The organism is Streptomyces sp. Alt3, from assembly GCF_030719215.1.
Taxonomy (GTDB): domain Bacteria; phylum Actinomycetota; class Actinomycetes; order Streptomycetales; family Streptomycetaceae; genus Streptomyces; species Streptomyces glycanivorans.
Genome location: NZ_CP120983.1, coordinates 3,437,110 through 4,339,712, shown reverse-complemented (window position 1 = coordinate 4,339,712; position 902,603 = coordinate 3,437,110). Strand labels below are relative to the sequence as shown.

At 70.3% G+C, this 902,603-nt stretch carries 825 protein-coding genes, 20 tRNA genes, 3 rRNA genes, 1 other RNA gene, 16 pseudogenes and 3 riboswitches (2 of these 868 only partly in view); of the genes and pseudogenes, 428 read left to right on the top strand and 437 right to left on the bottom strand.

Annotated features, from left to right (window positions below):
- The 7 genes from fbaA to P8A20_RS19100 all read right to left on the bottom strand — a co-directional run.
- Window positions 1-380 carry the 5' end (the start) of a class II fructose-bisphosphate aldolase gene (gene fbaA, locus P8A20_RS19130; RefSeq protein ID WP_147958721.1) on the bottom strand. 652 nt of this gene lie to the left of the window's left edge, so the window shows 380 of its 1,032 coding nt (coding positions 1-380); the start codon lies at window positions 378-380; its stop codon lies beyond the left edge, outside the window.
- Between the two features lie 165 nt (window positions 381-545).
- On the bottom strand, window positions 546-1,085 hold the full coding sequence (gene pyrE / locus P8A20_RS19125) for an orotate phosphoribosyltransferase (protein WP_147958720.1): 540 nt from the start codon (window positions 1,083-1,085) through the stop codon (window positions 546-548).
- 30 nt (window positions 1,086-1,115) lie between these two features.
- Window positions 1,116-1,910 (bottom strand): aldose epimerase family protein, encoded by a 795-nt coding sequence (locus P8A20_RS19120; RefSeq protein WP_147958719.1) that lies wholly within the window; start codon window positions 1,908-1,910, stop codon window positions 1,116-1,118.
- Between the two features lie 29 nt (window positions 1,911-1,939).
- Window positions 1,940-2,899, bottom strand: coding sequence for an SRPBCC domain-containing protein (locus P8A20_RS19115; RefSeq protein ID WP_306103914.1), 960 nt, complete (start codon window positions 2,897-2,899; stop codon window positions 1,940-1,942).
- Between the two features lie 99 nt (window positions 2,900-2,998).
- Window positions 2,999-4,585, bottom strand: coding sequence for a polyamine aminopropyltransferase (locus P8A20_RS19110; RefSeq protein ID WP_147958717.1), 1,587 nt, complete (start codon window positions 4,583-4,585; stop codon window positions 2,999-3,001).
- A gap of 108 nt (window positions 4,586-4,693) precedes the next feature.
- Window positions 4,694-5,215: a DUF2617 family protein gene (locus P8A20_RS19105; RefSeq protein ID WP_147958716.1), complete on the bottom strand. Its 522-nt coding sequence runs from the start codon at window positions 5,213-5,215 to the stop codon at window positions 4,694-4,696.
- 308 nt (window positions 5,216-5,523) lie between these two features.
- On the bottom strand, window positions 5,524-5,811 hold the full coding sequence (locus P8A20_RS19100; protein WP_306103913.1) for a hypothetical protein: 288 nt from the start codon (window positions 5,809-5,811) through the stop codon (window positions 5,524-5,526).
- 125 nt (window positions 5,812-5,936) lie between these two features.
- On the opposite strand from P8A20_RS19100, the gene P8A20_RS19095 reads away from it, so the two are divergent.
- The gene (locus P8A20_RS19095; protein WP_147958715.1) at window positions 5,937-7,115 is read left to right on the top strand and encodes a pyridoxal phosphate-dependent aminotransferase; all 1,179 of its coding nucleotides are present in this window, start codon (window positions 5,937-5,939) and stop codon (window positions 7,113-7,115) included.
- An 85-nt stretch (window positions 7,116-7,200) separates the two neighbouring features.
- On the opposite strand, the gene P8A20_RS19090 is transcribed toward P8A20_RS19095, so the two are convergent.
- The 3 genes from P8A20_RS19090 to clpB all read right to left on the bottom strand — a co-directional run bounded on the left by P8A20_RS19090 (window position 7,201) and on the right by clpB (window position 12,038).
- Window positions 7,201-7,758: a type III secretion system chaperone family protein gene (locus tag P8A20_RS19090; RefSeq protein WP_147958714.1), complete on the bottom strand. Its 558-nt coding sequence runs from the start codon at window positions 7,756-7,758 to the stop codon at window positions 7,201-7,203.
- Window positions 7,759-7,828: 70 nt separating this feature from the next.
- On the bottom strand, window positions 7,829-9,097 hold the full coding sequence (locus P8A20_RS19085; protein ID WP_306103912.1) for an MFS transporter: 1,269 nt from the start codon (window positions 9,095-9,097) through the stop codon (window positions 7,829-7,831).
- 340 nt (window positions 9,098-9,437) lie between these two features.
- Window positions 9,438-12,038 (bottom strand): ATP-dependent chaperone ClpB, encoded by a 2,601-nt coding sequence (clpB, locus tag P8A20_RS19080; protein ID WP_147958712.1) that lies wholly within the window; start codon window positions 12,036-12,038, stop codon window positions 9,438-9,440.
- Between the two features lie 138 nt (window positions 12,039-12,176).
- Between clpB and P8A20_RS19075 the strand changes: the two genes are divergently transcribed.
- A complete protein-coding gene (locus P8A20_RS19075; RefSeq protein WP_147958711.1) occupies window positions 12,177-12,578 on the top strand; it encodes a pyridoxamine 5'-phosphate oxidase family protein in 402 nt (133 codons plus the stop codon).
- Between the two features lie 124 nt (window positions 12,579-12,702).
- Here P8A20_RS19075 and P8A20_RS19070 read toward each other — a convergent pair whose 3' ends face one another.
- Together P8A20_RS19070 and P8A20_RS19065 are read right to left on the bottom strand one after the other, a co-directional pair.
- Window positions 12,703-13,023, bottom strand: coding sequence for a Rieske (2Fe-2S) protein (locus P8A20_RS19070; protein WP_147958710.1), 321 nt, complete (start codon window positions 13,021-13,023; stop codon window positions 12,703-12,705).
- Window positions 13,020-13,298, bottom strand: a complete 279-nt coding sequence (locus P8A20_RS19065; RefSeq protein ID WP_147958709.1) for a 5'-nucleotidase — start codon at window positions 13,296-13,298, stop codon at window positions 13,020-13,022. Before P8A20_RS19065 ends, P8A20_RS19070 begins: the two co-directional genes overlap by 4 nt.
- Window positions 13,299-13,561: 263 nt before the next feature.
- Between P8A20_RS19065 and P8A20_RS19060 the strand changes: the two genes are divergently transcribed.
- Window positions 13,562-14,407: a helix-turn-helix domain-containing protein gene (locus tag P8A20_RS19060; RefSeq protein ID WP_109879918.1), complete on the top strand. Its 846-nt coding sequence runs from the start codon at window positions 13,562-13,564 to the stop codon at window positions 14,405-14,407.
- A 161-nt stretch (window positions 14,408-14,568) separates the two neighbouring features.
- Complete coding sequence (locus P8A20_RS19055; protein WP_147958708.1) at window positions 14,569-15,585, top strand: helix-turn-helix transcriptional regulator; 1,017 nt, start codon at window positions 14,569-14,571, stop codon at window positions 15,583-15,585.
- Between the two features lie 29 nt (window positions 15,586-15,614).
- Here P8A20_RS19055 and P8A20_RS19050 read toward each other — a convergent pair whose 3' ends face one another.
- The 4 genes from P8A20_RS19050 to dnaK form a co-directional block, all read right to left on the bottom strand.
- The gene (locus tag P8A20_RS19050) at window positions 15,615-16,061 is read right to left on the bottom strand and encodes a heat shock protein transcriptional repressor HspR (RefSeq protein ID WP_014155378.1); all 447 of its coding nucleotides are present in this window, start codon (window positions 16,059-16,061) and stop codon (window positions 15,615-15,617) included.
- A gap of 1 nt (window position 16,062) precedes the next feature.
- A complete protein-coding gene (gene dnaJ / locus P8A20_RS19045) occupies window positions 16,063-17,256 on the bottom strand; it encodes a molecular chaperone DnaJ (RefSeq protein ID WP_147958707.1) in 1,194 nt (397 codons plus the stop codon).
- A gap of 93 nt (window positions 17,257-17,349) precedes the next feature.
- On the bottom strand, window positions 17,350-18,000 hold the full coding sequence (gene grpE, locus P8A20_RS19040; protein WP_147958706.1) for a nucleotide exchange factor GrpE: 651 nt from the start codon (window positions 17,998-18,000) through the stop codon (window positions 17,350-17,352).
- The gene (dnaK, locus tag P8A20_RS19035) at window positions 17,997-19,850 is read right to left on the bottom strand and encodes a molecular chaperone DnaK (RefSeq protein ID WP_147958705.1); all 1,854 of its coding nucleotides are present in this window, start codon (window positions 19,848-19,850) and stop codon (window positions 17,997-17,999) included. The genes grpE and dnaK overlap by 4 nt, the downstream gene beginning before the upstream one ends.
- 317 nt (window positions 19,851-20,167) lie before the next feature.
- Here dnaK and P8A20_RS19030 point away from each other — a divergent pair, with 317 nt between their 5' ends.
- From P8A20_RS19030 to P8A20_RS19020, 3 genes are all read left to right on the top strand, one after another.
- Window positions 20,168-20,884 (top strand): sugar transferase, encoded by a 717-nt coding sequence (locus P8A20_RS19030; protein WP_147958704.1) that lies wholly within the window; start codon window positions 20,168-20,170, stop codon window positions 20,882-20,884.
- Between the two features lie 92 nt (window positions 20,885-20,976).
- On the top strand, window positions 20,977-23,244 hold the full coding sequence (locus tag P8A20_RS19025) for a (Fe-S)-binding protein (RefSeq protein ID WP_306103911.1): 2,268 nt from the start codon (window positions 20,977-20,979) through the stop codon (window positions 23,242-23,244).
- A 243-nt stretch (window positions 23,245-23,487) separates the two neighbouring features.
- Window positions 23,488-24,414 (top strand): Yip1 family protein, encoded by a 927-nt coding sequence (locus P8A20_RS19020; RefSeq protein ID WP_147958702.1) that lies wholly within the window; start codon window positions 23,488-23,490, stop codon window positions 24,412-24,414.
- Window positions 24,415-24,513: 99 nt separating this feature from the next.
- Here the strand turns inward: P8A20_RS19020 and P8A20_RS19015 are convergent, their stop codons facing one another.
- Window positions 24,514-25,014 carry a phosphoribosyltransferase gene (locus P8A20_RS19015; protein WP_147958701.1) on the bottom strand — a complete coding sequence of 167 codons (501 nt, stop codon included), beginning with the start codon at window positions 25,012-25,014 and terminating at the stop codon, window positions 24,514-24,516.
- 6 nt (window positions 25,015-25,020) lie between these two features.
- Window positions 25,021-25,596 carry a dCTP deaminase gene (gene dcd, locus P8A20_RS19010; RefSeq protein ID WP_147958700.1) on the bottom strand — a complete coding sequence of 192 codons (576 nt, stop codon included), beginning with the start codon at window positions 25,594-25,596 and terminating at the stop codon, window positions 25,021-25,023.
- Window positions 25,597-26,061: 465 nt separating this feature from the next.
- Here dcd and P8A20_RS19005 point away from each other — a divergent pair.
- Window positions 26,062-26,135, top strand: a tRNA-Gly gene (locus P8A20_RS19005).
- 216 nt (window positions 26,136-26,351) lie between these two features.
- On the opposite strand, the gene P8A20_RS19000 is transcribed toward P8A20_RS19005, so the two are convergent.
- Window positions 26,352-27,560: a tyrosine-type recombinase/integrase gene (locus P8A20_RS19000; RefSeq protein WP_187282098.1), complete on the bottom strand. Its 1,209-nt coding sequence runs from the start codon at window positions 27,558-27,560 to the stop codon at window positions 26,352-26,354.
- Entirely contained in the window at window positions 27,560-27,772 is a 213-nt protein-coding gene (locus P8A20_RS18995; protein ID WP_124277751.1) for an excisionase family DNA-binding protein, read from the bottom strand. The genes P8A20_RS19000 and P8A20_RS18995 overlap by 1 nt, the downstream gene beginning before the upstream one ends.
- A 2,168-nt stretch (window positions 27,773-29,940) precedes the next feature.
- Here P8A20_RS18995 and mobC (P8A20_RS18985) point away from each other — a divergent pair.
- The 4 genes from mobC (P8A20_RS18985) to P8A20_RS18970 all read left to right on the top strand — a co-directional run bounded on the left by mobC (P8A20_RS18985) (window position 29,941) and on the right by P8A20_RS18970 (window position 34,372).
- Entirely contained in the window at window positions 29,941-30,390 is a 450-nt protein-coding gene (mobC, locus tag P8A20_RS18985) for a plasmid mobilization relaxosome protein MobC (RefSeq protein WP_306103910.1), read from the top strand.
- Window positions 30,391-32,040 carry a relaxase/mobilization nuclease domain-containing protein gene (locus tag P8A20_RS18980; protein WP_261988598.1) on the top strand — a complete coding sequence of 550 codons (1,650 nt, stop codon included), beginning with the start codon at window positions 30,391-30,393 and terminating at the stop codon, window positions 32,038-32,040.
- 381 nt (window positions 32,041-32,421) lie between these two features.
- Window positions 32,422-33,216 (top strand): hypothetical protein, encoded by a 795-nt coding sequence (locus P8A20_RS18975; RefSeq protein ID WP_306103909.1) that lies wholly within the window; start codon window positions 32,422-32,424, stop codon window positions 33,214-33,216.
- Window positions 33,203-34,372: a helix-turn-helix domain-containing protein gene (locus P8A20_RS18970; RefSeq protein ID WP_147958694.1), complete on the top strand. Its 1,170-nt coding sequence runs from the start codon at window positions 33,203-33,205 to the stop codon at window positions 34,370-34,372. The genes P8A20_RS18975 and P8A20_RS18970 overlap by 14 nt, the downstream gene beginning before the upstream one ends.
- A 165-nt stretch (window positions 34,373-34,537) precedes the next feature.
- Here the strand turns inward: P8A20_RS18970 and P8A20_RS18965 are convergent, their stop codons facing one another.
- The 5 genes from P8A20_RS18965 to P8A20_RS18945 form a co-directional block, all read right to left on the bottom strand.
- Window positions 34,538-34,975, bottom strand: coding sequence for an NUDIX hydrolase (locus tag P8A20_RS18965; RefSeq protein WP_147958693.1), 438 nt, complete (start codon window positions 34,973-34,975; stop codon window positions 34,538-34,540).
- Between the two features lie 30 nt (window positions 34,976-35,005).
- The gene (locus P8A20_RS18960; protein WP_147958692.1) at window positions 35,006-35,797 is read right to left on the bottom strand and encodes an SDR family NAD(P)-dependent oxidoreductase; all 792 of its coding nucleotides are present in this window, start codon (window positions 35,795-35,797) and stop codon (window positions 35,006-35,008) included.
- A complete protein-coding gene (locus tag P8A20_RS18955; protein ID WP_147958691.1) occupies window positions 35,778-36,686 on the bottom strand; it encodes a hypothetical protein in 909 nt (302 codons plus the stop codon). The genes P8A20_RS18960 and P8A20_RS18955 overlap by 20 nt, the downstream gene beginning before the upstream one ends.
- Window positions 36,687-36,892: 206 nt before the next feature.
- Complete coding sequence (locus P8A20_RS18950; RefSeq protein WP_147958690.1) at window positions 36,893-38,800, bottom strand: nucleotidyltransferase domain-containing protein; 1,908 nt, start codon at window positions 38,798-38,800, stop codon at window positions 36,893-36,895.
- A 125-nt stretch (window positions 38,801-38,925) separates the two neighbouring features.
- Window positions 38,926-39,099, bottom strand: coding sequence for a hypothetical protein (locus tag P8A20_RS18945; protein WP_187282097.1), 174 nt, complete (start codon window positions 39,097-39,099; stop codon window positions 38,926-38,928).
- Between the two features lie 272 nt (window positions 39,100-39,371).
- On the opposite strand from P8A20_RS18945, the gene P8A20_RS18940 reads away from it, so the two are divergent.
- On the top strand, window positions 39,372-40,691 hold the full coding sequence (locus tag P8A20_RS18940) for an NsdA family TPR-like regulatory protein (RefSeq protein WP_261988597.1): 1,320 nt from the start codon (window positions 39,372-39,374) through the stop codon (window positions 40,689-40,691).
- Window positions 40,692-40,758: 67 nt separating this feature from the next.
- Here P8A20_RS18940 and P8A20_RS18935 read toward each other — a convergent pair.
- From P8A20_RS18935 to P8A20_RS18925, 3 genes and pseudogenes are all read right to left on the bottom strand, one after another.
- Window positions 40,759-40,974, bottom strand: a pseudogene (locus P8A20_RS18935) (IS5/IS1182 family transposase); the annotation flags it as partial.
- 170 nt (window positions 40,975-41,144) lie between these two features.
- Window positions 41,145-41,738, bottom strand: coding sequence for a hypothetical protein (locus P8A20_RS18930; RefSeq protein ID WP_147961737.1), 594 nt, complete (start codon window positions 41,736-41,738; stop codon window positions 41,145-41,147).
- Window positions 41,738-42,076 (bottom strand): hypothetical protein, encoded by a 339-nt coding sequence (locus tag P8A20_RS18925; RefSeq protein WP_147961736.1) that lies wholly within the window; start codon window positions 42,074-42,076, stop codon window positions 41,738-41,740. Before P8A20_RS18925 ends, P8A20_RS18930 begins: the two co-directional genes overlap by 1 nt.
- A 422-nt stretch (window positions 42,077-42,498) precedes the next feature.
- Here P8A20_RS18925 and P8A20_RS38720 point away from each other — a divergent pair, with 422 nt between their 5' ends.
- From P8A20_RS38720 to P8A20_RS18910, 4 genes are all read left to right on the top strand, one after another.
- The gene (locus tag P8A20_RS38720) at window positions 42,499-44,331 is read left to right on the top strand and encodes an HNH endonuclease (protein WP_147961735.1); all 1,833 of its coding nucleotides are present in this window, start codon (window positions 42,499-42,501) and stop codon (window positions 44,329-44,331) included.
- Window positions 44,332-44,940: 609 nt separating this feature from the next.
- A complete protein-coding gene (locus P8A20_RS18920) occupies window positions 44,941-45,288 on the top strand; it encodes a transcriptional regulator (RefSeq protein WP_147961734.1) in 348 nt (115 codons plus the stop codon).
- Window positions 45,285-45,956, top strand: a complete 672-nt coding sequence (locus P8A20_RS18915) for a nucleotidyl transferase AbiEii/AbiGii toxin family protein (protein ID WP_306103908.1) — start codon at window positions 45,285-45,287, stop codon at window positions 45,954-45,956. Before P8A20_RS18920 ends, P8A20_RS18915 begins: the two co-directional genes overlap by 4 nt.
- A 357-nt stretch (window positions 45,957-46,313) precedes the next feature.
- Entirely contained in the window at window positions 46,314-46,625 is a 312-nt protein-coding gene (locus tag P8A20_RS18910; RefSeq protein ID WP_147961733.1) for an NIPSNAP family protein, read from the top strand.
- A 780-nt stretch (window positions 46,626-47,405) separates the two neighbouring features.
- On the opposite strand, the gene P8A20_RS18905 is transcribed toward P8A20_RS18910, so the two are convergent.
- Complete coding sequence (locus tag P8A20_RS18905; RefSeq protein ID WP_147961732.1) at window positions 47,406-48,260, bottom strand: DUF4231 domain-containing protein; 855 nt, start codon at window positions 48,258-48,260, stop codon at window positions 47,406-47,408.
- Between the two features lie 859 nt (window positions 48,261-49,119).
- Between P8A20_RS18905 and P8A20_RS18900 the strand changes: the two genes are divergently transcribed.
- Window positions 49,120-49,368 (top strand): type II toxin-antitoxin system CcdA family antitoxin, encoded by a 249-nt coding sequence (locus P8A20_RS18900; RefSeq protein WP_147961731.1) that lies wholly within the window; start codon window positions 49,120-49,122, stop codon window positions 49,366-49,368.
- Window positions 49,365-49,766 (top strand): DNA-binding protein, encoded by a 402-nt coding sequence (locus P8A20_RS18895; RefSeq protein WP_147961730.1) that lies wholly within the window; start codon window positions 49,365-49,367, stop codon window positions 49,764-49,766. Before P8A20_RS18900 ends, P8A20_RS18895 begins: the two co-directional genes overlap by 4 nt.
- 605 nt (window positions 49,767-50,371) lie before the next feature.
- Here the strand turns inward: P8A20_RS18895 and P8A20_RS18890 are convergent.
- Window positions 50,372-50,992 carry a TetR/AcrR family transcriptional regulator gene (locus P8A20_RS18890; protein WP_187282294.1) on the bottom strand — a complete coding sequence of 207 codons (621 nt, stop codon included), beginning with the start codon at window positions 50,990-50,992 and terminating at the stop codon, window positions 50,372-50,374.
- Between P8A20_RS18890 and P8A20_RS18885 the strand changes: the two genes are divergently transcribed.
- From P8A20_RS18885 to P8A20_RS18860, 6 genes and pseudogenes are all read left to right on the top strand, one after another.
- Window positions 50,966-51,562, top strand: coding sequence for a hypothetical protein (locus tag P8A20_RS18885; protein ID WP_306103907.1), 597 nt, complete (start codon window positions 50,966-50,968; stop codon window positions 51,560-51,562). The two genes, P8A20_RS18890 and P8A20_RS18885, sit on opposite strands and share 27 nt — an antisense overlap.
- 241 nt (window positions 51,563-51,803) lie before the next feature.
- Window positions 51,804-52,150, top strand: a pseudogene (locus P8A20_RS18880) (transcriptional regulator).
- 363 nt (window positions 52,151-52,513) lie between these two features.
- Window positions 52,514-52,729 carry a DUF6243 family protein gene (locus tag P8A20_RS18875; protein ID WP_147961727.1) on the top strand — a complete coding sequence of 72 codons (216 nt, stop codon included), beginning with the start codon at window positions 52,514-52,516 and terminating at the stop codon, window positions 52,727-52,729.
- Window positions 52,730-52,936: 207 nt separating this feature from the next.
- Window positions 52,937-54,364, top strand: coding sequence for a PA14 domain-containing protein (locus P8A20_RS18870; protein WP_261988866.1), 1,428 nt, complete (start codon window positions 52,937-52,939; stop codon window positions 54,362-54,364).
- A 227-nt stretch (window positions 54,365-54,591) separates the two neighbouring features.
- Complete coding sequence (locus P8A20_RS18865; protein ID WP_306103906.1) at window positions 54,592-54,963, top strand: DUF4259 domain-containing protein; 372 nt, start codon at window positions 54,592-54,594, stop codon at window positions 54,961-54,963.
- 178 nt (window positions 54,964-55,141) lie between these two features.
- A complete protein-coding gene (locus tag P8A20_RS18860) occupies window positions 55,142-55,975 on the top strand; it encodes a PIG-L family deacetylase (RefSeq protein ID WP_306103905.1) in 834 nt (277 codons plus the stop codon).
- Between the two features lie 112 nt (window positions 55,976-56,087).
- Here the strand turns inward: P8A20_RS18860 and P8A20_RS18855 are convergent, their stop codons facing one another.
- Together P8A20_RS18855 and P8A20_RS18850 are read right to left on the bottom strand one after the other, a co-directional pair.
- Entirely contained in the window at window positions 56,088-56,846 is a 759-nt protein-coding gene (locus tag P8A20_RS18855) for a polysaccharide deacetylase family protein (RefSeq protein WP_306103904.1), read from the bottom strand.
- A gap of 221 nt (window positions 56,847-57,067) precedes the next feature.
- Window positions 57,068-57,664 carry a hypothetical protein gene (locus P8A20_RS18850; RefSeq protein WP_147961723.1) on the bottom strand — a complete coding sequence of 199 codons (597 nt, stop codon included), beginning with the start codon at window positions 57,662-57,664 and terminating at the stop codon, window positions 57,068-57,070.
- 335 nt (window positions 57,665-57,999) lie between these two features.
- Between P8A20_RS18850 and P8A20_RS18845 the strand changes: the two genes are divergently transcribed.
- Window positions 58,000-58,746 (top strand): DUF1838 family protein, encoded by a 747-nt coding sequence (locus tag P8A20_RS18845; RefSeq protein WP_147961722.1) that lies wholly within the window; start codon window positions 58,000-58,002, stop codon window positions 58,744-58,746.
- Between the two features lie 233 nt (window positions 58,747-58,979).
- Here the strand turns inward: P8A20_RS18845 and P8A20_RS18840 are convergent, their stop codons facing one another.
- Window positions 58,980-60,188, bottom strand: coding sequence for a S8 family peptidase (locus P8A20_RS18840; RefSeq protein ID WP_147961721.1), 1,209 nt, complete (start codon window positions 60,186-60,188; stop codon window positions 58,980-58,982).
- Between the two features lie 283 nt (window positions 60,189-60,471).
- Window positions 60,472-61,428, bottom strand: coding sequence for an SMP-30/gluconolactonase/LRE family protein (locus P8A20_RS18835; protein WP_306103903.1), 957 nt, complete (start codon window positions 61,426-61,428; stop codon window positions 60,472-60,474).
- Between the two features lie 300 nt (window positions 61,429-61,728).
- Between P8A20_RS18835 and P8A20_RS18830 the strand changes: the two genes are divergently transcribed.
- The 3 genes and pseudogenes from P8A20_RS18830 to P8A20_RS18820 all read left to right on the top strand — a co-directional run bounded on the left by P8A20_RS18830 (window position 61,729) and on the right by P8A20_RS18820 (window position 65,721).
- Window positions 61,729-62,847, top strand: a complete 1,119-nt coding sequence (locus P8A20_RS18830; RefSeq protein ID WP_147961719.1) for an NADH:flavin oxidoreductase — start codon at window positions 61,729-61,731, stop codon at window positions 62,845-62,847.
- Between the two features lie 449 nt (window positions 62,848-63,296).
- Window positions 63,297-64,957: pseudogene (locus P8A20_RS18825) on the top strand (ABC-F family ATP-binding cassette domain-containing protein).
- Between the two features lie 80 nt (window positions 64,958-65,037).
- Window positions 65,038-65,721, top strand: coding sequence for a class E sortase (locus tag P8A20_RS18820; RefSeq protein ID WP_187282292.1), 684 nt, complete (start codon window positions 65,038-65,040; stop codon window positions 65,719-65,721).
- A gap of 42 nt (window positions 65,722-65,763) precedes the next feature.
- Here P8A20_RS18820 and P8A20_RS18815 read toward each other — a convergent pair.
- The 3 genes and pseudogenes from P8A20_RS18815 to P8A20_RS18805 all read right to left on the bottom strand — a co-directional run bounded on the left by P8A20_RS18815 (window position 65,764) and on the right by P8A20_RS18805 (window position 70,217).
- A pseudogene (locus P8A20_RS18815) lies at window positions 65,764-68,192 on the bottom strand (glycoside hydrolase family 65 protein).
- Window positions 68,192-68,953 carry an HAD family hydrolase gene (locus P8A20_RS18810; protein WP_147961715.1) on the bottom strand — a complete coding sequence of 254 codons (762 nt, stop codon included), beginning with the start codon at window positions 68,951-68,953 and terminating at the stop codon, window positions 68,192-68,194. The pseudogene P8A20_RS18815 and the gene P8A20_RS18810 overlap by 1 nt, the downstream one beginning before the upstream one ends.
- 406 nt (window positions 68,954-69,359) lie before the next feature.
- Window positions 69,360-70,217, bottom strand: a complete 858-nt coding sequence (locus P8A20_RS18805) for a LysM peptidoglycan-binding domain-containing protein (RefSeq protein ID WP_306103902.1) — start codon at window positions 70,215-70,217, stop codon at window positions 69,360-69,362.
- Between the two features lie 125 nt (window positions 70,218-70,342).
- On the opposite strand from P8A20_RS18805, the gene P8A20_RS18800 reads away from it, so the two are divergent.
- The gene (locus P8A20_RS18800) at window positions 70,343-70,708 is read left to right on the top strand and encodes a PH domain-containing protein (protein WP_147958689.1); all 366 of its coding nucleotides are present in this window, start codon (window positions 70,343-70,345) and stop codon (window positions 70,706-70,708) included.
- A 16-nt stretch (window positions 70,709-70,724) separates the two neighbouring features.
- Here P8A20_RS18800 and P8A20_RS18795 read toward each other — a convergent pair whose 3' ends face one another.
- The gene (locus P8A20_RS18795) at window positions 70,725-71,459 is read right to left on the bottom strand and encodes a peptidoglycan recognition protein family protein (RefSeq protein WP_147958688.1); all 735 of its coding nucleotides are present in this window, start codon (window positions 71,457-71,459) and stop codon (window positions 70,725-70,727) included.
- A 94-nt stretch (window positions 71,460-71,553) separates the two neighbouring features.
- Window positions 71,554-72,195, bottom strand: coding sequence for a ScbR family autoregulator-binding transcription factor (locus tag P8A20_RS18790; RefSeq protein WP_147958687.1), 642 nt, complete (start codon window positions 72,193-72,195; stop codon window positions 71,554-71,556).
- A gap of 299 nt (window positions 72,196-72,494) precedes the next feature.
- Here P8A20_RS18790 and P8A20_RS18785 point away from each other — a divergent pair, with 299 nt between their 5' ends.
- The gene (locus P8A20_RS18785; protein ID WP_306103901.1) at window positions 72,495-73,211 is read left to right on the top strand and encodes a ScbA/BarX family gamma-butyrolactone biosynthesis protein; all 717 of its coding nucleotides are present in this window, start codon (window positions 72,495-72,497) and stop codon (window positions 73,209-73,211) included.
- A gap of 21 nt (window positions 73,212-73,232) precedes the next feature.
- Here the strand turns inward: P8A20_RS18785 and P8A20_RS18780 are convergent, their stop codons facing one another.
- A complete protein-coding gene (locus P8A20_RS18780; protein ID WP_147958685.1) occupies window positions 73,233-73,997 on the bottom strand; it encodes an SDR family NAD(P)-dependent oxidoreductase in 765 nt (254 codons plus the stop codon).
- Window positions 73,998-74,257: 260 nt separating this feature from the next.
- Here P8A20_RS18780 and P8A20_RS18775 point away from each other — a divergent pair, with 260 nt between their 5' ends.
- A complete protein-coding gene (locus P8A20_RS18775) occupies window positions 74,258-75,166 on the top strand; it encodes a quinone oxidoreductase family protein (RefSeq protein ID WP_306103900.1) in 909 nt (302 codons plus the stop codon).
- A gap of 60 nt (window positions 75,167-75,226) precedes the next feature.
- On the opposite strand, the gene P8A20_RS18770 is transcribed toward P8A20_RS18775, so the two are convergent.
- The 4 genes from P8A20_RS18770 to P8A20_RS18755 all read right to left on the bottom strand — a co-directional run bounded on the left by P8A20_RS18770 (window position 75,227) and on the right by P8A20_RS18755 (window position 78,357).
- Window positions 75,227-75,427 carry a hypothetical protein gene (locus P8A20_RS18770; protein ID WP_147958683.1) on the bottom strand — a complete coding sequence of 67 codons (201 nt, stop codon included), beginning with the start codon at window positions 75,425-75,427 and terminating at the stop codon, window positions 75,227-75,229.
- 204 nt (window positions 75,428-75,631) lie between these two features.
- The gene (locus P8A20_RS18765; RefSeq protein WP_147958682.1) at window positions 75,632-77,200 is read right to left on the bottom strand and encodes a DEAD/DEAH box helicase; all 1,569 of its coding nucleotides are present in this window, start codon (window positions 77,198-77,200) and stop codon (window positions 75,632-75,634) included.
- 303 nt (window positions 77,201-77,503) lie between these two features.
- On the bottom strand, window positions 77,504-77,707 hold the full coding sequence (locus P8A20_RS18760) for a cold-shock protein (protein ID WP_014155340.1): 204 nt from the start codon (window positions 77,705-77,707) through the stop codon (window positions 77,504-77,506).
- A gap of 305 nt (window positions 77,708-78,012) precedes the next feature.
- Window positions 78,013-78,357, bottom strand: coding sequence for a MerR family transcriptional regulator (locus P8A20_RS18755; protein ID WP_147958681.1), 345 nt, complete (start codon window positions 78,355-78,357; stop codon window positions 78,013-78,015).
- Window positions 78,358-78,690: 333 nt separating this feature from the next.
- On the opposite strand from P8A20_RS18755, the gene P8A20_RS18750 reads away from it, so the two are divergent.
- Together P8A20_RS18750 and P8A20_RS18745 are read left to right on the top strand one after the other, a co-directional pair.
- Window positions 78,691-79,275, top strand: coding sequence for a hypothetical protein (locus P8A20_RS18750; protein WP_147958680.1), 585 nt, complete (start codon window positions 78,691-78,693; stop codon window positions 79,273-79,275).
- A gap of 137 nt (window positions 79,276-79,412) precedes the next feature.
- The gene (locus P8A20_RS18745) at window positions 79,413-79,631 is read left to right on the top strand and encodes a hypothetical protein (RefSeq protein ID WP_147958679.1); all 219 of its coding nucleotides are present in this window, start codon (window positions 79,413-79,415) and stop codon (window positions 79,629-79,631) included.
- 25 nt (window positions 79,632-79,656) lie between these two features.
- Here P8A20_RS18745 and P8A20_RS18740 read toward each other — a convergent pair whose 3' ends face one another.
- From P8A20_RS18740 to P8A20_RS18730, 3 genes are all read right to left on the bottom strand, one after another.
- On the bottom strand, window positions 79,657-80,046 hold the full coding sequence (locus P8A20_RS18740) for a YunG family protein (RefSeq protein ID WP_306103899.1): 390 nt from the start codon (window positions 80,044-80,046) through the stop codon (window positions 79,657-79,659).
- An 82-nt stretch (window positions 80,047-80,128) separates the two neighbouring features.
- Window positions 80,129-81,823 (bottom strand): SpoIIE family protein phosphatase, encoded by a 1,695-nt coding sequence (locus P8A20_RS18735; protein WP_147958677.1) that lies wholly within the window; start codon window positions 81,821-81,823, stop codon window positions 80,129-80,131.
- Window positions 81,824-81,899: 76 nt separating this feature from the next.
- Window positions 81,900-82,643 (bottom strand): alpha/beta hydrolase, encoded by a 744-nt coding sequence (locus P8A20_RS18730; protein ID WP_147958676.1) that lies wholly within the window; start codon window positions 82,641-82,643, stop codon window positions 81,900-81,902.
- A gap of 161 nt (window positions 82,644-82,804) precedes the next feature.
- Here P8A20_RS18730 and P8A20_RS18725 point away from each other — a divergent pair, with 161 nt between their 5' ends.
- From P8A20_RS18725 to P8A20_RS18700, 6 genes are all read left to right on the top strand, one after another.
- Complete coding sequence (locus tag P8A20_RS18725) at window positions 82,805-83,290, top strand: peroxiredoxin (RefSeq protein WP_147958675.1); 486 nt, start codon at window positions 82,805-82,807, stop codon at window positions 83,288-83,290.
- A gap of 106 nt (window positions 83,291-83,396) precedes the next feature.
- Window positions 83,397-83,918 carry an NfeD C-terminal domain-containing protein gene (locus P8A20_RS18720; protein ID WP_147958674.1) on the top strand — a complete coding sequence of 174 codons (522 nt, stop codon included), beginning with the start codon at window positions 83,397-83,399 and terminating at the stop codon, window positions 83,916-83,918.
- A gap of 84 nt (window positions 83,919-84,002) precedes the next feature.
- Complete coding sequence (locus tag P8A20_RS18715) at window positions 84,003-85,436, top strand: flotillin family protein (protein WP_306103898.1); 1,434 nt, start codon at window positions 84,003-84,005, stop codon at window positions 85,434-85,436.
- A 450-nt stretch (window positions 85,437-85,886) separates the two neighbouring features.
- The gene (locus P8A20_RS18710) at window positions 85,887-86,300 is read left to right on the top strand and encodes an ATP-binding protein (RefSeq protein WP_147958672.1); all 414 of its coding nucleotides are present in this window, start codon (window positions 85,887-85,889) and stop codon (window positions 86,298-86,300) included.
- Window positions 86,301-86,467: 167 nt separating this feature from the next.
- On the top strand, window positions 86,468-86,938 hold the full coding sequence (locus tag P8A20_RS18705; RefSeq protein ID WP_147958671.1) for a cation:proton antiporter regulatory subunit: 471 nt from the start codon (window positions 86,468-86,470) through the stop codon (window positions 86,936-86,938).
- Window positions 86,939-86,940: 2 nt separating this feature from the next.
- A complete protein-coding gene (locus tag P8A20_RS18700) occupies window positions 86,941-88,188 on the top strand; it encodes a cation:proton antiporter (RefSeq protein WP_147958670.1) in 1,248 nt (415 codons plus the stop codon).
- An 18-nt stretch (window positions 88,189-88,206) separates the two neighbouring features.
- Here the strand turns inward: P8A20_RS18700 and P8A20_RS18695 are convergent, their stop codons facing one another.
- Both P8A20_RS18695 and P8A20_RS18690 read right to left on the bottom strand, forming a co-directional pair.
- A complete protein-coding gene (locus P8A20_RS18695; RefSeq protein WP_306103897.1) occupies window positions 88,207-89,169 on the bottom strand; it encodes a M56 family metallopeptidase in 963 nt (320 codons plus the stop codon).
- An 11-nt stretch (window positions 89,170-89,180) separates the two neighbouring features.
- Window positions 89,181-89,669, bottom strand: a complete 489-nt coding sequence (locus P8A20_RS18690; RefSeq protein ID WP_306103896.1) for a BlaI/MecI/CopY family transcriptional regulator — start codon at window positions 89,667-89,669, stop codon at window positions 89,181-89,183.
- A gap of 136 nt (window positions 89,670-89,805) precedes the next feature.
- Between P8A20_RS18690 and P8A20_RS18685 the strand changes: the two genes are divergently transcribed.
- Window positions 89,806-90,261 carry a tellurite resistance TerB family protein gene (locus tag P8A20_RS18685; RefSeq protein ID WP_147958667.1) on the top strand — a complete coding sequence of 152 codons (456 nt, stop codon included), beginning with the start codon at window positions 89,806-89,808 and terminating at the stop codon, window positions 90,259-90,261.
- Window positions 90,262-90,311: 50 nt separating this feature from the next.
- Here P8A20_RS18685 and P8A20_RS18680 read toward each other — a convergent pair whose 3' ends face one another.
- Complete coding sequence (locus P8A20_RS18680; protein WP_306103895.1) at window positions 90,312-91,379, bottom strand: PucR family transcriptional regulator; 1,068 nt, start codon at window positions 91,377-91,379, stop codon at window positions 90,312-90,314.
- 282 nt (window positions 91,380-91,661) lie between these two features.
- Between P8A20_RS18680 and P8A20_RS18675 the strand changes: the two genes are divergently transcribed.
- From P8A20_RS18675 to P8A20_RS18660, 4 genes are all read left to right on the top strand, one after another.
- Complete coding sequence (locus P8A20_RS18675; protein WP_147958665.1) at window positions 91,662-92,300, top strand: hypothetical protein; 639 nt, start codon at window positions 91,662-91,664, stop codon at window positions 92,298-92,300.
- A 102-nt stretch (window positions 92,301-92,402) separates the two neighbouring features.
- Entirely contained in the window at window positions 92,403-94,529 is a 2,127-nt protein-coding gene (locus P8A20_RS18670) for a flotillin family protein (protein ID WP_147958664.1), read from the top strand.
- A gap of 148 nt (window positions 94,530-94,677) precedes the next feature.
- Window positions 94,678-99,558 carry a DNA repair ATPase gene (locus P8A20_RS18665; protein WP_306103894.1) on the top strand — a complete coding sequence of 1,627 codons (4,881 nt, stop codon included), beginning with the start codon at window positions 94,678-94,680 and terminating at the stop codon, window positions 99,556-99,558.
- A gap of 17 nt (window positions 99,559-99,575) precedes the next feature.
- Window positions 99,576-101,579: an NAD-binding protein gene (locus P8A20_RS18660; protein WP_306103893.1), complete on the top strand. Its 2,004-nt coding sequence runs from the start codon at window positions 99,576-99,578 to the stop codon at window positions 101,577-101,579.
- A 106-nt stretch (window positions 101,580-101,685) separates the two neighbouring features.
- Here P8A20_RS18660 and trpS read toward each other — a convergent pair whose 3' ends face one another.
- Window positions 101,686-102,738 carry a tryptophan--tRNA ligase gene (gene trpS, locus P8A20_RS18655; RefSeq protein WP_306105171.1) on the bottom strand — a complete coding sequence of 351 codons (1,053 nt, stop codon included), beginning with the start codon at window positions 102,736-102,738 and terminating at the stop codon, window positions 101,686-101,688.
- Window positions 102,739-103,171: 433 nt separating this feature from the next.
- Here trpS and P8A20_RS18650 point away from each other — a divergent pair, with 433 nt between their 5' ends.
- The 3 genes from P8A20_RS18650 (at window position 103,172) to P8A20_RS18640 (ending at window position 105,455) form a co-directional block, all read left to right on the top strand.
- Entirely contained in the window at window positions 103,172-104,272 is a 1,101-nt protein-coding gene (locus P8A20_RS18650) for an LLM class flavin-dependent oxidoreductase (protein ID WP_147958660.1), read from the top strand.
- 5 nt (window positions 104,273-104,277) lie between these two features.
- Complete coding sequence (locus P8A20_RS18645) at window positions 104,278-104,937, top strand: FMN reductase (protein ID WP_306103892.1); 660 nt, start codon at window positions 104,278-104,280, stop codon at window positions 104,935-104,937.
- A 95-nt stretch (window positions 104,938-105,032) separates the two neighbouring features.
- Entirely contained in the window at window positions 105,033-105,455 is a 423-nt protein-coding gene (locus P8A20_RS18640; RefSeq protein ID WP_147958658.1) for a universal stress protein, read from the top strand.
- Between the two features lie 64 nt (window positions 105,456-105,519).
- On the opposite strand, the gene P8A20_RS18635 is transcribed toward P8A20_RS18640, so the two are convergent.
- Window positions 105,520-105,891: a cupin domain-containing protein gene (locus P8A20_RS18635; protein WP_306103891.1), complete on the bottom strand. Its 372-nt coding sequence runs from the start codon at window positions 105,889-105,891 to the stop codon at window positions 105,520-105,522.
- A gap of 80 nt (window positions 105,892-105,971) precedes the next feature.
- Window positions 105,972-106,382, bottom strand: a complete 411-nt coding sequence (locus P8A20_RS18630; RefSeq protein ID WP_147958656.1) for a hypothetical protein — start codon at window positions 106,380-106,382, stop codon at window positions 105,972-105,974.
- Window positions 106,383-106,511: 129 nt separating this feature from the next.
- Here P8A20_RS18630 and P8A20_RS18625 point away from each other — a divergent pair, with 129 nt between their 5' ends.
- The 3 genes from P8A20_RS18625 to P8A20_RS18615 all read left to right on the top strand — a co-directional run bounded on the left by P8A20_RS18625 (window position 106,512) and on the right by P8A20_RS18615 (window position 108,673).
- The gene (locus tag P8A20_RS18625; RefSeq protein ID WP_306105170.1) at window positions 106,512-107,369 is read left to right on the top strand and encodes a hypothetical protein; all 858 of its coding nucleotides are present in this window, start codon (window positions 106,512-106,514) and stop codon (window positions 107,367-107,369) included.
- A gap of 92 nt (window positions 107,370-107,461) precedes the next feature.
- Window positions 107,462-108,403: an NADP-dependent oxidoreductase gene (locus P8A20_RS18620; RefSeq protein WP_306103890.1), complete on the top strand. Its 942-nt coding sequence runs from the start codon at window positions 107,462-107,464 to the stop codon at window positions 108,401-108,403.
- A gap of 24 nt (window positions 108,404-108,427) precedes the next feature.
- Window positions 108,428-108,673, top strand: coding sequence for a DUF2630 family protein (locus P8A20_RS18615; protein WP_147958653.1), 246 nt, complete (start codon window positions 108,428-108,430; stop codon window positions 108,671-108,673).
- Here the strand turns inward: P8A20_RS18615 and P8A20_RS18610 are convergent.
- The 3 genes from P8A20_RS18610 to P8A20_RS18600 all read right to left on the bottom strand — a co-directional run bounded on the left by P8A20_RS18610 (window position 108,670) and on the right by P8A20_RS18600 (window position 113,022).
- On the bottom strand, window positions 108,670-109,086 hold the full coding sequence (locus tag P8A20_RS18610; RefSeq protein WP_147958652.1) for an Hsp15 family ribosome-associated heat shock protein: 417 nt from the start codon (window positions 109,084-109,086) through the stop codon (window positions 108,670-108,672). The two genes, P8A20_RS18615 and P8A20_RS18610, sit on opposite strands and share 4 nt — an antisense overlap.
- A gap of 38 nt (window positions 109,087-109,124) precedes the next feature.
- Entirely contained in the window at window positions 109,125-110,795 is a 1,671-nt protein-coding gene (locus tag P8A20_RS18605; RefSeq protein ID WP_306103889.1) for a hypothetical protein, read from the bottom strand.
- 166 nt (window positions 110,796-110,961) lie between these two features.
- Window positions 110,962-113,022 carry a PhoX family protein gene (locus P8A20_RS18600; protein ID WP_147958650.1) on the bottom strand — a complete coding sequence of 687 codons (2,061 nt, stop codon included), beginning with the start codon at window positions 113,020-113,022 and terminating at the stop codon, window positions 110,962-110,964.
- A gap of 290 nt (window positions 113,023-113,312) precedes the next feature.
- Here P8A20_RS18600 and P8A20_RS18595 point away from each other — a divergent pair, with 290 nt between their 5' ends.
- Complete coding sequence (locus tag P8A20_RS18595) at window positions 113,313-115,106, top strand: VWA domain-containing protein (RefSeq protein ID WP_306103888.1); 1,794 nt, start codon at window positions 113,313-113,315, stop codon at window positions 115,104-115,106.
- Here the strand turns inward: P8A20_RS18595 and P8A20_RS18590 are convergent.
- Both P8A20_RS18590 and P8A20_RS18585 read right to left on the bottom strand, forming a co-directional pair.
- Window positions 115,040-116,236: a sensor histidine kinase gene (locus tag P8A20_RS18590; protein ID WP_306105169.1), complete on the bottom strand. Its 1,197-nt coding sequence runs from the start codon at window positions 116,234-116,236 to the stop codon at window positions 115,040-115,042. The two genes, P8A20_RS18595 and P8A20_RS18590, sit on opposite strands and share 67 nt — an antisense overlap.
- A 62-nt stretch (window positions 116,237-116,298) precedes the next feature.
- On the bottom strand, window positions 116,299-116,952 hold the full coding sequence (locus tag P8A20_RS18585) for a response regulator transcription factor (RefSeq protein ID WP_187282172.1): 654 nt from the start codon (window positions 116,950-116,952) through the stop codon (window positions 116,299-116,301).
- Between the two features lie 147 nt (window positions 116,953-117,099).
- Here P8A20_RS18585 and metG point away from each other — a divergent pair, with 147 nt between their 5' ends.
- Window positions 117,100-118,713: a methionine--tRNA ligase gene (gene metG, locus P8A20_RS18580; RefSeq protein ID WP_147958646.1), complete on the top strand. Its 1,614-nt coding sequence runs from the start codon at window positions 117,100-117,102 to the stop codon at window positions 118,711-118,713.
- An 86-nt stretch (window positions 118,714-118,799) separates the two neighbouring features.
- Here metG and P8A20_RS18575 read toward each other — a convergent pair whose 3' ends face one another.
- The 3 genes from P8A20_RS18575 to aspS all read right to left on the bottom strand — a co-directional run bounded on the left by P8A20_RS18575 (window position 118,800) and on the right by aspS (window position 122,736).
- Window positions 118,800-119,561 carry a hypothetical protein gene (locus tag P8A20_RS18575; protein ID WP_147958645.1) on the bottom strand — a complete coding sequence of 254 codons (762 nt, stop codon included), beginning with the start codon at window positions 119,559-119,561 and terminating at the stop codon, window positions 118,800-118,802.
- A gap of 227 nt (window positions 119,562-119,788) precedes the next feature.
- On the bottom strand, window positions 119,789-120,730 hold the full coding sequence (locus tag P8A20_RS18570) for an intradiol ring-cleavage dioxygenase (RefSeq protein WP_147958644.1): 942 nt from the start codon (window positions 120,728-120,730) through the stop codon (window positions 119,789-119,791).
- Window positions 120,731-120,918: 188 nt separating this feature from the next.
- The gene (gene aspS / locus P8A20_RS18565) at window positions 120,919-122,736 is read right to left on the bottom strand and encodes an aspartate--tRNA ligase (protein ID WP_147958643.1); all 1,818 of its coding nucleotides are present in this window, start codon (window positions 122,734-122,736) and stop codon (window positions 120,919-120,921) included.
- A 184-nt stretch (window positions 122,737-122,920) separates the two neighbouring features.
- On the opposite strand from aspS, the gene P8A20_RS18560 reads away from it, so the two are divergent.
- Complete coding sequence (locus P8A20_RS18560; RefSeq protein WP_147958642.1) at window positions 122,921-125,041, top strand: ATP-binding SpoIIE family protein phosphatase; 2,121 nt, start codon at window positions 122,921-122,923, stop codon at window positions 125,039-125,041.
- Here P8A20_RS18560 and P8A20_RS18555 read toward each other — a convergent pair.
- The 3 genes from P8A20_RS18555 to P8A20_RS18545 form a co-directional block, all read right to left on the bottom strand.
- A complete protein-coding gene (locus P8A20_RS18555; RefSeq protein WP_306103887.1) occupies window positions 125,036-126,112 on the bottom strand; it encodes an AI-2E family transporter in 1,077 nt (358 codons plus the stop codon). The genes P8A20_RS18560 and P8A20_RS18555 overlap by 6 nt on opposite strands.
- 89 nt (window positions 126,113-126,201) lie before the next feature.
- A complete protein-coding gene (locus P8A20_RS18550) occupies window positions 126,202-127,158 on the bottom strand; it encodes a pirin family protein (RefSeq protein ID WP_306103886.1) in 957 nt (318 codons plus the stop codon).
- Between the two features lie 148 nt (window positions 127,159-127,306).
- Window positions 127,307-127,744, bottom strand: a complete 438-nt coding sequence (locus tag P8A20_RS18545) for an SseB family protein (RefSeq protein WP_147958639.1) — start codon at window positions 127,742-127,744, stop codon at window positions 127,307-127,309.
- 171 nt (window positions 127,745-127,915) lie between these two features.
- On the opposite strand from P8A20_RS18545, the gene P8A20_RS18540 reads away from it, so the two are divergent.
- The 5 genes from P8A20_RS18540 to P8A20_RS18520 all read left to right on the top strand — a co-directional run bounded on the left by P8A20_RS18540 (window position 127,916) and on the right by P8A20_RS18520 (window position 135,503).
- Window positions 127,916-129,742 carry an acyl-CoA dehydrogenase gene (locus P8A20_RS18540; protein ID WP_147958638.1) on the top strand — a complete coding sequence of 609 codons (1,827 nt, stop codon included), beginning with the start codon at window positions 127,916-127,918 and terminating at the stop codon, window positions 129,740-129,742.
- A gap of 267 nt (window positions 129,743-130,009) precedes the next feature.
- Window positions 130,010-131,308 (top strand): M18 family aminopeptidase, encoded by a 1,299-nt coding sequence (locus tag P8A20_RS18535; RefSeq protein ID WP_147958637.1) that lies wholly within the window; start codon window positions 130,010-130,012, stop codon window positions 131,306-131,308.
- A gap of 105 nt (window positions 131,309-131,413) precedes the next feature.
- Window positions 131,414-131,632 carry a DUF6458 family protein gene (locus P8A20_RS18530; RefSeq protein ID WP_147958636.1) on the top strand — a complete coding sequence of 73 codons (219 nt, stop codon included), beginning with the start codon at window positions 131,414-131,416 and terminating at the stop codon, window positions 131,630-131,632.
- A gap of 131 nt (window positions 131,633-131,763) precedes the next feature.
- Window positions 131,764-134,586, top strand: a complete 2,823-nt coding sequence (locus tag P8A20_RS18525) for an AfsR/SARP family transcriptional regulator (protein WP_306103885.1) — start codon at window positions 131,764-131,766, stop codon at window positions 134,584-134,586.
- A gap of 209 nt (window positions 134,587-134,795) precedes the next feature.
- On the top strand, window positions 134,796-135,503 hold the full coding sequence (locus P8A20_RS18520; RefSeq protein ID WP_147958635.1) for a DUF4232 domain-containing protein: 708 nt from the start codon (window positions 134,796-134,798) through the stop codon (window positions 135,501-135,503).
- A 4-nt stretch (window positions 135,504-135,507) separates the two neighbouring features.
- On the opposite strand, the gene P8A20_RS18515 is transcribed toward P8A20_RS18520, so the two are convergent.
- On the bottom strand, window positions 135,508-137,319 hold the full coding sequence (locus P8A20_RS18515) for an NHL domain-containing thioredoxin family protein (RefSeq protein WP_306103884.1): 1,812 nt from the start codon (window positions 137,317-137,319) through the stop codon (window positions 135,508-135,510).
- Between the two features lie 64 nt (window positions 137,320-137,383).
- On the opposite strand from P8A20_RS18515, the gene P8A20_RS18510 reads away from it, so the two are divergent.
- Window positions 137,384-137,890 carry an LURP-one-related/scramblase family protein gene (locus P8A20_RS18510; protein WP_147958633.1) on the top strand — a complete coding sequence of 169 codons (507 nt, stop codon included), beginning with the start codon at window positions 137,384-137,386 and terminating at the stop codon, window positions 137,888-137,890.
- Between the two features lie 100 nt (window positions 137,891-137,990).
- Here the strand turns inward: P8A20_RS18510 and P8A20_RS18505 are convergent, their stop codons facing one another.
- Window positions 137,991-138,788 carry a carbon-nitrogen family hydrolase gene (locus P8A20_RS18505; protein ID WP_306103883.1) on the bottom strand — a complete coding sequence of 266 codons (798 nt, stop codon included), beginning with the start codon at window positions 138,786-138,788 and terminating at the stop codon, window positions 137,991-137,993.
- A 199-nt stretch (window positions 138,789-138,987) separates the two neighbouring features.
- Here P8A20_RS18505 and P8A20_RS18500 point away from each other — a divergent pair, with 199 nt between their 5' ends.
- Window positions 138,988-139,812, top strand: coding sequence for a maleylpyruvate isomerase family mycothiol-dependent enzyme (locus P8A20_RS18500; protein WP_147958631.1), 825 nt, complete (start codon window positions 138,988-138,990; stop codon window positions 139,810-139,812).
- Window positions 139,813-139,888: 76 nt separating this feature from the next.
- Here the strand turns inward: P8A20_RS18500 and P8A20_RS18495 are convergent, their stop codons facing one another.
- Together P8A20_RS18495 and P8A20_RS18490 are read right to left on the bottom strand one after the other, a co-directional pair.
- Window positions 139,889-141,196 carry an MFS transporter gene (locus P8A20_RS18495; protein ID WP_306103882.1) on the bottom strand — a complete coding sequence of 436 codons (1,308 nt, stop codon included), beginning with the start codon at window positions 141,194-141,196 and terminating at the stop codon, window positions 139,889-139,891.
- A complete protein-coding gene (locus P8A20_RS18490) occupies window positions 141,193-141,876 on the bottom strand; it encodes a GntR family transcriptional regulator (protein ID WP_147958629.1) in 684 nt (227 codons plus the stop codon). Before P8A20_RS18490 ends, P8A20_RS18495 begins: the two co-directional genes overlap by 4 nt.
- Window positions 141,877-142,071: 195 nt before the next feature.
- Here P8A20_RS18490 and P8A20_RS18485 point away from each other — a divergent pair, with 195 nt between their 5' ends.
- A complete protein-coding gene (locus P8A20_RS18485) occupies window positions 142,072-142,971 on the top strand; it encodes a D-alanyl-D-alanine carboxypeptidase family protein (RefSeq protein WP_147958628.1) in 900 nt (299 codons plus the stop codon).
- A gap of 80 nt (window positions 142,972-143,051) precedes the next feature.
- Here P8A20_RS18485 and P8A20_RS18480 read toward each other — a convergent pair whose 3' ends face one another.
- From P8A20_RS18480 to pdhA (P8A20_RS18470), 3 genes are read right to left on the bottom strand one after another with little or no spacing between them, the layout of a single operon-like run.
- Complete coding sequence (locus P8A20_RS18480) at window positions 143,052-144,455, bottom strand: dihydrolipoamide acetyltransferase family protein (RefSeq protein WP_147958627.1); 1,404 nt, start codon at window positions 144,453-144,455, stop codon at window positions 143,052-143,054.
- A gap of 10 nt (window positions 144,456-144,465) precedes the next feature.
- The gene (locus P8A20_RS18475; RefSeq protein WP_147958626.1) at window positions 144,466-145,446 is read right to left on the bottom strand and encodes an alpha-ketoacid dehydrogenase subunit beta; all 981 of its coding nucleotides are present in this window, start codon (window positions 145,444-145,446) and stop codon (window positions 144,466-144,468) included.
- Between the two features lie 2 nt (window positions 145,447-145,448).
- Window positions 145,449-146,609: a pyruvate dehydrogenase (acetyl-transferring) E1 component subunit alpha gene (gene pdhA / locus P8A20_RS18470; protein WP_147958625.1), complete on the bottom strand. Its 1,161-nt coding sequence runs from the start codon at window positions 146,607-146,609 to the stop codon at window positions 145,449-145,451.
- Window positions 146,610-146,956: 347 nt separating this feature from the next.
- Here pdhA (P8A20_RS18470) and P8A20_RS18465 point away from each other — a divergent pair, with 347 nt between their 5' ends.
- The 3 genes from P8A20_RS18465 (at window position 146,957) to P8A20_RS18455 (ending at window position 149,406) form a co-directional block, all read left to right on the top strand.
- Window positions 146,957-147,616, top strand: coding sequence for a response regulator (locus P8A20_RS18465; RefSeq protein WP_147958624.1), 660 nt, complete (start codon window positions 146,957-146,959; stop codon window positions 147,614-147,616).
- 121 nt (window positions 147,617-147,737) lie between these two features.
- Window positions 147,738-148,325 carry a pyridoxamine 5'-phosphate oxidase family protein gene (locus tag P8A20_RS18460; RefSeq protein ID WP_222723344.1) on the top strand — a complete coding sequence of 196 codons (588 nt, stop codon included), beginning with the start codon at window positions 147,738-147,740 and terminating at the stop codon, window positions 148,323-148,325.
- Window positions 148,326-148,350: 25 nt separating this feature from the next.
- Complete coding sequence (locus tag P8A20_RS18455; RefSeq protein WP_306103881.1) at window positions 148,351-149,406, top strand: phosphotransferase; 1,056 nt, start codon at window positions 148,351-148,353, stop codon at window positions 149,404-149,406.
- Window positions 149,407-149,539: 133 nt separating this feature from the next.
- Here the strand turns inward: P8A20_RS18455 and P8A20_RS18450 are convergent, their stop codons facing one another.
- Window positions 149,540-151,144: a protein kinase domain-containing protein gene (locus tag P8A20_RS18450; protein ID WP_306103880.1), complete on the bottom strand. Its 1,605-nt coding sequence runs from the start codon at window positions 151,142-151,144 to the stop codon at window positions 149,540-149,542.
- Window positions 151,145-151,438: 294 nt separating this feature from the next.
- Between P8A20_RS18450 and P8A20_RS18445 the strand changes: the two genes are divergently transcribed.
- The 4 genes from P8A20_RS18445 (at window position 151,439) to P8A20_RS18430 (ending at window position 154,685) form a co-directional block, all read left to right on the top strand.
- Complete coding sequence (locus P8A20_RS18445; protein WP_306103879.1) at window positions 151,439-153,061, top strand: protein kinase domain-containing protein; 1,623 nt, start codon at window positions 151,439-151,441, stop codon at window positions 153,059-153,061.
- A gap of 156 nt (window positions 153,062-153,217) precedes the next feature.
- Entirely contained in the window at window positions 153,218-153,727 is a 510-nt protein-coding gene (locus P8A20_RS18440; RefSeq protein WP_261988593.1) for a flagellar biosynthesis protein FlhF, read from the top strand.
- A gap of 180 nt (window positions 153,728-153,907) precedes the next feature.
- Window positions 153,908-154,078, top strand: a complete 171-nt coding sequence (locus tag P8A20_RS18435; protein WP_187282096.1) for a hypothetical protein — start codon at window positions 153,908-153,910, stop codon at window positions 154,076-154,078.
- A 58-nt stretch (window positions 154,079-154,136) separates the two neighbouring features.
- Window positions 154,137-154,685: a bacterial proteasome activator family protein gene (locus P8A20_RS18430; protein ID WP_147958621.1), complete on the top strand. Its 549-nt coding sequence runs from the start codon at window positions 154,137-154,139 to the stop codon at window positions 154,683-154,685.
- Between the two features lie 424 nt (window positions 154,686-155,109).
- On the opposite strand, the gene P8A20_RS18425 is transcribed toward P8A20_RS18430, so the two are convergent.
- The 7 genes from P8A20_RS18425 to pdhA (P8A20_RS18395) form a co-directional block, all read right to left on the bottom strand.
- On the bottom strand, window positions 155,110-156,096 hold the full coding sequence (locus P8A20_RS18425) for an NAD(P)H-quinone oxidoreductase (RefSeq protein ID WP_147958620.1): 987 nt from the start codon (window positions 156,094-156,096) through the stop codon (window positions 155,110-155,112).
- A 71-nt stretch (window positions 156,097-156,167) separates the two neighbouring features.
- On the bottom strand, window positions 156,168-157,271 hold the full coding sequence (locus P8A20_RS18420) for a potassium channel family protein (RefSeq protein ID WP_147958619.1): 1,104 nt from the start codon (window positions 157,269-157,271) through the stop codon (window positions 156,168-156,170).
- The gene (locus tag P8A20_RS18415) at window positions 157,268-158,938 is read right to left on the bottom strand and encodes a molybdopterin molybdotransferase MoeA (RefSeq protein ID WP_371934405.1); all 1,671 of its coding nucleotides are present in this window, start codon (window positions 158,936-158,938) and stop codon (window positions 157,268-157,270) included. The genes P8A20_RS18420 and P8A20_RS18415 overlap by 4 nt, the downstream gene beginning before the upstream one ends.
- Complete coding sequence (locus P8A20_RS18410; RefSeq protein WP_306103877.1) at window positions 158,893-159,768, bottom strand: NTP transferase domain-containing protein; 876 nt, start codon at window positions 159,766-159,768, stop codon at window positions 158,893-158,895. Before P8A20_RS18410 ends, P8A20_RS18415 begins: the two co-directional genes overlap by 46 nt.
- Before the next feature lie 94 nt (window positions 159,769-159,862).
- Window positions 159,863-161,341, bottom strand: coding sequence for a dihydrolipoamide acetyltransferase family protein (locus P8A20_RS18405; RefSeq protein WP_306103876.1), 1,479 nt, complete (start codon window positions 161,339-161,341; stop codon window positions 159,863-159,865).
- Window positions 161,341-162,372 carry an alpha-ketoacid dehydrogenase subunit beta gene (locus P8A20_RS18400; RefSeq protein WP_147958615.1) on the bottom strand — a complete coding sequence of 344 codons (1,032 nt, stop codon included), beginning with the start codon at window positions 162,370-162,372 and terminating at the stop codon, window positions 161,341-161,343. Before P8A20_RS18400 ends, P8A20_RS18405 begins: the two co-directional genes overlap by 1 nt.
- Window positions 162,369-163,532 (bottom strand): pyruvate dehydrogenase (acetyl-transferring) E1 component subunit alpha, encoded by a 1,164-nt coding sequence (pdhA, locus tag P8A20_RS18395; RefSeq protein WP_147958614.1) that lies wholly within the window; start codon window positions 163,530-163,532, stop codon window positions 162,369-162,371. Before pdhA (P8A20_RS18395) ends, P8A20_RS18400 begins: the two co-directional genes overlap by 4 nt.
- Window positions 163,533-163,741: 209 nt before the next feature.
- Between pdhA (P8A20_RS18395) and P8A20_RS18390 the strand changes: the two genes are divergently transcribed.
- A complete protein-coding gene (locus P8A20_RS18390; protein WP_261988591.1) occupies window positions 163,742-164,263 on the top strand; it encodes an Lrp/AsnC family transcriptional regulator in 522 nt (173 codons plus the stop codon).
- Between the two features lie 49 nt (window positions 164,264-164,312).
- Here the strand turns inward: P8A20_RS18390 and P8A20_RS18385 are convergent, their stop codons facing one another.
- Window positions 164,313-164,903, bottom strand: a complete 591-nt coding sequence (locus P8A20_RS18385) for a TetR/AcrR family transcriptional regulator (RefSeq protein WP_147958613.1) — start codon at window positions 164,901-164,903, stop codon at window positions 164,313-164,315.
- Between the two features lie 123 nt (window positions 164,904-165,026).
- On the opposite strand from P8A20_RS18385, the gene paaN reads away from it, so the two are divergent.
- Window positions 165,027-166,727 (top strand): phenylacetic acid degradation protein PaaN, encoded by a 1,701-nt coding sequence (gene paaN / locus P8A20_RS18380; protein ID WP_147958612.1) that lies wholly within the window; start codon window positions 165,027-165,029, stop codon window positions 166,725-166,727.
- A gap of 51 nt (window positions 166,728-166,778) precedes the next feature.
- Here paaN and P8A20_RS18375 read toward each other — a convergent pair whose 3' ends face one another.
- From P8A20_RS18375 to P8A20_RS18365, 3 genes are read right to left on the bottom strand one after another with little or no spacing between them, the layout of a single operon-like run.
- Window positions 166,779-167,486, bottom strand: a complete 708-nt coding sequence (locus tag P8A20_RS18375) for a TrmH family RNA methyltransferase (RefSeq protein ID WP_147958611.1) — start codon at window positions 167,484-167,486, stop codon at window positions 166,779-166,781.
- On the bottom strand, window positions 167,483-168,754 hold the full coding sequence (locus P8A20_RS18370) for an HTTM domain-containing protein (RefSeq protein WP_306103875.1): 1,272 nt from the start codon (window positions 168,752-168,754) through the stop codon (window positions 167,483-167,485). The genes P8A20_RS18375 and P8A20_RS18370 overlap by 4 nt, the downstream gene beginning before the upstream one ends.
- Window positions 168,751-169,686, bottom strand: coding sequence for a DUF5819 family protein (locus tag P8A20_RS18365; protein ID WP_222723354.1), 936 nt, complete (start codon window positions 169,684-169,686; stop codon window positions 168,751-168,753). Before P8A20_RS18365 ends, P8A20_RS18370 begins: the two co-directional genes overlap by 4 nt.
- Before the next feature lie 115 nt (window positions 169,687-169,801).
- Here P8A20_RS18365 and paaA point away from each other — a divergent pair, with 115 nt between their 5' ends.
- From paaA to P8A20_RS18340, 5 genes are read left to right on the top strand one after another with little or no spacing between them, the layout of a single operon-like run.
- Entirely contained in the window at window positions 169,802-170,821 is a 1,020-nt protein-coding gene (gene paaA, locus P8A20_RS18360; RefSeq protein WP_147958608.1) for a 1,2-phenylacetyl-CoA epoxidase subunit PaaA, read from the top strand.
- Window positions 170,818-171,108, top strand: a complete 291-nt coding sequence (gene paaB, locus P8A20_RS18355) for a 1,2-phenylacetyl-CoA epoxidase subunit PaaB (protein ID WP_147958607.1) — start codon at window positions 170,818-170,820, stop codon at window positions 171,106-171,108. The genes paaA and paaB overlap by 4 nt, the downstream gene beginning before the upstream one ends.
- Window positions 171,105-171,806: a 1,2-phenylacetyl-CoA epoxidase subunit PaaC gene (gene paaC / locus P8A20_RS18350; RefSeq protein WP_147958606.1), complete on the top strand. Its 702-nt coding sequence runs from the start codon at window positions 171,105-171,107 to the stop codon at window positions 171,804-171,806. The genes paaB and paaC overlap by 4 nt, the downstream gene beginning before the upstream one ends.
- Window positions 171,803-172,300: a 1,2-phenylacetyl-CoA epoxidase subunit PaaD gene (paaD, locus tag P8A20_RS18345; RefSeq protein ID WP_306105168.1), complete on the top strand. Its 498-nt coding sequence runs from the start codon at window positions 171,803-171,805 to the stop codon at window positions 172,298-172,300. Before paaC ends, paaD begins: the two co-directional genes overlap by 4 nt.
- Window positions 172,301-173,362, top strand: a complete 1,062-nt coding sequence (locus P8A20_RS18340) for a 2Fe-2S iron-sulfur cluster-binding protein (protein WP_306103874.1) — start codon at window positions 172,301-172,303, stop codon at window positions 173,360-173,362.
- 233 nt (window positions 173,363-173,595) lie between these two features.
- On the opposite strand, the gene P8A20_RS18335 is transcribed toward P8A20_RS18340, so the two are convergent.
- The 4 genes from P8A20_RS18335 to P8A20_RS18320 all read right to left on the bottom strand — a co-directional run bounded on the left by P8A20_RS18335 (window position 173,596) and on the right by P8A20_RS18320 (window position 177,873).
- Window positions 173,596-173,940: a rhodanese-like domain-containing protein gene (locus tag P8A20_RS18335; protein ID WP_147958603.1), complete on the bottom strand. Its 345-nt coding sequence runs from the start codon at window positions 173,938-173,940 to the stop codon at window positions 173,596-173,598.
- A gap of 45 nt (window positions 173,941-173,985) precedes the next feature.
- Entirely contained in the window at window positions 173,986-175,002 is a 1,017-nt protein-coding gene (locus P8A20_RS18330; RefSeq protein ID WP_147958602.1) for a J domain-containing protein, read from the bottom strand.
- Window positions 175,003-175,061: 59 nt separating this feature from the next.
- On the bottom strand, window positions 175,062-176,498 hold the full coding sequence (locus P8A20_RS18325; RefSeq protein ID WP_306103873.1) for a DUF2252 domain-containing protein: 1,437 nt from the start codon (window positions 176,496-176,498) through the stop codon (window positions 175,062-175,064).
- A gap of 241 nt (window positions 176,499-176,739) precedes the next feature.
- Window positions 176,740-177,873 carry an ABC-2 transporter permease gene (locus P8A20_RS18320; protein ID WP_306103872.1) on the bottom strand — a complete coding sequence of 378 codons (1,134 nt, stop codon included), beginning with the start codon at window positions 177,871-177,873 and terminating at the stop codon, window positions 176,740-176,742.
- A gap of 82 nt (window positions 177,874-177,955) precedes the next feature.
- Between P8A20_RS18320 and P8A20_RS18315 the strand changes: the two genes are divergently transcribed.
- Window positions 177,956-178,408, top strand: a complete 453-nt coding sequence (locus P8A20_RS18315; RefSeq protein WP_147958599.1) for a MarR family winged helix-turn-helix transcriptional regulator — start codon at window positions 177,956-177,958, stop codon at window positions 178,406-178,408.
- A 26-nt stretch (window positions 178,409-178,434) separates the two neighbouring features.
- On the opposite strand, the gene P8A20_RS18310 is transcribed toward P8A20_RS18315, so the two are convergent.
- Entirely contained in the window at window positions 178,435-178,779 is a 345-nt protein-coding gene (locus P8A20_RS18310; RefSeq protein WP_147958598.1) for a winged helix-turn-helix transcriptional regulator, read from the bottom strand.
- A 156-nt stretch (window positions 178,780-178,935) separates the two neighbouring features.
- Here P8A20_RS18310 and P8A20_RS18305 point away from each other — a divergent pair, with 156 nt between their 5' ends.
- Window positions 178,936-179,547 carry an FMN-dependent NADH-azoreductase gene (locus P8A20_RS18305; protein WP_147958597.1) on the top strand — a complete coding sequence of 204 codons (612 nt, stop codon included), beginning with the start codon at window positions 178,936-178,938 and terminating at the stop codon, window positions 179,545-179,547.
- 470 nt (window positions 179,548-180,017) lie between these two features.
- Here the strand turns inward: P8A20_RS18305 and P8A20_RS18300 are convergent.
- Window positions 180,018-180,100, bottom strand: a tRNA-Leu gene (locus tag P8A20_RS18300).
- A 314-nt stretch (window positions 180,101-180,414) separates the two neighbouring features.
- Between P8A20_RS18300 and P8A20_RS18295 the strand changes: the two genes are divergently transcribed.
- The 6 genes from P8A20_RS18295 to pknB all read left to right on the top strand — a co-directional run bounded on the left by P8A20_RS18295 (window position 180,415) and on the right by pknB (window position 188,443).
- Window positions 180,415-181,269 carry an FHA domain-containing protein gene (locus tag P8A20_RS18295; protein WP_147958596.1) on the top strand — a complete coding sequence of 285 codons (855 nt, stop codon included), beginning with the start codon at window positions 180,415-180,417 and terminating at the stop codon, window positions 181,267-181,269.
- Between the two features lie 10 nt (window positions 181,270-181,279).
- Window positions 181,280-181,798 carry an FHA domain-containing protein FhaB/FipA gene (locus P8A20_RS18290; RefSeq protein ID WP_014155249.1) on the top strand — a complete coding sequence of 173 codons (519 nt, stop codon included), beginning with the start codon at window positions 181,280-181,282 and terminating at the stop codon, window positions 181,796-181,798.
- Between the two features lie 129 nt (window positions 181,799-181,927).
- A complete protein-coding gene (locus P8A20_RS18285; protein ID WP_306103871.1) occupies window positions 181,928-183,415 on the top strand; it encodes a Stp1/IreP family PP2C-type Ser/Thr phosphatase in 1,488 nt (495 codons plus the stop codon).
- 21 nt (window positions 183,416-183,436) lie between these two features.
- Window positions 183,437-184,837, top strand: a complete 1,401-nt coding sequence (locus tag P8A20_RS18280) for an FtsW/RodA/SpoVE family cell cycle protein (RefSeq protein WP_147958594.1) — start codon at window positions 183,437-183,439, stop codon at window positions 184,835-184,837.
- A complete protein-coding gene (locus tag P8A20_RS18275) occupies window positions 184,834-186,288 on the top strand; it encodes a peptidoglycan D,D-transpeptidase FtsI family protein (RefSeq protein ID WP_147958593.1) in 1,455 nt (484 codons plus the stop codon). Before P8A20_RS18280 ends, P8A20_RS18275 begins: the two co-directional genes overlap by 4 nt.
- 172 nt (window positions 186,289-186,460) lie before the next feature.
- A complete protein-coding gene (gene pknB / locus P8A20_RS18270) occupies window positions 186,461-188,443 on the top strand; it encodes a Stk1 family PASTA domain-containing Ser/Thr kinase (RefSeq protein ID WP_147958592.1) in 1,983 nt (660 codons plus the stop codon).
- An 83-nt stretch (window positions 188,444-188,526) separates the two neighbouring features.
- Here pknB and P8A20_RS18265 read toward each other — a convergent pair whose 3' ends face one another.
- The 4 genes from P8A20_RS18265 to P8A20_RS18250 all read right to left on the bottom strand — a co-directional run bounded on the left by P8A20_RS18265 (window position 188,527) and on the right by P8A20_RS18250 (window position 192,380).
- Window positions 188,527-189,255, bottom strand: coding sequence for a class E sortase (locus P8A20_RS18265; RefSeq protein WP_147958591.1), 729 nt, complete (start codon window positions 189,253-189,255; stop codon window positions 188,527-188,529).
- A 36-nt stretch (window positions 189,256-189,291) separates the two neighbouring features.
- Complete coding sequence (locus P8A20_RS18260; protein WP_147958590.1) at window positions 189,292-190,653, bottom strand: class E sortase; 1,362 nt, start codon at window positions 190,651-190,653, stop codon at window positions 189,292-189,294.
- A complete protein-coding gene (locus P8A20_RS18255; protein ID WP_147958589.1) occupies window positions 190,650-191,288 on the bottom strand; it encodes an aminodeoxychorismate/anthranilate synthase component II in 639 nt (212 codons plus the stop codon). The genes P8A20_RS18260 and P8A20_RS18255 overlap by 4 nt, the downstream gene beginning before the upstream one ends.
- A 324-nt stretch (window positions 191,289-191,612) precedes the next feature.
- Complete coding sequence (locus P8A20_RS18250) at window positions 191,613-192,380, bottom strand: DUF881 domain-containing protein (protein WP_261988589.1); 768 nt, start codon at window positions 192,378-192,380, stop codon at window positions 191,613-191,615.
- A 136-nt stretch (window positions 192,381-192,516) separates the two neighbouring features.
- Here P8A20_RS18250 and crgA point away from each other — a divergent pair, with 136 nt between their 5' ends.
- Window positions 192,517-192,771, top strand: coding sequence for a cell division protein CrgA (crgA, locus tag P8A20_RS18245; RefSeq protein WP_147958587.1), 255 nt, complete (start codon window positions 192,517-192,519; stop codon window positions 192,769-192,771).
- A gap of 243 nt (window positions 192,772-193,014) precedes the next feature.
- On the opposite strand, the gene P8A20_RS18240 is transcribed toward crgA, so the two are convergent.
- Window positions 193,015-193,917 carry a rhomboid family intramembrane serine protease gene (locus P8A20_RS18240; RefSeq protein WP_147958586.1) on the bottom strand — a complete coding sequence of 301 codons (903 nt, stop codon included), beginning with the start codon at window positions 193,915-193,917 and terminating at the stop codon, window positions 193,015-193,017.
- Window positions 193,918-194,071: 154 nt separating this feature from the next.
- Window positions 194,072-194,599, bottom strand: coding sequence for a peptidylprolyl isomerase (locus tag P8A20_RS18235; RefSeq protein WP_147958585.1), 528 nt, complete (start codon window positions 194,597-194,599; stop codon window positions 194,072-194,074).
- A 347-nt stretch (window positions 194,600-194,946) separates the two neighbouring features.
- On the opposite strand from P8A20_RS18235, the gene P8A20_RS18230 reads away from it, so the two are divergent.
- Complete coding sequence (locus tag P8A20_RS18230) at window positions 194,947-195,663, top strand: DUF5324 family protein (RefSeq protein WP_147958584.1); 717 nt, start codon at window positions 194,947-194,949, stop codon at window positions 195,661-195,663.
- 191 nt (window positions 195,664-195,854) lie between these two features.
- Here the strand turns inward: P8A20_RS18230 and P8A20_RS18225 are convergent.
- Window positions 195,855-195,927 (bottom strand) — tRNA-Ala (locus P8A20_RS18225).
- Between the two features lie 170 nt (window positions 195,928-196,097).
- On the opposite strand from P8A20_RS18225, the gene P8A20_RS18220 reads away from it, so the two are divergent.
- Complete coding sequence (locus tag P8A20_RS18220; protein ID WP_147958583.1) at window positions 196,098-196,646, top strand: helix-turn-helix domain-containing protein; 549 nt, start codon at window positions 196,098-196,100, stop codon at window positions 196,644-196,646.
- Between the two features lie 103 nt (window positions 196,647-196,749).
- Entirely contained in the window at window positions 196,750-198,132 is a 1,383-nt protein-coding gene (locus P8A20_RS18215) for a serine/threonine protein kinase (RefSeq protein ID WP_147958582.1), read from the top strand.
- Window positions 198,133-198,138: 6 nt separating this feature from the next.
- Here the strand turns inward: P8A20_RS18215 and P8A20_RS18210 are convergent, their stop codons facing one another.
- Complete coding sequence (locus P8A20_RS18210) at window positions 198,139-199,476, bottom strand: hypothetical protein (RefSeq protein ID WP_147958581.1); 1,338 nt, start codon at window positions 199,474-199,476, stop codon at window positions 198,139-198,141.
- Between the two features lie 359 nt (window positions 199,477-199,835).
- Window positions 199,836-199,970 (bottom strand): DLW-39 family protein, encoded by a 135-nt coding sequence (locus P8A20_RS18205; RefSeq protein ID WP_003958712.1) that lies wholly within the window; start codon window positions 199,968-199,970, stop codon window positions 199,836-199,838.
- 281 nt (window positions 199,971-200,251) lie between these two features.
- Between P8A20_RS18205 and P8A20_RS18200 the strand changes: the two genes are divergently transcribed.
- Entirely contained in the window at window positions 200,252-200,611 is a 360-nt protein-coding gene (locus tag P8A20_RS18200) for a DUF6344 domain-containing protein (protein ID WP_147958579.1), read from the top strand.
- 295 nt (window positions 200,612-200,906) lie between these two features.
- On the opposite strand, the gene P8A20_RS18195 is transcribed toward P8A20_RS18200, so the two are convergent.
- The 9 genes from P8A20_RS18195 to dnaA all read right to left on the bottom strand — a co-directional run bounded on the left by P8A20_RS18195 (window position 200,907) and on the right by dnaA (window position 213,656).
- A tRNA-Ile gene (locus P8A20_RS18195) sits at window positions 200,907-200,983 on the bottom strand.
- Window positions 200,984-201,054: 71 nt separating this feature from the next.
- Complete coding sequence (locus P8A20_RS18190; protein WP_147958578.1) at window positions 201,055-201,648, bottom strand: DUF3566 domain-containing protein; 594 nt, start codon at window positions 201,646-201,648, stop codon at window positions 201,055-201,057.
- A 93-nt stretch (window positions 201,649-201,741) separates the two neighbouring features.
- Window positions 201,742-204,369: a DNA gyrase subunit A gene (gyrA, locus tag P8A20_RS18185; RefSeq protein WP_306103870.1), complete on the bottom strand. Its 2,628-nt coding sequence runs from the start codon at window positions 204,367-204,369 to the stop codon at window positions 201,742-201,744.
- Between the two features lie 46 nt (window positions 204,370-204,415).
- Entirely contained in the window at window positions 204,416-206,485 is a 2,070-nt protein-coding gene (gene gyrB, locus P8A20_RS18180; RefSeq protein WP_147958576.1) for a DNA topoisomerase (ATP-hydrolyzing) subunit B, read from the bottom strand.
- Between the two features lie 401 nt (window positions 206,486-206,886).
- Complete coding sequence (locus P8A20_RS18175) at window positions 206,887-207,438, bottom strand: DciA family protein (protein ID WP_147958575.1); 552 nt, start codon at window positions 207,436-207,438, stop codon at window positions 206,887-206,889.
- On the bottom strand, window positions 207,435-208,565 hold the full coding sequence (gene recF, locus P8A20_RS18170) for a DNA replication/repair protein RecF (protein ID WP_147958574.1): 1,131 nt from the start codon (window positions 208,563-208,565) through the stop codon (window positions 207,435-207,437). The genes P8A20_RS18175 and recF overlap by 4 nt, the downstream gene beginning before the upstream one ends.
- An 87-nt stretch (window positions 208,566-208,652) precedes the next feature.
- Window positions 208,653-209,531: a phosphogluconate dehydrogenase (NAD(+)-dependent, decarboxylating) gene (gene gnd / locus P8A20_RS18165; protein ID WP_014155225.1), complete on the bottom strand. Its 879-nt coding sequence runs from the start codon at window positions 209,529-209,531 to the stop codon at window positions 208,653-208,655.
- Between the two features lie 144 nt (window positions 209,532-209,675).
- Window positions 209,676-210,806 carry a DNA polymerase III subunit beta gene (gene dnaN / locus P8A20_RS18160; protein ID WP_203187768.1) on the bottom strand — a complete coding sequence of 377 codons (1,131 nt, stop codon included), beginning with the start codon at window positions 210,804-210,806 and terminating at the stop codon, window positions 209,676-209,678.
- 1,071 nt (window positions 210,807-211,877) lie between these two features.
- Window positions 211,878-213,656: a chromosomal replication initiator protein DnaA gene (gene dnaA / locus P8A20_RS18155; protein ID WP_306103869.1), complete on the bottom strand. Its 1,779-nt coding sequence runs from the start codon at window positions 213,654-213,656 to the stop codon at window positions 211,878-211,880.
- Between the two features lie 381 nt (window positions 213,657-214,037).
- On the opposite strand from dnaA, the gene rpmH reads away from it, so the two are divergent.
- The 9 genes from rpmH (at window position 214,038) to P8A20_RS18110 (ending at window position 220,954) form a co-directional block, all read left to right on the top strand.
- Window positions 214,038-214,175: a 50S ribosomal protein L34 gene (gene rpmH, locus P8A20_RS18150; RefSeq protein WP_014047156.1), complete on the top strand. Its 138-nt coding sequence runs from the start codon at window positions 214,038-214,040 to the stop codon at window positions 214,173-214,175.
- A gap of 18 nt (window positions 214,176-214,193) precedes the next feature.
- Entirely contained in the window at window positions 214,194-214,565 is a 372-nt protein-coding gene (gene rnpA, locus P8A20_RS18145; protein ID WP_147958572.1) for a ribonuclease P protein component, read from the top strand.
- Window positions 214,562-214,921 (top strand): membrane protein insertion efficiency factor YidD, encoded by a 360-nt coding sequence (gene yidD, locus P8A20_RS18140; protein WP_147958571.1) that lies wholly within the window; start codon window positions 214,562-214,564, stop codon window positions 214,919-214,921. The genes rnpA and yidD overlap by 4 nt, the downstream gene beginning before the upstream one ends.
- A 3-nt stretch (window positions 214,922-214,924) precedes the next feature.
- Window positions 214,925-216,193 (top strand): membrane protein insertase YidC, encoded by a 1,269-nt coding sequence (gene yidC, locus P8A20_RS18135; RefSeq protein ID WP_147958570.1) that lies wholly within the window; start codon window positions 214,925-214,927, stop codon window positions 216,191-216,193.
- 14 nt (window positions 216,194-216,207) lie between these two features.
- The gene (locus tag P8A20_RS18130) at window positions 216,208-216,717 is read left to right on the top strand and encodes a Jag family protein (protein ID WP_147958569.1); all 510 of its coding nucleotides are present in this window, start codon (window positions 216,208-216,210) and stop codon (window positions 216,715-216,717) included.
- 99 nt (window positions 216,718-216,816) lie between these two features.
- On the top strand, window positions 216,817-217,533 hold the full coding sequence (rsmG, locus tag P8A20_RS18125; protein ID WP_147958568.1) for a 16S rRNA (guanine(527)-N(7))-methyltransferase RsmG: 717 nt from the start codon (window positions 216,817-216,819) through the stop codon (window positions 217,531-217,533).
- Window positions 217,534-217,838: 305 nt separating this feature from the next.
- A complete protein-coding gene (locus P8A20_RS18120; RefSeq protein ID WP_147960349.1) occupies window positions 217,839-218,933 on the top strand; it encodes a ParA family protein in 1,095 nt (364 codons plus the stop codon).
- Window positions 218,930-220,030: a ParB/RepB/Spo0J family partition protein gene (locus P8A20_RS18115; RefSeq protein ID WP_147958567.1), complete on the top strand. Its 1,101-nt coding sequence runs from the start codon at window positions 218,930-218,932 to the stop codon at window positions 220,028-220,030. Before P8A20_RS18120 ends, P8A20_RS18115 begins: the two co-directional genes overlap by 4 nt.
- A gap of 306 nt (window positions 220,031-220,336) precedes the next feature.
- Entirely contained in the window at window positions 220,337-220,954 is a 618-nt protein-coding gene (locus P8A20_RS18110; RefSeq protein ID WP_147958566.1) for a GNAT family N-acetyltransferase, read from the top strand.
- A gap of 81 nt (window positions 220,955-221,035) precedes the next feature.
- Here the strand turns inward: P8A20_RS18110 and trxA are convergent, their stop codons facing one another.
- The 7 genes from trxA to P8A20_RS18075 all read right to left on the bottom strand — a co-directional run bounded on the left by trxA (window position 221,036) and on the right by P8A20_RS18075 (window position 230,493).
- Window positions 221,036-221,371, bottom strand: a complete 336-nt coding sequence (trxA, locus tag P8A20_RS18105) for a thioredoxin (RefSeq protein ID WP_014155214.1) — start codon at window positions 221,369-221,371, stop codon at window positions 221,036-221,038.
- 42 nt (window positions 221,372-221,413) lie between these two features.
- Window positions 221,414-222,385 (bottom strand): thioredoxin-disulfide reductase, encoded by a 972-nt coding sequence (gene trxB, locus P8A20_RS18100; RefSeq protein ID WP_147958565.1) that lies wholly within the window; start codon window positions 222,383-222,385, stop codon window positions 221,414-221,416.
- Window positions 222,386-222,510: 125 nt separating this feature from the next.
- On the bottom strand, window positions 222,511-223,431 hold the full coding sequence (locus P8A20_RS18095; RefSeq protein WP_306103868.1) for an anti-sigma factor family protein: 921 nt from the start codon (window positions 223,429-223,431) through the stop codon (window positions 222,511-222,513).
- Window positions 223,428-224,132, bottom strand: coding sequence for an RNA polymerase sigma factor SigM (gene sigM, locus P8A20_RS18090; protein WP_147958563.1), 705 nt, complete (start codon window positions 224,130-224,132; stop codon window positions 223,428-223,430). Before sigM ends, P8A20_RS18095 begins: the two co-directional genes overlap by 4 nt.
- Before the next feature lie 28 nt (window positions 224,133-224,160).
- Window positions 224,161-225,855 (bottom strand): serine/threonine protein kinase, encoded by a 1,695-nt coding sequence (locus tag P8A20_RS18085; RefSeq protein WP_306103867.1) that lies wholly within the window; start codon window positions 225,853-225,855, stop codon window positions 224,161-224,163.
- Window positions 225,856-225,986: 131 nt separating this feature from the next.
- Window positions 225,987-228,146, bottom strand: coding sequence for a murein biosynthesis integral membrane protein MurJ (gene murJ, locus P8A20_RS18080; protein WP_147958562.1), 2,160 nt, complete (start codon window positions 228,144-228,146; stop codon window positions 225,987-225,989).
- 49 nt (window positions 228,147-228,195) lie between these two features.
- Window positions 228,196-230,493 (bottom strand): DUF6049 family protein, encoded by a 2,298-nt coding sequence (locus P8A20_RS18075; protein ID WP_147958561.1) that lies wholly within the window; start codon window positions 230,491-230,493, stop codon window positions 228,196-228,198.
- 180 nt (window positions 230,494-230,673) lie between these two features.
- On the opposite strand from P8A20_RS18075, the gene P8A20_RS18070 reads away from it, so the two are divergent.
- Window positions 230,674-232,119, top strand: a complete 1,446-nt coding sequence (locus tag P8A20_RS18070) for a CCA tRNA nucleotidyltransferase (protein WP_147958560.1) — start codon at window positions 230,674-230,676, stop codon at window positions 232,117-232,119.
- 130 nt (window positions 232,120-232,249) lie between these two features.
- On the opposite strand, the gene P8A20_RS18065 is transcribed toward P8A20_RS18070, so the two are convergent.
- The 3 genes from P8A20_RS18065 to P8A20_RS18055 form a co-directional block, all read right to left on the bottom strand.
- Window positions 232,250-233,539, bottom strand: a complete 1,290-nt coding sequence (locus P8A20_RS18065) for an MFS transporter (protein WP_147958559.1) — start codon at window positions 233,537-233,539, stop codon at window positions 232,250-232,252.
- 96 nt (window positions 233,540-233,635) lie between these two features.
- On the bottom strand, window positions 233,636-234,718 hold the full coding sequence (locus tag P8A20_RS18060; RefSeq protein ID WP_147958558.1) for an inositol-3-phosphate synthase: 1,083 nt from the start codon (window positions 234,716-234,718) through the stop codon (window positions 233,636-233,638).
- A 62-nt stretch (window positions 234,719-234,780) separates the two neighbouring features.
- The gene (locus P8A20_RS18055; RefSeq protein WP_147958557.1) at window positions 234,781-235,482 is read right to left on the bottom strand and encodes a PadR family transcriptional regulator; all 702 of its coding nucleotides are present in this window, start codon (window positions 235,480-235,482) and stop codon (window positions 234,781-234,783) included.
- Between the two features lie 384 nt (window positions 235,483-235,866).
- On the opposite strand from P8A20_RS18055, the gene P8A20_RS18050 reads away from it, so the two are divergent.
- Together P8A20_RS18050 and P8A20_RS18045 are read left to right on the top strand one after the other, a co-directional pair.
- A complete protein-coding gene (locus tag P8A20_RS18050) occupies window positions 235,867-238,551 on the top strand; it encodes a transglycosylase domain-containing protein (RefSeq protein WP_306103866.1) in 2,685 nt (894 codons plus the stop codon).
- Window positions 238,552-238,717: 166 nt separating this feature from the next.
- Window positions 238,718-240,223: a glycosyltransferase family 87 protein gene (locus tag P8A20_RS18045; protein ID WP_306103865.1), complete on the top strand. Its 1,506-nt coding sequence runs from the start codon at window positions 238,718-238,720 to the stop codon at window positions 240,221-240,223.
- 13 nt (window positions 240,224-240,236) lie between these two features.
- Here the strand turns inward: P8A20_RS18045 and P8A20_RS18040 are convergent, their stop codons facing one another.
- The 3 genes from P8A20_RS18040 to P8A20_RS18030 all read right to left on the bottom strand — a co-directional run bounded on the left by P8A20_RS18040 (window position 240,237) and on the right by P8A20_RS18030 (window position 243,007).
- A complete protein-coding gene (locus P8A20_RS18040; protein WP_073750712.1) occupies window positions 240,237-241,268 on the bottom strand; it encodes an alanine racemase in 1,032 nt (343 codons plus the stop codon).
- Window positions 241,269-241,348: 80 nt separating this feature from the next.
- Window positions 241,349-242,467, bottom strand: a complete 1,119-nt coding sequence (locus tag P8A20_RS18035; protein ID WP_147958556.1) for a lipid II:glycine glycyltransferase FemX — start codon at window positions 242,465-242,467, stop codon at window positions 241,349-241,351.
- 183 nt (window positions 242,468-242,650) lie between these two features.
- Window positions 242,651-243,007: a hypothetical protein gene (locus tag P8A20_RS18030; protein ID WP_147958555.1), complete on the bottom strand. Its 357-nt coding sequence runs from the start codon at window positions 243,005-243,007 to the stop codon at window positions 242,651-242,653.
- Between the two features lie 286 nt (window positions 243,008-243,293).
- Between P8A20_RS18030 and rpsF the strand changes: the two genes are divergently transcribed.
- The 4 genes from rpsF (at window position 243,294) to rplI (ending at window position 245,018) form a co-directional block, all read left to right on the top strand.
- A complete protein-coding gene (gene rpsF / locus P8A20_RS18025) occupies window positions 243,294-243,584 on the top strand; it encodes a 30S ribosomal protein S6 (protein ID WP_104787430.1) in 291 nt (96 codons plus the stop codon).
- 71 nt (window positions 243,585-243,655) lie between these two features.
- Window positions 243,656-244,273 (top strand): single-stranded DNA-binding protein, encoded by a 618-nt coding sequence (locus P8A20_RS18020; RefSeq protein ID WP_306103864.1) that lies wholly within the window; start codon window positions 243,656-243,658, stop codon window positions 244,271-244,273.
- Window positions 244,274-244,316: 43 nt separating this feature from the next.
- A complete protein-coding gene (gene rpsR, locus P8A20_RS18015; RefSeq protein ID WP_003967857.1) occupies window positions 244,317-244,553 on the top strand; it encodes a 30S ribosomal protein S18 in 237 nt (78 codons plus the stop codon).
- 18 nt (window positions 244,554-244,571) lie between these two features.
- Complete coding sequence (gene rplI / locus P8A20_RS18010; protein ID WP_028441692.1) at window positions 244,572-245,018, top strand: 50S ribosomal protein L9; 447 nt, start codon at window positions 244,572-244,574, stop codon at window positions 245,016-245,018.
- A gap of 101 nt (window positions 245,019-245,119) precedes the next feature.
- Here rplI and P8A20_RS18005 read toward each other — a convergent pair whose 3' ends face one another.
- Complete coding sequence (locus P8A20_RS18005; protein ID WP_147958554.1) at window positions 245,120-246,457, bottom strand: MATE family efflux transporter; 1,338 nt, start codon at window positions 246,455-246,457, stop codon at window positions 245,120-245,122.
- 458 nt (window positions 246,458-246,915) lie between these two features.
- Between P8A20_RS18005 and dnaB the strand changes: the two are divergent.
- The 6 genes and pseudogenes from dnaB (at window position 246,916) to P8A20_RS17975 (ending at window position 255,198) form a co-directional block, all read left to right on the top strand.
- Window positions 246,916-248,392: pseudogene (gene dnaB, locus P8A20_RS18000) on the top strand (replicative DNA helicase).
- Window positions 248,393-248,784: 392 nt separating this feature from the next.
- A complete protein-coding gene (locus tag P8A20_RS17995) occupies window positions 248,785-249,303 on the top strand; it encodes a TnsA-like heteromeric transposase endonuclease subunit (RefSeq protein WP_371934404.1) in 519 nt (172 codons plus the stop codon).
- Window positions 249,300-251,432 (top strand): TnsB C-terminal domain-containing protein, encoded by a 2,133-nt coding sequence (locus P8A20_RS17990; protein ID WP_306103863.1) that lies wholly within the window; start codon window positions 249,300-249,302, stop codon window positions 251,430-251,432. Before P8A20_RS17995 ends, P8A20_RS17990 begins: the two co-directional genes overlap by 4 nt.
- Entirely contained in the window at window positions 251,429-252,547 is a 1,119-nt protein-coding gene (locus tag P8A20_RS17985; protein ID WP_306103862.1) for an AAA family ATPase, read from the top strand. The genes P8A20_RS17990 and P8A20_RS17985 overlap by 4 nt, the downstream gene beginning before the upstream one ends.
- Window positions 252,544-252,984, top strand: a pseudogene (locus tag P8A20_RS17980) (TniQ family protein); the annotation flags it as partial. The gene P8A20_RS17985 and the pseudogene P8A20_RS17980, both read left to right, overlap by 4 nt.
- A 303-nt stretch (window positions 252,985-253,287) precedes the next feature.
- On the top strand, window positions 253,288-255,198 hold the full coding sequence (locus tag P8A20_RS17975) for a helix-turn-helix domain-containing protein (protein ID WP_306105166.1): 1,911 nt from the start codon (window positions 253,288-253,290) through the stop codon (window positions 255,196-255,198).
- Here the strand turns inward: P8A20_RS17975 and def are convergent.
- The gene (gene def, locus P8A20_RS17970) at window positions 255,173-255,835 is read right to left on the bottom strand and encodes a peptide deformylase (RefSeq protein ID WP_306103861.1); all 663 of its coding nucleotides are present in this window, start codon (window positions 255,833-255,835) and stop codon (window positions 255,173-255,175) included. The two genes, P8A20_RS17975 and def, sit on opposite strands and share 26 nt — an antisense overlap.
- A gap of 109 nt (window positions 255,836-255,944) precedes the next feature.
- Between def and P8A20_RS17965 the strand changes: the two genes are divergently transcribed.
- Window positions 255,945-256,520, top strand: coding sequence for a winged helix-turn-helix domain-containing protein (locus tag P8A20_RS17965; RefSeq protein ID WP_306103860.1), 576 nt, complete (start codon window positions 255,945-255,947; stop codon window positions 256,518-256,520).
- 877 nt (window positions 256,521-257,397) lie between these two features.
- Window positions 257,398-258,783 (top strand): serine hydrolase domain-containing protein, encoded by a 1,386-nt coding sequence (locus P8A20_RS17955; RefSeq protein WP_306105165.1) that lies wholly within the window; start codon window positions 257,398-257,400, stop codon window positions 258,781-258,783.
- A gap of 172 nt (window positions 258,784-258,955) precedes the next feature.
- Here P8A20_RS17955 and P8A20_RS17950 read toward each other — a convergent pair whose 3' ends face one another.
- Genes P8A20_RS17950 through P8A20_RS17940 form a run of 3 tightly spaced genes read right to left on the bottom strand, consistent with a single transcriptional unit; the run spans window position 258,956 to window position 261,101 of the window.
- Window positions 258,956-260,119 (bottom strand): winged helix DNA-binding domain-containing protein, encoded by a 1,164-nt coding sequence (locus P8A20_RS17950; protein WP_306103859.1) that lies wholly within the window; start codon window positions 260,117-260,119, stop codon window positions 258,956-258,958.
- Window positions 260,120-260,161: 42 nt separating this feature from the next.
- Window positions 260,162-260,614: a GNAT family N-acetyltransferase gene (locus P8A20_RS17945; RefSeq protein ID WP_147958552.1), complete on the bottom strand. Its 453-nt coding sequence runs from the start codon at window positions 260,612-260,614 to the stop codon at window positions 260,162-260,164.
- Window positions 260,615-260,642: 28 nt separating this feature from the next.
- A complete protein-coding gene (locus tag P8A20_RS17940) occupies window positions 260,643-261,101 on the bottom strand; it encodes a MarR family winged helix-turn-helix transcriptional regulator (RefSeq protein ID WP_147958551.1) in 459 nt (152 codons plus the stop codon).
- A 138-nt stretch (window positions 261,102-261,239) separates the two neighbouring features.
- Between P8A20_RS17940 and P8A20_RS17935 the strand changes: the two genes are divergently transcribed.
- Complete coding sequence (locus P8A20_RS17935; RefSeq protein ID WP_306103858.1) at window positions 261,240-262,481, top strand: MFS transporter; 1,242 nt, start codon at window positions 261,240-261,242, stop codon at window positions 262,479-262,481.
- A gap of 178 nt (window positions 262,482-262,659) precedes the next feature.
- On the opposite strand, the gene P8A20_RS17930 is transcribed toward P8A20_RS17935, so the two are convergent.
- The 4 genes from P8A20_RS17930 to P8A20_RS17915 form a co-directional block, all read right to left on the bottom strand.
- Entirely contained in the window at window positions 262,660-263,139 is a 480-nt protein-coding gene (locus tag P8A20_RS17930) for an NUDIX domain-containing protein (protein WP_147958549.1), read from the bottom strand.
- A gap of 52 nt (window positions 263,140-263,191) precedes the next feature.
- Window positions 263,192-264,088 (bottom strand): LysR family transcriptional regulator, encoded by an 897-nt coding sequence (locus tag P8A20_RS17925; protein WP_147958548.1) that lies wholly within the window; start codon window positions 264,086-264,088, stop codon window positions 263,192-263,194.
- 272 nt (window positions 264,089-264,360) lie between these two features.
- Window positions 264,361-265,485 carry a cystathionine gamma-lyase gene (locus P8A20_RS17920; RefSeq protein ID WP_147958547.1) on the bottom strand — a complete coding sequence of 375 codons (1,125 nt, stop codon included), beginning with the start codon at window positions 265,483-265,485 and terminating at the stop codon, window positions 264,361-264,363.
- A gap of 65 nt (window positions 265,486-265,550) precedes the next feature.
- A complete protein-coding gene (locus P8A20_RS17915; RefSeq protein WP_147958546.1) occupies window positions 265,551-265,928 on the bottom strand; it encodes a phage holin family protein in 378 nt (125 codons plus the stop codon).
- A 78-nt stretch (window positions 265,929-266,006) separates the two neighbouring features.
- Between P8A20_RS17915 and P8A20_RS17910 the strand changes: the two genes are divergently transcribed.
- From P8A20_RS17910 to P8A20_RS17895, 4 genes are all read left to right on the top strand, one after another.
- Window positions 266,007-266,324, top strand: a complete 318-nt coding sequence (locus P8A20_RS17910; RefSeq protein WP_099173235.1) for a cupin domain-containing protein — start codon at window positions 266,007-266,009, stop codon at window positions 266,322-266,324.
- A 156-nt stretch (window positions 266,325-266,480) separates the two neighbouring features.
- Window positions 266,481-266,696 (top strand): DUF5326 family protein, encoded by a 216-nt coding sequence (locus P8A20_RS17905; RefSeq protein WP_147958545.1) that lies wholly within the window; start codon window positions 266,481-266,483, stop codon window positions 266,694-266,696.
- A gap of 288 nt (window positions 266,697-266,984) precedes the next feature.
- Complete coding sequence (locus P8A20_RS17900) at window positions 266,985-267,752, top strand: IclR family transcriptional regulator (protein ID WP_187282094.1); 768 nt, start codon at window positions 266,985-266,987, stop codon at window positions 267,750-267,752.
- 101 nt (window positions 267,753-267,853) lie between these two features.
- On the top strand, window positions 267,854-268,291 hold the full coding sequence (locus P8A20_RS17895) for an SsgA family sporulation/cell division regulator (protein ID WP_030123081.1): 438 nt from the start codon (window positions 267,854-267,856) through the stop codon (window positions 268,289-268,291).
- Between the two features lie 63 nt (window positions 268,292-268,354).
- Here P8A20_RS17895 and P8A20_RS17890 read toward each other — a convergent pair whose 3' ends face one another.
- Entirely contained in the window at window positions 268,355-269,710 is a 1,356-nt protein-coding gene (locus tag P8A20_RS17890; RefSeq protein ID WP_147958544.1) for a YibE/F family protein, read from the bottom strand.
- Window positions 269,711-269,907: 197 nt separating this feature from the next.
- On the opposite strand from P8A20_RS17890, the gene thiC reads away from it, so the two are divergent.
- The gene (gene thiC, locus P8A20_RS17885; RefSeq protein WP_306103857.1) at window positions 269,908-271,746 is read left to right on the top strand and encodes a phosphomethylpyrimidine synthase ThiC; all 1,839 of its coding nucleotides are present in this window, start codon (window positions 269,908-269,910) and stop codon (window positions 271,744-271,746) included.
- A 58-nt stretch (window positions 271,747-271,804) separates the two neighbouring features.
- Here the strand turns inward: thiC and P8A20_RS17880 are convergent, their stop codons facing one another.
- From P8A20_RS17880 to P8A20_RS17870, 3 genes are all read right to left on the bottom strand, one after another.
- Window positions 271,805-272,629: a hypothetical protein gene (locus P8A20_RS17880; protein ID WP_306103856.1), complete on the bottom strand. Its 825-nt coding sequence runs from the start codon at window positions 272,627-272,629 to the stop codon at window positions 271,805-271,807.
- Between the two features lie 184 nt (window positions 272,630-272,813).
- Window positions 272,814-273,872 (bottom strand): metallophosphoesterase, encoded by a 1,059-nt coding sequence (locus P8A20_RS17875; protein WP_147958541.1) that lies wholly within the window; start codon window positions 273,870-273,872, stop codon window positions 272,814-272,816.
- Between the two features lie 174 nt (window positions 273,873-274,046).
- Window positions 274,047-275,159 (bottom strand): LacI family DNA-binding transcriptional regulator, encoded by a 1,113-nt coding sequence (locus P8A20_RS17870; protein WP_147958540.1) that lies wholly within the window; start codon window positions 275,157-275,159, stop codon window positions 274,047-274,049.
- 414 nt (window positions 275,160-275,573) lie between these two features.
- On the opposite strand from P8A20_RS17870, the gene hisC reads away from it, so the two are divergent.
- From hisC to P8A20_RS17840, 5 genes and pseudogenes are all read left to right on the top strand, one after another.
- The gene (gene hisC, locus P8A20_RS17865; RefSeq protein WP_147958539.1) at window positions 275,574-276,653 is read left to right on the top strand and encodes a histidinol-phosphate transaminase; all 1,080 of its coding nucleotides are present in this window, start codon (window positions 275,574-275,576) and stop codon (window positions 276,651-276,653) included.
- Window positions 276,654-276,981: 328 nt separating this feature from the next.
- Complete coding sequence (locus P8A20_RS17860) at window positions 276,982-278,490, top strand: cytochrome ubiquinol oxidase subunit I (protein ID WP_147958538.1); 1,509 nt, start codon at window positions 276,982-276,984, stop codon at window positions 278,488-278,490.
- Window positions 278,491-278,509: 19 nt separating this feature from the next.
- Window positions 278,510-279,511, top strand: coding sequence for a cytochrome d ubiquinol oxidase subunit II (gene cydB / locus P8A20_RS17855; RefSeq protein WP_147958537.1), 1,002 nt, complete (start codon window positions 278,510-278,512; stop codon window positions 279,509-279,511).
- A gap of 44 nt (window positions 279,512-279,555) precedes the next feature.
- Window positions 279,556-283,134 (top strand): annotated as a pseudogene (gene cydD, locus P8A20_RS38715) (thiol reductant ABC exporter subunit CydD).
- Window positions 283,135-283,196: 62 nt separating this feature from the next.
- Window positions 283,197-284,903 (top strand): sensor histidine kinase, encoded by a 1,707-nt coding sequence (locus P8A20_RS17840; RefSeq protein ID WP_147958535.1) that lies wholly within the window; start codon window positions 283,197-283,199, stop codon window positions 284,901-284,903.
- Between the two features lie 63 nt (window positions 284,904-284,966).
- Here P8A20_RS17840 and P8A20_RS17835 read toward each other — a convergent pair whose 3' ends face one another.
- The 4 genes and pseudogenes from P8A20_RS17835 to P8A20_RS17820 form a co-directional block, all read right to left on the bottom strand.
- Window positions 284,967-285,809, bottom strand: a complete 843-nt coding sequence (locus P8A20_RS17835; protein WP_147958534.1) for a Cof-type HAD-IIB family hydrolase — start codon at window positions 285,807-285,809, stop codon at window positions 284,967-284,969.
- Window positions 285,810-285,987: 178 nt separating this feature from the next.
- Complete coding sequence (locus P8A20_RS17830; protein WP_147958533.1) at window positions 285,988-286,899, bottom strand: LLM class flavin-dependent oxidoreductase; 912 nt, start codon at window positions 286,897-286,899, stop codon at window positions 285,988-285,990.
- Window positions 286,900-287,005: 106 nt separating this feature from the next.
- Window positions 287,006-287,548: an RNA 2'-phosphotransferase gene (locus P8A20_RS17825; RefSeq protein WP_147964415.1), complete on the bottom strand. Its 543-nt coding sequence runs from the start codon at window positions 287,546-287,548 to the stop codon at window positions 287,006-287,008.
- A gap of 382 nt (window positions 287,549-287,930) precedes the next feature.
- Window positions 287,931-289,722: pseudogene (locus P8A20_RS17820) on the bottom strand (SDR family oxidoreductase).
- 244 nt (window positions 289,723-289,966) lie between these two features.
- Here P8A20_RS17820 and P8A20_RS17815 point away from each other — a divergent pair.
- The 6 genes from P8A20_RS17815 (at window position 289,967) to P8A20_RS17790 (ending at window position 294,848) form a co-directional block, all read left to right on the top strand.
- The gene (locus P8A20_RS17815; protein ID WP_187282093.1) at window positions 289,967-290,986 is read left to right on the top strand and encodes an ABC transporter ATP-binding protein; all 1,020 of its coding nucleotides are present in this window, start codon (window positions 289,967-289,969) and stop codon (window positions 290,984-290,986) included.
- Window positions 290,976-291,884, top strand: coding sequence for an ABC transporter permease (locus P8A20_RS17810; protein WP_306103853.1), 909 nt, complete (start codon window positions 290,976-290,978; stop codon window positions 291,882-291,884). Before P8A20_RS17815 ends, P8A20_RS17810 begins: the two co-directional genes overlap by 11 nt.
- Window positions 291,881-292,792 carry an ABC transporter ATP-binding protein gene (locus P8A20_RS17805; RefSeq protein ID WP_014155164.1) on the top strand — a complete coding sequence of 304 codons (912 nt, stop codon included), beginning with the start codon at window positions 291,881-291,883 and terminating at the stop codon, window positions 292,790-292,792. The genes P8A20_RS17810 and P8A20_RS17805 overlap by 4 nt, the downstream gene beginning before the upstream one ends.
- Before the next feature lie 30 nt (window positions 292,793-292,822).
- Window positions 292,823-293,542, top strand: coding sequence for an ABC transporter permease (locus tag P8A20_RS17800; RefSeq protein ID WP_147958531.1), 720 nt, complete (start codon window positions 292,823-292,825; stop codon window positions 293,540-293,542).
- A 278-nt stretch (window positions 293,543-293,820) separates the two neighbouring features.
- Window positions 293,821-294,513 carry a hypothetical protein gene (locus P8A20_RS17795; RefSeq protein ID WP_306103852.1) on the top strand — a complete coding sequence of 231 codons (693 nt, stop codon included), beginning with the start codon at window positions 293,821-293,823 and terminating at the stop codon, window positions 294,511-294,513.
- Between the two features lie 249 nt (window positions 294,514-294,762).
- A tRNA-Ser gene (locus P8A20_RS17790) sits at window positions 294,763-294,848 on the top strand.
- A gap of 59 nt (window positions 294,849-294,907) precedes the next feature.
- Here the strand turns inward: P8A20_RS17790 and P8A20_RS17785 are convergent.
- The 9 genes from P8A20_RS17785 to P8A20_RS17745 form a co-directional block, all read right to left on the bottom strand.
- A complete protein-coding gene (locus tag P8A20_RS17785; RefSeq protein WP_147958530.1) occupies window positions 294,908-295,723 on the bottom strand; it encodes an HAD family hydrolase in 816 nt (271 codons plus the stop codon).
- Window positions 295,720-296,997, bottom strand: coding sequence for a serine--tRNA ligase (serS, locus tag P8A20_RS17780; protein ID WP_147958529.1), 1,278 nt, complete (start codon window positions 296,995-296,997; stop codon window positions 295,720-295,722). Before serS ends, P8A20_RS17785 begins: the two co-directional genes overlap by 4 nt.
- Window positions 296,998-297,588: 591 nt before the next feature.
- Entirely contained in the window at window positions 297,589-298,524 is a 936-nt protein-coding gene (pheA, locus tag P8A20_RS17775) for a prephenate dehydratase (protein WP_147958528.1), read from the bottom strand.
- 105 nt (window positions 298,525-298,629) lie between these two features.
- Entirely contained in the window at window positions 298,630-299,946 is a 1,317-nt protein-coding gene (gene efeB, locus P8A20_RS17770; protein WP_371934403.1) for an iron uptake transporter deferrochelatase/peroxidase subunit, read from the bottom strand.
- Between the two features lie 5 nt (window positions 299,947-299,951).
- Complete coding sequence (locus tag P8A20_RS17765; RefSeq protein ID WP_306103851.1) at window positions 299,952-301,937, bottom strand: copper resistance CopC/CopD family protein; 1,986 nt, start codon at window positions 301,935-301,937, stop codon at window positions 299,952-299,954.
- A 14-nt stretch (window positions 301,938-301,951) separates the two neighbouring features.
- Entirely contained in the window at window positions 301,952-302,398 is a 447-nt protein-coding gene (locus P8A20_RS17760) for a copper chaperone PCu(A)C (protein ID WP_147958525.1), read from the bottom strand.
- Window positions 302,395-303,051, bottom strand: a complete 657-nt coding sequence (locus P8A20_RS17755) for an SCO family protein (RefSeq protein ID WP_306103850.1) — start codon at window positions 303,049-303,051, stop codon at window positions 302,395-302,397. The genes P8A20_RS17760 and P8A20_RS17755 overlap by 4 nt, the downstream gene beginning before the upstream one ends.
- Window positions 303,052-303,099: 48 nt before the next feature.
- Complete coding sequence (locus P8A20_RS17750) at window positions 303,100-303,828, bottom strand: YcnI family copper-binding membrane protein (protein WP_147958523.1); 729 nt, start codon at window positions 303,826-303,828, stop codon at window positions 303,100-303,102.
- A gap of 103 nt (window positions 303,829-303,931) precedes the next feature.
- Entirely contained in the window at window positions 303,932-304,750 is an 819-nt protein-coding gene (locus P8A20_RS17745) for a hypothetical protein (RefSeq protein WP_147958522.1), read from the bottom strand.
- A gap of 260 nt (window positions 304,751-305,010) precedes the next feature.
- On the opposite strand from P8A20_RS17745, the gene P8A20_RS17740 reads away from it, so the two are divergent.
- Window positions 305,011-305,586, top strand: coding sequence for an ATP-binding protein (locus P8A20_RS17740; RefSeq protein ID WP_147958521.1), 576 nt, complete (start codon window positions 305,011-305,013; stop codon window positions 305,584-305,586).
- Window positions 305,587-305,634: 48 nt separating this feature from the next.
- Here P8A20_RS17740 and P8A20_RS17735 read toward each other — a convergent pair whose 3' ends face one another.
- Both P8A20_RS17735 and P8A20_RS17730 read right to left on the bottom strand, forming a co-directional pair.
- A complete protein-coding gene (locus P8A20_RS17735) occupies window positions 305,635-307,098 on the bottom strand; it encodes an aminopeptidase P family protein (protein ID WP_306103849.1) in 1,464 nt (487 codons plus the stop codon).
- 96 nt (window positions 307,099-307,194) lie between these two features.
- Entirely contained in the window at window positions 307,195-308,619 is a 1,425-nt protein-coding gene (locus P8A20_RS17730) for a PP2C family protein-serine/threonine phosphatase (protein WP_371606777.1), read from the bottom strand.
- A gap of 599 nt (window positions 308,620-309,218) precedes the next feature.
- Between P8A20_RS17730 and P8A20_RS17725 the strand changes: the two genes are divergently transcribed.
- Entirely contained in the window at window positions 309,219-309,902 is a 684-nt protein-coding gene (locus tag P8A20_RS17725; RefSeq protein ID WP_147958518.1) for a bifunctional DNA primase/polymerase, read from the top strand.
- A gap of 664 nt (window positions 309,903-310,566) precedes the next feature.
- Here P8A20_RS17725 and P8A20_RS17720 read toward each other — a convergent pair.
- The 3 genes from P8A20_RS17720 to P8A20_RS17710 form a co-directional block, all read right to left on the bottom strand.
- Entirely contained in the window at window positions 310,567-311,532 is a 966-nt protein-coding gene (locus P8A20_RS17720) for a DUF5926 family protein (protein ID WP_147958517.1), read from the bottom strand.
- Window positions 311,533-311,659: 127 nt separating this feature from the next.
- A complete protein-coding gene (locus P8A20_RS17715; protein WP_147958516.1) occupies window positions 311,660-312,259 on the bottom strand; it encodes an ATP-binding protein in 600 nt (199 codons plus the stop codon).
- Between the two features lie 140 nt (window positions 312,260-312,399).
- Entirely contained in the window at window positions 312,400-313,227 is an 828-nt protein-coding gene (locus P8A20_RS17710; protein ID WP_147958514.1) for a glycerophosphodiester phosphodiesterase, read from the bottom strand.
- Between the two features lie 197 nt (window positions 313,228-313,424).
- Here P8A20_RS17710 and P8A20_RS17705 point away from each other — a divergent pair, with 197 nt between their 5' ends.
- Together P8A20_RS17705 and P8A20_RS17700 are read left to right on the top strand one after the other, a co-directional pair.
- Window positions 313,425-314,912: a S1C family serine protease gene (locus P8A20_RS17705; protein WP_306103848.1), complete on the top strand. Its 1,488-nt coding sequence runs from the start codon at window positions 313,425-313,427 to the stop codon at window positions 314,910-314,912.
- A gap of 63 nt (window positions 314,913-314,975) precedes the next feature.
- A tRNA-Ser gene (locus P8A20_RS17700) sits at window positions 314,976-315,062 on the top strand.
- A 162-nt stretch (window positions 315,063-315,224) separates the two neighbouring features.
- Here the strand turns inward: P8A20_RS17700 and P8A20_RS17695 are convergent.
- Window positions 315,225-315,980 carry a GntR family transcriptional regulator gene (locus tag P8A20_RS17695; RefSeq protein ID WP_306103847.1) on the bottom strand — a complete coding sequence of 252 codons (756 nt, stop codon included), beginning with the start codon at window positions 315,978-315,980 and terminating at the stop codon, window positions 315,225-315,227.
- 78 nt (window positions 315,981-316,058) lie between these two features.
- On the opposite strand from P8A20_RS17695, the gene P8A20_RS17690 reads away from it, so the two are divergent.
- The 4 genes from P8A20_RS17690 to P8A20_RS17675 all read left to right on the top strand — a co-directional run bounded on the left by P8A20_RS17690 (window position 316,059) and on the right by P8A20_RS17675 (window position 318,133).
- Window positions 316,059-316,337, top strand: coding sequence for a hypothetical protein (locus P8A20_RS17690; RefSeq protein ID WP_306103846.1), 279 nt, complete (start codon window positions 316,059-316,061; stop codon window positions 316,335-316,337).
- 526 nt (window positions 316,338-316,863) lie between these two features.
- The gene (locus tag P8A20_RS17685; RefSeq protein WP_306103845.1) at window positions 316,864-317,088 is read left to right on the top strand and encodes a hypothetical protein; all 225 of its coding nucleotides are present in this window, start codon (window positions 316,864-316,866) and stop codon (window positions 317,086-317,088) included.
- Complete coding sequence (locus tag P8A20_RS17680) at window positions 317,085-317,828, top strand: GntR family transcriptional regulator (RefSeq protein WP_306103844.1); 744 nt, start codon at window positions 317,085-317,087, stop codon at window positions 317,826-317,828. The genes P8A20_RS17685 and P8A20_RS17680 overlap by 4 nt, the downstream gene beginning before the upstream one ends.
- The gene (locus P8A20_RS17675) at window positions 317,825-318,133 is read left to right on the top strand and encodes a hypothetical protein (protein WP_306103843.1); all 309 of its coding nucleotides are present in this window, start codon (window positions 317,825-317,827) and stop codon (window positions 318,131-318,133) included. Before P8A20_RS17680 ends, P8A20_RS17675 begins: the two co-directional genes overlap by 4 nt.
- A 1,950-nt stretch (window positions 318,134-320,083) precedes the next feature.
- On the opposite strand, the gene P8A20_RS17670 is transcribed toward P8A20_RS17675, so the two are convergent.
- The gene (locus P8A20_RS17670) at window positions 320,084-320,548 is read right to left on the bottom strand and encodes an NUDIX hydrolase (protein WP_306103842.1); all 465 of its coding nucleotides are present in this window, start codon (window positions 320,546-320,548) and stop codon (window positions 320,084-320,086) included.
- A gap of 18 nt (window positions 320,549-320,566) precedes the next feature.
- Here P8A20_RS17670 and P8A20_RS17665 point away from each other — a divergent pair, with 18 nt between their 5' ends.
- The 12 genes from P8A20_RS17665 (at window position 320,567) to P8A20_RS17610 (ending at window position 327,920) form a co-directional block, all read left to right on the top strand.
- Window positions 320,567-321,346, top strand: a complete 780-nt coding sequence (locus P8A20_RS17665; RefSeq protein ID WP_306103841.1) for a GntR family transcriptional regulator — start codon at window positions 320,567-320,569, stop codon at window positions 321,344-321,346.
- A 139-nt stretch (window positions 321,347-321,485) separates the two neighbouring features.
- On the top strand, window positions 321,486-321,845 hold the full coding sequence (locus P8A20_RS17660; protein ID WP_306103840.1) for an SCO3933 family regulatory protein: 360 nt from the start codon (window positions 321,486-321,488) through the stop codon (window positions 321,843-321,845).
- A gap of 2 nt (window positions 321,846-321,847) precedes the next feature.
- Window positions 321,848-323,200, top strand: a complete 1,353-nt coding sequence (locus P8A20_RS17655) for an FtsK/SpoIIIE domain-containing protein (protein ID WP_306103839.1) — start codon at window positions 321,848-321,850, stop codon at window positions 323,198-323,200.
- A 79-nt stretch (window positions 323,201-323,279) separates the two neighbouring features.
- A complete protein-coding gene (locus P8A20_RS17650; RefSeq protein WP_098898778.1) occupies window positions 323,280-323,465 on the top strand; it encodes a hypothetical protein in 186 nt (61 codons plus the stop codon).
- Window positions 323,465-324,130, top strand: coding sequence for a DUF2637 domain-containing protein (locus P8A20_RS17645; RefSeq protein WP_306103838.1), 666 nt, complete (start codon window positions 323,465-323,467; stop codon window positions 324,128-324,130). Before P8A20_RS17650 ends, P8A20_RS17645 begins: the two co-directional genes overlap by 1 nt.
- An 18-nt stretch (window positions 324,131-324,148) precedes the next feature.
- The gene (locus P8A20_RS17640; RefSeq protein ID WP_126931169.1) at window positions 324,149-324,334 is read left to right on the top strand and encodes a hypothetical protein; all 186 of its coding nucleotides are present in this window, start codon (window positions 324,149-324,151) and stop codon (window positions 324,332-324,334) included.
- Window positions 324,335-324,339: 5 nt separating this feature from the next.
- Window positions 324,340-324,531 (top strand): mobile element transfer protein, encoded by a 192-nt coding sequence (locus tag P8A20_RS17635; RefSeq protein WP_056702241.1) that lies wholly within the window; start codon window positions 324,340-324,342, stop codon window positions 324,529-324,531.
- Window positions 324,532-324,543: 12 nt separating this feature from the next.
- Window positions 324,544-324,699, top strand: a complete 156-nt coding sequence (locus P8A20_RS17630) for a hypothetical protein (protein WP_306103837.1) — start codon at window positions 324,544-324,546, stop codon at window positions 324,697-324,699.
- 27 nt (window positions 324,700-324,726) lie between these two features.
- Window positions 324,727-325,041 (top strand): SpdD-like protein, encoded by a 315-nt coding sequence (locus tag P8A20_RS17625; RefSeq protein ID WP_306103836.1) that lies wholly within the window; start codon window positions 324,727-324,729, stop codon window positions 325,039-325,041.
- Window positions 325,042-325,132: 91 nt separating this feature from the next.
- On the top strand, window positions 325,133-326,548 hold the full coding sequence (gene repSA, locus P8A20_RS17620) for a replication initiator protein RepSA (protein ID WP_306103835.1): 1,416 nt from the start codon (window positions 325,133-325,135) through the stop codon (window positions 326,546-326,548).
- Between the two features lie 2 nt (window positions 326,549-326,550).
- Complete coding sequence (locus tag P8A20_RS17615) at window positions 326,551-326,772, top strand: helix-turn-helix domain-containing protein (RefSeq protein WP_014155129.1); 222 nt, start codon at window positions 326,551-326,553, stop codon at window positions 326,770-326,772.
- Entirely contained in the window at window positions 326,772-327,920 is a 1,149-nt protein-coding gene (locus P8A20_RS17610) for a tyrosine-type recombinase/integrase (protein WP_306103834.1), read from the top strand. The genes P8A20_RS17615 and P8A20_RS17610 overlap by 1 nt, the downstream gene beginning before the upstream one ends.
- Window positions 327,921-328,714: 794 nt before the next feature.
- Here the strand turns inward: P8A20_RS17610 and P8A20_RS17605 are convergent.
- From P8A20_RS17605 to P8A20_RS17595, 3 genes are all read right to left on the bottom strand, one after another.
- Window positions 328,715-329,194, bottom strand: a complete 480-nt coding sequence (locus P8A20_RS17605; protein ID WP_147958512.1) for a hypothetical protein — start codon at window positions 329,192-329,194, stop codon at window positions 328,715-328,717.
- A 58-nt stretch (window positions 329,195-329,252) separates the two neighbouring features.
- Window positions 329,253-330,362: a hypothetical protein gene (locus P8A20_RS17600; RefSeq protein ID WP_147958511.1), complete on the bottom strand. Its 1,110-nt coding sequence runs from the start codon at window positions 330,360-330,362 to the stop codon at window positions 329,253-329,255.
- A gap of 101 nt (window positions 330,363-330,463) precedes the next feature.
- The gene (locus P8A20_RS17595; RefSeq protein ID WP_306103833.1) at window positions 330,464-331,357 is read right to left on the bottom strand and encodes a bifunctional DNA primase/polymerase; all 894 of its coding nucleotides are present in this window, start codon (window positions 331,355-331,357) and stop codon (window positions 330,464-330,466) included.
- A 251-nt stretch (window positions 331,358-331,608) separates the two neighbouring features.
- Between P8A20_RS17595 and P8A20_RS17590 the strand changes: the two genes are divergently transcribed.
- The 3 genes from P8A20_RS17590 to P8A20_RS17580 all read left to right on the top strand — a co-directional run bounded on the left by P8A20_RS17590 (window position 331,609) and on the right by P8A20_RS17580 (window position 334,536).
- The gene (locus P8A20_RS17590; protein WP_147958510.1) at window positions 331,609-331,932 is read left to right on the top strand and encodes a hypothetical protein; all 324 of its coding nucleotides are present in this window, start codon (window positions 331,609-331,611) and stop codon (window positions 331,930-331,932) included.
- A 214-nt stretch (window positions 331,933-332,146) separates the two neighbouring features.
- Window positions 332,147-332,701, top strand: a complete 555-nt coding sequence (locus P8A20_RS17585; protein WP_147958509.1) for a SigE family RNA polymerase sigma factor — start codon at window positions 332,147-332,149, stop codon at window positions 332,699-332,701.
- 188 nt (window positions 332,702-332,889) lie between these two features.
- Window positions 332,890-334,536 (top strand): long-chain fatty acid--CoA ligase, encoded by a 1,647-nt coding sequence (locus P8A20_RS17580; RefSeq protein WP_147958508.1) that lies wholly within the window; start codon window positions 332,890-332,892, stop codon window positions 334,534-334,536.
- Window positions 334,537-334,713: 177 nt separating this feature from the next.
- On the opposite strand, the gene P8A20_RS17575 is transcribed toward P8A20_RS17580, so the two are convergent.
- A complete protein-coding gene (locus P8A20_RS17575; RefSeq protein WP_306103832.1) occupies window positions 334,714-338,823 on the bottom strand; it encodes a response regulator in 4,110 nt (1,369 codons plus the stop codon).
- A gap of 344 nt (window positions 338,824-339,167) precedes the next feature.
- On the bottom strand, window positions 339,168-339,635 hold the full coding sequence (locus P8A20_RS17570; RefSeq protein WP_147958506.1) for an SSI family serine proteinase inhibitor: 468 nt from the start codon (window positions 339,633-339,635) through the stop codon (window positions 339,168-339,170).
- A 419-nt stretch (window positions 339,636-340,054) separates the two neighbouring features.
- Between P8A20_RS17570 and P8A20_RS17565 the strand changes: the two genes are divergently transcribed.
- Together P8A20_RS17565 and P8A20_RS17560 are read left to right on the top strand one after the other, a co-directional pair.
- A tRNA-Ser gene (locus P8A20_RS17565) sits at window positions 340,055-340,145 on the top strand.
- Between the two features lie 207 nt (window positions 340,146-340,352).
- Window positions 340,353-340,425 (top strand) — tRNA-Arg (locus P8A20_RS17560).
- Window positions 340,426-340,581: 156 nt separating this feature from the next.
- Here the strand turns inward: P8A20_RS17560 and P8A20_RS17555 are convergent.
- The 3 genes from P8A20_RS17555 to P8A20_RS17545 form a co-directional block, all read right to left on the bottom strand.
- The gene (locus P8A20_RS17555; RefSeq protein WP_306103831.1) at window positions 340,582-341,772 is read right to left on the bottom strand and encodes an NAD(P)/FAD-dependent oxidoreductase; all 1,191 of its coding nucleotides are present in this window, start codon (window positions 341,770-341,772) and stop codon (window positions 340,582-340,584) included.
- A 134-nt stretch (window positions 341,773-341,906) separates the two neighbouring features.
- Window positions 341,907-342,851 (bottom strand): RNA polymerase sigma factor SigJ, encoded by a 945-nt coding sequence (gene sigJ, locus P8A20_RS17550; protein WP_306103830.1) that lies wholly within the window; start codon window positions 342,849-342,851, stop codon window positions 341,907-341,909.
- A 156-nt stretch (window positions 342,852-343,007) separates the two neighbouring features.
- A complete protein-coding gene (locus P8A20_RS17545) occupies window positions 343,008-343,793 on the bottom strand; it encodes an LppU/SCO3897 family protein (RefSeq protein ID WP_306103829.1) in 786 nt (261 codons plus the stop codon).
- A 179-nt stretch (window positions 343,794-343,972) separates the two neighbouring features.
- On the opposite strand from P8A20_RS17545, the gene P8A20_RS17540 reads away from it, so the two are divergent.
- The 10 genes from P8A20_RS17540 (at window position 343,973) to P8A20_RS17495 (ending at window position 355,814) form a co-directional block, all read left to right on the top strand.
- A complete protein-coding gene (locus tag P8A20_RS17540) occupies window positions 343,973-344,860 on the top strand; it encodes a DUF2797 domain-containing protein (RefSeq protein WP_306103828.1) in 888 nt (295 codons plus the stop codon).
- A gap of 56 nt (window positions 344,861-344,916) precedes the next feature.
- Window positions 344,917-345,798, top strand: a complete 882-nt coding sequence (locus P8A20_RS17535) for an amidohydrolase family protein (protein WP_147958503.1) — start codon at window positions 344,917-344,919, stop codon at window positions 345,796-345,798.
- Window positions 345,799-345,857: 59 nt separating this feature from the next.
- A complete protein-coding gene (locus tag P8A20_RS17530; protein WP_261988583.1) occupies window positions 345,858-346,331 on the top strand; it encodes an SgcJ/EcaC family oxidoreductase in 474 nt (157 codons plus the stop codon).
- Window positions 346,332-346,421: 90 nt separating this feature from the next.
- Entirely contained in the window at window positions 346,422-347,033 is a 612-nt protein-coding gene (locus tag P8A20_RS17525) for a dihydrofolate reductase family protein (protein ID WP_147958501.1), read from the top strand.
- Window positions 347,034-347,209: 176 nt separating this feature from the next.
- On the top strand, window positions 347,210-347,947 hold the full coding sequence (locus P8A20_RS17520; protein ID WP_147958500.1) for a response regulator transcription factor: 738 nt from the start codon (window positions 347,210-347,212) through the stop codon (window positions 347,945-347,947).
- 4 nt (window positions 347,948-347,951) lie between these two features.
- Window positions 347,952-349,724 carry a sensor histidine kinase gene (locus P8A20_RS17515; protein ID WP_306103827.1) on the top strand — a complete coding sequence of 591 codons (1,773 nt, stop codon included), beginning with the start codon at window positions 347,952-347,954 and terminating at the stop codon, window positions 349,722-349,724.
- Between the two features lie 26 nt (window positions 349,725-349,750).
- Window positions 349,751-351,073, top strand: coding sequence for a bifunctional glycosyltransferase family 2/GtrA family protein (locus P8A20_RS17510; RefSeq protein ID WP_147958499.1), 1,323 nt, complete (start codon window positions 349,751-349,753; stop codon window positions 351,071-351,073).
- On the top strand, window positions 351,070-353,244 hold the full coding sequence (locus P8A20_RS17505; RefSeq protein ID WP_306103826.1) for an ArnT family glycosyltransferase: 2,175 nt from the start codon (window positions 351,070-351,072) through the stop codon (window positions 353,242-353,244). Before P8A20_RS17510 ends, P8A20_RS17505 begins: the two co-directional genes overlap by 4 nt.
- A gap of 217 nt (window positions 353,245-353,461) precedes the next feature.
- Window positions 353,462-354,961 carry an MFS transporter gene (locus P8A20_RS17500; protein WP_306103825.1) on the top strand — a complete coding sequence of 500 codons (1,500 nt, stop codon included), beginning with the start codon at window positions 353,462-353,464 and terminating at the stop codon, window positions 354,959-354,961.
- A gap of 79 nt (window positions 354,962-355,040) precedes the next feature.
- The gene (locus P8A20_RS17495; RefSeq protein WP_147958498.1) at window positions 355,041-355,814 is read left to right on the top strand and encodes a TetR/AcrR family transcriptional regulator; all 774 of its coding nucleotides are present in this window, start codon (window positions 355,041-355,043) and stop codon (window positions 355,812-355,814) included.
- Between the two features lie 33 nt (window positions 355,815-355,847).
- Here the strand turns inward: P8A20_RS17495 and P8A20_RS17490 are convergent, their stop codons facing one another.
- The 5 genes from P8A20_RS17490 to P8A20_RS17470 all read right to left on the bottom strand — a co-directional run bounded on the left by P8A20_RS17490 (window position 355,848) and on the right by P8A20_RS17470 (window position 361,327).
- A complete protein-coding gene (locus tag P8A20_RS17490) occupies window positions 355,848-356,789 on the bottom strand; it encodes an NAD(P)-dependent oxidoreductase (RefSeq protein WP_306103824.1) in 942 nt (313 codons plus the stop codon).
- An 8-nt stretch (window positions 356,790-356,797) separates the two neighbouring features.
- On the bottom strand, window positions 356,798-357,268 hold the full coding sequence (locus tag P8A20_RS17485; RefSeq protein ID WP_147958496.1) for a PPOX class F420-dependent oxidoreductase: 471 nt from the start codon (window positions 357,266-357,268) through the stop codon (window positions 356,798-356,800).
- Window positions 357,269-357,297: 29 nt separating this feature from the next.
- Window positions 357,298-358,113 (bottom strand): YceI family protein, encoded by an 816-nt coding sequence (locus P8A20_RS17480; protein WP_147958495.1) that lies wholly within the window; start codon window positions 358,111-358,113, stop codon window positions 357,298-357,300.
- 182 nt (window positions 358,114-358,295) lie between these two features.
- On the bottom strand, window positions 358,296-360,713 hold the full coding sequence (locus tag P8A20_RS17475; protein ID WP_511104033.1) for an MFS transporter: 2,418 nt from the start codon (window positions 360,711-360,713) through the stop codon (window positions 358,296-358,298).
- Between the two features lie 101 nt (window positions 360,714-360,814).
- Window positions 360,815-361,327: a MarR family winged helix-turn-helix transcriptional regulator gene (locus P8A20_RS17470; RefSeq protein ID WP_147958493.1), complete on the bottom strand. Its 513-nt coding sequence runs from the start codon at window positions 361,325-361,327 to the stop codon at window positions 360,815-360,817.
- A 326-nt stretch (window positions 361,328-361,653) separates the two neighbouring features.
- Between P8A20_RS17470 and P8A20_RS17465 the strand changes: the two genes are divergently transcribed.
- On the top strand, window positions 361,654-361,872 hold the full coding sequence (locus tag P8A20_RS17465) for a hypothetical protein (protein WP_147958492.1): 219 nt from the start codon (window positions 361,654-361,656) through the stop codon (window positions 361,870-361,872).
- Between the two features lie 249 nt (window positions 361,873-362,121).
- Here the strand turns inward: P8A20_RS17465 and P8A20_RS17460 are convergent, their stop codons facing one another.
- The 10 genes from P8A20_RS17460 to P8A20_RS17415 form a co-directional block, all read right to left on the bottom strand.
- Window positions 362,122-362,988, bottom strand: coding sequence for an RNA polymerase sigma factor SigF (locus P8A20_RS17460; protein WP_014155104.1), 867 nt, complete (start codon window positions 362,986-362,988; stop codon window positions 362,122-362,124).
- Window positions 362,989-363,222: 234 nt separating this feature from the next.
- Window positions 363,223-364,080: an RNA polymerase sigma factor SigF gene (locus P8A20_RS17455; RefSeq protein ID WP_306103822.1), complete on the bottom strand. Its 858-nt coding sequence runs from the start codon at window positions 364,078-364,080 to the stop codon at window positions 363,223-363,225.
- Between the two features lie 186 nt (window positions 364,081-364,266).
- Window positions 364,267-364,560 carry a Dabb family protein gene (locus P8A20_RS17450; RefSeq protein ID WP_147958490.1) on the bottom strand — a complete coding sequence of 98 codons (294 nt, stop codon included), beginning with the start codon at window positions 364,558-364,560 and terminating at the stop codon, window positions 364,267-364,269.
- A 10-nt stretch (window positions 364,561-364,570) separates the two neighbouring features.
- Complete coding sequence (locus P8A20_RS17445; RefSeq protein WP_014155101.1) at window positions 364,571-364,735, bottom strand: hypothetical protein; 165 nt, start codon at window positions 364,733-364,735, stop codon at window positions 364,571-364,573.
- Window positions 364,736-365,121: 386 nt separating this feature from the next.
- A complete protein-coding gene (locus tag P8A20_RS17440) occupies window positions 365,122-366,738 on the bottom strand; it encodes an MDR family MFS transporter (protein WP_261988704.1) in 1,617 nt (538 codons plus the stop codon).
- A 104-nt stretch (window positions 366,739-366,842) separates the two neighbouring features.
- The gene (locus P8A20_RS17435) at window positions 366,843-367,490 is read right to left on the bottom strand and encodes a TetR/AcrR family transcriptional regulator (protein ID WP_306103821.1); all 648 of its coding nucleotides are present in this window, start codon (window positions 367,488-367,490) and stop codon (window positions 366,843-366,845) included.
- 128 nt (window positions 367,491-367,618) lie between these two features.
- Window positions 367,619-367,703 (bottom strand) — tRNA-Ser (locus tag P8A20_RS17430).
- An 80-nt stretch (window positions 367,704-367,783) separates the two neighbouring features.
- A complete protein-coding gene (tadA, locus tag P8A20_RS17425) occupies window positions 367,784-368,212 on the bottom strand; it encodes a tRNA adenosine(34) deaminase TadA (RefSeq protein WP_147958487.1) in 429 nt (142 codons plus the stop codon).
- A gap of 81 nt (window positions 368,213-368,293) precedes the next feature.
- On the bottom strand, window positions 368,294-368,863 hold the full coding sequence (locus tag P8A20_RS17420) for a tRNA adenosine deaminase-associated protein (RefSeq protein ID WP_306103820.1): 570 nt from the start codon (window positions 368,861-368,863) through the stop codon (window positions 368,294-368,296).
- A gap of 217 nt (window positions 368,864-369,080) precedes the next feature.
- On the bottom strand, window positions 369,081-369,317 hold the full coding sequence (locus tag P8A20_RS17415) for a hypothetical protein (RefSeq protein WP_261988703.1): 237 nt from the start codon (window positions 369,315-369,317) through the stop codon (window positions 369,081-369,083).
- Between the two features lie 115 nt (window positions 369,318-369,432).
- Here P8A20_RS17415 and upp point away from each other — a divergent pair, with 115 nt between their 5' ends.
- Window positions 369,433-370,068 carry a uracil phosphoribosyltransferase gene (upp, locus tag P8A20_RS17410; RefSeq protein ID WP_031097280.1) on the top strand — a complete coding sequence of 212 codons (636 nt, stop codon included), beginning with the start codon at window positions 369,433-369,435 and terminating at the stop codon, window positions 370,066-370,068.
- 73 nt (window positions 370,069-370,141) lie between these two features.
- Here upp and P8A20_RS17405 read toward each other — a convergent pair whose 3' ends face one another.
- The 6 genes from P8A20_RS17405 to P8A20_RS17380 form a co-directional block, all read right to left on the bottom strand.
- Entirely contained in the window at window positions 370,142-370,738 is a 597-nt protein-coding gene (locus P8A20_RS17405) for a LytR C-terminal domain-containing protein (RefSeq protein WP_147960342.1), read from the bottom strand.
- A 141-nt stretch (window positions 370,739-370,879) separates the two neighbouring features.
- Window positions 370,880-371,176, bottom strand: a complete 297-nt coding sequence (locus P8A20_RS17400; protein WP_014155093.1) for a type II toxin-antitoxin system VapB family antitoxin — start codon at window positions 371,174-371,176, stop codon at window positions 370,880-370,882.
- Between the two features lie 244 nt (window positions 371,177-371,420).
- A complete protein-coding gene (locus tag P8A20_RS17395) occupies window positions 371,421-372,968 on the bottom strand; it encodes a M28 family metallopeptidase (protein WP_306103819.1) in 1,548 nt (515 codons plus the stop codon).
- A 49-nt stretch (window positions 372,969-373,017) separates the two neighbouring features.
- Entirely contained in the window at window positions 373,018-373,629 is a 612-nt protein-coding gene (locus tag P8A20_RS17390; protein WP_147958483.1) for an HhH-GPD-type base excision DNA repair protein, read from the bottom strand.
- 64 nt (window positions 373,630-373,693) lie between these two features.
- Window positions 373,694-374,941, bottom strand: coding sequence for an RNA polymerase sigma factor (locus P8A20_RS17385; protein WP_261988581.1), 1,248 nt, complete (start codon window positions 374,939-374,941; stop codon window positions 373,694-373,696).
- Between the two features lie 73 nt (window positions 374,942-375,014).
- Window positions 375,015-375,443, bottom strand: coding sequence for a YciI family protein (locus P8A20_RS17380; RefSeq protein ID WP_147958482.1), 429 nt, complete (start codon window positions 375,441-375,443; stop codon window positions 375,015-375,017).
- Between the two features lie 182 nt (window positions 375,444-375,625).
- On the opposite strand from P8A20_RS17380, the gene cbiE reads away from it, so the two are divergent.
- Window positions 375,626-376,897 carry a precorrin-6y C5,15-methyltransferase (decarboxylating) subunit CbiE gene (cbiE, locus tag P8A20_RS17375; RefSeq protein ID WP_306103818.1) on the top strand — a complete coding sequence of 424 codons (1,272 nt, stop codon included), beginning with the start codon at window positions 375,626-375,628 and terminating at the stop codon, window positions 376,895-376,897.
- The gene (cobM, locus tag P8A20_RS17370; RefSeq protein WP_306103817.1) at window positions 376,894-377,643 is read left to right on the top strand and encodes a precorrin-4 C(11)-methyltransferase; all 750 of its coding nucleotides are present in this window, start codon (window positions 376,894-376,896) and stop codon (window positions 377,641-377,643) included. The genes cbiE and cobM overlap by 4 nt, the downstream gene beginning before the upstream one ends.
- Window positions 377,644-377,711: 68 nt before the next feature.
- On the opposite strand, the gene P8A20_RS17365 is transcribed toward cobM, so the two are convergent.
- The gene (locus P8A20_RS17365) at window positions 377,712-378,830 is read right to left on the bottom strand and encodes a cobalt-precorrin-5B (C(1))-methyltransferase (protein ID WP_147964236.1); all 1,119 of its coding nucleotides are present in this window, start codon (window positions 378,828-378,830) and stop codon (window positions 377,712-377,714) included.
- Window positions 378,831-378,845: 15 nt separating this feature from the next.
- Here P8A20_RS17365 and P8A20_RS17360 point away from each other — a divergent pair, with 15 nt between their 5' ends.
- Complete coding sequence (locus P8A20_RS17360; RefSeq protein ID WP_147964235.1) at window positions 378,846-379,595, top strand: cobalt-precorrin-6A reductase; 750 nt, start codon at window positions 378,846-378,848, stop codon at window positions 379,593-379,595.
- 31 nt (window positions 379,596-379,626) lie between these two features.
- Here P8A20_RS17360 and P8A20_RS17355 read toward each other — a convergent pair whose 3' ends face one another.
- Window positions 379,627-380,436 (bottom strand): class I SAM-dependent methyltransferase, encoded by an 810-nt coding sequence (locus P8A20_RS17355; RefSeq protein ID WP_306103816.1) that lies wholly within the window; start codon window positions 380,434-380,436, stop codon window positions 379,627-379,629.
- A 147-nt stretch (window positions 380,437-380,583) separates the two neighbouring features.
- Between P8A20_RS17355 and P8A20_RS17350 the strand changes: the two genes are divergently transcribed.
- A complete protein-coding gene (locus P8A20_RS17350) occupies window positions 380,584-382,113 on the top strand; it encodes an alpha-1,2-mannosidase (RefSeq protein ID WP_306103815.1) in 1,530 nt (509 codons plus the stop codon).
- Between the two features lie 142 nt (window positions 382,114-382,255).
- Here P8A20_RS17350 and cobJ read toward each other — a convergent pair whose 3' ends face one another.
- From cobJ to P8A20_RS17335, 3 genes are all read right to left on the bottom strand, one after another.
- The gene (gene cobJ, locus P8A20_RS17345) at window positions 382,256-383,779 is read right to left on the bottom strand and encodes a precorrin-3B C(17)-methyltransferase (protein ID WP_306103814.1); all 1,524 of its coding nucleotides are present in this window, start codon (window positions 383,777-383,779) and stop codon (window positions 382,256-382,258) included.
- Complete coding sequence (locus tag P8A20_RS17340) at window positions 383,776-384,402, bottom strand: precorrin-8X methylmutase (RefSeq protein WP_147960648.1); 627 nt, start codon at window positions 384,400-384,402, stop codon at window positions 383,776-383,778. The genes cobJ and P8A20_RS17340 overlap by 4 nt, the downstream gene beginning before the upstream one ends.
- Window positions 384,403-384,475: 73 nt before the next feature.
- The gene (locus tag P8A20_RS17335) at window positions 384,476-385,777 is read right to left on the bottom strand and encodes a ferredoxin-like domain-containing protein (protein WP_306103813.1); all 1,302 of its coding nucleotides are present in this window, start codon (window positions 385,775-385,777) and stop codon (window positions 384,476-384,478) included.
- Window positions 385,778-385,884: 107 nt separating this feature from the next.
- A riboswitch (cobalamin riboswitch) is annotated at window positions 385,885-386,031 on the top strand.
- A gap of 64 nt (window positions 386,032-386,095) precedes the next feature.
- Here P8A20_RS17335 and cobN point away from each other — a divergent pair.
- Together cobN and P8A20_RS17325 are read left to right on the top strand one after the other, a co-directional pair.
- Window positions 386,096-389,695: a cobaltochelatase subunit CobN gene (gene cobN, locus P8A20_RS17330; RefSeq protein ID WP_147960650.1), complete on the top strand. Its 3,600-nt coding sequence runs from the start codon at window positions 386,096-386,098 to the stop codon at window positions 389,693-389,695.
- Between the two features lie 90 nt (window positions 389,696-389,785).
- Window positions 389,786-390,541, top strand: a complete 756-nt coding sequence (locus tag P8A20_RS17325; RefSeq protein ID WP_306103812.1) for an IclR family transcriptional regulator — start codon at window positions 389,786-389,788, stop codon at window positions 390,539-390,541.
- Between the two features lie 143 nt (window positions 390,542-390,684).
- Here P8A20_RS17325 and P8A20_RS17320 read toward each other — a convergent pair whose 3' ends face one another.
- Entirely contained in the window at window positions 390,685-391,257 is a 573-nt protein-coding gene (locus P8A20_RS17320) for a TetR/AcrR family transcriptional regulator (protein ID WP_306103811.1), read from the bottom strand.
- Between the two features lie 85 nt (window positions 391,258-391,342).
- Here P8A20_RS17320 and P8A20_RS17315 point away from each other — a divergent pair, with 85 nt between their 5' ends.
- The 4 genes from P8A20_RS17315 to P8A20_RS17300 all read left to right on the top strand — a co-directional run bounded on the left by P8A20_RS17315 (window position 391,343) and on the right by P8A20_RS17300 (window position 393,971).
- Window positions 391,343-392,260, top strand: a complete 918-nt coding sequence (locus P8A20_RS17315; RefSeq protein WP_306103810.1) for an SDR family oxidoreductase — start codon at window positions 391,343-391,345, stop codon at window positions 392,258-392,260.
- A 147-nt stretch (window positions 392,261-392,407) separates the two neighbouring features.
- Window positions 392,408-393,022 (top strand): VOC family protein, encoded by a 615-nt coding sequence (locus P8A20_RS17310; protein WP_147960654.1) that lies wholly within the window; start codon window positions 392,408-392,410, stop codon window positions 393,020-393,022.
- Between the two features lie 83 nt (window positions 393,023-393,105).
- Complete coding sequence (locus P8A20_RS17305; RefSeq protein WP_147960655.1) at window positions 393,106-393,555, top strand: helix-turn-helix transcriptional regulator; 450 nt, start codon at window positions 393,106-393,108, stop codon at window positions 393,553-393,555.
- A 5-nt stretch (window positions 393,556-393,560) separates the two neighbouring features.
- Entirely contained in the window at window positions 393,561-393,971 is a 411-nt protein-coding gene (locus tag P8A20_RS17300) for a VOC family protein (RefSeq protein WP_147960656.1), read from the top strand.
- 66 nt (window positions 393,972-394,037) lie between these two features.
- On the opposite strand, the gene P8A20_RS17295 is transcribed toward P8A20_RS17300, so the two are convergent.
- Complete coding sequence (locus tag P8A20_RS17295) at window positions 394,038-395,174, bottom strand: hypothetical protein (RefSeq protein WP_147960657.1); 1,137 nt, start codon at window positions 395,172-395,174, stop codon at window positions 394,038-394,040.
- 559 nt (window positions 395,175-395,733) lie between these two features.
- Here P8A20_RS17295 and P8A20_RS17290 point away from each other — a divergent pair.
- Both P8A20_RS17290 and P8A20_RS17285 read left to right on the top strand, forming a co-directional pair.
- Window positions 395,734-395,982 carry a hypothetical protein gene (locus P8A20_RS17290; RefSeq protein WP_306103809.1) on the top strand — a complete coding sequence of 83 codons (249 nt, stop codon included), beginning with the start codon at window positions 395,734-395,736 and terminating at the stop codon, window positions 395,980-395,982.
- A complete protein-coding gene (locus P8A20_RS17285) occupies window positions 395,979-396,464 on the top strand; it encodes a hypothetical protein (RefSeq protein WP_147960659.1) in 486 nt (161 codons plus the stop codon). Before P8A20_RS17290 ends, P8A20_RS17285 begins: the two co-directional genes overlap by 4 nt.
- A gap of 238 nt (window positions 396,465-396,702) precedes the next feature.
- On the opposite strand, the gene P8A20_RS17280 is transcribed toward P8A20_RS17285, so the two are convergent.
- From P8A20_RS17280 to P8A20_RS17265, 5 genes are all read right to left on the bottom strand, one after another.
- A complete protein-coding gene (locus P8A20_RS17280; RefSeq protein ID WP_306103808.1) occupies window positions 396,703-397,128 on the bottom strand; it encodes a PIN domain-containing protein in 426 nt (141 codons plus the stop codon).
- Window positions 397,125-397,403: a ribbon-helix-helix domain-containing protein gene (locus P8A20_RS17275; protein WP_306103807.1), complete on the bottom strand. Its 279-nt coding sequence runs from the start codon at window positions 397,401-397,403 to the stop codon at window positions 397,125-397,127. The genes P8A20_RS17280 and P8A20_RS17275 overlap by 4 nt, the downstream gene beginning before the upstream one ends.
- Window positions 397,404-397,469: 66 nt before the next feature.
- Window positions 397,470-398,375: a phosphorothioated DNA-binding restriction endonuclease gene (locus P8A20_RS17270; protein WP_147960662.1), complete on the bottom strand. Its 906-nt coding sequence runs from the start codon at window positions 398,373-398,375 to the stop codon at window positions 397,470-397,472.
- 94 nt (window positions 398,376-398,469) lie between these two features.
- Complete coding sequence (locus tag P8A20_RS38930) at window positions 398,470-398,679, bottom strand: WYL domain-containing protein (protein ID WP_442812093.1); 210 nt, start codon at window positions 398,677-398,679, stop codon at window positions 398,470-398,472.
- 592 nt (window positions 398,680-399,271) lie between these two features.
- The gene (locus P8A20_RS17265) at window positions 399,272-400,777 is read right to left on the bottom strand and encodes a helix-turn-helix domain-containing protein (RefSeq protein WP_147960663.1); all 1,506 of its coding nucleotides are present in this window, start codon (window positions 400,775-400,777) and stop codon (window positions 399,272-399,274) included.
- Between the two features lie 161 nt (window positions 400,778-400,938).
- Here P8A20_RS17265 and P8A20_RS17260 point away from each other — a divergent pair, with 161 nt between their 5' ends.
- Both P8A20_RS17260 and P8A20_RS17255 read left to right on the top strand, forming a co-directional pair.
- Entirely contained in the window at window positions 400,939-401,112 is a 174-nt protein-coding gene (locus tag P8A20_RS17260) for a hypothetical protein (protein WP_187282211.1), read from the top strand.
- 138 nt (window positions 401,113-401,250) lie between these two features.
- A complete protein-coding gene (locus P8A20_RS17255) occupies window positions 401,251-401,382 on the top strand; it encodes a hypothetical protein (RefSeq protein ID WP_261988752.1) in 132 nt (43 codons plus the stop codon).
- Window positions 401,383-401,450: 68 nt separating this feature from the next.
- On the opposite strand, the gene P8A20_RS17250 is transcribed toward P8A20_RS17255, so the two are convergent.
- Window positions 401,451-401,538 (bottom strand) — tRNA-Ser (locus P8A20_RS17250).
- Between the two features lie 133 nt (window positions 401,539-401,671).
- Between P8A20_RS17250 and ffs the strand changes: the two genes are divergently transcribed.
- From ffs to P8A20_RS17220, 6 genes and pseudogenes are all read left to right on the top strand, one after another.
- An RNA gene (gene ffs / locus P8A20_RS17245) (signal recognition particle sRNA small type) lies at window positions 401,672-401,766 on the top strand.
- A 79-nt stretch (window positions 401,767-401,845) separates the two neighbouring features.
- A pseudogene (locus P8A20_RS17240) lies at window positions 401,846-404,079 on the top strand (DNA polymerase III subunit gamma and tau).
- A 132-nt stretch (window positions 404,080-404,211) separates the two neighbouring features.
- Window positions 404,212-405,465: a phosphoribosylamine--glycine ligase gene (gene purD / locus P8A20_RS17235; RefSeq protein WP_147958480.1), complete on the top strand. Its 1,254-nt coding sequence runs from the start codon at window positions 404,212-404,214 to the stop codon at window positions 405,463-405,465.
- Between the two features lie 423 nt (window positions 405,466-405,888).
- Complete coding sequence (locus P8A20_RS17230) at window positions 405,889-407,595, top strand: M48 family metalloprotease (protein ID WP_147958479.1); 1,707 nt, start codon at window positions 405,889-405,891, stop codon at window positions 407,593-407,595.
- 217 nt (window positions 407,596-407,812) lie between these two features.
- Window positions 407,813-409,276, top strand: a complete 1,464-nt coding sequence (locus P8A20_RS17225; RefSeq protein ID WP_306103806.1) for a N,N-dimethylformamidase beta subunit family domain-containing protein — start codon at window positions 407,813-407,815, stop codon at window positions 409,274-409,276.
- A gap of 192 nt (window positions 409,277-409,468) precedes the next feature.
- Entirely contained in the window at window positions 409,469-410,395 is a 927-nt protein-coding gene (locus tag P8A20_RS17220; RefSeq protein ID WP_147960340.1) for a phosphoribosylaminoimidazolesuccinocarboxamide synthase, read from the top strand.
- A 61-nt stretch (window positions 410,396-410,456) separates the two neighbouring features.
- Here P8A20_RS17220 and P8A20_RS17215 read toward each other — a convergent pair.
- The 5 genes from P8A20_RS17215 to P8A20_RS17195 all read right to left on the bottom strand — a co-directional run bounded on the left by P8A20_RS17215 (window position 410,457) and on the right by P8A20_RS17195 (window position 413,156).
- Window positions 410,457-410,529, bottom strand: a tRNA-Gly gene (locus tag P8A20_RS17215).
- Between the two features lie 493 nt (window positions 410,530-411,022).
- On the bottom strand, window positions 411,023-412,279 hold the full coding sequence (locus tag P8A20_RS17210) for a sensor histidine kinase (protein ID WP_147958478.1): 1,257 nt from the start codon (window positions 412,277-412,279) through the stop codon (window positions 411,023-411,025).
- A 165-nt stretch (window positions 412,280-412,444) separates the two neighbouring features.
- A tRNA-Gly gene (locus P8A20_RS17205) sits at window positions 412,445-412,517 on the bottom strand.
- Between the two features lie 79 nt (window positions 412,518-412,596).
- Window positions 412,597-412,668 (bottom strand) — tRNA-Gly (locus P8A20_RS17200).
- Window positions 412,669-412,820: 152 nt separating this feature from the next.
- Window positions 412,821-413,156, bottom strand: a complete 336-nt coding sequence (locus P8A20_RS17195) for a histone-like nucleoid-structuring protein Lsr2 (RefSeq protein ID WP_147958477.1) — start codon at window positions 413,154-413,156, stop codon at window positions 412,821-412,823.
- A gap of 385 nt (window positions 413,157-413,541) precedes the next feature.
- Between P8A20_RS17195 and purS the strand changes: the two genes are divergently transcribed.
- The 8 genes from purS (at window position 413,542) to P8A20_RS17155 (ending at window position 421,242) form a co-directional block, all read left to right on the top strand.
- Complete coding sequence (gene purS / locus P8A20_RS17190; RefSeq protein ID WP_147958476.1) at window positions 413,542-413,793, top strand: phosphoribosylformylglycinamidine synthase subunit PurS; 252 nt, start codon at window positions 413,542-413,544, stop codon at window positions 413,791-413,793.
- Entirely contained in the window at window positions 413,790-414,470 is a 681-nt protein-coding gene (gene purQ, locus P8A20_RS17185) for a phosphoribosylformylglycinamidine synthase subunit PurQ (protein ID WP_147958475.1), read from the top strand. Before purS ends, purQ begins: the two co-directional genes overlap by 4 nt.
- A complete protein-coding gene (gene purL, locus P8A20_RS17180) occupies window positions 414,467-416,716 on the top strand; it encodes a phosphoribosylformylglycinamidine synthase subunit PurL (protein WP_147958474.1) in 2,250 nt (749 codons plus the stop codon). The genes purQ and purL overlap by 4 nt, the downstream gene beginning before the upstream one ends.
- Before the next feature lie 106 nt (window positions 416,717-416,822).
- Complete coding sequence (locus P8A20_RS17175; protein ID WP_147958473.1) at window positions 416,823-417,347, top strand: ArsR/SmtB family transcription factor; 525 nt, start codon at window positions 416,823-416,825, stop codon at window positions 417,345-417,347.
- A gap of 31 nt (window positions 417,348-417,378) precedes the next feature.
- Window positions 417,379-418,203: a M23 family metallopeptidase gene (locus P8A20_RS17170; RefSeq protein ID WP_147958472.1), complete on the top strand. Its 825-nt coding sequence runs from the start codon at window positions 417,379-417,381 to the stop codon at window positions 418,201-418,203.
- 45 nt (window positions 418,204-418,248) lie between these two features.
- On the top strand, window positions 418,249-419,508 hold the full coding sequence (locus P8A20_RS17165; RefSeq protein ID WP_306103805.1) for a hypothetical protein: 1,260 nt from the start codon (window positions 418,249-418,251) through the stop codon (window positions 419,506-419,508).
- Between the two features lie 50 nt (window positions 419,509-419,558).
- A complete protein-coding gene (locus tag P8A20_RS17160; RefSeq protein ID WP_147958470.1) occupies window positions 419,559-420,359 on the top strand; it encodes a maleylpyruvate isomerase family mycothiol-dependent enzyme in 801 nt (266 codons plus the stop codon).
- A 31-nt stretch (window positions 420,360-420,390) separates the two neighbouring features.
- Window positions 420,391-421,242, top strand: a complete 852-nt coding sequence (locus P8A20_RS17155) for an META domain-containing protein (RefSeq protein WP_147958469.1) — start codon at window positions 420,391-420,393, stop codon at window positions 421,240-421,242.
- 57 nt (window positions 421,243-421,299) lie between these two features.
- Here the strand turns inward: P8A20_RS17155 and P8A20_RS17150 are convergent, their stop codons facing one another.
- Together P8A20_RS17150 and P8A20_RS38710 are read right to left on the bottom strand one after the other, a co-directional pair.
- Window positions 421,300-422,754, bottom strand: a complete 1,455-nt coding sequence (locus P8A20_RS17150) for a sulfatase family protein (RefSeq protein ID WP_306103804.1) — start codon at window positions 422,752-422,754, stop codon at window positions 421,300-421,302.
- Between the two features lie 194 nt (window positions 422,755-422,948).
- Window positions 422,949-423,041 carry a putative leader peptide gene (locus P8A20_RS38710; protein ID WP_352303411.1) on the bottom strand — a complete coding sequence of 31 codons (93 nt, stop codon included), beginning with the start codon at window positions 423,039-423,041 and terminating at the stop codon, window positions 422,949-422,951.
- 522 nt (window positions 423,042-423,563) lie between these two features.
- Between P8A20_RS38710 and purF the strand changes: the two genes are divergently transcribed.
- Entirely contained in the window at window positions 423,564-425,090 is a 1,527-nt protein-coding gene (purF, locus tag P8A20_RS17145) for an amidophosphoribosyltransferase (RefSeq protein WP_147958467.1), read from the top strand.
- Window positions 425,091-425,150: 60 nt separating this feature from the next.
- Window positions 425,151-426,224: a phosphoribosylformylglycinamidine cyclo-ligase gene (gene purM / locus P8A20_RS17140; RefSeq protein WP_014155057.1), complete on the top strand. Its 1,074-nt coding sequence runs from the start codon at window positions 425,151-425,153 to the stop codon at window positions 426,222-426,224.
- Window positions 426,225-426,368: 144 nt separating this feature from the next.
- Here the strand turns inward: purM and P8A20_RS17135 are convergent, their stop codons facing one another.
- Window positions 426,369-426,626, bottom strand: a complete 258-nt coding sequence (locus P8A20_RS17135) for a DUF3073 domain-containing protein (protein ID WP_033296941.1) — start codon at window positions 426,624-426,626, stop codon at window positions 426,369-426,371.
- Between the two features lie 344 nt (window positions 426,627-426,970).
- The gene (locus P8A20_RS17130) at window positions 426,971-428,062 is read right to left on the bottom strand and encodes a Leu/Phe/Val dehydrogenase (protein ID WP_147958466.1); all 1,092 of its coding nucleotides are present in this window, start codon (window positions 428,060-428,062) and stop codon (window positions 426,971-426,973) included.
- 177 nt (window positions 428,063-428,239) lie between these two features.
- Between P8A20_RS17130 and P8A20_RS17125 the strand changes: the two genes are divergently transcribed.
- Both P8A20_RS17125 and bldC read left to right on the top strand, forming a co-directional pair.
- Window positions 428,240-429,082 carry a DUF8083 family protein gene (locus P8A20_RS17125; RefSeq protein WP_187282091.1) on the top strand — a complete coding sequence of 281 codons (843 nt, stop codon included), beginning with the start codon at window positions 428,240-428,242 and terminating at the stop codon, window positions 429,080-429,082.
- Window positions 429,083-429,744: 662 nt separating this feature from the next.
- Complete coding sequence (bldC, locus tag P8A20_RS17120; protein WP_003949541.1) at window positions 429,745-429,951, top strand: developmental transcriptional regulator BldC; 207 nt, start codon at window positions 429,745-429,747, stop codon at window positions 429,949-429,951.
- Window positions 429,952-430,516: 565 nt separating this feature from the next.
- Here the strand turns inward: bldC and P8A20_RS17115 are convergent.
- The 3 genes from P8A20_RS17115 to hrpA all read right to left on the bottom strand — a co-directional run bounded on the left by P8A20_RS17115 (window position 430,517) and on the right by hrpA (window position 435,156).
- A complete protein-coding gene (locus tag P8A20_RS17115) occupies window positions 430,517-430,888 on the bottom strand; it encodes a DUF6274 family protein (RefSeq protein ID WP_147958464.1) in 372 nt (123 codons plus the stop codon).
- A gap of 144 nt (window positions 430,889-431,032) precedes the next feature.
- Window positions 431,033-431,107: transfer RNA gene (locus P8A20_RS17110), tRNA-Asp, on the bottom strand.
- A 116-nt stretch (window positions 431,108-431,223) separates the two neighbouring features.
- On the bottom strand, window positions 431,224-435,156 hold the full coding sequence (hrpA, locus tag P8A20_RS17105; RefSeq protein WP_306103803.1) for an ATP-dependent RNA helicase HrpA: 3,933 nt from the start codon (window positions 435,154-435,156) through the stop codon (window positions 431,224-431,226).
- Between the two features lie 306 nt (window positions 435,157-435,462).
- Between hrpA and P8A20_RS17100 the strand changes: the two genes are divergently transcribed.
- Together P8A20_RS17100 and P8A20_RS17095 are read left to right on the top strand one after the other, a co-directional pair.
- Window positions 435,463-436,272 (top strand): DsbA family protein, encoded by an 810-nt coding sequence (locus tag P8A20_RS17100; protein WP_306103802.1) that lies wholly within the window; start codon window positions 435,463-435,465, stop codon window positions 436,270-436,272.
- Entirely contained in the window at window positions 436,269-437,111 is an 843-nt protein-coding gene (locus P8A20_RS17095) for a cytochrome c biogenesis CcdA family protein (protein ID WP_306103801.1), read from the top strand. Before P8A20_RS17100 ends, P8A20_RS17095 begins: the two co-directional genes overlap by 4 nt.
- 54 nt (window positions 437,112-437,165) lie before the next feature.
- On the opposite strand, the gene P8A20_RS17090 is transcribed toward P8A20_RS17095, so the two are convergent.
- From P8A20_RS17090 to P8A20_RS17075, 4 genes are all read right to left on the bottom strand, one after another.
- Window positions 437,166-437,242: transfer RNA gene (locus tag P8A20_RS17090), tRNA-Phe, on the bottom strand.
- A gap of 22 nt (window positions 437,243-437,264) precedes the next feature.
- Window positions 437,265-437,339, bottom strand: a tRNA-Asp gene (locus tag P8A20_RS17085).
- A 39-nt stretch (window positions 437,340-437,378) separates the two neighbouring features.
- Window positions 437,379-437,451: transfer RNA gene (locus P8A20_RS17080), tRNA-Glu, on the bottom strand.
- A gap of 80 nt (window positions 437,452-437,531) precedes the next feature.
- A complete protein-coding gene (locus P8A20_RS17075; protein WP_306103800.1) occupies window positions 437,532-439,067 on the bottom strand; it encodes a metallophosphoesterase family protein in 1,536 nt (511 codons plus the stop codon).
- A gap of 124 nt (window positions 439,068-439,191) precedes the next feature.
- On the opposite strand from P8A20_RS17075, the gene P8A20_RS17070 reads away from it, so the two are divergent.
- From P8A20_RS17070 to P8A20_RS17025, 10 genes are all read left to right on the top strand, one after another.
- A complete protein-coding gene (locus P8A20_RS17070) occupies window positions 439,192-439,545 on the top strand; it encodes a metallopeptidase family protein (RefSeq protein WP_015578045.1) in 354 nt (117 codons plus the stop codon).
- Window positions 439,542-440,039 carry a fluoride efflux transporter FluC gene (locus P8A20_RS17065; protein ID WP_371606265.1) on the top strand — a complete coding sequence of 166 codons (498 nt, stop codon included), beginning with the start codon at window positions 439,542-439,544 and terminating at the stop codon, window positions 440,037-440,039. The genes P8A20_RS17070 and P8A20_RS17065 overlap by 4 nt, the downstream gene beginning before the upstream one ends.
- A complete protein-coding gene (locus P8A20_RS17060) occupies window positions 440,036-440,404 on the top strand; it encodes a fluoride efflux transporter FluC (RefSeq protein ID WP_306103799.1) in 369 nt (122 codons plus the stop codon). The genes P8A20_RS17065 and P8A20_RS17060 overlap by 4 nt, the downstream gene beginning before the upstream one ends.
- A 136-nt stretch (window positions 440,405-440,540) precedes the next feature.
- Window positions 440,541-441,098: a hypothetical protein gene (locus tag P8A20_RS17055; protein WP_306103798.1), complete on the top strand. Its 558-nt coding sequence runs from the start codon at window positions 440,541-440,543 to the stop codon at window positions 441,096-441,098.
- A gap of 199 nt (window positions 441,099-441,297) precedes the next feature.
- The gene (locus tag P8A20_RS17050) at window positions 441,298-443,544 is read left to right on the top strand and encodes a DEAD/DEAH box helicase (protein ID WP_371606264.1); all 2,247 of its coding nucleotides are present in this window, start codon (window positions 441,298-441,300) and stop codon (window positions 443,542-443,544) included.
- Between the two features lie 289 nt (window positions 443,545-443,833).
- Window positions 443,834-445,345 carry an FG-GAP-like repeat-containing protein gene (locus tag P8A20_RS17045; RefSeq protein WP_147958457.1) on the top strand — a complete coding sequence of 504 codons (1,512 nt, stop codon included), beginning with the start codon at window positions 443,834-443,836 and terminating at the stop codon, window positions 445,343-445,345.
- A 101-nt stretch (window positions 445,346-445,446) separates the two neighbouring features.
- Window positions 445,447-447,003 carry an amino acid permease gene (locus P8A20_RS17040; protein ID WP_306103797.1) on the top strand — a complete coding sequence of 519 codons (1,557 nt, stop codon included), beginning with the start codon at window positions 445,447-445,449 and terminating at the stop codon, window positions 447,001-447,003.
- A gap of 92 nt (window positions 447,004-447,095) precedes the next feature.
- Window positions 447,096-447,169: transfer RNA gene (locus P8A20_RS17035), tRNA-Lys, on the top strand.
- A 630-nt stretch (window positions 447,170-447,799) separates the two neighbouring features.
- Window positions 447,800-448,465, top strand: a complete 666-nt coding sequence (locus P8A20_RS17030; RefSeq protein ID WP_306103796.1) for a peptidase inhibitor family I36 protein — start codon at window positions 447,800-447,802, stop codon at window positions 448,463-448,465.
- A 90-nt stretch (window positions 448,466-448,555) separates the two neighbouring features.
- Window positions 448,556-449,194 carry a peptidase inhibitor family I36 protein gene (locus P8A20_RS17025; RefSeq protein WP_306103795.1) on the top strand — a complete coding sequence of 213 codons (639 nt, stop codon included), beginning with the start codon at window positions 448,556-448,558 and terminating at the stop codon, window positions 449,192-449,194.
- Window positions 449,195-449,250: 56 nt separating this feature from the next.
- Here the strand turns inward: P8A20_RS17025 and P8A20_RS17020 are convergent, their stop codons facing one another.
- Together P8A20_RS17020 and P8A20_RS17015 are read right to left on the bottom strand one after the other, a co-directional pair.
- On the bottom strand, window positions 449,251-450,240 hold the full coding sequence (locus P8A20_RS17020) for a hypothetical protein (RefSeq protein WP_306103794.1): 990 nt from the start codon (window positions 450,238-450,240) through the stop codon (window positions 449,251-449,253).
- Window positions 450,233-450,829: an RNA polymerase sigma factor gene (locus P8A20_RS17015; RefSeq protein ID WP_306103793.1), complete on the bottom strand. Its 597-nt coding sequence runs from the start codon at window positions 450,827-450,829 to the stop codon at window positions 450,233-450,235. Before P8A20_RS17015 ends, P8A20_RS17020 begins: the two co-directional genes overlap by 8 nt.
- A gap of 110 nt (window positions 450,830-450,939) precedes the next feature.
- On the opposite strand from P8A20_RS17015, the gene P8A20_RS17010 reads away from it, so the two are divergent.
- Window positions 450,940-451,086, top strand: a complete 147-nt coding sequence (locus P8A20_RS17010) for a hypothetical protein (RefSeq protein WP_306103792.1) — start codon at window positions 450,940-450,942, stop codon at window positions 451,084-451,086.
- 289 nt (window positions 451,087-451,375) lie between these two features.
- Here P8A20_RS17010 and P8A20_RS17005 read toward each other — a convergent pair whose 3' ends face one another.
- Window positions 451,376-452,974: a site-specific integrase gene (locus tag P8A20_RS17005; protein ID WP_306103791.1), complete on the bottom strand. Its 1,599-nt coding sequence runs from the start codon at window positions 452,972-452,974 to the stop codon at window positions 451,376-451,378.
- Window positions 452,971-453,636, bottom strand: coding sequence for a helix-turn-helix domain-containing protein (locus tag P8A20_RS17000; RefSeq protein WP_306103790.1), 666 nt, complete (start codon window positions 453,634-453,636; stop codon window positions 452,971-452,973). The genes P8A20_RS17005 and P8A20_RS17000 overlap by 4 nt, the downstream gene beginning before the upstream one ends.
- A gap of 109 nt (window positions 453,637-453,745) precedes the next feature.
- Between P8A20_RS17000 and P8A20_RS16995 the strand changes: the two genes are divergently transcribed.
- From P8A20_RS16995 to P8A20_RS16975, 5 genes are all read left to right on the top strand, one after another.
- Window positions 453,746-453,976, top strand: a complete 231-nt coding sequence (locus tag P8A20_RS16995; RefSeq protein ID WP_147958455.1) for a hypothetical protein — start codon at window positions 453,746-453,748, stop codon at window positions 453,974-453,976.
- Between the two features lie 233 nt (window positions 453,977-454,209).
- Window positions 454,210-455,523, top strand: coding sequence for a DUF3631 domain-containing protein (locus P8A20_RS16990; protein ID WP_306103789.1), 1,314 nt, complete (start codon window positions 454,210-454,212; stop codon window positions 455,521-455,523).
- A 419-nt stretch (window positions 455,524-455,942) separates the two neighbouring features.
- Complete coding sequence (locus P8A20_RS16985; protein WP_306103788.1) at window positions 455,943-456,815, top strand: DUF2637 domain-containing protein; 873 nt, start codon at window positions 455,943-455,945, stop codon at window positions 456,813-456,815.
- Window positions 456,816-457,572: 757 nt separating this feature from the next.
- Window positions 457,573-458,133, top strand: a complete 561-nt coding sequence (mobC, locus tag P8A20_RS16980) for a plasmid mobilization relaxosome protein MobC (protein WP_306103787.1) — start codon at window positions 457,573-457,575, stop codon at window positions 458,131-458,133.
- Window positions 458,130-459,863 (top strand): relaxase/mobilization nuclease domain-containing protein, encoded by a 1,734-nt coding sequence (locus P8A20_RS16975; protein ID WP_306103786.1) that lies wholly within the window; start codon window positions 458,130-458,132, stop codon window positions 459,861-459,863. The genes mobC (P8A20_RS16980) and P8A20_RS16975 overlap by 4 nt, the downstream gene beginning before the upstream one ends.
- 102 nt (window positions 459,864-459,965) lie before the next feature.
- On the opposite strand, the gene P8A20_RS16970 is transcribed toward P8A20_RS16975, so the two are convergent.
- The 3 genes from P8A20_RS16970 to P8A20_RS16960 all read right to left on the bottom strand — a co-directional run bounded on the left by P8A20_RS16970 (window position 459,966) and on the right by P8A20_RS16960 (window position 461,594).
- Window positions 459,966-460,628, bottom strand: a complete 663-nt coding sequence (locus P8A20_RS16970) for a class I SAM-dependent methyltransferase (protein WP_306103785.1) — start codon at window positions 460,626-460,628, stop codon at window positions 459,966-459,968.
- Between the two features lie 65 nt (window positions 460,629-460,693).
- Window positions 460,694-461,179 (bottom strand): glycine-rich domain-containing protein, encoded by a 486-nt coding sequence (locus tag P8A20_RS16965; protein WP_147961970.1) that lies wholly within the window; start codon window positions 461,177-461,179, stop codon window positions 460,694-460,696.
- Between the two features lie 265 nt (window positions 461,180-461,444).
- Window positions 461,445-461,594 carry a hypothetical protein gene (locus P8A20_RS16960; RefSeq protein WP_306103784.1) on the bottom strand — a complete coding sequence of 50 codons (150 nt, stop codon included), beginning with the start codon at window positions 461,592-461,594 and terminating at the stop codon, window positions 461,445-461,447.
- A 159-nt stretch (window positions 461,595-461,753) separates the two neighbouring features.
- Here P8A20_RS16960 and P8A20_RS16955 point away from each other — a divergent pair, with 159 nt between their 5' ends.
- Both P8A20_RS16955 and P8A20_RS16950 read left to right on the top strand, forming a co-directional pair.
- Complete coding sequence (locus P8A20_RS16955; protein ID WP_306103783.1) at window positions 461,754-463,211, top strand: NsdA family TPR-like regulatory protein; 1,458 nt, start codon at window positions 461,754-461,756, stop codon at window positions 463,209-463,211.
- A gap of 11 nt (window positions 463,212-463,222) precedes the next feature.
- Window positions 463,223-463,711: a hypothetical protein gene (locus tag P8A20_RS16950; protein ID WP_306103782.1), complete on the top strand. Its 489-nt coding sequence runs from the start codon at window positions 463,223-463,225 to the stop codon at window positions 463,709-463,711.
- Between the two features lie 376 nt (window positions 463,712-464,087).
- Here the strand turns inward: P8A20_RS16950 and P8A20_RS16940 are convergent, their stop codons facing one another.
- Both P8A20_RS16940 and P8A20_RS16935 read right to left on the bottom strand, forming a co-directional pair.
- Window positions 464,088-464,303, bottom strand: a complete 216-nt coding sequence (locus tag P8A20_RS16940) for a hypothetical protein (RefSeq protein ID WP_147961974.1) — start codon at window positions 464,301-464,303, stop codon at window positions 464,088-464,090.
- A gap of 19 nt (window positions 464,304-464,322) precedes the next feature.
- A complete protein-coding gene (locus P8A20_RS16935) occupies window positions 464,323-465,168 on the bottom strand; it encodes a hypothetical protein (protein WP_147961975.1) in 846 nt (281 codons plus the stop codon).
- A 401-nt stretch (window positions 465,169-465,569) separates the two neighbouring features.
- Here P8A20_RS16935 and P8A20_RS16930 point away from each other — a divergent pair, with 401 nt between their 5' ends.
- Window positions 465,570-466,547: an exonuclease domain-containing protein gene (locus tag P8A20_RS16930; protein ID WP_187282315.1), complete on the top strand. Its 978-nt coding sequence runs from the start codon at window positions 465,570-465,572 to the stop codon at window positions 466,545-466,547.
- A gap of 552 nt (window positions 466,548-467,099) precedes the next feature.
- On the opposite strand, the gene P8A20_RS16925 is transcribed toward P8A20_RS16930, so the two are convergent.
- The gene (locus P8A20_RS16925; RefSeq protein WP_147961978.1) at window positions 467,100-467,426 is read right to left on the bottom strand and encodes an SCO4225 family membrane protein; all 327 of its coding nucleotides are present in this window, start codon (window positions 467,424-467,426) and stop codon (window positions 467,100-467,102) included.
- 468 nt (window positions 467,427-467,894) lie between these two features.
- Between P8A20_RS16925 and P8A20_RS16920 the strand changes: the two genes are divergently transcribed.
- Complete coding sequence (locus tag P8A20_RS16920; RefSeq protein WP_306103781.1) at window positions 467,895-469,124, top strand: PP2C family protein-serine/threonine phosphatase; 1,230 nt, start codon at window positions 467,895-467,897, stop codon at window positions 469,122-469,124.
- A 58-nt stretch (window positions 469,125-469,182) separates the two neighbouring features.
- On the opposite strand, the gene P8A20_RS16915 is transcribed toward P8A20_RS16920, so the two are convergent.
- Window positions 469,183-469,581 carry a VOC family protein gene (locus P8A20_RS16915; RefSeq protein ID WP_147961980.1) on the bottom strand — a complete coding sequence of 133 codons (399 nt, stop codon included), beginning with the start codon at window positions 469,579-469,581 and terminating at the stop codon, window positions 469,183-469,185.
- A gap of 104 nt (window positions 469,582-469,685) precedes the next feature.
- Between P8A20_RS16915 and P8A20_RS16910 the strand changes: the two genes are divergently transcribed.
- A complete protein-coding gene (locus P8A20_RS16910) occupies window positions 469,686-470,681 on the top strand; it encodes a helix-turn-helix transcriptional regulator (protein WP_147961981.1) in 996 nt (331 codons plus the stop codon).
- A 48-nt stretch (window positions 470,682-470,729) separates the two neighbouring features.
- Here P8A20_RS16910 and P8A20_RS16905 read toward each other — a convergent pair whose 3' ends face one another.
- Window positions 470,730-471,185 (bottom strand): MarR family winged helix-turn-helix transcriptional regulator, encoded by a 456-nt coding sequence (locus P8A20_RS16905; protein WP_014155014.1) that lies wholly within the window; start codon window positions 471,183-471,185, stop codon window positions 470,730-470,732.
- A gap of 177 nt (window positions 471,186-471,362) precedes the next feature.
- Here P8A20_RS16905 and P8A20_RS16900 point away from each other — a divergent pair, with 177 nt between their 5' ends.
- Together P8A20_RS16900 and P8A20_RS16895 are read left to right on the top strand one after the other, a co-directional pair.
- Window positions 471,363-472,817: an MFS transporter gene (locus tag P8A20_RS16900; RefSeq protein ID WP_147961982.1), complete on the top strand. Its 1,455-nt coding sequence runs from the start codon at window positions 471,363-471,365 to the stop codon at window positions 472,815-472,817.
- Between the two features lie 410 nt (window positions 472,818-473,227).
- Entirely contained in the window at window positions 473,228-474,568 is a 1,341-nt protein-coding gene (locus P8A20_RS16895; protein ID WP_147961983.1) for an ABC transporter substrate-binding protein, read from the top strand.
- Window positions 474,569-474,590: 22 nt separating this feature from the next.
- Here P8A20_RS16895 and P8A20_RS16890 read toward each other — a convergent pair whose 3' ends face one another.
- The 3 genes from P8A20_RS16890 to P8A20_RS16880 all read right to left on the bottom strand — a co-directional run bounded on the left by P8A20_RS16890 (window position 474,591) and on the right by P8A20_RS16880 (window position 476,616).
- A complete protein-coding gene (locus P8A20_RS16890; protein ID WP_147961984.1) occupies window positions 474,591-474,812 on the bottom strand; it encodes a hypothetical protein in 222 nt (73 codons plus the stop codon).
- Window positions 474,813-474,871: 59 nt separating this feature from the next.
- On the bottom strand, window positions 474,872-475,021 hold the full coding sequence (locus P8A20_RS16885) for a hypothetical protein (RefSeq protein ID WP_187282316.1): 150 nt from the start codon (window positions 475,019-475,021) through the stop codon (window positions 474,872-474,874).
- Between the two features lie 209 nt (window positions 475,022-475,230).
- The gene (locus P8A20_RS16880) at window positions 475,231-476,616 is read right to left on the bottom strand and encodes an FAD-binding oxidoreductase (protein ID WP_147961985.1); all 1,386 of its coding nucleotides are present in this window, start codon (window positions 476,614-476,616) and stop codon (window positions 475,231-475,233) included.
- A gap of 392 nt (window positions 476,617-477,008) precedes the next feature.
- On the opposite strand from P8A20_RS16880, the gene P8A20_RS16875 reads away from it, so the two are divergent.
- The 5 genes from P8A20_RS16875 (at window position 477,009) to P8A20_RS16855 (ending at window position 481,869) form a co-directional block, all read left to right on the top strand.
- Window positions 477,009-477,082, top strand: a tRNA-Met gene (locus tag P8A20_RS16875).
- 114 nt (window positions 477,083-477,196) lie between these two features.
- Window positions 477,197-477,943, top strand: a complete 747-nt coding sequence (locus P8A20_RS16870; RefSeq protein WP_147961986.1) for a MerR family transcriptional regulator — start codon at window positions 477,197-477,199, stop codon at window positions 477,941-477,943.
- Between the two features lie 132 nt (window positions 477,944-478,075).
- Entirely contained in the window at window positions 478,076-479,233 is a 1,158-nt protein-coding gene (locus P8A20_RS16865) for a PP2C family protein-serine/threonine phosphatase (protein WP_306103780.1), read from the top strand.
- Between the two features lie 233 nt (window positions 479,234-479,466).
- Window positions 479,467-479,619, top strand: a riboswitch (cyclic di-AMP (ydaO/yuaA leader).
- Window positions 479,620-479,630: 11 nt separating this feature from the next.
- The gene (locus tag P8A20_RS16860) at window positions 479,631-480,677 is read left to right on the top strand and encodes a M23 family metallopeptidase (protein ID WP_306103779.1); all 1,047 of its coding nucleotides are present in this window, start codon (window positions 479,631-479,633) and stop codon (window positions 480,675-480,677) included.
- Between the two features lie 247 nt (window positions 480,678-480,924).
- On the top strand, window positions 480,925-481,869 hold the full coding sequence (locus P8A20_RS16855) for an aldo/keto reductase (RefSeq protein ID WP_147964391.1): 945 nt from the start codon (window positions 480,925-480,927) through the stop codon (window positions 481,867-481,869).
- A 79-nt stretch (window positions 481,870-481,948) separates the two neighbouring features.
- Here P8A20_RS16855 and P8A20_RS16850 read toward each other — a convergent pair whose 3' ends face one another.
- The 4 genes from P8A20_RS16850 to P8A20_RS16835 all read right to left on the bottom strand — a co-directional run bounded on the left by P8A20_RS16850 (window position 481,949) and on the right by P8A20_RS16835 (window position 487,273).
- The gene (locus tag P8A20_RS16850) at window positions 481,949-483,403 is read right to left on the bottom strand and encodes a PrsW family intramembrane metalloprotease (protein ID WP_306103778.1); all 1,455 of its coding nucleotides are present in this window, start codon (window positions 483,401-483,403) and stop codon (window positions 481,949-481,951) included.
- Window positions 483,404-483,473: 70 nt separating this feature from the next.
- On the bottom strand, window positions 483,474-484,388 hold the full coding sequence (gene trmB, locus P8A20_RS16845) for a tRNA (guanosine(46)-N7)-methyltransferase TrmB (protein ID WP_306103777.1): 915 nt from the start codon (window positions 484,386-484,388) through the stop codon (window positions 483,474-483,476).
- Window positions 484,381-485,637, bottom strand: a complete 1,257-nt coding sequence (gene lhgD / locus P8A20_RS16840; RefSeq protein ID WP_147958454.1) for an L-2-hydroxyglutarate dehydrogenase — start codon at window positions 485,635-485,637, stop codon at window positions 484,381-484,383. Before lhgD ends, trmB begins: the two co-directional genes overlap by 8 nt.
- Before the next feature lie 139 nt (window positions 485,638-485,776).
- Window positions 485,777-487,273, bottom strand: a complete 1,497-nt coding sequence (locus P8A20_RS16835) for an NsdA family TPR-like regulatory protein (RefSeq protein ID WP_147958453.1) — start codon at window positions 487,271-487,273, stop codon at window positions 485,777-485,779.
- 941 nt (window positions 487,274-488,214) lie between these two features.
- Here P8A20_RS16835 and P8A20_RS16830 point away from each other — a divergent pair.
- A complete protein-coding gene (locus P8A20_RS16830) occupies window positions 488,215-490,326 on the top strand; it encodes an asparagine synthase-related protein (protein ID WP_147958452.1) in 2,112 nt (703 codons plus the stop codon).
- 209 nt (window positions 490,327-490,535) lie between these two features.
- Here P8A20_RS16830 and P8A20_RS16825 read toward each other — a convergent pair whose 3' ends face one another.
- Window positions 490,536-492,443 (bottom strand): sigma-70 family RNA polymerase sigma factor, encoded by a 1,908-nt coding sequence (locus P8A20_RS16825; RefSeq protein WP_306105162.1) that lies wholly within the window; start codon window positions 492,441-492,443, stop codon window positions 490,536-490,538.
- A gap of 250 nt (window positions 492,444-492,693) precedes the next feature.
- Complete coding sequence (locus P8A20_RS16820; RefSeq protein WP_147958451.1) at window positions 492,694-493,506, bottom strand: TetR/AcrR family transcriptional regulator; 813 nt, start codon at window positions 493,504-493,506, stop codon at window positions 492,694-492,696.
- A 385-nt stretch (window positions 493,507-493,891) separates the two neighbouring features.
- Here P8A20_RS16820 and P8A20_RS16815 point away from each other — a divergent pair, with 385 nt between their 5' ends.
- Both P8A20_RS16815 and P8A20_RS16810 read left to right on the top strand, forming a co-directional pair.
- The gene (locus P8A20_RS16815) at window positions 493,892-495,280 is read left to right on the top strand and encodes an NAD(P)/FAD-dependent oxidoreductase (RefSeq protein WP_306103776.1); all 1,389 of its coding nucleotides are present in this window, start codon (window positions 493,892-493,894) and stop codon (window positions 495,278-495,280) included.
- Window positions 495,281-495,613: 333 nt separating this feature from the next.
- Window positions 495,614-497,269 carry an ATP-binding SpoIIE family protein phosphatase gene (locus tag P8A20_RS16810; RefSeq protein WP_147958449.1) on the top strand — a complete coding sequence of 552 codons (1,656 nt, stop codon included), beginning with the start codon at window positions 495,614-495,616 and terminating at the stop codon, window positions 497,267-497,269.
- 36 nt (window positions 497,270-497,305) lie between these two features.
- Here P8A20_RS16810 and P8A20_RS16805 read toward each other — a convergent pair whose 3' ends face one another.
- Window positions 497,306-498,634, bottom strand: a complete 1,329-nt coding sequence (locus tag P8A20_RS16805; protein WP_306105161.1) for an MFS transporter — start codon at window positions 498,632-498,634, stop codon at window positions 497,306-497,308.
- Between the two features lie 142 nt (window positions 498,635-498,776).
- Here P8A20_RS16805 and P8A20_RS16800 point away from each other — a divergent pair, with 142 nt between their 5' ends.
- The 4 genes from P8A20_RS16800 to rrf all read left to right on the top strand — a co-directional run bounded on the left by P8A20_RS16800 (window position 498,777) and on the right by rrf (window position 505,207).
- Window positions 498,777-499,334, top strand: coding sequence for a MarR family winged helix-turn-helix transcriptional regulator (locus P8A20_RS16800; RefSeq protein WP_306103775.1), 558 nt, complete (start codon window positions 498,777-498,779; stop codon window positions 499,332-499,334).
- 723 nt (window positions 499,335-500,057) lie between these two features.
- Window positions 500,058-501,583 (top strand): 16S ribosomal RNA (locus P8A20_RS16795).
- Window positions 501,584-501,886: 303 nt separating this feature from the next.
- Window positions 501,887-505,011, top strand: a 23S ribosomal RNA gene (locus P8A20_RS16790).
- 79 nt (window positions 505,012-505,090) lie between these two features.
- Window positions 505,091-505,207, top strand: a 5S ribosomal RNA gene (gene rrf / locus P8A20_RS16785).
- Together the 16S, 23S and 5S rRNA genes form the textbook arrangement of a ribosomal RNA operon.
- A 67-nt stretch (window positions 505,208-505,274) precedes the next feature.
- Here the strand turns inward: rrf and P8A20_RS16780 are convergent.
- From P8A20_RS16780 to P8A20_RS16760, 5 genes are all read right to left on the bottom strand, one after another.
- Window positions 505,275-506,501: an esterase/lipase family protein gene (locus P8A20_RS16780; protein WP_306103774.1), complete on the bottom strand. Its 1,227-nt coding sequence runs from the start codon at window positions 506,499-506,501 to the stop codon at window positions 505,275-505,277.
- A 232-nt stretch (window positions 506,502-506,733) separates the two neighbouring features.
- A complete protein-coding gene (locus tag P8A20_RS16775; protein WP_147964321.1) occupies window positions 506,734-507,402 on the bottom strand; it encodes a response regulator in 669 nt (222 codons plus the stop codon).
- The gene (locus P8A20_RS16770; RefSeq protein ID WP_371934402.1) at window positions 507,399-508,736 is read right to left on the bottom strand and encodes a sensor histidine kinase; all 1,338 of its coding nucleotides are present in this window, start codon (window positions 508,734-508,736) and stop codon (window positions 507,399-507,401) included. The genes P8A20_RS16775 and P8A20_RS16770 overlap by 4 nt, the downstream gene beginning before the upstream one ends.
- Before the next feature lie 13 nt (window positions 508,737-508,749).
- A complete protein-coding gene (locus P8A20_RS16765) occupies window positions 508,750-509,538 on the bottom strand; it encodes an ABC transporter permease (RefSeq protein WP_306103773.1) in 789 nt (262 codons plus the stop codon).
- Entirely contained in the window at window positions 509,535-510,461 is a 927-nt protein-coding gene (locus P8A20_RS16760) for an ABC transporter ATP-binding protein (protein ID WP_306103772.1), read from the bottom strand. Before P8A20_RS16760 ends, P8A20_RS16765 begins: the two co-directional genes overlap by 4 nt.
- 442 nt (window positions 510,462-510,903) lie before the next feature.
- Here P8A20_RS16760 and P8A20_RS16755 point away from each other — a divergent pair, with 442 nt between their 5' ends.
- Window positions 510,904-512,178, top strand: a complete 1,275-nt coding sequence (locus tag P8A20_RS16755) for an LAETG motif-containing sortase-dependent surface protein (RefSeq protein ID WP_306103771.1) — start codon at window positions 510,904-510,906, stop codon at window positions 512,176-512,178.
- Window positions 512,179-512,326: 148 nt separating this feature from the next.
- Entirely contained in the window at window positions 512,327-512,878 is a 552-nt protein-coding gene (locus P8A20_RS16750) for a GNAT family N-acetyltransferase (protein WP_147964317.1), read from the top strand.
- 22 nt (window positions 512,879-512,900) lie between these two features.
- Here the strand turns inward: P8A20_RS16750 and P8A20_RS16745 are convergent, their stop codons facing one another.
- The 9 genes from P8A20_RS16745 to P8A20_RS16705 all read right to left on the bottom strand — a co-directional run bounded on the left by P8A20_RS16745 (window position 512,901) and on the right by P8A20_RS16705 (window position 524,813).
- The gene (locus P8A20_RS16745) at window positions 512,901-514,475 is read right to left on the bottom strand and encodes a type IV secretory system conjugative DNA transfer family protein (RefSeq protein WP_306103770.1); all 1,575 of its coding nucleotides are present in this window, start codon (window positions 514,473-514,475) and stop codon (window positions 512,901-512,903) included.
- Window position 514,476: 1 nt separating this feature from the next.
- Entirely contained in the window at window positions 514,477-515,895 is a 1,419-nt protein-coding gene (locus tag P8A20_RS16740) for an ATP-binding protein (protein WP_147958446.1), read from the bottom strand.
- A gap of 18 nt (window positions 515,896-515,913) precedes the next feature.
- Window positions 515,914-517,464 carry an SCO6880 family protein gene (locus P8A20_RS16735; RefSeq protein ID WP_147958445.1) on the bottom strand — a complete coding sequence of 517 codons (1,551 nt, stop codon included), beginning with the start codon at window positions 517,462-517,464 and terminating at the stop codon, window positions 515,914-515,916.
- Window positions 517,461-518,801: a hypothetical protein gene (locus P8A20_RS16730; protein WP_306103769.1), complete on the bottom strand. Its 1,341-nt coding sequence runs from the start codon at window positions 518,799-518,801 to the stop codon at window positions 517,461-517,463. The genes P8A20_RS16735 and P8A20_RS16730 overlap by 4 nt, the downstream gene beginning before the upstream one ends.
- Window positions 518,791-519,657: a DUF8175 domain-containg protein gene (locus tag P8A20_RS16725; RefSeq protein WP_306103768.1), complete on the bottom strand. Its 867-nt coding sequence runs from the start codon at window positions 519,655-519,657 to the stop codon at window positions 518,791-518,793. Before P8A20_RS16725 ends, P8A20_RS16730 begins: the two co-directional genes overlap by 11 nt.
- Before the next feature lie 183 nt (window positions 519,658-519,840).
- The gene (locus P8A20_RS16720; RefSeq protein WP_014047394.1) at window positions 519,841-520,149 is read right to left on the bottom strand and encodes a DUF8827 family protein; all 309 of its coding nucleotides are present in this window, start codon (window positions 520,147-520,149) and stop codon (window positions 519,841-519,843) included.
- 356 nt (window positions 520,150-520,505) lie between these two features.
- Complete coding sequence (locus tag P8A20_RS16715) at window positions 520,506-521,201, bottom strand: ribonuclease FAU-1 family protein (RefSeq protein WP_306103767.1); 696 nt, start codon at window positions 521,199-521,201, stop codon at window positions 520,506-520,508.
- A complete protein-coding gene (locus tag P8A20_RS16710) occupies window positions 521,198-522,178 on the bottom strand; it encodes an aldo/keto reductase (protein WP_371934401.1) in 981 nt (326 codons plus the stop codon). Before P8A20_RS16710 ends, P8A20_RS16715 begins: the two co-directional genes overlap by 4 nt.
- Before the next feature lie 49 nt (window positions 522,179-522,227).
- Window positions 522,228-524,813 carry a polysaccharide lyase family 8 super-sandwich domain-containing protein gene (locus tag P8A20_RS16705; RefSeq protein ID WP_306103765.1) on the bottom strand — a complete coding sequence of 862 codons (2,586 nt, stop codon included), beginning with the start codon at window positions 524,811-524,813 and terminating at the stop codon, window positions 522,228-522,230.
- 205 nt (window positions 524,814-525,018) lie between these two features.
- On the opposite strand from P8A20_RS16705, the pseudogene P8A20_RS16700 reads away from it, so the two are divergent.
- From P8A20_RS16700 to P8A20_RS16690, 3 genes and pseudogenes are all read left to right on the top strand, one after another.
- Window positions 525,019-525,854 (top strand): annotated as a pseudogene (locus tag P8A20_RS16700) (alpha/beta fold hydrolase).
- 22 nt (window positions 525,855-525,876) lie between these two features.
- Window positions 525,877-526,410: a TetR/AcrR family transcriptional regulator gene (locus P8A20_RS16695; protein ID WP_306105159.1), complete on the top strand. Its 534-nt coding sequence runs from the start codon at window positions 525,877-525,879 to the stop codon at window positions 526,408-526,410.
- Window positions 526,411-526,466: 56 nt separating this feature from the next.
- Entirely contained in the window at window positions 526,467-527,072 is a 606-nt protein-coding gene (locus tag P8A20_RS16690) for a hypothetical protein (RefSeq protein ID WP_306103764.1), read from the top strand.
- Between the two features lie 21 nt (window positions 527,073-527,093).
- Here the strand turns inward: P8A20_RS16690 and P8A20_RS16685 are convergent, their stop codons facing one another.
- From P8A20_RS16685 to P8A20_RS16675, 3 genes are read right to left on the bottom strand one after another with little or no spacing between them, the layout of a single operon-like run.
- The gene (locus P8A20_RS16685; protein ID WP_306103763.1) at window positions 527,094-527,327 is read right to left on the bottom strand and encodes a DUF397 domain-containing protein; all 234 of its coding nucleotides are present in this window, start codon (window positions 527,325-527,327) and stop codon (window positions 527,094-527,096) included.
- A complete protein-coding gene (locus P8A20_RS16680) occupies window positions 527,320-527,508 on the bottom strand; it encodes a DUF397 domain-containing protein (protein WP_306103762.1) in 189 nt (62 codons plus the stop codon). Before P8A20_RS16680 ends, P8A20_RS16685 begins: the two co-directional genes overlap by 8 nt.
- Window positions 527,509-527,518: 10 nt before the next feature.
- Window positions 527,519-528,364, bottom strand: coding sequence for a helix-turn-helix domain-containing protein (locus P8A20_RS16675; protein ID WP_147961053.1), 846 nt, complete (start codon window positions 528,362-528,364; stop codon window positions 527,519-527,521).
- A 201-nt stretch (window positions 528,365-528,565) separates the two neighbouring features.
- Here P8A20_RS16675 and P8A20_RS16670 point away from each other — a divergent pair, with 201 nt between their 5' ends.
- Window positions 528,566-529,030, top strand: coding sequence for an ATP-binding protein (locus P8A20_RS16670; RefSeq protein WP_147961054.1), 465 nt, complete (start codon window positions 528,566-528,568; stop codon window positions 529,028-529,030).
- Here P8A20_RS16670 and P8A20_RS16665 read toward each other — a convergent pair.
- Both P8A20_RS16665 and P8A20_RS16660 read right to left on the bottom strand, forming a co-directional pair.
- Window positions 529,018-530,595 (bottom strand): adenosine deaminase family protein, encoded by a 1,578-nt coding sequence (locus P8A20_RS16665; protein ID WP_306103761.1) that lies wholly within the window; start codon window positions 530,593-530,595, stop codon window positions 529,018-529,020. The genes P8A20_RS16670 and P8A20_RS16665 overlap by 13 nt on opposite strands.
- Before the next feature lie 88 nt (window positions 530,596-530,683).
- Complete coding sequence (locus P8A20_RS16660; protein WP_306103760.1) at window positions 530,684-531,316, bottom strand: histidine phosphatase family protein; 633 nt, start codon at window positions 531,314-531,316, stop codon at window positions 530,684-530,686.
- A gap of 208 nt (window positions 531,317-531,524) precedes the next feature.
- On the opposite strand from P8A20_RS16660, the gene P8A20_RS16655 reads away from it, so the two are divergent.
- The 6 genes from P8A20_RS16655 (at window position 531,525) to P8A20_RS16630 (ending at window position 539,567) form a co-directional block, all read left to right on the top strand.
- Window positions 531,525-531,905 (top strand): hypothetical protein, encoded by a 381-nt coding sequence (locus P8A20_RS16655; RefSeq protein WP_147961056.1) that lies wholly within the window; start codon window positions 531,525-531,527, stop codon window positions 531,903-531,905.
- 5 nt (window positions 531,906-531,910) lie between these two features.
- Window positions 531,911-533,707: an alpha/beta hydrolase gene (locus P8A20_RS16650; RefSeq protein ID WP_306105158.1), complete on the top strand. Its 1,797-nt coding sequence runs from the start codon at window positions 531,911-531,913 to the stop codon at window positions 533,705-533,707.
- A gap of 101 nt (window positions 533,708-533,808) precedes the next feature.
- The gene (locus tag P8A20_RS16645; RefSeq protein ID WP_306103759.1) at window positions 533,809-534,264 is read left to right on the top strand and encodes a hypothetical protein; all 456 of its coding nucleotides are present in this window, start codon (window positions 533,809-533,811) and stop codon (window positions 534,262-534,264) included.
- Between the two features lie 115 nt (window positions 534,265-534,379).
- The gene (locus tag P8A20_RS16640) at window positions 534,380-535,369 is read left to right on the top strand and encodes a bifunctional lytic transglycosylase/C40 family peptidase (RefSeq protein ID WP_306105157.1); all 990 of its coding nucleotides are present in this window, start codon (window positions 534,380-534,382) and stop codon (window positions 535,367-535,369) included.
- Window positions 535,370-535,668: 299 nt separating this feature from the next.
- On the top strand, window positions 535,669-536,400 hold the full coding sequence (locus P8A20_RS16635) for a phosphatase PAP2 family protein (RefSeq protein WP_147958441.1): 732 nt from the start codon (window positions 535,669-535,671) through the stop codon (window positions 536,398-536,400).
- 212 nt (window positions 536,401-536,612) lie between these two features.
- Window positions 536,613-539,567 carry a tetratricopeptide repeat protein gene (locus tag P8A20_RS16630; RefSeq protein ID WP_306103758.1) on the top strand — a complete coding sequence of 985 codons (2,955 nt, stop codon included), beginning with the start codon at window positions 536,613-536,615 and terminating at the stop codon, window positions 539,565-539,567.
- A 70-nt stretch (window positions 539,568-539,637) separates the two neighbouring features.
- Here P8A20_RS16630 and P8A20_RS16625 read toward each other — a convergent pair whose 3' ends face one another.
- The gene (locus P8A20_RS16625; RefSeq protein WP_147958440.1) at window positions 539,638-539,826 is read right to left on the bottom strand and encodes a hypothetical protein; all 189 of its coding nucleotides are present in this window, start codon (window positions 539,824-539,826) and stop codon (window positions 539,638-539,640) included.
- A gap of 153 nt (window positions 539,827-539,979) precedes the next feature.
- On the opposite strand from P8A20_RS16625, the gene P8A20_RS16620 reads away from it, so the two are divergent.
- Together P8A20_RS16620 and P8A20_RS16615 are read left to right on the top strand one after the other, a co-directional pair.
- Window positions 539,980-540,867, top strand: coding sequence for an SCO4651 family lipoprotein (locus P8A20_RS16620; protein ID WP_187282088.1), 888 nt, complete (start codon window positions 539,980-539,982; stop codon window positions 540,865-540,867).
- Window positions 540,868-540,966: 99 nt separating this feature from the next.
- A complete protein-coding gene (locus P8A20_RS16615; RefSeq protein ID WP_187282087.1) occupies window positions 540,967-541,176 on the top strand; it encodes a hypothetical protein in 210 nt (69 codons plus the stop codon).
- Window positions 541,177-541,282: 106 nt separating this feature from the next.
- Here the strand turns inward: P8A20_RS16615 and P8A20_RS16610 are convergent, their stop codons facing one another.
- A complete protein-coding gene (locus P8A20_RS16610) occupies window positions 541,283-541,675 on the bottom strand; it encodes a metal-sensitive transcriptional regulator (protein WP_306103757.1) in 393 nt (130 codons plus the stop codon).
- Window positions 541,676-541,896: 221 nt separating this feature from the next.
- Here P8A20_RS16610 and P8A20_RS16605 point away from each other — a divergent pair, with 221 nt between their 5' ends.
- A complete protein-coding gene (locus tag P8A20_RS16605; protein WP_147958437.1) occupies window positions 541,897-542,517 on the top strand; it encodes a DUF47 domain-containing protein in 621 nt (206 codons plus the stop codon).
- Between the two features lie 5 nt (window positions 542,518-542,522).
- Window positions 542,523-543,521 carry an inorganic phosphate transporter gene (locus P8A20_RS16600; protein WP_147958436.1) on the top strand — a complete coding sequence of 333 codons (999 nt, stop codon included), beginning with the start codon at window positions 542,523-542,525 and terminating at the stop codon, window positions 543,519-543,521.
- Between the two features lie 138 nt (window positions 543,522-543,659).
- Here the strand turns inward: P8A20_RS16600 and pstB are convergent, their stop codons facing one another.
- From pstB to P8A20_RS16540, 12 genes are all read right to left on the bottom strand, one after another.
- A complete protein-coding gene (gene pstB / locus P8A20_RS16595) occupies window positions 543,660-544,436 on the bottom strand; it encodes a phosphate ABC transporter ATP-binding protein PstB (protein ID WP_147958435.1) in 777 nt (258 codons plus the stop codon).
- A gap of 40 nt (window positions 544,437-544,476) precedes the next feature.
- Window positions 544,477-545,565 (bottom strand): phosphate ABC transporter permease PstA, encoded by a 1,089-nt coding sequence (gene pstA, locus P8A20_RS16590; RefSeq protein WP_147958434.1) that lies wholly within the window; start codon window positions 545,563-545,565, stop codon window positions 544,477-544,479.
- Entirely contained in the window at window positions 545,562-546,554 is a 993-nt protein-coding gene (gene pstC, locus P8A20_RS16585; RefSeq protein WP_147958433.1) for a phosphate ABC transporter permease subunit PstC, read from the bottom strand. Before pstC ends, pstA begins: the two co-directional genes overlap by 4 nt.
- A 135-nt stretch (window positions 546,555-546,689) precedes the next feature.
- A complete protein-coding gene (gene pstS, locus P8A20_RS16580) occupies window positions 546,690-547,823 on the bottom strand; it encodes a phosphate ABC transporter substrate-binding protein PstS (RefSeq protein ID WP_147958432.1) in 1,134 nt (377 codons plus the stop codon).
- Between the two features lie 366 nt (window positions 547,824-548,189).
- Window positions 548,190-548,615, bottom strand: a complete 426-nt coding sequence (locus P8A20_RS16575) for an NUDIX hydrolase (protein ID WP_147958431.1) — start codon at window positions 548,613-548,615, stop codon at window positions 548,190-548,192.
- Entirely contained in the window at window positions 548,612-549,604 is a 993-nt protein-coding gene (locus P8A20_RS16570) for a CHAD domain-containing protein (protein WP_147958430.1), read from the bottom strand. The genes P8A20_RS16575 and P8A20_RS16570 overlap by 4 nt, the downstream gene beginning before the upstream one ends.
- Window positions 549,591-551,837: an RNA degradosome polyphosphate kinase gene (locus tag P8A20_RS16565; RefSeq protein WP_306103756.1), complete on the bottom strand. Its 2,247-nt coding sequence runs from the start codon at window positions 551,835-551,837 to the stop codon at window positions 549,591-549,593. Before P8A20_RS16565 ends, P8A20_RS16570 begins: the two co-directional genes overlap by 14 nt.
- 281 nt (window positions 551,838-552,118) lie before the next feature.
- Entirely contained in the window at window positions 552,119-553,093 is a 975-nt protein-coding gene (locus P8A20_RS16560; protein WP_306103755.1) for an ABC-2 membrane transporter-related protein, read from the bottom strand.
- A complete protein-coding gene (locus P8A20_RS16555) occupies window positions 553,090-553,983 on the bottom strand; it encodes an ABC transporter ATP-binding protein (protein WP_306103754.1) in 894 nt (297 codons plus the stop codon). Before P8A20_RS16555 ends, P8A20_RS16560 begins: the two co-directional genes overlap by 4 nt.
- Entirely contained in the window at window positions 553,980-554,390 is a 411-nt protein-coding gene (locus tag P8A20_RS16550) for a GntR family transcriptional regulator (protein WP_147958427.1), read from the bottom strand. The genes P8A20_RS16555 and P8A20_RS16550 overlap by 4 nt, the downstream gene beginning before the upstream one ends.
- Window positions 554,391-554,482: 92 nt before the next feature.
- Window positions 554,483-555,406, bottom strand: a complete 924-nt coding sequence (gene mshD, locus P8A20_RS16545) for a mycothiol synthase (protein ID WP_306103753.1) — start codon at window positions 555,404-555,406, stop codon at window positions 554,483-554,485.
- Window positions 555,407-555,491: 85 nt separating this feature from the next.
- On the bottom strand, window positions 555,492-556,562 hold the full coding sequence (locus tag P8A20_RS16540; protein WP_147958426.1) for a PDDEXK nuclease domain-containing protein: 1,071 nt from the start codon (window positions 556,560-556,562) through the stop codon (window positions 555,492-555,494).
- 182 nt (window positions 556,563-556,744) lie between these two features.
- Between P8A20_RS16540 and P8A20_RS16535 the strand changes: the two genes are divergently transcribed.
- Window positions 556,745-558,565, top strand: coding sequence for a bifunctional metallophosphatase/5'-nucleotidase (locus P8A20_RS16535; protein ID WP_306103752.1), 1,821 nt, complete (start codon window positions 556,745-556,747; stop codon window positions 558,563-558,565).
- An 85-nt stretch (window positions 558,566-558,650) separates the two neighbouring features.
- On the opposite strand, the gene P8A20_RS16530 is transcribed toward P8A20_RS16535, so the two are convergent.
- Complete coding sequence (locus P8A20_RS16530) at window positions 558,651-558,968, bottom strand: hypothetical protein (protein ID WP_306103751.1); 318 nt, start codon at window positions 558,966-558,968, stop codon at window positions 558,651-558,653.
- A gap of 22 nt (window positions 558,969-558,990) precedes the next feature.
- Complete coding sequence (locus P8A20_RS16525; protein WP_261988571.1) at window positions 558,991-559,275, bottom strand: AbrB/MazE/SpoVT family DNA-binding domain-containing protein; 285 nt, start codon at window positions 559,273-559,275, stop codon at window positions 558,991-558,993.
- 262 nt (window positions 559,276-559,537) lie between these two features.
- On the opposite strand from P8A20_RS16525, the gene P8A20_RS16520 reads away from it, so the two are divergent.
- The gene (locus P8A20_RS16520; protein WP_306103750.1) at window positions 559,538-560,425 is read left to right on the top strand and encodes a phosphatidylinositol-specific phospholipase C domain-containing protein; all 888 of its coding nucleotides are present in this window, start codon (window positions 559,538-559,540) and stop codon (window positions 560,423-560,425) included.
- 4 nt (window positions 560,426-560,429) lie between these two features.
- Here P8A20_RS16520 and P8A20_RS16515 read toward each other — a convergent pair whose 3' ends face one another.
- Together P8A20_RS16515 and P8A20_RS16510 are read right to left on the bottom strand one after the other, a co-directional pair.
- A complete protein-coding gene (locus P8A20_RS16515; RefSeq protein ID WP_306103749.1) occupies window positions 560,430-560,906 on the bottom strand; it encodes a hypothetical protein in 477 nt (158 codons plus the stop codon).
- Between the two features lie 813 nt (window positions 560,907-561,719).
- A complete protein-coding gene (locus P8A20_RS16510; RefSeq protein WP_147958423.1) occupies window positions 561,720-562,232 on the bottom strand; it encodes an ATP-binding protein in 513 nt (170 codons plus the stop codon).
- A 207-nt stretch (window positions 562,233-562,439) separates the two neighbouring features.
- Here P8A20_RS16510 and P8A20_RS16505 point away from each other — a divergent pair, with 207 nt between their 5' ends.
- Window positions 562,440-563,297 (top strand): helix-turn-helix domain-containing protein, encoded by an 858-nt coding sequence (locus tag P8A20_RS16505; protein ID WP_147958422.1) that lies wholly within the window; start codon window positions 562,440-562,442, stop codon window positions 563,295-563,297.
- A 5-nt stretch (window positions 563,298-563,302) separates the two neighbouring features.
- On the top strand, window positions 563,303-563,497 hold the full coding sequence (locus tag P8A20_RS16500) for a DUF397 domain-containing protein (RefSeq protein ID WP_147958421.1): 195 nt from the start codon (window positions 563,303-563,305) through the stop codon (window positions 563,495-563,497).
- 25 nt (window positions 563,498-563,522) lie between these two features.
- On the opposite strand, the gene P8A20_RS16495 is transcribed toward P8A20_RS16500, so the two are convergent.
- The 6 genes from P8A20_RS16495 to P8A20_RS16470 form a co-directional block, all read right to left on the bottom strand.
- Window positions 563,523-564,941, bottom strand: a complete 1,419-nt coding sequence (locus P8A20_RS16495; protein WP_147958420.1) for a sensor histidine kinase — start codon at window positions 564,939-564,941, stop codon at window positions 563,523-563,525.
- The gene (locus P8A20_RS16490; RefSeq protein ID WP_147958419.1) at window positions 564,938-565,669 is read right to left on the bottom strand and encodes a response regulator transcription factor; all 732 of its coding nucleotides are present in this window, start codon (window positions 565,667-565,669) and stop codon (window positions 564,938-564,940) included. The genes P8A20_RS16495 and P8A20_RS16490 overlap by 4 nt, the downstream gene beginning before the upstream one ends.
- Window positions 565,670-565,716: 47 nt before the next feature.
- Window positions 565,717-565,893, bottom strand: a complete 177-nt coding sequence (locus P8A20_RS16485) for a hypothetical protein (RefSeq protein ID WP_306103748.1) — start codon at window positions 565,891-565,893, stop codon at window positions 565,717-565,719.
- Window positions 565,894-565,907: 14 nt separating this feature from the next.
- Window positions 565,908-567,104, bottom strand: coding sequence for a S1C family serine protease (locus tag P8A20_RS16480; protein ID WP_306103747.1), 1,197 nt, complete (start codon window positions 567,102-567,104; stop codon window positions 565,908-565,910).
- A 94-nt stretch (window positions 567,105-567,198) separates the two neighbouring features.
- Window positions 567,199-568,242 carry a LacI family DNA-binding transcriptional regulator gene (locus P8A20_RS16475; protein ID WP_147958417.1) on the bottom strand — a complete coding sequence of 348 codons (1,044 nt, stop codon included), beginning with the start codon at window positions 568,240-568,242 and terminating at the stop codon, window positions 567,199-567,201.
- A 24-nt stretch (window positions 568,243-568,266) separates the two neighbouring features.
- Window positions 568,267-569,070 (bottom strand): response regulator transcription factor, encoded by an 804-nt coding sequence (locus tag P8A20_RS16470; RefSeq protein ID WP_147958416.1) that lies wholly within the window; start codon window positions 569,068-569,070, stop codon window positions 568,267-568,269.
- Window positions 569,071-569,367: 297 nt separating this feature from the next.
- On the opposite strand from P8A20_RS16470, the gene P8A20_RS16465 reads away from it, so the two are divergent.
- From P8A20_RS16465 to P8A20_RS16435, 8 genes are all read left to right on the top strand, one after another.
- Window positions 569,368-570,318, top strand: coding sequence for an alpha/beta hydrolase (locus P8A20_RS16465; protein ID WP_147958415.1), 951 nt, complete (start codon window positions 569,368-569,370; stop codon window positions 570,316-570,318).
- A gap of 41 nt (window positions 570,319-570,359) precedes the next feature.
- Window positions 570,360-570,614, top strand: coding sequence for a MoaD/ThiS family protein (locus P8A20_RS16460; protein ID WP_147958414.1), 255 nt, complete (start codon window positions 570,360-570,362; stop codon window positions 570,612-570,614).
- Between the two features lie 10 nt (window positions 570,615-570,624).
- Complete coding sequence (locus P8A20_RS16455) at window positions 570,625-571,899, top strand: hypothetical protein (RefSeq protein ID WP_306103746.1); 1,275 nt, start codon at window positions 570,625-570,627, stop codon at window positions 571,897-571,899.
- Between the two features lie 155 nt (window positions 571,900-572,054).
- Window positions 572,055-572,750 carry an LmeA family phospholipid-binding protein gene (locus P8A20_RS16450; RefSeq protein WP_306103745.1) on the top strand — a complete coding sequence of 232 codons (696 nt, stop codon included), beginning with the start codon at window positions 572,055-572,057 and terminating at the stop codon, window positions 572,748-572,750.
- Between the two features lie 251 nt (window positions 572,751-573,001).
- A complete protein-coding gene (locus P8A20_RS38705; protein WP_350310325.1) occupies window positions 573,002-573,082 on the top strand; it encodes a putative leader peptide in 81 nt (26 codons plus the stop codon).
- A 151-nt stretch (window positions 573,083-573,233) separates the two neighbouring features.
- On the top strand, window positions 573,234-574,073 hold the full coding sequence (locus tag P8A20_RS16445; protein WP_147958411.1) for a sulfurtransferase: 840 nt from the start codon (window positions 573,234-573,236) through the stop codon (window positions 574,071-574,073).
- A gap of 48 nt (window positions 574,074-574,121) precedes the next feature.
- Window positions 574,122-574,409, top strand: coding sequence for a DUF1416 domain-containing protein (locus tag P8A20_RS16440; RefSeq protein WP_014154938.1), 288 nt, complete (start codon window positions 574,122-574,124; stop codon window positions 574,407-574,409).
- A gap of 120 nt (window positions 574,410-574,529) precedes the next feature.
- Entirely contained in the window at window positions 574,530-574,904 is a 375-nt protein-coding gene (locus tag P8A20_RS16435) for a DUF3099 domain-containing protein (RefSeq protein WP_147958410.1), read from the top strand.
- Between the two features lie 19 nt (window positions 574,905-574,923).
- Here P8A20_RS16435 and P8A20_RS16430 read toward each other — a convergent pair whose 3' ends face one another.
- Window positions 574,924-575,286 carry a DsrE family protein gene (locus tag P8A20_RS16430; RefSeq protein WP_147958409.1) on the bottom strand — a complete coding sequence of 121 codons (363 nt, stop codon included), beginning with the start codon at window positions 575,284-575,286 and terminating at the stop codon, window positions 574,924-574,926.
- Between the two features lie 105 nt (window positions 575,287-575,391).
- On the opposite strand from P8A20_RS16430, the gene P8A20_RS16425 reads away from it, so the two are divergent.
- The 6 genes from P8A20_RS16425 to ygfZ all read left to right on the top strand — a co-directional run bounded on the left by P8A20_RS16425 (window position 575,392) and on the right by ygfZ (window position 580,335).
- On the top strand, window positions 575,392-576,204 hold the full coding sequence (locus P8A20_RS16425; RefSeq protein WP_147958408.1) for a hypothetical protein: 813 nt from the start codon (window positions 575,392-575,394) through the stop codon (window positions 576,202-576,204).
- A complete protein-coding gene (locus tag P8A20_RS16420; RefSeq protein ID WP_261988569.1) occupies window positions 576,201-577,049 on the top strand; it encodes a hypothetical protein in 849 nt (282 codons plus the stop codon). Before P8A20_RS16425 ends, P8A20_RS16420 begins: the two co-directional genes overlap by 4 nt.
- Window positions 577,046-577,984, top strand: a complete 939-nt coding sequence (locus P8A20_RS16415; protein ID WP_147958407.1) for a hypothetical protein — start codon at window positions 577,046-577,048, stop codon at window positions 577,982-577,984. Before P8A20_RS16420 ends, P8A20_RS16415 begins: the two co-directional genes overlap by 4 nt.
- A 259-nt stretch (window positions 577,985-578,243) precedes the next feature.
- A complete protein-coding gene (locus tag P8A20_RS16410; RefSeq protein ID WP_147958406.1) occupies window positions 578,244-578,816 on the top strand; it encodes a heme-binding beta-barrel domain-containing protein in 573 nt (190 codons plus the stop codon).
- Window positions 578,817-578,880: 64 nt separating this feature from the next.
- Window positions 578,881-579,339: a Fur family transcriptional regulator gene (locus P8A20_RS16405; protein WP_147958405.1), complete on the top strand. Its 459-nt coding sequence runs from the start codon at window positions 578,881-578,883 to the stop codon at window positions 579,337-579,339.
- A gap of 30 nt (window positions 579,340-579,369) precedes the next feature.
- Window positions 579,370-580,335 carry a CAF17-like 4Fe-4S cluster assembly/insertion protein YgfZ gene (gene ygfZ / locus P8A20_RS16400; protein WP_147958404.1) on the top strand — a complete coding sequence of 322 codons (966 nt, stop codon included), beginning with the start codon at window positions 579,370-579,372 and terminating at the stop codon, window positions 580,333-580,335.
- 40 nt (window positions 580,336-580,375) lie between these two features.
- Here ygfZ and dtd read toward each other — a convergent pair whose 3' ends face one another.
- Window positions 580,376-580,825 carry a D-aminoacyl-tRNA deacylase gene (dtd, locus tag P8A20_RS16395; RefSeq protein ID WP_147958403.1) on the bottom strand — a complete coding sequence of 150 codons (450 nt, stop codon included), beginning with the start codon at window positions 580,823-580,825 and terminating at the stop codon, window positions 580,376-580,378.
- Window positions 580,826-580,939: 114 nt separating this feature from the next.
- Here dtd and P8A20_RS16390 point away from each other — a divergent pair, with 114 nt between their 5' ends.
- From P8A20_RS16390 to P8A20_RS16380, 3 genes are all read left to right on the top strand, one after another.
- Window positions 580,940-581,614, top strand: a complete 675-nt coding sequence (locus P8A20_RS16390; RefSeq protein WP_147958402.1) for an RsiG family protein — start codon at window positions 580,940-580,942, stop codon at window positions 581,612-581,614.
- A gap of 52 nt (window positions 581,615-581,666) precedes the next feature.
- A complete protein-coding gene (locus P8A20_RS16385) occupies window positions 581,667-582,644 on the top strand; it encodes an asparaginase (RefSeq protein WP_147958401.1) in 978 nt (325 codons plus the stop codon).
- 69 nt (window positions 582,645-582,713) lie between these two features.
- Window positions 582,714-583,967 carry a GNAT family N-acetyltransferase gene (locus P8A20_RS16380; RefSeq protein WP_306103744.1) on the top strand — a complete coding sequence of 418 codons (1,254 nt, stop codon included), beginning with the start codon at window positions 582,714-582,716 and terminating at the stop codon, window positions 583,965-583,967.
- Window positions 583,968-584,124: 157 nt separating this feature from the next.
- Here P8A20_RS16380 and P8A20_RS16375 read toward each other — a convergent pair whose 3' ends face one another.
- Window positions 584,125-584,898 (bottom strand): ABC transporter permease, encoded by a 774-nt coding sequence (locus P8A20_RS16375; protein WP_147958399.1) that lies wholly within the window; start codon window positions 584,896-584,898, stop codon window positions 584,125-584,127.
- Window positions 584,891-585,859 carry an ATP-binding cassette domain-containing protein gene (locus P8A20_RS16370; RefSeq protein WP_187282084.1) on the bottom strand — a complete coding sequence of 323 codons (969 nt, stop codon included), beginning with the start codon at window positions 585,857-585,859 and terminating at the stop codon, window positions 584,891-584,893. The genes P8A20_RS16375 and P8A20_RS16370 overlap by 8 nt, the downstream gene beginning before the upstream one ends.
- Before the next feature lie 96 nt (window positions 585,860-585,955).
- On the opposite strand from P8A20_RS16370, the gene P8A20_RS16365 reads away from it, so the two are divergent.
- A complete protein-coding gene (locus P8A20_RS16365) occupies window positions 585,956-586,729 on the top strand; it encodes a TetR/AcrR family transcriptional regulator (protein ID WP_147958398.1) in 774 nt (257 codons plus the stop codon).
- Window positions 586,726-586,932 (top strand): annotated as a pseudogene (locus P8A20_RS16360) (TetR family transcriptional regulator); the annotation flags it as partial. The gene P8A20_RS16365 and the pseudogene P8A20_RS16360, both read left to right, overlap by 4 nt.
- 1 nt (window position 586,933) lies before the next feature.
- On the opposite strand, the gene P8A20_RS16355 reads toward P8A20_RS16360, so the two are convergent.
- The 7 genes from P8A20_RS16355 to P8A20_RS16325 all read right to left on the bottom strand — a co-directional run bounded on the left by P8A20_RS16355 (window position 586,934) and on the right by P8A20_RS16325 (window position 590,927).
- Window positions 586,934-587,557 carry an HAD-IA family hydrolase gene (locus P8A20_RS16355; RefSeq protein ID WP_261988568.1) on the bottom strand — a complete coding sequence of 208 codons (624 nt, stop codon included), beginning with the start codon at window positions 587,555-587,557 and terminating at the stop codon, window positions 586,934-586,936.
- Entirely contained in the window at window positions 587,547-588,038 is a 492-nt protein-coding gene (locus P8A20_RS16350) for a TIGR03618 family F420-dependent PPOX class oxidoreductase (protein ID WP_147958397.1), read from the bottom strand. The genes P8A20_RS16355 and P8A20_RS16350 overlap by 11 nt, the downstream gene beginning before the upstream one ends.
- 143 nt (window positions 588,039-588,181) lie before the next feature.
- Window positions 588,182-588,670 (bottom strand): MarR family winged helix-turn-helix transcriptional regulator, encoded by a 489-nt coding sequence (locus P8A20_RS16345; protein WP_147958396.1) that lies wholly within the window; start codon window positions 588,668-588,670, stop codon window positions 588,182-588,184.
- A gap of 52 nt (window positions 588,671-588,722) precedes the next feature.
- A complete protein-coding gene (locus P8A20_RS16340) occupies window positions 588,723-589,052 on the bottom strand; it encodes a deoxyxylulose-5-phosphate synthase (protein ID WP_147958395.1) in 330 nt (109 codons plus the stop codon).
- A gap of 40 nt (window positions 589,053-589,092) precedes the next feature.
- Window positions 589,093-589,428, bottom strand: coding sequence for a hypothetical protein (locus P8A20_RS16335; protein ID WP_147958394.1), 336 nt, complete (start codon window positions 589,426-589,428; stop codon window positions 589,093-589,095).
- Complete coding sequence (locus P8A20_RS16330; protein WP_147958393.1) at window positions 589,425-590,036, bottom strand: DinB family protein; 612 nt, start codon at window positions 590,034-590,036, stop codon at window positions 589,425-589,427. Before P8A20_RS16330 ends, P8A20_RS16335 begins: the two co-directional genes overlap by 4 nt.
- A 198-nt stretch (window positions 590,037-590,234) precedes the next feature.
- The gene (locus P8A20_RS16325; protein WP_306103743.1) at window positions 590,235-590,927 is read right to left on the bottom strand and encodes an SDR family oxidoreductase; all 693 of its coding nucleotides are present in this window, start codon (window positions 590,925-590,927) and stop codon (window positions 590,235-590,237) included.
- A gap of 116 nt (window positions 590,928-591,043) precedes the next feature.
- Here P8A20_RS16325 and P8A20_RS16320 point away from each other — a divergent pair, with 116 nt between their 5' ends.
- Window positions 591,044-591,625: a TetR/AcrR family transcriptional regulator gene (locus P8A20_RS16320; RefSeq protein WP_147958391.1), complete on the top strand. Its 582-nt coding sequence runs from the start codon at window positions 591,044-591,046 to the stop codon at window positions 591,623-591,625.
- A 396-nt stretch (window positions 591,626-592,021) separates the two neighbouring features.
- Here the strand turns inward: P8A20_RS16320 and P8A20_RS16315 are convergent, their stop codons facing one another.
- From P8A20_RS16315 to P8A20_RS16295, 5 genes are all read right to left on the bottom strand, one after another.
- Window positions 592,022-592,492 (bottom strand): DIP1984 family protein, encoded by a 471-nt coding sequence (locus P8A20_RS16315; protein ID WP_147960328.1) that lies wholly within the window; start codon window positions 592,490-592,492, stop codon window positions 592,022-592,024.
- A gap of 474 nt (window positions 592,493-592,966) precedes the next feature.
- On the bottom strand, window positions 592,967-593,947 hold the full coding sequence (locus P8A20_RS16310; RefSeq protein WP_306103742.1) for a TniQ family protein: 981 nt from the start codon (window positions 593,945-593,947) through the stop codon (window positions 592,967-592,969).
- Between the two features lie 3 nt (window positions 593,948-593,950).
- A complete protein-coding gene (locus P8A20_RS16305) occupies window positions 593,951-595,003 on the bottom strand; it encodes an AAA family ATPase (RefSeq protein ID WP_306103741.1) in 1,053 nt (350 codons plus the stop codon).
- On the bottom strand, window positions 595,000-596,952 hold the full coding sequence (locus tag P8A20_RS16300) for a transposase (protein ID WP_511104014.1): 1,953 nt from the start codon (window positions 596,950-596,952) through the stop codon (window positions 595,000-595,002). Before P8A20_RS16300 ends, P8A20_RS16305 begins: the two co-directional genes overlap by 4 nt.
- A 95-nt stretch (window positions 596,953-597,047) precedes the next feature.
- Window positions 597,048-597,761, bottom strand: coding sequence for a TnsA-like heteromeric transposase endonuclease subunit (locus P8A20_RS16295; protein WP_306103740.1), 714 nt, complete (start codon window positions 597,759-597,761; stop codon window positions 597,048-597,050).
- A gap of 202 nt (window positions 597,762-597,963) precedes the next feature.
- Here P8A20_RS16295 and P8A20_RS16290 point away from each other — a divergent pair, with 202 nt between their 5' ends.
- The 4 genes from P8A20_RS16290 (at window position 597,964) to P8A20_RS16275 (ending at window position 600,557) form a co-directional block, all read left to right on the top strand.
- Window positions 597,964-598,689 (top strand): class I SAM-dependent methyltransferase, encoded by a 726-nt coding sequence (locus P8A20_RS16290; RefSeq protein ID WP_306103739.1) that lies wholly within the window; start codon window positions 597,964-597,966, stop codon window positions 598,687-598,689.
- 196 nt (window positions 598,690-598,885) lie between these two features.
- Window positions 598,886-599,395 carry a helix-turn-helix domain-containing protein gene (locus tag P8A20_RS16285; protein ID WP_147958390.1) on the top strand — a complete coding sequence of 170 codons (510 nt, stop codon included), beginning with the start codon at window positions 598,886-598,888 and terminating at the stop codon, window positions 599,393-599,395.
- A gap of 28 nt (window positions 599,396-599,423) precedes the next feature.
- Window positions 599,424-600,104 carry a hypothetical protein gene (locus P8A20_RS16280; RefSeq protein WP_147958389.1) on the top strand — a complete coding sequence of 227 codons (681 nt, stop codon included), beginning with the start codon at window positions 599,424-599,426 and terminating at the stop codon, window positions 600,102-600,104.
- A gap of 117 nt (window positions 600,105-600,221) precedes the next feature.
- The gene (locus P8A20_RS16275; RefSeq protein ID WP_147958388.1) at window positions 600,222-600,557 is read left to right on the top strand and encodes a DUF2516 family protein; all 336 of its coding nucleotides are present in this window, start codon (window positions 600,222-600,224) and stop codon (window positions 600,555-600,557) included.
- Here the strand turns inward: P8A20_RS16275 and P8A20_RS16270 are convergent.
- The 3 genes from P8A20_RS16270 to P8A20_RS16260 form a co-directional block, all read right to left on the bottom strand.
- On the bottom strand, window positions 600,539-601,885 hold the full coding sequence (locus P8A20_RS16270) for a PP2C family protein-serine/threonine phosphatase (RefSeq protein ID WP_306103738.1): 1,347 nt from the start codon (window positions 601,883-601,885) through the stop codon (window positions 600,539-600,541). The genes P8A20_RS16275 and P8A20_RS16270 overlap by 19 nt on opposite strands.
- Window positions 601,886-602,294: 409 nt before the next feature.
- Window positions 602,295-603,362 carry a C40 family peptidase gene (locus tag P8A20_RS16265; RefSeq protein ID WP_147958386.1) on the bottom strand — a complete coding sequence of 356 codons (1,068 nt, stop codon included), beginning with the start codon at window positions 603,360-603,362 and terminating at the stop codon, window positions 602,295-602,297.
- A 306-nt stretch (window positions 603,363-603,668) separates the two neighbouring features.
- On the bottom strand, window positions 603,669-604,451 hold the full coding sequence (locus tag P8A20_RS16260) for a class I SAM-dependent methyltransferase (RefSeq protein ID WP_306103737.1): 783 nt from the start codon (window positions 604,449-604,451) through the stop codon (window positions 603,669-603,671).
- A 193-nt stretch (window positions 604,452-604,644) separates the two neighbouring features.
- On the opposite strand from P8A20_RS16260, the gene mshA reads away from it, so the two are divergent.
- The gene (gene mshA, locus P8A20_RS16255; protein WP_147958384.1) at window positions 604,645-605,994 is read left to right on the top strand and encodes a D-inositol-3-phosphate glycosyltransferase; all 1,350 of its coding nucleotides are present in this window, start codon (window positions 604,645-604,647) and stop codon (window positions 605,992-605,994) included.
- A gap of 124 nt (window positions 605,995-606,118) precedes the next feature.
- The gene (locus tag P8A20_RS16250) at window positions 606,119-606,625 is read left to right on the top strand and encodes a type III secretion system chaperone family protein (protein ID WP_014154908.1); all 507 of its coding nucleotides are present in this window, start codon (window positions 606,119-606,121) and stop codon (window positions 606,623-606,625) included.
- Between the two features lie 142 nt (window positions 606,626-606,767).
- On the opposite strand, the gene P8A20_RS16245 is transcribed toward P8A20_RS16250, so the two are convergent.
- Complete coding sequence (locus P8A20_RS16245) at window positions 606,768-607,739, bottom strand: phosphotransferase family protein (RefSeq protein WP_147958383.1); 972 nt, start codon at window positions 607,737-607,739, stop codon at window positions 606,768-606,770.
- Window positions 607,740-607,959: 220 nt separating this feature from the next.
- Here P8A20_RS16245 and P8A20_RS16240 point away from each other — a divergent pair, with 220 nt between their 5' ends.
- Window positions 607,960-608,739, top strand: a complete 780-nt coding sequence (locus P8A20_RS16240; RefSeq protein ID WP_306103736.1) for a hypothetical protein — start codon at window positions 607,960-607,962, stop codon at window positions 608,737-608,739.
- 37 nt (window positions 608,740-608,776) lie between these two features.
- Here P8A20_RS16240 and P8A20_RS16235 read toward each other — a convergent pair whose 3' ends face one another.
- On the bottom strand, window positions 608,777-609,733 hold the full coding sequence (locus P8A20_RS16235; protein WP_306103735.1) for an EamA family transporter: 957 nt from the start codon (window positions 609,731-609,733) through the stop codon (window positions 608,777-608,779).
- 242 nt (window positions 609,734-609,975) lie between these two features.
- On the opposite strand from P8A20_RS16235, the gene P8A20_RS16230 reads away from it, so the two are divergent.
- Window positions 609,976-610,488, top strand: coding sequence for a MarR family winged helix-turn-helix transcriptional regulator (locus P8A20_RS16230; protein WP_147958360.1), 513 nt, complete (start codon window positions 609,976-609,978; stop codon window positions 610,486-610,488).
- Window positions 610,489-610,579: 91 nt separating this feature from the next.
- Here P8A20_RS16230 and P8A20_RS16225 read toward each other — a convergent pair whose 3' ends face one another.
- The 5 genes from P8A20_RS16225 to P8A20_RS16205 all read right to left on the bottom strand — a co-directional run bounded on the left by P8A20_RS16225 (window position 610,580) and on the right by P8A20_RS16205 (window position 613,060).
- Window positions 610,580-610,822, bottom strand: a complete 243-nt coding sequence (locus P8A20_RS16225) for a hypothetical protein (protein WP_147958361.1) — start codon at window positions 610,820-610,822, stop codon at window positions 610,580-610,582.
- Complete coding sequence (locus P8A20_RS16220) at window positions 610,819-611,067, bottom strand: hypothetical protein (protein ID WP_147958362.1); 249 nt, start codon at window positions 611,065-611,067, stop codon at window positions 610,819-610,821. The genes P8A20_RS16225 and P8A20_RS16220 overlap by 4 nt, the downstream gene beginning before the upstream one ends.
- Window positions 611,068-611,361: 294 nt before the next feature.
- Complete coding sequence (locus P8A20_RS16215; protein WP_306103734.1) at window positions 611,362-611,508, bottom strand: hypothetical protein; 147 nt, start codon at window positions 611,506-611,508, stop codon at window positions 611,362-611,364.
- Window positions 611,509-611,514: 6 nt separating this feature from the next.
- On the bottom strand, window positions 611,515-611,991 hold the full coding sequence (locus P8A20_RS16210; protein WP_306103733.1) for a DUF4265 domain-containing protein: 477 nt from the start codon (window positions 611,989-611,991) through the stop codon (window positions 611,515-611,517).
- A 307-nt stretch (window positions 611,992-612,298) separates the two neighbouring features.
- Window positions 612,299-613,060, bottom strand: coding sequence for a phosphoglyceromutase (locus P8A20_RS16205; RefSeq protein WP_147958379.1), 762 nt, complete (start codon window positions 613,058-613,060; stop codon window positions 612,299-612,301).
- Window positions 613,061-613,280: 220 nt separating this feature from the next.
- On the opposite strand from P8A20_RS16205, the gene P8A20_RS16200 reads away from it, so the two are divergent.
- Window positions 613,281-614,555 (top strand): MDR family MFS transporter, encoded by a 1,275-nt coding sequence (locus P8A20_RS16200; protein ID WP_147958380.1) that lies wholly within the window; start codon window positions 613,281-613,283, stop codon window positions 614,553-614,555.
- Window positions 614,556-614,706: 151 nt separating this feature from the next.
- Here P8A20_RS16200 and P8A20_RS16195 read toward each other — a convergent pair whose 3' ends face one another.
- Both P8A20_RS16195 and phoU read right to left on the bottom strand, forming a co-directional pair.
- Window positions 614,707-614,847: a hypothetical protein gene (locus tag P8A20_RS16195; protein WP_187282083.1), complete on the bottom strand. Its 141-nt coding sequence runs from the start codon at window positions 614,845-614,847 to the stop codon at window positions 614,707-614,709.
- Window positions 614,848-615,245: 398 nt separating this feature from the next.
- Entirely contained in the window at window positions 615,246-615,923 is a 678-nt protein-coding gene (gene phoU / locus P8A20_RS16190) for a phosphate signaling complex protein PhoU (protein ID WP_147958381.1), read from the bottom strand.
- A gap of 199 nt (window positions 615,924-616,122) precedes the next feature.
- On the opposite strand from phoU, the gene phoR reads away from it, so the two are divergent.
- Both phoR and phoP read left to right on the top strand, forming a co-directional pair.
- Window positions 616,123-617,391: a two-component system sensor histidine kinase PhoR gene (phoR, locus tag P8A20_RS16185; RefSeq protein ID WP_306103732.1), complete on the top strand. Its 1,269-nt coding sequence runs from the start codon at window positions 616,123-616,125 to the stop codon at window positions 617,389-617,391.
- Between the two features lie 5 nt (window positions 617,392-617,396).
- On the top strand, window positions 617,397-618,068 hold the full coding sequence (gene phoP / locus P8A20_RS16180) for a two-component system response regulator PhoP (RefSeq protein WP_465269737.1): 672 nt from the start codon (window positions 617,397-617,399) through the stop codon (window positions 618,066-618,068).
- 69 nt (window positions 618,069-618,137) lie between these two features.
- On the opposite strand, the gene P8A20_RS16175 is transcribed toward phoP, so the two are convergent.
- Window positions 618,138-618,776 carry a DUF461 domain-containing protein gene (locus P8A20_RS16175; protein ID WP_306103731.1) on the bottom strand — a complete coding sequence of 213 codons (639 nt, stop codon included), beginning with the start codon at window positions 618,774-618,776 and terminating at the stop codon, window positions 618,138-618,140.
- 664 nt (window positions 618,777-619,440) lie between these two features.
- On the opposite strand from P8A20_RS16175, the gene P8A20_RS16170 reads away from it, so the two are divergent.
- From P8A20_RS16170 to P8A20_RS16125, 10 genes are all read left to right on the top strand, one after another.
- The gene (locus P8A20_RS16170) at window positions 619,441-619,923 is read left to right on the top strand and encodes a CarD family transcriptional regulator (protein WP_006380568.1); all 483 of its coding nucleotides are present in this window, start codon (window positions 619,441-619,443) and stop codon (window positions 619,921-619,923) included.
- A 384-nt stretch (window positions 619,924-620,307) separates the two neighbouring features.
- On the top strand, window positions 620,308-621,072 hold the full coding sequence (ispD, locus tag P8A20_RS16165) for a 2-C-methyl-D-erythritol 4-phosphate cytidylyltransferase (RefSeq protein WP_306103730.1): 765 nt from the start codon (window positions 620,308-620,310) through the stop codon (window positions 621,070-621,072).
- The gene (gene ispF / locus P8A20_RS16160; RefSeq protein WP_147958358.1) at window positions 621,062-621,580 is read left to right on the top strand and encodes a 2-C-methyl-D-erythritol 2,4-cyclodiphosphate synthase; all 519 of its coding nucleotides are present in this window, start codon (window positions 621,062-621,064) and stop codon (window positions 621,578-621,580) included. The genes ispD and ispF overlap by 11 nt, the downstream gene beginning before the upstream one ends.
- A gap of 167 nt (window positions 621,581-621,747) precedes the next feature.
- Complete coding sequence (locus P8A20_RS16155) at window positions 621,748-622,329, top strand: GNAT family N-acetyltransferase (protein ID WP_306105155.1); 582 nt, start codon at window positions 621,748-621,750, stop codon at window positions 622,327-622,329.
- Between the two features lie 27 nt (window positions 622,330-622,356).
- Complete coding sequence (locus tag P8A20_RS16150; RefSeq protein WP_306103729.1) at window positions 622,357-623,868, top strand: ABC transporter substrate-binding protein; 1,512 nt, start codon at window positions 622,357-622,359, stop codon at window positions 623,866-623,868.
- Window positions 623,869-623,872: 4 nt separating this feature from the next.
- Window positions 623,873-625,585: an ABC transporter permease subunit gene (locus P8A20_RS16145; RefSeq protein WP_306103728.1), complete on the top strand. Its 1,713-nt coding sequence runs from the start codon at window positions 623,873-623,875 to the stop codon at window positions 625,583-625,585.
- A complete protein-coding gene (locus tag P8A20_RS16140; protein ID WP_306103727.1) occupies window positions 625,582-626,946 on the top strand; it encodes an MFS transporter in 1,365 nt (454 codons plus the stop codon). Before P8A20_RS16145 ends, P8A20_RS16140 begins: the two co-directional genes overlap by 4 nt.
- 53 nt (window positions 626,947-626,999) lie before the next feature.
- Window positions 627,000-628,400 carry a cysteine--tRNA ligase gene (gene cysS / locus P8A20_RS16135; protein ID WP_147958354.1) on the top strand — a complete coding sequence of 467 codons (1,401 nt, stop codon included), beginning with the start codon at window positions 627,000-627,002 and terminating at the stop codon, window positions 628,398-628,400.
- Window positions 628,401-628,506: 106 nt separating this feature from the next.
- Window positions 628,507-629,463 (top strand): 23S rRNA (guanosine(2251)-2'-O)-methyltransferase RlmB, encoded by a 957-nt coding sequence (rlmB, locus tag P8A20_RS16130; RefSeq protein WP_147958353.1) that lies wholly within the window; start codon window positions 628,507-628,509, stop codon window positions 629,461-629,463.
- Between the two features lie 333 nt (window positions 629,464-629,796).
- Window positions 629,797-631,428, top strand: a complete 1,632-nt coding sequence (locus tag P8A20_RS16125; protein ID WP_306103726.1) for a DoxX family membrane protein — start codon at window positions 629,797-629,799, stop codon at window positions 631,426-631,428.
- 72 nt (window positions 631,429-631,500) lie between these two features.
- Here P8A20_RS16125 and P8A20_RS16120 read toward each other — a convergent pair whose 3' ends face one another.
- The 3 genes from P8A20_RS16120 to P8A20_RS16110 form a co-directional block, all read right to left on the bottom strand.
- Complete coding sequence (locus P8A20_RS16120; protein WP_147958352.1) at window positions 631,501-632,220, bottom strand: nucleotidyltransferase family protein; 720 nt, start codon at window positions 632,218-632,220, stop codon at window positions 631,501-631,503.
- Between the two features lie 36 nt (window positions 632,221-632,256).
- Complete coding sequence (locus P8A20_RS16115) at window positions 632,257-632,670, bottom strand: hypothetical protein (protein ID WP_147958351.1); 414 nt, start codon at window positions 632,668-632,670, stop codon at window positions 632,257-632,259.
- A 236-nt stretch (window positions 632,671-632,906) separates the two neighbouring features.
- On the bottom strand, window positions 632,907-634,043 hold the full coding sequence (locus P8A20_RS16110; protein WP_306103725.1) for an ABC transporter ATP-binding protein: 1,137 nt from the start codon (window positions 634,041-634,043) through the stop codon (window positions 632,907-632,909).
- Window positions 634,044-634,220: 177 nt separating this feature from the next.
- Here P8A20_RS16110 and P8A20_RS16105 point away from each other — a divergent pair.
- A tRNA-Thr gene (locus P8A20_RS16105) sits at window positions 634,221-634,295 on the top strand.
- A gap of 341 nt (window positions 634,296-634,636) precedes the next feature.
- Here the strand turns inward: P8A20_RS16105 and P8A20_RS16100 are convergent.
- The 6 genes from P8A20_RS16100 to P8A20_RS16075 all read right to left on the bottom strand — a co-directional run bounded on the left by P8A20_RS16100 (window position 634,637) and on the right by P8A20_RS16075 (window position 638,530).
- On the bottom strand, window positions 634,637-635,008 hold the full coding sequence (locus tag P8A20_RS16100) for a hypothetical protein (protein WP_147958348.1): 372 nt from the start codon (window positions 635,006-635,008) through the stop codon (window positions 634,637-634,639).
- Between the two features lie 16 nt (window positions 635,009-635,024).
- Complete coding sequence (locus tag P8A20_RS16095; protein WP_147958347.1) at window positions 635,025-635,612, bottom strand: class IV adenylate cyclase; 588 nt, start codon at window positions 635,610-635,612, stop codon at window positions 635,025-635,027.
- A 16-nt stretch (window positions 635,613-635,628) separates the two neighbouring features.
- Entirely contained in the window at window positions 635,629-636,276 is a 648-nt protein-coding gene (locus P8A20_RS16090) for a class I SAM-dependent methyltransferase (protein WP_306103724.1), read from the bottom strand.
- Window positions 636,194-636,835 (bottom strand): P-loop nucleotide/nucleoside kinase family protein, encoded by a 642-nt coding sequence (locus tag P8A20_RS16085; protein ID WP_306103723.1) that lies wholly within the window; start codon window positions 636,833-636,835, stop codon window positions 636,194-636,196. Before P8A20_RS16085 ends, P8A20_RS16090 begins: the two co-directional genes overlap by 83 nt.
- A complete protein-coding gene (locus P8A20_RS16080; RefSeq protein ID WP_306103722.1) occupies window positions 636,828-637,730 on the bottom strand; it encodes a radical SAM protein in 903 nt (300 codons plus the stop codon). The genes P8A20_RS16085 and P8A20_RS16080 overlap by 8 nt, the downstream gene beginning before the upstream one ends.
- Before the next feature lie 107 nt (window positions 637,731-637,837).
- Entirely contained in the window at window positions 637,838-638,530 is a 693-nt protein-coding gene (locus tag P8A20_RS16075) for an HAD family hydrolase (protein WP_306103721.1), read from the bottom strand.
- A gap of 98 nt (window positions 638,531-638,628) precedes the next feature.
- Between P8A20_RS16075 and P8A20_RS16070 the strand changes: the two are divergent.
- Together P8A20_RS16070 and P8A20_RS16065 are read left to right on the top strand one after the other, a co-directional pair.
- Window positions 638,629-639,399 (top strand): annotated as a pseudogene (locus tag P8A20_RS16070) (XRE family transcriptional regulator); the annotation flags it as partial.
- On the top strand, window positions 639,389-639,856 hold the full coding sequence (locus P8A20_RS16065; RefSeq protein ID WP_147958343.1) for an NUDIX hydrolase: 468 nt from the start codon (window positions 639,389-639,391) through the stop codon (window positions 639,854-639,856). The pseudogene P8A20_RS16070 and the gene P8A20_RS16065, both read left to right, overlap by 11 nt.
- Here P8A20_RS16065 and P8A20_RS16060 read toward each other — a convergent pair.
- The 4 genes from P8A20_RS16060 to P8A20_RS16045 form a co-directional block, all read right to left on the bottom strand.
- Window positions 639,844-640,407, bottom strand: coding sequence for an HD domain-containing protein (locus P8A20_RS16060; protein ID WP_306103720.1), 564 nt, complete (start codon window positions 640,405-640,407; stop codon window positions 639,844-639,846). The two genes, P8A20_RS16065 and P8A20_RS16060, sit on opposite strands and share 13 nt — an antisense overlap.
- Before the next feature lie 165 nt (window positions 640,408-640,572).
- Window positions 640,573-640,938 (bottom strand): hypothetical protein, encoded by a 366-nt coding sequence (locus P8A20_RS16055; RefSeq protein ID WP_187282079.1) that lies wholly within the window; start codon window positions 640,936-640,938, stop codon window positions 640,573-640,575.
- Between the two features lie 69 nt (window positions 640,939-641,007).
- Entirely contained in the window at window positions 641,008-641,694 is a 687-nt protein-coding gene (locus P8A20_RS16050; RefSeq protein WP_147958340.1) for a TNT domain-containing protein, read from the bottom strand.
- A 289-nt stretch (window positions 641,695-641,983) separates the two neighbouring features.
- On the bottom strand, window positions 641,984-643,384 hold the full coding sequence (locus tag P8A20_RS16045) for an NAD(P)/FAD-dependent oxidoreductase (RefSeq protein WP_306103719.1): 1,401 nt from the start codon (window positions 643,382-643,384) through the stop codon (window positions 641,984-641,986).
- A gap of 63 nt (window positions 643,385-643,447) precedes the next feature.
- Here P8A20_RS16045 and P8A20_RS16040 point away from each other — a divergent pair, with 63 nt between their 5' ends.
- On the top strand, window positions 643,448-644,359 hold the full coding sequence (locus P8A20_RS16040; protein ID WP_306103718.1) for an aminoglycoside phosphotransferase family protein: 912 nt from the start codon (window positions 643,448-643,450) through the stop codon (window positions 644,357-644,359).
- A gap of 34 nt (window positions 644,360-644,393) precedes the next feature.
- Window positions 644,394-644,870 (top strand): GNAT family N-acetyltransferase, encoded by a 477-nt coding sequence (locus tag P8A20_RS16035; RefSeq protein ID WP_147958337.1) that lies wholly within the window; start codon window positions 644,394-644,396, stop codon window positions 644,868-644,870.
- Between the two features lie 31 nt (window positions 644,871-644,901).
- Here the strand turns inward: P8A20_RS16035 and P8A20_RS16030 are convergent, their stop codons facing one another.
- On the bottom strand, window positions 644,902-646,089 hold the full coding sequence (locus P8A20_RS16030; RefSeq protein WP_306103717.1) for an FAD-dependent oxidoreductase: 1,188 nt from the start codon (window positions 646,087-646,089) through the stop codon (window positions 644,902-644,904).
- A gap of 98 nt (window positions 646,090-646,187) precedes the next feature.
- On the opposite strand from P8A20_RS16030, the gene P8A20_RS16025 reads away from it, so the two are divergent.
- Complete coding sequence (locus P8A20_RS16025; RefSeq protein ID WP_306103716.1) at window positions 646,188-646,895, top strand: pentapeptide repeat-containing protein; 708 nt, start codon at window positions 646,188-646,190, stop codon at window positions 646,893-646,895.
- A 61-nt stretch (window positions 646,896-646,956) separates the two neighbouring features.
- Here P8A20_RS16025 and P8A20_RS16020 read toward each other — a convergent pair whose 3' ends face one another.
- From P8A20_RS16020 to P8A20_RS16010, 3 genes are all read right to left on the bottom strand, one after another.
- Window positions 646,957-647,454: a hypothetical protein gene (locus P8A20_RS16020; RefSeq protein ID WP_147958335.1), complete on the bottom strand. Its 498-nt coding sequence runs from the start codon at window positions 647,452-647,454 to the stop codon at window positions 646,957-646,959.
- 116 nt (window positions 647,455-647,570) lie between these two features.
- Window positions 647,571-648,203, bottom strand: a complete 633-nt coding sequence (locus P8A20_RS16015) for a response regulator (RefSeq protein WP_147958334.1) — start codon at window positions 648,201-648,203, stop codon at window positions 647,571-647,573.
- Complete coding sequence (locus P8A20_RS16010; RefSeq protein ID WP_306103715.1) at window positions 648,200-649,630, bottom strand: sensor histidine kinase; 1,431 nt, start codon at window positions 649,628-649,630, stop codon at window positions 648,200-648,202. Before P8A20_RS16010 ends, P8A20_RS16015 begins: the two co-directional genes overlap by 4 nt.
- A 225-nt stretch (window positions 649,631-649,855) precedes the next feature.
- On the opposite strand from P8A20_RS16010, the gene P8A20_RS16005 reads away from it, so the two are divergent.
- Window positions 649,856-650,413, top strand: a complete 558-nt coding sequence (locus P8A20_RS16005) for a GlcG/HbpS family heme-binding protein (RefSeq protein ID WP_306103714.1) — start codon at window positions 649,856-649,858, stop codon at window positions 650,411-650,413.
- 35 nt (window positions 650,414-650,448) lie between these two features.
- On the opposite strand, the gene P8A20_RS16000 is transcribed toward P8A20_RS16005, so the two are convergent.
- The 3 genes from P8A20_RS16000 to P8A20_RS15990 form a co-directional block, all read right to left on the bottom strand.
- Entirely contained in the window at window positions 650,449-651,465 is a 1,017-nt protein-coding gene (locus P8A20_RS16000) for a hypothetical protein (RefSeq protein ID WP_306103713.1), read from the bottom strand.
- A 510-nt stretch (window positions 651,466-651,975) separates the two neighbouring features.
- The gene (locus tag P8A20_RS15995) at window positions 651,976-653,553 is read right to left on the bottom strand and encodes a M4 family metallopeptidase (RefSeq protein WP_306103712.1); all 1,578 of its coding nucleotides are present in this window, start codon (window positions 653,551-653,553) and stop codon (window positions 651,976-651,978) included.
- Between the two features lie 254 nt (window positions 653,554-653,807).
- Window positions 653,808-654,383 (bottom strand): TerD family protein, encoded by a 576-nt coding sequence (locus P8A20_RS15990; protein ID WP_031093417.1) that lies wholly within the window; start codon window positions 654,381-654,383, stop codon window positions 653,808-653,810.
- Window positions 654,384-654,554: 171 nt separating this feature from the next.
- Between P8A20_RS15990 and arfB the strand changes: the two genes are divergently transcribed.
- The gene (gene arfB, locus P8A20_RS15985) at window positions 654,555-654,989 is read left to right on the top strand and encodes an alternative ribosome rescue aminoacyl-tRNA hydrolase ArfB (RefSeq protein WP_147964033.1); all 435 of its coding nucleotides are present in this window, start codon (window positions 654,555-654,557) and stop codon (window positions 654,987-654,989) included.
- A gap of 137 nt (window positions 654,990-655,126) precedes the next feature.
- Here the strand turns inward: arfB and P8A20_RS15980 are convergent, their stop codons facing one another.
- Complete coding sequence (locus tag P8A20_RS15980) at window positions 655,127-655,633, bottom strand: flavin reductase family protein (RefSeq protein WP_147964032.1); 507 nt, start codon at window positions 655,631-655,633, stop codon at window positions 655,127-655,129.
- Window positions 655,634-655,979: 346 nt separating this feature from the next.
- On the opposite strand from P8A20_RS15980, the gene cdgB reads away from it, so the two are divergent.
- Together cdgB and P8A20_RS15970 are read left to right on the top strand one after the other, a co-directional pair.
- Window positions 655,980-657,632, top strand: a complete 1,653-nt coding sequence (gene cdgB / locus P8A20_RS15975) for a diguanylate cyclase CdgB (protein WP_147964031.1) — start codon at window positions 655,980-655,982, stop codon at window positions 657,630-657,632.
- A gap of 132 nt (window positions 657,633-657,764) precedes the next feature.
- Window positions 657,765-658,757, top strand: a complete 993-nt coding sequence (locus P8A20_RS15970) for a carbohydrate-binding protein (RefSeq protein WP_147964030.1) — start codon at window positions 657,765-657,767, stop codon at window positions 658,755-658,757.
- A gap of 77 nt (window positions 658,758-658,834) precedes the next feature.
- On the opposite strand, the gene P8A20_RS15965 is transcribed toward P8A20_RS15970, so the two are convergent.
- The 3 genes from P8A20_RS15965 to P8A20_RS15955 form a co-directional block, all read right to left on the bottom strand.
- Complete coding sequence (locus P8A20_RS15965; protein WP_147964175.1) at window positions 658,835-659,767, bottom strand: 1-phosphofructokinase family hexose kinase; 933 nt, start codon at window positions 659,765-659,767, stop codon at window positions 658,835-658,837.
- Window positions 659,768-659,917: 150 nt separating this feature from the next.
- Window positions 659,918-661,072 carry an N-acetylglucosamine-6-phosphate deacetylase gene (gene nagA / locus P8A20_RS15960; protein WP_306103711.1) on the bottom strand — a complete coding sequence of 385 codons (1,155 nt, stop codon included), beginning with the start codon at window positions 661,070-661,072 and terminating at the stop codon, window positions 659,918-659,920.
- Window positions 661,072-661,965, bottom strand: coding sequence for an ROK family protein (locus P8A20_RS15955; protein ID WP_371606772.1), 894 nt, complete (start codon window positions 661,963-661,965; stop codon window positions 661,072-661,074). The genes nagA and P8A20_RS15955 overlap by 1 nt, the downstream gene beginning before the upstream one ends.
- 244 nt (window positions 661,966-662,209) lie before the next feature.
- Between P8A20_RS15955 and P8A20_RS15950 the strand changes: the two genes are divergently transcribed.
- From P8A20_RS15950 to otsB, 3 genes are all read left to right on the top strand, one after another.
- Window positions 662,210-663,487: an ABC transporter substrate-binding protein gene (locus P8A20_RS15950; protein WP_147964027.1), complete on the top strand. Its 1,278-nt coding sequence runs from the start codon at window positions 662,210-662,212 to the stop codon at window positions 663,485-663,487.
- Window positions 663,488-663,534: 47 nt separating this feature from the next.
- Window positions 663,535-663,780 carry a DUF3263 domain-containing protein gene (locus P8A20_RS15945; protein WP_147964026.1) on the top strand — a complete coding sequence of 82 codons (246 nt, stop codon included), beginning with the start codon at window positions 663,535-663,537 and terminating at the stop codon, window positions 663,778-663,780.
- Between the two features lie 150 nt (window positions 663,781-663,930).
- A complete protein-coding gene (otsB, locus tag P8A20_RS15940) occupies window positions 663,931-664,782 on the top strand; it encodes a trehalose-phosphatase (RefSeq protein ID WP_306103710.1) in 852 nt (283 codons plus the stop codon).
- Here the strand turns inward: otsB and P8A20_RS15935 are convergent.
- Both P8A20_RS15935 and P8A20_RS15930 read right to left on the bottom strand, forming a co-directional pair.
- On the bottom strand, window positions 664,779-666,155 hold the full coding sequence (locus P8A20_RS15935; RefSeq protein WP_306103709.1) for an alpha,alpha-trehalose-phosphate synthase (UDP-forming): 1,377 nt from the start codon (window positions 666,153-666,155) through the stop codon (window positions 664,779-664,781). The two genes, otsB and P8A20_RS15935, sit on opposite strands and share 4 nt — an antisense overlap.
- A 70-nt stretch (window positions 666,156-666,225) precedes the next feature.
- Window positions 666,226-667,176 carry a glucosyl-3-phosphoglycerate synthase gene (locus P8A20_RS15930; RefSeq protein ID WP_147964174.1) on the bottom strand — a complete coding sequence of 317 codons (951 nt, stop codon included), beginning with the start codon at window positions 667,174-667,176 and terminating at the stop codon, window positions 666,226-666,228.
- Window positions 667,177-667,329: 153 nt separating this feature from the next.
- Window positions 667,330-667,457, top strand: a riboswitch (SAM riboswitch).
- 18 nt (window positions 667,458-667,475) lie between these two features.
- Between P8A20_RS15930 and thrC the strand changes: the two genes are divergently transcribed.
- The 4 genes from thrC (at window position 667,476) to groL (ending at window position 671,682) form a co-directional block, all read left to right on the top strand.
- On the top strand, window positions 667,476-668,774 hold the full coding sequence (gene thrC / locus P8A20_RS15925) for a threonine synthase (protein WP_147964024.1): 1,299 nt from the start codon (window positions 667,476-667,478) through the stop codon (window positions 668,772-668,774).
- 28 nt (window positions 668,775-668,802) lie between these two features.
- Window positions 668,803-669,078, top strand: coding sequence for a MoaD/ThiS family protein (locus tag P8A20_RS15920; RefSeq protein ID WP_147964023.1), 276 nt, complete (start codon window positions 668,803-668,805; stop codon window positions 669,076-669,078).
- A 444-nt stretch (window positions 669,079-669,522) separates the two neighbouring features.
- Window positions 669,523-669,729, top strand: coding sequence for a cold-shock protein (locus tag P8A20_RS15915; protein ID WP_003967346.1), 207 nt, complete (start codon window positions 669,523-669,525; stop codon window positions 669,727-669,729).
- A gap of 330 nt (window positions 669,730-670,059) precedes the next feature.
- Window positions 670,060-671,682 carry a chaperonin GroEL gene (gene groL, locus P8A20_RS15910; protein ID WP_014154853.1) on the top strand — a complete coding sequence of 541 codons (1,623 nt, stop codon included), beginning with the start codon at window positions 670,060-670,062 and terminating at the stop codon, window positions 671,680-671,682.
- Between the two features lie 96 nt (window positions 671,683-671,778).
- On the opposite strand, the gene P8A20_RS15905 is transcribed toward groL, so the two are convergent.
- Entirely contained in the window at window positions 671,779-672,210 is a 432-nt protein-coding gene (locus P8A20_RS15905; protein WP_147964022.1) for a hypothetical protein, read from the bottom strand.
- Between the two features lie 165 nt (window positions 672,211-672,375).
- On the opposite strand from P8A20_RS15905, the gene P8A20_RS15900 reads away from it, so the two are divergent.
- Both P8A20_RS15900 and P8A20_RS15895 read left to right on the top strand, forming a co-directional pair.
- Window positions 672,376-672,885 (top strand): DinB family protein, encoded by a 510-nt coding sequence (locus P8A20_RS15900; RefSeq protein WP_147964021.1) that lies wholly within the window; start codon window positions 672,376-672,378, stop codon window positions 672,883-672,885.
- Between the two features lie 214 nt (window positions 672,886-673,099).
- Complete coding sequence (locus P8A20_RS15895; RefSeq protein WP_306103708.1) at window positions 673,100-675,118, top strand: glycosyl hydrolase family 28-related protein; 2,019 nt, start codon at window positions 673,100-673,102, stop codon at window positions 675,116-675,118.
- A 98-nt stretch (window positions 675,119-675,216) separates the two neighbouring features.
- Here the strand turns inward: P8A20_RS15895 and P8A20_RS15890 are convergent, their stop codons facing one another.
- The 5 genes from P8A20_RS15890 to P8A20_RS15870 form a co-directional block, all read right to left on the bottom strand.
- Entirely contained in the window at window positions 675,217-675,678 is a 462-nt protein-coding gene (locus tag P8A20_RS15890) for an ATP-binding protein (protein WP_147964019.1), read from the bottom strand.
- 121 nt (window positions 675,679-675,799) lie between these two features.
- Window positions 675,800-676,204, bottom strand: a complete 405-nt coding sequence (locus P8A20_RS15885) for a hypothetical protein (protein WP_147964018.1) — start codon at window positions 676,202-676,204, stop codon at window positions 675,800-675,802.
- 215 nt (window positions 676,205-676,419) lie between these two features.
- Complete coding sequence (locus P8A20_RS15880) at window positions 676,420-677,193, bottom strand: anti-sigma factor (RefSeq protein ID WP_147964017.1); 774 nt, start codon at window positions 677,191-677,193, stop codon at window positions 676,420-676,422.
- On the bottom strand, window positions 677,190-677,771 hold the full coding sequence (locus P8A20_RS15875; RefSeq protein WP_261989015.1) for a sigma-70 family RNA polymerase sigma factor: 582 nt from the start codon (window positions 677,769-677,771) through the stop codon (window positions 677,190-677,192). The genes P8A20_RS15880 and P8A20_RS15875 overlap by 4 nt, the downstream gene beginning before the upstream one ends.
- Window positions 677,772-677,944: 173 nt before the next feature.
- Window positions 677,945-678,859 carry a hypothetical protein gene (locus P8A20_RS15870; RefSeq protein WP_306103707.1) on the bottom strand — a complete coding sequence of 305 codons (915 nt, stop codon included), beginning with the start codon at window positions 678,857-678,859 and terminating at the stop codon, window positions 677,945-677,947.
- A gap of 388 nt (window positions 678,860-679,247) precedes the next feature.
- Here P8A20_RS15870 and P8A20_RS15865 point away from each other — a divergent pair, with 388 nt between their 5' ends.
- A complete protein-coding gene (locus P8A20_RS15865) occupies window positions 679,248-679,823 on the top strand; it encodes a hypothetical protein (RefSeq protein ID WP_222723399.1) in 576 nt (191 codons plus the stop codon).
- A gap of 90 nt (window positions 679,824-679,913) precedes the next feature.
- Here the strand turns inward: P8A20_RS15865 and P8A20_RS15860 are convergent, their stop codons facing one another.
- On the bottom strand, window positions 679,914-680,828 hold the full coding sequence (locus P8A20_RS15860) for an RNA polymerase sigma-70 factor (protein ID WP_306103706.1): 915 nt from the start codon (window positions 680,826-680,828) through the stop codon (window positions 679,914-679,916).
- Window positions 680,825-682,031 (bottom strand): annotated as a pseudogene (locus tag P8A20_RS15855) (NAD(P)/FAD-dependent oxidoreductase). Before P8A20_RS15855 ends, P8A20_RS15860 begins: the two are co-directional and overlap by 4 nt.
- A gap of 312 nt (window positions 682,032-682,343) precedes the next feature.
- Here P8A20_RS15855 and P8A20_RS15850 point away from each other — a divergent pair.
- Window positions 682,344-683,345 carry an SGNH/GDSL hydrolase family protein gene (locus P8A20_RS15850; protein ID WP_147964171.1) on the top strand — a complete coding sequence of 334 codons (1,002 nt, stop codon included), beginning with the start codon at window positions 682,344-682,346 and terminating at the stop codon, window positions 683,343-683,345.
- A gap of 86 nt (window positions 683,346-683,431) precedes the next feature.
- On the opposite strand, the gene P8A20_RS15845 is transcribed toward P8A20_RS15850, so the two are convergent.
- Entirely contained in the window at window positions 683,432-684,070 is a 639-nt protein-coding gene (locus P8A20_RS15845) for a TetR/AcrR family transcriptional regulator (protein WP_187282433.1), read from the bottom strand.
- A gap of 59 nt (window positions 684,071-684,129) precedes the next feature.
- Between P8A20_RS15845 and P8A20_RS15840 the strand changes: the two genes are divergently transcribed.
- On the top strand, window positions 684,130-685,083 hold the full coding sequence (locus P8A20_RS15840) for an NAD(P)-dependent alcohol dehydrogenase (RefSeq protein WP_187282432.1): 954 nt from the start codon (window positions 684,130-684,132) through the stop codon (window positions 685,081-685,083).
- A 51-nt stretch (window positions 685,084-685,134) separates the two neighbouring features.
- Here the strand turns inward: P8A20_RS15840 and P8A20_RS15835 are convergent, their stop codons facing one another.
- Together P8A20_RS15835 and P8A20_RS15830 are read right to left on the bottom strand one after the other, a co-directional pair.
- On the bottom strand, window positions 685,135-685,344 hold the full coding sequence (locus P8A20_RS15835; protein ID WP_147964012.1) for a DUF397 domain-containing protein: 210 nt from the start codon (window positions 685,342-685,344) through the stop codon (window positions 685,135-685,137).
- Window positions 685,325-686,167 (bottom strand): helix-turn-helix domain-containing protein, encoded by an 843-nt coding sequence (locus P8A20_RS15830; protein WP_306103705.1) that lies wholly within the window; start codon window positions 686,165-686,167, stop codon window positions 685,325-685,327. Before P8A20_RS15830 ends, P8A20_RS15835 begins: the two co-directional genes overlap by 20 nt.
- A 103-nt stretch (window positions 686,168-686,270) precedes the next feature.
- Here P8A20_RS15830 and P8A20_RS15825 point away from each other — a divergent pair, with 103 nt between their 5' ends.
- A complete protein-coding gene (locus P8A20_RS15825; RefSeq protein WP_371934400.1) occupies window positions 686,271-686,525 on the top strand; it encodes a hypothetical protein in 255 nt (84 codons plus the stop codon).
- Window positions 686,526-686,541: 16 nt separating this feature from the next.
- Window positions 686,542-686,751, top strand: a complete 210-nt coding sequence (locus P8A20_RS15820) for a hypothetical protein (RefSeq protein ID WP_014154845.1) — start codon at window positions 686,542-686,544, stop codon at window positions 686,749-686,751.
- Between the two features lie 33 nt (window positions 686,752-686,784).
- On the opposite strand, the gene P8A20_RS15815 is transcribed toward P8A20_RS15820, so the two are convergent.
- On the bottom strand, window positions 686,785-687,828 hold the full coding sequence (locus tag P8A20_RS15815; protein WP_147964010.1) for a hypothetical protein: 1,044 nt from the start codon (window positions 687,826-687,828) through the stop codon (window positions 686,785-686,787).
- A gap of 235 nt (window positions 687,829-688,063) precedes the next feature.
- Between P8A20_RS15815 and P8A20_RS15810 the strand changes: the two genes are divergently transcribed.
- Window positions 688,064-688,669 carry a Uma2 family endonuclease gene (locus P8A20_RS15810; protein WP_147964009.1) on the top strand — a complete coding sequence of 202 codons (606 nt, stop codon included), beginning with the start codon at window positions 688,064-688,066 and terminating at the stop codon, window positions 688,667-688,669.
- A gap of 10 nt (window positions 688,670-688,679) precedes the next feature.
- On the opposite strand, the gene P8A20_RS15805 is transcribed toward P8A20_RS15810, so the two are convergent.
- The 8 genes from P8A20_RS15805 to P8A20_RS15770 all read right to left on the bottom strand — a co-directional run bounded on the left by P8A20_RS15805 (window position 688,680) and on the right by P8A20_RS15770 (window position 696,336).
- The gene (locus P8A20_RS15805; protein ID WP_147964008.1) at window positions 688,680-689,081 is read right to left on the bottom strand and encodes a DUF5955 family protein; all 402 of its coding nucleotides are present in this window, start codon (window positions 689,079-689,081) and stop codon (window positions 688,680-688,682) included.
- A gap of 13 nt (window positions 689,082-689,094) precedes the next feature.
- Window positions 689,095-690,951, bottom strand: a complete 1,857-nt coding sequence (locus P8A20_RS15800) for an AbeC-like domain-containing protein (protein WP_147964007.1) — start codon at window positions 690,949-690,951, stop codon at window positions 689,095-689,097.
- Window positions 690,952-691,011: 60 nt separating this feature from the next.
- Complete coding sequence (locus P8A20_RS15795) at window positions 691,012-691,806, bottom strand: hypothetical protein (protein WP_306103704.1); 795 nt, start codon at window positions 691,804-691,806, stop codon at window positions 691,012-691,014.
- A 185-nt stretch (window positions 691,807-691,991) separates the two neighbouring features.
- Window positions 691,992-692,345, bottom strand: a complete 354-nt coding sequence (locus P8A20_RS15790) for a PRC-barrel domain-containing protein (RefSeq protein ID WP_147964005.1) — start codon at window positions 692,343-692,345, stop codon at window positions 691,992-691,994.
- 189 nt (window positions 692,346-692,534) lie between these two features.
- Window positions 692,535-692,705: a DUF5670 family protein gene (locus tag P8A20_RS15785; RefSeq protein WP_147964004.1), complete on the bottom strand. Its 171-nt coding sequence runs from the start codon at window positions 692,703-692,705 to the stop codon at window positions 692,535-692,537.
- A 136-nt stretch (window positions 692,706-692,841) separates the two neighbouring features.
- On the bottom strand, window positions 692,842-694,356 hold the full coding sequence (locus P8A20_RS15780) for a PTS transporter subunit EIIC (protein WP_306103703.1): 1,515 nt from the start codon (window positions 694,354-694,356) through the stop codon (window positions 692,842-692,844).
- Between the two features lie 35 nt (window positions 694,357-694,391).
- Window positions 694,392-695,360 carry an N-acetylmuramic acid 6-phosphate etherase gene (murQ, locus tag P8A20_RS15775; RefSeq protein WP_306103702.1) on the bottom strand — a complete coding sequence of 323 codons (969 nt, stop codon included), beginning with the start codon at window positions 695,358-695,360 and terminating at the stop codon, window positions 694,392-694,394.
- Between the two features lie 58 nt (window positions 695,361-695,418).
- Entirely contained in the window at window positions 695,419-696,336 is a 918-nt protein-coding gene (locus P8A20_RS15770) for a MurR/RpiR family transcriptional regulator (protein WP_306103701.1), read from the bottom strand.
- 103 nt (window positions 696,337-696,439) lie between these two features.
- Here P8A20_RS15770 and P8A20_RS15765 point away from each other — a divergent pair, with 103 nt between their 5' ends.
- Window positions 696,440-696,808, top strand: a complete 369-nt coding sequence (locus P8A20_RS15765) for a DUF8819 family protein (protein ID WP_147964000.1) — start codon at window positions 696,440-696,442, stop codon at window positions 696,806-696,808.
- Window positions 696,805-697,077, top strand: coding sequence for a DUF4031 domain-containing protein (locus tag P8A20_RS15760; RefSeq protein WP_147963999.1), 273 nt, complete (start codon window positions 696,805-696,807; stop codon window positions 697,075-697,077). Before P8A20_RS15765 ends, P8A20_RS15760 begins: the two co-directional genes overlap by 4 nt.
- Before the next feature lie 38 nt (window positions 697,078-697,115).
- On the opposite strand, the gene P8A20_RS15755 is transcribed toward P8A20_RS15760, so the two are convergent.
- From P8A20_RS15755 to P8A20_RS15730, 6 genes are all read right to left on the bottom strand, one after another.
- Window positions 697,116-698,396: a Cmx/CmrA family chloramphenicol efflux MFS transporter gene (locus P8A20_RS15755; protein WP_306105153.1), complete on the bottom strand. Its 1,281-nt coding sequence runs from the start codon at window positions 698,394-698,396 to the stop codon at window positions 697,116-697,118.
- A gap of 72 nt (window positions 698,397-698,468) precedes the next feature.
- Window positions 698,469-699,152: an HD domain-containing protein gene (locus tag P8A20_RS15750; RefSeq protein ID WP_147961490.1), complete on the bottom strand. Its 684-nt coding sequence runs from the start codon at window positions 699,150-699,152 to the stop codon at window positions 698,469-698,471.
- 75 nt (window positions 699,153-699,227) lie between these two features.
- Window positions 699,228-700,268 carry a DUF2891 domain-containing protein gene (locus tag P8A20_RS15745; protein ID WP_306103700.1) on the bottom strand — a complete coding sequence of 347 codons (1,041 nt, stop codon included), beginning with the start codon at window positions 700,266-700,268 and terminating at the stop codon, window positions 699,228-699,230.
- 75 nt (window positions 700,269-700,343) lie between these two features.
- Window positions 700,344-701,312: a DUF979 domain-containing protein gene (locus P8A20_RS15740; protein WP_147961491.1), complete on the bottom strand. Its 969-nt coding sequence runs from the start codon at window positions 701,310-701,312 to the stop codon at window positions 700,344-700,346.
- On the bottom strand, window positions 701,309-702,040 hold the full coding sequence (locus tag P8A20_RS15735; RefSeq protein ID WP_147961492.1) for a DUF969 domain-containing protein: 732 nt from the start codon (window positions 702,038-702,040) through the stop codon (window positions 701,309-701,311). Before P8A20_RS15735 ends, P8A20_RS15740 begins: the two co-directional genes overlap by 4 nt.
- Before the next feature lie 293 nt (window positions 702,041-702,333).
- Entirely contained in the window at window positions 702,334-703,059 is a 726-nt protein-coding gene (locus P8A20_RS15730; RefSeq protein ID WP_147961493.1) for a GntR family transcriptional regulator, read from the bottom strand.
- Between the two features lie 240 nt (window positions 703,060-703,299).
- Here P8A20_RS15730 and P8A20_RS15725 point away from each other — a divergent pair, with 240 nt between their 5' ends.
- The 3 genes from P8A20_RS15725 to P8A20_RS15715 are packed head-to-tail and all read left to right on the top strand — an operon-like array spanning window position 703,300 to window position 705,538.
- On the top strand, window positions 703,300-704,049 hold the full coding sequence (locus P8A20_RS15725) for a LamB/YcsF family protein (protein WP_147961630.1): 750 nt from the start codon (window positions 703,300-703,302) through the stop codon (window positions 704,047-704,049).
- Complete coding sequence (locus P8A20_RS15720) at window positions 704,046-704,681, top strand: 5-oxoprolinase subunit B family protein (protein ID WP_306103698.1); 636 nt, start codon at window positions 704,046-704,048, stop codon at window positions 704,679-704,681. The genes P8A20_RS15725 and P8A20_RS15720 overlap by 4 nt, the downstream gene beginning before the upstream one ends.
- On the top strand, window positions 704,678-705,538 hold the full coding sequence (locus tag P8A20_RS15715; RefSeq protein WP_147961495.1) for a 5-oxoprolinase subunit C family protein: 861 nt from the start codon (window positions 704,678-704,680) through the stop codon (window positions 705,536-705,538). Before P8A20_RS15720 ends, P8A20_RS15715 begins: the two co-directional genes overlap by 4 nt.
- A 139-nt stretch (window positions 705,539-705,677) precedes the next feature.
- Here P8A20_RS15715 and P8A20_RS15710 read toward each other — a convergent pair whose 3' ends face one another.
- A complete protein-coding gene (locus tag P8A20_RS15710) occupies window positions 705,678-706,727 on the bottom strand; it encodes a saccharopine dehydrogenase family protein (protein WP_147961496.1) in 1,050 nt (349 codons plus the stop codon).
- 155 nt (window positions 706,728-706,882) lie between these two features.
- Window positions 706,883-707,722, bottom strand: a complete 840-nt coding sequence (locus P8A20_RS15705; RefSeq protein ID WP_147961497.1) for a helix-turn-helix transcriptional regulator — start codon at window positions 707,720-707,722, stop codon at window positions 706,883-706,885.
- A gap of 405 nt (window positions 707,723-708,127) precedes the next feature.
- Here P8A20_RS15705 and P8A20_RS15700 point away from each other — a divergent pair, with 405 nt between their 5' ends.
- The 3 genes from P8A20_RS15700 (at window position 708,128) to P8A20_RS15690 (ending at window position 710,160) form a co-directional block, all read left to right on the top strand.
- The gene (locus P8A20_RS15700) at window positions 708,128-708,427 is read left to right on the top strand and encodes a hypothetical protein (RefSeq protein WP_147961498.1); all 300 of its coding nucleotides are present in this window, start codon (window positions 708,128-708,130) and stop codon (window positions 708,425-708,427) included.
- Between the two features lie 11 nt (window positions 708,428-708,438).
- Window positions 708,439-709,551 (top strand): DNA alkylation repair protein, encoded by a 1,113-nt coding sequence (locus P8A20_RS15695; protein WP_147961499.1) that lies wholly within the window; start codon window positions 708,439-708,441, stop codon window positions 709,549-709,551.
- Between the two features lie 240 nt (window positions 709,552-709,791).
- Window positions 709,792-710,160: a nucleoside triphosphate pyrophosphohydrolase family protein gene (locus P8A20_RS15690; RefSeq protein ID WP_147961500.1), complete on the top strand. Its 369-nt coding sequence runs from the start codon at window positions 709,792-709,794 to the stop codon at window positions 710,158-710,160.
- A 49-nt stretch (window positions 710,161-710,209) separates the two neighbouring features.
- Here the strand turns inward: P8A20_RS15690 and P8A20_RS15685 are convergent, their stop codons facing one another.
- The 4 genes from P8A20_RS15685 to P8A20_RS15670 form a co-directional block, all read right to left on the bottom strand.
- Window positions 710,210-711,190 (bottom strand): helix-turn-helix transcriptional regulator, encoded by a 981-nt coding sequence (locus P8A20_RS15685; RefSeq protein ID WP_147961501.1) that lies wholly within the window; start codon window positions 711,188-711,190, stop codon window positions 710,210-710,212.
- Window positions 711,187-712,332, bottom strand: a complete 1,146-nt coding sequence (locus tag P8A20_RS15680; RefSeq protein WP_261988843.1) for an alkene reductase — start codon at window positions 712,330-712,332, stop codon at window positions 711,187-711,189. The genes P8A20_RS15685 and P8A20_RS15680 overlap by 4 nt, the downstream gene beginning before the upstream one ends.
- A 180-nt stretch (window positions 712,333-712,512) precedes the next feature.
- Window positions 712,513-713,568 carry an aldo/keto reductase gene (locus P8A20_RS15675; protein WP_147961503.1) on the bottom strand — a complete coding sequence of 352 codons (1,056 nt, stop codon included), beginning with the start codon at window positions 713,566-713,568 and terminating at the stop codon, window positions 712,513-712,515.
- A gap of 126 nt (window positions 713,569-713,694) precedes the next feature.
- The gene (locus P8A20_RS15670) at window positions 713,695-714,606 is read right to left on the bottom strand and encodes a helix-turn-helix domain-containing protein (protein ID WP_147961504.1); all 912 of its coding nucleotides are present in this window, start codon (window positions 714,604-714,606) and stop codon (window positions 713,695-713,697) included.
- 370 nt (window positions 714,607-714,976) lie between these two features.
- Here P8A20_RS15670 and P8A20_RS15665 point away from each other — a divergent pair, with 370 nt between their 5' ends.
- The 3 genes from P8A20_RS15665 (at window position 714,977) to P8A20_RS15655 (ending at window position 719,739) form a co-directional block, all read left to right on the top strand.
- A complete protein-coding gene (locus tag P8A20_RS15665) occupies window positions 714,977-716,365 on the top strand; it encodes a lipase family protein (protein ID WP_371606771.1) in 1,389 nt (462 codons plus the stop codon).
- A gap of 177 nt (window positions 716,366-716,542) precedes the next feature.
- Entirely contained in the window at window positions 716,543-717,232 is a 690-nt protein-coding gene (locus tag P8A20_RS15660; protein WP_306103697.1) for a copper homeostasis protein CutC, read from the top strand.
- Window positions 717,233-717,378: 146 nt separating this feature from the next.
- Window positions 717,379-719,739, top strand: coding sequence for an MMPL family transporter (locus P8A20_RS15655; RefSeq protein ID WP_147963998.1), 2,361 nt, complete (start codon window positions 717,379-717,381; stop codon window positions 719,737-719,739).
- Between the two features lie 17 nt (window positions 719,740-719,756).
- On the opposite strand, the gene P8A20_RS15650 is transcribed toward P8A20_RS15655, so the two are convergent.
- The gene (locus tag P8A20_RS15650) at window positions 719,757-721,709 is read right to left on the bottom strand and encodes an APC family permease (protein ID WP_147963997.1); all 1,953 of its coding nucleotides are present in this window, start codon (window positions 721,707-721,709) and stop codon (window positions 719,757-719,759) included.
- A 66-nt stretch (window positions 721,710-721,775) separates the two neighbouring features.
- Window positions 721,776-723,869: a HelD family protein gene (locus P8A20_RS15645; RefSeq protein WP_147963996.1), complete on the bottom strand. Its 2,094-nt coding sequence runs from the start codon at window positions 723,867-723,869 to the stop codon at window positions 721,776-721,778.
- A gap of 371 nt (window positions 723,870-724,240) precedes the next feature.
- Between P8A20_RS15645 and P8A20_RS15640 the strand changes: the two genes are divergently transcribed.
- The gene (locus P8A20_RS15640; RefSeq protein ID WP_147963995.1) at window positions 724,241-724,432 is read left to right on the top strand and encodes a hypothetical protein; all 192 of its coding nucleotides are present in this window, start codon (window positions 724,241-724,243) and stop codon (window positions 724,430-724,432) included.
- A gap of 28 nt (window positions 724,433-724,460) precedes the next feature.
- Here P8A20_RS15640 and P8A20_RS15635 read toward each other — a convergent pair whose 3' ends face one another.
- Entirely contained in the window at window positions 724,461-726,104 is a 1,644-nt protein-coding gene (locus tag P8A20_RS15635) for a DNA repair helicase XPB (protein WP_147963994.1), read from the bottom strand.
- Window positions 726,105-726,341: 237 nt separating this feature from the next.
- On the opposite strand from P8A20_RS15635, the gene P8A20_RS15630 reads away from it, so the two are divergent.
- The 4 genes from P8A20_RS15630 to P8A20_RS15615 all read left to right on the top strand — a co-directional run bounded on the left by P8A20_RS15630 (window position 726,342) and on the right by P8A20_RS15615 (window position 730,100).
- Window positions 726,342-727,706 carry an AAA family ATPase gene (locus P8A20_RS15630; RefSeq protein ID WP_147963993.1) on the top strand — a complete coding sequence of 455 codons (1,365 nt, stop codon included), beginning with the start codon at window positions 726,342-726,344 and terminating at the stop codon, window positions 727,704-727,706.
- Window positions 727,645-728,280, top strand: a complete 636-nt coding sequence (locus tag P8A20_RS15625) for an RloB family protein (protein WP_306103696.1) — start codon at window positions 727,645-727,647, stop codon at window positions 728,278-728,280. Before P8A20_RS15630 ends, P8A20_RS15625 begins: the two co-directional genes overlap by 62 nt.
- A gap of 160 nt (window positions 728,281-728,440) precedes the next feature.
- Complete coding sequence (locus P8A20_RS15620; RefSeq protein ID WP_306103695.1) at window positions 728,441-729,238, top strand: uracil-DNA glycosylase; 798 nt, start codon at window positions 728,441-728,443, stop codon at window positions 729,236-729,238.
- Between the two features lie 91 nt (window positions 729,239-729,329).
- Window positions 729,330-730,100, top strand: coding sequence for a flagellar basal body-associated FliL family protein (locus P8A20_RS15615; RefSeq protein ID WP_306103694.1), 771 nt, complete (start codon window positions 729,330-729,332; stop codon window positions 730,098-730,100).
- Between the two features lie 47 nt (window positions 730,101-730,147).
- On the opposite strand, the gene P8A20_RS15610 is transcribed toward P8A20_RS15615, so the two are convergent.
- A complete protein-coding gene (locus tag P8A20_RS15610; RefSeq protein ID WP_306103693.1) occupies window positions 730,148-732,613 on the bottom strand; it encodes a helicase C-terminal domain-containing protein in 2,466 nt (821 codons plus the stop codon).
- 64 nt (window positions 732,614-732,677) lie between these two features.
- Here P8A20_RS15610 and P8A20_RS15605 point away from each other — a divergent pair, with 64 nt between their 5' ends.
- The 3 genes from P8A20_RS15605 (at window position 732,678) to P8A20_RS15595 (ending at window position 735,064) form a co-directional block, all read left to right on the top strand.
- Window positions 732,678-733,859, top strand: coding sequence for a hypothetical protein (locus tag P8A20_RS15605; RefSeq protein WP_306103692.1), 1,182 nt, complete (start codon window positions 732,678-732,680; stop codon window positions 733,857-733,859).
- A gap of 65 nt (window positions 733,860-733,924) precedes the next feature.
- Complete coding sequence (locus P8A20_RS15600; protein ID WP_306103691.1) at window positions 733,925-734,506, top strand: sugar O-acetyltransferase; 582 nt, start codon at window positions 733,925-733,927, stop codon at window positions 734,504-734,506.
- 12 nt (window positions 734,507-734,518) lie between these two features.
- On the top strand, window positions 734,519-735,064 hold the full coding sequence (locus P8A20_RS15595) for a TetR/AcrR family transcriptional regulator (protein WP_147963990.1): 546 nt from the start codon (window positions 734,519-734,521) through the stop codon (window positions 735,062-735,064).
- Between the two features lie 98 nt (window positions 735,065-735,162).
- Here the strand turns inward: P8A20_RS15595 and P8A20_RS15590 are convergent, their stop codons facing one another.
- The 5 genes from P8A20_RS15590 to P8A20_RS15570 all read right to left on the bottom strand — a co-directional run bounded on the left by P8A20_RS15590 (window position 735,163) and on the right by P8A20_RS15570 (window position 739,843).
- The gene (locus tag P8A20_RS15590; protein WP_306103690.1) at window positions 735,163-736,158 is read right to left on the bottom strand and encodes an ABC transporter substrate-binding protein; all 996 of its coding nucleotides are present in this window, start codon (window positions 736,156-736,158) and stop codon (window positions 735,163-735,165) included.
- A complete protein-coding gene (locus P8A20_RS15585) occupies window positions 736,155-737,021 on the bottom strand; it encodes an ABC transporter ATP-binding protein (RefSeq protein ID WP_306103689.1) in 867 nt (288 codons plus the stop codon). The genes P8A20_RS15590 and P8A20_RS15585 overlap by 4 nt, the downstream gene beginning before the upstream one ends.
- On the bottom strand, window positions 737,018-738,103 hold the full coding sequence (locus P8A20_RS15580) for a FecCD family ABC transporter permease (RefSeq protein ID WP_147963987.1): 1,086 nt from the start codon (window positions 738,101-738,103) through the stop codon (window positions 737,018-737,020). The genes P8A20_RS15585 and P8A20_RS15580 overlap by 4 nt, the downstream gene beginning before the upstream one ends.
- Window positions 738,100-739,110, bottom strand: coding sequence for a FecCD family ABC transporter permease (locus P8A20_RS15575; protein WP_306103688.1), 1,011 nt, complete (start codon window positions 739,108-739,110; stop codon window positions 738,100-738,102). Before P8A20_RS15575 ends, P8A20_RS15580 begins: the two co-directional genes overlap by 4 nt.
- Window positions 739,111-739,291: 181 nt before the next feature.
- The gene (locus tag P8A20_RS15570; protein ID WP_306103687.1) at window positions 739,292-739,843 is read right to left on the bottom strand and encodes a hypothetical protein; all 552 of its coding nucleotides are present in this window, start codon (window positions 739,841-739,843) and stop codon (window positions 739,292-739,294) included.
- 116 nt (window positions 739,844-739,959) lie between these two features.
- Between P8A20_RS15570 and P8A20_RS15565 the strand changes: the two genes are divergently transcribed.
- Window positions 739,960-740,586 carry an HAD family hydrolase gene (locus P8A20_RS15565; RefSeq protein WP_371934438.1) on the top strand — a complete coding sequence of 209 codons (627 nt, stop codon included), beginning with the start codon at window positions 739,960-739,962 and terminating at the stop codon, window positions 740,584-740,586.
- Between the two features lie 122 nt (window positions 740,587-740,708).
- Here P8A20_RS15565 and P8A20_RS15560 read toward each other — a convergent pair whose 3' ends face one another.
- Window positions 740,709-740,945, bottom strand: coding sequence for a hypothetical protein (locus P8A20_RS15560; protein ID WP_147963984.1), 237 nt, complete (start codon window positions 740,943-740,945; stop codon window positions 740,709-740,711).
- A gap of 167 nt (window positions 740,946-741,112) precedes the next feature.
- Between P8A20_RS15560 and P8A20_RS15555 the strand changes: the two genes are divergently transcribed.
- The gene (locus tag P8A20_RS15555; RefSeq protein WP_014154805.1) at window positions 741,113-741,496 is read left to right on the top strand and encodes a cold-shock protein; all 384 of its coding nucleotides are present in this window, start codon (window positions 741,113-741,115) and stop codon (window positions 741,494-741,496) included.
- Between the two features lie 48 nt (window positions 741,497-741,544).
- On the opposite strand, the gene P8A20_RS15550 is transcribed toward P8A20_RS15555, so the two are convergent.
- Genes P8A20_RS15550 through P8A20_RS15535 form a run of 4 tightly spaced genes read right to left on the bottom strand, consistent with a single transcriptional unit; the run spans window position 741,545 to window position 745,119 of the window.
- On the bottom strand, window positions 741,545-742,450 hold the full coding sequence (locus P8A20_RS15550; protein ID WP_147963983.1) for a 1,4-dihydroxy-6-naphtoate synthase: 906 nt from the start codon (window positions 742,448-742,450) through the stop codon (window positions 741,545-741,547).
- Window positions 742,422-743,141, bottom strand: a complete 720-nt coding sequence (locus P8A20_RS15545) for a futalosine hydrolase (RefSeq protein ID WP_147963982.1) — start codon at window positions 743,139-743,141, stop codon at window positions 742,422-742,424. Before P8A20_RS15545 ends, P8A20_RS15550 begins: the two co-directional genes overlap by 29 nt.
- Before the next feature lie 25 nt (window positions 743,142-743,166).
- Window positions 743,167-743,649, bottom strand: a complete 483-nt coding sequence (locus tag P8A20_RS15540) for a hypothetical protein (protein WP_030123981.1) — start codon at window positions 743,647-743,649, stop codon at window positions 743,167-743,169.
- A gap of 27 nt (window positions 743,650-743,676) precedes the next feature.
- Window positions 743,677-745,119 carry an MFS transporter gene (locus P8A20_RS15535; protein ID WP_147963981.1) on the bottom strand — a complete coding sequence of 481 codons (1,443 nt, stop codon included), beginning with the start codon at window positions 745,117-745,119 and terminating at the stop codon, window positions 743,677-743,679.
- A 441-nt stretch (window positions 745,120-745,560) separates the two neighbouring features.
- Here P8A20_RS15535 and P8A20_RS15530 point away from each other — a divergent pair, with 441 nt between their 5' ends.
- Together P8A20_RS15530 and P8A20_RS15525 are read left to right on the top strand one after the other, a co-directional pair.
- On the top strand, window positions 745,561-746,493 hold the full coding sequence (locus P8A20_RS15530) for a DUF3027 domain-containing protein (protein ID WP_187282431.1): 933 nt from the start codon (window positions 745,561-745,563) through the stop codon (window positions 746,491-746,493).
- Window positions 746,494-746,781: 288 nt separating this feature from the next.
- On the top strand, window positions 746,782-749,958 hold the full coding sequence (locus P8A20_RS15525) for a sacsin N-terminal ATP-binding-like domain-containing protein (RefSeq protein WP_306103685.1): 3,177 nt from the start codon (window positions 746,782-746,784) through the stop codon (window positions 749,956-749,958).
- Window positions 749,959-749,976: 18 nt separating this feature from the next.
- On the opposite strand, the gene P8A20_RS15520 is transcribed toward P8A20_RS15525, so the two are convergent.
- Complete coding sequence (locus P8A20_RS15520; protein ID WP_306103684.1) at window positions 749,977-750,240, bottom strand: hypothetical protein; 264 nt, start codon at window positions 750,238-750,240, stop codon at window positions 749,977-749,979.
- A 244-nt stretch (window positions 750,241-750,484) separates the two neighbouring features.
- Here P8A20_RS15520 and P8A20_RS15515 point away from each other — a divergent pair, with 244 nt between their 5' ends.
- Window positions 750,485-751,351, top strand: coding sequence for a calcium-binding protein (locus tag P8A20_RS15515; protein ID WP_147963979.1), 867 nt, complete (start codon window positions 750,485-750,487; stop codon window positions 751,349-751,351).
- Between the two features lie 56 nt (window positions 751,352-751,407).
- Here P8A20_RS15515 and P8A20_RS15510 read toward each other — a convergent pair whose 3' ends face one another.
- Entirely contained in the window at window positions 751,408-753,810 is a 2,403-nt protein-coding gene (locus P8A20_RS15510; RefSeq protein WP_306103683.1) for an HAD-IC family P-type ATPase, read from the bottom strand.
- 140 nt (window positions 753,811-753,950) lie between these two features.
- Window positions 753,951-754,235, bottom strand: coding sequence for a DUF2530 domain-containing protein (locus tag P8A20_RS15505; protein ID WP_147963977.1), 285 nt, complete (start codon window positions 754,233-754,235; stop codon window positions 753,951-753,953).
- A gap of 176 nt (window positions 754,236-754,411) precedes the next feature.
- Here P8A20_RS15505 and P8A20_RS15500 point away from each other — a divergent pair, with 176 nt between their 5' ends.
- Window positions 754,412-755,863 carry an NCS2 family permease gene (locus tag P8A20_RS15500; RefSeq protein ID WP_306103682.1) on the top strand — a complete coding sequence of 484 codons (1,452 nt, stop codon included), beginning with the start codon at window positions 754,412-754,414 and terminating at the stop codon, window positions 755,861-755,863.
- A 40-nt stretch (window positions 755,864-755,903) separates the two neighbouring features.
- On the opposite strand, the gene P8A20_RS15495 is transcribed toward P8A20_RS15500, so the two are convergent.
- Complete coding sequence (locus tag P8A20_RS15495; protein ID WP_187282430.1) at window positions 755,904-756,119, bottom strand: hypothetical protein; 216 nt, start codon at window positions 756,117-756,119, stop codon at window positions 755,904-755,906.
- Between the two features lie 134 nt (window positions 756,120-756,253).
- On the opposite strand from P8A20_RS15495, the gene P8A20_RS15490 reads away from it, so the two are divergent.
- The 3 genes from P8A20_RS15490 to thpR all read left to right on the top strand — a co-directional run bounded on the left by P8A20_RS15490 (window position 756,254) and on the right by thpR (window position 758,849).
- Entirely contained in the window at window positions 756,254-756,694 is a 441-nt protein-coding gene (locus P8A20_RS15490; protein WP_147963975.1) for a MarR family winged helix-turn-helix transcriptional regulator, read from the top strand.
- A 91-nt stretch (window positions 756,695-756,785) separates the two neighbouring features.
- Window positions 756,786-758,120: an MFS transporter gene (locus tag P8A20_RS15485; RefSeq protein ID WP_147963974.1), complete on the top strand. Its 1,335-nt coding sequence runs from the start codon at window positions 756,786-756,788 to the stop codon at window positions 758,118-758,120.
- A 147-nt stretch (window positions 758,121-758,267) separates the two neighbouring features.
- Window positions 758,268-758,849, top strand: a complete 582-nt coding sequence (thpR, locus tag P8A20_RS15480) for an RNA 2',3'-cyclic phosphodiesterase (RefSeq protein ID WP_306103681.1) — start codon at window positions 758,268-758,270, stop codon at window positions 758,847-758,849.
- Window positions 758,850-758,997: 148 nt separating this feature from the next.
- On the opposite strand, the gene P8A20_RS15475 is transcribed toward thpR, so the two are convergent.
- The 4 genes from P8A20_RS15475 to P8A20_RS15460 form a co-directional block, all read right to left on the bottom strand.
- Entirely contained in the window at window positions 758,998-759,993 is a 996-nt protein-coding gene (locus P8A20_RS15475; RefSeq protein WP_147963972.1) for an aldo/keto reductase, read from the bottom strand.
- 46 nt (window positions 759,994-760,039) lie between these two features.
- On the bottom strand, window positions 760,040-761,014 hold the full coding sequence (gene pip, locus P8A20_RS15470; RefSeq protein ID WP_147963971.1) for a prolyl aminopeptidase: 975 nt from the start codon (window positions 761,012-761,014) through the stop codon (window positions 760,040-760,042).
- A gap of 99 nt (window positions 761,015-761,113) precedes the next feature.
- Window positions 761,114-761,944: an NAD(+) synthase gene (gene nadE, locus P8A20_RS15465; protein ID WP_147963970.1), complete on the bottom strand. Its 831-nt coding sequence runs from the start codon at window positions 761,942-761,944 to the stop codon at window positions 761,114-761,116.
- Window positions 761,945-762,086: 142 nt separating this feature from the next.
- Window positions 762,087-762,668 carry a hypothetical protein gene (locus P8A20_RS15460; protein ID WP_306103680.1) on the bottom strand — a complete coding sequence of 194 codons (582 nt, stop codon included), beginning with the start codon at window positions 762,666-762,668 and terminating at the stop codon, window positions 762,087-762,089.
- Window positions 762,669-762,914: 246 nt separating this feature from the next.
- Here P8A20_RS15460 and P8A20_RS15455 point away from each other — a divergent pair, with 246 nt between their 5' ends.
- Window positions 762,915-763,070: a hypothetical protein gene (locus P8A20_RS15455; protein WP_187282428.1), complete on the top strand. Its 156-nt coding sequence runs from the start codon at window positions 762,915-762,917 to the stop codon at window positions 763,068-763,070.
- Window positions 763,067-763,561 (top strand): hypothetical protein, encoded by a 495-nt coding sequence (locus P8A20_RS15450; RefSeq protein WP_306103679.1) that lies wholly within the window; start codon window positions 763,067-763,069, stop codon window positions 763,559-763,561. Before P8A20_RS15455 ends, P8A20_RS15450 begins: the two co-directional genes overlap by 4 nt.
- A 62-nt stretch (window positions 763,562-763,623) precedes the next feature.
- Here the strand turns inward: P8A20_RS15450 and P8A20_RS15445 are convergent, their stop codons facing one another.
- Together P8A20_RS15445 and P8A20_RS15440 are read right to left on the bottom strand one after the other, a co-directional pair.
- Window positions 763,624-764,277: a response regulator transcription factor gene (locus P8A20_RS15445; protein ID WP_306103678.1), complete on the bottom strand. Its 654-nt coding sequence runs from the start codon at window positions 764,275-764,277 to the stop codon at window positions 763,624-763,626.
- Between the two features lie 95 nt (window positions 764,278-764,372).
- Window positions 764,373-766,067: a sensor histidine kinase gene (locus P8A20_RS15440; RefSeq protein WP_147961853.1), complete on the bottom strand. Its 1,695-nt coding sequence runs from the start codon at window positions 766,065-766,067 to the stop codon at window positions 764,373-764,375.
- Between the two features lie 347 nt (window positions 766,068-766,414).
- Between P8A20_RS15440 and P8A20_RS15435 the strand changes: the two genes are divergently transcribed.
- Window positions 766,415-767,218 carry an ABC transporter ATP-binding protein gene (locus tag P8A20_RS15435; protein WP_371606224.1) on the top strand — a complete coding sequence of 268 codons (804 nt, stop codon included), beginning with the start codon at window positions 766,415-766,417 and terminating at the stop codon, window positions 767,216-767,218.
- 3 nt (window positions 767,219-767,221) lie between these two features.
- Window positions 767,222-768,562, top strand: coding sequence for an FtsX-like permease family protein (locus P8A20_RS15430; protein ID WP_306103677.1), 1,341 nt, complete (start codon window positions 767,222-767,224; stop codon window positions 768,560-768,562).
- A gap of 159 nt (window positions 768,563-768,721) precedes the next feature.
- On the opposite strand, the gene P8A20_RS15425 is transcribed toward P8A20_RS15430, so the two are convergent.
- Entirely contained in the window at window positions 768,722-769,102 is a 381-nt protein-coding gene (locus P8A20_RS15425) for a VOC family protein (RefSeq protein WP_187282303.1), read from the bottom strand.
- Between the two features lie 175 nt (window positions 769,103-769,277).
- Here P8A20_RS15425 and P8A20_RS15420 point away from each other — a divergent pair, with 175 nt between their 5' ends.
- From P8A20_RS15420 to P8A20_RS15410, 3 genes are all read left to right on the top strand, one after another.
- A complete protein-coding gene (locus P8A20_RS15420) occupies window positions 769,278-770,114 on the top strand; it encodes an alpha/beta fold hydrolase (protein ID WP_147961849.1) in 837 nt (278 codons plus the stop codon).
- 205 nt (window positions 770,115-770,319) lie between these two features.
- Entirely contained in the window at window positions 770,320-770,733 is a 414-nt protein-coding gene (locus P8A20_RS15415) for a hypothetical protein (RefSeq protein ID WP_306103675.1), read from the top strand.
- Between the two features lie 171 nt (window positions 770,734-770,904).
- Window positions 770,905-771,939 (top strand): hypothetical protein, encoded by a 1,035-nt coding sequence (locus tag P8A20_RS15410; RefSeq protein ID WP_306103674.1) that lies wholly within the window; start codon window positions 770,905-770,907, stop codon window positions 771,937-771,939.
- Here the strand turns inward: P8A20_RS15410 and P8A20_RS15405 are convergent.
- A complete protein-coding gene (locus P8A20_RS15405) occupies window positions 771,927-772,538 on the bottom strand; it encodes a TetR/AcrR family transcriptional regulator (protein ID WP_306103673.1) in 612 nt (203 codons plus the stop codon). The two genes, P8A20_RS15410 and P8A20_RS15405, sit on opposite strands and share 13 nt — an antisense overlap.
- A gap of 111 nt (window positions 772,539-772,649) precedes the next feature.
- Here P8A20_RS15405 and P8A20_RS15400 point away from each other — a divergent pair, with 111 nt between their 5' ends.
- Together P8A20_RS15400 and P8A20_RS15395 are read left to right on the top strand one after the other, a co-directional pair.
- Window positions 772,650-773,678, top strand: a complete 1,029-nt coding sequence (locus P8A20_RS15400; RefSeq protein ID WP_147961648.1) for an aldo/keto reductase — start codon at window positions 772,650-772,652, stop codon at window positions 773,676-773,678.
- Between the two features lie 84 nt (window positions 773,679-773,762).
- Complete coding sequence (locus P8A20_RS15395; RefSeq protein ID WP_306103672.1) at window positions 773,763-774,473, top strand: DUF4429 domain-containing protein; 711 nt, start codon at window positions 773,763-773,765, stop codon at window positions 774,471-774,473.
- A gap of 82 nt (window positions 774,474-774,555) precedes the next feature.
- On the opposite strand, the gene P8A20_RS15390 is transcribed toward P8A20_RS15395, so the two are convergent.
- Window positions 774,556-775,248: an NAD(P)-dependent oxidoreductase gene (locus P8A20_RS15390; RefSeq protein ID WP_306103671.1), complete on the bottom strand. Its 693-nt coding sequence runs from the start codon at window positions 775,246-775,248 to the stop codon at window positions 774,556-774,558.
- An 86-nt stretch (window positions 775,249-775,334) separates the two neighbouring features.
- Between P8A20_RS15390 and P8A20_RS15385 the strand changes: the two genes are divergently transcribed.
- Window positions 775,335-775,985, top strand: coding sequence for a TetR/AcrR family transcriptional regulator (locus tag P8A20_RS15385; RefSeq protein WP_306103670.1), 651 nt, complete (start codon window positions 775,335-775,337; stop codon window positions 775,983-775,985).
- A 204-nt stretch (window positions 775,986-776,189) separates the two neighbouring features.
- The gene (locus P8A20_RS15380) at window positions 776,190-776,831 is read left to right on the top strand and encodes a TetR/AcrR family transcriptional regulator (protein ID WP_147961645.1); all 642 of its coding nucleotides are present in this window, start codon (window positions 776,190-776,192) and stop codon (window positions 776,829-776,831) included.
- Between the two features lie 72 nt (window positions 776,832-776,903).
- Here P8A20_RS15380 and P8A20_RS15375 read toward each other — a convergent pair whose 3' ends face one another.
- Entirely contained in the window at window positions 776,904-777,863 is a 960-nt protein-coding gene (locus P8A20_RS15375; RefSeq protein WP_306103669.1) for an endonuclease/exonuclease/phosphatase family protein, read from the bottom strand.
- A 221-nt stretch (window positions 777,864-778,084) separates the two neighbouring features.
- Here P8A20_RS15375 and P8A20_RS15370 point away from each other — a divergent pair, with 221 nt between their 5' ends.
- Entirely contained in the window at window positions 778,085-779,299 is a 1,215-nt protein-coding gene (locus P8A20_RS15370) for an SUKH-4 family immunity protein (protein ID WP_306103668.1), read from the top strand.
- Window positions 779,300-779,318: 19 nt separating this feature from the next.
- On the opposite strand, the gene P8A20_RS15365 is transcribed toward P8A20_RS15370, so the two are convergent.
- Window positions 779,319-780,077 (bottom strand): GDSL-type esterase/lipase family protein, encoded by a 759-nt coding sequence (locus P8A20_RS15365; RefSeq protein ID WP_306103667.1) that lies wholly within the window; start codon window positions 780,075-780,077, stop codon window positions 779,319-779,321.
- Here P8A20_RS15365 and P8A20_RS15360 point away from each other — a divergent pair.
- The gene (locus P8A20_RS15360) at window positions 780,076-781,059 is read left to right on the top strand and encodes a WD40 repeat domain-containing protein (protein ID WP_306103666.1); all 984 of its coding nucleotides are present in this window, start codon (window positions 780,076-780,078) and stop codon (window positions 781,057-781,059) included. The two genes, P8A20_RS15365 and P8A20_RS15360, sit on opposite strands and share 2 nt — an antisense overlap.
- 49 nt (window positions 781,060-781,108) lie before the next feature.
- On the opposite strand, the gene P8A20_RS15355 is transcribed toward P8A20_RS15360, so the two are convergent.
- The gene (locus P8A20_RS15355; protein ID WP_147963966.1) at window positions 781,109-781,510 is read right to left on the bottom strand and encodes a PPOX class F420-dependent oxidoreductase; all 402 of its coding nucleotides are present in this window, start codon (window positions 781,508-781,510) and stop codon (window positions 781,109-781,111) included.
- Between the two features lie 152 nt (window positions 781,511-781,662).
- Here P8A20_RS15355 and P8A20_RS15350 point away from each other — a divergent pair, with 152 nt between their 5' ends.
- Window positions 781,663-782,217, top strand: a complete 555-nt coding sequence (locus P8A20_RS15350; RefSeq protein ID WP_306103665.1) for a GNAT family N-acetyltransferase — start codon at window positions 781,663-781,665, stop codon at window positions 782,215-782,217.
- 90 nt (window positions 782,218-782,307) lie between these two features.
- Window positions 782,308-784,044, top strand: coding sequence for a GAF domain-containing SpoIIE family protein phosphatase (locus P8A20_RS15345; RefSeq protein WP_147963964.1), 1,737 nt, complete (start codon window positions 782,308-782,310; stop codon window positions 784,042-784,044).
- A gap of 124 nt (window positions 784,045-784,168) precedes the next feature.
- On the opposite strand, the pseudogene serC reads toward P8A20_RS15345, so the two are convergent.
- The 7 genes and pseudogenes from serC to P8A20_RS15310 form a co-directional block, all read right to left on the bottom strand.
- Window positions 784,169-785,288: pseudogene (serC, locus tag P8A20_RS15340) on the bottom strand (phosphoserine transaminase).
- Window positions 785,289-785,397: 109 nt separating this feature from the next.
- Complete coding sequence (locus tag P8A20_RS15335) at window positions 785,398-786,606, bottom strand: cytochrome P450 family protein (protein ID WP_306103664.1); 1,209 nt, start codon at window positions 786,604-786,606, stop codon at window positions 785,398-785,400.
- Window positions 786,603-787,838 carry a cytochrome P450 gene (locus P8A20_RS15330; RefSeq protein ID WP_147963962.1) on the bottom strand — a complete coding sequence of 412 codons (1,236 nt, stop codon included), beginning with the start codon at window positions 787,836-787,838 and terminating at the stop codon, window positions 786,603-786,605. The genes P8A20_RS15335 and P8A20_RS15330 overlap by 4 nt, the downstream gene beginning before the upstream one ends.
- Window positions 787,835-788,494, bottom strand: coding sequence for a GTP-binding protein (locus P8A20_RS15325; RefSeq protein ID WP_147963961.1), 660 nt, complete (start codon window positions 788,492-788,494; stop codon window positions 787,835-787,837). Before P8A20_RS15325 ends, P8A20_RS15330 begins: the two co-directional genes overlap by 4 nt.
- A complete protein-coding gene (locus P8A20_RS15320; protein WP_147963960.1) occupies window positions 788,475-788,846 on the bottom strand; it encodes a DUF742 domain-containing protein in 372 nt (123 codons plus the stop codon). The genes P8A20_RS15325 and P8A20_RS15320 overlap by 20 nt, the downstream gene beginning before the upstream one ends.
- Window positions 788,843-789,274, bottom strand: coding sequence for a roadblock/LC7 domain-containing protein (locus P8A20_RS15315; protein ID WP_147963959.1), 432 nt, complete (start codon window positions 789,272-789,274; stop codon window positions 788,843-788,845). The genes P8A20_RS15320 and P8A20_RS15315 overlap by 4 nt, the downstream gene beginning before the upstream one ends.
- Window positions 789,271-790,794, bottom strand: coding sequence for an ATP-binding protein (locus tag P8A20_RS15310; protein WP_147963958.1), 1,524 nt, complete (start codon window positions 790,792-790,794; stop codon window positions 789,271-789,273). Before P8A20_RS15310 ends, P8A20_RS15315 begins: the two co-directional genes overlap by 4 nt.
- 449 nt (window positions 790,795-791,243) lie before the next feature.
- Between P8A20_RS15310 and P8A20_RS15305 the strand changes: the two genes are divergently transcribed.
- Window positions 791,244-793,007, top strand: a complete 1,764-nt coding sequence (locus P8A20_RS15305) for an LCP family protein (RefSeq protein WP_147963957.1) — start codon at window positions 791,244-791,246, stop codon at window positions 793,005-793,007.
- A 104-nt stretch (window positions 793,008-793,111) separates the two neighbouring features.
- The gene (locus P8A20_RS15300) at window positions 793,112-795,934 is read left to right on the top strand and encodes an FAD-binding and (Fe-S)-binding domain-containing protein (protein WP_306103663.1); all 2,823 of its coding nucleotides are present in this window, start codon (window positions 793,112-793,114) and stop codon (window positions 795,932-795,934) included.
- Window positions 795,935-796,029: 95 nt separating this feature from the next.
- Here P8A20_RS15300 and P8A20_RS15295 read toward each other — a convergent pair whose 3' ends face one another.
- Window positions 796,030-796,938 (bottom strand): LysR family transcriptional regulator, encoded by a 909-nt coding sequence (locus P8A20_RS15295; protein ID WP_306103662.1) that lies wholly within the window; start codon window positions 796,936-796,938, stop codon window positions 796,030-796,032.
- A gap of 141 nt (window positions 796,939-797,079) precedes the next feature.
- Between P8A20_RS15295 and P8A20_RS15290 the strand changes: the two genes are divergently transcribed.
- The 5 genes from P8A20_RS15290 to P8A20_RS15270 all read left to right on the top strand — a co-directional run bounded on the left by P8A20_RS15290 (window position 797,080) and on the right by P8A20_RS15270 (window position 800,465).
- On the top strand, window positions 797,080-798,027 hold the full coding sequence (locus tag P8A20_RS15290; protein ID WP_147963953.1) for an EamA family transporter: 948 nt from the start codon (window positions 797,080-797,082) through the stop codon (window positions 798,025-798,027).
- Window positions 798,028-798,114: 87 nt separating this feature from the next.
- Window positions 798,115-798,633, top strand: coding sequence for a mycothiol transferase (locus P8A20_RS15285; protein WP_147963952.1), 519 nt, complete (start codon window positions 798,115-798,117; stop codon window positions 798,631-798,633).
- 75 nt (window positions 798,634-798,708) lie between these two features.
- A complete protein-coding gene (locus P8A20_RS15280) occupies window positions 798,709-798,876 on the top strand; it encodes a hypothetical protein (protein WP_187282426.1) in 168 nt (55 codons plus the stop codon).
- A 213-nt stretch (window positions 798,877-799,089) separates the two neighbouring features.
- Window positions 799,090-799,884, top strand: a complete 795-nt coding sequence (locus P8A20_RS15275) for a phytanoyl-CoA dioxygenase family protein (protein WP_147963951.1) — start codon at window positions 799,090-799,092, stop codon at window positions 799,882-799,884.
- On the top strand, window positions 799,881-800,465 hold the full coding sequence (locus P8A20_RS15270) for a DUF6309 family protein (protein WP_222723395.1): 585 nt from the start codon (window positions 799,881-799,883) through the stop codon (window positions 800,463-800,465). Before P8A20_RS15275 ends, P8A20_RS15270 begins: the two co-directional genes overlap by 4 nt.
- Here the strand turns inward: P8A20_RS15270 and P8A20_RS15265 are convergent.
- The gene (locus tag P8A20_RS15265; RefSeq protein ID WP_306103661.1) at window positions 800,394-801,143 is read right to left on the bottom strand and encodes an SDR family oxidoreductase; all 750 of its coding nucleotides are present in this window, start codon (window positions 801,141-801,143) and stop codon (window positions 800,394-800,396) included. The two genes, P8A20_RS15270 and P8A20_RS15265, sit on opposite strands and share 72 nt — an antisense overlap.
- An 88-nt stretch (window positions 801,144-801,231) precedes the next feature.
- Here P8A20_RS15265 and P8A20_RS15260 point away from each other — a divergent pair, with 88 nt between their 5' ends.
- The 11 genes from P8A20_RS15260 (at window position 801,232) to P8A20_RS15210 (ending at window position 814,025) form a co-directional block, all read left to right on the top strand.
- The gene (locus P8A20_RS15260) at window positions 801,232-802,563 is read left to right on the top strand and encodes an aspartate aminotransferase family protein (RefSeq protein WP_147963949.1); all 1,332 of its coding nucleotides are present in this window, start codon (window positions 801,232-801,234) and stop codon (window positions 802,561-802,563) included.
- 137 nt (window positions 802,564-802,700) lie between these two features.
- Window positions 802,701-803,507, top strand: coding sequence for a TIGR03084 family metal-binding protein (locus P8A20_RS15255; RefSeq protein WP_147963948.1), 807 nt, complete (start codon window positions 802,701-802,703; stop codon window positions 803,505-803,507).
- Window positions 803,504-805,207, top strand: coding sequence for an acyclic terpene utilization AtuA family protein (locus P8A20_RS15250; RefSeq protein WP_147963947.1), 1,704 nt, complete (start codon window positions 803,504-803,506; stop codon window positions 805,205-805,207). Before P8A20_RS15255 ends, P8A20_RS15250 begins: the two co-directional genes overlap by 4 nt.
- Entirely contained in the window at window positions 805,204-806,799 is a 1,596-nt protein-coding gene (locus P8A20_RS15245; RefSeq protein WP_147963946.1) for an acyl-CoA carboxylase subunit beta, read from the top strand. The genes P8A20_RS15250 and P8A20_RS15245 overlap by 4 nt, the downstream gene beginning before the upstream one ends.
- Before the next feature lie 8 nt (window positions 806,800-806,807).
- Complete coding sequence (locus P8A20_RS15240) at window positions 806,808-808,838, top strand: acetyl/propionyl/methylcrotonyl-CoA carboxylase subunit alpha (protein WP_306103660.1); 2,031 nt, start codon at window positions 806,808-806,810, stop codon at window positions 808,836-808,838.
- On the top strand, window positions 808,835-810,001 hold the full coding sequence (locus P8A20_RS15235) for an acyl-CoA dehydrogenase family protein (protein WP_306103659.1): 1,167 nt from the start codon (window positions 808,835-808,837) through the stop codon (window positions 809,999-810,001). The genes P8A20_RS15240 and P8A20_RS15235 overlap by 4 nt, the downstream gene beginning before the upstream one ends.
- A gap of 68 nt (window positions 810,002-810,069) precedes the next feature.
- Window positions 810,070-811,647 carry a 4-coumarate--CoA ligase family protein gene (locus tag P8A20_RS15230; RefSeq protein ID WP_147963943.1) on the top strand — a complete coding sequence of 526 codons (1,578 nt, stop codon included), beginning with the start codon at window positions 810,070-810,072 and terminating at the stop codon, window positions 811,645-811,647.
- The gene (locus P8A20_RS15225; RefSeq protein ID WP_306103658.1) at window positions 811,644-812,384 is read left to right on the top strand and encodes an enoyl-CoA hydratase family protein; all 741 of its coding nucleotides are present in this window, start codon (window positions 811,644-811,646) and stop codon (window positions 812,382-812,384) included. The genes P8A20_RS15230 and P8A20_RS15225 overlap by 4 nt, the downstream gene beginning before the upstream one ends.
- Window positions 812,372-812,950, top strand: a complete 579-nt coding sequence (locus tag P8A20_RS15220) for a TetR/AcrR family transcriptional regulator (protein ID WP_147963941.1) — start codon at window positions 812,372-812,374, stop codon at window positions 812,948-812,950. Before P8A20_RS15225 ends, P8A20_RS15220 begins: the two co-directional genes overlap by 13 nt.
- 245 nt (window positions 812,951-813,195) lie before the next feature.
- A complete protein-coding gene (locus P8A20_RS15215; RefSeq protein WP_147963940.1) occupies window positions 813,196-813,696 on the top strand; it encodes a DUF6232 family protein in 501 nt (166 codons plus the stop codon).
- Complete coding sequence (locus P8A20_RS15210; RefSeq protein ID WP_147963939.1) at window positions 813,693-814,025, top strand: hypothetical protein; 333 nt, start codon at window positions 813,693-813,695, stop codon at window positions 814,023-814,025. Before P8A20_RS15215 ends, P8A20_RS15210 begins: the two co-directional genes overlap by 4 nt.
- 137 nt (window positions 814,026-814,162) lie before the next feature.
- Here P8A20_RS15210 and P8A20_RS15205 read toward each other — a convergent pair whose 3' ends face one another.
- A complete protein-coding gene (locus P8A20_RS15205; protein WP_147963938.1) occupies window positions 814,163-815,272 on the bottom strand; it encodes a citrate synthase 2 in 1,110 nt (369 codons plus the stop codon).
- Window positions 815,273-815,529: 257 nt separating this feature from the next.
- Between P8A20_RS15205 and pdxH the strand changes: the two genes are divergently transcribed.
- Window positions 815,530-816,162: a pyridoxamine 5'-phosphate oxidase gene (pdxH, locus tag P8A20_RS15200; protein ID WP_306105152.1), complete on the top strand. Its 633-nt coding sequence runs from the start codon at window positions 815,530-815,532 to the stop codon at window positions 816,160-816,162.
- 15 nt (window positions 816,163-816,177) lie between these two features.
- On the opposite strand, the gene P8A20_RS15195 is transcribed toward pdxH, so the two are convergent.
- Complete coding sequence (locus P8A20_RS15195) at window positions 816,178-816,795, bottom strand: TetR/AcrR family transcriptional regulator (protein ID WP_306103657.1); 618 nt, start codon at window positions 816,793-816,795, stop codon at window positions 816,178-816,180.
- Window positions 816,796-816,897: 102 nt separating this feature from the next.
- Between P8A20_RS15195 and P8A20_RS15190 the strand changes: the two genes are divergently transcribed.
- The gene (locus P8A20_RS15190; RefSeq protein ID WP_306103656.1) at window positions 816,898-817,683 is read left to right on the top strand and encodes an SDR family oxidoreductase; all 786 of its coding nucleotides are present in this window, start codon (window positions 816,898-816,900) and stop codon (window positions 817,681-817,683) included.
- A 416-nt stretch (window positions 817,684-818,099) separates the two neighbouring features.
- A complete protein-coding gene (locus tag P8A20_RS15185; protein ID WP_306103655.1) occupies window positions 818,100-819,491 on the top strand; it encodes a PAS domain-containing protein in 1,392 nt (463 codons plus the stop codon).
- Window positions 819,492-819,624: 133 nt separating this feature from the next.
- On the opposite strand, the gene P8A20_RS15180 is transcribed toward P8A20_RS15185, so the two are convergent.
- A complete protein-coding gene (locus P8A20_RS15180; RefSeq protein ID WP_147963934.1) occupies window positions 819,625-820,380 on the bottom strand; it encodes an SIS domain-containing protein in 756 nt (251 codons plus the stop codon).
- A gap of 208 nt (window positions 820,381-820,588) precedes the next feature.
- On the opposite strand from P8A20_RS15180, the gene P8A20_RS15175 reads away from it, so the two are divergent.
- Both P8A20_RS15175 and P8A20_RS15170 read left to right on the top strand, forming a co-directional pair.
- A complete protein-coding gene (locus P8A20_RS15175; protein ID WP_147963933.1) occupies window positions 820,589-821,281 on the top strand; it encodes an iron-dependent transcriptional repressor DtxR in 693 nt (230 codons plus the stop codon).
- Between the two features lie 641 nt (window positions 821,282-821,922).
- Entirely contained in the window at window positions 821,923-822,816 is an 894-nt protein-coding gene (locus P8A20_RS15170) for an alpha/beta fold hydrolase (protein WP_306105151.1), read from the top strand.
- Window positions 822,817-822,873: 57 nt separating this feature from the next.
- Here the strand turns inward: P8A20_RS15170 and P8A20_RS15165 are convergent, their stop codons facing one another.
- Genes P8A20_RS15165 through P8A20_RS15155 form a run of 3 tightly spaced genes read right to left on the bottom strand, consistent with a single transcriptional unit; the run spans window position 822,874 to window position 826,053 of the window.
- Entirely contained in the window at window positions 822,874-824,517 is a 1,644-nt protein-coding gene (locus tag P8A20_RS15165) for a transporter (RefSeq protein WP_306103654.1), read from the bottom strand.
- Window positions 824,514-825,338: an ABC transporter ATP-binding protein gene (locus tag P8A20_RS15160; protein ID WP_147963931.1), complete on the bottom strand. Its 825-nt coding sequence runs from the start codon at window positions 825,336-825,338 to the stop codon at window positions 824,514-824,516. The genes P8A20_RS15165 and P8A20_RS15160 overlap by 4 nt, the downstream gene beginning before the upstream one ends.
- A 37-nt stretch (window positions 825,339-825,375) precedes the next feature.
- A complete protein-coding gene (locus tag P8A20_RS15155) occupies window positions 825,376-826,053 on the bottom strand; it encodes a bifunctional DNA primase/polymerase (protein WP_147963930.1) in 678 nt (225 codons plus the stop codon).
- A gap of 256 nt (window positions 826,054-826,309) precedes the next feature.
- Here P8A20_RS15155 and P8A20_RS15150 point away from each other — a divergent pair, with 256 nt between their 5' ends.
- Together P8A20_RS15150 and P8A20_RS15145 are read left to right on the top strand one after the other, a co-directional pair.
- A complete protein-coding gene (locus tag P8A20_RS15150; RefSeq protein WP_147963929.1) occupies window positions 826,310-827,692 on the top strand; it encodes an NsdA family TPR-like regulatory protein in 1,383 nt (460 codons plus the stop codon).
- Between the two features lie 160 nt (window positions 827,693-827,852).
- Entirely contained in the window at window positions 827,853-829,319 is a 1,467-nt protein-coding gene (locus tag P8A20_RS15145) for a hypothetical protein (protein ID WP_306103653.1), read from the top strand.
- A gap of 60 nt (window positions 829,320-829,379) precedes the next feature.
- Here P8A20_RS15145 and P8A20_RS15140 read toward each other — a convergent pair whose 3' ends face one another.
- Complete coding sequence (locus P8A20_RS15140; RefSeq protein WP_147963928.1) at window positions 829,380-830,648, bottom strand: ABC transporter substrate-binding protein; 1,269 nt, start codon at window positions 830,646-830,648, stop codon at window positions 829,380-829,382.
- Window positions 830,649-830,822: 174 nt separating this feature from the next.
- Between P8A20_RS15140 and P8A20_RS15135 the strand changes: the two genes are divergently transcribed.
- Together P8A20_RS15135 and purU are read left to right on the top strand one after the other, a co-directional pair.
- A complete protein-coding gene (locus P8A20_RS15135; RefSeq protein WP_014154721.1) occupies window positions 830,823-831,269 on the top strand; it encodes an SCO4402 family protein in 447 nt (148 codons plus the stop codon).
- A 28-nt stretch (window positions 831,270-831,297) separates the two neighbouring features.
- Window positions 831,298-832,197, top strand: coding sequence for a formyltetrahydrofolate deformylase (purU, locus tag P8A20_RS15130; protein ID WP_147963927.1), 900 nt, complete (start codon window positions 831,298-831,300; stop codon window positions 832,195-832,197).
- A gap of 23 nt (window positions 832,198-832,220) precedes the next feature.
- Here purU and P8A20_RS15125 read toward each other — a convergent pair whose 3' ends face one another.
- On the bottom strand, window positions 832,221-833,486 hold the full coding sequence (locus P8A20_RS15125; protein ID WP_306103652.1) for a maleylpyruvate isomerase N-terminal domain-containing protein: 1,266 nt from the start codon (window positions 833,484-833,486) through the stop codon (window positions 832,221-832,223).
- Entirely contained in the window at window positions 833,483-834,064 is a 582-nt protein-coding gene (locus P8A20_RS15120) for an RNA polymerase sigma factor (RefSeq protein ID WP_147963925.1), read from the bottom strand. Before P8A20_RS15120 ends, P8A20_RS15125 begins: the two co-directional genes overlap by 4 nt.
- A gap of 288 nt (window positions 834,065-834,352) precedes the next feature.
- Here P8A20_RS15120 and P8A20_RS15115 point away from each other — a divergent pair, with 288 nt between their 5' ends.
- The 3 genes from P8A20_RS15115 (at window position 834,353) to P8A20_RS15105 (ending at window position 836,396) form a co-directional block, all read left to right on the top strand.
- Window positions 834,353-834,727: an STAS domain-containing protein gene (locus tag P8A20_RS15115; RefSeq protein ID WP_147963924.1), complete on the top strand. Its 375-nt coding sequence runs from the start codon at window positions 834,353-834,355 to the stop codon at window positions 834,725-834,727.
- A gap of 82 nt (window positions 834,728-834,809) precedes the next feature.
- On the top strand, window positions 834,810-835,346 hold the full coding sequence (locus P8A20_RS15110; RefSeq protein ID WP_147963923.1) for an EF-hand domain-containing protein: 537 nt from the start codon (window positions 834,810-834,812) through the stop codon (window positions 835,344-835,346).
- A gap of 588 nt (window positions 835,347-835,934) precedes the next feature.
- Window positions 835,935-836,396, top strand: coding sequence for an ATP-binding protein (locus tag P8A20_RS15105; protein WP_147963922.1), 462 nt, complete (start codon window positions 835,935-835,937; stop codon window positions 836,394-836,396).
- Between the two features lie 12 nt (window positions 836,397-836,408).
- Here P8A20_RS15105 and P8A20_RS15100 read toward each other — a convergent pair whose 3' ends face one another.
- The gene (locus tag P8A20_RS15100) at window positions 836,409-837,398 is read right to left on the bottom strand and encodes a GlxA family transcriptional regulator (RefSeq protein WP_147963921.1); all 990 of its coding nucleotides are present in this window, start codon (window positions 837,396-837,398) and stop codon (window positions 836,409-836,411) included.
- Between the two features lie 62 nt (window positions 837,399-837,460).
- Between P8A20_RS15100 and P8A20_RS15095 the strand changes: the two genes are divergently transcribed.
- Window positions 837,461-837,886 (top strand): ribosomal maturation YjgA family protein, encoded by a 426-nt coding sequence (locus P8A20_RS15095; protein ID WP_147963920.1) that lies wholly within the window; start codon window positions 837,461-837,463, stop codon window positions 837,884-837,886.
- Between the two features lie 102 nt (window positions 837,887-837,988).
- Window positions 837,989-839,293 carry an MFS transporter gene (locus tag P8A20_RS15090; protein ID WP_147963919.1) on the top strand — a complete coding sequence of 435 codons (1,305 nt, stop codon included), beginning with the start codon at window positions 837,989-837,991 and terminating at the stop codon, window positions 839,291-839,293.
- Window positions 839,294-839,306: 13 nt separating this feature from the next.
- Here P8A20_RS15090 and P8A20_RS15085 read toward each other — a convergent pair whose 3' ends face one another.
- The 5 genes from P8A20_RS15085 to P8A20_RS15065 form a co-directional block, all read right to left on the bottom strand.
- The gene (locus P8A20_RS15085; protein WP_147963918.1) at window positions 839,307-840,494 is read right to left on the bottom strand and encodes a flavin-containing monooxygenase; all 1,188 of its coding nucleotides are present in this window, start codon (window positions 840,492-840,494) and stop codon (window positions 839,307-839,309) included.
- A 93-nt stretch (window positions 840,495-840,587) separates the two neighbouring features.
- On the bottom strand, window positions 840,588-841,178 hold the full coding sequence (gene pspAB / locus P8A20_RS15080) for a PspA-associated protein PspAB (RefSeq protein ID WP_306103651.1): 591 nt from the start codon (window positions 841,176-841,178) through the stop codon (window positions 840,588-840,590).
- Window positions 841,179-841,187: 9 nt separating this feature from the next.
- Window positions 841,188-842,099 carry a zinc metalloprotease HtpX gene (gene htpX, locus P8A20_RS15075; protein ID WP_147963916.1) on the bottom strand — a complete coding sequence of 304 codons (912 nt, stop codon included), beginning with the start codon at window positions 842,097-842,099 and terminating at the stop codon, window positions 841,188-841,190.
- 68 nt (window positions 842,100-842,167) lie between these two features.
- Window positions 842,168-842,833: a pyridoxine/pyridoxamine 5'-phosphate oxidase gene (locus tag P8A20_RS15070; protein WP_306103650.1), complete on the bottom strand. Its 666-nt coding sequence runs from the start codon at window positions 842,831-842,833 to the stop codon at window positions 842,168-842,170.
- Between the two features lie 140 nt (window positions 842,834-842,973).
- Window positions 842,974-843,621 (bottom strand): TetR family transcriptional regulator, encoded by a 648-nt coding sequence (locus P8A20_RS15065; protein ID WP_147963914.1) that lies wholly within the window; start codon window positions 843,619-843,621, stop codon window positions 842,974-842,976.
- A 414-nt stretch (window positions 843,622-844,035) separates the two neighbouring features.
- Here P8A20_RS15065 and P8A20_RS15060 point away from each other — a divergent pair, with 414 nt between their 5' ends.
- Complete coding sequence (locus tag P8A20_RS15060; protein ID WP_147963913.1) at window positions 844,036-844,830, top strand: VOC family protein; 795 nt, start codon at window positions 844,036-844,038, stop codon at window positions 844,828-844,830.
- 204 nt (window positions 844,831-845,034) lie between these two features.
- Window positions 845,035-847,412 (top strand): annotated as a pseudogene (gene afsK, locus P8A20_RS15055) (protein serine/threonine kinase AfsK).
- Between the two features lie 3 nt (window positions 847,413-847,415).
- Here the strand turns inward: afsK and P8A20_RS15050 are convergent.
- On the bottom strand, window positions 847,416-848,102 hold the full coding sequence (locus P8A20_RS15050; RefSeq protein WP_306103649.1) for a hypothetical protein: 687 nt from the start codon (window positions 848,100-848,102) through the stop codon (window positions 847,416-847,418).
- Between the two features lie 211 nt (window positions 848,103-848,313).
- On the opposite strand from P8A20_RS15050, the gene P8A20_RS15045 reads away from it, so the two are divergent.
- Window positions 848,314-848,859: a hypothetical protein gene (locus tag P8A20_RS15045; protein WP_147958967.1), complete on the top strand. Its 546-nt coding sequence runs from the start codon at window positions 848,314-848,316 to the stop codon at window positions 848,857-848,859.
- Between the two features lie 121 nt (window positions 848,860-848,980).
- Here P8A20_RS15045 and P8A20_RS15040 read toward each other — a convergent pair whose 3' ends face one another.
- From P8A20_RS15040 to P8A20_RS15025, 4 genes are all read right to left on the bottom strand, one after another.
- Window positions 848,981-849,172 carry a hypothetical protein gene (locus P8A20_RS15040; RefSeq protein WP_147958968.1) on the bottom strand — a complete coding sequence of 64 codons (192 nt, stop codon included), beginning with the start codon at window positions 849,170-849,172 and terminating at the stop codon, window positions 848,981-848,983.
- A 199-nt stretch (window positions 849,173-849,371) separates the two neighbouring features.
- A complete protein-coding gene (gene afsR, locus P8A20_RS15035; protein WP_306103648.1) occupies window positions 849,372-852,329 on the bottom strand; it encodes an SARP-family global regulator AfsR in 2,958 nt (985 codons plus the stop codon).
- A gap of 178 nt (window positions 852,330-852,507) precedes the next feature.
- Window positions 852,508-853,332 (bottom strand): MerR family transcriptional regulator, encoded by an 825-nt coding sequence (locus tag P8A20_RS15030; RefSeq protein ID WP_147958969.1) that lies wholly within the window; start codon window positions 853,330-853,332, stop codon window positions 852,508-852,510.
- A gap of 219 nt (window positions 853,333-853,551) precedes the next feature.
- Window positions 853,552-853,755, bottom strand: coding sequence for a cold-shock protein (locus P8A20_RS15025; protein WP_003967102.1), 204 nt, complete (start codon window positions 853,753-853,755; stop codon window positions 853,552-853,554).
- A gap of 285 nt (window positions 853,756-854,040) precedes the next feature.
- Here P8A20_RS15025 and P8A20_RS15020 point away from each other — a divergent pair, with 285 nt between their 5' ends.
- From P8A20_RS15020 to P8A20_RS15005, 4 genes are all read left to right on the top strand, one after another.
- On the top strand, window positions 854,041-854,919 hold the full coding sequence (locus P8A20_RS15020) for a menaquinone biosynthetic enzyme MqnA/MqnD family protein (RefSeq protein ID WP_147958970.1): 879 nt from the start codon (window positions 854,041-854,043) through the stop codon (window positions 854,917-854,919).
- A gap of 461 nt (window positions 854,920-855,380) precedes the next feature.
- Window positions 855,381-857,066, top strand: coding sequence for a serine/threonine-protein kinase (locus P8A20_RS15015; RefSeq protein WP_306103647.1), 1,686 nt, complete (start codon window positions 855,381-855,383; stop codon window positions 857,064-857,066).
- 72 nt (window positions 857,067-857,138) lie between these two features.
- Entirely contained in the window at window positions 857,139-858,338 is a 1,200-nt protein-coding gene (mqnC, locus tag P8A20_RS15010) for a cyclic dehypoxanthinyl futalosine synthase (RefSeq protein ID WP_147958972.1), read from the top strand.
- 7 nt (window positions 858,339-858,345) lie between these two features.
- Window positions 858,346-858,990: an imidazolonepropionase-like domain-containing protein gene (locus tag P8A20_RS15005; RefSeq protein WP_147958973.1), complete on the top strand. Its 645-nt coding sequence runs from the start codon at window positions 858,346-858,348 to the stop codon at window positions 858,988-858,990.
- Window positions 858,991-858,995: 5 nt separating this feature from the next.
- Here P8A20_RS15005 and P8A20_RS15000 read toward each other — a convergent pair whose 3' ends face one another.
- A complete protein-coding gene (locus tag P8A20_RS15000) occupies window positions 858,996-859,949 on the bottom strand; it encodes a DUF3152 domain-containing protein (protein WP_147958974.1) in 954 nt (317 codons plus the stop codon).
- A 433-nt stretch (window positions 859,950-860,382) separates the two neighbouring features.
- Between P8A20_RS15000 and P8A20_RS14995 the strand changes: the two genes are divergently transcribed.
- Complete coding sequence (locus tag P8A20_RS14995) at window positions 860,383-861,075, top strand: demethylmenaquinone methyltransferase (RefSeq protein WP_147958975.1); 693 nt, start codon at window positions 860,383-860,385, stop codon at window positions 861,073-861,075.
- Window positions 861,076-861,087: 12 nt separating this feature from the next.
- Here the strand turns inward: P8A20_RS14995 and P8A20_RS14990 are convergent, their stop codons facing one another.
- Window positions 861,088-861,606, bottom strand: coding sequence for a GNAT family N-acetyltransferase (locus P8A20_RS14990; protein ID WP_306103646.1), 519 nt, complete (start codon window positions 861,604-861,606; stop codon window positions 861,088-861,090).
- A 97-nt stretch (window positions 861,607-861,703) separates the two neighbouring features.
- Here P8A20_RS14990 and P8A20_RS14985 point away from each other — a divergent pair, with 97 nt between their 5' ends.
- On the top strand, window positions 861,704-862,987 hold the full coding sequence (locus P8A20_RS14985) for a geranylgeranyl reductase family protein (RefSeq protein ID WP_147958977.1): 1,284 nt from the start codon (window positions 861,704-861,706) through the stop codon (window positions 862,985-862,987).
- Between the two features lie 76 nt (window positions 862,988-863,063).
- Window positions 863,064-864,581, top strand: coding sequence for a polyprenol phosphomannose-dependent alpha 1,6 mannosyltransferase MptB (gene mptB / locus P8A20_RS14980; RefSeq protein WP_306103645.1), 1,518 nt, complete (start codon window positions 863,064-863,066; stop codon window positions 864,579-864,581).
- A gap of 66 nt (window positions 864,582-864,647) precedes the next feature.
- Here the strand turns inward: mptB and P8A20_RS14975 are convergent, their stop codons facing one another.
- Entirely contained in the window at window positions 864,648-865,484 is an 837-nt protein-coding gene (locus P8A20_RS14975) for a C40 family peptidase (protein WP_147958979.1), read from the bottom strand.
- 997 nt (window positions 865,485-866,481) lie between these two features.
- Between P8A20_RS14975 and P8A20_RS14970 the strand changes: the two genes are divergently transcribed.
- The 15 genes from P8A20_RS14970 (at window position 866,482) to recQ (ending at window position 884,602) form a co-directional block, all read left to right on the top strand.
- The gene (locus P8A20_RS14970) at window positions 866,482-866,841 is read left to right on the top strand and encodes an NADH-quinone oxidoreductase subunit A (protein WP_030420561.1); all 360 of its coding nucleotides are present in this window, start codon (window positions 866,482-866,484) and stop codon (window positions 866,839-866,841) included.
- A gap of 17 nt (window positions 866,842-866,858) precedes the next feature.
- The gene (locus tag P8A20_RS14965; RefSeq protein WP_014154689.1) at window positions 866,859-867,413 is read left to right on the top strand and encodes a NuoB/complex I 20 kDa subunit family protein; all 555 of its coding nucleotides are present in this window, start codon (window positions 866,859-866,861) and stop codon (window positions 867,411-867,413) included.
- Entirely contained in the window at window positions 867,410-868,123 is a 714-nt protein-coding gene (locus P8A20_RS14960; protein ID WP_147958980.1) for an NADH-quinone oxidoreductase subunit C, read from the top strand. The genes P8A20_RS14965 and P8A20_RS14960 overlap by 4 nt, the downstream gene beginning before the upstream one ends.
- Complete coding sequence (locus tag P8A20_RS14955; protein WP_147958981.1) at window positions 868,123-869,445, top strand: NADH-quinone oxidoreductase subunit D; 1,323 nt, start codon at window positions 868,123-868,125, stop codon at window positions 869,443-869,445. Before P8A20_RS14960 ends, P8A20_RS14955 begins: the two co-directional genes overlap by 1 nt.
- Before the next feature lie 29 nt (window positions 869,446-869,474).
- Window positions 869,475-870,293, top strand: coding sequence for an NADH-quinone oxidoreductase subunit NuoE (nuoE, locus tag P8A20_RS14950; protein ID WP_147960386.1), 819 nt, complete (start codon window positions 869,475-869,477; stop codon window positions 870,291-870,293).
- A complete protein-coding gene (nuoF, locus tag P8A20_RS14945) occupies window positions 870,293-871,666 on the top strand; it encodes an NADH-quinone oxidoreductase subunit NuoF (RefSeq protein ID WP_306103644.1) in 1,374 nt (457 codons plus the stop codon). Before nuoE ends, nuoF begins: the two co-directional genes overlap by 1 nt.
- Window positions 871,663-874,170: an NADH-quinone oxidoreductase subunit G gene (locus tag P8A20_RS14940; RefSeq protein WP_306103643.1), complete on the top strand. Its 2,508-nt coding sequence runs from the start codon at window positions 871,663-871,665 to the stop codon at window positions 874,168-874,170. The genes nuoF and P8A20_RS14940 overlap by 4 nt, the downstream gene beginning before the upstream one ends.
- Window positions 874,167-875,585: an NADH-quinone oxidoreductase subunit NuoH gene (gene nuoH / locus P8A20_RS14935; protein WP_147958984.1), complete on the top strand. Its 1,419-nt coding sequence runs from the start codon at window positions 874,167-874,169 to the stop codon at window positions 875,583-875,585. Before P8A20_RS14940 ends, nuoH begins: the two co-directional genes overlap by 4 nt.
- A complete protein-coding gene (gene nuoI / locus P8A20_RS14930) occupies window positions 875,578-876,174 on the top strand; it encodes an NADH-quinone oxidoreductase subunit NuoI (RefSeq protein ID WP_147958985.1) in 597 nt (198 codons plus the stop codon). Before nuoH ends, nuoI begins: the two co-directional genes overlap by 8 nt.
- Window positions 876,171-877,025, top strand: coding sequence for an NADH-quinone oxidoreductase subunit J (locus P8A20_RS14925; protein ID WP_147958986.1), 855 nt, complete (start codon window positions 876,171-876,173; stop codon window positions 877,023-877,025). Before nuoI ends, P8A20_RS14925 begins: the two co-directional genes overlap by 4 nt.
- Window positions 877,022-877,321, top strand: coding sequence for an NADH-quinone oxidoreductase subunit NuoK (gene nuoK, locus P8A20_RS14920; protein ID WP_014154680.1), 300 nt, complete (start codon window positions 877,022-877,024; stop codon window positions 877,319-877,321). Before P8A20_RS14925 ends, nuoK begins: the two co-directional genes overlap by 4 nt.
- A gap of 12 nt (window positions 877,322-877,333) precedes the next feature.
- Window positions 877,334-879,229 carry an NADH-quinone oxidoreductase subunit L gene (nuoL, locus tag P8A20_RS14915; protein WP_147958987.1) on the top strand — a complete coding sequence of 632 codons (1,896 nt, stop codon included), beginning with the start codon at window positions 877,334-877,336 and terminating at the stop codon, window positions 879,227-879,229.
- A gap of 4 nt (window positions 879,230-879,233) precedes the next feature.
- On the top strand, window positions 879,234-880,805 hold the full coding sequence (locus tag P8A20_RS14910; RefSeq protein ID WP_306103642.1) for an NADH-quinone oxidoreductase subunit M: 1,572 nt from the start codon (window positions 879,234-879,236) through the stop codon (window positions 880,803-880,805).
- Entirely contained in the window at window positions 880,802-882,466 is a 1,665-nt protein-coding gene (nuoN, locus tag P8A20_RS14905) for an NADH-quinone oxidoreductase subunit NuoN (protein ID WP_306103641.1), read from the top strand. Before P8A20_RS14910 ends, nuoN begins: the two co-directional genes overlap by 4 nt.
- A gap of 117 nt (window positions 882,467-882,583) precedes the next feature.
- Window positions 882,584-884,602: a DNA helicase RecQ gene (recQ, locus tag P8A20_RS14900; RefSeq protein WP_306103640.1), complete on the top strand. Its 2,019-nt coding sequence runs from the start codon at window positions 882,584-882,586 to the stop codon at window positions 884,600-884,602.
- 26 nt (window positions 884,603-884,628) lie between these two features.
- On the opposite strand, the gene P8A20_RS14895 is transcribed toward recQ, so the two are convergent.
- The 5 genes from P8A20_RS14895 to P8A20_RS14875 all read right to left on the bottom strand — a co-directional run bounded on the left by P8A20_RS14895 (window position 884,629) and on the right by P8A20_RS14875 (window position 890,912).
- Entirely contained in the window at window positions 884,629-885,234 is a 606-nt protein-coding gene (locus tag P8A20_RS14895; protein ID WP_147958990.1) for a Uma2 family endonuclease, read from the bottom strand.
- Window positions 885,235-885,382: 148 nt separating this feature from the next.
- The gene (locus P8A20_RS14890) at window positions 885,383-886,072 is read right to left on the bottom strand and encodes a GOLPH3/VPS74 family protein (protein WP_306103639.1); all 690 of its coding nucleotides are present in this window, start codon (window positions 886,070-886,072) and stop codon (window positions 885,383-885,385) included.
- The gene (fahA, locus tag P8A20_RS14885; protein ID WP_147958991.1) at window positions 886,069-887,298 is read right to left on the bottom strand and encodes a fumarylacetoacetase; all 1,230 of its coding nucleotides are present in this window, start codon (window positions 887,296-887,298) and stop codon (window positions 886,069-886,071) included. Before fahA ends, P8A20_RS14890 begins: the two co-directional genes overlap by 4 nt.
- 110 nt (window positions 887,299-887,408) lie before the next feature.
- Entirely contained in the window at window positions 887,409-889,403 is a 1,995-nt protein-coding gene (locus P8A20_RS14880) for a CocE/NonD family hydrolase (protein ID WP_147958992.1), read from the bottom strand.
- A 9-nt stretch (window positions 889,404-889,412) separates the two neighbouring features.
- Window positions 889,413-890,912, bottom strand: coding sequence for a peptide MFS transporter (locus tag P8A20_RS14875; protein WP_306103638.1), 1,500 nt, complete (start codon window positions 890,910-890,912; stop codon window positions 889,413-889,415).
- 156 nt (window positions 890,913-891,068) lie between these two features.
- On the opposite strand from P8A20_RS14875, the gene P8A20_RS14870 reads away from it, so the two are divergent.
- The 5 genes and pseudogenes from P8A20_RS14870 to P8A20_RS14850 form a co-directional block, all read left to right on the top strand.
- Entirely contained in the window at window positions 891,069-892,079 is a 1,011-nt protein-coding gene (locus P8A20_RS14870; protein ID WP_147958994.1) for a polyprenyl synthetase family protein, read from the top strand.
- A 257-nt stretch (window positions 892,080-892,336) separates the two neighbouring features.
- On the top strand, window positions 892,337-893,560 hold the full coding sequence (locus P8A20_RS14865) for a LolA family protein (protein WP_147958995.1): 1,224 nt from the start codon (window positions 892,337-892,339) through the stop codon (window positions 893,558-893,560).
- A gap of 187 nt (window positions 893,561-893,747) precedes the next feature.
- Complete coding sequence (locus P8A20_RS14860; protein ID WP_147958996.1) at window positions 893,748-894,743, top strand: ABC transporter ATP-binding protein; 996 nt, start codon at window positions 893,748-893,750, stop codon at window positions 894,741-894,743.
- The gene (locus tag P8A20_RS14855) at window positions 894,730-895,617 is read left to right on the top strand and encodes an ABC transporter permease (protein ID WP_147958997.1); all 888 of its coding nucleotides are present in this window, start codon (window positions 894,730-894,732) and stop codon (window positions 895,615-895,617) included. Before P8A20_RS14860 ends, P8A20_RS14855 begins: the two co-directional genes overlap by 14 nt.
- 196 nt (window positions 895,618-895,813) lie before the next feature.
- Window positions 895,814-896,392, top strand: a pseudogene (locus tag P8A20_RS14850) (TetR/AcrR family transcriptional regulator); the annotation flags it as partial.
- 133 nt (window positions 896,393-896,525) lie between these two features.
- On the opposite strand, the gene P8A20_RS14845 reads toward P8A20_RS14850, so the two are convergent.
- The 6 genes from P8A20_RS14845 to P8A20_RS14820 all read right to left on the bottom strand — a co-directional run bounded on the left by P8A20_RS14845 (window position 896,526) and on the right by P8A20_RS14820 (window position 901,179).
- Window positions 896,526-897,071, bottom strand: coding sequence for a flavodoxin family protein (locus tag P8A20_RS14845; RefSeq protein ID WP_147958998.1), 546 nt, complete (start codon window positions 897,069-897,071; stop codon window positions 896,526-896,528).
- Between the two features lie 116 nt (window positions 897,072-897,187).
- On the bottom strand, window positions 897,188-897,997 hold the full coding sequence (locus P8A20_RS14840; RefSeq protein ID WP_147958999.1) for an HAD-IIB family hydrolase: 810 nt from the start codon (window positions 897,995-897,997) through the stop codon (window positions 897,188-897,190).
- Window positions 897,998-898,062: 65 nt separating this feature from the next.
- Entirely contained in the window at window positions 898,063-898,512 is a 450-nt protein-coding gene (locus P8A20_RS14835) for a VOC family protein (protein WP_147959000.1), read from the bottom strand.
- Window positions 898,513-898,576: 64 nt separating this feature from the next.
- The gene (locus P8A20_RS14830; RefSeq protein ID WP_147959001.1) at window positions 898,577-899,026 is read right to left on the bottom strand and encodes a hypothetical protein; all 450 of its coding nucleotides are present in this window, start codon (window positions 899,024-899,026) and stop codon (window positions 898,577-898,579) included.
- A gap of 157 nt (window positions 899,027-899,183) precedes the next feature.
- Complete coding sequence (rarD, locus tag P8A20_RS14825; protein ID WP_147959003.1) at window positions 899,184-900,170, bottom strand: EamA family transporter RarD; 987 nt, start codon at window positions 900,168-900,170, stop codon at window positions 899,184-899,186.
- A 148-nt stretch (window positions 900,171-900,318) separates the two neighbouring features.
- Window positions 900,319-901,179 carry an SDR family oxidoreductase gene (locus tag P8A20_RS14820; protein WP_306103637.1) on the bottom strand — a complete coding sequence of 287 codons (861 nt, stop codon included), beginning with the start codon at window positions 901,177-901,179 and terminating at the stop codon, window positions 900,319-900,321.
- A gap of 138 nt (window positions 901,180-901,317) precedes the next feature.
- Between P8A20_RS14820 and P8A20_RS14815 the strand changes: the two genes are divergently transcribed.
- Window positions 901,318-901,725, top strand: a complete 408-nt coding sequence (locus tag P8A20_RS14815; RefSeq protein ID WP_147959005.1) for a winged helix-turn-helix transcriptional regulator — start codon at window positions 901,318-901,320, stop codon at window positions 901,723-901,725.
- Window positions 901,726-901,732: 7 nt separating this feature from the next.
- Here P8A20_RS14815 and P8A20_RS14810 read toward each other — a convergent pair whose 3' ends face one another.
- Window positions 901,733-902,603: the 3' portion of a 2-oxoacid:ferredoxin oxidoreductase subunit beta gene (locus tag P8A20_RS14810; RefSeq protein WP_147959006.1), read on the bottom strand. Its footprint extends 197 nt past the window's final position; only the last 871 of its 1,068 coding nucleotides appear in the window; its start codon lies beyond the right edge, outside the window; it ends in the stop codon at window positions 901,733-901,735.

The window sequence follows — 902,603 nt, the reverse complement described above, 5'->3', positions numbered from 1 at the left end:
GACTGGAACAGCGGGTTCAGACCCTTGGCGACGCGCTCCGCGGAGACGTCGAGCAGCGGACGTACGTATGCGTCCAGCTTGTCCTTGGGGCAGTGGTCGGTGTGCAGCGCGACCGTGATGTCGTACTTGGCGGCGACGATGTGCGCGAACTCGGCGAGGGCTACGGCGCCCGTCACCATGTCCTTGTTGTACTGGCCGCCCAGGAATTCGGCACCACCGGTGGAGATCTGGACGATGCCGTCGCTCTCCGCCTCCGCGAAGCCGCGCAGCGCAGCGTGCAGGGTCTGGGTCGACGTCACGTTGATGGCCGGGTAGGCGAACTTCCCTGCCTTCGCCCGGTCGAGCATCTCGGCGTAGACCTCGGGGGTTGCGATGGGCATCTGTCCGCTCCTTGGGATGTGCGGGTGTTCAGGCTTGGTCCCTGACCTGGGGGCGACGTCATCGTCGCCCTCATCTTCCCAGACTCTCGCTTCGGCTCCACGCTGACCGTCGAGTAGCGCCCCCTGTTTCACGTGAAACGGGGGGCGCTCCAGGGAAGCGCCAGGTCAGGCCAGGTCGAGATCCGCCACGGAGTAGACGTGGACGTACGGGAGACCCGCCTCGGCGATCGCCGGGGCGGCACCGCGCTCCACGATCACGGCGACGGCCACGACCTCACCGCCCGCCTCGCGCACCGCTTCGACCGCGGTGAGCGGCGAGCCACCGGTCGTCGAGGTGTCCTCGACAACGAGGCAGCGACGGCCCTTGACGTCCGTGCCCTCGATACGGCGCTGCATCCCGTGTGCCTTCTGGGCCTTGCGGACGACGAACGCGTCCAGGCTCTTCCCGCGGGCCGCCGAGGCGTGCAGCATCGAGGTGGCCACCGGGTCGGCGCCCAGCGTCAGGCCGCCGACGCAGTCGTAGTCCAGCTCGGCGGTGGCGTCGAGCATCACCTGTCCGACCAGCGGCGCGGCCTTGCCGTCCAGCGTGATCCGGCGCAGGTCGATGTACCAGTCGGCTTCCAGCCCCGAGGAGAGGGTCACCTTGCCGTGCACCACGGCCTTGTCCTTGATCTGCTGGAGCAGCTCAGCGCGTACGTCAGTCATGTCAACGAGGGTAAGCGCTGCCGTGGAGGGTCAGAGCCGCGCCCAGCTCCAGGTCGTCGTGATCTCCAGGGGCTCGATCGGGGTGACGAGCCGGGGGGCGGTGTTCAGCCCGTTCGGCGGTCCGGACTGCGGCTCGACGCAGACCGCCTCCGCCTGCTCGTCGTAGATCACCACCCACTCGTCCCGGCTCCGGACGGTCAGCTCCAGCTGCTCGGGCCAGGTGAGCTTCACGTCGACGCCCGCGGGCATCCCGAAGCAGTCGTCCCACGGGCCGGGCAGCGGGTCGATACGGCGGCCGGTCGGCAGGTGGTTGTCGCCCCGCTCCTCCTGCCACTCCGCGTCGAAGGCCATCCGCACGTCCTGGCCGCCGAGGTTGCGGAGGAACCAGGGGTGCCACCCGGCCTGCGCGGGGAAGGAATCGCCGTAGGTCTCGATGCCGAGACTCAGGGTCAGCGACTCCTCGGTCAGCTCGAAGGTCTGTGTCACCCGGCCCTCGTACGGCCACGGGTCGGCCAGGTCGTAGAAGAAGGCCGCCTCCGAATCGCCCTGCCGGGCCTGCTTCCAGGAGGTGTCGCGGCCGGTGCCGTGGATGGCGTGCGGCGGGGAGTTCAGCGGCATCCGGTGCACCGCGCCGCCATTGCGGAACTGGCCGTTCTCGGTACGGCCGCACCACGGCACCATGGGGAAGCAGCCGTACCGCTCGCCCTGGCGCAGCAGTTCGGTCCCCCCGATCCGCAGGCTGCTGATGCGGCAGCCGTGCACGGGGTCAACGGTCAATTCGACGTCGCCGGCGGTCAGCCGGGCGTTCTTCGCAACTCTGCTCACCCCCCGACACTACTGGCGCGGGGCCTCCCCTACGGCCTCCTGCGCCGCAGAGCCCTGCCCACCACCACGGCGGAGGCGATCGCCAGGGCGGCGGCCGGAGCTGCCCAGCGCAGGGTGATGCCCGCGGCGCCGGCCTCGGGCGACGGAACGGGGGCATACCGGCCGCGCGGCGGGGCGTGGTCGACCTCCTCCGTGCTGCGGCCGATCATGGTGCGGCGGGCGTGGGCGGCCTCGGCGGGTGGCTCGTCCGGCACGGTGAACTCCAGCTCTGCGGAAGGGTCGAGCGACGGCGGCGGCACGGGCGCGTCGAACACGGACTCCTTGTCCGCGGACCCGTTGTCAGCGGATGGCGTGTTCGCTGACGGCGTGTCCGCGGAGGGCGGCTCGGCGGGCCCGGAGGCCTGCGGCTCGCCCGGCGCGTCGGGGGAGGGCGCGTCGGAAGCGTGCCCGGCATCGGGCTCCGGTGCCGAGGACTCCTCCGCGGCGTCCACAGCCGCATCGGACCCGGAGCCATCGGGCCCAGCCGCATCGGACCCGGGCCCGTCCGACTCCGCCGACAGGGACTCCGTCACCAACTGCTGCGTAAAACGGTCCAGCAGCCGCTGCGCCGCGGTGAGTGCCGTGGATGCGTCCAGGTCCACGATGCGCCCGTCACCACTCGCCGTGCCGCTGTATCCGATCGTCGTCCCACCGTCCGTCTCCGTGAGACCGATGGTCAGGGCCAGCTTCGCCGAGCCTCCGCCCCGGGCCTCCGTCCCCTCCCCGCCGACGGAGAAGGTGGCACCGCCGTCGGACGCCCGCAGCGCCAGTGCCCCGCGATACGTGATCGTGTGGCCGCCGGCCCGGAATTTCAGCCGGCCCGCCAGCGGACCCGCCGACGAGTCGGCGTCCTGCTGGAATCCCGGCACGCAGCGTGCGACGCGGGCGGGATCGGCCAGCGTCCGCCGAAGGGCCGGGACCGGAACCGGAACGAACACCTCATGCTCCATACCTACCGAGCCTACTCAGCCCCGGCCGTCCCGTCAGCGCTTCCACGCCCCGTGCACCCGCGCGCACCGCACCCGGCCGTGCCGCACCCGCGGATCCTCTCAGTACCGCGGGTGGACCAGCGTCGACGGCAGCGCCCCGTGCTGCCGGACCTTCTCCACGGCACGCCGGCCGGTCAGCAGCTCCCGCTCCCCCAGCGTCCGCAGGGCAGGCGCCCCCGGGTCCATGCCGAGCCGGCCCACCGTCCTGCGGGCTGCGAGGACGAACCCCCAGTCCCGCGGCGCCTTCGCTCCGCCCGTGACCCGGTCCGGGCCGGCGGCGAAACCCGTGAGGCGCCCGCCGACACCGTAGGGCCGGGTCGCCAGGCCGCCCGCCCGTACCGACGCCTCCACCGTCCAGAACGTCGTCGGCCTGCTGCTCGGCGGTCCCGCGTGCACCACCAGCCGGCCGTCCGGCTCCAGCGCCCCGGCGACCAGACCGTAGAACTCGGCGGAGTACAGCTTCGTACTCGCGGTGATCTCCGGGTCGGGCAGGTCCGAGATCACCACGTCGTAGCGGTCCCGGGACGTCCGCAGCCAGGTGAAGGCATCCCCGGCGACCGTAGACAGCCGGGGGTCCTCCAGGGCGTGTCCGTTCAGCCGGGAGAGCGCCGGGTCCGTGCGCGCCAGCCGGGTGACGGCCGGATCGAGCTCGACCACCACGACGGACGTGACGTCCGGATAGCGCAGCACCTCACGGGCGGCCAGTCCGTCGCCCCCTCCCAGGATCAGCACCCGCCGGTGGGCCCCCTTCATCGCCGGATGCACGAGCGCCTCGTGGAAGCGGTACTCGTCCCGGGAGCTGACCCTCAGCCGCCCGTCCAGATAGAGATCCAGCGCACCGCTCCCCGGACCGGTGAGGACGATCTCCTGCAGATCCGTCTGCACGGCGACCCGCACCTCGTCCCCGTACACCGCTCGCCGCGCCGCCCGCTCGAAGTCGTCGACCAGGACGGAGGCCGTGGCCAGCAGGGCGATCACCAGACCGTTCACCACGACGAGCAGCCAGCGTGAGCGCGGGTTCAGGTCGCGCCGGAACACCCACAGCACCAGCGCGAGGCCCGCCGCCGCGTTGACCGCACCGGTGAACAGCGCCCCGGTCAGCTGTCCCATCATCGGCAGCAGGAGGAACGGGAAGGCCAACCCGCCCACCAGCGCGCCCACGTAGTCGGCGGCGAAGAGGTCGGCCACCGCCCCGCCCGCGTCCTGCCTGTCGACCCGCTGGATCAGCGTCATCAGCAACGGGATCTCCGCGCCGATCAGGATCCCGATCGCGAGCGAGAAGCCCACCAGCGCGTAGCGCGACTCACCGAGCCAGGCGAAGGAGGCGTACAGGATGAGCGCCGAGGAACCGCCTACGAGGGCGAGAGCCGCCTCCAGCAGACCGAACCCCACTGCGGCCCGGGTGCGTAAACGTTTCGCGAGCAGGGACCCGATGCCCATCGCGAACACCATCACTGACAGCACGACCGAGGCCTGGGTGACGGAGTCACCGATGAGGTAGGAGGCCAGCGCGACCAGTTCCAGCTCGTACACCAGGCCGCACGCGGCGCAGACGAAGACCACCGCCAGCACGAGGAACCTGCCGGTCCTCGGCCGGACGGGAAGCCGTGGCGCGCCCCCTCGCAGCGGCGTCTGCTGGTCGATCATGAAACGAACGCTACGTGACGGGACGGTTGCCGCTTGTCACCCACAAGGGTGTAAGTGATGCGCACCGGGCAAGACACGCACCACGCGTGAGGACTCGCACACTCCCCCTCACGACACCCCCGCCGGAATGTGCGCCCCCACCCTCGTCCGGGTCACCACCAACTGCCCCTCCTGCGGATACGCGTGCCAGGTGCGCCAGCACACCTCGCCGCCCGTCCGCTGCGCGAGCATGGCGGTGAAGGCGTACGGACTGCCGGGGAACGTCCCCGCCAGGCCGTGCGGATGATCGGCCACGAGCGCGAGCAGCTCCTGCGCGCGCCCCGCGAACGAGCCCTGGGAGAGCGTCTCGACGCGCGCCGCGAACTCGTAGTCCCAGTCACCCACACTCTCGGCGACGCCCAGCGGCAACGGCGTGCTGCTGCCCGGCAGGCAGGCGACGGTCTCGGAGCAGGTGCGCCCCTCCTCCTCCAGCAGCACCTGGTGGGAGGCACCGAGCAACCTCAACTGGACTTTCGCGCCGCTCAGTTCGAGGTCGAGTACGGCGAGTGCGGGCAGCGGCTCCCGCCCGAGCGCCCACGCCAGGTCGGCGGCTCGGGTGTCGGAATAGGCGGTCTGGAGGGTCGTGAGCATGGATCGGCTCCGCAAGACACACAGGTACACATGGACAGGAGGTACCCCCGTGCGGGACACGCGGGGAGTGGGAGCCCTATCCGGTCCAACTGGGGCCCGGGGGCTGAATGTTCTCTACATCGATGCAATCACGAAGTACGTCGCGCTCACAGTGTTTTTACCCAACTTGCCGTGGTTTCCATCCCTCAGGGGGCAGGACGGTTCACCTGTTCCCGCGCCCAACGAAAAGGTGCCCGGCGGGAGTTAGACCCCACCGGACACCTCAGGCACACCCGCCCCGTCCCTCCGTACGGGAGGAAGGGCCTCTCTCAGTTGCCGCCGCCTCCGCCGCAGCCTCCGCCGCCTCCGCCGCAGCTGCTGCCACCCCCGCAGGAGTGCCCGCCGGAGTGGCCACCGCCGGAGTCGCCACCGCCGGAGTCACCGCCGCTGTCGCCGGCCCACCAGCTGTTCCCCCCGCCTCCCCCGCCGCTGTCCGAGCCTCGGCGCCCAGCCCGCCCGGACCGGCCGACGGACGGCTTCTTCCGGCCACCCGAAGCCAGCGCGGCGATCCCCACCACCACGATCACCAGAAACACGATGAAGAACAGCAACTCCATCGACCTCACATCCTTCTGTCCCCCGAAGCGAGGTCCCCGCTTCTTGACTGACCGTTGGATTCCCGCGCCCCGCCGGGCCCAAAGCAGACTTGAGCAACTCCAGAGCTTCGGCACAGGATGGCGGCATGACACACGGACGCCCGCTCCTCAACCGCCGCCTCACCGAGTTCGGCACGACGATCTTCGCGGAGATGTCCGCGCTGGCCGTGCGGACCGGATCGATCAATCTCGGCCAGGGTTTCCCCGACACCGACGGGCCCGAGGAGATCCGCGAGGCCGCGGTCCGCGCCCTGCGCGCCGGTCACGGCAACCAGTACCCACCGGGGCCCGGCGTCCCCGAGCTGCGCTCCGCGATCACGGAGCACCAGCGGCAGCACTACGGGCTGGAGTACGACCCCGACACCGAGGTCCTGGTCACCACGGGCGCCACGGAGGCGGTCGCCGCCTCCCTGCTGGCCCTCCTGGAGCCCGGGGACGAGGTCATCGCCCTGGAGCCCTACTACGACTCGTACGCCGCCTGCATCGCCATGGCCGGCGGCACGCGCGTCCCCGTCACGCTCCGGCCCCACGAGGGCGCCTACCGGCTCGACCTGGACGAACTGCGGGCCGCCGTCACGCCCCGCACCCGGCTGATCCTGCTCAACACCCCGCACAACCCGACCGGCACCGTGCTGACCCGCGACGAGCTCGCGGCCGTCGCCGCACTCGCCTGCGAGCGGGACCTCCTCGTCGTCACCGACGAGGTCTACGAGCACCTCGTCTTCGAGGGCGAGCACATCCCCCTCGCGTCCTTCCCCGGCATGCGGGAGCGCACGGTCACCATCAGCAGCGCCGGCAAGACGTTCTCGCTCACGGGCTGGAAGATCGGCTGGATCACCGCGAGCCCGGAGCTGGTCACCGCGGTCCGCTCCGCCAAACAGTTCCTGACGTACGTCTCCGGCGGCCCGTTCCAGTACGCCGTCGCCGAGGCCCTGCGGCTGCCCGACAGCTACTTCGACGGCCTGCGCACGGACCTGCGCGCCAAGCGGGATCTGCTGAGCACGGGTCTCGCCGAGGCCGGCTTCGAGGTGTACGAGCCCGCCGGGACGTACTTCGTCACCACCGACATCCGACCGCTCGGCGAGACGGACGGCTTCGCCTTCTGCCGGGCGCTCCCCGAGCGCTGCGGGGTCGTCGCCGTCCCCAACGCGGTCTTCTACGACCACCGCGAACAGGGCGCGCCCTTCGTGCGCTTCGCGTTCTGCAAGCGGACCGACGTCCTCACCGAGGCCGTGTCCCGGCTGAAGGGCCTCGGGGCGGGCTGAGCGGACATGGCGGAGGCCCGGGACAGGGTGCCGGCCTCACCCGGCCGGGCCCCGTCCCGGGCCTCCGTCGTACGTCCGTGCCGGATCAGGCGTCCGGGGCCTGCTCCGTGCCGCTGTCGCCCTCGGTCTCCTTGTCGGCGACCTCCAGGCCGAGGCGCTCCACGAGCCACTTGTCGAACTCGATCGAGGCCCGCACCCAGCTGACCGTCGAGGAGACGAAGTGCTCCAGGCTGACACCGGTGCCGATGAGCATCTGCGCCTCACCGACCAGCCGCACGGAGCCCGCGGCGCCCTCCTCGCCCTCGTGGGCGTGGGTGTAGACCTTGGGCCAGAGGGTGCGGCGGTTCCAGTCGTCGATCGCGTCGAGCAGGACGGGACGCTGGTCCAGGTCGTGGGGGCGGTCGTAGAAGGTCCGGACCGAGAAGACCTGCTGCTCCTCCTCACCGCGGAACATGAAGTACGTCCGGAAGTCTTCCCACGGCGCGGCGAGGTCGCCCTCGTCGTCGACGACGAACTTCAGCTCCATCTGCTCGAGAAGCTGCTTGACGAGGTCCTGGTCGGGGACCACGGGGCCCTCGGGTCCTGTCGCCTGCGGTTCGGGCTGGCCCCCGAAGTTGGGGATCGAGGACGGGTCGATAGACATCGCTGGGTACTCCTGTGGATCGCACGTGGTTTCCTGGCTCCGACACTAGCCGCGATCGCGGCCGGTAGTCCTACGCGCTCAGGGGAATCGTCCCTGCGCTCGTTCCCCTGGCCCGCGACCAGGAAACCGCGACGAGGAGGGCGAGGAGCGTTCCCACGAGTCCGGCCCCCCCGATCGTGTGCGCCGAGGACCCGGAGAGCTCCGCCGCGAGACCGCCCCCCGCGACGCCGATGCCCTGCATGGCGGTCAGCCCCGACCTCGCCAGGCCCAGTGCCTGACCGCGCTGGTCGGCGGGGGTGAGCAGGACGAAGGTCGCGCCCGCGGTGATCTGGTACGCGGAGCAGACGCCCGAGACCAGCAGCACCAGCAGGGCCACGCCCACCCCGGGGCCGGCCCAGTAGACGACCAGCGGAAGGTTCGCGCCCACCGCGAGCGGCCCGAGCAGGCGCCGGCGCCGCTCGGCGTCGAACACCGGGCGCCCCAGGAGTGCCGCACCGAGGACCATCCCGGCGGGGTGGGCCGCGAGCAGAAGGCCGACCGAGGCGGCGCCCGCTCCGGCCTCCTCCGCGAAGGGGGCGGCAAGGCCCTCCGGCAGCACGATGAACCCGGCGAGCCAGCCGAGCGCGACCAGCGACCGCAGCCTGGGGTCCGACCAGATCAGCGCGGCCGCCTTCCCCACCTGGGTGTGCATGCGCTTCGGCGCCGCGTCGGCGGCCGCGTCCACCGGACGCGCCTTCACACCCAGCCTGATCAGCACCGCGGAGAACAGGAAGGTCAGCGCGTTCAGCCCCAGGGCGAGGTGGCTTCCGAGCCACACGACGAGCACCCCGCCGACGGCGAAGCCCACCAGCTGTCCCGCCTGGTGGGTGATCATCATGACCCGCTGCCCCCGCTCGTACAGGCGCCCGCCGAGGACGACCGGCATGAGGGCACCCTGCGACGCCCCGAAGGGCGCCTCGGCGAGCTGTGCCAGCACCAGCAGGCCCGCCAGCAGCGGCAGGGGCGTGCCGGGCAGGGCCATCAGTCCGACGAGGACCGCGCGCACCAGGTCGCACCCCATCATGACCGTGCGCCGGGGGAAGCGGTCGGCGAGGCCGGAGAGCAGCACCCCGGACAGCAGGGCGGGCAGGCTCGTCAGTGCGTAGGTCGCCGCGGTCCAGCCCGCCGACTCGGTGCGGTCGAACACCAGTAGGGACAGCGCCACCCGTGCCAGCTGGTCGCCCAATACGGACTGGGCATATGCCGCCCACAACGTACGAAATTCGCTCAGGCGAATGAGGCCGGCACTTCCGTCGTCCTTCGGCTCCGCACTCGCCTCACCGGGTATTCGCTCCGTCATGCGCGTACCTTACCGGTTCCCCAATTCGGTACGGACGCCCTCATCACTGGGGTGAAAAGAGCCCCGGAGCGTCCCGGTACAACGTGCGTTCAATCGCTCGCGCGACCTCCGCCCCGGCCACGGGCAAGGGCGAAGATATGTATCGGCCCGGTACAAAAAACGACGGGGCGAACCGTGCCGCATACGCCGTTCAGCCATGGAATGGAAATTTTCGGCTCAAATTCACAGGCGACCCGAAGGGGCGATGCATGCCACATACACACATCAAATAAGGCCGGGTGGCACACAGATGTCCCCGGCCGGGACGCGAGGACGTCCGGCCGGGGACACCGGGAACCGCCTACAGGGTCTTCTCCACCGCCGCGGGACCCACGATCAGTCCGTCACCGGCCCGGTCCACCCGGACCGTGTCGCCGTCCCTGACATCGCCGGCGAGGATCTCCTTCGCGAGCCGGTCGCCGATCGCTGTCTGGATCAGGCGGCGCAGCGGCCGGGCTCCGTACGCCGGGTCGTTGCCCTCCTCGGCCAGCCAGGCGAGGGCGTCCGGTGTGACGTCCAGCCGGATGCGGCGGTCGGCCAGCCGGCCGGCGAGACGGGCCACCTGGAGCCCCGCGATGTGGGCCAGCTCGTCCCCGGAGAGGGCGGAGAAGACGACCAGGTCGTCGAGCCGGTTGAGGAACTCCGGCTTGAACGAGGCGCGTACGACGTCCAGCACCCGCTCCTTCTTCACCTCGGGCCCGGTCAGGGGGTCGACCAGGAACTGGCTGCCCAGGTTCGACGTGAGGACCAGGATGGTGTTGCGGAAGTCCACCGTCCGGCCCTGCCCGTCGGTGAGCCGGCCGTCGTCGAGCACCTGGAGCAGGATGTCGAAGACCTCGGGGTGGGCCTTCTCGACCTCGTCCAGCAGCACGACGCTGTACGGGCGGCGGCGCACCGCCTCCGTGAGCTGGCCGCCCTCCTCGTAGCCGACGTAGCCGGGCGGGGCCCCGACGAGCCGGGCGACGCTGTGCTTCTCGCTGTACTCGCTCATGTCGATGCGGATCATGGCCCGCTCGTCGTCGAACAAAAAGTCCGCGAGCGCCTTGGCCAGCTCCGTCTTACCGACCCCGGTCGGGCCGAGGAAGAGGAACGAACCGGTGGGCCGGTCGGGGTCGGCGATCCCGGCGCGGGTGCGGCGAACGGCGTCCGACACGGCCCGCACGGCCTCGCTCTGCCCGATGAGCCGCCTGCCCAGTTCGGACTCCATGCGCAGGAGCTTCTGGGTCTCGCCCTCCAGCAGGCGTCCGGCCGGGATGCCGGTCCACGCGCCGACGACGTCGGCGATGTCGTCCGGGCCGACCTCCTCCTTGACCATGGTGTCGACGGCAGCCTCCTGCTCGGCCTCGTCCGCCTCGGCCAGCTCGCGCTCCAGTCCGGGGATCTCCCCGTAGAGCAGCTTGGACGCGGTGTCGAAGTCACCGTCGCGCTGGGCACGCTCGGCCTGGCCGCGCAGCTCGTCGAGGCGCTCCTTGAGCTCACCGACGCGGTTCAGGCCCTGCTTCTCCTTCTCCCAGCGGGCGGTGAGACCGCGCAGCTCCTCCTCCTTGTCGGCGAGGTCGCGGCGGATCTTCTCCAGCCGCTGCTTGGAGCCCTGGTCGGTCTCGTTCTTGAGCGCCAGCTCCTCCATGTGCAGCCGGTCAACGGAACGCTGGAGCTCGTCGATCTCCAGGGGCGAGGAGTCGATCTCCATGCGGAGCCGCGAGGCCGCCTCGTCGACGAGGTCGATCGCCTTGTCGGGGAGGAAACGGGAGGTGATGTAGCGGTCCGAGAGGGTCGCGGCGGCCACCAGCGAGGAGTCGGCGATCTGGACCTTGTGGTGCGCCTCGTAGCGGCCCTTGAGGCCACGCAGGATCGCGATGGTGTCCTCGACGGAGGGCTCGGCGACCAGGACCTGCTGGAAGCGGCGCTCCAGGGCGGGGTCCTTCTCGATGCGCTCGCGGTACTCGTCGAGCGTGGTGGCGCCGACCATGCGCAGCTCACCGCGGGCGAGCATCGGCTTCAGCATGTTGCCCGCGTCCATCGCCGAGTCCCCGCCGGCGCCCGCGCCGACGACGGTGTGCAGCTCGTCGATGAAGGTGATGATCCGGCCGTCGCTCTCCTTGATCTCGGAGAGGACGGTCTTGAGTCGTTCCTCGAACTCACCGCGGTACTTGGCACCCGCGACCATCGCACCCAGGTCCAGCGAGACGAGCCGCTTGTTCCGCAGGGACTCGGGGACGTCGCCCTTGACGATGCGCTGGGCGAGTCCCTCGACCACCGCGGTCTTGCCGACGCCGGGCTCACCGATGAGCACGGGGTTGTTCTTCGTGCGGCGCGACAGCACCTGCACGAGGCGGCGGATCTCCTGGTCACGGCCGATGACCGGGTCGAGCTTGCCCTCGCGTGCGGCAGCCGTGAAGTCGGTGCCGAACTTCTCCAGCGCCTTGTACTGGCCTTCGGGGTCGGGAGTGGTCACCCGGCGCCCTCCCCTGCTCTTCTCGAATGCGTCCAGCAGCTTCTTCGCGCCGGCTCCCTGCCCGTCGAGGATCTCACCGGCACGGCCGCCCTTCGCCGCCACGGCGATCAGCAGGTGCTCGGTGGAGAGGTAGTCGTCGCCGAGCTCCTTGGCGCGCCGGTCGGCGTCCGCGAGGACGGCGAGCAGCTCACGGCTCGGCTGGGGCGGCGCGACGGTCGATCCGGTGACGCTGGGCAGCGCGCCGAGCAGCCTCTCGGTCTCCTCGCGCACGACCACCTGGTCCGCCTCGACGGAGGCCAGCAGGTCGGTGATGTTGGCGTTGTCCTCGCCCGCGAGCAGCGCCAGCAGCAGGTGTCCGGGGGTCAGGTCCGGATGTCCGTCCTTGACGGCCCTGGCGGTGGCCGCGTTGAGGGCGTCCCGGCTCTTGTTGGTCAGCTCGGCGTCCACGGGCGCTGTCTCCTCCTCGTTCGGGGTTCTTCTCGGAACTTTGACTCGAACAACGGGTACAAAGTTGAGTCTATTCCACTCAAGGCTGCTCCGGCACCTCCCCGGGCCACCCCCGGGCCCTCTCTCTAGGCTGACCTCATGCCTGACGTACGCAACCCCGGCCCCGAGTACCTCGCCTTCTGGCGCGAGCGCCACGTGTGCACCCTGACCACCCTCCGCCCGGACGGCACACCGCACGTGGTGCCCGTCGGCGTGACCTACGACCCGGAGACGCGGATCGCCCGTGTCATCACGGGCGGGAACACCAGGAAGGCCGCCCACGTCCTGGCGGCGGGCCCGGAGGGGGCACGGGTCGCGGTCTGCCAGATGCAGGGGCGCCGCTGGGCGACCCTGGAAGGCCGCGCGGTGGTGCGTACGGAGCCCGAGGAGGTCGAGGACGCGGTACGCCGCTACGCGGAGCGCTACGAACGCACGCCGCGCCACAACCCGGAACGGGTCGTCATCGAGATCGCCGTGGACAGGGCGCTCGGAAAGGGCTGAGGAATTCAGGCCCGGAAATTCCGGTGGGATTCCGGGCAGCACAGCGGCGCCACCGTGTTCAGGTCACGATGGCGCCGCTGTGTGGGGGAAGTGCCGGAACGATATGGAACGACGGGGGAATCGTTCAGGCACTGCGGGGGGTGGCGGAAATGGTTTCTGATTCGAACAGCTCGTGGTCACGCTGATCGAGATTCACGAAAATCATGCCGTACCGCACGGCACATCGAACAGGCTGGGGCGCTCCGCGGGGCCGGCGAAGACAGCGATAGGCGCGGATGTCGTCATCCGTTTCCATCACGACGACGATCGGCTCCCCGAACAGGGTGACCATCAACGAATCGCCCTGGCGGGTAAGTGCCGTGAGCAGATCGATGAAATGCCACCCTGAGCGGTACGCCGTGGCCATCTCCCGTCGGAAGGTTCGGTCGTCCGGCGGGGTGGTCATGCCGCAGGGCCGGTCGGAGCCACACCCCACGTGATGTCACCCGAGGTCGCACCCCAGGTGATGTCGGTCGGAGGCGCACCCCAGGTGATGTCGCCCGAGGCCACACCCCACGTGATGTCGGTCGGAGCCGCACCCCATGTGATGTCACCGGGCACTGCCGTCGCCTGCTCTGCCTGTGCAGCCCCCCAGGTGATGTCCTGGACACCCAACGCACCGTAGGCCAGGGCCCCCACGAAAGCCGTGGCAAGCACCGAGCGAAGCATTCGCTTAGACATTTCGGCTTCGTCCTCACTTGATGGATTCATCTCCCCCGCTCTCAAGACGATGTCTCACGCGGACACGCAAGCACCACTGGATCGATGCATCATGTTCTTGCACGTTCAGGAACATGGGGGGTGGAGATATGGATACATGCGACTCAAATGGGGCGCATCGGCACGGGATCACCCAACTATGCGATGCGGGGCAGCGCCTCTACGCGAGCGCGCTGCGCTCCGGCCGCATACCGCGTTCGGAGGTGGAGCCCGCTCCGTGCCTGATGGACTTCGCCCTGCTCCACCCCGACCCCGACGACGCCGACTGGCTACGCCCCGTGCCGCCGTCGGCGGCCCTCGCCCAGCGGCTGCACCCCATCGAGAGGGAGATCCAGGAGCGCCGGCGCCATTCCCTGGAGCTCACCGAGTCCTTCGAACCTTTCATGGACATCAGCGCGCAGGATCCGCCCACGACTCACGCAATCACCGTGCTCGAAGGCGGCACCCGCATCAACGCGGCCATCGACGTGGCCACGGCCGAATGCCGCAGCGAAGTGCTCACCGTGCAGCCCGGAGGGGTTCGCAGCGAGGACATCCTCAGCAAGGGGCTGGAGCGCGGCACGGCCGTGGTGGACCGCGGAGTCAGCATCCGCACCCTCTACCAGCACACGGTCCGCCATCACCACGGGACGTTCGCGTACGCGGAGCGGCTCGCCGAGGGCGTCGAGATCCGCACGCTGGAGGAACTCGTGCAGCGCATGCTCATCTTCGACCGCGCCGTCGCCTTCATCCCTGCCCAGGACGACCTGACGGTCGCACTCGAACTGCGGCACCCGGGTCTCGTCTCCTACCTGATCAACGTCTTCGAGCAGCTCTGGCAGCGTGCCACCCCGCTGCTGGAGGACGTCTCGTACACACCGACCCCCGCCGGAATCAGCGGGGTACAGCGCTCCATCGCCCAGCTGCTGGTCGAGGGGCACGTCGACGATTCGATAGCCCGCCGGCTCGGCATGAACGTCCGCACCTGCCGGGCGCACATAGCGAAGCTCAACGCGGCCCTCGGCAGCGGCAGTCGGGCTCAGCTCGGCTACCTCATCTCACAGTCAGGAATCCTGGACCAGAAGAACTGACGGCCGAGGCCCCGCCGGAGCGAGGCGCCGCCGCTCCGTGACGAGCGGCAGGCCGGGCGCCCGGGCGGGCTCCCACGGCCACAACACGTCCACACTCCACCCGAACACTAGGCTTCCGCCACCGGCAACTTGTTGCAGCGCACAAAGCGGGGGGCTCCCAGATGGGAACAGAACCGGTGCAACCGCCGCACAACCACAGCCCGAGAGAACTCTGCGCCCCCGGACTGGATCTGTACGAACGGGCCCTGCGCCAGGGGCGGATCGCCCGCTCCGATCTCGACGCGGCACCGTGCCTGACCGACGGGGCGCTGGTGCAGCCCGATCCCTGGGACGAGGAGTGGTTCCGTCCCGTCCCGCCCTCGGCGGCCCTGGCCCGCCTGCTGCAGCCGCTCACACGCGAGATCGACGAGCGTGTGGAGCGGACCCTCGGCCTGACCCGGTCCCTGGCCCCCCTGGCCGCCATAGCCAACGGCGACCCCCATCTGGCCATCACCATGCTGGAAGGTCCCGAGGCGATACGGACGGCCATCCACGAGGCCACCGCCCAGGCCACGGACGAAGTCCTCACGGCGCAGCCGGGGAGCACACGGCCCCGCACCACCCTGCGCACGGCCCTGGACAACGCCAGGACCGCCATCGCCCGGGGCGCCGGGCTCCGTCACATCTACCAGCACCCGGCGCGTTACAGCACGCAGGTCAGGGACTACCTGCGACAGGTGCCCGCGGAGTCCCTCGACGTCCGGACCACCGAACTGACCGTGGAGCGGCTGCTCATCTTCGACCGCAGGGTGGCCTTCATCCCGGCCACCGCCGACCGCAGCACGGCACTGGAGATCCGCCACCCCGCTCTCGTCCGCTACCTCGTCCAGGTCTACGAGGTCCTCTGGACGCAGGCGACCCCGCTCGCCCGGCCGCTCCCCACGACCACCCCGGGAATCCAGGTCACGGCCGTCCAGCAGAGCATCGCCCGGCTCCTCAGCCAGGGCCATGTCGACGACGCGGTGGCACGCAAGCTGGGCATCAGTGTCCGCACCTGCCGCGCTCACATCGCCAAGCTGATGCAGGCACTCGGCGCCGACAGCCGCACCCATCTCGGGGCCCTCATCGTGCGGTCAGGCATCGTGGACGAGACCGGCGCCGCCCCGGGCACACGGAAAGGGCCCGCATCCGAGTCATGAGACTCGATGCGGGCCCTTGCCCTGCCGGCTCAGTCCTTCGGCCTCTTGGGCCGCCAGACCACCAGCGCGCTCGTCTGCTGCACGTCCTGGTACGGCACCAGGTCCCGCCGGTAGGAGGCGTGCACCTGGGCCTCACGCTGCTGCATGGCCACGGCCGCGCCGTCCACCGCCGCGGAGAGCTCGGCGACGCGCTGCTGGAGCGCGGCAACCTGGTTCTCCAGCTCGATGATCCGCTTGATGCCCGCGAGGTTGATGCCCTCGTCCTGCGACAGCTGCTGCACGGTGCGCAGCAGTTCGATGTCACGGGCCGAGTAGCGCCGGCCGCGCCCGGCCGTACGGTCGGGCGAGACCAGGCCGAGACGGTCGTACTGGCGCAGTGTCTGCGGGTGCAGGCCCGAGAGCTGGGCCGCGATCGAGATCACGTAGACCGGTGATTCGTCGGTCAGCTGGTACGGATTGCGTCGACGGCCGTCCATCTCAAGCTCCCTTCGCAGCCTGGAACAGCTCCGCCCGCGGGTCCTCCCCCGCGGTCGCCTTCCGGTAGGCCTCCAGTGCGTCCTGAGCGTCCGCGCCGAGGTCCGTGGGCACGGACACCTCGACGGTGACCAGGAGGTCGCCCCGGGTGCCGTCCTTGCGCACGGCGCCCTTGCCGCGGGCCCGCATGGTACGTCCGTTGGGCGTGCCCGCCGGGAGTTTCAGGGTGACCGGGGGCCCGCCGAGCGTGGGGACCTTCACCTCACCGCCGAGCGCCGCCTCCGGGAAGGTGACGGGCACGGTGACGGTGAGGTTGTCGCCCTTGCGTCCGAACACCGGGTGGGCGTCGACGTGGACGACGACGTAGAGGTCGCCGGCAGGTCCGCCGCGCTCGCCCGGGCTGCCCTTGCCGCGCAGCCTGATCCGCTGGCCGTCCGACACCCCCGCCGGGATCCTGACCTGCATCGTGCGGGCGGACTTCGCCCGGCCGCTGCCCTTGCAGACGTCGCAGGGGTCCTGGGCGATGAGGCCCCGGCCCTTGCAGTCCACGCAGGGATCGGTCAGCGAGAAACCGCCGCCGGTGCCGCGCGACACCTGGCCGGTGCCGACGCACGTCGGGCAGACCCTCGGGGTGCCGTTCTTGTCGCCGGTGCCCGAACACGCCTTGCAGGGAGCCTGGCTGGACATCCGCAACGGGACCGTGGCCCCGTCGACCGCCTCGGTGAAGCTGAGCGTCACCTCGGACTCGATGTCCTGGCCGCGCCGCGGCTGGACACGTGTGCCCGCACCGCCACGGTTGAACAGTCCGCCGAAGACGTCCCCCAGGCCGCCACCGCCGCCACCGCCGAACCCACCGGCGCCGGCGTTCTGGCCACCGCCCGGGGCACCTCCGAAGAGGTCGCCCAGGTCGAAGTTGAAGTTGCCGCCCGCACCGCCGGGACCCGCCCGGAAGCCTCCGCTGCCGAAGAGGGCGCGCGCCTCGTCGTACTCCTTGCGCTTCTTGGGGTCGCCGAGGACGTCGTTCGCCTCGGAGATCTCCTTGAAGCGCTCCTCGGCCTTGGCGTCACCCTTGTTGGCGTCCGGGTGGTACTCGCGGGCGAGCTTCCGGTACGCCTTCTTGACCTCGGCGTCGGTGGCGTCCTTGGGGACGCCGAGAACCTTGTAGTAGTCCTTCTCGACGAAGTCCTTCGTGCTCATCGACGTCCCTCCTTCCGGACGATCGGCCGTGCGGCCGGCCCCGTGGCCGGCCGCACGCCCCGTCGGTGTTCACCGCAGTGGTCGGACGGAATGTCAGACCTCTTCGGTGCCACCGCTCTCCTCGTCGTCTGCCTTCTCTTCCTTCGCCGCCGCGGGCGTGGCGCCCGGCTGCGGCTCCGCCACGGCCACCCGCGCGGGGCGGATGGTGCGCTCCCCGATGCGATACCCGGGCTGCAGGATCGCCACGCAGGTCGTCTCGGTGACGTCCGGCGCGTACGAGTGCATCAGGGCCTCGTGGATCGTCGGGTCGAAGGGCTCGCCCTCCTTGCCGAACTGCTGGAGGCCCAGCTTCGCGACGACCGTCTCCAGGGATTCGGCCACCGACTTGAACCCGCCGACGAGTTCGCCGTGCTCGCGGGCCCGGCCGACGTCGTCGAGCACCGGCAGGAGCTCGGTCAGGAGACCCGCTGCCGCGACCTCCTTGACCATGACCCGGTCGCGCTCGACGCGGCGGCGGTAGTTCTGGTACTCGGCCTGGAGCCGCTGGAGGTCGGCCGTACGCTCGTTGAGCGCGGTACGGACCTGGTCCAGCTGAGCCGTCAGTGCCGCTGTCTGCGGTACGTCCCCGGCCGGGGCCGCCGCCTCCTCGTCGGAGGGGGTGGCGGCCTTCGGCTCGGCGTCGTCGGAGCTCGCGCCGGAGGGGACGTCAGGCTTCTCGTCGAAGCCCGGAGTCTCCTCGGTCACGCCGCACCGCCCTTCGTGTCCTTCTCGTCGTCCACGATCTCGGCGTCGACGACGTCGTCGTCGGCCTTGCCCTGGGCGTCGCCCGGCGCCTCGGCACCCGGGGCCGCACCCTCGGACTGGGTGTTGGCGTACATCGCCTGGCCCAGCTTCTGGGAGACGGCCGCGACCTTCTCGGTGGCGGTGCGGATCTCGGCGGTGTCCTCGCCCTTGAGCTTCTCCTTCAGCTCGGTGAGCGCGGTCTCCACCTCCGTCTTCACGTCGCCGGGGACCTTGTCCTCGTTGTCCTTGAGGAACTTCTCCGTCTGGTAGACGAGCTGCTCGCCCTGGTTGCGGGACTCGGCGGCCTCGCGACGGCGGTGGTCCTCGTCGGCGTACTGCTCGGCCTCTTCGCGCATCCGGTTGACCTCGTCCTTCGGCAGCGAGGAGCCACCGGTGACGGTCATCTTCTGCTCCTTGCCGGTGCCGAGGTCCTTGGCAGCGACGTGCATGATGCCGTTGGCGTCGATGTCGAAGGCGACCTCGATCTGCGGCACACCACGCGGGGCCGGCGGCAGACCGGTGAGCTCGAACATCCCGAGCTTCTTGTTGTACGCCGCGATCTCGCGCTCGCCCTGGTAGACCTGGATCTGCACGGACGGCTGGTTGTCCTCGGCCGTCGTGAAGATCTCGGAACGCTTGGTCGGGATCGTGGTGTTGCGCTCGATGAGCTTCGTCATGATCCCTCCCTTGGTCTCGATGCCGAGGGACAGCGGGGTCACGTCGAGGAGCAGGACGTCCTTGACCTCGCCCTTGAGGACACCGGCCTGGAGCGAGGCGCCGATGGCGACGACCTCGTCCGGGTTCACACCCTTGTTGGCGTCCTGGCCGCCCGTGAGCTCCTTGACGAGCTCGGCGACGGCCGGCATACGGGTCGAGCCACCGACGAGAACGACGTGGTCGATCTCGGAGAGCTGGATGCCCGCGTCCTTGATGACGTTGTGGAACGGGTTCTTGCAGCGGTCCAGGAGGTCTGCGGTCAGCTGCTGGAACTGCGAGCGCGTGAGCTTCTCGTCCAGGTGCAGCGGGCCCTCGGCGGACGCCGTGATGTAGGGCAGGTTGATCGTGGTCTCGGTCGAGGACGAGAGCTCGATCTTCGCCTTCTCCGCGGCCTCGCGGAGACGCTGGAGAGCCATCTTGTCCTTGGACAGGTCCACGCCGTGGCCGTTGGCGAACTGCTTCACCAGGTAGTCGACGACCCGCTGGTCCCAGTCGTCACCACCGAGGTGGTTGTCACCGTTGGTGGCCTTCACCTCGACGACGCCGTCGCCGATCTCCAGGAGGGACACGTCGAAGGTGCCGCCACCGAGGTCGAAGACGAGGATCGTCTGGTCGTCCTTGTCGAGGCCGTACGCCAGGGCGGCGGCGGTCGGCTCGTTGACGATGCGCAGGACGTTGAGGCCCGCGATCTCACCGGCCTCCTTCGTCGCCTGACGCTCGGAGTCGTTGAAGTACGCCGGAACGGTGATGACCGCGTCGGCGACCTTCTCGCCCAGGTAGGACTCGGCGTCGCGCTTCAGCTTCTGCAGGATGAAGGCGCTCATCTGCTGCGGGTTGAAGTTCTTGCCGTCGATCTCGATCTTCCAGTCAGTGCCCATGTGGCGCTTGACCGAACGGATCGTCCTGTCGACGTTGGTGACTGCCTGGCGCTTCGCGACCTCGCCGACGAGCACCTCGCCGTTCTTGGCGAAGGCGACGACGGACGGCGTGGTCCTGGCGCCTTCGGCGTTGGTGATGACGGTGGGCTCGCCGCCTTCGAGAACGCTGACGACGGAGTTAGTCGTGCCCAGGTCGATGCCGACCGCACGTGCCATTTCAATTCCTCCAACTGACTACTTGAGTGGATCTGACTCAAGGATGCATGACACCCACCCCGGAGTCAAAGGACCTGAGCCACTTACGCTCAACTTATGTGCTCACACTTGCCCTGATCAGGCATTTCTTATGTTCGAGTGGTCACGACGGCGCACCGGAAGCGGCGGCGGGAGGCCGCTCCGACCCCGGGACCCGCGACACCTTCCCAGCGTGGCGCGCCGCACACACCCCACCCACCATCGCACCGTGGGATCGTTCTGTCACAAAATGCATCGAGACGGTCATACCGTCACGTCATCGACTCCGGGCAGGTGCAATGCGGAACGCGAGGCAGACTGCGGCACGAGGCGGACGGCGCCCCACCCCACGGAGGGCCGGCGCCTCACCGGCGGCCGCGGCGGCCGGGCGTCTCGCCCTGGCGGCGGACCGTGCCGCCGGAGCGCTGGGGACCATGACCATGAAGCGCACCCTGGACCTGGTGCTCGGCTCGGCGCTCCTGCTCCTGGCGACCCCGGCGCTCGCCCTGGGCGCCCTGACCCTGGCACTCCGCCCGCTCCTCCCCAGGAAGGGCGACAGGACGGGCGACAGGAACGGCGTACTGAGCCGCGAGATGCGGGTCGGTCTCGGCGGCCACCCCTTCGAACTGCGCTCGCTGCGCACCAGGCGGTTCCGGCTCGACCTGCTCTCCCGACTGCCCCACGTCGTACGGGGAGATCTCGCCCTCGTCGGCCCGGCGCCGCTCACCCCCGGGGAGACCGCCGCCCTCGGCGCCGCCGGGCGGTGGCGGCAGGGACTGCGGCCGGGGCTGACCGGCCTGGCCCAGGTCAGGGCACGCTCCAAAATGCCCTGGGACGAACCCGCCCTCCTGGACGCGCACTACGCAGAGCATCATGGGACAGGGCTCGACCTGGCGATCCTGGCGCACTCCGCGCACATCGCCCTCCAGGCGGCGGTACGCGGACTGCGGCTCCCGGGAAAGGCTCACCTGAGCGACACAGATCACCGACTGCCCGGCTACAGCGTGGCGGAATAAGTGGATAGTGTCAGCACAGACTGATTAAGTTACTGCTTAGTAATCGCTTGTACGCGCTGGATCCCACCCTCGCAGGCCCGAGGAGCCCCCAAATGCAACTCGCCGCGATCATCGTGTCGCTGGTTCTGATCGTGGTCGGCGTGGCACTTTTCGCCCGCGCCCTCCTGCAGATCTACACCTTCATGCGGCTCGGCCAGAACGTGCCCGCAGGCACCCGCACCGATGAGCCCGTGCAGCGCACCGTCACCGTGGCCAAGGAGTTCCTCGGCCACACCCGCATGAACCGCTGGGGCATCGTCGGTGTCGCGCACTGGTTCGTGGCGGTGGGCTTCTTCTCGCTGCTGCTGACGATCGTCAACGCCGTCGGCCAGCTCTTCCAGGCCGACTGGCTGCTGCCGATCGTCGGCGAGTGGGCGCCGTACAACGTCTTCGTCGAGTTCATCGGCACGATGACGGTGCTCGGCATCGCGGTCCTGATCGTGATCCGCCAGCTCAGCAGGCCGGACAAGCCCGGTCGCAAGTCCCGCTTCGCGGGCTCCAACTTCGGCCAGGCGTACTTCGTCGAGGCCGTCATCCTCATCGTCGGCGTCTGCATCTTCATGCTGCACGCCCTCGAAGGCGCCCAGCACCACGTGGACAGCTACGAGGCGTCGTTCTTCATCTCGTACCCGGTGGTCTCCTGGCTCGAGGGCATGGACGTCTCCACGCTCCAGAACCTCACCTACTTCTTCGCCGGGCTGAAGATCGCGACCTCCTTCATCTGGATGATCACGGTCGCCCTGAAGACCGACATGGGTGTCGCCTGGCACCGCTTCCTCGCCTTCCCGAACATCTGGTTCAAGCGGAACGCCGACGGCGCGGTCTCGCTCGGCGCGCTGCTGCCGATGACCTCGGGCGGCAAGGAGATCGACTGGGAGGACCCGGGCGAGGACGACACCTTCGGCGTCTCCCAGGTCGAGCAGTTCTCCTGGAAGGGCCTCCTCGACTTCTCGACGTGCACCGAGTGCGGTCGCTGCCAGTCGCAGTGCCCCGCCTGGAACACCGGCAAGCCGCTGTCCCCGAAGCTCCTGATCATGTCCCTGCGCGACCACGCGCACGCCAAGGCCCCGTACCTGCTGGCCGGCGGCGGCAAGGACATGGAGGGCAACGAGAAGGCCACCGAGGAGCAGCTCAAGGACGTTCCCGCGGCCGCCCTCGCGGAGGCCGAACGCCCCCTCATCGGCACCGCCGAGGAGAACGGCGTCATCGACCCGGACGTGCTGTGGTCCTGCACCACCTGCGGTGCGTGCGTGGAACAGTGCCCGGTCGACATCGAGCACATCGACCACATCGTCGACATGCGCCGCTACCAGGTGATGATCGAGTCCGCGTTCCCGTCCGAGGCGGGCACGATGCTCAAGAACCTGGAGAAGAAGGGCAACCCCTGGGGGCTCGCCAAGAAGCAGCGCGTCGAGTGGACCAAGGAGGTCGACTTCGAGGTCCCGATCGTGGGCAAGGACGTCGAGGACCTCGGCGAGATCGACTACCTGTACTGGGTCGGCTGCGCCGGCGCCCTCGAGGACCGTGCCAAGAAGACGACGAAGGCCTTCGCGGAGCTGCTCCACATCGCGGGCGTCAAGTTCGCGATCATGGGCGGCGACGAGAAGTGCACGGGTGACTCGGCCCGCCGCCTGGGCAACGAGCCGCTGTTCCAGCAGCTCGGCCAGGAGAACGTCGCGATGCTGAACATGGCGTTCGGCGAGGATGACGAGGACGACTCGACCAAGAAGGCGAAGTCCGCGAAGAAGATCGTCGCGACCTGCCCGCACTGCTTCAACACGATCGCGAACGAGTACCCGCAGCTCGGCGGCGAGTACGAGGTCATCCACCACACGCAGCTGCTCCAGCACCTGGTGGACGAGGGCAAGCTGATCCCGGTGACACCGGTCGAGGGTCTGATCACGTACCACGACCCCTGCTACCTGGGCCGTCACAACAAGATCTACACGCCCCCGCGCGAGATCATCGCGAAGGTTCCGGGTCTGCGGAACGAGGAGATGCACCGCCACAAGGAGCGCGGCTTCTGCTGCGGCGCCGGCGGTGCGCGGATGTGGATGGAGGAGCGGATCGGCAAGCGCATCAACAACGAGCGCGTCGACGAAGCCCTCTCCCTCAACCCGGACATCGTCTCCACGGCCTGCCCGTTCTGCCTCGTCATGCTGACCGACTCGGTCAACGGCAAGAAGAACGACGGCAAGGCGAAGGAGTCGGTGCAGGTCGTCGACGTGTCGCAGCTGCTCCTGGAGTCGGTGAAGACACCCGCCGACCCGGCGGGCGACGAGGAGCCGGCCGGGCAGCCGGAACCGGAACCCGTCCAGTAGCTGTCTCCCACCACGGAAGCGGCCGGACCTGCCTCGGGGGCAGGACCGGCCGCTCCGGTCTTTCAGGGAGCCGCTCCGGCCCTTCCCGGCCGCCACCAGCCGTCCCGGGAGGCCGTCGGCGTCCCTCCCGGGGTGGGGCAGACCCCCCAGGGTCCCCCTAGGGGATGTCACAGCTAGGCCGCAATGGGCCCTTGTTCCCCCGGCCCCCACACCGCACCCGCACGGACCAGGTACGTTCGACGTGTGGCTGGATTCAGGATCGGACGCGGCCGGGACAACCGCACACCGCAACAACACCCGCAGCAGCAACAGCCGTACGGCGCACCGGCATCACCGCCGCCGTACGGCGGGCAGTCGTGGCCTCCGGCAGGAGGTGGCGGCGCGCCGTACGGCGGCTCCCAGGGCGCTCCGTACGGCGGCGGGAACGGCGGCAACGGACACGGGGGTGGCAACGGACACACAGGCGGGCACGGCGAACCGGAGTACTTCGGCGACCCGCACCACCAGCCGTCGCAGCACGACCCGTACGCCAACGCCCCGGGTCACACCCAGGCGTTCAGCATCCACGAGGACCCGTACGGCGACGGGAACACCTACCAGGCCGGCCAGGCCCCCGCGCAGCCCTCGGGGCCCAGACTGCACTGGAAGCAGCTGCTGAGCGGCATCGTGCTGCGGCCGGGACCGACGTTCTGGCAGATGCGCGACTACCCCGTGTGGGGCACCGCGATCGCCGTCACGTTCATCTACGGACTGCTCGCGCTCTTCGGCTTCGACCAGGCGCGTGACGAGGCGATCCACGCGGAGGTCTCGACGGCCGCCCCGTACGTGATCTTCACCGGGGTCGGCTTCGTCATCGGCGGGCTGGTCCTCGGCGCCGTCACCCACACGCTGGCACGTCAGCTCGGCGGCACCGGCGCCTGGCAGCCGACCGTGGGCCTGTCGATGCTCATCATGTCGATCACCGACGCACCCCGCCTGGTCTTCGCCCTGTTCCTCGGCGGCGAGAACTCCCTGGTGCAGATCCTCGGCTGGATCACCTGGCTGGCGGCCGGAGCGCTCTTCACCTCCATGGTGAGCAAGTCTCACGACCTCCCGTGGCCGAAGGCCCTGGGCGCCTCGGCGATCCAGCTGATCGCACTGCTCTCGATCATCAAGCTCGGCACGATCTGACCCGACCAGGTCCGACGTGCGGAAGGGCCCCGGTGCACAGCACCGGGGCCCTTCCCGTGTCCGCGTCCGCACCCGCGGTCCACGGCCTGCGGTCGACGACTACGAGTCGAGGACCTGGCCGTCACGGCGCACGACGGGCTTCTCCACGCTCCACGGGAAGTTGATCCACCGATCGGTCTTCTTCCACACGTACTCGCACTTCACGAGCGACTGCGGCTTCTCGTAGATGACCGCGCTGCGCACCTCGGCCACGTGGTCGATGCAGAAGTCGCGGACCAGCTTCAGCGTCTTGCCGGTGTCGGCGACGTCATCGGCGATCAGGACCTTCTTCCGCGTGAAATCGATGGCGTTCGGGACGGGGGCCAGCATGACCGGCATTTCAAGCGTGGTCCCGACGCCGGTGTAGAACTCGACGTTCACCAGATGAATGTTCTTGCAGTCCAGGGCGTAGGCCAGACCGCCCGCGACGAACACCCCGCCGCGCGCGATGCTCAGCACGACGTCCGGCTCGAAGCCGTCGTCGGCCACCGCCTGTGCCAGCTCACGTACGGCGTGCCCGAAGGCCTCGTACGTCAGGTTCTCCCGCGCTTCACCAGCCATGCCGTATCACACCTGTGTCCGATGGAAATTCATGTAGGAACGCGAGGCGGTAGGCCCTCGCTGGCCCTGATAACGCGATCCGTAACGCTCGGATCCGTACGGGAATTCGGACGACGAGGACAGCCGGAACATGCACAGCTGCCCGATCTTCATTCCCGGCCAGAGCTTTATCGGCAACGTCGCCAGATTGGACAGCTCAAGTGTGACGTGTCCCGAGAAACCGGGGTCGATGAACCCGGCGGTGGAATGCGTCACCAGGCCGAGCCGCCCGAGCGAGCTCTTGCCCTCCAGCCGCGAGGCAAGGTCGTCGGGGAGCGAGATGACCTCGTACGTCGAGGCCAGGACGAACTCCCCCGGGTGGAGGATGAACGCCTCGTCACCGTCCGGCTCGACCTGACGGGTCAGGTCGACCTGCTCGACGGCAGGATCGATATGCGGATAGCGGTGGTTCTCGAACACCCGGAAGTAGCGGTCCAACCGCACATCGATGCTCGAGGGCTGCACCATCGACGCGTCGAACGGGTCAATGCGAACCCGCCCGGCATCGATCTCGGCCCGGAGGTCCTTATCTGAGAGAAGCACGCACCGAGGATACGCAGAACGCGCGAGTCGCCCCCAACCGGACCGCCCCGCGCGTCTGCGTCATTGCTCTAGCGCTCCTCGAACGCCACAGGAACAGCCTGCCGCAACCGAGCACAGCGCGGGCATCGGATCAGCCGCCCGGGCCCGATCCGCTGCGACCCGAGCTGCTGCATCGGGAACGACGACGCGGCGAAAACGTGCCCTTCGGCACAGCGGACGACGGTGCGCTCCATCGACTCCATCAAGTCCCTTCCCCAACCAGCTATGGACGAGACCGCCACATTAGGGGATGAACAGGACGCCACTCCAGGCGGCACTCCGCCCACCCACGCTACGCCCTCAACTCCCGCCACCCACACCCGCGTCCACCCCCGGCAACGACACGCAGACCCCACGGCGAACACGCCGGGGGTCTGCGATGGGGTACAGTGTGGGACGATGCACAGCCGATCATCGGCGCGCTTCGCGGGTGTAGTTTAATGGTAGAACATGAGCTTCCCAAGCTCAGAGCGCGAGTTCGATTCTCGTCACCCGCTCCATGACGAAGGCCCTGGTCGGAGACCAGGGCCTTGTTTGTTGTCTAGACCATTTTTAGGGCTCGTGCCATTCGCGTGCCATAACGACCCTTCCCATCTGCATCAATAGTGGATCTGTCACCCCTCAGGGCGAGCGCTCCACTACCGGGTCCCGCATCGCGAGATCCCTTCCAAGTGCCCTGCGTCACACCCATGGTGCGGACTGCTGCTCCTGCGCGATCAACGCCGCGCAGCCCGTGGGGCGGATGGTCCGGGCGGACGTGGCACCAGCGGGTGAACAGTCGCCCCACCACGCCCCGAGGCTGCAGCCGACTGTTGGCGGCGCACGTCGAGATCGATGTTGGCGGCGAGCCTGCGCTGATGCTCCTTGGTGGAGTGCTGATAGATCAGTTGCGCGCGCTCGGATGACTGGCCGGCTCGGACCATGAGGTCCTTGAGCTTGGCACCGGTGTCGGCCGCCAGCGTGTTGCCCGTGTGCCGCAGGTCGTAGAAGCGGAAGCCTTCGGGCAGCCTCACCTTGTCCCGGGCCCTGCGCCACTTGCGGCCGAACGTGGTGCCGCGCAGTACCGCCCCCCTCTCGCCGACGAAGACGAGCCCGTCCGGCCCCGGCTGGGCGAACCACTCCAGGTGCCGACGGACGTCCTCGTGGAGGAAGGACGGCAGCACGATCTCTCGTCGGCCCGCCCGGGACTTGGGAGCGCCGACCACGCGGTGACCTGTGTTGAGCTCCGGTGCAGCACGGCGAACCCAGAGCGTGCCGGCGTCAAGGTCCACGTCCCGGCGACGTAGCTCGGCGAGTTCCTCGGGCCGCATTGAGGCGAAGGCACCGAGCAGAACCATGAGGCGCCAGCGCAGACCGATCACCTCCGCCGCGGCGAAGACCTGCTCGACCGTCGCCACGGGGCGCTCGTCGGCGTCCTCGCGACCTGCCCCACGGATACGGCAGGGGTTCTTGCGCAGCATGTCGTCCTCGACTGCGGTCTCCATCACGGCCTTGAGGAGCCGGTACGACTTGGCCACCGTGGTGGCACCGGTGGCGGACAACCGCTCCGCCCGCCAGGCTCTGACCCGAGCGGGGCTGATCATGTTGACGTTCATCTCGCCGAACGTCGGCTCCAGGTGGAGCCGGAACAGCCGGCGGTACAACTCAGCAGTGGTCGGGGCGAGGCCGCGCTCAGCGATCCAGCGCGTGGTGTAGTCGGCGAACGAGACCTCGCCGGCGGTCGGGTCGAGCCAGTCGCCCCGCATCTGGTCCGCTTGGACCTGGACGAGGAACGCCTCTGCATCGCGCCTGGTCTCGAAGGTTTCCGGTGCGGGCCGCAGGGTGTCATCGGCCGTGCTGGGGTAGCGGGCCTGATATCGCCCCGAGGGCAGTTGTCGTATCGCTCCGAACGTGCGGCGCGGAGCCTTCTGACGCGGACGGGCCATCAGGCCGCAGCCCTGAACCCGGAGCGGCGAGTACGGACCGGCTCGACCGTACGCGCCTCTACGTAAGCGTCCAGCGCGGTGTCGGAGATGCGGACGTGCTTGCCGACCTTGACGTACCGGATGCGGCGCTCGGAGACGAGGCGACGGATGAATCGCTCACCGACACCGAGACGTTCGGCTGCCTCGGCCACGCCGAGAAGGCGATCAGCCATTCGAGACCGCCTCCTCCCAGGTGTCGACGAGCCATGGGGTAGTGATCACTGCGGGTCGGGGCAAGGGTGTTCCTTCTACGAGGCGGCGGGTCAACAACCGATGCGCCCATGCGAGGGCACGCCCGCTGAGGCAGGCGTACGAGCATCGCGACCGCGTCGAGCTATCGCGCTGCCCCCGCTGGGACTATTTCGGCGTCCCGTAGTGATACCTCTGCATCGCCGGTTTGGTTAACCGGCGATGTGCGTCTATGTTGCCTCGACTCCCAGCAGATTTCGGGAGTACCGGAGTTGGGGATCCGGCCCACATTTTGCTGACCTGAAGCCAAAGGCGGATCGGTCACGGGCACCACCGGCACGAACTTCTTGGTGAACGGCCGATTCGGGTCTATCGTTTTTGGACCGCGTTCCACCGGCGTTCGCCGTCGGCTGCTCCCTTTGTGCGAAGTAACCCTGGACTTGCGCGAGGCGATGTGGCTTCCTTCTTGGTCCAGTCGCTGAAATGAAGGCCGCCCGGATCGGCCTTCGGTGCGCCAGCTCCGTTCGACGGCAGCACCGCCGTCGCGCGATTCGCAGCCACCGCCGCCACCCCCTGCTTCGAGGAGCCGCCGAACCATGAGCCACGATGCCCGCGTCTGGGTATGGGACCACAGCCTCAGTAAAGGCACTGCCCGCATGGTCCTCACCTTGATCGCCGATCGCTGCATCGACCACACCTGCACGGCCTACGCCTCCGTCCCAGCCCTGATGCGCCGCGCGAACGCGTCGCGAAGCGCCGTTCGGGACGCGCTGGACAAACTGGTCGCCAGCGGCGAGATAGTCCGCCTCGACGGACGCAAAGGGCCTCGCGGAGAAACGTATTACCGCCTCCCCGAAGCCGCCCGTTTCATGACCGCGGACGGTGGAAACCCGCCCCATCAAGGGGGCCTGATTCCAACCCCCGAGGTAGCGGAATCCGATACCTCCGGCAGCAATGCGGTCGGGGCGGAATCCGACCCCGGGGTACAGAATCCAACCCCGGGAGGTGCCGGAATCCGGCACCTCGGGGGAACGGAATCTGACCCCCAGAACAGAAGTGAACCAATAGGAACCAGTAGGTACAGCAGCAGTGCACCCATCCCCGCCTCTCAATGGCAGATCGACGCAGGCAGCGAATCCTGGCTGCGGAGCGAGGGGCACCTCGCCCGCCTCGGCGAGGAGGGCGTACGAGTGGCGGATGACAAGTGGCGGGCCTTCCGGGCCGACGGGTCTCCGCGCTCGGGTGCCGCGTGGGGTGCCGACTGGCGAGCATGGATCACTCGCGAGCGGAGCCCCGCCCCAGTAGCGCGCCACTCAGCCGCCAGCCCCAGTGGCGGGTCAGCGAGCGCCAAGATGACCCGGCCGGAGGCGCACCTGGCAGCTCTGCTGGCGGCCCTCGATGAACCGGTCCCGACGGTGTAGCGCCCTCGCCTGTACGGCCGGTCCGCGAAGTGCGGGGACAACGGGGACCGGTCCCCGCACAGCTCGGTCTTCTGGGGACGGTCCCCCTGACGGGCAGTCGGGGACCGGTCCCCGACTCAGGTGGGGACCGGTCCCCACCAAGCTCCTTCTCGTCCCCTGCCTCTTCGGGGACCGGTCCCCGAAGAGGCAGGGAAACCGCAGGTCAGTGCGGCCCGTCTACGCCATACGGTCGGCCCCCGAGCTCACGCCTCAGAGCTCCGAGCTGCGGGACCAAGCCAGCGGGGACCGGCAGCCGACTCAGTCGGTCCCCACCGCGTGTGCAACGACCGTGCCCAGGTCCCTCGTACCGACATCGCTCTTCATGCCGATGGCGTCCGAGACGCGCGGTGAACTCGGCAGCGGCCAAATCGAGATCAATGACGTGGTCCATGCAGCAATCCGTCCCGGTGGCCCCTCACCCACGAAGGCCCTGACCGAGTCCTGGCCAACGCAACCGTCCAGGGCCGAACACCGGTCAACGTACGACCCCCAACTCCCACTTCGGAAAGAGACCCATGCACGGCGCGCAGCACGAACCCCCCAGCAGACCGCGACGGCAGATAACACGCCCCCAGGCACCAGGCGGAGCAAGGTATGACGTTGGACCGTCCAAGGGCCGGTCCCACGCAGTGCCCGCCCCAGGGGTGGCGGGGATACCTGGGAGCGAGGGCGCTCCCAGGACGAACGACGGCGTGGTGCGGGCCACTGAAGAGGCCGCGCTCCACCGGGTCGCCAGCCGTCGTGCGCGCCAGGGCGTCCAGCGCACCGAGCGGGTCGATGTCCGCTACAGCGCGGAGGAGAAGATCGAGATCAAGGCCGAGGCACATCGGCTCGGGCTGGCCGGCGCTCACTTCGTCGGGGCCCTGGTCATGGCCCACCTCCACGGCGACTACGCGTTGCCCGACCGGCGCACTGTGACGGACGACTTGATAGACGAGCTGGCCGCGCTGCGTACGCAGGTCGCGCGGATCGGTACGAACGTCAACCAGATCGCCCACCGCCTCAACGCGGGAGGCGATCCACACCCTGGGGACAAGACGGTGCTGACGGAGGCCGCGCGGGTTCTGGTCTTGGCCCGCCAGGCAGCCACAACGATCGACATCGCCGCCGACGTGGCCGCCACACAGCACCGGGCCATCTGATTGATCGCGAACATCGTCAAGCCCGGCCACAAGACCCGCGGCGTCCTGAACTACCTCTACGGACCCGGCCGTGCCAACGAGCACACCGACCCTCACCTCATCGCCTCGTGGGACGGCTTCGCCCCCGACCCCGGCCGTGACTCGGAGGCCACCCTCGCCCAACTCACCACAGCCCTCGACCTACGCGTAAAGCAGGCCAGGGACAAGGCGCCGAAGGAACATGTGTGGCACTGCTCGGTCCGGGCCGCACCCGAGGACCGGGCCCTGTCGGACGAGGAGTGGGCCACCATCGCCCGCCGCGTACTCAACGCCGCCGGCATCGCTCCGGACGGCGACCCCGACGCCTGCCGGTGGGTCGCCGTACGCCACGCCGAAGACCACATCCACATCGTCGCCACCAAGGTCCGAGGCGACCTCCGCCCAGCACGGAACTGGAACGACTTCTTGCGCGCTGACAAGGAACTCGTGGCTATCGAGAAGGAATACGGGCTCCGCCAGGTTCCGCGCGGAGACCACACCGCCGCCAAACGCCCCACCCGCGCCGAGCAGGAGAAGGCGCGCCGCACGGGCAATGCCCGCACCTCCCGCGAGCACCTGCGCACCATCGTCCGCACAGCGGTCTCGGCGGCCACGACCGCAGCGGAGCTCTTCCAGATCATCGAGGGGACCGGTGCCCTCGTCGACGTTCAGTACTTCCCGTCCGGCGACGTCCGCGGCTACAAGGTCGCACTCAGCCATGACACCAACGCCCAGGGCGAGCCGGTGTGGTTCTCCGGCTCCACCCTCGCCCCCGACCTCTCCTATCCCAAGATCGCCGAACGCCTGACAGCCACCGAGACAAAACTGACGGAGCAGACTGGCACCACAGCCTGGCGGCGGTTCGCCGTCGCCGTCGACCAGACCCCTGACCACCTCGCCCACGACGAGGACGAGGCAGGACAGGCCCACATCACCGTCCTCGCCGAGGCCCTCGACGCACTCCCTCTGGTAGCCCCTGTCGGCCTCCGGCCACAGCTCGTCCAAGCCGCCACCGTCTTCGAGCGCGCCGCCCGATCTCGCATCCCCGCCCAGCACCAGCAGGCCCAGGCCACCCGCTGCGCGGTGAAGGCGGTCCTGCGCGAGCCCGCCCCGCAAGACGGGGCCCTCCTCACGATCGTCCTCGACGCCCTCCTGCTCGCGGTCATCGCCGCGCAGCACTGGCATCGCACCCGGCAACACCACCAGCAGGCTGAAGCCGCCCGCCAGACCGTCACGCACCTCCGCACTGCCTACCGGGCCACCGCCACCGAGCCCCTGACCACGCTTCGGCAGCGCGGGGGACGGCTGAATGAGACTCTGCGTCGCCGACAGGAAAACACACTGCGCCGGGCTCTTCCCGAGCTGGCCGAACAGATTCTCGCGGAGCCCGGCTGGCCGTCTCTCGCCGCCACCCTCGCGCGGGCTGAAGCCGTCGGCCACAAGCCCACCGCTCTCCTCACCCAAGCCACCGTCCGAAAGGAAACCGACACCGCCACCAGCCTCAGCGAAGTCCTCACCTGGCGCCTCCACCGCCTCGCCGACCTGACCGCTGGCACCACCAGCAGCGCCCCGGCATCCCCGTCGGCCGCCTACCGCCCGATCAACACCCGCTTGCAGCGCCGCACGCGCTGAACCTCACCCCGAGGAGCCCACTCTGGCTCGCCGCCTGTGAGAGGTCTGGGCCAGAGGAACGCAGCCATCAGCCGGTCGAGGCAAGTTCAACCACGCCTGCGCCGTTCCCTGAGGGAACGGCGCAGGCGTTCACTCAGGGAACGCCTGCCTTGTTCCTTCAGGGAACAGACAGCTCCCGGGCAGGGAGCACAGACTCCAGCACCCATGCTCAATGGCCCAGCATCTCCTCCACGCGCCACGACCTCCTCGGGGCACGCCAGTGACGAATGGGCAACAGAAACGCCGAGCACCAAAGCAGTTGTGCAAAATCTTTGACATCAACTAAAGTCAAAGCCGAACTGGAATGCTTCGATGCGTAGTCCGACCCGAGGAGTCGTCCGCATGAGTATGCCTTCGTCACTGTGGACGACCGACGTGTTCGGCGAGCAAGCAGCAGATACACGCTGCCGCGTCGGGCAGGGCCTTCGCAACATGCAGGCCAACGCACAGGCCGCGCAGGAACAAGCCGGCTCCCGCACCACCCGCGTCTACGGCACCAGCCGGTACGAGAACCAGTACGAGCGGCTTCAGGACGAACTGAAGCAGGTTCCTGGCGCCCGCGCGGTCAAGCCATTCGGCTTCTCGTACGAGCTGATGCTTATCGGCAAGGGGCTGATCTACCCGTTCCGGTACTCCAACACCAAGTCGGACGTACGTAGCGCACGCATCCCCAGCCGGTCCCGGCTGGTGCGGGAACTCTTCACGTTCGCACCGCCGCCGAAGCACACTCAGGTTCCGTTCGACCTCGACTTCGGGCCGGCCGTCCCGATCGCCGAGCCGCGCGGCGCTCTGGCGACAGTCCCGGAGGGCACCCAGCTGGTTCTGGTTCCCTTCGCCTGCAACGCCTCCGAGCTCCTTGAGGCGTACTGGGGCATCGCGGCGCTCGGGATGAACCGGCAGCTGGAGTGGGCAACCGATCCGGAGCCGCTCCACCTGCCTCAGGAGGTCACCTCGTACACGCTGCGCCCGATCAGCATTCCGGGCCAGGTCACGGCACACACCGGCTTCGCCGAAGGACTCGAACCCACCCTTACGCTGTCCTCTCGTACCGCCTCGGACCAAGCCCTGCAGGTACCCGTGCAGACCGAGGCAGAACCCATTGAGGACCAGAGCAGCGAAGACGATGCGACCCACTAAGCAAGACCTCATTCCCGGTACGGAAGAACGAGGCGTCACGCCCCGCGCCGTCTACGACCTCTTCGATCCCACCCGGGTGACGCAAGCTCGCCGTCTGGCGGAGATGACGAAGAAGGACGTGGCGGCCGGGCTCGGGGTGACGCCTGCAGCCGTGGGGCAGTACGAGACAGGGGTGTCGAAGCCACGACCTGACTTGATCCCCCGGCTCGCAGAGGTCCTCGGGGTTCCCGTGACGTTCTTCCTGCTGGGGAGGCCGGCTAATCGGCTTGACGCTTCCATGGCGCATTTCCGAAGCCTGCGCAGCACACCGAAGTCCCAGCGGGAACGTGCGCTCGCGTTCGCCGAGCAGGTCTGGGAGCTCACGTACGCGCTGGAACAGCGGGTTCAGTTGCCTCTCGTCGATCTGCCCGGATTCGCCGGCGGGGAGGTCCATCCTGGCGAAGAGCTGTCCACCGACCCCGCTTCCGCTGCCCGTGAGCTCCGCGAGCGCTGGCGCCTCGGCGACGGCCCTGTCACGCATCTGGTGAGGCGGATGGAGGCCCACGGGATCGTGGTGGTTATGCCGCCTGCCAGCGATCCCTCCGCCGCGAGCGTGGACGCCTTCTCCACCCGCGCAGCACGGCCACTCGTCGTTCTGACCGCCGCCCGGGCCGACGACATCTACCGGCACAGGTTCACAGCTGCCCATGAGCTCGGCCACCTCGTGCTTCACGCCGATGCCACCGGTGACAGCCGTCAGGAGAAGCAGGCTGATGCCTTCGCCGCCGAGTTCCTGACCCCCCAGGACAGCATCCTGTCGTTCCTGCCTCGGCGAATGGATCTTGCACGCCTGGCCGAGCTCAGGGGGGTCTGGGGAGTCTCCCTCCATTCGCTCGTCTACCGATGCCGCGAGCTGGGGCTGATCTCCGACGCGACCGCCAGCCGGACGTACCAGCGTCTACGCGCTCTCGACGGCCAGCCGGGCTTCACCGCCGAATCCGTCTCGAACTTCCCTGGTGAACGGCCTTCGCTGCTTGGCCGGGCCTTCGAGCTGGCTGCCAGCGAAGCTGGCCTATCGATCTCCCGACTGGCTCATGAGCTGGCGTGGACAAGCGAGAGGGTGCAGAACCTGCTGGACGTTCAGGAACAGAAGCCGGTGCTCCGGCTGGTCCAGTAGCAGCGCCGCTCGGCTTGAGGAGACGCGGGCGGGGCTCGGCTCCCGTTACTACGCCCAGGACGTGCGAAATCAAGGCGCGACGTTAAGCCCGGAGCGCGTACGGACGCCATCAGGGCCGACTCATCTCAGAGTCGGCCCTGATGGCGTGCTGACGTACTCAGAGGTTCAGAGCGATGCCTCGACTCCGAGGCTTCCCGCATTGATGGCTCCCCATAGGACGTGGGTGATCTCCTCGGGCTTGAGGTCGATACCGTCGAGCCCCTCCGTGGTCAACGGAATCTCCTCTAGCGCGTACTCGCCGCGGCCTTCGGCGCTGAACTCGGGACCGGTGCGATCGTCGAAGGACCAGGTCGCGATGCGCGCGAGGTAGAAGAGCTGCCGCTCATCGTCGGACTCCATCGTGTGGAGGAGGCGGATGATGTCGGCCTTCCCCGCGATCTCCTCGTGGATCTCCCGATGGAGGGCCGCCTCCCGGGACTCGTCGCTGGGTTCGACGCCGCCGCCGGGCAGGACCCAGTATTCGGGGATGCCGGGCCGGGTACGGCGGATGACCAGCATCGTGTCGTCTGCGGTGACGAGGACGGCGCGGACTCGTTCCATCATTTCGGTTTGTCTCCTTGCTTGTTGGTGGTCTCAGTGCAGCAGCCAGCCGCCGTCGACGTGGACGGACTGCCCCGTGATGAACGAGGCGGAGGGGCCCACGAGAAACGCCACCAGGGCCGCGACATCCTCAGGCCGGCCACGGCGCGGGACACACTGGCGCTTGATTTGGTCTTCCGGCCGCGCGCGGTGCTGGGCGGGGAGGGTGTTCTCGGCCTCGACCTGGATGGCCCCGGGCATGACGGTGTTGACGCAGATTCCGTACGGGCCCAGTTCGCGGGCGAGAGAGCGGGTAAGCCCCAGCAGCCCGGCCTTCGCGGTGCTGTACGCGACGAGGTTCGTCCGGCCGGCGCGGGCGTTGACACTGCCGATGTTCACGATCCGGCCCCAGCGGCGCTCGATCATGCCGGGGGTGAGCACGTGGCAGGTGCGGTAGTGAGCGGTGAGGTTCACGTCGAGGGAGTAGTTCCAAGCGGTCTCGTCGGTGTCATGCCAGGCGACGCGGGGGTAGGAACCAGCGTTGTTCACCAGGATGTCGACGGGTCCGATCTCGGCGCGGACGAGGCCGGCCATGGTCTGGACGCTGCCTGGATCAGTCAGGTCGGCGCTCACCGCGATCCCAGGGCTGCCCGCGCGCTCGAAGTCGGAGAGGAGGGCGTGGGCGTCGGGGTCCTGGCCGAGGTGGTTGACCGCCACGGTTGCTCCGGCGGTGGCGAGCGCCCGTCCGATCTGGGCCCCGATGCCGGTGGCCCCGCCGGTGACCAGGGCGATGCGGCCCTGGAGCGGCCGGGTCTGGAGAGGAGTCTCAAGCAGGGGCAGGGACATTGCTGCTCCGTTCGCCGGGGTGGAGGTGCGGGGCCGGTGCGGTGGTGAAGAAGGTGTCGAGCGTCGTGTGCGGGTCCTGGCTCTCGGCGAGTTTGATCAGGACGAGCAGAAGGTCGTGCCCGGTCAGCCGGGAGGGCGGGATGACTCCGAGAACGCGCAGGGCGAGAAAGGCACGGATCTCCTCCAGGCCGCTGCCGTTCTCCATGCGAAGGCCGTCCAGGACACGGGTGATGGCCGCAGCGCGGCCGGGGCCGGTGTTCCAGGAGTATCGGACATCGATGTGCCGACTGGGCCGGTGCAGTTCCAGGTGCTCGATGCGCGGGCGGGTCAGGGGCGGCAGGGCGAGGCGGAGGGTGCGGGCGTACACATCGGGCTGGTAGCGGGGAACGAGCCAGCCGCCCAGGGCCATCAGGTACCAGAGCAGGTTGGCGGCCTCGCCCGCGATGGTGTTGCGCCCGGCGAACTCGAAGTCGAGCCAGCACAGCGGGTCGGCGATGTTGGGCTCCGTGGGATCGCCCTGTGTGAGGACGGCGAGCCTGCGGCGATCGGGAGCCAGGGCAAGGCGGACGTTGTCGATGGTGTCGGCGACGTTCAACGTCAGCGGTATGCCGTTGGCAGTGAGGGTGAAGCCAGCCAGTTCCCGGAGGCTGAGGGTCGTATCGGTGTGGGGCAGGGCAAGTGACAAGTCGCGACGCAGATACCAGCGGTCGAGTCGGCTACCGGGGCGAATGCGTTCGAGGTAGAGGTCCGGGACGCACTCGACCAACGGCACGCTCCTCCCGGTTTCCTCAGCCGCTGCTCGCAGGTCGGCGCAGACCCCGTCCACGAGGCGGGCCAGACGGGGCTGGACGGCCGAATCGCGGTCGGCGAGGGCGATCACATCGCCCATCAACAGTTCGCACCGGCCGTTGGCGAAAACGTCCTCGTAGGCTAGGAGTTGTCTGTCCGGTAACGCGATCTGCCCGTGAAGGGCCGGAACCGCGATGCGGGAGGAGAGCTGTGCCCATCCCTTCGCCTCGACTTCGGCCCGCTCCCGGTTCGCTACCGGCCTATGGAAGACACCCGTTGCTGCCATGGGCCGTCGGACGTTCGCGCTCACCGCGTCTCCCCGGGGAGGGTGTCCAGCCAAGCCTGGAGAACGAGGAGTGCGAGCGCTTCGGCAGCGAGCGGCTCGGTGCGAGCGGTGGTGATCAGGCTCGTGTCCTGCCGCGTGGCGTCGAGGAGGACGGTGAGGGCGTCGCTGTCGGAGGGGCACTCGATCCCACCGAAACGGAGCTGAATCTTCGCGAGCAGCGCAGTGACCTTGTACAGGGCGCGGAGGTCAGGACTCCCCTTGAGGAACTGGCGGCGGATCTCGATGGCGGCCTGGATGCCGTCGCGGAGGCTTACAGCGACGTCGGTGGCCGCGTCCGGAGTGGGCAGAGCCAGGCCAGGGGTGGACCACAAGGGGACCAGCGACCCGCTGCCGATGAGAGCGAGGACGTGAAGCAGTCGAGAGGTGATGGCGCCGGCCCGGCACTCGGCGCGGGTCAGTACGGTCATGCCCAGCTTGACACCGCCGAGCTCGGTCTCCAGATCCGCGAGGATCTGGCGCATCTCGTCGAGGGAGGAGGTGTCGGCCACGACCAGGACGTCGAGGTCGCTCCAGCCGTGCTGGTACTTGCCACGGGCTCCGCTTCCGGTGACGGCGAGCAGGTCGATCAGCGGGCGCAGGCCGGTGGTCCGGTCAAGAAATTCCGCCAGGTAGGACTCCAGGTGCACGGGGAGTCCGAGTGCGTTGACCGGCATGGTGGAGGGCTGGTGCTCTGGCCAGCGGCGGTTGAGCGCGATGCGGTCCAGCCGCCGCTCCAGCTCCAGGCGCGGCCCGTCGTTGCCGATGACCTCGTGGGCGATGGAGACGATCTTGTCCGCGCCTCGTGCGCTCTTGACGAGGTCGCGGTCGGCTACGTCCTGGGCCCCGGCGGTGCCCCGCCGGGTGCGCGTGGCCTCGGAGGCGTCCAGGTAGGCGATGGTGAGGTGAGGTCCGAGCATCCGGGCGAGTTCGGTGGTCGAGTCGAAGTCGTGCAGCGACTCGATACTGACGGAGTCGAGGAAATGGTGGGCCTGGCAGAAGCGGTCCAGCGCGTCCACGATTAGCTCGGCCTGCACGACCGATCCCAGCCGGTACGGGTCGTGAATCCCCGCCCGCCCGGCCGCGTCCTCAATGAGGTACCCGATCTTGAGGCGGGCGTGGCCGTGCTGTGTGCGCAGGTACTCGCCGGCCGTGCTCTTGCCGCTCTCCGACATGCCGCCCAGCGCGGTGACGTGCACTCCTGCCAGAGCCCTGCCGGGCACGTCCGGGTGCAGGGGTGCCAGGCGCCGGCGCACCTCGTCCTGGATGGCGACGGTCGGCCGATTGCTGATGCGGATCGCCATCGGGAAGCGTCCCTCGACGACGAGGCGGTGGATCTGCTCATGGAGGTGACGTTGGTACGCCGCGTAGATGTCGGTGACGGTCACCTCGTGAGCCAGGCTCCGGCGGGTACCTTCCTCCGGGTCGTCGCAGTGCAGGAGGACGAGGGCGTGCTCGCTCTCCTCAGCGGCTCGCAGGTCGGTCTCGTACGGCGCAAGCAGGAGTCGGGCTCGGTCTGCGGCCTGCGCGGCGTCCAGGTCGTCTCGTACAGCGACCGTCGCGGCGACGGAAGCCTCCAGCATCGGGATACCCCGGTCCAGCAGGCGCACCGGCGCGGAGAAGGGGTGCCGGGAGCGTTCCAGATAGGAGGTGGCGAGGACGTCGGCGACCTCCTCGACCGGGCCGGTCTCGAACCACCAGCGGGCCATGCCGTCGGCCTTGATGGCGGTCCAGCGGGGGTCATAGTGGTCGAGCGGGCCTGCTGAGGTCGCGGCCGGGCCCATGCGCCGGGCAAGGATACCGATCTGTTTGGTCTTCCCCGTGTTGTCGGGGCCGCTGAACGCGACCGACACGGGGAGGGGATACGTGTCGCTGTTGTACGGACTGGACATCGGCTTCCCTTCACTGATGATGCGGAGTGGGTACGCCTGCAGGGCGCCGTGAGCACCCTGCGGCCACAACTCGATGGGTCTCGGACCTCGCGCCCCGGTCGAGAGGCAAGGACGGGCCGGAACGCCTACACGGGGCCGTCGGCCAACGGACCGTCCTCGCCGCTGAGCGTCGGCTGCGCCAACGGGATCTGTGCGGAGGAATGCTCGGTGTGGGCCAGAAGTCCGACCACGGCGAGCCCTGCAGCCGTGCCCAGCGCCCACACCCAGCTCAGTGCGGTCTCCAGCGGGTCGCGGCTCATCGGACCGCCTGTAGGAGGGCGGAGCCTTGTGCCGCACTGGTCCGGGGCGAGAGCGGCATCGTGCGGGTCCGTGCATTGTCAGGGGGCATGGCCACCGTCGGTTCCTCTCAACGTGTCCGGGCAGGCGCCAACAGGCCCTGAACAGGGCCTATTCGAGCCATTCGGAGATCTGCGGAGTGATGTTCAGTGAACGACGGGCCGCACTACCGGGACAGGGCCCAGGATGTAGTCCTGCGTAATCCCGCGTAATCCAGGTGGGGAGGGGTGACGGGGTGCCGAAGAACCCGGCCGTCGCGGAACTGATCAAGCGGGCCTGCCAAGAACGCGGCTGGGGCCCCTCGGAGTTGGCGCGTGCCCTCGGCCTCGCCGAATGCGGTGACCCGCGCCGCCTGCAGCGTCAGCACGCCAGGCGGTGGATAGAAGGCGAACGAACCCCCGGCCACTGGTGGCCCTATATCGCGCAGGTGCTGGCACTGGATCCCAAGGCGATCAACCTCCTGGAGCCCATGCCTGCGGCACCCCACACAGATACCGTTGCATCAGTCCTGCACCTGGGAAGGAGCGACGTGGAACGCCGGGAGTTCATCCTCGCCTCCAGCGGATACGCGCTGTCCGCACTCGGGCTGCCCGACATGGACAGCATCACCCGCCGAACCAAGACCGCCCTTCCCGGAGCGGTCCGCGTCGGTCAGGGCGAGGTGGCCGCCGTACGCCACATGGTCAAGGCTCTCGGCGACTCCGCCTCCGAACTCGGCGGCGGGCACGCCCGCCACCTGGCCGTCCGCTACCTCACCCAAGACGTCGCCCCCTGGCTGGAGGGTCAGTTCACCGAAGCCACCGGCCGCGACCTGTTCGCCGCGACCTCCCAGCTCGTCCACCTCGCCGGCTGGATGGCGCAGGACGAGGGCGACACCCCAGAGCTGCGCGGCCTCGCCCAGCGCTACTACGCCCACTCCTTCCGCCTGGCGGCGGAGGCCGGCGATCCGGAACTGTCTGCGACGGCTCTCCGCGGCCTCGCCGTGCAGTGCGTCGATCTCGGCTATCGCGCCGAAGCCGTCCAGCTCGGCGAAGCCTGCGTGGAGTACGGTCACCGCCTCGACAACCCGCGGGCCGTCGCCTACTACGAGGCCACCCTCGCCAACGCCGCCGCCCAGGACGACGACCGCCGCATGGCGACCAAGCACCTCGCCCTGTCCGAAACCGCCATCGGCAAGCCGACCGCCGCAGCCGGCGACTCCTGGGCCGCCCACTACTCCCCGGGCCGCTGGGCCCACGAATCCGGCATGATCCTCTCCCGCCTCGGCGACCTCGACGCCGCCGAGGAACACCTACACCTCGCCCTCGACATCCACGGCCTCGACCGCCGCCGCACCCGCGCCATCGTCCTCGCCGACCTCGGAGGCGTACGCCTCCGCCAAGGCGACGTCGACGGCGCCATGGCCACCTGGCGCGACTTCCTCGACTGCGCCGACGGCATCCGCTCAGTGAAGGTTCAGGCCGCCCTTCAGGACATGCGCGTCCGCCTTCGGCGGTATGGCGGCGTCCCGGAGGCGCAGGAGCTCCGCGAGCGGGCGGCCCGCGTCACGGGCTGAGGGTTGTCCCTTGAATGCCCGCCGAGCCGCCGCAGGGTGGGGCGCCGTGCGGCCCCTGCCTATCGACGAGGGCAGGGTTCTGCATGCGGGCGCTGCCGAGCATCGCGGGGTGGACCCCGTCTCCCTGAGGCGGCAGTCGCGGAGGATCTTTCCAGGGCTTCGGGCGAACACGTGTCCGCCCCGGGCCCGGACTGCTTGTGAGACCGGTTGTGCTCTTCTTTCCAGCTCGGCAGCTCTGCCTGGCCACGCTCGTGGGGTGTGACATGACGAGTCCGGTCCCCGGTAGCCACTGACGGCCGTCACGACGTCTTGCCGACGGCGGCCATGGCGGTTTTCTCGATAGACAAGAGGTTAGTGCCCGATCAGGAGCCCTTCCCGACGCCACCGCAATTGGATGTACGGCCTGGTCGCGCGGGACGTATCGCGCACAAGCCCACGACTTCAGATAACCGTTCAGCGCACGAACAGAAAAGCGGCGATCACTGCAATGCCGACCGCGTACATGCATCGAGTCTTCCAGTCCTGGAGCTCCTGCTCCAGCTTCTTCAGCTTCGCGGTGTACTGCCGTTTACCCTGCTCCTGCTGCCAGTGATACCTCTCCGCTAGGGCCACCACGTCCAGCTTGACCAGGGAGTTCTTCGCTTCCGCGAGCCCTCGGTTCGCTTCGGCGATGAGGGACAGCGTTTCACTCTTGTCCTCAACCAGCTTCTTCATGTCCTCCAGGACCCGGCCAAGGTCCGAGATGACGGGATCGCTTTCCAGATAGTTCACGGCCCGTGAGAATTCGTCCAGCCGCCTCGAATCCACCAGATGCACGGTACTGGCGAAACCTTCGAGGACATCCATGCTCAGACCGTTCGCCGCCTGGCTGAACATCTCGGCCATCGACCAGTTCATCTTGCTCGAAAGCGCGTTGGAGAAGTCCTTGAGGACCTTCGCGTCCAGGCGGTTGAGGGCTGAGGCTACCTCGGGGAACTCCTTCGCCACTTCGTTGATCACGATGTGGGTGTCCCGGCCGGAGTGGAAGGAGAGGTGCTTGTCGCCCATCAGAGGTTGATGGTTCCGCTGAAGTCTCTGCCCACGTTGTAGTTCGTCTGAGCGTGCACCTCGCCGAAGGTCACGGTGGAGGTCGAGTTGTCCACCGTCAGGTTGTGTTGACTGAGCCTGACCCTCCAGTAGGCGGCGATGTCTTCCAGCGGGAGAGCTTCCTCCCTGAGCAGGACCGCATGGTCGGCGGCCTCCTCCGCGTACCGGTCCTGGACTTCCCGGGGCGCACCGGAGACGAGCGCCCTGACGCGTTCACGTACGCGGTCGAGAAGCCCTGTGGCTGCGCCTGCGGCGACAGCTTCGGTTACTGCAACTGCGGCTTCAGTGGCATTGACCATGAGAGGAAAGTATCGAAGCGGGACATCCGTTGCAGGGCAATGCGATTTTTTACAGGTAGGGAATTTCCGTTGGTGGCTACGGGGCGGAACGCAGCCGTGCTAGAACCGTGCCACCACATGCGGTAAGCAGAGGCCGCAGCCTGGCTGGCCCGGCGGGGGCGACGCCACTCGCGGTTGCACGCGTCCCCCACGAGGTCCCCGCGGAACTCCTTCGGATACGGCTTGGGCACTGCGACATCCTTGCAGGCAGCCTCTCAGCAAGCCGCGTCAAGTGTCACCTATCGGTGCAGCAGTCCCCAGCACGAGGGCCGTGCCACAACGTGACAGTCGCTTCAGCTCTTCGTCGACCTCCTCCGCCCGACCAACTGCACTGTCAGACAGGGCATTTATGCTGCCAGGAACCAAGCCGACGCAGCAGCCGGATGGAGAACCAGAAGATGGCATCAACCTGCGCATGGTGTGGCGGCAGCATCCCACCGGACCGGGCTCCCCAGGCCAAGTACTGCGGGGTGGAGTGCCGCGACCGACGAGACGTTGCGAGCAAGCGCGGTACCCGCCGCCCACCACAGAAGCACTTCGTCTGCGTAGTGTGCGCAGGCCGTATCCCCTCCACCCGGCATCGTGCCTGCACAACCTGCTCCGAGGAGTGCGCTACGGAGCGGCGCCGTGAATTGGGAAATGAGACCCGCCGGGCCAAGACTCAGCGCAAGCTCGCAGGCCTCACCAAGACATGTGCACGTTGCCAACAGGTGTTCACACCACAGTCCATGCCGTGGCAACAGTTTTGCTCCAAGCTGTGTGCCCAACAGGCAGGTGGCAAGCGCGCCAAGCTCAAGCGGCAGGAGCGCCTCTCGACCGGAGATTTCAAGCAGTGCACTGTCGAAGACTGCGGCGGCCTGGTCGTCGCGCGTGGGTACTGCCGTACTCACTACGCGCGCTGGCACAAGCACGGTGATCCGCTGCACCGAGCAGCTCCTCGGCAGACGCGCTGCTGCGATGTTAAGGACTGTCCGAAGGCGGCGGCCGCTCTCGGCCTTTGCCCTCGGCACCGACGCCTGCAGAAGCTCTACGGAGACGCCTTGGGGGCCAAGTGCACCCAGTGTCGTATCAGATACACGGCGTCTGGGCGGCCCGGCTGGTGTGTGAACTGTGTCGCGGAAGTGTTTGCGAACAACGGCTACCGGGTGTTGGAGCCTTTCCAAGGCAGTAGCCGGCCCGTGAAGGTCGCCTGTCTGAGCTGCGGCGAGGCGTCAGCAGTGCTCTTCAGTAATGTGATCCGAGGCGGCTCTTGTGTCCACTGCTTCCGACGCCTCCGAGCCGGCCGGGACCGCGCTCTGCCCAAGTCCGAGGCGCTCAGAGCTCTAACGAGTCTCCGTCTGGTTCTGGCTGGGCCTTACGCTCGTGCCACGCTCGCAGTAGCTGCCGAGTGCCTGGACTGCGGCACCGGCACCACCGTCAAGATCTCCGACATCACACGCGGGCAGCGCCTCATCGGGTGCCGAAACTGTGCAAGGGATGCCGCAGCCAATGAGATCACCTACTGTGCGGCAGGTTGCGGCCGATCATTCGGACAGCCACTCGGCGGCCCCCGCCGAAAGTGGTGCAGTCAAACGTGCATGGAGTACTTCGGGCAGTACTCAAAGCCCTACCCAAAAAACGTGGGGACACGCCACTGCCTGGACTGCGAAGCGGACATCACAGCCAAGCAGCTGTCGGCGGTCCGCTGTGATGCCTGTCTCCCGGCGTGGAGGAACGAAGCGCGTCGCAGACTCTGGGCCGAAAATCCGGAACTCCGCCGCCGCCAGCAAGCAGACGCAGCGAACCGCCGTCGGGCCCGGATCCGAGGCAACGGCCGGGAGCGATACGAGCGACTCGACGTGTTCGAACGCGATCGTTGGCGGTGCCGACTCTGCTCCTTCCCGGTAGATCAAACAGCTCAGTGGCCGGACCCGTTGTCCGCCGCCATCGACCATGTAGTGCCCATCGCCGCTGGCGGAGCTGACACCCTAAGCAACGTGCAGCTGACTCACCAGGGCTGCAACTGGCGTAAGTGGAGCAAGGACTCGATCGGAATCGACCCAGATGAATTCATTCACCCGGCCGTGGCCGCCCGATTCCTTGCTGGGGAGGGAACCCGCCGATCGGAAGGCTCGGCAGCAAGCACCTCGACGGCTGAGGAGCCAGATCTCCGGCACGGACGTGCTCCCCTGCCCTCACCGGTACAGCGAAGCCCCACAGCCCCTGGAGCTTCGTGAGCGGACAGCACAGCTAGCAGCCTGACGCAGCTTCAGGGGCATGTCGGCGGAGCAGCGGCTCATGGGGTCCATCCTTGCCCACCACGTGACCGAAGTCTGTAGGCCAAACCCTGCATTATCCGATCACCGCGGCCCGCTTCTTCGCTCTAGGTTTCAGGCTCTATCAACGGGAACGCACAGTCACTGGGACGTCGGCCAGACCTCTGAACGATGATTGCCGGCATAGGGGGCTCCATCCTCACGGGTCAGTACAACTAGCGCCGGCGCAGGGGGCGGCTACCGGGAGAGGGAAGAGCCAGGTTCACCCCGAGAGGTTGATGATCACGCCGTCCCCGGCAGTCGTGCCACAACGTGCCAGTAGAGGCGGTAAACAGCGGTCACCAGGGGTCGCAGCAGAGTTACACGCGAGCGCCCCCATCCGACCATCGTTCCAGGTCAGCGGCTATTCATAGGCCGGAGCCCCGGGGATTCCCAAGCTCAGAGCGCGAGTTCGATTCTCGTCACCCGCTCCATGAGAAAGCCCCAGGCCAGCGGCCGGGGCTTCTTTGTATGCAGCACCTTGTCACCGTCCGGTCGGCCCCCAGCGGCTCCTCCCTGGATAATCGGGGTATGGCATCACAGCCCAGCCTTTCCGATCTCCGCCGTGCCAAGTTTGCCCGGCGCGCACCCGCGGCGCTCTCCGAGCTCGCCGGCCCCGAGCACGGCACAGTGAGCCTGCCACTCCACCTGGCATGGTCGGGACTGACCACTTTCGACCTCGATCAGCCCCGGCTGCGGATGAGCTACTACCGCATCGTGCTGGCCGAGGGCCAGCACGATGATCTGGTCCGGTATCTCAATCGCGGCCTCCTCGTCAGCTTGTGGCCCACACTGCGCACACTGATCAGCCGTGATGTCCGTGAAGTCTGGGAACGCGCCTTCGACGAGTTGGCTCACAGCGCCCAGGCCGCGGCGTGAACCTCACCGACCTGCACCGTCGCTTGCTCGCAGACGTGCTTGCCGTAGGCGGTGCATACCCTCTGGCGCTTACCGGTGGCTACGCGGTCCAAGCGCACGGCCTGGTCGACCGGCTCAGTCAGGACCTCGACGTCGCGACCGAGAACCCCGAGCGCATGGAGGACATTGCGACTGCCGTGCGCATCGGCTTGGAGCAGCGCGGGTGGCAGGTCAGCGCTCTGGAAACAGACCCGCTGTCCGCGCGCCTGATCGTCACCGATCCCACCAGCCGTGAAGAGTGCGAGGTCGACATCCTCAAGGAAGCCCTCTGGCGACCGCCTGTGCACACCGAGCACGGCTTGGTGCTGTCACTCGAAGATGTCGTTGGAACCAAGGTCCGCGCGCTGTCCGACCGCGGGCTCGCCAGAGACCTGATCGACGTTCAGGCCGCATCGAACCACTGGAGTCACATCGGACTCGAAGAGCTCGGACGGCGCCATGCCCGCGAATCCTTCGACCTGAGCGAGCTGCAAGCTCGACTGGGCGGGGCCGACTGGATCGACGACACGGAATTCGCCGCCTACGGACTCAACGAGCAAGCAATCACCAGGCTGCGGCAGTGGGCACAGACATGGGCCGGCGACATCGGCGAACGACTCCAGGAGCAGGAGGCTCCGCACGAAGACTGAGGGCCGCAGACAGACCGGACGTGCTCGGCAGGATGCACCTCATGCTGCTCAGCCCACAACGACCGTGCCCCACCCGTGCCCTTCGGAGCGGACAACAGCGGTCAAGCACAGCGCCCATAGACCACGTAAGCCTCGACCGATCCAGGCAAACATGCAGGTCAGAGCCACTACACCCGTTCAAGAGCCGTTGATTCCCAAGCTCAGAGCGCGAGTTCGATTCTCGTCACCCGCTCCATGAAAAACCCCCAGGCCAGCGGCCCGGGGCTTTTTGCGCCTGGGGGGCCGTATCCGTGCTGGATGCCCTCGCCACCGGCCTGATCGCACGGGTGCCCGTCCGTGACACGGCATCATGCAAGCGTGATCACCATTCATCTCAAGTACGAGATCGACGCTGACAAGCTTGAGGACTTCGAGGAGTACGGTCGCCGCTGGGTCCGGCTCGTCAACCGGTTCGGCGGGACGCACCACGGCTACTTCCTGCCGAGTGAGAGTGACAGCGACATTGCCTACGCCCTGTTCTCTTTCCCCAGTCTTGCTGCGTACGAGCAGTACCGCTCCGACAGCATGTCCGACTCGGAGTGCCAGCAAGCGTTCGACCTGGCTCGTGAGACCCGCTGCATCAAGCGCTACGAGCGCCGGTTTCTCAGGCCGCTCGACGACCTGTCCTAGGCCGGCAGGAGGCATGCCGCGCGATCACGCCGAGCAGCGGCCCACTGCAATGGCTCCGGCATCCCGGTGCGTATCCGCGATGTTCGCGCCAGCCCGCCAGGAGGTCGGCCACCATGCAGGTCGCCGGCTTCGGGCCGTATCCGCCCCTGGGGCAGCGGCCGACTGCTGCACAGCTCAGCCATATACCGGCCAAGGCGCTCCTGCACAAAGGCCGCTGCGCACAACCTGCACGAGGCAAGTGGCCGGAGCTCGACCGTTTCCCATCGCCGCCAGCGGGCTGCTCCCCTCAACACTGCCTGTCAAGTTGAAGCTGGACCTGCACCATCTGGTGTCAGCATCCCTCGGAAGGCTGCGATGCGTTCGGGCGCTGCTGGTAGACAAGAGATGCCGCCTCGACTCCCGGCGGAAGTCGCCACTCGACAACTTGAAGGCCCGATATTTCGATCAATTCCTCAGGAACCCCTAACCGGGACAGAGGAGTTGCTCTATATTTTTCGAGCCACGCACAGCGTCTGGCTTTTTCCTCCTCTTCCAACGCCGCCCAGCAATCAAGGCCGACCCCTGGTGTACCCCTGTTCGCCCCCTGTCGCACCACAAGGCTCCATACGAGCGGAGCATTACTGGGATCCCGCGCGAGGGAAACGAGACACCAGGCAGCCATAGGTGACAGGGAAGGCCCGTGGGATTTCCTGAGCCGCATCGCGCGCCACTGCCAGCGCGGAGCCAACAGCCACCGACCATTCCGCCCAAACTCTTCCCGAAGGGAAAAATTGCGCAGCCTCATCCCGTCCGTTCCTCCCCTGAGGAACTGGACTGCTCAAGCTGCAGTTCACGCTTTCGCTGTTCTTCCTTAAGGTGTTCAACGAAGCCAGCATACTTCCGAAGGCGGTCCCCTTCAGTGAGACCAGAATCGCCGACACCGGCATATTCATCGAGCATGAACTGCGAAGCATTGTAATGCTTTTCGATCTCGTCGGCAGTCGACTGCAGATTGTATCCACGTTCGCGAAACTTGAAGTATCCGGTCACACCGGCAGAGATGCCAACCAAGGCACTCAGTGCTGAGGTAGTGATCCGCAGAGCAAGGCTGCCCCCTTCGTTCATCGCCGTAAGGGTGGAAGTAGCAATCGAACCAGTAATGATGATGAGCTGAAAGGTGTTATGGATGCGGCGGTTATTATTCGCCGACTTCCGATATTGGGCAATAATGTCGAGCGAGGCCTCCCGGTAAATACGGAGGCCGGACGGCGAGTCGAGGGGCAGGCCAGCGGCTGCCGTCTGGCGATCCTGCAGGGCATTACGCAGGTCGCCGGCGCGACCGACGACGACTTTACCGTTCTTCAGGAGTAACCAGGACATTGCCACAACGAGCCCGGCCACGGCCAGAAGTCCGATATAGCGTGCGAAGATCGGCTTGGTCTGCCACAGACCAACGACGACCGTGTAGCCCAACAGAACGGAAAGCACGAAAGAGCCAAAAAGGCATAGCCAGTAAACACGCTGGAATGCCCTGGAGGCTCTAAGGTCCGATTCGATCTGATCGAACTCTCTGACTCGATTTCTATACTCCTCCTGAAGTCGCCGCTCTTCCGACTCCGACAGAGACGCGCCAACATCACCGAAACCAGCCGTCACGAAACCCCCACCCTCCCGCTCGATCAAGGTAGGGGAATTAAAGAGCTCTGGAGCCTCACAGGCAAGAGCAACCACTCCGCCGCCCACTCCACCCCGCCCCACCCCACTCCTCCTCTGGCTGGCATTCGACCATCCGATCAGGCAATTCCCCGCGAACGGAAAATTGAGGCCGAATACCGACCCTCCTTGAGGGGGACAAATCGCACAAACTTACAGGCTCGCAAAGGTGTGGCAATCATGCGGCCATGCGGTTCGAGGCATTGGCCGCCCGAGTTTCGTGCAGACTTTCGATACAAGCCGCTGAGTCCCAAGCTCAGAGCGCGATTTGACTCTCGTCACCCGCTCCACGAAGAAGGCAAGGTCAGCGACCGGGGCCTTTCTTGTTGCCAAGACGTCCAAAATCGCGAACCACCTTGGCCGTCTCCCCTTACTGGGCTGTCCCAGAGATCCTGGCCCACTTCAGGGGAGCAACCACGAGATCCCTCACACATACCCCGGAATGCTTGCTGAATGCCCTCAACGACTCGCATCACCGTCACGCTCCCCAGCGACCAGGCGGCGGAGCTCCGCAAGCTCACGGAAACAACGTCTCCGGCTATATGGCGGGAGCCGTAGCCCGCCAAATCCGGGGCCAACACCATCCTGGAAGTCACCCACTCCCACACCAACACGCCTCACATCGCCCGACCCAGACGGCAATGACCGCTCCGACACTGATGAGGTCGTCGGCACGGTAAAGGACGGGCCCGGGGTGTGGACCTGGCCGCAGGCGACGGACGGTTTCATCAATGCGACCTCGACTGTGGAGCGTCAGGGGAGGCCACAAGCCCTTCTATGCATACTCCAGTATGCTTGCCGTATGTCCTCAACGACTCGCATCACCGTCACGCTCCCCAGCGATCAGGTGGCGGAGCTCCGCAAGCTCACGGACAACGTCTCCGGCTATGTAGCGGAAGCCGTGGCCCGCCAGATCCGGCACCAGCTTCTGGGCGACGACCTCCGCCGCCACGAGGAAGAGCTTGGAGGCTTCAGCGACGAGGAGCTCGCCGAGGCGCGCGCGAGGATCTTCGGTTCCGCCGGCTCTTCCAAGGGCGCGGACGCCGCGTGAGCGAGCGGATCGAAACCGTAGTCCTGGACTCGGAAGGGCTCTCCGCTTGGATCGCGCAGGACCGCAAGCTCCTCGCGATGCTTCAGGTCTTCCACGACATGGGAGCCGACCTCGTGATCGGGGCCAACACCATCGTGGAAGCCACCCACTCCCGCACCAACATGCCACGCCTGGCCTGGGCCCTGTCCCGTGTAAAGGTGGAACCCGTCACCGAGCAGGCGGCGAAAGCGGCGGCTGAGCTCCTCAAAGGCGTCGGGCTGCACGGGCACAAGTACGCCATTGACGCCACGGTCGCCGAGGTCGGGCTCCGCCAGCCGAAACCCGTCGCCCTGCTGACCTCCGACAGCGATGACATGACCAAGCTCTGCGGCAACCAAGTCCGCATCATCCCCCTCTGACCAGTCCGCCCGCCCGGAGCACGCGTCGCACTGCCAGCTCTCGTGCCCCATCCGTGCCCAGCAGAGCGGACAACAGCGGTCAGATACGGCTCCCAGAGACCGGGAGCCACCCACCTGCCCAATCCGAAACCACAGGTCAGAGCCCCTCCACCAACGTAAGAACCGTTGATTCCCAAGCTCAGAGCGCGAGTTCGATTCTCGTCACCCGCTCCATGAAAAAGCCCCAGGCCAGCGGCCGGGGCTTCTTTGTTGTCTGGCCCACCACGGAACCCCGTGCCCTCGAACGTCTGATCCCAGGGCACCGTCAGGATCCGGGTCGGCGCCGAGTCGAGGGCGAGGGGGCTGCCCCCATCGTGAGCACGGCGAGGACGACCAACAGCGCCGGGCAGTCGGCGGGGTCGGCTTGCCCACCTCGACACCAACCCACGTCGGCGACAGGCGACTTCCTCCCTGGGCGTGAACCTCGGCGAATCCCTTCTCCGAGCCCTACCCGCGAGCGGCTCCTCGTCCCACCTGCCGAAGAACTGCCATGCCCGTCATCGGCGGCCTGCCCCTGGTGGTCGATGCCTCACTGATTCCATGTGCGCCGAAGTCACCACCACAGCTCACTCGTACTGACGGCAAGGCCCGGGGAAGATGGCCTGGACCCGCATCGATACGAGACCGAGGGAGGTGCGCGTGTCGTCCGCGGCGGCATCGAAGCCGAGCTGGAGGGTCAGTCCCTCGACCAAGCTGTGCAATTCGAGGGCGGCGAGCTCAGGGTTGGTGTCGTCCAGCACCTCGCCGCACTCCTTTCCGTTGTGGACGGCCCTGGAGAGCATCGAGCGAATGAGGCGGCCGGTCTCGGCGTGGGCGTGGGCGAGACGCGGGCTGTCCACCGTGCGGCCGACGAAGGCCAGCGCCACTCGGTGGGCCGAGCGGCGCGGCGGGTCCACCGGAAGCCATTCAGCGAGGCCGTCGGTAACCACGTCACGGATCGGCAGCCGCTCCACCCTTGATCGTTCCTCCAGTGCCGAGACCCGCTCCAGGGTCTTGCGGACCACTCGCTCATGGGTGAACAGCAGCATCTCGTCCTTGGTCGAGAAGTAGTGCTGCACATGACCGACGGAGACTCCCGCCGCGGCGGCGGTACGCGCCACGGTGACCCGGTCGAGACCCTGCTCCGTGATCAGTTGCTGAACCGCGTCGGCGACCGGGCTGTGATCGTCCTGCAGAACGCCTTCCACCTCCTGCGCGCCCAAGAGTTCCACGACGCCGCAATCGGAACGGCTCAACTGCTGTCCGGTGCGGACCCGCGCAGCACCTCGACCGATCCGCTTGCCACCCTGCTGCCCTGGACCATGGTCGTACTCGCCGGGCTGCTCGCACTCTGCGTGGTCGCCCCGGCGCTGCGCTTGCTGACCACACGACTGACGGCGGCCCGAGCCCGTTCCCGGCGCAGGATTGCGCTGAACGCCCTTGCGTCGGTTGCCGGATCGCTCGCCCTGGCGGCGCTGTTGTGGTGGGTGCTGCCCTCCGCTTTCGGAGGCTCGATCGACTCGGCCCTGCTGTGGCTGCCCGATGCAGGGTGGGCCGTGGTCGGTGTCGTGGCGCTGGCTCTGCTTCTGGCGGTGGAGCGGCTGATGCTCGGCGTGGTTGACCTGCGGCGGGGCAAGAGCCGACCAAACGCCGACAAGCCGGAACCCGAGCCACGTGCCGGGGCCGCGTCCGTGCATCGGTGCCCCATCCGTGCCCAGCAGAGCGGACAACAGCGGTCAGGTGCAGCCCCCAGAGACCACGGCCGCCTAAGCCGCTAACAGAGAAGCGCGGGTCAGGACGCCTTCGGTGGCCCAAAGGCTGGTGATTCCCAAGCTCGGAGCGCGAGTTCGATTCTCGTCACCCGCTCCATGAAAAAGCCCCAGGCCGACGGCCCGGGGCTTTCTTGTCGGCAGCTTCGCAGCTGGCGGGGCAGCCGCCGGTCGGGCCCCCTTCGTGCGCACAGGAGCGTTGTCTGCGGACCAATCAGCTCACTGCCGACTCTTCCTGGATGAGCGACGTATGGCATCACAGCCCGGCCTTTCCGATCTCCGCCGTGCCAAGTTCGCCCGGCGCCTGCCCGCAGCGCTCTCCGAGCTCGCCGGCCCCAGCACGGCCCTGTGCATCTGCCGCTTCACCTTGCCTGGTCGGGGCTGACCACCTTCGGCCTCGACCGGCCCCGGTTGCGGACGAGCTATTACCGCATCGTCCTGGCCGAGGGCCGGCACGACGACCTGGTCCAGTACCTCGACCGGGACCTTCTCGTCGGCCTGTGGCCGGCACTGCGCACGCTGGTCAGCCGAGATGTCCGTGAAGTCCGGGAGAGTGCTTTCGGCGAGCTGGGCGGCAGCGCACGGGCCGCTGCGTGATACTCACCGGCCTGCACCGGCGCTTGCTTGCAGACGTGCTCGCCGTGGGCGGCGCGTCCCCCCGGCGCTAACCGGCGGCTACGCGGTCCAGGCGCACGGCCTGGTGGACCGGCTCAGCCAGGACCTCGATGTCCCGCTCCGCGAACGGCTGCCCTGGTGTCGGCCGACGGTCCGGCGGGCGTCGGAGCGGGGTAAGGCTGGCGTGCGGGGCCGCCGGAAGCGGGTAACGTCATTATCATGTTCTTCCAGACGCCGATTTACGAGTGAGCGCGTGATGGGCCCCTGCTGACGTCCCCCGACGTCGCCGCGCCCGTCCCCCACCGATGAATCCGTAGATCACTTCACTTCATTCCGGGAGAACCCATGACCGTGAGCAAGAACATCAACAACCCCGTGGGCATGGGCGGCGGCCAGCGTAAGAAGCTGTCCCGCGCCGAGCGGCAGAACAACGGTCCGCACCGCAATCTCGACCGCAAGGGTGCCGCCGATCTGAAGGCGGAGCTGGTGCGCAAGATGCGCGAGAAGACAGGTGCGGCAGAGGACTCCGGGCAGACGGGCGACGACACCGCACAGGGCTGACGCGCCACAGCCGCAGGGCGGCGACGCGAGCAGCAGCAAGGACGTACACGGCAGGGCCCGGACCGCCACGCGCGGTCCGGGCCCTGCTGTCGTAGCGGGATCCGATCGTCGCCGCGCCCTCACGTGATCGGTCAGGTCGTGCAACCTTCCCCACATTCCGTGGGTCTTCACGCTGTACGTCCTGCCCGCACAGCACGAAAGGCCCCCGTGCACCTGAAGAGTCTCGTCGTCGCCCGGACCGGCGGTGCCATGTCCGCCGTCGTCCTCGGCAGCCTGCTGGTGTCCGCCCCGCAGGCGGCAGCCGCCGACGTAACCTGCTCGACCAACGTCTACAAGCGGACGTTCTACAAGAACACCTCGTTCTCCGGCTCCCCGGTGAAGACCGACTGTGACAGCGCCATCAGCCAGAGCTGGTCCGGCCGCCCCGTCTCCGGCGTGCCGTCGAACAACTTCGGTGTCCGCTGGTCGGTGACCCGCGACTTCGGCTCCGGCGGCCCCTTCACGTTCGCCGCTTCCGCCACCGACGGCGTACGCGTCTACCTGGACGGCGTCCGCAAGATCGACCTGTGGAAGGGCACCGGGGACACCGCCCGCTCCAAGAGCGTGAATCTCACCGTCCCGTCAGGCAAGCACACACTTCGCGTCGACTACGTGAACTGGACCGGCGCCGCCAAGGTCAAGTACAGCTACACACCCCGCACTTCGGCGAAGTACGACAGGACGAAGCCACTTGCCCCCACCGGTGTGAAGACCGCGTACGACACCACCTCCCGCAGGACGACCGTCTCCTGGTCCGCCGGCAAGGAGATGGACCTCGCGAACTACTCCCTCTACCGGCGTCCCGTCGGCTCCAGCACCTGGACGAGGGTCACCACGACCACCGCTCGCAACCACACCGACCCTCTCGTGAACCCTGACGACCGCACGCCGTACTACTACGAGGTCCGTGCCAAGGACAAGGCGGGCAACACCTCGTCGGGCAGCACTGACACCGTCGTCCGGCCGCTGCCCGTCGTCACCTCGCTGACCGGCACCTACGACAAGTCGACCGGCAAGGTCAGCTTGAAGTGGCCCCTCAACACCGAGCCGCACTTCGACCGCTACACGGTCCTGAGCAACGACAAGGTGAACGGCTCCTACGTCTGGGTCCCGCTGGGCACCACCAAGGGCAGCACCTGGACCACCGCCCCCGTCACCGCCGACGGCGAGACCCGCCACTACCGCGTCCTCGTGACCAACGACGGCGGCACCACCACCTACAACCCGGGCTGGCTGGACGCCACCGCCACCAACGAGCTCTGGCTCGACGTCCCCGACGGCATCGCCCCGGCCTACGCCCCCGAGCTGGCCCTGGGCTCCTGCGCGAGCGGCATACAGGCGACCGCCACCGACTACACGCCGGCCCCGATCCGCGACTTCAGCGGCTTCGCGATCGAGCGCCGCACATCGGGCACGGACATCTGGTCGGTCGTCCTGCACAAGGGCTACGATCCGCGCCTGGGCGCCAAGGTGTCCGTCTGTGACCCGCTGCCCGCCGACGGGCGCACCCATGAGTACCGGGCCCGCACCTATGACGCGGCCGGGAACTACTCGCCGTACAGCGAGACCCGTGCCATGACCATGCCGGCCGGCTGACGGTCACAGGAACACAGCTCACAGGACACGGGACATGGGCCCTTCGAGGCGGTGCCACCCTCGGCGCCGCCTCGAAGGGCCCTTTCACACGTGCCGGTGGGGGCGATGGGCAGCGGTCACCGACCGGCCGACCGCCCCGCTCCGACCGTCCGCTCCGCCCCCGGCTGTCAGTGCCCTCTGCTGTGATGACCGGAGGGAACAACGGCGCACGACGAGGAGACGGACCAGTGGGCACGTGGGGTGCGGGGAACTTCGACAGCGACACGGCGGCTGATCATCTCGCGGCGCTGACCGACCGGCTGGTGACCGAGGTCACGGAGGCCATGGCCGGCGATCCCGTGGAGCTGGAACCGGACGAGTACCGGGGTGTGACCGTCCCCTGCAACCTGGAGCTGCTGCTCGTCCTGGCCCGGCAGGGGTGGGTGGGCGTGATCCTCCCGCCGCCCGAGGTGATCCGGGCCTGGCAGCAGACGTTCCTCGCCGTGTGGGAGCGGACGATCGACGGCCTGGAGCCGGATCCCGCGTACAAGGACGAGCGCAGGGCGGTGCTCGACGGGACGTTCGAGCAGCTCGCCGCGGCGTCGGCGGCAGCGAAGTAGAGGTCTCGCCGGGAACAGCATGTCGGGTCGGCACGGTTGCACGACCGAGGACCGGCGCCGCACGGGCGGGAGACACGGGGACCGCGAGGTCGTCCGCCCGCCAGGATCCGGTCCCCGGGACCGCGGCACGTCCGCCGCGTGTCCGGACCACGACGTAGTCCGCAGGAGGACTTTTTTCATGACCGACCGGCCCTTGACGCTCATGGCAGTGCACGCCCACCCCGACGACGAGGCCACCAGCACCGGAGGAGTCCTCGCGCGGTACGCCGCCGAAGGCATCCGCACGGTTCTCGTGACCTGTACCGACGGCGGTTGCGGTGACGGACCGGGAGGCGTCAAGCCGGGCGATCCAGGGCACGACCCGGCGGCCGTCGCCCTGATACGCCGGCAGGAACTCGAGGCGAGCTGCGAGGTCCTGAAGATCAGCGATCTGGAGATGCTGGACTACGCCGACTCCGGAATGATCGGCTGGCCGAGCAACGACGCCCCCGGGTCCTTCTGGAGGACTCCCGTCGACGAGGGCGCCGCCCGGCTCGCGGAACTCATCGAGCACTACCGGCCCGATGTGGTCGTCACCTACGACGAGAACGGCTTCTACGGGCACCCCGACCACATTCAGGCCCACCGCATCACGATGGCGGCGCTGGAGACGACCACGCTGACACCGAAGGTGTACTGGACGACGATGCCCCGCTCGATGATGCAGCGGTTCGGCGAGACCATGCGCGAGTTCCAGGAGGACATGCCGGAGCCGGACCCTGCCGAGACCGCCGCGATGGCCGAGCTCGGCCTTCCCGACGACGAGATCACCACATGGGTGGACACCACCGCGTTCAGCGACCAGAAGTTCGATGCGCTGGCCGCGCATGCCAGTCAGGGCGAGAACATCTTCTTCCTCGGGATGGGCAAGGAGAGGTTCGGCGAGCTGATGGGCACGGAGACCTTCGTGCGCGTGAAGGACACCACCGGCGCGGAACTGCCCGAGAACGACCTCTTCGCCGGACTGCGCTGATCCGCCTGGCCGGGAGGCTGCCCGCCCGGCCCACCCTGCCCCGGAACGGCCCACCCTGGGGCGGGGCACCGGCACCGGCACCTGAGCGGGGCTCCTCGTGGCACGGCCCCGCTCAGCGCACGGGGAAGCCGAAGGAGTACCCCTGCTCCTTCAGCCAGGGCAGCACCTGGCGCAGAGCTTCCAGGGTCTCGGAGCGCTCCCCTCCCGCATCGTGGAAGAGGATGGTCGGGCCGTTGGAGATCTCGCTCTTCACGGTGTCGACCATGGTGTCCACGCCGGGGTGCTCGAAGTCCTTGGTATCGACGTTCCAGCCCAGCGGGCGCATCCCCCGGGACGCCGCGAGCTGTCGGCTGTACGGGGTGAAAGCACCGCCCGGGGCCCGGTAGTACTGCGGCCGGACGCCCCCGGACGCCTCGATGATCATGCGTTCGGCGTCCAGGATCTGCTGGGACTGGTACGCCTCGGACTTCTGGTCCATCGCGGTGTCGTGCGAGACGGTGTGGTCGCAGAGCCGGTGCCCGTCCGCCACGACCTTCTTGACCAGGTCCGGGTAGGCCTTGGCCTGCGTGCCCACCATGCAGAACGTGGCCTTCACCCCGCTGTCCTTCAGCAGTTGCAGCACCTGCGGCGTCCAGACCGGGTCCGGCCCGTCGTCGATGGTGATGTTGACGCCCCTGGGCCCGCGGTCGGAGGCGTGCGCGATGTCGGCGGCCACCTTGGTCACGGTCCGCTCCTGGGGCCGGGCTTCCGGCTGCCCGCCCGTGGGGCCGGCCTGGGCGGTCCACACCGAGGTGGCAGCGGCCAGCGCCGTCACTCCGAGACCCGCCGCGAGAAGCCGGCTGTGCCATCCCCTTCCCTTGTGCTTTGCCATGTCCGCCCGCCCCTTTTTGCTTACTCCGCCGATGCCGTGCCCCCATCAAGTCACACGAACGCCCTGATCAGGTGCCTCTGTTACGGATCGCTGACGAATCCGCCGGGGACCGGCGACAAGCGCAGGGGTTCCGCGACAGACGAGGGACACGGCGAACGGGAGAAGCCCGTCAGCGAACTGACGGGCTCCCACGGGGCTTCGACGCCTAACCTGCCATCAGGTCAGATGGTGGGCGTCTCGTCCACGACCTCCTTGTGCGGTTCCACGACGAACTTCCAGCCTTCACTGGGCTCCAGGAACCGCACGCGGGTCGGGTAGATGTCCAGGGCGCGGCGGTCACGGTTCTGGGCCCCGTTCTTCCGCCCCCGGGCCGGCTCCTCGTACAGGTCGATCTTGACGTCCGGTACGGCGACGGTCTCCTCGTTCCAGCGCTGGACGATGCCCGCGCCGAAGGCGTCCCGTGCGGCGGTGTAGAGCGAATCCAGGGATGCCGCACCCCCGTCAGGAACGAAAAGGGCGAGGTTCAGGAGGACGCCGGCACTCCGGAGGACCTCGATCTCCTCCCCCGCCTTGTCAGCGACCCATATCCCGCGCTCCTCGGCATTGTCCGGGAGAACATGAATTTCCTTGCCGAAGATCGTCCTCGCGGCGAAGGAACCTCCTTCGAAATTCTTACCCGGCTCCGTGAGGAATGCCGGGGCGAAGCAGTCGAGAGGAAGGTCATCCATCTCCGCCGATACGAAGATGCCGTCCTGGAGGCCCAGTTCAGAAACCTGTTCGGCCGTGAGACGTCGGGCCGTAACCTTCTCGGTATTCACGCCATTCCCCTTTTTTCGAGGCGTCCTGTAAATTCATTATGACTATATCACGAAAATGATCACCCAGTTCCATGCGTGCACCTTCGTACGCACAGCGACACGGCGGACCTTCCCGGTAATTCTCTCCGCCGAGGCCCGGGAGGCGAATAACCGCGCATTGTCGGAGAAATTCGACCCTCCGTCGAGAATTCGCAAGGGCGCGCCGCGCGCATCCGCCCCGATCCGGCCGGGAGGAACCGGGGGAGGAGACGGGAGGAGCCCGGGGAGAAGGGAGAAGCCGACCGGTTCGCGGAGGTACTTTCCCCGGACCCCGGCGGCCGCGCAGAGTGGTCAGCATGACGACACCCGCGGAACTGCTCCGCTCCTTCGCCCGCACCCGCGCCTCGCTCGACGGCGAGGAGGTCACGTACTGGTGGTCCGGAGATGTGTACTCGTGGGCCCCGGACGAGCCCTACCAGCGCGTCTTCGGCTTCGAGGGGCTGAACGTCGCCCGCCTGGTCCAGGATGCCGAGGCCGGCCCGGACGCCTACCGACTGCTCACCCGCGAGGCCGCCTTCTACCTGGACCCGACCACCCGCGAGATCCTGGAGACCTGGCAGGACCTCCCGGTGGTGCACGTCTGGAACGACCCGGCGAACCAGAAGTGGCGCCCCTTCCCGGTCCCGACGACCGAACTGGGCGGTCAGGTCTGCTTCAGCCTGGAGATCCCGCTCTCCTACCCCTCGCCGCTGCCGGTCGCCCAGTACCCCGTCCACTCGGCCGGCGACACGTACAAGGCCCTGGAGCTCTTCCAGTTCTTCGCCGACCGCGCCGACCTGGAGGGCACGGCCGCCGGCGTCCCGGCCACCATGTCGTGGACCCGGATGTCACCGTGGCTGCCGTGGATGGCCCGCGGTCAGCGGCCGGGCGGCCTCACCTTCCACTGCCGGGGCCGCAAGCTCGGTTCGTACGCGGAGGTGCCCGGGCGGACCCGTGCCTACATCGCGGAGCACCACCCGGAGTTCGCCCACGCCCCGGAGGAGTGGAGCGAGCCGAACGAGACCAGCTGGACGTACTTCCGCAAGCTCTGTCCGCCGGAGTAGAGGGTACGGCGGGCGGCTTCGGGGGCCTCTCCGGGCCGTACCGCGGAGCGGGGGTGGACACCGCTCGGCGACGACGTGGGCCGGGGACGCGTACGGGAGGTCTCCCCGTACGCGCCCCCGGCCGTGTCCCGTGGCATCCGTCCCGTCGTCACCGAAGGGATGCCACGGGACGGGCCTCACGGGACGAGTGGCCGCGGTTGGCCGTCACAGGACGGTCAGCCGTGGGCCGGGCGTCACGGGACGAGCTTGAGGAGCTTGTTCGGGGAGCCCGTTCCGACGCCGGTCAGGACGCCGGACGTCGCGCCGTTCACGAGTGCCGAGGCCACGGTCGCCGGGGCGGCTCCCGGGTGGCTCGTCAGGTAGACCGCCGCCGCTCCGGAGACGTGGGGCGCGGCGAAGGAGGTTCCGTTGCCCGTGTAGGTGGCGGAGTCCGAGGTGTTCCAGCCCGCCGTGATGGCGGAGCCGGGGGCGAAGATGTCGACGACGGGGCCGTAGTTCGAGTAACTGGCCCTGGCGTCCGTACTGGTGGTGGCGCCCACGGTGATCGCGGTGTCCACCCTGGCCGGGGAGTACGACGACGCGAGGGCGCCCGAGTTGCCCGCCGCGATGGAGTAGGTGACCCCGGATGCGATCGACCGGCGTACCGCGTTGTCCAGTGTGGTGCTGGCGCCGCCGCCGAGCGAGACGTTGGCGACCGAGGAGGCGACGTGGTTGGCGGTGATCCAGTCGACACCGGCGATGACGCCCGCGGTGGTGCCGGAGCCGTCGTTGCCGAGGACCCGCACCGCGACGATCTTCGCCTTCTTCGCCACGCCGTAGGTGCTCCCCGCGACGGTCGTGGCGACATGGGTGCCGTGGCCCGCGCCGTCCTGTGCGGTGCTGTCGTTGTCGACGAAGTCGTAGCCGTACGAGGCCCGGCCGGCGATCTCCTGGTGGGTGATGCGTACGCCGGTGTCGAGGACGTACACGGTCGCGCCGTTGCCGCCCGTGTCCGGGTAGGTGTACGTGCCGCTCAGCGGGAGGTTCGTCTGGTCGATCCGGTCGAGGCCCCAGGGGGCGCTGCTCTGGGTGGCGGTCGAGTGGACCTTCTGGTCCTGCTCGACCGAGGCGACCGCCGGGTCGGCGGCGAGCCGCTTAGCCTCGGTGCTGCTGAGCGTGGCGGCGTAGCCGTTCAGCGCCGAGGTGTAGGTCCGCTCGATCTTGCCGCCGCGGTCGGTTATCAGCCGCTTGCCCTCGGCTGCGGACGCCTTGAACCCGGACGTCGGCGCGAGCGTGACGATGTAGCTCCCGGGTACCGCCTCGGCCGCCCCCGCGTGCAGGACTCTGCCCTCGGGTCCGGCCGCCTGGGCGGGTAAGGCCGCCGCGCCGGCTGCCCATGCCGCGGTCGTCGCGACCGCGACCGCCATGGCGATCCGCCTCTTGGTGTTGCGTACTGCTGCCATCGGGAGGTCCTCCTCGAACCAGTGGCGCGCCAGGGGTTCGACGCACCGTCGGGTCGCGGTGTACGGGATTCGTACGCCGCGGTCCGACGATGGCGGGGCGTGTCCGGGCGGGACAAGGAATCCCGGGAAGCTGTCATGGTCGCGCCACATTGGTGACCGCGTGTCCATGTGGCGTCACACGCGGCAATACGCGCTTCGCACGGGGTGCATGTTTCCCTGGGTGCGCCGCCGCCCGGTCACGGGCGCCACGTCCGGTACGAACGGGCCCCGTACCGGGCCTCGTTCAGCGCGCCGCGTCCAGCCAGGGCCTGCGGCCCGGGCCCGTGGGGTGGGTTCCCGTGACCCCCATGACGACCGAGTAGAGGCTGGTCTCCGCGGTGAGGAAGAGACGGTTGCGCTTGGCACCGCCCCAGGAGATGTTGGCCACCGCCTCGGGGACGACGAGCCGCCCGATCAGCGTGCCGTCCGGGTCGTAGCAGTGCACCCCGTCGTCCATGGCCGCGACCCAGAGCCGGCCGCCGTCGTCGAAGCGGAGGTTGTCGAAGCGGGCCGACCCGCGGGCCCCGGCCTCCGCGAAGACCTCACCGTCCGACAGGGTGCCGTCGTCCCTGACGTCGAAGACCCGGACGAGGCCCGCCCGGGTGTCGGAGACGAACAGCTGCCGCTCGTCCGCCGAGAAGACGAGCCCGTTCGGCGCACCGAAGCAGTCGGCGACAAGGCGCACTTCGCCGCTGTCCGGGTCGATGCGGTAGACGTTGTTGGAGCCGATCTCGCTCTCGGCGTGGTAGCCCTCGTAGTCGCTGGTGATACCGAAGTCCGGGTCGGAGAACCAGATCGAGCCGTCGGACTTCACCGTCGCGTCGTTCGGACTGTTCAGACGCCTGCCCTGCCACCGGTCGGCCAGCACCGTCACCGTGCCGTCGTGCTCGGTCCGGGTCACCCGCCGGTTGCCCTGCTCGCAGGTGACGAGCCGCCCCTCGCGGTCCAGGGTGTTGCCGTTCGTGTACCCCGCCGCACGGCGGAAGACGCTCACGGCGCCGGTCTCCTCGTCCCAGCGCAGCATGCGGTCGTTCGGGATGTCGCTCCAGACCAGCTGGCGCCAGGCGGGCACGTAGACCGGGCCCTCCGCCCAACGGCAACCGGTGTACAGGACCTCCAGTCCGTCGTCGCCGTTCATGCACCGCCCCGCACGGAATCGGTCGTCGAAGCTCTCGTACAGCCCGGGGTGCTCGCTGGTCATGGACATCCATCCCTTCGGCCGGCACCGAACTCTTTCGGCGTCGGCCGAAGACTGCTGGACCGCACACGGGGAGATCAAGTGGTAGCCGCCGGGCACCGTGGTGCCCTCGACGGAACGCACCGCGGTGCCCGCCGTGCACCGGGGACGCCGTGCACCGGGGACGGCTTCGCGCGGGCGGACCCCGCTCCTGCCGGACGGGCTGCGAGACCTTGACCACATCGGGGCGGGCGCCGGGATGCAGGGGAGGCGTCCCCGTGTTGGCGACGGGTGGACCTGACCCCACCCCGAACAGGACACGCAGTGACTGACGAGAATGCCCGCCGTGCAGCAGACGCCCTCTCGCGCCCCTTCTCGGTCCGCGGACTGACCTCCCGCAACCGGATCGCCATGGCACCCATGACCAGGGAGTTCTCCCCGGACGGCGTCCCGGGCCAGGACGTCGCGGACTACTACGCCCGCCGGGCCGCCGGAGGCGTGGGGCTGATCATCACCGAGGGGACCTACGTCGATCACGCCTCGGCCGGTACGAGCGGGCGGATCCCGGTGTTCCACGGCGAGAACGCGTTCGCGGGCTGGTCGGGAGTGGTCGACTCCGTGCACCGGGAGGGCGGGGCGATCATTCCGCAGCTCTGGCACGTGGGCGTCACACGCGCCGAGGGCGCGCCGCCCGTGGCGGACGCGGAACCGGTCGGCCCGTCGGGTGTGTCCCTGTCCGGAGAGCCCAAGGGCCGCGCGATGACGCAGAAGGACCTCGACGACGTCATCACCGCGTTCGCGGACGCGGCGGCCGCGGCTGAGCGCCTCGGCTTCGACGGGGTGGAGCTGCACGGTGCGCACGGCTACCTGATCGACCAGTTCCTCTGGGAGGGCAGCAACCGCCGCACCGACGCGTACGGCGGCGGCATCGTCGCGCGTACCCGTTTCGCGGCGGAGATCGTGGCGGCGTGCCGCGCGGCCGTGTCCGACTCCTTCCCGCTCTTCTTCCGCATGTCCCAGTGGAAGATGGACGCCTACGAGGCGAAGCTCGCCCGGACGCCCGAGGAACTGGACGCCCTCCTCACGCCGCTCGCCGAGGCCGGAGTCGACGTCTTCCACGCGTCCACCCGCCGCTACTGGCTGCCTGAGTTCGAGGACTCCGACCTGAACCTCGCCGGGTGGGTGAAGAAGATCAGCGGAAGGCCGACGGTCACCGTCGGTTCGGTCGGCCTGGACGGGGACTTCTTCAGCGCCTTCCAGGGCGACAGCTCCTCGGTCACCGGTATCGACCAGTTGCTGGACCGGATGGAGCGCGACGAGTTCGACATGGTCGCCGTGGGCCGTGCGCTGATCGCCGACCCCGAGTGGGCCGCGAAGACCCTGCGCGGGCGCACCGAGGACATCACGCCGTTCGGTGCGGAGATGCTGAAGACCCTGCGCTGACGGTGCGGGCCGCCGAAGGCACCGGCCGCAACGTCGAGATGGTCCGGCCCGCCTGGCTCGTCGAGGAGGCGGAGCGGCTGCGGGGAGCCTGAGCCGTCCCCGGCGCGCGGACGGGATGCCTGCCGAACGTTCCAGGCCTCCCGTCCGTGTGCTGTTCCACCCCGCCCGGACACTCCCCGGTGTAGAGTTTTTGAGTCCTGTCGTCTCCGATAGAGGTGGACGTTGCGCATCTGAGGCCCGCGATCATCGCGCGGTACGGCTTCCTGCCGTAGCCAGTCACGCCCTGTCGGCTTTCCTGCCGCCCCGTGACCCTCCGCGTGGATGCGACCTCGGTGCATGAGCCGTCCCCCGTTTCTCCGGCGGACCGCACCCCATCCTGTCCCGGCCGGTCGCCGCGTGGTGCTCGCACACGAAGCCCCTGTTCACACGCTTGCGACTGCGAGGACCACATGTCACACCCCACCATGCCCGCCGCCTCCCTCACCTGCTCCGCCCTGTCCTTCCGGTGGCCGGACGGCACGGAGGTCTTCGACGGGCTGTCCCTCGCCGTCAGCAGGGGACGCACCGGGCTCGTCGGCACCAACGGCTCCGGCAAGTCCACGCTGCTGCGGCTGCTGGCCGGCTGAAGCCCTCCGCGGGCTCGGTGACCGTCGGCGGCCACCTCGCCTACCTCCCTCAGAACCTCACCCTCGACACGCACCTCCGCGTCGAGGACGCCCTCGGCATCACCGGCCGGCGTACGGCGCTGCGCGCCATCGAGGCCGGCGACGTCGCCGAGGAGCACTTCGAGACGGTCGGCGACGACTGGGACGTCGAGGAGCGGGCCCTTGCCACCCTGGGGTCGCTCGGTCTCGCCGACGTCGGCCTCGACCGCACCGTGGGGCAGATGTCCGGCGGCGAGACCGTGCTGCTGCGGCTGGCGGCGCTGCTGCTGGAGCGTCCCGACGTCCTGCTGCTCGACGAACCGACGAACAACCTCGACGTGTTCGCGCGCCGGCGGCTGTACGAGGCCGTCGAGTCCTGGCGCTCCGGCGTCCTCGTCGTGGTCAGCCACGACCTCGACCTGCTGGAACGCGTGGACCGAATCGCCGAACTGCGCGCCGGTTCCGTGAGCTGGTACGGCGGCGGCTGGTCGGCCTACGAAGAGGCCCTGGCCACCCAGCAGGAAGCGGCCGGACGCATGGTGCGGTCCGCCGAGTCCGACGTACGCCGTCAGAAGCGCGAGCTGGAGGAGGCCCGGATCAAGGTGGCCCGCCGCCAGCGGCACAACAAGAAGCTGGACGCCCAGCGGCGGGCGCCGAGGATCGTCGCGGGCGCGCACAAGAGGTCCTCGCAGGAGGCGGCGGGCAAGCTCCGCGGCCTGCACGAGGACCGGCTCCAGGAGGCACGGGAGCGGCTCGACACGGCGTCGGACGCTGTCCGGGACGACGCCGAGATCAGGATTCGGCTCCCGCACACCGCTGTCCCGGCAGGCCGGACGGTCCTGAGCGCACAAGGGCTCCACCCCCGTTTCGGTTCCCTGCGCGACGGCACGTTCCACGTCCGGGGCCCCGAACGCATCGCGCTGATCGGGCGCAACGGGGCCGGGAAGACGACCCTGCTGCGCACCCTCACCGGGGAACTCGCGCCCACGTCCGGCGAGGCCGAGGCCCACGTCCCGCTGCGCTTCCTGCCGCAGCGGCTCGACGTGCTCGACGACGGGCTGAGCGTCGCCGGGAACGTGGCCCGCACGGCGCCCGGGACCACCGACAACGAGATCCGCTCCCAGCTGGCCCGCTTCCTGTTCAAGGGAGCACGCGCCGAGCAGCCCGCGGGCACCCTCTCGGGCGGTGAGCGGTTCCGTGCCGCACTCGCCGCCACGATGCTCGCCACACCGGCCCCGCAACTGCTGATGCTGGACGAGCCGACCAACAACCTCGACCTGGCGAGCGTGCGGCAGCTGACGAGCGCGCTGGAGTCCTACGAGGGCGCGCTGATGATCGCCGGGCACGACCTGGCGTTCCTGGAGTCGGTCGGGATCACCCGCTGGCTGCTCGTGGGCGAGGAGATCACGGAACTGACCGCGGAGGAGGTCCACGAGCTGCTCGACGCGCCCGACACGATCGTCTGACCGGTGGTGTACTGGAGGGTGCGGGCCGTGCTCCGGGGCCCGCCCCAGGTACCCACCGGCTACCGAATCCTGGTCCCGCCATGCACCCTGCTCATGCTCTCCGAGGCGTTCCCCGGGCCGTGGCCGGCGCGGCCGTCGTGGTGCTGGCGGCCGGGGCACCGGCCGTGGCCGCCGGTGCCGGGCAGCCGCCGCCGGCCCCGGCGGCCGTGGCGGGCCCGTCCACCGGGCCGCCGTCCGACCGGACCGGCGCGCGCTCGGAGACCGCCGAACTCGGCATCCCGTCGATCGGGGTGCGGGACCTGCGCGTCGTGCCGTACGAGGGGACGACGGACGACGCGCCGGGAACCCGGATCCAGGACCGCGGTGCGGCAGCCGCCCCGTACGGCGAGGACGGCGGCGTCGGTCCCGGTGAGGTCGGGAACTACCTGGTGACGGCCCACCGGCTTTCCGCCGGGGGCCCCTTCCGGGAGCTGCCGTCACTGGACGAGGGGGACAAGGTCCTCGTGACGGAGGGCGGCACGGTGTACGAGTACCGGATCACCGGGACCCGGCAGACGTCCTTCCGGTCCGAGCGCTCGCTCGCCGAGCAGCGGGCCGCGGTGCCCGGCGAGCCGGGTGAGAAGCCGTCCCGGGCGATGATCACCCTCTCCACCTGCGCGACCCCGGAGGACGACGCGGCCGGGAACTTCTGGCGCGACGCCCACCACAACCCGGAGCACCGCATCGACAAGATCGGCGTGCTGGTGTCCTCCCGGCCGGCGTGAGCCGGAGAACGCGGTGTCGACGAGGCATGCCGTAAGGGCCGTTCACCATCCGCCGGACGGGTCGTCGGGCAGCTCCAGCCACCGGGACGTGCCGGGATCGACGACGTACGCGCTGCCGTCCAGCCTGACGCGTACGCCCGGCCGTTCCGAGTCCGGCACCGCGATCCGCAGCCGCTCGGCGCGCAGGCGCAGGTCCACGTCCCAGTGCCGGCGGAAGCGGAGCCGCATCCGGAACTTCGAGAGCTGCGGCAGGGTGGCCGGAGCGAGCCACAGGGCGTCGTCGCGGGTCTCCAGCCCCGTCATCCCGCGCTGCACGAAGTCGAGGGTGCCCGCCATCGCCCCCAGGTGGATGCCTTCCTCCGTCGTGCCGCCCTGGATGTCGGCCACGTCGCCGATCAGCGCCTCCTCGCAGTACCGCCAGGCCTCGTCCCGGTTGACCCTGGCCAGGACCCAGGCGTGGACGAGGGAACTGAGGGTGGAGCCGTGGCTCGTCCGCCCCACGTAGTAGTCGACGGTGGCCCGCCACGCCTCGTCGTCGAGCGTGTGACCGAGCCGGCGGAACAGCGCGGCAAGTTCCTTCGGTGAGAAGAGGTAGCCCAGCATCAGCACGTCGGCCTGCTTGGACGCCTGGTAGCGGTTGGCCGTGTCGCCCTCCGCCTCCAGGATCCGGTCGAGGCGCCGGATGTCCCCGTACCGCTGCCGGTACGCCTCCCAGTCCAGCTCCTTCAGGTCCCCGTAACCGGCGAACTGGCTGATGACGCCCTGGTGGTGGGGCACGTACAGCTTCCGGGAGATGTCGTCCCAGCGGTCCGTCTCCGCCGGGTCCATCCGGATCAGGTCCAGGAGCTGCCGTGAACGGCTCGGGGGCAGGTCACGGAAGAGCTCTCCGGCCCGCGCGAGCACCCAGGCCGCCGTCACGTTCGTGTACGTGTTGTCGTCGAGCCCCGCCGCGTCGGAGTCCGGATAGGCGTCGTGGTACTCGTCGGGTCCGACGACGCCCCGGATGCGGTAGCGAGCCAGGCCGTCGTCCCACTCGGCGCTGTCCGCCCAGAAACGGGCGATCTGCACCAGCATCTCGGCGCCCTTGGAGTAGAGGTACTCCGTGTCGCCGGTGGCCTGGCAGTACTGCCACACGTTGTACGCCACCGCCGAGCCGACATGGTGCTGCAGCCGTGAACGGTCGGGCAGCCAGCGCCCCGAGCGCGGGTTGAGGTGGACCTCCTGGGTCTCCTCGCGCCCCTCGTCGGCACTCTGCCACGGGTACATCGCCCCCACCCTGCCCGCGGCCTCCGCGGCTGCGCAGGCCGCGGGGAGCCGCCGGTGGCGGTAGTCGAGCAGCCCCCGGGAGACCTCGGGGAGATGCATGTTCAGGAAGGGCAGGACGAACAGCTCGTCCCAGAAGACGTGGCCCCGGTACGCCTCCCCGTGCAGACCTCTGGCCGGTACCCCGACGTCGAGTTCCGCGGTGTGCGGGGAGAGGGTCTGGAGCACGTGGAAGAGGTGCAGCCGCAGGATGCGTCCCGGCTCGCCCGGCACCTCCAGCTTGACCTGCTGCCACAGGTCCGCCCAGGCCCGGCGGTGCGAGGACCGGAGCCGCGCGTACACCGGGGCCTCCTCCACCACCGACACCGCGGCCCGCAGCGGACTGCCGATCGCGGGGTCGCGGGAGGTGTAGAGGCCGACCGTCTTGTCGACGACCGCGTCCCGGTCCGGGGCGAGCGGGAGCAGCAGCGTCTGGTGGACCGCGCGCTGCTCCTGCCTGGGTTCCGCCCGGTGTTCGCCGTTGCGTTCCGGTCCGCAGGAGGCCACGGTGCGGGCGGCCAGGGCGATGCCGATGTCCGACTCCACCGTGTGGCAGCGCAGCCACACCACGGAGCCCGGTTCCGTGCCGGTCTCCCAGCCGGTGAGGTGGCGGTCGGCCAGCTGGCGGTAGCGCGCGACTCCGCTGTTGCGGACGTCGCCGTCGATCCCCGACTCCACCTCCAGCTCACCCGACCATCCTTCGGCGGTGAACACCGTGTGCAGCGCCGCGAGATGGGGGTCCCCCATGTGCACCAGGCGTTCCTGCTCCACCGTCAGCCGCGGCTGGCCGCGTCCTCGTAGACCGAGCGGCGGGTCAGGATCCCGCCGCGCAGGTCGAGCGACTGCCGGTGCTCCACGAGGTGGTCGTGGTCGGGGGTCAGCCATGGGCCGGGGTGGGCGCCGGCGGGGTGGACGCGGTAGCGCAGCGGCAGCCAGTCGGGGAGGTTGACCATGTCCTCGTTCTCGACCTGGCGTCCCTGGACGGAGGAGGTCAGCCGGTTGTAGCAGCCCGCGACATACGTGCCGGGGTAGTGGACCCCGCCCGCGGGTGTCTCGGGCGCGGCTCCCCGGGTCGCGAAGTAACCGTTGCCGAGCGTGCACAGGGCTTCGCGCAGACGCTCCTTCTCCGGTTCGTATCCCTCGTACGTCCAGGTCCAGCCGCGCGCCATCAGTCCTCCCCGGTGATCAGCAGGTCCCCCGGGTCGGCCACCACGAGGTCCGCGCCGTGGCGCCGCAGACCGGCGGCGCCCTCGGGGCTGTCCGAACGGTCCACCCCGACGACGAGCCCGAAGCCGCCCCGTCGGCCCGCTTCCACTCCGGCCAGCGCGTCCTCCACGACAGCCGTGTCCCCCACGGGTACCCCCAGTCGTCGTGCCGCCTCGATGAACAGGGCAGGGTCCGGTTTGCCGGGCAGCTCCAGGCGCCGTGCCTCGTTGCCGTCGACCACCGCCGTGAACAGGTCCAGGAGACCGGCGCCCGCCAGCAGCTCGGTCGCGTGCCGGGACGCCGACGCGGCCGCGAGCGGCACCCGCGCGCCGTGCAGCACGTGCAGGAGGCGGACCGTTCCCGGCCAGACCGCGACCGGGTGGGCGCGGATGCTCCGGGTGAACTCCTCGTCCTTGCGGGCTGCGACGGCCGACACCGTCCCGGTGCCCGGTGGGTCGTCGGGGCTGCCCTCGGGAAGATCGAGGCCTCTGGAGGCGAGGAAGGCGGCGGCGCCGTCCCCGCGTGATCTGCCGTCGACGTGGCGCCGGTAGTCCTCCACCTCGTCGAAGGGCGGCTGGTCCTCGTGGAGGTCCAGACAGGCGTCGAAGGCCAGTTTCCAGGCCGCGGCGTGCGTCGGGGCGGAGTCGGTGATCACACCGTCCGTGTCGAGGACGACGGCGTGTACGGAGAGCAGGACTGCGGCCGGAGACGGTGCGCGTGCCATGACCGGACGTCCCTTCGTCGACGCATTGCGCAAAAAGTCGGAAAAGTTTGTCGATGTCCCCTTCGGGATTACCGTGAAGACATGGCCAGTACCGAGCGTCAGACCGACAGGCAGGCGGAGTACGTGTGTCCGGCCTGCAAGCAACCCGTCGCGACCGTGCCGGCGCGGCACAAGACCCTTGGCATCTTCGTCCCGCACTGGGGCCCGGGGCCGTGTCACAACTCCGGGTGCGGCAGCTACGAGGCCCCCGAGGAGTCCGGATCTGTCCGTGGGGCGGGCTCCGCCAGCCGGTGAGGTGCACCGGGCATCAGAACCGGTCCCGCTGTCATTACCGGGCGTCCGGCTCGCACGCTCCGCGTGCCGGGAGGACGTGCGCCAGGGTGGAGAGCCATCGTGATCTCTCCGTTCAGACGTTCAGGCTGAGGCGCTGACCGGGGAAGATGAGGTGCGGCCCCTGGTCCAGGACCTCACGGTTCCTCTCGTACAGCGCGTGCCACCCACCGGACACGTCCGCGCGCTCGGCGATCGTCGAGAGGCAGTCCCCCGACTCCACGACGTACGACTCCTCGTCGACGAGGTCCTCGGAGTGGTGAGTCACGCCGCTGTCGCTGCTTGCGGGGCTGCCGTTGCCGTCACTGTTCGTGCTGCCGGACGAAGACCCGCTCGACGAGTTGCCGGACCACGAGTCGTCGGCCGCGTTGCCGTTCGAACTACCGCTCGACTGACGGGAGGGGGCCGACTGGGCGGCGTCGCTCCGGTCCGCACCGCCGGACGAGGAGGACTGGCCGGACGAGGAGGACTGGCCGGACGAGGAGCTCGACGTACCGCTCGCGCCGAGGCGGCCACATGTGGGCCAGGCACCCATTCCCTGTGAGCGTGCGACGCGTTCGCCGACGGCGATCTGCTCGGAGCGGGTGGCGAGGTCGGCGCGGGGAGCGTACTGCCCGCCGCCGTAGGCGCGCCAGGTGGAGGGGGCGAACTGCAGTCCGCCGTGGTAGCCGTTGCCGGTGTTGATGTTCCAGCGGCCGCTGCTCTCGCACTCGGCGATGCGGTCCCAGTCCGTGCCCGCCGTGACGGTCGGCGCGACGACGGTCGGCGCGACCACGGCCCGGGCGGGGGCGACCTGGGCGGGGGCGGCCTGGGCGGGTGCCTTGGCCGGGGCGTCCGCGGCACTGCGGCCGGCGAGGCCGAGCACGCTCAGGAGGACGAGCAGAAGGGCGAGCACCGATTCGACGGGCCGCTTGGCGAGGGGTGATGCCGGCATGACGGTATTTCCTCCGCTGTGCTCGAGAGGTGTGCTGGGGCACGAACAGATAAGCCGCCGATAATCTTTTTCCGGGGCTTTGACGCGTTCAACGCCCGCACATTCACTCGGGTGGAGGGACTTCCATGGCACTGTTCGGCAACGCTCACACCGTCGATCCGGCCGCGGCACAACGCGACTACGCGCGCCTTCTGGGGCAGGGCGAGCAGGTGCACGCCGCGTACCTGCTGATCCGCGACACGATCCTCTTCACCGACCGCAGGCTCGTCCTCATCGACAAGCAGGGGATCACCGGCAAGAAGGTGGAGTACCACTCCGTGCCCTACCGGAGCATCACGCACTTCGCGGTGGAGACGGCGGGGACCTTCGACCTGGACGCCGAGCTGAAGATCTGGGTCTCCGGCTCCGCCACCCCGATCCAGAAGACGTTCACCAAGGGGGTCGACATCTACGAGGTGCAGGCCGTCCTCACCCAGTACGTCGCGGGGTAGACGACCGCGCGGGGCCTCAGCGCTTCCGGTCCCGCAACCGGGCCATCTCGTTCCGGATCGCCGGGAGTTGCGCGTAGAGGGCCTCTCCGGGGCAGTACGTCTGGAAGGTGTCGCGATGACCGGCGACGGCATGGAGGTACACGACCTCGCCGCGCTCGTACAGGCTCTCGTCGTTCGTCGAGACCATCCGCACGAAGCCCCGGGGGTCGACGCTCCGGTCCAGCTTCCACGCGCCCACCTTCGCGATGCCCTCGATGAGTGCCTTCGGCACCGGAACGCCGGGGTCGAAGGTGCCCAGGGCCGCGATCCCCACGCTGTGCGCGTTGAACCCGGTGGTGTGGGCCCCGCGCACGGAGCGGGCGACACCGCCCGCCCGGCCCTCGTAGACGGTGCCGCAGCGGTCGACGACGAAGTTGTAGCCGATGTCGTCCCAGCCCTCGCCCCGGACGTGCATCTCCTCCATCGCCCGGAGCATCCTGGGGGCATCGGCGCAGTCGTACCGGTTGGTGTGGCCGGTGTGGTGGACGAAGACGGCCTTGACCGTCCCCGTGTACACCGCGTCCTCCTTCACCATGCTCTCGTCCGCGTGCCACTGCGCCCGGCTGACGATCGCGGGCCTGGGGGCCGCGGCCGGCTCCGCCGGCTTCGCGGCGGCGCGGTCGGGCCCGACAAGCCGTACCGGCGCGTCCCGGAACACCAGGAAGGCGAGCGGCACGACCATGGCGCACACGACTGTTCGGCGAAGCCACATAGGGCCACCATGCGTGCTGACCAGCCACGTCGCAGGCACCCGGCACCCGATCGGGTGACATGTGGCAGCGCGCCGCACATCACCCTCCGAGCGGTCAGGAAGCGGCGACCGCCTGCTGCTCCATGATCCGTGCCGCACGGTGCGGGGACGTGTCGAGCCGGGCCAGCACCCCGGGGACCGCGTTGTTGGGGAGGATGAGCTCGAAGAGCGCCGATATCTCGGCGACCAGGTCCGGCGGCTCGGCCATGGACTCGGTCACCAGCTGAACCCCGGTCCACGCCCCGACGACCAGCCGGGACGTGGCCTCCGGATCGACGTGCGGAAGGAGCTCACCGCGCTCCTTGGCCTCGGTCAGCATCTCCGTCCCGATGGCGATCCAGTCCGGCCAGCGGGTACCGAAGAGGCTGCGCGCCCGTGGGTCGACGGACAGCCGGATCGAGGCGCTGAGCAGGGGCTCCCTGGGCAGCCGGTAGGCGAGCAGGAGCGCCATGTCGATCCACTCCTGCAGCTTGAAGGTCTGCGGAGTGACCCCGTCCGAGGTCACAGCCTCCTGGAGGACACCGCGGGCCAGCTCTTCCTTCGACGTGAAGTGGAAGTAGAGGGAACCCCGCGTGAGCCCTGCCCGGTCGAGGATCGCGGCGATGGTGGCTGCGTCGTAGCCGTGCTCGTCGAAGACCTCGGCGGCGGCTTGCAGAAAGATCCGGCGCGTGCGGATCGCCCGTTGCTGTCGTGCCAACTCGCGCTCCCCTTTGAACGTGCATGACGCTACTTCAAAAAGTACCGGTGAGCCGGTATCATATCAGCGCCGTAACAACTATTTTGCGCCATGTCCGGGAGGGCCGTGCCCGACATACCCGCTGTTCCGTGCCCCCCGCTCTCCGCGGCCGAGGGACGGAACGGCATCCACAAGGAGTACGTCCACCTGGGACGTTCCGACATGGTTCTCCTCACGTCCTGGCAGCGCGAGGAAGATGGCGAGTTCTCGCTCTCCGCGAGGTGGCCGGCCCCGCTGCCGGTTCGGCCTACGACATGCGGATGCTCACACAGACCGTCCGGCAGAGCGGTCTGACCATCGCGCACGCGGCGTACGGCGCACCCCTTTCCGATCACACCGTGCTGAGCTACTTCGACTTCACGGTCGCGCCCGGCTTCGCAGTACCCGCCGACGCGCCCTGCGACCTTACTGTCGAGGTCACCGTCAAGAATGCCAAGGTGCGGGGGAACAGGGTCAGTTCGCTGGACATGGACTTCCGCATCCTCCGGGACGGCAGCATGGTGGCCCGCGCGGATTCCGAATTCGGCTGGCTCTCCACGCGCGTGTACCGCCGGCTTCGCGGCGAGCACTTCGACGTCGACTGGAACGCGTGGCCGTTGCCCGCTCCGGTCGAACCCCGCACCGTCGGCCGGAGCAGGCCCGTCGACGTGGTCCTGTCGGCCGGTGACCACCCCCGGCACTGGCAGTTACGCAACGACGTGGACAACGCGGTGCTCTACGACCACCCTGTGGACCACGTCCCGGGGCTCGCCCTCATGGAAGCGGCACATCAGGCCGCGAACGCCACAGTGCACCCGGCGGACTTCGAGGCGACCACCGTCACCAGCGCGTTCGAGCGCTACGCCGAGTTCGACCGCCCCTGCTGGATCGAGGCGGAGGTCCTGCCCGCCGCCCCCGGGGAGACCTCCGTCCTGGTCACGGCGACACAGGACGGGGAAACGGTTTTCCGGAGCCGGCTGAGCGGACCCTGCGGCTGACGACGGCCGGGGCCGGGCGCGCTACTGGTTGACGAACCCGCCGTCCACCGGCATGACCGTGCCCGTGAGGAACGGGCAGCGGTCGCTGAGCAGCCAGGCGGCCGCGTTCGCGATCTCCTCGGGCTCCGCCGTACGCCCCTGCGGCGTCATGCTGTTGACCATCTCCTCCAGGCCCGGGTTGCGCCCGAACCAGTCCGCCGTGATCTCGCTGCGCGTCGTTCCCGGCGCAACGGCGTTGACCCTGATGCCCTGCTTCGCGTACTCGTCCGCGGCGGCCCTGGTGAGGCCCACGACGGCGTGCTTCGCCGCTATGTAGGGCGCGGCCGCCGGTATGGCCACCAGCCCGCCCACACTGCTGTTGTTCACGATGGAGCAGCCTCGGGGGTTCTGCAGCATGGCCGCTATCTCGTGGCGGAGGCAGTTCCAGACGCCGCGCACGTTGGTGTCCATGACCGCGTCGTAGACGTCATCGCCCATGAGGTGAAGGGGAGTCCGGTCACCCCCCAGCCCCGCGTTGTTGAAGGCGGAGTCCAGCCGGCCGTAGGTGTCGACCGTGAAGTCCACGGCCCGCGCGGCGTCCTGCGGGACCGTGACGTCACAGACGACATAGGAGGCCTGGGCCCCCTTGTCCTTCAACTCCGTCACCAGCGAAGCCAGTCGGTCCTCCCGGCGCGCGGCCAGGACGACCGTCGCGCCTTCCTGCGAGAACACCCGGGCCGCCGACGCACCGATACCGCTGCTCGCCCCGGTGATCAGGACGACTCTGTCGTGGAGAAGATCGCTCATGGCGGCAGTCTGGCAGGGCGCCCCGGCCGTGGCCACGGCCGATCACGTACCGCGCGGTCCTGCCGGGATCCGCCCCGGATGCGGTGCGTGCGGGACGGTGGCCGTTACGGCAGCGGCTGTCCGTTCCGCGCCTCGTGGACATCGACCCGGAGCGACGAAAAAACAGACCGTTTATGCTGTTTTCGGCTTCACTTCTGACAAAAGAGGATGCAGAGCCACAGAACCCAGGGCCCCGCGAGCGCCCCGCGGTACCGTGCGGCATGCTCGCTATCCAGTTCGACCACTTCGGTGGTCCCGAAGTACTCCGCCCCGTGGAACTGGCCTCCCCCGTGCCCGGCCCCGGAGAGCTGCTCCTCACCGTCGAGGCCGCCGGGGTGAACTTCGCCGACACCCATCAGACGGACGGCTCCTATCTCGGCGCCGACGCCCTCCCGCACGTACCGGGCAGCGAGGTCGTGGGCCGCACACCGGACGGGAGGCGGGTGCTGGCACGGGTCTCGCACGGATACGCGGAGCAGGTCACCGCCAAGGAGTCCGCCGTCCTGGAGATCCCCGAGGACCTGGAGGCGGCCCACGCACTCGCCCTCATGGTGCAGGGGCTGACCGCCTGGCACCTGCTGCGGTCTGCGGCCCGGCTGCGTCGCGGTGAGAGCGTCGTCGTGCACTCCGCGGCGGGCGGCGTCGGCAGCCTCGCCGTCCAGCTGGCCAGGGAGTTCGGGGCGGGCCGGGTGCTCGCTCAGGCCACCGGCCCGGCCAAGGAGCGGCTCGCCCTGGAACTCGGCGCGGACGCGGTGATCACCTATCCCCTCGCGGAGAAGGCGGACGTCGTCCTGGACGCCGTCGGCGGGGAGCTCTTCGACCAGGCTCTGGACTCACTGGCGTCCTTCGGCCGGCTGGTCACGTACGGCAACTCCGCCCGCGCCGGCTTCACCGCCGTCGATCCGGCCCGGCTCGGCCGCCTCAACGCCTCCGTCGTCGGATTCTGGCTGCGTCCCACCCTCGCCGCTCCCGACGCGGTCTCCGGGCCCCTGAAGGAGCTCTTCGCCCTGGTCGCCGAGGGCCGCCTCGCGCCCGTGACCGGCGGCAGCTACCCGCTCGCCGACGCCCGGCAGGCCCACGAGGACCTGCTCGCGCGCCGGACCACCGGGAAGCTGATCCTCACTCCCTGAACGGGCGGAGCGGGATCGGGCGGCTTGGCCCCCGGCCCCGCCCGGGTCCCGGCCGTCCTCTCAGCCGATGACGTACGTCGTGCCGAGCACCGTGGCGTGCTCCAGGACGTCCTCCAGGGGGTCGTCGATCTGGCCCGTCGCGATCAGCGCCACCTGCGGCCCGTTGTGCGAGCCGGTGTGGGTCTCGTCCGCCTGGGCCGCCCCCGCCGGGAGCACGGACGCCAGAACGGCCACCCCCAGCACGGTCAGCTTGCTCTTCATCTCGTCCCGCTCCCCTCGCCCGCCGCCGTCCGTGCGGCACCGGAACGATCTTCTCGGCAGGCGGACGGGCACGGACGCGGACACGAGTCACCGCCGGGGAACTGTTACAGACATTCCCGGCATCCTCCCCCTCGCACACACCGCACCCCCGGACCAGGAGGCCTCGGGGGTGCGGGTGCGTGCGGGGAAGGACGGGCCGGGTGGCTACGCGGCCTTGTTGGTCCGGCGCTGAGCCGCTGCGGCACGTGCCTCCGGCGTCGGGGTGCCGGCGTTGGAACGCCGCCCCTGCCCGGGACGCGCGCCGCGCCGGCCACGGGGACGGGAGCCGTTGCCCTTGCCGCGCTCCGCCACCGGCGAGCTGATGGTCACGGGCACCCCGGACGGCGCCTGGGCCCCAGTGATGCGGTTCAGTTCGGCCTCACCGGAACGGACCTGGGCGACCTGCGGCGTGATTCCCGCGTCGGCCATCAGCCGGGTCATGTCGCGGCGCTGGTTGGGCAGCACGAGCGTGACGACACTGCCGGACTCCCCGGCACGCGCGGTGCGCCCGCCGCGGTGCAGGTAGTCCTTGTGGTCGCTGGGCGGGTCGACGTTGACGACCAGGTCGAGGTTGTCGACGTGGATGCCGCGGGCCGCGACGTTCGTGGCGACCAGCACCGTGACATGGCCGGTCTTGAACCGGTCGAGGGTGCGGGTGCGCTGCGGCTGCGACTTGCCGCCGTGCAGAGCGGCCGCCCGCACGCCGCTGCTCAGCAGGTGGTCGGTGAGCTTGTCCACGGCGTGCTTGGTGTCCAGGAACATGATCACCCGGCCGTCGCGGGCGGCGATCTCGGTCGTCGTCGCGTACTTGTCCGCGCCCTGGACGTAGAGCACGTGGTGCTCCATCGTCGTCACCGCACCGGCGGCGGGGTCCACCGAGTGGACGACCGGGTCGTGCAGGTAACGGCGGACCAGCAGGTCGACGTTGCGGTCCAGGGTGGCCGAGAACAGCATCCGCTGGCCCTCGGGGTTGACCTGGTCCAGCAGCTCGGTGACCTGGGGCATGAAGCCCATGTCGGCCATCTGGTCGGCCTCGTCGAGGACGGTGATGGCGACCCGGTCGAGCTTGCAGTCGCCGCGCTCGATGAGGTCCTTGAGCCGGCCCGGGGTGGCGACCACCACTTCGGCGCCCCCGCGCAGCGCGCTGGCCTGGCGGCCGATCGACATGCCGCCGACGACCGTGGCGAGCCTGAGCCTGAGGGAGCGGGCGTACGGGGTGAGCGCGTCGGTGACCTGCTGGGCCAGTTCCCGGGTGGGCACGAGGACCAGGGCCAGCGGGCGGCGCGCGTCGGCGCGGTTGCCCGCGGTCCGGGCCAGCAGGGCCAGACCGAAGGCGAGCGTCTTGCCCGATCCGGTGCGGCCGCGGCCCAGGACGTCCCGTCCGGCGAGCGAGTTCGGCAGGGTGGCCGCCTGGATCGGGAACGGCACGGACACGCCCTCGGCGGCCAGCGCCGCCAGCAGCGGCTCCGGCATGTCGAGGTCCGCGAAGGCCTCGGCGGCGGGGAGGGCGGGGGTGATGGTCACCGGCAGCGCGAACTCACCCGTGACGGCGGAGGAGCGGCGGCCGTAGCCACCGGAGCGCTTCGGGCCGCCGGAGCGCCCCTGCGAACCCGGGGCGCCCTGCCGGCCGGACCCCGCGGAGCGGAATCCGTTGGCGGTGCGGCTGCCGGCGGACCCGCCGGAGCGGGTCCGAGAAAATCGGTCATTCGTGCGAGCGGTGCGATCGCGGTTCAACTGGGAACCCTTCCCTCGAATGGCACGTATCGAGGGATTCTTTCCGGGCGGCTGCAGCCATGTACGGCGCCAAGAATCGCAAGAACGAGCCGGTGAAATAACGAAGAACGAAGTCTGCCCATCGGATTAACAATCCGAATTCGGCACTCCATCATGACTGCATATGACCGCCGGGCGCGTGACCCGCACACATCAGGAATTAACCTGCGAGGTGCACCGGCCCCGGCACGGCCGGGAAAAACACAACGAGCTGGGGCCCGCACCCCAAGGTGCGGGCCCCAGCTGCGTCGTACGACCTGAGGATCAGGCGGGGGTGATGTTCTCCGCCTGCGGGCCCTTCTGGCCCTGCGTGACGTCGAAGTTCACCTTCTGGCCTTCCTGCAGCTCGCGGAAGCCCTGGGCGGCGATGTTCGAGTAGTGGGCGAAGACGTCAGCGCCGCCACCCTCCTGCTCGATGAAGCCGAAGCCCTTTTCCGAGTTGAACCACTTCACGGTACCGGTAGCCATGTCAAATCTCCTTCGGGGCGTTGCTCGTGGGCCCACACCGTGCGGGCCCTACGTCGCCGCAAATGATTGCCCCGTCCGGAAGAGACCGGAAATACAAAAGCGCCCCCGCCGGAGTGAAACCGACGAGTGCACTTGAAGTTTTGGGAACCACAACTGCAACTGAGATCAACAGTAGCACGATTCGGTCACAAGTGAGCTGTAGGTCATATCACTGTGCCACCGCTCCATCAGGAACGGCATAAACTCTCACCGCTCATTACGCGTATTTCTGTGCCCGCCGAAACAGATATGCGCCCGCGGGCCGCTCAGGAATCGGGGCCGGTCCGGTCGGCCGCAGGCCGGCGCAGTTCCTCGTTGAGGCGCAGGGCCTCCTCGAGCTGGTCCTCCAGGATGACGATGCGGCAGGCCGCCTCGATCGGTGTGCCGGAGTCCACCAGCTCACGGGCCCGCGCGGCGATACGCAGCTGGTAGCGCGAGTAGCGGCGGTGGCCGCCCTCGGAACGCAGCGGCGTGATCAGGCGGGCCTCGCCGATGGCCCTGAGGAAGCCTGGCGTCGCACCGATCATCTCCGCGGCCCGCCCCATGGTGTACGCGGGGTAGTCGTCGTCGTCGAGACGGTCCGTGGAACGCGACGGGGATTCCGGGGGCATCTGCACCTCTTCTGCTGCGCACCGGGCCACCGATATGACCTGGCTGCACAAGAAACCCTAGGCGTACCGATAGGTCATGTCTATTGCCGCTGGAACAGGTTTCCGCCGTCCCCACCACCGCCCGCGCGAGGACATGTGCGGTGCGACGCCCGCCCGGAGCGCTCCGTAGCCAGGTGGGCACCTCAACGAGGCTGACCGACCGGTCAGTTGTCGGCGGACCGGCGAACGGTCATACTGCACGGGTAGCCCTTCACGCATCCCCCGTCGTGAAGGGCTACATCGACGCGCGGCCGGCGACGTCGCGCGGCACGCGCGGACTGGAGCACACACGGCATGAGCGGCACCGGAACGACCACGACGGTGGCCCGCGCGGTCACGGACGTCCTGCAGCCCCGCAATGTGCTGCTCTTCGGCATGCTCGCCATCGGACTGGCCTCGGCCGGTGACTGGACCGGGCTCCCCTGGGGCTTCCTCGGCGCCCTCTGCGCCGGCCTGGTCCCCGCCGGCTACATCGAGTGGGAGCGCGGTCGCGGCACCTGGGGCGACCGTCACGTCGTGGACCGGACCCAGCGGGCGCCCATCTTCCTGGTGATCCTGGGCTCGCTCGGCACCGGCGCGCTGATCATGATCCTGGGCGACGCCCCCCTCGGCATCCTGATCGCGATGGTCTCCCTGTGGGTCATGACGACCGTGCTCCTGGCGGTCAACGCGTTCTGGAAGATCTCGGTCGACTCCGCGGTCGCGTCGGCCGTGGTCGCCCTCCTCAGCGTCGCGCACTCTCCGTGGTGGCTGTGCGCGGGCGCGGCGGCCCTCGCCGTGTGCTGGTCACGGGTGGTACTGCGCTACCACTCGGTGGGCCAGACGGTCGCGGGAGCCGCGGCCGGCGCGGCGACGGCCGCCGGTTTCCTCTTCGCCTGACCCACGCGGCCGGACAGCCCCGGCACCTGCGCGACACCCTTCACCCCGACGAGCCGGGCGGCCCCGATTGCGGACCCGCCCCGGAGCCCGTTACGTGGAGGAAGGGGCCGCGCAGCGATGCAACCGGAGGGACACGGATGCCCAGGAAAGCCGCGAACTCCAAGGTCGGCCTGCTCATGAGCCTCGGCAGCAGCACGATCGCCGTCGTCCGCACCGTCAAGCAGCTGCGCAGGGCCCGGGGAACCCAGGACAAGCTGACCGCCGCGAACACCGTGGCGGGGCTCCTGCCCCTGATCACCTCCGCGCTGCTCGTCCTGCGCCGGCTGCGCGGGCGCTCCCGGCAGCCGGCGCGCTGACCGGCGACGCGGCCGGCCGGCGCGGTCACCGCACCCGCTCCCGCAGCCTCTCCAGCACCCGGGCACTCAGCAGCTCGTACTCCTCGCGGAGCCGTACGATCTCCGCCTGCCTTTCCACGGCCACGCCGTCGGTCACGATCTCGTGCGGGGCGAACTGCTCCCGGGTCAGGTCGATCTCCAAACCCGCGCCCAGGCGGTTCCACCAGTGGAAGTCGACGCACTCGCCGTCGACCCGCACCTCGCCCCGGATCAGCTCACCGCCCAGCAGGTCGTTGACGACGAGGGCGGTGACGCCGCACTGGTCACGGGCCGGATTCCCCGGGTCCCAGTCCGGCCGGTGCACGGGCGTGGTGGTGTCGGCGCCCCAGCTGTCGCGGACGGCGGCTTCGATGTCGGTGAGGAGCAGAGGTCCCATGCGGGAGATCCTCGCACCGGCCACCGACAACGCCCAGGGCGAAGTCTCCTTGACCCGTGAAACCCTTGTACGGAAAGGGCGTTCAGTAGCCCCGGCTCCGCGAGACGAGTACCGCGATGTCATCCTCGGCCGTGTCCGCGAACCGGTCCACGACCTCGTCCAGCAGGTCCTCGAGCCGCCCGCCGGCGGGCAGGGTGAGCCGGGTCAGCCGTTCGATCGACACGTCGATGTCCTCGCCCCGGCGTTCCACCAGTCCGTCCGTGTACATGAACAGCACCGTCCCGGGACCGCACGGCACCACGGTCGTCCGGTACCCGCCGAAGCCCGTGCCCAGCGGTGGCCCCGCCACCAGCGGCGCCACCCGCGCCCGGGACGCTCCCGGGTCGATGAGCACCGGGGGCGGATGACCCGCGCTGGCCACCTCGCAGACCCCCTCACGCCGGTCCACGACCGCGACCAGACAGGTCGCCGCCCGATCGAGCCCCGACTGCTCCACCGCCTTGTCGAGCCGTTCGAGAATGCGGTGCGGCGGCTGGTCGTCCTCGGCCATGATGCGCAGCATCGAGCGGTAGTTGCTCATGGCGACCGCGGCCTCCACCCCGTGGCCCATCACGTCGCCCATCACCTTCAGATGGCGTCCGCCCTGCAGCGGGATGGCGTCGAACCAGTCGCCGCCCACCAACGCCCCCGCCCCTGCGGGCAGATAGAGCGAAGCGATCTCGATGCCCGGATTCGGCCCCCGGGGCTCGGAGAGCAGGGACCGCTGGAGCTCACCGGCGATGCGGTGCTCGTGGGTGTAGCGGTACGCGTGGTCGATGTCGACCGCGGCGCGGCCCGCGAGCGTCCGGGCGACGACGACGTCCAGCCCTTCGGTGAAGGGAGGGGAGTCGCCGGCCCGCAGCAGACTGAGCACACCCAGCGGCCGCCCTCTCGCGGTGAGCGGTACGGCGACCGCCGAGTGCAGCCCGATGGCCCGGTAGGCCTCGACCCGTTCGGGGCTGGGTGCGGCGCGGCTGAGCCGCTCGTCCCCGTAGAGGTTCTCGACCACCGGCCCGTCGGCGGCCAGGCAGCGCGGTACGGCCGCGTCGTCCTGGTAGTCGATGTCCGCACCCGGGCCACCGAACTGCGCGATTGCATCGGCGAGTTCAGGGACGGTGGCCACTCCGGCCCGCCGAAGCCGGAGGACCCCGGCCGGTGGTTCACGCCGAGTGTGGCCGACGTCCCGGGGGATCATCTCCACCACGGCGACGTCGGCCATCAAGGGCACCACGAAATCAGCGAGTTCCTGACAGGTCGTCCTCACGTCGAGCGTCGTACCGATGCTGACGGCCGCGTTGTCCAGGAGCGTCAGGTAGCTCCTGGCCCGCAGCAGTTCCTCCCGCTCGTTCTGTGTGGCGGTGATCTCCTGGGCGATCACCATCAGCCCGCTCACCCGGCCTCCCTCCTGGAGCCGGTGGCAGGCGCCGCGCCAGTAACGCCGCTTCACCGCGGAGTCCACCCAGGTCTGCCCGCTCGTGGTGAGTTCGCGGGGCCGTCCGTCGGCCAGCACCCGGCGCAGGACGTCCAGCCGGACGTCGACGTCCGGCAGCACCTCTGCGATGGTCCGGCCCAGGTGCGCCGCCGCCGGCACGCCGTTGAGCCGTTCGAGTGCCGGGTTCACATACACGTAGCGCAGATCCTCGTCGAACACGGCCACTCCTGCCGGGCTCCCGCCGACGAGCGCGTCCAGCGCCCGCACGTCGGGGAGCGGCCGGTCGGCGTGCTCTTCGGCCTGCAACGGAGCCTCCAGAGGGATGCGTACCCGGCGGGTGCGGAGAGGTCGGCACGCACGGGCCGGGCCGGCGTCCGGACCCTCATCCTCTGCCGCCGCGCACCGCCCCGCATCTCCGCGGGCGCTGCCCGTCGGTGTCGAGCCCGTCCAGGGACAGGGTGCCCTCCGAGGCCGCCGCACCGGGCGGCAGCCCGAAGGCCGCCGCCACCCGGCTGGGCACCGGGGTCATCCCCAGCAGTCCCGTGACCAGCAGTCCCGCCAGGTGGTGCCAGGCCGGGGCCCTTCGGATCATCGCGTGGTCACTGCCGGGGATCGTCACCAGACAGGTGCGGGCGCCCGCGCGGCGCGCCCTGGCCGTGAGGGACTGGGACGCCAGAGGGCTCGTCACCCGGTCCCGGGTGCTGTGCAGCAGGACGACGTCGCGCCCCGCCAGCTGCGTCACCGGATCGCCGGGCGGGCACCACGGCGCGAGTCCGACCACCGCGCGGACCAGCGGGTGCCCCGCGGCGTGGAGGGCGGCGCGGGCCCCCATGGAGTGGCCGAGGAGGACCACCGGGATGTCCCCCGCCTCGCGCCGCAGGGCGTCGAGCACCCGCAGGGCGTCGTGCAGCGGGTCCTCGCGGGATCCGTTCCAGCCGCGGTGCGTGTAGCGGACCCGCTGCACGCGCACACCGGAGTCCCCGCGCACCGCGCGGGCCACGACGCGCGAGACGGGCAGCATGCGCAGGCCGGGGAGGTTCAGGGCGCCGGGGGCCGGCGCCTCGATGCCGGTCTCGTAGCCGCCGTGGAGGATGAGCACCGCTGCCGACGGCGTTCGTTCGGCCACACGTACCTCCAGATCGAGGCGCCGGGCTCCGGCGCCCGCGCTCTGTTCCATATTCGGTGCCGGACGGCGTACGGATGGGTCGAACGCGTCGATGTGTGGAAAGTGCCGTTCACTGTACGAAGCACGAAGGCCCTCCCGTACGCGACCCAAGGAGCCACGACATGGCGTCAGGACCTCAGATCGGCAGCCCCGCACCGGACTTCACCCTTCCCGGAGGCGTACTCACCGGCGACACCTTCGAGCGTCGTGACCACACGCTCTCCGCCGCACGCGGCCGGGCCGTCGTCCTCGCCTTCTACCCCGGTGACAACACGGCGGTCTGCACCAAGCAGCTCTGCTCCTACTCCTCGGGCCTGGAGACCTTCGAGGGGCTCGACGCCGAGGTCTGGGGAATCAGTCCACAGGGTGTGGACAGCCATGAGTCCTTCGCCCGCGGTCACGGCCTGCGCATGCCGTTGCTGGCCGACACGGGACGGGAGACCGCCCGGGCCTACGGGGTCACGGCGCCCGGTATCGGGGTGCGCCGCTCCGTCTTCCTGATCGGACCCGACGGTGTGCTGCGGTGGAAGCACGTCGCCCTGCTCGGGGCCACGTTCCAGTCGCTCGACACGCTCGCCGAGCAGCTTTCCGGCATCAGGACGGCGTAAAGACTGCCGGACTCCGGCAGTACCCCTGGCGGGCACCGTATGGGACCATTCAGCCAGTTCGACGGAAACATTTCGGGGGATTTCCGAACACCGGGGGAGTGATCACATGACCGTCCTTCTCGGTCTCGGCATTGCGGGAGTCGTTCTCCTCGTCCTCTCGCTGATCTTCGACGGAATCCTCGAAGGCCTCCTCGGTGACGCCCTGGGCGGTCTGCTGAACGGTTTCTTCGACGGTCTGCTGTCCCTGCCCGTCATCGCCGGTTTCCTCTCCATGCTCGGCTTCGGCGGTGCGATCGTCCTCGGCACCACGGGCGTCGGAACGCCGGTGGCCGTCACGGCCGGTGCCGCGGCGGGCGTCGTCGCGGCCTGGCTGACCTGGAAGTTCAGCCAGGCCCTGATGAGGGATCAGACCACCGCCACCCCGCGCGGCGACGACCTCGTCGGCACCTCGGGCTCCGTCGTCACGCCGATCCCGGCCGACGGCTACGGCGAGGTGCTGCTGCGACTCGCGGGCCAGACCGTGAAGTACGCCGCGAAGAGCGCCGTCCCGGTCGAGCGCGGCGCCGAGATCTGGGTGGAGGCCACCCTCTCGACCACCTCGGTCACGGTCCGCCCCGTCGAACGCTGAGCACCACCGAGCCTCACGTCTGTCCGAGAGCCGTACAGCCGCACACACCGCCGTCCCGTCGGGAGGGCAAGGGGGACACCACTCATGAGTCCAGTAGTGATCGCCGTCATCGGAATCGTCGTACTTGTCGTGCTCCTGGCGCTCGCCGTGATCACGCGCTACAAGGTCGCGGGGCCCAGTCAGGCCTTCATCATCACGGGCCGCCGCGGCAAGAAGTCCACCGACCCGGTGACCGGCCGCACCAGCATCGACAACAGCGGGCAGAAGGTCGTCGTCGGGGGCGGCGTCTTCGTCGTGCCGTTCGTCCAGCAGAAGTTCACCCTGGACCTCTCCAGCCGGCACATCCCCGTCGCCGTACGCGGCGCGGTCACCCTGCGCGGCGTGAAGTCCAACCTCGAAGGCGTCGCGATCGTCAAGGTCGGCGGCAGCGAGGACGCGATCCGCGCGGCGGCACAGCGATTCCTTCAGCAGCAGAACGGCATCGTCGGCTTCACCCAGGAAGTGCTGTCCGGGGCCCTGCGCGCCATCGTCGGCCGCATGTCCGTCGAGGACATCATCCGCGACCGGGCCGCGTTCGCCGGGCAGGTCGCCGAGGAGGCCGAGGCCAGCCTCTCCGGCCAGGGCCTCATCCTGGACGCCTTCCAGATCCAGGACATCACCACCGAGGGCTCCTACCTCGAGGACCTCGGCCGGCCCGAGGCCGCCCGCGCCAAGCAGGAGGCCGACATCGCCGAGGCCATCGCCCGGCGCGCGTCCGAGCAGGCACGGCTGAAGGCGGCCGAGGAGATCGCCATCGCCGAGCGGACGTTCTACCTCAAGCAGGCCGAGATCAAGGCGGAGACCGAAGCCGCCGCCGCCAAGGCCAACGCGGCCGGCCCCCTCGCCGAGGCGGCCCGTCAGCAGGAAGTCCTCACCGAGCAGGAGAAGGTCGCCGAGCGCCAGGCGGCCCTGACCGACCGCGAGCTCGACACCAAGGTCCGCAAGCCCGCGGACGCCGCCCGCTACCAGGCCGAGCAGGAGGCGGAGGCCCGTCGTATCGCCCAGGTCAAGGAGGCCGAGGCCGACGCGGAGCGCTCCCGCCTCACCGGCCAGGGCGAGAAGCTCCACCGCTCCGCCCTCGCCGACGCCGTGCGCATCGAGGGCGAGTCCGAGGCCGCCGCCATCGCCGCGAAGGGTGCCGCGGAGGCCGAGGCCATGCAGAAGAAGGCCGACGCGTTCAAGCAGTACGGCGACGCGGCCGTCCTCCAGATGCTGGTCGAGGTGCTCCCGCAGGTCGTCGCCAAGGCCTCCGAGCCGCTGAGCGCCATCGACAAGATGACGGTCATCTCGACGGACGGTGCCAGCCAGTTGTCCCGCACGGTGACCGACAACGTGGCCCAGGGCCTGGAGCTCCTCAACTCCACCACGGGCGTCGACCTCGGCGCGCTGCTGAAGAACCTTCAGACCAGGACGGGCGGCACCACTCCCGCCGTCCCCGCCCCGGCGGCCAACGGCGAGAAGATCGAGATCAAGGACTGATCACGCGTCCCCGTCGCACGGACAGGAGGCCGGCCCTTCCGGGCCGGCCTCCTGTGTCCGCACGTGGAGCACCTGCTCACCGTGCGCTGCCGATGGCGGCCCCTGAGCGTGCGGGCCACCCGGTCCGGTCGTCAGCCCCGTCGCCGTCCTGCGAACACCATGGCTTCGGAACTCCACCACCGCACCGTCCTGCGTGTACTGCCACCCGGCGGGCATCCCTGCCGGGTGCCCCGGTCGCTTGACCACGAGGACGACGCTAATCCGGAAGACAGCGTATGTCTACCTTCACCACGACAGATTTTCTGTCCGACCCGATGACGCACTTCTGCTGCCGCTGCTGTTCGAATTCTCAAACGGAACGTGCGCCGGAGTAGTAGAAACCGCCCGAGCGGGCACGCGTCCTGTTCAGACAACGAGTGGTACGACCGATCACAGGTGGGGTGTACGCGTATGACACGGACGACGATCCCCGACACCTCGACACCCTCCACGCGGACCGTGGAGGGCGACAGCACCGACAGCATCCACTGGGCCCGCAAGGCCGCCCGCGCGTTCACCGACCGTCTGTCCCCGGCGCCGGACCCGGCTCTGGCCGACACCCTCGTGCTCGTGGTCTCCGAACTGGCCACGAACGCGCTGCGCCACGGCGGCGGCCGGTTCACCCTCCGGCTCTCCGCCGGGCCCGGCACGGTGACCGCCGCGGTCAGCGACCCCAGCCCGGCTCCCCCGCACCCGCGGGCCCCGGACCTGGACGGCGCCACCGGTGGCTTCGGGTGGCACATGGTCCGCCGCCTCACCCAGGCCCTGACCGTCACGCCCGGCCCGGGATCCGGCAAGACGGTCCGCGCCCAGTTCGCTCGGTAGCACCGCCTCCCGCTCCCACGGCGAGCGTCCCGGCCTCCGTACGGCGTCCTCCCGGCGCCGCCGGAAGCACCCACATGGGCGGTTTGCGCGGCCCGATAGGGTAATGGGCGACTAAAGAGATCATCAAAAGCGTCGCCCTGCCGCCACGCGCTCCCCGGGAGGAAGCCATGGGAACCCACCGCACGTCGCTGCCAGGAGTCGGCGTCCAGTACGACTACACCACCGAATCCGGCCAGCACATCTCCGTGGTCGTGCATCACGACGGGCGGCGTTTCCTGGGGTTCTACCAGAAGGACGACCCAGATTCGTGCCTGCTCTCCGTGCCCCTGACGACCACAGAGGCCACCGGGCTCGCGCACCTCATCGACGCCGCGCCCATCGACGCCGTACGGACCGAGGGGATCGATCTGGTCACCGAGCACATCCCGCTCGGCACCCGTTCCCCGTACGGCGGGCGGCTGCTCGGGGACACCCGGGCGCGGACGCGGACGGGGGCCTCGATCGTGGCCGTGCTGCGCACGCACAGCGCGCACCCGTCACCCGGTCCGGACTTCCGGCTGGCCATCGGGGACACGCTCGTCGTTGTAGGAACGCGTGAGGGCGTCGACACGCTCTCCGAGATCATTGCGGAGGGCTGACCGTGCACGACACGACTGCACTGCTGGTGGAGCTGGGCTCCGTCATTCTGGGGCTCGGCATCATCGGCAGGTTCGCCGGGCGGATAGGGCTCTCTCCGATCCCCCTCTACCTGCTGGCCGGTCTCGCGTTCGGGGAGGGCGGTCTGCTGCCGCTCGGCGCCAGTGAGGAGTTCACCGCCATCGGGGCGGAGATCGGCGTCATCCTCCTGCTGCTCCTGCTCGGGCTGGAGTACAGCGCGTCCGAGCTCGTCACCAGCCTCAAGACGCAATACCCGTCCGGGGCAGTCGACTTCGTGCTCAACGCGACACCCGGCGCGATCGCGGGCCTGATGCTCGGGTGGGGGCCCGTGGGGGCCGTCGCGCTCGCCGGGGTCACCTGGATCTCCTCGTCCGGGGTGATCGCCAAGGTCATGACCGACATGGGCCGGCTCGGTAACCGCGAGACGCCCGTCATCCTCGGTGTCCTCGTCATCGAGGACCTGGCCATGGCCGTCTACCTGCCGCTGCTCACCGCGATGCTGGCCGGTGTCGGTCTGGCGGGCGGCAGCATCGCCCTGCTGATCGCGCTCGGCACCGTCGGTTTCGTGCTGTACCTGGCGCTGCGTCACGGCCGGCTCATCAGCCGCGCGGTGTCCTCCGACAACCCGGAGATGCTGCTGCTCGTCGTCCTCGGGCTCACCGTCCTGGTGGCCGGGGTGGCCCAGCAGCTCCAGGTGTCCGCGGCCGTCGGCGCGTTCCTCGTGGGCATCGCCCTCTCCGGCGAGGTCGCGGAGGGCGCGCGCAAGCTGCTGACGCCGCTGCGGGACCTGTTCGCCGCCGTGTTCTTCGTGTTCTTCGGGCTGTCCACCGACCCCGCGGAGATCCCGCCGGTGCTGCTCCCGGCGGCGCTGCTGGCGATCGTCACGGTCTTCACGAAGATCGGCACCGGCTGGTACGCGTCCCGGCGGGCCGGGATCGGGCCGCGGGGCCGCTGGCGCGCGGGCGGCACGCTCGTCGCGCGCGGGGAGTTCTCCATCGTCATCGCCGGTCTGGCCGTGGCGACGGAACCGCGGATCGGACCCATCGCGACCGCGTACGTGCTGATCCTGGTGATCGTCGGCCCCCTCACCGCCCGGTGGACGGAGCCGATCGCGTCGAAGCTCCAGGCGGTGCTGGCGGGCAAGGGGAAGAAGCCGGCCGTCGTGGACGACCGGCCGATGCCCTCGCACGACGACCTGACGCCGGAGCACGCCGGGCGCGACTCCGACTGAGGAGCCGCTCCCGGAGGGTCAGAGCGGGGTGGCCGCGTGGAGGATGCCGACGAGCGTCACCGTCGCGTTGAGCGACGACAGCGCCGAGACAGCCGTCCCCACCGTCGCGGTCACCGCCGCCACGGCCAGGTGGGCCGAGGCCGGGGGCCACAGCCCGGCCGAGGGTTCCGGGTCGAGCAGCGCCGCCACTCTGCGCGGCACGGGGCCGGCCGCCGCCGCGAAGCCGGGGAGGACGGCGGGCCCCGGCTCACGGTTCGCGAACAGGGCCGCCTTGCCCACCGCCGTGGCGACGGCCCGGCGGCTGCCGACCGCGTAGGCCGCTTCCTCGTCCGCCCAGCGTTCGGTGCTGTACGCCACCGCCGTGCGCAGCGGCAGGAGGAACGGATTGGCCCGCGCCGCCAGTTGTGTCGCCAGCAGATAGCGGTGGTGGCCGCCGGTCAGGTGGGCGCGTTCATGGGCGACCAGCGCACGTCGTTCGTGGGGGTCCAGGCACTCCATCATCGCGGTGGAGACGACGACCTGTCCGACGTGACCACGCCCGCGCCCTCCCGGGAGGGCGTACGCGAACGGGTCGGGGGACGGGATGACGGCGAGGTCCCCGGTGTCGCCGCTCCCCGCCGTCGGCCGCAGCGCGTGGGCGGCGCGGATCCGGGCCCTGGTGTGCCGCAGCAGGGTGCTGCCGCAGGCCGCCAGCACCGCCCCCAGGACACCGATCGCGATCAGGCCCGCCTTCTCCTCGTAGGGCACCGCGGCGCGCACCTCCGGGTCCGACCAGCCGTCGGGCAGCGGATTGCCGGGGAGCTGGGCCGTGCCCACCACCATGAGCAGGGCCAGACACAGCGTGCTGCACAGAGCCAGGGTCGAACCCGTGACGGCCAGCAGGCGGGTGGCGCTCCTGGGGTGCAGATGCTGTTCGGCGAGGCGCGCCATGGGCAGTGCGGTCAGCGGCAGGACGAGTGGCAGGTAGACGAAGACGCCCATCGTGGTGGCTCTCAGCCTTCCGGAGCTGCGGAATCGTCGGTGTCGCCGGGGTCGTCCGGGCCGTGGTCGAGGCCGGGCCGGCCTTCGTCGGGGTCCTCGGCCGCGCGGGAGAGCAGCTCGCGGAGCCTGGCCTCGTCGCCCGGGGACAGCGCGGAGACGAACCGGGCGAGGACGGCCTCCCTGTCCCGTTCGCCGTCCAGGACGCGGCGCATGCGCAGGGCGGCGAGTCCCGCCTCGTCGGAGGCCGGGGTCCAGACGTAGGAACGGCCCTGCCGGGTGCGGGTCACGGCCTTCTTCGCGTAGAGGCGGGAGAGGATCGTGATGACCGTGGTGTAGGCGAGGTCGCCGTCGAGGTGCTCCTGCACCCAGCCGGCCGTCGCCGGGCCGCCCGCCGAGCTCAACACGGTCAGGACCTGGGACTCCAGCTGTCCCTGGGCGCGCCTGGGCAGCCGGGGTCCCTCCCGGGTGCCGCCGTCGTCCGTACCTGTGGTCCTGTTCATCCGCCGCATCCTACTGAGTGGCCGATTACCGCCCCGTCCGCCGCCGTGCGGCCGTTGTCCCGCCCCTAGTGCTTCTACACGGCTGTAGAGTTCGACCGTTCACCGCATCACAGGCAACGCGACACATGGAGACGTCATGGCCCTTTGGGATCGGATCAAGGAATCCGCGTCGACGATGCAGACGCAGCTGGAGGCGAAGAAGAACGACCTGAAGAGCGGGGCGTTCCGGGACGCGAGCATGGCCATGTGCGCCCTGGTCTCCGCCGCCGACGGTTCCATCGACCCGTCCGAGCGGCAGCGCGTCGCCACACTGATCGCCACCAACGACGTGCTGCAGAACTTCCCCGCGGACGATCTCCAGCGCCGGTTCAACGACTACGTGAACAAGCTGACCGCGGACTTCGCCTTCGGCAAGGTCAGCGTGCTCCAGGAGATCGCCAAGGCGAAGAAGAAGCCCGCCGAGGCGCGTGCCGTCATCCAGATCGGCATCGTGATCGGCGGTGCGGACGGCGACTTCGACAAGTCGGAGCAGGCCGTCGTGCGCGAGGCGTGCTTCGCACTGGACCTGCCGCCGCACGAGTTCGACCTGTAGGACCGTGACACGGGTGCGGCCCCACGCCGACGGGCCGCACCCGCACCGGGTCAGAGCTCCTTCGCCGGCCAGTCGAGCAACTGGGCGCCGATCACCGCCGTCTGCAGCGTGTAGCGGTGCATCGGGTCGGACGGATCGGATCCGGTCAGCTGGTGTATCCGCTCCAGCCGGTACGTCAGCGCGCGCACGCTGAGCGACAGCCGGCGGGCCGTCTCGGCGGCGACGCAGCCCGCGTCGAAGTACACGGACAGCGTCCGCAGCAGTGACTCCGCGCCGCCCCGCGCCTCCTTGAGCGGGCCGAGCTCGCTGCGCACCAGATCGGCCATCGCCTGCCGGTCCCTCGTCAGCACCGGGTAGACCAACAGGTCGGCGGCGTACAGGACGGGGTCGTCGAGCCGCATCCGCTGTGCCAGGTCGAGGGCTTCGAGCGCCTCGTCGTAGGAGTGGACCACCCCGCCTGGGCCGCGGTGCGGGCGGCCGACCGCGACCTGGTGGCCGTCCGTCGCGGCGTGCGCCTGCTTGGCGAAGTACCTCAGGACGTCCGGCTGACTGCCGGGGGCTATGCAGACGAGGCGCCCGTCCTTCGTCGTGAGCAGGATCTTCCGACCGCTGAAGCGCGCGAGCAGCGCCGCCTCCACACTCCGCGGCACGGCGTCCGACTCGGTGTACGCCTCGGGTCCCGCCGCAACCGCGACGGCGTGCGCCCGCGAGAGCCGCAGCCCGAACCGGGTGGCGCGCTCCGCGAGTCTGCCCAGGTCGCTGCGCCCGTACAGCAGGTCGTCGATGAACTCCCGCCGTGCCGCCTCCTCGCGCCGCACGGTGAGGCGCTGCGCCCGCTCGAAGCCCTCCGCGAAGGCGTCGACCGCCTGTTCCACGGCGCCCAGCACGGAATCGGTGGACGACGAGCGCGCCGCACCGTCCGACCAGACGGCGCGGGTCTCCGAGAGATGGAGCCGCACGAGCGCCCGCAGCTGGTGTCCCGCCTCGGCGGCCTCACGGCCGAGGGCGCGCCGCGTCTCCAGTTCGTCCCGGGTGAGCCGGCGGCCGGTGTCCGCGACCTCGGACAGAATTCCGGCATACCCCTCCAGGAATCGCTCGGGAATCTCGGGCTCCGCCACGGCGCACTCCTCCGTACATGAACAACTCTGTCCTCCCGTCAACGCGCGGGCGCGGGTGCCGGTGCCCGGCAGGCGGGACCGGTGAAGGCTGCCGGATTCCGGCAATGCGCCCGGGGCGCCCCGGCTGGCACGATCGGTCCAGCAACACACGGGGGAAGTACGGGGGAAGCACGGGGGAAGCAACCGGTTGCTGCGGCGCCGTTCGCGGTGTCGCGGCACCGGCACCCCTGCCACCCGCGTCCCCGGGGCGTACGGGAGCAGTTGGGACGGGGGGCAGGACCGATGACCGAGTTTCTTTCCGCGGCCACCACCTTTCCGGCCGTCGTCCTCGGCGCCGCCCTGGTGGTCGTCGTCTGCTTCTGGCTGCTGGTGCTGGCCGGTGCGGCCGGGGCCGACTCCTTCGACACCGACCTCGACACCGAAGCTGCCGGCTTCGGCGGGGTGCCGGTCTCCGTGTCGGTGTCGCTCGTCGTCGTCCTCTCCTGGTTCACCTGCCTGGCCGGTTCCGTCCTGGTGCTCCGCAGCGGAGTCACCGGCACCGCGCGGGCGTTGCTCCACCTCGCCGTCCTGGCGGGGGCACTTCTGATCGCCTGGGGGGTGGTCCGCATGCTGGTACACCGATTCCGCCGGTTCTTCCCCGCGGAACCTCCTCCATCCCTGCAGGACTTCGTGGGTCAGGTCTGCACGGTCCGCACGGGATCCGTCAGCGCCGACTTCGGCCAGGCCGAGGTCGCGGCAGCCGACGGTTCGACCGCGATCGTGCAGGTACGGCAGCCGCCGGCGCCGTCCGCACCGGGTGCGGTGCTCACCTCCGGCAGCACGGGGCTCCTCTACGCGTACGACGCCGACGGCGAGTTCTTCTGGGTCTCGCCGTACGACGCGGCGCTCGCCCCGCACCCCCTGCCGCGCAAGGCCGTCTGACCCTCCTTCCCCTTCTCCGGGCCCCGGGCCCGTGGTTCCGCGTGCCGTCACACGGGCGCGCGCCTTCAACTTCGTACGTCCCACCAGCCGTCAAGGACTGTCATGGATGCCATCTCCTGGGGCATCGGCGTGCTCGTCGCCGTTGTCCTGCTCATCACCGTCGCTCTGCTCCTCGTCATCACCCGCCTCTTCCGCAAGGTCGAGCAGGGGAAGGCGCTGATCATCTCCAAGACCAAGAAGGTCGACGTCACCTTCACCGGCGCCGTGGTCCTGCCGGTACTGCACAAGGCCGAGACCATGGACATCTCGGTGAAGACCATCGAGATCCGCCGGACCGGGCGTGAGGGCCTGATCTGCCAGGACAACATCCGCGCCGACATCCACATCACGTTCTTCGTCCGCGTCAACAAGACCGTCGAGGACGTCATCAAGGTCGCGCAGGCCATCGGCACGGAGCGGGCGAGCGACAAGATCGCCATCCAGGAGTTCTTCGCCGCGAAGTTCTCCGAAGCGCTCAAGACCGTGGGCAAGCAGCTCGACTTCGTCGACCTGTACACCAAGCGTGAGGAGTTCCGGGACCGGATCATCCGGGTCATCGGGACGGACCTGAACGGCTACCACCTCGACGACGCCGCGATCGACTTCCTCGAGCAGACGCCGATGGCGCAGCTCGACGGTGCCAACATCCTGGACGCGCAGGGTATCCGGAAGATCACCGAACTGACGGCGATCGAGCACGTGCGGACCAACGAGTTCCAGCGCACCGAGCAGAAGGAGATCACCCGGCAGGACGTCGACGCCCGGGAGACCATCCTGGAGCTGGAGCGCCGGCAGGCCGAGGCCGAGATCAAGCAGCGGCGCGAGGTCGAGACGCTGCGTGCCCGCGAGGAGTCGGCCACCGCACGGGTGCAGGAGGAGGAGCGGCTCGGTGCGCAGAGCGCGTTCCTCCGCACCGAGGAGCAGCTCGGCGTCCAGCGGGAGAACCAGGCCCGCGAGGTCGCCGTCGCGCAGAAGAACCGTGAGCGCGTCATCGCTGTGGAGAACGAGCGCATCGAGAAGGACCGGCTGCTGGAGGTCATCGGGCGCGAGCGGGAGACCGAGCTGAACCGGATCGCCGCGACGAAGGAGGTCGAGGCGGAGCGCCGTGAGGTCGCGGACGTGATCCGGGAGCGGATCGCGGTGGACCGCACGGTCGCCGAGCAGGAGGAGTCGATCCTGACGCTGCGGTCCGTCGAGGAGTCGGAGCGCACCCGCAGGTCCGTGATCATCGCCGCTGAGGCGGAGGCCCAGGAGAAGCTGGTCAAGGACATCAAGGCGGCGGAGGCCGCGGAGGCGGCGGCGGTCCACCTGGCGGCCGAGCAGCTGACACTCGCGGACGCGCGGCTGAAGACGGCCGACCTCGACGCGCAGGCGAAGCTGCGGCTCGCCGAGGGCATCCAGGCCGAGAACGCGGCGGCCGGGCTCGCGGAGGTCCAGGTCCGTGAGGCCGAGGCCGAGGTCACCGAGAAGGCCGGTCTCGCGGAGGCGCAGGCCACCGAGGCACGGCTGCGGGCCGAGGCGGAGGGGGCGCGTCTGAAGGCCCTGGCGGTCGCGGAGGGCACGCAGGCGCAGGCGTCCGCGGACGCGGCGGTGATCGGCGAGAAGCTGAAGGCGGAGGCGGAGGGGCTCACCGAGAAGGCCGCGGCTATGGCGGCGCTCGACGAGGCCTCGCGGGAGCACGAGGAGTACCGGCTGCGGCTGGACGCGGAGAAGGAGATCCGTCTCGCGGAGTTCGAGGTCCGGCGCCAGGTCGCGGAGGCACAGGCGACCGTGCTGGCGACGGGACTGGAGAACGCGGACATCGACATCGTCGGGGGCGACTCCGTCTTCTTCGACCGGCTGGTGTCCTCGGTCTCCCTGGGCCGGAGCGTGGACGGCTTCGTGGACAACTCGAAGACCGTGCAGGCGCTGGCCGGGCCCTGGCTCGACGGCCGGGGGACGTTCACGGACGACCTGACCCGGGTCCTGGGGTCCCTGTCCTCCGGGGACGTGCAGAACCTGACGGTGTCCGCCCTGCTCACACGTCTGATGGGGGCGCCGGGAGCGGCCTCGGGCCAGGTGAAGCAGCTGCTCGCCGCGGCGGAGGAGCTGGGACTGGCGGGGATGAGCGTCTCGTCGCTGACGGGAGCACCCTCGGCGAACGGGACGGCCCCGGCGCCGCCCGCACACAACGGGGCTGCCGCCGTGTAGGAGCAGGGCCCGCCCGGCGGCCTGGGCACCCGCTGTCCACGGCCGCCGAAGGGCCGGGGCCGGGGCCCGGGGGGCCCGGCCGGGGAAGAGGGCCGCCGATGCCGGGCGGCCCGGCTCGATGGACGTCATCTCGTAGGGAGCAGTGCGCATGGACCGCGACATCACCTTCACCGATGCCGATGCGGATGCCTACGAGGTGCTCCGGCGCAGGCTCCGGGAGCAGGCGGACGAGCTGGTCCGGCGGGCCGAGGCGCTCGACGCGCGGCGGACCGAGGAGTTCGGCTCCGCCGGGCTGCACCTGCTCGCCACCGAGCAGGTGGCCACGGAGCACGCCTCGGTGGCCCGCGATCTCGTCCCCGTGGGCGGGCGCCTGCTGTTCGGCTACGAGCGCGGCCCCGGCGCGCGCGGGGAGGCGGGCGTCGGTGACGTCCTCGTCCTGCGTGAGCCCGGCCTGGAGGAGTCGGAAGCGGGCCTGCTGGACGACGAGGCCTTCGTACGCGAGTTCGCCGGCCTGCACCGCTACTACCGTGACGCCCGGCTGCTCCGGCTGCGGCGCGTCAACGGCCGTCTGCTCGCCGTGTTCCGCACCGGGGAGACCGCCGAGGACATCCGCGTCCTCCGCTGGGCGCTCGGCCCGGACGGTGCGCCCGGGGCGTTCCTGGACGCCCGGGGCGAGCGCGACCACGTCTTCCCGCCCTCGCACGACTTCGAGTGGACGCCGGTGGGCCGGGACGCCCACAGGCCCGGCCGGCACCCGCACATCGCCGTCCTGGACACGGTCTTCGTGGACACGCTGGGCGGCACCCTGACCGTCAAGACGGCCGACGACACCGAGTCCCCCGACGGCATCCACGAGGAGCCCGTCGACGAGCCGCTGCAGTCGCTGGCGGACGCCGCCGTCGAGTACGCCGTGGCGGGCCCCCTGATCCTGCTGCGGGTGCGCCCGTACAAGGAGGAGGCCTGGCGGCACCTGGTCTTCAACACCCTGCTGTCCACCGTGCTGCGGCTCGACGCGATCGGCCCGTCCTGCCTCCTGCTGCCCGAGGACCAGGGGATCATCTTCCCCGGCGGCTACTACCTCACCACCGGCAGGACCAAGACATTCGACACCGCGGGGGAGTTCGGCGACCCCGTCCTCGAGGGCACCGTCCGTTCGCCCAACGGTGAGGACATGCTCCACGTCTTCCGGTCCCGGGACGACAACCGCACCCTGCTCCTCCCCTACAACCTGATCCGTCAGGAGGTCGCCACCCCGCTGCTCGGCCGGGGTCACGCCCTCCTCGACGACGGCACCCTGTTCCTGCTGAAGGACGGTGCCGACGGCCCGGCGCGGGTGCACCACCTGCAGCGCTGGCAGACCCCCTACGTCTCCGACACCTACGCCGCCTCCCGTCCCCCCGGCACGGGCCCGATCGCCCGGACCGGCAATGCCGACCTGGTGCGCGGTATCTCCGACTGCCTGGCCCTGGCACACGGCGTACGGGACATGACCCCGACGACCGCGGTGTACGGCAGGCTCGTCGCCGACTGCACCCGCGCGGGGGACCGTTACCACTGGCTCGCCGACCCCGCACTGGGCTCGCTCGCCGAGCCGCTGGAGGACCTGGGAGCCACCGCCCGCCAGGTCCTGGCCGAGTTCGAGACCGTCCAGGAGCTGACCGGACAGGCCGCCGCCGCACTCGACGAGGCGGCCACCGGGCTCACCGCGCTGGTCCGCCGCATCCGGGGTGACGCCCCGCGCTCGGCCGCCGCGTGGGTCGACGGACTCACCGAACTGCGCAGGTCCCACGGACGCCTGGCGACCCTGGCCGACATGCGGTACGCCGACACCGACCGCATCGCCGCGCTCCGCGAGGAGACCGGACGCGAACTGGAGACGGCCGCACAGCGGGCGGTCGCCTTCCTCGCCGGCGAGGACGCGTTCGCCGGGTACCACGAGGACCTCGGGCGGATCACCGCGGCGGCCGGCGAGCCGGCGACCGTGGCCGAGGCCACGGCGGCCGGGGACCGGCTGGCGGAGATCACGGACGGCCTGAGGACGGTCACGGACGTCGTAGCCGGGCTGGACATGGGCGACGCCACCGTCCGTACGTCGGTCCTGGAGCGGATCGCCGAGGTCCTGGGCGGCGCCAACCGCGCCCGGGCGACGCTCGACGCCCGGCGCAGGGAGCTGGTGGCCCGGGAGGGGCAGGCCGAGTTCGCCGCGGAGTTCGCCCTGCTCGGGCAGGCCGTCACGGGAGCGCTCGCCTCGGCGGACTCCCCCGACTCCTGCGACGAGCAGCTGGCCCGGGTCCTGCTCCAGCTGGAGAACCTGGAGTCGCGCTTCGCCGAGTCCGGCGACTTCCTGGTGCGGCTCGCCGAGCGCCGTACGGAGGTGTACGAGGCGTTCTCGGGCCGGAAGCAGACGCTGCAGGACGCCCGTGCCGGACGCGCCGAGCGGCTCGCGGAGTCCGCGGTCCGGGTCCTGGAGACGGTCTCGCGACGGCTGGCCGGGCTGGAGGACCTGGACGCCGTCCACACGTACTTCGCCTCCGACCCCATGGTCGCCAAGGTCCGCCGCACCGCCGAGGAGCTGCGCTCGCTCGGCGACCCGGTGCGCGCCGACGAGCTGGACGGCCGGCTGAAGGCCGCCCGGCAGGAGGCGGGTCGCGTCCTGCGCGACCGGGCCGACCTGTACGCGGACGGCGGTTCGGCGATCCGGCTGGGCCGCCACCGGTTCGCGGTGGACAGCAAGCCGTTCGACCTCACCCTGGTCCCGTCCGGGGACGGGACAGCCTTCGCGCTCACCGGCACGGACTACCGGGCTCCGGTCACCGACCCGGAGTTCGCGGCGACCCGTGACCACTGGGACCAGCTGCTGCCCTCGGAGACGCCGGAGGTCTACCGCGCCGAGCACCTGGCCGCCCGGCTCCTCGACGAGCACGGCGCGGACGCGCTCGCCGGCGCGGATCTCCCGGTGCTCGTGCGGGAGGCGGCAGCGGCGGCGTACGACGAGGGCCATCAGCGGGGCGTCCACGACGAGGACGCCCTCGCCGTCCTGACCGTCCTGCTGCGGCTGCTCGCCGGGGCGGGCCTGCTGCGCTTCCCGTCCTCGGTCCGCGCGGCGGCCCAGCTCTTCTGGGCGCACGAGACCGACGAGGAGCTGCGGACGTCCTGGACACGGCAGGCCGCCTCGCTGGCGCGCGCCCGGGACACCTTCGGCCTCGCTCCCGCCATCGCCACGCTCCAGACGGAGTGGGCGACGGTGATGGGGGCGCCGCACGAGGTCGCCGCATACCTCTTCGAGGAGCTGGCGGGCGGCCCCGCCGGGTTCGTCACGAGCGCCTCGGCCCGCACCCTGCTGGACAAGTTCCGCCGCGCGGTCGGCACTGCGGCGTACGACGAGGACCTGGCCGCACTCTCCGGGGACCTCCCGGCCCGGCGCGGGCTGGTGGAGGGCTGGCTCGGCTCGTACGCCACCGCGAGCGGCTCGGACGTGGACGCGGGGGACCTCGCGGAGGCGGTCGCCGTGGAGCTGTGCCCGGAGCTGGAGCGGTACGACTGCGACGCGCCGCTCACCGCGACCGTGGAGGGACTCCTCGGTGACCACCCACGCGTGGAACGGGGACGGCTGCCGGTCCGGCTCGACGAACTGCTCGCGCGCACGGCCGCCTTCCGCGCCCGCACCGTGCCGTCCTTCCGCGCCTACCAGCGACTGCGCACCACCCTGGTCGCGGCGGAACGCTCCCGGCTGCGCCTGGACTCCCTCCGGCCGCGCGCCATGGCGGCGTTCGTCCGCAACCGGCTGCTGGACGAGGTGTACCTCCCGCTCATCGGCGACAGTCTGGCCAAGCAGCTGGGCACCGCCGACGCGGACCGGCGCACCGACTCGCAGGGCCTGCTGCTCCTCATGTCGCCGCCCGGCTACGGCAAGACGACCCTCGTGGAGTACGTCGCGGAACGGCTGGGGATGGTCCTGGTCAAGGTCAGCGGGCCGAATCTCGGCCATGAGGTGACGTCCCTCGACCCGGCGCTGGCTCCCGGCGCGACCGCGCGCCAGGAGATCGAGAAGATCAACTTCGCGTTCGAGGCGGGCGCCAACACGCTCCTGTACCTGGACGACATCCAGCACACCTCGCCCGAGCTGCTCCAGAAGTTCATTCCGCTCTGCGACGCCACCCGCAGCGTCGAAGGGGTGTGGGACGGGCAGCCCCGCAGCTACGACCTGCGGGGCAAGCGGTTCGCCGTGGTGATGGCGGGCAATCCGTACACCGAGTCCGGCGCCAGGTTCCGGATTCCGGACATGCTCGCCAACCGGGCGGACGTCTGGAATCTCGGCGACGTCCTGAGCGGCCGGGACGAGGTGTTCGCCCTGAGCTTCGTGGAGAACGCCCTGACCGCCAACCCCGTGCTCGCCCCGCTCGCCGCCCGCTCCCGGGGCGACCTGGACCTGCTCGTGCGCCTCGCCTCGGGGAGCGTTCCCGCCGCGGGCGCCGGACAGCTGGAGCACCCGTACGCGCCGGCCGAACTGGACCGGATCCTCTCCGTGCTGCGTCATCTGCTGACCGCCAGGGAGACCGTGCTCGCGGTGAACGCGGCGTACATCGCGTCGGCCGGACAGTCGGACGCCGGCCGCACCGAGCCGCCGTTCCGCCTGCAGGGCTCCTACCGCGACATGAACAAGATCGCGCAGCGGATCGTGCCCGTGATGAACGACGACGAGCTCGCCGCCGTCATCGACGACCACTACGCGGGTGAGGCCCAGACGCTCACCACGGGCGCAGAGTCGAACCTGCTGAAACTGGCCGAGCTCAGGGGCACGCTGACCCCGGCCATGGCGGAGCGTCGGCAGGCGGTCACCTCCGCCTACGTGCGCGCCCAGGCCCTCGGCGGTCCGGAGGGCGATCCCACGTCGCGCGCCGTCGGCGCGCTCGGGTTGCTGGCGGACCGGATCGCGGCGGTCGAGGCCGCCATCGAGCGGGCAGCGGGCCCCCGCCCGGACACGGGTCCACGTCCCCGTCACTCGATGATCACCGACACGCCCGACTGAACCGGAGGCGGCAAGGCATGCTGGGTTCCGTGTCAACACTTCCTCAACAGCCCCAACACCCCGCGAGCAGAGGCCACATGGTGGTCTGCGGCGACGACACCCTCGCCCGCAGGCTCGCCGTCGAACTGCGTTACGTCTACGGGGAGCGGGTGACGCTCCTCGTCCCGCCGGGACGCGACACCCGCAGGCCGGAGCTCCCGCTGACCCAACGGGCGCGCGCGGGGGCGCTGTTCGGCAGGATGTCGGCGGCGATGAGCCGCAACGGCGGTGGCGGGGACGGCGACACGAACGCCGGGGTCGAGGCCGTCCGCATCATGGAGGCGCACGAGCCCTCCGACGACGTGCTGGAGGAGGCCGGCGTCGACCGGGCCGCCGCGCTCGCGCTCGTCTACGACGACGACGAGCTGAACATACGGGCGGCCCTGACGGCACGTCGGCTCAATCCCCGTCTGCGCCTCGTCATCCGGCTCTACAACCGCAAGCTCGGCCAGCACCTGGAGGCGCTCCTCGACCAGGCGGCCGCCGTCTCCCTGCCCGGGCTCGACCCCGCCGCGACGGACGCCTCCACCACCGTCCTGTCCGACGCCGACACCGCGGCCCCCGCGCTGGCCGCCACCGCGCTGACCGGGAGCAGCAAGGTGATCCAGGCCGAGGGCCTGCTCCTGCGCGCCGTCGAACGCACCCCGCCCCGGCCTGGCGAACTCGCGGACCCCGGACTGTGCACGCTGGCCCTGCTCTCCTCCACCAGCCAGGACCCGGCCGGCGCCGAGGGCTCCGACAGCAGCGGCGACGAGGGCCCCCAGCTGCTGCCCGACCGGGCGACGGTGAACGCCGCCACGGGCCGGGGCACCATCGTCCTGGAGGCCATCAGCCAGTCGGGGCCCGACCGGGCGCCGGCCCGGATGGGAGGCCGGGGCGCACCGCTCGGCACGGTCTTCTCGCGACGGCTGCGGTGGTCGGCCCTCGGTGTCGCCGCGGCCGTCGTCGCCCTGGCCGTCGCCTCGGTGATCACCACGGGCGACAGCCCGGTGCACGCCGCCTATCTGACGATGCTCGACCTGCTGGCGATGGGGGACCCCGCGGTCGAGGACACCGACACCGACTCCCGCCAGATCATCCAGCTGCTCTCCGGCATGGCCGGGCTCCTGCTGCTGCCACTGCTCGTCGCCGCCGTCCTGGAGGCCTTCGGCTCGCTCCGCAACGCCTCCTCGCTGCGCCGCCCGCCGCGCGGTCTTTCGGGCCACGTGGTGCTGCTGGGGCTGGGCAAGATCGGCACGCGGGTCCTGGTCCGGCTGCGTGAGCTGGACATCCCGGTGGTGGTGGTCGAGGAGGACCCGGAGGCGCGCGGCATCCCGCTGGCCCGCAGCCTGCACGTGCCCACGGTCCTGGGGGACGTGACCCAGGAGGGCGTGCTGGAGGCGGCCAAGATCCGCCGGGCCCGCGCACTGCTCGCGCTGACCAGCATCGACACCACGAATCTCGAAGCCGCGCTGTACGCCCGCTCCTTGAAACCGGACCTGCGGGTGGCACTGCGTCTGTACGACGACGAGTTCGCCACCGCCGTCTACCGCACCCTGCGCACGGCCCACCCGGGGGCCCTGACCCGTTCGCGCTCCGTGTCCCATCTGGCCGCACCGTCGTTCGCGGTCGCCATGATGGGCCGGCAGATCCTGGGAGCGGTCCCGGTGGAGCGCAAGGTGATGCTGTTCGCCGCCCTGGAGGTGTCGGGCCACCCCCAGCTGGAGGGCCGGACCGTCGACCAGGCGTTCCGGGCGGGTGCCTGGCGGGTCCTGGCCCTGGACGCCACCCCGCCCGCCGACCGGCTCCCGGACCTGGCCGCCGTGCCGCCGTACGACCCGCTCGACCCCGCCGGCCCGGGGGCCCCGGACCGTCCCTCCGGCCTGGTCTGGGACCTGCACCCGGGCTATGTGCTGCGACCGGAGGACCGGGTGGTGATCGCCGCGACCCGGCGCGGTCTGGCGGAGCTGCTGCGCGGGCAGCGCTCCGGGGCCCGCCGCTGAGCGGTGGCGACGGGCCGGGAGCGGTCCGGGAGAGGGGACAACGGTGGCGCCCCGGGGTGCGGGACCGGGGGCTGGGGCGCCGACGGCGGCCCGGGAGCCGGGGCCGTCAGCGGAACATCCCCATCGCCTCCCGCACCTCCATCAGGGTCGCCTCGGCCACGGCGTTCGCCCGCTCGTTCCCGGCGCGGAGCACGCCTCGCACGTACCCCATGTCCTGGGCGTACTCGGCCCGCCGGGCGCGGATCGGGGCCATCGCCGCGTTGACGGCCTCCGTCACCGTCCGCTTGAGGCCGGCGGCACCTCCGTTCCCGATCTCCTCGGCGACCGCGTGCGGGTCACGGTCCAGGCAGAGCGCCGCCAGCAGCACGAGGCTCGACACCCCCGGCCGCCGCTCGGGCTCGTAGGTGATGTGCCGTTCGGCGTCGGTGGTGGCGCCCTTGATCAGCCGGGCGGTCTCGTCCGCGTCGGCGCCGAGGGCGATGGAGTTGCCGCGGCTCTTACTCATCTTGGTGGCGTCGGTGCCGAGCAGCAGGGGCGCGGCCGAGAGGAGCGCGTCGGGTTCGGGGAAGACGTTCCCGTAGCGCTCGTTGAAGCGTCTGGCCACGGTACGGGTGATCTCCAGGTGCGGCAGCTGGTCCTGGCCGACGGGCACGAGGTTGCCCTTGCAGAACAGGATGTCGGCGGCCTGGTGCACCGGGTAGGTGTACATCAGCCCGCTGACGGCGGACTGCCGGGAGTGGGCGATCTCGTCCTTCACGGTGGGGTTGCGGCCCAGCTCGGCGACGGAGACGAGGGACAGGAACGGCAGCAGCAGCTGGTTGAGCGCCGGAACCGCGCTGTGGTTGAAGACCGTCGCGCGGGCGGGGTCGATCCCGATGGCGAGATAGTCCAGCAGCAGCCCCTCCACGTGCTCGGTGAGCCGCTCGGCGACGTCGCGGTCCGTGAGGACCTGGTAGTCGGCGATGAGCACGAAGACGTCCACACCGAGGTCCTGGAGACGTACCCGGTTGTGGAGGGTGCCGAAGTAGTGCCCGAGGTGCAGGGCTCCGGTGGGCCGGTCCCCGGTGAGGACGCGGAAGCGGCCGGGGTCGCCGGCCAGCTGCGCCTCCAGTTCGGCGCTGCGGCGCACGGCGGGGCTGACGGGCAGGTCGGTGGTCATGGTCACGGGGGTCTCCTCGCCGGTGGTGTACACGGGAAGGACGGCCCGCCGTGGGGCGCCGGGGCAACAGGAAGGGCCGTCCATGTCGAACGGCCCTGGTTCCGCGCAGATGAAGGTGGCCGCTCCTAGGAGGAGCGCCACCGGTTCCGGCACGGTACGGAGGTCATGGCGTCGAGTGTAGCGGGCACCGGTCTTCGGCGCCCGGGTCCGGCGCGGTGCCGCGGTGCGTGCCCCGAGCCGTGCACGCACGGGCAACGAGCGGTCACGCGATCGCTGTCGGACCGCGTTCCCGTCCACGTAGAACAGGGTGGGTGGCAGGTCACGCGGACCCTCCGGAGCGGACGGAATAGGTCGAGGGGGTTCTCCGTTGTAGGGTGTGTTCACATAGTTCAACGTTCAACCAATCTCGCTCAACGCTTTGGAGGCGGGCGCCATGCAGTTCGGGATCTTCACCGTCGGGGATGTCACCACCGACCCCACGACCGGTACGACACCGAGCGAGAACGAGCGGATCAAGGCGACCCTCGCGATCGCGCTCAAGGCCGAGGAAGTGGGCCTGGACGTCTTCGCGACCGGCGAGCACCACAACCCGCCGTTCGTCCCGTCCTCGCCGACGACCACGCTCGGCTACATCGCCGCCCGCACCGAGAACCTGATCCTCTCCACGTCCACCACGCTGATCACCACCAACGACCCGGTGAAGATCGCCGAGGACTACGCCACGCTCCAGCACCTGGCCGACGGCCGCGTCGACCTGATGATGGGCCGCGGCAACACCGGGCCGGTCTACCCCTGGTTCGGCAAGGACATCCGCCAGGGCATCCCGCTCGCGACCGAGAACTACGCGCTGCTCCACAAGCTGTGGCGCGAGGACGTCGTCGACTGGGAGGGGAAGTTCCGCACCCCGCTGCAGTCCTTCACCGCGACCCCGCGCCCGCTGGACGGCGTCCCGCCGTTCGTCTGGCACGGCTCCATCCGCTCCCCGGAGATCGCCGAGCAGGCCGCCTACTACGGCGACGGGTTCTTCCACAACAACATCTTCTGGCCCATGGAGCACACCAAGAAGATGGTCGCCCTCTACCGGCGCCGCTACGCCCACTACGGGCACGGCACCGCGGAGCAGGCCATCGTGGGCCTCGGCGGCCAGGTCTTCATGCGGAAGAACTCGCAGGACGCGGTACGGGAGTTCCGCCCGTACTTCGACAACGCGCCGGTCTACGGTCACGGGCCCTCGCTGGAGGACTTCACCCAGCAGACCCCGCTGACCGTCGGCTCCCCGCAGGAGGTCATCGAGCGGACGCTGTCCTTCCGTGAGGACGTCGGCGACTACCAGCGCCAGCTCTTCCTGATGGACCACGCGGGACTGCCGCTGAAGACGGTCCTGGAGCAGCTCGACATCCTGGGCGAGGAGGTCGTGCCCGTACTGCGCAAGGAGTTCGCCCGTCTGCGCCCGGCCGGAGTGCCGGACGCCCCCGTCCACCCGGCGGTCGCCGCCGCCCGTGCCGCCTCCGCCGCGGACCCGAAGGAGCTCTGAGCCACGTGCAGACCACCGCCCCCCTGAGGATCGTCGCCGTCGCGGCCGGGCTCAGCAGCCCCTCTTCCACCCGGCTGCTGGCCGACCGGCTCGCCGAGGCCACCCGCGAGAGGCTGGAGTCCGGTCAGGACCGCCGCGTCGAGGTCGAGGTCGTCGAGCTGCGCGACCTGGCCGTCGACATCGCCAACCACCTGGTCACCGGCTTCCCGCCGGCCGCCCTGAAGAAGGCGATCGACGCGGTGACCGGGGCGGACGGCCTGATCGCGGTGACCCCCGTGTTCACCGCCTCGTACAGCGGGCTGTTCAAGTCGTTCTTCGACCTGGTCGAGAACACCGCGCTGACCGGCAAGCCCGTCGTCGTCGCGGCGACCGGTGGGACCCCCCGGCACTCGCTGGTGCTGGAGCACGCGCTGCGCCCGCTCTTCGCCTACCTGCGGGCCGTGGTCCTGCCGACGTCCGTCTACGCGGCGTCGGAGGACTGGGGTTCGCACGGGGACGAGTACACCGAGGGCCTGCCCTCCCGGATCCGGCGCGCGGGCGGCGAGCTCGCCTCCGCCGTGACCGGGCGGACCGTCTCCGGCGCCTCCCGGACCCCGACCCTGGACGACGGCGACGACGCGGTCGTCCCGTTCGCCCAGCAGCTCGCCGATCTGCGCATCAGCTGACCGGACGTCCGGGGGCCGACACGGCCCCCGGACGTTCCGTTTGACTAGAGTTGGCGACGATATGCCGTGAATGTTCGAGCACGCTGGAGGCAGACATGGGCAGGATCGTCGTGGGCGTCGACGGGTCGGACGCATCGATCAAGGCACTGCGCTGGGCCGTACGCCAGGCCGAGCTGACCGGCGACACCGTCGAGGCGGTCAACAGCTGGGAGTACCCCGCGACCAGCTGGGGGTCCCTGATGCCGGGCATGCCGGAGGACTTCGACCCGCAGGCCGTGGCGACCGTGGCGCTCAACGAGGCGCTGGAGGAGGCCCTCGGCGCCGAGGGCGCGGCCGCGGTGGACAAGATCGTCGTGATCGGCAATCCCGCCCTGTCCCTGCTGGAGCGCGCCAGGGGCGCGAACCTCCTGGTCGTCGGCGCCCGTGGGTACAGCGGCTTCAAGGCGACCCTGCTCGGTTCGGTCAGCCTCCACGTCGCCCAGCACGCCACCTGCCCGGTCACCGTCGTGCGTGACTGAGCCGGCCAAAAGCTCCCTCGGCCGGGCGGGTCACTCGTGGCGGACCCGCCCGGACGGCTCGCCGTCAGCCCTGGGAGTTGATGTGGCCGATCACCCGGTCGAAGTCCTTCGTGGGTGAGAAGTCCACAAACTGGCAGTCCTCCAGGGCCTCGGGCACGTGCCCGGGCGGCCAGTAGAACGCCTGCCCCCGCTCGTACGTCTCGTACGCCTCCGGGCCGGTGCCGGTGCGCAGCTTCAGCCGCCCCTCGATCATGTAGCCCCAGTGCGGACAGGGGCACATGTCGTCGGGGAGGCCCTTGAGCGCCGGGCCCATGTCCGCGCCCTTGGCGAGCCGGATCAGGGCGACGCTCAGATCACCGCCGATCTCCGTCCTGCGCAGCTCGGCCGCGTCGGTCCGGACAGCGACGGGCGTCTCGTTCCATGTGGTTGCCGTCATGGCTCCTCCAGAGCCGTTTGCCGTACCCCCTTCCAGTCTGTGCCCGGCCCCGGCGGGGCGCGATGCCGGAGGACGGCGCCTCAGTTCTCGCGCGTGTAGTAGGCGTAGAACATCGTGCAGGTCATCCCGATGGCCAGCACCAGTCCGAGCAGGCCCGACGCCAGCACGCTGTTGCCGTGCAGGCTGTAGAGGAAGCCGACCGCGCCCCCGGTCAGCACGCCGTACGCAGCGGCGCGGAGCTCACGCGGCAGCGACCAGCGGACCCGCACGAGCGCGTAGCAGAGCGCGGCGAAGGCCACCCCGGAGACGACACCGAGCCAGATCTGCCCGTCGGTGGTCGCGCCGCCGTCCCGCTTGATGAAGAAGGCCCAGAAGCCGAGGATCACGCCCAGGACGAGGGGCATCGCCCAGGAGAGCGGGCCGTGCCCGTGGTGCGCCGGGGTGCTCGGCCGCGTCCGTCGGCGGGCCGGCATCGTTGCGTGTGTGGCCATGGCGCACAACTCCTCACGTCCGCCCCCGTCCCTGTGGTCCTCCCAGCGCACACCCGGCCCGGCCGCCCGGCAACTCGAACGGCGTACGGCCCCCGGCGCCCCGGCCCCGCACGGGATTGGCTGGTGCCTGTGCGGACCTATCTCTCAGCGGCCCTGTCGGCGGTACTGCTCGTCCTGCTCACCCTGCTGGTTCCGTTCGGCGCGCTGTCGGCCTGGGTCGACCTGGAGCTCGACGACACCGACCGGTATCTCGCCGCGGTCTCCCCGCTGGCCTCCGACGCCGAGGTGCAGGACACCGTGGCTCGCCTGGTCATGGACGAGGCGATGAAGAACATCGACCTCGGCCCGCTCCAGGACACGGCCGAGCAGTTCCTGCACGAGACCGCGCGGTCGTTCACCACGACCGAGGCGTTCCGGCGTGCCTGGGACAGCGCGAACCGTACGGCGCACCGGGCCGTGACCGCCTCGCTGCACGGGGACGACGGCCAGGCGGTCACCATCGACCTGGCGCCGGTGATCGAGGAGGTCAAGAAGGAGCTGGTCGACGACGGGGTGCCGTTCGCCGACCGGATCCCGGTCGTGGAGACCTCGATCACCGTCCTCTCCGCCGACCGCGCCGACGAGCTGCGGTCCTCGTTCCGGTGGCTGCGGTACTGCAGTGTCTGGCCGGCCGTCGGCACGGTGGTGCTGCTCGTCCTGGTGGTGGGTCTCGCGTTCGTACGCGGGGGCCGACGGGCGGGCCTGACGACCGTGGCCGTGGCGGGTGGCGGTCTCGTGCTCGGCGCGGCCCTGCTGCGGATCGCCGTCGCCGTCGGGCGCGACCGGGTGCTGGACCAGGTACCGGGCACCGACAGGGGCGGGGCCGCCGCCGTGTACGACGCGCTGACCGCCTCCCTGCGTACGACGGTGTGGATCGTGCTCCTCGTGGGAGCGGTCCTGGCGGTCGGCGGCGTGGTCGGCCGGGTCATGACGGGCAGGCGGGGGTAGCGGTCCCGCCGCCCCGGGCCCGACGTGCGGGGGTGCGCGGGCCGGGCGACAGTGGGATGCGTGGGAGCGGGGGCGAGTGGGAGGTCTGCCGTATGCGAGCAATCGCCGTCAGCGCGTTCCGTGCGGAGCCCGGCCTCGTCGAACTGCCGAAGCCCGGCCCCGGGGCGGGCGAGGTCCGCGTGAAGGTCGAGTACGCGGCACTCAACCCGCTCGACTGGCAGACCGCGGACGGCCCCCCGGGAGGCGTGCCTCCGCAGGTGTTCCCGCTCGTCCTGGGCACCGACTTCGCGGGCCGGGTGGACATGATCGGCAGCGGCGACAACCGCTTCCGGGTGGGCGACACGGTGTTCGGCCGGGTGACGGCACCACCGCCCGGACGCTGCGGGGCCTACGCCGAATACCTGTGCGTCGCCCAGGACTCCCCGATCGCCCTGGTCCCGCGCGACATGCCGCTCCAGGCCGCCGCCGCGCTCCCGACGGCCGGGACGACCGCCGCGCAGATCCTGTCGAGCACCGCCGTGCGCAGCGGGCTGAGCCTGCTGGTCGTCGGGGCGACGGGCGGCGTCGGCAGCTTCCTGACCCAGCTCGCGGCGGCCCGGGGGACAGCGGTGGTCGCGGCCGTACGGGGCGACGAGGGACGGCGTATGAAGGCCCTCGGTGCCACCGCCACCATCGACACGACGGGCGGTACCGAAGCATCGGCGTCCGCGGTGCGCGCCCTCTACCCGGAGGGCGTCGACGCTCTGGTCGACCTCGTCTCCACGGACACCGCCTCCTTCGCCGCGTACGCCGCCCTGCTGCGGGACGGCGGGGTCGCGGTCACCACCCGGAGCGTGGCGGCGCCGCCGGGTGTCGCCTGGTCCGACTACCGGCTCGCCCCCACCGCCGCGTTGCTGGAGGAACTGGCCTCGGCGGTGGCACACGGGGGGCTGGACGTGCCCATCGACATGGAGCTCCCCCTGGAGAAGGCGCCGCAGGCACTCGTCCAGAACCGCGCGGGCGGGGCCCGCGGCAAGACCGTCTTCGCCGTCTGAAGGACACCGGACCGGGAGAGACCCATGGCCGACCAGGACATCTTCGAGAACATCGACGAACTGATCACCGAGGAACGCGCCCTGCGCGCCCGCTCCACCGCGGAGCTGGGCCTCTCCTCCGAGGAGCGCTCACGACTGGGTGAGGTCGAGGTCCAGCTGGACCAGTGCTGGGACCTGCTGCGGCAGCGGCGCGCACTCAGCGAGTACGGCGAGGACCCCTCGGAGGCGAGGGTACGGCCCGCCGGCGAGGTGGAGGGCTACCGGAGTTAGGGGGCAGCCGGATCGTGTGGGGCCCGCGGCGCCTGGAGACGTTCCATCTCGCGGCGGTCCCGTTTGGTCGGGCGGCCCGTGCCCCGGTCACGGACCGGGACCTGGATCGCCGCCTCGCGGGGCGGCGGGGGCGGGCTGTTGTCTACGAAGCACTCGGCCGCGACCGGCGGCCCCACCCGCTTCTTCACGATCTTGGAGACGACCACGATCCGGTCCCGGCCCGCGTGCCGCAGCCGTACCTCGTCGCCCGCCCTCAGAGCCTGGGCGGGCTTCGCACGCTCGCCGTTGACCCGCACGTGTCCCGCCCGGCAGGCGGCAGCCGCCTGCGACCGGGTCTTCGTCAGCCGGACCGCCCAGATCCAGGCGTCGACCCGGACGCTTCCCTCCGCCTGCGGCGCCTCACCGGAAACCATGTGTCCGACTCTAGTGCGGTGAGGCGCCCCGGACGCGGTCAGGAACCGAAGTCGCCGATGACCTCGGACATGTTGTAGCTGTACATCTCACGCTTGCACCCGGGGCACGCGGTGGTCGGCGCGTGCTCGCCGAGGGAGTAGAGCTGCGGGGCGAAGCCGTCACCGCGGCCGTGCGCGAGGTAGAAGTCCTCCGGCCCGATCGAGGACTGCAGGACCTTCGTGTTCGCGACGAGCTGCGGCGTACCGCCCACCGTCTGCGGGGTGGCCTGGAGCAGCCGCCCGTTGGAGGAAGCGTTGCTGCGGTGGAAGTACCACTTGCCCTCGTAGCGCGTCACGCCCTGCATCTTGTGCCACAGGTCCTCGCCGTTGAACGAGGCACCGGCCGGCAGCCCGTAGGCGAGGTCGGCACTGGCGGCAGTCCCCGCGGCACCCTCGACAGCGGCGGTCAGTGCTGTCATCGGGTAGGTGCCGACACGGCCCGTGCTGTCGCCGCCGTTGTTGTGGTTGCAGTACTCACCGAGCACCAGGTGATCCGTGTCCGTCCGGTCCAGCGAGATGTACGAGGCCTTCGGGCGACCGGTGGAGTAGCACTGGTTCCCCTTCGTGGTCCCGCTGTTCTTCGCCGTGGTGAACTTCAGCGTGGCGACCTGGGGCATCACGTACCGGTAGCCGTAGCTGTACCAGACGTTGCTCTGGCGGCCCACCCGCTTCTTGTCCAGCACATCACTGACCAGGCCGTCCGGGGTCGGGTCGTTGACGTCGGCGTCGTTGTCCGGGTTGAGGTCCATGATCCTGCGGAGGTCGAAGACGCGCATGCCGTTGGCGGTGTCGGCCACGTACAGGTGGTTGCCGTACCAGACCATGCCGCCCGCGTGGATGCCCTGCTGCGCCTTGCAGGAGGCCGTCACGGTGGACGTGCACTTGCCCTCACGGGCGTGCAGGGCGTCGAAGGAGATGTGGTCCTTGGAGTTGACGTAGGGCCAGACCAGCAGCACATGGCGGTACATCTGGGTGGCCTGGTTGAAGAAGCTGACCCGGATGCCCTTCTCGTTGCAGGCGTCGGAGGCCGATTCCTGGACGCAGTTGTCCCGGCCCGCGGTGAGGTCGCTGCGGCCGGGGTTGGCGTCGTCGTAACCGGCCACGGCGATCGGCTCGGCGTTCGACGAGCCCCAGTCCTCGTCCTCCTGCGCGTCCGAGACTCCGGTGATCGCCTGCGGGATCCACTCCGTGGACGTGGCGTCGTCGTCCTTCCAGCAGATGCGGTGGTTCACGGCGAGGTCGGGGCCGTAGATGCTCTTGCTGCCGCAGGCACCCTCCCAGCCCGCGGGGCGGTTGGCCTGCTCCATGAGCTCGGTGAGGCCCTGCTTGGGCAGCGCGGCGTCCAGGTCGTTCACGAGGCCGGTGAGGGAGGACCCCGCCTCCAGCTTGAAGTCCCCGGCGCGGCCCGGGACCGGGGCCGGCAGCACGTCGGCGGGGGCCAGGCCGGAGCCGTCGGGGCCGGCCAGGTCGTCCTGCTCACCCTCGGGGGCGTCCTCGAATCCGTCGTCCGGCATGCCCTCGTGACCGGGCACGGGGTCGTCGGCTGCGATGGTGCCCGGGGCTTCGGCGGGCGTGGCGGCGGCACCCGCCGCCGGCACGAATGCCGACAGCAGGGCGCCTGCCGCCACGGCGCATGCCGCGAGGCGTGTCCTGCGGGATGGTTGTCCCATGTGGGGGCCCTTCGTGAGTGCGGATGGATCCGCCGGCGCACCTGATACGTGATCAGGTGCGCCGGCCGGTCACGCTAGCAACGCGCCCCGGACCCTCGTCCGCACATTTGAACGACACCCATAAGGCATGCACCGTACGGGCACAGGCCGTAGGACCGCTTCCGCTTCAGACGCCGATGTCGCCGCCGTCCTTGCGCCACACGGCGACGACCGACGGGCGGACGATCCGGCCCGGCCCGTCCGGCCACACGCTCGCCGGCTTCTCGACGGAGGCACCGTCGACCTCCCCCGGGTGCTGGACGGCGACGAGGACACGCCGGTCCTGGATCACCGGCCCGCAGGTCTCCGCGCCGGTGGGGACGGTCAGGAACTGCTTCAGCTCACCGCGCCGTTCGCCCAGCGTCGCCACGCCGAACAGTCCGTCGTGCGAGCCGAGCTGGTTCCCGTCCGTGGAGATCCACAGGTTGCCGTGGTCGTCGAAGGCCACGTTGTCCGGGCAGGAGATGGGGCTGACCTTCTCCTTGGGGAAGCCGGAGAAGTACGTCGACGGGTCCTCCGGGTCTCCAGCGACGAGGAAGAGCCGCCAGGCGAAGCCGTCACCCGCGGGGTCGTCCCAGTGCTCGGCGAGCTCCAGGATCTGACCGTGCTTGTTGGCGTTGCGCGGGTTGGCCTCGTCCGCGCCCGCCTTGCCCGCCTTGCCGCGGTCGGTGTTGTTGGTCAGGGCGACGTACACCCGGCCGGTGCGCGGCGAGGGCTCGACGTCCTCCGGGCGGTCCATCTTCGTCGCGCCGACCTTGTCGCCGGCCAGGCGGGTGAAGACGTACACCTCCTCGGCCGTCATGCCCGGGACGTGCGAGGTCGTGCCGGTGGCGAGCGGTATCCAGACACCGCTTCCGTCGAACTCGCCGTCGGACGGCAGCTTGCCCGTGCCGTCGAACTCCGCGGCGGGCGAGTCCCCGGTCAGCTTGGCGACGTAGAGCGTGCCCTCGTCGAGCAGCGTGAGGTTGTGCTCACGGGCGGCCCGGGAGTCGCCCTTCTTCATCCGCTTGCTGGAGACGAACTTGTAGAAGTAGTCGAACCGTTCGTCGTCACCCATGTAGACCACGGGGCGGCCGTCCGCGGTCAGCCGGGGCTGCGCCGCCTCGTGCTTGAAGCGGCCGAGCGCGGTCCGCTTGCGGGGCGTCGAGTCGGGGTCGTACGGGTCGAGCTCGACGACCCAGCCGAAGCGGTGCGCCTCGTTGGGCTCCTGGGCGAGGTCGAAGCGCTTGTCGAACCGCTCCCACTTGCGCTCCGTCGCGGCCGTGCCGATGCCGTAGCGCTTGTCGGTGTCGCTGGAGCCGTTGGCGAAGTACTGGTTGAAGTTCTCCTCGCCGTGCAGCGTGGTGCCCCACGGAGTGGTGCCGCCCGCACAGTTGTTGAGGGTGCCGAGCACCTTGCGGCCACTGCGGTCGGCGGAGGTGCGGAGCAGCGGGCTGCCCGCGGCCGGGCCGGTGACCCGGAATTCGCTGGTCGCGGTGAGACGGCGGTTCAGCGGGTGGCGGTTGACCGGCGTGAGCTTGCCGGTGCGGTTCTCCTCCTGCACGACGACCACGGAGAGTCCGTGTGCCGCCCAGGCGATCTCGACCTGCTCACGGGTCGGACTGGCCGGATCGTATCCACGGAACATCAGGATCTCGTCCGTGTACTCGTGGTTGGCGACCAGCACCTGACGGCCGCGCTCACCCCGGAGCGGGAGCAGGGAGAGGAAGTCGTTGTTGTAACCGAACTGGCCCGCCTGCGCCTTCGCGGACTGCTTGTCCGGGTCGAAGGCGGGAGCGCCGCGCAGGATCGGTTCGCCCCAGCGGATCACGACGTTCTGGCCGTAGCCGTCGGGGATCGTGACCCGGTCGTCCTTGTTGGGTGCCACGGCCGCGAAGCGCAGGCCCCGGGCGCCCGGGGCGGCCGGCTTCGGCTTGCTGCCCGAACGGCCCGCGAGCGGCGCGGCCTCGGCGTCCGGAGCCGCCGGACCCGTGAGAGCGGCGGTCCCGGCGGCCGTGGCCACGGTGACCACGGCGGCGGCGCGCATCATCGAACGGCGGGACAGGGCACCGGCGATGATGTCGCCGGCGTACTCGTTCCCACTGGTGTTCGGGATCTCCTGGAAGCAGGCGTCACCGCAGCGGTAGCGGCAGGTCAGCGCGGAGCGCCCGCCCTGGTGCGAGCCGATGAGCGGCAGCAGATTGCGCACGTTTTCGTCCCTCCGTCTGTGTGTCACGCGTGACGGTAGGTGCGCATCCACGCCATACGTGGGACTGCCGGTGAACGGAGGGTGAAGTCCGGGACACCGCCGGCCTCCCGGCGGCCGGGGCCGGTCCGAGGACTCGGTCACGACTCGGTTGGAGCTCGGTTGACTCAGGGGCGGGCCGCGCCGACGAACGGCCGGATCCGGCCGCTAACCTTACGTATCCGCCCTGGCCAGGGATCAATTCCCGCAGTACGGACATTTATCGCACCCAACTCATGCGAAAGGCCTCGCCCATGGGCATTCGGAGCTTGCTGCGCAAGGTGTTCGGCCGGACGGAGCAGGACGAGCCGACCACGGCCACCGTCCCGCCCCAGGCCGAGCGCACCCAGCCCACGGAGTCGGAGCCGGAGACGACCTCCGCCTCGGCGGCCGAGCCCGCGAAGGCCTCGGTACCGGCCCCGGCCTCCCCCTCGGACCGTTCGGCCGGTGCCGAGCACGACAGCGGCCAGGCGTCGGACCTGGTCGCGGCGGCCTTCGACAAGGCTTCCGCGTCGTCGGCACCCACGACGACGACCTCCACCCCCGCGCCGAGGGTCCCGGCCCAGGGCTCGGACCCGGAGGCCAAGCCGGCTGCGGACGCCGGTGCCGCCGCGGAGGACGCGAAGGACACGGCGGCGGAGAACGCCGCCGAGGCCGAGCCGGCCGTCGTGGCGCCGATCACGATCGACATGGACCCGGAGCCCGAGCCTGAGGCTACGCAGCCGAAGGCGGAGTCCGAGCCGGAGGCTGCGCCCGTCGCGGCACCTGCCGAGGCCGACTCGAAGGCCCCGGTGGAGACCCGCCTGGAGGCCGAGCCGGAGGCCGCGGCCGGACCGGCCGAGCCCGTCGCGGCATCCCCCGTGGTGGAAGAGCCCTCCCCCGCCGAGGCGCCCGCCGCAGCGGAGAAGACCGTGGACGAGCCCGAGCCGGCCGCGGTCGAGAAGCCTGTCACCGCGCCGGAGCCGGTCGCCGAGCCCGAGGCCGAGGCCGTCGCAGAGCCCGAGGCCGTCGAGTCCAAGGCCGTCGCCGAGCCCGAGCCGGCACCCGCGCCCGAGGCGCCGAAGGCCGAACCGGCGGCAGAGGCGGCCGCACAGCCGGTTGCCGAGCCGGTTGCGGAGACCGTCGTCGAGCCGGTTGCCGAGCCCGTCGTCGGCACCCCGCCCGTCGTCGAAGCCGCGCCCGAGGTGGCACCCGCCCCCGTCGCCGTCGCCGAGCCCGAGCCGGTCTTGGCCGAGCCCGTCGCCGCCGCGGAACCGGTCGTCGCACCGGAGCCCGTCGCCGCCGAGCCCGTCACGGCGCCGGAGCCCCTCGCCGTCGCCGAACCGGTCGCCGAGCCCAAGGACGTCGAGCCCGCCGGCAAGCCCGCCGTCACGCTCGCCCGGGTCAAGTCCTCGGCTCCCGGACTCGTCGCCCCGTACAAGGCGGCGCAGACCGCGCTCAAGGCCCACGGGCTGACCGGGCTTCGGGCCACCGTGTACCTGGTCCTCGACCGCTCCGGCTCCATGCGGCCGTTCTACAAGGACGGCAGCGCCCAGCACCTGGGTGACCGCACGCTGGCGCTCGCCGCGCACCTCGACGCCGACGCCACCGTGCCCGTCGTCTTCTTCTCGACCGACATCGACGGCACCGGCACGGTCGACCTCACCGCCCACGAGGGCCGGATCGACGAGCTGAACGCGGGCCTCGGCCGGCTGGGCCGTACGAACTACCACCGGGCCGTCGAGGAGGTCGTCACGCACTACGAGAAGTCCGGGGCCACCGGCCCCGCGCTGGTGATCTTCCAGACGGACGGCGCCCCGGACGCCAAGGTGGCGGCCAAGCAGGCGCTGGCGGACGCGGCACGGCTGCCGCTGTTCTTCCAGTTCGTCGCGTTCGGCGAGGAGGACTCGAAGGGCTTCGACTTCCTGCGCAGGCTGGACGTCGGGAACGCCGGGTTCTTCCACGCGGGCCCCGCCCCGCGCGAGGTGCCCGACGCGGCCTTCTACCGGGAGGTGCTCGCCGGGCTCTCCGCCTGGACCGCCGCCCGCGGAGTCGTCGCGGAGGACTGATCCACCGGCAGCCGTACGGTCACGGCGAGCCCGCCCTCCGGGCCGGGCACCGCCGTGGCCGTACCGCCGTGGGCCAACGCGATGGAACGCACGATCGACAGCCCGAGCCCCGAGCCCTGGCCCATCCGGTCCCGCCCCTCCCCACGCCGGAAGGGCTGGAAGAACCCGGCGATGTCCCCTTCCACCACCGAGGGACCTGTGTTGCGGACCACCAGGGCCCCGTCCGCCGCCAGTGACACCTGCACCCGGCCACCGGACACGTTGTAACGCACAGCGTTGGACAGCAGGTTCGCCACCAGTTGCGCGAGGAGCTGCCGGTTCCCGCGTACGACGCAGGGCTCGGCCGCGACCGTGATCTCCGGGCGGGACGCAGGTGACCGCTCCGTCGCCGCGAGGGGCCGGGCGGCCTCCTCACCGACCACCCGCGCCAGGTCCACCGGCGCGCGCTCGCTCTTCGCGAGCCCCCGTTCGCTGCGCGCCAGCACCAGCAGGCCCTCGATGAGCCGCTCACTGCGCCGGTTGTTGTCCAGCAGCGTCTGCCGGGTGCGTACGAGGTCCTCCGGTGACGGGTCGTCGAGCCCGATCTGGATCGCCGCCCGCTGGGTCGCCAGCGGGGTCCGCAGCTCGTGCGAGGCGTTGGCGATGAAGCGGCGCTGGCTGTCGAAGGCCTTCTCCAGCCGGGCCAGCAGCGCGTCGAGCGTCTCTCCCAGCTCCTTCAGTTCGTCGTCCGGACCACTGGACGCGATCCGCTCGTGCAGGGTGTGCTCGGAGAGCCGTCGCGCCTTCGCGGTCATCGCGTGGACGGGCCGCAGCACCCGGCCCGCGGTCCACCAGCCCACCCCGACAGCGCACCCTGTCATGACGAGCAGCGCGGCGGCCGACCAGTACAGGAGCTCCTTGCTCGCGGCGTCACTGACGTCGTCGGTCAGGTCGTAGACCGTGGGCGGTCCGAGGCGGCCCCGTGCGTGCAGGGGGCCGTTGACCGCGAAGCCTGGCTGGGCGACCGCGGCCGACGTGGCGATGGCGCGCGCCTGCGAGTCCGTGCCGGCGCGTGAGGCCAGGTTGACCGTGGTGAGCAGGGCCGTGCCGAGCACCAGGAAGACCCCGCCGTAGACGAGGGCGATCCGCATCCGGATCGTCGAGTGCCGCACCTGGGCGGCCCCGGTCGCTCTCACCAGGCCCAGCAGACGGCTCACAGGGCGTACCCGACGCCCTGCACCGTGCGGATCAGCGCCGGTTCTCCCAGCTTGGCGCGGAGCTTGCTCATACAGACGCGTACTGCGCCCGTGAAGGGGTCCGCGTTGGCGTCCCAGGCCCGCTCCAGCAGTTCCTCGGCGCTGACGGTGGCCCCGTCGGCCTCCAGCAGCAGCTGCAGCACGGTGAACTCCTTCGGCGACAGATCGAGGTCCCGCCCGTCCCGGGTGGCGGCACGGCGGACACTGTCGAGCCTGATGCCGTGTCTCTCCAGCTGCGGTGGGACCGGACGGGCGCTGCGGCGCCGCAGGGCACGCACCCGTGACACCAGCTCGGGGAACTCGAAGGGCTTGCTCACGTAGTCGTCGGCACCCAGATCGAGCCCCTCCACCCGGTCCTCCATGGTCCCCGAGGCGGTGAGCATCAGGATCCTGGTGCGCGAGCCGGTCGCCACGAGCCTGCGGGCCACGTCGTCACCGTGCACCCGGGGAAGATCCCGGTCCAGGACGACCACGTCGTAGTCGTGCAGTCCCAGATAGGCGAGTGCCGCGTCCCCGCTGTACACGGTGTCCACGGCGAATCCGGCGCGCCGCAGCCCGGTCGCCACCAGTTCCGCCAGAATCTCCTCGTCCTCGGCGACCAGTACCCGCATCGTGTTGTCCCCTGCCTCGTGCACGCGTGCCCACTCCTCCCAGGATGCGTCTTTGGTACGGGAAAGGATGTTTCGCAAAGCTCTCCGCGGCCCGGGCGGCCGTTATCGATGTGAGTGGATCTCCCACGGACCGTTAGGATTTCGACCATGGCGGCCACTGGATCCGAGAAGCAAGGGGGCGACGGCGTGAAGAGTTTCTACGTATCGACCCCCATTTACTACGTCAACGACGCTCCTCACCTGGGCCACGCCTACACGACCGTCGCAGGCGACGTGCTCACCCGCTGGCACCGCCAGCGCGGCGAGAAGGTGTGGTACCTCACCGGCACGGACGAGCACGGTCAGAAGATCATGCGCACGGCCGAGGCGAACAACGTCACCCCCCAGGCCTGGTGCGACAAGCTCGTCGAGGAGGCCTGGAAGCCCCTCTGGGAGCACCTGAACATCGCGAACGACGACTTCATCCGGACGACGGAGAAGCGGCACACGGACCGTGTGCAGGAGTTCGTGCAGGACCTCTTCGACAAGGACCAGATCTACAAGGGCGGGTACGAAGGCCCGTACTGCGTGGGCTGCGAGGAGTACAAGCTCCCCGGGGACCTGATCGAGGCCGAGGACGGCACGAAGCTGTGCCCGATCCACAAGAAGCCGGTGGAGCTCCTCAAGGAGGAGAACTACTTCTTCAAGCTGAGCGAGTACGGCCCGAAGCTCATGGAGTTCTACGCGGCCAACCCGGACTTCATCCAGCCCGAGTCCGCCCGCAACGAGATCGTGAACTTCGTCAAGCAGGGTCTCCAGGACCTGTCGATCTCGCGCTCCACCTTCGACTGGGGCGTCCCGGTCCCGTGGGACCCGAAGCACGTGATCTACGTGTGGATCGACGCCCTGCTCAACTACGCCACGGCGGTCGGCTACGGCGCCAACCAGGAGAAGTTCGACGGCACCTTCCCGGCGGACGTCCACCTGATCGGCAAGGACATCCTGCGCTTCCACTCGGTCATCTGGCCGGCCATGCTGATGGCGCAGGGTCTTCCGCTGCCCGGCAAGGTCGTCGCCAACGGCTGGCTGATGGTCGGCGGCGAGAAGATGTCGAAGTCGAACCTGACGGGAATCAAGCCGCAGGACCTGACCTCGCACTTCGGCGTGGACGCCTACCGCTGGTACTTCCTGCGGGCCATCGCGTACGGCAGCGACGGCTCCTTCTCGTGGGAGGACTTCAGCGCCCGCTACACCTCCGAGCTGGCCAACGACTACGGCAACCTCGCCTCGCGCGTCGCGGCCATGGTCGGCAAGTACTTCGGCGGTGCGCTCCCGGAGGCCACGGCCGACGGTGACGCCGAGCGTGCGGTCCAGGAGGGTCTGGCGCAGGCGGTCGCCACGGCGGACGCCAGGATCGGCGAGGAGCTGGACTTCCAGGGCGGCATCCTGGCGATCTTCGACTTCGTGAAGCAGGTCAACGGCTACATCACGGAGCAGGAGCCCTGGAAGGTCGCCAAGGACACGTCGCCGGAGGGCCAGGCCCGTCTCGCGGCCATCCTCTACACGGCGGCCGAGTCGCTGCGCGGTGTCGCGGTCCTGCTGAACTCCGTGATGCCGGACACCTCGCAGAAGCTGTGGGACTCCCTGGGCGCCGAGGCGTCCCTGGGCGCCCTGGCCGACCAGCGGGTCCAGGACGCGGGCCGCTGGGGACAGCTGCCCGCGGGCGCGACGGTGACGAAGGGCGCGGTGCTTTTCCCGCGCCTGGAGGAGAAGCCCGCGTAAGCGGCAGTACGCGACGCAGGAGCCCGGGTCCCGATGTGTTCGGGACCCGGGCTCCCGCGTGTGATGCGTCAGGACGTCCGTCCACGTCACCTTGCCAGCGACGCGGCGTCCCCCATCACGATCACGGGGGACTTCGCGGGGTCCAGGAGGAGCAGGAGCTCCCGCATCCTGTCCTCGGTGAGCGAGACACAGCCCTGGGTGGGCCCGCCGTGGTCCACGTGGACCCAGATGCCGCCGCCGCGCTCCTCGCCGAGGGGCCTCTCGCGGTCCAGCGGGGACGTGCCCGGGGTCCGGTTGTAGTTGATCGCCACGACGTAGTCGAAGGACCCCTCCAAGGGCTCGCCCAGGAAGCCCTCGCCGCTCACCGCGAAGCGGGCCTCCTCGTCGTACGGGAGCAGGGCGCCCGGGTCAGGCAGCCGGCCGCCCGCGTCCGTGAGGCCGAAGACCCCGACGGGCGACCTGAGGTCGTCGGCGAGGTGACGGTCCGTCCAGCCCTCCATGCCGTTGTGGGCGGGCCAGGGGCCCGCCTCGGGTCTCCAGCCGAGGGCCGGGTCGTCGAGGCTGTGGAGCACGACCGCGGAGCGGTTGGAGTCCGGGCCCTTCCCGGTCACCACCAGGGCCTGCCGGGCCGTGGCAGGGATTCGCGCCCGGGTCTCCGGGCCCAGGTCCGGAATCTCCGCCGGGGTGCGGGACGGCTCCACGGAAAGGGTCTGCCCGGTCCCGGACCCCGGCCCGGCTGCCCCTCCGGGCGCCTCGGGGTCGGAGGTCTGGACCGCTCCGGCGGAACAGCCGATGACCAGCAGGAACATGACGACGAGCAGAACATGGGGGCGACGGGGGACGGACACGGTGCGGAACTCCTCGGTGAGGGGCGGACGGGCACTTCCCGTGCCAGTCCTTGCCGGGCCCGACGGCACCGAATCGGAACCGGGGCCATCCGGATGTACCCGGTTCGGGTACCCGAGGTCCGTGAAGTTCCACATGGTCCACCCGTACGCAGGCAAAGAACCCGGAACCTTCGCGGTTCCGGGCTCCTCACCGGGGGTTCGGGAACGACGCTGCCGCGCCCGGGCCCCTAGAGGCCGGTGCCGTCGTGGGTCTCGTCGGGGTCGACGCCCATCGTGATCGAACCGGTCACGCCGCGCGCCATCCTGCCCTTGCGGTACGAGAGTTTCAGCAGCCCGCCCGTCACGCCGCTCCGGTCGTAGATGGTGTCCTCGGTCAGGGTGGTCCGGGTGGTGGTGCTCGTCGAGTACGGCTCCTCCTCGGCGGAGTCGAGGACCGCGGACTCGTCGAAGAAGAACTGGCCGGTGTGGCAGGTGTGGCCGCCCTCGTACCCGGCGTCGGTCATCTTCCCGCCGACGTGCACCTTGGTGTGGATGTGCACGGCACGGCCCTGGTACCAGCCCGGGAAGATCGTCGTGAACTCCACGAAGCCGTGCTGGTCGGTGAGCTGGGTACCCCGCAGGTAGCGCTCGTCGTCGGTGGGTTCGCTGTGCCCGCCGCCACCGCCCGGGCCGCCGGACGGGGGCGTCCCGGTGGGGGTGCCGCTCGGTGCGTCGGTGGGTACGCCGGTCGGCGCGTCGGTCGGGGCCCCGCTCGGCGGGGTGCCGCCGCCGGGGCCGCCCTGGCTCATGCTCTCGTAGCCGGAGTAGATCCCCAGCGCGTCGCAGTGCCAGATGTCGACAGCCGCCTTCTTCAGCGGCTTGCACGTGTCGGAGTCGATCACCTTGAGGCGGAGGGTCAGAGGGATGCCCTCCTTGTCCTCGGTGATGTCCTTCCGGATCTTGTCGGCGTCGATGTAGTACGGGCCCTCGGTGGTCTCCGAGGTCAGCCGGTAACACACCTCGCCCTGCCCGGCCTTCGTGGCGGAGGCGGCGCTCTTCTCCTCGCCGGCCGAGGCGGTGGCGACGGCACCTGCCCCGACTCCGGCTGCGGCCACGACCGCTCCACCGGCCAGGATCACCCTGCGCCGGGTCATGTCCTTCTTGTGTGCGGGTCCCTGATTCTCTGTCATGAACCGGGAGACTAGGCAGCCCGGCTGGCAGGAACATGGGTGCCGGCTGTGTGTTCCTGTGCGTGTGCCGTGACCGTCCACGGCACCGGAACGCAGTCCCCGACGAAAGAACGGTCCGTACCGAAAACAGTCCCCGGCCGGGTGGCCGGGGACTGTTTCACGTGGAACCGAAGCGGAACCGCCGCCGCCTACTTCGCGCCGGTGTCCCTCGCCACGGAGTCCTTGGCCTCGGCCTTCTCCTTGGCCGAGGCGGCGGGCTTGCGGAGCTGGATGTTCAGCTCGCGCAGCCGCACCTCGTCAAGCACGGTCGGGGCGCCCATCATCAGGTCCTGGGCGTTGCCGTTGAGCGGGAAGGCGATCGTCTCGCGGATGTTCGGCTCGTCGGCGAGCAGCATCACGATGCGGTCGACACCCGGGGCGATGCCACCGTGCGGCGGGGCGCCGAGACGGAAGGCGCGGAGCATGCCCGCGAACTCGTGCTCGACGGTCTCGCGGTCGTAGCCGGCGATCTCGAAGGCCTTGATCATCAGCTCGGGCTCGTGGTTACGGATGGCGCCGGAGGACAGCTCGATGCCGTTGCAGACGATGTCGTACTGCCAGGCGAGGATGTCCAGCGGGTCCTTCGTCTCCAGGTCCTCCAGGCCGCCCTGCGGCATCGAGAAGGGGTTGTGGGAGAAGTCGATCCGGCCCGTCTCCTCGTCCTTCTCGTACATCGGGAAGTCGACGACCCAGCAGAACCGGAAGACGCCCTCCTCGAAGTGCCCGGCGCGCTTCGCGGCCTCGACACGGACGGCGGACATGATCTTGGAGACCTCGTCGAACTCGCCCGCCCCGAAGAAGACCGCGTGGCCGGGAACGAGGGAGAGCCGCTCGGTGAGCGTCTTGACGTCCGTCTCGGTGAGGAACTTGGCGATCGGTCCCGCCAGCGTGCCGTCCTCGCCGACGCGGACCCAGGCGAGGCCCTTGGCGCCGTGCTCGACGGCGTACTCACCGAGGCCGTCGAAGAACTTCCGGGACTGACCCGCGGTGTCCGGCACCGGCAGGGCGCGGACGTGCTTGCCGGCGAACGCCTTGAACCCGGAGTCGGCGAAGACGTCGGAGATGTCGACGAGCTCCAGCTTGGCCCGGAGGTCCGGCTTGTCGTTGCCGTACTTCAGCATCGACTCGCGGAACGGGATGCGCGGGAACGGCGAGGTGACGTGGCGGCCGTTGCCGAACTCCTCGAAGAGCTCGGTCATGAGCTTCTCGATCGGCTGGAAGACGTCCTCCTGCTCGACGAACGACATCTCGACGTCGAGCTGGTAGAACTCGCCCGGCGAACGGTCGGCGCGGGCGTCCTCGTCGCGGAAGCAGGGCGCGATCTGGAAGTACCGGTCGAAGCCGGAGATCATCAGCAGCTGCTTGAACTGCTGCGGCGCCTGCGGGAGGGCGTAGAACTTGCCCGGGTTCAGCCGGGACGGGACCACGAAGTCACGGGCGCCCTCGGGAGAGGTCGCGGTGAGGATCGGCGTCGCCATCTCGTTGAAGCCCAGGGCGACCATCTTGGAGCGGATGGACGCGATCACGGCCGAGCGCAGCATGATGTTGCGGTGCATGCGCTCACGGCGCAGGTCGAGGAAGCGGTACTCCAGGCGCCGCTCCTCGTTGACGCCGTCCTCGGTGTTGATCGTGAAGGGCAGCGGTCCGGCCTCGCCCAGCACCTCGACCTCGGTGACCTCGATCTCGATCTCACCGGTCGGGAGCTCCGGGTTGACGTTGTCGGCGCCGCGCGCGGAGACCTTGCCGTCGATCCGGACGACGGTCTCCTTGGTCAGCTTCGCCAGGGCGTCGTTGCCGGGGGTGCCGGGGCGGGCGACGAGCTGCACCAGACCGTAGTGGTCGCGCAGATCGATGAAGAGGATGCCGCCCAGGTCTCGGCGATTGTGCAGCCAGCCGCTCAGCCGGACGTCGGTGCCGACGTCAGAGGCGCGGAGCTCGCCGCAGGTGTGGGACCTGTACCGATGCATCGTCGTTCATCCAGTCTTCGCGGTCGGGGTGGATTGACACCCCAGGCTACCGCCCGTGGACGCACCGCTTCATTGGCATTGTCGCCGCACGGCTGTACGGGACGTGCCCGGCGGCCTCCCGCGCTCGCTGCACGCGGCCGCCCCTCGGTGGCGACGGAGTGAACAATCTTCCTAAAGTGGGGCAATGCGCACCGAGGAGATCCTGGCTGCGATCGGGACCGGTCTGTGGAGCTGGGACAGCTCATCGGGCACGGTCGCGTTCGACGCGGAGGCGGCACGGCTGGTGGGACTGCCCGCCGAGGCCACCGTCCGCCCCGGCGAGGAGGTGCGTCCCCGCTTCCACCCGGCCGACTGGAACGAGATCGACGGCATCGTGAACTTCGCGATCGCCGAGGGCACGCTGGCCGAGGCCAGGATTCGCATCGTGGACGAGGACGGCGAGGTCGTACGCACGGTCCGCTCCCGGTCCAAGCCGGTTCCGCTGGACACCCCCGGTCGCCACACGTACGTGCTGATGGGCATCCTCCAGGAGGTCGCCCCGCCCTCGGAGGCCACCGCGGCGCAGACCCCCCTCACGGGCGACTGGCGGCGGTCACGGGAGGCGTTCCTGCTGGACGCCGGACGGGCGCTGGCCGAGGCGGGGTCCACGGAGGAGGTGCTGCGGGTCGCCGGTTCGCTCTCCATGCCCGGGTTCTCGCCGGACGGACTGGCCGTCTTCGGGGTCTCGGGCGAACGGCTGACCGTCATCGGCCACCACGGACACAACATCGGTGACGAGAAGCCGTTCACGGACATGCTGCTGGAGACCGACTATCCGGCTGCCGAGGTCGTCCGCACCGGGCAGGCGATCTACCTCGCGTCGCCCGAGGAGTACCGGCAGCGCTTCCCCACCACCTGGCCCCTCGCCAGCAGCTTCGGACGCCGGTCCTGGGCCTTTCTGCCGCTCATCTCGTCGGGCCGCACCATGGGCGCCTGGATGGCCGGGTTCCGCCACAACGTGGCCTTCTCGCCTGACGAGCGGTCCGTGCTGAACACGGTGGCACGCATGCTGGCCCAGGCGCTGACGCGCGCCGGCACCGCCGAGACCGAGCGCGAGCTGTCGCTGGGCCTCCAGAGGGCGATGAGGCCGTCCCTCGGCCCGGATGTGCCCGGCCTGTCGGTGGCGGCCCGCTACATCCCGACGGGAGGGGGACTCCAGGTGGGCGGCGACTGGTACGACATGATCCCGCTCCCCAACGGCCGTATCGCCCTCGTCATCGGAGACGTCCAGGGGCACGACGTGCGGGCGGCGGGGCTGATGGGCCAGCTGCGGATCGCTCTGCGCGCGTACGCGTCCGAGGGGCACCGCCCCGACGCGGTGCTCTCCCGGGCCTCACGTTTCCTGTCCGGGCTGACGGAGTCCTACGACCTCGCCGACGACGAGGACCGGTCCGACGCGACGCGCTTCGCGACCTGCCTGTACGCGGAGGTCGACCCCGAGGCCGGCACGCTCGACATCGCCCGGGCCGGACACCCCGACCCGGTGGTGATCAGCGTCGACGGCACCGCCGTGATCCGGCAGACCGCCGGAGGTCTGCCGCTGGGCGTGGAGAACGACGCGGACTACCCGACCACCCGTGTCGTGCTGGGGCCGGGCGAGACGATCATGCTGTGCACGGACGGGCTCATCGAGACCGGCGGACACGACATGGCGACGGGATGGGCCAGGCTCCGGCCGGTCCTGGAGAAGCCCGTCGACGACCTGGAGGAGCTCGCGGAAGCTCTCGTCCAGGCCGTGCACGGCCCGGGCTCGCACTACACGACCGGGCCGCTGGTGGACCGGCGTGAGGACGACATCGCGGTGCTGGTGCTGCGCCGCGAGGTCGCCCGTACGCGCAGGATCCCGGGCAGGCGATCGGCGATGACCATCGCCCAGGCGGAGCCCGAGCGGATCGCGGCCGCCCGACAGCAGTTGCGGGCGCTGCTGCACGACTGGGCCGACGCGGAACAGGTCGACTCGGCCGAGCTCATGGTCTCCGAGATGGCCACGAACGTACTCGTCCACACCGACGGGGACGCGCTGCTCGTGGCGGAGGTGACGGGTGAGCCGGGCGAGCGGCGGCTGCGCGTCGAGGTGGCCGACGCCAGCGACGAGCTGCCGCACAAGCGGCGGCCGGGGGAGATGGCGTCCAGCGGCCGCGGACTGGTGCTGATGGAGATGCTCGCCGACGCCTGGGGGGTGGACCCGAGGGGCGAGGGGAAGTCGATCTGGTTCGAGCTGTACGAGTCGGCGGAGCCGACGGAACTGGCCGCCGCCGGATCATGAACGACCGGTGACCTCGGGCCCCTCGCCACCGGCGGCGTACCCCTTGCGCAGCTCGCCGATCACCCCGACCGCCGCGGCGCACAGGGGCACCGCCAGCAGCATGCCCAGCAGCCCCGCGACACTCGCCCCCGCGGTCAGCGCGATCATGATCATGGCGGGGTGCATCTGGACGGTCCGGCTCTGGATGACGGGCTGGAGCACATGGCCCTCCAGCACCTGCACGGCGACCACCACTCCCAGCGCCCAGAGCGCGATCACGATGCCCCGGTCCGCGAGCGCGACCAGCACGGCGACGGCACCGGAGATGAAGGCCCCCAGATAGGGGATGTAGGCGCCGACGAACACCAGCGCGCCCAGCCCCGCCGCGCCCGGCACCCGCAGGATCAGCAGGCCCACCGTGATGCACAGCGCGTCGATCAGGGCGATGAAGGTGGTGCCGCGCATGAACCCCTCGACGGCCTCGAAGGCCCTGCGGCCCATGGCCTCCACGAGGTCACCCGTGCCACGGGGGGCGATGCTGTGGGCGAAGCGCGCGGCACGGTCGGAGTCGCGGAGGAAGAAGAAGGTCAGCAACAGCGCCAGGACACTCGTGGTCACGAGCGACCCGATGAGGCTGATCCCGCTGAGCAGTCCGCCCGCCGCGCTCGCACCGAACTTCTCGACGAGTCCCTTGGCGTTGTCCGCCAGGTCGTCGACGTTCGCCACGCCCTCGATGTCGAAGTGGTCGATGACCCACTGCGCGGCGTCCTTCAGCGACTGCACGATCTGGTCGCCGCTGTCGACGAGCGCGGTGACGACGATGTATCCGGCGCCCCCGACCACCGCGACGAGCGCGGCGCACGTGAGTCCGGCGGCCACCGACCGGTTCACCCCGTGGGCGGTCAGCCAGCGCTGGACGGGGCCGAGGAGCGCGGTGCCGAGGAGCGCCAGCAGGACCGGGGTGACCGCGGTCTTGAGCGCCACGCTCAGCCAGACCGCCACTGCCGCGACGCCGACGGCCAGGAGCAGAACGCCGCACCAGGCGGCCGTCCGCCGCGCGGCGTCGGGCAGGAGGGGCTTCCGGGTAGGCACCCTCCCACCCGATCACGGGCCGGGAGCGGTGTCCCTCCCGCACGGGCGTACGGGTGACGGTCCGTCACCCGTACGTCGAGCGCGACGGGTCACATGCCGTGGACGGCCGGGACCTTTCCGAGGCGTCCGGCCTGGAAGTCCTCGAAGGCCTGCTTGAGCTCGTCCTGGGTGTTCATCACGAACGGCCCGTAGTGCGCCATCGGCTCACGGATCGGGCGTCCGCCGAGCAGCACGACCTCCAGGTCGGGGGTGTTGCCGTCCTGCGACTCGTCGGCACGGACGGTCAGCGAGGACCCCTTGCCGAAGACGGCGGTCTGCCCGATGTGGACGGGGCGGCGCTCCGCGCCGACGCTGCCGCGCCCGGCGAGGACGTACGCGAGGCCGTTGAAGTCCTCGCGCCAGGCCAGGGTCACCTCGGCACCCGGACGGACCGTGGCGTGGACCATGGTGATCGGGGTGTGCGTGATGCCCGGGCCCTCGTGTCCGTCCAGGTCACCGGCGATGACGCGGAGCAGCGCGCCGCCGTCCGGGGAGGCGAGGAGCTGGACCTGGCCACCGCGGATGTCCTGGTAGCGGGGCGCCATCATCTTGTCGGCCTTGGGCAGGTTCACCCAGAGCTGGAGGCCGTGGAAGAGACCACCGGACATGACCAGCGCCTCGGGCGGCGTCTCGATGTGCAGGAGACCGGAGCCGGCCGTCATCCACTGGGTGTCGCCGTTCTCGATGGCACCGCCACCGCCGTGGCTGTCCTTGTGGATGAAGCTCCCGTCGATGATGTACGTGACGGTCTCGAAGCCGCGGTGCGGGTGCCAGGGGGTTCCCTTCGGCTCGCCGGCGGCGTACTCCACCTCACCCATCTGGTCCATCATGATGAACGGGTCGAGGTGCCGGTAGTTGATCCCGGCGAAGGCGCGCCGCACCGGGAACCCCTCCCCCTCGAAACCGCTGGGCGCGGTCGTGACGGTCAGCACGGGGCGGGCCACGGCATCGGCCGGGGCGGCGACCTTGGGCAGGGTCAGCGGGTTTTCGACGGTCACTGCGGGCATGGGAGCCACCTCCGGGAGTCTTCTGATCCCAATTTAGTTGAACGGTGAACATCTTGCAAGGCGGTATCCATTCCCGCCCGCCGCACAGCAACGAGGACCCGCACCGGAACGGTGCGGGTCCTCGGGCCTGCTCGGGCGACGTACGCCCTCAGCCGTACATACGGCGCATCGCGAAGTCCACCATCTGCTCGACCGCCTTGGCGTCGAAGACCATGCGGTGGTCGCCCTCCATGTCCAGGACGAAGCCGTAGCCGGTCGGCAGCAGGTCGATCACCTCGGCCCCGGTGATCACGAAGTACTTGGACTCCTTGCCCGCGTACCTCCGGAGCTCCTTGAGCGTGGTGAACATGGGGATCACCGGCTGCTGGGTGTTGTGGAGCGCCAGGAAGCCGGGGTTGTCGCCGCGCGGGCAGTAGACCTTCGCCGTGGCGAAGATCTGCTGGAAGTCCTCCGCGGACAGCGATCCGGTCGTGAAGGCCCGTACCGCGTCGGCCAGGGACGGCGGCGAGGGCTCGGGGTACAACGGCTGCTCGCCGTAGCCGCCCATCTGCTGCTGTGTGCCCGGGTTCTGGTCGTAGCCATACATGCCGCAAAGAGTAATCGGACACATCTCTGGCTTGAGGGGTTGCGTCTTATTACTGGCGGGTAGCATCATCGTACGGGTCAGGTGACACACCCACGCCAGGCCGTCCGCCGCCCGACCCTCACTCCTCCACGGGGCGCTGCGCGCCACTGCTATTGATTACGGAGCCTTCCCATGGGGCACTACAAGTCGAATCTCCGCGACATCGAGTTCAACCTCTTCGAGGTGCTCGGGCGCGACAAGCTGTACGGCACGGGCCCGTTCGCGGAGATGGACGTCGACACCGCGAAGAGCATCCTGGACGAGGTCACCCGCCTCGCCGAGAACGAGCTCGCCGACTCGTACGCCGACGCCGACCGCAACCCGCCGGTCTTCGACCCCGAGACCAACACCGCTCCGGTCCCGGCTTCCTTCAAGAAGTCGTACCAGGCGTTCATGGACTCCGAGTACTGGCGCCTGGGCCTTCCCGAGGAGATCGGCGGCACCACCTCCCCGCGCTCCCTGATCTGGGGTTACGCGGAGCTGCTGCTCGGCTCCAACCCGGCGGTCTGGATGTACTCCTCCGGCCCCGCGTTCGCCGGCATCCTCTTCGACGAGGGCAACGAGGCGCAGAAGAAGGTCGCCGAGATCGCCGTCGAGAAGCAGTGGGGCTCGACGATGGTGCTCACCGAGCCGGACGCCGGCTCGGACGTGGGCGCCGGCCGCACGAAGGCGGTCGAGCAGGAGGACGGCTCCTGGCACATCGAGGGTGTGAAGCGCTTCATCACCTCGGGCGAGCACGACATGTCCGAGAACATCCTCCACTACGTCCTGGCACGCCCCGAGGGCGCGGGCCCGGGCACCAAGGGACTCTCCCTCTTCCTGGTCCCGAAGTTCCACTTCGACTGGACCACCGGCGAGCTCGGTGCGCGCAACGGCGTGTACGCGACGAACGTCGAGCACAAGATGGGCCTCAAGGCCTCGAACACCTGCGAGATGACCTTCGGCGACCAGCACCCCGCCAAGGGCTGGCTGATCGGCGACAAGCACGACGGCATCCGCCAGATGTTCCGCATCATCGAGTTCGCCCGCATGATGGTCGGCACGAAGGCCATCGCGGCGCTCTCCACGGGCTACCTCAACGCGCTGGAGTACGCCAAGGAGCGCGTCCAGGGCACCGACCTGTCGCAGTTCATGGACAAGACGGCTCCCAAGGTCACCATCACGCACCACCCCGACGTACGCCGCTCGCTCATGACGCAGAAGGCGTACGCCGAGGGCATGCGCTCCCTCGTGCTGTACACCGCCACCGTGCAGGACGCGATCCAGGTGAAGGAGGCCGCGGGCGAGGACGCCAAGGCGCTCAACGGCCTGAACGACCTGCTGCTCCCGATCGTGAAGGGCTACGGCTCCGAGAAGTCCTACGAGCAGCTCGCGCAGTCGCTCCAGACCTTCGGCGGCTCCGGCTACCTCCAGGAGTACCCGGTCGAGCAGTACATCCGTGACGCCAAGATCGACACCCTGTACGAGGGCACGACGGCGATCCAGGGCCAGGACTTCTTCTTCCGGAAGATCGTCCGCGACCAGGGCGCCTCGCTGAACGCCCTCTCCGAGGAGATCAAGAAGTTCCTCGCGGGCGCCCAGGGCGACGAGGAGCTGTCCGGCTCGCTGGACAACCTCGCCAAGGCCGCGGTGGACCTGGAGGCGATCGTCGGCACGATGATCACCGACCTCACCGCGACCGGTGAGGACGTCAAGAACATCTACAAGGTCGGCCTCAACACCACCCGCCTGCTGATGGCCTCCGGTGACGTCGTCGTCGGATACCTGCTGCTCAAGGGCGCCGTCGTGGCCTCCGAGAAGCTGCGCAACGCCTCCGCCAAGGACGCCGCCTTCTACCGGGGCAAGATCGCCGCGGCGAAGTTCTTCGCCTCCGACATCCTGCCGGGCGTCTCCGCCGAGCGCGCGCTCGCCGAGACCGTCGACAACTCTCTGATGGAGCTGGACGAGGCCGCCTTCTAGTCCGCTCCACGCTCTTCGCAGCTCTTCGCACGGAACCAGGTCCGGCCCGCCCCTCGCAGGGGGCGGGCCGGACCTCTGTCACCGGGACATCGGGGCCCTGTTCGCCCGAGCCGCCCGCGGCCAGGTACGGAAGGGCGACAGGGCACGGGTGAAGCCCCGCGAGCCGCCTGGCGGGGGAGCACCCGGCCGGTGCTTTCCGGACGCCGGACGGCTACGGGCGCCGGACGGCGTGAAACGTCCACCTCGACCGTCGTTACAGTGAAGAACATGAGCTCTCCCCTCCGCTTCGACCGCGGGCACACCGACGATCTGATGGCTTTCCTGATGGCCAGCCCCTCCCCGTACCACGCCGTGGCCACCGCCGCCGCGAGGCTGGAGAAGGCCGGTTTCCGGCAGGTCGAGGAGACGGACGCGTGGGACGGCTCCAAGGGCGGGAAGTACGTCCTGCGGGGCGGCGCGATCGTCGCCTGGTACGTGCCGGAGGGCGCGGACGCCCACACCCCGTTCCGGATCGTGGGGGCCCACACCGACTCCCCCAACCTGCGGGTCAAGCCCCTGCCCGACACCGGCGCGCAGGGCTGGCGCCAGGTCGCCGTCGAGATCTACGGCGGGACACTCCTGAACACCTGGCTCGACCGGGACCTGGGACTGGCCGGCCGGATCTCCCTCCGTGACGGGACGCACCGGCTGGTGAACATCGACCGGCCGCTGCTGCGGGTGCCCCAGCTCGCCGTGCACCTGGACAGGTCCGCCAACCCCGACGGCCTCAAGCTCGACCGGCAGAAGCACATGCAGCCGATCTGGGGACTCGGTGAGGTCGAGGAGGGCGACCTCATCCGTTTCGTCGCCGAGGAGGCGGGCGTCGACCCCGCGGAGATCACCGGCTGGGACCTCATGCCGCACCCCGTCGAGCCCCCGGCCTACCTGGGCCGTGATCGTGAGCTGCTCGCCGGTCCGCGCATGGACAACCTGCTCTCGGTGCACGCCGCGACGGCCGCGCTCGCCGCCGTCGCCGGGCAGCCGGACGACGAGATCCCGTACATCCCGGTGCTGGCCGCCTTCGACCACGAGGAGAACGGCTCCCAGTCCGACACCGGCGCCGACGGCCCGCTGCTCGGCACGGTCCTGGAGCGTTCCGTGTTCGCCCGCGGAGGTTCCTACGAGGACCGCGCCCGGGCCTTCGCCGGGACCGTCTGTCTCTCCTCGGACACCGGCCACGCCGTCCACCCGAACTACGCCGAGCGGCACGACCCGACGCACCACCCGGTGGCCAACGGCGGGCCGATCCTCAAGGTCAACGTCAACATGCGCTACGCGACCGACGGCGGTGGCCGCGCGGTGTTCGCCGCGGCCTGCGAGAAGGCGGGCGTGCCCTGGCAGACGTTCGTCTCGAACAACTCGATGCCGTGCGGCACGACGATCGGCCCGATCACCGCGGCACGCCACGGCATCAGGACCGTCGACATCGGTGTGGCGATCCTGTCGATGCACAGCGCGCGCGAACTCTGCGGTGCCGACGACCCGTACCTCCTGGCCAACGCGCTCACCGCGTTCCTCGCGGGCTGATCCCTCCACCGCCCCAACCGCCCTCACGGACATGCTTGTTGCCGGGCCGGGTACGCGATCCGTACACCGGCCCGGATTCACCGGGCCGTCGAGGAGGCGGAAATCATGGGACTCGGAGGATGCATTCTCCTGATCGGTGCCGGGGCGATTCTGGCGTTCGCGACGGACTGGGAGATGGACACCGTCAACGTCGACCTGGTCGGCTGGATCATGATGCTCGTCGGCCTCGTCGGGGTCTTCGTCTACGTGAGCATCGCGCGTCGCCGCCGCATGGTGGTGCCGCCCACCACGGTCGTCGCGGAGGACGAGCGCCGCTACCGGTGACCTGACGGCCGGACGTCCGCCCCTTCTCGGGGGCGTCCGTGACGGTGCGTCGGCCTGGCGGCGGCCCGATATTCTGGGCACCTGTCCGGGCCCTCACCCCGGGTGCGTCCTGCCCGGAAGGAATGCCGCTCGTGGAGTTCCGGCTGCTCGGCACGGTCTCCGTCGACACCCGCACCGGGCCCCTGCCGCTCGGGCCCGCGAAACGGCGCAGCCTGCTCGCCGCCCTGCTGCTGTCGGCCAACACCCCCGTCCCGGTCGCCCGGCTGACGGACTCCCTGTGGGGCGAGGATCCCCCTCCGCGCGCCCGTGGCGTCATCCAGGGGCACGTCTCACGCCTCCGCGCCCTCCTGACGGGTGCGGAGGCCCAGGCGTACGGGGTGGAGCTGGTCACGCTCGGCGACGCCTACGTGCTCCGGGTCCCGGAAACCCTGCTGGACTACCAGCGGTTCGAGGAACTGCTGATGCTGGCACGGCAGCAGCGCAGCGCCACCGACACCGTGCGCATGCTCGACGACGCGCTGTCCCTGTGGCAGGGCCCGGCGCTCGGCGGAGCGTTCACCGAAGGACCGCTCCAGGCCGCGGCGCACACGCTGGAGGAGTCACGACTGGCAACGGTCGAGGAACTGGCCCGGGCCTACGGGAACCTCGGCGAGCACCACCGCGCCGCGTCAGCACTGCGGGCGGAAGCGGCCGCCCATCCGATGCGGGAGTCGCTGGCGGCGGCCCTGATACTGGCGCTGTACCGGGCGGGGCGCCAGTCGGAGGCCCTGGACTGGTTCCACCGCACGAGACGGCTGCTCGCCGACGAGCTGGGCATCGACCCCGGACACGAACTCGCCGACGCGTACGCGCTGATCCTTCGCGGCGATCCCCGGCCCGGCCCGGCCTCGGCCGGCGGCCCGGGAACGGCCCCGCCCGGAGCGTCGCGGCCCGGTACCGGTCCGGGGACGTCCTCCACCGGTCCGGGACCGGCGGCAGGAACCGCCGCGGCTGCCGGCCCACCGCGTGTCCCCGCCGCGCACAGTCCCTCCGTGGCCCCGCACCCCACCGATCTGCTGCCCCGCGCCCCCCGTGGCTTCCACGGACGCGGCGCCGAGCTGGCGGCGCTCACACGGGCGGCCGCAGGTGAGGCACCCGTGTGCCTGGTCACCGGCCCGGCGGGGGTGGGAAAGACGTCGCTGGCCCTCCAGTGGGCGCACCACAACCCCGCCGCCTTCCCGGACGGACGGCTCTTCGCCGATCTGCGCGGGTTCAGCGAGACGGGCGAACCCGCTCTCATCGACGTCCTGCGTGAGTTCCTGCTCGCCCTCGGCGTCGCTCCGCGCCGCGTCCCGGAGTCCGTGAGCGCCGCTGCCGCACTCTTCCGGTCCCTGACCGACCGGCGCCGGCTGCTCGTGGTCCTCGACAACGCCCGGGACTCCGCCACCGTCCGTGCACTGCTTCCGGGCGGTACGGACTGCGTCACCCTCGTCACCAGCCGCAACCGGCTGGAGGGCCTCATCGCCTCGGACGCGGCCCGGCCCGTACCTCTCGGCACCCTCGAACCCCAGGACGGCACGGCCCTGCTGGCCGGTGTGCTCGGTGAGGAGAGGATCCTCGCCGAACCGGTGGCGGCGCGCCGGCTCGCCGAACTCTGCGGAGGGCTGCCGCTCGCCCTGCGTGTCACGGCGGCCCGGCTGGCCGGGCGCCCGCAGTGGACGCTCGCCGGTCTGGCCGACGAACTGGCCGACGAACGCGGCCGGCTGACGTTCCTCGACGTGGACGACACCGGTGTCTCGGCCGCTCTGCGGCTGACCGTCCAACAGCTTCCGGCGGACGCGGTGCGGCAGTTGGCCAGGCTCGGCCACCACCCCGGCGGCCACTTCGACCCGTACACCTGCGCCGCTCTCGCGGGGACCGATCCCGTCGCCGCCGCGGCGGCCCTGGAGCGTCTCGGCTCCGCGCACCTCGTCACCGAGACCGCGCCGGGCCGCTGGGTGCTGCACGACCTGGTGCGCCTGTACGCCCGCGGTCTCGACCCGGCTTCCGGGGCCGAGGCGCTGATCGGCGTCCTCGACCATTACATCTCCACCGCACTCGCCGCCGCCGACACGGCCGAGCCGGGCGGCGAGCCCTGCTTCGTACTGCCGGAGGACCACCGCTCCGCCGCCGTGCGGGACTTCGCCGACCGTGCCGCGGCGATGCACTGGCTGGCCGCCGAACGCGACGACCTGGCCCGGGCGGCCGTGGCGGCCCGGAGTGCCCGCCTGCACGACAGGGCCTGGCGGATCATCCTGCTCCAGTGGCCGCAGGTGGTGTGGCGGGTACGGGACAGCTGGGCTCCCCTGCTCGAGCTGGCGCTCGACTCCGCCCGCGCGCAACAGGACCTGTACGCCGAGTCGAGGGTGCTGAACCTGCTGGGGTGGGTGCTGACGGAAGAGGGAAGGACCGCCGAGGCACTCGCCCTCCTGGAACGCTCGCCGGGCCTCGCACGGCGGGCCGGTGACCGGCTGGGTGAGGCGACGGCCCTGATCAACCTGGCCGTCGTCCAGGCCGGGCAGGGTGAGCTCGACAGGGCCCTGGAGGGCTGTGGCGGGGCGGTCGCCCTGGCCCGGCAGGAGAAGGACCGGCACACGGAGATGCTCGCCCTCCAGCACCTGGCCCGGCTGCAGCTCGTCGCCCACCGCCCCGGGGACGCACTCGAATCCGCTCGTACGGCGCTCGCCCTGGGGCCCGAGCACGAGGAGGCCGCCCGCAGGTCCCTGCTGCTGGCCGTGTCCGGTGAAGCCCGTCTGGCACTCGGCGAGGAGGAAGAGGGGGTCCTTCTGCTGGACCGGGCGGCCGAGGAAGCGGAACGGGCCGGCTACGACGAAGGCGCCGTACGGGCCCTGGAGGCCCTCCTGCGGGTCTCGGCGCGCGCGGACTACCTGACACGGCACGCCCAGGCACTCGGCCGGCTCACCGACGGGGGCTGACCCGGCACGGCCCCTCTCGCGGGCGCCCTGCCCCGGCCGGAGGAGGGCGGGGATAACCGCGCGGGCGCCCGGGGAACGGACGTCAGCAGGACGTCAGCGGGACGGCAGCGGAACGTGAGCGACGCGCTCCAGACTCATGGATGTCAGCAGCTCACCGGCGCTCCGGTCCCGACCGGCCGACCGCCTCGTCCCACTCCGGGGGAGTCTCCATGCGTACCTTCCGCACCCGCACCACCGTTCTCGCCGCCGCGGCCACCGCCGTACTCACCCTCTCCCTCACCGCATGCGACGGGGACGGCACCGGTACGAAGTCCGCCGGCCCGGCGGAGAGCGTTTCCACGGCGGCGGCCTCCGCCGTGAAGTCCGCGCAGAACGCGGGCTCCACGGCGAGCGACGGTGCGACGCAGGACGCCGGCGACGCGGGCGACGCGGGCACCGCGAAGACCACCGGCAGCGCGAAGACCGCGGGCGGCACGAAGACCGGGAGCGGCGGCGGTGTGGCGGCCTGCACCACCAAGGGCCTGACGATCAGCGCCGAGGTCCAGGACGGCCCGCCCTACACCCACATCGTCCTGACCGCCAGGAACACCTCCGGCCACAGCTGCCTGATGCAGGGCTTCCCCGAGATCAGGTTCCTGGAGAACGCCCGTGGCACCGTGCCGGCGGTCGACAAGAGCAAGCCCGCGGACCAGGTCGTCCTCGCCGCCGGTGCTCCCGCGTACGCAGCCGTGAGGCTGTCGGACGGCGGTGTGGACGAGGACGTCGAGACCGTGAAGGACTTCTCGGTGACGCTGCAGGGCAACGCCGGCATGGCCATCGTGAAGGCTCCCGGCGCCGAGGGCATCTCCGTGGACCCGGCGAAGTGGGCGACCGGCTACTGGACGCCCGAGCTGCGCAACGGCGCCGACGAGTTCTGAGCCGTCAGCCCTGCTCGTCCATCCCCGCCAGCACCAGCGGGAGCCTGGAGGTCCCTGTGGCGGTGACGTTCACGGGGACGCCCCAGTCCTGCTGGTGCACATGGCAGGCCGGGTACTCGTTCGCAGGGTCGTCGTCGCACGACGCCGCCATCGCGGACACGTGCAGGACGCCCTCGGTGACCCCGTCCGCAAGGACCAGGTCGCGGCTCAGGTCCGTACCCGGCCCTGAGCCCTCGGCCAGCAGCTCCGGCGGGGTGGAGGAGACCAGCAGCCGCGTGGACGGGCCGTACCGGGTGTCCAGCTTCTGCCCGGCGGGTGCCTGGAAGACCACGTCCAGCCGCAGCGTGCCGGCGGCGACCTCCGTGGCCGCGCGCTGGGTGCGGTGGGCCCGGCCGGCGACCCGCACGGCCTCCTCGGGGAGACGCAGCCGGGTCAGCCGGTGCCGCGCGGACTCGACGACCACCAGGTCGCCGTCCACCAGGACGGCGTCGCTCGGCTCGCGCAGATCCGTGGCCAGCGTGGTGACCTCTCCGCTCTCGGGGTCGTACCGCCGCAGCGCGTGGTTGTAGGTGTCGCTCACGGCGACGGAGCCGTCCGGGAGGGCCGTCACACCCAGCGGGTGCTGGAGGAGCGCCTGGCCGGCGGCGCCGTCGCGGTGGCCGAAGTCGAAGAGTCCCGTACCGACGGCCGTGTGCACGGCGCCCTCCAGGTCCACGTAGCGCAGCGCGGAGTTCTCGGAGTCGGCGACCCAGAGACGGTCGCCGGCCGACGCCAGGCCGGACGGCTGCGCGAACCACGCCTCGTCACCGGGGCCGTCGACCAGGCCCTCGTTGGTCGTTCCCGCGGCGACGCCGACCGTCCCCTTCCCGGGGTCGTACGTCCACAGCTGGTGCACGCCCGCCATCGCGATCCACAGCCGGTCACCGAACCAGGCGATGTCCCAGGGGGACGACAGGTCCACCTCCGTGGCGGTGCCGTCGGTGGCGGAGCCCTGCCACCACTGGCGGCCGGTCCCGGCGAGCGTGGTCGTCACACCTGTCGCGAGGTCGAGCGCCCTGATCGCGTGGTTGACCGTGTCCGCGACGGCGATCCGGCCGTCGGGCAGGAAGGCGAGGCCCTGCGGCTCACTGAACCGGGCCTCCTCGCGGCCCCCGTCCGCGAATCCACGCTCACCGGCGCCGAAGTGGCCGCGTACGGTCTCGCCGTCGGCGTCCAGTTCGACCAAGCGGTGACGGGTGCTGTCCGAGACCAGGAAGCCGCCGTCGGGAAGGGCGAGCGCCTTGCCGGGGAAGCGCAGATGCGTGGCGACCGGCTCCGGCGCGACGTACGGGCCGTCGCCGCGGCGCAGGGTGCCCTTCGCCGCGTGCTCGTCCTCCAGCTCCTCGACCAGCTTCTCGATGGCGTGCGCGTGCCCCTCACCCGCGTGCTGGGCCACGACATAGCCCTCGGGGTCCACGACGACGAGCGTGGGCCAGGCCCGGACGGCGTACTGCTTCCAGGTGGCGAGCTCGGGGTCGTCGAGAACCGGGTGGTGCACCTCGTACCGCTCGACCGCGTCGACCACGGCCTGGTGTTCGGCCTCGTGCACGAACTTCGGCGAGTGGACACCGATGATCACCACGGTGTCGCGGTGCTTCTCCTCCAGGTCGCGCAGCTCGTCGAGCACATGCAGACAGTTCACACAGCAGAAGGTCCAGAAATCCAGGATGACGATGCGTCCCCGCAGGTCAGCCAGGGTGTACTGCCGGTCGCCTGTATTGAGCCAGCCGCCCTTGCCGATCAGTTCGGGGGCGCGGACACGTGCACGTGCTGTCATGCCACCAGTCAACAGCACCGTGGCCTGCGCGCATTCCGGCAGGGCGTCGGGGAACCTGTGATCCATGAGACTTCTCGTACGTGAGCGCGTGTTCGGCATCGGTGACGACTACTGGATCGAGGACGCGGACGGGCGGAAGCTCTTCCTCGTCGACGGCAAGGCCATGAGGCTCCGGGACACCTTCGAGCTGAAGGACACCGACGGCCGGGTGCTGGTGGAGATCCGCCAGAAGCTGATCAGCATCCGCGACACCATGCTCGTCGAACGCGACGGCGACGAGCTCGCCAAGGTCAAGCGGAAGCGGCTCTCCCTGCTGCGCAACCACTACCGGGTGAGCCTCGTGGACGGCACGGAGCTGGACGTCAGCGGCAAGATCCTGGACCGCGAGTTCGCCATCGACTACGACGGCGAACTGCTGGCCCAGATCTCCCGGCGCTGGCTGACGGTCCGCGACACGTACGGCGTCGACATCGTGCGGGAGGACGCCGACGTGCCCCTCCTCCTCGCGGTGGCGGTGTGCGTGATCGTCCTCGCGGACAAGGAGCACGACAAGGACCACGGCGAGGACTGAGGGCCCGCCCCCGGGCCCGGAGGACAATCGGACCGGGCCGGGGCATACGGGCCGGCCCGGTTTCACGTGAAACCGGGCCGTCGGTGAGCGTGCGTGTGGCTCAGGCCAGGCGCCTCGGGGCGAGGCCCAGACGGCGGTCCTTGAGCGCCGGGAACTGCTCCCGGGTGGTGATGGCCCTGGCCGGGTCGAACTCCACGGTCAGCACCTCCTCGGCCGCACCGGCCTCGGCGAGCACCTCGCCCCAGGGGTCGACGACGATGCTGTGACCCGCCTGCTCCACCCCCGCGTGGGTGCCCGCCGACCCGACCGCCAGGACATACGCCTGGTTCTCGACGGCACGTGCCTGCGCCAGCAGGGTCCAGTGCGAACGCCTGCGCTCCGGCCAGCCCGCCGAAACGACCAGGGTTTCGGCCCCTGCGTCGACCAGCCCCCGGAACTGCTCGGGAAAGCGCAGGTCGTAGCAGGTGGCGAGGCCGAGGATGGTCTCCGGCAGAGCTACGGTGACAAGCTCCTCGCCGGCCCCCATCAGCACGGCCTCGCCCTTGTCGAACCCGAAGCGATGGATCTTGCGGTATGCGGCGGCCCGCTCACCCTCGGGCGAGAAGACCAGTGAGGTGTTGTAGAGGGTGCCGTCCTCGGCGCGCTCCACGAAGGACCCGGCGTGCAGCCAGACCCCCGCCTCGGCAGCCGCCTTCGCCATGACGTCGTGCGTGGGCCCCTGGAGCGGTTCGGCCTCTTCGGCGAACGCGGTGTAGGCGAAGGCGCCGACAGGCCAGAGCTCGGGGAGGAGGACCAGGTCGGCTCCCCGCTGGGCCACGACCAGTGAAGCCGCGCGCTCTCTACGGGAATTGACCGATTCATCCGGGTTTACTGCCATCTGGATGAGGGAGGCGTGCACACTACCACCGTCCTGGCATGGAAGCCGTCAACGCGGGCCTACGATCGTCACACGAAAGCACTGCCGGGGTGCCTGCTCGCAGCGTAACTTAGCGAGCGAACCTCCCACGCAGCCCGCAGACAGCACCGTCGGTGCCGGCTCTCCCGTCGGCACTCCCTGCTCTCCAGCCCATGCACCGCAGAACCGCACGAGGGGTCCCGTGACCGTCCATCCCAGCCTCCAGACCTATGCCGATGCCTGGACCCACTCCGTCGAGTCGATAGCCGAGCTGGTCAAGCCGCTCGTCGAGGGGGAGTGGAACCGCCGGACGCCCTGCCCGGGCTGGTCGGTGCGCGACATCGTCTCGCACGTCATCGGCATGGAGTGCGAACAGCTCGGCGACCCCCGTCCCATCCACACGCTGCCACGCGACCTGTACCACGTACAGAACGACCACCAGCGCTACATGGAGATGCAGGTCGACGTACGGCGCCACCACACCGCGCCGGAGATGACCTCGGAGCTGGAGTACACGCTGATCCGGCGCATGCGTCAGCTGCGCAACGAGTCGCGGGCTCCCGAGACCATGGTGCGGGCGCCCCTCGGCGCCGAGCAGACGCTGGAACTGGCTCTGCACATGCGGGCCTTCGATGTGTGGGTGCACGAGCAGGACCTGCGGACGACGCTGGGGCAGCCCGGCAATCTGGATTCACCCGGCGCCCTGATCGTCCGGGACACGCTGCTGGTCGGACTGGCGAAGGTGGTCGCCAAGGACGCGGGGGCGCCGCACAACTCGGCCGTGGTCTTCGATGTGCACGGCCCGCTGGAGTTCCTGCGCACGGTCAGGGTCGACGGCGAGGGCCGCGGTTCGGTGGACGGAGCACCGTCGCTGGGCCCCGTGGCGACCCTGGCGATGGACTGGGAGACGTACTACCGGCTGGCCTGCGGGCGGGTCCGGGCGCAGGCCGTGGAGGACCGGATCAAGGTCGACGGCGACCAGGAGCTCGCGGCCGAGATCCTGCGCCACTTCGCCGTGACCCCGTAGCACCACGACCGGCGGCGCCCGTCCGGCGGCGGGCCGGGACGGGCGCGCCGCCGGACAGCCGCCGCCGCGACCGCTGTCAGGCGGGCACGTGAACGGCTTCGACCCGGCTGACGACGTGATGGTCGCGCTCCCGGTGCGTGGCGCCGGCGTGCAGCCTCAGGATCTGTACGACGCCGAGTGCCTCCAGGACGAAGACCGAGGCGAACGCGACACGGTAGTTGTCCCCTGTCGCGTCCAGCAGGACACCCACCGCGAACAGCGTCGTCATCGAGGCGATGAAACCACCCATGTTGACGATGCCGGAAGCGGTGCCCTGGCGCTCCGGCGGGTTGGCCGGCCGCCCGAAGTCGAATCCGATCATCGAGGCCGGTCCGCAGGAGCCGAGCACCACGCAGAGCGTGATCAGCAGCCACATCGGCGCGTGGTCACCGGGGTAGAAGATCGTGGACGCCCAGAGCAGTGCGGTCAGCGCGACCGTACCCAGCGCCAGCGGGGCGCGCGCGGAGTGGTGGCGGGCGATGATCTGCCCGTAGACGAGCCCCACCACCATGTTCGAGAGCACCACCAGGGTGAGCAGTTCGCCCGCGGTACCTCTGCTGAGCCCCTGTGCCTCGACCAGGAACGGCATGCCCCACAGCAGCAGGAAGACCATGGCGGGGAACTGCGTGGTGAAGTGCACCCACATGCCGAGGCGGGTGCCCGGCTCCCGCCAGGAGGCTGCGATCTGCTTCCGTACGTACGTCCCTCCCGCGTGCTCGACGGGCGGCGGCTCATGGCCCTCGGGGTGGTCCTTGAGGAAGAGCAGCAGCAGGACCAGCACCACCACGCCCGCCATCGAGCTGCCGACGAAGGTCGTGGTCCAGCCGAGCCCGTGCAGCGCGCGGGCGATGACCAGGGTGGAGACCAGGTTGCCCGCCATCCCGAAGAGCGCGGCAACCTGACCGATCATCGGACCGCGCCGGGCCGGGAACCACCGGGTGCCGAGCCGCAGCACGCTGATGAACGTCATGGCGTCGCCGCAGCCGAGCAGCGCGCGGGAGGCGAGCGCCGTGCCGTACGAGGGCGAGAGCGCGAAGCCCAGCTGTCCCACCGTGAAGAGCACCACCCCGAGGGTGAGGACCTTCTTGGTGCCGAGCCGGTCGACCATCAGGCCGACGGGTATCTGCATGCCGGCGTAGACGAGCAGCTGGAGGATGGAGAACGTCGACAGGGCCGAGGCGTTGACGTCGAACCGGTCGGCGGCGTCCAGTCCGGCGACGCCCAGGCTCGTACGGAAGATGATCGCGACGAAGTAGACCGCGACGCCGATGCCCCAGACCCACGCGGCACGCCGGCCGCCGGGCGGGTCTCCGGGCAGGGACAGGGTGGGGGAGGCGGAGCTCACCGGTCATCACCCCGGACCAGCACCTTGACCCGGCTGACGTGGCGGCGTACGACCTGTGCGGCGCCCTCGGCGTCGCCGGCCCTGATGGCGTCCAGCAGTTCACCGTGCTCGGTGATGTTGGCGGCGACCCGGCCGGGGTGCGCCTCCATCACCGCGACGCCCATCCGCAGCTGCCGGTCGCGGAGCTGGTCGTAGAGGCGCGAGAGGATCTCGTTGCCCGCGTTCTTCACGATCTCGGCGTGGAAGCAGCGGTCCTTGACGGACACCGCGGCCAGGTCGCCCACCTCGGCGAGCTCCCGCTGCTCCTCCAGGAGCTGTTCGAGCCGGGCGATCAGCTGGGCCGACGCGGGCACGGCCTTGCGTGCGGCGAACTCCTCGACGAGCAGCCGGGTCTCCACCACGTCGGAGATCTCCTGCGCGGAGACCGCGAGCACCAGCGCGCCCTTCTTCGGGTAGAGCTTGATCAGCCCTTCGACCTCGAGCCGGAGCAGGGCTTCGCGCACCGGGGTCCGGGACACACCGACCGCCTCGGCCAGGTCGCCCTCGGTGAGGAGCGTGCCGCCCTCGTAACGGCGGTCGAGTACCGCCTCCTTGATGTGTGCGTACACGCGCTCGGCCGCCGGCGGCGGCTTGGGGTCGGCCTTGCGGACGGTGGGCGAGGCAGGAGGTGCGACAGGCATGCACACAGCATAGATACAAGATGCGTGCGTCGGCTCCCCCGTCCGCGATCCGGACCCGATGTGACGCGAACCCGTCATGCAAAAATGACACGACTCACTCGTTCGGGCGTACAGCCATTCGGTGCTCTCGCGAGTCTCACGTCAGGGCGGCACTCCCGTGCGATCGCCCTTTCAGGACATTTGGGAGCGTCTCCTTTGACATACGGTATTTCGGGCACACGCCGCGTCTCCGTCGCGTCCGTCGTCGCCCTGACAGCGGGAGCCGTCCTCGCGACCGGAGCGTTCGCCTCCACAGCTCAGGCAGCGGCACCGCCGACGCCCACGATCACCGCCAAGGGCGGCTTCGTGATGAACAACGGCACCGCGAAGACGCTCTACGGCAAGAGCGCGGACACCCGCCGCTCCACCGGCTCGACCACGAAGATCATGACCGCAAAGGTCGTGCTGGCGCAGAAGAACCTGAACCTCGACGCCAAGGTCACCGTCCAGAAGGCGTACAGCGACTACATCGTCTCGAAGAACGCCTCGTCGGCACGGCTGATCGTCGGCGACAAGGTCACGGTCCGTCAGCTGCTGTACGGCCTGATGCTGCCGTCCGGCTGCGACGCCGCCTACGCCCTGGCCGACAAGTTCGGCACCGGCTCCACGCGGGCGGCGCGGGTGAAGTCCTTCATCGGCAAGATGAACGCCTCCGCGAAGAGCCTCGGTCTGAAGAACACCCACTTCGACTCGTTCGACGGCATCGGCGGCGGTTCGAACTACTCCACCCCGCGCGATCTGACGAAGATCGCCAGCAGCGCGATGAAGAACTCGACGTTCCGCGCGATCGTGAAGACCAAGTCGACGAAGCAGAAGGTCACCACCAAGTCCGGTGGCTACCGCTACATGTCGTGGGCCAACACCAACGCCATGCTGGGCAGCTACACCGGCATGATCGGCGTGAAGACCGGATCCGGACCGACGGCCAAGTACTGCCTGGTCTTCGCCGCGACCCGGAACGGCAAGACGGTCATCGGGACCGTCCTCACCTCGACGTCCGCGACGACCCGGACCGCCGACGCGAAGAAGCTCCTGGACTACGGCTTCAAGAAGTGACCCCCGTGCGCGGGATGTGACCCGCGCACGAGGAAGGGGCCCGCCGCATCATGCGGCGGGCCCCTTTCCGTGTGCGACTGTCAGGCCCAGGTGATCAGCCGCTTGGGCTGTTCCAGGACCGCCGCGACGTCCGCGAGCACCTTGGAGCCCAGCTCGCCGTCGACCAGCCTGTGGTCGAAGGAGAGTGCCAGCGTGGTGACCTGGCGGGGCTTCACCTTGCCCTTGTGCACCCAGGGCTGGAGCTTGATCGCTCCGACCGCGAGGATCGCGGACTCCCCCGGGTTCAGGATCGGCGTGCCCGTGTCGACGCCGAAGACGCCGACGTTGGTGATGGTCACCGTGCCGCCGGCCATGGCGGCCGGGGAGGTCTTCCCCTCGCGTGCCGTGGACACCAGCTCACCCAGCGCCTCGCCCAGCTCGGGCAGGGTCTTGTCGTGCGCGTCCTTGATGTTCGGCACGATCAGGCCACGCGGGGTCGCGGCGGCGATACCCAGGTTGACGTAGTGCTTCTGCACGATCTCCTGGTTGGCCTCGTCCCAGGCGGCGTTGACCGCCGGGTTGCGCCGGATCGCGACCAGGAGTGCCTTGGCGATGATCAGGAGCGGATTGACCCGGACCCCGGCCAGGTCCTTGTCCTCCTTGAGCTCCGCCACGAGCTTCATCGTGCGTGTCACGTCGACGGTCACGAACTCGGTCACGTGCGGCGCGGTGAAGGCGCTGCCGACCATGGCCTGGGCGATGGCCTTGCGCACACCCTTGACCGGGACACGGGTCTCCCGGCCCGCCGGATCCGCGACCACGGCGACCGGTGCGGGGACCGCGGCGGGCTCCTCCGCCCGCGCGGGGGCCTCGGCGGGAGCCGGCACGGCAGCCGCGTGGACGTCCTCCCGGGTGATGACACCGCCCTCGCCGGTCGGGGTGACCGTGGTGAGGTCGATGCCCAGGTCCTTCGCCAGCTTGCGGACCGGCGGCTTGGCGAGGGGCCGGCTCTCCGGGGCCTTCGCCCCGTGGCCGTTGAGTTCGGCCTGGACCGCGGCGGCGGCCGGACCCGGGATCTGCGCCCCCTTGCGGGCGCGGCGCTTGGTCGAGCTCTCGGCGACGCCGTACCCCACGAGCACCGGCTGGCGGCCCTTGGGCGCCTCCGGTTCCGCTTCGGGTGCGGCTTCCGCGACGGGCTGCTGGACGGCCTCCGAGGCGGCGGGCACGTCACCGCTGCCCGGTGCCACGTCCACCGCGATGATCACCTCGCCGACGTCGACGGTCGTGCCCTCGGGGAAGCGCAGCTCGTGCACCACCCCGTCGAACGGGATCGGCAGCTCCACGGCGGCCTTGGCCGTCTCGACCTCGCACACGACCTGCCCGTCGGTGACGGTGTCGCCGGGCTGGACGAACCACTTGAGGATTTCCGCCTCGGTCAGTCCCTCGCCCACGTCGGGCATCTTGAACTCACGGAAACGAGCGGACGTTTCGGTCATCGTCGTCACGACCCTCTCCTCAGTACGCCAGCGAGCGGTCGACGGCGTCGAGCACCCGGTCGAGACCCGGCAGGTATTCGTCCTCGAGCCGGGCCGGCGGGTAGGGGGCGTGGTAGCCGCCGACCCTCAGCACCGGCGCCTCGAGGTGGTAGAAACAGCGCTCGGTGATCCGGGCCGCGATCTCGGCCCCGGAACCGTAGAACACCGGCGCCTCGTGGACCACCACGAGCCGGCCGGTCTTCTCGACCGAGGTCTGCACGGCGTCGAAGTCGATGGGGGACATCGACCGCAGGTCCAGGACCTCGACCGACTTGCCCTCCTCCTGCGCCGCGGCGGCCGCCTCCAGGCAGACCTTCACCATCGGGCCGTACGCGACCAGCGTGAGGTCGGATCCCTCACGGGCGACGGCTGCCTTGTGGAGCGGGCCGGGGATGGACTCGGTGTCGAGCTCCCCCTTGTCCCAGTAGCGCCGCTTGGGCTCGAAGAAGATGATCGGGTCGTCGCTCTGGACGGCCTGCTGCATCATCCAGTAGGCGTCGCTCGCATTGGACGGCGAGACGACCTTCAGGCCCGCCACGTGCGCGAACAGCGCCTCGGGGGACTCGCTGTGGTGCTCCACGGCACCGATGCCCCCGCCGTAGGGGATGCGGATGACGACCGGCATCTTGATCTTGCCGAGGGCGCGGGCGTGCATCTTGGCGAGCTGCGTGACGATCTGGTCGTACGCGGGGAAGACGAAGCCGTCGAACTGGATCTCGACGACCGGGCGGTAACCGCGAAGGGCCAGACCGATCGCCGTGCCGACGATGCCGGACTCCGCGAGCGGGGTGTCGATGACCCGGCCCTCGCCGAAGTCCTTCTGGAGCCCGTCCGTGATGCGGAAGACCCCGCCGAGCTTGCCGACGTCCTCACCCATGATGAGGACCTTGGGGTCGGTCTCGAGCGCCTTGCGCAGCGACTCGTTGAGCGCCTTCGCGATGGACATCTTCTCAGCGGCCATGGCTAGTTGCCCTCCTCGGCGAACGATGCCTGGTAGGCGGCGAACTGGGCGCGCTCCTCGTCGACGAGCGGATTGCCGTCGGCGTAGGCGTGGTCGAAGATCGCCAGCCGGTCCGGGTCGGGCATCGCCCGCACCGCTTCGCGCACCCGCTTGCCGAGGGACTCGCTCTCCTCCTCCAGCGCGGTGAAGAACGCGGCGTCGGCGAGCTCCTGCTTCTCCAGGTACGTGCGCAGCCGCAGGATCGGGTCCTTCGCCTCCCAGGCCGCCCGCTCCTCGTCCGCCCGGTACTTGGTCGGGTCGTCGGAGGTGGTGTGGGCACCCATGCGGTAGGTGAACGCCTCGACGAGGGTGGGCCCCTCGCCCCGCCGGGCGCGCTCCAGCGCCGACCTGGTGACGGCCAGGCACGCGAGGACGTCGTTGCCGTCGACCCGGACGCCGGGGAATCCGAAGCCCTGGGCACGCTGGTAGAGCGGCACCCGAGTCTGCTTCTCGGTCGGCTCGGAGATCGCCCACTGGTTGTTCTGGCAGAAGAACACGACGGGGGCGTTGTAGACGGCGGAGAAGGTGAACGCCTCCGCGACATCGCCCTGGCTGGAGGCGCCGTCACCGAAGTACGCGATCACGGCCGAGTCCGCGCCGTCCTTGGCGACGCCCATGGCGTAGCCGGTGGCGTGCAGGGTCTGCGAGCCGATGACGATCGTGTAGAGGTGGAAGTTGTTGGTGTTCGGGTCCCAGCCGCCGTGGTTCACGCCGCGGAACATGCCGAGCAGATTGGTCGGGTCGACGCCCCGGCACCAGGCGACACCGTGCTCCCGGTAGGTGGGGAAGACGTAGTCGTCGTCGCGCAGCGCACGGCCGGAACCGATCTGGGCGGCCTCCTGGCCGAGCAGCGAGGCCCACAGGCCCAGCTCGCCCTGACGCTGCAGCGCGGTGGCCTCGGCGTCGAAACGGCGGGTCAGGACCATGTCCCGGTAGAGCCCGCGGAGCTCTTCCGCGCTGAGGTCGATCTCGAAGTCCGGGTGCTCGACGCGCTCACCCTCGGGCGTCAGCAGCTGTACCAGCTGGGGCCCCGAGTTCTCCGGCGTCTTCGCGGGCGTCTTGGCGGCGCTGGTCCGCTTACTGCTGCGTCGCGGTTTGCGCGCGGCAGTGCTCTCCACGGTCACGTGCGTGCTCCTCCGTCGGTCCGGCCCCCGGGATGGCCGGGAAGCCAGTGCGGCTCGCCTGTGTCCGGACCCGTGCACGGGGTGGGTGCCGCTCGGCCGGGAACAGGCGTGACAGGTGCCCCGGCGAGCGTCCTGTCATAAGCACGTTACCCAGTGCATCGCATAACTGCGAAACACCTTGTGACCTGCGATTTTGCTTGGATTTCCAAGTAAATCGCGAAAATCGCGAACTCCCGCTGGTCACAGCGTCGGTAACAGCCTTGCAGGCGGCCGGAACAACGGCACGTTATCCCGGTCGGCAGGCGCAGGGAAGGGCATGGGACAGGGGAGTGTGTGAGACTGCGAATGTGCGCGAAGAAGGAAAAATCACTGTATTCCTGCTCGATGATCACGAAGTCGTCCGGCGCGGAGTCCATGAGCTGCTGACGGCCGAGGCCGACATCGAGGTCGTCGGCGAGGCCGGCACGGCCGCGGACGCCCTGGCACGGATCCCCGCCACCCGGCCGGACGTAGCCGTACTGGACGTACGCCTGCCGGACGGCAGCGGGGTGGAGGTCTGCCGCGAGGTCCGCTCGCGGGACGAGGACATCAAGTGCCTGATGCTCACCTCGTACGCCGACGACGAGGCCCTTTTCGACGCGATCATGGCGGGTGCCTCGGGATACGTCCTGAAGGCCATCCGCGGCAACGAACTGCTCAGCGCCGTGCGCGACGTCGCGGCCGGCAAGTCCCTGCTGGACCCGGCGGCCACCGCACGCGTGCTGGAACGGCTGCGCGAGGGCAAGAAGGGCAAGGGCGACGACCGGCTCGCGGGGCTGACCGACCAGGAACGCAAGATCCTCGACCTGATCGGCGAGGGACTGACGAACAGGGTGATCGGCGAGCGGCTGCATCTCGCCGAGAAGACCATCAAGAACTACGTCTCCAGCCTGCTCTCCAAGCTGGGCATGGAGCGCCGTTCACAGGCGGCCGCGTACGTGGCGAGGCTCCAGGCCGAGAAGCGCTGAGCGCGCGACGGGGCGGGCGGCGGGGATACCGGCCCCTGCCGTCGGCGCGGGACTTTGGTCCCACCCCGTCGGGGGCCGCGGACCCTTACACGGCCCCTACCCGTGCCGGAGAGTGGGAGCCATGCTTTTCTCCCGCCCCTCCGACGCCGGGACCGCGAAGGAATCCGGCTCCGTCGGCGCCATCGGCGTCTCCGGACCTCGCGTCGTCTCCGGCTCTCGCGAGGTCTCCGGCTCTCGCGTTGTCCCCGGACCTTGCGATGCCTCCGGCGCTCTCGGTACCTCGGCCTCCTCCAGCGCCTCGGGGGCGGACAGACTCCGGGCCATCGAGCTGCTCGGCAGCGTCCGCTACGGCCGGCTGGCGATGAGCATGCGGGCCCTGCCCTTCCTCGCCGTGGCCCGGCACCTGGTGATCGAGGGCCGCGTCGTCCTGCGGATGCACAGGGGGCTCGGATTCCACGAGGCCTGCGACGGAAGTGTCGTCGCGTACGGGGCGGACAACTTCAACTCCCCGGCTCCCGGCGGCACGGAGGACCTCTGGTCCGTGCAGTTCACCGGCCCCGTCGAGATCATGGAACCGGGCCCTGGCCAGCGTGAACGCTTCGGGACCTGCCCGGCCGAGGTGAACGGCGAACACTTCGATCCGGTGTACCTCCGGCTCGACCCCCGCCTGGCGCATATGCACACTCTGACTTTCGACGCAAGTCCGTAAGGCCGGACACTTAGCGTCACCTAACATGTGTCGAGTGCTGCGCTCATCTGTGACCCTTCCGCCTGTCCCTCCGGTCGGCGAGGTCCTGCGCCGCTACCCGGACGCCGGTGAACCCCTTGCCTGCGAACCCCTCGACAAGGGCCTGCTCAACCACGGTTACCGCGTGTCCACCAGCCGCGGCTCGTACTTCCTCAAGCACCATCTCGACAAGCACCACCTCGACGACGCCAGCGGTGATCACGCCACGATCGTCAGGCAGCACCGGGCGACCCAGCAGTTGCACTCCCTCGGTGTGCCGGTGGCGCCGCCCCTCACGGACACACAGGGTGACACGGTCACGGTGATCGACGGGGAGCGCTACGCCCTGCACCGGTGGGTGGACGGCCTCCACCGGGACGGCGCCCAGCTGACGACCGCCCAGTCGCGTCGGCTCGGGGCACTCCTGGGAGCCGTGCACATGGGGCTGGAGCAGGTCATGGAGGCGGACCCGCCGCCTCCGGCGCGGGGCCAGAGCTCCGATCCCGCCGACACGTTCACGCTGATCGACGAGCTGCTGACGGCCGCACGGCGCCTCGGCCCGCGGGACGCCTTCGACGAGCTGGCCGTGCACCGCCTCGTGGAGCGCCGTGCCCTGCTGGAGCAGCACGCGCACCGTCGCCCGCCCACACCCGAGGGCTCGGCGCGGGGCTGGGTGCACGGGGACTTCCACCCGTTGAATCTGCTCTACAAGGGGGCCGACCCCGTCGCGATCGTCGACTGGGACCGGCTCGGTGTCCAGCCACGCGCTGAGGAGGCCGTACGGGCGGCGGCGATCTTCTTCGTACGGCCGGACGGAAAACTGGCGCTGGAGAAGGTGAGGGCGTACGCCCGCGCCTACCGGCGGTCGGCGGGCGCGGGGGCGGCCGAGCTGGCGGCCGCGGTGCACCGGGTGTGGTGGGAACGCCTCAACGACTTCTGGATACTGAGCTGGCGCTACAGCCTGCACGACCGCAGGGCCGACCCACAGTTCCCTGCGGTGTCGGCCCTGGCGGTGTGGTGGACGCGTGAGTACGAGGCGGTCGCCGAGGCCTTCACGGCGTGAGACGCGGGGCCCCGAAGCCTTCGTCGCGTGAGCTGCGGGGCGACTCGGAACGCCTTCACCGCGTGCGACGCGGAGCGACCGGAGAGGCCTTCACGGCGTGAAGGCCTCCGTCACTCCGCGGCGGCGCCCGTCCTCACCCGGCGGTGGTGCCGGCCGCTCCGGCGGCGGTGCCGGCCGCGGCTCCGGCCGAGGTACCGGCGGTGGTCCCCTCCGTCGTCGTCCCTCCCGCGTCCTCGCCGGTGCCGCCGTCCTCCGTACCGCCGTCGGTGGTCCCGCCGTCGTCGCCGGTCCCGCCGTCGGTCGTCGCGCCGCCGTCGGTCGTGCCCGGGTCGGGCGACGAGGCGGTCTCCGAGGGCTTCTCCGTCGGCTTGGTCGGCTCCTGCGTCGGGGTCCACGTCGGATCGCTGGTGGGCCAGGTCTGTCCGCCCGTGGAGGTGTCCGGGTCCTCGGTCTCCTCGGTCTCCTCGTCGGTCGGCTCCGGTGAGGACGGGGTCGGCGTGGGGGAGACCGACGTGGTGGGCGACGTCGGGGTCTTCTTTTTGCCCTCGTCGCCGTTCGCCGCCTGGAGGGCGAACGCGACGCCGGCACCGATCGCGATCAGCGCGAGGAGGACGAACAGCAGCATCTTGCCGCGTCCGCCGCCGTTGTTGTGGTGGCCGCCCGTGTAGGCCCCGTCGTCGGGGTTCATGGGGGGCAGGATCGGGCCCTGCGAGGTGTCCCCGTGCATGGGATACCCCATGGCAGCCGTGCCACCGCCGACGTTCATCGCCGTCGTGTGACCGCCGTCGTGGGCGTTGACCGGGCCGGTGTTCCACGTACCCGTGTGCCCGCCCTGCACCTGCAGCATCTGCAGGCTGTACTGGACGAGGCCGCGCATCTCCTCGGCGCTCTGGAACCGGTCGTCCGGCTCCTTCGCCAGGGAGCGCATGACGAGCCCGTCCAGCTCCGGCGGGACCTGACCGGCGACCTGGGAGGGCGGGACGGGAATGTCCTGGACGTGCTGGTACACCACGGAGAGCGGGGTCTCGCCCGTGAACGGGGGTCTCAGCGCCAGCAGTTCGTAGAGCAGACAGCCGGTGGCGTACAGGTCGGAACGGTGGTCGACCGCCTTGCCGAGCGCCTGCTCGGGCGAGAGGTACTGGGGCGTGCCCATGACCATGCCGGTCTGGGTCATCGTCGACTGGGCGCCGTGCAGCGCGCGGGCGATGCCGAAGTCCATCACCTTGACGGCGCCGGAGTGCGTGATGATCACGTTCGCCGGCTTGATGTCACGGTGCACGATGCCGTGTTGGTGCGAGTACGCCAGGGCTTCCAGGACGCCCGAGACGATGATCAGTGCCTGCTCGGGAGGCGGTGCCTCGGCCTCGAGCAGCAGATCCCGGATGGTGTTGCCCTCGACGAGCTCCATCACGATGTAGGGGACGGTCGAACCGCCCACGACGTCCTCGCCGGAGTCGTACACGGCGACGATCGCATGGTGGTTGAGGCCTGCGACCGACTGCGCCTCACGCGTGAAGCGGGCCTTGGAGACCGGGTCCTCGGCGAGATCGGAACGGAGCAGTTTCACCGCCACCGTCCGTCCCAGACGGACGTCCTCCGCGGCGTAGACCTCGGCCATGCCGCCGCGGCCGAGCCGGTGGGTCATGCGGTAACGGCCGTCTCCGACCACACCGCCGACACCCCAGGAGTCGGTGCCATCCGAAACTCCGCCGCCGTTTGCTTCGGAATCGGGTGCCATCAGTCCTCGCCGTCGTATCTGTCCGCGCGTCCGCGGGTTCTCACGGTGCTTTGCTGCATTGCCACGTCACGCTACAGGCTCTGCCCGACACATCGGTTTCCAGAGTGACGGGCCATCCAATCGGCTCGCGCGCCGTCCGCGCAAATTCCATGCGCTTCCTGTAACGCTTCCGAGACGCTTCTTGTGCGTAGGGTCACGGAACGGGCACCTGGCTTGACGTGTCGGACCCCTCGGGCAGACTTGGCCCGTAATAGGGATGATCGCGTCCGTCGGGCGCCGAGGGGGATTCAAGCCATGAGCCACGACGGCGCACAGGGGCGGTACGCGGGCGGTTCCGTGGCCGGCGGCCGCTACCAGCTGCGTGACCTGCTCGGCGAGGGCGGCATGGCGTCCGTCTACCTCGCGTACGACTCCGCGCTCGACCGGCAGGTCGCGATCAAGACGCTGCACACGGAGCTGGGACGCGAGCAGTCGTTCCGCGAGCGGTTCCGGCGCGAGGCGCAGGCCGTCGCCAAGCTGCAGCACACCAACATCGTCTCGGTCTTCGACACGGGCGAGGACGAGCTCGGCGGCGCGCTGATGCCGTACATCGTCATGGAGTACGTCGAGGGGCAGCCGCTCGGCTCCGTGCTCCAGGCGGACATCCAGCAGCACGGCGCGATGCCGGCCGACAAGGCCCTCAAGGTGACGGCGGATGTGCTCGCCGCCCTGGAGACCAGCCACGAGATGGGCCTGGTCCACCGCGACATCAAGCCCGGCAACGTGATGATGACCAAGCGTGGCGTCGTCAAGGTGATGGACTTCGGTATCGCCCGGGCGATGCAGTCGGGCGTCACCTCGATGACCCAGACCGGGATGGTCGTCGGCACCCCCCAGTACCTCTCCCCCGAGCAGGCGCTCGGCCGCGGCGTCGACGCGCGATCCGACCTGTATTCGGTCGGCATCATGCTCTTCCAGCTGCTCACGGGCCGCATCCCGTTCGACGCGGACTCCCCGCTCGCCATCGCGTACGCGCACGTGCAGGAGGAACCGCCCGCCCCGTCGAGCATCAACCGGGCGGTCACGCCGGCGATGGACGCCCTGGTCGCCCGCGCGCTGAAGAAGAACCCGAACGAGCGCTTCCCGAGCGCCGCGGCCATGCAGGACGAGATCGCGCGCGTGCTGAGCGCCGGCGGCCCCACGGGCGCGCCGGTGATCGTCAGCGGCGGCGCTCCGGCGAACAGCGGCTCGGGCGTCGGCTCGGCGGTCTTCCCGCCCGTCGGCCAGGCCACACCCGCCCCGCACAGCGTGCAGACGCCGTACCAGCCGCAGCAGCACCAGCCGGGCCCCTACGGCCCGCCCACCCCCGCTCCCACGCCGGGCTACGGCTACCCGCAGGCGTCCCAGCCGTACGGAACTCCGGCGCACGTGGGGCAACAGTCACCTGCCCCGTACACGATGTCCCCGCAGACGGCGACGGGCTCCGGTGGGGGCGGCCGGTCCAGGGGCAACATGCCGGTCGTCGTGGGATCGATCGTGGTCGCCCTCGTCGCGATCGGCGGCCTGATCGCCTTCCTGAACATGGGCGACGACTCGGAGAACGGCAAGGGCGACGACCCGGGCTCGAGCGAGTCCGCCGTGGCGGGCGAGCACAAGGCTCCGGAGCGCAACCGGACGATGGAGACCACCAAGTGCACGGACGCCCCTGAGGACACCAACGACCCGGCGAAGGTCCAGGCTCCGAACTTCGTCTACAAGGACATCCGGTCGGCCAAGGACTGCGCCGACGCCGCCGGCTGGACGATCAAGGTGACCGAGGTGGAGGGCAACACCTACGCCGAGGACCAGGTGATCGGCCAGTTCCCCTCGCCGGGCACCGCGGTCCCCGAACAGGGTGCCGACATCGAGCTGCAGGTCTCCACGGGCGACCCTGCCTGATCCCTGCCCACCACCTCCGTATCCCGCCAGTCCCTTCTGCCTCTCCGGTTCCGCGCGGTCCATCCGTTGTCCCGAGCTGATCCCGCAACGTGTTGAGGGGTGGGCGCGGAGCACCTTCCGGATGCCGGACGCATCGGAGCGTGTGACGCTGATCTCATGCCTCCAGGACTCCCGGCTTCACGGTGTGTCGTCTGTCTGGTGACGGCGATCGGGGTGGCGCTCGGACCCACCGCCTGGGCCGGCGAAGGCGGCGGATCCCTCTCGTCCGCACCTCCGGCGCTCCTGGCACCGGCCAAGCCCTCGGGCTCCCCCGCCACCGGCACTCCCCGCTCTCCCACCGCCGGCTCGTCGGCGAAGGAACGGCCCCTGGCCGGACGGTCGGCCGGGGAGGGGCGGGCGCGGCCGGGGAGGTCGCTCTCCCCTCTGGAGGCGGCGAACTCCGAGGCCGCCGCGGACGAGGTGCCACCGGACCCGGATCCCGCCGAGGTGCCCGCGTTCACACCGCCGCCCGAGGCGTTCCCCGAACCCGGCCGGTCGGCGCGGCTGCGGCAGGCACAGGACGGGTCCGCCACACGGCAGGTACGGGATGTGTCGCTGGGCAGCGGAATCGCCCTGGTGGGGCTCGGACTCGCTTTCCTGGGCCTTCGCATGCGCCGCGCGGACTGACCCCGCCACTGCCCGGAGCCCGCGTACTGCTCGGCAGCTCAGCAGCTCAGCAGCTCAGCACGGTGGCAGGCATCGAGCCGCTGTGTCGCTGCGTCTCGCCGACGCTGGGCGAGACGCTGAAGTCAGTGCGTGCGGCGTCCTTGACGGCCTCGGGACCGACTGCACGCCGATCGTGATGCCGTGGGGGCCGACGCGTTCCTGGCCCTCGTCGTGCCGGTGCCGGCGAGGTTGCCGGCCGCCGCGTTCGCCGGTCGCGGCCTGCCCGGGCGCGACGCGCCGGGTGACCGGCTGCGGCTGACCGGGCGCTCCGGTTCCTGCCCGGCGTCCGGTGGTGACCCCGAGGAAGGGTGATCATCCCTTTCCGGGGGCACCACCATGTGGTGAAGGCCGGGTGCGAGAGAATGGCCTCATGGAGATGCCGAGGAATGAACGGTCGCAGGAGCACCCCCAGGTCCTCGTAGTGGGGCAGGACGGAATGGCTATCGGCGGCGGTGGCAGTGACGACGAGTCTCGCGAGGTCCCGGTGACGGAGATGGTCGAACAGCCCGCGAAGGTCATGCGCATCGGCAGCATGATCAAGCAGCTTCTGGAGGAGGTCCGGGCGGCTCCTCTCGACGAGGCGAGCCGGGTCAGGCTGAAGGAGATCCACGCGAGCTCGGTGAAGGAGCTCGAGGACGGTCTGGCTCCGGAACTCGTGGAGGAGCTGGAGCGGCTCTCGCTGCCGTTCACCGAGGAGTCCATTCCCTCCGAGGCCGAACTGCGGATCGCACAGGCCCAGCTGGTCGGCTGGCTCGAAGGCCTCTTCCACGGTATTCAGACGGCGCTGTTCGCCCAGCAGATGGCGGCCCGTGCGCAGCTGGAACAGATGCGCCGCGCGCTTCCTCCGGGCGTCGGCCATGAGGACGAGGAAGGCGCCGTCGACCCTCACGGCCCGGCGCGTTCCGGCCCGTACCTGTAGGTCCGGCGCCTATCGGCCCATGCCTGTAGGCCCGACGCTCATCGGCCCATGCCTGTAGGTCCGGCCTATCGGCCCATACATGTGGGTCCGGCGCGGACCGGCCCACATCTGTGGGCCTGCGCGAACCGGCCCGTGCTTCTAGCCCTCGGCCACCACCGACCGCTCTACGCAACCGGGGCCCGGCACACGTGATGTGTGCCGGGCCCCGCCGTCTGCGGCTTGCTTCTCTGCCTCGTCTGCTCTCCGGTCCGGCCTTTGGGCCAGCCCCCTGGGCGGCTGCCGTTCGACACCAAGCGCTCGGCACCTGCCTTTCGGCGTCAAGATCTCGCTCTCAGGCTCTTGGTGCCAGGCCTCAGTGCCGGGCCCCGCTGTCGGAAACCGCTGTCGGACACCCCTGTCGGAAACCGCCGTCAGGCTCTCGCCGTCAGGCCTTCGGCGCGGCCAGGAGGATCTTGCCGATATGGCTGCTGGACTCCATCAGCCGGTGGGCTTCGGAAGCCTCCGACATCGGCATGACGCGGTCCACGATCGGCTTGACCACTCCGTCGGCGAGCAGGGGCCACACGTGCTCGCGCACCGCGGCGATGATGGCGGCCTTCTCCGAGAGCGGCCGCGCGCGGAGTGACGTAGCCGTGACAGCGGCTCGCTTACTCAGAAGGGCGCTCAGGTTCAGCTCCCCCTTGGCGCCGCCCTGAAGGCCGATGATGGCGAGCCGACCGTTCACTGCCAGCGCCCGCACGTTCCGGTCGAGATACTTCGCCCCGACGATGTCGAGAATGACGTCCGCTCCCGCACCGTCGGTGGCCTGACGCAGTTCCTCGACGAAATCCTGCTCGCGGTAGTCGATGAGGATGTCGGCGCCGAGTTCCTGACAGCGCGCGAGCTTCTCGGGACCTCCCGCCGTCACTGCTACGCGCGCGCCGACGGCCTTCGCGAGCTGGATCGCCATCGTGCCGATCCCGCTGGACCCGCCGTGGACCAGAAGGGTCTCGCCGGGGCGGAGGTGAGCCACCATGAAGACGTTGGACCAGACCGTTGCCGCCACCTCGGGAAGTGCTGCGGCCTGGGAGAGGTCCACACCGTCCGGCACCGGCAGCAACTGGCCGGCGGGCACAGCCACCTTCTCCGCGTAACCGCCGCCCGCGAGCAGTCCGCACACCTCGTCGCCCACGGCCCACCCCGTCACTCCCGGGCCCACCTCCGTGATGCGGCCCGAGCATTCGAGACCGGGGTAGGGAGAGGCACCGGGCGGAGGGTTGTAGAAACCCTGCCGTTGCAGGACATCGGCCCGGTTGACCGCGCTGGACACGACCTCGACGAGGACCTCACCCTCGCCTGGTACGGGATCGGGGACCTCGGCCCATACGAGCGCTTCGGGGCCGCCGGGTTCGGGGATCGTGATCGCATACATGGCCGCGAGGCTACTCCGTACAGGGGCCCGAACGGGGCAGACCTGCCTGCGTGCGGGACCATGCTCTCTCGCTACGGCCGCTGACCAGGCGCTTGGGGATGGTGCGTCGGCGAGGCGTGGAGCGGCGAAGCGCGCACGATGGTGATCACCCGGTCCGTCAGTTGCAGAGGACTGGCCGCCGGATCGTCATAACCCAGCAGCCTGTGGCCGCGCAGCACGCTCACGACCAGGTCGTCGGTCTCCCGGACGCTCTTGCCCACCTCGGCCTTTATCACCGGCCGTTCGACGAGATCGAGCCCGCTCCCCTGTTGGATGAGATCCTCCATCACCGTGCCCGCGCTGGGGCTGAGGACGGAGAGACCGAGCAGACGCCCCGCCGCGCTCGCGCTGGTGATCACGGCATCGGCGCCGGACTGCCGCAGCAGTGGCGCGTTCTCCTCCTCACGGACGGCAGCCACGATCTTCGCCCCACGGTTGAGCTGACGCGCGGTCAAGGCAACCAGGACGGCCGTGTCGTCGCGCTGGGTGGCGATGATGATCTGACGGGCCTTCTGGACCTCCGCCCGCAACAACACATCGCTGCGCGTCGCATCGCCCAGCACGCCGACAAAGCCTTCTGCGTTGGCTGCTTCGATCACCTTGCCGGCCGGGTCGACGATGACGATCTGGTCCTTCTTCAGCCCGGTCGCACAAAGCGTCTGGATCGCCGAACGGCCCTTCGTGCCGAAGCCGACGACCACGGTGTGTTCACGCAAGTTACTTCTCCAACGGTTCAGCCGGAAGTCCTCCCGGGTCCGCTCCGTCAGGACCTCGAGGGTGGTGCCGACCAGGATGATCAGGAAGAGCACACGCAACGGCGTCACCAGCACCACGTTGACCAGGCGAGCCGGGTCGCTGTACGGGACGATGTCGCCGTAGCCGGTCGTCGACAGGGTCACCGTCGCGTAGTAGACGGCGTCGAGGAAGTCGACCTTGCCGTCGGCGTTGTCGTGGTACCCGCTCCGGTCCGCCCAGACGATGAAGACCGTGGTGGCCAGCACCGTGAGAGCCATCGCCAGACGCTTGGCCACTTGGCGCAGCGGTCTGTCGACCACCCGCCGGGGCAGCAGCACCCGGGTCGGGACGACGTGTTCGTCTGCGCGCCTGGCCATCGCGTCCTGGCCGGGAAGTTTCACGTGAAACACCCTTCAGTCCACGGCGACGCCGAGGCCCACGGTAGATCGAGGATCTCCACCTCGGTGCCGGACCGTACCCCGCCAGGAGGCACCACGGCCAGCCCGTCCGCGGCAGCGATCCCCCTGAGCATGGCGGGACCGTTGTAGTGAAGGGGCACGACGTTGTCCTCGCGATGGATCACAGGGATCAGCCGGGTGTCGTGGGGGTGCCCGTGCACCTCTTCACGGACGGGCGCACGGTAGCGGTCCTGGGCAAGCCGGCCGGCGATTCCGCGCAGCAGGGGCTCGGCGAGCGTCAGCAGTCCCGACACTGCCGCAAGCGGGTTGCCGGGCAGCCCCACCAGGCAGGGACCGCCGTCGGCGAGGCGCGCCAGAAGCATGGGATGGCCCGGGCGTACGGCCACCCCATCGACGAGAAGATCGGCGCCGATCTCGGCCAGCACCGGGTGGACATGGTCCACCGGGCCGGCGGCTGTCCCACCCGTGGTGAGGATCAGGTCGGCATCGGAGGAGACGAGTGCCCGACGGAGCGCCCCGGCATCGTCCCCGAGCCGCCGGGGCTCGGCCACCTCGGCCCCCAGAGCACGGATCCAGGGGGCAAGCATGGGTCCGAGCGCATCCCGGATCAGTCCGTCGTGCGGAAGCCCCGCCGCGAGGAGTTCATCACCGAGCACGAAGACATCGACACGGGGCCGGGGTACGGCGACGAGCGCGTCGTACCCAGCGGCAGCCGCCAGCCCGAGCACGGGTGGAGTCACCACGGTCCCCAAGGGCAGAAGCTCATCGCCTGACCGGCACTCCTGGCCCCTGGGCCGGATGTCCTGGCCCGGAATGACCTCGCGGCCTGCGTACAGGAGCTTTTTGGCCGCATCGCAGTGAGCATGCTCGCTGCGGATCACGGCGGTGGCATCCACCGGAAGGCGTGCGCCTGTGGCAATCCTCAGGGCGTGCCCGTCGGGCAGCGGCGCCGTGGGGCCACGACCGGCAAGTAGTCCTTCACCCTCTTGTACGGCCCAGGGGCCCGGCCCCGCGACGGCCCAGCCGTCCATGGCGGAGGTGTCGAACGAGGGCAGATCGGTGAGCGCGACGACTGCCTCGGCCAGGACATGCCCGAGTGCCCGGTCCAGAGGGAGCCGGTGAGCGGTCAGCGGAGTGGCACGGCCTAGGCGCTCGGCCAGGGCACGCGCCGCATCCCAGGCGGTGGCCTCAGCTCGGTGGGCACGTGGGGAGGACAAGGAACGGTCGGCCGATGAGGCTCCGTGAGCACGGGAAGAACCCGAATCCGAGGCCGATCCACCCGAGGCCGATCCACCCGAGGCCGAGGCTACCGGTGTCGGTGGGTTCGGGGTCGGATCCGCCGCACTCGGACTCGGGCTCGGGCTCGGTCCCGTCGGCGCCGACGAGGGTGAGGTCGGTGACGTCTCTGATGCCCGAGGCTCCGGTGACGAGGGTGACGGCTTGGGGCACGTCGCGCCGGGCCCCTCCGGTGATCGGTGCCCGGTCTGCGGCTGGCATCCGACGAGAGCGAGGGCCTGCTCGACGGCCCGCTCCTCCTCGGCCGCCCGCTCCTCCTTGGCCGACCGGCCTCCGTCAGTAGACGGTGCCTCGCCTCCGCGCGCGGTCACGGCGTGCCGGGCCCGCTGCCCGCCTCCGTTTCCGCCGCCCATCGAAGCGCGAGGGCGGTGGCCTTGCGGGAAGCTTCGGCAACCGCTTCAGCAGCCTCCTCCGGGCTTCTGCCGCTGCTCGCCATCGCCGCCGCGTACCCCACCAGGAAGGTGGTCAGCGGCGCGGCGGGCCGGGCGACGCCGTGCGCGGCGTCGCGGGCGAGATCGAGCAGGACGCCGGTGTCGACGTCGAGCTCGATGCCCAGTTCGTTCTTGACTGTGGTGATCCATTCGTCCAGCACGGACCCATGCTCCCTGATCCGCGCCCTGGCAGCAGCAATGTCTTCCCAGGTGTCGCAGTCGAACGAGGCAAGCGGGTCGGCCTGGACCCGGGCCAGGTCCAGTTCGGCGGTCAGGATCCGCAGCGGCAGTCCGGCGAGGCTGCCGTGCTCGGTGGCGAGAAGCGCGAGTTCACGGCGCAGCGGCTCGGCCCGGTAAACCGCGACCAGCGGCTGGTCCCGCCCGTCCCGGTCGGTGCACAGGGCGCCTTCGCAGGCTCCCGGCTCCGCCGCGGCCAGCAGTGAGCGAATAGTCGCCTCCCCCAGGAACGGCAGGTCCGCGGAGAGCACCAGGACGCTCTCCGCGTCCGTGTGCCGTACGCCGGCGCCGAGCGCGGCCAAAGGGCCGCCTCCTTCGGGTACTTCACGTGTCCAGGTGACCGGACGCACTGTGGGCCTGTGTCCGCCGACCACCACGGTGGACCTGGCATCGGCGCATACGGCCAGCACCCGGTCGAGCAGCGAGCGGCCGCCCACGTGGAGCCCTGGCTTGTCGGCTCCGCCGAGTCGCTTCGCGGCCCCTCCGGCAAGAACGATGGCGTCATACGCGGTCATGCCCCGAGTATGCGGGCCATCCGCCCCTGGCGGTCCCCCGGAGACCGAACTCACAAGCAGCCCGCTCCGGGGGCGTCCGTGCTCCTGCCCTCCGTCACAGTGTGCGCAGCAGCACCGCCGGCTGCTCGACACAGTCGGCCACGTACCTCAGGAAACCACCGGCCGTTCCTCCGTCGCAGACCCGGTGGTCGAAGGTGAGCGAGAGCTGAACGACCTGGCGGACCGCCAGCTCACCTTCGTGCACCCAGGGTTTGGGCATGATCCGACCGACGCCGAGCATGGCCGCTTCGGGGTGGTTGATGATGGGAGTCGAACCGTCGACTCCGAACACCCCGTAGTTGTTCAGCGTGAACGTCCCACCGGTGAGCTGTGCCGGGGTCAGCTTCCCGTCCCTGGCCGCACCGGTCAGGCGGGCGATCTCCGCGCCGATCGATTCCGCGTTCCTCGTGTGCGCGTCCCGGACGACCGGAACGACCAGGCCCCGCTCCGTCTGCGCGGCAAAACCCAGATGGACCTCGGAGAGCCGCACGATCTCCCGCGCCTCGGCATCCACCGTCGAGTTGAGCTCGGGGAACCGTGCCAGGGCCGCCGTGCAGATGCGGGCCAGCAGGGCGAGCACCGACACCTTCGGCCCTGCGGCGGAGCCACCGGCGGCGTTCATCGCGGCCCGTGCCGCCATCAGTTCGGTGGCGTCGGCGTCGACCCAGCACGTGGCGTCGGGAATCTCGCGCCGACTGCGTGACAGCTTGTCGGCGACGACGCCCCGGACCCCTCGCAGTGGAATCCGCTCGCCCGAGGGTTTCGCCTCCGGTCCGGTCACAGGTTCGGCCCCGGCAACGGGCTCTTCGTCCGCGGTCCTGATGGCGGACTCCACGTCTGTACGCAGAATCAGCCCGTCCCGGCCCGTGCCGACAACCTGCCGGAGATCGAGACCGTGCTGCCGCGCCAGCTTCCGGACCAGAGGGGAGATGACCGCAACGGGGCCCTGAGCCCCCACCGCTCCGGGCTTCGGGACCGAATCCACCCCCCCAGCGGCGGTCCTCCCCTCGGCCAAAATCGTCCCTGCGCCCATGGACGTCCCGGCCATGGACGTCACTGCCGTGGACGTCACTGCGACCGACGCACTCGACGATTCCACCGGGGCCGAAGCCTCGGCCGGTGTCGCCGATGCCGAGGACGCGGCCGAGACCGGGGCGGGCCTGACCCTGCGTCTCCGGGCGGCTGGTGCACCCGTGCCGTAGCCGACGAGCACGTTGCCGGAGGCCCCGCTCTCGGCAGCACCGTCGGCGGATTCAGCGGAATCCCCGCGACCCGCGACCGGCTCCACCGATCCGACCGCCACGGTCAGAAGTGGTGCGCCGACAGGGAGCTCCGCGCCCTCCTCGCCGTATCGCGCCGTCACCACACCCCCGTACGGGCAGGGGACCTCCACCATGGCTTTTGCCGTCTCGACCTCGACAACCGGTTGGTCGATCGCGACCACGTCGCCGACCTCCACCAGCCAGCGCACGATCTCGGCCTCGGTCAGTCCTTCCCCCAGGTCGGGAAGCTTGAATTCGAGTACCTGTGCCATCAGCTCTCCGCCTCCCACTGAAGACGGGCGACCGCGTCGAGTACGCGGTCCACACCCGGCAGATGGTGCCGCTCCTGCATCGGCGGCGGATAGGGGATGTCGAACCCCGCGACGCGCAGGACCGGCGCCTCCAGGTGGTGAAAACACCGCTCGGTGACACGCGCCGCGATCTCTCCGCCCGGACCGCCGAACCCGGACGACTCATGGACGACCACCGCACGGCCGGTGCGCCGGACCGACGCGGCGACGGTCTCGTCGTCGAAAGGCACCAGCGAGCGCAGGTCGATCACTTCGAGATCCCACCCCTCGGCCGTGGCAGCCTCGGCCGCCTCCAGACACACGGGGAGGGACGGCCCGTAGGTGATCAGGGTCGCGCTGCGCCCGGGGCGCCGGACCACCGCCCGCCCTATCGGCTCGACCGGGGCCGGCGCATCAGGTGACCAGTCGGCCTTGGACCAGTAGAGCCGCTTCGGCTCCAGGAACACCACCGGATCGTCCGAGGCGATCGACTCCCTCAGCAGCCCGTACGCGTCGTCGACCGTGGCCGGCATGACGACGTGCAGGCCGGGTGTCGCCATGTAGTACGCCTCGGAGGAGTCGCTGTGGTGCTCCACCCCGCCGATCCCGCCGCCGTACGGGACCCGCACCGTGATCGGCAGAGGCATGGCCCCGCCCGTCCGGTTCCGCATCTTGGCGACGTGGCTGACCAACTGCTCGAACGCCGGATAGGCGAAGGCGTCGAACTGCATCTCCACCACGGGCCGCAGTCCGTACATCGCCATTCCCACGGCTGCGCCGAGAATGCCCGCCTCGGCCAGTGGTGTGTCCGTGCAGCGCTCGTCGCCGAACTCCTTCGCCAGACCGTCGGTGACGCGGAAGACTCCACCGAGGGTTCCGACGTCCTCCCCGAGGACGTGCACCGTCGGGTCCTCAGCCATCGAGTCACGCAGCGCCCGCCCGAGGGCCTGCGCCATCGTGGACGGTTTGGCTCTGCCGGTCCGTTCACCGGCTGTCGCGGCAGCGGTGCTCATCGGCCCTCCTCCGCGCCGTCCCGGTCGTGCGGACCGTGCTCGGCGTCAAGCTCGACCTGCAACCGGGCCGCCTGCTCCCGCAGCTGGCCGGTCTGTTCCTCGTAGACATGGGAGAACAGATCCATCGGGTCGAGAACCGGATCGGCGTTCATCTGCTCCCGCAGGCCCTCCGCCATCCGCTCCGCCTCCTCACGCACCGTCCTCATGCCGCCCTCGTCCAGCAGCCCGCGCCCGGTCAGCTCCCGCTCGAGAAGCCTGATGGGATCGTGCGCGCGCCACGTCTCCACCTCACTGTCACCGCGGTAACGGGTGGCGTCGTCGGCGTTCGTGTGGGCGTCCATGCGGTACGTGACGGCCTCGACCAGTGTCGGTCCCTCCCCACGCCTGGCCCGCGCCACCGCCTCGCTCAGCACCTGGTGCACAGCGGCCGCGTCGTTGCCGTCGACCAGGCGACCCGGCATGCCGTATCCCACGGCCTTGTGGGCGAGGGACGGCGCCGCGGTCTGCTTGGCCAGAGGCACGGAGATCGCGAAGCCGTTGTTCTGCACGAGGAACACGACCGGCGCCCGCCAGACAGCCGCGAAATTCAGTGCCTCGTGGAAATCGCCCTCGCTCGTGCCGCCGTCGCCGACCATCGCGAGGGCCACCACGTCGTCACCCTTGAGGCGCGCCGCGTGCGCCAGCCCGACTGCATGCGGCAACTGGGTGGCCAGTGGGGTGCACAGCGGGGCGATGCGGTGCTCACGCGGGTCGTACCCGGTGTGCCGGTCGCCCCGAAGCAAGGTCAGCGCCTCGACCGGGTCCAGGCCACGTGCCACCGCGGCCAGGGTGTCCCGATAGCTGGGGAAGAGCCAGTCCCGGTCCTCCAGCACGAGAGCCGCCGCGATCTCGCAGGCTTCCTGGCCGGTGCTCGACGGGTACACCGCGAGCCTGCCCTGCTTGGTGAGTGCTGTGGCCTGGGCGTTGTACCGCCTGCCGCGGACCAGCTCGGCATAGAGCCTCAGCAGCAGCTCGGGGTCAGCCTCCGCCGCGGCATCGGTACCGAGCACGCGGAACGGCTCGGGGTCCGGGAGCAGCGGCGCGGGATCCGTGAGCGGCTTCCAGGCCGGGGGCGGCGTGGGCCGGTAGGCGGCTGCGCCGGGCAGCTCCTGGACCGTCATGACAAGCACCTCCTGGCATCGGGATACATCGAGGGTGTCGAAATCTGCAGGATTGTCGGAGTGCGAGCAGACACCGGTGTGGTGTGCCTCACCTACCGATTGTTCGGTCGTCGGCGCAATTTGGCTACAGGCACCTCCAGCCTGTGGACAAACGGTTCTCCACAGCCTGGGATAGGGGCAGGTCGTCCACAACAGGGAGGCGCGGGCAGATGGCAGCTGAACAAATGGCCGATGGAGTCGTCGACCCGGGCCGCGTCCCGCCCGCGCGGCCGCTGGACTCCACCGACCGGGCCATCCTGCGCATCCTCCGGACGGACGGCCGTGCCTCGATACGGTCCGTCGCCGAACGCGTCCACGTCTCGCGGGCCAACGCCTACGCCCGTATCAACAGGCTCGTCGAGGACGGGGTGATCCGCGGCTTCAGCGCCCGCGTCAACCACGAACGGGCGGGGCAGGCCGCCTCCGCCTACATCACGCTCAAGATCGTCCAGAACTCCTGGCGCACCGTGCGCGAACAGCTCCAGGCGCTGCCCGGCGCCAGCCACATCGCGCTGGTCAGCGGCGACTTCGATGTCCTGCTCCTCGTGCACACCCCGGACAACCAGGCGCTGCGCGAGCTGGTCCTGACGAGAATCCAGGCCATACCGGAAGTCCTGTCGACCCGCACCCTGCTGGTGTTCGAGGAGACCGACCTCGGCCCACGCCCCGACCGCCCGACGGAGCTCACCTAGAGGGAACCGGCCGGCGTCCGGTCGTGGGTACGCCGTCGGATCACAGGCGTCAGGCGGCCCGCATACCCTCGAAGGCGAGCCGGACCACGGTGTCGGCGAGCTGCTCCGCCTCCGTGGAGCCGCCCGGCTGCGGGCGGTACCACTCGACCAGCGAATTCACCATGCCGAAGAGCAGCCGTGTCGCCAGGCGTATGTCCACGTCCGCGCGCAGGTCCCCCTCCGCCACCGCGGCCGTGAGCAGCTCGGACACCCGCTGGTCGAATTCGCGCCGACGCTCCAGGGCCCAGCGCTCCGTCCTCGTGTTGCCGCGCACGCGCAGCAGCAGCGTGACGTACGGCAGCTCCGCCATGAGCACCTCGACCGTGCGGCGCGTGACGTACTCGACCCGGGCTATCGCCCGCCCCTGTACCGCCCCCGTCTCGTCAAGAATGCCGAAGAGCCCGTCGAGCGCCCGGCTCACCGCCCGCCTCAGGAGCTCTTCCTTGCCCGCCACATGGTGGTAGATGGACGACTTGGAGATGCCCGCCGCCTTGGAGAGGTGCTCCATGGACGTGCCGTCGTAGCCGCGCTCGTTGAAGACGCGGACGGCAACGGTCAGGAGCGTCTCCGGGGTGTACGTGTCCCGCTTGGCCGTGGTCATGACCGCGATCCTCCCCCATGAGTTGTCCACAGGTCCTTCGGGGCCCCTTGTCCCGACCGATCGTTCGGTTACTCTAACTCCGTCAGCACATCCCTGCCCGGCTCGACGAGGAGTTGGTCCGTCATGGCCGCCGAGCTTTCCCCCGAGAAGCTCTCCGAGATCCACCGCCCGACGCTCGACCAGGCCCTCGACGCGATCCGCACGCGCGGCTACTGGTCCCCGCACCCCGAGCACCCGAAGGCCTACGGCACGGAAGGACTCCCCGGCAGCCTCGGCGCGGCCGAGGGCAAGGCCGCGTTCGACGCCGTGCTCAACACCCGGCTGGATCTCGGCCAGCCCGGCACCGACGGCTGGACCGGCGCCGAGGTCTCGCCGTACGGACCGCAGCTCGGCGTCGAGTATCCGCATGCCGACCCCGACGTGCTGCTCCCCGCCATGAGTGCCGCCATGGGCTCCTGGCGTGCGGCGGGGCCGGAGACGAGGGCCCTGGTGTGCCTGGAGATCCTCGCCCGGATCAGCGCGCGTACGCACGAGCTGGCGCACGCCGTGATGCACACCAGCGGCCAGGCGTTCGTGATGGCCTTCCAGGCCGGCGGCCCGCACGCCCAGGACCGCGGGCTGGAAGCCGTGGCATACGCCTACGAGGAGCAGGCGCGTACCCCGCGCAGCATCGACTGGTCGAAGCCCCAGGGGAAGCGCGATCCACTGCGACTGCACAAGTCGTACACGGCGGCCGGGCGCGGCATCTCGCTGCTGATCGGCTGCAACACCTTCCCCACGTGGAACGGCTACCCGGGCCTCTTCGCCTCGCTGGCGACCGGCAACCCCGTTCTGGTCAAGCCGCACCCCCGGGCGGTCCTGCCCCTGGCGCTCACCGTCCAGCTGGCACGTGAGGTGCTGACCCAGGCGGGATTCGACCCGAATCTCGTCGCTCTGGCGGCGGAGCGGCCCGGCGAGGGCATCGCCAAGACCCTCGCGGTGCGGCCCGAAGTGAAGATCATCGATTACACCGGTTCCACCGCCTTCGGCGACTGGCTGGAGACCAACGCCAGGCAGGCTCAGGTCTACACGGAGAAGGCGGGCGTCAACACGATCGTCCTCGACTCCACCGACAACTACCGGGGCATGCTGTCCAACCTGGCCTTCTCACTCTCCCTCTACAGCGGGCAGATGTGCACCACCCCGCAGAACCTGCTGATTCCGCGTGACGGCATCACCACCGACGTGGGCGCCAAGACCTACGAGGACGTGGTGGCTGACATCGCCGAGGCGGTGAACGGGCTCCTCGGCGACGACGCACGGGCCAACGGACTGCTCGGCGCCCTGGTGAATCCGGACGTGAAGGCCAGGCTGGAGGGCGCCTCGGCCCTGGGGGACGTCGCACTCGCCTCGCGCCCGGTCGCCAACCCCGACTTCCCCGAGGCCGTGGTCCGCACGCCGGTTCTCGTGAAGCTCGACGGCACCGAGCCCGACGACGAGGCGCCCTACCTCTCGGAGTGCTTCGGCCCGGTCTCGTTCGCGGTCGCCGTCGGCTCCACCGGTGAGGCGCTGGACCTGCTGCGCCGCACCGTCCGCGAGAAGGGCGCCATGACCGTCGGCGCGTACACCACCTCCCCCGAGGTGGAACGCGCGGTGGAGGACGTCTGCTTCGACGAATCGGCTCAGCTCTCGCTGAACCTCACCGGCGGCGTGTACGTCAACCAGACAGCGGCCTTCTCCGACTTCCACGGTTCGGGAGGCAATCCGGCCGCCAACGCGGCGCTCTGCGACGGGGCGTTCGTGTCCAACCGGTTCCGGGTGGTGGAGGTCCGCCGCCAGGCCTGAGCCAGGCCTCGCGGGCGGCCCGTCCGGTGGAGCGGGAAACCGCTCCACCGGTCACCCGGCCTGCGGATCCGGGATGTCCGCGTACCGCTGCACCCAGGCGTGCATCGCGATGGCGGCCGCCGCACCGGCGTTGATCGACCGCGTGGAGCCGAACTGCGCGATCGAGCACACCATCGAAGCGTGTTCTCGCGCTTCCTCAGTCAGTCCGGGCCCCTCCTGTCCGAACAGCAGCACGCACCGGCGCGGCAGCTCCGTCCGCTCCAGCGGCACGGCTCCGGGAAGGTTGTCGATCCCGATGATCGGAAGCCCCTCGGCCGCCGCCCAAGCGGTCAGATCCTCCGTGTCCGGGTGGTGGCGCACATGCTGGTAGCGGTCGGTGACCATGGCCCCCCGACGGTTCCAGCGCCTGCGCCCCACGATATGGATCTCCTTCGCGAGGAAGGCGTTGGCGGTGCGCACGACAGAGCCGATGTTGAAGTCATGGCCCCAGTTCTCCACCGCCACGTGGAAGTCGTGCCGCCGGGTGTCGAGATCGGCCACGATCGCTTCCCGCGTCCAGTAGCGGTAGGCGTCGCCCACGTTGCGCCGGTCCCCGTCGGCGAGGAGTTCGCGGTCGTAGCGCTCCCCCTCGGGCCAGGGCAGCGGGTGCGGCCCGACTCCGATCACGGCGCCGTACCCGTCGTCGTACTGGATCGGTTCCGTGGACGGGTCGGGCGCCGCCACCCGGGGCTCTTGTGTACTGCCGGTATCGCTGGTCACCCGACGAGCGTATGGCCGGCGCCGTCGCCGCTGCGCGTGGCCTCCTCGTCGCCGGACCCGGCCCGGCGCTGTCCGGGCAGCCGGAGCCTGTCCGGCGTCCGGGTGAACAGGCGCTGCCGGCCGAGCGACACCTTGTGTCCCAGCCAGAGCAGGAAGACCGTCGGCAGGAAGACCGCGTCCGCGGCGATCATCGCCATGGAGAAGAAGGGCAGCCCCAGCAGGATCGCGATCCCGGCGTGCTCACCGATCATGAGGACCAGCAGGACGTTCTTGACCCGCCGGTTGAACAGCGTGAAGGGGAACGCGACCTGCACGATGACCGTGGCGTAGGTCAGCACCATGACCGCCAGCGCGCTGGATGCGACCAGGCCGGAGAGCCCGGGCCACGGGGCGAAGTAGTCCAGCTTGAGCGGGTAGTAGATCGCGGTGCCGTCCTGCCAGCGCGAGCCCTGGATCTTGTACCAGCCGGCCGTCGCGTAGATCAGGCAGACCTCGGCCATGATCACGAAGAGTGCCGCGTTGTGCGCGAGGTTGGCCAGGACGTCGAACAGGGCGCGCAGCTCATGGCCCGGTGCGTACCGGCCGAGCGCCCACCAGGCGCCGTTGCCCAGCCACAGGAGCCACAGGAGGGTCTGCAGCCACCAGGTGCCACCGAGTCCCCCCAGGAACGTGGCAGGCAGGAGGACACAGCCGAGTACCGCCCACAGGACGACCCCCGTGACGTCGCGGGGCGGGCGGCCGTCTCCGGTGGGGTGAGCAGCCTCCCTCGCCTTGCGGCGCGCGTCCAGGGACCAGACCCGCGCGCAGCGCGTCAGCACCAGGTAGAGCGCCATCAGGTGGATGACGTTGTCACCGCCGTCACCCATGAAGATGCTGCGGTTCTGCAGGGAGAGCACCCCGGCCATGAACAGGACGGACGTCGCGCGGGTCCGCCAGCCGACAGTGAGCAGCGCGGCGGACACGAGCGTGAGGGCGTAGACGGTCTCGAACCAGATCGTGCTGTCCGACCACATCAACGCGGTGAACGCGTCGTTGTTGCTGATGAGCCGACGGGCCATGCCCCAGCTCCACGGCCCGTCGGGTCCGTAGAGCTCATGACGGTGCGGCCACTCACGCAGCAGGAACAGCAGAGAGGTGAGAGAGACGCCGATCCGGACGACGGCGCTCTGATAGGCGCCGAGGGGCGAAGCCGTGATGCGCTGGACGGCGCGCGCGAGTGAACGGCGGAGGGTCCCGGCGCTCTCACGAAGCGGGGTGGGGGAGCTCATTTCCCTGCCTCCCCGGTCTGCGGGGACGTCCCGGCCTGGGGCTGCGGGGAGGTGACGGCCTGGGGAGACCGGTCCGTCGCGGCGGCCTCGGAAAGATCGGACGAAGAGACGTTCCACCACGGCAGTTCCCTGTACTCCGTCTTGGTGCTGATCTTCTCGTCGCTCCACGTCGGGACCCCGACGTGGCGCACGGCGGACCGCACCTGGATGCGTTCGACCGTGCCGCCGTAGCCGTGCTCGGCGAGGCGAAGCATCACGATGCGACGGATGTAGAGCTCGGACAGCTCACCACGCAGACCGGTGGAGTGGTTCTCGCTGTCGTGCGACCCGGTGTAGAAGTCCCAGGCGCGGCGCAGTTCGTTCTGGTCGACGTGGCTGGGGAGGAAGTTGCCGCGTATGGCCTCGCCGTCTTCACGCGAGAGATTGATCCAGTGAGTGACGCTGTTGCTGTCGGCACCGTCGCTGGCCAGCTCGGCCCGCACGTGCACGGAGACGTTCTGCTGGAGCGGATTGGGAGCGAACAGCTTCCAGTTCTGCTCGAACTCGGGATAGACCCAGTCGTCGACCACCTCGCCGTGCTGCTTCGTCAGCGTGTTGGACGGCGCGACGTGCAGAAAGATCATGGCTATGTGCGCGCAGGCCACCAGGCCTATGAGAGACAGCGCGAGCGCCGCGACGATCTGGTACGGCAACGAGAGCGCCGCCATACCGGCCCCCGGGCGCCTGCGGGCGGCTCCAGGGGCGGCAGACGCGGCCGGCGACGGTTCGGGCGACGGTTCTGTCGTATCCGTGGCAGGTGGTGGGTCCGGGTCGGCGTCCGGTTTCCCCACAGATGCGGACTCCGCATCCTGATCCGGCTCCGGGCGGGCTCTCACGCCGGGCCCGGCGAGCTTCTTCTCGTCTCCGGTGCCCCCACCGTGGTCCGCGTCCATCCCGCCCCGATCGCCGTCGATCACCACTCAGTTATCCACAGGGTTGACACCCTACGGGCCTCCGACCCACCATTGAAGCCAAGGAACCGAACGATCGGTCGGTAGGGAGCCCGGGATGGCGGCAGTGACTGCGGACCAGAAGACGCAGGGGACAGCGGACACGGCGGATGCTGAGCATCTGGCCGCGTTCGACGCCGCGGTGGCGGCCGACGACCGGATCGAGCCGCGGGACTGGATGCCCGAGGCGTACCGGGCCTCCCTGGTCCGCCAGATGGCTCAGCACGCCCACTCCGAGATCATCGGCATGCAGCCCGAAGCCAACTGGATCTCGCGGGCTCCCTCGCTGCGCCGCAAGGCCATCCTGATGGCGAAGGTGCAGGACGAGGCAGGGCACGGCCTCTATCTGTACAGCGCGGCCGAGACGCTCGGGACCAGCCGCGAGGAGCTGCTCGACAAGCTGCATGCCGGTCGGCAGCGCTATTCCTCGATCTTCAACTACCCCACGCTGACCTGGGCGGACGTCGGTGCCATCGGATGGCTGGTGGACGGTGCCGCGATCACCAACCAGGTCCCGCTCTGCCGCTGCTCCTACGGCCCGTACGCCCGCGCGATGATCCGGATCTGCAAGGAGGAGTCCTTCCACCAGCGCCAGGGGTACGAGTTGCTGCTCGCCCTCAGCCGGGGGACCTCCGCCCAGCACGAGATGGCGCAGGACGCGGTGAACCGCTGGTGGTGGCCCTCTCTGATGATGTTCGGTCCGCCCGACGACTCCTCGGCGCACTCGGCACAGTCGATGGCCTGGAAGATCAAGCGGCATTCCAACGACGAGCTGCGTCGGCGCTTCGTGGACATCTGCGTCCCGCAGGCGCAGGCACTGGGGCTCACCCTCCCCGACCCCGACATCCGCTGGAACGAGGACCTCGGCCGGCACGACTACGGAGCGGTCGACTGGACGGAGTTCCAGGAGGTCCTCAAGGGCAACGGTCCCTGCAACGAACAACGGCTCAACCAGCGGCGCACGGCCCATGAAGAGGGCGCCTGGGTCCGCGACGCGGCGGCAGCCTACGCAGACAAGCACGCGGCACGTCCCGGTACAGCCGGAGCGGCCGCCCAGCCCGTGGAGGCGACCGCATGACCAGCTCGACCGACTGGCCGCTGTGGGAAGTGTTCGTGCGCTCCCGGCGCGGGCTGTCCCACACGCACGCGGGCAGCCTGCACGCACCGGACGCCGAGATGGCCCTGCGTAACGCCCGGGACCTGTACACACGCCGATCGGAAGGAGTCTCCCTCTGGGTGGTTCCCTCGACGGCGATCACCGCCTCCTCGCCCGACGAGAAGGACTCGTTCTTCGAACCCGCGGGGGACAAGCCCTACCGTCACCCCACGTTCTACGAGATCCCGGACGGGGTGAAGCACCTGTGACCGCGGCCCTCGCCCTCGGCGACGACGCGCTGGTGCTCTCGCACCGGCTGGGGGAGTGGGCGGGCCACGCCCCCGTGCTGGAGGAGGAGGTGGCCCTGGCCAACATCGCGCTCGACCTGCTGGGGCAGGCCAGGATGCTGCTCTCGTTCGTCGGGGACGAGGACCAGCTGGCCTACCTCCGCGAGGAGCGGGCCTTCCGCAACGTCCAGCTGGTGGAGCAGCCCAACGGCGACTTCGCCCACACCATCGCCCGCCAGCTCTACTTCTCCGTCTACCAGCACCTGCTGTACGGGGAGCTGGCGGCGGGCGAGGGCGAGTTCGCCGACCTCGCGGCCAAGGCTGTCAAGGAGGTCGCCTACCACCGGGACCACGCGGAACAGTGGGTTCTGCGACTGGGCGACGGCACCGCGGAAAGTCATGAACGCATGCAGCGCGCGCTCGACGCCCTGTGGCGGTTCACCGGCGAGCTGTTCGAGCCCGTCGAGGGAGTCGACGTCGACCGGCACGCCCTGCGCGACGGCTGGCTGGCCGCCGTCACCTCCGTGGTGGAGCGGGCCACCCTGGCCCTCCCGTCGGGGCCGCAGTCCGGGGCCTGGGCGGCCGGAGCCGGACGGCAGGGCCTGCACACCGAGCCGTTCGGGCGGATGCTCGCCGAGATGCAGCATCTGCACCGCAGCCACCCGGGAGCGTCATGGTGACCACGGAGACCCCACTGGAGGCGGAGCTCCACCGACTGGCGGGCTCCGTCCCCGACCCCGAGTTGCCTATCCTCACCCTGGACGAGCTCGGCGTGCTGCGCGAGGTCCGGGTGGACGGAGCTGACAAGGTCACCGTGCGCCTCACCCCGACGTATACCGGCTGCCCGGCCATAGAGGCCATGTCAGCCGACATCGAGCGCGTGCTGCACGACCACGGCGTCCCGGAGGTCTCCGTGGTGACGGTCCTCGCACCGGCATGGTCGACGGACGACATCAGCGACGAAGGGCGCCGCAAGCTCGCCGAGTTCGGCATAGCTCCGCCACGTCCGGGCAGCGAGCCGGGCGGGCCGGTTCCGCTGACACTCGCGGTGCGCTGCCCGAACTGCGGTTCCACGGAGACGGAGCTGCTGAGCCGGTTCTCCTCCACGGCGTGCAAAGCGTTGCGTCGCTGCGTGACATGCCGCGAACCGTTCGATCACTTCAAGGAGTTGTAGATGTTCCATCCGCTCCGGGTCAGCGCGATCGAACGGATCACGGACGACGCGGTGGCCGTCACCCTGTCGGTGCCGCCCGAACTGCGCGAGACCTTTCGCCACACGCCGGGCCAGCACCTGAACGTGCGCTACCGCGTCGACGGCGAGGAGATCCGGCGCTCGTACTCGATCTGCGCACCCGCCGCCGAAAAGCCGGACGACCCCGTGCTGCGAGTGGGCATCCGTATGGTCGACGGCGGCACGTTCTCGACGTACGCCCTCAAGGAACTGGCTGTCGGGGATCCGGTGGAGGCGATGGCACCCACGGGTCGTTTCGTCCTGGATCCGCGCCCCGGCCATTACGCCGCGATCGTCGGCGGCAGTGGCATCACACCGGTGCTGTCGATGGCGGCAACGCTACTGGCACGCGAACCCCTGGCACGCTTCTGCCTGATCCGCAGCGACCGGACGGCTGCGTCGACGATGTTCCTCGACGAGGTGGCTGACCTCAAGGACCGCCATCCGGACCGCTTCCAGCTGGTGACCGCGCTCTCCCGCGAGGAACAGGCAGCCGGCCTTCCCTCGGGCCGCCTGGACCGCGAGCGGCTCACCGAACTGCTGCCCGCGCTGTTGTCGGTACCCGATGTGGACGGCTGGTTCCTGTGCGGGCCACTCGGCCTGGTCAGGGGGGCCGAAAGCGCTCTGCGCGCACTCGGCGCGAACCGGGCGCGCATCCACCAGGAGATCTTCCACGTGGCCGACGAGGGGGCAGATCCGGCTACGGCGTCCAGGGTGACCTCACCGTCGGAGAGCAGGCTGACGGCGACGCTCGACGGTCGTTCGGGAAGCTGGCCGGTGGAAAACGGCGAATCGCTGCTGGACACGATGCTGCGAAGCCGCTCGGACGCCCCGTACGCCTGCAAGGGAGGTGTGTGCGGGACCTGCAGGGCCTTCCTGGTCTCCGGCGAAGTGGAGATGGACCGCAACTTCGCCCTGGAGCCGGAGGAGACCGGTGCCGGTTTTGTGCTGGCCTGCCAGTCGCGCCCCGTCACGCCGGAGGTCGAGCTCGACTTCGACCGCTGAGGGCCGGCGGGGAGGCCTTCCCCCCGCCCCAGCCCCCCAGCCCCAGTCCCCAGCGTGCGGGCACCCACCGGTGCCCGCACGTGCCGGCCGCGCCGGCGTCTCCCGTCGGGCGCCGACAGGGCAGGCCTCGGGGAGCGGCGAAGGCTCGTACCGACACCCCTCAGAAGCCATGAGCCCTGAGAAGCCGGCAGTCTGAAGAATCTGAAGAAACCGGGGGCCGAGGGCGGCAGCCGTCAGAGGACGAAAGCCGAGTTCCCGGTGTCCGTGACCATCGGGCGCCCGGCGCCGTCCCAGGCCAGCATGCCGCCATCGATGTTCACCGCGTCGATGCCCTGTTGCATCAGATACTGGGTGACCTGGGCGGACCGCCCTCCGACGCGGCACATCACATGCACACGCCGGCCATCGTCGGCCGCCTCGGTCAGCTCCCCGAAACGGGCCACGAAGTCACTCATGGGAATGTGCAGCGCACCCTCGACGTGCCCTGCTGCCCACTCGTCGTTCTCCCGGACGTCCAGCACGAAGCCGTCCGACGGAACCGCCGCGACGTCCACCGATGGCAGCGGAGCGAAATTCATTGGTGTGCCTTCTCTCGTACGTGCGCGCCAGATTCATCCGGAACGCTACTGCACCAGCCCCGCCAGCTCGCTCTCCCGCTGGGCGACCTCCGCCAGGAGCTTCTCCCCGATGTCGTCCAGCAACACGTCGGGGTCGTCCGGAGCCATCCGCAGCATCGAGCCGATAGCGCTCTCCTCCAGCTCCTGGGCAAGAACCGTGAGCAGCTCCTTACGACGGCTCAGCCACTCCAGCCGCGCGTAGAGCTCCTCGCTCTCACTCAGGCGCAGCTCGGGCGCCACCGGTCCCGCCGCCCACTCGGCGGCCAGCTCCTTCAGCAACGCCACGTCGCCACGTCCGTAGGCCGCGTTCACACGCGCGATGAACTCATCCCGCCGTGTCCGCTCCTTCTCGTCCGGTGCCAGATCCGGGTGTGCCTGACGGGCCAGCTCGCGATAGAGCTTGCGGGCCTCCTCGCCCGGCCTGACCCGCTTCGGCGGTCGGACGGGCTGCTCGGTGAGCATGGCCGATGCCTCGGGAGAGAGCCCGTCCGAGTCCATCCAGTCGTGGAAGAGCTCGTCGACACCAGGCATCGGCATGACGATGGCCCGCGCCTCCTGGGCCTTGCGCAGATCCTCGGGATCGCCGGACTTCGCCGCCCGCGCCTCCGCGATCTGCGCGTCCAGCTCGTCCAGGCGGGCGTACATCGGGCCGAGCTTCTGGTGATGCAGCCGGGAGAAGTTCTCCACCTCGACCCGGAAGGTCTCCACCGCGATCTCGAACTCGATCAGTGCCTGCTCGGCCACCCGGACCGCCTTGGCGAGCCGCTCCTCGGGCCGGGAAACACCGCTCTCGCCCGCCGCGGCGCCGCCCGTCTCGCCGCCCTCGCCGACGGTGGGATCACCGGCGTCCTCACCCGCGGCACCACCGGAGGCGGAGGCCGCCTGCTGCGCGCCGTCCGGATCCACCCGCAGGTCGTCACCCTGCGACGCGTCCTGCGCGTGCTGCGGGCCGTCCTGCCGGTCCTGGTTCTGCGGGTCTTCGTCGTTCCGGGAGGTCGGCACCCCGGCGGCTTCGTGGGTCACCCGTCCAGCGTATGGCCACGACAGGCGCCACGAACACACACGGTTGGCCGCAGGGCCGCTCATATGCCGAGCTCGGCCCCTATTCGTCCGGCTCGCACGGCCCGGACGAGCTCGGCGTGGTCCGCTTCCGTCCGGTCCGCGTACGTCACGGCGAAATCAGCCACCGCCGCGTCCAGCTCGTTGTTCTTCCCGCAGTAGCCCGCGAGCAGTCGGGGATCGGCGCTGTGCGCGTGGGCCCTGGCCAGCAGCGCTCCGGTCATACGCCCGTAGTCGTCCACCTGGTCGGCCGCGAGCGCGGCCGGATCCACGCTGCCCTTGCGATTCCTGAACTGGCGAACCTGGTACGGCCTCCCGTCGACCTCGGCCCAACCGAGCAGTATGTCGCTGACGACCTGCATCCGCTTCTGCCCGAGCACCACCCGGCGCCCCTCGTGCGCGACCTCCGGCACCTCGAAACCGACCTGCGGGAGATGAGGAGAGAGCGCGGAGGGGCGGGCCTCCTTCACCTGCAGCACCAACGGCTCACCACGGTGGTCCAGCAACAGCACCACGTACGACCGGGTCCCCACGCTCCCCGTGCCGACCACCCTGAACGCGACGTCATGGATCGCATAGCGGGCAAGCAGCGGAACTCTGTCCTCCGAAACGGTCCCGAGGTAACCCTCGAGCCCCTTTGCGACAGCGGCGGCCTCCGCGTCGGGCACGCGCCGCAGGACGGGGGGCGCGTCGACGAACCGGCGACCACCGTCCTCGCATTCCTCTGTGGACCGCGCTGCGAAGCGGGCACTCGTGTTGTTGCGCGCTTTGGCGGAGACTCGCTCCAGCGTCCCCAGCAGATCCCGCGCGTCGGTGTGGGAGACGAGTTCCTCGTCGGCGATGGCGTTCCAGGCGTCGAGTGCGGGAAGCCCGGCCAGCAGGCGCATCGTGCGCCGGTACGCGCCCACCGTGTCGTACGCGCCCTGCCGACACGTGTCCTCGTCCGCCCCCGCCTCCCGCCCCGCGAGCACCAGAGAGGTGGCGAGCCGCTTGAGGTCCCACTCCCACGGGCCGAACACGGTCTCGTCGAAGTCGTTGAGATCGATGACCAGATTGCCGCGCGCATCGCCGTAAAGACCGAAATTGGCCGCGTGCGCGTCACCGCAGAGCTGGGCACCCACGCCTGTGACCGGCGTGCCCGTCAGATCATGTGCCATCAGGCCGGCCGAACCACGCAGAAAGGCGAAGGGCGTTGCTGCCATGCGCCCCACCCGTATGGGCGTCAGGCCAGGCACCCTGCCCTGGTTCGACTCCTCGACCGCCTGTACCGCGTCCGGCCTTCCAGGCGGCAGGACGAGGGAACTGTGACCCGAACGGGGCACCTTGAGCCTCAGCGCCTTGCCCGCCGCCTTCGGAGACACCGCTTTCGCGGACACCGCCCCGAGTCCGGACGATCTCACCCCGCCGGCCACACGTCGCGCGAAACCCCTGACAACCGGGATGCGCTCGTCCGCCGTCATCCGGTGCACCGTCGCTTCGACCTCGCCATGGAGCGCCGCCTCCCCCGCCCTTGTCCAGCAGCTCTGTCCGACCAACATCAGTTGCGGACGACGGTACAGCCGTGACGCGACAACCGCCTGCCCCTGTGGACAACTTGGGATCCCACCTGTGGAAAACCTCGCTTGCGGGCAGGAACTCCCCGGCACCGCGGGACGACAACCGGTCGAAAAGTACCGGCGCCCGGCACCACCCTGGCCACCGTCACACTCCGACGGCCTCCTCCATCTCCTCCTCGGCTGCGGCAGCCGTCCGCAGAGCAGCCCCCTGACGCCCCTTCTCCGCCGCCTGATGCACCTTCTCCGCCGCCTCACGGGCATTCTCCGCCGCCTGACGCACCTTCTCCGCGGCCTCGCGGCGCCGCGACTCGGCCAGACCCGCCACCGCCACGACGACAACCCCCGCCACGAACCACAGGGACAGCACCAGCAGGTGTCCGCCAAGGGCATGTCCGCCGAAGTACACATGGCTGCGCACGCCTTCGACGAAGCCCGCACCGTTCCAGAAGGAGTGCAGGGCACCGAAGAAGCCCGGCTGGAGTTCCGGCCGGAAGATGCCGCCCGAACTCGTGAAGTTGAGCATGACGAAGAGCAGCATCACGCCGAGCGTGGTCCATCGCTTGAGGAAGGTGTGCAGTCCCACCCCGATCAGCAGGATGCCCGCCGAATAGAGCCATGCCATCGCCCACAGACCGCCGAGCCCGTGGTCGACCAGGCCGAACACGGGCCCTGCGAAAGCGGCTCCGATCGCACTCACGACGAGCGAGGTACCGATCGCCAGTCCGGCCCTGATGCGCAGCGCCAGCACCGCACCCGCGCCGCCGATCACCGCGACCGACGCGTAGGAACCGATACTGACCGCCACCAGCAGGAAGAAGATCCCCTGTCCGGTCGGATCACCGTCAGCCGTGGGCTCGACATCCGTCACCTGGAGGGGGGCGCCCTGACCTGCGGCAACTTCGGTGAAGATCTTCTGGACGACCGTCGCGCTGGTGTCGGACGAGGCGGTGGCCACCATGAGTTCGGGCTTGCTGCCCGGCACGTAGGCGCCGTAACTCTGCTGGGTCCTCAGGTGGTTCGCCGCGATGTCGCGGTCCGCTACGGTACGCACACTCAATGCACCGTCACCCTTGTCCTGCAAGGTCTGCGCGAGCACCTGCGCGCTCGCTCCGGAGCCGACCACGTCCACCCGCAGGTCGTGCGGTGCCGGGGCGTGAAAGGCACCCAGATAGGCGAGCCCCATACCGACGCACATCAGCAGTGGCGTGACGAGATGACTGAGCACATGACGCAGCGCACCGGCGGTTGAGCCGGAGGCGGAGCTCGGACCTGTGGACATTCGACGACTCCTCCAATGGTTGGCTTTTACAACTCCTACATTCGTTGTAGCATACAACTATAATTTCGAGAAGGTGATTCACGTGGCGGACACCCCCCGGGACCGCGAGGAGTCGCTGGATGTGATCCAGCGCGAACTGACGGCTTTCGCACGCCGCGCACGTTCGACCGCGGCACGGCTCCACCCAGATCTGCCACTGGTCTCGTACACGCTGCTCGCGCACATCGATCACCGGCACGGCTGCCGCGCGACCGATCTGGCCGCGCACTACATGCTGGACAAGTCGACAGTCAGCCGACAGGTCGCGACGCTGGAGAAGCTCGGACTGGTGGAGCGCCATCCCGACCCGGACGACCAGCGCATCCAGGTACTGCACCCCACCGCCGCCGGCACCGAGGCACTCGCCTCGACCCAGGCCAGCCGTCGAGCCGCGTACAGGGAACGCCTCGGAGCGTGGACCCCGGAGGACCTCGAGCGGTTCGCGCAGTATCTGCTTCGCTACAACTCGACAGGGGAAGCCCCGTCACCCCGGTAGGCCCCCACTCGGGCGCCGGCGGCCGTTCAACAGCTCCCAGAGCCACCCAGATAGGCATCCGCCCACTGCCCGAGCTCCTTGAGCGCGGGCTCCATGGCGGCACCGGCCTCCGTCAGCCGGTACGCCACCCTCAGCGGCGGCCCTTCGTCGACCTCTCGCACCACGAGGCCGGCAGCCCCCAGTTCGGACAACCGGTCCGAAAGCATCCGCTCGCTGATGCCCGGAATCGCCCGCCGCAGATCCGCGAAGTGCACGGGCTGCTGCATCAGCACCGAGACGATCGGGCCCGTCCAGCGCTTCCCGAACAGCTCGAAGACGCGAGTGATGCTCGCGTCCACCCGCCGACAGGCCTGCTCGCTGTGATCTGCCATGACCCCAGGGTACTGCGCCGACGTGCGGGGCTTATTAAAAGTAAGCTCCTGTGTTATACATAGCGACATACGAAAAAGAAGGCTCACATTCGCGGTCCCAGGGCAGCCTCCGGGAGCCGGCGTCGAGCCACCCCTTCAGCTTCTACGGAGATCCCCATGGCCACGCTCCTGCACCTCGACTCCGCCGTCTTCCCTCAGGGCTCGACATCGCGTGAGGTAACCGCCGCCTTCGTCGCGGAATGGCGCGAGCAGCACCCCGACGGCCAGGTCGTGTACCGCGACCTCGCAGCCAATCCCCTGCCCCACCTGGACGCCTCGGCTGCGGCCGCCGGCTCCGAGGACGCGCTGCGCGGGGAGCTCGTCGCCGAACTGGTCGGCGCGGATGCCGTACTCATCGGCGCACCGATGTACAACTTCTCCATCCCGTCCACCTTGAAGGCATGGCTGGACCAGGTGATCATCGTCGGCCACACCGCAGGCCCGGAGGGCTCTGTCGCCGGCACCCCGATCACCGTCGTGGCCAGCCGCGGTGGTTCGTACGCCCCGGGCACCCCGCGCGAGAGCTTCGAGTTCGTCCAGAACTACCTGGAGAAGGTGCTGACCGGCATGCTCGGGGCCGAAGTCGATTTCATCGTGCCGGAGTTGACCCTGGCGCACTCGAATCCCGAGATGGCCGAGCTCATCCCGCTCGCCGACGCCTCCCGCACCCAGGCGTTCGCAGACGCCGCGGCGAAGGCCAAGACCCTGGCAGCACGCTTCGCCGCCTGAGGCCGCCTGAAGCCGCCTGGCGCCATCGGAAATCACCCGAAGCCCCCTGCAGTCACCCGGAGCCGACTAACCGACATACCGACCACACATACAGACCACTCGGGATCCGCACCAAACACCTCTTTGGTGCGGATCTGACGTTTCACGTGAAACAGCAGCCTGCGCAGCCCGCCCCTCCACCCCAGGTGCGGGCTTCATCACAGGACCCCTCACACGCATCCGATCCATGCCCGCACCATCAGGTATTCGAGGCGCCTCGGGGGCGCCACCGAGGCAGCGAACTGCATCACCCTCCGCAGGGGGCACAGCCGACTTCGACCGCGCGGGGCGACGGCCGGAAAGATCCACCGAGAGGCATCCGAGCGGACCGTACACAGAGCGAGACACACAACGAAGAACCCCCGCACCGGATAGATCCGGTGCGGGGGTTCTGTCGAACCAACCTGGCTGCCGCAAGCGACTGCCTGTTGTGCGCGAGGGGGGATTTGAACCCCCACGTCCCTAAGGACACTGGCACCTGAAGCCAGCGCGTCTGCCGTTCCGCCACTCGCGCAAGAGTGGTGTTTTCAGACTCTCCCACTGTGTGGTGCGAGCGCCTGGCGACAACCGAAGATTAGCACGCTGGACTGGGTGGATTCACATCCGTTGTTTCGCCGGACTCGCGAGGGGAACCGGGAACGCGGAAAGCCTGGCCCCACTCCTCCTGAGTGCACCCGGAGTGCGGGACACTGTCAGGAGGGCACCTCTACGATCCGTGTGAGGGGTGACACTCATCCACTGTGCAGACAAGGGGAACCAGCCGATTTCCCGACGCGTGGATACGATCAGCAAGCAGTACAGCGAAGACGACACAGGAGGAGGTGCCCCATGGGAGTCATGAAGCGTTTCGAGCAGCGTCTCGAAGGTCTGGTCAACGGCACCTTCGCCAAGGTCTTCAAGTCCGAGGTGCAGCCGGTCGAGATCGCAGGAGCCCTCCAGCGCGAGTGCGACAACAACGCCACGATCTGGAACCGCGAGCGGACCGTCGTGCCCAACGACTTCATCGTCGAGCTCAGCACCCCGGACTTCGAGCGGCTCAGCCCGTACTCCGGCCAGCTCGGCGACGAGCTGTCGGGCCTCGTACGTGACTACGCCAAGCAGCAGCGGTACACCTTCATGGGACCGATCAAGGTCCACCTGGAGAAGGCGGACGACCTCGACACGGGTCTCTACCGTGTACGCAGCCGGACCCTGGCGTCGAGTTCGTCACAGGACCAGCACGGCGGCCCCGCTCCCCAGGGCCAGCCGAACCGGCCCTCACCGCAAGGACAGGGCGGTTACGGTTACCCGCCGGCTTCCGCCCCGCCCATGCCCCCGGCCCCGCCGCAGGGCGCCGGGCGTCCGGGTGGCACTCCCAACGACCGGCGCCCGCCGACCGGATCCGGCCCCGTGCCGGACGCCCAGGTGCGACGCTGGATCGAGATCAACGGCACCCGCCATCAGATCTCCCGCCCGACGTTGGTGATGGGACGAAGCACCGACGCCGACGTGCGGATCGACGACCCCGGCGTATCGCGCCGGCACTGTGAGATCCGGACCGGAACGCCCTCGACGATCCAGGATCTCGGGTCTACCAACGGCATCGTGGTAGACGGGCAGCACACCACCCGCGCTACGCTCCGCGACGGCTCGCGGATCGTCGTGGGCAGCACCACCATCGTTTACCGGCAAGCCGAAGGGTGAAGCGGGGGCAATGTCAGAGCTGACCCTGACGGTCATGCGGCTAGGTTTCCTGGCTGTTCTGTGGCTATTCGTAATCGTGGCCGTCCAGGTCATTCGCAGCGACCTGTTCGGTACGCGTGTCACGCAGCGCGGTTCACGCCGCACTGCCGCTGACACCCGCCCTCAACAGGGGCGCCAACAACAACAAGCAGCGCCGCCTCAGCAGCGCCAGCAGTCCGGGCGCCAGCGCCGCGGAGCACCCACCAAGCTGGTCGTCTCCGAAGGCACGCTCACGGGCACCACCGTGGCGCTCCAGGGCCAGACCATCACCCTGGGCCGCGCGCACGACTCAACGATCGTGCTGGATGACGACTACGCGTCCAGCAGGCATGCCAGGATCTACCCGGACCGTGACGGCCAGTGGATCGTCGAGGATCTCGGGTCCACCAATGGCACCTATCTCGACCGGACCCGGCTCACCACCCCGACACCTGTTCCGCTGGGCGCGCCGATCCGCATCGGCAAGACCGTCATCGAGCTGCGGAAGTAGTACGACAATGAGCGAGCGGAGCGAGCGAGCCGCGGCGGTCCTGACAACGGACCCGACCCGGCTCCCGACCGGAGGGTGGGCAGTGTGGCTCGAGACCGGCTGTACCCCGAACCGACGGGCGAGGTGCGCATGAGCTTGTCCCTGCGCTTCGCCGCCGGATCGCACAAGGGCATGATCCGGGAAGGCAACGAGGACTCCGGCTACGCCGGGCCCCGTCTTCTCGCCATCGCCGACGGCATGGGCGGCCAGGCGGCCGGCGAGGTCGCCAGCTCCGAGGTGATCTCCACACTCGTCCAGCTCGACGACGACGTCCCGGGATCCGACATCCTCACCTCGCTCGGCACGGCGGTCCAGCGGGCCAACGACCAGCTGCGCGTCATGGTCGAGGAGGACCCTCAGCTGGAGGGCATGGGCACGACGCTCACCGCCCTGCTCTGGACCGGCCAGCGCCTCGGCCTCGTGCACGTCGGCGACTCCCGTGCCTACCTCCTGCGTGACGGCGTCCTGACCCAGATCACCCAGGACCACACGTGGGTGCAGCGTCTCGTCGACGAGGGCAGGATCACGGAGGAGGAGGCCACCACCCACCCGCAGCGCTCCCTGCTGATGCGGGCCCTGGGCAGCGGCGACCACGTGGAGCCCGATCTCTCGATCCGTGAGGTCCGCGCCGGTGACCGCTACCTGATCTGCTCGGACGGCCTCTCCGGCGTCGTCTCCCACCAGACGATGGAAGAGACCCTGGCCAGCTACCAGGGCCCGCAGGAGACCATCCAGGACCTCATCCAGCTCGCCCTGCGGGGCGGCGGTCCCGACAACATCACCTGCATCGTCGCCGACGTCCTGGACGTCGACAGCAACGACACCTTGGCCGGGCAGCTCAACGACACCCCGGTCGTCGTCGGCGCGGTCGCCGAGAACCAGGCCGCCCAGGCGAACGACGGCCGGGCCATGGAGACACCGGCGGGACGCGCGGCAGGCCTCGGCCTGCCCGTTCAGCCGCCGGCCGGAGGCTTCGGCCCTCCCGGCAGCGGTGACGACATGGGCTACGGATCCGGTCCGGACGACGCCTTCAACTCGTACACCGACGAAGACTTCGTGAAGCCCCGTGGCCGTCGCAGGTGGCTGAAGCGGTCGTTCTACATCGTGCTCGCCCTCGCCGTCGTCGGCGGCGGCGTGTACGGCGGATACCGCTGGACCCAGACCCAGTTCTACGTGGGCACGAAGGACGACAACGTCGCGCTGTACCGCGGAATCAGCCAGGACCTGGCCTGGGTGTCCCTCTCGAAGGTCGAGGAGAACACCGAGATCGAGCTGAAGTACCTGCCGCCGTACTGGCGCAAGCAGGTCGAGTCGACCATCTCCCAGGGCAACCTCTCCGACGCCCGCAAGAAGATCAGCGAGCTCGACGCACAGGCCTCCGCCTGCAAGAAGGACGCACAGCGCCGCGCGGCCGAGGCGGACGCCAACGCCGCCAAGGACCAGGACAAGGCCGGCGACGCCTCCGACAGCACTTCCGCCACGTCCCCCGCCAAGGGGACCAAGACCGCGACTCCCACTCCCGGCCCCAGCCTCTCGGAGGAAGAGAAGAAGCTGGCCCTGCAGTGCGGTAAGCAGTAAGCCGTAGGGGGCCTTCAGCACATGAGCGTTGTCACCAACACCACGACCATCGGCGCGATCGACGCGCCGAGCCGCCGTAACACCGAGCTGGCGCTGGTCGCCTTCGCCGTTCTGATCTCGGTGTTCGCGTACGCCAACGTGGGCCTCGCCCTCAACGGCGAACTGCCCGCGGGCATGCTCGGGTACGGCCTGGGCCTCGCACTGCTCGGCGGTGTGGCACATCTCGCGGTGCGGAGATTCGCTCCGTACGCGGACCCGCTGCTGCTGCCGCTGGCGACCCTGCTGAACGGACTGGGGCTGGCCCTCATCTGGCGGCTGGACCAGTCGGAACGGTTCCAGGCCATCAAGACGTTCGCCCCTGCCGCCTCGAAGCAGCTGATGTTCTCGGCGGTCGGCGTGGCCTTCCTGGTCCTCGTCCTGGTCGTCCTCAAGGACCACCGCATCCTGCAGCGCTACACCTACATCTCGATGCTGGTCGCGCTGGTCCTGCTGATCCTTCCCATGTTCTTCCCCGCCGTGAACGGCGCCAAGATCTGGATCAAGATTCCTGGCGTCGGAACGATCCAGCCGGGAGAGTTCGCGAAGATCATCATCGCGGTGTTCTTCGCCGGGTACCTGATGGTCAAACGCGACGCACTGGCCCTCGCCAGCCGCCGCTTCATGGGCCTCTACCTCCCCCGCGGCCGTGACCTCGGCCCGATCCTGATGGTCTGGGCGTTCTCGATCCTCATCCTGGTCTTCGAGACCGACCTGGGGTCCTCGCTTCTGTTCTTCGGCATGTTCGTCGTCATGCTGTACGTCGCCACCGAACGCACCAGCTGGATCGTCTTCGGTCTGTTGATGTCCGGTGCCGGCGCCGTCGGCGTCGCGACGTTCGAGCCGCACGTGCAGGACCGTGTCACCGCCTGGCTCGACCCCTTCGCGGGCTGGGGCAAGGAGGCGGCCAGCGAGCAGATGGCCAAGTCGCTCATGGCCTTCGGCTCCGGAGGAACCCTCGGCACCGGGCTCGGGCAGGGCAACTCCGACCTGATCGGCTTCGCCGCCAACTCCGACTTCATCCTCGCCACCGTCGGCGAGGAACTCGGGCTGGCCGGCATGATGGCCGTCCTGCTCGTCTACGGCCTGATCGTCGAGCGCGGCGTCCGTACGGCGCTCGCCGCCCGGGATCCCTTCGGCAAGCTCCTCGCGATCGGCCTCTCCGGCTCCTTCGCCATCCAGGTCTTCGTGGTGGCCGGCGGTGTCATGGGGCTCATCCCGCTGACGGGTATGACCATGCCGTTCATGGCGGCCGGTGGTTCGTCCGTCATCGCCAACTGGGCACTGATCGGCATCCTGATCAGAATCAGTGACACGGCCCGACGTCCCGCCCCGGCCCCCGCACCGTCCCCGGACGCCGAGATGACCCAGGTGGTCCGACCGTGAACAAGCCGCTGCGCAGGATCGCGCTCTTCTGCGGGATCCTCGTCCTGGCCCTGCTCGTCCGCACCAACTACATCCAGTACGTGCGCGCCGACGAGCTCAACGCGAACGAGCACAACCGCCGCGTCCAGATCGAGCGCTACGCCCACGAACGCGGAAACATCATCGTCGACGGCGAGCCCGTGACGGGCTCCGTCGAGACGACGGACAGTGACTTCCAGTACAAGCGCGTCTGGAAGAACGGCCCCATGTGGGCGCCCGTCACCGGCTACTCCTCGCAGGCCTTCGACTCCTCGCAGCTGGAGAGCATCGAGGACGGCATCCTCACCGGCAACAGCGACCAGCTGTTCTTCGACCGCACCCTGTCGATGTTCACCGGCGAGAAGAAGACCGGCGGGAACATCGTCACCACCCTCAACGGTGCCGCCCAGAAGGCGGCCTTCAAGGGGCTGGGAGCCAAGAAGGGCGCCGTCGCCGCGCTCGACCCGCAGACCGGCGCCGTCCTCGCGCTGGCCAGCACCCCCTCGTACGACCCCTCGGTCTTCGCGGGCAACTCCATGGAGGACTCCGACGCCCGGCAGAAGCTCCTGCAGGACAAGGACAAGCCGATGCTGAACCGGGCCCTGCGGGAGACCTACCCGCCCGGCTCGACGTTCAAGGTCGTCACGGCCGCGGCGGCGCTGGAGAACGGCCTCTACACCGACATCGACGAGGAGACGGACTCCCCGCTCCCCTGGCGACTGCCCCTGTCGACCAACCTGCTGCAGAACGAGGGGGACATCCCCTGCGAGAACGCCTCGCTCCGTGAGGCCCTGCGCTGGTCCTGCAACACCGTCTTCGGCAAGATGAGCAACGACCTCGGCAACGCGAAGATGATCGAGCAGGCCGACAAGTTCGGCTTCAACAAAGAGGTCTTCACTCCGGTCCGCGCCGACGCGAGCGTCTATCCGAAGGACAACCAGCCGCAGAACGCCATGGCGGGCATCGGCCAGGCGTCCAACCGCGCCACGCCCCTGCAGATGGCCATGGTCGCGTCCGCGATCGCCAACGACGGCAAGCTCATGCAGCCGTACATGGTCGCCCAGCGCCAGGCGCCCAACCTCGACGTCATCTACACGCACGAGAAGGAGCAGCTCAGCCGGCCGCTCTCGGCGGAGAACGCCCAGAAGGTGCAGCAGATGATGGAGACCGTGGTCGCGGACGGCACGGGAACCAACGCGCAGATCGACGGCGTCACTGTCGGTGGCAAGACCGGTACCGCCCAGCACGGCCTCAACAACAGCGAGAAGCCGTACGCCTGGTTCATCTCGTACGCCAAGACCGACAGCGGCTCCCCGGTCGCCGTCGCCGTGGTGGTCGAGGACGGCAACGCCAACCGGGACGACATCTCCGGTGGCGGCCTGGCCGCACCGATCGCCAAGAGCGTGATGAAGGCGGTACTCGACGGAAAGTAGTGACACCCGTCACAACTTCTGTCCACACCAGCACATTGGGATACCGGTCGGATATCAGCTGACGGGTGCGGGCCGATCAAGCAGTGCGTGCCCGGTAGCGTATGCCGCGAACAGCGCACCGCCGGACCACACACGGGTGCGGTCGGGACTGACGGAGAGGGCTGGATCAGTTATGGAAGAGCCGCGTCGCCTCGGCGGCCGGTACGAGCTGGGCTCGGTGCTCGGCCGTGGTGGCATGGCCGAGGTCTACCTCGCGCACGACACCCGGCTCGGTCGCACCGTCGCTGTGAAGACGCTGCGGGCCGATCTCGCCCGCGACCCGTCCTTCCAGGCACGGTTCCGCCGTGAGGCCCAGTCGGCCGCCTCGCTCAACCACCCCGCGATCGTCGCCGTGTACGACACCGGCGAGGACTACGTCGACGGCGTGTCCATCCCGTACATCGTGATGGAGTACGTCGACGGGTCGACCCTCAGAGAGCTTCTCCACTCCGGCCGCAAGCTGCTGCCGGAGCGGACCCTCGAGATGACGGTCGGGATCCTCCAGGCACTGGAGTACTCGCACCGCGCCCAGATCGTGCACCGGGACATCAAGCCGGCGAACGTCATGCTGACGCGCACCGGCCAGGTGAAGGTCATGGACTTCGGCATCGCCCGCGCCATGGGCGACTCCGGGATGACCATGACCCAGACCGCCGCGGTGATCGGGACGGCCCAGTACCTCTCCCCGGAGCAGGCCAAGGGCGAGCAGGTCGACGCACGCTCCGACCTGTACTCCACCGGCTGCCTGCTCTACGAACTGCTGGCGGTCCGGCCCCCGTTCGTGGGTGACTCGCCGGTCGCCGTCGCGTACCAGCACGTGCGTGAGGAACCGCAGCCCCCGAGCAACTTCGACTCCGAGATCACGCCTGAGATGGACGCCATCGTCCTGAAGGCCCTGACCAAGGACCCCGACTACCGCTACCAGTCGGCGGACGAGATGCGCGCCGACATCGAGGCCTGCCTCGACGGCCAGCCGGTCGCCGCGACCGCGGCCATGGGAGCGGCGGGCTACGGCGGGTACGACGGCTACGGCAACGACCAGCCCACCCAGGCGCTGCGGGCGACGGACCAGGGCGGCGCGCAGACGTCCATGCTGCCCCCGGTCAATCCGGACGACGGCGGCTACGGCTACGACGACCGACCGGGCCGGCGGCGCCAGAAGAAGAGCAACACCTCGACGATCCTGCTGGTCGTCGCCGGCGTCCTGGTGCTCATCGGCGCGATCCTCATCGGCATGACGGTCTTCAGCGACAACGGCAACAGCGGTGACGAGAAGATCGACGTGCCGAACATGGTCGGCTCCACGGTCGACCAGGCGCAGAAACTCGCGGACAACTCCGAGATCGTCCTGAAGGTCGGTTCCAAGGAGCCGTGCGAGGCCCAGGAGAAGGGCAAGATCTGCAGCCAGTCCCCGGGATCGCACGAGCAGATCGCGACCGGCGAGACGGTCACGGTCGTCGTCTCCACCGGCGCCCCCAAGGTCGAGGTCCCGGACGTCCTGGAGAAGTCCGAGGACAACGCCCGCAAGGCCCTGGAGGACAAGGGCTTCACGGTGAACGTGCAGACGGCGGAGTCCGAGAAGACGACCGACACGGTCATCTCGCAGAAGCCTGAGGGCGGTTCGAAGGTCGAGAAGGACTCCGAGGTCACGATCACGGTGGCCAAGGAGGCGACCGAGCCGATGCCCGACGTGCGTACCCGCCCCTACGACGCGGCCGTGCAACAGCTGAACGGCCTCGGGTTCACGAACGTGTCGAGGCAGGACGTCGACTCGGAGGAAGCAGCGGGGACGGTCATCGACCAGAGCCCGGCAGGCCCGAGCAAGCAGTCCAAGGACGTCCAGATCGTCCTCAAGGTGTCCAAGGGCCCGGCCGAACCCGAGCAGGTCACCGTCCCGGGCGACATCGTCGGAAAGCGGTTCCAGGACGCGAAGTCCGCGCTCGAAGGCCTCGGTCTGGTGGTCGCGCTCGCGCCCAACTCGTCCGACAAGCCCAACGCGCTGGTGATGCAGGCCGACCCGGGGGCCAACTCCCAGGTCGCCAAGGGTTCCACGGTCACCCTCACCACCATCGGTGGCGACGGGGGCGGCAACCTCTTCGGCGGCCGGGACGGCTAGTCGGGCCGACCCGCACAGCACGCGGGAACGACAGGGCCCCGGTCACCTCACGGTGACCGGGGCCCTTCCGCTCCGCACCGGTGCTAGCGCAGCTCCGCCGGCTTCGTGCGGTCCCTGTCCACCTTCTCGGTCCGCACCAGCTCACCCCACACGATGTAGCGGTACTTCGACGTGTAGACGGGAGTGCAGGTGGTCAGCGTGATGTAGCGGCCGGCCTTCGTCGCGCCGGACTCCTTGGGCACCGGGGCGATCGTGTCGACGTTGAACTTCGACGTCTCCGGAAGCTCCGCGAAGACCTTGTAGACGTACCAGGTGTCCTTGGTCTCGAAGACGACCGCGTCGCCCTTCTTCACCTTGTCGATGTTGTGGAACTTGGCGCCGTGCCCGTCACGGTGCGCGGCGAGCGAGAAGTTGCCCTGCGCGTCCTCCGGGAGGGCCGACTTCACGGGCTCCGTGTAGTACCCGGCGATGCCGTTGTTGAGCGTCTCGGTGTCGGTCCCCTTCTTGACCAGCACCTCGCCGTTCTTCATGGCGGGGACGTGGAGGAAGCCGATGCCGTCCCTGGTGTCCAGGGCTCCGGGGCCGCCCGCCCAGCGATCTCGGACGGTGTCGCCCTGCTTGTGCGCCTCACGGTCGGCCAGCACGTTGGTCCACCACAGCGAGTAGACGACGAACAGGCCCAGCACCAGCCCCGCGGTGATCAGCAGTTCGCCGAAGAGGCTCACAGCCGTGGCTACGGGATGGCGGCTCCTGCGCCGTACCGGGGCCGCCGGCTCGTCGGTGCGCTCTTCGTGCTCGGTCCTCGCTGCCACCGCACCCGTCCCTGTCGTGATGTCGTCCAGCCCGCGTCAGCCGACGAGCGCGTCGGGCTTCCCCTTGCTGCGCGGCCGTTCGTCGACCATTTTGCCCCACACGATCATTCGGTACGTACTCGTGAATTCCGGCGTGCACGTCGTCAGCGTGATGTACCTGCCCGGCTCGGTGAAGCCGGAGCCCGGAGGCACTTCGTCGATCACGGCCACGTTGGACGGCGACGTCTGCGGAAGGATGCTGGTCATCTCGTACGTGTAGTAGGCATCCTGCGTCTCGACCACGATCGGATCGCCCGGCTTCAGCTTGTTGACGTAGCGGAAGGGCTCGCCGTGGGTGTTCCGGTGGCCCGCCACCGCGAAGTTCCCCTGCTCCGCCGAAGGCATGGCGGTCTTCAGCTTGCCCTCGCCGTAGTGACCGATCATGCCGCGGTCGAGGACCTTCTCCTTGTCGATGCCCTCGGCGATGGGTGCCACCACGTCCAGCTTGGGGATGTGCATGATGGCGAATCCCTTGCCGGGCTCGAAGACGCCCGGACTCCGCTCGCCGCTCGCCCAGTCGTCCTGGATCTTGTTCGTCTCGCGGCCGGCGATCTGGTCGGCGCGGACGTTGGTCCACCACAGCTGGTAGGTGACGAACAGGAGCATCAGCACGCCGAAGGTGATGAACACCTCGCCGACGACCCTGCTGGCGACGACGGCGGGGCTGTCCTTTGCGGCACGGGCCGCGCGCCGGGCCTCCAGCCGGGACATCGGGGCCGCGGGCTCCGCCGTCCCTGCCCCCGCCTCAGGAGTAGGCCGGGGCTCGGCACGCCGTCGCCCGCGTCCCTTGGCCGCACGTCTGCGCTCGGCCCGGCCTCCTGTCGGCAGCGGGTCCAGGTCCGGACCGGACCCGCCGGGTCCTGCGGGCTGCGACGCGCGCCGCGTATCGGCGGTCCGCAGCGCGACGGTCTCGTCGTTCCGGACCGGACCGGCCTCGCCGGCGGGCGGCACGGGGTCCGGGCCGGGTGTGGTCGGCACCGGGGCGGGCTCGGGCACCGTCGGCACCGGGGTGTGCGTCCCCGCGAGGGGATCGGATATCACCGCGGTCCCCTGGACGGTGACGGACGCGGGAGCGGCTGCCGGGCCCTGCTGCCCGTACCAGTCCCTCTGGAACCCCTCCGGGTCGTACCACTCACCCGTGGGCTCCGCAGGCTCCTGAGCCGCCTTCTGGGGCATCTGGCGCGCCTCTTCCACGGACGGGGCCGCCTCGGCCCGGCGCCAGGAGGTGTGCTGCCCGGGCAGGGGGTCGTTCAGCGGGTCCGCGAGCTGCTCCACCGCCGCCTCGAACGTGCCGTCGGGCTCGTACGCTCCCTGCGCGTACGGGCCCTCGTGTCCGGGGTCGGGGCGGAGTGAGGTCACGCGGCGGCCTTGCCCACCACCGGGGCGAGCCCCGCCGATCTGGCGACGGCGCCCTTGTCACCACACCGCTCCAGCCAGTTGGCGAGCATGAGGTGGCCGTGCTCCGTGAGCACCGACTCGGGGTGGAACTGCACACCCTCCACCGCGTGTTCCCGGTGGCGCAGCCCCATGATGATGCCGTCGGCGGTGCGCGCGGTGACTTCGAGCACGGGCGGGACCGTCGCAGGCTCCGCGGCGAGCGAGTGGTAGCGCGTCGCCGTGAAGGGGGACGGCAGACCGGCGAACACCCCCTTGCCCTCGTGCAGTACGGGGGAGGTCTTGCCGTGCAGCAGCTCGGGGGCCCTGTCCACCACGCCTCCGTACGCGACGGCCATCGACTGCATGCCCAGGCAGACGCCGAAGACCGGAACCCCGCCGCGCGCGCAGTGGTGCACCATCTCCATGCAGACGCCCGCCTGCTCGGGTGTGCCGGGACCGGGTGACAGAAGGACCCCGTCGAAGCCGTCGTCCGCGTGCGCGGTGGTCACCGCGTCGTTCCGCACCACTTCGCACTCGGCACCGAGTTGGTAGAGGTACTGGACGATGTTGAAGACGAAGCTGTCGTAGTTGTCGACGACGAGAATGCGTGCGCTCATTGGCCGGCCCCGCTCCGCCGGCGCCCTCGCCGTCCACCGTCACGTCACCGAACGGGAGCAGCGGCTCCGCCCAGGGGAAGACGTACTGGAAGAGCGCGTAGACAACGGCCAGGGCCAGCACGAGCGAGATGAAGCCCCGCACCCATACGTTGCCCGGCAGGTGCCGCCAGATCCAGCCGTACATGCTGTCGCCTCCATTCGGTACGGCACCAGACTAAACGGCCGGGGCACGGGCGTGGGTCAGCTGTGGAAAGCCGCCCTCGGGGGAGTCCCCCACAGAGATGCGCGCACCTCGCAGGACCCGGCGGGCCGGGCCCCCTCGGGCTACTGCACAGGCTGTGCGTAATGGAGATCAACGGTGCCCGAATAGCCGGGAAGCGTCAGCTTGTCGTCCTCTTCGACCTTCCATCCCAGTCCGTACGCCTTCACGTAGAGCTGGTAGTTCTGGATCGCCGTGGAGTCGTTGAGCGCCTGCCTGAGCTTCCCCCGGTCACCGACGGCGGTGACCTTGTACGGAGGCGAGTAGACCCGCCCCTGCAGGATCAGCGTGTTCCCGACGCAGCGCACCGCGCTGGTGGAGATCAGCCGCTGGTCCATCACCCGGATCCCGCGGGCGCCGCCTTCCCACAGGGCGTTGACGACGGCCTGCAGGTCCTGCTGGTGGATAACCAGGTCGTTGGGCTGCGGCTCGGGGTACCCGGGATTGGCGGTGGCGTTCGGCGGGGCGTCGTTCAGCGTGACGGAGAGCGCCTCACCGGTGACCTCCGTGGTGCCGGCCGCCTTCTCCAGCGCATCGAGTTTCGCGTCCTCGGCGCGGGTGCTCCCGTCGTCGCGCCGGGCGAGGGTGTCGATGTCCGCGCGCACGGAAGCGGTGGATTCGTCCAGTTCCGCGTTCTTCTCGCTGCGCTGCTGAATGAGGTCGGAGAGCTTCAGCAGGGAGGAGTCCGTACGGATATCGGTCCCCTTGGCCGTATTGGCGCTGGTGACGAAGATCAACCCGGCCAGCGCGAAAACGGCAGCGGTGAGGGCCTGGACCGGCCGACGGGACATGCGCCGGGCCGGGCCTCGAGGGGAGTCGGCAGAATTGCTCAACGTACCCTTATCTCCTTAGGCGCCACGGAAGCACTACGCTAACGGACGCCCCGGGGAGGCAGCATTCCCCCTCGCGCCCCGGCGCCAGCCACAGATCCCTGCGCGGTCACGCAGCGCATCGACAGGAGAGTCCCTCGTGCCGAAGTCACGTATCCGCAAGAAGGCAGACTTCACGGCTCCGCCGACGAAGCAGTCGACGAACATAAAGCTGTCCAACCGCAGTTGGGTGGCGCCGGTGATGCTGGCGCTCTTCCTGATCGGTCTGGCCTGGATCGTGGTCTTCTACGTCACCGAGGGCGACCTGCCGATCGACGCTCTCGGCAACTGGAACATCGTCGTGGGCTTCGGCTTCATCGCAGGCGGCTTCGGCGTCTCCACTCAGTGGAAGTAGCTCTGCCCTGAAGTTACCCACAGAGTTATCCACAGGCGGGGGAAAAGGTCAGACGATCTGTGGATAACTTCCCTCGATGTTGACGCCGGTGTGACTACACACTTACGCATCGCGGGACGGTACGCCCCTTGTCCGGACTGGAAAAACCCAGTTCAGCGACAAGGGGCACACCTGTTCCCCACGTCATGCACAAGATCCGGCACGCTCTGTGGACAACCGCACCCCTGGAGCAACGGATTCCGCTCAGGTGAGCACTGCGGTCCTGACGAGGACGACCGCCACGGCCGCGACGAGAACCAGGGCACAGGCGCCGTACTGCACGAGATTCCGGCGCTCCCGCGGTGCGTGGACCATGGCTACGGCGATCAGCGCTCCGGCGATCAGCCCGCCGACGTGCGCCTGCCAGGCGATACCGCCCCACGGGTTGAAGGTGAAGATCAGATTCACCACGAGCAGCGCGATCACCGGACGCATGTCGTAGTTCATCCGGCGCATCAGTACGGCCGTGGCACCCAGCAGGCCGAAGACGGAGCCCGAAGCTCCGAGCGTGCCCTGCGTGGGGGCGGCGATCAGATAGGTAAGAGCGCTGCCGGCGAGCCCCGAGAGCAGATAGAGCGCGAGGTAGCGCGCGCGGCCGAGAGCGGCCTCCAGAGGCCCTCCGAGCCACCACAGTCCCAGCATGTTGAAGGCGATGTGCCAGATCTCCTGGTGCAGGAACGTCGACGTCAGCAGGCGGTACCACTGCCCCTCCGCGACTCCCTCGTAGCCGGCCGAGCCCTCGTCGACGTAGGCGCGGCCGAACAGCAGAAGATCGTCGCGAAGGGCCGGATGGGCCAGGACGCCCACGAAGACGGCGAGATTGATGCCGATGAGGATCTTGGTGATCAGTCTGGGGTCGGCCGCGACGCTGCCGCCGGCCACAGTCCGCGGCCGGCTCGCCGCCGGGTGATGGCCCGTACCCGTCCCTTCGCGGACACAGTCCGGGCACTGGAACCCCACCGAGGCCGGGATCATGCAGTCCGTGCAGATCGGCCGCTCGCACCGCGTGCAGCGAATTCCCGTCTCCCTGCCCGGGTGCCGATAACACGTCGGCGGACCGTCCGCGGCCGCGGACCCGTCCTGGTCTTCCGGCGGCTGCTGATCCATCGGTCACGGCCCCTTCGGTCCTCGTCCGCGGAGGAGGCACACATGCGATCGCCCCACTCGCCCGTTATGTAGCAGTACGGACAAGCAGGGCGGTTGGTTCCCCACGGGACGGCGGCCGTCAGGCCGATGGCCCGGAGGCCGGCCACTCGTCCGGTCAGCGGGTCTCGATGACGACCGACTCGATCACCACGTCCTGGAGCGGACGATCGGTGCGGGGGTTGGTCGGTGCCGCGGCGATGGCATCCACGACCTTCCTGCCCGCCTCGTCGGCGACCTCGCCGAAGATCGTGTGCTTGCCGGTCAGCCAGGCGGTGGGCGACACGGTCACGAAGAACTGCGAACCGTTGGTTCCCGGACCGGCATTGGCCATGGCCAGGAGATACGGCTTGGTGAACGCCAGGTCGGGGTGGAACTCGTCGCGGAACTCGTACCCGGGACCACCCGTACCGTTGCCCAGCGGGTCACCGCCCTGGATCATGAAACCGCTGATGACGCGGTGGAAGACAGTGCCGTCGTACAACTTGTCGGTGGACTTCCCGCCGGTCTCCGGGTTGGTCCACTCACGCTCGCCCTGGGCGAGCTCGACGAAGTTCTTGACCGTCTTGGGGGCGTGGTTCGGCAGCAGCCGGATCGCGATGTCGCCCTGATTGGTCTTCAAAGTGGCGTAAAGCTGCTCGGCCACGGTCTGCCTTCCCTAAGTCTTCGCTGATGACCACCGATCCTCGCACGGGGCACCCGCTCCGCAGTCCGGCCATGGCCCGGGGCGAGCCGCACTCACCTTGTTGCCCTCTTTCCTGCACCTTTCCCACACTTCCGGCGGGATATATGCGACCAGGCGCCCGATGGCACGGAGCACCCCGACACGAACCGTGGCATCGTCGGCGACACACCCCCCTTGCACTGCTTTGATCGAGAATGTCGCTCGTGACCCGGATGCCCGTCCCGCATGGCGCTCAAGGCACCAGCGGGCATGATTTCGAAATGGGTGGATAGGCGGAGTACCTACCCGCCACCAAGGAGGAGGATCCCGTGACCCGCATCGACAGCGTGCGCGCCGCAACCTACTCGGCGAAGGACAGCGCGCAGCACGCCGCGGAAGTGGTGGCGCCCTACGCCGACACGGCCAAGGAACAGGCCGCGCACTACGCGCAAGAGGCTCGTGCACGGCTCGCGCCCAAGGTGTCGAAGGCAGCCGCGCAGGCCCGCGTCCAGTACGGCGCGCATCTCGCACCACGCATCGAACAGGCACTGACACATGTGCCGCCCAAGGTCGACGAGGCTGCGCACAAGGCCGCCGTACGGACGCGCAGCGCCGCCCGCACCGCCGCGGACTACACCGTGCCGCGCGTGGAGTACGCGGTGGCGGCGAGCCGGCCTGTCGCCGAGGAAGCCACCGCCCGAAGCACGGCCGCGCTGGCCGCCCTCCGCGGCCAGGTGACGGCCAAGGAGATCCAGAAGCTCGTCAGGAAGCACGAACGCCGAGCGAAGGCAGGTCGTGCCGCCAAGGGCGTCCTCGTGCTGGGTGTCCTGGCCGGTGGAGCCTTCGCCGCCTGGAAGTGGTGGGACAAGCAGGCCAACCCGGACTGGCTGGTCGAGCCGCCCGCCCCCACCGAGGTGGACGACGGCCGCGCTCCTCTGACCTCGGTCGACGGCAGTGGCCAGACCGTGCTGGACCCGGAAGTCCGCGCCAAGCAGGACGAGGCCGAGTCCGGATCGGACCCGACGGACGGCACCGACCACCGCTGAACCCGCCCGCCCGGTGACGACACCAGCGAGGGGCGCCGGAGACCATGAGGTCTCCGGCGCCCCTCGCTGTGTTTCACGTGAAACGAAGAACCGCAGGTGCCGAGGGACCACATGCCGAGGGACCGCAGTCCCGTCGTGAACGAAAAATCCCCTCCGACTCTGCGATCCGCAGGTCGGAGGGGATTTGTCTGTGGAGCCTAGGAGATTCGAACTCCTGACATCTGCCTTGCAAAGGCAGCGCTCTACCAACTGAGCTAAGGCCCCGAAAACCAGACATCACTGGACACATCCATGCTGCGACGTCCGACCCAGAACAGAGTACCGGGTGACCCCCCGAATCCTGCAAAAGGATTGGGACTCCCGGCCCGCAACGGCTCTCCGTAAGATGCACGACGAGGTTCGCAGCAGCGAAGCCGCAGCGAAGGGGAGACGCAATGGACGCAGCGCAGCAAGAGGCCACGGCTAGAGCCAGAGAGCTCCAGCGCAGCTGGTACGGAGAGCCACTGGGGGCGCTCTTCCGCAGGCTGATCGACGACCTCGGCCTCAATCAGGCACGCCTCGCGGCTGTTCTCGGGCTGTCCGCACCCATGCTCTCCCAGCTGATGAGCGGGCAGCGGGCCAAGATCGGCAACCCCGCGGTCGTCCAGAGGGTCCAAGCACTTCAGGAGCTCGCCGGCCAGGTGGCGGACGGCAGCGTCAGCGCGGGAGAGGCCACGGACCGGATGGAAGAGATCAAGAAGTCGCAGGGCGGCTCGGTCCTGACCAACACCGGCCAGACCTCCACCACCGGTGGAGCCCCCACCGTGCGGCGTGTGGTCCGTGAGATCCAATCACTGCTGCGCTCGGTCGCGGCGGCCGGCGACATCATCGATGCGGCCAACTCCCTCGCCCCGGAACACCCGGAACTGGCAGAGTTCCTCAGGGTGTACGGAGCGGGGCGCACCGCGGACGCGATCGCGCACTACGAGGGACACCAGAGCTAGGCCGGACCCAGGGCCCGGGGACCGCCCCGGGCCGAAGGATCCGTGGCAGTATCCCGGCAGCCGGGGCACGAACCTCAACGGGAACGGGAGCGGGCGCAGCGCAATGGGTGAGGTCTTCGCTGGTCGGTACGAGCTGGTCGATCCGATCGGACGAGGTGGGGTCGGCGCGGTCTGGCGCGCGTGGGACCACCGACGCCGCCGGTACGTGGCGGCCAAGGTCCTGCAGCAGAGCGATGCGCACACGTTGCTGCGCTTCGTCCGCGAGCAGGCACTGCGCATCGAGCACCCGCATGTTCTCGCGCCGGCCAGCTGGGCCGCGGACGACGACAAGGTCCTGTTCACCATGGACCTGGTCAGCGGCGGTTCGCTGGCCCATGTCATCGGGGACTACGGCCCGCTGCCCCCTCGCTTCGTCTGTCTTCTGCTCGACCAACTGCTGTCCGGACTGTCCACGGTGCACGCCGAGGGGGTCGTGCACCGCGACATCAAACCGGCCAACATCCTGATGGAGGCCACCGGTACGGGACGTCCGCATCTGCGGCTCTCGGACTTCGGCATCTCGATGCGCAAGGGTGAGCCGCGGCTGACAGAGACCAACTACGTGGTGGGAACTCCTGGTTACTTCGCACCCGAGCAGATGATGGGCGCGGAGCCCGACTTCCCGGCGGACCTGTTCGCCGTGGGTCTCGTCGCGCTCTACCTTCTCCAGGGCCAGAAGCCGGACGCCAAGGCGCTGATCGAGTACTTCGCCGCGCACGGGACCCCTGGAGCACCCCAGGGTGTACCGGAGCCCTTGTGGCAGGTCCTCGCCGGTCTGCTGCAGCCGGACCCGCACGCCCGTTTCCGTACCGCCACGGGCGCGCGCAAGGCGCTGACCGCGGCAGTCGAGATGCTGCCGGATGCCGGCCCGGACGACGAGCAGGTGGAGGTGTTCGACCAGATCGGCCCCCTGCCCGCCGGGTTCGGCCCCGACGGCCCCGAAACGCCCGCCGACGGGCCGCAGACGTCCGCACAGGACGTCGGTGGCACGCCACCCTCGCCACAGCCGTCACAGACGCCGTACGCGCCACAGGGACCCGGACAGCAGCCGTACGCGCCACAGGGAGCGCGGGGTCAACAGCCTTACGGACCAACCCCGTCGATGTCGGAGACGGGCAGCTTCCACCTCGCACCGCCCCCGTCGCACCCCGCTCAGCTTCCGCACCCGGCAGAGACGCAGGTGCCCGGCCCCATTCCGGCTCACGCGGCACCCACCTACACTGCCGACACCTCCCAGGATCTCGCCCATGCCTCCACGGCCGCCGTGCCGTACGGAGCACCGTCCACCCGCGCCTACACCGCCGCGCACCTGCAGGATCCCCGGAACGCGGTGCCTCAGCCGTCACCCGCGAAGCGGCCGGGACCGTCCCCGAAGGTGGCGGTCCCGGTGCTCGTGGTGGCGCTGATCTGCTTCGCGGTGGGCATCTGGGCGCTCACCCAGGCCTGAGCCGCCCTACCGGGCCTGCGGGGGGCCACCGAGAGGCGGCCGGTCGCCGGCACCGGGTGGAGCCAGGACAGGCGCGGCCCGGCGCCTGGCCAGCAGCGTCCACGCCCCCAGCCCGAGCACCAGGACGGAGCCCGCACCGATGCCCGCGGCTGCCACCAGCTTCATCGTGCCGCTCTCGCCTGCCTCGGGCGCGCTCAGACCGCTCTTGGCCATGTCCCTGTCGTCTTCCGAGACACCGAAGATTCCAGCGCCCCCCCGGTAGGGCGACGGCTTACGGTCGTTGACGACCTTGACCCTGAGCGTCAGCCCGATGGGGTCGTTCCCGTAGTGCTCTGCGACCTTCGGCGAGAGCGTCACCGAGAGGTAGTACCAGCCGGCGAACCTCATGGCGCTGACGTCCGCTCCCGCGTCGTAACGGTTCTCGTACGCCACCGGGGGCAGCGGGTCCAGAGCCACGGAGTTGGGCGCGCCGGAGTACGAGAGCGTCGCGTCGTCCACATGTCCGTGTGCCGGGTTGTCCAGTGCCAGGGCCAGCGCGTTGCCCAGATACTCGGTCGACTTGCCGCTGTTGCTCAGCGCGGCCGTGGCGAAGATCTGCTGACCCCAGTCCACAGGCACCCGGTAGAAGCGGGTCTGCCCGGGCGCGACGGAGTCCGCCCATTCACCGGACTCCAGGCTGGTTGCGTCGTAGTAGCCGCTGCCACCGGTCCGCTCCTGCCTGCCGACGGGCGGAACGGGAGAGGCGGAGGGCCAGCCCTCCGGAGCCTCGGTCGGCAGCGACCCGCCGTCCTCCAGCCCCGGCTCCCTCTCGTGGCGCAGCTCCAGTTCCCATGGCTCGGGGGACGAAGTCGCCTTGCTCTGCCGCTCGATCAGGACGTTGTAGGTGCCGCTCGCCGCACACGTGGTGCTGTCCTTCTCCACGGTCCGGTGCGCGTATGCGGCGATCGGGCGCGGGAACTCCGCCGACTCGAAGGCCGCGTCCTCGGAGCTGCACCGGGTGTCGTCGAGGTCTCTGACGCTGATCGTGATGCCGTCTCCGTACGCGACCTTCCCGCCCGCCTTCGGCACGGCCACGGCGGAGACGTACGCATCGGTCGTGTCGTCGAGTTCCAGGCGGTAGTAGAGCTTCTGCCCTTGCCCGATCGAACTCCTGTAGACCGAACCGGCCTCCAGCTCCACCGCGTCGGCGTTCGTCTCCGCACCCTGGACCGCTACCGCCGCGGGGTCGAAGGTGTACGCCGTGGGGCCGTCGGCCGCGTGTCCCTGACCCGGCATCGCCGCCACCGCGCACACCGCGGCGATCATCGCGAGCGTTACCCGGCCCCTGTTGCGCTGCCTGTTCACGCGCTCCCCCTCGTCGTATGCGTGCTGCCCCGCGCCACCGGCGTATCAGCGGGAACCCGGCGATCAGGACGATCACGGCGCCCGCTCCGGCAGCGGCCGCGATGCCCGTCCATCCTGCCCCGCCCGCACCACCGCTGTCTGTGGCCCCCGCCCTGCCGCCGTCGCCCCGCCCCCGTGCGGCCCGGCTCGTCCACCGGTTGCGGAGTCCAGGACATGGGCCGTCGGCCCGCCATCGATTCACTTACGCAACCAAACGATTCGCGTTAGTGAATCAAGGGACAGGGGTGACGCCACTGGCGCCCGGGCAGCAGAAAGCCCCGGCCGCTCGGCGGCCGGGGCTTCTAGCAGACTGTTCCGTCTCACACACCTGAACCTGCGGGCACGGAGTCGGTCGCCTCCGTCCACAGATCCTGCTCGGCGCGATCCGCCTGGATCTGGCGGTACACGAGGAGCCCGCCGATGGCGGCCAGTGCGACCAGGAGAAGCTTCTTCACCGCGCGACCTCGTCTTTCCTTGACGTAAGGGACTTCTGCCGCCCGACTATACACACCGGCCGATACCGATCGGTGACCTCCCCGGAACCCGGCCGCCACCCGCTCCGAGCCCCCGCCGGAGCCTCACACCACACCACTGAGCAGCTTTTCGAACCGGTTGAACCATACGAGTGGTGTTCATCAGAAGATCGGCGAACCGGGGGCGTCGGTCCCGGTTTCCGTCGGCCGGATCCACATCATCGGAAAGGTAAGCAAACCGGACCACCTGAAAGCGAGGGGCCATGAGCGCCTTCAAGGTCAAGAGCATCTGGACCGCCTTCGTCACCGCCTTCTTCGCGATTCTCGCGTCGCTGGGTCTCGCCACCGCCCAGGCCACGGCCGCGGAGCCCACGGTCACGAGCCACGAGCACACGGCCGCGAACCCGGCAACCGCGACGACGCCGACGGTGCGGTGGACCCTTCCGCGTGACAGGGCGCTGCCACCCACGATGAAGCAGCGCATCCGGGCCGAGGCTCACGGCTCCTCACCCGCCACCCGCCAGCTGTCGGCCGACTCCACGGACGCCACGCACGCGACGGACAACACCCGCTCCGCCCACAGCGCCTCACCCGCCGGGGACTCGGCCCCGCTGCCGCCCTGAGGACACCGAGAACGCCACCCAGGCCCCTGGTCCGGTTCACACCGGCGGGGGCCTTTTCCATGCCCCCGCACGGACAGCTGCCGAAACGCGGCCCCGAGGGCATGCGGTACACCCGGAACAGGGCCGGCAATTCGCACCTCGCACGGCAGGCGGCCGGTGGACGACCGGCAGCCGACAGCGGTCGGACAAGGAAAGCCGTGGCGACCCACATGCCGGCCCGCGCCGTCAGTGCCAAGTCCCGCTCGCGGCCGCATACGCAGAAGGCCCCCACCGTCTCCGGTGGGGGCCTTCTCGCTGGTGGGGCTAACAGGATTTGAACCTGTGGCCTCATCCTTATCAGGGATGCGCTCTAACCAACTGAGCTATAGCCCCGCCGCGCTGCTGCGCTGACTTCTGAAGATTAGCGCACGTCGGGGCCAGTCCCAAAATCGATACCCGGCGTCCTACTCGTCCTCGGCCAGCGTGAGCTCCACGCCACCCACGAAGCCGGCCGACAAGTTGTAGATGAAGGCGCCCAGCGTCGCCAGCGCGGTGGCCAGCACCACATCGATCACCGCGATGACCGAGGTGAAGATGAGCACGCGCGGCAGCGACAGGAACGACTGCAGATCGAAGCCGTTGCTCTCGTTCGAGCCGGTGGCCTCGCTGATCGTGCCGCCCACGGTGGAGAAGACGCCCATCGCGTCCATCACCATCCACAGGACCGCGGCCGCGACCACCGTGCAGATGCCGAGGGCGATGGAGAGCAGGAAGCTCACCTTCATCACCGACCACGGATCGGCCTTGGCGACCCGCAGACGCGCCTTACGGGTACGCGGAGTGGTCCGCGCCCCTGTGCGGGGCAGCCGGGTCGCCTGCCCGCCGCCTGTGGCGCCCTGTGTACCGCCCTGCGTGCCTCCGCCCTGCGTACCGCCCGCAGGGGACGAGTACGCCTGGGGCGGGTGGTAGGGCCCCGCCTGACCCGAAGCGGGCTCACGCTCACCGGGCAGAGGCCCGGTCGCGTACCCCTCGTACTGAGGTCCCCGAGTGTCCGTCACAGTTCCCCCTTGGGAGTCCGTGGCAGGGCCACGGGCGCCGTTCGCGCCTGCTCCGGAAGCGGCCGAACCTGCGCCCGTGGCTCCACTCACGCTCTACTCCTCGTGCTCCCCGGCCGAAGGCGCCGTGCCCTCGACTGTGCCCTCGACCACGGTCTCGGCATGAGCCTCGCCCGTGGCGCCTTCGGCCTCATCGGTCCCGTCGACCTCTTCGGCCTCACGACCGGCCTCGGCGTTGCGCGCGATGCCGACGACGGCATCCCGCTTGCCCAGATTGATCAGTTGGACGCCCATGGTGTCACGGCCCGTCTCCCTGACTTCATTGACTCGCGTACGAATCACACCGCCACCGAGCGTGATGGCGAGGATCTCGTCCGCCTCCTCCACCACCAGCGCACCGACGAGGGAACCGCGGTCCTCGACGATCTTGGCGGCCTTGATGCCGAGACCACCACGACCCTGGACGCGGTATTCGTCGACCGCGGTCCGCTTCGCGTAACCACCGTCGGTGGCAGTGAACACGAACGTACCGGGCCGGACAACATTCATCGAGAGCAGTTCATCGCCCTCGCGGAAACTCATGCCCTTCACGCCCGAGGTGGCACGGCCCATCGGGCGCAGCGCCTCGTCGGTCGCGGTGAACCTGATCGACTGGGCCTTCCTGCTGATGAGCAGCAGATCGTCCTCGGCCGACACCAGTTCCGCACCGATCAGCTCGTCGTCCGCGCCGCTCTCCGTCTCCCGGAGGTTGATCGCGATGACGCCGCCGGAGCGGGGTGAGTCGTAGTCCTTCAGCGAGGTCTTCTTCACCAGACCGCCCTTGGTCGCCAGGACCAGGTAGGGCGCGGCGTCGTAGTCGCGGATCGCCAGGATCTGCGCGATCTGCTCGTCCGGCTGGAACGCCAGGAGGTTCGCGACGTGCTGGCCACGCGCGTCCCGGCCGGCGTCCGGCAGCTCGTAGGCCTTGGCCCGGTAGACCCGGCCCTTGTTCGTGAAGAACAGCAGCCAGTGGTGCGTCGTCGACACGAAGAAGTGGTCGACGATGTCGTCTTCCCTGAGCTTCGTGCCACGCACGCCCTTGCCGCCGCGCTTCTGCGAACGGTAGTCGTCCGTCTTGGTGCGCTTGACGTAACCGCCGCGGGAGATCGTGACGACGATGTCCTCCTCGGCGATGAGGTCCTCGATGGACATGTCGCCGTCGAAGGGCACCAGCTTGGAGCGCCGGTCGTCGCCGAACTTGTCGACGATCGCGGCCAGTTCCTCGCTGACGATCTGACGCTGCTTCGCGGGGGAGGCCAGGATCTCGTTGTACTCGTTGATCTTCGCCTGGAGTTCGTCGTGCTCGGCGGTGATCTTCTGGTGCTCCAGCGCGGCCAGGCGGCGCAGCTGCATCTCCAGGATCGCGTTCGCCTGGATCTCGTCGATCTCGAGCAGGCCCATCAGGCCCTCACGCGCGATCTCCACGGTGTTGCTGCGGCGGATGAGCGCGATGACCTCTTCGATCGCGTTCAGCGCCTTGAGCAGGCCTCGCAGGATGTGCGCCCGCTCCTCGGCCTTGCGCAACCGGAACCGCGTGCGCCGGACGATGACCTCGATCTGGTGCGTCACCCAGTGGCGGATGAACGCGTCGATCGACAGCGTGCGCGGCACCCCGTCGACGAGCGCCAGCATGTTCGCGCCGAAGTTCGACTGAAGATCGGTGTGCTTGTAGAGGTTGTTCAGCACGACCTTGGCGACCGCGTCGCGCTTCAGCACGACGACCAGGCGCTGCCCCGTGCGCGAGGACGTCTCGTCCCGGACGTCCGCGATCCCGCCGACCTTGCCGTCCTTGACCAGGTCGGCGATCTTCTGCGCGAGGTTGTCGGGGTTGGTCTGGAACGGCAGCTCGGTGACGACCAGGCACTGGCGGCCCTGGATCTCCTCGACCGCGACGACCGCACGCATCGTGATGGAGCCGCGCCCTGTGCGGTACGCCTCCTCGATGCCCTTGCGGCCCACGACCAGCGCGCCGGTGGGGAAGTCGGGGCCCTTGATGCGCTCGATCAGCGCGTCCAGCAGCTCCTCGTGCGAGGCCTCGGGGTTCTCCAGGTACCACTGGGCGCCGGCGGCGACCTCGCGCAGGTTGTGCGGCGGGATGTTGGTCGCCATACCGACGGCGATGCCTGCGGAGCCGTTGACCAGGAGGTTCGGGAAGCGCGCCGGCAGGACCGTCGGCTCCTGGTTGCGGCCGTCGTAGTTGTCCTGGAAGTCGACGGTCTCCTCGTCGATGTCCCGGACCATCTCCATGGACAGCGGCATCATCTTGCACTCGGTGTACCGCATGGCGGCGGCCGGGTCGTTGCCCGGGGAACCGAAGTTGCCGTTGGAGTCCACCAGCGGCATCCGCAGCGACCACGGCTGCGCGAGGCGCACCAGGGCGTCGTAGATGGAGGAGTCGCCGTGCGGGTGGTACGTACCCATGACGTCACCGACGACGCGGGCGCACTTGTAGAACCCCTTCTCGGGGCGGTAGCCGCCGTCGTACATCGCGTACAGCACCCGGCGGTGGACGGGCTTCAGGCCGTCCCGTACGTCGGGCAGCGCACGCGACACGATGACGGACATCGCGTAGTCGAGGTAGGAGCGCTGCATCTCCGTCTCGAGCCCCACGGGCTCGACACGCATGCCCACGCCCGGGACGGTGGGCTCCTCTTCGGGCATCACAGGGGTGTTCTCGTCGGCCATTGCTGGTCAAAGTCCTTTCGCACTGCGGCTTGCTTGTACGGCCGACTCAGATGTCGAGGAAGCGGACGTCCTTGGCGTTGCGCTGGATGAAGGAGCGGCGCGCCTCGACGTCCTCGCCCATCAGCACCGAGAACAGGTCGTCGGCCTGCGCCGCGTCGTCCAGCGTGACCTGGCCGAGCACACGGTGGTCGATGTCCATCGTGGTGACGCGCAGCTCCTCGGCGTTCATCTCGCCGAGCCCCTTGAAGCGCTGGATCGAGTCTTCCTTGATCCGCTTGCCGTTCTGCTTGCCGAGCGCCACGAGCGCGTCGCGCTCACGGTCCGAGTACGCGTACTCGAAGTCGTCCCGGCCCCACTTGATCTTGTAGAGCGGCGGGCGCGAGAGGTAGACGTTGCCCTGCTCCACCAGCGGCCGCATGAAGCGGAAGAGGAAGGTGAGCAGCAGAGTGTTGATGTGCTGACCGTCGACGTCGGCGTCCGCCATCAGAATGATCTTGTGATAGCGGAGCTTCTCGATGTCGAAGTCCTCGTGGACCCCGGTACCGAAGGCCGAGATCAGCGCCTGGACCTCGGTGTTCTGCAGGATCTTGTCGATCCGGGCCTTCTCGACGTTCAGGATCTTGCCGCGGATGGGCAGGATCGCCTGGTACATCGGGTTGCGGCCGGACTTCGCCGAACCGCCGGCGGAGTCACCCTCGACGATGAAGATCTCGCACTTCGTCGGGTCGTTGGACTGGCAGTCGCTCAGCTTGCCGGGCAGCGAGGCGCTCTCGAGGAGCCCCTTGCGCCGGGTGAGGTCACGCGCCTTGCGGGCCGCGACACGAGCCGTCGAGGCCGCGATGCCCTTGCGGATGATGTCGGCGGCCTCGTTCGGGTTCCGGTCGAACCAGTCCGTCAGCTGCTCGTGGACGACCTTCTGGACGAAGGTCTTCGCCTCGGTGTTGCCCAGCTTGGTCTTCGTCTGACCCTCGAACTGCGGCTCGCCCAGCTTCACCGAGATGATCGCCGTCAGGCCCTCGCGGACGTCCTCACCGGTGAGGTTGTCGTCCTTCTCGCGCAGCAGCTTCTTGTCGCGCGCGTAGCGGTTGACCAGCGAGGTCAGCGCCGCACGGAAGCCTTCCTCGTGCGTACCGCCCTCATGCGTGTGGATCGCGTTGGCGAAGGAGTAGACCCCCTCGGTGTACTGCGTGTTCCACTGCATGGCGATCTCGGCCGAGAGGAGCCGGTCCTTGTCCTCGGCCTCGATGTCGATCACCGACTGGTGAATGAGCTCTCCCTTGCGGGAGTTGAGGTACTTGACGAAGTCGACGATGCCGTTCTCGTAGTGGTACGTGACCGTGCGGGTCGACTCCTCGTCGGGGACGTCGACCACCTCGGCGCTGTCCGCGCCCGCCGTGGCCTTCGCCTCCTCGCGCTCGTCGGTGAGCTTGAGGGTGAGTCCCTTGTTGAGGAACGCCATCTCCTGGAAGCGCCGCGAGAGCGTCTCGAAGGAGTAGTCGGTGGTCTCGAAGACGTCGCCGTCCGCCCAGAAGGTGACGCTGGTACCCGTCTCCTCCGTGGCCTCGTGACGGGCCAGCGGAGCGGTCGGCACACCGAGCTTGTAGTCCTGGGTCCAGCGGTAGCCGTCCGTCTTGACCTCGACGGAGACTCGCGTGGACAGGGCGTTGACGACGGACACGCCGACGCCGTGCAGACCGCCGGAGACGGCGTAGCCGCCGCCGCCGAACTTGCCGCCTGCGTGCAGGACGGTGAGCACGACCTCCACGGCCGGCTTGCCCTCGGACGGCACGATGCCGACCGGGATGCCGCGGCCGTTGTCGACCACACGCACCCCGCCGTCGGCGAAGATCGTGACGTCGATGGTGTCCGCGTGCCCGGCCATCGCCTCGTCGACCGAGTTGTCGACAACCTCTTGCACGAGGTGGTGGAGACCGCGCTCACCGGTCGACCCGATGTACATGCCGGGTCGCTTGCGGACCGCGTCCAGGCCTTCGAGCACGGTGATCGCGCTGGCGTCGTACGAGGCGGTGACCTCGCCGGGCTCACCGGCTGTGGACGGGATGTTCTCGTTGGGGTTGCCGGAATCGGCCACGAAGCGCCCTTTCTGGCACAGCACAGGCCGTTCTCCGGCAGGCGGGAGCGGCTGCGTCGTTCGGCTTGTATCGACGACTCCCGCGAGGAAGCGGGATTGTCCACCAGTCTACCGGTAGCGCTGACATGAATGGGGGTTTGCCGGTGCCTGAGTACGCATGTGCCGCCCTGAATGAGCGGCTGACGACTCCCCATATTCAGACAGGGCCCCCGGAGGGCTCACGAGGGCTTTGTGCGCTTCGGGCTGTCAACCTCCCACTACGGTGAGGGACGCTTCACTTTTCATGCACATCACAAAGCGGGGCATAGCCGCACAGACCAGAAACACCGGGTGGTCGGCGAATCAGGACAGAAGCGGGTGAGCCGTCTTCCGTCCGCCCCGGCCCCGCGCGGGCCACGAGCGCCACGGATCCAGGAAAGCCCTGCTCAGCCGTAGGTGTCGCCGGGTCCTCTGCTCCCCGGAGTACGGAGAGGGCCGAATCTGCGCTGCGGACCGCCCGGACCGAGAACCTTGATCATCCGCACGGTGCCGTGCCCCAGATCCGTGTTCAGCCGGGCCACCAGTTGCGGCGCGAGCAGCCGGAGCTGCGTCGCCCAGGCCGTCGAATCGCATTGCACGGTCAGAACCCGCTCGGCCGGATCCTCGTCGTACCGCACGGGCACGCAGTGATTGGCCAGGTCGTCACCGACGATCTGCGGCCATCTGCCCATCACACCGCCGACGGCCGCCGGGGTCTCCCAGCCCCGCTCGGTGATCAGCCGGTTGATGGCCGAGCCCAGGGCCAGCGGATCGCGGCCGTCGGACCGGGCACCCGATCGCAGACCGCCCCCGCGTCTGGCCTGGTTCTTCTGCTGCGCTGCCGCGCCCCGGGCACGGGCCTGCTCCTTGGCGGCACGCAATGCCACACGCGCCAGATCCACACCCGAGACCTCCGGCTGCTTCGCCGGGCCCTGCTGAGCGCCGTCCTCACCGCTCACAGCCGCTCCACCTCCCCGGCGGAGACCGCGTACCGCGCTCCGGCGAGCACACCCGGGACGTCGTCGTCCACAGCCGCCGTCACCAGCACCTGCTCGCCAGGGGCAACCAACTCCGCCAGCCGCTCGCGCCGGCGCGCGTCCAGCTCGGCGAACACGTCGTCGAGCACCAGAACGGGCTCGTTGCCCTCCGTGCGGAGCAGATCGTACGAGGCCAGCCTCAGCGCCAGGGCGTACGACCAGGACTCGCCGTGGCTCGCGTAGCCCTTCGCCGGCATCCCGCGCAGCCCCAGCACCAGGTCGTCACGATGCGGTCCGACCAGGGTCACCCCTCGCTCGATCTCCTGCTTACGCGCCTGGACGAGAGCAGCCATCACCTGCTCGTACAGCTCCTCGCGGGTGCGCGCCGGCTCCACGTCGGAACCGACCGAGCTGCGGTACTCCAATGTCACGGGCCCGCCGCCCGGGGCGACGTCCGCGTACGCCTTGTCCGCCAGCGGCTGCAAGGTCGCGATGAGATCCAGCCGCTGCGCCAGCAGCTCCGCCCCCACCCGGCCCAGATGCTGGTCCCAGACGTCGAGCGTGGACAGGTCCATCGACCGGCCGCCGTGTCTGCGGGCCATGGCGGCGGACTTCAGCAGGGTGTTGCGCTGCTTCAGCACCCGCTCGTAGTCGGAGCGGACCCCGGCCATCCGGGGGGAACGCGCGGTGATCAGCTCGTCGAGAAAGCGCCGCCGCTCGCCCGGATCCCCCTTCACCAGGGCCAGGTCCTCCGGGGCGAAGAGCACCGTCCGTACTATCCCCAGGACATCACGCGGCCTGACCTGCGACGACCTGTTGATACGGGCCCGATTCGCGCGGCCCGGGTTGAGCTCGAGCTCGATCAGCTGTGACCGCTCGCCCTGGGTGACCGCGGCTCTTACGACAGCGCGCTCAGCGCCCATCCGCACCAGGGGGGCGTCGGACGACACCCGGTGGCTGCCGAGAGTGGCGAGATAGCCGACCGCCTCCACGAGGTTGGTCTTCCCCTGGCCGTTGGCCCCCACGAACGCGGTGACGCCCGGGTCGAGAGGGACCTCGACCCGGGCGTACGAACGGAAGTCGGCCAGCGAGAGATGCGTGACGTGCATGGTCGCCGACCCTTCCGACTGCTTGCTCTGCTGTGTTCAGCTGTGCCGCGGGCGGGCTGCTGCCCGCGGCCCCGCTCCCGTGCGGTCCTACTTCTTGTTCTCGACCGCGTGACCGCCGAACTGGTTGCGCAGCGCGGCGATCATCTTCATCTGCGGCGAGTCGTCCTGCCGCGACGCGAAGCGCGCGAACAGGGACGCGGTGATCGCGGGCAGCGGCACGGCGTTGTCGATGGCGGCCTCGACCGTCCACCGGCCCTCGCCGGAGTCCGCGGCGAAGCCACGGAGCTGGTCGAGGTGCTCGTCGTCGTCCAGCGCGTTGACCGCCAGGTCGAGCAGCCAGGAACGGATGACCGTGCCCTCCTGCCAGGAACGGAAGACCTCGCGCACGTCGGTGACCGAGTCGACCTTCTCCAGGAGCTCCCAGCCCTCGGCGTAGGCCTGCATCATCGCGTACTCGATGCCGTTGTGAACCATCTTGGCGAAGTGGCCGGCGCCGACCTTGCCCGCGTGGACGGAACCGAAGTCGCCCTCGGGCTTGAGGGCGTCGAAGATCGGCTGGACCTTGGCGACGTTCTCCTCGGTGCCGCCGTACATCAGGGCGTAGCCGTTCTCGAGGCCCCAGACACCGCCGGAGACACCGCAGTCGACGAAGCCGATGTCCTTGATGCCCAGCTCGACCGCGTGCTTCTCGTCGTCGGTCCAGCGGGAGTTGCCGCCGTCCACGACGACGTCGCCCGGGGACAGCAGATCGGCCAGCTCGTCGATGGTCGACTGCGTCGCGGCGCCCGCCGGGACCATGACCCACACGACGCGCGGACCCTTGAGCTTGCCCACAAGCTCTTCGAGGCTGTGGACATCGGCGACGTCCGGGTTGCGGTCGTAACCGATGACCGTGTGCCCTGCGCGGCGGATGCGCTCGCGCATGTTGCCGCCCATCTTGCCGAGGCCGACGAGACCGAGCTCCATCAGAGATTCCTTAAGCGTTGTGCCGATTCGTACCCAGGCCCGAGCCTACGCCCGGGCCGGGCAGCACGGCGGGGTGCAGCACGGTGAGCCCACTCGGCGCTGAGCCTGCCCGCCGGAAACTGCCATGACAGCAAGCACGCCGGATCAGCCGGAGAGGCGGACCGGCATGATCAGGTACTTGTACGCGTCGTCCGCCTCGGCGTCGACGGCAGGCCGGCCGCTGAGCAGCGCGGGCTTGGTCGACGTCGTGAAGGAGAGCTGAGCGACCGGGGAGTCGATCGCGCTGAGCCCGTCCAGCAGGAAGGTCGGGTTGAAGGCGATCGAGATGTCGTCGCCGTCGAGCACGGCGTCGACACGCTCCACAGCCTGTGCGTCGTCGCTGGATCCGGCCTCGAGGATCAGCACACCCTGCTCGAAGCTGAGCCGCACCGGGGTGTTGCGCTCGGCGACGAGGGCCACGCGCTTGACGGCCTCGACGAACGGGGCGGTCTCGATGACCGCGACCGAGTTGAACTCGGTCGGGAAGAGCGTCCGGTACTTCGGGAGGTCACCCTCGAGCAGCCGCGTGGTCGTCCGGCGGCCGGCGCCCTCGAAACCGATGAGCCCCTCGCCCGCACCTGAGCCGGACAGCGCCAGCGTCACAGTGTCGCCGCTGGTCAGGGCCTTGGCCGTGTCCAGAAGGGTCTTGGCGGGCACCAGAGCGACGGCCGAGGCGTCGGGGTTCTCCGGCTTCCACAGGAACTCACGGACGGCGAAGCGGTAGCGGTCGGTCGACGCGAGGGTGACGGTGTCGCCCTCGATCTCGATCCGGACACCGGTCAGGACGGGCAGGGTGTCGTCGCGGCCGGCCGCGATGGCGACCTGCGCCGCCGCGGAGGCGAAGACCTCACCGGGGACGGTGCCCGTGGCCGTCGGCATCTGGGGAAGCGCCGGGTACTCCTCCACAGGCAGTGTGTGGAGTGTGAACCGGGAGGAGCCACAGACCACCGTGGCCCGTACACCGTCCGTGGAAATCTCCACCGGCCGGTTCGGCAGGGCGCGGCAGATGTCGGCGAGCAGGCGGCCGGAGACGAGGACCGTCCCGTCCTCCTCGATCTCGGCGTCCACCGAGACCTTGGCCGAGACCTCGTAGTCGAAGCTCGAGAAGCTGAGGGCTCCGTCCTCAGCCTTCAGGAGAAGGCCCGCGAGAACGGGCGCCGGCGGACGGGCCGGGAGGCTACGGGCCACCCAGGCCACCGCCTCCGCGAGTACATCGCGCTCCACCCGGATCTTCACCGGAACCGCCTCCTGCTGTTGCTCGCTCGCCCTGCTGGCCTTCGTCGTCTGAACGGGGCTCCCTGCCGAGAGGCTGGGGGAGACCGCCGGGGTCCAGTCTGACGTACGGCACCGACACTCGTTGCTGCTCGGGGTCAAGTCGTGCCAAGAGGCGTGCCGAGGTCGCCGCTCGAGTTGTGCACAGGCCCTGCTTCGAAGCTGATTCCTGGCTAACTCTGAGTGGTAGTAGTAGTAGGCCCTGTGGAAACCGTGGATAACGTCATCTGCGCAGGTCAGCAGCGGTTTTTTGTCCACCGCCCCTGTGGGTGACACCGGTGGACAACCATGCGTTTCTGTGGACACGCGAAAGTTCTGCACACCCGATGCACAGGGCGGGGTGACTTCTCCCCAGGGCTGTCCCCAGCTTTACCCCCGTTCCCCACAGCTCAATCCGACCTCCTGGTGTGACGCCTTTCACTCGCGGCAGTGAAAGCGGGTGTTGGGTTGCCGAACAGTGGACAGGGGTGTGGAGAAGCTGGGGACAACGACGGCATGCCTGTGGGTCGCCGGTGGACAACATCGTCGAGCGCCTGTGGACGAAAATTCTGTCCACAGGCTGTGGATCATCGTTGGCCACAAATCCCCAGGCATGTGACCTGGCCTGATGGAGTATCGACAGCAGGCCCTGTGGACGCAATCTGGACAACTTCACAGTCCCCAGGCTGTGGACGCCAGATTCTGGCTTCTTCTGTGGAGAAGCGCTCGTCAGGGGCCTGTATTCGAACACTCCACATGGATCGAGCGGTCTCGCGGGCCGTCGCCCAACGCGGCAAAGTGCTGCGCGGAGGGCCTCGGAGGCCGTCGGAGGCTGCCGTGGGAGCACGTCCGGGCGGGCTCAGGAGCGTTCCAGGACAAGGCTCCGGGGACGCCCGGGGCCGGTGCGCCGCTGCGGGAGAGCTCACCGCTGAGGGATGTCCGCGGGCGGCCCCGGGCGCCGGTTCCGTGGGCTGCACGCGAAGAAGGGCGCCTCACGAGGACGTCGTACGGTCCTCGTGAGGCGCCCTGGGCGCGGCGTGCTGCTGATCCGGAGCTTCAGCCGTTCTTGATTCGGTTGGTGAGCTCGGTGACCTGGTTGTAGATGGAGCGCCTCTCCGCCATCAGCGCGCGGATCTTCCGGTCGGCGTGCATCACCGTGGTGTGGTCGCGCCCGCCGAACTGGGCACCGATCTTGGGCAGGGAGAGATCCGTCAGCTCGCGGCAGAGATACATGGCGATCTGGCGCGCGGTCACCAGGACGCGGCTGCGGGAGGATCCGCAGAGATCTTCCACTGTCAGCCCGAAGTAGTCCGCGGTCGCCGCCATGATGGCCGGCGCGGTGATCTCGGGAGCCGAGTCCTCGCCGCCCGGGATCAGGTCCTTGAGCACGATCTCGGTCAGACCGAGGTCCACGGGCTGCCGGTTCAGGCTCGCGAAGGCCGTCACACGGATGAGAGCGCCCTCCAGCTCACGGATGTTGCGCGAGATCCGCGAGGCGATGAACTCGAGCACCTCCGGCGGGGCGTTGAGCTGTTCCTGCACGGCCTTCTTGCGGAGGATCGCGATACGGGTCTCCAGCTCGGGCGGCTGGACGTCCGTGGTGAGGCCCCACTCGAACCGGTTGCGCAGCCGGTCCTCGAGCGTCACCAGCTGCTTGGGCGGACGGTCCGAGGACAGGACGATCTGCTTGTTGGCGTTGTGGAGCGTGTTGAAGGTGTGGAAGAACTCCTCCTGCGTCGACTCCTTGCTCGCCAGGAACTGGATGTCGTCGACCAGGAGGATGTCCACGTCGCGGTACCGCTTGCGGAAGGTGTCTCCCTTTCCGTCGCGGATCGAGTTGATGAACTCGTTGGTGAACTCCTCGGAGCTCACGTACCGCACCCGGGTGCCGGGGTAGAGGCTCCGCGCGTAGTGCCCGATGGCGTGCAGGAGGTGGGTCTTGCCCAGTCCCGACTCCCCGTAGATGAAGAGGGGGTTGTACGCCTTCGCGGGAGCCTCGGCGACGGCGACGGCCGCCGCGTGCGCGAAGCGGTTGGAGGCGCCGATGACGAAGGTGTCGAAGAGGTACTTCGGGTTCAGTCGGGCGTGCGGTTCCCCGGTTCCGGGCGGTGGCGCGGACTGGGTGCCCATGGGGCCTCCGCCGGCCCTCCCGGTGCCGGGAGGGCCCTGGCGGTGTTGGGGCTGCTGGTCCTGCAGATCGTGACGGTCCCGGCTGTCCCGCTGCGGCTCGTAGCCCTGGTGTTCGGGCGGCTGCGGACGGTAGTCGTGCTGCGGCTGCTGCGGGCGCGCGTAGGGATCACGTTCCTGATACCCGCCGTGCCGGGGCTGCCAGGAGAGGTCCTCCTGAGCTCGGGGCCAGGCGCCGGGCTCAGGGCGGTGCTGCTGGTAGTCGGGGTAGGCGGGGCGGGCCGTGGGCATGCCGTCGTCGGAGGGCCGGGGGCCGTAGCTGTCGTACCCGTCGTTGCGCGGGGGCTCGTCGTGCCGCGGTCCTTGGTAGCGGTGCGACTGCTGCCCCTGGGGGGGCTGGTGCATCGGGGGCGCCGGCGGGGCGGGAGGCTCGCCCGCCGAATCGTCGACGGTGATTGCGATCCTGATCGGGCGCCCGCACTCACGGGTGAGGGTCTCGCTGATCAGCGGTGCGAGCCGGCCCTCCAGGACACGCTTGCCCCACTCGTTGGGTACGGCCAGCAGCGCGGTGTCGGCGACGAGTGCCAGCGGCTGGCAGCGCTCGATCCACTGCTTGTCCTTCGGCTCGATGCCCTGCTGGCCCTCCCCGAGGAGTTGCTCCAGCACTCGCGGCCACACTGCGGCAAGATCGGCAGGTACATCAGCCACAAGGCACGCTCTCTCGCATGTCCCACGAATGTGTGCTTCTCGGGACGGGATGGGTCGGGTCGGGTGAGGCCCGGCAGGCAGGAAGGAAAAGAACCGGAGTTCAGCCACGGTAGTCAGGCCGACCCGCGCGGTTCAAGTTGTTGTCCACAGGCTGTGTACAGCAGGGGGTGCTGCGGAGCCGGTTTGACCGGATGGCGTAGCCGCGCGTACCGTGACCAGGTCGAGTTGTCGATGGCTGCTGCCGCCTGCCTCCGATGGGCAAACATCACGATCTGTGATTGTGAAGCGGTGCACTAAGGCGTTTACGCGAGTTCCTCGTGGGCGCACGGTGACAGCCAGGCGATGTCCCGCCAACACACGAATCATTTCTGGAGCCCCCGAGTGAGCAAGCGCACCTTCCAGCCGAACAATCGTCGTCGCGCCAAGACCCATGGCTTCCGACTGCGTATGCGTACCCGTGCCGGCCGCGCGATTCTCGCGAACCGCCGTGGCAAGGGTCGCGCAAACCTGTCCGCCTGATCGCGGTCAGGTCATGACGTGCTGCCTACCGAGAATCGGCTGAGGCGGCGCGAGGACTTCGCGGTCGCTGTACGCCGGGGACGTCGGGCCGGACGCCCGCTTCTCGTCGTGCATCTACGCAGCGGTGCTACGGACCCGCACGTGACAGGGGAGAGTGCTCCCCCGCCGCGTGCGGGTTTCGTTGTCAGCAAAGCAGTGGGTGGAGCAGTCGTGCGCACGGCGGTGAAGCGGAAGCTTCGTCACCTTGTCCGCGATCGGCTTGCCCAGCTGCCCCCCGGTAGCCTTGTTGTCGTACGAGCGCTACCCGGATCGGGTGACGCCGACCATGCACAGCTGGCCCAAGACCTGGACGCCGCCCTTAAGCGGCTGCTGGGAGGGGGCGCGCGATGAAGTACCCGCTGCTGGCTCTCATCAAGCTGTATCAGTGGACGATCAGCCCGCTTCTAGGGCCTGTCTGCCGTTACTACCCGTCGTGTTCCCACTATGGATATACGGCGATCGACCGGCACGGTGCGATCAAGGGAACAGCGCTGACCGCATGGCGCATCCTGCGTTGCAATCCGTGGTCACCCGGCGGCGTGGACTATGTAGCGCCACGCAAACGTCCGCGTTGGCACGAACTGCTGCGCACCTGGGTGCGTGGCGGCAAGGGCGGGGACTCCGCCGCCGATGTGCCTTCCGGGGGGTCGGTCTCCGAACCCCTGAGCCCGGCCACAGAGACCTCGCCCAAAGCTCAAGGAGCCTGATTAGTGGACACGATTGCCAGTCTGTTCAGCTTTATCACCACGCCTGTTTCATGGGTCATCGTCCAGTTCCACAAGCTGTACGGAGCGCTCTTCGGCGATGACACGGGGTGGGCCTGGGGCCTGTCCATCGTGTCCCTGGTGATTCTGATCCGTATCTGTCTGATCCCGCTGTTCGTCAAGCAGATCAAGTCGACGCGGAACATGCAGGTGCTCCAGCCGAAGATGAAGGCGATCCAGGAGCGCTACAAGAACGACAAGCAGCGTCAGTCCGAAGAGATGATGAAGCTGTACAAGGAGACGGGTACCAACCCGCTCTCCTCGTGCCTTCCCATCCTGGCGCAGTCCCCGTTCTTCTTCGCCCTGTATCACGTGCTCTCGGCCATCGCCTCGGGCAAGACGATCGGCGTCATCGACCAGCCGCTGCTGGACAGCGCCCGTCAGGCACACATCTTCGGCGCGCCGCTGGCCGCGAAGTTCATGGACAGCGAAGAGAAGGTCTCGGCCCTCGGCGCCTCCCTGACCGATGTCCGTGTCGTCACCGCGATCATGATCGTGATGATGTCCGCGTCGCAGTTCTTCACACAGCGACAGCTGATGACGAAGAACGTCGACCTCACGGTGAAGACCCCGTACATGCAGCAGCAGAAGATGCTGATGTACATCTTCCCGGTGATCTTCGCGGTCATGGGCATCAACTTCCCCGTCGGTGTCCTCGTCTACTGGCTGACCACGAACGTCTGGACCATGGGTCAGCAGATGTACGTGATCAACCAGAACCCGACTCCGGGCAGCAAGGCGCAGGACCAGTACCTGAACCGCGTGCTGAAGAGTGTGACCTCGCACGGTGAGGTACGTGGCCGGACCCGGCGTAACACGGTCAAGCGGATCGTCGCCAAGGGCCCCGACCGCAACGACATCGAGCGCAAGTTCATCACCGGTCTGGGCAAGCTCGGCCTCGCCGCCCAGGAGGACGGGACGGTGACGAAGAGCGAAGCAGCCGTTCTGGAGGCCGAGGGCGGTGCTGCGCCCAAGCGCCAGCAGCCCAAGCGTCAGACCAAGGCGAAGCGCCACACTGCTGCCACGCCTCCCGGTACGGCGAAGAGCTCCGGCTCCACGGACTCGGAAGCCAAGACGTCTCTGGAGAAGCAGGACGCCTCGCAGGACGACAAGCCGAAGTCGGCGGACAAGCCCGCCGCGTCCGGCTCCTCACGCCAAGCCAAGTCCGGACAGCGCAAGGGCCCGCAGCGGCCCAAGCACCCGTCCAAGAAGTAAGAAGGAGTCCATCCGTGACGGAAGGCACCACCACCACGGCCGCTGAGGGCAGCGACACTCTGACCCGCCTCGAACAGGAGGGGGAGATCGCGGCTGACTACCTCGAAGGCCTGCTCGACATCGCCGACCTCGACGGCGACATCGACATGGACGTGGAGGCGGACCGGGCCGCGGTCTCGATCATCAGCGAATCGGCGCGCGACCTGCAGAAGCTCGTGGGCCGAGACGGTGAGGTGCTGGAGGCGCTTCAGGAGCTGACGCGTCTGGCCGTTCACCGCGAGACCGGTGACCGCAGCCGCCTGATGCTGGACATCGGCGGCTTCCGTGCCAAGAAGCGTGAGGTTCTGGCGGCGCTGGGTGCCAAGGCCGCGGATGAGGTCAAGAGCTCGGGCGAGTCTGTGAAGCTCGAGCCGATGACGCCGTTCGAGCGCAAGGTCGTGCACGACGCGGTCGCGGCAGCGGGTCTGCGCAGCGAGTCCGAGGGCGAGGAGCCGCAGCGCTTCGTCGTCGTTCTCCCGGCCTGACCGGATCCTTGTACTGTCGGCCCCGTCTGTTCGCAGGCGGGGCCGATCTTTGTCAGCCTGATAGTCAGCGTGCTAGTGCGGTACGGAAGGACGGTCCCCGTGACGGAGGAAGCAGAGCTCCCTCAGGCGCCCAAGGAGGCGCAGGCGGTATTCGGTGAGTTCCTCCCAGAAGCTGTCAGGTACGCGGAGCTGCTCGCTGACGCGGGCGTCAAGCGTGGGCTGATCGGTCCTCGCGAGGTGCCGCGGCTCTGGGAACGCCACCTGCTGAACTGTGCGGTGCTCTCAGAGGTGGTTCCCGAGGGCGTCACGGTGTGCGACGTGGGTTCGGGCGCCGGCCTTCCCGGCATTCCGCTGGCATTGGTACGTCCCGACCTGAAGATCACGCTGCTCGAGCCGTTGCTGCGGCGTACGAACTTTCTCCAGGAGGTCGTCGAGCTCCTGGGGCTTGATCACGTGACGGTCGTTCGTGGCCGGGCTGAAGAGGTGCTGGGGACGCTGCAGCCCGTTCATGTGGTGACGGCCCGCGCCGTCGCTCCCCTCGACCGGTTGGCCGGCTGGGGTGTCCCCCTGCTTCGTCCGTATGGCGAGATGCTGGCTCTCAAGGGGGGCACAGCCGAAGAGGAGATCCAGGGGGCTCGCGCGGCGCTGAGCAAGCTCGGAGTGGTGGACACCGAGGTGCTGCACGTCGGCGAGGGTCTCGTCGATCCCACGTCCACCGTCGTTCGTGTGGTGGTCGGCGAGAGCCCCGGCGGTGTGAGGTTCGCCGCAAAGCGGGCCAAGGCTGCGAGGGTAGGCCGTACGCGGCGACGCCGTTGAGGGGAGCCGTTCAAGGGCTCGGCCTGGCGCTCCTTATGGGTTCTTGGTGCCATTGATGGGTTTTTACGTTGATGCTCCATGCATGCAGCGATATGTGCGGCCTGCGGAGTGTCGGTGGCCTGCTGTTGGACTGCAGAGGCATCGTGTTTCACGTGAAACGTCGCTCTCTGCTGCAGGGAATCATCGGCCGTGGTCGTGCGGCTGCCGCGCCGCGCGACCGCAAGCCCGTGCGGGTTACTGAGTTGTCCACAGAACCGGTTTCATCCACAGAACAGTCAGCCTCGCTGGTTCACGACCCCGAAAGCATGGCAGGCTCTGTTCATTGCGAGCCTGAAGTCGAGGAGAGTGAATCCTTGCGGTCCGACGCCAACATCGCGGGACCGATGACCGATCCGGTCCCCGGTCCCCGTACCGAGTCCCTGGGGGGCGGTGTTTCACGTGAAACACCGCCGCCTATGGACGACACACCTATTGGGCGTGCGGCTCAGCTGGCGGTTGAGGCCCTTGGCCGCGCCGGTGAAGGGCTGCCACGGCCAGACCGGACGCGCGTCATGGTCGTCGCCAACCAGAAGGGTGGTGTGGGTAAGACGACCTCGACGGTCAATCTCGCCGCTTCGCTCGCGCTGCACGGTGCCCGCGTCCTGGTGGTGGACCTCGATCCGCAGGGCAACGCGTCCACGGCTCTGGGGATCGACCACCACGCGGAAGTCCCCTCCATCTACGACGTTCTGGTGGAGAGCATGCCGCTCTCCGAGGTCGTGCAGCCCGTCCCGGATGTCGAAGGCCTCTTCTGCGCTCCGGCAACCATCGATCTCGCCGGTGCGGAGATCGAGCTGGTGTCGCTGGTCGCGCGGGAAAGCCGACTGCAGCGGGCGATCCAGGCGTATGACCAGCCGCTGGATTACATCCTCATCGACTGCCCGCCTTCGCTCGGTCTGCTGACGGTCAATGCGCTCGTGGCCGGAGCAGAGGTACTCATCCCGATCCAGTGCGAGTACTACGCACTGGAAGGTCTCGGTCAGCTTCTGCGCAACGTCGACCTGGTTCGGGGGCATCTGAACCCCGACCTTCACGTATCGACGATCCTGCTCACCATGTACGACGGCCGGACCCGGCTTGCCTCGCAGGTCGCGGAGGAGGTGCGCACCCACTTCGGCAAGGAAGTGCTGCGGACCAGCATTCCGCGTTCGGTACGGATCTCTGAGGCTCCGAGCTACGGGCAGACCGTCCTGACGTACGATCCGGGCTCCAGCGGGTCTCTGTCCTACCTCGAGGCGGCCCGTGAGATCGCGCTGAGAGGCGTCGGGATTCACTACGAGGCTCAGCATGCTCCGGTGGGCGATCCTGCCCACACGGGCGTCCAGAACAGTCAGCAGAGTCATTCGGAGGGCATGCAGTGAGCGAGCGTCGTAGAGGGCTGGGGCGTGGACTCGGTGCGCTGATCCCCGCGGCTCCCCAGGAGAAGCAGGTCGCCAGCCCCGCGTCCGGTACGGCCGCGGGGGCTGCGGGGCCCACGATGACGGCAGAGCGTGGGGTGGCCGTCGCGAAACTGACGGCGCTCCCGTCCGGTCCTTTGGTGCCGGAACCGAGTTCCCCTGTCGGGGAGAGGGGGCCTGCGGCCGAACAGAACGAAGTCGCCGGTGCGTATTTCGCGGAGGTTCCCCTCACCTCGATCTCGCCGAACCCGAAGCAGCCGCGCGAGGTCTTCGACGAAGATGCTCTCGCGGAACTGGTCACCTCCATCAAGGAGGTCGGTCTCCTCCAGCCCGTCATCGTGCGCCAGGTCGACGACGACCGCTACGAGCTCATCATGGGCGAGCGCCGTTGGAGGGCGTGTGGCGAAGCCGGCCTGGAACGCATCCCGGCCATCGTCCGTGCGACGGATGACGAGAAGCTGCTTCTCGACGCCCTCCTCGAGAACCTGCACCGGGCGCAGCTGAACCCTCTGGAAGAGGCGGCAGCGTACGACCAGCTGTTGAAGGACTTCAAGTGCACCCATGATCAGCTGGCGGACCGCATCGGGAGGTCCCGTCCTCAGGTGTCGAACACACTGCGCCTGCTGAGGCTCTCACCGCCGGTGCAGCGCAGGGTCGCGGCTGGTGTCCTTTCGGCCGGTCATGCAAGGGCCTTGCTTTCGGTGGATGATTCCGACGAGCAAGATCGGCTGGCTCACCGCATCGTGGCTGAGGGACTGTCGGTGCGCGCGGTTGAGGAGATCGTGAATCTCCTCGGTTCGGAACCGACGAGTTCCGCGAAGCCTCGGGGGCCCAGGGCCGGCGGCCGGGTCTCACCAGCTCTGACTGATCTTGCATCGCGTCTCTCTGATCGTTTCGAGACACGGGTGAAGGTCGATCTCGGGCAGAAGAAGGGAAAGATCGTCGTCGAGTTCGCCTCGATGGAGGATCTGGACCGCATCCTCGGGAGCCTCGCTCCGGGCGAGGGACGGGTGCTGGAACGGAGTACCGAGGAAGAGCAGGCTGAAGCCGACGAGACCTGATTCTGCTGGGCAGTGAAGGGCGGGCCTAGATCCGGGAAGTCGTCCGGATCTAGGCCCGCCCTTTGCCGTCTCTCGGTATCCCCATCACCTCTGGGTGGATACGATGCGTTCTGGTATGGCGTATCCACCACCGTGATCCACCTCAGAGGAGGCGGGGGCCGTGCGATCAGTGCATCGCAGCCACCTGGTGACAGTCGGGTTGGGACTAGGCGCTGTCGGGGGGTTCGTCGGCAGCCTGTTCCGAGAACGGAGTGCGCTGGCCGCCGCACGTGATGCGGCGGCCGAAGGAAGTGAGGATTCGCCTACATGGGGCGTCGGCTCGTACCGCTCACACTGGACAACCTTCCGGATCTCCCCAGGCGCTGCCGCTCGTGTGTCTTCTGGGAACTTGATCAGGTCAGCGGGGAAGCCGCGATAAAGGCCGGCAGACCCGAGCTCGAGAAGGAAGCCTGGATCTCCGCTGTACTGCTGGAGTGGGGCTCCTGCGGGAGGGTCGTCTACGTGGATGATGTCGCGGTCGGCTTTGTTCTCTACGCACCGCCTGCGTACGTTCCCCGTTCCACCGCGTTTCCCACCAGCCCTGTTTCTCCGGACGCCGTACAACTGATGACTGCGTTGATCGTGCCCGGATTCCAGGGCCAGGGGCTGGGCAGAGTGATTGTCCAGACGGTCGCCAAGGACTTGCTGCGACGTGGCTTCAAAGCGATTGAGGCATTCGGTGACGCACGTTGGAAGGAGCCAGCATGTGTGCTGCCCGCAGATCACCTGCTGGCGGTCGGCTTCAAGACGGTTCGCCCGCACCCCGTACATCCCCGTCTGAGGCTTGAGCTTCGTACAACGCTTTCCTGGAAGGAAGACGTGGAGCTGGCATTGGACCGGCTGTTGGGCGTCGTGCAGAAGGAGCCGGCACTGCGGCCCCTCTGATCGAGGCTGCCGATCGTGCCGGAAAATGCGAAACGGGCCCATCCCCAGGGGAGGGCCCGTTTCACGTGAAACATTCAGCCGCTACTTCTGGCCGATGAAGTTCTCGAGATCGCGGAGAATCGCGGCCTTCGGCTTGGCACCGACGATGGTCTTGGCGACCTCGCCACCCTGGTACACGTTCAGCGTCGGAATCGACATCACGCCGTACTTTGCCGCGGTAGCCGGGTTCTCGTCGATGTTGAGCTTGACGATCTCGATCTCGTCACCGTGCTCAGCCGCAATGGCCTCCAGCGAAGGCGCGATCTGGCGGCACGGGCCGCACCAGGCGGCCCAGAAGTCCACCAGTACGGGCTTGTCGTTCTTCAGGACATCCTCATCGAAGGAGTCGTCGGTCACGTTCTTCAGGGCGCCGGCCACGGCGGCCTCCTTAACTTCGGGGGTTGGTTCGGGGGGAGGTGGTCAGACCGCCGGGGTCTTCTCCGGCTCGGCGGGCTTCTCGTCGGAGAGCGCGGCCAGGAAGCGCTCTGCGTCAAGAGCTGCCGAGCAACCGGTTCCGGCGGCTGTGATGGCCTGTCGGTAGGTGTGGTCGACGACGTCGCCGGCGCCGAAGACACCCTTCAGGTTGGTGCGCGTCGATGGGGCTTCGACCTTGAGGTATCCCTCGTCGTCGAGGTCGAGCTGGCCCTTGAAGAGCTCCGTGCGGGGGTCGTGGCCGACAGCGATGAACAGCCCCGTCACCGGAAGCTCGGAGGTCTCACCGGTCTTGGTATTGCGCAGGGTGAGGCTGGAGAGCTTCTGATCCCCGTGGACTGTTGCTACCTCGCTGTCCCATGCGAACTTGATCTTCGGGTCGGCGAAGGCGCGCTCCTGCATTGCCTTGGAGGCTCGCAGGGAGTCGCGGCGGTGGACGATCGTGACGGACTTGGCGAACCGGGAGAGGAAGGTTGCCTCCTCCATCGCGGTGTCGCCGCCGCCGATCACAGCGATGTCCTGGTCCTTGAAGAAGAAGCCGTCGCAGGTGGCACACCAGGAGACACCCCGCCCGGAGAGCGCGTCCTCGTTGGGCAGGCCGAGCTTGCGGTGCTGAGATCCTGTGGTGACGATGACGGCCTTGGCGCGATGCACCGTGCCCGCAGTGTCCGTGACGGTCTTGATCTCTCCGGTGAGGTCGACGGAGACCACGTCGTCGGGGAGGAGTTCGGCGCCGAATCGCTCAGCCTGGGCGCGCATGTTGTCCATGAGCTCAGGGCCCATGATTCCGTCCTGGAAGCCCGGGAAGTTCTCCACGTCTGTGGTGTTCATCAGCGCACCGCCAGCGGTGACAGCTCCCTCGAACACCAGCGGATTCAGCGATGCGCGAGCGGTGTACAGGGCGGCGGTGTAACCAGCCGGCCCGGAGCCGATGATGATCACATTACGGACGTCGCTCACGGGTTCTTCCTCGTCTCTGCAGACTGCCTACTGCCTACTGGGGTCGGTTCCACGACTCTCACCCCACCCAACGGATCCTACGGGGCATGCATTCCCGAAAGAGCGGTCCGGCTCCGGGTAAGGGTCTAGGGGCGGGCGTAGGAATGGGTGAGCAGCAGTTTGCCCTGTGTCGCGGGCTTGGAGTCGACGCAGGCAGCGTCGACGACGTAGGCCTGCACGCGCGTTGAGTCAGTCGTATGCGGCAGAACGACCAGGAACGCAGCCGTTCCTTCGTAGCTGCCCTCTTCCAGTGCCAGGGCGGGGGTATCCCGGCCCGTTCCCTGTTGGACACAGGATGGAACGTTGACGATCGGAGCCAGCAGCCGAGTACCGGGGGTCGCGTCTCCGGGAGGCAGGTGCCCCGGGGACGACTTGGTGTCCATCGGCGATTCGGCCGGGTAGCCGCCCGGAGTCTCGGACGCCTTCGCCTCGTTCAGGAGGCTCTGGACGCGGCCTTGCAGCGTTCCTTCCGAGAACTCTTCCTGGCTCTTCTCCGCGGCGCTGACCCTGTGGTCGGCCATCGAACCTGCCGAGTCCTGGGACGACGGAAGAGACTGGAGCAGGAGGACGCTCATACCGACGGCCGCAGCCCCGAAAGCGGTACCAAGGATTACTGTGCGACGCCTACGGCGAGCCGGACTCCGGCCGGGGCCGGTGGCGCCGCGAGGACGGCCGGCCGGCCGAGGCGCGGCCTCCGTCGGCAGATCAAATGTTTCACGTGAAACAGGGGAAGCCGAGACCGGTGTCGTGGCAGCCGCCACTGCCTCCCGTGCCAGAGCCGTGTCGATGCGGCGGGCGACCTCCTCGGGCATGTGCTCGGAAGGAGGTTCTGCCGCACCCAGCAGCGAGCGGACCTCCTCGAGCGAGGCGTGGATGTCACCGCACTCATCGCAGGAGTCGATGTGGCGGCGGACTGCTGCCTCGCGTGAAGGCGGAAGGAGGCCTTCGGCGAGGTCGGCGATTTCCGAGACGTCAGGGTGCTGAGTCATATCGGCTGCGGACGTCATGCGAGCCCACCTCCACCCTTTACGCCGGCAGGATCTCCGTCACCTGCATCTCTTGGTCCTGACGCCGGTGGGACGGATGGCCTCTGTGTCCGGTTCCTTTCCACACGGCTGTCCTTACGGTCCCCTCTGCTGCTGCGTAGGTGAGTCAGCAGGGGAAGCAGTCTGGCCCGGCCTCGTGCGCAACGGCTCTTCACGGTGCCGGTCGGTACGTCGAGGATGCGAGCTGCCTCGGCGACCGGGTAGGCCTGCATGTCCACGAGGACAAGCGCGGCGCGCTGTTCGGCCGGCAGCGTGGCGAGTGCGGCCAGGAGTTCGCGGTGCAGATCCTGCCGCTCCGCGGGAGCCTCGGCGGACTCGTGAGGCTCCATGAGCTGATCGAGCCTCTCGGTGTCGTCGACCGGCGAGGTTCTCCGGGAGGCCGTCTTGCGAGCACGGTCCAGGCAGGCGTTGACGGTGATCCTGTGCAGCCATGTGGTGACGGCGGACTGGCCACGGAAGGTGTGAGCGGCGCGGAAGGCAGACACAAGAGCGTCCTGCACGGCGTCGGCAGCCTCCTCGCGGTCGCCGAGCGTACGCAGGGCCACCGCCCAGAGACGGTCACGATGCCGCCGCACGAGCTCACCGAAGGCATCCGGTTCGCCTGCGACGTGCTGGGTCAGGAGATCCTGGTCGCTGATGTCGGCGAATCTGGCGTCGTCCAACGGTGAGCCCCCTCCCCTGGTGCTGCCGTCAGCTGGTGACCTTGATGTCCGAGATCTTGCCTCTGTAGTTTCCGTCGTCACTCAGAGGAAGTTCGGTCAGCCAGACCAGAAGGTACCTTGCCTGCACCGGCTTGACGGGCTTGAGGGACACCTTTGTTCCGGAACCGCTCGCGGCCTTGGTGAAGCCCCCCGGCAGCTGAGGGAAGGACGAGTCCTCGGTGGTTCTCAGCTCGACGGAGGTATTGCCGCCGAGGAAGGACACCTCGACGTTTCCTACCTGCTGAACCTTGCCGAGGTCGAGAACGACTCCGACGCCCTCCTTGAGCCGTCCGAAGTCTGCGCTGTAATAGCCGTCCGTGGTCCAGAAGGAGCTTGTGTCGCCGTCGTAGACGTTCTTCGTCGAACCGGGCTTCTCGGAACCGTCGCCGAGCGGATCGTAGTCCTGGGCTCCGACGATCGTGACCGGCTTGCTGGGTTCGGAGGCCTTGTTGTCGACGCCCCCGTTGTCGGTGGTCTGCGTCGGGGTCGGCTCCCCCGAGTCCTTCTCCCGGTTCAGGACGGTTTCCGCGAGCTGCCAGCTGCCCAGGCCCAGAGCCGCGATGAGCAGCGCGGACACGGCCCACTTGAGTGCTTTGCCCGTGCGGCTCTGGAGAGGGGGCGGCGGGACGATGACGGGCTGTGTAGCCGAGGCGGGGCGTGCGGAGGGGCGTCCGTAGGTGCCCTGCTGGTAGGTCGTGCGCTGGTACTCCGGCGGTGCTGTGAACGTGGGCTCCGGGGGGAGGATGCGCGGCATGGCCGCGACGGCCTTCGCCAGCTCGTCCGGGGTGGTGCACGGCTGTTCCTGCCGTGACGCGGTAGCGCCGTCGTTGGCGAGCGCGCGCATGGCGAGCTCGGACAGGCCCCGGTGGACGCCCGCCCGCACCTGGTCGGGAGGAATGAGACCGAGGTCCTTGGGGAGCCCGGAAAGGCCGTAGGCGTCGCTCTCGTAGGGCCAGCGCCGGGTCAGGGCGGCGTAGAGGAGGGCACCGATCGCCTCGGTGTCCGCCCGGAGGGGCTGATCGGCGGTGATACCGCGGAGCGCGGCGTTCACGGCCAGACCACGGATCCTGTACTGGCCCGTCGAGCTGCGCAGCACGGCGCCCGGAGTGAGTCGCAGATGTGCGAGCCCCTCGCGGTGTGCGGCAGCCATGGCCTGGGAGATCTGGCTCACGAGCTGGTAGGCGTCGTGCGCATCCAGAGGTCCGGCCGCCAGCAGCGCTGTGAGCTCGGTGGCGTCGGGGAGCCATTCGTGGACGACGTAGACGAGGTCGCCCTCCTCCACGGCGTCCAGGACCTGCACGAAGCGCGGGTCCCCGAGCAGTGCGGAGGAGCGGGCCGCCGCCAGCACGGAGCGGGCGCGCGGATGGTCGGCGGTCAGCAGATGAACACCCACCGCGCGCCTGAGCTTCTCGTCGACGGCACGCCAGCTGCTGAATCCGTCCAGCCGGGTGACGCACTCCTCGAGCCGATAGCGTTTGGCCAGTTTGTGACCGCTGTGCAGATCAGGGGACGCCGGCACGGCGTCAGAGCCGTCCTGCCCGCTCTGCGCGTCCTTCGAGCTTGCGCCCTCTGCGTCCTCGGCTTGTGCCGTCCCGTCGGTCGTGGCCGCGTCCGCCTTGGCGGTCAGCGGCTCGTCGCCGCTGTTGTCGGCCACGTCGACAGCAGCCGTGCTACGTTCCGCCACCGTCGTTCCCTGCCTCCCCATCCGTTGCGCGATGCCAGCCAGCTCTGCACAGTCACGCCAATTGTGCCCACACTCCGGCGCTATGCACGACACGCGGTGTCCAGCGATGGTTGTGCGGCTCGGCGCGTGTATCAGCGTCCGAGGCGCCCTCGGACCATGCCGACCATTCCGTTGAGTTCTTCGATACGCATCTTCTTCGCCGCGACGAAGAAGACACCCATCAGGACGACGCTGCCACAGACCAGTGCCACCACAGACCCGCCGGCTCCGTCACCGAGGGCCTTCAGGAGAGCGAAGCCCACGCCGCCGCCGACCACGGCCGCGGGGATCGCGGCCAGGCAGAGACGGGCGTAGGTGCGCACCACACGGGCACCGTCGAGGTCACCGCCGAGCCGGCTGCTCAGCCGTCGCCATGCGATGCCGACGCCCACCGCGTACGCCAGCCCGTAGGCCCCTGCCATTCCCACGACTGCCCACTGGGCCGGAAGAATCACGTAGCAGAGGGCGGAGACCGCCGCGTTGACCGCTGCGACGATGACCGTGTTGTAGAAGGGGGTACGGGTGTCCTCGTACGCGTAGAAGCCACGCAGCACGACGTACTGCACGGAGTACGGGATGAGGCCGAGGCCGAACGCCATCAGGATGAAGCCCATCGACCGTGCCGCCTCGGTGCCGCTGGAGGCGTAGAGCAGGGTGCACATCGGCAACCCGAGCGCGAGGAAGGTGAAGGCCACCGGGACGATGGCCACCGCCGAGTTGCGCAGACCTTGCGAGATGTCGTCCCGGACCGCTCCGGGGTCGTTGTCATGGGCGGCGCGGGAGATGCGAGGAAGCAGGGCAGCCATCACCGAGACGGTGATGATGGCCTGAGGCATACCCCAGATCAGCTGGGCATTGGAGTAGGCGAGGAAGCCTGTGCCGTCCTTGCCCGACAGCTTGCCGGCCGCGGTCGCCAGCTGCGTGACGACGATGACGCCCGCCTGGTTGGCCAGGACGAAGAGCACCGTCCACTTGGCGAGCCTGACCGTCTTGCCGAGCCCGTGCCCCTTCCAGTCGAAGCGGGGACGGAATCGGAACCCTGCTTCCCGGAGGTACGGGATCATGGCCAGGGCCTGGACCACCAGGCCGAGCAGCGTACCGATGCCGAGCAGGCGGACACCTTCGGCCGGGATCGTCTCCACGCCCATCCGGGATTCGGCCGACGAGCCGTAGACCCAGATGAACAGGCCGAACGTGACGATCATGACGATGTTGTTGAGGACCGGGGTCCACATCATCGCGCCGAATTTCCCGCGGGCGTTGAGGATCTGCCCCATGACCACGTGCACGCCCATGAAGAAGATGGTCGGCAGGCAGTAGCGGGCGAAGGTGACGGCCACGCTGTTGGCCGCGACGTCGTTCGCGATGGTCGGCGACATCATGTGGATGAGCCACGGAGCAGCGAAGACCGCGATCCCGACGATCACGCCCAGGGTGACCATGACCAGGGTCAGCAGCCGGTTGGCGTATGCCTCGCCCCCGTCCTCGTCGTCCTTCATGGACCGGACGAGCTGAGGAACGAAGACGGAGTTGAGCCCGCCGCCCACCGTCAGGATGTAGATCATCGTCGGCAGGGTGTACGCGATGGTGAAGCTGTCACCGAGCAGCGCCGCGCCAAGTGCCGCTGTGATGACAAGGCTGCGGACGAAGCCGGTCAGCCGCGACACCAAGGTGCCCGCGGCCATCAGCGCGCTGGACTTCAGTATTCCGGCGGCCCGTCCACCGGACTTCGGCGGTACGGGTGCCGGGGCTGCCTCGGGTTCGGCAGGAGGTCCCGGCGGACGGCCGGACCCTTCCTGGTCACGGAAGAGGTGGGCGAAGGCGTCCTGCTCCTCGCGGTCGCCGGAAGCCTGCGTGACCAGGTCGTCCACTCCTACGTACTGAGTGGTCGCGGCGTTGTCGCCGTAGGGAAGGTGCCTGGAGGGGCCTGCGGGCTCCGGTGGCGGAGTCTGGGCCCAGAGGCGGGGGTCAGGGGCGTGCTGGGCTGCCTGAGGCTGCTGGTAGAGAGCCTGCGGCTCCTGGTAGGTGCCCGGAGGCGGTGGGGGATGAGCGGCGCGGTCGTAGAGCGCCTCGGCCACCGGATCCTGCGCGGCGAGATCCCGGGCACGGTACGGATCGTGGTCGTACGCGTGCTGCAGGTAGGGATCGGGTTCCTCGCCTCCCTGTCCTGCGCCCGGCGGCACCGGCGGACCGCTGGAAGACCCAGCTCCGCCCGCGCTCTGGCCGCGGTCACCGTCGTACGGCGCGTTCATCGAAACCCCACCTCATTGTCCCCGGCCGACAGGCCCCGACAGACATCGCTCAACGGTCCACTTTCTCACTTGGGCCCGATGGGTCGCCGCTTTCCGGACCGGTGTCCGACTCCGGGTCACTCGGCTGCTCGGGTTCCCCGCCGTCGCCCTCCGACGCGCCGCCCGCCACGGTGCGCTTGCGGTGGGTGTACATCCTGATGCCCGCCAGGACCAGCAGCAGGAGACCCCCCGCGATCACCAGGAGGACCGTCGGTGTGACCTCGGAGACCTTCACCGTGAAGGTCATCGCCTCGCCGTACGGCGCACCGTCCGTGGTGAAGAGACGCGCCGTGACCTGCGCCTGTCCGTTCGCGTTGGCAGCAGCGTCGAATTTCACGGACTGGCTGTGCCCACCCGCGATCTCGACCGGCTTGTCGGCGACCGCTCCGCCGTCGTTGAGGTTCAGCCGCGTGGCATTGCCCGACGTCAGACGGAGTACGAGGTGATCGACGCCCTGCACCAGTTTGTTCTGCACGGTCACCGGGATCGTGGCGCTGCGCCCTGACAGGGTCACGTCCGACTTCGCGATCAGCTGGACCTCGTTGGTGAGCCCCTGCAGATACGTACGGACCGAGTCGCGGTACCGCTGTGCTTCCAGCGGACTGCCGCGCCACGATGTCGACACGGAACGGTTGATCGCGTTCCCGAAGGGGGTCACCACCCGGTCGGGCTGCGTGAGGATGACCTGGAAGCTGTCGAGCGAGTTCTGCGTCGTCCTGATGTCCTGGAACGCCTGGGTGGGCAGTTCCTGGCTCCGCAGTTTCTTGGGGTACTGGGATGCCCTGGGTACCTGCGTCGTGGCCTGCGCGTCTGGCTTCCGCTCAGCGGCCTCCGCCAGGTCGAGAGGCTCTGTCCAGTGTTCGGCCGTGAGGGCCTGCAGAGCGCGTGCCATGGTCTGTGCCTGAGCGGCGGTGGGCGTCCGCTGCGGGGCGACGACGATGCTGCGCTGTTTGTCAGGAGCCTGCTCCGTCACCGCCAACGTCTGGGCCAGGAATTTCTGGACCGCGAGTGTCGAAGCGCCGGCCTTTGCCATGTCGCCGGTGAAAGCGGTGGAGAGCCGGTAGTCCGAGACGACAGCAGTCGTGCCACCACCGATCGGCCGGGCCGCAGTCGGGGTGTAGAGCAGACCGCCGGTCTCCTCGAGGCTGTCGCTTCGGGCGATCACCTTGTGTGCGCCGGCCGAGGTGGCGACATCGACGACCGCGGGGTCGATCGCACCGTCCACCGGCCATGCGAAGTCGGTGGACGGCTTCACGTGAAGCACGGTCTCGACCGTCGTGCTCGCGACCTCGGTGGCCGTCTGCAGATGGCTGAGAGCGCCGGAGACGTTCTTGCCACGGTGTGCGATGGAAGCCAGATCGGGGTCGGCGAAGGGCAGAGCGACCACCTTGCCGTCCTTCACGGCCGCCTGCAGATCCGTCAGCCACTTCTTCGCGATGGTCTGGTTCGTCCCTGCGACCGTGGTGTCTCCGGACTTGACGCGGTAGTTCTTCGTCATCGCGTCGACCGAGGCCAGGAGGTCCGGGTCGATCACCCATGTCACGGGGAGCTGGCGGCCCAGCGAGACCAACTGTTCCAGCCGTCCCCCCGGTGCGAGCTCGAGGGCCAGATCGTCGTTGGCGAACACGGGAGTCTGCTGCTCGTCGGAGCCTGTTTCGGCGGTGACGTGCGCTGATGCGATGAGCGGCCAGAGGAAGGTGAGCTCGGTCTTCTTCTTGGTGTCTTCGGGCTGCCACGGCAGGAAGGTCCGCTGGATGCCGAGGACCTGGTCGTAGGCGTAGTCGGAGGTTCGGCCCGTGAGGGACACTCCGAGCTGGTAGACGCCCTCGGCGTCCAGGTCCAGCTTGTCCACCGGGACGGCAAGGGCGAAGTCCTGGCTGACCCCGGATGCCAGCTTGGGGACCTTCAGCGTGTACGAGCCGCCCAGCTTGGCCGGATCACTGCCGGGCAGGTATCCGGTGCGCTTGGCTGCTTGGTCGATCTCTCCTCTGCCGGACAGCCTCGGCCCGACGCGCAGGTCGACCTCGGCGTCCGTGATCGTCTTCTTCCCCTTGTTGGTCAAGGTGCCGGAGACGGTGAGGGTGTCGCCCTCGACGGGTGCGCTGGGGGCGAGCGTGTCCAGAGACACATCGACGGTGCGCGAGCCGGTCGGGGCCTTCGTCGGCCCCTTGGCATGGGCGGAAGGCGCTGCGGGACCGGCCAGGAGGCCGGCGATCAGCGGCGCCCCGACGATCAAGGAGGCTGTGCGCCGGAGCCACCGGCGGGCAGGGGAGGGATTCATCCCCTGAAAGTCTGCCGCCTCGGCCACGCGTATCCGTCCCTCGTCGTCGTCAGCTGGTGCTGGTCCTGCCGGTCTCTGCGTCCCCGCATGGTAACGATGTGCCCGACGCCTGAGTGCCGGGGACCGTGTCACATGATCGGGAGAGTCTCGCAGGGTCACCGGAAACGATGACGCCCGGGCCGGTCGGGGCACGTACCCTTTTCTGTTGTGCCGAACGCCAACGAAGACAGCCCCCGTGCACTGAGTCAGGTGCAGCACCGCGCAGTGAGCGAACTGCTGCGGGTGTCCCCCGTCGCCGACGACCTCGCCCTGCGATTCCAGGAGGCCGGATTCAGCCTCGCCCTGGTCGGCGGGTCGGTCCGCGACGCGTTGCTCGGCAGGCTCGGAAACGATTTGGACTTCACGACCGACGCCCGTCCCGAGGATGTCCTCAAGATCGTCCGCCCTTGGGCCGACTCGGTCTGGGAGGTCGGAATCGCTTTCGGCACCGTCGGCGTGCAGAAGGACGGCTATCAGATCGAGGTCACGACCTACCGGTCGGAGGCGTACGACAGGACCTCGCGCAAGCCCGAGGTCTCTTACGGCGACTCGATCGAGGACGACCTCGTGCGCCGTGACTTCACGGTCAACGCCATGGCTGTCGCGCTCCCGCAGAAGGAGTTCATCGACCCGCACGGCGGCTTGGACGACTTGGCGCAGCGCGTCCTGCGTACTCCGGGCACTCCTGAGGCGTCGTTCTCCGACGATCCATTGCGCATGCTGCGTGCCGCACGCTTCGCCGCTCAGCTGGACTTCGAGGTGGCCCCTGACGTCGTCAAGGCCATGACGGACATGGCGGGACGCATCGAGATCGTCTCGGCCGAGAGGGTCCGTGAGGAGTTGAACAAACTGCTGCTCTCCGGACACCCCCGCAAGGGGCTGGGGCTGCTCGTGGACACAGGCCTGGCCGACCAGGTACTGCCCGAGCTTCCCGCGCTCCGTCTGGAAAGTGACGAGCATCACCGTCACAAGGACGTCTACGAGCACTCCTTGACGGTCCTGGAGCAGGCCATCGATCTCGAGGAGGACGGCCCCGATCTCGTTCTGCGTCTTGCTGCGCTTCTCCATGACGTCGGCAAGCCGAGGACGCGTCGCTTCGAGAAGGACGGACGCGTCTCTTTCCACCACCACGAAGTGGTGGGGGCCAAGATGACCAAGAAGCGGATGACCGAGCTGAAGTACTCCAACGACATGGTCAAGGACGTATCGAAGCTGGTTGAACTGCACCTGCGCTTCCACGGATACGGGGACGGGGAATGGACCGATTCCGCTGTGCGCAGGTACGTGCGGGACGCGGGTCCGCTGCTGGACAGGCTGCACAAGCTGACCCGCTCCGACTGCACGACGCGTAACAAGCGCAAGGCGAATGCTCTGTCGCGCACGTACGACGGGCTGGAAGAGCGCATCGCGCAGCTGCAGGAGCAGGAGGAGCTGGAAGCGATCCGGCCCGCTCTGGACGGCAACGAGATCATGCGGGTCCTCGATGTGGGACCGGGGCCTGTGATCGGTAAGGCCTACGCATTCTTGTTGGAGCTTCGCTTGGAGAACGGCCCGATGGAACGCGAGGACGCTGTGGCCGCGCTCAAGGAGTGGTGGGCCGCGCAGGAGGGCTGACGCCTGCTACGGCAGGGCAGGTGAAGAGGTAAGCCCTCGGTCCTTGTGTTTCACGTGAAACACGACTGATCTCCCGAGGGCGTCCCGGGATGGTTCATGAGGGGCGTTGTTTCACGTGAAACAACGCCCCTCATTCCTCGATGCGGGTGTGTTGGAGTGCCAAGCTCGTGCGGCGTCGGCACAGCATGGACACCGAGACGATGGCGTAGAGCACGGCCACGGTGAGCACCACGACGACGGACCGCCCGTCAGGGGGCAGTACGAGGGCGGACATCGCTGCGGCAGCGACGAAGGCGACATTGAACAGCACGTCGTAGAGCGAAAAGATCCGTCCGCGGTAGGCGTCGTCCACGGAGGTCTGTACCTCGGTATCCGTGGCAATCTTCGTTCCCTGGGTCACGAGCCCGAGGATGAAAGCTGCCGCCAGCATCGGAGCAGGGGCAAAGGGAAGCCCCAATGCAGGTTCGAGGAGGGCGGCACCTCCGGCGCAGCCGGCCAGCCAGCCGTACCGTCCGAAGCGTCCGACCGCCCACGGGGACATCAAGGCAGCCACGAAGTACCCTGCGGCGGACGCGCCCAGTGCGAGGCCGAGAAGGGCCAGGCCGTCGGACTCGCCGTCGGACCAGGCGTAGCGGCACAGCATCAGCACCATCACGGTCAGCGCTCCGTAACAGAAGCGGATCACCGTTATTGCGGCCAGCGCGTGCGCCGCGTTCCTCCGCTCGGCCAGATGGCGCAACCCGTCGACGAGCCCTCGTGCGGTGGTGGTGAAGGCCTGCCGCAAGGGCACGTGGTGCAGGTCCCGGTCCGGCCCGAGAAGTGTGCGGGGCAGAGTCACGGCGACCAATGCCGAGAGTAGGTAGAGGGCTGCTCCCAGGAGGACTGCAGCGGCGTCTGAGCCGTCTGTCACGAGCCGGATGGCCAGCGCGAGACCGCCGCCGGCGGTAGCAGCCAGCGTGCCGGCTGTCGGGGACAGGGAGTTGGCGATGACGAGCCGCTCGGTGTCGACGACACGCGGGAGGGCTGCCGACAGTCCGGCAAGCACGAAACGGTTGACGGCAGTGACACAGAGCGCGGAAGCGTAGAACAGCCAGTCCGGGACGGAACTGAGGAGCAGCAGGGCCGTGCAGCAAGCCAGCGTGGCTCGAAGCAGGTTTCCGTACAGGAAGACCTGTCGGCGGGGCCAGCGGTCGAGCAACACTCCCGCGAACGGCCCGATGAGCGAGTACGGCAGCAGCAGCACCGCCATGGCGGAGGCGATGGCGCCGGGCGTTGTCTCGTTCTCGGGTGAGAAGACCACGTAGGTGGCGAGCGCGACCTGGTAGACACCGTCCGCCGACTGGGAGAGAAGCCGTACGCCGAGTAGGCGACGGAAGTTCCGAAGGCGCAGGAGTACGACCAGATCACGCACGACAGGCATGTGCGCAAGCGTCACACATGTGGGGGGCCTCCGGGCGGATTGCCCGGGGACCCCCCAGATGGAGAAGCGGTGTCACCGAAGTGGCGACGGGCCGGATCAGCGCTCGACGTCGCCGCTGATGAACTTCTCGACGTTCTCGCGGGCCTCGTCGTCGAAGTACTGGACCGGCGGCGACTTCATGAAGTACGAAGAGGCCGAGAGGATCGGGCCGCCGATACCGCGGTCCTTGGCGATCTTCGCAGCACGCACGGCGTCGATGATGACACCGGCGGAGTTCGGAGAGTCCCAGACCTCGAGCTTGTACTCCAGGTTCAGCGGAACGTCACCGAAGGCACGGCCCTCGAGGCGCACATACGCCCACTTGCGGTCGTCCAGCCAGGCCACGTAGTCCGAGGGGCCGATGTGGACATTGTCCGCACCGAGTTCGCGGTCACGGATCTGCGAGGTGACGGCCTGCGTCTTCGAGATCTTCTTCGACTCCAGGCGCTCACGCTCGAGCATGTTCTTGAAGTCCATGTTGCCGCCGACGTTCAGCTGCATCGTGCGGTCCAGGATGACACCCCGGTCCTCGAACAGCTTCGCCATCACACGGTGCGTGATGGTGGCGCCGACCTGGGACTTGATGTCGTCGCCGACGATCGGGACACCGGCCTCGGTGAACTTGTCCGCCCACTCCTTGGTGCCGGCGATGAACACCGGAAGAGCGTTGACGAACGCGACCTTCGCGTCGATGGCGCACTGCGCGTAGAACTTGGCAGCAACCTCGGAGCCGACGGGCAGGTAGCAGACGAGGACGTCGACCTGCTTGTCCTTGAGGATCTGGACGATGTCGACCGGGGCGTCGGCGGACTCCTCGATCGTCTCGCGGTAGTACTTGCCCAGACCGTCGTGGGTGTGGCCGCGCTGAACGGTCACGCCGGTGTTCGGCACATCGGCGATCTTGATGGTGTTGTTCTCGCTGGCGCCGATGGCGTCCGCGAGGTCGAGGCCGACCTTCTTCGCGTCGACGTCGAAGGCAGCGACGAACTCGACGTCGCTCACGTGGTAGTCGCCGAACTGGACGTGCATCAGACCGGGCACCTTGCCGGCCGGATCGGCGTCCTTGTAGTACTCGACGCCCTGCACCAGTGAGGCGGCGCAGTTGCCCACGCCGACGATGGCTACGCGAACCGAACCCATGCCGATTGCTCCCTGTGTGTTCTCGGTGTTCCCCGATGACGCCTTGCGGGCCCGCGGGGGTGTCACTTCGTGTCGTCGGACGGATCCGGCCGGGAGGTGTCCCGGTGCCGGGGCAGGCCGCCCGTCTCTCCTGATGAGTCGTGCTGAGTGGAGTCTTCGGGTGAGGATCGTCGCTGATCCCGTCCCGACCGCTCGCTCTCGATGAGCTCGTTCAGCCAGCGCACTTCGCGCTCCACGGACTCCATGCCGTGTCGCTGCAGCTCAAGCGTGTAGTCGTCGAGTCGTTCCCGGGTGCGGGCGAGAGAGGCACGCATCTTCTCGAGGCGTTCCTCCAGCCTGCTGCGGCGACCTTCGAGGACGCGCATCCGCACCTCGCGCTCCGTCTGCCCGAAGAAGGCGAAACGAGCCGCGAAGTGCTCGTCCTCCCAGGAGTCCGGACCGGTGTGCGAGAGCAGCTCCTCGAAGTGCTCCTTACCTTCCGCCGTCAACCGGTAGACGATCTTGGCGCGACGCCCGGCCAGCGAGGACGCCGGAGCGACCCCACGGCCTGTTTCGGGTGGCAGAGCCGGAACACTTCCCGGTTCCTCGATCAACCAGCCGTTCGCGACCAGCGTCTTGAGGCAGGGGTAGAGGGTGCCGTAGCTGAAGGCGCGAAAGATGCCCAACGAGGTGTTGAGGCGCTTGCGCAGCTCGTACCCGTGCATGGGGGACTCACGGAGCAGGCCGAGTACGGCGAATTCGAGGATGCCTGAGCGTCTGCTCACCTTCGCCTCCTCTTCCGCCTGGTCTCCACGGGCTGCTGGAACCACCTTATGCCGAGCTGATGTATCGACTCGATACATCAGCACGATAGATCGACTCGTGATGTTCGACAAGAGGATGCTTCGTGACCGGCGTCACATCCTCGATTCATAGGGAGTGACTTGCGTAATTTGGGGTGAAGTTCGGTCCACGGAGGTTTTTGACCGTGCGTAGTCTGTGCGGCATGCAGACCACCGGGAACCGCGAGGAGCCGTCGTGCGTCCGTTATCGCGGACTGCCGGAAGTACTGCGGGTGAGCCTTCCGCAGGGCTTGTCCGTATTTCGGGGGGACCGGAACTCAACTGCCGCTTCCAGGCGCTCTCGCCTGCCCGAGGAGTAGTCGTTCGATGAGCGAGCACCGTCGCAAAGCGCCGCAACCGCAAGGTGGCGGGCGCGCAGCGGCCAGACGAGCCGCCCAACAGCCTGCTGGACGCCGCACCGATGCGTCACGCAGAGCAACCGAGGAATCACCCTCCGTCGAGCACGGTGAGGAGTCGTCGTACGGCGGCCGCGCCGAGGCCCGCCGCGCCGCCCAGCGCGGCGGGGGCCGGCGGCGGGGAGGTGGCGACAGCACCGGCCACGAAGGCCGCGGCCGGGGCCGTGAGGACTCCGGCAAGAAGCGGATGATCGACTACCCGCGTGCGGGGAAGTACGGCTTCCGGCGCTGGGTCCCTTCGTGGAAGCTCGTCTCCGGGCTGTGCCTGGGCTTCCTGGGGCTCATGATGGGCGCGGCCGGTATCGCGTACGCGCTGGTGGTGCCGCCCGAGCCCAAGGACCTCGCCACCGCCCAGAACAACGTCTACTACTGGGCCGACGACACGCAGATGGTCGCCACGGGCGGTTCCGTCAACCGTCAGTCGCTCGAGTACGCCCAGATTCCCGCAGCGATGCGGAATGCCGTCATCTCGGCCGAGAACAAGTCGTTCGACGACGACAGGGGCATCGACCCCATGGGTATCGCCCGCGCCTTCTACAACATGGCCCGGGGAGGTGACACCCAGGGCGGTTCGACGATCACCCAGCAGTATGTGAAGAACTCCATGCTCAGCCAGGACCAGACCGTGAGCCGGAAGGTCAAGGAACTCTTCATCACGCTCAAGGTCGGCGAGACGGTCAAGAAGAACAAGGTCATGGAGGGCTACCTCAACGTCTCCTACTACGGCCGGGGCGCGTCGGGCCTCCAGGCCGCCGCACGTGCGTACTACGGCAAGGACGCCACGGACCTGAACCCGAGCGAGTGCGCCTTCCTCGCGACTCTGCTCAAGGGCGCGAGCTACTACGACCCCGCGGGTGCTCCCGAGGTCGACTCCGTGAAGGCCTCCGCCAAGGAGAACACCCGGCGTGCCAAGGCGCGGTGGGAGTGGATCCTCGACGAGCAGGTCAAGGACGGCCGGATGAGCGCGACGGAGCGTGCGAAGTACGACACGTTCCCCATGCCGGACAAGCCGAAGAAGGACGCCAAGCTGGGCGGCCAGACCGGCTACCTGGTCGATCTCGCCACGAAGTACTTCCTTGCGCACAACAAGGAGGGCGTCACCGAGAAGGAACTGTCCCGGGGCGGCTACGAGATCCACACGACCTTCGTGAAGAAGAAGGTCGACCAGCTCGAGAAGTCGATCAAGAAGGTGTACGAAGCCAAGATCGACCCGAAGAAGCGTCCCGACAAGGACACGCACGTCGAGTTCGGCGGCGCGTCGGTGGACACGAAGACGGGCGCCATCGTCGCCACGTACGGCGGCCAGAACGCGACGACGCACTACACCAACAATGCCGACGCGACCGGTGCGCAGGTCGGATCGACCTGGAAGCCGTTCGTGCTGGCGGCCGCCATGCAGTACGGCAAGCGCAATCCGGAACTCGGCCCTGACCAGAGCGCGTCGGAGCGCACGATCGTCTCGCCTAAGAGCACCTACAACGGCGACAACAAGCTGAGGATCAACGAATACAACGGCCAGGTCTGGGAGAACGACGACGGCGGAGAGTGGCTGCAGACCAACGACGGGGACCGCAGCTACGGCGACATGACTCTCAAGTACGCCATGCAGGAGTCCGCCAACTCGCCCTACGTCCAGCTCGGCATGGACGTCGGCACCGACAAGGTGAAGCAGGCCGCCCTCGACGCGGGGCTGCGTGACGACGACTACATGGCGAACTCGAACGTCCCCTCGTTCTCGATCGGTACGTCCTCGCCGAGTGCCATCCGCATGGCAGGTGCGTACGCCACCTTCGCCACCAGCGGCAAGCAGCGGGAGCCCTTCTCGGTCACCGAGGTCAAGCACAAGGGCGAGGTCATCTACAAACACGAGACCAAGACGAAGCCCGCGTTCTCGAACGTCATCGCGGATAACGTCACCGACGTGCTGAAGAACGTCGTCGAAAACGGAACGGGCACGCCCGCCCAGCTCCCCGGGCGTGACGTGGCCGGCAAGACGGGTACCACGGACGGCAACAAGTCCGCCTGGTTCGTCGGCTACACCCCGCAGTTGTCGACCGCCGTCAGCATGTTCCGGATGGATGACGACGAGACCCAGAAGAACCGCGAGTTCCTGGAGATGTACGGCACGGGCGGCGAGAAGTCGATCCACGGTGCCTCGTTCCCCGCGCAGATCTGGCACAACTACATGGCCGAAGCGGTGAAGGGGACGAAGGTCGTCAACTTCCCCAAGCCGGAGCCGTACGGTGACACGGTGTTCGGCGGCGGCGCGGTCAGCCCCAGCCCGACGCCGAGCCCGACGCCTTCGCCCTCGGAGACCACGGAAGAGCCCACTTCCCCGTCTCCCACCCCGACGACCCCGTCCCCCTCGCCGAGCGAGACGTGCCAGCCGCTCGACTGGGAGTGCAAGAACAACCAGAACGGTGGGACCAGCAACGGCAACAACAGCGGGGGAACCACGGACGGGTCCACCGACGGTGGGACGGACGCCGGGACGTCGGACGGCGGAACGGACACCGGAACGACCACAGGGACGACCGAAGGTACGACGGAGGGCGAGGAGACCAGCCGCGGCGGGATCTTCGGCGGCGGCGGGTAGCACCTGCCCGGGGCGGCGCCGATGAAGCGCCGCCCCGCGGGCCCCCAGGAGGACGCCCGGGTACGCGTATGAGGGCCGTCGACACCAGCCAGGTGTCGACGGCCCTTCCGTGTGTCCCGGACGCGGGCCACGCCCGCACACAGCGCCGTACGGCAGGATGTGCGGCATGCCAAGCGCAGAAGACACGAGCGTGCACCAGGAGCCGTCCGTCGTACCGCCCACGCGACAGGACGAGATCGCCGCAGCGGGCAGTGAACTGATCGGCGGGCCCGCGGGGCGCTGGGCACGGTTCGGATCGGGGCCGCTCACACCGCTGCGCGTCATCGCGCTCGTGGCGATCGGGATGTTCGCACTCGGCATGGTGCAGAAGATCCCCTGCTACGACTGGGCGTGGTTCCGCGGCACCAGTTCGCAGTACACGCACGCGTGCTACTCGGACATCCCGCACCTCTTCGTCGGACGCGGCTTCGCCGACGGCCTCGTGCCCTATTTCGACCGCCTCGGCGGCGACATGGCGTACCTCGAGTACCCCGTCCTGACAGGTCTCTTCATGCAGGTCGCCTCCTGGCTGACGCTGACACCGTCCTCGGATCCCGTACAGCAGCGCGAGCAGATGTACTGGATGGTCAACGCGGGGATGCTGATGGTCTGCGCCGTGATCGTCGCGCTGTGCGTCGCCCGTACGCACCGGCGCCGGCCCTGGGACGGACTTCTGGTCGCGCTCGCTCCGGCGCTCGCTCTCACCGCGACGATCAACTGGGATCTGCTTGCCGTCGCGCTGACGGCCGCGGCGATGCTCATGTGGTCCCGCGGCAGGAATCTCGCCTTCGGTGTCCTCATCGGCCTCGCCACCGCCGCCAAGCTCTATCCCGTGCTGCTCCTCGGGCCTCTGCTGGTCCTCTGCTGGCGGGCCGGGAAGTGGCGCGCGTACGGGGTGGCGCTGTTCGGTGCGGCGGCGGCCTGGCTGCTGGTGAACGTTCCGGTGATGGCGTACGCGCCGGAGGGGTGGAAGAAGTTCTACACGTTCAGCCAGGAGCGGCAGATCGACTACGGCTCGTTCTGGCTGATCATCACCCAGCGCACCGGACGGTCCATCGACGTGAGCACGGTGAACACGGCTTCCGTGCTGATGATGATCGTGCTGTGTGCAGGTATCGCCGGGCTGGCTCTGGCCGCCCGTCACCGGCCGCGCTTCGCCCAGCTCGCGTTCCTCGTGGTGGCGGCCTTCATCCTGACGAACAAGGTCTACTCACCGCAGTACGTGCTCTGGCTGATCCCTCTGGCCGCACTGGCCAGGCCCCGCTGGCGGGACTTCCTGGTCTGGCAGGCCTGCGAGGTCGTGTACTTCCTGGGGATCTGGTTCTACCTCGCCTACACGACGAGCGGGGACAAGCACCAGGGGCTGCCGCAGGAGGGGTACCAGGTCGCGATCATCCTGCATCTGCTGGGAACGCTGTACCTGTGCGCCGTGATCGTCAGGGACATCCTGAGGCCGGAGCGGGATCCCGTCCGGTACGACGGGTCCGACGATCCGTCGGGCGGGGTGCTCGACGGTGCGCCGGACCGCACGGCACTCCTGCAGGTGCGCCCGCATCCCTCACGGAACACAGCACCCGCGGTCGAGGGACCGCGGGTGGAGTGGGGCAGCGCCGGCAGAACGGCCTCCGGCTGAGGGAAGCCGGGGCCTACCGGTCCACGAGCCGGTCGAACTGGGTGGTGGTGTGGCGCAGGTGGGCCACCAGTTCGTCGCCGACCTTGGGCTCCTGGGCGTCCGAGGGCACGAACAGGATCGACACCTGCATGTGCGGCGGCTCGGCGAACCAGCGCTGCTTGCCCGCCCAGACGAACGGTGACAGGTTGCGGTTGACGGTGGCGAGCCCGGCGCGCGCCACGCCCTTGGCGCGCGGCATCACCCCGTGCAGGGCCTTGGGAGCCTCCAGGCCGACACCGTGGGAGGTCCCCCCGGCGACGACCACCAGCCAGCCGTCGGACGCCGCCTTCTGCTGGCGGTAGCCGAAACGGTCCCCCTTGACGACGCGGGTGACGTCGAGCACCGCGCCGCGGTACTCCGTCGCCTCGTGGTCGCCGAGCCAGAGCCGCGTGCCGATGCGTGCGCGGAAGCGGGTCTGAGGGAACTGCTGCTGCAGCCGCGCCAGCTCCTCGGCCCGCAGATGGCTGACGAACATCGTGTGCAGGGGCAGCCGGGCCGCACGCAGCCGGTCCATCCAGGCGATGACCTCCTCGACCGCGTCCGAGCCGTCCGTGCGGTCGAGCGGCAGGTGCAGGGCGAATCCTTCGAGGCGTACGTCCTCGATTGCTGCGTGCAGCTGGCCGAGCTCCTCCTCCTTCACCCCGTGGCGCTTCATCGAGCTCATGCACTCGATGACCACCCGCGCGCCCACGAGGGCGTGCACACCGTCGACGGACGAGACGGAGCGGATGACGCGGTCGGGCAGCGGGACCGGCTCCTCACCGCGGCGGAAGGGCGTGAGCACCAGCAGGTCGCCGCTGAACCAGTCCTTGATGCGCGCGGCCTCGTAGGTGGTCCCGACTGCCAGCGTGTCGGACCCGAAACGGATCGCCTCGTCGGCCAGCCGCTCGTGTCCGAAGCCGTATCCGTTGCCCTTGCAGACAGGGACGAGCCCGGGGAACTGGTCCAGCACGGACTTCTGGTGCGCCCGCCAGCGCGCGGTGTCGACGTAGAGGGAGAGCGCCATGGCCGGCCCGGAACCTTTCTGGTGGCTGCGGTGTAAGTGAGAGAGAAGAGAAGCTTGATGGACGGGGGTTCGCGGTGCGGTCAGCGACGGGACATGTACATATCCAGTGCCTTGTGCAGCAGCTTGTTGAGGGGGAAGTCCCATTCACCGACGTATTCGACGGCTTCGCCGCCGGTGCCGACCTTGAACTGGATCAGTCCGAAGAGATGGTCGGTCTCGTCCAGCGAGTCGCTGATGCCGCGCAGGTCGTAGACCGTCGCGCCCATCGCGTACGAGTCGCGGAGCATGCGCCACTGCATGGCGTTGGAGGGGCGGACCTCGCGCCCGATGTTGTCCGAGGCGCCGTAGGAATACCAGACGTGCCCACCGACGACGAGCATCGTGGCAGCCGACAGGTTCACCCCGTTGTGGCGCGCGAAGTACAGCCGCATCCGGTTGGGGTCCTCGGAGTTGAGCACCGACCACATACGCTGGAAGTACGAGAGCGGGCGCGGCCGGAAGTGGTCGCGCACGGCGGTGATCTCGTACAGCCGCTGCCATTCGGCGAGGTCCTCGTAACCGCCCTGGACCACCTCGACGCCGGCCTTGTCGGCCTTCTTGATGTTGCGCCGCCAGAGCTGGTTGAAGCCCTTGAGTACGTCCTCGAGAGAACGGTTGGCCAGCGGCACCTGGAAGACATAGCGGGGCTGTACGTCACCGAAGCCGGCGCCGCCGTCCTCGCCCTGCTGCCAGCCCATCTTCCTCAGCCGGTCCGAGACCTCGAAGGCGCGCGGCTCGATGTGGCTGGCTTCGACATCACGAAGCCGCTTCACGTCGGGATCCTGGATCCCCGACTTGATGGCGGTCGAGTCCCAGCGGCGGATCACCACGGGAGGGCCCATCTTCACCGAGAAGGCACCCTGCTGCTTCAGATGGGCGAGCATCGGCTGGAGCCACTCGTCCAGGTTGGGGGCGTACCAGTTGATGACCGGCCCCTCGGGGAGGTACGCGAGATAGCGCTTGATCTTGGGAAGCTGGCGGTAGAGGACCAGCCCGGCGCCCACCATCTCGCCGTTCTTGTCGAACCATCCCAGGTTCTCCGAGCGCCATTCAGTCTTCACGTCAGCCCACGCCGGGACCTGGCAGTGACTGGCCGAGGGCAGGCTCTGGATGTACGCCAGATGCTGTTCTCGGCTGATGGTCCTCAGGGTCAGGCTCATGCGGGGCGCTCCTCGGCAGGTGTGTCCCCATCGGTCAGGGGCTCCGGCTCTCGCGCCGAAGCCTACTGTGACCGAGGGGCGCCCGGTCTGGCCCATCGGGACCGGACCGGACGTCACCCGCGCGGGACCGCCTGCCGGTGCACTGCGCGAAGCGGTCGGCCTCGCCGACTGCGGCTGTGCCGGTCAGGTGACGACGCCGCCGAAGAGGCCACCGTGGGCCATACCCAGATAGAAGCCGACCGCGGACGCGCCGATCCCCATGATCAGACCGAACCGCTCCCAGGTTGTCCTGGAGATGTACTGCCCGTAGGCGCCGGTCAGGATGCCGATCAGCCCTGCCCACGAGCTGATCAGATGCAGGCTGTGGAACATCGCTGTCACGAACGCGAGGACGCCCAGGACCCCCGTCACCGCCATCAGTACTTCCTGGAGGGGGTGCGGCCTGCCGTCCGTGGCGAAGAGGGATCCCGTGGCCGGCCGGGCCTTGGACGTCGAGCGGGAAGCGGTTCGGCTTCCGGCAGGTCGGACTGTCTGTGCCATGGAGCACCTCCTGGCGCGAAGGGCGGTGCAATGTAGCGCCTGTCACACCGCATCTGTCTTGATTGTGCGCCCTGGACACCGGATTTCAACCGGAAGCCGGTCTGCGGGTACTCTGTACGGTCTGCACCGGTGTCTGCCTTGAGCCAGCACTGCGGCCCCCCTCGAATCTCGGAGACGGGCGCTGTCAGTGGCGGCTGTTTTACTCGGAGACACTGTTGCTTACGCATCACGACCCTCCTGCCACGGAACGACCGTGGCCGCTGAGTCCAAAGGAGGTGGGTTCCACATGCGTCACTACGAGGTGATGGTCATCCTCGACCCCGATCTCGAGGAGCGCGCAGTCTCCCCGTTGATCGAGAACTTCCTCTCCGTCGTCCGTGAGGGCGACGGAAAGGTTGAGAAGGTCGACACCTGGGGCCGTCGTCGTCTCTCTTACGAGATCAAGAAGAAGCCCGAGGGCATCTACTCGGTCATCGACCTGCAGGCCGAGCCTGCGGTCGTCAAGGAGCTCGACCGACAGATGAACCTGAACGAGTCGGTCCTCCGGACCAAGGTCCTCCGTCCCGAGACCCACTGAGCATCTAGCTCAGCGGTCATCGGGTTCGAGTAGCAAGCAGCCAGAAGCAATCCCCGCCGAGAGGTTCACCCATGGCAGGCGAGACCGTCATCACGGTCGTCGGCAATCTCGTCGACGACCCCGAGCTGCGCTTCACCCCGTCCGGTGCGGCGGTCGCGAAGTTCCGTGTCGCGTCCACTCCCCGCATCTTCGACCGGCAGACCAATGAGTGGAAGGACGGCGAAGGCCTGTTCCTCACCTGCTCGGTCTGGCGTCAGGCGGCGGAGAACGTCGCGGAGTCGCTCCAGCGAGGCATGCGCGTTGTCGTGCAGGGCCGGCTGAAGCAGCGGTCCTACGAGGACCGTGAGGGCGTCAAGCGCACGGTCTACGAGCTGGATGTCGAGGAAGTCGGCCCCAGCCTGAAGAACGCCACGGCCAAGGTCACCAAGACCACGGGTCGAGGTGGCCAGGGCGGCGGCCAGGGTGGATACGGCGGCGGCCAGCAGGGCGGCGGCAACTGGGGCGGCGGTCCCGGTGGCGGTGGCCAGCAGGGTGGCGGCGGTGCTCCCGCCGACGACCCCTGGGCCACCAACGCTCCGTCCGGCGGCCAGCAAGGCGGGGGCCAGCAGGGCGGCGGGGGCAGCTGGGGCGGAAGCTCCGGCGGCTCCGGCGGTTCCGGCGGCGGCTACTCGGACGAGCCGCCCTTCTAGGGCTGCTCGTACCCCCACTTCTTGATCACACAGGAGAAACACCATGGCGAAGCCGCCTGTGCGCAAGCCTAAGAAGAAGGTCTGCGCGTTCTGCAAGGACAAGACCCAGTACGTGGACTACAAGGACACGAACATGCTGCGGAAGTTCATTTCCGACCGCGGCAAGATCCGTGCCCGCCGCGTCACCGGCAACTGCACTCAGCACCAGCGTGACGTCGCCACGGCAGTCAAGAACAGCCGTGAGATGGCGCTGCTGCCCTACACGTCCACCGCGCGATAAGGGAAGGGTGACCGAATCATGAAGATCATCCTCACCCACGAGGTCACTGGCCTCGGTGCCGCCGGCGACGTCGTGGACGTCAAGGACGGGTACGCCCGCAACTACCTGGTTCCGCGTGGCTTCGCCATTCGCTGGACCAAGGGTGGCGAGAAGGACGTGGCGCAGATCCGCCGCGCCCGCAAGATCCACGAGATCGCGACGATCGAGCAGGCCAACGAGATCAAGGCCAAGCTCGAGGCCGTGAAGGTTCGTCTGGCTGTTCGCTCCGGCGACGCCGGCCGCCTCTTCGGCTCCGTCACCCCGGCCGACATCGCCTCGGCGATCAAGTCTGCTGGTGGTCCGGACGTCGACAAGCGTCGCGTCGAGCTCGGCTCGCCGATCAAGACGCTGGGCGGATACCAGGTGTCCGTCCGTCTGCACCCCGAGGTTGCCGCGAAGCTCGGTATCGAGGTCGTTGCTGCCTAAGGGCACAGCACAGCAGTGTTAGGTGAAGGGCCGCACCCACGGGTGCGGCCCTTCGTCGTTTCACGTGAAACGCGCAGTCGGCTGGTACTTCGCCAGAGGACTCAGCGCGTGGCTCCGGTGACGACCCAGCGGCCGGACCGGGTGCGCATCCACAGTGTCAGCAATCGAACGGTCATCATCAGCGTCATCGCTCCCCAGAGGGCGGTCAGCCCCCCACCCAGACTGGGGACGAGGAGAGCGACCGGGGCAAAAACCGCCAGGGTCAGAACCATGGCCCAGGCGAGATAGCGGCCGTCTCCAGCGCCCATCAGTACCCCGTCGAGAACGAAGACCACACCGGAGATCGGCTGGGAAAGCGCTACGACCAGGAGCGCGGGCAGGAGAGTGTCCTGCACGGATGCGTCGCTGGTGAACAGAGGAACGAAGAGCGGCCTGGCGAGCATGATCGCTGCACCGAGGACCACCCCGGAGGCGACTCCCCACTGAACCATCCGGCGGCACGCCTCTCGAGCACCCTTGGGGTCGTTCGCGCCCAGATAACGGCCGATGATGGCCTGCCCGGCGATAGCGATCGCGTCGAGCGCGAAGGCCGTGAGACTCCAGAGCGAGAGGATGATCTGATGCGCTGCGATGTCGGTGTCGCCGAGGCGGGCGGCGACGGCGGTGGCGATCATCAGGACCGCCCTCAGCGAAAGCGTGCGGATCAGCAGGGGTACGCCTGCCTGGGCGCATGCCCGGATCCCTGCAGCATCCGGACGCAGTGATGCCCCGTGCCGCCGGGCCCCACGAACCACGACGATCAGGTAGGCGATCGCCATACCCACTTGGGCGATGACGGTTCCCCACGCGGATCCTGCGATCCCCAGTCCGGCGCCGTAGACGAGCCCTGCGTTGAGAGCTCCGTTGGCTGCGAATCCACCGATCGCTACGTAAAGCGGCGTTCGGGTGTCTTGCAGCCCTCGGAGTACTCCCGTTGCCGCCAGCACCACGAGCATCGCGGGGATACCGAGGCTGGAGATGCGCAGATAGGTGGTGGCGTAGGGGGTCGCAGTGTCGGAAGCCCCGAAGATGTCGACCAGCCACGGTGCCAGTGGCAGAGCGACAGCGACGACAGCGGCACCGATCAGGAGGGCCAGCCAGATTCCGTCCATGCCCTGACGGATGGCGGAAGCCAGATCTCCGGCCCCGGCCTGGCGGGCGACTGCGGCTGTGGTGGCGTAGGCGAGGAAGACGAAGATGCTCACCGCGGTCGTCAGGAGTGCCGCTGCGACGGCCAGGCCGGCCAGTTGCGGTGTGCCCAGGTGACCGACGATGGCGCTGTCGACCATGACGAAGAGAGGCTCGGCAACCAGTGCGCCGAAGGCCGGCACGGCGAGAGCGATGATCTCGCGGTCGTGTCGGCGGCGGGAGGGAAGCTGGTCCGTCGGTGCCTGGGTCATGAGGGCCAATCTAATCTTCCACAGGTAAGAGATGCAATGCCCTTGAGATCCTTACGTTGCCCGCGTTTCCAGGTTCGGCGATGGGGTGATTCCGGTGATCTTGGTCTGAGGGTAAAAGTTTTTCTCCCCCACAGCCGGTGGATGAATAAAGGGCAGGTCAGCGGCATCTTCGGTAGACCCCTATGAGTTTGTCCACAGTGCTGTCCCCCGGTCCGTGCACAGGATCCGAGGGGTTCTCCACAGCATCTGCTCCGTCGTCCACATGCCCTGTGGATAACCAGATTGGCTGACGGTGCGGACCGGCCTACCGTGGAGCGGCGCCCGCACTCCGTTCCGGCTTGGAAGTCCGCAGAACTTGACGCGCCGGAACCGGAGTCGGGCGTCTTGTTTGTCGGTGCCGTGCCGTAAGAAAGAGTGGCACGGCTAGGTCCGCGAAGCGGACGGGAGGAGGTGGCCCGGTGAGCATTCCCGAGCCTTTGGACGACCCCTGGGCCGATGTCGGTCCCAGCGACCGTCTGCCTGTTTCCCGTCAGCGCCGCGGAGAGGGCAAGGGGCGCGAGGAGCAGCACGAGCGTGGCCGGGAGAGCGGCTGGGACGGCGGGTCGTCCGGCTTCGAGCGGGTGCCTCCGCAGGACCTGGATGCCGAGCAGTCGGTGCTCGGTGGAATGCTGCTCTCCAAGGACGCCATCGCGGACGTCGTCGAGATCATCAAGGGCCATGACTTCTATCGCCCCGCGCACGAGACCGTGTACACGGCGATCCTCGACCTCTACGCCAAGGGGGAGCCTGGCCGACCCGATCACGGTTGCGGCCGAGCTGGTCAAGCGCGGTGAGATCACCAAGGTCGGTGGAGCGCCGTATCTGCACACGCTGGTCCAGTCGGTGCCGACCGCCGCCAACGCTTCGTACTACGCGGAGATCGTTCACGAGCGCGCGGTGCTCCGGCGTCTCGTCGAGGCCGGTACGAAGATCACGCAGATGGGGTACGCGGCCGACGGCGACGTCGACGAGATCGTCAACTCGGCGCAGGCCGAGATCTACGCCGTCACGGAGCAGCGCACCAGCGAGGACTACCTGCCGCTCGGCGACATCATGGAGGGGGCTCTCGACGAGATCGAGGCCATCGGGTCCCGCAGTGGAGAGATGACCGGTGTACCGACCGGGTTCACCGACCTCGACGCCCTGACCAACGGCCTGCACCCCGGCCAGATGATCGTCATCGCGGCCCGACCTGCGATGGGTAAATCCACGCTGGCCCTGGACTTCGCCCGCGCGTGCTCGATCAAGAGCAATCTGCCCAGTGTGATCTTCTCCCTCGAAATGGGGCGGAACGAGATCGCGATGCGTCTTCTGTCGGCCGAGGCACGCGTGGCTCTCCACCACATGCGTTCCGGCACCATGACCGACGAGGACTGGACGCGGCTCGCCAGGCGGATGCCGGATGTGTCAGCTGCCCCGCTCTACATCGACGACTCGCCGAACCTGTCCATGATGGAGATCCGGGCGAAGTGCCGTCGTCTCAAACAGCGCAACGATCTCAAGCTCGTGGTCATCGACTACCTGCAGCTGATGCAGTCCGGCGGAGCCAAGCGGGCCGAGAGCCGTCAGCAGGAGGTCTCGGACATGTCCCGAAACCTCAAGCTCCTGGCCAAGGAGCTGGAGCTGCCGGTCATCGCGCTCTCCCAGCTGAACCGTGGACCCGAGCAGCGCACGGACAAGAAGCCGATGGTCTCCGACCTGCGTGAATCAGGCTCCATCGAGCAGGATGCCGACATGGTGATCCTGTTGCACCGTGAGGACGCGTACGAGAAGGAGTCACCGCGTGCGGGCGAGGCGGATCTGATCGTGGCCAAGCACCGTAACGGCCCGACAGCGACGATCACCGTTGCTTTCCAGGGCCACTACTCCCGCTTTGTCGACATGGCCCAGACCTGAGGCACTGTTGTAGGGTCTCAAATTTCGTGTCGGAATCTCATGGCCGATGTCGGATAGAAGTCGGATCCGACACTGACCTGAGATTTGCAGGTCGCTGCAGTACCTCATTCGGGTGAAGGCGTTGCTGGTGTGCTCCCGTCGGCGTGTTGGCGGGAGCATCGTGCTGCCGGGGGGGGGGGGCAACTCCAACTCGGGAGTGGGGATGGAAGCAACGGTCAGCTTTCGTGGGCACGGTGGCGAGGTTGAAGAGCGTTCCTGGGCGTCTGTGGCGCTGGCGGCGCTGCAGACGGCTCATCCGTGGCGGACGTTCCGCTGGTACAGGGACCAGAAGCACTACTCGGGTACCTACTGGTCGGCGACTACGCGCGACCACGTGATCTACGAGTCACGACTTGAGCTGTCGCGTCTGCTCTTCGCCGATTTTGATCCGTCCGTACGCGCCATCGTGGCCCAGCCCTTTTTGCTGCAGACGGTGCTGGAGGGGAAGGTGCGCCTGGCACATCCCGGACTATCTCCTGCTCACCAGGCAGGTGCCGGTGGTGGTCGACGTCAAGCCGCTGCAGCGGTTGTCCAAGCCGGAGGTGGCATTCACCTTCACCTGGACCCGTAGGGCGGTGGAAGCGCGGGGCTGGAAGTACGAGGTCTGGAGTGAGCCTCCGGCCGCAGAGCTGGAGAACATCCGGTTCCTCGCGGGCTACCGCAGGGATTGGCTGTTCAACCCCGAGATTTTGGACGCGCTGCGGGACGCTGATCTCGACGGGCTCCTTCTGGGACCGGCCACGGGGTGTCTGCCGGATCATCCAGAACCTCAAGTCCGTTCGGCTATCCACCATTTGCTCTGGACGCAGGATTTCGTAACCGATCTCGACCGGCCCCTCGGCCCTTCGCACATCCTGCGGAGGTCAGCGTGAGCAGGGCGGCGAATCGAGTCGGAGTTGGTACTCGCTTCCGCTACGACGGGGAATCCGTCGAGGTTGTGGAGATGGCCGCGACCACGGCGGGCAACGAAGTAGTTCTGAAGGATGGCCACGGGCGGCTTCTGCGGCTGTCGCTCAAGGAACTGCTGTTCTCTGACCGCGCAGCGATCAGTCCTGATGGCCCGGGACCGTCCGCGGATGACGAAGGCGAGGTCGCCTCCGTGGTCCTCGGTCAGCTCGATGCGGAGGAGAGACAGAAAGTCCTGGAGCGAGCTGGACACGTCCGCGAGGTGCTGACCGGTTATCGCTCCGGCAGCGGGGAGTTGGCGGCCGATGACGAGCTGAAAGCCGCCTATGCCACGGCCGTGCCGATGGAGGCGAGGAAGGCAGCGAAGGCGACAGAACTTGGCGTGACGATCCGGACCATTGAGCGCTGGGTCGCTGGGTTTCTCCAGCATGGCGAGGCCGGGCTTGCACCGAGGAGGTTGCGGTCGGAGCGTTCACAGACCTCGGTCGATGACCGGTGGGTGGAGACCGCGGTGGAGGTGATGGTCGAGCACGCCGACCAGTCGAAGCCGTCGCGGACGATGGTGATCGATCGAACCCGAGCTCGGGTGATCGCGCGGTTCGGCGAGGGGGCGGTGCCGCAACCGAGTCGGGCGACGGCGTTTCGGCTGCTGGAGGAGCTGGAGCAACGCCATCCACTGTTCCGGCTGAGTACGAAGCGCAATCGGGATATCGCCGGTCGGCCGGAGGGTCCGTACGGCAAGTTGCGGCCGACCCGGCCGGGCGAGTACCTGCTGATGGACTCCACCCGACTGGACGTCTTCGCGTTCGACCCGCTGACCCTGAAGTGGGTACAGGCCGAGTTGAGCATCGGGATGGACTGGTACACCCGCTGCATCACGGGGATCCGGCTCACTCCGGTCTCGACGAAGGCGGTGGATGTCAGCGCGGTGCTGTTCCAGTCGTTTCGGCCGAGGCCGGCGGGGCGGGACTGGCCGCGGCACGCGGTCTGGCCCGAGCACGGCATCCCCCGCACCGTCCTGGTCGATGTCGAAGGCGCCACCGGACCAGGGCTGGCCTCGCCGCCTCTAGTTCCCGAGACGCTGGTCGTCGACCACGGCAAGGTCTACGTCTCGGAGCATCTGACCAGCGTCTGCCGACGGATGGGCATCTCCATCCAGCCGGCCCGGCTCCGGACGGGCCGCGACAAGGGGCCGGTCGAGCGCTACTTCCGGACCCTGAGGGAGGGGCTGCTGCAGGTGCTGCCCGGCTACAAGGGGCCCGACATCCACTCGCGGGGCGAGAGCCCGGAGGACGACGCGTTCTTCTTCCTCGACGAGCTGGAAGCGATTATCCGGGAGTGGACTGCGACGGTCTATCACTGCAGGCCGCACTCCGGTCTCGTCGATCCGGGTCTGCCGGGTCTGCGGATGTCTCCGGCGAAGATGTTCGAGCACGGCATGGCCCGGGCGGGCTACATCGAAGCACCCCGCGACCGGGATCTGGCTTTTGAGTTCCTGCAGACGAAGTGGCGCACGGTCCAGCACTACGGGGTCGAGATCGGCCGCCGCCGCTACAGCGGCTCCGGACTGCCGGAGCCGGGAATCCAGAGTCCCTATGACGGGCCGGTGAAGAACGGCTGGCCCTTCCAGGTGGACCCCGACGACATCACCCGGATCTACTTCCGCAATCCGGCCACCCGTGCCTGGCACACGCTGGTGTGGGAGCACGCACCGTCGGCCGAGATGCCTTTGAGCGAGGACGCGTTGACGTTCGCCCGGCAGTTGGCTGCTTCGAAGTACCGCTTCCCAGACGACCGGCTTGCCGTTGCTGACTTGCTGGAGCGGTGGAACCTCGGGCTGGGCACCACGATTGCCGAGCGGCGCATGGCCCTGCGGCTCTCGCGTGAGCAGGCAGCTATCGAGCTTCCGGCGGCGGGCGATACGGAGACGGTTGTCTCGCTTCCGTCCGTACGCAAGGCCCTTGGCCAGGATGCGGAGACTGCGGAACTGCGGGAGCCCGACGTGGTGACGGAGACAGGGGATGCCGACGAGGCTGATCTGGAGGACCTCGCCGGGGAGGACGACTTCTACGCCGATGCCCTGGGGGACGTGTGAACGACGGCAGCGTTCCGCAGCCAGGCAGTCTTGCCTTGTCGCGGAAGGAAGACTTCAAGGCATTCGCCGAGAGCCCTCGCCGCAGCCGGCCCGACCTGCTGACCCGAAAGCAGCTGAAGTCCCTGCCCACGCAGGCGCGCACGGACTACGACCGCCAGCGCCGCCAGTGGCACGCGAACATCGGCCCGGTCAAGACGCCGCAACTGACAGAGCTCCACGAAGACCTATGGGACATCGTCGACAGCAACGAGCAGGACGGCGACAAGGCCAAGGGCGCGGTGGCCGTCGACGCGTTCCCGGGGCTGGGCAAGACGACCTCCGTGCTGGCCTTCGCCCGCGACTTCCACCAGCGGGAGATCGAGGAATCAGGCACGTTCACGAGCCAGGGGCACGAGCGGATCCCCGTCTGCCGGGTCGGGCTGACCGGGAACACCGGAATGAAGGACCTCAACCGGGCCATGCTGGAGTTCTTCGGCCACCCCGGACAGATGCGGGGCACCACCGCCCAGTTCGGCCGGCGGGTGCTGGACTGCGTACTGTCCTGCGATGTCCGACTGGTGGTTCTGGACGATCTGCACTTTTTGAAATGGGGACAGAAGAGCGGAATCGAGGTGAGCAACCACCTGAAGTGGATCGCCAACGAGTTCCCGGTGACGCTGCTGATGGTGGGAGTCGAGCTCGCGAAGAAGGGCCTGTTCGGCGAAGGAACGAACGGGCGCGACACCGCTCTGGCTCAGACCGGCCGCCGCACCACTCGCCTCGGGCTTCGCCCGTTCACCATTGATACGGAGGCCGGGCGTCGGGAATGGCGGCAGATGCTGCTGGCCCTCGAACAGCGGGTGGTGCTCACTGACAAGCACCCCGGCATGGTCGCGGACGATCTGTCGGACTACCTCTTCGCCCGCAGCACCGGGCACATCGGCTCGCTGATGACGCTGATCAACCGCAGCTGCCAGCGGGCGGTTCGCACCGGCGCCGAACGTCTTGACCAGGAGCTAATGGACCGGGTGAAGAACGACGAGGCATCTGAGGCTGCCCGTCTCGAACTTCAGGCCGCGCTAGAGAAGAATCGGCTGACCAGCCGTCCGCGCCCCCGGAGCCGACGACCCGCATGAGAACGCCGGTCCGCACCCTGCCGATCCGGCTGCCTCCACTGCCGGGCGAGGCCCTGGACTCATGGCTGGAGGCGACGGCCAGGCGGATGGACACCGCACTCGGTGATGTCCTGCTGCACCTTGGCTTCCCGGTCCGGCACCAGCCCGGAAACCAGTTCCGGGGTATCCCGGCAGACTGGACGATCGTCCTCGACGAACAGCGGACCAATGCTGTCGCACACGCCACCGGGACGTCCCTGGAGACAATCGCTGCCCTGACCCTGGCGCACTACGACGGACGGGCCCTCCACATGAGTGCCGGGGGCCGGGCCGTGTCACGGCACGTCCTTTGGGGCCGCGGAGGGGGATCCCGGTTCTGCCCAGAGTGCCTTCTTGCCAGTGGTGGGCGCTGGCAATTGTCCTGGAGGCTGGGTTTCTCCTTCGCCTGCACCCGGCACTGCAGACTGCTGGCGGACTGCTGCCCGCACTGCGGGAGGGTGCCGCGGCAGCGGCCCCGTTCCGGCTGGTCCGTCCCTCAGTCTGAATTCTGCGGCAATCCACCGACCCGCCCCACCCGCCCGTTTTCGGCTGGCTGCGGCACTGATCTGACCCGCGTTTCGACGCTTCTCCTGCCTCCTGGCCATCCAGTTCTCATGGCGCAGGACCGAGTGATGGAGATCATTGACGGGGCAACGGCTGCCTTCGGCCCATACCGGACCTCTCCCCAGCCAGCATCGGCGGTGCTGGCGGATATTCGGGCCTTGGGCATACGCGTCCTGAGCGACCTTCCCGCAGCTGTCCTACGGGAACAGATCTCGGCTGATATCGCAGAAGCGCACCTCAACACCGATGCGGTCTCCCCGCACACCGGACAGGCCATGGAACGTCCGGGGTTCATGGCCCCGCCCCGAGCCGCGGACACGGCCGTCGCGGTCACCATGGCCCTGAGCATCCTGGAGCAACCGGGAATCCACCCGGCCGGCGAGGCCCTGCGGGGCCTGTTGGAAGCGGTACGCGAGGAACTCACGCAGATCTCGGCGGCCAGCATCGACAGCTGGGGCAGGGGAATCAGCCCGGTGCTGCAGTCCGTGCACCTGGCCGCCCTCGCCCCTTCCCTCCGCCCCAGCGAATACGTCCGCTACCGCATCACGACCAAGACCCCCCGCCGGCCGACCAGGACCACTCAGGACATCGAGCAGCGAGCCAGGGCGATCCCCACGATGTTCTGGCCGCCCTGGACGATCCGCCTCGCACCACCTGAAGGAATCCATGCGCGGGCTCTGGCCCCCGTTCTCGCCGCCCTGCTGCTGATTCCCGACAGCCGCACATCCCTGGACCAGGCAGCCGGGCTGATCGGCGACACCATCGGCGGCACTGAGGTGTCACGCCTCCTCCAGGAACTCGACGACCTTCCGCACTGGCAGGACATCGCCACTGCCCTGGACCGGCTCGCGGACTACCTCGATGCCAACAGCACCCCCATCGACTACGGTCGGCGCCGACTCCTGGACTACACCGGCCTGCTTCCTCATGCCCGCTGGCTGGAGATCTGCCGCCGCACCGGAACACCACCGGGAACCGGACGGCGCGAACGCATCGCACGCAGTCAGCTCTTCCAACGTCTCAGCGGCCTGCCCGCCGAGTCTGCCCCCGACGACCTGGGCGGTCTCGACAGCGCAGAGTTCCGGGCAACGTCCTTGCGGTTCACCGCGCTTCAGACCCCTGAACTTGTGCACGCCCTCCAGCAGGAAGCCCTCGAATTCCTGGCCTCGCACCACATCCACGACGAGCCCGTGGCCTGGCAGCCTCCCACCACCTTGCTGGCAGGGCTCTCCCTTCCCGGCCCTGACCCGGCGCACGTCGACCTACCCCGCCTGCACCAGCTCGTCCGAGAACGGCAGCACCCTGTTCAGTACGCCGCCCAGGTCCTGGGCACGACCGTCGAGGCCATCCGACATGCTCTCGACGAACATCCAGCCCCTGCAACCCCGCTGACAAAGAACGCCGCCAGAGCCACTGGCCGCATCCGGCAGCAAGCCCGGCAAACCGTCCCGGCAGAGCGCTTCACCCAGCTCTACCTCGACGAACACCGGTCCCTCCAGCAGATCGCCAAGCTCACCGGCTTCTCCCGAAGCGTGCTGACCGACCTCGCCAAGGAGTACGGCATCCCGCTCCGAGGGCCCCAGGACCACAAGCGCCGCGGCGCCATCGAACGGGACTGGCTCATCGAGCAATACGTCCACCGCCGTCGGACGCTGCCGGACCTCGCCCGCGAAACCGGCATGAGCCCTGCGAACATGGCCCGCTGGGCTCACATCCACAAGATCCCCCTCCGTCCTCGCGGCGGAGCCAGCCACCACACCGCCCTTCGCACCGTCGATCAGGCCGCAGACGCCCCCGCTATCCTGCGCGCCGCTCTGACCGGCCCAAATGCCTGGCAGCGACTCGAACGCTTCGCTGCCGCCCTGCCCTACTCCACCGTCACCGAAGCCGCCCGAGCCCTCGGTATTCACCAATCGACACTGACAACCCAGATCAACCGGCTCGAAAAGGACCTGGGCCGACCCCTGATCGAACGTGCTGAGCGGGGCCGCAGGATGCGGCCCACGCCCTACGGCAGGAAGGTGGCCGCTGCGGCCAAGCGTCTTATTGGCCCAGACGGGCGGTCTTGATCGCGCGTTGGGCGAAGACCTCCTCCCTGCGGTCTTCCATCTGCCGCAACGCGTCCTTGCGGTCCCGCTTGGAGAGTCGATCAAGATACGTGTGGCCCACGAGGTGATCGGTTTCGTGCTGCAGACACCGGGCGAAGTACCCCAGCCCCTCGATGACGAGAGGGTTGCCGTCCTTGTCGACCCCACGGGCGACAGCACGATCGGTGCGGGGAACCGTCAAGGTGGCACCGGGCACGGACAGGCAGCCCTCGAATTCGTCAACCAGCCGCCGACTCCCGGGATCGAGCAGGTCCAGGACGGGGTTGATGATGTGACCGACATGCCGGATCCCATAGTCGTCCGGGCAGTCATACACGAACAGTCGCAGGTCAACGCCGACCTGGTTGGCAGCAAGGCCGGCGCCGTCGGCCACATACATGGTCAGGAACATGTCGTCGATTAACGCCGACAACTCCGGAGTCCCGAACTTGGTCACCTCCCGGCACGGACGGCTCAGCACCTCCTCACCGACCACCGTGACTCTGCGAACCGAACCCCGTCCCGCCTCCGGTGGCAGAGCCGGATAGGTGTCCACCGGGCGGCCTTGCACGCGGACTCGTCGATCGGCGGAACGGGATCGCTCGTCACGAACAGACATGGCTGTCTCCTTTTGTGCATGCCACAGATGCCACGGAGGTCACCGCAGCTGATGCCTTCAGCAGAGCTACTGCTTGCCAAGGGCTTTGCAAAGTAGCAGACTTTGCAAAGTGACTGAAGATGATGTCAACACCCCAGGCGACCATGCAGCCGGCACCGGCGAAGAATTGCGTGAGCACGACGTCCGCACAGCCCTGCTGGACCTGCTCGCCGAAGTCGGCACCGTCACAGCCACCGAAGCCGCCTCCCGGCTGGGCTACAGCTCTGGCCTCTGCTCGTTCCACCTACGCCAGCTCGCACGCCACGGATATATCGACGAGGCCCCTCACCAAGGCGGCCGCGCACGTCCATGGCGGCTGAGGACCCCCGCTGCCGACGGTTCCATGGCGGAGGAGCAGTTCGGCGACTTGGCCCGTGGGCTGGAGGACGAGAGCTGGCAGCGATGGCTGACTCAGCGGGATGAAGCGCCGTCTGAATGGCGCCACGACGAAGCCTTCAGCGCCGTCGCCTACCTGACACCCGAAGAGATGAGCCGAGTCGCGAACGTGATCCGACGGGCGCTCGCGCCCTACCAGGACCGCGAACAACGCCCCCTGGCTCGGCCCGACGGTGTTCGACCGGTGGCCCTCATCACCCGACTGTTCCCCCTGCTTCCTCACACAGCAGACGACGCGGACCAGGGCTGAGGAGCCGTTCGGCCTTCTGCACCCGCTTGAGGAAGTGACACGAAGCTGAGACAGGAAGCAGGCGACACGACGTGAGACAGCCTGAAAACGTCCAGGTCACCGCGCTGCCACATGACACAGCGGCTGAGAACCTACACGTCGCATGTGCCGGCCTCGGATTTCGTGTCGGAACCTCGCGGTCGGTACCGGATCCGAAGTCGTGCCCGGCACTGAGCTGAGATGCGCAGGCCACCGCAACGGCAGACCCTTACCCGTGTTCACGGGGCGGCCTTGCAGGCGGACTCGTCGGTCGACGGAATACGAAGTGACTGAAGATGACGCCAACCCCCCGGGCGACCCGGTAGCCCGTGTCGACGAGGAGCTGCGTGAGCACGGCGTTCGCACTGCCTTGCTGGACAACTGCTCGCCGAAGGCGGCACCGTCACAGCGACCGAAGCCGCCTCATGGTTGGGCTGCGGCTCCGTCCTCTGCTCCTTGCGCGTACGGCAGCTCGCTTGTCACGGATACGTCGCAGAGGCTCCCCATCGCGAACCTCGGCCGACGGGCACTCGCGCTTTGTCAGGACCGCGGCAATGCCTCCGGCTCCGCCCGACGGCGCTCGACGGTGACCCGCATCACCCGACTGTTTCCCCCGCTTCCTTACTCAGCGGACGACGCAGACCGGGGCTGAGAGGCCATCGGCCTACCGCACCCGCTTGAGGGATGTCACGAAGCCGGGCTGTTCCGACAAGGCCCGCGGCGCCGGGTCGGGTCGGTCCGGGCCGGCAGGCAGCACCGGCGGGTGAGCGTGAGAGGCAGCGGGCGTACACGGTGACGCCGGGGGCCGCCGGGCGTGAAACCGGTCGTCAGGTCATGGCCGAGCAGGTCATCCTTGGGCATGACCACTTCCGAAGTTCTGCTCCCCAGCACCCGGCGCGCTCTGCTCCATCGTGTCGCCACGGCGCAATCCGAAGGCCGGGCCCCCTCCCTTGTTGCCGCGGTGCGACGGGACGGAGAGATCGCGTGGAGTGGTGCGCGCAGTTGTGTGGACGGCCATGAACCCGATGGGGAAACACAGTTCAGGATCGGCTCCATCACCAAGACGTTCACCGCGGTGTTGGTGATGCGCCTGCGCGACGAAGGTCTGCTGGATCTGGACGATCCCCTCGAGAAACACCTCCCGAACACGGACAAGGGCGTCGGGCAGGTGACCGTCTTTCAGCTGCTCGGTCACAGCGGCGGCCTGGGGGCCGAGACGCCTGCCCCCTGGTGGGAAAGGACGCCGGGCACCACACGTCCGGAACTGGCGGATGTGCTTGGAGATGAGCCCCTGATCCACCCGTCCGGTCACGGACACCATTACTCGAACCCGGGTTACACCCTGCTCGGCTCGCTGGTCGAGGCACTGCGGGGCGAATCCTGGGCGGACGTGCTGCGCCGCGAGATCCTGGAGCCTCTCGGGATGGACCGTACGACCCAGCAGGCCCGGGCTCCGCATGCCCGAGGCTGGGCCGTTCATCCCTGGGCCGACGTCATGCTGCCTGAGCCGGCGGAGGACCTCGGGCTGATGGCACCGGCCGGTCAGCTCTGGTCGACCACCACCGATCTGCTGCGCTTCGCGGCTTTCCTCGCGCAGGGAGATGAGCGGGTGCTGTGTGCCTCCTCGGTAGCGGAGATGCGTGTCCCAGCTGCCCCGCACGAGACGGGTGACTGGGCTGGAGCGTACGGCCTCGGTCTGCAGGTTCTGCGGCGTGGAAGCCGCACGCTCTTCGGGCACTCCGGATCGTTGCCCGGTTTCCTGGCGACACTGTTGTTCAGCGTCGAGGACGATGTGGCTGCCGTCGTGCTCTCGAACGCGACCTCCGGCCCCTTGACCGGAACGGTCGCCGGAGACCTCATTCAGATCGTCGCTGATGCGGAACCGAGGATGCCGGAACCCTGGCGACCTCTGCCTGAGGTCGACGAAGAGCTGTTGGCATTGACCGGGCCCTGGTACTGGGGTACCCAGGTTCACGCCCTGAAGCTGCTTGTAGACGGGGGCCTCGAGCTCCAGCCGCTGCGAGGCATCGGTCGTGCTGCACGCTTCCGAGCACGCCCTGACGGTACGTGGGTGGGGCTCAACGGCTACTACGCGGGGGAGACGCTCCAAGTGGTGCGTGCCGATGACGGCACGGTCGACCATCTGGACCTGGGATCGTTCGTCTTCACCCGGGAGCCGTATGAGCGGACCGCGGCCATCCCTGGTGGTGTGAACGCGGACGGCTGGCGAGGGCTCAACCTCTGAGGGGCTCCCGAAGAGCCCCCGAAAAGCGCTCCGAAGCGCACGACGAGCGCACGAGGAGAGCGTGATCAAGAGCGAGACCAGGGCGAGACCCGGCGTTTCACGTGAAACACGGAACGCCTGGTCGACCTCTTCCGTGGAGCAACAGGTCATCAGCTCGCGAGTTGGCGAAGAATCAGGCTGTCAGTTCGCGTTCCAGAGGCGTGCGGAAGCGTGGAGTGATCCGGGCGTCACCCATCCACGCCGACATCCGCGATGCTTCGGACCCGATGAGATCCGAGGCTTCCTTGCCCACGTCGGACAGCAGGCGCCACACCAGTTCACCGTTGGTGCTCTGAGCCCAGCCACCCACGATCCCACCGTTCCACCACACCGTGGGGCCGATGTTTCCCGAGCGGTCGAACAGGGCGGCACGGTGATTCGAGGGCAGCTGGAATGTGCGATCGGCCCAGCCCATCGCACTGGGGTCGAGGGCGGGCAGCAGAGCCGCCCAGGGCTCAGGGGGAGGCTCCACGGCGAGATCCCCCGGGACGACCCAGCCGACGGCCCCGCTGTCGAGCAGTACTTCCTCCGGGGCGATCGCCGCCAAGGCGTCGCGCGTCTCGCGGACACCCCAGCCGGTCCACCATTTGAGATCCCCTTCGGTCGCGGGACCGTATGAACGGAGCCAGCGCCGGGCCACTTCCACCCGGGCCTGTGCAGGATCCGATGCGGGCCACGGTTCCGCAGCCGTCCAGCGGAACTGGCTGGAGGTCCAGGAGCCGCGTGGCAGGTCCCTTCGGATACGGCCATCTGCGGCCAGCACCCGAATCACCCGGGAGGCAACGCCTTGCACCGTCTCCTGCTTCGTTCCGGGGAAGACCGTGATCTTGGTGCGCAGTGCCGGTACGGCTGCTGAAAGCTCGCTCCCAGTCGCGCGACCGCGCGGGGCCAGAGCGGCGATCGTCTGCTGCTCGACATCGGCGAGCCACCGCTCGTCCAGCCCGTTGCCGTCTTCCCGCAGTTGCTTGAGGAGCCTCTGGCGCTCTTTGGCTGCCACGCGCCGCGCATTCGACGTATCGACGGCAGGTGCGACGGCCCTGGACATGGTGAACAAGGTGTTCCGCATGGAGAGGAGCCGCACCAGTGAGACGTCCTCGTAGAGCGCTCGCTCCACCGCGCCCACGTCGGGGGCAGTGAGCCGTGCACAGGCGGAGAGGAAGACCGTCGCGGCATCGGTCGCGTGCAGCGCGACGACGGCGTCAGCCACCGCGACGACGGAGGTGGCCCGGTCGGAGGGGACGAGCAGATGCCGCCGGCCGAGCCTGATCCGGCGCTGCTCGTCATCGATGTGGTACACGCGATACCTCCCGAGGTGCCTAACTGCCCGGAGATCCCTGGCTCAGAGGGCGAGTTTGAACCCGACATGGCTTGCGGTGAAACCGAGCCGCTCGTAGAAACGGTGGGCGTCGGTACGCGTGTTGTCCGACGTCAGCTGCACCAGCTGGCAACCCTGGCGGCGGGATTCGTCGACTGCCCACTGGATCAGCTGGGTGCCGAGCCCACTGCCTCGCTCTTCGGCATGGACTCGGACGCCTTCGATGACCGAGCGCGTCGCGCCGCGTCGGGACAGACCGGGAATGACGGTGAGCTGAAGGGTTCCCACGACCTGGTCCTCGCGCACGGCCACGACCAGATGCTGATTCGGGTCGTCGCACATCCGTCGGAAAGCGGATCGGTAGGGGACGAGGTCGTCCGGTGACTCGCGCTGCGCGCCCAGCGGGTCGTCGGCCAGCATGGCCACGACGGCGGGGATGTCAGCGAGTGCTGCGGGACGTATGTCGAGATCGCTCATGATCGGCAGACTACGCAAACCCGCTGCCTCAGGCGGGGATCTTCAGCGCCTCGACGGTCCGGACCAGGGGAGCGAGCTCCGGGTTCTCGGCAGCTTCGTCGAGGGCTGCGCGGAGTGCGACGTCATTGGTCGGCCTGGCCTCGCTCAGCAGCGTGAGGCCCGCTTCTGTGACGTCCGTGTAGATACCCCGCCGATCCGTGTCGCACAGGTACCGGGTGAGCAGCCCCCGGTCCTCGAGCCGGGTGACCAGCCGGGTGGTGGCGCTCTGGCTGAGCACCACGGCGTCCGCCACCTGCTTCATCTGCAGGTGTCCGCCCGTCCCGCTGTGCTGGCGGCTCAGGACATCGAGCAGGGAGAACTCTCGCGCGCTGAGGTTGTGGCGGGACTGAAGGGCCCGCTCGATGCGGGCTTCGATCTTCCCGTGGAGCAGTGAGAGGGCGCACCAGCTCTGCGCGAGGGACGTCAGTGCGGGATCTGTCGCGGTCACGGTCTCTCCTCCGTACGGGAGCTGTTTTCCTCCAGGATAGGGCACGGATGCAATAGCCCGCGCTTGCAATTAACAGGCGTCTGCAATTATTGTGGGCGCTCGTAAGGGGCAGACACAATCTTTAGGGAAGTGACATCCATGCCGCTCGCGCTCCTCGCCCTCGCCATAGGGGCATTCGGTATCGGCACCACCGAGTTCGTGATCATGGGGTTGCTTCCCGATGTCGCGGCTGACTTCCAGGTCTCGATCCCGACTGCCGGCTTCCTCGTCACCGGCTACGCCTTGGGTGTGGTCCTCGGTGCTCCCCTGATGACCTTCCTTGGCACCCGCGTGACCCGGAAGCGCATGCTGATGCTCCTGATGGGGCTCTTCATCGTGGGGAACGTGGTCTCCGCACTCGCCCCCGTCTTCGGCGTGATGCTTGCCGGGCGGGTGATCGCCTCACTCGCTCATGGGGCCTTCTTCGGTATCGGATCGGTCGTTGCTGCGGATCTGGTCGCCCCGGAGAAGAAGGCCGGCGCCATCGCCATGATGTTCACCGGACTCACCGTCGCCAACGTCGTCGGAGTCCCGCTGGGTACCTTCATCGGCCAGAATCTCGGCTGGCGCGTGACGTTCTTCGTTGTCGCAGGACTCGGAGTCCTGGGTCTCCTCGGTGTGGCGAAGCTGGTGCCGGAACAGCCGAAACCTCAGGGAGTGCGGATCAGCCACGAGCTGGCTGCGTTCCGCAACGTCCAGGTGCTGCTTGCCATGGCGATGACGGTGCTGGGCTTCGGCGGTGTCTTCGCGGCGATCACCTACATCACGCCGATGATGACGGACACCGCCGGCTTCGCCACGTCATCCGTCACCTGGCTCCTGGTCCTCTTCGGCCTGGGCATGGTCGGCGGGAATCTGCTCGGCGGAAAGTTCGCCGATCGCCACCTGATGCCGATGCTGTACGTGTCGCTCGGCGCGCTCGCCACGGTCCTGGCCCTGTTCACCTTGACCGCGCACAACAAGATCGCGGCAGCCGTGACCATCGTTCTCATCGGGGCGCTCGGCTTCGCGACCGTGCCACCGCTCCAGAAGCGTGTTCTCGACCAGGCGGCCGGCGCGCCCACCCTGGCCTCGGCCGTCAACATCGGTGCCTTCAACCTCGGGAACGCCCTCTCGGCGTGGCTCGGCGGCATCGTGATCGCGGCCGGGTTCGGATACACCGCGCCCAACTGGGTCGGTGCCGCACTCGCTGCATCGGCGCTGCTGCTGGCCGTGGTCTCCGGTTCGATCGAGCGCCGTACGGTCGCCGGCGGTCAGGCTGCGGCACACGCTCCCGGGCCGGCCGCAGACGCCGGCCTCGGCGAGTCCGGCGCCACGGCTTCGGTGCCGATATCGCAGTGATGGAGAGGCGAGTCGAAGCGGGGTTTCACGTGAAACCCCCGCTCCGGGTTTCACGTGAAACGCGGTGCCAAGACCGAATCGGGCGGTCATCCGGCGTCGGGCGTGGTGACGGCTCCCGGCCGGGGTGTGCGACCGACAGTCATGCCTGCCAGTCGTACACCTCCTCCTGGACCGGGCCTCAGCCCAGATCGGGGGCGTGCAGAGCCCGTACGCCCTCGATGTTGGCGTCCAGATAGTGCCGAAGCGACAGGGGTACGAGGTGTACGGCTGCGATTCCTACGCGGCTGAAGGGCACGCGGACGACCTCGTACTCCCCGCAGGGTTCGTCGATTTCCGGACCGTGTCGACGCGACAGATCCATCGATGCCAGTCGGCAGACGAAGAAGTGCTGCACTTTCACGCCTTTGACGCCGCCGCCGGCGATGTGCTCGACGGTGTCGACGAAGCAGGGCACCACGTCGACGACCTTGGCGCCGAGCTCCTCGTCGACCTCGCGGTGCAAGGCCTCGACGACGGTGGCGTCCTCCGGCTCCACGCCACCACCCGGCGTGATCCAGTACGGGTCGACACCTGGCTTGGTGCGCTTGATCAGGATGAGGTCATCGCCGTCGAGCAGAACGACGCGAGCTGTGCGCTTGACCACGGGGCGTTCGGTCATGGCAAGAGCGTGGCCCAGGAAACCCGATCTGAAACGCCTGCCGGCCGACCGGTCACCAGTCCACGGCAGCACGCACCAGCAACTCGTGCGCCCGCGCAATGTGCGGGAGACCGAGTGTGCCGGTTCTTGCGATGAGGAAGTACGTGCGCAGCGGCGGTACCGGAGGGTCGAGCAGCGCCACGACCTCACCCCGCTCCAGCGCGTCCTCGCAGAGATAGCGCGGTAACACCGCGAGGCCTGCGCCCGCTGCCGCGCACTCCAGAACCGCCCGGAGATCCGGTGCGATCACAGCGGCGGAAGCGGCAGGGCGGCTGTCGAAGACCGTCGCCCAGTAGCGGGAGATCAGCGGAAGGCTCTCGTGCACCTCGACCACCGGAAGCTGTTCCAGAAGCACGGAGCCCTTGTGCCGCAGCACACCGGGCCCCAGGCGCCCCGCCCAGCGCGGCGCGGCGACCAGGACGTGTTCCTCGTCGCAGAGCGTGGTCGATGTCATCGGTCCACCCCGCGGTCGGGCCGTCGTGATGGCCAGATCATGGTGTCCGGCTGCCAGCCCTTCCCACATGTCCTCGGCGCTCGTGACGAAAGTGCTGCGCAGTGCGAGCCCTTGGGAGATCAGCGGTGTGAGGGCCGGCAGTGCCCGGACGGAGGTGAACTCGGGCGGGCCCGCCAGGTGCAGGGTGCGCGTCCCCGACTCCTCGTCGAGCCCGGCCTCGACGATGTCGACCAGTGCGTCCAGGTGAGGGGCGGCCCGGTGGGCGAGCTCGTCGCCGACGGTGGTCGGGGTGACCCCGCGGGCTCTGCGCAGGAAGAGCGGGCGGCCCAGTTGCCGTTCCAGGGCGCGTATCTGCGAGGTGACCGCGGGCTGTGAGAGCCCGAGCAGGGCGGCGGCCCGAGTGAATGATCCGGCCCTGTGCACCGTGACGAACGTGCGCAGCAGGGACAGGTCCACGGTCCGCCCTCTCCGCCTCGGCTGACGCTGCGTCGGACCGCACCGTCCCTTACGACCGCCTCAACTATAAATATGTCGATAGCTGGCTGTCGTTACTGTGATTGGACACTGACGCACAGTCAACTAGCCTTGTCCAGGCGGTTCTCGGCGCAGGAACCGGGGCGGTCCGAGCCACGAGGGGGAGGCTCGGACCGCTCGTCCCGAGCGGGGCCGGTCCGGTGGACGGGGACGCCTGTCCCGGACCGGCCCTGCCGGGTCCGTATGCGGACGGTTCAGCGCACCGACGCGTCCAGCGCCCGTTCCACGTCCGCCAGCAGGTCCTCGGGATCCTCGGCGCCCACCGAGAACCGGATGAAGCCCGCCGGTACCGCGTCACCGCCCCAGCGCGCCCGTCGCTCGGCGGTGGAACGTACGCCGCCGAAGCTCGTCGCGTCGTCCACCAGCCGCAGAGCGCCCAGGAAGCGCTCTGCGGTCCGCTCGTCCGCCAGCTCGAACGAGACCACCGAGCCGAAGCGCCGCATCTGTCGCACGGCGATCGGGTACGAGGGGTCGGTGGGCAACCCCGGATAGCGGAGTCCCGTCACGTCCGTGCGCTCGGCCAAGGCCTCGGCCAGGGCCAGAGCCGTCGAGCACTGACGGTCGATCCGCAGCTGCAGAGTCGCCAGCGAGCGGTGTGCGAGCCAGGCCTCCATGGGGCCGGGAATCGCGCCGACCACCTTGCGCCAGCGCCGTACCCCGGCCGAGAGCCGTGGGTCCAGGCAGCTCACATGACCCAGAAGGATGTCCCCGTGCCCGGTCAGCCCCTTGGTGTCACTGGCCACCGAGAAGTCGGCGCCAAGCTCGAGGGGGCGCTGGCCGAGAGAAGTGGCCAGGGTGTTGTCGACCGCGACCAGAGCGCCTGCGGCGTGCGCGGCCTCGACGAGCCTGCGCACATCACAGACGTCGAGCCCGGGGTTGGAGGGGGTCTCGATCCAGAGGAGCTTGGCTCCCTCCAGGAGCCCCGACTGGGCGTCGCCGCCGGTCGGCGCGGTGCGGACCTCGACGCCGTACGCCTCCAGCTGCTCGCGCACCAGGGGCAGCGCCTGGTACCCGTCGTTCGGCAGGACCACGACGTCGCCGGTGCGCGCCTGGGACAGGAGCACTGCGGAGACGGCCGCCATACCGGAGGCGAAGACCGTCGTCTCCACCTCCTCCCCCGGGGCCTCCAGCTCGCCGATGGCCCGCTCCAGGTGGGTCCAGGTCGGATTCGTCTCCCGGCCGTAGGTGTAAGGACCGACGGGCTCGCCGGACAGATGGAAGTGGGCGGCGAAGACCGGCCCGGGGAGAGTGGGCTCGTACTGTTCCGGTTCGGGCAGGCCCGCTCGTACGGCCCGTGTCCCGTCACCCATGGTGCTCATTCCCATTACCTCGTCTCTCCCCGGTGCTCACCGGTCCGCTCCGCACTGTGTCATCAGGGGACGTGTCAGTCCTCGTCGGGGAGCACCACGTTGAGCGCCCAGGAAACGACCGAGATGATCAGGCCGCCCAGGACCGCGGTCCAGAAGCCGTCGACGTGGAAGTTCAGACTGACGACTCCGGCGAGCCAGGAGGTCAGCATCAGCATCAGCGCGTTGACCACGAGGGTGATCAGCCCGAGCGTCAGGATGAACAGAGGCAGGGTGAGCAGCTTCACAACCGGCTTGACGACGAAGTTCACCAAGCCGAAGAGCAGCGCCACCAGTATCAGGGTGAGGGTCTTGCGTCCGGTGTTGTCCCCGGTCAGCGTGATGTCCTGGAGCAGCCAGATGGCCACGGCCAGTGCACCCGCGTTGGCGATCGTCTTGACTACGAAATTCTTCATGTGTCTGATCGTGGCAGACATGATCGGTGGCTGACACCGGCTGGGTGTACGAGCACAGGCGCGAGGGGCGGACGGACGATGAAGGCATTCAGACTGGACGAGCTGGAGGCGGAACGCGCCGCCAACGACGGCGCCTATCTGCAGTTCGTCCGGGAACGCAACATGTCAGTCGGTCTGTACGCCCTGGACGCCGGCGCGCTCGACCCCCAGCAACCGCATCAGCAGGACGAGGTGTACTTCGTCGTCAGCGGCAGGGCCTCGATCACGGTCGGCACGGAGACCACCCAGGTGGGGCGGGGGAGCGTCGTGTACGTACCTGCCGGGGCCGCCCACAAGTTCCACCACATCACCGAGGACCTCCGGGTGATGGTGGTCTTCTCCCCGCCGGAGGGCTGAGCGGTCGGTCTCCGGGGCTTCCTCCGGGTAACACGGTCCGGGATCTTGACGTTCCCTAGGGGATCGCTCAGGGGACTTCAAGGGATCCCGGCCCCCACAGGCCACCCCCGCGCCTCTAGCATCGGAGCAGGAACTCACGGAGACGAGGTAACGGTGATGGCGGTGCGGGAGATTTTCGCGGGGATGCCCTGGTGGGTGAAGTGGATCGCGGTGCCTCTCATCGTGATCGTCGTGTTCGGTGGTCTGATCGCCAGTGTGGTCGGCTTCGTCATCGGGCTGCTGTTCAAGGTGCTGGTGTTCGTCGTCCTCGTGGGTGGCCTGATCTTTGTCGTCCGGAAGTTCATGTCCTCGTCCGAGCGCGGAGGCTGGTAGGAGGACGGCGCGGGCACGGTGGTCACAGCGTGTACGCGTAGCGGGTGACGGGTCACATATTCGGCGGTTAGCCCAGCTGAGCTAAGTCCAGGACGAAACCTCACTCGTGACTGAACGTGCGGATACAGTGACGTACCGCTGCCGCCAGCTGGGAAATGACGGTCCGTCACCATCCTGCCCAGTGGTTCGTGCGACCGTCCGGTCTCCGGACCCCAGGCTCGCGGCGGGCCCGTGGGGGCGGCCCCCGCGGGAGGGCTGAGAGCCCGTCACCATGCCTGGGGGTGACCTGTGACCACGGCATCGAGTGCCGCTGTCCCGACGTTGATCGGTTCGGTTCAGCGGGCGCTGAGACTTATGGAGGCTGTGGGCACCCATCGGGACGGGGCGCCGGCGAAGCAGCTTGCCCGGGAGGCCGGGCTTCCCCTCCCCACCGCCTACCACCTGCTGCGAACCCTGACCCATGAGGGATATCTCCGCAGGGAGAACGGCGTCTTCCTGTTCGGGGCCGCGGCCGAGCGGCTCGGCGGGGGCCCGGCCACTCCGCGTCCCGGAGTGATCGTCGACTCCCTCGCGCACTGGGCGCACGTCATCGGCGCCCCCGTGTACTGCGCCCTTTACAAGGACGGCGAGATCGAGATGGTCGCCGTTGCCGACACTCCCGCCGCACCCGCGGTGCATGAGTGGGCCTCGTTCCGGGAGACGGGCCATGCCCACGCCCTCGGTCAGTGTCTTCTCGGGCAGCTCGACGAGCGTGCGCGCGAGGACCACCTGGACCGGCACCCCGTGCGGCCGCTGACGCGTTACTCCGTAAGGGATCGTCAGGCGCTGCTGGGTCGGCTGAGATCGATGAAACGTACGGAACCTGTCGTCGAACGGCAGGAGTACGCCATGGGGACGGTCTGTGCGGCCATTCCGATCACTGTCGGTTCCGCCGTCGCGGCCATGGCTGTTTCTCTCCCCTTGGGCCAAGAAGAACGGTTGCTCCCCGCAGTCGAACAACTACGCTGTGAAGTGACCACCCTCTTGCGCTCGTTCGTGTTCTCTATCAGTATCTGAAAAATCACTCCTTGTGATCTGCTATCGCGTGCACCACGATGGCGTCAATAGGGCCATGGGGGATCATTCCTGGCCAGTTTCATCTACTGCGGGGTTGAACGATGCGCGAGTCGGTTCAAGCAGAGGTCATGATGAGCTTCCTCGTCTCCGAGGAGCTCTCCTTCCGTATTCCGGTGGAGCTCCGGTACGAGGTCAGCGATCCGTATGCGATCCGGATGACCTTCCACCTGCCAGGTGACGCCCCCGTCACCTGGGCATTCGGCCGCGAGCTGCTGCTCGACGGTCTCAACAGCCCCAGTGGCGACGGCGATGTGCACATCGGCCCGATCGAGCCCGAAGGGCTGTCGGACGTGCACATCCGCCTTCAGGTCGGCGCGGACAGGGCGCTCTTCAGGGCCGGCACGGCACCTCTTGTGGCCTTTCTCGATCGGACGGACAAGCTGGTTCCACTCGGGCAGGAGCACACGCTGGGTGACTTCGACGGCAATCTGGAAGAGGCACTGGGCCGCATCCTCGCCAAGGAGCAGAACGCCGGCTGAACAGGATCATCCGGCTGAACACCGAGCGCCGGCGACCCGGGTCCATGCGTCCGGTGTCCCGGCTCATGCCTTGCGGCGTCGGCCCCTCCCGGTCCGTGCGGGTGCAGGAGCTCCGGCTTCCGCGCCGAGCCCCGTGCGGTCCGCGGAGACCACCAGGGCCGCGAGCACCGTCGTCACCGGCACCGAGGCGACCAGGCCGATCGATCCGACCAGCGTCCGCACGATCTCCTCCGCGACCAGTTCGCTGTTGGCCACGGTGCCCACGCTGCTCTGCGCGATCGAGAAGAGCAGCAGCAGCGGAAGCGCCGCGCCCGCGTAGGCGAGCACGAGCGTGTTGACGACCGAGGCGATGTGGTCGCGCCCGATCCGGATGCCCGCGCGGTAGAGCCGGCGCACGCCCATCGTCGGGTCGGCCTGGTGCAGTTCCCAGACCGCCGACGTCTGGGTGACAGTCACGTCGTCGAGGACGCCGAGCGAGCCGATGATCACACCGGCCAGCAGCAGGCCGCTCATGTCGATGTCCGGGTACAGCCCGTGGATGAGCCCCGTGTTGTCGTCGGTGTTCCCGGACAGGCTGGCCCAGCCGATGAAGAGCGAGCCCAGCAGCCCGATCAGCAGCAGCGAGATGAGCGTGCCGATGACGGCCACGGAGGTGCGGGCCGTCAGTCCGTGGCAGGTGTAGAGGGCGATCAGCATGATCGCACTGGCCCCGATCACCGCCACGACCAGTGGATTCGATCCCTGGAGGATCGCCGGCAGGATGAACAGGGTCAGCACGGCGAAGGACACGGCCAGTGCGATCAGCGCCATGAGCCCGCGCAGCCTGCCCACGACGACCACCGCGAGGGCGAAGATCCCGGCGAGCAGCGCCATCGGAACACTGCGGTCCACATCGGTGACCGAGTACTGCAGATCCCGGGGCGCGTCGGGTGCGTACGCCACGACCACACCCTGGCCCTCGCGCAGTTGACGCGGGGCGTCGGGCTGGATGACCTCGACGAACGTACGGCCCTTGTCCTTACCGGTCGTCACTTCGACCGTGGCCTTCTTGCACTGCCCCGACTGCTCGTTGACGGCCTCCCGTCCCGACGGCGTCGAGGTGTCGCCGGTCGGCGGTACCTGCGAGGCGTTGACGTCGGCGCAGTCGACCGACACGACCTTCGTCACCCTCCCGTCCTGGGTCTGCCGGTCGAACCCGACACCGGTGCGTTCATGGGCGGGGGCACCGCCGGGCCAGAACGCCACGAGGCCCACCAGCACGGCGGTCGCGAAGGGGATCACCACGGCCGCGATGACTTTGCGCAGGTGCTTGGAGACGGGTGCGGCCGGGCCGTGGTTGTGGCTGTGGGCGTGCACGTGGCTCTGCGTGCTGCCTGTCGCGTGGCCGGGGGATTCAGGGGCGCTTCCGGGGGACGTCACCCGGCGATCATCCCAAGAACCGGGGAGGCCCTCTGGTCAGCACGCCAGAAAGGAGGCTAGCGTGGAGCCACATCTGTACACGCGGGAGCTCGGAGCACCGGGCTGAGAGGGCGCTGACCTCCGTATATCCATACGGGACACGCTGCGTCGACCGCCGAACCTGTTACCGGGTAATGCCGGCGTAGGGAGTAGGTCTCATGACCACAGCGGACGCACGCACGCCTGCCTCGATGCGGAATGCGCGGAATGCGCAGATCCCGACGGACGACGTGGACCCGGCGGACAGCGCCGGCACGGAGAACGACGAGGCCGGGAAGTCCATCGGCTGGCACAAGGGTTACGTCCAGGGCTCACGCCCGGATCTCCGGGTGCCGGTCCGGCAGGTGCATCTCACCAACGGCAACGACGTGACGCTGTACGACACGTCCGGGCCGTACACCGACCCCGGCGTCGACACCGATGTGCGCCGGGGCCTCGCCCCGCTCCGGGAGAACTGGATCATCGCCCGCGGAGACACCGAGGAATACGCGGGCAGGCCCACCCGGCCCGAGGACGACGGGCTGAAGCACACCTCACCGCGCGGGGGACTGCGCAACCTCGACGCGGTCTTCCCGGGCCGGCCGAGGCAGCCGCGCCGCAGCCGTGACGGCCGGCCCGTCACCCAGCTCGCGTACGCCCGCCGGGGCGAGATCACCCCGGAGATGGAGTACGTCGCGATCAGGGAGAACGTCGAACCCGAGGTCGTGCGCGAGGAGATCGCCGCGGGCCGGGCGGTTCTGCCGGCCAACGTCAACCACCCCGAGATCGAGCCGATGATCATCGGTAAGCGATTCCTGGTGAAGGTGAACGCCAACATCGGGAACTCCGCGGTCACCTCCTCCATCGAGGAGGAGGTCGACAAGATGACCTGGGCCACCAAGTGGGGTGCCGACACGGTCATGGACCTCTCCACCGGCCGCAACATCCACACCACCCGCGAGTGGGTCCTGCGCAACTCCCCCGTGCCGATCGGCACCGTCCCCCTCTACCAGGCGCTCGAGAAGGTCGACGGCCGGGCCGAGGAACTGACCTGGGAGATCTACAAGGACACGGTCGTCGAGCAGGCGGAGCAGGGCGTCGACTACATGACGGTGCACGCCGGCGTCCGGTTGCCGTACGTCCCGCTGACGGCGCGCCGCAAGACCGGGATCGTCTCGCGCGGCGGGTCCATCATGGCGGCCTGGTGCCTGGCGCATCACAAGGAGTCGTTCCTGTACGAGCACTTCGAGGAGCTCTGCGAGATCCTCGCGGCCTACGACGTGACGTACTCGCTCGGCGACGGACTGCGGCCGGGCTCGATCGCCGACGCGAACGACGAGGCGCAGTTCGCGGAGCTCCGTACGCTCGGTGAGCTCAACACCGTCGCCAAGCGGTTCGGCGTCCAGACGATGATCGAGGGCCCGGGCCATGTCCCGATGCACAAGATCAAGGAGAACATCGACCTTCAGCAGGAGATCTGCGAGGAGGCGCCGTTCTACACGCTGGGCCCCCTCACCACCGATGTGGCCCCCGCGTACGACCACATCACCTCGGGCATCGGTGCGGCGATGATCGCCTGGTGGGGAACGGCGATGCTCTGCTACGTCACGCCCAAGGAACACCTGGGGCTGCCGAACCGTGACGACGTGAAGACCGGCGTCATCACCTACAAGATCGCCGCGCATGCGGCGGACCTGGCCAAGGGGCACCCCGGGGCGCAGGAGTGGGACGACGCACTTTCGGACGCCAGGTTCGAATTCCGCTGGGAGGACCAGTTCAATCTGGCCCTCGATCCCGACACCGCGCGGGAGTTCCACGACGAGACGCTGCCGGCCGAGCCGGCGAAGACGGCGCATTTCTGCTCGATGTGCGGGCCGAAGTTCTGCTCGATGAAGATCTCCCACGACATCCGGCGGGAGCACGGGGACGAACAGGCCGAGATCGAGGCGGGGATGGCCGAGAAGTCCAAGGAGTTCGCGGCGGCCGGCAACAGGGTCTATCTGCCGCTCGCGGACTGACCCCAGGGTCTTCTCCGGTGCGGCGGACCACCCCGACGCCCCCGTCGCACCGGCCGGATCATTCCGGCCGGTGTTCGGGGCCGCCGAAGTCCGGGCTGGTGAAGTCGGGGCTGGTGAAGGTGGGACGGGTGCCGGCCGAGGGGCCGTCTCCAGGCCCGGAGAAGTCCGGTCTGCTGTAACCGATCTTCGGGATGCGGTTGGCCGAGCGGTGCGGCGTCCGTGAGGCGGGGCCTGCGGTCGGGTCGGCCAGCGCGTCCCGGAGGAAGGGCAGGATGCCGCGCTCCAGCAGGGCGTGGCGCCATGCCTCCCGGGCGCGCGCCACGTCTTCCGGCAGTTCCTCCTCCTCGTCCACGGCCGGCAGTGCGTTGGCTCCGTTGCGCAGGGCCGTGACGAGGAGCCCGACCGCGGCGACGAGGATGGCGGCGGCGGCGACAGCGGCGAAGAACCACCCGGCGGCGACCATCGTCCCGGCGAAGGCCGGGGCGGGGTCCAGCGCCTTCAGGGGGTACCCGACCAGCAGGAATATCAGGGCCGCCGTGGCCGCGAGGAGGGGAGCCAGCACGGCGATGACCGCGAGGGTACCCGCGCCTGCCGGAGTGGCCTCGTCCGTGGCCGGTTCGAGGACGGAGGAGCGGGCCTCCGGATCCTCCGGTCCGCGCAACTCGCCGCGGACCTTCACGTAGTGCTGGTACTCGGCGGCGGCGGCCTCGGTGATCAGGGGCGTGGCGTCGAGCACCATCGTGCGCAGCTGTTCCGTGTTGAGACGGTCGCCCACTCCGTCCAGATCGGGCCGTTCGTGAGCATGACGCAGTGCGTCGGCAAGGATCCGCTCGTACTCCGGGCGGTCCTCGGCCAGCAGGTGCGGAGCGCTTTTCATGTGCATCCCCCGATGCTCCGTAGGGCCTGACCGGCCGTGCGGCGGCCGGATGATCAGGCGGAAACGGAGGAGAGCCTGCTACTGATACGCCGATGGTAGAGCGCCTACGCCACAGGGTGACAGGGGGTTTCCGGAAATAGGTCCGACCCGTCGACGGCGCCGGGTCGTGACGCTCCTTCCCCGACGACCGTCAGTCATGCAGGGGGAGTTGGACGACCAGTAGCTTTCCGGCCATGGTCACTCCGCCGTCCATGGCGATGGCGAGTCCTTCCGCGTAGACGTGCGGGCCGTCCACCACGGGCCGTGAGACGTCCTCGCCCTCCTCCGGTCCGACCTCTCCGAGCAGGTACGGAATGGGGCTGTGACCGTGGACGACGCGCTGCCCGCCGTAGGTGTCCATCAGTTCGCGGACGGCCTGTGCGCCGCCCTCGTCGCGGAAGGCGAACCGCTTGGTGAGTTTGCGGAAGAGGTCCCAGCACTCGTCGGCGTCGTTCCGCGTGAGAATGGCGTGCACCGTGTCGTTGACGTCCTCGATGGTGGTCCCGTAGTCGAGGTAGGCCGTCGTGTCGGAGTGCATGAGCAGATGCCCGTCCTCCTCGACGACCGCGTCGAGCCGGGCCATCCACTGCAGGTGGACGTCCTGGAGCCGCTCCATGTCCGTCTTCTGACCGCCGTTGAGCAGCCAGGCGGCCTGGAAGGTCGCGGTTCCGGCCCCGGAGTTCACGGGGGTGTCGCCGAACCTCTTCGCGCCGAGCAGAAGGAGTTCGTGGTTGCCCATGAGGGCCTTGCAGTACCCGCCGGCCGCCGCGGCCTCCGCGGAGAGCCGCATGACGAGGTCGATGACGCCGATGCCGTCGGGGCCGCGGTCGGTGAAGTCGCCGAGGAACCAGAGCCTGGCGTTGCCTGCCGCCCACCGCCCGTCGGCGTCGACGAGGCCCTGCTCGGCCAGGGCGGCCAGCAGTTCGTCCAGGTAGCCGTGGACGTCGCCGACGACGAACAGCGGACCGCGGCCCGCTTCGCCTGCGGGCCGGGCGTCCGGAACGGTCTGCACCTGGACGGTGTCGCCGCGGTTGATCACGGGCAGATCGCGCTCGGTGGGGGTGTACCCCGCCGGTGGCTCGTCGCCCACCGCGACGTCACCGGGGTGCGGCAGGGCCGCTCCCATCGGCACCTGCGCGTACGGCGGTACGCGGAAGTCGCGCAACGTCGCTGTCCGCACCACGGGTTCCTGACCGGCCCCCTGAGTCATCGACCCCTCCACCACCGTCGCGCCTCCGTACACCTGACGGTCCCTGCCTGGTAGAGGTGGTCCGCGGTGTCGTGCGCCCATCATAGGAATGCGGATCGTTCTGTGTGACGCACCAGGGGTGGTGAATCCGTGCGCACACCCGGTTCATCGGCCGTTTGGTCCGAATTGATCCGATCAGTCCCCGGCAGGGGATCGCGGAGCGCTGACCGTGGTGCGCGGCGGACGCCGTTGCGAGGACGTACGGACGATGAGCTCCGTCGGTATCACCTGCTCCACGGGTCCGTCGTGTTCGACGCCTTCGATGGCGTCGATGAGGAGCTGGACGACCGCTGTGCCGATTCTGCGGGGCTTCAGCGAGAGCGTGGTGATGGGGGGTTCGGTCGACGCGTACACGGTGGATTCGCTGCAGCAGACGAGCAGGAGGTCCTCCGGGACCCGCAGGCCGTAGCGGCGTGCCGCGGCGAGCAGATCCGTGCCGTTGGGGTCGAAGAGCCCGTAGACGGCGTCAGGGCGGTCCGGGCGGGCCAGGAGCCGGTCGGCGGCCACCGCTCCCGCGCAGGGGTCGTGAGCCGGGTAGGACTCGTAGACGGGGTCCTGGCCGACCCGCTCGCACCAGTGGAGGTAGGCGGTGGTGGAGAGCCGGGTGTACGTGTCGGTGGTCGTGCCGGTCAGCAGCCCGATGCGGCGGGCTCCCGCGGCCGCGAGATGGTCCAGGAGGTCGAGTACGGCCGCCCGGTGATCGTTGTCGACCCAGGCGGTGACCGGCAGGGTGCCCGCCGGGCGTCCGTCGGAGACGACGGGCAGGCCCTGGCGTACGAGTTCGGTGACGACCGGGTCCTGGTCGGAGGGGTCGATGACGACCGTGCCGTCGAGTGCGACGTTCGACCAGACGTCGTGGCGTGACGTGGCGGGAAGGATCACGAGGGCGTAGCCGCGGGCGAGCGCGGCCGAGGTGGCGGCTCTCGCCATCTCCGCGAAGTACGCGAACTCGGTGAAGGTGAAAGGTTCATCCCCGTACGTGGTCACGGTCAGGCCGATGAGCCCGGACTTGCCCGTGCGGAGGGTCCGGGCCGCCGCGGACGGGCGGTAGCCCAGCCGCTCGGCGACCTCGCGGACATGCCGGCGGGTGGCGTCCGGGAGCCTGCCCTTGCCGTTGAGCGCGTCGGAAACGGTCGTGATGGAGACTCCGGCCGCCGCGGCCACGTCCCGGATCCCCGCCCGTGCCTGTCGGCCGCTGCGCCGGGGCGTCTCTGTCCGGCTCACCTGGTGCTTCCCTGCTGCTGTCATGGCGAGCCGATAGTAGGGGTCCGACGCCGGGTTGAGCCGGTCGCATATGCCTACGTCGGCAGGCACGTTTCTGCATGATCATAGACGCTTAAATGCCTTGTAAATCACGGGTGTTGATGGCGTCAGGATTAATGTGTCATGCATCGACGCGCATGTACCTGCTGAATGCTGCATGTCTCGAAGCGGTCTCAACTCACCTGTTCGAGGGATGCGCGCCACGGAGTGCGCGACCGGCGCACGGGGCGATGCGCGACGCTCCCCCCTCCCGAAGTCCTGCCGAAGTCGGCCGGGGCGGTGCGCGGCCACCGTTTCCGTCCGGAGGGGACGATTTCGGATCCGGGCCGTTCGCACAGGTGCCCAATCCTCATATGGTGAGCAGTATTGATGTGTACGGATGGTCGAGGAGGACCTGCGGTGAGCGAGACGAGCCCCAAGCTGCGCGCCGAGCTGGACGGCGTCCCTGCGTATGTGCCGGGCAAGCCGGCGTCCGCGGACGGACCGGTGGCCTTCAAGCTGTCCTCCAACGAGAACCCGTATCCCCCGCTGCCCGGTGTCATGGAATCGGTGCTCTCCGCGGCCGCCGCCTTCAACAGGTACCCGGACATGGCCTGCACCGGTCTGATGAACGAGCTGGCCGACCGGTTCGGGGTGCCGGTCTCCCATCTGGCCACCGGCACGGGATCGGTCGGTGTCGCCCAGCAGCTGCTCCAGGCCACTTCGGGCCCGGGTGACGAGGTCATCTACGCCTGGCGCTCGTTCGAGGCGTACCCGATCATCACGCAGATCAGTGGTGCGACCTCGGTCAAGGTGCCGCTGACCAGCGGTGAGGTGCACGATCTCGACGCCATGGCCGACGCGGTCACCGACCGGACGCGGATGATCTTCGTCTGCAACCCGAACAATCCGACCGGCACGGTGGTGCGCCGGGTGGAGCTGGAACGGTTCCTGGACCGTGTTCCGGACGATGTCCTGGTCGTGCTCGACGAGGCGTACAGGGAGTTCATCCGGGACGCCGACGTGCCCGACGGCATCGAGATCTACCGGGACCGGCCCAATGTCGCGGTGCTCCGGACCTTCTCCAAGGCGTACGGCCTCGCGGGCCTGCGGGTCGGTTTCGCGGTGGCGCACGAGCCCGTGGCGGCGGCGCTGCGCAAGACAGCCGTCCCCTTCGGCGTCAGTCAGGTCGCCCAGGACGCCGCCGTGGCGTCCCTCCGCGCCGAGGACGAGCTGCTGGGGCGGGTCGGATCGCTGGTCGGCGAGAGGGCCCGGGTGTACGACGGGCTCGTGCGGCAGGGCTGGACCGTCCCGGAGTCCCAGGCGAACTTCGTCTGGCTGAGGCTCGGGGAGCGGACGCTCGACTTCGCCGGCGTCTGCGAGCGCGCGGGTGTGGTCGTGCGGCCGTTCGCCGGTGAGGGTGTGCGGGTCACGATCGGGGAGGCCGAGGCCAACGACGTGTTCCTCAAGGTCGCGAAGTCCTTCCGGCAGGAGCTGTAGCCGCGAGGCCGTACCGCGGCCCCTTCCGGTGGCCCCGCACCTCGATTGCCGAGGTGCGGGGCCACTGCTGTTCCCGCCGCCGGCCGCCTGCCGGATCCGTGTCGGAGAGGTTGTCCGGTTTCGGCCGGGTGGGCGGGGTCGGCCTGGTTTCGGTCGAGTCGGCCCGGTCGGCCGGAAACCACCCCCCACCCGATGGCTTCGAAGACATGTGCGCCATAATGCTTGTGAATGTGAACGCGTTCACAAGCGAGCCCCGTTTCCTCCCGTGATCGGGTGGTTCGACCGGGCGTCCCGCGGCTGTGATCACGGCGACGTAAGGAGAAGAGTCGTGGACCTGGCTCTGGCACCAGAGACTCTGGCGCGATGGCAGTTCGGCATCACCACCGTCTACCACTTCCTGTTCGTCCCTCTGACGATCTCTCTCGCCGCGCTCACCGCCGGCCTGCAGACCGCCTGGGTGCGCACGGACAACGAGAAGTACCTCAGGGCGACCAAGTTCTGGGGCAAGCTCTTTCTGATCAACATCGCCATGGGTGTGGTCACGGGCATCGTCCAGGAGTTCCAGTTCGGGATGAACTGGTCCGACTACTCGCGGTTCGTCGGTGACGTCTTCGGCGCTCCGCTCGCCTTCGAGGCTCTGATCGCCTTCTTCTTCGAGTCCACCTTCATCGGGCTGTGGATCTTCGGCTGGGACAAGCTGCCGAAGAAGATCCATCTCGCCTGCATATGGATGGTGTCCATCGGCACGATCCTCTCGACCTTCTTCATCCTGGCCGCCAATTCCTGGATGCAGCACCCGGTCGGCTACCGGATCAACGAGGAACGCGGCCGTGCCGAGCTCACCGACTTCTGGAAGGTGCTCACCCAGGACACCGCGCTCACCCAGTTCTTCCACACCATCACGGCGGCCTTTCTCGTCGGCGGTGCCTTCATGGTCGGCATCTCCGCCTTCCATCTGGCCCGCAAGAAGCACATCCGGGTGATGCGCACCTCACTGCGGGTCGGGCTGGTCACGGTGGTGGCGGCGGGGATGCTCACCGCCGTCAGCGGAGACACCCTCGGCAAGGTGATGTTCAAGCAGCAGCCGATGAAGATGGCTGCGGCGGAGGCGCTGTGGGAGGGCGAGGACGGTGCCCCCTTCTCGCTCTTCGCCGTCGGTGATGTCGCCGAGGGGCACAACGACGTCGAGGTCTCCATCCCCGGAGTGCTCTCGTTCCTCGCGGACAACACCTTCACCTCCTACGTTCCTGGCATCAACGACATCAACAAGGAACTGCAGGAGACCTACGGCCCCGGTGACTACCGGCCCAACATCCCGGTCGCCTTCTGGAGCTTCCGCTGGATGATCGGCTTCGGCATGGCGTCGTTCGGGCTCGGTCTGCTCGGGCTTTGGCTGACGCGGCGGAAGTTCCTGCTGCCTCCGGCGCTGCGCACCGGCGAGGACGAGGTGCCGAACCTGGTCCTGTTCAGGAACAAGGCGCTCAGCCCGAAGCTCGCCAAGCTGTACTGGATCACAGCCCTCTGGACCATGCTCTTCCCCTTGATCGCCAATTCCTGGGGCTGGATCTTCACCGAGATGGGGCGGCAGCCCTGGGTGGTGTACGGGGTGTTCCAGACCCGCGACGCCGTCTCCCCGGGGGTTTCGCAGGGGGAGATCCTCACCTCCATGATCGGTTTCACCGCGCTCTACGCGGTGCTCGCCGTCATCGAGGTCAAGCTCCTCCTGAAGTACGTCAAGGCCGGACCGCCCGAGCTCACCGAGGCCGACCTCAACCCGCCCACCCGGATCGGCGGCCACGACCAGGACGCCGACCGGCCGATGGCCTTCTCCTACTGAGATCAAGCGGAGCTGAGAGATGGAACTCCACGACGTCTGGTTCGTGCTCATAGCCGTCCTGTGGACCGGCTACTTCTTCCTGGAGGGATTCGACTTCGGAATCGGGGTCCTCACCAAGCTGCTGGCCCGGGACCGCAAGGAGCGCCGGGTCCTGATCAACACGATCGGGCCCGTCTGGGACGGGAACGAGGTGTGGCTGCTCAGCGCGGGCGGGGCGACCTTCGCGGCCTTCCCCGAGTGGTACGCCACCCTGTTCTCCGGTTTCTACCTGCCCCTGCTGGTCATTCTGCTCTGTCTGATCGTGCGCGGGGTGGCGTTCGAGTACAGGGCGAAGCGGCCCGAGGAGCGCTGGCAGGCCAACTGGGAGCACGCGATCTTCTGGACCTCGCTGATCCCGGCCGTCCTCTGGGGCGTGGCCTTCGGGAACATCGTCCGCGGCGTGAAGATCGACGCCGACATGGAGTACGTCGGCAACCTCTGGGACCTGCTCAACCCGTACGCCATCCTGGGCGGGCTGGTGACGCTGTCCCTCTTCACCTTCCACGGGGCGGTGTTCGCCGCGCTCAAGACCGTCGGGGACATCAGGGCCCGGGCCCGAGGGCTGGCCGTGAAGCTGGGTCTGGCCACCGCAGTGCTCGCGCTGGGCTTCCTCGTATGGACCCAGGCGGACAACGGCAACGTCCGGAGCCTGGTCGCGATGATCATCGCCGTGGTGTCGCTGGTCCTGGCCATCGCTGCCGTTTCGGCGGGCCGCGAGGGCTGGTCCTTCGCGTTCTCCGGAGTGACCATCGCCGCAGCCGTCGCGATGCTCTTCCTGACGCTCTTCCCGAACGTCATGCCGTCCTCGCTGAGCGACGCCTGGAACCTGACCGTCTCCAACGCATCGTCGAGTCCCTACACCCTCAAGATCATGACCTGGTGCGCGGGGATCGCCACTCCGGTGGTGCTGCTGTACCAGGGCTGGACGTACTGGGTGTTCCGGAAGCGCATCGGTACGCATCACATCGCCGACGCGCACTGAACCGGCCGAGTCAATGACATGAGCTCACTGGGGAGCTGTTTCACGTGAAACCGATCGACCCGCGTCTCCTCCGGTACGCCCGGGCCACCCGGTTCTTCCTGGCGGCCGTGGTGGCCCTGGGGCTGGTCGGAGCCGCTCTGGTCATCGCCCAGGCGATGCTCGTCGCCGAAGTGGTGGTGGGCGGGTTCGAGGACGGGCTGTCCGTCGCCGGGCTCCGCACACCGCTGCTCCTGCTCGCCGCCGTCGCGCTGGGGCGGGCGGGAGTGGCCTGGCTGACCGAACTGGCCGCGTACAGGGCGAGTGCCGCGGTCAAGTCCGAGCTCCGTGGCCGGCTCATGGAGCGGGCCTCCGAGCTTGGCCCGGACTGGCTGAGCGGGCAGCGCACCGGGTCGCTCATCGCATTGGCCACACGGGGTGTCGACGCCCTCGACGACTACTTCTCGCGCTATCTCCCGCAGCTTGGGCTCGCGGTCGTCGTCCCGGTGGCGGTCCTGGCCCGGATCGTCACCGAGGACTGGGTCTCCGCGGCGATCATCGTGGTGACTCTGCCGCTGATTCCGCTCTTCATGATTCTGATCGGGTGGGCGACCCAGTCCCGGATGGACCGCCAGTGGAAGCTGCTGTCACGGCTTTCCGGGCACTTCCTCGATGTGGTGGCCGGGCTCCCCACGCTGAAGGTCTTCGGCCGGGCCAAGGCGCAGGCCGAATCGATCCGCAGCATCACCTCGCAGTACCGCCAGGCCACGCTGAAGACCCTCCGGATCGCCTTCCTGTCCTCCTTCGCGCTGGAGTTGCTGGCGACTCTCTCCGTGGCACTGGTCGCGGTGACGATCGGAATGCGGCTCGTCCACGGAGAGCTCGACCTGTACACGGGGCTGGTCGTTCTCATCCTGGCGCCGGAGGCCTACCTCCCGATCCGTCAGGTCGGTGCCCAGTACCACGCGGCCGCGGAAGGGCTCTCCGCCGCGGAGGAGATCTTCGCGGTGCTGGAGACCGAGCCCGTGGCCGGCGGTTCCCAGGACGTGCCGCAGCAGCTGCGGCTGGAGCTGGACAGCGTGGCGGTCCGGCACCGGGGCCGGACCGCGCCCTCGCTGGATGCCGCATCCCTCGTGGTCGAGCCCGGGGAGACCGTCGCCCTGACCGGCCCCAGCGGAGTCGGCAAGTCCACGCTGCTCAGCGTGGTGCTGGGGTTCACCGTTCCGGACGAGGGGCGGGTACGGGTCGGCGGGACCGATCTTTCCGCTCTCTCCCCGGAACGCTGGCGCGAGCAGATCGCGTGGGTGCCGCAGCGGCCTCATCTCTTCGCCGGGACGATCGCGGACAACGTACGGCTGGCCCGTCCGGACGCGGACGACGCGGCGGTCATGGCCGCGCTGCGGGAGGCAGGGGCCAACGACTTCGTGGCCGCGTTGCCGGACGGTGCCGGAACACAGCTCGGTGAGGACGGTGCCGGTCTCTCCGCGGGCCAGCGACAGCGGCTCGCGCTGGCGAGGGCCTTCCTCGCCGACCGGCCTCTGCTGCTGCTCGACGAGCCGACGGCGAGTCTGGACGGCGAGTCGGAGGCGGGCATCGTCGACGCGGTACGCAGGCTGGCCGAGGGCCGCACCGTGCTGCTGGTCGTCCACCGGCCAGGCACTCCTCTCGGTCGCGGACCGGGTGGTGGCGCTGGAGCCGCGCCCGGGCGGGCTGCCCGAGGGGAAGACCCCGGCCGGTAGGACCACTTCGGGTGTCCCGGACTCCGCGGATGCCGTCCTCGAGGTCGGGGACGGCGGCGAGCGCCCGAGCAGGGGGAGCCGGCAGTGGACGATGACGTCCCTGCGCTGCTCCAGGACACCGCTCCCAGGGCCGGTGGCCGTGTTCTCGCCCGGGTCAGGGAGGCCGCCGGCTCCCAGCACGGGAAGCTGGGACTGGCCCTTCTGCTGGGCAGCCTCGCCGTGGGGTCGTCCGTCGGACTCATGGCCGTCTCCGGATGGCTGATCTCACGTGCCTCCGAGCAGCCCCCGGTGCTGTATCTGATGGTCGCGGTGACCGCGACCAGGGCCTTCGGTATCGGCCGGGCCGTCTTCCGCTACGCGGAGCGGCTGGTGTCCCATGACGCCGTGCTCAGGATGCTCGCCGAGCTCAGGGTGGCCGTGTACCGCGGCCTGGAACGCGTCGCGCCCGCCGGTCTCCGGACCACGCGACGTGGCGACCTGCTGTCCCGGCTGGTCTCCGATGTGGACGCACTGCAGGACTACTGGCTGCGGTGGCTGCTGCCGGCCGGAACCGCGCTGGCGGTCGGATCGGGGGCGGTGGCCTTCACCGGCTGGATGCTGCCGGAGGCGGGCGCGGTCCTGGCCGTCGGACTGCTCCTCGCCGGCGTGGGAGTGCCGTGGCTCAGCGGGCTCTGCGCCCGCCGCGCCGAGCGCCGGCTGGCACCCGCCCGGTCCGCGCTGGCCGTCCGGGTCGCCGATCTCCTCGGCGGCACGGCCGAGCTCACCGTCGCCGGTGCGCTGCCCGACCGCAGGGGGCAGGTGCGCACGGCGGACGGCGTCCTCACACGGATCGCGTCGCGCGCGGCGGCCGCGACCGCGCTGGGCGGCGGGCTCTCGGCTCTGATCTGCGGGCTCACCGTCGTGGGTGCGGCGGTCTTCGCGTTGCCGGCGGTGTCCGACGGCCGACTGGCAGGTGTGGAGCTCGCAGTGGTCGTCCTCACTCCCCTCGCTGCCTTCGAGGCGGTGACAGGACTGCCGCTCGCGGTGCAGTACCGGCAGCGGGTCGGGCGGAGCGCGGAGCGGGTCTTCGAGGTGCTGGACGCCCCCGTGCAGGTCGAGGAACCGGCAGAGCCGGCCGACGCGCCCGCCTCGCCCTTCCCGCTTGACGTACGCGGGCTGTCCGCCCGTTACGAGGGCGCGGAGCGCGATGCGCTGCACTCGCTCGATCTGACACTGGACCCCGGCAAACGGGTCGCCGTCGTGGGGCCGTCCGGTTCGGGGAAGACCACGCTCGCGCAGGTCCTGCTCCGCTTCCTGGACGCCCGGGAGGGGACGTACCGTCTGGGCGGCACGGAGGCCTCCGCGCTGGACGGCGACACGGTCCGGACCTTCGTCGGGCTGTGCGCCCAGGACGCACACGTCTTCGACAGTTCCATCCGTGAGAACCTGCGGCTCGCCCGCCCCGGTGCGACCGATGCCCAACTGCGGGACGCCCTTGCCGCGGCCAGGCTGCTGGACTGGACCCTGTCCCTGCCCGACGGCCTCGACACGCTGGTGGGCGAACACGGGGCCCGGCTGTCCGGCGGACAGCGGCAGCGGCTGGCACTGGCCCGTGCGCTCCTGGCCGACTTCCCCGTGCTCGTGCTCGACGAGCCCGCGGAGCACCTCGACCTGGAGACGGCGGACGCGCTGACCGCCGACCTGCTGGCCGCGACCGAGGGGCGCACGACCGTGCTGATCACCCATCGGCTGGCCGGGCTCGACGCGGTCGACGAGGTTCTGGTGCTGGACGGAGGACGGGTGGTGCAGCAGGGTCCGTACGCCGCTCTGGCCGCACAGGACGGCCCGTTCCTCCGGATGCTCCGACGTGAGCAGGAACCGATGCGTGTCGCGGCGGGGCGGAGGGAGACGGTGTCCGTGCGGGGCTGAGGGGCAGCCGGTGTTCAGGATTCCGACTTTCCGTACGAATGGGTGCTTATTACGCTCGGGGCATGCCCGAGCCTGACCCGAAGGACTCGCCCGGATCCGCGCAGCAGACCAGCGGAGGTCTGCGAGGGCTCTCCGCTGAGCTGACGGCACGTGTGCCGCAGCTGCTGGAGGCAACGAGGTCCGTCGGGACGGGCCTCGAACTCCACGCCACCCTCGAGCGCATCTGTGAGACAGCGGCCGAACTCGCCCACGCCCGCTATGCGGCCATCGGCGTCGTCGAGACGCCCGGTGAGAACCTCTGCGACTTCATCACCCACGGGGTGCCGGAGGAGACCGCCCGGGCGATCGGACGCCCGCCCGACGGGCACACCGGGCTCCTGGGGGCACTGATCCAGGAGGGCGTGTCCATCCGCCTGGAGGATCTGGAGACGGATCCGCGCTTCGCGGGCTTTCCGGCGGGCCACCCGAAGATGCGTACCTTCCTCGGGGTTCCGATCCAGGACCAGGACCGGACCTTCGGCAATCTCTACGTGATGGAGAAGTACGACGGGGACGCCTTCGGCGACGACGCACTGCACATGCTGCGCGTGTTGGCCACGGAGGCCGGGATCGCCATCGGGCACGCGCGGATGTACGAGGCGGCCCGCAGGCGAGAGCGCTGGATCGACGGTTCGGTGGCCGTCACCACCGCGCTCCTCTCGGGAGGGGACGCCGACGAGGCACTCGCCGTCGTCGCAGAGCAGGCGCGCCGTCTCGCCGACGCCGAGGTCGGCATCGTGCTGCTTCCGGCCGCGCAGGGAGGCCTGGAGATCGTCGCCGTCGCCGGGGACACACCGTCCGCCTCCCTCGGCGTGATCATCCCGCCGCAGAGCCCCGTGGTCGCGGCGCTCCTGAGGGGCGAGGAGGTGTTCCTGGACGACTCGGCGACAGACCCCCGGCTGATCACCAGGCTGGCCGATCAGTTCGGCCCGCACATGCTGCTCCCGCTGCGCAGCGGCGGCCGGGTGCTGGGGGCCCTGTCCATCCCGCGGGTCCGGGGCGCTCGGCCGTTCACCCGGGCGGAGCGGACGCTGGCCACCCATTTCGCCGCGCAGGCCGCACTCGCCCTGAAGCTGGCCGAGGCCCAGCGGGACCGGGAGCGGCTCGCCGTCTACGAGGATCGCGACCGGATCGCCCGGGACCTCCACGACCTGGTCATCCAGCGTCTGTTCGCCACCGGGATCATGCTGGAGGACGCTCAGCGGCGCTCCTCGGTCCCCGCTGTGCAGGCCGGCATCGGACGGGCCGTAGACGAGCTGGACGTGACCATCCAGGAGATCCGCACCGCCATCTTCGCGCTGCAGCAGGAACCGGCGGAGGCTCCGTCGGGGCTGCGGACCCGAGTGCTGCGGGAGATCAACATGGCGGCGGTCCCCCTGGGTTTCATGCCCGCGCACCGATTCCTGGGGCCGGTCGACTCGCTGGTGGGGGAGCTCGCGGGCAAGAACCTCATCGCGGCCCTTCGTGAGGCGCTCTCCAACGTGTTCCGTCACGCGGGGGCATCGAGGGTCGAGGTGACGGTGGACGCGACCGCGGTGCTGCCGGACGGGCGGGACGGGGTACGGCTGACGGTGGCCGACGACGGGGTCGGGATCCCGGACGGCGGACGGCGCAGTGGGTTGCGGAACCTCGCGCGGCGGGCCGAGTCCCTCGGCGGCGCGAGCTGGTTCGGGCCGGGGACAGGGGCGGACAGCGGCGGCACGACGGTGACCTGGGAGGTCCCGCTCTGACGCAGGGCGACCGGCCCGGTGCCGTGGGACGGCACGGGCGGGCCACCCCGGCTACCAGTGACCTCAGCGCGCGGCGAGGATCCGCTCGATCACGACCGCGACACCGTCCTCGTCGTTCGTGAGCGTCACCCCGGACGCCGCGGCCACGGCGGCCGGATGGGCGTTGCCCATGGCGAACGACGCACCGGCCCAGCTCAGCATCTCCACATCGTTGGGCATGTCCCCGAACGCGACGACCTCGTCCGCCGAGATCCCGCGCTCCGCACAGCAGGCGGCGAGCGTGGCGGCCTTGGAGACTCCGAGTCCACTGATCTCCAGCAGCGCGGTGGGGCTGGACCGGGTGAACGACGCATGGTCCCCCGCGATGTCACGGGCCAGCGAGAGGAAGGCGTCCGGAGCGAGCTCTGGGTGGTGGGCGAGGACCTTCAGGACCGGCGCCCCGGTGCCCGGAACCTCCTCGCGGAGCAGCTTCTCCGCGACGGCGACCGTGGCACCCGGATCCATGTGGAACGGGGGATAGGCCGGTTCGTAATGGATGCCGGTGGCCAGCTCGACGGCGAAGGAGACTCCGGGAGCCGCCTCGCGCAGGGTGTCGACCACGGCCAGGGCGACCGCGCGGTCCAGCGGATACGTCCTGAGGAGTGTGCCGTCGTGGAGATCGGCGACCGCTGCCCCGTTCGCGCAGATCGCCATGCCGTGACGCTGCACATGGGGGCTGACGACGTCCATCCAGCGGGCGGGCCTGCCGGTGACGAAGAAGACCTCGATTCCCGCCTCTTCCGCGGCCGCCAGTGCGGCTGTCGTGCGGTCCGACAGGGTCTTGTCGTCGCGTAGGAGGGTGCCGTCCAGATCGGTGGCGATCAGCCGGGTCACGGCCGGCAGAGGCGAGTCGGTAGCTGAGGTCACCCGGCCATTCTCCCGTACGGAGTCGCACGGGCGTGCAGAGGGGCGCACATCTGAGAGGGTGAGCCCGTGAGCTGCGGTACCTGACTCCGGCATATGCCAAGGGCTCCGATCGGCGAACCTCCCCGGTCGGGGGCTGCCGCAGCGTCCCCGCCACGCTCGGAGACGGGGACGCGAGCGGTCAGTCGAACTGGGCCAGGGCCTCGGTGGCGATCCGCTCGAACACCTTGGTGTCCAGGGCGAAGACGGAGTCGGGTACCGGCCAGTGGACGACGATCTCGGTGAATCCGAGCTCGAAGTGTGTTCCCGCGAAGTCCACGAACGCGTCGAAGGACCCCAGGGGGCTGCCGGGCGTGAACCCGGTGAGCAGGATCTTGTCCAGTTCGGCGACGTCGCGGCCGGCTTCCTCACAGGCCGCGCCGAGCCGTGCGATCTGACCGCGGACTGCTTCCACGGACTGATCGGGCGTCCCGGACTCGAACAGCTTCGGGTCACCCGTCGTCACCCATGCCTGGCCGTGCCGCGCCGCGAGCCTCATTCCGCGCGGTCCGGTCGCGGCGACCGCGAAAGGCAGCCGGGGACGCTGCACACAGCCGGGGATGTTCCGGGCCTCGTTCGCGCTGTAGAACCGCCCTTCCTGCGTGACGGTCGGCTCCCGGAGCAGCCGGTCGAGCAGCGGGACGAACTCCTCGAAGTGGTCGGCGCGTTCGCGCGGGTTCCACGGCTCCTCGCCGCTCCCCCGCAGCGTGGTGGCGTCGAAGCCGTTTCCGCCCGCTCCGATCCCGAGGGTGATCCGCCCGTCGGACACGTCGTCCAGGGTGATGAGCTCCTTCGCGAGCGTCACCGGGTGCCGGAAGTTGGGTGAGGTCACGAGCGTTCCCAGACGCAGGCGCTCGGTGGCCGCGGCAGCGGCCGTCAGGGTCGGCAGGGCTCCGAACCACGGGCCGTCGCGGAACGTCCGCCAGGCCAGGTGGTCGTAGGTGTAGGCCGCGTGGAATCCCAGCTCCTCGGCGCGTACCCACAGCGGCCGGCCGCCCTGGTTCCAGCGGTGGATGGGCAGGATCACGGTGCTCAGTCGACGGGAGGAGGTCATGGTCACGACTCTACGGCGGTCCACCGGGGGCTCCGTCGGCCGCCGGGGGACGGGGTGCGGGTGGGAGGAACGACCCCCGCAGGCCGCTTGGCTCCCGCAGGCCGCGTCACTCCCGCAGGCGCAGGTAGAGCGTCGGCACGCAGTCGGTGAGCCAGACCCCGTTGGCGGTGACGTGGAAGGAGTGGCCGGCCCGGTGCATGGCTCCCGAGTCCACCGGAAGGACGATCGGCGCTCCGCGGCGGGCGCCGACACGGACCGCGGTCTCACGGTCGGGGGAGAGGTGGACATGGTGCCGGCTCATGGGCCGGAGCCCCTCGGCGCGGATGGCCTCCAGCGCCCGTGCCACGGTCCCGTGGTAGAGGTACGCGGGCGGTTCGGCCGCAGGCAGGCCGAGATCCACGCTGACGGAGTGGCCCTGGTTCGCCCGGATGCGATCGCCGTCCAGGGCGAAGCGTTGTTTGTCGTTGGCCGCCACCACGTGGTCGAGTTCGTCCCGTGTGAGGGCGAAGCCCTGCCGGGCACACGCCCGCAGCAGTTCGTCGACGGGCACCCAGCCCTGCGCGTCGAGACTGATCCCGATCCGGTCGGGTTCATGGCGGAGGTGCTTCGACAGGTACTTGGACACCTTGACGGTGCGTCTTTCGTCCATCTCGCCAGAGTGCCCGGGTCACGTCTCCCGGTGCACCCCGATTTCATCCGGCGGAGACGGTACTTTTTGACGCCCCCAGGTTTGATCCACAAGCAACTCGGTTTATCCACAGGGCTTTTGGCGAATCTGTGGACAAGTGATGACGCTTATGCGGCAGTTGATCAACTCTGCCTTCAAATAAGCGTGATATTCCTTTTGGGTGGAAATGCCGCACTCAACAGGCCGTGACCGCAACGGACATGCTCAAGTCCGCTCCTCGGCTGCAAACATGCGCAAACATCGCTCGCAGTACCTGACTTGGACAAATCGTTCCAAAGGCCAAGCCAAACCCAGTGCGGAAACTGGTGGTTGGGCACCCGAAGTGCTCAACTCAGGCCGCCCGTCACAGTGGTGGCTTCAGTCGTGCGATGCCTCGCAGCATCCGTGGGCTGATCCGTGACAGCAGCCGAGCGCCACGGGCCTCGGGCGTCACCGGAACCACCGCCCGGTTGTGCACCACGGCTTCCAGGATCGCCCGGGCCGCCTTCTCCGCAGGGTAGTTGCGGACGGAGTACAGCCGAGTCGTCCGCTTCCGGAGGCGCTGCTGCTCCACCTCGTCGGCGCCCGCGAAACGCGCGGTCCCGGTGATGCCCGTGTTGACGAATCCCGGGCAGATCGCACTGACCCCGATCGACCGGTCGGCCAGCTCCGCGCGCAGGCACTCGCTGAGCATCAGCACCGCCGCCTTGGAGGTGCTGTATGCGGGCAGCGCGCGTGACGGCTGATAGGCCGCCGCCGAAGCGACGTTGACGATGTGGCCGCCCTGGCCCCGGTCCGCCATCTGCCCGCCGAAGATCCGGCAGCCGTGGATGACACCCCACAGATTGACGTCGAGGACGTCACGCCATTCCTTGCTCGTCGTTTCGAGGAAGGATCCGGACAGTCCGATACCCGCGTTGTTGACCAGGACGTCCACCACGCCGCAGTCGGCCGCGACCTTCTCCGCGAGCTTCTCCATGGCCTGTTCGTCACCGACGTCCACCACCTCGGCCCATGCGGCAGGCGCGCCGACCAGGCGGGCGGTCTCGGCAGTCCGGGCCACGCCCTCGGCGTCCCGGTCCACGGCCACCACTCGTGCTCCGGCCTGTGCGAACGACAGCGCCGTGGCGCGTCCGATGCCCGAAGCGGCGCCCGTCACCAGGACCAACAGGCCGCCGAAACGGTCCGCATGGGCTCCCTTGGCTGCCGGCGCGGGTGAATCCGAGGCGTCGGAATCGGGCAGGTCGTCCTGCTTGCCGGGCTTCGCCGGCCTCGACGAACTCGCTGATCCAGGCGGACAGCTGGTCCGGCCTGGTGCGCGGGACCCAGTGCTTCGCCGGCAACGTTCGGCGTACCAACCGGGGCACCCAGGTCTCCAGTTCGTCGTGGAGCGACGGGGAGAGGAAGGCGTCACCGGTCGGTGTGATCAGCTGCACCGGTACGTGCGCGTGGGCGTCCGGGCGCGGGCGGCGCAGCCGGGTCCGGATGTTGTCACGGTAGAGCCAGGCTCCGTGGGCCGCGTCCTGCGGGAGTGACGCCGTCGGATATCCGTCGGCGGGGACCTTCTCCATCCTCTGCAGAATGCGTGGCCACTGCCTGCCGAGCGGCCCGCGCCAGGCCATTTCCGGGAGAGCGGGGGTGTGCAGCGCGTACACGTACCAGGACTTGGCGCCCTGGCCGAGCAGCTGCCCCACGCGGCGAGGACTCGGCCGCGACATCCGCTGCTGGATCCAGTGCCCGAAGTGGTCGAGGGAAGGGCCGGACATCGACGTGAACGAGGCGATGCGCCCCTTGGTCCGCTCCACCGTGGCGAACTCCCAGGACTGGACCGAGCCCCAGTCGTGGCCGACCACGTGGACAGGCCGGTCCGGGCTGACGGCGTCCACCACGGCCAGGAAGTCGTCGGTCAGTTTCTCCAGTGTGAAACCACCGCGCAACGGCTTGGGGGCCGTCGACCTGCCGTGGCCCCGCACGTCGTAGAACACCACGTGCCAGCGGTCCGCCAGCCGCCGGGCGACCTCGGACCAGACCTCCTTGCTGTCCGGATAACCGTGCACCAGCACGATCGTCGGCTGTGAAGGGTCGCCCAACTCGGCGACACACAGCTCGATCCCACCGGTTCGCACCCAGCGCTCACGCGCGCTTCGCAGATCCACGCCGCCTCCTCGTCCCTGTGCCGGCGTCGCGGTACGCGTCCGTAACGTGACACCGCTGAATGTGGCAACCGCGGGACGGTCGCGTCAAGGGATCATCCGGACCTGCCCGCGTCCGGCGTCGGCGCGGGGGCGCGGTGTCCTCCCTCGTGGGGTCCCCCCTACGGGTCCGTACGCCTGGAGTCGGACCCCGATCCAGCCGCCTGGTCTGACGACTCCTGTGGTGCGCGCCACTACCTTCGATGACGTGACTGTGATCGCAACCGAAAGCCTGAGCAAGCGGTTCCCGAGGGTGACCGCGCTTGACCGGCTCTCCTTGGACATCGGACCGGGCGTGACCGGCCTGGTGGGTTCCAACGGGGCCGGCAAGTCCACACTGATCAAGATCCTGCTGGGTCTGTCCCCCGCCACCGAAGGCCGGGCCGCGGTGCTCGGGCTCGACGTGGCCACCGAGGGCGCCGCGATCCGGGAGCGGGTCGGGTACATGCCCGAGCACGACTGTCTGCCTCCCGACGTCTCGGCGACCGAGTTCGTCGTCCACATGGCGCGGATGTCCGGGCTACCGCCCACCGCCGCGCGTGAGCGCACCGCGGACACCCTGCGGCACGTCGGTCTGTACGAGGAGCGCTACCGCCCCATCGGCGGCTACTCGACCGGCATGAAGCAGCGGGTGAAGCTGGCCCAGGCCCTGGTCCACGACCCGAGGCTGGTCCTCCTCGACGAGCCGACGAACGGCCTCGACCCCGTCGGCCGCGACGAGATGCTCGGTCTGATCCGCCGTGTCCACACCGATTTCGGCATCTCGGTGCTGGTCACCTCCCACCTCCTGGGGGAGCTGGAGCGGACCTGTGACCACGTCGTCGTCATCGACGGCGGATCACTGCTGCGGTCCAGCTCGACCAGCGACTTCACCTCGGTCACCACGACCCTGGCGGTCGAGGTGACCGACAGCGACGATCATCCTGACGGCACGGGCGCGCTGCGCAAGGCCCTCACCGAGGCCGGGATCACGCTCCTGGGCCACGACGGACTCGACGCCGAGGGGCTGCCGGGAGCGGGCCACATCCTCCTGGTCGAGGCGACGGGCGAGGAGACCTACGACCTGGTCCGCGACAGCGTCGCCGGGCTCGGACTGGGCCTCGTCCGGATGGAACAGCGTCGCCACCGCATCGCCGAGGTCTTCCGCGCCGGAGAGGCGCACCAGGCGGCTCCGGCCGCGACAGCCGGCGTCGGACAGCAGAAGGGGAGCGGTCACCATGAGCACTGAGACCGGGACCGTGGCCGGGAGCGACGCCTCCCGCATCCACAACATCGGATACCGCTCCTACGACGGGGTCCGGCTGGGTCGCGCCTACGCCCGCCGTTCCCTCTACTCGCAGTCCCTGCGGGGCTCGTTCGGACTGGGGCGGTCCGCGAAGTCCAAGGTGCTGCCGATGCTCCTGTGCGGCGTGATGTGCCTGGTGGCGCTGATCCTCGTAGCGGTCGCCATCGCCACGCCCAACATGACGAAGCTCCCCATCAGGTACACGGACTTCGCCATCTACCTGCAGGCCGTGATCGGGCTCTTCATCGCCTCCCAGGCGCCGCAGTCGGTCTCCAGGGACCTGCGTTTCAAGAGCGTGCCGCTGTACTTCTCGCGGCCGATCGAACGGGCCGACTACGTCGTGGCCAAGTACGCCGCGATGGCGTCCGCCCTGCTCGTCCTCACCGGGCTGCCCCTCGTCATCCTCTACGTGGGTTCGCTGCTCGCGAAGTTCGACTTCGCCGACCAGACCAAGGGCTTCGGGCAGGGGATGGTCTCGGTGGCCCTGCTCTCCGTGCTGTTCGCCGGGCTGGGCCTGGTCGTCGCCGCCCTGACACCCCGCCGGGGCTTCGGGGTCGCCGCGGTGATCGCGGTCATGACCATCACCTACGGCGCGGTCTCCACGGTCCAGGCGATCGCCTGGCAGACGAGCTCGGCCGACGCGATCACCTGGCTGGGGCTGTTCTCCCCGATCACCCTGATCGACGGGGTGCAGACCGCCTTCCTCGGTGCGGCGTCCGCCTTCCCCGGCGGCGAGGGCCCCGGGGCCGCGGCGGGCGTGGTCTATCTGATCGTTGTTCTCGCGCTCGTCGCCGGCTCGTACGCCGTACTGATGCGCCGCTACCGGAGGGTCGGGCTGTGACCACCATCGAGATCGACCACACCTCGCGCTGGTTCGGCAACGTGGTCGCCGTCAACGACGTCAGCATGTCCGTGGGGCCCGGTGTCACGGGGCTGCTCGGCCCCAACGGAGCGGGCAAGTCCACGCTGATCAACATGATGGCCGGTTTCCTCGCGCCGTCGACCGGCAAGGTGACGCTCGACGGCACGCAGATCTGGCGCAACGAGTCCGTCTACAAGGCCATCGGGATCGTGCCCGAGCGCGAGGGCATGTACGACTTCCTGACCGGCCGCGAATTCGTCGTCGCCAACGCGGAGCTCCACGGACTGGGCGACGCGGCCGCGGCGAAGGCACTGGCCACGGTCGAGATGGAGTACGCGCAGGACCGCAAGATCTCCACGTACAGCAAGGGCATGCGCCAGCGCGTGAAGATGGCGTCCGCCCTGGTCCACGACCCGTCGGTGCTGCTGCTGGACGAGCCGTTCAACGGAATGGACCCGCGTCAGCGGATGCAGCTCATGGACCTGCTGCGCCGGATGGGAGCGGAGGGACGCACGGTGCTCTTCTCCTCCCACATCCTGGAGGAGGTCGAGCAGCTCGCCTCGCACATCGAGGTGATCGTGGCGGGCCGGCACGCGGCGTCCGGCGACTTCCGGAAGATCCGCAGGCTGATGACGGACCGGCCGCACCGCTATCTCGTACGGTCCAGCGACGACCGGGCGCTCGCCGCGGCGCTCATCGCGGACCCCTCGACCGCGGGGATCGAGGTCGACGTGACGGAGCGGGCCCTGCGCATCCAGGCGGTCGACTTCGGACGCTTCACGACCCTGCTGCCGAAGGTCGCGCGTGAGAACGGCATCCGGCTGCTGACCGTCTCCCCGTCCGACGAGTCCCTCGAATCGGTCTTTTCCTATCTCGTAGCGGCCTGAGTAGTGGCCCATAAGGAGCTGTGAAGCGTCATGTACGACCCCACAGTCGCCCGGCTCACCTACCGGGCCCTGCTCGGCCGGCGCCGGGCCGCCATCCTGTTCGTCCTGCCGGTCCTGCTGGTGGCCATCGCCGTGGCGGTGCGGGCGTTCGCCGGAGCCGACGACGGTGTCGCCTCCGGTGTTCTGGGCGGTTTCGCCATCGCCACGATGGTCCCGCTCATCGGCGTCATCGCGGGGACCGGCGCCATCGGTCCGGAGATCGATGACGGTTCGATCGTCTATCTGCTGGCCAAGCCGGTGAAGCGACCCGCCATCATCTTCACCAAGCTCATCGTGGCCATCGGCGTGACGATGCTGTTCTCGGCCCTGCCGACACTGATCGCCGGGCTGATCCTCAACGGCAACGGCGGACAGATCGCGGTGGCCTACACGATCGCGGCGCTGGTCGCCTCGATCGCGTACAGCGCGCTGTTCCTCCTGCTCGGTACGGTCAGCCGGCACGCGGTCGTCTTCGGCCTCGTGTACGCCCTGGTGTGGGAGGCGCTCTTCGGCAGCCTGGTACCGGGCGCGCGGACGCTCAGTGTGCAGCAGTGGTCCCTCTCGGTCGCCGAGAAGGTCGCCGGGGACGGCCTGGTCACCTCGGACGTCGGCCTGCCGCTGGCGACCGTCCTGCTGGTCGGCGTCACGGTGATCGCCACCTGGTACGCGGGTCAGAAGCTGCGCGCGCTGAAGCTCGCCGGCGAGGAGTGAGACCTCTCGCCTCCGGACAACCCCTGCCCCTAAGGCGGGGGTTGTTCCATGCCCGGCGGCGGACGGCGTGTCCGCCCGCTCGCCCGCTCGTTGTGCGGGGTGCGTGGAGGCAACTGGAATCCGTGACGTCGAGCTTTCGTGAATCAGGGGAATGCCGGCATCGGCGAGGCATCGCCCGCCGACCGGTCATCGAGCAGGTGGCAACCGTGAGCGCCCTCCACCCCCGCGGCCCGGGGACAGGGCAGCCCTTGTCGTTCCCGCGCACGAAAGGCACACCCATGCCCACCGAAGTCGCCCTGCTCGAATCTCCGGCCCTCCGGGTCGAGCAGATGGGGCGCGTCGAAGCCCTCGACAAGGTCAAGAGCCTTGTCATGCTCCCCGACGGAATTCACCTTCGCACAGAGGACGTGGCCCGTTACTTCGAAGTATCCACAGCCGCGGTCAGGCGGCTGACCGACCGGCACCAGCCGGAGCTGACCGACAACGGAATGAAGGTGCTGCGAGGTGCTGACCTGCGCACCTTCCATAGCGACATGCTGTCGCTATGGAAGGGGGAGCGGTCTGGAAGTTATCCACAGGCGAGCACGCAGCTGCGACTGTACACCCGCCGGACCGTCCTCAACGTCGCCATGCTCCTTCGCGACAGCGACATCGCACGCAGCGTCCGGACCCATCTCCTCGACGCCGAGGAGGACCTCCGGGCGTCGTACGTCTCCCTCGAACGTCGGGTCACCCGGATCGAGGGCTGCCTCCTCGGAGTGGGAAGCGCGCTCCAGGAGCTCGGCCCCGTGCTGGGGCGGATGTCGCAACGGCTGGACTCGCTCGACCGGAAGCTCGACGTCACCCATCAGGTCGTCGGTGCGATCAGCCTCCGGCTCAGCGACGTCTCGCAGGATGTCCTCCGGCTCGACGCGCGGATGGACGACCTCTCCCGGCGGCTGCGGAATTTGAGCCGCCGCACTGACGGCTGAGGATGCGCCCGGGGCCGCCCCGGCGAAAAGGGGTGGTCCCGGGCGGCGGCCTCGGGCACAGTGAAGGGAACGGCGCGCACAGCGGCGTCCGTGAGGACCGGGAGAGGAGCACGGCGATGACCAGTGGTACGAGTCCGTCGAGTTCCCCGCAGGGTGGTCCGCAGCCGGCGCCCCGGTAGCCTCATCAGCTGCCCGGCGCCGCAGCAGGACCCCCGGGTGGCCCTTCAGCGCATCGCGCGGCCACCTCCCGGAGGATTGGCCGAGTGGTAAGGCAGCGGCTTGCTGAGCCGTCGTCGGGGCGTCCCCCCGCGCGCGTTCGATCCGCGCATCCTCCGCACACGGCGTACCGGCGTCGGAACCCCGGCTGCCCGGTTCCGGGAGCGTCCCGCGCGCTCTACGCGCGCGGGGCAGCCCGGAGCAGTTCCTCCAGCACGATCGCGATGCCGTCGTGCTCGTTCGACGCGGTGATCTCGTGCGCCACGGCCTTCAGGTCGTCATGTGCGTTGGCCATGGCGACACCGTGCTGTGCCCAGCCGAACATGGGGATGTCGTTGGGCATGTCACCGAAGGCCACGGTGTCCGCGGCCTTGAGCCCCAGACGGCGTGCCGCCAAGGAGAGCCCGGTCGCCTTGCTCAGCCCCAGCGGCAGGATCTCCACGACACCCGGGCCCGCCATGACGACGTTCACGAGGCTGCCGACGGCCTGCCGCGCGGCGTGCGCGAGGGCGTCGTCGTCGAGCTCCGGGTGCTGTATGTAGACCTTGTTCAGCGGAGCGGACCACATCTCGGCGGGGTCATTCATGTAGACGGCGGGCAGAGGCCCCTCCTGCACCCGGTAACCGGGTCCGACCAGCACCTCGCCGTCGAGGCCGTCGCGGCTCGCCGCCAGCGCGAGCGGACCGACCTCCGCCTCGATCTTGGACAGGGCGAGCCCCGCGAGCTGCCGGTCCAGGGTGAGGGAGGTCAGCAGTCTGTGCTCACCCGCGTCGTAGACCTGCGCGCCCTGACCGCACACCGCGAGACCCTCGTAGCCCAGGTCGTCCAGGATGTGCCGGGTCCACGGCACCGCGCGGCCGGTGACGACGATGTGCGCGGCGCCGGCCGCGGTGACCGCGGCCAGGGCCTCGCGCGTGCGTCCGGAGACCGTGTGGTCGTCGCGCAGCAGGGTGCCGTCGAGGTCGGTCGCGACGAGCTTGTAGGGGAACGTCACTTGGAGACCGGCTCCAGCAGCTCGCGCCCGCCCAGGTACGGGCGGAGAGCCTCGGGCACACGCACCGAACCGTCGGGCAGCTGGTGGTTCTCCAGGATCGCCACGATCGTGCGCGGTACGGCGCAGAGGGTGCCGTTCAGCGTCGCCAGCGGCTGGACCTTCTTGCCGTCCCGCATACGGACGGAGAGCCGGCGTGCCTGGAAGCCGTCGCAGTTCGACGCGGAGGTCAGCTCCCGGTACTTGCCCTGGGTCGGGATCCACGCCTCGCAGTCGAACTTCCGCGAGGCGGAGGCTCCCAGGTCCCCGGTGGCGACGTCGATCACCTGGAACGGCAGCTCCAGGCCGGTGAGCCACTGCTTCTCCCAGTCCAGGAGCCTGCGGTGCTCGGCCTCGGCGTCCGTGGGATCGACGTACGAGAACATCTCGACCTTGTCGAACTGGTGGACACGGAAGATGCCGCGGGTGTCCTTGCCGTAGGTGCCGGCCTCGCGGCGGAAGCACGGCGAGTAGCCGGCGTACCGCAGGGGCAGCTTGTCGGCGTCGATGATCTCGTCCATGTGGTACGCGGCGAGGGGGACCTCGGAGGTGCCGACCAGGTAGTAGTCGTCCTTCTCCAGGTGGTAGACGTTCTCCGCGGCCTGGCCGAGGAAGCCCGTGCCCTCCATGGCGCGCGGGCGCACCAGGGCCGGGGTCAGCATGGGGACGAAGCCGGCCTCCGTGGCCTGGGCGATCGCCGCGTTGACCAGGGCGAGTTCGAGGAGCGCGCCGATGCCGGTCAGGTAGTAGAAGCGTGATCCGGAGACCTTGGCGCCGCGCTCCATGTCGATGGCGCCCAGCGCCTCGCCGAGCTCCAGGTGGTCCTTGGGCTCGAAGCCCTCCGCGCCGAAGTCGCGGATCGTGCCGTGCGTCTCCAGGACGACGAAGTCCTCCTCGCCGCCCACCGGCACGTCCTCGTGGACGATGTTGCCGAGCTGCAGGAGCAGCCGCTTGGCCTCGGCGTCCGCCTCGTCCTGCGCGGCGTCGGCGGCCTTGACCTCGGTCTTGAGCTGATCGGCCTTCTTGAGGAGTTCGGCGCGCTCCTCGGGTGAGGCCTTGGGGATCAGCTTGCCGAGCGACTTCTGCTCGGAGCGGAGTTCGTCGAAGCGGACGCCGGACGACCTGCGCAGCTCGTCGGCGGAGAGAAGGGCGTCGACGAGCGCGACGTCCTCTCCACGGGCGCGCTGGGAGGCGCGAACACGGTCGGGGTCCTCACGGAGCAGGCGAAGGTCAATCACCCCTCAAGGCTACCGGTGCGGGGATCCACCGCTCGAACCGATATCGACGAGCGTGGCGCTTTGCCCGAATTGCCGGGATCGGCAATCCTGGGGAATCGGGGGGTGCGGTGAGCGGTGGAGATCTTGGAAAAAAGGTCTCATTGCCTCGAAAAGGGAACGGGTGCGCCCGCGGATTGACGCATCCCCGTTGCGTGCGGGGCGAGTTGGGGGTGTCGCCAGGGCGGGTTGTCCACAGGGGGCGGTGGATCCAATTAGTTATCCACAGGCTGTGAGGAAGTTCTGTGGATGCCGGAAGGGATCGCTCCGAAAGCGGCACGAATGGGCAGGGATTCGCGACTCAAACCTCGTCCATGCACTCATTCGAGTGGGTATTCCTCGTATCCATGAGTTGATCAACGGAATTGCAGTGACACGAGGGGGGCTGGGCTTCAGTGGGGGATCCATGATGAGTGGGGCGATTTGTCGACCATGTCGCGTTGCGGTGTCGACTTGTCCCCAGGCTGGGATCGCGCCCTGTGGATAACTCTGTGTGTGGAGTGAAAATCTGCAGGTAGGACCGGCGGCACTCGCGGCCGGCCCTTCCAGGAGGCTTCAGACCCGGCCGTCCTGGCTGCGGGCCAGCCAGTCGGACGCCTCGGTGAAGTCGGTGTCCGACGTGCCGATCCGCAGGGCTCCCACCTCGTCGGGCGTCACCCCCGCGCGCGGATAGGAACCGAGGAACCGCACATTCGGACAGATCCTCTTCAGCCCCATCAGTGCCTCACCGACGCGGCGGTCGGCGATGTGCCCCTCCGCGTCCACGGCGAAGCAGTAGTTCCCGATGCCCTCCCCGGTGGGCCTGGACTGGATCAGCATCAGGTTGACCCCGCGGACGGCGAACTCCTGGAGGAGTTCGAGCAGCGCCCCCGGGCGGTCGTCCCCGAGCCAGATCACCACGGAGGTCTTGTCGGCTCCCGTGGGCGCGGACGGCCTGGCGGGGCGCCCCACCAGCACGAAGCGGGTCTGGGCGTTCTCCGCGTCGTGGATCTCCGTCACCAGCGGTTCCAGCCCGTAGGTCGCCGCCGCGAACTCACCGGCGAAGGCGGCGTCGTAGCGGCCCTCCTGGACCAGCCGGGCACCGTCCGCGTTGGAGGCCGCCGACTCCCACACCGCGTTGGGCAGGTGCGCCGCCATCCAGTTGCGTACCTGGGGCTGAGCGGCTGGGTGGGCCGTGACGGTCTTGATGTCCGAGAGCTTCGTACCGGGGCGCACCAGCAGCGCGAACGTGATGGAGAGCAGCACCTCGCGGTAGATCATCAGCGGAGCGCCCGTGGTCAGCTCGTCGAGCGTCGCGCTGATGCCGCCCTCCACGGAGTTCTCGATGGGGACGAGCGCCGCCGCGGCCTCCCCGTTGCGTACCGCGTCCAGTGCGGCCGGCACGGAGACCATGGGGACGAGTTCGCGGGTGGCGGCTTCGGGGAGCGTACGGAGGGCGACCTCGGTGAAGGTGCCTTCGGGGCCGAGGTAGGCGTAGCGCGTGGCTGACATACGGTCACCCTAATGGGCCGACGGAAGGGGCTGTGCGCCCTACGCCGGCCTTGGGACGGGGCCGCAGGTCCCGTGCGGTGCGGCGGAGGGCGGGGTCCGTTCCGCTCATGACTCCAGCAGGCGCTGCCCCACGTACTCCCCTGCGCCGGCGCCTCCGGGCACGGCGAACAGGCCGCTCGCCTCGTGCCGGACGAACGGTGAGAGGGCGTCCCCGCGGTCCAGTTTGCGCTGGACCGGGATGAAGCCCTTGAACGGATCGGCCTGCCAGCAGACGAAGAGCAGTCCGGCGTCCGGGGTGCCGTCGTCGGAGATGCCGTCGTGGTACGAGAACGGGCGCCGCAGCATCGCGGCGCCACCGTTCTTCTCGGGGGAGGAGATCCGGGCGTGGGCGTTGGACGGGATCAGCAGCTTGCCGTCCGGCCCCGTCCTGTCCAGGTCCATCGTGGTGCTCTCCGAGCCGCCGCTGAGAGGGGCGCCGTCCGCCTTGCGCCGGCCGATGACCTGTTCCTGGCGCTCGGCCGTGAGCTCCTCCCAGTCGTCCAGGAGCATCCTGATCCGCCGGACGACGGCGTACGAACCGTTCGCCATCCAGGCGGACGCCGACGAGTCGTCGGACGGCACGAAGATCCGCTTCTCGAAGTCGCTCTCGGCCGGCCGGGGGTTGTTCGTGCCGTCGACCTGGCCCATCAGGTTGCGTGCGGTCATCGGCCGTGCCGTGGCGCCCGGCGTGCGGTTGAAGCCGTTCATCTGCCACCGCACCCTGGCCGAGGAGCCGGCTTCCTTCTGCAGGGCGCGCAGGGCGTGGAAGGCGACGAGCGCGTCGTCCGCACCGATCTGTACCCAGAGGTCGCCGTCGGACCGCTTGGCGTCGAGGTGATCGGAGGAGAAGGCGGGCAGCGGGTCCAGGGCGGCCTGCTGCTGGTCGTCCAGGCCGGTGCGGGCGAAGAAGGTGCGTCCGAAGCCGAGGGTGACGGTCAGGGAGGACGGACCGGCGTCCAGTGCCACCCCCGTGTCATGACCCGGGCCGCCCTTCACCACCTCACCGGCCATCAGCCGTTCCGCCACCGCCGACCATCGGCGCAACAGAGCGGCCGCCTCCTTACGCCCCGCGCCGGGTGCCAGATCGAAGGCGACCAGGTGTCCACGGGCCTGAAGCGGAGTCGTGATCCCCGCTTGATGTTTCCCGTGAAACATCGCCTCGGTCGAGCCGACCGTGGTCAGCGCCGTCGGCTCCTCCTCCCGCGTCGCGGCGTAGGTGCCCGCGCCACCGGCCGCGCCGAGGACGAGGCCTGCCGCTCCGGCCGCTCCCGCGCTGCCGATCAGCCGTCGCCGGGAGACGACACCGGCTCCGTCGGGACGTGACTCCTCACGGCTTCCGGCGGCGGTACCGCTCTTCCTGAGGCCGTCCTTCTTCTTGCTCACGCTGATCAGCCGATCTTCACGTTCTTGTCGATGGTGGTCTGGTCGATGTCCGAGGTCCGTACCGTCACGGCGACCTTCCAGTCGCCCGCCATCGGGATCTGCACACCGCTCGCGGTCCAGTGCCCCTCGGTGAGGCGGTCGGGTACGACCGGCAGGGGGCCGATGTCCTTGGACTCCAGCGTGAGAGCGAGCTTCACCTCGGGGACGTCCAGCGGACGTCCGTCGGGCCCGTCGATCCACAGGTGCGCGCTGTTGGCGCCGGTTCCGCCGGGCGAGATGTCCAGGCGTACCGTGCCCTTGCCGTTCTGACCGCCGGTGTCGAAGGGCAGGCTCAGGTTCACCTCGCCGCCGGCCGCCGGCGCCGCCGCGGCCGCGTTGCCGCGGGCTGCCTCCTCCTCCGTACGACCGGGCTCCGTGGACGTCAGGATCGTCGTGACGACGAGCAGCACGACGGCGATGCCCGTCTCGACCATCACCGAACGACGTAGACCCGAGCGGTCCGGATCGGCGTCACGGGCGCGCTTCTCCTTCGTCGCTGTCAGGGCGGCGCGCTGCCGGGAGAGCTGAGCGGCGCGCTCCGGGGCCACCTCCTCGTCGGGTTCGGTGTCCGACGGGACCGGTTCCTCGGTGTCCGACGAGGCCGGTGCTGCCGGGCCCTTGGGTGAATCGGCGGCCGATTCCTTCGGCTCCGCCGGGCCCACGGCTGAGTCCCCGGCCGGTCCGGTGCGTTCGGTCAGCCGCGCGGTCCACCTCCGGGAGATCCACGCGACCCCGACGAGCACGGCGACGAGCGCCACCTTGACGAGCAGCAGCTGCCCGTACCGCGTCCCGGTCAGGGCCGACCACGAACCGACCTGACGCCAGGACTGGTAGAGCCCGGTCGCGGTGAGGACGACCACGCTGCCGAACGCCACGCGTGAGAACCGCCGTACCGCGCCGCTCGTGACGTCGGGCGTGCGGTGGAGGGCGACCAGCAGAGCCGCGAGTCCGCCGAGCCAGCCGGCGACGGCCAGCAGATGGAGCATGTCCACGGGCATGGCGATGCCCGGCTGGATCCCTGTCGAGGCGTGCTCGGCCAGGGCCCACGTCCCGGCGATCCCGGCGGCGATGACGGCTCCGCCGGTCGCGAGCCCGAAGGTGAGGTCCTTCTTCTCCTTCGCGTCCTCGCGCTTCGCGTACGCGCCGAAGAGGACGGCTATGAAGAGCGCGGAGGCACCCAGGAGCAGCAGCCGGGAGACCAGCGCGGCCCCGGGCTTGGTGTCGAGTACGGACTGGAGGCCGTCGAGGTCGAAGGCGTCGGTGAGTTCGCCCGATCCGGTGTAGGGGTTGCGCAGGAGCAGCATGGCCAGGGTGGCCGCGGTGAGGGTGACCCAGCCGCGTACGACGAGCCGCTGCAGCGGCCGCGCGCCGGCGCCCTGCTGCCAGCAGGCGAGCACGAAGGCCGAACCGCCCACGAGCAGGATGAATCCCGCGTACGCGGCGTAGCGTGCGATGCCGTAGAGCGCACCCACGAGTCCGCCGCCGGCTTCGCCCGAGGGCAGCGCCACGGTGGTCTCCGACGGGGCGCCCACGGAGAAGGTGAAGGCACCCGAGACCGGGTGGCTGTCGGCGGACACGGCCTGCCATGCCACGGTGTACGTGCCGTCGGGCAGTCCGCTGTGGAGCTCGACGCCGTAGCGCACGGCGCCGCCGCTCGTCAGATCGCGGGGTGCTCCCGTGTCGGCCCGCTTCCCGCTGGGGTCGAGGACCCGGATCGAGTCGTCACCCATGGCGATCTGCTCGGAGAAGGTGAGCGTGACGTCCGTGGGGGCGGTGGCGACCACCGCCCCGTCCTGCGGGTCGCTCCCGGTGAGGGCGGCGTGCGCGGACGCGGGGCTCGCGCCCGCCAGCACCAGGCCGAACAGCAGGCTGATCAGCGTGGCGAGGAGCGCGACCGCTGCGAGCGGCCGTCGTACCGGGGAGGGCCCGAAGTGCGGGGCGGTGGCTGTCATGGGTCGTCAGTACCTCACTGCTTCTTCGGGTTGTAGGTGGTCTCCTTCACGGGAATGTCGACCGTGATGGGGTCGGCCTTCTCGAAGTGCAGTTCCACGGAGACCGTCTCTCCCCGCTTGGGCTGCTGCTTCAGCTCCGTGAACATGATGTGGTTGCCGCCGCGTTCGAGGTCGAGCTCGCCGCCGGCGGGCACCTCGAACGACGTGACCATCCGCATCGTGTTGTTCTTCGTCTCGTGGATGGACACGTTGTCCGAGAGCGAGCTGGTCACCGAGGTGAGCCGGTCGGCGGTGCCGCCGCTGTTCTTCACGAGGAGGAAACCGGCAGCCATGTCGCTGACGGGCTGAGGCATGAAAGCGCCGGTCACCTCCAGCCGCGGCACGCTGTCCGAGGAACACGCCGTCAGCGCCAGGCCGGTGGTGAGGACCAGGGCGCCGACGACGGCCGTCCGGCGGTTCACGGGGTCTCCCCCTTGACGAGCTTCGGGAGGTCCTCGGTGTAGTCCTCGGCCGTGGTGTCCTCGCTGTAGAGCACGTACCCCTTGTCCGTCTTGGGGGAGAACGCGATCACCTGGGCCCCGTGCATCGAGACGACCGTGCCGTCCTTCTCCTTCTTCGGCGGGTCGATGCCGATGCCGATCTGCTGCGCCCCCGCCTGGATGGTCGGGAAGTCGCCGGTGAGGCCGGTGAAGCCAGGGTCCTGTGCCTTGAGCCAGCTGCCCAGGGACGCCGGGGTGTCCCGCTCGGGGTCCGTCGTGACGAAGACGACCTGGAGCTTCTCCTGGTCCGCCTCGGGCAGAGCGCGCTTGGCCACGGCGATGTTGCTCATGGTCAGCGGGCAGACGTCGGGGCAGTTGGTGTAGCCGAAGTAGATGAGGGTCGGCTTGCCCTTGGTCTGCTCGCGCAGGTCGTACTTCTCGCCGTGCGTGTCGGTGAGGACGAGATCGGGTTTGGTGAACGGCTGGTCGAGCACGGTCGCGGGTGCGGATCCGGTCCCGGAGGAGACCTCGGCGACGGAGTTGTCCGCCGAGTCCCCTCCGCCGCCGCAGGCCGACAGGGTCAGTGCGGCCACGGCGGCGAACGCCGCGGCCAGCACCGTCTTCTTGCTGTGCATGGAGCTGAGTTCCTGATCTGTGGATACGGGTTGGTGGAGCCGGTGGGATCAGGCGTTGCGGCGACGGCCGGCGAGCACGCCGAAGGCGACACCGGCGACGCCCACGACGATGCCGACGATGCCCAGGACACGGGCGGTGCTGTCGCTGTTCGACGAGGAGGTGTCGTCCGAGGACGCCGTCGTCTTCTCCTCAGCCGCCTCGCCGCTCTTGTCGTCCGCCGTGGCACCGTGGGCGTCGGCCGCCGGGGCGGACAGCGCGAGCACGGGGGCAGGGCTCTCGGGCTCCTCGCCACCCTCGGCGGGCTCCTCGATCCAGCGGACGACTTCCTTGTTGCTGTACGTCTGGAGCGCCTTGAAGACCATCTGGTCGGTGTCCTCGGGCAGCTGCCCGACCGAGAGCGGGAACTGCTGGAAGAAGCCGGGCTCGATCCCCTTGTCGTCCGCGGTCCAGGTGACCTTGGAGACCGCCTCGTCGATCTTCTTGCCGTGCACCTCCAGCGGCTTGGCCAGCTTGCTCCTGGTGACGTCGATCTTCCAGCCGGCCACGGGCTGGGGGCTGACGGAGGCCAGCGGGTGGTCGGTGGGGAAACTGACCTCGAGCTTCACCGTGGAGGCGTCGTCGCGCTCGTTGGGGACCTTGAAGTTGACGGTGGCGTAGCCGCCCTTGGCTGCCTCGCCCTGCGGCTGCACGCTGACGTGCGCGGAGGCGGTACCGGCGAGCAGCAGGACGGTGGACGCGGCGACGCCGCCGACGAGGGCGATGCGGGAAACGTTCATGACAGGGATCACTCCACGAGGCATGAGAAAAGGTGGTCCGGCGCGCGGAGGCGCGACGGCATCACGACCACCTCCTCACCGGAATCCCGGCGGAGGGGTCGCGTCAGGCTGCGCGTACGTATACGGGCGGCGGGCCGCGCCTGATCACCATGTGCTGAAGGGGGTCACCGGTAGCCGGCAGGGCGGCGTCGACGGCGCTGCGGAGCACACGCGGCCCGGTCGTGGGCCGCCCGGGAAGTCCCGCACGCAGCGCGCGTACGAGTGCCAGCGCCGCTCGCAGCGCGCGCAGCCTGGCCCCGGCGGCGAGCTGCCGTCCGCCCTGTGCGGAGAGCCTGGCCAGCCGGAAGAGCGCGATCTCGCCACGGCGCAGCAGCCAGCCGGTGGCGAGCGCGGCGAGCAGGTGCGCCAGGAACATGGGGAGGCTGGGCAGTCCGGACATGACCGAGGCCAGGAGCGTCGGGTCGGCCGAGGAGGCCGCCGCCTCCGCCCCCGGGTGGGTGTGTCCCTGGCCCACCGTCGCGGGGTCGATGCCCGCGGTGGTCACGATGCGGTGTGCCTCACCGGCGCTCAGCTGCGCCGGCCCGGCTCCGCACACCAGCCCGGCGGCGAAGCGGATCAACGAGTCGTCCCCCGAACCGGTCGCGGCGGCCGACGCGTGGCTCCCGAGCCCGAAGAGGACGTGCAGGGCGAGCTGTCCGGCCGCGAGGGCGGCGGTGATCGACAGGAGGGTCCGCTCGCGTCCGGCGAGGAGCGCCGCGGCGGCGAAGACTCCGGCGAAGCCGGCCAGCAGACTCCACCCGGGCACACTCACGCCCGCGGCGAGGCCATGTCCGGCGGAGGCGAGCACGACGCAGACCGCGGTGAACACCGCGGTCCTCAAAAGCCGCATACCGGCTCCGGCGCGTGCGACAGGCATAGACATGGCCGGGTCATCATCCCACTGGGCACCATGCCTCCGTACGGCAGGTCCGGAAGGTCGGCATCCGTCCCCATCGGGGAGTGATCAGGGCGTGTTGCACCTGTTCGTGGACGCTCCGTGGCGGTGACCCGGGCACGTCATACACCGGTGAGCGGAATATCCGCATCCGCCGAATGAGCGCTGTCACAGCGGATCCGTGCTTACGACGTGCTCATCGCGGCAATACGTAACGGTATGTCGAGCCGCAGCCAGGAGGCTGGAGCATGAGCATGTGGTGGTCACTCCATTTGCGGCGCGAAGCTGCGAGCGTCCCGCTCGCCCGGCGTTTCCTGCTCGGCACCATGGAGACGGCGGGCGTGGATCCGGACATCTCCTACGACCTCTCGGTCGCGCTCAGCGAAGCCTGTGCGAACGCCGTCGAACATGGCGGGGACCAGGGGGAGCCGGGCACGGACCTCGTCCCCGCCGGTGGCAGGAAGTCCGGCAAGCCCTGCGGGCAGTACCGGGTGACGGCCTATCTGGACGGCGAGAAATGCCGTATCGAAGTCGCCGACTCGGGGCCGGGGTTCCCGTCCCGGCGCGCGCTTCGCACCGCCGCACAGGCATCCGCCGGATGTCCGTCGGACCAGCAGCCGTCCGCCGCGCACCCGACGGGCGAACCCGCGCGCACACGCACCGCGACGCGCCCCCCCGACACGGCCGAGAGCGGTCGCGGTCTCTGTCTGATCGAGGAGCTCGCCGACCACGTCCACTTCGGCAACCGGCCGGGACGTGGTGCGGTGGTGAGCTTCGACAAGGTCCTGAAATGGCGGGAGGGCGCGCTGCTCATGGTGTCCTGAGCAGCGCGCCCTCCGGCGCACGGGGCGCGGTCGCCCGCGCCGGTCGTGTCAGCCCTTGAGCCGGGCCATCCAGGCCTCGACCTCGTCGGACCGGCGGGGCAGCGCGGCGGACAGGTTCCGGTTGCCGTCCTCGGTCACGAGGATGTCGTCCTCGATGCGCACGCCGATGCCCCGGTACTCCTCGGGCACGGTCAGGTCGTCGGCCTGGAAGTACAGCCCGGGCTCGACGGTGAGGCAGACCCCGGGCTCCAGGGTGCCGTTGACGTACGACTCCGTCCGCGCGGCGGCGCAGTCGTGGACGTCCATGCCGAGCATGTGGCCGGTGCCGTGCAGCGTCCAGCGGCGCTGCAGGCCCAGCTCCAGGACCTTCTCGACGGAGAGGTCGCCCAGCAGACCCCACTCGACCAGCTTCTCGGCGAGGACCCGCTGGGCGGCGTCGTGGAAGTCGCGGAAGTCGCCACCGGGCTTCACCGCGGCGATGCCCGCCTCCTGGGCCTCGTAGACGGCGTCGTAGATCTTCCGCTGCAGCGGAGAGAACGTGCCGTTGATGGGCAGCGTCCGGGTCACGTCGGCGGTGTAGTACTCGTCGGTCTCCACGCCCGCGTCGAGGAGCAGGAGCTCACCGGAGCGGACCGCGCCGTCGTTGCGGACCCAGTGCAGCGTGGTGGCGTGCGGGCCTGCCGCGCAGATCGAGCCGTAGCCGATGTCGTTGCCGTCGACGCGGGCACGCAGGAAGAAGGTGCCCTCGATGTAGCGCTCGCTCGTGGCCTCGGCCCGGTCGAGGACCTTCACGACGTCCTCGAAGCCGCGCGCCGTGGCGTCGCAGGCCTTCTGCAGTTCGGCGACCTCGAAGGCGTCCTTGACCAGGCGTGCCTCCGAGAGGAAGACGCGCAGTTCCTCGTCGCGCTCCGCGGTGACCTTGTCCTTGAGGGCGGCCTCGATGTCCGCGTCGTGTCCGCGGACGTTGCGCACCGGGCCCGTGGCCTCGGCCAGCGCCGCCGGGAGCTCGCGGACGTCCTTCGCCGGGATGCCGAGCAGCTGCTCGGCCTCGGTGAGGGAGTTGCGGCGGCCGACCCAGAGCTCGCCCTGACCGTCGAGCCAGAACTCGCCGTTCTCGCGGTCGGACCGGGGCAGCAGGTAGACCGTCGCCTCGTGTCCGCCGTCCGCCGGTTCGAGCACCAGGACGCCGTCCTGGGTCCGGTCGCCGGTGAGGTAGGCGTACTCGGTGGAGGCGCGGAAGGCGTACTCGGTGTCGTTGGAGCGGGTCTTCAGGTTGCCCGCGGGGACGACGAGCCGCTCGCCGGGGAAGCGCGCGGAGAGCGCGGCGCGGCGGGCGGCGGTGTACGAGGCCTGGGCGACCGGCTCCAGACCGTGCAGCTCGGTGTCGGCCCAGCCGGACTTCATGTTCTCGGCGAGCTCATCGGAAATGCCCGGGTACAGGCCGTTCTTCCGCTGCTTGATCGGCTCTGCTTCTGCTGTTTCCGGGGTCTCCGGGGCGAGCTCCTCAGACACGTTTTGTCCTCCTTGTACGACACTGGACCATCCCCATCGTACGGCTGTACGGAAGGGGGCCCAGTGCCGGAAGACCTCTTACGGTGGGAAGCCGCCTCAGTCGAAGCGCACGGCCAGCAGGGCGACGTCCTCCGTGCCGCCGCTCCTGTCCTGGCCGTCGGGCAGGACGGCCCGCAGGATGTGGTCCGCGACGGCCCCGGGATCCTGGCGCAGGACCTTCGGCACACCGGCCGCGGCCGAGTGCAGCCGTGCGAAGGCACGGTCCGTGCCGCTCCCCGTACGGCGCAGCAGTCCGTCGGTGTAGAACAGCACCGTCTCGCCGGGCAGCGGCGTGAATTCCACGCTCGGTGCCTCCCAGCAGGAGAGCATTCCCAGGGGTGCGGAGAGCGTCGTCTCCACGAACTCGGTGCGACGGTCGCCGGTCACCAGTGGCGGGGTGTGCCCGGCGCCGGCGAGCAGGATCGTGCGCCGGCCCGGTTCGCAGTAGGCGTAGAGGGCGGTCGCCGCGGCAGCCGGTTCGGTCAGCCGCAGCAGCAGCTCCAGATCGGAGAGTACGGCGACGGGGTCCTCGCCCTCCATCACGGCGTAGGCCCGCAGGCCTGCGCGGAGCCGGCCCATGGCAGCCAGGGCGGAGGCACCCGAGCCGCCCACCGAGCCGACGGCCAGGCCGAGTGCGTCGTCCGGGAGGGTCAGCGCGTCGTACCAGTCACCGCCGCCCTCGGGGGCGGCCAGGTGGCGGGCGGCCAGGCGCACTCCGGGGACCCGGGGCAGTCTGCCGGGGCGGAGTTCCTCGGTGATCGAGGCGGCTTCCGCCCTGGCGCGCTCGAGTTCGAGCAGGCGGGCCAGGTGCTCGGCGGCGTAGCGGGCGTACACCCCGACGAGATGGCACTGGCGTTCCAGCGGCTCGACGGGTTCGTCGTACAGCCAGACGGCCGCGCCCAGCCGTCCCGTGGCCACGGTGGTGAGGGGCTGTGTGTAGCTGGCGGCGTAGCCGAGGCGGGCCGCGACCTCGCGGCAGCGGGGGTCCAGGCCGGTGTCGCCGAGGATGTCGGGGCTGGCCAGGGGGCCGTCGGTATCGGGCAGGCCTTCGAGGAACCGGCCGTGTGCGGTGGCGCTGCGGGGCACCGTCTCGATGTGTCCCAGTTCGGCGTGGGCGAGGCCGAGCCCGATCGTGCGGGACGGCCCGTCGCCGTCGGAGGGTTCCAGGACGAGGAGTCCCCGTCCGGCTCCGACGAGGGCCGCCCCGGCGCTCAGGATCTCGTGCAGGGCGCCGTCCAGCGTGCCGGTCCCGGCCAGTCGTTCGGTGAGTTCGTGCAGTGTGGTGAGGTCGGACACCCACCCGGCCAGCCGGTCCTGGATGAAGGCTCCCGGCGCGGCGGTCGCACCTTCCAGCGGCGCGGCAGTGTGCGTTGAAACGGGAACCATGGAATCGATTCCAGCCACTTTCGGAGGATGGGGGGCGCTCATGGCAGTCGGCTTTCCGACTGGTGCGTTCCGTCGAATAGCATCGCAAACCCCCATGTCGTGCTGCGCCGCTATCGGTGCAACCACATGTACACGCCCCCACATGTACACGCAAAAGTAAGGCGATGTCCAGCATTGTCCTTACGGTATTTATGGTGTCCGTGAGACGCTTAACTTGGCCGGAAAATGCACCCCCGGGCCGCATTTTGCGATCGACTGGGGGCGCTTGACAGGGGGCACCCTCGGGGTGAAATGCCGGAGGGAGCGTCATCCCGGGCATGCTGGGTACGTAATCGTGGATGGCCAGGGGCAGTTGAGACCGCCCCGGAACCCGACAGCGAGCCCGGGCGTCCACACACATGACGGCTGCCCGCCCACCCCCGAGTTGCGGGGTTGCACAAGGGACGGCACGCGCGATGCGCACGCCGACCGCGCGATGTACTGACTGGACTCGGCTCGGCTCAACCCGGTTCGACTCGGATCAGCTCCATTCTGTTCGGTTCCACTCTGCTCTGCTCGGCTCACGCTCGGCACCGACGACCGTCCGTACCGCAGTCCCGATGGGCGAGCACGCAAAGCGAAGAGACGCACACGTGGTGTAACGAACACGTGGTGCGATGTGGACCTCGGCGTTCAACGGAAAGGAACGAGCGCTCATGCGCGAGATCCTCGGAAGGCGACGCAGGCACCGGCCCCGGCGCAAGGGAAGTTCCGCCCAGCTCGACGCGGCGCTGATCTGTGCCACCGCCCGGAAGTGGCCCGTGCTCCCCGGAGCAGGGCTGGCGACGGGGGCCGTAGGCGGCGGACGCGGCCGTGGCTGCGCCTGCCCCGACCCCGAGTGCGCCGTACCCGGCGCACACCCCTTCGATCCCGGCCTCCTCGCGGCGACCACCGACGCCCGCATGGTGCGCTGGTGGTGGACCAACCGGCCCACCGCTCCCGTCCTCCTGGCCACCGGTGGACAGGCGCCCTGCGCCCTGAGCCTGCCGGCCGTCGCGGGCGCCCGGGCGCTGACCGCGCTCGACGGCATGGGGCTGCGGCTCGGCCCCGTGGTGGCGACACCCACCAGGTGGTCGCTGCTGGTCGCTCCGTACACCCTGGAACGTCTCGGTGAACTGCTGCACGCCAAGGACCGGGTGCCCAGCTCTCTGCGGTTCCACGGGGAGGGCGGCTATCTCGTCCTGCCTCCGTCAGAGGTGGGTACGGGGCAGGTGCGCTGGGAGCGTGCGCCGGAGAGCGGTAGCGACGAGGTGTGGCTTCCGGACGTGGAATCCGTCCTGGACGCGCTCGTCGAGGCGAGCAACAGCGCTCCGGACGGCGGCAGCAGGCTCACGTACTGAGTGGTCGAGGATGTACGGACGCGGGAACGGCGGGCGGCTCACCCTCTGATGAGGGTGTGGTGCCGCCCGGCCCACCCGCGTGACCGAGCGGTCGTAGAGAGCCCCGCGCATGTGATCGCACCACCAGTGGAACGGGATCCCGCAGGCTTTCTGACGACTGCTCGGCGGTCCGGAACGGGATCCCACGGCGGCCTTCACACGGTGCCCGGGAGAACGGTGCCCGCGATGCCACCGGTGTGTATTCTCCCGCGCCGGGGGCTCGAGCGCGGTACCCGGCGGCGAGCCCGGGTTTCTGTCCGAAAGCGGATGCCGGTACGGCCGGTGGGCGCGCGGTGCGAAGTCCGTCTGCGGCGGCCCGGCGAGGCGGTTGCCCCGGGTGGGCCTGGGGGACGGATGCGCCGGCGCTGAGGCGGATGCGGGTCCGGGCGGAGTGCGCAGGCGCGCCGGTACGCCGAGTGCTCCGGCGTACGCCCCGGCGGTCCGGGCCCGGAAACGAGAACGTCCGGCCGCTGGCGACGGGGGATGCACCAGCGACCGGACTTCCAGAACCGTAACAAGAGATCTGCCGTTAGCAAATTCGATCTCGCCTATTCGGACAGCGATTTACCGACGGGTACGGGGAGTTGTGACAGGAGTCACCGTCACGTCCCGGCTCTCGTCACTGTCAGCTGAGCGTGACCTGGCGGTTGGTGAGCCCGCCGCGTGCGCGGCGCTCCTCGCCCGTCAGCGGAGCGTCCGAGGCGAGGGCCTCGACGAGCCGCTCCGCGAACTGCGCCGCGGGCTTCTCGCACTCCTCGGCACCCATCGCGCTCGGCAGGTCCCAGACCGGGACCATCAGCCCGTGGGCGCGGAACGAGCCCACCAGACGGGTCCCCTCGCCGAGCGACGAGGTGCCCGCGGCGTGCAGCCGGGCCAAGGCGTCGAGCAGCTGCTCCTCGGGGTGCGGCATCACCCAGCGCAGGTGGTTCTTCTCCGGCGTCTCGCACCAGTAGGCGGCGTCCACCCCGGAGAGCCGGGTGGTCGGGATGGCCGCCGCGTTGGCACGCTCCAGGGAGGCGGACACCTCCGCCGTGGCGTTCTCCGCGTCGGGGACCCAGAACTCGAACCCGGAGTGCACGACGGGCTCGAACGCGGCGTCGGGGTCGAGTACGTCCTGCAGGCGCGGGCCGTCGGCGGGCACCCGCCGGGCGGTGACCGGCGAACCGGGCTCGGCTTCCAGAGCGCGCTGCAGGGTGTCCGCGAGATCGCGGCTGAGGTCGCCGGAAGAGGTGTCGTTCTGCAGGGCGAGCAGGACCGAGCCGTCGTCACGGCGGAGCGCCGGCCAGGCCATCGGCAGCACCGTGGCGAGCGACACGGACGGGACGCCGTCGGGAAGACCGCCCTTCAGTGTCAGCTCGACGGTGGCGGCGGGGACCAGCTCGCGCAGGGCGATCCAGTCGCACTCCCCGGCGATTCCCTCGAAGGGACGCTGGACCAGCTCGGTCACGGCCTGGGCGGCGGCGCGTCCGTGACACGCCTTGTAACGGCGGCCCGAACCGCACGGGCAGGGCTCACGAGCTCCGACGACCGGGATTTCACCGTCCTTGAGCTGCGGCTTCCCGGCCTTGGACTGAGTGCGCTTCTTGGCCATGGTGGGCGTTCTCCCGATTGCGACAGTGCGGTCTCGGGCGCGAGCCTAGCCGTCCCTGTCGTCGCCGGGGCACTCCTGCCGCGGCAGCCTCGCGGGCCACTGCGCGGCACCGCGTGGCGTGCCGCTCTCAGCCCGCGTCGTCGAAGGCGTCGAGAACGTCGGCGAGTTCCAGGCCGTCGAGCGAGCCGAACCCGCTCATCCCGTGCAGCCCGTCCAGCTTGGACCGGCCGCGGCGTGCGGACCTCGCGGGGCCCGGGGCCGCCGTGGGGAAGCCGCCGTGTCCGTGCCTGCCCGAGGACACCAGGGCCCAGACGGTGACCTCGCCGACCGTGTCGTCCCGTACGCCCCACTCCTTGGCGAGGGCGCTGATGATGTTCAGTCCGCGTCCGCCGCGAGCCGTGACCGACGGTGTGGAGGGGACCGGCCTGGTCGGCCCGCCGCCGTCCGTGACCTCGACGGTCAGGTCGCCACGTCTGTCCACGCGCCATGCGGCACGGATGTCGCCGTCCCCCACCTCCGAGTGCTTCCCCAGCGGTCTGCCGTGCCGGCAGGCATTGCTGAGGAGTTCGGAAAGGATCAGTACTGCGTCGTCGACCACGGTGTCCGAGACCCCGTTGCTGCGCAATTGCTCACGCATACGGTGCCGTGCCTGCCCCACGCCCGCAGGGCCATGGGGTACGGCCATGCTCGACGACGTCGGCACTTCTTGTGCCACCACAAACGCCACCCCCGAGACCTCCTTCGCCCCACGCCACGGATTGGATGCCCTCCTGGACTGCGCCGGAAACCGGCCACGCCTGTGTCAGTGATGCACTCGTAACGATCGATTGCGGAGTGAATGCGCCGGTGCACCTCCTGTGACGGGTGCTAAGAACGGCCAAGTTGCGACAGCACCTGTTTCGGCCGGTTGGTGATGATTGCTTCCACTCCGAGGCGTACGCAGAGCTCGACGTCCTCCGGCTCGTTCACGGTCCAGACGTGCACCCGGTGCCCCGCCCTGTGCAGCCGTTCGATGTAGCCGGGGTGATTGCGTACGATCCGCATCCCCGGGCCGGCGATCCGGGCCCCGGCCGGGAGCCGTCCGTCGCGCAGCCTCGGTGAGACGAACTGCATCAGGAACACGGTGGGAAGGGTGGGGGCGGCGGCCCGCACGCGGTACAGGGACCGTGCGGAGAAGCTCATGACGCGTACCGGCGACGGTCCGTCCGCGGGCGGTGCGTCCAGTCCGAACCGCTTGAGCAGGTGGAGCAGCCGTTCCTCGACCTGTCCCGCCCAGCGCGTGGGGTGCTTCGTCTCGATGGCCAGCTGGAGCGGCCGGCCGGTGGCGCGGACGTCGTGGGCCAGTTCGAGGAGCCGTTCCAGGGTGAGTACGGACGTGAGCTCGCCCGGCACGGGGTCCCAGTCGGGGGACTCCTCGTGGTCCTTCCAGGAACCGAAGTCGAGGGCGGCGAGGTCGGCCAGTTCCAGGGCGGAGACGGCGCCGCGGCCGTTGGACGTGCGGTTCACCCTGCGGTCGTGCACACAGACGAGCTGTCCGTCCGCGGTGAGGCGGACATCGCACTCCAGGGCGTCCGCACCGTCCTCGACGGCCTTCCGGTACGCGGCCAGGGTGTGCTCGGGGGCGTCGTCCGAGGCCCCGCGGTGCGCGATGACCTGGATGGGAGGCTGTGGTGAGGGTAGGCGTGCGTCGGTCACCGCGTCATCGTGTCACCGAGACGCGTCGGCTGCCGACACCTTGTCGCGTGCGACCGTTTTGCCTGATGTAAAGATTGGTGTGCGGATGCACAGGTCCTGTTTACAGTGGCCTGACGTGCTGTGGGAAAAGCTGACCGCAGACACGTGCACAGCGGATCTCTTGCCGAATGCCGAGTGGAACCGAGGAGTAAAGAGCTGTGAGCACCGAGAACGAGGGCAACGAGGGCAACGCGGTTCCGTCCGCACCGTCTGTTCCGTCCGCACCTCCCGTGCCGGCTGCCGCTCCCGAAGGCACCCCGCAGGGAGCCCCGCCCGCGCCGCAGGCGCCGCCTGCCGCACCCGCGGACGCACCGACGGCGCAGGTCCCTGGTGCGGCGCACCAGGAGGGCGCCGACCCGTCCACCGCCGCGCACGAGCAGTACCCGTACGCGCCGCCGTCGCCTCAGCAGCCTCCGGCCGGGTCGGCCGCCTGGCCGCCGCCCCCGCCCGCCGTCCCCTCGTACGCCGACGGCGGGAGCCCCCCGGCCTGGGGAGCCCCGGTGCCCTCGGACGAGCAGCCGCGCAAGCGCCGCGCGAGCGGCCTGGTCGCCGCGGTCGCGGTGGCGGCACTGGTCGCCGGCGGCGTCGGCGGAGCCCTCGGCTACTGGGCCGCCGACAGCAGCGGCTCCGGCTCCTCGGGGTCGACCACGGTCGCGGCCTCCAACAGCCCGAAGGACTTCAAGCGCGAGGCCGGCACCGTCGCGGGTGTGGCTGCGAGCGCCCTGCCCAGCGTGGTCACCATCGACGCGAAGTCCGGCGACGGCGAGGGCGGCACGGGCACCGGCTTCGTGTACGACAAGGAGGGCCACATCCTCACGAACAACCACGTGGTGGCCTCCGCGGCGGACAGCGGTCAGCTGACCGCGACGTTCTCGAACGGCAAGAAGTACGACGCCGAGGTGATCGGCCGGGCCCAGGGCTACGACGTGGCCGTGCTGAAGCTGAAGGACGCCCCGGACGGGCTGACCCCGCTGGCCCTGGGGGACTCCGACAAGGTCGCGGTGGGTGATTCAACCATCGCGATCGGAGCCCCGTTCGGCCTCTCCAACACGGTCACCACCGGCATCATCAGCGCGAAGAACCGCCCGGTGGCATCCGGTGACGGCTCCAGCAACAAGAACTCGTACATGAGCGCCCTGCAGACCGACGCCTCGATCAACCCGGGCAACTCGGGCGGACCGCTCCTGGACGCGGGCGGCGCCGTCATCGGCATCAACTCCGCCATCCAGTCCACCAGCGGCGGCGGCGTCGGCCAGTCCCAGGCCGGTTCCATCGGCCTCGGCTTCGCCATCCCGGTCAACCAGGCCAAGAACGTCGCCGAGCAGCTGATCAGGACGGGCCAGCCCGTCTACCCGGTGATCGGCGCGACGGTGACGATGGAGGAGAAGACCGGAGGCGCCGTCATCTCGGACGAGGGCGCGGGCGGCACCCCTGCCGTCACCCCGGACGGCCCCGCGGCCAAGGCCGGGCTGAAGGCCGGCGACGTGATCACCAAGTTCAACGACACGGCGGTCGAGAGCGGGCCGACGCTGATCGGCGAGATCTGGACCCACAAGCCGGGCGACAAGGTCACGCTGACCTACACGCGCGACGGTAGGACGGAGACGGCCGAACTGACCCTGGGCGAGCGCAAGGGCGACAGCTGACCGGCTAGGCTGTTCCACGCATCGAGCCGTCCCCCGGCCACCGGGGGTGCGGTGACGACGCGGGGTGGGTTGCCCGAGCGGCCTAAGGGAACGGTCTTGAAAACCGTCGTGGCAGCGATGTCACCGTGGGTTCAAATCCCACACCCACCGCAGGCGAAAGGCCCCTGACCAGTACGTATGGTCGGGGGCCTTTGCCATGCCCGTTCCCCGCCAGGCACCGCTGTTCCCTCTGGTTTCCCGCTCTGTCGGGCACGGAAGGGGCACGCAGGGGGCACGGCTGGGCCACGGCTTCGGAGCTGCCTGGGCAGCTCGTCAGCGGTTGATCGGGATCTCGTAGACGATCTCGCAGTGCGCTGCGGGCACCACGATGTCCGCCGTCTCCACGGGGCGGCCGTCGTCGCTGTAGTACGTCCGCCGGATGTGCGTCACGAGCGCGGCTTTCTGGATGCCGAGTAGTGATGCTTCCTCGGCGGTCGCGTGCCTCGGTTCGGGCTGCTCCACCGCGTGGCTGATGGTGACTCCGATCTCGGCCATGCGGTTCACGACCCCGGCCCCCGCGTGGGGCCCTCCCTCGGGGAGAACGACGAGGGTTCCGCCAGTGACGGCGTACGGCTCCCAACTCGTCGACAGCTGAACCGGCTTCCCGTCCGCAAGGAACTCGTACGTCGTCCGCACGCACAGCTCCCCCTCAACGATGCCGAGCCGCGTCGCGATCTCCGCCGGGGCCGGCACCTTGGCGTCGGTCCGGCTCTCCCAGTCGCTCTGTAGGCGAAGGGCCTTCATGTCCTGGCGGAACGGGGACCCGCTGGGCTGCTCACGTGCCGACGACCGGACGACTCTCACGCGCTCCCGGGGCTCGGCGACATAGGTCCCCGATCCGGCCCGGCCTTCCAGCACGCCTTGGGAGATCAGCAACTCCTGTGCCCTGCGCACCACGTTCTCGCCCACGCCGCACTCCTGGCCGATCTGGGCGCGGGATGGGAGACGGTCGCCCGGTTCCCAGACGTGCTCCGCGATGCGCTGCCGGAGTTCGTCGGCGATGCGGAGGTACGGCGGTTGCTCAGACATATGGAAAATCTAGTCCACTAGCTCTAATCTAGTTAACTAGCTTCACTGAAAGTGATCGCTGGCAACGGAGGGTGTGCTGTGTCCGCTTCGGAAGTGACCGCGGCGGCTATCGCCGCCCGCTTGTCTGCCGCTGGCCTACGCCCGCGCGTGGAGGAGCACACCCGGTTCACGACGGTCGAGGCAGAAGTACCGGACACGCTCTCTGCCGATTCATGGCAGGAGGTCCTGGACGCGGTGGCCGATGCCGACCGGTTCGGGCTTGTGGCCACCAGCTTGAACGGCCGCACCTTATGGGCGGTCGTACGTAAAACGGTCCCCACGACAGGCGACGTCGGGGGACCGGGCTATCAGCGATAGGAGCTGAACAGCATGTTCAACCGTATCCGCCAAGCCATCGCGCGCACCAGAGCGCGGTGCTTCCCTAACGGTCGGCACCGCCGCCCCTTAACGCCCGCCCGGCCGCTGGCCCCTCTCACCTGCCCCGCGCCCGCTGACGCTTCGACCGTCGCCCTGAGGCGGATTCCCGTCGGCCCGCTACACCGTTACCCGCTGAGGGGAGAGGACGTCGCGCTTGTCCGTCCGTACCTGCTGGCGTGGGAAGAGCAGCGTGCACGGACGCGCTCAGTGTTCGTCGCCCCACACTTGCCGGCCGATGCCTGGTCGGCCCTCGCGGGGGCCCACTGATGCCTCCTCGCCGGCAACCGCACCCAACGGACACGACTTCAGTCCCCTACCGCTCGATCGCCTGCTGGATCGGGACGCACCACTCCTGCATCGAGCCGTCCCCGCCTGCGACGACGGACGACGTACCGGTGATCTACGAGGAGTGCATCTGCCCGTGCCACTCGACCCCCGACCCGTCCGTGCCCGTGGGGGCGGTGGTATGAGGACCCCAGCCCCCGGCGGCGCGCTGGTCTCCACCGTCGAGGTCACTGCGGCCACCGTGCAGCGCGGCGACATCATCCAACTGGGCGGTCAGGCCTGCCGAGTGAGCGACCTCTTCCAGCTCCCTCAAGGGGCCAAGCAACTGGTCTTCGAGTCGGGCGAACTGCTGGCCATACACGCCCGTACCTGGCTCATCGCCCTGCGACTGCTGAGAAGGCGGTGACTGGCTCCGTGCCCCGACGCCATCACGACATCGCCGACGACCTACGCCACCAGATCACGACGGGCGGCGTCAAGCCTGGCGAACGCCTCCCGTCCGAAGCCGGCCTGGCCGCCCGGTACAGGGTCAGCACGGTGACCTTGCGACGTGCTCTCGCCGTGCTCCAGGGCGAAGGACTCGTCGAAAAAATCCACGGCAAGGGCAACTACGTCCGTCACCCCCGCCGCAAGATCATGTACGTCGGAGGCTGGGGCACGCTGGACCCCTGGACCGCCGCTGGGCCCACGATGCGCATTACGGTTCGCAGCACCACGGTTCCGGCCTCCGTGCAGCTGACGACGTTGCTGAAAGTGCCGACGGGCAGCCCTCTCGCCGAGTTCACCTGCCTCAGCCTCGAACAAGGGGCGCCGCACGGCCTGGCCCGCATCTACATCCCGCGCGACCTGGCCCCGGCCGGAGTCCTCGACGACGACTCCGTGTGCCGGGAGGCAGTAACGCGATTCGCCGTCCTTGGCCCGTCGCCGGCCACCATCCGAGAGACGGTCTCCGCCCGCTCTCCCACCCCAGACGAAGCGTCGGCCCTCCGCATCGGAAACAACATGGCGGTTCTCGCGATCACGCGCATCGCCACCGACGCCAACGGCCGCGTCGTAGAAGCCGCGCTCCTGGCCTTTCCGGGAGACCGAGTCGACGCTGTCTTCACCGCCCACCACGTGCTCAACGAGAGGCCAACCCAAGGATGACAACACCGAACGAGCTTCGGCTCCTCCCATGGTCTGGCCCGGGGGACAAGCCCTGCTACCTGAGCACCGACGACCCGGACGGCTACATGTCCCGCCTCGCGGACGGCATCGAAGCGATCCAACTCGGCACGGCAAGGGAACTGTTGGAAGAGGCCTCAGAAGTTCTCGGAAACCAGGACACGTCCCTTGACGAGATGCGGTGCCTGGCCAAAGAGCTGACCGGGGCACTGCGGGACATCTTCCGCGTCGCAACGAGCCGCGGCCACCTCCGGGCAACGAGCGATCCGCATGAGTCCGCCTATTGATCTACAGTCCCGCAGACCAACACACCAGAGAGGCCCATGGCTCTGACCAGATCAGATGCCATGGGCTTCTGGCTTTGCTGGCCGACTTTCGTCGACCTTGAACGGCCCCTGAGGACTGCTTCGTCCCGAAGTAACTCGGGTGGGCGCGGCGTCTTGGGCGTGCGGTGTGGCCCTCACCTGGACCAATGGTTCGTAGGCCTTCGCCGGCGTTGTCACGCAGTTAGACACCCGCCCTCTCGGTTACGAGCAACGCCGTTCATACGCACCCTCATTTGAGGGTGCCGAGTTCAAGGGGGGTGGGATAGCTGCGGCATCCGGAGAGACGATTTTCGGCCGCGTGCATGATCGAGACGCAACGGCTGAAGTTGCACTACGCCCAGTCCACCTGGGCTTACGCCATGTAGCGGATGCCTGTGGTCTGCCACACCGTGCTGCGGCGGCCGGAATGATACATCAGGTGTATGACAGTCGGAGGAGTCGGCGCTAGTCTGGTAGATCGCAGGCTTGAGCCGCGACACCTGGGGGAGTCCAATGCTGCACGGGCAGATGCTCTGCTATGGCGCTGTCGGCGGAGCGTTGGTGTCAATGGTGACCCTCTACAAGCACCTGCAGATGCGGAACCAATGGCCCTGGAAAGTCAAGAACGGGCCGACAACGCCGATGTATTTCACTGGTGAGGCCATACGGATCTTATTAGGCGCTGGCGTTGCATGGGGGCTTGCCGCAACGGATCAACTAGGCGTCTTTGGGGCAATAGTGGTTGGCGCGGGGGCGCCTGCCATTCTAGACAAATGGCAGCGAGCGGCGCCCGGGCTCGCGATGACTCAGCACGCGACCATGACGGAGCCATCTCAGCAATCAGAAGAGATGCAGCCTGGCGTAACGAGAATGGCCGTCGGTCGTTCAACTGCTGAGGAAGGTGGCGTGTAAGTATGAGAACTCGCTTCTTAGATGCCCTGACCCACAGCGGTCCGGGGTACGAATTAGGTCAGGATGACGTCTGGTCCGAACCGCGTGCGGGCGTAAGTCGATTACTCGACGCGGTAACTCACAGCGGCTCCGGCTACTCGCTGCCATCCGTGGCAGAAATGTCTGAAATCGCCGAACTAAAGCGGCGTAAGATGAAGAATCTGGATGGTGCCCTGTTAGAAGGGTTCGAGCAATTCTTCTACGCTAAAGGGCACCTGGAGGCTGCGGCGCGGGCAGACGATCCCGAGGATAAGAAGCAGCAACTTGAAGCAGCCGTGGCATGTCTGCGCATGTACCTGCACCATGCAGATGGGCCACTGGAGCTGGCGTTGGATGCAGCGCGAGAGGCCCTTGGTCCGCTCGACCTGCGATCGAGGCTAATGCTTCACCGGCTGGATCGCGTCCTGAGCAGGTTGAAGAGCGCTGTCCAAGGCCTCCTCGTTGCGTTACAGGGGTCACGGAAACCGCGAGAACGCATAACGCGCCAATCGCAAGCAGCCGTGAAGCAGGCAACTCGGTCTATGGAGGTTCTCTGTCACGCTGTAGCTCGATAGGTGAAGAACGGTGTACACGTAGACTGCAGTCGTAGGGGTGGCCCCAAGCGGGGGCTGCCCCTACGAGCTTTTTTAGGTTTCCTTTGGGGGCAGATTCCATGTCGAGGTCGGTGGAGCGGCTTTGGGCTGGAGCTGCTTTGGGGCGAGTGATCATGGCCCCTTAAGCTTCCGGCGCGTCGGGCAGTCCGTGGACCTGCCCGTCAAAGCACGACGTTGGGGCCATGATCTTAGAGGCTCGCCCCAAAGTGGCTGCCTAAAGCCGTGGAGCCGACCGCCCCAGCCACAGAGGGTGTCTCCTACTTCATGCCCGCAGCCGCCGAGCGCGCCGCCGGGCGCGGCCAGCCGGGGCGGAGACAGGAGGCAGGCCGCGCCGCAGAGGCGGCGCGCGCCCGCGCCGTGCGCGGGCCTTGATGAAGTAGAGAAAGTCTTATCCCGCTGTGATGAGCTGCTTGCCGTCGTGGCTCCGCACGTGAGGGCCGTTGCCGTCCAGGGCGTCCAGGAGGCGGACCGCGTAGACCTCGGCCATGCGCTCGCTGACCTCGTCGGGTGTGAGCCAGGAGACGGCGGTCGACTCGCTTGAAGTGCGCTCGGTGCCGCCGGAGGGCTTGCAGCGGAAGACCAGGGCGACGATGCCTCGGGTCGTGTTCTTGTAGACGCCGGTGAGCTGGTCCACCTCGACGTGGATGCCTGTCTCTTCCCAGACCTCGCGGGCAACGCCGGCTTCCGGTGTCTCGTTGAGTTCGAGGATGCCGCCGGGGAGCTCCCAGGTGCCGTTGTCGGCTCGGCGGATCCCCAGGAGGCGGCCGTCCTCGCGCACCACTACTCCGGCGACGGACACGGAGTGCAGGGGAGTGGGCGTCGCTTCCTGTGGTTGACTCATGTAGAGGAGCATAGGAGGCAGGGAAGGACTATGGGAACTGCGGCGGGAGGGGCCGGTTCCGGTCCTCGGTATGTGCAGATCGCTGATGACCTCGTGCAGCAGATCCGCGCGGGGGTTCTCAAGGCCGGCGACATGGTGCCGAGCGAATCCGAGCTGGTGGACCGCTACGGCGTCTCCGGCGGGACGATCCGTAAGGCCATGGTCGAGGTACGGGCGAGTGGGCTCGTCGAGACCAGGCACGGCAAGGGCTCGATCGTGAAGAACCGGCCCCCCGTACGGCACCGCTCGTCCGATCGCTTCCGGCGCTCGCTCCGGCAGGGTGGCCAGGCCGCCTACCTCGCGGAGTCCGCACAGTCCGGCGCCACCGCCAAAGTCAGCGTCCTCTACATCGGTCCTATGGACGCGCCCGAGGATGCCGCCGAGCGCCTGGGCGTTCCCGCCGGTACACAGGTGTTGGCCCGCCGGCGCCTCTACTTCCGTAACGGCACCCCGGTTGAGACCGCCTCGTCGTACCTGCCCTGGGACGTGGTGAAAGAGATCCCGGAGCTGTTCTCCGAGAACCCTGGTGGCGGCGGCATCTATGCCCGACTCGAAGACCACGGGCATGAGTTCGCGGAGTTCGTCGAGACGCTGCAAGCGCGCCCGGCCTCGAAGTCGGAGGCGTCGGAACTGGCGCTCAGCCCTGGCGCGCCCGTGGTTCACCTGATCCGGGAGGCCCGTACGACCGCGGGTCGGGTGGTCGAGGTGTGCGACACGCTCATGGCCGCTGACCAGTTCGTTTTCGAGTATCGGATTCCTGCCGACGACTGACGGCCGCTCAACTTCCCGCAACCCGTCGTGAGTTCTTCTTCGCGGCGGGTTGACTCATGTACAGGAGTCATGCACTCTTCTTCATGTCACTCATATACATGAGTGGCGGAGTTCAGCATCTATAGAGGAGTGATCTGCTGTGCGTCAGATTCCCGTCAACACCTCCAGCGCTGTCGTGATGGTCGCCAAGACTCCGCAGGTCAAGGTCCGTGACCGCCGCACCGGTGAGATCGCCACCGACATGGAGACCGGTGCCCAGCTCATGACGGTGGACGTGATGTTCGCGGCGAACGAGGAGGTGGAGATCCTGTCCGTCACCGTTCCGCAGCCCGGGATCAGCGGTGAGCTGTCCATGGGCACGCCGGTCGCGCTCACCGGCCTGGTCGCTCGTCCGTGGGAGAACGACTTCAACGGTCAGCGGCGGCACGGCATCGCGTTCCGCGCGGTCGCGGTCACCTCGCTCGCCGACGTCGCCGCCGCAGGGTCGAAGGCGGCCTGATCATGACCGCTTTCACGGTCGCTCTGGTGCTGGTCGTCGCCGCTGCGGGTCTCCTGCGGTGGCGGCGGCCCGCCTGGTACTGGTTGGCCTTCGGGGTCACCCTGGCCGCGCTGCGGGTCTTGGTCCGATACCGCTCGGTCATGGACGCGTGCGGGTTGACCGTTCCGCCGCCGCGGTGGCGGCTATCTCTGGCTCGGGCCACCAACCGGCCGATACCTGAGCCCCGCCCACCGCGTATCCGGCGACTGCGGCCGACTCGCACCGGCCTGGTCCTCCGACTCAAGCTCCGACCCGGCCAGGACGTCTTCGACATCGCCACGGCCTCGGACCGACTTCGGCACTCGTTCTCGATGTTCGGCGTGACCTCACGCGAGGTGCGGTCCGGTGTCGTCGAGGTGCGGATGACCGGATACGACGTGCTCAAGCGGGTGCAGATGCCTGCTGAGACGGAGACCCGGGCGATGCGGGTACCGGTCGGCCTTCGGGAGGACGGGTCGGTGCACTACCGCGACTACCGCGCGATACCTCACGCCCTCACCCTCGGCGCCACGGAGTCCGGCAAGTCGGTCTACCAACGCAACCTGGTCGCCGGCCTTGCTCCTCTGGACGTTGCTCTCGTCGGCCTCGACTGCAAGCAAGGGGTCGAACTCTTCCCGCTGGCGCGCCGGTTCTCAGCGCTGGCCGACAGTCCGGACACCGCTGCCGAACTCCTCGATGCACTCGTGGCGCGGATGGCGGACGTCTACTGCCTCATCCGTACCCAGCAGCGCATCACCGTCGATGTGCCGGACGCGGAGATCGCCGCCGACATCTGGGACCTGCCTGATGAGCTCCGCCCGACCCCGGTCGTCGTCCTGGTCGACGAGGTGGCCGAACTCGCCCTGTACGCAACGAAGGAGGAGGAGAGGCGGCGGGACCGCATCATCACCGCCTTGGTCCGTCTCGCGCAGCTCGGCCGCGCCGCCGGTATCTACCTCGAAATCTGTGGACAGCGCTTCGGCTCCGAACTCGGCAAGGGCATCACCATGCTCCGCGCCCAACTCACCGGCCGCACCGCCCACCGTCTCAACGACGAGACCTCCGCCAACATGGCCTTCGGCGACATCGCCCCGGACGCGGTCCTCGCCGCCATCCAGATTCCCGCCGAACTGCGAGGCCTCGCCATCGCGGGAGACGCGTCCGGCGGTTGGCATCGCATCCGCGCTCCGCACACCTCGCTCCGCCAGGCCGTGAACCTCTGCAACCGGTACGCCGACAGGACCCCGGACCTGCCCGAGCTGGCCCCTTTCCGGCCCACCACCGGCACCTCCACCGAGCTTGTGCCATCGGCGAAGGCCTCTCCGGCCACCGCCTGATCTCTCCCCCACCCGGTAGGCGTGACCGTCTTCGCGCCGAGTCCCTACCACTGCCATGCCCAGAGAAGGGAGAACCGCCATGTGCCCTGACTGCGAGGACTTCGCCCGGACCGTGCTTCTGCTCGGCCAACTCGCCCTGTACGCCGACATGGCCGGCGCCGACCTCGACTTCGTGGACGCCGTCAGCCCGTCCCTCGCCGTGTCGCTGCCGGAGCCGCCGCCGGGCACGTTCCCGGACGACTCCGACCCCGCTGAGGACTCCTGATGGGCGCCCGGCACGGTCTCCGGATCGACGCGGTGTTGATCCAGGCGGTTATCGCCGGAGCTCTGTCCTTCGCCCACGTGCATGACCTCGCCGCCGCGGCCGGACAGGACGGCTGGAAGGCATGGGCCTACCCGGTCAGCGTCGACTTGCTCCTTGTCGCCGCCTGGCGTCGGCTGCGCAGCGAGGGTCCGTCTCGGTTGGCCTGGTGCTGGTTCCTGATCGCCCTGTTCGCGTCGCTCGGCGCCAACGTCGCCACCGCCGGGTTCCTCGACCTGGCCGACCCACCGGCCCCGCTCCGGCTCGGCATCGCCGGATGGCCCGCACTCGCCTTCCTCGGCGGCACTCTCCTCGCCCACTCGTCGGGGAAGCCGGAGTCAGCTCCGCCAGCCGCCGTCACGGAGACGAAGGACGTCGAGCCGGCGCGTGTCCCTGACGCCGCCCCGATCCCATCCCCGGCCTATGAACTCCCTGCGGCAACGGCCCTGTCCTCGCCACCGACCCCGTCCCCGGATACGCCCGTTCCCGCCGTGCTGATCGACCACGCCCGCAAGGTCGCCGACGAGTACCGCACCCGCACCGGATCACCGATCGACACCGACACCCTCCGCTCCCGCCTCGGCGTTCCGCCCCATCTCGCCGACGCCATCGCCGCCCGCCTCAGCTGACTGCAAAGGAGAACTGAGATGACCCACGATCCCGCCGACCTGACCGTGGCCGACTACCTCGACGGAGCGCGTGAGATGGCCGCAGCCGGACGTCCCTTCCTCGCTCACCTGCTCGCCGAGGAAGCCGCACGGCGCGTCGACGACCCGGCCACCGCCCGCAGCATCCGCGCCCAGTACACCGACCCGACGACCGACAGGGGCTGACCGGCATGCCCGCCCGCGACAGCTTCCACTCCGTGATGCGTATCGGCCCCGTGCAGATCGGCACCCACCGCGACCGCACCGGCCGCACCGCCCACGCCGCCGTCTGCACTGCCGACCGCTGCGGCTGGTCCGCCGACTACTCCAGCCGGACCGCCGCCCAACTCGCCGCCCGTACCCACCGCTGCACCGCCCGTTAGGAGACAGCGTCCATGGACATCCCCCTCTGGATCGCCCTGCTGGTCGTCGGCTACCTCGGCATCAAGCTCTTCCGTCCGCCGGTGTGGCTGATCTGCGTGCTCCTCCTCGGCGGCTACCTCCTCGCCGACAGCCTCTTCGCCTCTGTCATCGACACCGCCGTCAAGTAACCCGCGCCCGGGAGAGGAGAACCACCCATGTTCCAGCCCAAGATCCCGACCATGCCGCAGCCCTCGGGCCTGGTCACCCCGCCCGCCGTAGTCCAGCCGACCACCATCACGCCGGGCACGCCTGCCCCGGCACCCGCCGCCGCCCCTGAGTCGTCCCGTCCGGTCGTACAGCTGACCCCCGGCACTGCGGTCGCGCTCGTCGGTGCCGGTACCGCCGTAGTCCTGGTCGTCGGCACCGTCCTGGTCTCGCTGCTCCTGGCGGTCGCCGTCACCAGCGCATCGGTCGCCGTATGCGCGGTCGTCCTGCGCTCCCAGATCGCGTCCGACGCCAAACGCCGCTGACCGGCCCCCGGGCGGCCTCGATACCGCCAAGCATCCGCCGCCCGGGAGCCGTGCCCACCGATCGATCTCGCAACCGGAAGGAACCCCCAGCATGGCCCACCGGCCCTCACCCTCGAAACAGAAGCGGTCCATGCCCGCCCCACAGCTCGACCCGACCGTCCTCGGGGACGTTCTCCGGGTGGCCTCGGCCTCCGACTACACCCGCTGGGAGGACCAGATCCGCCGCACCGGCGGCTGTGCCGACCCTGTCCATCTGAGCGGCTGGGTAACCCACAAGGACAAGGCCACCGGCGCGACCCTGCACCGCTACTCGACCGCGTACGAGCCGGGCGGGCGCCTCCGCATCGCTTGCGGCAACCGCCGCGCCTCTCGCTGCCCCTCTTGCGCCTGGACCTACGCGGGCGACACCTACCACCTGATCCGCGCCGGCCTCGCCGGAGACGACCGCCGCGACATCACCGCCGCCGTCCGCGACCACCCGCGCGTCTTCACCACCCTCACCGCACCCTCGTTCGGCCCTGTCCACAACCGCCCCGACCGGGGCACCTGCCGTTGCGGCACGGCGCACGCCTCGGACTCCGGGGACCTGGGCTCCGCCCTTGACCCGGAGACCTACGACTACGCGGGCGCCGTGCTCTTCAACAACCACGCCGGGGAGCTCTGGCAGCGCTTCACCACCCGACTTCGCCGCGAACTCGCCATCCACGCGGGCATCCCACGCCGTGAGCTGGGCGACCATCTCCGCGTCTCCTTCGGCAAGGTCGCTGAATTCCAGAAGCGCGGAGCCCTCCACTTCCATGCCGTCGTACGTCTCGACGGCCCGGACGGACCTTGTACTCCGCCGCCCCCCTGGGCCACGGTCGACCTCCTCACCGACGCGATACGCGCCGCAGCCGCGCACTCGTACACGTCGGTCTCCGTCCCGGCTGCCGGTGAACAGCCGGCCCGGACCTTTCGATGGGGCCGACAGCTCGACGTCCGCCCGGTCAAGGCCTTCGGCGACGGTTCAGATGTCACCGAACAGGCCGTCGCCTCGTACGTGGCCAAGTACGCCACCAAAGCCGCCGAGAACACCGGCACCCTGGACCGCCGCATCGGTGAGCTCGCCGAACTCGACCGCCACCGCGTTCCCGATCACACCCGTCGGCTCATCACCGCATGCCGTGAGCTCGACAGCCTCTATCCAGATCGGCGCCTCTGGGCCTGGGCGCACATGCTCGGCTTTCGCGGCCACTTCTCGTCCAAGTCCCGCACCTACTCGACCACCCTCGGCGCCCTCCGCCAGGAACGCGCCGACTACCGCGCTTCACAGGAAGCGACCGTCCTTGGCCTGGCCGACCGTGAACCGGACACCGTCCTCGTCCTGACGGACTGGCAGTACGTCGGCCACGGGCACACCCCCGGCGAAGGAGCTCTCGCCGCCACCATCGCCCGTGACCTCCAGACCAACCGCGAGACCGCCCGCGACGTACTGAAGGAGCGCAATTCCAACGAGGGGGAGTGGTGACCGTGGCGGACCGACTGCTCACCGTGAATCAGGTCGCCGAACGCCTCGGCACCGGTCTCCGCTTTCCTCGCCGGCTCATCGAGGAACGCCGCATCACGTTCGTCAAGGTCGGCCGACACGTCCGCATCCCCGAGAGCGCCGTGGAGGAGTACGTCAGTGCCCATACGGTGGCGCCGATCGTCCTGCGGCCCGCCTCGGCGTACTCGTACCGGAGGGCCGCCTGATGGCCGCCAAGCGTAAGTCCCGACGCGCCTTCGGCCGGATCCGGAAGTTGCCGTCCGGCCGGTTCCAGGCTCGGTATCCGGGGCCTGACGGTGTGCTGCGTGCCGCTGATCAGACGTTCGCGACAACGACGGACGCCGATCGCTGGCTGGCACGGAAGCGAATCGAGATGGAGGAGGGCCGCTGGCTCGACCCCGCCGAGGGACGGACCACCGTCCACGATTGGTCGGCACGATGGCTCACCGCGGTCTCCCCGCAGCTCAAGCACAAGACACAGGCGTCGTACCGATCCTTGATCAACTCGCTGATTGTTCCGGCGCTCGGTGACCGTGAGCTTTCCAGCCTCCGGCCGATCACCATCGTCGAATGGGTCGGTGCGATGAAGACCCGTGGTCTCAGCGCCTCGCGGATCAGGCAGGCCTACCGGGTGCTCTCGCAGATCATGCGGGCGGCCGTCGACAACGAGATGATCGGACAGACGCCGTGCAGGGGCGTGAAGCTGCCTCGCATGCCTCAGACCGAGCCGCACATCCTCACCCCGCTGGAAGCCTCACGGATTGTGAGGAGCGCGACGAAGCCGCATGACCTGCTGATCTCCTTGCTCGCCTACACGGGTCTGCGGGTCGGGGAGGCGTTCGCGCTGCGGCGAGCGGACATCGATGTGTCGGGCGGCCTGGTCCTCGTCGATGAGAACCTGGCGGAAGCGAACGGCACCCTCGTCTTCGACACCCCGAAGTCCCATCAGAAGAGGGTCCTGCGGATCGGGCCGTCGCTCGCGGCGCGGATCGGCCGGCACCTGGAGACGCTGCCCAATGGGGAGGACACTCTCCTGTTTGTCACGCCTGGCGGCAAGCCTCTGCGTTACAACCAGTGGCGCAAGGCGTACTTCGATCCCGCCGTGGCGGCTGCCGGGCTCACTGACGTCACGCCGCACGATCTCCGCGCCTCGCACGGGACGTGGGTCGCCGATCGGTACGGCGTGATGACCGCCGCGCACCGGCTCGGCCACTCGAACGCAAGCGTTACGACTCGGCACTATGCCCGGCCCGTCATCGGCCGTGACGAACAAGTCGCCGAAGCGGCGGACTCCTGGCTCAGTGGCCACGAAGACGATGACGACGGCTCCACTGCGGTGCCTGCTCGTACATGATCTGGCGTCAACCTCCTGCGCCTGGATGGCCCTCAAACCGAAATCGGTTTGGGGGCATTCGTCTTGTGGGCGGCCGACTGCGACTACCGACTTGGTTGCACGCAAGGGATGCTGGGGCCATGACCAGGGGGAGTAAACGCGCCATTGCTGGCTACTGCACGCTCACACTGATGGCCGCGGCAGCCACAGCCTGGGCTCTGATGAGCGGGCTCGCGCGGTTGGATCTGGTGGGGGACGCGGTCCAGGTCCGCATCGTGGAGTGCCACAGCAAGGGCGGAGGACGTGGCGGCAGTTACTCCGTGTGCAGCGGACCGGAGGTGGGTAACGAGGCGCACACGCTCAAGATCAGGTACGACGGTCGCGAAGGAGAGGTCGTCAAAGCTGTCCGGACACCGTGGGGTAGTTACACGCCGGTGGATCGCAGCTTCGTTTCCTGGGGCATCAACGTACTGACGCCAGTGCTTCCCATCCTGGGGGGAGCCGTAACTGGGGCATTGACTCTCAGAGAGGTGCGCCGAGTGCGACGAGACAGCCGGTCGAACGCTGGGGCACGTAGCGGGCACGACGCCGAGGGAGACGGCCGGACCTCGGAGTCCACAAGCCTCTGACCTGGGACGGAGAGCAGAGGACGCCAGACAGCCAAAAGGTCTTGAAAACCGTCGTGGCAGCGATGTCACCGTGGGTTCAAATCCCACACCCACCGCAGAGAGACGGCCCCTGACCAGGCGAATCGGTCGGGGGCCGTTCCGGTACGTGTGACTGCTATGCACTACGCGTCGTGGTGCACGCAGAGCTCACCGGACGACGACCGCTTTCGATATCGTCAGATCCGACCGCGCTGCCTCGTGAAGTACGTTGAGCGCCTCCACCAGAGGAATCGGGCGGATCTCGGCCATTCCGTTCGAGGGGACGCGGGCCGTCCTCAGCAGCTTCCAGGTCTGCTGGTTGACGGTGTGAGCGGCGGTGGCGGCCCTCTCGTTGCTCAGCAGGACGAAGGTCTCGAAGAGGATCGATCTTCTGTTCTCGCTCTCCTCCATCTCCTGCAACGCGTCGGACGCGTCAGTTCCGGCATCGTGGGCCCGTCCGGCTTCCAGGGCAGCCCTCTGGATCTCCTTGATGCACGTCACGTACTGGATGTACGTGTCGAGCTTGCGCTCGTCCCATCGCGTGGCCATCTCCCTCCGGAATTTGGCCCGTTCGGCGACTACCGTCGCGAAGTAGGACGTCAGGGCGCCTATGAGGACGCCGACCAGGGTGAAGATCTGGGTGGCCATGACAACAACGTACCGACGCGGGGGACTGCGGCGCCTTCCGGATTTCCCGCGGCCGGGCTCAGGGCAGGGCCGGGCCGTCGGTGCGGGGGTGCCGGAGTGCGCCCAGGATCGTGGGCATGTGCTTGTTGCGGGTGACGACGAGCACCTCCTCGCCGTTGTCCTCGCACTCCAGGACCAGGGCGCGGCCCCCGTAGTCGGGGCGGTCGGCGGGGTCCGTCGTGTAGGGCGGACGGACGCGTACCGGGGTCAGGGTGTCGGGTACTTCCCTGCGGTAGGCGGAGCCGGTGGGGTCGGGTGTGGAGGCCAGGTAGCCGGGGCCGACCACGAGGAAGCCACCTCCGCTGTCCGCGTACGGCGTGCTGCCCAGGACGCGGCCGCCTATGACCTCCTCCTCGATGGGTACGGCGGGCGTCAGGCCGATCGTGTCGTCGCCGTGCTGACGCCGCTTCAGCACGACGGCTGCGGTCAGACAGGCGATCAGCACCACGACGGTTCCCGACGCGACGAGCCGGAACGCCGCCTGGATGCTGCCGGTGAACCAGGGCGCGACGGCCCCGAGCAGGGTGAGAAGGAGCGCGCCCGTGGTCGTCACGGCCGCCTGCCAGGGGTACGCCCTGAGCGTGGGCGGCGAGCGGCGGGACATCCAGTACCAGCCCCAGAGGAAAGCCGTCCCGTAGAACGCGAGGCCGAGGCCCAGCGAGCAGAGGAGCCGGTAGTCGCCTCTCGGATCCGCGTTGGTGGACAGACGGGTCGAGGAGAAGTCGACGTACCGGATCTGACTCCGCCAGTACGTCACCTCGACCTTCGTTCCCGGCTCTGCGAGTGGGGCTTCCCGGGGGCTGCCGTGGAGACGGGTGCGGCTGGAGGTCCCGTCCGACTCGGTGAGGTACAGCCAGTACGTCGGTGTCTTGCGGCCCTGCACCTCGTCGGCCCGGTCGATGTGCGCCGCGGCGGTGCGCAGACAGTCCGCGCCCCGGGTGCCCTGGGCGCCGGGCGGGCAGGCGACCGCTGCCCTGAAGTCCCTTTCGTCGGCCAGCGCGCCGGGCGTGCCGACCAGCAGCAGCCACGCGGCCACCAGCAGGCACACGGCGCCGAACACCGCGGCGCCACGCGTTGCCGGACGGTTCTTCCTGGGACGGCGGGACGGGGCGGCTCCGGTTGGCGTCACCGGCGCATTGTGCGGCGACGGGTGAGGGCGAGGACAGGGGGGATCCGTGCATGGCCGGCGTGCTCCTCGTTGCCAGGAACCGGCAACGAGGAGCGCCCACTTCAGGGATTCGGGCGCCGGGTGGTCAGGCGTGCGGCCGAGGCGATCGTGGCGCGGGCCTCCGGTTCGGTGAGCCCGGTGGCGACCGCCGCCTCGGTGAGGGCGTCGGCGAGGTCGTCGCCGAAGCCGTGTTCGTACGCGCGGCAGGCCGCCCAGAACAGGCGGGTGTTGCGCTGGCCCTCGTGCGCGGCGCGTACGAACTGGACCAGGCCCTGCCCCTGCCGGGCCTGCCGTCCGGAGGGTGCCGGGCCGGCGGTGGAGCGGCGGGGGCGCGGCGCCGTTGTGAGCAGGCGCAGGAGGCCCCGGGGGCAGGGGGCCGGCGCGAGGTGTGCCGTGCCCGGGGCGAGCCGGTACCGGCCGTGGGTGGTGACCGAGCCGGGGCCGACGAGGTAGCCGCCCGCCCCGCGTACGTCGATACCGGGGGCGAGCCGGCCCGCGGAGTTGGGCACTGAGGCCCCCGGCGGGCCCGTCAGCCAGAGGTGCCGCCCGCCGCTGGGAGTGAGCACGGTGACGGTGGGCGGGATGGTGAACAGGTGCTGGAGGGCCAGCTGTCGCAGTGCGGCCACGGAGTCGTTGCCGTGCGTGGTGTCGATGTCGAGGTCGATGCCGATCAGGCGGTGCGGCTGCCGTCCACAGGCGATGCCGTACCCGGTGGCCCTGGGTGCCGCGGCGAAGAGCGCGCGGACGGCGGCCGGGTCGGTGGTGGCGTCGTGGACCCCGTGGCCGGGGAGTCCGCAGGCGCCCCGGCAGAGGACAGGAGGGTGCTCGTCCCGGTGTGGTGAGCGCAGTGCGGGGAGCTTGGTGGCGGACAGCGGGAAGACGGGGAGCCCGCGCTCGGCGGCGGAGAGCGCATGGGCCAGGGCCAGGGTGGCAGCCTGCCGGTCGGTGGTGGCCATGGGATCATTTTCGTACACACGTTCGAAGAAGGGAAGAGGGGTGGGTCCGACCGCGGCGGAACAGTCACTCTCGCGGGAGGTTTACCGGCCGGCCCTCATGCGTGCGGGGGAATCATGTGGCGCGGGCGGTTCGCGTCGGACGCGGTGGGCAGTTCTGCACCCGCGACGTCGTGACCAGTACCGGGGTGGTCGGCCAACTGCTTCGGAATCAGCTGTATCAAGCCGCATTTTCGGTACCTGGAGGAATTGACATGGCAAGCATCCGTACCGCTCGCGCTCGCGCTCTCGCCGCCGTCGCCGCTCTGCCTCTGGCGGCCGCCCTGTTCGGGGGTGTCGCCGCAGCCGACAACGGCGCGTTCGCGAGCGACGGATCGAACGCGGGGGTGGCGACCATCGGGTCCGGCGGCGTCGGCGGGGACAACTCCGGCAATTCATCCACATCGCAGCAGCAGGCCGTCGGCGCCGGTGCTTCCAACCACAGCAACACCGTCCAGGTGAACCAGTCGCCCTTCGCCTACATCGATCAGTCCACCTACAACGTGTATGTGATCTTCACGCCGCTCTGGGTGAACTGATCGGGGGCCCGTGCGGCGGCGTAGCCGCCGCTGCCGCACGGGCTGCCCGCACGGGCGGAGGGAGCGCCGGCCCCGGGGTGAGGACCCTGAGGAGGGTGGACCGCCCCTCCACCTTCAGGAGGTGGGGCCCGCCCGACCCCTACAACCTGAGGCGGACGTGGCTTCGGGACCTGGGACCGATCCCCTCGTCCGCGCCCGCTCCTAGCGTGGAGATATGACCACGCCAGTCTGCACCGGCGCCTCCAGGGCGGCCGCTGCCTCCGCCGGACACCGCCGCTACCCGTCGTTCTCGTCGTACGTGAGCGCCAGAGGCCCCGTGCTGCTGCGCACCGCGCGTTCCCTCACCGCGAACCCGAGCGACGCCGAGGACCTGCTGCAGACCGCCCTGACCAAGACGTACGTCGCCTGGGAGCGGATCGAGGACCACCGGGCGCTGGACGGGTACGTCAGACGCGCTCTGGTGAACACCCGGACCTCGCAGTGGCGCAAGCGCAAGGTCGACGAGTTCGCCTGCGAGGAACTGCCCGAGAAGGAAGCCGCGCCCGCCCCCGACCCGGCCGAGCAGCAGTCCCTGCACGACGCGATGTGGCGCGCCGTGCTCAAGCTCCCGGACCGGCAGCGGGCCATGGTCGTCCTGAGGTACTACGAGGACCTCAGCGAGGCGCAGACGGCCGAGGTGCTGGGCGTGTCCGTCGGTACGGTCAAGAGCGCCGTGTCCCGGGCACTCGGCAAGCTCCGCGACGATCCGGAGCTCAGCCCGGTCCGGTGAGCGGGGCCGTTCGTGACCCTTCCCGCATCCGGACGCGACGTCTTCCACGCGGCCCGTTTCGGGCCCCTTTCTGTCGGTCGGCACCGGACGACATCGATTCGTACTCCCGGAAGTAGTGACATACCGCTTGGTATGTGAGCAGAATCAGCGCACTCTTACCGCCGCGTAGCGCCCACCGGGAGGACGCCGTGCTGAGCACCATGCAGGACGTACCGCTGACTGTGACCCGCATCCTGACCCATGGGATGACCATCCACGGGAAGTCGCAGGTGACGACCTGGACCGGCGAGCCGGAGCCGCACCGGCGCAGTTTCGCCGACATCGGCGCCCGCGCCTCACAACTCGCGCACGCCCTGCGGGACGAGCTGGGCGTCGACGGCGACCAGCGAGTCGCGACCCTCATGTGGAACAACGCCGAGCACGTCGAGGCGTATCTGGCGATCCCCTCGATGGGCGCCGTGCTGCACACCCTCAACCTGCGGCTTCCCGCCGAGCAGCTGGTCTGGATCGTCAACCACGCCGACGACAAGGTCGTCCTTGCCAACGGTTCGCTGCTGCCGCTGCTCGCACCGCTGCTCCCCCACCTGCCCTCCGTCGAACACGTGGTCGTGTCCGGTCCCGGCGACCGCTCCGTACTCGACGGCCTCGCGCCCACGGTGCACGAGTACGAGGAGCTGATCGCCGGCCGCCCAACCTCCTACGCCTGGCCCGAGCTGGACGAACGCCGGGCGGCGGCCATGTGCTACACCTCCGGGACCACGGGCGACCCCAAGGGTGTGGTCTACTCCCACCGTTCCATCTACCTGCACTCCATGCAGGTCAACATGGCCGAGTCGATGGGGCTGACGGACAAGGACACGACGCTGGTCGTCGTGCCCCAGTTCCATGTGAACGCGTGGGGGCTGCCGCACGCCACGTTCATGACCGGCGTCAACATGCTGATGCCCGACCGTTTCCTGCAGCCGGCCCCGCTCGCCGAGATGATCGAGCGGGAGCGGCCGACGCACGCCGCGGCCGTCCCCACCATCTGGCAGGGACTGCTCGCCGAGGTCACCGCCAAGCCGCGTGATCTCTCCTCCATGGCCAGCGTCACCATCGGCGGCGCCGCCTGTCCGCCTTCCCTGATGGAGGCGTACGACAAGCTCGGCGTGCGCCTCTGCCACGCCTGGGGCATGACGGAGACGTCGCCGCTCGGCACCATGTCCAACCCGCCCGCAGGACTCACCGACGAGCAGGAGTGGCCCTACCGCATCACCCAGGGCCGGTTCCCGGCCGGTGTGGAGGCGCGTCTGGTCGGCCCCGGGGGCGAACACCTGCCGTGGGACGGCGAGTCCGCGGGCGAGCTGGAGGTGCGGGGCGCCTGGATCGCCGGCGCGTACTACGGCGGTGCGGACGGCGAGGACCTGCGGCCCGAGGACAAGTTCAGCGAGGACGGCTGGCTCAAGACCGGCGACGTCGGCGTGATCAGCACGGACGGGTACCTCACACTCACCGACCGGGCCAAGGACGTCATCAAGTCCGGTGGCGAGTGGATCTCCAGCGTCGACCTGGAGAACGCGCTCATGGCCCACCCGGACGTGGCCGAGGCCGCGGTCGTCGCGGTGCCCGACGAGAAGTGGGGCGAGCGCCCCCTCGCGACGGTCGTCCTCAAGGAGGGCGCCACCGCCGACTACGCGGCGCTCAGGACCTTCCTCGCCCAGTCCGTCGCCAAGTGGCAGCTGCCCGAGCGCTGGACGGTCATCCCGGCGGTGCCGAAGACGAGCGTCGGCAAGTTCGACAAGAAGGTGATCCGCAGGCAGTACGCCGACGGAGAGCTGGACATCACCCAGCTCTGAGCCGGCGGCCCGGCGCCACGACGCACGACGAGGGCGGTACGGATCTTCCCGTACCGCCCTCGTCGTGCGCGCCGTGCCGCAGGAGGCCGTGTGCGCCGCGCCGCAGGAGCTGCTGCGGGCCGGTCGGCAGCCGTGACCCGTGCCGTCCCTGCCGTGTGCGTCCGAGGACGCCCGGCGTCAGTTCGTCCCTATCTTCGCCAGCAGGTCCACGATCCGTGCCTGTACCTCGTCGCTCGTGGAGCGCTCGGCGAGGAAGAGCACCGTCTCACCGGAGGCGAGCCTCGGCAGGTCCCCCTCCTCCATGCCGGCGGAGGTGTAGACGACCAGCGGCGTGTGGTTCAGGGCGCCGTTCGCGCGGAGCCAGTCGATGATCCCGGCACGCCGGCGGCGTACCTGCATCAGGTCCATCACCACCAGGTTCGGCCGCATCCGGGTGGCGAGATCGACCGCCTCGCTGTCGCCCGACGCCCGGGCGACCTGCATGCCGCGGCGCTCCAGCGTCTCCGTGAGCGCCAGCGCGATCTCCTCGTGCTCCTCGATGACCAAAACCCTCGGCGGGTGCTGGTCGCTGTCGCGCGGGGCGAGCGCCTTGAGCAGCACGGCCGGGTCGGCGCCGTACGCCGCTTCCCTGGTCGCCTGCCCCAGACCGGCAGTCACCAGCACCGGGACCTCCGCCGCCACGGCCGCCTGACGCAGCGACTGCAGTGCGGTACGGGTGATCGGACCGGTCAGCGGGTCGACGAACAGGGCAGCCGGGAACGCCGCGATCTGGGCGTCGACCTCCTCCCGGGAGTGCACGATCACCGGGCGGTAGCCGCGGTCGCTGAGTGCCTGCTGCGTGGAGACGTCCGGGGCGGGCCAGACGAGCAGCCGGCGCGGGTTGTCCAGCGGCTCCGGGGGCAGTTCGTCGTCGACGGGCTGCGGCTGCGGGCGGTTCGCCACCTCGACGGCGCCACCGGGGCCGTCGAGCGGCTCCGGTCCCTCGGCACCCTCGTCGGGGGCCCCTATCGCGTACGAGCGCCCCTCGGAGGCGGGCGCGGACATGAGGCGTCCGGTGCCGGCACCCTGCACGGTGCCTCCCTGCGCGACGACGGGCTGCGGCGGCACAGGCGCCGGCGCGGGCTGCGGTGGTACGGGGGCCATGGCGGGCGGGGCCTGCGGTTCGGCCTCGGGCGGAGCGGCGAGCTTACGGCGCCGTCCGGCACCGCCGAGCGTCTGGTTCTGCTGATGCGCGAGGTGCTGGGCGAAGGGCACGCCCTGCCCCAGCGTCCGGACGCTGAACGCACGGCCCTGGGTCGAATCCGCGGACGCGGGCATCGGTTCCTCGGCAGGCAGCGGCTGGCGTCGCGCGTCCTGAACGGGTGCGGGTGCGTCGCTGTCGGCCGGATGCGGCTCAGGGGCGGACGAGGGTTCCGGCGCGGGCACGGGGCCCGCGGGAGCGGCGATGCTGCCCGTGGTGTGCGCGGTGCTGCCGGCAACCGCCCGGGACCCGTCACCGGCCGGGTCCACGGCGTTCACGTGAGCCGGTGCGGCCGGTCCCGGCGCGACGTCCTGCGACCAGTCGGGCTGCGGGGGGACGGCGGGCAGCGGCTGCCCGGGAACGGGATGACCCGGCCGGGACTGCTGCTCCGGCGCCTCCACGGGCCGCGCCCTCCGGCGGCCGGACGGCGAGGGGTGCGGCTGGGGCGGGGTGTGGTCCGCGTCCGGTGCGGTCCGCACGGCGTCATGGCGCTCGGGCATCGGGCTGTCGGCGGCCGGGACCTGCTGGGCGTCCGAGGGGGTCGGCAGGGGTGCCGACGGTGCGGGTACCGGCTGCGGGACGGGCGAGGCGGGGGCGACGACGGACGGCGGTGCCACGACGGGAGAGCCAGGAGCCGGCGGCGGAATCCGGTCCGCCGCCGCGGGCGGCAGCGCGAACGCGGTACGAGGTCCCGAGGGCTCCGCGGCAGCGGCGCGTTCCTGCGCGGCGGCGAGAGCCCGGCGGGCCCGGCGCCCCCCGGGCTGCTGTCCCTGCGGCTCCGGCTGAGGCTGACCCGGCCGAGGCTGCTCCTGCCCCGGGGCCTCGCGCGAGGCGAGGGCGGGCAGCGCGGGCTGGGCGCCGCCCTGGCGTCCGGACCGGCCGGAGGGGCTCTGCGGCACGCCCTGGGGCGGCACCGTCGGCCCGAGCTGCGGCCGGCCGCCACCGCCCTGCGCGCCTTCGGCCGCCGTGACCACGGACCCCTCGGAAGGGGAGGAGGAAGCGGCGGGGAGAGCCAGCGCCTGCCGGGGCTGCTCGGCGGGGGACTCCGCACCCGTCTCGGCAGGGCTGGGCCGGCCGCGCCTGCGACCGGAACCCTCGCTCGGCCGATGCGCGGTCAGGTCCTGTTCCTGCTGCTCCTGCGGGTCCGCGGATCCACGGCGAGCCCTCCGCCGGCCGGTCGGCTCCGCGGCCGCCGTGTCACCGGACTCCGGAGCCGCCGCTCCTTCGTCGACGGGGCCGTCCAGGAACGCGTCCGTCGACGCCCTGCGCGCACGACGCCGGCCGCCCTGCGTGGGGGGCTGGGGGGCGGGCTCGGGTACTGCGGTCTCCTCGGGCGCCGGGAGCGGCTCGGGCGCGATGGTCCCGGCACCGGTTCCGAGCGGCACCTCCAGGACGTATGCGCTGCCGCTCATCCCCGGCATCTCGTGGGTCTGGAGCACACCGCCGTGCGCGCGGACGATCCCGCGCACGATCGGCACGTGCACCGGGTCGCCCCCGGCGAACGGCCCGCGCACCTCGATGCGCACGACCTCACCGCGCTGTGCCGCGGCCACCACGACCGTGGAGTCGACATAGCCGCCGCCCGGCACCTGCCGGGCCTTGCCGGTCGAGTCGACACCGGCCACGTCGGCGACGAGGTGAGCGAGGGCCGTGATCAGCCGGCCCGCGTCGACCTCGGCCTCGATCGCTGGCGCGTGGACCGCGAACTGGGCGCGTCCGGGGCCGATCAGCTCGACCGCTCCGTCGATGCCCGCGGTCACCACGGCGTCGAGCAGCACCGGCTGCTTGACGAGCTCCTCGCTGCCGGTGTCCAGCCGTTGGTAGCTCAACACGTTGTCGACGAGCGTCGTCATGCGCGCATAGCCGGCGGCGAGGTGGTGCAGGATCTGGTTGGCCTCGGGCCAGAGCTGGCCGGCCGGGTCCGCGGCGAGGGCCGAGAGTTCGCCCCGCAACTCCTCCAGCGGCCCGCGCAGGGACTCGCCCAGCACGGCCGTCAGCTGGGTGTGCCGGTCGCCGAGGCCCGCGAGCCGCTCCGCCTGCTCCTCCAGCTCGGCGGCGTACCGCTCGGTCCGGTCGGCGATCTCGGCGGCGTGCTGCTCGGTGAGCGCCTCGACCTGGGCGCGGTGCTTCTCGGTGAGTTCGGCGATCTCGGCCTCGTGCCGTTCGGTCAGACCGGTGACCTCGGCCGTGTGCCGTTCGGTCAGACCGGAGACCTCGTCGGTGTGCTGCTGGGTCTGCTCCTCGTAGGGCCTGCGGTCGGTGAACGTCATGACGGCGCCGACCAGCTGGTCCCCGTCCCGCACCGGGGCGGTCGTCAGGTCCACCGGTACCTGGGCACCGCTCTTGGACCAGAGGACCTGGCCGCGCACCCGGTGCTTGCGGCCGGACCTGAGGGTGTCGGCGAGCGGCGACTCCTCGTACGGGAACGGGCCGCCCTCCGCGCGCGAGTGGAGGATCAGCGGGTGGAGTTCCTGGCCGCCGAGGTCACTGGCCCGGAAGCCGAGGATCTGGGCGGCGGCGGGGTTGACAAGGACGACCCGGCCGTCCGTGTCCGTACCGACGACGCCTTCGGAGGCGGCCCGCAGGATCATTTCCGTCTGGCGCTGCGAACGGGCCAGCTCAGCCTCGGTGTCGACGGTCCCGGAGAGATCCCGGACGACGAGCATGAGCAGCTCGTCACCGGTGTAGCTGGAGTGGATGTCGTTGTAGCCGGCCTGGCCGCTGTCCAGGGAGGCGCTGGTGACCTCGACGGGGTACTCGGTGCCGTCGGTCCGGCGCGCGGTCATACGCGTGGGCTTGGTCCTGCCCTGCTCGTCCGCGGACTCCGGCCTCCGCATCGACCCCGGGATCAGCCTGGAGTCGAACTCCGGAAGCAGATCGAGCAGTCCGCGCCCCACGAGCGCGGTGCCCGGGGTCTCGAACATCTCGAGGGCGATGGTGTTGGCGTTGACGACCGTGCCGTTGCAGTTGACGAGCAGGAGCCCGTCCGGGAGGGCATCGAGTATGGCTGCGAGGCGAGCAGCGCCTCGGGATGGCCTGCTGCTCACGAGACGCTTCCTCCCTGAATACCGCACCTTGCCGACAGCGGGCCCCATCCTGCCCCTCGGGCCTCAGGCTGTCACTGGAGGAGTCTAAAGGCAGGAGCGCACGACGGGCGGCGGATGAGGGGGAGCTCTCACCAAGGTTCTGTGCACACGGTGTATGCCGGTGGCCTGTGTGGTGACCGCGAGCGCCCCTTCTGACGTGCTCCGATGCGTCCGGAGGGGCGTACGGGAGACAACCTGAACCTCCCCTGGAACGCGCGCCGGAGGCCCTCAGGGGTGGTCTGCGCGCGCCCCGGCGCGCGCCGTCCGCCCCGGCCGAAGTCCCGGCGCACGCCCCGCCGAACCGGCTACCGGGCGGAGGGCAGCACCGGCACGAGGTTGTTCCAGCGCGCGATCTCGCAGCCGTTGGCCCGGCTGAAGCGCGCGTCGACGCTCTCGCCCTGCCACGTGCCCTGCACCCGGGCGGCGGCGGGCCCGCCGGCCTGCTGGGTGCACATGGCGTTGCGGTCCGTCGCCACGAACGGGTTGTCCCCCGCATCCGCGGCCTCGTCCAGCAGATCGCAGGCGCGCTGGGCGGCGGGGTGGCTGCCGCCCGCCGGGCCGCACTCCAGCTCGAAGACGCCGTCGGCCGACGGATTGCCGGACTCCGAGACCGTCACGGTGAGCCGGGTCTCCGTGTCCTGCTCCGTCGGCCAGTCCCCCTGGAGCAAGGGGAGAGGAGGCAGCGGGACAAGAGGGGAGGCGGTGGCGGCGGGCACGGCGGCGGACAGCGCGGCCAGGGACGCGACAGCGGTGAGGGCGATACGGCGCAGCATTCGGGGCTCCTGATGTTCTGGCGCGCCCAGGAGCGCGCCGGCCTGCTCGACGGGGCCGCCGGGTGGTGGCGCGCGCCGGGCACGTGGGGGTGACGGACGGAGGGCGGAGCCCTCGTAGTTACTAACGCTCCTTACGCCCGCACGTTGCGCAACTCATGGGGGGCCGACCGGAAGAGGCACACCTGGACACCCGGCCGGGTCCGCCGGGTGCGGGGTGACCCCGACGGGACACGCCGGTGAACCCTGACCGGACGGGACGGGCCTCCGCCTGCCACGCACCCGGCGGACCGGTCGGACACCCGCCGCAGGGCGCTTTGCCTCGCCGCCCGCCTGCCTAGTACCGTGGGCGGCGATTGGTGACAGCGCGCTCGTCTGTGTCATCATCTGCACGCACCACCCACGCTCGCGTGGGGTGTGCTGGAGGCGTCGCCTAGTCCGGTCTATGGCGCCGCACTGCTAATGCGGTTTGGGTTTTAAAGCCCATCGAGGGTTCAAATCCCTCCGCCTCCGCAGAACCCGAAGCCCCGTGCCCCAGGCACGGGGCTTCGGTCGTTCCCGGGTGTGGAAACTTGCCGCCAAAAGAACGTTTCCGCAGGTCAGAACGGGTTTGGCTAATGGATTTCGCGTCACGGCGCAGGTCATGTAATGTTGTTCTCGCAACGCCGACCGGGGAGAAAAAAAACCGGGGAGCGGGACCGAGGCCCAGGCCGAGGACAAGCACTCGTAGCTTAACGGATAGAGCATCTGACTACGGATCAGAAGGTTGCAGGTTCGAATCCTGCCGAGTGCACAGCAGGACAGAGGCCCTCAGGAGAAATCCTGAGGGCCTCTGTCGTGTTTCTGGACCGGTTGTGCCCGACGGGCCCCGGGGCGCGGACGAGTTGGGGAATGCCTGCGCGTCGGGGCCTGGGCCAGGCCCCGACGCGGCAGTGGACCGGTCCGGAGGTCAGACCGATTCGTGGACGGCAGGGGAGGCCGCGGCCTGTGCGAGGCGGCGGCCTCTGGTCGGCATTCCCAGCAGCGGGTTGGCGACGCCCCAGGCCGCGCCCTTGCAGACCAGTTCCTTGTAGAGGGCGGCGAACCGGCCGATCAGCGCTGCCCGGACGGAGCGGTCGTCGGCGGTGACGTACTGGATCAGGCCGTCCCTGCGGCCGAGTGAGATGCACTGGTTGAAGTAGCGGAGCGGCATGTCGGGGAGCTTCCCGCCGGTCAGGCGTGCCGCGATGGAGTCGGCGGCCTGCCATGCGGTGGGTGTGCCCGAGGCGCAGGACATGCGTAGCGGCTTGTCGCCGGGGCCCATGGCCAGGGCCGCGTCGCCGATGGCGTACACGTCGGGGTGCGAGACCGAGCGCATGGTCCCGTCCACCACGATCCGGCCGGTGCCGTCGACCTCCAGGGTGGTGGCCTTCGCGATCGGGTGGACCGCGAAGCCGGTGGTCCACACGGTGACCGCGGCCGGGACGGGCCTGCCGTCGGCGGTGGTGACGTGGTCGGCCTCCACGCCGGTGACGGCGGTGTTCTCGTGCACGGTGATGCCGAGCCTGGCGCAGACCCTCCGCACGTGGCCGCGGCCCTTGGGCGAGAGCCAGTCGCCGAGCGCACCGCGGGCGGCGAGGGCGACGTCGAGGTCGGGGCGGGCCTCGGCGATCTCGGTCGCGGCCTCCAGCCCGGTGAGGCCGCCGCCCACGACGACCACGGGCGCTCCGGCGCCCAGGCCGGCGAGGCGCTCGCGCAGCCGCATGGCTCCGGGGCGGCCGGTGATGTCGTGGGCGTGCTCGGCGGTGCCGGGAACGCCCTGGGTGTTCCAACCGCTGCCGAGGGCGTACACGAGGCTGTCGTACGCCAGCTCCCGCGCACCGTTCGCGTCGGTGACGGTGACGGCTCTGCGGTCGACGTCGACGGCGGTGACCTTCGCGAGCTTCAGTTCTACGCCGGTGCCCGCGAACATCTCGCTGAAGGGCCGGGGCCGGAGGTCCTGGCCTGCCGCCAGCTGGTGAAGCCGGACTCTTTCGATGAAGTCGGGCTCGGTGTTGACGAGGGTGATGGTGACGTCCTCGCGGTGCAGCCGCCGGGCGAGGCGGCCGGCGGCGACGGCTCCGGTGTATCCGGCTCCGAGAACGATGATGCGGTGCTTCATGTCCCTGCTCCTGTCTCACGCGGGTTCGCCCCTTGAACCGGGCAGCCCGCCGTTTCCTGACAGGGCCGCCGTGTGAAGCACCTCACATGGCGGCCGTCTCGCGGGCCGTCTCGCGGAGCGGCCTCGCTCGGCGGTCAGAAGATGACGTGCAGGGGCTCCCCGTGGTCGGAGGCGGCCCATCGCCGGGTCGCGCGCTCGAGCTTGTCCGGGTTGACCTGGCTGCGGAGGCCGGCGATGCCGTCGGATCCGATCTCCACGCACACGACACCGATGACCCGGCCGTCGAGGACCGCCACGAGTGCGGGGGCGTTGTTGGCGGTCGTGGCGTAGACCCCGGGGGAACCGCCCGCAAGGGCGCGCTTGGCCGGACCGGGCTTGAACAGGCCCCGCATGAACTTCGCGACGGCGAGGGCGCCCTCGACGGTCTTGGCGCGTGCCGGGATCTTCCCTCCGCCGTCGCCGATCGCGACGGCGTCGGCGGTGAGCAGCTGGACGAGCGGTTCGGTCCGGCCGCTGGTGGCAGCCGCGAGGAATTCGTCGACGATGCGCCGCGCGGCGGTCTCGTCGACCTCGGTGCGTGTCCTGCCTTCCGCGACGTGCTTCTTGGCGCGGTGGAAGATCTGCTGACTGGCGGCCTCGCTGATGTCCAGGATCTCCGCGATCCTCCGGTGCGGGTAGCCGAAGGCCTCGCGCAGCACGTACACCACCCGCTCGTTGGGGGCCAGGCGTTCCATGAGGGCGAGGACCGCGTACGAGACGGACTCGCGCTGTTCGGCGGTGTCCGCGGGGCCGAGCATCGGGTCCCCGGCGAGCAGCGGCTCGGGGAGCCACTGGCCCACATACGTCTCGCGCCGTGCGCGGGCCGAGGTGAGCTGATTCAGGCACAGGTTGGTGAGGACCTTCGTGAGCCAGGCCTCGGGGACCTCGATGCGGCCGGTGTCCGTCGCCTGCCAGCGCAGGAACGTGTCCTGCACCGCGTCCTCCGCATCGCTCGCGGAGCCGAGAAGGCGATAGGCGATGGCTTCCAGGCGGGGCATCGACGCCTTGAACCGGTCCATGTCGTTCATGGTCAGAGCCATGGCCCGGATCCTAGCCCTCGCGGCCCGCGGCCGGACGGGGGTCGCGAGGGCGGTGTCGGGCGGTGTCGGGCGGTGTCGGGCGGTGCCGGGCGCGGGCCCCCCGTGTGGCCCCTCCCCCGTCCCCCGTCCGGCAGTCGGTGTTCACGGTCCCGGGTGTCAGCGTGCGTACGAGCCGAGGCCGATCAGGCAGTACACGTACTCGTTCAGGGTCGCCCCGTTCAGGGTGTAGCGGTACGAGAACGCGTACTGCGTGGCGGAGTTGGCGTCGCACCTGCTCATGTCCGACGTGAAGGGGATCGTTTGGATCACCTGGTAGTGGGCGTCGGAGGCCGAGCAGGAGACCTCGTCGACGCCGCTGACCTCCTGGGCGGTCGTGGAGTCCGGCAGGGTCCCGTTGAGGCAGGTGCCGGACTCGTACGGGTCGGGGGCCTCCTCCCCGGTGTCGTACGGGTCCTCCGCGAACGGGTCCTCGGTGGAGGCGTCCTCGGGCTCTCCGGTCTCTTCGGGCTCTCCGGTCTCTTCGGGTTCCTCGGTCGTCCCTGAGGTGCCGGGATCCTCGGTGTACGGGTCCTCGGTGTAGGTGTCCTCCGTCTCCTCGGCGTACGGGTCCTCGCCGGAGGGGTCGTACGTCGACGAGCCGGCCGGGGCGCCCGCGGAGGAGTCCTGGTCCTCCGCCCCGAGCACGCCCAGCAGCACCACGAACCCGATCACTGCGGCGATGCCGAGGAGCGCCACCCACGGGAAGCTGTTCGACGGACCGCCCGCGGTGACCCGGATGCGCAGCAGCACCTCCTGTCCGCCGACCCGGGCCCGGACGAGGTCGCCGTCCTCGGAGGGCGGGATCCGGATACGTGTGGCGCCGGTCGGCAGGGGGACGGTGACGATGTCGCCTTCGGCAGCCTGCCGTGACGAGAGCGAGAGCGGAATCTCGGTGGAGGACACGGGGTCAGTGTGGACCGGCACGAGACGGATTGGAGGCTTTTTCTAGAAACTCACTCTAGAAACTAGATCTAGAAAAACGTGGTGGTGCGGATCCGGCCGGGGTGCCCGGTTCGTTAGGGTCTTCCCGGGCCTCACCGCAGGGGTGCGGCCGTTGCCGCGCGAGCCGGGAGGGGCGGGGCATGAGTAACTGGCGGTGCACCGGGCTGCGCTGGCCCGACGGCGAGCCCGTCCTCGGCTGGGCGCGCGGCGACGGGCGGGGACAGCGGCGGACGAGTGTCCTGGCCTACGGGAAGGAACTCGGGTTCCGGGCCGAGGGTGAGCGCCACTGTGTGGGGGCGCGCGGCAATGTCTGCCCGGTCCGGTCCGTGGTGCCCGTACGGAGCACGGGTGCGCGGTGCCCGGAGTGTGCGCGGCTGGACCGGGCGCACTCGGTGGCCGCAGACACCATCGCCGACGACCCGCGGACCTACCGCGTCTATCTGGCCTGGTTCGGGCCGGGCATGGTCAAGGTCGGGATCACGGGGGAGGCGCGGGGGGCCGCGCGGCTGCGGGAGCAGGGGGCCGTGGTGTTCAGCTGGCTGGGGCGTGGGCCGCTGATGGCGGCCCGGCGTACGGAGGAGTTGCTGCGCTCGGCGCTCGGGGTGCCCGACCGGATCCCGTACGCGCGTAAGCGTGCGGTGCGGGGCGAGTTGCCGGGGGCGCCGGAACGGGCCGCCGAGATCGAAGGGCTGTACCGGCTGGCCGAGGCGCTGGAGGGCGCGGGGTGGCCGGAGGCTCTGGAGCGGCTCCCGTTCGAGGTGGTCGACCACGCAGGGGTGTTCGGGCTCGGCGCCGCGGGGGCCGCCGCGCGGGTGGTGACCGGGCTGACGGACGGCGGAGTGGTGGCCGGGCGGCTGGTGGCTGCGGCCGGGCCCGACCTGCATCTGGAGACGGTGGACGAGGGGATCGTCGTGCTGGACACGCGGCTCGTCACCGGATGGGACCTGGTCGGCGCCGACGCGCGCGCCGGGCTGAGCGTGCCGGCCGTGGCTCTCGGGGGCGGTGCGGTGCAGGACGGGCTGTTCTGAGATCGTCGCCGGGGACCGGAATCTACGCGCAGGTGCACGAGGCAGGGGTGGGGCGGATGAGCAGCGACGACCGTGACCGTGACGACGTCGTCCGGTTCTGGCAGAGGCTCGGGCTGCCCGGAATCATCGACGTCCACACGCACTTCATGCCGGAGCGGGTGCTCAGCAAGGTGTGGGCGTACTTCGACTCGGCCGGCCCGCTGACCGGGCTGGAGTGGCCGATCACCTACCGGCGGGACGAGGACGAGCGTCTTGAGCTGCTCCGCTCGTTCGGTGTGCTCCGGTTCACCTCGATGCTCTACCCGCACAAGGCCGGTATGGCCGCCTGGCTCAACGGATGGGCGGCCGGGTTCGCGGCCCGGGTGCCGGACTGCCTGCACACCGCGACGTTCTTCCCCGAGGACGGCGCGGAGGCCTATGTGCGCGAGGCGGTGGAGGCCGGGGCCCGTGTCTTCAAGTCGCACCTCCAGGTGGGGGGTTACGACCCCAACGATCCGCTGCTGGATTCCGTGTGGGGGCTGCTGGCGGAGGCCGGGATCCCGGTGGTGACGCACTGCGGGTCCGGTCCGGCCCCCGGCGCGCACACCGGTCCGGAGCCGATCGGCCGGCTGCTGGCCCGCCACCCCCGGCTGAAGCTGGTGGTGGCGCACATGGGGATGCCGGAGTACGGGGACTTCCTCACGCTGGCGGAGGCTTACCCCGGCGTGCGGCTCGACACGACCATGGCGTTCACGGACTTCACCGAGGGCTTCACGCCGTTCCCCGCGGACGAGATCAAGCGCCTCGCGGATCTGGGGGACCGGATCCTGCTCGGTACCGACTTCCCGAACATCCCGTACCCGTACGTCCATCAGCTGCACGCCCTGGAGCGACTGGGCCTGGGGGACGCATGGCTGCGGGCGGTGTGTCACGGGAACGCGAGCGAGCTCTTCGGCTGACACCTGTCCGGGTGGTCCTGCGGCCAGGGCTTGACCTCAAGTCCGGTCGAGGTATCAGGGTGATCCGCATGGACACCGAAGCCGCGGACACCACAGCCGTTGACATCACAGACACCGCAGCCATCGGCAGCGGAGACACCGCAGACACCGAAACCACGGACATCGCAGCTCTCGAACAGGTCGTCGCCGCTGTCGAGCGCACTCAGCGCGTCCAGGACGTCGACGGGTTCCTCGCGCTCTTCCACCCCGAAGCCCTCTGGACGACCGGCCACGGCAAGGTCCTGATCGGCCTCGACGCGATCGCCGAGTTCACCCGCGCGGTGCTGCCCGCCGCCGACCGGGAGGGTGAGGTCACCTACAGGGCAGTGCACACGCAGTTCCTGCGGCCCGACGTGGCGGCCGTCAAGGTCCGGCAGGTCTACCACTCGCCGGAGGGTGAGACGGAGGGCGCTCCGCTCTACGTCATGACGAAGCAGCGTGACGGGAGGTGGCTGCTGCACGTGTGCCAGAACACCGAAGTGCGGGTTGCATAGAAGAGCGGGACGACCGATGACTTTCCGCACGTCACAGGGTCCGGAAGGGCAGGGCGTACGTCTCCCCGCCCGAGAGAGAAGTGGTGCGCGATGAGGTTGGTGCTGCAGGAGTTCCTGTCGCTGGACGGTGTCTCCCAGGGGCCCGGCTCCCCGGACGAGGACACCAGCGACGACTTCGTCCGGGGCGGCTGGTTCGTGCCGCACCTGGACGAGGCGTTCGACCGGATGGCCACCACCTGGCTGAGCGGGGCCGACGCGTTCCTGTTCGGCCGTCGTACGTACGAGAACTTCGCCCGGGACTGGCCGCGGATGACCGATCATCCGAACGCCCGCATCCTGAACGGCTCGCCGAAGTACGTCGCGTCCCGGAGCCTGACCCGTGCGGAGTGGGAGCCGGCCACCATCCTGTCCGGTGACGTCCCCGCCCAGGTCTCCGAGCTGAAGCGGAGGCCCGGCCGTGAGCTCCAGATCCACGGCAGCGCCCGGCTGGGCCGGTCCCTGCTGGCCGCGGGGCTGATCGACGAGCTGCGGCTGGCGATCGCCCCGGTGGTGGTGGGCGGCGGACGGCGGCTGTTCCCGGACGGCGGCGCCCCGGCCGGGCTGCGCCTGCTGCACAGCGAGACGACTCCGAGCGGTATCGCGGTGCACGTCTACGAGCCGACGGGACGGCCTGACTACGGGACGTACGGGGCCGACGCGTAGCCGCCCGACCGGGCTGCCCTGATCCGGTCGCCGGGTGTGGATCCCACCCGGCGGCGGAGCCCCCAGGGGAAATCCGCCCGGGAGCGGAGGGCCCGCGGAGGGCCCGCCACGTGTTTCTCAGGAAATTCACAGGTAGCCGAAAGCTCTCTCTCACGGCCGTCTCACAGGCTTGAGCCATGACGACGACCTCGCCCCAGGGGCGTACAGAACTGCTCAGGTCCGACCGCACCCCCGTACGCGTGCTGGTCGTGGACGACGAGGCTCCGCTGGCCGAGCTGCTCTCCATGGCCCTGCGTTACGAGGGGTGGGAGGTGCGCAGCGCGGGTGACGGCGCGGGTGCCGTCCGTACGGCGCGCGACTTCCGGCCCGACGCGGTGATCCTCGACGTGATGCTCCCCGACATGGACGGGCTCGCCGTGCTCGGTCGGCTGCGGCGCGAACTCTCCGATGTACCCGTGCTGTTCCTGACCGCGCGCGACTCGGTGGAGGACCGGATCGCCGGGCTCACGGCGGGCGGCGACGACTACGTCACCAAGCCGTTCAGCCTGGAGGAGGTCGTGGCACGGCTGCGCGGACTGATCCGCCGGTCCGGCACGGCTTCGGTGCGCAGCGAGTCGACGCTCGTCGTCGGTGACCTGATCCTGGACGAGGACAGCCACGAGGTGAGCCGGGGTGACGACTCGATCCACCTCACGGCGACCGAGTTCGAGCTGCTGCGCTTCCTGATGCGCAATCCGCGCCGGGTGCTCAGCAAGGCGCAGATCCTCGACCGGGTCTGGAACTACGACTTCGGCGGCCAGGCCAACGTCGTCGAGCTGTACATCTCCTACCTGCGCAAGAAGATCGACGCGGGGCGCACCCCGATGATCCACACCCGGCGCGGGGCGGGATACCTGATCAAGCCCGGTGACTAGCCGCATGAGCAGGAAGAACACGCGCCGCCCCTGGACGCTGCGGACGCGGCTCGTCGTGTACGCCGTGACGCTCATCGCGGTGGTCGCCGCGGTGATCGGTTCGGTCACCGCGATCGCCTTCCAGAGCTATATGGACGGGAAGCTGGACGGTCAGCTGCGCGACATCGCCATGGCCGTGGCACGTCAGCCGGGCAACGGCAAGGTCACCCCGGGCGGCCCTGAGAGGGACGAGCCGCTGGACTTCATCGGGATGGGCGGTGGCCAGCCGTTCAACACGTTCGGCGCCGTGGTCTCCGACGGTTCCGTCACCGAGTCGAAGGTGGTGAAGAAGGGCGGCCCGGAGGCCCGGGAGAGCACCGAGGCGCTGACCGACTCCCAGCAGAACGCCCTTGACGCCGCCGGGGTGCCCCTGGACGGCGAAGCCCATGACGTCGAGCTCTCCGGGCTCGGCGGATACCGCGTGCAGGCCGTCCCGTCGGGCGACGGTTCGACCGTCCTCGTCGGCATTCCCACGGCCGAGGTGGACAAGGCCGTCACCACCCTGATTCTTGTCGAGGTCTGTGTCACCGGGGCGGGGCTCATCGCCGCCGGGATCGCCGGCGCAGCGATGGTCGGCGTGGCGCTGCGCCCGCTGCGCAGGGTTGCCGCCACCGCGACCCGGGTGTCCGAAATCCCCCTGCACAGCGGCGAGGTGGCCCTCTTCGAACGGGTCCCGGAGGCCGAGGCCGACCCGCGTACCGAGGTCGGCCAGGTCGGCGCCGCTCTCAACCGGATGCTGGGCCATGTCGGTTCGGCCCTGGACGCGCGGCAGAAGAGCGAGACGCGGGTGCGCCAGTTCGTCGCGGACGCCAGCCACGAGCTGCGGACGCCGCTCGCCTCGATCCGCGGATACGCCGAACTGACCCGGCGCGGGCGGGAGATGGCCGGACCCGACACCCGCCATGCCCTGGGGCGCATCGAGTCCGAGGCCGAGCGGATGACCGGCATGGTCGAGGACCTGCTGCTCCTGGCGCGCCTCGACGCGGGGCGGCCGCTCTCGTACGAGAGCACCGATCTCTCGCCACTCGTCATCGACGCGGTGAGCGACGCCCGTGTGGCGGACCGCGCCCCCGGCGGATCGTCCGGCGCCGCCCATCACTGGCGGCTGGAGCTGCCGGAGGTCCCCGCGACGGTGCTCGCCGACCCGACCAGGATCCAGCAGGTGCTGGTCAACCTCCTGGCGAACGCCAGGACGCACACACCGCCCGGGACCACTGTCACGGTCCGCGTGCGGCAGGCGCGCGGGGATCTGCCCTGGGTGACCCTGGAGGTCCAGGACGACGGTCCCGGGATCCCGGCCGAACTGCAGCCCCACGTCTTCGAACGGTTCGCGCGCGGCGACGCCTCGCGTTCCCGGCACGCCGGGTCGACCGGGCTCGGCCTCGCCATCGTGCAGGCCGTCGCGGCCGCGCACGGTGGTCTGGCCGAGGTGCGGTCGGCACCCGGCGACACGGTGTTCGCCGTCCATCTGCCGGCGGACGCGGTGTACGGGCAGGGGACGGAAAGTTCGGACGCGGTGTACGGGCAGGGGACGGACAGCACCGGGGAGGCGTACGGGCAGGGGACGGACGGATCCGGAGAGGTGCACGGGCAGGGGACGGACAGCTCCGCGGCCGGTGACGCTTTCTCGTCGCGGCCCAACGGATTCGCTCACACGCCCGTGACCTGGGGAAACAGTGTCGAATCCGCCCCCGTGGCGCACTCACAGGCCGACCACAGGCTCAGCACACGGATGTGACAGCGCGGTTGGCGAGTGTCGTAGTCATGCGAACCGACACTCCTTGGAGCACCCTGCCGGCCCGGGAACACCTCCCGGCCGCAGCGGTCGGCGCTGCCGGCGCTCCCGCACTCGTTCCTGTCCCCGTGCTCGACGTGGTCATCCCCGTGTACAACGAGGAGAAGGACCTCGAGACGTGTGTGCTGCGCCTGCACGACCACCTGGCGCGGACGTTCCCCTACGGCTTCCGGATCACCGTGGCGGACAACGCGAGCACCGACCGCACGCCCCAGGTGGCGGCACGGCTCGCCGATCTCATCCCCGAGGTGCGGTCGTACCGGCTGGAGGAGAAGGGCCGGGGCCGGGCGCTGCGGACCGTCTGGTCCCACTCGGACTCCCCGGTCCTCGCCTACATGGACGTCGATCTCTCGACCGACCTCAACGCCCTTCTGCCGTTGGTCGCCCCGCTGATCTCGGGCCACTCCGACCTGGCCATCGGCTCCCGCCTGGCCCGTAGTTCGCGGGTGGTGCGGGGCTCGAAGCGCGAGTTCATCTCGCGGGCCTACAACCTGATCCTGCGCTCCTCGCTGGCCGCCCGGTTCAGTGACGCCCAGTGCGGCTTCAAGGCCATACGACGCGAGGTCGCGCAGCGGCTGCTGCCGATGGTCGAGGACACCGGGTGGTTCTTCGACACCGAGATGCTGGTCCTCGCCGAGCGGGCGGGACTGCGCATCCATGAGGTGCCGGTCGACTGGGTCGACGATCCGGACTCCACCGTGCACATCGTGAGGACCGCGACCGACGACCTCAAGGGCGTCTGGCGGGTGGGCAGGGCCCTGGCCACCGGAGCGCTGCCGCTGGACCGGCTGGCGCGGCCCTTCGGGGACGATCCGCGTGACCGGGTCGTGCCCGGGGTGCCGCGCGGGCTCGCCCGGCAACTGGTCGGCTTCTGCGTCGTCGGTGCGCTGTCGACCCTGGTCTACCTCGCCCTGTACTCCCTCTTCCGGCTGGGCGTCGGGCCGCAGTTCGCCAACGCCGCGGCTCTCCTCGTCTCCGCCGTGGCCAACACCGCGGCGAACCGGAGACTCACGTTCGGCGTACGCGGCCGGGGCGGCGCCGTACGCCATCAGGCGCAGGGGCTGGTCGTCTTCGCGATCGGGCTCGCCCTGACCAGCGGTTCGCTCGCCGCCCTGGGCACCGCGTCCGGATCGGCGTCGCACGGCACGGAACTCGCCGTGCTGATCGCGGCCAACCTCGCGGCAACGGTGCTGCGGTTTCTGCTCTTCCGTGCCTGGGTCTTCCCCGACCGGCGCACCGACCACCAGGACGCCCGCAAGGGTGCCGCACACGAACTGAGGAACGTCCGATGACCGCCGTCACGCACGCCGACCAGTACCAGGCCCCGCCCGACACCCCAGGGGCGCCCGCGCACGCCGCGGGCAGGCGTGAGCCGCTGGTGCGCCGTATCCGCCGGGGCAGGCCCGAGGACCCGCGCTGGGCGAGGCCCGCCTTCCTCGCCATGCTGCTGGTCATCGCCCTCGCGTACCTGTGGAACCTGAGCGCTTCCGGATACGCCAACTCGTTCTACTCGGCGGCCGTGCAGGCCGGCAGCCAGAGCTGGAAGGCCTTCTTCTTCGGCTCGCTGGACTCCGCGAACGCGATCACCGTCGACAAGCCCCCGGCCACGCTCTGGCCGATGGCCCTGTCGGTGCGCGTCTTCGGTCTGAGCTCCTGGGCGATCCTGGCGCCCCAGGTGCTGATGGGAGTCGCCACGGCGGGCGTCCTGTACGCGGCCGTGCGCCGGCGCTTCAGCGCGGCCGCCGGGCTGATCACGATGGCCGTCTTCGCGCTGACGCCGGTGGCAGCGCTGATGTTCCGCTTCAACAACCCGGACGCGCTGCTCGCGCTCCTGATGACCGTCACCGTCTACTGCGTGCTGCGCGCGTTCGAGGGCGGCCGGACGAAGTGGCTTGTCTGGGCGGGCGTCGCGGTGGGTCTCGCCTTCCTGTCGAAGACCTTGCAGGCCTTCCTGATCCTTCCGCCCCTGGCCGTGCTGTACGCGGTGTTCGCGCCGGTGTCGGTGCGGAAGCGGTTCGGGCAGCTCGGTCTGGCGGCGCTGGCGATGGTGGTGTCCGCCGGCTGGTGGGTCGCGATCGTCGAGCTGTGGCCCGCCTCCTCACGTCCGTACATCGGCGGCTCGCAGAACAACTCCTTCCTCGAACTCACCTTCGGTTACAACGGACTCGGCCGGATCAACGGCGAGGAGACCGGAAGCGTCGGTGGTGGCGGCGGGGGCGGCCAGGGTGGCGGATGGGGTGAGACCGGCATCGGCCGGATGTTCAACTCGGAGATCGGCAGCCAGATCTCGTGGCTGCTGCCCGCCGCGCTGATCCTGCTGGTCGCGGGGATCTGGCTGACCTGGCGCGCGAAGCGGACCGACACGGCCCGTGCGGCGTTCCTCGCCTGGGGCGGGTCGCTGCTGATGACGGCCTTCGTCTTCAGCTTCATGGCCGGCATCTTCCACCAGTACTACACCGTGGCCCTGGCGCCCTACATCGCGGCGCTGGTCGGAATGGGCGCCTCGGTCCTCTGGGAGGAGCGGGGCAAGTGGTGGGCGGGCGCCGCCCTCGGCGCCACCGTCGCGGCGACGGCCGTCTGGTCGTACGTCCTGCTGGGCCGCACGCCGGACTACTTCCCGTGGCTGCGCTGGGCCGTCCTGGCCGGCGGCCTCGTTGCCGCGGTGGGGCTGCTGCTCGCGGCCCGGCTCGGCCGGGCACTCGCGCTGGGCGTGGTGGGCCTCGGCCTCGCGGCCTCGCTGGCCGGGCCGACGGCTTACACGATCAGCACGCTGAACACCGGGCACCAGGGCTCGATCGTCACCGCGGGCCCGTCCGCCGGTGGCATGGGCGGCGGTCCCGGAGGCGGCATGGGCGGAGGCGGAGCCCCCGGCGGCGGCCGGCCCCCCGGCCAGGGAACCCAGCAGGGCGGCCAGGCCCAGGGCAACGGGCAGGGCAACGCCCAGGGCGGCGGCTTCCCCGGCGGCGGGACGCCCGGCCAGGGCCAGAAGGGCCAAGGCCGGCAGGGTCAGGGCCAGGCGCCCGGTGGCCAGCAGGGCGGCATGCCCGGCGGCGGCACGGGTGAGGGCGGTACGGGCGGCGGAGGCGGCGGTATGGGCGGCCTGCTCAACGGCGCCTCCGTCGACTCCGAGGCCAAGACGCTCCTGAAGCAGAACGCCGACGCCTACACCTGGACCGCCGCGGCCATCGGCTCGCAGAACGCGGCGAGTTACCAGCTCGCCACCGGTGACCCGGTGATGGCGATCGGCGGATTCAACGGCAGCGACCCGTCCCCGACGCTCGCCCAGTTCAAGAAGTACGTCGAGGACGGAAAGATCCACTACTTCGTCTCCGGCGGCATGGGAGGCGGAGGCACGGGCGGTGAGGGCACCTCCTCCCAGATCTCGACATGGGTGGAGGAGAACTTCAAGGAGGTCACCGTGGGAAGCGCGACCTTCTACGACCTCACCCAGCCGACGAGCTGAGACCGGGGCGGCGGACCGGCCGACGGCGGTCCGGCGCTGACAGGACAGCAGAACGGCGACGACAGGGCGGTGGCCCCGGAGCAGACGCTCCGGGGCCACCGCCCTGTCGTGTCCGGGGCGCCGCCCCGTAATCGTTGTACGGCGTACAGGAAATGCCCTACGGTATCCGTGAGCGCTTCCCATACACCGTACAAGAGCACCGGAATCAGGAGCCCGTATGACGGCGACCACCGCCGAGCAGAACGATCTCGCCCCCCGGGGCGGCCACGCGCAGCGCTGGCTGATCCTCGGAGTCATCTGTCTCGCCCAGCTCACCGTGCTGCTCGACAACACCGTCCTGAACGTGGCGATCCCCTCGCTCACCGAGGACCTCCACGCGTCCACCGCCGATGTGCAGTGGATGATCAACGCCTATGCGCTCGTCCAGTCCGGTCTCGTGCTCACCGCGGGCAGTTCCGCCGACCGCTACGGCCGCAAGAAGATGCTGGTCGCGGGGCTCGCGCTGTTCGGCATCGGCTCACTGGCGGCCGGACTCGCGCAGTCCTCCGGCCAGCTGATCGCCGCCCGCGCGGGGATGGGCGTCGGTGGCGCGCTGCTGATGACGACCACCCTCGCGGTCGTGGTGCAGATCTTCGACGACACCGAACGCGTCAAGGCGATCGGCATCTGGTCCACCGTCAGCTCACTGGGTTTCGCCGCCGGCCCGCTGATCGGCGGGGTGATGCTCGACCACTTCTGGTGGGGTGCGATCTTCCTGGTCAACATCCCCGTGGCGGTCGTCGGTCTCGTCGCCGTCATCCGGCTCGTGCCGGAGTCCAGGGACCCCCGGGGTGATCGCCCCGACCTGGTGGGGGCGGTGCTCTCCACCCTGGGCATGACGTCCGTCGTGTACGCGATCATCTCCGGCCCGGAGCACGGCTGGGGCTCCGGGCAGGTGCTGCTGACGGCCTTCGCCGGGATCGCAGTCCTCACCGGATTCGTCCTGTGGGAGCTCCATGTCCCGTACCCCATGCTGGACATGCACTTCTTCCGCAACCAGCGGTTCACCGGGGCGGTCGCGGGCGCGATCCTGGTGGCCTTCGGCATGACCGGGTCACTCTTCCTGCTGACCCAGCACCTGCAGTTCGTCCTCGGGTACGAGCCGCTCGAGGCAGGGCTTCGCACGGCTCCGCTCGCCCTCACCGTCGTCGCGCTCAACCTCACGGGTCTCGGCGCCCGGCTCGTGGTGAGGCTGGGGACGCCCACCGTCATCGCCGTGGGTATGAGTCTGCTGGCCGCCGGACTCGCCGCGATCGCGCTGCTCGGCGGACGGGACTACGGCGGCATGCTGCTGGGCCTGCTCGTCATGGGAGCGGGTGTCGCGCTAGCCATGCCCGCGATGGCCAACGCGATCATGAGTGCCATCCCGCCGGAGAAGGCGGGCGTCGGAGCCGGTGTGAACGGCACGCTCGCCGAGTTCGGCAACGGGCTGGGGGTCGCCGTGCTCGGGGCCGTCCTCAACTCCCGTTTCGCCGCGCTCGTGCCGGGTGCGGTGGGTGCCGCCTCGCTGCCTGCCGCGCTCGCCGCAGCCGACGGACCGGCGGAACGTGAGCGCATCACGGACGCCTTCGCCTCCGGCCTGGAGACCAGCCAACTGGTGGGCGCGCTGGCTGTGCTGGCCGGTGGGCTGCTGGCCGGGGCGCTGCTGAGGAGGGCGGAGCGGACTCAGACGGACTGAGAGGCGCAGGTGACGGGCATAGCATCGGACAGGGGTGCCGGTACGCAGAAGTGCCACCGCAAGACAAGGAGCGTGCGCCATGGGGTCCGCGGCAGACCGTGTGAAGAACCCTTCCCGGGTCAGTGTGTGGCTGGACCGGCGCACACCCTCGCGGACACGCAAGGCGGACCAGCCGGCCGGTCTCGACCGGGACAGGATCACGGCGGCGAGCGTCCGGCTCCTGGACGCCGACGGCCTGGCGAAGTTCTCCATGCGCCGCCTCGCCGCCGATCTCGATGTCACGGCGATGTCCCTGTACTGGTACGTCGACACCAAGGACGACCTGCTCGAACTCGCCCTGGACACGGTCTTCGGCGAGATCCCGGCCACGGCGGAGGACCTCGGCTGGCACGACCGGCTGCGCGAACTGGCCACGAACTACCGGCGGATGCTGGTGCGCCACCCGTGGGTGTCGACGCTGATCGGCAGCTTCCTGAACATCGGGCCGCACTCGATGCTGTTCTCGTACGCGGTCCAGGACGTCATCCGGGCCACCGGACTGCCCCTGGCGAACCGGACCGGAGCGATGTCGGCCGTCTTCCAGTTCGTCTACGGGTTCGGCACCATCGAGGGGCACTTCGTGCAGCGCACGGTGGAGGCGGACCTCAGCCAGGACGAGTACTTCCGGCAGGTGATGGGCACGATCCGCGCGGACCCCGAGATCGCACGGGCCATGGAGCCTTCGGAGAACCTGATGGAGGCGCGCGGCGGGGACACGGTGGAGGAGATGCGCGAGCGGGACTTCGTGTTCGCGCTGGACCTCCTGATCGCGGGCATCGAAGCGATGTGCGACCGCGCCGCCCGCCGGGCGTGACGGCCGAGCAGCACCGGGGGTCGCCCCCGGCGCTCAGTAACCGCGTCGGGTGTCCACGGCCAGTGCGGGCGTACGCCGCTCTGCGACCGCGTCCCAGCACGCCTCGAAGTCGGCGACCACGTCCTCGTCGGCCGTGATACCGGCCGAGTGCGAGGTGATCACCGTGCGCGGCAGCCGCCAGGCGCGGTCCCCGGGGCCGGCGGGTTCCTCCGGCAGTACGTCGAGGACGGTCCGGCCCACCGCCCCGCTGCGCAGTGCGGCCTCCAGCGCGGCCATGTCGACGGTCGCGCCCCGGCCCACGTTGACGAAGGTGGCGCCCCGCATCGCCTTGAATCTGGCGTCGTCGAAGAAGCCCTCCGTCGCGCCGGTCAGAGGGAGGGTGGACACCACCCACCGGGCGTCCGCCAGCGCCGCGGTCTCCTCCTGCGAGCCTGCCGTGACGACCCGGTCGAAGCCCGCGGGCGGGACCACGGGGGTGGTGCGTGACACGCCCACCGTGCGCACCGAGCAGGCCCGCAGCAGGGCCGCGACCGCGGAACCGATGTGCCCGGTGCCGTGGATGACGGCGGTCCGCCCGGCGGCGAGTCCGGACGGCAGCCGGCGCCACTCGGAGCGTGCGTGCTGTGCCACGTGCTCCGGGACCGACTGGCACTCGGCGAGCACCCAGGCCAGCGTGTACTGGGCGATCCGCTCGCCCATCCGGCCCACGGTCCGGGTCAGCAGGGCGCCTTGGGGCCAGGGCCCGGCGGCGAGCAGGGCGTCCGTGCCCGCGTTGACGCTGTGGAACCACAGCAGCTCCGGCGTCCGCAGCGCCTCGGGCAGCGTGTCCCCCACGTACAGGAAGGGCCCGGTGGCGTGGGCGGGCCCGGCCGGTCGCCCGGTGATCCGTTCCAGCTCACGGACCACGGCGGGTCCCACGGACGGGGAGGTCAGCAGCCGGGCACTCGCGAGTGCGTCCGGGCGGGGCGGCTTCACCGGCAGGGTCAGCTGCCGCCGGCCAGGTGAGCGGGGAAGCCGCCGGTGGCGACCGGGCTCCAGCGCTCCGGGGTGATCCGGATGATGGACTTCCCCTGCTTGAGCATCGCCGCCCGGTACTCGTCCCAGTCGGGGTGTTCCCCGGAGATGTTGCGGAAGTACTCGACGAGCGGCTCGACCGAGTCCGGTGAGTCGATCACCTCGGCCGAGCCGTCGATCTGGACCCACGGGCCGTTCCAGTCGTCCGACAGGACGATCACGCTGACCCGCTCGTCCCGCTTCGCGTTCCGGGTCTTGGCCCGTTCGGGGTAGGTCGAGACGACGATGCGTCCGGCGTCGTCGACGCCGCAGGTGAGCGGGGAGCCCTGGGGGCGGCCGTCGGCCCGGGTGGTCAGCAGGATCGCCCGGTGCCTGGGCCGCACGAAGTCCAGGAGCTCCCCGAGCTCCACGGCGGTGTTGGTCGCGATGTTGGGTGCCATGGCGCCAACCCTAGGCCCTCCCGCCGGACCTATCCGGGGACGGAGTCGCCCTGGACCGCCTGGATGTCGAGCTCCACCCGGAGGGTCGTGCCGATCGCGGAGATCCCCGCCTGCAGGACCTGGTTGTAGTTCATGGCGAAGTCGTCGCGGCGCAGCTCGGCAGTGGCGTGGAAGGCCGCGCGTACGCCGCCCCACGGGTCGGGGCCGGTGCCCAGGTAGCTGAGGTCGAGGTCGATGTCCCGTGCGATGCCGTGCATGGTGAGCACGCCGTGGACCGTCCAGCGGTCGGGTCCCGCGGGGGTCAGCGCACGGGACCGGTAGGTGATCTCCGGGAAGACCTCCACGTCCAGGAAGTCCGCCGAGCGCAGGTGCTTGTCCCGCATGCCGTTGCCCGTGTCGATGCTGGTGGAGGAGATGAACGCCTCCACCCGGGAGTGCTGGACGTCCTCGGCGATCTCGATGCGGCCGCCGAACTCGGTGAACCGGCCGTGCACGCTGGAGATCCCCAGGTGCTGGGCGACCGCGGCCACCGAGGAGTGCACCGGGTCCAGCGACCAGGTGCCCGGAGGCGGCAGCTCCACGCCGCCCTGCCGGGCCAGGACGACGGTCCCGGCCTCGACCCGGCCGCTGGCCGTGACGAGTGCGGTGGACGCGGCGGGTGCGTAGCCCACCGCAGTGACGATCACCGTGTACGCGCCGGCCTGGAGGAGATCGTCGGTGCGGACGGCCCCGTTCTCGTCGGCGGCGGCACGGAGCACCTGGGTGCCCGTCATGTCGGTCACCGTCACGACGGCGTGCTGGACCGCCCAGCCGTCCCGCGTGCGTACCTGTGCGCGAAGTCCCATCCCGTGTTCTCTCCTTGCTCAAATCACTCGTGAAGCAGCGACTCAATGAGTCGGGCCCCGGGCGGGATCGGCAGGCCGTCCCCTGCCTGCCGATCCCACCGCGGGGCCCATTTCCGCCGGCGGCCACAGCCTCTCCGCTCGAAGCGCTGTACCGCCAGGGGTCTTTGTGTAACTTCCGGTGCCTACTCGCCCGGGTGGGCGAGCTCGATGTCGTGACCGTCGACCCCGCTGCCGTTCACGGTCAGCGAGCCGGCCACCGGCGGGTAGCCGGTCGCGATCACGGAGTACTCACCGGCGTCCAGGTCGGTGAAGGCGTAGGCGCCGTCCTCCCCGGTCGTCGACGTGGCGACCACGTTGCCGGCCGCGTCGATCAGCGTGACCCGGGCGTCGTTCAGCGGTGCCGGCTTCGAGCTGGCCCTGACGACACCCTGGACCAGCGCACCGGAGCGCAGGGCCACGTCGACCCGGGTGACACCCTGGCCGCCGACCTCCACCGGCAGTGCCAGCGGACGGTAGCCCGCGGCCGTGACGGCGACGGTCACCGAGCCGGGGATCAGCTCACCGAAGGTGAACTCGCCGGCCTCGCCGGAGACACCCGTGGCCAGCACGTCGCCGCGCACGTCGGTCACCAGGACCATGGCGCCCTGGACAGGGGCGTTGCCCTCGTCGGTGCGTACGGTCCCGGAGAGACCGCTCGTACCGGCGAGCAGGATGTCGAAGGCCAGCGGCTCGTCGCCGACGACCACGGTGGACGCCTGCGGCTGGAAGCCGTCGGCGGAGGCGATCAGGACGTAGCTGCCGGAGGCAGGGGCGTCCAGCACGTAGCCGCCGTCGGCCTGGGCCACGGAGCGCCCCAGCTGCCGGCCGCCCAGCGAGATCAGTGTGACGGCCGCACGGGCGACGGGTGCGCCCTCGGCGCCCCGCACCACACCGCGTACGGGCGTGCCCTGAACGGTCGTGGGGCCGGTGGCCGCCGTCTCCTCCGCGGTGTCGACCGAGGTGACCCCGGCCGTTCCGCCTGCGATCAGGGCGGTACCGGCGGTGGCCTCGACGGACTCGGTCGCGGCGGACACCTCGGCCGGGGCGTTGTCGTTGCCGGCCCTCGTCTTCAGGGCGACCTCCTTGATGAAGAGGGTCAGGACGAACGCGACCAGCGCGGCGGGCGCCGCGTACAGGAAGACGTCGGCGACACCGTGGCCGTAGGCGACCTCCATGACCGTGCGGAACGGAGCGGGGAGCTTGTCCAGGTCGGGGATGCCCCCGCCGCCCGTACCGCCGTGGCCGAAGGCCGCGCCCTCGGGGCCGAGGTCGGCGAGGCCGTCCTTGACGTAGTGGGTGACGCGGTTGCCCAGGACGGCGCCCAGCGCCGAGACGCCGATCGCACCACCGAGGGAACGGAAGAACGTCACGACGGAGCTGGCCGCGCCCAGGTCGGCGGGAGCCACCTGGTTCTGCGTGGCGAGCACCAGGTTCTGCATCATCATGCCGATGCCGAGGCCCATGACGAACATGAAGATCGCGATGTGCCAGTACTCGGTGTCGTACCGGATGGTGCCCAGGAACCCGAGACCCGCGGTGAGCAGGAAGCCACCGGAGACGAGCCAGGCCTTCCAGCGGCCCGTCTTGGTGATGATCTGGCCCGACACGGTCGAGGACAGGAACAGTCCGGCGATCATCGGGATGGTCATGACGCCGGACATCGTCGGCGACTTGTCCCGCGCCAGCTGGAAGTACTGGCTGAAGAAGACGGTGCCCGCGAACATCCCGATGCCGACGAACAGCGAGGCCGCGGAGGCCAGCGTGATGGTGCGGTTACGGAAGAGGCGCAGCGGGATGATCGGCTCGCGAGCCTTGGACTCGATCAGCAGGAACAGCGCGGCGAGGACGACGGTGCCGCCGAGCATCGTCCAGGTCTGCCAGGAGATCCAGTCGTACTTGTCGCCCGCGAAGGTCACCCAGAGCAGCAGCAGCGAGACCGCGGCGCTGATGAAGAACGCGCCCGACCAGTCGATCTTGACTCCCTCGCGCTTGACCACGGGGAGCTTCAGGGTCTTCTGGAGCACGATCAGGGCGATGATCGCGAACGGCACACCCACGTAGAAGCACCAGCGCCAGCCCATCCAGCTGGTGTCGGTGATGACACCGCCGAGCAGCGGGCCGCCGACGGTGGCGACGGCGAAGACCGCGCCGAGGTAGCCGCTGTAGCGCCCGCGCTCGCGCGGGGAGATCATCGCGGCCATCACGATCTGGGCGAGGGCGGAGAGTCCGCCGACGCCGATGCCCTGGACCACGCGGCAGATGATGAGCATGCCGCTGCTGGTCGACAGGCCGGCGACTATGGAGCCGCCCACGTAGATCAGCAGGGCGATCTGGACCAGCAGCTTCTTGCTGAACAGGTCCGCGAGCTTGCCCCACAGCGGGGTGGTGGCGGTCATGGCCAGCAGCGAGGCCGTGACGACCCAGGTGTAGGCGCTCTGGCCGCCGCCGAGGTCGGAAATGATCTCGGGCAGGGCGTTGGAGACGACCGTCGACGACAGGATCGCGACGAACATGCCGAGCAGCAGCCCGGTCAGTGCTTCCATGATCTGCCGGTGTGTCATCGGCGCGCCCGACGGGGCTTCGACAGCCCCGTGCTTGGCGTGGCCGCCCCGCACACCGGATGGTGTGGTCGTAGCCATTTAAATCCTCGTCTTTGCTTCTGTTACACAGGTGTACGGGTGTGCGAATGGTCGACGTGCCCGGTGCGGCAGTCGCCGCTGTGCTTTCCGGGGGTGCAGCCTCCGGAGCCGCGGCAGGAGAAGCTGTCGCGCAGCCGGGACAACAACGTGTTGAGCTGTCCGACTTCTTCGTCGGACCAGTCGATGAGGTTGTGGGCGAACATCTCCGTGGTCCGCCGGGTCAGCTCGGCGAGCAGCTCCTCGCCCGCGGGGGTCAGCCGCAGGATGCGGGACCGCTTGTCCGCCGGGTCCTGGAACCGTTCGATCCAGCCGTTCTCCACCGCGTGTGTCACATGACGGCTGGTCACCGACATGTTCACGGCCAGGAGTTCGGCGAGCCGAGTGATCCGCATCTCGCCGTACTTGGCCAGCAGCGTCAGCACGCCGGCGGTGCCACCGGGGCACTCGGCGGGCAGGATGCGGACGAGCCCCCGTTTGACGGCTCCGACGGCGCTGAGCTGCCGGGCCAGTTCTTCGTACTGGCTCCGTGCTGCCACCGACCCTCCAGGACGTCTCGCGAGGTCATCTTGTTGCTTAGGGCAACGATAGAAGCAGTTGGTTGCCGCAGGCAAACGAAATGGGGCTTGCAGAAGTAAAGGAACGCAAAAGGCTGCGTAGGGGCCCGGTCAAGCGCGCAGCACAGAGGGGGGTGGGCCGCGCGAACTGTGTTCCTCGTCACGGCGGGAGTGCCCTGTCGGAGGCCGTGGGGACGGTGCGGAACGCGCTGGGGGCCGGTGAGGGCGGGTGCACGCGGACGAGGGGCATCGGCCGTCGAGGGCCCGGGGGTTGGGCGAAAGGCCTGCGTTCGCTAGGGTCCTGGACCATGGCACACAACCCCCACGCCCCGCAGCCGGGCCCCGAGGGCACTCACGACCCGGCGGGCAGCACGCAGATGTTCCGCGCCTTCGTCGACGAGGGCGAGCCGCAGCGCGGTCCGCAGCAGCCCGCAGCGACCTCGTCCGGCTCGAAGAACGGGGTGATCTTCGCCGTCGTCGCGGTCGTCCTCGTCCTCGGTGCGGTGGCCTGGCTCGCGCTCGGCTGACCGGACCGTCACCGGCCGGCCCCGTCGCCCCTGCCCGGGGCCCGAGGGCCTGCCCGGCGTCCACCCGCACGTGTACGCCGTCCTCCCGCACCGCTCCCGCGCCGCCCCGTCGACGCGGGAGCGTTCGCTTCTCCGGGTGGTGCGGGCCCTCCGGGTTCCCCGGACACGGCGAGGCCGCCGGGGAGGCTGTCGCGCCGCCCCGGCGGCCGGTGGGTCTCGGTGAGCCGTCCGTACGGACCCCGCACGGGGTCAGTCGGCGATGAGCCCCTCCCTGAGCTGGGTGAGCGTCCGGGTCAGCAGCCGGGAGACGTGCATCTGCGAGATGCCGACCTCCTCGCCGATCTGCGACTGCGTCATGTTGGCGAAGAAGCGCAGCATGATGATCTGACGCTCCCGCGGGGCGAGCTTGGCCAGCAGCGGCTTCAGGGACTCGCGGTACTCCACGCCTTCCAGCGCCGCGTCCTCGTATCCCAGGCGGTCGGCCAGCGAGCCCTCGCCGCCGTCGTCCTCGGGGGACGGGGAGTCCAGCGAGGAGGCCGTGTAGGCGTTGCCCACGGCCAGGCCGTCGACCACGTCCTCCTCGGAGACCCCGAGCGCCTTGGCCAGCTCCGGCACCGTCGGCGAACGGTCGAGCTTCTGGGCGAGCTCGTCGCTGGTCTTGGTGAGGGCGAGCCGCAGCTCCTGGAGCCGGCGCGGTACCCGCACGGACCACGAGGTGTCGCGGAAGAAGCGTTTGATCTCCCCCACGACGGTCGGCATCGCGAACGTGGGGAATTCCACGCCCCGTTCGCAGTCGAAGCGGTCGATCGCCTTGATCAGGCCGATCGTCCCGACCTGGACGATGTCCTCCATCGGTTCGTTGCGGCTCCGGAACCGTGCCGCCGCGTACCGCACCAGCGGGAGGTTGAGCTCGATGAGTGTGTCCCGCACATAGGCCCGCTCAGGGCTGTCCGTTCCGTCGGGACCCGAGGCGGGGCCCAGCGCGGCGAGCCGCAGGAACAGGGAGCGGGACAGGGTGCGGGTGTCGATGGCTTCCGGCGAGCTGGTGAGCACGGCAGGTGCCGGCACGCTCTTCGTGAGCGTGAGCACCTTCGAGCTGCCCTGTTCTGTGGACATGCCACCCCCTTGAGGTCGCGGACGGTCGCGGTGGCCACGACCATCGGAGGAACGCAGCCTCCACCTGAATACCGGAGGTGGAGCTGCGGCAAACGCGGTTCCAGCAGAATGTCACATGTCGGCAACACGCTGTAGTGACATGTCGACAAGTCAGCGGCGAAACTGCGCAGGAAACAGGGGGTGTGCGGCTTTTACGCCCCCGGATCCAGCCCTCCGGGGGTCTACCCGTTCTGACTACGCTTCGATCCTGTTTGCTGATCGCAGTCGGGCGAAACTTCTGGCCAGAAGCCTTGACACATGCATCTGGGAGACGCCCAGTTCGGCACTGATCTGTGACTGGGTCAGGTTGTTGTAGTAGCGCAGCAGCAGGATCCGCTGCTCGCGCTCGGGCAGCTGCACGAGCAGGTGCCGCACCAGGTCGCGGTGTTCGACCCCGGCGAGCGCCGGGTCCTCGTAACCGAGCCGGTCCAGCAGCCCGGGCAGCCCGTCACCCTCCTGGGCCGCCTCCAGTGAGGTCGCGTGGTATGAACGGCCGGCCTTGATGCAGGCCAGGACCTCGTCCTCGGAGATCTTCAGGCGTCCGGCGATCTCCGCCGTGGTCGGTGAGCGGCCGTGAGCGGTCGTCAGGTCCTCGGTGGCGCCGGTGACCTGGACCCAGAGCTCGTGCAGCCGCCGTGGCACGTGCACGGTCCTCACGTTGTCCCGGAAGTAGCGCTTGATCTCGCCGACCACCGTGGGCATGGCGAACGTGGGGAACTGGACGCCGCGTTCCGGATCGAAGCGGTCGATGGCGTTGATCAGGCCGATGGTGCCGACCTGGACCACGTCCTCCATCGGCTCGTTGCGGCTCCGGAAGCGGGCCGCCGCGTACCGCACGAGCGGCAGGTTCGCCTCGATCAGCGCGGTGCGCACCCTGTGGTGCTCCGTGGTGCCGGGTTCGAGGCCCTTGAGCCGGCCGAACAGGACCTGGGTCAGTGCCCTGGTGTCGGCGCCCCGGGTCCGGGCGGGCGTGGTGGGGTCGGGGGTCTCGGTCTGGATGTCGTCCGTCTGGACGTTCTGGGGCGGGACTTGAGGCGCTGTACTGGCCGGCACGGTGACGCCACCCCTTTGCGGTCAACTACGGTCAACTCATCCGTCAAAAGCGGTCATAGCATCACAAGACATGTCCACTGTGTGCAAGCACCGCATGGATCCGTGTTGAGGGTGTTGGGGTTTAAACATGCCGAAAAGCCCCTCTCCGTAGGGGGAGGGGCCGGTGGGGCCGGAGATCCGAAAGAGTCAGAAGGGGTAGTCGGCGATCACCCAAGTGGCGAACGCGCGCCACTGGCCGGCCGCTGCCTGGTGGTCGGGGTGCTCGACGTACCGCAGAAGCGCGTCCTCGTCGGCGACCGCCGAGTTGATGGCGAAGTCGTAGGCGATCGGCCGGTCGGTGATGTTCCAGGCGCACTCCCAGAACTCCAGCTCGGGGATCTTCCCGCCGAGCTCCCGGAAGGCATCGGCGCCTGCGACGACCCGCGGGTCGTCCCGCTCGACGCCGTCGTTCAGCTTGAACAGGACCAGGTGGCGGATCATGGTGGTTCTCCTACTTCACGAGCTCGGACATGAAGTCCCCGACGCCCTGAGCGGCGCTCGAAACACCCTCGAACCCTATTTGGACGAGGTCGGCGCTCCGCTCCGGAGAGGTGATGATCGTGTACAGCACGAAGACCACAATCATGTAGAGCGCGATCTTCCTCGCTTGCACCACAGCCCCGCCCCTCCCCTTCGATCACCTGCGCAGTCGGGTGATTCTAGCCGCACGAACGGCCGTATCCGCTGGCCGTTTCCGATCACTGATGTGGCTTTTAGGGTCGAAGGGCCCGTCGATTCGGGCCCTTTGTCGGCAGGTGTGGCTTACGGCAGGAGGGAGTATGGGCAGTGGGCCCGCCGTACCGGCAGGAATGAGCGGGCCCAGGAACGGGACCTCCACGAGGTTCCCACCGCGTGACTCCCCCCTGACCGCGGCGAGGACCTCCGGTCCCCGTTCTCACCGGGGGAAGCGGCTTGTCCCCCCGATGCCGCTTCCCCCGACCTGACGCCCGAAGGGCCCGGCGCACCGCGCCGGGCCCTTCGTGTCGTCCGTCGTCCCGCAGGTCAGTCCTTCCGCAGGCCGACCGTGCCGGGGGCGGCGTCCTGGACGCCGTGGTCCGCACCGTCGCGGGGTGCCGGGACGGTGGTGGCGGTGACCACCGCGGCGTCCTCGGCTGCCAGGCGCTCCATGCCGCTCGTCGTCTTGAGGGGCTTCTCCTTGATGAAGAGCACCGCGATGAGTCCGAGGAAGGCGAACGGGGTGGCGATGAGGAAGAGGTCGCCGGTCGCGACGCCGTAGGCGTGCTCGACGATGTCCTTCAGCGGCTCGGGCAGCTTGGTCATGTCGGGCACGGCGCTGCCGTGTCCGCCGCCGGTCGCCGGGATCCCGTTCTCGGCGAGGCCCTTGGTCATCTCACTGGCCACCCGGTTGGCGAGGATCGCGCCGAGCACGCTGGTGCCGATGGTGCCGCCGAGGCTGCGGAAGAAGGACAGCACCGAGGTCGCGGCGCCCAGCTCGTGCGCCGGGACGTCGTTCTGCGCGGCGAGCACGAGGTTCTGCATCAGCATGCCGACGCCGATGCCCATGAAGGCCATGTAGACGCTGAGCAGGCCGAAGTGCGTGTCCGCGTCGATGGTCGAGAGCAGGCCGAGGCCGGCCGTCATGACGACGCCGCCCGCGATGAGGTAGATCTTCCACTTGCCGGTGGCGGAGATGATCTGCCCGGCGACGGTCGAGGAGACCAGCAGGCCGCCGATCAGCGGGAGGCTCATGAGGCCCGCGGCGGTCGGGGACTTGCCCAGGGAGATCTGGAAGTACTGGGAGAGGAACACGGTCCCGGCGAACATCGCGATACCGACGAAGAAGCTCGCCAGGGTCGTGAGCGACACCGTGCGGTTGCGGAAGATGCCCAGCGGGATGACCGGCTCCGCGGCCCTGGACTCCACGAAGACCGCAGCCGCCAGGAGCACCACTCCGGTGGTCACCAGCGCGGCCGTCTGCCAGGACGCCCAGTCGAAGCTGTTGCCCGCGAGCGACGTCCAGATCAGCAGCGCGCAGACACCGGCCACGATCAGGAAGGCGCCCAGCCAGTCGATCCTGACCTGACGGCGTACGGTCGGCAGCTTCAGGGTGCGCTGGAGCAGCACGATCCCGGCCAGGGCGAACGGCACACCGATGAAGAAGCACCAGCGCCAGCCCAGCCACGACGTGTCCACCAGGACACCGCCGATCAGCGGTCCGGCGACCGTGCCCACGGCGAACACCGCGCCGAAGATGCCCGCGTACTTGCCGAGCCGGCGGGGCGGAATGATGGCGGCCATCACGATCTGGGCCAGGGCCGTCAGGCCACCGGCGCCGATGCCCTGGATGACGCGGCTGATGATCAGGGTCACGACGTCCTGGGAGAAGCCGGCCACGAGGGAACCGACCACGAACAGGCCGAGCGAGAGCTGGAGCAGCAGCTTCTGGTTGAACAGGTCGGCGAGCTTGCCCCAGAGCGGCACGGTGGCCGTCATCGCGAGCAGTTCGGAGGTCACGACCCAGGTGTACGAGGACTGGCTCGCGCCCAGGTCGGCGATGATCCTCGGCAGGGCGTTCGCGACGACCGTGCCCGCGAGGATGGCGACGAACATGCCCGCCATCAGGCCGGACATCGCCTGCAGTATCTGACGGTTGGACATGGAGGTGGGCGCCTGCTCGGGCGCCTCGGTTGCGGTCACGGTGTCCTTCTTCGGTTCTGGGGCTGAGCAGGATCGGTGGTACGCGGCGCCGGAGGCCGGTCGGACTACGCCGGCGGCCGCGGGAGGCCTTGCGCCAGCTGGGCGAAGACCTCCTGAAAGGTGTCCGTGAGTACGTTCTCGCCGGGGTGGTCGCACCAGTGCTCGATGGCGACCCGCAGGGCGGTCTGGGTGACGGCGGCGAGGAGGCGGGGGAAGATCCCGGTGCCGGACGGCTCCCGCGTGCCCGGCCGCGTGGCTTCGAGCCAGTCGGTGACGGCGGCGGCCAGGGCACGTTCCTCGGCCACATGGGCCTTGAGGCCGCGGTGGATGAGGTGCGGTGACCGCTGGAGCACCTTGGACTGAAGGGCCCACAGCTCCTGGCGGGCCTCGAAGCCGTCCAGTTCGGTGACGAGGGCCTCGCGTACGACGTCGAGCGGCGGCCTGTCGGCGGGGGCACGGCGCACGGACTCCCTGATCCGCTCGCCCACCTCGTCGTCGACCAGGACGAACGCGTCGTCATGGCTGGGGAAGTAGTTGAAGAACGTGCGGGGCGAGACGCCGGCGGCCTCGCTGATTGCCTCGACGGTGACGTTCTCGACCCCGTGCTCGGCGGCGAGCCCCACGGCCGCCTCGGCGAGGGCCCTGCGGGTGGCCCGCTTCTTGCGCTCCCGCAGCCCGGGTGCGGATGTCCTCGTATTCGCCACAACGTGCATAGTAGGCAAAGATGCATACCCTGCAAAATTATTTGCGCGTGGGGTGACAGGTGCCGGAACGGTCCCAGGACCCGCCCGGAACGCAGTGAAGGGACCGACCCTGACGGGTCGGTCCCTTCAACTCGCTGCGGTAGCGGAGGGATTTGAACCCTCGGTGAGTTTCCCCACACTCGCTTTCGAGGCGAGCTCCTTCGGCCGCTCGGACACGCTACCGAGAGAGAGCTTAGACCATGCCGGGCCCTGGTCCGAAATCCGATTCCCGGCGAGAGCCGGGAGCGTCCCCCGCGGTGCTCTCAGCGTTCCCGGAAGAACGCCGTCAGCAGGTCCGCGCAGGGGTTCTCCAGGACGCCGTGGATCACCTCGGGCCGGTGGTTCAGCCTGCGGTCGCGTACGACGTCCCAGAGCGAACCCGCCGCCCCGGCCTTCTCGTCCCGCGCCCCGTAGACCACCCGGGTGACCCGGGACTGGACGAGCGCGCCCGCGCACATCGTGCAGGGCTCCAGGGTGACGACCAGGGTGCAGCCGGTCAGCCGCCAGGATCCGAGGGCGGCGGCGGCACGGCGCAGGGCGAGCACCTCGGCGTGAGCCGTCGGGTCGTGGGACGCCTCGCGCTCGTTGTGGCCGGTGGCGAGCAGAGTGCCGTCCGGTCCCAGCACGACGGCGCCGACCGGCACATCGCCGGCCGACGCCGCCTGCGCGGCCTCGTCGAGGGCCCGGCGCATGGGTGCCTGCCACGGGTCCCGAACGGGGTCGGGGGGAGGCGGTGAGGAGGGGGTGGGTGGTGGAGCGTTCACCCGCGGACCCTAACGGACGGACTCCAGGACCTCGGAAGCCCCGAGCGCGTCCGCGATCTCCACCAGTGCGTCGGTGCGCAGGGTCAGCAGATCCTTCTCGGACAGCCCGAGGTCGGCGAGGACCCCGAGATCTCCGAGCGGCCCCGCCGGTACGGCGTCGGGGTCGTGGTCCGGGTCGGGTTCGGTGCCGGCGTCGCGGGTGCCGGCATCGGACGGGGTCTCGTCCGGCTCGTCGCCGTCCGTACCGTCGAGGTCGACGAGTTCCTCGAGTGCGGCGATCTCGTCCTCGGCCCCCGGTTCACGGCCGAGCAGTTCGTCGGTGAGCAGGATCTCCCCGTACGAGGAGCGGGCGGCGGCGGACGCGTCCGAGACGTAGATACGGGGGTCCTCCTCACCGTCCACCCGGACGACGCCGAACCAGGCGTCCTCCTGCTCGATGTAGACCAGGACCGTGTCCTCGTCCACCGAGGCCTCACGGGCCAGATCCGTCAGGTCGGACAGGGTTTCCACGTCGTCGAGCTCCGTATCGCTCGCTTCCCACCCGTCTTCGGTGCGCGCGAGCAGTGCGGCGAAGTACACCGTGACTCTCCCACTGGTCTTAGGCGATTCGGTCCGACGGGAGGGCAGACGGTCATCCGGCTGCTCTGGGCCCCGCCCAATCGGCATCGTGGCAGAAACGAGCGCGATGCGAGACCTCTTCGACCGTTGCGTCGGCATCAGTTACCCGAGTGCGTGTCCGCCGTTTGTGCTCCCGCGGCTCCTCCGGAGCGCCAGCAGGCCGGCCCGGAGGACGTCCTCACCAGCGGAACGTACGCATCCGCATCTGTTGGCGCATACGGGCCGCCCGGGCCCGGCGCGGCTGGACGCGGTCGCGCAACTGCTTCGCCTCGTGGAGCTCACGGAGGAACTGCGCCCTGCGCCTCCGGCGCGCCGCTTCACTCTCCTGCGCGTCCGGCACGTCGTCCGGAGCGTCGGGCAGGTCGCGCGCGTCGCGTCCGGCCTGCCACTGATTCCGCTGCTCCCCGTCGGGCAATCCACACACCACCCCAAGCCTGGGTCCGTATGGACCCACCTTCCCTCCGAACAGGTGCTTGATGCCAGTGCGGACTGGCGGGAAGCCTGTCCGGGGCCCGGTTACTGTTGACGGCATGCGGATCCACGTCGTCGACCACCCGCTGGTGGCGCACAAACTCACCACGCTGCGCGACAAGCGCACCGACTCCCCGACCTTCCGGCGGCTCGCCGACGAGCTGGTCACCCTCCTCGCGTACGAGGCCACCAGGGATGTGCGGACCGAGCAGGTCGACATCGAGACCCCGGTGACGCCCACGACCGGTGTGAAGCTGTCGTATCCGCGCCCTCTCGTCGTCCCGATCCTGCGCGCCGGGCTCGGCATGCTGGACGGCATGGTGCGGCTGCTCCCGACCGCCGAGGTCGGCTTCCTGGGCATGATCCGCAACGAGGAGACGCTCCAGGCGGAGACGTACGCCACGCGGATGCCCGAGGACCTCTCCGGCCGTCAGGTCTATGTCCTCGACCCGATGCTGGCCACCGGTGGCACGCTCGTCGCGGCCATCCGTGAGCTGATCAAGCGTGGCGCGGACGATGTCACCGCGGTCGTGCTGCTCGCGGCGCCCGAGGGCGTCGAGGTCATGGAGCGCGAGCTGGCCGGCACGCCGGTCACGGTCGTCACCGCCTCGGTGGACGAGCGGCTCAACGAGAACGGCTACATCGTGCCGGGACTCGGCGACGCCGGTGACCGGATGTACGGCACCGCCGACTGACCGGAAGCCTTTCCGCCGGCCGGTCCGGGAGATTCCGGACCGGTCCCGCCGCCCCGAGCCCGTCCTGCGGCTTTCAGCAGGAGGACGGTGCCGGGGCGGGCTTCGTGAGGGCCGTGAGCGCCGTCGCCGCCGCCGCGGGGGTGCTGAACGCCCTGAACTTCGTGCCGATGATCAGATCGATGTCCGCGGTCCTGCGCGCGTCGGTCTTCTGCGCGGCCCCCGGCAGCTGTGTGGCGAGCACCGGGAAGGAGCCGTTCATGGCCGCCGGGCCGCCGAGCAGCATGCCGGTGCCGGGCACCTTCTTGTCGTACGCGGCCGGGGCGTTGTCCACCTTGCCGATGGCGAATCCGCGCTTCTTCAGCTCGTCGGCCGCGGCCTTGGCCAGCCCGCTGCGGGGCGTCGCGTTGTAGATGTTGACCTTGATGGCGGCCGGCTTCGGGAGCACCTTCGCGGCCGCCGTGGCGCTCGGGGAGGGGCAGACCTTCGGGCGGTCCGCCGCGTTGGCCTGCTTGTTGCCGCCGGTGAAGACGTCGACGATCTGCAGTGTGCCCCAACCGGCCAGCCCGAGTGCCACCACGGCGGCGGTCACCGAGAGGGCCAGCTTGCGGCGGTGGCGGGGGCGGCGCATGCGGGGATACGTGTTACCCGTGATGCGGTACTTTCCGCCCATGCCGGGAGGGGTCAGCATGCTCATGGGCGCAGCGTAGTGCGACCTGGTGATGATGCCTACTAAACGATCAACCTATGGCACCCGTACGAGCATAAAAGCACCCGAAAGGCCCGAAATGCTCCACGGGTGGGAGTGGCGGGTTCAGCCCATTTCGAGCACGCGTGCGTGCAGCACCTGGCGCTGCTGCAGAGCGGCCCGGACGGCGCGGTGCAGTCCGTCCTCGAGGTAGAGGTCGCCCTGCCACTTCACGACGTGGGCGAACAGGTCGCCGTAGAACGTGGAGTCCTCGGCGAGCAGGGTCTCGAGGTCGAGCTGGCCCTTGGTGGTAACCAACTGGTCCAGACGGACCGGACGCGGCGCGACATCCGCCCACTGTCGGGTGCTTTCCCGGCCGTGGTCGGGATATGGCCGACCATTTCCGATGCGCTTGAAGATCACACGGAAAGCCTACCGGGCAAGGGGCTCCGGGCGCAGCCGGGGAACAGGACTGTACTGCCGATCAAAACGTGACGTATCAGCATCAAGCGCCGCACGGTCTGTCATGTTTGTGAGGCATGTTTGTGAGGGTGCACCGGATTGCCGTACGGCGGCCTGCTGGTTGCGGCCGGTTGACGCCCCGGTGCGTCGCTCCGCGGACGTGGCGTGGCCGGCCGCCCGCGGAGCACGGGTTCACCTGGCGTGGCTAGCCGGTGACGCCGTGGGTGTGCCCCTCGCGCGGTACGCCGCCGCCGCGGGGCTCGCCGGTGACGGACGCCGCCGGGGCGCGGCGGGGCAGGGAGCCCAGGTCGTAGGCGTAGGTGCCCACCAGGTGGGCGACCACGTCGATGTTGGTGTCGAAGTGCCCCGTGTCGATGTTGTCCAGGTCGTCGCACGCCGCGTGGTAGCAGGGGTCGTACGCGACTCCGGCCTGTCCGCCGTACGTCTCGGCCTGGCCGGCCGTCTTGATGCCCTCGGCGCCCGTGTCCGTACCGCCGGACGGGATCCCCGCCTCGATGAACGGCCCGTAGTCGGAGCGCCCGGTGAAGTCCGTGCCGGTGTGCGGCTTGCCCTCGCTGTCCAGGAACGCGTTGATGTCACGCTCCAGCCGGTCGGAGCCGGCGGGGCCCGGTCCTTCGCCCACACCGTCCGAGTCGTCGCCGTCGAGGACGAACTGCGCCCCGTTCGGGGAGGCGATCATGTCGAAGTTGAGGTAGAGCGCGATCCTCTCGCGCTGTGCAGCCGGGAGTTGTGCGAGGTAGGCCTCCGAGCCGAGCAGACCGTTCTCCTCCGCCGACCACCAGGCGAACCGCACCTTGTTGACGGGCGTACGGCCGGACTCGGCGAGTTGCAGGGCGACTTCGAGCAGCCCGGCCGAGCCCGACCCGTTGTCGTTGATGCCGGGGCCGTCGGTGACGGAGTCGAGGTGCGCCCCGAGCATGACCGTCCTCGCGGCGTCTCCGCCGGAGGTCTCGGCGACGATGTTGTGGGTGGTGCGCTCCTCGCGGAACTCACGGATCTCCAGGGAGACCTTCACTTCCCCCTTCGCGAGGTCCGCCACGAGCTTCTTCCCCTCGTCCTGGGTGATTCCGCCGGTGGGGACCTTTCCCGCCTCGGCGTCGCCCAGGGTGCCGGAGAGGGCCCCGTCGGTGTTGTTCCAGATCACCGCGCCGGTCGCGCCCGCCGTCGCTGCCGCCGCCTGCTTCCGGGCGAAGGAACAGCCTCCCCGCTTGATGAGGGCGATCTTTCCGGTGAAGTCGTCCGATGCGTAGTCGGCCGCCTCGCAGCCGGTGGTGTCGTCGGCCGGGACGGCGGCGAGAGGGGCCGTGACGCCACCCTCGCCGGTGGAGGCGGTGTACGTCATCGCCCGGACCGAGACCTCGCGCGGCGTGGGGGAGACCACGGAGAGCTTCTCGGCGAGGGTCTCGGTGTAGACGAAGTCGAAGGCCTGCCGTTCGACCCGGTAACCGGCCTTCCTGAGCAGCCGCTGGACGTACGCGGCGGAGGCGTCGTACCCGGGCGAGCCGGCTGCGCGGTGGCCCTCCGCCTCGTCGGCCATGGCCTGGAACCGCTCCAGGTGCCGGTGGGCGTTCGCCGCGGACGAGCGGTCCACCAGCTGCCGCGAGAGTTCGGCGGCGTTCCGGGCCGGGTCGGGCGGCGCCTGTCCGTGGTCCGGGGACGCGGCGAGGAGAAGCGGTGCTGTCAGGGCGGTGGCGGCGACGACGGCCGCGGCCCTGCGACGGGTCGCGTACACAGGTGTCCTTCCGGTGCGAATGGTGGTGGGGAGGGCCGGGCCGGCACGGTCATGCGGACCGGGACGCCGCCCTGGCCGCAGCCTTGGCCTGCTGTTTGTGCGCCCGTACCTCGGCCAGCGAGTCGGGGCCGGTGATGTCGGCGACGGAGCGGTGCGAGCCCTCCTCGCCGTACGCCCCGGCGGCCTCCCGCCAGCCCGTCGGGCGTACGTCGAACTGCTTGCCCAGCAGGGCCAGGAAGATCTGTGCCTTCTGGGCGCCGAAACCGGGCAGGGCGTGGAGCCGTTCCAGCAGCTCGGCCCCGGTGGTGGCGTCCGTCCAGACCGCTTCCGCCCGCCCGTCGTACTCGGCCACCAGGTACTGGCACAGCTGCTGCACCCGCTTGGCCATGGACCCCGGATACCTGTGCAGTGCCGGCTTCTCCGTGAACAGCGCGGTGAAGGCGTCCGGGTCGTACGCGGCGATCTTCCGGGCGTCCAGATCGTCCGACCCCATGCGCTGCGCCAGCGTGTACGGGCCGGTGAACGCCCATTCCATGGGCACCTGCTGGTCCAGCAGCATGCCGACGAGGGCGGCCAGCGGGCTGCGGCCCAGCAGTTCGTCCGCGGCGGGTTCCTGGGCGATCCGTACGCTGCGGGCCTTGCCGTTGTCGCTCTTGGTCATGTCTTCGATGATTCCGAGGGTGCCCGGGATCGGCGACTCGGTGCGACGGTCCGCGGTGCCCCGCCTACCCGGCGGGCGGCGGTGGCAGCCGGTCGGCCCGCATCCGCAGATAGCGGGCCTCGGGTGCGCTGAGCGTGTGGTCCGCAGCCCGCCGGTAGGCGGAGCGCGCCGCCTCCCGGTCCCCGGCCTCGTCCAGCAGATGGGCGCGCACGGCATCCAGCCGGTGGTGGCCCGCCAGCCGGCCCTCCAGGGCGGTGAGGGCAGCCAGCCCGGCCCCGGGGCCCTCCACCATGGCGAGGGCCACCACCCGGCCGAGTTCGGCCATCGGGTCGGGGCCGTGCCGCACGAGCAGGTCGTACAGGGCGAGGATCTGCGGCCAGTCGGTGTCCTCGGGACGGGCCGCCTCGTCGTGCAGCGCGGCGATCGCCGCCTGCAGCTGGTACGCCCCGGCGGGCCCCTGGGACAGGGACTCCTCCACCAGCGCCGTGCCCTCGGCGACGGCCGCTCCGTCCCAGAGGGTGCGGTCCTGTTCGTCGAGGGGCACGAGTTCGCCGTGCGGGCCGCTGCGGGCGGCGCTGCGCGCCTCGGTGAGCAGCATCAGTGCCAGCAGCCCGGTCACCCGCCCGTCCCGGGGCAGGAGCCCGCGCACGGCACGGGTCAGCCGGATCGCCTCCCGGGCCAGGTCGGCGCGGTGCAGATCGCTGCCGGACGTCGCGGTGTACCCCTCGTTGAAGATCAGGTAGAGCACCTGCAGCACCGCGGCCAGCCTGCTGTCGTGGTCGTCGGGGCCCGGCCGTCGGAACGGCACGCCCCGCACCTTGTGCTTGGCCCGGCTGATCCTCTGCGCCATCGTCGCCTCGGGCACGAGGTGGGCCCGGGCGATCTCGGCCGTCGTCAGTCCGCCTACGGCGCGCAGGGTCAGCGCGATCTGCGCGGCGGGGGACAGCTCGGGGTGGCAGCAGAGGAAGAGCAGGGTGAGCGTGTCGTCGGCGGCGGGTGCGCGGCTCTCCCCGGGCGGTGGTGCCGTGAACGCGTCGCGGGGGGTGAGGGCGGCGGCCTTCTCCTCACGCCGCTGCCGTGCGGTGTCCCTGCGCAGCTGGTCCGTCAGCCGCCTGGAGGCGGTCCGGATGAGCCAGCCACGCGGATTGTCCGGCAGACCTCCGGCCGGCCACTGCAGGGACGCGGCGAGCAGCGCCTCCTGGACGGCGTCCTCCGCCGTGTCGAAGTGGCCGTAGCGGCGCACGAGCGCGCCGAGGACCTGCGGCGCGTGGAGGCGCAGCAGATCCTCGACTCCGGTCGGTCCGCCGTTCACACGTCCCCTCTCACCCGTGCACCGATCTCACCCGCGCACAGATCTCAACCGTGCACCGAGGAGGACCCGCGTCCTACTCGGGGGCGCCCGTGGGCTCGCAGCCGCCGTCGTCGATCGGCCGGATCAGCACCGGGTAGACGGGCGCGCCCTCGGGCTGCGGACACCGGGCGACGCGCGCGGCGATCTCGGTGACCCTCTCCAGACTCTCGCAGTCGAGCACCCAGTACCCGGCGAGTTGCTCCTTCGTCTCGCCGTAGGGACCGTCCGTGATCACGGGGCGGCCGTCGGTGCCGGGCAGCACCGCACGGGTCCTGGCCGGTTCGACCAGGCCGTTCGCGTCGACCATCTCGCCGGACTCGGCCAGGTCGTTGTTGATGCTCTCCATGAAGGCGAACATCTCCTGCATGTCCTCCTTGCTCCAGACCGGGCTCCCGTCGGACGGCTCACCGCTCATGGCCGCGTAGTCGGCCTGCGAACCCTGGACCATCACGAGGTACTTCATGGTTTCGCTCCTCGGCTCTCGCTCGCCGCCCCTCGTGGGCGACTTCCACAGGGGACGTCGAAGCCCGCGGCCGGTTCTCGACACCACGCGGAAGGTTTTCCGGAATCACTCCGCCGCGCGGGCCTGGGAGCGCCCCCCGTAGAGTTCGGCTGCGTTGTCCGACCAACCCCGAGGTGCCGGCCGTGTCCCCCGCTTCACCCCTGCCCGCCGTCCCGGTGCCCGCGTCCGCCGTGAGCGTCGTGGGGATCGGTGCCGACGGCTGGGCGGGCCTGCCGGAGACCGCACGCGCGGCGCTCCTGGACGCCGAGGTCCTGATCGGCGCCGAGCGCCAGCTCGCTCTCCTCCCGCCGGAGTGCGGGGGTGCGCGCGTGCCCTGGCCCTCGCCCCTGCGGCCCGCCGTGCGCGGGCTGATCGCGGCGCACGCGGGCAGCAGGACCGCCGTGCTGGCCAGCGGCGACCCCATGTTCTACGGCATCGGCCGGGCGCTCACCGAGGAGCTGGGCGCCGACGCGCTCCGCGTGCTGCCGCACCCGTCCTCGGTGTCGTACGCCTGCGCCCGGCTCGGCTGGCCGGTGGAGGACACGGAAACCGTCACCCTCGTCGGCCGTCCCACGGCCCGGCTGGCTGGAGCGCTGCACGACGGACGCCGACTGCTGGTGCTCTCCGCGGACGCCACCACGCCCGCCGCGGTCGCCGCACTGCTCCGGGACCGCGGCTTCGGCCCCAGCCGGATGCGGGTGCTCGAACAGCTCGGCTCGGCGGCCGAGGACTGCCTGGACGGCACCGCCGACACCTGGGAGCATCCGCCCGGGGACCCGCTCAACGTCATCGCGGTGGACTGCCGGAGCACCCCCGGCGCGCTGCGGCTCGGAGCGGTGCCCGGTCTGCCCGACGAGGCGTACGAGCACGACGGCCAGCTCACCAAGCGCCATGTCCGCGCAGCCACGCTGGGTGTGCTCGCACCCGCCCCCGGAGAGCTCCTGTGGGACGTCGGCGGCGGTTCCGGTTCGATCGCGGCGGAGTGGATGCGGACCCATCCCTCCTGCCGGGCCGTCACCGTGGAACGCGATCCGGAACGGGCGCGGCGCATCCTCCGCAACGCGGACCGGCTCGGTGTCCCCGGGCTGCGCGTGGTCACCGGCCGTGCACCGGACGCCCTGGCCGGACTGCCGGTGCCGGACGCCGTGTTCATCGGAGGAGGGCTGACCGCGCCAGGGCTGCTCGACGCCTGCTGGGAGGCGCTTCCCCCGGGCGGACGCCTCGTCGCCAACACGGTCACGCTGGAGTCGGAGGCGCTGCTCACCGAGTGGTACAAGCGGCTCGGCGGTGATCTGGTCCGCCTCGCGGTGGCCCACGCCGTACCCGTCGGCGGGTTCACCGGCTGGCGTCAGGCCATGCCCGTCACCCAGTGGTCCGTACAGAAAACCTCGCACGCTCCAGGAGACGACAGATGACCGTGTACTTCATCGGCGCGGGCCCCGGCGCCGCCGACCTGATCACGGTGCGCGGCGCCCGTGTCCTCGCGGCCAGTCCGGTCTGCCTGTACGCGGGCAGCCTGGTTCCCCGGGAACTGCTCGCCGAATGCCCGCCGGACGCCAGGCTCGTGGACACGGCCCTGCTGGACATCGACCAGATCACCGCCGAGCTGGTGCGGGCCCACGGGGAGGGCCACGACGTCGCCCGGTTGCACTCCGGGGACCCCTCGGTCTTCAGCGCGGTGAACGAGCAGATGCGCCGGCTCGACGAGGCGGGCGTGCCCTACGAGGTGATTCCCGGGGTCCCCGCCTTCGCCGCGGCGGCAGCGGCGCTCAAGCGGGAACTGACGGTGCCCACGGTCGGCCAGACCGTGATCCTCACCCGTGTCGCCCAGCGGGCCACGGCGATGCCCGAGGGTGAGGACCTGGCCACGCTGGGCCGCAGTGGTGCACTGATCGTGCTGCACCTCGCCGCGCGGTACGTGGACCGGGTGGTCGACGAGCTGCTGCCGTACTACGGGGCCGACTGCCCCGCCGCCGTGGTCGCCATGGCCTCACGCCCGGACGAGATCATCCTGCGCGGCACGCTGGACTCCATCGCTGAGCAGGTGAAGTCGGCGGGAGTGATCCGGACAGCGGTGATCATGGTCGGCCGGACCCTGGGCGCGGAGCAGTTCCGCGACAGCCATCTGTACTCGCCGGCGCGGGACCGCCACACCTGCTGACGGCGGCGCGGCGGACGCCGACCAGCTGACCGGGCGGGGGCGACGGACACCGTCGACCCCGCTGCGGCTCAGCGCGCCTCGCTGCGCCCCACGACGGCGCCCGCCCGGTCGATGCAGATGACGTCCACCGCGACCGGAGCTCCCCGCAGCACCGACAGCGCCTGGTCCCGTGCCGCCACCGCCACCAGGTCGCCCAGCGGGACGCCCGCCGCCATGCACGACTGCAGGGCGGCGAGGCCGGTGTTGGCGACCTCGATCTCGGCCGCCAACGCCTCGCTCGCGCCCCCCTGACGTGCCAGCCGTGCCAGGAACGGCTTGTCGACCTGGGAACGGCCCGAGTGCAGGTCCAGATGTCCGGCGGCCAGCTTGGACAGCTTGGCGAACCCGCCGCAGATGGTCAGCCGCTCGACCGGGTGCCGCCGCACGTACTTCAGCACCGCGCCCGCGAAGTCGCCCATGTCCAGCAGGGCGATCTCCGGCAGCCCGTACTCGGCCACCACCGTCTTCTCCGAGGTCGAGCCCGTGCACCCCGCGACATGGCGGTGTCCGGCCGCGAGTGCCACGTCCACCCCGCGGCGGATCGAGTCGATCCAGGCCGAGCAGGAGTAGGGCACCACGATGCCCGTCGTGCCCAGGATCGAGATTCCGCCCAGGATGCCCAGGCGAATGTTCCACGTGAAACGTGCGATCTCCTCACCGTCGTCCACCGAGACCGTGATCTCGACGTCGCCGGTGCCGCCGTGTTCAGCCGCCACCCGCGCGACGTGGTCCCGCATCATCTCGCGGGGGACGGGGTTGATCGCGGGATCTCCGACCGCGAGCGGCAGCCCGGGAAGCGTCACCGTTCCGACGCCGGGACCCGCCCGGAACACCACCCCGGAGCCGGCGGGCAGCAGCCGTACGGTGGACCGCACCAGGGCGCCGTGGGTGACGTCCGGATCGTCGCCGGCGTCCTTGACCACGCCTGCCGTGGCCTGCCCGCCGGCGAGCTCCTCCACCGCGAGGGCGAAGGCGGGGGTCTGGCCCTTGGGCAGGGTGATGGTCACCGGGTCCGGGAACTCGCCGGTCAGCAGCGCGGTGTACGCGGCCGTGGTCGCCGCCGTCGCACAGGCCCCGGTCGTCCATCCCGGCCGCAGACCGGTGTGCTTGAGTTGGGCGGTGCGCCCGCCCTGCGCCTCACTGCTCATGGATGGACCGATCGGATGCCCTTGCACGTACTCGTCCTCGGCGGCACGACGGAGGCCCGTCGGCTGGCGGAGTCCCTGGTGCCCCTGGACGGGTTCCGGGTGACCAGCTCACTCGCCGGCCGCGTCGCACAGCCGAAGCTGCCGCCCGGCGAGGTGCGCGTCGGCGGCTTCGGCGGAGCCGAGGGCATGGCCGAGTGGCTCCGCGCACACCATGTGGATGCGGTCATCGACGCCACCCATCCCTTCGCCGGCAAGATCAGTTTCAACGCGGCCTCGGCCGCTGCCGCTGTCCATGTTCCCCTGCTGGCCCTTCGACGGCCCGGCTGGGTGCCCGTGGAGGGCGACCGGTGGCACGTCACCGACTCGCTCACGGGTGCGGCGGAGCTGCTGCCCGGGCTCGGGTCGCGCGTCTTCCTCACCACCGGGCGCATGGGTCTGGCGGCGTTCGCCGCCCTGGACGCGCTGTGGTTCCTGATGCGTTCGGTGGACGCGCCCGAGCTCCCGTACCCCGCGCGGATGGAGGTTCTGCTCGACCGGGGCCCGTTCTCGCTGGAGGGCGAGCGGGAGCTGATCCGGCGGCACCGTGTCGACGTCCTCGTCACGAAGGACAGTGGCGGTGACGCGACCGCACCCAAGCTGACAGCCGCCCGCGAGGCGGGGATTCCCGTGGTCGTGGTCGGACGGCCACCGGTCCCGCCGGGCGTTCCGGTGGCCGGTACGCCGGAAGAAGCCCTCGCCCTGCTGAGGGCTCTTACGAGCGGCTGAACCGCGAGGGGGGCCTGGGCGGCACCGGTTCTCACCGGCCGGGACGAGGCTGCTCGTGTACCCGGCGGGCGAGATGGACGGTGACGTCGGCCGTGACCTCGACCGCCTCGGGCAGAACCTTCATGATCTGCCCGAAAACCTGCTCCCGTTCCGTGGCCGGCAGCACCAGATAGGCCGAAATCGTCGAGAGCAGACCGACGTAGTCACGCGCACTCATGGTCACGCGGTGTTCGACCACGGACTGCTCGACACCGGTGAACCACTCGGACCGCAGGAGCTCCGTTCCCGGCCACTGCATGGCGTTCTCCGGAGGCGTCCCGTCCGGGGACGGCACCTCGTCGCTCTCCATGAAGGGGGCGCGAGCCTCGCTCACGGCCTCCTTCACCGCCGCGTCGGACAGCTGGGCCGGCCCGCCGAACGAGGCGAACACGCCACCCGGCTCCAGCAGCGCGGCCACACGTGACCACCGGCCCTCCGGGGCGGTCCAGTGGAGCGCGGCCGCCGCGTAGACCAGGCCGTACCGCTGTCCCGGCCGCAGGTCCTCGAACGCGGACCGCACGGTCCTGACACCTGCCGGGACGTGTCCGCGCAGCTCGGCGAGCATGGCACCGTCGGGCTCGGTCGCGGTGACCTCGATCCCGCGCCCGGCGAACAGTCGGGTCGCCTTGCCCGTCCCGGCGCCGATCTCAAGGGCGGTACGGACCGGCTGATCCGCGTACTCCAGCACTCTGTCGACGAGCTCTGGGGAGTAGCCCGGCCGGAAGCGTTCGTACGCCTCCGCGACCGGGCCGAAGCTCAGTGCGCGGTCGGTGCGGTCGGTGCGGTCGGTGCGGTCGGACATGGCGGACATCCTGGCACGGGCCGGGACTTCGGTGGCCGTGATCCGCCGTCCGTCGCCGGGACGCCGGGCTGTCAGTGGCCGGGACTAGCGTCGTCCGTAGATCCACCGACGGACGCCCCGGGCGTGACGTACCACCAGGAGACCTCCATGCAAGCGACGTTCGCAGACTTCTCCGCCACACCGGTCGGTGTGTCCAACGCGGGGATCAGGTATCGCCACTGCCACGAGGGGTCGTCGCATCTGGCGATGGGCGCTGACGCGAGCACCGAGCTGGACTTCGAGATCGACGGTCAGGAGCGGATCGCCGAGGTGACGCTGAAGGTCACCGCGCTGGTCTCCAAGCTGGGCGGTTCTCCCGGGTACGCCCCGGTCGACGTGCTGGTGAACGGGAAGGCACTCGTCGAGGGGTTCACCGTGCCCGGCGGCGGTGACCTGCCGCAGGACAACGTGCTCGCGGTCCCGGGCGAGCTGCTGCGGCCGGGCACCAACACGCTGGAGATACGCACCGGTGCCGACGCGCGCAGCATGCTCCGGCTCTACCGCGTCACCCTCGACTCCGTGTACGAGCGTGGCCGCTCCGAGCGTGCGATGGCCGCTGACGCGGCCCGTGACACGGTCTTCACCTACACGACGGAGCGCCGCCTGCCGTTCACCTCGTCCTGGCGGCCCGGCCCCCGGCTGCTGTTCCACGTCGACCGCGGCGAGCAGTCGCTGCCCGCCCAGCTGGGATGGCGCGGGCAGGACGGCGCGGAGTCGGCGATCAGCTTCCAGTCGAACATGTCCGACTTCCACGGCCATCACCGCGCCGCCGACGGCACACTCGCCGAGTTCCGCGGCCGTGTCACAGGGCGTGGGCCGTTCCCGGAGGGGACCGAGGGCCTTCGGGTGCACCGTTTCCGCACCGAGGAGGGCTGGGGCGGTGCCTGGCACTCCTCCGGAGAGCTGAGGCTTCTGGTGGAGGACGGCTCCGGACCCGTGGAGCGGGTGACCTGGCGTGACCAGCGGGGCAACTCCGGTACGGCCGCGCTGCGCATCGCCGACAGGCTTCCGGGAGCGGCACCGGACGTCACCGGGGAGGCGACCGTCGTGGAGGTCAGCGACGAGTTCGAGGAGGCCGGGGAGGTCGCCGAGAATCTGTTGCGGGACTCCCGGGAGAAGTGGCTGGCGGGTGAGTGCGAGGCGACCGTGGAATTCGCCTTCGGCCGGCCCACCGCCCTCACCGGCTACACGCTGATATCCGCCAACGACTTCCCCGACCGCGATCCCCGGGACTGGACCCTGTCCGGCTCGCAGGACGGGGTCCACTGGACGGAGCTGGACTCCCGGACCGGGCAGGGCTTCGACAGGCGTTTCGAGAGCAGGACTTTCGGGATCGGCGCGGCCCCGGCGCCCTTCTCCTGCTACCGCCTCGACATCACGGGCAACGGGGGCGCGGGCGAGACACAGCTCTCCGGTGTGCGGTTCGCGGGGTTCGCCTCGGACCACTTCAGCGGCTACTACCAGCGGCACGACGAGGGCCCCATCGGATACCGGGGCACGGCCGTCGTCGTCCAGGACGACCTCGCGGCGGGCGAGCGGACGGCGCGTCTTGCCGTGGAGCTGGAGCGGGCGGCCCGCAGCCTGGCCGAGGCGGCCCGCTCCATCGGCAAGCTGGCCGAACAGGTCAGGGAACGCTGATCCGGACGCCGGTCCGGACCCCGGCCTCGGGACCGGGCCCAAGGCCTCAGGGCCTCAGGTCGAGGCACCGTGACCCGGACCCCGACCCGGACCCCGACCCGGACCCCGACCCGGACCCCGACCCGGGCCCTGCCCGGTCCTGTCAGTCCTCCGGGTAGCGGCGTGGCGTCCAGACGATCTGACGGCCGCCACGCCGGTGCACCCATCGGGTCTGCGAGGAGCCGACGATGAGGATCGTCCGCATGTCCACCTCGGCCGGGTCCAGGTCGCCCAGCCGCACCGTCCGTACGCTCTCCGCCGGACCTCCGACGTCACGGCCGAGTACCACGGGCGTGTCCGGGGAGCGGTGCTCCAGCAGCAGGTCGCGGGCCTTGCCGACCTGCCATGTCCGGCTGCGTGAGCCCGGGTTGTACAGCGCCATGACCATGTCGGCCGTGGCCGCCGCGCGCAGCCTTCCGGCGACGACCTCCCAGGGCTTGAGCCGGTCCGAGAGCGAGATGGTGGCGTAGTCGTGGCCCAGCGGCGCACCGGCCCTGGCGGCGGCGGCGTTGGCCGCGGTCACCCCGGGCAGCACTCGCACGGCGACGTCCGCGTACGTGTCCTGCGAGGCCACTTCCAGGACCGCCGTGGCCATCGCGAAGACCCCGGGGTCGCCTCCGGACACCACGGCGACACGGTGTCCGCGGCGTGCCAGGTCGAGGGCGAACTCCGCGCGCTCGGACTCCACCTTGTTGTCGGACCCGTGGCGCCGCTGGCCGGGACGGACCGGCACCCGGTCCAGGTACGTCGTGTAGCCGACCACGTCGTCGGCGGCGGCCAGCGCCCCGCGGGTCTCCGGCGTCAGCCACAGCGGCCCGGCCGGCCCGGTACCGACCACGACGACCTCACCGGAACCGGGGCTCCGCTCGGGGCGGGGCGCGTCGATCCGGCTCGGCAGCACGGCGACGGCGAAGTACGGAACGGTGTCCGCGTCGGTGTCCGCGAGGTCGCCGGTCCGCTCGCCGGCCATGGTGGCACGCTCGACGTAGCGTGCCTCGGGGAGCCGCCCGGAGGCTTCGAACGCCCGGCGCACGGCCGGGAACGTCCGGCCCAGCTTCATCACCACGGCGGAGTCCGTGGCCGCCAGACGTGCGGTCAGCTCCTCCTCCGGCAGGGTGCCCGGCAGGATCGTCAGGACCTCCTCGGCCTCGACGAGCGGGGTGCCGAGGCGGGCCGCGGCGGCACTGACCGAGGTGACGCCCGGGATGACCTCGGTGTCGTAACGGTCCGCGAGCCGCTTGTGCATGTGCTGGTACGAGCCGTAGAAGAGCGGGTCGCCCTCCGCGAGCACGGCTACCGTGCGCCCGGCGTCGAGGTGGACCGCGAGGCGGGCCGCGGCCTCGGCGTAGAACTCGTCCAGCGCGCCCCGGTAGCCGCCGGGGTGGTCCGTGGTCTCCGTCGTGACGGGGTAGACCAGCGCCTCCTCGATGTGATCGGCGCGGATGTACTGCGCCGCGATCGAGCGGGCGATGGAGCGGCCGTGCCGGGCCGAGTGGTACGCGACGACATCGGCCTCACCGATGATCTGCACCGCCCTCACTGTCATCAGGGCCGGGTCGCCCGGGCCGAGACCGACGCCGTACAGCCGTCCCGCGCCACCTGTGTGCTGCTGCTCGGGCACGCTCACTCCTCCTCGCTGGCGATCGCGTTGAGGGCGGCGGCGGCGATGGCGCTGCCCCCACGCCTGCCCCGGACGACGAGGTGCTCCAGCCCGGACGGGTGGGAGGCCAGGGCCTCCTTGGACTCGGCGGCCCCGATGAAGCCGACGGGCACACCGATGACGGCGGCGGGGCGCGGGGCGCCCTCCTCGATCATCTCCAGCAGCCGGAAGAGCGCGGTGGGCGCGTTGCCGACGGCGACGACCGCGCCCTCCATCCGGTCCCGCCACAGCTCCAGGGCTGCCGCGCTGCGCGTGGTGCCCAGCTCCGCGGCCAGTCCTGGAACGGCCGGGTCGGACAGGGTGCAGATCACCTCGTTGTCCGCCGGCAGCCGCTTGCGGGTGACACCGCTGGCGACCATCGCCACGTCGCACAGGATCGGCGCGCCGGAGCGCAGGGCCGCGCGGGCGTCGGCCACCACGTTCGGCGAGAAGGCGAGATCGCGTACGAGGTCGACCATGCCGCAGGCGTGGATCATGCGGACGGCGACCTGGCTCACGTCGGCGGGCAGCCCTGCCAGATCCGCCTCCGCGCGGATGGTGGCGAAGGACTGGCGGTAGATCGCCGGTCCGTCCTTCTCGTACTGATGCACAGTGCTGTCGCTTTCTTCGTCTTTCTCGCCGAACAGGTCGGAGAGGGGCCGAACAGGGGGTCGTGCGTGGTGGTCAGGTGCGTGCGCCCCGGGCCGCCGCCACGGCGGCGGCCAGCGCCGCCGGGTCGTCCCGTACCGTCGCCGCCGTGGTGACGAGGTCCCCCCGGACGTGGGAGATCCGGTGTCCTCGGGGGGTGGCGACCACGTCGATCCACTCCCCGTGCGGATGGCCGCAGCGGCGTTCGCAGCCCGACCAGTACACAGGGAGATGCCCGGCCGGTCCGACGGCGGCCCCCGCCTCGGCCCGCACATCGGCCAGCGACTTCGCGCAGCCGGGCCGGCCGATGCAGGCGCCCACCCCGGCCCACGGGGAGCCGGGCCCGGTGATCAGGCCGGCCTCGGCGAGGCCCGCCGACAGGCCCTCCGACAGGCCGGGGCCGATGCCGGTGACGACGATGCCGCGCCACGGGGTGAGGCGCAGTTCCCCCGCGCCCGACAGCAACAGCCGCCACTGGGCCGGGGCCAGCCGTCCCAGCGGTACACCGACGGACAGGGCGGACTCGCGGTGGCCGCCCACGACGGGGCCGTGGGCAGGCGGCAGGACTTCGAGGGGGCGGGGGCGGTGGTCCGCCGTGACGGTGGTGCCCGTCTGCCGCAGCCGGCGGACGACCTCGGCGGGCAGTGCCGCGGCGTCGGCGTCCGGCAGGTCCTTCACCCGCCAGGCGCCGGTCCCCCGGGCGGAGTCGAGGAAGGCTTCCGCGGCGGTCAGCGCGGCCCGGGGGCCGTCGTCGGCGTGCACGCGGAGGACCTCGTCGCCGTGCCCGACGCGCAGCAGGGCATCGCCGTCGTGTCCCAACAGGGTGAGGTCCGCTCCGAGGGCGTCAACATCGCCGCGGCCGTCGTCGAGCGCGAACAGGAAACGTCCTGAGAGCGCCGTCGCGCCCGGGCTACCGCACAGGAGACGGTCGAGGCCGGTCAGCCAGGGTCCGACGTCGACGGAACCGAGGCCGTCGAGCCCGGACAGCGGGGACGCGACGATGTTGCGCACGCGTTCATGCCGTGCGGAGGGGAGCAGCCCGGCCTCGTCCAGCAGTCCGGCCAGCTCGGCACCGCAGTCCGGTGCGAGCCCGCGCAGCTGCACGTTGCCGCGGGAGGTGAGATGCAGCTCACCGTCACCGAGGCGCTCGGCGGCCTGCCCCAGCGCCTCTGCCTGGCGGGGTGTCAGCACCCCGCCGGGTATGCGGATCCGCGCCAGCGCACCGTCGTCCGCCCGGTGCAGGCGCAGCGCGCCGGGGCAGGCGTCACCGCTGCTCCGGGCACACGCGTCGCCCGGAGAACGGGACGGAAGGGGGGATGCGGACATGGCGGCGAGCATACCGACCGTGACCGTGGTGGACCCCTGCGGTCACTGTGACCTACGGGACAGCCGCCGCCGTCGCGGCCAGGGCGGGGGGCCGTCTGGTCAGGACCCCCCTCCCCCCGCCTACTATGCCTAGCGGCGGTCCGTTCGGTCCGCCATCGCCGTACGGCGACATGGGAGGAAGCCCGGTGAGATTCCGGCGCGGTCCCGCCACTGTGAGCCCGGCCCCGGCCGGGCGAGTCAGGAACTCCCTTTCCCAGGCTCTCGGTCCCGTCCGAGCAGCCGATCCGACACTGCCCGGGGCGTGGACACCCCGAGGAGGGCTGACGCCGCATGATCCTGCTCCTGTCGACGTCCGACACCGACCTGCTGAGCGCCCGTGCCGCGCAGGGACCGGTCAGCTACCGCTACGCCAACCCCTCCCGGCTCTCCCTCGACGACCTCCCGCAGCTGCTGGAGGGGACCGACCTGGTCGTCGTACGCCTCCTCGGTGGTGTCCGCGCGTGGCAGGAGGGGCTGGACCAGGTACTGGCCACCGGCAGGCCCGTCGTCGTACTGACAGGTGAACAGGCCCCCGACGCACAGCTGATGGCGGCGTCGACCGTGCCCGTCGGCATCGCCGCCGAGGCGCACGCCTACCTCGCGCACGGCGGCCCCGCCAACCTGGAGCAGCTGGCCCGCTTCCTCTCCGACACCGTGCTGCTCACCGGCCACGGCTTCGAGCCGCCCGCCCCGGCGCCCGCCTGGGGCCCGTTGGAGCGGACCGCCCGGGACGTCACCGGCCCGACCGTCGCGGTGCTCTACTACCGCGCCCACCACATGAGCGGGAACACCGCGTTCGTCGAGGCGCTCTGCGCGGCCGTGGAGGACGCGGGCGCCCGCCCCCTCCCGCTGTACGTAGCCTCGCTCCGGTCGCCCGAACCGGAGCTCATCGACGAACTCCGTGCCGCGGACGTCATAGTGACCACCGTCCTCGCGGCGGGCGGCACCAAGCCCGCGACCGCGTCGGCCGGCGGGGACGACGAGTCCTGGGACGCGGGTGCCCTCACCGGCCTCGACGTCCCGGTGCTCCAGGCGCTCTGCCTCACCAGCCCGCGCGCCGCCTGGGAGGAGAACGACGAGGGCGTCTCCCCGCTGGACGCGGCCACCCAGATCGCCGTGCCGGAGTTCGACGGGCGTCTGATCACCGTGCCGTTCTCCTTCAAGGAGATCGACGAGGACGGCCTGCCGGCGTACGTCGCCGACCCCGAGCGGGCTGCCCGCGTCGCCGGGATCGCCGTACGCCACGCGCGGCTCCGCCACATCCCGGCCGCCGAGAAGCGGATCGCGCTGGTCCTGTCGGCCTACCCGACCAAGCACTCCCGCATCGGCAACGCGGTCGGCCTCGACACCCCAGCCAGCGCCGTCGCCCTGCTGCGCAGGCTCCGTGAGGAGGGCTACGACTTCGGCCCCGAGGAGGAGATCCCGGGCCTGGTCTCGGGCGACGGCGACGAGCTGATCTACGCGCTCATCGAGGCGGGCGGCCACGACCAGGAGTGGCTCACCGAGGAGCAGCTGGCCCGCAACCCGGTCAGGATCCCCGCCGCCGACTACCGCCGCTGGTTCGCCACGCTGCCCGCCGAGCTGCGCGAGGCCGTGGAGGAGCACTGGGGCCCGGCACCCGGCGAGATGTTCGTCGACCGGTCCCGCAACCCCGAGGGCGACATCGTGCTCGCGGCCCTGCGCCGCGGCAATCTGCTCATCCTCATCCAGCCGCCGCGCGGCTTCGGTGAGAACCCGATCGCGATCTACCACGACCCGGACCTGCCGCCCTCGCACCACTACCTGGCGGCGTACCGCTGGATCGCCGCGTCCGCCGACGACAACGGCTTCGGCGCGGACGCGATGATCCACCTCGGCAAGCACGGCAACCTGGAGTGGCTGCCCGGGAAGAACGCCGGTCTCTCCGCCGCCTGCGGCCCCGACGCCGCGCTGGGGGACCTGCCGCTGGTCTACCCGTTCCTGGTCAACGACCCGGGCGAGGGCACCCAGGCCAAGCGCCGGGTGCACGCGACGCTGGTCGACCACCTCGTGCCGCCGATGGCACGCGCCGACAGCTACGGCGACATCGCCCGCCTCGAACAACTCCTGGACGAGCACGCCCAGATCGCCGCGATGGACCCGGCCAAGCTCCCGGCCGTACGCGCCCAGATCTGGACCCTCATCCAGGCGGCGAAGCTCGACCACGACCTGGGCCTGGAGGACCGGCCCGAGGACGAGGGCTTCGACGAGTTCATCATGCATCTCGACGGCTGGCTCTGTGAGATCAAGGACGTCCAGATCCGCGACGGTCTGCACGTCCTGGGCGGCGCCCCCGCCGGCAAGGACCGCGTGAACCTGGTCCTCGCCGTCCTGCGCGCCCGTCAGATCTGGGGCGGCACGGCCTCGCTGCCCGGTCTGCGCGAGGCGCTCGGACTGGACGAGTCGGCGGCCACCCGCACCGCGGCCGACGAGACCGAGGAGAAGGCCCGCGCCCTCGTCCAGGCCATGGACGACGCGGACTGGGACCCGGCGGCCGTCGCCGGTGTCGCCGCGGGCCACCCCCAGGCCGTCGCCGACATCCTCGACTTCGCCGCCCGCGAGGTCGTGCCCCGCCTCGCCGCCACGACCGACGAGCTCGACCACGCGGTCCACGCGCTGAACGGCGGCTTCGTCCCCGCGGGCCCGTCCGGGTCCCCGCTGCGCGGCCTGGTCAACGTCCTGCCGACCGGCCGCAACTTCTACTCCGTCGACCCGAAGGCGGTCCCCTCCCGGCTCGCCTGGGAGACCGGCCAGGCCCTCGCCGACTCGCTCCTGGAGCGGTACCGCGCCGACAACGGCGACTGGCCCACCTCCGTCGGCCTGTCCCTGTGGGGCACCAGCGCGATGCGCACCGCGGGCGACGACATCGCCGAGGCGTTCGCCCTGCTCGGCGTCCGCCCCGTCTGGGACGACGCCTCGCGCCGGGTCACGGGCCTGGAGGCGATCCCGTACGAGGAACTCGGTCGCCCGCGCATCGACGTCACGCTGCGTATCTCCGGCTTCTTCCGCGACGCCTTCCCGCACACCATCGGCCTGCTCGACGACGCCGTACGCCTGGCGGCCTCGCTCGACGAGCCGGCCGAGCGGAACTTCGTACGCGCCCACACCCAGGCCGATCTCGCCGAACACGGCGACGAGCGGCGTGCCACCACCCGGATCTTCGGCTCCCGGCCCGGTACGTACGGCGCCGGGCTGCTTCAGCTCATCGACTCACGTGACTGGCGCACCGACGCCGACCTCGCCGAGGTGTACACGGTGTGGGGCGGCTACGCCTACGGTCGTGAGCTGGACGGTCGCCCGGCGCGGGACGAGATGGAGACCGCGTACAAGCGGATCGCGGTGGCGGCGAAGAACACCGACACCCGTGAGCACGACATCGCGGACTCGGACGACTACTTCCAGTACCACGGCGGCATGGTCGCGACCGTGCGCGCGCTGAAGGGCACCGCCCCCGAGGCGTACATCGGGGACTCGACCCGTCCGGAGACGGTCCGTACGCGCACCCTGGTCGAGGAGACGTCCCGGGTCTTCCGCGCCCGGGTGGTCAACCCCAAGTGGATCGAGGCGATGCGCCGCCACGGCTACAAGGGGGCCTTCGAGCTGGCCGCGACGGTCGACTACCTCTTCGGGTACGACGCGACGACGGGCGTGGTCGCGGACTGGATGTACGACAAGCTCACCGAGACGTACGTCCTCGACCCCACGAACCGCGAATTCCTCCAGCAGGCCAACCCCTGGGCCCTCCACGGCATCGCCGAACGTCTCCTGGAGGCGGAGTCCCGGGGGATGTGGGAGAAGCCCGACCCGGCGGTGCTCGAAGCGCTGCGCCAGGTGTTCCTGGAGACCGAGGGTGATCTGGAGGGCGAGGACTGAGCGGATGAGCGCACCGGCCGGGAAGCGCGCCCGGCCGGTGCGCCACCGTCCTGTCTTGCTGCCTCCCGGCGGCGGGTCCAAGCTTGTGACATGGGTGACCGAGCGGGCCACGCGCCCATGAACTCTGTCCAGCAGGCGTTCCGCCTGTTGGAAGCCGTGGCGGCGCACGAGCGGGGAGCGCCCGCGGAGCGGCTGGCACGGGAGGCAGGGCTGTCGCTCGACGCGGCCCTGCGGGTGCTGGGGGCCCTCACGAAGGACGGCTATCTCCGCAGGCTCGAGGGCGGCGGTTTCGTGCTGGGCGACAACCCGGGCGCGGGCGGCGACCACTCCGCACAGGCCCTGATGAACCGGATCCGCCCGGCCCTCGCCTCGCTCCGGGACGATCTGTCGGCCGCCGCCTACCTCACCTTCTACGAGGAGGGCGAGATCAGGATCGCCGAGATCGTCGACGGTCCGCAGACACCGAAGGTCGATCTCTGGGTGGGGTTCAAGGACGCTGGGCACGCCACGGCGCTCGGGAAATGCGTGCTGCGGGAGCTGGACGACGACGCCCGGGCCGAGTACCTCTCGCGGCACACACTCGCCGATCTCACTCCCCGCACGATCACGCACCGGGAGGAACTGCTCCGGCAGCTCGAATCGTCGTTTCCGGCGCCGGTGGTCATGGACCGCGAGGAGTACGACCTCGGCACGGTGTGCATCGCGGTTCCCGTGTACAACGGCACCACGCTCGGGTCGCTCGGCGTCTCGTTCCGGGCGGACCGCATGTACCGGACCAGCCAGGTCCGCGAAAGCCTGCTGTCTTCGGCGGACCGTGTGACCAGGGGCCTCTCCCTCGGGGGCTGAGGGGACCGGGCCGGGAGCCTCGGGGAAGGCGCCTGCGGGCGGTCCGGGCGAGGTGCTCTCATTCGGCCTGGGGAGGAAGCCCCTACGAGGCGTGTGGGCCCCGGGGACGCGCCTACGCGGCCGTGTCCGCCCCGGGGATGCGCCTACGCGCCGTGTCCGCCCCGGGCCACGGACTTGAGCTCGTCCAGCAGCTCCCTCATCACGGGTGCCATCCCGCGTTCCTCGGACTCCGCGATCCAGCGTTCGAAGCCGACCTTGAAGACGGCGACGCCCGCCTCGGCGGTCAGGCTCGCGGCCGGTTCCGGCACGCCCCGCCGGCGCAGGGTCCCGGCGAGCGCGGCCGACAGCGAGGCGAGCTTGATCAGCTCGCGTTCCCGGAGCTCCGCGTTCGCGATGATCACGGCCTGACGCCTGCGTGCGTACGCGCGCCGGTCCTCGAACATCCCGGAGATCGCGTCGAGGCCCACGGCCAGCACGTCGACCGGAGCCATGGACTCCGGAGCGCCGGCGGCCGCTTCGACCAGCAGGTCCTGCAGCTCGGTGCCGCCGAAGAGCACCTCGCGCTTGTCGGCGTAGTGCCGGAAGTAGGTCCGCTCGGTGAGCCCGGCCCGCTTGGCGATCTCCGCCACGGTGGTCTGCTCGAAGCCGCGCTCGCTGTAGAGCTCCAACGCGGCCTCCGCCAGGCGTCCGCGCGCGTTCGGCTCCCATCTACCCATGCCTGGATCCTACGTGATGACAGGAACTGACATCACGGTGCTACGGTTGATGTCAGTCAATGACATCGATCGTTCGGGAGTTGCCATGCGTGTTTTCGTGACCGGTGCGTCCGGCTGGATCGGTTCCGCCGTCGTGCCCGAGCTCATCGACGCCGGCCATCAGGTGGTGGGCCTCGCCCGCTCCGACGCCTCCGCCGCCGCGCTCACCGCGGCCGGGGCCGACGTGGTCCGCGGGACCGTCGACGATCTCGACGCCCTGCGGGACGCGGCCGCCGCGTCGGACGGCGTGATCCACCTGGCCTTCAAGCACGACATCGCCTTCACCGGCGACTTCCTGGGGGCGGCGGAAGCCGACCGCCGGGCCGTCGACGCCTTCGGCGACGTACTGGCGGGCACCGGCCGCCCCCTTGTCATCGCCTCGGGCGTCGCGGGTCTCGCCACCGGACGCGTGGCCACCGAACAGGACAGGCCGACGATCGACGGCTCCCCGACCTCGGTACGGGCGGCCACCTCCCAGGCGGTGCTCGCCCTCGCCCCGCGCGACGTCCGTGCCTCCGTGGTGCGTCTCTCCCCCACCTGCCACGGCGAGGGCGACAACGGCTTCATGGCGAGCCTGGTCGCCATGGCGCGCGCCCACGGTGTCTCCGGCTACATCGGCGACGGCGCCAACCGCTGGCCGGCGGTCCATCGTCTGGACGCCGCGAAGCTGTTCCGGCTGGCCTTCGAGAAGGCGCCCGCCGGCTCGGTGCTGCACGGCGTCGCGGAGGAGGGGGTCGCGATCCGTGACGTCGCCGAGGTGATCGGCCGCCACCTCGACCTGCCGGTTTCCTCCGTGGCTCCGGAGGACGCGGCCGAGCACTTCTCCTGGCTGAGCGGGTTCCTCGGGCTCGACGCCCCGGCATCCCACACCCTGACGGGCGAACTGCTGGGCTGGCGGCCGACCCACCCCGGCCTGATCGAGGACCTGGACAAGGGCCACTACTTCGTCGCTCCCGCCGCCTGAGCGAGCGGGCTGCTCGAGCGGGCCGGCGCCTGAGTGGGCCGGGCGGCGCCATCGCGGGTGGGCCCTGCGCCACACGGCCCCGGCCCGGCCTCCTCACCGGTCAGGAATCGAGAAGCGCGCGGCGCGCAGCGGCAATAGCTTCGTCACATGGCTTCCATCGCATCCGTCACCCTCGAGGTGGCCGACCCCACCGCCGCCGAACACTTCTACGCCGCCGCCTTCGGCCTGGGCCCCGAGCTCCGCGTGCGGGCCTCGGAGGCACCGACGACCGGTTTCCGCGGCTTCACGCTGTCACTCACGGTCTCCCAGCCGTCCACGGTCGACTCCCTCGTCGACTCCGCGCTCGCGGCCGGCGCCTCGTCGGTGAAGCCGGCCAAGAAGTCCCTGTGGGGCTACGGAGGTGTCGTCCAGGCTCCCGACGGGACACTCTGGAAGATCGCCACCTCGGCCAAGAAGGACAAGGGCCCGGCCACCCGGGAGATCGACCGCTTCGTGCTTCTCCTGGGAGCCGAGGACGTGCTCGCGAGCAAGCAGTTCTACGTCGAGCGGGGCTTCACCGTGGGGAAGAGCTTCGGCCGGAAGTACGTCGAGTTCGACACCCCGTCGAGCCCCGTCACGCTGGCCCTCTACGGCCGTCACGCCCTGGCCAAGGACGCCGGAGTGCCGCCGGACGGCACCGGATCGCACCGGATCGTGCTCGACAGCGACGACGGCCCCTTCTCCGACCCGGACGGCTTCGAGTGGGAGAAGACATCGCACTGATCAGCCCTGCGGCCGTCGCGCCGCCCATGCCTGATGAGCGGAACGCGCCCGGCGGGACGGAGCGGCGTGGCACGATCGCACACGTGACGAGCAGACCATCCGAGTCCCAGCACCTGCGTGACCTGGCGCTGCTGCGCCGGGTCCGCGACCGGATGGACCGGGAGTACGCGCAGCCCCTGGACGTAGAGGCGCTGGCCCGGGGGGTGAACATGTCGGCAGGGCACCTCAGCCGCCAGTTCCGGGCCGCCTACGGCGAGTCGCCGTACGGCTATCTGATGACGAGGCGCATCGAGCGGGCGATGGCCTTGCTGCGCAGGGGAGACCTCAGCGTCACCGACGTCTGCTTCACGGTCGGCTGTTCGTCGCTGGGCACCTTCAGCACGCGCTTCACGGAGCTGGTCGGCATGCCGCCCAGCACCTACCGGCGCCAAGCGGTGAGCGGGGCGGCGGGAGTGCCGGCGTGCGTGGCGAAACAGGTGACCAGACCGGTCAGGAATCGAGAAGCCCGGGCCGCCGAACCGCCGCTAGCGTGACCGGCATGGACATCACCATTCACACGAGCGTCCTCCCGCACGACGACCCGGACGCAGCACTGGCCTTCTACCGCGACACCCTCGGATTCGAGGTCCGCAAGGACGTCGGGTCCGGCACGATGCGCTGGATCACGGTCGGCCCCGCCGGTCAGCCCGGCACGTCGATCCTGCTGGCTCCGCCGGCCGTCGACCCCGGCATCACCGAGGACGAACGCCGCACCGTCGTCGAGATGATGGCCAAGGGCACCTACGGCTGGATCCTGCTGGCGACGGAGGACCTCGACGGCACCTTCGAGAAGGTGCAGGCAGGTGACGCCGAGGTCGTCCAGGAACCGACCGAGCAGCCGTACGGCATTCGCGACTGCGCCTTCCGCGACCCCGCGGGCAACCTGATCCGCATCCAGGAACTGAGCTGAGCCGACGGCCCCGCCCGCCGCCGTGACCGGCGGCGGGCGGGGCCGTCCGGGGGCCGTCCTGGGCCGTCAGTCGGAAGGTGTTCCGGCAGGTGTTCCGGCAGGCGTCGTGGACCGCTCGATCAGGCCGTTGACCGTCTGGTCGCCGTGCGAGTCCATGGGCGTGGAGTAGTCGCCGACGGCCCAGAACTCGCCGGAGGTCCCGGCCGGGGCCAGATCGTAGAAGGTGTACGAGGGCCACCGGGTGTCTCCGTCGGGAGCCGGTGCCCCTGCCTCCTTGGTCCAGGTGGTGCCGTCGAAGTGCCAGAAGACCGCCTCGGAGTTGGCGGGTTCGGCCTGGTCGTTGCCCGTCACCCAGAGCCCGCCCCGCCCGTCGGGGGCGATCGCGTGGAGGTACAGGTCGGCGAGCTCCCCCGTGATGTCCTCCCAGGCTGTGCCGTCCCAGTGCGCGACGCTCGGCACGGGCGGGCCGGCGTCGGGGCCGTCGGCCCACCCGGCGACGTAGACGTCGTCCGGGGCCACGGCGGTTATCTTCGCGGTGTCCGTACCTGTGCGCACGGGAGGCTGGTCCATCAGTGACCAGGTCTCGCCGTCCCAGTGATAAGTCACCGGGTGGCCGCTGTCCACCGGGTACCGCATGCCGGTGGCGTAGGCGTCGTCCGCCGAGATCGCGTCGATGTCCCTGATGTCGACGAGGGCCGGCAGCGCGAAGGTCTGCCATGCGCCGTCCGAGTAGGTGTAGAGCGCGTTGCCGCCCTTGAAGAGCCGGCCGGGGACGGCGTCGAGGGGTACCTCGGGCCAGGAGTCGTCCGCGGGCCCGGCCGCGGCGACGCTGTTCCAGCGCTCGCCGTCGTAGTGCACGAGGGCCTGGTCCCGCCCCACCGTTCCGTAGGCCCAGACGTCGTCGGCGGACACCGCGCTGACGGACGACCACTGCCAGACGTCGGGAAGCCCCGGAGCGGTGTCCTCGCTCCACTGTTCACCGTCCCAGCGCATGATGACGCCGTAACCGTCCTTGCGTCCGACCGCCCAGGCGAGATCGTCGTCGACCGAGGACACGGACATCAGGGATCCGGCCGGGCTGTCCCCGGAGAGGGAGACCTCCCAGCCGGAGACCTCGGCAGCACCGGCGCCGCCGGCCATGAGCAGGGTGGAGGCGAGAGCCAGTGAGACGGCCGCAGTGCGCGTGAGGTGCCGTACATGCATCGGTGAGCGGTCCTTTGCGGTGAGAGAGCTTCCCCGGACGCCGACGAGGCCCACGGCCGGCCGGCTACGGACCAGACTCCCGGGGGCACACGATGGTTGTAGGAGCCCGCGACCGGGTGCGCACCCTCGGGAGCGGGCCGTGCGGCGGGTGAACTGCCCATGGTGGTCGGTAGTTTGCGACGAAACCGGGCGGTCCCTCTTCGCGGATCGTAGCGACCGATGACCGAGATGTCCGAAACCAGGTGCCTCCTGGCCCGCGGGGGGTGCGGTAGTGCCGTGCGGGCCAGGACGTTGCCGTGCAGCGGCAATGAGAACAGGGCTGAGCCCGAGGGCCCCGTCGGGCAAGGTCCGGACGGCCACGGCCACGGCCACGGCCACGGCCACGGGCGAGGCCTCGGGCGCGGTCGAGTCGAGGCGGCCGACTCGTCGGCCCCTTCAGGGTGCGCTTGGCGGGGCGTAATACGCGTCATACACTTCTGATATGCCCAAGACGCGGATCAGTATCAGCCTGGACAGTGACCATGCCGAGCGTATCCGGATTCACGCGGAGCGGGCAGGCATGGACGTTTCCGCATACCTTGCCAACGCCGCGACCCGGCAGATGGCCGATGTGGAAGCGGCCGAAGCGCAGTTCGCCCGGCTCGACGCGGTGATCGCGGAGGCGGAGGCGGAGGCTGCCACACTGCCGCCTCTGCCCGAAGTCGCCGATGACGACCTCACGGAGCAGGAACGGCTGGAGGTGCAGGAGGCCATGGGACTCGTCTACGGCACCGACGGTCCTGGCGCCCGCTCCGGCAACGCCGCATGACTGCCCGGGTGCCGGTCTACGACACAGGCATGCTGATCGCGCTCGCTGACCGCAGGGCGAAGGCCGTGCGTCTGCACGCGGGCCTCCAGGGAGCGCCCCATAGGGCGCTCGTGCTCGGACCGGTACTGGCACAGGTCTGGCGGCCCACCCCGGCCACGGTGCATGCCCTGGCCGGGGTGATGAAGGACTGCACTGTTCCGCAGGCTCGCAGTTCGGTCCCGGCCATGCGGCCCACCACCGTGGGGCAGACGACCTGCATCGTGTGTGCCACCGGCCCGGACACCACCGAATGGCAGCGCATCGGAAGTGCCCTCGGTACGGCGGACCTGCCCCCGAAGAAGCGGCCGGACGCCGTCGACGCCTTGGTGGCTCTGACGGCGGCACGGCATGGCAGTGCCGTGGTCTTCACCAGCGATCCCGCCGACCTCGATGCCTATCTGAAGGCGCTGGACGCCCAGGACGTGCACGTGGTGCAGATCTGAGAGGTCGGCTGACAGCCGGCCGCGAGTGCCTTCGACGTACTGCCCGGTGAGAGCAGTGGCGGAGGATACGAGATTCGAACTCGTGAGGGGTTGCCCCCAACACGCTTTCCCAATGTTCGCTTGGGGGCCCGGGATGAGTCATCGCCGTCCTGACCTGCGGCGGATCGGGGCGTCGGGTAGGTGATGGACGGCGCTGGACGAGGGTGAATGAGACCAAGACTGAGACCGGAGATCCGGGTCAGACCTTTTTGACGATGATCGACTCCGGGACCAGCTTCTCCAGGTCGTCCACGTCCGAGGTGAAGACGGTGACCTGACCCTTCTGCTGTCGCGCGATGACGGCGAGCACCGCGTCGATCGCGTACTTGTGGCCGTGCAGCTTGGCGTCGGCCAGGAGTCGGCGGGCCTGGCGGGCCTCGTCCTTTCCGATGTCGGCGACCTCGAGCCGGGAGAGCACCCAGTCCCAGCGCTGCTCGGTGGTTCTGCCGTCGTACGCCTCGACCAGCGTCAGCGGAGACGTCACCACCTCGGCTTCACCCCGGGCCGCGAGGTCGAGCCAGGCGATCATCTTCCGGTCGCCGCGCACAGCCAGCGACAGGGCTTCGCAGTCGAGCACGAAGACGCGCAATGGCCGCTGCTTGTGCTCAATGGCACGCTTCTTCACGCGGCCTCTCCGGCGTTGTGCTTTCCAGCGGCGCGGCGGCGCTCGTGTTCGGCGTCGAGGTCCTCCAGTTCCTCGAACGCTGCTGTGCGCTCCTCCTCAGTGAGGGGGCCGTATTCCTCCTGCAGCCAGTCGGACAGTTCCCGCAGCCGGTCCCGGTCGCGCTTGAAGCGCAGCGCCTCGGCGACGTACGCCGACAGTCCCCGTTCTGCGGCCTCCGCGCGGATCTCGTCCAGGAGATCCTCGGGAATCGTCACAGTTACCTTCTTCGTGGCCATACAAGAGACCATACTCTCGGTATCACACCCCGTACCAGTGCGTTCGCGTGACCGCCAGGTCGGCGTTCAGGCGGTCGTGGCGGGACGTGGGCTGCCTTGGAAGACCTGGCTGGTGTGCCAGGAACGATGGGCGGCGGCGATGGGGCGGAGGCCCGACTGGGGGCCGATGACCGGACGGCCGGCGAGCGTGATGACGTGCTCGCGGGCGGCGGTGCTGCGGCCGACGAAGCTCTGTGAGACCAGGATGCGGTGCGCCTCGCCACGGCCCTCGCCGAGACCGAGTACGCCCTTGTCGAACAGCTTGTGGTGCAGCGAGCACAGACACAGCCCGTTCTCGAGGTCGTCCGGTCCGTCGAACGCCCACCAGCGGACATGGGCGGCCTCAAGCCCGACCGGCACCGTGCCGATCCTGCCGTCGTACCCGCAGAAGGCGCACTGGTACTCGTACGCCGTCAGGACCATCTCCCGCATGCGCCGGTCCCGCTGCCTGCGCTTGGCCGAGACCAGTCCGGTCTCGGCCTCCTCCAGTTCCAGGCCGACGGCTTCGCACAGCTCGCCGTGGAGGGAGGGCGGGAAGTTCAGATCGAGGAGTACGCGTGTCATTCGGCCGAGCAGGGGCGGATCCCGCCGCAGCGCCGCCCGTAGCTCCGGCGTCAGCCGCCCAGCGGCGCCGGTTTCGCGCAGCTCCGTGACCCCGGTCCCGGGGCTGCCCGGACCGCGCTCGGTGCGCACCTCCCACACGCCGTCACTCACCAGATGATGGAAGGGATAGGCGGGCGTCGTCCGGTTCCCAGGACCGTACTCGGCGAGCAGTCGCCGCAGGTCCTGCTCCACCGTGCTGTACCGCAGCTCGTCGTCGGCGTCCTGCTGGAACCGGCTGAGCGCGTACAGGAACAGCAACGGCTTGTGCGGAGCCCGCGCCCCGCCCCTGGTCCACTGCCTCAACTGCGCGGTGCGCTCGACCCAGTCCATGGTCGGCGATCGTAATGGCGGCTCGTCGCAGTGCTTGGTGGCGGGGCATGGCCGCAGTGACCGGCCGAACACCGGGCCACGACGCGGATCCCGGCTACCCGGGCATGATGCCGTGGATGCGGGAGAGGGTGAAGACCCGTTGGCCGTCGCGCAGGTGGCACCAGGCGTACACGTAGGGCGGGTCGAGCACGAGCTCGCTGAGGATACGTACGGCCCGGTTGCCCGACGCGGCGACGTACTCGACCGTGGTTGCTGTGCCGACGTCGACGGCATGGGCGAGCTGGCGGACATCGCGCCGAACGATCGTGGTTCCGGCGGGGACACGGGATCCGGGCGAGCTGCCAGGACCCGCTCAAGCCGGTCGACTTCCAGATCACTCAGCCACGTGACCAGAGTTGATCCGCTGGGCATGCCGACGGGGACACCTCACAAAGACGAGTGCCGGTGGTCTCCGACCGGAATCGGTCCTGCACAGACCCAGAATGGTGGATCGCGGGGGACGCCTGCGTCCTGGGTCGGCAGAACCCGCTTCTGAGTGAAGGCGATGTCCTGTGACTCGACCCGTCGACGACAAGTCGACGGAATGAAATGTCTCTTGTGTCGGAAATGAATGAGACCGGAACTGAGACCACCAACGTTGAAGGGCCCCGCAGCAAGCTGCGGGGCCCTTCAACGTATTGCCCGGTGAGAGCAATGGCGGAGGATACGAGATTCGAACTCGTGAGGGGTTGCCCCCAACACGCTTTCCAAGTCCTCGCCTAAGCATCCGGAGCGAGCCGTGTGTGTCCTGACCTCCGGTGGAGCGTTCGGCGTGGCTTGGCCTGTACCGTCCCGGACAGGAGCGAACGAGACCAGAACTGAGACCAGTGGGCATCCCGTTCCTGCAGGTCACGCCATTACGCGTCCGTAACGTTCTCGCCGCGGTAGTAGCGGAGGGCGTTGGGGTATTCGGTGTGTTCCTTGTAGAGGATCACGTACCCCTTGAGCGCGCTGACCTGCCAGGATTCCCCCAGATTCCGCGCAAGGAGCCGGAAGGCCGTGTCGGCGCTCAGAGGGCCTCGGGGGACCTCTAGCGAGACTTCCTCGGCCAAGGCGGGTTCCAACTTCTGCCTGAAGGCGAAGGGCAGCTCTGCCTTGAGGTAGGTGGCAAAGTCCCTTGGAGACAACAGCTGCTGGCGCCCGTCGTGACGGAGCGACCAGTCCAGGTCGATGGGATGGGCCACGTCAAAGTGCTGGGGTTGTAGCTGTGTCTGGTCCCGCCTGCGCCCTGGATCGTTGTTGCCGAATCCGTTGTGGTTCCACAGGAGGCTGACGCCGCGCTCTTCCTGTAGGTGCTTGATGACGAGGTTCTCCGGGGCGACTGCAGACAAGTCATCCTCGACGTAGACGTACGTGAAGTAGATGTCGTCCAACGAGATGTACTTGCGGCCCAGGATCCTCAGACGGGCGAAGTCCAATCGCTGCGGCAGAGAGCGGTCAGCCTTCCCCACGTACATGCGCTCCTTCGGCTGGCTTGGGCCACCGCGAAGGAGCTGATAGATCCCTGGCCGGCCAAGTACCTTCCGTAGGTGCGCCTCGGTGAGAGGCAACGGCACTTGCTCGTCGAGGGTCCGCACGAGTCGGGCTCCGGCCTCCCGGGTGATGCCGAGGTGGACGCTGATCCCCGGGCTGATTGTGGGCTCTGCGGTCGCCGTATTTGTGACGGTGTCCACGTCCGCCTCAGCCTCGGCATCACGTTCCTCTGCATGAGCCTCGGCAGTGTCCAGCTGCTGCTCGAGCCCGATGCATCGTTCTTCAGCCTCGCGGGCGCGTCGTTCGGCTTCCGCCAGTTTCGCCGTCAGCCGGATCAGTGTCTCCTGGAGTTCGTCCCGCTCGGCTCTCAGGGAATCGAAGTCCGCGGTCCGCTGGTCCAGTTCGGCGCGGTGTACGAGCCGGGCGGCCGCGCCAGCCTGTTCTAGCTGACGTAGCCGGGCCTGTTGCTCATCGAGATGTTCATGCGCGCTGCGGACCATCTCACGCAGGAGCCGCGCCTCTTGGTGTAGATGACGGCTTTCCCGGTCGGCCTTCGCGAGCTTGTCCCGCAGATCCTGCAGGTCGGCGGCGTGGGGACTTGTGACGCGCAGGGCGGTCCGGTGCAGCTTGCGTACGGTGTCCTGGGCGTCCGGGGTCAGCTCGGTGCCCGTCTCTCGATTGCCGTCGCCAATGAGCTGCTCGACGAACTCCGCGGGTGGGACCAGGGCGCCGCTGAAGTACCGAGAAAGCGTCGAGCGGTCCCAGGGAACACGGACGGAGTAACGGCTGAGGGTCACGCCCAAACGCTGAGCCAGCTCGCGTAGCGCGAGGGCGAATGCATAGCGGTCAGGCCCGATCTGCGTTCCGTCGATGTCCTTTTGGAAGACCATCGTGCGTGATCCGCGTGGAACCAGCTCCCCTTGAGTCATTCCCACCCCTCCGTTGGATCCCTGCCTTGTTGCGCGAGGCCGCACCGGTGTGCGCGTGCCGCAACACACAGGTGCCTTCCATGATCGGGTACAGCCGCAATGGACCGACTCAGGGGAACCTCATGACTACGACGACCGCGCTCCTCGCCCTCATCCTGACTCTGCTTGCCGCGCTGCTGGGTGGTGCCCTGTTCTCCCTCGTCCACAGCCGCCCGAGCCTGGCAGTCCCCGTGACCGTCGCCTTGGCGGGCATGACTCTGGTGGTGACCTGCGCGGTCGGCATCATCGCCCGTTGACGGCAATACGGGGTCTTGGCACATTCAGCGGAGCTGACTGGGTGCCCACGTACACCGGCATCACGCTCACGCGGTCCGATCGGCGATAGCCGGTGTCGCGACTCAAGCGACTCACGCCGCCCCGGAACGGCCTCTGCGATGGCGGCCCGGTACCAGCACGTGACGGGCGGCATCCTGGCCGACGTCCCGCAGCGGGTCGGAGGACTCGTCTGGGAAGTGGCCAACGACGCCGACGGCAGCGGCGCGGAGGGCTCCGAAGAGTCTCGTTGAGACTACGAACGCCGAAGGGCCCCACCGCAAGCGGTGGGGCCCTTCGACGTATTGCCCGGTGAGAGCAATGGCGGAGGATACGAGATTCGAACTCGTGAGGGGTTGCCCCCAACACGCTTTCCAAGCGTGCGCCCTAGGCCACTAGGCGAATCCTCCGCGGCAAACAATACAAGACGTTGGAGGGTGCTCGCGAACACGTTCCCCGGAGATCGTTCCGGACCGTCCTCCGGGAGGGGCGGGGCAGGGGAGCGGGTGGACGACAGGGGGCTGGGATCGGCTAAGGTGGGCGTCAGCCCCTCACGTGGCGCTATCTGACTGAACTCCCCCAGGGCCGGAAGGCAGCAAGGGTAGGTTGGCTCTGGCGGGTGCGTGGGGGGCCCTTGCGTGTCCGGGTGCGGTCTCCCGCCGGGCGCTCGGTCCGGGGCGGGACCGGTTGTCGGTGCGCCCCGATAACCTCGTATGTGTGTCGTCCCTTGCGCTGTACCGCCGCTATCGCCCCGAGTCCTTCGCCGAGGTCATCGGTCAGGAGCATGTCACTGACCCGTTGCAGCAGGCCCTGCGGAACAACCGGGTCAATCACGCGTACCTCTTCAGTGGGCCGCGCGGCTGCGGAAAGACGACCAGCGCGCGCATCCTCGCCCGCTGCCTGAACTGCGAGCAGGGCCCCACGCCCACACCCTGCGGGGAGTGCCAGTCCTGCCAGGACCTCGCGCGCAACGGGCCGGGTTCGATCGACGTCATCGAGATCGACGCCGCGTCGCACGGTGGTGTGGACGACGCCCGTGACCTGCGGGAAAAGGCGTTCTTCGGGCCTGCGTCGAGCCGGTACAAGATCTACATCATCGACGAGGCCCACATGGTCACCCCGGCCGGGTTCAACGCCCTGCTGAAGGTGGTCGAGGAGCCGCCGGAGCACCTCAAGTTCATCTTCGCGACCACCGAGCCCGAGAAGGTCATCGGCACGATCCGGTCGCGTACGCACCACTACCCCTTCCGGCTGGTCCCGCCGGGGACGCTTCGCGGCTATCTCGCGGAGGTGTGCGGCCGGGAAGGCAGCGTCGTCGAGGACGGCGTGCTGCCGCTCGTGGTGCGGGCCGGTGCGGGATCCGTGCGTGACTCGATGTCCGTCATGGACCAGTTGCTGGCCGGCGCGGGCGACGACGGTGTGACATACGCCATGGCGACGTCGCTCCTCGGCTATACGGACGGGTCCCTGCTGGACTCCGTCGTGGATGCCTTCGCCGCGGGCGACGGGGCAGCGGCCTTCGAGGTCGTGGACCGGGTGATCGAGGGCGGCAACGACCCCCGGCGCTTCGTCGCCGACCTGCTGGAGCGGCTGCGCGACCTGGTGATCCTGGCCGCCGTGCCGGACGCGGGGGAGAAGGGGCTCATCGACGCGCCCGCCGACGTGGTGGAGCGGATGCAGGCACAGGCGTCCGTCTTCGGCGCCGCGGAGCTGAGCCGCGCAGCCGATCTGGTCAACGAGGGGCTCACCGAGATGCGCGGGGCGACGTCGCCCCGGCTCCAGGTGGAGCTGATCTGCGCCAGGGTGCTGCTGCCCGGCGCCTTCGACGACGAGCGTTCGCTCCAGGCCCGGCTGGACCGGCTGGAGCGCGGAGCCTCCCTCGCCGCTGCGGCCGGGCCCGGCCCCGCCATGGGGTACGTGCCGGGGCCGGAGGCCCATGGAGCCGGTGTCGGGATGCCTGCCGGAAGCGCGGGAGGCATCGGAGGCCCCGCCGCGGCCCGGGCTGCGGAGGCGGCAGCCACCCCGGAGCCCCAGCAGCAAGCCCAGCAGGCAGCACCGCAGCAACCTCAGCAGGCAGCACCGCAGGAAGCGGCCCAGCCCCAGCAGCCCCAGGCCCCGCAGGCCCCGGAGCCCGCAGGCCAGCGCCCCGGCGCCTGGCCCTCGGCGGCCGGTGCCGGCAGTGGCGCGGGCGGTGCGGAACCGGCGCGCAGGCCCGGAGGCTGGCCGACCGCCTCCGCACCCGGTGGCGGCGTACCGCAGGCTCCCGCGCCTGCCGCTGCCCCCGCCCCGGCTGCCCCGGCCCCGGCTCCCGCCGCGCAGGCGCCCGCTCCCGGCGGGCAGGGCATGGCGCAGGGCGCGGCCCAGGTGCGGAACATGTGGCCGGACATCCTCGACGCGGTGAAGAACCGGCGCCGGTTCACCTGGATCCTGCTCAGCCAGAACGCCCAGGTCACAGGCTTCGACGGCAGCACCCTGCAGATCGGCTTCCTGAACGCCGGTGCCCGTGACACCTTCACGAGCAGCGGCAGCGAGGAAGTGCTCAAGCAGGCTCTCGCCGAGCAGTTCAACGCCAAGTGGCGTGTGGACGCGGTCGTCGACCCGTCGGGCGGCGGCGGCCAGCCCCCGCAGACCGGCGGCGGCGGTGGCGGCAGGCCCCCGGCCGCTCCGTACCAGCCCGCACCCGCGTCTCCGCCCCCGGCTCCGTCGTACGAGTCCCGGCCGGCCGCTCCCAGCCGGCCCCGCAACCCGCTCAGCAGCCCCCACCGCAGCAGTCCGGGCGGCCCGAGCCGTCCTCGTACGAGCGCGCCCCCGAACCGCCGCGGGCCGTCGCGCCCGAGGACGACACCGCCGAGGCGGACGACCCCGACCTGGTCGACTCCGCGCTCTCCGGTCATGACCTGATCGTCCGTGAGCTGGGTGCCACGGTCGTCGAGGAGTTCACCAACGAGTAGGGGGCCCGAGCCCCGGAGACATCCGCGGGCCGTCCCCGGGCCGTCCGTGCGCCTTCCCCCGCGGGCCCGCCGGGCTGTCCACGGAGCGGCGCCCGTCGAGGCCCCCTGCCACCGGCGGCTAGGCTGCACCCCGTGAAGGTCCTCGTCATCGGCGGCGGCGCCCGCGAACACGCCCTGTGCCGCTCTCTCTCCCTCGACCCCGATGTCACCGCTCTGTACTGCGCCCCCGGCAACGCCGGTATCGCAGAGGTGGCCGAACTGCACCCGGTCGACGCACTCGACGGTGACGCCGTCGCGCGCCTCGCGACCGAGCTGGGCGCCGAGCTGGTGGTCGTCGGCCCGGAGGCGCCGCTGGTCGCCGGTGTCGCCGACGCCGTGCGCGCGGCCGGCATCCCCTGCTTCGGCCCATCGGGTGAGGCGGCCCAGCTGGAAGGCTCCAAGGCGTTCGCCAAGGACGTCATGGCCGGAGCCAACGTTCCGACCGCCCGTAGCTACGTCTGCACGACGCCCGCCGAGATCGACACGGCCCTGGACGCCTTCGGCGCTCCGTACGTCGTGAAGGACGACGGTCTCGCGGCCGGCAAGGGCGTCGTCGTCACGGACGACGTCGAAGCCGCGCGTGCCCACGCCCTGGCCTGCGACCGCGTGGTCATCGAGGAGTTCCTCGACGGCCCCGAGGTGAGCCTCTTCGCGATCACCGACGGCACCACTGTGCTGCCCCTCCAGCCCGCCCAGGACTTCAAGCGCGCCCTGGACGGCGACGAGGGCCCGAACACCGGTGGCATGGGCGCCTACTCCCCGCTCCCGTGGGCGGACCCGAAGCTGGTCGACGAGGTCATGCAGACCGTCCTGCAGCCGACCGTCGACGAGCTGCGCCGACGCGGTACGCCGTTCTCCGGGCTGCTCTACGCGGGTCTCGCCATCACCTCGCGCGGTGTGCGGGTCATCGAGTTCAACGCCCGCTTCGGTGACCCCGAGACCCAGGTGGTCCTGGCCAGGCTGAAGACGCCGCTGGCCGGGGTCCTGCTCGGTTCCGCCAATGGCACCCTGGACGCCGTACCCGCGCTGAACTGGCGCGACGACGCCGCCGTCACCGTGGTCATCGCCTCGCACAACTACCCGGACACGCCCCGGACGGGAGACCCGATCGAGGGCCTCGCGGATGTGGTGGCGCAGGATGCGCCGGACGCGTTCGTCCTGCACGCCGGCACCCGGAAGGACGGCAACGCCGTCCTCAGCGCCGGGGGCCGCGTGCTCTCGGTCACGGCGACCGGCAAGGACCTCGCGCAGGCCCGGGATCGTGCCTACACCGCCGTCGGCCGGATCCGGCTCGACGGCTCCCAGCACCGCACGGACATCGCGCGCAAGGCAGCCGAGGAGGCCTGAGGCCCGCTCGGCCCACCGCCTGATCCGCCCCGGCCCGTTCACCCTGTGCCCGGCCCTCCACGGAGGCGCCGGGCACGGGCGCGTCCGGGGCCGCCCCCAGAGGCGCGTCCTGGCCGTTCCCGCACCGGAGAGGGAAGCCGCCCCCACGCCGGATAAGGAGGCCGCCCCCAGACCGGGGAAGAGGGCAGCAGAGGGGGCCGCGGTATCACCGAACGGTTGGACACCGGCCCGTCAGCAGCTTTGCCCAAAGCCATTCCATCGGGTGACGACTCGGCCATCCGGATGACGCCCGCCGAGGCCCCAACTAGGGTGCGGCGCAAGCGTTCGGGCACTTGGCCCACCGGCATTGCGATGTCGGTGACGGGTGCCACAGTGGGGGAGTGACCAACACCGTCGCGGGGGCAGAGGGGGTGACCTACGGCCGTGTCCGGTACCGGTTCGGTTGAGGAGCTGGGTGCGCACGCAGCGCGGGCCAGGGCTGTGGCTCTGCTGCGCATCCGCAGCAGAGCCACAGCCCTGGCGATCCTGCCGACGGCCGCCTCGGTCGTGCTGCTCGTCGCGGTCGCCCAGGGGCACATCGGTCCAGGGGTCTGGTCCACGGTCAGCTGGGTGGTGACGGCCTGCGCCGTCGTGGTTCTGCTCGTCGCCGCGGCGGTCGCCGTCGCGGTGGCGCGGGCGAGGCCGGCGGTCAGCCCGACCGTGCCCCTCACCGAGGCCGCGGCCCCCGACCTCTACCGGCTGGTCCGGGACCTCGCCGACCGGCTGGACGTCCCGGCGCCGTCGGCCATAGCGCTCACCCCGGACTGCGACAGCTGGCTGGAGGACCGTACGCACCCGGCCGCCCAGCCGCGGGTGAAGGACGTCGAGGGGCAGACCGGGATCCGGCGGGGCCGCCGGGTCCCGGCGGCCCCCGTCCTGGTGATCGGGTCCCCATTCCTGTGGTGGATGAGGGTCGCGGAGCTGCGGGCGGTTCTCGCCCCGGTCGTGGCGGGCACCGGGCCTTCCGCGCACCCGGACATAGCCGCCGCCCGCCGTTTCGTCCGTGGCCTGGACGCCGCTGTCGCCGACGCGGCCCTGCCCGGGCAGGGGTTCGTACGCAGGATCCCCAGGGCCTTCGTCGGGTGGATCGCCAAGGTGCTGCTGCGCGGCTGCCGCGGCCACGCGGCGGAGATGGAGCGCTGCGTCGCGGCCGCCGCGTCGGGGCGCGCCCACGACGTGGACTACGGGCTGCGGATCGTCGCCCAGGAGCAGGTGGGCCTCGCCTACGCGGGCTGGGACCGCCTGCTGACGCGGGTCGCGCTGCCGGCCTGGCGGATGGGGCGCTGGCCCTCCCGGCTCGACGCAGGCGTCGTCTCCGCGCTCACGGAGCTCTCGCGGCGCGACCGGCTGGCGGAGGGTTTCACCTCCAGGCTGGGGGAGCGTCCCGCCTGCGATCTCATCGAGGAACCGGGCGCGGCCGACGAGGCGGCCTCGCTGCTGGCGGCCCGGCTCTTCCACGGGGGTCCCGCCGAGCCCGGCCCCGGCTGGTCCCCGGTCGACTGGCAGCAGTATCCGGAAGAGGTCGTGGACCGGAAATGGCGTACGGAGGCCGCCCGTCTGCACCGGGTGCTCGACGCCTTGGGGGTGGCGACCAGCGTGTCCGTGGGGGGCCCAGCAGTGCCGGGAGGCGACGGCGTACCCACGCTGGCCCGGGTGATCGGCCACCTCGCGGCGCCGGGTGCCGACAGCGAGGCGCTCGCGGCCGGGATCGGCGCCGCCGTGGCCCGGGACGAGGAGAAGGCCGCACCGACGCCCGGGGCGGGCGGCCTGCCGACAGGGGCGGCAACCGACCCCCTCGACCTCTGGGGGCCCGTCCCGCTCCCGCTCTTCCCCCTCCAGCCCCCTCGTACGGGCGCGGAGCTGCTCGCCGATCACGTCGTGGCGATGGTCTGCTGCGCCGCAGTGGACACAGCGGGGGCCGCGCCGGGACTCGACTGGCTCGACGGCCCCGCGCTGCTGGTCGACGGCGGTCGCAGGTCCGACCTCGGCGCCCCGGTGCTCAGCCTCGTCGAGGACGGGGACGCGGAGCCGCTGCTCTCCTGGCTCACCACGGTCGGAGTGCGCACCGACAAACCGGTACGCCTGGGCTGAGAGGTGCGCGTGGGCCGGCTTTGCACTTGAGGTGCACGGTCGTCCGTCCACTTAGGTGGTGAAATGCGACAGATGTCCCGGCAATACCCGGAACATCGGGCTTCGTTCACATCAAATAGCGACGAACGGTAACGGAGTGCGTGCGTAATGTGATGTGCTGGGGTCGCGCCGGTCGGCGGCGCACCGGAGGTTTCGGGGGACGAGGGAGGGGAGCGGTATGGGGGCGGAGCATATTCGGCGCTGGGAATCGGGTGCCCTCGCGCATGCCGTGAGCGACCCTTTCGGACAGGGCCCGCTGCCTTGGCTGCGCGGCAGTGAGAACTACTGGGACGACACCGGTCAGGTCGTCCCCTGGTATGCGGACGCCGCCCTGGGCCGAGGGGGCACCGGCGGGGGCACGCGCGCCGCCGACGACGTGCGCCAGCAGATCAAGGGTTTCGTCTCACCCGGGGCGGCGGCGCCCGGCGAGGCGATCGACTTCCACATCACCGTGGACCCGCCCCAGCAGTTCTCCGTCGACATCTACCGCATCGGCCACTACGCGGGCGACGGCGCCGCGAAGATCACCACCAGCCCGCGCCTCTCCGGCATCGTCCAGCCGGCCCCGCTGGCCGCGGAGCGCACGGTCTCCTGCCACCACTGGTGGCTCTCCTGGCGGCTGCAGATCCCCAGCTACTGGTCGGTCGGCGCCTACGTCGCCGTGCTCACCACTGCCGACGGCCACCGCTCGCACGTCCCCTTCACGGTCCGCGACGACCACCCGGCGGACCTGCTGCTCCTGCTCCCCGACGTCACCTGGCAGGCCTACAACCTCTACCCGGAGGACGGCCGCACGGGTGCGAGTCTGTATCACGCCTGGGACGAGCAGGGCAGGCTGCTGGGCGAGGAGGACGCCGCGGTCACCATCTCCTTCGACCGCCCCTACGCGGGCGCCGGGCTGCCTCTGCACGTCGGTCACGCCTACGACTTCATCCGCTGGGCCGAGCGCTACGGCTACGACCTCGCGTACGCCGACGCCCGCGACCTGCACGCCGGCCGCGTCGACCCCAGCCGGTACCGGGGCCTGGTCTTCCCCGGCCACGACGAGTACTGGTCGCTGCCGATGCGCCGCACCACCGAGCTCGCCCGGGACACGGGCACCTCGCTCGTCTTCCTCTCGGCCAACACCATGTACTGGCAGGTCGGCCTCGGCCCGTCGCCCTCCGGTGTCCCGGACCGCCTGCTCACCTGCCGCAAGCGCCGTGGACCGGGGAAGTCCGCCCTGTGGCGTGAGATCGACCGCCCCGAGCAGCAACTGCTGGGCATCCAGTACGCGGGCCGGGTCCCCGAACCGCACCCCCTGGTCGTGCGGAACGCGAGCCACTGGCTCTGGGAGGCCACGGGTGCGGCGGAGGGCGACGAGATCGACGGACTGGTCGCGGGAGAGGCGGACCGCTACTTCCCGCGCACGGCACTCCCCGAGCACGAGAGCCGCATGCTCCTCGCGCACTCGCCGTACGCCGACGGTGACGGTGCCACCCGGCACCAGGAGACCTCGCTGTACCGCGCCCCGTCGGGCGCGCTCGTCTTCGCGTCGGGCACCTTCGCCTGGTCCCCGGCCCTGGACCGGCCCGGCCATGTGGACCCCCGCATCCAGCGGGCCACGGCCAATCTCCTCGACCGGATCTGCAAGAGGGACTGAGGAGCGGCCCCGGAGGGCCCGACCAGCGCCTCATCCCGCCCAGGCCCCCACCCCGCCCAGGACCACGACCCCGCCCAGGGTCACGACCCCGTCCAGGCCCCCACCCCGTCCACAGTGCGACCCCTGGCGCCGTGGACCCTTCGCATGCGGGACAATCGGAACCACTCCTGGACCAACCTACGCGGAGGCAGCGTGTCCGGTTTCGTAGAAAAGCCCGAGCCCGTGCAGGTGCCGGGTCTCACCCATCTGCACACCGGAAAGGTGCGCGACCTGTACCGGAACGAGGCGGGCGACCTCGTGATGGTCGCCAGCGACCGCATCTCCGCGTACGACTGGGTCCTGCCCACCGAGATCCCGGACAAGGGCCGTGTGCTCACCCAGCTGTCGCTGTGGTGGTTCGACCAGCTCGCCGATCTCGTCCCCAACCACGTGCTGTCCGCGGAGCTCCCCGCCGGGGCGCCCGCCGACTGGGCAGGCCGGACCCTGATCTGCCGTTCGCTGCGGATGGTCCAGGTCGAGTGTGTGGCGCGCGGTTACCTCGCGGGCTCCGGCCTGGTCGAGTACGACGCCGACCGGACGGTGTGCGGCATCGGCCTGCCCGAGGGACTCGTCGACGGCTCCGAGCTCCCGGGGCCGATCTTCACTCCGGCCACGAAGGCCGCGGTCGGCGATCACGACGAGAACGTCTCGTACGAGGAGGTCGCCCGGGAGGTCGGCCCCGAGACCGCTGCCCTGCTGCGCCGGACGACGCTGGACGTCTACAGCCGTGCCCGGGACATCGCCCGTGAGCGCGGGATCATCCTCGCCGACACGAAGTTCGAGTTCGGTTTCGCGCCCACCGAGGACGGCGGCGAGGAGCTGATCCTCGCGGACGAGGTGCTGACGCCGGACTCCTCCCGCTTCTGGCCGGCCGAGATCTGGGAGCCGGGCAAGGCGCAGCCCTCGTACGACAAGCAGTTCGTGCGTGACTGGCTGACCTCGCCGGCCTCCGGCTGGGACCGGCACGGCGAGCAGCCGCCCCCGCCGCTGCCGCAGGCGATCGTCGACGCGACCCGGGCCAAGTACCTGGAGGCGTACGAGCTCCTGACGGGCCTGAACTGGTCGGATCAGAAGTTGTAGCGGATCGGAAGCCGCAACGGAAGAAGGCCCCGGTCACGAGGACCGGGGCCTTCTCATACGGAGCGGACGACCAGGTTCGAACTGGCGACCTCAACCTTGGCAAGGTTGCGCTCTACCAACTGAGCTACGTCCGCAAGCGCCGAAGCGCGATGCCTACTATACCCAACCTCTCTCCCCCGCGAGACGCGCTGCCGCGTGACGGTTCTCCGCACCGAGTCGGGAGACGCCCCCGACAGGTGGCAGCGCGGCGTTCCCCGGCACACGACGACGGCTCTACGCCGGCTCCACGCCGGCTCCACGAGGGTTCCCCGACCGGTGCCGGATCCGTCACCTCGGACGCCCGCCCGACCGGTGGGAAACCCCGGCGGAGGTCGCATCCCTCGCCAACCAGGGCCCCACGTAACGGTTTCCGGGCACGCACCGTGCCGACGATCGCGGTCGGCCGCTGTGTGCCGGCCGCCCGCCGGGCGCATGCCCGGATGTCGCCCACGGCACGTGTTCCAGGTCTCCGGCGGGCTGTCACGCCTCACGGACGTGGTCCGGCAGCGGTGCGGCCCGGTCCGTAGGGATGTGGCGACCTTCACACCGCCCGTGCCCGGATCTCCAGGTCGAGGACGCCACGACACGTCAGACCTTCTCCGGCGCAGAGGCTGCGGTGTTTCGGGGAGGGGGCAGCGGGATCGCCGCGGTCAGGCGGAAGAGGCCGTCGTCCGTCGGTCCCGCATCCAGCGAGCCGCCGACCGAGGCCAGCCGTTCCCGGAGGCCGTGGAGCCCCGAGCCGCCGGGGACCGCTGCCGTGTCCGGCACCACGCCGTCGTTCTCGACCACCAGGCGGACGCTGTCCGGCGAGGTCTCCAGCCGGATGGCGCAGTGCTGCGGATTGCCGTGCCGCAGCACGTTGGTGGCGGCCTCCCGCACGGCCCAGCCGAGGGCCGACTGCACGGGGGCGGGCAGCTGTCCGCCGTCGCCCTGGACGGAGCACTCCATTCCGGCTGCCCTCAAGACCCCCCGGGCTCCCTGCAGTTCCGTCCGGAGGTCGACCTCCCGGTATCCCCGTACGACGTCGCGGACCTCCTGCTGGGAGGTGCGGGCGATGCGCTGCACCTCCACCATCTGCTCCACGGCCGTGGGCTGTCCGCGCTGTGCCAGCTCGACCGCGAGCTCGCTCTTCAGCGCGATCACCGCCAGATTCCGTCCCAGGACGTCATGCATGTCCCGTCCGAAGCGCAGCCGTTCCTCGGCGACGGCCAGCCGGGTCTTCACGTCCTGGGCGTCGCGGAGTCGGGACATCACGCCCAGCGACCAGGCGGAGATCCGTACGGTCACCGCGATCAGTCCGATGGTGAAAGCCATCCCCAGGAGGGTCTGGAGCACGAACGGCCCGCTGCCGCCGGCCAGTGCGGCACCTCCGCCCGCACCCACCGCCACGGCGGTCAGCGCCACGGGGGACATCCACAGGGGAGCGATCAGGACGAGGGTGGTGCCGAACGGCAGGACCGCCGCGGACAGGGCCAGCGGCAGCTCGGGGAACTCCTCGGGCCCGGTGTGGGCTCCGAGTACGAGCAGCCCCGTGATGCTCGCCGGCATCAGGGCGGCCCCGAGTGCCGCCAGCCGCCGGTCGACGGTCCCGTTGCCCAGATAGCTCTCCAGCCCACGTGCCACCAAGGGGGTCGAGCAGAATCCCTGGGCGAGCGCGAGCAGTACCGTTCCGGCGATCAGTGCGACAGGCGCGTCGGACGCCCTCACGGGGCGTGTCAAAGGCAACAGCACCTGCGGCACGATCGACATCCACACCAAGCAGTGGAGGGTGCCGCGCGTATAGAGGTCCATCTTGTCGAACCCGTCGCGCCGCTGCCATCCGCGCACCTGTGCCCGTACCCACACGGTTCCGCTCCCCCTCGTGCCTGGCGGACCTCTCGGCCCAGGACTTCCGCCGGATCACGGCCGCTACCGGTGCGCAGTGTCGTCACTGCTCGGGGCGACCTCATGCGTCGATATCCGGAAACGCCAAAGGCCCCGGTCGAAATCGACCGGGGCCTTTGAATCAAGAGCGGACGACCAGGTTCGAACTGGCGACCTCAACCTTGGCAAGGTTGCGCTCTACCAACTGAGCTACGTCCGCATTGCCGCCACTCGGCTTTCACCGGTGGAGCGCTCACTACTCTACCTGATCCACTGAGTGGTCCGGTAAGGCAGTGCAGAGCGGGTGACAGGAATTGCACACTGCGCCTTCCCCCTGGAAGGAGGATGTTCTACTACTGAACTACACCCGCACGCTGCGTCGGACCCGGCTTTTCGGCCTTGCCCTTCGGCGTGCTCCAGACTCTAGCCGACCTGCAGGGGTGTTGTGCAAGTCGGCTCCCCACGGTGTCGCTGCGGCGGCCGGAGGGCCGCTGAACGGAACGGAACATTCCGGGCGGAGGTCTCAACTGGCGGCGTTGAACGCCTCGTAGACCTTCTTGGGGATCCGGCCGCGCGCCGGCACATCCATCCGGTGCGAGCGGGCCCAGGCGCGCACGGCCGCGGGGTCCGGCGCCAGTGACGTGTGGTGGTACGCGACCGGGGCCCTGCCGCGCTTGCCGGTGTTTGTCTGCTTTCGGCCGGCCGCCACGTACGGGGCCAGCGTCTTACGCAGTTTCTTTGCATTGGCGGGATTGAGGTCGATCTCGTACGACTTCCCGTCCAGGGCGAAGGCGACCGTTTCCTCCGCTTCTCCCCCGTCGATGTCGTCGGAGAGCGTAACCACTACGCGCTGAGCCACGGATATCGGTCCTTTCCTTCGGCATCGTCGCGGCTGACATGCGTCGATGCCGGCCTTCCGGCGGCTGGGCGGATACGGATCGACGGCTGTCGACTGTTCCGGGGCAATCGTGCTTTCCCGCGTATTCATTTGTACAGCGGTGGGAGCCGCATTGTGAAGCCCGGCCAATTGCATCCGCGTGTTGCCGTCGTGTGTCGGAGTGCAATCCGGGTGCAGATTTTTTCCCAGGATTTTCCCTGGACGTCGTTGCCGCCGATATCTTGCCGTGATCGGGGTGAGGTGATATCTACCCGCGTAGAATTTCTGGCCAGGTACGCTGAGTGGACCCGCGGGGATCTGGGGAACCCCTCGGAGACACAGCCGCACCACACCACCGGGAGTGCCAGTGGCACGCGTCGTAGTCGACGTCATGCTCAAGCCGGAGATCCTCGACCCGCAGGGACAGGCTGTGCAGCGCGCACTGCCCCGTCTCGGCTTCGAAGGAATCGCGGACGTCCGTCAGGGAAAGCGTTTCGAGCTCGAGGTCGAGGGGCCGGTCGACGACGCCGCCCTCGCCCGCATTAACGAGATCGCCGAGACCTTCCTCGCCAACACGGTCATCGAGGACTTCACCGTCACGGTGGAGGAGGAGAAGTGACCACCCGTATCGGAGTCGTCACTTTTCCCGGCACGCTCGACGACCAGGACAGCCTGCGGGCCGTGCGGATCGCGGGTGCCGAACCCGTATCGCTCTGGCACCGTGACAAGGACCTCCACCAGGTCGACGCGGTCATCCTGGCGGGCGGATTCAGTTACGGCGACTATCTGCGCGCCGGCGCCATCTCGCGTTTCTCGCCGGTGATGGAGACCGTCATCGAGCAGGCGAAGGCCGGCCTGCCGGTCCTCGGTATCTGCAACGGTTTCCAGATCCTGACCGAGGCGCACCTGCTGCCCGGGGCGATGCTGCGCAACAACCACCTCCACTTCATCTGCCGCGACCAGAAGCTGCGGGTGGAGAACGCGGAGACGGCCTGGACCTCGGACTACACGTCGGGCCAGGAGATCTCCGTACCGCTGAAGAACGTGGACGGCCGGTACACCGCCGACGAGCGCACGCTCGACGAGCTGGAGGCCGAGGGCCGCGTCGCCTTCCGTTACGCCGACGTCAACCCGAACGGCTCGCTGCGCGACATCGCCGGCATCACCAACGCCGCGGGCAACATCGTCGGTCTGATGCCGCACCCGGAGCACGCCGTCGAGCCGCTGATCGGTACCGGTCGCACCGACGGCCTGGGTTTCTTCACCTCGATCATCAAGAAGCTGGTCAACGCATGAGCCTGGACACGGTCAAGCACGCGGCCGAAACCCCGGACGACGGACAGCCCTGGAAGGAGCTCGGCCTCAAGGAGGACGAGTACGCCCGGATCCGCGAGATCCTGGGCCGCCGTCCCACCGGCGCCGAGCTCGCCATGTACTCCGTGATGTGGTCCGAGCACTGCTCCTACAAGAGCAGCAAGGTCCACCTCAAGCAGTTCGGCGAGAAGGTCCCCGCCAACGACGCGATGCTCGTCGGCATCGGCGAGAACGCCGGTGTGGTCGACGTCGGTCAGGGTTACGCGGTCACCTTCAAGGTCGAGTCGCACAACCACCCCTCGTACATCGAGCCCTACCAGGGTGCGGCCACCGGCGTCGGCGGCATCGTCCGCGACATCCTGGCCATGGGTGCCCGCCCGATCGCGGTCGTCGACCCCCTGCGCTTCGGTGCGGCCGACCACCCCGACACCCGGCGCGTCCTGCCGGGCATCGTCGCGGGCATCGGCGGCTACGGAAACTGCCTGGGCCTGCCGAACATCGGCGGCGAGGTCGTCTTCGACGCCTGCTACCAGGGCAACCCGCTCGTCAACGCCGGCTGCATCGGCGTGATGAAGCACGAGGACATCCACCTGGCCCAGGCCTCCGGCCCCGGCAACAAGGTGATCCTGTACGGCGCCCGCACGGGCGGCGACGGCATCGGCGGCGTCTCCGTGCTCGCCTCGGAGACCTTCGACGACACCAAGCCCACCAAGCGGCCCGCCGTCCAGGTCGGCGACCCGTTCCAGGAGAAGCTCCTCATCGAGTGCACCCTGGAGATCTTCAAGGAGAAGCTCGTCGCGGGCATCCAGGACCTCGGCGGCGCCGGGCTCTCCTGCGCCACGAGCGAGCTGGCCTCCGCGGGCTCCGGCGGCATGCGCGTCGAGCTGGACACCGTGCCGCTGCGCGACTCCTCCCTCTCGCCCGAGGAAATCCTCATGAGCGAGTCGCAGGAGCGCATGTGCGCGATCGTCGAGCCGCAGCACGTGGACCGCTTCATGGAGATCTGCGAGAAGTGGGACGTCATCGCCACCGTCATCGGTGAGGTGACCGAGGGCTCGCAGCTGGAGATCTTCTGGCACGGCGAGCAGATCGTGGACGTCCCGCCGCGGTCCGTGGCCCACGAGGGCCCGACGTACCACCGGCCGTTCGCCCGCCCGTCCTGGCAGGACGCGCTCCAGGCTGACGACGCCGCGAAGCTGGCCCGCCCGGGAGACGGCGCGGAGCTGCGTGAGCAGGTCCTCAAGCTGGTCGGTTCCCCGAACCAGGCCTCCAAGTCCTGGATCACCGACCAGTACGACCGCTTCGTGCAGGGCAACACCGTGCTCGCGATGCCCGAGGACGCCGGCATGGTCCGCATCGACGAGAAGTCGAACCTGGGCGTGGCCATGGCGACCGACGGCAACGGCCGGTACGCCAAGCTCGACCCGTACACGGGTGCGCAGCTGGCGCTCGCGGAGTCCTACCGCAACGTCGCCGCGTCCGGCGCCAAGCCGCTCGCCATCTCGGACTGCCTGAACTTCGGCTCGCCCGAGGACCCGGACGTCATGTGGCAGTTCGCCGAGGCCACCCGCGGTCTCGCCGACGGCTGCCTGGAGCTGGGCACCCCGGTCACCGGCGGCAACGTGTCGCTCTACAACCAGACCGGTGAGACGGCGATCCACCCGACGCCCGTCGTGGCCGTCCTCGGTGTGATCGACGACGTCACCCGGCGCACGCCGGTCGCGTTCGCCGAGGAGGGTCAGCTGCTCTACCTCCTGGGCGACACCCGCGAGGAGTTCGGCGGCTCGGCCTGGTCCGAGGTCGTCCACCAGCACCTCGGCGGCATGCCGCCGAAGGTCGACCTGGGCCGCGAGAAGCTGCTAGGCGAGATCCTGATCTCGGCGTCCCGCGACGGCATGATCGACGCGGCGCACGACCTGTCCGACGGCGGCCTGATCCAGGCGGTCACCGAGTCCTGCCTGCGCGGCGGGAAGGGTGCCCGGCTGGTCGTCCCGGACGGTCTGGACGCGTTCACCTTCCTGTTCTCGGAGTCCGCGGGCCGTGCGGTCGTCTCGGTTCCGCGCAGCGAGGAACTCCGCTTCACCGACATGTGCGGAGCGCGGGGTCTTCCCGTCGCCCGGATCGGTGTCGTGGACGGCGAGGAGATCGATGTCCAGGGCGAGTTCAGCATTCCGCTGAGCGAGCTGCGCACGGCGCACGAGGGGACCCTGGAGGGTCTGTTCGCCTAGGTTCCGCCCGTTCCGAAGCCCCCGTCCGGGTCGACCGGACGGGGGCTTCGGCGTTCTCACACGAAACAGTTGATGCATGTTACGTAATTACGTAAGGTTGGGTTCTGTGAAGCTTGAGGAGCGTGTCGCCGATCTGGAGCGCCGCCTCGCGGTGCTGGAGCGGGCGGCGGAGGGCGGCAGGCCCGGTCTGGGCGACGGGGACTTCTGGGCGCTGGACGGGCTGAAGGAGCAGCTCGAACAGGTCGGGGAGGCCGCCGCCGACGGCGGGGTGCTGTTCACGGGCGCGGTGAGGCTGCCGGCCGGTGAGCACTACGAGTGGCAGTACGGCGCGCTCACCGGGGGGCTCCTCGGCACGGAGGACGAACGCCCCGACTGGGCGGAGGCCGCCGAGCCGCTCGCCGCGCTGGGCCATCCGGTCCGGCTGCGGCTGCTCCGCGAGATCCTCGGCGGCTGCCGCACCGCCGCCGAACTGGCCGGGCTGGACGACACGGGCACGACCGGCCAGATCTACCACCATCTGCGTCTGCTGACCGGCGCGGGCTGGCTGCACACGACGGGGCGTGGACGGTACGAGGTGCCCGGTTCCCGCGTGGTGCCGCTGCTGGTGGTTCTCACGGCCGCCCGGCCGTGACGCCCGCACGCCGAGAACCGGGGGGGACCCCATGTCCGTACGCAAGGCCGCGATGATCCTCTACCGCTGCTGCTGGCTCGCGTTCGTCGCTCTGGTGCTGTGCGACGCCTTCGCCGAGCCGCTGGTTCCGTACGGGGCGGTCTTCGTGCCCGCGGCGGCGGCGATCCTCATCGGCTTCCTGATGGGCCGCCGCAGCCGTGCGGCCCTGGCGCGGGACCGGCCGGCGGTCGAGGTCGGGCCGCCGGTGACGGGACGCTGGGTCGCTCTCAACAGCCCGGCGGACAAGGTCCCCAGCCATGGCACCCACGGGTACGGGCAGTCCCACGCGATCGACATCGTCGCCGAACCGGAGGAGGGGAGCCGCCCTCCCTTCCGGTGGCTGTGGCCGGTCGCCCGGCCCAACCGTGACTTCCCGGCCTTCGACGCCCCGCTCGTCGCGGTGGCGGACGGCACCGTCGTGCACGCGAGCGACGGGCAGCGCGATCACCTCAGCCGGAACTCCGGCCCCGCGCTGGCCTATCTGATGGTTCTGGAGTCCTCGCTGCGTGACATGGCCGGCGCCCGCAGGATCGTCGGCAACCACGTCGTGCTCGACCTGGGGGACGGCGTCCACGCCGCGTACGCGCACATACGGCGGGGCTCCCTCCAGGTGAAGGCGGGGGACACCGTCCGGGAGGGGCAGGTGCTCGCGCGCTGCGGGAACTCCGGCAACTCCACCGAGCCGCATGTGCACTTCCAGCTGATGGACCACCCGGACCTGGACGTGGCGCGGGGGATCCCCTTCACCTGGCGGGGCGTCGGTGTCCCCGGCAACGGTGAGGCATTCGTGGTCGAGGAGACCGTCAGCAGCGACTGATAGCTTGCGGTGCGCCACGCGAGGTCGAGTTGACGGGGGTCGATGATGGACGACGGCACGCGCGCCGAAACGGACGGCCCACCGGGACAGGGCCGTCTGCGAGGGGCCCTGAACACGGTGTTCGTGCTCGTCGCAGTGGCGGGGATCGGGCTCAGCATCTGGGCGCTCGTCAGCGATGTGCTCGACCTCCGTACCCGGGCCGAGAGCCGTGAACGGGTGGAGGAGGCGTGCGGCGGTCTCGTCGACCCCGACCTGGTGCTCGCGCTGAACGGGGGTGTCGACCGGGTCGAACTCTCCGACCGCTACGACATCGGCACCGCGCGGAGCGACAGCAGCTGTGTGGTCTACCGGGTGGGCGACCCGGGGACGACCTACGGGCACTTCTCGCTGGGCCTCACCCTGTACCCGGCGAACCCGAACGCCGACGAGCACCGGGTGGGTGCGAACCACGAACCCTTCGACTACTTCACCGCCGAGAACAGGGACGACGTCACGGCGGCCGCGCAGTACACGCTGCCGCACCCGCTGGGTGACGGCGGGCTGGGGGAGTACGACGCTCGCACGGTGACGGTCAGGGCCCTGTGCGCGGACGGGGGCACGGTCTCCTCCGTCCGGGCGAAGGCCACGGCCTCGTACGACGGGCCCGTCACCTCCGGGGACCGTCATGACCTGACGGTCTTGGCACGCCAGGCGGCGGAGCGGGCCGCTGCGGCGAACGGCTGCCGGGCCGAACTCCCCGCCGTGCCCTCCGCGTTCCCCGAGCCGAGGACCACCCTCGGCCCCGCCGTGAAGGCGGGCGGCACCTGCGCCTGGTACGGACGGCACATCGCCGCCCACGGGCAGGGCGAGCTCCCCGACCGGGCGCTCGCCGCACCGGCAGGGAAGGCCGGCGCCCATGACTCCTGCCTGCTCGCGATGAGCCCGGAGGGGACCGAGAGGATCTGGCCGGCGTACGAGAAGAGCCACCCCGACGGCACGGATCTCGACAGGGTGCTGACCCTGCGCCCGCTGTGGATGCAGACGGACACGCTGGTGGGCGACGGCACGAGGGGGCTGCGCGCCGGTCCGCTGAAGGGGACCCCGGTCGTGGCCTCGTCGGCGGGATCGGCCGAGGGCGTCCGGTGGGCCTCGTCCGTCTGCGGCGGCAGGCCCGCCGTGCACCTGATGCAGGTGTCCTTCCCGTACGACGACCTACTCCGGGACCGGCTGGAGTCCCTGTTCCGGGCGTACGTCGAGGACGCCACCGCACGCCGGGGCTGCACCGGTGTCACCTTTCCCAAGGCCTCGGACCTCGCCGGGAGCTGACCCTCCGCTCGGAGGGGCCGTTGTCACAGGCGCCGGTTAGTCTCGCCCCCATGCCCCCGGCCAAGAAGCGCCAGCGCGCCTACGACCTCAGCCGGACCCGCACGGCGGTCCTGGCACAGTTCGCCCACGTACAGTCCGCCGTCCGTGACCTGACACCCGAGCAGCTGTCCGGTCCGTCCGGGCTGGGGGAGTGGACCGTACGGGACCTCGCCGCCCACATGGCCACGGTGCTGGAGTGGGTCAGCCGTGAGCTGGAGCTGCCGGAGCCCCCCGGTGCCAAGCCACAACTGAACCTGCTGGAGTGGCCGTTCTCCACGGCGGGGCGGGCCCAGGGGATCGCGGACGATGCCAGGGCCCTGGCCGCCGCACGGCCCGGACTCGGCGCGCTCTACGAGGAGACGGCCGAGCGGTTCGCCCGGCTCACGGCCGGGGCCCCCGGGGAGCGGCTCGTGACGACCCGGGCGGGCACCATGCGGCTCGGCGACTTCCTGGTCACCCGTACCGTCGAACTCGTCGTCCACACCGACGATCTCCACCGGGCGACCGGCCTCGATCTCCCGTACGACCGTCAGGCGCTCGCCGCCTGCACCCGGCTGCTCGCCGACGCGCTCGCGGACAAGGCGCCCGGCGGCTCGGTCGAGGTGCGCGTCCCGCCCTTCGCCGTCGTCCAGTGCATCGGCGGCCCCAAGCACACCCGGGGCACCCCGCCCAACGTCGTCGAGACGGATCCGCTCACCTGGCTCCGGCTGGCGACGGGCCGCACAGGGTGGACGGAGGCGCTCGAAGAGGCGCAGGTCAGCGCCAGTGGTGAGCGGGCCGACCTCGCCCCGCTGCTCCCGCTGATGGGCTGAACGGAACCGGATCGACCGGTCGTTCCGTCCCATGGCCATGCGCACACAACGTATGTCTGTCAGCGCCCTTGCCGTCCTGGCCACCTTCACCCTTGCCTCCTGCGGTACGGAGTCGGGCTCCGGAGCGGGATCCGGGGAATCCGGGGACGGCAGCGGCACCGTACGCACCGGACCGGAGGTGACCGGGGTCCACTGGAACGTGTCGTCCCTGACCGTCGGCGGGGAGAAGACCTCCGCCCCCGAGGGCGCCCACGTCGAGATCGACTCCGAGGGGAAGGCCACGGGCAGCCTCGGCTGCAACCGGTTCACCGCCGACGCCCGCCTCGACGGCGACAAGGTCACCGTCGGGCAGGGCACCAGCACCGGGATGGCCTGCGCGAAGGAGGTCCAGCAGTTCGAGAACGCGATGGGCAAGGCCTTCCACGGCGAGCTCACGGCCGCCGTGGCGGGACAGGGCAAGGCGAAGACCCTGACCCTGACCACCGCGAAGGGCGACTCCATCGCCCTCACCTCCGAGCCGCCGGCCCCGCTCACCGGCACCGCCTGGAAGGTCACCGGACTCGTGTCCGGCAGCGTGGCCTCCTCCCTGCCCGCCGGCACGGAGGACAAGGCGCACCTGACCTTCGGCGAGGACGGTTCGGTGGAGGGGAACCTCGGATGCAACTCCTTCCACGGCAGGGCGACGGTCTCCGGCTCCACGCTCACCTTCGGCCCGCTCGCCTCCACCCGGAAGATGTGCCCCGAGCCGGAGATGAAGCTGGAGCGGGTGCTGCTCGGTGTGCTGGAGGGGAAGACGTCGTACGAGATCGATCACCGTTCCCTGTCGATCGAGGCGGAGAGCGGCAAGGGCCTCGACGCGTCCGCCCCGGCGGCCGAGGACTGACCGGGCAGGGCGCCTCAGGCCCGCCCGGGCCTCACGGGAAGCCCGGGGCGAACGGCCTCAGGAGACCGTGGGGTAGGGGAGCAGACCGGAGTCCGTCCTCTCCCACGAAGCCCGCAGCTCGGCCAGCCGCTCCGGCTCGGCCTTCGCGCGGTCGGCCTGCTCGCGCTGGTCGTCGGCCAGGTTGAACAGCTGGTCGGTCCCGGTCCGCCCCCGGTAGTACTTCCAGTCACCGCGTCGCAGCGCCCGCTCACCGCGCACCCGCCAGAACAGGTCGCGTTCCTTCGGCGTCTCGTCCCGCAGCAGGTATCCGGCGAGGCTGACGCCGTCCAGCGGGTGTGCGGGGTCGGGCCGCGCCCCACCGAGCTCCAGCAGGGTCGCCGTCCAGTCGGGCGAGAAGACCGGCAGGTCGCTGACCTGGTTCCCGTCGATGCGCGCCGGCCAGCGCAGCACCGAGGGGACGCGGATCCCGCCCTCCTGGAGCGAGCTCTTGTTGCCGGACAGCGGCCAGTTGTAGGAGAAGCGCTCACCGCCGTTGTCGCTGGCGAAGAAGACGAGGGTGTCCTTCTCCTGCCCCGACCGCTTCAGGGCCTCCAGCACCTCGCCGACCGAGCGGTCCAGGTCCTCGACCATCTCCGTGTACTTCTCGACGGAACCGCCGTCGGCGTTCCGGAGCGCGGACCGGTCACCGGCCTTGATCCGGCGGACGATCTCGGCACTGGCCTCAGTGTCGCCGTCGGCGATCCAGGGCCAGTGCGGGGTGGTGAAGTTCAGGTTGAGCAGCCACGGCTGGTCGTGGTCACGCTGCACGTACTCGCTCGCCCGCTCCGTCAGGACCCGGGTGTAGTACCGCAGGTCCTTGTACTCGGCGTCCCCTTCGTACAGGTCGTACTCGCCGCCCAGGCCGAGCTTGGAGTAGTACTCCAGGGCTCCGCCGAAGTTGCCGAAGAACTCGTCCCAGCCCGATCGGGTCGGGCTGTAGTCCGGCAGGTACCCGCAGTGCCACTTGCCGATCAGGGCGGTGGAGTAGCCGGCGCCGCGCAGCAGGGACGCCAGCGTCGGGTGGGTCGGCTCCAGGCCCACCGACCTGTCGGCGATGGGCTCGGCCAGCCCGCCCTTCGTGCGCCCTGGGTAGCGGCCCGTGTAGAGGCTGAAGCGGGTGGGCGAGCAGGTGGCGGAGCCGGAGTAGGCGTCCGTGAACCGCACGCCCTGGCGCCCGAGCCTGTCCAGGTGGGGGGTGCGGATGTGCGGTGCCCCGTAGGAGGAGAGATCCGCCCAGCCGAGGTCGTCGCCGAGGATGAACAGGATGTTGGGACGGCGTGAGTGCTTGCCGCGGGCGGCACGGAACGGGCGCTCCCGCGCCACCTCCCCGGGGGGCCTTTCCGAAGCGGCGGCGGTCTGTGTCCCGACCGCCACGGTGGCGGCGGTCGCTCCCACGGCGGTGGTGAAGGCGCGGCGGCTCAGCGGTGAGCCGACGGACTCAATCGAATGGGTATTCGAATCGCGAGAGGGCATGAGGCCTCCTGGGCGGGCCTCGGACGCCGTGCCGATGGCGCGGCGCGAGGGGGATGGGTGGGACCGGCCCCGTCAGCCAGGAGTGCGCAGGGGGACGCACCAGGTCACGAAGGGGAGGGGAGAAGAAAGGCGGATGCTGCACGCGTGCCGGAGTCCGGGGCGGAGGCCCCGTGGGACGTTCCGGGAGGCGGCGGTCAGGCGCAGCGACAGATGGCGCTCGCGACACGTCCCAGATCGACGTGGCGGCGCTCCACGAGCGTGACCGAACGATCACCGAGGGGCTGCATGGGGAAGGAGCCTGCCAACGGGCCATGAGCCTGTCAACGGTGGTCTCGAACTCCGGACAACCGGCCCCGCACGCCCCCGGATCCGCCCCGGACGACCCCGGGGCCGTCCGGTCGGCCTTCGGTCCTGGCGCCCGGCCGGGGGCGGAACGGAGGGGGACGGGCGGCGTCGAGCGCGCCGCGGAGGCCCAGGCCCGGCTCCCAGGGTGTGAGGCTCGCCACGAAACGAGCGTTCGGCCACGGCCTGTCCGCCGGGCCGGCCCGGCTCACCGAGGGCCACGGCCGAAGCGATTCCGGTGCGGGGGTGCCTACTTGCCGGACCGGCCGGTAACCGCCGCCCATCCCGGGCGTCGGCGGCCCCGAGGCCTTCCGGGGCGGGCGCGACGTCTACGCCGTGATCACCCGGAGTGATCGTCCGACCCCGCCCCGGGCCGTTGCGGGGAGCGCTCCCGCACTCCGTCCGCGGTCCCGGTCGGGCGGTCACCCAATTCGGACCGGTGGTCGATCTCGCCTACACTCGGTGGCGTGCCTCGTGGTGATGGACGACTCAACCACGACCTGCTCCCCGGAGAGAAAGGCCCCCAGGACGCTTGCGGCGTCTTCGGTGTCTGGGCTCCGGGTGAAGAGGTCGCCAAGCTCACCTATTTCGGACTGTATGCCCTGCAGCACCGTGGACAGGAGTCCGCGGGCATCGCAGTGAGCAACGGGTCCCAGATCCTGGTCTTCAAGGACATGGGACTGGTCTCGCAGGTCTTCGACGAAACGTCTCTGGGATCGCTCCAGGGCCATATCGCGGTCGGTCATGCCCGCTACTCCACTACCGGTGCCTCGGTGTGGGAGAACGCGCAGCCGACATTCCGTGCCACCGCGCACGGCTCGATCGCCCTGGGTCACAACGGCAACCTGGTCAACACTGCCCAGCTCGCCGAGATGGTCGCCGACCTTCCTCGCAAGGACGGCCGTGCCACCCAGGTCGCCGCGACGAACGACACCGATCTGGTGACCGCGCTGCTCGCCGGCCAGAGAGACGACGACGACAAGCCGCTCACCATCGAGGAGGCCGCCGCCAAGGTGCTTCCCGGGGTCAAGGGCGCCTTCTCGCTGGTCTTCATGGACGAGCACACGCTCTACGCGGCCCGTGACCCGCAGGGCATCCGCCCGCTGGTCCTCGGTCGCCTCGAGCGTGGCTGGGTGGTGGCCTCCGAGTCCGCCGCCCTGGACATCTGCGGTGCCAGCTACGTCCGCGAGATCGAGCCGGGCGAGCTCGTCGCCATCGACGAGAACGGCCTGCGCACCTCTCGCTTCGCAGAAGCGAAGCCCAAGGGCTGTGTCTTCGAGTACGTCTACCTGGCCCGCCCCGACACCGACATCGCCGGTCGGAACGTCTATCTCTCGCGTGTGGAGATGGGCCGGAAGCTGGCGGCCGAGGCCCCTGTCGAGGCCGATCTGGTCATAGCGACGCCGGAATCGGGAACCCCCGCGGCGATCGGTTACGCGGAGGCGAGCGGAATTCCGTTCGGGGCCGGTCTGGTCAAGAACGCCTACGTCGGCCGGACCTTCATCCAGCCCTCGCAGACCATCAGGCAGCTGGGCATCCGGCTGAAGCTCAACCCCCTCAAGGAAGTCATCAAGGGCAAGCGCCTGGTGGTCGTCGACGACTCGATCGTCCGCGGCAACACCCAGCGAGCCCTGGTGAGGATGCTCCGCGAGGCGGGTGCCGCCGAGATCCACATCCGGATCTCCTCCCCGCCCGTGAAGTGGCCCTGCTTCTTCGGCATCGACTTCGCGACGCGCGCCGAGCTGATCGCCAACGGCATGTCCGTGGACGAGATCGCCACCTCCATGGGGGCCGACTCCCTCGCGTACATCTCGCTCGACGCGATGGTCGAGGCGACGACGATCGCCAAGCCGAATCTGTGCCGCGCCTGCTTCGACGGTGAATACCCGATGGAGCTCCCGGACCCGGAACTGCTCGGCAAGCAGCTGCTGGAGACCGAGCTGGCGGCCGGCCCCGCCGCGACCGCGGCGGCCGACGCACTGCGTCGTCCGTGACCCGGACCGACCGGCTGCTTCCCCACCAGCCCCGTATTCCCACACGAAAGATCCCGGGCCATGTCTGAGACAACAGGTGCTTCCTACGCTGCGGCGGGCGTCGACATCGAAGCCGGTGACCGCGCCGTCGAGCTGATGAAGGAGTGGGTGAAGAAGACGCAGCGCCCCGAGGTCGCGGGCCTCGGCGGCCTCGGCGGTTTCGCCGGCCTCTTCGACGCCTCGGCACTCAAGCGTTACGAGCGCCCGCTGCTCGCCTCCGCCACCGACGGCGTCGGCACGAAGGTCGATCTGGCCCGTCAGATGGGCGTGTACGACACCATCGGGCACGACCTCGTCGGCATGGTCGTCGACGACCTGGTCGTCTGCGGTGCGGAGCCGCTCTTCATGACCGACTACATCTGCGTCGGCAAGGTGCACCCCGAGCGTGTCGCGGCCATCGTGAAGGGCATCGCCGAGGGCTGCGTCCTCGCCGGCTGCGCCCTGGTCGGCGGAGAGACGGCCGAGCACCCGGGTCTGCTGGGTCCCGACGACTTCGACGTCGCGGGTGCCGGCACCGGCGTGGTCGAAGCCGACCTCCTGCTGGGTCCGGACCGTATCCGTAAGGGTGACGCCGTGATCGCGATGGCATCGTCCGGTCTTCACTCGAACGGGTACTCGCTCGTGCGCCACGTGGTCTTCGACCGGGCCGGCTGGACCCTGGACCGGCAGGTCGAGGAGTTCGGCAGGACGCTCGGCGAGGAGCTCCTGGAGCCCACCAGGATCTACTCCCTGGACTGTCTGGCACTGACCCGCACGACCGAGGTGCACGGCTTCAGCCATGTCACCGGCGGTGGCCTGGCCAACAACCTGGCCCGGGTGATCCCGGACGCGCTGCACGCCACGGTCGACCGTTCCACCTGGACGCCGGGTGCCGTGTTCGACCTCGTCGGCAAGGCCGGCCAGGTCGAACAGCTGGAGCTGGAGAAGACGCTCAACATGGGCGTCGGCATGATCGCCGTCGTCCCGGCCGACTCGGTGGACGCGGCCCTGACGACGCTGGCCGACCGGGGTGTCGACTCCTGGGTCGCCGGCGAGATCACCGAGCGCGGCGACCACGCCACGGGCGCCGAGCTGACCGGAAGCTACGCACGGTAGGACGTCATGACCGCCGGTCCGGCACACCACCGGACCGGCGTCGACGGCACCACGATGCTGAGCCGAAGCGCGCAGGCCCCGGGCCCGGACAACACAGAACCCGGTCCGGGCGGGCCCGGACCGGGTTGATGTGTCAGCGCGAGGTCAAGCGCCGCGGCGCTGTGACGACGGACCGGACTGGTCGTCCTCGTCCGCGTCCTCGTCGTCGTTGTACTGATCCGCGTACTGTGCGTACGGGTCATCTTCCTCGTCGTCGTCCTCGAACGGTTCGGCGTTCGGTGGTTGACTCGAAGGTGATGCGCCCAGCTCATTGGCCAGACGCGACAGATCAGTCCCGCCGCTGCTGTACTTCAGCTGACGGGCGACCTTGGTCTGCTTGGCCTTTGCCCGGCCGCGCCCCATGGCTCGACCCCCTCGGTGACGGGGCTCGACGGCCCCAGAGTCTTGACACGCGTTCATGTTTCAGGACGGACTCTCGGCTGAGAGACCGCGCCCGTGGCTTTAACGGTACCTGCTTCCTCGGCCATACGGTACGCCGCCCGCATCACGTGCCGCCGTGCAGGACCGAAGAGGAGCCCGTCCTCGCTGGTCAACCCTGATTTTAACCTCTTGTGGACGGCCGACCCGCCGACCGGAGTGAGTCTTGTCTCCCTGCGGGCCGCCGGCCGTCCTCCCGCCCGGACCGGGCCCCGCCGCCGGGCCTCGCGTACAGCTCGGTGACGGGTGCCGGACATCTCCACGACGTGTCAGGGGCGACGGGCGTCCGCCATCCGCTGCTCCGCGATCCGGTCGGCCGCCGCGGCCGGCGGAATCCCATCCGCCTTCGCACGTGCGAATATGGCCAGCGTGGTGTCGAAGATCTTCGTGGCCTTCGCCTTGCACCGGTCGAAGTCGAAACCGTTCAGTTCGTCGGCGACCTGGATGACGCCACCGGCGTTCACCACGTAGTCCGGTGCGTACAGAACCGATCGGTCGGCAAGGTCCTTCTCGACGCCCGGGTGGGCGAGCTGGTTGTTGGCCGCGCCGCACACCACCTTGGCGGTGAGCACCGGCACGGTCTCGTCGTTCAGCGCGCCGCCGAGCGCGCACGGGGCGTAGATGTCGAGCCCCTCGGTGCGGATCAGCGCGTCGGTGTCCACGGCGACGGAGACCTCGGGGTGCAGATCGGTGACCCGGCGTACGGACTCCTCGCGCACGTCCGTCACGACGACCTCGGCACCGTCGCTCAGCAGGTGTTCGACCAGGTGGTGACCGACCTTGCCCACGCCCGCGACGCCGACCTTGCGGCCGCGCAGTGTCGGGTCCCCCCAGAGGTGCTGCGCGGAGGCCCGCATCCCCTGGAAGACGCCGAACGCGGTGAGGACGGAGGAGTCGCCCGCGCCGCCGTTCTCGGGGGAGCGGCCGGTGGTCCAGCGGCACTCGCGGGCGACGACGTCCATGTCGGCGACGTAGGTGCCGACATCACAGGCGGTAACGTAGCGTCCGCCGAGGGAGGCCACGAACCGACCGTAGGCCAGGAGCAGTTCCTCGGACTTGATCAGGGCGGGGTCCCCGATGACGACGGCCTTGCCGCCACCGTGGTCGAGACCGGCCATGGCGTTCTTGTACGACATGCCGCGCGACAGGTTCAGCGCGTCCGCGACGGCCTCCTCCTCGGAGGCGTACGGGTAGAAGCGGGTCCCGCCGAGGGCCGGGCCCAGGGCGGTGGAGTGGATGGCGATGACGGCCTTGAGACCGCTGGCGCGGTCCTGGCAGATCACGACCTGCTCGTGGCCCCCCTGATCCGAGTGGAACAGGGTGCGGAGCACGTCGACGGGTACGCCGGTCACATCGGTCACTGTGGTGACTCCCAAGTACGAAGCGGCGGAAGACCCTCCTGAAGGTGGGGAGGGTCCCGGACCGACCGGCACCCGGCCGGTCGACTGGGCAAGAGCGTAAGTCCTCGTGACGCGTAGATCTGTTCCCCTCCCCGGCATCACCCCCCTGTGGAGTACGGCCGTGACACGATCTACCGCATGTCGGTGGTGTCTTCGGTGCTCGTCCCTTACGCGTCCTACCTGCGGGTGTACGAGCCGCTCGCCGCCTTCGGTGAACCCGAGCGGGGTCACTGGACGCGCTACGCCCGGCGGGGGGACCTCCCCACGGCCCAGGACGAACTGCGCGGTTCGCTGGCCGGCCTGGTCCCCACCCCTCCGGTGGCGGTGCCGGTGCACGAGAGCGGGGACGCCTTCGTCGCGGTGGTCGACGGGGCGATCTGCGTCTGCCCGTGGAGGACCCGGATGCGCGGCTGGCTCGCAATGAGCGAACTGGGGGGTCTGTTTCCGGCCACCGTGCTGGACGCGGTGCTGCCCCCGGTGGTGCGGGGTCAGGCGACGGCGGACTACGAGCGGTGGGCCGAGCGGAACCCGGACGCGCGTCCCTGGATCCGGACCACGGTGTGGCACGTGCCGGTGCGCTGGTTCGTCCTGTTCGACGACGAGGAACGGGAATGCGTGACCGACGGCAGCGCGGAGGGCCGGCTGCTGCGCTACCGGACCCCGATGGTGCAGGCACGGCGCAGGCTGGCCAGAGCGCTGCGGACCCTGCGGGAGACCGTCGACGAAGGGCCGCTGACCGAGGGGCTGGTGGAGGTGGGCCGCTGGCTGGAGGAGTTCCACCCGCGCGCCATGGTCGAGTTGGACTACGGCGGTCTGGTCCACGCGCTGAGCGCCGAGAAGCTCGCCGGTGACCGGTCGGCCGCGGATGTGGCCGAGGGCATCGCGGCACTGCGTTCCGGGGACAACGACGCGGCGGGTGTCGCCTACGGGCGTCTCGCCGAACGCTGGCGTGCGGTGCGCGACCTACAATCCTCCAACTAGCCCGAAGCGGTGCCAATGGCGACGCATCGGAGCATAGAGGTGCTATCGGCAGGGAAGAGACATCCTGTGAGGTGTCCGACATCCAGCGGCGCCGAGGAGGTCCGGCGGAGGTGAACGGAGATGCCCTGAGGGCGACTGACGGGCCGTGAACCCGAGCTGGGTGTGACGCGTGTGACAGGCGGGGAGAGAATCCGTTCGTGGGGCCATGGGACCTACGTCCCGAACCGGGCCTTTGGCTCAAGCGTGACGGATAGCACTAACGGGGCCCTTGCGCCCTTCCCTACTCCTCATGCCAAAATAGGACAAGGAGTCCGGGGAGGGCTCTGTCCGTCCAACTATGGGCGGAATGCTCAGCATTGCACGCTATGGGGGGTCTGACGACTTCTGACGACTCCTGATCGCTCCTGTGACTGATCGTTACTGGGGCGTGACTGTCCGCTATGGCATGGTCCATCGGCTTCCGTCGCTGATGAACACCTGGGAGGGCAATTCCATCGGTTTGGCCGACGCGGCTGGACGGATGGTGTAGTTGTAGTGCCGAGGACAAGCCGTTCGTCCTATAACCGACTCGGCCCGCGTCCGCCATTTCGGGCAACGCGGGTCAAGGTGCAGAATTTAGAGGAAAGAACCGAGATGGTTCGGTTCTCCCGAGGAGGCCGCTCATGACCGCTCGCACCCCTGATGCCGAGCCGCTGCTGACCCCGGCTGAGGTTGCCACGATGTTCCGCGTGGACCCGAAGACGGTCACCCGTTGGGCGAAGGCTGGCAAGCTCACGTCCATCCGCACGCTCGGTGGACATCGCCGGTACCGCGAGGCAGAGGTCCGCGCACTGCTTGCGGGTATCCCGCAGCAGCGCAGCGAGGCCTGACACACCCCTGTCGCCGCAGCCACAACAGGGCGCCGAAGGGTCCCCCAACCCCCGGTGATCCCACTCATAGCTCCAAGCGACGGGTGCCCGCCCCAACGGGCTCCATGCCTGTGACATGCGGGTACGTCGTTCGATCGCGCTGGACTCCGCCGGGTCCAGCGCGATCTTTTTGTGTCCGGTGAGGTGTTCCGGGCGGCTCCCGCCGGCGTCCGGCGCGGACGGACGGCGTCCCGTCGGTGCCCGGCGCGGGCCCGGAGACACCCGAGCGATTCGAGTGGCCGCCCGAACCTGCCGACGGGTCGGTTTGCGAGGAGGCCGCGTGCGACTGTGGGCGGGGTTGTTCGGGCCTGTTCGCCCGGGTCCCGGGTGTCGTGGGCCGGCTCGGGTGGAACGGTCCGGGATGTACTTCCGGGGCAGTGCAATTGCACATATTAAATTCGCCAGTTGTAGGAAGTGCGTAAAGTACCACCCGCGAAAAACTGGTTCGGTGACTCCCGTCACACCGGCGTGGTCTTGCCAACTACGAGCCTGCCACTGTCCGGGGGTGGTTGGCTGCGGCAGATGGTCATGTCGCGGGGGGACTTTCGTCCCCGGGGTGACCGTCGGGATGCCCCCGGGGTCCGTCCCCGGCGGGGTCGTTGCGAGGGTCCGTGCCGCCCCCGGGGCCGGCCGCCCGTGGCCGGGCCGTGGGGTGTGGTGCCCCGACGGCCTCCGTGGGGCTGTCGGAGGCCGCGTGCGGAGCCGGTGGCCGCTCGGTCGCGTTGCCGGGTTCCCGGGTCCTGTGCGGCTCCTGTGGGGCCGTCAGGGGCTCCATGGCGAGCCGCAGCAGGCGGTGGCAGATCGGACAGTGGCGGGTGAGGTGGCGGTAGCCCGAGGCGGCCGCCAGATGGGCGCGCAGCAGCGCGCGGGTCTCGTGCCTTTCCGTGGACGCGGACATGCGTGCGGCCTCCCGGTGGACCCGGCCGCCCCGCGTCGGGGGAAACAGGGGCGGACTCCGTTCTTACGGAGTTACCCGCGCCGGGAGCACGGAGTCAAGACGCGCGAAAGCCCGGATCCAGAGGATCCGGGCTTTCGTCTACTGCGGTCCTGACGGGATTTGAACCCGCGGCCTCCACCTTGACAGGGTGGCGAGCACTCCAAACTGCTCCACAGGACCAGGTTTTCGCTTCCGGCCTTGCGGCTGGCTGCGAAGACAGACTCTACAGGAGGTCCCGGGGCCAGGTCGAACTCACTCAGGGTGCGGGTGCCACTACGGCCCGATGGAGGGCCCGTTCACGGTGCCGCCGCGTCGATCGCCTTCACGATCCGCTTGTCCGAGACGGGCTGCGAGGTGCCCAGCGCGTGCGCGAAGTAGCTCACGCGCAGCTCCTCGATCATCCAGCGGATGTCCAGGACCGCCTGGGGCACGGGCCGCCCCTGCGGGAGCTGTTCGAGCAGCCAGGCGTACTCGTCCTGCATCTCGTGGACCTTCTCCATGCGCGTGGTGTCGCGCTGGACGTTCGTCGGCATCTGCTGGAGCCTGCGGTCCTCGGCGACCAGGTAGCGCATCAGGTCCGGCAGCCTGGGCAGCCCGGTCGCGGTGACGAACCCCGGCGGGACGAGGCGGGCCAGGTGATCCCGTACGTCGGTGACGTTGTTGATCAGGACCAGGCTGTTCGTCGACTTCAGCCGGCGTTCGCAGGCCTGCCAGGCCGCCAGGATCTGCTGCACCTGCCCGATCGTGCGGACGGTGAGGTCCACGAGGTCGGCGCGCACCTTGTCGTACAGCTTCCGGAACGACGCCTCGTCCCAGGCGGGGCCGCCGTGCGCGGCGATCAGCCGGTCGGCCGCCGCCGTCGCGCAGTCGTCGAACAGCGCCTGGATGGAGCCGTGCGGATTGCGGGACAGCGCCAGCTTCTGCTGGTTGGTGAGCTTGTCCGAGGCGAACTTGGCCGGATTCACCGGGATGTTCAGCAGGATCAGCCTGCGGGTGCCGCGCCACATCGCCTGCTGCTGTTCGGCCTCCGTGTCGAAGAGCCGCACGGCGACGGTCGCGCCCTGGTCGACGAGCGCCGGGTACGCCTTCACCGGCTGGCCGGCGCGGCGGGTCTCGAAGACGCGGTTCAGGGTGCCGATCGTCCAGTCGGTGAGGCCCGATCGTTCGATGGACTCCCCGGAGGGCCCCGCGGTGGCCGCGGCGGCCTTGGAGAGGGCCTGGCGGGCCTTGGGGCGCAGCTGGACCTTCAACGCCTCCAGGTCCTTGTCCTCGGCGACCTTGCGGCGCCGCTCGTCGGTGATCCGGAAGGTGATCTTCAGGTGGTCCGGGATCCGGGAGAGGTCGAAGTCGTCCGCCGTGACCGGGACGCCGACCATCCGCTGGAGCTCACGGGCGAGCGTCAGCGGAAGCGGCTCCTGGAGGGGGACCGCACGGTCCAGGAACTTCGTCGCGTAGTTCGGGGCCGGGACGTAGTGCCGGCGGATCGGCTTGGGCAGCGAGCGGATGAGCTCGGTGACCACCTCTTCGCGCAGGCCCGGGATCTGCCAGTCGAAGCCCTCGGAGGTGACCTGGTTGAGGACCTGGAGCGGGATGTGAACGGTCACGCCGTCGGCGTCCGCGCCAGGCTCGAACTGGTAGGTCACCCGGAATTTGAGCTTCCCCTGTCGCCAGGAGTCGGGGTAGTCGTCCTTGGTGACGGCCCCGGCCTTCTCGTTGATGAGCATCGAGCGCTCGAAGTCGAGCGCGTCCGGTTCGTCCCGGCGCTTGTGCTTCCACCAGGAGTCGAAGTGCGCCCCCGAGACGATGTGCTCCGGGATCCGCCGGTCGTAGAAGTCGAAGAGCGTCTCGTCGTCCACGAGGATGTCGCGGCGCCGGGCCCGGTGCTCCAGCTCCTCGACCTCGCCCAGCAGTTTGCGGTTGTCATGGAAGAACTGGTGGTGCGTGCGCCAGTCCCCCTCGACCAGGGCGTTGCGGATGAACAGATCACGCGAGGCCTCCTGGTCGATACGGCCGAAATTGATCTTGCGCTGGGCGACGATCGGTACCCCGTAGAGCGTGACCCGCTCGTACGCCATGACCGCCGCCTGGTCCTTCTCCCAGTGAGGTTCGCTGTAGGTGCGCTTCAGCAGGTGCTGGGCGAGCGGCTCGATCCACTCCGGTTCGACCTTCGCGTTGACGCGCGCCCAGAGCCGGGACGTCTCGACCAGCTCGGCCGACATCACGAAGCGGGGCTGCTTCTTGAACAGCGCGGAGCCCGGGAAGATCGCGAACTTGGCGCTGCGGGCACCCACGTACTCGTTCTTCTCGGTGTCCTTCAGCCCGATGTGCGACAGGAGACCGGCCAGCAGCGAGGTGTGCACCGCCTGCTCCGGGATGCCCTCGTCATCCTTGGGCTCCTCGACGGTGATGCCCATCTGCTTGGCGACCGTGCGCAGCTGGGCGTAGATGTCCTGCCACTCGCGGATCCGCAGGAAGTTGAGGTACTCCTGCTTGCACATCCGGCGGAAGCTGGAGGAGCCGCGCTCCTTCTGCTGCTCACGGATGTAGCGCCACAGGTTCAGGAACGCCAGGAAGTCGGACGTCTCGTCCTTGAAGCGGGCGTGGTTCTGGTCGGCCTGGGTCTGCTTCTCGGAGGGACGCTCACGCGGGTCCTGGATGGAGAGCGCCGCCGCGATGACCATGACCTCGCGGGCGCAGCCGTTCTTGTCGGCCTCGATGACCATGCGCGCCAGACGCGGGTCGACCGGCAGCTGGGACAGCTTGCGGCCGAGCGGGGTGAGGCGCTTCTTCGGATCCTTCTCCACCGGGTCCAGGGCGCCGAGCTCCTGGAGCAACTGCACGCCGTCGCGGATGTTCCTGTGGTCCGGCGGGTCGATGAAGGGGAACTTCTCGATGTCGCCGAGGCCGGCCGCGGTCATCTGGAGGATGACGGAGGCCAGGTTGGTCCGCAGGATCTCCGGGTCGGTGAACTCCGGCCGGGTGACGAAGTCGTCCTCGGAGTACAGCCGGATGCAGATGCCGTCCGACGTACGGCCGCAGCGGCCCTTGCGCTGGTTGGCGCTGGCCTGCGAGATCCGCTCGATCGGCAGCCGCTGGACCTTGGTGCGGTGGCTGTAGCGGGAGATGCGGGCGTTGCCCGGGTCGATCACGTACTTGATGCCGGGGACGGTCAGCGAGGTCTCGGCGACGTTCGTCGCCAGAACGATCCTGCGTCCCGTGTGGCGCTGGAACACGCGGTGCTGCTCGGCGTGCGAGAGGCGTGCGTAGAGGGGGAGCACCTCGGTGTGTCTGAGGTTGCGCTTGTTCAGGGCGTCCGCGGTGTCGCGGATCTCGCGCTCGCCGGAGAGGAAGACCAGGACGTCGCCGGGGGCCTCGTGGCCGAGCTCGTCCACGGCGTCGCAGATCGCGGTGATCTGGTCGCGGTCGGAGTCGTCGCTGTCCTCTTCGAGGAGGGGCCGGTAGCGCACCTCCACCGGATACGTCCGGCCGCTGACCTCCACGATCGGTGCCTCGCCGAAGTGCTTGGCGAATCGTTCCGGGTCGATGGTCGCCGAGGTGATGACGACCTTCAGGTCGGGGCGCTTGGGCAGCAGGCGGGCCAGGTAGCCCAGCAGGAAGTCGATGTTCAGCGACCGCTCGTGGGCCTCGTCGATGATGATCGTGTCGTAGGCGAGGAGCTCGCGGTCCGTCTGGATCTCGGCGAGCAGGATGCCGTCCGTCATCAGCTTCACGAAGGTCGCGTCCGGATTCACCTGATCGGTGAAGCGCACCTTCCAGCCGACCGCCTCGCCCAGCGGGGTCTTCAGCTCGTCCGCGACCCGCTCGGCGACCGTGCGCGCCGCGATCCGGCGGGGCTGGGTGTGCCCGATCATGCCCCGGACGCCACGTCCCAGCTCCATGCAGATCTTGGGGATCTGCGTGGTCTTGCCCGAGCCCGTCTCCCCGGCGACGATCACGACCTGGTGGTCGCGTATCGCCTCCAGGATCTCGTCCTTCTTCTGGCTGACCGGCAGCTGCTCCGGGTACGACAGCGCGGGCATCCGAGCGGCGCGGCCCGCGAGCCGTTCGGACGCCTTACCGGCCTCGGCGGAGATCTCGTCCAGTACGGACTGGCGGGCCTCCGGCTTGTGGATGCGCCGGGCACCCTCGAGACGGCGGCCGAGCCTGTGCGCGTCGCGGAGCGAGAGCTGCCCGAGCTGGGACTGGAGATCGGCGAAGGAAGTAGACATACGGACACCAGGATCTCACCCGCGCGTGAGGAGTGGCGAACGTATTTCGGTCCGGGCCCCGTCACACCGCTTCCGGGGGACCCCGCCGCCGACGTCGGTCACCGAACGGGATCAAGCGGTCACAGAAAGTACCATTTCGGGCAGCTGATCATCCGTTCCCCGTGCAAGGCGGCCCCATGTCCCGGGACATACCCGCACCCGTCGACCGCCGGGTGCCGAGAGCGTAGGCGGTTCCCGCGCGCCGCTCTCCCCCCGTGCAGATCCCGCAGACCCCGCTCACCGCCCCCCACCCGCACGGAGCGCCGCATGCCCACGCCCCCTCGCCCCTCGCCCGCCCCGAAGAAGCCGTCCCCGAAGAAGGGTGCTCCGAAGGAGGGCGGCTCCGTGAAGAAGCCGGTGCTCTTCGGCCTCGTCGTCGTTCTCGCGGCCGGACTCCTCGGCTTCGTCTCCTACCGGGTGACCGCCCCGGACGGATCCGCCTCCGGCACCCCGGCCGCGGCCACGGCCACCGAGCCGGATCCCGACGTCTACCGGGAGCTGGCCGGACTCGCCCGGCGCGACGCGGGCGACAAACAGGCGCAGGGCCGCGCCGACGCCCCCGTCGTCCTCATCGAGTACGCCGACTTCCAGTGCGGCTACTGCGGGAAGTTCGCCCGGGACACCGAACCCGAACTGATCGAGAGGTACGTCGACGACGGCACCCTGCGGATCGAGTGGCGCAACTTCCCGATCTTCGGCGACGCGTCCGAGGCCGCCGCCCGAGCCTCCTGGGCGGCGGGCCGGCAGGGCCGCTTCTGGGCCTTCCACCGGGCCGCGTACGCCGAGGACGCCAAGGCGAAGGGCTTCGGCAAGGAACGTCTGAGGGCCCTCGCCCGGCAGGCCGGCGTGAAGGACCTCGACCGCTTCACGCGCGACGCCGACAGCACGGCGGCCACCGAAGCGGTCGGCGTCGACCGGCAGGAGGCGTACAGGATCGGCGCCACGTCCACCCCGTCCTTCCTCGTCAACGGCCGACCCCTGGCCGGAGCCCAGCCCACGGCCGTCTTCACCCAGGCCATCGAGGCCGCGGCGGCGGAGGAAGCGAATGTGGGCAGCGCCGGGGACCCGGCGAAGTGACCCCGGACATCGGCTACTTCGCCGCCCTGCTCGGCGGTCTGCTGGCCCTGGTCAGCCCCTGCAGCGCCCTGCTGCTCCCGGCCTTCTTCGCGTACTCCGTCGGCTCCGCCTCACGGCTCCTGGCGCGCACGGCCGTCTTCTACGCCGGGCTCGCCACCACCCTCGTCCCGCTCGGTGCCGCGGGTTCGTACGCAGGACGGCTCTTCTACGGGCACCGGGACGCGCTCGTCCTCGGCGCGGGCTGGCTGATCATCGGGCTCGGGCTCGCCCAGATCGCCGGACTGGGCTTCGCGTCCCGGAGGATCGCGGCACTCGGCGGCCGGATCCGGCCCACGACCGCCCTCTCCGTCTACGCCCTGGGCGCGGTCTACGGACTGGCGGGCTTCTGCGCCGGCCCGATCCTCGGCAGTGTCCTCACAGTGGCGGCCGTCAGCGGCAGCCCCCTCTACGGCGGGCTGCTGCTCGCCGTCTACGCACTGGGCATGGCCGTCCCGCTGTTCGTGCTCGCCCTGCTCTGGGAACGCTTCGACCTCGGCCGCCGGGCCTGGCTCCGCGGCAGACCGCTGCGTCTCGGCCGCTTCAGGGCGCACAGCACCTCGCTGGTCTCCGGCCTCTTCTTCATCGGACTCGGGGCGCTGTTCCTCGTGTACGACGGGACGACCGCGCTGCCCGGACTCCTGGACGTGGACGAGTCGTTCGCCGTCGAGCAGTGGGCCCGGCGGATCGGTGAGCGGGTACCGGACGTGGCGGCGCTGGCAGCGGTGGTGGCAGCCGTGCTGCTCGGACTGACCGTGCACACGGTGCGACGACGCCGTGGCGGCCGGGCGGAAACCGGCTGAACCGGGCCGGGGCGGAAACGACGAAGGCCCCGTCCTGGGGACGGGGCCTTCGGGTGGTGGCTGGGGCCGGGATCGAACCGGCGACCTATCGCTTTTCAGGCGATCGCTCGTACCAACTGAGCTACCCAGCCACGCAGCTCGTACGGGCTGCAGCGGTCCTGACGGGATTTGAACCCGCGGCCTCCACCTTGACAGGGTGGCGAGCACTCCAAACTGCTCCACAGGACCTAGCTAATGTGCGAGACAAGTCTCGCACACGGTAAAGCGTGCCCCCAACGGGATTCGAACCCGTGCTACCGCCTTGAAAGGGCGGCGTCCTGGGCCACTAGACGATGAGGGCTAAGGGCCCACCTGCGCGCTTTCCAGCGCGTCGGGGACGTGAGAAGCATATGGGATGCGGGGAGGTATCGCCAAAACGGTTTACGGGGAGGGGGTCGGGACGCTCGGGGAGGGGGACGGACTCTTCAGGTTCTCCTCCGGGAGATGGCGGCTGACCTCGGCCGTCGTGAGACCGAGACCGCCGAGGGTGATCTCGTCCCAGGCCTGTAGATGCCGGGTGGGGCGGTCCAGGTAGAGCACCGAGGCGCGCACCTTCTCCGGTTTCTGGTTCTGCACGGCGCGCAGGCCGCCGCCGCCCGTGGAGCCCTCGACCTTCAGCCGCGTACCGAACGGCAGCAGCTCGTTCACCCGGTGGTGCACATGGCCGGCCAGGACCAGCGGAACCGTCCCGTCCGTCTCCCGCGCCGCGTTCGGGTCGTGCGCCACGGCGATGTCCACCGGGGTGCCCGCCCGCTTCTGGTCGCGCAGGGCCGAGGCGAGGCGCATGCCGGCCAGCTGCTCGGAGGCCTTGCCGCCGGTCGGGCGCGAGCGGTCCGGGGTGAACTGGGGGTCGCCGGTCCCGGCGATCCGCAGCCCGGCCACGCTCACCGCGTCGCCCTCGTCCAGGACGTGCGCGTTCTTCGTCTTCTCCAGATGGGCCTGGGTCTGCTTCGAGTCGTGGTTGCCCCTGACCCAGACATAGGGCGCGCCGAGGTTCCGGACCGGGTCCAGGAAGCCGTTCTCGGCGGCCGTGCCGTGGTCCATCGTGTCGCCGGAGTCGATGATCACGTCGATCTCGTACTGCTCGACGAGCGAGGCGATGATGTGCCAGGCGGCCGGGTTGAGATGGATGTCGGAGACGTGCAGGACTCGGATGGTCGCGGGGTCCGGTTGGTACACGGGCAGCGTGGACGTGGCGTCGTACAGCTTGGTGACGTTGGTGACCAGGCGCGCGAGTTCCTGCTGGTAGACGTCGAACTCGGTGACGATCGACCGGGCGTCGCCGACGACCGAGGGGGCGCTGGACAGGAGCCCGGAGAACTTCGGCTCCAGGACGGACTTCGGGTTCCAGGTGGCGTACGCGCTGACCCCCGAGGCGGCCAGCAGGGCCAGCGCGAGACCTCCGGCGGCCAGGGCGCGGCGTGGGCGCCGGTAGACGACGAGGCCGAGGGCGGTGGCGCCGGAGACCACGGCCACGCAGGAGCGGACGGCCAGCTCGCGGGTGCCGGAGGCGACGTCGTCGGTGACCTCGTCCTGGAGACCTGAGAGGCGTTCGGGGTGCTTGACCAGGGCCTGCGAACGCTCCGGGTCGAGCTGGTCGACGTCCACGTCCAGTCGGACCGGGGCGTGGTGGGAGTCCAGTTCCAGGGCGCCGAGCGGTGACACGTTGATCTTGGTTCCGCCGCTCACCGAGGGCCGCAGGGTCATGGTGGTGTCCATGGGCCCCACCGGCGTACGCACACTGCCGACGACCAGCAGTCCCAGCCAGGCGCCCAGCACGACCACGGCCAGCAGGCCGAGCGCGCGCTTCCAGGGGTGCGGGGCGGGGGTGGGACCGCCGACGGGTGCGGCGGCGCGCGGGCGGGAGCGGAAGAGGCGGCGGACACGGACGGCTGCGGCGTGGAACGGGCGTGCCATTGGGCGCGTATGCCCCGTTCGGGCGGCGGACATGCGGGGCGGTCAGGAGGTGTGGGCCGGGCGGGTGGCCCACGGGGCGGGTGCGGCCCGCCCCTCCTCGACCCGCGTACGTGACAATGGCGGTGTGCTGGAGATGACGCGCGAGGAGTTCGAAGAGCTGGTGAGCCTGGCTCTTGACCGGGTCCCGCCGGAGCTGATGCGGCTGATGGACAACGTCGCGGTGTTCGTGGAGGAGGAGCCGGAGGACCCGGAGGACCGGGAGCTCCTCGGCCTCTACGAGGGAACGCCGCTCACCGAGCGCGGCGAGTGGTACGCCGGGGTGCTGCCGGACCGGATCACCATCTACCGGGGGCCGACGCTGCGGATGTGCGAGACCCGCGAGGACGTGGTCGCCGAGACCGAGATCACCGTGGTCCACGAGATCGCCCACCACTTCGGCATCGACGACGAGCGGCTGCACGAGCTGGGGTACGGGTGAGCACCCAGGATCCGCCGCCCCACCGGCCGTCCGTCGACCCGGACGTCGACCTGTCCGTACCCGCGCAGCGCGCCGAGACCGCGGGGCCCGGCCGGTGGCGGGTCCTCGCGGTGATCGCCGCGGGCGGTGCCCTGGGGTCGACGGCGCGGTACGCGGCCTCGCTCGCCTGGCCCGCGGCCGAGGGCGGCTTCCCCTGGGCGGTCTTCGCCGTCAACGTGACGGGCTGCGCCCTGATCGGTGTGCTGATGGTGCTGGTCGCCGAGCGGGGCACCGTCACGCACCCGCTGGTGCGGCCGTTCCTCGGGGTCGGGGTGCTCGGCGGGTTCACCACGTTCTCGACGTACGCCGCCGACGTGTCGAAGCTGCTGGCCCGTCAGGAAGCGGCCACGGCCATGGGGTACGCGGCAGGCACGGCCGTGGCGGCGCTCGGCGCGGTGTGGGGTGCGGCCGCGCTCACCCGGTCGCTCGTGGACGGGCGGGGGACGGCGCCGTGAACTGGCTGCTGGTCGTCCTCGGGGGCGCCGTCGGGGCGCCGCTGCGCTATCTGACGGACCGTGCGGTGCAGGCACGGCACGGCGCAGGGCTGCCGTACGTGTTCCCGTGGGGGACGTTCACGGTGAACGCGGCGGGCAGCCTGCTGCTCGGTGTGCTGACCGGCGCCACGGTGTCCACTCCCGTGTACGCGTTGCTGGGGACGGGCCTGTGCGGCGCGCTGACGACGTATTCGACGTTCTCGTACGAGACCCTCCGCCTGGCCGAGGCGGGCCGGGGCTTCCTCGCCGGGGCGAACGTGCTGGCATCCCTGCTGGTGGGGCTCGGGGCGGTGTTCCTCGGGGCGGAGCTGGCGGGGGGCTTCTGAGCGTTCCGGGGTGCGATCCGGCGGCCGGGGGCGTGTGCGGGTGTTGTGTCCGGGCGTGTCCCCGGTGGGGGCGGGGGAGTTGGACACATCGCTCTCCCGTTCCCGCCGTCCCTCTCCTCCCCGGAGGTGCCATCCCGTGCGCCAGTTGTCCGCCCGCGTCCGCTGGGCAACCGTCACCGCGCTGACGATCGCCGCGTCCACAGGCTGTGTGAGCGTCGGCGACGACGCCGGGAAGCCCACCCCCTCGCTTTCCGCCGACCGGAAGGGCGCGTCCGCCCTGCCCGACGAGGCCACCGTGTCCGGCACCGGCCGGTCCGGCTCCGGCGGTGGCCGTGCCGAGGCGCAGTCCGACCGGGGAGCCGCGCGCAAGCCGGATGCCAAGGCCTCGGGCCGCATCCCGTCCGCGGAGCCGGGGAAGGCCGTGCCTGTGCCCGCCGGCCCCGGTACCCCGGAGCCCTCCCGGGGCGGCCCCCTGCCCACCCCGGAGCCCAGCGCCCCGGGGCCGGGTGAGCCGCCGCCCCCACCGGTCACCCCCGAGGAGCCCCCGGCCTCGCCCGAGCCGGAGCCCTCACCGCCGCCGGAGCAGCCCTCGGCCTCGCCGGCGGCGCAGTCCCGCACGGATGCGACGGGGCTGCCGGGGCGGGGCGGAACGTGGCCCACTCCGCGGGTATCACCGCAGGTCGCGCCGGTGTGAGGGGGGCCGGTTTGCGCGAAGTGGGGGAGGGTGCGTATGGTAGTAGATCGTTTGATCCCATTGCCCGGCGCCGACACAGAAGAGCGCCGTGTGGCGCGTACTCTCCCTTGCCGTGGCTGGACCGCATTGAGGCGGTCGAAATTGCGAAAACACGGAGTTACGGGCGCGTGCCGAGACTCCGGAAGGTTTCGCATTTCGCATGTCAATTTCCAGTTCTGACCACACCGTCATGTCCGAGAACGACGTCGAGAACATCGAGGTCGTCGAGGCCGCCGAAGCCGTAGTGGCCCAGGCCGACGAGACCCCTGTCGCGGACACCCCCGTCGCGGACACCTCCGACGAGGTCGCCTCCGACGAGGTCACCGAGGACGCCGAGCCGAGCGTCACCTTCGCCTCGCTCGGACTGCCCGAGGGCATCGTCCGCAAGCTCGCGCAGAACGGTGTGACGGCCCCCTTCCCGATCCAGGCCGCGACCATCCCGGACGCCCTGGCCGGCAAGGACATCCTGGGCCGTGGCCGCACCGGCTCCGGCAAGACGCTCTCCTTCGGTCTGCCGACCCTGGCCTCGCTGGCCGGCGGTCACACCGAGAAGAAGAAGCCCCGCGCGATCATCCTCACGCCGACCCGTGAGCTGGCCATGCAGGTCGCGGACGCGCTGCAGCCCTACGGCGACGTGCTCGGCCTGAAGATGAAGGTCGTCTGCGGCGGTACGTCGATGGGCAACCAGATCTACGCGCTGGAGCGCGGTGTCGACGTCCTCGTCGCCACCCCGGGCCGGCTGCGCGACATCATCAACCGTGGTGCCTGCTCCCTGGAGAACGTCCAGGTCGCGGTCCTCGACGAGGCCGACCAGATGTCGGACCTGGGCTTCCTGCCCGAGGTCACCGAGCTGCTCGACCAGATCCCCGGTGGCGGCCAGCGCATGCTCTTCTCCGCCACGATGGAGAACGAGATCGGCACGCTCGTCAAGCGCTACCTGAGCAACCCGGTCACCCACGAGGTCGACAGCGCGCAGGGCAACGTCTCGACCATGTCGCACCACGTCCTCGTCGTGAAGCCGAAGGACAAGGCGCCGGTCACGGCCGCGATCGCCGCCCGCAAGGGCCGCACGATCATCTTCGTCCGCACCCAGCTGGGCGCCGACCGCATCGCCGAGCAGCTCATCGAGTCCGGCGTGAAGGCCGACGCGCTGCACGGCGGCATGACGCAGGGTGCCCGTACCCGCGTCCTGGAAGACTTCAAGAAGGGCTACGTCAACGCCCTCGTCGCCACCGACGTCGCCGCCCGCGGCATCCACGTCGACGGCATCGACCTCGTCCTGAACGTGGACCCGGCCGGCGACCACAAGGACTACCTGCACCGCTCGGGCCGCACCGCGCGTGCCGGCAAGTCCGGTGTCGTCGTCTCGCTGGCGCTTCCGCACCAGCGCCGCCAGATCTTCCGCCTCATGGAGGACGCGGGCGTCGACGCCTCGCGCCACATCGTCCAGGGCGCGGGCGTCTTCGAGCCCGAGGTCGCCGAGATCACGGGTGCCCGTTCGCTGACCGAGGTCCAGGCCGACTCCGCGAACAACGCGGCCAAGCAGGCCGAGCGCGAGGCCGCCGACCTCACCAAGCAGCTGGAGCGTGTCCAGCGTCGTGCCGTCGAGCTGCGCGAGGAGGCCGACCGCCTGGTCGCCCGTGCCGCCCGCGAGCGGGGCGACGACCCGGAGGCGGCGGTGGCAGAGGTCGCCGCCGAGGCCGAGGCCGCACTCGTCGCGGCGTCCGTCCCCGAGCAGCCGGCCGCGCGCGAGGACCGTCGCGACGACCGGGGCAACTACGCCCGTCGTGACGACCGTCGTGACGACCGCGGTGACCGTGGTGACCGTGGTGGATACCGCGGGGGCAACGACCGCGTCGGCGAGCGCAGCGGCCGTCCCTCCGGTGGCAACGGCTACCGCGGCAGCAACGACCGTCCGTCGTTCCGTGGCAGCAACGACCGTCCCTCGGGCGGCTTCCGCTCCGGTGGCGGTGACCGTCGTGACGACCGCGGCGGCGACCGTGGGGGCCGTTCCTTCGAGCGTCGTGACAACGACCGCCCGTCGTTCAACCGTGACCGCCGTGACGACCGCCCCTCCGGTGGTTCGTCCGGTGGCTTCCGCTCCGGTGGCGGTGACCGTCGTGACGACCGTGGGGGCCGTTCCTTCGAGCGTCGTGACAACGACCGCCCGTCGTTCAACCGTGACCGCCGTGACGACCGCCCCTCCGGTGGCTTCCGCTCCGGCGGCAGCGACCGCCCGTTCAACCGTGACCGTCGCGACGACCGTCCCTCGGGCGGCTTCCGCTCCGGTGGCGGCGACCGCCCGACCGGCCGTCGTGACGACCACCGCGGTGGCACCGGCACGGGTACCGGCACCGGCACCTTCGGCCGCCGTGACGACAAGCCGCGCTGGAAGCGCAACGGCTGACCGTCGCTGAACGACTGACGACGAAGGGCCCGTACACCACCGACCAGGTGGCGTACGGGCCCTTCGTCGTCAGCCCCCTCAGTTGTTGTGGACGCGGCGGAAACGGCTACCGGGGCGGGTGGGGCCGACGGTACGATCCGCTGCAGGCACAGGGGGTACCGCCAGGGGGGCTGGTTCACTCTTTCGCGAGTCGACGGCGCTGGGCGCCGCGGTCTCCCCCGGCCTCTCGACTCCTGGGGAGGGACCCGCATTGCCTCGTTCCGCACGTGGCCGTACCACTCTGCTGTCCTTGGCCGTTCTCGCCGTCACCGTGGGCGTGGTCCCCGGCGCGCAGGCGGCACCGGCCACCACACCCGCAGCCGCGCAGGCTGCCGTACCCTCCTGGGTCATCCCGCTGTACTTCGACGACATGGCGAGCGGCGCCCACCGGGCCTGCACGGGCATCGTGCTGTCCAGGACGAAGACGCTCGCCACCCCGGACTGTGTGACGGGGATGGACGAGGCGGACTTCACCTACGTCTACGACCTGACCACCGGGACCATCAGCGAGGGCGGCAACCAGACGCTCTACCACAGTCATCCCCGGTACGACGCGTCGAGCCGCCGCGCGGCCCTCACGGTGACCACCCGCCGGACCCCGTCCGACAGCGGGAAGCCTGCTCTGGCCTCGGCGTCGGACGCGAAGCTCTGGGCCTCCGGGGCGAAGGCGGCTTTCCACTCCTGGGCCGGGCTCGACGTCGAGGACGCGCCGCGTGTGCGCCACAGCGAGCAGGTCACGGTGAAGTCCGCGGCGCAGTGCGCCCTGCTGCTGGGCCGCTTCCTGCCGGCCGGGACGCTGTGCACGGTGCCCACCCCGGGCGCCCCCGCGGTGGCGGACCAGGATCAGTGCTTCGGCGACGCGGGCGGGGCGCTGGTGGCGGGCGGCAAGCTCATCGCCGTGTCGGCGACGGGGGCGACCGGCTGCGTCCGGGGCGGGGCGCGGCTGTACACCCGTATCGAGTCCTACCGGCAGCTCATCGACGAGTGGACCAGGGACACGGACAGCGACTACCGCTCCACCGGCAGCGTGCTGGCCACGGAGACGAACGACCTGGTCGACGTCTGCTCGACGCTCGGGGACCGTACGCTCGCGTACTGCGCGCCCGACAGCACCGGCTGGTTCAGCGGCCGGGGCTATGCCTCGTTCCTGCAGGCGGGGGACATGAACGGCGACGGCTTCGGTGATCTCCTGGCGCGTACGACGGACGGAACCCTGTACCGGGTGCCCAGCACCGAGATGGAGCCGGCCGACTTCAAGCACCGGGTGAAGCTGGGCACCGGCTGGAACAGCTACAACCAGCTGGTCGCGGTGCGCGACTACTCCGGCGACGGACGCAACGATGTCGTCGGCCGTGACAAGGCGGGCGTGCTGTGGCTCTTCCGTGGCACGAGTGACGGCAAGCTCGCCGCGCGTACCCGGATCAGCGGCGGCTGGAACCAGTACACGGCGCTGACGGGCCGGGGCGACCTCACCGGCGACGGCCGCACGGACCTGGTCGCCAGGGACAAGGCGGGCGTCCTGTGGATGTACGCGGGCGCCACGAAGAGGACGTACCCGGTCCGCACGAGGATCAGCGGCGGCTGGAACCAGTTCAACGCCATCGTGGCGAGCGGTGACATGGACCACGACGGACGCCAGGACATCCTGGCCCGCACCCCTGCCGGGGCCGTCTACCTCTACAACGCCGACCACAAGGGCGGATTCAAGGCTCCGAGGAAGCTCGCGTCGACGAGCTGGAAGAAGTACGCCCGGATCAGCTGACCGGGGAGAACGGTCCCAAGCACGCGTAACACCGGCCCCGGCCGGTGTTACGCGTGCCCGTCGGCGCATGCCGTGACCCCGGCGAGGGCATCGCTGGGGACATGACAAACGACGAAGCGGTGTCCGCCGAGCCACCACCGGACGCCCTCCCACGCTCCTCGGCCGCCCTCTCCGACGAGGAACGGCTGGCCGAACTCGGCTACACCCAGGTGCTCGCGCGCCGGATGTCCGCCTTCTCCAACTACGCGGTCTCCTTCACGATCATCTCGGTGCTCTCCGGCTGCCTGACGCTGTACCTCTTCGGCATGAACACCGGCGGGCCCGCCGTCATCACCTGGGGCTGGGTCGGCGTCGGGCTGATGACACTGTTCGTCGGTCTCGCCATGGCGGAGATCTGTTCGGCGTATCCGACCTCCGCCGGCCTGTACTTCTGGGCCCACCGCCTCGCCCCGCCGCGTTCGGCGGCCGCGTGGGCCTGGTTCGCCGGCTGGTTCAACGTGCTCGGACAGGTCGCCGTCACCGCCGGCATCGACTTCGGGGCCGCGTCCTTCCTCGGGGCCTACCTGAACCTCCAGTTCGGCTTCGAGGTCACCCCCGGTCGTACGATCCTGCTCTTCGCGGCGATCCTGATCCTCCACGGCCTGCTGAACACGTTCGGTGTCGGCATCGTCGCGTTCCTCAACAACGTCAGCGTGTGGTGGCACGTGGTCGGGGTCGCCGTCATCGTGGGCGCGCTCACCTTCGTGCCGGACTCGCACCAGTCGGCGTCGTACGTCTTCACCGAGTTCGTCAACAACACCGGCTGGGGCAGCGGCTTCTACGTCGTGATGATCGGCCTGCTGATGGCGCAGTACACCTTCACCGGGTACGACGCCTCCGCCCATATGACGGAGGAGACCCACGACGCGGCCGTGGCGGGCCCGCGCGGCATCGTGCAGTCCATCTGGACGTCCTGGATCGCCGGGTTCGTGCTCCTGCTGGGCTTCACCTACGCCATCCAGTCGTACGACGGCGCCCTGAACTCCCCGACCGGAGCCCCTCCCGCGCAGATCCTGTTGGACGCGCTCGGCGCCACCACGGGCAAGCTCCTGCTGCTCGTCGTGATCGGGGCGCAGCTCTTCTGCGGGATGGCCTCCGTGACCGCCAACAGCCGCATGATCTACGCCTTCTCCCGCGACGGGGCGCTGCCCTTCTCCCGCGTCTGGCACACGGTCAGCCCCCGCACCAGAACACCTGTCGCGGCGGTCTGGCTGGCCGCTCTGGGTGCCCTGGCCCTCGGCCTCCCGTACCTGATCAACGTCACCGCGTACGCCGCCGTGACGTCCATCGCGGTCATCGGTCTCTACATCGCCTACGTCATCCCCACGCTGCTCAGGCTGCTGCGCGGTGACGACTTCGTCCGGGGCCCCTGGCACCTGGGCCGCTGGTCCCGGCCCATCGGGATCGTCGCGGTGACCTGGGTCGGGGTCATCACGGTGCTCTTCATGCTGCCCCAGGTGTCCCCGGTCACCTGGGAGAGCTTCAACTACGCCCCGCTGGCGGTGCTGGTGGTGCTCGGCTTCGCCACCGTGTGGTGGCTGGTCTCGGCCCGGCACTGGTTCCTCAGGCCGACCGCGGCCGATCACAAGCGCACGATCACGGACGAATCCACGGGCTGAACGGCCCCGCCTCCGGCCACGACAGGGCCCGGTACCGATACCCGATCGGCTGCCGGGCCCGGGGCGGCTATGCTCGGGGGGTGATCGATCCGGGGCCGTTAGCTCAATTGGTCAGAGCAGCGGACTTTTAATCCGTTGGTTGTGGGTTCGAGTCCCACACGGCCTACCTGGTGCAGGGAGGGGAAACCCCGTCTGACCTGCTACTTAGCGCCTCGACTGGCTTCATCCGGTCGGGGCGCTTCGTCGTTCCGGGGCTCTTGCGTGAGCGATGCGTGAGCGGACGGCCCGACAGCGGGTGCTATGGAGGGGGCCTTACGGGCACGTGGCACCAAAGTGGCGGCGGCTTCTGCCTGAGCTGCATCGGTGTCCAGGCCATTGACGGCGGGGGAAGTCCACCCGTGGCATGCCAGCGTTCCACCCGCTGTTTCTCCCAGAGTAGAGGCCCCAGGGCCTCCTGGTATCGAAGTCGCCCTCGGAGCCGGTCGGATGCGCGCCGAGAGCAAGAAGCGGGGCACACGCGGCCCCGACCGCAAGGCCACTCGCAGCCACCAGCTCACCGACACGCTGGATGAAGCCAACACCAGACCGCCCTTCTGCGGACGCTCCTCGTCCCGGCCAACACCGAAGCAGGCGGCTTTTGGGTCCCGGAGCTGCTGCCGCAGTAGGGCGGACCTATTGGTTCCGAATGTGGTCTTGTAGTGAAGTTTGATCGCGTTCCTTCATGGTGCCCCCGCATAGTGAGGCAAGATCAGTTCACGTGAAACGAACGAAGGTTCGACAATTTGTGGAGGGGTGCATGTCCTGGAGCGCACGGGCGACAGCTGTCGCAGTCACGGTTCTACTCGCTCTCGGAACTATCGGAGAGGCGCAGGCGAAGGGCGACGCGCCTGATGTGCTGCAGCAGGAGATTGATGAGGTGCTTGCCACGACGGAGGGTGGCGTTCAGATCAGCAGAAACGAAATTGCGTGGAATGGTGGGGAGGCGATTTTGGTCTTTCCCCTGCCGGGTGAATCTGCGGCGCCGGTAAGCAGTGCCTCGGCGCAGAAGTTGCAGGCGAAGGTGGCTGGATTGCCGCTTTCCACCACGGAGGGAGAGCCCGCTGGTGTCGATCCTGAATCAGGTGTGTCCATAGCTGCTTCCGACAGTTGTCCGACCGAGACGTTCGGTAATGACTGGTACTGCTTCTACCAGTACACGAACTACGGCGGTCGGCGCCTGCAATGGAACAATTCACACACTTTCGCCGTGTATTTCTCTGACTACGGATTCGAGAATAAGACTTCATCGTGGTCAAACAAGGGTGGCAAAACCATCACCGTGGCGAATCGGTCCAAGACGGGGGATGACCTCAGCTGCCGGGAAGGTAACGGTATCGCGCTGTGGAGGGAGCTTCCCCATAGTCGTGCATCATCGGTATCGGCAAGTCTCGACAATAAGGCGGATTGCTTCTGGACCAGCTGAATGTGTCAAATTGGCTGAAAAATTCTACAGTGCTTATCTGGAGGGGGAATTATGCGAGTGCGCGGATTTCGGACGATAGCAGTTGTTGGAATGCTGGCAGCCAGCCTTATGCCGATCTCGGCTGCGGGAGCAGCGGAGACCGATGCGCTGCAGCAGGAGATTGATGAGGTGCTTGCCACGACGGAGGGTGGTGTTCAGATCAGCAGAAACGAAATTGCGTGGAATGGTGGGGAGGCGATTTTGGTCTTTCCCCTGCCGGGTGAATCTGCGGCGCCGGTAAGCAGTGCCTCGGCGCAGAAGTTGCAGGCGAAGGTGGCTGGATTGCCGCTTTCCACCACGGAGGAAGAGCCCGCTGGTGTCGATCCTGAATCAGGCGTGTCCATAGCCGCTTCCGATAGTTGTCCGACCGAGACGTTCGGTAATGACTGGTACTGCTTCTACCAGTACACGAACTACGGCGGCCGGCGCCTGCAATGGAACGCGAGCAAAGATACGTATTCGCCGGTATATTTCTCCGCCTACGGGTTCGAGAACAAGACGTCATCCTGGTCAAACAAGGGCGGACTGACCATCGACGTACGCAATCGCTCTAAGACAGGAAGTGACCAGAGTTGCTCGGCCGTTGGCGGCGGTATCCGCCTGTGGCTTGAAGCAGAGCACAGTCGGTCCTCTAACGTCGGTGCCGCTGATGACAATAAGGCGGATTGTTTCTGGACCTACGACTTCTAGGGAAGTGGCCGATCCGGTCGGAGGTGTCCGGGTCGGCCACTTTTTGGGCAAGCACGTCAGAGATATGTCACATACAGAATTACCGCTGGGGTCCTGACCTTCAGTGCGCCCGGATCTCCGGTCAGTTCCTCTTCGTAGGCGAGGACCTCGCCGGTGGATTCGTTGAAAATTAGTGTGTGCTTCGTCGGAAGTCCACCATAGGTGGACTGGACTGAAAATGCCTGCCCCGTGCGCTCGCTACGATCCTTTGTACGCCCTCGGTAGGTGATCCCGGGTGTGTCCTTGAGGGTACGCAAGAGCGCCACTCGCTGCTCGGGTGAGAAGGAACGGTCCAGCGAGCGCTCGGAAATGGAATCGAACGTCTCTCCGGCTCCGGCGGTCTCGTACCCCAAGGTGAGCCAACTACGCATACCTTCGGGCGTGACAGGCGACTCGTGATTCCTCGCATCGGACATGTCGGCAGGCCCGGAGGAACCTGAGTACTCCTCGGGATCTTCTCCGATGGAACCAGATTTATCCCAAGCATCACGTTGTTTGGCTGATTGGAACTGTGGCTTCTGAGTCAGGACGGTCCACTTTTTGGAGCCATCCTTGTACTTGACGGTCGTCCGACGCTCCGGAATTACGGCCGAAGTTACCTGAATTCCGTCAATCCTTGTTGATAGCGACCAGCTTTCCTGCACGAATCGCTCTGTCTCGCCTGAACTGGTGTCGGCGGGCAGCCCTTCTACCTGCTGCGCGATCTCCTCCAGCACCGCAGCGGGAGACTGGTCACTCGCCTGGTAGGCGAGGGGTGCAGGTGTTACCGCGTACGCCGGCTGCGGGGTGACACCGAGCATGTTGGTTACGACGAGCCCGAATGCGATGGCAGTTGCGACTGTGGCCGCCGAGATCAGAGTCCACTTCCGCTTCGTCGCCTGTGAGCGCCGGCGTGGTTTCTGGGGGCGCGGCGCGGACAGGACTCGCCGCAGTACCGCTTCGTCCGGCTGCTTCGTCTTGTCGCGCGCTTGGTCCAGAGACCGGAGGATTTCATCGATCTCACGCATCTCCGCCACCTCGTTTCCTTCCGTTTGTTTGCCGTGACCCCGTGAACTGCGCATGGCCTCTGTCCGCTGAGACAGGTACCAGTGCCCCTCGCAGTCTCTTCCGTGCACGGTGCAGACGAACCTGGAAGGTAGCCACGGAGCACCTCATAACCTTGGCGGCTTGTGAAGCTGTCAAGTCCTCCCAAAGCGTGAGGCGCAGGACCTCCTGGTCTGCGTCACTGAGTTCATCGAAGGCCGCCGCCACGCTGGCTCGGTGAACTACTTCCTCGCTGTGGTCGCCCACCACTGCCTGCGGCTGAGAGGCTAGCGACTCGACCAGACGCAGGCGCCGTTCTTCTGACCGGTAGGCGTTGGCCAAGGTGTACTTCGCGACCCCATACAGCCAAGGCAGGACCGCTGACCGAGGCAGCTCATCCAGTCGTCGCCATGCAACGAGAAAGGTCTCGGCCACAAGGTCCGTCACTTGATCTGCGCGGACCCGCCGACGCACGAACGCGTCGACTGCCGAGTAGTGCTCCCGGTACAGATCCGTGAAGCGCTGTTCATCTTCTGCGATGTCCACATCCCCTCCACCTTGCTTATGTCTCATCACGACCGCTTCTTACATCGCAGCTGGAGGAAGTTGCCACGCGCTACACCTGATCACGAAGGGACCTCCGCCGGAAGGCTCGAGGGCAGAGATTGGCCTACGGTGCTCCGGTGACCGACGGCAACTTCGACCAGCTCACCGGCCTCCTGGGACGCCAACTGCTGACAAGCAGAAGGCCGCACCTTCGAACCCACGACTCCCAGAGCATCAAGACCGCCGCCAACGTCTCCCCATCGACCGGGAATCGACCCGCGTAAAGATCACGGGTCACAAGCGGGGCATCTGCTTCGGCGCCCTCGGCCTACTTCTCGGGGTGCCGGTCACTGCCGTGAGCGGGCAGGACTTCGGTGCAGGCCATCGGTGATCGAGGGTGTCGCCGTCGAGCGCGCCAGTATCCGCAAGACCTGGGTCGACGGCGGCTACCGCCAGCACCTCGTTGAGCACGCCGCCACCCTTGGCATCGACATGCACATCTCCGCCGTGACCCACGACCAGGGGCCACCGCCCTTCCTCGCCGCTGGACTGTTGTGCGGATGCTGGGTTGGTTCATGCGACACCGCGACCGGCTTCTGCCGGTCGAGGCGCTTCGTCCTTACCGCCCTCTTGCGTGAGCGGACCGACGGCGGGCGCTACGGAGGGGGCCTTACGGGCACGTGGCACCAGAGCGGCGGCGGCTTCTGCGGCAGCCTTGTCCACCTCGGGCAACAGGCTCGTGTACGTGTCAGAGGTCAGCGTGATCGTGGAGTGACGCAGCGTCTCCTTGATCGTGTGCAGATCGCCGCCCCCACCATGGGTGAGAGTGGCCGCGACGTGGCGTAGATCGCGCAGGGTGATGGGCGGCAGATCCGTGGTGGCGAGAATGCGCCGGAACGTCTCGGAGACCGTCTCCGGGTGCAGCCAGGATCCGTCCTCGCGAGTGAAGACCTTGCCGGTCTCCTTCCACGCGGTGTCCCACTTCTCCCGGGCTTCCAGCATGGCCTTGTGGTGCTCTCGCAGGAGAGCGACGTTGACGCTGTCCAGGGCGATCGTGCCAGCACTCCCGTCCGTCTTGGGAGCGGACTCGTACGGGTCCCAGCCGTCGACCACGATCTCCTTAGCTGGTGTGATGAGGCCGGCGTCCAGGTCGACGTCCGTCCAGTTCTGACCGACGGCCTCGCCCCTGCGAAGACCCCGGGTACCCACGAGGTGGAAGAGCACATAGAGCCGGTCGGATTCGGCTGCGTCCAGGAACGTTCCGAACTGAGCTGGCGTCCAGACCATCACCGGCGAAGGCAGCTCACCCGTGGCGCGCCAGCGCTCCACTCGCTGCGCAGTCCAGAGGAGCGGCTTCGGGCGCTTACCGGACTCCAGCTCGACGTGGGAGGCCGGGTTGAAGGTGATGAACTGCTGCGCGATCGCCGCGTTCAGGGCCGCTCGCAGTGTGCGCCGGATGCTCTGTTGCGTGGCTGGGCCGGTGATCTTCCGGAACGGCTTCATCTCGGCGAGCTTCGCCCGTTCGACGGCGAGCAGTGCCCGTTCGGAGGCGACAGGACGACCGGGCCTGCTGGGCTTGCACCTGGCGATCTGCTCGCGCCGTTCGAGGTTCTCCGCCTGGATCACCTCGTTGGCGTCGGCTATGCCGTCGTACATCTCCACCAGGTGGCCGACGTTGAGACGGTCGAGACGGACATGGCCGATGCGGGGCTTCAGGTGGACCCGGATGTGGGAGGCGTACCCGTTGAGTGTCGTCTTTCGTGACTTCTTCGCAGCAAGCCACTGATCGAGCCACTCACCCACCGTGCGCCGTCCGATCAGGTCCAAGCCCGCCCTGAACCGCCTGCGGGTGTCCTCGATGTCGGGCAGGGGAGCTTTCTCATCGGCGACCTGTTCGAGCAACTCCGCGATCCGGTCGAGGTCGTGATCATCGTCCGAGTCCGCGATGGCGATGAGGGCCCGTACGTGGTCCAGATCGCTTTGCGCGGCCTTCAACGTCTCGTAGCCGGCGCGGTTGAAGGAGCGGCGGGTTCCGTCGGCTCGGGGCGGGAGTTCCTGGCGTATGGAGTAGGAGCCGTGCTTGCGGCTGGCGAGCTTGGGGCACTTCTTGCCGAGCGGCTTTCCGGTCTTGGGGTCTCGGCAGTAGCAGCGGCGGTGGGTGGATCCCTTCAAGGGCGTTCCTCCGTGGTGGTATCGGGGACCCATTCGGGCGGGTCGACGTCGTGGAGTGCGGGCGGGAGATCGGGTGGAATGGCTCCGTCTTCGCGGAGCTCGCGACGGAGGTACCGGAGCTTGTACTTGGCCGAGACGGCCTGGTCGGCGTACGCGGTCCGCCTGCGTTCGGCCTCTTCCTTCTGGGCGCGGCTCGTTGCCGTCCTGGCCGCGAAGCGTGCTTGCTCTTCTTCGTCGAGTGCAGCCAGGGCCGTCCCTACGAGGCTGGCGTGCGCCTCGAAGTCGGGCACTAGGCCGGCATCGTGCCCCAGCACCTCCTGCTCGCCGGTGAAGCGTCGCAGGGCGTCCCAAGTCGGCACGAGCCGCTCGAAGGGGAGTTCCTGGGTCTGGTTGACGTAGCCGACCGGGAAGATGAGGCAGGCCGGGTACGTCTCCAGGGCAGCGGCCAGCACCAGGACGTCCACCAGCGGCAGGCCGGCCCGGCGGCCGGACTCCATGTTGGCGATCACGTTGCGCGGGATCGGGTGCCCGAGCTGCTCGCACCGGTCGGCCAGCTCCTGCGCGCTCCACCCCATCTCCTTTCGTCTGCGTCGGACTTCGCCGGCCACGTTCGCCTGGACCCGGTCCACCCACTCCGGGAAGTCGTCCGCATCATCATCCATACGGCGTTGTGTCATACAGACACATTAGCTTGTGGATCCTGATTGGTAGACGCCTGGAGCCGGACGTGTTGGCCGCGTTCGCCGACGGCTGTACCGAAAGGGATGGCGCATGCGCGAAAACAGCACAGAGGGGTCGCCGAAGGGGATGAGTCGTGAGGACCTGCTCGCCCTGCCCGTGGCCGTTGACCTCGAAACCAGCAACCGTGCTCTGGGGCTCGGGCGGAGCAAGGGGTACGAACTGGCGAAGCGCGGCGCGTACCCGTGCAAGGTCCTCCGGTTGGGCAGCGCCTATCGGGTCGTGACTGCGGATCTGCTGATCCTGTTGGGTCTGGCCGCATGAGAGGCCGGAAGCGTAGCGAAGGGTTCTGCGCTGAGCTGACACAGAAGCGCTGGACTGTGGACGGGCGTGACCGTACTGTCCGTGTTCCCTCGCGGTACCCCAGTGCCTGCGGGAAGGGGGAGAGCCCCCGGCGGTGCAACGCCGGAGGCCCCATAACTCCCCAGCGATCCGATGAGAACCGACCCGGCGGAATGGGCGGGCGAGCCCGCCACCGCCAGACGAGGAGCTGTCCAGTGGAACCCGAGAACCCCAAAGGCTATTCCGAGCCCGCCAAGGCGAGCTGGCCCCCCACCGCAATTCCTGGCCGGCCTGGTGCCCATCTGTCCGCCACACAGCCTGACGACGCCGCTCCGAGCTTGACCGGCGATGCGCCCGCGCCTGGCGCCGCTGGGGCGCAAGCGTCGAGCGGGCTGGAGAACATGCCTGATGCGGAGTCGACGCAGGGCGCCGCGCTGCTGGATGCACTGCATGCCCAGATAGCCCAGTTCGTGATCCCGCCGTCAGCGGAGGCGCTGGATGCAATCACGTTGTGGGTGGTAGCCACGCACCTACAGCCCGCGTGGCAGCACGCGCCGCGCCTGGCGGTGGTGGGGCCGGCTAAACGGTGCGGTAAGTCGCGGCTCCTGGACGTGCTGACCGAGACGGTCCACGAGCCGATGCTGACGATCAACACCACGCCTGCGGCGATCTTCCGCTCGATCACCGAGGAGGAGCCGCCGACGCTTCTGGTGGACGAGGCGGACACCATCTTCGGTACGCCGAAGCAGGCGGAGCGGAACGAAGAGACGCGTGGCCTGCTCAACGCCGGTCATCAGCGTGGGCGTTATGTGACGCGGGTCGTCGGTAACGACCACACCCCACACAAGTTCGCCACCTTCGCCATGGCGGCCATCGCAGGGATCGGCGACCTGCCCGACACGGTCATGGACCGGTCGGTCGTGATCCGGATGCGTCGGCGGGCGGAGGGGGAGAAGGTGAAGCCCTTCCGCTCCCGCCGTGACATCCCGGCCCTGCACGACCTGCGCGACCGGATCAACGCGTGGGCCAGGCCGCTTCTGGAGGAGGCAGCGATCCTTGAGCCGGATATGCCGGTCGAAGACCGCGCCGCCGACACCTGGGAGCCCTTGGTGATCGTCGCCGAGCTGGCCGGGGGGCCCTGGCCGCGCCGGGCCCGAGTGGCATGCGCACGGATGGTCGCCGCCGAAGTGGCAGCCGAGGAGGACCACCCCGGCGGCGCACGGATCCTCGCCGACATCCGCCGGATCTTCGCCGCCCAGCGCGAGGTGGACAGCCTGTCCACCGAAGACCTCCTCCACCACTTGCGCCAGGACCCCGAAGGCCCATGGGCGGAGTGGGGTCGCGGCGGGTTGAACGCCCGTGATCTAGGCAGGCTCCTGCGGGACTTCGACGTCAGGCCGGGCAACGTCCGGATGGCCGACGGAACACAACGCAAGGGCTACACGCGCAACAAGTTCCTCGACAGCTGGCGGCGGTACTGCCCCACCGTCCACCCCGTCGAGTCCCGCCCCGCCCCCGACAGGGGCTGAGGCCCGCCGCCCTGGTTGCCGTCCCTGCCGTCCTTGCCGTGATCTCGCAGGTCAAACGGCCTGCGGCCGAGACGGCGACCGGGGCCAAGACGGCAACGCGATCACGACCACCGGCGTGGCCGCCCAAGACGCTGTCCGGATCCGTCTTGCACCGTCTTTCGCGTCCATGCCGTATCAGTGCAGGTCACGGCCTTGGTCGGCGAGACGGAAGACGCGAGGCCGCCGTCCCCCATTCGGGAGACGGCCACTCCGGGCCGGGCTCAGGCGCGGCGAACTGCCTGAGCCCTGCTGAGGCATAGCTGACGCTGGCTGCACCCGCCGAGACGGATAGCCAGAGCTGCTGCCGTACCGCCCTGACCTGCACTTGCAACGGCCAAGACGCCAAAGACGCACCACACCACCACCTCAGGAGCACCCGCTTGCCCACCCCTCCCATTTCACCCCCGCATCATCAGCCGTCGGACGGCCGGACGGGCGAAGGACGGCCAACATCGCCCCGGGGCGATGCCGAGCGCTACGCGCTTCTCGCAGCCGGCATCGTCATCGTCGCCCTGACCGCCGGAGCGTTCTGTCTTTCCTACGCGCACTTGGCCGACGTCGCCGGGCAGCACGGGCTGGGAGGTTCACCGGTCCGCCGCTGGGCGTGGCCCGCCACCCTGGACGCGTTCATCGTCGCGGGCGAGCTGCTCATGCTCCGGGCGGGCCTGCGCCGGGTCACCGACCGATGGGCTATCGCTGTGACCGTAATCGGTTCGGTCGGCTCCATAGCGCTGAACGTTGCTGGGGTCAGTGGCACGCGTGATACCGGCGATACCCCGTTCCTCGACTACGTGGTGGCCGCGGTTCCCCCGGCAGCCGCGATGGTGGCCTTCGCCGTACTGATGCGACAGGTCCACCAGCACGTAGAGCGGCCCTCGCCCGCAGGTTCCGGGCAGGTGGTGAGGGCGTCGGTCACTGCACCTCTCCGGTCCGCCGGAAAGCCGGCGGAGCCAGCACAATCCGACCCCGTCACGGAGCCACCGGTTGCCGCGTCCGGTGGGTCTCCGGAACTTCATGCGGAGGTTCCGGCGAGCAAGCCCCGAGGCGGCCGCCCGCCTGGCGCCCCACTTAGGGAACTCGTGGAGATCGGCAGGACCGCTGGTACCGAGCAGGGAAAACTCACCCGGGCCACCGTCCGGAAGGCAGTTGAGGACAAGGGCCTTCCGATTTCCAGTGAGCGGCTGACTGAGGTGATGGGCGTCCTCCGGAAGGAACTCAAAGCCTCCGCCGAAAGCGGTCCGGCCAGCGGCTGACCAGCACATGCCGGGTGACCGGAACCCGTTCCGGTCACCCGGCCAAGCGGTGCACCGACCCGCGCGCCGCTCACTCATCCATACCTGCGGACAGATTCGTGTGACCGCCCACAGCTCACGGACCTTCCCGAGTGTCTTCTGACATCGAACCTGGACCGTTTGCCATTGAAGTTGGACCGGTCAAAGCCAACCGGTTGCTGTCAGCCCCGGCTGCGGCGTGCCGCTCGGATGTCCCGCATGTGCTGCGCATCCCGCTCTTCGGTACGACGGCGGGAGCGTGCTATCAGCGGTCCCATCACGGTGTAGACCACCGACGTGATCAGGCTCAGGACTACGAAGTCCCACCCCCAAGGCTTACTACCCACCAGGGTCATGACGGTGCTCGTCGCAACCCCCACGGTCACCCCGGCGCTTGTCCACTTCGACCATCGGCCCATGGTTGACGCCTACCCCTCGCATCCCTTGATCATCAGCACCAGTCGTCAGGTATGGGGACGTTTACCAGTGGTCCAACTTCAGTGGCAAATGATCCAAGTTCGGTGGCACGGGACACCGACAGCCCGTCCGCCCTCCCGCCTCTACCTGGAGACCGCACGTGACGCATGACCCGCACCGTTCCGAGGAGCCGATACCGCCGACGAAGCCGCCTACGCTGACAGAACGTCTGCGGCAGGCGTTCGGACGGACGGCTCCTGGCGGAGCCAGTAGTACCCCGAGTCCGACTCCTGGCCGGTCTTCGGGAGCCTCCGCCCCGGGGGTGGCGGAGACGGCCCAGCGCCAGGGGGCGCCGGACCAGGGAGCTGGGGCCGGGGGCGGCCCCGACCCGGACACGCTTCACGCCGCCCAGCAAGCGATCCTCCGCCCGACGCCTACTGACGTTCCCGTCGTCGGCGAACCCCCTGTGCAGAGCGTCCAGCCAACGATCCGCCGGTTCACCGGCGACGCGCGCCTCAAGCGCGTCGGCCCCTTGCGCTTCACCGACGACGAGCGCACCAGCCTGCAGGAGGCCGCAGCCGAGCACGGCTACAAGGGCGACTCCGGCTTCGCCGCCGACGTCATCCTCGCCTTCATCGACGGCCGATTCACCGCGAACCTCCCCCTGTCCGAGGACCGACGCCGCACCCACATATTCCGTGCCCAGGTCCTGCGCGCCCTCAACCGCACCGGTAGCAACATCAACCAGATCGCCCGCGCACTCAACAGCGACCTCAACCCGCCTGACATTCGCCAGCGCCTCGACGAACTCCACCGCCTGCTCACCCTGATCGCCGAGGCCCTGCGTCAGCCCACCAACCCGAGGGAGGAATCGTCAACGTGATCGCCGCCATCAAACCGGCCGGGTCCAACACCCGCGGTCTGCTCGCCTACCTCTACGGCCCCGGCCGGCACGACGAACACCTCGACCCGCACCTCGTCGCCGCCTTCGCCATGCTCGGCATGCCCGACCCCGGCCGCGACGAACACGCCACCCTGACCGAACTCGGCCATCACCTCGACGAGCCCGTACGCCTGCGCAACAGCGAGTTCGGCAAGCCTGTCACCGACCATGTCTGGCACTGCCCCGTCCGCGCAGCACCCGAGGACCGCTACCTCTCCGACACCGAGTGGGGCGAGATCGCCCAGCGCATCGTGCAGGCGGCCGGCATCGCCCCCGAAGGCGACGACCTGGCCTGCCGCTGGATCGCCGTACGCCACGCCGACGACCACGTCCACATCCTCGCCACCACCGTTCGCGAAGACGGCCGCCGCCCCAAGCTGCACGACAGCGGCATCCGTGTCGGCGACGCCTGCCGGGAGATTGAGAAGGACTACGGGCTGCGCCGCCTGATGAAGGGCGACCGCACCGGCACCCGGCGCCCCACCCAGGCCGAGCTGCACAAGGCCGAGCGCCTCGGCTGGGAGCAGACCAGCCGCGAGTGGCTCCAGGACCGCATCCGCGCCGCTATCCCGCACGCCACCAGCGCCGAGGAACTCCTCGCCTACCTCGAAGCCGACGAAATCCTGGTCAAGCCCCGCCGCGGGCCCTCTGGAGACCTCCTCGGCTACGCCGTAGGCCGCCACGGCGACGTGAACAAGGACGGCGAGCAGATCTACCACCCCGGCGGGAAGATCGCCCCCGACCTCACCCTGCCCAAGTTGAAAGCCCGCCTGGAGACCAGCGCCCCCGAGGAACACCCCACCGCCCGGCGCAACCGACCCGCCACCGCCTGGCACCAGTCCACCGAAGCCCTCGACACCCTCCACACAGAGATCACCGGCGCGAGCGCCGACGACGGTGGGGACGCACGAGCGCAGGCACACATCACCGCCCTGGGCGAACTCATCGAAGCCACCGCCCAGAACGCCCCCGCAGATATCCGTGCGCAACTACATGCGGCCAGCCGGACCTTCGCCCGTGCCCAGCGGTCACAGGTCCGAGCCGAAGACCGCGCCGCCCACGCCCTGCGGTCTGCGGCCCGCGACATCGCACACACCGCCACCGGCCCCGACGGCAGCGCCCTCGCCGCCCTGACCGCCGCACTCGTCTGGGCCGCCGTCCTCGCCGGACGCTGGCACGAGGCCAAGGGGCACGCCCACCAGGCCACCGCCGCCCGCCAAGCCGTCCAACACCTCCAGGCGGCAGCCGACGACGCGCTCAGTCCGACGCTCACCGAACTGGCAGCACGGCCCTGCAAGGAGGAGACCCGTCGCATCCTGGCCAACGACGTACGGGCCGCCGTTCCTGAACACGCCGAGCGGATCCTCTCCGACCCTGGCTGGCTTGCGCTCGTCACGGTCCTCGCCGACGCCGAAGCCAGCGGCCACAAACCCCACCAGCTCCTCAAGGAAGCCGCCGCCCGCCGTGAGCTCGGCACCGCTCACAGGCCCGCCCGCGTCCTGATCACCCGCATTCAGCACACCAGCCGCAACCCCGCACCCAACCGCCGCGCCGAAGCAGCCCGCCTACGGAGCACCACCGCCTCAGCCTTCAGCGTGCCGTCCCACGACACGCAGCCGCCCACGACAACCACAGCACCCACCAGCCGGCCGGGCCGCCCACGCCGCTGACCGACAAGGAGAGCCCGATCGCCCATGCTCCATCGAAGTGCAAACGATCACATGGTGGCCCACGACCGCACGTGCACTCGGGCTTCCGCCTACCACTGCGTTCTATCCGTGGGCGCGGACGAGGAGCGTGCCGACTTTTCTCGGTCCGGGCGGCGCAGGCAGGATCCGGGCGGTCGGGGATGCGAAGCCGTGCTCGGTGAGGAGCTCCACCCACCGGTCGGGTTCGTAGTCCCAGCGCTTCACGATGAGCGGGTCCTGGTCCTCGGAGCGGTTGATGTACGACGCCTGGCACCCGTAGCAGCCCTCGATCGGAGGCCGCTGCGAGAAGGCGAGGACACCGCCTGGGCGCAGCCGACGGCGGATTGCGGGCAGTAGGACCGCGGGGTCGGTGAACCAGACGGCGCCGAACACGGAGAACACGGAGTCGAAGCTGGCTCCGGTCTCCTCAAGGAAGCGGGTCGCTTCGGTGCGGTGCAGTGTCATCTGCATGTCGGGCCAGCGGGCGCCGGCTGCCTTGATTTGATCGAGGGAGACGTCGACCCCTACCGCGTGGGCGCCGAGGGTCGCGAGGTGGGCGAGGTTGCCGCCCTTGCCGCAGCCCAGTTCGAGGACGGCCGAGCCGGGGCGGACGCCGAGGACTTCGGCGCCGGGGCCGTGGTCGGGGTACTGCGTCCAGTTGAACCAGGTCGTGTCGCCCGACGCGTTCACGGGGCGCCGATCCGGCTTCTGCTGCGAGTACGTGTCCCATGCCTTGGTCTCGGTCACTGTTGCTCCGTTCATGGGGCCGGCCGCCCGGTTGTGCACCGGGCGGCCGGCTGACAGGGGTGGTACTACGCAGACTTCTTGCCGCCGTTCGGGCTGTCGGTGCAACCCGCGTGGCACTGGGAGCACTCGCCCATCATGGCGGCATCGGGCCACAGATCGTGGTCGATCCGGAACCCTGCGGCCGCCATGGCGTCGAGGGTGCGCTGCCGGGCCGCTGCGGACCCGCCTTCGACGCCCTCGCCTTCCGGCGTGGGGACGTGGTGGATGAACCGTCCGGCGAGGCGGTCGCAGAACGCGGCGTAGTCGACGGTGTGGAGGATCCACGTGTGCCAGCCGACGTCCACGGCTTTGCTCGGCGACAGCGCGGCGCCGGGTAGGGCCGCACTCGCGGCGATGAAGGCCGCGGCCTGGCCGACGATGCGGCGGGCGGTAGGCAGATCAGTGTCGGGCTGTGCCTTGGTGATGCGGGTGGCGAGCCGCTCCAACATCTCGGGGTCGACGAGGGTCGCCGGGTCTGTGGTGCCCACGGGACGCTCCAACGCGATGGTCATGTGCTTCCTCCTGTGGTGGACGTGCCCCTGTGCTGGGGCGGTCCCGCCTGGCCGGTAGGCCGGGCGGAAGTGTGTGGGGTTTCTCCGGCGTCGCACTCGGGGCAGGCCCAGACCTCGGTGTCGAGGACGTGGGCGCCGTCGCGGCATCGGATGGTGCCGGCGCTTACGGCTCCGGTCGTGAGCAGCCGCTTGCACCAGACGCAGGCCCGGCCGGCGGACTGGTCCCACGTGAGGGTTTCGAGCGGGGGGAGTTCCCGGGTGGCGGTCACGGCCGTCCCTTGCACCGCGGGCACTCGCAGGCCGGGAACCGGTCGCTGGCCTCGGGCCGTTCGAGGGGGACCACCTCGGCCTCCGGCTGCAGCACCCGGATCCCGCCGTCGCGGTTCACCTCGTACACCTTCATCGTCATCGCCATGGGTCTCTCCGCGTCGCTTGCGGTTTCCGTCGCCACCACAGCGTCGTCTCGGCGAGGTAACTGCGGGATGACCGGCGGGGGTTACCGAGGCGGTAATACACTCGTTGGCGCTCCAGTAAGGCGCCTGCGCGTGCATAGGATCGCAACGGAAGTCAGCCCATGGATGCCACCACCCCCGGCCTGCTCGCCCCCGACGTGCTCGACAGGGCAGACGTCCGGGCAGCGCTCACCGAGCACGACTTCGCCGCTGTCTTCACTTTGATCAAGAAGTGGGGCGGCCTCTCCCAGAACCGCATCGCGTCCGCCTGCCAGCTCACCCCCGGCAAGGTTTCTACGATCATCAGCGGGGCCCAGCGCGTCACCTCGTTCGACGTCGTCTGCCGGATCGCCGACGGCCTTCGCATCCCGGGCGGCCTGCTCGGGCTCGCGCCACGCGCCTGGGAGGGCGAACACACGACACCACAGCAGGACCAGCCAGAAACGTCAGGTGCCCGGCCGGACGCAGACGAGATCCCGTGGCGGCCGGACGCCACCGTGAACCTGGCTGCCCACCTCACCAGGAGTGATCTCGTGATGGACCGACGCGCCCTCACCCGCGCCCTCGCCGGCGCCGCGGTAACCGGCGCTGCCCTCCTCGACAGCCTCGAAGGCTGGCTCGTTCCGGCCGCCGCCGTCCCAGGGCAACGCCGCCCGGGCCGACTCGGGATGCGGGAAGTCGAAGAATTGGAGACCACCGCGCGGGCGTTCCGCCAGTGGGACCACCAGTACGGCGGCGGCCTGCGGAGAAAAGCGGTCCTCGGCCAGCTCGCCGAGGTCTCCGGCGCCCTCGACGACCACCAGGCCCCAGCAGTCACAGCCCGCCTGTACCGGGTCATGGCGCAGCTTGCCGGCACTGCGGCCACCATGGCGTGGGACTCCGGCCTGCACCGGCGCGCGCAGGACTACTACCGCCTCGCCCTGCGCGCCGCCCACGCCGGAGGAGACGTCGTCTTCGGGGCCAACGTGCTGGCCGGTATGGCCCGACAGATGCTCTACCGTGACCGGGCCGACGACGCACTCCAGCTGATCCACCTCGCCCAGGAGGGCGCCCGCGCCGCGATCGGCCCCCGGGTCCGCGCCATGCTCCACACTCGCGAGGCGTGGGCCTACGCCGCACAGGGCCGCACCGCCGGATTCCACCGGGCCACGGCCAAGGCAGCCGAGGCCCTCTCCGACGCCGGCGCGGATGGCGACGAGCCGTACTGGATCGCCTACTTCGACGAGGCGGAACTCGCGGGCGTCACCGGGGGACGGCTCCTCGACCTCTCCCGCACAGACCCACGCCGCCACGCCGCCCAGGCCGCGGACCAAATCCGGGCCGCCCTGGCATCCCGGGGTGCCGAGGCCGGGCGGTCCCACGCTCTCGACCGCATCGGCCTGGCGGAGTGCCAGTTCCTCACCGGTGACATCCAAGGCGCGGCCGCCGAAACTGTCCTGGCGGTGCAGGCCGCGCGAGGTACGCAGTCGGGGCGTGTCCGTGCACAGCTCGGGCAGCTGTATCCCTACACCGTGGGACACAGCGCTTCACGGCCCGTGCGTGAGGCACGGGATAGTATCCGCGACCTGCTGTCGAGCTGAGGAACGGGAGCATGACGACACTTGCCGTGACCGGGCACATGGACCTGACCGACGAGACCGTGCCCCTGGTACGGGCCGCGCTGCGAGACCTGCTCGCCAAGTACAGCGATGACCTGACCGGGGTGTCGTGCATCGCCGCGGGGGCAGACAGCCTCTTCGCGGAAGAGGTGACCGCGATCGGAGGCCGCCTCGTCGCCGTGATCCCCTCCGAGGACTACCGCGCCACGAAGGTCAAGCCGGGCCATGCCGCCGTCTTCGACCACTTGGTCGAGACGGCCGGGGAGGTGGTGACGCTGCCTCACACGACGGCGAACCGGGCTGCCTACGAGGCGGCGAACGCCGAGCTGCTGCGCCGCGCGGATCGCCTCGTCGCGGTGTGGGACGGCACACCTCCTTCGGGCAAGGGCGGCGGAACTGCCGACACCGTTGGGCAAGCCCGCCAGGCCGGGCTGGCGGTCGACGTGGTCTGGCCCGCCGGGGCCGTGCGGCGCGGACGCTAGCAAACGCGCCAGGTTCCCGGCCGTGAGGCCAGGACGGGTGTTGTGGTCACACGCCGATTGTTGCTTCGCTGTTCGTCCCGGGGCCCTCGCCCTTCTGTCCTGCGGGTACGGCTCTGCCCAATGCCATCGAGTGGTTCGCCACCAACTGAACCAGCCGCTCGTCTGCTCCGGGCACCATCCAGCGGATGAAAGCCGGTTACGCCCAGCTCCGGTGCGTAGCCGACATCGTGAAGAACGGCGGCAGAAGCCAGCAGCAGGTCCGCGTTATAGCAGAGTACTTTCACTTTGTCCCGCCGGATAGACCCAGCGGGACAAAGCGGAAGGATCGAATTGGCCGACAAATTCTCTGTGTAACCTCGCTTTCGGGCGGGGTTACTTATCGGCGGTCGAGCAATTTCAGCCACAGCCACATCGCGCCGCTGACGGCCGCGGCCAGCAGGATTATCGCTATCGGCAGGGAAGCACCGCGCCCGCCGACCAGCGCAACTGCAAGGACCGTGTAGGCCAGAGTCCCGAGGGCGAGCGTGCCGAAAACCCAGCGGCCCAGGTAGCGCGCAGCCGCTCTTGCCTGGGTTTTCTCCTGCTCGTTCACAGCACCACTACCCCTGCAGTTACCGGACGCCTTGCGGGCGCGTCAGGTCGACGGCTACTTTTTCGGTTGTCAGGCCGTCGTCGTCGGTTGTCAGAGTACGTACCCCGCCGTCAGTGTTCGCAGTCTCTGCGGAGGGTGTTGCGGGCATCGGGTCCACCTCGATGGGATTCCCATCGCCGTCGGTGGCGACTTCACCATCGGAGCCAAGAACCTTCACGGTGTCCGGGGCCTGATCCGGATCGACCACCCCGTTCTCGTCGACCCACTCCGGCGCTGGCGGCGAAGAGGAGCTGGAAGCTTGGGAGATGCCCAGGCCGTCGTGGTACCCGGACCAGATGCCGGGAACCCCGTCAGGGAAGACGTTTTTTCCGTTGTAGACCATCTCGGAGAAGTTCATCAGGCCGTAACTGCCCTTACCGCACCAGCCGCCCCAGTCCTCGCTGTACGCGTAGATCTGGTATTTGTATACCGTCGACGAGTTGGAGTACCAGCCGTCGGTGTACATGCACTCGTTCCACTCACCGGCGGTCTCGTTCCACTTGAAGACCGCCATGTACTCCCACAGATAGCCGGAGGTCACTTCGTAGGAGTTGGTGCAGCCCAACGGGGTGAGTTCCGAGTTGTGCAGTGAGGTGGCGTCGCCCTTGATGTACCCCTGACTGTTGTTTCCGTCCGATATCTCACTTCGGTTCTGGAGGCAGCGGGTGCCGTCACCGCTACGCCACGTCTCTGTCCATTCATAGACGTAATGAGCCTGAGCGCTACCTGTGAGTCCCAGGACCAGAGCAGCCGCTGCCGGGACTGCTAGTAAGGATCTTCGCATCTTCTTGAATGCGCTGATGAGATCATCTCCCGAAGTCGTCATGGATTGACGCTACTTGAGGGCAAGGGATGCCCTTGGGGTGCACGGGAAATGCAACACGCGCAGTTGTTCGACGTCAACAGCGCGTTCTGGCCAGACGGGGCAAAGGTCCTGGTCTGCCGCTGCGGCACTCCCGATTCGGGTGCCGCCCAGGGGTCGGCTGGTAAACCCTCCACGTAGAGCAGGGCGACGCCGCTCCTGTGAGGGGCGAGGGATTCGCCGGTATGCGTCGCACTCTGCATTGACTGACGCTCTCACCCTAGTAATGCAATGCGATCATCGCGCCTTCAGGGCGCCCGGAATCCCGGCTGGGCCCGGGCAGGGCGGTGCTTCCGCTTCATGGGCCGCTGCCGTATGTGAAGATGAGGTGATGAAGCTGGGAGGGATTCATGGGTGGGGACTGGGTGGCGATTGATTTCGAGACCGCCAACTACTGGCCGGGTAGCATCTGCTCGGTAGGCATGACAGCCGTTGCCGACGGTGAGGTTGCGGGGCGATTTGCGACATATGTCGAACCGCCGGGCGGCGGGGGATTCGCCTCGTACAACATCAGCATTCACGGGATCACGCCGACGCTGGTCCAGGGGGCTCCAAGTTGGCCAGAGGCGCTGGAGCAGATCCTTGCCTTCGTAGATGGCCGCCCCTTGGTCGCTCACAACGCGGCGTTTGATCTCGGTGCCTTGCGGGCGGCCTGCCATGAGACGGCTTCACTGTGTCCTGAACTGCGTTACGCCTGCTCGCTCGTCGTCGCTCGCCGCACATGGAAGCTGCTGGCATACCGACTTCCCTTTGTCGCCGAGGCCGCAGGCGTCGCGATGGAGGGACAACACCATGATGCCCAGTCTGACGCGGACGCCGCTGCGCGGGTGATGCTCGCAGCTATGGACGCGCATGGGGTAAACAGCCTCGATGACTTGTTGGGCAAGCTGCAGATCCGGTACGGAAGCCACAACGCGGTCTCCGGTTCGTGGAGCACTTGCCGCCGCCGTGCCTATGAGAAGCGCCCTTCCATTCCGCAGGCGAACCAGAATGCCGATTCCGAAGGGATGTTCTTCGGGCGGTATGTCTGCATCACGGGGACGCTGGGTTCCATGACGCGTAGCGAGGCCCAGGAGCGCTTGGCGGCCGTCGGCGGGCAAGCGACCCCAGGAGTCAGCCGCAAGACCGACATCCTCGTCGTCGGCACCCCTGATCCCTCTCGCTTCGTCCCTGGGATGGCCCTGAGCGCCAAGCATCGCAAGGCCCGAGATCTCCTCGATGCCGGTCACGACATCGAGGTCCTCTCCGAGGCGGAGTTTCTAGAGCAACTGTCGCTTTCCACCAGTGCTTCTCGACTCGACGCGGAAGCAGCCTTGTCACGCCCTTGCGTGAGCGATGCGTGAGCGGACGGTGAGGCACTACCCGGCTCCGACCGGGACGGTACGTCAGGGAGAGCACTCCTGAGCTGGGAGGATCGGAACCCGGAGCACCACCCGGAAGCCCCGGCAGGATCCTGCCGGGACTTTTAATCCGTTGGTTGTGGGTTCGAGTCCCACACGGCCTACCGACAGCGGGGGAGGGGAAACCCTCCGACCTGCGACTGCGCGCCCCGACCGGCTTCGGCCGGTCGGGGCGCGCAGTCGTACCCGGACGGGATCGTGAGCGGGTGGCTCTGGCGCCGGCCCCCCGGCGCCGCCGTGAGTGGTTCCGGTCAGCCGATCGCGCGCAGTGCCAGTCGCACCATGGTCATGACGCCTCGCCCGATCCAGCCGAGCAGCCCCAGTTCCGCGGCCAGTTCCGCGGCCTCCACGGCCGTTTCCGCCCGATCCGACGACGTGGAACGGCACCGGGAACAGGAGCGGGGCCAACGGCGCCTCCGCGTGCCGCACTTCTTGCACTTCGTCATAGCCTCGGATTCCGTCCGCGCGGGTGCCGTGTCCGTCGATGATGCGTGCTCAGGCGCCGGCGGCGGCGGTGCGCCGTGAGGTCCGGCCGAGAGTCCAGCGGTATGCGGCACCGAGCGCCAGCGCCTGCACAACGGCCCCGACGGCGACACCGGCGAACGGCAGTACACCGGGAAGCGCCGAGAACAGCAACGAGGTCGGGGCGGTCACGACGAACAGCCAGACCCCGGCGAAGCTGCTGTCCACGTGCTCGACGAGGAGCGTGTCCAGTCCGACCCATACGCCGACGGCGGCCACGACGGCCAGGTAGCCGAGGGCGACGGGGTTCACCAGGTAGCGGCGAAGGGACTGGGGCAGGGTGCGCGACGGGGTAGTCATCTCTAACTCCGATGTGAGAAAGCCGTGTTGCTCGGTGTATGACCCACCATGCCGTCGGGGCGGCGGCTGCGGCATGAGTACTCATACCCATGTTCGTATAGTGATGGCCGACTGGGCTCCGAGGGCGGTGCTCAGGGCGGGCGGGGGGCTGCTGCCGGGCTCGCGACGCCGCTCGGATCACCTTCGCCGTTCAGCCGACGTCTCCCTGTGGCGTACCCGCACATCCCGCGCACAATGGGAAGTGGGTCCGCCGACCGGCGGGTGCCCGAGCGAGACCCTCGGGCCGAGTGCTCCTGCCCGTCCGTCGCCGATCGCCCCATATGGGGCGGGTCGGTCCGTGTCGGTTGCCGGCTGCCTCCTCCCGGCACGTGCCCGTGTCGCCCCGTCGACGATTCCCACCGATCAGCGGCCCCCAAGGCGCCTGCTCCGGCCGCCCGCGTCTTGCCTACCCGAGGAAGGGCCGTGGCCATGGCATCCAGGCAGAGCCGATTTCCCCAGTTGCTGACAGCGGCGGAAACGGCGGCACCGGTGGAGGCCGTCGACGTGTTCGCGGAGAACCTGCGGCGGCGGTTCGGGGCTACGCAGGTCTCGTTCCTGATCGTGGACCTGACCGGCAGGGCGGTGGCGCGACTCACCACCACCACCGCTGCAACGACGGTCGGTCATGACGCGGATCACATCCCCATGCTCGGCAGCGTCTACGGGCAGGTGATCCGCGCCCAGCGGCTGTATCAAGAAGCGACCGGTGAGGGACACAGGGTGATCACTCCGGTCACCAACAGGGGAGACGCCATCGGTCTCCTGGAAATAATTCTGCCGACCCGTCCCGACGAGAACGTCCTGCAGGCAGTCGGTGAAGCCGCCCACCTCCTGGCCTACGTCGTGATCGCCAACGGGCGTTTCACCGACCTCTACACGTGGGGCAAACGCACGAAGCCCCCCACCCTTGCGGCGGAGATCCAGTACCAGCTGCTGCCCCAGTCGCTGTCGTGCGAAGGCGCGCAGTTCACGCTGTGCGGAAATCTGGAGCCTTCAGCAGACCTCAGCGGAGACACCTTCGACTACGCCGTCGAGCGCGACGTCCTTCACCTGTCGGTGACCGACCCCATGGGGCACGACCTCGCGGCGGCGCTCGCCGCCACCGTCCTGGTCGGCGCCCTGCGAGGTGCCCGCCGCGCCGGAACCGGACTGGCCGAGCAGGCCCGCCTGGCCGATCAGGCGCTGGCGGACTACGGGCAGGGTCACGCCACCGGTCAGCTGTTGCGCATCGATCTCCATACCGGGCAGGCGCAGTTCGTCAACGCGGGTCACCCCTGGCCCCTGCGGATGCGCGAGGGGGCGGTCGAGGAGATCCCCTGCGAGGTGGACCAGCCCTTCGGGCTGTCGGTGGTCGCCTCCCAGCACTACAGGGTCCAGGACATCGACCTTCGCCCCGGTGACCGCATCCTCATGCTCACCGACGGCATGCTGGAACATCATGAGGAGGACATCGACCTCCCGGCCCTGCTGCGGCGGACCCGCAACCTGCACCCCCGGGAGACCGTTCTGACGATGTCGTCCGCGGTCCGGCAGGCCGCCGGCGGCCCGCTCGAGGACGATGCCACGGTGATGTGCCTGGACTGGCACGGCCCCCAGGAGACGCAGCGGCACGTCAGCTCAGGCGCAGACGTGCAGCAGGCCTCGCCCGGCGTCGCGTAGCTGTGACCACTGTTTCTCCTGGACAGCACGGCCGACCGGATCTCGGCCGCACTCGGGGTCAGCGCGCGAACTTCTCGACAGCCGCTGGGGTGACGGGGGTGAAGAGGTTGACGAGGTTGCCGTCCGGGTCCCGGAACAGCAGCGAACGGTTGCCCCAGGGCATCGTGGTGGGCCCGGCCACGAACTCGGTGACGAAGCCGCTCAGGTTCCGGTGCACACGGTCCACGTCGTCGACGAGGAACTCGGTGATCACGCTGTGGTTCTCCGCCGGGCGGGCGGAGCCGGGGGCGAACAGGGGGACGGTGCGGGTGCTCGCGATCGCGAGAGTGGCGGCGGGTGTCCTGAGTTCGGCGAAGTCGTCGTTGGCCCACTCCGCCCGCACCTCCGTGACCCGCTCGTAGAAGGTGACGAGGCGTGCGACGTCACCGGTGATGATGCGGATCGAGACGAAGTTCATGAGGGCCTCCCAGGTCGTGCCGACGTCGTTCCGGCGTCGTGCATGTCGGAGGCTAGGGGAGATAGTGGACAGTTTCCGTCCTGTATCGGTTCTAGGCTGTGACCATGACCCGACCCGCCGGCCGTGTGCTGACACTCCTGGAGCTGCTGCAGTCCGGCGGCACGCGCACGGTGGCCGAGCTCGCCGACCGGCTCGGCGTCGACGGGCGGACCGTGCGGCGGTACGTGGACCAGCTGATCGACCTCGATGTGCCCGTGGAGTCGGTACGGGGCCGGTACGGCGGGTACAGGCTCGGCGCCGGATACCGGCTGCCACCCCTCATGCTGAGCGACGACGAGGCGCTGGCCGTGCTGCTCGGCCTGGTGGCGGGGCGCAGGGCGGGGACGTTGGCGGCGGGGCACACCGCGAGCGAGACGGCGTCCGCCAAGATCCGGCGTGTGCTGCCCGGACACCTCGCGGGCCGGCTCGACACGCTTCTCGGATCCCTCGCCTTCACGGACGGGCCCGGTGAGCTCGCCGCCCCGGACACCGGGGTCCTGCTCACGCTCGCCGACGCGGTGCGTCACAGCCGGCCGGTCTCGATGAGGTACACCGGCGGTGACGGCCGGCGTGACGAACGAACGCTGCACGCCTACGGGATCGTCGCCCACGCGGGCCGGTGGTACGTCACAGGCAGGGACCCCGGGATCGGCGAGGACCGTACCTTCCGGCTCGACCGCATCGCCGACGCACGGGCGCTCCCCGGGTCGTTCGAGGTGCCCGCGGGTACCGATCCCGCCGCGCGCGTGCTGTCGGGGTTCGCCACGGCCGGGTACCGGCACGAGGTGGCCCTGCGGATCCATGGAACGGCCGAGCAGATCAGGGCCCGGCTCCCCGCAGCCGTCGCGATCCTGGAGGAGGAGCAGGGGCCCGCGGCCGGTGACGACCCGACGCCCGGACGCTGGTGGCGTGTCGGCATCAGGGCGGAGCGGCTCGACTGGCTGCCTCCGGTGCTGGCCGCGCTCGATCGGCCCTTCGTCATCGAGCGCCCCGACGAACTGCGCGACCTCGTCGCCGAGCTCGCCGATCGCCTCGCGTCCTTCGCCCGCCGGGCGCCGTGAGGCGCAGCAGCCGGGAACGGGTCCTCGCGGCCCCTTCCCGGCACTGGCTCAGGGGCGCGGCCAGGGGCGGCCGCCGATGCGTTCGATGTCGGAGTTGAAGCGCCGCAGGTAGCCCGCGAAGGCGGAGATGTCCTCGTCGGCCCAGTCGGCCATGACGCGCTCCAGGGAGCTGACCATGCCCTCGCGTTCCGCGTCGAGGGTTCTCGCCCCCTCCTCCGTGATGCGGAACTTGCGGGCCATGCCCCCGTCCGGGTCGGGGATGCGCTCCACGAAGCCGGCGCGCATGACCGCGGCGGTCTGCCGGTTGAGCGTGGAGACGTCGAGGTCGAAGGCCTCGCTGAGCTCACCGACGGACATGGGGCCCTGTACGCGGATGCGGCTGAGCAGGACGTACGCGCTGCGCTCCAGGAGGCCGTCCTTGCGGCGTCCCTTTCTGTGGGTCAGCAGGCCGTGCCGACTGAGCAGCATCTGCTCGTACTCGACCTCGTGCGTTGCCCTCTTCATGCGCGGGCACCTCCTGCTTCCTGCCGGGCGGGCCGGTGTGTCGTCGTGCCGTCGTGCGTGCCGACTTCATCGTATGTTTACGAAGACTTGCATAGGCCACACAATGTGCATGATGCAATAGACGTGTACGATACCAAGTCTCCCATCGAACCGACCGGATAGCCGAGGACCCGCGATATGGACACGCCCCAGCCCACAGCCCGCGCAGGCGGTGTGATCACGACGCTGGCACTCGCCGGCACCGTCGCCGCCGTGATGCAGACGCTGGTGACTCCGCTGATCGCGGAGCTGCCGCGGATTCTGGACACCTCGTCCTCCAACGCGGCCTGGGTGGTCACCGTCACCCTCCTGGTCGCGGGCGTGTGCGTACCGGTCACCGGCAGGCTCGGTGACCTCCTCGGCAAGCGCCGCATGCTGCTGGCCTGCGCGGTCCCGCTGGTCGTCGGGTCCGTCGTGTGCGCACTGGCCTCCTCCGTGGTCCCGATGATCGTCGGGCGCGGTCTCCAGGGCATGGGCATGGGCATGGTGCCGCTGGGTATCGCGCTCCTGCGCGACGTGGTGCCCTCCGAGAAGCTCAGCGGCTCGATCGCGCTCGTCAGCGCCTCCATGGGCATCGGCGGCGCCCTCGGCCTGCCGATCTCCGCCGCCGTCGCCGAGTACGCCAGCTGGCGCGTGCTGTTCTGGGGTTCCGCGGTCCTGGCGGTGATGATCGCCGTGCTCATCTACGTCTTCGTCCCCGACGTCCCGGCCGGGGCGAAGGGACAGCGCTTCGACGCCCCCGGCGCGATCGGCCTCGCCATCGGCCTGGTGTCCCTCCTGCTGGCGATCTCCAAGGGCGCCGACTGGGGCTGGGGTTCGGGCACCACGCTCGGCCTGTTCGCGGTCGCCGTCGTGGCCCTCGGCACCTGGGGGTTCTACGAGCTGCGCACCCGTGACCCGCTCGTCGACCTGCGCACCACCGCCCGTCCGCGTGTGCTGCTCACCAACATCTCGTCGATCCTGGTCGGCGTCGGCATGTACTCCTTCATGCTCATCGCCCCGCAGCTGCTGCAGTTCCCCGAGGCCACGGGGTACGGCCTCGGGCAGTCGATGCTGGCCGCGGGTCTCTGGATGGCTCCCGGTGGCGTGATGATGATGATCGTCTCGCCGCTCGGCGGAAAGCTGATCAACGCACGTGGGCCCAAGATCGCACTCGTCCTCGGCGCCCTCGTGATCTCCCTCGGCTACGGCCTCTCCCTCTTCCTGATGGGCTCCGCCTGGGGCCTGATGATCGTCGGAATCGTCATCAACAGTGGTGTCGGCCTGGCCTACGGCGCGATGCCCGCCCTGATCATGAGCTCGGTCCCGCTCTCGGAGACCGCCGCGGCCAACGGCTTCAACACCCTGATGCGTTCGCTGGGTACGACCATCGGTTCGGCGGTCATCGGTGTGGTGCTGGCGCAGATGACCATGGAGCTCGGCGGCTTCTCGCTCGCCTCCGAGGACGGGTTCCGCGTCGGCCTGATGATCGGCTGCGGGGTCGCCCTCGTCGCCGCCGCGGTCGCCGCGCTGATCCCGGGCCTCGTCCGCCCCGCCGCCGACGGCGACCGGACCGGGCCCTCCGCGACGGACAAGGTCGCCGTCGAAGCCTGACCGCGACACCCGGGAGCGCCCCGGCCGTCGGAACTCCTGTTCCGGCGACCGGGGCGCTCCTGCGTTCCCGGGCGGAGAAGTTTCTGCTGCACGGGCATTGACCGGGGGGGTGGGCCGATTTACGTTCTTCGCGTTGCCCTTCGTATGTCATATATGAGACGCGATATGAGAGCCGAGCGCCGCATGCAGCCAGCCCCGAGCCCTCTCCCCTGCCGCCCCCGGCGCCGCGGGAGACGCTGAGGGCCCCCGCGCGCCCGCCCGGACTCGTCCCGGCCCATCGGTTCCCTCCGGCTCCGCAGGACTGCCGGAGCCCTGCGCTTCCCCGAAGCACCTCCACCCCGCACGGTTCACGCTGCGGCGCCCAGCTGCCCTGCGCCCCGCCGGTGAGCACTCAGAGAAGAGAGCCGACCATGATCAAGCCCCGCAACAGCCGTCTCGCCGCCGCGATATCCCTGGTGTCGGCTCTGGCCCTCACCGCCACCGCCTGCGGTGACGACGGGAGCGGCATCACCGGCGCCAAGGGCGCGGAGGGCTCCGGGACCGGGAAGATCGTGTTCTGGGACGAGAACGGGGGTGTCCGCACGGCGATCTGGAAGGAGATCATCGCCGACTTCGAGAAGGCCAACCCGGACATCGACGTGCAGTACGTGGGCATCGCCTCCACCGAGGCGCAGTCGAAGTACGACACCGCCATCCAGGGGGGCGGTCTGCCGGACGTCGGCGGTGTCGGCGCCGCGATGGTCGCCGGAATCACCGCACAGGACGCCCTGGAGCCGCTCGACGACCGGATCGAGGAGAGCTCGCTCAAGGGCAAGCTCAACGAGGCGATGGTCGAGAACGTGCGGAGCGCCGCCGGCCGGGACGAGATGTACACGGTGCCGATCTCCGCCACGAACGGCGTCCTGTACTACCGCACGGACCTGTTCGAGAAGGCCGGCCTCGACGAGCCGGACACCTGGGACGAGTTCTACGAGGCCGCCGCGAAGCTGACGGACAAGAAGAAGAACCAGTTCGGCTACACCATCCGCGGTGGCCCGGGTTCCATCGCCCAGGCACTGGACGCGATGTACGGGCAGTCCGGCATCGGTTCGTTCTGGGACGAGTCACAGACGAAGACGACGGTCAACGACCCGAAGAACGTCGCGGCACTGGAGAAGTACGTCGGTCTGTACAGGAAGGCCACTCCCGAGGCCGACCTCAACAACGACTTCACCAAGATGGTCGCCCAGTTCGACTCCGGCGGCATCGCCATGCTCAACCACAACCTGGGCTCCTACCAGGACCACGTGAGTTCGCTCGGCAACGCCAAGTTCCGTGGCATCCCGCAGCCGGAACTCGCCGACGGGACCCGGGTGATGGTCTCCAACCCGGTCTCCGGCCTCGGCCTGCTCAAGTCGTCCGAGAACAAGGCGGCGGCCTGGAAGTTCATCGAGTTCGCCGCCTCCCACGCCTCGAACTCCAAGTTCAGCGAGTCCGCCGGCCTGATCCCGGCCAACAAGGAAGCGGCCGAGGACCCCTGGCTCGACGAGGCCGAGACCACGAAGCTCGGTGCCGAGGCGCTGTTCTCCGGCGACACCAGGATCGTCCAGCTCCCCTACTACCTGCCGGACTGGAACACCCTGTCCAAGGCCGACAGCGAGGCGGGCTTCCAGAAGGTGATGCTCGGCAAGACGAGCGCCAAGGACTTCCTGGACACGCTCGCCGAGAACCTCGACGAGGCCCAGGCGGAGTGGAAGGAACAGCAGGGCTGATCCGGGCCGGGGGGCCTGGACCCTAATCCAGGCCTTCCTCCCGCAACTGGTACATCAGGAGGAACGTCCGGTAGGTCTCCGAGGACACGTCCAGGCACACGTCCGGCCGGTTGGTCCACGTCGACAGGTTGTCGAGGGCCCGCCGGCAGGCGGCCTCGGTATCGGCCGCGGACGGGATGTTCGAGATGTACGCGGAGATCAGCAGGACCACTGCGAGGACGACCACGCCGATACGGATGCGCATGGTCTCCCAACGACCGTGCGGCCGGGGCGGTCACTCGGGGCAGGTCACAAGCTCCCGGATCACTCGGACTCGTCGGTGAACGGCGGCAGGTCGGGCTCGATGAACAGGCCCGCGTACTGCGGCGAGGGCAGCGGGGCCGCGGCGCCCGTGTCGGTCGTGGTCGCGGTGTCGGCGTGCCGCTGGATCGTGCGGGCGGGCATGTCGGTCATCTCAGGTGTCCTGTACGTAGGTGTGGAGAGAGCCCCGTGACCGAGCCTCCGCATTCGATGCCGGACCGGTCCCGACCGGTACGGCGACGACGTGCCGCTACCGGTGCCGCGCCGCTCCGGGGGCGTCCGGATCATGTGTGCGGCGGTGCATGCAGACTGTAACCCTCCCAGCACGGCTTTCCCCCGGTATTGCGGGCCCGGCGTGACGGTCAGTGCGGCGGCGCGGGCTCGATGTTCTGGTTTGCGTGGAAGAGGTTGTGCGGATCGTACGTCCGCTTGGCCTCCGCGAGCCGGTCGTAATGCCCCCGGTAGGTGGCCTTGACGCGGTCCTGGGACTCGTCGGTGCCGATGAAGTTCACGTAACCGCCGCCCATGGAGTGCGGGTGCAGCGCCTCCCAGTAGCCGACGGCCCACTCGCGCAGCGCCGCCGCGTTGGCCGGGTCGGGGTCGATGCCGGCGATGACGCCGGACCAGTGTGCGTCGCGGTAGGCCCACGCGGTGTCGTCGGGGCCGACACGGCCCGCGGCGCCGTCGACCGGGTACAGGTGCATGGTCGACAGGCCGGTGGGGAGCTTCTCGGCGAAGGAGGCGTGCACGTCGGCGGCGTCGTCCGTGATCCGGTCGAAGAAGTCGCCCCGCCAGTACCACTGGAGGCCGGCCGGCATCAGTGCGTCGAACATGCTCTGCAGGGCCGGGTAGGGCATCGGCGCCGTGAAGTGGAAGGCGGGCGGCCCGGGTTCGTTCACGACGGCGAGGGTCTCGCCCAGGGATTCCGGATCCGCCGTCGAGGACCAGATGACCCCGCACATCTTCCGTCCGTGGATCTCCTCGGGGAAGGGCGGGCCCGGCGGCACCGTCAGCGAGGCGAAGAAGCCGTACAGGTCGTCCGGCGCCTGCGGCAGGAAGTCGCGGTACCACCGGATGACGTCGTGGAAGAGCTCCAGGGGCCACAGGGTGATCGCTACACCCACCGTGTCCACGGGGTGCAGCTCGAAGTCGAACGACGTGACGACGCCGAAGTTGCCGCCGCCGCCCCGGAGCGCCCAGAACAGGTCGGAGTGCTCGCTCGGGTTCGCGGAGACGAAGGTGCCGTCGGCCAGGACCACGTCCGCGGAGACCAGATTGTCCACCGAGAGGCCGTACTTGCGGGTGAGGTAGCCGTGGCCGCCGCCCAGGGTGAGCCCGCCGATCCCGGTCGTGGACATGATGCCCGCCGGGGTGGCGAGTCCGAACGCGTGGGTGGCGTGGTCGAAGTCCCCCAGCGTCGCACCTCCGTCGGCCTGGGCTGTCTGGGTGGCCGGGTCGACCCGCACGCCGCGCATGGGGGAGAGGTCGAGTGTGACCGCGCCGTCGGAGAGGCCCAGTCCGGGGCCGCTGTGCCCGCCGCCCCGGACGGCGACGTCCAGGCCGTTCTCCCGGACGAACTTCACGGCCTCCATGACGTCCGCCGTGTCGTGGCACAGGACCACGGCCGCCGGTTTCTTGTCGATCATGGCGTTGTAGACCGCACGGGCCTGCCCGTACTCCTGGTCGTCGGGGCCGATGACCGGTCCGCGCAGAGCGCTGCCCATCGATTCGAGGAGGGCGCCGTCCATGATCGTCTCCTAGCGCGCGTGCGTCCGGCTCGCTCCGGCACCACCGCTGCGGACGGGGATCACCGGCCGGCGCCGGCACCCGGGGGGCGCCGGGCGGACGGGACGGACACCGAAAAGTTGACCCTCCCAGCGTCCCGCCGCTCCGGAGGCGGCGCAATCGCGGAGCGCCGTGCGCCGGGGCGGACCAGGTCCTCCGGACGGCAGCACATGGAATTAGGGGTGCGGCAGTACCCTTGATCACGCCACTCCGCCTGCCAACTCCCCTTTACGCACGTCCTGTTGGAAAGAATGGCCGGTCAGGTCGACTTTCCGGTGATGAGGGGAGCGGGGGCGCGGCGGTCGTAAATGGTCGGAGCACCCTCCCGGATGGCGTAGAGTTGCAATCACAACGACGCGGGGTGGAGCAGCTCGGTAGCTCGCTGGGCTCATAACCCAGAGGTCGCAGGTTCAAATCCTGTCCCCGCTACTGAAGACAGAGGCCCGGATCCTTCCAAGGATCCGGGCCTCTGTCATGTGCCGCCACCGGGTCGGTGGTGACGGGCTTGACCTTGACGCTGCGTGAAGATCTAGCGTTTCCGGCATGGAGTGGTCCATACAGGAAATCGCCCGGCGGGCCGGCACCACGAGCCGGACCCTGCGGCACTACGGAGACGTCGGTCTTCTCGTGCCGAGCCGTAAGGGCGCCAACGGCTACCGCTATTACGACCAGGAGGCCCTGGTCCGGCTCCAGCGCATCCTGCTGCTGCGGGAGCTGGGGCTCCCTCTGCCCGCGATCAAGGACGTGCTGGAAGGGCAGCGGGACACCGCGGCGGCTCTCCGGACCCATCTGCGTCTGCTGGAGCAGGAGCGGGAGCGCATCGGGCGGCAGATCGCCTCGGTGCGGACCACTCTGCGCAGGACCGAGGAAGGGGAGGACCTCATGGCCGAGGAAGTGTTCGACGGTTTCGACCACACGGCGTACGAGGAGGAGGTCACCGAACGCTGGGGCCGGGAGGCGTACGAGCGGAGCGGCCGGTGGTGGCGTGGGCTGAGCGAGGCCGAACGCGTCCGCTTCCAGGGCGTGCACGAGGACATCGCCCGGGACTACGGGGCGGCCAGGGCCGCCGGCCTGGAGCCCGGCGGCGAGGAGGCGCAGGACATCGCGCGGCGGCACTGCGCGTGGCTGTCGGCGACGGCCGAGGTCACCCGCGCGTATGTGACCGGGCTCGGGGAGATGTACGTCGCCGATCCCCGCTTCGGGAGGAACTACGATCGCCACGGGGACGGAACCGCCGTCTTCGTACGGGATGCACTGACGATCCACGCGCAGCACCGGCTCTCCGACTGACCCCCGGAGGCGGGGCTCCGGCGCGCTCCTCCCTTCGGCCCACGACGGGCCGCCGTCCGGCGCGGCTCCGGGCGGCGGGGGCGGGGCGCGATACCGTCCGCAGCCGTGGGTGGACCGGGCAGGAGTGCACAGGTGGGGAAGCGGGACGGGCGGCGAGGGGGCGTGGGCGGGGTTTCCCGTTCCCGGCGGCTCGTGCGCGCCCTGCCCGCCGTGATGATCTGTGTCGGGGTGGCCTTCGACGTCGGGACGCCGACCGAGGTCACCGCGGTACCGCTGTTCGCCGCGGCTTCGTTGGTCGCCGCCCCCTTCTTCTCGCTGGCCGGCACCGTCCGGGTCGCGGTGGCCGCGATCCTGGTGGTGCTCGCCATCCGGTTGTCGGACGGGGCGATCCTCAGGGTCGTGTCGATCACCGACCTGCTCACCCTGGTGACCGTCGGCGCCCTCGCCGTCCTCATCAACCGCGTCGTGCGCCGGGGTACCGAACAGCTGGCCTCGGCCAGGGTCATCGCGGAGACCGCGATGCGCGCGGTGCTGCCGAAGCCCGAGGACCGGATCGGCGGACTCCTGGTCGCGGCGCGGTACGAGGCCGCCCAGGCGGACGAGTTCGTCGGCGGTGACCTGTTCGCCGTCGCGGACACGCCGCACGGGGTGCGCCTGGTCGTGGGGGACGTGCGGGGCAAGGGGCTGGACGCCGTGGCGGCTGTGGCGGTCGTGATCGGGGCGTTCCGGGAGGCCGCCGAGCAGGAGAGGTCGCTGGAGGGGGTCGCCCAGCGGCTGGAGCGGGCTCTGGCCCGGGAGGGGTCGCGGCGGGGCGGGCTCGACTCCATGGAAGGGTTCGTCACCGCAGTCCTGGCGGAGATCCCGGTCGGCTCGGACACGCTGAAGGTCATCAACCGCGGGCATCCCGAGCCGCTCGTGCTGCACCCCGACGGCGTGCTCGACGTGCTGGCACCGACCGCGCCCGCCCTCCCGCTCGGGATGGGGCTCGGCACGTGGCCCGACCGGTCCGACGAGTGGACGCTGCCGGCCGGGGCGATGTTCCTGGCGTTCACCGACGGGCTCTCCGAGGCGCGGGACATGACAGGAGTCTTCTACGACCCGGCGGACCGGCTCCGAGGCCGGCTCTTCCCGGGGCCCGAGGAGCTGCTGTCCGCGCTCACCGACGACGTACGGCTGCACACGGGGGGCCGGTCGACGGACGACCTGGCGCTCCTCGCGGTCGCGCGTCCGGCGAGGGGGCAGCAGGAGCGCCGGACCACCGTGAAGATCGTGCGGCGGGACCGTGAATGAGCGGTTGCGACCGTCGGTAGTCGAAGGGCTCCGCTCCGCATAACATTTGACGCACCGTCAGAAATTGGCAGCTGGATTACGGGCGCTCAACTTGCCGGTTTACGCCCGATTGAGCCCTGTAAGTCCAGGCCAGAGGCGTGAACGATCTGTGGGAACAGCTTGGAATCGGACCCGGGTGTCTATTAACGTTCGATAACGCAGCGCGGTTGTACCTGCCGTCGCAAGAGGCGGCACCGTGCGCAGCGCCGAATTCCGCAAGGGAACCGGGGAACCACCTACATGGGGTGAATCGGACACCTGTGTCTCGTGAGAGACGGAGGGGTCCGTAGGAGACCTTCCTGCTCCGAACCCGTCAGCTAACCCGGTAGGCGAGAAGGAAGGAAAGGAGTGCGCCCACGTGGCGTCCAACCAGCCTGCCCCCGAGGCCCCGTCACCCTTCAGGACCGACAGCTTCGGCGACGACGGCAGGACTTGGGAGGAATGGAATCCCACCGAGGAGTCCATCCGTCCCGTACGCGGTCGGCATCGCGTCGCCAAGCAGCGCGGCCTCGCCCGTAGCTCCACCGTCCTCGGCGTCGGTGTCATAGCGGCCGTCGGTGCGGGCGGCATGGCCACCGCGCAGAGCAAGCCGCCGGTCTCCATCTCTCTTCCCGATTCCATCGCGGACAATCTCCCTGACGCCAAGTCCCTTCCCGGCGTGGGCGCGTTCATGTCCGGCGACTCCGACTCGGACTCGGACCACGAGACGGTCGCCGCGTCCTCCCCCCTCACCACGGCGGGCATCACCGCGGCCGAGGCCGAAGGGGGCGCCACCGACGCGGGTGAGGCGCTGCGCGCCCGCATCCTCCAGCAGGCCGAGCAGCAGCAGGCCGGAGCCGACGCCGAGGCCAAGGCCGCGCAGGAGAAGGCGGCGGCCGAGGCGGCCGCGGCCCAGGCGGCGAAGCAGCAGAGCGCGGCGGAGGCCGAGGCCGTCGCGAAGAAGAAGGCGGCGGAAGAGGCGGCGAAGAAGAAGGCGGAGGCAGAGCGCCTGGCCAAGCTCGCCGCCAGCTACGCCGTCCCGACCTCGTCGTACTACATCAGCTCGACCTTCGGTCAGGCCGGTTCGATGTGGTCCTCCGGCTACCACACCGGGCTGGACTTCGCGGCTCCGACCGGGACCCCGGTCAAGGCCGTGCACAGCGGCACGGTGAAGTCGGCCGGCTACTCCGGTTCGTACGGTTACCGCACGGTCCTGGAGCTCGACGACGGCACCGAGGTCTGGTACTGCCACCAGTCCTCGATGGACGTGGTCGCAGGACAGAAGGTCACCACCGGTCAGACCATCGGCCGTGTCGGCGCCACCGGCAATGTGACGGGCGCCCACCTGCACCTGGAGGTCCACACCGCGGACGGCGCGGGCATCGACCCGATGGCGTGGCTCCGGGGCAAGGGCCTCACGATCTGATCCCCCGCGCCGGCTACCGGCGCAGCAGAACCCCGGCGGCCCTGACGCACGACCCCCCGACGTCAGGGCCGTCGGCCTGTCCGGGACCGCGGGACGGGCCGGGCGGGGGGCGTGCCAGTAGGGGCGGGCCGGGAGCGGCGGTCATCGGCGGCCGGGAGAAGGTGGTCCCCGGTGGCCGGGAGCAGGCGGCCCCCGGGGGCGGCGGCGGAGCGGAATAGTTGGCTCCGCCCGTTGGTTGTCCCTCGGCATGACGTCTTTGCGCCCGCTCGGTTCTTCGAGCCTTCAGGTCTTTCCCCTCGCTCTCGGCGGCAACGTCTTCGGCTGGACGGCCGACGAGGAGCGGACGTTCGCCGTCCTCGACGCGTACGTCGCGGCCGGCGGCAACTTCATCGACACCGCCGACTCCTACTCGGCCTGGATCCCGGGCAACGAGGGCGGTGAGTCGGAGACCCTCATCGGCAAGTGGCTGGCGTCCCGTTCCCGCCGCGACGACGTCGTCATCGCCACCAAGGTCGGCGCGCACCCTTCGTACAAGGGGCTCTCGCCCACCACGATCAAGGCGGCGGCCGAGGCGTCCCTGCGCCGGCTCGGCACCGACCACATCGACCTGTACTACACGCACTTCGACGACGAGAGCGTCCCCGTCGAGGAGATCATCACGGCGCTCGACCAGCTGGTGAAGGCGGGGACGGTGCGTGAGATCGCCGCCTCCAACATCAGTCCCGAACGGCTCCGGGCCTCCCTGGACTTCTCCGAGCGCGAGGGCCTGGCCCGTTACGTCGCGCTGCAGCCGCACTACAACCTCGTCTCGCGAGACACCTACGAGGGCCCCCTCCAGGACACGGCGGCGGCCGCCGGCCTCGCCGCGGTCCCGTACTTCTCGCTCGCCGCGGGCTTCCTCACCGGAAAGTACCGGCCGGGGGCGACCGTCGAGAGTGCGCGGGCCGAGGGCGCCGGCAAGCACCTGGAGACCGAGCGCGGCCGTAAGGTGCTCGCGGCGCTCGACAGGATCGCCCAGGAACACGACGCCGAGATCGCCACGGTCGCCCTCGCGTGGCTGGCCTCCCGGCCGACCGTGACCGCTCCGATCGCCTCCGCGCGCACGGTCGAACAGCTGCCCGCGCTGGTGGCGGTGGACGGTCTCCGGCTGAGTGAGCAGGAGCTCGCGGAGCTGACCGGGGCGTCCGCCTGAACCCACCCGCGCGGACGTCCCCAGGGGTGTCCGTGACGTCCCGCCGGAGAACCGTGCGGGACTGCTGCGTGGACGTCCCCTAGGCGGGCGGCGGGGTCCGCCGCCCGCCGTCCTCCGTGTACGGGTTGTGGCCGCCGTAGTGCCGGTGCGGTGCGGGGAGCCGGTGCGGGGGCGGGCCGCCGTAGGGGTACTGGCGGGGGAACGGGGGCGGCACGGGCGGCCGGTGGGCGCGCAGCCGGCCCGTCGCGTGGGCGGCGTACGTGAGGGCCGGACCCGCGATCTCCCGACGCTGCCAGAGGTGGTGCAGCAACTCCTGCTCGCGCAGGGCGAAGTCATGGCCCGCTCCGTCGTGGCGTGCCCTCCGGCGCAGCATGGCCAGGGACGTCGCGAACGACTCGTACTCGGCGACGGCGCGGGCCGCGGCCTTGCCCCGGGCGCGGTCCGGGTGGCTGTTCCAGTGCCTGGCCATGTCACGGGCCATGCCCCGCGCCCGCATCGAGGCCAGGGCGAGCGGCTCGGCGGGGGCCAGCCAGCCGGCCGCCGCGTACACCGGCAGCTCGGTGGAGAGCGTGCGCAGCTCCCGCTGACGCGACCAGACCGCCAGCCAGGTCACCAGGCCGAAGCACGGCACCATGAAGACGCCGTACACCAGGTAGAAGCCGTACGGCCCGAACGCGGACGAGCCGTTCCACAGGGCGTGCGTGCCCATGGCGAGGACGAGCCCCACCAGGGGCAGGACGACACGGCGTACCCGGTGGCGCGCGCCGCCGAGCGCGGCGATGCCGAAGCCGATCCCGGAGAGCACGGTGAACAGGGGATGCGCGAACGGCGACATGACCACGCGTACGAAGAACGTCCCGGCCGTCACGGAGGCGAAGCCCGTGGTGCCGAGGTGCTGGTCCTCACCGAAGGCGTTGCCCAGGTAGAGGATGTTCTCGGTGAAGGCGAAACCGGTCGCGGTGAAACCGGCGACCACGATGCCGTCGGTGATTCCGCCGAACTGCCTTCTGCGGAAGAGGAAGATCAGCAGGACGGCGACGGCCTTCGCGCTCTCCTCGACGACCGGGGCGACGAGCGTGGCCCCGAGGGTGTCGGCGCTCGCCGGATCCGCGGTCGCCGTCGCTATCCACCGGGTCGCGAAGGAGTTGGCGATGATGGCCACGAGCGCGGCGGCGCACGCACCCCAGGAGAAGGCGAACAGCAGATTCCGCCACGGTCCCGGCTCGACCCGGTCGAGCCAGCGGAACGCCGCCATCAGCAGAGGAACGGGCAGCACCGCCAGCCCGAGGCCCACCAGGAAGCCCTCGGTGCCCGTCTGCTGACGCACCAGCGCGAGGATCACCAGACCGCAGAGCGCGAGCACCGTGATCACCGCACCGGCACGGAACGCCTTGCTGCGCCAGACCATGCCGACCCGGCGGGGCCGGTAACGCCACTGGCCTCGCTCCGGGACGGCACCCAGGAACTCGTCGAGCTGCTGCCCTTCGAGAACCGGGACGGCCGGCTGCTGGTGCTGCACGGACCCCTCGGACATCCGACGACCCTAACGAGGACGACTGACACCTGGCCACGCCGTGGGGGCCGGGGCGCCGGCCGGTGGCCGATCAGCGACGGGTGAACAGCACGTCGTGCACGACGTGCCCCTTGTCCAGGCCCTGGCCCTCGAAGCGGGTCAGCGGCCGGAACCCGGGCCGCGGCGCGTAGCCTCCGTCCGCCTGGGTGTTCTCGAACAGGGGGTGCGCCGACAGGACTTCCAGCATCTGCTCCGCGTACGGCTCCCAGTCCGTCGCGCAGTGGAGGACCGCGCCCGGCTTCAGCCGCTGCGCCACGAGGTCGAGGAACTCCGGCTGGATCAGCCGGCGCTTGTGGTGCCGCTTCTTGGGCCACGGGTCGGGGAAGTACACCCGGAGCCCGTCCAGAGCGGCCGGTTCGAGCATCTCGCGGAGCAGGATGATCGCGTCACCGTTGGCGACACGGACGTTGGACACCCCCGCCCGTTCCGAGAGACCCAGCAGGTTGCCCTGGCCGGGTGTGTGCACGTCGACGGCCAGGATCCCGGTGCCCGGGTCGTCGGCCGCCATCTGGGCCGTCGCCTCGCCCATGCCGAAACCGATCTCCAGGACCACCGGGAGGCCGTCGAACAGCGTGGGGAGGTCGAGGACACCACGACCGTCGATGTCGAGGCCCCACTTGGGCCACAGCCGCTGGAGCGCGTCCTCCTGGCCGGTGGTCACCCGGCTGCGGCGCGGCTGGAAGCTGCGGATCCGGCGCTCGTGGTGCGAGCCCGCCGGGTCGGCCGCGGGACCGCCGGGGAAGCGGGGTTCCTGGCGCAGTCTCCGCTGGCGCTCGAAGGAGGCGGCACGGCGCGCCGCCGCGTCCGCCTCTGCGTCGGTGGCGGCATCCGCGTCGGCCGGGGCCGGTGCTGCGGCGTCGGGGCCGGGCGCGGTCTCCGGCGTCGCACCGGGCGTCTCCGGGGCGGGGCCGGGCGTCTCTGGGGTGGGGTTCAGGGGCTCAGACACAATGCCCCGATTCTACGGCGGGAGGCGTCCACCCCGTCGCGCGAGCCCGCAGCAGGGCCCGCCGCGCCACCTCCCTCCCGATGGGCAGGGACGCGGTGGCAGCCGGGGACGGGGCGTTCAGCACGTGCACCGTGTGCGGGGCGTCCCGGATCAGGAAGTCGTCCACCAGGGTGCCGTCCCGCAGGACGGCCTGGGCCCTTACACCGGCCGGGGAGGGCCGCAGGTCGGCCTCCGTCACCTCCGGCAGCAGACGCCGCACGGCCCGGGTGAACGCGCTCTTCGACAGGGATCTGTGCATCTCTCCCGCCCCGTACCGCCAGTGGCGCCGGGCGATCCGCCAGGAACCGGGCCAGGCCAGGGTGGCGGCCAGCTCGCCCGGGTGGACGACCGTGCGGCCGTATCCCTCGCGGGCCAGTGCCGGCACGGCGTTCGGCCCGACGTGGACCGAGCCGTCGACCCCCCGGGTCAGATGCACCCCGAGGAAGGGGAACGCGGGGTCCGGCACCGGATAGACGAGGCCGCGCACCAGTTCGGGCCTGGCCAGCTCGTAGTACTCCCCGCGGAACGGCACGATGCGCGCCCCCGGCTCGTCGCCCGCGAGCAGAGCGACCCGGTCGCTGTGCAGCCCCGCGCAGTTGACCAGGACGCGGGCCCTGACCACCTGGCCGTCGGCCGTGCGCACCGCGACACCCCAGGGCCGCCTGTCCACGGCGACGACCTCCGCGCCGTACCGGATCTGTCCGCCGGACGCGGTCACCTCGGCCGCGAACCGGACGGCCACCGCGGTGAAGTCGCACACCCCGGTCGTCCCGACCCGGATCGCGGCCAGTCCGCGCACCCGGGGCTCGTACTCCGTGATCTGCGCGGGACCGAGCTCCCGGACCGGCAGGCCGTGCGCCCGGCCGCGCTGCACCAGGGAGTGCAGCCGGGGCAGCTCCGCCCTGTCCGTCGCGACGATCAGCTTGCCCGTCACCGCGTGGTCGATGCCGTGCTCGGCGCAGAAGTCCACCAGCTCGGCGGCACCCCGCACCGCGTAGCGCGCCTTGAGCGAGCCGGGGGCGTAGTAGATGCCGCTGTGGATCACCCCGCTGTTGCGCCCCGTCTGGTGCCGGGCCGGGCCCCACTCCTTCTCCAGCACCGTGACCCGGGTGCCGGGCGCGGTGCGCGTGATCGCGTACGCGGTCGACAGACCGACGATTCCGCCACCGATCACCAGCACATCGCAGTCGTACGCCGCGTGCGTCATCATCACGCCACCTCCCACCCCGATAGTGCACTGACCCACTGACAGCGCGCTCAAACCAGGGAGGGCGCGAGCCTGCCGAAACGTTTCGCGCCCGGACCCGGCGAAACCGGGGCGTACCGGTCCCGCCGAGGCCGGCCTCGGTTCAGGCGGGGGAGACGAGGAGGGGACGGGCGCGCTCCCGCAGCTCGGCCACACGGGGCTCGTCCCCGTACGGTTCGAGGCGGTGCAGCAGGTCGCGTACGTACTCCGTGGTGCGCGCCGAGGAGATCCGTCCCGCCACCTCCACCGCCCGGGTCCCGGCCGCGCAGGCCGCGTCGAGGTTGCCCGACTCCAGCTCGGCGACCGCGGACACGACGAGCCGCAGCCCGTGGGAGCGGACGAACTCGTCGGTGGGTTTCGACAGGGCCTGTTCGGTGAAGCGCCGCACCTGGCGGGGCGCCTTGAGGTCGCGGTAGCACTCGGCGGCGTCGGCGGCGAACCTGTCGTAGGAGTAGAAGCCGAGCCACGCCGGGTCGGAGTCACCGGTCCGGGAGCGCTCCAGCCAGCTCTCGGCGGCTCTGAGCGCGGCCCCCGCGGCCGGTGCGTCGCCTGCCTTGGCGTGGGCGCGTGCCTCCACGAGCCGGAAGAAGCTCATGGTCCGTGCGGTGGCCAGTCCGCGGTTGCGTTCGACCGCGGCCTGCGCGAGGTCCACACCCTCGTCGGCGAATCCCCGGTAGGTCGCCTGCAGGGACATCGACGCCAGCACGTATCCGCCCAGCGGCACGTCGGCGGCGGCGCGCGCCAGGCGCAGTGCCTGGATGTAGTAGCGCTGCGCCGCCTCCTGCTGGCCGGTGTCGAAGGCCATCCATCCGGCGAGCCTGGTCAGCTCGGCGGAGGCGCCGAAGAGCGCCCGGCCCACCTCGTCGCTGTAGGAGCCCAGCAGGAGCGGTGCGGCGTCGACCCGTAAGCACTCCGGGACCATGGAGGAGCGCCAGTCGCCCCCGCCGTACTTGGAGTCCCACCTGCGCGCGTCCTGAGCGGCCTCGCGCAGCTTGGTCACGTCGCTGTGGCCCACGCGCAGCAGCGTGCCGTCGGCCCCGCCCGCGGTGTCCGGGCCCGGCTGGACGGGGATCTGTGCCCCGGGTGCGCCCTCCGGGCCGAGGATCGCGGCCTGCGCGGCCGCCGGGGCCCTAGCCACCGACGGATCGGCGGGGGTTATGAGCCATCGGGACGCGGGGGTCGCATAGGCGCTCACCGCGAAGGAGCCCGCCAGTGACTGCCATATCCCGCCGCCGCCCCGGCGGCCCGCGAGATCCAGCCGGTACAGATCCGTCGCCGACCGCACCGCCTCGCCCACGTCGCGGGGGAAGGCGAGGCCGACCTCCGGCGCCGGATCGGCGTCGGCGAGCCCGATCTCGTGCAGCGGCACGGGACGGCCGAGTTTGGCCCCTATCGCCGCCGCGATGAGATGGGGTGCCGCGCCCTGCGGCACCATGCCCTTGGCGACCCACCTGGCCACCGACGTCTTGTCGTAACGGAGGGTCAGACCACGCTGCGCCCCGAGGTCGTTGACCCGCCGGGCGAGCCCGGCGTTGCTGATTCCCGCGAGGGCGAGAACCGTGCCGAGCTTCTCGTTCGGCCCGCGTTGCTCCCTGGACATAGCCACCCCTCGACACACAGACGGCTGCCGCGTCACCGTCGGGCGCGCGGCATTCGTACCGTGTTCTCCCCAGCTACGGTCCCGGGCACTCCGGCCGCACACGCATTTGGCCAGGCCCCGTGGAATATGCCGCCCTGCTGAGAACATCGGTAAACCCAGCGTAGTTCGCCGCATCCCCACCGTTAAGGGGCAGACCTCCGTATGGCGGGAATGTTGTCCGTGCGGTGCGAGGCGCCGTGGTGTCGTGCTCCTGATGTGTGGCCGTGCGCCCGGCCGTGCGCTCTGCCCCGGCCGAATCGCAAGCGCTTCGATGGGTCCTGCGTGGGTCGGCCCGCCGAACTGGACTCGGCGGGCTGGGGGAGACCGCCGCCCCAATCCCCGCGGGCGGCGAACCGGTCCGGGAGGTGATGACACCTCCCGGACTGTGCGCCGCACGGGCGGGGATTCGGTAAGGCGGACGTGCGGACCGGCGCACCGGGGGGATGCGCCGGCCCGCACGCCGCGGCACCGGACGGCTCGTCGCGGGGGTGCCCCCGCAGCTCTGGGGGAGGGCTGCCGGCAGTCCGGGGGACGCGGTGTGCGAGCGTCTCCGGTGAGCTGCCGGGGCGAAACGCGCGGTTCCGTCGCGATCGGAAAATGGCTGGATAGCGCCGGTCGGGCGGGGCGCGGCGAGGCCGCCCGACTATGGCCGGATTACGTGGGTTCCAAGGCTCGGCCGGGGTGGGGGCCACCTCAGGGGCCGACTGCCGCAACTCCCCGAAGATCCAATTCCGTTGCGCGGGAATCCGCGGAGCCGTGGCCAGGCCTTTGCCAGGGGCGCATGCGCATCCCGTGTGCGCCGCCCGTACCCCCTCCCGGGCGCCGTTGTCGTGGCAGCATGTCCCGCGACGGCGTTCCCGTGTCCTGGCACGCCGGTTCGTCCACAGCCTGTGGAGGCGGCGATGCGTTGGTTGGTGGGGTGGAGCAGTATCGCCGCGAGCTTCGGCACCGTGGGCGCGGTCGGCCACCAGGGGGAGGAGCGCACCGTGCACCCGGTCGGCTCCCAACTCCTGTGGGGAGACCCGGATCCGCTCTGGGCCGTGGGCGACTGGCGACCTGACGAGATCCGGGTCGTCACCATCGCGACCCCGGAGGGGGCACCCACCACCCGCCTCGCCGTACTCGGCTGCTGCGGGGCCACCGACGAACAGCTCCGCGTCGGACTGCTGGCCGCCCGAGGCGGGGCGCTGCGCCATCTCACCGCCTGGCCCGGCAGTTACACGGCCGTCGTGCAGATCGGCCGCCGCATCACCGTCGCCGGGGACCTCGCCGGTGCGCGCCCCGTCTTCCACACGCCCTGGGCCAACGGCACCGCCTACGCCACCGCCGCCCTCCCGCTCGCCGACCTCATCGAGGCGCAGCTGGACATCGGTCACCTCGCCGCGCTGCTGGCCTGCCCCGAGACCCCGGAGGCGCTGGGCGACGGCACCCCGTACGCGGGGGTCAAGCGGATCCCGCCCGGGCACGCGCTGATCCTCCGGGAGGGTTCGCGCGAGATCACCGGGTACGAGGCGGTGGCCTCACTCGCCGTCGCGGCCCCCCAGGCCGACCCGGTGAGCGCGGTCGAAGGCGTACGGGACGCGCTCGTCGAAGCCGTACGCGCACGGCTCACGGCCCCGCGCCACGCCCCCGAGACCCTGCCGCCCGACCCCGGGCCCGTCCCCGGCATGGGGCCCGCCGAACGCAGGGCGGCCCGTGGTGCGCCCGTCCCCGGCATCGGAGCCGACCTCTCCGGCGGTAGTGCCTCCGCCACCCTCGCCCTGCTGGCCTCGGGACTGCCCGGGCTGCCGGGCACCGTGCTGGGCCACGGCACGGGCGCGGGCGAACGCCTGCTGGCCGTCACGTTCAACGATCTGTCCGCGCAGGGCCGTGAGGACGAGATGGAACGGGCCAGGGTGATCGCCGCCAACCCCCGTCTGCACCACGTGGTCGTGGCGGCGGGCGAGGAGGCGCTGCCCTACGCGTCGCTGGAGAGCGGGCCGCTCACCGACGAGCCCGCCCCCTCCCTGGTCGTCGCCGAACGCCACCGCCGCCGGCTGTCGGCGGGCAGCGCGGACCACTTCGTCGGCCACGGTGCCCGACAGGTCCTGGACGCGCACCCGGCACGGCTGGCCGACCTCCTCATGGACCGGCGCAGACGCCACCTCCTGCGGCCCGTCGCCGCGCTCGCCAGGGCCGAAGGCCCCTCCACGCACTCGTTGTTCGTGCCGCTGGCCGTCTACCGGGCTGCCCGCCGACTGGCCCGCACCTCCTACCGCACCGGGCTCGAGACCGCCGCGTCCCTGCTGCCCGACGCCAATCGGGACGCCCCCGACCTCGACACCCCGGCCGACGCCTCGCTCGCCTCCCTCGCCTGGTCACGGCCGGGCCCCGCCGCGCGGTGGCTCACCGGGGAGGCACTCGCTGAAGTATCGCTTCGTCTTCAGGAGGCGGCGATCCGGCCCGCCTCCGTCCAGCGCCCCGGAGAGGCCAGGGCCCGCGCCGCCCTGGCCCGGCACGCGGCGGACCAGCGGATCCTGGAACAGGCCGCGGAGATCCGCAGCCAGCGCCTGCACGCCCCCTACCTCGACAACCAGGTCGTCCGGGCGGCCCGAGCCCTCCCGGAGTCGCTGCGGGTCCAGCCGGGCGCCCGGGCCGCGATCCTGCGCCGGGTCCTCGCGGGCGCCGGCATCCACGACCTGCCGCCCGGCTGGGGTACCCCGTCACAGGCCACCTCCACCGCGGCCGGGCGCATCGGCCTGCGTACAGCCCTGCCCGAACTGATCGCCCTCTTCGACGCCCCGCTGCTCGCCGACGCGGGCCTGGTCGAGGCACGTGTCGTCCGCAAGGCGCTGCGCGCGGCCTCCGAGGGCGAACCCCTCCCGCTGGACGGCCTGGCCGAGCTGGCGTCCACGGAACTGTGGCTCCGCCGCCTGGTCACCCGCCGGGGCACCTGCTGGACCGGTACGGCGGCCCCACGGCAACGGGCCGTCGCGGGCGGCGTCGTCCCGGCCCGCCGCACCCTCCAGCCGTAGCCCCGGCCCTGACGGCCGCTGCCGCTCTCCCAGGCGCCGGACCAGGCGCCGGGCGATGCGCCGGGCGGGCGGGAGGCGAATGGCCGGGCGGGCGGCCGGGCGAGGGCGACACAGGCTTTCTGCTCGCGCCAGGGGACGCGGCCTGACACTTCAGGATCCCAGGACACCTCAGGACGCTCTCGGTCTTCTGACGGGCGGCACCCGGGAGTTCAGCGACAGCTGATGCGCGACTGCGCCCAGTCCGCCAGTGCGACGTCGCCGAGCGGGCCCGACGGCTCCACCACGAGCCGGATCGTCCGCAGGCCCTCGATGCCTACGCTCAACGGCACGGCGGGTTCACCACCGCGCACCACGGGTGACTGCCACAGCAGTGCCCCTTCCCCGCCGTACACGGAGAAACGCACGGCGCCGAGCCCCAGCGTCAGGTCGTCGACCCCGACCAGCGCGTCGTAGCGGGTGCACGACCGGTTGAGCTGGATGGTGACCGACGAGCGGGAGGGCGCGGTGACCCCATGGGCATACGCCGTCGAGGCGATCGACAACCCGCCGCGCTGCCAGAACACACCGCTGCTCCGGCCGAGCAGGATCTCGGGACCGGTGTGGTCACCGGCGACGGAGTACGCGAGCTCGTTGACCTGGTAGACCTCCGGCGCGGGCTCCTTGGGGGCGGGCGTCGGCGTCGGCGTGGGAGTCGGCGTGGGTTCGGGCGGGGTGGGCTCGGACGTGGGCTCCGGTGCCGGTGGCGCCGGAGTGGGAGTCGGCGTGGGCCTCGGTGCCGGCTCCGGCGCGGGCGGCGCCTCGGAAGCCGGTGACTCGGGAGGGGCCGGCGGCTGCGGGGCCGGTTCCGGTTCCGGCGGCGGGGGCGTGGGGGTCACGGGCGCCGTGACCGGCGGCTTGGCGACCGGCTTCTGATCCGGCGCCGGCCGGTCGTCACCGACCAGGGCCCATACGAGACCGGCTGCGGCAGCCACGGCCACGGCGGCGGCGATCCCGGCCTTCAGCGGGGCGCCGAGCCCTTCCGACGCCGCGGCCCCTCCGGCCGTGCCTCCTCCGGAGGACGCGCTGCCCGTGGCCGCCGCGGCGGCTCCGGCACCCGCCGCCCCCATGGCCCCGCCCGCGACGACACCGGCAGCCTTGACCGCGTAACCCGCCGCGAACCAGCCGATGACGGCGACCGGGAGCAGGGCCGGGATCCCGGCGTTCACACGGTCCAGTTCACCTGCGGCGACCCGGCACCTCGCGCACTCGTCGAGATGCTTTCGCAGCCCGCGTTCGGCCCGGGTCCGCAGACCGCCCCGGGCGTGGGCGCCGAGCCGGTCGGCGTACTGCGCGCAGTCGCCACCGGCCGTCAGCGACTGGCTCACATGGGCCTGAAGATAGGCCTGCTTGAGCCCTTCACGTGCCCGGACGGCCAGGACCGCCGTGGCATTGGCCGTCAGCCCGAACAACGGGGCGACCTCGCTCGGCGACTCCTCCTCCACGGTGGTGTGCCAGAGCACGGCCTGCCAGCGTTCCGGCAGGCTGCGGAACGCCTGCATGGCCATCGACCGGTCCGCCTCGTGCATGGCCAGCACATCGGCCCCGAGATCGAGGGTGTCGGTCTCCGACAGCTCGGAGGAACGGGTGGCCTGCGCGGCGAACACCGCGAAGTCGTCGACCAGATGCTCGCGCTTCGCGCTTTTCGTCCACGCGGCCGCGACGTGCCGGACAGCCGTCATGAGGTAGGCCCGGACGGCCTCCTGCGGTCCCTTGCCGCCGCGTACCGCCTGCAGCGTCCGGGCGAACACCTCGGCCGTCAGGTCGTCGGCGGTGTGCGCGTCCCGGCAACAGGTGCCGGCGTAGCGCCGCACGGCCCCCGAGTGGCGCCGGAACAGCTCCTCGTACGCCGCGTCGTTCCCCGCGCGCATGCCCTCGATCAACTGGGCGTCGGAGGGCCCGAGATCGGCGGATCCCACGCGTCCCTCGCGCTGGAGCGGGACCGCGTAGGCCGAATCGTGCCTCGCGCCGGGCTTCTGCCGCGCGCCCTTGTCGCCGGACGCCGGTGGCCAGGGTCCGGGCAGCACCGTGCCGCTCTCGATACCGTCGGCCGGCTCTTCCTGCTGCGCCTCACCGCTCATCGCGGAAGCCCCCGTAGACACCCTCGGACCCGAATACGGGGAAAGAGTGCCACAGAGCCACGCCGCGACGAACCCCGAGCATCGGCAACCACTCGTCCGGGGTGTCTTCCCTCGTCCGGAGGGCGTGAAATCACCCGCACGGGGAAGGAGCAACGCCCCCCGGCCGCACGGGCGTCCGGCCGGCGGGAGGCGTGTCCCACCGGCCGCAGCACCTGTGCGGCAGGAACGTGACCGGCCGCTCCCGCAGCGGTTACGCGGGGCGGGAGCGGAGGCCCTCCAGCAGGATGTCGAGCAGCCTGGCCGAAGCAGCGGCCTGCTGAGCGGGATCCGGCAGCGCCGGCGCCGCCGTGGCGATGACCAGCAGCACATCGGCCACCGTCACGTCGCTGCGCAGCTCACCCGACTCGCAGGCCCGGTCCACCAGCCTGCCCACGACCTCGAGGAGTTCGGCCGCCCCCGGATCGCCGTCGAAGCCCTCCTCGACGGCCGGGCGCCGGGCGTCCAGGAAGGGGCCGCTCTGTTCCACACCCTGCCTCTGATGCGGGACGCGCGTCTCACCGTCCGCGGTACCCGGACCCGCTGCCGGAGGCAGCTCGTCCTGCTCCGTCCTGACACGCAGCACCTGCGGCGGCAGCAGGCGCCCCGCGCCCGAAGCCACCGAGGTCCGCAGGAAGCGGGAGAGCGCCGACCAGGGCTCGTCCTCCTGACCGAGGGCCGACCGTGCCTGATCGGTCAGCCGCGCGGTCTCCTCCTCGGCTATCCGCCGCACCAGCACGTCCTTGCTCGGGAAGCGCCGGTAGACCGTGCCGACACCGACCCGGGCGCGGCGCGCCACGTCCTCCATCGGTGCGCCGTACCCCAGCTCGCCGAACACCTCCCGCGCGGCGCGCAGGACGTGTTCGAGGTTGCGCTGTGCGTCCACGCGGAGCGGTGCGGAACGGGCGGGGCCGCCCGTCACCCCCGCCGCCGTGACGGTCCCGACCGTGCCGACCGCACTCAGCCGTCCACGGTCCTCAACAGAAGCGGCGACAGCGCTCGGCCCCTGCAAATCCTGAATGTGCATGACTTCCCCCGGTTATGACGTCTCCCCCCGGAGACTTCCCCACCCGTGTCTCTCGGTGTGCGGACCTCAGCCCGAATCCGACACCCCGACGGGGTACGAACATAGTTGAGCCCGGGTCAATTCAGAAGGGGGTTGTTCCGCACGGAGCGCCCCCCGATCGGAGCAAGGACCGGTTGGACCCTGTTTCGGCCCCTGCGGGCCGGCCCGCCCGCCACACCTGACCTGCACAGCTCCGGGGTGGGAGAAGGGCGGCGGGCAACCGGATGATCGAAGTGCTCCGGTCACACAATTCGTCGGGCCTGTGGACAAACACAGGAGTCCGTTGCGTCATGGGATGGTGATGGGACCAGATTCCCGGGGAGCGCTCCCCGGCACCCGGCCAAGTATGCGCATTCTCGTCGTCGGCGGCGGCTACGTCGGGATGTACACCGCCCTGCGTCTCCAGCGGAAGCTGCGGCAGAGACTGAGAAGCGGCGAGGCCGAGATCGTGGTGGTCACGCCCGAGCCCTACATGACGTACCAGCCGTTCCTGCCCGAGGCCGCCGCCGGTTCGATCTCGCCGCGTCATGTCGTCGTGCCACTGCGCCGGGTCCTCAAGCACTGCACCATCGTCATCGGCGAGGCCGAACGCGTCGACCATGCAAAACGCACGGCGACGGTCACCACACTCGCCACGGGTGAGGACGGCACCGGCGCCCTCGAGATCCCGTACGACGAGATCGTCCTCGCGCCCGGATCCGTGTCGCGCACCCTGCCGGTCCCCGGGCTCGCCGAATTCGGCATCGGCTTCAAGACCGTCGAGGAGGCCATCGGTCTCCGCAACCACGTCATCGAGCAGATGGACATCGCCTCCGCCACCCGGGACCCGGCCATCCGTGACGCGGCCCTCACCTTCGTCTTCGTCGGCGGCGGATACGCGGGTGTGGAGGCGCTCGCGGAGCTCGAGGACATGGCCCGGTACACCTCGCGGTACTACCACAACATCAAGCCCTCCGACCTGCGGTGGATCCTGGTCGAGGCGACCGGGCGCATCCTGCCCGAGGTCGGTGAGGCGATGGGCAGGTACGCGGTCAGGGAACTGCGGGGACGCAACATCGACGTACGGCTCGACACCCGGCTGGACAGTTGCGAGGGCCGGATCGCCGTGCTCAGCGACGGTTCACGCTTCCCGACCCGCACCCTGGTGTGGACCGCGGGCGTCAAACCCGCGCCGGTGCTCGCCTCCACCGACCTCCCCCTCACGGACCGGGGCCGGATCCGCTGCACGGCCACGCTCTCCGTCGACGGCGCGGAACACGCGTGGGCCGCCGGCGACGCGGCGGCCGTCCCGGACCTCACCTCGTCCGAGCCGGGCACGGACACCGCGCCCAACGCCCAGCACGCGGTGCGTCAGGCCAAGGTCCTCGCGGACAACATCCTGGCCACGCTCGCGGGACGGCCGGCCGAGGACTACCGGCACTCCTACGCCGGATCCGTCGCCTCCCTCGGTCTGCACAAGGGCGTCGCGCATGTCTACGGACGCAAGGTCAAGGGTTATCCGGCCTGGCTGATGCACCGCGTCTACCACCTCAGCCGCGTCCCCACGTTCAACCGGAAGGCGCGTGTCCTTGCCGAGTGGACCCTGGCCGGGCTCTTCAAGCGGGAGATCGTCTCCCTCGGCTCGCTCGAACATCCGCGGGCCGAGTTCGCCCTCGCCGCACGTGGACACCTACATCCGGAGCCTCCCGAGAACATCCCGCCGAAGGACGACAGACCACCGGACGCGTCAGGTTGAGCCGCGGCCCGCCGTTCACCCGGCATGCCGGGTGAACGGCAGTGATTCAGCCGATGGACCGACTGCCGTAGGGCAACTGTCAGTACGGTCGGTCACACTGGACGTGTGACCATAGGTGGGCTCACACCTGCACAGAGTTACCCGGCAGACAGTCACCTACAGTGACCGGCAGCGATGAACGACAGCACCAAGAGGCCAGGCAGCGCGTTCCCGGAAGCCCGGCCCCGGAACCCCGGACCGGAATGCCGACCGGCAGGGGGACCGGCCCCCCGGACCCGCAGAAGAAGCAGCTCGCCCGAGCGGACCAGACCGACACACGAGGCCAGAAATTCCGTGAACTTCACGCGCTGGAGCGCCCGCTTTCCCGGAACGCAGCGTCGAGCCGCCGCGCGGGACGACCACAGTTCCGTACCCGCCGCCCGCGCCGAGTCCGTACGCCCCAAGGCCACGGCCATGCCGACGGACGACACCTCGGAACCCTCCGCCCACGGCCCCTCGCCCGAGGCACTGTCCGCCGGGGAACTCCTCGGCCGGCTGCCCGCCCCCGTCGCGCTGCTCCACGGCCCCGAGCACCGCATCACCTACGTCAACGCCGCCTACACGTCGGCCTTCGGCCCACGCCCGTCCGGCGTGCCCGCGGCGGAGGCCATGCCCGAGCTCGCCGAGCTCAGCCTGCTGCCCCTCATGGACCAGGTCCTCCGCAGCGGCACCCCACGTACGGTCAAGTCCCGCAAGGTCCTGGCCGGCAATTCCTACACGGTGACCTGCACGCCCGTGGCCACCGGCGACCCGGACGGGGAAGCGGGCGTCCTCGTCTACGCCACCGATGTCACCGACCACGCCGAAGCGGCGGAGCGTCTCCGTGCCAGCGAGCGCCGCCACCGCGAGACGGCCGTCACCCTCCAGCGGTCCCTGCTCCCGCAGGACCTCGAACAGCCCGACGACCTGCGCATCGCCGCCACCTACCAGCCGGGCGGCACGGACGCCGCGGTCGGCGGCGACTGGTACGACGTCATCACCCTGGGAGCCGGCCGCACCGCGCTCGTCATCGGCGACGTGATGGGGCGCGGGGTCCGGGCCGCCGCCGTCATGGGGCAACTGCGTACCGCCGTGCGTGCCTACGCCCGCCTCGACCTGCCGCCGCACGAGGTGCTCCAGCTGCTCGACGTCCTGGCCGCGGAGATCGACGCCAGCCAGATCGCCACCTGCGCCTACGCCGTCCACGACCCCAACGAGGGGCACCTCGTCTACGCCTCCGCCGGGCACCTCCCGATCCTCGTGTGCGACGAGGACGGCACGGTCCACCGCGCCGAGGACCCGACCGGACCGCCGCTCGGCACGGGCGGCTGGGTCCACACCTCGGGGACGATCCCCCTGCCGCCCGGATCCACGGCCGTCCTCTACACGGACGGCCTGGTCGAACGCCGCAGCGAGGACATCGACGAGGGCGTCGCCGCGCTGGAACGCGCTCTGTCCGGGGCCAAGGGATCACCCCAGGTGGTCTGCGACCGGCTCATCCGGTCCCTGGGCGTCACCGCGGAGCACGACGACGACGTGGCGGTGCTCGTGGTCCAGCACCCCGCCCGCACGGGCGCGAGCGCGGAGCTCTTCCACAACGCCTCGCTCGAACTGCTCGGCGGCGTCGAGGCCGCCCCGAGGGCCCGCGCCTTCGCCACGGGCGTCCTGGCTTCCTGGCGTTTCCCCATGGAACTCAGCGACCTGGGGGTGCTCGCCGCGAGCGAGCTCGTGGCGAACTCCCTGCAGCACGGCACCCCGCCCATGCGCCTGGGGCTGCGCCGGACCGACCGCCGCCTGATCATCGAGGTGACGGACGGGGACGACCACCTGCCGCGCCGCCGCCGTGCGGAACCCGCGGACGAGGCGGGACGCGGCATCTCGATCGTCGCGACCATCGCCACGTCCTGGGGCAGCCGCCGCACCCCCGGCGGTGGGAAGGCGGTCTGGTGCGAGTTCGCGCTTCCGGGCTGAGGCGCCCGTGCGCACGGCCGTGCGAGCCGGCCGGCCTCAGTGGACGGCGGTGGGAGCCGATCCGTCCCGGCGCACGGCGGTAGGAGCGGTGACCGGTTCGCTTCCCGGTACCGACACGGCGACCACCCGCGACGGCGCCGCCGCGAGCGAGGGCTTGTCCTGCACGGGGCTGAGGTGACGTCCCAGCTTCAGCGCCAGCACGCTGATGCCCAGCGAGAACAGCACGAAGGTGACGATGTACGGCCCGTGCAGCGACGCCCCCATGGGCCCGCCGACGGCAGGTCCGACGGCCAGCGCGAGCTGCTTCACCAGCGCGAACGCCGAGTTGTACTGACCGACCATGGACTCCGGCGCCAGATCCGCGACGAGCGGCGCCACCGTCGGCGACAGCATGGCCTCACCCAGTCCGAAGAGGGCGTACGTCGAGATCATCGCGGCCGTCGCCATGGTCTGGCTGCCGTGCCCGAGACCCGCGTACCCGGCCACGATCCAGGCGAAGGCCCAGATCAGTCCCACCCAGGCGATGACCCGGCTGCGACTCCGGCGCTCCACGAGCCGGAGCACGACGAACTGCGCCACCACGATGACCGCCGTGTTGGCCGCCAGCGCGATACCCAGGGTCGACGGGTCGATTCCGGCGGCGTCGGTGCCGTAGGCGGCGAGGCCGGACTCGAACTGTCCGTAGCAGGCGAAGAAGATCACGAAGCCCAGCACGCAGAGCTGCACCATCGCCCGGTGCGAGAGCAGTACGCGCAGTCCGGCCTTGGGCGCCGCCCCGTCGGCCGGCACCGTCCCGGCCAGGGAGGGGGCGCGTGGCATGCGCACCGTGGCGGCGACCACGCCGAGCACCACGAACATCGCCGCCTCTATGAGGAACAGCAGGGTGAAACTCGACGGACGGTCGACGTCCACGAGCTGCCCGCCGACCAGGCCACCGATGCCGAGCCCGAGGTTCTGCAGGAAGAACTGCATGGCGAAGGCGCGGGTACGGGTCGCGGCGCTCGAGCACCACACCAGCATCGTGGCGAGCGCCGGCTGCATGACCGCAGTGCCCGCGCCGAGGACGGCGGCCGACAGCACGGCGGACGTCACGCCGTCCGAGACGCCCAGGGCACAGGCGCCCACAGCGGCCGCGCCGGCGGCGACGATCAGCACGGGCAAGGGGCCGCGCCGGTCGATCGCCCGGCCCGTGAACGGCAGCACGGCCAGTGCCGCCATGGCGAAGACGGCCAGTACGACACCTGCCGTACCGGCACCGAGATCCCGCACCTGCGCCACGTAGACGTACAGATAGGGGACGGTGAATCCGAGCCCGAACGCGCTCAGCGCACTCCCCAGCTGGATCCGCCGCAGCGCTGCGCCCATCTCCCTGGTCACACTCACCTACCTCAAGACACGAAGAACCTTCAAGTACACAGACTCGTAGACTTTAGCACTAAAGTTAGAGACTGAACTCTTCACCCTGAAGGACTTCGACGGCGATGGAGAGCGTGCGATACTGCCCGCCATGTCTGACACCACCGAGCAGCCCGAGCTCCAGGAGCCGAGCCTCGACGAGCAGATCGCCGCCTACCAGCGCGAGTTCCGGGACCTCGACCCCCAGGTCGAGCAGATCGTCTCCGCACTGGGCAGGCTGAACCGCCGGATGAACGTCGCCTACGGCAGACAGGTCGCAGCCCTCGGTATCAGTAACGCCGAGTGGGAGGTCCTCAAGACCCTCGTCCTGTCCGGTACCCCGTACCGGCTGGGCCCGGGCGAGCTCGCGAAGCGCCTCGGGCTCACCCCCGCAGCGATGACCCACCGAATCGACCGCATGGCGGGGGAGGGCCTGGTCACCCGCGACCGGGACGAGAACAACCGGGTGCGCGTCATCGTCGAGCTGACGGACGAGGGGCGCACGAAGTGGCTGGAGGCGATGCGGATGGCCACCACCTTCGAGGAGGACCTGCTCCAGGACCTCTCGGGCGACGAGCGCGGAGCCCTCGGCGAGATCCTGATCCGGCTCCTGCGCCGTGTGGAACACGAGCAGCCGGACGCCGGCGGCCGACTCACCGACCTGGGCTGAAGCTCCGGAACAGGGCCGGGGAGCGGGGCCCTGGGACGGGGGAGAGCAGGGAAGGGGCGGGGTTGACACACCCCCCTCGCATCCGTAAGGTTCTTCGAGTTGTCCCGGAGCCCACACGGTCCGGCGGCAACCGATCCCGCCGCTCAAGCGGCAAACAAACTCTGTACGACCTCCCACCGGGGAGAATTTCGGCATGCCGAAATTCAATTCACCGACTCGATTATGAGTCGGCGGGAGAATCCGCTAGAGTTTGAGACGTCGGAACGGCCCAACAGCCCGGAAGACGAACCCCGCTGACTGGGAATCAGGCCCGAAAGGATCTGATAGAGTCGGACTCGCCGGAAAGGGAAACGCGAAAGCGAAGAACTGGAAAGCACGGTGGTGAATTAACCGCCGAGTAGTAACCCGCTTCGACCGGGAATCGGACACGAAAGAGTCTGATAGAGTCGGAAACGCAAGAACGAAGGGAAGCGCCCGGAGGGCCCCGGTGAAACGGGACCGAAGGAAGCGTCCGTTCCTTGAGAACTCAACAGCGTGCCAAAAGTCAACGCCAGATATGTTGATACCCCGGCCTGCATCACGCAGGTTGGTGGTTCCTTTGAAAAGTCCTGCACGGTCCTCGGACCGGGTAGGCAACATCAGCGAGGACGCTGTGAACAACCGGTCATATTCCGACCTGGTTGTTCCGCTCTTGCATGGTGCTCTCCCGATTACGGGAAAACATTCATGGAGAGTTTGATCCTGGCTCAGGACGAACGCTGGCGGCGTGCTTAACACATGCAAGTCGAACGATGAAGCCCTTCGGGGTGGATTAGTGGCGAACGGGTGAGTAACACGTGGGCAATCTGCCCTTCACTCTGGGACAAGCCCTGGAAACGGGGTCTAATACCGGATAACACTCTGTCCCTCATGGGGCGGGGTTAAAAGCTCCGGCGGTGAAGGATGAGCCCGCGGCCTATCAGCTTGTTGGTGGGGTAATGGCCTACCAAGGCGACGACGGGTAGCCGGCCTGAGAGGGCGACCGGCCACACTGGGACTGAGACACGGCCCAGACTCCTACGGGAGGCAGCAGTGGGGAATATTGCACAATGGGCGAAAGCCTGATGCAGCGACGCCGCGTGAGGGATGACGGCCTTCGGGTTGTAAACCTCTTTCAGCAGGGAAGAAGCGAAAGTGACGGTACCTGCAGAAGAAGCGCCGGCTAACTACGTGCCAGCAGCCGCGGTAATACGTAGGGCGCAAGCGTTGTCCGGAATTATTGGGCGTAAAGAGCTCGTAGGCGGCTTGTCACGTCGGATGTGAAAGCTCGGGGCTTAACCCCGAGTCTGCATTCGATACGGGCTAGCTAGAGTGTGGTAGGGGAGATCGGAATTCCTGGTGTAGCGGTGAAATGCGCAGATATCAGGAGGAACACCGGTGGCGAAGGCGGATCTCTGGGCCATTACTGACGCTGAGGAGCGAAAGCGTGGGGAGCGAACAGGATTAGATACCCTGGTAGTCCACGCCGTAAACGTTGGGAACTAGGTGTTGGCGACATTCCACGTCGTCGGTGCCGCAGCTAACGCATTAAGTTCCCCGCCTGGGGAGTACGGCCGCAAGGCTAAAACTCAAAGGAATTGACGGGGGCCCGCACAAGCAGCGGAGCATGTGGCTTAATTCGACGCAACGCGAAGAACCTTACCAAGGCTTGACATATACCGGAAAGCATCAGAGATGGTGCCCCCCTTGTGGTCGGTATACAGGTGGTGCATGGCTGTCGTCAGCTCGTGTCGTGAGATGTTGGGTTAAGTCCCGCAACGAGCGCAACCCTTGTTCTGTGTTGCCAGCATGCCCTTCGGGGTGATGGGGACTCACAGGAGACTGCCGGGGTCAACTCGGAGGAAGGTGGGGACGACGTCAAGTCATCATGCCCCTTATGTCTTGGGCTGCACACGTGCTACAATGGCCGGTACAATGAGCTGCGATGCCGCGAGGCGGAGCGAATCTCAAAAAGCCGGTCTCAGTTCGGATTGGGGTCTGCAACTCGACCCCATGAAGTCGGAGTTGCTAGTAATCGCAGATCAGCATTGCTGCGGTGAATACGTTCCCGGGCCTTGTACACACCGCCCGTCACGTCACGAAAGTCGGTAACACCCGAAGCCGGTGGCCCAACCCCTTGTGGGAGGGAGCTGTCGAAGGTGGGACTGGCGATTGGGACGAAGTCGTAACAAGGTAGCCGTACCGGAAGGTGCGGCTGGATCACCTCCTTTCTAAGGAGCATCTAGGTTTCCTTCGGGGAATCCAGAGACCATTTCGTCGGCAAATGTTCGACGGTGGTTGCTCAAGGGTGGAACGTTGACTATTCGGCACGACAGGTAACTCACTGCTAGTACTGCTTCGGCGTGGAACGTGGTGAGGGATCGGTCGGGTCGGGCACGCTGTTGGGTATCTGAAGGTACGGGCTCGTTGAGTCTGGATCTTCGGTTGCCGGCCCCAGTGCACTCACCTGTAAGGGTGGGGTGATGGGTGGCTGGTCGTTGTTTGAGAACTGCACAGTGGACGCGAGCATCTGTGGCCAAGTTTTTAAGGGCGCACGGTGGATGCCTTGGCACCAGGAACCGATGAAGGACGTGGGAGGCCACGATAGTCCCCGGGGAGCTGTCAACCAAGCTTTGATCCGGGGGTTTCCGAATGGGGAAACCCGGCAGCCGTCATGGGCTGTCACCCGCTGCTGAACACATAGGCAGTGTGGAGGGAACGAGGGGAAGTGAAACATCTCAGTACCCTCAGGAAGAGAAAACAACCGTGATTCCGGGAGTAGTGGCGAGCGAAACCGGATGAGGCCAAACCGTATGCGTGTGATACCCGGCAGGGGTTGCGCATGCGGGGTTGTGGGAGTTCTCTTGATCAATCTGCCGATTGGTCGGCAAGTCAGAAACCGTTGGTGTAGGCGAAGGACATGCGAAAGGTCCGGCGTAGAGGGTAAGACCCCCGTAGCTGAAACATCAACGGCTTGCTTGAGAACCACCCAAGTAGCACGGGGCCCGAGAAATCCCGTGTGAATCTGGCGGGACCACCCGCTAAGCCTAAATATTCCCTGGTGACCGATAGCGGATAGTACCGTGAGGGAATGGTGAAAAGTACCGCGGGAGCGGAGTGAAATAGTACCTGAAACCGTGTGCCTACAAGCCGTGGGAGCGTCGCTGGCAGCACTTGTGCTGTCAGTCGTGACTGCGTGCCTTTTGAAGAATGAGCCTGCGAGTTAGCGGTGTGTAGCGAGGTTAACCCGTGTGGGGAAGCCGTAGCGAAAGCGAGTCCGAATAGGGCGATTGAGTTGCACGCTCTAGACCCGAAGCGGAGTGATCTAGCCATGGGCAGGTTGAAGCGGAGGTAAGACTTCGTGGAGGACCGAACCCACCAGGGTTGAAAACCTGGGGGATGACCTGTGGTTAGGGGTGAAAGGCCAATCAAACTCCGTGATAGCTGGTTCTCCCCGAAATGCATTTAGGTGCAGCGTCGTGTGTTTCTTGCCGGAGGTAGAGCACTGGATAGGCGATGGGCCCTACCGGGTTACTGACCTTAGCCAAACTCCGAATGCCGGTAAGTGAGAGCACGGCAGTGAGACTGTGGGGGATAAGCTCCATGGTCGAGAGGGAAACAGCCCAGAGCATCGACTAAGGCCCCTAAGCGTACGCTAAGTGGGAAAGGATGTGGAGTCGCAGAGACAACCAGGAGGTTGGCTTAGAAGCAGCCACCCTTGAAAGAGTGCGTAATAGCTCACTGGTCAAGTGATTCCGCGCCGACAATGTAGCGGGGCTCAAGCGTACCGCCGAAGTCGTGTCATTCATACACATATCCCCAACGGGAGTATGGATGGGTAGGGGAGCGTCGTGTGCCGGGTGAAGCAGCCGCGGAAGCGAGTTGTGGACGGTTCACGAGTGAGAATGCAGGCATGAGTAGCGATACACACGTGAGAAACGTGTGCGCCGATTGACTAAGGGTTCCTGGGTCAAGCTGATCTGCCCAGGGTAAGTCGGGACCTAAGGCGAGGCCGACAGGCGTAGTCGATGGACAACCGGTTGATATTCCGGTACCCGCTTTGAAACGCCCAATACTGAATCAGGCGATGCTAAGTCCGTGAAGCCGGCCCGATCTCTTCGGAGTTGAGGGTAGTGGTGGAGCCGACGAACCAGACTTGTACTAGGTAAGCGATGGGGTGACGCAGGAAGGTAGTCCAGCCCGGGCGGTGGTTGTCCCGGGGTAAGGGTGTAGGCCGTGTGGTAGGCAAATCCGTCACACATTAAGGCTGAGACCTGATGCCGAGCCGATTGTGGTGAAGTGGATGATCCTATGCTGTCGAGAAAAGCCTCTAGCGAGTTTCATGGCGGCCCGTACCCTAAACCGACTCAGGTAGTCAGGTAGAGAATACCGAGGCGTTCGGGTGAACTATGGTTAAGGAACTCGGCAAAATGCCCCCGTAACTTCGGGAGAAGGGGGGCCATCACTGGTGATCCGATTTACTCGGTGAGCTGGGGGTGGCCGCAGAGACCAGCGAGAAGCGACTGTTTACTAAAAACACAGGTCCGTGCGAAGCCGTAAGGCGATGTATACGGACTGACGCCTGCCCGGTGCTGGAACGTTAAGGGGACCGGTTAGCTGACTTTCGGGTCGGCGAAGCTGAGAACTTAAGCGCCAGTAAACGGCGGTGGTAACTATAACCATCCTAAGGTAGCGAAATTCCTTGTCGGGTAAGTTCCGACCTGCACGAATGGCGTAACGACTTCTCGACTGTCTCAACCATAGGCCCGGTGAAATTGCACTACGAGTAAAGATGCTCGTTTCGCGCAGCAGGACGGAAAGACCCCGGGACCTTTACTATAGTTTGATATTGGTGTTCGGTTCGGCTTGTGTAGGATAGGTGGGAGACTTTGAAGCAGCCACGCCAGTGGTTGTGGAGTCGCCGTTGAAATACCACTCTGGTCGTGCTGGATGTCTAACCTGGGTCCGTGATCCGGATCAGGGACAGTGTCTGATGGGTAGTTTAACTGGGGCGGTTGCCTCCTAAAGAGTAACGGAGGCGCCCAAAGGTTCCCTCAGCCTGGTTGGCAATCAGGTGTTGAGTGTAAGTGCACAAGGGAGCTTGACTGTGAGACCGACGGGTCGAGCAGGGACGAAAGTCGGGACTAGTGATCCGGCAGTGGCTTGTGGAAGCGCTGTCGCTCAACGGATAAAAGGTACCCCGGGGATAACAGGCTGATCTTCCCCAAGAGTCCATATCGACGGGATGGTTTGGCACCTCGATGTCGGCTCGTCGCATCCTGGGGCTGGAGTCGGTCCCAAGGGTTGGGCTGTTCGCCCATTAAAGCGGTACGCGAGCTGGGTTTAGAACGTCGTGAGACAGTTCGGTCCCTATCCGCTGTGCGCGTAGGAATATTGAGAAGGGCTGTCCCTAGTACGAGAGGACCGGGACGGACGAACCTCTGGTGTGCCAGTTGTCCTGCCAAGGGCATGGCTGGTTGGCTACGTTCGGAAAGGATAACCGCTGAAAGCATCTAAGCGGGAAGCCTGCTTCGAGATGAGTATTCCCACCACCTTGAGTGGTTAAGGCTCCCAGTAGACGACTGGGTTGATAGGCCAGATGTGGAAGCCCGGTAACGGGTGGAGCTGACTGGTACTAATAGGCCGAGGGCTTGTCCTCAGTTGCTCGCGTCCACTGTGTTAGTTCTGAAATAACGAACGGCCGTGTTTTCATCCGGTGTTGGTTAATTTCATAGTGTTTCGGTGGTCATTGCGTTAGGGAAACGCCCGGTTACATTCCGAACCCGGAAGCTAAGCCTTTCAGCGCCGATGGTACTGCAGGGGGGACCCTGTGGGAGAGTAGGACGCCGCCGAACAATTATTCCGGGAAAGCCCCGTGCCCTTGTGGCACGGGGCTTTTCTGCGTTCTGAGCACTTTCTCGATCAGTCGGGCAGGCGGTCCAGGAGCCAGGTACAGAGTTCCTCGGTGACCTTGGTGTGGCGTTCGTTCTGCGATGCGCAGAGGAAGTCGTCCACCTGGGCCTCGTCCGGGGGCAGGGAGTCGATGTCCGCGTAGAGGTCCTTGTGGCTGTCGAGCCCTCGGATGGCGACCGCGCTGACTGCCGGAACGAAGCAGTGGCCCTCGACCGGGTTGTCGACGCCGAGGCCGATGATCTTGTTGAGGGCGTCGGCGAGGATCTGGAAGCTTTCGAGAGTGCCGCCAGGGGCGCCGTCGATGTCCGGGAGGCGTTCGGCGAGGACCTCGTTCTTCTGGAGCGTGACCACTCGGAGCTTCGCCGCGAGTGTGTCGCTGCCGGTCGGCGTGGTGCGCAGGTCGGTGCCGATGATGCCGATGCCCTTGCCCTTGACCGCGGTGGTGCCTGCTTCGATGCCGTTGCCCGTGCCGTTGCCGGCGCCATTGGCGACCGCGAGGATCCTGGGGATCCTCGGCCAGCCGCCGACCCTCTCCAGCTCGTCGAGGAACTGGGTGCGGAGCGGGCTGACGCCCGGTTTGTCCGACCAGTTCTCGATATGCTGCCACAGCAGCTGCTGTGCGGCCGGGCTGTTCATCTGGTCGGAGAAGCGGCTGTTGAGCTTGCGGATGTAGTGCGCGAACGCCTGGAGGGAGAGGGGGATGTGGGCGCCGTTGTGCGGGCTGTCGTAGGAGAAGTACACGCCGACCTGGTGGTCCATCCGCTGCAGTTCCATCTTGGCGAGCGCGTAGCGCGTCACCAGTCCGCCCATGCTGAAGCCGCCGACCACCAGGCGGGCGCTGCCCAGCCGTTCGGCGGAGGCCCGGTGGATCGCGGCCGTGGCAGTCTGGGCGTTGTCGAGGATCGATGCGCTGCGCTCGTCGTAGCCGATCAGGACGACATCCCGTCCGCGACGGCGCAGTTCGCTGATCAGCGGGTACGCGGAGTTCTCCAGGCCGGCCCAGAGCTCGTCCAGCGAGCTGGGGCCGCTGTTGAAGCCGTCGGCCATGAGCACCGGTCGGACGATGCCCTGGTTGCGTTCGCCGTAGTAGACCCAGGCCGTGCCGCCCGGGAGCGGCCAGGTTTCGTCGGGCTTCGGCGCGGGTGTGACCTGCTCCTTGGGCGGAGTGGCGGCCAGCAGGATCGGAGCGGCGGCCTCGAACGCGTCGGTGACTTCGCGCTCGGTGGGTTCGGACATGCATTTCCCCTGACATGGGAGGGAGACCGGGACGCGGCGCCGCCCTGCGGCACCGCGGCCATCCTGGAGCAGCCGATCCGGGGCTGGTCGATCTCCGACCGGGAATCACTCGTATGGGGGCGCCGAAGCGTTCACCAGGGGTGATGCGCGGACGGACGGCTGACGTCCGCCGGCAGTCGCCCTGTCGCGTGGTTGCCCGCCTTCACCGACGTCCCGATCCGGAGACGCGTTTCTACTGCGGGTTCACCAGTCGTGTGTCGTACGCCAGGATGACGGCCTGGATGCGGTCGCGGGACCCCGTCTTGGCGAGGATCCGGGTGACGTGCGTCTTCACCGTCGATTCCGCGAGGTGGAGGCGTGCGGCTATCTCGGTGTTCGTCCAGCCCTGACCGATGACCGTGAGGATCTCCCTCTCGCGCTCCGTGAGCGAGGCGGTGCGACGGTCTCCTGTGACCTGCTTGTCGCCCGGTGCGGCGGGCAGGTGGTGGGCGTAGGCGTCGAGGAGTCGGCGGGTGAGGCTCGGGGCGACGACCGCGTCGCCGCTCGCGACGGACCGGATGCCGGAGAGGAGCTCCTCCGGCATCGCGTCCTTGACGAGGAATCCACTGGCCCCGGCCCGCAGGCCGTCGTAGGCGTACTCGTCCAGGTCGAAGGTCGTCACGATGAGGACGCGGGTGGTGGAACCGGACTTGATGATGCGCCGGGTCGCCTCGATGCCGTCGAGTCCGGGCATGCGGATGTCCATCAGGGCGACGTCGGGGTGATGGCGGGCGACCATGTTCACAGCCTCCGTACCGTTGGCCGCTTCGCCGACGACCGTCATGTCGTCCTGGCTCTCCAGGAGCATGCGGAAGCCGAAGCGCTGCATGGCCTGGTCGTCGGCGATGAGTACCGTGGTCACGGGGGTGCGTCCTTCAGGGGTAGGCGAAGCCGGGTCTGCCAGCCGCCCGCGGGGAGCGGGCCCGATTCGAGTGTGCCGTCGTAGAGCGAGGCGCGTTCCCGCATTCCGCCGATGCCGCGTCCGTCTCCGGGATTGTCGGGCCGTGGGCCGTGCGGGACACCGCCCGTGTCCGTGGTGCGTACCTCCAGTCCGGTGGGTGTGTACGTGAGGGTGACCTCGGCCGTGGCTTCGGGGCCCGCGTGCTTGAGGGTGTTGGTGAGGGACTCCTGGACGACGCGGTAGACGGCGAGTTGCCGGCCGGGCGAGGCGGGGACGGGCGGAGGGCTGCCGTGGGTGGTCAGTCGTACGTGCAGACCCGCGTCCCGCACACCTGCCAGCAGGGAGTCCAGGTCCGACAGGGAGGGCTGGGGCGCCAGTTCGGCGCCCGGGGCGGGTTCCCGCAGGACGCCGAGCACGCGCCGAAGGTCGGTCAGGGCCTGGCGGCTCGTGGTGCCGATGGCTTCGAGGGCCTGACCGGCGCGTTCCGGATTTCTGGCGGCCGCGTACGCCCCGCCGTCGGCCAGGCCGGTGATGACGGAGAGGTTGTGCCCGATGATGTCGTGCATCTCGCGTGCGATGCGGGTGCGTTCGGCGGCTGCCGCCAGCTGGGCCTGCTGGTCCCGCTCGCGTTCCAGCCTGTGGGCGCGTTCGACGAGGGCCTCGGTGTACTCCCGGCGGGTGCGGACGGCGATCGCGAGCAGGGCGACGAAGGCGATTCCCCAGAGGTAGGAGACGAGTTGCCGGCCCGCGGTGCCGGGGACGAGGAGCGCTCCGGCGGCTGCGGGGAGGCACAGCAGCAGAGCCGACCCGAACAGTGTCCGGAGAGGCAGCCGCAGGGCGATCGTGTAGGCGGGGATCAGTTGGAGGAAGGCGGACTGGACGACGGCGCCGGTCCAGATGTTGAGGACGGAGACCGGTGCCATCAGGGCGAGCACGGTCACCGGCCGGCGCCGCCGCCACAGCAGGGGAACCGAGAAGCACAGGCTCATCAGCAGGACCAGTGACTCGGAGGCGTCGGTGTCGACGGCGACCGTGCGCCATCCGCCGGTGCTGTAGTCGAGTACGGCGACCGTGACCCAGAAGCCGGTGACGAGGAGGTCCCACATCATCGGCCGGCGGCGGTCGAAGGCGCGGAGCCGCTGCTGGAGGTCCTGGATGTACGGCGTCAGCGGTGTGGTGCCCGTGGTCAGGTGTCCGGGGTGCGGGTTCTCGGGAGGCGGTGTCGCGGGGTGCGGGTTTCCGGGGGTTCCCACCGTGTGCGTCCCCTTTCCGTCCGTCCCTTGTCCGACTGTCACCGTGCTCCTCCCGTCAGGCGTCCCGGCGGCGCAGAAGCACGGCGGCGGTGCCCAGTGCTGCCGCCGCCCACAGGCACAGGGCCAGCAGAGCCGGTCCGGTGGCTGCGGCGCCCGGTATCGGGGTGGCCGATCCGAGTGCTCCGGCGGCCTGGGTCGGGAAGTACTTCAGGGCGCTGTCCACGGCATCGTACGGAAGCATCCCGAGTACCTCGGGCAGGACCAGGACCCCGCCGAGGTACGCCCCGACACTGCCGGGCACGGAGCGGAGGGCCCCGCCGAGCCCGAGGGCGATGAGGCTGAGCAGGGTGATGCCCGCCGAGTTGCCCGCGATCGCGCCGAGGACGCCCGGGTCGGTGAGGGCGGCGGCCTGGTCGGTGTCGCGCAGCAGCAGTTGGGCGGCGAGGAAGGTGATCAGCGCGGTGGTGAACATCGAGCCGAAGGCCGCGACGGTGAACACGGCGGCCTTGGCCCACAGGACGGGAAGCCGGCGCGGTACGACGGTGAGCGAGACACGGATCATGCCCGTGGAGTACTCCCCGGCGGTGACGAGTATGCCGAGGACGGTGATGCACAACTGACCCAGCAGGGTTCCGTAGAGCACGAGGACGACGGTGTCGACGTCCGAGTCGCCCCCGCCGGAGGTGTACGTCCCGCCCATGATCAGCCCCACACCGAGTGTCAGGGCCGCCGCCGCGAGGATCGTGATCCAGGTCGAGCGCAGCGACCGGAGTTTGTGCCACTCGGAACGCAGGACACGGCTCGGGGTGACGCGGTACGGGGTGGGCGCCGTGGCTGTGGTCATGCCTGGGCTCCGGTCAGGGGTGCGGTGGTGCGGTACTCGACGGATTCCTGGGTCAGGTCCATGAAGGCCTGTTCCAGGGAGACGGTCTGCGGCGTGAGTTCGTGGAGGGGGATGGCGTGCGCGGCGGCGGTGCGGCCGATACGGGCGGCGTCGGTTCCGTGGACGGTCAGTTCGTCGGCTGTGACGGCGGCGATCCGTACGCCGGGGCCGGACAGCAGGGCGCTCAGGGTGTCGGCCTGCGGGGTGACGACCTTGACCGTGGCGCCGCCCGCGGTACGGATCAGTTCGGCGACGGTGGTGTCGGCGAGGAGCCGGCCGCGGCCGATGACGACGAGGTGGTCGGCGGTGAGTGCCATCTCGCTCATGAGGTGGGAGGAGATGAGGACGGTCCGGCCCTCTGCGGCGAGGGTCGTCAGCAGGGTGCGGATCCAGAGCACGCCTTCGGGGTCGAGCCCGTTGACCGGTTCGTCGAGGATGAGGGTCGCGGGGTCGCCGAGGAGTGCGGCGGCGATGCCCAGGCGCTGCCCCATGCCGAGCGAGAAGCCCTTGATCCTCTTGTCGGCGACTCCCGCGAGGCCGGTGAGGTCCAGGACGTGATCGACGCGGCTGCGGGGGATGCCATGGGTGTGGGCGAGTGCCATGAGGTGGTTGTGGGCGGTGCGGCCGGGGTGGACCGAGCGGGCTTCGAGGAGTGCCCCGACCTCGGTGAGTGGCGCGGGATGGGTGGTGTAGTCGCGCCCGCCGATGGTGGACCGGCCGCTGGTGGGGGCGTCCAGGCCGAGCAGCATGCGCATGGTGGTCGACTTGCCGGCGCCGTTGGGGCCGAGGAAGCCGGTGACGGTGCCGGGGTGGACGGTGAAGTCGAGGCCGTCGACGACGGTGGTGCCGCCAAAGCGTTTGGTGAGTCCGTATGCCCTGATCATGCCGTCGACGCTACGGAGCCGGCGCCTGGCGGGCGTCCGACCGCGGTCGGGAGGTGAGGGCCGGCGTAGTACCGGGGTACGACGGCGCGAGCGGGCGGTGCGCCTCAGCCGTACAGGGACTGTTCCGGCTCCCGATGACCGGAGCGGGGCCGCCGGAGAGGGCAAGAACGGCCTGTTGCCCGGTGGTCGACGGCCATGGGGGCTTCCGGGTCCGCTTCACCGCATGTGGCGTTCCTCACAGCGAAACCACAGCAAGTGAAAGCAACTGCGCCCTTTCGTCTTTTCTGTCCGTCCGGGGGGCGTTGTTCCGGTTGAAAAGGGTGAAGAACTCGTGACGGTGTACAGCTACTCCGGCTCTACGATCACTTCGAGTCGCACCTGCCTGCCCCATTTCTGCTCTGCTGCGACCCCTTCTTCTCTTTCCGGACCTCGAAGGGCTCACGTGAAGATCCGCCGAATTCTTGCCACAGCAGTTGCCGCCGCAGTGACCACGCCTGCCCTCATGCTGTCGGTCACCCCCGCGTTCGCCGATGACAAGCCCGCGTCGCAGACGCAGGAGAAGCCGTCCATCGCGGAGCTGAAGAAGGCCGCCGCGGCGGCCAAGGCGGTGTACGACGACGCCGTGGCGGCCGAGACCGCCGCCTACGCGGCCGTCGAGATCGCCATGTCCGACACCACTCCGCTGGCGCTGGCCGCCGCGGAAGCCAAGACCGAGGCGGACGCGGCGGCCGCCGCGAAGACCTCCGCGGACGAGGCGGTCGTCGCCGCCCAGGCCGTGGTCGACGCCCTCACCCCGGAGTCCACCGACGAGGAGAGGACCGCCGCGGAGTCCGCTCTCACCCAGGCCGAGGCCGACGCCGTGTCCGCCGACACGGCCAAGACCGCCGCGGACGCCAAGCTCACGGAAGCCCAGGACGCGCGCGACGACGAGCGGGTCGGCGCAGCTCGGACTCTGGACCAGGCGCAGAAGGCCACCAAGGCGGCGCTCGCCGACAAGGACGCCGCCGACAAGGCGCTGGCCAAGGCGGAGGAGGAGGCGGCCGAGGAGGGCGACGACGACGAGGACTGCGTCCCCGAGCCGAAGCTCACCACGGTCGTCACGGGTCTGCCGTCCACGGTCGTCGCCGGCACGAAGGTCAACTTCAAGCTCCGGGTGACCAACGGCACCGACAGGACGATGGACGAGGTGTTCCCGTTCGCCTACGTCCACGCGACGGACAAGAGCGGCCGCAACGACCTCGGCGACCTGGTGCACCTGCAGTGGTCCTCCGGCTCCTCCTCGAAGTGGGAGAACGTCGACAACGAGAACTACATGGACCCCATCAGCTCGCTGAAGGGCGGGTCCCATGTCGACGTGAAGATGCGGCTCGCGGTCGACGCCTCGGCCCCTGCGGGCAACGGCGTCACCTTCGTCGCCGGTGACTACTGGAACGACAACGGCAGCTGTGGTGGAAGCCCGGACCTCGAGGGCTACGAGTTCATGATCGCCGCCGTGGGCAGCGAGCCCGGCAAGGGCGAGGCCACGCCCGGCCCGACCAAGCCGAACACCCCGGACGTCAAGCCGCAGAGCGGCTCGTCCACCCCCGTGGGTAGCCTCGCCGCCACGGGCTCCTCCGACGCCACGTCGCAGCTCGCCCTCGCGAGCGGTGCGGCCCTGGCGATCGGCGCCGGTGCGGTGTTCGTCGTACGCCGCCGCAAGGCCGGTTCCCACGCCTGACGCATGAGACGTGGTGCCGGCCGGGCACCATGACCCGCGCAGGTCGCCCGACGGGCCCGACACCGAGAGGTGTCGGGCCCGTCGTCGTGCGCGGCCACCCCGGCGTATCTCGTTTGCCGTGGTCGGGGCGGCGGGGCACGATCGGCGAATGGACTACGTCGTGCGTGCGGTTCGGGCCGAGGAGTGGGAGCGGGCCAGGGAGATCAGGTTGGCGGCGCTGCGGGACCCGGCTGCCCCGATCGCCTTCCTGGAGACGTACGAGCAGGCGCTGACCAAGCCCGACGTGTTCTGGCAGGAGCGGACGGCGAGGTCCTCCGCGGGGGAGCACGGCCGTCAGTTCGTCGCGGAGGCTTCCGACGGCCTGTGGGCGGGGACGGTGTCGGTCCTCGTCGAGCGGCCCGCGGGCGAGCCGGGCTTCGGGGAGGCGGCAGAGGTCGACCAGGCCCACCTGGTGGGGGTGTTCGTCCGGCCGGGGCACCGGGGGCGCGGGGTGGTGGACGCGCTGTTCCGTGAGGCGATCGACTGGTCCTGGTCGCTGACGGGACCGCCGCTGCAGCGGGTACGGCTCTATGTCCACGAGGCCAACGCGAGGGCTGCGGCCTCCTACCGCCGGATCGGCTTCGTCCCGACCGGGCGGACGCTGCCGATGGAGGGCGACCCGACCTCGCTCGAACTGGAACACGAGATCCGCCGCCGGTGAGCGGGAGGAGGCAGCGAGGTGGTCAGCGCGGTCCGGCTGCCGGCAACGGTTCCCGCCAGCGGGCCCGGGCCTGTTCCTCGGAGCGGAGCAGGACCAGGGTGGTCATTCCCAGGCCCTCACCGGCCGACAGGAGCTCCGGGAGCTGGGGGAGCGGGGCCACGGCCGCGACATCGTCGAGGACGAGCGTCATTGGTGGGTCGAGCCGACCGTCGGTTGACCGTGCGGCCATGCGGCGGCCGTGCTCGACCACGTGCGAGGCGAGTGCGGTGAGCAGGGGCATCGCACCGGGGTGGTGGCGGGGATCCTCGATGGGTTCACCGACCACATAGAGCGTTCCCCCTTCACGCGCAAAAGAATCCAGTACGAGCGCATCGGCTCGGTTGGGTGTGCACGCCTCACGGACGTGGACCGACGAGAGGGCCGCGAAGGCACGCACGATCAGTTCCTGTGCCACGTCCTTGCGTTCGGGGTACGCGGTGAGTGCCGACTCCAGGAGCCCGGCGAGCCCCGAGGCCGCCTTCGGGTGCGTACGGAGCAGGCGTACCGGTTCGTGGCCTCCGGCGCCGGAGGCCCAGCGGTGGACCTGGCGGAAGGGGCGGCCGTCCACGGCTGCGGCGTGCAGCCAGCAACGGAGCAGGGTCTCGGCGGTGTCGGCGACGGCCGCGTCGACGCGGGCCAGGGGGCGCACCGGGGTGAGGAGCGCGGCTGCCCGGGACGCGGCGGTGGCGGGGTCCTCGCAGCCGGCGGTGGGCGGCCAGTGGAGGCGGGCCGGGGTGTCGCAGAGGTGGCCCGGGTCATAGACGAGGACCGGGCCGAGCTTGCTGCGGGCGTCCTTGGTCTCGGCCCAGACGGTGGGGTCCGAGGTCACGACGAGAGCGGGGCCGTCGGCGTCACGGATGGCGTGGACGACGGCCGGTCGGCGGGTGGCGGACGCGCCGTAGAGGACGTGGGGGGTGCGGGGCGTGGGGACCGGGGCGCCGGTCTCCCGCGTGTACGCGGCGAGGGCCTCGACGGGGTCCGCCTGCGCGGCCCCGTGCGCGTACGGCGTGACGGTCGCGGGTGCCGGGGCCGCCTCCACGGCGGCCACAGCGGGGGTCGCGGCGGGCGTCGGAGCGGGGACTTGAGCGGGGGCCGGTTCGGCGGGCCGCGCCTCGCGTGCGGGTGCCTGGGCGGCCTCCTGCGGTGCGGGCGCGGGGGCGTCGGTCGTCCGGGCCGCCTTCCGCTGTGCACGGACCAGCCTCCAGCGTGTCACCACGCCCACCGCGAACACGGTCAGGACCAGCAGCACCATCACTTCGCCGATGAACAGGCCCCAGAACAGCCCGTACCCGGAGAGTTCGCCGGGCGGGGTGTCAGGCCAGGCGCCCGGCAGATCCGTCGGCTCGACCGCCAGGGCGCGCAGGGCCAGCGGTGTCCCTGCGAACGAGACGCCGTCCGGCCAGCCCCCGTGGGCGAACAGCCCCGCCAGGCCCGTCGCCGTCCAGGCCAGGACCGTCAGCCCGAAGAGGAAGGCGAGGAGGCCGATCAACAGGCCGTCCGGGATCCCTCCCTGGCCCTCTCCGCCGCGTCCCGGACCGGATGGTGCCTGGCGTGCCATGTCATGCCACCGTTGACTCGGACGACTCGTTCAGCCGTTGCTGGTGCTCGATCCGCGCCGCTCGCTGCTCCGCCTCCAGCTCCGCGGCCCGTACGTCCTCGGGGAGCAGGTCCACGGCGGAACCCTCGGTCATCGCACGGTCGGTGAAGACCAGGGGGCGTTCGGCCTCGGTGATCAGGTGCTTGACGACCTGCACGTTGCCGTTGACGTCCCACACGGCGATGCCCGGCGTCAGCGTCGGGATGATCTCGACAGCCCACCTGGGCAGGCCGATGACCTTGCCCGTCGCTCTCGCCTCGTCCGCCTTCTGGGCGTAGATCGTGCGGGTGGAGGCCATCTTCAGGATGGCCGCCGCCTCCTTCGCCGCCGCGCCGTCGACGACGTCGCTGAGGTGGTGGACGACCGCGACGAAGGACAGGCCGAGACGGCGTCCGAACTTCAGCAGGCGCTGGAAGAGCTGGGCGACGAAGGGGGAGTTGATGATGTGCCAGGCCTCCTCGACGAGGAAGATGCGCTTCTTCCGGTCGGGCCTGATCCAGGTGTGCTCCAGCCATACGCCGACGATGGCCATGAGGATCGGCATCGCGATGGAGTTCCGGTCGATGTGCGAGAGGTCGAAGACGATCAGCGGCGCGTCGAGGTCGATGCCGATCGTGGTCGGGCCGTCGAACATGCCGCGCAGGTCACCGTCGACGAGGCGGTCCAGGACGAGGGCGACGTCCAGGCCCCAGGCCCGTACGTCGTCTATGTCGACGTTCATCGCCTCGGCGGACTCGGGCTTCGGGTGGCGCAGTTGTTCCACGATGTCCATCAGTACCGGCTGGCGCTCGGTGATGGTGTCGTTGACGTACGCGTGGGCGACCTTGAGTGCGAAGCCCGAGCGCTCGTCGAGGCCATGGCCCATGGCCACCTCGATGATCGTGCGGAGCAGGGCCAGCTGGCCGGTCGTGGTGATCGACGGGTCGAGGGGGTTGAGCCGGATCCCGTCGTTCAGCGCGGCCGTCGGGTCGAGCCGGATGGGCGTGATGCCCAGTTCCTCGGCGATGAGGTTCCACTCGCCGACGCCGTCCTCACCCTGGGCGTCCAGGACGACCACCTGGCGGTCGCGGAAGCGGAGCTGGCGCAGCACATAGGTCTTCTCCAGCGCCGACTTGCCGTTGCCGGACTCGCCGAGCACCAGCCAGTGCGGGGCGGGGAGCTGCTGCCCGTAGAGCTGGAACGGGTCGTAGATGTAGCCCTTGCCCGAATACACCTCACGCCCGATGATCACGCCGGAGTCGCCGAGACCGGGCGCGGCGGTCGGCAGGTAGACGGCCTGGGCCTGACCCGTCGACGTACGCACCGGCAGCCGGGTCGTCTCCACGTTCCCGAAGAGGAAGGCGGTGAAGGCATCCGACAACGCGGACAGCGGATCTCGCATGGCGTGACTGCCCTCTCGTTAGCGACGGATGCCGGTGGCGAACGGCAAGGTGTTCACAAAGGCCCGGTGGTGCTCCCGGTCGCACCACTCCAGCTTCAGATAAGACTTGCCGGCCGAGGCCCGGATCGTCCGCTTGTCGCGGGCGAGTGCCTCGGGGGACCGGGACGACACGGTGATGTACCCCACCAGATTCACCCCGGCCGCGCCGCTCGCCAGATCTTCACCCCGCTGGTCGAGCCGCCCGTGGGCGGCGATGTCGCGGGGGTCGACCGTGCGGTTCATCTTGGCCTGGCGGCTCGCCTCGGCGTCGTCGTTGGTCTTCTCGGTCAGCATCCGCTCGATGGCGATCTCGGTGGGTTCGAGGTCCATGCAGACGGCGACGGTGCGGATCACGTCGGGCGTGTGGACGAGGAGGGGCGCCAGGAAGTTCACGCCGACCGGGGTCATCGGCCATTCCTTCACCCAGGCCGTGGCGTGGCACCAGGGGGCACGCGTCGTCGACTCACGGGTCTTGGCCTGGAGGAACGTCGGCTCGACCGCGTCGAGTTCGGCCGGCCAGGCGTTGCGCTTCGTCATTGCCTGGATGTGGTCGATGGGGTGGTCAGGGTCGTACATCGAGTGCACGAGGGAGGCCAGCCGGCTCTGGCCGAGCGGCTGCCGTACCCGGATGTCGGCTTCGGCGAGACGGGCGCAGATGTCGGTCAGCTCGCGCGCCATGACGACGGCGAGGCCCGCGTCCCGGTCGACCTTGCGGCCGCCCTGGGGGCGGATGGCACGGGCCATGGCATTGGCCTCGGCTGCCAGGTCGCGGCTGTAGTGCATGCAGGCGACGAGGTAGGCGCGGTGCTGCTCGCTGGAGGTGGAGACCATCGACTGGAGCTGGTCGTAGGAGTCCTGGAGCCAGCCGGGCGCCGACCTGTCGCCGCGCTGGGCGACGTCCTTGGCGTGCGCGTCGGGGTCGGCGGGCAGGGTGCGGGCCAGCATCTGGAGGCGCGTCACGAAGCCGTCGCCGTTGGCCACGTGCTTGAGCAGGGTGCCGAAGCGGTCGACCAGGGCCTCCTGGTCCTCGCTGTCACGCAGGCCGACCCCGGGGCCCTCGATCTCGATGGCGGCGGTGACCGTGCGCCGGTCGGCGTGCAGCAGTACGGCGATCTCGTCGGGGCCGAACGGCGCGGCGAGCCAGCTGATCCTGCCGATGCCCGGCGGCGGCCCGATCTCCACCTCGCGTCCGCCGGCGCTGACGCCGGCCTCCATGGCGGACGAGCGGTAGGCCGTGCCGCGGCGCAGGGTGCGCTTGAAGCTGCGGTTGATCTCGAACCACTTGTAGAAGGTGCGGCCCTTGTAGGGGACGTAGACGACGGCCAGGGCCAGCATGGGGAAGCCCATGAGCGTCACGATCCGCAGGGAGAGGACCGGGACGAGGAGCCCGCTCATCATGCCGAGGAAGGCCCCGAGGATGATCAGCGCGATCTCGCCCGTCTCGCGGTTCTTGCCGACGATCGCGTTCGGCCGGGCCCGGCCGATGAGATACGTGCGGCGGGGCGCGATCGTGTGGGCCTGGGTCGTCAACGCCCTCCACCTCCTGTGCTCGTGTTACCTGTGCTGCCTGAACCGCCTCGTGGAGAGCGGTTGCCGTGGGGGGTGCCGGAGGTGGGTCCGGCACCGCTGCGGGGCGACGGGGCGGAGCCGCCCCCTGCGCCCGGGTTGCGGGAGCTGTGGGCGGCGACACCGCCGCTGACCGGGTTGGAGGGCCGTGCGCCGCCACCGCCACCGCCTTCACCGCCGCCACCGCGGCCGCTGTGGGTCTTGATGCCCTGCGAGACGAGCGCGGCGGGCGAACTGATCATCGCGGCGGCCTGGGAGCCGTCGGTCGCCTGCTTGCGGTTGGTGCGGGCGCCCTGGATCTCGTCACCGAAGCCGGGGACGAAGCGGTAGATCATGGCGGAGGCGAAGATGGCCAGCAGGATGATGGCCAGGCCGGAGACGACCGCCGAGAAGGCGTTGGGGCCGTCGTCGGCGGAGAGCGCCCCGGCGAGCCCGAGCACGATGACGATGACGGGCTTCACCATGATCACGGCGATCATGATGCCCGCCCAGCGGCGGACGTGGCCCCACATGTTCTTGTCGACGAGCCCGGAGTACACGACGACACCCAGCAGGGCGCCCACGTAGAGCAGGGCGGCCCGGATGACGAGCTCCAGCCACAGGATGCCGGCGGCGAGGATCGAGACGAGCGAGACGACGATCAGCATGATCGGCCCGCCGCCGATGTCGGTGCCCTTCTTGAGCGCCTCGGCGAAGGACCCGAAGAAGACGTCGGACTGTCCGCCTGTCGCGGCGGAGATGACTTCCGTGACGCCGTCGGTGGCGGAGACCACGACGTACAGGATGAGCGGGGTGAAGGCGGAGGCCAGGACCGTGAGCCAGAGGAAGCCGATGGCCTCGGACATCGCGGTGGTGAACGGGACGCCCCTGATGGCGCGCTTGGCCACGGCGAACAGCCACAGGACCAGGGTGAGGATGGTGGACGCCGCGAACACGACGGCGTACTGGGTGCGGAACGTGGAGTTGGTGAAGTCGACGGTCGCGGTGCTCTCCACGGCCTCGCTGAGCTTGCCCACGAGGTAGGCGGCGGCGTCGGCGCAGCCGCGGGCGAGCGAGGTGAGGGGGTCCAGGGCGTCGTCGGTCACGGTGGGCGTACTGCGGGCTCCGGATCCGGCTTCGCCGTCCTCGCAGTAGTCGCGAGCAGCACCGTAGATGAGGTCGCAAGGGTTGTTGCTACCGCTCGGGCTGGGCGTAGGGGTTGGGGCAGCTGTGGCTTTTGCGGCGAACACCACAAGTGTGGCCTGTGTCGCTGCGAAGAGGGCAACGAGAGACCTTGGACGAAGCAAGGGCTTACCGGGCATAAGTGAAGCCTCCGAACCCGTTGACCGCACCGGCGATCTCATCTGCGCTGGATGCCCTGTTGTCGCCGCCCACGGGGGCAGGGCCGCCCCTCTGGGAATGCGTGATGGCCTTCCAGTCGCCATCGACCCATTGCAGTTCCATGGTGATGGTGAACCAGCCATCGGTAACTGGCTTGGTCGAGCCTTCACCCGCCAAGCCGATCAGACCTGAGCACCAGACCTCGACGGTCGCCTGATCTGCACCTGACTTCGTCACTTTGGTGCCGATGGGTGTCGTACGGGAGACGAACACGAAGCCGGCAGGGGGAGTGCCGTCGTCGTTGAGGCCGAGGTTTCTGAAGAAATCGGTCGAGTACGCCTTGTCGAGTGTGGTCCGGAACTTGTCGACGGAAGCTGGCGCAATTACGGCGTCGAGGATCCCGTCGCGCTTCGTCTTGTCGAACATCTCCGCGGACCCCAGCGCCACCGCGTAGTTCGCCGCCGCGCTCTGCGCCCCCTGCTCGTCATGCGCGAAGCCCGAGGCGATCGTTCCGTTCCTGCCCTGGACCGGCTTCGTGCCCGTCGCGGCCGTGGGGCCGGCGCCCGCCGTGTCCGACTGCTTCTCCTTGGCGCTGTCCGAGCCGCCGCCCCCGCCCTGGTTCGCGAACGCGATGGCCGCGATCAGCAGCACCACCACACCCACCACCATGATCAGCGAGCGTGAGTTGCGGGCGGGCCTGCGGGCGTAGCCGTCGCCCTCCTCGCCGCCGGGCAGACGCGTGCGTGTCTGCCGCGTCCCGCCGAGGGTGCTGTACGCGTCGTCGTTGCGGTTTCCCGGCTCGTGACCGCCGTAACCGCGCTCGTCGCCCTGGCTCATGCCGCGTACGCCCCCTCAGCCGTGTGCAGTTCCGCGTAGTACGACGGTAGCGCTGCTGGTTTCCGCGTGGGCGCGGTGTGGTGACTCGACATCAGGGGACGCAACCTCTGCCGGTGGGCACGACGGACGGGTGGTGGGGTGGACTCGGAGGGGCCCATGGCAGGGTGGTGGTCCGACCGTGGGTCAGACAGCCATGCCGTACACGATGGTGAACAGCGTGCCCAGCGATCCGATGATGAAGACGCCGGTCAGTCCTGCCACGATCAGGCCCTTGCCCTGTTCCGCGCTGAAGGTGTCGCGCAGTGCCGTCGCGCCGATGCGCTGTTTCGCGGCGCCCCAGATCGCGATGCCGAGACAGAGGAGGATGGCGACCGCCATCACCACCTCGATCATGATGCGCGCCTCGTTGCCCAGGGTCCCGAACGGCCCCCAGTTCGGGGCGATTCCGCCGATGATGGTGGTGATGTCGCCCTTCTCCGCTGCCAGGATCATGTAAGTCACCGCCCCTGTTGGGTAGTTCGCAGCCCGTGCCGTGCGACACGGGTCGGTCTCTATCTTCGCTGATGAAACCGGCATCGCACGACGCCTTCCCGGGTCTCTTTACCCGGATCTCGCACGTTTGACCGGAGGAGCTGCCCTGACCTGCGGCTCGCGCCGGATTCCGCCCGCATATGCATGGTTACTCTGTGTATCACGCTCCGTGACCGCTAGCAACGACGGTGGCCATGGGTTCCGGGTGCGGTGGATGCGTTCACCGGACTCCGGGCATTCGTACGCGCTGTTCGAGAGCCGTGCGTGCGCCGGTGGCTTTCGGCCGATGCGTCGTCAGGTGATCGGCTGTGAGCGGCTCATGTCTGCGGGTCCCGGAGCACGGTGCGTACGGGCGCCGGGCCGCGGGCCGGGGTCGTCCAGTGCGGCGGTGGCTTGAAATCGCACCACGAGCCGTCGAACGGGAACGCTCCGGCCTCGGCGAGACCGGCAACGCGTCGTCCCTCGGCACGGATCGCCGCCGCCTCCTGCGCGGACCAGTAGGCGGGGTGCCCGGTCTTCTCGGCGAACGACCGCTCGTCCTTCAATTGCCGGCTGCGGTCCGGCGCCACGAGGACGTCCAGCTCGTGATCGGCCACGTCGATGTCGTCGCCGTGATGGGTCCGGTGCTCCAGGTTCACGTACCAGCCGCGGAACCGTTGTCCGCGTCCGAAGAGCCAGAACACCGCGTGCGTGGCTCCGGCCGGCTGGTGGATGAGGGCGCTGCCCCGGGGCCACCGGCCGGCCCTTGCCGGATAGCCGTGCGGGGGCCGGGCCTCGGGCGCGATGTCCCGCAGGTGCGCCCGGCGGGGGAGCTTCGTCCGCCACATCGGGGTGCCGGACTCCAGCCACACCCACTGCCCTCCCTCTGTTCGTTCGACCAGGCGTACGGGCACGGAGGAGCTCAGGTGGCCGCCGATGAAGAGGTTCCACCGCAGGACCTGCCCGGCCTCCGGACCCACCGCGTCCGTACCGCTCCTGCCCCCGCCCAAGGACCCGCCCACGGACCCGGTCATCGGGTTAGGAGCGCCAGGTCCTCGTCGGTGAGCCGCAGCGCACCGGCGGCGACGTTCTCGACGAGGTGGTCGGGATTGCCGGTGCCGGGGATGGCCAGGACGTGCGGCCCCTGGTGCAGTGTCCAGGCCAGCCGTACCTGGGCGGGGGTCGCCCCGTGTCCGCGTGCGACCTCGATCACCGTCTCGTCGTGGGCCCGGATCGCGCCTTCCTCGCGTCCGGCGCCCGCGATGGCGAAGAACGGTACGAAGGCGATGCCCTGTTCGCCGCAGTAGCGCAGGAACGCGTGGTCCTCGGGCGGGGAACCGATGCCGTAGGCGTTCTGTACGCAGACCACGGGAGCGATGCTCCGGGCCTCGGCGAGCTGTTCCGGTGTGGTGTTGGAGATGCCGAGGTGGCGGATGAGACCGGCCTCGCGCAGCTCGGCCAGGGCGCCGAAGTGGTCGGCGACGGACGCGGCTGCCTGGCTGCTCGCGAGGCGCAGGTTCACCACGTCCAGGTGATCACGTCCGAGCTGGCGCAGGTTCTCCTCGACCTGGCCGCGCAGCTGCTCGGGGGCGGCCCATACGAACGCCCCGGAAGGGTCCCGGCCGGGGCCGACCTTGGTGGTGATGACCAGGTCGTCGGAGTAGGGGGAGAGCGCGCTGTTGATGAGCTCGTTGGCGGACCTCAGCGGCGAGAAGTAGAAGGCCGCGGTGTCGATGTGGTTCACGCCGAGTTCGACGGCGCGGCGCAGGACGCCCATGGAGCGGTCCCGGTCACTGGACGCCCGGTCGGCGAACGCCGCGCCGTTCTGCGGGAGCCGCATCGAACCGAAGCCGAGGCGGTTGACCGTCAGGTCCCCGAGCTCCCAGGTGCCGGACGCCGCAGCCGACACGGGTCCCGCAGCAGACACGGGTCCCGCTGCCGACGCGGATGCCGCTGCTGAAGCTGCCGATCCGGATGCCGATGCGCTGATCGTTTCCGATGAAGAGTGCATCATCGGATTGTTCCACCGGCCTGGTTCCCGCAGTTGCCGGTGCGCCGCCTCAAGCCCTCCCCCTCAGCGTCGCCGTGAAGCTGCGGCCGTAGGCGTGGTGGGTCGTGACGTCGAGGCGGGTGCCGCCGGGGACGTGGTGGACGCGGACCCCGGGGTCCGCCGAGACGGTCCGCAGGGGACGGCCGTGGAGGGTGACCGACACGGTGCGCCGCGTCGTCGTGGGGTCGGACACCGCGACGGAGTACGTGCCGCCCTCGGTACGGCGCAGCATGACGCTCGCCGGGCCGTCGATCGAGAGGCGTCCCGCCCGGTGCGTGCCGGGGGTGAAGGCGTTGGCGGCGGTGATGCCGAGGTGGGTGTGCGCCGCGGCCTGGAGGCGTTCCGTGTTGGACAGGACGGAGAGCGGGCCGTGCGCGTAGGAGGCCAGTTGCTCCGCGGAGGCGTTCGGGACGAGAGCGTGCGCCATGGAGGCGGGCCGCGCTCCGGCGGACTGTTCGTAGGACAGGGTGAAGACCTGCTTGGTCACCGGCGTGTCCGCGTTGGTGAGGCGTACGAGGCGTCGGCTGCGCGTGACCGTGTCGAGGGCGACGACCGGTGACGGGCCGGACAGGAAGACGTATCCGACCGAGGTCCTCTGCCCCGCGTCGGCGTACCGCAGCCAGGCCGGCGGGGCGGTGCCGGTCCGCTGCCAGGGCGACCCGTCGCGGAGGCCGCCCGTGACGGTGACCGGCGAGGAGGGGTCGGCGATGCGGCTGTCGACGGTGGTGGTCACCGCGCGGCCCGCCGGTCCGGTCACGCCCGCGGAGAGCACGAGGATCTCGTCGTCGAACATGAACCAGGACCTGGTGGCCCGCGCCGCGCGGTAGGTGACGAAGTCCTCGGGCAGCGTGCCCGCCTGCTGGGCGGCGTGGGCGGCGTCGTCGGACAGGACGAGTCCCGCCGATCCGTAGGCGTCGAGGCGGGCGCCGCCGGAGAACTCCTGGGTGGCGCGGGGGAAGTAGACGTAGGCGTTCTGCGATTCGGAGGACGAGGTGAAGCCGCGCCCGGGGTTGTCGTACCAGAGGGTGCCGTACAGCTCGGGGACGGTGCGCCGCGTTCCGGCGGGGGCCGTGACGCCTGCGAGCCGGTGGGGCGGGACGGCGGTGAAGTAGTCGATGCCGAACGCCTGCCGCTGGTCCGCGCCGGACAGGTACAGGTAGTGGGCGCCGGTGCCCTGGAACCACGGCATGAGGTTCTCGCCGCTCATGTACTCGTACATGCTGATCCGCGCGGAGCTGCGGGCGAGCGCGAAGGCGTAGCCGGGCCGGCGGTGGACGGTCCGGTCCATCGCGTTGTACGCGGCGTGGGAGGCGGCGGGGCCGAGATCCGTCGCGGGCACGGGGGAGCCGAGGATGTCGGCGTAGCGGGCGATGCTGACGGGGGAGACGAAGGCGGTGGGATCGAGGCCCGCCTTCGACGTCTGCCGGACGTGTTTGACGTAGCCCTGGAGGGCTTCGGTGTCGCTGCCGGTCGTGTGCGCGGAGAGGTCGACGACGGCTTCCACGACGGCGGTGACGTCCGCGTACCCCGTGCCGGTCCGTGAGACCGCGCGTCCCTTGACGATCTCCATCATCCAGCCTTCGAAGATCAGCGGGGCGAAGCCGTCGGCGATCCAGCCCTGTACGACACCGGGCAGGCTGTCGTCAGGGAGGTAGCCGGTGCCGTCGAGGATCTTGACGGTCTGGACGATGCGGGTGAGCAGCCCCTTGCCGTAGGAGCCGGTGTAGGCGACGGAGCCGTGCTGGACGAAGGAACCGTCGGCGTGGAAGCCGTCGGTGACCCCGTGGCGCGGCCGGTAGGGGTCGACCGTCGCGAAGACGGTCAGCTGGTCGGCGAGCGCCTTGGTGATGCGGGCCTCGTCGCCGAGCAGGGCGCCCTGGAAGATGCGGTTCGTCGTGATGTCGGCGAGGTTGGCGCCGGTGTGGAAGCGGGAGTCGAGATCGACGTCGCCGTCCTTGCCGTTGCGCAGGTAGCCGTCCATGGAGGCGATGTAGGTCGCGGTGAGTTCCGGACGGTGCTCGGCGACGTCGTCCCGGAGGAGGACCAGGGTCCTGGTGGCGTGGCCCGGTATGCCGATCTCCCAGTGGAACCAGTTGCCGTAGTAGCCCTTCGACCGGTCACCGAACCAGTCGTCGTGGAGCCGGGTCAGGCCGTCGACGACGCGGCGGCGGACCGTCGCGTCGGCGTACGGGCCGGAGGTGTCGGTGCCGCCGGGGAGGCAGGCGGCCAGGGCCATCTCGTAGAGGTACTGGTACGACGTGTTCAGGTTGGGGTCGCTGGTGCCGAGGGGTACGCCCTCGAAGAGTTCGTCCTGCCCGGCGCGGTCCATCGCCGCGAGCCTGGTCCGTGCCGTCGCCCGCAGCGCGGCCAGTTTCGGGGCGACCTCGGGGCGGGCGTTGGACTCGGCGGTGCCGGCGAGGACCGCGACGGTGTTGCGGAGGAGGACGGCCGCATCCGACGGTGCCGAGGACGTGGAGGCGCCGCCCGTGGCGGTCGGGTCGCTTCGTGGTGCCGCCTCGGCCCGCAGCGCCTGGGAAACCGCCCAGAGCGTGGCGGCGGGGATCGCGGACAGTGCGGAACGACGTGAGAGCTCCACCAGCACACTCCATGGTCCGGCCGTAAGTGCTTGTCGCCCTTGCTCCCAGCGAACCAACGGTCTCTCCAGCGTGTCAACGGCCTGGCGCGGCGGATGACTGGGGAGGAATGGCGCGCAGCCGCCGGGACCGCGGTGCCGTTGACACAGCAAGCTAATCGCATTAGCTTTTACCTAAGGATGTTAGCCAAACGCTCTGGAGGGCGTCGTGACCGAATACCTTGCCGTCGACGGTGGCTCGATCGCTTACGAGGTCGCGGGCTCCGGTCCGCTGATCGTCCTCGCGCACGGCATGGGCGACAGCCGTGCCGCGTACAGCGAGGTGGTCCCGGCGCTGGTGGCCGCCGGTCACCGGGTCGCGGCGGTCGACCTGCGGGGCTGCGGCGAGTCCAGCGTCGACTGGCCGGTCTGGAGTCGCACCGCCATCGCCGGCGACCTGCTGGCCGTGATCCGTCACCTGGGCGGCCCGGCCGTGATCGTCGGTCACTCGGTCTCCGGTGGCGCCGCCACCATCGCCGCTGCCCAGGAGCCCTCGCTGGTCACCGGGGTCGTCGAGCTGGCGCCCTTCACCCGCAAGCAGTCGATCGCCCTCGGGGACCTGAAGGTGAAGCGCTTCAGGCAGGGCATGCTGCGGCTTCTCGGCGCGGGGCTGTTCGGCAGCGTGCCCCTCTGGCGCTCGTACCTCGACGTGGCCTACCCGGGTGTGAAGCGGCCGGCTGGGCCGACCGGCTCGGCCGCATCGAGACGATGCTGCGCGAACCGGGCCGGATGAAGGCCATGCAGGGCATGGGCCGCAGCGCCCCGGTCGACGCTGGAGCTCAGCTCGGCAACGTCCGCTGCCCGGTCCTCGTCGTGATGGGCACGCTCGACCCCGACTGGGCCGACCCGCACGGCGAGGGCTCCGCGATCGTCGACGCCCTGCCGTCCGGCCTCGGGCGCCTGGAGATGATCGAGGGTGCCGGGCACTACCCGCACGACCAGTTCCCCGACCAGGTGGTCACGCTCGTGCTCGGCTTCACGCGGACGGACGCCGCCCGTGCCTAGGGCAGGCCTGGACCCGGCGTCGGTGACCGCCGCGGCTGCCGCCCTCGCCGACGAGGTGGGCCTCGGCAGCCTGACGATGGGCCTGCTGGCCGAGAGACTCGGCGTGCGTACCCCGTCCCTGTACAAGCACGTCAGCGGCGTGGAGGACCTCAACAGGCGGATCGCGGAGCTGGCGATGGGCGAGGCCGCCGAGGCCGTCGGCGTCGCGGTGCAGGGATACGCGGGCCGCGACGCCCTGGCGGCCGCCGCCCGCTCCTTCCGCGCCTTCGTCGTGGAGCACCCGGGCCGCTACGCCGCCACGCTCGGCCAGGAACCCTCCGGGCCGGACGACCCGCTGGCCTCCGCGGCGGGCCGGCTGCTCGACGCGTTCACTGCGGTCCTGCGCGGCTACGAGATCGCCGAGCCCGACGTGGACCACGCCCTGCGCACCCTCCGCAGCCTCTTCCACGGGTTCGCCACGTTGCAGGCGGGAGGCGGGTTCCAGTGGAGCGCGGACATCGACGAGAGCCTCGAATGGCTGATCGCCTTCGCCGACCGGGGCCTGCGCGCCGCATGAGAACTCCTGTGCGGAGGAGCGTGGTTACGCCGTCATAGGGTGCTTCGATGAGAGCTATGCATGATCGGGTCAGCGCAGTGATGCAACAGGTGACGTGCCTGCGCGTCGCCACGGCCGGCCTGGCCCTCGCCGTTGTTGCGGGCTGGAGCAGCCTGTTGCTGGTGGTCATGGGGCGCGTGGTCCCCGGGTGGGCGGTGGGTACCGGCCTGTGCCTCGTATCGCTGATCCTCATGGCGGTCCATGTGGTGCGACGCGTTTCGGCTGACGACACGTACCCGCAGGGTCGTCGGGTGCTGCCACGCGTCGCTCTCGCACTTCTGACGGCGGCAGCCGGACTCGGCAGTGCGGCCGGAGCGGTCAGCGACCTCTTGGGGGGAGCGGACTACCGCGTGCTCGAACCCGTAGGCCCCTACGGCTGCACGGCGGTGGTGCGGGAGACCTCCTTTCTGAAGATCAGTGACGGCGTGGTCTACGCGGTGGGCCCCACCGGGGTCGCATGGAGGGAGTCGGGTTCCTGGATGGCCGACGACATTCACCGTCCCGTGGCCGACGGCACGTACGAACTGAGCTGGAACGGGTCCGGCGTCGGCACCTTCCGCGTCCGCGGCACCGCCACCGACCCGATCGTCGCCTCGGATGTGGGACCGCTCGACTGCGGTTGAGGACCAGGGCTCCGCAGGACGTCAGGTTCCCGGTGTGGGGGGCTCGGCGAAGTGGTCGAACTCGCCTGCCATGACGCCCTTGGTGAATGCCTCCCACTTCTGTGCCGTGGTGGTCACGACCGTCCCGGGATCGCCGGTCTCGCGCAGGTGTACGAGCCCTTCGGGGCCGAACGCGATCTCGATCCAGGGCCCGGGTCCTTCGGCGCCCTCGGGTGCGGCGCGGGTCCAGGTGAGGGCCACGGGCTGGTCAGGCACGGTTCCGGGTCTCCTTGACCGCGCGGATCAGGGCCGCCCAGGCGGCCGGGCTCGTCCGGAGTATCGCGCCGCCGGGATCGCCGCTCTCGGTGAGGGCCACGGATCCGTCGTCGGTCGCTACGTGTACACACGAATTGCCTTGGGCGCAGTAGGACGACTTCTGCCATGCGAGTGCGGACATTTCTGATCCCTCACAGATTTCGGGCGACGGTGTGTATGAAGTCGCGTGACTTCTCGGGTGAGAGCGCGATGGCCTCGATCCGGCTCAGCAGGACGCGGTACTTCTGCAACTGCGTCTCCTCGTCAAGGAAGACGGGCCCGTGGGACTGATCCAAGTTGACGCTGTCGAGCTGCGGTACGGCTCCGTGGATGTAGTAGATCGACTGCCCTGAACCGGCGAAGGCTCCGGCTGAGAACGGCAGGACCTGAAGCACGACGTGATCGAGCGTGCTCATCTCCACCAGATGCTCCAGTTGGCGGCGTGTCACCTCGGTTCCGCCGAACTGCATCCGCAGCGCTGCCTCATGGATGACGACGTGCTGAGCGGTCGGGGCACTCCGGAACAGCACGGCCTGTCGTTTGACGCGATACGAGACGCGGTGCTCGATGTCGGGAGGAGACAGCTCCGGGGCGTCCTGGCGGAAGATCTCGCGAGCGTGCTCCGGTGTCTGGAGGAGACCGGGAATGTGGACAGTGACCGCGGTGCGCAGCCGAGCCGCGTGGTGCTCACTCTCCGCGAGGTCCAGAAGCGGCGAGGGCAGGATCTCCCGGTACTCCTCCCACCAGCCGCGCGTACGGTCGGCGGTCATGTCGCAGAGGGCCGCGACCACTTCCGTGTCCGCGTATCGGTAATGGCCGGCCAGCGTGCGGACCCTCTCAGGGCTCACGCCCACGCGCCCGGCTTCCATGTTGCTGATCTGGTTCTGCTTCACGCCCAGCAGTTGGCCTGCCTGTGTCGCGGTCAGACCGGCGCGTTCACGGAGCTTGCGCAGTTCGCAGCCGAGACGCAGTTGGCGGCCTGTCGGATTGGTTCTCATCGATCGGCTCGCCCCCTCGAACGCCTCGTCACCCGGACGAGTGGTAGTTCACTCATTACTCAGCTTTCGGTTAATGCATTATCCAGAACTGGCTACGTTGGACCCAGGCCACCCGCCCGGAAGTACCCCGCTCGACGGAGCGGTCTCGTCACCGGGCCCTGCGACAGCACCTCAACCGCCCCTCCGTGAACGGAGACTTCCATGGTTCTGGCCACCGTAACGCCGCCCTGGGCGTACACCCTCCAACTTCCGCAGGATCCCCGCGGGCCCGGGATCGCCCGGTCGACTCTGCGGACCGTCCTTCGGGTGCACGGGATGCGGGATCTCGTCGACACGGCCGAGCTGTTGGCGAGCGAACTCGTGACCAACGCGTACCGGCACTCCTCGGGTCCGTACTCGCTCCGGATGCGCGGAGCGGGGCGGAACCGGGTGCGGGTCGGGGTGTGGGACAGCAATCCGGAGATTCCGGCTCCGTTCTGCGGCGGAGCCCTGGAGGAGAGAGAGGTCCTGGCCGAGCGGGGGCGCGGACTTCAGCTCGTGCGGCAGTGTGCGGAGAGCTGGGGCGCGTACCCGATCAGGAGCGGACTGCCCGGGCAGGGCGGGAAGGTGCTGTGGGTGGAGTGCGCCTTCCCGCCCTGCCCGGGGCGGGGGCGTCAGCCGGAGTAGCGCGCCTCGAAGGTGCGGAAGCTCTGCTCCTGGCGCCATTCCAGGCGGGCCTTCGGGTTGTTCGCGAGCAGTCGGGCGCAGCGGTCGGACTCCGGCGCCTGGCACTCCCGGGTCAGGCGCCAGCCCTGGCGTACGGGGTCGGGGCGCCACAGGCTGCGTCCCGGCAGGAAGGCGTACTCCAGGGAGGCCCGGGCCAGGTCCTTCAGTTCCGGGTAGCCGAGTCCGTAGGTACGGGCCGCACGCCGGTACTCCTGGCCGATGTCACCTCGCGAGATGCCGGGGTCGTCGGTGGACAGCACGACGGGTACGCCGTACTTCCGGTAGACGGGGAACGGGTGGTCGTCGCCCTCGACCTGGAGGATCTGCGCGTTGCTGGTGAGCGGGACCTCCACGGCGACCTGTCGGCGTGCCATGTCGCGGGCGAGCTTCCGCCAGTCGTCCTCCTCCACGAGGTCGACGCCGTGGCCGATGCGCTCGGCCTGGCCGGTGCGTACGGCGTCGTCGATGTGGAAGGTGAGGTCCTCGGGCTTCACCAGGCCGGGGACGAGCTCGCCCGCGTGCAGGGTGATGTGGGCGTCGGGGTAGACGCCGTGCAGGTAGGCCAGCATCCGCATGTGCAGGCGGTAGTCCCGCAGGGAGATCTCGCCGTCCTCGGGCTGGACCAGGTTCACGGCGACGAACCGCTGGTCGCGTTCGGCGAGGCGGAGACCAAGGGCGATCTGTGTGAAGACGCGTTCCGGGACGCTGTTGCGGGACACCTGGGAGATCCAGCGCACCGTGACCCGGCATGCGGGGCGGGGTTCCGCGGTCGCGCAGCCCGCGGTGTCGCGGAACTCGGCGTCGGCGGTGTCGGCTTCCTTCGTGGCCTCCGTCACCAGCTGGTCCAGCCTGCCGCCGGCCAGCAGCTTGCTGTGCAGGGCGGCCAGGTCCGCGTCCCAGCCCACCTCGGTCGCCAGCTGCCGGGCTCCGGCCGAGGCGGGGCTGACCATGGTCTCCAGGTAGGTCTGGTTCTGCGTGGCGGCGGTGCCCGCGACATCGGCCAGCATCTTCCCGCGGTGCGACGTCGCCGCACCGAACTTCCCGAACGTGGCGAAGAAGTGGTCGTGCCCCGACTCCCCCTGAGGGAAGTCCTGCATGGACCAGGCCCGGACGAGCTTCTGGCGGAACGCGGCATCGGTCAGGGCGTCCGCGGCCGGCCGGGTGCCGGTGGCGCACGGCGGTGCGACGGCGGTCGTCGTGGCGTCGATGCAGAGGTTGTCGTCGGCGGCGAGCTGGATGAGGTACTCGGTCTGCACCGCTCCGGAGAGGTGGTTGTGCAGGTCGCCTCCCTTGGGCAGATCGCGGAAGAAGTTCCCGGGCCGCTGCGGGTGCGCCTCCAGCCACGCTGCGGTGCGGGCCTCGGCGGCGGTGACCGGCCGGGGTGGCGGTACGGCTTCGGGGGCGGCGCCCCTGGCGGTCGGCCCGGCGGGCAGGGATGCGGCCAGGGCCGCTGCGACGAGTCCTGCGGCTGTCAACAACCGTCGGGCCCGCGCTGAGTTGTGGGGTACGGAGATCACGTCTTGCATGATCACGAAGACCGGCCCGCGCGACCCCGGGCCGCGTGGACCGCGCCCCGTAAACCATCCGTCCGGGCGAACTCTCCGCAGGGCCGGTTCAGACGCGCAGTTCGGGCGGGAAGCCGGTCCAGCGGAGCTCCGCCGGGAGGTGACCCATGTCGTTCACCATGACCAGGGCGGCGGGGCGGCCGGGGGTGTACCGGACGACGGTCAGCGCGGCGTTGGCGTGGTTGAGGCCCAGCCAGCGCCATGCGGGGGCGTCGAGGGCGTCGCGCACGAACCAGGCGGCCAGAAAAGCATGGGTCACTACCAGTTCGTGACGTGGCTCGTCGCCGGAGACCACGCCGGTGAACCGTGCCATCGCGGCGCCGGCCAGCTCCGGGCCCCGGTTTCGCTCGTCCTCCGGGAACTGTCGCACGAAGCCGAGGAGCCGGTCCGCGGACTCCTCGGGGAGCTCCTCCCGGCTCGGGACGTACGGGACGTAGTCCCCGGCCTCCTCCGAGACCTGGAGCGGGATGTCCCGGCTCAGCCCCTCGTGGACGAGGCGGGCGGTCTGCGCGGCCCGGGGGAGCGGGCCGTGGTGGACGGCGGAGAGCGGTATGCCACGGAGCCGCTCGCCGAGGAGGGCCGCCTGGCGTCGGCCCCGTTCCGTCAGTTCGGTCTCGTCCTGGGACGCCTCGCCGTGCCGGGCGATGTAGAGGAAACGGGTCGAGGTCCTTGCCGTGGTCATGAGGCCCTTTCGGCTGGTCGGGTGGATGCCGGGGTGGACGGCGTCCTGCCCACCGTCGGTTCCGGGTCGCGCGTTCGGGTGATGTCGGGACCGGGCTGTTCCTTACGGGGCCGGGGGTCCGGCTCACGCCGGGCCGAGTGCCCGGCGTGTCGGGTGTGCGGCCTTTGGGACAGTGCCGCTCCGTGATCGAGGAACGGGGTGAGCGGGCATGACTGGCGTGCGCGGGCGGAATGACGGGACGGCACCGCCGTCGGGCGGGGACGGCTGTGGGCAGAGGCTGAAGCACAGCGACGGACCGTGGCTGCGTGCCGCCGGCGGTGCGGACGAGCTGAAGACGCATCTGGCGCCGGTGCAGCAGGAGTTGAGCCTGGCGCATCAGGGGCTCATGTCCGGAGCGGGCCGGTTGACCGCCCTTGCGGAGCTGGCGGCTGTACGGGAGTCCTGGGAGCGGCGCATCCAGGTGGCGCAGGGGGAGTGCGGCAGCCTGGCGGACAAGCTGCGCGATGTCGCACGTGTCCAGGGCGGCACGAACGAGGCCGTCAGGTCCTCCTTCACCTCGGTGCGGGTGTGCGAGGGGGACGAGCGGTGACGCCGATGCCGACGCCTACGTTGACCTGGGCGCAGTTACGCGACGTGAAGTGCGCCGAGTTGGAGGGTGCCGCCGACGGGTGGGGCAGGTCGAGCAACCGGGCCGACGTGGCGCGGGACCGCATCGAGCAGCAACTGCTCACCGGGCTCCGGGACACGCAGGAGGGCGAGGCGGCGCAGGCGGCGGTTGCCCGACTGCGGCAGCTGGGGCGCAACTTCCAGTACGTGTACACGGAGTGCGGGCTGCTCCGTACGACGCTGAACTCCCTGGCCCATGAGATGAGGACCCAGCAGCGGGCACTGACGGAGGCGCTGGAGGACGCGGCCGCGCTGAAGTTCACGGTGCACGCGAACGGGTCGGTCACCTACCCGGCGGGAGGCGAGGGACTCGTCGACGGGGCGCCGCTGCGGGGTGGTACCGCGTCGTCGGGCGGGGCCACGGGGCTGACGCCGCCTTCGGGCCTGGTCGCGCCGAACCCCCACGCGGCCAAGGCGCAGGACATCGCGGACCGGTTGTGCGGGGCGGTGCGTTCGGCGGCCGAGATCGACTGGCGGTACGCGGGGATCCTGCGCCGTCTGAAGGCGGAGGAGGGCCTGAAGGTCCCGGCCTCCACCTGGAAGGACGCCGCCGGCGACGCGGCGGAGGTGCGGGACGCGGCGGGGGCGTACCTGAAGGACGCCATCCCGCACGACGCGTCTCCTGAGGCGCGGCGCGACTGGTGGGCGGGGCTGACCCAGGAGCAGCGGGAGGAGTACCTCGCGGTGTACCCGGACCAGATCGGGAACCTGGACGGAATCCCCGCCCTGGTCCGCGACGCGGCCAACCGGGACAACCTTCAGCTGCTGATCGGCAAGCTGGAGGGACGAGACGACGAGAGGTCGATGACGCAGCTCGCGGGACTGCGGGAGATCGACCGGCAGTTGGGGGCCGCACCCAAGCCCGGAGAGCCGCCCATGTTGCTCTTGGGCATCAGTGATGAGGGGAATGGGCGAGCGATCGTCTCCTACGGAAACCCGGATACGTCGAAGAACGTGGCTACTTATGTGCCGGGGCTGAATACTTCGCTGGACGAGGATTTCGCGGAGGGTGACCTGAAGCGAGCGCGTGACACCGCGATTGGCGCCCGGTATCACGACCCCTCCAGTGCGGCAATTGCCTGGCTCGGTTACGACGCGCCACAGATAATTGATGGCTTCAGTAGTTTGGCGGTGGCAGGTGATGCTCGTGCAGAGAATGGTGGAGCGCGCTTCAGTGAATTTACCGCAGGGCTCTCCGCGACGAACGAAAATGATGACCCTCACTTCACGGCCATCGGGCATTCGTACGGCTCTCGAACTGTAGGTGCGGCTGCGCAGCAAGAAGGCGGAATCGCTGGGGTTGATGACATCGTGTTGGTTGGAAGTCCAGGGGTGGGTGTTGATCGTGCCGAGGACCTCGGCGTGGGGAAGGACCATGTGTTCGTCGGTTCGGCCGAGAACGACGTAGTGACAAAGATGCCATCCAAGCAGCAGGTGGCGGCCGGAGCCATGGCATCTCTGTCCGGTCCCTTCATCTATGTCGTGGGAGACGTCGCCGACCAAGGCGACGACGACCTTTGGTTCGGTAAGGACCCGGCAAGTGAGGCGTTCGGCGCCAAACGTTTCCCCGTGGATGATGGTCCAAGATTCATTGGTGGCGGGGGAGTCTCAATTGACGCACACTCTCAATACTTTGACCCGGTTCGGGATCCGGCATCGGCAAATAGCATTGCCCTTATCGCGGCAGGACGGTCCGGGAAGGTCAAATCTGAGGAGTACCGGTGATTCACTCACTCCGTTACGCAACTGCCGTTGCAATGGTATTTATCGCTCTGACGGGTTGCTCGCGCAGTCCTGCGTCATCTGCGGGGAATGAGAGGTCTGAGATGGACATGCAGGAGGCAGCGAATCGCGCTGACAAGATGCTGGACGAGATGTTCGATCAAATTCAACCGGAGGTGCGGTGGACCCACGGGCCCACCACTGCCGGCAGTTGCGACGTAACCAGAAGGCGTGCCGTCATGACCATCGTTTCCCCGGAACGCAGAGGAAACTTCTTGGGCGTGGTTGATCGTGCCTGGCGGGCCAGTGGATACCGGATGAAATCCATCAACAACGATCCGGACGTTCCGGCGATCTTTGCCCAGACCAAGGACGGGTTCGGCGTCAGCATGATCGTCGGGGGCGAGGGGCAGGTGTTCTTCGAGGTCGACACCCCCTGTGTCGAAGAGTCCGAGGTAGCCGAATCCACCACCCAGGCCACCGCGCCCACCTACGAGGGCATGGAGAACATCCCCCGCCCCAACATCCGCTCTCCCTTCTGGTCCGCCGGCGCCCCCTGACCCTTCGCGGCCGCCCCTGACGCCCCCTCATGCACCCATCCACCCGTACACACCAGCGAATCGTGCGGTGAAGCGCGCCCGAATGGGGGATGGTTGGGGAGTGCGGAAATACTGGGTGTTCGTCGGCGGTGGGATCGGGCTGGGCCTGTGCTTCATCGCCCTGCTCGTCGTCGGGACGTACTCCGCCGCCGCCGGGATCGCCGGGGCGAGCGGGGCCGTCGGGCTGGCCAAGGGGGCGGTGCCCGCGCGGTACCAGCCACTCGTGGAGAAGTGGGGCAATCTCTGTCCCGCCATCAACCCCGCCCTCCTGGCCGCACAGTTGTACCAGGAGAGCGGCTGGAACCCGCGCGCCCAGAGCCACGCCGCCGCGCAGGGCATCGCGCAGTTCATCCCCGGTACCTGGGCCTCGCACGGCATCGACGGGGACAACGACGGGGACCGTGACGTCTGGGACCCGGCCGACGCGATCCCGTCCGCCGCGTCCTACGACTGCGAACTGGCCGGTTACGTCAAGAAGGTGCCGGGCGACCCGACCGACAACATGCTCGCCGCCTACAACGCGGGCGCCTACCGGGTGATCCAGTCGGGCGGGGTGCCCTCCATCAGCGAGACGCAGAACTACGTCAAGATCATCCGGTCCCTGGAGAAGAGCTTCGCCAAGCCTGTCGGCAGGGTGCAGCCCTCGCAGCAGGCGGCCGGGGCGATCTACTTCGCGCAGAAGAAGCTGGGCACTCCCTACCTCTGGGGTGGGAACGGGACGGCCGACCAGGGTGGCAGGTTCGACTGTTCGGGGCTGACGCAGGCCGCGTACCGGACGGTCGACATCGAGCTGCCCCGGGTTGCCAACGACCAGTACAACGCGGGGGCGCACCCTGCCCGGGACGAGCTCCTCCCCGGCGACCTGGTGTTCTTCTCGGACGACCTCGAGAACTCACGGGCCATCCGGCACGTGGGGCTCTATGTCGGAGGGGGGTACATGATCAACGCTCCGTACACCGGTGCGGTGATCCGGTTCGACAAGATCGACACCCCTGACTATTTCGGTGCGACAAGGGTCACGAAGGACGGTGCCGCGGCGCTTCCGACAGCGCTCCCGGAGAGCTGACGCCCGGTCGTCCGTGGCCGGAACTCTCCGTGAAGCCTGGGCCCTGAGCTGCGACGATGAGTCACTCTTCGATAACGTCATGGTGATCATTCGGTGGAGAACGGAACGTCCGTCGCTGACAGGTCGTTCCCTGGACCGGGACAGCATGCGCACATGACCATGCGTGACTGCCCGGACCGGTCGGGCGTGACGGCATGATGGCGTGACGCGGCAGTGAATCCGCACCGACCACGGGGGTCAGACCAGGGCGACGCACGCTTGTGCGTCGCGGCAGCAGACAAGGCAAGGGGCCGCGGCAGATGGCTGGACTCGCACTCGATGGGTCGAACCCCGATGTCAGCCTGCTCTACGACATCAATGGGCTGGCGAAGGCCGCTCCGACCTGGTTCGACCGGGTCATGGAGTTCGTCGGTGAGTTCGGGATCATGTTCGCCATGGTCCTGGCGGTCCTGTGGTGCTGGTGGAGCGTGCGCCGACGCGGGACGATCGAGGACTCGGTGACGGCGGTCGCCGGGCTGGTGTGGGCGCCTCTCGCCGCCGGGATCGCGTTGCTGATCAACATCCCGATCCGGGGCTTCGTGGAGAGGCCGCGTCCGTTCCTCGACCACGAGGGGCTCGAGGTCCTGGTGCAGGGCAAGACGGACTTCTCCTTCGTGAGTGACCACGCGACGATGGCGATGGCGATCGCGGTGGGGCTCTTCGTGGCCAACAGGAAGTTCGGCCTGGTGGCGATCGGGCTGGCGATCCTCGAAGGCTTCTGCCGTGTCTACATGGGCGTGCACTATCCGACCGACGTGATCGGCGGCCTGGCCCTCGGTACGGCCGTGGCACTGCTGCTCGCCCCGCTCGCGATGATGCTGCTGACACCTCTGGTGGGCGCCGTGGCCCGCACCGGGGCGACCGGTTGGCTCGTCCGCGCGGGCGGTGCGACCGCCGTCCTGGACGGGCGGGGTGAGTCGCGCGGGATTCCTGAGCCGAGCCGGGGTCCCGGCCGTGGCGGCGCGCCGGACGAGAAGGATCTCGCCGCGTAGAACGCGCAGTTCGCCGACGTGAGGGCGACGTGAGGGGGTGTCCCGTGGGACGCCCCCTCACGCATGTTCCGAGAATTGGCTGATTTCTTTCGTTCCGCCATCGCTCCTTCGGTGACGGGGCATCATGTGCGGGGACCGCGGGGGTGGTGCGTGTGGCCGGTCGGCGGCCGTCAAGGCAGGAAGTCAACCGGCGGCGCGAGCGCACGGGGTTCGTGGGGCGTCGCGGTGAGCTGGCGGTGTTCCGGGAGACGTTCGCCCGTGACCCTGAGGAAGCCGACTTCCCGTATCTCTTCCACGTGCGGGGCAACGGCGGTGTGGGGAAGTCGACCCTGGTGCGGCAGTGGGAGTCCACGGCTCGCGAGCAGGCCTCCGTCGTCACGGCGTACGTGGACGACGAGGTGCACGACGCGATCGAGGCCATGGAGGCCGTCAGCGCCGGGCTCGGCCGGCAGGGGCATCCTCTGAAGAGGTTCGACAAGCAGCTGACCACCTATCGGCAGCGCAGGCACCAGGCCGAGAGCGCTGCTTCCGCCCCGCAGCCAGGACCGGGTGAGCCGGGAGCGGCGGTACCTTCGCCGTCCAGCACGGTGGTGGCCCAGATGGGCCTTGCCGGGCTGGGAGCGCTGGTGCCCGGGGCCGCGTTGTTCACCGGGGCCGTCGATTCGCAACAGGTGGCACTGGGCGCGGACCGGGTGCGGGCGATGCTCAACACGCGCCTGCGCAGCCACGACGATGTGCAGCTGGTGATGAACCCGCTCACGGGTCTCGCCCCCGTCTTCCTCGACGACCTGGCGGACGTCGCCGAACGGTGCGAGCGGGTGGTGCTGTTCTTCGACGTGTACGAGAGGACCGGGCCGGTCCTGGACACCTGGCTGCGGGCCATCGCCTTCGGGGACGAATACGGCAGCCTGCCCGTCAACGTGCAGATCGTGCTGGCCGGACAACTGCGCCTGGACACCCGGGTCTGGGGCGATCACCTCGGCCAGGTCACCGAGGTGACCCTGGAGGTCTTCTCCGAGGAGGAGGCCCGGACGCTGCTCTCCACCCACGGGGTCACCGACGAACCCAGCGTCGAACTGGTACTGCGCCTGTCCGGACGGCTTCCGCTGCTCGTCGACATGCTGGCCCGGAGCGATCCGGGTGGCGGCGCGGCCATGGGCGACCCCTCCGAGACGGCGGTCGAGAGATTCCTGAAGTGGGAGCCCGACCCGGAGCGCCGCGAGGCCGCCCTGGCCTGTGCGCTGCCCCTGCAGACCGACGAGGACATCTACCGTGCGGTCGTCCCGGAGTCCGCGGCCGGCAGCTACGCGTGGCTGCGCGGCCTGGCCTTCGTCTCTCCCCAGGCCGGCCGCTGCCGCTACCACGACGTCGTACGCGCCGCGATGCTGCGGCTCCAGCGGACCCGGTCACCCGCCCGCTGGCAGCAGGCACACACCCGGCTGGGCGATGTGTTCCGGCAGCGGCGGCTCGCAGTGGAGGCGGACCTCGGCACCGACCCCGAGGAGCTCTGGAAGGAAGCCGTCTGGCGGGAGCACCGGCTGAACGAGACGTACCACCGGCTGTGCGCGAATCCTCGTACCGCCCTTCCCGACGCCCTCCGCCAGAGTGCCTACGCCATCGGTCTCGACGTCGCCACGCTGCGTCGCTGGGCCCAGATCCTCGGCGGCGCCGGGCTCGACACCGACGCGGCGGCCCTGGTCTCGTGGGGGGAGCGGCTGGAGGCCGCGGCGGAGCAGGAGCAGCCGGGTGCGGTCGTGCTGACCCTGCTGCTGAACGCATCCGAACTCGACGCCGCCGGAAGGGCCTTGGCCTACACCGTCCGTGCCGAGGAACACCGGCACGTGGGCGATGCAGGGAGCTCGCTGGCGGACTGCGAGGCAGCGGTCGCCCTCACACCGGACGCGGCCCGCCCCCATGCGGGGCTGGGTGAGACCTACCGGGTACTGGGCCGTTACGAGGAAGCGGTCGCCTCCTGCACCCGTGCGGTGGAGATCGACCCGGGATACGCCCTGGCGTTCGGCAGCCGAGGCGATGCCTACCGGAACCTGGGCCGTCACGACGAGGCCTTCGCCGATTTCGCCCGTGCCATCGAGATCGACCTGCGGTACGCCTGGGCGTACGCCAGCCGTGCGCGGGTGCACGAGGCTCTGGAGCGGCACGAGGAGGCGCTGGCCGACTACGACCGTGCGCTGGAGATCGACCCGTCGTACGAGTGGGCCATCGGTAGCCGTGCCCAGCTCTTCGAGCGGATGGGCTCGTACGGGGAGGCGCTGGCGGACTACGACCGTGCCGTGGAGATCGACCCGCAGTACGCCTGGGCATACGGCAGCCGTGCGCGGGTGCACGAGGCTCTGGAGAGGCAGGGGGAGGCGCTGGCCGACTACGACCGTGCCGTGGAGATCGACCCGCAGTACGCCTGGGCCGTCGGGGGCAGGGCGCGGCTCAAGAAGGACATGGGCAGGTTGCAGGAGGCCGTGGCCGACTACTCCCGGGCCGTCGAGATCCTGCCCGACTACGCCTGGGCCTTTCAGGGCCGGGCACAGGCGTACGTCGCACTCGGCCGCCCTGACGAGGCCCTGGCCGACTTCACCCGTGCCCTCGACCTGCGACCTGGGTACGGCTGGGCCCTGGGCAGCCGTGGTGAGCTTTACGAGAGGCTGGGCCGCCACGAGGAAGCGGCGGCCGATTTCACCCGGGCCATCGAGATCGATCCGACCTCGGACTGGGCCCTGAGCGCCCGGTCCCGGGTGTATCTGCGCCTGGGCAGGCACGAGGACGCCCTCGCCGACTGTGCCCGGACCGTCGAGATCGATCCGCAGGACGGCTGGAACCGGATGCTGTACGGCGTGGTGCTGCGGGCGGCGGGTGAGACCACGGGAGCGGAGGCGCGCTTCGCGGACGCCCTGCGCCTGTTCACCGCAGCCGCTGCGGGCACAGGGGACGCGGCTGTGGAGGCCCATCAGGGCCTGCTCCTCCTCCACTGCGCCCTGCTCGACCCCGACAGGGCGGCCGCCGTGTGCGAGGCGCTGATCGCGCTCGGCCCCGGCGGGGATCCGATCAGGGAGACCATCGAGGACCTGTCGCTTCTTCGCACGCTCAGTCCCGAAGCGGGGCCGGGCATCGAGCCGGTCACGCGGAGGCTGCGGGAGACGCTTCGGCACCGTTGACAGCGGATCTCGGCCCGGGGACGCATGATTCGCGCCCGTGCCGCCCGCGCCCGACCTCCGGCGCCAACTCCTAGCCCCGCTCCTCCGGCGCCCCGAGGTGCTCCTGGGCATCGGTGCGGGCCCGGTCCCGGGAGCGTCTGGCGGCGCCCGACCAGCCGCAGCTGCAGCGTGCCAGGCAGAACGAGCCCCGTTCCACGGTCGTGGTGGTGTGTTCCGGAGAGGGGCTGTGGACGGGGGAGTCCGAGGGGTCCTGATACACGCGTCCACGGTACCGGGGACGCCGTGCGACGGGCAGCGAGTGGGCCGATCGGCTGCCGTGAGGGGGCCCATGGCGTGACGGGGCGCCCCGGCCGTCGTTAGGCGGGACGGGCGGGAACTCGGTCAGGTGTACGTCGTTGGGGGTTGGCAGGCGATGGTGGTGCGACAGCACAGGTGCGGAGGCGGGGCACTGGCGCTGTGCGCCCTGGCTGTCGCCGGCGTGATGACGGTGGGCAGCGGGTGCTCCGATCCGGGCGGTGACGGCGGTGACGGGGCCGGTCGGCGGGCGGTCGCCCTGGACGACCCGGCCGGCACGCCCGTGGCCGTGGTCCGGCGGGCGGCCGAGGAACTGGCCGGTGCGGGAAGCGCCGAGACGCGTACGTCGATGGAGACGGCGGCCGGCGGTACCCGGGTGACGATCCGGGGCGAGGGGGCGTACGACTTCCGGAGACAGCTGGGGCGGATCAGGGTCGTCCTGCCGAAGGACGCCACGGGGTCCCACGAGCACCGGCCGATCACGGAACTGCTGGCGCCCGGTGCGCTGTACATGAAGAACCGGGGTGCCGGGGTGCCCGCCGGCAAATGGGTGCGGATCGACACGACCACCCTGGAGGACGGCAATCTGGTCACCGGTGGTGTGACCGATCCGATGGCCTCCGCCGAGCTGCTGCGCGGCGCGGACGAGGTGCGTTACGTCGGGAGGACGGAGCTGGCCGGGGTCACGGTCCGGCACTACCGGGGGGTCGCGGACATCGGACGGGCGGCGCGGGCGGCCTCGCCGTCCTCGCGCGGGGCCCTCGACGCGGCGGCGAAAGGGTTCAGCACGGACTCGGTGCCCTTCGACGCGTATCTGGACGACGAGGGGCTGTTGCGGAAGGTGCGCCACCGCTTCACCTTCGCGACCGAGGGGCCGGCGGTGGCGGTGGTCTCGACGATGCTTCTCTACGGCTTCGGGGCGCCGGTCTCCGTGCAGCTGCCGCCCGAGACGGACATCTACACGGGGCAGGTCGAGCAGGGGCGGAGCGGCCCGGAAGCGCCGTAGGGAGGGGGCCGAAATGGTCCGTCCGTGCCATGCGCGGCGTGTGCCGCGCTCCCTACGCTAGGGAGTCGGTGCGCCAGGAATCGGCGACAGCAGAGAGAGGTGACGCAGGTGGTGACGCTCAGCGCTCCGAACGCTCAGGACGGTGTGGCCCTCGCCGAGATCGAACTGTGCGCCGAACTCATGATCGCGGCGGCCGACGCGCTCGAGGACCGGCTCAGTCCGGACCGTATCGACGAGGTGCTGAACGTCAGGGCGGATGCGCCCGAGTCGGCCCCTACGATTCCCCGGCAGGCCCGCCACCGGGGATGATCCGCCCCTGGCCACGCCGCTGTCAGGGTCAACGCCGCCGTCCCTGTGTGTGTCGCCGTCCCTGCGCCTGTCGCGTCCCCTGCCCGCGCCACCGTCTGCGCGCACGTCATGTACGCAGGAGGCGGGCGATCGCCTTGGTGGCCTCCTCGACCTTCGCGTCGATCTCCTTGCCGCCCTTGAGCGCGGCGTCCGCGACACAGTGGCGCAGATGCTCCTCCAGCAGCTGGAGCGCGAAGGACTGCAGGGCCTTCGTGGACGCCGAGACCTGGGTGAGTATGTCGATGCAGTAGACGTCCTCGTCCACCATCCGCTGGAGGCCGCGGATCTGGCCCTCGATGCGGCGAAGGCGCTTGAGGTGCTCCTCCTTCTGGTGGTGGTAGCCGTGGATTCCGCGGTCGTGGTCGGTGACGACCGCGTCCGTGCCGACCGCGTCCGTACCGGCTGTGCCCGTACCGACCGCGTCCGTACCGGCCGTGTCGGCGGCCTCGGTGGTGGTCATGGGGTCCTCCCGTTGTCCTCTTGGCCTGCGGTGCGCGTGCCGTTCTGTGCCGTCTGCATACCCCTGCCGGGTATATCGTACCGAATCGAGCCGAAACGTGACCGGGGGGCCGTGCTGATCACTGTGCCCGATGCGCGACACTGAAGAACGCCGGTTAGCCGTGGCCGGATGATGCGCCTAGCATCAGCCTGACCGAATCCAAAGCACCCCGAGGACCCCACGTGCGCTTTCGTCTGACCCCCAGGGAGACGAGCTTCTACGACATGTTTTCCGCATCCGCGGACAACATCGTCACGGGCTCGAAACTCCTCATGGAACTGCTCGGGGCGGATTCTGCCTCCCGAGTCGAGATCGCGGAGCGTATGCGGGCAGCGGAGCACGCGGGGGACGATGCCACCCACGCGATCTTCCACCAGCTGAACTCCTCCTTCATCACGCCGTTCGACCGCGAGGACATCTACAACCTCGCGTCGTCGCTCGACGACATCATGGACTTCATGGAGGAGGCCGTCGACCTGGTCGTCCTGTACCAGGTCGACGAGCTCCCCAAGGGTGTCGAGCAGCAGATCGAGGTCCTGGCCAGGGCGGCGGAACTGACCGCCGAGGCCATGCCGAGTCTGCGGACCATGGAGAACCTCACCGAGTACTGGATCGAGGTCAACCGTCTGGAGAACCAGGCCGACCAGATCCACCGCAAGCTGCTGGCCCAGCTCTTCAACGGCAAGTACGACGCCATGGAAGTGCTGAAGCTCAAGCAGATCGTGGATGTGCTGGAAGAGGCGGCTGACGCGTTCGAGCACGTCGCCAACACCGTGGAGACCATCGCGGTCAAGGAGTCCTGAACCTCGTGGACACCTTTGCGCTGATCGTGACCATCGGTGTCGCGCTCGGCTTCACGTATACGAACGGCTTCCACGACTCGGCGAACGCCATCGCCACCTCGGTCTCCACCCGGGCGCTGACCCCGCGTGCGGCTCTGGCGATGGCCGCTGTGATGAACCTCGCAGGCGCCTTCCTGGGCCAGGGGGTCGCCAAGACCGTCAGCGAAGGCCTGATCGCCACGCCCGAAGGCCAGAAGGGGATGGGCATCCTCTTCGCGGCGCTGGTCGGAGCGATCATCTGGAACCTGATCACCTGGTACTACGGCCTCCCGTCGTCGTCCTCGCACGCCCTTTTCGGCGGCATGGTCGGCGCGGCGCTGGCCGGCGGGACGATGGTGCACTGGGACGGGGTGCTCGACAAGGTCGTCATCCCGATGTTCCTGTCCCCGGTCATCGGCCTGGTCGTCGGCTATCTGGTGATGGTCGTGATCATGTGGATATTCAGGAAGGCCAACCCTCACAAGGCCAAGCGCGGTTTCCGTATCGCGCAGACGGTCTCGGCGGCGGGTATGGCCCTCGGGCACGGTCTGCAGGACGCCCAGAAGACGATGGGCATCGTGGTGATGGCCCTGGTCATCGCCGATGTCGAGGGCCCGAACGACGAGATCCCGGTCTGGGTGAAGATCGCCTGTGCGGCGATGCTGTCCCTCGGGACGTACGCGGGCGGCTGGCGCATCATGCGGACGCTGGGTCGCAAGATCATCGAGCTGGACCCGCCGCAGGGCTTCGCGGCCGAGACGACCGGCGCGTCGATCATGTTCGGTTCGGCGTTCCTGTTCCACGCACCGATCTCCACGACTCATGTGATCACCTCGGCGATCATGGGTGTCGGCGCGACGAAGCGGGTGAACGCGGTCCGCTGGGGCGTGGCCAAGAACATCATCATGGGCTGGTTCATCACGATGCCCGCCGCGGCGCTGGTCGCCGCGGCGAGCTACGGCATCGTCGTGCTGCTCTTCGGCTGAGCCGAATCCCCGCGGCGGACGGCCGCCGCGGCCCGTAGGACACGGAATGGGTCCGCCCCTGCTCTCCACAGAGGAGCAGGGGCGGACCCTTTCGCCTTGTGGTGGCACCGCCATGCAGCACCCCAAGGCCGTCTGTGGTTATCCGAAGCGGCCCGAGATGTAGTCCTCGGTCGCCTGCACCGACGGGTTGGAGAAGATCCGCTCCGTCTCGTCGATCTCGATCAGTCGGCCGGGCTTGCCGACCGCCGAGAGGTTGAAGAAGGCCGTACGGTCCGAGACGCGTGCCGCCTGCTGCATGTTGTGCGTCACGATGACGATCGTGAAGCGCTCCTTCAGCTCGCCGATCAGGTCCTCGATGGCGAGGGTCGAGATCGGGTCGAGCGCCGAGCACGGCTCGTCCATCAGGAGCACGTCCGGCTCGACCGCGATCGCGCGGGCGATGCACAGGCGCTGCTGCTGGCCTCCGGAGAGGCCGGAGCCCGGCTTGTTCAGGCGGTCCTTGACCTCGTTCCAGAGGTTGGCGCCCTTGAGGGACTTCTCGACGATTTCGGACAGCTGGTTCTTGCGGTACGAGCCGTTCAGCCGCAGGCCGGCCGCGACGTTGTCGAAGATCGACATCGTCGGGAAGGGGTTCGGGCGCTGGAAGACCATGCCGACCGTGCGGCGCACGGTGACGGGGTCCACGCCGGGTCCGTACAGGTCCTCGTCGTCCAGCAGTACCTTGCCCTCGACGCGGCCGCCGGGGGTGACCTCGTGCATGCGGTTCAGGGTGCGCAGGAAGGTGGACTTGCCGCAGCCGGAGGGGCCGATGAAGGCGGTCACGGAGCGGGGCTCCACCGTCATCGAGATGTCCTCGATGGCCTTGTGGGAGCCGTAGTAGGCGGTGAGTCCGCCGATGTCGATGCGCTTGGCCATGTGAATCACTGCTTCTTTCGGGAGGTCGCTGATGGCCGCGTCAGCGACCGGTCTTGGGGGCCTTCCAGCGGGCGATGCCGCGGGCCACCAGATTGAGGATCATGACGAAGGCGATCAGGACCAGGGCTGCCGCCCAGGCGCGGTCGTAGGACGCGGCCTCGCCGATCTTGTACTGCTCGTAGATGTAGAAGGGCAGCGAGGACTGGGCGCCTTCGAAGGGGTTCGTGTTGATCAGCTGGCTGCCGAAGACCAGCAGGATGATCGGTGCCGTCTCTCCCGCGATACGGGCGATGGCGAGCATGACGCCGGTGGTGATGCCGCCGATCGCGGTGGGCAGGACCACCTTCAGGATGGTGCGCCACTTCGGGATGCCGAGGGCGAGGGAGGCCTCGCGGAGCTCGTTCGGGACGAGCTTGAGCATCTCCTCGGTGGAGCGGACCACGACGGGGACCATCAGGATGGTCAGGGCCAGCGCGCCCATCAGGCCGGAGGGCTCGATGCTGCCGATCAGCATGATCGACAGGATGAAGAGACCGGCCACGATGGACGGGATGCCCGTCATGACGTCGACGAAGAAGGTGACGGCCTTGGCGAGCGTGCCCTTGCCGTACTCGACCAGGTAGACGGCGGTCAGCAGCCCCACCGGGGCCGAGATGACGGTCGCGATCCCGACCTGTTCCAGGGTGCCGATCAGGGCGTGGTAGACACCGCCGCTGTCCTCGGAGCCGAGGACCCCGGCCATCGAGTGGCTGAGGAAGTATCCGTCGAGGCGCTCGGAGCCGCGGCTGATCGTGGTCCAGAGCAGCGAGGCGAGCGGGACGACGGCGACGAGGAAGCACACCCAGACGATGCTGGTGGCGAGGCGGTCCTTGGCCTGGCGCTGGTTCTCGATCACGGTCGTGGCGACGTACGAGATGGCCAGGAAGAGCAGGGCGGAGAGCAGGCCCCACTGCACGCGGCTGTGCCAGCCGGCGGCCAGGGAGATCCCCACACCGAGGGCGATCCCCAGGGCGGCGAAGCCGAGCGGGGCCCAGCGGGGGAGGCTGCGGCTGCTGAGGCCGCCCTTGCGGGGTTCCGGCGAGGTCCGAGGACGCTTGTCCTGGACGTCGGTGGTGGTGGCGTTGCTCATGCGTTGGCCCCCGAGTACTCCTTGCGGCGGGCGATGATGAGCCGGGCCGCGCCGTTGACCAGCAGGGTGAGGACGAAGAGGACGAGGCCCGAGGCGATCAGGGCGTCACGCCCGAACTCGTCGGCCTCGCCGAACTTGGCCGCGATGTTCTGTGCGAAGGTTCCGCCGCCCGGATTGAGCACGTGCAGCGAGATGAGGAAGCTCGGCGACAGGACCGTGGCGACGGCCATCGTCTCGCCGAGTGCCCGGCCCAGGCCCAGCATCGAGGCGGAGATGATGCCGGAGCGGCCGAAGGGCAGCACCGAGAGGCGGATGACCTCCCAGCGGGTGGCGCCGAGGGCCAGCGCGGCCTCCTCGTTCATCTTCGGGACCTGGAGGAAGACCTCGCGGCTGACGCTGGTCACGATCGGCAGGATCATGATCGCGAGCAGGATGCCGACGGTGAAGAGCGAGCGGGCGACGCCGACCTCGGTCTTCTCGAAGATGTACGTCCATCCGAAGAACTGGTCGAGCCAGAGGTTCAGGCCCTCCAGGTACGGCACGAGGACGAGGGCGCCCCAGATGCCGTAGACGATGCTGGGCACCGCGGCGAGCAGGTCGATCACGTAGGCGATCGGCGCGGCCAGCTTGCGCGGCGCGTAGTGCGAGATGAAGAGGGCGATGCCGACAGCGATCGGAACCGCGATGAGCATCGCGATGATCGAGCTGACGACCGTGCCGAAGAGGAGGACCGCGATGCCGAAGACCGGCGGGTCACCGGCCGGGTTCCAGTCGAAGGTGGTGAGGAAGTTTCCCTCGTCCTTCGAGATGGCTATGACGGAGCGGTAGCTGAGGAACACGGCGATCGACGCCATGAGCACGAGCAGCAGGATGCCCGAGCCGCGGGAGAGACTCAGGAAGATCTTGTCGCCGGCGCGCCCGGTGGACTTGGGGCGGCCGCGCGTGGCCGGCGGAGCCGGTGGGATGTCGAGCGGTGTGGTGGAAGCCATGGTCTTTCCGGTCTGTGTGGGGGAGCGGCTGGCTCCCCTGGCGGCGGTGCACCGGATGGGTCGGGCGGTGGGGGCCGGTCCGGAGGGGTGCGCCGGACCGGCCCGCCTGTGCGTGCGTGTCGTGCGGTGGCCTGGTTACGAGAGACCGGCGACGGTCTCGCGGACCTTGGCGTTGATGGCCTCGGGGATCGGGGCGTAGCCGGCGTCGGTGAGGACCTTCTGGCCTTCCGCGGAGGCGGTGTAGGTCAGGAAGGACTTGACGGTGCCGAGGGTGTCGGCCTTGTTGCCGGTGTCGCAGACGACCTCGTACGTGACCAGGACCAGCGGGTAGGCGCCCTCGGCCTTGGTGGTGTAGTCGAGGTCGAGCGCCAGGTCCTTGCCGGTGCCCTTGACCTTGGCGGCGGCGATGGCCTTGGAGGCGTTCTCCGAGGTGGCCTCGACCGGGGTCGCACCGCCCGTGTTGATGTCGACGGTGGTGATCTCCTGCGACTTGGCGTACGACAGCTCGAAGTAGCCGATGGAGCCGTCGACGGCCTTCACCTGGCTGGCGATGCCGGAGGAGCCGGACGCGGCCTGGCCACCGGGGGCGGGCCACTTCTTCTCGGCCTCGTACTTCCAGTCGCCCGGGGCCGCGGCGTTCAGGTACTTGCCGAGGTTCTGCGTGGTGCCGGAGTCCTCGGAGCGGTGGAAGGCCTGGATCGGCTTGTCCGGCAGCTTCACGCCGTCGTTGAGCTTGGCGATCGCCGGGTCGTTCCACTTCTTGATCTTGGTGTCGAAGATCTTGGCGAGGGTGGAGGCGTCCAGCGTGAGCTTGTCGACGCCCTCCAGGTGGAAGCCGACCGCGATCGGACCGCCGACCATCGGGAGGTTGATTCCCTGGCCGGTCTTGCAGATCTTCTTCGACTCGGCGACCTCTTCGGGCTTCAGGGCGGAGTCCGAGCCGGCGAAGCCGACGGTGCCCTGGTTGAAGGCGACGATGCCCTCGCCGGACGAGGAGGAGCTGTAGTTGACCTCCACGCCGGAACAAGCGGCCATGTAGTTCTTGACCCAGAGGTCCATCGCGTTCTTCTGGGCGCTGGACCCGGAAGCGCGCAGCTGGCCCTCGGCGTCGTCGCACTTGATGTTCGACGCCGCGGCGCTGGTCTTGTCGCCGCCCGCGTCGGCGCCGGTGTTGTCGTCCGAACCGCACGCCGTGAGGACCAGGGCGCCGGAGACGGCGAGGGCACCGAGCGCGGTGGCACGAAGCCGGTTCTTGCGCTGAAGCTTCACTTTCGGGGTGTTCCTTCCAGGAGCCGCCGCGGCTGGTGGGGACGAGGCGGCGTGCGACGGAGTGGTGCGTGGCTTGGTGCCGTGCACCGGGTACGTCCGAAATTAGGCAGAACAGGTGAAGCGCCCTACGGGGCAGAGTGAACGGCAGGTGAACCGTGCCGGGCGGGCTGGTTCCGCTGGTAGTGCGGCGGGGCAGGAGGACGCCCCGGCCGTCCTCGGGGACCGGGCCGGGACCGCACGGGCCGGTCCCCGAGGCCGGGCGCGGCCCGGCCGGGGCCTGTGAAGGGTGTCTTCGGGGCTCTGCGCGCCGGGTGCCGGGCGCGGCGGGGCCCGGCCGCCGGACGGTCCGGGTCCGCCCGCGGGGGCTCAGTAGCCGGACGGTCCCGGGTCCGCCGGTCCGATGCGCAGGAAGGCGTCGAGCTGGACGCGGTCCCCGGGACGGGACAGCCTGTCGCGGACGGTCCCCGGGGCCAGCCAGGCCAGCCGGTCGACCTCGTCGTTCGGCACGAAGGTGCCCTCGGCAGCCTCCGCCGCCCAGTAGCTGACCTCCTTGGGGCGCCCGTTCGCCGTGTACAGGGCCGTCGGCAGCGGGGCGCCCGGCACGCAGTGGTGGCCCGTCTCCTCCAGGACCTCGCGCCGGGCGGCCTCCAGCGGCGTCTCGCCACGCTTCAGCTTGCCCTTGGGGTACGACCAGTCGTCGTAGCGGGGCCTGTGGACGAGGCAGATCTCCAGCCCGCCGTCCGGGGCGCGGCGCCAGAGCACGCAGCCCGCGGCCCGCACGGTGCCGCTCATGACGCGGTCACGGCAGCCGCGTGTGGCCAGGTCTCCCGGAACACCCCGCGTGCCGCCTCCACCTCGTGCCGCTGGTCGGCGTGCAGCACGCCCAGGGCGTACGCCGTCGCGGGGGCGATGCGAGGGGTGCGCGCCGCCGCCGAGGCGGCAGCCGCGGCCTCTGCCGCGTCCCGGTGCAGGTCCAGCGCGTGCCCCGGCCCGACGAGAGCCGGATCGGGAGCGCCCCGCAGCAGCTCGTGCGCGTACCGGTGCAGCCGGAGCAGCTGACGGGCCTGGTGCCAGAGGGCGTCGTGGGCCTCGTTGTACGGTTCCACCGCCTCGTCGGGCGGCAGTGCGGCCACCGCGTCCAGCATCCGCTGCTCGGCCAGCTCGGCCGGGGCGTGCAGCACCAGGCCGGCCGGTTCCGCGGCGGAGGGCGACAGGGGGACCTCCGAGGCGAGCAGCGCGACCGCGTCCGCGACGGCGTGGAAGCGGGAGGAGCCCAGAGCCTGGAGCGCCGCCGAGTGGGCGCGGGTCCTGGCGAGGGTCAGCCGCCGTTCCAGGAGGGCTCCGGCACGGGCCGCGCCGACACCGAGTGCGGCCCGCTCCTTGTCGGTCTCGGAGGCGCCTTCCCCCGAGGGGGGCCGGGCCGCCGGGAGAGAGGCCCCGGAGAGCTGGTGCAGCGCGTCCAGGAGCCGGCCGAGGCGGGTGGCGTACGCGTGCTCCCGGGCCAGCGTGCCGGAGAGCCAGGCCAGTTCGGCTCGGAGCTGGTCGGCCCAGACCGGTTCGAGCGCGCCCCGGAAGGTGTGCAGCGTGCCGCTGATCCGGCGTGCCGCGTGGCGCAGCGCGCGGGCGGCCTCGTCGGCGCGCTGCGTGCCGGCGTCGGCGGGAGCGCTGTGCTCGCGTTGCAGCCGCAGGCCCCGCAGGAAGGAGGCGGCCTGTTCGCGCAGGTAGGGCGCGAGCACCGCTTCCGCGGTGAGGGTCGTCGTCTGGTGGTCAGGGCGTCGCACGCCGGCGCCTCCGGGCGTCAATGAGCATCTCTTGTACGTGCCGCAGCGGCTGCCCGTCCGCGTCCGTGGAGTGCCGGGTCCAGTTTCCGTCGGGGCCCAGGTGCCAGGACGAGGTGGTGTCGGACATCCCTGTCTCCAGGAGCCTGCTGAGGGCGGCGCGATGCGCGGGGTCGGTGACGCGGACCAGTGCTTCGATCCGGCGGTCGAGGTTACGGTGCATCATGTCGGCGCTGCCGAACCACACTTCGGGCTCGCCGCCGTTGCCGAAGGCGAAGAGCCGGGAGTGTTCGAGGAAGCGGCCCAGTATCGAGCGGACCCGGATGTTCTCGGAGAGGCCGCTGACTCCGGGGCGGATCGCGCAGATCCCGCGTACCCAGATGTCGACGGGCACTCCGGCCTGTCCCGCCCGGTAGCAGGCGTCGATGACCGCTTCGTCGACCATCGAGTTGACCTTGATGCGTACGTAGGCGGAGCGGCCCGCGCGGTGGTGGGTGATCTCCTTGTTGATGCGGGCGATCAGTCCGTCGCGCAGGGACTTCGGGGCGACCAGCAGCCGGCGGTAGGTCTCGCGGCGGGAGTAGCCGGAGAGCCGGTTGAAGAGGTCGGAGAGGTCGGCCCCGACCTGCGGGTCGGCGGTCAGCAGCCCGAGGTCCTCGTAGAGCCGTGCCGTCTTGGGGTGGTAGTTGCCGGTGCCGACGTGGGAGTAGCGGCGCAGCGTGTCGCCCTCCTGCCGGACGACGAGCGACAGCTTGCAGTGGGTCTTGAGGCCGACGAGGCCGTAGACGACGTGGCAGCCGGACTCCTCCAGCTTGCGGGCCCACTTGATGTTGGCCTGCTCGTCGAAGCGGGCCTTGATCTCGACGAGGACGAGGACCTGCTTGCCTGATTCGGCCGCGTCGATCAGGGCGTCCACTATCGGGGAGTCGCCGGAGGTCCGGTACAGGGTCTGCTTGATCGCGAGGACGTCCGGGTCACCCGCCGCCTGCTCCAGGAACGCCTGGACGGAGGTGGAGAAGGAGTCGTACGGGTGGTGCAGCAGTACGTCGCGTTCGCGCAGGGCGGCGAATATGTCGGGCGCCGAGGCGGACTCGACCTCGGCGAGGTCGCGGTGGGTGCCGGCGACGAACTTGGGGTACTTCAGCTCGGGCCGGTCCAGCGAGGCGATGCCGAACAGTCCGGTGAGGTCGAGCGGTCCCGGCAGCGGGTAGAGCTCGGTCTCGGAGATCTTCAGCTCGCGTACGAGCAGGTCCAGGACGTACGGGTCGATGGACTCCTCGACCTCCAGGCGGACCGGCGGGCCGAAACGGCGCCGCATGAGCTCCTTCTCCAGGGCCTGGAGCAGGTTCTCGGCGTCGTCCTCCTCGACCTCCAGGTCCTCGTTCCTGGTGACCCGGAACATGTGGTGCGCGAGGACCTCCATGCCCGGGAACAGCTCTTCGAGGTGGGCCGCGATGATGTCCTCTATCGGGACGTAACGCTGCGGGGACGCCTCCAGGAAGCGGGTGAGCAGCGGCGGGACCTTCACGCGGGCGAAGTGCCGGTGGCCGCTGACGGGGTTGCGCACGACCACGGCGAGGTTCAGCGAGAGCCCGGAGATGTACGGGAACGGGTGCGCGGGGTCGACGGCCAGCGGCGTCAGCACGGGGAAGACCCGCTGCCGGAAGAAGGTGAACAGGCGGGCCTGCTCCTTCTCGGTCAGGTCGGGCCAGCGGACCAGCTGGATGCCCTCGTCGGACAGGGCGGGGGCGACGTCCTGCTGGTAGCAGGCGGCGTGCCGGGCCATGAGCTCACGGGAACGGGTCCAGATCAGGTCCAGGACCTCGCGGGGCTGCAGCCCGGACGCGGACCGGGTGGCGACACCGGTCGCGATACGGCGCTTGAGCCCGGCGACCCGGACCATGAAGAACTCGTCCAGGTTCGAGGCGAAGATGGCGAGGAAGTTAGCCCGTTCGAGTAGCGGGGTGGTCGGGTCCTCGGCGAGTTCCAGAACTCGTTCGTTGAACGCGAGCCAACTGCGCTCCCGGTCCAGGAAACGGCCCTGGGGCAGCTCGTCGCCCTCTGCGTCGGGCTCGTAGGCGTCCGGGTCGTTGTCCAGATCAGGGTCCAGATCGGCGGCGGTGGACAGACCCGCGGGCACGGAGCCCGCGACGGCGTGCGGCCGGTGGGAGGCGAGGGAGCCGACCGACGGCTGGGCGGGCTGGACCGGGACCTCGGAGCTGGGCTGCTGGCTCATGGACCTATTCTTCCGCGCGTTCGGCTCCTCAGGCGCGTCGGAGCCCATAAAGATCGCGGAAGAAGCGGAAGTCGGTCCCGGGCCGGGGCCGCTCCCGTTGCGGGGGGTGGGCACAGCTGGCTGCATCCCGTGAGGGTCGCAAGCCCGTCTGAATGGCCGGTAACGATGACATGACGTACAGGAAGCGGTGTGGCTGCGGTGCCGTCCCCGTGCCGCCTGTCGTCACCGTAGGTGAACCCCCTGCCCGGACTCCCCCCGGGGCCCGGACAGGGGGTGGTATATCAGCCCGTGCGGCGGCGCAGGACGCGGAAGGCGACGGCGACGGCCACGGCGGCGAGGGCGAGCAGGATGCCGGTCTCGACGAGCTGGAGGGGCCAGAAGTGCGAGGCGGGGTGATAGTCGAGGTAGTGGCCGGTGATGTCGTTGTCCGCGAAACACCGGGTCCGGGCGCTCTCGGACACGGCCTGGGCGCACACGTCTTGCGGCAGCCGTTCACCGCTGCTGGTGAGGTCGCCTGCTTCCACCCACCACATGCCCTCTTTTGCGTTCACGGTGGTGCCGGTGAGCGTTCGCGAGGGCCACAGCTCCTGGCGCCGGTAGGTGAGGACAGTGAGGGCCGCGCCGGTGACGAGCGCGGAGACGGTCAACGCGTGGAGGGTGCGGCGTATCAGCAGGCCGGCGAGCGCTCCGACGCACATCCCGAAGAAGGTATGGGCGAGGGGGAGGACTCCCGAAGTGCTGAAGACAGGTGCGTCATGCCACTGGACCGGGTAGGGCGTGTCCGCATAGGACCGCGCCCAGGTGAGTACGGCCGTCAGTACGGACACACCGGCCAGCAGCAGCGCGGCGGGCACGGCGAGCTTGGCGGCGAGCCATCGGGCGGGCGACACGGACTGCGTCCAGGAGACCTTGAAGGTGCCGCTCTCCAGTTCCCTGGCGATCATCGGTCCCGCGACGAACGCGCCGGCGATCAGGGGCAGAACCCTCAGCGCCAGGCCGGCAAGGTTGAACACCCCGGTGAGGCTGAAGGTGGCGTCCATGTAGTCGCGGACGGGTTGGAGACAGCTGCGGCCAGGGTCTCCCTCGACCGAGCAGGGGCCGGACTCGAAGGCGTCGACGAGGTGCGCCGACCACAGGGCCGTCACGACGAGGGTGATCACCCCGGCCAGGGCGAGCCCGCCGGCGGTCCACAGCGTCCACCGGTGCTGCCGTACGACGAGGCGGGCGGGGCCGCGCAGCGTGGTGAGAGTGCTCATATCGCGGCCACCTCCTGCCGGGCGTGCGCGCTGGGCGTCATCAGCGGCGGGGCCTCCGGTGAGCGGAGGTGGGCCAGCAGCAGCTCCTCCAGGGAGGGTTCCGTGACGTCCCAGGCGGCCTGGTCCACCGGCCCCTCCTTCCGTACCAGTGCGGTCATCTGACGTCCCGTCGTGCGGGACTCGACGACCGTGTGCGGGGCGAGGTCGCGGACCTGGCCGGTGAGTACGGCGTGTGCCGCGACGATGTCCTCGCTCTCACCGCCCAGACGCACCCGCCCGCCGTCGACGAGCAGGAGGTAGTCGCAGGCACCCTCCAGCTCGGTGAGGATGTGCGAGGACATCACGATGGTGGTCCCGTGTTCGGCGGCCTCGGCCATCAGGACACCCATCAGCTGGAGCCGGGCGAGCGGGTCGAGATCGGCCATCGGCTCGTCCAGCAGCATGAGTTCGGGCCGCTTGCCGAGAGCGAGCGCCAGGGCGAGCCGGGTGCGCTGGCCGCCCGACAGCGAGCGGACCTTCGCGCCGTGGGGGAGCGGTCCCGCGACCCGGTCGGCAGCCGCCCGGTCCCAGGTGGCGGGGTTGAGCTCGGCCCCGGCCCACAGGGTGTCGGCCACGGTGAGCTGCGGGTACAGCGGCTTGTCCTGTGCCACGTAGGCGATACGCGGACGCGCCTCGGCGGGGGTCGAGCCGAGCACCCGCACGGATCCATCGGAGGGCCGGAGCAGGCCGGCCGTGAGGGCGAGCAGGGTGGACTTCCCGGCGCCGTTGGGCCCGACGAGGGCGCATATCCGTCCGGCGGGCAGCCGGAACGAGCAGTTACTCAGCGCCCGTCCACGCCGTCTCCCGTAAGCCATACCGAGGCCGTTCGCCTCGATCGCGGCACCTGTCATGAGTCCTGGTCCCCCTTGAATGTGCTGTCCAGTACGTCGGTGAAGAGCGCGCTCACGTCGTCCCTGTCCAGGCCGGCGGCGCGGGCCCTGCGGGTCCACTCGGTGAGCTCGGCACGCAGCGGCGGGTCGGTCGTGACCGCCGCGCTGCCGAGGGTCCGGCGGACGAAGGTGCCCAGGCCCCGGCGGGCCTCGACGAGTCCTTCGCGTTCCAGTTCGCGGTAGGCCTTGAGCACGGTGTTCGGGTTGATCGCCGTGGCCTCGACGACCTCGCGGGCCGTGGGCAGACGGTCGCCCGGCTCCAGCACACCGAGACGGAGCGCCTGCTTGGTCTGCTGCACGATCTGGAGATAGGTGGCGACGCCGCTGCGCCGGTCGATACGGAACTCGACCGCTGCGGACTCTGCCATGTTCACCACCCTTTCACTAATTGAGTAGTGAAAGGGTGGCGCAAGAGAGGGGCGACGTCAAGTGACGCCGCCCCTGGGAGCGTTGGTGCTGCTCAGGACTCCGTGCGGTACATCAGGTCGACCTCGTGCGTGGCGAAGCCCATCCGCTCGTACACCGACACGGCCGCCAGGTTGTCGGCGTCGACGTAGAGCATGGCCGTGGGCAGCCCCAGGGAGGCGAGGTGGCGCAGTCCGATCGCGGTGAGTGCCTTGCCGAGGCCGCCGCCCTGCGCGTCGGGCCTGATGCCGACGACGTAGACCTCACCGAGCTCGTCCTCGGCGTGCACCTTCGTCCAGTGGAAGCCGATGATCTCCCCGTCGCGCTCGGCGAGGAAGAAGCCCTTGGGGTCGAACCAGGGCTCGGCCTTGCGGTCGTCCAGGTCCCGCTGGGTGAGGGAGCCCTGCTCCGGGTGGTGCGCGAAAGCGGCACTGTTGACGGCGAGCCAGGCCGCGTCGTCCTGGCCCGGCACGAAGGTGCGGACGGTGACGCCCGGCGGGAGCGGCGGCTCGGCGATGTCGAGGGTGTCCAGCGGGCGGCGGAGCTGGCGCAGTTCGCGGAAGAGGGAGAGGCCGAGCACCTGTGCCAGGTGCCGGGCGGCAGACTTGCCGCCGTGCGCCCAGACCCGCAGCCGCTTCCCCGTCGCGGCGAGGAGCGCGGCACCCAGCGCCCGGCCGTGCCCACGGCCCCGGTGGGCGGGAGCCACGACCAGCTCGGCGGCGGGGGCCTCGACGGGATCCGCGTCCTCCAGCTGCGCGTAACCGGCCAGGGTGCCGTCGACGCTGAGCAGGAAATGCCGTACGCCCTCACGGTGACCGCCCCTCAACTGCAGCCGCCCCTGCTCGGAGACTGCCTGCCGGCCATCGGTCCCGGCGGCCTCGCCGAGGAGGGCCAGGACGGCGTCGGCCTGCTCGGGGGTGAGCGCGTCGAGGGTCTCGATCTCGCGTCCGGGGGAGGGGAGGGGTGCGTCAGTCGTCATGGGTACGAGCGTACGGCGCGGGCGTGGGGCGCCGGGGCAGGATGCCGCCCGGCCCGCAAGGGCGCCGTCACGTCAGCCCGCCCTGTCATTCCGGGCCCGGCCCGCCGTGCAGGACCTCACGGGCGATGCGGGAGAGGTCGTCGGTGGTGGGCATCAGCGCCCGCACGCCCGGAGGGAGGCCTGCGTACGTGCTGACCGCGAGGGGCTGGTTCTGCGACTGGAGGGCGAATTCGACCGTCGTCGCGTCCTGGCTCTCCGCGATGAGGATGCCGAGCGTCCGGTCGTCCCGCTCCGGGTCGCGCAGGAGGCGGTCCACCGCGGTGACGTAGAAGCTGAGCTGCCCGAGGTGCGAAGGGTGAGCCCTGGTGGTCTTCAACTCGACCACCACGAAGCGGTGCAGCCTGAAGTGGTAGAAGAGCAGGTCGATACGGAACTCCGTATCGCCCACGGTGAGAGGGTACTGGCGGCCTACGAAGGCGAATCCGAAGCCGAGCTCGGTGAGGAACTGGATGATCTTGTTCGTCAGTGCGTCCTCGAGCTCGCGCTCGGCGGCGGTGTCCGACAGCTGGGTGAACTCCAGGCGGTACGGATCCTTGAAGATCTGTGTCGCGGCCTCGGATTGCTCCGGGATGGTGACGTCGAAGTTGTTGGCGGCCGCGCCCTGGGCCAGATGGAGCCCGCTGCGGATGTGAGTGGTGAGGCGGTCGCGGGACCAGCCGTGGTACACGGCGTGCTGAGCGTAGAAGTCCAGCTCGAAGCGGGTCTTGCACTTGTCCATGAGGAGCTGGAGATGGCCCCAGGGCAACTGCGCAGCAGCTTGCTGCGCAAACTGTTCGGGCCACGTCCGAGCCATCTGCTGCATGTACTGCAGGTTGCGTGCGCCGAACCCCCGCTGGTCGGGGAACTCGGTCCGCAGTTCCGTGGCGATCCGCCCGACGACCTTCGTCCCCCACCTCTCGGCTCCCTGGCGCTCCAGAATCGTCCGGCCGATCTCCCAGTACATCTGGAGCATCTCGGTGTTCACCTTGAGCTGTGCGCGCAGGTGCGCGCCGCGCACGATCGACTTGAGGTCGTCGACCATCTCGTAGAAGCCGGGAGGCAGTTCGGTCCGGTGCTGGGCCGGTACGACTGCCTCGGCAGTGAGTTCGTTGTCCACGGGGTACAGGCTTCCGGCGCGTATGCAGGCGGTGACGTTTCTGCTCGCATATATACGCCTTATGGGTGATCGAACCCTTTCCGGGTGTGCGGCAACCAGTTCGTAACCCCGGACACCTGTCGCGCTACGCGCGTTGACTCTAGGCTGCGGGACGCAGGATCCAGACACTTACAAGGGGACCGATGTCAGCGACTCCGCAGAAGAACCGTGTGCCCCGGCGGGTGCTCGCCGCCACCGCCGGGCTCGTCACCGTCGGCGCGCTCGTCGCAGCGATGCCGGCCGGCGCGCACGACAAGGGCCACGGCCACGGCCACCACCCGTCGTCCCGCACGGTCGACGTGCAGCTGCTGTCCTTCAACGACCTGCACGGCAACCTGGAGCCGCCGGCCGGTTCCGCCGGGACGGTCGGTGAGACGCAGGCCGACGGCACGGTGAAGTCGGTTCCGGCCGGCGGCGTCGAGTACCTCGCCACCTCGCTGCGCACCGCGCGCAAGGGGCACCCGTACTCCGTCACGGCGGCCGGCGGCGACATGGTGGGCGCGAGCCCGCTGCTCTCGGGGCTGTTCCACGACGAGCCCACCATCGAGGCGCTCAACGGGCTCGACCTCGACGTGACGGCCGTGGGCAACCACGAGTTCGACGAGGGGGCCACCGAGCTGGCCCGTCTGCAGAACGGCGGCTGTCACCCGGTCGAGGGCTGCTACGAGAAGGGCAAGAAGTTCAAGGGCGCGGACTTCCCCTACCTCGCGGCCAACGTGACGAACGAGAAGACCGGCAAGCCGATCCTCAAGCCGTACACGGTCTGGAAGAAGAACGGCGTCAAGATCGGCTTCATCGGGGTCACCCTGGAGGGCACGCCGAACATCGTCACGGCGAACGGTGTCAAGGGCCTGAAGTTCCACGACGAGATCGAGACGGTCAACAAGTACGCCAAGGAGCTGGACCGCCAGGGCGTCAAGTCCATCGTCGCGCTGATCCACGAGGGCGGGGCCCCGGCCTCCTCCTCGTACAACTACGACTGCGACAGCCCGGGCGCCGGTGACGGCATCTCCGGGCCGATCGTCGAGATCGCCAAGGGCATCACGCCGAAGGTCGACGCCCTGGTCACGGGCCACACCCACCAGGCGTACGTCTGCACGGTCCCGGACCCCTCCGGCAATCCGCGCATGGTCACCTCGGCGTCGTCGTTCGGCAAGCTCTACACGGACACGACCCTCACCTACGACCGCCGCACCAAGGACATAGTGCGCACGTCGGTGAAGTCCGCGAAGTCGGCGAATCACATCGTCAGCCGCGACCAGGCCAAGGCCACGGACATGACGGCGCTGATCGCCCGCTGGAACACGCTCGCCGCCCCCATCGCGGGCCGCCCGCAGGGGTACATCTCCGCCGACATCAACGGCCGCGGCTCCACGGCCCCCGAGAAGCCGCTCGGCAACCTCATCGCCGACGCCCAGCTCGAGGGCCTGGCCCCCGCGGACAAGGGTGCTGCGGTGGTCGCGTTCATGAACCCGGGCGGTATCCGCTCCGACCTGGTGTACACGGCGTCCGGCAGTGAGGGCGACGGGGTGGTGACCTACGGCGAGGCGTTCACGGTCCAGCCGTTCACCAACATGATGAACGTCGTCGACCTGACCGGCGCGCAGCTGGTCGCCGCTCTCCAGCAGCAGGTCAGCGGCTCGAACGAGGCGTCGCCGAAGATCCTCCAGGTCTCGAAGGGCCTCACCTACACGCTGGACATGACGAAGTCGGGCGCCGCACGGGTGGTCGCGGACACGATCCGTCTGAACGGCGAGGCGATCGACCCGGCGAAGTCGTACCGCGTCGCGATGAACGAGTTCCTCGCGGGTGGCGGCGACGGCTTCGCGGCCCTCGGCCAGGGCACGAACAAGCTGGTCGGCGCTTCCGACCTGGACCTGTTCAACGCCTACCTGGCGGCCCACTCCACGGCTTCCGCACCGCTGGCCCCGCCGGCCACGGACCGGATCACGATCGTGCAGTAACGCCGTCACACGGGAGCGTCCCGCTGCTCCCGTCCGGCCCGGAGACCGATGGTCCGCCACGCCACGTGGCGGACCATCGGCTTGTTCAGGCAGGCCCGGGGACGAAGATGTCGTGGCCCCCCACTCGGCGCCACAGGATGTGCGTCACCCCTGGGCGGACTTCGTCTCCGTACTGCCAGGTGGCACGACCGTCCGGTGCCCAAGTCATCTCCATGACAGGGCGTGCGCCCTGCGGCAACGAGATGCCCTGAACCGGCTTGACCCGGAGTCCGGGTCGGAACTGCCCCAACTCCACATCCGGAACGAACTTCTTCCGGATGACGTCCTCGAAGCGCTTCCGCTCCTCGGGCTTCAAAGTCTTGAAGTCGCGCTTGAAGTGGGCAGTCGTCTCAAAAGTGGGCAATCGGGCCTCCCGGTGTCAGGGGTCAGTCTTCGTCGAGGTGCGCGAACATGCTGTCCGTGTCCTCGTGGACGGCGGTGCGACCGGCAGCGATGTCCTCGCTGCTTCTGCGCTCGCCCTCCTGCCACTCCGGAGTCCAGAACCAGGCCTGGTCGGAGCGGATCTTGGTGAGTCCGTGCACCGTCACTTCACCGGCGCCGGTGATCTCGAACTCGATTTCGTCGCCCTGGTTCACCCCGAGGGCTGCCCGAATGGCCTTGGGCAGTGTGATCTGCCCGTTCGTTCGCAGTATGGCTGTGGCTCCAGTCACGCAATGACCTCCTACCTCTGTCGCCATCCTTACCAAGGTAGCATGAAATACGAATATTGCAAGTTTAAGAAATTCGCAATCTTGCATTCTGCTGCTCGGTGCCAGGGTTTTCGTCCTGTGCGTGGTGGGGGTGGGGTGGGGTGGTCGGACGGTGGTCGACGGGTTCCGGCCACGCGGGCGTCGGTGGCGAGACGACCCTGTTCCGTCATTGAGGTGTGCCCGACATAATTCGAGCCCCCACGGCCCCCGGAGGCACACCCCCATGAGTTCGTACACCGCCACCCGCCGGAGCTTCCTCACCGGCTCGCTCGCAGTCACCGCCGGGGTCCTCCTCGGCGGGACGGCCACAGCCGCCTCCCGCGCGCTCGGCACGCAGGACTGGATGGGCGGCATAGCCGACTCCACCCCGCTGCGACGCCTCACGATCCCGGGGACGCACAACGCCGGTGCGCGCTTCGGCGGCCCCTGGACGGCGTGCCAGAACACGACGGTGGCCCAGCAACTGGACAGCGGCATACGTTTCCTCGACGTCCGGTGCCGGATCAGCGGTGACGCGTACGCGATCCACCACGGGGCCTACTACCAGAACCTGAATTTCGACGACGTGCTGGGTGCCTGCCGGGACTTCCTGGCCAGGCACCCTTCGGAGACCGTGCTGATGCGCGTCAAGCAGGAGTACTCGGAGGAGAGCGACGCCGCGTTCCGGCGGATCTTCGACATCTACCTCGACGACAAGGGCTGGCGTCCGCTCCTGCGCCTGGACTCCACCCTCCCGGACCTCGGCGGTGCCCGCGGCAAGGTCGTCGTCCTCGCCGACAACGGCGGCCTGCCCGGGGTCCGGTACGCCGACCCGGCGGTCTTCGACATCCAGGACGACTACATGGCCGAGCCCTTCGGCAAGTACCCGAAGATCGAGGCGCAGTTCCGCAAGGCGGCGCAGCAGCCCGGCAAGTTCTTCATGAACTACGTGAGCACCGCGGCCCTGCTCCCTCCGCGCTCGAACTCGGACCGGCTCAACCCGCAGGTGCACTCGTTCCTCGACGGATCGGAGGCCTCCGGCTGGACCGGCCTCGGGATCGTCCCGCTGGACTTCCCCGCCACCCGGACCGGGCTGGTGGAGTCGCTGATCCGGCACAACCCGGCCGGCTGAGGAGTCACCACGCCGAGGGTGCGGCCCGTTTGACGGCGTAGGCGCACAGCCGGGTCCCGTAGAGGTCCAGTGCGTCGTCGGGGTCCTCGTCGTAGTGGGCCGCCACCTCGCGCCACCGGTCCCACGAGTGGAGTCGGGCATGGCGGCGGTCGTCGTCCGTGCGCGGCGGGTCGTCGACCTGGCGGCTGCGCAGCCACTGCTGCCATTCCTGGTGGGCGGCGGGGTCGGCCGCGAGGTCCCCTTCCGGTGGGCGGGCCGTCTCGGCCCGCCGGTCCCGGGCTAGGACTGCGGCGATGTACGCGGCCGGTCGTGCGGGGCGCCAGTCGACGGCCATGCCGAGGAGTTCGGCCGCGATGTCGTGCGCCGCCAGGCCTCGGTCGATCAACGGGCGCAGTGCGAATGCCAGGCGGCGGAGCCCTTCCCGCTGGGTCCAGCCGACGAGCGGCCGGACCTGTCGGGCGACCTCGATGTCGTGGGCCACCTGCCACGGGCTGCGAGGCGACGCACCGCAGGCGTTCCTGGCCCTCCGGGGAGTTGCCGCCCTCGCGCGCGTCGCGCGGGTGCGCGAGGTGTAGTTCAACCACCCATCCGGATCAGCAACGGATGAGTAGGGGTACGGCCCAGGAGAATGGGGTGCACGCCCTGCCCGACAGTGCGCGCCCGGCCGCTCGTCGTCCACAGGATGCGGCTTCCTGTGGACGGTCTTCTGCATGAGCGCCCGTCCCTCGTCCGTCACACCGACCACGCGTGCGCCGTACCCGGTGCCGTCGAGCCGGTGCCCCTTCGCACGGTCGTACGATGCCGGAACCGTCGCCGCGTAGATCGTCGCGGTCGCCGTGTACGGGGGCGGCCCGGGAGCCGAAGGTTCCTCTTCGTACCGTGTCTCCGCCACGCCAGCGCACCCAGCTCCCGCAGCACCCGGACATGCCGCTTCACCGTCGCCGTCGAAACTCCGCACCGGGAGGCCGTGCCTTCGAGGTCGTACAGCACGAAGCCCAGCCGGTAGTCCATCCGCGCCGCGAGATCCCGGGCCACGGTCAGCGTCGTCTCCCCGGCGCGCGGGTGCAGGCCGGCGCCGATCAGCCACGTCACGGCGGACAGCCACGGACGCGGACGGGCATGCCGGGCAGGGGTGGAGTCCACCTCCTGGAGGGCGCGGGGAACGGGGTCCCGTACCGGATCAGGGCATGGCGGAGGAGCGCAGCACGAAGCCGCGCCGGTGGTACGACGCATCACGGTCCGTCGGGGTAGGGCAGGCCGGCTGCCGGGCCTGCCGGTGGATCTCAGCGGGTGGTCAGGCCTGAATCGCCGTGCGGGGGCGCGCAGAAGGCTGTGCGGTGGCCCCCGCATCCCCGGCGAGCGTGAACCACACCGCCTTGTGGCTGGGAGAGCAGCACCCGCAGACCTCCGACCCCCAGGCCAGAGCGAGCTCCTCCAGGAGGAAGAGCCCCCGCCCGCATTCCTGGGCGTGACCCGCGCCGATCGACCCGTCGGACGTGGCGCCTGCCGCAGGCGCGGTCCAGGGCGTGTCGTCGGCGACGGACACGGTCACCTGCTCCCGGCCGACGGTCACATGCACCCGGATCAGTGAAGTGCGGGTGTGCCGGTGGGCGTTGGCCACGACCTCGGTCACGCAGAGGCGGGCGTCGTCGACGACGCCGCTGTGGGGTGTGCCGGTGAGCAGCGAGGCGACGAAGTGCCGGGCGATCCCGGCGGAACGCGCGGTGTTGGGCAGTGAGAGCCGGTAGCTCTCGCCGTCCTGACCGTGCGGTGATGCGGAGGGTGCGGTGGCGTTGACGCTGGTCATGTCGTTCTCCCCACGTGGTGCGATCCGAACGCGCACGCGGCTCGTTGACCGTGGTGACGGTCGTGCGGCGAGGGCTGGCGCGCTGTACCGAGGTAACTAACGAACGTACCCACAGCTCATAACTAGTGATACGGCTCGATGTCGTGAGTAACGAACACCCAGTGGTTCGGGTACGGCCACACTGGGATTCGACAGGAGGGGATCTGTATGCCGCCGAGGAAGCTGCTCACGGTGCGACAGCGTCGACTGGGCTCCGAGCTGCGCAGACTCAGGGAACATGCGGGCCTGACACTTGCCCAGGCCGCAGAGCGGTTGGGGGCGGACCGCACCACCATCAGCAACACCGAGTCGGGCCGATTCGGCGTGAGCCCTCAGCGGGTGCGGGCGTGGGCCGACCACTACAAGTGCCCCGAACCGGCGTACGTCGATGCCCTTGCCGCCATGGCTGCGGAGCGTGTGAGCGGATGGTGGGAGCACTACCGCGGTGAGCTGGCCAACGACGCTCTCGACCTCGCGGAGCTGGAGTATCACGCTGCGGCTGTCCGGTCGGTGCAGGTCATGTATATGCCTGGCCTGCTCCAGACCGAGGAATACGCCCGCAGCGTCTTCGCCGAGAGCGTTCCGGTGCCGAGCCCCACGCGCCAACGTCGCCTGCTCGCACACCGATTGCAGCGACGGGACGTACTTGACCGGCCGAATCCGCCCACCTGCACGTTCCTGATCCACGAGGCGGCACTGCGGATGGCATACGGAAGTCGCGAGGTAGCACGCGCCCAACTCGTGCATCTGTTGCAGGAATCCGACCGGGGCAACATCACCATCAGGGTGATTCCCTTTGCTGCGGGCGGTTTTCCGTTCGCAAGCAGTTCGGCACACTACGTGTACGGGATCGTTCCGCAGCTCGATACCGTGCAGGTGGACACCGCGACGGGGTCGTCGTTCCTCGATGCCGAGACGAGCCTGGTGAACTGGAGAGTCGCGCTGGACCGGACCGAGGAGAGGTCGCTCGACCCGGGGCGCTCGCGGGACTTCATTCGGGGCATCGTGCAGAGCATGAAGGTGTGAGGATCATGGAAATTCAGTGGCGCAAGTCCTCGAAGTCCTCGAACGCCGAGGGCTCCGACTGCCTCGAACTCGCCGAACACGAGGGCGAGATACTGCTGCGTGAGAGCGACAACCCGGACGTGGTCGTGCGCACCACCCGGGCCAAGCTCCGTGCCTTCCTCGGGGGCGCGAAGGAGGGCGAGTTCGACGACCTGGCCTGAACCGAGCCGCACAGGAAGCGCACCGTCACACCTCCGGCGGCGGCGTCGGCGCCCCGGGCAGTCTGATCGACGCCACCGTGCCGCCGCCCTCCGCGGGGCTCAGGACGATCTCGCCGCCCGCGTGCCGGACCGTGCGAGCCACGATGGACAGGCCTAGGCCGGAGCCGGGCAGCTGGCGAGCGGACGGGGAGCGCCAGAAGCGGTCGAAGACGTGCGGGAGGTCCTCGGCGGGGATGCCGGGGCCGTGGTCCCGCACGGTCAGCTCGCCGCGGTGCAGGACGACCTCGATCGTCCCGCCCGCCGGGCTGAACTTCACCGCGTTGTCGAGCACGTTGACGACCGCCCGCTCCAGCGCGGCGGGTTCGGCGCGTACGTACCAGGGGGCCAGCTCGGCCGTTATGGTCAGCTCCGGGCCGCGCAGTCTGGCGCGCTGGAGCGCGGTGCGGGTGATGTCGTGCAGCGCGACCACCTGGAGCGGGCCGGGCTGGGCGGCGTCGGGGCGGGAGAGCTCCTGGAGGTCGCCGATGAGGGCCGCCAGCTCGGTCATCTGGGCCTTGACCGAGGACATCAGGGCCTTGCGGTCCTCGGGCGGGATGGCACGGCCCGTGTCGTCGCTGCGGGCGAGCAGCTCGATGTTCGTACGGAGTGAGGTGAGCGGGGTGCGCAGCTCGTGGCCGGCGTCGGCGATGAGCTGCGACTGACGGTCGCGGGACGTGGCCAGTGAGCTGGTCATGGCGTTGAACGAACGCGAGAGCCGGGCGATCTCGTCCTCGCCCTCCGCGGGGATCCGGACGGTCAGGTCCTCGGTCTCGGCCACGTGCTCCACGGCGCGGGCGAGGTCGTCGACGGGGCGTAGGCCGGTACGGGCCACCCATAGGCCGGCGGCGCCGGCGCCGACGACACCGATGCCGGAAACGAGGAGCAGGACCCAGGCGAGGGTGGTGAGCGGGTCGGTGACCTCGCTCATGGGGCGGGCGATGGAGACGGCGAGGTCCCCGGACTCCGTTCCCGGTCCGCCCCGGACATCCAGCTGCGAGGTGTAGACCCGCATGCTCTCGCCGTCCTGGGCGGTGACCGTGTGCAGGGCGTACGTCTGCTTCCGCTCGGCCACCGCCAGGTCCCCGGCGTCCACCGGCAGTTTCGACGTCCCGGGGGCGACGCAGACCGTGCCCCGGGAGTCGATGAGCTGGACCGTCACACCGGTGAAGGGGCGCGGTGGCAGCGTGGTGTCGCCGTTGCAGTACGTGTACAGCCCCACCAGGTAGCGCTGGTCAACCGCGGAGCTGCGCAGCGACTGATCCAGCTGGTGCTCCAGCTGCTCCCGGGTCACGAACCAGCAGGCCGCGGCCACCGCCGCCACCGCCGCCGCCACCGCGGCTGCGACCAGCAGGGCGAGCCGCGAGCGGAGCGGGAGGGCGCGGAGCCGGCGGGGGAGGCCGGTCACCCGTCACCGCCGCCGGAGCGCAGGGCGTACCCGACGCCCCGCACGGTGTGCACGAGGCGCGGCTCGCCGCCCGCCTCCGTCTTGCGGCGCAGGTACATCACGTACACGTCCAGGGAGTTGGAGCTGGGTTCGAAGTCGAAGCCCCATACGGCCTTGAGGATCTGTTCGCGGGTCAGCACCTGGCGGGGGTGGGCCAGGAACATCTCCAGGAGGGTGAACTCGGTTCGGGTGAGTTCCACCCGGCGCGTCCCACGGGTGACCTCGCGGGTGTTCAGGTCCATGCGGAGGTCGGCGAAGGACAGCACGTCGTCGTCGGGGACGGCCCCGCCAGCCGCGACCGCGTAGGAGCTGCGGCGCAGCAGGGCGCGGATGCGGGCGAAGAGCTCGTCCAGCTCGAAGGGCTTGACCAGGTAGTCGTCGGCACCGGCGTCGAGGCCGGTGACCCGGTCGCCGACGGTGTCGCGGGCGGTGAGCATCAGGATGGGCGTGGTCGACCCCGTGGACCGGATGCGCCGGGCGGCGGTGAGGCCGTCCATGCGGGGCATCTGGATGTCCAGGACGATCAGGTCGGGGGCGTACGACTCGGCCTTGGTGAGGGCGTCGTAGCCGTCCACGGCCACCTCCGTCCCGTAGCCCTCGAACGCGAGACTGCGCTGCAGGGCCTCGCGCACGGCGGGCTCGTCGTCGACGATCAGGACACGCTGCGGATCGTCTTCGGCGGGGCTCATCGCTTTTTCGTCCTCTTCCTTCGGGCCGGGTGGTGGGGGCTCGGCTCTCAGCCTCGCACGGCCGCCGCACGACGTCGCGCGGCACGTCGCCCGCGGCCGGTGCCGCTGCGGATCTCGGGCGGGCGGGGTGCGGAGGCGGCGGGGGCCGAGGCGGCCAGTTCGGCGGCCAGGGCGAGCGGGAGGGCCAGGTCGGACGGACCGGCGGCCGTGGTGTCGGGGTTCATGGAGACCTTCCTCGTCAGGAGCCGTTGCCGGCGCGCAGGGTGTCAAGGTCGGCCTTGACGGTGTTGACCGGGATGGCGAAGCCGAGGCCCACGCTGCCCGCTGCCGAGCTTCCCGAGGTGCTGGACGAACTGGGCGAGTACATCGCGGAGTTGATGCCGATGATCTCGCCGTTCATGTTGATCAGGGCACCGCCGGAGTTGCCGGGGTTGAGCGAGGCGTCGGTCTGGAGGGCCTTGTACGTCGTCTTGGACGAACCGGTGTCACCGTTGAACTGCTGACCGCCGAACTCGAACGGCCAGTTCTGACCGCCCTGTTGCTGCTGGCCCTGGCTCTGGTCCTCGTCCTTGGCGACCGTGACGTCACGGTCCAGGGCGGAGACGATGCCGCTGGTGACCGTGCCGGTGAGCCCCTCGGGCGAGCCGATGGCCACGACCTGGTCGCCGACCTTCACCGAGGAGGAGTCGCCGAGCGAGGCCGTCTTCAGTCCGCTCGCGCCCTGGAGCTTGATGAGCGCCAGGTCCTTGTCGGCGTCGGTGCCGACGACGTCGGCGGTGTACGTCTTCCCGGTGCTGAGGGCCACCTCGATCTTGGAGGCTCCGGAGATGACGTGGTTGTTGGTGACGATCTCGCCGTCAGCCGTGATGACGACACCCGAGCCGGTGGCCTCGCCGGACGAGGACGTCGCGCTGATCTCGACGATGGCCGGCGACACGGCCGCCGCCACGCCGGAGACGGTCCCGGCGCTGCTCTGCGAGACGGTGGTGCCGCTGACGACGCCGCTGGAGCCGGAGCTTCCGGAGCTGCCGCCCGCGAGCTCGCCGATGAGGGTGGCGGTGCCGCCGCCGACCGCCGCGGCGGCGATCGCCACGGCCGCGAGCAGTGCGAACGGCCGCTTGACGCGCCGCTCGGACTTGGGGGCGTCCGCGGCGGGGCCCACCTGCGCGGGCTGGGGGGCCGGCCAGGCGTAGGCGCCGACGGGCACCTCGGTGGTCTGCCGCTCGGGCTCGTGGGCCGGGGGCGGCGGGTAGGCCGCCGCGCCGCCACCGTACGCGCCGCCGCCGGACTCGGCGTACGGGCCGGTGCCGCGCTCAGCACTGCCGTACGAGCCGGTGCCGTAAGCACCGTTGTCGCGCGAACCGTTGTCGTGCGATCCGTTGTCGTGGGAGGGGGACATCGGGTACTCGCCGCTCGGGCGGTGGCTGTCGGTCATGTCTACGAGAGTGGCCAGCGAACATGAGAGCAGCCTGAGTACGTCCTGAGAAGCCCGGCAGAACCGTGTATGCCCGAAATAAGGAAGCGCTCCGCTACAGCGGGGTCACCGTGGGTTCCCCGCAGCCGCACGACCGGCGCACCACCAGCGCGGACGGGAACTGCTTCAGACGCTCGCGCCGTGACCCCGAGACCCGCAGCGAGTCGTCGAGGACGAGGTCCACGGCTGCCCGGGCCATCGCCGGACGGTCCGAGAAGACCGTCGTCAGCGGCGGATCGGTCAGCCCGGCCTCCTTCACGTCGTCGAAGCCCGCGACCGCGAGCTCACCCGGCACGTCGATCCGCAGCTCGCGCGCGGCCCGCAGCACCCCGATGGCCTGGTCGTCCGTGGAGCAGAAGATCGCCGGGGGCCTGTCGGGGCCGGAGAGCAGCTTCAGGGCCACCTGGTAGGCGTCGTAACGGTTGTACGGGGCGTGGAAGAGCCGGTCCTCCGTCGGCAGCCCGGCCTCCTGCATCGCCCGGCGCCAGCCCTCGATGTGGTCGGCGACGGGGTCGCCGACCACCGGAGTCGACTCCGTGCCGCCGAGGCACGCCACATAGGCGTTGCCGTGCTCCAGGAGGTGGCGGGTGGCGAGCTGGGCACCACCGATGTCGTCCGTGACGACCGCGACGTCGTCGATCGCCTCGGGGCGTTCGTGCAGCAGGACGACGCGCGCGTCCCATGCCTCTATCTCGGCGGCGGCCCGCTCGCTGGGGCCCTGGCTGACCAGGATCAGCCCGGACACCCGCATGCCGAGGAAGGCCCTCAGATAGTGGACCTCGCGCTCGTCGCGGTAGTCGGAGTTGCCGACGAGCACCATCTTCCCGCGCTCGGCGGCGGCCTGTTCGACCGCGTGCGCCATCTCGGCGAAGAACGGCTGCCGGGCGTCCGGCACGATCATCCCTATGAGATCGGTGCGCCGCGATGCCATCGCCTGGGCGACCCGGTCGGGCCGGTAGCCCAGCTCCTTGATCGCGGCGAGCACCCGCTCGCGCGTGGCCGGGGCGACCGGCCTGGGTCCGTTGTTGATGACGTAGCTGACGACCGCTGTCGAGGTCCCCGCCAGTCTCGCCACATCATCCCGCGTCACCTTGGCCACGCGCGGCAGTCTACGCGGATCGACCTACCGCTTGGCAGGCCGCACAGGGGCTTCTTCGGGGACGTCGACTTCCGCCGACTGCTCCGAACGGGTGACAAGATCATCCGCGGGCTTCGACGCCGCCCTGGCCTTGGCCTCCTCGGCGGCCCGGTCCACCTTCTCGGGGGTGACGAAGCGGTAGCCGACGTTGCGTACGGTGCCGATCAGCGACTCGTGCTCGGGGCCGAGCTTGGCGCGCAGCCGTCGGACGTGGACGTCGACCGTGCGCGTGCCGCCGAAGTAGTCGTAGCCCCAGACCTCCTGGAGCAGCTGGGCGCGGGTGAAGACCCGGCCCGGGTGCTGTGCGAGGTACTTGAGCAGCTCGAACTCCTTGAAGGTCAGGTCCAGGACCCGGCCCTTGAGCTTCGCGCTGTACGTCGCCTCGTCGACCGAGAGGTCGCCGTTGCGGATCTCCATGGGGGAGTCGTCGGTGGTGATCTGCTGGCGGCCGGTGGCCAGCCGCAGCCGGGCCTCGACCTCGGCGGGACCCGCGGTGTCCAGCAGGACGTCGTCGATGCCCCAGTCGGCGGTGACGGCCGCGAGGCCGCCCTCCGTCACGACGAGGATCAGCGGACAGCCGGGTCCGGTGGACCTCAGCAGCTGACAGAGCGAGCGCACCTGGGGAAGGTCCCGGCGGCCGTCGATCAGAATGACGTCGGCACCCGGGGTGTCGACGAGAGCGGGTCCCTCGGCGGGGGCGACCCGCACGCTGTGCAGCAGAAGGCCGAGGGCGGGGAGCACCTCCGTCGACGGTTGAAGGGCATTCGTCAGAAGCAGCAGTGAACTCATCGCCGCCCACCTGCCTGGGTCGTCGGTCGATCGTGCACGTTCAGCTCGCCCATTACGTCGGTCCTCCTCGTTCCCTGCGAGAGGGGCACTCCCGGGTCGGACCCGGGGGAGTATGCGGCACTGCTTCGTACTCCCGTGAGGCCATCACCTGCGACGGCCGTCATACGGTTTTTACTGTGCGGCCCCGCGCCCGGGGACCGCTGAGCTTGTCGAAACGTCGCCGTAACAACGCTCGGAAAGCACAAAAGGACCCGGGGGCTGCTTTGCCCGGATCCTCTTCGCAGCAGAATAGCCCACATGAGTTCTGTGTCCGAGGGTCGTTTCCCGAGTTCTTCTGTTCCCTCGATCACGCGGGTGCCCCGGCGCGCCACGTTGCTGACCGGTGACGGGGTCCGTATCGAGGCGGTGTACACCCCGTGCACGGCGGGTTCCGGGGGCGCCGGAGGCGGTGTCCCGGAAGGGACCGCCGTCGTCCTCGCACACGGTTTCACCGGCTCCGCGGACCGGCCGGCACTGCTTCGGGCCGCCGAGGTGTTCGCCCAGCGTGCGGCCGTGATCACGTTCTCCTTTCGGGGGCACGGAAGGTCCGGCGGACGGTCGACGGTGGGCGATCGCGAAGTGCTTGACCTGGCGGCCGCGGTCGCCTGGGCACGGTCGCTGGGGCACCGCCGAATCGTTACGGTCGGCTTCTCGATGGGCGGTTCCGTGGTGCTCCGCCACGCCGCTCTGTATACGGCGCCGGAATCCGCAGAATCCGCGGAGGAGGAATTCGGGCCGGAGGAGCCCGAACGGGTGGGGCCGCGTACGGGGGCGCACGCAACGCACAAGGGGCGTGCGGAAGCGCATTCCCATATGCGTGCGGACGCCCACACGGACGTGGTCGTCGCCGTGAGCGCCCCGGCGCGCTGGTACTACCGCGGCACGGCACCGATGCGCCGCCTGCACTGGGTGGTCACCCGGCCCGCAGGCCGGTTCGTCGGGCGCTACGGCTTCCGCACCCGCATCCACCAGGAGGACTGGGACCCCGTGCCGCTCTCGCCGGTGGAGGCGGTCCCGCTGATCGGGGTGCCCCTGCTGATCGTGCACGGTGACCAGGACCCGTATTTCCCCGTCGACCACCCGCGGATGCTGGCAGGAGCCGCGGGTGACGGCGCCGAACTCTGGCTGGAACACGGCATGGGCCACGCGGAGAACGCCGCGGACGAGGCCCTGCTGACCCGCATCGCGGACTGGACCGGGTCGGCGTGATCCATGATGGACAGCCGACGTACGACGAAAGGGGTGCCGCCATGGCAGCGGGGACGATCCGCTACTGGGCCGCGGCCAAGGCCGCCGCAGGGACCGCGGAGGAGCCGTACACGGCGGTCACGCTCGCCGAGGCTCTCGACGGGGTGCGCGAGCGGCACCCCGGTGAGCTGACGCGCGTACTGCGCCGATGCTCGTTCCTGATCGACGGGAATCCTGTGGGGACCCGCGGTCATGAGACCGTACGGCTTGCCGAGGGCGGCACGGTCGAGGTGCTCCCGCCGTTCGCAGGAGGGTGAACCGCAGACCATGAGCGACAACGATCAGCAGTATCCGTACGACCCCGGTCACGGACAGCAGCGCCAGGGGCAGCAGCCGTACGACCCGGCGTACGGACAGCAGCAGTACGACGCGTACGGGCAGCCGCAGAGCCCACAGCAGTACGACGCGTACGGGCAGCAGCAGAACGACCCGCAGTCGGCGTACGGGCAGCAGCAGCCCCACGCGCAGCAGCCCTGGGCGCAGCAGCAACAGCAGCAGCCCGCCGTCCAGCCGGAGCAGGGTGCCTTCCGGACCCAGCCCGCCGACCAGGGCGTGGCCCAGACGTGGCAGGGGCAGACCTGGGACACCACGTACCAGCCGACGATCCGGCCGCAGCACCACGACGCGCCTGCCGCGCCTGCCGCGCAGGGTGGCTACCCACTGCCGCCCGAGGCCGCGGCGCCGCAGCCGCAGTACGTCCCGCCCGCGCCGCCCGCCCAGGCTGCCCCGGCGGCCGCTCCCGACGACTCCGGTTACAGCGCGCCGACCACTCTGGGCAACAGCCGCATCACCGACGCCCAGCGGGCCCGTGCCGAGGGGCGTTCGCCGATCATCGCGCCGGGGATGCAGCCCGCCGCGATCACGGCGGGCCTCGGCCTGCTCCTCGCCCTCGGCGCGGCGATCGGGGCCTACGCCCTGCTCGTGCCCCTGGTCCTGCTCCAGGCCGTGACGGCCGCGGGCTGGTTCCGGCTCAACGGCATGTGGCCGGCCCGGCAGGGCATCGCGCTCGCCTTCGCCGGTGGTGTCGTGGCCGATGCCGTGCTGCTCGCCGCGGGCCGGGACAACGCCCCGGCGGCCATCCTCGGCACGCTCGGTGTCTGGGTGCTGCTCACCATCGTCCTCCAGCTGCGCAGCCATGCCGGTGCCGACGAGCGGATGTACGGCCTGACGGCCACCGTCGCGTCGGCCGCGCTCGCCGTACTGGCGGCAGGACACCTGGCCGCCGTCCCGGACGCGGTGACGGTGGGCGGTGTCGCGGTCGCCGTGGGCGTGCTCGTCAGGGCACTGCCGCTGCCCGGAGCGGTCTCGGTCGTGGCGGCACTGCTCGCCTCGGCGGGGGCGGGCCTGGCCGCCGGAGTGTTCACCGACTTCGGGGCGCAGGCGGCGTTCCTCGGGTTCGCGGCCGGTGGCTGCGCGCTGATCGGTTTGCGGGTCGCGAGCTACGACTACCCGTCCCGCTTCGTGCACATGACGGCTGGGGTGGCGCTGCCGCTCACGGCCGCCGCTCCCGCCGTCTATCTGATCGGCCGTGCGATCGCCTGACGTTCCGGGACGTTCCCGACGTTCCCCCACTCCCGGCTCCTGACCGGTGGAACCGGCCGGCCTCCGCGCTCGTCGATCACTCCGGGCGCGCCGCACCGCGGCAGTAGGCTCACGTGCACCAGGGTCCGGCCGGTCCGAGTGGGGGAACAACAGGCATGCGAGCACTGCGAATACTGCTGATCATGGCCGTGGTACTGGGCGGCGTTTTCGTCGCCGTGGACCGCGTCGCCCTGTACTTCGCGGAGTCGGAGGCCGAGGGGCGGATCTCGTTCGCCGACGCCGAGACCGGTTCGACCGAGGTCTCCATCAAGGGCTTCCCCTTCCTGACCCAGGCTGCGGCCTCGGAGTTCGACCGTGTCGACGTCACGGTCAAGGACATCCGCGCCAGCGCCGCCGGGCGGGAGATACGCATCAGCGAGATCCGGGCCGAGCTGAGCCAGGTCACGCTGGGGGCCGGCTACACCAGCGCCACCGCCTCCCGGGCCTCCGGGACGGCCGTCGTCTCGTACGCGGCCCTGACGGAGGCGGCCGACGACGGTGTCACCGTCGCCTACGGCGGCGACGGCAAGGTCAAGGTCACCGGCTCGGTCGAGATCCCGCTGCTGGGCCGGACGCTCACGCGCAGCGTGCTCTCCACGGTCACCCTGGTCGACGGCGACACCGTCAGGGTGCGCGCCGACGAGGTGCCGGGCGAGGGCATCCCCGGCCTGGAGGACCTGGTGCGGACGAAGACCGACTTCGAGCGCGCCATCGGCGGACTGCCCGACGGCCTGGAGCTCCAGAAGATCGAGGTGGCGCCGGGCGGCCTGGAGATCTCGGTGACCGGGTCGGACGTCCGGCTCGCGGGCTGACGCCGCGAGGGCGGGCCGCCGTGGATGACCCCCGGGCGGGTGGGGTAGGGGCTCCGTGACGGTGGACCGGACGGCCGATCCAGATAATGAGACGGGCTCGTCCGTTCCGTAGATGGCCGTCGCTCCCCGGCCGCCGGAATCAGGGCCGCCGAGTTCATCGAACCTTCGGGCGTCTCGTATGGCGGACGATCGTGTCTCATCATCCGACACGACGGTGACATCTCCGCCCGTACCTCCCTACGATCGGACGCATGAAGCGACAGGCGGACCTCACGAAGCGGCGGGCAGTAGACCTGTGCCGCGTCGCCGCCATGCTCTGTCGCACCTTCTGAGCGGGACCTCTCCCGTTTCCCGCCGGCCCTTCGACGACGTCAGGGCCGAACCCGTGCCTTCCGTACGCGTTCCGCTCCCAGCACCTGCGCGTACATCCGGCACCCAGCACTCCGCACCACCCCGCCGCAGACTGCCCCGGAGGAGAAACACATGAGCCGCGCAGACGTCCTCGTCGACGCCGACTGGGTCGAGGCCCACATCGAGGACCCGCAGGTCGCCATCGTCGAGGTCGACGAGGACACCTCGGCGTACGAGAAGAACCACATCAAGAACGCGATCCGGATCGACTGGACCAAGGACCTCCAGGACCCGGTCCGCCGTGACTTCGTCGACCAGGCCGGCTTCGAGAAGCTCCTGTCCGAGAAGGGCATCGGCAACGACACGCTGGTCATCCTCTACGGCGGCAACAACAACTGGTTCGCCTCGTACGCCTACTGGTACTTCAAGCTGTACGGCCACGAGAACGTCAAGCTGCTCGACGGCGGCCGCAAGAAGTGGGAGCTCGACTCCCGCGACCTGACCGACGCCGTCCCGACGCGCCCGGCCACCCAGTACAAGGCCAAGGCCCAGGACGAGTCCATCCGCGCCTACCGCGACGACGTCGTGGCCGCCATCGGCAACCAGAACATCGTCGACGTGCGCTCGCCCGACGAGTTCAGCGGCAAGCTGCTCGCGCCGGCGCACCTCCCGCAGGAGCAGTCGCAGCGCCCCGGCCACGTGCCGAGCTCGCGCAACATCCCGTGGTCGAAGAACGCCAACGACGACGGCACCTTCAAGTCGGACGACGAGCTCAAGGCCCTCTACGAGGACGAGCAGGTCGACCTGTCGAAGGACACCATCGCGCTGTGCCGCATCGGTGAGCGTTCGGCCCTGACCTGGTTCGTCCTGCACGAGCTGCTCGGTGTCGACAACGTCAAGAACTACGACGGTTCGTGGACCGAGTACGGCTCCCTGGTGGGCGTGCCGATCGAGCTCGGCGCCAACAAGTAACTCCGCAGGACCTGATCAGCAGGACCCCGACCAGAAGGACAGAACACCATGTGTGGAGCACAGGCCGGCGGCCCCGACGCTTCGACGATCAAGCCGGGCGAGACGACCATCCAGGGCAGCGTGACCCGCGACGGCGAGCCCGTCACCGGCTACGTCCGACTGCTGGACTCGACCGGTGAGTTCACCGCCGAGGTCCCGACCTCGGCCACCGGACAGTTCCGCTTCTACGCGGCCGAGGGCACCTGGACGCTCCGCGCCCTGGTTCCGGGCGGCACCGCCGACCGTACGGTCGTGGCGCAGACCGGTGGCCTCGCCGAGGTCGCCATCGCCGTGTAGTTCACGCGCGCATACGGCCGGAGGGCCGCACCCCAGGGGGTTGGACGCCACCTGAAGCGGGGTGCGGCCCTTCGTGCCGTCCACGTGCGCATCCGCGCCGGTGAGCCCTACTCTGGACTCATGTACGCCCGGCGCAGGCGCGTCTATTTTCTGATGATGGGCGGATGCCTCTTCCTCTTCGTCTCCGCCTGGGCCTTCGTGCGTCTGTGGTCCGTCCCTGCGGCCGTGGCGATGTGCGTCGTCGCCATGGTCATACCGCCCGTCGCGGCGATCGTCGCCAACCGGCGTGGGCCGGAGGACCGTTGGTGGGACGATCCCTCCCCGGGATCCCGGGCTCCGGGCCGGCCGCCCGAGGGCTCCCCGCCCGACCTTTCCCGGCCCCCGAAGTCCCCGCCCCCGGCCTCCCGGCCGCGCTCGCCGCAGCAGGCACCCACGGGCGACCCGACGTCCGACCGGTGGTGGGACGAGCTCGACGGCAGGGACAACCGCCGGTAGGCCGACGGCCGGGCGCGGATCAGTAGACGAGGGCCTGGGTGCCGTCCGCCATGGCCTCCTGCACGAACACCTGGGCGCCGGCGATCCGCACGCCCTCCAGGACGTCCTTCTCCGTGATGTCGCGCCGCGCCGCGCACTGGGTGCAGAGCGTGATCCCGCCACCCGCCAGGATCGAGTCGATCAGGTCGGGCAGGGGAGCGGAGTGCGGCAGTTCGAACTCGGCGGCGCGACCCGGCAGGGCGAACCAGGCCGACTCGCCGGTCAGCCACAGCGAGACCTCGACACCACTGGCGACGGCCACGGCCGCCACGGTGAAGGCCTGCGAGCAGCGCTCGGCGGCATCGGCTCCGGCGGTCACCTTGATCACGAGCTTCTTCGACATGTACCGAACTGTAATCCTCGGCCGGGCAACCTCCCCTGTGACCTGTGGGTCTGCTGTGTGCGCGGGTGATGGGACCTGCGCCTCAGGTCTCATGGGGGGACCCTTTTGGAAACGAACGACACCCTTTCCGCCGCGCCGCCGGAGGCGCCGGCCGAGACGGAGACCGAGGCGCCGACCGCCCCGGCGGCCCGTCCGCGCCCACGCGGCGGTACGGCCCTGCTGATCGCCGCCGCAGCCCTGATCGGCATCTCCGGCGGCACGGCGGTCGGCTACGGCATCCAGGCCGAGCGGCCCCCGACACCGCTGCCCGCGCTGTCGCAGGCGGAGCTGGCCTACCCGGCGAAGGCGCTCCCGGCGGACAAGGTCCCGGCCCCGCTGCCCGCCTCGCAGGACCGGCAGGTCAAGACGGACGGCGACCTGCGCAAGCTGCTGCTGCCCGAGCCGAAGGGATTCCAGAAGTCCGACGACCTGTGGCTGCAGGACGGATGGATGGACCTGGCGGACGACGCGCGGCTCTTCGAGGACGAGGCCTACATGTACGAGGAGCTGCTGGGAGCCGATTTCCGCCGGGCGGCGGGCGCCTCCTGGGAGAAGGGCAACAGGGTGGTCAACGTGACACTCGTCCAGTTCCGCAGCGGTGACCAGCTGGGCGCGGTCGGCCACGCGGAGAGCCAGCTGTCGTACATGGGCGAGAGCGATATCGGCGCGGGCAACGAGGGCGATCCGATCAAGGGCAGCGGGAACGGCCGCTACTACCTCTACAAGGTCCACAACGAAGCGGGATACCTGCCGATGTACCGGGCCAGGGCCGTCGCGCAACGGGGCGACGTGATGATGGAGATCAACTTGTTCGACACCAAGCCGCTCGGCAAGAAGGACATCCGCAGCATGGCCGAGCGGCAGCTGGGGCTCCTGTGACCGACGAGAACATGCCGGTGACCGACGGGAGCATGCCGGAGCCCACCGCGGACGGTGCGTCCGCCCCGGCCGTCTCCGGGCCCTCCGCGCCCTCCAGGAAGCCCGGCCGGCGGTTCCTCGTGGCGGTGCTCTCGTGCGCGCTCGGAGGTGCCGTCGGCGCCGGCGCCTACATCGTGCACAAGGTCGGCGGCGCCGACCGCACGGCGAGGACGACGGTGTGGCAGAAGCCGGACGGCGAGCCCGACAAGGACCCCGCCGGAGACGTGTCCGCCGGCCGGGCGTCCACGGAGCTGAGCAAGCTCCAGCTTCCCGTGCCCGCGGGCTACACGCTCGGTCCCGACTCGGGGAGCGACGGCAACGACAGCGAGATCAGCGGGAAGAAGGCCGCGGCCGCGCTGAAGGAGACGGGCAGGGGCCTGGCCGGCAAGCAGCGCCGGGAACTCGACAGGCGCATCGACAAGCTCGAGATCCAGGGCGTGGCCGTGCGTACGTACCGTGCGGACAGCGACGATCTGGCCGTCGAAATCAAGATCACGAAGATGAAGGACCGCAAGGCCGTCCGCGACACCCATCTGTTCCGGCAGGAACTGCTGGAATCCGTGGGGGTGTTCCGGAAGGGGCCCGCGGTCAAGGGCCACAAGCACGCCGCATGCTTCCTCATGCCGAAGGAGAAGGACGCCGGCGGTGATGCCGTGGAACTCGACGGCATGCAGTGCACGGCGTACGACGGGGAACTGAGCGTCAATCTCATCGCCACCGGCATCGAGCCGTTCGAAAAGACCGAGGTCGTGGACCTGCTGAAGGACCAGCTCGACCACATGGCGTCCCCGGGGGAGTACATATGACCGAGCAGACGGTTACGCCTGCCGAGCCGGAGCGGACAGCCGTGCTGCCCGAGCCGACGGAGGCTCCCGCGTCCCCGGGGGCGGCTGCCCCCGTGCTCCCGCCCGCCGCCCCGCCGATGCCACAGCAGCCCGCGGGTGCCGGGCCGGGGAGCCCCGGTGGCACCGAGCCGGTGAGACCACCGCGCCGGGTGCTCCGAGCCGTGGCGCGGTGGACCGCCGCTGTGCTCGTTCTCGGCTCCCTGGGGACGGGTACAGCCTTCGGGATCGCTTCGATGGAGCGGACCGACGTGCCGGGCCTCGCCACGGAGTACGACGGGCGCTGGGAGTACCCGGCGCTGACGCTGCCCGCGCTCCCCTCCGGCTCCCCGAGGCCCTTCAGCCCCGGCAACACCGCCCAGATCCACCATGCGGATCTGCGTGAGCTGCTGATTCCGGCACCTGCCGGCGCGACCGTGGACAGCAGGATCGAGGGCGGCTGGACGACGCCGGAACAGTTCGCGTCCGAGTACCGCAAGGACGGCCGCGAACGGATCGGCGGCCTGCTCGCCGATTCCGCGCTGCGCCACATCGCGGCCCGCGGTTGGAGCATGCCGGACGGCACGACCTCCCGGGTCTACCTGCTCCGGTTCAATTCGACGGCCTACGCCGAGGGCTTCCGGGACGACATGTACATCGGCGGCGGTCCCGGACAGGCACTCGACTGGAAGGAAGACCTCGTCTTCGACGAGGGCTGGGAAGGCTCGGACAAGGACCCGGACACCGCCACGTTCGTCTTCACGGACGCGCAGCCGGACGGGAAGGAGCGGATCCGCGCCGCCTACGTGCAGGCCGGTGACACGGTCGCGCTGATCGTCCACAAGCAGAAGGGCTCGAAGCCGGTCCCGGAGGTTCCGTTCCACCAGACGCTGATCCTGCAGAACCAGCTCCTGGGCTGAGCCGACCGCGCCCGGGGGAAACCCCGGGCCGCCGTGCCGGGCCCCCACCCATTAGGCTGGGGGCCCGGCCGCCTGCTGCCGTCATGTCGTTCGTTCCGAGGAGCTCCCGTGCTTGAGGCTTTCTTCTCCGCTCTGCTGGTCCTGGTCTGCGTCGGCGTGCTCGCCTTCGCCGCCGTGACCGTGAAGAAGCTGTACCAGGGCCAGCGCTGACCCTCGCCGAACACCTCCCGTACACCCTCACAGATCGTCTGAGCCGCTCATGATCGAGATTCCGTCCGACCTCCACCCGGACCTCGTGCCGCTGGCCTTCCTCCTCGGCAACTGGGCGGGTGCGGGCGTCTCCGACTTCCCCGGTGCCGAGAAGTGCAACTTCGGCCAGGAAGTCACCTTCAGCCACGACGGCCGTGACTTCCTCGAGTACGTCTCGCACTCCTGGGTGCTGGACGCCGAGGGCAACCAGGTCAAGCCGCTGGAGTCCGAGTCCGGCTACTGGCGCATCGACAAGGACCGCAAGGTCGAGATCGTCATGGTGCGCGACCAGGGCGTCGTCGAGGTCTGGTACGGCGAGCTGGCCAAGCAGAAGCCGCAGATCGACGTCGTCACCGACGCGGTGGCCCGCACAGCCGCCTCCGGCCCGTACAGCGGCGGCAAGCGTCTCTACGGCTACGTGCACAGCGACCTGATGTGGGTCGGCGAGAAGGCCACCCCCGACGTGGAGCTGCGGCCGTACATGTCGGCGCACCTGAAGAAGGTCGTCACCCCGGGCGAGGTCGCCGAGATGGCGAGGGGCCTCGGGGACCTGCCGGACGACGGCATCGCGTTCTTCAAGTAGCCGGACCGGGCCCCGTTCCGCACGGACCCGGGGCCCCGCGCCCGTCCCGCCCTACACTGGGGCTGTGGTGAGCACCGACTGGAAGACCGATCTTCGGCAGCGCGGCTACCGGCTGACGCCTCAGCGCCAGCTCGTCCTGGAAGCCGTCGACAAGCTGGAACACGCGACCCCCGACGACATCCTCTGCGAGGTGCGCAGGACGGCGTCGGGCGTCAACATCTCCACCGTCTACCGGACCCTGGAGCTCCTGGAGGAGCTCGGGCTGGTCAGCCACGCCCACCTCGGGCACGGTGCCCCGACCTACCACCTGGCGGACCGCCACCACCACATCCACCTCGTCTGCCGTGACTGCACGAACGTCATCGAGGCCGATGTCGACGTGGTCGCCGACTTCACGGCGAAGCTGCGGGGCGCCTTCGGCTTCGAGACCGACATGAAGCACTTCGCGATCTTCGGGCGCTGCGCCGACTGCGCGGCGAAGGCGGCCCGGGGCGGGCCCCCGGAGAGCACCGGCGGGCGGTAGTCCGAGCCGTACGAGTCGTACGCTGGTCGCATGAAGAGCCCCCTGCTGTCCCTGCCCGGTGCCGTTCCCGCCGAGGGGCGTGACGAAGGCGTCGCCGCGCACTACGGCGACCTGTTCCGTGAGCAACGCGCACTCGCCGACGGCAGCGGTCTCGTCGACCTCTCGCACCGCGCGGTCGTCACGGTGACCGGCGACGACCGGCTGGCCTGGCTGCACCTGCTGCTCACCCAGCACGTCAGCGACCTCGCGCCGAACCAGGCGACCGAGGCGCTGATCCTCTCCGCCAACGGGCACATCGAGCACGCCCTCTACCTGGTCGACGACGGCACGACGGTGTGGATGCACGCCGAGCCCGGGACCCAGGGCGAGCTGATCGCGTACCTGGAGTCCATGAAGTTCTTCTACCGGGTCGAGGTCGCCGACCGCACCGAGGACTTCGCCGTGGTGCACCTGCCGGCCGGTTCCATCGCGGAGGTCCCCGAAGGCGCCGCCGTGCGGGAGACGGCCCACGGCCGTGATCTCTTCCTGCCCCGCGCCGATCTGGAGGCGTACGCGGCCGCGCACGGTCCGGTGGCCGGGATCCTGGCGTACGAGGCGCTGCGCGTGGAGGCGTACCGCCCGCGCCTGGGCTTCGAGACCGACCACCGCACCATCCCGCACGAGCTGGGCTGGATCGGCAGCGCCGTGCATCTCCAGAAGGGCTGCTACCGGGGGCAGGAGACGGTCGCCCGTGTCCACAACCTGGGGAAGCCGCCGCGCCGTCTCGTCTTCCTGCACCTCGACGGCAGCGAGGTGCACCTGCCCGGCCACGGGACGCCGGTCCGGCTGGCCGCCGACGGCCAGGAAGGCCGCCAGCTCGGCTTCGTCACCACTTCGGCCCGCCACCACGAGCTGGGGCCGATCGCGCTGGCGCTGGTGAAGCGGAACGTCGCGGTGGACGCGGAGCTGATCGCGGGTGACACCGCGGCGGCACAGGAGACGGTCGTCGAGCCGTAGAGGGACTACGCCCGCCGTCCGGCCGGGCCGCCTCGCGCCGCTACACCTCGACGAGCACGGTGAACGGGCCGTGGTTCGTGAGCGAGACCCGCATGTCCGCCCCGAACCGGCCCGTCTCCACCTGCGCGCCGAGCGCGCGCAGCTGTGCCACCACCTCGTCGACCAGCGGTTCGGCGACCTCACCCGGTGCCGCGGCGTTCCAGGTGGGCCGGCGGCCCTTCCTGGCGTCCCCGTAGAGAGTGAACTGCGAAATGACCAAAAGCGGTGCATTCACGTCCGAGCAGGACTTCTCGCCCTCCAGGATCCGCAGTGTCCACAGCTTGCGGGCGAGCTGCGCCGCCTTCTCCGCCGTGTCGCCGTGAGTGACCCCCACCAGCACACACAGCCCTTCGCCGACGATCTCGCCGACCGTCCCGGTCCCCGACGGATCGTCCGCGGCGCCCGCCACGGTGACGCTCGCGCCGTCCACCCTCTGTATCACTGCACGCATACAGACCAACCTATCTTGGGCTGAACGGGTACAGAGCACCTGCATGAACACCGTGCGTAGTGACACCATGCACGATGTCGGTGTGCCGACGCACCGGTCGAGGGGACGAACATCATGACGACACGTGGAACCGGGCCATCGCCCGGTGCCGTACCGAGGACGCGTACCGCCGGCCTTCGGTCGCCGGTCCAGCGGACCGGCGCCGCGCCGGGACAGCCGCCCACCCCGCCACCCGTACAACTGCCCGGAGCGGTTTCCGTGCCCGGACAGACCGGGGGCGGTGCGGTCGAAGGACTGGCCTCCCTGCGACCACAGCCCGAATTCGGCGGGCTGCGACTTCCGGAACTGCGCACCCTGCGCCGTGACGCCCAGCGCGACGAGGCGGACCTCAGTTACGTACGCCGTCTGGTCCAGGGCCGCATCGACATCCTGCGGGCCGAGCTGGCCCGGCGTGTGGACCCCGAGTCGCCCGTCGTGGACCGGCTCTCGGAGATCCTCGCCGACACCCCGTCCGTCCACCGCTCCTCGGCGCGGCACGTCACCCTCACCACGCCGCGCAGCGACGAGTACCGGCAGCTGGCGGCGGACACGCTCGCGGAGGTCGAGCTCTCCGACCTCGACGCCCGGACGGACGAAGAGCTCCTGGCCGCCATGGGGCGGCTCGTCCGCTACGAGCAGCAGGTGTCGCGGCGCCGTCACCGGCTCCAGCGGGCCGTCGACGATTGCAGCGCGGAGATCGCCCGCAGGTACCGTGACGGGGAAGCACAAGTAGAGGACCTGCTCGCCTGAAGCGACCCTTCCGGGGGCGGGTCACGCCCGTCCCCGGAAGGCCACCCGCCCCATGAGCTCCTTCATAGCCCCGTCGTCGACCCCGTCCCCCGAGCTCCCGGTGCTGGCCGAGGTCGTACGGTCCGGTTTCACCGAGGGCCGCCACCGGGGGTCGCTGGTCGTCCTGGCCGCTGACGGGAGTGTGGAGCTCGCACTCGGTGACCCGGCCGGCCCGGTCTTCCCGCGCTCGTCCAACAAGCCGATGCAGGCCGCCGCGATCCTGCGGGCCGGCCTGGACCTCTCGGGGGAGCGGCTGGCGCTGGCCGCCGCGAGCCATTCGGGGGAGGGCTTCCACCTCGACCTGGTGCGCACGATGCTATCCGAGCACGGCCTGGAGCCGGGTGACCTCCGGACCCCGCCGGACCTGCCGCTCGACCCGGTCGAGGCGGAGGCGTATCTCGCTGCCGGGCGTGTGCGGGAGCCGCTCACGATGAACTGCTCGGGGAAGCACGCGGCGATGCTCGCCGTCTGCGTACGCAACGGCTGGGACACCGCCACCTACCTCGACCGGGCCCACCCCCTTCAGCGGCTGGTCGGCGAGGTGGTCGCGGAAGCGGCGGGCGAGCCCGTCGCGGCGATCGGCACGGACGGCTGCGGGGCACCGCTGATGGCGATCGGGCTGGTGGGCCTGGCCCGTGCGTTCCGCTCCTTCGTGCTGGCGGAGCCCGGATCGGCGGAGCGCCGGGTCGCGGACGCGATGCGGGCGCACCCGGAGTACGTCGCCGGCACGCGGCGGCCGGACACCTGGCTGATGCGGGAGGTGCCGGGCACGCTCTCCAAGATGGGCGCGGAGGCGGTGCAGGCCGTGGCCCTCCCCGACGGCAGGGCACTGGCGTTCAAGATCGACGACGGTTCCACCCGCGCCCTGGGCCCGGTGCTGGCCAGGGCGCTCGAACTGCTCAGCGTGGACGCACCCGTGGTGTCCCGGATCGGGCGGGCGCCGCTGCTGGGCGGCGCGGAGGAGGTCGGCTCGATCCGGGCGGCGTTCTGAGCGGGCCCGAGGTGGGGCGGCGGGAAAAGCGCGCGACACCGCGCGCGCTCCGTGCCTAGCGTGGGCCGCATGAGCCTTGATCCGCGTACCGTGACCGCCGCCGACCACCGGGACTGGCTCCGTGCCGTGGAGACCGGGTTCCTCCGGGCGGCCACCGCTCCCGGTGAGGAGGAGGTCGCCGTGCGCCTGGCCCACACCGATCTCGCGCGCGTCCAGGGCGTGTTCGACGCCGGGCGCTGTGTGGCGACCTTCCGTTCGTTCGCGCAGGAACTCACCGTCGTCGGCGGCGCGAAGGTGCGGGCCGATGCCGTCACCGCGGTGACGGTGAGTCCCACGCACCGCAGGCGCGGGCTGCTGAGCCGCATGATGGCGACGGACCTGGCGGCGGCGAAGGAGCGCGGCGATGTGGTCGCCTCGCTGATCGCCGCCGAGTACCCGATCTACGGACGGTACGGATTCGGGCCCGCCGCCTGGGCCACCGAGTGGGAGATCGACGTCCCCCGCGCGGGCCTGGACCCGCGTGCGAGGATCCCCTCGGAGTCGGACGGCGGCCGGATCGAGCTGGTCGACGGGGCCGACGTACGCAAGCTGGGGCCCGGGCTCCACGACCGCCTCGCGGCCCGGCAGCACGGCGTGGTCTCCCGGGACGAGCGCTGGTGGCAGCGCAGCACCGGGGTGGACGTCCCGGCGTTCGAGAAGTGGACGGAGCCGTTCTACGCGGTGTACCGGGCGGCGGACGGGGAGACGGACGGGCTGATCGCCTACCGCGCCGACGACCACTGGGGCGACGGGAAGCAGCCGCTCAACAAGGCGACGGTCATCGGCATGACCGCCGTGACCCCGGCGGCGGAACGCGCGCTGTGGCAGTTCGTCTGCTCCATCGACTGGATCACCACGGTCCGTACGGGCTACCGCGCCCCGGACGACCTGCTGCCGCTCCTCCTCCCGGACCCGCGTGCCGCCCGAGTGGTGACGCACGCGGACTGGCTGTGGCTGCGCGTCCTGGACGTGCCCCGGGCGCTGGAGGCGCGTACGTACGCCACCGAGGCCGCCCTGGTCCTGGACGTCCGGGACTCCGCCGGCCTCGCGGGCGGCCGTTTCCTGCTGGAGGTGTCACCGTCGGGCACCTCGTGCGTCCCGACGACACGGGACGCGGAACTGTCCCTGGACGTGGGGGAACTGGGGACGTTGTACCTCGGGGACGAGTCGGCGCTGCGGCTCACCGCGCTGGGGCGGATCGAGGAGCACCGTGCGGGGGCGGCGGCCACGGCCGACGCGGTGTTCCGGGCGCCACGGCGGGCGTGGTGCCCGGACGTGTTCTGAGGTCCGTGCGGGGTGTGGTGGAGCCGGCAGTGCAAGCCGGCCCCGTGCTCCGGCGGGACGTGGGGCCTGGGCGCACGGTTCGGAGGGCGCCCCGAGTGCCTGTGCGCACCGGTGCAGGGGGCCGTCGACCTCGCTTCACCATGTCCTGACCCTCGCTTCACCGCGTCCTGACCCTGAAGAGCACCCCCGACAGGGCGACGGCCACCAGCAGGATCCCCGCCGCCCACGCGAGCGCGGTCCAGGGGGTGTTGCCCACCGGCTGGTCCAGGAGGAGCCCTCGGAGGGACTCGATGGCCGGGGTGACCGGCTGGTGGTCGGCGAAGCCGTGGAGCCAGCCCGGCATGCTGTCGACCGGGACGAACGCACTGCTCGGGTACGGCAGGAACGACATGAAGAAGGTGAACCCTCCGGCCGCTTCGGGTGTGCGGGCGAGCAGACCGATCGCCGCGGAGATCCAGGACAGGGCGACGATGTAGGCGAGCAGCACGCCGGCGACGGCGAGCCAGCCGGCGGGGGTGGCCGCGGGGCGGAAGCCGATGAGGACGGCGACCGCGAACACGAGGGTGGTGGAGACCAGATTGCGTACGGTGCTCGCCACGACGTGGCCGGCGAGGATCGGCATCCCGCCGATGTCCAGGGAGCGGAAGCGGTCGATGATGCCGCCCTTCATGTCCTCGCTCACCGCGACCGCGGTGGTGGCCGAGCCGAACCCGGCGCACAGGAAGAGGACGCCGGGGACGACGTACATGACGTACGAGTCGTAGGCGGCGCCCGTGTCGATCGCGCCGCCGAAGAAGTAGACGAAGATCAGCATCAGCATGATCGGCAGCATCATCGAGGTGATGACGGCGTCGATGTTGCGGCGGCTGATGAGGAGGCTGCGGCCGGTCATGACCGTCGCGTGGGTCAGTGCTCCGGGTGCGTCAGACATGGGCCGGTGCCTCCGTCGTCGCGGTGGTGAGCGCGAGGAACACGTCGTCGAGGGTCGCGCCGTGGACCGAGAAGCGGTCGACGTCGGTGCGGTGCGGGTCGATCTCGTCGAGCAGGGCGCGGGCGTGGGCGGCGGTGCCGTCCGTGGGGATGCCCAGGGTGCGGGTCTCGGGGGAGTGGTGGACGGCGCGGGCGGCCAGCCGGAGGTAGGCCTCGTCGGTGCTGAGGACGAGGTCGAGACGGTGCCCGGAGACGCGTGACTTCAGGGTCTCCGGGGTGCCCTCGGCGACGATGGCGCCCTTGTCGAGGACGGTGATGCGGTCGGCGAGCCGGTCGGCCTCCTCCAGGTACTGGGTGGTCAGCAGGACCGCGGCGCCCCGGCCGGCGAGGTCGCGGACGACCTGCCAGAGCTCGCGGCGGCTGCGCGGGTCCAGGCCGGTGGTGGGTTCGTCGAGGAAGAAGACGCCGGGCTCGGGCGAACCGACCAGCCCCGCCGCCAGGTCGAGGCGCCGCCGCATCCCCCCGGAGTACGTACGGGCCTGGCGGCGGGCCGCGTCGCCGAGACCGAAGCGGAGGAGGAGCTCCTCGGCGCGCTCGCGGGCCCGGGCACGGGACAGGCCGGACAGCCGCGCCATCATCCGCAGGTTCTCCTCGCCGGTCAGCGTCTCGTCGACGGCGGCGAACTGCCCGGTCAGGCTGATGGCGCGGCGCACCCGGCGCCGGTCGGTGACGACGTCGTGGCCGGCGACGAGCGCCGTGCCCGAGTCGGCGGTGATGAGCGTGGCGAGGATGCGCACGGTCGTGGTCTTGCCCGCGCCGTTGGGGCCGAGCAGTGCGTGGATCCCGGCGCGGGCGACCCGCAGGTCGACGCCGTCCAGGACCCTGACCCGGGCGCCCGGTTTCCCGTAGGACTTGGTCAGGCCCTCCGCCTCGATCATGACGTCGTTCATGGCCGTACTCATGACGATCCCCCTTCTGCGTATGAGGTACGCGTTACTGTGTAAGCATTACGCAAACCTAGGATGGTGGCAAGCCAGTACTGGGGAAGGCGGCTTCGGGTGACGGAGAAGAGCAGTGAGTCGGGCGGTACCGGCCTGCCGGCCAGCATCGAGGCGGCGTGGGGCCTGCGCGACCGGCCGGTCAAGGGCCCGAAGCCCGGCCTGACACTGGACCGCATCGTCGCCGCCGCTGTGGCGGTCGCCGTGTCGGAAGGGCTCGCCGCCGTCTCCATGGGCCGGGTGGCCAAGGAGCTGGGCGCCTCCACGATGGCGCTCTACCGCTACGTCTCCGCCAAGGAGGAGCTGTACCTCCTCATGCAGGAGGCGGCCATGGGAGCCCCCGGCCCCCTGCCGGCGCTGGAGGACGGAGCGGGCTGGCGGGAGGCCCTCGGCCAGTGGGCGTGGGCCCAGCGCCGCATGTTCCACCGCAACCTGTGGGCGTTGCGCATCCCGATCGCGGGCCCGCCGGCCAGCCCCCATTCGATCGCCTGGTGGGAACAGGGGCTGCAGGCGCTGGAGGACACCGGCCTGGACGAGGGCGACAAGATCTCCGTCGTCCTCCTCGTCGGGGGCTTCGTGCGCAACGAGGCCCTGCTGATGAGCGATCTCGCCGCCGCCGTCGAGGCGAAGGGCCTCTCGCCCCAGGAGGTGATGTCGCAGTGGGAGCGGACGGTGGAACGCCTCACCGATCCGGCCCGGCATCCGGCACTGTCCCGGCTGATGGCCTCGGACGTCATGAGCGCACCGGACGAACCGGACTACGAGTTCGTGTTCGGTCTCGAACGGGTCCTCGACGGGGTCGAGGTGCTGATCAGGAAGGGCACGTCGTCATGAGCGCCGGGAGGACCGGCCTGCGCGGACGCAGGAGGCAGCTGACCAGCCAGGCGGTCTCCGAGGCCGCGATCCCGCTGTTCCTGGAACGGGGCTCCGGCAAGGTCTCCGTGGCCGAGGTGGCCGACATCTCGAAGCCGACGCTGTTCCGGTGGTTCCCGGCCGAGGAGGACCTGGTCCTCCACCGGTTCCCAGACCGCGAGGAGCTCACGCCTTCTGTGGGATGAGGCCGAACGGCCCGTGCAGGTCGGCTGGTTCGCGGAAACACACGCCGGTCATGCCGAGCGCGACGGCGGCGGCGACGTTCTCCGCGCTGTCGTCGACGAACAGGCACCGGCCCATCGGCACCCCGGCCCGTGCGGCGGCGATCCGGTAGATCGCGGGGTCCGGCTTCGCGACCCCTTCGACGGCGCTGCTGACCACGTGGTGCGCCAGGTCCGTGAGCCCCAGCGCCGCGAGGTCCTCGTGCAGCCAGGGGGTCGCGTTGGTGACCAGGACCAGCGGGACGTGGGCCCGTATCTGTCGCAACAGGGCGACCACCGCCCTGTCAACCCGGGACGGCGCGTCGGCCAGGGCCCGGGCCAGCTCCTGTGCCTTCGCCTTGCCGGCCCGGCCGACGAGTCGGCGGGCGATGGCCTCGACCCATTCCTCCCGGGAGATCCGGCCAAGGAGGAGCGGGAGATCGACCTCGGGGGCGTAGGCGATGTCCTCCGTGGTGCCCTCAGGCAGGCCGGCAGCCCGTTCCAGCGCGGCCAGGTGCGTCACGTCGTAGAAGCGGAGCACGTTGTCGAGGTCGCACAGCACGGCCTCGTATGGCGGATCAGGCGACACCGGCCGGCCCCGTCATGTCCAGTGCGGCCCCGTAGAGACGCGACACGCGGATCCGGATCACCACACGCTGCTCCACGACGGCCTCCTCCAGGAAGGCGCGTTCCTCGGCCGGGTCGTCGAAACCCGGTGTCAGGGAGAGGAGTTCGCGGCCGGTCCGGTCACCTGCCTCCGTGGTCGGCTCCGACACCTCCGCGACGCCTTCCGCCACGGCGAACGAGAAGATGTCATCGCCCCGGACATGCAGGGAGGCGTGCGGATTCCGCAGCAGGACGCGGGTCTTGAGGCGGTCCACGGTGGTGGAGATCCGCAGGACGCGCTCCTCCTCGTCCCATCGGTACAGCACGGTCGACAGGTGCGGGTGCCCCGTGGAACGGACGGCGGCGAGCACGCCGAACTGCTGGTCCCGCAGCATCCCGGAGAGCGCCGAATCGTCGAGGGGCCGGGGAGCGGGCTTGTCGCCGGTGCCTTCCGAGGTCTTCACGGTGGGGCCTTTCGGGTTGCGGGGCAGGAGCCCGGCATCGTCCCCGCTGTCGGGGGTCCGGCAGATCAAGACCGTAGCAGATGGTTTTGTTGCAGACTATATTTGGCGGTCCATCCCTCGGTGGTGACGCGTACTCCGGGCGGTCACCTCTGGCCCTGGCGCGCCCGCCGGACCGGCCGGGGGTTTTCGGAGCGTGTGGCCAGGTGGCCTGTGGCCAACTGGTTCAGGGTGCGCAGCAGCACCTCGCGGTCGCCTTCGGGGACTGTGCCCAGGGCGTCCTGGTGGACCCGGTCGACGATCTCCTGGCTCCGCGCGGCGATCCGCGCGCCCTCCTCGGTAACGCCGATGATCCGGGCCCGCCGGTCACGGGTGGAAGGCTTCCGTTCGGCGAGGCCTGCCTTCTCCAGGGCGTCCACGGTCACCACCATCGTGGTCTTGTCCATGTCGCCGATCTCCGCGAGCTGGATCTGGGTGCGCTCCTCCTCCAGGGCGTGCACCAGGACGCAGTGCATGCGTGCGGTCAGCCCGATCTCGGCGAGGGCAGCGGCCATGCGGGTCCGCAGGACGTGGCCGGTGTGGTCGAGGAGGAAGGACAGGTCGGGTGCCGTGCGGGTGGGAGTCAGGGCGGTCATGCCGGGCAGCGTACAACTCGTACCGAGCCGGATGGTCCGCAAAGGGACGTTCTCACGGCAGCTCGGGCCGGACCAGGGCGCTCGCGAACGGCTCCCCCGTGCGCTCGGCGTGCACCATCCGCTCCTTCACCTCGCTCAGCGTGCGCGGACGGTAGCCCGACCCCGTGCTGCAGCCCATGTGGAAGCGGACACCCGCGTTCAGCAGGACCGAGAGCGTGCGCCACGCCGCGGTGTCCCGCCGGCGTGGCGCCGCGAAGGCTGCCCCGGCGTGGATCAGTGTCCCGGCGCACCGGGGGCAGCGGCGGGGCTTCTCCCCGCCGCCCGGCTGCTTGTAGGAGGCCCGGCACGGCAGGCAGACGAACGAGCTCTTGGCGGGAGGCATGCGGCCAGAGTAGGCCGGGCGCACCGGCAGTCCGACGGGATTACTCGGCCCCTGGCCGGCGCCCACGCCACAGGCGCCGGATACGGCTCCGAGGCCCGGGCCGCCGGTGTTCCCAGGACGTCGGTCCCACTTCACGCCCGGACTTCCAGAGCCGGTCGGGGGAGAGAAGGGGGGCCTTCCGCTCGGCCTGGGCCCGGATCTCGTGGTGGGCGTCATGGGCGGTCACCCGGAAGGCCTCGTCGTAGGACGCCAGGGCCGCGCTGACGGCCGAACCGGCCGTACCGCGGCGCCGTACACGGGAGGCCAGCCACCTGAAGAAGCCCATGACGGCGGCCAGTACGACCGCGAGCGCCAGAAGGGGCAGCCCATCGCTCACGGGCCCGGCACCACAGGGCGGGCTCGGTCCGCGTCGCGGGCGGCGCGCTCCAGACGGCTCCGGTGCGCCTCCCAGTAGGACGCGTCGCCGGACGGTACGGCCACGTTGTCCACGCGCATGCCCACGGCGCCGTCGATCAGCTCCCGGACGATGTCCGCGTGCCCGGCGTGCCGCTGCGTGTCGGCGATCACGCGCACCACGGCGTGATGCAGCGTCACCTCGGCACGGTGGGACGGCCACCACGGCACCGTGCCCACCGTGTCGAGCGGCAGGGCCGCGATCGTCGCGTCGGCGTGTGCCCAGGCGCGGTGGTAGAGGCCCACGATCTGCTCGCGTGACTCGTCGGCGGTGACCCACATGTCCGCGTTGGGCTCGGCCCCTTCGTCGACCCAGGGCAGTGGCTCGCCGGACGGCCGGCCGAACGTGTCGCCGAGGTAGCCGAACTCGACGCCGGCCACATGCTTGACCAGGCCCAGCAGGTTCGTGCCGGTCGGCGTCAGCGGACGCCTGGCGTCGTACTCCGAGAGGCCTTCGAGCTTCCACAGCAGGGCGTCACGGACCGACTGGAGATAGAAGTGGAGGTCGGCCTTGGCGTCAGGGGCAGTCATGGGGCCAGTCTGCCCCTGGCGGTGGCCTCGGTCACCGTCTTTTGCCGCGCTCGTGACGCGGGCTGCCCGCTTCCCGCCGAGTGCGCAGGATCGTCCTGTTGCTTCAGGCGTCAGGCGTCAGGCGTCAGGCGTCACGCGTCAGGCGACGTCGCGGTGTCGGCCAGGAGGGGGGCGTGCCGCAGCGGAGTTGGGCAAGCCTCAGGCCGCGTTCGTCTGCGGCGTGGTGGCCAGGCTCTGCTTGATCTGCCGGGTGATCTCGTCGGCGACGATCTCAGGCCGGCCGGTCTCGATGCCGTACAGGGCCTGGGCCGCGACGTCGGCGGCGGCGGTCTTCTGGTCGGCGGGGACGGCGGCGGCCATGTCGGTGTCCATGTAGCCGACGTGCAGCGCCGAGACGGTGATGCCGCGGGACGCCAGTTCCTCGCGGGTCGCGCCGGTCAGAGCCCAGGCGGCGGCCTTGGAGGCGGCGTACGAGCCGAGAGCGGCCGGGTGCATCCAGGACAGGACGGACAACACGTTGAGCACGGTGCCGCCGCCGTTGCCCTCGATGACGGGGGCGAAGGCCCGGGTCGTGGCGAGCGGGCCGAAGAAGTTGGTCTCCATCTCCCGGCGCACCTCGCCCAGGTCGCCTCCGATCAGCGGTGCACCGGTGGAGATGCCCGCGTTGTTGATGAGCAGCGTCGCGTCCGAAGCGATGCGGGCGGCCTCGCGTATCGACTCCTCGTCGGTGACGTCCAGTCGCAGGGGGGTGACACCCTGCAGGTCGACCGTCTCGGGCAGGCGGGCCGCCGCGTACACCTTGGCGCCGTGCTCGACGAGCTGGGCGGCCAGGTGCCGCCCCAGGCCGCGGTTGGCGCCGGTGACCACTGCGACCGCGTTCTTCAGTTCCATGACTGCTCCTGGTCCTGGTGGGGGCCGTCGAGCCCCGGGCGTAATTAGATTACGTGTCCAATCTAAGCATCGAGTTACGATAGATGCCAGTCGACATCCAAAAATGGGAGGCGGTCATGGGCCGCGTATCGCAGGCACAGGCGGAGGAAAACCGCAGGCGGGTGGTGGACACCGCCTCCCGGTTGTTCCGGGAGCAGGGCACCCACGTGAGCGTTGCCGACCTCATGAAGGCGGCCGGTCTCACCCACGGCGCCTTCTACAAGCAGTTCGCCTCCAAGGAGGCGCTCGTCGACGAGGCGACCACCCACGCCTTCGACGAGCTCACCCGGCGCCACGCGGCCGGCCTAGAGCGGTACGAGGGGCAGCGGGACGTTGCTCAGCGGGCCCTGATCGACGCCTATCTCTCCGTCGAACACCGTGACAACGCGGCGGACGGCTGCCCGGTCGCAGCCCTTGCCGTCGACGTGGCACGCGGGGGCGAGGGCCTAGATGCCCGCCGCGCCTACACGGAGGGCGTGGCAGACTTCGCCGGATTCCTCGCCCCGGCCGACGCCTCCGACGGGAGTGAGGAGGGCATCGCCCGGCTGTGCACCTTGTTCGGTGCGCTGGTGCTGTCCCGGGCCACCCAGGGTTCCCCGCTCTCCGAGGAGATTCTCGCCGCCGCGCACGCGGCCCTGACGGAAACGGAAACCGGCTGACCGGGGCGCCTGTGCCGGGCGCGGTGTCCGGCAGTACGCGCCGGTGCCGCATCATCGGCAGCCGCTCCGTGAGGGGTCAGGCCGAGGCTTCGGTGGTGTCGACAGGCAGGCGATGCCATCCGCACACCCCCGTTGCGCTCCGGCCGCCGTTGTCCATGGTGCTGCGATGTGGAAAGCCCCGAACCCGCCCTCACCGCTTCGGATCTGCACGTGGTGATGTGCTGTGCGATGTGCACCTTTACCTGTACGCCATGCTGAGCTGCACTGTTGATGGGGAGTCGAACCCCCGCGTTGCTCTTCACGCGCCAGGAGTGGGCCGGAAAACCGCCGGCCCTCGGTGTGTGCACGCCTCCGAAGCTGCTACCTGCTCCACATCGTCTCGATCTGCCGGACCACTCAGTCCAGCAGATCCACCTCCCAGTTCGTGCGCTGGATCCGCACGTCGACCTCGCGGATCTCCCGCGCGAGGACGTCTGCCTGACCGCGCAGTTCCGCGACCGGAAGCGCGGAAAGCATCATCAGCTCGGACCGGAGCTGCCGGCCGTATCCCCGCTCGCTGGTGCCAGCCGCCGCGTCCGCCGCCGCGGTGACCACCGAGTGACGCAACCGCAGGACATCCCGGCGTGCGAGGGCATCGGTGAGCGTGCCGTCGGGCCCCATCTCCACGGTGGCGTTGGTCCGGTTGATCCGCCGGATCAACGTTTCCAGAGCGCTCAGCACCTCACCGGCCTCGGCCAGCAACTGGGCGGCATCCTCGGCGGGTGTCTCCCCCTCCTGGTACCGCGCACTGCCGACGACGCGCGCTCGCAACTGTTCCACGCGACGCGTGGCCTCCGCACGTTCTGCCAGTGCCTCGGCAAGCTTCACCGTCTCCACCTCCCCCTCCGTGAACTCGCACGAGTATACGAGTGAGGGCCGGCTCGCATGCACTTGGTTTTATGCCCACAGGGTCCCTGGCCAGCACTGGAGCGACAGCGGGCGGCCGCTCAGGGCGCTACGGAAGGCAATCCGACAGCACGAACGGGGCGAGTGGGAATCCGCCAGTTCCAGAAGAGTCCGCCGGTGCCGGAAGAGGCAGGGCAGCGGGACGGCTGACTTCGCCGGGACTCCGCCAAGCGGTTCGCCGGAAGCGCTGGGACTCGCCACTCCACCGAGAACGGATGTCCGTTCCCAAGAGATCTGGATCGAGGAGGTGTCTCTGACCTGGGACTTGTCAGTTCTGCTGGGACGGGTTGGAAGCCGGGCGGCCCAGTGGATCTGGACGTTGCTGCGCCTGCTTGAGCGCGAGCTGAGACGGTCCCATTTGTTCTGTCGGACGGTATGGCCGTGGCCTGGTGTCTTTCAGTTCTGGTGGGACTCATCCCGTAGGGCGTCGTAGTCGTCCGGCGTCGTCACCAGCATCAGTGATCGTCCCAGGGAGTCAGTCCAGCGAAAGAGGGCGTCGTTGTAGAAGGTGTGGGAGTGTCGATTCTCTCGGAGAGATGGGACGTTGAGCCGGTGCTCGGCTTCTGCGTAGACGGCGTCGATCGTGCGCCGGTGCTGGCTTAGGTTCACCCATTGGCGAGGTGCCCGTCGTGCTCGCCAAGCAGGGTCGGCCACCATGCCGAGCATGGTGACGAACTCCGGGTAGGTGGCGATGAACTCCCGCTCGTCGACGCGTCGCCTGATGATGTTCTCGTAGATGGCCTCCTTGGGCGGGAGTTGCGCGAGACGGTCGTTCCAGCGTGAGAGCAGATGGGGCTGCTTCTTGTTCAGAAGCCAGGAGCGGACCATGTGCTGCGCTTCCTTCGTCGCTGCTTCCAGGGTGTCGGGGAAGCGGCGGGCGATTCGCCGGTGCCGGTGTTGAGCGGTGACAAGTTCTGGAAGGTGGCCGACGCGGTATTGGCGGTTGCCGTCGAGCCAGATGCCGTGTCGGCGGCAGAGCTGAAGATCGGCGGGGCGATGCGCGAGGACTGGTTCGGTGATTCCACGGCGATGCATGCAGTGCGAGCACGCGACGTAGAGACGCCGCCGGTAGCGGATCACCTCGCCTCCGGTACGCGCCTCAATCCGGGAGACCGCTGGCAATAGCATCCGAAGGGTCTCGTGAGGGAGACCCGTCAGGAGTGCCAGCCGCGGCAGAACCATCGGAGTCCAGCGCCATAACGTGTCCGTCCGCTTGCCGATCAGCGCATTTTTGAATGGGGTCAGGGTTTTCGCCAGTTGGCCCGACGTCACGTGGTTGGCGGCGGCGAGGCGATGCAGATACCAGCCGAAGACCTCCCCGTGGACAGGCGGCAGAGGAAGGGGCAGGAGCCTGACCGGGGCTTCCCAGGGCTCCATTGCTCAGGCCGCCTTCGGCCTGCGGGCGTATTTGGCTCGGGGGTGATCGGGCCGGGTCTTCTGGACAGCGTGGTCGAGCTCGATCTCGTCGAGCATGCGCTTGGTGATCTTTTCCGTGCCGCTGTCGATGGCGTCGACTGCGGCTTCTCGGATGAGCTGGGAAAGACTGCCGATCAGCCCGCCAGTGCGCTCGTGGAGGTAATCGGTCATGGCGACCAAGGTGCCGGGACGATGGGCCTGTAGTCGCAGGGAGTCCTCCATCGTCACCACCAGGGCCTGCCAGCTCTCCTTGTCCGCGCGATTCTTGTGGCCGAAGGGCCGGGAGGGGATGACCGTATAGCGGCCGGCGATCTGCTGTCCGCGCGTGCCCTGGAACAGGCTGCTGGTTTCGACGTCGAGACCAGCGAGCACGAAGGTGGCCGCGATCCGTTCCGAGAGGTACTTGAGCTGATCGGATGCCTCAGCTCCATTGCGGGTGGTCAGGTCGAGGTTGTGGATCTCGTCGACCAGGACGAGTGTGGTGCCGAGCTTGCCGAGCAGATCACAGACGGCGTTGGTGATCTGGACCTGGCTCATGCGGTGTTCCAGCGGGATGCCAAGGAATCGGGCGAACTCGCCTGCGAGCATCTTCGGGGTAGCCGCCGGGGGGACGGTGACGAAGACGACCGGCAGTCCGCCGACGGTGGTGGGGTTGCGCCGCCGGGTGATCTGTTCGACGTTCTTGCCCAGCTGGGTGATCGCCGTGGTCTTGCCGGTGCCGGCCGAACCGGACACGATCAGGCCGCGACGGGCGGAGACCTGGTGCCGGTTGAGCACGATGCGTTTGCGGCCCGTGGTGACGACGCCACGGATCGTGGGAGTGTTCACGATGACGGATCGTGTGTGGTAATCGATCCGCGCTTCCCTGTAGGACTCCGACTCGTCCTCGTCCAGGACGGTGCCGGACGGGAGCGATGGCGGGGGATCAGGGTTCTCATCGACGAACGCCCGCCAGCCTTCCTTCGTGGTCAGCGACATCTGCGGGTTGGCGATGTCCGGTGGCGGAGCCTCGCTCACAGGCGACTCCCGTCGGTGAAGGCATCGAAGACGCCGAAGGGAATGACGCTCGATGTCTGCTCCGGGACGGTGGCCTCGTCCTCGGCGTCTTCAAAAGCTGGTGCCTGCGGCAGCGCAGGGACGGACCGGGCGGGCTCCAGGGCAGCGCGGGTGCGGGCCGCGATGCGGCGGTCCGGCCCGCTTTCCGCCCGCGTCAGCAACTGGTCGACTGCGATGGCCACGGCGGCTTGGTTGGTGTCGTCCTGGCCCCGCATGGCGAGCAGGTCCCGGGCCCGGCGCCAGGTGAAGTCCGCGAACGGCGCGGAGACCAGGTGCCGGTGTGTCCACGGAACCGTGATCCACTTTCCGGTGCGCGCGTCGCGTACCCAGATCTGGGACAGGTCGTAGGGGTCGTAGTGGACTTCCCAGAGTCCGCCCTTGGCGGTCACTCCTGAGGAGCGGCGCCGCAGCGGGTTCAGTCCGGGGCAGTTGTAGGTGCGGTGGTCGACGCGGATGCCGTAGTCGTTGACCGAACGCCAGAGTGCTGGCAGCAGTTCCAAGTAGTCGGGGCCGCTCAGCGGCATCGGCAGGTAGCCGGTGCGGGAGACCAGCAGGGCGTATGCGTCATTGGGAGACATCGGCCGGCCCGGTAGGAATGGGCTGCGCAGTCCTTCGTGTGGCCGCTGCTGCCAGCAGGCCACGATCCATTCCTGCAACAGGTCGTCCACTTCCGCGAGCGTCCAGACGGCCTCGACCTCGGCCCCCCGGCGGGTCGTGTTCGAACCGGTGTAGCCAGGGATGTGCTGGCAGAACAGCGTGTTGATCGAGGAAAACGTCCGCTCGACGATTCCCTTGTCCGTCGGGGTCGCCGGGCGGGACGGCTGGACGGAGACGCCCAGCGACCGGCAGGCGGTCAGGAAGGTGTTGGAGACGAACACCTTCCCGTGATCAATGCCGATCGTCTCTGGCACGATCACCGGCTTGGCGGCCGCTTGCTCCAGGCGCGCGTCGAGCTCCAACAGCCTCTGGTGGGGGATCAGCGTCATCGACATCGCCAGTGCTTCCGACCAGCCGGGCCGTAGCGGCTCCGGGACCAGCATCTTGGCCAGCAGCAGGGCGGCGTCCACGGCCTTGGTGCCTGCTGGTCGCAGCACCGCAGCGCAGATCGTCCTCGTTGCCACGTCGACGGCGATCGTGAGTTCCGGACGTCCGCTCACCCCGTCCTCCAGGACCACCAGCACGTCCAGTGGTGTCGTGTCGATCTGCACCATCTCGCCGGGGCGGCAGGCCGAGGAAGGGGTGAACGCTCCTTGCGGGCGGCGAGCCGCTGACCTGCGGGACGTGGCCTCGCCGAAAGCATGCGTGCCCTCGCTCATCGCCTCGACGAGCCGGTAGAACGCCGACTTCGACGGCATCGGCACCGTTCCCGGGCCATGGCGCTCAGCCAGCAGCGCCTCCACTCGCCGACGCAGCCGGCCGCGGGTGCCGGTGGACTCGTTCGTTGTCGAGGCGAGGATCTCCGCGATGGCGGAGACCACCCGGTCATCGGCCCGACCCGTCGGCGAGGACACCCGAGTCTTGCGGTGATCGACCAGCCCCCACAGGCCCTGCTCGCGGTAGCGCCTGCGCATTCGCTGCACGGTTCCCGCACTCGCCTGCCATCCGATAGCCCGTAGTTCCGCAGCCTTGGCCGCCACTCGCTCTTCCACTGTGTGGCTTGCCGGGTCGTATTCAGGGCGAGGTGGAGTCGTGGGGTCAGCATCCAGTGGCTTGCCGAACTCCACCTCGGTCACATGGCTTTCCCAGGCCGCCGCCTTCTCCGCTTCCCGCTCCGGCACGATGTCCAACAGCGCGAACGGCGGCATACGGCCCTGATCGACACCCTGGCCGATCAGCTCAAAGCCTTCGGAGGCCAGTAGGTGGGACAGCAACACCAGACTCGCCGACCCGGCTTCGTCGAGGAGCCGCACCGTCGTCCCGGACAGGCCGACGACCGCGTGCAGCCGGTCATCCAGGCGCACTTGATCCCCAACCCTCAACGCCGCCCGTGGCCCTGGGCGCCCGCTCACCGGGTCGCCGCCGGCGACACCAGCGTGGCATCCGACAGAGGCCGTGACAGATCGGCGGCCAGCCGTCCCAGCCAGAGCAGATGGAACACCGCTGGCAACACCGTGATCGGATCGCCGAGCAACGCAGCCTGTGGCACCAGCGGCGAAGGCGCCGAGAACAGTGCCAACAACCGGGCCGCGAGCCCTTCGTCGGCCCCGTGCCGCGGATGCCGGTATCCCGCCAGCCAGCGAACGTTCACCATCCGCACGGCGTCCACCTCGCCAACAACCCGGTAGCCCCACCCCGCCACCTCGCAAGCTGTGCGCGTCGCGGCGAACTTGGCTGCTGATCGTGAGTCGATCCGGTCCAGCGGCCGACAGTCCACCACCAGCCCCCGCCCGTCCTCGAACCGAGCGAAGTAGTCCGGAGCGTGCGAGATGCGCTTACCCCGCTCGTCCTTCCAGAACAGCCACAGAGGCTGTGACAGCAGCCCCGTCACCTCCGGCGTGAAGTCAAGCAGCATCGCGTGATCCCGCTCCAGCCACGACTCGAACCCCACGTGCCCGCCTGTCGTGGCCGACCAGTACAGGCCCGGGAAGTTTCGCTGGCCGCGGTACGACGGGAACCCGCGTACTGGCAGACCTGCCTCAAACTCCACCGAGAGCACATCCGCCAACGGTCGCCGATGCTCACCCTCGGCATCCCGCCATCCGACCTCAAACTGGTCCACGGCTGGCAACGCCTGCTGTGCTGTTCCTTGGGCCCCCATGTGAACCACTGTGCAGAAGCGGCGGGAACGAGAGGAAGGAATGGGACCAAATCCCCCATCCGAGTGATCGGCCGAAGATCTCTCGCGGCAGGAAGGCCAACGCCGCTGGCACGCGGCGAAATTGAGTAGGCGTCCGAGCTCAGCGGCCCCTACGTTCGGCCGCATGACAGACGAATGTTTTGGACATCCACGGCTCGCCGCGATCTACGACCCACTCGACCCCGATCGCGGCGATCTCGACGCGTACGTCCAGATGACGGAGGAGTTCGGGGCACGTCAAGTGCTGGACATCGGCTGTGGAACAGGCGTGTTCGCGCTTCTGCTGGCTGAACGCGGGATCGAAGTCGTGGGTGTCGATCCCGCTCAAGCGTCCATCGACGTGGCCCGAGCCAAGCGGGGCGGCGAGCGAGTGCGCTGGATCTGTGGCGATGCCACGACACTTCCGCCGATGCGGGCCGACCTGGCAACCATGACCGCGAACGCCGCCCAGCAGATCCTTGATCCGCAGGCATGGCGCGAGACCCTGCGTGGCGCGTACGAAGCACTACAGCCTGGTGGCCGTCTGGTGTTCGAGACCCGGGACCCAGCCAGACGTGCCTGGGAGGAGTGGAACCGCGAAGCCTCATATCGCGTGACGGAGATCCCGGATGTCGGCCCAGTCGAAAGCTGGGTCCAAGTGATCGAGGTGAGCGAGCCGCTGGTGACGTTCCGCTGGACCTATGTGTTCGCTGCCGACGGGGAGGTAATGACGTCGGACTCCACCCTGCGCTTCCGCGAGCGGCAGGAGGTCGAGACGGAGCTGATCGCGCAGGGGTACGTGGTGGAGGACGTACGCGACGCGCCCGACAGGCCGGGCAAGGAGTTCGTCTTCGTCGCGCGACGTCCGTAGCTCAGCCCACGAGAGACCTCGCCGCGCAGATTGATTGGGACTCGATCACTTCGCCGAGCAGATCCAGCGGGAACCCTCACAAGCACTGGGAACGGACAACGGACACTGCGGGTCACAGCCCGCCTCCGTCATGGGATGGAACACTTTTGCAAGCAGCCGCTTGCAAAAGTTAGCAAGGGTGGTGCACCATCGAGCCATGGCATCACTCAACGTCGGCAATCTCGGCGAGTACCTGCGTGAGCAGCGGCGTACCGCGCAGCTCTCCCTGCGGCAGCTCGCCGACGCCGCCGGGGTGTCCAATCCGTATCTCAGCCAGATCGAGCGCGGTCTGCGCAAGCCGAGTGCCGAGGTGCTCCAGCAGGTCGCGAAGGCCCTGCGGATCTCCGCCGAGACGCTCTACGTGCGGGCCGGGATCCTCGACGAGCGGGAGCGGGAGGAGCTCGAGACGAGGGCTGTCATATTGGCCGATCCGTCGATCAACGAGCGGCAGAAGAACGTACTGCTCCAGATCTACGACTCCTTCCGCCGGGAGAACGGTTTCGATGTCGCGCCCGACACCGGGTCCGAGTTCCACGGCGCCGCCGACGCGAAGAGCAGAATCGATGCCGACGCGGAAAGCGGTGCCGGGGACGGGAACGGCGCCGGTCCGGATGCCCGCGGCCCCCGTACGGCCGGCGGCAGTGATGCAGACCCACCAGCGAACTGACTTCTGATGATCCGGGAGGACCACAGTCATGGCCATCACCGATGACCTGCGCAAGACCCTCACCGACCCGACCCCCCTCTACTTCGCCGCCGGCACGGCCGACCTCGCCGTGGAGCAGGCGCGCAAGGTCCCGGCCCTGATCGAGCAGCTGCGGGCCGAGGCGCCCGAGCGGATCGAGGCGGTGCGCAACACCGACCCGAAGGCCGTGCAGGAGCGGGTGACCACGCAGGCCAGGGAGGCTCAGGCCACCGTGCAGGCGAAGGTCACCGAGGTCTTCGGGACGCTGGACACCGACCTCAAGAAGTGGGGCGAGACCGCCCAGGACCTGGCGCTGCGGAGCGTGGGTGTGGCTGCCGAGTACGCCGTCCGGGCCCGGGAGACGTACGAGAAGGTCGCCGAGCGCGGTGAGCAGTCCGTGCGCACCTGGCGCGGTGATACGGCCGACGAGATCGTGGAGATCGCCGCCGTCGTCGAGGCGGAGCCGAAGTCCGTGCCGAAGCAGAAGTCCGAGGCCGTGGCGAAGCCGGTGACTCCTGCGAAGCCCGTCACGGCCGCGAAGCCGGTGACTCCCGCGAAGCCGGCCGCCCCCGCCGCGAAGAAGCCCGCGCCGAAGACGGCCGCGTCCCGGACCGCGCCCACCGCGACGGCGAAGAAGCCGGCGCCCGCGCGGAAGCCCGTGGCGAAGAAGACGACCCCGCCCGCGAAGTAGGCGGAAGCGGTCCCAGGATTGCCGGGGCAGTGCGCCGGGCACCTTTCGGGGTGCCCGGGTCGTTGTCCCGGTACCTTGGCCGCGAGGCGCTCATCCACTGACTAGGCGGTGTTCACCGTGTTGCTCGAAGCATTCGGCTCGATTCTCCAGTTGTTGTACCTGGCCATGCTCGTCCTGGCCGTGGTCGCGCTGGTCTTCGCCGTGACGGCGCGCGAGGACGCCTACCGAGCCGCGGACAAGCAGAAGAAGTCCTTCTGGCTGATCATCCTCGGGGTCACCGTCTTCGTGAACCTCGTCATCCCGATCCTGTTCCTGCAGATCGCGGGCGTGATCGCGTCCATCGTCTTCATGGTGGACGTGAAGCCCGCGCTCAAGGCCGTGTCGGGCGGCGGCGGGCGTCGCGGAGGCTCCAGCAGCGACGGACCGTACGGCCCCTACAACGGCGGGCGCTGAGCGCCCGCCGACGAGGCGGCACCGGGGCGGGAACGCATTGCGTTCCTGCCCCTTCGGCGTATCCGGGCCTCGTCGCGTTCCAGAAGCAGGACCGCCACGTCGTCGGTCAGCTCGCCGCCGTTCAGTTCCTGGACCTGGGTGACCGCGGCCTCCAGCAGCGCTTCGCCGCCCAGCCCCTGGTCCAGCCGGCCGTTGACCATGGCGACCATGCCGTCCTGGCCCAGCCGCTGGGTCCCGCCCGCGCCGACACGCCCCTCGATCAGCCCGTCGGTGTACATCATCAGGCTCCAGGAGCCGCCCAGCTGCACCTGGCGGCGGGGCCACCGGGCGTGCGGGAGCAGGCCGAGGGCCGGGCCCCCGTCCTCGTACGGGAGGAGGTGCGCCGCCCGTCCCTGCCGGGCGATCAGCGGTGCGGGGTGTCCCGCGATGCACAGGCCCGCGCGCCGGCCGTCGGGGGCGATGTCGACGGTGCAGAGCGTCGCGAAGATCTCCTCGCTCTGCCGCTCGTGCTCCAGGACCTGCTGCAACGTGGAGAGCAGGTCGTCGCCGCAGAGCCCCGCCAGCGTCAGCGCGCGCCACGCGATGCGCAGCTCGACGCCGAGCGCCGCCTCGTCGGGGCCGTGCCCGCAGACGTCGCCGATCATGGCGTGGACCGTGCCGTCGGGTGTGCGGACCGTGTCGTAGAAGTCGCCGCCGAGCAGGGCACGGCTGCGGCCCGGCCGGTAGTGGGCGGCGAAGGCCAGGTCGGAGCCGTCGAGGAGCGGGGTGGGCAGCAGCCCGCGTTCCAGACGGGCGTTCTCCTGGGCCCGCAGCCGGGACTCGGTCAGCTGGTGCTGGGCGATGTCCGCGCGTTTGCGCTCCACGGCGTACCGGATGGCACGGCTGAGGAGGCGCCCGTCGAGCTCGTCGCGGAAGAGGTAGTCCTGGGCCCCGACGCGTACGGCCTCGGCCGCGCGCTCCGCGTCGTCCTCCGCGGTGAGGGCGAGCACGGCGTGGCGGGGCGCGATGCGCAGGATGTGTTCGAGGGCGGCGAGCCCGTCCGGGCGGCCGGTCCCGTCGTCGCGGCCCTCGGCGCGCGCGCCGGTGGGCAGCGAGGCCGCCTCCAGGTCGAGGTCGAGCAGGATGCAGTCGACGTCGTCGGTGAGCAGCCAGGCCTCGGTGAGGTTGCGTGCGGTACGGACGCGGACCCGTGCCCCCGTGGTGGACGACAGCTCGGGGACTGCGAAGGTGCCCGCAGGGTCGTCCTCGATCACCAGAAGGGTGAGGTCGGCGCCATGAGTGGTCTCCGCAGCGGGAACGGCACGTTGCTGCGGTACGGGTACGGGCATCGGTTCGGGTTTCCTTCCCTCCCCCCGAGGGCGCGGCGGATCGACGAACGACGAACCGCCGACGGGGACGATAGCGGTCCGCGGCGGCGGAACGGAATGGCGCCCGGCGATCATCCTCCGTCATATGCGCGGCCATAAGCCGCGTCCCGCCACGGATCCGACGTGATGGGTGCGCGCGAATCGGACATGAGGTCATGACGAACATCACGCGATGGACACGCGTTGCGCACATTCTCCGGAGCGCGTCCGGCAGGCTCCGCGCGGTAGGCGCCACGGGCGACCCGCGTGCCACCCCACGTGCCCACCCGTCGCGGGGTGTCCCCGGCCAGGGTGTCTCCCGTCGCCAGGTGTCTCCCGCCGGGTGTGATCCGTCGTCGAGGGGCAGCGCCCGGGCCCTGCCCGGCAGGGCCTACTTGTCCGGCCGGACCACGCCCAGGATCTGCATCGAGCCCGCGCCCGCCAGCGTGACGTTCCGGCCGGGCCGAGGCGCGTGCACGATCTGGCCGTCGCCGACGTACATCCCGACATGGCTGGCGTCGCCGTGGTAGATGATCAGGTCGCCGGGGCGCATGTCCTGGACGGGGACGCGGGGCAGTTGCCGCCACTGTTCCTGGGAGGTCCGGGGGATCGGCCGCTTCGCCGCCGCCCAGGCCTGTGAGGTCAGTCCCGAGCAGTCGTACGAACCGGGGCCCTCGGCTCCCCAGACGTACGGCTTGCCTATCTGGCCGGTCGCGAAGGCCACCGCCTGCTTGCCGGCGGCGCTCGCCTCGCGGTTGATGTCCTTCAGCGCGCCGGAGGAGAGCCACGCGGTCTGCGCCGTGTACGCGGCGTCCTGCTCCAGCTTCAGGAGCTTGGCCCGCTCCTCCTTCGCCAGCTGGGATTCGAGCTTCTCCGCCGCCTCGATCTGCCCGTCGATGCTCTTCTTGGCCTTGGCCTGCTTGACGCGATTGGCCTCGATCTTCTCCCAGTTGAGGCTGGCGTCCTTGGTGTACGTCTCCAAGTCCTCCTGGGCCTGCTCCAGTTCGGTCAGCATGCCCTTGGTGGCCTGCTGGCCCTGCCTGGCCTGGTTGACGCCGTCCATGAAGAGGCCGGGGTCGCCGCTCAGCACCAGCTGGGCGCCCGGGGGGAGTCCGCCGTTGCGGTACTGCTCGCGGGCCTGGGCGCCGGCCCTGTCCTTCAGTTCGGCGATCTTCGCCTGGCCGTCGGCGATCGACTTGGTCAGCCGGACGATCTCGCCGGACTGCTTCTCCGCCTGCTCCTCGGCGAGGTTGTACGCGTCCGTGGCCGCTCCGGCCTTGCGGTAGAGGGTGTCGATCTCCTGCCGCACCTCGTCGAGGCTCTTCTTCGCGGCGGCGGGTGCGGTGCTCGTGGGGCCGGGCTCCGGGATCGGAGCGGCCATGGCCTGGACCGGCGCGGTCAGCAGGGCCAGAGCGCAGACCAGAGTGATCGCGGCAGAGGCACAGTGGCGTCGGTTCACAAGCTCCCCCTCCGGGCGAAAGGCGCGAAAGCCGTATCGCGGAAATCTGACTTACCGTCAGTAACGTTTGTGTGACGACGCGATCGTGCCATGTCGTCCCGTAAAGCAACAGAGGTTCGCGCCGCCCTCCCCGTCACACAGGGGGACGAACGGTGATCCTCCGGTGTTCCCGAGCCTCCGGTGTTCCCGGATCCGGCCGTGCTCCTCGACCAGGTCCGCGCGGGCGCCGTCCGGTCGGGTCCTCGCGGGTGCCGTCCGATCCGGTGCGCGCGGGGTGCCGTACGCCCCGGTCCGCGCGGTGTCGGCTCATCCCGTCGCGGGCCGGAGGGCTGACCAGCGCACCGTGATCTCGCCCTGCCGCCACCGGCGTACGCCGTCCGTCAGGGGCCAGTCGGCCGAGACCGCGCGGGCCGCCGCGATCCAGCGCTGCCGCGCGCCCAGTGACGCGTAGGGGGAGGCCGTGGCCCACGCGCGGTCGAGGTCCCGAAGGAAGGCGTGCACCGGTTCACCCGGCACGTTGCGGTGGATCAGGGCCTTCGGGAGGCGCTCCGCGAGGTCCGAGGGGCGCTGTAGGGACCCGAGCCGGGTCGCGAAGGTGACGGTGCGCGGGCCCTCAGGGCCGAGGGCGACCCACACGTGCCGCCGCCCGATCTCGTCGCAGGTGCCCTCGACCAGCAGACCGCCGGGGGCGAGCCGGGCGCACAGCCGCTCCCAGACCGCGGTGACCTCACCCTCGTCGTACTGGCGCAGCACGTTCGCGGCCCGGATGAGGGCCTGGCCGGTCGTGGGGATCTCGAAGCCGCCGTGCACGAAGGTGAGGCCCTCGCGCTCGTACGGCTGGGCCGCCGCGACCCGGGCGGGGTCGATCTCGACGCCCACGACGGCGGTGCGCGGCTCGGCGGCGCGCAGCCGCTCCAGGAGTTCGACGGCCGTCCAGGGCGCGGCGCCGTAGCCGAGGTCCACCGCGACGGGCGAGTCGCTGCGGCGCAGGGCGGGGCCGTGGGTGGCGGCGATCCAGCGGTCCATGCGGCGCAGCCGATTGGGGTTGGTCGTCCCGCGGGTCGCGGTGCCGATGGGGCGCTGGTGCATGAGAGGGAGCGTATGCGACGCACCGGCGGGCACACGCGGAGCGGAGCACGGGGCGGGAGCACCCTCCGGCGCGCCGTGGGCAACGCAATGATTTGGCAAAGTGGAAATGAAAGGCCGAGTTCCGCTGTTCTGGAGCTCCGAAGGGACTGTGCGCCCTGTACGTGTCATGCCCTGAGCGAGGAGGAGCGGACCCGTGAGCCAGTACGTCTCCCGGCTCGGCAGCAGCCGTGCGGCACCCCGTATCCGCTTCCCGGGCGGTTTCGCCGGAAACCGTAAGCCGCGCCGTGTGGCGATGCTCTCCGTGCACACCTCTCCGCTGCACCAGCCCGGCACGGGCGACGCCGGCGGCATGAACGTCTACATCGTCGAGCTGGCCAAGCGCCTTGCCGCGATCGGCATCGAGGTCGAGATCTTCACCCGGGCCACCACCGGCGGCCTGCCCCCCACGGTCGATCTGGCGCCCGGAGTGCTCGTCCGGCACGTCGACGCGGGGCCGTACGAAGGTCTCGCCAAGGAGGAGCTGCCCGCCCAGCTCTGCGCCTTCACCCACGGCGTGATGCAGGCCTGGGCAGGCCAGCGACCCGGTTACTACGACCTGGTCCACTCCCACTACTGGCTGTCCGGCCAGGTCGGCTGGCTCGCCGCCCAGCGCTGGGGCGTCCCCCTCGTCCACGCGATGCACACCATGGCGAAGGTCAAGAACGCCGCGCTCGCCAAGGACGACACCCCGGAGCCCGCCGCACGCGTCATCGGCGAGACACAGATCGTGCACGCCTCCGACCGGCTCATCGCGAACACGGCCGGAGAGGCCGAGGAGCTGGTCCGTTTCTACGACGCGGACCCGGCGTCCGTCGCCGTCGTGCACCCCGGGGTCAATCTGGACCGGTTCCGCCCCGCCGACGGCCGTGCCGCCGCGCGGGCCCGCCTCGGTCTGCCGCAGGACGCGCTGATCCCCCTGTTCGCAGGCCGGATCCAGCCGCTCAAGGCCCCGGACGTGCTGCTGCGGGCCGTCGCCGTGCTGCTGGACCGTGATCCCTCGCTGCGCTCCCGCATCCTCGTACCCGTCGTCGGGGGCCCCAGCGGCAGCGGACTCGCGAAGCCGGAGGGCCTGCAGAAGCTGGCCGCGCGCCTGGGCATCGCCGATGTCGTGCGGTTCCACCCGCCGGTCGGGCAGGACCAGCTCGCGGACTGGTTCCGGGCGGCGTCCGTGCTGGTCATGCCGTCGTACAGCGAGTCCTTCGGGCTCGTCGCCATAGAGGCCCAGGCGGCGGGTACGCCGGTCGTCGCAGCGGCGGTGGGCGGCCTTCCGGTCGCAGTACGGGACGGCGTCAGCGGCTTCCTGATCCCAGGCCACGACCCGGCGGCCTACGCGCAGGCGCTGGGCCGCTTCGCGGACAGTGCCGAACTCGCAGGCCGGATGGGCGAGGCCGCCGCCGCGCACGCCCAGTCGTTCGGCTGGGACACGGCGGCGTCGGCCACCGCCGATGTGTACACGGCCGCGATGCACGACCACCGGCGCCGGGCCCGCTCGCACCACGGCTGACGGGCCGCTTGCACCACGGTCGGCGGGCCGGCGAGCGGCCATGCTCTCCGGGCCGGCCCCGCGCCCGCAGCCCGGGCCGAATGCCCGGGCTGAATGCCCGGGCGGGCTGTCGTACGCTCGCACCATGGCTGACGTATCCGACGAGGCAGCAGCGGCGCAGGTCATCGAGGCGGCGCTGAACGACGCGGAGCTCGAATGGGAGAGCCCCGGGCCCGGCAACTACGTCGTGAAACTGCCCGGCACCCGCAAGCTGTCCACGACCTGCTCCCTGATCGTCGGGCAGCACTCCCTCTCCCTCAACGCATTCGTCATCCGGCACCCGGACGAGAACGACGCGGCTGTGCACCGATGGCTGCTGGAGCACAACCTCCGCCTTTTCGGAGTGAGTTACGCCATCGACCAGCTGGGCGACATCTATCTCGTCGGCAGGCTCCCGCTCTCGGTCGTCACGCCCGCGGAGCTTGACCGGCTGCTGGGGTCGGTCCTGGAGGCGGCGGACGGTGCCTTCAACCCGCTGTTGGAACTGGGCTTCGCGAGCGCGATCCGCAAGGAGTACGCCTGGCGGACGGAGCGCGGCGAGTCGACCCGCAACCTGGACGCCTTCACGCATCTGACGCAGCGGCCCTCCTGAGGCAGGGCCCCCCTGGCGCAGGGGCCCTCCTGAGGCCGGCGGCACCGGTCGGCTCGCGGGCAGCGGCTGGTTCGCGGGTACTGGCGGGTTGGCGGGCAGCGGCCGGTTCGCGGGTACTGGCCCGATGGCGGGCGCCTGCCCGTTACAGCCCGTCCAGAGCCGTGACGAGGCGCGGTGCCACCGTCTCCCACGTCCTGGCCAGAGCCTCCGGTCCGTAGCCCCGGGGCACGGTCTCGGTCAGCATGATCAGGTAGAGGTAGCTGCGGTAGAGGTCGAGCCTCCGCCGTATCGACGGCGTGAACACGAGCGGTGTGCCGGTGGCTGCCGCGTAACCGGCGAGGAAGTCCTCGTCCCCTTCCGGGTCACCGAACAGGGACGTGGAGACGAGATCGGCGACCGGGTCCCCCCAGAACATCCGCTCGCCGTCGACGATCCCCCCGATGCGACGCGCCCCGGGCCCGCCGGTCACCAGGACGTTCCCCTGCCACAGGTCGAAGTGGACCAGGGCGGGCCGTGTCACCTCGTCCAGGACGTCCGCCGCCCCGGCGAGCACCTCGCGTATCCGGTCCGACGGGCGCGGCAGTCCCGCCCCGTACCTCTCGGCGTCCGCCAGTACCGCGTCGGTCATCGCGGTGAACGCCTCGCGCCAGGTCGGGGAGAGCGGCCCGAGGGACCGGCCCGGATACCCGAACCCGGCCGGCCCCGTCACACCGTGCAGGCGGCCGACGATGCTCCCGAACTCGGTGCGCAGCGCCCGTGTCTCGTCGGCCGTCAGTTCACCGGCGACCGCGCTCCAGGGGCGCCCCGGACACGCGGTCATGACGACGTACGCCCCACCCGGTGCCTCCGGGGCGAGTGCGCTGTGCACGACCTGCGGGATCGTGTCACCGGCCCCGGTGGCGGATTCGTAGAAGGTGACCTCGTTGACGAGCAGGTGCTGTTCGTAGCTCAGCCCGGCGGTGTGGGCCGGAGGAATCTTCACCACCCAGTCCCTGCCGTCCCCGAAGGCGACGCGGGTGACGGTGTTGTACGTGCCACCGGCGAGGGGTTCGAGGGACGTGGGCCCGCCCGCCCCGACGGCTTCCAGCACGGTGTTGACCGCGTCGACGTACAAGGGCGGGCTCCTATGGCTGAGCTGCGGAGTCGGTCGCCTCACAGGCGCTTCACAGGGTGATCACGACGGAGTCACGATCACATCCCTTGACCATTCGGGCGATCATCGGACAGGCGTCCGATCGTAGAGTGTGGCGCACTGCGACAGCCCCACCGTGCCCGGCCGAATCTGGTGCCGGAACCGCGCTGTTGCTCCTTTCGTACGGAGAGATGAACCCACCATGCGCGCCACCGTCGTACGTCGTACCGCCCTTGCCGCAGCCGCGGCGTCCCTGACCCTGCTCGCCACCGCATGCAGCGGCTCGGACTCCGACGCCAAGGGTGACGGCGGCACCTCGGGGGCCAAGGACGAGGCCTCCACCAAGCCCTCGGCGGTCAAGGCGCTGTCGTCGGCCGAGCTGGAGAAGGTGTCACTGGAGCAGGGTGACGTCGCCGGCCACAAGGTCACGAAGACCGGCCCCGAGGACATCGCCAAGCCCGACGAGGTCACCGTGGACAAGAAGGAGTGCGAGCCCATCGGGTTCGCCTTCTACGGCGTGGAGCGCGGCAGCCCGGTCGGCAACGCCGGGCGCAAGGTCGTCCAGGAGCCGAAGAAGGACGAGTCCGCCGACCCCGAGGACCTGCTCGCCGGCATGCTCGACGTGACGTCGTCGCTGGTCACGCTTGCCTCGTACGACGGTGACGGCGCGGAGAAGAGCCTCGCCGAGCTCCGCGACTCCGCCGCCGAGTGCGCGACCGGTGGGTTCACCCTGTCCGTCAAGGGCTCGAAGCAGAAGGTCACCAAGCTGACCGAGGAGAAGGTGACCGGTGGCGAGGAGGCCCTCGCCTGGCGGGTGCAGATGGGCGAGGGGGACGAGGCGGCTCCCTTCAAGCTCGTGACCCTGCGTCAGGGCGGCACGGTTGCCACGTTCTTCTCCTTCAACCTCGGCAAGACGGGCGCGGACGCCGACTTCGCGCTCCCGACCGCGCTGATCGACGCGCAGGTCAAGAAGCTCGGCTGAAACGTGCGGGTCGTCGGGTCCGGGCGAGGCGTCCGGGTCACGACGCCCGGCTGAACAGCTTGCGGCGTGAGGGCGGGGGCGGGGGCGGGGAGTCCGGCCCCCGCCCTCTCCGTGTGCGGGGGATGCTCCGCCCTCTCCGTGTGCGGGGGAGGGCGAGGAACACGGCGACGACGACCGTCAGCGCGCCGGCGAGCTGGGCCGGGGACAGGGTCTCGTCCAGGAACGCGTAACCGAGCGCCATCGCCGCGAGCGGTGACGCGAATCCGAGTACGGACACGGTCAGCGCGGGCAGCCGTTCCACGCCCCGGAACCACACCGCGTAGGCGAGAAGCGCGCCGACCAGGCCGAGGTACGCGAAGCCTGCGACGTTCCGCCCGCTCACCGACCCGGGCAGCCCCTCGCCGAGCAGCATGACGGGCAGCAGCAGGACCCCGCCGGCGGTCAACTGCCACCCGGTGAACGTCAGAAGCCCCACCCCGGGCGGCCGGCCCCAGCGCTTGGTCAGCACGACGCCGGTGGCCATGCTCACGGCACCCAGGAGCCCCGCGCCGACACCCACGGCGTCCAGACCCGCGCCGGGGGTCAGGGCGAGCAGACCGACACCCGCGACGCCGAGGGCGCAGGCGGCGGCATGTGTCAGCGTGATCCGCTCCTTCAGCAGCAGCGCCGACAGGACGAGGACGACTGTGGGCTGCACGGCCATCACCAGTGCGGCCACCCCGCCGGGAAGGTGGTACGCGGCGACGAAGAGCAGATAGAGGAAGGCGCCGATGTTCAGCGTCCCCAGGACGGTGGCGCGCCACCACCAGTTGCCGCGCGGCAGGGTCCTGCCGATCGCGAGGAGGATCAGACCGGCGGGCAGTGCCCTGAGGGTCGCGGCGAGCAGAGGTCTGTCGGAAGGCAGCAGTTCCGTGGTGACGAGGTAGGTCGAACCCCAGACCAGGGGCGCGAGCGCGGTGAGCGCGGAGTCGGCCGCGATCCGGTCGCCCTTCATCGGGTCCCGCCCCCCGCATGCGTTCCCGCGGGCATCGGTATCGCGACGCGGAGGTCGTCGCGGCCGGACGGGCGACGGTCGGGGGGCGGACCGGGCAGGTGGTGGCGGATGCTGCGGCGTGCATGGAGCGCCTGTCGCGCGGTCATGGGTTCTGGGTCCTGCGTCATGGCAGGACCGTAACGTTTTTGCTTAGCGCTAAGCAACCAGGTATCTCAACTCTAAGGTAAAGATATGCTGACCCCATGAGTGACCATGTGGACCGCGTGCTGGCGCAGTGGGCGGAGCAGTGCCCCGAACTGGACTCCTCGTCGATGGCGGTGATCGGCCGCATCAAGCGCCTCGCCCGGATCGTCGAGGCTGAGCAGCGCGTGGTCTTCGGCGCGCACGATCTCGACGCGGCGGCGTTCGACGTCCTCGCCACCCTGCGACGCAGCCCCGCACCTCACCGGCTGACGCCCGCCGAGCTGATGCGGTCTGCGATGGTCACGTCCGGTGCCATCACCCAGCGACTGGACCGGCTGGAGGAACGGGAGCTCGTCGTACGCACCCGACGGGCGGAGGACGGCCGCAGCGTGCACGTCTCCCTCACGCAGGCGGGCAGGGAGCTGATCGACCGGGCGCTGGTGGACCACGTGGCCAACCAGAACCGTCTGCTGTCGGGCCTCACGGAGGAGGAGCGGGACCGGGTCGCGGACGATCTGCGCGGTCTGCTGGAGTCGCTCGGGGACAACGGCCGCCAGGTCAGGCTCGGATGACGGGCCGGATCGCGGCGTGGAGCCTCGTACCGGGCGCGGGCCGGCGAGGGGAGCGGCGACAGGCCGACGCGCGGCAGCGGTGACGGGCCGGCTAGGGGAGCGGTACGAGCCTGACCACGGTGACCGTCAGCACCGAACCGGAGACGTAGTAGAGGATGATGGCCCCGTACACCGTCGCCTCGCGCCGGTCGCGTTCACTCTTCACGGGGGTCGAGGCGTGTCCGTACGGATCCGAGCCGAGGGTGCGGGCCATCTCGTCGCGGAACGAGTCGGCGTCGCGCATCTTGGCAAGGGTGTCGTCGGCGGGCGGCGCGAAGGAGATGCGGAAACTCAAGCGACGTTCCGCCTCTCGGCCTCGTCCTGAGCGAGCCGGTCCAGGATCCGCTCGGCTTCGGGGTCGGGTACGGCCTCGAGCATCCAGTGCCGCATGACGGCCTGAATCTCGTGCACCCCGGCCTCGTTGATCGCTTGCTCGAACTCCTCGCGTCTCTCCTCGGGCAGCGCGGCACGGATCGCGGGAATGCTGTTCGGCACCTCGACCTCGGTGCCGCCGACGAAGGTCCTCAAAGACTCGCCCATGGTCGCTCTCCCCGATCTCCTTGCTCCCGCACCCCGCCCGCCCGTGCCGCGAGAAGCGTGCCCAGGGGTAACAAGCAGTGTGGGGGCCACGTTAGCGTGTGACGCTCGGAGTCGAGGATCTGCTTGCGGCTCAGGCGGGCCAGGGGAGCGCCCGCTGAGCACCCCCCGGCCAGAGGCGCAGATGGTGGTGCGCGCGTCTACCGGGCCGGCAACTGCCATAGCCGTCAACCTGCTTGGTCCGTGGCGTCACCATGGCCGGGCGCCAGACACTGGTGCCAGTTCAGTTTTGTGTGGTCACCAGGCGCCGGGCTCAGCGGACTTGGGCGACACGGCGAGATCGGGCGCAACGTCTTTAAGGCCGTTCTCGGTGTGTTCCGCAGCGCTGGTGAGCGGACCGACGACGGCGGCGCCTCTGAACTCGTGGGACAGCGAGCCGATCATGCAGTTTCAGGCGCTCCACCACTCCTCCGTGCCGCAGCCGACTTCGTGGTGCCACCACCCTTCTCGCTCACCTTGTTCCAGCAGCCTCTTGATCCCGGCGAAGTCGGCGCCGGCCGGTGCCGTGAAGGCCACCATGGGGAACTCCGCGCTGAAGACCTCACCGCCGAGGCCGAATGCCGACAGGCGTTGGTGCACGGCCCGCGCGCTGCGACCCAGCGGACCGGATGGAACGGGCACTACCCGAATCGTGCAGTTACCGGAGGAACTGACGCGCCCGGCAGCCCAGTGAAGCCCGTCGGCACCTGTCTCGAACCGCACGACGTCGCCCTCGGCCACACCGTCCTGCAGAAACGGAGCGTTCTGCACGCGGGCCGTGTCCTCTCCGAGCCTCGTCGCCCACAGTCCTTCGGTGTCCTGCGGAAGCCAGCCCTCGCGGGGGACGAACCGGAACCAGACCTTGATCTTCTCGACCGCGTTCTCCATGAGGTCATCATGAGCGGTTCGCACTCAGGACCCAGCACGAGGCCTGACCTGCGTGATCAAGCTTCGTTGTCCTCGGGCCGACGGTCGTAGGGCTTGGCCGAAGGCCGTCGCCGAGTACCTCAGGCACCCCGACCCCGGGCCCACGCTGAAGGCGTACGCGCACCTCATGCCGAGCAGCCGGGCCCAGGCTCGGCCGCTCTCGGGCGAGCGCTCCGGTCACACGGCTTGAGGGCCCGAAGAGGGCCCAGGCCATGAAAATGCCCCCGCCCCGCGCCGTATGCGCAGGTCGGGAGCATGATCGCGTTCTCTACTTCTTCTTGCCCTGGTTCTTCACAGCCTCGATCGCAGCCTTCGCCGCGTCCGGGTCCAGGTACGTGCCGCCCGGCTTCAGGGGGCGGAAATCGGCGTCCAGCTCGTAGGCGAGCGGGATGCCGGTCGGGATGTTGAGGCCCGAGATGGCGTCGTCGGAGATGCCGTCCAGGTGCTTCACCAGGCCGCGCAGGCTGTTGCCGTGGGCGGCGACCAGGACGGTCTTGCCGTCGAGGAGGTCCGGGACGATGCCGTCGTACCAGTACGGCAGCATGCGCTCGACGACGTCCTTGAGGCACTCCGTGCGCGGGCGCAGCTCCGGCGGGATCGTCGCGTAGCGCGGGTCGGCGCTCTGCGAGAACTCGGTGCCGTCCTCGAGCGCCGGCGGCGGGGTGTCGTACGAGCGGCGCCAGAGCATGAACTGCTCCTCGCCGAACTCGGCGAGCGTCTGGGCCTTGTCCTTGCCCTGGAGGGCGCCGTAGTGGCGCTCGTTCAGGCGCCAGGAGCGGTGCACGGGGATCCAGTGGCGGTCGGCGGCTTCCAGCCCGAGCTGGGCGGTGCGGATCGCGCGCTTCTGGAGCGAGGTGTGTACGACGTCGGGGAGCAGGCCGGCGTCCTTGAGCAGCTCACCGCCGCGGACCGCCTCCTTCTCGCCCTTGTCCGTGAGGTCTACGTCCACCCATCCGGTGAACAGGTTCTTCGCGTTCCATTCGCTCTCGCCGTGGCGGAGGAGGATCAGCTTGTACGGTGCGTCGGCCATGGGTCCGAGCGTAATCGAACCCGCGTAGCCACCGCGCGCCCGGCCAAGGGGCGGACCGGGACCGGGCCGGAGTCTGGCCGGGGACCGACGATTGACGGGCGGCGTCAATTGAGTGGCGGCCGGGGAATCCCTCTTCGTAATGTTCGGACTGCCGCCGGGCCACTTACACAGGGCAGGCCGGCGCCCATTCCGTACACGCACGTCGCCCCGGGGGGAACCCATGTCCGTCGCCGGTCTGAGAAAGGCGGCACACGAGACGGTCGCCGGTCTCCCCAGGGAGTTCTGGTGGCTGTGGACCAGCACGCTGGTGAACCGCCTCGGTGCGTTCGTCGCCACCTTCATGGCGCTCTATCTGACCCTGGACCGGGGCTACTCGGCCTCGTACGCCGGTCTCGTCGCATCCCTACACGGGCTCGGCGGGGTCGTGTCCTCGCTGGGTGCCGGCGTGATGACGGACCGGCTCGGGCGCCGTCCGACGATGCTGATCGCCCAGCTCTCGACCGCCGTGTCCGTGGCCGTGCTCGGCTTCATGGTTCATCCGGCGGCCATCGCGGGCGTTGCCTTCGTCGTGGGTATGGCCAGCAACGCGTCCCGGCCGGCCGTGCAGGCGATGATGGCCGACATCGTCCGGCCCGAGGACCGGGTCAGGGCCTTCTCGCTCAACTACTGGGCGATCAACCTGGGGTTCGCAGTCTCGTCCGCGGCGGCCGGGTTCATCGCCGAGTACAGCTACCTCGCCGGCTTCATGGGCGAGGCCGCCCTGACGCTGCTCTGCGCGGTCGTCGTCTTCCTCAAGGTGCCCGAGTCCCGGCCCGAGGTGGCGCCCAGGGCTGCCGGAGCCCCCGCGCCGGACGACGTGAAGCTGACCACGGTCCTGCGCGACGGGCGCTACATGGGAGTCGTCGGGCTGTCGTTCCTGGTCGCGCTGATCTTCCAGCAGGGCTACGTGGGCCTGCCGGTCGCCATGGGTACGGACGGGCTGTCCAGCTCCGACTTCGGCACGGCGATCGCCGTCAACGGTGTGCTGATCGTGGCCCTGCAGATCCCCGTCACCCGGTTCATCCAGCATCGCGATCCGCGCCGGCTGCTGATCCTCTCGTCCCTGATCGCGGGCTACGGCTTCGGGCTGACGGCCTTCGCCGGCTCGGTCGGGGTGTACGCGCTCACGGTGTGCGTCTGGACCCTCGCCGAGATCGTCAACGCGCCCACGCAGACGGGCATCGTCGTACAGCTGTCCCCGGCTCACGGCCGGGGCCGCTACCAGGGCATGTACACGATGTCCTGGTCGGTCGCGGCGCTCGTCGCCCCGCTGATGTCCGGCTTCGTGATCGACCACTACGGGGCGGCCTGGCTCTGGGGGACCTGCGCGGTACTCGGCACGGTGACCGCGTTCGGCTACTGGCTGCTGATGCGGAAACTGGATCTTCCGGAGCCGGTCGTCGCGGCGTCGCCCGCCCCCGAGGAGCGGGCGACGGTCGCCGAGCCCGCTGTCTGAGTCGCGACGGGCGGGCGCCGGCCTGAGATGAGACCCGCTGTCCGAGGCGCGGCACATGGTCGACGGCCCGCTGTCCGAGACGCCTGACGGCGTCGGTGCCCCGCCACGGACTCGCGTCCGTCGCGGGGCACCGGCACAGGCTTCGGCCCTCTCAGCCGCCGCACTGGCACGGCGCGCCGGACTGGCAGCCGCACCCGCAGCCCGAGCCGCAGCCACAGGCTCCCAGCAGGGGCAGGTGCACCACTTCGGTCGGGGGCTCCTGCTGGGGTTCGGTCATGGGTGAATCGGCCATGGTTCCTCCTCAGGGCGTACGACTCGACGGCGTACGGCACATGCGTGGGCACACATGCCGACGACGGGGGCCGCAGGCATGCCGCACCGCCCCCGCACCCCTTGCATGCCCAGCAGCGAGGGCGCATCAACGGCGCACGGGCACCGAAGCTGAGGTGCGGCCGGCGTGACGACTGCGCCCCTTGCGCCCCTCCACCGTCGCCGCCGCCCGGACCAGGCCCGCTCCAGCAGCGCAGCCGTTCTGGATCAGGCCCACTCCAGCGGCCGTCCTGGATCAGGCCCACTCCAGCAGCGCGGCCGCCTGGAACGGGCCCGCTCCAGCAGCGCCGCCACCTGGTTCAGGCCCGCTCCACCGACGTGGCCGGCTCGATCAGCGCTCCAGCCGCGCAGCCGCCCGGATCAGGCGCCCTCCACCGACGCGGCCGCCTGGATCTCGTCCGCGTGCTCACCCGTGACCAGGTAGACGACACGCTTGGCGACCGACACGGCGTGGTCGGCGAAGCGCTCGTAGTAGCGGCCGAGCAGGGTGACGTCGACGGCGGTCTCGATGCCGTGCTTCCAGCGGTCGTCCATCAGGTGCTGGAACAGCGTCCGGTGCAGCAGGTCCATCTCGTCGTCGTCCTGCTCCAGCTGGAGCGCCAGGTCGACGTCCTTCGTGATGATCACCTCGGCGGCCTTCGCCATGAGCCGCTGGGCGAGCTGTCCCATCTCCAGGATGGTCGCGTGCAGGTCGTGCGGCACCGCCGACGCGGGGAAGCGCAGCCGTGCCAGCTTGGCCACGTGCTGGGCGAGGTCGCCCGAGCGCTCCAGGTCGGCGCTCATCCGCAGCGAGGTGACCACGATCCGCAGATCGGTGGCGACCGGCTGCTGGCGGGCCAGCAGCGCGATGGCGCGGGCCTCCAGGTCGTGCTGCAGGTCGTCGACCTTCTGGTCCGCGGCGATCACGCTCTCGGCGAGCTTGAGATCGGCGTCGAGCATGGACGTCGTGGCCCGTCCGATCGCCGAGCCGACGAGCCGGGCCATCTCGACCAGGCCCTCGCCGATCGAATCGAGTTCCTCGTGATAAGCGTCGCGCATGGAAGTCCCTCTCCAGATCCTTGCTGAGGCCGGGGTCTTGGGGCCGACCCCCACGCTGCCACGGTGGGGGGCCAACGCGTCGGGATCCGGCCCCCGAAGTGAACCGTCACTTTCCCCTTGGTGAACTCTGGGCGACGAGTGTTCGAGATGGCACCCGGATGGCTGGGAGAGAGTCGGCGAGCCCGCATAACCTTGAAGCATGGACGTGAACGCGGCGGTCGCCGCAGCTGCCGCGATCGCCGGGCTCTGTACCGGTGTGATCGCCATGCTGGCGTTCCGCTGGAGCGAACGCGAGCAGAAGCGCCCGACGCGCACCTCCCTGCGCCCCGACGGCAACGCCGCGCTCCCCCCGGGCGTGGACACGGTCCTCTCCGTGCTCAGCTCGTCCGCCGTGGTGCTCGACGAGAGCGACAGCGTCGTCAAGGCCAGCTCCGCCGCGTATGCGCTGGGCCTGGTCAGGGGCGGGCGTCTGGCGGTCGAGCCGATGCTGCACATGGCCAGGGACACCCGGCGCGACGGTGAGATACGACAGGTCGAGCTGGACCTCCCGCGCCGCGGGACGGGCCGGGGCGAGGCGCTGGCCGTCTCCGCCCGGGTGGCCCCGCTGGGCTCCCGCCTGGTCCTGCTGCTGGTCGAGGACCTGACGGAGGCCCGCCGCATAGAGGCGGTGCGACGCGACTTCGTCGCCAATGTCAGCCATGAGCTCAAGACCCCGGTGGGCGCGCTCTCCCTGCTCTCCGAGGCCGTCATGGACGCTTCCGACGATCCCGAGGCGGTGGAGCGGTTCGCCGGCCGCATGCAGATCGAGGCGACCCGGCTGACCAATCTCGTGCAGGAGCTCATCGACCTCTCCCGGGTGCAGAACGACGACCCGCTGGAGGACGCCGAGCCCGTCCGGGTGGAGGAGCTGGTCGACGAGGCGATCGACCGGTGCCGTCAGCAGGCCGGTTCGAAGCAGATCACCATGGCCTCGGGCGGCACCGCCGATCTCTTCGTCTGGGGGAACAGGAGCCAGCTCGCGGCCGCCCTCGGCAATCTCGTGGAGAATGCCGTCAACTACAGCCCCGCCCGCACCCGTGTCGGCATCGCGGTGCGGAAGATGGTCGCACCCGGCGGGGACCTGATCGAGATAGCCGTGACCGACCAGGGCCTCGGTATCTCCGAGAAGGACCGCGAACGTGTCTTCGAGCGGTTCTACCGCGTCGACCCGGCCCGCTCACGGGCCACCGGTGGCACCGGTCTCGGCCTCGCCATCGTCAAGCATGTGGCCGCCTCGCACGGCGGGGAGGTCACCGTATGGAGCTCTGAGGGACAGGGCTCCACGTTCACCCTGCGGCTGCCCGAGTCGGGCGTCGTACGGGGTCGTACCAACGGCGGACCCCTGGTCGTCAACGACGCTGTTGACGGCGACGGGCCGTACGAGACCGATTCTCTTGAAACATTCCCCGCCCCGGAGGCTCTTCCGTGACCCGAGTGCTTGTCGTCGAGGATGAGGAATCCTTCAGCGACGCCCTGTCCTACATGCTCCGCAAGGAAGGCTTCGAGGTGGCCATCGCGGCCACCGGACCCGACGGCCTCGACGAGTTCGAGCGCAACGGTGCCGACCTCGTGCTGCTCGACCTGATGCTGCCGGGCCTGCCCGGTACGGAGGTCTGCCGGCAACTGCGCGTCCGGTCCAACGTCCCGGTGATCATGGTCACCGCCAAGGACAGCGAGATCGACAAGGTCGTCGGCCTGGAAATAGGAGCCGACGACTACGTGACCAAGCCCTTCTCCTCGCGGGAGCTGGTGGCCCGCATCCGCGCCGTCCTGCGCCGCCGCGGTGAGCCGGAGGAGGTCACCCCTGCCGCTCTGGAGGCCGGTCCGGTCCGGATGGACGTGGACCGCCACGTCGTCACGGTCTCCGGCGGCAAGGTCGACCTCCCGCTGAAGGAGTTCGACCTGCTCGAGATGCTCCTGCGCAACGCGGGGCGCGTGCTGACGCGCATGCAGCTGATCGACCGGGTCTGGGGCGCGGACTACGTGGGTGACACCAAGACCCTGGACGTCCACGTCAAGCGGCTGCGCGCCAAGATCGAGCCCGACCCGGGAGCACCGCGCTACCTGGTGACGGTGCGTGGTCTGGGCTACAAGTTCGAGCCGTAGACCGCGGGCCGCGAGCTACGTGGGGGGTGTCTCCGACGGAGACACCCCCCACGCGTGCGGCATGCGCGATCAGTGGTCGGCGGCGGCTTCGTCCGTGGCCGTGTCCGAGGGGCTCCCGGACTCCTCGCCCGGCGTCTCGGAGGCGGAGCCCGACGCGGACTCCGAAGGCGTGGCGGTGGGCTTCGCAGAGGGCAGCGCGCTCGGGCCGAAGCCCTCGAAGAAGCTGGTCGCCGGGACGATGGCGGCGCCGAGCTCGATGTCGCCCGTCTCGCTGAACGTGAAGGCGACGGCCTGCACGTTGCCGTTGGCCCCTGCCTTGCGGCCGTCCTCGATCACCGCCGAGGCGTTGTTCTTCCCGCCGATGACGACCCGCCCGCCGGCCGGGACAACGAGCGGTCCCTTGCCCTTGGCGGCCTGCAGCTTCACCGTGGTGCCGGTGCCGGGGAGAGCGATCTTCTCCACGACCTCCTGCTTCGTGCCGTCGTTGAAGAGGGTGGCGGCGACGACCGCCGGGCCTTCGGCGTCCGCCTCGGGCTGGGTGATGATGTTCAGGTTCTGGATCTTGATGTTGTCGACAGCGGTGGCTGCGTTGTCCGGCCTGACCTGAAGCGTCTGCGCGTCGTTGCCCGCGCTGCACGCGGACAGTGCGGCGATCGGGAACACGAGGGCAGTGGCGGCGAGGGCGCCGTGTCGAAGGCTGCGGCTCACGGCGGCGGCAACTCCTTGAACGTTCGGACTGCGGACTTCGGACTCTGCGGACAGGAAGGCCCGAGCGGCCGTAAAGCCGCCCTAAGTGTGTGTCAGCGGGCTCAGGTTACCGAGCCGTCGTCCCGGGCCCGCACCCGACCCGCCCCCTGGCGCCCTTCGACCTTCGGACCGGCGCCTTCCGCACGCGGCACGGACATCGCTCCGTCGCGTCACGGCCGTCCTTCCAGCGGTGAGGATTCGTGCGGCGTTCACAAAGCGCGGCTGATCAGTGTGTTGATCGGGCCGATGATCGATTTCCGGACCGCGGCGCATTTCCCGTGCATAATCCACCCGGCCCGGGCCGTTGATCAATTTCAATGGCCATCGACGCTTAGGGCCGTACGGGTGATCGAGGTCCGAACGGAGTACGGAAAGTTCACCATCCGGAACCCGGCAAAACGGGATATTCAGCCCCTTCTGGAGGTCTTCCGGCATGTGTGACGCGTGTGTTTCAGGGTGGCCGCACGCCCGCTCCGACCTGCGAATATCGCCTTCCGGAAGGCTCCCGCAGCACGTTCGTGTTGCAGTTGTCAAGCCCCGAGATATGCCCTGACCTGCGAAAACGCCATTCAGGAGATGCTGTTCTCGTGTTACTCTGGATAGCCACGGAAGGGGTACCTGTCACATGACGTTCAAGGTTGGCGACACCGTGGTCTATCCCCATCACGGGGCCGCGCTGATCGAGGCTATCGAAACTCGCCAGATCAAAGGCGTGGACAAGACCTACTTGGTGCTCAAGGTCGCCCAGGGCGACTTGACCGTTCGCGTACCGGCAGACAATGCGGAGTTCGTCGGTGTGCGCGACGTAGTCGGGCAGGAAGGCCTGGACCGGGTCTTCGAGGTGCTGCGCGCACCGTATGCCGAGGAGCCGACGAACTGGTCCCGTCGCTACAAGGCAAATCTTGAGAAGCTCGCCTCCGGCGATGTCATCAAGGTCGCCGAAGTGGTGCGTGACCTGTGGCGTCGCGAGCGTGAGCGTGGACTCTCCGCAGGTGAGAAGCGCATGCTCGCCAAGGCCCGCCAGATCCTGGTGAGCGAGCTCGCTCTCGCGGAGAACACGAACGAGGACAAGGCCGAGGCTCTGCTCGACGAGGTCCTCGCGTCCTGAACCGGACGACACCGGTGACCGGATGACGCCGGCGAACCGAATCCGGTCGTAGAAGATATGCCGCGGTGCCCGCTGACCAGCCGTATGCACGGTGAGTCGTCGGGCGCTGCGGCATGTTCGGATCCGAACGGAAGATCCACGTGGATCCCACCGGCGGATCCATCCGGAAAGCGGATCCACCCGCAGAGCCGACGCCGCGCCCTCGTCCCTCCAGCCATCTCCCCCGAGCCCCGCTGCCGCTCGGCCGACCAGGGGTCACGGAAGGGGTCCCGGTCCGGCCGAGCGTCGCGCACGGCTCATTCCCCAACCTACGGTCGGGGTACGCCCAGGCCATACCCATGTCGGCGGTGGAAACAAACCTGCCGAAGCTTCGGAGTGCAACCGATGTCATCGATGTCACCGACGCCTGCTGAACCGAGCCCCTCGCGTACCGCGGCGGTGATCCCCGCGGCGGGCCGCGGCGTGCGGCTTGGACCCGGTACCCCGAAGGCGCTGCGCGCGCTCGGCGGTACGCCCATGCTGATCCACGCCGTGCGCGCCATGGCCGCCTCCCGTGCCGTCACCCTCGTGGTCCTGGTCGCGCCCCCGGACGGCGCGGCCGAGGTCAAGAACCTCATCGACGGGCACGCCCTGCCCGAGCGGACCGACTACGTCGTGGTGCCCGGCGGGGCGACGCGGCAGGAGTCCGTGAAGCTCGGCCTCGACGCCCTGCCGGACGACGTCTCCGTCGTCCTGGTCCATGACGCGGCCCGGCCCCTCGTGCCCGTCGACACCGTGGACGCCGTCATCGAGGCCGTACGGGACGGGGCTCCGGCCGTCGTTCCCGCGCTTCCCCTCGCAGACACGGTCAAGGAGGTCGAGCCGGCGGAGCCGGGCGCCCCGGAACCGGTTCTCTCGACTCCCGTACGGGCCCGGCTGCGGGCCGTGCAGACACCCCAGGGCTTCGACCGGGACACGCTCGTCCGGGCGCACGGGAGCGTGGCCGTCGACGGTGAGGGTGCGACCGACGACGCGGGCATGGTCGAGCGGCTGGGTGCGCCGGTCGTCGTCGTGCCCGGCCACGAGGAAGCGTTCAAGGTGACCCGCCCCCTGGACCTGGTCCTGGCGGAGGCCGTTCTCGCACGCCGGAGGGCGAACGATGGATTCTGAGACAGCGAAGCAGCAGCGGCCGGCCCCCGTGATCCCGCTCGTGGGCATCGGGACCGACATCCACGCCTTCGAGGAGGGCCGCGAACTCTGGTGCGCCGGGCTGCTGTGGGAGGGCGAGGGCCCCGGCCTCGCCGGACACTCCGATGCGGACGTCGTGGCCCACGCGGCCTGCAACGCCCTGTTCTCCGCCGCGGGTCTCGGTGACCTGGGCCGGCACTTCGGTACCGGCCGCCCGGAGTGGTCGGGAGCGTCCGGCGTCACCCTGCTCACCGAAGCCGCGCGGATCGTGCGTGCCGAGGGCTTCGGGATCGGCAACGTCGCGGTGCAGGTCGTCGGTCTCCGGCCGAAGATCGGCAAGCGGCGGGAGGAGGCCCAGAAGGTGCTGTCCGACGCGATCGGCGCACCCGTCTCGCTCTCCGCCGCCACGTCCGACGGCCTCGGCTTCACCGGCCGGGGCGAGGGCATCGCGGGCATCGCGACGGCGTTGGTCTACCGCGCCGAGGGCTGACGCGGGGGAGGCGGGGCCTCATGGTGCGGCGGTGGATGCCGCACCATGAGGCCCCGCCTCCTTATTGCGCATCGCTTGCACGTACGCTGAGACGGCAGGTGAGGTGCCGTATCAGCGTAGAGCGAGGGTGAGCGTCAGTGGTGAGCGCGACCGCCGAGGCGACGAAGATGCCGGACGCGCCGGCCGGTGCGGACGGCTACGTCCTGCGGACGGCCACCGCGCAGGACGTCGGCGGCGCGCGGGCCGTGATGCTGGACACCGTCTACCACGACCTGCGCTCGGGTTACGTGCCCCGCTGGCACGCCGACATCATCGATCTCGATGGTGCCTATCTGCGTCCCGCGCGCTGCACGCTCATGGTCGTCGTGCGCGACGGCGAGGTCGTGGCCACCGGCGCGGTGCGGGACCGGGGGCCGCAGGCGCCGCCCAACCCGCAGTGGGTGGCCGACCGCTTCCCCTCCGGTGCGACGGCCCAGCTGTGCCGGATCTACGTACGCCCCGAACACCGCAGGCACGGCCTGGCCCGCATGCTGGTGCGGGAGCTCGGCGACTTCGCCGTGCGGGCGGGCGGCTACACCTCGCTCTATCTGCACACCGATCCGGCCGTGCCGGGTGCCGAGCCGTTCTGGCGGTCGCTCGCGCACGAGGTCTGCGACGAGCGCGCGCTGCCGGACGGAGGTCAGGGCATCATCCACTTCGAGCTGCCGATGCCCGCTCCGGCCAGGCTGATCACCGCAAATATCGGATGATAATCGTTTTCATATAGGGTCTTCGTCATGCCTACGTCCCGCCGCTTCCCGCTGCCGGTGGCCGCCGCCACCGCCGCCCTGCTCCTCCCGCTCGCCGCCTGTTCCTCGTCGAACGGCTCCGGGGCGTCCGGCGACGCGCAGCGGCTCCGGGTCGTCATGGCCTTCCCGCCCGCCCAGGCCATGTCGCCGTACGGGGACGACGCGGTCACCCTCAGCCGGCTCGCCGTCATCGAGGGCCTCACCACCCTCGACAGGAACGGCGCCGCCGGGCCCGCACTCGCCACGTCCTGGAAACAGGACAACCCCACCACCTGGACCTTCACCCTCCGCGACGCCGTCTTCCAGGACGGCGCGAAGGTCGACGCGGACGCCGTCGTCCGCTCCCTCACCGCCGCGGGCAAGGCGTCCCCGCTGCCCCGCGTGCTGTCCGACACCGCCCTGACGGCCACGGCCACAGGCACGGACACCGTACGGATCGTCACGAAGGCCGAGGACCCCCTCCTCCCGCAGCGGCTCGCCAACCCGTCCCTCACGATCCTCTCCGCCGGCGCCTACGGGAACGGCAAGGTGAACCCCGCCGGTCACGCCACCGGCCCGTTCACCCTGGCCGGAGTGAATGGCGCGGTCTCCGCCACCCTCGAACGCAACGCCGACTACTGGGGCGACAAGGCGAAGGCCCCCGGCGTCGACGTCACCTTCGCCGCCGACGGCACCGCCCGCGCCAACGCGCTGCGCACGAAGGCCGTCGACGTCGCCGAGTACGTGCCGATCGCACAGGCCTCCCTCCTCGGTGACCCGTACGTCCACGAGTTCCCCTCCGCCCGGACCAACGGCCTCTCGCTCAACACGGAGCACGGGGTCTTCGCCGACCCGGCCATGCGCGCCGCCGCCCGCGAGGCCATCGACTCCGAGGCCCTGGTCGACGGGGTCTACGAGGGCCGCGCGGACACCGCGAAGGGACTGCTCGGCCCCGGCATCCCCTGGGCCGCCGGCAAGCGCACCGCACCCACCGGACGCACCCCGTCCGCCAGCCGCGAGGAGGTGGCGAAGACGAAGGAGATCGTCCTCGCCACCTACACCAACCGGCCCGAACTCCCCGAAGTCGCGACGCTCGTCCAGCAGCAGCTGGAGAAGCGCGGCTTCACCGTCAAGCAGGTGGTCCGCGACTACGCGCAGATGGAGGCCGACGCGCTCGCCGGGAAGTACGACGCGTTCATCCAGGCCCGCAACACCCTCCTGGACACCGCCGACCCCGTCTCCTACCTCTCCTCCGACTTCACCTGCGACGGCAGCTTCAACATCTCCCAGCTCTGCGACAGGAACGTCGACGCGGCCGTGGACAAGGCCGCCTCACTGCGCGCCACCGACGCCCGCCACGGCGCCGAGATGACCGCCGAGGCCGCCGTCCTGGGCGCCGACGCGCTCGTGCCGCTCGTCCACGAGCGCTTCGTCCAGGGCTACGACGAAGCCCGGGTCGAAGGCGTCGCACTCGACCCGATGGAACGCACCCTCATCACCGCCGACACCCGCATCGGGTGACCGGGTGAAGTACCTGGCCGGACGTCTCGGTGCGCTCCTGGCCGTCGTGGCCGTCATCGGCCTGCTGCCCAGGCTGACCCGTACCGATCCGGCGCTGACCATCCTGCACGCCCGCTACGCGGACCGTCCGCCCACGCCGGCCGTGCTCGACGCGATCCGTGCCGAGACCGGACTCGACGGCGGGCCGCTGCACGTCCTCGGTGCCTGGGCGTCCGGACTGCCGCGCGGCGACCTGGGGGAGTCCTGGGTCTCCGGGCAGCCGGTCGGCCCCGACGTGACGTCCGCACTCGGCGTCTCACTCACCCTCATGGGCGCCTCGCTCGCCGTCGCGGTCCTCCTGGCACTCGCCCTCGCCAACGGAACGCTCCGGCGCGGCGCCCACCGCCGCCTCGTCACCACCAGGGCGGGCGTCGGCGCCGCCGTGCTCGCCGCCCTCCCGGAATTCCTCCTCGCCGCCGTGCTGGCCACCGTCCTCGCCGTACAGCTGGGCTGGTTCCCCGCCCTCGGCTGGGGCGGCGCCGACCAGTTCGTCCTGCCCGCCCTCGCGATGGGTGTCCCCGCCGGCGCGCTGCTCGGGCGGCTCCTGGACGACGCGCTGCCCGCCGTCTTCGCGGAACCCTGGGCGCGCGCAGCCACCGCCCACGGGATGCCCGCCCGCAGGATCGCCGTCCACGCCCTGCGCCGCGCCCTGCCCGCGCTTCTGCCCCAGATCGGCCTCGTCGTCGTCGGGCTCACCGGAGGCGCCGTCGCCGTCGAGACGCTCTACGCCATCCCCGGCCTCGGCGGCACCGCCCTCGCCGCCGCCCTGGCCCAGGACCTCCCCGTCCTCCAGGCCTGCGTCCTGCTCCTGCTCCTCCTCGGCGTCGCCGCCGGACTCGCGGCCCGGCTCGGCTCCAGGGCCCTGCTCGGCCCCGCACGGACCGACGGCGCCCTGCCCCCGCTCGTCGCACCGAAGCTCCCCGCGCGCCGCACCGTGACCGTCGGGGCGGTCGTGCTGGGCGCGCTCCTCGTCGCCGTCGTCCTCACCGGCCTGCTGCGCGACCCCCTGTACGCCGATGCCGCCGTCCGCCTCGCCGCACCCTCGGCGGCGCATCCGCTGGGCACCGACTCCCTGGGCCGCGACGTACTCGCACGCCTCGGCCACGGCGCGGCCACCACCGTGCTCACCGCCCTGGCCGTCGGCGCCGTGACGCTGCTCCTCGGCCTACTCGCCGGAGCGGCCCGCGCCGGAGCCCTCACCGAGACAGCCAACGCCCTGCCCGCGGTCCTGGCCGGCCTCGTCGTCGCGGGGATCGCCGGCCCGGGTGCCTGGGGCGCGGCCGTCGCCGTCGCCGCCGTCGCCTGGGCACCGCTCGCCGCCCACACCTCCGCGCTGCTCGCCCAGGAACGCGCCGCTCCGCACGTCACCGTGGCCCTCGCCCTGGGCGCCGGGCCGTGGCACCGGCTGCGCCGCCACATCCTGCCGGGCGTCCTGCCACCGGTCGTACGCCACGCGGTCCTGCGCGTCCCCGCCATCGCCCTGGCGCTCGCCTCCCTCGGCTTCCTCGGCCTCGGGACACCCGCCCCGGCACCGGAGTGGGGACGCATGCTCTCGGAGAACATGCCCTACGCCGAACGCGCCCCCTGGGCCGTCCTCGGCCCCGCCGCCGCGCTGGCCGGCCTCGGCGCGCTCGCCGTGCTGACCTCGGCTGCCGTACGCGGCAGGACGCGCCGATGACGACGGACACCCCGGACACCCCGGACGCCCCGAACACCCCGCGCACCTCGGGAACCCCGGGCGCCCCGGGCGCCCCGGGCGCCCCGGGCGCCCCGGGCGCCCCGGGAACCGCAGGCGCCCCGCGCACCGGCACCGGTCCGGAGCTCAGGCCCTACCTCCGGCTCCTGACCGCCACCCAGTTCGCCTTCAACACCGGCTTCTACGCCGTCCTGCCCTACCTCGCCACGCACCTCGGCGACGGGCTCGGCATGGCGGGATGGCTCGTAGGACTCGTGCTCGGGCTGCGCACCTTCAGCCAGCAGGGCCTCTTCGTCGTCGGCGGAGCCCTCACCGACCGCTACGGCCCGCGGCCCGTCGTCCTCACCGGCTGCTTCCTGCGCATCGCCGGGTTCTGCTGGCTCGCCCAGGCCGGAACCACCGCCGGCGTCATCGGTGCCGTCCTGCTCATCGGCTTCGCCGCCGCCCTCTTCTCACCCGCCGTCGAATCCGAGACCGCCAGGGCCGCCGTCACCTACGAGACCGAGACCGGCACACCGCGCGCCCAGGTACTGGCCGTGTTCTCCGCCGCTGGGCAGGCCGGAGCGTTCCTCGGCCCCCTCATCGGCAGCCTGCTGCTCCTCCTCGGAGGCGATTTCCGTACCGCGTGCCTGGCAGGGGCGCTGGTCTTCGTCGGCGTACTCGCCGGACACGCCCGCCTCATGCCCCGCCGGCCGCGCCGCGTCCGGCCCGCCGGAACGCGGACCGTCCTGCCGCGGGAGGTCTTCGCCAACCGGCCCTTCCTCATCCTCTGCCTCGTGTACAGCACCTACCTCGTCTCCTACAACCAGCTCTACCTCGCCCTGCCGGCCGAGGTGGAGCGTGCCACCGGATCCCAGAGCGCGCTCGGCGGACTCTTCGCACTCTCCTCCCTGCTCGTCGTCGTCGCGCAGCTGCCGCTGACCCGCTGGTCCGCCCGCCGCGTCGCGCCACGAACCGCCCTCGTCGCCGGGCTCGCCGTCGTCGCCGCCGGATTCGCCGCCGTGCCCCTCGCGCCCGGCGGCCCCGCCGGGCTGCTCCCCGGCGCCGCGCTCGTCGTCCTGCTCACGATCGGCCAGATGCTGCTGGTCCCCGCCGCCCGTGGGCTCGTGCCCGACCTGGTCGACGACGACCGCCTCGGGCTCGCCACGGGAGCCCTGTCCTCCGTGTCGGGCCTCGCCGTCCTGGTGGGCAGCGCCGCCACCGGAATACTCCTCGACACACCCGGGCCCGTCCTGTGGGGGGTGCTCGCCGCGGTCCCCCTGGCGGGTGCGGCACTCGCCCTGACCCTGTCCGCGGGACGGCGTGCGCCGGAGCCCGGCAGGACCGTCACCAATCAGTTGTGACACGTTTTCCACAGGGGCGCTGGGCACTGGTGCGGGCCCACTACCCTTGAGGGGTGACTATTCGCCTGCATGACACCAACGCCCGGCAGATCCGTGACTTCGTCCCGCTCGCAGCGGGCTGTGTCTCGATCTACCTCTGTGGCGCGACTGTCCAGGCCGCCCCGCACATCGGGCACATCAGGTCCGGGCTGAACTTCGACATCATGCGCCGCTGGTTCGAATACCGCGGCTACGACGTGACGTTCATCCGGAATGTCACCGACATCGACGACAAGATCATCAACAAGTCGGCCGAACAGAACCGCCCCTGGTGGTCCATCGGTTACGAGAACGAACGCGCCTTCAACGACGGCTACGACGCCCTGGGCTGCCTCCCGCCCACGTACGAACCGCGCGCCACCGGCCACATCACCGAGATGGTCGAGATGATGCGCGGCCTCATCGAGCGCGGCCACGCCTACGCGGCCGACGGCAACGTCTACTTCGACGTCCGCTCGTACGAGGGGTATCTGGAGCTCTCCAACCAGGACCTCGACGACCTGCGCCAGCCGTCCGGCGACAACGAGACCGGCAAGCGTGACAAGCGCGACTTCGCCATGTGGAAGTCCGCCAAGCCGGGCGAGCCCAGCTGGGAGACCCCGTGGGGCCGCGGCCGTCCCGGCTGGCACCTCGAGTGCTCCGCGATGGCGCACAAGTACCTCGGCACCGCCTTCGACATCCACGGCGGCGGTATCGACCTGATCTTCCCGCACCACGAGAACGAGATCGCCCAGGCCAAGGCCTTCGGCGACGAATTCGCGAAGTACTGGGTGCACAACGGCTGGGTCACCCTGTCCGGCGAGAAGATGTCGAAGTCCCTGGGCAACTCCGTGCTGGTCGCCGACATGGTGAAGCAGTGGCGCCCGATCGTCCTCCGCTACTACCTCGGCACCCCGCACTACCGGTCGATGATCGAGTACAGCGAGGAGGCCCTGCGCGAGGCCGAGTCCGCGTTCGCGCGGATCGAGGGCTTCGTCCAGCGCGTGGTGGAGAAGGCCGGCGGGCCGGTCGAGGCCGCCGTCGAGGTACCGCCCGCGTTCGCCGAGGCCATGGACGACGACCTCGGTGTCCCGCAGGCGCTCGCGATCATCCACACCGCCGTCCGGCAGGGCAACTCCGCCCTCGCCGCCGACGACAAGGAAGCCGCCGTCGCCCGCCTCGCCGAGGTGCGCGCGATGCTCGGAGTCCTCGGGCTCGACCCCCTCGACCCCCACTGGGCGGGCGAGAGCGACCGCGGCGAGGACCTGCACGGCGTCGTCGACACCCTCGTACGGCTCGTCCTCGACCAGCGGCAGTCCGCCCGCGAACGCAAGGACTGGCCCGCCGCCGACGCGATCCGCGACCAGCTCAACCAGTCCGGCCTCGTCATCGAGGACAGCCCCACCGGACCGCGCTGGACGCTCGGACCTCGCTGAGCGGACCTTCGCACCATGCGTGAGCAGCGCAAATGTGCCGCCCGGCTGTCCGGGCGGCACACTTTCACTTGACGACGTTTTTCTGAAGCAACGAAACAGGTAGGTCATGGCCGGGAACAGCCAGCGCAGGAACCGCCGCACGTCCAACAAGAAGGGCATGCAGGTCGGCAGCGGCGGTAACCGACGCCGTGCTCTCGAAGGCAAGGGACCGACGCCGCCCGCCTCCGCCCGCAAGGGACACAAGAAGAACAGGGTGGCGAACGCCCAGGCCAAGCAGGCCGCGGCCCGCCGCCCCGCCCCGCGCCGCGGTGGCGTCAAGGGCACGTCGGAGATGGTCGTCGGCCGCAACCCGGTCTTCGAGGCGCTGCGCGACGGCGTCCCCGCGACCACCCTCTACGTCCAGCAGTACATCGACAACGACGAGCGGGTCCGCGAGGCCCTCCAGCTCGCCGGCGAGCGCGGCAACATCAACCTCATGGAGGCCCCGCGCCCCGAGCTCGACCGGATGACGAACGGCCTGAACCACCAGGGCCTCGTCCTCCAGGTCCCGCCGTACGAGTACGCGCACCCGGAAGACCTCACCTCCGCCGCGTACGACAACAACGAGGACCCGCTGATCGTCGCACTCGACGGCGTCACCGACCCCCGCAACCTCGGCGCGATCGTGCGGTCCGTCTCCGCCTTCGGCGGCCACGGCGTCGTCGTCCCCGAGCGTCGTGCGGCCGGTATGACGGCCGGAGCGTGGAAGTCCTCGGCGGGCACCGCGGCCCGTACGCCCGTCTCGCGCGTCACCAACCTGACCCGCGCCCTGGAGGGCTACCAGAAGGCCGGCCTCACCGTCGTCGGCCTCGCGGCGGACGGCGAGCACACCGTCGAGGACCTGGAGGCGCTGGAGGGCCCCGTCGTCATCGTCATCGGCAGCGAGGGCAAGGGCCTGGGCCGTCTGGTCGGCGAGACCTGCGACTACCGGGTCCGGATCTCCATGCCCGGCGGTGCCGAATCCCTGAACGCCGGTGTCGCCGCCGGCATCGTCCTCTACGAAGTGGCACGCCGCCGGGCGTGACACCCGGGCCGCCGCGTCGGGACCCTTCACCGGGTCCCGGCGGACCGCCACCAGGTCCGGCCCCCTTCGGCGGAGGCGCGGAACGCCCGCGCGTCCGCCGGCCGCACGCCCCCCGGCGCGGCCGGTGCCGGGGGAGCATAAAAACGAGGGCAGGAGCCGTCGGCCGATCGGCACAGGCCGCCCCACCAGCGACGAAGCCGTCCCGGCGGGCTCACCGGCCCTCCCTCCGTGTCCCCGGCGTACGCAGACGGACCCGCGGCCGAGGACGGTTGACGGGTCTCGGACACTCTGGACGTGTCAAGGCAGTGTCCTAATCACACATCACTCGGTTAGATGAGTGTGGACACCAGAACGCCTCGGTTCGACGACCAACCCGCCCTGAGCATGACGAAGGTGGACAGCGACCCCGCGCAGGTCATCGTCAGCCACGCCAGCTTCCGGGTGCAGCTCGCTCCCGGCCAGCGCACCCGTCTGAGCCCCTTGGGCTCCGCCGGACGGGCCAGGATCCCCGCCATGAGCGGCGCGGGCGGCCGCAGGCGGGCTCCCGTTGTCTGGAGCGGCAGGTCGGAGCCGGGCGACCCGGGAGCGACCGGACTCCTGCAGGCCGTACGGAACTCCACCGCCGGCCACCTCGACGCCCGCCCCGGCGGCGACTTCGGCGCGGGCCGCGAGGACGCCGGCGGCGGCACCCAGGTCATCCCGCGCCTCGACGAGACCCAGCCCAACCCCGTGGTCCCCGCGCCCCACCGGCACGGAAACGGTCGCAACGGACCGCTCCTGCCCCCCATGCGGCAGGCCGTCGGCGCCTACGACACCGTCGACACGCCGGCCCGCGACGCCTACGACGTCACCTACGACGACCCCGCGACCGAGGGCCAGGACGACGCCACCGCCGATGACCGGCGCCAGAGCGGCGACACCGTCCGGCACGCCTACTACCCCGGCCGCCGGATGAACCTCGGCGTCGTCCTTCTTCCACTGCGCGTCATCCTCGGCTTCTTCTCCATCTACGCCGGGATGGGCAAGCTCTGCGACCCCGCGTACTTCGACGACGGCGACCGCGGCTCGATGGTCAAGTGGCTGACCTCGCTGCACCCGTGGGCCGCCGCCGAACCGCTGCGCGACTTCGCGCTCGCCCACCCCGTGGCCGCGGGCCTCTGTGTGGCCTTCCTCCAGGTCGTCGTCGGTGTCCTCACCGTCCTCGGACTCTGGCAGCGGGTCGCCGCCACGTTCGGCGCCCTGCTCTCCGCCGCCGTGCTGGTCGCGGTCAGCTGGCGCACCGCCGGGGCCTACGACACCGCCGACATCATCCTGCTGGCCGCCTGGAGCCCCCTCGTCATCGCGGGTGCCCCGGTCTACTCCCTCGACGGACGTCTCTCCGGTGAGGCATGGCGCACGCTCGGCCCCCGATCCGATATCTGGGACCTGCGGCGCCGGGTACTGCGCCGCGGCACCGTGATCGCCACCGTCGTCGTCGGTCTGACCCTGCTGGTCGGCTCGATGCTCGGCGGTGCTGTCCGCTCCACCCAGGTCGTCACCGTGCCGGGCCCCGACAGCTACCCGACCAACCAGCTGCCCGGCTCCCCGCTCCCCGAAAAGTCCGAGGGCAAGAAGCGCAAGCCGTCCAGCACCCCGGAGAACCGCACCCCCGAGACGTCGCCCTCCAGCGCCCCGGGCACCCCGTCGGCCGAGCAGTCCACCCCGGGCTCCGGGGCCGGGCGTGAGTCCGGCCCGACGGCCGGGGCGAGCACGGGGCAGCCCAGCCAGACCCAGGGCACCGGCCAGGCACCCCCGCAGGAGCCGGCCCCGCAGGAGCCCCCGGCGGGCGACGCGGGCCCCAGTTCCTCGGGCTCCGCGGCCTCCGGCGGTTCGGACGGCGGGTCCGACGGCGGCTCCGACGGCGGTTCGGACGGCGACTCGTCCGGCGGCGCCGGACGGAACCCCATCGGCGGCCTCCTCGGCTGACACCGCCGGTTCACACCACGAGGGCGGTCACCGGACATCCGGTGACCGCCCTCGCGCACGTCCGGGACGCCGTCAGCCGCCCGCCTGGGCGCCCAGCTCCCTCGCCGCCTCGGTGAGGTCCTTCGCGGTGTCGATCGCCCGCCAGTACGCCCCGTGGGGCAGCGGGAACCCTGCCAGGCGGCGCTCGCGAGCCAGCCTGGGGAACGTCGTCCGCTCGTGGTCACCGCGGTCGGGCAGCATCCCCGTGAACGCGGGCGCGAAGACGTACACCCCGGCGTTGATCAGATACGGCGAGGGCGGCGACTCGATGAAGTCCGTGATGTGGCCGAACGCGTCCGTCTCCACGGCGCCCCACGGGATGCGCGGGCGGGCCAGCGCGAGCGTCGCGGTGGCGTCCCGCTCGGCGTGGAAGGCGGCCATCTCCCGCAGTGAGAAGCGGGTCCAGATGTCGCCGTTGGTCGCGTACCAGGGCTCCGACGGATCGGGCAGCCGTGTCGCGGCATGCTTGAGACCGCCGCCCCGGCCCAAGGGCTCGGTCTCGACGACGGTCGTGACACGCAACGGAAGATCGGCCGAGGCCAGCCACTCCTGCAGCACATCCGCGAGATGGCCGCACGAGATCACTGCGTCGGTGACGCCCTCGGCGGCCAGCCAGGAAAGCTGATGGCCGATGATCGGGGTCCCGGTCCCCGGGATCTCGACCATCGGCTTCGGGCGGTCATCGGTGTACGGGCGAAGCCGCGAGCCCTGACCACCCGCCAGGATCACGGCCTGCGTCGGAAACGTATGCATGCCAGGCACGATATGCCGTGCCCGGACACACCCGGCTCAGCTGAACTGTGCGACGCCCGAGGCGAAGGAGGTGTCGCAGACCGGACGGGAGAAGCGGTGGGCGCGCGTCGGACCGTACTGGTCCACGGCGGCCTTGCCGAGCGCCCTGGCGATCGACATGCAGTGCTTAGCCAGCGAGGGACGCCCCTCGACGGTGCGCTGGAGGCTCGTCAGAGCGGCACCCGGGTCCTTCTCGCGGAGCTCCAGCAGGAGCTTGTCCCGCAGAACGTCCTGAGGAGCCGGGGCCTTCGCCTGCTTGGACACGGTCTCCGAGGAGGCGGTCAGCAGCTGGGTCTCGGTGTCCTGCCCCGACCACTGCACGCGGGTGACCGCGAGGGTCCCGGACAGAACCATGACGACGGGCAGTACGAGGGCTAGGGTTCGGCCGATTCGGCGCGCGGTGTGGTTCACGCAGCGAGCGTAGCGGGCAGTGACTGCCTGACGACATTTCGTCACCCCTGCGAGGGATGGTTCGAGTGGTCTTTTCGAATCACGCGTTGACGGGCTGGGGCGAATTGACCGGTGTGGCAGGTTATTTGGAGCCCCTCGGGTCCGAAACCCGATTCCGGCCGCGACACGCGAACGGCCCCGCGTCCTCGGGGGACGCGGGGCCGTGACGCCGATCCGCTCAGGGCGGACCGGAAGGATCAGCCGGTCAGACGCTCACCGGTCGAGGTGGCGAAGACGTGCAGCTCGTCCGGGCGCGGCACGACGTGCAGCTCCGTGCCCTTCTCCGGGACGGCACGGCCGCCGACGCGGACGACCAGGTCCTTGTGCTCGCCACCGACCTGCGCGGCACCGTAGACGAAGCCGTCGGCGCCGAGCTCCTCGACGACGTTGACGGAGACGGCCAGGCCGGCCGGGGCGCCGGAGGAGGCCTTGGAGAGGCCGGCCGCGGCGGCGCCACCGTGCTCGACGATGTCGAAGTGCTCCGGGCGGATGCCGACCGTGACGGTGGTGTCACCACGGTTCGCGGCGGCGGTGAGCGCCTCGCGGGAGACCGGGACGACGCTGTTGCCGAACTTCACGCCACCGTCGGTGATCGGGACCTCGACGAGGTTCATCGCGGGGGAGCCGATGAAGCCGGCGACGAAGAGGTTCGCCGGGCGGTCGTACATGTTGCGCGGCGAGTCGACCTGCTGGAGCAGACCGTCCTTGAGGACCGCGACGCGGTCGCCCATGGTGAGGGCCTCGACCTGGTCGTGGGTCACGTACACGGTGGTGATGCCGAGGCGGCGCTGCAGGGAGGCGATCTGCGTACGGGTCGACACACGGAGCTTGGCGTCGAGGTTCGACAGCGGCTCGTCCATGAGGAAGACCTGCGGCTCACGCACGATCGCACGGCCCATCGCCACACGCTGGCGCTGACCACCGGAGAGCGCCTTCGGCTTGCGGTCGAGGTAGTCGGTGAGGTCCAGCATCTTGGCGGCCTCTTCGACCTTCGCCCGGATCTCGGTCTTGTTCACACCGGCGATCTTGAGGGCGAAGCCCATGTTGTCCGCGACGGACATGTGCGGGTAGAGCGCGTAGTTCTGGAACACCATGGCGATGTCCCGGTCCTTCGGGGGCAGGTGCGTGACGTCGCGGTCACCGATGCGGATGGCACCGCCGTTGACGTCCTCGAGACCCGCGAGCATGCGCAGGGAGGTCGACTTGCCACAACCGGAAGGACCGACGAGGACGAGGAACTCGCCGTCCGCGATGTCGATCTCGAGCTGGTCCACAGCCGGCTTCGTGGAGCCGGGGTAGACGCGGGACGCCTTGTCGAACGTGACACTGGCCATGGCGATTCTTCTCCTCCACCGGCAGGAACGTGCCGGACGATCCGAGTAAGGGAGTGGTGTGGTCCACTGGAGTGAACCTGAGGTGACGCTACCTGGCGTTTTCGAATCTGTCAGTAGTCCGAGGTCCCGAATATCCGGCAGGTTCCGCCCCGGGCGTTGGTTACACTGCTCCCGCACGCCTCCTTAGCTCAGTCCGGCCAGAGCAACGCACTTGTAATGCGTAGGTCATCGGTTCGAATCCGATAGGGGGCTCGGAGAAGCCCCAGGTCGCGTAGTTCGTGACCTGGGGTTTTCTGTTGCTCTGGGCTGGTGTGCCGAATGCTCGGGGCGCGGCGGGAGGACCCGCGTGAGTGGATCCTCGCCGGCACCGAAGCAAGCGGCTACGAACCCCACCAGCTCCTCAAGGAAGCAGCCGCCCGCCGAGAGCTCAGTGCAGCCCGCCAACCGGCCGGCGTCCTGACCACTCGCGTCCCGCACCCCAGCCGCAACCCCGCGCCTGGTCGCCGGGCCTGGTCGCCGGGCACAACCGCAGGGCGGGCCAATGGCACCGAGGACACTGCGCAGGAGCGTCATGGCCTTGACTGCCATCGGCCTCATTCACGACTGAACATGCCGCCCCGCGCCCGATGCTTCCCGACACGTCGCCCACCAGGTCGCTCGGGCACGGGGGCTGTGCTCACCGGGGCCTGACGGGCCGGTTCATCGTGAAGGAGAAGGGATTGCCAGACCTGCTCCTGCAAAACGCGGATGCACGGGCCGCAGGCGAACATGGCTGCCTGCGCGCCGGCCACACTCACCGGGCAGATCCACAGAACACGGGCCCAGCGCCAGCCGCAGTAGAGCCAGCAGAATCCGTCCGTCCACGTGTTGCCGTCGTCAGTGTCTGCTGCGGCGGGCAGGCCGCCGCGCGCGAACTCGGCGATGCCGGGTATGACCCGAGGCGTCACGGCCAGTTCTATCAACACGGCTCGGTCCTCAAGATCACCCGCTCGTGACAGCGGCCCCGGCCGGAGCCTGCTTGTCCGCGTCGGAGAAGAGGAGGGTGGGCTCGGCCAAGATGTCCCTGCCGGACTCACTCTTGTAGATCTCATCGACGCTGCCGAAACGGGCCTCGGAGTAGTCGAGGTCGAGCAGGGCGGCTGCCTGGCGGACCGATGCTTCGTCGGGGCCCTCGATCTCGACGAAGGTGGGGAGGTCCGGCCAGGTGTCGAAGTCGAAGGCGACCTCGCCGAGGCGCCATTCCTCGCGGTAGTTCTCCTGGTACCGGACCTCGCGCATGCCGAGGCTGCGCAGGATCTCCGCCATGGCGTGCAGGTCGGTGACCTCGGTCTCGATCTCGGTGGTGCCGTTGATCGTGGTGGCGTCGGTGACCTGCTTGAGCGTCAGCGTCGATCGGGTGCCCTCGTCCCGCAGGCGCACCCAGGCGCCTCCTTCGAGTGCGTCGTTCTCGAAGATCTTGCGGGTCAGGAGGGTACGCGGGAACGCTTGCGTGGCGCCCAGGGCGGTCAGCTGGTTCTGGAGGCCGGTGACGTCGATGGCGAGGAACTTGGCCTCGTACTCGTGCTTCACGGGTTCGTCCTTCGTACTAGGAGGGAGTGCGGGCCGCGAGGAGCAGGCCCATCCGGTGGGTGTGGTCCTGGAGCTGGCCGATGTGGGCTCGTTCGGCGAACTCGTTCGTGCGCAGGGTCAGCAGGACGTCCCAGTCGCCGATGAAGTGGCACCTGAGCTTCTCGGGGGACGTGTAGTGCTCGATCAGGTGCTGGCGCTGGGTGATCGGCATCATGAACTCCGCGCCGTACAGGCCGCTCTGGCCGACAGAGGACTGCATGCGGGTGACGAAATCAGCGAGCGGGCGATGATGGTTGGCACTGTAATGCCAGGCGCAGCTCGTCCAGATGGCATCGCAGGGCGTGGCCGAAGGCTCCCATTGCAGGAAGTCCTCTTCCACGATCTGCACGCGGTCGTGGAGCGATTCGAGCTTGAGGCGGTCGACGAGGCCCATCGCGTGGGCCCGGTTGTCACCCGGGAGGATGACCTCGCCACCATGCAGAGCGAGCGGGTCGTGCTCTACCGCGACCACCTGGTAGCCGGCCGCGGCCAGAGGCAGGACGAACTTTCCGTCGCTCGCCCCCACGACCATGACCGTGGCGTCAGGAGCGGCACGCTCCTTCAGCGCGGCGAGGAACTGGGGGAAGAACGTGAGGGTGTGCTCCCACAGGCTCTGCGTTTGCACGGTGTGGGGCTCCTTGCGTGTCGATGGACAGGATCGTCTGGAGAACCTCGTCGGGTGCCAGATGCGTGGTGTCCACGTGGTCCATCGGGAACTGGGCGTAGGCGTCGGAAACGCGGTCTGCCACCTCTTCCGCGAGGGCGTCCCAGCGGGAGACCGGCTTGATGCGGTCGGCGAGCCGGCGCCCGCGCTCGCCTTTGCCGCACGTCAGTTGGTATGTAACGGGTTGGGGCAGGCTGGGCGGGAGTCTGACGCCGAGGCTGGAGCCGAGTGCCTGGTGGTTGGCCAGGCAGCGGGCGAAGTAGCTCTCCACGACCACCGGGGTGCCGTCCGCCAGGAGACGCTGGATCTCATCGGTCACGGTGAACAGCGCGGACAGGTAGAAGCACATCCGGGCCTCGGTGTTTCCACGCCGGTCCACCTCCCGGCGCAGCGGCTGGTAGAAGAGCGGCACGGTCGGGACCAGGACGGCGTGGCGGGCCGCTGCCAGCATCGGGGCGATGGTCGACTTTCCGGTACCGCGGAGCCCTTCGAGGCTCTCGAACAGCGGACCGTCAGACACGGCCGTACACCACGTCCGGCACCGCGAGCGCGAGCTCGTCGGTGGGGGAGGGCCGGTGGTCGATGTGGTCAGCCAGTTTGTCGTACCAGAAGGCGTGCGAGTCCTTCCCGACGGCCTTGCAGGACATGGTCAGCGCGCCACGGGGGTCGGCCTCGATCCGCTCGATCTCGACGGGGCCCCCGTCGGGAAGGCAGGAGTCCGGGGCGCCGGCCTCGGACAGGTCCTCGTCGACGATCACCTCGATCTCCAGGTCGGCCGCATCCAGCCCGCCGCGAAGGCGGGTGTAGGCCGCAAGGTCGGTGATCAGGAGCTCGGGGTGATCGGCAGCGTTGCCTACCGGCCGGAGGCAGTGCAGTTTCAGCTGCTCCACGCCGTAGCCCTGGAGTACGCGAGCGAGCGGCAGTACCTCTTCGATGTTGCGTGAGGTGACCGTCATGGTGGCTCCGGTGCGGACACCGAGGCGCCGGGCGATTTCGAGGGCGCTCAGCGCGCTGCGGTAGCTTCCGAACTTGCGGATCTGGTCGTTGGTCGAGCCGATGCCCTCCAGCGATACCCGGAGCAGGTCCAGGTCAGGGGCGATCTCGGTCAGCCGGCGCTCGATCCGGTAGCCGTTGGTGCAGATCTCTACCTGCATGCCCAGGTCCCGCTTGGCATACCGGACGACCTGGGCGAGGTCCCGGTAGACGAACGGTTCGCCGCCCAGCAGGGTGACGGCCTCGGTGCCGTACTCGTCGCGCATCAGCGTGAGGAGGTTGACCGCCTCGTCCGTGGTGAAGGCGTCGGCGTGCTGGAGCCGCTTTCCGTGGAAGCAGTGCAGACATTCGAAGTTGCAGCGGTACAGCAGCTGCAGGTACAGCATCCGGATTCTGCGGATCCCGGTGACTTCGCTGATCACGAGGGTCTCCTTCGGGCGTTTGCCTGGTGGGAGACCTGATACTGGCGGGACTGGTACGGACCCCGTCACCGCGTATCGGGACACTCTGAGGACGTCCTGGGACGCTTTCAGCGTGCGGAGAGCGCCTCCAGAATCCCGAGTACCCGGCTGGTGTCCGTCAGATCGGGCAGGACCGTATGGGCACCGGCGTCTGCCAGCTCTTGAGGGCTGTGGACGCCGGAGGCGACTGCGATGATCTCGGAGCCCGTGGAGAGTGCGGCCTCCACGTCCCTCGGGGTATCTCCGACGAGCACGACGGGCACGCCATCCGGGGCGCCCCGCAGCCGCTGGGCACGCTCCCGGGCCACAGCGACCAGGTCGGGGCGCTGGAGGGCATCGGCCCCGTAGGCGCCAACCGACAGATCGAGGAGGGGGTCAAGACCGAAGGCCGCGACCTTCACGCGGGCGTTGTCCGCGATATTGCCGGTGAGTACCGATGACACCCAACTGCTGCTCACGGAGACCTCCTTCAGGACTTCCCTCACGCCGGGCAGGGCTGTCCCCCGCTGGCTGAGGGCGTGGAAACGTGCCTCCCCTGCGTCGGCAAGCGCCCTCTCTGTCGCTGTCCAGTCCGGCTCGACCAGGCCGTTCCGCTGGAACATGTCTCGCATGATCAGCCGGTCCGTACGCCCTTCCGTTCGCGCCGGCCCCGCGGGCGCCTTTCCTGCCAGGGCCGTGAAGGCGGCGGCGTAGATCTCCTTGCTGACCCCTGCGTTCTCGATGAGGGTGTGGTCGATGTCCCACAGGACGATGAGCTCCATGCATCCAGCGTAAATACAGCGGGGACGGCCCCCTCCTTCTGTGGAACGTCCCGAAACGTCCTTGCCGCTCCTGACCTGTCTCGGCTTGTATGGCGCCTGTGAACGAGCGATTGCACTCCGTGCTCGCCCAGCGCGGCATCCCACCTGAATCACTCGCCGAGGTCTGCGAGGTGGACCCCAAGACCGTTGGCCGGTGGCTCGGCGGGCGCGTTCCCCATCCTCGCCACCGCTTCCGCGTCGCCAAGCACTTACGGGTCGAGGAACTGTTCCTCTGGCCGACACCGGCGCCGAGCACGCAGCAGCAGCTCACCGGTTCAGGGCAGGAGCTGGTCGCGACCTACCAGAACCGGGCGAGCGTCCCGCGCGACACGTGGCTGTCGCTACTCGGTGGCGCCCAGGAGCAGATCAGCGTCCTCGTTTTCTCCGGCACCTTCTTCGCGCAGTCCAACCCGCACGTCGCCAAGATGCTCGCTGAGCGCGCATCGAGCGGGGTGCGAGTGCGGCTCTGCTTCGGCGACTCGAAGGGCCAGGCTGCAGCGATCCGGGGCCACGAGGAGGGCATCGGCGACACGCTTGCCGCCAAGATCCGTGCCTCCCTGACCTACTACCGGCCCCTGTTGTCCGAGACCGGATGCGAGGTGAAACTGCACGACACCACGCTCTACACCTCCATGTTCCGGTACGACGATGATCTTCTGGTCAACCCGCACGTCTGGGGGCAGCCGGCCAGTGCCAACCCCCTCCTCCATCTCCGCAGAGCAGACACGGCGGGCTGGTTCGACAACTACGCTCAGAGTTTCGAAGCTGTCTGGGCCACCGCACGGTCCTGGACACCAGACCAGGAGGGGCCCTCGCCGCATGGGCAGGACCGAGTACTACAACGACCCCAAGGCCCCCAAGGCGAACACGCTCATCCCCGCCAACAACCTCCTCGTCGTCGACGAAAACGGCGCCATACTGCTCCAGCGCCGCCGGGACACAGGCCAGTGGGCCCTGCCGGGCGGCGCGCAGGACATCGGCGAGACAGCGGCCCAGTGCGCTGTGCGTGAGTGCCTGGAAGAGACCGGGATCATCGCTGAGGTCACGGGTTTCCTGGGGGTCTACACAAATCCGAACCACATCGTGGCCTACACGGACGGCGAGATCCGCCAGCAGTACGAGAACACCTACATCGGCCGTCCCGTGGGCGGCGAGCCCACGATCAACGATGAAGCCGATGGCGTCCGCTACGTCCAGCCGAGCGACCTGGACCAGTACGACATCCACCCCAGCATGCGGCAGCAGATCGGCGACTACCTCGCCGGCACATACCCCTACCTGGGCTGAACCGCCAACGCCGCCTCCACCCGCCCTACGGCACCGAAGATTTCCGGCGAAGCCCTCCGGATGAACCTCCCCACGAGGCTGTCCGTGCCGTAACGCTCCATGATCTCTGCCAGCCGATCCTCGACAGACGTACTCTCTCCACCGGGCGTCGTCGTCATGTCGCAATGCACCAGGGTGTCCACGAGCCGGTGGTCGTCGAGCAGCGGAAATTCGGCTTCCAGATCGCCCCGTAGCCCGCGCTCCTCCGCCTCCAGCAGCGCCAACGAGTGGTTTGCCACCAACCGCACTAGCCGCTCATCCGCAGCATGGTCGTCACGAAGGAACCGGGCACCATCCAGCGGATGAAAGCCTGTCGCTGCCAGCCGCGGCGCGTAGCCCACGTCGTGAAGCACGGCGGCAGAAGTCAGTAGGTCCGCGTCACCGCCCAGGAGTTCAGTCAGCTCGGCCGCGCGCCGCGCGACCCCTTGTGAGTGCATCCATCGACGAGGGAGGGACTCACGCAGCTCCGCCTCGGCCACCGAACATGCCCACTTCGCCATCGATCGGTTCATGCTCATTACGTGCCCCCGCAGAATCAGGGCCGAACCCACCCTGCGTCTGCTGAGCGGCACGCCTGTAATGCGTAGGTCATCGGTTCGAATCCGACAGGGGGCTCGGAGAAGCCCCAGGTCGCGTAGTTCGTGACCTGGGGCTTCATGTTGTTCCGGCACCCCGGTTCAGACACCCCCCGAGGCTCCGTCCTCGCGGTCCGGGGCGCGTTCGAAGTCCTCCTCCGCCCGGCGCTGGATCTCGGCGGCGTCGGCCAGGAGGCGCTCGATGCGTTCCGCGGCGCCCGGGACCGGTGGGGGGACGTCGGTGAGGGTGTCGTACAGGTAGCTGCACGCCTCGGCCTCGGTTCCGAAGCGGGCGATGACTTCCTCCTGGCCCCGTTGGCGCAGGAGGACCGGCCACGCGTCCCCTTCCGGGCGCAGGACGTAGTAGGCGTCCAGCTGTACGGGGACGCCGTGGACTCCCGGGATGTCGTAGAGCGCGTCCGGGACCTTCTCGCGGCGGAGCTGTTCGGTGAGTTCGGTCCTGTTCATCGGTTTCCCTTGCATGCGCCTGGGCGGGCCCCGTCGTGCCGGGGCCCGCCCAGGGGAGTGCGGTCGTGATCAGTTCAGGGCTTCGAGTTTCTCGGCGTTGACCAGTTCCGAGATCCGCTGGTCGGTCTTGTACTGGATCCCCAGACCGGGCTGTCCGAACCAGGGGCGGATGCGGCCTGCTTCCACGGTGAACGCTTCCGTGACCCGGTACAGGCGGTAGCTGTACGGGTAGTCGGTCGTGTACGTGACGAGGTTGCTCGGCGGGATGGCGCGCTTGGCGTACGGGGTCCCGGCAGGGGCGAGGAAGTTGCCGCGTCCGCTGCCGAAGAGGTCGACCAGCTGTCCCACGCGGAGCGTCAGGTTCTTCTTCACCGGGTTGCCCGCGCGGTCGAGGACGAAGCCGTCGTTGTCCGGGTACCACCAACCGGACTCGCCGCTGGTCGGATCGGTCTGCCAGTAGCACCCGAGGAACCAGTACGCGGAGGTCGGGCCGGTGCGGTCGTAGTCACGCAGCATCGCGCCGATGGCGCCGGTCCTCGGCAGGAACTCGGGGCCGAGCCGCCAGTCGTCGAGGTAGTACTCCTCCAGGGGTGTGGCGGGTGCCCCGTTGGTCCCGCGCGTGCGGGCGTCCGTCGGGCAGTGGGTCCCCGGACGGCCCTGGTCGCCGGTGTCGGCGTGGGCGGCCACGGGTGTGAGCCCGACGAGGAGGAGCAGCGAGGCGATTGCGCCCGATGCGATGTTTCGCAGCACCCGCATGGAGGTGGTCCCTTCTCACGGCCCGCGTCGGCCACGGAGGCGGCAGGCAGGCGTCGAGGTCGCGTGGAGGCGCCCGTGACGGGGCGCCGTGTGTGGTGGACCTCAGTCAATTGCGGATGCGGTGGCGCGCGAGGGCGGGGATACGTGCCGTCACCCGTTCGGAGCCGTGCTTTCTCCTGATCGGCCTAGGAGGGGCCTCCGGCTGCGTACGCGGGTGCTCGAGCCGGGCCGGTGGTGTCCGGGGCGAGGTGCGCACGCCGGTGCTCCACCCGGGGCCGGTGGTGTCGGGTCAGTGGCGTCCGGAGATGCGGTCCGCCGCCTTCGCGAGGGGGTCCGTGGCGAGGGAGGAGGAGGTGGCCTCGCGGCGGTCGGCGGTGCGGTAGGCGGCGTAGAGGGTGTGGACGCCGAGCCAGCGGAGGGGTTCGGGTTCCCAGCGGCGGACCTTGTGGTTGACCCAGGGGAGGGCGGTGAGGTCGGTGGGGCCCGCCTGGCCGGAGTCCTGCTGGATGAGGTCGCGGAGGGTGCGTGCGGCGAGGTTGGCGGTGGCCACGCCGGAGCCGACGTAGCCGCCGGCCCAGCCGAGGCCGGTGCTGCGGTCCAGGGTGACCGTGGCGCACCAGTCGCGGGGTACGCCGAGCACGCCGGACCATGCGTGGTCGACGCGGGTGCCCGCGGTGGTGGGGAAGAAGCGGACGAGCAGGTCGCGCAGGGCCTCGACGGTGGCGGGCCGGGTCCGGCCGTCGTTGTCCGTGGCCGAGCCGTAGCGGTAGGGGACGCCCCGGCCGCCGAGGGCGATGCGGTCGTCGGCGGTGCGCTGGGCGTACATGTAGGCGTGGGCCATGTCGCCGAGTGTTTCGCGGCCGTCCCAGCCGATGGTGTCCCAGATGGCCGCGGACAGCGGCTCGGTGACGATCATGGAGGAGTTCATGGGGAGCCAGGTGCGTCTGTGGCCCTTGAGGCCCGCGGTGAACCCTTCGGTGCAGCGCAGCACATAGGGGGCGCGGACCGTGCCGTACGGGGTGACGGCGTGCTTGGGCTTGATCTCGGTGACGGGGGTCGACTCGTGGATCGTGACGCCGAGGGCCTCCACGGCGTCGGCGAGGCCGGTGACCAGTTTCGCGGGGTGCAGGCGGGCGCCGTGCGGTGTCCAGGTGGAGCCGACTGCGCCGGAGACGCGGATGCGTTCGGCGGTCTCGCGGGCTCCGCGCAGGACGCGGTCGGTCTCGCCGAAGGCGATCTCCACGGAGTGGAAGTCCTTGAGGCGGGCGAGCTGGGCGGGGGTGTGGGCCACCTCGAGGACACCGCCGTGGTGGATGTCGGCGTCGATGTTCTCCTCGCCCGCGACGCGTATGACCTCGCCGACGGTGTCGTTCATGGCCTTCTGCAGGCGGACCGCCGCGTCGTGGCCGTGCAGCTTGGCGTAGCGGTCGCGGCCCGCGATGCCGTTGTAGAGCCAGCCGCCGTTGCGGCCGGATGCGCCGTAGCCGCAGAACTTGGCTTCCAGGACGGTGATGTTGAGGAAGGGGACGGCCTTCTTGAGGTAGTACGCCGTCCAGAGTCCGGTGTAGCCGCCTCCGACGATGCAGACGTCTGCGGCGGTGTCGCCGGGCAGGGGCTCGCGTGGGGTGGGGGTGCCCTTGTTCGCGTACCAGAACGAAATGCCGCCGTTGACGGTACTGACGGTGCTCATGTGTCCCCTGCTTGTCCGTGTGCAGCCCAGTCGCTGGAGGGACGTTACCTCTAGGCTCGCGGTGTGATCGACGTTCCGGATGAGCTGGTCGTGTATCTGAGGACGCTCCGCGGCGCTGTGGGGCGGGAGTTCGCCGACGCGCTGCCCGCTCTCGCGGGGAGGTATCTGGAGGAGTGGGGGCTGCGGCTCGACGGGGCCGCGATGAGCGGGATGTGCGCCATGGTGCTTCCGGTGCTGCGGGAGGCGGACGGCCAGCCGGCGGCTCTGAAGCTCCAGTTGGTGGACGAGGAGACGGTGGGGGAGCCGGTCGCGCTACGGGTCTGGGGTGAGGCCGGTGCGGGGGCGGTGGGTCTGCTGGATCACGATCCGGCGACCGGGGCGATGTTGCTGGAACGCCTGGACGAACGGCGCCCGTTGACTGCGGTGGCGGATGCGCGGGCGGCGGTCCGGGTGCTCGCGGAGTCGTTGGCCCGGTTGGTCCGGGTGCCGGCTCCGCCGGGGATGCGGAGGCTCGGGGACGAGGCCGCCCGGATGCTGGAGGAGGCGCCGGGGGCGGCGGCGAGGCTGGCCGACGAGGGTGAGCGGCGGTTGCTCCTGGACTGTGCGGCCGCGGTGCGGGAGGTGGCCGGGGAGCCGGGTGACCGCCTGCTGCACTGGGACCTCCACTACGACAACATCCTGGCCGGGCGTGCGGAGGACGGGCGGGCGGGTGAGTGGGTCGCGCTCGATCCCAAGCCGTTGAGCGGGGATCCGGGGTTCGAGCTGTTCCCGGCGCTGGACAACAGGTTCGACGCGTCCGAGGTGCTGTGGAGGTTCGACCTGCTGTCGGGGGTGCTGGGTCTGGACCGGGAGCGTGCGCGGGCGTGGACCCTGGGGAGGGTGCTGCAGAACGGGCTGTGGATCCGGGGCGGGGGGCGCCGGCTTTCCGCGGACCATGCGGAGATCGCCCGGCGGTTGCTGGGGCGGAACGGTTAGGCGGGTGGGCGGGCCGCCTGTCTAGGCTGCCCCCATGATTCGTGCAGCCACTCCCGAAGACGTCCCCGCCATCCACGCCATGGTCCGTGAGCTCGCGGACTACGAGAAGGCGCTCGACGAGGCGAACGCCACCGAGGGGCAGTTGGGCGAGGCCCTGTTCGGCGAGCGGCCCGCCGCGTACGCCCATGTCGCGGTGTCGGACGACGACGGCGAGGTGGTCGGTTTCGCGCTCTGGTTCCTCAACTTCTCGACGTGGCGCGGGGTTCACGGCGTGTATCTGGAGGACCTGTACGTGCGCCCGGAGAGGCGGGGCGGCGGTTACGGGAAGGCGTTGCTGACGGAGCTGGCGCGGATCTGCGTGGAGCGCGGTTACGGACGTCTGGAGTGGTCGGTGCTGGACTGGAACGCCCCGTCCATCGCTTTCTACGAGTCACTGGGCGCGCGTCCGCAGGACGGGTGGACGGTGTACCGGCTGACGGACGGGGCGCTGGCTGAGCTCGGGGCGGCCTGAGCCGTTCCCGGGGTGTCCGGGCCAGAAAGGCTCATGCGGTGCGGGCCCCGGCGTGCTCCGCCGTGCCCAGGTGCTTGAGGGCCAGGACCGCTGCTTCCATGCCGCTGTTGAACGCGACCTCGCTGAGGAGTCCCGGGGCGGCGACCTGGTCGCCCGCGAGCAGGATTCCGTCGCCGCGGTCGACGGCGGGCCGGTCGCGCCAGGTCGTGCCAGGCCTGTCGACGGCGCCGGTTCGGCCCGCCGCGAGTGCTTCCCGGCGCCAGGTGGTGCGTTCGCGCCAGCCGGGGAAGCCGAGGTCCAGCAGGTTCTCGGCTCGGCGCAGGGCGTCGGCGCGCGGGGCGCCGGGTGCGAGGGGGATCTGGGCCTGGAGGAGCTGTTCGCCCGGCGGGGCGAGGGTGGGGTCCTGGGCGGTGAACCGTTCGATCCAGCCGGGGGCGTCGAGGTCGGAGACGATGAACGGGTCGCCGCGCCGGGTCCGCAGGGCCAGGTCGAGCAGGGCGGTCCGGCCGCTGTCCCAGGTCAGGGCGGGGTCCTCCAGGAGGGTTCGGGCGGAGTCCAGATGGATGGCGACGACGACGGGGCCGCCTCGCCGGAGTTCCGCCAGTTCCCGGGGGCCGATGCGTGCGTCGGTCCGGATGCGTACGCCGAGGTCCCAGGCCCGGGCGGCCATCCGGTCGACGAGCCGTGCCCAGCCGCCGACCGGGTAGCGGGCCTCCGGGGGCACCGCGGTGGCACGGCGCAGCCGTTCCTGGACGAAGGCGGCGGAGAGCGAACCGGGGTCGTGGTGGAAGAGGGCCACGCCCATGTAGTGGGCCGCCGCGCGTGCGCCCTCCTCGCCCACCTGGCCGGTGGCCCAGCTGTGGAAGTCGGTGTCGGCGGGTGCCCGGTGGGGGTTGCGGCGGGCGAGGCGCAGCATGGCGAGGGGCGGGGTCCTGCGCAGGGCGCCCTCGCGGTGGAAGAGGAAGCGGGTGCCTTCGAGGGGCGGCACGGAGGCGATTGGGCCGAGGAGTCCGCGCTGTTCGAGCCAGGTCCAGTGCGGGCCGCGGCGGTAGAGGGCGTGCGGTCCCTCGTTGGTGAGGTAGGGGCCGTCCGAGGTCCTGGCCCGTCCGCCAAGTGTGTGGTGTGCCTCGTGGAGGGTGACCTGTGCCCGGGATTCGGCGGCGGTGATGGCGGCGGTCAGTCCGGCGAGGCCGCCGCCGACGATGTGGATGCGCTGCATGGCTGGGTCTCCTCGCGGTGGGCGCTTCTGCAGGAAGGACGGTCGGGCCGGCCGGTTTCGTGACACCGGGCCGGGCGGTGTCGGTGGTGTGCGTCACGATGGGGGGCATGGCACGTACAGGCAACAGGAGCGGCAGGGGCGCGGGGGCGAAGGACGAGGTGGCGGAGGCGAGGCGGCCGGAGGTCCGGCTGCCGCCTTTGGTGGAGTACGACGGGGAGGGGCTGGAGCCCGACGGGGACTACGACGGGGTGCGGTTCGATGGGACGGACCTCGCCGACGCCTCGGGGCCCGGCGCGCGGTTCATGGACTGTGAGCTGCGTGGGTGCGCGCTGGACCGTGCGGAGCTGGTGCGGGCCAGGTTCATCGACTCGGTGCTGACGGGTGTGCGGGGTGTGGGCACCGATCTGGCGGGGGCGTCGCTGCGGGATGTCGAGGTCCTGGACGCGCGGCTGGGCGGGGTGCAGCTGCACGGTGCGGTGCTGGAGCGGGTGCTCGTGCGGGGCGGGAAGATCGATTATCTGAATCTGCGCAAGGCACGGCTGAAGGACGTCGTGTTCGAGGGGTGTGTGCTCTCGGAGCCGGATTTCGCGGAGGCGCAGCTGGTGCGGGTGGAGTTCCGGGACTGCGTGCTGAAGCGTGCCGACTTCAGTTCCGTGCGGATGGAGTCCGTCGATCTGAGGACGGTCGCCGAGCTCGACATCGCGCGGGGTGTGGAGCGGCTGGCGGGTGCGGTGATCAGCCCGTCCCAGCTGATGGAGCTGGCTCCGGCGTTCGCCGCGCAGATCGGGGTGCGGGTGGAGGCGTAGGCGTGCACCGTCGGTTGGTTCCCGCCCGCGCCCTCGTCCCGGTTCCCGGGGCCGGGTGCTGTCAGAGGCGGGGGAAGCGGGCCTGGAGGTCCCAGATGATCGGGTTGTCGGCGAGGCCTTCGTGCATGTCGGCCAGGTCGGCGATCAGGTCGTGCAGGAAGTCGCGGGCCTCGCGGCGCAGCAGGGAGTGGCTGAAGGTGAGCGGGGGCTCCTCGCCAGGCATCCAGTCGGCTTCGACGTCCACCCAACCGAAGCGGCGTTCGAAGAGCATGCGGTCGGAGGACTCGGTGAAGTCGAGCTCGGCGTACTGCTGGCGGTGCGAGCGGTTGCCCCGGGGGTCGCGGTCGATCTGCTCGACGATGTCGCAGAGTGCCCAGGCGAAGTCGAGTACGGGGACCCATCCCCAGGCTGTGGATACTTCGCGGTCCGCCTTGGTGTCGGCGAGGTAGACGTCCCCGGAGAACAGGTCGTGCCGCAGGGCGTGGACGTCCGCGCGGCGGTAGTCGGTCTGCGGGGGGTCCGGGAAGCGCCGGGAGAGGGAGTAGCCGATGTCGAGCACGGTTCGATGGTGTCATGCCGCGTGGGCGCCCCGTGCCGGGCGGCGGGCACGGGGCGTGACTAGGCCGTCCGGGTGAACGCCGGCGGCGTCCGGCGCGGGGCGCCCGGGGCCGTGGGTCACGGGAGCAGGCGTTGCTCCTTGGCGACGGAGACCGCTCCCGCCCTGGTGTCCACGCCGAGCTTCTCGTAGATCCGGCCCAGGTGGGTCTTGACGGTTGCCTCGCTGATGAAGAGGGCTCGTGCGATGTCCCGGTTGCCGAGGCCCTGGGACAGCTGGCCCAGGATGTCGAGTTCGCGTTCGGTCAGGGTGGGCCGGGGGCTGCGCATCCGGGCCATGACACGGCTGGCGACCGGCGGGGAGAGTGTCGTGCGGCCCTGCGCGGCGGCGCGGATCGCGGCGAAGAGTTCCTCCGGGCGTTCGGCCTTCAGCAGGTACCCGGTGGCTCCCGCCTCGATGGCGCGGGTGATGTCCGCGTCGGTGTCGTACGTCGTGAGGACGAGTACGTTGACCGCGCCGGCCCCGGCTGCCGCGATGCGGCGGGTCGCCTCGACGCCGTCGATCCCCGCGCCCAGCTGGAGGTCCATCAGGACGACGTCGGGCCGGAGCCGCGCGGCGAGGGCGACGGCTTCCTCCCCGCTGCCCGCCTCGCCCACGACGTCGATGTCGGGTTCGCCGCCGAGCAGGGCGAGCAGCCCGGCCCGTACGACGGCGTGGTCGTCGCAGAGCAGGATCCGTACGGGCGGGGTCATGCGCGTTCCTCCGGGGCGGGCGGGGCTGGTGAGGCGGACGAGGTGGGTTGCCCGGACGCCGGGCCGGGGGCGCCCGGGTGCGCGGCCAGGGGCACGGCGGCGGACAGGACGGTGCCTTCGCCGGGTGCCGATTCGATGGTCAGTGTGCCGCCGAGCTGCTGGACCCGGGCCCGCATCGCGGGCAGCCCGTGGCCGCGTACGCCGCCGGCCGGGCGGGATGTCTGCCGCTCGGGGCTGAAGCCGTGGCCGTTGTCGGCGACGTCGAGGACGACGCGGTCGTCGAGGTGGGTGAGGGTCAGCGCGGCGACGGTGGCCTCCGCGTGTTCGGTGACGTTGGCGAGCGCGCCCTGCGCGATCCGCAGGAGCGCGGACTGCACCCGGTCGGGCAGCGTGGTGGCCGGGGCGCCCTCCACATGGCAGCGGACGGTGAGGCCCCCGCGTGCCTGGGCGGTCTCCCGGTCTGCGAGTGCGTGCAGCGCCGCTTCCAGCCCGCCGCCCTCCGCCAGGTCGGCGGGCGCGAGGTCGTGCACGAAGCGGCGGGCCTCGGCGAGGTTGCGCTCCGCGATGCCGGTCGCCGTGAGGACGTGGCGGCGGGCGGTGGCCGGGTCGGCGTCCCAGGAGCGGTCGGCCGCCTGGAGCAGCATCTGCTGGCTGGAGAGCCCCTGGGCCAGGGTGTCGTGGATCTCCATGGACAGCCGCTGGCGTTCGGCGAGGGTTCCTTCCCGGCGCTCGGTGGCTGCGAGTTCCCGCCGGGTGCGGAGCAGGTCGTCGATCAGCTCGCGCTGACGTACGGCCAGGGCCCGTTGGCGTACGGCCTGGCGCTGCATGTGGACGAAGACGGCGGTGGCGACGGCCGCGACGGCGGGTGGTGCCAGGACGAGGTTCGGATCGAAGCCGGTGGCGAGCCGTAGCTGCGCGGCGACGACGAACACGGTGAGCAGGGCGACGAGTGCCAGGGCGGCGCGCGGTGGCAGGATCCGCAGGCCCGTGTAGAAGAGCGGGACGGCGCACCACGCGAAGCTCGGCGCGAGGACGACCAGGACCATCCACACCAGGACGAGGGCGCCGAGCCAGGTCAGCCGGCGGGGTGTGGGCCGCGAGCCGAGCACCGGTCCGAGGAGGTACAGCGCGGCGAGCACGGCCGACAGCCCGATGATCCAGGGGGTACGGGTCTCGCCGGGGTGGCGCATGAGGAAACGCGCGAGGGAGGCGCCGAGCAGCAGGAAGAACGCGGCGTGCATGAGGAGGGCCAGCCACCGCGCGTCCGGGTCGCCCGCCGCACCCGCACGGTGCGTGCTGCCCGCGCCTGCCGGCTCCGTCCGCTCCGGGTCCGGCCCGGTTCCGTTCCGCCGCACGTCGTACCCCGCGCTCCTTCGGTCTGTCCTGCGCTTCCACGTCACCGCGCAGCCGCTGACCTGCGTGGACATCCCATGGTCACCCCTGCGGTCCACCTCCGCATCAACCGATCGGCTGACGGGGCCGTCGGCCGACCCGGCTGCGGCTTCGAGCCGGTACGCCGACGGCCCGTGCCCGGTTCCGGCCGGAGGATCGATACCGGAAGCCGAAACCGGAAGCCAGTGCCCGAAGCCCGAAGCCGATGTCCGAAGCCGGACTGTGCGGGGCCGAGCCGACCTTCATCCGAGGAGCCCACCATGAAGAAGATGTCCCTGCGTACCCGTGTCCTGACCGGTGCCGTCGCCGCCGCGGCGCTGGGTGCCGGAACCTTCGGCGCGATGTCCGCGAACGCGTCCACCCCGGCTGCCGCGCCCGCCGCCGCCGTGAAGGCCGACGCCGCGGACCGGAACCTCCAGCAGTCCACGCACCTGACCGTCGCCGCCGCGACCAAGGCCGCGCAGGCCGCCCTGGACGCCGCGAAGAAGGAGAACCAGCGCGTCTCGGTCGCCGTCGTCGACCGCAACGGCAACACCGTCGTCACGCTGCGCGGCGACGGTGCGGGCCCGCAGTCCCCCGAGTCCGCCGTGAAGAAGGCGTACACCGCCGTCTCCTGGAACTCGCCCACCTCCGAGCTGGTCAAGCGCCTGGAGCAGGCCCCCAACCTGAAGGACATCCCCGGCACCCTGTTCCTGGCGGGCGGATCGCCCGTGCAGGTCAAGGGCGCCCCGGTGGCGGGCATCGGCGTCGCGGGCGCCCCGAGCGGCGACCTCGACGAGAAGTTCGCGGCGGCGGGTGTCGCGGCGCTCGGCCGCTGACGCCCGGCCCGGCGACGAGCGCGGCAGCAGTCCGGTCAGTCGCAGGCGAGTGCTTTGCGGGCGGCGGCGGTGAAGCGGTTCTGCACGTCGGACGCCTTGACCAGGGTCGCCGCGGCCTTCTCCTCCGGGGTGTCCGGGGAGTACACGTAATCGGCGATCTCTGTCGCGAAGTAGGTCTCCTTGCCACCGCAGACGGCATGGTCGAAGCGCCGCTCCTTCGCCGCGGGCAGCAGCTCGGGGTTACGGATGACCGCGAGCCGGGCGAACGGCTCACGGTCGTCGTCCCGGGGCAGCCCGGTGGCGGGCTGGTACAGGGAGAGGTCGCAGAACCAGGCGTCGTCGCGGGAGCCCGAGGTCTGCTCCCGCAGAGGCCTGGCCGCCGGAGCCTCGGCGCCGAGGGAGAAGCCGTCCAGTCCGCACACCGTGGCAGGGTCGCTCCTGGCGGGAGCGGACGCCTGGATGAGGTCCGCCGAGGCGTTCCGCGTCGATGAGTCGGCAGGCGCGCAGTCGTGATCGGCAGCGAGCTCAAAGGCTGCGGCCCTGGTCAGCCGGGCGAGTTCCGCCGGGTCGGCGTTCCCTTGCTTGACGGCGACGCTCAGGATCGTGTGGTCGCCCTTGGCCCATGCGGCACCGACCGGGCCGCAGCCGGACGGCAGGGCCACCCAGCCGTTGCCGTACGCGTCGAAGGCGCCGGGCAGCCCGCCCGGAAGGATGTTCTGTGCGCCCGAGGCCTTCCACTCGGACCGGCTGAAGGGGTGGGCGGGGGTGACAGAGGTGGCCGACAGCCGGATCTTCGCGTCCGTGGTGCCCGGCAGCCAGCCGGACTGTTCAACCGTGCAGCCTCCGAGGTTGTCGATGCTGCCGGTCACCCGGCCGAAGCCGTCGAGGCTGTTTCCGGCGTCCTCGCCGCTGAACCACCCGTCGCACAGGTCACGGGGCCCCAGGACGTTGGTGTTGGTCGCCACCGTCACGCCGGCCACCACGGCCAGCGCACAGACGCCGGCCGTGACCAGCCACGCCCGGCGGCGCTTGCCGGATGTTTCCGTACTCACTTGTGCTCAATCCCGTCCGAGGTAGGTCGCGGCGTCGCCACGTGCTCCCGAGTACGACTGCTTGGCTTCCTTGCGCATGGCCTGCCAGGCGTCCCAATTCGGGTCGTTCTTGGTGTTGTCGGGATCGGTGACGTCGACGCCTCGGTCCTTGGCCCAGGCGTCGATGAGGCTGTACGTGCCGTCGACGCCCGCGCTGTAGTGCCCGGAGTTCTTCTCCTGGTCCGCTGCTTCCGCCGACGCGATGGCGTCCTTGGACCACTCGTATGTCCCGGCGTCGATGAGCCGCTGTGCGGCATCGCCGAGGACCGGCAGGCCGGTGACCGGGGCGCCGATGACGTGGTAGGCGTATCTGGCCTGGTCGTTGGTGTCGGCGATCCCTGCCTCGGTCGGTGGTCACTGCGTTACAAGTTGTATATCAACATACAAGTTTCGACAGCGTGGTGAAGGGTCTCGGCTGAACGCCGGGAGCCGGTCAGCCCCAGGCTGACCGGCTCCCGGTGTTCCTCCGTGCTACTTGACGTTGACGCCGGTCCAGGCGGCGTCGACGGCGGCGAGTTCGGCGCTGTCGGCGCCGAAGAGGTCCGTGGCCGCCTTCTCGGTGGCGTCACGGGCGCCGGCGTAGTCGGTGCTCGACGTCATGTAGACGGAGAGCGCCTTGTACCAGATCTGATAGGCCTTCTGGCGGCCTATGCCGGTGACCGTGGAGCCGTCGGAGGTCGGGGAGTCGTAGTCGACGCCGCCGATGGTCTTGGCACCGCTGCCCTCCGCCAGCAGGTAGAAGAAGTGGTTGGCGACGCCGGAGGAGTAGTGCACGTCGAGGTCGCCGACGCCGGCGTCCCAGTAGTCCGCCGAGCCGCCGTCCTTGCTGGGCTCGTCCATGTAGCGCAGGGGGGTCCCGTCGCCGTTGATGTCGATCTTCTCGCCGATGAGGTAGTCACCGGGGTCGGTGGTGTTGTCGGCGAAGAACTCGACGGAGGTGCCGAAGATGTCGCTGGTCGCCTCGTTGAGACCGCCGGACTCGCCCGAGTAGTCGAGGTTGGCGGTGGCGGCGGTCAGGCCGTGGCTCATCTCGTGGCCGGCGACGTCGATCGCGGTGAGGGCGCTCTTGTCGTCGGCCCCGTCGCCGTAGGTCATGCAGAAGCAGCTGTCGTCCCAGAAGGCGTTGACGTAGCCGGTGCCGAAGTGGACCCGGGAGTACGCGGCCCTGCCGTCCCCGGCTATGCCGTCGCGGCCCAGCTCGTTCTTGTAGAAGTCCCAGGTCGTGGCGGCGCCGTAGTGGGCGTCCACCGCCGCGGTCTGGCGGTCGCCGCCGGTGCCGTCGCCCCAGGTGTCGTCGGTGTCCGTGACGAGGTCGCCGGTGCCGGTCTGGCCCTGGTTCAGGTCGTACGTCTTGTGGCCGCCCCGGTCGCCGTCGGTCAGCTCGAAGCCCGAGCCGCCCTTGGTGGTCGACAGCGTCACCTGCCCGCTGTACTGGCTGTTGCCGGTGCCCGTCTCGATGGCCTCGAAGCTGTGCAGCTTCTTGCCGGTCGTGGCGTCGGTGATGATGTGCAGCCGGCTGGGCGTGCCGTCCTTCTGCACTCCCTCGCGCACGGTCTCGAAGGCGAGGGCCGGCTTGCCGTCGCCCGCCCAGACGACCTTGCGGGCGCTCGCGGCGGCCTTCAGCTTCGGTTGTGTCGACGGCACGGATATGCGGGCGTCGGTGGCCCTGTCCACGCCCTTGGACTTCCCGTCCGCCGCGGTGTGGGTGACCAGGTCGCCACCGAGGACCGGGAGGCCGGCGTAGGTGCGCTCGTAGCGGGTGTGGACCGTGCCGTGCGCGTCCTTGATCACGTCACGGGCGATCAGTTTCTCCTGACTGCCCAGCCCGAGGGCCTCGGCGGCGGCCGGGGCGTCGCTCTGTGCGGTGCGCAGGGCGGTGGTGCGCCGGGTGGCGGTGTTCACGCCGAGGGTGGTGGCGCCGGACGAAGAGGCTGTGCTGTCACCGGTTCCGGTGCCGGCCGTGGCCGAACCGGTCTGGACGCCGACGACGACCATCGCGGCAACTGCGGTCAGGGCAGCGGCGCGACGGGTGTTCATGTGGGGGGTCATGCCTTCTCCGTTGCTCGTTCCTGTGGGGGTTACGAGCGGAGAGCGTGCCACCGAATGAACGCTTTTGACGGGACGCCGACAATTACCTCACAAGTTTTTGACCAGCTCTTGTCCGACTGGGATGCGTTCGTGTCCGCTATCTGACGCGTAGAAGGGCGCGCAGGAGGGCCCGTGCGAGGGGTGGGTGGTGCCGGACGCACGGGAGCCCCCGCCGACCGGAGTCGGGCGGGGGCTCCCCTGGGAAAGCCGTCGCGTCAGAGGTTGACGCCGAAGTCCTGGGCGATGCCGCGCAGGCCCGAGGCGTAACCCTGGCCGACCGCGCGGAACTTCCACTCCGCGCCGTTGCGGTAGAGCTCGCCGAAGACCATCGCGGTCTCGGTGGCGGCGTCCTCGCTGAGGTCGTAACGGGCGATCTCGGTGCCGCCGGCCTGGTTGATGATGCGGATGAAGGCGTTCCGCACCTGGCCGAAGTTCTGGCTGCGCGCCTCGGCGTCGTAGATGGAGACCGGGAACACGATCTTGTCGATGTCCGCCGGGAGGCCCGCCAGGTTGACGTTGATCTGCTCGTCGTCGCCCTCGCCCTGGCCCGTGACGTTGTCACCGGTGTGGACGATGGTCTGGTCCGGCGTCGCCTTGTTGTTGAAGAAGACGAAGTGGCCGTCGGAGTAGACCTTGCCGGCGGTGTTGACCGCGATCGCCGAGGCGTCGAGGTCGAAGTCGGTGCCGGTGGTGGTGCGGACGTCCCAGCCGAGGCCGACCGTGACGGCGGTCAGGCCCGGGGCCTCCTTGGTGAGCGAGACGTTGCCGCCCTTGGACAGGCTTACAGCCATGGGAAGTCCCTTTCCTCGTCGTGTCGGGCTTCGTGCCATCACGAAAGCTACCGTCACCCGTCCTAACGCAGACAAGAGACCACGAGGTTCCTGCTCGCTTTACTTTCTTTGCCGAACTTCTGGACGAACGCTCGCAAAACAAGGTGACGAACGGGCGGTGGGGCGGGGAACATGGGTGTCATGTCCGGGCCCTATGTCATCCGCGGTTCGGTCTCCCTGCCGGAGGCCGAACTCATGTGGCGTTTCTCGCGGTCCTCGGGGCCCGGCGGGCAGCACGTCAACACCAGTGACTCCCAGGTGGAGCTCCGCTTCGACCTCGCGGCGACCGAGTCGCTGCCCGAGGTGTGGAAGGCCCGGGCGCTCGAACGGCTCGCGGGCCGGCTGGTAGGCGGCGTGGTGTCCGTGCGGGCCTCGGAGCACCGCTCCCAGTGGCGCAACCGTGAGACGGCCGCCGTGCGGCTCGCGGCGCTCCTCGCGGAGGCGACGGCGCCGCCACCCAAGCCGCGTCTCAAGAAGAAGATCCCGCGCGGCATCAACGAGCGGCGTCTGCGCGAGAAGAAGCAGCGCGGAGACACGAAGCGCGGACGCTCGGGCCGCGACTGGTGAGGCCCGCCGGGACGGGGCGCGGACGCTCCCGCCGCGACCGGTGAGGACCGCCGGAAGGACCGGGCCGGGTCGGCCAGGTGCCCGCCGACAGGACCGGCCGCGGTCGAGCAAGGTGCCCGCCGGAAGGACCGGCCCGGTCAGCCCAGTTGCCGGTAGCGGCCCTTGAAGTAGGTGAGCGGCTCGCCGTCCGCGTTCGGCAGCGACGCCGAGAGGACGCGGCCGATCACCAGTGTGTGGTCCCCGGCCGGGACGCGCTGCTCCGTGCGGCACTCCAGGGTGGCCAGCGCCCCGCCCACCAGGGGCGCTCCCGCGATCTCGCCCCGTATACAGGGGATGTCCTCGAACAGCAGCCGGTCGCTGATGCGGTTCTTCATGGAGAACCGCGCGGCGACCTGCCGCTGGCCCTCCGTGAGCACGGACACCGCCCAGAGGGGCTGTTCGGCCAGCAGGTCGTCCATCCGTGAGTCGTTGCGCAGGCTCACCAGCACCAGGGGCGGATCCAGGGAGACCGACATGAAGGCGGTCGCCGTCATCCCGACGTCCTCCCCCCGGCCGTGCTCGTCGAGCGGCGGCTCCTCGGCGGTGACCAGCACCACGCCCGCGGCCAGGCGGGACAGGGCTGCACGGAATTCGTCGTTGCTCACCCCCTCAGCATGGGGGACGGCTTCGGGGCGCGGGGCGGGGGGAGTCTTCTGCAGCACACCGGGCACGCTAGTGCCGCGGGACGCCGCGTCGCATCGGGCCAGAGGACCAGCCGGGTCCTAGGACCCCGGAACCATGTGCGCCGCTTTGCGTTCGCCACCCGACAGGGGTGGATGGAGTGCCCCTGGGGGTCTTTGCCAACTCTTGTGACTTGAGTCACAGAGAGCAATATTTGTTGACCCTGAGTACCGGGTGCGCAGCTCACTGTGATTCAGTGGCCGTGACAGTGCGACAAGTACGTCGATATGAAATCTGGAGTTGCTGTCGAGGTCTCAGGGAGTGCGAGCAATGGAGGCCGAGTCGGAGCCGTACGTCCGTCTTGCGACCATGCGGCAGCTGCACCAGGCCGTCGCTGATCTCAACACGGCGCGGAGCCTGGCGGACACGCTGCAGTCGGTGGCCGACGGCATCGTCGGCGGCCTCGGTTACGAGCTGGGCTGCGTCAACCTCGTCCGTCCCGACGGTGACCTCGTCGTCGCCGCCTTCGCCGGCAACAGTGCCGCGGAATCCCTGATCACCGGCCGTGTCGGCTCCCGCGGTTCCTGGGAGCGCAGGCTGTCGATGGGTGAGGCCTGGGACGAGCTCCGGTTCATACCCCACACCGAGGGCTGGGTGCTCCTCGACGACGACGTGCCGCAGTGGCACACCGAGGGGCCTGAGCCCCGCTTCGAGGACGAGTGGCACCCCCTGGACCGTCTCTACGCACCCATGTACGCCTCCGGCGGAGGTCTGGACCTCCTGGGGGTCATATCGGTCGACAGGCCGCGCAACGGCCGCCGCCCCGGTGCCTGGGGCCGCGAGGCGCTCCAGATGTACGCCTCCCAAGCCGCCATTGCGATCAGTAACGCTCGTCTCCGAGCAAACATGCAGCGCGCCCTGGTCAGGCTCGAACGCGAGCAGCAGGCGCTGCGCGCCAGTGAGGAATCCTTCCGCCAGGCCTTCGAGTACGCCCCCAGCGGCATGGCCATCGCCGAGATGGGCGGAGACCAGCACGGCAGGCTGCTGCGCACCAACGACGCGCTCTGCCGGCTCCTGGGGCGCCCCGCCTCCGTCCTTCGCCGCTACTCCTTCGCGGACCTCGTCCACCCCGAGGACATCGGCACGCTGCTGCGCACGTCCGCCGAGGGCGGGCGGGCGGAGCTCCGGCTCGGGCGGAGGGACGGCACCTACCTCTGGGTCTCCCTGCGCAACTCCGTCGTCGCCGACACCACCGACGGGCCCCGCTTCCTCCTCACGCACGTCGAGGACATCGAGGAGCGCAAGCGCAACGAGCTGAATCTGGCGCACCGCGCCTCGCACGACGCGCTCACCGGTCTCCCCAACAGTGCCGAGCTGCGCTCCCGGCTCGGCGCACGGCTGTGTGAGAGGCCTCACTCCGTCACCTCCTCCGCGATCGAGGCGCTGGACGCGGCGTACGGCGACGTCGAGAATCCCGTACACGGCTACCGGGCGGACGGCTACGAGGGCGAGGTCGCGCCGGGGGTCGGCCCGTACGACCACCACGTGCACAGCGTCGCGCCGGACCCGGACCGTGACGACGGGACCAAGGGGCTCGCGGTGCTCTTCTGCGACCTCGACGGCTTCAAGTCGATCAACGACCGGTTCGGGCACCACGCGGGTGACGCGGTTCTCATCGAGGTCGCCCGGCGGCTGACGACCTGCGTACGGGACGGTGACACGGTCGCGCGGCTCGGGGGTGACGAATTCGTCGTCCTCGCGGACGGTCTCGGGGCGGCAGATGCCGCGGATCTGGCCGTACGCTTGCGTAACGCCATCATTCCGCCCATCCGGGTGGACGGCCGGGCAGTCAGGGTCGGGGCGAGTTTCGGTATCGGCTGGGCCGAGTGCGGAATGACCGAGGAAGAGGTCCTGCACTCCGCCGACCAGCGGATGTATGTGGAGAAGCGGTCCCGATCGAAGGTTCACCGCAGAGCCGGCTGACGTTCACGCCCTGGCTGTCCCCGTACGCCGCCCGGGTTTCCGGGGGACCGAGGGCAATTCGACGCTTGCTCCGTTCGGGGTAGGCTCGGCCGGTCGGCGACGGCTGGCGACATGGTGAGGAGTGACCCAGGGATGACGGCCGGGAACAACGGCGCGAGCAAGCCCGAGGACGACGATCCGTTCGGCTATCTGTACGCGGACGGGCAGGCGGCGGGCGCACAGCCGCCCGGGCAGGGTGGTTACGGCTACCCGGGCCCGGCAGCGCAGCCCGGCAGGCCCAGAACGTCGTACAACCAGGTGCGGGCGGTCGGGGAGCGCCAGTACGGGCAGGTGCCGCCGCAGCAGGCGTACGGCCAGCCCCCGCAGTACGGCCAGCCCCAGCAGCAGTACGGCCAGCCGAACGCGCAGTACGCGGCGCCGGAGACCTACCCCGGTGGCGCGCCCACCGCGCAGTCGGCGTCCGTGGGCCACGGCGGCGGCAGGAACGGCGGGCCCGGCCGTGGCGGACCCAACACCAAGGCGCTGCTGATCGCGGCCGTCGCCGTGGTGGCGGTGGTGCTCATCGGCATCGGTGCCGCGCTGATGACGGGCGACGACAGCGACACCAAGAAGGACGAGGCCGGTTCTTCGCAGGGTCCGGCCGACGAGGTCGAGGAGTCCCCGAAGCCGGAGGAGTCCGCGAAGGAGTCCGACGAGCCCGTCCAGCTGCCCGAGCAGGACGCGGCGACGCTGACCCTCGGTGGCACGGCGTCGCTGGACAACACGGTCAAGGGCGCCAAGAGCGCCAACGGCCAGTACATCAGCCTCAACGAGGTCGGCCGTTCGGCCACCTGGACGGTCGATGTGCCGGAGAGCGGCCCGTACACCCTGTACGTGACGTACGGCGTGCCGGGCAGGGACGCGAAGACGTCCCTCACGGTCAACGACCAGGATCCGCGCTCCATCAACATGACGAACTTCGCGCGCGCCGCCGAGGGCGACCTGGAGAAGGGCTGGACGAACACGTACGCGTACGTCCAGCTCGAGAAGGGGTCGAACAAGCTGATGCTGTCGTGCAACGAGGGTGACTCGTGCGACGCGAACCTCGACCAGCTGTCGCTGAAGTCGGGTCACGTCAAGGGCTGACGCTCCGCCGCGGAATTCCGCACCACCGTCGTCCCGGCCTCGCACAGCGAGCCGGGACGCGGTGTTTCCCGGGCCGGTCAGGCGGCCGGTGTGTGCGGTTCGACGGTGACGCGGGTCAGCAGGTCCTCGTAGGCCTCGCGGTCGAACTCGCCTGCCACCGGAGCCAGTACGGTCGCCGTCGACAGGGCGACCGCGCGGGTCAGCCGGTCCTGCCAGCCCAGTCCTTCGGCGACGGCGGACAGCAGCCCGGCCACGGCGGAGTCGCCCGCCCCGGTCGGGTTGCCCCGCACGGCGGCCGGCGGTGCGGCCCGCCAGATGCCGTCGGGGGTGACCGCGAGGAGCCCGTCCGGGCCGAGCGACGTGACGACGCTGTGCGCGCCGCGGCGGCGGGCGTCGCGGGTGGCGCGCAGGGGTTCACGGGCGCCGGTGAGCTGGGCCAGCTCGTCGGCGTTCGGCTTGACGAGGTCGGGGCGGGCGGCGATGCCGCGGCGCAGGGGCTCGCCCCCGGTGTCCAGGAGCACGGGCACCCCGGCGGAGCGTGCGAGCCGCACCAGTTCCGCGTACGCGCCGACGTGGACGCCGGGAGGGAGGCTGCCGCAGAGTGCGACGGCCTCGGCCCGGGGGAGTAGTTCCCCGAACGTCCCCAGGAAGGACGCCCATTCACCGGCGTCTATGTGCGGGCCCGGTTCGTTGAGCTGGGTCGTGTCGCCGCTGGAGCGGTCGACGACGGCGAGGGTGCGGCGGGTGTTCCCCGCGACGGTCACCAGTGCGTCGGTGGGGTGGTCGGGGAGTGAGCCGAGGAGCTCGCGCAGGACGGCTCCGGTGGCGCCGCCGGCGAAGCCGGTGACGACGGTTTCGTGGCCGAGCGCGGAGAGCACCCGGGCGACGTTGACGCCCTTGCCGCCGGGGCGTTCGGTCACTTCCTGGACGCGGTGGCTGGAGTGCGGGACGAGGGCGGGGACGGCGTACGTCAGGTCGAGTGCCGTGTTCAGTGTGACGGTCAGTATCACCTGTACCGGCCCCCGGTTCCCTCGTAGTCCGCTCGCGCGCCGTCTCCCCGCGGCGCCGTCCCAGGTGATCATGCCAAAGAGGCGGCGGCCGTCCCAGATGCCCGGGACAACCGCCGTCTCTTCGTTACGTGTTCTCTCGCCGGCTGCCCGTCAGACGGCGGCGGGCTTCACGATCCACTCGCCCTGGCGCATGACGCCCTTGAGCACGAAGTCCGCGTCCAGGACGACCAGGTCGGCGTCCTTGCCGGGGTCCAGTGAGCCGACCCTGTCGTCCAGGCCGAGGAGCCGTGCGGGGTTGGCCGAGATGGACCGGACGACGTCCTCGACGGGGATCCTGTCGATCGTCACGGCCCTGCGGAACGCGGTGTCCAGGGTGAGGGTGGAGCCCGCGATCGAGCCGCCTTCGACCAGGCGCGCCACACCGCCCCTGACCTCGACGGCGAGCGGCCCGAGTTCGTAGAAGCCGTCGCCCGCGCCGGCCGCGTCCATGGCGTCGGTGATCAGGGCGACCCGGCCGGCGCCCGCGTGGTGGTAGGCGAGTTCCAGGGCGGCGGGGTGCAGATGCGTGCCGTCGTTGATCAGCTCGACGGTGACCCGCTCGTCCTCCAGGAGGGCCGCGATGGGCCCCGGGGCGCGGTGCCCGATGGCGGGCATCGCGTTGTAGAGGTGCGTGGCGACGGTCGCGCCCGCGTCGATCGCCTCGACGGTCTGCTCGTACGTCGCGTCCGTGTGGCCCACCGCGGCGATCACGCCGTGCTCGGCGAGCAGCCGTACGGACTCGATGCCGCACGGGAGTTCGGTGGCGAGGGTGACCATCCTGGCGCTGCCGCGCGCAGCGTCGAGCAGCTTGCGGACCTCGGCGGGGTCGGGGTCGCGGAGCAGTTCCTCGCTGTGGGCGCCCTTGCGGCACGGCGAGATGAACGGGCCCTCGAAGTGGATTCCGGCGAGCTCGCCCTGTTCGACCAGCTCGGAGAGGAGGCCGGCCTGGCGGGCCAGGAAGTCCATCTCGCCCGTGACGGTGGAGGCGACGACGGTCGTCGTGCCGTGTTCGCGGTGCGCCCGCACCCCGGTCAGGACGTCCTCGGCGGTGCCGGTGGCGAAGGACGCGCCGCCGCCGCCGTGGTTGTGGATGTCCACGAATCCGGGGACCACCCAGTGGCCCGAGAGGTCGACGGTCCTGGCGTCCTCCGTCGTGCTGCCGGCGATCCGGGTGCCCTCGACGATCACCCGGCCGTTCTCGACGGTCCCGGTGGGAAGCACCACCCGGGCACCTGCGAGAACCGTGCTGTCTGCGCGTCCGGCCATCAGGCGGATACCTCCGTGGAGAGTAGATCCCAGGCGAGCAGCCCTGCGCCCAGGCATCCGGCGGTGTCCCCGAGGGCCGCCGGGACGATGTGGGGCAGCTTCTGGAACGTGACCCGTTCCTCGACGGCCGCACGCAGTGGTGTGAACAAGGTTTCCCCCGCCTCGGCGAGACCGCCACCGATGATCAGCGTCCGGGGGTCCAGCAGGGTGAGCGCGGTGACGAGTCCGGCGGCGAGCGCGTCGACGGCGTCCTCCCACACGCGAAGGGCCGCCGGGTCGCCCGAGGCCACGGCCTTCGCGCAGTCCGCGGCGTCCGCGTCGGGGTCGCCGGACGCGGCTGCCCAGGCCCTGGACACGGCGGCGGCCGAGGCGAGGGTCTCCAGACAGCCGCGCTGTCCGCAGCCGCAGTCCGGGCCGTCCGGCCGGACCACGACGTGGCCGATCTCGCCCGCGTAGCCGTGGGCGCCCGCCTCGATGGTGCCCGCGATGCCTATGGCGCCGGCGATGCCGGTGCCGAGCGGCACGAACAGGAAGCGGTCCGCGTCCCGGCCGGCGCCGATCCGCCCCTCGGCGAGGCCGCCGGTGCGGACGTCGTGGCCGAGCGCGACGGGTACGCCGCCGAGCCGTTCGCCGAGCAGTTTCCGCAGCGGGACGTCACGCCAGCCCAGGTTGGCGGCGTAGACGGCGATCCCGCGTTCGGCGTCGACGATGCCGGGCACGGCGACCCCGGCGGCGACAGCGCCTTCTCCGAGGTGCTCCTCGCCGTAGGCGTACAGATCCGCGGCGAAGCCCAGGATGGTCTCCACGACGGCCTCGGCACCGCGGTCCCGGCCGGTGGCCCGGCGCGCCTCGTGGAGCAGTGTGCCGTCGGCCCCGACCAGAGCGGCCTTCATTCCTGTGCCGCCCACATCGAGGGCGATGACGTGTCTCACGGAGACAGTTTCGCCCGACGACCCCTAAAAGGTCTAGTCCACTATCGAGGTTTGTTGAGCACCCATACAAAACGGTCCTGCTAGATTGCCGGTTTGCCGTAGAGGTGGTGTAGACCTCCTTGCGGTGCAGGCCTCCGTCCGGAGGTGAGGCAGGATCGCGGGCCCGTCGCAGGGGACGGTGGCGCCCGCACCGATGGATGTAGGGATGGACAGGGCTGTGCAGCGGCGCTTGGTTGGTCTGACCGCGGTAGTGGCCGCACTCGGTATGACGGCGACGCTGTCGGGGTGCGGTTCGGACACCGGGGGCGGCGACGTCACCCTGAGGCTGGTCGCGGCCGACTACGGCACGGACGCGGGGAACAGCTCCGAGAAGTACTGGGACGACGTCGCCGGCAGGTTCGAGAAGGAGAACCCCGGCATCAAGGTCGAGGTCAGCGTCTACTCCTGGAAGGACGTCGACCGCAAGGTCGCGGAGATGGTGAAGGCCGGCGAGGCTCCCGACATCGCGCAGATCGGTGCCTACGCCGACTACGCGAAGGCGGGCAAGCTCTACACCGCCGACGAGATGATCGCCATCCGCACCACGTCCAACTTCCTGCCCTCGCTCACCGACGCGGGCGAGGTCGGCGGCAATCTGTACGGCCTTCCGTTCGTGGCCAGCACCCGGCTCCTCTTCTACAACAAGGGCCTCTTCGCAAAGGCCGGCCTCGGGGCCCCGCAGACCTGGGACGACATCCGGAACGACGCCGCAGCGCTCGACGAGCGCGGCGTGACCTACCCCTTCGCGCTCCCCCTCGGCCAGGAGGAGTCCCAGGCCGAGACCCTGATGTGGCTGCTCAGCGGAGGCGGCGGCTACACGGACGAGGTCGGCAACTACGCCATCGACTCCGAGGCCAACATAGCGACGTTCGAGTGGCTGAAGGACAACCTCGTCGGCAAGGGGCTCACCGGTCCCGTCGCGCCCGGGAAGCTCGACCGTGCCAAGGCCTTCGACGCCTTCACCGATGGCGACGTGGGCATGCTCAACGGCCACCCGACCCTGATGCAGGAGGCCGAGAAGAAGGGCGTCGAGGTCGGCATGGTCCCGCTCCCCGGGATCGACGGGCCGACGAACGGCTCGATGGGTGTCGCCGACTGGATGATGGGCTTCAAGCAGAACGGCCACCGGGTGCAGATCGGCAAGTTCCTCGACTTCGCCTACCAGGACGACAACGTGCTGGCCTTCGCCGACCAGTACGACCTGCTGCCCGTGACCAGCAGCGCCTCCACCGCGATGGAGGCCGACGACAAGCACGAGTCCCTGCACGAGTTCCTGTCGGCGCTGCCGAACTCGCAGCTCTACCCGTTCGGCAAGACGTCCTGGGCGCAGGCCAGCGAGACGATCAAGGAGAAGATCGGCTCCGCGGTCGAGCCCGGCGGGAACCCGGAGAGCATCCTCGTGGACATCGCGACCAAGGCCCGGCAGGCGGAGAGTGCGGAGTAGGGCTGCCCGGTCCGCGGCCGCGCCGGACCCTGGGTAGGTTGGTTCATATGACCGCCGCCGGCCCCACCGACCCGCTCCCCGACCAGCAGCGCGCCGTGCTGGCCCTGGAACGGCGCTCCTGGGCGGGCCCCGGTGCGAAGGAGCGGGCGATCCGGGAGGAGCTGGGGATCTCGCCGGTCCGCTACTACCAGCTGCTCAACGCGCTCCTCGACGACCGGCGGGCGCTGGAGGAGGACCCGGTCACCGTGAACCGCCTCCGACGGGTCCGCGAGGCGAGACGCGAACGCCGCTGAGCGAGGCACGGCCCTCCGCCGGGCACCGGCCCTCCGGCCGGAAGCCCCAGGGCGGACACGATCCCGTGGGAAGCGAGCCGGGCGGCGGACATCAGCCACCGGGGCAGGGAAGCCGGGCGGCGGGGAGGCCCGCCCGCTACGCTCACCCGCATGGGCAACCCGGCACACCCCCTCCCGACCCCGACCACCCAGGCCGGCCGCGAAGGCCTCGCCGCACTCCTCGCCCGCCCGGCCCGCGCGGTCGTCGCGCTGGACTTCGACGGCACGCTGGCCGACATCGTCCCTGACCCGGAGCGGTCCCGCGCCCACCCCGACGTGGTCCCGGCCCTGTCGGCCCTCGCCCCCCGGGTCGCCGCCGTCGCCGTGATCACCGGCCGCCCGGCGGACACCGCCGTGCGGTACGGCGGCTTCGCCGGGGCGGCGGGCCTCGACCACCTCGTCGTCCTCGGCCACTACGGAGCCGAACGCTGGGACGCAGTCACCGCCGCAGTCCACGCCCCCGACCCGGACCCCGGTGTGGCGGCCGTCCGGGCGGAGCTCCCCGCCGTGCTCGCGGAGGCCGGTGCCGACAGCGGCACCTGGATCGAGGAGAAGGGCGACCGCGCGGTCGCCGTGCACACCCGCCGGGCCGCCGACCCGCAGGCCGCCTTCGAGGCCCTGCGCGCCCCGCTGGCCGGACTGGCCGCCCGCCACGGCCTGATCGTCGAACCGGGCCGTCTGGTCCTGGAGTTGCGTCCGCCCGGCATGGACAAGGGCGTGGCGCTGGAGGAGTACGTCAAGGAGGTCGGCGCCGAGACGGTGCTGTACGCCGGTGACGACCTCGGCGACCTCGCCGCGTACGCCGCCGTGGAGAAGCTGCGCACCCGGGGCGTCAACGGCCTGCTGGTCTGCAGCGGCACCGAGGTCCCCGAACTGGCGGACCGCGCCGACCTGCTGCTGCCCGGCCCGGCCGCGGTGGCGGAGCTGCTCCGCTCCCTCGCCCGGCAGCTCGCAGGGGGCTAGCCCCGCAGCGCGTCCAGCTGGTCCAGGAACCACTGCTGCGGCGGCAGCGCCGTCGCAGCAGTGGCCAGGCGCTTCGAGCGGGCGCTCCGTTCGCCGGGCTCCATCGTGAGCGCCTCGTGCAGCGCCGCCGCCGTGGCCGAGACGTCGTACGGGTTGACCACGAGGGCGTCCTCGCCCAGTTCCTCGTACGCGCCCGCCTCACGGGACAGCACCAGCGCGGCGCCCTCGTCGGAGACGACCGGGACCTCCTTGGCGACCAGGTTCATGCCGTCGCGGATCGGGTTGACCAGGGCCACGTCCGCCAGCCGGTACGCCGCCAGGGAGCGGGCGAAGTCGTCGTCGACGTGGAGCAGGACCGGGGTCCAGCCCTCCGTGCCGTACTCCGCGTTGATGCCGTCGGCGACCCGCTGGACCTCGGCCGTGTAGTCGCGGTAGACCGCGAGGTCCTGCCGCGAGGGATAGGCGAAGGCGATGTGGACCACGCGCTCGCGCCACTCGGGGCGCTCGTCGAGCAGGGCGCGGTAGGCGTGCAGCCCGCGGACGATGTTCTTGGAGAGCTCCGTGCGGTCCACCCGCACGATCGTCCGGCGGTCGGCGCCGATCTGCTCCCGCAGGATCTCCATGCGCTCGTCCACGTCCGCCTCGCGCGAGCGGCGGCGAAGGAAGTCCGCGTCGGCGCCCAGTCCGTGCACCCCGATCCGGGTGTGGCCCGTGCCGCCGAGGATCTCCGTGCAGCAGCCGATGAAGGCGTCGGCCCAGCGGCGGGTCAGGAACGCGGCGCGGTCGGCGCCCAGGATGCCCTTGAGCAGCTGCTCGCCGATGTCGTCGGGCAGCAGCCGGAAGTAGTCGACGGGCGCCCAGGGGGTGTGCGAGAAGTGGCCGATCCGCAGGTCGGGGCGCAGCTCGCGCAGTATGCCGGGGACCAGGGAGAGGTGGTAGTCCTGCACCAGGACCGCGGCGCCCTCGCCCGCCTCCTCGGCCAGGGCCCGGGCGAAGGCCTGGTTGTACGCCTCGTAGGAGGCCCACTGCCGGCGGAACTCCGCGTCGAAGACGGGCTCCACCGGGGTCTGGTAGATCATGTGGTGGACGAACCAGAGCACCGAGTTCGCGATGCCGTTGTAGGCGTCGGCGTGGACCGCGGCGTCGATGTCGAGCATGCGTACGCCGGGCTCGGACACCCCGCGCCGCACCGCCTCGCGGTCGCCGTCGCTGAGGGCGGCGCACACCCACAGCTTGTCGTCGACCGCGCTGAGGCCGGAGACGAGCCCGCCGCCGCCCCGTTTCGAGTCGAGCGTGCCGTCGTCCCGCCGTGTGTACGACACCGGGCCGCGGTTGGACGCGACGAGAACCTGGGCAGCGTGCTCGGAGACCATGTACCCGAACCTAGCCCGTTCGGGAACCCTCCAAACGTGAAGTGAGCGCCGGGCCCCGGGCGAGGAACCGTTACGCCGCGTCGCGGGCCGCGTACTCCGCGATGTCCCGCATCGGCGGCCGTTCCTCGGTGTCCACCGCATGGGTGTGCGGGACGAACCCGTCGGGCCCACGGTCGAACTGGGTGATCTCCGGCCGTACGAGCGGCCCGCGGGAGAGCCGCAGCTGCGCCGTGCGGTAGATGGTGGCGGCCATCCTGCCGAGGGCCTGGCCGTCCTGATGGCGGTGCCTGCGCACGCCGACGTCCACCTGTGCCATGGCGTCCAGGCCGACCGTGTGCAGCGCGTCGACGAGCAGTCCCAGCTCCACCCCGTAACCGACGGGGAAGGGGAGCTGCTCCAGCAGGGAGCGCCGTACCGCGTACTCGCCGCCGAGCGGCTGGACGAAGCCGGCGAGCCGCGGCCAGTGCAGGTTGAGCAGCGGGCGGGCCACCAGTTCCGTCACCCGGCCGCCCTGCCCCGCGGTGTCGCCCAGCGGGCGGTCGTACATGGCCTTCACGAACTGCACCTGCGGGTCGGTCAGCAGCGGGCCGACGATCCCGGACACGAAGTCCGCGGAGAAGTCCTTCAGATCGGCGTCGACGAAGCAGACGATCTCCCCTGTGGTCACCAGCAGTGACCTCCAGAGGACCTCGCCCTTGCCGGGGAGGGCGGGTATCCGGGGGAGTACGGAGTCCCGGTGCACGACCCGGGCGCCGGCCCGACGCGCGACCTCGGCGGTCGCGTCGGTGGAGCCTGAGTCGATCACCACCAGTTCGTCGACGATCCGGACCTTCTCCATCAGCTCGCGCCGGATCTCCGACACGATCTCCCCGACCGTCGCCTCCTCGTTCAGCGCGGGCAGGACGACGCTCACGCGCGAGCGGTGCGGATCCTTCGCCCGGGCGGCCGTGAGGCGGTCGAGCGGGCGGTCGGCAGCAGACCAGGAACGCCTGGTCAGCCAGCGTTCCACCTCTTCCAGCACGGTCGATACTCCCTGTATGTGATCCATCTCGCGGTTCGGACGACTATCTCAACCGTCCAGTGCTTCGGTTACAGTCTTGAACAACGCGGATGACCCTCGCATGTCGGGGTCGGTCCGCGAATAAACGCCCGGATCCATGGTCCGGTGCCATAGCGCTCATCCAGAGGGACTGAGGGAACGGCCCGTTGAAGTCCCGGCAACCCTCCTGCCGACCGCGAGGTCACGGTGGGGAAGGTGCCAATTCCGTCTTGTGGCGAAATACGCCGCAAGGAAGATGAGGAGAAAGGGCCTCCGCCATCATGGCCGTGCAGACAGTTGCAGAGAACACCGATTCTTCCGCCGTGGACCTCGGTCCCGCCGCAGCGCTTTCCTGTCGCGAATGCGGCGAGCGTTTCGAGCTCGGCCCCATTTTCGCCTGCGCGTCCTGTTTCGGGCCGCTCGAAGTGGCGTACGACCTGCCGAGCGGCTCCCCCGAAGAGCTGAAGAAGCGCATCGCCGAGGGGCCGAACAACATCTGGCGTTACGCGCCGCTGCTGCCCGTCCCCTCCGACGTCGCGGACAAGCCCAACATCAACCCCGGCTTCACGAAGCTGGTCAAGGCCGACAACCTCGCCCGCGAGCTGGGCGTGACCGGCGGTCTGTACGTCAAGGACGACTCCGGCAACCCGACGCACTCCTTCAAGGACCGTGTCGTCGCCATCGCCGTCGAGGCGGCCCGCGCCTTCGGGTTCACCACCCTCTCCTGCTCCTCCACCGGCAACCTGGCCGGTGCGGTGGGTGCCGCCGCCGCCCGCGCCGGCTTCCGCTCCTGCGTGTTCATCCCGCACGACCTGGAGCAGGGCAAGGTCGTCATGGCCGCGGTGTACGGCGGCGAGCTCGTCGGCATCGAGGGCAACTACGACGACGTCAACCGCTTCTGCTCGGAGCTCATCGGCGACCCGCTCGGCGAGGGCTGGGGCTTCGTCAACGTCAACCTGCGGCCGTACTACGGCGAGGGCTCCAAGACCCTGGCGTACGAGATCTGCGAGCAGCTCGGCTGGCAGCTGCCCGACCAGCTCGTCATCCCGATCGCGTCCGGCTCGCAGCTCACGAAGATCGACAAGGGCCTCCAGGAGCTGATCAAGCTCGGACTCGTCGAGGACAAGCCGTACAAGATCTTCGGTGCCCAGGCCGAGGGCTGCTCCCCGGTCTCCACCGCCTTCAAGGCCGGCCACGACGTGGTGCGCCCGCAGAAGCCGAACACCATCGCCAAGTCCCTGGCGATCGGCAACCCGGCCGACGGCCCGTACGTCCTGGACATCGCCCGGCGCACCGGCGGTGCCGTGGAGGACGTGAACGACGAGCAGGTCGTCGACGCGATCAAGCTGCTGGCCCGCACCGAGGGCATCTTCGCCGAGACCGCGGGCGGGGTGACCGTCGGTGTGACGAAGAAGCTGATCGACGCCGGTCTGCTCGACCCGTCCCTGACCACCGTCGTCCTGAACACCGGCGACGGCCTGAAGACGCTCGACGCGGTCGCTCCGACGACCGGCCTGTCGGCCACGATCCGGCCCAGCCTGGACGCGTTCCGCGACGCGGGCCTCGCTGCCGCCAACTGACCACCCGAGACCAGAGGAAGGCACCCACATGAGCGTCAAGGTCCGTATCCCCACCATCCTCCGCACCTACACGGGCGGTCAGTCCGAGGTCCCGGCCGAGGGGGCGACCCTCTCCGAGGTCATCGCGTCCCTGGAGCAGAACCACCCGGGCATCGGCGCCCGCGTCCTGGACGACCAGGGCAAGCTGCGCCGCTTCGTCAACGTGTACGTCAACGACGACGACGTGCGCTTCGAGGGCGGTCTGGACGCGGCCACCCCGGACGGCGCCGGCGTCTCGATCATCCCGGCCGTCGCCGGAGGCTGACGGCGGGACGGTGCGGGCCGCTCGTCGCGGTCCGGCCGCACGGCATTCACACGATGGCCCCCTCCACGGGAAACGGAGGGGGCCATTCTGCATGGTTGAGCACGGTACAGTTGGGGAAGTCCCCGCAGTTGCCCGCGCTATCCACATATGAGAATGCGCCCTGCCGCGACAAGAAGTAGCCAAAGTACGTGAACCCCTTGAGGCATAAGTCGCCTTTGTCAGGCCCGACTTGCCCTGGAATCCAATGAATTCCCCCTATCCGTGTGGCCGCGTGTGCCCAGATTTCTCGTCCGATTGACCTGTTGCAGAGGGCAGTTGGGCAGATACATTCGGCCGCGGTCGACGCGTTCCGGCGCACGCCACCCTCTCCTGTCGGAGGGTGAGTTCTGACCCGGGTCCGCGAAGTGCGGTCTCGTGCAAGGGCCAGTAATAGGGGAGTTGGGCATGGCTCAGGGCACCGTCAAGTGGTTCAACGCGGAGAAGGGGTACGGCTTCATCGCGGTCGACGGTGGTGCGGATGTTTTCGTCCACTACAGCGCGATCCAGATGGACGGGTACCGCACCCTCGAAGAGGGTCAGCGAGTTGAATTCGAGATCTCGCAGGGCCAGAAGGGGCCCCAGGCGGACATGGTCAAGCTCGCCGTCGGCTGAGCTCGGCGCGGTCGGCCAACGACACCGTCACACACGCGAGGCCCGTACCTCCCATCGGGGGACGGGCCTCACGTGCGTCTCCGGGCGCCCGTCACGGGCCTGCGGCGGAGCCCCGAGGTTGTCCACATCCCGAAGAGGACGCTTGCACTCGAAGGGGTCGAGTGCTAATCATTGGCGTTAGCACTCTCCAGGTGAGAGTGACAGAACTTGGACCGGGCCGGTGAGGCCCGCAGGCTTGGTGGGGCAAGGAACCACCTGGCACGCTGGCCGTCCGTCGCGGGCGCCTCTCGGTCCGGAGAAATCCACCCCTGTCCGGGAGGACCACTTCACATGGCCAAGATCATCGCGTTCGACGAGGAGGCACGGCGCGGTCTCGAGCGCGGGATGAACCAGCTCGCCGACGCCGTCAAGGTCACCCTCGGCCCCAAGGGCCGTAACGTCGTCCTCGAGAAGAAGTGGGGCGCGCCCACGATCACCAACGATGGTGTTTCCATCGCCAAGGAGATCGAGCTCGAGGACCCGTACGAGAAGATCGGTGCGGAGCTGGTCAAGGAGGTCGCCAAGAAGACGGACGACGTCGCCGGCGACGGTACGACCACCGCCACCGTTCTCGCCCAGGCGCTCGTCCGCGAGGGCCTGCGCAACGTCGCCGCGGGTGCCAACCCGATGGCTCTGAAGCGTGGCATCGAGAAGGCCGTCGAGGCCGTCTCCGCCGCTCTGCTGGAGCAGGCGAAGGACGTGGAGACCAAGGAGCAGATCGCTTCGACGGCCTCCATCTCCGCTGCCGACACCGAGATCGGCGCCAAGATCGCCGAGGCTATGGACAAGGTCGGCAAGGAAGGCGTCATCACCGTCGAGGAGTCCCAGACCTTCGGTCTGGAGCTGGAACTCACCGAGGGCATGCGCTTCGACAAGGGCTACATCTCGGCCTACTTCGCCACCGACATGGAGCGTATGGAGACGTCGTTCGACGACCCGTACATCCTGATCGTCAACTCCAAGATCAGCAACGTGAAGGACCTCCTTCCGCTGCTGGAGAAGGTCATGCAGTCGGGCAAGCCCCTGCTGATCATCGCGGAGGACGTCGAGGGCGAGGCTCTGTCGACGCTGGTCGTCAACAAGATCCGTGGCACCTTCAAGTCCGTCGCCGTCAAGGCTCCGGGCTTCGGTGACCGCCGCAAGGCCATGCTCGGCGACATCGCCATCCTCACCGGTGGCACCGTCATCTCCGAGGAGGTCGGTCTCAAGCTGGAGAACGCCGGCCTGGACCTGCTCGGCAGCGCCCGCAAGGTCGTCATCACCAAGGACGAGACCACGATCGTCGACGGTGCCGGTGACAGCGACCAGGTTCAGGGTCGCGTCAACCAGATCCGTGCCGAGATCGAGAACTCCGACTCGGACTACGACCGCGAGAAGCTCCAGGAGCGCCTCGCGAAGCTGGCCGGCGGCGTGGCCGTCATCAAGGCCGGCGCCGCCACCGAGGTGGAGCTCAAGGAGCGCAAGCACCGCATCGAGGACGCGGTGCGCAACGCCAAGGCCGCCGTCGAGGAGGGCATCGTCGCCGGTGGTGGCGTGGCTCTGCTCCAGGCCTCGGCCGTCTTCGAGAAGCTCGACCTGACGGGCGACGAGGCCACCGGTGCCAACGCCGTCAAGCTCGCGCTGGAGGCCCCGCTCAAGCAGATCGCCGTCAACGGTGGTCTCGAGGGTGGAGTCGTCGTCGAGAAGGTGCGCAACCTGCCGATCGGTCACGGCCTCAACGCCGCGACCGGCGAGTACGTCGACATGATCGCCGAGGGCATTCTCGACCCGGCGAAGGTCACGCGCTCCGCCCTGCAGAACGCCGCGTCCATCGCCGCGCTCTTCCTCACCACCGAGGCCGTCATCGCCGACAAGCCGGAGAAGGCCTCCGCGGCCGCTCCGGGCGGCATGCCGGGCGGTGACATGGACTTCTGATCCTCGGATCAGTCGCTCCAGGCAGTACCCGCAGTATCCGTGCGACGCCGGCCCCCGGGATTCCTCCCGGGGCCGGCGTCGTCGTACGTGCCGCTCTCACCTCGCGGGAGCGGTCAGTATGCAGAGCGGCCGGCCCTCGTCGGGGTCGCCGACGTAGGTCCAGAGCTTGAGGGTGCCGCCCTTGCGCAGTGCCTCGTAGACGAAGCTTTCGTCATCGGCCCCGAACGACACCTCGACGCGGGTCCCTTCCTTCCCGTCCTGGCTCTCCCAGGTGCCGGGGCCGGACCTGGGCCCCTCCGTGCCGTCGATGATGTCGAAGTCGCTGCACACGTGGTCGGCGGCTGTCGTCCCGTCCGCCTTCAGCTCCAGCGTGCCGCCCTCGGCGTCCGTCCATGTCGTGGCCGCCCGGGACGGGGAGAGCAGGACCGGCTCGCCGCCGGGCACCGGCGGGACGGCGAACCTGCCGCAGGACACGAGGCTGAGGGCGAGCGGAACGAGGACCAGGAGGGACCGGCAGGAACGCGACACACGCCACCTCGGCACTTGTACGGGACACGGGCGCGAGCGGCCGGTGCACGAGGAGAGTAAGGCAGGCGCCGGAGCCCGCCCGGCCCGGGGGCGGTGCCGCCGGGTACGACTGCGAAGTGGAGCCGGATACTGAACACTTCATGCCTTCGTGAAGGAGAGTGACCGGTGACCACCGACGTGCGTACAGGGCCGCCCACCGCGGGCGGCGAGCGGGAGACGCTGCGGGCCTTTCTCGACTACCACCGCGCCACCCTCGCCATGAAGTGCGAAGGGCTGGACGACGAACAGCTGCGGCAGCGGTCGATGCCCCCTTCGACGCTCTCCCTCCTCGGTCTGGTGCGCCACATGGCCGAGGTGGAACGCGCATGGTTCCGGAGGGTGTTCGAGGACCATGAGGCGCCCATGGTCTGGTCGGACCGGATCGACTTCCAGGCGGCGTACGACGCGAGCGCCTCCACGCGGGCGGAGGCGTTCGGCGCCTGGGAGGCCGAGGTGGAGCGCTCGCGCCGCATCGAGCGGCAGGCCGAGTCCCTGGACCTGACGGGGCTCCAGCCGCGCTGGGGTAAGGACGTCTCGCTGCGCATGGTGATGGTGCACGTGCTGCTGGAATACGGCCGCCACAACGGGCACGCGGACTTCCTCCGCGAGGGCGTCGACGGAACGGTGGGCGCCTGAACGCCGGACGGGGGCATCCGAGGACCCGGTGCGGAGGGTCGCCCCCTGCGGCCTCGTGTCGCCGCCCGCCGGGTCGGCGCCGTAAGTGAACGCAAAAAATTGATGCCGACTTGCATGTGGGCATCATGTATCTGAAATCTTCTCGCACATGTCTTGTGGTGAGACTCCCGCGCGCCCTACCGTCACCTCACCTTCCGAGAGAAACGGGCATGCGATGTCACGTCACATCACGGTCGCCGCACTGACGGCCGCCGTTGTCGGACTGGGGACGCTGACCGGCGTCCCGGCGGCGCAAGGCGCGGAGGGGAAGAGGGCTCCCGCGCCGGTGGTGACGCGTGCGGGCCTCGATCCGGCTCTGGTGACCGGTCGCGGCGCGGAAGTGCCCTTCGCCGAGCAGGAGGCGGAGAACGCCACGACGAACGGCACGGTCATAGGCCCCGGCCGCGCCGCCTACACCCTGCCCGCGGAGGCGTCGGGCCGTAAGGCCGTCAGACTGGTGCCGGGCGAGCACGTCGAGTTCACGCTTCCGAAGGCGGCCGACGCGATCACGGTTCGCTACAGCATTCCGGACGCCCCGGGAGGGGGCGGCATCACCGCGCCGCTGGATGTCGCCGTCAACGGCGCGAAGCGCTCGACGATGACGCTGACCTCGCAGTACTCCTGGCTGTACAACCAGTACCCGTTCACCAACGACCCCGCTGCCGGACTGCTCCAGCCAGGCTGGTGGATCACCGAGTGCGCCTGCGTCCCCAGCGGGACGACGCCCGCCCCCGTGATCGAGAAGCCCTTCAGGCCGAGCCACTTCTACGACGAACAGCGTCTGCTGCTGGGCAAGAGGTACCGCGCGGGTGACACCGTCCGGCTGACGGTTCCGGCGGGCAGCCGTGCCGCGTGGACCGTCATCGACCTGCTCGACTCCGAGCTCGTCGGTCTCCCGCACGTCGAGCTCCGGGCGGCGAACGCGCTGCTGTTCGGGGCCGATCCCTCTGGGCGCCGGGATTCCGCGGACGCGATGGACCGGGCGATCGCCTTCGCCAAGCGCAAGAACCTGCCGGTCTACGTGCCGCCCGGCACCTACCAGGTCAATCGTCACATCGTCGTCGACGACGTGACGATCAAGGGCGCGGGCAGCTGGTACACGAAGTTCAAGGGCCGGGAGGTCGCCCTCGGCGCCCCGGCGGCCGACGGCTCGGTGCACACCGGGGTCGGCTTCTACGGCAAGGACGCGGCGGACGGCGGGAGCCATGACGTCCACCTGTCCGGCTTCGCCATCGAGGGGGACGTGCGCGAGCGCATCGACACCGACCAGGTGAACGGCATCGGCGGCGCGCTGAGCGACTCCTCCGTCGAGGGCCTGCACATCCGCCACACCAAGGTCGGCATGTGGTTCGACGGCCCGATGTCGAACCTGAGGATCACGGGCAACGTCATCGTCGACCAGATCGCCGACGCCATCAACTTCCACGGCGGAGTGACCGGTTCCGAGGTCTCCCACACCTTCGTCCGGAACTCCGGCGACGACGGACTCGCGATGTGGTCCGAGAAGCGGGCCGACACGGACAACACCTTCTCCCGCAACACCGTGCAGAGCCCTGTGCTCGCCAACGGCATCGCGGTCTACGGCGGTACGGACAACGCGGTGTCCGGCAACCTGGTCGCGGACCCCGTCCGGGAGGGCAGCGCGCTGCACGTCGGAGCCCGCTTCGGCGCGGAGGCGTTCCGGGGGCGGCTCGACCTCGCCGACAACACGACGGTCCGGGCGGGGACGTACGAACTCAACTGGAGGATCGGGCTGGGGGCCATCTGGTTCTTCGCCCTGGACCGGGACATCGACGCCGACATCCGGGTGACCGGCAACCACTTCCTCGACAACACCTACAACGCGATCATGCTGGTCACGGACTGGTCCGTGAAGGACACCCACAAGATCGAGGGCGTGCACTTCAAGGACGTCAGGGTGGACGGCACGGGCACGTCGGTGGTCAGTGCGCGGGCCGCCGGCTCCGCGACCTTCGAGAACGTGGACGCGCGCAACGTCGGGGCCGTTGGCGTCAACAACTGCGGGTCCTTCAACTTCTCCCCCGACGGTTCGGAGTTCACCCTGGTCGACCGGGGCGGCAACGACGGCGGCGGCACGACGGGCGACTGGCTCGCACCCTGGCTCCTGCCGAACACGATCACCTGCGACGACCGCCCGCCGGTGGTCGCACCGCCCGCGCCGGGAGCCTGGTGACCCCGGGCGGGCCACGGGCGGCGTGAGCTGAGCACGAGACAGGCCGGTACGGCGCGGGGGACGGGCGCCGTACCGGCCTGTCTCGTGCGGGGAGTGCGTCAGGTGGCGAACGCCGCGTGTACGCACTTGCCTTCGGGCAGCGCCTCGGTGAACACCCGGGCCCCCAGGTCCTCGGCGATGTGCAGGCCCATGCCTCCGGTGCCGTCGCACAGATCCGGGACCCGTGGCGCCGGTGGGACGCAGGAGCAGTCGCTCACCGCGATGTCCAGGGCGCCGGCCGAGGTGGTCAGGGTCAGGGTGCTGGGTCCGGGCGCGTGCCGGACGGCGTTCGTGACCAGCTCGGAGACGATCAGCAGGAAGTCGTCGCAACGGTCCTCGGCGAGGGCGGGCCAGGAGCGGCGGAGGAAACCGATGGCCGCGCGGCGGGCGTGCGAGGGCGCTTCCGGCCCGGAAGGCAACGGGACCGAGAGCCGCCCGGCCGTGGAGGGGGCCGGTAGGGACGACGACGGCGCGCCGGTCGTGGGCGAGGGCGATGGCGGTGGTGCGGTCGTGGTGGTCATGACGCTGTCCCGAGGAGGACGTGGCGCCGGTGCGGGGCGCCGGGCGGTGTGGTGCCTGAAGTGACGACGGGGTCCCCGGGCACCTGCCCGGGAACCCCGCGTCCGACGGGGTGAAGCCTGCTCACTTGTGGTGGCAGGACCAGTGGCCCTTCACCCAGTGCGTGTCCCAGTGGCCGGGGACGTGGACGTTCTTCCAGTGGCCCTTGTGCGACTTCCCGTCGTGCTGCCAGTAGCCGGAGTGCCACGTGCCCTTGTGGTCCTTGTAACCGGGGTGCCAGGTCCTGTGCTGCTCCTTGACCCACTTCTTCTCCCAGTGGCCCTTGACCCACTTCTTCTCCCAGTGCCCCTTCTGCCAGGTGCAGCGGTCGTTGTGGTCGTGGCTACCGGCGACGGCGGACGAGGCGGCGGTCGTGGGCGCCGGGGCGGCGGTCGCCGTTCCGGTGGCGGCCAGCGCGCCACCTCCGGCCAGCAGGCCTGCCGTGGCGGCTCCCGCCACCATGCGGCGGACGCGGACGGAAACGGTCATCTGACTCATCTCCCTTTCACGGATCGGCCACTCTCCTCGACGGCGTACTCCCGCACTCAGTCCGGGACTTGGGTTCCGGGCTCGCCGGGTGCGGTACCGAGGTGGTGAGCGGCGTTACACAAGGGATTCGGAGGCACCTGGGGGAAGGTTTGGGGTGAACGGGAGAAAAATGGAGAAAGTCATCAGTGGTGCGCATGCCGGGGTGCGGGCTCGCCTCAGGAGGGCAGGTCGACCGCTCCGAGCGGCACCGTGGTGGGGCTGCTGGACCCTCCGGAGGGCTCGACCGAGAGGGCCACTGCCGAGGCGTTGTCCAACGTGCCCTTCAGCAGCGTCACCTGACGTCCGGGGTCCCTGCTGAGCAACCCGGCCGGCACGGGGGTGCCGTTGTCCATGAACCAGGCCTCGTAGGTCCGGCCCTCGGGCAGTCGCGGCAGACCGGAGACGGCGAGCGTGGCGGAGTCCTCGCTCCGGGAGAACGTGACGGAGGCCGTGGCGCCCGAGGCCAGCCCCTGCGACGCCAGGCGCACGTCGGGTGCCGTGAGCACCTTCGTGAGGGTCGCCTGCCGCTGCTCGGCGCGGTGCGCGGCCGCCCTGGCGTCCGACGCCTCGCGGTGCTGCCACCCGGCGAGCCCCAGGCAGACCAGGATCACGGCCACCGACGCCGCGAGTGCCAGGCGCAGGGCCCGTGCCGGACTGCGGCGGCCCCGCCTCCCGCCGTTCCTCGGGCTGGTGGACCTCGGGCCGTCGGACCGCGGGCCCGGATCCTGCGGGGTGACGGCCACCTCGCCCAGGATCCGCTCACGGAGGGCGTCGGGCGGCGTCTTCGCGCTCGCCCGGCCGAGCAGTGCCAGGGTCTCCCGCAGCTCGGCGACCTCCCGGCGGCAGCTCTCGCAGTCCGCCATGTGCGCCTCGAAGGCGCGGCGTTCCTCGTCGGGCAGGGCGTGCAGGACATAGGCGCCCGAGGACGCGTGGGGATCGTCGGCCGTCATGGTTTCGCTCCCAGGCAGTCGCGGAGCCGGATCATGCCGTCCCGCAGCCGGGTCTTGACCGTTCCCAGGGGCAGGGACAGCGAGTGGGCGATCTCCTTGTAGGTGAAGCCCCCGTAGTAGGCGAGGACGACCGACTCGCGCTGGATGTCCGTGAGGGTCCGGACGCAGTGGCGGACCCGCTGCCACTCCATTCGGGTCTCCACCTGCTCGCTCACCTCGTCGAAGGGGGTGTCCGAGCTCAGTGCCGCAGCCCTGTGCTCACGGTCCTGGCTGGCCTGCGAGGCGCGCACCCGGTCGACGGCACGCCGGTGCGCCAGGGTCATGATCCAGGCCATCGCGCTGCCCCGGTCGGGCCTGAAGCGCTCACACGTACGCCAGACCTCCAGCAGCACGTCCTGCATGACCTCCTCGGACTGCGCCGAGTCCCGCAGGACCTTGCGCACCATCCCCATGACCGGCCCGGCCACCGTGTCGTAGACCCCCGCGAAGGCGTCCCGGTTTCCCTCGGCGGCCGAGACCATCAGCTGGTCCAGGTCCGGCTGCTGCCGGACGTCCTCTCCGCGGTCGACGGAATGCACCCCGGGTCCTCGCTGTCTCCTCGACGTGGCGGCGCCGCGGTGGGCAGGCATGCGGCATGCGGATCACACGGCCGAAGGGTGGGGGCCGCCTGCCGAATGTAGGCATCCGGCCCGGCCCCGGGCCTCTTGTGAGCAGCCGAACGGTCGTTACCTGCCGGTAGAGGGGGCGCTGCTCAGGGTGTGCCGGAGTCACCCGTCCGCGTGATGCCCCGTGCCCGGTCGGTGCGCTCGGGCCGGGGCACGAGGCCCGCCCGTACGGTCGCCATCCGGTCCCGCACCCCGTCGGTGGGGACGGTGCCGGGGGGACGGGCCGCGATGCCCGTGTCCTCGCCCCGGCAGATTCCGCAGAGCCCTCCCCGCAAGGCATCGGCGCTCCCCGGTGCACGGCACTCGGCGCATTCCAGGGCGCGCAGCACGACGGTCGGCGGCCGGGGCGCGAAGCGCTCGGGGGGCAGCTTGTCCACGAGCCGACGGCGTACGAGGGACGCGGCGTGGTGCACGGTGGCGGGCAGGCCGTGGGTCAGGGCGCGCAGGGTCTCGTCCTCGGTGGCGCCCCGCTCGAACCACTCGTCGACCAGCGGTTGCAGGCTCACGCAGTCCGCCGCCGACAGGCTCAGCGACGGTGCGGTGCGGCCGAGGGCGGCCAGCAGGACGAAGGCCCGCGAACGTGTCGGCCGGCGGGTCTCCCGAGGTGCGTCACCGCGTGCGAAGGCGGCCCACCAGTCGTCGTCCCGGGCGGTGCGCGAGAAGAAGGTCCGGGTCACCCAGAGCATGACCTCGTCGGTGGCGACGCATTCGCTGCCGCGCCGCAGATGTCCGGCTGCCTGTAGCCGGTTGAGCGCGGTGCGCAGCGCGCACTGGCCGTACGGGAGCCACTTGGCCAGGGTCTTCACGGAGATGTCCGAGCCGTCCGGCAGCCGGTCGATGTAGGAGGCGACGGCGGCTTCGCGAGGCGGCAGATGGGAGAAGTCACGCCCTTCGCGGGGGCGTTGGTCCGGGGCGGAACGCTTGCCGTAACCGGGGTTCGCCATGGGGTGCGTGGGCTCGTAAGAGGTGCGCGGGGCGGCACTAAGCTGATCGACAGCCATCAGATCGCCTTTCCTGTTTCACGATCTAGTTGGTCAGACCCCTGTCAGGTGTTCCCGCACCGGCGGGGGTCGTCTCGTGTTCGGCACGCTAGAACGTCGCGACGGTCCGTGGCAAGTCGGTCACAAACGGTCAACTGGGCAGGTGGGGAGGGTGGGTGGGTGGGAAGAGACCCTCCACCCGATCCACTGGAAGAACGCTCGGACTCCAAGGCTTGAGCCCCGGGGGTCAACGCGTCAGGCCCGCGGCCCCCGATCGGATGGCGTCCGCCGCACGGTCGGGCGTGGCGCGGCCGAGGATCGCCAGGATGACCGGTGACGGCGCCCTGACCAGCAGGTCCGGAGGCAGGGGCACGTGCGTGCCGTCGACCGATCCGAGCGGGGAGCGACCATGGCGAACGAGCTGAAGTACGGCGACAGCATCCACCTGCAGAACGGCTACAACGGTTGGACGGGCGGCTACCTGGACACCAACGGCCACAGCACCGACTCCGGCGGCAAGTACGCGGTCTCGACCGCCGAGTCACCCACCCGTGGGGAGGGCACCGGCACCTGGGAGATCCTTTCGCCGACCGGCAAGGCGGCAGGCACCCCGGTGGTCAGCGGTGACGTGATCCAGCTGCGCAACCTCTACGGCGGGGACGGCGGTTACCTCGACACCAACGGCCACGCCACGGCGGACCAGCGCAACGCGGGCGCCAAGTACAACGTCTCCACGTCCAAGGACCGGGACCGCGCGCCCGGCTCCGGCACCGGCCGCTGGCGCGTCACCGCGCGGACGTCCACGCCGGCCGACGGGAACATCCGCCCCGGCGACGTCATCCAGCTGTGGAACCTCTACGCCGACAACGGCGGCTTCCTGGAGACCAACGGCGGCGGCCCGGCCGGTGGCAAGTACGACATCTGCACCAACGCCTACGCCAACCGCTCCTCGGACGTGGCCTACTGGAAGGCCCAGCGCCCGTAGCGGTTGACGGCGTGAAGTCCCGTCATGGGGGCCGCCGCTCAGCCGACGGCCCCTGCGTCACCTCAGTTGCGTCACCTCAGCTGTGTCACCTCAGCGTGTACGGATCGAGTGGTGCGTCCCCTTGCCGACGGCCCCCAGCTTGTCGGGGTTGGCGACGTTGTGGATGGCCACGATCCGGCCCTCGGCGTCGAAGTCGAACGTCACCGTGGCGATCACTCGGTCCGGAGCGCGGAAGACCATGCCCGTCCCGCCGTTGATCTCGACCAGCTCGGCACGCATGTCGGAGGGCTCGACGCCCTGGTACGGCACCGTCCCGATCGCCGAGAACCAGGCGGCCACCGTGGAAGCGCCCACGACCGGACGCAGGGCCTGGCGGACCTTGCCCCCGCCGTCGGTCCACAGGGTGACGTCCGGGGACAGCAGCTCCATCAGGGAGTTCATGTCCCCGCCCGTCGCCGCGGCGAAGAAACGTTCGGTCGCGTCACGCTGCCGGTTCCGGTCCGCGGTGAAGCGCGGGCGCCTGGCGCGGACGTGCTCGCGGGCGCGGTGCGCCGCCTGCCGCACCGCGGCCTCCGAACGCTCCACCGCGTCCGCGATCTCGGCGTGGCTGAAGTCGAAGACCTCCTTCAGCACGAACACCGCGCGTTCCAGCGGGCTCAGGGTCTCCAGCACCACCAGCATCGCCATGGACACGGACTCCGCGTCCAGGACGGTGTCCGAGGCGTCGCCACCGGTGAGGATGGGCTCCGGAAGCCACGGGCCCACGTAGACCTCGCGCTTGTGCCGGGTCGACCGCAGGCGGTCCATCGCCAGATGGGACACGATCCGCACCAGGTACGCCTTGGGGTCGGCCACCTGGGAGCGGTCGGCGGCCGACCACTTGATCCAGGCGTCCTGCACCGCGTCCTCGGCATCGGCTGCGGAGCCCAGGAGGCGGTAGGCCACGGAGAACAACAGGCTCCTGTAGCGCTGGAACAGCTCCTGGTCGGTTTCCTGCTCGCTCATCGGTCCCCCCGGATCCTGGTGAAGCGGCCACCACGCGGCCAGAAGGCACCCGAGGCGGGCATCTTCTTCATACGGCCGTAGGTCGGCCAGGGCGAGGCGGTCACCGCCTCCTTATATCTGGCCGCCGCGCGGCCTGTCAGGCAGATTCGCCTCGGGCTGTCGTCGGGCCGGGTGAACTGCACGACCGCGTCGTCCCGGCCCAGGCTGACGGGCGTGTGGTAGTAGCCGAAGCGGAAGGGCTTGGGCCGCTTGCCCCGCATCACGCGGACGATCGACACCGCCGCGTGCACCCCGGTCGGCATCCCGCCCTGGCAGGTGCCGTGCATGACTCCGTACCCCTGGCGGATCGCCGCCGCGTCGCCCACGGCGTACACATCCGGGTGCGACACCGACCGCAGCGCGGTGTCGGTGACGATGCGCCCGCGCTCGTCCACCTCCAGGCCGGCCGCCGCTGCCAGCGGCGACACCCGGGTGCCGCTCGTCCACAGGACGACATCGGCGGCGATGTGCTCCCCGTCCGCCGACACGACCGCGTCGGGCAGCACCTTCGTCACCTCCACCCCGCTGAGCACCCGCACGCCCAGCCGGTCGAGTGCCGCCCGCAGATACGCCCTGGCCTTCGGGTTCATCGAGGCGCCGGGTTCGCCGCGCCCCGCCAGGACGACGTCCAGTTCCGGGTTGCGCCCGGCGATCTCCGCCGCCGACTCGACGCCCGTCAGTCCGCTGCCCGCGACGACCACGGTGCCGCTGCCGCCCAGCCGTGCCAGCGCCGGCCAGCGCCTCGGCCTCCTCGGGACCGCTCAGGGTGTACGCGTGGTCCTCGACGCCCGGGACCGCCGCCGTGTCGGCGACGCCGCCCAGGGCGTAGACCAGCGTGTCGTAGGACAGGGCCCGGTCGTCGTCGATCCGTACGGTCCTCGCGTCCGCGTCCACCGCCGTGACCCAGCCGCGCACGAAACGGGCCCCGGTGCCCTCCAGCATCTCCGGGATGCTCAGCTCCGCGACCTCCTGTCCCGTCGCCGTCATGTGCAGCCGCAGCCGCTCGGTGAACCGCTCCTGGGCGCTCACGAGGGTGACCACGACCGGGTCCTTCAGCCGTCCGGTCCTGGCGGCCAGCTGGACGGTCGCGGCCATGCCCGCGTAACCCGCGCCCAGGACGACGATGTGGTGGGGGGCCGTTCCCTGGATCTCGTTCGTGTTCATCGCGTCCGCCTCGGCTCGCTGCTGCTTCCTGATGACGGCCACGAGACGCAAGCTCGCCCCCGATCTGTGACACGGGATAAATGTGACCTGAGCCACACGATGGTGGCGGGTGGGGGGAAGCCCCTCCCTTCAAATTGATTGACATGCAGGGGTGGGGTGACGGACGTTCGGCCGTGATTCACCGATGCGCCGCAGGGCTGGAGGGATGGCACGCAGATGACTTTCAGAGACAGGGACTTGAAGGCGGGCGGGACTGCCACCACGGGCGGTGACGAGGTCGCGCACCGGGATGGCGCCAGCCAGCTGGTCCCCGTGAAGAGCGTCTTGGAGCAGGTGCACACCGTAGGGCGGGTGAAGGACCTGGGGGAGGCGGTGCAGTTCAGCTGGCCGGGGGTGTACTTCGAGGGCCGCTTCCGCGGGACCGGCCTCGGGGTGGTGCTCGACTGCGCGGCCGCCGACTACGACGTACAGGTCGACGGGGCCACCGTCGCCACCCTGGTCACACCCGGCGACACCACGCACTGGATCAACGGCCTGCGGGACGGCGAGCACACGGTCCGGGTCGTCAAACGCAACGACACCCCGGGGGACACCAGCACGTTCGGAGGCTTCGTCGCCGCGCCCGGGGGCGCCCTACTGGGCAAGCCGGCGCCCCGGAACCGCCAGATCGAGTTCATCGGGGACTCCCTGACGGTGGGCTACGGCAATGTCTCGGGCACCGTCGACTGCAATCCGGAGGAGGTCAAGCGGAACACCAACGCCGACGTGAGCCACAGTGCCCTCACCGCCCAGCAGTTGGACGCGGACTACCAGATCAACGGTTTGTCCGGCCTCGGCATGGTGCGCAACGTCGCCGGTATCTGCCCGGACATCACCTACCGGACCTACTACGACCGCGCCCTGCTGGACGTGGACGGCGACGTCTGGCAGAACCCGGGGACGTGGCGCCCTCAGATCGTGGTGGTCAACCTCGGCTCCAACGACTTCTCCGACCTCACCCCCGGCGAACCGTGGACGCCCGACAGCCTCGCGGCCGCCTACCGCACCGCCTACGGCGAGTTCCTCCAGGAACTTCGGACGCGCTACGGTGCCGGCACCGCCCTCGTGGCCGTCGGCTTCGACAGGAACACCGAGCAGGTGCGACAGGTGGTCGAGGCGCGCAACGACGCCGGCGACAGCGGGGTCCACTACTGGCTGCTCGATCAGTCGGGCCTGGACTTCCTCGGATGTGACGGACACACCTCGGCTCACGACGACCGGGTGATCGCCGACCGGCTCGCCCCGTTCCTCGGCAGCCTGCCGACCGGATGGTGAGGTACCACCCCTGAGTGTTCCGCCGCCGGGGGACTCGATCGCCTGGGCGAGGGCGGTGGCCTCCGGAGTCCGCTCCGGGGCAGGCTCTAGGCGGGGAGCCGGTCGAATCCGAGCGGTGCGGGAGGCGGCAGAGGTGCTGCCGCCTCGGCCCGGAAGGACTGGAGGAGATAGCCGACCAGCCTCCGGGACGCGGCGGGCCCGTCGTCACCGGCTCCCGTCGTCGCCCCGCAGTTGGCGAGCATCAGCAGCGTGATGTCGTGCACGTCGAAGTCCTGGCGCAGGCGACCGCACTGCTTGGCCCGCCGGATCAGCAGGGCGAGGCCCTCCTCGGCGCGGCGGCGTTCCTCGGCGAACTCGGCGTGGTCGGGGAACCGGGACAGGAACGCCTCGGTGAAGCCCCGCTCGGCCGCCTGCATCATGCAGACCTGCTCGACGACCGAGCAGAAGCCGCGCCAGGGGTCGGGGTCCTCCAGCCCCTCGTCGAGGACCGCGACGCAGTGGGCGAGCTGTTCGGAGAAGGCCTCGGCCACCAGTGCGGCCCGTGTCGGGAACCGCCGGTAGAGCGTGGCGACCCCGACCTTCGCGCGCCGGGCGATCGCCGCCATGGGCACGTCGATCCCCTGGAGGGCGTATGCCTCGCGGGCCGCGGCGAGAATGCGCTCACGGTTCTCCCGGGCGTCGGAGCGCAGCGTCTCGGGGTCTTTCCGATAGGTCTGATCAGCCATGTTTCTCACTTCGGTCCAAATGGAGGGTGTCATCCACTTACCCGTCTAGCGTGGGACGTATGGACGATATGCGAGCGGTGCTCTACGACAGCTACGGCCCTCCCGAGGTGCTCCACGAAGGCCGGGTCCCCGTCCCGGAACTCCGACAGGGCGAGGTGTTGGTCCGTGTCCACGCGCTGAGCGTCAACGGGGGTGAGCTGTACGGCAGGTCCGGACGCGCCCGTCTGGTGACGGGCAGCCGCTTCCCCCTGCGCACGGGAATGGACTTCGCCGGCGAGATCGCCCGAGTAGACAGCGCGGTGAAGGGGCTGCGTGAGGGCGACCGGGTGTGGGGGCTCCTGGGCCGCACCTTCGGAAGCGCCGCCGAGTACGTCGCGGTCCGGCCGCGTCAACTCTCCTACGCCCCGGCGAACATCTCGCTCGTCGAGGCCGCGTCGCTGCCCGCGGGGACGACCGCCATCACCGCGCTGGAGACCAAGGCCCGGCTGAAGGCGGGCGAGCGCCTGCTCGTACGCGGCGCCAGCGGCGGGATCGGCAGCGTCGCCGTCCAGCTCGGCAAGGCGCTGGGGGCCCACGTGACCGCCCTGGCCGGCGGGAAGAACCTCGACTTCGTACGTGAACTGGGGGCGGACGAGGCATTCGACTACAGGACCACGGGGCCGGAGGACCTTGGCCCCTTCGACGTCGTCCTGGACACCGCCGGCACCGAACACCGGGCCTTCCGGCGGCTCCTGGCGCCCGGCGGACGCATGGTCTCGATCGCCTTCGACATCGACCACCTCGCCGCGAGCCTCTCCTACCTGCTCGCCTCCACCGCCCACGGACCTCGCCGGGTCCGCTTCTTCAGCGGCAACCCGAAGCACGACCTCTTCGCCAAGCTCACCGCCTACGTGGAGAGCGGCGCGATCCGCCCCGTGGTGGACACCGTCCACCCGCTCTCCGACATCGCCGGCGCGCACCGGGCACTGGAGGCGGGGGGCGTGCGGGGAAAGCATGTGGTGCGGGTGGTGTGACGCCCTCGGCCGGACAGGGCCCCGGATGCCCCGTCCCGCCGGGCCGACGTCCTACGGGCGCTTGAGGTCGGCGACGAACGCGGACCAGGCGGCCGCCCGGAACACGAGCGCCGGACCGTCGGTCACCTTGGAGTCGCGGACGGGGACCATGTCGGGATTGCCGGTGGCGACTTCGAGGCAGTTGCCGCCACTGGCATCGCTGTAGGTGGACTTGTGCCAGGTCGCCGCGGCGAGGTTGTAGTCAGAGCTGCTGATCTTCATGGGCGTAATCCTCCGCAACCGACTCGATCAAGGCCAGGGACGCATCGGGCGCCAATGCGCTGGCCACCAGCAAATCGTAGGTCAGTTCGTATGAACGAACTGCCGCCGGATCGTCAAGTAGTTGCCCCGAACCCAGTCCGTCCAGGTAAGCGAGGGGAGGAGCGTCCGGGAATGCCATGAGCTTGAGTGGACCGCCCATCGCTGCGTGCCCGCCGGAGCTGTACGGGAGGACCTGGATGATGACTCGTCGTTGTCGGCTGAGTTGAGCCAGGTGACAAAGCGCCTCGGACATGACAGCCGTTCCACCGACTCTTCGTCGGATCACCGCCTCATCCAGAACCATCCAAACCATGGGGGTTGTTGGATGGGCCAGAAGGCTGGCCCGTTCGATCCTGGCCGCGACAAGTTCATCAATCGTGGCTTCGGGAGCGGTGGGCCTTCCCGCCAGGAAGACTGCCCTCGCATACTTCTCCGACTGTAGGAGCCCCGGGATGAGGAGTGGTGAATACTCCTTGATCGTCTGTGCGACTGCCTCCGCCTCAGCCGCCTCGGCGAAGTGGTCCGGGTACTTCGACTTCTTGAGCGCCGCACAGTTCCGTACGAAGAACCCGTCCGCGCCCAGCACCTCGTCGAGCCGCTGGGCCTGGTCCGCCTGCATGCGGCGGGTGCCGGCCTCCAGCTGTCCGATGAAGGAACCGCTGACGAACAGGGGTGCCCCCAGGTCATCCTGCGACAGGCTCGCTGCCTCCCGCCGGTGGCGGAGTTCGGCGCCCAGGAGGGCGCGGGGCGAGGCGGAGGGGTCCAGCTTCTTCGGTCCGGGCAAAGCGACTCCCAGTGGCACACGTGCGGATGTTGGAACTGCACCTCTTCCACGGTAGCGACGAATTGGCCACGCTGAGTAGGCATAGGCACTACTCAGCGTGGAAATGGGGAAGATCATGATGACGGCTACGGAACGGCGCCAAGAGGCAGCGGGCAGAGTGCGGGCGGCAGAGGACGCGGTGGCCCGGCTGCGGTCAGGGCTCGCAGGGGTCGGCGTGAAACTGCCCTCGCTGCGGATCGACCCGGTGTCGTGTGCGGGCAACGAGCCGGCACCGCTCGTCGATCTCGGCCGGTGCTCGATCGAGACGGCGCTGCGGCTCAGTGCGCAGCTGGAAGCGGCGACGGCCCATGACAGTTGAAGGTCTGGAGCCGTGTATGCCGGAGCCCGGAACGTTCGCGGTGGACGGCCGGGACGGCCGGGTGGGACGGGTCATGGGCCGCGTCGGACCCTATGTGCAGCTACGGCCGCCGGGTGGTGGCGCGGAGTGGGACTGCCCGCCGGAAGCCGTCCGGCCGGCCTCGCCGGGGCTCGTGCTGCGGGCCCGGGTGACGGAGATCAACCGCGAGGGCAGGCTGCCGTCCTGAGCGGTCGGCGCCTGCCGTGAGGTCCGGCCCGGGTCACGCCGGGTCGGCCGCCGTGTCCGGGGACTGCCGCTCCCCGGTCCGGGAGAGCCGCTGGTGGAGTGCCGCCAGGACGGTGTGTGCCGGCGGAAGGATCAGGGCGCCGGTGAGCAGCAGGGCGGTGGCGATCGGGGCGAGGACCCCGGCCACGTAGGCGCCGTAGGTGTTGTCCGGACCCCACTCCAGGAACAGGGAGGCCGCCCAGGAGCGCGTCGGCCGGGCGGCGGCTTCGAGCAGCAGGTACAGGCCGACGCTGAGCCCGCCGAGGGGCAGCGCGACGGCCAGGGCACGGAACCAGGAGGTGGCCCGGCCCCAGGTCAGAGACCAGGAGCGGCGCAGGGCGGCCAGGGGGCCGAGGCCTTCGTTCGCGGAGGCAGCCGGGGCCAGGGCCCAGCCGAACCGGAGCAACAGCGTCAGGGCCAGGCCCAGCAGAGGCGGGCCGTACTCCAGCAGAGGGTTCAGATTGGGGTACTGCCACAGCGGGACGAGCACGGTGTAGTCCCTGAACGTGGTGGTGGTGAAGTACAGCTGCACCAGGACGCCGAGCACCAGCGGGGCCCACACGAACACCCCGCGCACCGCGTACACCCCCAGGACCGTACGGAATCGGCCACGCGGGCCGCTGCCTCCCGGTTCGGCAGCGGCTCGGGCGGACGCCGTCTGGAGGGTGGCGCACGCCAGGTGCAGCAGCAGGATCAGGAACGGCAGGCAGGCGAGGAGGATGAGCCACATGGTCTGCACGCGGCGGCCGTCCGGGGCGTAGGAGTCCTCGTTGACATGGGCGTGTATCGCGCCCAGGCGTATCTCGTCGAACTCGTGCCAGGCGGCGACGAACCCCACGACGGTCAGCACCAGTCCGCCCAGGGCGACCAGGCCGGTGACGAGCGCTGCCCGGCCGTAGAGGCGGCCCCCGTCGCGGCGCATCACGGCGAGTGCGGTGCGGGCGATGCCGGGTTCCGCCGCGTAGGGCTCCTCCGCCTGCCGCACCTCGCCGGGGGCCGTTCGGTGCCCGTTGCCGCCACTGGCCTGGCCGTTCGTCATGTCTACCGCCTCTCGTCGTCCGGGGGACGCTGCCCAGTCCTCGAAGATCAACCTCTTGGGAGAGGGATGCGTGGGGAAGGGCGGCCGGTTCCTCGGGCACGACGAGCGCGCGGGGACACCTGTGGGGAGGTCCCTGCGAGCGTCACACGATCGTGGGACGCTGAGGGGAGCGGCGTACCGCCGAGAACAAGTCGATCTACGCTCCCGCGTACGGCCACAGGAGGAGGGACCTGCGATGACCGCCGCGATGGTCGAAAGCGATCAGGGCTCTGAAGGCCGCCCGTGGGACTACCTGCTGCGCACGTGGCAGGAACTGGACGTGCCCGAGGGCTGGCGCGCCGAGATCGACGAAGGGCAGATCGTCTTGGTACCGCCGCCTCATGCGCACCACAACGGCATCGCCGCAAAGGTGCAGCGAAGGCTTTACACGAATCTGCCGGAGGAACTGGAGATCTACCAGACGCTCGCCGTGCACGCCGCGCATCTCGGCGAGTTGTACGTCCCGCACCTCGTCGTGATGCCGGCAGAATTGATCGAGGCCGCAGACCCGGAGACCAGTGCCCCGATGGACGCGTCGGAGGCCTTGCTGATCGTCGAGATCACCTCCAAGGGGAACGCCCGGGAGGACAGGACGAAGAAGTACCGCGCCTACGCGCGGGCCGGGGTCCCGATGTATCTGCTGCTGGACAGGTTCGACACCCGTGGGGCGATGGCGACGCTGTTCACCGAGCCGAACGAGGACGGAACGTACAAGCGTTCCGACCCCGTTCCCTTCGGGAAGCCGCTCCAGCTGCCCGCGCCCTTCGACGTCACCCTGCCCACGGACGGCTTCCCGGTCTGACGGTTCGTCCTCAGAGCCAGGGGGCCGCGGCGTCGCGCAGCGCTCTGACGGACTCGGAGAGCGAGGCCACCGAGGCCAGCGCGCCGGCGACGGTGAAGAACGCGTTCCGCACACGGCCCTGACCTGCTTCGCCTTCGTCGGGCAGGGCGTCCTCCACCTCGGCGAGTGCCGACTCCGCGGCTGTTCCCTCCGCCGCCGACAGCTCGGCCGGGTCCAGATCGCGGATGCGGGCACGGAGGGCTTCGACGGCTTCCCGCAGACGTACGATCTCGGCGGACTGCTCGGCGTCCGCCGCCCCGGCGCCGCTGGTGAACGTGGCGCTGCTGTGGTCGCCCGTCTGGGCGTTCCCGGTGAACGTGCCGTGGCCGCTCACGTGGATTCCCCGGTCCTGCCCGGCCGGTGTGCCGGTCATGGCGTCAACTCCTTCAGCTGGATCCACTGGTGGTACCGCCGCCGGCCGTCGGGCCGACCTGCGGTTGTGGCGTCGTGATGTTCTGGTGGTTCGCCCGGCTGTGGTCGCCCGTCTGGACGTTTCCGTGGAGCGTCCCGTTGACGTGCACGGAACGGTCGAAGAGGACGGTGGTGCGGGCGTCGTACTCGCTGGTCCGGTAGCCCGCGTCCCTCAGGCTGAGGCGCACGGCGGTCACCGTCCTGGTCTGGATGCTCTTGAGGAAGCGATGGACGTCCATCTCCTGGAAGAGCTGCTGGAAGTGGGGCTCTGCGGCCAGCTCGCGGACCGAGTACGCCGGGCCGTGGTCGACCGGGCGGTCGGTCTTGCGCATGCGGTCGTACCAGTACCTGGAGCGAGCGGTGAGTGTCTTCGTGCGCGAGGCGGCTGCGAGATCCGTCGGGGCGTCCGCGACCTGCGAGAACGCCGATGTGAACGCCGCGGCGACCAGGTCGGTCCAGTCCTTGCTGTCCCTCGGGGGCAGGATGTCGTCGATGCGGTGGTAGGCGCGGGCGATCGGCGGCAGCAGGAAGGCCCGGGACTCCAGGAACAGCAGTCCGCCCTGCATCTGTACGCGGCTGAAGACGGTGAGCACCACCTCGTCGCCCCAACTTCCCACCCGGACGGTCAGATAGTGGCGCAGCCGCTCCTCGGCGAACACGTCGAGGCTGTCCGGCCACCACGTCTCACCGGCAGGTCCGTCCGGCGGTGTGCCGAGCATTTCGGCAGCCTCCGCCCGGGCGTCCGGGGCCGTTCTGTGGAAAGCCGTACCGTCGCCCGTTCCGCTCCAGTCCTTCGACGGGCCCAGGCGCTTTCCGCTCTTCATGACGTAGTCGTCCACCTGGAGCCCGCGCAGCCGGTCGCCCGGATAGTTGTGGCCCTCGCCGAACCGGAGCAGCTCGCGGCGTATCCGGGCGTGTACCTCGGGCACGTTGAAGGCCGCCCGGCGATCGGCGACGCCGCTGCTCTTCCTGTCCAGGTCCGGTACGAGCTCGATGGCGAACGACCAGTGGTCCAGCTCGATCCCCGCGCCGACGAACGGGGCGTAGTCGCTGTAGACGACGTCGGGGTCGGCCTGTTGCGCGCGGATCTCGGCGAGCCGGGCGGCGGCCACGGGCGGGTCGGGTTGTTCGACGCTGCGGCCGATGGCGAGGGCGTACAGGCGGTGTTCCATGCGGTACCGGTACACGGAGGCGACGGCGGTCCAGCCGGCGAGGACCAGCAGGGCGGCGATGAGATGTCCGGTCCCGTTGCCTGCGAGGCCGTTCATCAGGGCGGAGAGAGCCGCCCCCGACAGGGCCACCGTGCGCCACAGGACCCAGAGGAAGGCGATCAGGAGCAGGAGCGTGACGATGCCCTGCCCGGAGCGGGATCTCGGGTCGCTGCCCGGCTGTTCACGCCCTTTCAGCGTGTCCTTCAGTCGGCTGCCGAGCGCTTTCGTCAGCCGGACGAACAGCACCAGCAGGAGGGGGATGATCGCTCCGGTGGCACTGACGGGGAACATCAGCAGGGGCAGGACGAGCAGGATCGCCGCACGCGTCGCCACCTCTCTGCGCGCGATGAAGCACTCCTTGAGGACCGCGGCGAGATCCATCCCGTAGGACGGAGGCGGGAGGCGGTGCGGGTTCTCCGCGAGCTCCTTGATCACGGCGTCCCGGAACCAGCGGTCCAGGTGCGCGGCGCCCCGCAGGTAGTCCGTGGCGCCCCCGGGCCGGTTCCCGGCCTGGGAGCGGACCAGTTGCCGGAGCTTGCTGCCGGGGTCCGACGGCGGAGGCGGTGCCTGTCGGCGTGGTTCCGGTACGGGCGCGGGCGATGGGCCCTGGGGATCGGTCATGGGAGCCGGCTTTCCGACGGGACGAAGGACAGGGAGGGCGGTGCCGGGAGCGGAGCGACGTCAGAGCTCGGCCGTGTCGCGATCCGGCAGCCAGTGGTCGGCGGCGATCGGTTTCCAGAGCGTGAGGAACTCTTCCTTGGAGCTGGTGGCGAGTTCGCTGCTCCGCACGCCTTTTTCGTACGAGGAGGTGTGGGGGACGGCGCCGGGCGAGCAGCCCCGCACGTCGTCGGCCCACTCCGCGAACGCCCGGTCGGCGTCCGCCGAGTGCTGCCAGCCGGTGCGCAGACTGTCCGTCGCGAGTGAACCCGAGGGGAGCGCGCCCACGTCGAGCGCGGCGAGGTCGGTGATCAGGCTCTCGCGGCGGACGGCGGCGTCGTCCAGGGCCTGTCCGGCGGTGTCGACCGAGTCGTCCGAGACGCAGGCCTCCACGGCGTTGACGGCGTCGATGACCTGCTGACGGTCCGACTCGCTCCGCTCCAGGAGGGCGTCGACGGCGGTCGCCTGTTCCTCGCCCGAGGCGGTGGGCGGGTCCGACGGCCCGGACTCCGACGCCGTGGTGCCGGGCAGGGCCCGCGAGGGTGAGCCGGAGGACGAGGGGCCGGCGGCATGGCCCGCCTCGGAGTCAGAAGGACGGACGACGTGGGCCACGGCCAGGATCACGGCGGCGACCACCAGCCCACCGCCCACCATCAGCAGCAGGTGCTTCCTCGGCAGGGCGGGGCGGCCGGGGCCCGGTTCAGGGCTCGGTCCCTCCGGTTCGCCCGTACCGGCGTCGGATTCGCGTACCCAGCCGCCCGCGCCTCCGCGCGCGTGCTCGTCCCAGCGCATCGGTCCCGTGCTGTGGTTCTCACTCATGAGTGCCCCCCGGCCACCGCAAGAGGGGCAACCATCCCACGCGTCACCGGAGGAGCCAACGGGGCTGCTGGGAATTGGCCGAAGACCGGCCCTGCCGGGGCACGGCGGCCGCGGCTCCGAACAGCCGGACGGCGGGGCCGGCTCCAGGGGAGCCGACCCCGCCTCTGTTCGTCGAACTGCTGGGATCAGACGATGCGGTAGCTGTCGTAGTAGCCGCCGACCTGGGCGTGATAGCCCGGGTCGCTCGCATGCTTGTGCTTGTCGAACTCCGGGGAGTCCTTGATCTGATCCTTGGTCAGGTCCACGAACACCGTCCGGTGCTCCGTGTCGATCCTCTTGACGGTGCCCGCCGGAAGCAGGACGTCCTTGCCGAAGATCCAGACACCGGTGTCGACGACCAGATAGGCGGAGCCCACGTCGTCGGAGTGCTTGTCGACCTTGCCGATGTTTCCGTCCGTCGCCTCGACCGAGAATCCGGTCAGATCGGCGCCCGCGGTGTGACCGCTCGAAGGCTGGTAGCCCCACAGGTTGTCGCTCATAATCGGCTCCTTCCTCGACGGTTCATTCGGCGCGGCGAATCCCGTCGTGATGAGGACGAGTGCCGCTCGGTAATCGGCTGCCCGGCCATTTCCGGTTCATGCGCGGGGAATTCGGAGAACACGGAAAAACGCGGGTGGCGCACGGTCCGAAGACCGTGCGCCACCCGCGTCAATGCTGGTCGGGGCCGTTTACCAGCGGTACCACCGGCCACGCTTGCCGCCGCCGGCTGCCGGGCGCACGAAGAATCCCACGAGCCAGACCACGAGCACGATCACGGCGATCCACCAGAGTGCCTTGAGTGCGAAACCGGCACCGAAAAGGATCAGGGCGAGCAGAAGAACGAGAAGCAGGGGAACCATAGTTATCAACCTCCGTGACCTCTGGTGCCCTGCAATCAATTGCCTACACACACGTGATGGTGCGGAAAATGCCGCGGTGTTTTCGTGACCGTTCGTGACCCGGCGGAACCGTCGGGTCACGAACGTCCGCGGGGGGTCAGACCCCCGCCGGCTCCTTCGCCGGACTGTCGCCCGAGGAGGCGGCCGGGCCGGTGGCCGCGACCGTGGAGGTAGCCGGTTCCTGGGAGACGTTGAACTCCGCCAGCAGGGACTTGCTGAAGCCGAAGAAGTACGTGGCGACGAAGCCCGCGACATAGCCGACCAGCAGACCGCCCGCGTAGATCGCGATCGTCGAGCCCAGACCGTGGTTGCCGTCGAGCAGCGGGAACAGTGCCCAGCCGGACGGGCCGATCGCCGTGGACCCGACGGAGTCGCCGAGCTGGTTGAACAGGCCCACGAAGCCGCCGCCGAACGCGCCGCCCACACACGCCGTGATGAAAGGGCGGCCCAGGGGGAGCGAGACGCCGTAGATCAGGGGTTCACCGATGCCCAGCAGGCCTGCGGGCATGGCGGACCTGATGGTCCTGCGGATCGACTCGTTGCGGGGGAGGCGGAGGTAGACCGCGGCCGCCGCGCCGACCTGGCCGGCTCCGGCCATGGCGAGGATCGGGAGCAGGACCGTGAAGCCCTGCTGCTCGATCAGCGTCGTGTGGATCGGGATGAGGGCCTGGTGCAGGCCCAGCATCACCAGGGGCAGGAAGAAACCGCCGAGAAGGAAGCCCGCGCCCGCGCCGCCCGTGGAGAGCAGCCAGTCCGCGAAGGTGCCGATGGCGGAGGAGACCTCACCGGCCACGTACATCAGGCCGAAGATCGTGACGAGGCCGGAGATCAGCACCGTGAGCGTGGGTGTGACCAGGACGTCCAGTGCCTCGGGCACCCAGCGGCGGCACCACTTCTCGACGTACACCGCGAGGACCGCCGCGCCCAGGGCGCCCAGGACGCCGCCCTGGCCGGGGGCGAGGGTCTGGCCGAAGGCGTCGATGTTCGCGACACCGGGGAAGACGATGATCGCCGCGACCGCGCCGCCGAGGATCGGCGTACCGCCGAACTCCTTCGCCGTGTTGTAGCCGACGAAGACCGCGACCAGCGCCATGAAGCCGGAGGCCATCGCCGCGAGGGCGGGGGTCACCGAGGTCAGCCAGCCGAGGTTCACCAGCAGCCCGTTGAGGCCGGCGATGATGCCGCAGCCGATCAGGGCGGGGATCAGCGGGACGAAGATGTTCGCGATCCTGCGCAGGAACAGCTTGAAGGGCGTCGAGTTCTTCGCCTTCTGCCGGGCCTTGAGCGCGGCGCCCTTGTCGGCCAGCTCCTCGGCCGTGTGGACGGGCGCGGGCGTCTCCGACGACGCCCGGCCCTCCTCGACCAGCTGCTCGAACTCCGGGGTGACCCGGGCGACGGTGCCCGGGCCGAGGACGATCTGGTAGGTGTCGTCCTCGACCACACCCATCACTGCGGGAACCGCCTTGAGGGCCTCGTCGTCGACGAGGGAGCGGTCGTGCAGGCCCAGCCGGAGCCGGGTCATGCAGTGGGCGATCGAGCTGACGTTCGCAGCGCCACCGACGAGCGGCAGGATCGCGGCGGCAGTGGCGCGGTTCTTGTCTTCAGTAGCCATGGTGCGTGGTGCCTTGCTGTGCGAGGAGTGGTGCGTCAGGTGGTGCGGACCGCTGCGAGGGCGGCGCGGAGGTGGCCGTGGGAGTCGGCCAGGAGCGTGGCGGCGGTGGGGCCGTCGACCCCGCCGAGGATGGTGAGGATGGCGTTCTTGACCTCGCCGTCGGTGGCGGTGAGTGCCGTCTCGATCTCCTCGTCGGAGGCGCCGGTGGCGAGGGAGACGATCCGGCGCGAGCGGGCGCGCAGCTTCTCGTTGGACGCGCGCACGTCGACCATGAGGTTTCCGTACGTCTTGCCGAGCCGGATCATCGTGATCGTCGAGAGCATGTTCAGGACGAGCTTCTGCGCCGTCCCCGCCTTGAGACGGGTGGAGCCGGTGAGCAGCTCGGGCCCGACGACGACCTCCAGACCGTGTTCGGCCGCGGCGGCGAGTCCGGAGCCCGCGTTGCAGGAGAGCCCGATGGTGAGCGCGCCCTTGCCGCGGGCGTGCTCGACGGCTCCGATGGCGTACGGCGTGCGGCCGGAGGCGGAGATCCCGACCACCGTGTCGTCGGCGGTCAGACCCAGGGCGTCGAGGTCGGCGGCGGCCAGCTCCTTGCTGTCCTCGGCGCCCTCGACGGCCTTGACCATGGCGGAAGGGCCGCCCGCGATCAGGCCGATGACCTCGGACGGGTCCGTGTTGAAGGTGGGCGGGCACTCGCTGGCGTCGAGCACCCCGAGACGGCCGGCGGTGCCGGCGCCCGCGTAGATCAGCCGGCCGCCGCGCGCCATGCGCTCGGCGGTGGCGTCGATCGCGGCGGCGATCTGCGGAAGCTTCTCGGCCACGGCGGCGGGGACGGTGGAGTCCTCGCCGTTCATGATGCGGGCTATCTCCGGCGTCGGCAGCTGGTCGATCTCGGCGAGCTCCGGCCGGAACGCCTCGGTGGTGAGGGTGTCGAGCTGCGCACGCAGTTCGCCGTATCCGTCGGGGGTCGGGGCGTCGGCGTTCGCGTCGGTGGTGGAGGTCATGGACAGCGGCTCTGCTTTCTCGGGCTCGTGCGGTTCGGCGGGTGCGGGGGCTGCCGGGTCAGCGGCTGCGCGGGGTGTGGCGGTGGGCGAGCGCCTCGTAGGAGGCGGACAGGGCGGGCGCGGCCGTCTCGTACGTCCGCTGGGCCACCCCTATGAAGAGGCAGTCGACGACGAGGAGCTGGCTCGTGCGGCTCGACATGGCGGCCGGCCGCAGCTCGCTCTCCCTGGCGGTGGACGTGGTCAGCACGTGGTCGGCGTACTGGGAGACCGGTCCGTCGGGGCGGCCGGTGATCGCGACCGTCGTCGCGCCGCGGTCGAAGGCGACCCGGAGCGGCTCGATGACGTCGCCGGTGGAGCCGGAGTGGGTGATCGCGATGGCAACGTCGCCGGAGCGCAGCTGCACCGCGTTGGTCACGGCGAGGTGCGGGTCCATGTGGGCGTGGGCTATCAGGCCGATGCGCAGCAGCTTCTGCGCCAGGTCCTGGCCGACGAGGGACGACGCGCCGGCGCCGTAGATGTCGATGCGGCGGGCCGTCGCGGCGGCGGCCACGGCCGCCCCGAGCTGCACGGTGTCGAGTCCGGCGGCCGTGTCGGCGAGGGTCTGCTGCTCGTCGTAGGCGAGCTTGGTGACCACGTCCGCGATGGGGTCGTCGACCGCGATGTCGGCGGTGACGGCGGGCGCCCTGCCGGACTGCTGGTGGGCGGCGAGTCCGGCGAGCGCGAGGCGCAGGTCCCGGTAGCCCGGGTAGCCGAGGAGGCGGGCGGTGCGGACGACGGTCGCCTCGCTGGTGCCGGTCAGTTCCGCGAGTCCGGTGACGGTGAGGGCGGCACACCCGGCGGGGTCACCCGCGACGGCTTCGGCGACCCGCTGCATGGAACGGGTCATGGACGGAGCGAGGGTCCGCACCTTGGCCGCGAGAGCCGCGGGGGCGGGCGGGGAGTCCGGGTTGAAACTTTCCTTCACGTCATTGGTCACATTTGAAAGATATTTTCACGGACGAATCCCGTCAACCCCCCTTTGGTCCCTACCTCTGGAGGATCACGCCCGGGCCCTACGGGCGACGGGGGACAATGGGTCCATGGAGTTGAACAGCCTGGAACAGGAGCTGCACACCGCGCGTGCGCTGGTGATGGCCGACCTCGCCGCGGGCGATGTGGCCGATGCGGGGATCGTCTCGATGGTCGAGGACGCGATAGTCCACCGCCGGTGGTGGGTCGAGCAGTGGCCCGAGGGCGTGTCCTTCGTCACCGGGCTCGTGGCGCAGGACGTCCAGGACGCGCTGCTCGAGGAGCACGGGCGCTGGCCGCTGTGCCCGGTGTGCACCGAGGAGGGGCCGCACGCCCTGGACGTCGAGCCCGAGCTCGGCCCCGATCCGCACTGGGTCTGCACGAAGGCGACGGTGTCCGTCGCACGGGTGGGATCGCTCGCCGAGGTGCTCGGCCGGTGACCGTCTACATCGACCCGCCGACCTGGCCGGGGCACGGCCGCATGTGGTCGCACCTGGTCAGCGACGTGTCGTTCGAGGAACTGCACGCCTTCGCCGCGACCATCGGCTGCCCGCCCCGCGCCTTCGAGCGCGACCACTACGACGTGCCCGAGGCGCGTTACGCCGACGCGGTGCGCGCCGGGGCGCTGGAGGTCGGGTCGAAGGAGATCGTGCGCCGACTCACCGACGCCGGGCTGCGACGCCCGAAGGGGCGGCCCGTCCCTGGGTGAGTGGCACCCGGGACCGGCGGGCCGCTACCGGCGGGCTGCTACCGGCCCGCGCCTCGCTCCGCAGCGACAGCCGGCTCCCCGCCCGCGTGCTGCTCCTCGCCCGCGGGCTGCTCCTCGCCCACGTGCTGTTCGCCGCCCGTGTGCGCCGGTGCTCCCGCGATCCGGCGGGACGGGGCGCCGCCGCGCAGGCGCAGCGAGACCGTCACGGCCGCCAGGCCGAGCACCAGCATCGCGGCGCCCGCCCAGGCCGTGGCCCGGAAGCCGAAGTCCGCGTCGATCACCGCACCGCCCAGCCACGGGCCGCTCGTGTTGCCCAGGTTGAACGCGGCCGTGGTCGTCGCCCCCGCCAGCGTCGGGGCGACCCCGGCGACGTTGAACATCCGGGCGTTGAGCGCCGGGGCCGTGTAGAACGCGGACAGGCCCAGCAGGAACGCCAGGACGACGACGGCGACCTGGTTCGACGCGAAGAGAGCCAGGGCCACCAGGAAGACGGTCGAGGCGCTGATACCGCTCAGCAGCACTCCGAAGAGGTGCGCGTCCGCGACCCGCCCGCCGATCGTCGTCCCGATCAGCGCGCCGACGCCGAACAGCCCGAGCACCCACGGGACCCAGCCCGAATCCAGTCCCGCGACATCCGTGAGCAGCGGTGCGAGATAGCTGAACGCGCAGAACACACCGCCCGCCGCGAGGGCCGTGATCACGATGGACAGCCACACCTGGCGGTCCCGGTAGATCGCGACCTCACGCTTGAGCTGCGGCTTCTCGTCCGGCAGCGGAATGCGCGGGATGCGTGTGACGACGCCGACGAGGGCGATCGCGGACGCGGCACCCACCGCCCAGAACGCCGAACGCCAGCCGAAGCTCTCCCCGAGGAACGCCCCCAGCGGCACCCCGAGCACGTTCGCGATCGACAGTCCGCCGATCATCACGGCCATCGCCCGGGCCCGTGAGTTCACCGGCACCATCGCGATGGCGACGGCGGCGCCCACGGCCCAGAAGCCCGCGCACGCCAGGGCGCTCACCACCCGGGAGACGAACAGCACGTCGTACGTCGGCGCCAGCGCACCCGCGACCTGGCCCAGCCCGAAGACCGAGATGAGCGCGATGAGAGTCGTGCGGCGGGGCAGTCGCAGTGTGGCGACGGCCAGCAGCGGGGCGCCGACCACCATGCCGATCGCGAATGCGGATATGAGGAGTCCGGCCTTCGGTATGGACACGTCCATGTCGTCGGCTATGGGCGGCAGCAGCCCGGACAGCATGAACTCACTGGTACCGAGGGCGAAGACCGAGAGGCCGAGGATGTAGACGGCCATCGGCATACGGGGACGGCTGGAAGCAGAGTCGGGCATGACAGTGGCCAACAGCGCTTTCGTCCCTGTCATTCCCTTGTCTCACCGGCTGAGAAGCTCCAGTTCGGTGGTCAGGTTCTGCCGCGCCCTCGGTTCCCACTCCCGCGCCCCGTGAGGCGTGCGGAACAGCCGGGGCAGCTCCAGCAGCTGGCGCAGGACCGAGGAGCGCCCCTCGCGGAACGCGTCGTCCGGGACGAAGCCGTACTCCTCGCGCACCTGCGCCGCGTACGCCGCGTACTCCTTGGGTGCCGACGCGAGGATCGCGAGGTCCGCGTCACAGAGGACCTCGCCGTTCGTGTCGCCGTCCGCCGGGTCGTGCGTGACGGTGAGCCGGACCAGCCGGGCGACCTCGGCCGTCGCGGCGTCGGGGACACCGGCCTCGGGCAGGGCGCGCTCCGCGAGAGCCGCGCTGCGCTCCTCGTTCTCGGAGCGGTCGGGGCGGTAGACCGCGTCGTGGAACCAGACGGCGAGGCGCACCAGTTCCGGGTCGGAGGCGTGGCCCGCCAGGGTGTCGACGCGGTCCAGGACCTGCGCCAGATGGGCGGTGGTGTGGTAGCGCCGCTGGGGTTCGGCCCAACGGTCCAGGAGGTTGTCGGCGTAGGGCATCGGGTCGGGGCCCGCCCCGCCGCGTACGACGAGCAGGGTCTCGCGCCAGCGGTCACGGAGGGCGCCGCCGGGGTGCGGGCTTTCGGAGGGGCCGGTCTCGGAGGTGCCGCTGTCGCTCATACGCCGAGGGTAGGGCGTACGCCCGGTGCGCCCGGCCCGTTCCCCCGGGCCGGGCGCACCGTATCGTCCGTCCGCTCAGTGACCGGGTGCCGTGTCCAGGGCGAGGGCCGCGTACGTCGCCAGCCAGTGGTCCGAGGAGAAGTCCCCGGAGGAGACCGTCGGCAGGCCGCGCGCGAGATGGGCCTCGGCCGAGGCCAGCAGCGCGGTACGGGCCGGACCGTCAGGGAGCGCGCCGGCGATCGTACGGAGGGCGGCCGCCCGGCTCAGGGTGAGACCGAGGAGGTGACCGATCTGGGGGTCGGCGTGATCGGACACCACCGGCGGGTCGAGCAGCGTGGAGTCGGGCGCGGTGGAGACCAGGGCCGGCAGGAACGTGGCGATCCAGGTGCGGAACTCCGCCACCGGCAGTACCCGGCGCATCGCGTCCGCCTCGGCCAGGGCGGGGGAGAGGAAGTCCTGACCGGAGGGCTCCCAGTGGGCGGGGGCGTCGTGGTCGTCGGTGAACCAGGTCCGCAGCCGGTCCGTCGCCGCTTCCAGGACCGGTGCCGGAAGACCGGCGGCCGGGCCCGCGTCGAGGATCAGGCCCAGACCGAACGCGCTGTTGTTGTGGACGCCGTGCCGGACCGGGTACGTCGCCTTGGGCAGCCAGGCGGCGAGCAGGTCGCCGACCGCCTCCACCCCGGGGGCCAGGGCTTCGGCCCAGCGGTCGCCGTCGGGCGTGGCGAGGGCCCGGCACTCCCCGGCGAGCGCGATCAGCCAGGCCCAGCCGTAGGGACGCTCGAAGTGCGTCCGGCCGCGCAGGTAGGACGCCTCGACGTCGATGTTCTCGCGGGTCAGATGGGTGTCGAGCACCTCACGGATACGGGTGGTGAGGGTCGCCGGAAGGTCGCCGGTGGTGGAGAAGCGGCGCATGAGGCGGACGAGCAGCCAGTGCATGTGCACCGTGGAGTGCCAGTCGTAGCCCCCGTAGAACGCCGGGTGCAGCGTGCGGGGCGCGACGAGTTCCTCGGGTCCGGCGTAGAGGTGAGCGGGCGCGTTGGGGTATTCGCGTACGACGTTGGCGAGGGCCAGTTCCGCGAAGGGGACGGCGTACGCGGCGGGGAGCGCGGGGGACATCGGGGTCACTCCAGAGGGGTGGGCGGGCGGCTCGGGTCGGGGTGCTTCGGGCGAGGCGGCGCGTGTGGTCCCGGGTCAGAAGGCGAAGAGCGCCATGATCACGACGTTGCAGACCAGCAGGGCCGCCGCCGTGGGGAGCTGCGCCTTGATCGGGCCGTACTGGTCCTTGAGTTCGAGGAGGGCGGCCGGGACCAGGTTGAAGTTGGCGGCCATCGGCGTGACGAGCGTGCCGCAGAAGCCGCACAGCATGCCGATCGCGAGGACGGCGGGCGCGTTGCCGTTCATCTGCTCGATCAGGACGGGCCAGCCGATCGCGGCGGTCATCACCGGGAACGCGGCGAAGGCGTTGCCCATGACGATGGTGAACAGCGCCATCCCGCAGCAGTAGACGGCCACCGCCACGAGCCTCTGGCCGTCCGGCAGCACCGCCTCGGTGATCCTGCCGACCTGGTCACCGACACCGGCGGTCTGGAAGATCGAGCCGAGGACGGAGAGCAACTGGGGCAGGAGCAGCGCCCAGCCCATCGATTCGAGCATGTTGCGACCGGAGTGCAGCGGCACGGAGACCTTGCGCTCGCGCAGCAGCACCATGCCCACTGCCAGCGCGGCGATCGCGCCGACGCCCAGGCCGAGAATGGTCTCGTATCCCGGCTCCAGGACCGGTTCGCCACCGATCTTCCAGTTCTTCACCAGCGTCGCGCAGATCATCGCGACCACGGGGATGGTGAGGGCGGGGAGGAACAGCTTGTTGCCGAAGCGGGCGGCCGAGGCCACGCGCTTCTCGCGGGGCGGCGTGTGCGACTCGCCCTTGCCGGTGAGGCCGAAGCCGCCCAGCACGATCAGGACCAGGACGGCGACGCCCAGCGGTTCGGCCGGGAGGGACTTGTCGACGACCCCGGTGGAGTAGAAGAACGCGGCGCCCAGCAGACCCCAGAAGCCGGCGGAGCCGAAGCGCTTCGGGTTGGTGCGGTCCATGGCCATCTGCGCGGCCATCACGATGAACACCGCGCCGACGAGCCAGAAGAAGTACTCGGACTTGATCACTTGGCGTCCTCCGTGCGGATCCCGGCGTGCGCCGCCAGGTCGTTCTCGGCCGCGGTGACGGCCAGTTCGCGCTCCAGCTGCCGGTCCAGGTTGAGCAGGCGGGCCCCGTGGATCAGGAAGGCGCAGATCGCGGAGGGGATCGCCCACAGGGCCAGGTGCAGCGGTTCGAGGTGCTGGTCGTACGTCGAGTTCACGAAGCCGGTGATCAGCAGGATCGATCCGATGGCGATGAAGCAGTCCTCGCCGAAGAACACGCCGATGGTGTCGGCACCGGACGCGTGCGAGCGGACCTTCTCGCGCAGCTTCTGCGGAAGCGGGCGGCCCGCCTTGGCCTCGGCGGCGGCCTCGGCCATCGGGGCGATCAGCGGCCGCACACTCTGCGCGGGGCCGCCGATGCTGGTGAGCCCGACGGAGGCGGTGAGCTGCCGGATCAGCAGATAGAGCGTCAGGAAACGGCCGGTTGTCAGCTTGCCGAGCTTGCCGATGAGGTTACGGGCCTGCTCCTGGAGCCCGTAGCGCTCCAGGAGACCGATGACGGGCAGCGTGATCACGAAGACGGTCACCGAACGGGCGGAGGCGAAGCTGTTGCCGAACGAGGCCAGCACCTCCTGCGGCGAGAGCTTGCCGAGCAGCCCCGTGATGATGCCGGCGGCACCCACCACGAGCAGAGGATTGCGGCGGGTGGCGAATCCGAGGATCACCACGAGCACGCCGAGGAGAACGATCACGCGTCGGCCTTCTTCCGCGCAGGGACGTGGCGGTGCACGGTCCTGGTCAGACGGGGGTATTAGGCGAGACCTTAGGGCGTTGTTCAACAATCCCACAAGAGTGTGAGATGCATCGATCTCAATCGGCGGAGGAGAGCGGCCGAGGAGTGGGCTTCCTGTCCGAAAACGCCCGCATTCGGGATGGAATGCGGGCGTATCAAGGGTGCTGGGGTGGGGTGCGGATCATCGAACGATCCGGGACCACCCGGATCAATTCCCACCGCGTTCGGGGTGACCGCCCGCCCCGTTCCGGGTCACCGCTCGGTGAGGCGTTGCGCATAGGCCTCCGCCAGCTGACGCCGGGAGTCCTCCAGGTAGAAGGCGAGCATCCGCTCGGCGCCGGCCGCGTCCCCCTTGGCCAGCCTGTCCGTGATCTCGCGGTTGCGGGTGAGGTAGGGCTCGTGGAAGCGGCGGGGGTCCGCCATCACGTGGAAGGCGAGTCGCAGTTCGGCCAGGACGTTGCGCATCAGCTCGTCGGTGCGGGCGCTGTTCGCCAGGCCGGCGAGCGCCTGGTGGAAGCGGATGTTGGCGGTCGAGCAGGCGGGCCAGTCGTCGCGCAGCGCGGCCTGCTCGCCCGACGACACCGCGGCCTCGACCGCGCTCAGGTCGAACGGGGGCTCGCCCAGGGCGCGCAGGGCCGCGCACTCGACGAGGAGCCGCACCCGGTAGATGTCGACCAGGTCGTCCACGGCCAGGATGCGGACGAAGACGCCCCGGTTGAGCCGGTGCTCCAGGAGACGTTCGTGGGACAGCAGGCGGAACGCCTCGCGCAGGGTGTTGCGGGACACGGCCAGCGCGCCGCTGATGCTCTCCTCGGAGAGGCGGCTGCCCGGCGGGAAGTAGCCCTCGGTGATCCGGTCCCGCAGGACGGCGGCGACCCGCTCGGCCGTGCCCGACCGCTCCAGGGAGGCGCTGTGCGTCGCCAGTTCCGAGAGGTCCGGCGTGCCGCCGGTCCGCGCGCCGCCCGATGTCCCCGCCATGTTCCCCGTCCCCTGCCTCGTCGTGCCCGTCACGCCTGCCGTGCCTGCCGTACCGTCGTTCTCGCCACCGTGTCCGCCGCGTCCGCCGTGCCTGATGTCCCGTCGGCTGTGCGCGGCGCACCGTGCTCAGTGAACCGTACGAGGGTCTCGTCCGGCGGGCGGGCCCTTGTCAGATTGTTGAACAATCGCTAGCGTGCGCCCGTGACGGATCTGACGAGTGTGACGCGCCCGGCGCGGCCGATGGACCTCAACGCGGACCTGGGTGAGGGGTTCGGACGCTGGACCCTCACCGAGGACGAGGCGCTGCTGGCCTGTGTCACCAGCGCCAACGTGGCCTGCGGCTTCCACGCGGGCGACGCCTCCGTGATGCGGCGGGTCTGCGACACGGCGGCGGAGCGGGGGGTGCGCATCGGGGCGCAGGTCTCCTACCGCGACCTCGCCGGATTCGGCCGCCGCTCCATGGACGTGCCGGCGGCCGAGCTGACCGCCGAGATCGCCTACCAGATCGGCGCCCTGCGGGTCTTCGCGGAGGCCGCCGGTTCCACGGTCTCTTACGTGAAGCCGCACGGCGCCCTCTACAACCGGGTCGTCCGGGACGAGGAGCAGGCCGCCGCCGTAGTCGCGGGCGTGCTGCTCGCGGGCGGTCGTCCGGCGGTCCTCGGGCTGCCCGGCTCGCGACTGCTCGCCCACGCGGAGGCCGCGGGCCTGACCGCCGTCGAGGAGGCCTTCGCGGATCGCGCGTACACCCCGCAGGGCACGCTCGTGCCACGTGGCGAGCCGGGAGCCGTGGTGCACGACGCGGACGAGGTCGTGCGCCGCAGCGTCGGCATGGCCCTCGACGGGGCGGTGACCGGGGTGGACGGGAGCCGGATAGCCGTCAGGGCCCGGTCCCTCTGCGTCCACGGCGACACCCCCGGGGCGGCGGCCATCGCCCTGCGGGTCCGTGCGGCGCTGGAGGAAGCCGGCGTCCGTGTGAGGGCGTTCGCGTGAGCGGCGTCACGGTGCTGGAGGCCGGGCCCCGCGCCCTGCTCGTGGAACTGGCCTCCGGCGAGGAGGTGGAGGCCTTCCACGCGGAACTCCTCCGCCGCCGGGCCGCCGGAGAACTCCCCGTCGTACGCGAGATCGTCCCCGGCGCCCGGACCGTGCTGCTGGACGGGGTCGAGGACCGCACGCTCGCGGGACGGCTGAGGTCGTGGACCGTGCCGCCGCTGGACAGGGGTGAGGGGGCGGCCGTCGAGATACCCGTCGTCTACGACGGCCCCGACCTCGCCGACGTGGCCGAGGCCTGGGGGGTCGCCGCCGACGAGGTGCCGCTCATCCACGCCCGCACGGAATTCCGGGTCGCCTTCTGCGGATTCGCGCCCGGCTTCGGATATCTCACGGGACTGCCGGGACACCTGAGCGTGCCGCGCAGGAACACACCACGGACCCGGGTACCGGCCGGCGCGCTGGCCCTCGCCGGCCCGTACACCGGGGTCTATCCGCGTACGTCGCCCGGCGGCTGGCAGCTCATCGGGCGGATGCCCGCGCCCGAGGCGCTCTGGGACCCGGGACGCGAACCGGCGGCGCTGCTCGGCCCCGGGACCCGGGTGCGCTTCGTGCCGGCGGAGGTGCGCGGATGAGCGCGGTGATCGAAGTGGTCCGGGCCGGCGCCCTGACCACCGTGCAGGACGAGGGCCGCACCGGCTGGGCACACCTCGGTGTGCCCCGGGCCGGGGCACTGGACGGCCCGGCCCGCCGGCTGGCCAACCGGCTCGTCGGCAACGAACCGGACGCGGCGGTGCTGGAGACCACGCTCACCGGGTGCGCGGTCCGGGTGACCGGGACCCGGCCGGTGTGGGCCGTCGTCGGCGGGGCGTCGTGCCGGGTCACGGTGGACGGCCGCCCCGCCGCGTGGGGCGCACCCGTCCGCGTGCCGGCGGGAGCGGTGCTGGAGGCCTGCCCCGCGGTGCACGGAGTGCGCGGATACCTGGCGTTCGCGGGCGGTCTGGTGCCCGAACCGGTGCTCGGCAGCAGATCCGCCGACCTGCTCTCGGGGCTCGGCCCGCCGGTCCTGCGCGAGGGGGACGTCCTGCCGCTGGGACGGCCGGGCGACGTCCCGGGCGCCGGCCCGGTGCCCTGGCCGGGCGCACCCGCCGAGCTGGTGCTGCCGCTGCACAGGGGACCGCGCGACAGCTGGTTCACGGACGAGGCGCTGCACACCCTCACCACGGCCGCGTACCGGGTCTCCGAGCGGAGCAACCGCATCGGGCTGCGTACGGAGGGCCCCGCCCTGCGCCGTGCGCGGGGTGGCGAACTGCCCAGCGAGGGCATGGTGCTGGGCGCGGTCCAGGTGCCGCCGGACGGGCTTCCCGTGGTGTTCCTCAACGACCATCCGACGACGGGGGGTTACCCGGTCGTGGGTGTCGTCGCGGAATCCGCGCTGGCGGGGGCGGCGCAGGCGGTCCCGGGTACTCCTGTGCGGTTCGTCCGCGCGTGACGGGTGTGGCGGGGACCCGGGGACATCGGCCGTCAGGAGGTGACCGGTGCCCGAACTCCGGCTCCCCGAGGCCGCGGTGGGCAGGGTCCGACCGGTTGCCCGGCGACCGACCGTCCGTGGAGCTGAGGCCGCCGCCCGGTCACCGCGTGGACGTGCTGTCCCGGACGTCCACGATCCGTGTGTCAGCGATCGCCAGGGCGATCTCGGGGCCGTAGGCGGAGGAAGGTGCCTGGAAGCCCGGTGTGAAGGAGCCTGCCAGCACGCGGCGGGCGATCTCCACGGACGACAGCTGGGTGAACCGGTAACCGGTGGGCGTTTCGATGATGGAGCGGGCGACGCTGCCGTCCCGGCCGGTGACCTCGGCGACTACCTTGCTGCGGCCCACTTCCCGTTCCTCGGCGGTGGGACCGTCGGGCAGGGCGGAGAGGTCGAGGTCGACGGGCAGTGGCTGCCCGGCCTGCACGTAGACCTCGATGGTCGGGATTCCGGTGGCGAAGTGACTGGTGACCAGGTCGCCCATCGATGCGGAAACGGCTTCCTCGGGGCCGCTGTCGCCGAAGTCGAAGGAGGCGGTCTTCGGTTCCCGCAGCGCGACGATGTCGCCGTCGGTGCGGACGAGCGAGCCCAGGTCACCGATGCCCTCGGTCGCGCTGATGATGGATCCGCGGGAGAAGAGATTCAGGCCCTCCGCTTCCTCGGCGGTGGCACTGAGGAGCTTGAGGGCGAGGCGGAGACTGACCGGGTCGGTGACGCGTGCCGCGGCGTGGGCGGCCACGCTGTCGCTGGGAACGACGTCCCACCCGACGCCGGACATGATCATCACGCCGGCGGCCTTCGCCGCGGTGTCCCGGGAGCGTGCGGCGGCGAAGACGTCGTACTCGGCGGTGGTGTCGAGGTAGTGCACGCCGGCGTCGATACCGGCGTCCATCAGCGGGCGCGCGGTGTGGCGGAAGGGGCCTGCGACGTTCAGGACCACGGTGATGCCGTCGAGCGCGGCGCGCAGGACCTCCGGGTCGTCGAGGGCGAACGCGCGGCTCTCGACCCCGAGTTCTTCGCCCAGCGCGGTGACACGCTCCCGGTTGCGGCCTGCCACGACGACGTCGAGGCCCGACTCCTTGGCGTGTTCCGCGACGAGCCTGCCGGTGTAGCCGGTGGCTCCGTAGACGAGCAGGCGGGGGGTGGCTGCCATGGGGGTGCTCCTGTGAGACGTACGGATGAAGGGGAGGGCCCGGCCGAGGAGTTCGACTCCCGGCGGTGTGTGCCTCTCATCCAGGCTAGGAGCAGATCCGGACAGCTACGGTCCTCGTCCCACCTCCGCTCCTGCGCTGCTCCGCAGACGCGGCATCACGCGGTGGCGGCGCCGCGCTCGGCCGGTGCTCGGAGGGACTCGATCGCCGCGGCGCTCGCGCTGCCGGGCTCGGGAACACCGACCAGGAGCTGCTGCCCGGGGGCGTCATGGACGTCGAAGGTCTGGTAGGTCAGTTCGATGCGGCCGATCTCCGGGAGCACGAACACCTTGAACGCGCGGGTCAGGTTCTCCACCTCGTTGTCCTGCCACAGTTCCCGGAACTCCTCCGACGCCTCGGACAGCTCGGCGACCAGGCCGGTGATGTCCGGGTCGTCGGGGAACCTGCCCGCGTGCAGCCGCAGCGCATGCACCGTGGCGCGCGCCACCGTGGGCCATTCGGCGAAGACCTCGCGTGCGCGGGGATGCCGGAACAGCACGCGGACCATGTTCGGGGTGCCGTCTAAGGGCGCGAGGAGGGCTGCGGCCACGTCGTTCTTGGCCAGGACGTCGAAGGCGGGGCTCAGCACGTAGGCGGCGGCCGCCGGGAAGGCGTCCAGCAGGTGGAGCAGGGACGGGTGCACCAGGTCGCGGTCCGCGGCAGAGGTGAGCGCCGGATGCAGGCCCGCAAGCCGGAAGAGGTGGGTGCGTGCATCCGGCGTCAGCCGCATCGCCCGTCCGACCGCTTCCATGACCTGCGGCGAGGGGTTCCGCTCACGCCCCTGCTCCAGGCGGGCGTAGTAGTCGGAGCTCATTCCGGCCAGGACGGCCACCTCCTCCCGGCGCAGCCCCTTCACCCTGCGGCTGCCGCCGCCGGGGGGCAGGCCCACGTCGGTGGGCTCGGTACGGGCGCGGCTCGCACGCAGGAAGGCGCCGAGTTCGTTCTGGGCTTGCTGCATTTTCCGACCTACTGGCTGGTGGGGGTAACGGCGGAAGGGGGTGACGGCGCGACCGGTGCTGCCAGGCTCCGCGTCCCTCAGCCAGGACGGTACGCGCAGTCCGCATCAGGTGGTCGCGCACCGAGCCGGGACCGTCCGGGTCCCGCGGCCGTCGCCCCGTCCCGCAGCAGATCAGGGCATCCCGCCTGCGAGCCCCTGCCCGCGGGCAATCCCTGCGGCTGACGGCAGGGAGCGCGGTACCGCATGCGATCCACCCCGCCACGCCGACCACCGGGGCGGTACGCGCCACGGGCCAGGCCCTCGCAGGGTGCGGCACACCCACCCTCACACAGCCTCCCTCTTCGCCGCCCCTTCGGCGAGTGTGGTCTCCACGGACGACATCACGCCACGAGAACGGAACAGATCATGGCCGAGACACTTGAGATCACCACCCTGCGACCCGCCGCGGGCCGGACCGCCGAGGACTTCGTCGAGGCGAATGCCGACATCGACACCTACCTCCGTCGGCGGCCCGGGTTCCTGTGGCGACGTATCGTCGAGACCGACGACGGACGCATCATCGACGTCGTCGCCTACGACAGCCTGCCCCACGCGCGGGCCGGCGCGGCCGGCATCACCGGAGAGATGGCGGACTCCCCCGTCCACGCCACGATCGACCACGGCAGCGTGGACTGGCAGATCACCAGGACGCTGCACGTCGCATAGGGAACCCACTCATGCCTTTCGCAGACCAGCTCATCAGCCGTGACACCGCCCGGAGCCTCACCCGCGCGATCCACGCCGCCGCCCCGGACGCCGAACTCACGGCGCTGCGCGCGGCGCCCTCACGGATCGACGCACTGGCCCTGCGCGAGCGCGCCGACCTGTTGCGCGACGCGCTGCTCGCCGATCTTCCGGGCGACTACGCAACACTGGCGCGCACCGTGCGCGTCGCCCGGGAGGACGCACAGTTCACCGGCTGGTTGATCTGGCCGGTCACCAGCGCCCTCGCCACCCGTGCCGTCCAGGAGAACGAGCCGGCGGCCTTCGACGACGCGATGGAACTGCTGGCGAGCCTCACCGGGCGTCTGACCTCGGAATTCGCCGTCCGGACCCTGCTCCGACACGATCTCGACCGGGCCCTCGACACCATCGTCGGCGGCTGGACCGGCTCACCCGACGCCGACGTGCGCAGGCTCGCCTCCGAAGGGACACGCCCCTACCTGCCCTGGTCGGTCCGCGTCCCGCACATCCTGGCCCGCCCCGGAGCGACCGTGCCCGTTCTGGACGCCCTCTACCGGGACGAGAGCGAGTACGTGCGCCGCTCGGTCGCCAACCATCTCAACGACCTCAGCCGTGACCACCCCGAGGTCGTCGTCGACACGGCCCGCCGCTGGCTGAACCACCCGGCGGCCACCACCGAACGCCTGGTGCGCCACGGACTGCGCACCCTCGTCAAGCGCGGCCACCCCGGTGCTCTGGAACTGCTCGGCTTCGCTCCCGCAGCCCTGGAGGTCGACGGACCTCATCTCGACCGGGAGACCGTCCCGTTCGGCGGAACGGTCCGCTTCACGGCGGCGATCCGCAACATCGGCGATGCCGCGGCGAGGCTCACGATCGATTACGTCGTGCACCACCGCAAGGCCAACGGGCAACAGACCGGCAAGACCTTCAAGCTCACCACCCGCACCCTGGCTCCGGACGAACGGATCCAGGTGGAACGCGAGCACTCCTTCCGGCCGATCACCACACGCCGCTACTACCCGGGCCGCCAATCGGTCTCCCTCCAGATCAACGGAGTCGAGTCGCCCCGTGCCGACTTCGACCTGACATCCCCTGACGCTCCCTGACCTCCAGCGGGGGAGGCACACCGTCCTCATCGCACCACCGGCCAGGACCTGCCTCGCAGCGGGGCCGTACCAATGACCTCGCGCTCGGACGCCCGATGAACACCCCGAACGCCGCCGCGCTCGGCATGTCATCCATGTGCCGGCACATCCGACGCACCCACGAACAGACCAGGACCAAAATCGACCGCATCTGCTTCTAGCGTCGTCGATGACACGAAATCCGTCCGAGAGGAAATCAGGATGAGCGAGACGCGGGAACGCGACGACAAGGCCGGACTCGAAGAGGCGGATGACAGGGCCCTGGAGGTCCGAGCCCGGTACGAGAAGATCGAACAGAGAGTTCTGGGCAGGACCTGGACCCTGCCGGAACTCGCGGTCGGCTTCACCAATGACGCCGCCTACGTCGGGCGTCTGGTCCTGGCCGCCGAACGCACCTGGGGCATCGACGGTGATGTGGACGCCGAGCTGCGGCACAAGCTGGCCGAATGCCTGTGGTGGGTCTTCGTCCTCGCCGACCGCCTCGACGTCGACATGCCGGAGGCCTACGCGGCCACCATGGAGCGCATCGACGCCGGTCTGGAGCGGACCCTGCGTGGCATGGGCGCATGAGAGCAGGCGCGCGGCCCGGTCCGAGCCGGTGACGGATACCCGACGGACGTCATGTCTGCCGCTCGGTTTCCGGCGGAGGCGCGTCATTCGCGCGGTGCAGGGTGTCGATGCGGGCGAGCAGTGCTTCGCGGACGCTGTCGGGGGACAGGACCTCCAGGGGCGTGCGCAGGCTGAGCAGGTAGCCGGCGAGCTGGTCGGGGTCGGATCCCCCGACGGTGATGATCGTCCGGTCCGGTCCTTCGGACTCGTGGGTGGCGACGATGGGTGCCACCAGCCGGCGGGCGTCGTCGAAGGACAGCGGAAGCCGTACCCGGGCGAAGAAGGGGTAGCCGGTGCGGGTGATCGTGTCGGAGACCAGCTGAGCCGCGTCCGGGGCGTCGCTCAGGTCGACCACCTCGCCGGTGGACTCGACGTCGACCACCCGGTCGGCGCGGAAGGTCCGCCAGGCCGAGCGTTCGACGTCGCGGGCCACGAAGTACCAGTGGACGCCGGTGTGGACCAGACGGTGAGGGTCGACGCACCTGACCGTGGTGATGCCGTGCGTGTCGCGGTAGGTGAGCGTGGCGCGTTCGGATGCCCGGCACACGGAGGCCAGCAGCAACAGCACATCCGCGGAGGCCCGGGGAGACTCGCAGCGCGGGGTGTGTTCGACGGTGGCGTCCAGGCTCTCCAGGCGCCTGGCCATCCGGACGGGCAGAATCTGGCGGAGTTTCAGCAGAGCCGACAGGGCCGCCGGATCCGCGCCGAGTGCCGCGCCCTGCGCTGCTTCCCGCAGCGCCATGGCCACGGCGAACACCTCGTCGTCGTCCAGGCTCAGTGGTGGCATGCGGTTGCCCGCGCCGAAGCGGTAGCCGCCGCCCGGGCCGGGGACCGACTCGACGCCGTAGCCGAGTTCGCGCAGCCGGTCGATGTCCCGGCGCACCGTGCGGTCGGTGACGTCCAGGTGCCGGGCCAGATCCGCGTTGGACCACGTGGGTCTGGAGGAGAGCAGCGAGACCAGCCGCAGCAGCCGTGCGGAGGTAGCGATCATCGCCCGTCCCGTCCTCGTGTCCGCTGCTCCGCCACACGCACCGGCACGCCGAGGAACGGGTAGTCGGTGTACCCCTCTGCGCCGGATGTGTAGAACAGCTCCTGGCGCGGCTCGTTCTCCGGGTGCTCGCCCTGCCAGCGTTCCACCAGGTCCGGATTGGCGATGGCTGCCCGGCCGACTGCCACGGCATCTGCGTGAGCGCCTTCGATCAGTTCCATCGCCTCCTCGCGTGTGGTCATGGGAGAGGTGCCCCTGTTCACCATCAGCCGGCCGCCGAAACGGCGACGCAACTCCTGCACCAGCGTGCCGCCCAGGTCCTCGTGGCGGATGGACAGGTAGGCCAGGCCCAGCGGGCGCAACCGGTCGAGCAGATGGCCGTAGGTGGTGAGGACGTCGTCCCGGTCGGTCTCCAGGACGTCGTGGATGTTGCGCTGCGGCGAGATCCGAAGTCCGACCCGCCCGGCGCCGACGGCTCGTGCCACCGCCGTCACGACCTCGACGACGAAGCGGGCCCGGTTCTCGGGCGGCCCCCCGTACATGTCGGTGCGCCGGTTGGAGGCCGGCGAGAGGAACTGGTGCAGCAGATAGCCGTTGGCGGCGTGGATCTCCACTCCGTCCAGGCCCGACTCGATCGCGTGCCGGGAGGCGGCGACGAAATCCGCGAGGACCGATCCGGCCTCCGCGGTGGTCAGGGCCTGCGGCACCGGGAAGGGCTGTTTGCCCCTTTCCGTGTGCCCCGCGCCATTGATCGCGATCGCACTGGGCGCCAGGACCGGGCGTCCGCCGTTGACGTCGGGATGGGTCACCCGGCCGCTGTGCACGATCTGCATCACGATGCGGCCGCCGCGGGCGTGCACCGCCGCGGCCGTTCGCCGCCAGCCGGCCACCTGCTCATCCGTGACGATGCCCGGCTGACCGACGAAGGCCTGGGATTCATGGCTGCAGTAGGTCCCCTCGGTCACGATCAGTCCAAGGGAAGCCCGCTGTCGGTAGTGCTCGGCCATCAGGTCACCGGGGACGCCGGAGGCGCCCGCCCGCATCCTGGTGAGTGGGGCCATCACGACGCGGTTGGCGAGTTCGATGTCTCCGAGTGCGACAGGCGCGAAAAGAGACGGACCCGATGAAGCGGACACAGACGTCACCGACACGGCTTCCCTCCGGGAGGAGTAGTTGTTCGGGCTGATGCCGGGCCGAGCGGGTCAGGACACCACGCACACCGGGCAGGCGCAGACCACGCAGCGCGGTGGCGCGGCCGGATGCGGGAATCCGCCCGCATCGCGGCCGGTTGCGCCACCGCACCGCCGGTGCCGCGCCGAGAGCGTTCAGCGGACGAATGCCTTGGCGGCCAGCCCGTTGACGCTGGTGTCACCCTGCTGGAAGCCGACCATGGAGTCGATCATGTGGTGGGGGTAGTCGAGGGCGGGAGCCGTGAGCGCGTCGAGTCCGGCGATCTGTTCTTCGGTGAGCGTCACCTCGAGCGAGGCGAGGTTGGCGAGGAGCTGCTGGTGGGTGCGAGCACCCACCAGCGTGGACGTGACCTCCGCACGCTGACGTACCCAGGCGAGTGCCACTGCCGCGACCGTGGTCTCCAGCCCTTCCGCGATCTCCTTGAGCGCGTCCAGGAGCACGAACGTCGATTCGGTCAGGTGCGCCCCCGCATAGGCTGCGCGTCCCGAGCCCGCCACCTCGGTGGTGTCGCGCGAGTACTTGCCGGACAGCGCGCCGCTGGCCAGCGGGGACCACGGCGTGACGCCGAGACCGAAACGCCGGGCCGCGCCGAAGGTCTCTCCCTCCACGCTGCGGGCGAGCAGCGAGTACTCCACCTGCAGCGCGGCAACGGGCTCCCACTCGCGCAGCCGGGCGACGGTGGCGGCCTCCGCCACCCACCATGCCGGGACGTTGGACAGGCCGATGGCGTGGATCTTCCCCGCCCGCACCAGATCGGTGAGGGTGGACAGGGTCTCCTCGACGGGGGTGTGACGGTCCCACTGGTGCATCCAGTACAGGTCGATGTAGTCGGTGTTCAGCCGCTTCAGGCTGGCATCGAGCTGGGCACGGATCGCCTTGCGCCCGGCACCGCCGGAGTTGGGGTCGTCGGCCGCCATGCTGCCACCGAACTTCGTCGACAGGACCATGCGGTCACGGCGCCCGGGCCGTCGCGCGAAGTAGCTGCCCAGCGTCTCCTCCGAGGCGCCGCCGTTGTACATGTTCGCGGTGTCGACGAAGTTGCCGCCGGCGTCGAGATAGTGGTCCAGCAGGCCGAACGAGGTCTCCGGGGCCGAACCCCAGCTGCCGTCGTCGAAGGTCATCGCACCGAAGGCCAGGGGGCTGACCCGCAGACCGGAGCGGCCGAGCGTGCGATACGAATCAAGAGACATGACATTCCTTTGTCGAGCTGCGCAGCGGAGTGCTTGCGCCCACCACACTTCCCGATACCTCTCCGACAAGGGAGGCTCCATCAGCCTGGGTGCCCCACACCCAGGCTGGGCACGGACCGGGGTGCGTCACGCGTGTCGTGGGAGTGGCCCTCGGGGGAGAGCGCTCATCGCCGTCAGATAGGTGAGGGCCTGGGCGCTGCGGCTTCCGGCCGAGGGCGCTCCGACCAGCAGGAGCTGCCCCGGGGCTGCGGGCCGGCTGAAAGACGTGTACGTGAGTTCCACGCGCCCGGCATCGGGATGGACGACGGTGCCGTACGCGCGGTGGAGATCAGCCTCCTTGCCGCTCTCCCACATACCGTTGAAATCCGCTGACCGGGCGGACATCTCGGCGACCAGGTCCGTGATGTCGATGTCGTCGGGGCACCGGAGTGCGTTGCGGCGCAGCGTGTGCACGGTGGCGGCAGCGGCGAGGGGCCATTCGGCGAAGAACGCACGCGCCTTCGGATGGGTGAACAGGGCCCGGACCAGGTTCGATTCACTGCCCAGGGGAGACAGCAGAGCTTGCGCCCGCCGGCTGACCGCCAGGACGTCGAGACAGGGACTCAGCGCGTACGCCACTGCCGGGGACGAATCCTCCAGCAGCCTCAGCAGCGCCGGATGCACACGCGCCGGCATGCTGTCCGGACCGAGGCTCGGGTTGATGCCCGAGAGACGGTAGAGCCGACCGCGCCCGTCCGGGTCGAGCTGGAGCGCCCGGCTGAGCGCTTCGACGACCCGTACCGAGGGATTCCGCTCGCGTCCCTGCTCCAGCCGGCCGTAGTAGTCCGCGCTGACTCCCGTCAGGAAGGAGATCTCCTCCCGGCGGAGTCCCTCGACCCGGCGGTCCGGTGCGACGACGGGGAGGCCGGCCGATGACGGATCCAGGCGGGCGCGACACCGGCGGAGGTATTCACCGAGCGCGTTGTCCGACGCGTCCCCCTCGCTTCCGGCGGTCCGCCCGGTGTCGCGGGCAGGTACGGCGGGCACGCGCATACGCATTGCGGCTCTCCAGGTGTGCGGTGCCGGATCTCCGCCCACCGCCACGATGCGCAGTGCGCGGGCGCGCCCCCGCACGGGCTGCGCCTCTGTCCGGCACTCTGCTCGCCGTGCACGTTCCCTGGAAGGGCGTGACTTCCTGGGTGTGCCGCACCCAGGTACCGATACGCATCCGGACACCGGGCCGCGTCGTGCCGGCCGCGGCGGTCTCCGGGTGAATGTGATGCGCAGCCACCGGGCACGTTACCGAAGCGTAACTTACCGGTGAGTTACCTCGGGTAACGCCTTGGTGCTAGCTTGCGCTCACCCTTCATCGGAGCAGAGCGAGGAGTGAGCCGTGGGCCCGCGCAAGATCACCCGTTCGAGCTCGATCATGAACGCCCCCCACCTCCCGGAACCCCACCTCCCGGAACCCCGTCGGCGGGGACGCCGCGCGGGTCGCCTGCTCGCCGCCTCGGTGGCCGCCGCCGCGTGTCTGGGCGCGTCGGCCGTACCGGCGTCGGCAACCGGCTCCGCCTCGTCGGAACCGGTGGTATCGCGGGGTGTGACCATCCCCGCCTTCTACACCCCGCCGGCGCGACTGCCCGCCGCCGACGGGTCCCTCGTCCGCACGGAGCCGCTGCCCCTCGGGCTGAGCCTCCCCGGCCTGGACGGCCGTCGGCTGCCCGGCACCGCGACACGGCTGATGTACAAGTCCACCGACGCGGGCGGTGGGCCCGTCGCCGTCACCGGCGCGTACATCGAACCGGCCGCCGCGTGGAAGGGCGGCGGCTCCCGGCCCCTGGTGGCGCTGGCCTCGGGGACGATGGGGCAGGGTGACCAGTGCGCTCCCTCGCTGTCGCTCCAGCACCCGCTGACCGTCGGTCAGGGCACGGTGTCCATCGGCTACGACAACCTCGCGGTCTACCGCCTCCTCGCCGCCGGTGCCGCCGTCGTCGTCACCGACTACGTGGGCCTCGGCGCGACCGACCGGCTCCACACCTACGTCGACCGGGTCGACGAGGGCCACGCCCTGCTGGACGCGGCGCGCGCCGCCCGCTCCGTCACCGGCGCGTCGGTCACCTCCGCCTCACGCGTCGGCCTCTACGGCTACAGCCAGGGCGGCGGGGCCAGCGCCTCGGCCGCCGAACTCCAGTCCTCGTACGCCCCCGACGTCAATCTGGTCGGCACCTACGCGGGGGCTCCGCCCGCCGACCTCACCGAGGTCATGAAGGGCATCGACGGCAGCGCCCTGGCCGGTGCGCTCGGCTGGTCGATCAACGGGTTCGTCCAGTCCGACCCCTCCCTGAAGGCGGTCGTCGACGCGAACACCAACGACGTCGGCAAGGCCGCGCTGAAGGACACCTCGACCATGTGCGTGGGCGACGCGATCCTCGGCCACGGCTTCACCGACAGCAGGAGGTGGACCGCGAACGGAAAGCCGATCGCCGACGTCATCGCGGCCGAACCGAAGCTCCAGGAGGTCTTGGCCCGGCAGCGCATCGGCAACCTGAAGCCCACGGCTCCGGTGCGGCTGGCGACCGGGGTGCACGACGACATCGTCGGGCACGAGCAGGCGAGGCAGCTCGCGGTGGACTGGTGCCGCAAGGGTGCCGACGTGACGTACGAGGCCGTCCTGCTGCCCAACCTCGGCGACAAGATCCTCACCAACCACCTCGCCCCCTACCTCACCGACCAGGGTGCCGCCATCTCCTGGATGACCGACCGGCTCTCCGGCAAGAAGGCGTACTCCAACTGCTGGTCGATGCCGGTCCAGCCCTGACTTCCTCCCGCACGTGACCTCCGGGGCCGCGGCGCGTCCGATCCGTGGACGCCGCCGCGGTCTCGCGTTTCTTCACGTACACGTTCACATGGAGAGCTGCGCCCCGGGTGACCGACCCGTAGTCTGGTTATTGGACTAGACCTGTAGTCCGCAGCCGCTCCGAGGGAATGGAACACCATGAGCAACCGTGCAGTCCTGGAGGTGATCGCTCTCGACGCGGAGGACGCGGTCGCGGCGCAGGCAGGCGGTGCCGACCGCCTCGAACTGGTCACCGACATGGCGGCCGACGGTCTGACGCCCCCGCTCAAGGTCTTCGAGAGCATCCGGTCCGCCGTCGACATCCCGCTCAGGGTCATGCTCAGGGTCGCGGACGGGTTCGCGGCGGGAGACATCGACGTCCTGGTGGAGAAGGCCCGCACCCTGCGCGCCGCGGGCGCCGGGGAATTCGTCCTGGGCTTCCTGGACGAGGACGGGCACGCCGACCTGGTGGCCGTCGAGCGGCTCGTCGCCGAGCTGGACGGCTGCCCGTGGACCTTCCACCGCGCCATCGACCGCGCCGCCGACCGCGACGTGCTGCGCAAGCACCTCGCCGACCTGCCGGGCCTGGACACCTACCTCACGGCGGGGTCGCCGAACGGCGTCGACGCCGGCATGGACACCCTGCTGGACGAAGCGGGGCGCGCCGAGCTGCCGGGCTACGAACCGCAGATCATGGTGGGCGGCGGGCTGCGCCTGGACCACCTGCCGCGACTGCGCGCCGCGGGCATCGAGGCCTTCCACATCGGAGGGGCCGCACGCCCCGGCGGCTGGAGCGGACCGGTGGACGTCGCGGCGGTACGGGAGTGGCGCGCGGCCCTCGACGGCTGACGGGCGCCCGGGGCGGGAAGAGGCCGGGAAGAGGCCGGGGCGGGGGCGAGGGTCACCCGTTCTCCCACCCCGGAGTGCCCCGGGGGCGGGACCGGCTTTGAATGCTGCTGAGCGGTCCAGTCGCCCGGTCCCGCCCCGGAGTTCACATGTCGCACCAGCAGCCCGCCCGCTCCGGCACCCCCGCGCGCCGGGCGGGGGTGCTGCACACGGCCGGGGCGTGGTGCGCGCGCCACTTCGTGGTCGTCATCGTGCTGTGGATCGCCGCGCTCGTCGCCCTCCAGGCCGTGCAGCACGCCTACGGAGGCGACTACTCCGACAATTTCGCGATCCCCGGGACCCAGTCGCAGGACGGCCTCGACGTCCTGGAGAAGCACGCCCCCTCGGCCGGCGGCTACAGCAGCCAGGTGGTGGTGCACGACGCGGACAAGCCCCTCAGCGGGCTGAGCAGCCAGATGTCGACGGTGGTCGGCAGCTTGCAGGAACTGCCCGACGTGCTGTCCGCCCAGAACCCGCTGACCGCGACGGGCAGCACCGGCGGACCGGACGTGGGCCCGCTCTCCTCGGACGGGAAGACGGCGTACATCACCGTCCGGTTCAGCGAGCAGCCCTCCAGCCTCGGGTCCGGGTACCTCGACGGCGTGGACTCCGCCGTGCAGCCGCTCCGGTCGGCGGGCGCCGAGGTGGAGTACGGCGGTTCGCTGGGGGAGCTGGCCCGGCCCGAGGCGAACGACCGCGTCAGCGAGGCCATCGGATTCGGGGTGGCCGTCCTGGTGCTGCTGATCGGCTTCGGCAGTCTCCTGGCGGCCCTGCTTCCGCTGATCACGGCCCTCATCTGTGTCGTCTGCGGGCTGGGCCTGCTGGGACTGCTGGCCGCGGCGACGACCTTCGCCACCGTGTCACCGACACTGGCCACGATGATCGGGCTCGGTGTCGGCATCGACTACGCCCTGTTCCTGGTCACCCGGCACCGCCAGAACCTCATGGACGGCCGTGATCCGGTGGCGGCCGCGGGTGCGGCCACGGCTACCAGCGGACGGGCCGTGCTGCTCTCCGGGTGCACGGTGATCATCGCTCTCTGCGGGCTGTGGGTCTCCGGTATCGGCTTCATCGGCAAGCTGGGCGTCGCGGCGGCCGTCACGGTCGTCACGGCCGTGCTCGGGGCCCTCACCCTGGTCCCCGCCATGCTCGGGCTGACCGGGCGGTACATCGACCGGATCCACGTCCGCAAGCCGGTCGCCGAGGTGGAGCCGGGCCCGGACCCCGGGGCGCAGGACGGAGCACGGCCCGACGCGAAGCCGGGTGCCGGGCCGGTTCCGCCGCCGGGCCCGGAGCGGGGGACGCGGACGACCACGACGCACGGCACCTGGCACCGGTACGCGCAGCGGGTGGAGCGCCGTCCGTGGTGGTTCCTGGCCGGCGGGGTCGTCGTCCTGGCGGTCCTCGCCTTCCCCGTCCTCTTCATCCAGCTCGGGCACATCGGGGACGGCGCCGACCCCAAGTCCTTCACCGACCGGCGCGCCTACGACCTCATGACCTCGGCGTTCGGCCCCGGTTCGAACGGCCCCCTGACGCTCGTGATCGACCAGAGCGCGGTCCCGCAGAGCGACCGGAGCGCGCTGGAGAGCCAGGCCCAGCAGTCCCTGTCCAAGGTGCCCGACGCGGCCTTCATCACCCCGCTCACCGCCACCCAGGACGGGGACGTCCTCACGGCGACCGCCTACTCCGTCGCCGCGCCGCAGGACGCGCGGACCACGAGCCTGGTCAACCACCTGTCGGACGACGTCCTGCCCGACGCCGTCCACGGCACCGCGGCGGACACCTACGTGACCGGCACGACGGCCGGCCAGGTCGACTTCCTGGACATCGTCTCCAGCCGGCTGCCGCTGATCATCGCGGTGGTGGTCGGGCTCGCCTTCCTCGTCATCCTGGCCGTGTTCCGCGGGCTGCTCGTCGCCGTCAAGGCGGCCCTGCTCAACGTCCTGTCGATCGCGGCCTCGTACGGGGTCGTGGTGGCCGTCTTCCAGTGGGGCTGGGGCGGTCCCGCGCTCGGCGTCTCGGGCGACGTCCCCATCGAGAGCTACGTGCCGATGATGATGTTCGCCATCGTCTTCGGCCTCAGCATGGACTACGAGATCTTCCTGCTGACCCGGATCCACGAGGCGTGGCTGGCCACGAACGACCCGAAGGCGAGCGTCGCGCACGCCCTGGAGATCACCGCACGGGTCATCACCTGCGCAGCCCTGATCATGGTCAGCGTCTTCGCGGCCTTCATCATCAGCGACAACATCGTCGTCAAGATGCTCGGCCTCGGCCTCGCGGTCAGCGTGCTCATCGACGCCACCGTCGTACGGCTGCTGCTGGTGCCCGCGGTGATGACCCTGCTCGGCCGCGCCGCGTGGTGGACGCCGCGGTGGCTGGACCGCATCCTGCCGCACCTCGACGCGGAGGGCTCCGGGACGGCGGACGGGACGAAGGCGTCCGGAAGCAAGGCGTCCGGGAGCACGTGACGCGGGCGTACGCCTCGTCAGTCCAGCGGGGGCGCCTGGCCCGACTCCAGCACCCGCAGGGCGCGTGACGCGTCGAACGGCAGGATCGTCACCGCGACGTGCGGCAGCTGACCGAGCGCCCGGGCCATCTTCTCGCCGGTGCCCCGGTGGAGCAGTTTGCCGAGGGCGTTCGCGTACATCCGCCGGGGCACCAGCACCGTCAGCGACGTCTCCCCGTCCGCCGTGGTGCGGGCGGCCAGTTCCCGCATCGCGTGACGCAGCCTGCGGTCCGGGCAGGCGACCAGCTCCAGCGCCACCGAGGTCGCCGACGTCCTCTCCCAGAACGCGGACAGCCGCCGCGCGTACGCCTCGTCGATCGCGAAGTGCACCGCCCGGACGGCGTCGGGCCGTAGCTCATGGGCGTACCGCAGGGCCTTCAGCGAGGCCAGGTCCAGCGTCTCGACGAGGACGAACACCTGGTGGCGGCGGGCGCGCGGCCGGTCCGCGCCCATGGGCAGCCGCTCCAGCGCGGCGGCCTCGTGCCGGTACTCCCGGTTGATCCGGGTCAGCGCCCAGACCCCGAGCGGGAAGATCACCACGACCAGCCAGGCGCCCTCGGTGAACTTCGTGACCGCGAAGATCAGGACCACGGCCGCGGAGATGACCGCCGCGAGCGCGTTGACCGTGATCTTCAGCCTGCGCAGCCGCTCGCGCCGGCGCAGGTGGTAGGCGGTGAGACCGGCCCCGGCCATGGTGAAGGCGGTGAACACGCCGATCGCGTACAGGGCCACCAGCTTGTCCACGCTGGCGCCGGTCACCAGCAGCAGCGCCAGCGAGACGACGGTGAGCGCGATGATGCCGTTCGAGAAGGCGAGCCGGTGCCCGCGCCGGGTCAGCAGCCGCGGCAGGAACCTGTCCTGCGCGACGAAGCTGGCCAGGAAGGGGAAGCCGGTGAAGGGGGTGTTGGCGCCGGTGTAGAGGATCAGGGCCGTCGACAGCTGGACGAAGACCAGCCCGGCCGTCCCCAGCGGCCCCTCACCGAACACGAGCCGGGCCTCCTGCGCGATGACGGTCGGGGTGCCGTCGGTGTACGGGACGGCGTGGGTGAAGTGGGCCAGCGTCGACACGCCCAGGACCAGCACGGCGAGCACGCAGCTCATGGCGACGAGGGTGCGCCGGGCGTTGCGGCCCTGCGGTTCGCGGAACGCCGAGATGCCGTTCGAGATCGCTTCGAGCCCGGTGAGGGACGAGCCGCCGTTGGCGAAGGAGCGCAGCACGATGAAGAGCGAGGCACCGTAGAGCCAGCCGTCGCCCGGGGTCCCCAGCGGGACCACCCCCTCTGCCAGCAGGTCGGCGTGCGGCAGCTCACCGGTGAGCCCGCGCACGGCCGCCGCGAGGAGCACGAGCCCGATGGCGGCCATGAAGAGGTAGGCGGGGAGCGCGAACATCCGGCCCGCCTCACGGATACCGCGCAGATTCCCGTACGCGAGCAGGACGATCACCGCGACGGAGACCGGCAGCTGGAGATGGTCCAGGCCCGTCCAGTTGTCGCCGGCCAGGTGGGCCAGCGAGATCAGGGCGTTGGTCCCGGCGGAGACCTGGACCGCGACGGTGACGATGTAGTCGACGAGCAGGGCCACGGCCGCGATCTGCGCGACGTTCGGCCCGAAGTTCTCCCGGGCCACCACGTAGGAGCCGCCCGCCCGGGTGTAGATGGTGACGACGTCGCTGTAACAGAGCGTCAGCAGCATGAGGACCAGCAGGATCGCGCCGGTCACCGGCATGATCAGGGTGAAGGCGGCGGCCCCCACGACCGGCACCAGTACGCGCAGCATCTCCTCGGAGCCGTACGCCGACGAGCTGATGCAGTCGGAGGCCAGCACCCCGAGGGCCGTCCTGTTGCCCAGCTTCTCGTCGCTGATGTGCTCGGTGGTGAGCGGCTTCCCGAGGAGACGCCGTTTGACGCGGTACGCCGGCCGGTCGAGGGTCATCCCCTCATCACAACGGGTGCCCGCCCGGGGGCCGGACAGGCGCCACGGGCGGACACTCGTCCGGCGTCAGCCGAGCTGCTGGGGCAACGGCGCGGCGTGCAGCACCACGAGACCCGAGACCGCACGGGTCAGCGCGACGTACAGGCGGCGCAGGCCCGTGCGTTCGTCGGGTTCGCCGTCCACCACGGCCGCCGGTTCGTCCAGCACCACGTAGTCGTACTCCAGCCCCTTCGCCAGCGATGCCGGGACCAGTGTCAGCCGGGACTCCGCCGTCGTCTCCTCACCGGGGGAGAGGCAGCTGTGACCGGCCGCCGCGAGGGCGGCGGACAGGGACGGGACGCGGGCGTCGGCCGCGATCAGGCCGATCGACCCCTCCTGGCGCAGCGACTCCTCGCACGCGGCGACGACCGCGGCGTCCAGCTCCTGGGCGGACGCCACCTCCCGCACCACCAGGGAGCCGGGCGTCTCACGCACCGACTCCACGGGGGCGAGGCCGGGGGAGATCGCGGGCAGCAGCCGGGAGGCGTACGCGATCACCTCGCGCGGCACACGGAAGCCGGCCGTCAGCTCCTCGATGACGGCGTCCGGCTTGCCCAGGTGGAACAGCGCCTGCTCCCAGCTCCGCGTCGACCACGGTGTCGTCCCCTGCGCCAGGTCGCCGAGCACCGTCGCCGAGCCGGTCGAGCAGCGGCGGCCGACCGCGCGGTACTGCATCGGGGACAGGTCCTGGGCCTCGTCGATGACGACATGGCCCAGCGAGTGCGTCCGGGCCACCAGGTCGGCCGCCTCGTCGATCAGGACGGCGTCCGCCGCCGTCCACCTCGCCGCCTTCACGCTGCGGGCCGGCCTGGTCATCAGGACGTGCTTCTGCTCCTCGTCGGTGAGGATCCCGTCCGCGTGCGCGGCCAGGAAGTCCGCGTCCGTCAGGAGCCGCAGCACGAGCTTCGCCGGGTCCACGGCCGGCCAGACCGCCTTCACGGCCGCCTTCACCGCGGGATTGCGCGCCACCGCGTTCTGCACCCGGTCGTCCGGCGCCTCGCCCGCCTCCTCCATCCGCACGAGCACGGCGTGCGCGATGCGCTGCGGCAGGGCCTCGTGGGCGGCGCCGTACCGCATGTCGCGGGCCAGCAGCTCGGAGACCATCTCCTCGACCTCGTACGCCGGGACGCGCCAGCGGCGGGAGCCGCGCACCACGACGACCGGCTCCGCCGGGGGCGTCACATGGGAGCGGATCGCCTGCCGCAGGACATCGGCCATCCGGGCGTCACCCTTGATCACGGCGGCGGCGGACCCGTCCGTGCCCCGCACCTCGACGCGCGCCGCCACCAGGTCCTCGACGGTGGCCTGCCGCACCTCCAGCTCACCGAGCGCGGGCAGGACCTGCTCGATGTAGTGGAGGAACGACCGGTTCGGGCCGACGACGAGGGTGCCGGTGCGGGCGAGGCGTTCGCGGTGCGCGTACAGGAGGTACGCCACCCGGTGCAGGCCCACGGCGGTCTTGCCGGTACCGGGGCCGCCCTGGACGCAGACCGTCCCGCCGAGCCCGCTGCGGACGATCTCGTCCTGCTCGGGCTGGATCGTCGCCACGATGTCGCGCATCGGGCCCACACGGGGCCGTTCGATCTCCGCCTGGAGGAGCTTGCTGGTCTGCTCGGTCTCCGCGGGGTCGGTGAGGTGCTCGTCCTCGTACGCGGTCAGCTCGCCCCCGGTGTAGCCGAAGCGGCGGCGGCGGTCGACGTCCAGCGGGTTCTTCCTGGAGGCCTGGTAGAACGGCTGGGAGACCGGCGCCCGCCAGTCGATGACCATGGGATCGCCGTGCGCGTCGTGGACGTGGCGGCGCCCGATGTAGAACTGCTCGCCACCCCCGGCCGGGGCGCCGCGCGCCGCCCCCGCGGACACGCCCTCCGCCTTCTCCGCGCCGACCTCGTGCAGGTAGTCGAGGCGGCCGAAGAACAGCGGGGTGTGGGAGAGATCGGCGAGCGCCTTGATGCGGTCGTCGATCTGGGCCTGCAGCACGGCGGCGTTGACCCAGTTCGCCGTGACGTCACGGATGTCGAGGGCCTGCACGTCCTCGCGCATGGCGCGGAGCGCGGTACGGGACGCGGCGAGGTGGTTCCGCTCCTTGACCAGTGGATTGCTTGACTCTTCGTGCGCGGGCACGGTGTTGCCTCCGGCTTTTCGACGCAGGACGGCGGACAGGGCTCACCGCCCGGTCCGCTCGGGGACGTTCACACGCAGACGCGCACGCGCGGCTGGGCGCGTGCGGCTGTAGTCGTCGGCCGGTTTCCGTCCGGTCGGCGGCGCTCCCCCGGCTGCCGGCCGCTCGGAAGGGCTGGCCGGTACCACGGTTCGGGAGGCGGGCAGACCGGCGATTGTATCGACCCGGGCCCCCGGGGGCGAGCGGATTACGGGCCGGCGCCCCCGTCCCTCCCGTAGGGGAGGGCATGCGACTTCCGGCCGATACCGGCGCCCGCGCGCTTCGGCCCGCAGACCGATGCGGAGGCAGGGGCGGCCGGAGCACCATGGAACGCATGAGCACCGTTTACCTGAACCCGCACAGGACCGGCCCCGCGCACGGCGCGACCGCGGCGACCGGCCGACCCCGCAACCACCGCCTGGGAGACGCGGTGCGCGCCGTGTCCGTCTTCGCACGCACCGCGTTCGGTGTGGCCGTACTCGGCGAGTACGCGGAGGAGGCGGGCGTCGTCCGCCGCCACCGCTGAGCCCTCCCGGGCTCCGCCCCGCTCCCTGTCAGCTCTCCGTGAGCAGCTCGTCCGCGTCGACGATCCGGTACGCGTAGCCCTGCTCGGCCAGGAACCGCTGGCGGTGTGCCGCGAAGTCCTGGTCGATCGTGTCGCGGGCGACCACCGAGTAGAACCGGGCCTCGTGCCCGTCCGCCTTCGGCCGCAGCACCCGGCCGAGCCGCTGCGCCTCCTCCTGGCGCGAGCCGAACGTCCCCGACACCTGGATCGCGACGGTCGCCTCCGGCAGGTCGATCGAGAAGTTCGCGACCTTCGACACGACCAGCACGCTGATCTCGCCCTCACGGAACGCGCCGAACAGCTTCTCGCGCTGCGCGTTGCTCGTCTCGCCCTTGATCACAGGGGCGTTCAGGTGCTCACCGAGCTCGTCGAGCTGGTCGATGTACTGCCCGATGACGAGGGTCTGCTCGCCCTGGTGCTTGCGTACGAGCGCCTCGGTGACCTTGCGCTTCGTGTCGGTCGTCGCGCAGAACCGGTACTTCTCCTCGGGCTCGGCCGTCGCGTAGGCGAGGCGCTCCGAGTCCGTGAGGTTCACGCGGACCTCGACGCAGTCGGCGGGCGCGATGTAGCCCTGCGCCTCGATCTCCTTCCACGGTGCGTCGAACCGCTTGGGCCCGATGAGCGAGAAGACGTCCGACTCGCGCCCGTCCTCGCGCACCAGCGTCGCGGTGAGGCCGAGGCGGCGGCGGGCCTGGAGGTCGGCGGTGAACTTGAAGACGGGCGCGGGCAGCAGGTGCACCTCGTCGTAGATCACGAGACCCCAGTCGCGGGAGTCGAACAGCTCCAGGTGCGGGTAGATCCCCTTACGGCGCGTGGTCAGCACCTGGTACGTGGCGATGGTGACCGGCCGGATCTCCTTGCGCGTACCGCTGTACTCGCCGATCTCCTCCTCGGTCAGCGAGGTCCGCTTCACCAGCTCGTGCTTCCACTGCCGTGCGGAGACGGTGTTGGTGACCAGGATCAGCGTGGTTGCCTTGGCCTCGGCCATGGCACCCGCCCCGACCAGCGTCTTGCCCGCGCCGCAGGGGAGCACGACGACGCCCGAGCCGCCGTGCCAGAACCCGTCGACGGCCTGCTTCTGGTACGGACGCAGCGCCCAGCCGTCCTGGTCGAGCTCGATCGGGTGCGCCTCGCCGTCGACGTAACCGGCGAGGTCCTCGGCCGGCCAGCCCAGCTTCAGCAGCGTCTGCTTGATCTGCCCCCGCTCGGAGGGGTGCACGGCGACGGTGTCCGGGTCGAGGCGTGCCCCCACCAGCGGCTGGACCTTCTTCGAGCGGAGGATCTCCTCCAGCACCGGCCGGTCGTTGGAGGTCAGCACCAGACCGTGGACCGGGTGCTTGGACAGGGTGAGGCGGCCGTACCGCGCCATCGTCTCGGCGATGTCGACGAGGAGCGCGTGCGGCACGGGGTAGCGCGAGTACTCGACCAGCGCGTCGACGACCTGTTCGGCGTCGTGCCCCGCGGCACGGGCGTTCCACAGGCCGAGCGGGGTCAGCCGGTAGGTGTGGATGTGCTCGGGTGCACGCTCCAGCTCGGCGAAGGGCGCGATGGCACGGCGGCAGGCCTCGGCCTGGTCGTGGTCGACCTCCAGGAGCAGCGTCTTGTCACTCTGGACGATGAGGGGTCCGGTCACGCGCGTCGGCCCTTTCCTGCGGGGGGTGGCAGTCCGGGTGCGAACGGCCAAACGTCCAGTGTGCCGCATCGGGGGCGTGAGCGGGGGAGTCGTGTGCCGGACAGGAGCCGGCCTGCCGCCCGAAGCATGGACCCGGAAGGGTGATAGGGCTATGCAATGTCGTTTGGTGGTCTGTATCGTCAGATCCTGACGATACAGACCACCAAACGACATCAGAGGACGCTTGGAGGAGTCGCCATGCTGCTTCGGTTCCAGGTGGCGAATCACGCCTCGCTCCTCGACGAGCAGGAGCTCTCGCTGATCGCTGCGGACCGGCACGACACGAGAGCTGAGGTGTCGGCGCCCGGTGGGGAGCTCCGGGCCGTGCCCGTGCTCGCGATGTACGGCACCAACGCGTCGGGCAAGTCGAACGTCGTCGATGCCATTGCCTGGATGCGGACGGCAGTGCTCTCGTCGTTCCGTCGCTGGGACCCCGACGGGGGTGTGCCGCGTCGGCCCTTCGCACTGGGTGGGAAGGGCGCGGAGCAGCCGAGCTCGTTCGCCGTGGATTTCGTACTGGAGGGCGTACGCCATCAATTCGGCTTCTCCGTGGATGACACACGCGTGACCGAGGAGTGGCTCTACTACTACCCCGAAGGTCGGCAGCGCCGTCTCTACGAGCGGGACGCGGCGGACGTCGTCACCTTCGGCCGCTGGCTCACCGGCCGCCGGAAAGTGATCGCCGAGCTGCTGAGGCCGAACAGCTTGTATCTGTCCGTCGCAGCGGCACAGGGACACGATCAGCTCCACAGGGTGTTCCAGTGGTTCAGTTCCGGCCTGCGGGTGGCCACGGATCACAACTTCTCCCAGCGGCTCGACCGCACGGTCCAGCTCTGCCTCGCCGGTCTTGGGGGGAGCGAGCCGTCGCCCGTGATGACGCTGCTGCGTTTCGCCGACCTCGGAGTGTCCGGGCTGGAGATCGCGGAGTGGGACGACACCGTGCTGGAGGGCCAGAAGCGGATCTCGCGTGTTCTCCAGGAGGCGTTGGGGGACAAGGCCAAGGTCGAGGTCAACAGCAAGCAACGGGTGAGGGTGGAGCACCGGACGGCCGAGGGGACGTTCGCCCTCGATCTGGCACAGGAATCAAGCGGTACGCGGACGTGGATCGGGCTCGTGGGCCCCGTCGTCACGACGCTGGCCGAGGGCGGGACCCTGTGCGTGGACGAGCTGGACGCGCGTCTGCATCCCTACCTGGTGGACGCTCTGGTGGGGATGTTCCAGTCCCCCGAGACGAACACGGCCGGGGCCCAGCTGGTCTTCACGACCCATGAGGCCGCGCTGCTGGGGCGCAACGTCCGGACGGAGCTCTTCAGGGACCAGGTGTGGTTCACGGAGAAGGACCCCGGAGCGCTCACGACGAGGCTGTTCCCGATGACGGAATTCTCCGTCCGGGATTCTGTCGACAACCTGGAGAGGCGCTACCTGGGCGGACGCTTCGGCGCGGTCCCGCACTTGGAGGACGAGCTGCTGCGGGATACGGCCGCGGCTCTCAGGCTTGGGGGTGGCAGTGAAGCGGGGAAAGCCGCTGAAGCGGACGCGGGGCGTACGCCAGGAGCAGCGTAGGTACCTCATCTACTGCGAGGGGGAGTGCACGGAGGTCCAGTACTTCCGGGGTCTGAGGACCGAGGTGCGTACCCTTCCGGTGTCGATCTGCGTGGGTGGTGAACACGGTGAACCCAAGTCGCTCGTCCGCGCGGCGATCGAGCACAAGAAGCGGGCTTCGCGCTCCTGCGAGGACCGGCGGACGGAGTACGACGAGGTCTGGTGTGTGATCGACGTGGAGGCGCCCAGACCGCACGCCGGTCTTGACGAGGCGCTCGCACTGGCGCGACGCCACGGTGTCGAGGTGGTCCTCACGAACCCCTGCTTCGAGTTGTGGATCCTGTTGCATTTCAGGGATGTCTCGGGCTACCACACGTGGGAGGCCGCGCAGAAGGCGCTGGAGAAGCAGGGGATCAGCGGCTACACCGCGAGCCGCAAGCATCTCGACTTCGAGAGTGTCCGGGAGCGTTATCCGAACGCGGCGGACCGTGCACAACGCCTGAGACAGCGCGGCGCAGGGCATGCGGACAATCCATGGACGGACGTGGACCAGCTGGTGGGGCGGCTCATGGCGGCAGGGCAGAAGCCGGGCTGAAACCGGGCTGACACCGCATGACGCCGGGCGCCCGCGCTGTCGCGTCGTCGGCCACAGCGACGCCCCTCACGTCCGGGAATCCGGGACCCGGGCCTTCCCCGCTCCCACAGCTCCTCTCTGTGCTCCGCGACACTGTCGGCCGAGCCCGTAGCGTGGAGGCATGGACGCTGCGGAGGCTGCGGGCCCGGTGCCGGAAGCCGATGACCAGGGCTTCCCGGCCCGCCGCGCGCCGCGGTGCTCCGGGCTCGGTGAGCTGGACGCGCTCGTCACGCGGTGCCGGGCCTGTCCCCGGCTGGTCGCCTGGCGGGAGGAGGTCGCCGAGGTGAAGCGCGCCGCCTTCCAGGACCAGGAGTACTGGGGGCGGCCCGTGCCCGGGTTCGGGCCCGCGGACGCGACGGTGGCGGTGGTCGGGCTCGCGCCCGCCGCGCACGGGGGCAACAGGACCGGCCGGATGTTCACGGGCGACGCGGCCGGTGACTTCCTCTTCGCCGCGCTGCACACCGTGGGGCTCGCCTCGCAGCCGTCCTCCGTCGACGCGGACGACGGGCTCACGCTGCGCGGGGTGCGGCTCACCTCACCCGTGCACTGCGCGCCCCCGGCGAACAAGCCCACGCCCGCGGAACGCGACACCTGCCGGTCCTGGCTGTCGGCCGAGCTGGACCTGCTCAGCCCGGGGCTGCGCGCGGTGGTGGTCCTCGGCGGCTTCGGCTGGCAGGCCCTGCTCCCGGTGCTGGCCGGGGCGGGCTGGCAGATGCCACGCCCGCGGCCCGTGTTCGGCCATGGCGCCCGTGTCGTGCTGCCCGCCACGGAGCGCAGACAGGAGCTGCACCTGCTGGGCAGCTACCACCCGAGCCAACGCAACACGTTCACGGGCCGGCTCACCATGCCGATGCTCGTCGACGTGCTGCGGGAGGCCGCCGCCCTCGGCGGGCTGCCGGTCTCCCCCGAGGTCCCCTGACCGGCCTCTCCCTCGGCCGACGGGCAGTCAGGAGCGGCTGATAGAAAAGAACGCTCGGCCGGCAGCGTGTCGGCCGCGGGGGAGGAACACCATGACCCAGCCGCCGCCCTGGCCGCCGCAGCCGCCGTCGGGCGCCCAGCCGCCCACGCCGCCGCCCACGCAGTCGCCGTACGTTCCGCCGCAGGCCGGGTACGGGAACCCGCACGGCGGGCAGCCCGTGCCGGACAACCCCTACGCCACCGGGCCCCAGCAGCCCCAGCAGCCCTCGCCGTACGGCGCCCACCCCCTGCCGCCGCAGTACGGACCGGCGGGGGCGCCGCCCCCGGCACCGGGGAAGCGGCGTACCCCACTGGTCGTGGGGGCCGGTCTCGTGGCTCTCGTCCTGATCGGCGGAGGACTCTGGTTCGCGCTCGGGGCCGACGGCGACGAGCCCGCGGCGCCCGTCGCGAAGGAGAGCCCCTCCGTCTCCGTCTCCGCCGACCCCGGTCCGACGGAGGACGAGCCCGTGGAGCCCTCCACGGAGCCCGCCGTGCCCACGCCCACCGGGACCGGGCTGCAGGCCGTCTGGCAGGTCTCCGGCTCCACGCTGGGGCTGGGCGAGGAGCATCTCGACGAGCCCGCCCGGGTCAACGCGATCCTCACCACCACCGACGGCCTGGACTGCGAGGGACGGTGGCAGAAGGACGAGAGCGGCGACTTCCTGGAGATGGCCCTGCTCTGCAAGGAGGACGGGGTCCGGGTCGAGGACAAGGACCGCGTCGGCAACCTGGAGCAGAACGGGAACACCCTGACCGTCGAGTGGAAGAAGGGCGCCTCCGGCACGGAGACGTTCGAGCGCGTCCGGGACATGGACCCCGCCTGAACGCTCCTCCTGCCAGGCGGGCGGCTGCTCGTCAGCTCGTCAGCTCGTCAGCTCGTCTGTTCGTCGGCGAGTTCGGCGACGCCCGTGATCCGGTGCAGCGGATACGTCCGGACCTCGTCGGCCGTGTGGTCGTACGCCGTCACGAAGCCGCCCTCCACCTTGACCGGGGCGATCACCCGCTGGCTGGCCGCGCCGTCCGCGTTGACGTAGCCGATCCAGACGGCCGAACCGGTCATCGCCGCCGCCTGCACCGTGGCCAGGGTCTCGGCCGGGGTCGTGCGGGGGAGGGCGCCTGCCGACGCCGTGTCCGTGGTCTCCCGGTGGACGGCCCTGGCCGCCGTGTCACCGGCCCTGACCGCCCGGACCGCGGCGGCCAGCAGCGTGGCGTCCGGGACCGGAGGCCCCTCGGGGACGGGTACGGGCGGCGTACGGGGCGGAGTGCGGCGGGCACCGGCCCGGGTGATCAGCACGTCGCCCTCGGCGGACTCGGCGGCCGGGGCGTACCCCATCTCGCGGAGCCCTTCGAGCAGCGAGCCCGGATCGGCCTGCGCGGCCAGGACGGTCGGTGCGAGCCTGCGCAGCCGCAGGGTCGCCGAACGCTTGTCGGCCAGGATCTCGTTGAGCACGGCCTCGTCGTCGCAGCGAACGTAGGCGGACGCGGCGCCGATCCGCAGATGGCCGTGGCGGCGTGCCACGTCGTCGATCAGGTAGCTCAGCGGCTGCGGCACGGGCGTGCGGCTGTGGGTGGCTAGGAATGCGTGGAGGTCGGTCGCGGCCCGCCCGGCGTCGAGCGCCCGGCGCACGGAACCGGGGGTGAAGCGGTAGACCGTCGCGCCGCCCTTGGACTCGACGTCGGCGAGCACCGAGAGCATGTCGGCGAGCGGGCGTTCCAGCGGGCCGGGGGCGACCGCGGTCAGGTCGGCCTGGAGCAGCACGTGGTCCAGGGGCTCGGGGATCAGCGGGGCGAGGCGGGCGGCGGCTGCGTCGGGGCCCTCGTCGAGGAGCGCCCGGGCCTGGGAGGAGAGGGCCCCGCGTCCGGTGATCCCGAGCAGCTCCGCCTCGTTGGCCGTCCACAGGGCGATCCGGGAGCGGAGGTCGGAGGCGTCGGCGGGGGCCGCCGGTCCGCCCGGTCCGGTCGCGCGCAGCGGCCGTTCCCAGCGGAGCCGGGCGAGCAGGGTCTGCGGATCGGGTGCGGTGCCCGGCGGGAGCCCGGCGAACAGGGCCAGGACCCGGTGGCGTACCTCGGGCGCGGCCGAGCGGTCCAGGTCCGGGCCGAGCGCCGACAGGGCCCGGCCCTTGGAGTCCTGGCCGCCGATCAGGCCCGCGGTGCGCGTGGCGGCGAGCCAGGCGGTCACGAGGTGGGTCCAGCGGTCCTGGGCGGGCAGGTCCAGCCACTCGTCGGACGCGGGCGTCGGCGCGTACCGTTCGTCGGTCTCGCCGTCGGAGGCCAGCAGGCCCGCGGCGTAGGCGAGTTCGATCCAGAAGGCGGCGACGGGCTCGGTGACGTCGAGCGCTCCGGCGGCCCGCTTCAGGTCGCGCACGCTCAGGCCGCCCGCGCGGAGGATGGCCGGGCCGCCGTCGTTCCACAGCTTCAGCAGTTCCTCGACGGTGGACAGTGCCATGAAGCCCTGGCCGGCCGCCGCCCTGTCCACAGCCTGGGGATCCCGCTCGGCCGCCGCCACGAGTTCCGGGGCGACGGGCTCGGGCACGCGGTGGGCGCGGCCCGCCCGCAGATGCAGCGCCGCCTCGCGCGGCAGGACGACGGTGCGTGTCGACACGGGCAGCAACAGCCCGCGGTCGCGCAGCCATTGCACGGGAGGGGCGGGGTTCGGCGTGACCTCGCCGTACGGCGGTCCCCAGACCAGCCGGTCGAGCACGGCCAGCGCTTCGACCGGTGCGGTGTCCAGCAGCTCCGCCATCCTGGTCCGGTCCGTGAACAGCCCGGTCAGCGCGGCGACGGCGGACACCGGGTCATGGGTGGCCGGCAGCCCGGCGGCGGCCAGGATCTCCTGCAGCCTGCCGGGCGACATCCCGGCCGTGGCCTCGGCCACGGTCGGTCCGAGGCCCGTGGGTGAGGGGTGCTGCGGGGACGGGGCCAGCAGCTCGCGCGCGGTGCGTACGAGGTGCAGTGCGGTGTCCTCGCCCCAGACCAGGGCCTGTTCGCGCAAGGTCGCGAGGGCGCCGGGCAGCGCGGCGGTGATCGCCGCGCCGGCGTCGCCGCGCCCGGCGCCGTCGTCCTGGCCGTCACCTGTGAGGAGCGCGAGCAGCGTGTCGTAGGGAGCCGGGTCCGGCGCCACGGCCAGGGCCTCCGCGGCCTGGAGGGCGAAGCGGTCGAGGTGCTCCAGCGCACGGACGACGGAGGCGCGCGTACCGGCGCGCGTCGCCAGCTGCGTGATGTCGCTCGGCACGGGGCTGAGCAGGTCGGGGCGCGCGCGCAGCAGCCCTGCCAGCGATTCGTCGCCCCGTGCGCGCAGAGCTTCGGCGAGCGTACGCGGTGGTGTGGTCGTCCCCATCCGTCCCACGGTAGCCGCTGGAACGCTACCGTCGGGGCAGGGCGGGTGGAGGGAGAACCATCGCGTGGGCATCGAGAGCGACCAGCTTGTCTTCGACTATCTCAGCCGGGTCGGTGACCTGGCGCAGCAGCAACAGCTGTCCTCGGGCGCCCGGATGAGACTCGTCGCGACGCTCAGGGGCGAGATCGACCGGCAGCGCGGCACCGACGGTTCGGACTCCCCGGCCGTGGTCCGGCGCATCCTCGGCAGGCTCGGCGCACCCGGTGAACTCGTCTCCGCGGCGGCCGAGTCGGGCGACGGGGCGGTGCCGTTGCCGTCGCCCCGGGCCGACGGCGCCGGGGCGACGGCGGACGGGCGCGGGGTGCCGCGGGCGCGGCGGGGGATGCTCCGGAAAGACGCGTCACGCAAGGGCGCGTCGCAGGGCGCCGAGGAGCCCGCGCCCTCTGGTTCCGCGCGTCCCGGCCCGGCGGTCGCGGAGCCCGTGCCCGAGGAGCGTGGTGCCGGGGAGCCGGTACCGGACTGGCCTTCGGCGTCGGCCCCGCACATGACGGGCCTGGGCCAGGCGCCGTCCGAGGGTGAGCCCGACTGGTGGCGGATCGAGCCCGGCCCCTTCGGCGAGGGCGGACAGGGGGCGGCGGGCATGCCGGGAGCCATGGGCCCCGGTACGGCCGTGCCGGGGTTCGTGGGCGGGCTGGAGAGCCCGGAGCTGTTCGGGATGCCGGGCACGCCGAAGGCCCCGGGACCGCGCGCACCGGTGGAGGAGGAGCCCGGACCGGCGGCGGGCGGCAGGGAACCGGCCGCGGAGGGGGAGGAGCCGCCCGCGGAGACTGTTCCCCCGGCCCGCCGGAAGCTGCGGCTGCGCCGCCCCCGGCGGGCCGTCGTGGACGCCGGGGCGGCGGCGCGGCCACGGCTCTCGAACCCGTTGCTGCTGCTGGCCGCCGTGCTGCTCGTGGCCGGCGCCGTGCTCGGTTCGTGGCTGGCGCTGGCGGGCGGCTGGCTGCTGGCGTACAGCTCACGGAAGTTCTCGCGCGCGGAGGCGAAGTGGGTGGCGATGGGCCTGCCGGGTGTGGTCGTGGCCGGCGCCTTCGTCTGGGTGTGGGGGCGCATGGACGGCCGCTGGGGCGCTCCCCTGGCCGAGGGCGCGGTGGGCGACGCGATGACGGAGGCCTGGCCCGTGGTGGTGCGGGTGGCGGCGGTCGCGTCGGCGCTGTACCTCGTGTGGCGGTCCCGCCGACTGCCCGGGTGACGACGCGGCAGATGAACGCGACCGAGGAGTGTACGTTCGTACATCTCGGGGGTACGATCGTGCGCATGCCGACGGACTACTTCGCAGACGATCCGCGCACCAACCACGAACGCATGCTCGCGGGCGACCTCTACATCGCCGACGACCCGGAGATCGCCCGGCAGCAGCAGCGGGCGATGCGTCTCATGGCCCGCTTCCAGGCCGCCCACACCGAGGACGCGGACGCCGCCAAGGCGATCCTCGCGGAGCTGCTGGACTCGGTGGGCGAGGGCGTCGACGTGCGCCCGCCGCTGTACGTCGACTACGGCAGCAACATCACCATCGGTGCCCGCACCTTCGTCAACTACCACCTCACCGCGCTGGACGTCGCGCGCATCACCATCGGCGAGGACTGCCAGATCGGCCCCAACGTCCAGCTCCTCACCCCCACCCACCCCGTGGAGCCCGGGCCCCGGCGCGACAAGCTGGAGGCCGCGCTCCCCATCACGATCGGTGACAACGTCTGGCTCGGCGGCGGCGTCATCGTCTGCCCCGGGGTGACCATCGGCGACAACTCCGTGATCGGTGCGGGCGCGGTGGTCACGAAGGACGTCCCCGCCGACGTCGTCGCCGTGGGCAACCCCGCCCGTGTCGTCCGCGGCGTCTGATACTGCTGTCCCATGGCCACCGGACGTACCGATCCGCAGCGGCGCGAGCGCATCCTCGCCGCCACCCTCGACCACATCGCCGAGGAGGGCGTCGCGGGCGTCTCGCACCGCAAGATCGCCGTGCGCGCCGATGTCCCGCTCGGCTCGATGACGTATCACTTCGGTGGCATGGACGACCTGCTGCGGGAGGCCTTCACCCGCTTCGCCGATCACATCGTGGCCGTGTTCGAGCTGTACCTGGGCCGGGTCGACACCCCCGAGCAGGCGCGTGAGGCCGTCGTCGACCTCATCCACGTGCTCTCCGAAGGGCCCCGCCGGGACCTCGTCCTCACCCAGGAGCTCTACACGCTGGCCGCGCGGCGCGACGAGTACCGCGAGCTCACCCACGCCTGGATGAACCGCAGCCGCCGCCTCCTGGAGCAGCACTTCGACCCGGACACCGCCCGCACGCTGGACGCGCTGATCGAAGGGCTTGCCCTGCACCGGTCGCTCGACACCGAGCCGCAGAGCCGCGAGCTGACACGGCTGGCGGTGCGGCGGATGACGTCCGGCATCTGAGCGGACCCCTCACCGGGCCGCGGCGAGGCCCGGCGTACGACCCCGGAACCGCCTGTGGGGCGCGGACCTGACCCCGCGCCCCACAGGCACACCCGCCGTCACTTCGTCAGATCGGCCCGCAGCTCGTCCAGGATCCTGTCCGCCGCCGTGTAGCCGATGCCCTGGATCCACAGCTCGTCGTCGACCGGGAACACCCTGCCGCTCCGGACCGCGGCCATGTTCCTCCACAGGCCGCTGCCCAAGGTCTGCTTCTCCTTGGACTTCTCCGCGTCCCCGTACGTCGAGTGGAGGACGACATCGGCGTCCGCCTGGTCGATCTTCTCCGGGCTGACGTCGTACGAGAAGCCGTCCTCGGCCTTGTCCACGATCGCGGGACGGCCGAGGCCGACGTCGGCGAGGATCGTCCCGATGTAGTTCTGCCGACCGTAGACGCGGATGTCCGCGCCCTCGACGAAGCGCACCACGTTGACCTCGGTGGACGCCGCCTTCTCCTTGCCGCCGAGCGCCTCGGTGACCTCGGCGACGTGCGCGTCGTAGCCGGCGACGACCTTCTCCGCCGCCGGGACCTTGCCGAGCGCGTCGGCGTGGACCTGGAAGTTCTCCTTCCAGGGGTAGCCCGTGTTCTCCGTCATGACCGTCGGCGCGATCTTCGACAGCTCGCCGTACGCGGCGCCGTGCCGGATCTTGCTGGTGAGGATCAGGTCCGGCTTCAGCGCCGCGACGGCCTCCAGGTTCGGCGTCATCATCTCGCCGACGTCCTCGATGCCCTCGACCCGGTCCTCGGGCAGGTAGCTCAGGAAGCCCGACTCCGTGCCGGTGTGCGTGGCACCGACCGGCTTCACCCCGAGGGTGAGCGCGGAGTCCAGCTCGGCGGTGTCCAGGACCACGACCCGCTCCGGTGCCACGGGGACCTCGATGTCGCCCATGGCCGTGGCGACCGTGTGCGTGCCGGAGTCCGAGGAGGAGGCCGGACCGCCGGAGCCGGAGCCGGAGCCGGAGCCTGAGTCCGACGAGCCGCAGGAGGTGAGGACCAGCGCGGCGGTCACGGCCAGCGAACCGGCGACGAGCAGACGGGCCGCGGAAGGTGTGGTCATGTCGGAGAGCCTTTCCTTCGGAGGGGCGGGGCGGGAGCCCAGGGGGCGCCGGGCACGACGAGCGGGGAACCCGTGACCGGGTCCGGGACGACGACGGCCTCCAGACCGAAGACCTCACGCACCAGCCCGGCCGTGACGACGTCGCCGGGCCGCCCCTCGGCGACGATGCGGCCCTCTTTCATGGCGACGAGGTGGTCGGCGTACCTGGCGGCCTGGTTGAGGTCGTGCAGGACGGTGACGACGGTCCGTCCGCGGGTGCCGTCCGCCGCCGGGGCGGCGAGCCGGCGCACCAGGTCCAGGACCTCGACCTGGTGCGCGATGTCGAGATACGTCGTGGGTTCGTCGAGCAGCAGCAGATCCGTGTCCTGCGCGAGCGCCATCGCGATCCACACGCGCTGGCGCTGGCCCCCCGACAGCTCGTCCACCGGCCGGTCGCCGAGCGCCGTGACGTCCGTGCGCTCCATGGCCTCCGTCACCGCGCGCTCGTCGTCGTCCGACCACTGCTGCCACCAGCGCTGGTGCGGCTGACGGCCCCGCGCGACCAGGTCCGAGACGGTGATCGCCTCGGGAGCCACGGGTGTCTGCGGGAGCAGCCCGACCGACCGGGCGATCGTGCGGGTGGGGATGCGGGAGAGCTCCGTGCCGTCCAGGAGCACCGATCCGCCGGCGGGCTTCAGGAGCCTGCCGAGGGCCCGCAGGGTCGTGGACTTGCCGCAGGCGTTCGGGCCGACGATGACCGTCACACAGCCGTCGGGAACGGCCAGGTCCAGCTCGTGGACGACGGTGCGGTCGTCGTAGGCAAGGGTCAGGGAGCGCGCCGCGAGCCTGGACGTGGCGCTGTTCTCGGTACGGGTCGTCGTCATGCGTTGCCTCCAGCGCGGCCGCCGTGGCCACGGATGATCAGCCAGATCAGATACGGGGCGCCGACCGCCGCCGTCAGCACACCCACCGGGAGCTCGGTGGGGGAGAAGAGCCTGCGGGCCAGCAGATCCGCGAACACGACGATCACGGCGCCGAGCAGTGCCGAGCACAGCAGCGGGATCTGTGCCGTACGCGTCATCCGGCGGGCGATCTGCGGGGCGAGCAGCGCCACGAAGTCGACCGGCCCGGCCGTGCCCGTCGCCACGGACGCCAGGACCACCCCGAGTGCGACGAGACCCAGCCGTACGCGCCCGAGGCGGACGCCCAGCGCCGTCGCGGTGTCGTCGTCCATCGAGACGGTGCGCTGCGCCCACGCCGCCCACAGCACGGCGGGCAGCAGGACGAGCAGCGCCCAGCCGATCGGAGCGGCCTCGTCCCAGCCCCGGCCGTTGAGGGAGCCCGTCATCCAGATCTGCGCCTGCTGGGCGACCAGGTAGTCGCCCTTCGTCAGGAACAGCGTCGTCACCGACCGCAGGGCGATCGCGAAGCCGATCCCGATGAGGACGAACCGGGTCGCGTGGAGCCCGCCGCGCCACGCGAAGGCGTACACGAGGGCCGCTGCGGCGACCCCGCCGACGACCGAGAGGTAGGGCAGGACGGTGTACGAGGTGAGGCCGAAGGTCATCGCGCCGACCGTGAGCGCGCTCGCGCCCTGGCTGATGCCGATGATGTCGGGGCTGGCGAGCGGGTTACGGGCGACGGTCTGGATCAGTGCCCCGGCGATCCCGAACGCCGTACCCACGAGGAGCCCGACCACCATGCGGGGCAGCCGCAGCGTGCCCACGACCAGCTCGTCCGGGGACGGCTGCCCGATGACGACCTTCACGACCTCCGCGGGCGCCACGAAGCTCTCGCCGACGCAGAGGTACGCGACACAGACCGCCGCCAGGAGGACGGCCAGGGCCGCCGCGACGAGCCCCGCCCGCCGGTGGACCAGGAGACGGCCCCGCTTCCCGACCCGCACGACCCGGTAACCGGCGGGCCGGACCGGAGTGCGTACGGGCACCGCCGTGTCCGCGCTCATGCGGGCACCGCCTTCCGGCGTACGAGGGTGACGAGGAACGGGACGCCGATCAGGGCCGTCATGACGCCTGCCGGGACCTCACCGGGCGGGAACAGGACCCGGCCGACGACGTCGGACACGAGGAGCATCACCGGGCCGACGAGCGCGGCCATGGGGAGCACCCAGCGGTGGTCGCTGCCCACGATCGCCCGGGCGATGTGCGGGACCGCGAGGCCGACGAAGGCGATCGGCCCGGCCGCCGCGACGCCCGCGCCGGTGAGCACGGTCGCCCCGATGCCGCCGACGATCCGGACCGCCCCGACGTTCTGGCCCAGCCCCTTCGCGACGTCCTCGCCGAGCGCCAGCGCGTCGAGTCCGCGCGCCACGGACACCACGAGGACGGTGCCGATCAGGAGGAACGGCCAGATCTGCTGGGCGACCTGGGCCTCCCGGCCGGCGATCGAGCCGACCTGCCAGAAGCGGAACTCGTCGAGCGCCGAGGCCTTGGTGGTGAGCACCGCCATCGTCACCGACACCAGCAGCGCGTTGATCGCGGCCCCGCCCAGCGCGAGCTTCACCGGCGTCGCACCGCCGCGGCCCCGGGAGGCGATGGCGTACACGGCCACGGACGCGACGGCTGCCCCGCCGAAGGCGAACCACACATAGCCGGTGAGGGTGTGGATCCCGGCGTACGCGATGGCCAGCACCACGGCCACCGAGGCGCCCTGGCTGATCCCCAGGATGCCGGGGTCGGCGATGGGGTTGCGGGTGATGCCCTGGAGCACCGTGCCCGCCAGGGCGAGCGCGGCGCCGACCATCAGCCCGATCACGGTGCGCGGCACCCGCATCTGCCGGATCACCTCGGCGGCGTCCGAGTGCCCGCCGTGCAGCAGGGCGTCCAGGACCGCGGACGGCGCGATGGTCCTCGCCCCGACGGCGAGGCTGAGCAGGACGGACAGCAGCAGGGCGACGACGGCCGCGGCGGTCGCGAGCGCGCGTCTGGACAGGCGTGGAGGGGCGGCTGCCATCGGGACCAATCGGGTGGGCGAGGACCGGGAACCGGCACGGAACGGGGCATTGCGAGGTAAGGCTTGGCTAAGTCTATGTGCGCCCTGTGGGCCCCCGGCAGGGCGCCTCCGGCCCCGGCCCCGGCCCCGGCCCCGGCCCCGGCCCCGGCCCCGGCCCCGGCCCCGGCCCCGGCCCCGGGCCTCAGGCCCGTGCCGTGCGCGACTCCACGTCCTGGGCGGTGACGGGCGCCTGAATGCCGTACACGTCACCGGCCCGCAGACCGGCGGGCGTGCTGTACTCACCGCGCTCGGCGACGAAGGAGACCGCAGTCAAGGAATCCGGCTGCCAGAACGTGCGGTAGTATGGTGCGTTCCCCGCGTACTCCGGGATCTCCACCAGCGGTACCCCGCGGCGTTCCAGGAGCCGGCGCAACTTCTCGAAGCGGAGCCGGGGCGTGAAGCGCCCGTAGCGGGTGCGCAGAACCTCGCCGGGGATGGCGCGGTCGCGGCGTGCGAGCCGGTGCACCTGGAGGCTGAAGTGGTGCCCCTCCCAAGCGTCCCGGGCGTGGGCGCGGTGGAAGTGGAACTCCGCGAGGCCGTAGTCGCGGAACATGGCCTGTCCGCCGAAGGTGTTCTCGGCGAAGTCCGGGCCCAGAACCGTCGCGACCCGGCCGGGGGAGTCGGACGGACGGAGGCCGAGCACGGTTCCGGTGGCGACGACGTGGACGTGGAACGCCAGGGAGTGCGGGGTCAACTCTGGTCCCTCGGCTGGAGCGGGCGGGTCCCGTGAGTCTGCACCCCGCGGCCGGTTCCGGGCGCCCGGCCCCCGCCGCCGAGGGGCCGGACACCGGAGCCGGGGCGGTCGGCACAATGGGGAGCATGTCCTCACACACCTTGACGGTCGGTTTCGACCTCGACATGACGCTCATCGACTCCCGGCCCGGCATCAGGGCCGCCTACGAGAGACTCGCCGCCGAGACGGGTGTGTACATCGACACGGACCTGGTCGTCAGCCGCCTCGGGCCGCCGCTCGAGGACGAGATGGCCAACTGGTTCCCGGCCGACGCGATCGCCGGGGCCTGCGACCGGTACCGCGCGATGTACCCGGACACGGCGATCGCGCCGACCACCGCGCTCCCCGGTGCCAGGGAGGCCGTGGAGGCGGTCCAGGCGCTCGGCGGGCGGGCGATGGTCGTCACCGCCAAGTACGAACCGAACGCCAAGCTCCACCTCGCGCACCTCTGCATCGCGGCGGACGTCCTGATCGGCGGCCTCTGGGCCGAGGGCAAGGCGGAGGCGCTCCTGGAGCACGGCGCACGGGTCTACGTCGGTGACCACACCGGGGACGTGCGCGGGGCGCACGCCGCGAACGCCCTGTCGGTCGGCGTCGTCACCGGCCCGTGCGACGAGGAGGAGCTGCGGGCGGCGGGAGCCGACGTGATCCTTCCGGGCCTCACGGAGTTCCCCGCCTGGCTGAGGACCTTCGCGGCGTCCTGACGTGTCCCGGGATCACGAGCACCGGATTCGCGCCATTGTCCGGGAGCGGCTCGGTCTCCTCCCGGAGGCGCGTCGTCCTCGACGAGTACGCGCGCGAGTGGCGGGCCGCGGACAGCGGCCGGCTACCTCGCGGCGGCGCGCTTCGGGGAGTTCATCCACACCGAGCGCACCACCCCCGCGCCCGCGATCAGGAAGCCCAGCCCCATCAGCATGCACACCGCGTAGGCGACGGGCGGGAAGGGATCGGTGCCCAGGAACAAGGGGGCGACGGTGACGAGGGTGGCCAGTGCGCCGATGAAGAAGACGACCGCGCCGACCTGTACGAGCCGGTCGCCTGCGCCGGAAGGAGTAGTACTCACCCGGCCAGGGTAGTTCCCAGCTCGGCGGAACCCTTCGGCGACGTCTTGTGTCCGGCCCCTGGGCCATTAGCCTGGGACACGGCGGGTCACAGACCCGCTGTACTGCTATCCGGAGCCGTTTTTCGCGGCTCCCCCGCGCACCGACGAGATCGAGGACGAGGACAGACGTGCCCACGGGTAAGGTCAAATGGTTCAATTCGGAAAAGGGCTTCGGCTTTCTTTCCCGCGACGACGGCGCCGACGTCTTCGTCCACTCCTCCGTTCTCCCGGCCGGCGTCGAAGCGCTGAAGCCCGGTCAGCGCGTCGAATTCGGTGTGGTCGCCGGTCAGCGCGGTGACCAGGCCCTCTCCGTGGTGATCCTCGACCCCACACCGTCCGTGGCCGCAGCACAGCGGCGCAGGCCGGACGAACTCGCCTCGATCGTGCAGGACCTCACGACCGTCCTGGAGAACATCACGCCGCTGCTGGAGCGGGGCCGCTATCCCGACAAGGCCGCAGGCGCGAAGATCGCCGGCCTGCTGAGAGCGGTCGCCGACCAGCTCGACGTCTGACGTGCCCGGCGGGCGGCCGGACCCTCGCGGCCCGGACCGCCCCCCGGTTCAGCGCCCGGTGACGGAGAACGCGTCCGGGGCCAGAGCCGGCACGAGCCCCTCGGCCGCCGCCCGGGTCAGCAGGCCGCGGACCGCCGCGTAGCCGTGCTCGCCGAGATCGGCGGTGAACTCGTTGACGTACAGCCCGATGTGCTGGTCGGCGACGGCCGGGTCCATCTCCTGGGCGTGCTCCAGGACGTACGGACGCGAACGCTCCGGGTCGTCCCACGCCATCCGCACCGACGTGCGGATCGACTCCGACAGCCGGTTCAGCGTCTCCTCGCCCAGCGAGCGCTTGGCGATGATCGCGCCGAGCGGGATCGGCAGGCCGGTGGTCGACTCCCAGTGCTCGCCCATGTCGGCGAGGCTGTGCAGGCCGTAGTTCTGATAGGTGAAGCGCGCCTCGTGGATGACCAGCCCGGCGTCCACCCGGCCGTCGCGCACCGCCGGCATGATCTCGTCGAACGGCATGACGACGATCTCGCCCACCCCGTCCGGTACGACCTCGGCCGCCCACAGCCGGAACAGCAGGTAGGCGGTGGAGCGCTCGCTCGGCACGGCGACGGTCCTGCCCGTCAGGTCGGCGCCCGCCTCCTTCGTGAGGACGAGCGGCCCGCAGCCACGTCCGAGCGCCCCGCCGCACGGCAGCAGCGCGTACTCGTCGAGGACCCAGGGCAGCACGGCGTACGACACCTTCAGCACGTCCAACTCGCCACGCTCGGCCATGCCGTTGGTGAGGTCGATGTCGGCGAAGGTCACGTCGAGGGCGGGCGCGCCGGGGACCCTTCCGTGCGCCCAGGCGTCGAAGACGAAGGTGTCGTTGGGGCACGGCGAGTAGGCGATCCGGAGCGCGGGGAGCGGTGCCCCGGCCGGGTCGGTCGCGGTGTCAGTCACGGTGTCGGTCGAGTCGGTCATGCCGGGTCCAACTTTCCACTACAGGTGCGGTCTTCCCGAACGCCTCGGTGAGCGCCGCCAGCGCGTCGCCGATGCGCCAGGCCTCGCGGTCGCGCGGCCCCACGGTGTTCGAGACGGCCCGGAGCTCCAGCGCCGGCACGCCGAACCGGTCGGCGGCCTCCGCGACGCCGAAGCCCTCCATGGCCTCGGCGACGGCTCCGGGGTGTGCGGCCAGCAGCTCGGCGGTGCGCGCCGTGCTGCCGGTCACGGTGGAGACGGTGAGGACGGGGCCCGGCACGGCGCCGGTGGCCTCCGCCACGTCCCGTACGAGGGCCTCGGGAGGCAGGAAGGTGTCCCTGCCGAAGCCGAGACCGGTGACGGGCACGAAACCGTCCGGGGTCTCCGCGCCGAGGTCGGCGGCGACGATGCCGGTGGCCACGGCGAGGGAGCCGACGGGCGCGGCGGGGGCGAACCCGCCGCCGATGCCCGCCGAGACGACGAGTGCGTACGGCTCGTCGGCGGGCGCGGTGGCGAGGGCGAGAGCGGTGGCGGCCGCCGCCGCGGCGGGGCCCACGCCGCCCGCCAGGACGTCGAAGGGGCCGGCGCGGTGCACTTCGCCGCCCGGCACCTCACGCACCCGCGCCCCGGCCCCGAACGCACGCGTGACCGCGTCCCGCTCGGCCGGGACGGCGGTCACGACAAGCACCCGCACGGCGGTGGTCCTCGAAATCAGGGGGTCAGGACGTCTTCGTGAGCTGGAAGTGCCAGACGCCCGTGAGCTTCTGACCCTTGGTCTCGACGATGCTGATCTGCGTCTTGTCCGCCGTCGTCTCGCCCGTCTGGCTCGCGAAGAACGCGCTGCCGGGGATCGAGCGGTAGGTCTTCTTGTACGGCTCCTGCTCGGCCTGCTGGCCGTTGATGAACAGGGTCCATCCGTTGTCCGCGACCTCGGGGTCGACGCCGAAGCGGACCTTGTCGTCCATCGCGACCTTGACGGACTTCTCCGCCTTCTTGTTGAGGCAGCCCTGGATCTCGGACTCCTTGAGGGCGTTGCCGTCGTTGTAGCAGGCGGCCTCGGTGCTCACCGAGTTGTCGCCGACCGTCACGGTGGCGAGCGGCGTCGGCTTGTCGCAGGCGGACAGGACAAGGAGTCCCGCGGACACGGCACCGAGAGCGACGCCGATTCGACGGCTCTTACCGGAGAAGAACGGAACGGTCATGCGCCGAAGGTTATCGGTCGGTGCCGCTCACGCCACGCGGGGGTGCGGTGAGCCGCGCCGTGCGGCCCCCAGGAGGCCCCGTACGGAGGCGCCCGCGCCCAGCGCGAGGATCCCGGCGGCGACCGACATGCCGAGTGCTCCGTTGAGGGGAAGCGCGATGCCGATCGCGCCGCCCACCACCCAGGACATCTGGAGCAGCGTCTCCGAGCGCGCGAAGGCCGACGTACGCACCTCCTCCGGCACGTCGCGCTGGATCATCGCGTCCAGCGACAGCTTCGACAGGGCCTGGGTGAAACCGGCGACGGCGGCGAGCGCGGCGACCATCACCGTGCTGAAGAAGACCGCGGCGAGCACCGCCACCCCCAGGGCGAGCCCCAGCACCGTGGCGACGATCAGCTCGGGACCACGGGCCCTGAGCCACGAGCCGACCGCCGTGCCGAAGGCGTTGCCGGCGCCGGCGGCCACGCCGACGATGCCGAGGGAGACCGCGGCGCTCTGCCCGGCCAGCGGGTGCTCACGCAGCAGGAACGCCAGGTAGAAGATCAGGAAGCCGGACAGTGCGCGGTGCGCCGCATTGGCCTGGAGACCGTGCAGGACGGACGGCCCGACGGAACGCAGTCCGGGCGGCTTCTCCCGCCCCTTCCTCCGGCCGATCCTGGTGCTGCCGGGCCTGCCCCCCCTGGACCCCTCGGAGTCCTTGACGGGGGCGGGCGGACCGACGGATTCCTCGTGCGGGACGGCCAGCCGTGCCTTCCGCTCGCCCTTCGCGGAGTCGACCTTGGGCGGCAGGGTGAAGGCGAGGACAGTCCCGCCGAGGAAGATCACGCAGGCCCCGTAGAGGGGCCAGGGGGAGCCGACGCTCTGAAGCCCAGCCCCGATCGGCGCCGCGACGCCCGTCGCCAGAAGTCCGGCCAGGGTGACCCGCGAGTTGGCCTTCACCAGGGAGAAGCGCGGTGGCAGCAGGCGCGGCACCACGGCGCTGCGCACCACCCCGTACGCCTTGGAGCAGACGAGGACGCCCAGCGCCGCCGGATAGAGCTCCAGGCCGCCCGTGGCCACCGCGCCGGACATCGTGATCGCGAGCACGGCCCGCGCGAACATGGCGCCGGCCATCGCCGCGCGACGTCCGTGCGGCAGCCGGTCCAGGAGCGGGCCGACCACCGGGGCGAGCAGGGTGAAGGGGGCCATGGTGACCGCGAGGTAGAGGGCGACGCGCCCGCGCGCCTCGTCGGTCGGTACGGAGAAGAACACCGTGGAGGCGAGCGCCACGGTGATCATGACGTCTCCCGCGCCGTTGACCGCGTGCAGCTCGATCAGTTTGCCGAGGCCGGACTCGCCCGCCCCGTGGGCGTGGGTCGCCTTCCGGATCCCGCGTGCGGCGCCGGTGAAGGGGGCGCGCAGGGCACGGCCCATCGCCCGGGCCGCCCTGCGGAGCGGGCCGGATCCGTCGGACGACCTGGCGGCTGCCACGTGGTCATAGTGCCCCACCCCCCGCCGTGACGAACCCGTGATCGGGCCGGGGCGCGGTCCGGTCCGCTCCGTCGGGTGAGTCCTCCCGGCCGGAAAACGGCTGGGACACACCAGTGGTCCCGGGCGTTTCCGCCTTTGGCCCGGCGGCGGACACGGAGGCGGTCCGAAAGGGTTACGGACCTGTTTGGGACGGGCAGGTGGGCTCGGGGCGGCGGAGAGGGTAGCGTGCACTCACGCGCCACCGGCGGTTGTTCTTGGCCGCGTGCCTCTCCGCGATCCCGCAGAATGGGTGGCAGAAGGCGCGCCCGAGGCAGGCACAACGGGTGTGGACGTCGACGCGGCCCCCAGGTCCGCTCCGCCCACAACTGTCATGGCCGAAATCGGACATCGATGGAGCTGCTGGCGCGCTCGTGAGACGGCGTATGGAGAGAAGCGAGACCTGTGAGTGCTGCGACGACGCGAAGCCGTACGGCCCGTACCCCCGCCCCTGACCGTCTGTGCGCCGAGGCGGTAGACCTCGCACGCGCGGCGGCCGAGGAGGCCGCCGCGCCCGGAGTGGTGGGTGAGCACGTGGCCCTGGTCTCCGAGGGGGACCGGGTCGTCACGCACTACTTCGAGTCCAAGGAGCCCGGCTACCGGGGCTGGCGCTGGGCGGTGACGGTCGCCAGGGCCTCCCGCGCCAAGAACGTCACCCTTGACGAAACGGTGCTGCTGCCCGGCTCCGACGCGCTCCTCGCCCCCGAGTGGGTGCCCTGGAGCGAGCGGCTGCGGCCCGGTGACATGGGCCCCGGCGACCTCCTGCCGACCGAGGCGGAGGACCCGCGCCTGGAGCCCGGCTGGACGGGCGAGGACGAGCCCCTGCCGAACTCCGCCGTCTCCGACGTGTCCCAGGAGCTGGCAGCCCTCGCCGACGCGGAGGACGCGGAGCTGACGACGCTGCCCGCGACGAGCCGCGGCTCGATCGCCTCGGTCGCGGACGAGCTCGGCACGCGCCGTGCCCGGGTGCTGTCCCGGTACGGGCTGGGGCTCGCGGCGGACCGGTGGGACGAGGAGTTCGGCGCGAGGACACCCATGGCGCAGGCGGCGCCGGCGTCCTGCGTCTCCTGTGCGTTCCTGGTCCCGATGGCGGGCTCGCTGAGGCAGGCCTTCGGGGTCTGCGCGAACGAGTTCGCCCCGGCGGACGGCCGGGTGGTCTCCCTGTCGTACGGCTGCGGGGGCCACTCCGAGGCCGCGGTCATGCCGAAGCCCCCGAAGCCGGCGCCGCACGCGCTGGACACGATGCGGGTGGACGACTACCCGCTGCGTCCGGCGGACGACTCCGGCTCGGTCCCGGCCCAGCCCGACGGCTCGACGGAAGACCTGGGCCACTCCTGACGTCCCCGCCCGTCCAGGGGTCCGGCACCGCGCCGGACCCCGGCAGCGGCGTGCCGCGGGCTGCTCCCGCACCCTCCGAGCTCCTCCGCGCTCCCGGGTGCCTCCTCCGGGGGAACACCCCCGCGACCCCGGACGACGACGACCGTCGTGTCCCGGGCGGCGTCCGGGGGGAATCCGAGGCCGGAGCGCTGCCCGGGGACGGGGCGCTGCGGGGGTTCCCGGTCGCGGTACCTTCGGGCGCACACTGGGCGTCACGGGTCACCGGAAGAGCGGAGTAGGAGCGTGGGCATGAATGCGACCGAGGGGGCCGATCCGTTCGGGACGGCGCGACTGCGGCGCGGCGTGCTCGACGCCTGGGGAGCGGGTCCCGCCCGCTTCCGGGAGGACGCCAACGCCGAGGAGGACCTCGCTCTCGGCGGCTACCGCGACCGGCTGGTCGTCGAGCTGGCGCAGAACGCCGCCGACGCCGCCGCCCGCGCCGGTGTCCCCGGCCGGCTCCGCCTCACCCTGCACGCCGCGTCCGGTGACGGCCCCGCCGTCCTGGCCGCCGCCAACAGCGGTGCCCCTCTCGACGCGACCGGCGTCGAGTCGCTGAGCACGCTGCGGGCCTCGGCCAAGCGCGAGGGCCACGAGTCGGCCGTCGGCCGCTTCGGCGTCGGCTTCGCCGCCGTGCTGGCCGTCAGCGACGAGCCCGCCGTGATCGGGCGCCACGGAGGCGTCCGCTGGTCCCTCGCGGAGGCCCGTGACCTCGCGCGTCAGGCTTCCGTCGGAAGCCCCGGCCTAGGCGACGAACTGCGCCGCCGCGACGGACACGTACCGCTGCTCCGGCTGCCGCTGCCCGCCGAGGGCACCGCGCCCGACGGGTACGACACCGTCGTCGTCCTGCCGCTCCGCGACGGCGTCGCCGAGGACCTCGTGGGCAGGCTGCTCGACGGGGTCGACGACGCCCTGCTGCTCACCCTGCCGGGCCTCGACGAGGTCGTGATCGAAACCCCCGACGGCGTACGGACGTTGCGACGCTCGCAGCAGGGCCCGTACACGCACGTCGACGACTCCGTGCGCGGCCTCCACCGCTGGCGCACCGCCGCCGGCAACGGCCCGCTGGAACCCGCGCTGCTGGCCGACCGGCCCGTCGAGGAGCGGCTGCGTCCGCACTGGTCGGTGACGTGGGCCGTGCCCGTCGACGAGGACGGGGCGCCCCTGCACCCGCGTACGGCGCCCGTCGTGCACGCCCCGACCCCCACCGACGAACCCCTCGGCGTCCCCGCGCTGCTGATCGCCTCGCTGCCGCTCGACACCACCCGCCGCCACCCCGCGCCGGGCCCGCTGACCGACTTCCTGGTGGAGCGCGCGGCCGACTCCTACGCCGAGCTGCTCGCCGCGTGGGAGCCCGTCTCCGTCGCCACGATCGCCCTTGTGCCGGGGGCGCTCGGCAAGGGGCAGCTGGACGGCGCCCTGCGCGCCGCGATCCTGGAGCGGCTGCCGCGCGTCGCCTTCCTGGAGCCCGCGGCGCCCCGGGACCCCGCCGAGGCGGCGGGGCAGTGGGACGACTGGGACGGCGCCGGGGTGCCGGGCCGGGACACGACCGCCCTGCGGCCGGTCGAGGCCGAGGTGGTCGAGGGCGTCGGCGCGGAGACCGTACGGGTCCTCGCCGAGGTCCTGCCCTGTCTGCTGCCGGCCGGGCTGGAGCGCCGCGCCGAGCTGCGCACCCTCGGCGTCGCCCGGGTCCCGCTGACCGAGGCCGTCGACCGGCTGGCCGGCCTGGAGCGTGACCCGGAGTGGTGGCGCCGGCTGTACGACAGCCTGGCCGGTGTCGACCCCGACCGGCTCTCCGGGCTGCCCGTCCCCCTCGCGGGCTCCGCGGACGCGCCCCGCACCACCATCGGACCCCGCCAGGTCCTGCTGCCGCTGCCCGACGAGCCGGCCTCACCCGTCCTGGGCAAGCTGGCCCGGCTCGGTCTGAAGGTGGCCCACCCCGACGCCGCCCACCCCCTGCTGGAGAAGCTGGGCGCGCTGCCCGCCACCCCCCGGGCCGTCCTGACGACCCCGCAGGTCCGCGCCGCCGTCGCCGGGTCGCTGGACGCGGGCGAGATCTGGGACGAGGACGCCCTGGACGCGGACGAGCTCGCCGAGACCGTCCTCACCCTCGTACGCGACGCGGACCTGGCCCCGGGCGACGAGCCGTGGCTGGGGGCGCTGGCCCTGCCCGACGAGGACGGCGAACCGGCGCCCGCCGGTGAACTCGTGCTGCCGGACAGCCCGTTCGCCCAGGTGATGCGTGAGGGTGAACTCGCCCTGTGCGACGCCGAGCTGGCCGAGCGCTGGGGTGAACAGCCCCTGACCGCCTGCGGGGTGCTGGCCACCTTCGCACTTGTACGGGCCACCGACGTCGTCCTGGACCCGGACGAACTGGAGCCCCGTGACAGCGACTTCGCCGAGCCCGACGACGCCGGTCTGCTCGACGCCGTCGACGTGTGGTGCGAGGACGTGCTGGACCAGCTCCCGGACACCCCGGTGCCCCCGGTCGCCACGGAGCTCGTCGCCGTACGGGATCTGGACCTCGTCGACGACGACGCCTGGCCGCAGGCCCTCGCGATGCTGGCCCGTCCGCCGCTGCGCGACGCGCTGACCCAGCCGGTACGGGTGCTGCTCCCGGACGGTACGACGCAGTCGGTGCGGCCCTACACCGCGTGGTGGCTGCGGGACCACCCCGTGCTCGACGGCCGCCGCCCGGCCGGCCTGCGCGCGGCCGGCGGGGACCCGCGTCTGGAGGGTCTGTACGACTCCGCCGACGCGACCGGCTTCGACGACGCGCAGGTGCTGCGCGCCCTCGGGGTACGTACCTCGGTGGCCGCGCTCCTGGACGAGCCGGGCGGGGCGGCCGAGCTGCTGGGGCGGCTCGCGGACGAGGAGCGTCCCGTCGGTCCGGTGCAGCTGCACTCCCTCTACACGGCGCTGGCCGAGATGGACCCCGAGCAGGTCACGCTGCCCGACGAGCTGCGGGCCGTCGTGGACGACGAGGTGCGGGTCGCCGACGCGGCGGACGTGGTGATCGCCGACGCCCCCGACCTGCTGCCGCTGACCGGCGGCCTCCCGCTGCTGCCGGTGGCCCCGGCGCGGGCGGCGGAGCTGGCGGACCTGCTCCAGGTGCGGCGGCTCGGCGAGAGCGTCGAGGCCGTGGTGACGACGCGGGGCGAGGAACACCGGGTGCCGGACTCCGTCCGTATCCTGCTCGGCGCCGGGACCCCCGACACCTACATCGAGCACGGTGAACTGCGCGCGGGCGGTGTGGAGCTGGACTGGCGCCGCACCCCGGACGGAGTGGTCCACGCCTCCACCCTGGAGGGCGTGGCGGCCGGTCTCGCCTGGGCCGCCGGCCAGTGGCCGCGCCGCTTCGAGGTGGCCGCTCTGCTGGAGGACCCGTCGCGCACGGAGGAACTGGCCCGGGACCGCTGGTTCGACTGAGCGGTCCCGTGCCGGGGCTCACAGCTCCTTGACGTACCGGTGCGCGTGGGCGAGCGAGGCGAGCGGGTGGCGGTCACGGACGGCCTTGACCGCCGCGACCTCGCCCCGCGCGTCGCGTACGGCGCGGACCTCGTCCGCGTCCACCCGCGTCCGGAATCCGTCGTAGGTTCCGTAGCGGTCCCGGAACGCGCGCTTCCGTCTGCGGAGGATCCGGTCACTCACGAAAGCCGTCGCCGCTCCCACGGCTGCGACCACGACCACTCCGGTGAGCGGGTCGATCATCGGTGTCCTCCTCCGCGTCCATGAAGTCATGCTTCTTGACGGAGACGTCGGTCGGAGGTCTGCCGTTGCAGCTGAGCCAAGGAGTCGCGCAGTTGATCTGATCTTCACAGGAAAGTTGCCGAGTGGGCACAACCTTTCACGTGTGTGACCTGTCTGGGTCTGTGGAGTCAGCAGACTCACAGACCACATGGGGACCGTCGGACGAGGGACTTGCCACGGGCCCCCTTCTCCACTTGGGGAACACATGCGTATTCGTGCCACTGTCGCCGCTGTTTCCGGCGCCCTGGCCCTGTCCGCCCTCGCCGTTCCGGCGGCGCAGGCGGGCGACCAGGCTGTTCCGAGCCTGGACAAGCCCACCGCGGCCGAGGCGTTCGGCCTCGGCGCCAAGGCCCCGCGTGCGGCCGCGCGCGTCGCCGTGTCCGAGCCCGTGATCTCGAAGGTCGTCATCAACGGCGGCAAGGACATCGTCCTCGGCACCACGGCCTCGAAGAAGATCAGCGTCTCGGTCACCGCCTCGCACCCGTCCGGCATCGCCGACGGCTACGTCGACCTGTGGCACGGCACGGACGTCGAGACGAACGTCGACGGCTGGGTGGCGCCGAACGAGGACGCGGCCACCTGCACCAAGTCCAGCGCCACCACCGCCACCTGCAAGATGACGATCACGATCGTCCCCGGCGAGGACCTGTACAAGAACGCCCTGGCCGGCACCTGGCACGTCACCGCGGGTGCGCTCGCCGGTGACCAGTCCTCGGTCGCGTGGAACGACTTCTACTCCAAGGCGCGCGTCCAGCGCCTCTCCAAGGTGACCGTCAACGCCGCCCCGGAGCCCGTGAAGAAGGGCAAGACCATCACGGTCACCGGCAAGCTCTCGCGTGCCAACTGGGAGACCGGCACCTACAAGGGCTACGCGACCCAGGCGGTCAAGCTGCAGTTCCGTAAGAAGACCAGCAGCACCTACACCACCGTCAAGACCATCAAGTCGAGCAGCACCGGCGCGCTGAAGACCACGGTCAAGGCGTCCGTGGACGGCTACTGGCGTTACAGCTTCGCCGGTACGTCCACCACCCCGACCGTCACGGCCGCGGGTGACTTCGTCGACGTGAAGTAGCCGAAGGGCGACACCTTCACGGATTTACGTGTTCACGGATCCACGTGTTCACGGATCTAAGTGGGGAAGCGGCGGCCGACCAGCCTCCAGGCCAGTTCGAGGACGGCCGCCGCTACCGCCGCGATCCCGACCGCGGCCCACGGCATCGTGGTCCCGACCAGCTTCAGGGCGAAGAAGTCCTGGAGCCACGGCACCGCGAGCACGACGAGGAAGCACAGGCCCATCGTCGCCACCAGGGCGATCCGCCACCAGGTGTACGGGCGGGCGATGATCGCCAGGACCCACATGGAGACCAGGAACAGCGTGAGTGTGGCCGCGCTGGTCTCCGCGTCCAGCGCCCCCGTCCCGGCGTAGTGGTGGCGGGCCAGCAGATACGTGGTGAAGGTCGCCGCCGCCGCGATGACCCCTGACGGGACCGCGTACCGCATGACGCGGCGCACGAAGTGCGGCCGGGCACGCTCCTTGTTGGGCGCGAGCGCCAGGAAGAACGCGGGAATGCCGATCGTCAGTGTCGACAGCAGCGTCAGGTGGCGGGGCAGGAACGGGTACTCCACCTGGAAGCAGACCACCAGGATCGCCAGCAGCACCGAGTAGACGGTCTTCGTCAGGAACAGGGTGGCGACCCGGGTGATGTTGCCGATGACCCGGCGGCCCTCGGCCACGACCGACGGAAGCGTCGCGAAGCTGTTGTTCAGCAGCACGATCTGAGCCACCGCGCGGGTCGCCTCCGAGCCCGATCCCATGGCGACCCCGATGTCGGCGTCCTTCAGCGCGAGCACGTCGTTGACGCCGTCACCGGTCATCGCGACGGTGTGCCCGCGGGTCTGGAGCGCGGCGACCATGTCGCGCTTCTGCTGCGGGGTGACCCGGCCGAACACCGCGTTCCGCTCGATCTCCGTGGCCATGTCGTCGCGGTCCTCGGGCAGCCTGCGCGCGTCGAGGGCGTGCTCGGCGCCCGGCATGCCGAGCTTCTGGGCCACCGCGCCGACCGAGACGGCGTTGTCGCCGGAGATGACCTTCGCGGCGACGTTCTGGTCCTCGAAGTAGGCCAGGGTCTCCCCGGCGTCCGGCCGCAGCCGCTGCTCCAGGACGACGAGTGCGGCCGGCACGGCCTCGGAGGCGGCCTCCGGGGCGTCCAGCTCGCCCCGCACCCGGGCGAGGAGCAGGACCCGCAGCCCCTGTTCGTTGAGGTGGCCCGTCTCGGCGAGGGCGGGGTCGTCCGGGGCCAGCAGCACGTCGGGGGCGCCGAGGAGCCAGGCGGACGCGTCGCCGTTCCCCTCGCCGAAGGAGGCGCCGCTGTACTTGCGGGCCGAGGAGAAGGGCACGGTCCCCGTGACGTCCCAGCCCCCGCCGTCCGGGTAGGCGTCGATGATGGCCTGGAGGCTGGCGTTGGGCCGTGGGTCGGAGGCCCCCAGGGCGCCCAGGACACGGTGCACGTAGCCCTCGTCGGAACCGTTCAGCGGGCGGACCTCGGTGACGTCCATGCCGCCCTCGGTGAGGGTGCCGGTCTTGTCCAGGCAGACGATGTCGACGCGGGCCAGCCCCTCGATGGCGGGCAGCTCCTGCACGAGGCACTGCTTGCGGCCGAGCCGGATGACGCCGATCGCGAAGGCGACCGAGGTGAGCAGGACCAGGCCCTCGGGGATCATCGGGACGATGCCGCCGACCGTGCGGGCGACCGAGTCCTTGAAGTTGTTGTCCTTGACGACCAGCTGGCTGATGATCAGCCCGATCGCGGTCGGCACCATCATCCACGTCACGTACTTGAGGATCGTGCTGATCCCGCTGCGCAGTTCGGACTGGACGAGCGTGAAGCGGGACGCCTCCTCGGCGAGCTGCGCGGCGTAGGCCTCGCGGCCGACCTTGGTGGCGGTGAACGCACCGCCCCCGGCGACGACGAAGCTGCCGGACATCACCGGGTCGCCGGGCCGCTTCACGACGGGGTCGGCCTCGCCCGTCAGCAGCGACTCGTCGATCTCCAGGCTGTCGGCCTCGACGACCGTGCCGTCGACGACGGCCTTGTCCCCGGGGCCCAGCTCCACCAGGTCACCGAGGACGATCTCGGACACGGAGACCTCGGCCGGTCTGCCGTCGCGCCGCACCGTCGGTCTGGCCTCGCCGATCACCGCGAGGCTGTCCAGGGTCTTCTTGGCCCGCCACTCCTGGACGATGCCGATCCCGGTGTTCGCGATGATCACGAAGCCGAAGAGGCTGTCCTGGATCGGCGCGACGAACAGCATGATCACCCAGAGCACGCCGATGATCAGGTTGAACCGGGTGAGGACGTTCGCGCGGACGATCTCGGTGACCGACCGGGACGAGCGGACCGGTACGTCGTTGACCTCGCCCCGTGCCACCCGCTCGGCGACCTCGGCGGTGGTCAGCCCACCCGCCGGCGCGGGAGAGGTGCGTACGGAGTCCGGTCGCTCACCGGAGGAGTCGAGTGCCCGCTGCGTCATGAATCCGACCGTACGGGTGCCCGGGGCTGTTCACCCGCCGGGCGGCTGAAGATCAGACCGGGGGAGGAGCGGAATGGTCCCGTGGTCGTACGCGGTGCCACCTCCCACGGGGGGAGGGCGTCGCGTGTGGGCGGAGGCCGTCAGGGGTGCGCGGTGTCCGGGGCGGACTCCTCGGCGGCCCGCGCGGCCGCGCGCTTGATCGCCGCGTCACGCCCGCGGACGAACCAGATGCCGATCAGGCCGAGGCCGGCGCCGGCCAGACAGACCCAGATCCACCAGGCGTGCCCGCGGTCGTCGAACCAGCCGTAGAAGGGGACCTGGACCACGAAGAGGACGAACCACAGGATCGTGCCGCCGGTGACGGTGGCGACGACCGGCCCCTCCAGGGGTTCGGGCGCCTCGTGCTTGGGTGTCCACTTCTCCATGCGATCAGTCTAGCCGGGGGTGCTGCGAGCCAGACGGCCCAAGGATCTACGCGCGGAGATAGCGATCTTTGGCTTATGTATTCATACTGAATCTGCTTGTGGATGACTCGAATTATTCGTGTGAACATCCAAATCTGACTGTTTTCATCCCCTCGATGCACGACTGAAGGTCATACATGTCCTCCTCGGCCACCGCTCCGGTCGATCAGCCTCCGATGCCGCAGCAGCCGCACGGCGTCCTCGACCGTTACTTCAAGATCTCCGAGCGGGGGTCGACGGTCGCGCGCGAGATCCGTGGCGGATTCGCCACCTTCTTCGCGATGGCGTACATCATCGTGCTGAACCCGATCATCCTCGGCAGCGCGAAGGACATGTACGGGCACCAGCTCGACGGTGGCCAGCTCGTCACGGCCACCGTGCTGGCGGCCGCGTTCTCCACGCTCCTGATGGGTGTCATCGGCAACGTGCCGATCGCGCTCGCCGCCGGCCTCGGAGTCAACACCGTCGTCGCCCTCCAGCTCGCCCCCCGCATGAGCTGGGCGGACGCGATGGGCATGGTCGTCCTCGCCGGCATCGTCGTGATGCTGCTGGTGGCGACCGGGCTCCGGGAGCGCGTGATGAACGCCGTGCCGCGCTCGCTCCGCAAGGGCATCGCGATCGGCATCGGTCTCTTCGTGCTGCTGGTCGGTCTGGTCGACTCGGGCTTCGTCTCCCGCATCCCGGACGCCGCGCACACCACGGTGCCGCTGCAGCTCGGCAGCGACGGCCACCTCAACGGCTGGCCCGTCCTGGTCTTCATCCTCGGCACGCTGCTGACCCTCGCGCTGATCGTCCGCAAGGTGCCCGGCGCGATCCTGCTCTCCATCGTCGTCATGACGGTCGTGGCGCTGGTCATCGACGCGGTCGCGGACCTGCCGGCCGACGCCTGGGGTCTGACCGTCCCGGCGTGGCCGGGGAACCCGGTGTCGTCACCCGACTTCGGGCTAATCGGCGAGGTCAGCCTGTTCGGCGGCTTCGGCAAGGTCGGTCTGCTGACCGGCATCCTCTTCGTCTTCACCGTGCTGCTGTCCTGCTTCTTCGACGCGATGGGCACCATCCTCGGCGTCGGCGACGAGGCCAAGCTGATGGACAAGGACGGCAACTTCCCGGGCATCAACAAGGTCCTCCTCGTCGACGGTGTCGCCGTCGCCGCGGGCGGCATCAGCTCCTCCTCGGCCTCGACCTGCTTCGTGGAGTCCACGGCGGGCGTCGGTGAGGGTGCCCGTACGGGTCTTGCGAGCGTGGTGAGCGGCCTGCTCTTCACGGTGGCGCTGTTCCTGACGCCGCTGGCGACGATGGTTCCCTCGCAGGCGGCCACCCCGGCCCTGATCGCGGTCGGGTTCCTGATCCTCGCGGGCAATGTGCGGGACATCGACTGGGGCGACATGACCCTCGCGATCCCGGCGTTCCTCGCGATGCTGATGATGCCGCTCACGTACTCGATCACCAACGGCATCGGCATCGGCTGCATCGCCTTCAGCGTGATGCGCCTGGCGGCCGGCCGTGGCCGTGAGGTCCCGGCGGCCATGTACGTGGTGTCCGCGGTCTTCGTCTTCTACTACGCGATGCCGGCGCTCGGCCTCACGTAAGCACGTACGGACGTCTCCACCCCTGCGGGGCGGAACTCCGTCATGTGACCCGGTCGGCCGGGTCCGCGTGACGGGGCTCCTCCCCGTAGAACTTCTCCGTCTCGTCGACGGCGGCGTGGAAACGCTCGTCGAAATCGTCGCGGACGAGCGTCCGGACCACGTAGTCCTGGACGGTCATGCCGCGTCTGGCGGCGTGCCGGCGGAGCCGCTCGAGCAGCTCACCGTCTATGCGCAGGCTGAGCACTGTCGATCCCATGCCAAGCAGGGTCGCGGCACACACAGCACTTTCGCGCCTCTTTCCGCCCCATACTCACTCGTTCGGGTGATCAGTTTCTCGCGCGCGTACCACCAGGTGGTATTTAGCATTGCTAATGAGTTACGCTAAGGAACATGCCTGACCTGATCCACGACGGCGACAGTGCCGCCGCCGTGAGCTCCCTCCGCTCCGCCGTGATGCTGCTGGGCCGTCGCCTGAAGCACCAGCGGGTCGACGAGTCGCTGAGCCCCACCGAGATGTCGGTGCTCGGCACACTCGCCCGTTGCGGTTCCGCCACTCCCGGTGAGCTGGCCCGCAAGGAGCACGTGCAGCCGCCGTCGATGACCCGGATCGTCGCGCTGCTGGAAGCCAAGGGCCTGGTCAGACTGGAACCGCACCCCGATGACCGTCGGCAGAAGATGGTCAGCCGGACCGAGCAGGCGGAAGCCATGCTCGCCGAGAGCCGCGACAAGCGGAACGCCTGGCTGGCCGACCTCGCCGAGGGCCTGGACGAGGAGGAGTGGGAGACGCTGCGGGCCGCCGCGCCCGTGCTGGAGAAGCTCGCCCACCTGTGACACCGGCGGGGCGCGCGGGTCGGCAGCCCGCGGAGCCCCGCCCACCTCCCGTCAGTCCGAACGCCGTATACGCCCGAGGAGGCGAACCCTTTTGAGTACGGGATCCGGAGCAGACTCCGCCCCCGCACCGACTTCCACCCACGAGAGCAAGACCGGCGGGACCTTCTCGTCGCTGAAGATCCGTAACTACCGCCTGTTCGCCACGGGCGCCGTGATCTCCAACACCGGTACCTGGATGTCCCGCATCACGCAGGACTGGCTCGTCCTGAGCCTCACCGGGTCCGCCGCCGCCGTCGGCATCACCACGGCCCTCCAGTTCCTCCCGATGCTCCTCTTCGGCCTGTACGGCGGCGTCATCGCCGACCGGCTCCCGAAGCGGCGGCTGCTCCTCATCAGCCAGGCAGCGCTCGGCCTGTGCGGCATCGCACTCGCCGTCCTGACCCTCTCCGGCGTCGTCGAGGTCTGGCACGTCTACCTGGTCGCCTTCCTCCTCGGCATGGTGACCGTCGTCGACAACCCCGCCCGCCAGTCGTTCGTCTCCGAGATGGTCGGCCCCGCGCAGCTGCGCAACGCGGTCAGCCTGAACTCGGCGAACTTCCAGTCCGCCCGGCTGATCGGCCCCGCCGTCGCGGGTGTCCTGATCACGACGGTCGGCAGTGGCTGGGCGTTCCTGCTGAACGGCCTGTCGTTCGCGGCGCCCCTCGTCGGCCTGATGATGATGCGGACCGAGGAGCTCCACCCGTCCGTGACGGTCAAGCGCGCCAAGGGCCAACTGCGCGAAGGACTGCGCTACGTGTCGGGCAGACCCGAGCTGATCTGGCCGATCGTCCTGGTCGGCTTCGTCGGCACCTTCGGGTTCAACTTCCCGATCTGGCTGACGGCCTTCGCCGACGAGATCTACCACGGCGGCGCCGGGATGTACTCGTTCTTCAACATCCTCATGGCAGCCGGCTCCCTCGCCGGAGCCCTGCTCGCCGCCCGCCGCCGTTCCTCGCGTCTTCGGATGCTGGTCGCCGCGGCCACCCTGTTCGGTGCCCTGGAGATCGCCGCGTCGCTGTCTCCGTCCGTCTGGCTGTTCTCGCTGCTGCTCGTCCCGATCGGCATGATCGGGCTGACGACCAACATCAGCGCGAACACCAGCGTCCAGATGGCCGCGGACCCGGAGATGCGGGGCCGGGTGATGAGCCTCTACATGATGGTCTTCGCCGGCGGCACGCCCGTGGGCGCCCCGATCGTCGGCTGGATCAGCGACGTCTACGGCGCCAGGACCGGCATGGCGGCCGGCGGCGCGATCTCGATGCTGGCCGCACTCGGTGTCGGCTTCGCCCTGACCCGCGTCGGCGGTCTGCGGCTCAAGGTCGACCTGCGGCCCGGCCGCCGTCATGTGCGGTTCGTCCCGCGCGAGCAGCTGGCCACGGCTGCCTGAGCGCCGCCCGCGTACGCCGCCGCCTCCCTGCCGGAGGGGGCGGCGTTCCCGTACCGTTCGCGGCTTCCCGTACCGGTCGCGGGGGAACGGACGACGACAGGCCCGCCCGCCCCCCCCGACACGTGGGGACGCTGGGACACTCACCGCATGAGCAGCACGCGCAGTCAGAGACTCTTCGCCGCCGTCCTGCCGCCCGGCCCCGCGGCGGACGAGCTCGCCGGGGCCGTCGCCCCGCTGCACCGGTTGCCCGGAGCCGCGGACCTCCGCTGGACCGCGCGTGCGGGCTGGCACTACACGCTGGCCTTCCTCGGAAACGTCGACGAGGAGCTGATGCCCGAGCTGTGCACGCGACTGGCGCGGGCCGCGCGCCGCACCGAGCCCTTCCCCCTCCGCATCCGCGGCGGCGGCCGGTTCGACGGGCGCGCGCTGTGGGCGGGGGCGGAGGGCGGCCTCGGCACCCTGCGGCTGCTGGCGCAGCGGGCCTCCGCCGCCGCGCGCAAGTCGGGGATCCCCATGGAGGAGCACCGCCGCCACACCCCGCACCTCACCCTTGCCCGCAGCAGGGCCCAGGCCGACCTGAGCCCGTACACGGCCGCTCTGGAGGGCTTCGAGGGCATCTGGTGGGAGGCCGGAGAGATCGGTCTCGTACGCAGCGATCTGCCGGTGGACGGGGTGCCGGGGGAGCAGCCGAGGTACGAGGTGGTGCGGGCCTGGCCGCTGGGCCGGTGAGCGGGCCGGTTACGCTCGTCGGGTGGATCCCAAGACCAGAAACCGCATCATGGCCGCCGTGCTCGTTCTGATGTTCGTCGTCGTGGCGGCGGCCTCCGCCCTCGGGGGCTGAACCCCGGGGCGGAGGCCGCACACGGCCCTGCCGTTCCTACCAGGCGAAGTTCTCCGGCGACGGGCCCGGGCCGGGGAAGATCTCGTCCAGCGCCTTCAGCACCTCGTCGGACAGCTCCAGCTCCACCGCGCGCAGCGCCGAGTCGAGCTGCTCCTGGGTGCGCGGGCCGGAGATCGGGCCCGTGACGCCCGGCCGCGTCAGCAGCCAGGCCAGGCCCGCCTCGCCGGGCTCCAGGCCGTGCTTCTCCAGCAGGTCCTCGTACGCCTGGATCTGCGCCCGCACCTTCGGGTCGGCCAGCGCGTCGCCGGACCGGCCGGAGGTGGACCGGGCGCCGCTGCCCTCGCGCTCCTTGCGGATCGCGCCGCCGAGCAGCCCGCCGTGCAGCGGGGACCACGGGATGACGCCGAGGCCGTACTCCTGGGCGGCCGGGATGACCTCCATCTCGGCCCCGCGCTCCATCAGGTTGTAGATGCACTGCTCGCTCACGAGGCCGTAGCTGCCGCGCCGGGCGGCCCGCTCGTTGGCCTGGGCGATCTTGTAGCCCGAGAAGTTGGACGAGCCCGCGTAGAGGATCTTTCCCTGCTGGATCAGTACGTCGATGGCCTGCCAGATCTCGTCGATCGGGGTGTCCCGGTCGACGTGGTGGAACTGGTACAGGTCGATGTGGTCCGTCTGCAGCCGCTTGAGGCTGGCGTCGACGGCCCTGCGGATGTTCAGGGCGGACAGCTTGTCGTGGTTGGGCCATGCCTCGCCGTCGGCACCCATGTTGCCGTAGACCTTGGTGGCGAGGACGACCTTGTCGCGGCGGTCGCCGCCCTGGGCGAACCAGGTGCCGAGGATCTCCTCGGTGCGGCCCTTGTTCTCGCCCCAGCCGTAGACGTTCGCGGTGTCGAAGAAGTTGACGCCCGCCTCCAGGGCGGCGTCCATGAGCGCGTGGCTGTCGCTCTCGTTGGTCTGGGGGCCGAAGTTCATCGTCCCCAGAACGAGGCGGCTGACCTTGAGTCCGGTGCGTCCGAGCTGCGTGTACTTCATGGGGCCAACCCAACTCCTTCGAGTGTGCTCCAGGCAAGCGTCGATCTCATACGCGCCGCGCGAACCGGTCCAGCGCGGCCAGGACCACCCGGGAGGTCGCCGGGCCGCCCAGGTGGCCCGCGGCGTCGATCACCGTCAGCTCGGCGTCCGGCCAGGCCTTCGCCAGTTCCCAGGCCGTGGTCAGCGGTCCTCCCAGGTCGAAGCGGCCGTGCACCAGGACGCCGGGGATCCCCGCGAGACGGCCCGCGTCCCGGATCAGCCGCCCTTCCTCCAGCCACGCGGCGTGCGCGAAGTAGTGCGCACAGATCCGGACGAACGCCAGCCGGTCGCGGCCGGGCCGGCCACCGTACGGGGGCGGACCGGTGTGCGCCTCCATGGAGAGCACCGCGTCCTCCCAGGCGCACCAGTCGGCCGTCGCCCTCGCCCGCACCCCGGGGTCGGGGCTCTCCGTCCGCCGTGCGTACGCGGCGACCAGGTCACCGGGGCCGTCGGCCTCCGGGACGCCCGCCCGGAACAGGTCCCAGGCCTCGGGGAAGATCTGCCCCGCCCCGCGGTACAGCCAGTCGATCTCGCTGCGCCGGGTCGTCGTCACGGCGGAGATCACGATCTCCGAGACCCGCTCCGGGTGCTGTTCGGCGTACGCCAGGAGGAGCGTGGACCCCCACGACCACCCGTGCAGGAGCCACTTCTCGATGCCGAGGTGCTCGCGCAGGAGCTCCATGTCCGCGACCAGATGCGCCGTCGTGTTGTGCCGCAGGTCGGTGGCGGGGTCGCTCGCGTGCGGGGTGGAGCGGCCGCAGTTGCGCTGGTCGAAGAGCACGACGCGGTAGAGGTCCGGGTCGAAGTACTGCCGGGGGCGGGTGCCGCATCCCGAGCCGGGCCCGCCGTGCACGACCAGGGCGGGCTTGCCGGCCGGATTGCCGCAGACCTCCCAGTGGACGAGGTTGCCGTCGCCTACGTCCAGCATCCCCTGGTCGTAGGGCTCGGCCGGCGGGTACTTCTCGTCGGGCTGCCTGTCCATTGCCGCGGTCCCCCTCGGCCGGCGAACCGACCCCTCATGCGTGGTGCGCTGTTCCCGTCCGCGCGGGTCGGACCGGCCGACCCGACGCCGCCCCATGCGTCACGGGGCGATGGGCAGCCGGCGCTTGTGGTCGGTGAGGCGGTAGCGGCCGACGATCGTCCCGAAGGTCTGCTCGTCCACCGGCTTCCCCTCCAGGAAGTCGTCGATCGCGTCGTAGGTGACGCCGAGCGCGTGCTCGTCCGCCTTGCCCGGGGCGAGGGTCTCCAGGTCGGCCGTCGGCACCTTACCGACCAGTTCGGCGGGTGCGCCGAGCGTCTCGGCGACCGCCCGCACGCGGCGCTTCGTGAGCCCGGTCAGCGGGACCAGGTCGGCGGCGCCGTCGCCGAACTTCGTGAAGAAGCCGGAGACCGCCTCGGCCGCGTGGTCCGTGCCGACGACGAGGCCGTTGTGCGCGCCGGCCACCGCGTACTGGGCGATCATGCGCTGCCTGGCCTTGACGTTGCCGAGCACGAAGTCCTGGTGGTGCGGGTCGCGGAAGGCCACGTCGCCGGTGAGCAGCGACTCCTGCATGGCGTCGGTCGCGGGCTTGATGTCCACGGTCAGCACGTGGTCGGCGCGGATGAAGGAGAGCGCGAGCTGGGCGTCGTGCTCGTCGGCCTGGACCCCGTAGGGCAGCCGCATCGCGTGGAACCGCGCCTCGTGGCCCGCGGCCCGGGCGCGCTCGACGGCGAGCTGGCACAGCCGGCCGGCGGTGGTGGAGTCCACGCCCCCGCTGATGCCGAGGACCAGGGAGCGCAGGCCGGTGGAGGTCAGCCGCTCGGTCAGGAACGCCACACGGCGTTCGATCTCCTTCTCGGCCTCGAAGGTCTCCGCGACCTCGAGCTCGCGGGCGATCTCCTGCTGCAGGGCGATGGCCGCCGACTCGCTCACGTCAGTTCCTCGTTCCGGTTCACGATGGGCTGTCGCGCCCACCCTACCCAGCGGCTTCCGGCCGGGACCGGGCGGCGGCGGGCCCCGGAGCGCGCCCGACCGGAGGACCGTGTGGGCAGCGGGTGCCCGCCGCGCGTGGCCGTCAGCCCCTGACGGCGACGTGGTAGGCGGACGCCCACAGCGTCACCGCGGAGGCCAGGCCCACCACGGCGCGCACGCTCACGTCCGGGAGTCCGGCCGCGATGAGCGCGAGGCCGAGGACGGCGACGGCGCTGAGCACAGCGGCCGTGCCCTTGTACTGCCACTGGTCGTAGAGACGGGCGAGCGGGATGAAGTGCAGACCGACCACCAGCGCGATGCACGGCGGGATGAACCCGGGGTGGCCCGACGCGTTGGACGCGGCGATCACCGCGAAGATCGCCGCGAGTTCGACGACGTTGACGATGCCGACCGAACGCGCCCAGTTCCCGGGCAGGTCGACCATGCGGGGCGACGGGGCGGCGCCCTTGCGGTAGGCGAGGAGGATCGCCACCGCGGTGACCGGCACCGCGAGGATCTCGACGGCCAGTGCGGCGCCCGGCGAGGCGAGACCCGACGCCCCGGCGAAGGTCCAGACGAGGGCGAACACCGAGAGGACGACGGTGCCCCGGCGGCGCAGGGTCCGGGTGAGCGCGGCGCACTCGGCGTCCGGGACCGGGGCTGTCGAGGGCGTCGGCTGGATCATGGGGCGAGAGTACAGCGGCGGCCGGGCCCGTTCGGGGGATTCGGGCCGGAGGGTGCAGGCCTCCACTTACGGAGGCCCTCCGTCCGGCCCGCAACCTCTTGACCTGTGGGTTTCACGGCACGGGGACGTGCCGCCCCGGACGGGCGCCCTCCGCCCCACGAACCCGTGAAGAGTTACTCTCCCCCGGTAAGCGCGTACTTCGAGGTGCGTCGGCCACCCACAGGCAGGACCGGAGGCAGAAGGCTCATGGCAATCCGCACCGCGGTGCGCGTGGACGACGAGCTGACGGAGCCCGGGCACGGCCGGAGCGGCCTCCTGCCCGCAGTGAAGCACCGGGCGGAGAACGACTTGGGCCAGGTCCACGAGGCCCGCGAGCGCGACGACGAGGAGGCCGCGGCGTGAACGCCACCCCGCAGGTGCTGGCGGTACTGGACGAAGTACTCGCCTCTGCCGCAACCGGTGAGCGCGGCGCGCTCTGGCGACTCGCCGAACAAGGGCGGGAGTTGGACGCCAATGTGGTCAAACTGCCGCCGGGCGCGGGGGTCGCTGAGCACCAGGAGGACGTCCTGGACGTGCTCCTCGTCGTCCTCGCGGGCACGGGCAGCCTGCGCACGGGAGCCGGTGGCACCCTGAACCTCGTCCCGACAGCGGTGACCTGGCTGCCGCGCACCTCGCGCCGCTCCCTGGAGGCGGGGCCCGAGGGGCTGACGTATCTCACCGTGCACCGCCGTCGCCCGGGGCTCGCGGTCGGGCCGGCCGTGCGCGCTCCCGCGTACGAGGGCGGCGAGGCGCCCTGCATGCTCGACCTGGTGTGCCCGGAGTGCGGGCGGCTGTCGGCGGACCGGGCGCCGAAGTTCTGCAGCGCGTGCGGGGAGGCGTTCCCGGAGCGCTGACGAGGCGGAGGCGGGCAGTTGACGGGGCGTCGGCGGTACGGAGGCGGTGCGGTCCGCCGGCGTCAGGCGCCGAGGCCCGCGTCCCGGGCCAGCAGGGCGGCCTGCACCCGGTTGTCGCACCCCAGCTTGGCGAGGATGCGGCTGACGTAGGTCTTGACCGTGGCCTCGCTCATGTGGATCCGCTGCCCGGCGTCCGCGTTGGACAGGCCCTCACCCAGCAGGGCCAGGACGTCCCGTTCGCGCTCGGTCAGCTTCTCCAGCCTCCGGCGCGCCCGCTCGGCACGGTCCGCGGCACCCCCGGACGCCAGGGAGTCGACGACGTGCCGGGTGGCGCCGGGCGACAGGTAGGCCTCTCCGGCCGCCGCCGCCCGCACCGCCCGCATGAGTTCCGCGGGTGCCGAGTCCTTCAGCAGGAAGCCCGCGCTCCCCGACCCCAGAGCCCGCAGGACGTTCTGCCTCTCCCCGAACGTCGTCAGGATCAGCACCCGCACCTCGGGGGCGGACCGGCGCAGCTCGCCCAGGGCCGTCAGACCGTCCATGACCGGCATCTGGATGTCGAGCAGCGCCACGTCCACGCGTTGCGACCGTGCGATGTCGACCGCCTCGCGGCCGTTCGCAGCCTCCGCGACGACCTCCATGTCGTCGGCCGAGGAGAGGATCATCCTGATGCCCGCCCGAATGAGCGGCTCGTCATCCGTGACAAGAACCCTGATCACGACTCTCCTGCACGGTCCTGAGCGGTCATACCTGCGGGCACCCCGTCATCATCCTCGATCCGGCCGACGCGCCGGACACCGAGGGGCCCGGCCCCTCAGCTCTCGACCTCGAAGGTCTTCTTCTCGATCAGTCTGCCGTCCTTGAAGCAGAACCGGAACACCGGTTCGGTATCCAAACTGCTCCCCAACTCCGTGGAGAGGAGGACGAGACAGGTCGAACCCTCCGGTTCGGCCGGCGCGCCCGCGAGTGATCCGGGACGCAGGAGGGAATCGCCGCTCGGGAGCTGGGCGCGCACCTCCGCCTCGGACTGACCGATCTTCACCGCTTCGTACTGCGAGGGCTCGATCATGCCCTTGTCCGCCTCGCGCATGAGGAAGATCCCTCCCACGACCACGGCGCCCACCAGCACCACGCCGGCCAGGGCCGCCAGCCCGCAGCCGATCGCTATTCCGTTGCCCCTCTTGGTCCTGCTCATTGCTCTGGCCAACTCCTTCGGGAGACCGTTCCGGTCGATGACGCCATCACTGTCGCCCGGACGGCCTGCCGGATTCTGCGCCCGAAAGTCGTCCGTGGCAGCGACGAACGTCGTCCCGGCACCGTCGCGCGGAGCGCTCGCGGGGTCGCCGCCCTGCGCGGTGTACGGCAGCACGGCCGCCAGCCGGAAGCCGCCGTCCGGAGTGGGGCCCACGTGCACCATCCCGCCCACGAGCCGGGCCCGTTCCTCCAGCCCGGTCAGTCCCTGGCGCCCGCTCGGCACACCGTCCGCAGGCTCCGGCGCCGGGCCGTTGGCGACCTCCACGACGAGCGAGTCCGGTTCGTAGCGCAGTCCGACGACGATCGGGGCGCCGGGGGCGTGCTTGTGTGCGTTGGTCAGGCCCTCCTGGACCACGCGGTACGCGGCCTGACCGGTGGTCGGGGCGAGTGTGCGTACGTCCCCCGAGCGCCTCAGCTCGACGGCCGCCCCCGCCCTGCGGGACGCGTCCACCAGGGTGTCGACGCCGGCCACCCCGCGTGCCGGCGTGCCGGGTTCCTCTCCGTACGCGCCTGTGTCCTGGGCGCCCGCCGGGCCTGGGGCCTCGACTCCGTCCCTCAGCACGCCCACCACGTCCCGCAGTTCGTGCATCGCGGCCACCGACGCCTCGCGCAGCACACCCACGGCCTCCCGCTGGGCCCCCGTCAGTTCACGGTCCACCTCCAGCGCCCCCGTGTGGACGGCGATCAGCGCGAGTTGGTGGCCCAGGCTGTCGTGCATGTCCTGGGCGATGCGCTGGCGCTCCCGGATCCGGGCGTGCCCGGCGATCATCACGCGTTCACGCAGGAGCTGGGCGTTGTACTCGTCGAGGGTCTCGGTCAGGGTCCTGCGCTGCGACCAGTAGCGGCCCGCGAGTCCGGGCAGCGCGAGCGGGATCAGCAGGAGCAGTCCGGCGAACGCGGTGAGCGAGAGCGAGAAGTGCGGCATCTCCGACAGGACCGACAGGCCCAGGACGAGGCCGTAGGCGAGGGTGAAGACGCCGGCCGCCCTGCCGAGCCCGTCGATCCGGCGCCCGGCCGACCAGGACGCGACGACGAGGAGCGGCCCGAAGCCGCTGAGCCAGGCGCAGCCGACGGCGGCCGCCAGCAGCACCGTCGCGGGCAGCACCCGGCGCAGCGGTGACAGGAGCGCGGCGCCGAGCCCGATGCCGACGGCCCCTGCCGGGCCGTGGTGCTCCACGACCCCCGTTCCCGCCGCCAGCAGGGCCAGTACGAGGCTCAGCAGCGGTTCGCCGACGATGCGCCGGGCCGGCCACATGCCGGCGGTGAGAAGAGCCCGTCCCGGCACGGCCCGGAGCGCCGGGAACGGGCTCCCCGCCGTGTTCCGGGGGGACGGTGCTGGAGAGGTCATGGTTTCCACACGAGTCACGCGGCCACGGTAGGGCCCCCGGGCCCGGCGCCGCTGTGGCCGTTGGTCGCGACCGGGGACGACGAAAGTCGACGGCCGACGGACGGCCCGCGTGCCTCGCGGGGGCCTTCCCCCGGGCGGGGTGTACCCAGCGCCACCCTCCGGTCCGGGGCGTACGCCCAATGTGCCCGCCCGCCCCCGTCCGTAGCGTCGTGGACACGGCGCACGGTGCGCCCGGCGAGCAGAGGGTGATGACCATGAGCGATCGTGAACGGCGGCCCGCGGGCCGGGCCGCGGAGGCTCTGCGGCTGGTTTCGGTGAGCAAGGTGTACGGGACCGGGGACAGCTCGGTGACCGCCCTGGACGGCGTGACCCTGAGCCTGCCCGCGGGGAGCTTCACCGCGGTCATGGGTCCCTCGGGCTCCGGGAAGTCCACGCTGCTCCAGTGCGCGGCGGGCCTGGACCGTCCCGACCGGGGGCAGGTCCTCGTGGACGGCGAGGAGATGGGCGGTGGTGGCGAGGCGGCCCTGACCCGGTTCCGGCGGGACCGGATCGGCTTCGTCTTCCAGCAGTACAACCTGCTGCCCACCCTGACCGTCGAGGAGAACACCGCGCTGCCGCTCCGGCTGGCCGGACGCAAGGCCGACCGGGACGGCATCCGCGCGATCCTCACCCAGGTGGGGCTCGGCGAGCGTCTCGGGCATCTCCCCGGGGAACTGTCGGGCGGACAGCGCCAGCGCGTCGCGATCGCCCGAGCCCTGGTCACCCGGCCCGCCGTGATCTTCGCGGACGAGCCGACCGGAGCCCTGGACACGCGCAGCGCGCGCGACGTGCTGAGCCTGTTGCGGGAGACCGTCCGCCGGCACGGCAGCACCGTCGTCCTCGTCACCCACGACCCGGTGGCCGCCTCCTACGCCGACTCGGTGCTCTTCCTCGCGGACGGGCGGCTGGCGGGACACCTCACCGCGCCGACCGCCGAGGCCGTCGCCGAACGCATGACCCACCTCGGGGACCGCGCGGCCGGACGGCGTGCGGACAACGGCTCATTGACGGAGGTGTGAGCGATGTTCTTCCTGGCCGTACGCTCGGTCCGCAAGCGCCCCGGGCGCTTCCTCGCCACCCTGCTCTCGGCGTCCCTAGGCGCCGTGATCATCATGACGTTCGGCTCCCTGCACGACACGGCGGCGGCTCCTGGTGTCGACGAGGTGAGCTCGCAGTCCATGACCCTCGCCGCGAGTGTCGTCGGTGGATACGGCGCCCTCCTCGTCTTCTTCGCCATCGCCTCCACGCTCACCGTCGCCGTACGCCAGCGGGCCGAGGAGATCCGTCTGCTGCGCTGCACGGGTGCCACTCCGGGGCAGATCACGCGCATGGTCGTCGGGGAGTCCGCCGTGGTGGCCCTGGCCGGCACGGTGCTCGCCGCCGGGCCCGCCGTGCTCGGCGGCCGCCTCCTGCTCGACCTGTTCCAGGACAGCGGCCAGGTCGCTCCCCAGGTCGACCCGGCCTTCGGCGCCGTGGCGCTCGGGTCGGGCTTCGGCGTCGTACTGCTCGCCTCGGTCGGCGCGGCGTTCCTCGCCGTACGCCGCGCCACCGTGGCCGCCACCGGAGTCCGCAGTCCCTCCCGCGCCCGGGCCCGCACCCTGGCGGGCTGCGCCGCGCTGGTGGCCGGGACCGGGGGCGTCCTCAGCACGTACGCCGTCGACAGCACCGACGAGATGCTGATGGCTTTTCCCGCCTACGGAGCCATCCTTCTCTCCGTCGGCTTCGCCGTCCTCGCCCCGTCCCTGCTGGGGCGGATGCTGGTGCTCCTGCGGGGGCCGTTGGCGGCGGTGGGCGGGGCGGGCGGCTATCTGAGCGTCCGGAACCTGCGCCGACGGGGCGCCGAACTCGCCGGAGTGCTCATGCCGTTGATCATCTTCACCGGCGTGGCCACCGCCACCCTCTACATCCAGGGGGTGGAGACCGGCCGGGTCACCGGGTCCGGCCTGGCCGAGTCCGTCGAGGACAAGAACGTGGAGACCCTCAACCTGGTCGTCGTCGGGATCGTGGTGGTCTTCTCCTGCATCATGCTCGCCAACACCCTCTACGCGGCCACCTCCTACCGGAGCCGTGAGTTCGGGCAGCAGCGTCTCGCCGGGGCGACCCCCGGCCAGGTCCTGCGCGTGGTCGGCTGGGAGTCGGTGATCCTCACGCTGACCGGGCTGGTCCTGGGAACCGTCGCGGGAGTCGCGGGGATCATCCCCTTCACCATGGTCCGCACCGACCAGGTCCTGCCCGACCAGGGACCGGGCACCTGGCTGGCCGTCATGGCCGTCGCCACGGTGGTCACCCTCGGCACGAGCCTCGGGACCGCACGCAGGACGCTGCGTACACCGGCCATCGACGCGGTCGCCGTGGCCGCGTGACGCGGAGGCCGTGGGCCGTGTGACGCGTGATTCGGAGGCCGCGGGCCGCCCCGGGGACCCGCGTCATCGGTCGCCGGGGGCGGGGCCAGGTCGAGGATCATGTCGAGCGACCGGGAGCCGTCCGCCTCGTCGACGGAGCCGACCGGCCGGAACCCGGTCCTAGCTCATGGCCGCCCGGTCGGACTCGCTGCGCAGGACGCAGAACTCGTTCCCTTCAGGATCGGCGAGCACGGTCCAGCCCGAACCGTCGGGATTCCGGAGGTCGTCGACCAAGGTGGCTCCGAGGCCCGTCAGCCGTTCCACCTCCGGGTCGCGCGAGGTCTCCGGGCGCAGACACAGATGGATCCGGTTCTTGACCGTCTTGGCCTCGGGCACCTGGTTGAAGTAGAGCATCGGGCCCTCCGGCAGCAGCACCTGGGTCTCCCGGCTGCCCGGCGCGGCCTCCGGATCCAGCGGGCTGCCGGTCACACTGCTCCAGAACCGGGCCAGCCCATAGGCATCCGCACAGTCGATCGCCACGTTCTGCACCACTGAGACCATGGGCGCGAGCCTTCCCGATATCCGCGGCGGACGCCACCGGGTTGCGCGGATTCCGCCGGGGCGGGCCTTGTGCGCCACCCGGTCTCCGCGGCATCGATGAGTTCCGCGCCCGGCGAGGGTCATATCAGCAGCACCTCACGTCCCAGTCGGCCCTGCGCGCAACGGAGAGACGAACATGGCAACAGCACGAGGACGGTCGGCCGGTACCGGAGACCAGGTCGTCTCCGCCGACGGTACGGAGATCGTGTTCGAGAGGTCGGGGAGCGGGCCGGCCGTCGTCCTGGTGGCCTCGGCGCTGGCGGACCGCTCCGACACCGCCGAGCTCGCCGCGCTCCTCGCCGAGGACTTCACCGTGATCAACTACGACCGGCGCGGACGGGGTGCCAGCGGAGACGCGGACGCCTACGCCCCTGACCGGGAGATCGAGGACATCGCCGCCCTGATCGAACACGTCGGCGGTACGGCGTCGCTGTTCGGCTCGTCCTCCGGAGCGGTCCTCGCCCTGCGCGCGGCCGCCGCCGGAGTTAACGTCGACCGTCTCGCGTTGTACGAGCCGCCGTTCGTGGTCGCCGGCGACGACGACGGGCCGCCCAGGGATCTCGCGCGGCAGGTGAACGCGTTGCTCGCGGACGGCCGGGACGGCGACGCGGTCAGGTACTTCATGACCAGGGTGCAGGGCATGCCCGGTATCGCTGTGTTCTTCATGAAGCTCATGCCGAAGGTGTGGTCGAACCTCACCGGCATGGCCCGCACCCTGCCCTACGACATCGCGGTCATGGGTGACACCCAGCAGGGCGAGCCGCTGCGCGCCGGGGAGTGGAACGGCGTGACCGTACCGACCCGTGTGCTGACCGGCGGGAAGAGCCCGGCCGCCTTCCGGCGTGCCGCCGACGCCGTCACGGAGATTCTGCCGCAGGCCGACCACCGCGCTCTGCCCGGACTCGGCCATGGTGCCGTCGTCATGGCACCGCGGAAGATCGCCCCGCAGATCACCGAGTTCCTGAAGGGATGAGTGAGGGCGTCCCGGGCGCGCGGGGCGGCGGTCCTCCTGGTTTCCGAGGGCGGGGGGCCGGGGGCCGGGGGCGGGAGGGGCGCAGCGGGGCGCGTTACCACTTCCGGGTTCACCGGAGCGCACTACTCCACCTCCTGAATACACAACCGTGCACAGTTGTCCTGTGACGCTGGTCACGTCGCGGGTTCGTCGGCACGCTTGGCTCATGGATCAGAGAAGTTCACCGGGCCAGGTCCCCTCCTGGGTTCCCGCGAGCGGGCATGCGCTCCGGCATGTCGGCGTCCACTTCGACGCCGTACGCGTCATCGGGTCGGCGGGCGATGAAGTGGCGTACGAGCTGATGCAGTTCACCGACTTCCGGGCGGGTCCGATCGTGCGGTCGGGGGTGGGTGACAGGAGTACGTACTTCCTGCTGCCGCCGCAGAGTGCCGCCGCCTACCGGTGGCCGATCGGCGCGCGGCTGATAGGGCGGGACCTCCAGTGCGAGGCGTTCGTCGGGATCCCGGCGCTCGGGGGCAGGACGTGGCCCCTGGACTGGCGCTCGCGGCCCACCGCGGAGGCCCCGTTCGTGGAGGCGAAGCTGCTGCACGAGGTGGCGGTGGCCCTGCTGGCGGGGTGAGTTGGACCGCGACCGGCACATCGGGGCATATGCGAAACGGTACTCACGGCGTGCGGTACCGTAATCGCGTCATTACGTTCCGTGCATGTGCGGTGCGCGGGCGGCCCCCGGTGGTGCTACCAACACCGAGCCGAGGGCCTTCACCCACGAGTGGATCAGGAGTCCACCGAGATGCTTCGGCATGCTATCGCGCCCTCCCGGCGCTACACGAAGGCTTCGCACGACGTCGTCCGCCATTCGCGGCTGACCAGCGACGCGAAGATTCTGCTCCTGGCCGTACAGGGGCTCCCCGAGGAGATGGCCGCGCGGCCGCTCGGCGAGCACGCGCGCAAGCTCGGCATCACGGGGCGGGCCTACCAGAAGTCCAAGGAACAGCTGGTCGCGCATGGTTACGTCCATGAGTGGCGCGATCAGGGGGAGCGCGGGCGCTGGGTCACGGAGCAGCTGCTGTCCAACGTGCCGCTCACGCCCGAGGAGGCCTCCGCGCTGCGCCACGGCCGGACCGAGCAGCCTCCGAGTGCCCGGAAACCGACGGTCGGTGACCCGGCCGGCCGGGTGGCCGGTCGTCAACTACCTGTGGGGGAAGAACAGGAGAAGAACTGTCCCCACCCACCCTCCGAAGCCCGGCCCGAGGACCGGCCCGAGGGCCGGCCCGAAGTCCGCCCCGAAGTCGGGCTCCAGGTCGCGCTCGGCCCGGAGGCGGCCGAGGGTGAGCGTGTCCTGCTGTCGCTGCGTCATGTGCGGCGGGAGTTGTACCTCGGGGTGAAGGAGGCCCGGGGGCTTGCGGAGCTCGCCGGTCGCTGGCTGCTCCGCGGGGTGTCGGCAGGCGAGCTGCGGCGCGTGCTGACCAGTGAGCTGCCCGGTGACGGGGTGCGGTCGGCGGTGGGCTTCCTGCGGTTCAGGCTGCTGCACAAGATGCCGCCGGAACTCCCCGCCGCGCCTTCTCCGGAGCCCGCCGCCACTCCGCCCCGCGTCGCGGAGCTGGTGGCCTGCACGGTGGTCGGCCCGGAGGGTGACGTGCACGTCTTCCGGCCGCTCTCCGACGAGACCGAGTGCGGCCCCTGCCGTCGCCGTGCGGCGTGGGAACGCTGGGAGGAACGGAAACACCTGGCCGAGGCCGAGCCCGAACCGCTGCCGTGGCGGGAGCGCTTCGCGAAGCTCGGCGCCTCATGTCCCGGGGACGAAGGCGCGGTTCACCGCGCCTGATAGCGGAGCCCGTCGACGAGCAGGGCGATCATCCGCCGCGTGTGCCCGGTGTCGTCCTCGCACTCGGGGACGGCCAGATTGCGGGTCGCGACCAGCAGGTCGTCGGGCGTGACGTCGGGGCGGATCTCGCCCGCCTCGGCCGCCGCGTCGATGAGGCCGGTGAGCGCGGGCATGAAGCGCTGCTCGAAGTAGGCGGGGAGGCTGTCGTAGGTCGAGTCCCCCGAGTGCAGCGCGGCGCTGAGCCCCCGCTTCGTGGCGAAGAAGAGGGCCAGTCGCTGCAGCCACCGGGTGAGCGCCTCGGCCGGTCCGTACTCCGCCGCGAGGGTGGGGGCCGCGTCGGCGCAGGCGTCGACCTCGTGCCGGAAGACCGCTGCGATGAGGTCGGAGCGCTGCGGGAAGTGGCGGTAGAGGGTGCCCGCACCCACTCCGGCCCTCGCCGTGATCTGGCGTACCGGCGCGTCCACCCCCGAGGTGAGGAACACCTCCGCCGCCGCTGTGAGCAGGGCGTCCGTGTTGCGCCGCACGTCGGCGCGCACCTTCTTCGGGGCCACTCCGTCGGCGGCGCCGGGGTCGGTTCCCCGCGTCGTGTCCTCGCGCACGGCACTTCCCTTGCTATACGGAACAGTGTTCCGTATTGTCGTTGCTGAACGTTGTTCCGTTTATTCAGCCTAACGTCCGCACGGGACGTCGACCAAGGGGCGAGAACCGTCATGAAGTACCGCACGCTGGGCCGCACCGGCATCAAGGTCAGTCCGTACTGCCTCGGCGCGATGATGTTCGGCGCCATGGGCAACCCCGACCACGAGGAGTCCGTCCGCATCATCCACAAGGCACTCGACGCGGGCATCAATTTCATCGACACCGCCGACGTCTACTCGCGCGGCGAGTCCGAGGAGATCGTCGGGAAGGCGCTCAAGGGCCGCCGGGACGAGGTCGTGCTGGCGACCAAGGCCCATCTCCCGATGGGGGACGACCCCAACCAGCGCGGCAACTCGCGCCGTTGGCTGGTGCGCGCGCTGGAGGACTCCCTGCGGCGCCTGGGCACCGATCACGTCGATCTGTTCCAGGTCCACAGGCCGTCGCCGGACACCGACGTGGAGGAGACGCTCTCCGCGCTCACCGACCTCGTGCGCGCGGGAAAGGTCCGGAACATCGGCGCGTCCACCTTCCCCGCCTCGGACATCGTCGAGGCGCAGTGGGTCTCCGAGCGGCGCGGCCTTGAGCGTTTCCGCACCGAGCAGCCGCCCTACTCGATCCTCAACCGGGGCATCGAACGCGAGGTGCTCCCCGCCTGCGAGCGTTACGGCATGGGCGCCCTGGTCTGGAGCCCGCTCGCCGGCGGACTGCTCACGGGCCGCTACCGCAAGGGCCGCACGCCCGACACCCACCGCGCCGCCTACGGCTTCAAGCACCTGAGCGACGAGCGCAGGCTGGACGCGGTCGAGGCGCTGATCCCCGTCGCCGAGGGCGCCGGGATGCCGCTGACGCACCTGGCGACGGCCTTCGTGATCGCCCACCCGGGCGTCACCTCGGCGATCATCGGCCCGCGCACCATGAACCACCTCGACGACCTCCTCGCGGGCGCGGAGACCGAGCTGGACGACGAGACCCTCGACCGGATCGACGCCATCGTGCCCCCGGGCACCGACATCGGGACGCTCGACATGGCCTACGCCCCGCCGGCGATCGAGCACGCCCACCTGCGCCGCCGCCGGCCCGAGGAGCGCTCGGCCGCCTGAGCCCCGGTCCTCCGGTGCCGGGGTGTCCGCGCGGAGGGGCTCGACCCCGCCACGAACACGGGCGCGCCTGGCAGAATTCGCGGTATGGCGGACATCATCTCGCGCGACGGAACGTGGAGCTTCGACGGGGACACGGTGCGCATCGTCCCCGGCAGCAAGGCACACCCGGTACGCCAGGACCTCGGTGAACTCGCCGTCCCCCTGCGCGCGGTGGCGGGAGTGTCGTTCGAGCCGGACCGCAAGGGCGGCCGTCTTCGCCTGCGGCTGCGCGCGGGTGCCTGCCCCGTCCTGCGGGCCGCGGAGGGGCGGCTCAAGGACGCCGCCGACCCCTACCAGCTCGTGGTGGAGAAGGACCGCACGGGCGTGGCGGAGTACCTCGTCGACGAGATCCGTAACGCCCTGCTGATCGAGCAGGTGCCCGACGGGCCGGTGGACGGCTTCCTGCTGCCGGGACCGTCGGTGCCGGTGTCGGGCGGCGGCGGGGACGGTACGGCCTCCTTCGACGGGCGGACGGTCCGCCTCACCTGGAACTGGAAGGCCGAGGAGTCCAAGACGGCGGGCGGCGCCGTCACCCTCACCCTTCCCGAGGTCACCGGGGTGCGCTGGGTACCCGCGATCGGACTGGAGAACGGCTCCCTGCGCTTCGACCGGGGAGGCGCGGTCTCGGCCGCGCCCGCCGACGACCACGACGTCCTGCTGCGCAGGCTCCGCGAGCTGGGCGAGCTGTACGAGGCGGGCATCCTGACGGACGAGGAGTTCGCCACCGCGAAACGAGCCGTGCTGAAGCGCCTCTGAACAGGGTTGACCGCCCAGGGAGGCCGAACCGGCAAGGCAGGGAGAGCCCTTGCCGGGCCGAGGAGTCCGCCGGGCGCACAGCTCACTTCTTCCTCACGCCCTCGTTCCAGATCAACTTGACGATGCTCGGCTTCACCGACGTCGTGACGACCCCCATCGCCTTCCGGACGTACCGCTCCTCCTCCAGTTCGTGCAGCATGCTCGCCGCGAGGTCGGCCCTGGCGGTGAAGACGCCGTCGGCGCTGGTCTCGGCAGTGGTGTAGTCGGTGACGTGAGGGTGGTCGAAGAGGCCGGAGGGCCGGACGAGGGTCCAGTCGAGGTCCGTCCCGCGGATCGCTCTCTCCATGCGGCGCATGTCCTCGTGCAGCGTGCGACCCAGCCGCCGGTTGACCAGTGGGTCGAGCACATGGTTGAAGAAGTGCGCGCCGCTGGGGCGCCAGTCGGGGTCGGCGATGCTGGAGCTGACGACGAGCAGCCGCTTGACGCCGTGGCGGGTCATGGCCCCGGTGATCGCCATGGCACTCGCCGAGTACGTGGTGATCTTCCCCTTGTCGAAGCGCGTGCCCAGTGCGGAGAGGACGGCGTCGGTCCCGTCGACCGCCGCGTCGACAGCCGCCGGGTCGGTGGCGTCGGCGAGAGCCACCGTGAGTCCCGGCCGTGCGGGGACGGAGCCGGGCCGCCGGGTCACCGCGACGACGTCGTGGCCGGCGGTGAGAGCCTGGTGGGTGATGTGGCGCCCGGTCGGCCCGTTGGCGCCGAAGACTGCGATACGCATGCTGCGGGTCATCCCTTCGTGGGACTGCTGTGTGATTGCGGGAACGCCCTTGACGGTGCCGACCGCGCATCGCAGGCTCAACGCTGATGAATAAAGCCGCCCTTGCCCTCACCCGCCCCCGGGGCCGCCCCCGCGGCAATCCGCCGACGCGCGAGGCGATCGTGTCGGCGGCGCGTGGGCTCTTCCTGGAACGCGGTTACCGGCGCACCACCCTGCGTGCGGTGGCCGGGGCCGCCGGGGTCGACCCGGCTCTGATCGCGCACCACTTCGGATCGAAGAAGGGCCTGTTCGCCGACGTGATGCGGTTCCAGTGCGCCAACGCGCTGGCGACGGAGGACGTCCTCGGCGGCGACCGGGCCACCCTCCCCGACCGCCTGATCGACGCCGTGACGGACCTGTGGGAGGACGCCGACTTCCAGCAGCTCACCACCCAGGGGGACGAGGCGGCGGAGGCTATCCGTGAATACCTGGAACGCGAGCTGCTGGACCGGCTTGTTGAATTTCTCGGCGGCCGGGACGCGACCGTCCGTGCCGCAGCCGTGGTGACGATCCTCGGCGGGCTCATCTACACCCGTTACCTCAACCCCCTCCCCACCCACGCGGCGCTCACTCCGTCCGAGGCCCGCCGCATGCTCGCCCCGTCGCTGCACGCGGCGCTGGCCCCCGGACCGCGTCGCCGGTCCGGTACCGGAGCGGCGCAGGCCTTCGCGGCGCGCACGGTGGCAGCTGACCGCTGACCAGGCAGTTTCGGTACACCAGTGCGAGCAGTCACCGGTACTGGCGGACTGTGCGCCCGACGGCGCGGCGCGGGACGCGTACGCCGGTGCGCACCAGGACAATGGCGCACGCGCCATCCAGAGGCGCCCGACGCTCTCCGGCCCTCACGGCACCGCTCTCCGGCGGCCGTGCGCACCGGGTAGGTGGCAGACCAAGGAGGACCCGTGGTGGATGTCCCGGTGGACCAACTGACCGGCGCGGTCGACGGTGTGCGCGCGCGGGCCCGTGGGCAGCTCGTCGAAGCCGCCCTGGAACTGTTCGGGGTGTACGGCTACGCACAGACGTCGGAGCAGGATCTGTGTGACATGGCCGGAGTGCCGGTGGAGGCGCTCTGGGACGAGTTCGGCTCCCGGGAGGGCCTGCTGATGGCCCTCCACAACCAGATCACGACGGCCGGGCTGCGGGCGTCCGAAGTGGCCCTGCTCTCCGAGGGGATGGACGACTGTCCCCTGGAACAGCGCTTCCGTCGGCTCTTCCACGCCTATGTGTCGGCGGTGACCCGGGATCTGCGTGAGGCGCGGGTGACGTTCGTCGAGGTCCTGGGTGTGAGCCCGGCGGTGGACGCGCACTGCAAGCGGTGGCGTGACCTGTGGACCGACTTCCTGACCGGCGAGGCCGAGCGCGCGGCGGTCCGCGGCGAGGTGGAGGAGCGGGACCACCGGGTCGTCGTGATGGTGATGGTGGGTACGGTCCACGAGCTCATGGCCCACCACGCCCGCCGTCCGCGCAGGGCAAGGCCCGACGAGGTGACGGAGGAGCTGACCAAGCTGGGCCTCGCGATGCTCGGCGTGGAGATGGCCGACTGACCTTGCCGGTCCGCGATCGGTCCGCCCGCGCGCCGTCCCGGGCGGGCGGGCGGTGGCGCGGTGGGCGGGGGGTCAGAGCCTGATGTCCGCCGCCACCGGCAGGTGGTCGCTGCCGGTGGCGGGCAGGGGACGCACACCGGTGACCGTCGCCGAGCGGGTGAGTATCTGGTCGATCCGGGCCACCGGGAACCTCGCCGGCCAGCTGAAGGCGAAGCCCGGTCCCGGCTCGTCCATCAGCTCGGTGACCGGCGCCAGACCCCGGTCGTCCAGGGTGCTGTTCAGGTCGCCCAGGAGAATCACCCGCTCCAGGGGCTCGGCGGCCAGCTCCTCACCCAGCAGGGCGGCGCTCTCGTCCCGCCGACCTGAGGTGAGGCCGGTCGTCGGGCCGATCCTGACCGACGGCAGATGGGCGACGTACACGGCGACCTCGCCCCGCGGCGTGCGGGCCGTCGCCCGGAGTCCCCGGTCCCAGCCCTCGCCGACACCGCTCGGCCTGATGTCCACCAGGCGCACGGCGGTGAGGGGGTGCTTCGACCAGAGTCCGACCGTGCCCCTCGTCGCGTGATGGGGGTAGTCACCGGCCAGAGCCGCTTCGAACCCGGGCAGGGCCGGGGCCGTCAACTCCTCGACGGCTATGAGGTCGGCGCCCGTCCCGGCCAGCGCGTGCGCGGTGGCGGCAGGGTCGGGGTTCACGTCGCTGATGTTGTGCTGGACCACCGTGAACGCGTCGTCCGGGGCCCGGCCCCCGCCGGACAGCAGGGGCCCGAACAGGGCGGACCAGGAGACCACGGGCAGCAGGAGCGCGGTCACCGCCAGGAACGAGCGGCGCAGGAGCGCCGCGAGCAGCAGGACCGGCACGGCCAGGCCGAGCCAGGGCAGGAAGGTCTCCAGCAGACTGCCCACCCGGCCGGGGGTGTTGGGGACCAGGCCGGGGAGCACGAGCAGCAGGGCGATCAGGAGGCACAGCACGGCGAGCACGCGGCCCCGCCTCCAGCTCCAGCCCCGCCGCCTCGCGCCCTGCTTCCCGGTCACTCGTCCGCGCTCCCGTCCGGGCGCCTCCCGTGACGCCCCGCCCTGAAGGAGAACGCGGCGGCCGGTGATCCGGTTCCGGCACCGGCCTCCGGACGGGATGCGGATCGGTCGGTGGCAGGGCCACGGCCACCGGAACCCGTCACGGGTACCGATGTCAGTGCCCGTCCTTACGGTGGATCCCATCGGCAGGACCACTACGGACGAGAAGCCACGGGGGCGTCATGACGGGGAGCGGCATCGCGGTACCGGAGGAGTTCATCCATCCGGACATCACGCACGAGGGGACGCGGCGGGCCCTCGTGGAGGGCGTGCTGCCGGACGGGCAGGGCGGCATGGGGTTCACCCGGCTGTCCGCGTCCCGCATGGTCACGGCGGTGGACCTGGTGGACGAGGGTGATGACCCCGGCGCCCTCGACCCGCACACAGCCGGCACCGTGGTCGTCGGGCATCTGCTGATCGAGGGGGAGGAGGCACAGGCGGTCGTCGTCGACGGTGAGACGGGCCGGGTGTTCAGCCTCCGTATGTCCGCCCCGCAGTACGCCGAGCTGTATCCGCTCGCCCCGTCACTCGACGCGCTCGCCCGCTTCCTGACGGCTGTCGGTGAACTCGCCACGCTGAGCGGCCGGTTCGCGCACCTCCAGGGCCGTTTCGGCGCCCCGGTCGTCGAGGAGGCCTCGGCACTCCTGTCCTCGGTCTTCACCGACGAGAGCTGGGGTGTGGACGGCTGGGGGGACGTGGAGTGGGCGGGCGAGGTGCCGTCCCTGTGGCGGATCGCCGCGCTGATCCGTCCCCTGGCGCTGATCGCGGCTCCGGGCAGGGGGCTGCACCTCGATCTGCCGCCGGACTTCGTCGAGGAGGAGTTCGGCGCGGAGGAAGTCGTCCGGATCGCACCCGCGGACCTGCCCGAGTCGCTGGAGCACGAGCCGACCCGGCGGTTCCTGTCCGAGGTCGGACTGCCCAAGGACGGGCTGATGTTCTGGCTGGACGAGCCCGAGAACATCCTGAAGAGGGTGGCCTCCGTGTGCGCGGAGAGGCAGGCGGACCCCGCGCTGCGGCACCTCGACATCGTGGGGAAACTGCCGGACGACTCGGACCACCTGCTGGTCATCGGCGGCCTGGTCCACGATTTCGACGTCATCGTCGACGGCCGTACGGGCCTGGTGCACTACGCGCTCTTCGACGACGACACGGTGACCCCGGTCAACGCCGACGTGTCGACCCTGGCGTTCACGGTCTGGATGCACAGCCGGCAGCAGAAGCTGGAGGAGGAGTACGACCTGGCGGGCGACATGGGGGAGTTCTACCACCAGGTCGCCGACACCATGGTCGCCGTGCTGGCCGCGGTCGACCCTGTCGCCTGCGTCCCCGCGACCGGCCCCGACGACTACCGGTACTGGCCGGAGGTGTTCCACGACGAGGCGGGAGGCGTGCTGTGACCCTGCTGCCGCCGGGAGTTCAGGCCGTCGCCAGCACCCCGGCGTAGGGGCCGCCGACGCCCCAGGCCCGGTGCATGGCGTCGGCGAAGGCTCCGGCCAGCTTGTGTTCCCCGGTGGGGCCGGGGTGGGTTCCGTCGTAGGTGTCCGTGTGGATGTCGTAGCCGGCGGGGTGCTCCGTCAGCAGGACCGGGGACGAGGGCGCGTCCAGGTCGGCCACCGCCTGCGCGAGCAGTGAGTTGAAGCGGTCGCACTCGGCCGCGAAGGGGCCGTCGGACTCCGCCCGCACATTCGGTATGACGGGGAGCAGCACCAGCTTGATCCGGGGGTTCGCGGTGCGGGCCGCCGTGATGAAGGCCCGTGCGTTCGCGGCCGTCTGCGCGCTGTCCGTGTAGAAGCCCAGGTCTATCAGGCCGAGCGAGACCAGCAGGACGTCGGCACCGGCCGCCGTGACCGTGTCCGCGATGACGGGGGCCATGTGGAGCCAACCCTCGCCCCAGCCCGCCAGATGCCGCCGCGCGGTCGCGGGGAAGGACACGTCGCCGTACGCGTGGGAGAGCGGGGCGTTCGCCTCGGTGTCGTACAACTCGGTGCGCGGGCCCGTGATCGCGTACCCGCCGTCGCCGAGGGTCGCTTCGAGGTGCTGCCACATCCGGTAGCGCCAGGTGAAGTCGCCGGCCTTGCCCACGGTCATGCTGTCGCCGACGAAGAGAAAACGCATGGCGACATCATGGCCGATCACCGCTCCGGCCTGCGACGTGACAGTGGACACTTGTCCCATGAGATCGCTGCTGACCGTCTCCGCCGCCGCTGCCCTCCTGTTCCTGACGGGGGCGGTGCCCGCCGTCGCGGACGACGGGGACGGGGCGGACCGGACGTTCACGATCGAGGACCCCCGGATCACCGAGTCCAGCGGCCTCGCCGCCAGCAGGATCCATCCGGGCGTCTACTGGACGCACAACGACAGCGATGACGGGCCGTACGTCTACGCCGTCGACTCCCGGACCGGGAAGACCGTGGCGACGATCACCATGAAGGGCATCGGGGAGCCGCGCGACGTCGAGGCGATCTCGCTCGGGCCCGACGGGAACCTCTACGTCGGTGACATCGGCGACAACCTCGACGGAACCTGGGACCACGTCTGGATCTACCGCTTCCCGGAGCCGAAGCGGCTCGCGGACGCCACGGTGCGGGCGACACAGTTCGACGTGACGTACGCGGACGGTGCACGCAACGCGGAGGCGCTGATGGTCCACCCCGTGACGGGCCGGGTGTACATCGCCTCGAAGAACGAGGACGGCGGCGGTCTCTACGAGGGCCCGCAGAAGCTGACGACCGGGGGGAACAACGTCTTCCGGCGTGTGGGCGAGGTGCCGTGGGTGACGGACGGCGCGTTCTCGCCGGACGGCGGGAACCTGGTGCTGCGGTCCTACTTCAGCGCCCGCGGCTACGCCTTCGAGGACGGCCGGCTGGGCGAGGACCGAGCCGTGAGCGTGCCGCTCCAGGGACAGTCCGAGTCGGTGACGTACACCGCGGACGGCTCGGCGATGATGTTCGGCTCCGAGGGCGAGCGCAGCGAAGTGGTACGCGTGGAGGTGGAGGGCGGAAGCAGGACGCCCTCCACCGGCGGCGGGGGCGGCGGGACGTCGTCCGGGGACGGCGAGGACGACGGCGACTCGAGGAACGGCACGGTGACGGGCGGTGCCGTGGCCGTCGTCGTCATCGTGCTGGCCCTGCTCGCCGCCAAGCGCCGCCGGGGGTAGACGTGGGCCGCCAGGGCCCTCCCTGCGGACCGGGCTCAGGCACCGCTCCTCAGATGTCGTCGACGACCGGACGCAGCTCGTAGTGGAGCGTGTGGTCGCGCTTCAGCCGGTGAGCGAGCGGGACGGCCACACCCTGGAGCGCCGGGTACTTCCTCGACATCGTCCGGGAGGCGTGGGTGTTCTCCTTCGACCCCTCCGGCAGGAGCCGTGCCCAGGCCTTCACGGGCGGTCCCGTCGGTGAGCCCCGGACGGTGCAGGGGGCGATCTCCACCACCGGATGGTTGCGCATCCGGTCGACCTTCCAGGCCGAGGAGAACGTACGGATGTAGGCGTGGTCCCCCTCGACGGCGATGCTGACCGGGGTGTGGGCAGATGATCCGTCCGGCCTGCGACTGCTCAGCAGGACGGTGTACTGCTTCACGAAGGGCTCCAGTTCACGTATCGTCTCCATGTATTCCATGGTGCAGCAAAATCGGTCGATCCGGGCTTTTCGGTCGCACGTTCATGCGCCTGTCCGGCCAGGTCTCCCGGCCGCCCCAGCGGTACGCCGGTTCCGGCGGCTCAGCCGCCGGAACCGGGCGGGACCGGCGTAGGCTCCGCCCCATGCAGGTCAACGGTGCTCCCGGGCCCTTCTCCACCTCGCGCCTCGACGCGCTGCCGCTCGATGTCGCGCACGCGCAGGAAATGGCCGCGGTCCTCTTCGACCCCGCCCTGCACGCCTACACGGGAGGCACCCCCGAGGACGCGGCGGCCGTGCGCGCCCGTTACGAGCGGCAGAGCGTGGGCTCGCCCGACCCCGCCGAACTCTGGTGGAACTGGGTGCTCCGGGTGCGTGCCGACGGATGCCTGGCCGGATACGTCCAGGCCACAGTGCGCGGGGCGCGGGCGGAGCTGGCCTGGGTGATCGGGACACCGTGGCAGGGCAGGGGCTATGCCAAGGAGGCGGCCGCCGGTCTGGTCCGGCACTTGCTGGAGCGGAGCCCCGTCACCACCGTCGTCGCCCACATCCACCCGGAGCACGCGGCCTCCTCCGCCGTGGCCTCCGCCGCGGGACTGCGGCCGACGGGCGAGTGGGAGGACGGCGAGGTGCGATGGCGGCGGGACCTGCCCCGGGAGGCCGCGCCGGAACGGGCGGAGGAAGCCCGGCGCCGCCCCTGATCACGACATGGCGTGATTTGTCTTATACCTTCGTAGTGGGCGGTGTGCGGACACCGCGGCTCCTGCCAGGCGAGCGACGGAGGCCCAGGGGTGGGCGATCTCGGGAGGTTGGAGGCCCTGCGGCTCGCAGGGCTGTCAGCGGCGGCCGACCCCGGCATGGACCGGTTCGCCAGGCTGGTGTCCCGGGTCCTGCGCGTCCCGGTCTCCCTGGTGTCGCTGCTGGAGACCGACCGGCAGGTCTTCCCCGGCATGGTCGGGCTGGCCGAGCCCTGGGCGGCGCGGCGCGAGACCCCGCTGAGCCACTCCTTCTGCCAGCACGTCGTCCTCGACGGCCGGCCGCTGATCCTCGGCGACACGAGGGCGCATTCCCGCACCTGCGCCAGCCTCGCCATCCCCGACCTCCAGGTGATCGCGTACGCCGGGATGCCGCTGACCGACGCCGACGGGCACGTCCTCGGCTCACTCTGCGCCATCGACCACGAGCCGCGGGAGTGGACCGCCGGCGAACTGCAGGACCTGGAGGATCTCACCGCCGCCTGCTCGGTGGAGCTGCGGATGCGGATCGCCACCGAACTGCTCCGCAAGGACCGCGACCACGCCGGACTGCTGCTGCGCGCCTCCGTCGAGCTCGCTCACGCGCGCGATCTGACGGACCTCACGCGCCGCCTCCGCAGCCTGTTCCGCGGGCCCGCCGAGCCGTCCTTCGTGGGCCTGCTCCTCGCGGACCGCCAGGGACTCTGGCGTGTGATCGACCCGGACGACGTGCGGTCCGTGGAGGCCGAGGTCGACCACCTGGACCCGGACGCCGGTTACCCCAGCGCCCAGGCCATGCGCGAATCGCGCACCGTCTTCGTACCGGACCACGATGCTCTGGTGGCCGGCTACAGCCCCGAGGCCGTCGCCGGATACGACTCACTGGGGCTCCGGTCCGTGCTGTGCGTCCCGCTGCTGAACGGCCGCGGGGTGCTGACGTGGTGCTGGTCCCGCCCCCACGTCCTGGCGCTGACCGAGGAGGCGGTCCTCACCGCGGTGGCCGGATACGTGAGCCAGGCGGTGGAGCGCACCAGGTTCGTGGCGAACCGGCTCAGCACCGCCGAACAGCTCCAGGCCTCCATGCTGACCGATCTGCCGGCCGTGCCGGGCCTGGACATGGCCGCCCTGTACCTCCCGGCCACCGACCAGGACATGGTGGGCGGCGACTGGTACGACGCCTACCGGCTGCCACCGCTGCCCGGTGCGACGCAGCCCGCCCTGATGCTGTCCGTCGGTGACATCATCGGGCACGACATCCAGGCCGCCGCCGTGATGGGCCAGGTCCGCAGCATGCTCCGCCAAGCCAGCCTCCAGCACCCGACGCACTCACCCGCCGCCGCGCTGGACGCGGTCGACCGCGCCCTGGACGTGCTGCCCCTGGGCCCAGGGGCCACCGCGGTGCACGCCCGCCTCGACCCCGACGGCGGCCGGTGGTGCCTGACCTGGTCCAACGCCGGCCATCCACCGCCCCTGCTGCGCAAACCCGACGGCCGGGTCTCGGCCCTGGGCGAGCACGACCTCATGCTCCTCGGTGCGTCGAACGACGCCGCCCGGCACGACCACACCCATGACCTGCCCCGGGACAGCGTGCTCCTGCTGTACACCGACGGCCTCGTAGAGCGCCGCGACGTCGACATCGACGTGAGCATCCGGGACACGGCGTCCACCCTCGCCGAACACGGGGACAAGCCCCTGCCGCTGCTCCTCGACGCGCTCTCCCACGGACTGAGGGACGTCCCGCAACGCGACGACGTGGCGGTGCTCGTCGTCCGCGTCGTCCAGGGCGAGCGGTGACGGCCCCGAGAACCGCGATTCCGGTCCGTCGGGCGAGCCCGATCCATGACTGGGCCACCCGGTCGGGTGAAGCGGGAACGGCCCCGCACACCGGGGTGTGCGGGGCCGTTCCGGACGTCAACCGTCAGAGCTTGTCGATCACGTAGTCGATGCAGGCGGTGAGAGCCTGGACGTCCGCCGGGTCGATCGCCGGGAACATCGCCACGCGCAGCTGGTTGCGGCCCAGCTTGCGGTACGGCTCCGTGTCGACGATGCCGTTGGCGCGGAGCACCTTGGCGACGGCCGCAGCGTCGATGCCGTCCTCGAAGTCGATCGTGCCGATGACCTGCGAGCGCTTCGCCGGGTCGGTGACGAACGGGGTGGCGTACTTGGAGTCCTCGGCCCAGCCGTACAGGGCCTGCGAGGAGGCGGCCGTGCGGCCCGTCGTGAAGTCCAGGCCGCCCTGCGAGTTCATCCACTTCAGCTGCTCGTTCAGCAGGAAGAGGGTGGCCAGCGCCGGGGTGTTGTACGTCTGGTTCTTCAGGGAGTTGTCGATCGCCGTGGGCAGCGAGAAGAACTCCGGGATGTGCCAGGCCCGAGGCGTGGACGCGCGCGGCGCGGTCCAGGGCCGCCGGGGAGAACACACCGATCCACAGGCCGCCGTCGGATGCGAAGGACTTCTGCGGCGCGAAGTAGTAGACGTCCGTCTCGGTGATGTCGACCGGCAGGCCGCCCGCTCCGGAGGTCGCGTCCACCAGGACGAGGGAGCCCTCGTCGGCGCCCGCGACCCGCTTGACGGGGGCGGCGACACCGGTGGAGGTCTCGTTGTGGGTGAAGGCGTAGACGTCGACGCCGGCCTCGGCCTTCGGGTCCGGGTGGGTGCCCGGGTCCGAGGCGATGACGGTCGGGTCGGCCAGCCACGGGGCGAGCTTCGCGGCCTTCGCGAACTTCGACGAGAACTCGCCGAAGTTCAGGTGCTGGGACTTGTTCTCGATCAGGCCGTGCGTCGCGACGTCCCAGAAGGCGGTGGAGCCCCCGTTGCCCAGGACGACCTCGTAACCCTCGGGGAGGGAGAAGAGGCTGCGTACGCCGTCACGTACCTCGCCGACCAGGTTCTTCACCGGGGCCTGGCGGTGGGACGTGCCGAGGAGAGAGGTGCCGGTCGCGGCCAGCGCGTCGACCGCCTCCGTCCGCACCTTGGAGGGCCCGGCGCCGAAACGTCCGTCGGCGGGCTTGAGGTCAGCGGGAATCTGGATGTCAGCCACGACCCGGAGCGTAGTCCCTCCGGAAAGCGGTCGAGGACCGTGTCCGTCGGATGAGACACACGCTCCGGATCGTGGGGGACCCGTGAGGCCGGGGGGAAGAGGCTCGGGATCAGCCCAGATCGACAGGCAGCTCGTGCAGGTCGTTCTGGGTCACGATCGGCTTGTTCCGCAGGTCGGAGGCCGGTACCGCGAGGTCCAGGTCCGGGAAGCGCTCGTACAGCGCGGGCAGGGCGACCCCCGCCTCCAGCCGGGACAGAGCTGCGCCCGGGCAGACGTGCGGACCATGGCCGAAAGCGATGTGTCGGTTCGGGGTGCGGGTGACGTCGAACTCACCTGCGGTCGGGCCGTACTGCTTTTCGTCGCGGCCCAGCGCCCCGAAGGAGACGATCAGGCCCTCGCCCTTCGGCAGGACCTTGTCGCCGACCTCGATGTCCTCCGTCGCGAAGCGGATCAGGACGTGCGAGGTCGGGGTGTTCCAGCGCAGCGTCTCCTCGATCACGTTCTCCCACGGCACCTCACCGCTCAGCACGCGCTTGCGCTGCTCGGGGTGCGTCTGGAGCGCCTCGACGACGTTGACGACCAGGCTGATCGTGGTCTCGTGACCGGCGGCGATGATCAGCTGCAGCGTGTTGACGATCTCCTCGTTGGTGAGGTGGTCGCCGTCCTCGGACGCCGCGATCAGGGCGCTGGTCAGGTCGTCGCCCGGGTTCGCCCGCTTGTCGTCGACGATCTTCGTGAAGAGGGTGCCGAGGTCCGCCATCATCTGCGGGACCTCCTCCGGCGGGGTCTGCGTCGAGAAGAACTTCTCGAACAGCTCCTTGAGCCGGGGATGGTCGGACGCGTCCACGCCCATCAGCTCGCTGATGACGTTCATCGGCAGCGGATAGGCGAACTCCGCCTTCAGGTCCACCGCCTCACCCCCGGGCAGCGCCGCGAGCCGGTCCAGGGAGGCGCTCGTCAGCGCCTCGATGCCGGAGCGCAGCCGCTCCACCCGCTTCACCGTCAGCGCCTGGGCGACGAGGGCGCGCAGCCGGCGGTGGTCGGCGCCGTCCACGGTCAGCATGGAACGGCCCGGGTTCACGAGACCGATCAGCGGCCAGTCCATCGGGATCTCGCCGCGCTGCCAGGCGTTCCAGACGTTGATGTCCTTGACCACACGGCTGTCGGTGAGCAGCTGACGGGCCTCGGCGTGATGCGTCACCGCGTAGCAGTGCACCCCGCCGGGGAGCTCCACCTCTGCCAGCGGTCCGGCGGCGCGCAGCGCGGCGCTCTCGGCGTCGAGGTCGGCGACGAGGGGATCGAGGACGATCCGGGTCATTTCTGGCCTCCAAGTGCGGGGGTGGGCGTGAAGTGCACCGGCAGGTCCGTCAGTCCGCGCAGCCACGGGGACGGGCGCCGGGTCAGCCTGCTCTCGGGGATGTCGAGGTCGATGTCCGGGAGCCGGTCCAGGAGCACCTCGATCCCCGTACGGGCGATGACCTCGGCGGTCTCCTGGGCCGGGAACGGGCAGCGGTGCTCGCCGTGGCCGAAGGAGAGGAATGCGTTGTTGCCGCCGGTCAGCGTGGAGCCGTCGGTGCGCACCTGGGGGTCGGCGTTGGCGGCGGCGATGCCGAGGAGCAGCATGTCGCCCGCGCGGATGTGGCGTCCGCCGAGGTGGGTGTCGCGGGACGCCCAGCGGCCGGCCACGTTCTGCGTCGGGGTGTCCTCCCAGAGGACCTCGTTCATCGCCTCGGCGACGCTGTGCCTGCCGCCGGAGAGCGAGGCGGCGAAGCGGTCGTCGACCAGCATCAGCCGCAGCGAGTTGCCGATCCAGTCGGCGGTGGGCTGGTGGCCGGCCGCCATCATGACCATGAGGTCCTGGGCGATCTCCTCGTCGGTGAAGCCGCCCGGGTCCTCCAGCATCCTGGTCGCGACGTCGTCGTCGGGCTCGGCGTGCTTGTCGGCCAGGAGCTGGTACATGGCCCCGCCGAGGTACTGCTGGCCGGCCAGGGCCCGCTCACGGCCGTCGATCATGTCGTTGAGCGCCCCCACGAGGGGACCGCCGATCTCGTCGCTGAACCCGTAGAGCTTGGCCAGGACACGGGCGGGGAGCAGCATCGCGTACTCGGCGATGATGTCGGTCCGTCCGGTCGCGCAGAACCGGTCGATGAGGCTGTCGGCGAACTCCTCCGCGTACCGCTTCAGCGTGAACGGGTCGACCGCCTCCAGCGCGTTGCTGATCATGGCCGCGCGGACGGTGTGCCGCTCACCGACGGTGTAGAGGATGGACGGCTGCTTGCGGCCGATCATCGGCCGCAGCGGCCAGCCCTCGGGGATGTTGTCCCACTGGTTCCACAGGTCCGAGTCCCGGCTGAAGAGCACCGGGTCGTTGGTGACCTGGTGCAGTTCGCGGTAGCCGACGATCAGCCAGGCGGGGATGTCGCCGTCGAGCACGACCGGCGCGACCGCGCCGTGGTCGCGGCGCATCTCCCGGTACACCTGCACGGGGTCGGTCTGGAACCGCGGCCCGGACAGGGGGACGGAACCGTGGGACACGGGGCACTGGGTCACGGCGTCGGCTCCGGGGTCTTCGTGGCCGCCGGGGCAGGGCTCCCTGCCAGGGCCGCGTCCGCGCCCTTGCTCCGGGCGACGGAGAGTGCGTGGAGGTGCTCGACCAGCGTGATCAGGACGTACTTGCTGGACGAACGGTCCCGGGCGTCGCACTCCACGAGCGGGACGTCGGGGGAGAGGTCGAGGGCCTCGCGGATCTGCTGCTCCGTGTGGAACGAACCGCCGAAGTCGTTGCACGCGACGATGAACGGCGTGCCGTGGTGCTCCAGCCGGTCGATCGCGTACCAGGAGTCGGCGAGCCGGCGGGTGTCGACGAGGACGACGGCGCCCAGGGTGCCGGAGAACAGGCGGTCCCACAGGAACCAGAAGCGTTCCTGTCCGGGGGCGCCGAAGAGGTAGAGGACCGAACGCGCGTCGAGCGTGATGCGCCCGAAGTCGAAGGCGACCGTGGTGGACGTCTTGGAGTGCACGCCGTCGAGGTCGTCGACGGCCTCGCCCGCGCGGGTCATGGTCTCTTCCGTGTTGAGCGGACGGATCTCGCTCACGGATCGGACCATGGTGGTCTTGCCGACCCCGAAGCCGCCGACGACGACGATCTTCAGTCCGTTGTCGGCCGTCGCCTGCAGGGCGGCACGGTCAGAGGTTGCGGAGTCCAACGAGCACCTGTTCCAGGGTGTCGGTGTCGGGGAGGCGGTCCGCGACACGTGCAGTACGGGGGTGGCGGGCGCTGATCCGGCCGGTGTCGAGCAGGTCGCAGAGCATGATGCGGACGATGCTGACGGGCAGTTTCAGGGTGGCCGAGATCTCGACGACCGCGGTGGGGCCGTCGCACATCCGCAGGATCGCGACATGCTCCGACTGCATCCCGGGGTTCGGTTCGCACTCGGCCACGACGAGCGTCACCAGGTCGAACGCGGCCGAGTCGGACCGGCTGCGTCCCCCCGTGAGGGTGTACAGCCTGTCCGGGTCGTCGTCGCGTCCGGGCCGGGGGCGCGGTACGGACGTCATACGTCCGCGGTTTCCGTGGCCGGGGCCGCCGTGTCACGCGGCGGGGCGACGAGGTACTCGCCCAGCTGCTCGACGAGTTCGCTCATGTTGTGGCCCACGAGGCCGACGTCGGAGTCCTCCGCCGCCACGACCGCGAGGTGGGCGCCCGCCCCCGCCTCGACGATGAACAGCACACCGCCGTAGAACTCGGTCATCGCGGACCGCACGCCGCCGGTGCCGTCACCGAACTCGATGGACGCGCCGTGCGACAGGCTCTGGATGCCCGCGGAGATCGCGGCCAGCTGGTCGGCCTGGTCGACGGAGAGTTCGGGGGTGCGGCACAGCTTCAGGCCGTCCCGGGACAGGACAAGGGCATGCCGGGCGCCGGGCGTGCGGTCGAGCAGCCCCTCCAGCAGCCAGTTGAGCTTCTCGTCGGTGGTCGCGGTCATCGGGTGTTGCCTTCCGGGTGCGGGGAATTGGCTCGTACCGCCTGGCTGAAGGTGCTGAAGCGGGCAGCCTGGACCTTCGGGTCGGTGGCACGGGACCGGGGGGATTCGGCTTCGCCGGGGGCGGCTTTGCCGGTGCGTGCTTCGGCGGCGGCCAGGGTGCGGCCGCGACGACGCTTGGGCAGACCGCTGTCGCCGATCTGGGGGACGGTACCGGTGGACTCGGACGCCGACTCCGGGCTCCCGGGCAGGGCTTCCGCGACGGGCGCGGGACGGAAGTCCGCCGGGGCCGCGGGACGCGGGTCCGCCGGCGCGGCGGCAGGGGTCCGGCCGTCCGTGCCCGGCGTCGCGTGGTCCGGCTCGGGCTCGGGGTGCCGCGCGGCACCCGGGAGCGGAGCGGGCGTACGGGAGATGAGCTCCTGCGGCAGCATCATCAGCGCACCCGTGCCGCCGCGGGCCGACGGACGGAAGGAGACGGTGAGGCCGTGCTTCCTGGCCAGCCGGCCGACGACGGCGAGGCCGAGCCGGGTGCCGGAGATACCGGTCAGGTCCTGGTTGTCGGCGGACACGGCCCGCTCGGCGCGGCGCAGCTGCACGTCGCTCATCACCAGGCCGCTGTCCTCGACGGTGACCACGATGCCCGCCGGGACCTCCTCGACGTACACGTGCACCTCGGCGGTGGGCGGCGAGAAGTTGGCAGCGTTGTCGAGGAGTTCGGCCAGGGCGTGCATGACGCCCTCGGCGGCGTGGCCCGCGATCGCCACGTCACTGGTCGAGTGCAGGCGGATGCGCTGGTAGCCGCCGATACGGCCCATCGCGCCGCGCAGGATCGACTCCATCACGATCGGCTTGGCCCAGCGGCGGCCGGAGCGCGCACCGGTGAGCACGGCGATGGAGTCGGCGAGACGGCCGCCCTGGGCCGTGCGGTGGTCCAGGTGCAGGAGGTCGCCGAGGACGTCCTCCGCCGTGTGCCGGTGTTCCATCTCGCGTAGGTCGGCCAGCATGCTCGTGGACAGGGCCTGCATCCGGCCGGCGGCGTTGGCGCAGGCGGCGACCGCCGCGGAGCGCTCGTTCTCGGCGCGCCGGGCACGGCCGGTGAGCCGGGCGGCCTCCGCGGTGAGCCGCTCGTGCTGCTCGGCGGCCTCGACGGTGACCCGGGCGACCCGGTCGTCGGCCTCGGCGGTGACTCTGGCCGCCTCGGCGGACGCCGCCGCCCTGATGCGGGCGGTCTCCGCGGTGAAGCGCTGTGCCTCGGCGGCCGAGGTCGAGACGAGGCGCGAGGTCTCGGCGGTGAAGCGCTCGGAGTCGGCGGCCCGCAGGGCACGCAGATTACGGGCGGTGGCGAGCGTGTGGACGGTGACGGCCACCGCGACGCACAGCAGCACCGCGGCGCCACCCGCTGCCCAGGTGAGCGGTGTCCGTACCGAGGCGGGAGCGGCGGCGACCGCCCACAGGCACAGAGCACCGGTAACGGCTGCCGAGATCAGCAGGGCGAGTGCGGTCGGCCGGAGTGAAGGGCGCAATCGGAGTCCTCGGGGCGGACGGTGCGGAGGAAGGGACAGGTGCAGTCGGCGGGACAATCGGGGCATTCCGGTGTGGTGATGGTGAAAGGACCACATCTGGAGCTGATTGTTCCTGATCAAGTCACGGCAACTATAGGAGAATTGGCGACTTGTTTGGGGATTCCTTGTGGCCTCTTCTGTTTGAAATCTGGCTTGAACCGACTCCTCCGGGGTCCTGTGGCGGGTGTGATCCGGGTCAAGAGGCGGTTCTGGCGGGTAAGTAGTGGCGAATGTTGCGCTATGTCCCATGTGTGATGCTTGATTTGTCACGATCGTCGCTCGTGGGCCGGTGGCCAGCTAATGTGAGCGCTCCGGTGCACTCGGCCTCCCAGGTCGGCACCGCCGTAAGACACACCGCGCGCCTTGAAGGGGGAGGCGCCGCGTGGCCCCGACGGAGGACGCAGGCAACCGTGGACGCGCAAGGCCGTGGGCGGGACGAGGGCATCGACCCCGCAGACCAGTGGGTACTCAACCCCGATACCGGTGATTACGAACTGCGACTGACCCCCTCCTCAGGGCGATCATCCGCGGCGGCCGGTACCACCGATGCCAGAGCCCCCGGATCGCGCCGCAGGTCGAAGCCGGAGACGCCACCGCCCGCCGACCGGGCCTCCGTGCCGAGTCAGCGCGGCGGACGCCGCGGCGCCGGTGGCGGACGCGGCGACCGGGACGAGACGCGGAAGCCGGGCAGCCGTGCGGCGGCTCCGGCCGCCGGACGCCGCAAGGCGAAGCCGAAGAAGTCGGGCAAGAAGAAGGCCCTGGTGTGGACCGGCGGTGTGCTCGCCTTCGTGCTGGTGGGCGCCGGCACCACGGGCTACTTCGTGTACCAGCACTTCAACGCCAACATCACCGCCGTCTCCACCGACGGTGCCGGTACGGGCGGCTTCAGCAAGGACCGCGCGATCAACGTCCTGGTCATCGGGACCGACAAGCGGACCGGCGACGGCAACGAGGGCTACGGCGACGCGGGCAGTGTCGGCCACGCCGACACCAACATTCTTTTCCATGTCTCCAAGGACCGCACGAACGCCACCGCTCTGAGCATCCCGCGTGACCTCATAACGGACATCCCGGACTGTCCGACGCAGCTGGAGAACGGGGAGACGAAGGACATCCCGGCGACGCCCGGCGGACGCTTCAACACCAGCCTCGGACAGTCCGAGCGCACCCCCAGCTGCACCATGCGCACCGTCACCGAGCTCACCGGCATCACGCCCGACCACTTCATGGTGGCCGACTTCAACGCCGTCAAGTCCCTGACGACCGCCGTCGGCGGTGTGGACGTCTGCCTCGCCAAGGACATCGACGACAAGGACTCCCACCTCAAGCTGTCCCAGGGGGAGCACACCATCGAGGGCGAGCAGGCCCTGGCCTTCCTGCGCACCCGGCACTCCGTGGGCTTCGGCAGCGACCTGAGCCGCATCGAGATCCAGCAGCAGTTCCTGGGCTCCCTGATGCGCAAGCTGAAGTCCAACGACACCCTGACCAGCCCCACCAAGATGTGGTCGCTCGCGGAGGCCGCCACCAAGGCGCTCACCGTCGACGACAAGATCGGTGACATAAACCAGCTCCGCAAGCTGGGCATGGAACTGGCGTCGGTCGACCCCAAGAACATCACCTTCACCACGGTCCCGGTGCTGGACAACCCGGACGACAAGGCCACCGTCATCCTCGACAAGTCCAAGGCGCCGCAGGTCTTCTCGATGATGCGCGAGGACGTCTCCTTCACCGCGGTCGAGAAGCAGGAGAAGGCCGCTGCGAAGGCCAAGGCGGACGCCAAGCTGAAGGGCGAGATGGCCGCCCCCGCCGACGTCCGGGTCGACGTCTACAACGGCGGCGCCCCCGCCGGCTCCGCGCAGAACGCCCTGGACTGGCTCCAGAACGAGAAGAGTGTGCTGAAGTCCACGAACAAGGCGAACGCGCCCGAGAACGTGAAGAAGACCCAGCTCGTCTACGGCCCCAACCAGGCCGACCAGGCCCGCCGGCTGGCCGACCTGATGGGGATGTCGGCCTCGGCCCTCAAGCCGACGACGACGGACGCCGGTGAGATGGAACCGATGAAGCTGACCCTGGGACCGGACTTCACCGAGGCGGGCAGCCCGCTCTCCGCCCCGACGAAGGCCCCGGACGAGATCCAGCGCGTCGAGGCCGACAAGGCGGTCTGCGCGAAGTAGACCGGAACCGGCCCCGCGGCAGCCCGCCGCGGGTACCCGGGGGCCCTGCGCTCCGTCCGGCGCTCCGGGGCGCCTCACGCCCCCGGGACCGGCATGCTGGGCCCATGCCCGCCACCGACCTCGTCCGAGCCCTGGCCCAGTCCGTCCACGGTGAGGTGGAGTCCGACGCGACCGCCCGCGCCCTGACCACCATGGACGCGTCCAACTACCGCCGCGTCCCGCAAGCGGTCGTGGCCCCGCGCGACGCCGCCGACGTCGCCGAGACGCTCCGCGTCTGCCGGGAGTTCTCCACCCCCGTCGTGGCCCGGGGCGCCGGTACCTCCATCGCCGGTCAGTCCACCGGCACCGGAGTCGTCCTGGACTTCACCCGCCACATGCGGCGCATCGTCGGGCTGGATCCCAGCTCCCGCACCGCCGTCGTCCAGCCCGGCGTGGTCCTGGACGACCTGCGTGCCGCCGCCGCCCCGCACGGGCTGACGTTCGGACCCGACCCGTCCACCCACAGCCGCTGCACCCTCGGCGGCATGATCGGCAACAACTCCTGCGGCTCCCACTCCGTCGCCTGGGGCACCACCGCCGACAACCTCCGCAGCCTGCGCGTCCTCCGCTACGGCGGAGGCGAGCCCCTGCACATCGGACGCGGGCTGCCCGACGCGCCGCCCGGCCTCGACGGGTTCGCCGCCGGCCACCTCGCCCTCCTGCGCACCGGCTTCCCCGAACTCCCGCGCCGCATCTCCGGTTACGCCCTGGATGCACTGCTCCCCGAGAACGGCCCCGACCACGCCCGCGCCCTCTGCGGCAGCGAGGGGACGCTCGCCGTGGTCACCGAGGCGACCGTGCGCCTGGTCGAGACGCCCGCCGCCCGCGCACTCGCCGTCCTCGGCTACACCGACGAGGCAGCCGCCGCCGAAGCCGCCCCCGGCCTCCTCCCCTACGGCCCGCTCACCGTCGAGGGCATGGCCGCCGACCTCGTACGCGAACCGGCGGGCCTGCCCCGCGGCGCGGCCTGGCTGTTCGTGGAGACGGGCGGCGCCACCCCCGCGGAGGCCCACGACCGCGCGAACCGCATCCTGCGCGCGGCCGACGCCCTGGACGGCGCCGTCGTCGCCGACCCCGCCGGCATGCGGACCCTGTGGCGCATCCGCGAGGACGCCGCCGGCACGGCGACCCGCATGCCCGACGGTACGGAGGCCTGGCCCGGCTGGGAGGACTGCGCGGTACCGCCCGCCCGGCTCGGCCCCTATCTGCGCGACTTCCGTGCACTGCTCGCCGGCCACGGGCTGCACGGCACCCCGTACGGGCACTTCGGCGACGGCTGCATCCACGTACGCATCGACTTCGACCTGCTGACCGAACAGGGCGTTGCCCGCTTCCGCCGCTTCTCCGAGGAACAGGCCGACCTCGTCGTCGCGCACGGCGGATCACTGAGCGGCGAACACGGCGACGGACAGGCCAGGGCGGAGCTGCTGCCCCGGATGTACGGGGACGACATGGTGGGCCTGTTCAGCCGCTTCAAGGACCTCTGGGACCCCGACGGCGGACTGAACCCCGGCATCCTGGCCCGACCCGCACGGCTCGACGAGAACCTCCGCTTCGCGGTGCTCCCCGGGCGCCCCGTGGACGTGACCTTCGGCTACCCGCACGACGGCGGGGACTTCTCGGCAGCGGTGCGCCGCTGCGTCGGGGTCGCCAAGTGCCGCACGGCGACACCGGGCCCGGACGTCATGTGCCCATCCTTCCGGGCGACCGGGGAGGAGGCACACTCCACCCGGGGCCGAGCCCGGCTGCTCCACGAGATGCTGGCCGGCGAGGTGATCACGGACGGCTGGAGGTCCACGGAGGTGCGGGACGCACTCGACCTCTGCCTGTCCTGCAAGGGCTGCCGCACCGACTGCCCGGTCGGCGTCGACATGGCCACGTACAAGGCCGAGTTCCTCCACCACCACTACCGGAACCGGCTGCGCCCCGCCGCGCACTACGCGATGGGCGGCCTGCCCCGCTGGCTGCGCACGGCGGCCCCCCTCGCGGGCGTGCTCAACGCCCTGGCCCGGATCGGACCGCTCGCCGCTCTCGCACGGCGGCTCGGCGGCATCGACCCGCGCCGGGGGCTCCCCGTCCTGGCACGGCGGACGTTCCGGGCCTGGGCGCGCACCCGCAGGGCGCCGGCGACCGGGGAGACCGTCGTCCTCTGGCCGGACACCTTCACCGACCACCTCTCCCCGGAGGTCGGCCGCGCCGCGGTCCGTGTCCTGGAGTCGGCCGGGCGGACACCGGTGCTGCCCGCCCGGGGCGTGTGCTGCGGCCTCACCTACGTGTCGACGGGCCGGCTCGACGCGGCCCGTGCCGTCATGCGCCGCACCCTGGACCTGATGGGCCCGGCCACCGGCGCCCCGGTGGTCGTCCTGGAACCGAGCTGCGCCGCCACCCTCCGCACGGACCTGCCGGAGCTCCTCCCCGACGACCCGCGCGCCGCCGCACTGGCCGCCTCCGTCCGGACCCTGGCCCGGTACCTGGAGGAGTACGCCCCCGACTGGACGCCGCCCCGCCTGGACCGCCCCGTCGCCGGACAGACCCACTGCCACCAGCACGCGGTCCTCGGCGACGCGGCCGAACGGAGGCTTCGCGAGAGGGCGGGCCTGACCGGCGAGCTGAGCGGCGGCTGCTGCGGGCTGGCGGGCAACTTCGGCTTCGAGAAGGGGCACTGGGACGTCTCGGTGGCCTGCGCCGAGGACCAGCTGCTGCCCGCGGTACGGGAGGCGGAACCCGGCACGGAGCTGCTGGCCGACGGCTTCTCCTGCCGCACCCAGCTCGACCAGCTGGCGGGGCGTCGGGCCCGGCACCTCGCGGAGGTCCTGGCGGAGGGGCTGCCACCGGAGGCGGAGGAGGCGCCGCCCGGCAGGGCGAAGCGACGCCGGGTGCGGCCGTAGGCCACGCCGTCGACGGGATCGGCGTACGCCCTCCCGGAAGTTCCACCCGATCGGCAAAGGTCACCGACTCGCCCACGGCGCATCGGAGTTCCCCGCTACCCGAGGGAATTTCCGGGTCGCTCCCGTTGCTCGCGCGCCACGATCTCCCGGGCGAGCTCCGCCAGTCGTGGCAGCGCGGGGTGGCCGGGTCCGTCCCGCCGGGCAAGCAGGACGGGCAGCGGAGGGGCGTCGTCCAGCGGCACGTAGGTGACCCCGGCGTGCGGATGCATCTGGGCGGTGGAGTTGCCGGAGACCCCGCAGCCCCGTCCGGCCGCGATGGCGGTGAGCCAGTCGTCGGTGTTGGCGACGGTGAGCGTGGCGGCCGGGCGGGCGCCCGGGGGCCACAGGTCCAGCGTGGTGGCGCCCGAGACGGTGTTCAGGACGACCGCGCCCCCGGTCAGGTCGGCCAGGGAGAGGGAGGCGCGGGTGGCGAGCGGACCGTCGGCGGCCACGGCCGCCACCCGCACCTCGGTGAACAGCACCTCGGTGACGAGTCCCGGGGCGCTGACGGGGCCGCGGAGCAGCGCCGCGTCCACCTCGCCGCGGGTCAGGCCGGCCGTGCGGTCGTCGATGCGCAGCAGTTCGAGCGGGGTCTCCGGGTGCCGCTGCTGCCAGGTCCGCAGCAGGGGTGTGGTGTACGGACCGAACGCGGACCAGGCGTGCCCGAGCCGCAGCGGCCAGTCGCGCAGCCGTCCGGGGTCGAGGGCCTCGTCGAAGGCGGCGACAGCCGCGGCGGCCTTGTCGCGGAAGGCGACGCCCTCGGGGGTCAGGGCGAGGTGGTGGGTGGACCGGTCGACGAGCCGGACGCCCAGGTGCTTCTCCAGTGCGGCGAGCGTGCGGGAGACGACGGGCTGGGTGACCCGCAGGCGTGTGGCGGCGCGCGTGACACTGCCCTCGTCGGCGATGGCGAGGAACGCCCGCAGATGCCGGACCTCAATGCTCCCGGTGCGCTGTCCAGTGCTCATGCGCCCGGAGCATAACGGGAGCGCAATGGGCATTTCACGGGGGACGCGCGGGTCTCTAACGTGAGGGTGCGAGCGCCTGCTGGTCGGTGCCGTATCGTGTACTGGAAAGTGCACTTTGATGAACTGAAGGAAAGGTGTCCGGTGAACGACCGCCACGTTGTCGCAGAGTCGGCCGCAACCGTCGCCGTCCCCGAGGCGGTGTCCGCGCTCGACGAGGCGGGCCACGGCCCGTCCCGTCGCGGGGTCGCGCTCGGTCCGGTCGCGCTGGTGGTGGCGGGCGGCCTGTCCGTCCAGTTCGGCGCGGCGGTCGCCGTCCTGCTCATGCCGAAGGCGGGCGCGCTCGGGGTCGTCACGCTGCGCCTCGCCGCCGCGGCGGTCGTCATGCTGGTTGTTTGCCGGCCGAAGCTCCGCGGGCACTCGCGCGCCGACTGGGGCACGGTGGTGGCCTTCGGCATCGCGATGGGCGGGATGAACACCCTCTTCTACCAGGCCGCCGACCGAATCCCGCTGGGCGCTGCCGTCACCCTGGAGGTGCTGGGACCGCTCGTCCTGTCCGTCGTCGCCTCCCGCCGCCTCATCAGTCTCGTCTGGGCGGCGCTGGCACTCGGCGGCGTCGTCCTGCTCAGTGGCGGAGGCTTCGACCGTCTGGACCCCGTCGGAGTCGCGTACGCCCTCGGCGCGGGCGTCATGTGGGCGGTGTACATCCTCTTCAGCGCCCGTACCGGACGACGCTTCCCGCAGGCGGACGGACTGGCCCTGGCCATGGTCGTGGCGGCCGTCCTCTCGCTGCCCCTCGGCATCGCGGAATCCGGCTCGAAGCTCGTGGTCCCCTCCACCCTGGGCCTGGGCATCGCCGTGGCGCTGCTGAGCTCGGTCCTTCCGTACACCCTCGAACTCATGGCCCTGCGCCGCCTGCCCGCGCCCACCTTCGCGGTCCTGATGAGCCTGGAGCCGGCCATCGCGGCCACCGCCGGCTTCCTCATCCTCGACCAGGCGCTCTCCACCACCGACGCACTCGCCATCGCCCTGGTCATCGGGGCGAGCATGGGCGCGGTGCGCAGCCAGACGCGGAGGCCGCGGAAGCGGTGACCCCTTCGCTCCGGGGGCATGTCCGTTCCGCTGCGCGGCCGGGCGTCCGATCCTAGGGTGGTCGCGACAGCCGACCTGGAGGTACCCATGCCGGAACGCGACGATCTGCTCGCGCTCGTGACCGACCAGCGCACCAACTTCCTCTACACCGTCGCGGGACTCGACGACGCGGGGGCCCGCGCCCGGACGACGGTCAGCGAGCTGACCCTCGGCGGACTCCTGAAGCACCTCGGACTCGTGCAGCGCAGCTGGCTCGACGTCGTCGAGGGCACCGCCCCCGCCCGGGTCGACTGGGCGGACCTCGACCCGGACGGCAACCGGATGACCGACGCCGAGACGGTGCCCGGGCTGCTGGAGGCCTTCCACGAGGCGGCGGCGGCGTTCGACCGGACGGTGCGCGAGGAGGGCGACCTCGACCGCGAGGTCACGCTGCCCGCGTACCCCTGGTCGCCCCCGGAGCCGGTCGTCTGGACCGTCCGCCGCGTCCTGTGGCACATCTTCCGGGAGATCGCCCACCACAGCGGCCACGCCGACATCGTCCGGGAGGCGCTGGACGGCGCCAGCACCACGGCGAGGATGGCCGAGGCGGCATCGAAGGGTCGGTAGCGGTCACCGCGGTCGCCGTGCCGGGAGCGGGCGCGGGAGGCACGATGGAGGGGAACGGAGGAAGGAGGCGCACGCATGCGATCCGCGAAGGAAACCGATGAGTACGAGGGGCTGTACTCGCACACCCCCTCGCAGGCCGAGGGTGAACGCGACGAGCCTGCCGCGCGCGGCAGCGCCATGGAGACACACCCCGACGTCCCCCGGACCGAACCCTCCCAGGCCGAGGGCGACCGCACGGAGTAGGCGCGTGCGGGCCGGTACCGTCACGCCTCCGACCTGGTGGGAACGAACCCACGCACACCTCGCCGCGGTTCCGGCCAAGCGACGGGCTTTGGCCATTGTCGGCGCGTCAGGCATGCGGCATGAGTGCGTGGGACAGAAAGCCCCGGAACACCCGACCGTGCTCTTGGTTGGCGTCTCGGTGAATTCTGGGGGTTTCATCGCATGATCGACATCATGGACCTCGATGTACAGCTGGCCCGGTTTCACGAGAACGGCTACATCCTTCTGCCCGGATTCCTCCCCGCGCCCCTCGTCGAGCGCCTCGTGCCCGAAGTCGACCAGTGGGTCGACCGGGGACTGAGGCAGTCCTCCATCGACGCGTGCGCACACCCCGGCAGCGTTCCGCCGCCACTGGTGGAGCTGGAGATGGACTCCCACGGGGAACTGGCCTCCTACGAACCGCTGCTGGAGCTGCTGGAGAAGGAGCCCATGCTGGGGCGGACGTTCGTCTTCCACCATCTCCACAGCGACCGGCGTCGGCCCGGAGGCGGTGGCAAGGCCTGGCACCACGACTACGAACAGCGTCCGCAGAAGGACCGGGACCACCCCATGATCCACGCACTGCACTACATCGGGGGGCTGCGTCCCGGCATGGGGGCGCTGGCCGTGCTCCCCGGATCCCACAGGCAGGTCGCGGAGAAGGACGCGTGGAGCGGCCTGGGGACGGTAGAACAGCCGGGTGAAGTGGTCATAGACGATCTGCCGCCGGGCTCCACCGTCCTCCTGCACTCCGCTCTCTTCCACACCAGGCGCGCGGCGTCCGACCCGAAGGCGGGCGGAAGCCGCCGGTACATGATCGACGCGTCCTACTGCCGGACGGGTGTGCTCTGGCCCCCGGTCAAGCCGTACTGGCGGGCGGTGCTGGCCGTGGGCCGGAAGCGGGGACTGGGGGGCGGGCACCGGCCCGACCTCTTCGCGGAGCGGCACTTCCTCGAGTACACGGCAGCGGGCCGGGGGCCGGCGGCATGAGGGTGCTGGAAGCCGTCACCTTCGACGCGATGATGGCCCGCTTCCGCCTGGAGCATCCGTACGACGAGGGCGACGAAGCCAACTCGAACGACGAGGCCGAGACCCACATCCGCAGTGCGCACCGGGTTCTGGGCGGCCGCTGGCACCATGTGCGGCTGGAGTGCTCCGAGGTGCTCGGCGTCGTACTGCCCTGGCACCTCGGGGAGGACGGCGGTGTGGAGCTGATCCCCAGGACAGGTCTGACGGTGGAGGCGGCGGCATCCCGGCTCGCCGGACTGGGTGCGTCGTACGCCGAGACCAACCCGCTCTGCGCGTTCAAGCTCTCCCGGCAGAGCCACGCGACACCGCGCTCGTTCTTCCTCAGCACCGAAGCGGTGCCCGGGGAGGACTACGAGGGGCTCACGACCCGCCGGGGCCTGATCCATCTCGACGGGCTGCACCGGATGCTGGCCTGGCAGCAGGCAGGGCGGCTGGTACCCGGACGGTGGGTGAACGCCTTCGTCGCGGGGCTATCCCCGTCCGACGTACGGCATGGAACTCGGCATCACCAGGACCGACTGGACGTTCACCCCGGCGGGTAACGCCGCCATGGCCCGGACCATGTCCACGACGTGCCGCATGTCCATGGTCGGCTCCGCCCGGAGTGAACCGTCGGCCTGGCGCACCGCCGGCTGAGGCCGGTCCTCGGGGGTCACGTTGCCGATGTCGATCTGACCGCAGGAGATGTCGTGACGGCGCCCGTCGAGGGACAGGGAACGGGTCAGCCCCGCCACGGCGTGCTTGGCCGCGGTGAAGGCGACCGAGTCGGGGCGGGGCGCCTGGGCGGAAGGAGCACCGTTGTTGATGATCCGGCCACCTCGGGGGGACTGCTCCTTCATCATCCGGAAGGCCGCTCGCGAGCACAGGAAGGTCCCGGTGGCGATGGATGCCATGACGCGGTTCCAGTCCTCGATCCGTACCTCCTCGGTGGGGGTGTAGGGCATGGTGTCCGCGGCGTTGTTGAAGAGCAGGTCGAGCCGGCCGAAGCGCTCCTTCACGGTGGTGAACAGGGCGTCCACCGAAGCCGGGTCGGTGATGTCGGCGCTGACCGCGACGGCCCGGCCCCGGTCCTGCCCGGGGGCGAGCCGGGAGGTCTCCTCCAGTGGGGCCCGGCGCCGCCCGGTGAGGACGACCGTCCAGCCGTCCGCCAGCAGGCCCAGCGCGCAGGCCCGCCCGACACCGCTTCCCGCCCCCGTGACAACAGCCGTTCCCACCGTCATGTCGCACAACCCCGTCTCAGCGAATCCGTGTCCGGACACCGGCTCCCGGAGCGTGTCCCACGGCCCTCCCACTCAAACTGGAGCAGCGATGAATGGCGTTTTCCCGGCGCTCGGCGGCACCGAAGGCAGCCGGTCCTGGTTCGAGCGCGCACAGGCGTCCCTGGCCGGCGGGATCAGCTCCTCCGCCCGGCTGACCTCCACCGGACCGCACCCCTACCCGCTCTACATGACCAGCGGGTCGGGCGCGCGCGTCCGGGACGTGGACGGCAACGAGTACATCGACTACCTCGTCTCCTACGGCAGCGCCGTCCTCGGGCACGCGTCCCCCCTCCTCACGGACGCCCTCACCGACGTCCTCCGTACGGGAACGATGTTCGGCACCTGCAACGTGCCGGAGGTCGAACTCGCCGAGCTGATCTGCCGGATGGTGCCCTGCGCCGAGCTGGTCCGCTTCGCCAACTCGGGGAGCGAGGCGGTGCAGGGAGCGGTGCGTGCCGCCCGCGGATACACCGGCCGGTCCACGATCCTCAAGTTCGAGGGCCACTACCACGGCTGGTCCGACACGCTCGCCGTCTCGAACCGGCCCACCACCGCCGAGGCGGGCCCCTACGGCGCGCCGCACGCCGTGCCCCACTCACCGGGCATCCCGCCGGGTGTCGTCGACGACGTGGTCGTCCGCCCGTGGAACGACCCGGCCGCGCTCAGGTCCGCCCTCGACGCGCACCCCGGCCTCGCGGCGGTCATCTGCGAGCCCATCGTCGCCAACAACGCCTGCACCATGCCCGACACGGGATTCCTGGACCTGCTGCGGCAGGAGTGCACCGCCCGGGGGATCGTGCTGATCTTCGACGAGGTCTGTACCGGGTTCCGGACCGGCCCCGGCGGGGCCCAGACGCTCTTCGGGGTGATCCCCGACCTCGCGGTGTACTCCAAGGCGCTCGGCGGAGGACTCCCGATCGCCGCGTTCGCGGGCCGGCGTGAGGTGATGGAGCCACTGGCGAGTGGACGGGTGAAGCACGGAGGCACCTACAATGCGTCGCCCCTGTGCGCCACGGCCGCCCTCGTGACACTCCGTGCGCTGAACGACCCCGCCGTCACCGGACGGATCGACGAGACCGGTCGCAGGATCATGGAGACGGTGCGCCGCGCTGCCCACGACCGGGGCGTGCCCTGCGCGGTGCAGGGCGTCGGGGCCATGTTCCAGGTGGTGTTCACCCCGGACGGGTCCCCCACCCGGCAGTACCGCGACCTCCTCACGGCGGACGGAGGCCGGTACGACGCCTTCCGGCACGAGCTGCTCAAGCGGGGTGTGCACACCAACGCCTACGCGATGGCCTGCTGGTTCGTCCCGGCCGTCGTGTCGGACGCCGACCTCGACGCCACCTGCCGGGCCGTGGAGGACGCCTTCGCCGTCCTCTGAGTCCCGGGGGTCACCGGAGACTGGGGACGGCCGGGGCGGACCGCCGGCGGGCGAAAAATCATGCAAGCATGCTTGCTTGTTTCCTGGGGCGCTGGCATGCTCCGGGGCACACCGCCACGCCCCGAGGGGAGCGCACCGTGCCCGACGCATCGGCCGTGACCGCCGCCGTGCTCGACGACATGCGTGAGGAGAGCGACGAACTCGACCTGCTGGTAGCGGGGTTGAGCGCGCAGGAGTGGGCCACGCCGACGCCCGCCGAAGGGTGGACCGTCGCCCATCAGATCGCCCACCTCAACTGGACCGACGAGGTGGCCCTGGTCGCCGCCACGGCGCCCGACGCCTTCTCCGCCGAGGTGGAGAAGGCACTCGCGGCCCCTGACACCTTCGTCGACGAGGCGGCCGACGAGGCCGTCACCGCCCTGACCCCCGCGGACCTGCTCGTGGAGTGGCGGGAGGGGAGGGCCCGGCTCCAGGAAGCGCTCCGCGCGGCGCCCGGGGGGACGAAACTGCCCTGGTACGGCCCGCCCATGAGCGTCGCCTCGATGGCGAGCGCCCGGCTCATGGAGACGTGGGCGCACGGCCAGGACATCGCCGACGCGCTCGGCGTGACCAGGAAGCCCACCGCCAGGCTCCGGCACGTCGCCAGGATCGGCGTACGCGCCCGGGACTACGCCTACTTCGTACGGGGCCTGCAACCGCCCGCCGAGCAGTTCCGGGTGGAACTGCGCGCGGACGACGGCGCTCCGGCGGTGTACGGCCCCGAGGACGCCGCGCAACGGGTCACCGGCCCGCTCCTCGACTTCTGTCTGCTCGTCACCCAGCGCGCCCACCGGGACGACCTCGCCGTCGAAGCGGTGGGCCCGGACGCCGGGCAGTGGCTGGACATCGCGCAGGCCTTCGCCGGACCCGCCGGGCCCGGGCGCCCCCGGAAGGCGGACCGATGACCCGGCCGCTGCGCATCGGCAACGCGTCGGGCTTCTACGGCGACCGCTTCGACGCCGTGCGCGACATGCTCACCGACGGGCCGCTGGATGTCCTCACCGGGGACTACCTCGCCGAACTCACCATGCTGATCCTGGGCCGGAGCCGCATCGAGGACCCGAAGCGCGGTTACGCCTCGACGTTCCTCCGCCAGCTGGAGGAGAACCTCGGGCTCGCCCACGAGCGGGGCGTGAAGATCGTCACCAACGCCGGCGGCCTCAACCCGGCCGGGCTCGCCGACGCCGTACGGGAGCTGGCGGACCGCACCGGCATACCCGTGCGCGTCGCACATGTCGAGGGCGACAGCCGCCCCGTGCCCGACGGCTGCCTGACCGCCAACGCCTATCTCGGCGGCGCGGGCATCACCGCCTGTCTGCGCGCCGGGGCCGACATCGTCGTCACCGGGCGGGTCACGGACGCCGCCCTCGTCACCGGTCCCGCCGCCGCCCACTTCGGCTGGGGGCCCGGCGACCACGACGCGCTCGCCGGGGCCGTCGTCGCCGGACACGTCCTGGAGTGCGGGACCCAGGCCACCGGCGGCAACTACGCCTTCTTCGGCGACCACGACGTCCGCCGGCCGGGGTTCCCGCTCGCCGAGATCCACGCGGACGGAAGCAGCGTGATCACCAAGCACGAGGGGACGGGCGGCGTCGTCGACATCGGCACCGTCACCGCCCAACTGCTGTACGAGACCGGCGGTGCCCGCTACGCCGGACCCGACGTCACCGCCCGGCTCGACACCGTACGGCTCACGCAGGACGGGCCCGACCGGGTACGGATCGGCGGCGTACGCGGAGAGGCGCCGCCGCCCATGCTCAAGGTCGGGACCAACCGGCTCGGCGGGTGGCGCAACGAGGTCGTCTTCGTGCTGACGGGACTCGACATCGACGCCAAGGCCCGTCTCGTGCGGGACCAGTTCGCCGACGCCCTCGACCGGGCCGGCTCGAAGCCCGCCGAGGTGCGGTGGGAGCTCGCCCGCACCGACCGGGCCGACGCCGGCACCGAGGAGACGGCCAGCGCCCTGCTCCGGCTCGTCGTGCGCGACCCGGACGCGGAAGCCGTCGGCCGCGCGGTGTCCGGGGCGGCCGTCGAGCTGGCACTCGGCAGCTACCCGGGCTTCCATGTGACCGCCCCGCCCGGCAAGGGCGCCCCCTACGGGGTGTTCGAGGCCGCGTACGTGCCGGCCGGTGAGGTCGAGCACGTCGCCGTGCTGCCCGACGGGACCAGGGAGGCCGTACCGGCGGCCGGGGAGTACAGGGACCTCGACGAGGTGGCGGAGCCGGCCCTGCCCGAACCGCTGCCCGCCGGTCCCACGCGTGCCGTCCCCCTCGGGCGGCTGGCCGGTGCCCGCAGCGGCGACAAGGGCGGGGACGCCAACGTCGGGGTGTGGGTCCGCTCGGACGACGCCTGGCGCTGGCTGGCCCACGAACTGACCGTCGCCCGATTCCAGGAACTGCTTCCGGAGACCGCCGGGCTCACCGTCGTACGCCATGTCCTGCCCCGGCTGCGGGCCCTCAATTTCGTCGTCCACGGTCTCCTCGGCGAGGGCGTCGCCGCGCAGGCACGTTTCGACCCGCAGGCCAAGGCGCTGGGGGAGTGGCTGCGGTCCCGACACGTCACCGTCCCCGTGCAGCTGCCGGCCGACCCGGAGGTGAACGCATGACCGTCCTGCCCACCGCCCTCGACACCGCGGGCCCCGAGTACGCCGCCCACCGCGAGGCGATGCTCGCGAAGCTCGCCGAACTGGAGACCGAGCACGCCAAGGCCCTCGCCGGCGGCGGCGAGAAGTACGTGGCCCGCCACCGGGGGCGCGGAAAGCTCCTCGCCCGCGAGCGGATCGAGCTGCTGGTCGACCCGGACACGCCGTTCCTGGAACTGTCCCCGCTGGCCGCCTGGGGCAGCGACCACACGGTGGGAGCCTCGCTCGTCACCGGCATCGGGACCGTGTCCGGCGTGGAGTGCCTGATCACCGCCAACGACCCGACCGTGCGCGGCGGGGCCTCCAACCCGTGGACCCTGAAGAAGGCGCTGCGCGCCAACGAGATCGCCTTCGCCAACCGGCTGCCCTGCATCAGCCTCGTGGAGTCGGGCGGCGCCGACCTGCCGTCCCAGAAGGAGATCTTCATCCCGGGCGGCGCGCTGTTCCGCGACCTCACCCGGCTGTCCGCCGCCGGGATCCCCACCGTCGCCGTGGTGTTCGGCAACTCCACCGCCGGAGGCGCGTACGTCCCCGGCATGTCCGACCACACCGTGATGATCAAGGAGCAGTCCAAGGTCTTCCTCGGCGGCCCGCCCCTGGTGAAGATGGCCACCGGCGAGGAGAGCGACGACGAGTCCCTCGGTGGCGCCGAGATGCACGCCCGCACCTCCGGTCTCGCCGACCACTACGCCCTCGACGAGCACGACGCGCTCCGCCAGGCCCGTCGGATCGTCGCCCGCCTCAACTGGCGCAAGGCACACGCCGATCCGGGCCCCGCCGAACCGCCGAAGTACGACGAGGACGAACTCGTCGGGATCGTGCCCGGTGACCTCAAGGTCCCCTTCGACCCGCGAGAGGTCATAGCCCGGCTGGTCGACGGCTCGGACTTCGACGCCTTCAAGCCGCTCTACGGGACGAGCCTGGTCACCGGCTGGGCGCGGCTGCACGGCTATCCCGTCGGCATCCTCGCCAACGCGCAGGGCGTGCTGTTCAGCGAGGAGTCGCAGAAGGCCGCGCAGTTCATCCAGCTCGCCAACCAGCGCGACATCCCCCTCCTCTTCCTGCACAACACCACCGGCTACATGGTCGGCAAGGAGTACGAGCAGGGCGGCATCATCAAGCACGGCGCGATGATGATCAACGCGGTGTCCAACTCCCGGGTCCCGCACCTCTCCGTGCTGATGGGCGCCTCCTACGGCGCCGGGCACTACGGCATGTGCGGCCGGGCCTACGACCCCCGCTTCCTCTTCGCCTGGCCCAGCAGCAAGTCCGCCGTCATGGGGGCCCAGCAGCTCGCCGGCGTCCTCTCGATCGTCGCCCGCGCCTCCTCCGCCGCCAAGGGGCTGCCCTACGACGACGAGGCCGACGCCGGACTCCGCGCCATGGTGGAACAGCAGATCGAGTCCGAGTCGCTGCCGATGTTCCTCTCGGGGCGGCTGTACGACGACGGGGTCATCGACCCCCGCGACACCAGGACCGTCCTCGGGATGTGCCTGTCCGCGATCCATACGGCCCCGGTCGAAGGCGCGCGCGGCTTCGGCGTCTTCCGGATGTGAGGCATCGGATGATCACCACACTGCTGGTCGCCAACCGGGGCGAGATCGCCTGCCGGATCTTCCGCACCTGCCGGGATCTGGGCATCGCCACCGTCGCGGTGTACTCGGACGCGGACGCCGGCGCCCTGCACGTACGGGAGGCCGACACCGCCGTACGTCTGCCGGGCGCCGCGCCCTCCGACACCTACCTCCGCGGCGACCTCGTCGTCGCCGCCGCGCTCGCCGCGGGAGCCGACGCCGTGCACCCGGGGTACGGCTTCCTCTCCGAGAACGCCGGATTCGCCCGGGCCGTGCAGGACGCCGGCCTCCTCTGGGTGGGGCCGCCGGTCAAGGCCATCGAGCTGATGGCGTCCAAGACCCGGGCCAAGGAGCTGATGGCCGCCGCCGGAGTGCCCCTGCTCGCCCCGGTCGACCCGGGGAGCGCCACCACCGCCGATCTGCCGCTGCTGCTCAAGGCGGCGGCCGGCGGGGGAGGGCGCGGGATGCGCATCGTGCGTGACCTCGCCTCGCTCCCCGGGGAGCTGACCGCCGCTTCCGCCGAGGCCGTCAGCGCCTTCGGGGACGGCGAGGTCTTCGCCGAGCCGTACGTCGAACGGGGCCGGCACGTCGAGGTCCAGGTGATGGCCGACGGGCAGGGCACGGTGTGGGCGCTCGGCACCCGCGACTGCTCCCTCCAGCGCCGCCACCAGAAGGTCGTCGAGGAGGCCCCCGCGCCCGGACTCGACGACGGACTGCGCCGCCGCCTGCACGACGCGGCGGTCGCCGCGGCGCAGGCGGTGGGCTACCGGGGCGCGGGCACCGTCGAGTTCCTCGTGTCGGCCGAAGGACGCCCCTGGTTCCTGGAGATGAACACCCGGCTCCAGGTCGAACACCCGGTCACGGAAGCCGTGTTCGGGCTCGACCTCGTCGCCCTGCAACTGCGCGTCGCGGAAGGCGGACCGCTCCCCACGGCCGCCCCGCCCGAACCGCACGGTCACGCCGTCGAGGCCCGGCTGTACGCCGAGGACCCGGCCCGTGACTGGCGGCCACAGACCGGAGCGCTGCTCTCGTTCGACGTACCCGAGGCACCCGGCCTGCGTCTGGACACCGGATACGCGGGCGGCGACACGATAGGCGTGCACTACGACCCGATGATCGCCAAGGTCATCGCCCACGCCCCCACCCGCACCGAGGCCGTCCGCCTCCTCGCCCGCGCCCTGGAACGCGCCCGCATCCACGGCCCCGTCACCAACCGGGAACTCCTCGTGCGCTCGCTGCGCCACCCGGACTTCGTCGCGGAGCGCCTCGACACGGGCTTCTACGACCGGCACCTGGCCGCCCTGACGACGACCGCAGCACCCGGGGAGGACTCCGCACGCACTCTCGCCGCCACCGCCGCCGCACTCGCCGCCGCCGGACCCTCCCCGGCGGGGAGCACCACGGGCCCGGCCCGCTTCGGGGCCTGGCGCAACCTCACCTCGCAGCCGCAGACCCGGAGCTACCGGAGCGAGCCCGACGGCACCGAGTACGAGATCGCCTACCGCACCGGCCGGGACGGCATCCCGGTGCCCGGGTCGGGCGAGCGGGTCGTCGCCGTACACCCCGGCGCGGTCACCCTCGAAACCGGCGGCCTGACAAGGCACTTCACCGTCACCGTCCACGGCGACCGGACCCATGTGGACACCTCGTCCGGCTCGTACACCTTCACCGCACTGCCCCGCTTCACCGACCCCGCCGAACGCACCGAGCCCGGCTCCCTGCTCGCCCCCATGCCCGGCACCGTCGTCCGCCTCGCCGAAGGGCTGGCGCCGGGCACGGCCGTCGAGGCCGGGCAGCCGCTGATCTGGCTGGAGGCGATGAAGATGGAACACCGCATCCTGGCCCCCGCCTCCGGCACGCTCACCGCGCTCCACGCCGCCCCCGGACTCCAGGTCGAGGTCGGTGCCCTGCTCGCCGTAGTACAGGACGCATCCGCGAACGATCCCGCGCCCGTATCCGAGAGCGACCCCGCGAACGCCCCCGCGCACGCACCCGCGCATCAGGAGGAGACGACGTCATGAGCACCGTCCTCGAAACCGAAGAGCACAAGGCCCTCCGCGCCGCCGTCGCCGCCCTCGGCAAGCGCTTCGGCCGCGCCTACACCACCGACCTGTTCCGCGACGGCGAGCACCCCCGGGAGCTGTGGGAGGAGGCCGGCAAGCTCGGCTACCTCGGCGTCAACCTCCCCGAGCAGTACGGCGGCGGGGGCGGCGGCATGGCCGAACTCTCCATCGTCCTGGAGGAGCTCGGCGCCGCGGGCAGCCCCCTCCTCATGATGGTCGTCTCCCCGGCGATCTGCGGCACCGTCATCGCCCGCTTCGGCACCGACGAGCAGAAGCAGGCCTGGCTCCCCGGCCTCTCCGACGGCTCCCTGAGCATGTCGTTCGGCATCACCGAGCCCGACGCCGGGTCCAACTCGCACCGCATCACCACGACGGCCCGCCGCGACGGCGGGGACTGGGTCCTCACCGGTCGCAAGGTCTTCATATCCGGCGTCGACATCTCCGACGCCACACTGATCGTCGGCCGCACCGAGGACGCCAGGTCCGGCAACCTCAAGCCCTGCCTGTTCATCGTCCCCCGTGACACCCCCGGCTTCACCCGCACCCCGATCGACATGGAACTCCAGGCGGCCGAGAAGCAGTTCGAGCTGGTCCTCGACGACGTACGGCTGCCCGCAGGCGCCCTCGTCGGTGAGGAGGCGGACACCGGGCTGCTCCAGCTCTTCGCCGGGCTGAACCCGGAACGCATCATGGGCGCCGCCTTCTCCATCGGCATGGGCCGCTACGCCGTCGACAAGGCCGTGGACTACGCGAGGACCCGCACCGTCTGGAAGGGCGCGCCCATCGGCTCCCACCAGGCCATCGCCCACCCGCTCGCCCAGGCGCACATCGAGCTCGAACTCGCCCGGCTGATGATGCAGAAGGCCGCGAGGCTCTACGACGACGGCGACGACATCGGCGCGGGGGAGGCGGCCAACATGGCGAAGTACGCCGCCGCGGAGGCCTGCGTCAGGGCCGTCGACCAGGCCGTCCACACCCTCGGCGGGAACGGCCTCACCCGCGAGTACGGGCTCGCCTCCCTGATCACCGCCGCGCGTGTCTCCCGTATCGCGCCCGTCAGCCGGGAAATGATCCTCAACTACGTCTCCCACCAGACCCTGGGCCTGCCGAAGTCGTACTGACGTCTTCGGCCACGTCACGCCCCCGCAGGGGCGATTCCGGCTCTCCACCCGCGTCGAAGGGGACCGCCATGGTGTTCCACAGCGAGTACGCAGACGTCCAGCCCCTCGAAAGACCCATCCACGAAGCCGTCCTCGGGAACGCCGCGGACTTCGGTGACACGCCCGCCCTGATCGACGGCACCAACGGGATGAGCGTGACGTACGCCCAGCTCGACACCTTCCACCGGCGCATCGCCGCGTATCTGGCCGCGGCCGGACTGCGCAAGGGCGACGTGCTCGCCCTGCACAGCCCCAACACGATCGCCTACCCGGCCGTCTTCTACGGGGCGACCCGGGCCGGTGCCACCGTCACCACCATCCACCCGCTGGCCACCCCGGAGGAGTTCGCCAAACAGCTCGGGGACTCCGCCGCCCGCTGGATCGTCACCGTGTCCCCTCTGCTCGACGTCGCCCGCCGCGCCGCCGAACTCGCCGGCGGCGTCGAGGAGATCTACGTCTGCGACCAGGCCGAGGGCCACACGTCCGTGCTCGACATGCTGGGCTCCACCGCACCCGAGCCCGACATCGCCTTCGACCCGGCCGAGGACGTCGCCGTACTCCCGTACTCCTCCGGGACCACCGGCACCCCCAAGGGCGTCATGCTCACCCACCGCTCCATCGCCACCAATTTGGAGCAGCTGAGGCCCTTCGTCCCCCTCGGCGAGCGCGACCGCATCCTGGCCGTGCTGCCCTTCTTCCACATCTACGGGCTCACCGCCCTGATGAACGGTCCGCTGCGCTACGGCGCCACGGTCGTCGTCCTGCCCCGCTTCGACCTCGCCCAGTTCCTGGAGACGATCCAGACCCACCGCATCACCGGTCTGTACGTCGCCCCGCCCATCGTCCTGGCCCTCGCGAAGCACCCGATCGTCGGCGAGTACGACCTCTCGTCGCTGGAGTACATCGTCAGCGCCGCCGCACCCCTGGACGCCGGACTCGCCGCCGCCTGCTCCACCCGGCTCGGTGTGCCCGCCGTGCGTCAGGCGTACGGCATGACGGAGCTCTCGCCCGGCACCCACGTGGTGCCCCTCGACGCCGAGAACCCGCCGCCGGGCGCGGTCGGGAAGCTGCTGCCCGGCACCGAGATGCGGATCGTCTCGCTCACCGACCCCGGCATCGACGTCGGCCCGGGCACCGCCGGCGAGATCCTCATCCGGGGCCCCCAGGTGATGAAGGGCTACCTCGGCCGGCCCGACGCCACCGCCGACATGATCGACCCCGACGGCTGGCTGCACACCGGTGACGTCGGCCGGGTCGACGCGGACGGCTGGCTGTACGTCGTCGACCGGGTCAAGGAACTCATCAAGTACAAGGGCTACCAGGTAGCCCCCGCCGACCTGGAGGCGCTCCTCCTCACCCACGCCCGGATCGCCGACGCCGCCGTCATCGGGGTCTACGACGCCGACGGCAACGAGGTCCCGAAGGCGTACGTGGTCCGCCGGCCCGACGCGGATGACCTCACCGAGGAGGACGTCCTGACGTACGTCGCCGAGCGCGTCTCGCCGTACAAGAAGGTCAGACAGGCCGAGTTCATCGAGGCCGTGCCCCGTGCGGTGTCCGGCAAGATCCTGCGGCGCGAGCTGCGCGACCGGGAGAAGCAGCGATGACCCTGGCACCCCCGTCCCACGACCGGGGCATCACCACCCTCACCCTCGACTCCCCGTCGAACCGCAACGCACTCTCCGCGGCGCTGGTCGGTGAGCTGACCGAGGCGCTGGCCGGCTGCGCGGGCGACGACTCGGTGCGCGCGGTCGTCCTCACCCACACCGGCAACACGTTCTGCGCGGGCGCCGACCTGACCGCACCACCCGAACCGGCAGCCTTCGTCGGCCTGATGCGGGCGATCGTCGCCCTGCCCAAACCCGTCCTCGCCCGTGTCACCGGCCACGTCCGGGCCGGCGGGCTCGGGCTCCTCGGAGCGTGCGACATCTCGGCGGCGGGTCCCGACGCCACCTTCGCCCTCACCGAGTCCCGGCTGGGCCTCGCCCCCGCCGTCATCTCCCTGCCCCTGCTGCCCCGGCTCGACCCGCGCGCCGCCGCCCGCTACTACCTCACCGGGGAACGCTTCGACGCGGAGGAGGCGGCCCGCATCGGCCTCATCACGCTGGCCGCCGGTCCCGAAGACGTGGACAAGGCGCTCGTACCGGTACTGGACGGACTGCGCAGGGCGTCACCGCAGGGGCTGGCGGCTTCGAAGGAGCTGGTCACGGCTAGTGTGCTGGAGAGTTTCGACCAGTACGCAGAAGACCTCATCGCCCGCTCGGCGGCGCTCTTCGCCTCCGACGACGCACGGGAGGGGATGACGGCCTTCCTGGAACGACGGGATCCCGCATGGGTGCTGTGACGCCCCCGAAGCAGGACAGGAGCCGCGCCACCCGGCAGCGGCTCCTGGCGTCGGCGGTGGCCTGCCTGGCCGAACACGGCTGGGCGGGCTCCACGGTCACCGTCGTCGCCGAGCACGCCGGGGTCTCGCGGGGAGCCGCCCAGCACCACTTCCCGACCCGCGAGGACCTGTTCACCGGCGCCGTCGAGTACGTCGCCGAGGAGCGCTCCGCCGCCCTGCGCGCCCTGCCCGTCCAGGGCCGCACGGCGGTGATCGCTGCCCTGGTCGACCTCTACACGGGGCCGCTCTTCCGCGCTGCCCTCCAGCTCTGGGTCGCCGCCTCGAATGAAGCCCAGCTGAGGCCCCGCGTCACCGAACTGGAGGCCCGCGTCGGCCGGGAGACCCACCGGATCGCCGTGGAACTCCTCCGCGCCGACGAGACCCGCCCCGGCGTCCGCGAGACGGTCCAGGGCCTGCTCGACATGGCCCGCGGCCTGGGTCTGGCCAACGTCCTGACGGACGACAGGGCACGGCGGGAGAGGGTGGTCGCGCAGTGGGCGGCCCTGCTGGACGAGGCGCTGGGCTGACCCCGGCCGCAGGAGGGCTTGCGGGAGGCCGGATACGCCGCACTCGGTGCGCACCGGCATCGTGCGCCGGACCCGGGTGTCCGGGGACGGGGCCGCACACGACGCGTGACCTGGGGGCTGACCTCCGCCGCGAACGCGCGCCCCGACAAATGTACGAAAAGCGGAAGGGCTGATTTCCGTCGCATTCGTACCGCCCCTTCGCTACGCTCCCCCTCTCAGCGTCCGGTAGGGGACAGGAGGGTCCTGTGGCGGCCCAAGTAACAATCAACGAAGGTGTGTTGTGGGTGGGCGGCGAAGCGTATCCGCTGCGCAACATATCCCACGTCGGTCAGCGCGAGCTGACCGTCGACAAGAGCGCCGTGTGGAAGACGTTCATCCTTCGAACCATCGGCTGGCTCATTCTCGGCGGCATCATCGCCGCCGTGTTCGACACGGTGGGGACGATCATCTTTCTCGCCGTCGAAGCCTTCCTGATATGGAAGTTGGTCTCCGCTCTGCAGAGGCCGCCGGTGTACGGCCTGGTCCTCAACACCTCCGGCACCCAGCGTGAAGCCATCTGGTCCACGCGGCAGCCGGAGATCCAGCAGCTCGTCCACGAGATCACCAAGGCGATCGGCAACCCCGACGTCGCGCAGACGATCATCAACGTGGCACACGCTGTGCAGGGCGACTTCATCCAGCAGTACGGATCAGGCAGCGTCGGCAAGGCTCAGCACAGCGGCAGCGGGAGCATCGGGGGATCATGAGCGGCGACCACATCGAGCAGTACGGCTCGGGCAGCATCGGCAAGGCCGAGCACACCGGCGGCGGTGACATCGTGGCCGGTGGCAAGACCGTCGGCGCGACCGCAGGGGGGCCCGCGGTGGAGGCCCTGCTGCGGGAGATCGAGAAACTGCGCCCGCACCTGGACGAGAGCGACAGGGCGGAGGTGGACGCGGCGGCCGACTCGATCGCGGAGGAGACGTCCCCGGAGGGCCGGCGCGGCCTGGTGCAGCGCATCTCCGGCATCGCGGCGCTGGTCGGCGAGATCGGCCTGCCGGTGATCACGGCCGCGAAGGCGCTGCTGGCGGGCTGAGAACCCCGATCCGCGTCGCCCGCCCGTCCGGAGGAGCATCGGACGGGCGGGCGCCGGGACCGGGCCACGGCAACGGCTGCACGAACGGGCGGGCGCCGACGGAAGCTGGACGCTTCCGCCGTTGCCCGCCCGCCCCGTCAGTTCCCCAGATCCGCCAGCTGGTCGTAGCCCGGGATCGAGCGGGGGTCGCGCGTGCCGGGGCCGACGTAGGTCGCCGACGGGCGCACCAGCCGGCCCGTCCGCTTCTGCTCCAGGATGTGCGCCGACCAGCCCGCGGTGCGGGCACAGCTGAACATCGACGTGAACATGTGCGCCGGGACCTCGGCGAAGTCCAGGACGATCGCTGCCCAGAACTCCACGTTCGTCGCCAGGACACGGTCCGGGCGGCGGGCGTGGAGCTCCTCCAGGGCCGCCTTCTCCAGGGCCTCCGCCACCTCGAAGCGCGGGGCGGCCAGCTCACGGGCCGTGCGCCGCAGGACGCGGGCGCGGGGGTCCTCGGCGCGGTAGACGCGGTGGCCGAAGCCCATCAGGCGCTCACCCTTGTCCAGGGCCTGCTTCACGTACGCCGTGGCGTCGCCCGTCCGCTCGATCTCCTCGATCATGCCGAGGACCCGGGACGGGGCCCCGCCGTGGAGGGGGCCCGACATGGCGCCCACCGCCCCGGACAGCGCCGCCGACACGTCCGCACCGGTGGACGCGATGACCCGGGCGGTGAACGTCGAGGCGTTCATCCCGTGCTCGGCGGCCGACGTCCAGTAGGCGTCGACGGCCTTGACGTGCTTCGGGTCCGGCTCGCCGCGCCAGCGGATCATGAACCGCTCGACCACGGACTCCGCCTTGTCGATCTCGCTCTGCGGGACCATCGGCAGCCCCTGGCCGCGGGCCGACTGGGCCACGTACGACAGAGCCATCACGGCGGCCCGCGCCAGGTCGTTGCGCGCGGTCTCCTCGTCGATGTCGAGCAGGGGTTTCAGGCCCCACACCGGTGCGAGCATGGCGAGTGCGGACTGCACGTCGACCCGGATGTCACCGGAGTGCACGGGGATCGGGAACGGCTCGGCGGGCGGCAGACCGGGGTTGAACGCCCCGTCCACCAGCAGGCCCCAGACGTTGCCGAACGACACATGGCCGACGAGGTCCTCGATGTCGACGCCGCGGTAGCGCAGCGAGCCGCCTTCCTTGTCGGGTTCGGCGATCTCCGTCTCGAACGCGACGACTCCTTCAAGTCCGGGTACGAAGTCGGACATCGGGCGGCTCCCTCGACTCGGCGGCTGTGTGCAGGCCACGAAGGCCTGTGCACGATACTGGCGGGTTACCACGGCACGGGGAAGGGTGACGTCCGGCACAGCCCCGCGGCTCGCGGACCGGCGATCGTGGCCCTCCCCGTGGGGAAACCGGCCCGCTGCGGCAGGATGGCCCCGTGCCCACAGCAGATGCCACTCCGTCCTCAGATTCCGCCTCCTCCCGCGTCCCGTCATCCGATTGCACCACCGATCCGGCCGTGATGCGCGAGCAGTACCGCTCCGAGGACTTCACCGAGAAGGATCTCGCGGCGGACCCCATGGAGCAGTTCGCCCACTGGTTCCGCCAGGTCGCCGGGGGCGGGGCGCTGCACGAGCCCAACGCGATGGTTGTCTCCACGGCCGACTCCAGGGGCCGGCCGTCCTCCCGGACGGTGCTGCTGAAGCACTACGACGCGCGCGGCTTCGTCTTCTTCACCAACTACGGCTCCCGCAAGGGCCGGGAACTGACGGCGAACCCCTACGTCTCGCTGCTCTTCCCCTGGCACCCGCTCGCCCGCCAGGTCATCGTCACCGGCAGGGCCGTCCGCGTCGGCCGGGAGGAGACGGTGGCGTACTTCCGCACCCGTCCGCACGGCTCCCAGCTGGGTGCGTGGGCGAGCGACCAGTCGGCCGTGATCGGCTCCCGGCAGGAGCTGGTGGACCGTTACGAGGAGCTCGCGGCCCGTTACCCCGAGGGCGAGAAGGTCCCGGCGCCCCCGCAGTGGGGCGGCTTCCGGGTCGTGCCGGACGCGATCGAGTTCTGGCAGGGGCACGAGAACCGGCTGCACGACCGGCTGCGGTACGTGCGGGAGAGCCCGGAGTCGGGCTGGCACGTGGAGCGCCTCTGCCCCTGAGGGCCCCGTGGGCCTTCAGCCCGTCCCGGCGCCCGAGGCCCCGGGAGTCGCCTCGCCCGGCTCCGGCAGCAGCCGTACGAGGCCGAGGAGGTCGGCCTCGGTGATCTCCTGGCCCAGGAACACCGTCCGGTACACGACGTAACCGGTCCAGCTGTCGACGATCGTGTCCACCGGCAGCCCCTCCGGGAGCCCGCCCCGGGCCACGCCGTTGCGCAGCAGCAGCGCGGCCCGCTCGGCATGGGCGCGCAGGAGGTCCCGCAGATCCGCCCGGCCGGCCTCCCCGCGCTCGGTCAGCGCACCCGTCACCACACTGGGGTCGCCGAGCAGGGTCAGGGTCCGCACCAGGTTGCGCAGCCAGAGCAGCGCGTCCTCGCGCACGTCACCCGTGTCGGGGGCCGGTACGGGGGCGAGCCGGTCGGCGACCGCCTCGGTGATCACGGCCGCCTTGTTCGGCCACCAGCGGTAGACCGTCATCCGGGCCACCCCCGCCCGTGAGGCGATGCGGTCCATCGTCACGCCCTTGTAGCCCAGCTCGGCCACCAGCTCCCGCGTGGCCGTCAGGACCGCCTCATGAGCTTGCGGGTCGCGGTGCGGGCCGCGACGGGGGCGTGCTGCGGGGCGTTCGTCGTCCATGGAACCTCCTGAGCCGCACGATACGGGCACAGCGGAATATTTAGACTGTACGTACTGTCTAGTCTAGTGCCATCCGGCACATCTCAGCGTGGAGGTTCAGTCATGGAAGACCGGTTCAGCGGCAAGGTCGTCCTCATCACCGGCGGCGGTTCGGGCCTCGGCCGTTCGGCGGCCGTGCGGGTCGCGGCGGAAGGCGCCCGGCTCGCGCTCGTCGACGTCAGCGAGCAGGGGCTCGCGGACACGGCGGCCGCGGTGGAGAAGGCCGCCCCCGGCACCGAGGTCCTGCGGATCACCGCCGACGTCAGCTCCGAGCCGGACACGCGGCGGTACGTCTCCGCCACGGTCGAGGCGTACGGACGCATCGACGGCTTCTTCAACAACGCGGGCATCGAGGGCAAGCAGAACCTCACCGAGGACTTCGGCTCCGACGAGTTCGACCGCGTCGTCTCGATCAACCTCCGCGGCGTGTTCCTCGGCCTCAAGTACGTGCTCCCGGTCATGAAGGGCCAGGGCTCCGGCTCCGTCGTGAACACGGCTTCCGTCGGCGGCATACGGGGCGTGGGCAACCAGTCCGGTTACGCGGCGGCCAAGCACGGCGTCGTCGGTCTCACCCGCAACTCCGGTGTGGAGTACGGGCAGTTCGGCGTCTCGGTCAAGGCGATCGCCCCCGGAGCCATCATGACCCCGATGGTCGAGGCCTCGCTCAAGCAGATCGACGCGGACAACTGGGAGAAGGCCGGCGAGGCCTTCGTCAGCGTCAACCCGATGAAGCGCTTCGGCAGGCCCGAGGAGGTCGGCAACCTGGTCGCGTTCCTGCTCTCCGAGGAGTCCGGCTTCATCAACGCCACCGTCATCCCGATCGACGGCGGCCAGTCCGAGCAGTACTGAGCCTCCCTGCCCGGAGAAGACCCGACGGGATCCGGGGAGTGCCCGGAGAACGCAGGAACCCGCAGGCTCTGGTCCCTCCTTGCGGAGGAGCCGGCCGGACTTACCGGCGAGCCTGCGGGTCGGTGACTGCTTGGGTTTCGGCAGACAGCCTGCCGAGGTGCACGGTGTGCGACGACGGGCTGTCAGCCCGCAGCCACCTCACGAATCCGATAAGACTGCACTTTTCGGATCACCTCCTTTCAGCGTGTGCCCACAGCCTAGGAACGCCGCCGCGCGGGCACAACCGAATTAACGCGGCCCCGGGTGGACACCGGATTTCCGGGAAGTGGCTGTGTGGTGGCTCACGTTCGAGTTCAATGGTCTGACGTGCGGCAATGCGAGACGCGAAGCGGAACACGCCCTGCGGGAGGTACGGAGTGAGTGCTTCCAGGAGCACCGGGACCACCGACGCGCTCGGTCCCGACGAGGACCCCGGGCGGGAGCGTCCGACGGCGGCGGCGATCCCGGGTTCCCGTCTTCTCGCCGCCCTGCTGGACGGGATGGACGCGGCGCTCTGCGCGTTCGACGCGCACGGCACCATCACCCACTGGAACCGTGAGGCCGAGCGGATCCTCGGCTGGAGCGCCGCCGAGGCCGTGGGGCGGCGCGGTTTCGCAGGGTGGGCCGTGCGGAGCGCGGACGCGGGGGACGTGCAGGGGCGGCTGCTGTCCGTCATGGACGCGCCGGGCCGTCAGGTCCACGAGTTCGCGCTGCTGCGCAAGGACGGCGGACGCGTCCTCGTGCGGACCCAGTCGTCGGGGGTCAGGGGCGAGGACGGGAAGCCCGCCGGGGTGTACTGCGCGTTCAGCGAGGTGCACGCGCAGATCGACCTGGAGCGTTCCATCGCGCTCAGCGAGGCCCTGTTCGAGGACGCGTCCTGGGGTGTCGTCGCCGTCGACGTGGACCTGCGCCCCACCGTGGTGAACGGCTACGCCGCCCGCGCGCTGGGCGGCGGGCGTACCACGCCCCTCGGGCGCCCGCTGGGTGAGCTGATCGTGCAGGGCGTCGAGGACCTGGAGAGTGCCCTGCAGCACGTCCTCGCCGAGGGTGCGCCGCCCGCCCCGGCCGAGCTGTGGGTGACCCTGCGCACCGCCGAGGGCGACCGGCGGCGCTGCTGGCGCAGCGGGTTCCTGAGGCTGGCCTCGCCGCTCGCGGAAGAACCGGTTCCGCTCGGGGTCGGCTGGCTGTTCCGGGACGTCACCGCGGCGAAGCTGGCGGAGCAGGACGCGGACCGGGTGCGCTTCCGCGCGAAGCAGCTGCACCGGGCGGCGCGCCAGGCCGCGGAGTGCGAGGACCCGATGGAGGCGGCGACCACGTCGCTGGACTACGCGCTGGCGGGGTTCGCCGACCATGCGGTCGTCGATCTGCTGGCCGACCTGGCGGCGGGGGAGCGGCTCGTGCGGGCCGCGGCCACGCCGTCCGACGCACCGGGCCCCTGCCTGCCGGTCTCCGGCGGCCCGCTCCCGGTTCGCTACGCGCCGGGACACCCGGCCCTCCAGGCGGTGGAACGCGCGGGCTCCGTCCGGGCGGCGGCACCGGCGGGCGCGGGCGGGGCGTGGGCTGTGGAACACCAGTGGCCGGGCGACTCGGTGCACGCCCTGTGCGCGGTGCTGCGGAGCCGGGGGCGGACGCTGGGCGTGGTGACGTTCCTGCGCGCGGCGAACCGCAGCGCGTTCGAACTGCCCGACGTGATGTACGCGGAGAGCGTGGCGGCCCGGGTCGCCACGGCGGTGGACCTGGCCCGGCTGACGGGCGGGCCGGAGGCCTGACGGCGGTGCGAGCCGGACCCGGGGGCGTCGGCCCGGCCGCGCCCCGGGGCCGGTGTCAGCAGTGGCCCGGGGTGCGCACCCCAGGGCCCGCGGTGGCCCCGGGACCGGCCCGGCCGTCCGGGAACCGTGCCGCTCAGTGCCGGTAGAAGACGCGGTCGCCGTACTCCCGCATCACACGCCCGTTCCACTCGTGCCCGCCGTCGACGTTGCCCGAGCGCAGCAGCGGCGGCTCGATCCCGCGGGCGACGAGCTCCTCCGCCGCGGTGGCCATCATGGCCTGCATCAGCGCACTGGTGACGACCGTCGACGCGGGCGCGAAGGGTGCCTCCACTCCCTCCGTACGCAGCTCGGCGTCACCGATCGCGATCTTGCTGTCCAGGACGATGTCGCAGTGGTCGCGCAGGAATCCGCCCGAGACGTGCCGGGACTTCGTGCCCGTCGTGTAGGCGACGGACGTGACCCCGACGACCGTGAGCCCGAGCGCGCGCGCGTTCTGCGCCATCTCCACGGGCAGCGCGTTGCGCCCGGACAGGGAGATGATCACGAGGAGGTCGCCGGCCCGGGCCGGGCTGGAGTCGAGCACGGCGCTCGCGAGACCGTCCACCCGCTCCAGTGCCGAGCCGAGTGTGGCCGGCATGACGTCGACGCCGACGGTGCCGGGCACCGCGAGCAGGTTCATCAGGGCCAGCCCGCCGGCCCGGTAGACGACGTCCTGTGCGGCGAGCGAGGAGTGCCCGGCGCCGAAGGCGAAGAGCCGGCCGCCCGCGGCGACGGTCTCGGCGATCGCGGCTCCCGCGGCGGCGATCGATCCCGCCTCCTCGTCGCGGACCCGCTCCAGCAGGCCGATCGCTGCGTCGAAGAACTGACCGGCGAGCTTGCTGTCGCTCATCGAGGAGGCCTTTCCTGTCGGATGGGGGTCCGTGCTGTGCCCGTGCCGCGGATCACGTTGCGGTCTGGACCACTGGGCTGTCAATAGCGCCCGGAACCGGCTGTCCGCACGGACTGCCGACGGCGGGGCACGGTTGTCGGCCCCATGCGTCAGAATTGGTGGAGGGCCATCGCACGACGACTTCATGTCACAGCATCGAGGGGCACGTATGTCCGGACTGATCGACACAACGGAGATGTATCTCCGCACCATCCTCGAGCTCGAAGAGGAAGGCGTGGTCCCCATGCGCGCCCGGATCGCCGAACGGCTGGACCAGAGCGGTCCGACGGTCAGCCAGACCGTGGCGCGCATGGAGCGGGACGGTCTGGTCCAGGTCGCGGGCGACCGCCACCTGGAGCTGACCGAGGAGGGCCGCCGGCTGGCGACCCGGGTGATGCGCAAGCACCGGCTCGCCGAGTGCCTCCTCGTCGACGTCATCGGCCTGGAGTGGGAGCAGGTCCACGCCGAGGCGTGCCGCTGGGAACACGTGATGAGCGAGGCCGTGGAGCGCAGGGTGCTGGAGCTGTTGCGGCACCCGACGGAATCTCCGTACGGAAACCCGATCCCGGGACTGGAGGAGCTGGGCGAGAAGTCCGAGGCCGATCCGTTCCTGGACGAGGGCATGGTGAGCCTGGCCGAGCTCGACCCGGGCGCGGAGGGCAAGACCGTGGTGGTGCGCCGGATCGGTGAGCCGATCCAGACCGACGCACAGCTGATGTACACGCTGCGGCGGGCGGGCGTGCAGCCCGGGTCCGTCGTCAGTGTGACCGAGTCGGCCGGCGGCGTGCTGGTCGGTTCCAGCGGGGAGGCGGCGGAGCTGGACTCCGACGTCGCCTCGCACGTCTTCGTCGCGAAGCGCTGACCAGCGTCCGTGCCCGCGTCGGCGCCCCGCCACACGTGCAGGCGCCGATGCGGATGCACGTGCAGATGTGAGCCGGTAAGCCCGCTTTCTGTTTTCCGCCCGGAATCGCAGCGCCCGGGCGAAACGCGTGCCAGGCTGTGGCCAGGCATATGACCTGAGGGCGCCGGCGGAACTCGCCGGGCGGTCGGGGAGGGAGCAGGGAATGCGCCCGTCGCACTGGCACGTACACCGTGAGGTGGCTGCCCGGCTCTCCGACGTCCTCACGCTTCCCCGTGCCGTCGTTGCGGTGCGGGGTGTTCGATTTTCAGGGGTTCTGCTCGACGCCGCCCCCACGGTCCGCCACGGGCACGGACCCCTGCGTTCCCGGGCATGTTGCGGCCCCGGCGCCCGAAGGTGCCGGGGCCTGTCCTCCCCTGCGCTGACCTGGAGCCCCGAGCTCTCGAGATCAGTCCCCGCGGACCCCTGTCCCCGAGTGGTCCGCTTCCCGGAGAAGGTCTCCCCAGGGCGGCCGTCGTCAATCCTGAACCGCTGTCACTCAAACGTGGGAAGTTGCGAGCCGGAAGCGAGTTTTCGAATAAGAGTTCGATAGTCTGGCGTGCACGCACACGGTGATCGAGGACCAGAAGGGGGTGCCAGAACCTATGGTGCGGCGCATCGATGTGACCGGATCGGACGGTGTGAGCCTCGCGGCCTGGGAGTTCGCCGATCCGCCCAAGGATCGCGCGGAGGCCGGGCAGGCCCCCGGGATCTTAATGCTGCACGGCCTGATGGGACGGGCCACGCACTGGGCGTCCACCGCCCGCTGGCTCTCGGAGCGCCACCGGCCGGTCGGCCTCGACCAGCGTGGCCACGGGCGCAGCGACAAGCCGGCCGACGGCCCGTACACCCGCGACGCCTACGTCGCGGACGCCGAGGCCGCGATCGAGCAGCTGGACCTGGGCCCGGTGACCATCGTCGGGCACGCGATGGGCGCGCTCACGGCGTGGCAGCTCGCCGCGAAGCGCCCCGACCTCGTCAAGGCGCTGATCATCTGCGACATGAGGGCCTCCGCGATCGGCGCTGCCTCGCAGCGCGAGTGGGCGGACTGGTTCACCACCTGGCCACTGCCCTTCGCGACGCTCGCCGACGTGCGGAAGTGGTTCGGCGAGGACGACCCCTGGGTGGAGCGGCCCAGCCCCTCGCGCGGCGAGTTCTTCGCCGAGGTGATGGCCGAGAGCGCCGACGGCTGGCGGCCCGTCTTCTCCCAGGAACAGATGCTGACGTCCCGGGCCACCTGGGTCTACGACGCCCATTGGGAGGAGCTCGCCCAGGTGCGCTGCCCGACCCTGGTCCTGCGCGGGATCGACGGAGAACTGGGCAGGGCCGAGGCCCAGGAGATGGTCCGCGTCCTGCCGCGCGGGCAGTACGCGGAGGTCGAGGACGCCGGCCATCTCGTCCACTACGACCGGCCGGAGGGCTGGCGCAGGGCGGTGGAGCCCTTCCTGCAACAGCTCGCCGAGGGACACCGCGACGAACGGGAGCCCGTCAGCCCCTGAACCCCGGCCGCCCCCGTCCCGTCCTCGCCGGCCCGCGCGCCCCCGCGCCCTGGCCCGTCAGCCCTTGCTGACCGCCGCCAGGATCTCGGGGAGCCGCTGCGCGGTGCGCGGAGCCGCCAGCCGTACGCCCAGCCACCCGATGAACGCCCCGTACACCGCACCCACCGGCAACAGCAGCCACAACTGGTCCTGACGGCCCGCCACGTGCAGCCAGACCGTCAGCCCGATCACCGGCCCGCTGAGCACCGCGGCCGCCACCACCCCGCCGAGCATGGAGATCCAGGCGAGCCCGGCCTGCCCCGGCACGACGTTCTTGAACGCCCCGTCCTGCGGGATCGAGTACGGGAACAGCGCCGACGCCAGCGCGCCCGTCGCCAGCATCGCGCCGAGCAGCGCGAACGACAGGCCCATCACCCCCGGCAGCGCCCCCCAGTCCCCGAGGACCGCCGCGGTCACCACCGTCACCAGGACCGTGTACGGCAGGGTGATCAGCAGCAGGGCCAGGGCACGCGCCCGTAGTTCGAGGTACGCGTCCCGGGTCGAGGACACCGACAGGGCCACCATCCAGAAGGCGGAGGTGTCCTGTCCGAACTGGTTGTACATCTGCATGCCGAGCATCCCGGCCGCGAAGCACGCGAAATAGACCGACCCGCCGCCCTGCACCGCGTTGAGCACCGGCACGATCAGGCCGATCGCCAGAGCCGTCACCCAGGCCGCCTTGGTCTTCGGGTCCCGTACGACGTACCGCAGGCTCCGCTCCATCACCGTGCCCGTACGCCCCTCCGGAAGCAGCTGGAAGAGACCGGAACGGCCCGCGCCGGAGCGCCCGGCCGACGGCTCGGCCGCGGCGACCGTGGAGCCGTCCGGCGACGTCATCAGCTTCACGAGGCTCCGCTCCCACAGCCACAGCAGCCCGCCCAGCGCGAGCGCCGAGAGCAGCAACTGCCCCAGCGCCGCCCCGTACGCACCCTCGGAGGCGGACCCCACCGAGCCGAGAGCCGAGGCCGGCGGCAGCCACCGCACCACGTCCGCGACCGGTTCGAGCGAGGACAGCCCGCCGGCCCGGCCCAGGCGCTGCGCCCCGAAGTTGACGAACTGGATGCCCACCGCGATCACCAGCCCGCTGAGCACCGCGAGATCGCGGCCCTTGCGCGAGGTCAGCAGCCGGATGTTGGCCGTGGTGACCGAGCGCGCCAGCGCCACACAGACCAGCAGCGTCAGCGGCACGGCGATCACCCCGAACACCACCGCGACCGCCCCGTGCGCCAGGGCGATCACCGAGCCGAGGACCAGGGCGAGCGTGAAGAGCGGCCCGATACCTATCAGCGAAGCCGTCAGCAGCGCCCCGATCAGCGGCCGCGGCCGCAGCGGCAGCATCACCAGCCGGCTCGGGTCCAGGGTCTCGTCCCCGCTCGGGAAGAACAGCGGCATCACCGCCCAGCCCAGCGCCAGGACGGCGGTGAGGAGCACCACCAGGGTGCCCGCCTGTGCGTGGCCGCGCAGCGCGACCAGGGCGATCACCTGGCCCGCCGCGAGCAGAAGCGTCACGACGAGGGACGCGACGTAGGCGGCCCGCCGCCCGGACGACTGGCGCAGTCCGTTGCGCAGCAGCGTCAGCTTGAGCCGTGCGAAGACGGGGACCAGGCCCTGACCGCGTACGGCCGGGACGGCGGCACCCGCGGGGGCGTCCAGCACCGTCATCGGGCACCGCCCAGCCAGTCGAGGGACTCCCCGGTGTCCCGGGCGCCCGCGCCGACGAGTTCCAGGAAGGCGTCCTGGAGGGAGGCCGCGTCGCCGCGCACCTCGGTCAGCGTGCCGTGGGCCCGGATCCGTCCCGCCGCCAGCACGGCCACCCAGTCGCAGAGGGACTCGACGAGCTCCATCACATGGCTGGAGAAGACCACGGTCGCACCGGAGCGCGTGTAGCGCTCCAGGACGCCGCGGATGGTCTGCGCCGACACCGGGTCCACGCCCTCGAACGGTTCGTCGAGGAACAGGACTTCGGGGTTGTGCAGCAGCGCGGACGCCAGCCCGATCTTCTTGCGCATCCCGGTCGAGTAGTCCACCACCAGCTTGTGCTGCGCCCCCGCGAGATCCAGGACGTCGAGCAGCTGGGTGGCGCGCTTGTCCACCTCGGCGCCGGGAAGCCCGCGCAACCTGCCCGTGTAGCCGAGGAGTTCACGTCCCGAGAGCCGCTCGAAGAGCCGCAGCCCCTCGGGCAGCACCCCGATCCTGGACTTCACCTCGACCGGGTCCCGCCACACGTCGTGTCCCGCGACCTCGATCCGCCCCATGTCGGGCCGCAGGAGCCCGGTCACCATCGAGAGCGTCGTGGTCTTCCCCGCGCCGTTGGGGCCCACCAGGCCGATGAACTTCCCCGCGGGCAGCTCCAGATCGATCCCCGCGACCGCGACCTGCTCCCCGAACCGTTTCCACAACCCCTCCACCCGCACGGCGGGAACCGGCGCAGGAGCCGCGCCCGCCGTGTCGGTCCCGCCCGTACGCTCCGCCTGGTCCGGCATGGCACTGCCTTTCGAAGTCCCCGCTAGTGGGACCAGCCTACGAAAGACGGCTCCGGGCGTCGGCGGCCTCGCGGGCGCATGCGTACGCGAGCGGGCCCATCAGCTCCTCCACGTCGGGCAGCCACAGATCGGCGCGGGAGGGGCGGCGGGCCCACTGCACGGCCCCGCGCCCGGCCGTCCGGGTCGGCGGGCCGGCCATGTGGTCGCCCTCGCCGCGCCCCACCATGCCGATCGCCTCGGCGTCCCAGCCCAGGTCGCGGACCAGCGCGGGCGCCTTGGCCGCGGCACCCGGCAGCGCGAGGAACAGCATCCGGCGGTCCGGGGTGCGGGTGACCGGGCCGAGCGTCAGGCCCATCCGCTCCATCCTGGCCAGGGCCAGGAAACCGGCCGCCTCCGGTACGTCCAGGGCGTCGAAGGTCCGGCCGGTGGGCAGGAGGACCGCCGACCCGGGCTGCCTGGACCACATCCTGCGTGCGGCGGCGGCACTGCCGGTCACCTGGTCCGCCCAGTCCGGCCGGGTGGGATGTGCCCCGGGGGCCGTGCAGCCGGCGTCACCGCACGAGCAGCGCTCCGCCCCTCCGACGACCTCGGTCCAGGTGCCCGGGAAAACGTCCCAGTGCCGCTCCTGGGCGTACCAGGCGGCGGCTTCGAGTAACTGTTCACCTCGCTGCTTGGGGACCTGGGCGGCTTCCGTCACTCCGATGGGCTCTTCCACTCCCCGCTCAACTCCCGGCGCCACCTGGGGTTACGGGCGCACGCGCATCCTTCGGGACGGATCGATCCTGCACATGGGGCGCACGGGTGCACGGCCGGGGGCGCGTAGGAGGAAGCGCAGCGGTGCGCGGGTAGGCACACGCAGGATTGTGCCAACTCACCACTGCTCGTACCCGATACAGATGAATATGCGCATTTCTTGTGCCGTGCCGGGCAGTGATGCCTTCACTGGAATCACTGCGGTCTCAGGGGGAAATATGGCAGCCAGGCCTCTCGTCGCCCGCCAGCCGAACGAACGTCTCCAGACGCTCATCCAGGAGGCGGCGTGCTCCAACGCCGGCCTCGCCCGCCGGGTCAACATGGTCGGGGCGGAACGGGGGCTCGACCTCCGCTACGACAAGACCTCCGTGGCCCGCTGGCTGCGCGGACAGCAACCACGCGGCAGGGCGCCGGGAATCATCGCCGAGGCGATCGGACGCAAGCTCGGACGCACGGTCACGATCGACGAGATCGGTATGGCCAACGGCAAGAGCCTGGCTTCCGGGGTCGGTCTGCAGTTCGCGCCCACCGTGCTCGGAGCCGTCGAGCAGGTCTGCGAGCTGTGGCGCAGCGACGTGGGCCGCCGTGACCTGCTGTCCGGCTCGGCGGTGGCGGCCTCGGCCCTGGTCGAGCCCAGCCGGGACTGGCTGATCACGGGCGCCGACCCGCAGGTCGCGCGGACGGCCGGGAGCAGGGTCGGCATGCCGGACGTGGCGGCGGTGCGGGCCATGACCGCGGCGCTGGTCGACCTCGACCACCGCTTCGGCAGCGGACATGTGCGGCCCGTGCTGGTGCACTACCTCAACAGCGTGGTGTCCGGGCTGCTTTCGGGGTCGTACCGCGAATCCGTCGGCCGCGAGCTGTTCGGCGCGGTCGCCCGGCTCACCGAGCTCGCCGGGTACATGGCCGTCGACACGGGCCAGCCCGGGCTGGCCCAGCGGTACTACATCCAGGCGCTGCGCCTGGCCCAGGCCGCGGGCGACCGTGCTTACGGGGGCTATGTGCTGGCCGCCTCCATGAGCCATCTCGCGGCCCAGCTGGGCAATCCGCGTGAGATCGCCCAACTGGCGCGGGCCGCCCAGGAGGGCGCGCGGGGGCGGGTGACCCCGAGGGCGGAGTCGATGTTCCACGCCGCGGAGGCCCGGGGCCACGCGCTGATGGGCGACGCCCGCACCTGCCACACCGCGGCGGGGAGGGCGCTGGCCGCCCTGGAACAGGCCGACCCGGACACGGGCGACGACCCGGACTGGATCGCGCACTTCGACGCGGGCTATCTCGCCGACGAACTGGCCCACTGCCACCGTGACCTGGGACAGGCGGAGCCGGCCGCCCGCCGCGCGAAGGAGGCCCTGGCCGCCCTCCCGGAGTCGCGGACCCGGCGCCGGGGCATCGGCCTGGTGCTGCTGGCCTCGGCACAGGTGCAGCAGCGTGAGGTGGAACAGGCCTGCCACACGGGGCTGCGGGCGATGGAACTGCTGGGGACGGTGCGCTCCAGCCGGGGTGCCGAATATCTCGACGACCTCCAGCAGCGGTTCGAGCCGTACGCGAACGAACCCTCGGTCCGGGAGTTCGGCGCGAGGCTGGAGCTCCAGGCCGCCTGACCGGCGTCTTCGGTGAGTTGACCATGATCAGCGCCGTGGACGCCCCAGGTGTTACCCGCGGTGTGAAGGGGTGGTGAGCGCTCTCGGGCGCTTGGCGCCGGGCTCCGGACACCCGGTAGCGTGAGCCGACGATTCCATAGGTTCACACGTAGGAGTCCCGGTGACGCAGAGCGGACAGGGTGACGAGCGGCAGCTTCCCGCTGTACGGCCCGCGCACGAAGGTGTCGTGCTGCCCGCGGAGGGTGGTGCCCCCTGGAACCCGGGGGGTCCGGCGAGCGGGCAGCCGGACCAGGCCGCCCCCGCCGGCGGGCAGCCGTGGGGCGGGCCCTGGGGCCCGCAGGCCGGGCAGCAGGGCGGCCTGCCACCGGGGCAGCTGCCACCCGAGCAGCACCAGCAGGGGGCGTACCAGCCGCCGCAGCACGGGCAGTACCAGCAGCCCGGGCAGCAGCACTACGCGCCTCAGCAGGACTCGTACCAGCAGGACCAGTACCACCAGCCGCAGCCGTACGCGCAGCCCCTGCCGCCCGAGGCCGGTCCCTCGGGGGCCATGGGGCAGGGCGGGGACGCGGACGCCACGCAGTACATCGCGCCCGTACCCGGCGGAGCCCTGCCCGGAGGCATGCCGCCCGAGCACCCGGCGGAGTCCACCCAGTACCTGGGTCACAACGCCGCGCCCGCGCAGCAGTCCGACGCCGACGCGACCCAGTACATACCCCCGGTGCCCGGCGGCGCTCCGTACGGGATACGCCCCGGAGCCCCGGGCGACCGGCAGCCGCCCGCGGAGTTCGACAGCCTCTTCCGCAGCGACGAGCCCGCGGGCGCCACACAGCAGATGCCCCGGTTCGCAGGGCAGCAGCAGCCCCAGCAGGGCGGGCACCAGCAGCAGCCCCAGGGTGCTCCGCCGTACCGGTCGGGCCCGCAGGGAGTCCAGGACGGGAACGGCGGACACGGCGGCTACGGCGCTCAGGAGCCGGACCGTGGCGGTGACGCTCCGCGCAGACGGTCAGCGGCCGTCCCGCTGATCGCGGCCGTCGTCATCGGCTGTGCCGTCATCGGGCTCGGCGCCGGCGCCCTGATGAGCGGCGGCGACGACAGCCCTTCGGACGACAAGAAGACGGTGGCCGCGCAGAGCCCCACCGCCGACTCCCCCTCGGAGGAGGCGGCCGATCCCGCGAAGCCGCAGGCCGAGGAGCTGGACAAGCTGCTCGCGGACAGCAACAACAGCCGCTCGGCGGTGATCAGCGCCGTGGAGAAGATCAAGAGCTGCCGGGCGCTCGACGAGGCGGCCACCGACCTGCAGGGTGCCGCCGAGCAGCGGCGGGGTCTGGTGACCCGGCTGGAGGCGCTGAGTGTCGACCAGCTCCCGGCCCACGCCGAGCTGAAGACCTCCCTGACCGACGCCTGGCAGGCGTCCGCCGAGGCGGACGACCACTACGCCGCCTGGGCCGTCCAGGCCAAGGACGGCAAGAAGGTCTGCAAGGGCGGAAAGGCCCGCTCGACCGACGAGACGGCCAAGGCCAACGCGTCGAGCGGCGAGGCCACCACGGCCAAGCGGAAGGCCTCGGGCCTGTGGAACTCCATCGCGCAGAAGTACGGGCTGACCGAGCGCGCCCCCACGCAGCTCTGATGTGACCCGCTCACCGGTCTCCGCCCCGTTCGCCGGGTCAGGGAGGCCGGTGCCCGCGTGTCAGCCGCGCGAGCGGGAGTCGACGAGGGTCTCCGTGACATCCACGAAGCCCTTCCTCTCCGCCGTCAGACGCCCGTCGCGGACCACCTGGAACGTCACCCGGCCGTTGACGATGCGTCCGTAGGCGGCCGTGCCGACCATGTCCTGGAACCGCCAGCGCAGGACCGGGGTGAGGCCGCCGGTGTCCACCTCGGTGCCCCGGTTGAGGCTGACGGAGATCCCGCCCGCCGTGATGTCGGGCCGGTCCATCGCCTCGACGACCGCCTTGAGCGCGGTGAACGCGATCCAGGTGGTCTGCACGCCCGAGTCCGTGGGGTCGATCCGGTTGTCCCCGAAGGCGTACTGCCGGATCACCTCCCGCATCTCGTTCCATCGGGCGTCGCCCGACTCCGGGTACCAGCCGGTGACCAGAGCCCCCTCGAAGGGGCTGTCCGCTCCGCCGGTGCGGTCGATGAGGCCCTGGCCGACACTGCCGAGGACCGACGAGATCCGTACCTCGCTGTCCTCCGGCTCCAGCCGGCGGAAGGAGTCGAAGAACGTCTCCGTGCCCCTGCCGAGCACCGCGGTCACACAGCCGTCGCCCGCCTGGCCGAGGGCCCTGGACGCCTCCGTCTCGTACGACGTGGCCCCCTCGGTCGTGCTGATGTCGTAGGACGCGGGCCGGTCGCTCCTGCTGAGGCCGGTGTCGAGGAGACCGGGCATGGTGTCGCCGACCAGGGTGTCGGGCCGCACGAGGGACACGCGGGCACAACTCGCGGCCAGCTGCTCGCCGTTGCCGGCGACGAGTGCCGGCTGGCCGCCGTTGACCGGGTAGGAGAGATAGCTGGTGAACTCGTCGGCCGAGGCGCCGTACCCGCCGATGTACGGGATTCCGGCGGCCTCCAGCGGAGCCAGGAACGCCCGGCCGTACCGGCTGTACGAGCCGACGACCGCGGCCACGTCCTCGTCGGCCGCACGCCGGGCGCACTTCGACGCCCCGGCCGCGGTGTCCTGTTCGTTGCAGGTGAGCACCCGGAGCTCGTGGCCGCCGATCCCGCCCTTCTCGTTGATCCAGCGTGCGTAGGTCGTCGCCATGGCCGTCATGCCGGCCATGTTCACCGAGTCGGCCGCGGTGGTGTCCGGAGCCCAGGTCATCACGGTGACGGCCTCCCCGGAACCCCCCGAGGCCCCAGGGATCACACCGCAGCCGGACATCAGCAGCGCCCCGGCCGCCACCGATGAGAGGAGCTCGTAGGGGCGGGGAGAGATGAGGCGTCGCCATCCGGTCATGGGCATGGACTTTTACGGGTCAGGGGTAACGCCGCAGTGTGCCGTGGTCAACGCAGGGTGACGTGGAGGTGAAATACGGGGGCCCGCGTACGGCCGCCGGGAGGGAACGTACGATCGGCAACCGTGCAGCAAGGTTCGGAGAACACTTCCCGTCGCGGCCGTCGCTCCTCCACCATGGGCGGCATGCCGCTCAACGACATGCCCTGGTGGCGCTGGCGCAGCAACGTGCGCTCGGCGCTGCACATGCTCTCCGACCCCGTCTTCCACCACGAGTGCTGGCTGGCCGGCCGGGAAGGGTACGGCGACGTCACCGACGCCGTGTACCGCCTGGTCGAGGACACCTGGCTGGACAACTGGTCCGCCGAGAAATACGTGGGAACGATCTTCCGCGACTCGGCCGAGGCCGCCCTCGTGGACGTCGCCGCCCTGCGGGTGCTGCGCATCATGCACCAGATAGGCGCCGATGCCCCCGTATCCGCCTATCTGGAACATCCCGGGTGGCAGGAGGCGGTCATGGCGGCGCGCGAGGCCCATGTGATGCTCGCCACCAACGACGCGGAGGACCCGGACACCCCGCCGCGCTCCCTGGACGTGCTCCGCATCATGACCAGATCCGCGTGACCGCCGGGCGGTGTGGCACCCTGACGGGATGACCGCGCCGCAGCCCGCCGAATCCGTACCCGCTGCCTCGGAGACCGCCTCCGAGCAGTACGTCCTCACGCTCTCCTGCCCCGACAAGCAGGGCATCGTGCACGCCGTGTCGAGCTATCTCTTCATGACCGGCTGCAACATCGAGGACAGCCAGCAGTTCGGCGACCACGACACCGGTCTCTTCTTCATGCGCGTCCACTTCTCCGCGGACGCCACGGTCACCGTGGACAAGCTGCGCGCCAGCTTCGCCGCGATCGGGGACTCCTTCCGGATGGACTGGCAGATCCACCGGGCGAGCGACCGGATGCGGATCGTGCTGATGGTCAGCAAGTTCGGGCACTGCCTCAACGACCTGCTGTTCCGTTCCCGCACCGGTGCCCTGCCGGTCGAGATCGTGGCGGTCGTCTCCAATCACACGGACTTCGCCGAGCTCGTCGCCTCCTACGGCGTCCCCTTCCGGCACATCCCCGTGAACAGGGAGAACAAGCCGGAGGCGGAGGCCCAGCTGCTGGAGCTGGTCCGCGGCGAGAACGTCGAACTCGTCGTCCTGGCGCGCTACATGCAGGTGCTCTCGGACGACCTGTGCAAGCAGCTGAGCGGCCGGATCATCAACATCCACCACTCCTTCCTGCCGAGCTTCAAGGGCGCGAAGCCGTACCACCAGGCCCACGCCCGCGGTGTGAAGCTGATCGGTGCGACGGCGCACTACGTGACCGCGGACCTCGACGAGGGGCCGATCATCGAGCAGGAGGTCGAGCGCGTCGGGCACGGCGTCACGCCGGACCAGCTCGTGGCGGTCGGCCGTGACGTGGAGGCACTGGCCCTGGCCCGTGCCGTCACCTGGCACGCGGAGCGGCGCATCCTGCTCAACGGCCGCCGCACGGTCGTCTTCCCGTAAGGCCCCGGCCCCCGGGGCCAGGCCTACAGCCGGCTGAGGGAGGCCGCGGCGAACAGGACGTCGCGGATCGCCTCGCGGTCGCCCTCCTGACCGGCCGCGGCCTCGACCGGCGGCACATGACCGGCGACCAGCCGGCAGAACTCCACCCCGTCGAGCGCGACCTGCGCGACCGAGTGGGCGGGGGAGCCGAGTGCGGCCGGTGAGTCCAGCGCGATGTACCAGTCGCCCCCACCCCGGCCCTCCACCTCCAGGTGCAGGGAGCGCCCCGGGGAACCCGCGGCCACCAGGTGGCGGGCCGGTGAGGCGAGCCCCGCCCGGCGGCGCCCGGCGAGGACGCCGGGGAGCAGCCGGGCGGCGAGGTCGATCATCCGGTTCAGATGGGCGGCGGCGGGCGGCTCGTAGGGGTAGTCCACCGCGTCCGCGATGTCACCGCCGTGGATCCAGCACTCGAAGGCCCGCTCCAGGAGCGAGTCCTGCAGCGGAAGGGCGAAGCCCCCGTACGGCACGGAGAGCTCCGCGACGCCGCGGCCGGCGAACGACACCGTGCGGACGAGCGAATGGCTCTGGTCGCGCCAGGGCTCCCGTACGGTCCGGGTGGGCGGGCGACGCGCGGCGGACCAGTACGCCTCGGTGCGCCCGGTCGGCGTCGGCGGCAGGGCGCCGTCCGTCTTCCCGAGCGGGTCGTCCAGACCCAGCGCCGCGGACACCAGGCCGTCGACGGCCATCAGATGGCCGATCACCCCGGCGACCGTCGTCCTGCGGTTCACCTGCCGGTCCGCCTCGAACCACTTGAGCCGCACCGGCGCGTGCCACTCCGCGTCGCCGATGTCCCGCAGCAGCGCGTCGAGCCGTGCGGTCTCCGCGTCGTAGGGGGCGGCCCACGACGGGACGGGAATGCGCGCCGGGCGGCGGCCCAGGCAGCCTTCCAGGACCCGCGACCGGAGCATCGGGTCCAGGTCCAGGGTGCCGTCGGTGTGCAGCAGGCCCACGGCGTCGCGCAGCCGCAGGCCCTCGTCGGCGCAGGGCGCGCACGAGGTGAGGTGCTTCTCGACGGCCGCGGTCTCCTCGGCGGAGCAGGCGGCCAGAGCCCAGGCGCCGAGCAGCGACTTGAGCACCCCGTGCGGGAGCGATGGCCCCGGCGGCCCGGGTTCGGGGGGCTTCGCCGGTTCCCGCGCCCCGGACCGGACCGGCGGCAGCGTCTCCCGGTCGTCCGCGGCCGGCCGGGGCCCCGGTATGCGGCGTTCCACCGGCTTCTCCCCGTCGAGGCCGCCGTCCTGGCCGCCGTTCACGGTGTCGGTCCGTAGCCGGGAGGAGCGGAGTCCGCCGAGGGCCGGGTGTTCGCGGTGGAGAGCAACTGGAGGCCGAGCCGCAGCCGGCGCCTCGCCTCGTCCCCCGTGACTCCGAGGTCGGCGGCGGCCTGCCGGTAGTCCCGCCGCTGGACGTACGCGAGTTCCAGGGCGGCGCGCAGCGACGCGGGCATGGAGGCGACGATGTAGTCGGCACGGGCCGCGGCGGTGGCCTTGAGCACCCGGTGCTCCAGCTCCTGGGCCCGTGCGTCCGCGTCGGGCCCATCGTCCTCGTCCTGTGTCCCGCGGAGCCTCTGCACGGACCTGCGGTGGGTGAGCCGCGCCACCCAGGAGCGCATCGAGCCGTGCTTCGGGTCGTAGGCGCCGGGGTTCTCCCAGATGTGGCCGAAGACCTCGCGCGTCACCTGGTCCGCGGCGTCCTCGTCGTCGAGCATGCGGTGGGCCTGGCTGTGGACGAGAGCGGCGAACCGGTCGTAGAGCTCGCCGAGCGCCGCCGCCTCGCCACGGGCCAGCCGCTGCTGCATGCGGCGGTCCCAGCGCGGTGGTGCGTCCTTCGCCATCCGGCCCCCAGCCCTGTGCCTCTCGTCACGTCGAATCTAGTCGGCAGCATCCTCCGAACACGCGCCTTTCCGGCAAGTACGTCCCTGGAGTGGCGCCGAATGATAGGGAATGCTTCACCCCTTGCCCCTTCCTGATCGCGTAAACGATCCTGAAGTGATCATTTCTGGATGAATCCTGTGCCAGGCTGGTGGGCCGCAGGGTGTTTCGCAGGTGGCGCAGCGGGCAGCCGCGAGGAGGAACGGAAACTTCCGGATCCTCCGGAGCCCCGGAACGAGAGGCCGAGTCGCGTGACGCTGAAGGTGTACGAGACCGAGCAGGACACGTGGACGGTGCTGCGGATCCACGGCGAACTCGACCTCGTGAGTTCACCCGTCGTGCGTCAGTCCGTCCACGGGGCCGTGGCCGCGGGCCGGCACGACGTGGTCCTCGACCTCTCCGGCGTCCTCTTCTGCGACTCCAGCGGCGTCAACGTCCTGATCGCCGCCCGGCGTCTCATGAAGTCCTGCGGCGGCCGGCTGCGGCTGATCCTCCCGGCCCGGGGCGCGGTCGACGGCTCGCACGTCAACAAGGTGCTCGGCGCCCTGGGCGTGCGGCGCCTCTTCGACGTCTATCCCGACGCCGGCGCCGCCACCGACGACACGTCCCGGCCGCTCACCGCGTGACGCGCCGCTCCCGCACGAGGTTGTCACACCGCTGAAGGCAGTTGGTGACACGTGACGCCTTCCGGCGTCGTACGCTCCCCGCATGGACAGCGCAGAGTACGAGCGCAAGATCGCGCACCGCTTCGCCGCCTTCGACCAGGACGGCAACGGCTACATCGATCGCGCCGATTTCAACGCCGCCGCGGCCCGTCTGCTCACCGAGTTCGGTACGACGGCCCGCTGCGACCGCGGCCAGTCGCTCTACACGGGCGCCGAGGCCTTCTGGCAGGGCATGGCGGGAATCGCCGACGTGGACGGGGACCAGCGCGTCACCCGGCAGGAGTTCGTCGGCGGGGCCGTGAAACGGCTGAGGGACAACCCGGAACGCTTCGCGGAGATCGCACGGCCCTTCCTGCGCGCGGCGCTCGCCGTCGCGGCGGGGACGGACCCGGAGGGCGCCGCGCCCGCCTCGGCCCCGGTCGACCGGGTGGAGCGCGCCCTGAGGGTGCTGGGGGCCGAGGACGACATCGCGAGCGTCGCGGCACGGAGCCTGGACACCGACCAGGACGGGCGGATCGCCGAGGCCGAGGCGGTCGCCGCCTTCTCCGCGTACTTCACGGTCATCGAACCCGACGCGTGACCGCCGGGCGCCGCGACGGGCGCCTTCCCCATGCCCGGCCCCATGGCGAGGCCCAGGTCAACACGCCCGGCGATATGAGTAGTTGACATCCTCCCGCGGTCCGGCCCCGGGCCTGGCCGCGCGCCCTCCGGCGGACGGTCGTGACTGGCCGGGGGCGCGCGGAGGGCGCGTCGCGGGTGACGCAACGCATCCGAAAGCCGGGTGCGCCCCCGGAGCGTTCCGTCACCGGGCGGAGTCGCGGGCGCCGTCTCGGGTACGCTCCCTGGGATGCGAGTGGTACTGGAACCGGAGGATCCGGGTACGGCCCCCATGGCGGCCCCGGGCGGTACACGGTGCCCTGCTCGCACCCCACGGAGCTGCGGCGGTCCTGCCGGGGACACGTTCCCCGGGGCGCCGGTGCGCTTCTGTTCGACTCTCCGCAGCGCGCGTCGCACAGTATGGACCACGCGTACTCCTTCGCGCTGGAATATGCCCGAAGCGCTTGTTGCGGTGACTGTACGTCAACCATGCTGTCTCGAAGGGGAGTCACGTTCCGTGACCCTGAGGAGGCGCGAGGCGATGTGTCCGCCGGTTCGGATGGTGTGAGCGGTGCAGGTGCTTCAGGTTCAGCTGGAGGTCGGGCCGGATCCCGCGGAGGTGGGGCGGGCCCGCAGATGGGCGCGGTCGAGGCTGATCGGGTCCGGGATGGAGGACGACGAGCCCCTCGCGGAAACGCTCATCCTGCTGATCTCGGAGCTCGTCACCAACGCGGTGGTCCACACGGGCTGTCCGGCCGTGCTGCGGATGCTGTTCGGCTCGGCCGGCCAGGCGGGTTCGGCCGGGACGGTGCGCGTCGAGGTGGCGGACACCAGCTGTCGTCCGCCCCAGCCGCGTCACGCGGAAGGTGAGGACACGAACGGCCGCGGCCTGGAGCTGGTGGACGGCCTGGCGGACCGCTGGGGCTGGCAGCCGGAAGGTGCGGGCAAGCGGATCTGGTGCGAGATCGACCGCGGCGGCCCGGTGATCATCCCTGCGATCCGGGAGCAGCCCGGCGACCCGGCCCGTCTCTGAGGGCCCCGGCCCTCAGAGCCCTGCGGACGCCGACCGGAACGTCCGCCGGTAGACCGTGGGCGACACCCCCAGCGCGGCCTGCACATGCTGGCGCAGGGAGGTGGCCGTGCCGAAGCCCGCGTCCCGTGCCACGCGGTCGATCGACAGGTCGGTGGACTCCAGCAGATGCCGTGCCCGCTCGACGCGCTGCTGGGCGAGCCACTGCCCCGGGCTGAGGCCCACCTCCTCACGGAAGCGCCGGGTGAAGGTGCGTACGCTCATCGACTCCCGCAGTGCCATGTCACGCAGCAGAATCGGTTGTTCGAGTCGCCCGAGCGCCCAGGCGCGTGCGGCCGTCGTCGTGGCGAGCCCCGCCTCCGGCATCGGGCGCCGGATGAACTGTGCCTGGCCGCCGTCGCGGTGCGGGGGGACGACCGTACGGCGGGCGACGTCGTTGGCGACGGCGGTGCCGTGGTCACGGCGCACGATGTGCAGGCAGAGATCGATCCCGGCGGCCACCCCGGCCGAGGTCAGGACGTCCCCGTCGTCGACGAACAGGACGTCCGGATCGACGCGGACCTTCGGGAAGAGCCGCTGGAAGTGATCGGCGGAGGACCAGTGCGTGGTGGCGGGACGCCCGTCGAGATACCCCGCCGCCGCGAGGACGTAGCTGCCCGTGCAGATGGACACGATGCGGGTCCCCGGTCCGACGTGCGTGAACGCGGCGGCCAGTTCGGTGGTCAGCCGGCCCTCCTCGTACACGGGACCGAGTCCGTACGAGGCCGGGACGACGACGGTGTCGGCCGTGGCGAGTACCTCCGGGCCGTGCTCGACCATGATGCTGAAGTCGGCGTCGGTGCGGACGGGACCCGGCGGGCGCACGGAGCAGGTCACCACGTCGTAGAGCTTCTCGCCCCGGCCGTTCGGCTCGGTGCCCATCGACCGGCCGAAGATCCTCTGGGGGATGCCCAGTTCGAAGGGGAGTACTCCGTCGAGCGCGAGAACGACCACACGGTGGCGCATCCGGACTCCTGCTCTTCCGCGGATTGGGCGTAACCGCCTGCGTCCTGATAAACGTACCGGTCATGAGGAAAACACCGGCCGCACGCGCTTCCGTCCCCGGGGCGGCCGTCGTCCGGGCGGCCGCCGCTGCGGCGGCTCTCCTGACCGTTGCCGCGGGTCTCGGTGTCCGCTCGGTGGCGGGCGGGGATGTGGCGAAGTACGCGGGTGACGCCTTCTACACCGTCCTGATCCACGCCCTGGTGGTCCTCCTGGTGCCCCGGGTACGGCCGCCGACGGCCGCTGCCGTCGCGCTGGCCTTCAGCTGGGCGGTGGAACTGGCCCAGCTCACGGGCGTACCGGCCGAACTCTCCCGGCAGAGCGCGGTGGCGCGGCTGGTGCTCGGATCGACGTTCAACGCGCCGGACCTGTTCTGGTACGCGGTGGGAGCCGCCCTGGCCTGGGCCGTCCACAGCCGGCTGCCGTCCGGGCGACGGCCGGCGCGGGCCTGACCCTCCGGCCCGATCCACCGGCCGATCCACTGGCCCGATCCCTGCGAAGGGTGTCCTTCCGGCCACTCGTCCGGGGTGCTCCGCCGGGCCGATGCTGAGCGCGTGAACCTGACAACCGACAGCACGGCGATCGAGGACGCGCCTCGCCGCCGCTCCCGTCCGCTGATCCACCGCGCGTGGATCGTCGCTGCCGTCACCTTCGTGACGATCATCGGCGGAGCGGCCTTCAACTCTCTGCCCGGCCTCCTGATCGACCCCCTCCACACGGAGTTCGGATGGTCACGCGGCGAGATCGGCCTCGCCGTCTCCCTCGACATGGCGCTGTACGGGCTGACCGCCCCGTTCGCCGCCGCGCTGATGGACCGGTTCGGTATCCGCCGGGTCGTGGTCGTCGCGCTCGGCACGGTCGCGACCGGGGCGCTGGCGAGCGTGTGGATGACCGCGTCCTGGCAGCTGATGCTCTACTGGGGCCTGCTCGTCGGGCTGGGCACCGGTTCGATGGCGATGGCCTTCTCGGCGACCGTCACCAACCGCTGGTTCGTGGCCCGCCGCGGACTTGTCACCGGGATCCTGACCGCGGCGGGTGCCTCCGGCCAGCTGGTCTTCCTGCCGCTGTGCGCCTGGATCGTCGACCGGCACGGATGGCGGCCCGCCTCCGTGACGGTCGCCCTGGCCGCCCTCGTCGTCATCCCCTTCGTCTGGCTCCTCATGCGCGACCATCCGGCCGACGTGGGTATCGCCCCCTACGGCGGCACCTACGTGGAGAAGCCGGCGCCCGCGACGGGGGCCGCGGCCCGCACCCTGCGCGTCCTGTTCGGCGCGGCCCGCACGGGTCCGTTCTGGCTGCTCGCGGGCTCGTTCGCCATCTGCGGCGCCTCCACGAACGGCCTGATCCGCACCCACTTCGTCCCCTCGGCCCACGACCACGGCATGGAGATCACGGCCGCGGCCTCCCTGCTGGCGGTCATCGGTGTATTCGACATCATCGGGACGATCTTCAGCGGCTGGCTCACGGACCGCTTCGACGCCCGCAGGCTGCTGGCCGTCTACTACGCGCTGCGGGGCGTCTCGTTGCTGTTCCTGCCGATGCTGATGGGCCCGGCGGTGCACCCGCCGATGGTCTTCTTCATCGTCTTCTACGGCCTGGACTGGGTCGCCACCGTCCCGCCGACCCTGGCCCTGTGCCGCGAGCAGTACGGCGAGGACAGCGCGATCGTCTTCGGCTGGGTCCTGGCCTCGCACCAGGTGGGGGCGGCCCTCGTGGCGTTCCTCGGCGGGGTGGCCCGGGACGTGACCGGCTCGTACGACGTGGTCTGGTACGCCTCGGGCGCCCTGTGCGCCATGGCCGCGCTGATGGCCCTGATGATCCGCCGCGCACGTGCCGGAGACGCGATGCCGGCGGTCTGAGGGACCGGCCGGCTCAGCCCTCCTTCGCGACGCGGGCGGCTATCCTCCGGGCGTCCAGGGCCATCTCGCGGAGCATCCCGCTGATCGGGTTGGTGAAGCCGGTGAAGTACAGGCCCGGAGCCCCGTCCGGGGTGCGGGCGCCGTGCACCACGGGACGGCCCCTCGGGTCCAGCACGCCGAGATGGCCGACCAGCCCCTCCAGGGCACGTTCGTAGCCGGTCGCCGCGATCACCGCGTCCGGGGTGATCCGTGTGCCGTCGGCCAGCACCACCGCGTCCCCGTCGAACGACCCCACCGTCGCCACGGGAACCACCGTGCCACTCCTCACCGCGTCGATCAGCCCGACGTCCTGGACGGGGATCGCGCCCTCCTTGACCCGGGAGTACAGGCCCGTGCCGGGGCGGGGAAGACCCTGCGCCGCCAGGTCGGGGACGGAGACACGGCACATCAGGCTGCCCGCCCGGTCGACGAGCCGGACCGGGAGCCTGCGCACCAGGACGGCGGTCGCCTGGGCGGGCCAGCCGGCCGTCGAGCGCCGCACGATGTGCGGGACCGTGCGGACCGCGATCCGCACCCGGGAAGCCCCGCCCTCGACCAGGTCCACGGCGATCTCCGCGCCGGTGTTGCCGATGCCGACGACCAGGACGTCCCTGCCCGCGTACGGGGCCGGGGAGCGGTACTCCGCGGCGTGCAGCAGCTCGCCGGTGAAGTCCTCGCTGCCCGTCCACGCGGGGATCCGCGGGGTGTGGTTGAAGCCGGTGGCCACCACCACGGCCCGGCCGGTCAGCACCCGGCCGCCGGTCGCGCTCAGCTGCCAGCCCGTGCCGTCGTCGCTCCGGTCGATCCGGGAGACCTCGACGCCCGTCACCACCTCCAGCTCGTGGTGCTCGGCGTACTTCTCCAGGTAGCGCACCATGTCGTCGCGCGACACCCAGCGCCCGAACCGGCGGGGCATCGCCAGCCCCGGCAGGGCGGACCAGCGCCGGATCGTGTGGAGGTGCAGCCGGTCGTAATGACCCCGCCAGGACGACCCGACGCGGCCGGACTTCTCCAGCACCACCGCGCGTACGCCCTGCTCCCGCAGGGCCGCGGCGGCGGCGAGACCACCGGGGCCGCCGCCGATCACGTAGACCGGCCGGCCGTCGGTGCGGTCGATGGAGGCGGGCGGGGCGTCACCGGGGACATGGGTGCTTTCGGGCATGCTTCGGAGCGTAATAGGACATGAACATGATGGGTTCCGGTCCGGACCGGAATCGGTTGCGAAATGATCACGGGCCCGCGGAGCGCGCCCCGTTCAGAGGCCAGGAGCGCCCCAGACCGGGAACCAGCGCGACAGGTCGCCCTCCACCCGGAGGTCGTCGCCGAGCACGGCCCGCACCTGGAGCTCCAGTTGGTTGTCGCGCCTCTCCCCGCCGCCGGGGGCCGGGGCGAACGGGTAGAACGTGCCCCGCTTGTAGAGGTAGACGAGGGCCAGCGAGCGACCCTCCGGGTCCCGGAACCCGATCAACGAGCAGAGCAGGTGCGGGCCGAAGCCGCCGTCCTGAAGCAGGGTGTTGACCGCGTGCAGGTCGTTGACCAGGGCGGCCGTGCCGTCGGCCCCGGTCTCCTGGCGGGCGAGCAGCCAGGTGTAGCCGTAGGAGTCCCGGCTGAACCCGACGGGGATCCCTCCACGCCCCGTGTCCGCGTCGAGCAGTTCCCGTACGTCCTCCTGGATACGGGCGAACGTGCCGCCCTCCACCCCCGCGAAGCACACGGAGCCGACCCCGGTCGGTGCGAAACCGGTGCTGGCCTGGAGGGTCAGCGCCGCGGAGGGGACCGCGAAGAGCTGGTCGAGGTCGGGGCGGACGGGTTTGCTGCGCCCCAGGATGCTGTCGAGCAGGCCCACGGAGGCTCCTCACGGGTGCGACAGGTCGGCGGAGATACGGGCCAGCTGGTCCAGACGCTGTTCGAGGGTCGGGTGGGAGGAGAGCAGCCGGCCCAGGCTCTCCTTGGAGGCGAAGGCGGGCACGAAGTAGAAGGCGTTGTACGGCTCCGCCTTCCGCAGGTCCTCCGTCGGGATCCTGGCCATCTGCCCGCTCACCTTGGTGAGGGCGGAGGCGAGCGCCGAGGGGCGGCCGGTGAGCAGGGCGGCCGTGCGGTCGGCCGAGAGCTCCCGGTAGCGGGAGAGCAGCCGGGTCAGCAGGAAGCTGAGGGCGTACACGACCGCGCTGATCAGCGGGATGAGCATGATGATGATGCCCGCGGGGTCGTTGCCCCGGCTGTTGCGGGCGAAGCCGCCCCACAGGGCGACCCGGGTGACGATGCCGGCGAGGACCCCGAGGAACGACGCGATCGTCATCACGGCGACGTCGCGGTGCGCGACGTGGGACATCTCGTGGGCGAGGACGCCTTCGAGCTCCTCGGGCTCCAGTCTGCGCAGCAGACCCGTCGTGGCGCAGACCAGGGCCGTCCGCTCGCTGCGGCCGGTCGCGAAGGCGTTCGGTACGTCGCTGCGCGCGACGGCCACCCGGGGTTTCGGCATGTCGGCGAGGGCGCAGATCCGGTCGATCGCCCCGTGCAGCTCCGGCGCCTCCTGCGGGGTGACCTCCCGGGCGCCCATGCCGTACGCCGCGATGCGGTCGCTGAACCAGAACTGGGCGACGAACATCCCGCCCGTCAGGATCAGGATGACGGGCCAGGCGCCGCGCAGGACGGCCAGCAGCACGCCCACGAGGACCACGTACAGCAGTCCGATGAAGAACATCGTGCTCACCATGCGGGTGGTCAGACCGCGGTCGGGGGCGTAACGGGAACGGGTTCGTGCCATGGGTGCCTCCAAGAGCTCACCTGACTCCCATAGTGCCCCTTCCATGCAAAAACCGTATAAGTACCGCTTCAGGGCCAGAGGAGCTCGCGGGTCCAGGCCGCACCGTCACGGCGGTACCGCAGCCGCACGTGCCGGCGCTGGCCGTCGCCCTGGAAGAACTCCACCTCCCGGGGCTCGACCACGTAACGCGTCCAGGTCTCCGCCTCGGCGTCCGGCTCCGAGCGCGCGCGGTCCCAGGCCGCCTCGGAGGCCCGTACGAGCTCCTCCCGCGAGGGCAGCACCTCGCTCTGCGACCCGGTCAGCGCGGCAGCCAGCGCGCCGGTGGACCTGGCGCGCAGATCGGCGCGGCTCTCCTCGCGGCCGGCGGGGGCGACGGCGCCCCGCACCCTTACCTGACGGCCCTGGGCGGGCCAGTAGAAGCCGAGCGCCGCGTACGGGCGTGCGGCGAGCTGGCGGCCCTTCGTGCTGGTGGCGTGCGTGGCGAAGTGCCAGCCGCGCTCGTCCGCGTCGTGCAGCATCAGCGTGCGCACGTCGGGCCGGCCCTCGGCGTCCGCGGTAGCCAGGGTCATGGTGTGCGGCTCCGTCTGCCCGGCGGCCACCGCCTCGGCGAACCAGGCGTGGAAGAGGGGCAGAGGGGCGGCGGGAGCGGAGGACGGGTCGAAACGGGGGAGGGGCACGTCCCAGACGCGCTGGGTGTGGAGCAGGTCGCGGAAGTCCTTCTGTGCATCGCTCATGGGTCCATTCCACAGCCTTGCGCGCCGGTGCGGAAACGCCGACGGCGGACCACATGGGTGGTCCGCCGTCGGTGAGACAGGACGTGGGGAGCCGGACGGGGTCCGGCGCCCGGCGGGTGCGGTGGTGTCCTGGCCGGCGCCTACCTGACCGGCTTCTTGCCGGTGATGCCCAGGTGGACCAACAGAGCGAGGTTGGGGCGGAGTTCGGCCTGCTTCACGCCCCAGGTGGTGAAGCCCTTCTGGTGCGAGGCGACCCCCGCGAGCATGACGACGAGGGAGCCCGCCACCGCGCCGGGGCTGACGTCCTTGTCCACCCTGCCCTTGGACTGGAGCTCCTTGACCGCGTCCGCGAGGGAGTTGGTGACGGAGTTCAGGACCTTCATGCGGATCTTGTAGAACCGCTTGTCCCCCTCGGCCGCGCCGAGGTCGACGACACGGAGGATCGCGTCGTGCCTCCGCCAGAAGTCGAGGAATCCCTCGACCAGTTCTTCGGAGGCCTGCCAGCCGGCCTTGCCGACCCAGGAGCGGCCGCCGACCAGTTCGGTCAGTCCGGCGCCTTCCTTGGCCATTTCCTCGGCGAGTTCGAGAACGGCGCCCTCGACGTCGGGGAAATACTGGTAGAAAGTCGCGGGTGAAGTCCCCGCCTTCCGGGCCACGTCGATGACTTTGACGTCCCGGTACGGCGAGGAGCTGAGCATCTCGCTGAGGCAGTCGAGCAGCTTCTGCCGCGTCGCCTGACCTCGCCGACCAGCCACGCGGCCGTCGACGGTGCGCACTTGTCCTGTCATGCCGTCAGCTTACCGAGGGGTGAACCGAGCGCGATCTGACCGACTGCAAATGGGGAACGCCCCAGTCCGGACAGGGTGACAGCGCAATTCCCGAGGGTGTGCGAGCGGTAATTCCGCGCGGCCGTGAGGGTTTATGGAATTTCTCCACGGCCTCACTCGGGGTGCCGTGGTGCGATGTTGTTATCAACAGCCTGTGGATAACTTCGGTGGACAACTTCCGTCCATGGGGCGGGTGAAGGCTTCACGATTCGGGCAAAAGTTCTATTCGGCCCCTCGGGGCGCGCCCCGGGCCCCCCGACGCTACGTTGAGTGTGATGGACGTCACGGCCGGCCTCGTGGTGGTCCACCGCGATCCACAGCCGCGGCGTCGTCGAGGTGCCGTCACGCCCGCACAGCGACGGAAGGACCCGGGCCATGGCCGTATTCGCGCAGTCCGCGCCGTGCTGGGTGGACGTGCAGCTCTCGGACCTGGAGGCCGGCAAGCGTTTCTACGGCGGGCTCTTCGGCTGGACGTTCCGGGCGGGGGACGGCATGCCCTTCGCCGACGCGTACAGCGACGGGGAGCTCGTCGCCGCGCTCGCCGCCAAGCAGGACGGCCGCATGCCCACGACCTGGGGCGTCTACTTCTCCACCGACGACATCCTCGCCACCGTCGCCCTGGTCCGGAAGGCGGGCGGCCAGGTGATCACCGACCCGGTACGGGCCGGTGCCGCCGGGGTCCTCGCCCAGGCTGCCGACCCCGGCGGCGCGGTCTTCGGCCTCTGGCAGGCGGGTGAGCGTGCCGGTTTCGAGAAGCGGAACGCCCCGGGTTCCTTCTGCTGGACCGAGGTCCACACCCGCCGGCCCGAGCGCGTGGACGCCTTCTACGAGGAGGCACTCGGATTCCGGGGGACCGACATCGAGCTGCCCGGCTCCGCGGGGGCGCCGGAGCCCTTCCGCGTCTGGTCACCCGCCGGCACCGAACCCGGCGAGGACACGGCGGTCTGCGGGCGCGCCGTCATCACGGACGCCTTCCCCGAGATGCTGCCCAGCTACTTCCTGACCTACTTCGCCGTCGCCGACCGCGACCGCGCCGTCGAGACCGCCACCCGTCTCGGTGGCCGGATCACGGCCTCGCCCCTCGACAGCCCGTACGGACGGACGGCGGTCCTCCAGGACGACCAGGGTGCGGCTTTCGCCGTGCTCCAGCCGACGGAACCGCTGCCGTAGCCGTCCCACGGCCGTTCCACGGCTGTCCTGAAAGGGATGTTGTGCCACACAACACCCCGACTCGCCCCCGGGTTCGCAACCAGGCCCCGAGACAGGAAGAATCAGGGTGCGCACCGCCAAGTGGTGCCCACTGGTGAGACGCTGCACAGGGCGGGAATTCGCGGGCTTCTGTTCCTGAGGCCCGTACGGGGAGGTGGCAGGCAAGTGGAGCAGCTGACGCAGCATGACCCGAGGCGGATCGGCCCGTTCGAGGTGCTGGCACGGCTCGGGGCCGGCGGCATGGGGCTGGTCTATCTGGCGAGGTCGGCGTCGGGCCGACGGGTGGCGATCAAGACGGTCCGTACGGAACTGGCCGAGGACCAGCTGTTCCGGGTCCGCTTCACGCGTGAGGTGGAGGCGGCCCGTGCGGTCAGCGGGTTCTACACCGCGGCCGTGGTCGACGCCGACCCGAGGGCGGCCGTGCCCTGGCTGGCCACCGCCTACGTACCCGCGCCCTCCCTCGAGGAGATAGTGAGTGAGTGCGGGCCGATGCCGACGCAGGCCGTGCGCTGGCTGGCCGCCGGCATCGCGGAGGCCCTCCAGTCGATCCACGGCGCGGGCCTCGTCCACCGGGACCTGAAACCGTCCAACGTCCTCGTGGTCGAGGACGGGCCGCGGGTGATCGACTTCGGGATCGCGTCCGGGGTCTCCAACACCCGGCTGACCATGACGAACGTGGCGGTGGGCACGCCCGCCTACATGTCACCGGAGCAGGCGCGCGACTCGCGCAGCGTGACCGGGGCCAGCGACATCTTCTCGCTCGGTTCGACCCTGGTCTTCGCGGCGACGGGGCACGCGCCCTTCCACGGGGCGAACCCGGTCGAGACCGTGTTCATGCTGCTGCGGGAGGGCCCCGACACCGAGGGGCTGCCCGACGACCTCCGCCCGCTGATCGAGTCCTGCATGCAGATGGACCCGACCCGGCGGCCGAGCCCGGCGGACCTGCAGGCCCAGCTGGCCCCGCACCTGTTCGCCTCCGGCAGCGACGACAGCGGCACGGCGTCGGCCTGGCTGCCGACCGTCGCGACCGCCATGATCGAGCAGCGCCGAGGCGGTGGCCGTGCCGTCACCGTGGCGCCCGCTCCGATGGCCGTTCCCCCGCCTCCGCAGCGGCCCCCGCCGGGTGCCGACCGGGACGGGGCGTGGCGAGCCGGCGGTGACCTGCGGACCGCGCCGGCCCCGCGCCGGTGTCGTCGCCCGCCCCCGACGGCGGCCCCGTGCGGCTGCCCGGTGTCAAGGTGCCGATCGGACCCGGGCCGCGCCCCGTGGACGTACGCGGCCCCGCGGCGGCACACGCCGACCCCGCGACCGGCTGGGTGCGCCCGCCCGGCGGGCACACCTCGGCCCTGCCGGCCGCACCCGTGCCCGCCCCGGCACCGGCCCCGGACGCGGCACCAGCCGCCCCGGAACGCTGGCGGCCGTGGCGTTTCCGCATGTCGAACGACGTGTGGGGGACCCCTGTCGTGGTCGGCGACCTGCTGTACGTGACGTCCTTCGAGGTCCACGCCCTGGACGTCGGCAACGGGCGCCGCCAGTTCAAGACCCGCGACGTGGCCTGGTCGATGACCGTCGACGGCGGCCGGATCCACGCCTCGGACGGCCCGTCCCTCTACGCGCTGGACGCGGCGACGGGCGCAGAGCGGTGGCGCCTCCAGACCGACGCCTGGGTGTACTCCCTCAAGGCCGACCGGGGCACGGTCCTGACCGGGACACGGGGCGGCGGCGTACAGGCGTGGGAGGCGTCCGGCGGCGAGAAGCTGTGGGAGGCCACGGGCCTCCAGACGGACTTCGAGACGGCGGAGGCCGGTCCCGTCATCCATGACGGCACGGTGTTCCTGTGGCAGGACGCCCGGCTCCGGGCCGTCGACGCGCGCACCGGCACCGAGCGGTGGTCGTACCCCGTCGGCGACGCCGCCTCCTGCGGCGGGGTCCCGGTCCGGGTCACCCCCGCGCCCGACGGCTCCGTGTACGTCGCGGCGGGTACCCGGGTGCTGGCCGTGGACATGGCCTCGGGCCGGGTGCGCTGGCACTTCGAGTCACCGGCCGTCTTCCTGTCCCCGCCCGCCTTCGCGCCGGGCCCGGCGGTCACGGGCGGCGGGGTGTACCTCGCCGACTACCTCGGCACCGTGTACGCCCTGGACGCCTCGACCGGCAAGGACCGGTGGCGGATCGCGACCGAGGCCCGGCAGTCCATCGAGCCCGTGCTGGTCACGGCGGGCAACGTGCACGTCGGCAGCGGCAGCGCGCTCTACACCCTGGACGCGGTGACCGGCACCCCCAAGTGGCGCTTCGCGGCGGGCGGTGACGTGGTCGGGTCCCCGGTGGTCGCCGACGGCCGGGTCCACTTCGGTTCGGCGGACCACGTGCTCTACACGCTGGACGCGGCCGGCGGCCAGCTCCGCTGGAAGCTGGCCACGGGCGGGGAGATCACCGGCTCCCCGGTGGCGCAGGCGGGTGTCGTGTACGCGTGCAGCAAGGACCGATGCGTGTACGCCCTGGACGCGCTGAAGGGCACCGGGACGGGCAGCAGGGCCCGGACCTGACGCTCAGGGGTGGGGCGGGTGGTACCGGTCCCGCTCCTGCTGCTCGCCCTGGACGGGGTAGGTCCCGTCCTGGACCGGGAACTCCGCGGTGTCCTCGTCGCCCGGGGCCGCCAGGTTCTCCGCCCGGTGCCGTCCGGGGCCCGTGTACGGGTCAGCCTCGGGCTCCGGCCCGGGGGACGTGTACGCGGAAGGTCCCGGCTCCTGGGTCGGAGGCCAGGTGCCGGGGCGGTCGTCCGGCGGCACGGGATACGGCTCGGCGGCACGCCCCCGCCGTACTCCGCGCCGGCCCGACATCACCAGTGCGCCCAGCAGGAGCAGGACGCCGCCCGCCAGCGCCTGCGCCACGCCCCAGTGGAGCCCGGAGCCGTCGCCGCCGACGGTCAGGCTCCCCGCCGCCTGTCCCACCCGCACCATCCACAGCACGGTGAAGCCGAGGACGACCAGGCCCGCGACGGCCACCACCCAGCGCGAGCGGAGCACGACGCCGACGATCGTCACCAGCGCGGCGAACAGGAACGGCAGCAGGACCGAGCCCATGACGGACGAGGAGACCCCGGTGATCCCGTCGAACAGGTCCTGGATGCGGTAGTCCCGCCCGAGGCGGTCGTCGTACCAGCTGTGGAAGGGGCTCTGCACCGCTGCCGCCGCTCCCACGAGGGCGACGACGGAACCGAGGACGTTGCGGATCATCGACAGCCTCCCGTCAAGGCGCACGGCTGTGCGCACCGCTCCCCGGACCGACGCTACGCCCGGCCGCATTCTCCTGCCATCGGAGACCATGACAAGACCGTGACAGGGTCATGACCGCATCATGGGGGAGTGGACGGAATGCTGTGCGTTACGGTGTCGCGCGGCCGTGCGACGGCCGAAGAAGCCGGCAACAGCTAGGGGGGCTGCATCGATGGTGCGGCGACGGATGAGGTTCGCGGCGGTCCTGGTCGTGGTGGTGCTCGCGCTCACCGGGTTCTCGACGTCCAGTCACGGCGGTAAGAGCGGCAAGAGCGGGAAGAGCCGCAGCAGCGGCAGTTCCGGCGGTGGCTGCTCCAGCTCCAAGAAGAGCAACAACGGTTACCGCGACTACGACGACGATGACGACTACGACAGCTCGTCGAGCTCGTCCGGCGGCTCCACGTACGAGTCGGCCACGCCCGGCGCGACCGCGTCGGAGGCCCCCGGCCTGCGCGTCGTCCGCTGCGCCCAGCCCAAGAAGGGCAAGCGCAAGGCGAACACCTCCTCGTCGATCGAGGTCAGCTCGACCGCGACGGGCACGCACGTGTACGAGGTCGACGTGACCTTCGTCGACGCCAAGGGCCTGACCGTCGACACGGGCGAGACCGACGTCGAGGTCGACGGGGGCGAGTCCAGGATCGTCGCCGTCCGGATGGACAGCCCGCGCTCCGTCTCCCGCGTGAAGCGCTGCCTGGTCACGGCGGAGCTGCGCTACTGACAGCCGCGGCAACGAGCAGGGCCCGAGCCGGAAGGCTCGGGCCCTGCTCGCGTGGTGCGCGGACGTGCAGCGGCCGCGACGGCTCCCCCTCCGCGCCGCCGCGGCCGCTCCCCCCGTCGGATCAGATCTGGTCTGCCGGCTCGCCGGTGGCGTGGTTGTCGAGCAGCTTGGCCTCGCCGCCCGTGGCGTGGTTGTCGCCCAGGGTGGTGATGCCGCCGCCGGTGGCGTGGTTGTCCAGCGTCGTCAGCTCTTCGCCGGTGGCGTGGTTGTCGAGCGGCTTGGCGTCGACGGGCTTCTTCTTGGCATCGGTCATCGTGTCAGCTCCCTGAATTGCTGCCTGCGTTCGGCGGGCCCGCCCGGCAACTCCCCCGTGGGTCCCCGGGCGGGCCTTCATGGCCGCTCAACATATCCCTGCGGCGTATGCCGGACCGTCTGCCCCCCGACGCGACGGTTCGACAAGGGAGAGAATGCCGGGTCGCGATAAACGAACGATGAACGCCTCCCGTGACGGCTCAGGCGGCGGCCGCGGGGCTGAGCAGAGCGCGTACCTCCGCAGCCTCGGGCGAACCCAGCCCTTCGTATATGGCCAGGGCTTCGTGCCAGCAGACGTGGGCCCGGCCCGCCTGGCCCACGTCCCGCAGAGCCCTGCCGAGCACCATGAGCACGTTGCCCCTCCGCCACTCCCCGCCTATCCCGCGCAGGACGGCGAGTGCCTTCTCCGCCTTCGCGGCCGCCTGCGCCGGAGCCCGTGCGGCGAGGTCGACCTCGGCCAGGCGGAAGATCGTCATGCCCTCCCAGAGACGTTGCCTGCTGTCGCGGAAGACCGCCAGGGCTTCGCCGAGCCGCTCCGCGGCGTCCGAGAGATGTCCCCGCTGGGTGAGGGCCAGCCCAAGTGCGTACCGGCCGTTGGCGCCGCGCAGGGCGTGGCCCAGGCCGTCGTAGATGTCGATGCCCTGCTGGGCCAGGGTCACGGCGCTCGATGTACGCCCCATCGCGAGATGGATCCGGGAGAGGTTGCACAGGGCGCTGGCCTCACCGGGGCGGTTCTCGTCGGCCCGGAAGTTCGCGATGGCCTGCTCCAGGTACGTCTCCCCGTCGGAGTGGCGGTTCTGGTAGAGCGCGATGATCCCGAGGTCGTTGGGCGCCCAGCAGTTCGGCAGCGGATCGTCGGCCGCCCGTGCGAGCACCATGGCCCGCTGGGCATCCCGCTCGGCCAGGTCGAACCGTCCCGCCACCAGCCGCACATTGGTGAGGGTGGTGAGGGCACGTCCCTCCGCCCGGTCGTCGCCCATCTCGTGCGCCAGATCACGCACGGCGGTCGCCGCCGCCTCGTACTGCTTCGAGTTGGCGCCGGACTCCGCCAGGTCCTTGGCGGCCCAGAGCAGATCGACCGCGCGGCGGAGCGTGCCCCGGCCCGAGGACTGACGCACGCATGCGAGAAGCGAGTTGGCCTCGGTGTAGAGCCAGTCCTGTGCGTCGTGACGGTCGGCGAAGGCGAGGCCGGCGTACTGCGTGGGTTCCCGGTGGTCCGCGAGCCGGTCCCCCGGCCGCTCCAGCGCGTACACCCCCGCCGCCGTGGCCAGGTAGAAGTCCAGCAGTCGCGAGAGCGCCAGCTCCCGCTCCACCGGCGGCTGTTCGTCCCGTTCCGCGCATGCACGCGCGTAGAGGCGCACCAGGTCGTGGTAGCGGTAGCGGCCCGGGGCCGCCGACTCCAGGAGGCTGGTGTCGACCAGCGACTCCAGGAGGTCCTCCGCCGTGTGGGGGTCCAGGTTCAGCAGGGCGGCGGCCGCCGCGAGGGAGACGTCCGGGCCGTCCGCCAGGCCCAGGAGGCGGAAGGCGCGGGCCTGGGCCGGTTCCAGTTGGCCGTAGCCGAGCTCGAAGGTGGCCTTCACCGCGAGGTCGCCGGCCTGGAGTTCGTCGAGGCGGCGGCGTTCGTCGGCGAGCTTCGCGGCCAGCACCGAGACCGTCCAGGTCCGGCGGGCGGCCAGCCGGGACGCGGCGATACGGATGGCCAGCGGCAGGAAGCCGCACGCCGCCACCACGTCCAGGGCCGCCTCGCGCTCCGCGCGGACGCGTTCGTCGCCGACGATACGGGTGAAGAGCTGCAGGGCCTCCTCGGGCGACATCACGTCCAGGTCCACGAGGTGCGCGCCGGCCAGGCCGACCATGCGGACCCGGCTCGTGACCAGGGCGGCGCAACCCTCCGTACCGGGCAGCAGGGGCCGGATCTGGGCCGCGTCGTGGGCGTTGTCGAGCAGGACGAGGATGCGGCGGCCGTCGAGGACGGAGCGGTAGAGCGCGGCCCGTTCGTCCAGGGAGTCCGGGATCGCGGAGTCGGCGGTGCCCAGTGCGCGCAGGAACGCGCCGAGGACGGTCTCGGGTTCGGCGGCCGTGGCGCCCGCGCCCTGGAGGTCGACGTACAGCTGGCCGTCAGGGAAGTGCGGGCGTGCCCGGTGCGCGATGTGGACCGCGAGGGTCGTCTTGCCGACGCCGCCGATGCCGGCCAGTGCGGAGACCGCCATGACGGACCCCTCGGCGGTCACCAGCCGGTCGCCCAGCTCGCGCACGAACGAGGCGCGGCCCGTGAAGTCCGGCACGGTCGCGGGAAGCTGGGCCGGCCGGACCGGCACGGCGGCGGGGGCGGGCTCGTCGGCCGGACGGGCCAGCTCCTCGTCCGCCCGTAGGATCCGCTGCTGCAGCTGGGACAGTTCGGGGCGCGGGTCGACGCCCAGTTCCTGCGCGAGCAGACGGCGGGTGTCGGCGTACACCGCGAGTGCCTCGGCCTGCCGGCCGCTGCGGTACAGGGCCACCATCAGCAGTTCGCGCAGGCGCTCGCGCAGCGGCTGCGCGGCGGTGAGCGCGGTCAGTTCGGAGACCGCCTCCGCGTGGCAGCCGACCTCCAGGTCGAGGTCCAGCCGGGTCTCGGTGAGCTGGAGGCGCCACTCCTCCAGGCCGGCGCGCTGGTTCTCGGCGTACGGGCCGGGGAGTGAGGCGAGGGCTTCGCCGTCCCAGAGGCCGAGCAGCTTGTTGATCAGCGCGCGGGCCTGGCCGCGGTCCCCGCCGCCGCGCGCCTTCTCCGCCTCCGAGGCCAGGTCCTGAGCCAGCGTCAGGTCGAGTGTCTCGCGCGGGATCCGGACGGCGTAGCCTCCCGCCTCGCTGACCAGGGTGTCCTGCCCCAGGGTCTTGCGGAGCCTGGACGCGTACGTACGCACCGTGGCCAGGGCCTGGGACGGCGGCTCGTCACCCCAGAGGGCGTCGATGAGCTCGGCGGCGGTGGCCGTGCGGCCGTAGCGCAGCAACAGGGCTGCAAGCAGAGCGCGTTGCTGTGGAGAGCCCGAGGGGAGTGCCTCGCCGCCGCGCCAGACGCGTACCGGGCCGAGCACGGTGAAGCGCAGTTCGGTGCCGGCCGCTTGCTCCCGCGGCGTCCGTTGCTCCGGAACGCGCACGCCGGGTCCGTTGTCGCGGTCCATGATGCCCCCCTGTCCTGCTCGCCCCGCCGGTGCTGCTGATCCCGCTCTGCTTCATACCGTTGGTATCGCGGTCAACAGTCTGCCTTGTCATGGGCGGGCTCGTCAGTATCGGGTGACGCTCTGCACAGGCCCTCGACAAGAACGAGGGACGAGGGCCCGTACGGAGGGTGATGTCAGGTCAGCCGACGAGGGGCAGCTGGAGTTCGGTGACCCACGCCTCGCGGTCCTCCGGGCACTCCAGGGAGACCTCCCGGGAGTATCCGGCCGGGCGTCGTCCGTGGTCGTCGATCCAGCGGGCCAGGGTCTGCTCGGTCGCCAGAACGTGGTCCATGGAGCCCCGGTGCACGATGGTCGCCGCCTCGAAGGCGGGGAGTTCGACGACGGTGACGCCCGTGTCGCCGAGCGGGCCGGCGGGGGCCTCGACGGTCACGCCGGCGTGGACGACGACCGCTCCGTCGCCGTCCGGACCGTCCTCGTACCGGGCGATGCCCGGACCGGTGGGGCGGACGCCCGCCGCGGCGAGCAGCGGGAACAGCCTCTCGTACAGCGGTCCGATGACCGGGGTGATGTCCTGGGGCTGGTACCCCGGGGCCATGGAGGTCACCTCCGCGACCCGCACCGCCGGGACCTGCTTGATCTGGACGTCGTTCTCGGGCATGCGTCCCTCGCTCTCGATGGACCGGAGCCTCGCCTCGACCTGGGTCAGCCGGGCCGCCGCGGCGGCCATCGCCGCCTCCAGCTCCGCCCGGCGCAGCCGCAGCATTCCGCGCAGCTCGTCCGCGTCGACCCGTTCGTCGACGACGGCCCGCACCTGTTGGAGCGTGAAGCCGAGGTCCTTGAGCGCGATGACGCGGTTGAGGCGGGCGAGCTGGGCGGCGCCGTAGTAGCGGTAGCCGGTGGCGGGGTCGGTGCGGTCCGGGCGCAGCAGGCCGATGGCGTCGTAGTGGCGCAGCATGCGGGCCGACACCCGCCCGTGCCGGGCGAAGTCTCCGATGGTGAACATGATGGCTCCCACTGCACGGCCTCACACGATGTGAAGGTCAAGCACCCCGTCGTCCCGCGATCCGCGACCGGGCTTCCGTCGTCCCGCGTTCCGTCGTCCCGCGTTCCGCGGTCCCGCGCCCGGTGTCCGGGAAAGGCAGGAGCCCCGCTCCTCCGCCGAGACGGGGAGCGGGGCTCCTTGGGTACTGCTCACTCGGCCGCGATCGGCCGACCCGGGCAACTAGGCCGGGGTGACGTTCTCAGCCTGCGGACCCTTGGGTCCCTGAGTGACGTCGAAGTTCACGACCTGGTTCTCCTCGAGGGAGCGGAACCCGGACGCGTTGATCGCGGAGTAGTGGACGAAGACATCCGGGCCGCCGCCGTCCTGGGCGATGAAGCCGAAGCCCTTTTCAGCGTTGAACCACTTGACGGTTCCGGTAGCCATAAGCCCTCCTTGGGCCAAAGGGTTGCCCTGCTCCAGAACCTGCAAACAAGTCTGAAAACTACAAAAGCCTGCGGGTTACATGCTCCGCAGGCTCTGTACTGCAAGGGAAACCAAACTGCAACTTGCGGGCGAGCCTAGCACGCAGTCTGTGGGGAGCGGTAGAGGGAAAGATCACTTCACCCGGATGTTTGATTGGGCCCCCGGAGAGCTGACGGACAAGGCGGTCGTGGGGCACTCGGACGCCCCGATGATGTCGGCCGGGAGGGACAGGTCTAGCCTCGCGATGTGGACAATTCAACCGTCTCTCCCGCAGAAGGCGACGACCGTCGCAGCAGGCCGCGCGTCGGCCACATCCAGTTCCTGAACTGCCTTCCCCTCTACTGGGGCCTGGCACGGACCGGGACCCTGCTCGATCTGGAGCTCTCGAAGGACACCCCTGAGAGACTCAGCGAGCAGCTGGTCAGGGGGGACCTCGACATCGGTCCCGTCACCCTGGTCGAGTACCTGCGCAACGCCGACGACCTGGTCGCACTGCCCGACATCGCCGTCGGCTGCGACGGCCCCGTCATGTCGTGCGTGATCGTGTCCCAGCTCCCCCTGGAGCAGCTGGACGGGGCCCGGGTGGCTCTCGGCTCAACGTCGCGCACCTCCGTGCGGCTTGCTCAGCTGCTGCTCGCCGAGCGCTTCGGCGTCGCCCCCGATTACTACACCTGCCCGCCGGACCTCGGCCTGATGATGCAGGAGGCCGACGCGGCCGTCCTCATCGGTGATGCCGCGCTGCGGGCGAACCTGCACGACGCGCCCCGCCTGGGGCTGCAGGTCCATGACCTGGGTGAGATGTGGAAGGAGTGGACGGGGCTGCCGTTCGTCTTCGCGGTCTGGGCGGCGCGCAAGGACTATCTGGCCTCGCACCCCGACTACGTCGAGAAGGTCCACGAGGCGTTCCTGGCCTCCCGCGACCTCTCTCTGGAGGAGGTCACCAAGGTGGCCGAACAGGCGGCGCGCTGGGAGTCCTTCGACGCCGAGGTGCTGGAGCGGTACTTCACCACGCTGGACTTCCGCTTCGGCCCCGACCAGCTGGCCGGGGTGCGCGAGTTCGCCCGGCGGACCGGCCCCACGACCGGGTTCCCGGCCGACGTGAAGGTGGAACTGCTCGGCGGCTGACCGCCGGCGGTGCCCGGGGCGCCGCGGTCCGTGAACCGACGTGGGGGAGGGGAGGGACGGGAATGGGTGCCGGAAGAAAGATGAATCCTGCACCATCCCGGGCCCTGCTTCTCCGCGCCGCGCTTTACCCCTGACGCGGGACTCCGGCATTCCGTTCCCTTGAAAGGGTGCGAATGTCGGAGTTCTGTCACGGGGTCCTCTCCGCATCCCTCTCGGCGTATCCCCCATACACCTCTTCGGGGGCGGCCGGGCGAATAGCGGATGCCCCGTGGAACGCCTTCCGGTTTCTCTCCGGTGAACCACCGTCGGCGCGGACGAACGACGTATTCGCGCCTTTCCGTGTGGCGAAATCCCTGCTTCGTGCCCATAGGGGCGATATCGGCAGAAGGGGTCTTCGTGACCGTGCGACCTCGGCGGCCTAGGCTGCCGTCCGAGTCCCGGGGTCCACAGGGGGAGACCGTATGCAGCCGCTGGAAGCCGGCGAACCACACACCATCGGCGCCTACCGGTTGCTCGGCAGACTCGGCGCCGGCGGCATGGGCCGGGTCTACCTGGGCCGCAGCACGGGCGGACGCACCGTCGCGGTCAAGGTCGTGCACCCCCACTTCGCCCTGGACGAGCAGTTCCGCGCGCGGTTCCGGCGCGAGGTGGACGCCGCCCGGCGCCTCGGCGCGCGGTGGACGGCCCCGGTCCTGGACGCCGACCCCGAAGCGGCCGTGCCCTGGGTGGCGACCGGATACGTCGCGGGGCCCCCGCTCTCCGACGCCGTGACCCGTTACGGTCCACTGCCCGAGTACGCGGTACGGGCCCTGGGGGCAGGCCTCGGCGAGGCACTCGACGCCGTGCACGCGCACGGCCTCATCCACCGGGACGTGAAGCCCTCCAACGTCCTGCTCGCCCTTGACGGGCCCCGGCTGATCGACTTCGGCATCGCCCGGGCACTGGGCGCCACCGTCTCCCTCACCTCCACCGGCGTATCCGTCGGTTCGCCCGGCTACATGGCCCCGGAACAGATCCGCGGCCTGGACATCTCCGGCGCGGCCGACGTCTTCTCCCTCGGGGCCGTCCTCGCCTACGCGGCGACGGGCACCGCGCCCTTCCCCGGCGACTCGTCCGCCGTACTCCTCTACAAGGTGGTGCACGAGGAGCCCGAACTCGGGGACCTGGAGGGCGAACTGCGTGAGCTGGTCGCCGGGTGCCTCGCCAAGGACCCCGCGGACCGGCCCGCCCCCGCCGAACTCGCCCGCACGCTCGCGCCCGGCGGCGCGGCGGCGCTGGTGGCGCCGGGCTGGCTGCCGGGCCCGCTGGTCCGCGAGGTCAGCCGGTCGGCGGTGGCCCTGCTGGACCTGGAGCCCCAGGAAGCACCGGTGCGGTCCGGGCCCGTGCCGTTCAGCAGCCCCTCGCTGGGGAGCGCGCCGCCCGGAGCCTTCGGCCCGCCGCTGCCGCCCCCGCCGGCCGGACCGCCGGCCACCGCGGACACGGCGGGGGAGCGCGGCCCGGGCGGCTCCCGTGTCGCCGTCACCATGGACGCCGGCCCGCGGTCCGGCACGCGCCGGGGGCGACGGATCAGCTGCACCGTCGCGCTGGCCGTCGCCGGGGCGCTCGCGGTGGTGACCGTCGGCGTCGCGACGCTGGGGGACCTGATCACGGGCGGGAGCGGGGACGACGACCACGGCAACGACGCCGCCGGGGCGCCGCCGGCCACCGGCACGCGGGACCCGGCGGACTCCGGGAAACCGTCTCCGACGGCCGCCTCCCCGGGGTCCGGCGCGGTGAGCGCGGTGCCCAGGACGTTCGCCGGCACCTGGAAGGGCTCCGCGACCGAACGCAGCGGCGCGCCGCACGGCACGGTCACCGCCGTGTTCGTCGAGGGGAAGAAGGGCGCGGAGGTGGTCCGGCTGTCGTACCGCTTCGACGCGCTCGGGACGACCGTCGTCTGCAAGGGGATCGGCACCCTCGTCTCCGGCACGGCCACCGAGCTGAAGATCCGGGAACGCGCAGACCCGGACGCCCGTACCGGCGCGATGTGCACCGGTGGTGACGCCGACCTGGACTTCACCCTCACCTCCGAGGACACCCTGCGCTACGAGTCCCACGAGGAGGCCGCGGGCACCCCGAAGGGGACGCTCACCCGGTCCGACGGCTGACCCCGACAGGGGCTGGCGTAGGCTGGATCGGTCCGTGGATCCGTAGAAAAACCGCCGAAAGGTGACAGCCCGGTGACCGAGAAGGCCGACCTTCAGCCCGTCCTCGACCGCGCCGCCGAAGGCGGGCGGATCTCCCCGGAGGAGGCGCTCGACCTGTACAGGTCGGCTCCGCTGCACGCGCTGGGCGCCGCGGCCGACGCGGTGCGCCGCCGCCGCTACGCCGGTACGGAGCACATCGCGACGTACATCATCGAGCGCAACATCAACTACACCAACGTCTGCGTCACCGCCTGCAAGTTCTGCGCGTTCTACGCACCGCCCAAGGACACCGGCAAGGGCTGGTCCCGGGACCTCGACGACATCCTGCGCCGCTGCGCGGAGACCGTCGAGCTGGGCGGCACCCAGATCATGTTCCAGGGCGGCCACCACCCGGACTACGGCGTCGAGTACTACGAGGAGCACTTCTCCGCGATCAAGAAGGCGTTCCCGCAGCTGGTCATCCACTCGCTGGGTGCCTCCGAGATCGAGCACATGGCCCGCATCTCGGGTGTCTCCGCGAAGGAGGCCGTCGAGCGGATCCACGCCGCCGGTCTCGACTCCTTCGCCGGCGCGGGCGCCGAACTGCTGCCCGCCCGGCCGCGCACGGCGATCGCCCCGCTCAAGGAGTCCGGCGAGCGCTGGCTGGAGATCATGGAGATCGCCCACGGTCTGGGCGTCGAGTCCACCTCCACCATGCTGATGGGCACCGGCGAGACCAACGCCGAGCGCATCGAGCACCTGCGGATGATCCGCGACGTCCAGGACCGCACGGGCGGCTTCCGCGCCTTCATCCCGTACACCTACCAGCCGGAGAACAACAAGCTGAAGGGGCGGACGCAGGCCACGCTCTTCGAGTACCTGCGGATGATCGCCATCGCCCGGCTCTTCCTCGACAACGTCGCCCACATCCAGGGCTCCTGGCTGACCACGGGCAAGGAGGTCGGCCAGCTTTCCCTGCACTACGGCGCGGACGACCTCGGTTCGATCATGCTGGAGGAGAACGTCGTCTCCTCGGCCGGTGCCAGGCACCGCTCGAACCGGCTGGAGATCATCGACCTGATCCGCAAGGCGGGCCGCGTCCCCGCCCAGCGCGCCACGACCTACGAGCACCTCGTCGTCCACGACGACCCGGCGAACGACCCGGTCGACGAGCGCGTCGTCTCGCACATCTCCTCCACGGCGATCGCGGGCGGAACGGCGCACCCGGAGCTCAAGCTCCTCGACGCCAACTGAGCCGCACATGCTGACCGTTCACGCCGCCCCGCTGGTCCTCCCGGTCGGCTCGGCGGGCGTGGACGACGGCGCGGTCGCGGTGGACGGCGACCGGGTCGTGGCCGTCGGCCCGTACGACGTGGTGACGGCCGCCCGTCCCGCCGCCCGGATCCGGCGGTGGCCGGGCGTCCTCACCCCCGGGCTGCGCCAGTGGGACGGCGTCCCCCTGCTGACCCGCTGCTACCACCCCGACCCGCGCGAGGCGGACGAACTCGGCGAGGAGCCCCTGACCGGGGCGGACTTCGAGCGGCTGGCCGCGCGGATGGACGAGCCCCGCAGAGCGGGCAGCGTACGCCGCGGGCTCCAGCGCATGCTGCGCCACGGCACCACCCACGTCGCGGGAGGGTTCGCCGATCCCGCCGTACGCACCGCCGTGGGCCGCGCGGGCCTGACGGTCGTCCCACCCGCCGGGGCCCAGGCCGGCGAGCCGGACCTGGACCCCTTCGCCCGGGGCCGCGACCTGGCGGGATCCGTGCACGGCCCGCTCGAGGTCGGCGGCCGTGCCGACCTCGCGGTCTTCGACGTACCGGACGAGGCGGCGCTGTGCGCGGCGGGCGCCCAGGCCTGCGTGGCGACCGTCCTCGGCGGCCGGCTGGTGTACCGGCGGCGGTGACCCGCCTACGGTACGGACGGTCCGCCCAGGTAGCGGCCCTTCGCGTCATGGGGCCAGGCGTTGGACACGCAGCCCTTCAGGCCCTTGATCTGCTGCATCATGGCGGGAGCCGGCTTGCCGGCGCCGGGGCAGGTCTCATGGCCGTGGCCCAGCCAGTGCCCCACCTCGTGATTGATGATCAGGGCCCGGTACTCGGACGCCGTCCCGTCGAAGGTCGGCGAACCCAGCTGCCACCGGGCGAGATTGACCATGACGTTCTTCCCGCCCCGGCAGTTCACCTCGCCCCTGGTGTCGAGGCCGTACTGCCCGCATAGCCGGTCGGTGGTCCTCGGAGTCCCTATCCGGATCACCAGCCCCGCCGACCCGTCGTCGACCTGGCGGAAGGTGCGGCTTCCCCCCTTGCTCCAGCCCCGGGGGTCGGAGAGTATCCGCGCGACGTCCTCGGCGGCGCGGTCCGGGTCCACGCCGATGCCGTCCTCCACCTCGACGCGGTAGCGGCTGCCGCCGCCAGGCCTGACGCCCTCGCGCGCCACCGTGAAGGTGCCGGGGCCCGAGGGGGGTACGGAGCCGGCGTCCACGGACTCCTCCTCGTCCGGGACCTCTCCGGCGTCCGGCGAGCTCCCGGCGGACTTCGCGGCCTCCGGACTCGCCGGCGCCTGTGCCGAGGGCGTGGCCGGGGACGGGACGGCCCCGGACCGATCCCGCCCGGCAGCGGCAGCGGTGGCGGCGTCGGCGTTCCCGTCCTGCCACGGCGGGGAGACGTGGAGGAACGCCGCCACGGCGACGGCCGCGAGGACCGCCCCGGTGAGGCCCGCACGCCGTCGCCGTATTCGCGTCAGGCGGCCGGCGGCCCGCCTCCGGGGCCCTTTGCCCGAGCGCAGCGTTCCCGGCGCGGGTGCCCCGGCCCTCCGGCCGCTGCGGCTCGCGTTCCGTGTTCGATGAATCTCGTCACTGTGCATGCTGTGGTGAATGTCCGTGGTCTCGGTGTGACCGCCCGGGACGGAAGGATCATCCGCCCCGCACGCTGACCTGCTTCTCGGGCACCCGGTGCCCGTCCGCGTTCCGCGTGGGGCCGGCAGCCCGCTCTCCCGTCCGTCGTCCGGGAGTTGCTGTGGGTCACCGGCGCGGAATCCCCTTTCCCTCGTCCGGTGAGACGATGATCAAGGCGGTGCTGTTCCCGAAAACGCGGATGACCTGTGTGGGCGCCGCATCCGCCGGGCCCGGGACGCCGGTCCCAGGGTGCGACCGGGCCCCGCCCGCACGGCGCGACGCCCTTCCCGCACGGTGCGAAGGACCCCGCTCGCACGGTGCGACGCCCCGACCGCGAGGAAAACGCCTGACCCGGTCCACGCCGCCGCGAGGCACCGGAGGCCGGGCTGCTTGAATGGGAGGGTGACCCGAGCATCCCTGGACAAGCAGCCGCACGAAGTCGCCTCGATGTTCGACGACGTGGCGGCGAACTACGACCTCACCAACGACGTGCTGTCGCTCGGACAGGCGCGGCTGTGGCGCAAGGAGGTCGCCCGGGCCGTCGACGCGCGCCCGGCGCAGAAGATCCTCGACCTCGCCGCCGGGACGGCCACCTCCTCGCAGCCCTTCGCCCGGGCCGGTGCCTACGTGGTGCCCTGCGACTTCTCGATCGGGATGCTCAGGGTCGGCAAGGAGCGCCACCCGTGGATGCCGTTCACCGCGGGTGACGGCATGAGGCTCCCGTTCAAGGACGAGACCTTCGACGCGGTCACGATCTCCTTCGGGCTGCGCAACATCCAGGACACCGGCGCCGCGCTGAGCGAGCTGTACCGGGTCACCAGGCGCGGCGGGCGGGTCGTGATCTGCGAGTTCTCCCAGCCGACGTGGACACCCTTCCGGACCGTCTACACCGAGTATTTGATGCGGGCGCTGCCGCCGGTGGCGCGGGCGGTGTCGTCCAACCCGGACGCCTACGTCTACCTCGCCGAGTCGATCCGCGCCTGGCCCGACCAGGCCGGCCTGGCGACGCTGCTGCAGAAGGCCGGCTGGTCGGACGTGGCCTGGCGCAACCTCACCGGCGGAGTCGTGGCACTCCACCGGGGCGTACGCGCCTGACCGCCGCGGGGCTCAGAGCTCCAGCCGGAAGCAGTACGCCTCCTGCTTCGACACCGGGCTCGTGTACGTCTCGGCCTGCCGCATTCCGAGACGTACCGCCACCGCCACCGAGCGGGCGTTCCGCGTGTTGATCATCGCCACGACCTCCCGTATCCCGAGCGCCCTCATCCGCTCCAGCGTGACGCGCGCGGCGGCGGTCGCGTAACCGTGCCCCCAGGAGGCCCGGCCCAGCCGCCAGCCGATCTCGATCTCACCCACCGGCCCGAACGACGTGTGCGGCCACGGCTGGGCGCCCGTGAAACCGAGCACCTGGCCGGTGTCGTCCAGCACCGTCCACAGGCAGTGGCCGAGCTCCGCGTCGTGCCGGCGCTGGCGGGCGGTCAACTCCTCGTACACGGAGTACTCCGCCCTGCGGCCGCCGTGGAACTCCATCACCTCCGGATCGTCGAACACCCGGTACCAGGCCAGGGCGTCCTCGTCGGTGGGGACACGCAGATGTACGGACGGGGTCGAGTCAGGCACGTGCGTCATCGGGGAGCCCTTCGGAAGGTTGATCAGCAGGCACCCATAGACTGCACGCGACATGTGCCGCGCGGCACGCGAATTCGAGTCTTCGGGAGATCCGACCGTGACCGAGCCCCTCTCCGAACACAGCGCGGACGTGATCGTCGTCGGAGCGGGCCCAGCCGGCTCCACGACCGCGTACTACCTCGCGAAGGCCGGACTCGACGTCCTCCTCCTGGAGAAGACGGCCTTCCCGCGTGAGAAGGTCTGCGGCGACGGTCTCACCCCGCGCGCCACCAAGCAGCTCGTCTCCATGGGCATCGACATCTCAGAAGAGGCCGGCTGGCTGCGCAACAAGGGCCTGCGCATCATCGGCGGCGGCGTCCGCCTCCAGCTCGACTGGCCGGATCTCGCCTCGTACCCGGACTACGGTCTGGTCCGCAAGCGCGACGACTTCGACGAGCAGCTGGCCCGCCAGGCCCAGAAGGCCGGCGCACGGCTGTACGAGCGCTGCAACGTCGGGGAACCGGTCAAGGACGAGCGCACCGGCCGCATCACCGGTGTCCACGCCAAGCTCGGCGAGGAGAAGACCCCGGTCACCTTCCACGCCCCGCTCGTCGTCGCGGCCGACGGCAACTCCACCCGGCTGTCCCTCAACATGGGCCTGCACCGCCGGGAGGACCGCCCGATGGGTGTCGCGGTCCGCACGTACTTCACCTCTCCCCGCCACGACGACGACTACCTGGAGTCCTGGCTGGAGCTGTGGGACCGCCGCGGCGCCGAGGACCGGCTGCTGCCGGGCTACGGCTGGATCTTCGGCATGGGCGACGGCACGTCCAACGTCGGCCTCGGCATCCTCAACTCCTCCTCCGCCTTCAAGGAGCTCGACTGGCGCGAGGTGCTCAAGGCTTGGTGCGCCTCGATGCCGGAGGACTGGGGCTACACCCCGGAGAACATGACGACGCCGATCCGCGGGGCCGCGCTCCCCATGGCGTTCAACCGGCAGCCGCACTACACCAAGGGCCTGCTGCTCGTCGGTGACGCGGGCGGGCTCGTCAACCCGTTCAACGGCGAAGGCATCGCGTACGCCATGGAGTCGGGCCAGATCGCCGCGGACGTCATCGTCCAGGCGCACGCCCGCGCCACCCCCGCCCAGCGGGAACTGGCCCTGCAGCACTACCCGAAGATCCTCAAGGACACCTACGGCGGGTACTACACGCTGGGCCGCGCGTTCGTGAAGATGATCGGGAACCCGAAGGTCATGAAGATCGCCACCCAGCGCGGCCTGACCCACCCGGTCCTGATGAAGTTCACGCTGAAGATGCTCGCCAACCTCACCGACCCGACGGGCGGCGACGCCATGGACCGCATCATCAACGGCCTCTCGAAGGTCGCGCCGAAGGCCTGAGCGGGGCATGGAGTGACGGGCCCGGGCCGGCCCGGGCCCTGCTTCCCGGTGGTCGGTCCTACGGTAGGTTCGGCCCATGGGGGCAACAGGGACATGGACCACCGGCGGCTTCCGCCGGCTCGGCGCTGCCGGGTCGGCGGCGATCGCGCTGGGAGGCTGGGCCGTCGGCACGCTCCCGGCCCACGACCCCTGGGGCCTGTGGGTGGACCACGGACCCGCGGTGAGAGCCGCGGGCTACGCACTCTCGTACGGCGGACTGACGGTGCTCGTCGTCGCCTGGTGGCTGTACGGGAGGGCCGGAGCCTCCGTACGCGACACCCTCGTCACCCTCGGATGGTGGACGGCGCCGCTGGTCCTCGCGCCCCCGCTGTACAGCGCCGACGTCTACAGCTACATCGCGCAGGGTGCGATGGTCCTCGAAGGACACGACGTCTACAGCATGGGGCCGTCCGTCCTCGATCCCGACGGGCCGGGCGGCGACGCGGCGGCCAGCGTCGGCGGGCACTGGACCGACACCCCGGCCCCGTACGGCCCGTTCTTCCTCCTCCTCGCTCGCGGCGTCGCGTGGGCGACCGGCGGCACCCTCGTGCCCGCCGTGCTGGGAATGCGTCTCATCGCCCTCGGCGCGCTCGTGCTCGTCGTGTGGGCCCTGCGCAACCTCGCCCGGGAGCACGGACGCAGCGAGAGCGCCGCGCTGTGGCTCGGGGCGCTGAACCCGCTGCTGCTCATCCACGTCGTCGGCGGCGTCCACAACGACGGGCTGATGACCGGCCTCATGCTGGCGGGCGTGCTGCTCGCCCTGCGCGGGAGGTGGATCACCGGGTCGGCGCTCATCGGGCTCGCCATGATGGTGAAGTCACCCGCCGCGGTGGCACTGCTGTTCGTCGGTGTCGTGGTGGGCCGGGCGGCGACGGGCCCGGTCGTACGCCGGGTCGTGAAGGGCCTGCTGGCGCCGGGGCTGGTCGCTGCGGCCGTCGTCGTCGGCGTGACGTTCCTCGGCGGCACCGGCTTCGGCTGGATCGGGACCCAGAGCGTCGCCGGACGCATCCACACAGCGCTGTCCCTCAGCAGCGACCTGGGCCTGGGACTGGGGGAACTCCTGCGGCTCCTGGCCGGGACCGACCCGGATCCGGTCAAGGCCGCCGTGCAGAACCTGGGTCTGCTGATCGCGCTGGTGCTGATCGCACGCCTCGCGTGGCACGCGACGACCGGACGTACGGAACCCGTGCGCGCCCTGGGTCTCGCGCTGCTGGCCCTGGTCGCGCTCTCACCGATGGTCCAGCCCTGGTACCTGTTGTGGGCGACGGCGGTGCTCGCCGCCACGGCGAGCGGCGGCCGGGCCCTGGGCGCGGTGACCGTGCTCTCGGCGGCGCTCGTCTACGAGACACAGCCCTCGGGATCCACCCCGCCGTACGGCTTCGTACTGGCGGCCCTGGTGTGCGCGGCGGGCGTGCTGCTCCTGCGCAGGGACCGGGCCGGCGCCGGACGAGGACACGTGCCGGGACAGCGCCGTCCGCTGGAGACCGCTGCGAATGCCCCTGCTGAGATCGTCTCGGAGACCGCCTCGGGGGCGGACGCGCCCGGCGCACGATGACGGGCCGTCACTCCGAGCGGTGGAGTGACGGCCCGCGGTCGCGCTCAGGCGCGTGGAGCTTGTGAATCAGAGAACGCGGACGGCGCCCGACGGCGGGTCGTAGTCCAGGGACTTCTGCACGACGCCGGTGCTGGAGTTCTGCGCGCCGACGAACTGGCCGCCGCCGACGTAGATCCCGACGTGGTAGGCGCTGCCCGCGCCGCCCCAGTACAGGATGTCGCCGGGCTGGAGGTTGTCGAGGGAGACCTGGGTGCCGGCCGTCGACTGGCTCTGCGAGACGCGCGGCAGGTCGATGCCCACCGAGCCGAAGGCGGCCTGGACCAGACCCGAGCAGTCCCACGAGTTCGGGCCGGTGCCGCCGGAGACGTACGCGTCGCCGACCTGGGACTGCGCGAACGCGATGACGGACGCGGCGGACCCGGTGGCGCTCGACGACGAGGAGGAAGAGGAAGAGGAAGCGGAAGAGGAGCCGGAGGAGCCCGAGGACGCGCTGAGCGTGGTGCGCTCGGCGGAACGGGAGGCGCGCTCGGCGGCCTCCTCTGCCTTGGCCTCGGCGGCTGCTTCGGCCTTCTTCTTGGCCTCGGCCTTGCGGACCGCCTCTGCCTTGGCCTTCTTGGCGGTCTTGGCGGCGGTGGCCGCTGCGGCGTCCTCGGTGGCACGCGTCTCGAGGTCGAGAGCGACCGACTGGGTCGCCTGCGCGGACGCGGCGACGGAGGTGGAGAGCCCGGCCGTGATGGTGGGCATCTCGATGGTCTGGGTCACCGGCTCGGCCTGGGCCGGACCGGCGGCACCCGCGACCGCGATGGTGCTGAGGACGCCACCGGCAACTCCTGCCCGCAGCGCCGTCTTCGAGGCGCGTTGGCGGGGCTTCCGGTGGCTGGGTATGTGAGCGGTGTGGGACATGGGTACTAGCGCTATCAGGGCTGTAGGGGTCCCATCAAGAAACGTGTGTTGCGACACAGTTACGTTCGGAACCTGTGAATCCGCTTATTTGAGGCCCTTATTGACGCCCTAAGGGGCAAAACGGTCACGCTGCTGCACCGCTGTGATCACGCCATTCTTTCAATAGGTCCGAATTGCCCGTCGCTTACCATCTGTTCACACGGTTGGCCAAGCCCGCTTCTCTTGGAGCGGGCGTGAGGTGATGCAGGTCACAGCATGTGTCTCCCGTGAGAGGCAACCGCGCGGCCGCGCGCCGCGTGCCGTGCGCGATCGGCCGGGAACTGCGGGCGGTGTGACCTATTGGCGAGTCATGTCCGATTCCATGGCCGCCCGTCGGGGGGTTGGGCGAGTCGTTCGGCGCCGGCTCGCGGATCCGGCCCGCGCCCTGTCATCCGTCGACGCGTCGCCGATCCGGTCGCGCGTCGCCGGCTCGCTGATCCCTTCCCGGCTCCTGCCGTCCCGTCCGTGCGTCACCGGTCCGTCCGTCCACGCGCCACCGGTCCGTCCGTCCGTGGGTCACAGGTCCGTCCGGAAGATCGTGAATGCGTGCGCAATGTCCACATCGGTACCGGAGGCCCCTCGTCCGGGTGGCCTCGATCTGAAGCCGGTCCCTATACCACCCAATCGGTGTCCACCGCCAATTTGCTTGTACAGGCTGTCGATTGATAGGGCCATGCGCCTTTGACCAGCGGTAACGCCGCGAGATGTCACGTCTCGTAACCGGTCGGCCGCTTCGCGTACGAAGATCACCGCTCATCCGACTTCATGATCGTTCGTCAGGTGGTGGAGATCACAAAGACGTTGGTGTACCCCGTGTCGCAGATCACAGGACGGCAGGCATAGGATGCGGGGCAGTCGGGCTTGTGAACTGCCTCACATGTGCACGATCTTGATGAGGTGGCGAGCCGGTCGCCCGATGCGGTCCAACGGTCAAGGACGACTGGAAGGAGCGAGGAGCGTGAATGCCTACGCGCCCATCCTCGTGCTCGGCGCCCTCGGGGCAGGCTTTGCGATCTTCTCCGTGGTCATGGCCACGCTAATCGGCCCAAAGCGGTACAACCGAGCAAGGCTCGAAGCGTACGAGTGCGGTATCGAACCCACCCCCACTCCAGCTGGAGGTGGCCGTTTCCCCATCAAGTACTACCTGACGGCGATGCTGTTCATCGTCTTCGACATCGAGATCGTCTTCCTCTATCCCTGGGCGGTCACCTTCGACGCCCTGGGGATCTTCGGGCTCGTGGAGATGCTGCTCTTCGTGCTCACCGTCTTCGTCGCCTACGCGTATGTGTGGCGCCGGGGCGGCCTGGAATGGGACTGAGGGGCTGAGGGGCACACATGGGACTCGAAGAGAAGCTGCCGAGCGGCTTTGTGCTGACCACTGTCGAGCAGGCCGCCGGCTGGGTACGGAAGTCCTCCGTCTTCCCCGCCACCTTCGGCCTCGCCTGCTGCGCCATCGAGATGATGACGACCGGCGCCGGACGGTACGACCTGGCCCGTTTCGGGATGGAGGTCTTCCGTGGTTCGCCGCGGCAGGCGGATCTGATGATCGTCGCGGGGCGGGTGAGTCAGAAGATGGCGCCCGTCCTGCGGCAGGTCTACGACCAGATGCCGAGCCCCAAGTGGGTTATCTCCATGGGGGTTTGTGCATCGTCAGGTGGAATGTTCAATAATTACGCCATTGTTCAGGGTGTTGATCATATTGTCCCGGTCGACATCTATTTGCCGGGGTGCCCGCCGCGTCCCGAGATGCTGATCGACGCCATCCTCAAGCTCCACCAGAAGATCCAGGGCTCCAAGCTCGGGGTCAACGCGGAGGAGGCCGCCCGCGAGGCGGAGGAGGCGGCGCTCAAGGCACTTCCCCTGATCGAGATGAAGGGGCTGCTGCGATGAGCGACGAGCAGAACGGCGGCGGGCAGGTGCCCGTCCCGCGCGACGACTCCGGCGAGGTCATCGGCGTACGCAAGGGGATGTTCGGCGCCAACAACGGCGGCGACACCTCCGGCTACGGGGGACTCGTCCGCACGGTGACCCTGCCCGGCGCCACCTCCCGGCCGTACGGCGGCTGGTTCGACGAGGTGGCCGACGAGCTGGAAGGGGCCCTGGAGGAGCAGGACCTGCTCCCGGACAACGCCATCGAGAAGACGGTCGTCGACCGGGGCGAGATCACCTTCTTCGTCGCCCGCGAGCACCTGGTCCAGGTCGCCCGCACCCTGCGCGACGACCCCGCCCTGCGCTTCGAGCTCTGCACGGGCGTCAGCGGTGTCCACTACCTGGGGGACAAGGGGCGCGAGCTGCACGCGGTGTACCACCTGCGCTCACTCACCCACGGGCGGCTGATCCGTCTGGAGGTGTCCGCCCCGGACAGCGATCCGCACATCCCGTCACTCGTCGGGGTCTACCCGACCAACGACTGGCACGAGCGCGAGACCTACGACTTCTTCGGGCTGATCTTCGACGGGCACCCGGCCCTGACCAGGATCATGATGCCGGACGACTGGCAGGGCTTCCCGCAGCGCAAGGACTACCCCCTCGGCGGCATCGCCGTCGAGTACAAGGGCGCCCAGATCCCGGCTCCGGACCAGCGGAGGTCGTACAGCTGATGACCACTCCCCACGCAACTCCCCGCGCCACGACCGAGGGGACTGTATATACAGTCACCGGCGGCGACTGGGACGAGGTCGTCGAGTCCGCCGCCAAGTCGGACGACGAACGCATCATCGTCAACATGGGTCCGCAGCACCCCTCCACGCACGGCGTGCTGCGGCTGATCCTGGAGATCGACGGCGAGACCGTCACCGAGGCCCGCTGCGGCATCGGTTACCTCCACACCGGCATCGAGAAGAACCTCGAGTTCCGCAACTGGACGCAGGGCACCACCTTCGTCACACGCATGGACTACCTGACCCCCTTCTTCAACGAGGCGGCGTACTGCCTCGGGGTCGAGAAGCTGCTCGGCATCGAGGACCAGATCCCCGACCGGGCCACCGTCCTGCGCGTGCTCCTGATGGAGCTCAACCGGATCTCCTCGCACCTCGTGTGCATCGCCACCGGCGGCATGGAGCTCGGTGCCACGACGATCATGATCTACGGGTTCCGCGATCGTGAACTCGTTCTCGACCTCTTCGAGCTGATCACCGGGCTCCGGATGAACCACGCGTTCATCCGCCCCGGCGGCCTCGCCCAGGACCTTCCCATGGGCGCGATCGACCGGCTCCGCGAGTTCGTGAAGACCATGAAGAAGAACCTGCCGGAGTACGACAAGCTCGCGACCGGCAACCCCATCTTCAAGGCCCGTATGCAGGACGTCGGATACCTCGACCTGACCGGCTGCATGGCGCTCGGCGCCACCGGCCCGGTCCTCAGGTCCGCCGGACTCCCGCACGACCTGCGCAAGACCGATCCGTACTGCGGCTACGAGACGTACGACTTCGACGTGCCGACCGCGGACACCTGCGACGCCTACGGGCGCTTCCTCATCCGTCTCGAGGAGATGCGCCAGTCGCTCAGGATCGTGGAGCAGTGCCTGGAACGGCTGGAGCCGGGCCCGGTCATGGTCGCCGACAAGAAGATCGCCTGGCCCGCGCAGCTCGCGCTCGGGCCCGACGGCCTCGGCAACTCGCTCGACCACATCAAGAAGATCATGGGTACCTCCATGGAGGCCCTGATCCACCACTTCAAGCTGGTGACCGAGGGCTTCCGGGTCCCGGCCGGGCAGACGTACACGGCCATAGAGTCCCCCAAGGGCGAACTCGGCGTGCACGTCGTCTCGGACGGCGGCACGCGCCCCTTCCGGGTCCACTTCCGCGACCCGTCCTTCACCAATCTGCAGGCCATGGCGGCGATGTGCGAGGGCGGCCAGGTCGCCGACGTCATCGTCGCCGTCGCGTCCATCGACCCCGTGATGGGAGGCGTCGACCGGTGACCGCATCCAACCAAGAAGTCAGCCTGGGGATGCCGCAGCTCCCCGCCCCCGCCTACCCGGCCGAGGTGCTCGCCCGGCTCGAAGCGGACGCGAAGGAGGTGATCGCCCGCTACCCCGGCAGCCGTTCCGCGCTGCTGCCGCTGCTGCACCTCGTGCAGTCGGAGGAGGGGTTCGTCTCCCGTACGGGCATGGCGTTCTGCGCCGACCAGCTCGGCCTCACCACCGCCGAGGTCACCGCAGTCGCCACCTTCTACACGATGTACCGTCGCCGGCCGAGCGGTGACTACCAGGTCGGGGTCTGCACCAACACCCTGTGCGCGGTCATGGGTGGCGACGCCATCTTCGACCGGCTCAAGGAGCACCTGGGCGTCGGCAACGACGAGACGACCGACGACGGCAAGGTCACCCTCGAACACATCGAGTGCAACGCGGCCTGCGACTTCGCGCCCGTCGTGATGGTCAACTGGGAGTTCTTCGACAACCAGACGCCGGAGAGCGCGACGCGGCTCGTCGACGACCTGATCGCCGGCCGCACCGTCGAGCCCACGCGCGGCGCGCCCCTGTGCACGTACAAGGACACCGCCCGCATCCTGGCCGGCTTCCCCGACCCGCGCCCCGGCGCGGTCGAGGCGAGCGGCGGGGCGGGGGCCGCCTCGCTGATCGGCCTGAAGCTGGCCAAGGGCGAGACCGCCCCGCACGTGCGCGTGGTCGGGCAGCGGGGCGAGGCACCCCGGGACGCACAGCCGGACAAGGGCGCCGAGCACCTCAGCTCTCATGACGCACCGCAGAAGACGTCGGCCTCCGACCCGGAGCACCCGGCCGGGCCTGCCGCCGAGGAGGGGGAGTGATGACCTTGGCAGCCGAGATCGACAAGAACGGGACCAGCCCGGAGAAGCTCCTGTCCCCGGTCCTGTCCTCCTTCTGGGACGAACCGGAGTCCTGGACGCTGGACACCTACCACCGCCACGACGGGTACGAGGGCCTGCGCAAGGCCCTGGCCATGGAACCCGACGACCTCATCGCCTACGTCAAGGACTCCGGTCTGCGCGGACGCGGGGGCGCCGGCTTCCCCACCGGGATGAAGTGGCAGTTCATCCCGCAGGGCGACGGCAAGCCGCACTACCTCGTCGTCAACGCCGACGAGTCGGAGCCCGGCACCTGCAAGGACATCCCGCTCCTCTTCGCGAACCCGCACAGCCTCATCGAGGGCATCGTGATCGCCTGCTACGCGATCCGCTCCTCGCACGCCTTCATCTATCTGCGCGGCGAGGTCGTGCCCGTACTCCGCCGGCTGCACGAAGCCGTGCGCGAGGCCTATGAGGCGGGCTATCTGGGGACGAACGTCCTCGGCTCGGGGCTCGACCTGGAGCTCACGGTCCACGCGGGCGCGGGCGCCTACATCTGCGGAGAGGAGACCGCGCTCCTCGACTCGCTCGAAGGGCGGCGCGGCCAGCCCCGGCTGCGTCCCCCCTTCCCCGCGGTCGCCGGTCTGTACGCCTGCCCCACCGTGGTGAACAACGTCGAGTCCATCGCCTCGGTTCCCGCGATCCTGAACAGGGGCAAGGACTGGTTCAAGTCGATGGGCAGCGAGAAGTCCCCGGGCTTCACGCTGTACTCGCTCAGCGGGCACGTCACCAGCCCCGGGCAGTACGAGGCACCGCTCGGCATCACCCTGCGCCAGCTGCTCGACATGAGCGGCGGCATCCGGGAGGGCCACCGCCTCAAGTTCTGGACACCCGGCGGCTCCTCGACCCCGATGTTCACCGACGAACACCTCGACGTCCCCCTGGACTACGAGGGCGTCGGCGCCGCCGGATCCATGCTCGGCACCAAGGCGCTGCAGTGCTTCGACGAGACCACCTGCGTGGTGCGGGCCGTCACCCGCTGGACCGAGTTCTACGCCCACGAGTCCTGCGGCAAGTGCACGCCGTGCCGCGAGGGCACGTACTGGCTCGTCCAGCTGCTCCGCGACATCGAGGCGGGCAAGGGCCAGATGGCCGACCTCGACAAGCTCAACGACATCGCCGACAACATCAACGGCAAGTCGTTCTGCGCCCTCGGGGACGGCGCCGCCTCGCCGATCTTCTCCTCGCTGAAGTACTTCCGCGATGAGTACGAGCAGCACATCACCGGTAAGGGCTGCCCCTTCGATCCGGCCAGGTCGACCCTGTGGGCCGACGACAAAGACGACAAGAACGCTCACCGGGGGGTGAACGCATGACAGTCACCACGAGTGCGCCCTCCGGGGGCGGCGAGGCGGCCGTTCCGCCCGAGGACCTCGTCACGCTCACGATCGACGGCATCGAGATCAGCGTGCCCAAGGGCACCCTCGTCATCCGCGCCGCCGAACTCCTCGGCATCGAGATCCCGCGCTTCTGCGACCACCCGCTCCTCGACCCGGCCGGCGCCTGCCGGCAGTGCATCGTCGAGGTCGAGGGCCAGCGCAAGCCGATGGCCTCCTGCACCATCACGTGCACCGACGGCATGGTCGTGAAGTCGCAGATCACCTCACCCGTCGCGGAGAAGGCCCAGAAGGGGGTGATGGAGCTCCTCCTCATCAACCACCCGCTGGACTGCCCCGTCTGCGACAAGGGCGGTGAGTGCCCCCTGCAGAACCAGGCGATGTCGCACGGCGGCGCCGACTCCCGGTTCGACGGGAAGAAGCGCACCTTCGAGAAGCCCGTCCCCATCTCCACCCAGGTGCTGCTGGACCGCGAGCGGTGCGTGCTCTGCGCACGCTGCACCCGGTTCTCCAACCAGGTGGCGGGCGACCCGATGATCGAGCTGCTCGAGCGCGGCGCGCTCCAGCAGGTCGGTACCGGCGAGGGCGACCCCTTCGAGTCGTACTTCTCCGGCAACACCATCCAGATCTGCCCGGTCGGGGCCCTGACCTCGGCGGCGTACCGCTTCCGCTCCCGGCCCTTCGACCTGGTGTCGACGCCCTCCGTGTGCGAACACTGCGCCGGCGGCTGCGCGACCCGGACCGACCACCGGCGCGGCAAGGTCATGCGGCGGCTCGCCGCCGACGACCCAGAGGTCAACGAGGAATGGCTCTGCGACAAGGGCCGCTTCGGCTTCCGCTACGCCCAGCAGCGCGACCGGCTCACCACCCCGCTGGTCCGCAACGCCCAGGGCGTGCTGGAGCCGGCGAGCTGGCCCGAGGCGCTGGAGGCCGCGGCCGCAGGTCTCTCCGCCGCCCGCGGCCGGACCGGGGTGCTCACCGGAGGCCGGCTGACCGTCGAGGACGCCTACGCCTACAGCAAGTTCGCACGGGTCGCCCTCGACACCAACGACATCGACTTCCGGGCCCGGGTCCACAGCGGTGAGGAGGCCGACTTCCTCGCCTCGCGGGTGGCCGGCCGAGGCCGCGACCTGGACGGCAGCGGAGTCACGTACACCGCTCTGGAGAAGGCCCCGGCGGTCCTGCTGGCCGGCTTCGAGTCCGAGGAGGAGGCGCCCGGCGTCTTCCTGCGGCTCCGCAAGGCCCACCGCAAGCACGGGCAGCGGACGTTCGCGCTCGCCTCGCACGCGAGCAGAGGCCTGGAGAAGGCGGGCGGCACCCTGCTCCCCGCCGCGCCCGGCACCGAGACCGAATGGCTGGACGCCCTCGCGGGCGGGGTCGGCCTCGACGGTGACGGAGCCGTCGCGGCCGAGGCGCTGCGCGGCGAAGGCAGCGTGATCGTGGTCGGTGAGCGGCTCGCCGCGGTGCCCGGCGGACTCACCGCCGCCCTGCGCACCGCAGCCGCGACCGGCGCCGCACTGGTGTGGATCCCGCGCCGGGCCGGCGAACGCGGCGCGCTGGAGGCGGGCGCGCTCCCGTCGCTGCTGCCCGGCGGCCGTCCCGCGACGGACCCCCGGGCCAGGGAGGAGGTGGCGTCCGTCTGGGGCGTCGCCGAACTCCCCGCCCGCTTCGGCCGTGACACCGGCCAGATCGTCGAGGCCGCGGCCACCGGTGAACTGGGCGCACTGCTGGTCGCGGGGGTCGACCCCGAGGACCTGCCCGACCCGGCGGGAGCGCTGCGGGCACTGGACGAGGTCGGCTTCCTGGTCTCCCTGGAGCTCAGGCCCGGCGCGGTCACCGAGCGCGCCCACGTGGTCCTTCCCGTCGCCGCCGTCGCCGAGAAGCCCGGAACCTTCCTCAACTGGGAGGGCCGGGCGCGGATGTTCGAGGCCGCGCTGAAGCCCGAGCAGATGCCGAGGACGCTCTGCCCGACCGACGCGCGGGTGCTCCACATGCTGGCCGACGCCCTCGACGTCCACCTCGCGCTGCCCGACCTGCGGGCGGCCCGCCGTGAACTCGACCGTCTCGGCGGCTGGCAGGGCGGTCACGCCGACGACCCGCGGGCCACGTCCCGCCCGGTGCCCCGGCCCGGTGACGGCGAGGCGGTCCTCGCGGGCCACCGGATGCTGCTCGACCGGGGCCGGCTCCAGGAGGGCGACGAGGCGCTGGCCGGTACCCGGCACGCGGCCGTCGCCCGGCTCTCCCCGGTCACCGCGGCCGAGTCCGGAGTGAAGGACGGCGACCTGCTCGCCGTCACCGGCCCCGCCGGCACCACCGAACTCACGCTGACGGTGACCGAGATGCCGGACCGGGTGGTCTGGGTGCCGCTCAACTCCGTCGGCCGGGGCGTTCCCGCCGACACCGGCGCCCAGCCGGGCGGACTGGTCCGGATCGGTCCGGCCGCCCCGGGTTCCCACGTCGTGACAACGGAGGTAGGAGAGTGACCGGCCTCGAACGGCTCGCCGCGGCGCCGCAGAGCGCCGTCCTCGCAGCCGAGGACCTCTCGATGTTCGGCACGGACCCCTGGTGGCTCGTCGTCGTCAAGGCGGTGTTCTGCTTCGCGTTCCTGATGGTGACCGTGCTCTTCTCCATCGTGTGGGAGCGCAAGGTCGTCGCCTGGATGCAGCTGCGTATCGGCCCCAACCGGCACGGCCCCTGGGGCATGCTCCAGTCGCTCGCCGACGGCATCAAGCTGATGCTGAAGGAAGACGTCGTCGTCAAGCGCGCCGACAAGGTCGTCTACATCCTGGCGCCGATCGTGGCCGCGGCCCCGGCGTTCATGGCGATCGCGGTGATCCCCTTCGGCCCGGCCGGCAACGAGGTCTCGATCTTCGGCCAGCGCACGACGATGCAGCTGACCGACCTGCCGATCGCGATGCTGTACATCCTCGCGGTCGCCTCCGTCGGCATCTACGGCATCGTGCTGGCGGGCTGGTCCTCCGGATCGACGTACCCGCTGCTCGGCGGTCTGCGTTCCTGCGCCCAGATGATCAGCTACGAGATCGCCATGGGCGCCGCGTTCGCCTCGGTGTTCCTCTACTCCGGTTCGATGTCGACCTCGGAGATCGTGGCGGCGCAGCAGGACCGCTGGTTCGTCCTGCTGCTGCCGGTCTCCTTCATCATCTACATCATCACGATGGTCGGGGAGACCAACCGCGCGCCGTTCGACATGCCCGAGTCCGAGGGCGACCTGGTGGGCGGCTTCAACACCGAGTACTCCTCGATCAAGTTCGCGATGTTCATGCTGGCCGAGTACGTCAACATGGTCACCGTCTCCGCGGTCTCCGTGACCCTGTTCCTGGGCGGCTGGCGGGCTCCGTACCCGGTCAGCACCTTCTGGGAGGGCGCGAACCACGGCTGGTGGCCGATGCTCTGGTTCGTCATCAAGGTCCAGCTCCTCCTCTTCTTCTTCATCTGGCTGCGCGGCACGCTGCCCCGCGTCCGCTACGACCAGCTGATGAAGCTCGGCTGGAAGGTCCTGATCCCGGTCTCCGTGGTCTGGCTGATGCTGGTCGCCACCGTCAGGGCGCTGAACAACGAGGGATACGACTACTCCAGGATCCTGCTGTACGTCGCGGGAGCCGTCATCGCCGTCCTGTTGGTCTCCTTCGTCGCCGACATCTTCCGGGACCGCAAGGCCAAGGCCGCCGAGGAGGCGGCAGGACCCGAGCCGGCGTTCGACCCGATGGCGGGTGGGTTCCCCGTGCCGCCACTGCCCGGCCAGGCCCTGCCGCCGGTGCCGCGCCGCAGTCCGCGACGCGAGCGGGAGCTCGTTGTCAGTGGTGGACCGGATACTCAGAGTGACGACCATGCGAGTGCGGGAAGTTCGAGTGACGGAAGGGAGGCCGACGGTGTCTGAGTCATCGGAACCCTCAGGGGAGAAGTTCCAGAATCCTGTGGCCGGCTTCGGCGTGACCTTCAAGGCCATGTTCAAGAAGCGGCTGACCGAGCAGTACCCGGAGACGCAGAAGGTGACGGCGCCGCGCTTCCACGGCCGGCACCAGCTCAACCGTCACCCCGACGGCCTGGAGAAGTGCGTCGGCTGCGAGCTCTGCGCCTGGGCGTGTCCGGCGGACGCGATCTACGTCGAGGGCGCGGACAACACGGACGAGGAGCGGTACTCCCCGGGCGAGCGCTACGGCCGCGTCTACCAGATCAACTACGCACGCTGCATCCTGTGCGGGCTCTGCATCGAGGCGTGCCCCACCCGGGCACTGACGATGACCAACGACTTCGAGCTCGCCAACACCACCCGCGAGAGCCTCATCTACACCAAGGACGAGCTGCTCGCGGGCCTGGAGGAAGGCATGGTCGACAGTCCGCACGCGATCTTCCCCGGCATGGACGAACAGGACTACTACCGCGGTCTGGTGACCGAGGCGGCGCCTGGCACCGAGCGTCAGGTCGCCGTCTCCAAGGGAGAAGCGGACAAGGAGGTGGACGTATGACCGCCGGCCTGGCCGCAGCGGCCACCGCGACCTCGACCGGCGAGGCCGTCCAGTTCTGGATCCTCGGCACCGTCGCCGTCATCGGCGCACTCTCCACCGTCCTGATGAAGAAGGCGGTGCACAGCGCGCTCTCGCTCGCCGGCACCATGATCGTGCTGGCGGTCTTCTACCTCGCCAACGGGGCGTACTTCCTGGGCATCGTCCAGGTCGTCGTCTACACCGGCGCGATCATGATGCTGTTCCTCTTCGTGGTCATGCTCGTCGGCGTCACGGCGGCCGACTCCCTGAAGGAGACCCTCAAGGGCCAGCGCTGGCTGGCCGCCGCCTGCGGACTCGGCTTCGGCATCCTGCTGATCGCCGGGATCGGCCAGGCGTCGCTGCAGTCCTTCAACGGCCTGGGGGCGGCGAACGCGCAGCACGGCGGAAACGTCGAGGGCCTCGCCAACCTCATCTTCACCAAGTACGTCTTCGCGTTCGAGATCACCGGCGCCCTCCTGATCACGGCGACCGTCGGCGCGATGCTGCTCACGCACCGGGAGCGCACCGAAGCCCCCAAGACGCAGCGCGAACTCTCCCAGGAGCGGGTGCGCAGCAGCCATCTGCCGCCCCTGCCGGCCCCCGGTGTCTACGCCCGGCACAACGCCGTGGACATCGCGGGACTGCTCCCGGACGGCACCCCGTCCGAGCTCACCGTCATGCAGACGCTGCGGCAGCGCGGCCAGATCCGCGACGTGTCCGGCGATTCGCTCGCCGAGCTCAAGGCGCTGGAACAGCGCTCCGGGGAGCGGCTCGGCCGTGACCGCGGACCAGCCCGTGACCATGCGGAAGAAGAGGAGGAGGTCGCCAAGTGAATCCGGTCAACTACCTCTACCTCGCGGCCCTTTTGTTCACGATCGGCGCCTCCGGTGTGCTGATCAGGCGGAACGCGATCGTGGTGTTCATGTGCGTCGAGCTGATGCTCAACGCCTGCAACCTCACGCTCGTCGCGTTCTCCCGGATGCACGGCAACCTCGACGGCCAGATCATCGCGTTCTTCACGATGGTCGTCGCCGCCGCGGAGGTCGTCATCGGGCTCGCGATCATCGTGTCGCTCTTCCGCTCCCGCCACTCGGCCTCGGTCGACGACGCCAGCCTGATGAAGCTGTAAGGGGTCGGAATCGTGGAAAACCTGATTGCGCTGCTGGTCGCGGCGCCCCTGCTCGGAGCGGTGGTCCTGCTCTGCGGCGGACGCCGGCTCGACCGGGCCGGACACTGGATCGGCACGGTGCTCGCCGCCGCGTCCTTCGTCGTCGGTGCCGTGCTGTTCACCGACATGCTGGGCAAGGGCGCCGAGGACCGCACCCTGCACCAGCACCTGTACAGCTGGATCCCCGTCGAGGGGTTCCAGGCCGACGTGGCCTTCCAGCTCGACCAGTTGTCGATGACGTTCGTCCTGCTGATCACGGGTGTGGGCACGCTGATCCACATCTACTCCATCGGTTACATGGAGCACGACGAGCGGCGACGCCGCTTCTTCGGCTACCTGAACCTCTTCCTCGCGGCGATGCTCATCCTGGTCATCGCCGACAACTACCTCCTGCTGTACGTCGGGTGGGAGGGCGTCGGTCTGGCGTCGTACCTGCTCATCGGCTTCTGGCAGCACAAGCCCAGCGCGGCCACCGCGGCCAAGAAGGCCTTCCTGGTCAACCGCGTCGGCGACATCGGCCTGTCCATCGCGATCATGCTGATGTTCACCACCTTCGGCACGTTCGCCTTCGGGCCCGTGTTCGAGGCCACCGGGGACACGAGCGAGGGCAAGCTCACCGCGATCGGCCTGATGCTGCTCCTCGCCGCCTGCGGCAAGTCGGCCCAGGTGCCGCTGCAGTCCTGGCTCGGTGACGCGATGGAGGGCCCGACCCCGGTCTCGGCCCTCATCCACGCGGCGACCATGGTGACCGCGGGCGTCTACCTCATCGTCCGTTCCGGCGCCGTCTTCAACGGGGCACCGGACGCACAACTGGTCGTCGTCGTGGTCGGAGCCGTCACGCTCCTCTTCGGTGCGATCGTCGGTTGCGCGAAGGACGACATCAAGAAGGCCCTCGCCGGGTCGACGATGTCGCAGATCGGCTACATGATCCTCGCCGCGGGCCTCGGCCCCGTCGGCTACGTCTTCGCGATCATGCACCTGGTGACGCACGGCTTCTTCAAGGCCGGGCTCTTCCTCGGCGCCGGTTCGGTGATGCACGGCATGAACGACGAGGTGGACATGCGGAGGTACGGCGGCCTGCGGAAGTACATGCCGGTCACCTTCGTCACCTTCGGCCTCGGTTATCTCGCGATCATCGGCTTCCCCGGCCTGTCCGGCTTCTTCTCCAAGGACATGATCATCGAGGCGGCGTTCGCCAAGGGCGGCACCGAGGGCTGGATCCTCGGCTCCGTCACGCTGCTCGGCGCCGCGATCACCGCGTTCTACATGACGCGCGTGATGCTGATGACGTTCTTCGGCGAGAAGCGCTGGCAGCCCGACGCGGAGGGCCACGACCCGCACCCGCACGAGTCACCGAAGTCCATGACGATCCCGATGATCGTGCTGGCCTTCGGGTCGGTCTTCGCCGGAGGCTTCTTCTCCATCGGCGACCGCTTCGTGCACTGGCTGGAGCCCGTCACCGGTCACGACCACGGACACGCCCCGGTCAGCGCCACCACCGTCACCGCCGCCACCATGGTGGTGCTCGTCATCGGTGTCGCCATCGCCTGGGCGATGTACGGGCGCAGGCCCGTCCCCGCGGTCGCCCCGCGCGGCTCCCTGCTCACCAGGGCGGCCCGCCGGGACCTCCTCCAGGACGACTTCAACCACGTCGTCCTGGTCCGCGGCGGCGAACACCTCACCCGCTCCCTGGTCTACGTCGACCACACCCTGGTCGACGGAGTCGTCAACGGCACGGCCGCCTCGATGGGCGGGCTCTCCGGCCGGCTGCGCAAGCTGCAGAACGGCTACGCCCGCTCCTACGCGGTCTCGATGTTCGGCGGTGCGGCGGTCCTCATCGCCGCGACCCTGCTGATGAGGGCGGTCTGATCCCATGTCCTTTCCCCTCCTGACAGCGACGGCGGCGCTTCCGGCGATCGGCGCGATCGCCACCGCCGCCGTCCCGGCCGCGCGGCGCACGGCGGCCAAGTGGCTCGCCCTGGTCGTCTCGCTGGCGACGCTCACCCTGGCCGGCATCGTGTTCGCCCGCTTCGAACCGGGCGGCGACCGCTACCAGCTCACCGAATCGCACACCTGGATCAAGGACTTCGGCGTCCGGTACGAACTCGGCGTCGACGGCATCGGGGTGGCGCTCCTCGCGCTCACGGCGCTGCTGATCCCCTTCGTGATCCTGGCCGGCTGGCACGACGCCGATCCCCTGGAGACGAACAGCTCCCGGTGGCGGCCTACCCAGGGCTTCTTCGCCCTGATCCTGATGGTCGAAGCGATGGTGATCCTGTCCTTCGTCGCCACCGACGTCTTCCTCTTCTACATCCTCTTCGAAGCCATGCTCATCCCGATGTACTTCCTCATCGGAGGCTTCGGGGACCGGGCGCACTCGGGCAGCGACGAGAACGCGGCGGCGCAGCGCAGCTACGCCGCGGTGAAGTTCCTCCTCTACAACCTGGCCGGCGGGCTCATCATGCTGGCCGCCGTCATCGGTCTCTACGTCGTCGCGGGGAGCTTCTCGCTCTCGGAGATCGCCGAGGCGCGGGCCAACGGCTCGCTGGACATGGCGACCTCCACCGAGCGGTGGCTGTTCCTCGGGTTCTTCTTCGCCTTCGCGGTGAAGGCCCCGCTGTGGCCGCTGCACACCTGGCTGCCGAACGCGATGGGGGAGGCGACCACCCCGGTCGCCGTCCTGATCACCGCGGTCGTCGACAAGGTGGGCACCTTCGCGATGCTCCGCTTCTGCCTCCAGCTGTTCCCGGAGGCCAGCAAGTGGGCGACGCCGGTGATCCTCGTCCTGGCGCTGATCTCCATCGTCTACGGCGCCCTGCTCGCCGTCGGCCAGCGGGACATCAAGCGGCTCATCGCCTACGCGTCGATCTCGCACTTCGGCTTCATCGTGCTCGGGATCTTCGCGATGACCAGCCAGGGCCAGTCGGGCGCCACGCTCTACATGGTCAACCACGGCCTCTCGACGGCCGCGTTGATGCTGGTCGCCGGATTCCTGATCACGCGGCGGGGCTCGCGTCTCATCTCCGACTACGGCGGGGTGCAGAAGGTGGCCCCCGTCCTGGCGGGGACCTTCCTCATCGGCGGACTGGCGACCCTCTCGCTGCCCGGCCTCGCCCCCTTCGTCAGTGAATTCCTGGTCCTGGTCGGCGCGTTCAGCGCGTACCCGGTTGTCGGCATCATCGCCACCGTCGGCATCGTGCTCGCCGCGCTGTACGTCCTCGTCCTCTACCAGCGGACGATGACGGGACCGGTCAGGGAGGGCATCGGAGGCATGCCCGATCTCAAGGTCCGTGAGCTGGCGGTGGCCCTTCCGCTGATCGCCCTGCTGATCTTCCTGGGTGTCTTCCCGCAGCCGCTGACCGAGGTCGTCAACCCGGCGGTGCAGCACACCATGCACGACGTACAGAAGAAGGACCCCCAGCCCGAGGTGGAGGCCGCCAAGTGAGCGCAACAGCTGTCCACAGCCTGTGGACGAGGGCGGGCGAGGTGACGACGGCCGCACCGGGCGACAGGTTCACCGCACCGACCATCGAGTACGCCCAACTGGCACCCGTCCTGATCGTGGTCGGGGCCGCCGTCCTCGGCATCCTGGTGGAGGCGTTCGTCCCGCGACGGGCCCGCTACACCACCCAGGTGTTCCTGACGGTCGTCGCGATCGCTGCGGCGTTCGCCGCGGTGATCGGGCTCGCCGCCGACGGGTACGCCACGAAGAACGCGCACATCGCGGCGATGGGAGCCGTCGCCGTCGACGGTCCCGCACTGTTCCTCCAGGGCACCATCCTGCTGGTCTCGGTGGTCTCCGTCCTCACCTTCGCCGAGCGGCGCCTCGATCCGGCCTCGCACGGCAGCCGTGTCGACTCCTTCGCGGCCCAGGCAGGGTCGGTACCCGGCAGTGACGGGGAGAAGGCCGCGGCCAAGGCCGGATTCACCACGACCGAGGTCTTCCCGCTGGCCCTCTTCTCCGTGGCGGGCATGCTGGTCTTCCCGGCGGCGAACGACCTCCTGACGCTCTTCATCGCGCTCGAGGTCTTCTCCCTCCCGCTCTACCTCCTGTGTGCCGTCGCCCGCCGCAAGCGGCTGATGTCACAGGAGGCCGCCGTGAAGTACTTCCTGCTCGGGGCGTTCTCCTCGGCCTTCCTGCTCTTCGGGATCGCCCTGCTCTACGGATACGCGGGCACCGTCTCCTACGCGGGCATCGCGAACGTCGTCGACGGCAGTGTCCAGCAGATCGACCCGGCGCTCGCCTCCACCATGGGCAACGACGCGCTGCTGCTGATCGGCGGGGCGATGATCCTCATGGGCCTGCTCTTCAAGGTCGGTGCGGTCCCGTTCCACATGTGGACCCCGGACGTCTACCAGGGCGCCCCGACCCCGGTCACCGGCTTCATGGCCGCGGCCACCAAGGTCGCCGCCTTCGGCGCGCTGCTGCGCCTGCTCTACGTGGTGCTGCCCGGGCTCACCTGGGACCTGCGCCCCGTCATGTGGGGTGTCGCGATCGTCACGATGCTGGGCGGCGCGATCGTCGCGATCACGCAGACCGACATCAAGCGGCTCCTGGCCTACTCCTCGATCGCCCACGCGGGCTTCATCCTCGCCGGCGTCATCGCGTCCAGCCCCGAGGGCATCTCGTCCGTCCTCTTCTATCTGGGCGTGTACTCCTTCGTGACCGTCGGCGCCTTCGCCGTCGTCACCCTGGTGCGGGACGCGGGCGGCGAGGCGACCCACCTGTCGAAGTGGGCCGGCCTCGGCCGGCGCTCGCCGCTGACCGCGGCGGTCTTCGCGGTGTTCCTGCTGTCCTTCGCCGGTATCCCGCTCACAGCGGGCTTCTCCGGCAAGTTCGCCGTCTTCAAGGCGGCGGCGGACGGCGGCGCGAGCGGGCTCGTCGTGGTCGGTGTGATCTCGTCGGCCATCGCCGCGTTCTTCTACATCCGGGTCATCGTCCTGATGTTCTTCAGCGAGCCGAAGGCGGACGGCCCCACGGTCGCCGTCCCTTCCCCGCTGACGATGACCACGATCGCGGTCGGGGTCGCCGTGACCCTGGTGCTCGGCCTGGCCCCGCAGTACTTCCTGGACCTGGCGAGCCAGGCCGGAGTGTTCGTGCGGTAACGACGAAAACGCGCTGCGACGCCGGACGGGCCTTGGAAAGTCAAGCCCGTCCGGCGTTGTCGTACGTGGCGCCTATGGTTGCTGTGGACGGGTGAAGACGGACGGACGGGCGCGACCATGAGTGTGACGACCGAGAGCGCTGCGCAGCAGACGCTGCACAGGGTCTTCGGGTACGAGACGTTCCGCGGCGAGCAGGGCGCGGTGATCGACCATGTCGTCGAGGGCGGCGACGCGGTCGTGCTCATGCCCACCGGTGGCGGCAAGTCCCTCTGCTACCAGATCCCCGCCCTGGTCAGGCCGGGCACCGGCATCGTGATCTCCCCGCTCATCGCCCTCATGCAGGACCAGGTGGACGCCCTGCGCGCCCTCGGCGTCCGCGCGGGCTTCATGAACTCCACGCAGGACTTCGACGAGCGCCGCTCGATGGAGGCCCAGTTCGTCGCCGGTGAGCTCGACGTGCTGTACCTCGCCCCCGAGCGGCTGCGTCTGGACTCGACGCTCTCCCTGCTCGCCCGCGGTGAGATCTCCGTCTTCGCCGTCGACGAAGCGCACTGCGTCGCCCAGTGGGGCCACGACTTCCGCCCCGACTACCTGGCGCTCTCGGTGCTCGGCGAGCGCTGGCCCGGCGTGCCCCGCATCGCGCTCACGGCCACGGCGACCGAGGCCACGCACAAGGAGATCACCCAGCGGCTCGGCATGCCCGAGGCCAGGCACTTCGTGGCCAGCTTCGACCGGCCGAACATCCAGTACCGCATCGTGGGGAAGTCCGACCCGAAGAAGCAGCTGCTCACCTTCCTCAAGGAGGAGCACGCGGGGGACGCGGGCATCGTCTACTGCCTCTCACGCAACTCCACCGAGAAGACCGCCGAATACCTCTCCCGCAACGGCGTGGAGGCCGTGCCGTACCACGCGGGCCTGGACGCCGGGACCCGCGCCGCCCACCAGTCGCGCTTCCTGCGGGAGGAGGGCCTGGTCGTCGTCGCGACCATCGCCTTCGGCATGGGTATCGACAAGCCCGACGTCCGCTTCGTCGCCCACCTGGACCTGCCCAAGTCCGTCGAGGGGTACTACCAGGAGACCGGCCGCGCGGGGCGTGACGGGGCGCCGTCGACGGCCTGGATGGCGTACGGACTCCAGGACGTCGTGCAGCAGCGCAAGCTGATCCAGGGCGGCGAGGGCGACGAGGCGTTCCGGCGTCGCGCGGCCTCGCACCTCGACTCGATGCTGGCGCTCTGCGAGACCGTGCAGTGCCGCCGCGCCCAGCTCCTGACGTACTTCGGCCAGGAGCCCGGCGAGCAGGCCTGCGGCAACTGCGACACCTGCCTCGCCCCGCCCGAGACCTGGGACGGCACGGTGGTCGCCCAGAAGCTGCTGTCCACCGTGGTCCGGCTGAAGCGCGAGCGCAACCAGAAGTTCGGGGCCGGCCAGATCATCGACATCCTGCTGGGCCGAAAGACCGCGAAGACCATCCAGTTCGACCACGACCAGCTCTCGGTCTTCGGCATCGGCGAGGAGCTGGCCGAGGCGGAGTGGCGGGGCGTCGTGCGCCAGCTGCTGGCCCAGGGCCTGCTGGCCGTCGAGGGCGAGTACGGCACGCTGGTGCTGACGGAGTCGAGCGGCACCGTGCTCGGCAGGGAGCGCGAGGTGATGCTCCGCAAGGAGCCGAAGCGGCCCACGACCCGGTTGTCCTCGGGTGGCGAGCGCAAGAGCAAGTCCGCCGCGGTGGCGGATCTGCCGGCCGAGGCCGTACCGGTCTTCGAGGCACTGCGCGCCTGGCGCGGCGCCCAGGCCAAGGAGCTGGGCCTCCCGGCGTATGTGATCTTCCATGACGCGACGCTGCGGGAGATCGCCGCGCTGCGGCCCGGTTCCCTCGCGGAGCTGGGAGGCGTCAGCGGGCTCGGCGAGAAGAAGCTGGCGACGTACGGCGAGGGGGTGCTGGAGGTGCTGGCCGGGCTGGGGGACACGGGCCCGTCGGCCGTCGCGCCGGGGACTTCCGCGCCGGAGGCTTCGCAGAGCCCCGCACCGGCCCCCGCGGCCCGGGCGTCCGAGCCGGCGCCGGTGACCCGGTCCGCCGCCCGGGTCCCGGACCCGGACCCGGAGTTCGGCTGGGACGAGGAGCCCCCGGAGTTCGACTGATCCTCGGGTCGGCCGCGCTTCCGTCCCTACCCGTCGGTCGCCCGGCGTCGGGAGACGATCGCGGCCAGGTCGAGATCGACGGGAAAGGGCGTGGACACCTTCATCCGGTCGTGGAAGATCCCGGTCGAGGTGTAGGCGCCGGTGGCGGGTTCCAGCTCGAAGACGTACACGACCGCCCTGCCGTCCTTGTTCTCCACCCGCCAGTAGTGCGGGATCCTCGCCCGCGCGTACTTCACGGGCTTGGTCTCCCGGTCCCGGGTGACGGACTCGTCCGACACGACCTCGACGGCGAGCAGCACACTGCTCGCGGGGAACCGTGTCTGCCGCAGACTCTCGACCGCGTCCGCGCGTACGACGACGACATCGGGTTCGGGCCGGTTCTGGAAGTCGATGTCGATGGTGAACTCCCGGACGGCCTCCAGTTCGGGCGGTGCCAGTGACTGCAATTGCCAGTTGAAGAAGTCGACCGCCCGAGTATGGAACAACGTCTGCGGACCCACGAAAACCAGACTCCCGTCGATCAGCTCCGTGTGCGGAGGCAGATTCGGGAGTGTGTCCAGGTCATCGGCGGTCCAGCCGCCCACGGGCGGGACCGCCCACCGCGGCTCGGGGGCCTCGGGTTCGATGCTCATCAGTGCTCCCATGGGAGGCAGTCTCGCGGGACTCCTCAGCGTATCCGCAGGGAACGCGATGAGGTCCCCCCGAACGTGTGACCGCCTCACACGTCGCTGACCAGCGCGCCTCGCCGTCGGAGCGGGCCGCGTCGGACGACCCGCGGAGTCAGTCCCCGTCCCCGCTTCCCCCGCCGTCCCCGCCCCCGCTTCCCCCGCCGCCCGCCCGGGCGGCCCTGTCCTGGCGCACATTGCGGTGCACGGCCTGCGCCGGCCACTCCTCGCGCACCAGGGCCCGGGCCGCGGCACGCGTGCGGCGGTCGCCGCCCCGCACGACGGCCGGCAGCTCCACCGCCGCCGCCAGGGCCGCGAGCAGCCGGCCCCTGCGGTCGGGGTGACCTGCCGCGCGGGACTCGTCGAAGCCCTGCCACACCTGCTCCGCCGGGGAGGCGGGGCCCGCCGGGTGGCGGTGGTAGGGGAGCAGGCCGAGGAAGCGGCGGGTCTCCCTGCGCAGGACACCACGCTCCACCAGGGCGTCCAGATACAGTCCCCCGGCCCGTCGCCCCGCCTGCCGCACCCAGCGCCGGGCCGACGTCCTGGAGGAGAGGAACCCGCCCTTGCCGGGAGGCGGGAGGCTGCGCAGGAACACCGCGAGCAGCGCGTCAGGCGGATCCAGCGGGTTCACGACCACGACCCGCCCGTGTTCCTCGGCTATCCGCCCCTGGAGCTCCAGTTCTGCCAGGGCGGCCCCCGCGATGCCGTACTCCAGGAACCGGACCCGGCAGTGCGGCTTTCCGCGTGCGGGGTCCAGGGCGAGCACCAGCAGTTCCTCGGGGAGCGTCAGGGTGGCGTCGGTCACGACCTGCCCGTGATCCGGCCGGTGACCTCACCGAGTCCGACCCGGGTGCCGTGCGGACCGGGTGCCCAGGCGGTCAGGGTGACGGTGTCCCCGTCCTCCAGGAACGTCCGCCTGCCCCCGGGCAGGTCCAGCGGGTCGCGGCCGTTCCAGGTGAGTTCGAGCAGGGAGCCGCGCTGCCCCGGCTCCGCACCGCTGACGGTGCCCGAGCCGTACAGGTCGCCCGTGCGCAGCGAGGCGCCGTTGACCGTCATCTGCGCCAGCTGCTGGGCCGCGGTCCAGTACATCGAGGAGAACGGAGGCTCGGAGACGGTCTGTCCGTTGATCTCCACCGAGATCCGGATGTCGAAGCCGCCCGGCTCCTCGTCGTCCGCGTCCTCCAGATACGGGAGCAGGTCCTCGTCACGTGCGGGCGGCGCCGTGCGGGCCGCGTCCAGGGCCTCCAGCGGAGTCACCCACGCCGACACGGAGGTGGCGAAGGACTTGCCGAGGAACGGGCCCAGCGGCACGTATTCCCAGGCCTGGATGTCCCGCGCCGACCAGTCGTTGAGCAGGGAGAGCCCGAAGACGTGCTCACGGAAGTCACCGAGGGCCACGGGGGACCCCTGCTCCGAGGGAACACCCACGACGAAGCCGACCTCGGCCTCGATGTCCAGCTTCACCGAGGGGCCGAAGACCGGGGCGGGGTCCGACGGCGCCTTGCGCTGCCCGGAGGGGCGTGCCACGTCCGTGCCGGAGACCACGACCGTGCCGGCCCGGCCGTGGTAACCGATCGGCAGGTGCTTCCAGTTGGGGGTGAGCGCCGCCCCGTCGGGGCGGAAGATCCTCCCCACGTTGGTGGCGTGGTGCTCGCTGGCGTAGAAGTCGACGTAGTCCGCGACCTCGTACGGCAGGTGCAGGGTCACCGACTCCAGCGGGTGCAGCAGCGGCTCCAGCTCCGGGCGGTGGGACGGGACCGTGACCCACGCCGTCAGTGCCCGCCGCACGTCCCGCCACGCGGTGCGCCCCGCCGCCAGCAGCGGCATCAGGCTCGGCTGCGCCAGCAGTCTGGCGTACGGCGAACCGAGCGCCTGCGCCGCGGCCCCGGCGTCCAGTACATGTCCGCCGACGCGGACCCCGACCCTTCGGCCCTCGGTGTGTCCGGGGATGGAGAACACGCCGTACGGAAGGTTGTGCGGACCGAAGGGATCGCCCTCGGCCAGGTCGAGCGGGCTGCCTTGCTCGGGCATCTGTCGCTGCCCCTTTCCAGTCGCTTGAGGGACACGGTACGTCGGAGTCGCCGGTCGGCGTCAGTACCTCAAGTAGGCGTAATGCCCGGAAAGTTATGGGATAACCCTGGTCAGCCGGCCGTCCGCGGGATCCGCTTCTCCCAGGTCCGGTGGAAGACGATCTCGTCGCCGTCCCTGCACACGACCTCGTTGGAGGTGATGAAGTCGTCCGCGTCCGCACTCAGCTCCGAGCGGGTCTCGACCCGTACGTCCCAGGACATCTCCGGCCGGTGCAGTCTGATCGTCCAGTCCGAACGGGCCCGGGCCGACAGCGGGTCGTCCTGCTGGATCGTGTACGTCTCCAGGGCGTCCTCGGTGAACTCCAGGCCGTCGGGGTAGACACGCGTGCCGCCGTACCGCGGGTCGACCTCCAGGCGCCACTCGCCCTTGGCGACGTCGCGGACCACCAGGCGCTCGGGGCGCTGCTCGTCGAGTGTGACCGGGAAGGCGACGCCGAGCGGCTCCGCCTGCTCCGGTTCGCCGAAGGTGATCGCCGGGTCCTCGGTGTGCCTGCGCACCGGGAGCTCGACGAGGCTGCCCTCCGCCTCCAGCGTGAAGCCCGCCGAACCGGCCTGGGGCCAGATCCACGGCCAGTACGAGGAGGAGACGGCGACCCTGATCCGGTGGCCGGGCGGGAAGGTGTGCCCGATGCCGTTCAGCTCGAAGTTCACGTACTCGGCCTCCCCGGCGGGCCAGTCCTCCGCGCGGTCGCGCCCGTGACGGGTGGCCAGATTGAGGGCGCCGCGTGTCACCAGGGTGGAGGACCCGTCCGGGGCCACGTCGCAGAGCCGGGCGATCACCTGGCCGCGCGGTACGTCCATCCGGAGCAGGAGCGTCACCCGGGGGCGGCCGAGGATCTCGATCGGGGCGTCCTCGACGGGGAACTCGAAGCACACCGACTTGGCGTCCTCGTCCCGCTGGTCGGGAGGCAGGTCGGCGTCGTTGCCGAACGGGAAGAAGCGGCCCGCGTCGAGCCCGGTCTGCTGCGGCGAACGGACGATCTGCGCCCCGCCCCCCAGGGCGTAGATGACCGCGGCGACGTTCTCCGACGGCCAGGCCGCGTCACCGACCCAGCGGCCGGGCAGCGTCTCGTAGACCGTGGCCGGGGGATGGGAGCCGCTGATCCAGGACCGCAGCAGGGGCTCGTTCATCACCCCGGTGTCCTCGTCCTTCAGGTGCTGGTCCCACCAGCGCAGCGTCTCCTGGAGGAAGCCGATCGCCGGCCCCGGCGGAAGCCCGCGGTCCGGGTACTGGTGCGACCAGGGGCCGATCAGTCCGCGTACCTGCCCGGGGTCCAGGTGCTCGACGAGCCTCAGGACGGTGTCGCGGTACGGGTCGTGCCAGCCGCCCACCGCCAGGACCTTCGCTTGGATCGCGCCGTAGTCCTCGCAGACGCTGCCGTGCTTCCAGTAGTCGTCGCGGGTCTGGTGGGCCAGCCACGTGTGGATGAACGGCTCGACCTTCTCCAGCCGCCGCAGCCACATGTCCCGCCAGTCCTCGCCGACGTCCGCCGGGTCCGGGGGCCGCGAGACGAAGGCCAGCATGGTCGAGGCCCACGCGTGCATGTCCACGCCCAGGACGGAGCCGCCCATGTAGTGGACGTCGTTGTCGTAGCGGTCGTCGGCCGAACAGACGGTCACGATCGCCTTCAGGGGCTCCGGCGCGAGCGCGGCGATCTGGAGCGAGTTGAAGCCACCCCAGGAGATGCCGAACATGCCCACCCGGCCCGAGCACCACTCCTGCTGGGCCAGCCAGTGCACGACGGCGACCCCGTCGGCGAGCTCCGTCGCGTCGTACTCGTCGCCCGGCATGCCCTCGCTGTTGCCGTGCCCGCGTACGTCGACACGCACGGAGGCGTAGCCGTGGCCCGCGTACCAGGGGTGGCGCTGCCAGTCACGCGGCGCCGTCCAGTCGCTGAGCCGGTAGGGCAGGTACTCCAGCAGCGCGGGCACCGGTTCGTCGGTGACCGGCCGCCAGATCCGGGCGTACAGCTGGGTGCCCCCGGCCAGCGGGATGTAGAGGTCCTCGTGCGTGGTCTCGTACGGGAAATCGGTGCGGATGTGCATGGCGGTACCTCAGTGGACGGGGTGCATGGTGCGCTTCAGCCAGGGAGCGGCGGCGATGACGGCCACACCGGCCGCCACCGCGATGGCGCCATTGACACCGAAGTAGGCGGGGTTGGAGACCTCGCCGTAGAGCTTCACGACCTGTGCCTGGATGCCGTTGGCGAGGGCCAGGGACAGGAACCACAGCGCCATCGTCTGGCTGGCGAAGGCCTTGGGGGCGAGCTTCGTGGTGGCGGACATGCCGGAGGTCTCCAGCAGGATGTCGCCGAGGCCGAGCAGCAGGTAGGAGCCCACGATCCACCAGACGGCCATCTTGTAGGTCTCGTCGGCGTGACCCGAGGTGGGCAGGACCATCAGGAGGAAGGACAGGCCGCCGAGGACGACCCCGATCGCGATCTTGTTCGACGCGTGCGGCTGGCGCGGGCCCATCCTGGCCCAGACGGCGGCGACCACGGGCGCCAGCGCGACCTCGAAGGCGCCCAGTGCGGAGGCGTACCAGCTCGCCGGGAAGTGGAAGCCGAAGATCTCCGCACGGGCGTTCGTCGAGGCGAGCAGGATCATGGTCGAGTAGGCCTGGAACAGGATGAAGTTGAAGACGACGGACGCCAGGAACAGCACGACGTACGGCCGGAGCCTGCCGCGCTCCTCCGGGGTGACCCGGGGGCTCCTGAACATCACGACGAAGTAGACGACGGGCGCGATCACCGAGACGAGGGTGAGGACGTCGACGAAGCGGTCCATCGTGAGCCAGCCGGCCAGCGCCAGGGCCGTCGCCACCAGGGCCACCACCACGATTCCGGCCATGATCGTCAGCACGGCCCGGCGCATCGGACCGGGTGCCAGGGCGTACTCCGCCGCGTGCTTTCGCCCGGCCAGGTGACGCCGGCCGACGACGTACTGGATCAGGCCGAGTGTCATGCCGAACGCGGCGGCCGAGAACCCCCAGTGCCAGCTCGCGTGCTCACCGAGCCAGCCGGTGACCAGCGGGCCCACGAAGGCACCGATGTTGATGCCCATGTAGTAGAGCGCGAACCCCGCGTCGCGGCGGTTGTCCTCGGTGCCGTAGAGCTTGCCGACCATCGAGGCCACATTGGGCTTGAGCAGCCCCGTGCCCGCGCTGATCAGGCCGAGGCCCACCCAGGTCATCGTGGCCGTCGGCACGGCCATGGCGTAGTGGCCGCAGGCGATGAGGATGCCGCCGTACAGCACGGCACGGTACGAACCGAGGATCCGGTCGGCCAGCCAGCCGCCCGCGACGGACACGAGATAGACGAGGGTGCCGTAGGCGGCGGACACGGACGCCGCGGTGCCCGGGTCCATGCCCAGACCGCCGTCGGAGACCTTGTCGGCGAAGAAGAGGACCAGGATGGCCTGCATCCCGAGGAACGAGAAGCGCTCCCAGACCTCCAGTCCGGACAGGGTCATCAGGCCCCGTGGCTGGCCGAAGAACGCGTGATCGTCCTCGGGCGGTGGCTGGGCCGGATCGGTACCGGTCGCGGTGTGGGACAAAACGACAACTCCTGATCGTATGAGCTGATGTCGAACATACCGGCGGTGGCGGGAAGGCGCCCACGGTGATCCAAAGGGGACCGGATACGCTGACTTGAGTGAGGACAGCGACACATCGACATTCCGTGTGATCGTCAGCAGACAGGAGATCCCCTCGTGACCGTCGTCGGGCCGTTCGGACTGAGCGTGCGGGACCAGGCTCTTGAGGCCGATGTCCAGGCCGGTTTGGCCGCTGTCGAGGCGGGGCTGCTGGATGCCACCAAAAGTGAGGTCCCGTTCATCACGGAGGCCGCGCAGCACCTCGTCAGCGCGGGGGGCAAGCGTTTCCGGCCCCTGCTCGTGATGCTCGCGGCCCAGTTCGGTGACCCCGACGCACCCGGCGTCGTCCCCTCCGCCGTGGTCGTCGAGCTGACGCACCTGGCGACGCTGTACCACGACGACGTGATGGACGAGGCGGACGTACGCCGCGGGGTGGACAGCGCCAACACCCGCTGGGGCAACTCCGTCGCCGTCCTGACGGGCGACTTCCTCTTCGCCCGGGCCTCGCACATCCTGGCCGACCTCGGCCCGGAGGCCGTACGCATCCAGGCGGAGGCGTTCGAGCGCCTGGTCACCGGTCAGATCCTGGAGACCGCGGGCCCGCGCGACGGACGCGACCCCGTCGACCACTACATGGACGTGCTGGGCGGCAAGACCGGCTCGCTGGTCGCCGTGTCCGGCCGGTTCGGCGCCCTGATGGCGGGTGCCGACGAGTCGGTCGTCGACATCCTCACCCAGTACGGCGAACGCCTCGGCATCGCCTTCCAGCTCGCCGACGACGTCCTGGACATCGCCAGCGACTCCCACGAGTCGGGCAAGACACCCGGCACCGACCTGCGCGAGGGCATCCCCACGCTCCCGGTCCTCCACCTGCGCGCGCGTGCCGCGGCCGGCGGCAGCCCGGAGGACAAGGAGCTCGTGGAACTGCTCGACGGCGACCTCGCCGACGACGCCCGGCTCGCGGAGGCGCTGCGCCGGCTCCGCGCCCACCCCGCGCTCGAACAGGCGCGGCGCGACACCGTCCGCTACGCCCAGGAGGCGCGGGCGACGCTGGCGCCGCTGCCCGAGTGCTATGCCAAGGCCGCACTCGAAGAGCTGTGCGACGCCGTGGTGCACCGGGCAGGCTGACGCCTGGAGGCCCCGGCGGATCACGGGGCCCGGTCGGCCCACAGCCGTCCACCGAACCCTTAGGGGCTCGGCGGGCCCCCGGCCCCCGGGGTCATCCCGGAGAGGTACGCCCAGTTGCTCCCGAGGACTGACGCTTGTCCTCGCTCGATTTGGTCAGATGGATATCAACCACTCCTGACCACATCGGGTGAGAATGGCGGCGGGGAGTGGACGAGTGCAACGGGATGGCAGCCGCCGACCACGGAGGTAGAGCACACATGGCACCGAACGACAGCGCAGAGACCAACGAGGCCACGGGCACTGTCGTGGGCCGTCGTAAGGCGGCGCGCTACATCGTCCCGTTCGCGGTGGCGGGGGTGGCGGCGGCGACGATCGGACTCGTCCCGGCGCTCGCGAACTCCGGCGACCCGGACCTCCCGGACATCACCGCGCAGGAACTCATCGAGAAGATCGCCGCGTCGGACGAGCAGCAGCTCTCCGGCACGGTGAAGGTCACCACCGACCTCGGTATCCCGTCGCTCGGGGGCCTCGCGGGCTCCTTCGCGCCGGACGCGGGTTCGGCCGGGTCGAGCGCGGACCCCGAGAGCAAGCTGATGGAACTCGCCTCCGGGACGCACACGCTCCGGGTCGCGGTCGACGGCCCCGACAAGCAGCGTCTCTCGATCCTCGGCGAGAGCTCGGAGTACAGCCTCGTCCACAACGGGGACGACGTCTGGGGGTACGACAGCGGGAGCAACGAGGTCTACCACGCGGAGTCCGACGGGAACGAGCGCGCGGGCGGCAAGGCCGACAAGGCGCCGGAGGGAGTGCCCGGCACCCCGAAGGAGCTCGCCGAGAAGGCCCTCGCCGCCGCGGACGACACCACGTCCGTCACGGTCGACGGCACGGCGCAGGTGGCGGGGCGCGACGCCTACAGGCTCGTGATCAAGCCGAAGCAGTCCGGTTCCACGATCGGCTCCGTCACGGTTGCGGTCGACGCCTCGACCGGCGTACCGCTCAAGTTCACGCTGGCCCCGAGCGGCGGGGGCAAGGCCGCGGTCGACGCGGGCTTCACCCAGGTCGACTTCGCGAAGCCCGACGCCTCCTCCTTCTCCTTCACCCCGCCCAAGGGTGCCGAGGTCACCGAGGCCGACGAGATCGAGGCCGAGGCGGAGAAGAACGGCACGGCGGACAAGGCGCAGAAGGACCTGAGCGCGCTGGAGGACTTCCAGGGGCTGAACGTCATCGGCAAGGGCTGGAGCGCCGTCGCCGAGATCGACCTGCCGGGCGGGGCCGGCCTGCCCGCCCAGGGCTCCGGCGACGTACCGGCGCAGGCGCAGCAGTTCCTGGACGCCCTCGGCGACAAGGTCACCGGCGACTTCGGCTCGGGCACGGTCTTCAGGACGCGGCTGGTCAACGCGCTGCTGACGGACGACGGCAAGGTCTACGTCGGGGCGGTCACCAAGGACGCGCTGGTGAAGGCGGCCGACACGGCCGAGTAGGACGCGCTGGTGTACGCGGCCGACACGGCCGAGCAGGACGCACCGGTGAAGGCGGCCGACACCGCCGAGCAGGACGCAGCTCACGCCCCGCCCCGTCGTACGCTCCGTACGGCGGGGCGGTTCGTGCGGCAGGCAGCCTCGTCCGGCACGGGGCGCCGGACACGGCGGGACAGGACCGGGAGTGCGCATGACCGACACAGCGGCCGCGGCGGCGGGGCCCGAGGCGGAGCCGGGAGAGCCGGGACGCGGCACGGTGATCGAGACGCGCGGGCTCACCAAGCGCTACCGGGGCGGGCAGTTGGCCGTCGACGGACTCGACCTCACCGTCCCGTCCGGAAGCGTCTTCGGCTTCCTCGGGCCAAACGGCTCCGGCAAGACCACCACCATCCGGATGCTCATGGGGCTCATCGCCCCGACCTCCGGCACCGCACATGTCCTCGGCCGCCCCATGCCGGCCGCCGCCCGCACGGTGCTGCCCCAGGTCGGCACGCTCATCGAAGGACCCGCGCCGTACGGGTTCCTGACGGGCCGCGACAACCTCGCGCGCTTCGACTCCGCCGACCCGACCTCCGATCCGCGCACCCGGCGCGTACGGGTCGCCGCCGCGCTGGACCGCGTCGGGCTCGCAGCGGCGGCGGGCAAGAAGGCCAAGGCGTACTCGCTCGGGATGAAGCAGCGCCTCGGGCTGGCCGCCGCGCTCCTCCAGCCGCGCCGGCTGCTCGTGCTGGACGAACCGACCAACGGCCTCGACCCGCAGGGCATGCGCGAGATCCGCTCCCTGGTACGGGAGCTCGCGGCCGAGGGCACCACCGTCTTCCTCTCCTCCCATCTGCTCGACGAGATCGAACAGGTCTGCACCCACGCGGCCGTGATGGCCCGCGGCCGGCTCCTCGTCCAGGGCCCGGTCGTCGCCCTCGCGGCGGGAGCCCGGGGACGGCTCGCCGTGACCACCCCCGACCCGGGGGCCGCGGCCGGCATCCTCGCCGCGCACGGGGCGACGGGCCTCGTTACCGAGGGGGAGCGGGTGAGCGCCGACGCGCCACCGGGCGAGGTGGAGCTCGCGGACCTCAACGCCGCCCTGGTGCGCGGCGGTGTCCGGGTACGCGCCTTCGGCGTCGAGAGGGCCTCGCTGGAGGACGCCTTCGTCGCACTCACCGGAGAGGGATTCGATGTCGCAGGCTGAACTCACCCCGCTCGCCGTGCCCCGCGCACCGCGCCGTGCGCTGTGGACCCTCGGGATCCTCCGCTCCGAGCTGGCCGTCATGTTCCGCCGCCGGCGCACCCTGGCCCTGCTCGGAGTGCTGGCGGCCGTTCCCGTCCTCATCGGGATCGCCGTGCGGATCGAGACGGGCGACGGCTCGCGGGGCGGGCCCGGCGGCGGGGGCGGCCCCGCCTTCCTCTCCCAGATCACCAACAACGGTCTGTTCCTGGTCTTCGCGGCGCTCTCCGCGACACTTCCGGTCTTCCTCCCGATGGCCGTCGGCGTCATCGCGGGGGACTCCGTCGCGGGCGAGGCGAGCGGCGGGACGCTGCGATACCTGCTGGTCGCACCGGCGGGCCGCACCCGGCTGCTGCTCACCAAGTACGTGTCCGTGCTGGTGTTCTGCCTGGCCGCCACCCTGGTCGTGGCGGTCTCGGCGCTCGCGGCGGGGGCGCTGCTCTTCCCCGTCGGTGAGGTCACGACGATCTCGGGGACACGGATCGGCTTCGGCGAGGGACTCCTGCGGGCCCTGTTCGTCGCGGTCGCCGTGGCGGCGTCCCTCGTCGGCTTCGCGGCACTGGGCCTCTTCGTCTCGACCCTCACCAACAGCGGGATCGCGGCGATGGCCGCCACCGTCGGGGTGCTGATCACCGTGCAGATCCTGGACACGATGCCGCAGCTCGACGCGATCCACCCGTATCTCTTCCCGCACTACTGGCTGTCCTTCACGGACCTGCTGCGTGAGCCGGTCTACTGGGACGAGCTGGTCAGGAACCTGGGCCTGCAGGCCCTGTACGCGGCGGTGTTCGGCTCTGCGGCCTGGGCGCGCCTCACCACGAAGGACATCAGCGTCTGAGGGGCCGGCACCGGCCGTCCGTACCGTCGGCCGGTCGAGCCGTCCCCCGATCGGCTCGTCGCGGCACGAACGGCACGAACGGTGTGCTGCACGGAACGTCACGACACGGTACGTTCCGTTTCCAGCCTGGTCATTGTTCGACTTTTGGCGACGACCTGTCAATAAGCGGTGGGCAGAATCCCCCTATGCTCACCGAATGATCACATCGCCGAGTTCCGTGCGTCGCAGCGAGAGGTCACGACGGGCGACGCTGGAGGCCGCCCTGGAGCTCTGTACGGAGAAGGGATACGGCCGGGTCACGGTCGAGGCGATCGCCGCCCGCGCGGGCGTGAGCAAGAAGACGATCTACCGCTGGTGGCCGTCCAAGGGTGCGGTGATGCTGGAGGCCTTCGCCGGCATGCTCGCCGGCGCCACGCCGTTCGTCGACACCGGCGAGATCGAGGCCGACCTGCGCACGCACGTCAACGGGCTCGTGAAGCTGATCTCCACGCCGCCGTACGGCCCCGCCTACGCCGGGATCCTTTCGGAGATGCACCACGACGACGACCTCGCCAGGGCTGTTCGCGAGCAGCTCGTCGGCCCACGCGTCGAGGCGGCCGTGGAGCGCCTGCGCCGGGCCCAGGAGCAGGGGCAGATCCCGGAGGGCGCCGACCTGCGGCTCACGGTGGAGATGCTCTACGGCCCGGTCTACTACCGCCACGTGCTGCGGAAGCCGGCCCAGGACGAGGCGACGGTCGCCGCGCTGGTGGCCCATGTGCTGCGGTCCCTGTCCGCCGGGCCCCTGCCCGCCGGGTCCCTGCCGGCCGGGCGCGCTCCGGCGGACGGGGGCTCTCAGGCGGACCGGGGCGCTCCGGCGGACGGGGAGGGCGACGGTCCGCCGGTGGGGGGTGCCCCCGCGCCGGGGCGCGTCAGCTGAAGAAGTCCTTCGCCCGGGCCGTGGCCCCGGTGTCGGACAGTACGTCGCCGGGCTTGCTGCCGTTGCCCAGCAGCACCCCGCCCCATCGCATCCCGAGGTAGCGCGCCGAATTCCGCAGGGTCCCGGCAAGGGGTTCGGCGACCGCGGGGTCCTCGTCCGCCAGGGCGGTGACCCCCCACAGGGTCTTCCCCGCCATCCGCCGCTGGAAGTCGGTCCCGGGGGTCTCCAGCCATCCTGTCCAGTGGTCCAGGTAGCGCTTGGTGGGGGTGGAGACCGCGTACCAGTACAGCGGCGACGCGATGACCACGTCGGTGGCGGCGAGCGTGGCCTCCAGGAGGGTCGTGGCGTGGCCGTCGGGGGCCGGGTGGCCGTCCGAGTGCCGCCGGTCCTCGTAGTCGGGCAGCGGGAGGTCCCGCAGGTCCAGCCAGCGCTGTTCAGCGCCGGCCGGAAGCTGCTCGGCCGCCAGCCGGGCCAGCGTCTCGGTGTTGCCGTCGGCGCGGCTGCTGCCGAGCAGGAACAGGAAAGAGCGTGCGGTCACGGTGGGCTCCCCAGTTGGATGCGTACGACTTTTACACGCGTACGCATCTTATGCACATGCATAGAACTCGGGGGAGTCGTTTTTCGGACGACGCACCGCGCCGCTGCCGGGTGAGCTCAGGCGAACAGCCGCTCCAGGACCGCGGCGACGCCGTCCTCCTCGTTCGAGAGGGTGATCTCGTCGGCCTCCGCCCGCAGTTCCGGGTGTGCGCCGGCCATCGCCACCCGGTGTCCCGAGAGGCGGAACATCGGCAGGTCGTTGGGCATGTCCCCGAACGCAACCGCCCCCGCGAGGTCGTGCCCCAGCAGCCCGGCGGCCAGCGAGACCCCGGTGCCCTTGTCCACGCCGTACGGCGCCAGCTCCACCGTTCCCGGGCCCGCCATCGTGACGGACGCCAGGTCGCCCACGGCCCCACGGGCGGCAGCGGCCAGTTCGTCGTCCGTGAGCGCGGGATGACGTATCAGGACCTTGATGACCGGCGCGGCCCACAGCTCCGCACGCCTCCCGGCCCGCTGCGCCGGGAGCGAGGGGTGAGGCATGCGGTAACCGGGCTCGATGAGGGTCCGGCCGTCGGGGCCGTCCTGGTCCACGGCGGCGAACACCTGGCCCACCTCGGCCTCGATCTTGCCGAGCGCGGCATCGGCCAGGTCCCGGTCCAGGGTCACCGAGCTCAGCATGCGGGCCGACCCGGCGTCGTACACCTGCGCGCCCTGCCCGCAGACCGCGAGGCCGTCGTAGCCGAGGTCCGCGAGCAGGGCGCGTATGCCGGGTACCGCGCGGCCCGTGACGATCAGGTGCTGTGCTCCGGCCGACGCGGCCCGGGTGAGGGCCGCGCGGGAGCGAGGGCTCACGGTGTCGTCGGAACGCAGCAGCGTGCCGTCCAGATCCGTGGCGACCAGGGTGTATGCGGCGGGTGGCGTGAACATGTGGTCAGCCTAGAGAGATCGCCTTCCCGCCGTACGCCGCTGACCTGCGGGGACGGTCCGCCCTCTCAGTGGACGCAGAACTCGTTGCCCTCCGGGTCCAGGAGCACCTGCCACGACCCGCCCGGCTCCTCGACGGTCCGCAGCACGCCGGCGCCGAGCCCCACCAGCCGTTCCGCCTCGGCCTCCCGCTGTCCGGGGGCGGTGTGCACGTCCAGGTGGAGGCGGTTCTTCCCCGTCTTGGGCTCCGGTACGCGCTGGAAGAGGAGCCGGCGCCCGAGGCCGGTCCCGCTCTTCTCGTCGTACGGATCGTCCGGGTGCCGCACCGCGGCGAGATCGCGCCAGGCACGGTGCCCATGGGGCTCGACGGTGGCGGCCTCGGTCACGATCCCCGCGGCGAGCAGTTCCTCGATCAGGACGCTGTTGTCCTCGACGACGTAGCCGAGGGTCTCGGCCCAGAAGTCGGCCTGGGCGTGCGGGTCGGTGGCATCGATGACGACCTTCCAGTGCAGAGTCATGAAAACCGTTTGTACTGGTTGTCGGACCACTGCGGCAACGGGCTCGCCGGGGCGGATCCGCCCGTCACCGGGGCGGGCAGGCCGGGCAGACGTGCTCGCCGCACGCGACGAGGAGTTTTCCGGCCGCCGCGCTCACCGCCGGGTCGCCGTCCGAGGCCAGCCGCTCGGCCGTCGCCCGGCCGGCCAGGACCGCGAGATGCGCGTCCCTGGTCCACTCCGGGTGGTGCGCGTGGCCGTGGGCGAGGATGGTCCCCAGCAGGCCGAGCACCCCCGCGCGGTCCTTCACCGTGTCCATGGCGGCCAGTTCCCACAGGAAGGGCACCGCGGCGACCGTCGCGTCGAACACGGCCAGGGCGGCGATCCACCGGCCCAGATCGCTCAGCGCGTCCTCGGCGGACTCGGTGTCGCCCCAGGCTATGCGCGACAGCATCCCGGGGACCTGGGAGGCGGAGCCCTGGGCATGGCGCAGCTCATGCCACTGAACGTGCCTCATGCCCTTCAGGATCGTCCCCATCCGGGCACTCAATCAGCCTTTGCGGGTGCCGTCCACCATGCCTGCCCCACGCATCCGGTCCGCCTCCCGGACCCCGTCAGGCAGGTCCGGATACCGCGGTGCCGCACCGTGGTCGTCCGCGTCGGAGATCAGCCCCACATGGGCGTCGGGCCGGACCCTATTTGACGGGAGTGCTGGCGTCCGGGTCCGAAGCGGCACCCGTCGCGACGGGTGCCGCGGCCTCCGCGGCCCGCACCGCCAGACGCAGTGCCTCCGCCCTCGTGCGCCGCGCCGTCCGCAGGGCATCCCAGGTGAGCAGGACCAGCGCCACCCAGACCAGTCCGAAGCCGGCCCAGCGCTCGGGCGGCATCGCCTCGTGGAAGTACAGGATGCCGAGCGCGAACTGGAACACGGGCGCCAGATACTGCAGCAGGCCCAGGACGGACAGCGGTACCCGGATCGCCGCCGCGCCGAAGCAGACCAGCGGGATCGCGGTGACGAGCCCCGTCGCGGCGAGAAGGGCCCCGTGACCCGCGCCCCCGGACAGGAACGTCGCGTCGCCGCTCGCTCCGAGCCACAGCAGGAAGCCGAGCGCGGGCACGAACAGCACGGCGGTCTCGGCGGCCAGGGACTCCAGGCCGCCCATGTTGACCTTCTTCTTCGCCAGGCCGTACGTCGCGAAGGAGAACGCCAGCACCAGCGAGATCCACGGCGGCTGTCCGTAGCCGATCGCCAGCACGAGCACCGCGGCGAAGCCGGTGGCCACCGCTGCCCACTGTGCGGGCCGCAGCCGCTCGCCGAGCAGCAGGACGCCCATCGCGATCGTCACCAGCGGATTGATGAAGTAGCCGAGCGACGCCTCGACGACGTGGCCGTTGTTCACGGACCAGATGTAGAGGCCCCAGTTCACGGAGATCACGGCCGCGGCGACCGCTATCAGCCCCAGTCGCCGGGGCTGCCGTATCAGCTCGCCGATCCACGCCCAGCGGCGCAGGACCAGCAGGGCGATGCCGACGACGCCCAGGGACCACACCATCCGGTGGGCGAGGATCTCCACCGCTCCGGACGGCTCGAGAAGCGGCCAGAAGAGGGGCACGAGGCCCCACATCCCGTACGCACCGATTCCGTACAGCAGGCCTGCCCGCTGCTCGTTCTTCCCCTTCACGGGCCCTCCCGGCGCTCCTGGCGTCGGCGGTCGGCCGACTGCACGACGGTAGCGCCGGAAGAGTCCTCTGTCATTGCCGTCTCACGGAAACGGTCGTGACAGCTGACGGGGTGCCCGTTCGGGTGGTCGCCGTCGCGGGGCCGCGTGTTCAGGCGGCTGCGACCGCCGCGGCGACCGTGTCGGCCAGAGGGGTGGTGGGCCGGCCGATCAGGCGGGCCAGGTCGCCGCTCGTCCCGGCGAGCGCGCCGCGCGCGGCGGCCTCGTCCACGTCGACCAGGATCGCGGCGAAGGCCTCGGGCAGCCCGGCTCCCGTGAGGATCTCCTGGTGCACCGAGGCCGGTACGTTCTTGTAGACGATCTCCTTGCCGGCCGCCTCGGCCACCACGGCGGCGTACTCGGCCAGCGACCAGGCCACGTCACCGCTCAGCTCGTACGTGGCCCCGAGGTGCCCGTCGCCGGTCAGTACGGCGGCGGCGGCGTCCGCGTAGTCGGCCCGCGTGGCGGAGGCGACGCGCCCCTCGCCCGCGTTCGCGACGACTGCGCCGTGCTCGAGGACGGGTGCCAGGTTCGCGGTGTAGTTCTCGGTGTACCAGCCGTTGCGCAGGAAGGTGTGGGGGAGGCCGGAGTCCAGGATCAGCTGTTCGGTCACCTTGTGCTCGGCGGCCAGCTGGAAGTCCGCGTCCGGTCCGCCCAGTACGCCCGTGTACGCGAGCTGCGCCACGCCCGCCGCCTTGGCGGCGTCGATCACGGCGGTGTGCTGGGGCACGCGCCTGCCGACCTCGTTCGCCGAGATCAGCAGCACCCGGTCACCGGCGCGGAACGCGTCGGTCAGGGTCTCGGGCCGGTCGTAGTCGGCGACCCGGAGCTCCACGCCCCGGGCTGCGAACGGTGCGGCCTTCTCCTTGTCGCGGACGACCGCCGCGACCGACTCGGCGGTGACCGTGGCGAGCAGCCTCTCGATGACGAGGCGGCCGAGCAGGCCGGTGGCTCCGGTGACGACGATGCTCATGTGTTTCCTCCTGATTTTCCGGCCGGGTCCGCCAGGCCGCCGCGCTGATCCTGGGAACGTGGTCCCTGAACTCTTCTCACTCACTCTAAGAGGTGCACTTTCGATCCGAAAGTACCCACTTTGAAGTAAGGTACTGGCATGAACGTGAGCAGTGTCCGGGTACCGGGCGTCAACCAGCCGATGTGTCCCTCCCGGCTGGTGCTGGAGCACGTCACCAGCCGCTGGGGTGTACTGGTGCTCGCCGCACTGCTGGAGCGCTCGTACCGCTTCGGTGAGCTGCGCCGCACCGTGGGCGGGGTCAGCGAGAAGATGCTCGCCCAGACCCTGCAGACGCTGGAGCGGGACGGATTCGTGCACCGGGACGCCAAGCCCGTCATCCCGCCGAGGGTGGACTACTCGCTCACCCCGCTCGGCAGGGAGGCCGCGGAGCAGGTCTGGGGGCTGGCCCGGTGGGCGGAGCGGCGGCTGGAAGCGGTCCGGAGCGCCCGCGAGACGTACGACGGGGCCCGGAGCCAGGCGGCTCCGAGCCCCGTAGCGCAGGGATGACGGCGGATCAGCCGACCACGGTCCAGGTGTCGTTCCCGGTCAGCAAGGCGTTCAGGTCGCCCTTGCCCTGCTGCTCGATCGCGGCGTCGAGCTGGTCGGACATGAGGGAGTCGTAGACCGGGCGCTCCACGCTGCGCAGGACTCCGATGGGCGTGTGGTGCAGGGTGTCGGCGTCGGCCAGCCGGGACAGCGCGAACGCGGTCGTGGGGCTGGGGTTGTGGGCGTCGTGGACGAGGATCTGCGACTGGTTGTCCTCGGTGACCGCGACTACGGTCAGGTCGCCGGTGAGGCTGTCGCGGACGACGCCCTTGGAGTTTCCCCCACCGCCGAAGAGGATCGGTTTGCCGTGTTCGAGGCGGATCACCGCCTCCTCGGCCCGTTCCTTGTCCTTGAGCACCTCGAAGGCGCCGTCGTTGAAGATGTTGCAGTTCTGGTAGATCTCCACCAGCGCGGTGCCGGGGTGGTCGGCCGCCGCGCGCAGCACGCTGGTGAGGTGCTTGCGGTCGGAGTCCACGGTGCGGGCGACGAAGGAGGCTTCGGCGCCCAGGGCGAGGGAGACCGGGTTGAAGGGGGCGTCGAGGGAGCCCATCGGCGTCGACTTGGTGATCTTGCCGACCTCTGAGGTGGGGCTGTACTGCCCCTTGGTGAGCCCGTAGATCCGGTTGTTGAACAGCAGGATCTTGAGGTTGACGTTGCGGCGCAGGGCGTGGATGAGGTGGTTGCCGCCGATGGACAGCGCGTCTCCGTCACCGGTCACGACCCAGACGGACAGGTCGCGGCGGGAGGTCGCGAGCCCCGTGGCGATGGAGGGGGCCCGGCCGTGGATGGAGTGCATCCCGTAGGTGTTCATGTAGTACGGGAAGCGGGACGAGCAGCCG

Excerpts from the sequence above, each read along its gene's own strand:
- pyrE (WP_147958720.1), bottom strand. The coding sequence starts at position 1,085 with ATGACTGACGTACGCGCTGAGCTGCTCCAGCAGATCAAGGACAAGGCC.
- P8A20_RS19115 (WP_306103914.1), bottom strand. The coding sequence starts at position 2,899 with ATGGAGCATGAGGTGTTCGTTCCGGTTCCGGTCCCGGCCCTTCGGCGG.
- P8A20_RS19110 (WP_147958717.1), bottom strand. The coding sequence starts at position 4,585 with ATGATCGACCAGCAGACGCCGCTGCGAGGGGGCGCGCCACGGCTTCCC.
- P8A20_RS19105 (WP_147958716.1), bottom strand. The coding sequence starts at position 5,215 with ATGCTCACGACCCTCCAGACCGCCTATTCCGACACCCGAGCCGCCGAC.
- P8A20_RS19100 (WP_306103913.1), bottom strand. The coding sequence starts at position 5,811 with ATGGAGTTGCTGTTCTTCATCGTGTTTCTGGTGATCGTGGTGGTGGGG.
- P8A20_RS19095 (WP_147958715.1), top strand. The coding sequence starts at position 5,937 with ATGACACACGGACGCCCGCTCCTCAACCGCCGCCTCACCGAGTTCGGC.
- P8A20_RS19090 (WP_147958714.1), bottom strand. The coding sequence starts at position 7,758 with ATGTCTATCGACCCGTCCTCGATCCCCAACTTCGGGGGCCAGCCCGAA.
- P8A20_RS19085 (WP_306103912.1), bottom strand. The coding sequence starts at position 9,097 with ATGACGGAGCGAATACCCGGTGAGGCGAGTGCGGAGCCGAAGGACGAC.
- P8A20_RS19075 (WP_147958711.1), top strand. The coding sequence starts at position 12,177 with ATGCCTGACGTACGCAACCCCGGCCCCGAGTACCTCGCCTTCTGGCGC.
- P8A20_RS19070 (WP_147958710.1), bottom strand. The coding sequence starts at position 13,023 with ATGACCACCCCGCCGGACGACCGAACCTTCCGACGGGAGATGGCCACG.
- P8A20_RS19065 (WP_147958709.1), bottom strand. The coding sequence starts at position 13,298 with ATGTCTAAGCGAATGCTTCGCTCGGTGCTTGCCACGGCTTTCGTGGGG.
- P8A20_RS19060 (WP_109879918.1), top strand. The coding sequence starts at position 13,562 with ATGGACTTCGCCCTGCTCCACCCCGACCCCGACGACGCCGACTGGCTA.
- P8A20_RS19055 (WP_147958708.1), top strand. The coding sequence starts at position 14,569 with ATGGGAACAGAACCGGTGCAACCGCCGCACAACCACAGCCCGAGAGAA.
- P8A20_RS19050 (WP_014155378.1), bottom strand. The coding sequence starts at position 16,061 with ATGGACGGCCGTCGACGCAATCCGTACCAGCTGACCGACGAATCACCG.
- dnaJ (WP_147958707.1), bottom strand. The coding sequence starts at position 17,256 with ATGAGCACGAAGGACTTCGTCGAGAAGGACTACTACAAGGTTCTCGGC.
- dnaK (WP_147958705.1), bottom strand. The coding sequence starts at position 19,850 with ATGGCACGTGCGGTCGGCATCGACCTGGGCACGACTAACTCCGTCGTC.
- P8A20_RS19030 (WP_147958704.1), top strand. The coding sequence starts at position 20,168 with ATGCGGAACGCGAGGCAGACTGCGGCACGAGGCGGACGGCGCCCCACC.
- P8A20_RS19025 (WP_306103911.1), top strand. The coding sequence starts at position 20,977 with ATGCAACTCGCCGCGATCATCGTGTCGCTGGTTCTGATCGTGGTCGGC.
- P8A20_RS19015 (WP_147958701.1), bottom strand. The coding sequence starts at position 25,014 with ATGGCTGGTGAAGCGCGGGAGAACCTGACGTACGAGGCCTTCGGGCAC.
- P8A20_RS19000 (WP_187282098.1), bottom strand. The coding sequence starts at position 27,560 with ATGGCCCGTCCGCGTCAGAAGGCTCCGCGCCGCACGTTCGGAGCGATA.
- P8A20_RS18995 (WP_124277751.1), bottom strand. The coding sequence starts at position 27,772 with ATGGCTGATCGCCTTCTCGGCGTGGCCGAGGCAGCCGAACGTCTCGGT.
- P8A20_RS18975 (WP_306103909.1), top strand. The coding sequence starts at position 32,422 with ATGAGTATGCCTTCGTCACTGTGGACGACCGACGTGTTCGGCGAGCAA.
- P8A20_RS18970 (WP_147958694.1), top strand. The coding sequence starts at position 33,203 with ATGCGACCCACTAAGCAAGACCTCATTCCCGGTACGGAAGAACGAGGC.
- P8A20_RS18965 (WP_147958693.1), bottom strand. The coding sequence starts at position 34,975 with ATGATGGAACGAGTCCGCGCCGTCCTCGTCACCGCAGACGACACGATG.
- P8A20_RS18960 (WP_147958692.1), bottom strand. The coding sequence starts at position 35,797 with ATGTCCCTGCCCCTGCTTGAGACTCCTCTCCAGACCCGGCCGCTCCAG.
- P8A20_RS18955 (WP_147958691.1), bottom strand. The coding sequence starts at position 36,686 with ATGGGCGATGTGATCGCCCTCGCCGACCGCGATTCGGCCGTCCAGCCC.
- P8A20_RS18950 (WP_147958690.1), bottom strand. The coding sequence starts at position 38,800 with ATGTCCAGTCCGTACAACAGCGACACGTATCCCCTCCCCGTGTCGGTC.
- P8A20_RS18945 (WP_187282097.1), bottom strand. The coding sequence starts at position 39,099 with ATGAGCCGCGACCCGCTGGAGACCGCACTGAGCTGGGTGTGGGCGCTG.
- P8A20_RS18930 (WP_147961737.1), bottom strand. The coding sequence starts at position 41,738 with ATGGGCGACAAGCACCTCTCCTTCCACTCCGGCCGGGACACCCACATC.
- P8A20_RS18925 (WP_147961736.1), bottom strand. The coding sequence starts at position 42,076 with ATGGTCAATGCCACTGAAGCCGCAGTTGCAGTAACCGAAGCTGTCGCC.
- P8A20_RS38720 (WP_147961735.1), top strand. The coding sequence starts at position 42,499 with ATGGAGAACCAGAAGATGGCATCAACCTGCGCATGGTGTGGCGGCAGC.
- P8A20_RS18920 (WP_147961734.1), top strand. The coding sequence starts at position 44,941 with ATGGCATCACAGCCCAGCCTTTCCGATCTCCGCCGTGCCAAGTTTGCC.
- P8A20_RS18900 (WP_147961731.1), top strand. The coding sequence starts at position 49,120 with ATGTCCTCAACGACTCGCATCACCGTCACGCTCCCCAGCGATCAGGTG.
- P8A20_RS18875 (WP_147961727.1), top strand. The coding sequence starts at position 52,514 with ATGACCGTGAGCAAGAACATCAACAACCCCGTGGGCATGGGCGGCGGC.
- P8A20_RS18860 (WP_306103905.1), top strand. The coding sequence starts at position 55,142 with ATGACCGACCGGCCCTTGACGCTCATGGCAGTGCACGCCCACCCCGAC.
- P8A20_RS18855 (WP_306103904.1), bottom strand. The coding sequence starts at position 56,846 with ATGGCAAAGCACAAGGGAAGGGGATGGCACAGCCGGCTTCTCGCGGCG.
- P8A20_RS18845 (WP_147961722.1), top strand. The coding sequence starts at position 58,000 with ATGACGACACCCGCGGAACTGCTCCGCTCCTTCGCCCGCACCCGCGCC.
- P8A20_RS18840 (WP_147961721.1), bottom strand. The coding sequence starts at position 60,188 with ATGGCAGCAGTACGCAACACCAAGAGGCGGATCGCCATGGCGGTCGCG.
- P8A20_RS18835 (WP_306103903.1), bottom strand. The coding sequence starts at position 61,428 with ATGACCAGCGAGCACCCCGGGCTGTACGAGAGCTTCGACGACCGATTC.
- P8A20_RS18820 (WP_187282292.1), top strand. The coding sequence starts at position 65,038 with ATGCACCCTGCTCATGCTCTCCGAGGCGTTCCCCGGGCCGTGGCCGGC.
- P8A20_RS18810 (WP_147961715.1), bottom strand. The coding sequence starts at position 68,953 with ATGGCACGCGCACCGTCTCCGGCCGCAGTCCTGCTCTCCGTACACGCC.
- P8A20_RS18805 (WP_306103902.1), bottom strand. The coding sequence starts at position 70,217 with ATGCCGGCATCACCCCTCGCCAAGCGGCCCGTCGAATCGGTGCTCGCC.
- P8A20_RS18800 (WP_147958689.1), top strand. The coding sequence starts at position 70,343 with ATGGCACTGTTCGGCAACGCTCACACCGTCGATCCGGCCGCGGCACAA.
- P8A20_RS18795 (WP_147958688.1), bottom strand. The coding sequence starts at position 71,459 with ATGTGGCTTCGCCGAACAGTCGTGTGCGCCATGGTCGTGCCGCTCGCC.
- P8A20_RS18785 (WP_306103901.1), top strand. The coding sequence starts at position 72,495 with ATGCTCACACAGACCGTCCGGCAGAGCGGTCTGACCATCGCGCACGCG.
- P8A20_RS18780 (WP_147958685.1), bottom strand. The coding sequence starts at position 73,997 with ATGAGCGATCTTCTCCACGACAGAGTCGTCCTGATCACCGGGGCGAGC.
- P8A20_RS18775 (WP_306103900.1), top strand. The coding sequence starts at position 74,258 with ATGCTCGCTATCCAGTTCGACCACTTCGGTGGTCCCGAAGTACTCCGC.
- P8A20_RS18770 (WP_147958683.1), bottom strand. The coding sequence starts at position 75,427 with ATGAAGAGCAAGCTGACCGTGCTGGGGGTGGCCGTTCTGGCGTCCGTG.
- P8A20_RS18760 (WP_014155340.1), bottom strand. The coding sequence starts at position 77,707 with ATGGCTACCGGTACCGTGAAGTGGTTCAACTCGGAAAAGGGCTTCGGC.
- P8A20_RS18755 (WP_147958681.1), bottom strand. The coding sequence starts at position 78,357 with ATGCCCCCGGAATCCCCGTCGCGTTCCACGGACCGTCTCGACGACGAC.
- P8A20_RS18750 (WP_147958680.1), top strand. The coding sequence starts at position 78,691 with ATGAGCGGCACCGGAACGACCACGACGGTGGCCCGCGCGGTCACGGAC.
- P8A20_RS18745 (WP_147958679.1), top strand. The coding sequence starts at position 79,413 with ATGCCCAGGAAAGCCGCGAACTCCAAGGTCGGCCTGCTCATGAGCCTC.
- P8A20_RS18740 (WP_306103899.1), bottom strand. The coding sequence starts at position 80,046 with ATGGGACCTCTGCTCCTCACCGACATCGAAGCCGCCGTCCGCGACAGC.
- P8A20_RS18725 (WP_147958675.1), top strand. The coding sequence starts at position 82,805 with ATGGCGTCAGGACCTCAGATCGGCAGCCCCGCACCGGACTTCACCCTT.
- P8A20_RS18720 (WP_147958674.1), top strand. The coding sequence starts at position 83,397 with ATGACCGTCCTTCTCGGTCTCGGCATTGCGGGAGTCGTTCTCCTCGTC.
- P8A20_RS18715 (WP_306103898.1), top strand. The coding sequence starts at position 84,003 with ATGAGTCCAGTAGTGATCGCCGTCATCGGAATCGTCGTACTTGTCGTG.
- P8A20_RS18710 (WP_147958672.1), top strand. The coding sequence starts at position 85,887 with ATGACACGGACGACGATCCCCGACACCTCGACACCCTCCACGCGGACC.
- P8A20_RS18705 (WP_147958671.1), top strand. The coding sequence starts at position 86,468 with ATGGGAACCCACCGCACGTCGCTGCCAGGAGTCGGCGTCCAGTACGAC.
- P8A20_RS18695 (WP_306103897.1), bottom strand. The coding sequence starts at position 89,169 with ATGGGCGTCTTCGTCTACCTGCCACTCGTCCTGCCGCTGACCGCACTG.
- P8A20_RS18690 (WP_306103896.1), bottom strand. The coding sequence starts at position 89,669 with ATGAACAGGACCACAGGTACGGACGACGGCGGCACCCGGGAGGGACCC.
- P8A20_RS18685 (WP_147958667.1), top strand. The coding sequence starts at position 89,806 with ATGGCCCTTTGGGATCGGATCAAGGAATCCGCGTCGACGATGCAGACG.
- P8A20_RS18675 (WP_147958665.1), top strand. The coding sequence starts at position 91,662 with ATGACCGAGTTTCTTTCCGCGGCCACCACCTTTCCGGCCGTCGTCCTC.
- P8A20_RS18670 (WP_147958664.1), top strand. The coding sequence starts at position 92,403 with ATGGATGCCATCTCCTGGGGCATCGGCGTGCTCGTCGCCGTTGTCCTG.
- P8A20_RS18665 (WP_306103894.1), top strand. The coding sequence starts at position 94,678 with ATGGACCGCGACATCACCTTCACCGATGCCGATGCGGATGCCTACGAG.
- P8A20_RS18660 (WP_306103893.1), top strand. The coding sequence starts at position 99,576 with ATGCTGGGTTCCGTGTCAACACTTCCTCAACAGCCCCAACACCCCGCG.
- trpS (WP_306105171.1), bottom strand. The coding sequence starts at position 102,738 with ATGACCACCGACCTGCCCGTCAGCCCCGCCGTGCGCCGCAGCGCCGAA.
- P8A20_RS18650 (WP_147958660.1), top strand. The coding sequence starts at position 103,172 with ATGCAGTTCGGGATCTTCACCGTCGGGGATGTCACCACCGACCCCACG.
- P8A20_RS18640 (WP_147958658.1), top strand. The coding sequence starts at position 105,033 with ATGGGCAGGATCGTCGTGGGCGTCGACGGGTCGGACGCATCGATCAAG.
- P8A20_RS18635 (WP_306103891.1), bottom strand. The coding sequence starts at position 105,891 with ATGACGGCAACCACATGGAACGAGACGCCCGTCGCTGTCCGGACCGAC.
- P8A20_RS18630 (WP_147958656.1), bottom strand. The coding sequence starts at position 106,382 with ATGGCCACACACGCAACGATGCCGGCCCGCCGACGGACGCGGCCGAGC.
- P8A20_RS18620 (WP_306103890.1), top strand. The coding sequence starts at position 107,462 with ATGCGAGCAATCGCCGTCAGCGCGTTCCGTGCGGAGCCCGGCCTCGTC.
- P8A20_RS18615 (WP_147958653.1), top strand. The coding sequence starts at position 108,428 with ATGGCCGACCAGGACATCTTCGAGAACATCGACGAACTGATCACCGAG.
- P8A20_RS18610 (WP_147958652.1), bottom strand. The coding sequence starts at position 109,086 with ATGGTTTCCGGTGAGGCGCCGCAGGCGGAGGGAAGCGTCCGGGTCGAC.
- P8A20_RS18605 (WP_306103889.1), bottom strand. The coding sequence starts at position 110,795 with ATGGGACAACCATCCCGCAGGACACGCCTCGCGGCATGCGCCGTGGCG.
- P8A20_RS18595 (WP_306103888.1), top strand. The coding sequence starts at position 113,313 with ATGGGCATTCGGAGCTTGCTGCGCAAGGTGTTCGGCCGGACGGAGCAG.
- P8A20_RS18590 (WP_306105169.1), bottom strand. The coding sequence starts at position 116,236 with ATGCGGATCGCCCTCGTCTACGGCGGGGTCTTCCTGGTGCTCGGCACG.
- P8A20_RS18585 (WP_187282172.1), bottom strand. The coding sequence starts at position 116,952 with ATGCGGGTACTGGTCGCCGAGGACGAGGAGATTCTGGCGGAACTGGTG.
- metG (WP_147958646.1), top strand. The coding sequence starts at position 117,100 with ATGGCGGCCACTGGATCCGAGAAGCAAGGGGGCGACGGCGTGAAGAGT.
- P8A20_RS18570 (WP_147958644.1), bottom strand. The coding sequence starts at position 120,730 with ATGACAGAGAATCAGGGACCCGCACACAAGAAGGACATGACCCGGCGC.
- aspS (WP_147958643.1), bottom strand. The coding sequence starts at position 122,736 with ATGCATCGGTACAGGTCCCACACCTGCGGCGAGCTCCGCGCCTCTGAC.
- P8A20_RS18560 (WP_147958642.1), top strand. The coding sequence starts at position 122,921 with ATGCGCACCGAGGAGATCCTGGCTGCGATCGGGACCGGTCTGTGGAGC.
- P8A20_RS18550 (WP_306103886.1), bottom strand. The coding sequence starts at position 127,158 with ATGCCCGCAGTGACCGTCGAAAACCCGCTGACCCTGCCCAAGGTCGCC.
- P8A20_RS18545 (WP_147958639.1), bottom strand. The coding sequence starts at position 127,744 with ATGTATGGCTACGACCAGAACCCGGGCACACAGCAGCAGATGGGCGGC.
- P8A20_RS18540 (WP_147958638.1), top strand. The coding sequence starts at position 127,916 with ATGGGGCACTACAAGTCGAATCTCCGCGACATCGAGTTCAACCTCTTC.
- P8A20_RS18535 (WP_147958637.1), top strand. The coding sequence starts at position 130,010 with ATGAGCTCTCCCCTCCGCTTCGACCGCGGGCACACCGACGATCTGATG.
- P8A20_RS18530 (WP_147958636.1), top strand. The coding sequence starts at position 131,414 with ATGGGACTCGGAGGATGCATTCTCCTGATCGGTGCCGGGGCGATTCTG.
- P8A20_RS18520 (WP_147958635.1), top strand. The coding sequence starts at position 134,796 with ATGCGTACCTTCCGCACCCGCACCACCGTTCTCGCCGCCGCGGCCACC.
- P8A20_RS18515 (WP_306103884.1), bottom strand. The coding sequence starts at position 137,319 with ATGACAGCACGTGCACGTGTCCGCGCCCCCGAACTGATCGGCAAGGGC.
- P8A20_RS18510 (WP_147958633.1), top strand. The coding sequence starts at position 137,384 with ATGAGACTTCTCGTACGTGAGCGCGTGTTCGGCATCGGTGACGACTAC.
- P8A20_RS18490 (WP_147958629.1), bottom strand. The coding sequence starts at position 141,876 with ATGCCTGTCGCACCTCCTGCCTCGCCCACCGTCCGCAAGGCCGACCCC.
- P8A20_RS18475 (WP_147958626.1), bottom strand. The coding sequence starts at position 145,446 with ATGGCCGCTGAGAAGATGTCCATCGCGAAGGCGCTCAACGAGTCGCTG.
- P8A20_RS18460 (WP_222723344.1), top strand. The coding sequence starts at position 147,738 with ATGCTTTTCTCCCGCCCCTCCGACGCCGGGACCGCGAAGGAATCCGGC.
- P8A20_RS18455 (WP_306103881.1), top strand. The coding sequence starts at position 148,351 with ATGTGTCGAGTGCTGCGCTCATCTGTGACCCTTCCGCCTGTCCCTCCG.
- P8A20_RS18450 (WP_306103880.1), bottom strand. The coding sequence starts at position 151,144 with ATGGCACCCGATTCCGAAGCAAACGGCGGCGGAGTTTCGGATGGCACC.
- P8A20_RS18445 (WP_306103879.1), top strand. The coding sequence starts at position 151,439 with ATGAGCCACGACGGCGCACAGGGGCGGTACGCGGGCGGTTCCGTGGCC.
- P8A20_RS18440 (WP_261988593.1), top strand. The coding sequence starts at position 153,218 with ATGCCTCCAGGACTCCCGGCTTCACGGTGTGTCGTCTGTCTGGTGACG.
- P8A20_RS18430 (WP_147958621.1), top strand. The coding sequence starts at position 154,137 with ATGGAGATGCCGAGGAATGAACGGTCGCAGGAGCACCCCCAGGTCCTC.
- P8A20_RS18425 (WP_147958620.1), bottom strand. The coding sequence starts at position 156,096 with ATGTATGCGATCACGATCCCCGAACCCGGCGGCCCCGAAGCGCTCGTA.
- P8A20_RS18415 (WP_371934405.1), bottom strand. The coding sequence starts at position 158,938 with ATGGGCGGCGGAAACGGAGGCGGGCAGCGGGCCCGGCACGCCGTGACC.
- P8A20_RS18410 (WP_306103877.1), bottom strand. The coding sequence starts at position 159,768 with ATGACCGCGTATGACGCCATCGTTCTTGCCGGAGGGGCCGCGAAGCGA.
- P8A20_RS18405 (WP_306103876.1), bottom strand. The coding sequence starts at position 161,341 with ATGGCACAGGTACTCGAATTCAAGCTTCCCGACCTGGGGGAAGGACTG.
- P8A20_RS18400 (WP_147958615.1), bottom strand. The coding sequence starts at position 162,372 with ATGAGCACCGCTGCCGCGACAGCCGGTGAACGGACCGGCAGAGCCAAA.
- pdhA (WP_147958614.1), bottom strand. The coding sequence starts at position 163,532 with ATGACGGTCCAGGAGCTGCCCGGCGCAGCCGCCTACCGGCCCACGCCG.
- P8A20_RS18390 (WP_261988591.1), top strand. The coding sequence starts at position 163,742 with ATGGCAGCTGAACAAATGGCCGATGGAGTCGTCGACCCGGGCCGCGTC.
- P8A20_RS18385 (WP_147958613.1), bottom strand. The coding sequence starts at position 164,903 with ATGACCACGGCCAAGCGGGACACGTACACCCCGGAGACGCTCCTGACC.
- paaN (WP_147958612.1), top strand. The coding sequence starts at position 165,027 with ATGGCCGCCGAGCTTTCCCCCGAGAAGCTCTCCGAGATCCACCGCCCG.
- P8A20_RS18370 (WP_306103875.1), bottom strand. The coding sequence starts at position 168,754 with ATGAGCTCCCCCACCCCGCTTCGTGAGAGCGCCGGGACCCTCCGCCGT.
- P8A20_RS18365 (WP_222723354.1), bottom strand. The coding sequence starts at position 169,686 with ATGGACGCGGACCACGGTGGGGGCACCGGAGACGAGAAGAAGCTCGCC.
- paaA (WP_147958608.1), top strand. The coding sequence starts at position 169,802 with ATGGCGGCAGTGACTGCGGACCAGAAGACGCAGGGGACAGCGGACACG.
- paaB (WP_147958607.1), top strand. The coding sequence starts at position 170,818 with ATGACCAGCTCGACCGACTGGCCGCTGTGGGAAGTGTTCGTGCGCTCC.
- P8A20_RS18340 (WP_306103874.1), top strand. The coding sequence starts at position 172,301 with ATGTTCCATCCGCTCCGGGTCAGCGCGATCGAACGGATCACGGACGAC.
- P8A20_RS18335 (WP_147958603.1), bottom strand. The coding sequence starts at position 173,940 with ATGAATTTCGCTCCGCTGCCATCGGTGGACGTCGCGGCGGTTCCGTCG.
- P8A20_RS18325 (WP_306103873.1), bottom strand. The coding sequence starts at position 176,498 with ATGACGGCGGACGAGCGCATCCCGGTTGTCAGGGGTTTCGCGCGACGT.
- P8A20_RS18320 (WP_306103872.1), bottom strand. The coding sequence starts at position 177,873 with ATGTCCACAGGTCCGAGCTCCGCCTCCGGCTCAACCGCCGGTGCGCTG.
- P8A20_RS18310 (WP_147958598.1), bottom strand. The coding sequence starts at position 178,779 with ATGGCAGATCACAGCGAGCAGGCCTGTCGGCGGGTGGACGCGAGCATC.
- P8A20_RS18305 (WP_147958597.1), top strand. The coding sequence starts at position 178,936 with ATGGCCACGCTCCTGCACCTCGACTCCGCCGTCTTCCCTCAGGGCTCG.
- P8A20_RS18295 (WP_147958596.1), top strand. The coding sequence starts at position 180,415 with ATGGGAGTCATGAAGCGTTTCGAGCAGCGTCTCGAAGGTCTGGTCAAC.
- P8A20_RS18290 (WP_014155249.1), top strand. The coding sequence starts at position 181,280 with ATGTCAGAGCTGACCCTGACGGTCATGCGGCTAGGTTTCCTGGCTGTT.
- P8A20_RS18285 (WP_306103871.1), top strand. The coding sequence starts at position 181,928 with ATGAGCTTGTCCCTGCGCTTCGCCGCCGGATCGCACAAGGGCATGATC.
- P8A20_RS18280 (WP_147958594.1), top strand. The coding sequence starts at position 183,437 with ATGAGCGTTGTCACCAACACCACGACCATCGGCGCGATCGACGCGCCG.
- pknB (WP_147958592.1), top strand. The coding sequence starts at position 186,461 with ATGGAAGAGCCGCGTCGCCTCGGCGGCCGGTACGAGCTGGGCTCGGTG.
- P8A20_RS18255 (WP_147958589.1), bottom strand. The coding sequence starts at position 191,288 with ATGAGCGCACGCATTCTCGTCGTCGACAACTACGACAGCTTCGTCTTC.
- P8A20_RS18240 (WP_147958586.1), bottom strand. The coding sequence starts at position 193,917 with ATGGATCAGCAGCCGCCGGAAGACCAGGACGGGTCCGCGGCCGCGGAC.
- P8A20_RS18220 (WP_147958583.1), top strand. The coding sequence starts at position 196,098 with ATGGACGCAGCGCAGCAAGAGGCCACGGCTAGAGCCAGAGAGCTCCAG.
- P8A20_RS18215 (WP_147958582.1), top strand. The coding sequence starts at position 196,750 with ATGGGTGAGGTCTTCGCTGGTCGGTACGAGCTGGTCGATCCGATCGGA.
- P8A20_RS18200 (WP_147958579.1), top strand. The coding sequence starts at position 200,252 with ATGAGCGCCTTCAAGGTCAAGAGCATCTGGACCGCCTTCGTCACCGCC.
- gyrA (WP_306103870.1), bottom strand. The coding sequence starts at position 204,369 with ATGGCCGACGAGAACACCCCTGTGATGCCCGAAGAGGAGCCCACCGTC.
- recF (WP_147958574.1), bottom strand. The coding sequence starts at position 208,565 with ATGCACGTCACGCATCTCTCGCTGGCCGACTTCCGTTCGTACGCCCGG.
- gnd (WP_014155225.1), bottom strand. The coding sequence starts at position 209,531 with ATGGAGCTCGGTCTCGTCGGCCTCGGCAAGATGGGCGGCAACATGCGC.
- yidD (WP_147958571.1), top strand. The coding sequence starts at position 214,562 with ATGAAGTACCCGCTGCTGGCTCTCATCAAGCTGTATCAGTGGACGATC.
- P8A20_RS18120 (WP_147960349.1), top strand. The coding sequence starts at position 217,839 with ATGGCAGGCTCTGTTCATTGCGAGCCTGAAGTCGAGGAGAGTGAATCC.
- P8A20_RS18110 (WP_147958566.1), top strand. The coding sequence starts at position 220,337 with ATGGGGCGTCGGCTCGTACCGCTCACACTGGACAACCTTCCGGATCTC.
- P8A20_RS18095 (WP_306103868.1), bottom strand. The coding sequence starts at position 223,431 with ATGACGTCCGCAGCCGATATGACTCAGCACCCTGACGTCTCGGAAATC.
- murJ (WP_147958562.1), bottom strand. The coding sequence starts at position 228,146 with ATGAACGCGCCGTACGACGGTGACCGCGGCCAGAGCGCGGGCGGAGCT.
- P8A20_RS18065 (WP_147958559.1), bottom strand. The coding sequence starts at position 233,539 with ATGCCTGTCGTGCGTGATCTGGTCGTACTCCTGCGCCTTCGGAACTTC.
- P8A20_RS18060 (WP_147958558.1), bottom strand. The coding sequence starts at position 234,718 with ATGGGTTCGGTTCGCGTAGCCATCGTCGGCGTGGGCAACTGCGCCGCC.
- P8A20_RS18050 (WP_306103866.1), top strand. The coding sequence starts at position 235,867 with ATGAGCGAGCACCGTCGCAAAGCGCCGCAACCGCAAGGTGGCGGGCGC.
- P8A20_RS18045 (WP_306103865.1), top strand. The coding sequence starts at position 238,718 with ATGCCAAGCGCAGAAGACACGAGCGTGCACCAGGAGCCGTCCGTCGTA.
- P8A20_RS18040 (WP_073750712.1), bottom strand. The coding sequence starts at position 241,268 with ATGGCGCTCTCCCTCTACGTCGACACCGCGCGCTGGCGGGCGCACCAG.
- P8A20_RS18035 (WP_147958556.1), bottom strand. The coding sequence starts at position 242,467 with ATGAGCCTGACCCTGAGGACCATCAGCCGAGAACAGCATCTGGCGTAC.
- P8A20_RS18030 (WP_147958555.1), bottom strand. The coding sequence starts at position 243,007 with ATGGCACAGACAGTCCGACCTGCCGGAAGCCGAACCGCTTCCCGCTCG.
- rpsF (WP_104787430.1), top strand. The coding sequence starts at position 243,294 with ATGCGTCACTACGAGGTGATGGTCATCCTCGACCCCGATCTCGAGGAG.
- P8A20_RS18020 (WP_306103864.1), top strand. The coding sequence starts at position 243,656 with ATGGCAGGCGAGACCGTCATCACGGTCGTCGGCAATCTCGTCGACGAC.
- rpsR (WP_003967857.1), top strand. The coding sequence starts at position 244,317 with ATGGCGAAGCCGCCTGTGCGCAAGCCTAAGAAGAAGGTCTGCGCGTTC.
- rplI (WP_028441692.1), top strand. The coding sequence starts at position 244,572 with ATGAAGATCATCCTCACCCACGAGGTCACTGGCCTCGGTGCCGCCGGC.
- P8A20_RS18005 (WP_147958554.1), bottom strand. The coding sequence starts at position 246,457 with ATGACCCAGGCACCGACGGACCAGCTTCCCTCCCGCCGCCGACACGAC.
- def (WP_306103861.1), bottom strand. The coding sequence starts at position 255,835 with ATGTCTGTTCGTGACGAGCGATCCCGTTCCGCCGATCGACGAGTCCGC.
- P8A20_RS17955 (WP_306105165.1), top strand. The coding sequence starts at position 257,398 with ATGACCACTTCCGAAGTTCTGCTCCCCAGCACCCGGCGCGCTCTGCTC.
- P8A20_RS17945 (WP_147958552.1), bottom strand. The coding sequence starts at position 260,614 with ATGAGCGATCTCGACATACGTCCCGCAGCACTCGCTGACATCCCCGCC.
- P8A20_RS17935 (WP_306103858.1), top strand. The coding sequence starts at position 261,240 with ATGCCGCTCGCGCTCCTCGCCCTCGCCATAGGGGCATTCGGTATCGGC.
- P8A20_RS17930 (WP_147958549.1), bottom strand. The coding sequence starts at position 263,139 with ATGACCGAACGCCCCGTGGTCAAGCGCACAGCTCGCGTCGTTCTGCTC.
- P8A20_RS17920 (WP_147958547.1), bottom strand. The coding sequence starts at position 265,485 with ATGAGCACCATGGGTGACGGGACACGGGCCGTACGAGCGGGCCTGCCC.
- P8A20_RS17915 (WP_147958546.1), bottom strand. The coding sequence starts at position 265,928 with ATGAAGAATTTCGTAGTCAAGACGATCGCCAACGCGGGTGCACTGGCC.
- P8A20_RS17910 (WP_099173235.1), top strand. The coding sequence starts at position 266,007 with ATGAAGGCATTCAGACTGGACGAGCTGGAGGCGGAACGCGCCGCCAAC.
- P8A20_RS17905 (WP_147958545.1), top strand. The coding sequence starts at position 266,481 with ATGGCGGTGCGGGAGATTTTCGCGGGGATGCCCTGGTGGGTGAAGTGG.
- P8A20_RS17895 (WP_030123081.1), top strand. The coding sequence starts at position 267,854 with ATGCGCGAGTCGGTTCAAGCAGAGGTCATGATGAGCTTCCTCGTCTCC.
- thiC (WP_306103857.1), top strand. The coding sequence starts at position 269,908 with ATGACCACAGCGGACGCACGCACGCCTGCCTCGATGCGGAATGCGCGG.
- P8A20_RS17880 (WP_306103856.1), bottom strand. The coding sequence starts at position 272,629 with ATGCACATGAAAAGCGCTCCGCACCTGCTGGCCGAGGACCGCCCGGAG.
- P8A20_RS17875 (WP_147958541.1), bottom strand. The coding sequence starts at position 273,872 with ATGACTCAGGGGGCCGGTCAGGAACCCGTGGTGCGGACAGCGACGTTG.
- P8A20_RS17870 (WP_147958540.1), bottom strand. The coding sequence starts at position 275,159 with ATGACAGCAGCAGGGAAGCACCAGGTGAGCCGGACAGAGACGCCCCGG.
- cydB (WP_147958537.1), top strand. The coding sequence starts at position 278,510 with ATGGAACTCCACGACGTCTGGTTCGTGCTCATAGCCGTCCTGTGGACC.
- P8A20_RS17840 (WP_147958535.1), top strand. The coding sequence starts at position 283,197 with ATGCCCGAGCCTGACCCGAAGGACTCGCCCGGATCCGCGCAGCAGACC.
- P8A20_RS17830 (WP_147958533.1), bottom strand. The coding sequence starts at position 286,899 with ATGACCTCCTCCCGTCGACTGAGCACCGTGATCCTGCCCATCCACCGC.
- P8A20_RS17825 (WP_147964415.1), bottom strand. The coding sequence starts at position 287,548 with ATGGACGAAAGACGCACCGTCAAGGTGTCCAAGTACCTGTCGAAGCAC.
- P8A20_RS17810 (WP_306103853.1), top strand. The coding sequence starts at position 290,976 with ATGAGCACTGAGACCGGGACCGTGGCCGGGAGCGACGCCTCCCGCATC.
- P8A20_RS17800 (WP_147958531.1), top strand. The coding sequence starts at position 292,823 with ATGTACGACCCCACAGTCGCCCGGCTCACCTACCGGGCCCTGCTCGGC.
- P8A20_RS17795 (WP_306103852.1), top strand. The coding sequence starts at position 293,821 with ATGCCCACCGAAGTCGCCCTGCTCGAATCTCCGGCCCTCCGGGTCGAG.
- pheA (WP_147958528.1), bottom strand. The coding sequence starts at position 298,524 with ATGTCAGCCACGCGCTACGCCTACCTCGGCCCCGAAGGCACCTTCACC.
- P8A20_RS17765 (WP_306103851.1), bottom strand. The coding sequence starts at position 301,937 with ATGACAGCCACCGCCCCGCACTTCGGGCCCTCCCCGGTACGACGGCCG.
- P8A20_RS17755 (WP_306103850.1), bottom strand. The coding sequence starts at position 303,051 with ATGCACAGCAAGAAGACGGTGCTGGCCGCGGCGTTCGCCGCCGTGGCC.
- P8A20_RS17750 (WP_147958523.1), bottom strand. The coding sequence starts at position 303,828 with ATGAACGTTTCCCGCATCGCCCTCGTCGGCGGCGTCGCCGCGTCCACC.
- P8A20_RS17745 (WP_147958522.1), bottom strand. The coding sequence starts at position 304,750 with ATGTCTATGCCTGTCGCACGCGCCGGAGCCGGTATGCGGCTTTTGAGG.
- P8A20_RS17740 (WP_147958521.1), top strand. The coding sequence starts at position 305,011 with ATGAGCATGTGGTGGTCACTCCATTTGCGGCGCGAAGCTGCGAGCGTC.
- P8A20_RS17730 (WP_371606777.1), bottom strand. The coding sequence starts at position 308,619 with ATGGGGGTTTGCGATGCTATTCGACGGAACGCACCAGTCGGAAAGCCG.
- P8A20_RS17725 (WP_147958518.1), top strand. The coding sequence starts at position 309,219 with ATGCGCGAGATCCTCGGAAGGCGACGCAGGCACCGGCCCCGGCGCAAG.
- P8A20_RS17720 (WP_147958517.1), bottom strand. The coding sequence starts at position 311,532 with ATGGCCAAGAAGCGCACTCAGTCCAAGGCCGGGAAGCCGCAGCTCAAG.
- P8A20_RS17695 (WP_306103847.1), bottom strand. The coding sequence starts at position 315,980 with ATGTCTGAGCAACCGCCGTACCTCCGCATCGCCGACGAACTCCGGCAG.
- P8A20_RS17685 (WP_306103845.1), top strand. The coding sequence starts at position 316,864 with ATGAGGACCCCAGCCCCCGGCGGCGCGCTGGTCTCCACCGTCGAGGTC.
- P8A20_RS17675 (WP_306103843.1), top strand. The coding sequence starts at position 317,825 with ATGACAACACCGAACGAGCTTCGGCTCCTCCCATGGTCTGGCCCGGGG.
- P8A20_RS17670 (WP_306103842.1), bottom strand. The coding sequence starts at position 320,548 with ATGCTCCTCTACATGAGTCAACCACAGGAAGCGACGCCCACTCCCCTG.
- P8A20_RS17665 (WP_306103841.1), top strand. The coding sequence starts at position 320,567 with ATGGGAACTGCGGCGGGAGGGGCCGGTTCCGGTCCTCGGTATGTGCAG.
- P8A20_RS17655 (WP_306103839.1), top strand. The coding sequence starts at position 321,848 with ATGACCGCTTTCACGGTCGCTCTGGTGCTGGTCGTCGCCGCTGCGGGT.
- P8A20_RS17650 (WP_098898778.1), top strand. The coding sequence starts at position 323,280 with ATGTGCCCTGACTGCGAGGACTTCGCCCGGACCGTGCTTCTGCTCGGC.
- P8A20_RS17645 (WP_306103838.1), top strand. The coding sequence starts at position 323,465 with ATGGGCGCCCGGCACGGTCTCCGGATCGACGCGGTGTTGATCCAGGCG.
- P8A20_RS17640 (WP_126931169.1), top strand. The coding sequence starts at position 324,149 with ATGACCCACGATCCCGCCGACCTGACCGTGGCCGACTACCTCGACGGA.
- P8A20_RS17635 (WP_056702241.1), top strand. The coding sequence starts at position 324,340 with ATGCCCGCCCGCGACAGCTTCCACTCCGTGATGCGTATCGGCCCCGTG.
- P8A20_RS17630 (WP_306103837.1), top strand. The coding sequence starts at position 324,544 with ATGGACATCCCCCTCTGGATCGCCCTGCTGGTCGTCGGCTACCTCGGC.
- P8A20_RS17625 (WP_306103836.1), top strand. The coding sequence starts at position 324,727 with ATGTTCCAGCCCAAGATCCCGACCATGCCGCAGCCCTCGGGCCTGGTC.
- repSA (WP_306103835.1), top strand. The coding sequence starts at position 325,133 with ATGGCCCACCGGCCCTCACCCTCGAAACAGAAGCGGTCCATGCCCGCC.
- P8A20_RS17610 (WP_306103834.1), top strand. The coding sequence starts at position 326,772 with ATGGCCGCCAAGCGTAAGTCCCGACGCGCCTTCGGCCGGATCCGGAAG.
- P8A20_RS17605 (WP_147958512.1), bottom strand. The coding sequence starts at position 329,194 with ATGGCCACCCAGATCTTCACCCTGGTCGGCGTCCTCATAGGCGCCCTG.
- P8A20_RS17595 (WP_306103833.1), bottom strand. The coding sequence starts at position 331,357 with ATGGCCACCACCGACCGGCAGGCTGCCACCCTGGCCCTGGCCCATGCG.
- P8A20_RS17590 (WP_147958510.1), top strand. The coding sequence starts at position 331,609 with ATGGCAAGCATCCGTACCGCTCGCGCTCGCGCTCTCGCCGCCGTCGCC.
- P8A20_RS17585 (WP_147958509.1), top strand. The coding sequence starts at position 332,147 with ATGACCACGCCAGTCTGCACCGGCGCCTCCAGGGCGGCCGCTGCCTCC.
- P8A20_RS17570 (WP_147958506.1), bottom strand. The coding sequence starts at position 339,635 with ATGCTGCGCCGTATCGCCCTCACCGCTGTCGCGTCCCTGGCCGCGCTG.
- P8A20_RS17555 (WP_306103831.1), bottom strand. The coding sequence starts at position 341,772 with ATGAAGCACCGCATCATCGTTCTCGGAGCCGGATACACCGGAGCCGTC.
- sigJ (WP_306103830.1), bottom strand. The coding sequence starts at position 342,851 with ATGGCTCTGACCATGAACGACATGGACCGGTTCAAGGCGTCGATGCCC.
- P8A20_RS17540 (WP_306103828.1), top strand. The coding sequence starts at position 343,973 with ATGAGTAACTGGCGGTGCACCGGGCTGCGCTGGCCCGACGGCGAGCCC.
- P8A20_RS17535 (WP_147958503.1), top strand. The coding sequence starts at position 344,917 with ATGAGCAGCGACGACCGTGACCGTGACGACGTCGTCCGGTTCTGGCAG.
- P8A20_RS17525 (WP_147958501.1), top strand. The coding sequence starts at position 346,422 with ATGAGGTTGGTGCTGCAGGAGTTCCTGTCGCTGGACGGTGTCTCCCAG.
- P8A20_RS17520 (WP_147958500.1), top strand. The coding sequence starts at position 347,210 with ATGACGACGACCTCGCCCCAGGGGCGTACAGAACTGCTCAGGTCCGAC.
- P8A20_RS17515 (WP_306103827.1), top strand. The coding sequence starts at position 347,952 with ATGAGCAGGAAGAACACGCGCCGCCCCTGGACGCTGCGGACGCGGCTC.
- P8A20_RS17510 (WP_147958499.1), top strand. The coding sequence starts at position 349,751 with ATGCGAACCGACACTCCTTGGAGCACCCTGCCGGCCCGGGAACACCTC.
- P8A20_RS17505 (WP_306103826.1), top strand. The coding sequence starts at position 351,070 with ATGACCGCCGTCACGCACGCCGACCAGTACCAGGCCCCGCCCGACACC.
- P8A20_RS17500 (WP_306103825.1), top strand. The coding sequence starts at position 353,462 with ATGACGGCGACCACCGCCGAGCAGAACGATCTCGCCCCCCGGGGCGGC.
- P8A20_RS17495 (WP_147958498.1), top strand. The coding sequence starts at position 355,041 with ATGGGGTCCGCGGCAGACCGTGTGAAGAACCCTTCCCGGGTCAGTGTG.
- P8A20_RS17485 (WP_147958496.1), bottom strand. The coding sequence starts at position 357,268 with ATGGCACCCAACATCGCGACCAACACCGCCGTGGAGCTCGGGGAGCTC.
- P8A20_RS17480 (WP_147958495.1), bottom strand. The coding sequence starts at position 358,113 with ATGGGACTTCGCGCACAGGTACGCACGCGGGACGGCTGGGCGGTCCAG.
- P8A20_RS17475 (WP_511104033.1), bottom strand. The coding sequence starts at position 360,713 with ATGACACACCGGCAGATCATGGAAGCACTGACCGGGCTGCTGCTCGGC.
- P8A20_RS17465 (WP_147958492.1), top strand. The coding sequence starts at position 361,654 with ATGGCACACAACCCCCACGCCCCGCAGCCGGGCCCCGAGGGCACTCAC.
- P8A20_RS17460 (WP_014155104.1), bottom strand. The coding sequence starts at position 362,988 with ATGTCCACAGAACAGGGCAGCTCGAAGGTGCTCACGCTCACGAAGAGC.
- P8A20_RS17450 (WP_147958490.1), bottom strand. The coding sequence starts at position 364,560 with ATGATCCGCCACCTGGTCCTGTTCAAGCTGAACGACGGCGTCGAGCGG.
- P8A20_RS17440 (WP_261988704.1), bottom strand. The coding sequence starts at position 366,738 with ATGTCCAACCGTCAGATACTGCAGGCGATGTCCGGCCTGATGGCGGGC.
- P8A20_RS17435 (WP_306103821.1), bottom strand. The coding sequence starts at position 367,490 with ATGCACGTTGTGGCGAATACGAGGACATCCGCACCCGGGCTGCGGGAG.
- tadA (WP_147958487.1), bottom strand. The coding sequence starts at position 368,212 with ATGCGCCGGGCCCTCGACGAGGCCGCGCAGGCGGCGTCGGCCGGCGAT.
- upp (WP_031097280.1), top strand. The coding sequence starts at position 369,433 with ATGCGGATCCACGTCGTCGACCACCCGCTGGTGGCGCACAAACTCACC.
- P8A20_RS17405 (WP_147960342.1), bottom strand. The coding sequence starts at position 370,738 with ATGGGCGGAAAGTACCGCATCACGGGTAACACGTATCCCCGCATGCGC.
- P8A20_RS17390 (WP_147958483.1), bottom strand. The coding sequence starts at position 373,629 with ATGACCAAGAGCGACAACGGCAAGGCCCGCAGCGTACGGATCGCCCAG.
- P8A20_RS17380 (WP_147958482.1), bottom strand. The coding sequence starts at position 375,443 with ATGAAGTACCTCGTGATGGTCCAGGGTTCGCAGGCCGACTACGCGGCC.
- cobM (WP_306103817.1), top strand. The coding sequence starts at position 376,894 with ATGACCGTGTACTTCATCGGCGCGGGCCCCGGCGCCGCCGACCTGATC.
- P8A20_RS17365 (WP_147964236.1), bottom strand. The coding sequence starts at position 378,830 with ATGAGCAGTGAGGCGCAGGGCGGGCGCACCGCCCAACTCAAGCACACC.
- P8A20_RS17360 (WP_147964235.1), top strand. The coding sequence starts at position 378,846 with ATGCCCTTGCACGTACTCGTCCTCGGCGGCACGACGGAGGCCCGTCGG.
- P8A20_RS17355 (WP_306103816.1), bottom strand. The coding sequence starts at position 380,436 with ATGTCCGACCGCACCGACCGCACCGACCGCACCGACCGCGCACTGAGC.
- P8A20_RS17350 (WP_306103815.1), top strand. The coding sequence starts at position 380,584 with ATGCAAGCGACGTTCGCAGACTTCTCCGCCACACCGGTCGGTGTGTCC.
- P8A20_RS17335 (WP_306103813.1), bottom strand. The coding sequence starts at position 385,777 with ATGCTCGCCGCCATGTCCGCATCCCCCCTTCCGTCCCGTTCTCCGGGC.
- cobN (WP_147960650.1), top strand. The coding sequence starts at position 386,096 with ATGATCCTGCTCCTGTCGACGTCCGACACCGACCTGCTGAGCGCCCGT.
- P8A20_RS17325 (WP_306103812.1), top strand. The coding sequence starts at position 389,786 with ATGGGTGACCGAGCGGGCCACGCGCCCATGAACTCTGTCCAGCAGGCG.
- P8A20_RS17320 (WP_306103811.1), bottom strand. The coding sequence starts at position 391,257 with ATGGGTAGATGGGAGCCGAACGCGCGCGGACGCCTGGCGGAGGCCGCG.
- P8A20_RS17315 (WP_306103810.1), top strand. The coding sequence starts at position 391,343 with ATGCGTGTTTTCGTGACCGGTGCGTCCGGCTGGATCGGTTCCGCCGTC.
- P8A20_RS17310 (WP_147960654.1), top strand. The coding sequence starts at position 392,408 with ATGGCTTCCATCGCATCCGTCACCCTCGAGGTGGCCGACCCCACCGCC.
- P8A20_RS17300 (WP_147960656.1), top strand. The coding sequence starts at position 393,561 with ATGGACATCACCATTCACACGAGCGTCCTCCCGCACGACGACCCGGAC.
- P8A20_RS17295 (WP_147960657.1), bottom strand. The coding sequence starts at position 395,174 with ATGCATGTACGGCACCTCACGCGCACTGCGGCCGTCTCACTGGCTCTC.
- P8A20_RS17290 (WP_306103809.1), top strand. The coding sequence starts at position 395,734 with ATGGACGTTTCCGCATACCTTGCCAACGCCGCGACCCGGCAGATGGCC.
- P8A20_RS17285 (WP_147960659.1), top strand. The coding sequence starts at position 395,979 with ATGACTGCCCGGGTGCCGGTCTACGACACAGGCATGCTGATCGCGCTC.
- P8A20_RS17275 (WP_306103807.1), bottom strand. The coding sequence starts at position 397,403 with ATGGCCACGAAGAAGGTAACTGTGACGATTCCCGAGGATCTCCTGGAC.
- P8A20_RS17270 (WP_147960662.1), bottom strand. The coding sequence starts at position 398,375 with ATGGACTGGGTCGAGCGCACCGCGCAGTTGAGGCAGTGGACCAGGGGC.
- P8A20_RS17265 (WP_147960663.1), bottom strand. The coding sequence starts at position 400,777 with ATGGTCTTCCAAAAGGACATCGACGGAACGCAGATCGGGCCTGACCGC.
- P8A20_RS17260 (WP_187282211.1), top strand. The coding sequence starts at position 400,939 with ATGACTACGACGACCGCGCTCCTCGCCCTCATCCTGACTCTGCTTGCC.
- P8A20_RS17255 (WP_261988752.1), top strand. The coding sequence starts at position 401,251 with ATGGCGGCCCGGTACCAGCACGTGACGGGCGGCATCCTGGCCGACGTC.
- P8A20_RS17225 (WP_306103806.1), top strand. The coding sequence starts at position 407,813 with ATGGGGGCGGAGCATATTCGGCGCTGGGAATCGGGTGCCCTCGCGCAT.
- purL (WP_147958474.1), top strand. The coding sequence starts at position 414,467 with ATGAGCCTGGACACGGTCAAGCACGCGGCCGAAACCCCGGACGACGGA.
- P8A20_RS17170 (WP_147958472.1), top strand. The coding sequence starts at position 417,379 with ATGTCCGTACGCAAGGCCGCGATGATCCTCTACCGCTGCTGCTGGCTC.
- P8A20_RS17165 (WP_306103805.1), top strand. The coding sequence starts at position 418,249 with ATGGACGACGGCACGCGCGCCGAAACGGACGGCCCACCGGGACAGGGC.
- P8A20_RS17160 (WP_147958470.1), top strand. The coding sequence starts at position 419,559 with ATGCCCCCGGCCAAGAAGCGCCAGCGCGCCTACGACCTCAGCCGGACC.
- P8A20_RS17155 (WP_147958469.1), top strand. The coding sequence starts at position 420,391 with ATGGCCATGCGCACACAACGTATGTCTGTCAGCGCCCTTGCCGTCCTG.
- P8A20_RS17150 (WP_306103804.1), bottom strand. The coding sequence starts at position 422,754 with ATGCCCTCTCGCGATTCGAATACCCATTCGATTGAGTCCGTCGGCTCA.
- P8A20_RS38710 (WP_352303411.1), bottom strand. The coding sequence starts at position 423,041 with ATGCAGCCCCTCGGTGATCGTTCGGTCACGCTCGTGGAGCGCCGCCAC.
- purM (WP_014155057.1), top strand. The coding sequence starts at position 425,151 with ATGTCTGAGACAACAGGTGCTTCCTACGCTGCGGCGGGCGTCGACATC.
- P8A20_RS17135 (WP_033296941.1), bottom strand. The coding sequence starts at position 426,626 with ATGGGGCGCGGCCGGGCAAAGGCCAAGCAGACCAAGGTCGCCCGTCAG.
- P8A20_RS17125 (WP_187282091.1), top strand. The coding sequence starts at position 428,240 with ATGTCGGTGGTGTCTTCGGTGCTCGTCCCTTACGCGTCCTACCTGCGG.
- bldC (WP_003949541.1), top strand. The coding sequence starts at position 429,745 with ATGACCGCTCGCACCCCTGATGCCGAGCCGCTGCTGACCCCGGCTGAG.
- P8A20_RS17115 (WP_147958464.1), bottom strand. The coding sequence starts at position 430,888 with ATGTCCGCGTCCACGGAAAGGCACGAGACCCGCGCGCTGCTGCGCGCC.
- hrpA (WP_306103803.1), bottom strand. The coding sequence starts at position 435,156 with ATGTCTACTTCCTTCGCCGATCTCCAGTCCCAGCTCGGGCAGCTCTCG.
- P8A20_RS17100 (WP_306103802.1), top strand. The coding sequence starts at position 435,463 with ATGCCCACGCCCCCTCGCCCCTCGCCCGCCCCGAAGAAGCCGTCCCCG.
- P8A20_RS17075 (WP_306103800.1), bottom strand. The coding sequence starts at position 439,067 with ATGGCACGCCCGTTCCACGCCGCAGCCGTCCGTGTCCGCCGCCTCTTC.
- P8A20_RS17050 (WP_371606264.1), top strand. The coding sequence starts at position 441,298 with ATGTCAATTTCCAGTTCTGACCACACCGTCATGTCCGAGAACGACGTC.
- P8A20_RS17040 (WP_306103797.1), top strand. The coding sequence starts at position 445,447 with ATGACAAACGACGAAGCGGTGTCCGCCGAGCCACCACCGGACGCCCTC.
- P8A20_RS17030 (WP_306103796.1), top strand. The coding sequence starts at position 447,800 with ATGTCCTGGAGCGCACGGGCGACAGCTGTCGCAGTCACGGTTCTACTC.
- P8A20_RS17025 (WP_306103795.1), top strand. The coding sequence starts at position 448,556 with ATGCTGGCAGCCAGCCTTATGCCGATCTCGGCTGCGGGAGCAGCGGAG.
- P8A20_RS17020 (WP_306103794.1), bottom strand. The coding sequence starts at position 450,240 with ATGCGTGAGATCGATGAAATCCTCCGGTCTCTGGACCAAGCGCGCGAC.
- P8A20_RS17015 (WP_306103793.1), bottom strand. The coding sequence starts at position 450,829 with ATGAGACATAAGCAAGGTGGAGGGGATGTGGACATCGCAGAAGATGAA.
- P8A20_RS17000 (WP_306103790.1), bottom strand. The coding sequence starts at position 453,636 with ATGGATGATGATGCGGACGACTTCCCGGAGTGGGTGGACCGGGTCCAG.
- P8A20_RS16995 (WP_147958455.1), top strand. The coding sequence starts at position 453,746 with ATGCGCGAAAACAGCACAGAGGGGTCGCCGAAGGGGATGAGTCGTGAG.
- P8A20_RS16965 (WP_147961970.1), bottom strand. The coding sequence starts at position 461,179 with ATGACCATCGCGTTGGAGCGTCCCGTGGGCACCACAGACCCGGCGACC.
- P8A20_RS16960 (WP_306103784.1), bottom strand. The coding sequence starts at position 461,594 with ATGGCGATGACGATGAAGGTGTACGAGGTGAACCGCGACGGCGGGATC.
- P8A20_RS16955 (WP_306103783.1), top strand. The coding sequence starts at position 461,754 with ATGGATGCCACCACCCCCGGCCTGCTCGCCCCCGACGTGCTCGACAGG.
- P8A20_RS16950 (WP_306103782.1), top strand. The coding sequence starts at position 463,223 with ATGACGACACTTGCCGTGACCGGGCACATGGACCTGACCGACGAGACC.
- P8A20_RS16935 (WP_147961975.1), bottom strand. The coding sequence starts at position 465,168 with ATGACGACTTCGGGAGATGATCTCATCAGCGCATTCAAGAAGATGCGA.
- P8A20_RS16925 (WP_147961978.1), bottom strand. The coding sequence starts at position 467,426 with ATGACTACCCCGTCGCGCACCCTGCCCCAGTCCCTTCGCCGCTACCTG.
- P8A20_RS16920 (WP_306103781.1), top strand. The coding sequence starts at position 467,895 with ATGGCATCCAGGCAGAGCCGATTTCCCCAGTTGCTGACAGCGGCGGAA.
- P8A20_RS16915 (WP_147961980.1), bottom strand. The coding sequence starts at position 469,581 with ATGAACTTCGTCTCGATCCGCATCATCACCGGTGACGTCGCACGCCTC.
- P8A20_RS16910 (WP_147961981.1), top strand. The coding sequence starts at position 469,686 with ATGACCCGACCCGCCGGCCGTGTGCTGACACTCCTGGAGCTGCTGCAG.
- P8A20_RS16905 (WP_014155014.1), bottom strand. The coding sequence starts at position 471,185 with ATGAAGAGGGCAACGCACGAGGTCGAGTACGAGCAGATGCTGCTCAGT.
- P8A20_RS16900 (WP_147961982.1), top strand. The coding sequence starts at position 471,363 with ATGGACACGCCCCAGCCCACAGCCCGCGCAGGCGGTGTGATCACGACG.
- P8A20_RS16895 (WP_147961983.1), top strand. The coding sequence starts at position 473,228 with ATGATCAAGCCCCGCAACAGCCGTCTCGCCGCCGCGATATCCCTGGTG.
- P8A20_RS16890 (WP_147961984.1), bottom strand. The coding sequence starts at position 474,812 with ATGCGCATCCGTATCGGCGTGGTCGTCCTCGCAGTGGTCCTGCTGATC.
- P8A20_RS16885 (WP_187282316.1), bottom strand. The coding sequence starts at position 475,021 with ATGACCGACATGCCCGCCCGCACGATCCAGCGGCACGCCGACACCGCG.
- P8A20_RS16880 (WP_147961985.1), bottom strand. The coding sequence starts at position 476,616 with ATGGACGGCGCCCTCCTCGAATCGATGGGCAGCGCTCTGCGCGGACCG.
- P8A20_RS16870 (WP_147961986.1), top strand. The coding sequence starts at position 477,197 with ATGGAGTGGTCCATACAGGAAATCGCCCGGCGGGCCGGCACCACGAGC.
- P8A20_RS16855 (WP_147964391.1), top strand. The coding sequence starts at position 480,925 with ATGACGTCTTTGCGCCCGCTCGGTTCTTCGAGCCTTCAGGTCTTTCCC.
- P8A20_RS16850 (WP_306103778.1), bottom strand. The coding sequence starts at position 483,403 with ATGTCCGAGGGGTCCGTGCAGCACCAGCAGCCGGCCGTCCCGGTTCTC.
- lhgD (WP_147958454.1), bottom strand. The coding sequence starts at position 485,637 with ATGATGACGCACGCGGCGTACGACTGCGATGTGCTGGTGATCGGTGGC.
- P8A20_RS16835 (WP_147958453.1), bottom strand. The coding sequence starts at position 487,273 with ATGTCCAGGGAGCAACGCGGGCCGAACGAGAAGCTCGGCACGGTTCTC.
- P8A20_RS16830 (WP_147958452.1), top strand. The coding sequence starts at position 488,215 with ATGCGTTGGTTGGTGGGGTGGAGCAGTATCGCCGCGAGCTTCGGCACC.
- P8A20_RS16825 (WP_306105162.1), bottom strand. The coding sequence starts at position 492,443 with ATGAGCGGTGAGGCGCAGCAGGAAGAGCCGGCCGACGGTATCGAGAGC.
- P8A20_RS16820 (WP_147958451.1), bottom strand. The coding sequence starts at position 493,506 with ATGCACATTCAGGATTTGCAGGGGCCGAGCGCTGTCGCCGCTTCTGTT.
- P8A20_RS16815 (WP_306103776.1), top strand. The coding sequence starts at position 493,892 with ATGCGCATTCTCGTCGTCGGCGGCGGCTACGTCGGGATGTACACCGCC.
- P8A20_RS16805 (WP_306105161.1), bottom strand. The coding sequence starts at position 498,634 with ATGGGCGCAGCGCTGCGGCGGATCCAGCTGGGGAGTGCGCTGAGCGCG.
- P8A20_RS16800 (WP_306103775.1), top strand. The coding sequence starts at position 498,777 with ATGTCTGACACCACCGAGCAGCCCGAGCTCCAGGAGCCGAGCCTCGAC.
- P8A20_RS16780 (WP_306103774.1), bottom strand. The coding sequence starts at position 506,501 with ATGTCCGAACCCACCGAGCGCGAAGTCACCGACGCGTTCGAGGCCGCC.
- P8A20_RS16765 (WP_306103773.1), bottom strand. The coding sequence starts at position 509,538 with ATGACCACAGCCACGGCGCCCACCCCGTACCGCGTCACCCCGAGCCGT.
- P8A20_RS16760 (WP_306103772.1), bottom strand. The coding sequence starts at position 510,461 with ATGATCAGGGCATACGGACTCACCAAACGCTTTGGCGGCACCACCGTC.
- P8A20_RS16750 (WP_147964317.1), top strand. The coding sequence starts at position 512,327 with ATGGACTACGTCGTGCGTGCGGTTCGGGCCGAGGAGTGGGAGCGGGCC.
- P8A20_RS16745 (WP_306103770.1), bottom strand. The coding sequence starts at position 514,475 with ATGGCACGCCAGGCACCATCCGGTCCGGGACGCGGCGGAGAGGGCCAG.
- P8A20_RS16740 (WP_147958446.1), bottom strand. The coding sequence starts at position 515,895 with ATGCGAGATCCGCTGTCCGCGTTGTCGGATGCCTTCACCGCCTTCCTC.
- P8A20_RS16730 (WP_306103769.1), bottom strand. The coding sequence starts at position 518,801 with ATGCCCGGTAAGCCCTTGCTTCGTCCAAGGTCTCTCGTTGCCCTCTTC.
- P8A20_RS16725 (WP_306103768.1), bottom strand. The coding sequence starts at position 519,657 with ATGAGCCAGGGCGACGAGCGCGGTTACGGCGGTCACGAGCCGGGAAAC.
- P8A20_RS16720 (WP_014047394.1), bottom strand. The coding sequence starts at position 520,149 with ATGATCCTGGCAGCGGAGAAGGGCGACATCACCACCATCATCGGCGGA.
- P8A20_RS16715 (WP_306103767.1), bottom strand. The coding sequence starts at position 521,201 with ATGACCGGGTCCGTGGGCGGGTCCTTGGGCGGGGGCAGGAGCGGTACG.
- P8A20_RS16710 (WP_371934401.1), bottom strand. The coding sequence starts at position 522,178 with ATGCACTCTTCATCGGAAACGATCAGCGCATCGGCATCCGGATCGGCA.
- P8A20_RS16690 (WP_306103764.1), top strand. The coding sequence starts at position 526,467 with ATGCATGATCGGGTCAGCGCAGTGATGCAACAGGTGACGTGCCTGCGC.
- P8A20_RS16680 (WP_306103762.1), bottom strand. The coding sequence starts at position 527,508 with ATGTCCGCACTCGCATGGCAGAAGTCGTCCTACTGCGCCCAAGGCAAT.
- P8A20_RS16675 (WP_147961053.1), bottom strand. The coding sequence starts at position 528,364 with ATGAGAACCAATCCGACAGGCCGCCAACTGCGTCTCGGCTGCGAACTG.
- P8A20_RS16670 (WP_147961054.1), top strand. The coding sequence starts at position 528,566 with ATGGTTCTGGCCACCGTAACGCCGCCCTGGGCGTACACCCTCCAACTT.
- P8A20_RS16665 (WP_306103761.1), bottom strand. The coding sequence starts at position 530,595 with ATGCAAGACGTGATCTCCGTACCCCACAACTCAGCGCGGGCCCGACGG.
- P8A20_RS16660 (WP_306103760.1), bottom strand. The coding sequence starts at position 531,316 with ATGACCACGGCAAGGACCTCGACCCGTTTCCTCTACATCGCCCGGCAC.
- P8A20_RS16655 (WP_147961056.1), top strand. The coding sequence starts at position 531,525 with ATGACTGGCGTGCGCGGGCGGAATGACGGGACGGCACCGCCGTCGGGC.
- P8A20_RS16650 (WP_306105158.1), top strand. The coding sequence starts at position 531,911 with ATGCCGACGCCTACGTTGACCTGGGCGCAGTTACGCGACGTGAAGTGC.
- P8A20_RS16645 (WP_306103759.1), top strand. The coding sequence starts at position 533,809 with ATGGACATGCAGGAGGCAGCGAATCGCGCTGACAAGATGCTGGACGAG.
- P8A20_RS16635 (WP_147958441.1), top strand. The coding sequence starts at position 535,669 with ATGGCTGGACTCGCACTCGATGGGTCGAACCCCGATGTCAGCCTGCTC.
- P8A20_RS16620 (WP_187282088.1), top strand. The coding sequence starts at position 539,980 with ATGGTGGTGCGACAGCACAGGTGCGGAGGCGGGGCACTGGCGCTGTGC.
- P8A20_RS16610 (WP_306103757.1), bottom strand. The coding sequence starts at position 541,675 with ATGACCACCACCGAGGCCGCCGACACGGCCGGTACGGACGCGGTCGGT.
- pstB (WP_147958435.1), bottom strand. The coding sequence starts at position 544,436 with ATGGCCAAGCGCATCGACATCGGCGGACTCACCGCCTACTACGGCTCC.
- pstA (WP_147958434.1), bottom strand. The coding sequence starts at position 545,565 with ATGAGCAACGCCACCACCACCGACGTCCAGGACAAGCGTCCTCGGACC.
- pstC (WP_147958433.1), bottom strand. The coding sequence starts at position 546,554 with ATGGCTTCCACCACACCGCTCGACATCCCACCGGCTCCGCCGGCCACG.
- P8A20_RS16575 (WP_147958431.1), bottom strand. The coding sequence starts at position 548,615 with ATGAGCGGCACCGTGCGGGCCGCGGGCTGCGTGCTCTGGCGCCGCGCC.
- P8A20_RS16565 (WP_306103756.1), bottom strand. The coding sequence starts at position 551,837 with ATGAGCCAGCAGCCCAGCTCCGAGGTCCCGGTCCAGCCCGCCCAGCCG.
- P8A20_RS16560 (WP_306103755.1), bottom strand. The coding sequence starts at position 553,093 with ATGAGCACTCTCACCACGCTGCGCGGCCCCGCCCGCCTCGTCGTACGG.
- P8A20_RS16555 (WP_306103754.1), bottom strand. The coding sequence starts at position 553,983 with ATGACAGGTGCCGCGATCGAGGCGAACGGCCTCGGTATGGCTTACGGG.
- P8A20_RS16550 (WP_147958427.1), bottom strand. The coding sequence starts at position 554,390 with ATGGCAGAGTCCGCAGCGGTCGAGTTCCGTATCGACCGGCGCAGCGGC.
- mshD (WP_306103753.1), bottom strand. The coding sequence starts at position 555,406 with ATGACGACTGACGCACCCCTCCCCTCCCCCGGACGCGAGATCGAGACC.
- P8A20_RS16535 (WP_306103752.1), top strand. The coding sequence starts at position 556,745 with ATGTCAGCGACTCCGCAGAAGAACCGTGTGCCCCGGCGGGTGCTCGCC.
- P8A20_RS16520 (WP_306103750.1), top strand. The coding sequence starts at position 559,538 with ATGAGTTCGTACACCGCCACCCGCCGGAGCTTCCTCACCGGCTCGCTC.
- P8A20_RS16510 (WP_147958423.1), bottom strand. The coding sequence starts at position 562,232 with ATGACCAGCGTCAACGCCACCGCACCCTCCGCATCACCGCACGGTCAG.
- P8A20_RS16505 (WP_147958422.1), top strand. The coding sequence starts at position 562,440 with ATGCCGCCGAGGAAGCTGCTCACGGTGCGACAGCGTCGACTGGGCTCC.
- P8A20_RS16500 (WP_147958421.1), top strand. The coding sequence starts at position 563,303 with ATGGAAATTCAGTGGCGCAAGTCCTCGAAGTCCTCGAACGCCGAGGGC.
- P8A20_RS16490 (WP_147958419.1), bottom strand. The coding sequence starts at position 565,669 with ATGAGCCCCGCCGAAGACGATCCGCAGCGTGTCCTGATCGTCGACGAC.
- P8A20_RS16485 (WP_306103748.1), bottom strand. The coding sequence starts at position 565,893 with ATGAACCCCGACACCACGGCCGCCGGTCCGTCCGACCTGGCCCTCCCG.
- P8A20_RS16480 (WP_306103747.1), bottom strand. The coding sequence starts at position 567,104 with ATGACCGACAGCCACCGCCCGAGCGGCGAGTACCCGATGTCCCCCTCC.
- P8A20_RS16470 (WP_147958416.1), bottom strand. The coding sequence starts at position 569,070 with ATGAGTTCACTGCTGCTTCTGACGAATGCCCTTCAACCGTCGACGGAG.
- P8A20_RS16465 (WP_147958415.1), top strand. The coding sequence starts at position 569,368 with ATGAGTTCTGTGTCCGAGGGTCGTTTCCCGAGTTCTTCTGTTCCCTCG.
- P8A20_RS16460 (WP_147958414.1), top strand. The coding sequence starts at position 570,360 with ATGGCAGCGGGGACGATCCGCTACTGGGCCGCGGCCAAGGCCGCCGCA.
- P8A20_RS16455 (WP_306103746.1), top strand. The coding sequence starts at position 570,625 with ATGAGCGACAACGATCAGCAGTATCCGTACGACCCCGGTCACGGACAG.
- P8A20_RS16450 (WP_306103745.1), top strand. The coding sequence starts at position 572,055 with ATGCGAGCACTGCGAATACTGCTGATCATGGCCGTGGTACTGGGCGGC.
- P8A20_RS38705 (WP_350310325.1), top strand. The coding sequence starts at position 573,002 with ATGAAGCGACAGGCGGACCTCACGAAGCGGCGGGCAGTAGACCTGTGC.
- P8A20_RS16445 (WP_147958411.1), top strand. The coding sequence starts at position 573,234 with ATGAGCCGCGCAGACGTCCTCGTCGACGCCGACTGGGTCGAGGCCCAC.
- P8A20_RS16440 (WP_014154938.1), top strand. The coding sequence starts at position 574,122 with ATGTGTGGAGCACAGGCCGGCGGCCCCGACGCTTCGACGATCAAGCCG.
- P8A20_RS16435 (WP_147958410.1), top strand. The coding sequence starts at position 574,530 with ATGTACGCCCGGCGCAGGCGCGTCTATTTTCTGATGATGGGCGGATGC.
- P8A20_RS16430 (WP_147958409.1), bottom strand. The coding sequence starts at position 575,286 with ATGTCGAAGAAGCTCGTGATCAAGGTGACCGCCGGAGCCGATGCCGCC.
- P8A20_RS16415 (WP_147958407.1), top strand. The coding sequence starts at position 577,046 with ATGACCGAGCAGACGGTTACGCCTGCCGAGCCGGAGCGGACAGCCGTG.
- P8A20_RS16410 (WP_147958406.1), top strand. The coding sequence starts at position 578,244 with ATGATCGAGATTCCGTCCGACCTCCACCCGGACCTCGTGCCGCTGGCC.
- ygfZ (WP_147958404.1), top strand. The coding sequence starts at position 579,370 with ATGAAGAGCCCCCTGCTGTCCCTGCCCGGTGCCGTTCCCGCCGAGGGG.
- dtd (WP_147958403.1), bottom strand. The coding sequence starts at position 580,825 with ATGCGTGCAGTGATACAGAGGGTGGACGGCGCGAGCGTCACCGTGGCG.
- P8A20_RS16390 (WP_147958402.1), top strand. The coding sequence starts at position 580,940 with ATGACGACACGTGGAACCGGGCCATCGCCCGGTGCCGTACCGAGGACG.
- P8A20_RS16385 (WP_147958401.1), top strand. The coding sequence starts at position 581,667 with ATGAGCTCCTTCATAGCCCCGTCGTCGACCCCGTCCCCCGAGCTCCCG.
- P8A20_RS16380 (WP_306103744.1), top strand. The coding sequence starts at position 582,714 with ATGAGCCTTGATCCGCGTACCGTGACCGCCGCCGACCACCGGGACTGG.
- P8A20_RS16375 (WP_147958399.1), bottom strand. The coding sequence starts at position 584,898 with ATGTCTGACGCACCCGGAGCACTGACCCACGCGACGGTCATGACCGGC.
- P8A20_RS16370 (WP_187282084.1), bottom strand. The coding sequence starts at position 585,859 with ATGAGTACGGCCATGAACGACGTCATGATCGAGGCGGAGGGCCTGACC.
- P8A20_RS16345 (WP_147958396.1), bottom strand. The coding sequence starts at position 588,670 with ATGACCGCCCTGACTCCCACCCGCACGGCACCCGACCTGTCCTTCCTC.
- P8A20_RS16340 (WP_147958395.1), bottom strand. The coding sequence starts at position 589,052 with ATGCCTCCCGCCAAGAGCTCGTTCGTCTGCCTGCCGTGCCGGGCCTCC.
- P8A20_RS16330 (WP_147958393.1), bottom strand. The coding sequence starts at position 590,036 with ATGACTGCCCCTGACGCCAAGGCCGACCTCCACTTCTATCTCCAGTCG.
- P8A20_RS16325 (WP_306103743.1), bottom strand. The coding sequence starts at position 590,927 with ATGGAACTGAAGAACGCGGTCGCAGTGGTCACCGGCGCCAACCGCGGC.
- P8A20_RS16320 (WP_147958391.1), top strand. The coding sequence starts at position 591,044 with ATGGGCCGCGTATCGCAGGCACAGGCGGAGGAAAACCGCAGGCGGGTG.
- P8A20_RS16310 (WP_306103742.1), bottom strand. The coding sequence starts at position 593,947 with ATGGAGCCCTGGGAAGCCCCGGTCAGGCTCCTGCCCCTTCCTCTGCCG.
- P8A20_RS16290 (WP_306103739.1), top strand. The coding sequence starts at position 597,964 with ATGACAGACGAATGTTTTGGACATCCACGGCTCGCCGCGATCTACGAC.
- P8A20_RS16285 (WP_147958390.1), top strand. The coding sequence starts at position 598,886 with ATGGCATCACTCAACGTCGGCAATCTCGGCGAGTACCTGCGTGAGCAG.
- P8A20_RS16280 (WP_147958389.1), top strand. The coding sequence starts at position 599,424 with ATGGCCATCACCGATGACCTGCGCAAGACCCTCACCGACCCGACCCCC.
- P8A20_RS16270 (WP_306103738.1), bottom strand. The coding sequence starts at position 601,885 with ATGCCCGTACCCGTACCGCAGCAACGTGCCGTTCCCGCTGCGGAGACC.
- P8A20_RS16260 (WP_306103737.1), bottom strand. The coding sequence starts at position 604,451 with ATGCACCAGCGCCCCATCGGCACCGCGACCCGCGGGACGACCAACCCC.
- P8A20_RS16250 (WP_014154908.1), top strand. The coding sequence starts at position 606,119 with ATGGCTGACGTATCCGACGAGGCAGCAGCGGCGCAGGTCATCGAGGCG.
- P8A20_RS16240 (WP_306103736.1), top strand. The coding sequence starts at position 607,960 with ATGCGCGCCACCGTCGTACGTCGTACCGCCCTTGCCGCAGCCGCGGCG.
- P8A20_RS16235 (WP_306103735.1), bottom strand. The coding sequence starts at position 609,733 with ATGAAGGGCGACCGGATCGCGGCCGACTCCGCGCTCACCGCGCTCGCG.
- P8A20_RS16230 (WP_147958360.1), top strand. The coding sequence starts at position 609,976 with ATGAGTGACCATGTGGACCGCGTGCTGGCGCAGTGGGCGGAGCAGTGC.
- P8A20_RS16220 (WP_147958362.1), bottom strand. The coding sequence starts at position 611,067 with ATGGGCGAGTCTTTGAGGACCTTCGTCGGCGGCACCGAGGTCGAGGTG.
- P8A20_RS16215 (WP_306103734.1), bottom strand. The coding sequence starts at position 611,508 with ATGATCGGCTCGCTGTCCCACGAGTTCAGAGGCGCCGCCGTCGTCGGT.
- P8A20_RS16210 (WP_306103733.1), bottom strand. The coding sequence starts at position 611,991 with ATGGAGAACGCGGTCGAGAAGATCAAGGTCTGGTTCCGGTTCGTCCCC.
- P8A20_RS16205 (WP_147958379.1), bottom strand. The coding sequence starts at position 613,060 with ATGGCCGACGCACCGTACAAGCTGATCCTCCTCCGCCACGGCGAGAGC.
- P8A20_RS16200 (WP_147958380.1), top strand. The coding sequence starts at position 613,281 with ATGTCCGTCGCCGGTCTGAGAAAGGCGGCACACGAGACGGTCGCCGGT.
- P8A20_RS16195 (WP_187282083.1), bottom strand. The coding sequence starts at position 614,847 with ATGGCCGATTCACCCATGACCGAACCCCAGCAGGAGCCCCCGACCGAA.
- phoU (WP_147958381.1), bottom strand. The coding sequence starts at position 615,923 with ATGCGCGACGCTTATCACGAGGAACTCGATTCGATCGGCGAGGGCCTG.
- phoR (WP_306103732.1), top strand. The coding sequence starts at position 616,123 with ATGGACGTGAACGCGGCGGTCGCCGCAGCTGCCGCGATCGCCGGGCTC.
- P8A20_RS16170 (WP_006380568.1), top strand. The coding sequence starts at position 619,441 with ATGACGTTCAAGGTTGGCGACACCGTGGTCTATCCCCATCACGGGGCC.
- ispD (WP_306103730.1), top strand. The coding sequence starts at position 620,308 with ATGTCATCGATGTCACCGACGCCTGCTGAACCGAGCCCCTCGCGTACC.
- ispF (WP_147958358.1), top strand. The coding sequence starts at position 621,062 with ATGGATTCTGAGACAGCGAAGCAGCAGCGGCCGGCCCCCGTGATCCCG.
- P8A20_RS16155 (WP_306105155.1), top strand. The coding sequence starts at position 621,748 with ATGCCGGACGCGCCGGCCGGTGCGGACGGCTACGTCCTGCGGACGGCC.
- P8A20_RS16150 (WP_306103729.1), top strand. The coding sequence starts at position 622,357 with ATGCCTACGTCCCGCCGCTTCCCGCTGCCGGTGGCCGCCGCCACCGCC.
- P8A20_RS16140 (WP_306103727.1), top strand. The coding sequence starts at position 625,582 with ATGACGACGGACACCCCGGACACCCCGGACGCCCCGAACACCCCGCGC.
- rlmB (WP_147958353.1), top strand. The coding sequence starts at position 628,507 with ATGGCCGGGAACAGCCAGCGCAGGAACCGCCGCACGTCCAACAAGAAG.
- P8A20_RS16125 (WP_306103726.1), top strand. The coding sequence starts at position 629,797 with ATGAGTGTGGACACCAGAACGCCTCGGTTCGACGACCAACCCGCCCTG.
- P8A20_RS16120 (WP_147958352.1), bottom strand. The coding sequence starts at position 632,220 with ATGCATACGTTTCCGACGCAGGCCGTGATCCTGGCGGGTGGTCAGGGC.
- P8A20_RS16110 (WP_306103725.1), bottom strand. The coding sequence starts at position 634,043 with ATGGCCAGTGTCACGTTCGACAAGGCGTCCCGCGTCTACCCCGGCTCC.
- P8A20_RS16075 (WP_306103721.1), bottom strand. The coding sequence starts at position 638,530 with ATGGAGCTCATCGTCCTGTGGGACATCGACCACACCCTCATCGAGAAC.
- P8A20_RS16065 (WP_147958343.1), top strand. The coding sequence starts at position 639,389 with ATGGGCAGGACCGAGTACTACAACGACCCCAAGGCCCCCAAGGCGAAC.
- P8A20_RS16060 (WP_306103720.1), bottom strand. The coding sequence starts at position 640,407 with ATGAACCGATCGATGGCGAAGTGGGCATGTTCGGTGGCCGAGGCGGAG.
- P8A20_RS16055 (WP_187282079.1), bottom strand. The coding sequence starts at position 640,938 with ATGAACAGGACCGAACTCACCGAACAGCTCCGCCGCGAGAAGGTCCCG.
- P8A20_RS16050 (WP_147958340.1), bottom strand. The coding sequence starts at position 641,694 with ATGCGGGTGCTGCGAAACATCGCATCGGGCGCAATCGCCTCGCTGCTC.
- P8A20_RS16045 (WP_306103719.1), bottom strand. The coding sequence starts at position 643,384 with ATGAGCACCGTCAGTACCGTCAACGGCGGCATTTCGTTCTGGTACGCG.
- P8A20_RS16035 (WP_147958337.1), top strand. The coding sequence starts at position 644,394 with ATGATTCGTGCAGCCACTCCCGAAGACGTCCCCGCCATCCACGCCATG.
- P8A20_RS16030 (WP_306103717.1), bottom strand. The coding sequence starts at position 646,089 with ATGCAGCGCATCCACATCGTCGGCGGCGGCCTCGCCGGACTGACCGCC.
- P8A20_RS16025 (WP_306103716.1), top strand. The coding sequence starts at position 646,188 with ATGGGGGGCATGGCACGTACAGGCAACAGGAGCGGCAGGGGCGCGGGG.
- P8A20_RS16015 (WP_147958334.1), bottom strand. The coding sequence starts at position 648,203 with ATGACCCCGCCCGTACGGATCCTGCTCTGCGACGACCACGCCGTCGTA.
- P8A20_RS16010 (WP_306103715.1), bottom strand. The coding sequence starts at position 649,630 with ATGTCCACGCAGGTCAGCGGCTGCGCGGTGACGTGGAAGCGCAGGACA.
- P8A20_RS16005 (WP_306103714.1), top strand. The coding sequence starts at position 649,856 with ATGAAGAAGATGTCCCTGCGTACCCGTGTCCTGACCGGTGCCGTCGCC.
- P8A20_RS15995 (WP_306103712.1), bottom strand. The coding sequence starts at position 653,553 with ATGACCCCCCACATGAACACCCGTCGCGCCGCTGCCCTGACCGCAGTT.
- P8A20_RS15990 (WP_031093417.1), bottom strand. The coding sequence starts at position 654,383 with ATGGCTGTAAGCCTGTCCAAGGGCGGCAACGTCTCGCTCACCAAGGAG.
- arfB (WP_147964033.1), top strand. The coding sequence starts at position 654,555 with ATGGGTGTCATGTCCGGGCCCTATGTCATCCGCGGTTCGGTCTCCCTG.
- cdgB (WP_147964031.1), top strand. The coding sequence starts at position 655,980 with ATGGAGGCCGAGTCGGAGCCGTACGTCCGTCTTGCGACCATGCGGCAG.
- P8A20_RS15970 (WP_147964030.1), top strand. The coding sequence starts at position 657,765 with ATGACGGCCGGGAACAACGGCGCGAGCAAGCCCGAGGACGACGATCCG.
- nagA (WP_306103711.1), bottom strand. The coding sequence starts at position 661,072 with ATGGCCGGACGCGCAGACAGCACGGTTCTCGCAGGTGCCCGGGTGGTG.
- P8A20_RS15955 (WP_371606772.1), bottom strand. The coding sequence starts at position 661,965 with ATGAAGGCCGCTCTGGTCGGGGCCGACGGCACACTGCTCCACGAGGCG.
- P8A20_RS15950 (WP_147964027.1), top strand. The coding sequence starts at position 662,210 with ATGGACAGGGCTGTGCAGCGGCGCTTGGTTGGTCTGACCGCGGTAGTG.
- P8A20_RS15945 (WP_147964026.1), top strand. The coding sequence starts at position 663,535 with ATGACCGCCGCCGGCCCCACCGACCCGCTCCCCGACCAGCAGCGCGCC.
- otsB (WP_306103710.1), top strand. The coding sequence starts at position 663,931 with ATGGGCAACCCGGCACACCCCCTCCCGACCCCGACCACCCAGGCCGGC.
- P8A20_RS15935 (WP_306103709.1), bottom strand. The coding sequence starts at position 666,155 with ATGGTCTCCGAGCACGCTGCCCAGGTTCTCGTCGCGTCCAACCGCGGC.
- thrC (WP_147964024.1), top strand. The coding sequence starts at position 667,476 with ATGGCCGTGCAGACAGTTGCAGAGAACACCGATTCTTCCGCCGTGGAC.
- P8A20_RS15920 (WP_147964023.1), top strand. The coding sequence starts at position 668,803 with ATGAGCGTCAAGGTCCGTATCCCCACCATCCTCCGCACCTACACGGGC.
- P8A20_RS15915 (WP_003967346.1), top strand. The coding sequence starts at position 669,523 with ATGGCTCAGGGCACCGTCAAGTGGTTCAACGCGGAGAAGGGGTACGGC.
- groL (WP_014154853.1), top strand. The coding sequence starts at position 670,060 with ATGGCCAAGATCATCGCGTTCGACGAGGAGGCACGGCGCGGTCTCGAG.
- P8A20_RS15895 (WP_306103708.1), top strand. The coding sequence starts at position 673,100 with ATGTCACGTCACATCACGGTCGCCGCACTGACGGCCGCCGTTGTCGGA.
- P8A20_RS15890 (WP_147964019.1), bottom strand. The coding sequence starts at position 675,678 with ATGACCACCACGACCGCACCACCGCCATCGCCCTCGCCCACGACCGGC.
- P8A20_RS15885 (WP_147964018.1), bottom strand. The coding sequence starts at position 676,204 with ATGACCGTTTCCGTCCGCGTCCGCCGCATGGTGGCGGGAGCCGCCACG.
- P8A20_RS15880 (WP_147964017.1), bottom strand. The coding sequence starts at position 677,193 with ATGACGGCCGACGATCCCCACGCGTCCTCGGGCGCCTATGTCCTGCAC.
- P8A20_RS15870 (WP_306103707.1), bottom strand. The coding sequence starts at position 678,859 with ATGGCTGTCGATCAGCTTAGTGCCGCCCCGCGCACCTCTTACGAGCCC.
- P8A20_RS15865 (WP_222723399.1), top strand. The coding sequence starts at position 679,248 with ATGGCGAACGAGCTGAAGTACGGCGACAGCATCCACCTGCAGAACGGC.
- P8A20_RS15860 (WP_306103706.1), bottom strand. The coding sequence starts at position 680,828 with ATGAGCGAGCAGGAAACCGACCAGGAGCTGTTCCAGCGCTACAGGAGC.
- P8A20_RS15845 (WP_187282433.1), bottom strand. The coding sequence starts at position 684,070 with ATGGCTGATCAGACCTATCGGAAAGACCCCGAGACGCTGCGCTCCGAC.
- P8A20_RS15840 (WP_187282432.1), top strand. The coding sequence starts at position 684,130 with ATGGACGATATGCGAGCGGTGCTCTACGACAGCTACGGCCCTCCCGAG.
- P8A20_RS15835 (WP_147964012.1), bottom strand. The coding sequence starts at position 685,344 with ATGAAGATCAGCAGCTCTGACTACAACCTCGCCGCGGCGACCTGGCAC.
- P8A20_RS15825 (WP_371934400.1), top strand. The coding sequence starts at position 686,271 with ATGGGGAAGATCATGATGACGGCTACGGAACGGCGCCAAGAGGCAGCG.
- P8A20_RS15820 (WP_014154845.1), top strand. The coding sequence starts at position 686,542 with ATGCCGGAGCCCGGAACGTTCGCGGTGGACGGCCGGGACGGCCGGGTG.
- P8A20_RS15815 (WP_147964010.1), bottom strand. The coding sequence starts at position 687,828 with ATGACGAACGGCCAGGCCAGTGGCGGCAACGGGCACCGAACGGCCCCC.
- P8A20_RS15810 (WP_147964009.1), top strand. The coding sequence starts at position 688,064 with ATGACCGCCGCGATGGTCGAAAGCGATCAGGGCTCTGAAGGCCGCCCG.
- P8A20_RS15805 (WP_147964008.1), bottom strand. The coding sequence starts at position 689,081 with ATGACCGGCACACCGGCCGGGCAGGACCGGGGAATCCACGTGAGCGGC.
- P8A20_RS15800 (WP_147964007.1), bottom strand. The coding sequence starts at position 690,951 with ATGACCGATCCCCAGGGCCCATCGCCCGCGCCCGTACCGGAACCACGC.
- P8A20_RS15795 (WP_306103704.1), bottom strand. The coding sequence starts at position 691,806 with ATGAGTGAGAACCACAGCACGGGACCGATGCGCTGGGACGAGCACGCG.
- P8A20_RS15790 (WP_147964005.1), bottom strand. The coding sequence starts at position 692,345 with ATGAGCGACAACCTGTGGGGCTACCAGCCTTCGAGCGGTCACACCGCG.
- P8A20_RS15785 (WP_147964004.1), bottom strand. The coding sequence starts at position 692,705 with ATGGTTCCCCTGCTTCTCGTTCTTCTGCTCGCCCTGATCCTTTTCGGT.
- P8A20_RS15780 (WP_306103703.1), bottom strand. The coding sequence starts at position 694,356 with ATGGCTACTGAAGACAAGAACCGCGCCACTGCCGCCGCGATCCTGCCG.
- murQ (WP_306103702.1), bottom strand. The coding sequence starts at position 695,360 with ATGACCTCCACCACCGACGCGAACGCCGACGCCCCGACCCCCGACGGA.
- P8A20_RS15765 (WP_147964000.1), top strand. The coding sequence starts at position 696,440 with ATGGAGTTGAACAGCCTGGAACAGGAGCTGCACACCGCGCGTGCGCTG.
- P8A20_RS15755 (WP_306105153.1), bottom strand. The coding sequence starts at position 698,396 with ATGCCGATGGCCGTCTACATCCTCGGCCTCTCGGTCTTCGCCCTCGGT.
- P8A20_RS15750 (WP_147961490.1), bottom strand. The coding sequence starts at position 699,152 with ATGAGCGACAGCGGCACCTCCGAGACCGGCCCCTCCGAAAGCCCGCAC.
- P8A20_RS15745 (WP_306103700.1), bottom strand. The coding sequence starts at position 700,268 with ATGTCCCCCGCGCTCCCCGCCGCGTACGCCGTCCCCTTCGCGGAACTG.
- P8A20_RS15730 (WP_147961493.1), bottom strand. The coding sequence starts at position 703,059 with ATGGCGGGGACATCGGGCGGCGCGCGGACCGGCGGCACGCCGGACCTC.
- P8A20_RS15725 (WP_147961630.1), top strand. The coding sequence starts at position 703,300 with ATGGACCTCAACGCGGACCTGGGTGAGGGGTTCGGACGCTGGACCCTC.
- P8A20_RS15715 (WP_147961495.1), top strand. The coding sequence starts at position 704,678 with ATGAGCGCGGTGATCGAAGTGGTCCGGGCCGGCGCCCTGACCACCGTG.
- P8A20_RS15710 (WP_147961496.1), bottom strand. The coding sequence starts at position 706,727 with ATGGCAGCCACCCCCCGCCTGCTCGTCTACGGAGCCACCGGCTACACC.
- P8A20_RS15705 (WP_147961497.1), bottom strand. The coding sequence starts at position 707,722 with ATGCAGCAAGCCCAGAACGAACTCGGCGCCTTCCTGCGTGCGAGCCGC.
- P8A20_RS15700 (WP_147961498.1), top strand. The coding sequence starts at position 708,128 with ATGGCCGAGACACTTGAGATCACCACCCTGCGACCCGCCGCGGGCCGG.
- P8A20_RS15695 (WP_147961499.1), top strand. The coding sequence starts at position 708,439 with ATGCCTTTCGCAGACCAGCTCATCAGCCGTGACACCGCCCGGAGCCTC.
- P8A20_RS15690 (WP_147961500.1), top strand. The coding sequence starts at position 709,792 with ATGAGCGAGACGCGGGAACGCGACGACAAGGCCGGACTCGAAGAGGCG.
- P8A20_RS15685 (WP_147961501.1), bottom strand. The coding sequence starts at position 711,190 with ATGATCGCTACCTCCGCACGGCTGCTGCGGCTGGTCTCGCTGCTCTCC.
- P8A20_RS15675 (WP_147961503.1), bottom strand. The coding sequence starts at position 713,568 with ATGTCTCTTGATTCGTATCGCACGCTCGGCCGCTCCGGTCTGCGGGTC.
- P8A20_RS15670 (WP_147961504.1), bottom strand. The coding sequence starts at position 714,606 with ATGCGTATGCGCGTGCCCGCCGTACCTGCCCGCGACACCGGGCGGACC.
- P8A20_RS15665 (WP_371606771.1), top strand. The coding sequence starts at position 714,977 with ATGAACGCCCCCCACCTCCCGGAACCCCACCTCCCGGAACCCCGTCGG.
- P8A20_RS15660 (WP_306103697.1), top strand. The coding sequence starts at position 716,543 with ATGAGCAACCGTGCAGTCCTGGAGGTGATCGCTCTCGACGCGGAGGAC.
- P8A20_RS15655 (WP_147963998.1), top strand. The coding sequence starts at position 717,379 with ATGTCGCACCAGCAGCCCGCCCGCTCCGGCACCCCCGCGCGCCGGGCG.
- P8A20_RS15650 (WP_147963997.1), bottom strand. The coding sequence starts at position 721,709 with ATGACCCTCGACCGGCCGGCGTACCGCGTCAAACGGCGTCTCCTCGGG.
- P8A20_RS15640 (WP_147963995.1), top strand. The coding sequence starts at position 724,241 with ATGAGCACCGTTTACCTGAACCCGCACAGGACCGGCCCCGCGCACGGC.
- P8A20_RS15630 (WP_147963993.1), top strand. The coding sequence starts at position 726,342 with ATGCTGCTTCGGTTCCAGGTGGCGAATCACGCCTCGCTCCTCGACGAG.
- P8A20_RS15620 (WP_306103695.1), top strand. The coding sequence starts at position 728,441 with ATGGACGCTGCGGAGGCTGCGGGCCCGGTGCCGGAAGCCGATGACCAG.
- P8A20_RS15615 (WP_306103694.1), top strand. The coding sequence starts at position 729,330 with ATGACCCAGCCGCCGCCCTGGCCGCCGCAGCCGCCGTCGGGCGCCCAG.
- P8A20_RS15610 (WP_306103693.1), bottom strand. The coding sequence starts at position 732,613 with ATGGGGACGACCACACCACCGCGTACGCTCGCCGAAGCTCTGCGCGCA.
- P8A20_RS15600 (WP_306103691.1), top strand. The coding sequence starts at position 733,925 with ATGCCGACGGACTACTTCGCAGACGATCCGCGCACCAACCACGAACGC.
- P8A20_RS15595 (WP_147963990.1), top strand. The coding sequence starts at position 734,519 with ATGGCCACCGGACGTACCGATCCGCAGCGGCGCGAGCGCATCCTCGCC.
- P8A20_RS15590 (WP_306103690.1), bottom strand. The coding sequence starts at position 736,158 with ATGACCACACCTTCCGCGGCCCGTCTGCTCGTCGCCGGTTCGCTGGCC.
- P8A20_RS15585 (WP_306103689.1), bottom strand. The coding sequence starts at position 737,021 with ATGACGACGACCCGTACCGAGAACAGCGCCACGTCCAGGCTCGCGGCG.
- P8A20_RS15580 (WP_147963987.1), bottom strand. The coding sequence starts at position 738,103 with ATGAGCGCGGACACGGCGGTGCCCGTACGCACTCCGGTCCGGCCCGCC.
- P8A20_RS15575 (WP_306103688.1), bottom strand. The coding sequence starts at position 739,110 with ATGGCAGCCGCCCCTCCACGCCTGTCCAGACGCGCGCTCGCGACCGCC.
- P8A20_RS15565 (WP_371934438.1), top strand. The coding sequence starts at position 739,960 with ATGGGGAGCATGTCCTCACACACCTTGACGGTCGGTTTCGACCTCGAC.
- P8A20_RS15550 (WP_147963983.1), bottom strand. The coding sequence starts at position 742,450 with ATGACCGACTCGACCGACACCGTGACTGACACCGCGACCGACCCGGCC.
- P8A20_RS15540 (WP_030123981.1), bottom strand. The coding sequence starts at position 743,649 with ATGACCGTTCCGTTCTTCTCCGGTAAGAGCCGTCGAATCGGCGTCGCT.
- P8A20_RS15525 (WP_306103685.1), top strand. The coding sequence starts at position 746,782 with ATGAATGCGACCGAGGGGGCCGATCCGTTCGGGACGGCGCGACTGCGG.
- P8A20_RS15520 (WP_306103684.1), bottom strand. The coding sequence starts at position 750,240 with ATGATCGACCCGCTCACCGGAGTGGTCGTGGTCGCAGCCGTGGGAGCG.
- P8A20_RS15515 (WP_147963979.1), top strand. The coding sequence starts at position 750,485 with ATGCGTATTCGTGCCACTGTCGCCGCTGTTTCCGGCGCCCTGGCCCTG.
- P8A20_RS15510 (WP_306103683.1), bottom strand. The coding sequence starts at position 753,810 with ATGACGCAGCGGGCACTCGACTCCTCCGGTGAGCGACCGGACTCCGTA.
- P8A20_RS15505 (WP_147963977.1), bottom strand. The coding sequence starts at position 754,235 with ATGGAGAAGTGGACACCCAAGCACGAGGCGCCCGAACCCCTGGAGGGG.
- P8A20_RS15500 (WP_306103682.1), top strand. The coding sequence starts at position 754,412 with ATGTCCTCCTCGGCCACCGCTCCGGTCGATCAGCCTCCGATGCCGCAG.
- P8A20_RS15495 (WP_187282430.1), bottom strand. The coding sequence starts at position 756,119 with ATGGGATCGACAGTGCTCAGCCTGCGCATAGACGGTGAGCTGCTCGAG.
- P8A20_RS15490 (WP_147963975.1), top strand. The coding sequence starts at position 756,254 with ATGCCTGACCTGATCCACGACGGCGACAGTGCCGCCGCCGTGAGCTCC.
- thpR (WP_306103681.1), top strand. The coding sequence starts at position 758,268 with ATGAGCAGCACGCGCAGTCAGAGACTCTTCGCCGCCGTCCTGCCGCCC.
- P8A20_RS15475 (WP_147963972.1), bottom strand. The coding sequence starts at position 759,993 with ATGAAGTACACGCAGCTCGGACGCACCGGACTCAAGGTCAGCCGCCTC.
- pip (WP_147963971.1), bottom strand. The coding sequence starts at position 761,014 with ATGGACAGGCAGCCCGACGAGAAGTACCCGCCGGCCGAGCCCTACGAC.
- P8A20_RS15460 (WP_306103680.1), bottom strand. The coding sequence starts at position 762,668 with ATGATCCAGCCGACGCCCTCGACAGCCCCGGTCCCGGACGCCGAGTGC.
- P8A20_RS15455 (WP_187282428.1), top strand. The coding sequence starts at position 762,915 with ATGGCAATCCGCACCGCGGTGCGCGTGGACGACGAGCTGACGGAGCCC.
- P8A20_RS15440 (WP_147961853.1), bottom strand. The coding sequence starts at position 766,067 with ATGTGGCCGGCCCGGCGCATCGTCGGCGAACCGCTGCTGAGCCTCGTA.
- P8A20_RS15435 (WP_371606224.1), top strand. The coding sequence starts at position 766,415 with ATGAGCGATCGTGAACGGCGGCCCGCGGGCCGGGCCGCGGAGGCTCTG.
- P8A20_RS15430 (WP_306103677.1), top strand. The coding sequence starts at position 767,222 with ATGTTCTTCCTGGCCGTACGCTCGGTCCGCAAGCGCCCCGGGCGCTTC.
- P8A20_RS15425 (WP_187282303.1), bottom strand. The coding sequence starts at position 769,102 with ATGGTCTCAGTGGTGCAGAACGTGGCGATCGACTGTGCGGATGCCTAT.
- P8A20_RS15420 (WP_147961849.1), top strand. The coding sequence starts at position 769,278 with ATGGCAACAGCACGAGGACGGTCGGCCGGTACCGGAGACCAGGTCGTC.
- P8A20_RS15415 (WP_306103675.1), top strand. The coding sequence starts at position 770,320 with ATGGATCAGAGAAGTTCACCGGGCCAGGTCCCCTCCTGGGTTCCCGCG.
- P8A20_RS15410 (WP_306103674.1), top strand. The coding sequence starts at position 770,905 with ATGCTTCGGCATGCTATCGCGCCCTCCCGGCGCTACACGAAGGCTTCG.
- P8A20_RS15400 (WP_147961648.1), top strand. The coding sequence starts at position 772,650 with ATGAAGTACCGCACGCTGGGCCGCACCGGCATCAAGGTCAGTCCGTAC.
- P8A20_RS15395 (WP_306103672.1), top strand. The coding sequence starts at position 773,763 with ATGGCGGACATCATCTCGCGCGACGGAACGTGGAGCTTCGACGGGGAC.
- P8A20_RS15390 (WP_306103671.1), bottom strand. The coding sequence starts at position 775,248 with ATGCGTATCGCAGTCTTCGGCGCCAACGGGCCGACCGGGCGCCACATC.
- P8A20_RS15385 (WP_306103670.1), top strand. The coding sequence starts at position 775,335 with ATGAATAAAGCCGCCCTTGCCCTCACCCGCCCCCGGGGCCGCCCCCGC.
- P8A20_RS15370 (WP_306103668.1), top strand. The coding sequence starts at position 778,085 with ATGACGGGGAGCGGCATCGCGGTACCGGAGGAGTTCATCCATCCGGAC.
- P8A20_RS15360 (WP_306103666.1), top strand. The coding sequence starts at position 780,076 with ATGAGATCGCTGCTGACCGTCTCCGCCGCCGCTGCCCTCCTGTTCCTG.
- P8A20_RS15365 (WP_306103667.1), bottom strand. The coding sequence starts at position 780,077 with ATGGGACAAGTGTCCACTGTCACGTCGCAGGCCGGAGCGGTGATCGGC.
- P8A20_RS15355 (WP_147963966.1), bottom strand. The coding sequence starts at position 781,510 with ATGGAGACGATACGTGAACTGGAGCCCTTCGTGAAGCAGTACACCGTC.
- P8A20_RS15350 (WP_306103665.1), top strand. The coding sequence starts at position 781,663 with ATGCAGGTCAACGGTGCTCCCGGGCCCTTCTCCACCTCGCGCCTCGAC.
- P8A20_RS15335 (WP_306103664.1), bottom strand. The coding sequence starts at position 786,606 with ATGACCCGGATCGTCCTCGATCCCCTCGTCGCCGACCTCGACGCCGAG.
- P8A20_RS15320 (WP_147963960.1), bottom strand. The coding sequence starts at position 788,846 with ATGACGTCCGTACCGCGCCCCCGGCCCGGACGCGACGACGACCCGGAC.
- P8A20_RS15315 (WP_147963959.1), bottom strand. The coding sequence starts at position 789,274 with ATGACCGCGACCACCGACGAGAAGCTCAACTGGCTGCTGGAGGGGCTG.
- P8A20_RS15300 (WP_306103663.1), top strand. The coding sequence starts at position 793,112 with ATGCCCGCCACCGACCTCGTCCGAGCCCTGGCCCAGTCCGTCCACGGT.
- P8A20_RS15295 (WP_306103662.1), bottom strand. The coding sequence starts at position 796,938 with ATGAGCACTGGACAGCGCACCGGGAGCATTGAGGTCCGGCATCTGCGG.
- P8A20_RS15285 (WP_147963952.1), top strand. The coding sequence starts at position 798,115 with ATGCCGGAACGCGACGATCTGCTCGCGCTCGTGACCGACCAGCGCACC.
- P8A20_RS15280 (WP_187282426.1), top strand. The coding sequence starts at position 798,709 with ATGCGATCCGCGAAGGAAACCGATGAGTACGAGGGGCTGTACTCGCAC.
- P8A20_RS15275 (WP_147963951.1), top strand. The coding sequence starts at position 799,090 with ATGGACCTCGATGTACAGCTGGCCCGGTTTCACGAGAACGGCTACATC.
- P8A20_RS15270 (WP_222723395.1), top strand. The coding sequence starts at position 799,881 with ATGAGGGTGCTGGAAGCCGTCACCTTCGACGCGATGATGGCCCGCTTC.
- P8A20_RS15265 (WP_306103661.1), bottom strand. The coding sequence starts at position 801,143 with ATGACGGTGGGAACGGCTGTTGTCACGGGGGCGGGAAGCGGTGTCGGG.
- P8A20_RS15260 (WP_147963949.1), top strand. The coding sequence starts at position 801,232 with ATGAATGGCGTTTTCCCGGCGCTCGGCGGCACCGAAGGCAGCCGGTCC.
- P8A20_RS15250 (WP_147963947.1), top strand. The coding sequence starts at position 803,504 with ATGACCCGGCCGCTGCGCATCGGCAACGCGTCGGGCTTCTACGGCGAC.
- P8A20_RS15245 (WP_147963946.1), top strand. The coding sequence starts at position 805,204 with ATGACCGTCCTGCCCACCGCCCTCGACACCGCGGGCCCCGAGTACGCC.
- P8A20_RS15240 (WP_306103660.1), top strand. The coding sequence starts at position 806,808 with ATGATCACCACACTGCTGGTCGCCAACCGGGGCGAGATCGCCTGCCGG.
- P8A20_RS15235 (WP_306103659.1), top strand. The coding sequence starts at position 808,835 with ATGAGCACCGTCCTCGAAACCGAAGAGCACAAGGCCCTCCGCGCCGCC.
- P8A20_RS15230 (WP_147963943.1), top strand. The coding sequence starts at position 810,070 with ATGGTGTTCCACAGCGAGTACGCAGACGTCCAGCCCCTCGAAAGACCC.
- P8A20_RS15225 (WP_306103658.1), top strand. The coding sequence starts at position 811,644 with ATGACCCTGGCACCCCCGTCCCACGACCGGGGCATCACCACCCTCACC.
- P8A20_RS15220 (WP_147963941.1), top strand. The coding sequence starts at position 812,372 with ATGGGTGCTGTGACGCCCCCGAAGCAGGACAGGAGCCGCGCCACCCGG.
- P8A20_RS15210 (WP_147963939.1), top strand. The coding sequence starts at position 813,693 with ATGAGCGGCGACCACATCGAGCAGTACGGCTCGGGCAGCATCGGCAAG.
- P8A20_RS15205 (WP_147963938.1), bottom strand. The coding sequence starts at position 815,272 with ATGTCCGACTTCGTACCCGGACTTGAAGGAGTCGTCGCGTTCGAGACG.
- pdxH (WP_306105152.1), top strand. The coding sequence starts at position 815,530 with ATGCGCGAGCAGTACCGCTCCGAGGACTTCACCGAGAAGGATCTCGCG.
- P8A20_RS15195 (WP_306103657.1), bottom strand. The coding sequence starts at position 816,795 with ATGGACGACGAACGCCCCGCAGCACGCCCCCGTCGCGGCCCGCACCGC.
- P8A20_RS15190 (WP_306103656.1), top strand. The coding sequence starts at position 816,898 with ATGGAAGACCGGTTCAGCGGCAAGGTCGTCCTCATCACCGGCGGCGGT.
- P8A20_RS15180 (WP_147963934.1), bottom strand. The coding sequence starts at position 820,380 with ATGAGCGACAGCAAGCTCGCCGGTCAGTTCTTCGACGCAGCGATCGGC.
- P8A20_RS15175 (WP_147963933.1), top strand. The coding sequence starts at position 820,589 with ATGTCCGGACTGATCGACACAACGGAGATGTATCTCCGCACCATCCTC.
- P8A20_RS15170 (WP_306105151.1), top strand. The coding sequence starts at position 821,923 with ATGGTGCGGCGCATCGATGTGACCGGATCGGACGGTGTGAGCCTCGCG.
- P8A20_RS15165 (WP_306103654.1), bottom strand. The coding sequence starts at position 824,517 with ATGACGGTGCTGGACGCCCCCGCGGGTGCCGCCGTCCCGGCCGTACGC.
- P8A20_RS15160 (WP_147963931.1), bottom strand. The coding sequence starts at position 825,338 with ATGCCGGACCAGGCGGAGCGTACGGGCGGGACCGACACGGCGGGCGCG.
- P8A20_RS15150 (WP_147963929.1), top strand. The coding sequence starts at position 826,310 with ATGGCAGCCAGGCCTCTCGTCGCCCGCCAGCCGAACGAACGTCTCCAG.
- P8A20_RS15140 (WP_147963928.1), bottom strand. The coding sequence starts at position 830,648 with ATGACCGGATGGCGACGCCTCATCTCTCCCCGCCCCTACGAGCTCCTC.
- P8A20_RS15135 (WP_014154721.1), top strand. The coding sequence starts at position 830,823 with ATGGGCGGCATGCCGCTCAACGACATGCCCTGGTGGCGCTGGCGCAGC.
- purU (WP_147963927.1), top strand. The coding sequence starts at position 831,298 with ATGACCGCGCCGCAGCCCGCCGAATCCGTACCCGCTGCCTCGGAGACC.
- P8A20_RS15120 (WP_147963925.1), bottom strand. The coding sequence starts at position 834,064 with ATGGCGAAGGACGCACCACCGCGCTGGGACCGCCGCATGCAGCAGCGG.
- P8A20_RS15110 (WP_147963923.1), top strand. The coding sequence starts at position 834,810 with ATGGACAGCGCAGAGTACGAGCGCAAGATCGCGCACCGCTTCGCCGCC.
- P8A20_RS15100 (WP_147963921.1), bottom strand. The coding sequence starts at position 837,398 with ATGCGCCACCGTGTGGTCGTTCTCGCGCTCGACGGAGTACTCCCCTTC.
- P8A20_RS15095 (WP_147963920.1), top strand. The coding sequence starts at position 837,461 with ATGAGGAAAACACCGGCCGCACGCGCTTCCGTCCCCGGGGCGGCCGTC.
- P8A20_RS15085 (WP_147963918.1), bottom strand. The coding sequence starts at position 840,494 with ATGCCCGAAAGCACCCATGTCCCCGGTGACGCCCCGCCCGCCTCCATC.
- htpX (WP_147963916.1), bottom strand. The coding sequence starts at position 842,099 with ATGGCACGAACCCGTTCCCGTTACGCCCCCGACCGCGGTCTGACCACC.
- P8A20_RS15070 (WP_306103650.1), bottom strand. The coding sequence starts at position 842,833 with ATGAGCGATGCACAGAAGGACTTCCGCGACCTGCTCCACACCCAGCGC.
- P8A20_RS15065 (WP_147963914.1), bottom strand. The coding sequence starts at position 843,621 with ATGACAGGACAAGTGCGCACCGTCGACGGCCGCGTGGCTGGTCGGCGA.
- P8A20_RS15060 (WP_147963913.1), top strand. The coding sequence starts at position 844,036 with ATGGCCGTATTCGCGCAGTCCGCGCCGTGCTGGGTGGACGTGCAGCTC.
- P8A20_RS15050 (WP_306103649.1), bottom strand. The coding sequence starts at position 848,102 with ATGATCCGCAACGTCCTCGGTTCCGTCGTCGCCCTCGTGGGAGCGGCG.
- P8A20_RS15045 (WP_147958967.1), top strand. The coding sequence starts at position 848,314 with ATGGTGCGGCGACGGATGAGGTTCGCGGCGGTCCTGGTCGTGGTGGTG.
- P8A20_RS15040 (WP_147958968.1), bottom strand. The coding sequence starts at position 849,172 with ATGACCGATGCCAAGAAGAAGCCCGTCGACGCCAAGCCGCTCGACAAC.
- afsR (WP_306103648.1), bottom strand. The coding sequence starts at position 852,329 with ATGGACCGCGACAACGGACCCGGCGTGCGCGTTCCGGAGCAACGGACG.
- P8A20_RS15030 (WP_147958969.1), bottom strand. The coding sequence starts at position 853,332 with ATGTTCACCATCGGAGACTTCGCCCGGCACGGGCGGGTGTCGGCCCGC.
- P8A20_RS15025 (WP_003967102.1), bottom strand. The coding sequence starts at position 853,755 with ATGGCTACCGGAACCGTCAAGTGGTTCAACGCTGAAAAGGGCTTCGGC.
- P8A20_RS15015 (WP_306103647.1), top strand. The coding sequence starts at position 855,381 with ATGCAGCCGCTGGAAGCCGGCGAACCACACACCATCGGCGCCTACCGG.
- P8A20_RS15005 (WP_147958973.1), top strand. The coding sequence starts at position 858,346 with ATGCTGACCGTTCACGCCGCCCCGCTGGTCCTCCCGGTCGGCTCGGCG.
- P8A20_RS15000 (WP_147958974.1), bottom strand. The coding sequence starts at position 859,949 with ATGCACAGTGACGAGATTCATCGAACACGGAACGCGAGCCGCAGCGGC.
- P8A20_RS14990 (WP_306103646.1), bottom strand. The coding sequence starts at position 861,606 with ATGACGCACGTGCCTGACTCGACCCCGTCCGTACATCTGCGTGTCCCC.
- mptB (WP_306103645.1), top strand. The coding sequence starts at position 863,064 with ATGGGGGCAACAGGGACATGGACCACCGGCGGCTTCCGCCGGCTCGGC.
- P8A20_RS14975 (WP_147958979.1), bottom strand. The coding sequence starts at position 865,484 with ATGTCCCACACCGCTCACATACCCAGCCACCGGAAGCCCCGCCAACGC.
- P8A20_RS14965 (WP_014154689.1), top strand. The coding sequence starts at position 866,859 with ATGGGACTCGAAGAGAAGCTGCCGAGCGGCTTTGTGCTGACCACTGTC.
- P8A20_RS14960 (WP_147958980.1), top strand. The coding sequence starts at position 867,410 with ATGAGCGACGAGCAGAACGGCGGCGGGCAGGTGCCCGTCCCGCGCGAC.
- P8A20_RS14955 (WP_147958981.1), top strand. The coding sequence starts at position 868,123 with ATGACCACTCCCCACGCAACTCCCCGCGCCACGACCGAGGGGACTGTA.
- nuoE (WP_147960386.1), top strand. The coding sequence starts at position 869,475 with ATGCCGCAGCTCCCCGCCCCCGCCTACCCGGCCGAGGTGCTCGCCCGG.
- nuoF (WP_306103644.1), top strand. The coding sequence starts at position 870,293 with ATGACCTTGGCAGCCGAGATCGACAAGAACGGGACCAGCCCGGAGAAG.
- P8A20_RS14940 (WP_306103643.1), top strand. The coding sequence starts at position 871,663 with ATGACAGTCACCACGAGTGCGCCCTCCGGGGGCGGCGAGGCGGCCGTT.
- P8A20_RS14925 (WP_147958986.1), top strand. The coding sequence starts at position 876,171 with ATGACCGCCGGCCTGGCCGCAGCGGCCACCGCGACCTCGACCGGCGAG.
- P8A20_RS14910 (WP_306103642.1), top strand. The coding sequence starts at position 879,234 with ATGTCCTTTCCCCTCCTGACAGCGACGGCGGCGCTTCCGGCGATCGGC.
- recQ (WP_306103640.1), top strand. The coding sequence starts at position 882,584 with ATGAGTGTGACGACCGAGAGCGCTGCGCAGCAGACGCTGCACAGGGTC.
- P8A20_RS14895 (WP_147958990.1), bottom strand. The coding sequence starts at position 885,234 with ATGAGCATCGAACCCGAGGCCCCCGAGCCGCGGTGGGCGGTCCCGCCC.
- fahA (WP_147958991.1), bottom strand. The coding sequence starts at position 887,298 with ATGCCCGAGCAAGGCAGCCCGCTCGACCTGGCCGAGGGCGATCCCTTC.
- P8A20_RS14880 (WP_147958992.1), bottom strand. The coding sequence starts at position 889,403 with ATGCACATCCGCACCGATTTCCCGTACGAGACCACGCACGAGGACCTC.
- P8A20_RS14865 (WP_147958995.1), top strand. The coding sequence starts at position 892,337 with ATGGCACCGAACGACAGCGCAGAGACCAACGAGGCCACGGGCACTGTC.
- P8A20_RS14860 (WP_147958996.1), top strand. The coding sequence starts at position 893,748 with ATGACCGACACAGCGGCCGCGGCGGCGGGGCCCGAGGCGGAGCCGGGA.
- P8A20_RS14855 (WP_147958997.1), top strand. The coding sequence starts at position 894,730 with ATGTCGCAGGCTGAACTCACCCCGCTCGCCGTGCCCCGCGCACCGCGC.
- P8A20_RS14840 (WP_147958999.1), bottom strand. The coding sequence starts at position 897,997 with ATGTTCACGCCACCCGCCGCATACACCCTGGTCGCCACGGATCTGGAC.
- P8A20_RS14835 (WP_147959000.1), bottom strand. The coding sequence starts at position 898,512 with ATGACTCTGCACTGGAAGGTCGTCATCGATGCCACCGACCCGCACGCC.
- P8A20_RS14830 (WP_147959001.1), bottom strand. The coding sequence starts at position 899,026 with ATGGGGACGATCCTGAAGGGCATGAGGCACGTTCAGTGGCATGAGCTG.
- P8A20_RS14820 (WP_306103637.1), bottom strand. The coding sequence starts at position 901,179 with ATGAGCATCGTCGTCACCGGAGCCACCGGCCTGCTCGGCCGCCTCGTC.
- P8A20_RS14815 (WP_147959005.1), top strand. The coding sequence starts at position 901,318 with ATGAACGTGAGCAGTGTCCGGGTACCGGGCGTCAACCAGCCGATGTGT.